This is a genomic window from Kitasatospora cineracea (assembly GCF_003751605.1).
Classification (GTDB): Bacteria; Actinomycetota; Actinomycetes; order Streptomycetales; family Streptomycetaceae; genus Kitasatospora; species Kitasatospora cineracea.
In genome coordinates this window covers 4307258-5223420 of record NZ_RJVJ01000001.1, presented here as the reverse complement: position 1 = coordinate 5223420, position 916163 = coordinate 4307258, and the positions used below count along the sequence as shown (strand labels likewise).

General features: G+C 74.9%; 780 protein-coding genes, 1 tRNA gene, 21 pseudogenes and 2 riboswitches (2 of these 804 running past the window's edge). Of the genes and pseudogenes, 401 read left to right on the top strand and 401 right to left on the bottom strand.

Annotation, left to right across the window (positions count from 1 at the left end; all coding sequences use genetic code 11):
* Both EDD39_RS23595 and rhaI read right to left on the bottom strand, forming a co-directional pair.
* Positions 1 to 168: the 5' end (the start) of a bifunctional aldolase/short-chain dehydrogenase gene (locus tag EDD39_RS23595; RefSeq protein ID WP_123559070.1), read on the bottom strand. 1872 nt of this gene lie to the left of the window's left edge; only the first 168 of its 2040 coding nucleotides appear in the window; the start codon lies at positions 166 to 168; the stop codon falls past the left edge of the window.
* Positions 169 to 275: 107 nt separating this feature from the next.
* On the bottom strand, positions 276 to 1442 hold the full coding sequence (rhaI, locus tag EDD39_RS23590) for an L-rhamnose isomerase (RefSeq protein ID WP_123559068.1): 1167 nt from the start codon (positions 1440 to 1442) through the stop codon (positions 276 to 278).
* Between the two features lie 158 nt (positions 1443 to 1600).
* On the opposite strand from rhaI, the gene EDD39_RS23585 reads away from it, so the two are divergent.
* Positions 1601 to 2614, top strand: a complete 1014-nt coding sequence (locus tag EDD39_RS23585) for a LacI family DNA-binding transcriptional regulator (RefSeq protein WP_123559066.1) — start codon at positions 1601 to 1603, stop codon at positions 2612 to 2614.
* A gap of 47 nt (positions 2615 to 2661) precedes the next feature.
* Here the strand turns inward: EDD39_RS23585 and EDD39_RS23580 are convergent, their stop codons facing one another.
* Complete coding sequence (locus tag EDD39_RS23580; protein ID WP_123559064.1) at positions 2662 to 3696, bottom strand: LacI family DNA-binding transcriptional regulator; 1035 nt, start codon at positions 3694 to 3696, stop codon at positions 2662 to 2664.
* A gap of 284 nt (positions 3697 to 3980) precedes the next feature.
* On the opposite strand from EDD39_RS23580, the gene EDD39_RS23575 reads away from it, so the two are divergent.
* From EDD39_RS23575 to EDD39_RS23560, 4 genes are all read left to right on the top strand, one after another.
* Positions 3981 to 5294: an ABC transporter substrate-binding protein gene (locus EDD39_RS23575; protein ID WP_244256958.1), complete on the top strand. Its 1314-nt coding sequence runs from the start codon at positions 3981 to 3983 to the stop codon at positions 5292 to 5294.
* 107 nt (positions 5295 to 5401) lie between these two features.
* Entirely contained in the window at positions 5402 to 6286 is an 885-nt protein-coding gene (locus EDD39_RS23570) for a carbohydrate ABC transporter permease (RefSeq protein ID WP_123559060.1), read from the top strand.
* 6 nt (positions 6287 to 6292) lie between these two features.
* Positions 6293 to 7183: a carbohydrate ABC transporter permease gene (locus EDD39_RS23565; protein ID WP_123559058.1), complete on the top strand. Its 891-nt coding sequence runs from the start codon at positions 6293 to 6295 to the stop codon at positions 7181 to 7183.
* A 50-nt stretch (positions 7184 to 7233) separates the two neighbouring features.
* Positions 7234 to 9693 carry an alpha-L-rhamnosidase gene (locus EDD39_RS23560; RefSeq protein WP_341869316.1) on the top strand — a complete coding sequence of 820 codons (2460 nt, stop codon included), beginning with the start codon at positions 7234 to 7236 and terminating at the stop codon, positions 9691 to 9693.
* A 326-nt stretch (positions 9694 to 10019) separates the two neighbouring features.
* On the opposite strand, the gene EDD39_RS23555 is transcribed toward EDD39_RS23560, so the two are convergent.
* The 10 genes from EDD39_RS23555 to EDD39_RS23510 all read right to left on the bottom strand — a co-directional run bounded on the left by EDD39_RS23555 (position 10020) and on the right by EDD39_RS23510 (position 19664).
* Positions 10020 to 11129: an alpha/beta fold hydrolase gene (locus tag EDD39_RS23555; RefSeq protein WP_123559056.1), complete on the bottom strand. Its 1110-nt coding sequence runs from the start codon at positions 11127 to 11129 to the stop codon at positions 10020 to 10022.
* A 93-nt stretch (positions 11130 to 11222) separates the two neighbouring features.
* Entirely contained in the window at positions 11223 to 11858 is a 636-nt protein-coding gene (locus EDD39_RS23550; protein WP_123559053.1) for a CoA transferase subunit B, read from the bottom strand.
* Positions 11858 to 12613 (bottom strand): CoA transferase subunit A, encoded by a 756-nt coding sequence (locus tag EDD39_RS23545; protein ID WP_123559051.1) that lies wholly within the window; start codon positions 12611 to 12613, stop codon positions 11858 to 11860. The genes EDD39_RS23550 and EDD39_RS23545 overlap by 1 nt, the downstream gene beginning before the upstream one ends.
* Positions 12614 to 12636: 23 nt before the next feature.
* Entirely contained in the window at positions 12637 to 13398 is a 762-nt protein-coding gene (locus tag EDD39_RS23540) for an SDR family NAD(P)-dependent oxidoreductase (protein ID WP_123559049.1), read from the bottom strand.
* Positions 13395 to 14360: a fumarylacetoacetate hydrolase family protein gene (locus EDD39_RS23535; RefSeq protein WP_123559046.1), complete on the bottom strand. Its 966-nt coding sequence runs from the start codon at positions 14358 to 14360 to the stop codon at positions 13395 to 13397. The genes EDD39_RS23540 and EDD39_RS23535 overlap by 4 nt, the downstream gene beginning before the upstream one ends.
* A 107-nt stretch (positions 14361 to 14467) precedes the next feature.
* Positions 14468 to 15403: a VOC family protein gene (locus tag EDD39_RS23530; protein WP_123559044.1), complete on the bottom strand. Its 936-nt coding sequence runs from the start codon at positions 15401 to 15403 to the stop codon at positions 14468 to 14470.
* Positions 15404 to 15419: 16 nt separating this feature from the next.
* Positions 15420 to 16433, bottom strand: coding sequence for an amidohydrolase family protein (locus tag EDD39_RS23525; RefSeq protein WP_123559042.1), 1014 nt, complete (start codon positions 16431 to 16433; stop codon positions 15420 to 15422).
* Entirely contained in the window at positions 16430 to 17563 is a 1134-nt protein-coding gene (locus EDD39_RS23520) for an FAD-dependent oxidoreductase (RefSeq protein WP_123559040.1), read from the bottom strand. The genes EDD39_RS23525 and EDD39_RS23520 overlap by 4 nt, the downstream gene beginning before the upstream one ends.
* A gap of 131 nt (positions 17564 to 17694) precedes the next feature.
* Positions 17695 to 18666 (bottom strand): cyclase family protein, encoded by a 972-nt coding sequence (locus EDD39_RS23515; RefSeq protein ID WP_425269721.1) that lies wholly within the window; start codon positions 18664 to 18666, stop codon positions 17695 to 17697.
* Positions 18663 to 19664 carry a fumarylacetoacetate hydrolase family protein gene (locus EDD39_RS23510; protein ID WP_123559038.1) on the bottom strand — a complete coding sequence of 334 codons (1002 nt, stop codon included), beginning with the start codon at positions 19662 to 19664 and terminating at the stop codon, positions 18663 to 18665. Before EDD39_RS23510 ends, EDD39_RS23515 begins: the two co-directional genes overlap by 4 nt.
* A gap of 107 nt (positions 19665 to 19771) precedes the next feature.
* Between EDD39_RS23510 and EDD39_RS23505 the strand changes: the two genes are divergently transcribed.
* From EDD39_RS23505 to EDD39_RS23485, 4 genes and pseudogenes are all read left to right on the top strand, one after another.
* Entirely contained in the window at positions 19772 to 20704 is a 933-nt protein-coding gene (locus EDD39_RS23505; RefSeq protein ID WP_123559036.1) for a LysR family transcriptional regulator, read from the top strand.
* Positions 20705 to 20891: 187 nt separating this feature from the next.
* Positions 20892 to 22127 (top strand): MFS transporter, encoded by a 1236-nt coding sequence (locus tag EDD39_RS23495; RefSeq protein ID WP_123559033.1) that lies wholly within the window; start codon positions 20892 to 20894, stop codon positions 22125 to 22127.
* Between the two features lie 150 nt (positions 22128 to 22277).
* Entirely contained in the window at positions 22278 to 22688 is a 411-nt protein-coding gene (locus tag EDD39_RS23490) for a hypothetical protein (protein WP_123559031.1), read from the top strand.
* A 25-nt stretch (positions 22689 to 22713) separates the two neighbouring features.
* Positions 22714 to 23959 (top strand): annotated as a pseudogene (locus EDD39_RS23485) (IS3 family transposase).
* Between the two features lie 21 nt (positions 23960 to 23980).
* Here the strand turns inward: EDD39_RS23485 and EDD39_RS23480 are convergent.
* The 8 genes from EDD39_RS23480 to EDD39_RS23445 form a co-directional block, all read right to left on the bottom strand.
* On the bottom strand, positions 23981 to 25396 hold the full coding sequence (locus EDD39_RS23480) for an MFS transporter (RefSeq protein ID WP_123559029.1): 1416 nt from the start codon (positions 25394 to 25396) through the stop codon (positions 23981 to 23983).
* A gap of 308 nt (positions 25397 to 25704) precedes the next feature.
* Entirely contained in the window at positions 25705 to 26058 is a 354-nt protein-coding gene (locus tag EDD39_RS40360; RefSeq protein ID WP_208765566.1) for a hypothetical protein, read from the bottom strand.
* A gap of 77 nt (positions 26059 to 26135) precedes the next feature.
* Complete coding sequence (tatA, locus tag EDD39_RS23470; RefSeq protein WP_123559027.1) at positions 26136 to 26393, bottom strand: Sec-independent protein translocase subunit TatA; 258 nt, start codon at positions 26391 to 26393, stop codon at positions 26136 to 26138.
* Positions 26394 to 26592: 199 nt separating this feature from the next.
* Positions 26593 to 27591, bottom strand: coding sequence for a LacI family DNA-binding transcriptional regulator (locus EDD39_RS23465; RefSeq protein WP_123559025.1), 999 nt, complete (start codon positions 27589 to 27591; stop codon positions 26593 to 26595).
* A gap of 46 nt (positions 27592 to 27637) precedes the next feature.
* A complete protein-coding gene (locus EDD39_RS23460; protein ID WP_123559023.1) occupies positions 27638 to 29392 on the bottom strand; it encodes a glycoside hydrolase family 36 protein in 1755 nt (584 codons plus the stop codon).
* 5 nt (positions 29393 to 29397) lie between these two features.
* Complete coding sequence (locus EDD39_RS23455) at positions 29398 to 30267, bottom strand: carbohydrate ABC transporter permease (RefSeq protein WP_123559021.1); 870 nt, start codon at positions 30265 to 30267, stop codon at positions 29398 to 29400.
* Complete coding sequence (locus tag EDD39_RS23450; RefSeq protein ID WP_123559019.1) at positions 30264 to 31187, bottom strand: carbohydrate ABC transporter permease; 924 nt, start codon at positions 31185 to 31187, stop codon at positions 30264 to 30266. The genes EDD39_RS23455 and EDD39_RS23450 overlap by 4 nt, the downstream gene beginning before the upstream one ends.
* A complete protein-coding gene (locus EDD39_RS23445; protein WP_123559017.1) occupies positions 31184 to 32536 on the bottom strand; it encodes an ABC transporter substrate-binding protein in 1353 nt (450 codons plus the stop codon). Before EDD39_RS23445 ends, EDD39_RS23450 begins: the two co-directional genes overlap by 4 nt.
* A gap of 200 nt (positions 32537 to 32736) precedes the next feature.
* On the opposite strand from EDD39_RS23445, the gene EDD39_RS23440 reads away from it, so the two are divergent.
* From EDD39_RS23440 to EDD39_RS23425, 4 genes are all read left to right on the top strand, one after another.
* Entirely contained in the window at positions 32737 to 35082 is a 2346-nt protein-coding gene (locus EDD39_RS23440) for a carbohydrate-binding protein (RefSeq protein WP_123559015.1), read from the top strand.
* 276 nt (positions 35083 to 35358) lie between these two features.
* Positions 35359 to 36678 (top strand): ABC transporter substrate-binding protein, encoded by a 1320-nt coding sequence (locus EDD39_RS23435; RefSeq protein ID WP_123559013.1) that lies wholly within the window; start codon positions 35359 to 35361, stop codon positions 36676 to 36678.
* Between the two features lie 5 nt (positions 36679 to 36683).
* On the top strand, positions 36684 to 37613 hold the full coding sequence (locus EDD39_RS23430; RefSeq protein ID WP_123559011.1) for a carbohydrate ABC transporter permease: 930 nt from the start codon (positions 36684 to 36686) through the stop codon (positions 37611 to 37613).
* The gene (locus EDD39_RS23425; protein ID WP_123559009.1) at positions 37613 to 38440 is read left to right on the top strand and encodes a carbohydrate ABC transporter permease; all 828 of its coding nucleotides are present in this window, start codon (positions 37613 to 37615) and stop codon (positions 38438 to 38440) included. The genes EDD39_RS23430 and EDD39_RS23425 overlap by 1 nt, the downstream gene beginning before the upstream one ends.
* Before the next feature lie 226 nt (positions 38441 to 38666).
* Here EDD39_RS23425 and EDD39_RS23420 read toward each other — a convergent pair whose 3' ends face one another.
* The 7 genes from EDD39_RS23420 to EDD39_RS23390 all read right to left on the bottom strand — a co-directional run bounded on the left by EDD39_RS23420 (position 38667) and on the right by EDD39_RS23390 (position 45873).
* Positions 38667 to 38966, bottom strand: a complete 300-nt coding sequence (locus EDD39_RS23420; RefSeq protein ID WP_123559007.1) for a hypothetical protein — start codon at positions 38964 to 38966, stop codon at positions 38667 to 38669.
* Between the two features lie 128 nt (positions 38967 to 39094).
* Entirely contained in the window at positions 39095 to 40570 is a 1476-nt protein-coding gene (locus tag EDD39_RS23415; RefSeq protein WP_123559005.1) for a glycoside hydrolase, read from the bottom strand.
* A 73-nt stretch (positions 40571 to 40643) separates the two neighbouring features.
* The gene (locus tag EDD39_RS23410; protein WP_123559003.1) at positions 40644 to 41819 is read right to left on the bottom strand and encodes a mandelate racemase/muconate lactonizing enzyme family protein; all 1176 of its coding nucleotides are present in this window, start codon (positions 41817 to 41819) and stop codon (positions 40644 to 40646) included.
* Between the two features lie 57 nt (positions 41820 to 41876).
* Positions 41877 to 43196 (bottom strand): MFS transporter, encoded by a 1320-nt coding sequence (locus EDD39_RS23405; protein ID WP_148089502.1) that lies wholly within the window; start codon positions 43194 to 43196, stop codon positions 41877 to 41879.
* A gap of 77 nt (positions 43197 to 43273) precedes the next feature.
* The gene (locus tag EDD39_RS23400; protein WP_123558999.1) at positions 43274 to 44167 is read right to left on the bottom strand and encodes an SMP-30/gluconolactonase/LRE family protein; all 894 of its coding nucleotides are present in this window, start codon (positions 44165 to 44167) and stop codon (positions 43274 to 43276) included.
* Between the two features lie 126 nt (positions 44168 to 44293).
* Positions 44294 to 45211 carry a sugar kinase gene (locus tag EDD39_RS23395; RefSeq protein WP_244257268.1) on the bottom strand — a complete coding sequence of 306 codons (918 nt, stop codon included), beginning with the start codon at positions 45209 to 45211 and terminating at the stop codon, positions 44294 to 44296.
* Between the two features lie 14 nt (positions 45212 to 45225).
* Positions 45226 to 45873 (bottom strand): bifunctional 4-hydroxy-2-oxoglutarate aldolase/2-dehydro-3-deoxy-phosphogluconate aldolase, encoded by a 648-nt coding sequence (locus EDD39_RS23390; RefSeq protein WP_123558994.1) that lies wholly within the window; start codon positions 45871 to 45873, stop codon positions 45226 to 45228.
* Between the two features lie 88 nt (positions 45874 to 45961).
* Between EDD39_RS23390 and EDD39_RS23385 the strand changes: the two genes are divergently transcribed.
* Positions 45962 to 46738 carry an SDR family NAD(P)-dependent oxidoreductase gene (locus tag EDD39_RS23385; RefSeq protein ID WP_162870099.1) on the top strand — a complete coding sequence of 259 codons (777 nt, stop codon included), beginning with the start codon at positions 45962 to 45964 and terminating at the stop codon, positions 46736 to 46738.
* Between the two features lie 103 nt (positions 46739 to 46841).
* Here EDD39_RS23385 and EDD39_RS23380 read toward each other — a convergent pair whose 3' ends face one another.
* Positions 46842 to 47510, bottom strand: a complete 669-nt coding sequence (locus EDD39_RS23380; protein ID WP_123558990.1) for a GntR family transcriptional regulator — start codon at positions 47508 to 47510, stop codon at positions 46842 to 46844.
* A 214-nt stretch (positions 47511 to 47724) separates the two neighbouring features.
* On the opposite strand from EDD39_RS23380, the gene EDD39_RS23375 reads away from it, so the two are divergent.
* Positions 47725 to 49029: an ABC transporter substrate-binding protein gene (locus EDD39_RS23375; RefSeq protein WP_162870098.1), complete on the top strand. Its 1305-nt coding sequence runs from the start codon at positions 47725 to 47727 to the stop codon at positions 49027 to 49029.
* Positions 49030 to 49053: 24 nt separating this feature from the next.
* On the opposite strand, the gene EDD39_RS23370 is transcribed toward EDD39_RS23375, so the two are convergent.
* Complete coding sequence (locus EDD39_RS23370) at positions 49054 to 49710, bottom strand: GntR family transcriptional regulator (protein WP_123558986.1); 657 nt, start codon at positions 49708 to 49710, stop codon at positions 49054 to 49056.
* Between the two features lie 453 nt (positions 49711 to 50163).
* Here EDD39_RS23370 and EDD39_RS23365 point away from each other — a divergent pair, with 453 nt between their 5' ends.
* The 8 genes and pseudogenes from EDD39_RS23365 to EDD39_RS23335 all read left to right on the top strand — a co-directional run bounded on the left by EDD39_RS23365 (position 50164) and on the right by EDD39_RS23335 (position 60708).
* Complete coding sequence (locus tag EDD39_RS23365; RefSeq protein WP_123558984.1) at positions 50164 to 51264, top strand: PP2C family protein-serine/threonine phosphatase; 1101 nt, start codon at positions 50164 to 50166, stop codon at positions 51262 to 51264.
* Positions 51265 to 51388: 124 nt separating this feature from the next.
* Positions 51389 to 52384 (top strand): substrate-binding domain-containing protein, encoded by a 996-nt coding sequence (locus EDD39_RS23360; protein WP_123558982.1) that lies wholly within the window; start codon positions 51389 to 51391, stop codon positions 52382 to 52384.
* Positions 52385 to 52718: 334 nt separating this feature from the next.
* A pseudogene (locus EDD39_RS42570) lies at positions 52719 to 53315 on the top strand (Gfo/Idh/MocA family protein); the annotation flags it as partial.
* A gap of 264 nt (positions 53316 to 53579) precedes the next feature.
* On the top strand, positions 53580 to 54476 hold the full coding sequence (locus EDD39_RS42175) for a Gfo/Idh/MocA family protein (protein WP_341869335.1): 897 nt from the start codon (positions 53580 to 53582) through the stop codon (positions 54474 to 54476).
* 276 nt (positions 54477 to 54752) lie between these two features.
* The gene (locus EDD39_RS23350; protein WP_123558978.1) at positions 54753 to 55832 is read left to right on the top strand and encodes an MGH1-like glycoside hydrolase domain-containing protein; all 1080 of its coding nucleotides are present in this window, start codon (positions 54753 to 54755) and stop codon (positions 55830 to 55832) included.
* Between the two features lie 84 nt (positions 55833 to 55916).
* Positions 55917 to 56792, top strand: a complete 876-nt coding sequence (locus EDD39_RS23345; protein WP_162870097.1) for an NPCBM/NEW2 domain-containing protein — start codon at positions 55917 to 55919, stop codon at positions 56790 to 56792.
* A gap of 290 nt (positions 56793 to 57082) precedes the next feature.
* Positions 57083 to 59551 (top strand): phosphocholine-specific phospholipase C, encoded by a 2469-nt coding sequence (locus tag EDD39_RS23340; protein WP_123558974.1) that lies wholly within the window; start codon positions 57083 to 57085, stop codon positions 59549 to 59551.
* Positions 59552 to 59727: 176 nt separating this feature from the next.
* Entirely contained in the window at positions 59728 to 60708 is a 981-nt protein-coding gene (locus tag EDD39_RS23335) for a Gfo/Idh/MocA family protein (RefSeq protein WP_123558972.1), read from the top strand.
* Positions 60709 to 60726: 18 nt separating this feature from the next.
* On the opposite strand, the gene EDD39_RS23330 is transcribed toward EDD39_RS23335, so the two are convergent.
* From EDD39_RS23330 to EDD39_RS23305, 6 genes are all read right to left on the bottom strand, one after another.
* Positions 60727 to 63384, bottom strand: coding sequence for a SpoIIE family protein phosphatase (locus EDD39_RS23330; RefSeq protein WP_123558970.1), 2658 nt, complete (start codon positions 63382 to 63384; stop codon positions 60727 to 60729).
* A gap of 140 nt (positions 63385 to 63524) precedes the next feature.
* Complete coding sequence (locus EDD39_RS39755) at positions 63525 to 65753, bottom strand: alpha-galactosidase (protein WP_162870096.1); 2229 nt, start codon at positions 65751 to 65753, stop codon at positions 63525 to 63527.
* A 451-nt stretch (positions 65754 to 66204) separates the two neighbouring features.
* A complete protein-coding gene (locus EDD39_RS23320; protein ID WP_123558968.1) occupies positions 66205 to 67236 on the bottom strand; it encodes an ABC transporter permease in 1032 nt (343 codons plus the stop codon).
* A complete protein-coding gene (locus EDD39_RS23315; protein WP_123558966.1) occupies positions 67233 to 68789 on the bottom strand; it encodes a sugar ABC transporter ATP-binding protein in 1557 nt (518 codons plus the stop codon). Before EDD39_RS23315 ends, EDD39_RS23320 begins: the two co-directional genes overlap by 4 nt.
* A gap of 119 nt (positions 68790 to 68908) precedes the next feature.
* Entirely contained in the window at positions 68909 to 69970 is a 1062-nt protein-coding gene (locus tag EDD39_RS23310; protein WP_123558963.1) for a substrate-binding domain-containing protein, read from the bottom strand.
* A 384-nt stretch (positions 69971 to 70354) separates the two neighbouring features.
* Positions 70355 to 71158, bottom strand: coding sequence for a DeoR/GlpR family DNA-binding transcription regulator (locus EDD39_RS23305; protein ID WP_123558961.1), 804 nt, complete (start codon positions 71156 to 71158; stop codon positions 70355 to 70357).
* A 308-nt stretch (positions 71159 to 71466) separates the two neighbouring features.
* On the opposite strand from EDD39_RS23305, the gene EDD39_RS23300 reads away from it, so the two are divergent.
* The gene (locus tag EDD39_RS23300; RefSeq protein ID WP_123558959.1) at positions 71467 to 73614 is read left to right on the top strand and encodes an NPCBM/NEW2 domain-containing protein; all 2148 of its coding nucleotides are present in this window, start codon (positions 71467 to 71469) and stop codon (positions 73612 to 73614) included.
* A gap of 902 nt (positions 73615 to 74516) precedes the next feature.
* Here EDD39_RS23300 and EDD39_RS23295 read toward each other — a convergent pair.
* Positions 74517 to 76973, bottom strand: coding sequence for an RICIN domain-containing protein (locus EDD39_RS23295; protein WP_244256956.1), 2457 nt, complete (start codon positions 76971 to 76973; stop codon positions 74517 to 74519).
* A gap of 252 nt (positions 76974 to 77225) precedes the next feature.
* Between EDD39_RS23295 and EDD39_RS23290 the strand changes: the two genes are divergently transcribed.
* On the top strand, positions 77226 to 77780 hold the full coding sequence (locus EDD39_RS23290; RefSeq protein WP_123558957.1) for an ATP-binding protein: 555 nt from the start codon (positions 77226 to 77228) through the stop codon (positions 77778 to 77780).
* Positions 77781 to 77809: 29 nt separating this feature from the next.
* On the opposite strand, the gene EDD39_RS23285 is transcribed toward EDD39_RS23290, so the two are convergent.
* Both EDD39_RS23285 and EDD39_RS23280 read right to left on the bottom strand, forming a co-directional pair.
* Positions 77810 to 80650 carry a helix-turn-helix transcriptional regulator gene (locus EDD39_RS23285; RefSeq protein WP_123560785.1) on the bottom strand — a complete coding sequence of 947 codons (2841 nt, stop codon included), beginning with the start codon at positions 80648 to 80650 and terminating at the stop codon, positions 77810 to 77812.
* Positions 80651 to 80771: 121 nt separating this feature from the next.
* Positions 80772 to 81359 (bottom strand): ATP-binding protein, encoded by a 588-nt coding sequence (locus EDD39_RS23280; RefSeq protein WP_162870095.1) that lies wholly within the window; start codon positions 81357 to 81359, stop codon positions 80772 to 80774.
* A gap of 209 nt (positions 81360 to 81568) precedes the next feature.
* Between EDD39_RS23280 and EDD39_RS23275 the strand changes: the two genes are divergently transcribed.
* Positions 81569 to 82768, top strand: a complete 1200-nt coding sequence (locus EDD39_RS23275; RefSeq protein ID WP_123558953.1) for a galactokinase — start codon at positions 81569 to 81571, stop codon at positions 82766 to 82768.
* 149 nt (positions 82769 to 82917) lie between these two features.
* Here EDD39_RS23275 and EDD39_RS23270 read toward each other — a convergent pair whose 3' ends face one another.
* The 4 genes from EDD39_RS23270 to EDD39_RS23255 form a co-directional block, all read right to left on the bottom strand.
* Positions 82918 to 83691, bottom strand: coding sequence for a carbonic anhydrase (locus EDD39_RS23270; protein WP_123558951.1), 774 nt, complete (start codon positions 83689 to 83691; stop codon positions 82918 to 82920).
* Between the two features lie 262 nt (positions 83692 to 83953).
* The gene (locus EDD39_RS23265; RefSeq protein ID WP_162870094.1) at positions 83954 to 84487 is read right to left on the bottom strand and encodes a UTRA domain-containing protein; all 534 of its coding nucleotides are present in this window, start codon (positions 84485 to 84487) and stop codon (positions 83954 to 83956) included.
* A gap of 121 nt (positions 84488 to 84608) precedes the next feature.
* A complete protein-coding gene (locus EDD39_RS23260) occupies positions 84609 to 85322 on the bottom strand; it encodes a GntR family transcriptional regulator (RefSeq protein WP_162870093.1) in 714 nt (237 codons plus the stop codon).
* 106 nt (positions 85323 to 85428) lie between these two features.
* A complete protein-coding gene (locus tag EDD39_RS23255) occupies positions 85429 to 89721 on the bottom strand; it encodes an Ig-like domain-containing protein (protein WP_123558945.1) in 4293 nt (1430 codons plus the stop codon).
* Positions 89722 to 90161: 440 nt separating this feature from the next.
* Here EDD39_RS23255 and EDD39_RS23250 point away from each other — a divergent pair, with 440 nt between their 5' ends.
* Complete coding sequence (locus EDD39_RS23250) at positions 90162 to 93731, top strand: RICIN domain-containing protein (RefSeq protein ID WP_148089501.1); 3570 nt, start codon at positions 90162 to 90164, stop codon at positions 93729 to 93731.
* Positions 93732 to 93875: 144 nt separating this feature from the next.
* On the opposite strand, the gene EDD39_RS23245 is transcribed toward EDD39_RS23250, so the two are convergent.
* The 10 genes from EDD39_RS23245 to EDD39_RS23200 form a co-directional block, all read right to left on the bottom strand.
* On the bottom strand, positions 93876 to 95282 hold the full coding sequence (locus EDD39_RS23245) for a glycoside hydrolase family 16 protein (RefSeq protein ID WP_244256954.1): 1407 nt from the start codon (positions 95280 to 95282) through the stop codon (positions 93876 to 93878).
* Positions 95283 to 95350: 68 nt separating this feature from the next.
* A complete protein-coding gene (locus tag EDD39_RS23240; RefSeq protein ID WP_123558929.1) occupies positions 95351 to 95878 on the bottom strand; it encodes a hypothetical protein in 528 nt (175 codons plus the stop codon).
* Between the two features lie 435 nt (positions 95879 to 96313).
* A complete protein-coding gene (locus EDD39_RS23235) occupies positions 96314 to 97357 on the bottom strand; it encodes an ABC transporter ATP-binding protein (RefSeq protein ID WP_244256953.1) in 1044 nt (347 codons plus the stop codon).
* Positions 97354 to 98352: an ABC transporter permease gene (locus EDD39_RS23230; RefSeq protein ID WP_123558927.1), complete on the bottom strand. Its 999-nt coding sequence runs from the start codon at positions 98350 to 98352 to the stop codon at positions 97354 to 97356. The genes EDD39_RS23235 and EDD39_RS23230 overlap by 4 nt, the downstream gene beginning before the upstream one ends.
* A gap of 1 nt (position 98353) precedes the next feature.
* Positions 98354 to 99259 (bottom strand): ABC transporter permease, encoded by a 906-nt coding sequence (locus tag EDD39_RS23225; RefSeq protein ID WP_244256951.1) that lies wholly within the window; start codon positions 99257 to 99259, stop codon positions 98354 to 98356.
* Positions 99256 to 101007 (bottom strand): ABC transporter substrate-binding protein, encoded by a 1752-nt coding sequence (locus EDD39_RS41225; protein ID WP_123558923.1) that lies wholly within the window; start codon positions 101005 to 101007, stop codon positions 99256 to 99258. Before EDD39_RS41225 ends, EDD39_RS23225 begins: the two co-directional genes overlap by 4 nt.
* Positions 101008 to 101157: 150 nt before the next feature.
* Positions 101158 to 102372: an ROK family protein gene (locus EDD39_RS23215; RefSeq protein ID WP_123558921.1), complete on the bottom strand. Its 1215-nt coding sequence runs from the start codon at positions 102370 to 102372 to the stop codon at positions 101158 to 101160.
* Positions 102373 to 102445: 73 nt separating this feature from the next.
* Positions 102446 to 103720: a hypothetical protein gene (locus EDD39_RS23210; protein WP_162870092.1), complete on the bottom strand. Its 1275-nt coding sequence runs from the start codon at positions 103718 to 103720 to the stop codon at positions 102446 to 102448.
* A 148-nt stretch (positions 103721 to 103868) separates the two neighbouring features.
* The gene (locus EDD39_RS23205; RefSeq protein ID WP_123558917.1) at positions 103869 to 104765 is read right to left on the bottom strand and encodes an IS982 family transposase; all 897 of its coding nucleotides are present in this window, start codon (positions 104763 to 104765) and stop codon (positions 103869 to 103871) included.
* Between the two features lie 118 nt (positions 104766 to 104883).
* The gene (locus EDD39_RS23200; protein ID WP_123558915.1) at positions 104884 to 105711 is read right to left on the bottom strand and encodes a phytanoyl-CoA dioxygenase family protein; all 828 of its coding nucleotides are present in this window, start codon (positions 105709 to 105711) and stop codon (positions 104884 to 104886) included.
* A 70-nt stretch (positions 105712 to 105781) separates the two neighbouring features.
* Here EDD39_RS23200 and EDD39_RS23195 point away from each other — a divergent pair, with 70 nt between their 5' ends.
* The 4 genes from EDD39_RS23195 to EDD39_RS23180 all read left to right on the top strand — a co-directional run bounded on the left by EDD39_RS23195 (position 105782) and on the right by EDD39_RS23180 (position 108899).
* On the top strand, positions 105782 to 106615 hold the full coding sequence (locus tag EDD39_RS23195; RefSeq protein ID WP_162870091.1) for a helix-turn-helix domain-containing protein: 834 nt from the start codon (positions 105782 to 105784) through the stop codon (positions 106613 to 106615).
* Positions 106616 to 106961: 346 nt separating this feature from the next.
* Positions 106962 to 107522 (top strand): sterol carrier protein domain-containing protein, encoded by a 561-nt coding sequence (locus tag EDD39_RS23190; RefSeq protein WP_162870090.1) that lies wholly within the window; start codon positions 106962 to 106964, stop codon positions 107520 to 107522.
* 92 nt (positions 107523 to 107614) lie between these two features.
* Complete coding sequence (locus EDD39_RS23185; RefSeq protein WP_123558909.1) at positions 107615 to 108640, top strand: mevalonate kinase family protein; 1026 nt, start codon at positions 107615 to 107617, stop codon at positions 108638 to 108640.
* A gap of 4 nt (positions 108641 to 108644) precedes the next feature.
* Complete coding sequence (locus tag EDD39_RS23180) at positions 108645 to 108899, top strand: NUDIX domain-containing protein (RefSeq protein WP_425269720.1); 255 nt, start codon at positions 108645 to 108647, stop codon at positions 108897 to 108899.
* Here the strand turns inward: EDD39_RS23180 and EDD39_RS42740 are convergent.
* Positions 108891 to 109516, bottom strand: a pseudogene (locus EDD39_RS42740) (helix-turn-helix domain-containing protein). The gene EDD39_RS23180 and the pseudogene EDD39_RS42740 overlap by 9 nt on opposite strands.
* Before the next feature lie 168 nt (positions 109517 to 109684).
* Here EDD39_RS42740 and nudC point away from each other — a divergent pair.
* Positions 109685 to 110584, top strand: coding sequence for an NAD(+) diphosphatase (gene nudC / locus EDD39_RS23165; RefSeq protein ID WP_123558904.1), 900 nt, complete (start codon positions 109685 to 109687; stop codon positions 110582 to 110584).
* A 49-nt stretch (positions 110585 to 110633) separates the two neighbouring features.
* Here nudC and EDD39_RS23160 read toward each other — a convergent pair.
* The 5 genes and pseudogenes from EDD39_RS23160 to EDD39_RS41215 form a co-directional block, all read right to left on the bottom strand.
* Positions 110634 to 111239, bottom strand: a pseudogene (locus tag EDD39_RS23160) (IS3 family transposase); the annotation flags it as partial.
* Positions 111240 to 111498: 259 nt separating this feature from the next.
* Positions 111499 to 112734 (bottom strand): hypothetical protein, encoded by a 1236-nt coding sequence (locus EDD39_RS23155; protein ID WP_148089500.1) that lies wholly within the window; start codon positions 112732 to 112734, stop codon positions 111499 to 111501.
* Positions 112735 to 112778: 44 nt separating this feature from the next.
* Positions 112779 to 113477: a class F sortase gene (locus EDD39_RS23150; protein WP_123558898.1), complete on the bottom strand. Its 699-nt coding sequence runs from the start codon at positions 113475 to 113477 to the stop codon at positions 112779 to 112781.
* Between the two features lie 11 nt (positions 113478 to 113488).
* Positions 113489 to 114262, bottom strand: coding sequence for a hypothetical protein (locus EDD39_RS23145; protein ID WP_208765565.1), 774 nt, complete (start codon positions 114260 to 114262; stop codon positions 113489 to 113491).
* Between the two features lie 636 nt (positions 114263 to 114898).
* On the bottom strand, positions 114899 to 115222 hold the full coding sequence (locus EDD39_RS41215; protein WP_244256950.1) for a carbon-nitrogen hydrolase family protein: 324 nt from the start codon (positions 115220 to 115222) through the stop codon (positions 114899 to 114901).
* 356 nt (positions 115223 to 115578) lie between these two features.
* Here EDD39_RS41215 and EDD39_RS23135 point away from each other — a divergent pair, with 356 nt between their 5' ends.
* On the top strand, positions 115579 to 115764 hold the full coding sequence (locus EDD39_RS23135) for a helix-turn-helix domain-containing protein (protein ID WP_123558896.1): 186 nt from the start codon (positions 115579 to 115581) through the stop codon (positions 115762 to 115764).
* A gap of 15 nt (positions 115765 to 115779) precedes the next feature.
* On the opposite strand, the gene EDD39_RS23130 is transcribed toward EDD39_RS23135, so the two are convergent.
* Both EDD39_RS23130 and EDD39_RS41210 read right to left on the bottom strand, forming a co-directional pair.
* Positions 115780 to 116604: a tyrosine-type recombinase/integrase gene (locus EDD39_RS23130; RefSeq protein WP_244256948.1), complete on the bottom strand. Its 825-nt coding sequence runs from the start codon at positions 116602 to 116604 to the stop codon at positions 115780 to 115782.
* 75 nt (positions 116605 to 116679) lie between these two features.
* Positions 116680 to 116934: a hypothetical protein gene (locus EDD39_RS41210; protein ID WP_244256946.1), complete on the bottom strand. Its 255-nt coding sequence runs from the start codon at positions 116932 to 116934 to the stop codon at positions 116680 to 116682.
* A gap of 92 nt (positions 116935 to 117026) precedes the next feature.
* On the opposite strand from EDD39_RS41210, the pseudogene EDD39_RS23125 reads away from it, so the two are divergent.
* Positions 117027 to 117191, top strand: a pseudogene (locus EDD39_RS23125) (pirin family protein); the annotation flags it as partial.
* A gap of 793 nt (positions 117192 to 117984) precedes the next feature.
* Here the strand turns inward: EDD39_RS23125 and EDD39_RS41205 are convergent.
* Positions 117985 to 118422 carry an IclR family transcriptional regulator domain-containing protein gene (locus tag EDD39_RS41205; RefSeq protein ID WP_244256944.1) on the bottom strand — a complete coding sequence of 146 codons (438 nt, stop codon included), beginning with the start codon at positions 118420 to 118422 and terminating at the stop codon, positions 117985 to 117987.
* Between the two features lie 440 nt (positions 118423 to 118862).
* Positions 118863 to 120521: a bifunctional 3-(3-hydroxy-phenyl)propionate/3-hydroxycinnamic acid hydroxylase gene (locus tag EDD39_RS23115; RefSeq protein WP_123558894.1), complete on the bottom strand. Its 1659-nt coding sequence runs from the start codon at positions 120519 to 120521 to the stop codon at positions 118863 to 118865.
* A gap of 105 nt (positions 120522 to 120626) precedes the next feature.
* Here EDD39_RS23115 and EDD39_RS23110 point away from each other — a divergent pair, with 105 nt between their 5' ends.
* The 7 genes from EDD39_RS23110 to EDD39_RS23080 all read left to right on the top strand — a co-directional run bounded on the left by EDD39_RS23110 (position 120627) and on the right by EDD39_RS23080 (position 128973).
* Positions 120627 to 121586: an amidohydrolase family protein gene (locus EDD39_RS23110; protein WP_123558892.1), complete on the top strand. Its 960-nt coding sequence runs from the start codon at positions 120627 to 120629 to the stop codon at positions 121584 to 121586.
* A 53-nt stretch (positions 121587 to 121639) separates the two neighbouring features.
* Entirely contained in the window at positions 121640 to 123100 is a 1461-nt protein-coding gene (locus EDD39_RS23105) for an aldehyde dehydrogenase family protein (RefSeq protein WP_123558890.1), read from the top strand.
* A 127-nt stretch (positions 123101 to 123227) separates the two neighbouring features.
* Positions 123228 to 124136 (top strand): alpha/beta hydrolase, encoded by a 909-nt coding sequence (locus EDD39_RS23100; protein ID WP_123558888.1) that lies wholly within the window; start codon positions 123228 to 123230, stop codon positions 124134 to 124136.
* On the top strand, positions 124136 to 125767 hold the full coding sequence (locus EDD39_RS23095; protein WP_123560778.1) for an FAD-dependent monooxygenase: 1632 nt from the start codon (positions 124136 to 124138) through the stop codon (positions 125765 to 125767). Before EDD39_RS23100 ends, EDD39_RS23095 begins: the two co-directional genes overlap by 1 nt.
* Entirely contained in the window at positions 125764 to 126861 is a 1098-nt protein-coding gene (locus EDD39_RS23090; protein WP_123558886.1) for an amidohydrolase family protein, read from the top strand. The genes EDD39_RS23095 and EDD39_RS23090 overlap by 4 nt, the downstream gene beginning before the upstream one ends.
* A 102-nt stretch (positions 126862 to 126963) precedes the next feature.
* Positions 126964 to 127638 (top strand): GntR family transcriptional regulator, encoded by a 675-nt coding sequence (locus EDD39_RS23085; RefSeq protein WP_244256943.1) that lies wholly within the window; start codon positions 126964 to 126966, stop codon positions 127636 to 127638.
* A gap of 102 nt (positions 127639 to 127740) precedes the next feature.
* Complete coding sequence (locus EDD39_RS23080; RefSeq protein WP_244256942.1) at positions 127741 to 128973, top strand: amidohydrolase family protein; 1233 nt, start codon at positions 127741 to 127743, stop codon at positions 128971 to 128973.
* Positions 128974 to 129023: 50 nt separating this feature from the next.
* Here EDD39_RS23080 and EDD39_RS23075 read toward each other — a convergent pair.
* A pseudogene (locus EDD39_RS23075) lies at positions 129024 to 131362 on the bottom strand (transketolase-like TK C-terminal-containing protein).
* Between the two features lie 292 nt (positions 131363 to 131654).
* On the opposite strand from EDD39_RS23075, the gene EDD39_RS23070 reads away from it, so the two are divergent.
* The 7 genes and pseudogenes from EDD39_RS23070 to EDD39_RS41200 all read left to right on the top strand — a co-directional run bounded on the left by EDD39_RS23070 (position 131655) and on the right by EDD39_RS41200 (position 139788).
* A complete protein-coding gene (locus EDD39_RS23070) occupies positions 131655 to 132173 on the top strand; it encodes an Lrp/AsnC family transcriptional regulator (protein WP_244256939.1) in 519 nt (172 codons plus the stop codon).
* 224 nt (positions 132174 to 132397) lie between these two features.
* Complete coding sequence (locus tag EDD39_RS23065; protein WP_123558880.1) at positions 132398 to 133246, top strand: fumarylacetoacetate hydrolase family protein; 849 nt, start codon at positions 132398 to 132400, stop codon at positions 133244 to 133246.
* An 81-nt stretch (positions 133247 to 133327) separates the two neighbouring features.
* The gene (locus EDD39_RS23060) at positions 133328 to 133900 is read left to right on the top strand and encodes a VOC family protein (protein ID WP_123558878.1); all 573 of its coding nucleotides are present in this window, start codon (positions 133328 to 133330) and stop codon (positions 133898 to 133900) included.
* Between the two features lie 81 nt (positions 133901 to 133981).
* Complete coding sequence (locus EDD39_RS23055; RefSeq protein WP_244256936.1) at positions 133982 to 134449, top strand: HIT family protein; 468 nt, start codon at positions 133982 to 133984, stop codon at positions 134447 to 134449.
* Between the two features lie 405 nt (positions 134450 to 134854).
* Positions 134855 to 137857, top strand: coding sequence for a lectin (locus EDD39_RS23050; RefSeq protein ID WP_123558876.1), 3003 nt, complete (start codon positions 134855 to 134857; stop codon positions 137855 to 137857).
* A gap of 74 nt (positions 137858 to 137931) precedes the next feature.
* Positions 137932 to 139371: pseudogene (locus tag EDD39_RS23045) on the top strand (glycoside hydrolase family 76 protein); the annotation flags it as partial.
* Positions 139354 to 139788 (top strand): discoidin domain-containing protein, encoded by a 435-nt coding sequence (locus EDD39_RS41200; RefSeq protein WP_425269760.1) that lies wholly within the window; start codon positions 139354 to 139356, stop codon positions 139786 to 139788. The pseudogene EDD39_RS23045 and the gene EDD39_RS41200, both read left to right, overlap by 18 nt.
* Positions 139789 to 140128: 340 nt before the next feature.
* On the opposite strand, the gene EDD39_RS23040 is transcribed toward EDD39_RS41200, so the two are convergent.
* Complete coding sequence (locus EDD39_RS23040) at positions 140129 to 143500, bottom strand: beta-glucosidase (protein WP_123558872.1); 3372 nt, start codon at positions 143498 to 143500, stop codon at positions 140129 to 140131.
* A gap of 118 nt (positions 143501 to 143618) precedes the next feature.
* Complete coding sequence (locus tag EDD39_RS23035) at positions 143619 to 145694, bottom strand: discoidin domain-containing protein (protein ID WP_425269759.1); 2076 nt, start codon at positions 145692 to 145694, stop codon at positions 143619 to 143621.
* A 575-nt stretch (positions 145695 to 146269) separates the two neighbouring features.
* On the opposite strand from EDD39_RS23035, the gene EDD39_RS23030 reads away from it, so the two are divergent.
* Positions 146270 to 146785 (top strand): GNAT family N-acetyltransferase, encoded by a 516-nt coding sequence (locus EDD39_RS23030; RefSeq protein ID WP_123558868.1) that lies wholly within the window; start codon positions 146270 to 146272, stop codon positions 146783 to 146785.
* A gap of 145 nt (positions 146786 to 146930) precedes the next feature.
* Complete coding sequence (locus EDD39_RS23025; RefSeq protein WP_123558866.1) at positions 146931 to 147575, top strand: hypothetical protein; 645 nt, start codon at positions 146931 to 146933, stop codon at positions 147573 to 147575.
* A 187-nt stretch (positions 147576 to 147762) separates the two neighbouring features.
* Here the strand turns inward: EDD39_RS23025 and ccrA are convergent, their stop codons facing one another.
* From ccrA to EDD39_RS42170, 6 genes and pseudogenes are all read right to left on the bottom strand, one after another.
* On the bottom strand, positions 147763 to 149007 hold the full coding sequence (gene ccrA / locus EDD39_RS23020) for a crotonyl-CoA carboxylase/reductase (RefSeq protein WP_123558864.1): 1245 nt from the start codon (positions 149005 to 149007) through the stop codon (positions 147763 to 147765).
* The gene (locus EDD39_RS39750) at positions 149004 to 149186 is read right to left on the bottom strand and encodes an MbtH family NRPS accessory protein (RefSeq protein WP_162870089.1); all 183 of its coding nucleotides are present in this window, start codon (positions 149184 to 149186) and stop codon (positions 149004 to 149006) included. The genes ccrA and EDD39_RS39750 overlap by 4 nt, the downstream gene beginning before the upstream one ends.
* 2 nt (positions 149187 to 149188) lie before the next feature.
* On the bottom strand, positions 149189 to 151648 hold the full coding sequence (locus EDD39_RS41195) for an acyltransferase domain-containing protein (RefSeq protein ID WP_244256933.1): 2460 nt from the start codon (positions 151646 to 151648) through the stop codon (positions 149189 to 149191).
* Positions 151649 to 151749: 101 nt separating this feature from the next.
* Positions 151750 to 152973, bottom strand: a pseudogene (locus EDD39_RS41190) (beta-ketoacyl [acyl carrier protein] synthase domain-containing protein); the annotation flags it as partial.
* 64 nt (positions 152974 to 153037) lie between these two features.
* Positions 153038 to 161074 (bottom strand): non-ribosomal peptide synthetase, encoded by an 8037-nt coding sequence (locus EDD39_RS23005; RefSeq protein WP_123558860.1) that lies wholly within the window; start codon positions 161072 to 161074, stop codon positions 153038 to 153040.
* A gap of 239 nt (positions 161075 to 161313) precedes the next feature.
* Positions 161314 to 163293 carry an ATP-binding cassette domain-containing protein gene (locus EDD39_RS42170; protein ID WP_279638403.1) on the bottom strand — a complete coding sequence of 660 codons (1980 nt, stop codon included), beginning with the start codon at positions 163291 to 163293 and terminating at the stop codon, positions 161314 to 161316.
* 388 nt (positions 163294 to 163681) lie between these two features.
* On the opposite strand from EDD39_RS42170, the gene EDD39_RS22995 reads away from it, so the two are divergent.
* Positions 163682 to 164200: a SigE family RNA polymerase sigma factor gene (locus tag EDD39_RS22995; protein ID WP_123558858.1), complete on the top strand. Its 519-nt coding sequence runs from the start codon at positions 163682 to 163684 to the stop codon at positions 164198 to 164200.
* Positions 164201 to 164875: 675 nt separating this feature from the next.
* Positions 164876 to 165157, top strand: coding sequence for a hypothetical protein (locus tag EDD39_RS22990; protein WP_123558856.1), 282 nt, complete (start codon positions 164876 to 164878; stop codon positions 165155 to 165157).
* 58 nt (positions 165158 to 165215) lie between these two features.
* On the opposite strand, the gene EDD39_RS22985 is transcribed toward EDD39_RS22990, so the two are convergent.
* The gene (locus EDD39_RS22985; protein WP_123558854.1) at positions 165216 to 166193 is read right to left on the bottom strand and encodes an acetylxylan esterase; all 978 of its coding nucleotides are present in this window, start codon (positions 166191 to 166193) and stop codon (positions 165216 to 165218) included.
* Between the two features lie 277 nt (positions 166194 to 166470).
* Here EDD39_RS22985 and EDD39_RS22980 point away from each other — a divergent pair, with 277 nt between their 5' ends.
* The 9 genes from EDD39_RS22980 to EDD39_RS22940 all read left to right on the top strand — a co-directional run bounded on the left by EDD39_RS22980 (position 166471) and on the right by EDD39_RS22940 (position 176973).
* A complete protein-coding gene (locus EDD39_RS22980; RefSeq protein ID WP_123558852.1) occupies positions 166471 to 167790 on the top strand; it encodes an ABC transporter substrate-binding protein in 1320 nt (439 codons plus the stop codon).
* An 89-nt stretch (positions 167791 to 167879) separates the two neighbouring features.
* A complete protein-coding gene (locus tag EDD39_RS22975; RefSeq protein ID WP_244257261.1) occupies positions 167880 to 168740 on the top strand; it encodes a carbohydrate ABC transporter permease in 861 nt (286 codons plus the stop codon).
* Positions 168737 to 169585: a carbohydrate ABC transporter permease gene (locus EDD39_RS22970; RefSeq protein WP_123558850.1), complete on the top strand. Its 849-nt coding sequence runs from the start codon at positions 168737 to 168739 to the stop codon at positions 169583 to 169585. Before EDD39_RS22975 ends, EDD39_RS22970 begins: the two co-directional genes overlap by 4 nt.
* On the top strand, positions 169582 to 170601 hold the full coding sequence (locus EDD39_RS22965) for a LacI family DNA-binding transcriptional regulator (RefSeq protein WP_123558847.1): 1020 nt from the start codon (positions 169582 to 169584) through the stop codon (positions 170599 to 170601). The genes EDD39_RS22970 and EDD39_RS22965 overlap by 4 nt, the downstream gene beginning before the upstream one ends.
* A gap of 74 nt (positions 170602 to 170675) precedes the next feature.
* A complete protein-coding gene (locus EDD39_RS22960; protein WP_123558845.1) occupies positions 170676 to 172220 on the top strand; it encodes a cellulase family glycosylhydrolase in 1545 nt (514 codons plus the stop codon).
* A gap of 254 nt (positions 172221 to 172474) precedes the next feature.
* Positions 172475 to 173752: an MFS transporter gene (locus EDD39_RS22955; protein ID WP_123558843.1), complete on the top strand. Its 1278-nt coding sequence runs from the start codon at positions 172475 to 172477 to the stop codon at positions 173750 to 173752.
* Between the two features lie 196 nt (positions 173753 to 173948).
* Positions 173949 to 175034 carry a hypothetical protein gene (locus tag EDD39_RS22950; RefSeq protein WP_123558841.1) on the top strand — a complete coding sequence of 362 codons (1086 nt, stop codon included), beginning with the start codon at positions 173949 to 173951 and terminating at the stop codon, positions 175032 to 175034.
* Between the two features lie 121 nt (positions 175035 to 175155).
* Positions 175156 to 175512 carry an ArsR/SmtB family transcription factor gene (locus EDD39_RS22945; protein WP_123558839.1) on the top strand — a complete coding sequence of 119 codons (357 nt, stop codon included), beginning with the start codon at positions 175156 to 175158 and terminating at the stop codon, positions 175510 to 175512.
* 111 nt (positions 175513 to 175623) lie between these two features.
* Positions 175624 to 176973, top strand: coding sequence for an MFS transporter (locus tag EDD39_RS22940; protein WP_123558837.1), 1350 nt, complete (start codon positions 175624 to 175626; stop codon positions 176971 to 176973).
* A gap of 126 nt (positions 176974 to 177099) precedes the next feature.
* Here the strand turns inward: EDD39_RS22940 and EDD39_RS42735 are convergent.
* The 3 genes and pseudogenes from EDD39_RS42735 to EDD39_RS22930 form a co-directional block, all read right to left on the bottom strand.
* Positions 177100 to 177825: pseudogene (locus tag EDD39_RS42735) on the bottom strand (Ig domain-containing protein); the annotation flags it as partial.
* A gap of 204 nt (positions 177826 to 178029) precedes the next feature.
* Positions 178030 to 178470: pseudogene (locus tag EDD39_RS42730) on the bottom strand (S1 family peptidase); the annotation flags it as partial.
* A 461-nt stretch (positions 178471 to 178931) separates the two neighbouring features.
* Positions 178932 to 179594 carry a TetR/AcrR family transcriptional regulator gene (locus tag EDD39_RS22930; RefSeq protein WP_123558833.1) on the bottom strand — a complete coding sequence of 221 codons (663 nt, stop codon included), beginning with the start codon at positions 179592 to 179594 and terminating at the stop codon, positions 178932 to 178934.
* Positions 179595 to 179769: 175 nt separating this feature from the next.
* Here EDD39_RS22930 and EDD39_RS22925 point away from each other — a divergent pair, with 175 nt between their 5' ends.
* The 6 genes from EDD39_RS22925 to galE all read left to right on the top strand — a co-directional run bounded on the left by EDD39_RS22925 (position 179770) and on the right by galE (position 185390).
* On the top strand, positions 179770 to 181056 hold the full coding sequence (locus tag EDD39_RS22925; protein ID WP_123558831.1) for a YncE family protein: 1287 nt from the start codon (positions 179770 to 179772) through the stop codon (positions 181054 to 181056).
* Between the two features lie 84 nt (positions 181057 to 181140).
* Positions 181141 to 181569, top strand: coding sequence for a BlaI/MecI/CopY family transcriptional regulator (locus tag EDD39_RS22920; protein ID WP_123558829.1), 429 nt, complete (start codon positions 181141 to 181143; stop codon positions 181567 to 181569).
* The gene (locus EDD39_RS22915; RefSeq protein WP_244256930.1) at positions 181566 to 182582 is read left to right on the top strand and encodes a M56 family metallopeptidase; all 1017 of its coding nucleotides are present in this window, start codon (positions 181566 to 181568) and stop codon (positions 182580 to 182582) included. Before EDD39_RS22920 ends, EDD39_RS22915 begins: the two co-directional genes overlap by 4 nt.
* A 118-nt stretch (positions 182583 to 182700) precedes the next feature.
* A complete protein-coding gene (locus tag EDD39_RS22910; protein WP_148089499.1) occupies positions 182701 to 183357 on the top strand; it encodes a MarR family winged helix-turn-helix transcriptional regulator in 657 nt (218 codons plus the stop codon).
* An 86-nt stretch (positions 183358 to 183443) separates the two neighbouring features.
* On the top strand, positions 183444 to 184280 hold the full coding sequence (locus EDD39_RS22905; RefSeq protein WP_244256928.1) for a class I SAM-dependent methyltransferase: 837 nt from the start codon (positions 183444 to 183446) through the stop codon (positions 184278 to 184280).
* A gap of 150 nt (positions 184281 to 184430) precedes the next feature.
* Positions 184431 to 185390, top strand: a complete 960-nt coding sequence (gene galE, locus EDD39_RS22900; RefSeq protein WP_123558823.1) for a UDP-glucose 4-epimerase GalE — start codon at positions 184431 to 184433, stop codon at positions 185388 to 185390.
* A 23-nt stretch (positions 185391 to 185413) separates the two neighbouring features.
* Here galE and EDD39_RS22895 read toward each other — a convergent pair whose 3' ends face one another.
* A complete protein-coding gene (locus tag EDD39_RS22895) occupies positions 185414 to 186298 on the bottom strand; it encodes an IS5 family transposase (RefSeq protein WP_123560649.1) in 885 nt (294 codons plus the stop codon).
* A gap of 278 nt (positions 186299 to 186576) precedes the next feature.
* Here EDD39_RS22895 and EDD39_RS22890 point away from each other — a divergent pair, with 278 nt between their 5' ends.
* Positions 186577 to 187104, top strand: a complete 528-nt coding sequence (locus EDD39_RS22890) for a hypothetical protein (protein WP_244256926.1) — start codon at positions 186577 to 186579, stop codon at positions 187102 to 187104.
* 70 nt (positions 187105 to 187174) lie between these two features.
* On the opposite strand, the gene EDD39_RS22885 is transcribed toward EDD39_RS22890, so the two are convergent.
* Complete coding sequence (locus EDD39_RS22885) at positions 187175 to 187978, bottom strand: phosphatase PAP2 family protein (RefSeq protein WP_123558821.1); 804 nt, start codon at positions 187976 to 187978, stop codon at positions 187175 to 187177.
* A 213-nt stretch (positions 187979 to 188191) separates the two neighbouring features.
* Between EDD39_RS22885 and EDD39_RS22880 the strand changes: the two genes are divergently transcribed.
* Both EDD39_RS22880 and EDD39_RS22875 read left to right on the top strand, forming a co-directional pair.
* Complete coding sequence (locus EDD39_RS22880; protein ID WP_123558819.1) at positions 188192 to 188791, top strand: TetR/AcrR family transcriptional regulator; 600 nt, start codon at positions 188192 to 188194, stop codon at positions 188789 to 188791.
* An 82-nt stretch (positions 188792 to 188873) separates the two neighbouring features.
* Positions 188874 to 189785 (top strand): JmjC domain-containing protein, encoded by a 912-nt coding sequence (locus tag EDD39_RS22875; protein WP_123558817.1) that lies wholly within the window; start codon positions 188874 to 188876, stop codon positions 189783 to 189785.
* A 220-nt stretch (positions 189786 to 190005) separates the two neighbouring features.
* Here EDD39_RS22875 and EDD39_RS22870 read toward each other — a convergent pair whose 3' ends face one another.
* Complete coding sequence (locus EDD39_RS22870) at positions 190006 to 190827, bottom strand: ROK family protein (protein ID WP_244256924.1); 822 nt, start codon at positions 190825 to 190827, stop codon at positions 190006 to 190008.
* Between the two features lie 409 nt (positions 190828 to 191236).
* On the opposite strand from EDD39_RS22870, the gene EDD39_RS39745 reads away from it, so the two are divergent.
* A complete protein-coding gene (locus EDD39_RS39745; protein ID WP_162870088.1) occupies positions 191237 to 194146 on the top strand; it encodes a type 1 periplasmic-binding domain-containing protein in 2910 nt (969 codons plus the stop codon).
* Positions 194147 to 194197: 51 nt separating this feature from the next.
* Here the strand turns inward: EDD39_RS39745 and EDD39_RS22860 are convergent, their stop codons facing one another.
* Complete coding sequence (locus tag EDD39_RS22860) at positions 194198 to 194986, bottom strand: PP2C family protein-serine/threonine phosphatase (RefSeq protein WP_162870087.1); 789 nt, start codon at positions 194984 to 194986, stop codon at positions 194198 to 194200.
* A gap of 204 nt (positions 194987 to 195190) precedes the next feature.
* Between EDD39_RS22860 and EDD39_RS22855 the strand changes: the two genes are divergently transcribed.
* Positions 195191 to 195418, top strand: a complete 228-nt coding sequence (locus EDD39_RS22855; RefSeq protein WP_030916410.1) for a hypothetical protein — start codon at positions 195191 to 195193, stop codon at positions 195416 to 195418.
* A 127-nt stretch (positions 195419 to 195545) separates the two neighbouring features.
* Positions 195546 to 196799: an FAD-dependent oxidoreductase gene (locus tag EDD39_RS22850; protein WP_123558815.1), complete on the top strand. Its 1254-nt coding sequence runs from the start codon at positions 195546 to 195548 to the stop codon at positions 196797 to 196799.
* 37 nt (positions 196800 to 196836) lie between these two features.
* On the opposite strand, the gene EDD39_RS22845 is transcribed toward EDD39_RS22850, so the two are convergent.
* The 3 genes from EDD39_RS22845 to EDD39_RS22835 form a co-directional block, all read right to left on the bottom strand.
* On the bottom strand, positions 196837 to 197082 hold the full coding sequence (locus tag EDD39_RS22845; RefSeq protein WP_148089498.1) for a hypothetical protein: 246 nt from the start codon (positions 197080 to 197082) through the stop codon (positions 196837 to 196839).
* 112 nt (positions 197083 to 197194) lie between these two features.
* The gene (locus EDD39_RS22840; RefSeq protein WP_123558811.1) at positions 197195 to 197623 is read right to left on the bottom strand and encodes an ATP-binding protein; all 429 of its coding nucleotides are present in this window, start codon (positions 197621 to 197623) and stop codon (positions 197195 to 197197) included.
* A 121-nt stretch (positions 197624 to 197744) separates the two neighbouring features.
* Positions 197745 to 198122 (bottom strand): STAS domain-containing protein, encoded by a 378-nt coding sequence (locus tag EDD39_RS22835; protein ID WP_162870086.1) that lies wholly within the window; start codon positions 198120 to 198122, stop codon positions 197745 to 197747.
* Positions 198123 to 198542: 420 nt separating this feature from the next.
* On the opposite strand from EDD39_RS22835, the gene EDD39_RS22830 reads away from it, so the two are divergent.
* From EDD39_RS22830 to EDD39_RS22805, 6 genes are all read left to right on the top strand, one after another.
* Positions 198543 to 202469 carry a SpoIIE family protein phosphatase gene (locus EDD39_RS22830; RefSeq protein ID WP_425269758.1) on the top strand — a complete coding sequence of 1309 codons (3927 nt, stop codon included), beginning with the start codon at positions 198543 to 198545 and terminating at the stop codon, positions 202467 to 202469.
* A 194-nt stretch (positions 202470 to 202663) separates the two neighbouring features.
* Positions 202664 to 206938: a HAMP domain-containing protein gene (locus EDD39_RS22825; protein ID WP_123558807.1), complete on the top strand. Its 4275-nt coding sequence runs from the start codon at positions 202664 to 202666 to the stop codon at positions 206936 to 206938.
* A gap of 55 nt (positions 206939 to 206993) precedes the next feature.
* On the top strand, positions 206994 to 209447 hold the full coding sequence (locus EDD39_RS22820; protein ID WP_123558805.1) for a SpoIIE family protein phosphatase: 2454 nt from the start codon (positions 206994 to 206996) through the stop codon (positions 209445 to 209447).
* A 320-nt stretch (positions 209448 to 209767) separates the two neighbouring features.
* Complete coding sequence (locus EDD39_RS22815; protein WP_162870085.1) at positions 209768 to 210487, top strand: CBM20 domain-containing protein; 720 nt, start codon at positions 209768 to 209770, stop codon at positions 210485 to 210487.
* A gap of 208 nt (positions 210488 to 210695) precedes the next feature.
* Positions 210696 to 212300 (top strand): phytoene desaturase family protein, encoded by a 1605-nt coding sequence (locus EDD39_RS22810; protein ID WP_123558801.1) that lies wholly within the window; start codon positions 210696 to 210698, stop codon positions 212298 to 212300.
* A 38-nt stretch (positions 212301 to 212338) separates the two neighbouring features.
* Complete coding sequence (locus tag EDD39_RS22805) at positions 212339 to 212782, top strand: SRPBCC family protein (protein WP_123558799.1); 444 nt, start codon at positions 212339 to 212341, stop codon at positions 212780 to 212782.
* A 20-nt stretch (positions 212783 to 212802) separates the two neighbouring features.
* Here the strand turns inward: EDD39_RS22805 and EDD39_RS22800 are convergent, their stop codons facing one another.
* Positions 212803 to 213543: a DUF1345 domain-containing protein gene (locus EDD39_RS22800; RefSeq protein ID WP_123558797.1), complete on the bottom strand. Its 741-nt coding sequence runs from the start codon at positions 213541 to 213543 to the stop codon at positions 212803 to 212805.
* 180 nt (positions 213544 to 213723) lie between these two features.
* Here EDD39_RS22800 and EDD39_RS22795 point away from each other — a divergent pair, with 180 nt between their 5' ends.
* Both EDD39_RS22795 and EDD39_RS39740 read left to right on the top strand, forming a co-directional pair.
* Positions 213724 to 213993 (top strand): DUF4235 domain-containing protein, encoded by a 270-nt coding sequence (locus EDD39_RS22795; protein WP_030461972.1) that lies wholly within the window; start codon positions 213724 to 213726, stop codon positions 213991 to 213993.
* A gap of 94 nt (positions 213994 to 214087) precedes the next feature.
* Positions 214088 to 214270: a hypothetical protein gene (locus tag EDD39_RS39740; RefSeq protein ID WP_123819613.1), complete on the top strand. Its 183-nt coding sequence runs from the start codon at positions 214088 to 214090 to the stop codon at positions 214268 to 214270.
* Positions 214271 to 214351: 81 nt separating this feature from the next.
* Here EDD39_RS39740 and EDD39_RS22785 read toward each other — a convergent pair whose 3' ends face one another.
* Positions 214352 to 214660 carry a helix-turn-helix transcriptional regulator gene (locus tag EDD39_RS22785; protein ID WP_123558795.1) on the bottom strand — a complete coding sequence of 103 codons (309 nt, stop codon included), beginning with the start codon at positions 214658 to 214660 and terminating at the stop codon, positions 214352 to 214354.
* Between the two features lie 133 nt (positions 214661 to 214793).
* Here EDD39_RS22785 and EDD39_RS22780 point away from each other — a divergent pair, with 133 nt between their 5' ends.
* Both EDD39_RS22780 and EDD39_RS22775 read left to right on the top strand, forming a co-directional pair.
* On the top strand, positions 214794 to 215027 hold the full coding sequence (locus EDD39_RS22780) for a hypothetical protein (protein ID WP_123558793.1): 234 nt from the start codon (positions 214794 to 214796) through the stop codon (positions 215025 to 215027).
* The gene (locus EDD39_RS22775; RefSeq protein WP_162870084.1) at positions 215024 to 215503 is read left to right on the top strand and encodes an STAS domain-containing protein; all 480 of its coding nucleotides are present in this window, start codon (positions 215024 to 215026) and stop codon (positions 215501 to 215503) included. The genes EDD39_RS22780 and EDD39_RS22775 overlap by 4 nt, the downstream gene beginning before the upstream one ends.
* On the opposite strand, the gene EDD39_RS22770 is transcribed toward EDD39_RS22775, so the two are convergent.
* The 7 genes from EDD39_RS22770 to EDD39_RS22740 all read right to left on the bottom strand — a co-directional run bounded on the left by EDD39_RS22770 (position 215484) and on the right by EDD39_RS22740 (position 222515).
* Complete coding sequence (locus EDD39_RS22770; RefSeq protein WP_123558789.1) at positions 215484 to 215789, bottom strand: WhiB family transcriptional regulator; 306 nt, start codon at positions 215787 to 215789, stop codon at positions 215484 to 215486. The genes EDD39_RS22775 and EDD39_RS22770 overlap by 20 nt on opposite strands.
* 76 nt (positions 215790 to 215865) lie before the next feature.
* Entirely contained in the window at positions 215866 to 216960 is a 1095-nt protein-coding gene (locus tag EDD39_RS22765; protein WP_123558787.1) for a TIGR03557 family F420-dependent LLM class oxidoreductase, read from the bottom strand.
* The gene (locus tag EDD39_RS22760) at positions 216960 to 217979 is read right to left on the bottom strand and encodes a YihY/virulence factor BrkB family protein (protein ID WP_123558785.1); all 1020 of its coding nucleotides are present in this window, start codon (positions 217977 to 217979) and stop codon (positions 216960 to 216962) included. Before EDD39_RS22760 ends, EDD39_RS22765 begins: the two co-directional genes overlap by 1 nt.
* 47 nt (positions 217980 to 218026) lie before the next feature.
* A complete protein-coding gene (locus EDD39_RS22755) occupies positions 218027 to 219271 on the bottom strand; it encodes a cytochrome P450 (protein WP_123558783.1) in 1245 nt (414 codons plus the stop codon).
* Between the two features lie 81 nt (positions 219272 to 219352).
* Positions 219353 to 219691 carry an STAS domain-containing protein gene (locus EDD39_RS22750; RefSeq protein WP_123558781.1) on the bottom strand — a complete coding sequence of 113 codons (339 nt, stop codon included), beginning with the start codon at positions 219689 to 219691 and terminating at the stop codon, positions 219353 to 219355.
* Complete coding sequence (locus tag EDD39_RS22745) at positions 219688 to 220902, bottom strand: cobalamin B12-binding domain-containing protein (RefSeq protein WP_123558779.1); 1215 nt, start codon at positions 220900 to 220902, stop codon at positions 219688 to 219690. The genes EDD39_RS22750 and EDD39_RS22745 overlap by 4 nt, the downstream gene beginning before the upstream one ends.
* A complete protein-coding gene (locus EDD39_RS22740; protein ID WP_123558777.1) occupies positions 220899 to 222515 on the bottom strand; it encodes a PP2C family protein-serine/threonine phosphatase in 1617 nt (538 codons plus the stop codon). Before EDD39_RS22740 ends, EDD39_RS22745 begins: the two co-directional genes overlap by 4 nt.
* A gap of 290 nt (positions 222516 to 222805) precedes the next feature.
* On the opposite strand from EDD39_RS22740, the gene EDD39_RS22735 reads away from it, so the two are divergent.
* Complete coding sequence (locus EDD39_RS22735; RefSeq protein WP_123560759.1) at positions 222806 to 223198, top strand: STAS domain-containing protein; 393 nt, start codon at positions 222806 to 222808, stop codon at positions 223196 to 223198.
* Between the two features lie 68 nt (positions 223199 to 223266).
* Positions 223267 to 223692 carry an ATP-binding protein gene (locus tag EDD39_RS22730; protein WP_123558774.1) on the top strand — a complete coding sequence of 142 codons (426 nt, stop codon included), beginning with the start codon at positions 223267 to 223269 and terminating at the stop codon, positions 223690 to 223692.
* A 56-nt stretch (positions 223693 to 223748) separates the two neighbouring features.
* Here EDD39_RS22730 and EDD39_RS22725 read toward each other — a convergent pair whose 3' ends face one another.
* Positions 223749 to 224153, bottom strand: a complete 405-nt coding sequence (locus tag EDD39_RS22725) for an SsgA family sporulation/cell division regulator (RefSeq protein ID WP_123558772.1) — start codon at positions 224151 to 224153, stop codon at positions 223749 to 223751.
* A 272-nt stretch (positions 224154 to 224425) separates the two neighbouring features.
* Between EDD39_RS22725 and EDD39_RS22720 the strand changes: the two genes are divergently transcribed.
* From EDD39_RS22720 to EDD39_RS39735, 8 genes are all read left to right on the top strand, one after another.
* Positions 224426 to 224905 (top strand): Dps family protein, encoded by a 480-nt coding sequence (locus EDD39_RS22720; protein ID WP_123558771.1) that lies wholly within the window; start codon positions 224426 to 224428, stop codon positions 224903 to 224905.
* 178 nt (positions 224906 to 225083) lie between these two features.
* Positions 225084 to 225923, top strand: coding sequence for an STAS domain-containing protein (locus EDD39_RS22715; RefSeq protein WP_123558768.1), 840 nt, complete (start codon positions 225084 to 225086; stop codon positions 225921 to 225923).
* On the top strand, positions 225920 to 226297 hold the full coding sequence (locus EDD39_RS22710) for an STAS domain-containing protein (RefSeq protein ID WP_123558766.1): 378 nt from the start codon (positions 225920 to 225922) through the stop codon (positions 226295 to 226297). The genes EDD39_RS22715 and EDD39_RS22710 overlap by 4 nt, the downstream gene beginning before the upstream one ends.
* Positions 226294 to 226713 (top strand): anti-sigma regulatory factor, encoded by a 420-nt coding sequence (locus EDD39_RS22705; protein WP_123558764.1) that lies wholly within the window; start codon positions 226294 to 226296, stop codon positions 226711 to 226713. The genes EDD39_RS22710 and EDD39_RS22705 overlap by 4 nt, the downstream gene beginning before the upstream one ends.
* Positions 226701 to 227885 (top strand): ATP-binding SpoIIE family protein phosphatase, encoded by a 1185-nt coding sequence (locus tag EDD39_RS22700; RefSeq protein WP_123558762.1) that lies wholly within the window; start codon positions 226701 to 226703, stop codon positions 227883 to 227885. The genes EDD39_RS22705 and EDD39_RS22700 overlap by 13 nt, the downstream gene beginning before the upstream one ends.
* 53 nt (positions 227886 to 227938) lie before the next feature.
* Positions 227939 to 229687 (top strand): ATP-binding response regulator, encoded by a 1749-nt coding sequence (locus EDD39_RS22695; protein WP_162870212.1) that lies wholly within the window; start codon positions 227939 to 227941, stop codon positions 229685 to 229687.
* Positions 229681 to 231321, top strand: coding sequence for a SpoIIE family protein phosphatase (locus EDD39_RS22690; protein ID WP_425269757.1), 1641 nt, complete (start codon positions 229681 to 229683; stop codon positions 231319 to 231321). Before EDD39_RS22695 ends, EDD39_RS22690 begins: the two co-directional genes overlap by 7 nt.
* Positions 231322 to 231395: 74 nt before the next feature.
* Positions 231396 to 231752 carry an STAS domain-containing protein gene (locus EDD39_RS39735; RefSeq protein ID WP_162870083.1) on the top strand — a complete coding sequence of 119 codons (357 nt, stop codon included), beginning with the start codon at positions 231396 to 231398 and terminating at the stop codon, positions 231750 to 231752.
* 17 nt (positions 231753 to 231769) lie between these two features.
* On the opposite strand, the gene EDD39_RS22680 is transcribed toward EDD39_RS39735, so the two are convergent.
* The 3 genes from EDD39_RS22680 to EDD39_RS22670 are packed head-to-tail and all read right to left on the bottom strand — an operon-like array spanning position 231770 to position 235310.
* Positions 231770 to 232525 carry a phosphatase PAP2 family protein gene (locus EDD39_RS22680; protein WP_123560757.1) on the bottom strand — a complete coding sequence of 252 codons (756 nt, stop codon included), beginning with the start codon at positions 232523 to 232525 and terminating at the stop codon, positions 231770 to 231772.
* 41 nt (positions 232526 to 232566) lie between these two features.
* Positions 232567 to 233604, bottom strand: a complete 1038-nt coding sequence (locus EDD39_RS22675; RefSeq protein ID WP_123558754.1) for a YihY/virulence factor BrkB family protein — start codon at positions 233602 to 233604, stop codon at positions 232567 to 232569.
* On the bottom strand, positions 233604 to 235310 hold the full coding sequence (locus tag EDD39_RS22670; protein WP_162870082.1) for a bifunctional phosphatase PAP2/diacylglycerol kinase family protein: 1707 nt from the start codon (positions 235308 to 235310) through the stop codon (positions 233604 to 233606). Before EDD39_RS22670 ends, EDD39_RS22675 begins: the two co-directional genes overlap by 1 nt.
* Before the next feature lie 115 nt (positions 235311 to 235425).
* Here EDD39_RS22670 and EDD39_RS22665 point away from each other — a divergent pair, with 115 nt between their 5' ends.
* The gene (locus EDD39_RS22665) at positions 235426 to 236676 is read left to right on the top strand and encodes a phospholipase D-like domain-containing protein (protein WP_123558750.1); all 1251 of its coding nucleotides are present in this window, start codon (positions 235426 to 235428) and stop codon (positions 236674 to 236676) included.
* A gap of 137 nt (positions 236677 to 236813) precedes the next feature.
* On the opposite strand, the gene EDD39_RS22660 is transcribed toward EDD39_RS22665, so the two are convergent.
* Positions 236814 to 236984, bottom strand: a complete 171-nt coding sequence (locus EDD39_RS22660) for a hydrophobic protein (RefSeq protein WP_123558748.1) — start codon at positions 236982 to 236984, stop codon at positions 236814 to 236816.
* A gap of 183 nt (positions 236985 to 237167) precedes the next feature.
* On the opposite strand from EDD39_RS22660, the gene EDD39_RS22655 reads away from it, so the two are divergent.
* Complete coding sequence (locus EDD39_RS22655; RefSeq protein ID WP_123560755.1) at positions 237168 to 237437, top strand: hypothetical protein; 270 nt, start codon at positions 237168 to 237170, stop codon at positions 237435 to 237437.
* 47 nt (positions 237438 to 237484) lie between these two features.
* On the top strand, positions 237485 to 238288 hold the full coding sequence (locus tag EDD39_RS22650) for a DUF1206 domain-containing protein (protein ID WP_123558746.1): 804 nt from the start codon (positions 237485 to 237487) through the stop codon (positions 238286 to 238288).
* A 64-nt stretch (positions 238289 to 238352) separates the two neighbouring features.
* Here the strand turns inward: EDD39_RS22650 and EDD39_RS22645 are convergent, their stop codons facing one another.
* The 4 genes from EDD39_RS22645 to dacB all read right to left on the bottom strand — a co-directional run bounded on the left by EDD39_RS22645 (position 238353) and on the right by dacB (position 243604).
* Complete coding sequence (locus tag EDD39_RS22645; protein ID WP_208765642.1) at positions 238353 to 239828, bottom strand: SulP family inorganic anion transporter; 1476 nt, start codon at positions 239826 to 239828, stop codon at positions 238353 to 238355.
* Between the two features lie 288 nt (positions 239829 to 240116).
* Complete coding sequence (locus tag EDD39_RS22640; protein WP_123558742.1) at positions 240117 to 240485, bottom strand: hypothetical protein; 369 nt, start codon at positions 240483 to 240485, stop codon at positions 240117 to 240119.
* A gap of 235 nt (positions 240486 to 240720) precedes the next feature.
* Positions 240721 to 241779: a cation diffusion facilitator family transporter gene (locus EDD39_RS22635; protein WP_123558740.1), complete on the bottom strand. Its 1059-nt coding sequence runs from the start codon at positions 241777 to 241779 to the stop codon at positions 240721 to 240723.
* A 241-nt stretch (positions 241780 to 242020) separates the two neighbouring features.
* Positions 242021 to 243604, bottom strand: a complete 1584-nt coding sequence (gene dacB / locus EDD39_RS22630; protein WP_244256921.1) for a D-alanyl-D-alanine carboxypeptidase/D-alanyl-D-alanine endopeptidase — start codon at positions 243602 to 243604, stop codon at positions 242021 to 242023.
* 525 nt (positions 243605 to 244129) lie between these two features.
* Here dacB and ku point away from each other — a divergent pair.
* Complete coding sequence (ku, locus tag EDD39_RS22625; protein ID WP_123558736.1) at positions 244130 to 245218, top strand: non-homologous end joining protein Ku; 1089 nt, start codon at positions 244130 to 244132, stop codon at positions 245216 to 245218.
* A 76-nt stretch (positions 245219 to 245294) separates the two neighbouring features.
* Here ku and EDD39_RS22620 read toward each other — a convergent pair whose 3' ends face one another.
* From EDD39_RS22620 to EDD39_RS39730, 10 genes are read right to left on the bottom strand one after another with little or no spacing between them, the layout of a single operon-like run.
* On the bottom strand, positions 245295 to 245579 hold the full coding sequence (locus EDD39_RS22620; RefSeq protein WP_123558734.1) for a gas vesicle protein K: 285 nt from the start codon (positions 245577 to 245579) through the stop codon (positions 245295 to 245297).
* A complete protein-coding gene (locus tag EDD39_RS22615; RefSeq protein ID WP_425269718.1) occupies positions 245576 to 245848 on the bottom strand; it encodes a gas vesicle protein in 273 nt (90 codons plus the stop codon). Before EDD39_RS22615 ends, EDD39_RS22620 begins: the two co-directional genes overlap by 4 nt.
* Entirely contained in the window at positions 245845 to 246651 is an 807-nt protein-coding gene (locus tag EDD39_RS22610) for a GvpL/GvpF family gas vesicle protein (protein WP_208765564.1), read from the bottom strand. The genes EDD39_RS22615 and EDD39_RS22610 overlap by 4 nt, the downstream gene beginning before the upstream one ends.
* Complete coding sequence (locus tag EDD39_RS22605) at positions 246648 to 247127, bottom strand: gas vesicle protein (protein WP_123558732.1); 480 nt, start codon at positions 247125 to 247127, stop codon at positions 246648 to 246650. The genes EDD39_RS22610 and EDD39_RS22605 overlap by 4 nt, the downstream gene beginning before the upstream one ends.
* Positions 247124 to 247642: a gas vesicle protein GvpO gene (gene gvpO / locus EDD39_RS22600; protein ID WP_123558730.1), complete on the bottom strand. Its 519-nt coding sequence runs from the start codon at positions 247640 to 247642 to the stop codon at positions 247124 to 247126. Before gvpO ends, EDD39_RS22605 begins: the two co-directional genes overlap by 4 nt.
* A gap of 3 nt (positions 247643 to 247645) precedes the next feature.
* Entirely contained in the window at positions 247646 to 247888 is a 243-nt protein-coding gene (gene ccmI, locus EDD39_RS22595; RefSeq protein WP_123558728.1) for a c-type cytochrome biogenesis protein CcmI, read from the bottom strand.
* Entirely contained in the window at positions 247879 to 248676 is a 798-nt protein-coding gene (locus EDD39_RS22590) for a GvpL/GvpF family gas vesicle protein (protein WP_123558726.1), read from the bottom strand. The genes ccmI and EDD39_RS22590 overlap by 10 nt, the downstream gene beginning before the upstream one ends.
* The gene (gene gvpJ / locus EDD39_RS22585; protein WP_123558724.1) at positions 248673 to 249110 is read right to left on the bottom strand and encodes a gas vesicle protein GvpJ; all 438 of its coding nucleotides are present in this window, start codon (positions 249108 to 249110) and stop codon (positions 248673 to 248675) included. Before gvpJ ends, EDD39_RS22590 begins: the two co-directional genes overlap by 4 nt.
* Positions 249111 to 249115: 5 nt before the next feature.
* The gene (locus EDD39_RS22580; protein WP_123558722.1) at positions 249116 to 250270 is read right to left on the bottom strand and encodes an SRPBCC family protein; all 1155 of its coding nucleotides are present in this window, start codon (positions 250268 to 250270) and stop codon (positions 249116 to 249118) included.
* A gap of 6 nt (positions 250271 to 250276) precedes the next feature.
* Positions 250277 to 250978 carry a hypothetical protein gene (locus tag EDD39_RS39730; protein ID WP_162870081.1) on the bottom strand — a complete coding sequence of 234 codons (702 nt, stop codon included), beginning with the start codon at positions 250976 to 250978 and terminating at the stop codon, positions 250277 to 250279.
* Positions 250979 to 251169: 191 nt separating this feature from the next.
* On the opposite strand from EDD39_RS39730, the gene EDD39_RS22570 reads away from it, so the two are divergent.
* From EDD39_RS22570 to EDD39_RS22560, 3 genes are all read left to right on the top strand, one after another.
* Positions 251170 to 251448 (top strand): DUF6479 family protein, encoded by a 279-nt coding sequence (locus tag EDD39_RS22570; protein ID WP_208765563.1) that lies wholly within the window; start codon positions 251170 to 251172, stop codon positions 251446 to 251448.
* Positions 251449 to 251571: 123 nt separating this feature from the next.
* Positions 251572 to 252015: a hypothetical protein gene (locus EDD39_RS22565; protein ID WP_123558720.1), complete on the top strand. Its 444-nt coding sequence runs from the start codon at positions 251572 to 251574 to the stop codon at positions 252013 to 252015.
* Between the two features lie 3 nt (positions 252016 to 252018).
* The gene (locus EDD39_RS22560) at positions 252019 to 253248 is read left to right on the top strand and encodes a PP2C family protein-serine/threonine phosphatase (protein WP_123558718.1); all 1230 of its coding nucleotides are present in this window, start codon (positions 252019 to 252021) and stop codon (positions 253246 to 253248) included.
* 118 nt (positions 253249 to 253366) lie between these two features.
* Here EDD39_RS22560 and EDD39_RS22555 read toward each other — a convergent pair whose 3' ends face one another.
* Together EDD39_RS22555 and EDD39_RS22550 are read right to left on the bottom strand one after the other, a co-directional pair.
* The gene (locus tag EDD39_RS22555) at positions 253367 to 253537 is read right to left on the bottom strand and encodes a hypothetical protein (RefSeq protein WP_030918119.1); all 171 of its coding nucleotides are present in this window, start codon (positions 253535 to 253537) and stop codon (positions 253367 to 253369) included.
* 86 nt (positions 253538 to 253623) lie between these two features.
* Positions 253624 to 255824: pseudogene (locus EDD39_RS22550) on the bottom strand (catalase).
* 166 nt (positions 255825 to 255990) lie between these two features.
* On the opposite strand from EDD39_RS22550, the gene EDD39_RS22545 reads away from it, so the two are divergent.
* From EDD39_RS22545 to EDD39_RS22535, 3 genes are all read left to right on the top strand, one after another.
* The gene (locus tag EDD39_RS22545; protein WP_244256919.1) at positions 255991 to 256953 is read left to right on the top strand and encodes an SDR family NAD(P)-dependent oxidoreductase; all 963 of its coding nucleotides are present in this window, start codon (positions 255991 to 255993) and stop codon (positions 256951 to 256953) included.
* 24 nt (positions 256954 to 256977) lie between these two features.
* Positions 256978 to 258165: an alcohol dehydrogenase catalytic domain-containing protein gene (locus tag EDD39_RS22540; protein WP_123558714.1), complete on the top strand. Its 1188-nt coding sequence runs from the start codon at positions 256978 to 256980 to the stop codon at positions 258163 to 258165.
* A gap of 99 nt (positions 258166 to 258264) precedes the next feature.
* Entirely contained in the window at positions 258265 to 258987 is a 723-nt protein-coding gene (locus tag EDD39_RS22535; RefSeq protein ID WP_123558712.1) for a Mut7-C RNAse domain-containing protein, read from the top strand.
* A gap of 30 nt (positions 258988 to 259017) precedes the next feature.
* Here the strand turns inward: EDD39_RS22535 and EDD39_RS22530 are convergent, their stop codons facing one another.
* The 6 genes from EDD39_RS22530 to EDD39_RS22505 are packed head-to-tail and all read right to left on the bottom strand — an operon-like array spanning position 259018 to position 265892.
* Positions 259018 to 259980, bottom strand: a complete 963-nt coding sequence (locus tag EDD39_RS22530) for an LLM class F420-dependent oxidoreductase (RefSeq protein WP_123558710.1) — start codon at positions 259978 to 259980, stop codon at positions 259018 to 259020.
* Positions 259981 to 260007: 27 nt separating this feature from the next.
* Positions 260008 to 260490, bottom strand: coding sequence for a hypothetical protein (locus EDD39_RS22525; RefSeq protein ID WP_123558708.1), 483 nt, complete (start codon positions 260488 to 260490; stop codon positions 260008 to 260010).
* Complete coding sequence (locus EDD39_RS22520; protein ID WP_123558706.1) at positions 260487 to 262949, bottom strand: molybdopterin oxidoreductase family protein; 2463 nt, start codon at positions 262947 to 262949, stop codon at positions 260487 to 260489. The genes EDD39_RS22525 and EDD39_RS22520 overlap by 4 nt, the downstream gene beginning before the upstream one ends.
* Before the next feature lie 53 nt (positions 262950 to 263002).
* The gene (locus EDD39_RS22515) at positions 263003 to 263518 is read right to left on the bottom strand and encodes a CinA family protein (RefSeq protein ID WP_123558704.1); all 516 of its coding nucleotides are present in this window, start codon (positions 263516 to 263518) and stop codon (positions 263003 to 263005) included.
* Positions 263515 to 264981 carry an aminotransferase class I/II-fold pyridoxal phosphate-dependent enzyme gene (locus tag EDD39_RS22510; RefSeq protein ID WP_123558702.1) on the bottom strand — a complete coding sequence of 489 codons (1467 nt, stop codon included), beginning with the start codon at positions 264979 to 264981 and terminating at the stop codon, positions 263515 to 263517. The genes EDD39_RS22515 and EDD39_RS22510 overlap by 4 nt, the downstream gene beginning before the upstream one ends.
* A 56-nt stretch (positions 264982 to 265037) precedes the next feature.
* Positions 265038 to 265892 (bottom strand): class I SAM-dependent methyltransferase, encoded by an 855-nt coding sequence (locus tag EDD39_RS22505; RefSeq protein WP_123558700.1) that lies wholly within the window; start codon positions 265890 to 265892, stop codon positions 265038 to 265040.
* A gap of 96 nt (positions 265893 to 265988) precedes the next feature.
* Here EDD39_RS22505 and EDD39_RS22500 point away from each other — a divergent pair, with 96 nt between their 5' ends.
* The 6 genes and pseudogenes from EDD39_RS22500 to EDD39_RS22475 all read left to right on the top strand — a co-directional run bounded on the left by EDD39_RS22500 (position 265989) and on the right by EDD39_RS22475 (position 272306).
* Entirely contained in the window at positions 265989 to 266612 is a 624-nt protein-coding gene (locus EDD39_RS22500; protein ID WP_123558698.1) for a TetR/AcrR family transcriptional regulator, read from the top strand.
* Between the two features lie 98 nt (positions 266613 to 266710).
* On the top strand, positions 266711 to 267655 hold the full coding sequence (locus EDD39_RS22495; protein WP_030464392.1) for an ABC transporter ATP-binding protein: 945 nt from the start codon (positions 266711 to 266713) through the stop codon (positions 267653 to 267655).
* Positions 267652 to 268503, top strand: a complete 852-nt coding sequence (locus tag EDD39_RS22490) for an ABC-2 transporter permease (protein WP_123558696.1) — start codon at positions 267652 to 267654, stop codon at positions 268501 to 268503. Before EDD39_RS22495 ends, EDD39_RS22490 begins: the two co-directional genes overlap by 4 nt.
* A 161-nt stretch (positions 268504 to 268664) precedes the next feature.
* Positions 268665 to 270110 (top strand): sensor histidine kinase, encoded by a 1446-nt coding sequence (locus EDD39_RS22485; protein WP_123558694.1) that lies wholly within the window; start codon positions 268665 to 268667, stop codon positions 270108 to 270110.
* Entirely contained in the window at positions 270107 to 270781 is a 675-nt protein-coding gene (locus EDD39_RS22480) for a response regulator (RefSeq protein ID WP_123558692.1), read from the top strand. The genes EDD39_RS22485 and EDD39_RS22480 overlap by 4 nt, the downstream gene beginning before the upstream one ends.
* A gap of 394 nt (positions 270782 to 271175) precedes the next feature.
* Positions 271176 to 272306 (top strand): annotated as a pseudogene (locus tag EDD39_RS22475) (FAD-dependent oxidoreductase).
* Positions 272307 to 272444: 138 nt separating this feature from the next.
* Here EDD39_RS22475 and EDD39_RS22470 read toward each other — a convergent pair.
* Both EDD39_RS22470 and EDD39_RS22465 read right to left on the bottom strand, forming a co-directional pair.
* Positions 272445 to 273887, bottom strand: coding sequence for a sensor histidine kinase (locus tag EDD39_RS22470; protein WP_123558690.1), 1443 nt, complete (start codon positions 273885 to 273887; stop codon positions 272445 to 272447).
* Positions 273880 to 274557, bottom strand: a complete 678-nt coding sequence (locus EDD39_RS22465) for a response regulator transcription factor (RefSeq protein ID WP_123558688.1) — start codon at positions 274555 to 274557, stop codon at positions 273880 to 273882. Before EDD39_RS22465 ends, EDD39_RS22470 begins: the two co-directional genes overlap by 8 nt.
* Before the next feature lie 189 nt (positions 274558 to 274746).
* Here EDD39_RS22465 and EDD39_RS22460 point away from each other — a divergent pair, with 189 nt between their 5' ends.
* The 4 genes from EDD39_RS22460 (at position 274747) to EDD39_RS22445 (ending at position 277635) form a co-directional block, all read left to right on the top strand.
* Positions 274747 to 275277 (top strand): hypothetical protein, encoded by a 531-nt coding sequence (locus EDD39_RS22460; protein ID WP_148089497.1) that lies wholly within the window; start codon positions 274747 to 274749, stop codon positions 275275 to 275277.
* Positions 275278 to 275456: 179 nt separating this feature from the next.
* Entirely contained in the window at positions 275457 to 276164 is a 708-nt protein-coding gene (locus EDD39_RS22455) for a COG4705 family protein (protein WP_341869313.1), read from the top strand.
* A gap of 146 nt (positions 276165 to 276310) precedes the next feature.
* Positions 276311 to 276958 (top strand): DedA family protein, encoded by a 648-nt coding sequence (locus EDD39_RS22450; protein ID WP_123558682.1) that lies wholly within the window; start codon positions 276311 to 276313, stop codon positions 276956 to 276958.
* Complete coding sequence (locus EDD39_RS22445) at positions 276955 to 277635, top strand: phosphatase PAP2 family protein (protein WP_123558680.1); 681 nt, start codon at positions 276955 to 276957, stop codon at positions 277633 to 277635. The genes EDD39_RS22450 and EDD39_RS22445 overlap by 4 nt, the downstream gene beginning before the upstream one ends.
* On the opposite strand, the gene EDD39_RS22440 is transcribed toward EDD39_RS22445, so the two are convergent.
* Both EDD39_RS22440 and EDD39_RS22435 read right to left on the bottom strand, forming a co-directional pair.
* A complete protein-coding gene (locus tag EDD39_RS22440; RefSeq protein ID WP_123558677.1) occupies positions 277608 to 278300 on the bottom strand; it encodes a response regulator in 693 nt (230 codons plus the stop codon). The two genes, EDD39_RS22445 and EDD39_RS22440, sit on opposite strands and share 28 nt — an antisense overlap.
* Positions 278297 to 279907, bottom strand: a complete 1611-nt coding sequence (locus EDD39_RS22435) for an ATP-binding protein (RefSeq protein WP_123558675.1) — start codon at positions 279905 to 279907, stop codon at positions 278297 to 278299. Before EDD39_RS22435 ends, EDD39_RS22440 begins: the two co-directional genes overlap by 4 nt.
* Positions 279908 to 280145: 238 nt before the next feature.
* Here EDD39_RS22435 and EDD39_RS22430 point away from each other — a divergent pair, with 238 nt between their 5' ends.
* Genes EDD39_RS22430 through EDD39_RS22420 form a run of 3 tightly spaced genes read left to right on the top strand, consistent with a single transcriptional unit; the run spans position 280146 to position 282919 of the window.
* Positions 280146 to 280970, top strand: coding sequence for an ABC transporter ATP-binding protein (locus EDD39_RS22430; RefSeq protein ID WP_123558673.1), 825 nt, complete (start codon positions 280146 to 280148; stop codon positions 280968 to 280970).
* Positions 280960 to 281823, top strand: a complete 864-nt coding sequence (locus tag EDD39_RS22425; protein ID WP_123558671.1) for an ABC transporter permease — start codon at positions 280960 to 280962, stop codon at positions 281821 to 281823. Before EDD39_RS22430 ends, EDD39_RS22425 begins: the two co-directional genes overlap by 11 nt.
* Before the next feature lie 40 nt (positions 281824 to 281863).
* Positions 281864 to 282919: an ABC transporter substrate-binding protein gene (locus EDD39_RS22420; RefSeq protein WP_123558669.1), complete on the top strand. Its 1056-nt coding sequence runs from the start codon at positions 281864 to 281866 to the stop codon at positions 282917 to 282919.
* Positions 282920 to 282990: 71 nt separating this feature from the next.
* On the opposite strand, the gene EDD39_RS22415 is transcribed toward EDD39_RS22420, so the two are convergent.
* From EDD39_RS22415 to EDD39_RS42165, 5 genes are all read right to left on the bottom strand, one after another.
* A complete protein-coding gene (locus tag EDD39_RS22415) occupies positions 282991 to 284667 on the bottom strand; it encodes a serine/threonine-protein kinase (protein WP_123558667.1) in 1677 nt (558 codons plus the stop codon).
* 89 nt (positions 284668 to 284756) lie between these two features.
* Positions 284757 to 286142 carry a glycosyltransferase family 2 protein gene (locus EDD39_RS22410; RefSeq protein WP_123558665.1) on the bottom strand — a complete coding sequence of 462 codons (1386 nt, stop codon included), beginning with the start codon at positions 286140 to 286142 and terminating at the stop codon, positions 284757 to 284759.
* Positions 286132 to 286281 carry a hypothetical protein gene (locus EDD39_RS39725; protein ID WP_157852458.1) on the bottom strand — a complete coding sequence of 50 codons (150 nt, stop codon included), beginning with the start codon at positions 286279 to 286281 and terminating at the stop codon, positions 286132 to 286134. Before EDD39_RS39725 ends, EDD39_RS22410 begins: the two co-directional genes overlap by 11 nt.
* 159 nt (positions 286282 to 286440) lie before the next feature.
* Positions 286441 to 287109 (bottom strand): DUF4232 domain-containing protein, encoded by a 669-nt coding sequence (locus EDD39_RS22405; RefSeq protein WP_123558664.1) that lies wholly within the window; start codon positions 287107 to 287109, stop codon positions 286441 to 286443.
* Positions 287110 to 287312: 203 nt separating this feature from the next.
* On the bottom strand, positions 287313 to 287783 hold the full coding sequence (locus EDD39_RS42165) for a MarR family transcriptional regulator (protein WP_123558662.1): 471 nt from the start codon (positions 287781 to 287783) through the stop codon (positions 287313 to 287315).
* Between the two features lie 101 nt (positions 287784 to 287884).
* On the opposite strand from EDD39_RS42165, the gene EDD39_RS22395 reads away from it, so the two are divergent.
* The 4 genes from EDD39_RS22395 (at position 287885) to EDD39_RS22380 (ending at position 292022) form a co-directional block, all read left to right on the top strand.
* Entirely contained in the window at positions 287885 to 288946 is a 1062-nt protein-coding gene (locus EDD39_RS22395; RefSeq protein WP_244256917.1) for an ABC transporter substrate-binding protein, read from the top strand.
* 191 nt (positions 288947 to 289137) lie between these two features.
* Positions 289138 to 290595: an APC family permease gene (locus tag EDD39_RS22390; RefSeq protein ID WP_123558658.1), complete on the top strand. Its 1458-nt coding sequence runs from the start codon at positions 289138 to 289140 to the stop codon at positions 290593 to 290595.
* The gene (locus tag EDD39_RS22385; protein ID WP_123558656.1) at positions 290592 to 291611 is read left to right on the top strand and encodes an acetamidase/formamidase family protein; all 1020 of its coding nucleotides are present in this window, start codon (positions 290592 to 290594) and stop codon (positions 291609 to 291611) included. Before EDD39_RS22390 ends, EDD39_RS22385 begins: the two co-directional genes overlap by 4 nt.
* 84 nt (positions 291612 to 291695) lie before the next feature.
* Complete coding sequence (locus EDD39_RS22380) at positions 291696 to 292022, top strand: putative quinol monooxygenase (RefSeq protein WP_123558654.1); 327 nt, start codon at positions 291696 to 291698, stop codon at positions 292020 to 292022.
* Positions 292023 to 292049: 27 nt separating this feature from the next.
* On the opposite strand, the gene EDD39_RS22375 is transcribed toward EDD39_RS22380, so the two are convergent.
* Complete coding sequence (locus EDD39_RS22375; RefSeq protein ID WP_123558652.1) at positions 292050 to 293012, bottom strand: TerC family protein; 963 nt, start codon at positions 293010 to 293012, stop codon at positions 292050 to 292052.
* 193 nt (positions 293013 to 293205) lie between these two features.
* Between EDD39_RS22375 and EDD39_RS22370 the strand changes: the two genes are divergently transcribed.
* A complete protein-coding gene (locus tag EDD39_RS22370; RefSeq protein ID WP_123558650.1) occupies positions 293206 to 294285 on the top strand; it encodes a winged helix DNA-binding domain-containing protein in 1080 nt (359 codons plus the stop codon).
* A gap of 69 nt (positions 294286 to 294354) precedes the next feature.
* On the opposite strand, the gene EDD39_RS22365 is transcribed toward EDD39_RS22370, so the two are convergent.
* The 3 genes from EDD39_RS22365 to EDD39_RS22355 all read right to left on the bottom strand — a co-directional run bounded on the left by EDD39_RS22365 (position 294355) and on the right by EDD39_RS22355 (position 297497).
* Positions 294355 to 294879 carry an AAA family ATPase gene (locus EDD39_RS22365; protein ID WP_123558648.1) on the bottom strand — a complete coding sequence of 175 codons (525 nt, stop codon included), beginning with the start codon at positions 294877 to 294879 and terminating at the stop codon, positions 294355 to 294357.
* Positions 294880 to 294934: 55 nt separating this feature from the next.
* A complete protein-coding gene (locus tag EDD39_RS22360; RefSeq protein ID WP_123558646.1) occupies positions 294935 to 296542 on the bottom strand; it encodes a hypothetical protein in 1608 nt (535 codons plus the stop codon).
* Positions 296543 to 296759: 217 nt separating this feature from the next.
* The gene (locus tag EDD39_RS22355; RefSeq protein WP_123560749.1) at positions 296760 to 297497 is read right to left on the bottom strand and encodes an ATP-grasp domain-containing protein; all 738 of its coding nucleotides are present in this window, start codon (positions 297495 to 297497) and stop codon (positions 296760 to 296762) included.
* Positions 297498 to 297891: 394 nt separating this feature from the next.
* On the opposite strand from EDD39_RS22355, the gene EDD39_RS22350 reads away from it, so the two are divergent.
* Entirely contained in the window at positions 297892 to 299109 is a 1218-nt protein-coding gene (locus EDD39_RS22350) for a serine hydrolase domain-containing protein (RefSeq protein WP_123558644.1), read from the top strand.
* A gap of 105 nt (positions 299110 to 299214) precedes the next feature.
* Here the strand turns inward: EDD39_RS22350 and EDD39_RS22345 are convergent, their stop codons facing one another.
* Both EDD39_RS22345 and EDD39_RS22340 read right to left on the bottom strand, forming a co-directional pair.
* On the bottom strand, positions 299215 to 299562 hold the full coding sequence (locus EDD39_RS22345; RefSeq protein WP_030462007.1) for a hypothetical protein: 348 nt from the start codon (positions 299560 to 299562) through the stop codon (positions 299215 to 299217).
* 115 nt (positions 299563 to 299677) lie between these two features.
* On the bottom strand, positions 299678 to 300193 hold the full coding sequence (locus EDD39_RS22340) for a MarR family winged helix-turn-helix transcriptional regulator (RefSeq protein WP_123558642.1): 516 nt from the start codon (positions 300191 to 300193) through the stop codon (positions 299678 to 299680).
* 48 nt (positions 300194 to 300241) lie between these two features.
* Here EDD39_RS22340 and EDD39_RS22335 point away from each other — a divergent pair, with 48 nt between their 5' ends.
* Positions 300242 to 301252 carry a DMT family transporter gene (locus EDD39_RS22335; protein WP_123558640.1) on the top strand — a complete coding sequence of 337 codons (1011 nt, stop codon included), beginning with the start codon at positions 300242 to 300244 and terminating at the stop codon, positions 301250 to 301252.
* Between the two features lie 84 nt (positions 301253 to 301336).
* Here EDD39_RS22335 and EDD39_RS22330 read toward each other — a convergent pair whose 3' ends face one another.
* A complete protein-coding gene (locus EDD39_RS22330) occupies positions 301337 to 302389 on the bottom strand; it encodes an aldo/keto reductase (RefSeq protein WP_123558638.1) in 1053 nt (350 codons plus the stop codon).
* A 233-nt stretch (positions 302390 to 302622) separates the two neighbouring features.
* Here EDD39_RS22330 and EDD39_RS22325 point away from each other — a divergent pair, with 233 nt between their 5' ends.
* The gene (locus tag EDD39_RS22325) at positions 302623 to 303507 is read left to right on the top strand and encodes a helix-turn-helix transcriptional regulator (RefSeq protein WP_123558636.1); all 885 of its coding nucleotides are present in this window, start codon (positions 302623 to 302625) and stop codon (positions 303505 to 303507) included.
* A gap of 192 nt (positions 303508 to 303699) precedes the next feature.
* The gene (locus tag EDD39_RS22320; protein ID WP_123558634.1) at positions 303700 to 306894 is read left to right on the top strand and encodes a penicillin acylase family protein; all 3195 of its coding nucleotides are present in this window, start codon (positions 303700 to 303702) and stop codon (positions 306892 to 306894) included.
* Here EDD39_RS22320 and EDD39_RS22315 read toward each other — a convergent pair.
* From EDD39_RS22315 to EDD39_RS22305, 3 genes are read right to left on the bottom strand one after another with little or no spacing between them, the layout of a single operon-like run.
* Positions 306858 to 309080 carry an ABC transporter ATP-binding protein gene (locus EDD39_RS22315; RefSeq protein ID WP_208765562.1) on the bottom strand — a complete coding sequence of 741 codons (2223 nt, stop codon included), beginning with the start codon at positions 309078 to 309080 and terminating at the stop codon, positions 306858 to 306860. The genes EDD39_RS22320 and EDD39_RS22315 overlap by 37 nt on opposite strands.
* Entirely contained in the window at positions 309077 to 310063 is a 987-nt protein-coding gene (locus tag EDD39_RS22310) for an ABC transporter permease (protein WP_244256914.1), read from the bottom strand. Before EDD39_RS22310 ends, EDD39_RS22315 begins: the two co-directional genes overlap by 4 nt.
* Positions 310060 to 311043, bottom strand: a complete 984-nt coding sequence (locus EDD39_RS22305; RefSeq protein WP_123558633.1) for an ABC transporter permease — start codon at positions 311041 to 311043, stop codon at positions 310060 to 310062. The genes EDD39_RS22310 and EDD39_RS22305 overlap by 4 nt, the downstream gene beginning before the upstream one ends.
* 363 nt (positions 311044 to 311406) lie before the next feature.
* Here EDD39_RS22305 and EDD39_RS22295 point away from each other — a divergent pair, with 363 nt between their 5' ends.
* Entirely contained in the window at positions 311407 to 313158 is a 1752-nt protein-coding gene (locus tag EDD39_RS22295; protein ID WP_244256912.1) for an ABC transporter family substrate-binding protein, read from the top strand.
* 122 nt (positions 313159 to 313280) lie between these two features.
* Here EDD39_RS22295 and pip read toward each other — a convergent pair whose 3' ends face one another.
* From pip to EDD39_RS22260, 7 genes are all read right to left on the bottom strand, one after another.
* Positions 313281 to 314252, bottom strand: coding sequence for a prolyl aminopeptidase (gene pip, locus EDD39_RS22290; protein WP_123558631.1), 972 nt, complete (start codon positions 314250 to 314252; stop codon positions 313281 to 313283).
* A gap of 103 nt (positions 314253 to 314355) precedes the next feature.
* A complete protein-coding gene (locus EDD39_RS22285) occupies positions 314356 to 315033 on the bottom strand; it encodes a VOC family protein (protein ID WP_123558629.1) in 678 nt (225 codons plus the stop codon).
* 139 nt (positions 315034 to 315172) lie between these two features.
* A complete protein-coding gene (locus EDD39_RS22280) occupies positions 315173 to 315493 on the bottom strand; it encodes a hypothetical protein (protein ID WP_162870080.1) in 321 nt (106 codons plus the stop codon).
* Between the two features lie 76 nt (positions 315494 to 315569).
* Entirely contained in the window at positions 315570 to 315851 is a 282-nt protein-coding gene (locus EDD39_RS22275) for a hypothetical protein (protein ID WP_123558625.1), read from the bottom strand.
* Between the two features lie 98 nt (positions 315852 to 315949).
* Entirely contained in the window at positions 315950 to 316261 is a 312-nt protein-coding gene (locus EDD39_RS22270; protein WP_123819554.1) for a hypothetical protein, read from the bottom strand.
* 121 nt (positions 316262 to 316382) lie between these two features.
* Positions 316383 to 316685 (bottom strand): DUF3040 domain-containing protein, encoded by a 303-nt coding sequence (locus tag EDD39_RS22265; protein ID WP_123558620.1) that lies wholly within the window; start codon positions 316683 to 316685, stop codon positions 316383 to 316385.
* 45 nt (positions 316686 to 316730) lie between these two features.
* Complete coding sequence (locus EDD39_RS22260) at positions 316731 to 317276, bottom strand: DUF4383 domain-containing protein (protein WP_123558618.1); 546 nt, start codon at positions 317274 to 317276, stop codon at positions 316731 to 316733.
* 248 nt (positions 317277 to 317524) lie between these two features.
* Here EDD39_RS22260 and EDD39_RS22255 point away from each other — a divergent pair, with 248 nt between their 5' ends.
* The 5 genes from EDD39_RS22255 (at position 317525) to EDD39_RS22235 (ending at position 322518) form a co-directional block, all read left to right on the top strand.
* Positions 317525 to 317962 (top strand): SRPBCC family protein, encoded by a 438-nt coding sequence (locus EDD39_RS22255; RefSeq protein WP_123558616.1) that lies wholly within the window; start codon positions 317525 to 317527, stop codon positions 317960 to 317962.
* 248 nt (positions 317963 to 318210) lie between these two features.
* Positions 318211 to 319521 carry an NAD(P)/FAD-dependent oxidoreductase gene (locus EDD39_RS22250; RefSeq protein WP_279638402.1) on the top strand — a complete coding sequence of 437 codons (1311 nt, stop codon included), beginning with the start codon at positions 318211 to 318213 and terminating at the stop codon, positions 319519 to 319521.
* Positions 319522 to 319655: 134 nt separating this feature from the next.
* Positions 319656 to 320414: a DUF1365 domain-containing protein gene (locus EDD39_RS22245; protein ID WP_123560746.1), complete on the top strand. Its 759-nt coding sequence runs from the start codon at positions 319656 to 319658 to the stop codon at positions 320412 to 320414.
* Positions 320411 to 321712, top strand: a complete 1302-nt coding sequence (locus EDD39_RS22240) for an SAM-dependent methyltransferase (protein WP_123558612.1) — start codon at positions 320411 to 320413, stop codon at positions 321710 to 321712. Before EDD39_RS22245 ends, EDD39_RS22240 begins: the two co-directional genes overlap by 4 nt.
* A gap of 56 nt (positions 321713 to 321768) precedes the next feature.
* Positions 321769 to 322518, top strand: a complete 750-nt coding sequence (locus EDD39_RS22235; protein WP_123560744.1) for a DUF1295 domain-containing protein — start codon at positions 321769 to 321771, stop codon at positions 322516 to 322518.
* Between the two features lie 451 nt (positions 322519 to 322969).
* Here the strand turns inward: EDD39_RS22235 and EDD39_RS22230 are convergent, their stop codons facing one another.
* From EDD39_RS22230 to sigK, 3 genes are all read right to left on the bottom strand, one after another.
* Positions 322970 to 323425 carry a hypothetical protein gene (locus EDD39_RS22230; protein ID WP_123558610.1) on the bottom strand — a complete coding sequence of 152 codons (456 nt, stop codon included), beginning with the start codon at positions 323423 to 323425 and terminating at the stop codon, positions 322970 to 322972.
* Between the two features lie 133 nt (positions 323426 to 323558).
* Positions 323559 to 324344, bottom strand: coding sequence for an anti-sigma factor (locus EDD39_RS22225; RefSeq protein ID WP_123558608.1), 786 nt, complete (start codon positions 324342 to 324344; stop codon positions 323559 to 323561).
* Positions 324341 to 324928 carry an ECF RNA polymerase sigma factor SigK gene (gene sigK, locus EDD39_RS22220; protein ID WP_123558606.1) on the bottom strand — a complete coding sequence of 196 codons (588 nt, stop codon included), beginning with the start codon at positions 324926 to 324928 and terminating at the stop codon, positions 324341 to 324343. The genes EDD39_RS22225 and sigK overlap by 4 nt, the downstream gene beginning before the upstream one ends.
* Positions 324929 to 325242: 314 nt before the next feature.
* Between sigK and EDD39_RS22215 the strand changes: the two genes are divergently transcribed.
* Together EDD39_RS22215 and EDD39_RS22210 are read left to right on the top strand one after the other, a co-directional pair.
* Positions 325243 to 326859, top strand: a complete 1617-nt coding sequence (locus EDD39_RS22215) for a molybdopterin-dependent oxidoreductase (protein ID WP_123558604.1) — start codon at positions 325243 to 325245, stop codon at positions 326857 to 326859.
* Positions 326860 to 326925: 66 nt separating this feature from the next.
* Complete coding sequence (locus tag EDD39_RS22210; protein WP_123558602.1) at positions 326926 to 327570, top strand: fasciclin domain-containing protein; 645 nt, start codon at positions 326926 to 326928, stop codon at positions 327568 to 327570.
* A 42-nt stretch (positions 327571 to 327612) separates the two neighbouring features.
* Here EDD39_RS22210 and EDD39_RS22205 read toward each other — a convergent pair whose 3' ends face one another.
* Positions 327613 to 328017, bottom strand: coding sequence for an SsgA family sporulation/cell division regulator (locus tag EDD39_RS22205; protein WP_051817103.1), 405 nt, complete (start codon positions 328015 to 328017; stop codon positions 327613 to 327615).
* Positions 328018 to 328438: 421 nt separating this feature from the next.
* Here EDD39_RS22205 and EDD39_RS22200 point away from each other — a divergent pair, with 421 nt between their 5' ends.
* Both EDD39_RS22200 and EDD39_RS22195 read left to right on the top strand, forming a co-directional pair.
* Positions 328439 to 329524, top strand: coding sequence for an S-(hydroxymethyl)mycothiol dehydrogenase (locus EDD39_RS22200; protein ID WP_123558600.1), 1086 nt, complete (start codon positions 328439 to 328441; stop codon positions 329522 to 329524).
* The gene (locus EDD39_RS22195; protein WP_123558598.1) at positions 329524 to 330153 is read left to right on the top strand and encodes an MBL fold metallo-hydrolase; all 630 of its coding nucleotides are present in this window, start codon (positions 329524 to 329526) and stop codon (positions 330151 to 330153) included. The genes EDD39_RS22200 and EDD39_RS22195 overlap by 1 nt, the downstream gene beginning before the upstream one ends.
* 7 nt (positions 330154 to 330160) lie before the next feature.
* Here the strand turns inward: EDD39_RS22195 and EDD39_RS22190 are convergent, their stop codons facing one another.
* Genes EDD39_RS22190 through EDD39_RS22180 form a run of 3 tightly spaced genes read right to left on the bottom strand, consistent with a single transcriptional unit; the run spans position 330161 to position 332259 of the window.
* Positions 330161 to 330793, bottom strand: coding sequence for an AAA family ATPase (locus EDD39_RS22190; RefSeq protein ID WP_244256910.1), 633 nt, complete (start codon positions 330791 to 330793; stop codon positions 330161 to 330163).
* A gap of 42 nt (positions 330794 to 330835) precedes the next feature.
* On the bottom strand, positions 330836 to 331042 hold the full coding sequence (locus tag EDD39_RS22185; RefSeq protein WP_123558596.1) for a ferredoxin: 207 nt from the start codon (positions 331040 to 331042) through the stop codon (positions 330836 to 330838).
* A 26-nt stretch (positions 331043 to 331068) separates the two neighbouring features.
* On the bottom strand, positions 331069 to 332259 hold the full coding sequence (locus EDD39_RS22180) for a cytochrome P450 (RefSeq protein ID WP_123558594.1): 1191 nt from the start codon (positions 332257 to 332259) through the stop codon (positions 331069 to 331071).
* Between the two features lie 569 nt (positions 332260 to 332828).
* Here EDD39_RS22180 and EDD39_RS22175 point away from each other — a divergent pair.
* Together EDD39_RS22175 and EDD39_RS22170 are read left to right on the top strand one after the other, a co-directional pair.
* Positions 332829 to 333413: a TMEM165/GDT1 family protein gene (locus EDD39_RS22175; protein WP_123558592.1), complete on the top strand. Its 585-nt coding sequence runs from the start codon at positions 332829 to 332831 to the stop codon at positions 333411 to 333413.
* 76 nt (positions 333414 to 333489) lie between these two features.
* Complete coding sequence (locus tag EDD39_RS22170; protein ID WP_208765561.1) at positions 333490 to 334524, top strand: phosphotransferase family protein; 1035 nt, start codon at positions 333490 to 333492, stop codon at positions 334522 to 334524.
* A gap of 14 nt (positions 334525 to 334538) precedes the next feature.
* Here the strand turns inward: EDD39_RS22170 and EDD39_RS22165 are convergent, their stop codons facing one another.
* Both EDD39_RS22165 and EDD39_RS22160 read right to left on the bottom strand, forming a co-directional pair.
* On the bottom strand, positions 334539 to 336134 hold the full coding sequence (locus EDD39_RS22165) for a M4 family metallopeptidase (protein WP_123558590.1): 1596 nt from the start codon (positions 336132 to 336134) through the stop codon (positions 334539 to 334541).
* 165 nt (positions 336135 to 336299) lie between these two features.
* A complete protein-coding gene (locus EDD39_RS22160; protein ID WP_123558588.1) occupies positions 336300 to 337640 on the bottom strand; it encodes a vWA domain-containing protein in 1341 nt (446 codons plus the stop codon).
* A gap of 87 nt (positions 337641 to 337727) precedes the next feature.
* Between EDD39_RS22160 and EDD39_RS22155 the strand changes: the two genes are divergently transcribed.
* A complete protein-coding gene (locus EDD39_RS22155) occupies positions 337728 to 338384 on the top strand; it encodes a DedA family protein (RefSeq protein ID WP_123560738.1) in 657 nt (218 codons plus the stop codon).
* Between the two features lie 47 nt (positions 338385 to 338431).
* On the opposite strand, the gene EDD39_RS22150 is transcribed toward EDD39_RS22155, so the two are convergent.
* The 7 genes from EDD39_RS22150 to EDD39_RS22120 form a co-directional block, all read right to left on the bottom strand.
* Positions 338432 to 339403, bottom strand: coding sequence for an endonuclease/exonuclease/phosphatase family protein (locus EDD39_RS22150; protein ID WP_244256908.1), 972 nt, complete (start codon positions 339401 to 339403; stop codon positions 338432 to 338434).
* A 116-nt stretch (positions 339404 to 339519) separates the two neighbouring features.
* Entirely contained in the window at positions 339520 to 340374 is an 855-nt protein-coding gene (locus tag EDD39_RS22145; protein ID WP_123558586.1) for a DMT family transporter, read from the bottom strand.
* A gap of 153 nt (positions 340375 to 340527) precedes the next feature.
* Positions 340528 to 341760, bottom strand: coding sequence for a hypothetical protein (locus EDD39_RS22140; protein ID WP_208765560.1), 1233 nt, complete (start codon positions 341758 to 341760; stop codon positions 340528 to 340530).
* A 417-nt stretch (positions 341761 to 342177) separates the two neighbouring features.
* The gene (locus EDD39_RS22135; protein WP_123558584.1) at positions 342178 to 344016 is read right to left on the bottom strand and encodes a hypothetical protein; all 1839 of its coding nucleotides are present in this window, start codon (positions 344014 to 344016) and stop codon (positions 342178 to 342180) included.
* Between the two features lie 231 nt (positions 344017 to 344247).
* Positions 344248 to 345948, bottom strand: a complete 1701-nt coding sequence (locus EDD39_RS22130) for an AMP-binding protein (protein WP_123558582.1) — start codon at positions 345946 to 345948, stop codon at positions 344248 to 344250.
* A 124-nt stretch (positions 345949 to 346072) separates the two neighbouring features.
* Positions 346073 to 346375, bottom strand: coding sequence for a hypothetical protein (locus tag EDD39_RS22125; RefSeq protein ID WP_123558580.1), 303 nt, complete (start codon positions 346373 to 346375; stop codon positions 346073 to 346075).
* A gap of 164 nt (positions 346376 to 346539) precedes the next feature.
* Positions 346540 to 347061 (bottom strand): hypothetical protein, encoded by a 522-nt coding sequence (locus EDD39_RS22120; protein ID WP_123558578.1) that lies wholly within the window; start codon positions 347059 to 347061, stop codon positions 346540 to 346542.
* A gap of 200 nt (positions 347062 to 347261) precedes the next feature.
* Between EDD39_RS22120 and EDD39_RS22115 the strand changes: the two are divergent.
* From EDD39_RS22115 to EDD39_RS22100, 4 genes and pseudogenes are all read left to right on the top strand, one after another.
* Positions 347262 to 347774 (top strand): annotated as a pseudogene (locus tag EDD39_RS22115) (amidohydrolase family protein); the annotation flags it as partial.
* Positions 347775 to 347826: 52 nt separating this feature from the next.
* Complete coding sequence (locus EDD39_RS22110; RefSeq protein WP_123558576.1) at positions 347827 to 348654, top strand: alpha/beta hydrolase; 828 nt, start codon at positions 347827 to 347829, stop codon at positions 348652 to 348654.
* 248 nt (positions 348655 to 348902) lie between these two features.
* Positions 348903 to 350186, top strand: a complete 1284-nt coding sequence (locus tag EDD39_RS22105; protein WP_123558574.1) for a glycoside hydrolase family 16 protein — start codon at positions 348903 to 348905, stop codon at positions 350184 to 350186.
* Positions 350187 to 350448: 262 nt separating this feature from the next.
* On the top strand, positions 350449 to 352128 hold the full coding sequence (locus EDD39_RS22100; RefSeq protein WP_123558572.1) for a glycoside hydrolase family 64 protein: 1680 nt from the start codon (positions 350449 to 350451) through the stop codon (positions 352126 to 352128).
* 165 nt (positions 352129 to 352293) lie between these two features.
* Here EDD39_RS22100 and EDD39_RS22095 read toward each other — a convergent pair whose 3' ends face one another.
* The 17 genes and pseudogenes from EDD39_RS22095 to EDD39_RS22005 form a co-directional block, all read right to left on the bottom strand.
* Positions 352294 to 353790, bottom strand: a complete 1497-nt coding sequence (locus tag EDD39_RS22095; protein WP_123558570.1) for an MFS transporter — start codon at positions 353788 to 353790, stop codon at positions 352294 to 352296.
* Positions 353791 to 353899: 109 nt separating this feature from the next.
* Positions 353900 to 354979, bottom strand: coding sequence for an NsdA family TPR-like regulatory protein (locus tag EDD39_RS22090; protein ID WP_482796751.1), 1080 nt, complete (start codon positions 354977 to 354979; stop codon positions 353900 to 353902).
* Positions 354980 to 355305: 326 nt separating this feature from the next.
* Positions 355306 to 356106 (bottom strand): annotated as a pseudogene (locus tag EDD39_RS42870) (Rieske (2Fe-2S) protein); the annotation flags it as partial.
* Between the two features lie 315 nt (positions 356107 to 356421).
* On the bottom strand, positions 356422 to 357513 hold the full coding sequence (locus EDD39_RS22080) for a caspase, EACC1-associated type (RefSeq protein ID WP_123558567.1): 1092 nt from the start codon (positions 357511 to 357513) through the stop codon (positions 356422 to 356424).
* Entirely contained in the window at positions 357510 to 357866 is a 357-nt protein-coding gene (locus EDD39_RS22075) for an effector-associated constant component EACC1 (protein WP_123558565.1), read from the bottom strand. Before EDD39_RS22075 ends, EDD39_RS22080 begins: the two co-directional genes overlap by 4 nt.
* Before the next feature lie 9 nt (positions 357867 to 357875).
* Positions 357876 to 358967, bottom strand: coding sequence for a hypothetical protein (locus EDD39_RS22070; protein ID WP_148089496.1), 1092 nt, complete (start codon positions 358965 to 358967; stop codon positions 357876 to 357878).
* A 17-nt stretch (positions 358968 to 358984) separates the two neighbouring features.
* On the bottom strand, positions 358985 to 359899 hold the full coding sequence (locus EDD39_RS22065; RefSeq protein ID WP_123558561.1) for a hypothetical protein: 915 nt from the start codon (positions 359897 to 359899) through the stop codon (positions 358985 to 358987).
* Between the two features lie 125 nt (positions 359900 to 360024).
* On the bottom strand, positions 360025 to 360690 hold the full coding sequence (locus EDD39_RS22060) for a response regulator transcription factor (RefSeq protein ID WP_123558559.1): 666 nt from the start codon (positions 360688 to 360690) through the stop codon (positions 360025 to 360027).
* Complete coding sequence (locus EDD39_RS22055; RefSeq protein WP_244256907.1) at positions 360687 to 362018, bottom strand: sensor histidine kinase; 1332 nt, start codon at positions 362016 to 362018, stop codon at positions 360687 to 360689. The genes EDD39_RS22060 and EDD39_RS22055 overlap by 4 nt, the downstream gene beginning before the upstream one ends.
* 71 nt (positions 362019 to 362089) lie before the next feature.
* Positions 362090 to 363148 carry a hypothetical protein gene (locus EDD39_RS22050; protein WP_123558557.1) on the bottom strand — a complete coding sequence of 353 codons (1059 nt, stop codon included), beginning with the start codon at positions 363146 to 363148 and terminating at the stop codon, positions 362090 to 362092.
* 146 nt (positions 363149 to 363294) lie between these two features.
* Entirely contained in the window at positions 363295 to 363714 is a 420-nt protein-coding gene (locus EDD39_RS22045; protein WP_123558555.1) for a PaaI family thioesterase, read from the bottom strand.
* Positions 363715 to 363924: 210 nt separating this feature from the next.
* Complete coding sequence (locus tag EDD39_RS22040; RefSeq protein WP_123558553.1) at positions 363925 to 364383, bottom strand: SRPBCC family protein; 459 nt, start codon at positions 364381 to 364383, stop codon at positions 363925 to 363927.
* 124 nt (positions 364384 to 364507) lie between these two features.
* On the bottom strand, positions 364508 to 366865 hold the full coding sequence (locus EDD39_RS42155; protein WP_148089495.1) for a SpoIIE family protein phosphatase: 2358 nt from the start codon (positions 366863 to 366865) through the stop codon (positions 364508 to 364510).
* Between the two features lie 4 nt (positions 366866 to 366869).
* Positions 366870 to 370721, bottom strand: a complete 3852-nt coding sequence (locus EDD39_RS22025) for a HAMP domain-containing protein (RefSeq protein ID WP_123560732.1) — start codon at positions 370719 to 370721, stop codon at positions 366870 to 366872.
* Positions 370722 to 370910: 189 nt separating this feature from the next.
* The gene (locus tag EDD39_RS39720) at positions 370911 to 371435 is read right to left on the bottom strand and encodes an ATP-binding protein (RefSeq protein ID WP_162870079.1); all 525 of its coding nucleotides are present in this window, start codon (positions 371433 to 371435) and stop codon (positions 370911 to 370913) included.
* Positions 371435 to 371902: an STAS domain-containing protein gene (locus EDD39_RS22010; RefSeq protein ID WP_123558545.1), complete on the bottom strand. Its 468-nt coding sequence runs from the start codon at positions 371900 to 371902 to the stop codon at positions 371435 to 371437. Before EDD39_RS22010 ends, EDD39_RS39720 begins: the two co-directional genes overlap by 1 nt.
* Before the next feature lie 83 nt (positions 371903 to 371985).
* Positions 371986 to 372915 (bottom strand): SigB/SigF/SigG family RNA polymerase sigma factor, encoded by a 930-nt coding sequence (locus EDD39_RS22005; RefSeq protein WP_244256905.1) that lies wholly within the window; start codon positions 372913 to 372915, stop codon positions 371986 to 371988.
* Positions 372916 to 373259: 344 nt separating this feature from the next.
* On the opposite strand from EDD39_RS22005, the gene EDD39_RS22000 reads away from it, so the two are divergent.
* The 3 genes from EDD39_RS22000 to EDD39_RS21990 all read left to right on the top strand — a co-directional run bounded on the left by EDD39_RS22000 (position 373260) and on the right by EDD39_RS21990 (position 374564).
* Positions 373260 to 373583 carry a plasmid stabilization protein gene (locus EDD39_RS22000; protein WP_123558543.1) on the top strand — a complete coding sequence of 108 codons (324 nt, stop codon included), beginning with the start codon at positions 373260 to 373262 and terminating at the stop codon, positions 373581 to 373583.
* Between the two features lie 5 nt (positions 373584 to 373588).
* Positions 373589 to 373885 carry a hypothetical protein gene (locus EDD39_RS21995; RefSeq protein ID WP_123558541.1) on the top strand — a complete coding sequence of 99 codons (297 nt, stop codon included), beginning with the start codon at positions 373589 to 373591 and terminating at the stop codon, positions 373883 to 373885.
* 217 nt (positions 373886 to 374102) lie between these two features.
* Positions 374103 to 374564, top strand: coding sequence for a hypothetical protein (locus EDD39_RS21990; protein WP_123558539.1), 462 nt, complete (start codon positions 374103 to 374105; stop codon positions 374562 to 374564).
* A gap of 43 nt (positions 374565 to 374607) precedes the next feature.
* On the opposite strand, the gene EDD39_RS21985 is transcribed toward EDD39_RS21990, so the two are convergent.
* Positions 374608 to 375237 (bottom strand): TetR/AcrR family transcriptional regulator, encoded by a 630-nt coding sequence (locus tag EDD39_RS21985; protein ID WP_123558536.1) that lies wholly within the window; start codon positions 375235 to 375237, stop codon positions 374608 to 374610.
* A 136-nt stretch (positions 375238 to 375373) separates the two neighbouring features.
* Here EDD39_RS21985 and EDD39_RS21980 point away from each other — a divergent pair, with 136 nt between their 5' ends.
* The 3 genes from EDD39_RS21980 to EDD39_RS21970 all read left to right on the top strand — a co-directional run bounded on the left by EDD39_RS21980 (position 375374) and on the right by EDD39_RS21970 (position 377691).
* Positions 375374 to 375874, top strand: coding sequence for a DUF4345 domain-containing protein (locus EDD39_RS21980; RefSeq protein WP_123558534.1), 501 nt, complete (start codon positions 375374 to 375376; stop codon positions 375872 to 375874).
* A gap of 29 nt (positions 375875 to 375903) precedes the next feature.
* Positions 375904 to 377169, top strand: coding sequence for an acyl-CoA thioesterase/bile acid-CoA:amino acid N-acyltransferase family protein (locus EDD39_RS21975; RefSeq protein ID WP_123558532.1), 1266 nt, complete (start codon positions 375904 to 375906; stop codon positions 377167 to 377169).
* Between the two features lie 96 nt (positions 377170 to 377265).
* Positions 377266 to 377691, top strand: coding sequence for a hypothetical protein (locus EDD39_RS21970; RefSeq protein ID WP_148089492.1), 426 nt, complete (start codon positions 377266 to 377268; stop codon positions 377689 to 377691).
* A gap of 52 nt (positions 377692 to 377743) precedes the next feature.
* Here EDD39_RS21970 and EDD39_RS21965 read toward each other — a convergent pair whose 3' ends face one another.
* Both EDD39_RS21965 and EDD39_RS21960 read right to left on the bottom strand, forming a co-directional pair.
* A complete protein-coding gene (locus tag EDD39_RS21965) occupies positions 377744 to 378103 on the bottom strand; it encodes a hypothetical protein (RefSeq protein ID WP_208765558.1) in 360 nt (119 codons plus the stop codon).
* Positions 378104 to 378255: 152 nt separating this feature from the next.
* Positions 378256 to 378765: a DUF4188 domain-containing protein gene (locus EDD39_RS21960; protein WP_123558528.1), complete on the bottom strand. Its 510-nt coding sequence runs from the start codon at positions 378763 to 378765 to the stop codon at positions 378256 to 378258.
* Positions 378766 to 378862: 97 nt separating this feature from the next.
* Here EDD39_RS21960 and EDD39_RS21955 point away from each other — a divergent pair, with 97 nt between their 5' ends.
* A complete protein-coding gene (locus EDD39_RS21955; protein ID WP_123558526.1) occupies positions 378863 to 379546 on the top strand; it encodes a MerR family transcriptional regulator in 684 nt (227 codons plus the stop codon).
* A 64-nt stretch (positions 379547 to 379610) separates the two neighbouring features.
* Here the strand turns inward: EDD39_RS21955 and EDD39_RS21950 are convergent, their stop codons facing one another.
* Positions 379611 to 380369 (bottom strand): SDR family oxidoreductase, encoded by a 759-nt coding sequence (locus EDD39_RS21950; protein ID WP_123558524.1) that lies wholly within the window; start codon positions 380367 to 380369, stop codon positions 379611 to 379613.
* A gap of 96 nt (positions 380370 to 380465) precedes the next feature.
* On the opposite strand from EDD39_RS21950, the gene EDD39_RS21945 reads away from it, so the two are divergent.
* Positions 380466 to 381347 carry a LysR family transcriptional regulator gene (locus tag EDD39_RS21945; protein ID WP_123560726.1) on the top strand — a complete coding sequence of 294 codons (882 nt, stop codon included), beginning with the start codon at positions 380466 to 380468 and terminating at the stop codon, positions 381345 to 381347.
* A gap of 70 nt (positions 381348 to 381417) precedes the next feature.
* Here EDD39_RS21945 and EDD39_RS21940 read toward each other — a convergent pair whose 3' ends face one another.
* Positions 381418 to 382455, bottom strand: coding sequence for an NAD-dependent epimerase/dehydratase family protein (locus EDD39_RS21940; protein WP_244256904.1), 1038 nt, complete (start codon positions 382453 to 382455; stop codon positions 381418 to 381420).
* Between the two features lie 408 nt (positions 382456 to 382863).
* On the opposite strand from EDD39_RS21940, the gene EDD39_RS21935 reads away from it, so the two are divergent.
* From EDD39_RS21935 to EDD39_RS21905, 7 genes are all read left to right on the top strand, one after another.
* The gene (locus EDD39_RS21935) at positions 382864 to 383244 is read left to right on the top strand and encodes a VOC family protein (RefSeq protein ID WP_123558522.1); all 381 of its coding nucleotides are present in this window, start codon (positions 382864 to 382866) and stop codon (positions 383242 to 383244) included.
* Between the two features lie 158 nt (positions 383245 to 383402).
* The gene (locus EDD39_RS21930) at positions 383403 to 385196 is read left to right on the top strand and encodes a thiamine pyrophosphate-requiring protein (protein ID WP_123558520.1); all 1794 of its coding nucleotides are present in this window, start codon (positions 383403 to 383405) and stop codon (positions 385194 to 385196) included.
* Positions 385193 to 385654, top strand: coding sequence for a hypothetical protein (locus EDD39_RS21925; protein ID WP_244256902.1), 462 nt, complete (start codon positions 385193 to 385195; stop codon positions 385652 to 385654). The genes EDD39_RS21930 and EDD39_RS21925 overlap by 4 nt, the downstream gene beginning before the upstream one ends.
* The gene (locus EDD39_RS21920) at positions 385651 to 388035 is read left to right on the top strand and encodes a GMC family oxidoreductase (protein WP_123558518.1); all 2385 of its coding nucleotides are present in this window, start codon (positions 385651 to 385653) and stop codon (positions 388033 to 388035) included. The genes EDD39_RS21925 and EDD39_RS21920 overlap by 4 nt, the downstream gene beginning before the upstream one ends.
* A 10-nt stretch (positions 388036 to 388045) precedes the next feature.
* Positions 388046 to 389179: an enolase C-terminal domain-like protein gene (locus tag EDD39_RS21915; protein WP_167518080.1), complete on the top strand. Its 1134-nt coding sequence runs from the start codon at positions 388046 to 388048 to the stop codon at positions 389177 to 389179.
* A 190-nt stretch (positions 389180 to 389369) separates the two neighbouring features.
* The gene (locus tag EDD39_RS21910) at positions 389370 to 389753 is read left to right on the top strand and encodes a hypothetical protein (RefSeq protein ID WP_123558517.1); all 384 of its coding nucleotides are present in this window, start codon (positions 389370 to 389372) and stop codon (positions 389751 to 389753) included.
* 48 nt (positions 389754 to 389801) lie between these two features.
* Positions 389802 to 390011, top strand: coding sequence for a CsbD family protein (locus tag EDD39_RS21905; RefSeq protein ID WP_123558516.1), 210 nt, complete (start codon positions 389802 to 389804; stop codon positions 390009 to 390011).
* A gap of 191 nt (positions 390012 to 390202) precedes the next feature.
* Here EDD39_RS21905 and EDD39_RS21900 read toward each other — a convergent pair whose 3' ends face one another.
* Positions 390203 to 390706, bottom strand: coding sequence for a nuclear transport factor 2 family protein (locus EDD39_RS21900; protein WP_123560718.1), 504 nt, complete (start codon positions 390704 to 390706; stop codon positions 390203 to 390205).
* Positions 390707 to 391759: 1053 nt separating this feature from the next.
* Here EDD39_RS21900 and EDD39_RS21895 point away from each other — a divergent pair.
* Entirely contained in the window at positions 391760 to 392053 is a 294-nt protein-coding gene (locus EDD39_RS21895; protein WP_123558515.1) for a hypothetical protein, read from the top strand.
* Positions 392054 to 392075: 22 nt separating this feature from the next.
* Here EDD39_RS21895 and EDD39_RS21890 read toward each other — a convergent pair whose 3' ends face one another.
* Positions 392076 to 393086 (bottom strand): SDR family oxidoreductase, encoded by a 1011-nt coding sequence (locus tag EDD39_RS21890; RefSeq protein ID WP_123558514.1) that lies wholly within the window; start codon positions 393084 to 393086, stop codon positions 392076 to 392078.
* 85 nt (positions 393087 to 393171) lie between these two features.
* Entirely contained in the window at positions 393172 to 393738 is a 567-nt protein-coding gene (locus EDD39_RS21885) for a DUF6328 family protein (protein WP_208765557.1), read from the bottom strand.
* Positions 393739 to 393885: 147 nt separating this feature from the next.
* Here EDD39_RS21885 and EDD39_RS21880 point away from each other — a divergent pair, with 147 nt between their 5' ends.
* The 3 genes from EDD39_RS21880 to EDD39_RS39715 all read left to right on the top strand — a co-directional run bounded on the left by EDD39_RS21880 (position 393886) and on the right by EDD39_RS39715 (position 395038).
* The gene (locus EDD39_RS21880; RefSeq protein ID WP_123558513.1) at positions 393886 to 394572 is read left to right on the top strand and encodes an HAD family hydrolase; all 687 of its coding nucleotides are present in this window, start codon (positions 393886 to 393888) and stop codon (positions 394570 to 394572) included.
* A complete protein-coding gene (locus EDD39_RS21875) occupies positions 394569 to 394769 on the top strand; it encodes a hypothetical protein (RefSeq protein ID WP_123558512.1) in 201 nt (66 codons plus the stop codon). The genes EDD39_RS21880 and EDD39_RS21875 overlap by 4 nt, the downstream gene beginning before the upstream one ends.
* 62 nt (positions 394770 to 394831) lie before the next feature.
* Entirely contained in the window at positions 394832 to 395038 is a 207-nt protein-coding gene (locus EDD39_RS39715) for a hypothetical protein (RefSeq protein ID WP_162870078.1), read from the top strand.
* Positions 395039 to 395057: 19 nt separating this feature from the next.
* On the opposite strand, the gene EDD39_RS21865 is transcribed toward EDD39_RS39715, so the two are convergent.
* Positions 395058 to 396176, bottom strand: coding sequence for an AI-2E family transporter (locus EDD39_RS21865; protein WP_244256900.1), 1119 nt, complete (start codon positions 396174 to 396176; stop codon positions 395058 to 395060).
* 380 nt (positions 396177 to 396556) lie between these two features.
* Here EDD39_RS21865 and ddaH point away from each other — a divergent pair, with 380 nt between their 5' ends.
* The 6 genes from ddaH (at position 396557) to EDD39_RS21835 (ending at position 401154) form a co-directional block, all read left to right on the top strand.
* Positions 396557 to 397414 carry a dimethylargininase gene (ddaH, locus tag EDD39_RS21860; RefSeq protein WP_123558510.1) on the top strand — a complete coding sequence of 286 codons (858 nt, stop codon included), beginning with the start codon at positions 396557 to 396559 and terminating at the stop codon, positions 397412 to 397414.
* Positions 397415 to 397423: 9 nt separating this feature from the next.
* The gene (locus tag EDD39_RS21855; protein ID WP_123558509.1) at positions 397424 to 398608 is read left to right on the top strand and encodes an iron-containing redox enzyme family protein; all 1185 of its coding nucleotides are present in this window, start codon (positions 397424 to 397426) and stop codon (positions 398606 to 398608) included.
* Complete coding sequence (locus EDD39_RS21850; RefSeq protein WP_162870077.1) at positions 398605 to 399756, top strand: carboxylate-amine ligase; 1152 nt, start codon at positions 398605 to 398607, stop codon at positions 399754 to 399756. The genes EDD39_RS21855 and EDD39_RS21850 overlap by 4 nt, the downstream gene beginning before the upstream one ends.
* Before the next feature lie 66 nt (positions 399757 to 399822).
* Positions 399823 to 400593: a methyltransferase gene (locus tag EDD39_RS21845; RefSeq protein ID WP_123558507.1), complete on the top strand. Its 771-nt coding sequence runs from the start codon at positions 399823 to 399825 to the stop codon at positions 400591 to 400593.
* The gene (locus EDD39_RS21840; RefSeq protein WP_341869168.1) at positions 400580 to 400870 is read left to right on the top strand and encodes a CDGSH iron-sulfur domain-containing protein; all 291 of its coding nucleotides are present in this window, start codon (positions 400580 to 400582) and stop codon (positions 400868 to 400870) included. The genes EDD39_RS21845 and EDD39_RS21840 overlap by 14 nt, the downstream gene beginning before the upstream one ends.
* A 44-nt stretch (positions 400871 to 400914) precedes the next feature.
* A complete protein-coding gene (locus EDD39_RS21835; protein ID WP_123819500.1) occupies positions 400915 to 401154 on the top strand; it encodes a DUF6213 family protein in 240 nt (79 codons plus the stop codon).
* A 173-nt stretch (positions 401155 to 401327) separates the two neighbouring features.
* Here EDD39_RS21835 and EDD39_RS21830 read toward each other — a convergent pair whose 3' ends face one another.
* Complete coding sequence (locus EDD39_RS21830; RefSeq protein WP_123558501.1) at positions 401328 to 403865, bottom strand: SpoIIE family protein phosphatase; 2538 nt, start codon at positions 403863 to 403865, stop codon at positions 401328 to 401330.
* Between the two features lie 264 nt (positions 403866 to 404129).
* Here EDD39_RS21830 and EDD39_RS21825 point away from each other — a divergent pair, with 264 nt between their 5' ends.
* Positions 404130 to 404678, top strand: coding sequence for a type 1 glutamine amidotransferase domain-containing protein (locus tag EDD39_RS21825; RefSeq protein ID WP_244257252.1), 549 nt, complete (start codon positions 404130 to 404132; stop codon positions 404676 to 404678).
* A gap of 107 nt (positions 404679 to 404785) precedes the next feature.
* On the opposite strand, the gene EDD39_RS21820 is transcribed toward EDD39_RS21825, so the two are convergent.
* Positions 404786 to 405022, bottom strand: a complete 237-nt coding sequence (locus EDD39_RS21820) for a DUF6296 family protein (protein ID WP_123819497.1) — start codon at positions 405020 to 405022, stop codon at positions 404786 to 404788.
* A 108-nt stretch (positions 405023 to 405130) separates the two neighbouring features.
* Positions 405131 to 405874: a D-glycero-alpha-D-manno-heptose-1,7-bisphosphate 7-phosphatase gene (locus EDD39_RS21815; RefSeq protein WP_123558494.1), complete on the bottom strand. Its 744-nt coding sequence runs from the start codon at positions 405872 to 405874 to the stop codon at positions 405131 to 405133.
* A 229-nt stretch (positions 405875 to 406103) separates the two neighbouring features.
* Here EDD39_RS21815 and EDD39_RS21810 point away from each other — a divergent pair, with 229 nt between their 5' ends.
* The gene (locus EDD39_RS21810; protein ID WP_123558492.1) at positions 406104 to 406991 is read left to right on the top strand and encodes an MBL fold metallo-hydrolase; all 888 of its coding nucleotides are present in this window, start codon (positions 406104 to 406106) and stop codon (positions 406989 to 406991) included.
* Positions 406992 to 407018: 27 nt separating this feature from the next.
* On the opposite strand, the gene EDD39_RS21805 is transcribed toward EDD39_RS21810, so the two are convergent.
* The 3 genes from EDD39_RS21805 to EDD39_RS39710 all read right to left on the bottom strand — a co-directional run bounded on the left by EDD39_RS21805 (position 407019) and on the right by EDD39_RS39710 (position 408149).
* On the bottom strand, positions 407019 to 407312 hold the full coding sequence (locus EDD39_RS21805; protein WP_148089491.1) for a hypothetical protein: 294 nt from the start codon (positions 407310 to 407312) through the stop codon (positions 407019 to 407021).
* Positions 407313 to 407459: 147 nt separating this feature from the next.
* A complete protein-coding gene (locus EDD39_RS21800) occupies positions 407460 to 407663 on the bottom strand; it encodes a hypothetical protein (protein ID WP_123558488.1) in 204 nt (67 codons plus the stop codon).
* A gap of 138 nt (positions 407664 to 407801) precedes the next feature.
* Positions 407802 to 408149 (bottom strand): STAS domain-containing protein, encoded by a 348-nt coding sequence (locus tag EDD39_RS39710; protein ID WP_162870076.1) that lies wholly within the window; start codon positions 408147 to 408149, stop codon positions 407802 to 407804.
* Between the two features lie 367 nt (positions 408150 to 408516).
* On the opposite strand from EDD39_RS39710, the gene EDD39_RS21790 reads away from it, so the two are divergent.
* Positions 408517 to 409473 (top strand): helix-turn-helix transcriptional regulator, encoded by a 957-nt coding sequence (locus EDD39_RS21790; RefSeq protein WP_123558483.1) that lies wholly within the window; start codon positions 408517 to 408519, stop codon positions 409471 to 409473.
* 39 nt (positions 409474 to 409512) lie between these two features.
* Here EDD39_RS21790 and EDD39_RS40355 read toward each other — a convergent pair whose 3' ends face one another.
* Positions 409513 to 410193, bottom strand: a complete 681-nt coding sequence (locus EDD39_RS40355; RefSeq protein ID WP_208765556.1) for a hypothetical protein — start codon at positions 410191 to 410193, stop codon at positions 409513 to 409515.
* A gap of 202 nt (positions 410194 to 410395) precedes the next feature.
* On the opposite strand from EDD39_RS40355, the gene EDD39_RS21780 reads away from it, so the two are divergent.
* Entirely contained in the window at positions 410396 to 412153 is a 1758-nt protein-coding gene (locus tag EDD39_RS21780) for a glycoside hydrolase family 15 protein (protein WP_123558481.1), read from the top strand.
* 93 nt (positions 412154 to 412246) lie between these two features.
* On the opposite strand, the gene EDD39_RS21775 is transcribed toward EDD39_RS21780, so the two are convergent.
* Positions 412247 to 413140, bottom strand: coding sequence for an NAD(P)-dependent oxidoreductase (locus EDD39_RS21775; protein ID WP_244256899.1), 894 nt, complete (start codon positions 413138 to 413140; stop codon positions 412247 to 412249).
* 242 nt (positions 413141 to 413382) lie between these two features.
* Positions 413383 to 413709 carry a winged helix-turn-helix transcriptional regulator gene (locus tag EDD39_RS21770; RefSeq protein WP_123558479.1) on the bottom strand — a complete coding sequence of 109 codons (327 nt, stop codon included), beginning with the start codon at positions 413707 to 413709 and terminating at the stop codon, positions 413383 to 413385.
* Positions 413710 to 413907: 198 nt separating this feature from the next.
* Here EDD39_RS21770 and EDD39_RS21765 point away from each other — a divergent pair, with 198 nt between their 5' ends.
* Genes EDD39_RS21765 through EDD39_RS21755 form a run of 3 tightly spaced genes read left to right on the top strand, consistent with a single transcriptional unit; the run spans position 413908 to position 415913 of the window.
* Complete coding sequence (locus tag EDD39_RS21765) at positions 413908 to 414528, top strand: ArsR/SmtB family transcription factor (RefSeq protein WP_123558477.1); 621 nt, start codon at positions 413908 to 413910, stop codon at positions 414526 to 414528.
* 4 nt (positions 414529 to 414532) lie between these two features.
* Positions 414533 to 415282 (top strand): SRPBCC family protein, encoded by a 750-nt coding sequence (locus EDD39_RS21760; RefSeq protein ID WP_123558475.1) that lies wholly within the window; start codon positions 414533 to 414535, stop codon positions 415280 to 415282.
* Between the two features lie 58 nt (positions 415283 to 415340).
* Positions 415341 to 415913, top strand: a complete 573-nt coding sequence (locus EDD39_RS21755) for a dihydrofolate reductase family protein (protein WP_123558473.1) — start codon at positions 415341 to 415343, stop codon at positions 415911 to 415913.
* A 50-nt stretch (positions 415914 to 415963) separates the two neighbouring features.
* On the opposite strand, the gene EDD39_RS21750 is transcribed toward EDD39_RS21755, so the two are convergent.
* A complete protein-coding gene (locus EDD39_RS21750) occupies positions 415964 to 416764 on the bottom strand; it encodes a nucleotidyltransferase domain-containing protein (protein ID WP_123558471.1) in 801 nt (266 codons plus the stop codon).
* A 191-nt stretch (positions 416765 to 416955) separates the two neighbouring features.
* Here EDD39_RS21750 and EDD39_RS21745 point away from each other — a divergent pair, with 191 nt between their 5' ends.
* The 3 genes from EDD39_RS21745 (at position 416956) to EDD39_RS21735 (ending at position 420795) form a co-directional block, all read left to right on the top strand.
* Positions 416956 to 419223, top strand: a complete 2268-nt coding sequence (locus tag EDD39_RS21745; RefSeq protein WP_123558469.1) for a SpoIIE family protein phosphatase — start codon at positions 416956 to 416958, stop codon at positions 419221 to 419223.
* 275 nt (positions 419224 to 419498) lie between these two features.
* The gene (locus tag EDD39_RS21740) at positions 419499 to 419993 is read left to right on the top strand and encodes an HAD family hydrolase (protein WP_123558467.1); all 495 of its coding nucleotides are present in this window, start codon (positions 419499 to 419501) and stop codon (positions 419991 to 419993) included.
* A gap of 142 nt (positions 419994 to 420135) precedes the next feature.
* The gene (locus EDD39_RS21735) at positions 420136 to 420795 is read left to right on the top strand and encodes a YoaK family protein (RefSeq protein WP_123558465.1); all 660 of its coding nucleotides are present in this window, start codon (positions 420136 to 420138) and stop codon (positions 420793 to 420795) included.
* A gap of 111 nt (positions 420796 to 420906) precedes the next feature.
* On the opposite strand, the gene EDD39_RS21730 is transcribed toward EDD39_RS21735, so the two are convergent.
* Positions 420907 to 422988 (bottom strand): prolyl oligopeptidase family serine peptidase, encoded by a 2082-nt coding sequence (locus EDD39_RS21730; protein ID WP_123558463.1) that lies wholly within the window; start codon positions 422986 to 422988, stop codon positions 420907 to 420909.
* 388 nt (positions 422989 to 423376) lie between these two features.
* Here EDD39_RS21730 and EDD39_RS21725 point away from each other — a divergent pair, with 388 nt between their 5' ends.
* Together EDD39_RS21725 and EDD39_RS21720 are read left to right on the top strand one after the other, a co-directional pair.
* Complete coding sequence (locus EDD39_RS21725; protein ID WP_123558461.1) at positions 423377 to 423655, top strand: hypothetical protein; 279 nt, start codon at positions 423377 to 423379, stop codon at positions 423653 to 423655.
* 413 nt (positions 423656 to 424068) lie between these two features.
* Positions 424069 to 424710 carry a carbonic anhydrase gene (locus EDD39_RS21720; protein ID WP_123558459.1) on the top strand — a complete coding sequence of 214 codons (642 nt, stop codon included), beginning with the start codon at positions 424069 to 424071 and terminating at the stop codon, positions 424708 to 424710.
* Between the two features lie 81 nt (positions 424711 to 424791).
* Here the strand turns inward: EDD39_RS21720 and EDD39_RS21715 are convergent.
* The 5 genes and pseudogenes from EDD39_RS21715 to EDD39_RS21695 all read right to left on the bottom strand — a co-directional run bounded on the left by EDD39_RS21715 (position 424792) and on the right by EDD39_RS21695 (position 430274).
* Positions 424792 to 427997: pseudogene (locus tag EDD39_RS21715) on the bottom strand (glycosyl hydrolase 115 family protein).
* Between the two features lie 295 nt (positions 427998 to 428292).
* Positions 428293 to 428535 carry a chaplin gene (locus tag EDD39_RS21710; RefSeq protein ID WP_030462579.1) on the bottom strand — a complete coding sequence of 81 codons (243 nt, stop codon included), beginning with the start codon at positions 428533 to 428535 and terminating at the stop codon, positions 428293 to 428295.
* A gap of 193 nt (positions 428536 to 428728) precedes the next feature.
* Complete coding sequence (locus EDD39_RS21705; RefSeq protein WP_123558457.1) at positions 428729 to 429139, bottom strand: SRPBCC family protein; 411 nt, start codon at positions 429137 to 429139, stop codon at positions 428729 to 428731.
* Complete coding sequence (locus tag EDD39_RS21700) at positions 429136 to 429438, bottom strand: hypothetical protein (RefSeq protein ID WP_123558455.1); 303 nt, start codon at positions 429436 to 429438, stop codon at positions 429136 to 429138. The genes EDD39_RS21705 and EDD39_RS21700 overlap by 4 nt, the downstream gene beginning before the upstream one ends.
* A gap of 362 nt (positions 429439 to 429800) precedes the next feature.
* Entirely contained in the window at positions 429801 to 430274 is a 474-nt protein-coding gene (locus tag EDD39_RS21695) for a TspO/MBR family protein (RefSeq protein WP_244256897.1), read from the bottom strand.
* Positions 430275 to 430486: 212 nt separating this feature from the next.
* Between EDD39_RS21695 and EDD39_RS21690 the strand changes: the two genes are divergently transcribed.
* Positions 430487 to 431719 (top strand): PP2C family protein-serine/threonine phosphatase, encoded by a 1233-nt coding sequence (locus EDD39_RS21690; protein WP_425269755.1) that lies wholly within the window; start codon positions 430487 to 430489, stop codon positions 431717 to 431719.
* 249 nt (positions 431720 to 431968) lie between these two features.
* Here EDD39_RS21690 and EDD39_RS21685 read toward each other — a convergent pair whose 3' ends face one another.
* Both EDD39_RS21685 and EDD39_RS21680 read right to left on the bottom strand, forming a co-directional pair.
* The gene (locus tag EDD39_RS21685; protein WP_123558449.1) at positions 431969 to 433153 is read right to left on the bottom strand and encodes a carboxylate-amine ligase; all 1185 of its coding nucleotides are present in this window, start codon (positions 433151 to 433153) and stop codon (positions 431969 to 431971) included.
* A 97-nt stretch (positions 433154 to 433250) separates the two neighbouring features.
* A complete protein-coding gene (locus tag EDD39_RS21680) occupies positions 433251 to 433829 on the bottom strand; it encodes a hemerythrin domain-containing protein (RefSeq protein ID WP_123558447.1) in 579 nt (192 codons plus the stop codon).
* Between the two features lie 220 nt (positions 433830 to 434049).
* On the opposite strand from EDD39_RS21680, the gene EDD39_RS21675 reads away from it, so the two are divergent.
* The 6 genes from EDD39_RS21675 to EDD39_RS21645 all read left to right on the top strand — a co-directional run bounded on the left by EDD39_RS21675 (position 434050) and on the right by EDD39_RS21645 (position 445095).
* The gene (locus tag EDD39_RS21675; RefSeq protein WP_123558445.1) at positions 434050 to 435033 is read left to right on the top strand and encodes a hypothetical protein; all 984 of its coding nucleotides are present in this window, start codon (positions 434050 to 434052) and stop codon (positions 435031 to 435033) included.
* Positions 435034 to 435165: 132 nt separating this feature from the next.
* Positions 435166 to 435492, top strand: coding sequence for a type 2 periplasmic-binding domain-containing protein (locus EDD39_RS21665; protein ID WP_208765554.1), 327 nt, complete (start codon positions 435166 to 435168; stop codon positions 435490 to 435492).
* Between the two features lie 166 nt (positions 435493 to 435658).
* Positions 435659 to 436822, top strand: a complete 1164-nt coding sequence (locus tag EDD39_RS21660; protein ID WP_123558443.1) for an FAD-dependent monooxygenase — start codon at positions 435659 to 435661, stop codon at positions 436820 to 436822.
* 242 nt (positions 436823 to 437064) lie between these two features.
* A complete protein-coding gene (locus EDD39_RS21655; RefSeq protein WP_123558441.1) occupies positions 437065 to 442203 on the top strand; it encodes a LamG domain-containing protein in 5139 nt (1712 codons plus the stop codon).
* Between the two features lie 17 nt (positions 442204 to 442220).
* Positions 442221 to 444371: a hypothetical protein gene (locus EDD39_RS21650; protein WP_123558439.1), complete on the top strand. Its 2151-nt coding sequence runs from the start codon at positions 442221 to 442223 to the stop codon at positions 444369 to 444371.
* Positions 444372 to 444555: 184 nt separating this feature from the next.
* The gene (locus EDD39_RS21645; RefSeq protein ID WP_123558437.1) at positions 444556 to 445095 is read left to right on the top strand and encodes a peptidase inhibitor family I36 protein; all 540 of its coding nucleotides are present in this window, start codon (positions 444556 to 444558) and stop codon (positions 445093 to 445095) included.
* 108 nt (positions 445096 to 445203) lie between these two features.
* Here EDD39_RS21645 and EDD39_RS41145 read toward each other — a convergent pair.
* Positions 445204 to 445314: pseudogene (locus tag EDD39_RS41145) on the bottom strand (family 1 glycosylhydrolase); the annotation flags it as partial.
* Positions 445315 to 445489: 175 nt separating this feature from the next.
* Here EDD39_RS41145 and EDD39_RS21635 point away from each other — a divergent pair.
* From EDD39_RS21635 to EDD39_RS21595, 9 genes are all read left to right on the top strand, one after another.
* Positions 445490 to 446023 carry a hypothetical protein gene (locus tag EDD39_RS21635; RefSeq protein ID WP_123560712.1) on the top strand — a complete coding sequence of 178 codons (534 nt, stop codon included), beginning with the start codon at positions 445490 to 445492 and terminating at the stop codon, positions 446021 to 446023.
* 316 nt (positions 446024 to 446339) lie between these two features.
* Positions 446340 to 449564, top strand: a complete 3225-nt coding sequence (locus tag EDD39_RS21630) for a non-ribosomal peptide synthetase (RefSeq protein ID WP_123558435.1) — start codon at positions 446340 to 446342, stop codon at positions 449562 to 449564.
* Positions 449561 to 455125 carry a non-ribosomal peptide synthetase/MFS transporter gene (locus EDD39_RS21625; RefSeq protein ID WP_123558433.1) on the top strand — a complete coding sequence of 1855 codons (5565 nt, stop codon included), beginning with the start codon at positions 449561 to 449563 and terminating at the stop codon, positions 455123 to 455125. Before EDD39_RS21630 ends, EDD39_RS21625 begins: the two co-directional genes overlap by 4 nt.
* Positions 455122 to 456651 (top strand): class I adenylate-forming enzyme family protein, encoded by a 1530-nt coding sequence (locus tag EDD39_RS21620; protein WP_244256894.1) that lies wholly within the window; start codon positions 455122 to 455124, stop codon positions 456649 to 456651. The genes EDD39_RS21625 and EDD39_RS21620 overlap by 4 nt, the downstream gene beginning before the upstream one ends.
* The gene (locus EDD39_RS21615; RefSeq protein ID WP_123558431.1) at positions 456648 to 459698 is read left to right on the top strand and encodes a non-ribosomal peptide synthetase; all 3051 of its coding nucleotides are present in this window, start codon (positions 456648 to 456650) and stop codon (positions 459696 to 459698) included. The genes EDD39_RS21620 and EDD39_RS21615 overlap by 4 nt, the downstream gene beginning before the upstream one ends.
* 3 nt (positions 459699 to 459701) lie before the next feature.
* On the top strand, positions 459702 to 459911 hold the full coding sequence (locus EDD39_RS21610) for an MbtH family protein (RefSeq protein ID WP_123558428.1): 210 nt from the start codon (positions 459702 to 459704) through the stop codon (positions 459909 to 459911).
* A 35-nt stretch (positions 459912 to 459946) separates the two neighbouring features.
* A complete protein-coding gene (locus EDD39_RS21605) occupies positions 459947 to 460213 on the top strand; it encodes a phosphopantetheine-binding protein (RefSeq protein WP_123558426.1) in 267 nt (88 codons plus the stop codon).
* Positions 460210 to 461652 carry a condensation domain-containing protein gene (locus tag EDD39_RS21600; protein ID WP_425269715.1) on the top strand — a complete coding sequence of 481 codons (1443 nt, stop codon included), beginning with the start codon at positions 460210 to 460212 and terminating at the stop codon, positions 461650 to 461652. The genes EDD39_RS21605 and EDD39_RS21600 overlap by 4 nt, the downstream gene beginning before the upstream one ends.
* Positions 461649 to 463613: a N,N-dimethylformamidase beta subunit family domain-containing protein gene (locus EDD39_RS21595; protein ID WP_123558424.1), complete on the top strand. Its 1965-nt coding sequence runs from the start codon at positions 461649 to 461651 to the stop codon at positions 463611 to 463613. The genes EDD39_RS21600 and EDD39_RS21595 overlap by 4 nt, the downstream gene beginning before the upstream one ends.
* Positions 463614 to 463783: 170 nt before the next feature.
* Here the strand turns inward: EDD39_RS21595 and EDD39_RS21590 are convergent, their stop codons facing one another.
* Both EDD39_RS21590 and EDD39_RS21585 read right to left on the bottom strand, forming a co-directional pair.
* Positions 463784 to 465124 (bottom strand): GH1 family beta-glucosidase, encoded by a 1341-nt coding sequence (locus tag EDD39_RS21590; RefSeq protein WP_123558422.1) that lies wholly within the window; start codon positions 465122 to 465124, stop codon positions 463784 to 463786.
* A gap of 111 nt (positions 465125 to 465235) precedes the next feature.
* Positions 465236 to 466024: a (2Fe-2S)-binding protein gene (locus tag EDD39_RS21585; protein WP_123558420.1), complete on the bottom strand. Its 789-nt coding sequence runs from the start codon at positions 466022 to 466024 to the stop codon at positions 465236 to 465238.
* Positions 466025 to 466138: 114 nt separating this feature from the next.
* Here EDD39_RS21585 and EDD39_RS21580 point away from each other — a divergent pair, with 114 nt between their 5' ends.
* From EDD39_RS21580 to EDD39_RS21540, 9 genes are all read left to right on the top strand, one after another.
* The gene (locus tag EDD39_RS21580; RefSeq protein WP_123558418.1) at positions 466139 to 467152 is read left to right on the top strand and encodes a FecCD family ABC transporter permease; all 1014 of its coding nucleotides are present in this window, start codon (positions 466139 to 466141) and stop codon (positions 467150 to 467152) included.
* Entirely contained in the window at positions 467149 to 468222 is a 1074-nt protein-coding gene (locus EDD39_RS21575; RefSeq protein ID WP_123558416.1) for a FecCD family ABC transporter permease, read from the top strand. The genes EDD39_RS21580 and EDD39_RS21575 overlap by 4 nt, the downstream gene beginning before the upstream one ends.
* The gene (locus tag EDD39_RS21570; RefSeq protein ID WP_123558414.1) at positions 468219 to 469028 is read left to right on the top strand and encodes an ABC transporter ATP-binding protein; all 810 of its coding nucleotides are present in this window, start codon (positions 468219 to 468221) and stop codon (positions 469026 to 469028) included. Before EDD39_RS21575 ends, EDD39_RS21570 begins: the two co-directional genes overlap by 4 nt.
* Positions 469029 to 469135: 107 nt before the next feature.
* A complete protein-coding gene (locus EDD39_RS21565; RefSeq protein ID WP_123558412.1) occupies positions 469136 to 470134 on the top strand; it encodes an ABC transporter substrate-binding protein in 999 nt (332 codons plus the stop codon).
* 36 nt (positions 470135 to 470170) lie between these two features.
* Positions 470171 to 471367 carry an ATP-grasp domain-containing protein gene (locus tag EDD39_RS21560; protein ID WP_123558410.1) on the top strand — a complete coding sequence of 399 codons (1197 nt, stop codon included), beginning with the start codon at positions 470171 to 470173 and terminating at the stop codon, positions 471365 to 471367.
* Between the two features lie 95 nt (positions 471368 to 471462).
* A complete protein-coding gene (locus EDD39_RS21555; RefSeq protein ID WP_425269714.1) occupies positions 471463 to 473160 on the top strand; it encodes an IucA/IucC family protein in 1698 nt (565 codons plus the stop codon).
* Positions 473157 to 474359: an MFS transporter gene (locus tag EDD39_RS21550; protein WP_123558408.1), complete on the top strand. Its 1203-nt coding sequence runs from the start codon at positions 473157 to 473159 to the stop codon at positions 474357 to 474359. The genes EDD39_RS21555 and EDD39_RS21550 overlap by 4 nt, the downstream gene beginning before the upstream one ends.
* Entirely contained in the window at positions 474356 to 476149 is a 1794-nt protein-coding gene (locus tag EDD39_RS21545) for an IucA/IucC family protein (RefSeq protein WP_123558405.1), read from the top strand. The genes EDD39_RS21550 and EDD39_RS21545 overlap by 4 nt, the downstream gene beginning before the upstream one ends.
* Complete coding sequence (locus tag EDD39_RS21540; RefSeq protein ID WP_123558403.1) at positions 476146 to 477348, top strand: type III PLP-dependent enzyme; 1203 nt, start codon at positions 476146 to 476148, stop codon at positions 477346 to 477348. The genes EDD39_RS21545 and EDD39_RS21540 overlap by 4 nt, the downstream gene beginning before the upstream one ends.
* A 191-nt stretch (positions 477349 to 477539) precedes the next feature.
* Here EDD39_RS21540 and EDD39_RS42150 read toward each other — a convergent pair whose 3' ends face one another.
* Positions 477540 to 477671: a hypothetical protein gene (locus tag EDD39_RS42150; protein WP_279638399.1), complete on the bottom strand. Its 132-nt coding sequence runs from the start codon at positions 477669 to 477671 to the stop codon at positions 477540 to 477542.
* 259 nt (positions 477672 to 477930) lie between these two features.
* Here EDD39_RS42150 and EDD39_RS21535 point away from each other — a divergent pair, with 259 nt between their 5' ends.
* Complete coding sequence (locus tag EDD39_RS21535; protein ID WP_123558401.1) at positions 477931 to 478293, top strand: DoxX family protein; 363 nt, start codon at positions 477931 to 477933, stop codon at positions 478291 to 478293.
* Between the two features lie 48 nt (positions 478294 to 478341).
* Here the strand turns inward: EDD39_RS21535 and EDD39_RS21530 are convergent, their stop codons facing one another.
* Both EDD39_RS21530 and EDD39_RS21525 read right to left on the bottom strand, forming a co-directional pair.
* The gene (locus EDD39_RS21530) at positions 478342 to 479079 is read right to left on the bottom strand and encodes an anti-sigma factor (protein ID WP_123558399.1); all 738 of its coding nucleotides are present in this window, start codon (positions 479077 to 479079) and stop codon (positions 478342 to 478344) included.
* Positions 479076 to 479660 carry a sigma-70 family RNA polymerase sigma factor gene (locus EDD39_RS21525; protein WP_123558397.1) on the bottom strand — a complete coding sequence of 195 codons (585 nt, stop codon included), beginning with the start codon at positions 479658 to 479660 and terminating at the stop codon, positions 479076 to 479078. Before EDD39_RS21525 ends, EDD39_RS21530 begins: the two co-directional genes overlap by 4 nt.
* Before the next feature lie 237 nt (positions 479661 to 479897).
* Between EDD39_RS21525 and EDD39_RS21520 the strand changes: the two genes are divergently transcribed.
* The 3 genes from EDD39_RS21520 to EDD39_RS21510 all read left to right on the top strand — a co-directional run bounded on the left by EDD39_RS21520 (position 479898) and on the right by EDD39_RS21510 (position 483603).
* Positions 479898 to 481127: a cytochrome P450 gene (locus EDD39_RS21520; RefSeq protein WP_123558395.1), complete on the top strand. Its 1230-nt coding sequence runs from the start codon at positions 479898 to 479900 to the stop codon at positions 481125 to 481127.
* Positions 481128 to 481229: 102 nt separating this feature from the next.
* Positions 481230 to 482963 carry a serine/threonine-protein kinase gene (locus EDD39_RS21515; protein ID WP_123558393.1) on the top strand — a complete coding sequence of 578 codons (1734 nt, stop codon included), beginning with the start codon at positions 481230 to 481232 and terminating at the stop codon, positions 482961 to 482963.
* Between the two features lie 202 nt (positions 482964 to 483165).
* A complete protein-coding gene (locus tag EDD39_RS21510) occupies positions 483166 to 483603 on the top strand; it encodes a DoxX family protein (protein WP_123558391.1) in 438 nt (145 codons plus the stop codon).
* 94 nt (positions 483604 to 483697) lie between these two features.
* Here the strand turns inward: EDD39_RS21510 and EDD39_RS21505 are convergent, their stop codons facing one another.
* Entirely contained in the window at positions 483698 to 483877 is a 180-nt protein-coding gene (locus EDD39_RS21505; RefSeq protein ID WP_123558389.1) for a hypothetical protein, read from the bottom strand.
* A gap of 601 nt (positions 483878 to 484478) precedes the next feature.
* Here EDD39_RS21505 and EDD39_RS42145 point away from each other — a divergent pair.
* Positions 484479 to 484916 (top strand): hypothetical protein, encoded by a 438-nt coding sequence (locus EDD39_RS42145; RefSeq protein ID WP_123558387.1) that lies wholly within the window; start codon positions 484479 to 484481, stop codon positions 484914 to 484916.
* 285 nt (positions 484917 to 485201) lie between these two features.
* Positions 485202 to 485897, top strand: a complete 696-nt coding sequence (locus tag EDD39_RS39705) for a hypothetical protein (protein WP_162870075.1) — start codon at positions 485202 to 485204, stop codon at positions 485895 to 485897.
* An 89-nt stretch (positions 485898 to 485986) separates the two neighbouring features.
* Here EDD39_RS39705 and EDD39_RS21490 read toward each other — a convergent pair whose 3' ends face one another.
* Positions 485987 to 487162, bottom strand: a complete 1176-nt coding sequence (locus tag EDD39_RS21490; protein ID WP_123558385.1) for a magnesium and cobalt transport protein CorA — start codon at positions 487160 to 487162, stop codon at positions 485987 to 485989.
* Between the two features lie 483 nt (positions 487163 to 487645).
* Here EDD39_RS21490 and EDD39_RS21485 point away from each other — a divergent pair, with 483 nt between their 5' ends.
* Both EDD39_RS21485 and EDD39_RS41135 read left to right on the top strand, forming a co-directional pair.
* Complete coding sequence (locus EDD39_RS21485; protein ID WP_123558383.1) at positions 487646 to 490588, top strand: FAD-binding and (Fe-S)-binding domain-containing protein; 2943 nt, start codon at positions 487646 to 487648, stop codon at positions 490586 to 490588.
* Positions 490589 to 490657: 69 nt separating this feature from the next.
* Positions 490658 to 491605, top strand: a complete 948-nt coding sequence (locus EDD39_RS41135; RefSeq protein WP_244256891.1) for a HEAT repeat domain-containing protein — start codon at positions 490658 to 490660, stop codon at positions 491603 to 491605.
* Positions 491606 to 491618: 13 nt separating this feature from the next.
* On the opposite strand, the gene EDD39_RS21475 is transcribed toward EDD39_RS41135, so the two are convergent.
* The gene (locus EDD39_RS21475; protein ID WP_244256889.1) at positions 491619 to 492539 is read right to left on the bottom strand and encodes an LLM class flavin-dependent oxidoreductase; all 921 of its coding nucleotides are present in this window, start codon (positions 492537 to 492539) and stop codon (positions 491619 to 491621) included.
* A gap of 97 nt (positions 492540 to 492636) precedes the next feature.
* Here EDD39_RS21475 and EDD39_RS21470 point away from each other — a divergent pair, with 97 nt between their 5' ends.
* Both EDD39_RS21470 and EDD39_RS21465 read left to right on the top strand, forming a co-directional pair.
* A complete protein-coding gene (locus tag EDD39_RS21470) occupies positions 492637 to 493098 on the top strand; it encodes a MarR family winged helix-turn-helix transcriptional regulator (protein ID WP_123558381.1) in 462 nt (153 codons plus the stop codon).
* 214 nt (positions 493099 to 493312) lie between these two features.
* A complete protein-coding gene (locus EDD39_RS21465) occupies positions 493313 to 494095 on the top strand; it encodes a LamG domain-containing protein (protein ID WP_208765552.1) in 783 nt (260 codons plus the stop codon).
* Between the two features lie 88 nt (positions 494096 to 494183).
* Here the strand turns inward: EDD39_RS21465 and EDD39_RS42140 are convergent, their stop codons facing one another.
* The gene (locus EDD39_RS42140) at positions 494184 to 494309 is read right to left on the bottom strand and encodes a hypothetical protein (RefSeq protein ID WP_279638397.1); all 126 of its coding nucleotides are present in this window, start codon (positions 494307 to 494309) and stop codon (positions 494184 to 494186) included.
* Positions 494303 to 494542 (bottom strand): response regulator transcription factor, encoded by a 240-nt coding sequence (locus EDD39_RS21460; protein WP_244256888.1) that lies wholly within the window; start codon positions 494540 to 494542, stop codon positions 494303 to 494305. The genes EDD39_RS42140 and EDD39_RS21460 overlap by 7 nt, the downstream gene beginning before the upstream one ends.
* Before the next feature lie 219 nt (positions 494543 to 494761).
* Here EDD39_RS21460 and EDD39_RS21455 point away from each other — a divergent pair, with 219 nt between their 5' ends.
* Positions 494762 to 495205 (top strand): DUF6299 family protein, encoded by a 444-nt coding sequence (locus EDD39_RS21455; protein ID WP_123558379.1) that lies wholly within the window; start codon positions 494762 to 494764, stop codon positions 495203 to 495205.
* A 65-nt stretch (positions 495206 to 495270) separates the two neighbouring features.
* On the opposite strand, the gene asnB is transcribed toward EDD39_RS21455, so the two are convergent.
* Positions 495271 to 497124 (bottom strand): asparagine synthase (glutamine-hydrolyzing), encoded by a 1854-nt coding sequence (gene asnB / locus EDD39_RS21450; RefSeq protein WP_123558377.1) that lies wholly within the window; start codon positions 497122 to 497124, stop codon positions 495271 to 495273.
* Between the two features lie 351 nt (positions 497125 to 497475).
* Between asnB and EDD39_RS39035 the strand changes: the two genes are divergently transcribed.
* Positions 497476 to 497682: a DUF6011 domain-containing protein gene (locus EDD39_RS39035; RefSeq protein WP_148089490.1), complete on the top strand. Its 207-nt coding sequence runs from the start codon at positions 497476 to 497478 to the stop codon at positions 497680 to 497682.
* Positions 497683 to 497754: 72 nt separating this feature from the next.
* Here EDD39_RS39035 and EDD39_RS21445 read toward each other — a convergent pair whose 3' ends face one another.
* Complete coding sequence (locus EDD39_RS21445) at positions 497755 to 498579, bottom strand: adenosylcobinamide amidohydrolase (protein ID WP_123558375.1); 825 nt, start codon at positions 498577 to 498579, stop codon at positions 497755 to 497757.
* A 71-nt stretch (positions 498580 to 498650) separates the two neighbouring features.
* Between EDD39_RS21445 and EDD39_RS21440 the strand changes: the two genes are divergently transcribed.
* The 3 genes from EDD39_RS21440 (at position 498651) to EDD39_RS21430 (ending at position 500408) form a co-directional block, all read left to right on the top strand.
* The gene (locus EDD39_RS21440) at positions 498651 to 499322 is read left to right on the top strand and encodes a TetR/AcrR family transcriptional regulator (RefSeq protein ID WP_123558373.1); all 672 of its coding nucleotides are present in this window, start codon (positions 498651 to 498653) and stop codon (positions 499320 to 499322) included.
* Between the two features lie 87 nt (positions 499323 to 499409).
* Complete coding sequence (locus tag EDD39_RS21435) at positions 499410 to 499610, top strand: DUF1918 domain-containing protein (protein WP_030463733.1); 201 nt, start codon at positions 499410 to 499412, stop codon at positions 499608 to 499610.
* Positions 499611 to 499652: 42 nt separating this feature from the next.
* A complete protein-coding gene (locus tag EDD39_RS21430) occupies positions 499653 to 500408 on the top strand; it encodes a DedA family protein (RefSeq protein WP_123558371.1) in 756 nt (251 codons plus the stop codon).
* A gap of 172 nt (positions 500409 to 500580) precedes the next feature.
* Here EDD39_RS21430 and EDD39_RS21425 read toward each other — a convergent pair whose 3' ends face one another.
* The 3 genes from EDD39_RS21425 to EDD39_RS21415 form a co-directional block, all read right to left on the bottom strand.
* Entirely contained in the window at positions 500581 to 501330 is a 750-nt protein-coding gene (locus EDD39_RS21425; protein ID WP_123558368.1) for a PIG-L deacetylase family protein, read from the bottom strand.
* A 46-nt stretch (positions 501331 to 501376) separates the two neighbouring features.
* A complete protein-coding gene (locus tag EDD39_RS21420; protein WP_123558366.1) occupies positions 501377 to 502033 on the bottom strand; it encodes an NADPH-dependent F420 reductase in 657 nt (218 codons plus the stop codon).
* A 173-nt stretch (positions 502034 to 502206) separates the two neighbouring features.
* Positions 502207 to 502656 (bottom strand): MarR family winged helix-turn-helix transcriptional regulator, encoded by a 450-nt coding sequence (locus EDD39_RS21415; RefSeq protein WP_030463728.1) that lies wholly within the window; start codon positions 502654 to 502656, stop codon positions 502207 to 502209.
* Between the two features lie 70 nt (positions 502657 to 502726).
* Between EDD39_RS21415 and EDD39_RS21410 the strand changes: the two genes are divergently transcribed.
* Both EDD39_RS21410 and EDD39_RS21405 read left to right on the top strand, forming a co-directional pair.
* On the top strand, positions 502727 to 503116 hold the full coding sequence (locus EDD39_RS21410) for a VOC family protein (protein ID WP_030463727.1): 390 nt from the start codon (positions 502727 to 502729) through the stop codon (positions 503114 to 503116).
* A gap of 27 nt (positions 503117 to 503143) precedes the next feature.
* Positions 503144 to 503785, top strand: a complete 642-nt coding sequence (locus tag EDD39_RS21405; protein ID WP_123558364.1) for a DUF6629 family protein — start codon at positions 503144 to 503146, stop codon at positions 503783 to 503785.
* Here EDD39_RS21405 and EDD39_RS21400 read toward each other — a convergent pair.
* Positions 503707 to 504606 carry a winged helix-turn-helix transcriptional regulator gene (locus EDD39_RS21400; RefSeq protein WP_123558362.1) on the bottom strand — a complete coding sequence of 300 codons (900 nt, stop codon included), beginning with the start codon at positions 504604 to 504606 and terminating at the stop codon, positions 503707 to 503709. The genes EDD39_RS21405 and EDD39_RS21400 overlap by 79 nt on opposite strands.
* 86 nt (positions 504607 to 504692) lie before the next feature.
* Between EDD39_RS21400 and EDD39_RS21395 the strand changes: the two genes are divergently transcribed.
* From EDD39_RS21395 to EDD39_RS21375, 5 genes are all read left to right on the top strand, one after another.
* Entirely contained in the window at positions 504693 to 505967 is a 1275-nt protein-coding gene (locus EDD39_RS21395) for an MFS transporter (protein ID WP_123558359.1), read from the top strand.
* Positions 505968 to 506112: 145 nt separating this feature from the next.
* Entirely contained in the window at positions 506113 to 506277 is a 165-nt protein-coding gene (locus tag EDD39_RS21390; RefSeq protein WP_244256885.1) for a hypothetical protein, read from the top strand.
* 73 nt (positions 506278 to 506350) lie between these two features.
* A complete protein-coding gene (locus EDD39_RS21385; protein ID WP_123558354.1) occupies positions 506351 to 507088 on the top strand; it encodes a hypothetical protein in 738 nt (245 codons plus the stop codon).
* A complete protein-coding gene (locus EDD39_RS21380) occupies positions 507085 to 508014 on the top strand; it encodes a DUF6895 family protein (RefSeq protein ID WP_123558352.1) in 930 nt (309 codons plus the stop codon). The genes EDD39_RS21385 and EDD39_RS21380 overlap by 4 nt, the downstream gene beginning before the upstream one ends.
* A complete protein-coding gene (locus tag EDD39_RS21375) occupies positions 508011 to 509054 on the top strand; it encodes a serine hydrolase domain-containing protein (RefSeq protein ID WP_208765551.1) in 1044 nt (347 codons plus the stop codon). The genes EDD39_RS21380 and EDD39_RS21375 overlap by 4 nt, the downstream gene beginning before the upstream one ends.
* Before the next feature lie 17 nt (positions 509055 to 509071).
* Here the strand turns inward: EDD39_RS21375 and EDD39_RS21370 are convergent, their stop codons facing one another.
* Positions 509072 to 509932: a polysaccharide deacetylase family protein gene (locus EDD39_RS21370; RefSeq protein ID WP_123558350.1), complete on the bottom strand. Its 861-nt coding sequence runs from the start codon at positions 509930 to 509932 to the stop codon at positions 509072 to 509074.
* A gap of 86 nt (positions 509933 to 510018) precedes the next feature.
* Between EDD39_RS21370 and EDD39_RS21365 the strand changes: the two genes are divergently transcribed.
* Positions 510019 to 511122, top strand: coding sequence for a calcium:cation antiporter (locus tag EDD39_RS21365; RefSeq protein WP_123558348.1), 1104 nt, complete (start codon positions 510019 to 510021; stop codon positions 511120 to 511122).
* 72 nt (positions 511123 to 511194) lie between these two features.
* Here the strand turns inward: EDD39_RS21365 and EDD39_RS21360 are convergent, their stop codons facing one another.
* Entirely contained in the window at positions 511195 to 512556 is a 1362-nt protein-coding gene (locus EDD39_RS21360; RefSeq protein ID WP_244256883.1) for an SGNH/GDSL hydrolase family protein, read from the bottom strand.
* 351 nt (positions 512557 to 512907) lie between these two features.
* Between EDD39_RS21360 and EDD39_RS21355 the strand changes: the two genes are divergently transcribed.
* The 4 genes from EDD39_RS21355 to EDD39_RS21340 all read left to right on the top strand — a co-directional run bounded on the left by EDD39_RS21355 (position 512908) and on the right by EDD39_RS21340 (position 517091).
* Positions 512908 to 513933, top strand: a complete 1026-nt coding sequence (locus EDD39_RS21355; RefSeq protein WP_123558344.1) for a site-specific integrase — start codon at positions 512908 to 512910, stop codon at positions 513931 to 513933.
* 695 nt (positions 513934 to 514628) lie between these two features.
* Positions 514629 to 514910 carry a helix-turn-helix domain-containing protein gene (locus tag EDD39_RS21350; protein WP_244257250.1) on the top strand — a complete coding sequence of 94 codons (282 nt, stop codon included), beginning with the start codon at positions 514629 to 514631 and terminating at the stop codon, positions 514908 to 514910.
* 593 nt (positions 514911 to 515503) lie between these two features.
* Positions 515504 to 516394 carry an SDR family NAD(P)-dependent oxidoreductase gene (locus EDD39_RS21345; protein WP_244256882.1) on the top strand — a complete coding sequence of 297 codons (891 nt, stop codon included), beginning with the start codon at positions 515504 to 515506 and terminating at the stop codon, positions 516392 to 516394.
* A gap of 67 nt (positions 516395 to 516461) precedes the next feature.
* Positions 516462 to 517091 carry a TetR/AcrR family transcriptional regulator gene (locus EDD39_RS21340; RefSeq protein WP_123558338.1) on the top strand — a complete coding sequence of 210 codons (630 nt, stop codon included), beginning with the start codon at positions 516462 to 516464 and terminating at the stop codon, positions 517089 to 517091.
* 7 nt (positions 517092 to 517098) lie between these two features.
* On the opposite strand, the gene EDD39_RS21335 is transcribed toward EDD39_RS21340, so the two are convergent.
* Entirely contained in the window at positions 517099 to 517476 is a 378-nt protein-coding gene (locus EDD39_RS21335; protein WP_123558336.1) for a ribosome maturation factor RimM, read from the bottom strand.
* Between the two features lie 202 nt (positions 517477 to 517678).
* Between EDD39_RS21335 and EDD39_RS21330 the strand changes: the two genes are divergently transcribed.
* Complete coding sequence (locus tag EDD39_RS21330) at positions 517679 to 517939, top strand: GlsB/YeaQ/YmgE family stress response membrane protein (RefSeq protein ID WP_123558334.1); 261 nt, start codon at positions 517679 to 517681, stop codon at positions 517937 to 517939.
* A gap of 203 nt (positions 517940 to 518142) precedes the next feature.
* Here EDD39_RS21330 and glmS read toward each other — a convergent pair whose 3' ends face one another.
* Both glmS and EDD39_RS21320 read right to left on the bottom strand, forming a co-directional pair.
* Positions 518143 to 519984 (bottom strand): glutamine--fructose-6-phosphate transaminase (isomerizing), encoded by a 1842-nt coding sequence (gene glmS / locus EDD39_RS21325; protein WP_123558332.1) that lies wholly within the window; start codon positions 519982 to 519984, stop codon positions 518143 to 518145.
* Positions 519985 to 520029: 45 nt separating this feature from the next.
* Positions 520030 to 520335, bottom strand: a complete 306-nt coding sequence (locus tag EDD39_RS21320) for a hypothetical protein (protein WP_051817055.1) — start codon at positions 520333 to 520335, stop codon at positions 520030 to 520032.
* A gap of 237 nt (positions 520336 to 520572) precedes the next feature.
* Here EDD39_RS21320 and EDD39_RS21315 point away from each other — a divergent pair, with 237 nt between their 5' ends.
* From EDD39_RS21315 to EDD39_RS21260, 12 genes are all read left to right on the top strand, one after another.
* Entirely contained in the window at positions 520573 to 521682 is a 1110-nt protein-coding gene (locus EDD39_RS21315; protein ID WP_123558330.1) for a hypothetical protein, read from the top strand.
* A gap of 56 nt (positions 521683 to 521738) precedes the next feature.
* The gene (locus EDD39_RS21310; RefSeq protein WP_123558327.1) at positions 521739 to 523187 is read left to right on the top strand and encodes a pyridoxal phosphate-dependent decarboxylase family protein; all 1449 of its coding nucleotides are present in this window, start codon (positions 521739 to 521741) and stop codon (positions 523185 to 523187) included.
* Positions 523188 to 523293: 106 nt separating this feature from the next.
* The gene (locus EDD39_RS21305) at positions 523294 to 524673 is read left to right on the top strand and encodes a GNAT family N-acetyltransferase (protein ID WP_123558325.1); all 1380 of its coding nucleotides are present in this window, start codon (positions 523294 to 523296) and stop codon (positions 524671 to 524673) included.
* Between the two features lie 212 nt (positions 524674 to 524885).
* Positions 524886 to 526142 (top strand): Mur ligase family protein, encoded by a 1257-nt coding sequence (locus EDD39_RS21300; RefSeq protein WP_123558323.1) that lies wholly within the window; start codon positions 524886 to 524888, stop codon positions 526140 to 526142.
* Between the two features lie 248 nt (positions 526143 to 526390).
* Complete coding sequence (locus EDD39_RS21295; protein WP_123560699.1) at positions 526391 to 527116, top strand: type 1 glutamine amidotransferase; 726 nt, start codon at positions 526391 to 526393, stop codon at positions 527114 to 527116.
* Positions 527117 to 527428: 312 nt separating this feature from the next.
* Positions 527429 to 528454: a 6-phosphofructokinase gene (locus EDD39_RS21290; RefSeq protein ID WP_123558321.1), complete on the top strand. Its 1026-nt coding sequence runs from the start codon at positions 527429 to 527431 to the stop codon at positions 528452 to 528454.
* Between the two features lie 70 nt (positions 528455 to 528524).
* Entirely contained in the window at positions 528525 to 529520 is a 996-nt protein-coding gene (locus tag EDD39_RS21285; RefSeq protein WP_123558319.1) for a 2-hydroxyacid dehydrogenase, read from the top strand.
* A 244-nt stretch (positions 529521 to 529764) separates the two neighbouring features.
* Entirely contained in the window at positions 529765 to 530436 is a 672-nt protein-coding gene (locus tag EDD39_RS21280; protein WP_148089489.1) for a WXG100-like domain-containing protein, read from the top strand.
* A 2-nt stretch (positions 530437 to 530438) separates the two neighbouring features.
* The gene (locus EDD39_RS21275; RefSeq protein ID WP_123558315.1) at positions 530439 to 531233 is read left to right on the top strand and encodes a hypothetical protein; all 795 of its coding nucleotides are present in this window, start codon (positions 530439 to 530441) and stop codon (positions 531231 to 531233) included.
* The gene (locus EDD39_RS21270; RefSeq protein WP_148089488.1) at positions 531170 to 531778 is read left to right on the top strand and encodes a hypothetical protein; all 609 of its coding nucleotides are present in this window, start codon (positions 531170 to 531172) and stop codon (positions 531776 to 531778) included. Before EDD39_RS21275 ends, EDD39_RS21270 begins: the two co-directional genes overlap by 64 nt.
* Positions 531779 to 531810: 32 nt before the next feature.
* Positions 531811 to 532350: an SUKH-4 family immunity protein gene (locus tag EDD39_RS21265; protein WP_123558311.1), complete on the top strand. Its 540-nt coding sequence runs from the start codon at positions 531811 to 531813 to the stop codon at positions 532348 to 532350.
* Between the two features lie 185 nt (positions 532351 to 532535).
* Complete coding sequence (locus tag EDD39_RS21260; protein ID WP_123560697.1) at positions 532536 to 533492, top strand: cytochrome c oxidase assembly protein; 957 nt, start codon at positions 532536 to 532538, stop codon at positions 533490 to 533492.
* Positions 533493 to 533565: 73 nt separating this feature from the next.
* Here EDD39_RS21260 and EDD39_RS21255 read toward each other — a convergent pair whose 3' ends face one another.
* The gene (locus EDD39_RS21255; protein ID WP_123558309.1) at positions 533566 to 534882 is read right to left on the bottom strand and encodes a DUF2254 domain-containing protein; all 1317 of its coding nucleotides are present in this window, start codon (positions 534880 to 534882) and stop codon (positions 533566 to 533568) included.
* A gap of 177 nt (positions 534883 to 535059) precedes the next feature.
* Between EDD39_RS21255 and EDD39_RS21250 the strand changes: the two genes are divergently transcribed.
* The 6 genes from EDD39_RS21250 (at position 535060) to EDD39_RS21225 (ending at position 540775) form a co-directional block, all read left to right on the top strand.
* Positions 535060 to 535356 carry a hypothetical protein gene (locus EDD39_RS21250; RefSeq protein ID WP_123558307.1) on the top strand — a complete coding sequence of 99 codons (297 nt, stop codon included), beginning with the start codon at positions 535060 to 535062 and terminating at the stop codon, positions 535354 to 535356.
* Positions 535357 to 535546: 190 nt separating this feature from the next.
* On the top strand, positions 535547 to 536173 hold the full coding sequence (locus tag EDD39_RS21245) for a MarR family winged helix-turn-helix transcriptional regulator (protein WP_123558305.1): 627 nt from the start codon (positions 535547 to 535549) through the stop codon (positions 536171 to 536173).
* A gap of 120 nt (positions 536174 to 536293) precedes the next feature.
* Positions 536294 to 536782 carry a hypothetical protein gene (locus tag EDD39_RS21240; RefSeq protein ID WP_123558303.1) on the top strand — a complete coding sequence of 163 codons (489 nt, stop codon included), beginning with the start codon at positions 536294 to 536296 and terminating at the stop codon, positions 536780 to 536782.
* Positions 536783 to 537123: 341 nt separating this feature from the next.
* Positions 537124 to 538488 (top strand): discoidin domain-containing protein, encoded by a 1365-nt coding sequence (locus tag EDD39_RS21235; RefSeq protein ID WP_123558301.1) that lies wholly within the window; start codon positions 537124 to 537126, stop codon positions 538486 to 538488.
* A gap of 2 nt (positions 538489 to 538490) precedes the next feature.
* Positions 538491 to 539741, top strand: a complete 1251-nt coding sequence (locus EDD39_RS21230; RefSeq protein WP_123558299.1) for an MFS transporter — start codon at positions 538491 to 538493, stop codon at positions 539739 to 539741.
* Entirely contained in the window at positions 539738 to 540775 is a 1038-nt protein-coding gene (locus tag EDD39_RS21225; protein WP_244256881.1) for a TolB family protein, read from the top strand. The genes EDD39_RS21230 and EDD39_RS21225 overlap by 4 nt, the downstream gene beginning before the upstream one ends.
* Positions 540776 to 540906: 131 nt before the next feature.
* Here EDD39_RS21225 and EDD39_RS21220 read toward each other — a convergent pair whose 3' ends face one another.
* Positions 540907 to 541077: a hydrophobic protein gene (locus EDD39_RS21220; protein WP_123558297.1), complete on the bottom strand. Its 171-nt coding sequence runs from the start codon at positions 541075 to 541077 to the stop codon at positions 540907 to 540909.
* A gap of 131 nt (positions 541078 to 541208) precedes the next feature.
* Between EDD39_RS21220 and EDD39_RS21215 the strand changes: the two genes are divergently transcribed.
* Together EDD39_RS21215 and EDD39_RS21210 are read left to right on the top strand one after the other, a co-directional pair.
* Positions 541209 to 541382 carry a CsbD family protein gene (locus EDD39_RS21215; protein ID WP_123558295.1) on the top strand — a complete coding sequence of 58 codons (174 nt, stop codon included), beginning with the start codon at positions 541209 to 541211 and terminating at the stop codon, positions 541380 to 541382.
* A gap of 339 nt (positions 541383 to 541721) precedes the next feature.
* Entirely contained in the window at positions 541722 to 542891 is a 1170-nt protein-coding gene (locus EDD39_RS21210; protein WP_244256879.1) for an AI-2E family transporter, read from the top strand.
* Positions 542892 to 543024: 133 nt separating this feature from the next.
* Here the strand turns inward: EDD39_RS21210 and EDD39_RS21205 are convergent.
* Positions 543025 to 543470, bottom strand: a pseudogene (locus tag EDD39_RS21205) (YbaK/EbsC family protein); the annotation flags it as partial.
* A 282-nt stretch (positions 543471 to 543752) separates the two neighbouring features.
* Here EDD39_RS21205 and EDD39_RS21200 point away from each other — a divergent pair.
* The 3 genes from EDD39_RS21200 (at position 543753) to EDD39_RS21190 (ending at position 546016) form a co-directional block, all read left to right on the top strand.
* Positions 543753 to 544346 (top strand): helix-turn-helix domain-containing protein, encoded by a 594-nt coding sequence (locus EDD39_RS21200; protein ID WP_244256877.1) that lies wholly within the window; start codon positions 543753 to 543755, stop codon positions 544344 to 544346.
* Positions 544347 to 544435: 89 nt separating this feature from the next.
* Complete coding sequence (locus tag EDD39_RS21195) at positions 544436 to 545248, top strand: alpha/beta fold hydrolase (RefSeq protein ID WP_244256876.1); 813 nt, start codon at positions 544436 to 544438, stop codon at positions 545246 to 545248.
* Between the two features lie 111 nt (positions 545249 to 545359).
* Entirely contained in the window at positions 545360 to 546016 is a 657-nt protein-coding gene (locus EDD39_RS21190; RefSeq protein WP_123558291.1) for a hypothetical protein, read from the top strand.
* 125 nt (positions 546017 to 546141) lie between these two features.
* On the opposite strand, the gene EDD39_RS21185 is transcribed toward EDD39_RS21190, so the two are convergent.
* Positions 546142 to 549936, bottom strand: a complete 3795-nt coding sequence (locus EDD39_RS21185) for a S8 family serine peptidase (RefSeq protein ID WP_148089487.1) — start codon at positions 549934 to 549936, stop codon at positions 546142 to 546144.
* A gap of 250 nt (positions 549937 to 550186) precedes the next feature.
* On the opposite strand from EDD39_RS21185, the gene EDD39_RS21180 reads away from it, so the two are divergent.
* A complete protein-coding gene (locus tag EDD39_RS21180; protein ID WP_123558287.1) occupies positions 550187 to 551158 on the top strand; it encodes a helix-turn-helix transcriptional regulator in 972 nt (323 codons plus the stop codon).
* A 121-nt stretch (positions 551159 to 551279) separates the two neighbouring features.
* On the opposite strand, the gene EDD39_RS21175 is transcribed toward EDD39_RS21180, so the two are convergent.
* Complete coding sequence (locus EDD39_RS21175; RefSeq protein ID WP_123558285.1) at positions 551280 to 551924, bottom strand: class I SAM-dependent methyltransferase; 645 nt, start codon at positions 551922 to 551924, stop codon at positions 551280 to 551282.
* Between the two features lie 376 nt (positions 551925 to 552300).
* Here EDD39_RS21175 and srmL point away from each other — a divergent pair, with 376 nt between their 5' ends.
* A complete protein-coding gene (srmL, locus tag EDD39_RS21170) occupies positions 552301 to 553596 on the top strand; it encodes a PheS-related mystery ligase SrmL (RefSeq protein WP_123558283.1) in 1296 nt (431 codons plus the stop codon).
* Between the two features lie 446 nt (positions 553597 to 554042).
* Here srmL and EDD39_RS21165 read toward each other — a convergent pair whose 3' ends face one another.
* Positions 554043 to 554669 carry a GNAT family N-acetyltransferase gene (locus EDD39_RS21165; protein WP_123558281.1) on the bottom strand — a complete coding sequence of 209 codons (627 nt, stop codon included), beginning with the start codon at positions 554667 to 554669 and terminating at the stop codon, positions 554043 to 554045.
* A 213-nt stretch (positions 554670 to 554882) separates the two neighbouring features.
* On the opposite strand from EDD39_RS21165, the gene EDD39_RS21160 reads away from it, so the two are divergent.
* Positions 554883 to 555593 carry a type 1 glutamine amidotransferase domain-containing protein gene (locus EDD39_RS21160; protein ID WP_123558279.1) on the top strand — a complete coding sequence of 237 codons (711 nt, stop codon included), beginning with the start codon at positions 554883 to 554885 and terminating at the stop codon, positions 555591 to 555593.
* Positions 555594 to 555744: 151 nt separating this feature from the next.
* Here the strand turns inward: EDD39_RS21160 and EDD39_RS21155 are convergent, their stop codons facing one another.
* Positions 555745 to 556476 (bottom strand): Clp protease N-terminal domain-containing protein, encoded by a 732-nt coding sequence (locus tag EDD39_RS21155; protein ID WP_123558277.1) that lies wholly within the window; start codon positions 556474 to 556476, stop codon positions 555745 to 555747.
* Between the two features lie 190 nt (positions 556477 to 556666).
* Here EDD39_RS21155 and sph point away from each other — a divergent pair, with 190 nt between their 5' ends.
* Positions 556667 to 557647 carry a sphingomyelin phosphodiesterase gene (gene sph / locus EDD39_RS21150; RefSeq protein WP_123558275.1) on the top strand — a complete coding sequence of 327 codons (981 nt, stop codon included), beginning with the start codon at positions 556667 to 556669 and terminating at the stop codon, positions 557645 to 557647.
* A 92-nt stretch (positions 557648 to 557739) separates the two neighbouring features.
* On the opposite strand, the gene EDD39_RS21145 is transcribed toward sph, so the two are convergent.
* Together EDD39_RS21145 and EDD39_RS21140 are read right to left on the bottom strand one after the other, a co-directional pair.
* Entirely contained in the window at positions 557740 to 558153 is a 414-nt protein-coding gene (locus EDD39_RS21145; protein ID WP_030460815.1) for a VOC family protein, read from the bottom strand.
* A gap of 10 nt (positions 558154 to 558163) precedes the next feature.
* On the bottom strand, positions 558164 to 558646 hold the full coding sequence (locus EDD39_RS21140) for a helix-turn-helix domain-containing protein (RefSeq protein ID WP_123560689.1): 483 nt from the start codon (positions 558644 to 558646) through the stop codon (positions 558164 to 558166).
* A gap of 214 nt (positions 558647 to 558860) precedes the next feature.
* Here EDD39_RS21140 and EDD39_RS21135 point away from each other — a divergent pair.
* Together EDD39_RS21135 and EDD39_RS21130 are read left to right on the top strand one after the other, a co-directional pair.
* A tRNA-Cys gene (locus EDD39_RS21135) sits at positions 558861 to 558931 on the top strand.
* A 68-nt stretch (positions 558932 to 558999) separates the two neighbouring features.
* Positions 559000 to 560397, top strand: a complete 1398-nt coding sequence (locus EDD39_RS21130) for an NADP-dependent succinic semialdehyde dehydrogenase (RefSeq protein ID WP_123558273.1) — start codon at positions 559000 to 559002, stop codon at positions 560395 to 560397.
* 66 nt (positions 560398 to 560463) lie between these two features.
* On the opposite strand, the gene EDD39_RS21125 is transcribed toward EDD39_RS21130, so the two are convergent.
* Entirely contained in the window at positions 560464 to 560712 is a 249-nt protein-coding gene (locus EDD39_RS21125; RefSeq protein ID WP_123558271.1) for a hypothetical protein, read from the bottom strand.
* A gap of 151 nt (positions 560713 to 560863) precedes the next feature.
* On the opposite strand from EDD39_RS21125, the gene EDD39_RS21120 reads away from it, so the two are divergent.
* Positions 560864 to 561670 (top strand): phosphotransferase, encoded by an 807-nt coding sequence (locus EDD39_RS21120; RefSeq protein ID WP_123558269.1) that lies wholly within the window; start codon positions 560864 to 560866, stop codon positions 561668 to 561670.
* Positions 561671 to 561691: 21 nt separating this feature from the next.
* On the opposite strand, the gene EDD39_RS21115 is transcribed toward EDD39_RS21120, so the two are convergent.
* Positions 561692 to 562987 carry a M20 metallopeptidase family protein gene (locus tag EDD39_RS21115; RefSeq protein ID WP_123558258.1) on the bottom strand — a complete coding sequence of 432 codons (1296 nt, stop codon included), beginning with the start codon at positions 562985 to 562987 and terminating at the stop codon, positions 561692 to 561694.
* 99 nt (positions 562988 to 563086) lie between these two features.
* Entirely contained in the window at positions 563087 to 563701 is a 615-nt protein-coding gene (locus EDD39_RS21110; RefSeq protein WP_279638396.1) for a DUF3152 domain-containing protein, read from the bottom strand.
* A gap of 336 nt (positions 563702 to 564037) precedes the next feature.
* On the opposite strand from EDD39_RS21110, the gene EDD39_RS21105 reads away from it, so the two are divergent.
* The 3 genes from EDD39_RS21105 (at position 564038) to cobF (ending at position 565855) form a co-directional block, all read left to right on the top strand.
* Entirely contained in the window at positions 564038 to 564364 is a 327-nt protein-coding gene (locus EDD39_RS21105) for a DUF1330 domain-containing protein (protein WP_123558254.1), read from the top strand.
* Positions 564365 to 564385: 21 nt separating this feature from the next.
* The gene (locus EDD39_RS21100; RefSeq protein ID WP_123558251.1) at positions 564386 to 564784 is read left to right on the top strand and encodes a DUF6924 domain-containing protein; all 399 of its coding nucleotides are present in this window, start codon (positions 564386 to 564388) and stop codon (positions 564782 to 564784) included.
* Between the two features lie 309 nt (positions 564785 to 565093).
* A complete protein-coding gene (gene cobF, locus EDD39_RS21090) occupies positions 565094 to 565855 on the top strand; it encodes a precorrin-6A synthase (deacetylating) (protein ID WP_123558247.1) in 762 nt (253 codons plus the stop codon).
* A gap of 42 nt (positions 565856 to 565897) precedes the next feature.
* Positions 565898 to 566063: riboswitch (cobalamin riboswitch) on the top strand.
* 221 nt (positions 566064 to 566284) lie between these two features.
* On the opposite strand, the gene EDD39_RS21085 is transcribed toward cobF, so the two are convergent.
* Together EDD39_RS21085 and EDD39_RS21080 are read right to left on the bottom strand one after the other, a co-directional pair.
* Entirely contained in the window at positions 566285 to 567034 is a 750-nt protein-coding gene (locus tag EDD39_RS21085) for a CbtA family protein (protein WP_123558245.1), read from the bottom strand.
* Between the two features lie 33 nt (positions 567035 to 567067).
* Entirely contained in the window at positions 567068 to 567286 is a 219-nt protein-coding gene (locus EDD39_RS21080; protein WP_123558243.1) for a CbtB domain-containing protein, read from the bottom strand.
* A gap of 266 nt (positions 567287 to 567552) precedes the next feature.
* On the opposite strand from EDD39_RS21080, the gene EDD39_RS21075 reads away from it, so the two are divergent.
* Positions 567553 to 568116 (top strand): histidine phosphatase family protein, encoded by a 564-nt coding sequence (locus tag EDD39_RS21075; RefSeq protein ID WP_244256872.1) that lies wholly within the window; start codon positions 567553 to 567555, stop codon positions 568114 to 568116.
* 16 nt (positions 568117 to 568132) lie between these two features.
* Here EDD39_RS21075 and EDD39_RS21070 read toward each other — a convergent pair whose 3' ends face one another.
* The 6 genes from EDD39_RS21070 to EDD39_RS21045 form a co-directional block, all read right to left on the bottom strand.
* Positions 568133 to 569602 (bottom strand): serine/threonine-protein kinase, encoded by a 1470-nt coding sequence (locus EDD39_RS21070; protein ID WP_123558239.1) that lies wholly within the window; start codon positions 569600 to 569602, stop codon positions 568133 to 568135.
* A 12-nt stretch (positions 569603 to 569614) separates the two neighbouring features.
* Complete coding sequence (locus EDD39_RS21065; RefSeq protein WP_208765550.1) at positions 569615 to 570379, bottom strand: serine/threonine protein kinase; 765 nt, start codon at positions 570377 to 570379, stop codon at positions 569615 to 569617.
* A 138-nt stretch (positions 570380 to 570517) separates the two neighbouring features.
* Entirely contained in the window at positions 570518 to 572563 is a 2046-nt protein-coding gene (locus tag EDD39_RS21060) for a DUF8189 domain-containing protein (protein ID WP_123558237.1), read from the bottom strand.
* 30 nt (positions 572564 to 572593) lie between these two features.
* Positions 572594 to 574063 (bottom strand): DUF8189 domain-containing protein, encoded by a 1470-nt coding sequence (locus tag EDD39_RS21055; RefSeq protein ID WP_244256869.1) that lies wholly within the window; start codon positions 574061 to 574063, stop codon positions 572594 to 572596.
* 11 nt (positions 574064 to 574074) lie between these two features.
* Positions 574075 to 575577: a DUF8189 domain-containing protein gene (locus tag EDD39_RS21050; protein ID WP_123558234.1), complete on the bottom strand. Its 1503-nt coding sequence runs from the start codon at positions 575575 to 575577 to the stop codon at positions 574075 to 574077.
* Positions 575578 to 575588: 11 nt separating this feature from the next.
* Positions 575589 to 576578: an alpha/beta hydrolase gene (locus tag EDD39_RS21045; protein ID WP_123558232.1), complete on the bottom strand. Its 990-nt coding sequence runs from the start codon at positions 576576 to 576578 to the stop codon at positions 575589 to 575591.
* 299 nt (positions 576579 to 576877) lie between these two features.
* Here EDD39_RS21045 and EDD39_RS21040 point away from each other — a divergent pair, with 299 nt between their 5' ends.
* From EDD39_RS21040 to EDD39_RS21015, 6 genes are all read left to right on the top strand, one after another.
* On the top strand, positions 576878 to 577066 hold the full coding sequence (locus EDD39_RS21040; protein WP_123558230.1) for a YegP family protein: 189 nt from the start codon (positions 576878 to 576880) through the stop codon (positions 577064 to 577066).
* Positions 577067 to 577236: 170 nt separating this feature from the next.
* Positions 577237 to 578313 (top strand): NUDIX hydrolase, encoded by a 1077-nt coding sequence (locus EDD39_RS21035; RefSeq protein ID WP_148089486.1) that lies wholly within the window; start codon positions 577237 to 577239, stop codon positions 578311 to 578313.
* 137 nt (positions 578314 to 578450) lie between these two features.
* Positions 578451 to 578831: a DUF6188 family protein gene (locus tag EDD39_RS21030; protein ID WP_123558226.1), complete on the top strand. Its 381-nt coding sequence runs from the start codon at positions 578451 to 578453 to the stop codon at positions 578829 to 578831.
* Between the two features lie 114 nt (positions 578832 to 578945).
* Positions 578946 to 580313, top strand: a complete 1368-nt coding sequence (locus EDD39_RS21025) for a DUF5685 family protein (RefSeq protein ID WP_123558224.1) — start codon at positions 578946 to 578948, stop codon at positions 580311 to 580313.
* A 61-nt stretch (positions 580314 to 580374) separates the two neighbouring features.
* Positions 580375 to 580929: a GNAT family N-acetyltransferase gene (locus EDD39_RS21020; RefSeq protein WP_123558222.1), complete on the top strand. Its 555-nt coding sequence runs from the start codon at positions 580375 to 580377 to the stop codon at positions 580927 to 580929.
* Between the two features lie 300 nt (positions 580930 to 581229).
* The gene (locus EDD39_RS21015) at positions 581230 to 582006 is read left to right on the top strand and encodes a DUF4232 domain-containing protein (RefSeq protein ID WP_244256868.1); all 777 of its coding nucleotides are present in this window, start codon (positions 581230 to 581232) and stop codon (positions 582004 to 582006) included.
* Between the two features lie 24 nt (positions 582007 to 582030).
* Here the strand turns inward: EDD39_RS21015 and EDD39_RS21010 are convergent, their stop codons facing one another.
* A complete protein-coding gene (locus EDD39_RS21010) occupies positions 582031 to 583914 on the bottom strand; it encodes an APC family permease (RefSeq protein WP_244257248.1) in 1884 nt (627 codons plus the stop codon).
* 419 nt (positions 583915 to 584333) lie between these two features.
* Here EDD39_RS21010 and EDD39_RS21005 point away from each other — a divergent pair, with 419 nt between their 5' ends.
* From EDD39_RS21005 to EDD39_RS20985, 4 genes are all read left to right on the top strand, one after another.
* On the top strand, positions 584334 to 585014 hold the full coding sequence (locus EDD39_RS21005) for a response regulator (protein ID WP_123558215.1): 681 nt from the start codon (positions 584334 to 584336) through the stop codon (positions 585012 to 585014).
* Between the two features lie 112 nt (positions 585015 to 585126).
* On the top strand, positions 585127 to 588771 hold the full coding sequence (locus tag EDD39_RS42135) for a WGR and DUF4132 domain-containing protein (protein ID WP_123558213.1): 3645 nt from the start codon (positions 585127 to 585129) through the stop codon (positions 588769 to 588771).
* A gap of 123 nt (positions 588772 to 588894) precedes the next feature.
* A complete protein-coding gene (locus EDD39_RS20990) occupies positions 588895 to 592482 on the top strand; it encodes a DUF4132 domain-containing protein (protein ID WP_162870074.1) in 3588 nt (1195 codons plus the stop codon).
* Positions 592483 to 592547: 65 nt separating this feature from the next.
* Entirely contained in the window at positions 592548 to 593384 is an 837-nt protein-coding gene (locus EDD39_RS20985) for a hypothetical protein (protein WP_148089485.1), read from the top strand.
* 40 nt (positions 593385 to 593424) lie between these two features.
* Here the strand turns inward: EDD39_RS20985 and EDD39_RS20980 are convergent, their stop codons facing one another.
* Positions 593425 to 594210 (bottom strand): GNAT family N-acetyltransferase, encoded by a 786-nt coding sequence (locus EDD39_RS20980; protein ID WP_123558205.1) that lies wholly within the window; start codon positions 594208 to 594210, stop codon positions 593425 to 593427.
* Between the two features lie 264 nt (positions 594211 to 594474).
* On the opposite strand from EDD39_RS20980, the gene EDD39_RS20975 reads away from it, so the two are divergent.
* The 5 genes from EDD39_RS20975 to EDD39_RS20955 all read left to right on the top strand — a co-directional run bounded on the left by EDD39_RS20975 (position 594475) and on the right by EDD39_RS20955 (position 603362).
* A complete protein-coding gene (locus EDD39_RS20975; protein WP_123558203.1) occupies positions 594475 to 595566 on the top strand; it encodes an AAA family ATPase in 1092 nt (363 codons plus the stop codon).
* Complete coding sequence (locus tag EDD39_RS41120; protein ID WP_244256866.1) at positions 595566 to 599303, top strand: DUF5682 family protein; 3738 nt, start codon at positions 595566 to 595568, stop codon at positions 599301 to 599303. Before EDD39_RS20975 ends, EDD39_RS41120 begins: the two co-directional genes overlap by 1 nt.
* On the top strand, positions 599300 to 601366 hold the full coding sequence (locus EDD39_RS39700; RefSeq protein ID WP_123558201.1) for a hypothetical protein: 2067 nt from the start codon (positions 599300 to 599302) through the stop codon (positions 601364 to 601366). Before EDD39_RS41120 ends, EDD39_RS39700 begins: the two co-directional genes overlap by 4 nt.
* A gap of 228 nt (positions 601367 to 601594) precedes the next feature.
* Entirely contained in the window at positions 601595 to 602014 is a 420-nt protein-coding gene (locus EDD39_RS20960; protein ID WP_030464190.1) for a YciI family protein, read from the top strand.
* Positions 602015 to 602120: 106 nt separating this feature from the next.
* Positions 602121 to 603362 (top strand): RNA polymerase sigma factor, encoded by a 1242-nt coding sequence (locus EDD39_RS20955; protein WP_123558199.1) that lies wholly within the window; start codon positions 602121 to 602123, stop codon positions 603360 to 603362.
* A gap of 248 nt (positions 603363 to 603610) precedes the next feature.
* On the opposite strand, the gene EDD39_RS20950 is transcribed toward EDD39_RS20955, so the two are convergent.
* The 3 genes from EDD39_RS20950 to EDD39_RS20940 form a co-directional block, all read right to left on the bottom strand.
* Complete coding sequence (locus tag EDD39_RS20950) at positions 603611 to 605323, bottom strand: sensor histidine kinase (RefSeq protein WP_123558198.1); 1713 nt, start codon at positions 605321 to 605323, stop codon at positions 603611 to 603613.
* 150 nt (positions 605324 to 605473) lie between these two features.
* Entirely contained in the window at positions 605474 to 606232 is a 759-nt protein-coding gene (locus EDD39_RS20945) for an ATP-grasp domain-containing protein (protein WP_244256861.1), read from the bottom strand.
* The gene (locus EDD39_RS20940; protein ID WP_123558196.1) at positions 606229 to 607110 is read right to left on the bottom strand and encodes an ATP-grasp domain-containing protein; all 882 of its coding nucleotides are present in this window, start codon (positions 607108 to 607110) and stop codon (positions 606229 to 606231) included. Before EDD39_RS20940 ends, EDD39_RS20945 begins: the two co-directional genes overlap by 4 nt.
* Positions 607111 to 607367: 257 nt before the next feature.
* Between EDD39_RS20940 and EDD39_RS20935 the strand changes: the two genes are divergently transcribed.
* From EDD39_RS20935 to EDD39_RS20925, 3 genes are all read left to right on the top strand, one after another.
* On the top strand, positions 607368 to 608030 hold the full coding sequence (locus EDD39_RS20935) for an AAA family ATPase (RefSeq protein WP_123558194.1): 663 nt from the start codon (positions 607368 to 607370) through the stop codon (positions 608028 to 608030).
* Positions 608031 to 608248: 218 nt separating this feature from the next.
* On the top strand, positions 608249 to 609214 hold the full coding sequence (locus EDD39_RS20930) for a hypothetical protein (RefSeq protein WP_123558192.1): 966 nt from the start codon (positions 608249 to 608251) through the stop codon (positions 609212 to 609214).
* 150 nt (positions 609215 to 609364) lie between these two features.
* Positions 609365 to 609712 (top strand): hypothetical protein, encoded by a 348-nt coding sequence (locus tag EDD39_RS20925; protein ID WP_148089484.1) that lies wholly within the window; start codon positions 609365 to 609367, stop codon positions 609710 to 609712.
* Between the two features lie 58 nt (positions 609713 to 609770).
* On the opposite strand, the gene EDD39_RS20920 is transcribed toward EDD39_RS20925, so the two are convergent.
* The 3 genes from EDD39_RS20920 to EDD39_RS20910 all read right to left on the bottom strand — a co-directional run bounded on the left by EDD39_RS20920 (position 609771) and on the right by EDD39_RS20910 (position 613021).
* Positions 609771 to 610418 (bottom strand): response regulator, encoded by a 648-nt coding sequence (locus EDD39_RS20920; protein ID WP_030464177.1) that lies wholly within the window; start codon positions 610416 to 610418, stop codon positions 609771 to 609773.
* Between the two features lie 32 nt (positions 610419 to 610450).
* Positions 610451 to 612028, bottom strand: coding sequence for a sensor histidine kinase (locus EDD39_RS20915; protein WP_244257246.1), 1578 nt, complete (start codon positions 612026 to 612028; stop codon positions 610451 to 610453).
* A gap of 144 nt (positions 612029 to 612172) precedes the next feature.
* Positions 612173 to 613021 (bottom strand): NAD(P)H-binding protein, encoded by an 849-nt coding sequence (locus EDD39_RS20910; RefSeq protein ID WP_123558188.1) that lies wholly within the window; start codon positions 613019 to 613021, stop codon positions 612173 to 612175.
* 105 nt (positions 613022 to 613126) lie between these two features.
* Here EDD39_RS20910 and EDD39_RS20905 point away from each other — a divergent pair, with 105 nt between their 5' ends.
* Complete coding sequence (locus EDD39_RS20905; protein WP_123558186.1) at positions 613127 to 613552, top strand: MarR family winged helix-turn-helix transcriptional regulator; 426 nt, start codon at positions 613127 to 613129, stop codon at positions 613550 to 613552.
* Positions 613553 to 613607: 55 nt separating this feature from the next.
* Here EDD39_RS20905 and EDD39_RS20900 read toward each other — a convergent pair whose 3' ends face one another.
* Positions 613608 to 615068, bottom strand: a complete 1461-nt coding sequence (locus EDD39_RS20900; RefSeq protein WP_425269711.1) for an alpha/beta hydrolase family protein — start codon at positions 615066 to 615068, stop codon at positions 613608 to 613610.
* Positions 615069 to 615332: 264 nt separating this feature from the next.
* On the opposite strand from EDD39_RS20900, the gene EDD39_RS20895 reads away from it, so the two are divergent.
* Positions 615333 to 616553 (top strand): sensor histidine kinase, encoded by a 1221-nt coding sequence (locus tag EDD39_RS20895; RefSeq protein ID WP_123558184.1) that lies wholly within the window; start codon positions 615333 to 615335, stop codon positions 616551 to 616553.
* On the top strand, positions 616550 to 617212 hold the full coding sequence (locus EDD39_RS20890; RefSeq protein WP_123558182.1) for a response regulator: 663 nt from the start codon (positions 616550 to 616552) through the stop codon (positions 617210 to 617212). Before EDD39_RS20895 ends, EDD39_RS20890 begins: the two co-directional genes overlap by 4 nt.
* A 46-nt stretch (positions 617213 to 617258) precedes the next feature.
* On the opposite strand, the gene EDD39_RS20885 is transcribed toward EDD39_RS20890, so the two are convergent.
* Positions 617259 to 619742: a SpoIIE family protein phosphatase gene (locus tag EDD39_RS20885; RefSeq protein ID WP_123558180.1), complete on the bottom strand. Its 2484-nt coding sequence runs from the start codon at positions 619740 to 619742 to the stop codon at positions 617259 to 617261.
* 119 nt (positions 619743 to 619861) lie between these two features.
* Here EDD39_RS20885 and EDD39_RS20880 point away from each other — a divergent pair, with 119 nt between their 5' ends.
* Complete coding sequence (locus EDD39_RS20880; RefSeq protein WP_244256859.1) at positions 619862 to 621001, top strand: polysaccharide deacetylase family protein; 1140 nt, start codon at positions 619862 to 619864, stop codon at positions 620999 to 621001.
* On the opposite strand, the gene EDD39_RS20875 is transcribed toward EDD39_RS20880, so the two are convergent.
* A complete protein-coding gene (locus EDD39_RS20875) occupies positions 620992 to 622071 on the bottom strand; it encodes a mechanosensitive ion channel family protein (protein ID WP_123558178.1) in 1080 nt (359 codons plus the stop codon). The two genes, EDD39_RS20880 and EDD39_RS20875, sit on opposite strands and share 10 nt — an antisense overlap.
* 146 nt (positions 622072 to 622217) lie before the next feature.
* Between EDD39_RS20875 and EDD39_RS20870 the strand changes: the two genes are divergently transcribed.
* The 3 genes from EDD39_RS20870 to EDD39_RS20860 all read left to right on the top strand — a co-directional run bounded on the left by EDD39_RS20870 (position 622218) and on the right by EDD39_RS20860 (position 624135).
* Entirely contained in the window at positions 622218 to 623261 is a 1044-nt protein-coding gene (locus EDD39_RS20870; protein WP_123558176.1) for a YihY/virulence factor BrkB family protein, read from the top strand.
* A 119-nt stretch (positions 623262 to 623380) separates the two neighbouring features.
* Complete coding sequence (locus EDD39_RS20865; RefSeq protein ID WP_208765548.1) at positions 623381 to 623734, top strand: avidin-fold protein; 354 nt, start codon at positions 623381 to 623383, stop codon at positions 623732 to 623734.
* Between the two features lie 44 nt (positions 623735 to 623778).
* On the top strand, positions 623779 to 624135 hold the full coding sequence (locus EDD39_RS20860; protein ID WP_030459716.1) for an immunity 51 family protein: 357 nt from the start codon (positions 623779 to 623781) through the stop codon (positions 624133 to 624135).
* A gap of 121 nt (positions 624136 to 624256) precedes the next feature.
* Here the strand turns inward: EDD39_RS20860 and EDD39_RS20855 are convergent, their stop codons facing one another.
* Positions 624257 to 625069 carry a transglycosylase family protein gene (locus EDD39_RS20855; protein ID WP_123558174.1) on the bottom strand — a complete coding sequence of 271 codons (813 nt, stop codon included), beginning with the start codon at positions 625067 to 625069 and terminating at the stop codon, positions 624257 to 624259.
* A 524-nt stretch (positions 625070 to 625593) separates the two neighbouring features.
* Complete coding sequence (map, locus tag EDD39_RS20850) at positions 625594 to 626361, bottom strand: type I methionyl aminopeptidase (protein ID WP_123558172.1); 768 nt, start codon at positions 626359 to 626361, stop codon at positions 625594 to 625596.
* Positions 626362 to 626762: 401 nt separating this feature from the next.
* Here map and EDD39_RS20840 point away from each other — a divergent pair, with 401 nt between their 5' ends.
* Positions 626763 to 627035 carry an MmyB family transcriptional regulator gene (locus EDD39_RS20840; RefSeq protein WP_244256858.1) on the top strand — a complete coding sequence of 91 codons (273 nt, stop codon included), beginning with the start codon at positions 626763 to 626765 and terminating at the stop codon, positions 627033 to 627035.
* A 200-nt stretch (positions 627036 to 627235) separates the two neighbouring features.
* A complete protein-coding gene (locus tag EDD39_RS20835; protein WP_123558170.1) occupies positions 627236 to 627967 on the top strand; it encodes a hypothetical protein in 732 nt (243 codons plus the stop codon).
* A gap of 153 nt (positions 627968 to 628120) precedes the next feature.
* Here the strand turns inward: EDD39_RS20835 and EDD39_RS20830 are convergent, their stop codons facing one another.
* Positions 628121 to 628459 carry a nucleoside triphosphate pyrophosphohydrolase gene (locus EDD39_RS20830; RefSeq protein ID WP_123558168.1) on the bottom strand — a complete coding sequence of 113 codons (339 nt, stop codon included), beginning with the start codon at positions 628457 to 628459 and terminating at the stop codon, positions 628121 to 628123.
* Entirely contained in the window at positions 628446 to 629015 is a 570-nt protein-coding gene (locus EDD39_RS20825; RefSeq protein WP_123558166.1) for a TetR/AcrR family transcriptional regulator, read from the bottom strand. Before EDD39_RS20825 ends, EDD39_RS20830 begins: the two co-directional genes overlap by 14 nt.
* 122 nt (positions 629016 to 629137) lie before the next feature.
* On the opposite strand from EDD39_RS20825, the gene EDD39_RS20820 reads away from it, so the two are divergent.
* Both EDD39_RS20820 and EDD39_RS20815 read left to right on the top strand, forming a co-directional pair.
* Complete coding sequence (locus EDD39_RS20820) at positions 629138 to 629602, top strand: nuclear transport factor 2 family protein (RefSeq protein WP_123558164.1); 465 nt, start codon at positions 629138 to 629140, stop codon at positions 629600 to 629602.
* Positions 629603 to 629648: 46 nt separating this feature from the next.
* Complete coding sequence (locus EDD39_RS20815; RefSeq protein WP_030459724.1) at positions 629649 to 629903, top strand: helix-turn-helix domain-containing protein; 255 nt, start codon at positions 629649 to 629651, stop codon at positions 629901 to 629903.
* 67 nt (positions 629904 to 629970) lie between these two features.
* On the opposite strand, the gene EDD39_RS20810 is transcribed toward EDD39_RS20815, so the two are convergent.
* The 3 genes from EDD39_RS20810 to EDD39_RS20800 form a co-directional block, all read right to left on the bottom strand.
* On the bottom strand, positions 629971 to 630468 hold the full coding sequence (locus EDD39_RS20810; protein WP_123558162.1) for a DinB family protein: 498 nt from the start codon (positions 630466 to 630468) through the stop codon (positions 629971 to 629973).
* A 51-nt stretch (positions 630469 to 630519) separates the two neighbouring features.
* On the bottom strand, positions 630520 to 631176 hold the full coding sequence (locus tag EDD39_RS20805) for a class I SAM-dependent methyltransferase (protein ID WP_123558160.1): 657 nt from the start codon (positions 631174 to 631176) through the stop codon (positions 630520 to 630522).
* A 118-nt stretch (positions 631177 to 631294) separates the two neighbouring features.
* On the bottom strand, positions 631295 to 631609 hold the full coding sequence (locus tag EDD39_RS20800; protein ID WP_244256856.1) for a hypothetical protein: 315 nt from the start codon (positions 631607 to 631609) through the stop codon (positions 631295 to 631297).
* A 250-nt stretch (positions 631610 to 631859) separates the two neighbouring features.
* On the opposite strand from EDD39_RS20800, the gene EDD39_RS20795 reads away from it, so the two are divergent.
* The 3 genes from EDD39_RS20795 (at position 631860) to EDD39_RS20785 (ending at position 636335) form a co-directional block, all read left to right on the top strand.
* A complete protein-coding gene (locus EDD39_RS20795; RefSeq protein ID WP_244256855.1) occupies positions 631860 to 633113 on the top strand; it encodes an SLC13 family permease in 1254 nt (417 codons plus the stop codon).
* A 421-nt stretch (positions 633114 to 633534) separates the two neighbouring features.
* Positions 633535 to 634260 (top strand): aggregation-promoting factor C-terminal-like domain-containing protein, encoded by a 726-nt coding sequence (locus tag EDD39_RS20790; protein WP_123558156.1) that lies wholly within the window; start codon positions 633535 to 633537, stop codon positions 634258 to 634260.
* Positions 634261 to 634598: 338 nt separating this feature from the next.
* A complete protein-coding gene (locus tag EDD39_RS20785; protein WP_123558154.1) occupies positions 634599 to 636335 on the top strand; it encodes a sigma-70 family RNA polymerase sigma factor in 1737 nt (578 codons plus the stop codon).
* Positions 636336 to 636404: 69 nt separating this feature from the next.
* Here the strand turns inward: EDD39_RS20785 and EDD39_RS39695 are convergent, their stop codons facing one another.
* A complete protein-coding gene (locus EDD39_RS39695; RefSeq protein ID WP_157852304.1) occupies positions 636405 to 636842 on the bottom strand; it encodes an STAS domain-containing protein in 438 nt (145 codons plus the stop codon).
* Positions 636843 to 637098: 256 nt separating this feature from the next.
* Between EDD39_RS39695 and EDD39_RS20775 the strand changes: the two genes are divergently transcribed.
* Positions 637099 to 637890 carry a VOC family protein gene (locus tag EDD39_RS20775; RefSeq protein WP_123558149.1) on the top strand — a complete coding sequence of 264 codons (792 nt, stop codon included), beginning with the start codon at positions 637099 to 637101 and terminating at the stop codon, positions 637888 to 637890.
* Positions 637891 to 637926: 36 nt separating this feature from the next.
* Here EDD39_RS20775 and EDD39_RS20770 read toward each other — a convergent pair whose 3' ends face one another.
* Positions 637927 to 639270: a cryptochrome/photolyase family protein gene (locus EDD39_RS20770; RefSeq protein WP_123558147.1), complete on the bottom strand. Its 1344-nt coding sequence runs from the start codon at positions 639268 to 639270 to the stop codon at positions 637927 to 637929.
* A 216-nt stretch (positions 639271 to 639486) separates the two neighbouring features.
* Here EDD39_RS20770 and EDD39_RS20765 point away from each other — a divergent pair, with 216 nt between their 5' ends.
* The 3 genes from EDD39_RS20765 to EDD39_RS39690 all read left to right on the top strand — a co-directional run bounded on the left by EDD39_RS20765 (position 639487) and on the right by EDD39_RS39690 (position 644916).
* On the top strand, positions 639487 to 640425 hold the full coding sequence (locus EDD39_RS20765; RefSeq protein ID WP_123558145.1) for a serine/threonine dehydratase: 939 nt from the start codon (positions 639487 to 639489) through the stop codon (positions 640423 to 640425).
* Between the two features lie 264 nt (positions 640426 to 640689).
* A complete protein-coding gene (locus tag EDD39_RS20760; RefSeq protein ID WP_123558142.1) occupies positions 640690 to 642966 on the top strand; it encodes a CRISPR-associated endonuclease Cas3'' in 2277 nt (758 codons plus the stop codon).
* A 96-nt stretch (positions 642967 to 643062) separates the two neighbouring features.
* A complete protein-coding gene (locus EDD39_RS39690) occupies positions 643063 to 644916 on the top strand; it encodes a hypothetical protein (RefSeq protein WP_123558140.1) in 1854 nt (617 codons plus the stop codon).
* Between the two features lie 43 nt (positions 644917 to 644959).
* On the opposite strand, the gene EDD39_RS20750 is transcribed toward EDD39_RS39690, so the two are convergent.
* The 3 genes from EDD39_RS20750 to EDD39_RS20740 form a co-directional block, all read right to left on the bottom strand.
* On the bottom strand, positions 644960 to 645967 hold the full coding sequence (locus tag EDD39_RS20750; RefSeq protein ID WP_208765547.1) for an NADP-dependent oxidoreductase: 1008 nt from the start codon (positions 645965 to 645967) through the stop codon (positions 644960 to 644962).
* 188 nt (positions 645968 to 646155) lie between these two features.
* The gene (locus EDD39_RS20745; RefSeq protein WP_123558138.1) at positions 646156 to 646680 is read right to left on the bottom strand and encodes a DUF3291 domain-containing protein; all 525 of its coding nucleotides are present in this window, start codon (positions 646678 to 646680) and stop codon (positions 646156 to 646158) included.
* 32 nt (positions 646681 to 646712) lie between these two features.
* The gene (locus EDD39_RS20740; RefSeq protein ID WP_123558136.1) at positions 646713 to 647342 is read right to left on the bottom strand and encodes a helix-turn-helix transcriptional regulator; all 630 of its coding nucleotides are present in this window, start codon (positions 647340 to 647342) and stop codon (positions 646713 to 646715) included.
* A 311-nt stretch (positions 647343 to 647653) separates the two neighbouring features.
* Here EDD39_RS20740 and EDD39_RS20735 point away from each other — a divergent pair, with 311 nt between their 5' ends.
* Positions 647654 to 647905: a hypothetical protein gene (locus EDD39_RS20735; protein ID WP_208765659.1), complete on the top strand. Its 252-nt coding sequence runs from the start codon at positions 647654 to 647656 to the stop codon at positions 647903 to 647905.
* Between the two features lie 45 nt (positions 647906 to 647950).
* Here the strand turns inward: EDD39_RS20735 and EDD39_RS20730 are convergent, their stop codons facing one another.
* From EDD39_RS20730 to EDD39_RS20720, 3 genes are all read right to left on the bottom strand, one after another.
* Positions 647951 to 648610: a zinc-ribbon domain-containing protein gene (locus EDD39_RS20730; RefSeq protein WP_123558134.1), complete on the bottom strand. Its 660-nt coding sequence runs from the start codon at positions 648608 to 648610 to the stop codon at positions 647951 to 647953.
* 105 nt (positions 648611 to 648715) lie between these two features.
* On the bottom strand, positions 648716 to 650056 hold the full coding sequence (locus EDD39_RS20725) for an NAD(P)/FAD-dependent oxidoreductase (RefSeq protein WP_123558133.1): 1341 nt from the start codon (positions 650054 to 650056) through the stop codon (positions 648716 to 648718).
* Positions 650057 to 650216: 160 nt separating this feature from the next.
* Complete coding sequence (locus EDD39_RS20720; RefSeq protein WP_123558131.1) at positions 650217 to 651122, bottom strand: alpha/beta hydrolase; 906 nt, start codon at positions 651120 to 651122, stop codon at positions 650217 to 650219.
* Between the two features lie 42 nt (positions 651123 to 651164).
* On the opposite strand from EDD39_RS20720, the gene EDD39_RS20715 reads away from it, so the two are divergent.
* Together EDD39_RS20715 and EDD39_RS20710 are read left to right on the top strand one after the other, a co-directional pair.
* Positions 651165 to 651689 carry a MarR family winged helix-turn-helix transcriptional regulator gene (locus tag EDD39_RS20715; protein ID WP_123558129.1) on the top strand — a complete coding sequence of 175 codons (525 nt, stop codon included), beginning with the start codon at positions 651165 to 651167 and terminating at the stop codon, positions 651687 to 651689.
* A gap of 161 nt (positions 651690 to 651850) precedes the next feature.
* Positions 651851 to 653602, top strand: coding sequence for a cation:proton antiporter (locus EDD39_RS20710; protein ID WP_123558127.1), 1752 nt, complete (start codon positions 651851 to 651853; stop codon positions 653600 to 653602).
* Between the two features lie 24 nt (positions 653603 to 653626).
* On the opposite strand, the gene EDD39_RS20705 is transcribed toward EDD39_RS20710, so the two are convergent.
* A complete protein-coding gene (locus EDD39_RS20705) occupies positions 653627 to 654316 on the bottom strand; it encodes a TetR/AcrR family transcriptional regulator (protein ID WP_123558125.1) in 690 nt (229 codons plus the stop codon).
* A gap of 143 nt (positions 654317 to 654459) precedes the next feature.
* On the opposite strand from EDD39_RS20705, the gene EDD39_RS20700 reads away from it, so the two are divergent.
* On the top strand, positions 654460 to 654735 hold the full coding sequence (locus EDD39_RS20700; RefSeq protein ID WP_123558124.1) for a hypothetical protein: 276 nt from the start codon (positions 654460 to 654462) through the stop codon (positions 654733 to 654735).
* Between the two features lie 48 nt (positions 654736 to 654783).
* On the opposite strand, the gene EDD39_RS20695 is transcribed toward EDD39_RS20700, so the two are convergent.
* Positions 654784 to 655929 carry an FAD-dependent oxidoreductase gene (locus EDD39_RS20695; RefSeq protein ID WP_123558122.1) on the bottom strand — a complete coding sequence of 382 codons (1146 nt, stop codon included), beginning with the start codon at positions 655927 to 655929 and terminating at the stop codon, positions 654784 to 654786.
* Between the two features lie 137 nt (positions 655930 to 656066).
* Between EDD39_RS20695 and EDD39_RS20690 the strand changes: the two genes are divergently transcribed.
* Positions 656067 to 656603: a GNAT family N-acetyltransferase gene (locus EDD39_RS20690; protein WP_123558120.1), complete on the top strand. Its 537-nt coding sequence runs from the start codon at positions 656067 to 656069 to the stop codon at positions 656601 to 656603.
* Positions 656604 to 656629: 26 nt separating this feature from the next.
* On the opposite strand, the gene EDD39_RS20685 is transcribed toward EDD39_RS20690, so the two are convergent.
* The 5 genes from EDD39_RS20685 to EDD39_RS20665 all read right to left on the bottom strand — a co-directional run bounded on the left by EDD39_RS20685 (position 656630) and on the right by EDD39_RS20665 (position 663564).
* Positions 656630 to 657856 (bottom strand): hypothetical protein, encoded by a 1227-nt coding sequence (locus EDD39_RS20685; RefSeq protein WP_148089483.1) that lies wholly within the window; start codon positions 657854 to 657856, stop codon positions 656630 to 656632.
* Between the two features lie 248 nt (positions 657857 to 658104).
* Positions 658105 to 658575, bottom strand: coding sequence for an NUDIX hydrolase (locus tag EDD39_RS20680; RefSeq protein WP_123558116.1), 471 nt, complete (start codon positions 658573 to 658575; stop codon positions 658105 to 658107).
* 172 nt (positions 658576 to 658747) lie between these two features.
* Positions 658748 to 660967, bottom strand: coding sequence for an NADP-dependent isocitrate dehydrogenase (locus EDD39_RS20675; RefSeq protein WP_123558114.1), 2220 nt, complete (start codon positions 660965 to 660967; stop codon positions 658748 to 658750).
* 88 nt (positions 660968 to 661055) lie between these two features.
* Entirely contained in the window at positions 661056 to 662525 is a 1470-nt protein-coding gene (locus EDD39_RS20670) for an SDR family oxidoreductase (protein WP_123558112.1), read from the bottom strand.
* 388 nt (positions 662526 to 662913) lie between these two features.
* On the bottom strand, positions 662914 to 663564 hold the full coding sequence (locus EDD39_RS20665; RefSeq protein ID WP_123558110.1) for a pyridoxamine 5'-phosphate oxidase family protein: 651 nt from the start codon (positions 663562 to 663564) through the stop codon (positions 662914 to 662916).
* 520 nt (positions 663565 to 664084) lie between these two features.
* On the opposite strand from EDD39_RS20665, the gene EDD39_RS20660 reads away from it, so the two are divergent.
* The gene (locus EDD39_RS20660) at positions 664085 to 664948 is read left to right on the top strand and encodes a universal stress protein (RefSeq protein ID WP_162870073.1); all 864 of its coding nucleotides are present in this window, start codon (positions 664085 to 664087) and stop codon (positions 664946 to 664948) included.
* Positions 664949 to 664972: 24 nt separating this feature from the next.
* Here the strand turns inward: EDD39_RS20660 and EDD39_RS20655 are convergent, their stop codons facing one another.
* Both EDD39_RS20655 and EDD39_RS20650 read right to left on the bottom strand, forming a co-directional pair.
* Complete coding sequence (locus tag EDD39_RS20655; protein ID WP_123558106.1) at positions 664973 to 666685, bottom strand: PP2C family protein-serine/threonine phosphatase; 1713 nt, start codon at positions 666683 to 666685, stop codon at positions 664973 to 664975.
* Between the two features lie 213 nt (positions 666686 to 666898).
* Positions 666899 to 668857 carry an AfsR/SARP family transcriptional regulator gene (locus tag EDD39_RS20650; protein ID WP_123558104.1) on the bottom strand — a complete coding sequence of 653 codons (1959 nt, stop codon included), beginning with the start codon at positions 668855 to 668857 and terminating at the stop codon, positions 666899 to 666901.
* A gap of 122 nt (positions 668858 to 668979) precedes the next feature.
* Between EDD39_RS20650 and EDD39_RS20645 the strand changes: the two genes are divergently transcribed.
* Positions 668980 to 669885: an alpha/beta fold hydrolase gene (locus EDD39_RS20645; RefSeq protein ID WP_123558102.1), complete on the top strand. Its 906-nt coding sequence runs from the start codon at positions 668980 to 668982 to the stop codon at positions 669883 to 669885.
* A 27-nt stretch (positions 669886 to 669912) separates the two neighbouring features.
* Here the strand turns inward: EDD39_RS20645 and EDD39_RS20640 are convergent, their stop codons facing one another.
* The 3 genes from EDD39_RS20640 to EDD39_RS41115 form a co-directional block, all read right to left on the bottom strand.
* Positions 669913 to 670575, bottom strand: coding sequence for a Type 1 glutamine amidotransferase-like domain-containing protein (locus tag EDD39_RS20640; RefSeq protein WP_123558100.1), 663 nt, complete (start codon positions 670573 to 670575; stop codon positions 669913 to 669915).
* Between the two features lie 46 nt (positions 670576 to 670621).
* Positions 670622 to 670852 (bottom strand): hypothetical protein, encoded by a 231-nt coding sequence (locus EDD39_RS20635; protein ID WP_051816860.1) that lies wholly within the window; start codon positions 670850 to 670852, stop codon positions 670622 to 670624.
* A gap of 202 nt (positions 670853 to 671054) precedes the next feature.
* Positions 671055 to 671543: a DUF4333 domain-containing protein gene (locus tag EDD39_RS41115; protein WP_244256854.1), complete on the bottom strand. Its 489-nt coding sequence runs from the start codon at positions 671541 to 671543 to the stop codon at positions 671055 to 671057.
* Positions 671544 to 672004: 461 nt separating this feature from the next.
* Between EDD39_RS41115 and EDD39_RS20625 the strand changes: the two genes are divergently transcribed.
* The 3 genes from EDD39_RS20625 to EDD39_RS20615 all read left to right on the top strand — a co-directional run bounded on the left by EDD39_RS20625 (position 672005) and on the right by EDD39_RS20615 (position 678286).
* Positions 672005 to 673087 (top strand): LacI family DNA-binding transcriptional regulator, encoded by a 1083-nt coding sequence (locus EDD39_RS20625; protein WP_244256851.1) that lies wholly within the window; start codon positions 672005 to 672007, stop codon positions 673085 to 673087.
* A 144-nt stretch (positions 673088 to 673231) separates the two neighbouring features.
* Positions 673232 to 675088 carry a hypothetical protein gene (locus tag EDD39_RS42130; RefSeq protein ID WP_123558098.1) on the top strand — a complete coding sequence of 619 codons (1857 nt, stop codon included), beginning with the start codon at positions 673232 to 673234 and terminating at the stop codon, positions 675086 to 675088.
* A 354-nt stretch (positions 675089 to 675442) separates the two neighbouring features.
* The gene (locus tag EDD39_RS20615; RefSeq protein WP_123558096.1) at positions 675443 to 678286 is read left to right on the top strand and encodes a cellulose binding domain-containing protein; all 2844 of its coding nucleotides are present in this window, start codon (positions 675443 to 675445) and stop codon (positions 678284 to 678286) included.
* Positions 678287 to 678457: 171 nt separating this feature from the next.
* Here EDD39_RS20615 and EDD39_RS20610 read toward each other — a convergent pair whose 3' ends face one another.
* Positions 678458 to 679735 carry a hypothetical protein gene (locus EDD39_RS20610; protein ID WP_123558094.1) on the bottom strand — a complete coding sequence of 426 codons (1278 nt, stop codon included), beginning with the start codon at positions 679733 to 679735 and terminating at the stop codon, positions 678458 to 678460.
* Positions 679736 to 679901: 166 nt separating this feature from the next.
* Here EDD39_RS20610 and EDD39_RS20605 point away from each other — a divergent pair, with 166 nt between their 5' ends.
* Positions 679902 to 680648, top strand: coding sequence for a hypothetical protein (locus EDD39_RS20605; RefSeq protein WP_123558092.1), 747 nt, complete (start codon positions 679902 to 679904; stop codon positions 680646 to 680648).
* A gap of 23 nt (positions 680649 to 680671) precedes the next feature.
* Here the strand turns inward: EDD39_RS20605 and EDD39_RS20600 are convergent, their stop codons facing one another.
* Entirely contained in the window at positions 680672 to 681271 is a 600-nt protein-coding gene (locus tag EDD39_RS20600; RefSeq protein WP_123558090.1) for a TetR/AcrR family transcriptional regulator, read from the bottom strand.
* Positions 681272 to 681361: 90 nt separating this feature from the next.
* On the opposite strand from EDD39_RS20600, the gene EDD39_RS20595 reads away from it, so the two are divergent.
* Positions 681362 to 682183: an MBL fold metallo-hydrolase gene (locus tag EDD39_RS20595; RefSeq protein ID WP_123558088.1), complete on the top strand. Its 822-nt coding sequence runs from the start codon at positions 681362 to 681364 to the stop codon at positions 682181 to 682183.
* A 64-nt stretch (positions 682184 to 682247) separates the two neighbouring features.
* On the opposite strand, the gene EDD39_RS20590 is transcribed toward EDD39_RS20595, so the two are convergent.
* Complete coding sequence (locus EDD39_RS20590; protein ID WP_123558086.1) at positions 682248 to 682979, bottom strand: dienelactone hydrolase family protein; 732 nt, start codon at positions 682977 to 682979, stop codon at positions 682248 to 682250.
* Between the two features lie 340 nt (positions 682980 to 683319).
* On the opposite strand from EDD39_RS20590, the pseudogene EDD39_RS20585 reads away from it, so the two are divergent.
* Positions 683320 to 683508, top strand: a pseudogene (locus EDD39_RS20585) (IS110 family transposase); the annotation flags it as partial.
* Positions 683509 to 683574: 66 nt separating this feature from the next.
* Positions 683575 to 684744, top strand: coding sequence for a GDSL-type esterase/lipase family protein (locus tag EDD39_RS20580; protein WP_123558082.1), 1170 nt, complete (start codon positions 683575 to 683577; stop codon positions 684742 to 684744).
* A 166-nt stretch (positions 684745 to 684910) separates the two neighbouring features.
* On the opposite strand, the gene EDD39_RS20575 is transcribed toward EDD39_RS20580, so the two are convergent.
* Both EDD39_RS20575 and EDD39_RS20570 read right to left on the bottom strand, forming a co-directional pair.
* Positions 684911 to 685882, bottom strand: a complete 972-nt coding sequence (locus EDD39_RS20575) for an acetylxylan esterase (RefSeq protein WP_123558080.1) — start codon at positions 685880 to 685882, stop codon at positions 684911 to 684913.
* A gap of 84 nt (positions 685883 to 685966) precedes the next feature.
* Complete coding sequence (locus EDD39_RS20570; RefSeq protein ID WP_244256848.1) at positions 685967 to 686758, bottom strand: FadR/GntR family transcriptional regulator; 792 nt, start codon at positions 686756 to 686758, stop codon at positions 685967 to 685969.
* A 206-nt stretch (positions 686759 to 686964) separates the two neighbouring features.
* Here EDD39_RS20570 and EDD39_RS20565 point away from each other — a divergent pair, with 206 nt between their 5' ends.
* The 7 genes from EDD39_RS20565 to EDD39_RS20535 all read left to right on the top strand — a co-directional run bounded on the left by EDD39_RS20565 (position 686965) and on the right by EDD39_RS20535 (position 695642).
* Positions 686965 to 688575 carry an ABC transporter substrate-binding protein gene (locus tag EDD39_RS20565; RefSeq protein ID WP_123558076.1) on the top strand — a complete coding sequence of 537 codons (1611 nt, stop codon included), beginning with the start codon at positions 686965 to 686967 and terminating at the stop codon, positions 688573 to 688575.
* A gap of 104 nt (positions 688576 to 688679) precedes the next feature.
* Entirely contained in the window at positions 688680 to 689630 is a 951-nt protein-coding gene (locus EDD39_RS20560; protein WP_123558075.1) for an ABC transporter permease, read from the top strand.
* 2 nt (positions 689631 to 689632) lie between these two features.
* Positions 689633 to 691600, top strand: a complete 1968-nt coding sequence (locus EDD39_RS20555; RefSeq protein ID WP_208765546.1) for a dipeptide/oligopeptide/nickel ABC transporter permease/ATP-binding protein — start codon at positions 689633 to 689635, stop codon at positions 691598 to 691600.
* The gene (locus tag EDD39_RS20550) at positions 691597 to 692604 is read left to right on the top strand and encodes an oligopeptide/dipeptide ABC transporter ATP-binding protein (RefSeq protein WP_123558073.1); all 1008 of its coding nucleotides are present in this window, start codon (positions 691597 to 691599) and stop codon (positions 692602 to 692604) included. The genes EDD39_RS20555 and EDD39_RS20550 overlap by 4 nt, the downstream gene beginning before the upstream one ends.
* Positions 692601 to 693524: a dihydrodipicolinate synthase family protein gene (locus tag EDD39_RS20545; RefSeq protein WP_123558070.1), complete on the top strand. Its 924-nt coding sequence runs from the start codon at positions 692601 to 692603 to the stop codon at positions 693522 to 693524. The genes EDD39_RS20550 and EDD39_RS20545 overlap by 4 nt, the downstream gene beginning before the upstream one ends.
* A gap of 296 nt (positions 693525 to 693820) precedes the next feature.
* Complete coding sequence (locus EDD39_RS20540) at positions 693821 to 694744, top strand: ROK family protein (RefSeq protein ID WP_123560659.1); 924 nt, start codon at positions 693821 to 693823, stop codon at positions 694742 to 694744.
* Positions 694745 to 694934: 190 nt separating this feature from the next.
* Positions 694935 to 695642: an N-acetylmannosamine-6-phosphate 2-epimerase gene (locus EDD39_RS20535; RefSeq protein WP_123558068.1), complete on the top strand. Its 708-nt coding sequence runs from the start codon at positions 694935 to 694937 to the stop codon at positions 695640 to 695642.
* 30 nt (positions 695643 to 695672) lie between these two features.
* On the opposite strand, the gene EDD39_RS20530 is transcribed toward EDD39_RS20535, so the two are convergent.
* A complete protein-coding gene (locus tag EDD39_RS20530) occupies positions 695673 to 696371 on the bottom strand; it encodes a hypothetical protein (protein WP_244256846.1) in 699 nt (232 codons plus the stop codon).
* Positions 696372 to 696617: 246 nt separating this feature from the next.
* Between EDD39_RS20530 and EDD39_RS20525 the strand changes: the two genes are divergently transcribed.
* Positions 696618 to 698429 carry a sialidase family protein gene (locus tag EDD39_RS20525; protein WP_123558064.1) on the top strand — a complete coding sequence of 604 codons (1812 nt, stop codon included), beginning with the start codon at positions 696618 to 696620 and terminating at the stop codon, positions 698427 to 698429.
* 7 nt (positions 698430 to 698436) lie between these two features.
* On the opposite strand, the gene EDD39_RS20520 is transcribed toward EDD39_RS20525, so the two are convergent.
* The 4 genes from EDD39_RS20520 to EDD39_RS20505 form a co-directional block, all read right to left on the bottom strand.
* Positions 698437 to 699183: a hypothetical protein gene (locus tag EDD39_RS20520; protein ID WP_123558062.1), complete on the bottom strand. Its 747-nt coding sequence runs from the start codon at positions 699181 to 699183 to the stop codon at positions 698437 to 698439.
* A gap of 7 nt (positions 699184 to 699190) precedes the next feature.
* A complete protein-coding gene (locus tag EDD39_RS20515; protein ID WP_244256845.1) occupies positions 699191 to 699952 on the bottom strand; it encodes a FadR/GntR family transcriptional regulator in 762 nt (253 codons plus the stop codon).
* Between the two features lie 159 nt (positions 699953 to 700111).
* Complete coding sequence (locus EDD39_RS20510) at positions 700112 to 701548, bottom strand: sialate:H+ symport family MFS transporter (RefSeq protein ID WP_244256844.1); 1437 nt, start codon at positions 701546 to 701548, stop codon at positions 700112 to 700114.
* Positions 701549 to 701735: 187 nt separating this feature from the next.
* Positions 701736 to 703184: an MFS transporter gene (locus EDD39_RS20505; protein ID WP_123558060.1), complete on the bottom strand. Its 1449-nt coding sequence runs from the start codon at positions 703182 to 703184 to the stop codon at positions 701736 to 701738.
* Positions 703185 to 703473: 289 nt separating this feature from the next.
* Here EDD39_RS20505 and EDD39_RS20500 point away from each other — a divergent pair, with 289 nt between their 5' ends.
* On the top strand, positions 703474 to 704493 hold the full coding sequence (locus tag EDD39_RS20500; RefSeq protein ID WP_123558058.1) for a LysR family transcriptional regulator: 1020 nt from the start codon (positions 703474 to 703476) through the stop codon (positions 704491 to 704493).
* 39 nt (positions 704494 to 704532) lie between these two features.
* Here the strand turns inward: EDD39_RS20500 and EDD39_RS20495 are convergent, their stop codons facing one another.
* Complete coding sequence (locus EDD39_RS20495) at positions 704533 to 705552, bottom strand: LLM class flavin-dependent oxidoreductase (RefSeq protein ID WP_123558056.1); 1020 nt, start codon at positions 705550 to 705552, stop codon at positions 704533 to 704535.
* A gap of 266 nt (positions 705553 to 705818) precedes the next feature.
* On the opposite strand from EDD39_RS20495, the gene EDD39_RS20490 reads away from it, so the two are divergent.
* A complete protein-coding gene (locus EDD39_RS20490) occupies positions 705819 to 706475 on the top strand; it encodes a hypothetical protein (protein ID WP_123558054.1) in 657 nt (218 codons plus the stop codon).
* A gap of 24 nt (positions 706476 to 706499) precedes the next feature.
* On the opposite strand, the gene EDD39_RS20485 is transcribed toward EDD39_RS20490, so the two are convergent.
* Positions 706500 to 707444, bottom strand: coding sequence for a GNAT family N-acetyltransferase (locus EDD39_RS20485; RefSeq protein ID WP_030459787.1), 945 nt, complete (start codon positions 707442 to 707444; stop codon positions 706500 to 706502).
* 352 nt (positions 707445 to 707796) lie between these two features.
* Positions 707797 to 709227: a dihydrolipoyl dehydrogenase family protein gene (locus EDD39_RS20480; protein WP_123558052.1), complete on the bottom strand. Its 1431-nt coding sequence runs from the start codon at positions 709225 to 709227 to the stop codon at positions 707797 to 707799.
* 160 nt (positions 709228 to 709387) lie between these two features.
* Between EDD39_RS20480 and EDD39_RS20475 the strand changes: the two genes are divergently transcribed.
* Positions 709388 to 709993: a SigE family RNA polymerase sigma factor gene (locus EDD39_RS20475; protein ID WP_123558050.1), complete on the top strand. Its 606-nt coding sequence runs from the start codon at positions 709388 to 709390 to the stop codon at positions 709991 to 709993.
* Positions 709983 to 711206: a hypothetical protein gene (locus tag EDD39_RS20470; RefSeq protein ID WP_123558048.1), complete on the top strand. Its 1224-nt coding sequence runs from the start codon at positions 709983 to 709985 to the stop codon at positions 711204 to 711206. Before EDD39_RS20475 ends, EDD39_RS20470 begins: the two co-directional genes overlap by 11 nt.
* A gap of 64 nt (positions 711207 to 711270) precedes the next feature.
* Here EDD39_RS20470 and EDD39_RS20465 read toward each other — a convergent pair whose 3' ends face one another.
* The 4 genes from EDD39_RS20465 to EDD39_RS20455 all read right to left on the bottom strand — a co-directional run bounded on the left by EDD39_RS20465 (position 711271) and on the right by EDD39_RS20455 (position 717318).
* Positions 711271 to 711822: a YceI family protein gene (locus EDD39_RS20465; RefSeq protein ID WP_123558047.1), complete on the bottom strand. Its 552-nt coding sequence runs from the start codon at positions 711820 to 711822 to the stop codon at positions 711271 to 711273.
* A 192-nt stretch (positions 711823 to 712014) separates the two neighbouring features.
* Positions 712015 to 712212: a hypothetical protein gene (locus EDD39_RS39020; protein ID WP_148089482.1), complete on the bottom strand. Its 198-nt coding sequence runs from the start codon at positions 712210 to 712212 to the stop codon at positions 712015 to 712017.
* 11 nt (positions 712213 to 712223) lie between these two features.
* Complete coding sequence (locus EDD39_RS42125; protein WP_148089481.1) at positions 712224 to 716339, bottom strand: ATP-binding protein; 4116 nt, start codon at positions 716337 to 716339, stop codon at positions 712224 to 712226.
* 37 nt (positions 716340 to 716376) lie between these two features.
* Positions 716377 to 717318, bottom strand: coding sequence for a 5'-methylthioadenosine/S-adenosylhomocysteine nucleosidase family protein (locus tag EDD39_RS20455; RefSeq protein ID WP_123558043.1), 942 nt, complete (start codon positions 717316 to 717318; stop codon positions 716377 to 716379).
* A 163-nt stretch (positions 717319 to 717481) separates the two neighbouring features.
* Here EDD39_RS20455 and EDD39_RS20450 point away from each other — a divergent pair, with 163 nt between their 5' ends.
* Positions 717482 to 718018: a hypothetical protein gene (locus EDD39_RS20450; protein WP_123558041.1), complete on the top strand. Its 537-nt coding sequence runs from the start codon at positions 717482 to 717484 to the stop codon at positions 718016 to 718018.
* A gap of 64 nt (positions 718019 to 718082) precedes the next feature.
* Here EDD39_RS20450 and EDD39_RS20445 read toward each other — a convergent pair whose 3' ends face one another.
* From EDD39_RS20445 to EDD39_RS20435, 3 genes are read right to left on the bottom strand one after another with little or no spacing between them, the layout of a single operon-like run.
* Complete coding sequence (locus EDD39_RS20445; RefSeq protein ID WP_123558039.1) at positions 718083 to 718955, bottom strand: phosphate ABC transporter ATP-binding protein; 873 nt, start codon at positions 718953 to 718955, stop codon at positions 718083 to 718085.
* 26 nt (positions 718956 to 718981) lie between these two features.
* The gene (locus tag EDD39_RS20440) at positions 718982 to 719518 is read right to left on the bottom strand and encodes a sortase family protein (protein WP_208765545.1); all 537 of its coding nucleotides are present in this window, start codon (positions 719516 to 719518) and stop codon (positions 718982 to 718984) included.
* Entirely contained in the window at positions 719422 to 719835 is a 414-nt protein-coding gene (locus EDD39_RS20435; RefSeq protein ID WP_148089480.1) for a hypothetical protein, read from the bottom strand. The genes EDD39_RS20440 and EDD39_RS20435 overlap by 97 nt, the downstream gene beginning before the upstream one ends.
* A gap of 771 nt (positions 719836 to 720606) precedes the next feature.
* Here EDD39_RS20435 and EDD39_RS20430 point away from each other — a divergent pair.
* From EDD39_RS20430 to EDD39_RS20420, 3 genes are all read left to right on the top strand, one after another.
* The gene (locus EDD39_RS20430; RefSeq protein WP_123558035.1) at positions 720607 to 721404 is read left to right on the top strand and encodes an SDR family NAD(P)-dependent oxidoreductase; all 798 of its coding nucleotides are present in this window, start codon (positions 720607 to 720609) and stop codon (positions 721402 to 721404) included.
* A 455-nt stretch (positions 721405 to 721859) separates the two neighbouring features.
* The gene (locus tag EDD39_RS20425; RefSeq protein ID WP_123558033.1) at positions 721860 to 722891 is read left to right on the top strand and encodes a LacI family DNA-binding transcriptional regulator; all 1032 of its coding nucleotides are present in this window, start codon (positions 721860 to 721862) and stop codon (positions 722889 to 722891) included.
* 217 nt (positions 722892 to 723108) lie between these two features.
* Positions 723109 to 723726: a polysaccharide deacetylase family protein gene (locus tag EDD39_RS20420; RefSeq protein ID WP_123558031.1), complete on the top strand. Its 618-nt coding sequence runs from the start codon at positions 723109 to 723111 to the stop codon at positions 723724 to 723726.
* 139 nt (positions 723727 to 723865) lie between these two features.
* Here the strand turns inward: EDD39_RS20420 and EDD39_RS20415 are convergent, their stop codons facing one another.
* Positions 723866 to 725161, bottom strand: coding sequence for an ROK family protein (locus EDD39_RS20415; RefSeq protein WP_123558029.1), 1296 nt, complete (start codon positions 725159 to 725161; stop codon positions 723866 to 723868).
* Positions 725162 to 725367: 206 nt separating this feature from the next.
* Entirely contained in the window at positions 725368 to 726795 is a 1428-nt protein-coding gene (gene xylB / locus EDD39_RS20410; RefSeq protein ID WP_123558027.1) for a xylulokinase, read from the bottom strand.
* Between the two features lie 238 nt (positions 726796 to 727033).
* On the opposite strand from xylB, the gene xylA reads away from it, so the two are divergent.
* Both xylA and EDD39_RS20400 read left to right on the top strand, forming a co-directional pair.
* Positions 727034 to 728200: a xylose isomerase gene (gene xylA, locus EDD39_RS20405; RefSeq protein WP_123558025.1), complete on the top strand. Its 1167-nt coding sequence runs from the start codon at positions 727034 to 727036 to the stop codon at positions 728198 to 728200.
* A gap of 149 nt (positions 728201 to 728349) precedes the next feature.
* A complete protein-coding gene (locus EDD39_RS20400) occupies positions 728350 to 728583 on the top strand; it encodes a hypothetical protein (protein WP_123558023.1) in 234 nt (77 codons plus the stop codon).
* A gap of 98 nt (positions 728584 to 728681) precedes the next feature.
* On the opposite strand, the gene EDD39_RS20395 is transcribed toward EDD39_RS20400, so the two are convergent.
* Entirely contained in the window at positions 728682 to 729899 is a 1218-nt protein-coding gene (locus EDD39_RS20395) for an FAD-dependent oxidoreductase (RefSeq protein ID WP_123558021.1), read from the bottom strand.
* A 146-nt stretch (positions 729900 to 730045) separates the two neighbouring features.
* On the opposite strand from EDD39_RS20395, the gene EDD39_RS20390 reads away from it, so the two are divergent.
* Positions 730046 to 730708, top strand: coding sequence for a TetR/AcrR family transcriptional regulator (locus EDD39_RS20390; RefSeq protein ID WP_123558019.1), 663 nt, complete (start codon positions 730046 to 730048; stop codon positions 730706 to 730708).
* 6 nt (positions 730709 to 730714) lie between these two features.
* Here the strand turns inward: EDD39_RS20390 and EDD39_RS20385 are convergent, their stop codons facing one another.
* The 4 genes from EDD39_RS20385 to EDD39_RS20365 form a co-directional block, all read right to left on the bottom strand.
* Entirely contained in the window at positions 730715 to 731911 is a 1197-nt protein-coding gene (locus tag EDD39_RS20385; RefSeq protein WP_244256842.1) for an aminotransferase class V-fold PLP-dependent enzyme, read from the bottom strand.
* A gap of 1033 nt (positions 731912 to 732944) precedes the next feature.
* Positions 732945 to 734138 carry a hypothetical protein gene (locus EDD39_RS20375; RefSeq protein WP_244256841.1) on the bottom strand — a complete coding sequence of 398 codons (1194 nt, stop codon included), beginning with the start codon at positions 734136 to 734138 and terminating at the stop codon, positions 732945 to 732947.
* A gap of 34 nt (positions 734139 to 734172) precedes the next feature.
* Entirely contained in the window at positions 734173 to 735075 is a 903-nt protein-coding gene (locus EDD39_RS20370; protein ID WP_123560653.1) for a phosphotransferase, read from the bottom strand.
* A 74-nt stretch (positions 735076 to 735149) separates the two neighbouring features.
* Positions 735150 to 735845 carry an HAD family hydrolase gene (locus EDD39_RS20365; RefSeq protein WP_123558015.1) on the bottom strand — a complete coding sequence of 232 codons (696 nt, stop codon included), beginning with the start codon at positions 735843 to 735845 and terminating at the stop codon, positions 735150 to 735152.
* A 94-nt stretch (positions 735846 to 735939) separates the two neighbouring features.
* Here EDD39_RS20365 and EDD39_RS20360 point away from each other — a divergent pair, with 94 nt between their 5' ends.
* Positions 735940 to 736713 carry an XRE family transcriptional regulator gene (locus EDD39_RS20360; protein ID WP_208765544.1) on the top strand — a complete coding sequence of 258 codons (774 nt, stop codon included), beginning with the start codon at positions 735940 to 735942 and terminating at the stop codon, positions 736711 to 736713.
* Complete coding sequence (locus tag EDD39_RS20355) at positions 736700 to 737167, top strand: NUDIX hydrolase (RefSeq protein WP_123558013.1); 468 nt, start codon at positions 736700 to 736702, stop codon at positions 737165 to 737167. The genes EDD39_RS20360 and EDD39_RS20355 overlap by 14 nt, the downstream gene beginning before the upstream one ends.
* Here EDD39_RS20355 and EDD39_RS20350 read toward each other — a convergent pair.
* Together EDD39_RS20350 and EDD39_RS20345 are read right to left on the bottom strand one after the other, a co-directional pair.
* Entirely contained in the window at positions 737155 to 737718 is a 564-nt protein-coding gene (locus EDD39_RS20350; RefSeq protein ID WP_123558011.1) for an HD domain-containing protein, read from the bottom strand. The two genes, EDD39_RS20355 and EDD39_RS20350, sit on opposite strands and share 13 nt — an antisense overlap.
* Positions 737719 to 737770: 52 nt before the next feature.
* The gene (locus EDD39_RS20345) at positions 737771 to 738838 is read right to left on the bottom strand and encodes an alpha/beta fold hydrolase (protein WP_244256839.1); all 1068 of its coding nucleotides are present in this window, start codon (positions 738836 to 738838) and stop codon (positions 737771 to 737773) included.
* A gap of 161 nt (positions 738839 to 738999) precedes the next feature.
* On the opposite strand from EDD39_RS20345, the gene EDD39_RS20340 reads away from it, so the two are divergent.
* On the top strand, positions 739000 to 739746 hold the full coding sequence (locus tag EDD39_RS20340; RefSeq protein WP_244256837.1) for a TetR/AcrR family transcriptional regulator: 747 nt from the start codon (positions 739000 to 739002) through the stop codon (positions 739744 to 739746).
* A gap of 137 nt (positions 739747 to 739883) precedes the next feature.
* Here EDD39_RS20340 and EDD39_RS20335 read toward each other — a convergent pair whose 3' ends face one another.
* Complete coding sequence (locus tag EDD39_RS20335) at positions 739884 to 740768, bottom strand: IS5 family transposase (protein WP_123560649.1); 885 nt, start codon at positions 740766 to 740768, stop codon at positions 739884 to 739886.
* A gap of 180 nt (positions 740769 to 740948) precedes the next feature.
* Between EDD39_RS20335 and EDD39_RS20330 the strand changes: the two genes are divergently transcribed.
* From EDD39_RS20330 to EDD39_RS20320, 3 genes are all read left to right on the top strand, one after another.
* On the top strand, positions 740949 to 742211 hold the full coding sequence (locus EDD39_RS20330) for a sensor histidine kinase (RefSeq protein ID WP_123558005.1): 1263 nt from the start codon (positions 740949 to 740951) through the stop codon (positions 742209 to 742211).
* Entirely contained in the window at positions 742199 to 742849 is a 651-nt protein-coding gene (locus tag EDD39_RS20325; protein WP_123558003.1) for a response regulator, read from the top strand. Before EDD39_RS20330 ends, EDD39_RS20325 begins: the two co-directional genes overlap by 13 nt.
* Positions 742850 to 743124: 275 nt before the next feature.
* The gene (locus tag EDD39_RS20320) at positions 743125 to 743619 is read left to right on the top strand and encodes a protein-tyrosine phosphatase family protein (RefSeq protein WP_123558001.1); all 495 of its coding nucleotides are present in this window, start codon (positions 743125 to 743127) and stop codon (positions 743617 to 743619) included.
* A gap of 55 nt (positions 743620 to 743674) precedes the next feature.
* Here the strand turns inward: EDD39_RS20320 and EDD39_RS20315 are convergent, their stop codons facing one another.
* Positions 743675 to 744838 (bottom strand): phosphoribosylaminoimidazolecarboxamide formyltransferase, encoded by a 1164-nt coding sequence (locus EDD39_RS20315; protein ID WP_123557999.1) that lies wholly within the window; start codon positions 744836 to 744838, stop codon positions 743675 to 743677.
* A 37-nt stretch (positions 744839 to 744875) separates the two neighbouring features.
* A riboswitch (ZMP/ZTP riboswitch) is annotated at positions 744876 to 744965 on the bottom strand.
* A gap of 59 nt (positions 744966 to 745024) precedes the next feature.
* On the bottom strand, positions 745025 to 745603 hold the full coding sequence (locus EDD39_RS20310) for a TetR/AcrR family transcriptional regulator (protein ID WP_123557997.1): 579 nt from the start codon (positions 745601 to 745603) through the stop codon (positions 745025 to 745027).
* A 114-nt stretch (positions 745604 to 745717) separates the two neighbouring features.
* Here EDD39_RS20310 and EDD39_RS20305 point away from each other — a divergent pair, with 114 nt between their 5' ends.
* From EDD39_RS20305 to lanL, 4 genes are all read left to right on the top strand, one after another.
* Positions 745718 to 746728, top strand: coding sequence for an NADP-dependent oxidoreductase (locus tag EDD39_RS20305; RefSeq protein WP_208765542.1), 1011 nt, complete (start codon positions 745718 to 745720; stop codon positions 746726 to 746728).
* Between the two features lie 262 nt (positions 746729 to 746990).
* Positions 746991 to 749306, top strand: coding sequence for an MMPL family transporter (locus EDD39_RS20300; protein ID WP_123557995.1), 2316 nt, complete (start codon positions 746991 to 746993; stop codon positions 749304 to 749306).
* 224 nt (positions 749307 to 749530) lie between these two features.
* Complete coding sequence (locus EDD39_RS39685; protein ID WP_162870071.1) at positions 749531 to 749698, top strand: SflA family class IV lanthipeptide; 168 nt, start codon at positions 749531 to 749533, stop codon at positions 749696 to 749698.
* Positions 749699 to 749700: 2 nt separating this feature from the next.
* On the top strand, positions 749701 to 752364 hold the full coding sequence (gene lanL / locus EDD39_RS20295) for a class IV lanthionine synthetase LanL (RefSeq protein ID WP_123557993.1): 2664 nt from the start codon (positions 749701 to 749703) through the stop codon (positions 752362 to 752364).
* Between the two features lie 140 nt (positions 752365 to 752504).
* On the opposite strand, the gene EDD39_RS20290 is transcribed toward lanL, so the two are convergent.
* Positions 752505 to 752972 carry a DUF4440 domain-containing protein gene (locus EDD39_RS20290; protein ID WP_123557990.1) on the bottom strand — a complete coding sequence of 156 codons (468 nt, stop codon included), beginning with the start codon at positions 752970 to 752972 and terminating at the stop codon, positions 752505 to 752507.
* Positions 752973 to 753173: 201 nt separating this feature from the next.
* On the opposite strand from EDD39_RS20290, the gene EDD39_RS20285 reads away from it, so the two are divergent.
* Positions 753174 to 754643 (top strand): amidase, encoded by a 1470-nt coding sequence (locus EDD39_RS20285; protein ID WP_123557988.1) that lies wholly within the window; start codon positions 753174 to 753176, stop codon positions 754641 to 754643.
* A 42-nt stretch (positions 754644 to 754685) separates the two neighbouring features.
* On the opposite strand, the gene EDD39_RS20280 is transcribed toward EDD39_RS20285, so the two are convergent.
* On the bottom strand, positions 754686 to 756767 hold the full coding sequence (locus EDD39_RS20280; RefSeq protein ID WP_123557986.1) for a sigma-70 family RNA polymerase sigma factor: 2082 nt from the start codon (positions 756765 to 756767) through the stop codon (positions 754686 to 754688).
* 803 nt (positions 756768 to 757570) lie between these two features.
* Between EDD39_RS20280 and EDD39_RS20275 the strand changes: the two genes are divergently transcribed.
* Together EDD39_RS20275 and EDD39_RS20270 are read left to right on the top strand one after the other, a co-directional pair.
* On the top strand, positions 757571 to 759196 hold the full coding sequence (locus EDD39_RS20275; RefSeq protein WP_123557984.1) for an ABC-F family ATP-binding cassette domain-containing protein: 1626 nt from the start codon (positions 757571 to 757573) through the stop codon (positions 759194 to 759196).
* Complete coding sequence (locus tag EDD39_RS20270; protein WP_123557982.1) at positions 759193 to 760839, top strand: ABC-F family ATP-binding cassette domain-containing protein; 1647 nt, start codon at positions 759193 to 759195, stop codon at positions 760837 to 760839. The genes EDD39_RS20275 and EDD39_RS20270 overlap by 4 nt, the downstream gene beginning before the upstream one ends.
* Positions 760840 to 760949: 110 nt before the next feature.
* On the opposite strand, the gene EDD39_RS20265 is transcribed toward EDD39_RS20270, so the two are convergent.
* Entirely contained in the window at positions 760950 to 763463 is a 2514-nt protein-coding gene (locus tag EDD39_RS20265; protein WP_162870070.1) for a discoidin domain-containing protein, read from the bottom strand.
* Positions 763464 to 763990: 527 nt separating this feature from the next.
* Here EDD39_RS20265 and EDD39_RS20260 point away from each other — a divergent pair.
* The gene (locus EDD39_RS20260) at positions 763991 to 764461 is read left to right on the top strand and encodes a cation:proton antiporter regulatory subunit (protein WP_030461106.1); all 471 of its coding nucleotides are present in this window, start codon (positions 763991 to 763993) and stop codon (positions 764459 to 764461) included.
* A 469-nt stretch (positions 764462 to 764930) separates the two neighbouring features.
* On the top strand, positions 764931 to 766145 hold the full coding sequence (locus tag EDD39_RS20255; RefSeq protein ID WP_123557980.1) for a cation:proton antiporter: 1215 nt from the start codon (positions 764931 to 764933) through the stop codon (positions 766143 to 766145).
* Between the two features lie 87 nt (positions 766146 to 766232).
* Here EDD39_RS20255 and EDD39_RS20250 read toward each other — a convergent pair whose 3' ends face one another.
* The 7 genes from EDD39_RS20250 to EDD39_RS20225 all read right to left on the bottom strand — a co-directional run bounded on the left by EDD39_RS20250 (position 766233) and on the right by EDD39_RS20225 (position 777040).
* Positions 766233 to 768872: a glycosyl hydrolase gene (locus tag EDD39_RS20250; protein ID WP_123557979.1), complete on the bottom strand. Its 2640-nt coding sequence runs from the start codon at positions 768870 to 768872 to the stop codon at positions 766233 to 766235.
* A gap of 202 nt (positions 768873 to 769074) precedes the next feature.
* A complete protein-coding gene (locus EDD39_RS20245) occupies positions 769075 to 769965 on the bottom strand; it encodes a class I SAM-dependent methyltransferase (RefSeq protein ID WP_244256836.1) in 891 nt (296 codons plus the stop codon).
* 35 nt (positions 769966 to 770000) lie between these two features.
* Positions 770001 to 770363 (bottom strand): hypothetical protein, encoded by a 363-nt coding sequence (locus EDD39_RS20240; protein WP_123557975.1) that lies wholly within the window; start codon positions 770361 to 770363, stop codon positions 770001 to 770003.
* 138 nt (positions 770364 to 770501) lie between these two features.
* A complete protein-coding gene (locus EDD39_RS39680) occupies positions 770502 to 774728 on the bottom strand; it encodes a hypothetical protein (RefSeq protein WP_162870069.1) in 4227 nt (1408 codons plus the stop codon).
* Positions 774729 to 774739: 11 nt separating this feature from the next.
* Complete coding sequence (locus EDD39_RS20235; RefSeq protein ID WP_123557973.1) at positions 774740 to 775132, bottom strand: trypco2 family protein; 393 nt, start codon at positions 775130 to 775132, stop codon at positions 774740 to 774742.
* A gap of 155 nt (positions 775133 to 775287) precedes the next feature.
* Positions 775288 to 776277, bottom strand: coding sequence for an aldo/keto reductase (locus tag EDD39_RS20230; RefSeq protein WP_123557971.1), 990 nt, complete (start codon positions 776275 to 776277; stop codon positions 775288 to 775290).
* Between the two features lie 175 nt (positions 776278 to 776452).
* Positions 776453 to 777040 carry a flavodoxin family protein gene (locus EDD39_RS20225; protein ID WP_123557969.1) on the bottom strand — a complete coding sequence of 196 codons (588 nt, stop codon included), beginning with the start codon at positions 777038 to 777040 and terminating at the stop codon, positions 776453 to 776455.
* Positions 777041 to 777187: 147 nt separating this feature from the next.
* On the opposite strand from EDD39_RS20225, the gene EDD39_RS20220 reads away from it, so the two are divergent.
* Complete coding sequence (locus EDD39_RS20220; RefSeq protein ID WP_123557967.1) at positions 777188 to 777907, top strand: TetR/AcrR family transcriptional regulator; 720 nt, start codon at positions 777188 to 777190, stop codon at positions 777905 to 777907.
* A 361-nt stretch (positions 777908 to 778268) separates the two neighbouring features.
* On the opposite strand, the gene EDD39_RS20215 is transcribed toward EDD39_RS20220, so the two are convergent.
* Both EDD39_RS20215 and EDD39_RS20210 read right to left on the bottom strand, forming a co-directional pair.
* Positions 778269 to 779705: an arabinofuranosidase catalytic domain-containing protein gene (locus EDD39_RS20215; RefSeq protein ID WP_244256835.1), complete on the bottom strand. Its 1437-nt coding sequence runs from the start codon at positions 779703 to 779705 to the stop codon at positions 778269 to 778271.
* A 171-nt stretch (positions 779706 to 779876) separates the two neighbouring features.
* A complete protein-coding gene (locus EDD39_RS20210; RefSeq protein ID WP_123560642.1) occupies positions 779877 to 781478 on the bottom strand; it encodes a glycoside hydrolase family 27 protein in 1602 nt (533 codons plus the stop codon).
* Between the two features lie 1022 nt (positions 781479 to 782500).
* Here EDD39_RS20210 and EDD39_RS20205 point away from each other — a divergent pair.
* The 5 genes from EDD39_RS20205 to EDD39_RS20185 all read left to right on the top strand — a co-directional run bounded on the left by EDD39_RS20205 (position 782501) and on the right by EDD39_RS20185 (position 786598).
* Entirely contained in the window at positions 782501 to 783334 is an 834-nt protein-coding gene (locus tag EDD39_RS20205) for a PP2C family protein-serine/threonine phosphatase (protein WP_123557962.1), read from the top strand.
* Between the two features lie 98 nt (positions 783335 to 783432).
* Complete coding sequence (locus EDD39_RS20200; RefSeq protein WP_123557960.1) at positions 783433 to 784437, top strand: MASE1 domain-containing protein; 1005 nt, start codon at positions 783433 to 783435, stop codon at positions 784435 to 784437.
* A gap of 216 nt (positions 784438 to 784653) precedes the next feature.
* Positions 784654 to 785472: an MEDS domain-containing protein gene (locus EDD39_RS20195; protein ID WP_162870068.1), complete on the top strand. Its 819-nt coding sequence runs from the start codon at positions 784654 to 784656 to the stop codon at positions 785470 to 785472.
* Entirely contained in the window at positions 785469 to 786431 is a 963-nt protein-coding gene (locus EDD39_RS20190) for a sensor histidine kinase (RefSeq protein ID WP_123557956.1), read from the top strand. Before EDD39_RS20195 ends, EDD39_RS20190 begins: the two co-directional genes overlap by 4 nt.
* Positions 786428 to 786598, top strand: coding sequence for a hypothetical protein (locus tag EDD39_RS20185; RefSeq protein WP_162870067.1), 171 nt, complete (start codon positions 786428 to 786430; stop codon positions 786596 to 786598). The genes EDD39_RS20190 and EDD39_RS20185 overlap by 4 nt, the downstream gene beginning before the upstream one ends.
* 40 nt (positions 786599 to 786638) lie before the next feature.
* On the opposite strand, the pseudogene EDD39_RS20180 reads toward EDD39_RS20185, so the two are convergent.
* Both EDD39_RS20180 and EDD39_RS20175 read right to left on the bottom strand, forming a co-directional pair.
* Positions 786639 to 786956 (bottom strand): annotated as a pseudogene (locus EDD39_RS20180) (flavodoxin family protein); the annotation flags it as partial.
* A gap of 97 nt (positions 786957 to 787053) precedes the next feature.
* Positions 787054 to 787499 (bottom strand): annotated as a pseudogene (locus EDD39_RS20175) (DUF1345 domain-containing protein); the annotation flags it as partial.
* Positions 787500 to 787989: 490 nt separating this feature from the next.
* Here EDD39_RS20175 and EDD39_RS20170 point away from each other — a divergent pair.
* Positions 787990 to 790395, top strand: a complete 2406-nt coding sequence (locus EDD39_RS20170) for a SpoIIE family protein phosphatase (RefSeq protein ID WP_123557952.1) — start codon at positions 787990 to 787992, stop codon at positions 790393 to 790395.
* Here EDD39_RS20170 and EDD39_RS20165 read toward each other — a convergent pair.
* The 8 genes from EDD39_RS20165 to EDD39_RS20130 form a co-directional block, all read right to left on the bottom strand.
* Positions 790388 to 791953, bottom strand: coding sequence for a long-chain-fatty-acid--CoA ligase (locus EDD39_RS20165; protein ID WP_123557950.1), 1566 nt, complete (start codon positions 791951 to 791953; stop codon positions 790388 to 790390). The two genes, EDD39_RS20170 and EDD39_RS20165, sit on opposite strands and share 8 nt — an antisense overlap.
* A gap of 96 nt (positions 791954 to 792049) precedes the next feature.
* A complete protein-coding gene (locus EDD39_RS20160; RefSeq protein ID WP_123557949.1) occupies positions 792050 to 793306 on the bottom strand; it encodes an aspartate aminotransferase family protein in 1257 nt (418 codons plus the stop codon).
* Between the two features lie 17 nt (positions 793307 to 793323).
* The gene (locus EDD39_RS20155) at positions 793324 to 794439 is read right to left on the bottom strand and encodes a Zn-dependent alcohol dehydrogenase (RefSeq protein WP_123557947.1); all 1116 of its coding nucleotides are present in this window, start codon (positions 794437 to 794439) and stop codon (positions 793324 to 793326) included.
* A complete protein-coding gene (locus tag EDD39_RS20150; protein WP_123557945.1) occupies positions 794436 to 795827 on the bottom strand; it encodes an NAD-dependent succinate-semialdehyde dehydrogenase in 1392 nt (463 codons plus the stop codon). Before EDD39_RS20150 ends, EDD39_RS20155 begins: the two co-directional genes overlap by 4 nt.
* A gap of 26 nt (positions 795828 to 795853) precedes the next feature.
* On the bottom strand, positions 795854 to 796558 hold the full coding sequence (locus tag EDD39_RS20145) for a transporter (RefSeq protein ID WP_123557944.1): 705 nt from the start codon (positions 796556 to 796558) through the stop codon (positions 795854 to 795856).
* Positions 796555 to 797949 (bottom strand): flavin monoamine oxidase family protein, encoded by a 1395-nt coding sequence (locus tag EDD39_RS20140; RefSeq protein WP_123557942.1) that lies wholly within the window; start codon positions 797947 to 797949, stop codon positions 796555 to 796557. Before EDD39_RS20140 ends, EDD39_RS20145 begins: the two co-directional genes overlap by 4 nt.
* Complete coding sequence (locus EDD39_RS20135) at positions 797933 to 798868, bottom strand: alpha/beta fold hydrolase (RefSeq protein ID WP_208765541.1); 936 nt, start codon at positions 798866 to 798868, stop codon at positions 797933 to 797935. The genes EDD39_RS20140 and EDD39_RS20135 overlap by 17 nt, the downstream gene beginning before the upstream one ends.
* On the bottom strand, positions 798861 to 800396 hold the full coding sequence (locus tag EDD39_RS20130; RefSeq protein WP_123557940.1) for a flavin-containing monooxygenase: 1536 nt from the start codon (positions 800394 to 800396) through the stop codon (positions 798861 to 798863). The genes EDD39_RS20135 and EDD39_RS20130 overlap by 8 nt, the downstream gene beginning before the upstream one ends.
* A gap of 439 nt (positions 800397 to 800835) precedes the next feature.
* Between EDD39_RS20130 and EDD39_RS20125 the strand changes: the two genes are divergently transcribed.
* From EDD39_RS20125 to EDD39_RS20110, 4 genes are read left to right on the top strand one after another with little or no spacing between them, the layout of a single operon-like run.
* A complete protein-coding gene (locus EDD39_RS20125) occupies positions 800836 to 802017 on the top strand; it encodes an acyl-CoA dehydrogenase family protein (RefSeq protein ID WP_123557938.1) in 1182 nt (393 codons plus the stop codon).
* Between the two features lie 4 nt (positions 802018 to 802021).
* Complete coding sequence (locus tag EDD39_RS20120; RefSeq protein ID WP_123557936.1) at positions 802022 to 803092, top strand: phosphotransferase family protein; 1071 nt, start codon at positions 802022 to 802024, stop codon at positions 803090 to 803092.
* Positions 803089 to 803838: an SDR family NAD(P)-dependent oxidoreductase gene (locus EDD39_RS20115; protein WP_123557934.1), complete on the top strand. Its 750-nt coding sequence runs from the start codon at positions 803089 to 803091 to the stop codon at positions 803836 to 803838. Before EDD39_RS20120 ends, EDD39_RS20115 begins: the two co-directional genes overlap by 4 nt.
* A 35-nt stretch (positions 803839 to 803873) precedes the next feature.
* Positions 803874 to 805544: a class I adenylate-forming enzyme family protein gene (locus tag EDD39_RS20110; RefSeq protein ID WP_123557932.1), complete on the top strand. Its 1671-nt coding sequence runs from the start codon at positions 803874 to 803876 to the stop codon at positions 805542 to 805544.
* Here the strand turns inward: EDD39_RS20110 and EDD39_RS20105 are convergent.
* Positions 805541 to 806071, bottom strand: coding sequence for a helix-turn-helix domain-containing protein (locus tag EDD39_RS20105; protein WP_279634000.1), 531 nt, complete (start codon positions 806069 to 806071; stop codon positions 805541 to 805543). The genes EDD39_RS20110 and EDD39_RS20105 overlap by 4 nt on opposite strands.
* Before the next feature lie 343 nt (positions 806072 to 806414).
* Here EDD39_RS20105 and EDD39_RS20100 point away from each other — a divergent pair, with 343 nt between their 5' ends.
* Positions 806415 to 807650 (top strand): PucR family transcriptional regulator, encoded by a 1236-nt coding sequence (locus EDD39_RS20100; RefSeq protein WP_123557928.1) that lies wholly within the window; start codon positions 806415 to 806417, stop codon positions 807648 to 807650.
* A gap of 2 nt (positions 807651 to 807652) precedes the next feature.
* Here EDD39_RS20100 and EDD39_RS20095 read toward each other — a convergent pair whose 3' ends face one another.
* Complete coding sequence (locus EDD39_RS20095) at positions 807653 to 808819, bottom strand: MFS transporter (protein WP_244256833.1); 1167 nt, start codon at positions 808817 to 808819, stop codon at positions 807653 to 807655.
* A gap of 398 nt (positions 808820 to 809217) precedes the next feature.
* On the opposite strand from EDD39_RS20095, the gene EDD39_RS39675 reads away from it, so the two are divergent.
* Positions 809218 to 809391 carry a hypothetical protein gene (locus tag EDD39_RS39675; protein WP_162870066.1) on the top strand — a complete coding sequence of 58 codons (174 nt, stop codon included), beginning with the start codon at positions 809218 to 809220 and terminating at the stop codon, positions 809389 to 809391.
* 40 nt (positions 809392 to 809431) lie between these two features.
* Here EDD39_RS39675 and EDD39_RS20090 read toward each other — a convergent pair whose 3' ends face one another.
* The gene (locus EDD39_RS20090) at positions 809432 to 810136 is read right to left on the bottom strand and encodes a flavodoxin family protein (protein ID WP_123557923.1); all 705 of its coding nucleotides are present in this window, start codon (positions 810134 to 810136) and stop codon (positions 809432 to 809434) included.
* Between the two features lie 159 nt (positions 810137 to 810295).
* On the opposite strand from EDD39_RS20090, the gene EDD39_RS20085 reads away from it, so the two are divergent.
* Entirely contained in the window at positions 810296 to 810790 is a 495-nt protein-coding gene (locus tag EDD39_RS20085) for a glutathione peroxidase (protein ID WP_123557920.1), read from the top strand.
* Between the two features lie 119 nt (positions 810791 to 810909).
* Positions 810910 to 811494 (top strand): isochorismatase family protein, encoded by a 585-nt coding sequence (locus EDD39_RS20080; protein ID WP_123557918.1) that lies wholly within the window; start codon positions 810910 to 810912, stop codon positions 811492 to 811494.
* Between the two features lie 82 nt (positions 811495 to 811576).
* Here EDD39_RS20080 and EDD39_RS20075 read toward each other — a convergent pair whose 3' ends face one another.
* Positions 811577 to 811810 carry a hypothetical protein gene (locus tag EDD39_RS20075; protein WP_030461700.1) on the bottom strand — a complete coding sequence of 78 codons (234 nt, stop codon included), beginning with the start codon at positions 811808 to 811810 and terminating at the stop codon, positions 811577 to 811579.
* 132 nt (positions 811811 to 811942) lie between these two features.
* Here EDD39_RS20075 and EDD39_RS20070 point away from each other — a divergent pair, with 132 nt between their 5' ends.
* Both EDD39_RS20070 and EDD39_RS20065 read left to right on the top strand, forming a co-directional pair.
* Positions 811943 to 812326, top strand: coding sequence for a YkvA family protein (locus EDD39_RS20070; protein WP_123557916.1), 384 nt, complete (start codon positions 811943 to 811945; stop codon positions 812324 to 812326).
* A 121-nt stretch (positions 812327 to 812447) separates the two neighbouring features.
* The gene (locus EDD39_RS20065) at positions 812448 to 814505 is read left to right on the top strand and encodes a glycosyl hydrolase family 28-related protein (RefSeq protein WP_123557914.1); all 2058 of its coding nucleotides are present in this window, start codon (positions 812448 to 812450) and stop codon (positions 814503 to 814505) included.
* A 7-nt stretch (positions 814506 to 814512) separates the two neighbouring features.
* Here EDD39_RS20065 and EDD39_RS20060 read toward each other — a convergent pair whose 3' ends face one another.
* From EDD39_RS20060 to EDD39_RS20045, 4 genes are all read right to left on the bottom strand, one after another.
* Positions 814513 to 815094: a GNAT family N-acetyltransferase gene (locus EDD39_RS20060; RefSeq protein WP_123557912.1), complete on the bottom strand. Its 582-nt coding sequence runs from the start codon at positions 815092 to 815094 to the stop codon at positions 814513 to 814515.
* Between the two features lie 180 nt (positions 815095 to 815274).
* Positions 815275 to 816171, bottom strand: a complete 897-nt coding sequence (locus EDD39_RS20055) for a hypothetical protein (RefSeq protein ID WP_123557910.1) — start codon at positions 816169 to 816171, stop codon at positions 815275 to 815277.
* A gap of 11 nt (positions 816172 to 816182) precedes the next feature.
* Positions 816183 to 818009: a hypothetical protein gene (locus EDD39_RS20050; protein WP_123557908.1), complete on the bottom strand. Its 1827-nt coding sequence runs from the start codon at positions 818007 to 818009 to the stop codon at positions 816183 to 816185.
* Between the two features lie 340 nt (positions 818010 to 818349).
* Positions 818350 to 819243: a metallophosphoesterase family protein gene (locus tag EDD39_RS20045; protein WP_123557906.1), complete on the bottom strand. Its 894-nt coding sequence runs from the start codon at positions 819241 to 819243 to the stop codon at positions 818350 to 818352.
* A 278-nt stretch (positions 819244 to 819521) separates the two neighbouring features.
* On the opposite strand from EDD39_RS20045, the gene EDD39_RS20040 reads away from it, so the two are divergent.
* Positions 819522 to 820373: a lysozyme gene (locus tag EDD39_RS20040; protein WP_162870065.1), complete on the top strand. Its 852-nt coding sequence runs from the start codon at positions 819522 to 819524 to the stop codon at positions 820371 to 820373.
* 107 nt (positions 820374 to 820480) lie between these two features.
* On the opposite strand, the gene EDD39_RS20035 is transcribed toward EDD39_RS20040, so the two are convergent.
* The 8 genes from EDD39_RS20035 to EDD39_RS20000 form a co-directional block, all read right to left on the bottom strand.
* The gene (locus EDD39_RS20035; protein ID WP_123557904.1) at positions 820481 to 821227 is read right to left on the bottom strand and encodes a class I SAM-dependent methyltransferase; all 747 of its coding nucleotides are present in this window, start codon (positions 821225 to 821227) and stop codon (positions 820481 to 820483) included.
* A 14-nt stretch (positions 821228 to 821241) separates the two neighbouring features.
* Positions 821242 to 822465, bottom strand: coding sequence for an ATP-grasp domain-containing protein (locus EDD39_RS20030; protein ID WP_123557902.1), 1224 nt, complete (start codon positions 822463 to 822465; stop codon positions 821242 to 821244).
* On the bottom strand, positions 822462 to 822707 hold the full coding sequence (locus tag EDD39_RS20025) for an acyl carrier protein (protein ID WP_123557900.1): 246 nt from the start codon (positions 822705 to 822707) through the stop codon (positions 822462 to 822464). The genes EDD39_RS20030 and EDD39_RS20025 overlap by 4 nt, the downstream gene beginning before the upstream one ends.
* A 44-nt stretch (positions 822708 to 822751) precedes the next feature.
* Positions 822752 to 823210 (bottom strand): holo-ACP synthase, encoded by a 459-nt coding sequence (locus tag EDD39_RS20020; RefSeq protein ID WP_148089479.1) that lies wholly within the window; start codon positions 823208 to 823210, stop codon positions 822752 to 822754.
* Between the two features lie 20 nt (positions 823211 to 823230).
* Complete coding sequence (locus tag EDD39_RS20015) at positions 823231 to 824316, bottom strand: NAD(P)H-dependent flavin oxidoreductase (RefSeq protein WP_123557896.1); 1086 nt, start codon at positions 824314 to 824316, stop codon at positions 823231 to 823233.
* Positions 824303 to 825154, bottom strand: coding sequence for a class-II aminoacyl-tRNA synthetase family protein (locus tag EDD39_RS20010; protein WP_123557894.1), 852 nt, complete (start codon positions 825152 to 825154; stop codon positions 824303 to 824305). Before EDD39_RS20010 ends, EDD39_RS20015 begins: the two co-directional genes overlap by 14 nt.
* A gap of 46 nt (positions 825155 to 825200) precedes the next feature.
* A complete protein-coding gene (locus EDD39_RS20005; RefSeq protein WP_035956175.1) occupies positions 825201 to 826091 on the bottom strand; it encodes a diiron oxygenase in 891 nt (296 codons plus the stop codon).
* Positions 826092 to 826158: 67 nt separating this feature from the next.
* Entirely contained in the window at positions 826159 to 827526 is a 1368-nt protein-coding gene (locus tag EDD39_RS20000) for a condensation domain-containing protein (protein WP_148089478.1), read from the bottom strand.
* Positions 827527 to 828069: 543 nt separating this feature from the next.
* Between EDD39_RS20000 and EDD39_RS19995 the strand changes: the two genes are divergently transcribed.
* Positions 828070 to 830133: an ABC transporter ATP-binding protein gene (locus EDD39_RS19995; protein WP_244256830.1), complete on the top strand. Its 2064-nt coding sequence runs from the start codon at positions 828070 to 828072 to the stop codon at positions 830131 to 830133.
* A complete protein-coding gene (locus tag EDD39_RS19990; protein WP_244256828.1) occupies positions 830130 to 831914 on the top strand; it encodes an ATP-binding cassette domain-containing protein in 1785 nt (594 codons plus the stop codon). Before EDD39_RS19995 ends, EDD39_RS19990 begins: the two co-directional genes overlap by 4 nt.
* A gap of 24 nt (positions 831915 to 831938) precedes the next feature.
* Here EDD39_RS19990 and EDD39_RS19985 read toward each other — a convergent pair whose 3' ends face one another.
* The gene (locus EDD39_RS19985) at positions 831939 to 832886 is read right to left on the bottom strand and encodes a GNAT family N-acetyltransferase (protein ID WP_123557890.1); all 948 of its coding nucleotides are present in this window, start codon (positions 832884 to 832886) and stop codon (positions 831939 to 831941) included.
* 268 nt (positions 832887 to 833154) lie between these two features.
* Here EDD39_RS19985 and EDD39_RS19980 point away from each other — a divergent pair, with 268 nt between their 5' ends.
* A complete protein-coding gene (locus EDD39_RS19980; RefSeq protein WP_123560632.1) occupies positions 833155 to 833670 on the top strand; it encodes a DinB family protein in 516 nt (171 codons plus the stop codon).
* 40 nt (positions 833671 to 833710) lie between these two features.
* On the top strand, positions 833711 to 834412 hold the full coding sequence (locus EDD39_RS19975; protein ID WP_123557888.1) for a hypothetical protein: 702 nt from the start codon (positions 833711 to 833713) through the stop codon (positions 834410 to 834412).
* 20 nt (positions 834413 to 834432) lie between these two features.
* Here EDD39_RS19975 and EDD39_RS19970 read toward each other — a convergent pair whose 3' ends face one another.
* The gene (locus EDD39_RS19970) at positions 834433 to 835626 is read right to left on the bottom strand and encodes a damage-control phosphatase ARMT1 family protein (RefSeq protein WP_123557887.1); all 1194 of its coding nucleotides are present in this window, start codon (positions 835624 to 835626) and stop codon (positions 834433 to 834435) included.
* A gap of 148 nt (positions 835627 to 835774) precedes the next feature.
* Here EDD39_RS19970 and EDD39_RS19965 point away from each other — a divergent pair, with 148 nt between their 5' ends.
* On the top strand, positions 835775 to 836863 hold the full coding sequence (locus EDD39_RS19965) for a hypothetical protein (RefSeq protein ID WP_208765539.1): 1089 nt from the start codon (positions 835775 to 835777) through the stop codon (positions 836861 to 836863).
* A gap of 127 nt (positions 836864 to 836990) precedes the next feature.
* Entirely contained in the window at positions 836991 to 837932 is a 942-nt protein-coding gene (locus EDD39_RS19960) for a hypothetical protein (protein ID WP_123560630.1), read from the top strand.
* Positions 837933 to 837961: 29 nt separating this feature from the next.
* Here EDD39_RS19960 and EDD39_RS19955 read toward each other — a convergent pair whose 3' ends face one another.
* From EDD39_RS19955 to EDD39_RS19945, 3 genes are all read right to left on the bottom strand, one after another.
* Complete coding sequence (locus EDD39_RS19955) at positions 837962 to 838852, bottom strand: Gfo/Idh/MocA family protein (RefSeq protein ID WP_123557885.1); 891 nt, start codon at positions 838850 to 838852, stop codon at positions 837962 to 837964.
* A gap of 5 nt (positions 838853 to 838857) precedes the next feature.
* Positions 838858 to 839550: an O-methyltransferase gene (locus tag EDD39_RS19950; RefSeq protein WP_123557883.1), complete on the bottom strand. Its 693-nt coding sequence runs from the start codon at positions 839548 to 839550 to the stop codon at positions 838858 to 838860.
* Between the two features lie 201 nt (positions 839551 to 839751).
* Positions 839752 to 840426, bottom strand: coding sequence for a DedA family protein (locus EDD39_RS19945; protein WP_123557881.1), 675 nt, complete (start codon positions 840424 to 840426; stop codon positions 839752 to 839754).
* Between the two features lie 373 nt (positions 840427 to 840799).
* Here EDD39_RS19945 and EDD39_RS19940 point away from each other — a divergent pair, with 373 nt between their 5' ends.
* Positions 840800 to 841705, top strand: a complete 906-nt coding sequence (locus EDD39_RS19940) for an aldo/keto reductase (protein WP_123557879.1) — start codon at positions 840800 to 840802, stop codon at positions 841703 to 841705.
* A gap of 12 nt (positions 841706 to 841717) precedes the next feature.
* Here the strand turns inward: EDD39_RS19940 and EDD39_RS19935 are convergent, their stop codons facing one another.
* From EDD39_RS19935 to EDD39_RS19910, 6 genes are all read right to left on the bottom strand, one after another.
* Positions 841718 to 842656 carry an ADP-ribosylglycohydrolase family protein gene (locus EDD39_RS19935; protein WP_123557877.1) on the bottom strand — a complete coding sequence of 313 codons (939 nt, stop codon included), beginning with the start codon at positions 842654 to 842656 and terminating at the stop codon, positions 841718 to 841720.
* 109 nt (positions 842657 to 842765) lie between these two features.
* On the bottom strand, positions 842766 to 843593 hold the full coding sequence (locus tag EDD39_RS19930) for an alpha/beta fold hydrolase (protein WP_123557875.1): 828 nt from the start codon (positions 843591 to 843593) through the stop codon (positions 842766 to 842768).
* Between the two features lie 215 nt (positions 843594 to 843808).
* Positions 843809 to 846235 carry a glycoside hydrolase family 2 protein gene (locus tag EDD39_RS19925; protein WP_123557873.1) on the bottom strand — a complete coding sequence of 809 codons (2427 nt, stop codon included), beginning with the start codon at positions 846233 to 846235 and terminating at the stop codon, positions 843809 to 843811.
* A gap of 315 nt (positions 846236 to 846550) precedes the next feature.
* Entirely contained in the window at positions 846551 to 847864 is a 1314-nt protein-coding gene (locus tag EDD39_RS19920; protein WP_123557871.1) for an ABC transporter substrate-binding protein, read from the bottom strand.
* A gap of 40 nt (positions 847865 to 847904) precedes the next feature.
* Entirely contained in the window at positions 847905 to 848786 is an 882-nt protein-coding gene (locus tag EDD39_RS19915) for a carbohydrate-binding domain-containing protein (protein WP_123557869.1), read from the bottom strand.
* Positions 848787 to 848886: 100 nt separating this feature from the next.
* A complete protein-coding gene (locus EDD39_RS19910; protein WP_162870064.1) occupies positions 848887 to 850563 on the bottom strand; it encodes a cellulose binding domain-containing protein in 1677 nt (558 codons plus the stop codon).
* 407 nt (positions 850564 to 850970) lie between these two features.
* On the opposite strand from EDD39_RS19910, the gene EDD39_RS19905 reads away from it, so the two are divergent.
* The gene (locus tag EDD39_RS19905) at positions 850971 to 852044 is read left to right on the top strand and encodes a LacI family DNA-binding transcriptional regulator (RefSeq protein WP_244256826.1); all 1074 of its coding nucleotides are present in this window, start codon (positions 850971 to 850973) and stop codon (positions 852042 to 852044) included.
* A gap of 97 nt (positions 852045 to 852141) precedes the next feature.
* Here the strand turns inward: EDD39_RS19905 and EDD39_RS19900 are convergent, their stop codons facing one another.
* Positions 852142 to 852576, bottom strand: coding sequence for a hypothetical protein (locus EDD39_RS19900; RefSeq protein ID WP_123557864.1), 435 nt, complete (start codon positions 852574 to 852576; stop codon positions 852142 to 852144).
* A 110-nt stretch (positions 852577 to 852686) separates the two neighbouring features.
* Here EDD39_RS19900 and EDD39_RS19895 point away from each other — a divergent pair, with 110 nt between their 5' ends.
* Entirely contained in the window at positions 852687 to 852950 is a 264-nt protein-coding gene (locus tag EDD39_RS19895; protein ID WP_425269706.1) for a maleylpyruvate isomerase N-terminal domain-containing protein, read from the top strand.
* Here the strand turns inward: EDD39_RS19895 and EDD39_RS19890 are convergent.
* Positions 852919 to 853308 (bottom strand): hypothetical protein, encoded by a 390-nt coding sequence (locus tag EDD39_RS19890; RefSeq protein ID WP_123819253.1) that lies wholly within the window; start codon positions 853306 to 853308, stop codon positions 852919 to 852921. The genes EDD39_RS19895 and EDD39_RS19890 overlap by 32 nt on opposite strands.
* Before the next feature lie 192 nt (positions 853309 to 853500).
* Positions 853501 to 854715, bottom strand: a complete 1215-nt coding sequence (locus EDD39_RS19885; protein WP_123557860.1) for an amidohydrolase family protein — start codon at positions 854713 to 854715, stop codon at positions 853501 to 853503.
* 103 nt (positions 854716 to 854818) lie between these two features.
* Here EDD39_RS19885 and EDD39_RS19880 point away from each other — a divergent pair, with 103 nt between their 5' ends.
* Positions 854819 to 855295: a MarR family winged helix-turn-helix transcriptional regulator gene (locus EDD39_RS19880; RefSeq protein WP_123557858.1), complete on the top strand. Its 477-nt coding sequence runs from the start codon at positions 854819 to 854821 to the stop codon at positions 855293 to 855295.
* Between the two features lie 166 nt (positions 855296 to 855461).
* Here the strand turns inward: EDD39_RS19880 and EDD39_RS19875 are convergent, their stop codons facing one another.
* From EDD39_RS19875 to EDD39_RS19860, 4 genes are all read right to left on the bottom strand, one after another.
* On the bottom strand, positions 855462 to 856859 hold the full coding sequence (locus tag EDD39_RS19875) for a hypothetical protein (protein ID WP_244256825.1): 1398 nt from the start codon (positions 856857 to 856859) through the stop codon (positions 855462 to 855464).
* Between the two features lie 15 nt (positions 856860 to 856874).
* Positions 856875 to 859514: a polymorphic toxin-type HINT domain-containing protein gene (locus EDD39_RS42120; RefSeq protein ID WP_425269754.1), complete on the bottom strand. Its 2640-nt coding sequence runs from the start codon at positions 859512 to 859514 to the stop codon at positions 856875 to 856877.
* 3455 nt (positions 859515 to 862969) lie between these two features.
* Positions 862970 to 864106 (bottom strand): hypothetical protein, encoded by a 1137-nt coding sequence (locus tag EDD39_RS41085; protein ID WP_244256824.1) that lies wholly within the window; start codon positions 864104 to 864106, stop codon positions 862970 to 862972.
* Positions 864107 to 864510: 404 nt separating this feature from the next.
* Positions 864511 to 865533, bottom strand: coding sequence for a LacI family DNA-binding transcriptional regulator (locus tag EDD39_RS19860; RefSeq protein ID WP_123560624.1), 1023 nt, complete (start codon positions 865531 to 865533; stop codon positions 864511 to 864513).
* A 174-nt stretch (positions 865534 to 865707) separates the two neighbouring features.
* Between EDD39_RS19860 and EDD39_RS19855 the strand changes: the two genes are divergently transcribed.
* The gene (locus tag EDD39_RS19855) at positions 865708 to 866367 is read left to right on the top strand and encodes a hypothetical protein (protein ID WP_123557852.1); all 660 of its coding nucleotides are present in this window, start codon (positions 865708 to 865710) and stop codon (positions 866365 to 866367) included.
* A gap of 38 nt (positions 866368 to 866405) precedes the next feature.
* A complete protein-coding gene (locus EDD39_RS19850) occupies positions 866406 to 866975 on the top strand; it encodes a hypothetical protein (RefSeq protein WP_148089476.1) in 570 nt (189 codons plus the stop codon).
* 38 nt (positions 866976 to 867013) lie between these two features.
* On the opposite strand, the gene EDD39_RS19845 is transcribed toward EDD39_RS19850, so the two are convergent.
* The 7 genes from EDD39_RS19845 to EDD39_RS19815 form a co-directional block, all read right to left on the bottom strand.
* Positions 867014 to 868045: a LacI family DNA-binding transcriptional regulator gene (locus tag EDD39_RS19845; RefSeq protein WP_123557848.1), complete on the bottom strand. Its 1032-nt coding sequence runs from the start codon at positions 868043 to 868045 to the stop codon at positions 867014 to 867016.
* A 75-nt stretch (positions 868046 to 868120) separates the two neighbouring features.
* Positions 868121 to 868771, bottom strand: a complete 651-nt coding sequence (locus EDD39_RS19840) for an SGNH/GDSL hydrolase family protein (protein ID WP_123557845.1) — start codon at positions 868769 to 868771, stop codon at positions 868121 to 868123.
* Between the two features lie 177 nt (positions 868772 to 868948).
* Entirely contained in the window at positions 868949 to 870190 is a 1242-nt protein-coding gene (gene manA, locus EDD39_RS19835) for a mannose-6-phosphate isomerase, class I (protein ID WP_123557843.1), read from the bottom strand.
* 149 nt (positions 870191 to 870339) lie between these two features.
* The gene (locus tag EDD39_RS19830) at positions 870340 to 871368 is read right to left on the bottom strand and encodes a LacI family DNA-binding transcriptional regulator (RefSeq protein ID WP_244256823.1); all 1029 of its coding nucleotides are present in this window, start codon (positions 871366 to 871368) and stop codon (positions 870340 to 870342) included.
* An 88-nt stretch (positions 871369 to 871456) separates the two neighbouring features.
* Positions 871457 to 872308 (bottom strand): carbohydrate ABC transporter permease, encoded by an 852-nt coding sequence (locus EDD39_RS19825; protein WP_244257240.1) that lies wholly within the window; start codon positions 872306 to 872308, stop codon positions 871457 to 871459.
* Between the two features lie 8 nt (positions 872309 to 872316).
* A complete protein-coding gene (locus tag EDD39_RS19820; protein WP_123557837.1) occupies positions 872317 to 873288 on the bottom strand; it encodes a carbohydrate ABC transporter permease in 972 nt (323 codons plus the stop codon).
* 108 nt (positions 873289 to 873396) lie between these two features.
* Positions 873397 to 874704: an extracellular solute-binding protein gene (locus EDD39_RS19815; RefSeq protein WP_123557835.1), complete on the bottom strand. Its 1308-nt coding sequence runs from the start codon at positions 874702 to 874704 to the stop codon at positions 873397 to 873399.
* A gap of 351 nt (positions 874705 to 875055) precedes the next feature.
* Between EDD39_RS19815 and EDD39_RS19810 the strand changes: the two genes are divergently transcribed.
* The gene (locus EDD39_RS19810; protein WP_123557833.1) at positions 875056 to 876072 is read left to right on the top strand and encodes an ROK family protein; all 1017 of its coding nucleotides are present in this window, start codon (positions 875056 to 875058) and stop codon (positions 876070 to 876072) included.
* 138 nt (positions 876073 to 876210) lie between these two features.
* Here EDD39_RS19810 and EDD39_RS19805 read toward each other — a convergent pair whose 3' ends face one another.
* Together EDD39_RS19805 and EDD39_RS19795 are read right to left on the bottom strand one after the other, a co-directional pair.
* Positions 876211 to 876795 (bottom strand): helix-turn-helix domain-containing protein, encoded by a 585-nt coding sequence (locus EDD39_RS19805; RefSeq protein WP_123557831.1) that lies wholly within the window; start codon positions 876793 to 876795, stop codon positions 876211 to 876213.
* A 373-nt stretch (positions 876796 to 877168) separates the two neighbouring features.
* On the bottom strand, positions 877169 to 877738 hold the full coding sequence (locus EDD39_RS19795; protein WP_208765538.1) for a TetR/AcrR family transcriptional regulator: 570 nt from the start codon (positions 877736 to 877738) through the stop codon (positions 877169 to 877171).
* Positions 877739 to 877880: 142 nt separating this feature from the next.
* On the opposite strand from EDD39_RS19795, the gene EDD39_RS19790 reads away from it, so the two are divergent.
* From EDD39_RS19790 to EDD39_RS19775, 4 genes are all read left to right on the top strand, one after another.
* On the top strand, positions 877881 to 878825 hold the full coding sequence (locus tag EDD39_RS19790) for an alpha/beta hydrolase family protein (RefSeq protein ID WP_123557825.1): 945 nt from the start codon (positions 877881 to 877883) through the stop codon (positions 878823 to 878825).
* Entirely contained in the window at positions 878762 to 879367 is a 606-nt protein-coding gene (locus EDD39_RS42115) for a DUF397 domain-containing protein (RefSeq protein WP_341869306.1), read from the top strand. The genes EDD39_RS19790 and EDD39_RS42115 overlap by 64 nt, the downstream gene beginning before the upstream one ends.
* Positions 879364 to 879762 (top strand): DnaJ family domain-containing protein, encoded by a 399-nt coding sequence (locus EDD39_RS19780; protein ID WP_123557823.1) that lies wholly within the window; start codon positions 879364 to 879366, stop codon positions 879760 to 879762. Before EDD39_RS42115 ends, EDD39_RS19780 begins: the two co-directional genes overlap by 4 nt.
* 106 nt (positions 879763 to 879868) lie before the next feature.
* Positions 879869 to 881362, top strand: a complete 1494-nt coding sequence (locus EDD39_RS19775; RefSeq protein ID WP_123557821.1) for a SulP family inorganic anion transporter — start codon at positions 879869 to 879871, stop codon at positions 881360 to 881362.
* A gap of 69 nt (positions 881363 to 881431) precedes the next feature.
* Here EDD39_RS19775 and EDD39_RS19770 read toward each other — a convergent pair whose 3' ends face one another.
* A complete protein-coding gene (locus EDD39_RS19770) occupies positions 881432 to 882028 on the bottom strand; it encodes a TetR/AcrR family transcriptional regulator (protein WP_123557819.1) in 597 nt (198 codons plus the stop codon).
* 127 nt (positions 882029 to 882155) lie between these two features.
* On the opposite strand from EDD39_RS19770, the gene EDD39_RS19765 reads away from it, so the two are divergent.
* Both EDD39_RS19765 and EDD39_RS19760 read left to right on the top strand, forming a co-directional pair.
* Positions 882156 to 882377: a hypothetical protein gene (locus tag EDD39_RS19765; RefSeq protein ID WP_123557816.1), complete on the top strand. Its 222-nt coding sequence runs from the start codon at positions 882156 to 882158 to the stop codon at positions 882375 to 882377.
* 321 nt (positions 882378 to 882698) lie between these two features.
* A pseudogene (locus EDD39_RS19760) lies at positions 882699 to 883842 on the top strand (Cmx/CmrA family chloramphenicol efflux MFS transporter).
* 71 nt (positions 883843 to 883913) lie between these two features.
* Here EDD39_RS19760 and EDD39_RS19755 read toward each other — a convergent pair.
* The 3 genes from EDD39_RS19755 to EDD39_RS19745 all read right to left on the bottom strand — a co-directional run bounded on the left by EDD39_RS19755 (position 883914) and on the right by EDD39_RS19745 (position 886676).
* Positions 883914 to 884699, bottom strand: a complete 786-nt coding sequence (locus EDD39_RS19755) for an SDR family oxidoreductase (protein ID WP_244256821.1) — start codon at positions 884697 to 884699, stop codon at positions 883914 to 883916.
* A gap of 109 nt (positions 884700 to 884808) precedes the next feature.
* The gene (locus EDD39_RS19750) at positions 884809 to 886092 is read right to left on the bottom strand and encodes a cytochrome P450 (RefSeq protein ID WP_244256819.1); all 1284 of its coding nucleotides are present in this window, start codon (positions 886090 to 886092) and stop codon (positions 884809 to 884811) included.
* A 98-nt stretch (positions 886093 to 886190) separates the two neighbouring features.
* The gene (locus EDD39_RS19745) at positions 886191 to 886676 is read right to left on the bottom strand and encodes a DUF3224 domain-containing protein (protein WP_123557812.1); all 486 of its coding nucleotides are present in this window, start codon (positions 886674 to 886676) and stop codon (positions 886191 to 886193) included.
* A 148-nt stretch (positions 886677 to 886824) separates the two neighbouring features.
* Here EDD39_RS19745 and EDD39_RS19740 point away from each other — a divergent pair, with 148 nt between their 5' ends.
* Positions 886825 to 887874, top strand: coding sequence for a helix-turn-helix transcriptional regulator (locus EDD39_RS19740; protein ID WP_208765537.1), 1050 nt, complete (start codon positions 886825 to 886827; stop codon positions 887872 to 887874).
* On the opposite strand, the gene EDD39_RS42110 is transcribed toward EDD39_RS19740, so the two are convergent.
* Positions 887856 to 889523, bottom strand: coding sequence for a hypothetical protein (locus tag EDD39_RS42110; RefSeq protein ID WP_123557808.1), 1668 nt, complete (start codon positions 889521 to 889523; stop codon positions 887856 to 887858). The two genes, EDD39_RS19740 and EDD39_RS42110, sit on opposite strands and share 19 nt — an antisense overlap.
* Before the next feature lie 238 nt (positions 889524 to 889761).
* Between EDD39_RS42110 and thrS the strand changes: the two genes are divergently transcribed.
* From thrS to EDD39_RS19710, 5 genes are all read left to right on the top strand, one after another.
* The gene (thrS, locus tag EDD39_RS19730) at positions 889762 to 891015 is read left to right on the top strand and encodes a threonine--tRNA ligase (RefSeq protein WP_244256816.1); all 1254 of its coding nucleotides are present in this window, start codon (positions 889762 to 889764) and stop codon (positions 891013 to 891015) included.
* Positions 891016 to 891226: 211 nt separating this feature from the next.
* Positions 891227 to 891865: a hypothetical protein gene (locus tag EDD39_RS19725; protein ID WP_123557805.1), complete on the top strand. Its 639-nt coding sequence runs from the start codon at positions 891227 to 891229 to the stop codon at positions 891863 to 891865.
* A gap of 143 nt (positions 891866 to 892008) precedes the next feature.
* A complete protein-coding gene (locus EDD39_RS19720; protein ID WP_123557803.1) occupies positions 892009 to 892839 on the top strand; it encodes a DsbA family protein in 831 nt (276 codons plus the stop codon).
* A 4-nt stretch (positions 892840 to 892843) separates the two neighbouring features.
* Positions 892844 to 893458, top strand: a complete 615-nt coding sequence (locus tag EDD39_RS19715; RefSeq protein ID WP_123557801.1) for a vitamin K epoxide reductase family protein — start codon at positions 892844 to 892846, stop codon at positions 893456 to 893458.
* A gap of 94 nt (positions 893459 to 893552) precedes the next feature.
* Positions 893553 to 894398 carry an alpha/beta fold hydrolase gene (locus tag EDD39_RS19710; RefSeq protein WP_244256814.1) on the top strand — a complete coding sequence of 282 codons (846 nt, stop codon included), beginning with the start codon at positions 893553 to 893555 and terminating at the stop codon, positions 894396 to 894398.
* Between the two features lie 7 nt (positions 894399 to 894405).
* Here EDD39_RS19710 and EDD39_RS19705 read toward each other — a convergent pair whose 3' ends face one another.
* From EDD39_RS19705 to EDD39_RS19685, 5 genes are all read right to left on the bottom strand, one after another.
* Positions 894406 to 894942, bottom strand: coding sequence for a GNAT family N-acetyltransferase (locus EDD39_RS19705; RefSeq protein ID WP_123557797.1), 537 nt, complete (start codon positions 894940 to 894942; stop codon positions 894406 to 894408).
* On the bottom strand, positions 894939 to 895802 hold the full coding sequence (locus tag EDD39_RS19700; RefSeq protein WP_123557795.1) for a nucleotidyltransferase domain-containing protein: 864 nt from the start codon (positions 895800 to 895802) through the stop codon (positions 894939 to 894941). The genes EDD39_RS19705 and EDD39_RS19700 overlap by 4 nt, the downstream gene beginning before the upstream one ends.
* Positions 895803 to 896182: 380 nt before the next feature.
* Positions 896183 to 897649, bottom strand: coding sequence for a glycoside hydrolase family 10 protein (locus EDD39_RS19695; protein ID WP_123557793.1), 1467 nt, complete (start codon positions 897647 to 897649; stop codon positions 896183 to 896185).
* Between the two features lie 262 nt (positions 897650 to 897911).
* Positions 897912 to 898409: a GNAT family N-acetyltransferase gene (locus EDD39_RS19690; protein ID WP_030461427.1), complete on the bottom strand. Its 498-nt coding sequence runs from the start codon at positions 898407 to 898409 to the stop codon at positions 897912 to 897914.
* Positions 898410 to 898486: 77 nt separating this feature from the next.
* Positions 898487 to 898906: an ankyrin repeat domain-containing protein gene (locus EDD39_RS19685; protein WP_123557791.1), complete on the bottom strand. Its 420-nt coding sequence runs from the start codon at positions 898904 to 898906 to the stop codon at positions 898487 to 898489.
* Positions 898907 to 899253: 347 nt separating this feature from the next.
* On the opposite strand from EDD39_RS19685, the gene EDD39_RS19680 reads away from it, so the two are divergent.
* From EDD39_RS19680 to EDD39_RS19670, 3 genes are all read left to right on the top strand, one after another.
* The gene (locus EDD39_RS19680; RefSeq protein WP_014134294.1) at positions 899254 to 899448 is read left to right on the top strand and encodes a hypothetical protein; all 195 of its coding nucleotides are present in this window, start codon (positions 899254 to 899256) and stop codon (positions 899446 to 899448) included.
* 183 nt (positions 899449 to 899631) lie between these two features.
* The gene (locus EDD39_RS19675) at positions 899632 to 901245 is read left to right on the top strand and encodes an FtsK/SpoIIIE domain-containing protein (RefSeq protein ID WP_208765536.1); all 1614 of its coding nucleotides are present in this window, start codon (positions 899632 to 899634) and stop codon (positions 901243 to 901245) included.
* A gap of 247 nt (positions 901246 to 901492) precedes the next feature.
* The gene (locus EDD39_RS19670) at positions 901493 to 901867 is read left to right on the top strand and encodes an RNA polymerase-binding protein RbpA (protein WP_030461424.1); all 375 of its coding nucleotides are present in this window, start codon (positions 901493 to 901495) and stop codon (positions 901865 to 901867) included.
* 136 nt (positions 901868 to 902003) lie between these two features.
* Here EDD39_RS19670 and fxsA read toward each other — a convergent pair whose 3' ends face one another.
* From fxsA to EDD39_RS19655, 3 genes are all read right to left on the bottom strand, one after another.
* A complete protein-coding gene (gene fxsA / locus EDD39_RS19665) occupies positions 902004 to 902591 on the bottom strand; it encodes an FxsA family membrane protein (protein WP_244256812.1) in 588 nt (195 codons plus the stop codon).
* Positions 902592 to 902729: 138 nt separating this feature from the next.
* A complete protein-coding gene (gene lnt, locus EDD39_RS19660; protein ID WP_425269705.1) occupies positions 902730 to 904334 on the bottom strand; it encodes an apolipoprotein N-acyltransferase in 1605 nt (534 codons plus the stop codon).
* Between the two features lie 262 nt (positions 904335 to 904596).
* A complete protein-coding gene (locus EDD39_RS19655; protein WP_123557789.1) occupies positions 904597 to 905187 on the bottom strand; it encodes a TetR/AcrR family transcriptional regulator in 591 nt (196 codons plus the stop codon).
* A 121-nt stretch (positions 905188 to 905308) separates the two neighbouring features.
* Here EDD39_RS19655 and EDD39_RS19650 point away from each other — a divergent pair, with 121 nt between their 5' ends.
* The gene (locus tag EDD39_RS19650; protein ID WP_123557787.1) at positions 905309 to 906220 is read left to right on the top strand and encodes an SDR family oxidoreductase; all 912 of its coding nucleotides are present in this window, start codon (positions 905309 to 905311) and stop codon (positions 906218 to 906220) included.
* Here EDD39_RS19650 and EDD39_RS19645 read toward each other — a convergent pair.
* The gene (locus tag EDD39_RS19645; protein WP_123557785.1) at positions 906196 to 907836 is read right to left on the bottom strand and encodes an amidohydrolase; all 1641 of its coding nucleotides are present in this window, start codon (positions 907834 to 907836) and stop codon (positions 906196 to 906198) included. The two genes, EDD39_RS19650 and EDD39_RS19645, sit on opposite strands and share 25 nt — an antisense overlap.
* Positions 907837 to 907867: 31 nt before the next feature.
* Complete coding sequence (locus tag EDD39_RS19640; RefSeq protein WP_030461417.1) at positions 907868 to 908308, bottom strand: Lrp/AsnC family transcriptional regulator; 441 nt, start codon at positions 908306 to 908308, stop codon at positions 907868 to 907870.
* Positions 908309 to 908516: 208 nt separating this feature from the next.
* Here EDD39_RS19640 and EDD39_RS19635 point away from each other — a divergent pair, with 208 nt between their 5' ends.
* From EDD39_RS19635 to EDD39_RS19620, 4 genes are all read left to right on the top strand, one after another.
* Complete coding sequence (locus tag EDD39_RS19635) at positions 908517 to 908918, top strand: hypothetical protein (protein ID WP_244256811.1); 402 nt, start codon at positions 908517 to 908519, stop codon at positions 908916 to 908918.
* Positions 908919 to 909059: 141 nt separating this feature from the next.
* Positions 909060 to 909683 (top strand): uridine kinase family protein, encoded by a 624-nt coding sequence (locus EDD39_RS19630; protein WP_123557783.1) that lies wholly within the window; start codon positions 909060 to 909062, stop codon positions 909681 to 909683.
* A 307-nt stretch (positions 909684 to 909990) separates the two neighbouring features.
* Positions 909991 to 911832 carry an AAA family ATPase gene (locus tag EDD39_RS19625; protein WP_123560612.1) on the top strand — a complete coding sequence of 614 codons (1842 nt, stop codon included), beginning with the start codon at positions 909991 to 909993 and terminating at the stop codon, positions 911830 to 911832.
* Positions 911829 to 912596 (top strand): DUF4230 domain-containing protein, encoded by a 768-nt coding sequence (locus EDD39_RS19620; RefSeq protein ID WP_244256810.1) that lies wholly within the window; start codon positions 911829 to 911831, stop codon positions 912594 to 912596. Before EDD39_RS19625 ends, EDD39_RS19620 begins: the two co-directional genes overlap by 4 nt.
* A gap of 61 nt (positions 912597 to 912657) precedes the next feature.
* Here the strand turns inward: EDD39_RS19620 and EDD39_RS19615 are convergent, their stop codons facing one another.
* The 4 genes from EDD39_RS19615 to hisG form a co-directional block, all read right to left on the bottom strand.
* The gene (locus EDD39_RS19615; RefSeq protein ID WP_123557781.1) at positions 912658 to 913707 is read right to left on the bottom strand and encodes a hemolysin family protein; all 1050 of its coding nucleotides are present in this window, start codon (positions 913705 to 913707) and stop codon (positions 912658 to 912660) included.
* Entirely contained in the window at positions 913704 to 915041 is a 1338-nt protein-coding gene (locus EDD39_RS19610; protein WP_123557779.1) for a hemolysin family protein, read from the bottom strand. Before EDD39_RS19610 ends, EDD39_RS19615 begins: the two co-directional genes overlap by 4 nt.
* 208 nt (positions 915042 to 915249) lie before the next feature.
* On the bottom strand, positions 915250 to 915705 hold the full coding sequence (locus tag EDD39_RS19605; RefSeq protein ID WP_123557777.1) for a PH domain-containing protein: 456 nt from the start codon (positions 915703 to 915705) through the stop codon (positions 915250 to 915252).
* A 55-nt stretch (positions 915706 to 915760) separates the two neighbouring features.
* On the bottom strand, positions 915761 to 916163 hold the final stretch of the coding sequence (gene hisG / locus EDD39_RS19600) for an ATP phosphoribosyltransferase (RefSeq protein WP_030461410.1). The gene runs 446 nt beyond the window's last position; 403 of the gene's 849 nt are visible here — the last part of the coding sequence; its start codon lies beyond the right edge, outside the window — the gene reads right to left on this strand; the stop codon is at positions 915761 to 915763.

Genomic DNA, 916163 nt, shown 5'->3' with positions numbered 1-916163 from the left:
ACCGCCGGAGCCCTTGACCCAGAGCAGTTCGACGTCGCGGCCGGTGGCGGGGTCGGTGTCGGTGCCCTTGGCGGAGGTGTTGCCGCCGGCGTAGTTGGTGTTGCGCGCATCCGCGCCGAGCCGGTTGGAGCGGGCGAGGAGGGCGGCGACTTCGGGGTGCAGGGCCATGGCGGGAGGGGTTTCCTTACGTCTGGACGGAGGGGCGGTGGCGCTCACGGGGTGTGCGGGCCGGTCCGTGGTTGCGCCGGTGCGGACCGGCCCGCGCTGCCGGTGGGTCAGGCGCCCCAGCCGGCCTGGTGGCCGCCGACGCGGTCGGCGGCGGTCTTGTCGGCCCAGCCGGTGGCGCGGTAGGCGGCCAGCGGGTTCGGGTCGAGTCCGGCTTCGGCGCGGACTTCGGCCAGCAGCGGGCGGACGTCGGTGTTGTAGGCGTCCATCAGCACCTCGTTGGCGGCGAGCACGTCACCGGTGTCCTGAGCGGCCGTCAGGGCGCCAGTGTCCACCAGCAGGGCCTTGGCGGTGGCCTCCTGGACGTTCATCACCGAGCGGATCACCGCGGGGATCTTCGCCTCGATGTTGTGGCACTGGTCGAGCATGAACGCCACGCCGGTCTCCGGTGCGAGGCCGCCGTTCTTGACGACCTCGTGCATGATCCGGAACAGCTGGAACGGGTCGGCCGCACCGGCCATCAGGTCGTCGTCCGCGTAGAAGCGGGAGTTGAAGTCGAAACCGCCGAGCTTCCCCTCGCGCAGCAGGAACGCGACGATGAACTCGATGTTGGTGCCCGGCGCGTGGTGGCCGGTGTCGACGACGACGGTGGCCTTCGGGCCGAGCCGCAGGCAGTGCGCGTACGCGGTGCCCCAGTCCGGGACGTCCATGGTGTAGAAGGCGGGCTCGAACAGCTTGTACTCCAGCAGGATCCGCTGGTCCTCGCCGAGCCGCTCGTACACCTCCGCGAGCGCGTCGGCCAGGCGGCCCTGGCGGGCCGAAGTGTCGTCCTGGCCGGGGTAGTTCGTGCCGTCGGAGAACCACAGCTTCAGGTCCGTCGAGCCGGTGGCGTCCATGATGTCGACGCACTCCAGCAGGTGGTCGACCGCCTTGCGGCGCACCCGCGGATCCGGGTTGGTGACCGAGCCCAACTTGTAGTCGTCGTCCTGGAAGACGTTGGCGTTGATCGCGCCGATCTCCAAGCCGAGGCCGCGGGCGTGAGCGGACAGCGCGGCGTAGTCCTCCACCTTGTCCCAGGGGATGTGCAGCGAGACCTTCGGGGCGGCGCCGGTGGCGGCGTGCACCTGGGCGGCGTCGGCGAGCTTCTCGAACGGGTCGCGCGGCACGCCGGGCTGGGCGAAGACCTTGAAGCGGGTGCCCGAGTTCCCGTAGCCCCAGGAGGGCGTCTCGATGCGCTGGGCCCGCAGGGCGTCCTTCACGGCAGATCGGTCGGTCACCGGAGCACCTCTCACCACGTCGATCACTCAACTTGAATCGTTTCAAGCAGACCGTAGGTCGAGCAGCGCGAAACCGTCAAGCCGCTGCCGTAATCTGGCAACCGTCCAGCGATCACATCGATGAAACTTTTCAATGCGAAACGGAGACGGACACGGGCATGGGCAGCGCGGCAGGGATCAAGGACGTGGCCCGGGCGGCCGGGGTGTCGGTGGGCACGGTCTCCAACGTGATCAACCGGCCGGAGGTGGTCGGTGAGGAGACCCGGGCCCGGGTCCAGGCCGCGATCGAGCAACTCGGCTACGTGCGCAGCGAGTCGGCACGGCAGTTGCGCTCCGGGAGCAGCCGGATCATCGGCCTGCTGGTCCTCGACCTGGGCAACCCGTTCTTCGTCTCGGTCGCCCGGGGCGCGGAGCGGGCCGCCCGGGCGGAGGGCCTGGGCGTGATGGTCTGCAACAGCGCGCAGCGGCCGGCCGACGAGGCGGACTACCTGGCGCTGTTCGCCGAGCAGCGGGTGCGCGGGGTGCTGCTGACCCCGGCCGACACGGAGGGCTCGGGGGCGGCGGCGCTGCGGCGCCACGACGTGCCGTTCGTCCTGGTCGACCGCCTCGCGCCGGGGATCGACGCCTGCTCGGTGTCGGTGGACGACGTCAAGGGCGGCTCGCTGGCGGCTGCGCACCTGCTGGCGGGCGGGCACCGGCGGATCGCGTTCGCGGGCGGGCGCCACCGCCTGCAGCAGGTCGCCGACCGCCGCTCGGGCGCGCTGGCGGCACTGGAGGGTAGCGGCGCGGAACTGGTGGATCTGGAGGTGGCGGGCCTGGACGTGGCGGCCGGGCGGGACGCGGGCGCCCGGCTGCTGGGGATGCTGCCGCGGCCGACGGCCGTCTTCTGCGCGAACGACCTGCTGGCGCTTGGTTTGCTGCAGGCCGCGTTCGCGGCGGGCCTGCGGGTGCCCGAGGACCTGGCGATCGTCGGCTACGACGACATCGAGTTCGCCGCCGCGGCGGCGGTGCCGCTGACCTCGGTGCGCCAGCCCGCCGAGGCGATGGGGCGCACGGCGGTGGAGCTGCTCGCGCAGGAGACCGGCGGCGGTGCGCACCGGCACCGGCAGGTGGTCTTCGAGCCGGAGCTGGTGGTGCGCGGCTCCACGCTGCTGGCCCCGCGGACAGCGTGAGAGCCCGCCGTTGAATCCATTCAACGGCGGGCTTCGGCGGACGCCGCTCAGTCGGCGTGCGGTGCGGCGGTGCTGGAGCGCACGACGAGGCGGGGGGTCATGGCGGTCTGCATCGCCTGGGTGCGGCGGCCCTCGACCCGTTCGATGAGCATCCGGGCGGCGGTGGCGCCCATGGTGGTGCCGGCCTGGTCGACGCTGGTGAGCTGGACCGGGGCGAGGGCGGCGACCGCGGTGTTGTTGTAGCCGACCAGCGAGAGGTCGCCGGGGATGCCCAGGCCCAGTTCGGCGGCGGCGCGGTAGACGCCGAGGGCGGCGACGTCCGCACCGGCCATGATGGCGGTGGGCCGGTCGGCTGTACTCAGCAGCCGCTTGCCCGCCTCGTAGCCGCCCTCCTCGGAGTAGGCGGCGGCGAGGGCCTGCGGGGCGAGGCCGTGGCGTTTCATGGCGGCGGTGTAGCCCTTGGCGAGCACCGCTTCGGGGGTGAGCTTCCACTGGCTGCCCTTGAGGCCGGGGGCGGCGAGCAGGGCGATCCGGCGGTGGCCGAGGGCGGCGAGGTGGTCGACGACCAGCGCCGCGCCCTGGTCGTCGGCGTCGACGACCGAGTCGTGGACGGCGGCGGTGTCGTGGTGGCCGATCACGACGGTGGGCACGGCCTCGGCGGTGGCGAGGACCTCGGCGCGGCTGGTGCCGGGGGCGATGAGGATCAGGCCGTCCATCTGGCGGTCGACCATCGACTGGACGGTGCGCGCCTGTTCGCTCGCGCCGAAGCCCGCCGCGCCGATCAGCACCGTGTAGTCGCTGCCGTGCAGTTGCTGCTGGACGCCGTCGAGGATGTCGGCGAAGAAGGTGTTGCGGAGGCTGTCGAGCAGCACCCCTATCGTGTAGGTCCGCCCGCGCATCCCGCGCGCGGCAGCATGCGGCCGGTAGTCCAGCTCGGCCATCGCGGCGCGCACGCGCTCCTGCATGGCGGGGCTGACGCCGTAGGCGTTGCGGAGCACCTTGGAGACGGCCGCGGTCGAGACGCCGGCGCGGGCGGCGACGTCGGTGATGGTGACGCGCTTGGGGCGTTTCGTCGGCTCCATGGCCCACTTTCCGAAAAGTCACGGTCGCGAAAGCCACGGCCTCGAAAGTCACTGTTGCGCAACGTTCTACACGATCTTTCCCGGCCGGGACCAGCCGCATCGCCCAGGTGACCGCCTCGTTACGCCCTCGTGTCTTGACGATAGCTTGCCCTCGGGGGCACTGTTGACCCCATCGTGGAGAACGTTCTACAAAGTCGGGCCCCGTCTTCCGGGAGAGCCCCGCGTTCTCCGGTTCAGCGATCCCCCACCTCTGCCTCCGCTCAATGACGCCAGGGAGCACAGCCGTGACCATCAACCCCACCCGCACCGGCAGAACCCGCCTCGTCGGCTTCACCGCTGCCGCAGCCGCCGTGGTGCTGCTCGCCACGGCGTGCGGCAGCAGCGGGACGGGCGCGAGCGCCTCCCCGAAGAACTTCGACTACCTGTCGGTCACCGAGAACACCACCATCAAGAAGACGCTGACCACGCTGTCGACGACCTCCTGCACCGACCAGAACAAGGCGCTGCCGCTGAAGGTCGACACCGTCCCGCAGTCCGGCCTCGACCAGAAGCTGCAGCTGTTGGCGGGTCAGAACGCCCTGCCGGTCCAGTTCGCGGCCGGCAACGCCCCGGCGCTGACCACCCAGCTCTTCGGCGCGGGCAACGTCGCAAACCTGGAGGACGAGCTCACCAAGCTCGGCGTCTTCGACCAGCTGCAGCCCGCCGCGGTGTCCACCATCAAGGCGCTGTACCAGAACAAGCTCGCCGTGCTGCCGTACGAGTACAACATCGAGGGCATCTTCTACAACAAGAAGGTCTTCGAGGCCAACGGCATCTCCGTCCCCAAGACCTGGGACGAGCTGGTCGCCGCGGCCGCCAAGCTGCAGGGCGCGGGCGTGCAGCCCTTCGCCGCCTCCGGCCAGCAGGGCTGGCCGCTCACCCGCATGGTCAGCGGCTACCTGTACCGCAGCCTGGGCCCGGGCGCGATGAGCGCGATCGCCAACGGCACCGCGAAGCTGACCGACCCCGAGTACGTCAAGGCCGCCCAGCAGGTCGCCGAGCTCGGCAAGAAGGGCTACTTCGGGCAGGGCGTCGGCTCCATCGACTACGACACCGCGATGAACCAGTTCCTGGGCGGCAAGGCCGCGATGTTCTACATGGGCAGCTGGGCGCTGGCCAACATCGCCGACGCCAAGCAGGACACCCTGGGTGCGGAGAACGTCGGCTTCATGCCGTTCCCGGCGGTCGCCGGCGGCAAGGGCTCCATCGACCAGTACCCCTCCAACGTGGGCCTGCCGGTCGCGGTGAACGCCAAGAGCTTCGACGCGAAGACCGGCGACTGGGTGAAGTGCATCGCGCAGAACTACGGCAGCGTCGCGCTCAAGGACCAGGGCACCATCTCCGGCTTCAAGGTGAACACCCCGGTCGACAACGCGAACGCCGTCACCGGCCAGATCCGCGACACCATCGGCGCCTCCAAGGAGAGCGTGCTGTGGTTCGAGGCGCTGTTCAGCACCAAGGCCACCACCGTCAGCCAGCAGAACGCCGCTCCCCTGGCGACCGGCGCGATCAGCCCGGAGAAGTTCATGCAGCTGGTCCAGGACGCCCTGGCCCAGTAAGGCACCCGATCCGGTGGCGGGGGCGGGGCGTGCGCACGCCCCGCCCCCGCCACCCGCCCGGCCGCGTGCCGCAACCGCTCCCTCCACGACAACGAAGGACACGTCCAATGCACCGCGTACTCGGTGACCGCAGGGCCGTCGCGATCCTGTTGGGCCCCGCCCTGCTGGTGTACACCCTCGTCATGCTCGTCCCCATCGGCTGGTCGCTGGGGTACTCCTTCACCAAGGGCAACAGCATCACGGGGTTCAGCTGGGCCGGACTCGCCAACTTCCAGCGCCTCGCCGACGACCCGGCCGTCCACGACGCCCTCTGGTTCACCGTCAAGTACGCGGCCGTCGTCACCGTCGGCCAGGTCGCGGCCGGGTACGCGCTGGCCCTGCTGTACACCTTCTACCTGAAGAAGGCCTCCGCGCTGGTGCGCACCCTGGTGTTCTTCCCCGTGGTGCTGCCGACCGTCGCCGTCGGCCTGCTGTTCCAGAAGCTCTTCCAGGTCGCCCCGCAGACCGGCCCGGTCAACTCCCTGCTGGAGCTGGTCGGCCTGCACTCCGTCGACTGGTTCGGCAGCGCCGGAAGCTCGTTCTGGGTCCTGATCCTGATGGACGTCTGGCGCTCGATGGGCTTCTACGCGGTGCTGCTGTTCGCCGGCCTGGTGGACATCCCCGACGAGGTCCTCGAATCGGCCCGCCTCGACGGCGCCTCCGGCCTGCGGCTGATCCGCCACATCGTGCTGCCGCTGTCCTTCCCGGTCCTGATGTCCTCGGCGATCTTCAGCATCAACGGCACCCTCAAGGTGTTCGACTCGATCGTCGCGCTCACCAACGGCGGCCCCGGGAACGGCACCACCCCCCTGACCCTCTCCATGTTCCAGACGTCCTTCACCTACGGCGAGTACGGCTACGGCAGCACCATCGCGGTCCTGCTGACGGTGCTGTGCCTGCTGGTGACGCTGGTCGTCTTCCGCGTCTCGCGGCGCGATCTCACGAAGGGCTGAGCCGCCATGTCCGTCGACACGCCGCTGCGCACCGCACCCGCCCACGCCGTCCGCAAGGCCGCCCCGCGCCGCCGCCCGCTGCGCGGCCTGTGGGCCAGGATCCTGATCGGCCTGCTCGTGGTCGTCGAGGTCTACCCGCTGCTGTGGATGTTCCTCACCTCGGTGAAGTCCAACAACGACTACCTCAACCACTCCACCTGGAGCCTGCCCACCCACTGGGAGTGGGGCAACTACACCGAGGCGTGGACCACCGGCCACATCGGCCTGTACCTGCGCAACAGCCTGCTGGCCGTCGTCCCCTCGCTGGCGCTGGTCCTGCTGATGGGCGCGGCCGCGGGCTTCGCGCTGCAGATCATGGTGTGGAAGGGCCGGAGCCTGACCCTGCTGGTCTTCCTGGCCGGCGTCATGGTGCCCTCGCAGATGATCCTGCTGCCGCTGTTCACCGTCTACTTCCGCACCGGCCTGTCCGGCACGCTGTGGCCGCTGATCCTCACCTACACCGGCACCGGCCTGCCGCTGACCGTCTTCATGATGGCCACCTACTACAAGAGCATGCCCCGCGAGCTCTTCGAGGCGGCCACCATCGACGGCGCCGGCATCCTGCGCATGTTCTGGACGATCAGCCTGCCCATGGTGCGCAACGCCATCCTCACCGTCGGCCTGGTGCAGTTCTTCTTCATCTGGAACGACCTGCTGGTCGCCCTGACCTTCACCAACAGCCAGGACCTGCGCACCGTCCAGGTCGGCCTGCTGAACTTCACCGGCGACTTCGGCGCCACCCAGTACGGCCCGCTGTTCGCCGCGATCTGCCTCAACGTCTTCGGCACGCTGGCGATCTACCTCTTCCTCAACCAGAAGGTCATGAAGGGCCTCACCGGAGGCGCGGTCAAGGGCTGACGCCCCCTCACCCCGCCGCCCCGCACCACCCACACCCCGGAAGGTCCCTGATGCTCCTCCCGCCCGCCCCGGTGACGTTCGAACACCTGCCGGACGGCCTCGGAACCGGCGTCGCCACGCCCCGCCTGTCCTGGACCCTGCCCGCCGGCACCCGCGCCCAGGACGCCTACGAGGTCGAGGTCGAACGCGACGGCCGCCGCACCACCACCGGCCCGCTGTCCGGCGCCGGCCACCGCCTGGTGCCCTGGCCCGCCGCGCCGCTCGCCTCCCGCGAACGCGCCACCGTCCGCGTCCGCGTCTGGGCCGACGGCGAGGGCCCCTCCGCCTGGAGCGCGCCCGCCGCCGTCGAAGCCGGACTGCTCTCCCCCGCCGACTGGACCGCCGTCCCGGTCGGCGCCGCCTGGCCCGAGGACCCCGACGCCGAACGCCGCCCCGCCCGGGTCCGCACCGGCTTCCACCTCGACAAGCCCGTCGAACACGCCCGCCTGTACGTCACCGCGCACGGCCTGTACGAGGCCGAGATCAACGGCCGCCGCGTCGGCGACGAGGCCCTCGCCCCCGGCTGGACGGTCTACGGCGAACGCCTGCGCTACCGCACCCACGACGTCACCGCGCACCTGGTGCCCGGCGACAACGCCCTCGGCGCCTGGCTCGGCGACGGCTGGTACCGCGGCAAGTACGGCTTCGACGGCGGCACCCGCAACATCTACGGCACCGACCAGTCGCTGATCGCCCAACTGGAGATCACCCACCCCGACGGCACCCGCACCACCGTCGCCACCGGCCCCCACTGGACGGCCGCCCCCGGCCCGATCCTGTTCAGCGGCCTGTACGAGGGCGAGACCCACGACTCCCGCCTCGACGACCCGCTGTGGTCCACCCCCCGGGCCGCCACCGACGGCTGGACCCCGGTCGCCGTCCACACCCGCGACCCGCGCACCCTCACCGCCCCGCAGGGCCCCCCGGTGCGCTGCACCGCCGAGGTCGCGCCCGTCTCGGTGACCCGCCGACCCGACGGCCGCCACCTGCTCGACTTCGGCCAGAACCTGGTCGGCCGCCTGCGGATCACCGTCGACGGCCCGCCCGGCACCGAGGTCGTCCTGCGGCACGCCGAGGTCCTGGACGGCGGCGAACTCGCCGTCCGCCCGCTGCGCGAGGCCCGCTCCGTCGACACCCTCATCCTGGCCGGCGGCCCGCAGACCTGGGAGCCCCGCTTCACCCTGCACGGCTTCCGCTACGCCGAGATCACCGGCTGGCCCGGCCACCTCGACCCGGCCGACGTCACCGCCCGCGTCCACCACACCGACCTGCGCCGCACCGGCTGGTTCGAGTGCAGCGACCCGATGGTCAACCGCCTCCACGAGAACGTGGTGTGGAGCATGCGCGGCAACTTCGTCGACATCCCCACCGACTGCCCCGCCCGCGACGAACGCCTCGGCTGGACCGGCGACCTCCAGGTCTTCGCCCCCACCGCGGCCTTCCTCTACGACTGCGCGGGCATGCTCGACTCCTGGCTCACCGACCTCGGCATCGAGCAGCTCCCCGACGGCACCGTCCCCTGGTACGTGCCGGTCATCCCCGGCGAACCCGCCTGGACGCCGATCCAGCCCGGCGCCGTCTGGGGCGACGCCGCCACCCTCACCCCCTGGCTGCTGCACCAGCGCTTCGACGACCCCGAACTGCTGCGCCGCCACTACACCGCCGGACGCCGCTGGGTCGACCTGGTCGACCGCCTCGCCGGACCCACCAGGCTCTGGGACAGCGGCTTCCAGCTCGGCGACTGGCTCGACCCCGCCGCCCCGCCCGAGGACCCCGGCGCGGGCCGCACCGACCCGTACCTGATCGCCACCGCCTACTTCGCCCACTCCGCCCGGCACCTGGCACTCACCGCCCGGGCGATCGGCGAACACGCCGACGCCCGCCGCTACGGCCTGCTGGCCGACCAGGTCGCCTCCGCGTTCCGGCAGCGCTGGGGCACCCCGGACGGCCTGCTCACCTCCGACAGCCCCACCGCGTACGCCGTCGCCCTGCGCTTCGGCCTGCTCACCGACCCCGCCGCCCGCCGCCGGGCCGGCGACCGCCTGGCCCACCTCGTCCGCGAAGGCGGCCACAAGATCGCCACCGGCTTCGTCGGCACCCCGCTGATCTGCGACGCCCTCACCGACACCGGACACCTGGAGGACGCCTACCGGCTGCTGCTGCAGACCGAGTGCCCGTCCTGGCTCTACCCCGTCACCCAGGGCGCCACCACGATCTGGGAACGCTGGGACAGCCTGCGCCCCGACGGCACCCTCAACCCAGGCGGCATGACCTCCTTCAACCACTACGCCCTCGGCGCGGTCGCCGACTGGCTCCACCGCACCGTCGCCGGCCTCGCCCCCGCCGAACCCGGCTACCGCACCATCCGCTTCGCCCCCCGCCCCGGCGGCGGCCTCACCTGGGCGAAGGCCCGCCACGACACCCCCACGGCACCGCCGCCATCTCCTGGCAGCTCACCGACGAGGGCCTGAGCGCCGAACTCACCGTCCCGGCGGGCTGCGAGGCAGTCCTCGACCTCCCCGGCCTCCCTCCCCGCCACCTCGGCCCCGGCACACACAGTGTCAGCACCGCCGACCTTGACCAGGCAACCGGCATCCCCGCACCCGGCCGGGCCACCGTGAGCACGATCGCCTGAGACTGCCACCCGATCCGAAAACCCGCTGCCCCGGACGACGCCACCCGGCGAACGTCCGGGGCAGTCGTGCGTATGCAAGTTTTTCCGTACCTCGCCGGATCACCACACCGCACCGGCCGTGTGGGCGCAGCACTTTCGCGACAGGTCAGAGCCGGTTCCCGCTCAACCGGCGGACGCTGCTCCCGCCGCACCGCCCCCAGCCAGCCTCCGCATGGTCTCCTCGACCCTGCCCCGGGCACCTGGTGGGCAGTAGACCAGCGCCTCCGCCAAGACTGCGCCGACCTCTCCCGGGGCGAGACCGGCGTCGATAGCGGCACGGGTCCCGTCCTCCAAATCGGCCGTGCGCCCGGCGAGCGCGAGTGCTGTCAGCCGCACGTGGTACCGGATCCGGAGATCCCCGCGCCGGGCAAGGGGACGGCGAAGCGACGGCCGCCGGCCCGTGTCCCGGGTGGGCGGCGCCGGATCGGCCTTCGCGCCCTCGACGAGCTCGGCGGCAGCGGGTTCCCGCGCGAAGAAGTCCGCCAGGGCCCGGCCCACCACCTCGGGGCGCTCCACGCCTGGCAGGTGTGCGGCGTTCGACAGCGTCAGCAGCACGGCGCCGGGGATGCGGTCGGCGAGCTCGTCGGCGTGGGAGAGCACAGTCACCGGGTCCTGGGCTCCGGTGATCACCAGAGTCGGTGCCGAGATGCCTGGCAGAGCGGTGCGCAGGTCCAGGGCTGCCAATGCGTGGCAGCAGGAGGCATAGCTGGCGGGGTCCACAGTGAGGTGGTCGGCGGCGAGGGAGCGGGCCCGGTCCGTCGAGCGGAACGGAGTGGTGAACCATCTCTCGGGTGCGTCACTGGCCTCCACCAGCAGCCCTTCGCCTTTGGCTTGGGTCATACGCTCACGCCACGATCTGGGGGAGCCGAAGTCGGCCGAGGCACCGATCACCGCGAGCGAGGAGATCCGACCGGGATGGTGGGCCGCCAGGTGGAGACCCACCGCGCCGGACAGGCAGGCGCCGGCGTAGGCGAAGCTGTCGATGCCCAGTGAGTCGGCGAGACGTAGGACGAGCTTGGCCAGGTCGGTCGCTGTGGCACTCGATCGCAGCATCCGGCGCGGCGATCGGCCGTGTCCGGGGAGGTCCCAGCGGATCACACGGTGGTGCGGCGCGAGGTAGGGGATCTGTTGGTCCCACATCCTCAGGGAGGTTCCCAAGGCCGGTCCGAGCAGGACCGCGGGAGCGTCGGGCAGGCCGTCCTCGCGGAAGTGGAGGGTCCGAAGGGCGGGCAAAGCTCTCCTTGAAGACGCCTTTCGCCCGCCGCGGGATCACGGCGGGCGGGGCGGATGAGGGCGGTGCAGGTCGACCGCCGGGCTGGTGGCCGGTCAGACCTGGACGAGGACGGGTGCGCCGGTCGCGGCGAGGACCTGCTCGACCGTGGTGCCGGGTGCGGTCTCGACGAGCGCGAGGCCGTCGGGGGTGACGTCGAGGACGGCGAGGTCGGTGACGATGCGGTGGACGCAGGCGCGGCCGGTGAGCGGCAGGGTGCAGGTGTCGACGATCTTGGGGGTGCCGTCCTTGGCGGTGTGCTCGGTCAGGGCGATGACACGGCGGGCGCCGTGGACGAGGTCCATCGCGCCGCCCATGCCCTTGACCATGGCGCCGGGGACCGTCCAGTTGGCGAGGTCCCCGCGCGCGGAGACCTGCATGGCGCCGAGGACGGCGGTGTCGACGTGGCCGCCGCGGATCATGCCGAAGGAGAGGGCGGAGTCGAAGAACGACGCGCCCGCGAGGACCGTGACGGTCTCCTTGCCGGCGTTGATCAGGTCGGGGTCGACGTCCGCCTCGGCCGGGTAAGGGCCGGTGCCGAGGATGCCGTTCTCGGACTGCAGGACGACGTCGACGCCGGGCGGCAGGTGGTCGGGGATCAGGGTGGGCAGGCCGATGCCGAGGTTGACGTAGCTGCCGGGGGTGAGTTCGCGGGCGGCGCGGGCCGCCATCTGCGGGCGGGTCCAGGGCATCAGGGACGCACCGTCCTCTTCTCGATGGCCTTGTCGGCGGCCTGGGCGGGGGTGAGCGCGACGACGCGCTGCACGAACACGCCGGGCAGGTGGACCTGGTCCGGGTCCAGCTCGCCCGGCTCGACGAGCTCCTCCACCTCGGCGATCGCGATCCGGCCGGCCATCGCGGCCAGCGGGTTGAAGTTGCGGGCGGCGCGGTGGAAGACCAGGTTGCCGTGCCGGTCGCCGCGGGCGGCCCGGACCAGGGCGAAGTCGCAGGTGATGCCGTGCTCCAGGACGAACTCCCGCCCGTCGAAGGCGCGTTGCTCCTTGGGCGGCGAGGCCACCGCGACGGATCCGTCCGCCGCGTAGCGCCAGGGCAGGCCGCCGCCGGCGACCTGGGTGCCGACCCCGGCGGGGGTGTAGAAGGCGGGGATGCCGCAGCCGCCGGCCCGCAGCCGCTCGGCGAGGGTGCCCTGCGGGACGAGTTCGACCTCCAGTTCGCCGCCGAGGTACTGGCGGGCGAACTCCTTGTTCTCCCCGACGTACGAGCCGGTGACGCGGGCGATCCGTCCGGCGGACAGCAGCAGGCCCAGGCCCGCGCCGTCGACGCCGCAGTTGTTCGACACCACCCGCAGTCCGCTCGTGCCCTGCTCGTGCAGGGCACGGATCAGGGTGGAGGGGATGCCGCTGAGCCCGAAGCCGCCGACGGCCAGTGACGCCCCGTCGGCGATGTCGGCGACCGCCTCGGCCGCAGTGGGACTGACTTTGTCCATGAGTGCTTTCCTGTCCGGATGTGTCAGATGCGGAGTGCGTCGGAGATCGACTTGGCGCCGCCGTGCGCGGTGTAGCCGCCGTCGACGGGGATCTCGGCGCCGGTGATGAAGGACGCCTCGTCGGAGAGCAGGAACACCACCAGCGGCGTGACCTCGTCGACGGTGCCGGTGCGGCCGAGCGGGGTCTCGCGCAGGTTGGCCTCGCGGAACGCGGCCGGGGCGGTGGCGGTCATCTCGGTCTCGATGAAGCCGGGGTGGATCGTGTTGACCCGGATGCCGCGCGGGCCGAGTTCGAGGCAGGCGGCCTTGGCGAGGCCGCGCAGCGCCCACTTGCTGGCGGTGTACGCGACCGGGTAGTGGGCGGTGAGGGCGGCCGCGGAGCCGACGTTGACGATCGAGGCGCCGGGCGGCATCAGCGGGGCGAGGTGCTGCATGCCCAGCAGCGGGCCGGTGGCGTTGACGGCGTGGACGCGGGCGAAGTCCTCGGCGGTGACCTCGTCGAGCCGGGCCCGCCAGGTGACGCCCGCGTTGTTGACCAGGCCGTGCACCGCGCCGTGCTCGGCGCGCAGGTCGGCGGCGAGCGCGGCCCAGGCGCCCGGGTCGGCGACGTCCAGCGGGCGGCAACCAGGGGCGGGGCGCGCGTCGGTGGCGACCACGACGGCGCCCTCGGCGGCCAGTGCCCGGGCTTCGGCCGCACCCTGGCCCTGCGCGGCACCGGTGACCACGACCACCCGACCGGCCAGCCGTCCGCCTCCGGTCGCGGCTGCGGTCGCGGCCCCGGTCACGGCCGGTGCCTGGGGCGCGGGCGGGCGGCGGGGATCGGCTGCGGTGCGGCGCCGGGGACCACGGTGTTGGCGACGGTGCCGATGCCTTCGACGGTGAGGGTGACGGTGTCGCCGACCTTCAGCGGCGCGGGCTGCTGGGCGCCGTTCAGGCCCCAGAGTTCGGCCAGGCAGCCGCCGTTGCCCATGGTGCCGGAGCCGAGCACGTCGCCGGGGCGGACGGTGGTGCCGCGCGAGGCGTAGGCGACCAGGTCCTCGAAGGTCCAGCCCATGTTGGAGAGCAGGTCGGTACCCACCACCATGCCGTTGACGCTGGCGGTCAGGGCCAGGCGCAGGAAGCCGTCCTCGTCGCGGTGCGGTTCGAGTTCGTCGGCGGTGACCAGCCAGGGGCCGAGCGTGGTGGCGGTGTCCTTGCCCTTGCAGGGGCCGAGGCCGACCTGCATCTCGGCGGACTGCAGGTCGCGGGCCGACCAGTCGTTGAAGATCGTGTAGCCGATGATGTGGTCGCGGGCCTGTTTCGGCGTCAGGTCGCTGCCTTCGCGGCCGATGACGGCGGCGACCTCCAGTTCGAAGTCGAGGGCCTGCGAGCCGGGCGGCACCGGCACGTCGTCGTGGGCGCCGATCACCGCGTAGGGGTTGCCGAAGTAGAACGTCGGTGCGGCGTACCACTGTTCGGGGACGCCCGCGACGCCGCTGACGCTCTTGCGAACGCCTTCGACGTGCTCCTCGAAGGCGACGAAGTCGCGGACGGTGGGCGGCTGGATCGGCGGCAGCAGCCGCACCTCACCGATGGCCGGGCCGGGCGGACCGGCCAGGGCGGTGCGACCGGCGGCGTGCAGGGCCTCGGCGCCGGAGCGGATCAGGTCGAGCAGGTCGGTGCCGTCGGACAGCGGGTGCAGCCGGTCGTCGGCGGCGAGCGCGCCGCAGTGGCGGCGGCCCTCGTGCTCGTAGGTGGCGAAGCGCATGGAGGTTCCTCGGGCTGGAACCGGGGACGCGGCGCGGTGTCAGGGCTGGATGAGTGCCGCGCCGCGTCCCCGGGGCTTGTTGATGACGGTCCGTCGAAAGGTTCGCGTCACACGGGCGGGGCGACGAAGACACCGCGGTCGACGTCGTTGAAGGACTCCTTGGCGACGATCTCGCTCATCGGGTTGGCGGTGCCCCACTGGTCGGTGACCTCGGGCTGCGAGAAGTCGTAGACGTGCGGGTGCCAGGTGTCCTCGTCCAGGGACTCCAGTTCGGTGGTGTACTCGACCGTGTTGCCGTGCGGGTCGAGGAAGTAGGAGAAGGTGTTGTTGCCCGCCAGGTGCCGGCCCGGGCCCCAGATCTTGCGGACGCCCGCCCGCAGCACCCGCCCGGTGCCGTACATGTACTCGTCCAGGCCGCGCAGTTCGAACGAGATGTGGTGCAGCGAGGTGTGCGGGCCCTTGGCGAGGGCCATCGAGTGGTGCTGGTTGCTGATCCGCATGAAGTGCATGACCTCGCCCATGTGCGGGGAGGACAGCGTGTCGGAGAGCCGGAAGCCGAGGTGCTGCTCGTACCAGAGCCGGGTGCGGTCCAGGTCGGGCGAGTTGAGGACGACGTGGGAGAGCCGGACGGGGATCGACTCCTGGGTCTCGATGCGGCGGTGCTGGCGGGCGGCGACGTCGGCGGAGACCTCGACGGTGCGGCCGTCGCAGTCGAAGAAGCGGAAGCCGTAGCCGCCGCCGGGGGTGTCGACGGTGCCCGGGCGGGAGATCAACTGCACGCCCTGGGAGAGGAGTTGCTCGGCGAGGGTGTCGACGTCGGCGGGGGTGGCGGCGCCGTAGGAGACCAGGTCGAGGCGCTTCTCCTCCGCCCGGCGCAGGCGCACCACGTACTGCTCGGGGGAGCCCTCGGCGGCCAGGAAGGAGATCCCGTTGTCGGAGGCGGTCTCGGTCAGGCCCCAGACGCCGGAGTAGAAGTCGAGCTGCTTCTCGAAGTCGGGCACGGCCAGATCGACGTGCCGCAGGTGGGTGAGCAGGCGGTTCATGGACGGTTCTCCTCTGTCAGAGGCCCAGCAGGGCTGTGGCGTTGGCGCCGCGCACGGCCGCCAGCTCGGAGTCGGTGAGTTCGGCCTCGGTGAGGGCGGCGAGCGGGTCCTCGGTGCCCATGTCGAACGGGAAGTCGGAGCCGAGCAGCACCCGGTCGGCGCCCGCCGCGCGAATCAACTCCCGCAGCACGTGGGGGTCGTGGACGAGGGAGTCGAAGTACAGCCGCCGCAGGTAGGAACTGGGTTCGTGGGCGCAGCCGCGGGCGTCGGGGCGGGCCCGCCAGGCGTGGTCGGAGCGGCCGATGTGGGTGGGCAGGTAGCCGCCGCCGTGCGCGGCGACGATCTTCAGGCCGGGGTGGCGGTCGAGGACTCCGGAGAAGATCAGGTGGGAGAGGGCGACGGCGTTCTCGGTGGGCTGGCCGACGGTGTTGGACAGGTACCAGCGGTCGAGGCGCTCGTCGAGGGTGCAGCCGAAGGGGTGCAGGAACAGCACCGCGCCACTCTCGGCGGCCCGGGCCCAGAACGCCTCCAGGAGCGGGTCGGAGAGCTCCACGCCGGGTGCGTGGCTGGAGAGTTCGACGCCGAGCAGCCCGGCGGCGAGGGCGTGGTCGAGTGCTTCGACGGCCAGGTGCGGGTGCTGGAGCGGGATCAGGCCCAGGCCGCGCAGCCGGTCGGGGGCGGCGGCGCAGTGCGCGGCGGTCGCGGTGTTCGCGGCCTCCCAGACCTTGCGCGCCGTCTGCTCGTCGGCCCAGTAGTGGTAGTGCGAGGGCGACGGGGAGACGAGCTGCACATCCACTCCCTGAGCGTCCATGGCGGCGAGCCGGGCGGCCGGGTCGGTGAGCAGCGGGATCCGGGCGGCGACCATCGGGCCGCTGACGGCCAGCGACTTCGGCCCGTTGCGGCGGGCGTCCAGGGCCTTGGCGTGGGCGAGGCCGGGCTGCCCGGCGACGAGGGCTTCGACCTCGGGCAGCAGCAGGTGGGCGTGGACGTCGACCGCAGGGGTCGCCGCCGCAGCGTGGGGGGCGCTCACGGGGTCTCCTTCAGGACGGCGGTGGTGCGGGCCATCAGGCCGGGGACGTCGGCGTCGCGGACGCCGTCCATCAGCCACTGGCCCAGCTGGCAGGAGTTCTCCACCACCATGCGCACCCGCGGCAGGCGGCGGGCGTGGTAGTCGATGAGCAGCTGCTCGCTGAACTCGTCTGCGTCAGTGAGGAGTTCGGCCAGTACCAGGGCGTCCTCCAGGGACATCGCGGCGCCCTGCGCGAGGGTGGGCGGGCAGGCGTGAGCGGCATCACCCACCAGCACCACCCGACCCCGATGCCACGGACCCTCGACCAGGTGCCGGTCGAACCAGGTGTAGTTGACCTGCCCGGGGTCGGTGATCGACGCCGCTATCTGCTCCCAGTGACCGCCGTACCCGGCCGCCAGGCGCCGCATCTCCTCCGCGTAGCTCGCGGGGTCGATGGTGGCGCGGTCGCGCTTGGGTTCGACCAGGTAGGCGTAGACGGTGTCGGGCCCGGTCGGGCAGTACCCGGCGATGTACGCGGGCCCGCCGTAAGTGAGGTCGGTACGCTCGACGCCGACGGGGCGCGGCGCGGGGGTGCGCCAGATCGCCATCCCGGTCGGTTCGGGGCTCTCGGTGATGCCGATCATGGCGCGGGTCGCGGAGGAGATGCCGTCCGCACCGACCACCAGGTCGTAGCGGCCCGAACTCCCGTCGGAGAACTCGGCGTCCACGCCCTCGGCGTCGCCGCGCAGCGCGGTGACGGTGGTGCCCAGGCGGACGTTCGCGCCGGTGGCCTTCACCGCGTCGATCAGGATGCGCTGCAACTGCGGGCGCTGCATGCCGACGGTGGCGGGAAGGTCCTCGCCGCCGGTGCGCACGTCACGGGCGACGTGCAGCACGGTACCGTCGGGGGCAGTGATGCCGACGGAGTCGAACGCGAAGCCCGACTCCCGGACCTGCTCCCAGACGCCGATCTCGCGCAGGGCGCGAAGTGCGTTGCCCTGCAGGGTGATTCCGGAGCCGGAGACGTTCCAGTCGGGCTTGGCCTCGACCAGGTCGACGGCGATCCCGGCCCGGCGCAGCAGCACGGTCAGGCCGTTGCCTGCGGTGCCGCCGCCGATCACCAGGACGGATCGGACACTGGTTGATGTCATGGGGGTTGCTCCCTGGCGGGTGGGCCGCGCCTCGTCGCGCGGCGAACGGGAGAGAAAAGGGGAAGAGAGCCGGTCGGCCGAGGGCTGTCCGGGCGTATCGACCGACCGGCGGTCCGGGATGGTCGCGCGGATTACTTGACGGCGATCGGGTTGACCGGGGAGCCGACCGCACCGGTGATCGGCAGCGGGGCGGCGGTCAGCCAGAACTCGTACACGCCGTCGGCGGCACAGTGCGCGGCGAGGGCGTCCGGGTCCCACATCTCGCCGATCAGCAGGCCCATGTTGGGGATGGCAACCTGGTGCAGCGGCTGGAAGGCGTGGTCGAACTCGTTGGGGCGCACTTCGAAGCCCCAGGTGTCGGTGGCGATCGCGGCGATCTCGCTGCCGTGCAGCCATCCGGCGGTGGTGAACGACAGGCCCGGTGCCGGTCCGCCCGCGTACTCGCCCCAGCCCTCGCGCCGCGCCCGGCTGAGCTGCCCGGTGCGGATCACGACGATGTCGCCGCGTCCGACGGCCGAACTCGGGCCCTGGGCCTCGATGGTGGCGGCGAGGTGCTCCTCGGTGACCGCGAAGCCGTCGGGCAGTTCGCCGTCGGCGCCGATCGCCCGTCCGACGTCCAGCAGGACGCCGCGGCCGGCGATCTGCCGGTCCATGTGTTCGATGCCGGTGACGAGGTCGCCCTCGGAGGTGACGGTGGTGGCGGCGTCGCGGCCGTTCCACGCCCGGCCGTGGTCGAAGATGTGGCCGAGGCCGTCCCACTGGGTGGAGCACTGCAGCGGCATGGCGATCACGTCGTCGGCGCCGCCGATGCCGTGCGGGAAGCCCTGCAGTCCGGCGGCGGCGTCGGTGCCGGTGTCGAGCATGGTGTGCACGGGGTTGGTGCGGCGGCGCCAGCCCTTCTGCGGGCCGTTCATGTCGAAGCGCTGGGCGAGCGAGAAGCTGACGCCCTGCCGGATCAGCCCGGCGGCCTCCCGGCGCTTGTCCTCGTCCAGGAAGTTCAGCGTCCCGAGCCGGTCCTCGGCGCCCCAGCGACCCCAGTTCGAGTACGCCTTCGCGGCCGCGGCTATCGCGCCCTCGGGGTCGGTGCGGTCCAGGGCGTTCACGCCGACTCCCGGACACAGCGGGTGCGTTGGACGCCGAGGCCGGTGATCGTGCCGTCCATGACGTCGCCGTCGGCGAGGAAGCGGCCCCAGTGCATGCCGTTGCCGGCCGGGCTGCCGGTGAGGACCAGGTCGCCGGGCAGCAGCCGGGTGGTCTGCGAGGCGTAGGAGACCATCCGCGCCACGTCGAAGAGCATGTCGGCGGTCGACTCGTCCTGCATGGTCTCGCCGTTGAGCTTCAGCGTGACCCGCAGGTCGGCGGGGTCCGCGACGAACGCGGCGGGCACCAGGTAGGGGCCGAGCGGGGTGAAGCCGGGGACGTTCTTGCAGCGCAGCCAGTCGGTGCCGATCTCCGGCATGTCACGGCGGAAGACCAGCTCGCGGGCGGTGAGGTCGTTGGCGATGGTGTACGCGGCGACGTGCCCGAGCGCCTGCTCGGGGGTGACCCGGTACGCGGGGGCGCCGATGACGGCGGCGAGTTCCAACTCCCAGTCCGGCTTGGTGCACCAGTCGGGCAGCTCGACGTCGTCGTAGGGGCCGGTGATCGAGGACGGCAGGCCGATGAACATGTACGGCTGGTCCTCGGCGGCCCGGCGGTCCATCATCGCGCCGATCTCGGCGCGGGCCTGCTCGACGGGTCGGGTGTCCTCGGCGGGGCGGTGCGCGATCGCCAGGTCGATCACGTGCTGCCGGTAGTTGGCGCCGGACTGCAGCAACTGCCGCGGCTCGACCGGGGCGAGGGTACGCAGGCTGTCGACCGGCCGCCAGGCGTCTTTCGTCCCCGTCGCGCCCTTCGCGCCCTCGGCCAGGCGCTCCAGAATCGGCAGCACCTCCTCCCAGCGCTCCAGCAGGTCGCGGGTGGTGGTGGGGCTGCCGAGCGCGGGGCGGCCGCGGAGGTCCAGGACCCGGCTTTCGGCCACCAGACCGGGGAAGGGCGCGCCGTCGCCGTCGGCGAACGTGCCGAGGGCGAAGGGGCCGCGGAGTTGCGCGTGTGTTGCCACGAGGTTTCCTCTCGATGCGTTGCGACTAATGTGGCCCCGGCACGGCAATCATGGAAATCAATTCTATTGATACCTCCCATCCATCACACGGATAAGCGAGTCGCCCGATGAACCTCGCGACCCTCGACCTCAACCTGCTCCCCGCGTTGCGCGCCCTGCTGGAGGAACGCAACGTCACCCGGGCCGGCCAGCGACTCGGCCTCAGCCAACCCGCCACGAGCGCCGCCCTCGCCCGCCTGCGCAAGCACTTCGACGACCAGCTGCTCATCCGCGCCAGCAACGCCTACACCCCCACCCCGCTCGGCGCCGCGCTGCTCACCATGACCGGCCCCGCCTGCGACCTGCTGGAACGGGTCTTCACCTGCCAGGCCTCTTTCGAACCCGCCACCGCGGAGCGCGAGTTCACCCTGCTCTCCTCCGACTACGGGGCCGCCGTCTTCGGCACCCGTCTCGCCCGCGTCCTTCATACCGAGGCCCCTGGCGTCCGGCTGCGCTTCCAGCAGGTCGGCCCCACCCTGGTCGACTCCATCACCGACTTCCTCGGCACCGCCGACGGGCTCCTGCTGCCGCACGGGGTGATCACCGGCTACCCCTCCCTCGACCTGTACACCGACCGCTGGGTCTGCCTGGTCGCCGACGACCACGAGGAAGTCGCCAACGGACTCACCCTGGCCGACCTGGCACACCTGCCCTGGGCCGTCTACCAGCGCACCCACGACGCCCCCGCCACCCGGCAACTCGCCCTGCTCGGCATCGAACCCCGGGTCGAAGTCTCCGTCGGAAGCTTCCAGCTGCTGCCCGCCATGGTGGCGGGCACCCGTCGGATCGCCCTGATCCAGGAACGTCTCGCCGCCCTCATCGGCCCGCACAGCGGCGTCCGCGCCCTCCCCTGCCCGTTCGACCCCGTCCCGCTCACCGAGGCCCTGTGGTGGCACCCCGTCCACACCCAGGACGCCGCCCACCAGTGGCTGCGCGAGACCGCTGCCCGGGTCGGCACCGAACTCCAGGAGCAGACACACCCCCATCCGTCCGGCGAATGAACGGCATCCACACAAGTGATCAGTAGAGGCATTCCCCCAGGCCCCCCGCCCCGTCCAGGATGACTGCCACCCCGGCCCGTCGACACGGCGCTCCTTTCCGGCACCGCCCCGCCGCCCCGGCCGGGCAGACCGATGCACGCGCCCGCCCCCGCTCGGCCGCGGTCCCGCCCCTTCGAACGGAGCCGCCATGTCCGCCTCCCTCTCCCTCGACGTGCCCGCGCCGGGCCCGGTCCTCGCCCGGCCCCGGCTGACGGTGACCCTGCTGATGGCGGGCAGCTGCCTGCCGATCCTCGGCGCCGTCCTGATCGCCCCGGTCCTCCCGAAACTCCAGGACCACTTCACCTCCGTCTCCGGCGTGGACGCCCTCGCCCCGATGGCACTGACCGTCCCCGCGCTCTCCCTCGCCGTCATGGCACCGTTCGCCGGCGCGATCATCGACCGCCTCGGCCGCCACCGCCTGCTGGTGATCGCCACCGTGCTCTACGCGATCGTCGGCACCGCCCCGCTCTGGCTCGACTCACTGCCCGCGATCATCGCCAGCCGGGCCCTGGTCGGCGTCGCCGAATCCGCCATCATGACCTGCTGCACCACCCTCATCGGCGACTACTGGAGCGGCAAGCAGCGCGAGAAGTACCTCGCCCTACAGGCGATATGCTCCGCCGTCTCCGCCACCGCCTTCTTCGCCCTCGGCGGCGCCGCCGGCTCGGCCGGCTGGCGCACACCCTTCTGGGCCTACGCCGTCGGCCTGCTGCTCGCACCCCTGCTGGCCACCGTGCTGCGCCCGGCCACCCGCCGCACCGACAACGCCCCGGCCACCGTCGCCCTCACCCCCTTCGCCCCGCTGCTTCGCCGCCTGCTGGCCCCCTGCGCGCTGACCTTCTTCGGCGCGATCGTCTTCTACACCATCCCCGTCGAGACCTCCTTCCTCCTCAAGGACCTCGGCACCGAAGCCCCCGCCACCATCGGCCTGTGCACCGCGATCGCCAGCGCCGCCACCGTCGCCGGCGCCGCCGCCTTCACCCGCCTCACCGACCACGCCGAACGCCTGCTCCCCTGGACCCTCGCACTCTGCGCGGCCGGCTTCGGCATCATCGCCCTCGCCGGCAACGTCCCCCTCCTGGTCCTCGGAGCCGTCGTCAACTGCCTGGGCACCGGCATGCTGCTGCCCACCCTGATCAACCGCACCGTCGCCCTGCTCACCCCCGCCAACCGCGGCCGCGGCACCGGCCTGTGGAACACCGCCTTCTTCCTCGGCGAGTTCGTCTGCCCCCTGCTCCTGCTCGCCGCCGCCAAGCCCGCGGGCGACCTCGCCGGCGCCGTCGGGGTCCTCGGCCTCGTCACCCTGGCGGTCGCCGCCGGCCTGGCCGTCGCACGTTCCCGACGCGCGGAGACCCCCCGCCCGGTCGAGAACGCGCACGCCTGACCGACTCTTCACACAACCGGACCAGGGCGGGCCGACTGCCGCCACGCACGCGGGGCAGAGCCGTACCGGCAAGCTGCCGAAAACGTCCACCGAGGCGATCAGTCGGTCCATGCGGGAGATCTCGGCCTTGACGGTGTTCTGGGACTGGACGTGGGCCGCGAGGACCTGTTCCAGGTCAGCGACTCTTTCGGTTGTCTGAGCGAGTTCCTGGGTCGCCCGCTCGTACTGCTGGGAGAGCGTGGCGTCGTAGCCCGGCGTAGTCCCTTCCGGGCGGCCGGCAGCCACGAGGAGTTCGGCTTCATGGGTCAGCTGGCGGCGCTGCTGGTGGACGGAGTCGAGCTCGGTTCTCAGGTGGACCCGAACCGAGTCGACCTGGTGCTGCGTCCGGGCGATGGGGATCTGCAGGTTCTCGCACACGGCGGTGATGGATCGGTCCGTGCTGTCGTGGACCTCCCGCTCCGTTGCCTGGGCCTGAGCAAGGTCGCGTTGTGCTGCTACGAGGGCGAAGTCGTTGGGGCCTTCGTCCTGAGTGGTGGACACGCTGATACTGGATCTGCTTGATCTGGAGGAAGCGAGAAAAGCGCCGATGGCGATGAAGGACTATTCGGACGAGTTCAGGGCCGATGCCGTGGCCTTGTACGAGTCCACGCCCGGGGCGACGTACAAGGACATCGCCGCTGACCTGGGCGTCAACCGGGCGACGTTGCGCGAGTGGGTGCTGCGCGACCGCGACCGCCGCGGCATCGTGGCCGCAGATGCCCGGGGGGAGGGACGACGCCTCCTCGGGCGGGACAGCTGGCCGTGTCCGGTGATCCGGACGAGCGGATCCGGCAGTTGGAGGCCCGGGTGGCCGAGCAGGAGGCCAGCGAGCGGAAGCTGGCCACCGAGCGGGACATCCTGCGCAAGGCGGCCAAGTATTTCGCGGGCGAGACGAACTGGTGAGCCGCTTCCAGTTCGTCCATGACCACCGGGACGCCTACGAGGTGAAGCGGCTGTGCCAGGTCCTGGACGTCAACCGGTCCAGCTACTACAAGTGGCTCGGCGGCGCCGGTGCCAGAGCCGTCCGCCGACGCGAGGACGAGGTCCTGGCCGAACGGATCCGTCGCATCCACGCCGACTCCGGTGGGGCCTACGGCTCGCCGAGGGTGACCGCGGAACTGCGCGAGACCGGGCCGCGGGTGAACCACAAGCGGGTCGCCCGGGTCATGCGGACGTACTCCATCGTCGGTGTCCGTCTGCGAAGAAGGGTCCGCACCACCGTTCCGGACCCGGCCGCCCACGCGGTCCCGGACCTGTTCGAGCGGGACTTCAACGCCCCGGAGCCGGCACGCAAGTACATGGGCGACATCACGTATCTGCCGCTTGCGGGCGGGGAGTTCCTCTACCTGGCGACCGTTTTGGACTGCTTCAGCCGCAAGGTCGTGGGCTGGTCGATCGCCGACCATATGCGCACCACTTTGGTCGCCGACGCGCTGCAGATGACAGCCGCGACCCGCGGCGGCCTGGACAGGGCCGTGTTCCATTCTGACCACGGGGCGCAATACGGGTCCAGGGCCTTCGCCGACCTGTGCTTGGACCTGAGCGTCACCCGATCGATGGGCGCGGCCGGCAGCAGCGCGGACAACGCGGCCTGCGAGAGCTTCCACGCCTCCCTCAAGCGCGAGACGCTCCGGGGCACCCGCGACTACGGCGACTCCACCATTTGCCGCAGGACCGTGTTCGCCTGGCTGACCCGCTACAACACCCGCCGCCGGCACTCCGCCAACGGCCACCTCAGCCCGAACGACTACGAACGCCGACAGCACACGGCTAAGCTCACACTCGCCGCGTGACAACCAACCGCGTGTCCACCTTCACGGGGGAAGGCCCCCAAGGGCCTCGCCCCGTCCGGTCGACTGGCCCGCAGGAAGGAAGGCAGGCAGATCGGCGCCCGCCCGGGCCTTTCGGGATCCGCCCGGAGAGAGGTCGCTTGGTGGGCGGGCCATCGGCGAAACACTCTTCGCGTCACCACGGACCCGGAGGTGCGCGGCGCTGTTACGGCCGCTCCGGGCCTCCGGGGCCGATGGCCGGTAGCCAGCCTGGGTCACGGCGCAGCCGACGCAGCGCCGGGCCTGCCGCCAGGACGCCGAGGGCGGCTGAGAGGGCGGCCAGCGAGGCGGCGGCGGGGGTGCCGAGCGGGGCGGCCAGGGCGCCGGTGAGGGCGAGGCCGCCCGCGTGGCCGGCGGCGTTGGTGACGGCGTACCAGCTCTGGGTGCGGATCCAGGCCCCGGGCGGGTGAGGCGGTCGAGGATCTCGGTGGTGAGGCCGGCGAGCGGGGAGACGCAGAGGCCGGTGAGGGAGAAGAGGACGAGGGTGGCGGGCGGGGCCGCGGCCAGGGCCGGGGTGGACAGGCCCGCGCCGAGGGCGAGGGCGAGCAGGCGGAAGCGGCGGCCGGGGTACGGGCGCGGGCGGACGAGTCCGTAGAGGGTGCCGCCGAGCACGCTGCCGAGGCCCAGCGCGGTGAGGGCGGCACCCACCGGGCCCGGCCCGGTGCCGAGTTCGGCCGCGCGGGCGGTCAGCGCGGCCTCGGCGACGCCGAACGGCGCGGCGAGCAGGGCGGCGGCGAGCAGGAAGCCCCGGACCGGGCCGGAGCCGCCGGGCGGGCCGGCGTGCCGGTCGTCGGGCCGCAGCCACCCGGGGCGGACGGCGGCCAGGAACCCGGCGGCGCCGGTGGCCACCAGCACCGCGCACCCGGCGAGCAGCGCCGGGGGCCCGACCAGCGCGGCGCCGACCGCGGCGAGCGCGGGGCCGGCCAGGTGGACGACCTCGGTCAGCACGGCGTCCACGGTGAACGCCCGTCCGGGGCCGTCCGGCCCCGCGTGGTGGCGGAGAACCAGACGGACGCAGGGGGACAGGGCGGGAACGGTCGCGCCCTGGACGAAGGCGAGCAGCACGACGGGCCACTCCGGCGGGCGGGTCAGGGCCGCGGCCAGGACCAGCAGGACGGCGCCTTGGAGGGCCGCGTAGCAGCCGAGCACCCGGGACGGCGGCCTGCGGTCGAGCAGCCGTCCCTGCAGCGGAGCCCCGACCGCGAGCCCGACCACCGCCATCGCGCTCGCGGCGGCGGCCGTCCCCAGCGAGTGCCCCGGCCCGGCGCCGGCGACCAGCAGCAGGACGGTGACCACGCCCAGGGGCAGCCGCCCGGCGAACCCGGCCGCGAGCGCCGCCGCGAGGCGCCGGTGCTCGACGCGGTCGGCGGCTTCGCCGAACGGGAGCCGGGTACCCGGCACGTGACGGCGTGGCAGACGAGGACCGGGCGGGCGACGGCCGGGAACGCGGCGGTCCGGAACCCGGGCGTTCTCCGGCCGACCGGCCGTACCCGCGCTCGGGTCCGCCCTGCCGGGCCCACCGCGGTCCGCCCGACGGCCGGCCTGCCGGGCGTCGTTGCTCCGGCTCCTCGCTGCCGCACCGCACGACCGCGCCGCCAGGGTCCCGTCGCTCTCCTGTCCGGCGGCTCCCCCGTTCCCGGGCTGCGCGGCCCGGTCCTCCCGGCCGCTCCCGGGGCCGCCCTCGACGGGGTCCGCGCCCCGGCGCCCCGTCACCTCTCCGTCCGGGCACGGCGGACGAGGTACCCGGCGGCCGCGGCCAGGGCGGTGAGCAGCAGCGAGCCGGGCAGCAGCGGGGCGCGGGTCCGGTCGCGGCTCTTGAGGCGGTGGTACAGCACCACTCCGGCGATGGCGCCGGTGAAGGGGGCGCTGAGGGCGAGGCCCGCGGTGGCGGGTGCGATGCCGTGGGCGGGGCGCAGGGCGGGGATGGCCGGGCCGCAGAGCGCCTGGAGGGCGCCGATCAGGACGAACGCGGCGCAGGCGGCGGCCGTCGCGGCGGGGGCCGGGGGTAACGCGCCGGCCGGGGCGGGTGCGGGCCCGACTGCGCGGGCGGCGCGGGGGTTCACCGGAGCCTCCGGAGGACGTCAGCAGGAGGCCCCGCCGGTACGCGTACGACGGGGCCTGGGGGCGGAAGCGGGACGGGTCAGGCGGAGCGGTCGCGCGCCCGCTCGGCGGCCGAGGGCGCGACGGCCTCGGGGGCGGCGAGCTGCGCCGCCGTCGGGGCGGCCTCGGGGGCCGTCGGCTCGTCCTCGTCGCGCAGGGCCTTGGTCTCGGCCTTGAGGATGCGCATCGACTTGCCGAGGCCCCGGGCCATGTCGGGGAGCTTCTTGGAGCCGAAGAGCAGGACGAGGACGACGACGGCGATCAGGATGTGCCAGGGCTCGAGTCCGTTGCGGAGCATGGGGGTCACCGGTCTCTCGGGTCGGGGGACTAATCGATACGTATACGATGCACAGGGTCGGCGGGCCGCCGCAAGAGCCAACCCCCACTGCCGCAAGACCGTTACCGACCTGCGGCGACGTCCTTCCGCAGGCGTGCCGGACCGGCCCGGGGCGTCGGTCGACGACGCCCCGGGCGGTGGGCCCGGCGGTGGGCCCGGGTCAGGCGAGCGGAGCGGGCCCGGTGGTGGAGCGGATCACCAGCTCGGGGTCGAACAGCAGCTCGCCGACGGGGGTCTCCCGGCCGCCGACCAGGGCGAGGACGCTGCGGCCGACCTCCAGGGCGAGGCGGTCGGTGGGCTGGCGGACGGTGGTCAGCGGCGGGTCGGTGAACTCGGTGATCATCGTGCCGTCGTAGCCGACCACCGACACCTGCTCCGGCACCGTGCGCCCCAGCCGCCGCGCGCCGCGGATCACGCCGAGCGCCATGTAGTCGCTGGCGGCGACGATCGCGGTCGCGCCCAGCCCGAGCAGCACGCCCGCCGCCGCCTGCCCGCCCTCGACGGTGTAGGACTGGCGGACCACCAGCTGCTGCGCGTCGGGCAGTCCGCGCCGGGCCATCGCGTCCAGGAAGCCCTGGACGCGCCGGTCGGAGGGGTGGTTGCCGGCCGGACCGGAGACCATGCCGATGGCGCGGTGCCCGAGCCGGTGCAGGTGGTCGACGGCGAGCTCGGCGGCGAGCCGGTCGTCGGTGGAGAACACCGGCACCGCCACGCCGTCGGCGAACTCGCCGTTGACGCCGACGTACGGGATGCGGCGCGAGCGCAGCAGCTCGTACACCTCCTCGTCGGCGCCCTCGACGGTGTTGGACGCGGAGAGGAACACGACCGCGGCGATGCCCTTGTCGACGATCGCCGAGATGTACTCGGGTTCCTGCACCCCGCCGGGGAAGGCGGGGCACAGGATGGTCTTGAGGCCGTGCGGGGCGAGCGCGGCCTCGATCCGCTCGGCGACGTCGGCGAAGAACGGGTTGGAGACGTGCTCGGTGACGACGGCCACGATCTGGCCCTGCACCGCGCGCTCGTAGCCGAGTTCGGCCATGGCCTGCTCGACGGCGTCCCGGGTCTTCTTGGCCACGCCCTGCCGGCGGTTGATCACCCGGCTGACGGTCGCCTCACTGACGCCCGCGTGCGCGGCGATCTCGACGATGCCGATCTTCATGTCCTCCCCTTCGCCTGACGTTCCATCGCGCTCTCCACCGCTCGGGTCACGCGTTGCCGCGGATCTTCACCAGACCGGTCCGCGGCACCCGGAGGCTGCGCAGACCCGGTGCGAAAGTGGTCTGGACCCGCTCGATGATACGGCCGTCGGGGCCGTGCACCGTGATCTCCACCGGCAGTTGGACGCCCTGCAGGTCCAGTACGATCCGGTCCGCGGTGCTGCCGTTGACCAGGACCGTTTCGGTGTGCTCGGCGGGGCGGACGGGCACCGCCCGCTCGGTGTGCACGTCGACCACCCGGACGCCGTCGGCGACCGACTCGACCAGGGTGTACTGCTCGTCGGGGCGGCCGGGTTCGACGGCGCCCTCCAGCAGCTGCGGGCGCAGCCGGCGCCATTCGGCGAGCCAGAAGCGCAGCGCGTCGAGGTGTTCGGCGGGCAGCGTGTCGAGTCGCACGGAGACCTGCGGGACGGAGTGCAGGGCGCCGATCAGCTGCCGGGCGGCGGCCTCGACGGGGGCGCCGGCGTCCCACAGCAGCGGGTCGCTGTGCACGACGCCGCCGGTGGCCAGCAGCGCGGTGTCCAGGGTGCGGACCCGGTTGGCGGTGGAGTCCGCCGGGCAGTCGAAGGAGCGCAGCATGTTGCCGAACGCGGCCATGGCCGGGCCCACGTAGGGCTGGCGCAGCTCCAGCAGTAGTTCGGGGCGGACGGCTTCGAGGGCGGTGCGCAGGTCGGCGAGCAGCAGCAGCAGGGCCCGGCCGACGTCTTCGCCGCCGTCGTGGGCGTAGACCATGGCCTCGTCGAGGAAGTCGACCTTGAGGCCGTCCAGACCGTAGTCGCGCACCACCCGCACGCAGGTGTCGACGACGTGCGCGCGCACCTCCGGGTGGCGCGGGTCGAGGACGTGCGCGCCGGGGACGCCGGCGGCGCGGGTGGCGTACGGGGCCCAGGCGGCGTGGCAGTCGGCGTTCGGGCCGAGCAGCAGCGGGGCGATCCAGGCGAGGTAGCGCAGGCCGGTCTCGCGGACGACGGCGACGTGCCCGGCGAAGTCCGGGAACTTCGCCCCGTCGGGGATCCAGTCGCCGACGCCCGCGTAGCCGCGGCCGCTGCCGTAGCGCTGCCAGCCGTCGTCCAGGATCAGCGCCCCGAAGCCCAACTCGGCGGCGATCCGGGCCTGTTCGGTGACCTCGATGGCGTCGACGTCCTGGTTGTAGGCGTACCAGGTGCACCACAGCGGCAGCCGGGCGGCCTCCGGGACGGGCATCGGGTCGGTGCGGGCCGCGTACCAGCCGCGCAGCGGGCGCAGGGCGCCGGCGACGGAGGCGGCCCGCGGGACGAACAGCAGACGGTGGGGCTGGTCGGCGGGCGGCAGGTGGAGGTGGACGACGTGGGTGTCGTTCTCCTCGGAGACGCCGTAGCGCAGCGAGACCTCGGGCACCGGGTCGGCGGTGGCGAAGGTGAGCAGGGTGGCGCCGGTGGAGTCGTACAGGCAGCCGGCGGCGAGGCTGTCGGCCAGGCTGACGGTGGCCCGGCCCTCCCAGTCGGCGACCAGGGTGCGGCGCCAGTCGGCGCCGGGGTGCCAGTAGCCGGCGGCGTCGCCGAGCGGGACGGTGAGGCGGACCTCGACCGCGGCCCCGGGGGCGTCGATCCGCAGGACCCTGACGCCCGGTCCGGTGCCGTCCAGGCTCCATGCGGCGTCCGTGCCGTCGGCGAGGACGGCGACCTCGACGGTGTCGAGCAGGGGGGCGTACCGGGCCGGGGCGAGCTCGGCGGTGGTGACGGCCTCGGGGGCCAGGGTGGTCACGGCGGTTACTCCTTGACGGCGCCGGCCAGCAGGCCGGAGACGAAGTGGCGCTGGAGGGCGAGGAAGACGATCGCCATCGGGATCGCGGCGACGGCGGTGCCGGTCATGATCGCGCCGTAGTCGGTGTCGACGACGCCCTTCAGCGAGGCGAGGGCGACCGGGATGGTCAGCGAGGCGCTGTCGCGCAGCACGACCAGCGGCCAGACGAAGTCGTTCCACTGGAACAGGAACAGGAAGATGCCGAGCGCGGCGAGCGCGGGGCGCATCGGCGGCAGCACCACCCGCAGGAAGAGCCGGAACTCGCCGCAGCCGTCGATCCGTCCGGAGTCGAGCAGTTCGTCCGGGATGGTGCCCATGGACTGGCGCATCAGGAAGATCCCGAAGGGCAGTGCCAGGTTGGGCAGGATCACCGCCTGGTAGGTGTTGAGCCACTCCAGGTCGGCCATCATCTTGAACAGCGGGACCAGGGTGACCTGGTTGGGCACGACCAGGCCGAGCATCAGCAGTCCGAAGATCGCGTCGCGGCCCTTGAAGCGGTACTTGGCGAAGGCGTAGCCGGCCAGCGTGCAGACGGCTCCCGCGCACAGGGTGTAGACGACGGCGATCAGCAGCGAGTTGAGCACCACCCGGCCGAACTGCGCGGTGGTCTGCAGGGTGCTCAGGTTGTGGAACAGGTTGCCGCCGGGGGTGAGCGGCGGCGGGGAGTCGAAGATCTCGTTGCTGGTGTGGGTGGCGGCGATGACCAGCCAGTAGAACGGGAGCAGGACGGCGGCGAGCGCGATGGCCAGCCCCCAGGTGAGGCCGATGCTGTTGCGCAGGCGGCCGGGGGCGCCCTTGGCTCGGCGGGCGGCGGCGGTGGCCGGGGTGGTGCTCATGACTTGTCTCCCAGCACCTTGAACTGGATCAGCCCGAGGATGCCGATCAGGATGGCCAGCGCGTAGGCGATGGCCGAGGCGTAGCCGAAGTCGAAGTAGGTGAAGGCGTTCTGGTACAGGTAGACGCCGATGGTCAGGGTGGCGTTGTCCGGTCCGCCGTGGGTGAGGATGAACGGCTCGTCGAAGATCTGCAGGGTGCCGATGGTGGACAGCACGGTGGTGAGCAGCAGCGCGGGGCGCAGCCCGGGCAGGGTGACGTGCCGGAACGCCTTCCAGGGGCCGGCGCCGTCGACGGCGGCGGCGTCGTACAGCTCGGCGGGGATCGACTGCAGCCGGGCGAGCAGGATGACGGCGTTGTAGCCGGTGTAGTGCCAGGTCAGGGCGAGGGCCAGGGAGATCTTCGCCCAGAGCGGGTCGGTCAGCCAAGGCACCGGGCCGATGCCGGCGAAGTGCAGCAGCCAGTTGACCAGGCCGTACTTCTCGTTGAGCAGGACCGAGAAGATCACGCCGTAGGCGACCAGGCCGGTGACCATCGGCAGGAAGAAGCCGAGCCGGAACAGCGAACGGGCGCGCAGCAGCCGGGAGTTGAAGGCCACTGCGAGGGCGGTGGCCAGCGCGAGCATGATCGGGACCTGGATCACCAGGATGACGGCGGTGTTCTTCAGCGCCGTCCAGAACAGCGGGTCGTGCAGCAGTCGGGTGTAGTTGTCGCCGCCGACGAAGGTGTCCGTCCCGTCGACGCTCTTGTACAGGCTGAGGACGAGGGACCAGCCGATCGGGTAGAGCTTGAACGCGGCGAACAGGGCGACGGCCGGCAGCACGAAGGCGTACGGGGCCAGCCGTCGTCCGGTCAGGCGGGGCGGCCCCGACCGGGGGGCCGCCTGCTGCCCGGTGGGCCGCTGGGTGGTGGCGGTGCTCATCGGACGACCCTGCGGCCCGTCTGCTGGGCGAGCTGGTCGGCGGCCTGCTTGAGCACCTCGGCCGGGTCGGCGCCCTTGAGCAGCACCTTGGTCTGGGCGTCGGTGACGACCTTGAGCGCGCGGGCGTAGTCGGAGCTGTAGTTGACGGCCGGGGAGGGGGCCTTGAGCGCGTCGAGGAACACCTCGCCCTTCTGCTGGCCGCCGAAGAACTCCGACGGGGTGTGGAACACCGGGTCGTCGTAGGCCTTCATCAGAGCCGGGGCGATGCCCTTGTCCTTGTAGATCTTCACCAGGTTCTCCGGCCGGGTGAGGACGAACTCGACGAACTTCCAGGCGGCGGCCTGCTGCTTGCTGCTGCCGGCGATGCTCAGGTAGGTCGAGTTGACGGTGGCGGCGGTGGAGCCGCCGCGGCGCACGGCCGGGGGCAGCCGGACGCCCCACTTGCCCTTCTGGTCGGGGACGGTGTCCTCGATGATGCCGCCGTACCAGGTCGGCATCGGCAGCACCGCGCAGGTCTCGGCCTTGATCGCGGCGATCTGGGCGTTCCAGCCGCCGGAGAGGTCGGCGACCAGGCCGGCGTCGTTGAGCTGCTTGATGATCGTCATGGCCTTGACGGACTCGGCGGAGTCGAGCGTGATGCCGCCGTCCAGGTCGAAGTAGAAGGCGCCCTGGAGCTGGAGCAGCATCTGGAAGAAGTTGGCCGCGTCCGGGATGGAGGCGGGCTTGTCGAGGCCGAGCAGGTACTTGCCGGTCTTCGCCTTGACGACCTTGCCGGCCTCGATGGCGTCGTCCCAGGTGGCGATGGACTTCACGTCCACCCCGGCCTGCTCGAAGATGTCGGAGCGGTAGTAGAAGCCGCCGGAGTTGGCCTCCATCGGCAGGGCGCTGACCTTGCCGTTGCGGCCGACGGCGCTCTCCCACACGCCCGCGGCGAAGGCGTCCTTGTAGGTGTCGGCGCCGAGCCGGCCGAGGTCGGCCAGGCCGTTGGGGAACTTCTCGGTGTAGCCGGGCAGGTAGTCGATGCCGATGTGCATGACGTCGGCGAGGCCGCTGCCGCCGGCCGCCAGGCCGGTGGTGATCTTGTCCCAGATCGCCGGGTTGCCGATGTCCTGGACGGTGACCTTGATGTCCGGGTACTGGGCGTTGAAGGCCGGGACCAGGGCCTTCATCTCGGCGGCCGGACTGGCCCAGCTCCAGACGGTGATGTCGCCCTTGGTGGCCGAGCCCTCGGCCCCGGCGCCACCGCCGCTCCCGCTGCCCGAGCCGCTGCAGGCCGCCAGGCCGGACAGGCCCGCTCCGACGGCGAGGGCGCCGCCCGCTCTCAGGACGCTGCGACGAGAGATGTCCATGATCGAACCACCTTGTTCCAGGTCGGCTCTGGTGCCGACTGGGCAGGACGCTAGCAACCCCGCGATCCGACTTGCAAGATGTCATTGAAAATACGGCGACGTATATGACATTGAAACATTGCAAGGGTATTGAAGGCTGCCATCCGGACTGTTAGCGTCCGCCCATCGCATCCGTCACCCCACCCTGACCGGAGCTCCCCATGCGTCCTGCGCGCCCTGCCCGCCTCACCCTGCTGGCGGCCCTCCCCCTGCTGGCGGCGCTCGCCCCCGCCACCGCTCCCACTGCGGCCGCCGCCGCCACCGCCGTCCCGGCCATCGCCAACCCCGGCTTCGAGAGCGGGAGTTCCGGCTGGTCCTTCACCTCCGGGAGCGGTGTGGCGAGCAACCTGCCGCACTCCGGCGGCCAGCTGGCCTACCTGGACGGCGGCACCGGCAAGAAGGTCTCCCAGACCATCACCGCCCAGGGCGCCGGCGTCTACGACGTCTCGGCCTGGATCGCCGCCGGCGGCGCCGGCGGCGCCTTCACCGTCCGGGTCAACGGCACCGTCGCCGGGACGGTCGCCCCCGCCGTCCGGGCCGCGTACGCCCGCTACACCGTTCCCCGGATCGCGGTGAAGGCCGGCGACCAGCTGGAGATCGCCTTCGAGTCCGGCAGCTCCTGGCTCAACGTCGACGACGTCTCGCTCGCGCTGTCCGGCCCGGCCGTCACCGACCCGGGCTTCGAACAGGGCGGCTCCGCCTGGCAGTTCACCTCCGGCACCGGCGTGGCGACCAACAACCCGCACGGCGGCACCAAGCTGGCCTACCTGGACGGCGGCACCGGCAAGAAGGTCTCCCAGACCATCACCGCCAACGGCCCCGGCACTTACGGCTTCTCGGCCTGGATCTCCACCGGCGGCACCGGCGGCGCCTTCACCGTCCGGGTCAACGGCACCGTCGCCGGGACGGTCGCCCTGCCGTCCCGCTCCGGCTACGCCCGCTACACCGTCGGCCGGGTCGCCGTGAACGCCGGGGACCGGATCGAGATCGCCTTCGAGTCCGGCAGCTCCTGGATCAACGTGGACGACCTGATGGTCTCCCCCACCCCGGCGACCCAGCCGAAGGCCACCTCCTCCGACCCGAAGATCGCCGAACTGTTCGCCTGGGCCACCGCCAAGGCCGACAGCTGGGTGCAGCTCCCGGGCGCCACCGGCCCGGTGAACGTCGACGAGAACCACACCGGCGGCACCGGCAGCACCACCTACGAGGCCTCGTACTGGGCGGGCTACGCGCACCGCTCCGCCTTCTACGGCCGCGACGCCGCCCACCAGGTGGACGGCGCCGCCGCGCTGGGCCTGCACACCGAGAACCGCAGCATGCTGGGCGCGTTCGCCGCTACCGCCACCGCCGAGCAGAAGTACTACCCGGTCTGGTCGCTGAACTTCGACGACCGCACCAACCTGTCCATCGACTACTACGGCCCGGACAGCTTCGTCCGCGAGGTGCCCGCGACCTTCGAGCTGGTCGAGAAGGCCGACCGGGCCTACCGCTGGAGCGGCGACAGCTCCTACGTCACCGACCCCGCGCTGTGGTCGTACTACCAGCACGCCACCAACGAGTTCATCACCCAGCACGACTCCGCCAAGCCCAACGGCGTCGCCGAGGGCACCGGCAACGGCATCTTCTCCGGCGCGGCCAGCTACGACGAGGGCGGCGGCGAGCACTTCGCCGAGGCCGGCGACTCGATCGGCTCCCAGTACCAGGCCCTGCTGGCCGTCGCCGACCTGGCCGCCGGCCGCGGCGACAGCGCGCTGTCCGCGCAGTACGCGCAGAAGGCCGCCGACCTGAAGAGCTACTTCAACACCACCTGGAGCGGCACCGGCAGCGGCGCCTCGATGGTCCGCGGCTACAGCACCAGCGGTGCGGCCATCACCGGCTGGGGCAAGGAGAACTCCTGGTTCATGCCGATGAAGAAGATCGTCGACGCGGGCCCGCGCAACGACGCCTACCTCGACTACATCGACCAGCAGTCGCAGGGCGCCGACAAGCCCTCCAACATCGAGGCGTACACCTACCTGCCGGACACCTTCTTCGCCTACAACCGCAACGACACGGCCTGGAAGTGGATGCAGTACGTCTACGACCGCCGCAACGACCAGCACGTGGTCACCAAGCAGGGCCCCGACGGCGACTACCCGGAGGTCTCCTTCACCCTGGTCAGCCAGACCGTCCAGGGCCTGATGGGCGTCGACCCGAACGCCCCCGCGCACACCCTGGCCACCGCCCCCCACCTGCCCACCGGCACCTCCTGGCTCCAGCTCGACGACCTCCCGATCGGCCGCAACACCTTCACCCTCCGCCACGACGGCACCACCAAGTCGACGCTGACCAACAAGACCGGCACGGACGGCTACACCTGGGAGGCCCGGATCCCCGGCAGCTACGGCACGCTGACCGTCAACGGGGCTTCGCGGAGCGCCGCCACCAAGACGGTCGACGGCACGACGTACACCTACGTCACCGTCCCGGTCGCCCCCGGCGCCACCGCCACCGTCCAGGCCCCCTGACCCGGGCCCACCACCGCGCGGGCGGCCGGGGAGCGGTTCGCTCCCCGGCCGCCCGCCGCCGTTGGGGGCGGAGCGGTGGCGGGTTGGAAACGAAACGGCAACGCCACTGGCGTGCGTTTCGTATATCGCATACGTTAACGCCAGGTTCCGCCGAGACGAAACGCCCAGTCGTCGTCCGGTCCGTACCCCGGCCGCTCCGTCGGCCCCCCTTCCCCGTGCACCTCTCCCGGGGCGGCCCTCCCACGCGGCCGTCCCGTCCCCCGAGGAGATCCACCCATGGCACCACTCCCCCGCCGCCTCGCCGCCCTCGCGCTGGCGTCTGCCTGCCTGCTGTCCGCCGCGGCCTGCTCCTCCTCCGGGGCACCCGCCACGGACGCCAACGGGCGGGCCGTCGTGAAGTTCTGGTCGATGCCGTACTGGATCGGCGACGACGCCAAGGTCAAGCAGCTGGTCGACCAGTTCAACGCCTCCCAGGACAAGGTCACCGTCCAGCTCACCCAGCTGGAGTGGAAGGACGGCCGCGACAAGATCAAGCAGGCCATCGCGGCCGGCAACGGCCCCGACGTGTGGCTGATGAACAACGGCCTGGAGCTGGACTACCTGAAGGCCGGCTCGCTGGCCCCGCTGGACAAGCTCGGCTACACCTCCGCCGACACCGACAAGTTCCTGCCGCTGGCCAAGGTCGACGAGTACGAGGGCAAGCAGTACGGCGTCCCGCTCTACTTCGACGTCGACGTCATGCTCTACCGCACCGACGTCTTCCAGCAGTACGGCGTCACCGCGCCCCCCAAGACCTGGGACGAGCTGAAGTCCACCGCGAAGAAGATCACCGACGAGTCGGCGGCGGCCGGCAAGAAGGTCAGCGGCTGGCAGTTCAAGGGCATGGACGACCACCTCAACGCGATCAACTCGACCTGGGAGAGCTTCCTCTGCCAGGCCGGCGGCAGCCTGACCTCCCCGGACTACGCCACCTCGACCCAGGACACCGAGGCCGGGCGCACCGCCATGGAGTACATGAAGTCCTTCTACACCGACAAGGTCTCCCCGACCGGCACCAGCGCCCTGAACGGCTTCATCAGCGGCGAGGTGGCGATGTTCCCGTTCTTCCAGTCGGTGATCGCCAACGTCCAGGCCGGCGGGGACAAGACGGCCGGCAAGTGGGCGGTCGCCCCGATGCCGGCGGGCCCGAAGAGCGGCTGCTCGATGGTCGGCGGCCACAGCCTGGTGGCCCGCTCCGACAGCCGGAACCTGAACGCCGCAGGCGACTTCATGCGCTGGCTGGCCTCGCCCGAGCGCAGCGCCCAGTACATGGACTTCCACGCGATCTTCCCGTACGACCTGGCCAAGGTGGACCCCGCGGTGAAGGCGAGCGTCGACGAGAAGGTCAAGGCGGACCCGAACTGGAACGCCATCTTCGAGCAGCTCTCGCGCAACACCCCCGACCTGCTGCTGCAGGACCGGCACGCCTTCCAGGCCCGCTGGGACGCGCAGAAGGCGTCGGTCGTCGCCGGCGTCAACGGGCAGCAGCCCGTCGACAAGGCGCTGCAGTCGATCGACGCGCAGGTCGGCCAGGCCCTCGACGGCGAGAAGAAGTAGCCGCGATGGCCTCCCTGACCGATCTGCGCGCCCACCGGCGCGGCCAGGTCGCGGACGGACGGCGCCGGAGCACCCCCCGGCGCCGCTCGTCCGGCACCCTGGCCGGCTGGCTGTCGGTGGCGCCCGCGCTGCTGGTGATCCTCGGGTTCACCTTCTACCCGATGGTGCAGTCGATGCTGCTGAGCACCGACCACTGGAACCTGCTGGGCCCCAAGACCTTCGTCGGCGCCGACAACTACCGCACCATCCTGGCGGCCGGGTCGTTCCGCGACAGCATGGTCAACACCGTGGTGTTCACCGCGATCACCATGGTCGGCACGTACGTGCTGGCGCTGGCCACCGCGATGGCCGCCAACCGCGAGCTCGCCTCCGCCCGGCTGGTGCGCACGGTCACCGTGCTGCCCGCCGTCATCCCGATGGTGGTGGCCGGCCTGGTGTGGAAGTGGATGTACGAGCCCGACCACGGCCTGGTGAACACGATGGCCGGCCTGTTCGGCGCGGACGGCGCCCGCTGGCTGTTCGACAACCACCTGGCGCTGCCCGCCGTCGCGGTGGTGAGCATCTGGAAGGAGTTCGGGATCTACGCGCTGATCCTGCTCGGCGGCCTGCAGCGGATCCCCGACGAGATCTACGAGGCCGCCACCATCGACCGGGCCGGCCCGTGGCGGCAGTTCCGCTCGATCACCCTGCCGATGCTCCGCCCGGCCAGCGCCGCGGTGTTCCTGCTGCTGCTGTTCAACTCCTTCAAGGTGTTCGACCAGGTCTGGGTGATGACCGAGGGCGGTCCCGGCAACGCCACCCTGACGGTGGTCACCTTCATCTACACCAAGCTGCTCAGCGACGTCGGCGTCGCCTCCGCGGCCTCGGTGGTGCTGTTCGCCGTCCTGCTCGCCCTGACCGTGCTGCGGCACTGGACGACCCGGAAGGAGTCGTGATGGCCAAGCCCGCCCGCGCCCGCCGCCCGCTCTCCACGCTGTGGCTGGTCGCCGTCAGCGTCTTCGCCGGACTGCCGGTGCTGTGGATGGCGCTGACCTCGTTCCAGTCCATGGACGACCTGGTCGGCACCGGCCGGCACCTGCTGCCCGGCCACCTGTCCTTCGACGCGTACGGGGAGGTCGTCCGGGCCTACCCGTTCCTGCAGTGGTTCCTCAACTCGGTGCTGGTCGCGGGCGCGGTGGTGGCCGGCAACCTGGTCTTCGACACCCTGGCCGCCTACGGGCTGTCCCGGGTACGCTTCCGGGGCCGGCAGGCGGTGTTCACCCTGATCCTCGCCACCCTGATGATCCCCACCCAGGTCATCCTGGTCCCGCTGTACCTGTTCATGCGCGACCTCGGCTGGATCGACACCTACTGGGCGCTGATCGTGCCGTTCCTGGCCAGCCCGACCGGGATCTTCCTGCTGCGCCAGCACCTGGTCACGCTGCCCGTGCAGCTCGACGAGGCCGCCGCGATCGACGGCGCCGGGCGGCTGCGCACCCTGGTCAGCATCCTGCTGCCGAACTCCTGGTCCGCGCTGGGCACCGTCGCGGTGCTCAAGTTCATGTGGACCTGGGGCGAGTTCGCCTGGCCGTCGCTGGTCACCAACGACGAGCTGCTGCGCACCCTGCCGGTGGGCCTGGCCCGCTTCCAGAACCAGTTCGCCCCGCGCTGGGACCTGCTGATGGCCGGCTCCGTGCTGGCCGCGATCCCGGTCGTGCTGTGCTTCGTCCTTCTTCAGCGGACCTTCGTGCGCGGCATGACCGGCGGCGCGGTCAAGGAGTAGCCCGCCCCGCCCCGCCCCACCACCCGGGCCCGCCCGGTGCGCCAGACGCACCGGGCGGGCCTTTCCACGTGCCCGGGCGGGGGCCGTACGGGGGATCGGGCCGGACGGCGGGGCCTCTGCACGACCTCCGCTGCACGACCTCACCACTGTCCGACCGGGCCTGCCGTCGGACACGACTGCGCCCCGCACCCCCCGGACGGGACGGGGTGCGGGGCGCAGGGGCGGTTCAGCGGGTGCGGGTTCGGTCCAGGCCGTCCGCCTCCCAGCGGTGCACGTCGGCCCCTTCCCCCGTGGGGGCGGCGCCCGCCCGGGCGGCCTGTCTGCCGGCCGCGGCGACGGCGTCCGCGGCGGTGGGCGTCCAGTGCGCCGAGACCCGCAGGCCGGTGCGGCCGTCGGCCAGGGCGGTGGGCAGGGTGACGATCCACGGCGGCCCCCAGACGTGCGGAAGGCGCGCCGACGGGGTCGGCGCGCCTTCGGGTGCGGGGCGGACTGCGGGGGCGGGGGCGGGGGCGGAGAAGCAGGACACGGTGTCCTCCGGGGCGGTGCTCGGTGGGTGCGGCGGCGCGCACCGCCCGTCAGGGCGGGGGCGGTGCGCGCCGCCGCGGCTTGCGGGGCCGCCCCGGGCCGGTGGGGACCGGGGCGGCCGGGGGCGGGTCAGGGGTTGCGGACCCAGAACTCGATGGACAGCGGCGGGACGGTCAGGGTCAGGCTCGGGCCGGTCTTGAAGCCCAGGGACTGGTTGTTGGTCGAGGGGCCGTAGCGGTGGCCCTCGAAGGCGGCGGCGGTCTGGGTGTCGACGGTGTAGGTGAAGGAGTCGGTGGCGGAGCGGTTGGTGATGGCGAAGACGGGCTTGCCGGCCGGGGTCTTCCAGGCCATGATCCGCTGGTCGCGCAGGACGGCCGACTCGTCGACGCCGTAGCGGACGGAGTCCCACGGCATGTACTTCACGAAGCCGGCGACCGCGTTCCAGTTCTGCGGGTTGAAGTCCCAGTGGCCGACCGGGATGTTCGGGAAGTGGCTGAAGTCGGTGTCGCTCGGCGGCCGCCAGAAGCCGAGCGAGTAGCCGGGCGACTCGGCGTTGGTGGTGGGCTTGAGGGCGTGCAGCCAGAACCAGGTGGGGGCGTCCTGGAAGACCATCCAGTTCATGATCGACTGGGCGGTGTTGATCGTCCGGACGTCGGAGGTCTGGTTGTCGAGGTACTCGAACTCGTTGTTGAAGACCGGCTTGCCGAACGCCTGGCGGCGGAAGTCGTTGTCGATCTGGTAGTTGGAGTCGTAGCCGATCCGGTGGTACGTCCAGGCGTCCACGTAGGAGAGCGCGGTGGAGTCGGCGATGATCGCCTGCCCGATCGCGCCGCCCCAGCCGTCCTGGCTGTCGGCGGTGACCGTGACGTTCGGGTACTTCGACTTGATCTTCGGTGCGACGGCCTTGAAGGTCGCCAGGTACTGGTCGGCGCTGTAGACGCAGGAGGAGTAGGGGGTGGAGTTGCGCGGCTCGTTCTGCAGGCCCCACATCGACACCGGGATGCCCTGGGCGGTGAGGTGGTCGAGGTCGCCGACCAGCGCGTCGCCGAAGTCGGCCAGGAACTGGGCGTCGAAGGAGGCCAGGCTGCCGCCGATGTAGGAGTTGTTGGACTTCCAGCCGGGGGCGGGCGACCAGTACTCCACCGAGGTGCCCTCGATGTGGGCGCGGCTCATCATGTCGGCGAGGCCGGCGCCCTGGCCGGGGAAGCGGTCCTGGATGTGCTTGCCGGTGGAGTCCAGGCCCCGGTAGTACAGGCCCATCGCCAGCCGGCAGTAGCGGAAGCCCCGGTCGGAGCGGCCGCCCATCAGCATCTGCTGGTAGAAGCGGGTGAGTTCGGAGTCGGTGAGGTCGTGCGGGACGCCGCTGACGGTGTCCGGCAGGCCGTTGTTGCCCGAGCCGATGGAGTCGGACTGGATCTCGAAGCCCAGGCCGAGGATGGTCTGCTTGGCGGCCTGGTCGAAGCGGATCGTGTAGCTGCCCGCGGTGGCGGCGGCCGCCGTCGAGGACAGGTTGAGCAGCGGGGAGAGCGCCGCTCCGGCACCGGCTATCGCGGCACCGCGCAGCAGGGAGCGGCGGCTCATGCCGTTCGGCTCGGGCAGGGCCATGGTCTACCTCCGGATGGGTGGGGGTGGGGGTGAAGGCGACAGGGGGTTCGGGGGCCCGGGTGCTGACGCGGGGTCAGAACCGGGCGACGGTGTAGCGGTCGACGGCGTCCTCGTCGAGGTCGAAGCCCAGGCCGGGGCCGGTGGGGACGGTCAGCACCCCGTCGGCGAACTTCGGCGGGTTGAGCAGGATCGCCTCGCGGATCGGGTTGGGCAGCCGGTTGTACTCGTAGGTGCGCAGGTTGGGGGTGGCCGCGCACAGCTGCAGGGCGGCGCACAGGCTGACGCCGGAGCCGACGCCGTGCGGGGCGATGTCGACGTGGAAGGCGGAGGCGAGCGCGGACAGCCGCATCGCCTCGGTGATGCCGCCGCACCGGGCGACGTTCGGCATGAAGACGTCGATGGCCCGGTTGAGCAGGGAGTCGCGCAGGTCGAAGCGGGTGAAGTGGGTCTCGCCGTTGACCACGGTCAGGCCGGTGCGGCGGCGCAGTTCGCCGAGGTTGGCGAGGTCGTCGACCTGGAGCGGCTCCTCGTACCAGGAGATGCCGAGGTCGGCGAGGACGGCGCCGACCCGGGTGGCCTGGTCGAGGTCGTAGGCGCAGTTGACGTCGGTGAGGATCTCGACGTCCTCGCCGACGGCGGCGCGCACCGCGCTCAGGTGGGCCCGGTCGGTGCGCTCGCCGCGGCCGATCTTGACCTTGAGGGCCTTGAAGCCTGCGTCGACGAAGCCGAGCGCCTGGCGGGCGGAGTCCTCGGGGTCGGCGTGCAGGGCGACGGGGCTGGCGTAGCAGGGCACCGTCTCCCGGATCGGGCCGCCGAGCAGGCGGTGGACGGGCTGTCCGGCGAGCTTGCCGCGCAGGTCCCACAGGGCGAGGTCGATGCCGGCCAGCGCTTCGAGGTAGAAGCCGCGGTTGTGGCCGCCGGCCGCCTGCCCCTTGTAGAGGCGCTCCCAGATCGCGCCGGTGGCCAGCGCGTCCTGGCCGATCAGCAGCGGGGCCAGGACGGTGGCCACCACGGTGGCGGTGACCTGCGGGGAGGGCAGGCCGTACGCCTCGCCGATGCCGACCGTGCCGTCCTCGGTGTGGACCTTGACCAGGGTGGCGTACTGGCCGCGGCGGGGCAGCACCAGGTGGCTGGAGGCGGGGTAGCGCAGCCAGTCCGGGACCTGGTCGGGCGAGTCGTAGAGGTCGTCGAAGCTGGCGGACAGGGCCAGGGCCTCGACCTTGGTGATGCGCAGCGGCTGGGTGCTCACGGGGTTCTCTCCTGCGGGGGTGGTGCGGGCCGTCCTCGGTCGGGAGGGCGGGACGGGTCAGGCGTGCTCGGCGATGTCGCCGCGCGCGGTCTCGCGGCCGCTGAAGACGGCGACCGCGGTGATCAGGCAGCCGGCCACGACGTAGAGCGCGACGGGGGCGATGGAGTCGGTACCGGCGACGAGCGCCGCGCCGATGAAGGGGGTGGTGCCGCCGAAGATCGCTCCGCCGAACTCCCGGCCGACGCTGACGCCGCTGAACCGGACCCGGGCGTCGAACTGTTCGGCGACCAGGGCGGCCTGCGGGCCGAAGACCATGTCCTTGCAGATCGGGATGGCCAGCACCAGCGCCAGGAAGACCAGCGGGGTGCTGCCGGTGCCCAGCAGCCAGAAGAACGGGTAGGCGTAGACGACGGTGCAGGCCAGGCCGATGGAGACCATGGTGCGGCGGCCGATCCGGTCGGAGAGCCAGCCCCAGAACGGGATGGTGAGGATCTCCAGCGCCCCGGCCAGGGCGGCGGCCCACAGCATGGTCGACTTGGGGATGCCCAGGTTCTTGGTGGCGTAGGAGAGGCCGAACGCCTGGATCAGGTAGGCCCAGACGAAGCCGGAGGCGGTGATCCCGAGGACCCGCAGGACGGCGGCGGGCTGCTCCTTGATCACGGTCAGGAACGGGAAGCGGACGGTCTCGGCGCGCTCCTCGAGTCCGGCGAAGACCGGGGTCTCCTTGATGCCGCGGCGCAGCCACATCCCGAACAGCACCAGCACGAAGCTGAGCAGGAACGGGATGCGCCAGCCCCAGGTGAGGAAGGCGTGGTCGGGCAGCAGGGCGACCAGGGCGAAGACGGCGGTGGCCAGCACGGAGCCGGCGCCGGTGCCCATCGCGGGGATGGAGCCGAACAGGCCGCGCTTGCCGTTGGGCGAGTTCTCGACGGTCAGCAGCGTGGCACCGGCGAACTCGCCGCCCACCGCGACGCCCTGGCAGATCCGCAGGACGATCAGCAGGATCGGGGCCCAGACGCCGGCGGTGGCGTGGGTGGGCAGGACGCCGACCAGGGTGGTGGCGACGCCCATGCCGAGCATCGTGATCAGCAGCACGTACTTGCGGCCGATGCGGTCGCCGAGGTGGCCGAACAGGATGCCGCCGATGGGGCGGGCGGCGAAGCCGACGCCGAAGGTGGCGAAGGAGGCGAGGGTGGCGCCGGTGGAGCTGGAGCCGAAGAAGAGCGGGCCGAAGACCAGGGCCGAGGCGAGGCCGTAGAGGTTGAAGTCGTACCACTCCATGACGGTGCCGACGGTGGCGGCGGCCATGGTGCGCCGGGTGGTGGCGCGGGGGGTGCTGTTCACGTGGGTGCTTCCGGGGTGTGCTGTGGTGGTCACGGGGTTCTCCCACCGGGCAGGGGGTGGCTTGCACCACTCACAGTATGCGATATACGAAATTCGGTCCAGAGATGGAATCAGGCTTTGCCGTTTCGTGTCCCGGCGGTGTCGCGGTAGGCGAGCGCGGGGGGCGCGGCCACCTCCGAGCGGCGGGCCAGCACCGCCCCGGCCCGGGCGTCCGGCTCGGTCAGCCGGTGCCGGGCGGTGGTGGCGAACATCAGCCCGCCGCCGAAGGCCACGCTGCTGACGTGCGGCGTTCCCACCCCCGAGGCGCCCAGCAGGCGGCCGTCGGGGGCGTGACAGCGCACCGTCCCCGTGCCCCAGGCGGCGACCCACAGCCGGCCGCGGTCGTCCACGGCCATCCCGTCCGGGCGGCCCTGGGCGGGTGGCAGCCGCACCAGCATTCGGGCCGGGCCCAGTTGCCCGGTGGCGGGGTCGACCGGGTGGGCGGTGATCTCGCCGCGGGCGCTGTCGGCGAGGTAGAGCACCGCGCCGTCGGGGGAGAACACCGGCCCGTTGGGCACGCTCAGCCCGTCCAGCACGCGGTGCACGCCGCCGTCGGGGTCCGTCCGGTACAGGCTTCCCGCCCCCTCGGCGGCGTCGGCGGCCATGCTGGTGGCCCAGAACCGGCCCGCCGGGTCGCAGCCCGCGTCGTTCATCCGCATCGGACGGCCGGCCCCGGCCTCCGGGCGGGCCAGCCAGCGCGGCGGCGCCCCGCCCGGGGTGAGCCGGACGATCCCGTCGCCCGCGGCGGCGATCCACTCCCCCGGCCTGCCCGCGACCGGCGCGGCCGCGCCCAGCGGGACGCCCAGGTCGGCCAGGGTCTCCAGGCGCTCCGGCCACTCCGGGTCCCAGCAGTGCAGGGTGCCGCGCAGCAGGTCGGTGTAGTACAGCCGCCCGTCGTGCCAGCGCGCGCCCTCCGCCAGCTGGTGGCGGGCCGGGCCGACCGGCCGCCAGTGGTCCTCGCGCATCGGCGACTCCTCCTCATTGGGTACGGTGCGCCGCGGTCCGGCGCACTACCGGGCCGGCCGCCGGTGCTCCTCGCGCATCGGCGGCTGCTCGTGGCGCCCCGGTGCCCGACCCGGTGCGGGCGCCGTTCAGCGCAGGGCGGTGCCGGGCGCGGCCGACAGCAGGCCGAGTTCGGCGCGGGTGGGCAGGCCCTCCCAGTCGCCGGCCGCGGCGACCGCGAACCCGCCCAGGGTCACGGCGCGTTCCAGCCGGCCGTCGACCGGCAGCCCGTCCAGTCGACCGGACAGGTAGCCGGCCGTGAACGCGTCGCCGGCGCCGACCGTGTCGCGCACCGTCACCCGCACCGCCGCCCGGGCCGTGGAGCCGTCCTCGGTGAAGACCTCGGCACCTTCGGCACCGCGCTTGACCACCACTTCGCGCACGCCCGCTTCGAGCAGCGCCTCCACCCGGGCGGCCTCGGTGTCGGCCGCTTCCGGAGCGGCCAGGTGCAGTTCGTCGTCCGAGGCGACCAGCACCGTGGCGCGGGCGGCCAGCGGGCGCAGCGCCTCGGCGGCGTCCCGGGCGCTCCACAGCCGGGCCCGGAAGTTGACGTCCAGGCAGAGGGCGGCGCCGGTGCGGCCGGCCTGCTCGGCGGCGTACCGTACGGCGGCCAGCGGGCCGGGGCCGAGGGCGGCGGTGACGCCGGTCAGGTGGACCGCGCGGGCGCCGTCGGCGAGCGCGGCGGCGGCGTGCCGCTCGGTCAGGCGGCTGCCCGCCGAGTGCGCGCGGTAGTAGAGGACCCGGGTCAGGTCGGCGGTGCGCGGTTCGAAGACCACCAGGCCGGTGGGCGCGTCGGGGTCGGTGGTGGCGTGGGCGAGGTCGACGCCTTCGGCGCGCAGGGTGCGCAGCACCAGGCGGCCGAACTCGTCGGCGCCGACCAGGCCGGCCCAGCGGGTGCGGTGGCCGAGCCGGGCCAGCGCGATGGCGACGTTGGCCTCGGCGCCGGCCACGGTCAGGTCGAGGGAGCCGCCCAGGTGCAGGGGCCGGCCGGCCCGCAGGGCGGCCATGGTCTCGCCGAGGGTCACGACGTCGAGCACGGCTGCTCCTCCACCAGGCGCAGGAACTGCGCGATGCGGGCAGGCAGTTCGGCGTCGCCGCCGGGGCGGGCGGCGGTGCCGACCAGCGGGCCGCCGACGCCGACGGCGAGCGCCCCGGCGGCGAGGAACTCGGCGGCGGCCCGGGCGTCGACGCCGCCGACGGGGACGAAGTGCGCGGCGGGGAACGGGTCGCTCAGGGCCTTGAGGTAGGCGGGGCCGCCGAGGGAGGCGGGGAAGAGCTTGACGGCGGCGGCGCCCTCGGTGAGGGCGAGGGCCACCTCGGTGGGGGTGACCGCGCCGGCCACCACCGGCAGTCCGGCCTCCCGGGCCCGGTCGAGGGCGGCGGTCACGCCGGGGGTGACGGCGAAGGCGGCCCCGGCGGCGGCCGCGTCGCGGGCGTCGGCGGGGGTGAGCACGGTGCCGGCGCCGAGCGCGGCGTCCGGGCCGAGGACGGCCCGGGCCCGCTCGATCACGCCGAGCGCGCCGGGCGTGGTCAGCGAGACCTCCACCAGGCGGACGCCGCCGCCGAACAGGGTCAGGACCGTGTCGAGCGCCGCGTCCGGGTCGGTGCCCCGGACGATGGCCAGGAGCCGGTTCGTCCGCAGGCTCTCGATGAGTTCGTCCGGTTGCATGCATGCCTCCCAGGGCTCCGCACAATGGTTCGGATATAGTATACGTTCCTGCTGGTGTTTGACCCGCCCCTCCCGAAAGGCCCCTCCCATGACCAGAACGGCCCTCATCACCGGTGCGGCCGGCGGCATCGGCAGCGCCGTCGCCGCGCGCCTGCTCGCCGACGGCTGGCAGGTCGCCGGCCTCGACCTGGTCGGCACCGGCCCGGCGGGGGTGCGGATGCACCACGCGGACGCCACCGACCCCGCCGGGGTGCGCGCCGCGGTCGCCGCCGCCCGGGCCGAACTCGGCCGCCTCGACGCCCTGGTGACCTGCGCGGGCCTGACCGAGGGCGCGCCGCTGCACGAGACCACCGACGAGCAGTGGCACCGAGTGCTGGACGCCAACCTCACCTCGGTGTTCCACTGCGTGCGCGAGGTGCTGCCCGCGATGCTGGAGGCCGGTTCCGGCACCGTGGTGACCGTCGGCTCGGTCCTGCACCGCACCGCCGCGCCCGGCCTGCCCGCCTATGCCGCCGCCAAGGGCGCCATCGCCGCCCTCACCCGGCAACTGGCCGTCGACTACGGCCGGTACGGGCTGACCTTCCTCACCCTCTCCCCCGGCTGGGTGCGCACCCCCGCCACCGAGTCCCGCCTCGGCCCGCACGCCGAACGGGACCTGGCCCGGCTGCGGGAGAGCAACCCGCTGCGCACCGTCCCCGACGCCGAGCGGTTCGCCGACGCCGTCGCGCTGGCCCTCAGCCCCGCCGCCGCGCTGCTCACCGGCTCCGAACTCGTCCTGGACGCCGGCGCCCGCCTGGTCAGCCCGGCCAGCCTGCTGCGCGACGCCCACCGCGAGCGCCTGGGCCTGCCCCCGCTGGACGCCTGACGGCCGGTCACGCCGAGGGCCCGCCGGCCCCTCCCCCCTCTGCGGGGGACGACTCGGCGGGCCCTTCGGCACGAAGCGGTGCGGGCGGCCCGGCGGGGCGGCCTCAGGTGCCGACGGCGACCTCGTGGTCGGCCTGGGCGCGCATGTGCAGCCGGGCGGCGTCGGCCGCGGCCCGCGGGTCGTGCGCGCGCAGGGCGGCCAGCAGCGCCTCGTGCTCCTCGACGACGCTCTCCCACTCGCGCTCGCCCATCGGCGCGGTGATCCGGAAGCGGCGCACCGTCAGCAGCAGCTGGTCGGTCAGCTCGGCCAGCACCCGGTAGCCGGCCGCCTCGGCCAGCACGCCGTGGAAGCGGGAGTTCAGCTCCGCCATCGCGGTCAGCTCGCCGTTCGCCAGCGCGGCCCGCATGCCCGCCTGGACCTCCTCCACCGCGGCGAGCTGCTCCTCCGCGATCCGGGCCGCGGCGAGTTCGGCGACCAGCGCCTCGATCGCCTCGCGGGCCAGGAACACCCCGCGCATCTCGGCGACGTCGACGGCGGCCACCGTGACCCCGGCGTGCGGCCGGGAGACCAGCAGCCCGTCGGACTCCAGCCGCTTCACGGCCTCCCGGACCGGGATCTTGCTGACGCCCAGGACCCGGGACAGCTCGTCCATGTTGACCCGCTCGCCCGGCCGGAGGTCCCCGCGGGCGATCGCCCCGTGCAGGCTCTCGTAGGCCAGGTCGGCCTTGCTCTTGACCGCGGGCAGCGGATTCGCCCAGCTGTTCTCACCCATCCGTCAATCGTATGCGATATTCCACGCCTTGTCCAAGGCTCAACGAACCCGCCGCGACCACTCGGACACGGTCCGCCAGCGGAGCGGACGAGGGTCGACTGGCGAAATGTTTCGTATATCAGATATTATGCGCTCTTCCGTGCCGCCGCGCCGCGTTCCCACCCCGCCGGCCGCACCTCCCCCCACCGCCCCTCCCGCCCGAGGAGACGCCGCCATGGCTTCCCCGTTCCGGCGCGCCGCGCTCGCCCTGGCCGGCTGCTGCGCGCTCACCGCCACCGCCTGCGCCCCCGACACCCCTGCCCCGCCGCCGCGGGTCACCCTCGCGTTCTGGACCATGCCGTTCTGGATCGGCGAGCCCGACAAGCTCCAGGAGCTCGTCGACGACTTCAACGTCTCGCAGAGCCGGGTCACCGTCTCACTCACCGTGCTGGACTGGGCCACCGGCCGCGACACCATCAAGAAGGCGCTGGCCGCCGGCAACGGGCCCGACATCTGGCTGACCGGCAACGGCCTGGACGCCGACGACCTGGACGCCGGCCGCCTGGCCCCGCTCGACACCCTCGGCTACACCCGCCAGGACCTGGACCGGTTCATCCCGCTCGCCCAGGTGGACGCCGACGGCGGGCGGATGTACGGCGCCCCGCTCTACTTCGACACCGAGGTGCTGCTCTACCGCACCGACGTCCTGCGGCAGTACGGCTTCGACCGGCCGCCGGGCACCTGGGCGGAGCTGAAGTCCACCGCGGCCACGATCACCGCCCGCTCCACCGCGGCCGGCCACCGCGTCGACGGCTGGCAGTTCAAGGGCATGGACGACCACCTCAACGCGATCAACGCGACCTGGGAGACCTTCCTCTGCCAGGCCGGCGGCCGCCTGACCGACGCCGACCACCGCAACTCCGCCGAGGACTCCGAGGCCGGGCGCACCGCGCTGGCGTACCTGAAGTCCTTCTACACCGACAAGGTCTCCCGTCCGGGCGTCAGCGCGCTGAACGGCTTCGTCGACGGCGAGGTGGCGATGTTCTCCTTCTACCAGTCGGTGATCAGCGACATCGCGGCGGGCAACGAGAAGACCCTCGGCAAGTGGGCCGTCGCCCCCATGCCCACCGGCCCGGCCGGGGGCTGCTCGGCCCTCGGCGGCCACGCCCTCGTCGCCCGTTCCCACCTGTCCGACCCGACCTCCGCCGGACAGTTCATGCGCTGGCTCGCCTCGCCGAAGAACAGCGCCGAGTTCCTGCGCTTCCACGGCATCTACCCGTACGACACCGACCGGGTCGATCCCGAACTCAAGGTCGCCGTCGAGGCCCACTACGCCGCCGAGCCCGGCTGGGAGGCCGTCTCCCGGCAGCTGGCCCGCAACACTCCCGACCAGATGCTGCAGGACCGGCACGCCTACACCGCCCGCTGGGACGCCCACAAGGACCTGATCCCGGCGGCGGTGCTGGGCCGCACCGACGCCGGCCAGGCCCTGGCGGAGATCGACCGCCGGGTCGACCGGGCCCTGCACGCCGGCGGCTGACGCCGGAGGGGGCCGTGGGGCGCCCTACGCCGCCGGTTCCTGGGCGGCCTGGGAGCGCATGTGCCGCCGGGCGGCGTCCGCCGCGGCCCGCGGGTCGCGCGAGCGCACCGCCGTCAGCAGCGCCTCGTGCTCGGCGGCGACGGTCTCCCAGCTGGCGGTGTCCAGCGGCGCGGCCACCCGGTAGCGGCGCACGGTCAGCAGCAGTTGGTCGGTCAGCTCGGCCAGCACCCGGTAGCCCGCGGCCTCGGCGAGGACGCGGTGGAAGCGGGAGTTGAGCTCGGCCAACTGCTCGGTGCCGCCCGCGGCGAGGGCGGCGCGCATCCCCGCGTGGACCTCCGCCAGCTCGGCGAGCTGCTCCTCGGTGATCCGGGCGGCGGCGAGTTCGGCGACCAGCGTCTCAATGGCCTCGCGGGCCAGGAACACCCCGCGCATCTCGGCGGCGTCCACCCCGGCGACCACCGGACCCGCGTGCGGCCGGGTGACCAGCAGCCCGTCGGCCTCCAACCGCTTGACGGCCTCCCGGATCGGGATCTTGCTGACCCCGAGCGCCCGGGACAGCTCGTCCATGTTGACCCGCTCGCCCGGCTTCAGATCGCCCCCGGCGATCGCCCGGTGCAGGCTCTCGTAGGCCAGGTCGGCCTTGCTCTTGGCCACCGGCAGCGACTTCGCCCAGCTGTTCATGCCCTACACCGTAGGGGATCGGCCCGCCGGCCCGGCCGCTCACCCGCCAGGTCGCCGGACCGGCGTTGCTTCACCCCCTCAAAAGGTATATCGTATATTAGCTGGGTGTCGCGCCCGAGGCCCGGATGAGGGTCGACGGCCAGTACGGCCGACACCCGGCGCGGGCGTCCGGGCCCGCGAGGACGAGCGCTCCCGCCGCGTCCCGCCCGCCCCGCGCGCCCGCCCCTCCGGCTCCGCCGCACTCGGAGCCGGACCGGGGCCGCCGACCGGCGGGAACGGCGGCGGCCCCGATTTGTTGGGCACCCCCAAGAACCCGGCCCCGCATTGTTTCCACCACCCCTCCCCGCCGACCGTGGAAAGCGGGCCCGCCCCTCGCGGCGCGGTCCTGGGCCTGCCGCCGGCCGAAGGCGCCGCCGCGGCGCACCGGCCGCGGGCCCGACAGGAGCGACAGGCATGGCAGTCCTCACCCGCCGAACCGCCTGGCGGCGCTGGGAGTGGTGGTTCCCGGCCGCCGCCCTCGGGGCCGAGGCCCTCCAGCAGGGCCTGCTGGGCGGGATCGAGCCGGTCAGCTTCCTGCTGGCCGGCGTCCCCCCGCTCGCCGCGGCGAGCCGCGGCCCGCGCACCACCGCACTGCTGGCCCTCGTCTGCCTGGCGTTCCAGCTGGCCTTCTCCGCCCTGCGCCCGGGCCACCTGGTCGAGGAGCACCACCTCTCGCTCTACCTGGCCACCGCGCTGATCGGCGCGGCGAGCACCTGGCTGGCCCGGCAGCGGCAGCGCGCCCAGCAGCGGGTGCGGCGGGCCGACGCGGTCGCCGAGGCCATGCAGCGGACCCTGCTGCACCCGGTGCCGCCGCTGGTCGGTCACCTGCGCGCCGCGGGCTTCCACGCGGCCGGGGCGGGCGGGGCACCGGTCGGCGGCGACCTGTACGACGTGTGCGAGACCCCCTTCGGCGTGCGCGCGATCATCGGCGACGTGCGCGGCAAGGGCATCGGCGCGGTGCGGACGACCGCGGCCGTGCTGGGCGCCTTCCGGGTCTCGGCCCACGAGTGGCCCGACCTGGCGCTGCTGGCGCAGCGGCTGGAGCTCGGACTGGCCCGCAGCCGCCGGGGCCTTGACGCCGATCCCGAACTCTTCGTCACCGCACTGCTGTTGGAGTTCCCGGCCGGATCGGACGAGGTACGGCTGGTCGACCGCGGGCACCCGCGGCCCATCGTGCTCGGCCCGGGCGGCGTCCGGCCGCTGGAGACCGCCACCGCTCCCCCGCTGGGCCTGGGGTGGCTGCTCCCGGACCGGGCGGCCACCGCCGTGACGCACCGGCTGCGCCCCGGCGAGGTGCTGGTAGCCCACACCGACGGGATCAGCGAGGCCCGGAACGCCGACGGGACGTTCTACCCGGTCCTCGACCGGCTGGCCGCCCGCTTCGGCGGCGGCGGGCACGACCCCGCCGAGGTCGCGGGGTTCCTGGGGGACGACACCGCCCGCTGGTCCCGGAGCCGGGACGACGACCAGGCCGTACTCGCCTTCAAGCCCGCCGTCCTGGCGCTCGGGTGCTGACCGCCGCCTGCCCCATTGATCGTATCTGTTATACGATCAATTTCGACCCATCGCTCGCCACCCGCGAGCCCCGGTCCCGTGCACCGAGGGCCCCGCGGCCCGGCCGGACGAGGAGAAGACCGCCATGACCGACGCTTTCCCCCGCCTCCTGCTGGGGCACGCGGCCACCGCCCCGGGCGCCTCCGGGCCGACGACCGCCCTCGCACCCGGCGGCGCCCCCGGCCCCCGGGTCTGGGCCCGGGAGAACGCCGGGTCGCTTCCGCACCCCCTGCGGCCTGCCCGGTCACCCGCACCCCGGCGCACCGGGACCATCGCCCTGGTCGGACCTCCACTGTCCGATCCGTACTGGGCGGCGGCCGTCGCCGGGGCCACCCGGCAGGCACTCGGCCTGGGCCTCGCGGCGCTGGTGGTCGAGGAAGTGGGTGACGGGTCGTCACCGGGCGCGCCGCAGGCGGCCGTCGGTCCCGGCACGGTCGACGGAGTGGTGGTCGGCCCGGGCGCGGCGGGCGCGGTGGAGACGCTGGGCCTCGGGCGGCTGCCCGCGGTCGTCCTGGACGGGGCCGGGCGGCCGGGCCGGGCGGCCGTCTCGGTGGACGCCGCCGGGGCGGCCCGGGGCGCGGTGGACTTCCTGGCCGGCCTGGGCCACCGCCGGCTGGGCCTGGTCGAGGCCGCGGCGGGTCCGGACAGCGACGGCCGGGACGCGGCCTTCGCCGGACGCTGCCGCGCGCTGGGCCTGCCCGAGCCGACGGTCACCCGGCAGCGGGGGGACGAGCAGGGCGGCGCCCGCGGCCTGGCCGCGCTGCGCTCCGCCCGGGCGATGCCGACCGCGGTCTTCACGTCCTCCTTCGCCCAGGCCGCGGGGATGCTGGATGCGGCCGCCGGGCTCGGCCTGGACGTGCCGGGCGAGCTCTCGGTGCTGGCGGGGGGCGACTGCCCGGCGGCCGACCGTCTGGTCCCGGCCCTCAGTACGCTGGCCGCGCCGTCCGCCGTCCTGGGGGCGGCGGCCGTCGCAGCCCTGGTCGCACTGCTCTCCGGCGCGGACCCGCGCACCGCTGTCCCCGCCCCGGCGCTGCTGCTGACCGTCCGGTCCTCCACCGGCCGGTGCCCGGCCGACCGGTGAGCCGCACCCGCGGACCGTCCGGCGCCGGGCCGCCCGCCGCCTGGGAACTCGGACAAGTCCCGGTCGAAGCAGTCCGGGACGACCCGCAACACGCCGAGCGCGACCGCCACCGACTGACCGCGCCCCCGCACTGCCCGGTGCCCGAACCGCTTCGGCGGCGGGCACCGGGCCCGACCACCACCGCATCCGGAAGACAGGGAACATGCTGGACCTCGATGTGGGCCTGATCGGCGCCGGCGTCATGGCGCAGACGCACCTCGAATCATGGATCGCACTCGGCGTCCGGGTCGTCCTCTAATCCGCGGGCGGCCGCCACGCCCGCCTCGCCGCGGCCAGCGCCCCGCACCGGGTGAGCGCCGCCGCCTCGCTGGCGAACCTGCTCGCGCAGTGCGAACTGGTGGACGTCTGCACGCCCACCGGCACCCACAAGAAGCTGGTCCTCGCCGCTGTCGGCGCCGGGCGCGACGTCGTCCGCGAGAAGCCGCTGGCGATGAGCATCGAGGACACTGAGGAGGCCGCGGCCGCCGCCGATGACGCCGGGGTCCACCTGTTCCCCGCCCACGTGGTGCGCTACTTTCCCGAGCACGAGGCGCTACACCGGGCCGTCACGGCTGGCACCGTCGGCACCCCCGCCGTGCTGTGCTTCACCCGCGCCACCGCCTACCCGACCTGGGCGGCCTGGTTCCACAACGACGAGCAGCCCGGCGGCATCCTCACCGACCAGATGATCCACGACTTCGACTACGCCCGGTCACTGGCCGGCGAGGTCGGCCGGGTGCACGCCGAGGTGTGGGAAAGCACCGAGAACGGCGTCCGGATCGCCGCGGGCACCGCCGTGCTCACCCACGTGAGCGGCGCGGTCAGCTACGTGCACGGCCTGTGGGGCCAACCCGGCACCCCGTTCCGCACCACCTTCCGGGTGGCCGGGTCGGACGGCGTCCTGCAGCACGACACCGCCGACACCGCCGCGTTCCGGGTCACCGCCGAACTCGCCGCCGGACCGGGCGAGGACGAGCGGATCCCCGCCTCCTGGCTCACCGAGAACCCGTACACCGCCGAGCTACGCGACTTCGCCACCGCCGCCGCCACCGGCCGCCCCGCCCGCGAGTCCGCCCGCACCGGCCGCACCGTCGCCCCGGCCCTCACCGACCCGATCGACCAGATCCACGAGGAGGAGGCGCGAGGAGGAGGCGCGATGAAGGTCGGCCTGCTGCCGTTCGCCCACACCCACGCCCTGTCCTACGCCGCGCTGCTGCGCGACATGGACGGCGTCGAACTGCTCATCGCCGACCCCGACGGCACCGATCCCGAACACCTGCGCGGCAAGGAACTCGCCGACCACCTCGGAGTCGCCTACGCACTCAGCTACGAGGACCTGTTCGCCTGGCAGCCCGACGCGGTCGTCGTCTGCGCCGAGAACGCCCGCCACCGCGAGCTGGTCGAACTCGCCGCCCGGCACGGCGCGGACATGCTGTGCGAGAAGCCGCACGCCACAACCCCCGAGGACGCCCGCGCCATGATCGACGCCTGCGCCGCCGCGGGCGTGCGCCTGGCCGTCGCCCACCCGGCGCGCTTCGGCCCCGCCTACGCCGCGCTGCGGGCCGACGCCCGCTCCGGGCAGCGCGGCCGGATCCTCGCGGTGCGCGGCGCCAACTTCGGCCGGCTCACCGATGACACCCGGGCCTGGTTCTCCGATCACGAACTCGCGGGCGGCGGCGCCCTGATGGACCACACCGTGCACGTCGCCGACCTGCTCGACGGCACCCACGCCACCATCGACTGCAGCTGGAGCCAGCCTCTTCACCACCCCCACTGGAGCGACGTCGAGCTGCGGGTGGTCGGCGAGAAGGCCACCGTCGAACTCACCGCCTCCGGTCAGCTGGTCAGCGGCTACGACGAAGCGAACCGCCGCTCCACCGTGCACGCCTGGAGCCCCGACCTCGACCACGCCCTGCTCAGCACCTTTCTGCACGGCCCGGCCGAGGGCGCCGTCGACGTCCCCGACGGCGAAGCGGGCCTGCGCGCCCTGCGGATCGTCACGGCCGGCTACGCGGCCGCCCGCACCGGGCAGCCCGTGCCGACCGGCTACTGAGCAGCGCGCCGCCCCGGCCGAGGGCCGGCCGGGGCGGCGCACCGACTTTCCCACGTACCCACACTGAAGACAACGGTTCCGAACAACCGTAGGAGCAACCCACAGGAACATCAATCCTGCTTGAAACAGAGAAAATTGGGACAGATCAGGAGTCTCCGCCGCAAGCCCCTGCCCCAAATTTTGACACAGGCATGCCTCACCGGTGTTCATTTGCGTTAACTTACGGCCCGGTCTTTGACTCCCGCCAACTCCCCCCACCTGAACTGGAGTTGTCACATGCGAGCCAGTTCACTGCTCGGATTCCTCGCGACCGGGGCACGCTTCACCGCCCAGTACACCGAGCCGATTCAGGCGAACGCGTCCGTCACCAGCCTCCACCGGCTGAACGTCTCCTGGCCGGGCACCCTGCTGCGCCCGGCCACCACCCGGCGCAGTCCGCTGTCCGTCTCCGCCAAGCCCACCGCCTTGGCCTGGACCGAGACGCACACCTTCGACGACGCCGAACGCTCCGTCGAAGCAGAGGCCGTCACGGACGCCTTCGACCCGGCGTCGGCCGCCGACGTGCTGCGCCAGAAGTTCGAGCACCAGATCGCCGGCGGCAACGACGCCGGGATGACCCCCGACGTGGTCGGCTTCCGCACCCCTGCCGCCGGCCCCGGGCACTCCGGCCTGCTCAACACCAAGCCCCTACTAGAGGGTTGGGCCACCTGGCAGGTCCACCGGGCCGGGCAGGACAAGAACTTCCTGGCCGAGATGCGCTCCAGGCCCGTCGCCGAGCACGACTGGTGGCTGCACAAGCGCGACCACGACCACAACTGCCTCCTCGGGTACGGCACCACCCCCACCGCCGACAGCAACTCCTGGGCCCTGACCGCCGCCGCGCAGGAGAGCGGCAGAGACTCCGAACTCCGCTTCGACGTCGGTAAGGGCCTGCACGACACCGACGAGAACGGCAACCTGATCGGCTGCTCCCTCAACCAGGAGTCCGTCGGCCTCAACGCCTTCATGGCCAACAGCGACTGCGGCCCGGCCCGGATCACCGCCGTCCCCGGCAAGAGCGACGACGCCTCAGCCTTCGAAGCCAAGACCACGGACCTGGACGGGAAAACCCAGGGCGCCGTGTTCGACCCCGCCACCAACTACTTCCACGACACCCGCCTCGGCACCGACGCGCTCTACAAACACGGCGACTACACCCACGGCAGCGCCTGGCCCGACCAGTCCCCTTCAGTGCCGCAGGCCTCGAACGGTATCGTTTCGGCGGCAACGCCCCGATCCGGGAGAAGTGTACGAATCGGCCACCGGCACCGGCGTCAACAATGGCGAATACGCGCAGCGCGGACGGCACCCCGCTGATCGTCTGGGACTGCTCGGATGCCGGCAACGAGCCCTGGAGCACCGTCCGCCGACCGTGACCGAGGCCGTCCGCCCCTTCTACGAATGGCCTCGGTGCCCTCGCACGGCGTGGTGATGTACGAGGTGAGCAGCGCCGGCACCACGAACGCCACCGCTCCGTCCGCCGGAACGCACTCCGCCGGGGACCTTCCCCGGCTGGCCTTCTCCACCGGCTGGGGAACGGTCCGCACCGACTCCTCGGTCGACGGGAACGCGCTGACCATCGGCGGCACCGCCTACGGCAAGGGCATCGGCACCCACGCCGACTCCGGGGTCCACCTGTGGCTGGGAGGGGCCTGCCGCAACTTCTCCGCGCAGGTCGGCGTCGACGACGAGGTCGGCGCCAACGGTTCCGTCAGCTTCCAGGTCTACGGCGACGGCAGGCTCCTGACCACCAGCGGTGTCAAGCAGGGCGGCCAGGCGGCCACCCACCTGTCCGCGTCGACCACCGGCGTCAAGGAACTCGAACTGCGGGTCACCGACGCCCGTGACGGCATCGACTACGACCACGCGGACTGGGCCGACGCCCAGCTGGCCTGCGGCAGCGTCACCTACGAGGCGGAAGCCGCCGGCAACACGCGAAGCGGCGCCGCGGCCCCCCGCGCCTGCACGGCCTGCTCCGGTGGCCAGACCATGGGCGACATCGGGAACACCCCGGCCAACTACCTGGTCGTCAACAACGTCACGGCGGCGGCCGCCGGCAACCAGCCGATGGCCATCACCTACGAGCTGAGCGGGACCCGGTCGCTCTTCGTCAGTGTCAACGGCGGCTCGGACACCCAGGTGACCCTGACCGGGACCGACTGGTCGAAGCCGACCACCAGCACCGTGACGGTCCCGCTGAACGCGGGCGCCAACACCGTCAAGTTCCACAACGACACCGCGTACGCCCCCGACATCGACGCGATCACCATCGGCTAGGCACGCACTCCCGGGGACCCGCCGGTAGCTGCCAGCACACCGATCCCGCTGGTGCGCCGTCGGCACCCTCACCTCAGCCAGACTTGCATCAGATCAATGAAAACTTGCCAAATAAAATACATCAATCTGATGCAAGGATATTGAAAGCTAGTCAGTGCAGCTGTTAGCGTCCGGGCACCGAGCCGGCCGTCCCCGGTACGAAGCGCTCCCCCCGCGCCCCCACCGAACCTGCTCCGGCCCTCTCTTCTCCTTCTCCGGCCCCGCCCCGAGCCTCACCCCAGGAGTCCCCCATGTCAGACGAACAGCGCCGCCCCCTCAGCCGGCGTTCCTTCCTCGGCGCCGCCGGCGCGGCCGCCTCGGTGGCCGGCCTCGCCGCTGCCGGCAGCTTGTCGCAAGCCGTGCGCGAGCTGGCCGCCGTCCCGGTGGCCGCCGGGTCCGGCAGCCTCGCGGACGTCAAGCACGTCGTGATCTTCATGCAGGAGAACCGGGCCTTCGACCACTACTTCGGCACCCTGAACGGCGTGCGCGGCTTCGGCGACCGCAACGCGATCACCCTGCCCGGCGGCAAGCCGGTCTGGCAGCAGCCCAACTCGTCCAACCCGGACGGCTACATCGCCCCGTTCCGGATGAACACCGCCACCACCAGCTCGATCTGCGCGGGCGCGGCGGCCATGGACTGGTCCACCGACCTCGGGATCTACAACGGCGGCAAGTTCGACTCCTGGAACTCGGCCCGCAACCCCGCCATCGGCATGGGCCACTTCGCCCGCAAGGACCTCGACTTCTACTACGAGCTGGCGAACGCCTTCACCATCTGCGACCACTACTTCCAGTCCACCCTGACCCAGACCAACCCCAACCGCTTGCACGTCTTCACCGGCAGCAACGGCGGCTCGGTCGGCCAGAGCGCGATCATGGACAACTCCGAGCCCTCGGCGGGCTTCACCTGGACCACCTACGCCGAGCGCCTGCAGAACGCCGGGATCTCCTGGAAGGTCTACCAGCAGAGCGACAACTTCGACGACAACGCACTCGCCTGGTTCGCCAACTTCAAGAACGCCAAGGCCGGCCAGCCGCTGTACGACCGCGGCCTGGCCACCGTCCCCGACCTGGTCGCCGCGTTCGGCAACGACCTGGCCAACGGCACGCTCCCGCAGGTCAGTTGGATCGTCGCCCCGGCCTTCCAGTCCGAGCACGCCAACTACCGTCCCGCGGTCGGCGCCGACCTCACCGCCCGGCTGCTCAAGCAGCTCGCCGCCCATCCCGACGTGTGGGCCAACACCGCCTTCCTGCTCAACTACGACGAGAACGGCGGCTTCTTCGACCACGTGGTCCCGCCGATGCCGCCGACCTCCGACAGCGACGGTCTGTCCACCGTCACCACCAGCGGCGAGATTTCGGGCGGCAAGCAGATGGGTCTGGGCTTCCGCGTCCCGATGATCGTCATCTCGCCGTGGACCCGCGGCGGCTACGTCTGCTCGCAGGTCTTCGACCACACCTCGGTACTGCGCTTCTGCGAGAGCGTCTTCGGGGTCGCCGAGACCAACATCAGCCCCTGGCGCAAGGCCGTCACCGGCGACCTCACCTCCGCGTTCGACTTCACCTCCGCCGCCACCGCGTGGCCGAGCCTGCCGGACACCAGCCACTACGTCGGCGACGCCGAGACCCAGTGCTCCACCCTGCCCTCGCCCACCATCCCGACCGTCCAGCAACTGCCGGTCCAGGAGGCCGGTCACCGCAGGGCCCGCCCGATCCCGTACGCCTTCGAGGCCAAGGGCCGCGTCACGGCCGGCACCTTCTACATCGACATGGCCAACACCGGCGCGGCCGGCCAGTGCGTCTACATCTGCCCCAACGACTACCGCACCGACGGCCCGTGGCGGCACACCGTCGAGGCCGGCAAGACGCTCACCGACTACTTCGTCGGCGGCACGCCCACCGGCGCCTACGACCTGTCGATGTACGGCCCCAACGGCTTCCACCGCCGGTTCAAGGGCAACCGGGTCACCGCCACCACCAGCGGCAACGCCAACCCGGAGGTCACCGCGGCGGTCGACGGCCCCGGCGGCACCCTCACCCTCACCATGAAGAACAACGGCAGCGCCGCCTGCACCGTCACCCTCACCTCCAACGCCTACCGCACCGACGGCCCCTGGACGTTCAACCTCGCGGCCGGCGCGACCACCACCAAGAGCCTGGACATCACCGGCTCCTCGCACTGGTACGACCTCACCGCCACCGCCAACACCGCCGACGGCTTCCTGCGCCGCTTCGCCGGCCACGCCGAGACCGGCCGCGAGTCCATCACCGACCCCGCTGTCATCGGCATGCTGCCCGTCAGCGCCGTCAGCGCGGACAGCTGGGAGACCAACAGCGACACCTGCCCGCCCGCCAACGTGCTGGACGACAACCCGACCAGCATGTGGCACACCCGCTGGAACCCCACCACCGACCCGTTCCCGCACGACATCCGCTTCGACCTCGGCACCGCCCGCACCGCCACCGGCCTGACCTACCTGCCCCGTTTCGACGGCGGAAACGGCCGGATCGGCAGGTACGAGATCGCCACCAGCTCCGACGGAACCACCTGGAGCAGCCCGGTCGCCTCCGGCACCTGGGCCGACGACGCCAAGGCCAAGGCCGTCACCTTCCCGCCCGTCACCGCCCGCTGGGTCCGCCTGCGCGCCCTCACCGAGGCCGGCAACCGCGGCACCTGGACCAGCGCCGCCGAGATCCGCGTCCTGGGCCCCAGCACCTGACGCACCCCCAACCGCCGGTCCGGACCGCACGGTTCCGGACCGGCCCCACCGACCGGGCGGTCCCGGGCACGGCCACACCGAGCAGTCGTCGGTCTGTCAGGCCCCAGGTGCCCGGGGCCGCCCGCCCCCTTTCCCGCCGGCTCTCCACCGGAACGAAGCACCGAGGAACACCCGCCATGCACGACCTCGACGTGGGCCTGATCGGCTCCGGCTCCGGAGCCCGCGCCCGCCTGGCGGCCTGGCTCACCCTCGGGGCCCGAATCCGGCTCTACTCCCCCGACGGCCTCCAGCACCGCCTCGCCGCGGCACACTCCCTCCACCGGGTCACCGCGGTCGGTTCGCTGCGGCAGTTGCTCACCCCCAGCTCGCTGGTCGACGTGTGCGTGCCCGTGCACGGCCGCTACCCGCTCGTCCGGGCCGCCGTCCGGGCCGGGTACGACCTGGTGTGCGAGCTGCCGACGGCCCCCGACCCGGACGAGGCCCGGCGGGCGGCCGACGCCGCCGATGCGGCCGGGGTACACCTGTTCCCCGCGGCCTTCGATCGCTGGAGCACCGCCCACGCGTCGCTGTGCCGGGTGCTCGCCGACCGGCCCGCAGGGCCGGGAACGGTGCTCGAGTTCAGCCGGAGTGCCGCCTGCCCGGTGCGTTCGCGCTGGTTCGCGGGCCGGGGCGACGGCGCCGGGCGGATCCTGCTGGAACAGTCGGTGCACGACTTCGACCGGGCCCGGGCGCTGGCCGGGGAGGTGGTGCGGGTCCGCGCCGAGTGCCACGAGTCGGAGCAGGGGCTGCCCACGGCCGCCGCCACCACCGTCCTCACCCACGCCTCGGGAGCGGTCAGCCGGGTACTGGGCCGCTGGGGCCTCCCCGGGACGGTCACGCGGAGCACAGTGCGGCTGTCCGGACCCGGCGGTCTGAGCTGGCAGCACGACTCCGGCCCGGCCCCGGACGGGGCCTCCACCGCCGCCGGGCACCCACTCGTGCTGCTGCCCGAAGAGCACCCGACCGTGGCCGGGCTGCGAGCGTTCGCCGTGGCCACGACCACCGGCCGACCTGCCGGAATCACGGCCCGCGACGGCGTGGCGGCGGCCCGGATCGCCGCCGCTGCCCGGCTGTCCGCGCGCACCGGGCGGGACGTCGACCCGTCAGCCGGGGACTGACCCCGCCGGACTCCGAGCTCACAGGTCGTCCCACTGGTCGAGCAGCGCGTCGGCGTCCGGTTCGGCGGCGGGCGGCTCCTCGGCGAGGTCCTGCTCGACCCAGATGATCTTGCCGCGGTCCAGGTAGCGGGTGCCCCAGCGCTCGCAGCACCGGGCCACCAGGTAGAGGCCGCGGCCGCCCTCGTCGGTGTCGGCGGCCCGGCGCAGGTGCGGGGAGGTGCTGCTGCCGTCGGCGACCTCGCAGATCAGGTGGCGGTCGTCGCAGAGCAGGCGCAGCCGGACCGGGTCGGTGCCGTAGCGGATGGTGTTGGTGACGAGTTCGCTGATGATCAGCTCGGTGGTGAAGGTCTTGTGCGCCAGGTCCCAGCGCTCCAGGGTCGCGGTGATGTCGGCGCGGACGCGGGAGACGGTGGCGGGGTCGCGCTCCAGGCGCCACTCGGCGATCCGGTCGGGGTCGAGGCGGCGGGCGCGGGCGACGAGCAGCGCGACGTCGTCGTCGGGGTGGTCGGGCGGCAGGGCGTCCAGGACGGCGGTGCAGGCGCCGTCGGGGGTGCGGTCGGAGCCGGCCAGGGCGCCGGCGAGCAGGGTGTAGGCGTCGTCGGGGTCGAGGCGGCGCGGCTGGAGCAGGCCGTCGGTGAACAGCACCAGCAGGGTGCCCTCGTCGAGGTGCAGGCCGATCGTCTCGGCGGGCAGCGCCTCGCCGGTGCCCAGCGGCGGGGAGAGCGGCAGGTCGGGGACGTGCACGGTGCCGTCGGGGTGCAGCAGGGCGGGCGGGGGGTGGCCGGCCGAGGCCATCGCGCAGTGGCCGGTGGCGGGGTCGTACACGGCGTACAGGCAGGTCGCGCCGGTGACCGCGCCGCCGTCCGCGGTGGGGTCCAGGCGGGTGACGAACTCGTCGAGCCGGGCGAGGAGTTCGTCGGGGTCGAGGTCGAGCGCGGAGAAGTTGTGGACGGCGGTGCGCAGCCGTCCCATCGCGGCCGCGGCCCCGACGCCGTGGCCGACCACGTCGCCGACCACCAGGGCGACCCGGGCGCCGGAGAGCGGGATGACGTCGAACCAGTCGCCGCCGACGCCCGCTTCGGCGGCCCGGTAGCGCCAGGCGGTGTCGACGGCGCGGTGCGCGGGGAGTTCGCCGGGCAGCAGGCTGCGCTGCAGGGCGGTGGCGGTGGCGTGCTCGCGGGTGTAGCGGCGGGCGTTGTCGAGGCTGACGGCGGCGCGCAGGGCGAGTTCCTCGGCGAAGGCGAGGTCGTCGTCGGTGAACGGCGGCTGGTCGGCGCGCCAGAAGTTGACCACGCCGAGGACCAGGTCGCGGGCCTGGAGCGGGACGGAGACCACGCTGTGCAGCCCGAAGTCGAGCAGGTCTCGGGCGTGGTCGGGGTTGGCGCACCAGTCGTCGGAGCCTGCCAGGTCGATCCGCAGGGCGCGTCCGGCGGCGAGGTCGGCGGGGATGGTGGAGGCGGGGGCGGTGCCGACGGGGTGGCCGAGCGGGTAGAGCGGGAAGTCGGTGCGGACGCCGGTGCGGGCGGTGCGGCGGACGGCGGTGCTGCCGGGTTCGGGTTCGGCTCCTGCCAGCACGGGTTCGAGCAGTTCGACGGTGGCGTAGTCGGCGAGTCCGGGGACGGCGGCGCGGGCGAGTTCCTCGGCGGTGCGGGTGACGTCGAGGGTGGTGCCGATCCGCAGTCCGGCGGCGTACAGCAGGTCGAGGCGGCGGTGGGCGGTCTCGGCGCGGCCGGCCAGGGCGCGCAGTTCGGTGGTGTCGCGCAGGGTGGCGACGGCGCCCTGGGGGCGGCCGGAGCGTCCCACCGGGCGCTGGTTGACGGCGAGCAGCCGTTCGCCGACGGGGTGGACCTCGTCGGTGGCCGGGCGGCCGGTGGCGAGCAGGTCGGCGAGGGCGGGCGGCAGGGCGAGCGCGTCCAGCGGGAGTGCGGTGCCGGGGTCGGCGGGCAGGGCTAGCAGGCGGCGGGCCTCGTCGTTGGCGAGCTGGAGGCGGCCGTCACCGGTGATCACCACGCCTTCGCGCACCGCGTGCAGCACGGCGTCGTGGTGCTCGTACATCCGGGTCATCTCGGCCGGTCCGAGGCCGTGGGTCTGCCGTCGCAGCCGCCGGCTGACCAGCGCGGACCCGGCGGCGGCGAGGGCGAGGGCGGTCCCGGCGGCGGCGAACAGGACGGGCAGCTGCGCCTGCAGGTGCTCCTGGACGCTGCGCACCTGGATGCCGACGGAGACCAGTCCGGCGACCTTCCCGCCGGGGTCGAAGACCGGGACGGTGGTGTCGACGGCGCGCCCGAACAGGGTGCTGTCGAAGGTCTCCTGGAAGGGTTCGCCGGCGAGGGCGGGGGCGAAGTTCCCGGAGACGTGGCCGCCGATCAGGGTGGGGTCGGGGTGCGACCAGCGGGTGCCGTCGGGAGCGAAGGCCACGATGTACGCCACGTCGGCCCTGGTCCGGGTCTGTTCGGCGGCGGGCTGCAGCACGGCGCTGGGGTCGGCGGACTCCATCGCGGCGAGCGTGCCGGGCGCGTGGGCGAAGGACTCGGCTACCGACATCGAGCGGTCGTACGCCTCCTGGGTGGTGCGCTGTCGGGCCTGCACCACCAGGGCGGCCAGTGCGGCGGCGACCAGCACCGCGATGACGACCAGTTGCAGCAGGAACACCCGGGCGGCGAGGCTGCGCGGCATCCTGGGCCCCCGCGGTCTCCCGGTCTCACTCACCCCTTCATTCTGGGAGCCCGCCCCGGCCCCGGCATCCGGGTGGGGCCGGCGGCACCCGGGGTGGTCGGGTGGGGGTGCCGCCGGCGCGGGTGTTCAGGGGGTACGGGTCACGGGGTCGGGACGAGGGTCCAGTTCTGGTTCTCGCCGTTGTCGGCGGGCCACTGGAGGGCGGCGGCCCCGTTGCTGGTGGAGCCGTTGGAGACGTCGACGAGCTGGTTGTCGTAGACGCTCTTGAACCGGACCTTGTTCGGCCCGGCGTCGACCAGGGTCCAGCGGGCGTTGCTGCCGCCGTCGTCGTGGTACTGGATCAGCTGGGTGCCTGCAGTGGTGGTGGGGCCGGGGATGTTGGCGAGCTTGCCGCTGGCCGCGTTGGTGACGGCGTAGGCGCCGCCGCCCTTGGCGTCGAGGGTCCAGAGCTGGCTGCTGCGGCCGTTGTCCTGCCACTGCACGAGCTTGGCGCCGTCGGCGGTGGAGCCGGAGTCGACGTCCAGCCGGCCGCCGCTGTTGCTGTTCACCACCTTGTAGCGGGTGCCCGCGACGGGGACGGGGACGAGCTTCCACTGCTGGGTGCCGCCGCCGTTGGCGGCGGCCTGGACGACCGAGCCGCCCGAGACGTCGAGGTCGAGGCCGTCATAGCGGGAGCTGACGGTGTAGGTGCCGTTGCCGGTCGGGGTGAGCTTCCACTGCGAGTTGGAGTTGTGGTCGTCGTGGTACTGGATCAGCCGGGTGCCGGCGGTGGTGGTGGGGCCGGGGATGTTGGCGAGCTTGCCGCTGTTGACGTTGCTCAGCTTGTACCCGCCGTCGCCGGTGGGCAGCAGCTGCCACTTCTGGCTGGCCGCGGTGCCGGGGGCGCTCTGTACCAGGGTCGCCGAGTCGGCGGTGGAGCCGCCCGTGACGTCCAGGGCCTGGCCGGTGGAGGCGTTGACCAGGTTGTACTGGAGCAGGTCGGAGCGGGCACCGGCGGCCGGGGTGACCCTGAGCAGCCGGCTGGCGTGCGGGGCGAGGGTGGCGCCGAAGGAGCCGGTGGAACTGCCGAGGTCGCTGTGCGTCCACAGGTCGCGGACGGCGGCGGTGCCGGTGAAGCCCAGGTCGGCCCAGTCGGCGGTGACGGCGGCCGAGGAGGTGCCGAGGTTGAACAGGGCGACGGTGTAGCTGCCGTCCGGGTTCGGGGCGGACCAGACCTGCTGCTGGGAGAGCATGTCGACCGGGCGGGCGGTGCGGCCGGCCTGGTTGACGCCGATGACCTCGTCGTTCTTGAGCATCGCCAGGTCGGTGGGGTCCATCGCGGTCAGGTCGGTGCCGAGCATCAGCGAGGAGTTGGTGACCGCCCACAGGGTCATGTGGGTCTGCATCTCGTCGCGGGTGAGCCCGGCATCGGCCGGGCCGTTGCCGATCTCCAGCGAGTCCAGGTCGTTCCAGCTGCCGGGGCCGTTGAACCCGGCCCAGTTCGGGGAGCTGGTGAAGCGCTGGGCGACGTTGTCCCACTTGGTCAGCGGGTAGGAGCTGCCGTTGGAGCCGCAGTAGCACTCGAGGTCGCCGCCGGTACGCCAGCTGTTGGCGTACTTGGCCCAGGTGGAGCCGTAGTTGACGTCCAGGGCCAGCGAGAGGCCGAGGTGGACGGTGCGCCCGGTCTGGTTCAGGGCCTGCGACCAGTGCTGGATGTCGGCGCTGTTCCAGGTGCCGACGCCGTCGAGCTTGATGTAGTCGACGCCCCATGAGGCCAGCATATTCGCCCAGGAATTGAGGTAGGCCTGGGCGGCGGCCGGGTTCTTGTTGTAGTCGATGTAGTACATGCCGTTGCGCCCGGGACCGAAGTTGTTCTCGTACTTCGAGGTGTCGGAGACGATGTCCTGGGCGTGGAAGCCGGTGCCCTCGATCGGCGTGTTCTGCTTGTACGCGGCGACCGGGACGCCCGCGGTGAGGTACATGCCGAACTTCTCGCCCAGGCCGTGCACGTAGTCGGCGACGGGCTTCATGCCGTTGGGGAACTTGCTGGTGTCGGTGAGCCAGCGGCCGTACGGGTCCACCGTGGTGGTGGTGTTGTAGTAGTAGAAGTCGTCGATGTTGACGTACTTGAAGCCGTGCGCGATCAGGCCGTTGTCGGACATCGCCTTGGCCTGGGCCTTGATCACGGACTCGGTCGGGTTGTAGCGGACGAAGCTCCAGCTGCTCCAGCCCATGGGCGGCGTCAGCGCGGCGCCGTTGTCCTGGGCGGCGGCCGGGACGGCCGGGACGAGCAGCAGCGGACCGGCCGAGCCGGCCAGGGCGCAGGCGAGGGCGAGCGCCGTCGAACGCCGTCCGGCCCGGCGGGGCCGCGGGGTGCGGGGAGTGAGCACGGTGACTCCTTGCGGTGGGGGTGCGCGCACTTTCTGGGGGGCGCGCGGGTGGGGGTGGTGTGCCGCTGCCGAGTGGGACGGGCACCGGGGTGAGCAGTGCGGCAACTGCTCCGTCGCAGGCGGGAAGTGGCACACGTCGGGGGGGGCCGTGGGGGCCGGCGAGAAAGCTCGGGGAACGGCGCGGTGCCGGAGCGGAGGGCTCGAACGGCACGGCGTAAGGGCCGAGTTGGGGACTCGGATGTGCGGGGGCGGAGGGTTCGAGGTCCGGGCCGGTGGCGTCCCTGGCTCAGGATGGGGACGCCACCGGTACGGGGTGGGCGGCGGGACCGACCCTCAACAGTCCGTGCTGCCCGTCCGCCGGGCTCCGGCCGCGCCGTGCCGCTTCGTTGCGGTGGCGCCGAGGGGCCGGTCCGGCGGAGTTCCGGGGTGGTGCGCTGGTGGTGGGGGCGGGTCAGGCGGGCAGGCCGATGGCGCGTTCGCCGCTGCGGCGCTGCTGGATGACGACGGCGACGACGAGCAGGGCGCCCTGGGCGACGTTCTGCCAGAAGGAGTTGATGCCCTGGACGGTGAGGCCGTTCTCCAGGCAGCCGAGCAGGGCGACGGCGAGCAGGGTGCCGCCGACGCCGCCCTTGCCGCCCTTGAGGGCGCAGCCGCCGAGGGCGGCGGCGGTGATGGCCTTGAGTTCGAGGCCCTCGCTGCCGGAGGTGGGCTGGCCGGAGCCGGTGCGGGCGGTGAGCAGGACGCCGGCGAGGGCGGCGACGATGCCGATCAGGCCGTAGACGGCGATCAGGTACTTGTTGATGTTGATGCCCGCCAGGCGGGCGGCGGTGTCGTTGCCGCCGATCGCGTAGAGGTTGCGGCCCAGGTCGGTGTACTTGAGCAGCAGGTGGACGGCGAGGGCGACGACGATCAGGATCCACACCATGACGGGCAGTCCGGCGATCTTGCCGCGACCGAGGAAGACGAAGAGGTCGTCGTTGAGGACGTAGCCCTGGGCGCGGCCGTCGGAGATCAGCTGGGCGACGCCCTTGTAGGCGGCGAGTCCGGCGAGGGTGGCGATGGTGGGGTTGACCCGGCCGTAGACGATGACCGCGCCGTTGAGCAGGCCGATCAGCAGGCCGACGGCGACGGCGGCGGCGATGCCCGCGTAGGCGTTGGAGCCGGCCGAGGTGAAGGCCATCGCGGAGACGACGGAGGCGACGCCGGCCTGGGAGCCGACCGAGATGTCCAGGCCGCCGCAGATGATGACCACGGTCTGGACGACGGCGAGCAGGCCGGTGATGGTGGCGGCCTCGGCGATCACCTGGAGGTTGGTGAGGCTCAGGTAGTTGTCGTTGAGCGTCCCGAAGACGGCCAGCACGACGACCAGGGCGCCGATCAGGCTGATGTTCTGGGCGCCGAGCCGGGACAGCGGCCCGGGTGCGGAGGCGGCCTTGGCGGAGGCCGGGCGGTCGACTCCGGTGGTCGGGGTGGTCGAGGTCATGAGTGGTCTCCGGCGTGGGGCTGGGCGGACGTGGCGAGGTCGTCGGCCATGGCGAGGTGCAGGACGGCTTCCTCGGTGGCGTCGGCGCGGTCGAGTTCGCCGGTGATCCGGCCGTCCTGCATGACGACGACGCGGTCGGCCAGGCCGAGCAGTTCGGGCAGTTCGGAGGAGATCACCAGCAGGGCGACGCCCTGTTCGGCGAGGTCGGCGATGATCCGGTAGATCTCGGCCTTGGCGCCGACGTCGATGCCGCGGGTCGGCTCGTCGAGGATCAGCACCTCGGGTTTGCGGGCCAGCCAGCGGGCCAGGACGACCTTCTGCTGGTTGCCGCCGGAGAGCTTGCGCACCTCGTGCTCGATCGAGGGGGTGCGCACCCGCAGCCGCTCGGTGTACTCCCGGGCCAGTTCGCGTTCCGCCCCTCGCTTGACGAAGCGGAAGCGGCGCAGGCGCTCCAGCACCGCCACCGAGGTGTTGTCGCGGATCGAACGGTGCAGGAACAGCGCCTGGGCCTTGCGCTCCTCGGGCGCCAGGCCGAGCCCGGCGCGGATCGCGGCGCCGGGGCTGCCGCCCAGCGGCTTGCCGTTGAGCGTGGCGGTGCCGGAGCGGATCGGCAGGTCCCCGGCCAGCGCCAGGGCCAGCTCCGAGCGCCCGGCGCCGATCAGCCCGGCCAGGCCGACCACCTCCCCGGCGTGCACCCGCAGGTCGATGCCGTGCACGTCGTCGGTGCTCAGGCCCTTGACGTCGAGCACGACCCGGTCGGTGGCCACCCGTTCGCGGGTGAACATCGCGGACAGGTCGCGGCCCACCATCAGCCGCACCAGCTCGCCCTCGTTCGTGGCGGCGGCGTCCTGGATACCGGCCAGCTCGCCGTCGCGCAGCACCGCGATCCGGTCGGCCAGTCGGAAGATCTCCTGCATCCGGTGCGAGACGTAGATGACGGCGACGCCCTGTTCGCGCAGCCGGCAGATCAGGTCGAACAGCGCGTCGACCTCGTGGTCGGAGAGCGAGGAGGTCGGCTCGTCGAACGCGATGACCTTCGCTTCAGTGGTCAGTGCCCGCAGGATCTCCACCAACTGGCGCTGTGCGGGCGTGAGTTGCGAGCCGAGCAGGTCGGGGTCGAGGGCGTCGGCGAAGCCGAGGCGATCGAGGTCGGCGGTGATCCGGCGGCGCAGTTCGGCCCGGTCCAGCCGGCGGCCGGCCCGGCGCGGCAGCGAGCCCGCGTAGACGTTCTCGGCGACCGACAGGTGCGGGATGATCTCGGGTTCCTGCGGGATGATCCGGATGCCGGCCCGGCGGGCGTCGATCGGCGAGGAGAGCGCCAGCGGTTCGCCGCCCAGCAGGACCCGGCCCTCGGTGGGCTGGTGGTCGCCGGTGAGGATCTTCAGCAGGGTGGACTTGCCGGCCCCGTTCTCGCCCATCAGGGCGGTGACGGCGCCGGGCGGGAAGTCGAGGGTGACGCCGCCGAGCGCCTGGACCGCGCCGAAGCGCTTGACCAGGTTCTCGACGCGGGCGCCGGTGGCGGCAGCCGGCGGCGTCGGGCCTGAGGTGGCCATGGGTGCCTCCCAGCACGTGAGATGAGGACTGGTCCGGTGCGGCGGGCGGAAGGGGGTCGGCGACGGCCCGCCGCACCGGAGTTGGCGGGGCCCGCCGGAGCGGGCCCGGTGACGGGAGGTCAGCTGCAGGTGACGCCGGCGGTCTTCCAGCTGGACGCGTCGACCATGGTGGTGGGTGCGAACGCCTCGGCCGGGAACGCCTTGTCGCTCTTCAGCCGGTCGTACATGGTCTGGACGGCGAGCGCGCCGACGTCCTTGCCGTTGATGAACAGCGCGGCCTTCATGCCGCTGGGCTCGGAGCCGCTCCAGTCCTTGCAGGCCAGGTAGGCGCCGAGGCCGACGCCGATCACGTTGTCCGCCTTGAACCCGGCGTTGGCCAGCGCGGTGACGCCGCCCTGCACGTTCTCGTCGTTGCAGCCCCACACCACCCAGTGCTTGACGCCCGGGTTCGCGGTGACGGTCGCGGCGATCTTGTCCTGCGCGCCGGTCGGGGTGTTGTCGGTGGCGACGTCGATGTTCTTCACGTCCGCGCCGCCGCCGTCGGCGAACGCCTGCTGGGCGGCCTTGACCCGGTCGCCGCAGACCGTGACGTCCTGCTTCCAGGCACCGATGGTGCGGGTGTCGGCCGCGCTCCAGCCGGCCTTCTTGAACTCCTCGGCGGCCCGCTTGCCGACCTCGCCGCCCATCTGCTGCCCGGAGAAGCCGATCCGCGGCACCAGCTGCTCCTTCGGGCAGGACGCCGGGTCCGGGCCGGTGGCGCAGATCTGGTCGTCCGAGGTGAGCAGCGCGACCTTGGCGTCCTTGGCCAGCTGCACCACCTGCGGGCCCACCGCCGGGTCGGGGACGACCACGATCACGCCGTTGGACTTCTGCGCGATTGCGGACTGCACCTCGGAGACCGTCTTGTTGGCGTCGCTGCCGAGGTTGACGACCTTCAGGTCGACACCGAGCTCGGCGGCCTTCGCCTTGGCGCCGGCCGCCTCGCCGACGAAGTACTCCTGGTCGCCCTGCTTCTGCAGGTAGGTGATCGAGATCTTCCCGTCCACCTTGGCGACCTCGCCACCTCCGACCGCGCCGGAGTCGGACTTGCCGGTCGAGCAGCCGGCCGCGCCGAGCACGGTGGCCAGGGCGAGAGCCGCCGCGGCTGCTGCGGAACGGCGACGGGGGGAAGCGATGCGCATGTGGATCTCCTTGCGGGGGCGGCCATCGGCCCACACGACGGGGCGGCCAGGGAAGGGCAGAGGAAGGCGATGCCGAGGAGGGACGGGTCCGGTGGCCACAGCCACCCCGCCTCGTCGCTGGATCGCACTTTGTTTCACACGATCGACCGCAATAGAACATCGAAATGAACATGCACGTCAAAGGATTCCGGAGAGGTGGCCGGATCGAGACCTCGCCGTGATCTCTGAGAGATCGGCGGTCCGCCCGGTGCGCAACACCCGCACCGGTCCACCGGTCCACCGGCCTGACCTGGCGTCATGCACCGGGCAGAGGCAGCGCGGAGAGCACGGCGCCGGTCAGGCCGGGCCGTAGAGCGGGACACCGGGTCGGAACGGGCCGTCAGGTCAGGCCGCGGGGTCCTCGGCCACCACGAGCTCGCCGACCTGGCCCTCCAGCAGCTCCCGGGCCCGGTCGGGCAGTCCGGCGTCGGTGACGTAGCAGTCGACCTCGTCGAGGCGGGCGAAGCCGCTCAGCCCGACCACGCCCCACTTGCTGTGGTCGGCGACCACGGCCAGTCGCGAGGCGGCGGTGATCAGCGCCCGGTTGGTCTGCGCCTCGGCCATGTTGGGCGTGGTCAGCCCGGCCCGCTCGCTGACCCCGTGCACCCCGAGGATCAGCAGGTCGACGTGGACGGAGGCGAGCATCCGGTCCGCGACCGGGCCCACCAGCGCGGCGGAGCGGGTGGGCGTTCCGCCGGTGAGCACCAGCACCGGAGCACCGGCCCGGCGGTAGGACGCCTCCTCCAGCACCCGGGCCACCGCCAGCGAGTTGGTGACCACCGTCAGGTCGGGCACCTCCAGCAGCCGGGAAGCCACGGCGTGCGTGGTCGTCCCGCCGGAGAGCGCGACAACGCTGCCCGGGCGCACCAGCGCTGCGGCCGCGGCCGCGATGGCGGCCTTCGCGGCCGACTCCAGACCGGCCTTCGCCTCGAACCCGGGCTCCCGGCCGCGGACTCCGGCCGGCACCGCCCCGCCGTGCACCTTCTCCAGCACGCCCTCACGGGCCAGCGCGTCCAGATCTCGCCGCACGGTCATCCCGGAGACGCCCAGTTCGGCGGCCAGGTCGACCACCCGGACCGCGCCGTCCCGCTTCGCCGATTGCACGATCAGCGCCCGGCGCTGCGGCGCGAGCATCCCCTGGTCCGCCATGGTCCCGCCTCCTCCGCCGCGCCCGGTTGGTCGGCAGCAGCGTACCCCGGCGCTGACCTGCGGCAACGGCCTCCCACAACGCCCCGCCGGATGCACAAATATGAACATCCTCCGGGATAGGAAGCCTTTGGCGATCCGGCCGAAAGAGCCGACGGTTTTGCCCGGAATCGCGGGGATTTCTAGCCCTGCGGCCGAGAAGCTCGCTGTGCGCGATCCCTTGACATCAGCCCGTCGCGCCGCTGTCATGTGTGTGCTTTCGTTCACTTCAGTTCATTTGTGTGTAACAGTCTCAGCCGCTGGAGGCCCGCATGGCACGCTTTCCGCACAGACTCGCACCACGCTTCACCGCCTCGCTGGGCTCACTGGCCCTGCTGTTCGGCGGCGGCGCGCTCGCCACCCTCGGGGTCACGGCCGCCGGAGTGGCCGCCGCCCCGCCCGCCGCGGCCCTGCAGAACACGCTGGCCCGCACCCCGCAGATGGGCTTCAACAACTGGAACTCGACCCACTGCCGGGCCGAGTTCAACGAGGACATGGTCAAGGGCATCGCCGACCTGTTCGTCAGTAAGGGCCTGAAGGACGCGGGCTACACCTACGTCAACCTGGACGACTGCTGGGCGCTGCCGCAGCGCGACGCCTCCGGCAACCTGGTGCCCGACCCGGTGCGCTTCCCGCACGGCATCAAGGCGGTCGCCGACTACGTCCACTCCAAGGGCCTCAAGTTCGGCCTGTACTCCAGCGCCGGTACCAAGACCTGCGACACCAAGGGCTTCCCCGGCGGCCTGGGGCACGAGCAGCAGGACGCGAACCTGTGGGCGTCCTGGGGCGTCGACTACCTCAAGTACGACAACTGCAACAACCAGGACGTCGACGCCCAGCAGCGCTACAGGGCGATGGGCGACGCGCTGAAGAACACCGGGCGCGACATCCTCTACTCGATCTGCGAGTGGGGTTCCAGCCAGCCGCAGACCTGGGCCCGGGACGTGGGCAACTCCTGGCGCACCACCGGTGACATATCCGACTCCTGGAACAGCATGCTCGGCATCGCGCACGCCAACCAGGCCCTCGCCCCGTACGCCCAGCCCGGCGCCTGGAACGACCCGGACATGCTGGAGGTCGGCAACGGCGGGATGACCGACACCGAGTACCGCACCCACTTCAGCCTGTGGGCCGAGATGGCCTCTCCCCTGCTGATCGGCTCGGACCTGCGCACCGCCACCCCGGCGACCATGGAGATCCTCACCAACAAGGACGTCATCGCCGTCGACCAGGACCCGCTGGGCCGGCAGGGCACGGTGATCTCCTCCGCGGGCGGCCTGGTCGTGATGAGCAAGCCGCTCGCCGACGGCTCGCGCGCCATCACGCTGACCAACGAGACCGACACCGCGCAGACCATCGCCACCACCGCGCAGACCGCCGGGATCGGCGGCGCCCGCTCGTACACCCTCAAGGACCTGTGGACGCACCGCTCCACCACCGTCCGCGACGGCGCGGTCTCCGCGCAGGTGCCCCCGCACGGCACCGCGATGTTCCGCCTCACTCCCAGCGAGGCCACCGACCTGCCGGCCGGCGCCTACCAGCTCTCCGACCTGGCCTGGAGCAAGGCGCAGAACGCCACCGGCCCGGTCGAGCGGGACCACAGCAACGGCGGCGGCGCCTCCGGTGACGGCCGCACCCTCTCGCTGAACGGCACCACCTACCCGAAGGGCCTGGGCACCAGCACCGGCTCCGACCTCACCTACTACCTCGGCCGCACCTGCAAGAACCTGACGGTGAGCGTCGGCGTCGACGACGAGACCGCGGTCGGCGACGACAGTGCGGCCACCTTCCGGATCTACCGCGACAGCACCGTGGTCGCCGACAGCGGTCCGCGCACCGCCGGGCAGGGCCCGCTGAAGCTGAGCGCCGACCTGACCGGCGGCGAGAACCTGCGCCTGACCGCCACCTCCCCCGGTTCCGCGCACCACGTCCACGCCGACTGGGCGGACGCCCGCCTGGCCTGCGGCGACGGCCCGAAGGCCGGCGAGCACGCGCTGTCCGACCTGGCCTGGAGCAGCAGCACCAACGCCTGGGGCCCGGTCGAGAAGGACACCAGCAACGGCGAGTACGCCGCCGGTGACGGCCACCCGATCAGCATCGGCGGCACGGCCTACACCAAGGGCCTGGGCGTGCACGCCCCCTCCACCGTCACCTACTACCTGGGCGGCACCTGCACCTCGCTGACCACCGACGTGGGCGTGGACGACGAGGTCGGCCGGCACGGCACCGTCGACTTCACCGTCCTGGCCGACGGCGTGGCGGTCGCCCACAGCGGCACCGCGATCGGCGGCGACGCCCCGGTGCACCTGACCGCCCCGCTCACCGGCGCCCACGAGCTGACCCTCCAGGTCACCGACGCGGGCGACGGCAACACCTACGACCACGCGGACTGGGCGAACCCCGTCCTCACCTGCGCCTGATCCCCGCACGACCCACCGGTGCGCCCGGTGGACGCGTCACCACGCGTCCACCGGGCGCACCGTCGCGTTCCGGCCCGTCCCGCCGTCCGGGATGTCCGTCCGGAGCGACCCGCTCCTCCGCTCCTGACGGACATCCCGTCGACTGCGCCCGGGCGGTGAACATCCCGGTGGACGCGCCGTCTTCAACACCCGTGTCCCACTCCGGCCGCACGGCTCCGGGGCTCCGGTACGAACCGGCCGCCGTCCTCATCGCGGGTGCGAGGGCCCCGGTACCGGCCGGGCGGCCGTGACCTCATCGCCGCAGCCGTTCGTGCCGTCCGAGTTGTGCCTGCGCCATCCCGGGCTGCTGGACCGGCCGCACCCGTCCGTCGGCAGCAACCGCAGCAACGGCGAACTCGCCGGCGGCAGGCCCGTCGACGGGAACCGCGTTGCGGGCGCCGTCCTCGACGCCGGCGCCGGGTCCGCGTCCCGGGCCCGGCGCCCGAAGGTGGATGAAGTCGCGCCACGCGCCGCCGCCCCCGGCCGAGGACTCGGCCGGGGGCGGTCTGCGTCCCGTCCGCGTCCTGGCAGGTCGACTGGCCGGGGCTTGGACGGCGCGGTGCGGCGCACCCGGGCCCTCGGCCGGGGTGCGCCGCGCGGGCACCGGGCCGGCTGTCCCTCACAGCCGGCCGGCCCGGTGCCCTGCCGCCCGGGGGTTCCACGGCCCGGGCGGCCTTCGGCCCCGGATGCAGCGGGGCCGGTCCGGCCCCGAGTGCGGCGGGGCCGGGCGACCGCGGCGTTCCGTTCCGAGCCCGGACACCCGGGGGTGTCCGGCGGACGCGCGCGGTCGCTCGTGGTGCCGGTGCCACGGTCGGCCGTGACCCTCATCAGGCCGTGCGGCCCGGCACCCGTTCGGGGGTTCCTCAGTTCACCGCGACCAGCTTCCAGCGCTGGTTGGCGCCGCCGTTGCGATACCACTGCAGGGCCTGGGCGCCGTCCTGGGCGGAGCCGCCGGAGATGTCGAGGACGTGTCCGGTGGCGCGGGCCTCGATGACGTACGTGCCGCCGTCGGACGGGGTGAGCAGCCACTGCTGGTTCGTTCCGCCGTCGCCGGTCCACAGGTCGAGCGGGGTGCCGGGCAGCGCGGTGCGGCCGGGCACGTCGAGCACCTTGCCCGCGGCGGCGCCGGTGATCGTCCAGAAGCCGTCGGCGGTGGGGGCGAGCTTCCACTGCTGGTTGGTGCCGCCGTCGTCGGACCACTGGACGACGGGGGTGCCGTCGGCGGTGCCGCCGCCGGCCGCGTCGAGGAGCTTGCCGCTGGCGGCGTTGACCAGGCGGTAGGTGCCCGGCTGGACGGCGACGGGGGTGCCGGGGGCGACGAACAGGTTGGCGTACTGGGCGGCGTGGTAGCCGTCGGTGCCCAGGCCGACCAGGCCGCCGCCGAGCGCGGTGTCGGTGGCGGTGCCCACCTGGGTGCCGTCGATCGCGGCGGTCAGGGTGCTGCCCTGGAAGCCGAGCGCGAGGCGGTGCCAGGTGCCGGTGCCGGGCGCGTGGACGCTGCCGCGGGCCAGGACGGTGGTGTTCCAGGCGGTGTCGGTGCGCACCAGTTGCCAGGCGCCGGTGTCGGCCAGGCTCAGCCGGTAGGCGTCCAGGCCGCCGTTGTTGCGGCCCTGGCTGCCGGCCCGGCCGAGGATCTCGGCGCTGCCGGCCTGTTCCAGCAGGACGTCCGCGGAGACGGTGTAGTTCGACCAGGACAGGTCGCCGAGCAGCGCGTAGGGCCGGGGGTCCTTCTCGTCGGTCCACCGGATCGGCTGGGCGGGGGCGTTCTGGCGCAGGCAGGTGCCGGCCCGGCCGCCCGCGCAGGGGGCTTCCTGGAAGGCGCCGTTCATCGTGGCGAGGTAGCGGGCCTCCCGCCCGGCGGGGTGGGCGAGCGCGTCGGTGTAGGGCAGCGGCAGCGGAGCGCGGTCGGGGCCGGCGGCGGTGCCGGGGGCCTGCCCGGTGGTGGTGGTGAAGGTGTAGACGCGGCCGGGCTGGAGGGTGGCGGTGTAGGTGCCGTCGACGGGGGTGAGGTCGGCGGCGCGGGCCATCCGGGGTTCGGCGGCGTTCAGGTCGGTGGTCCACACGTGCAGGGCGCCGCCGGGCAGGGTGCCGGTGGGGTGCAGGGTGAGGGTCTGGGGGGCTCCGGCGCCGGTGGTCTCCACGACGGTGGACCAGGCGGTGCGGTCGGGGGCGGCCAGGGTGACGTAGCTGCCGTTGGCGCGGTCGCCGCCGAGGTAGCCGGAGGCGGGGTCGAGGTACTGCCAGCCGGGGGCGGTGAACTGGGTGGTCTGGGCGGTGACCCAGGCGCTGCGGCCGACCTGGTAGGCGCCGGACCAGGGCTGGTCGGCGGTGACCAGGCCGTCGGTGTGGAAGTACAGGTTCGGGTAGAGCGCGGCGACGACCGGCCAGTTGACGAACGCGGTCATCTTCCCGTCGAGGTAGCCGCGGTTGATCGCCCGGGCCATCGCGACGGCGCCGCTCTCGGTGTCCTGGGAGCCGTTCTCGCTGGCCCACAGCGGCTTGCCGAGCGCCTGGGCGTCGGGGCTGCTGGGGCAGGTGTCCGCGGCGGACAGGTAGCCGCAGGGGTAGTGCACGCCGACCACGTCGACGGCCCGGTTCAGGGCGGCGTCGGAGCGCATCGCCCCGGCCAGGTCCCAGCCGAAGGAGTCCGCGCCGACGACCTTGACCGAGGCGTAGCCGTGCGCGTTCAGCGCGGCGCGCAGCTTGCCGTACCAGGCGGCGTCGTAGCCGCGCTCGTTCCAGCCGCCGAGGTAGTCGATGGTCAGGTGGTGCTTTCCGGCGCAGTCGAGCCAGGTGAGCAGGTAGTCGACCATGTCCTGGGACCAGAAGTTGCCGTTGCCGATCCAGCCGGGCGCGCCCCAGGAGAGCGCGGCCAGCTTGACCTGCGGGTTGCGGGCCCTGGCCTGTTCCATCAGCCACCACTCGTAGCCGGCCGAGCAGTCCACGCTGCCGCGGGCGTGCTCGATGCTGGCCTCGGCGCCGTCGGTGGAGTTGGTGTCGCCGCCGACCTCGACCTTGAGCAGTTGCAGGGCGGCGCCGTAGCCGGGCTTGAACAGGTAGTCGAGGACCTGGGAGCGCTCGGGCTCCGGGTAGTCGGCGAGCAGCCGGGAGTTGCCGCCGCCGCCGCTGATCGCGCCGACGCCGTCGAAGGTCCGGCCGGGGCCGGCCGGGTCGACGGTGACCGCGGTGGGCGGCGGGGCGGTGGCGGCGCGGGCGGTGGGGGCCGGGACGAGGGCGAGGACGGCCAGCAGCAGCGCCGTGAGCAGGGCGGCGGGGGCGGTGGCGGCCGAGCGGTTTGCGGGGGCGGATCGGGGTGGCACAGGGAACCTCCGTGTTCACCTATGTTCCATCGACGGTTCAATCGGGTGGCAATTGAACAGAAGCGAACACTAGGAGGCTTGGCCCGGGTTGGTCAATCCGTCCGGCGGGACGGGAACGGGCCTACCGGGCAGCGGGAGCCGGGCCCGGGTGGGGATTTTCTGGGTACCCCAAAACCGCGGGCCCGTATGGTTCCGCCCGCCGCAGGGCCCGACCCTGGATCCGGGATGCCTTTCTCACCTCGGGAGATTCCTGTGAACACGACCGGAGCGGGCCGCACGGCCACCCTCACGTCCGGCCCGTGGCGCACACCCGCCGCCACCGCGCCCGCCCTGCACACCGCGTCCCACCCGCCCGCACCCGTCCTCTACCGGGTCCCGGTTGGAGCGGCGGGGCCCGGCATGGTGCTCTCCCCGGATGCCGTCACCGGCGGGGAGCTCGCCAACTGGGTCACCGGCCACCTGGCCCGGTGGCGGCTCGAACGGCTCGCCACCGGCCTGCGGATGGTCGCCCGCGAACTGGCCCGCAACGCGCTGGAGCACGGAGCCGCCCCCGCCCGGGCCACCCTGGTCCGCCGGCCCGACGGCCGGGTGCGGGTGGCCGTCACCGACGCCGGGCCCGGCTTCGACCCCGCCCCGCTGCGCTCCCGGTGGGACGCCCGGCGTCCGGACGACCCGGGCGGCGGCCTGGCCCTGGTCGCCGCGGTCAGCACCGACTGGGGCGTCGACCGGCTGCTGCTGGGCCACCGAGTGTGGGCCGACCTCGCCCCGGACTCGCCCGGCCGGGCGCTGCTGCGGCTGGTGCCCTGAACGGGGCCGCGTCCCGGGCCGGGCCGGGCTCAGGACGCGGCCCGCAGCGCCGCCGCGACCGCCTCCCGGGTGGTGGCGAGCTTCTTGAGCACGTTCGCCACGTGGTGCTCGACCGTGCGGGGCGAGAGCACCAGCGCGGTGGCGATCTCCTGGTTGGTCGCCCGGCGGGCCAGCAGCTCCGCCACTTCCCGTTCCCGCGGCGAGAGCCGGCTCCCGTAGCCGCGCCGGCCGGGCGAGGACTTCGGGCGCAGGCCGCGTTCCTGGCCGAGCGCCCGGGCCCGGGCCAGGTCGGCGGTCGCCCCGAGCCCCGCGTAGGCGGCGGCGGCGAAGGCCAGCGCAGCCGCGGCCGCCACCCGGTCCGCCCCGGCCAGGGCCCGCGCCTCGGCCTCCGCGGCCCGGGCCGTCTCGTAGGGCCGCCCGATCTCCTGCCAGGCCAGCCGGGCGGCGTGGTGCTCGGCGGCCGCGCGCCGCGGCGCGTCGGCCTCGGCCAACAGGCCGCGCGCGGTGTGCAGTTCGGCCGCCGCGGCGGGGGCGTCGCGCCCGTCGAGGGCGGCCGTGACCTCGGCGGTCAGCTCCTCGGCGGCCGCCCGCTCCCCGCAGGCCAGCGCGGCGGCGACCCCCGCCGGCACCAACCCGCCGGCGCGCATCCAGTGTCCCGCCTGCCGGACGGCGGCGAGCGCCGCCCGGGCGCTCTCCCACGCCTCGCGGTGTTCGCCCCGAGCCGCCCGAACCGCGACGGCCCCTGCGGCGGTGCGCCCGCTCAGACCGCCCATCAGCCGCTCGGAGGTGGTCACGGCGGCCTGGTCGAAGACGTCCACCGCCTGGGCGCTCAGCCCTCGGGCCAGGGCCAGGGTGCCGGAGGCGATCGTCCGTTCGGCGGCGACGACCAGGCTGTCGGGGTGCGCGGCAGCCAGCGCCTCGAAGCGTTCGGGCAGGCCCTCCCAGCGGCCGGCGAGCACCTCCAGCCGCAGCAGGGTCACCTCGGCGTGCAGTTCCACGGCCGGGAAGGAGGTGCGGCGGGCCAGCTCCAGCGCCTCGGCGACCAGGGCGGCGGCCCGGCGGTCGTGGCCGTAGTCGAGAACGTTCTCGCCGACGTTGTACAGGGCCCGCGCGGTCTGCCGCACCACGCCCGGGTCCGGGTCCCCCCGGGGGATCCGGTCGAGCTCCTCCCACGGCACGGGGCGGCCGACGGTCACCGCCAGGGTCAGCCGGGTCGCCCGGACGTCCGCGGCGAGCGGCCGGTCGTTGCTCCCCCGGACGGCCCGCTCGGCCCGCTCGATCCACCGCTCCGCCGACTCCGGCCCCTGTCGTTCGTCGAAGACCAGCGCGAGCATGGCCGGCACCGCGGCGACCGTGTCCGGGCCGATCTCCTCGACCGCGCGGGCGAGTTCGGCCATGCCCTCGCGGTCGGCTGCCTGATTGAGCAGCAGTGACCCCAGGCCGGTGCGGATCTCGCCACGGACGGCGGGCGGCAGCTGCCGGTCGGCCAGGATGGCGCGCAGCGCGACCGCGTTGGCGTAGAAGTCGACGCCCTGAGCGGCGATCGGCGCGAGGGAGCGGGCGGCGCGGGCCCGGGCCTCGGAGTCGAGGCCCGGCTCGGCGAGCAGCTGGCGCAGCAGCGCGGCGGCGGTACCGGTGTCGCCGAGCGCGAGGGCCTGGTGCACGGCGGCCTCGGTGCTGCGCTGCCAGTGCGGCCGGTCACCGAGCGCCCGGGCGTGGTGGGCGATCTGCACCAGCGGGGGCGGGTCCAGTTCGGCCAGTACCCGCAGCGCCTGCCGGTGCAGCCGTCGCCGGACCGGCCCGGGCGTGCGTTCGTAGACCGCCTGCCGGGCCAGCACGTGCCGGAAGGCGTAGCGGTCCGGTCCGTACTCGCGCAGCACCGAGGCGTGCAGGGCCTCGACCAGTCCGGCTGCACCGCGTTCCTCGTCGAGCCCGGCGACCGCGCCGATCACCGCCTCGGCGGACGGGGCGGCCAGCGCCGCGGCGGCCTCGGCCACCGCCGCCGCGTCGGCGGGCAGCCGCAGCAGCCGCTCCGCAACCGCCTCGCGCAGGCTGCGCGGGACGTCCGCCTCGCGCAGCCGGGCCGCGTCGTCCGCCCGGCCCGGTTGCGCGAGCAGGGTGAGCAGGTCCTCCTCGACCACCAGCGGCAGTCCTTCGCCGCGCCGGTGCAGGGCGGCCACCAGGTCGGAGGTGGCGCGCTCGCCCAGCACGGAGCGGGTGAGGTCGCGCACGTCGGACTCGGCGAGCCGGTCCAGCGACAGCACCAGCGCCCCGGTCCCGGGCTGCCGCAGCAGGGCGGTGCCGAGCGCCGGAACACCGCCGGGGTGATCCTCGGGACGCTGGGTGAGCACCAGGGACAGGCCGTCGGGCAGGTCCCGGGCCAGCAGGAGCAGCAGGTCGCGGGTCCCGTCGTCGATCCAGTGCACGTCCTCGACGACCAGGACGGCCGGGCCGAGCGCGGCCAGGAACTCCCGGACGGCGTGCAGCAGGTGCAGACGGCGAGACTTCGGACCGCCCTCGGGCGCGGCGGGGCCGCCGTCGAGCAGCAGGGAGGCGAGGGCCGGAGCCGGGGGCGGCAGGCCGGCGGGCAGCCCGGGCAGGGCGCGGCGCACGGCGTCCACCACCGGGCCGTAGGGCAGCGGTTCGCGCAGCGGGTGGCAGGCGCCGATCAGCACCCGCCGCCCGTCCTCGCCCAGCTGCGCGGCGGCCTCCCGGACCAGCCGGGACTTGCCGATCCCGGCCTCGCCCTCGACGATCACCACGCCCGGCGGGTGGGCGGCGGCCGTCCGCAGCCGCCGCTGCTCCGCATCCCGGCCGACGAACCGGAAACCCCTGCTCCCGGCCCCGGACCGCCCCGGTTCACCGTTCAAGCCGCCCACCTGCCCGCCTCTCGCCCCGGCGCCCCGCTCCCCTGCCAGGCTAGATCGCGCCGGAGCCGCGCACCGCCCGGCGCGAGGGGGCCGGCCCGGCCCACCGGAGCGGCCGGAGGGCTCAGGCGGCCCGGGGCAGGGCGGGCAGCGCGGCGCTCTCCGGCAGCGGCGGGCGGGCGGGGGCCTGCGTTCCGGGTGCGGCGACCACCGGCGATGCCGTGGCGGTCTGCGGGCAGGAGGGCGCGGCGGGCCACGGCGCCGGGGTGGTGTCCGCGCCGGTGCGGAGCAGCGGCAGCGCGGCGCTCACCCGGGTGCCGTCGAAGGTCGGGCGGACCGAGAAGCGCACCGTGTACGCCCGGACCAGCTGGAGTCCCCGCCCGCCGCAGGCCAGCCCGTCGGCGCGGCGCCGGGCGGACTGCCACCGGCCGGAGTCGCCCACGGTCACGGTCAGCGCGAACGCGTCGGCGGTCAGCAGCAGCCGGACGTCCGGGCTGCCGCTGTGCCGCACGGCGTTGCCGACCAGTTCGCTGACCACCAGGGCCAGCCCGTAGTCGTCGCACTCGAGGCCCCAGCGGGCCGCCGTGGCGCGGGCGAAGGCGCGCAGGGCGGGGACGGCGGCGTCGGTGGCCGCCATCACGCAGCAGGCGGTGCGCCGGGCGGCCCCGCGCGGGGTCGGCGACTGGGGCGGAGTGGTGAGGGTGGGCTGCATCGGATTCTCCCGGATGTCCCGAGCGGGTTCGGCCTCCCCCCGCTCTCCACGGTCCGTAGCGGCGACCGCCGGGGCAATGGGGGCGGGGTTTTCCGGGGGTACCCAGAGAACCCGGCGGTCCGTCCGACCGGTCCTGCTGGAGCACCCCTTGTGGGCGTTCATTCTTGTTGAGTATTGTTCAATAAAGCGCGGAGGCGTTGTTTCCGGCTGTGAACCTCTCCTCGGCCGTGCTCCTGGAGGACACCATGCACCCCACCGGAGCGGGCGGGCCGCCGACCCCTTTCCTCCGCGACGACCTGTTCGCCCGCCGGCCGCCCGCCGGCCTGTGGTCCGCCCCCGCCCGGGTCGGCCTGCTCGGGGAGCCCACCGGCCACAACGGCGGCTTCGCCCTGCGGATCGCCCTGCCGCAGAACGTGCGGGCCGCCGTCCGGCCGCACGCGGACGGGGTGCTGCGGGTGCACAACGCCCGGTACGGCGGCACCGTCATCCTCCGGATCGCCAAGCTCCGGCCCGACCACGCGCACGGCCCGGCCCGGCACGTCGCCGCCCTCGTCCACGCGCTGCGCGGCTCGGGCTGCCCCGTCGAGGGCGCCGACGTCTCCCTCGACGGGGACCTGCCCGCCGGGCCCGGCCCGATGCCCTCCGGCGCCCTCTGCTCCGCGCTGGCCCTCGCCTTCAACGACCTGTACGGCCTCGGCCTGGACCGGACCCGGCTGGCCCGCCTCGCCCAGTACGCCGCGCACGGCTCCGGCCGGGACCCCGACGAGAGCGTCGACCGGCTCGCCGCGTTCGCCTTCGCCCCCGGCCACGCCCTGCTGCTGGACACCCGGCGCGGCACCACCCGGCCGCTCCCGCTCGCCCCGGCCGCGGCCGGCCTGCAGCTACTGGTCGTGGAGGTCCGGGCCGCCGCCGACGGCTCCGACGGCGTCCAGGCCCGGTGGCGGGCGACCTCCGGGCGGGCCGCCCAGCTGCTCGGGCTGCCCGCCCTGCGCGACCTCGCCCCGGGGCGGCTGCCCGCCGCACTGGGCGAACTGCCGCCGCGGCTGCGCGGGCCCGTGCACCACGCGGTGACCGAGAACACCCGCGTGCTGCAGGCCGCCGCGCTGCTGGACGAGGGCCGCCCGGCCGCGCTCGGCCCGCTGCTGACCGGCTCCCACTACTCGTTGCGCGACCACTGCGGCATCTCCCGGCCCGAGGCCACCCTGGCCGTCGAGGCCGCCCTTGAGGCCGGCGCCCTCGGCGCCCGCCTCGCCGACCACGGCACCGGCGGGAAGGTGGTCGTGCTGACCCCGGGCGTCCTGGCCCGCTCGGTCACCAGCCGCCTCCGGCAGTCCTTCGCCAGGGCCGGCCACCCCGCGCCGCGGATCACCACCGGCACCCCGGCCGCCGGAGCCCGCCGGCTCCACTGACCGGCGGGGCCCGGACGGACGGCGGCCCGTCTGGGTCCTGCCGGCCGTCCGACCCGGCGGCGCCGACCACGGACGGCCCCACGCCGCCAGTACCCGGGCCATCCATCCCGGGTACCGGGGCGGGCAGCATCGCTCCCGGGCCGCCGCGCTCACAGCCAGCTGACCGACCCGTCGTCGAGGCTGTAGTAGGCGCCGGCGATCCGGAGTCCGCCGCACTCGACGAGCGGGCGCAGCGCGGCGTCCCGGCCGAGGCGGGCGACCGTGCGGCGGATGTGGGCACGGACTGTCAGGTCGACGGTCTCCGCCTGGTCGCGGCCCGGGGTGTAGGACGGGCGCAGCGCCTTGACGATGTCCGGCAGGTGGGCGGGCAGTTGGGTGCCGTGCTCGATCGCCTCCACGGCCGCGGTCACCGCCCCGCAGCGCTGGTGCCCCAGCACCACGACGGCCGGGGTGGCGAGTTCGAGCGGGCCGTACTCGACGCTGGCCTCGACCAGTTCGTCCAGGGTGTGGGCCGCGGTCCGCAGCACGAAGAGGTCGCCGAGCCCCTGGTCGAAGACCAGCTCGGGGGGTACTCGGGAGTCGATGCAGGAGAAGACCGCCGCGAACGGGTGCTGCCCGGTGCTGACTTCGTGCAGCCACTGCACGGACTGGTCGGGGTGCTTGGGCATCCCCGCCACCCAGCGGGCATTGCCCTCCCGGAGCCGGTCGAGCGCCTCCGACGGCGCGACGGGGGCAGCAACGTCAGAGGTGGGGGCGTCGGCGGCAGGGCCGGCGGTCGCGGCGCGGGCCCAGTGGGTGCCCAGCAGGGCCAGGCCCGTCCCGGCGGCGGCGACGGTTCCCGTGCGCAGCAGCTGCCGCCGGCTGACGGCTCCGGTGCCGACTCCGGTGCCGGTGCCGTACGCGGAAGGACTGCTTGTTCCCATGGCGGAATCCTCGGGGGTCGGTGGATCGCTGGCCGGCAGGCCCGGCAGTGGACATGTCTAGACTTCCGACCGACCCGCCCGGAGCCGCGGACCGACCCGGGTTTTCGCTCCAACGGATGACCTGCTGGGCCGACCGGCCGTACCGGGAGCGGTCGGTGACGGCCCGTCGGCGGGCACGGGCCGGAAGTTGCCTGGACAGCAGCCTCGGCCGTTCCGGTGAACAGCCGGAACGGCTAAGGACGGCTAAGAGCAGCCCCGGGAGTCAGCCGGTTCCCGTCACCAGGTCGAAGTGGTCCAACCGCATCCAGCGGTCCAGCAGTTCCAGCGGACGGCCGGTCGAACGGTCCCGGTAGAGGCTGAGCGTGCGGGCCAGCGGGGCGTTCGGGGGCAGCCCGGCGACGGGGGCCGGGCCGGTGGTCGGGACGGGCAGCCGGACCAGGCTGCGGACGTGTTCGGGCTCCCGGCCGCAGTGCTCGGCGAGAGCCCGGTGCAGGGACGTTCCGGCCGGGAGGCGTCCGGCCAGCTCCGGGACCAGGTGGGCCGGGAGCACGGACGTCGCGGCGCCGACGGCGGCGCGGCCGAGGAAGTAGGTGCGGCCGATCCGCAGCACCTTGGCGCCCGCGGGCAGGCCGAGGGCCTCCGCCTCGTCGGGTTCGGCGGCCGCGGTCAGGGCCGGGCGGAAGGCGGTGCGGGCGCGGCGGCCGGCGCGGTGCGCGCTCTCGGCGACGGACCACTGTTCGGCGGGGGTCAGCCGGATCTCGATCCGGGCGTCGCGGTGCTTCGGTCTCCAGAACACTGGAATGTCCTTCACGGGGTCCTCCGGTGCGGCCGTCGAACCGCGCGGGCCCGGTCGGTGCCGGGCGGCCGGGGCGGTGACGGGTGCTCGGGCGGCGGGTCCCGTGAAGGTCGGAGCCGGGTTACTGCACCTCGACGATCACGTCGAAGTAGTCGGGCCGGAGCCACTGGTCGACGACTTCCACGTACCGTCCGGAGTTCCGGTCGACGATCCGGGCACCCATCCGGACGAGCGGCGGGCGTCCGCGCAGCGCGAGTCTGCGGGCCTCTTCGGGCGGGGGCGGCATCATCCGCACCTGGCTCCAGCCCAGGGCCGGTTCGATGCCGTAGGTGTCCTTCATGACGGCGTGCAGGGAGGTGCCGGCAGCCAGGGCGTCCTCCAGGCCGGGCAGCAGGTCGCCGGCGAGCAGGGACTGCCCCACCACGGCCGGCACGCCCTGCACGTGGCGGGTGCGCCGCAGCACGAGCACCGGCGCGCCCAGCGGCACGCCGAGCACGTGGCTGTCGGCGGTTCCGGCCGCGCGGCGCTCCGGCGGTTCGGCCGTGGTGGTGGTCTCGACTCCGAGCCGGGCCATCGCCTCGGTGAAGGAGACCGGGTAGGCCGCGCCGATCCGGTACTCGATCCGGCGCACGGTGTAGGCGCCCGAGCCGCGCACCCGGCGGATGAGCCAGCGCCGTTCCAGTTCGTCCACGGCGGCCCGCGCGGTCAGCCGGTTCACGCCGAACCGGCGGGCCAGGTCGTGCTCGCCGGGCAGCGTGGTGCCCGGCGAGCAGTCGGCGAACTCCCCGGCGATCAGGTCGCTGAGCGCAAGGTACGTCGGAAGGGAACTCGGCACGGGGACCTCGCCGTCCTGGGTCGCTTTTTCGCGGACCACCCTAGGTTCTCCGGGTGCTCCGCCGGCCCGGGACCGGCCGCGACTCGCCGGGCCGGGCTCGAACGGCTCACCTGTGCCTCGACGCCTTGACGAGGATCACCGCGCCCGTGAGCAGCATGGCGAGGGCCGCCAGCAGGAAGGGCACCGGGTCCCGCGTGCCGGTGGCAGCGATCTGGCTGCCGGGCCGGCTGCTGACCGCCGGGGCGGGCGGGGACGACGGCGCGGGCGGGGCGGACGGAGTCGCCGGCGCGGACGGGCCGGGCGAGGCCGGCGGGGCGGGCGTCTCGGTGATCCGGATCGTCACGGTGCTGCCGGTGCGGGCCCCGCCGGTGGTGGCGACGGTGTAGGAGACCGGTCCGGCCGTCCCGTGGAACCCGGCCGCCGGGGTGAAGGTCAGCGTGCCGTCGGGACCGGCGCGGTAGGTGCCCTGGCCGGGCACGGTGAGCGTCCGTCCGTCGTCGGCGAGTTGGGCGCCCGCGGGTGCGCCGTCCAGGGTCAGGCGCAGCGTGGCGGGGTCGAAGCGCGCGCCCGAGCCGGGGTCGGCGTCCGCGAGCGGGTGCACGGTCACCGGCGTGCCCTCGGGTCCGGTCGCGGTCGCCGGCCGGGCGGTCGGCGGGGTCCCGACCGTGACCTCCAGGGCCGCGCCGGCCGCCGCACCGTCGCGGTCGCGGACGGTGTAGCGGACGGGCGGGGTCGGGCCCTGGAAGCCGGCCGCGGGGGTGAAGCGCACCTGCCCGTCGGCGGTGGTCTCGAAGGTGCCCGTCCCGGACAGTTCGAGCCGTTTCCCGTCGGCCGCGACCACCGCCCCGGCGGGCTGCCCGTCGGCGGGGAACGCCAGCGTGGCGGGGTCGAGGGAGGTCGCCGGGTCGGTGGTGTCGTTGCCGAGCACCGGCGCGGTCACCGGGGTGCCGTACGTGGTGGCGGCCTGGTCGTCCACCGCGTGCGGGGCCGAACCGACAGTGACGGCAAGGGTGTTGGTGCCCGCACCGCCGTCCCTGTCGAGCACCCGGTAGGTGACGGGGGTGGCCGGGCCGGTGAAGCCGTCGGCCGGGGTGAAGACGACGCTGCCGTCGGGCCGGATCGCGTAGCCGCCCTCGCCGGGAACGGTCAGGGTCTTCCCGTCGTCGGAGACGGCGGAGCCCGGCGGCTGCCCGGCAGCCGGGAAGGTCTCGGTGGCCGGGTCGAGGGAGGTCGCCGGGTCGGAGCTGTCGTTGGCCAGCACCGGGACGGTCACCGGGTGCCCGTGGGGGGTGGTGGCTGTGTCCGGCGCGGTGGCGGGCGGGGTGTCGACGTGCACGGTGAGTTCGGCGTCGGCCGTGGAGCCGTTGCCGTCGGCCACCCGGTAGGTCGCCCGGGCGTCGCCGGTGAAGCCGGGCTCGGGCGTGAACGTGACCTTCCCCGTCGCGGTGTCCACGCTGAACACGCCCTGTCCGGGCCGGGTCAGCGACGTGACGGGCTGCCCCGCGTCGTCCAGCAGCCGTAGGCTGGACGGGACGACCGACGGTCCGTCAGGACCCGCCGTGTCGTTGGCCGCCGGGTCCAGCACGGCCGGGTGTCCCTGCGCGGTGGTGGCCCGGTCCGGGGTGGCCACCGGGTGGATCGGGGTGACGGTCGGCGTCATGGTCGAGCCGAACGGCACCCCGTCGGCGTCCTGCGCGGTGTAGGCCACCGGCGCGGCCTGCCCCGTGAACGCGGGCAGCGGCGTGAAGACGACCTTCCCGGTCGTGGTGTCCGCCCGCCACACCCCCTGTCCCGGGACGGTCAGTTCGGTCACCGCCGCGCCCGTCGCCGGGTCGGTCAGCCGCACGCTCGCCGGGTCCGGTGCGCTGCCCAGGCCGCCCGCGGTGTCGTTGGCCAGCGGGGTGAACTCGACCGGGTGCCCCTGCGTGGCCGTCCCCTGATCGGGGCGGGCGGTCGGGGGCGTGGCGACGGTGACGGCGGCGGTGGAGCGGGCGGTGTTCCCGTCGGTGTCGCTGACCTGGTAGGGGACTTGGGCGGTGCCGGAGAAACCTTCCTCCGGGGTGAAGCGCACCCGGCCGGTGGCCGGGTCGGTGTCCCAGCGGCCCTGGCCGGGGACGGTCAGGGTGGTGACCGGGTTCCCGGCGGGGTCCAGCAGGCGGACGGTGGCGGGGTCGAACGGGGCGCCGGGGGTGTCGTTGGCCAACACGTCGAGGGTGGCGGGCCGGCTGTGCGGGACGGTGGCGGTGTCCGGGTTCGCGGTGGGGGCGGGGCGAACGGTGGCCGTCAGGGTGGCGGTGGCGGTGCCGCCGGTGGTGGTGGCGACGGTGTAGGGGACGGGGGTGGCCTGGCCGTGGAAGTCCGGGTCGGGGGTGAAGGTGACGGTGGCGGTGGCCGGGTCGAGGTCCCAGCGGCCCTGGCCGGGGACGGTGACGGTAGTGGCGGGCCGCCCGGTGGCGGGGTCGGTGAGCCGGAGGGTGGCGGGGTCGAAGGCGGTTCCGGGCGGGCCGGAGTCGTCGTTGGCCAGTGGCCGGAAGGTGAGCGGCCGGCCGTGCGGCCCGCTGGCGGTGTCGTCGGCGGCGGTCGGCGGCGGCGGGGGCTGCACGGTGACGGTGGCCCGGGCCCGGACGGGGCGGCCGAAGGTGGAGGTGGCCTGGTACTCGACCGGGGTGGCGGTGCCGGTGAAGGTGGGCAGCGGGACGAACCGGATCGCGCCGGTGGCCGGGTCCGCGGTGTAGGTGCCCTGGCCGGGGACGGTCAGGGTGGTGACGGGCTGTCCGGTGGCGGGGTCGACGAGCCGGACCGAGGCGGGGTCGAAGCCGCCGCCGGGCGCCCCGGAGTCGTCGTTGGCGACCGGGTCGAGGGTGACGGGCGTGTTGTAGGGGGTGGTGGCGGTGTCGTCGGCGCCGGTCGGATCGGGCGGGCCGACGGCCACGGCGACGGCGGCGCTCGCGGTGGCGCCGTTGGTGTCCGCGACCTGGTAGCGCACGGGTACGGCGGGGCCGACCAGTTCGGGAGCGGGCGCGAAGGCGACCTGCCCGCTCTGCGGGTCGACGGTGTAGACGCCCTGCCCGGGGACGGTGAGCGTCTTGCCGCCGTCGGAGACGTCGGCGCCCGGCGGCTGCCCGTCGGGGGTGAAGACCACCGAGGCCGGCACCAGCGGGTAGGCGGGGTCGCCCGCGCTGTCGGCCCGGAGCACGTCGACGGTGACGGGGGTGTGGTACGGGGTGGTGGCGGTGCTGTCGGCGGCCCGCGGGTCGGAGACGGTCAGGGTGACGGTGTCGGGGGGCTGGAGGTTGCCGGTGATGTTGTCGGGGCCGTTGCTGATCACGCCGGTCCGGGTGGCGGACACCACCTGGAGGTCGATCGTGCAGGTGGCCTGGTTGTTCTTCAGCTCTCCGCCGTCCAGACCGATCCGGCCGCTGCCCGGGGTCGCCACGGGGGTGCCGCCGCAGGTGTTGTGCACCTCGGCCGGGTCGGCGACGACCAGGCCGGGGGCCAGGTCGTCGGTGAAGGAGAGGTCCGGTTTGGCGGCGAGCTCACTGGTGTTGGTGACGGTGAACCGCACCGTCGCGGGCTGTCCGAGCCGGACGCCGGTCGCGGGCAGGAACTCCTTGTCGAGCTTCGGGGTGGCCTGCTGCAGGGTCAGGTCGTCGATCGCCCCGTCGTTGCCCTTGGCGCTGCCGTTCTCGTTGCGCAGACGCAGCCGCACCTGGCCGCTGCCGTTCCAGCGCATGGCCCGCGGGCTCTGGATGGTGCCGACCTTGACCCCGAGCACGTTGTTCCCGTAGTCGCAGGCCCGGATGCCCTTCGCCAGGACGGTCTCGGCGCCCGTCGCCACGTCCACCAGGGAGAAGGTGTACAGCGGGCTCGACACGGCGCAGTTGGCGGCCGCGTAGCGCACGTAGGCGGTGTACCAGCCGCCCGTGACCACGTCGATCGGGGGCGACTGCAGTTCGACGGCGCCGCTCGGGCCGTTGGCGCTGGTGTAGGCGGCCAGGGCGTGGTTGGCCCGGTTCCCGCCGCCGAGGGCGGCGGCCAGGGTGCCGAGCTTGCCGAGGCCCTGGCAACTGCCGGTTCCGGCCGGGTCGGTGTAGGCGCCCTGGTCGTTGCCGCCGACCACGATGCCGTTGCAGGCACCCGCCGTCCGCCAGTACGCGTCGGCGTAGAGGTCCGGGTCGTACGTGCCGAGCATCTGGACTCCGCCGGGACCCTCGAACTTCTCCTGGTAGACGACCGTGGGCGGCAGCGCGGCCCGGGCCGAACGGCCGTGCGCCGAAAAGGTGTCGGGCACGGCGGCCGGTGCCGGGTGGGCACCGTCGGCCAGGCCCAGTTGGGTCACCGACAGTCCGAGCACCGCGGCCTTCAGGACCCAGGACCGCCAGGCGTTCCCGTCGCTCATCTCTCGTTCCCGTTTCTGTCGGACGAATGTCCCTGCCGGGGTTCCGGTGCCCGGCGGGGCGGGGCGGGGCGGGACGGGCCGCGGCACGGCCGGTCGCGCGTACCGCCCCCCACCCCCGGGGATCGCCCCACCCGCCGCTCGGCGGGTGCCGAGCGGCGGTGGAGCCCCACCCGCCTGCGCGCTCCTCGTGCCCGTCTTCACGGGAACGCCGGGCGGGCCGGATTCAAAATAGTCCAACCCAACTGTCTAATATCCCGCCGCCACGCCCGTCGGCCACTCTTCCGGGTCAATCGCGCTGCCCGGGGCACGAATTGGCGCTGCGTCATTCGGGTTGTCCCGCCGTGTCGCCGGACCGGAACGGCGTCCGTCCGGATAGAAGATCCCGGTCGGAACTTCTGTCTAGACAACCCCTTCACCGTCCGACCGACGAGGAGTACCTGATGACCCTTCCAGTCACCTCGCGCAGATCACGCAGGCTGCTGGCGAGCATGATCGTGGCCGGCCTGCTCGGCCCGGCCCCCCTGGTGTTCTCCGCGAGCGCGGCGGCCGCGGCCCCGCCGCCCGGGGACGGGGGCGGGCCGGACCGGCGGGTCCTGCAGTACGCGGACCCCGGCGTGTCCGGCACCACCCGCGACCTCGCGGGGGACCTGGTGGTCGTCCCCGCCCCCGATCCCGGCCCGGAGGCCAGGGCCGGGCAGCCGGAGGCCGGCGACCGGTACTACCTCAAGCCCGCCGCCGGCGGCGAATGGGTCGAACTGCACTTCGACAAGGGCCTGCCGAGCGAGGCGCAGGGCCGGATCGACGCCCAGGTGGCGGCCGACGGCAAGGTCCGCCAGGCCAAGGTCGCGGCACCGGTGCGGAAGGCTCCGACGCCCTCCGCGCACCGCGCCTGGATCGTCAAGATCACCAACCGCGGCGACTACACCTACGACGGCAAACCAGCCACCGACGACGACATCAAGAACGTGGTGGACGACGGCCTCAAGCGCTGGGTCGCCGAGAGCAACGGGTACATCACCTCCTTCGACGTCCAGGGGAAGGTCCTGGAGGCCGAAGCCAGCGGCACCGAGTGCTACGGCGGCGGCAAGCTGTGGTCGCAGGTGGAGGACGAGCTCTTCCCCGACGTCAAGTTCGGCGGCAGCACCGGCAACCACCTGTTCGTCGTCCAGCCCGGCGGGTGCGGCGGCGGGCTGGGCACCGTCGGCTCGCCCTCGATCGGCAACGGCGGCTACGTCTCCTTCGACTACAGCCCGAACAAGAACACCACCACCATCCCGCACGAGCTGGGCCACAACTTCGGCCTCTCCCACGCCCATACCTACACCTGCGTCGGGGATTCCTGCTCCGATGCCTCCTACGGCAACCTGTACACCGCGATGGGAACGTCGCTGGTCACCAGCCCGCCCATCCATCCGGGCTCCTTCGACTCCTTCGACCGCGGCAAGCTCGACATCGCCTCCACCTGTGAGGTGCAGCCGCTGGAGCTGTCCGAGGGCCAGCGCAGCGTGACCCGCACCTACGACCTGTTCGGGCGCGGCAGCGACACCGGCACCCGGGGCGTGAAGGTGGTCGACCCGACCGACGGCACCACCTACCACTTCGACTGGCGCAACGCCCAGGGGCGCGACGCCCAGTCGCAGTACGCCCGGAACAAGAACAACACCCGCCACAGGTACAACCTCGGGGTCACCGTCCAACGGGTCGTCGACTCGGACTACACCCAGCTGCTCACCGACGCGCCCGACAGCGACTCCATCCGGTACGGCCGGCGCGAGGGCCAGACCTGGTCGAAGGGCGGCGTGACCCTGAAGGTCGACCGGACCGGCACCGAGCAGAGCGAGACCGCGAGCGCGCAGATCACCGTCACGCTGACCAATCCCGCCGCGGCGGACGGCCCGGCGCTGCCCGTCCAGCCCGACGGCAGGGCCGAGGTGATCGGCAAGCCCGGCACGGGCGAGACCCTGGGCGTGCAGACCGACGGGTGGGCCGAGGGCACCTGTCACCGCTTCCAGTGGCTCGCCGACGGCCAGGAGGTCCCCGGCGCGCTCGCCCCGACCTTCACCGTGCCGGCCGAACTGGCCGGGAAGGCCATCACGGTGCGGGTCACCGGCCAGCGCACCGGCTACGCGCCGACCACCGTCACCGCCACCACCCCGTCCGGCACCCCGCAGTGGCCCGCGGCGGACTTCGTCCCGGGCATCGCGTACCGGTTCACGGACGCCGCGAGCAAGTTGACCGCCGCCGCGCCCGCCCCGGGCTCGGCCTCCGCCGACCTGGTGCAGCGCCAAACGGCCGGGGACGAGACGCGGTTCGCCGTGCTGCCGGCCGGCGAGGGCACCTACCAGCTGAAGAACGCCGCCACCGGCCGCTGCGCGGACGTCGCGTACGGCTCGACGAGCGAGGGCGGCCGGGTGATCGACTACGCCTGCTCGGCCGGGTCGGAGAACCAGCTCTGGAAGGTCCAGCGGCACCCGCTCGGCGGCATCGCGCTGCGCAACGTCCTGTCGGACATGTGCCTGGTGCCCAAGGACGGATCCACCGCCGACGGAGCGGCCCTGGTCCAGACGCGCTGCCGGCTGGACCGGGCCCAGAGCTGGGACATGGTGCAGACTGTGCCCGCGTCGGAGGACTGGCCGACCGTCGGCAACTGGATCGGCACCGTACCGTACGAGATCCGCAACGCCGGCTCCGGCCTGGACGCCGCCATCCCCGCCGGCACCAAGCCGCCCCAGTACCTGGAACAGCACGCCTCCGACCCGCAGTCGCGGTGGAAGATCGTCGCCAACGCCGGCGGTTACGAGCTCCGCGACCCGGCGAACGAGGAGATCTGCGTGCAGCAGAGCGGCACCCGGATCGGCGAGTGGTACTGCGGCGACAACGTGCCCGCCCGGACCTGGCGGCTCGCGCAGAACCCGGCCGGCGGCATCTCGCTCATCAACCAGGCCACCCGGGACTGCCTCACCGTAAAGGACGACTCGAACGACTCCGGTACCCAACTGGCCGGCGGGCCCTGCGGCGTCGAGGCGCACGACCGGTGGGAGGTGACGGCCTCGGTTCCGCCGGTGGACCAGTGGAAGGCCGAGCCGGCTCCGCTCGGCACCGTCCCCTACACGCTCGGCAACCTCGCCGCGGGCAAGCCCGCCGGGACGCCCGCGGGTGCCCGTGACGCGGACAGCCCGCTGGTGCTCGGCGCCACCGGCAAGGCCGCGCAGTTCCGCCTGGAGCCCAACCCCGACGGCACCGTCCGCATCCGCACCACCGAGGTGGACGGCTGCATGGACCTCTATCGCGGCCGCAGCGGCGACAACGCCGAGATCGGCAGCTACGGCTGCCAGGACAGCGACAACCAGAAGTGGCGGCTGCTCGCCAACCCGGCCGGCGGGACGTCCGTCCGCAGCGTCGACAGCGGCAAGTGCCTGACCACCAAGGACGGCGCGACCACCGACGGCACCACCCTCGCCCAGACCACCTGCGGCCTGGACCCCGTCCAGCGCTGGGACGTCCGGGTGGACGTGCCCGGCATCGACCAGTGGCAGCAGGTCGACTTCGACCCGGCGCGCTCCTACACCCTCAGCGACCTCGCCGCGGGCAAGTTCGCCGGGACGCCGGCCGGCGCCGACTCCACGGACAGCCCGCTGGTGCTCGGCGCCACCGGCAAGGCCGCGCAGTTCCGCCTGGAGCCCAACCCCGACGGCACCGTCCGCATCCGCGCCACCGAAGTGGGCGGCTGCATGGACCTCTACCGCGGCAGCACCTCCGACAACGCCCAGGTCGGCAGCTACTACTGCGGCGACGGCGGCAACCAGAAGTGGCGCGTCCTGGTGAACCCGGCGGGCGGCACCTCCATCCGCAGCGCCTCCAGCGGCAAGTGCCTGACCACCAAGGACGGCGCCGCCACCGACGGCACCCTCCTCGCCCAGAGCTCCTGCGGCCTGGACGGCGTGCAGCGCTGGAAGCTGGACGAGGCCGAGCCCGTGGTCCCCGAGGCCGCGCACCGGCCCACCGCCTGACCACCACCTGATTCCTGCCGCCCGGTGGGCCCCGATCGGATCGGGGCCCACCGGGCGCTTCCGTGCCCGAAGCGCCCGCGAACGACGCTGCCCGCCGCGGTCCGGGGACCGCGGCGGGCAGCGCGCCGCGTGGTTGACGGACTGTCAGGCCGTCTTGCGCCACACCCGCAGGTAGTCGGCGTCCGTCTCGATCGTGGCGCGGCCGTCGGGGACGGGGTGGTACTTGCCGGAGACCACCGAGAGGTTGAGGATCAGGAAGGCGTGCCAGTCCTTGCCGGTGCCGGTGTGGTCCGAGAAGACCAGCTTGTGGTTGACGTACCAGTCGTTGTTGTCGGCCCCGTAGTGCACGCCGACGGTGACCCACTCGCCGGGCTTGATCGCCTCCGGGTCCTCGTAGTAGAGGCCGGCGGTGCGGATCCGGTTGCTGAGTTCGAGCAGGTGCGGGTTGTCGGGGTGGTACTCGAAGGAGTCGATCTCGTTGCCGCCCTCCCGCCAGGTCCACAGCGCGGGCCAGGCGCCGAGCTGCTCGGGCAGGCGCATCCGCACCTCGGCGTAGTCGCCGGGGCGGACCTCGAAGTTGTCCTTGGTGCCCTCGGTGGTCAGCAGGCCGGTGTCCCAGGCCTGTTTGCCGTTCTCCAGGCGTTCGGGGCCTGCCTTGGCAGTGAAGGCCGCCTCGCCGTCGGCCGCGGCTACCTCGGCCGGCTTGAGCCAGTCCAGCTTGTCGTCGTCGGGGTTGTGGTTGCCGTAGCGGTAGGCGCTGCTCTTGTCGTCCTCCCAGCGCAGTTGGTTGAGCGGCCCGGAGAAGTCCTCGTCGAGGACGAGGCTGCCGAAGCCGTTCGGGTCGGTGGCCCTGGCGGCCACCGCCAGGTTCTTCACCTCCAGGTCGTGGTAGGTGTTGCCGATCCGGTACCAGCCGAACTCCTCGTAGGTGCCGGGTTCGAGGGCCCGGGTGCCGGAGGTGAAGGTGTAGCCCTCCGGGCAGACGGTCACGTTGCTCGCCGTGCCGGGGAAGTCGAGGTTGTTGTCCTTCTCGTCCCGCACCCCGACGCCGACCTCGTCGACCTGGATGCAGGACTCGGACGAGAGCCGGAGGGTGGCCGCGACGCCCTGGCCCGCCTCCGCGTGGTCCGGGGAGAGCGAGCGCTGGACGATCTTCCCGGCGGCGACGTCGAGCGTCATCGCGGGCAGGTCGTGGTAGGTGGAACCGGTCCGGTACCAGCCGAACTCGGTGTAGCGGCCGGCGGCGAACGCGCGCTTGCCGGTGATCAGGGTGTGACCGCCGGGGCAGACCTTCACCGGGCCGCCGGAGCCGGGGAAGTCGAGGTGGCGGCCCTGGGCGTCGCGGACCGCGACGCCCAGCTCGTCCACGGTCACGCAGGAGGCGGCGTTCACGGTCAGCGTGGCCGCGACGGGATGGTCGGGGGCGACCATGGTGGGCCTGAGGTCCTGGAGCTCCAGGGGCACCGCGGGGGTCGCGGCGGCCGCTGCGGGGCCGACGGGGAGCAGCGGGAGCAGCAGTCCGAGTGCGACCGCGCCACTCTGGCGGGCCATGCGCATGGTGGTCCTTTCTGGGGGTGGGGGCCGGCCGGCGGTCCGGTCGGCCGGGAGGGCGGTGGGGGTCAGACGATGTCGATGGCGAACGGGCGGGAGTGGGTGATCTCGGGCTGGTCGGGGTCGTAGACGGTCACCAGTCCGTCCTCCAGCTGGTCGCCGGGGTGCAGTCCGGCCTCGACCCGGACCGGTACCTCCACGCTGGCGCTGCGCAGGACGGGGAGGCCGGTGTCGAAGTGGCAGAGCAGGTCGTCCGCCTCGGTGTCCGGGTGGCAGTTGTCCGGGAAGAACGGGCCGACGGCGGTGGCGCCTTCGGGGAGGCGGACGGTGACGGCGAAGCCCGCGTCGGTCTCGCCGGGGCCGTCGTTGGAGATCACGGCCCGCAGGGTGGTGGTGCCGCCCGGCTGGACGGGGTCGATCTCCGCCTCGATGACGCGCAGGTCCGAGTGCACCTCGGCGGCGGCGGCCGCCCGGTGCCCGGCCGGGGCCGGTTCGCCGAGTGCCGGGCCGGAGCCCAGCAGGGTGGTGCCGGTCGCCAGCGCGCAGATCGCGGCGCACGTGCCCGCGCGTGAGAGGGGGCCGAGCCTTCGGCGCATCTTCGTCTCCTCACAGGGTCCTCCCCGGGCGGCGCCCTGCCGGCCGGGGCCGTTTCGCCGGGCCACCGGGCCGAGCGGACCCGGTGGTCCTCGGCGGCGCGGTGTTTCCGGCGATTTGTCTAGTCATCCTGGGGTCGCGGCTCGCGCCGGGCCGTCGCGCAACGTCCGCACGTCGCCCGTTCGGCCCCGCGGTTGCCCCCGGCTGCCGCAGCGCACCACCGGGCCGCCCGTCCGGCCGGTCCGGAGTCGGGCCCGGCTCCGGACGGCGTCAGATCGGTTTTCCACCAAGGGGTTTGATGCCGCGTCGAAGAGGCCCGGGTTCGGTTCGGTGGAGCCGGGCGGCCGGGCCCCGGCCCGGGGCCCTCCGGCCCGACCGGGCGACCCGCCCCGGTTGTCTAGCCCGGCTGCCCGCGCCTACCGCCGGGCCGCGGTGGATCAGCTCCGGGCGCGGGTTCCCGCGGGGCGGTCGTCCGGCGGTCCGGTGAGGAGGTGGCAGGCCGCGCTGTGCCGCTCCCCCACGGGCAGGAGCGCCGGCTGCTGCCGCACGCAGGCCGGTCCCGCCTGCTCGCGTACCGCGCAGCGCGGGTGGAACGGGCAGCCCGGGGGCAGGTCGCGGGCGGACGGCGGACGGCCCGGCACGGCGGGCAGCACGTCCGGCCGGGGTCCGTCGAGCCGCGGCCGGGCGCGCAGCAGGGCCTGGGTGTACGGGTGGCGGGGATGGTGGAACAGCTGCCGCACGGGGGCCTGTTCGACCGCCCGCCCGGCGTACACCACCAGCACGTCGTGGGCGGTCCCGGCCAGGACGGCCAGGTCGTGGCTGATCAGGACGATCGCGGTCCCGCGGTCCCGCTGGAGGTCCCGCAGGAGTTCCAGGATTCCGGCCTGGGTGGTGGTGTCGAGTCCGGCGGTGGGCTCGTCGGCGATCAGCAGGTCGGGGTCGCCGGCCAGGGCGAGGGCGAGCAGCACGCGCCGGCGGGTGCCGCCGGACAGCCGGTGCGGGTGGTCGGCGGCGCGGGCGGCCGGGTCGGGGACGCCGACCCTGCCGAGCAGGTCGACGGCGTGCCGCCGGGCCTGCCGGCGGGAGGCCGGGTGGTGCAGCCGGTACGCCTCGGCGACCTGGTCGCCGACGGTGTAGTAGGGGTGCAGCGCTGTCAGCGAGTCCTGGAAGACCATGGCCGCCCGGCCGCCCCGCACGGCGCGCAGCGCGCGTTCGCCGCCGCTCAGCAGGTCGGCGCCGTCGAAGCGGACCGTGCCGGTGACGGTGGTGGAGCGCGGGTCGTGCAGGCCGAGGAGGGCCAGGGCCGCAGCGCTCTTGCCCGAGCCGGACTCGCCGGCCACGCCCAGGGTCCGGCCGGGCCGCACCTCGAACGAGAGGCCGTCCACCGCCCGGACCGCGCCGGGGCCGGTGCCGAAGCGCACCCGCAGGTCGGCGACCTCCAGCAGCGGTTGCGGCCCTCCCCCGGCGGCGGCGCCGCTCACCTCCCGCCACCGGTGCGGGCCCGCGGGTCGAGGGCGGCGTGCAGCAGGTCGACCGCCAGGTTGGCGGCCAGCACCAGCGCCGCCGCGAGCAGGCTGACGCCCAGCACGACGGGGAGGTCGGCCTGGTCGACGGCCTGGATGAGCAGGTGGCCGAGGCCGGGCAGGCCGAAGACCGACTCCACGACGACGGTTCCGCCCAGCAGCCGGGCGAGTTGGAGGCCGAAGAGGGTCAGCAGCGGGGTGAGCGCGGGGCGCAGGCCGTGCTTGACGGCGGTGCGCAGCGGGCCGGCGCCCTTGGCGCGGGCGGTGCGGACGTAGTCCTCGGCCATCGCCCGCGCGAGCCCGGTCCGGACGTGGCGAGCGTAGGGGGCGGTGCAGGCGGCGGCGAGGGTGAGCCAGGGCAGCAGCAGGCCCCGGCACCACGCGGCGGGCGCGTCGGTGAGCGGCGTGTACTGCGGGTAGGGGAGCACACCGAGCCGACCGGGGAGCAGCGCGGTCAGGACGAGGGCGGTCAGGAAGGCCGGCGGGGCCGAGGCGGCGAGCACGGCCGTCATCAGCCCGCGGTCCAGGCGGCTGCCGGGGCGCAGGGCGGCGGCCGTGCCGACCAGCACGCCACCGGTCAGGAAGAGCACGGCGGCGCCGAGCGCGACGGAGGCGCTGACGGCCAGTCGGCTCCCGAGCAGCGAGGTGACGGTCGCGCCGTCCTGGAACGAGAAGCCCAGGCAGGGGAAGGAGCAGTGCACCGGGTGCGGCCCGGTGCCGTAGTCGCGGCCGGTCACGATGCCGGTGAGGTAGGAGGCGAACCGTTCGGGCAGCGGCCGGTCGAGGCCGAGGGCGCGGTTGATCGAGGCGATGGTCCCGGGGCTGCAGCCCTTGCCGCAGATCGCCTGCGCGGGGGCGGCGGGGAAGACCTGGAAGACCGCGAACACGGTGGCGCACACCGCCAGCAGGGTGGCCGCCGCGGCCGCCAGCCGGGACAGCAGGTAGCGGCCCACCTCAGCGGCCCCGCGGGTCGAGGGCGGCCCGCAGGCCGTCGCCGAGCAGGTGGCAGGAGAGCGTGGTGAGCAGCAGCAGGGTGCCGGGGACGAGGGCGTACTCGGGGTCGGTGGTGAGCCATGGCGCCGCGGTGGAGAGCATCTGGCCCCAGGAGGCGGTGGGCGGTTGGACGCCGAGGCCGAGGAAGGAGAGGGCGGCCTCGGTCTCGATGAAGGCGGGCACCGCCAGGGCGGTGTGGACCGAGAGCGGGGCGGCCAGGTGGGGCAGCAGTTCGCGCAGCAGGACCGAGCGGGGGCTGCGGCCGGCCGCCTCGGCCGCTTCCACGAACCCCTGCCCGCACAGGGTGATGGTCTCGGCGCGCACCAGGCGGGCCAGGGCGGGCCAGGCGAAGGCGCTGAGCAGTCCGATCAGCAGCGGCAGCCGCGGCAGGTCGGGCAGCACGGCGGCCAGCGCGATCATCGAGACGAGCGCGGGGAAGCAGAGGAAGAGGTCCGTCAGCCGGCCGAGGGCCGCGTCCACCCGGCCGCCGAAGTAGCCGGCGCACAGGCCCGCCGCCGTGCCGAGCAGTGCGGTCAGCGCGGCGGCGCCGAACGCCACCGCCAGTGAGACCCGGGCGCCGTGGACGGCCCGGCTGAGCAGGTCCCGTCCGGTGCCCGGTTCGACGCCGAGCCAGAAGCCGGTGCCGATCCCGCCGGCCGGGCCGAGCGGCAGGCCGCCGCGGTCGGGGTCGAGCCGCTCCGGGTGGAGCTGGTCGGGCGGGTGGCCGGTGAGCGCGGTGACCAGGGGTGCGGCGAGCGCGGCCAGGACGAGCAGCAGGAGCAGCGCGGCGCAGGCCGTGGCGACCCGGTCGCGACGCAGGCGCTGCCACACCGGGGCGGGGGGCGCCGGGGGCGTGGGCGGGGTCACCGGCCCTCCACCCAGATGTCGGTCAGGCTGAGCGCGCCCTGCACGGAGACGAAGGTGCCGTGCACCCCGGGGCCGGTGACGTAGAGGTTGCGGTGCTGGTAGAGCGGGACGACCGGGGCCAGGCGCATGATCTGCTCGTCCAGCGCGCCGTACAGCGGTGCGGCCTGGTCCGGGGAGCCGACGGCGCCGATCTCGTCGATGCGGCGGTCGACGGCGGGGTCGTCGAACATCGCCGGGTCGTTGTTCGCCCCCGGCCGGATCAGCCGGCCGTCGAACAGCGGCGGCAGGCAGGCGGCGGGTGACGGCCAGTCGCATCCCCAGCTGGAGAGGGCCAGTTGGGGTGCGGTGGCCCGGTCGGAGATCGTCGGGTAGTAGGCCGCGCCCGGCACGCCGCGCAGCGAGACGGTGATCCCGGCCCTGGCCAGTGCGCCCTGGACGGCCTCGGCCTGGGCCACCGCGGACGGGTCGTCGCTGCGGACGTCCATGGTGACCGCCGGGTGGGGGGCGCCGGCCTGCCGGAGCAGTTCGGCGGCCTGCCCGGGCGAGCCGCCGGGGGGCGCCGGGTAGAGGTCGAAGGGGGTGTGACCGGGGACGCCCGCGGGCAGCAGGGTGCTGGTCGGCTCGCCCACCCGGGTACCGCCGGCGGCGGTCAGCACGGCGCGCCGGTCGATCGCGTACTGCACCGCCCGGCGGACCCGCGGGTCGTCGAACGGCGGGGCGGAGTTGTTCAGGACCAGGTAGCTGAAGGCGGCGTGCAGGCGGCTGCGGCTGCGGGCCGCGACCCGGGGGTCGTCGAGGACCTGCGCGACGTGGGCGGCGTCCACCGTGGTCTTGAGCTCGATGGCGTCGCGGTCGGAGCCCCGGGCGGCGATCAGCCGCTGGTTGACCACCGAGGCGTCGAGGCCGAGCAGGTAGTCGATCCGGTCGGGGTAGGCCTTGCGGTGCGGGTCGGTCGCCGGGTCCCAGGCGGGGTTGCGGACCAGCCGGAGTTCCTTGCCGGCCTGGTAGGAGGCGACCCGGTAGGGGCCGGAGGCCGGCGGGTGGTCACGGTAGGAGGGGCCGGTGTCGGCGTCGGCGGGGACGCCGCCGAACAGCGGGTAGCCGGCGAAGTGGTCGAAGTCCGCGACCGGCCGGGAGAGCCGGAAGACGACGGTGGCGGGGTCGGGGGTCTCGATCGAGGCGAGGGGGCCGTCCGCGGTCGGGCCCCGGTAGTGCTCCGCGCCGGCCAGCCACTGCCGGGCGTAGGGCGGGCCGCCGGTGAGCTCGGGCTCGAAGGAGCGTTCCACGCCGCGCTTGATGTCCTGCGCGGTGATCGGCGCGCCGTTCTCGTAGCGGGTGCCGGGGCGCAGGTGGTACGTCCAGGTGCGCCCGCCGTCGGTCGGGGTGCCCGCGTCGGTGGCGAGGTCGCCGACCACGGCCTCGGCGGGGTAGCCGTCGGGGGTGGTGCCGCCGGTGGGGGCGGTCATGGTGAGCGAGCGGACGATGAGGGGCAGCACGGTCAGCGACGCCTGCTCGTAGCTGCGGGCCGGGTCGAGCTGGCGGAGTTCGCCGCTCTGCCCGAGAACGGTGAGGGTGCCGCCGCGCCGCGGGCCGGCGGCCCCGTCCCCGGCCGGGTCCGGGCCCGCTGTCGTGCAGCCGGCGGCCGGGGCGGTGCAGGCGAGGACGAGGGCGAGGACGAGCGTGCGCGACGGCGGGAACCGTGGGGGGCGGGGGAATCGCGGGGGGCGCGGTGCGGGTCGGTCGGGCATGCTCTCCTCCGCTCTGCGGGGCACCGGGGACCGGTGGGGCGGGTCGAGTGTCCGGGGGTCGACGAATGCATGTCAATAAGTTGGCTAGACAAGTGTCGGGAAAAGAGAGCTGGACCGCCTCCGGACACCACGGGTTCACCCGGCCGCCGGTCAGTCGAGCAGCGCGGCCTCGTAGGCGGTCGGGCGGCGCAGGAAGTCGTCCAGCACCAGGGCGGCGGAGGCCCGATCCCAGCTCGTGCCGACCGCGTCCCGGTGCTCGACCCGGCAGCGGGTGCCGGCCGAGGTCCGGGCGGTGCGCGCCCGCACCGCGGCCAGGCACAGGTCGACGTCCCCCGGGGTGCCGAGGTAGCCCGCGACGACCGTCAACTCCGGGTTGTAGAACTCCTGGAGGAAGCCGACCGCCTCGCCGAGCACCCGGGCCCGCTCCTGCCGCAGCATCCGCAGCCCCTCCCCCGGCACGCCGTCGAGGTCGTCGCGGAGCACCTCCGCCCACGGCGTGTCCGCGGCCAGCAGCCCGGCCTCGACGGCCCGGGCGTGCAGGGCCCGGTTGGTGGCCACCACGCCGAGGCAGTCGGTGCGCCCGCACGGGCAGGGCGTCCCCGGGCCGTCCGGCACCGGAAGGTGGGCGATCTCCCCGGCCGAGGCGCCCGGCCCGCGGTGCAGCGTCCGGTTCACCACCAGTGCGGCGCCGACCACGTTGGCCACGAAGACCGTCAGCGTGCTGTCGGCCGCCGGGGCGGCGGCGTCCCACAGCGGGGCGAGCGCGAAGCAGCGCACCGAGTTGTCGATCAGCACCGGGACGCCGAACCGGGCGAAGGGGGTGCCCAGGTCGACGTCGCGCCAGCCGAGTTGGGGGCTGTCCACGACGCGTCCGGTCTCCGCGTCGACCGTGCCCCCGGTGGCCAGCCCGATCCCCAGGACCTGCCCGGCCGGCACCGACCCGAGCGCCAGGCCGGTCGCCGCCACCGCCGCGGCCACCACCGTCTCCGGCTGGGCCGAGGTGCAGTTCACCTCGAAGGAGCCGGCCTCCGCGCCGGCCAGGTCGAAGACCGTCGCGGTCACCCGGCGGGCGTGGATGTGCGCCCCGACGACGAACCGGCCGCGGTCCGCGAACCCCAGCGGGATCTCCGGGCGCCCGGCGGCCCGTCCGGCCTGCCCGGTCCGCGCCGGCGGCGGGAGCTCGGCCAGGATCCCGGCCGCCACCAGGTTCCCGGCCAGCCGGGTGACGGTGGTGAAGCTCAGCCCGGTGGCCCGCCCCAGCTGCTTGCGCCCGGTCGGGCCGCAGGCCACGACGTGCCGCAGCAGCGCGGCCAGGTTCCGGTCCCGGACGTCGCGCATCAGTGGGGTGAGGCCGCCGTTTGCCATGGCCGAGATCCTAGCCAGCGCCGGGCCACGGCCGTGCAGGCCGGAGAGCCATTGATCGAGCCCTTGACACTAATTACTGCGGCCGGAACGGAACGGCGGTGGTCGCACGGGTCAGATGGTTGGGGTGGAGATGGAGGCTGCCCAGCCGATGGGGTTGCCGATGGCGATTGCTGGTTCTGGTGTGCAGGCTGACCGCGACCAGCGCGGACTGCAGGGTGGTCCAACTGCCGTTGCCGGCAAGGACGATTGGCGCCGCGGGGCCGCCGTTGACGGCGAGGTGGTCGGTCCGGGCCGTGGAGCCCCCGTTGACGTAGCCGATCTGCAAGCGGTAGGTGCCGGGGGTGGCCACCTGGACGTCGGTGAAGGCCAGGGTGCCGGTGCGGGAACAGCTGCCGCCGAGGAAGCCGACGAGCTTGCCGTCCGGGCAGGTGGCGCAGTCGGCGAGGTCAACCGGAGTGGCGCAGGCGGTGGTGGCGTAGCGCTCCAGGCAGACCGGGGAGTTGCTGATGCCGGTGGGCTGGCGGAGATCAGATTGGTGGGCGTGGGCGGGGTGCACGAGCCGTTCGGGGTGGTCTTCAGCATCGCGTTGTCGTGGCCGGCGATGTCGCCGAGGCTGCCGCCGGAGAGCGGTTCGGCCACCAGTTCGATGCCGGTGGTCGCGTTGGCGGGCCGTCGCCCGTCCACGCTGCTCCGGCGCCGAGCGGGTCCTGGTCGACGTCACCGCCCTCTCGGGGGCGGAGAGCTCCGCCCCCGAGAGGGCGGTGACGTCGGTGCTCAGGATCAGCGGGGAGGAGGTGACCGCGTAGAGGGCGGTCTGACTGCGGGTCTCCGCCGTGCTCAGCTGGTCCGGGATCAGGAAGTCGGGGTCGTTCCGGTTCCCGGGGCCGGAGGAGCGGACCAGGTCGGTGTTGTAGGCGTACTGGGTCAGCACACCGGCCTGGTTGCCGGTCTTGTTCCAGGCGCTGCCTGCGGCGTGGGCCGTCTTCACGTCGTAGCCGCTGCGCCAGAGCAGGCCGCTGCTGGTGGGTGCTTCGAGGTCGGAGCGCCAGGGGCCGAGTCCGGTGGGGCCGATGGGGAAGTAGGCGGGGCGGACTCGGAGAAGACGATGTCGCGGTGGCCGACGTTGTTCTTGAGCGCGCTGCCGAACGCGGCGTGGTTCCCGGAGTAGCCGACGAGGTTGTTGTCGGCGGCCGGCATGTTGCAGCCGTCGAGGCTTGACGTAGTCCACGCCCCAGGAGGCGAACAGGCCGGCGTCCTGCGCGAGGAACAGGCCCTCGGGCGGGCCGACGTCGCCGCGGTTCGGGTTGTCGGCCGAACAGCCGAAGCAGGCCCAGTTGTTGAAGCCCATCGGCGGGTGACGGCCAGCATGCTGCCCGACGGGGACGTGGCGGCAGGCGTCGCCCGTGCCGCCTGCGGGGCCAGTACGAGACCAGCGAGTTTCAAGCATCTTTGCGCATGAGAGTGCTAGACGAGTAGTTCCGAAGTCGGTTAGTCGGTCAGTGGTCGTAGGCGATCAACGAGCGTGTGACGGGTTGGCCGGTGGCCCGGTTGTGCCAGATCGCGCAGGTCATCGCGAGTAGCCGTTGGCCGACTCGGGCGCCGAGGCCCTCGATGGTGCGTCCGCCGTGCTGTTCGAGGCCGAGTTGGCCCTTGAGGGTGTCGTTGACGGACTCGATCAGCTGGCGGACGGACTTCAGCAGCCCTTCCCCGGGGCGTGGGGTTCGGTTGCGGTAGGACGGCCGCAGCAGCGTGATGCCGTGCTGTTCGAGGAAGCGGTCGAGTTCGGCGGAGACGTAGCCCTTGTCGGCGAGGATCAGCAGGCCGGGCCGCTCTCGCGCGAGGCCGGGTTCGGTTTCGACGAGGGCGGCCAACACCTCGCGTTCGTCGACCTTCGGACTGGCCAGGGCCCAGGTGACGGGGAGTCCGGCCGGGGTGCAGACCAGGTGCAGTTTCAGGCCCCAGAACCAGCGTGAGTGCGAGCGGCTGTAGCCGTAGCCGGCCCACCCGGCCAGGGCCGAGCGGCGCACGGTGTCGCGGGAGCGGCCGCACTCCACGGGTGTGGAGTCGGTGATCCACACCGGGTCCGCCCACAGGTCGGTGTCCCGGGCCAGGTCGCGGATCGCCTGCTGGAGCAGCGGGCGCGCGGCGCGCAGGCGCTTGTTGTAGCCGGGGCGTTCGGGCAGGTGCGGGAACATGCCGCGCAGGCGGGCGCGGGCGAAGCGGATCCAGCGGGCCTCGGAGTGGAAGCCCAGCAGCACCTGGGCCACGGCCAGGCACACCAGTTCCGAGTCCGTCAGCCGCGGCGGGCGCCCCAACCAGCGCGTTCGAGGCAGATGATCATCGATCCACACGTAGAGTGCCGTCAGGAGGGTGTCCAGCTCTTCGGTCGTCACAACCCGAAGCCTGGACACCCTCCCCGCATGTCCGAAGCAGAACAGCCAAAGACACCCGACTTCGGAACTACTCGTCTAGATCACGCACCACCCCGGACTTGCCGTCCCGAGGCGGGGTTCAGTGCGCCGCGCCCTCCCAGCCGTCACCGCAGGGGCCTCCGCCGGTCGCCGCCGCGACCTCGACCTCGGTGCCGTCCGCAGCCACCAGCGGCAGGTAGTACGAGGCGACCTCGACGCTGCTCCGGGGGACGTAGTGGAAGACGAGCGAACGGCGGAACCGGTCGGCCGTCGTGTTGGGCAACGAGCCGTGGACCGCGCTGCCGTGGAAGAACAGCACGTCGCCGGCCCGCATGACGGTCTGGACCGGTGCCATGCCCTCGGGGACGTTCACCAGCCCCGAGGTGAAGGACTCCTCGGGGTCCGCCTCCTCCGGGCAGACGATCTCCATCGTGTGGCTTCCCGGCACGATCCTGAGGGCGCCGTTGGAGGCGTCGCAGTCGTCGATGGCGATCCACGCCGCGACACAGGTCTCCGGGTGGGCCCGCAGGAAGAAGTTGTCCTGGTGGAAGGCCTGGCCGCGGGCGGACGGCGGCTTGAAGTAGAACATGGACTGGGCTCCGTGCACCGGGCCGACCAGCGTGCTGACGGCCCCGATGATCCGCGGGTCGGTCATCAGGGTCCTGGCGATCCGCCCGATGGCCAGGTCCGCTCGGCGGTGGGGGTTCATGAACCGGGGGTAGCGGCGCAGGACGTCGTCGCCGTCGACCTCGTGGACGGCGCCGACCGCGGTCCGGTCGGTGTCGACCTGGTCCATGAAAGCGGCCCTGATCTCTTCGGCCTCGGCGGCCGACAGGAGCGCCTCGACCTGCACCACGCCCTCGCGTGCGTAGCGGTCGCGGAGCGTGGCGGGATCGGCGGGAGCGGGAAGGAGCGTGTTCTCTGCCATGGCCCCACTCTCCCGGCCGCTGCCCTGCCGGGGCATGGCGGAACCTGTTCTCGTCATGGAGGATCCTGCTGTGCGCCATCGTCCCGCCCCGGTCTCCGTCGCCTCCGGAACCGAACGCGTCGTCTGCGGACGGTTCGAGGAGGACTCCTCCTACCGGACCGTGCGGCCCGGCGGCACCAACGACTGGGTGGTGTTCGCCACCGTCGCCGGCCAGGGCCTCCTGCGGGTGGAGGGCGCGCCGGAGATCACGGTCGACCGCAGCCGGATCGTCGCCGTCGAACCCCGCGTCCCCCACCGGTACCGGACCGACCCGGGCACGGACCTGTGGTCGTTCCGCTGGGCCCACCTGCTCCCCCGACCCGACTGGACCGCGCTCCTCGACTGGCCCACCGCCGCACCGGGCGTGCGTGCCGTCCGGGTCGACGACACCTCCCGCACCCGCATCGTCCACGCGCTCGACCGGGCGATCAGCGCACGGCGCTCCGGTCTGCGCCGCGGCCCGCAGTTCATGACGAACGCCGTCGAGGAGGCGTTGTTGTGGTGCGACGCCCTCAATCCCCGGGAGCCGGTGCTGGACCCCCGGTTGATGGCCGCGCTCGAGTTCGCCGGCGAACGGCTCGACGAACCCCACAGCGTCGCGTCGTTGGCCGCGGTGGCCGGTCTGTCGCAGTCACGGCTGTCCCACCTCGCCAGGAAACAGTTGGGAACGGGCCTGATGGCCCACGTCGAGAGCCAGCGCCTGGAGCAGGCACGCCACCTCCTCGCCCTGACCGACCTGCACGTGGCACAGGTGGCACGCCGGGTCGGCTTTCCCGACCCGCTGTACTTCTCCAGGCGCTTCCACGCGGCCACGGGGATGTCCCCCACCCGGTTCCGGAGCACGGACCGGCAGGCTCGCGCATGAGGGGACGGGCAGCCCGGCCGGCGGCCGCAACGCGCGCGGGGACCCCGCCGGCCGGTGCGACGGTGTGCCGCCCGGCCGTCGAGGGCGTTGGGCCAGCCGGGCGGCAAGTGGGCTGCAGGTGGGCCAGTTCGCCGAGGCCGGTGCGGCGGATCAGGCTGACGACCGTGCTGATCGAACCGGAGGAGCGCGCTGCGCCACTGGCCGCCGTGTTCGCCGCCCACCAGGGCGCCCACCCCGGCGAACTCGGCCGCGACCCCGCCCGGTGGCACGAACGCCTCGCCGCCACGGCGTCCGCCCGGTGCGTACTGGCCCGCACCGACGACGGCACACCCGCCGGGTACGCCCTGTGGCGGCGCACCGCGCCTGGCACCCGCACACCGGGGGCGCCCCGGTCACCGTCGAGGAACTCGTCGCCCCCGCTCCGGGCGCGGCCCGCGCCCTGCTGGACTTCCTGCTCCAGCTGGACCTGTGCACCCGCGTCGAGCTGCGCGGCCGACCGCTGCACGAGCCGCTGCGGCACCTGCTGACAGACCCCCGGGCACTGCGGCTGACGGCAGGCACCGACTCGCTGTGGGCCCGGATCCTCGACCTTCCGCGTCTTCTGGAAGCCCGACTCGACGCCCCCGAGCGCGAGTTGACCATCGACGTGGCCGACCCGCTGGGCTTCGCGGCGGGCCTGCACACCGTCACCGCCCGCCCCGACGGCAGCACCGGGTGCACCTCCGCCCGCCGCGTCCCGGACCTGTCGCTGGACGTCGCCGACCTGGCCGCCGTCCTGCTCGGCGACACCCGCCCGGCCGACCTGCTCGCCGCGGGCCGGCTGCGCGAGCACACCACGGACAGCGCGGACCTGTTCGCCCGCGCCCTCGGCCACCGGGCGCCGCCGCACTGCTCCACCCGGTTCTGACCGACCCGCTCCGTCAACCACCGGGCACGGCAACCGACCTGATCCACCGCCATCCGTCCACGGCCCCGTCCGGGGGCCGGAGGGGAGAGCCCATGTCCACCCGCGAGCCCACCCCCGTCCCGACCAGCACCAGGGCCTGCCTGGCCGGCGAGGACCTCGACTGGATAGGGCACCGCTCGGTGTGCGTCGCGGTCGACCTGCCGACCCGGGTCCGCACCGTCACCGGCCACTCGGCGGCCGAGCACCCTGCGGTCGCCGCCACCGCGACCGAGGTGTGGGAGTACCTGTGCGCGCGCCTTCCGCAGGGCGGCCCACGGACCCGCCCCGCCGTCGAGGTCGACGCCTCGGCGCCGCTCAACAGCGGACTGTCCTCGTCGTCCGCGCTGATCATCGGCCTCTTCCGGGCCTTCACCCACCGTCTCGGGACGGTCGACGAGGCCGCGGTGCTGCAATGGTCCTACGACTTCGAGTACGCCATCTGCCACGGCGGCGGCATGGACCAGACCGCCATCGTCACCGGCGGCGCGGTACTCACCGAAGGCCGCGACGGGACCTTGCCGGTGCTCGCCGGGCAGGCGCCCTTCCCGACCGACTGGCGACTGGTGGTGGTGGACTCGGCGACGGCCAAGGACACCGCCGGGCACCTGGCCCAGGTGCGCGCCCGCCACGCGCAGCGCGATCCGCGCCTCGCCAGGTACGTGACCGAGGCGGACCACAGCGCCGAACAGGCCTGGCGAGCCATCACCGGCCAGGACCTGGACGCCCTCACCGCGGCGATGGACCGGGCGCACACCGCGATGCGCGACATCCAGGGCATGTCCACCGACACCTTGGAGGGCATCCGCGACCTCGCCCGGCGAACGGCCGGCCTGCGGCTGAAGATCACCGGAGCCGGCGGCGGGGGCGCCATGGTCGGCGTGTGCGCGGCCGCCGACGCCGCCGCGGTCGAAGAGGTCCTCACCGCTGCCCTCGCCGGTCCGTACCCGCGCGCACGGATCCCGGTCGCCACGGCGGCACCGCCGGCCGCCGCGGTACTGCGGCCCGTGCACGCCGCCGGGCCGCAGGGCGGCCACGGCCCCGGGGTGCTCGTGGCCCTGCCCGGCACCGGCCTACGGTGACCCCATGGCCACTCCTCAGTTCATCCTCGACCTGCGCAAGCACATCGGGCACGGCCCGCTGTGGCTCTCCGGGGTCACGGCGGTGGTCATCGACGACGAGCGGATCCTGCTCAACCGCCGCTCCGACACCGGCCGTTGGGCACTCCTCCACGGCATCCTCGAACCGGGGGAACAGCCCTCCGGGGCCGTCGTCCGCGAGCCTGGACGGCCCTCTCGATGCGGAAGCGGCCACCTACTGACTTCGGGTTTGTCAGGGTGAGGTTGGGGGGTTGGGGGTCAGGCCGGTGCCGGCTATGAAGCCGTCGAGGGTGTCGGGCCGGTACTGCAGGCGTTTGAGGCGGTTGCGGACGAGGGCCTCGAGTCGGTCGAGTGCCATGACGGCGAGGTTGGCGAGGCTGCGTTCGACGTGTGCCCGGACCCACTCGACGGGGTTGGGGTCGGGCGAGTAGGCGGGTAGCAGGAACACCGTCAGCCGGGCGCGCTGGGCGGCCAACTCACGTATGGCGTGGGAGACATGGGTGTTCAGTCGGTCCCGTACCAGCACGATCGGCGCCTTGACGAACTGGTGGACGCCGTCGACCAGGGCGATGGAGTCCCGCTCGCCCGTGCTGCGGCGCCTGCCCTTGTCTGCGGGGTGGGTGCGCAGGCGGTGGCGCAGCCGGGTGCGGGGGCCGGGCCGCGTGACGCCAGTGCCTCGACCCCGCTCTCTCGCCACAACTGGTGCCACCGGTAAGCCGACTTCAAGCTCACCCGCAGGCGCCGGGCCACCTCCGCCGGCTTCACCTCCTGCTCGGACAACTCGGCGGCCTGCAGCCGCACCGACTCCCGGCGCAGCCGTCCCGCGGCGGTCAGCCCGCCACCATCCGCACATCTCACAGATCATCGGTACAGCCACCGCTCCAGGCTCATCAGGCACTTCGCACAGATTCGCCCTGACGCGCCGAAGTCAGTAAGGCATGTTGGGCAAGTTCTGGTTGCGGAGGGTGTCGGCGGACGTATCCGCTAGTGTCGAGGACAGGCGGACACTGTGATCCAGGAGGAGCGGTGTACTACAGCGGGTTGGGGCTCGACCGTGTCGTCGATCGGCGGGGAGACTCGGACTGGATCGAGGCACTGCTGACCAGGGCCAGTACCCAGGTCATTCCCCTGTGGCAGGACCAGTGCCTGGTGCGAGACGAAACGCCGTTGCGGCTGCCCTTGGCCCAGGCGAGGGACATCCTCGTCGCGGCCGGCGACCGGGTGCTGCTCGGCCTCGAGGGCGAGAGGGCGGTGTTCGCGGCCGATGTGTCCGGGCTCGAACGGGAGAGCGCCGTCGAACTGGTCGGCGCGGACACGATGCTGGACGTGCGGGCGATGGTTCCCACCATCACGCCGGACGAAGCGGGTCTGCTGGCGTACGCGCGGGGGATTCTGCACTGGAACCGCAATCAGCGGTTCTGTGGCGCCTGCGGGGGCCCGACCCGGTCCTGCAATGGTGGCCACCTACGGACCTGCCAGAACTGCGGGAAGCTGCTGTTCCCGCGGATCGAACCGGCCGTGATCGTGCTGGTCGAGCTTCCGGGCACGCCCCGGCGCTGCCTGCTCGGCCGCCATGCGGCATCCGGCCCGAACCGCTTCAGCACACTGGCCGGGTTCGTCGAGATTGGCGAGAGCTTCGAGGACACGGTGCGCCGCGAGGTGCGGGAGGAAGCCGGCGTCACCGTGGGTGCGGTGACCTACCAGGGTTCCCAGGGGTGGCCGTTCCCGGCCGGGGTGATGATCGGGTTTCGCGCCGAGGCCGTTTCCGATGCGATCGATGTGGACAACGTGGAAGTGGTGGAGGCACGCTGGTTCACGGCCGCGGAACTGCGCGCGCGGCTGGCGGACGCTGCTCTCGGCGGCCCGTACCGGGTCGATTCGATTGGCAAGGCGCTCATCGACCAGTGGCTGGCCGACACAGACTGAACCGATGCGGTGCGAAGAAGATTTCACGCTGCTTCGCTCGTCTTCTGCTTCAATTCGGCCGCCGCCTGCGTCCGTCGGCCGGCCGACGGCCACCCGGCCGCATGCCAAGCCCAGTCGGACCAGTCGTTTCTGCTCCCTGCTCCGCTCGAACGGGTATCCGAGTGGTGGCGAGAGGCTGGCTGGTGTGCAGCCTGCGTATATTGTACCGGCCCTCGATCCATTCGAAGATCGCGGTCCGTGCTGCGGCCCTGCTGGGCCAAGGCCGGTCGCCGGGCAACTCCCGCTTCAGCGTGGCGAAGAACGACTCGGCGAGCGCGTTGTCCCGGCACCGGCCAGTGCGGCCGACCGACAGTCGAACACCGAACTCGCTTGCCAGGAGAGCGAATTCACGACCGGTGTACTGGCGGCCGCGATCCGAGTGGAAGAGCGCTGTTCCGGTCGGGCGGCGGGTGTGGCAGGCGGTCCGTAGCGCGTCGGCGACCAGTTCGGTCCGCAGGTGGTCCGCGGTGGCCCGGCCGGCCACGCGGCGGGAGGCGATGTCGATGACGGTGGCCGGGTAGGGCCAGCCCTCGTCGGTCGCGATGTAGGTGATGTCGCCGCACCAGCGCGCATCGAGCCCGGCCGGGTCGGGCGTGAAGTCGCGCAGGACCAGGTCCGGCCGCCCGGCGGCCTGCGGAGCTGGTCAGGCCGTCCCGCTCGCCGGCGTCGACCTCGCCCTGCCCGACCCGGTCCCGCACCGCGGTCTCGGTCAGGTCGAAGTCCTTGGCGACCTGACCGACCGAGCGGTCACCGCGACGGCACAGCTCGACGATCTCGGCCTTGAGCTCCGGCGTGAACGCACGGCGAGGGCGCGGCTTCTCCTTCCCCGTGCTCTCCATGGTGGACATCGTCCTTCTCGGGGCCGAAGCCCCTGGTCAGAGGTGTCCGTCAAACCGAATCAAGCCCACCTGCCATTCGCCTCGACGACGCGGCCACCGGGCGGGACCGCGTCGCACCGTTCTGCCGGGCAGCGGACGACGGCGCGCCTTTTCGCAGTGGACCCGACGGTGCAGCGCCGTGCCCGCTCGGCGGGTCGCTATGCCGACCGGACGGTCAGGGAGCGCGGCTGCCCCGAGCCGCACGGGCCCCCGACGCCGACCGCAGGCCCGTGCGGGCCCCCTCGCCCCGTCGGCGCCGTGAGCGGGGGCGGCTGGGAGAACGTCCCCGCGGGCGGGGAACCGTGCCGGGGCAGCGGCCTGCTGGACCTGGCGTCGCGGCCTGGTGGAGGCGAGCAGGAGGGCGAGGAGGACGTAGAGGGGGGCGGCGTTGGGGTCGGTGGCCTGACCCGTCGTCAGTACGCCGAGGCCTTGTCCGAGCACCCAGAAGACGAGGGACAGCCCGATGGCGGCGCAGGCCGCGGGCAGTCGCCACCGCGGCCGTAGGGCGGCGAGGCCGATGAGGGCTTGGGCTGCGACCAGGGCGACGGTGACGGCGGTACCTGCGCCCGCCAGTGCGGCGGCGGTGTGCCGGTCTGCCGGTTGGAGCCAGCCGGGAGCGCCGTCGGCGGCGTCGGCGACCGCCTGGAGGGCGCTGTTGCCGGGCAGTGCCTGGAGCACCGCCGCGCCGGTCCACAGCACCACCCACCATCCGGTGATCCACCTCGTCCGCAGCCCGTCGGCCCGTCCCGGTGCGCCGGCGGTGTCGGCCGGATCGCCGTCCCTGCGCCGGTGGCCGCTGGCGGTGCGGGGCCACAGGGCGCCGGCGACGACGGCGTACAGCAGCACGGCGCCGGGGGCGCCGGTGAGCATGAGGGTGTGCAGGCCGGCCAGGCCGCCGAGTCCTTCGCCCAGCCACCACACGGACAGCGCCCAGGCGATCGACGCCGCGAGGGTCAGGCGGATCGGGCGTGGGGAGCGGGCGAGGAGCAGGGCGGCGCCGAGCAGGAGTTGGGTGGCGGCGAACAGCAGGTCCAGGGGCAGGGGGGCTGCGGCGATCAGGTGGGCGGCCCAGTGCACCGGGTCGGCGACGGCGGCGGGCTGGTGGTCGCCGGCCGGGGCGATGATCTGGTGGGCGAACCCGGTGGTGAACATGAAGGGTTGTAGTTGCAGTGCTCCGTCCAGGAGCCAGAGGAGGCCGAGTACGACTTGGGCTTGGCGGCGGGTGATGCGCATGACGTCTCCGGTGGGCCGGTGGGGCCGCCCGGGTGGAAGCGGGGTCAGGGGCGGTGTGCGGTGAGGGTGGCGAAGGCGACGGTGTTGCCGCGGTAGGAGTGGGTGGCTGGGTCCCAGTCGCCGCAGGTGATCAGCCGCAGGTGCGGCAGGTTGTCGTCGGTGCCGTAGACGGTGAGGGTGGGGAAGGCGTTCTTGGGGTACTCCCGGACGGTGTCGATGCCGAAGACGGCGGTGGAGCCGTCCGCCAGCGTCACCGTCACCTGGTCGCCGGTTCTGAGGGCGCCGAGCCGGTAGAAGACGGCCGGGCCGGTCCGGGCGGAGTCGACGTGCCCGAGGATGACCGAGGCCCCCACCTGACCGGGCGTCACGGAGCCGGTGTACCAGCCTGCTTCGAGGGGCTGGTCGGGTACCTGCACGGTGCCGTCGCCGTTCAGGCCCAGGCCGAGGAGCGGGGTGCGGACGTGGATCGAGGGGATGTCCAGTTCCGTCGGCGGTGAAGCGGGGAGCCGGCCGGAGGGTGCAGCCCCCGCTCCTGGCGAGGAGGGTGGGGCGCCGCTCGGCACGGGTGGGGACGCGGTGCCGGGGGCGGCGGGAGCGGCGGCGGACGGTTGGGGTGGCGGGTGGGCCTGGTCGGTCGCGGCGAGGGCGAGGGCGGTGGTGCCGCCACCGGCCAGCAGGCCGGTGGCGGCCAGGAGCACCAGGCGCCGTCGGGCGCCGAGCACGGGCGTGCGGGTGGTGGGCATGGCGGGAGGGTTCAGGACCGGTCGGCACCGGTCGGCGGGCGCCTGCGGAGCACCCAGGTGCCGGCGCCGGCGGCGATCAGCAGGAAGCTGCCGCCCGCGATCAGGCCGGCGTTGTCGGGTCGGTGCTGGGTGGCTCCCGATCCGGTCGCGGCGCCGCCGGCGGGCATGGCGTGCAACGCGCCGCACAGGGCGGGCGCGGTGGCGGTCTGCGGCAGCTTCGGGTCCAGGTCGCTGGCGCCGAGGACGTTGGTGAACTTGCCGCTGCCGTCGTAGTCGATGCCGTGCACGACGATGACGGCCTTGCCGTCGCGGATGTTGCCGGCCACGTCGTCGGTGACCGTCAGGGTGCGCTGGTAGTGGAAGGAACTGCCCGTCGGGAAGCGGTCGACGGCGAGGCCGCTGTTGGGGCTGGTGTCGCCGCTGGTGGTCAGCGAGGTGCCGATCATGCCGTAGGCGGGGTGGCCGTCGGTGGTGCTGATCGCGGTGTGGCCGTTCAGGTCGGTGGCCGCGGCGGCGGTGGGGCACGTGCCCATGCCGTCGACGTGGATGTGCATCGCGTGCGGGACCCCGGCGAGCAGGCCGGTGGTGTCGACCGTGACGGTGGCCTGGTCGCCGCTGAGGCTGACCGTGGCGCTGCCGGATCCGGTGACGTGGTTGGTGGGGACGGGGCTGAGGGAGGTCTGGTAGCCGGTGCCGGCCGAGGAGTCGGCCAGGGCGGTGGCGGGCAGGCCCGCACTCAGGCCCAGCGTGCCGGCGGCGGCCAGGCAGTAGATCGCTTTGCGCATGATGATCGTCCGCTCCTTGAAGCGGGCCCGGCCGGTGATGGTCGCACCGGCCGGAGCCGGTTCGGACTCGCGGCGCCGTGGCCGCGTGGGACAGCAAGGCACCCGTCGGCCGTGCTGCGGCCCGGGCGGGGTGCCGGGGCACCGTCCCCGTGTGTGGTCGACGGTGTCGTGTCGGTCGATCTACCAGGGGTTCGGAACCGATAGTCCCGCGGATGGGTCGAGTTGAGCGGGTGAACGGTGGGGATGTCCGTACCGGTTGTGCCGCCCACGCGGCGCACCGTCCCCGGCGACGGGGTCGAAGGGGTGGGGCGGGGCGCGGTCAGTCCTGCTGCGGCCAGGCGGAGAGCTGGATGACGCCGTCCTGGTACGCGGGCAGCTCGACGGTGGCACCGTAGTCGGCGAGTTGGGCCCAGGGCGATCGATGCCGACCTGGCCGTGGCGGCGGACACGGGTGACGGCGTCCAGGTCGAGCACGTCGATCAGCGCCTCCTCGCCCGGTCCGGCCTGCCGGCGGCTGGTTCCCTCGGGGTCGACCACGGCGCTGTGACCGACGCCGTAGGGGTCGGGGGTGTTGGCGTCGACCACGTAGACCTGGTTGGTCCAGGCGTGGGCGCAGACCAGTTCCATCTCCCGGTCTCAGGCGGTGGCGATGCGGGTGGGTTGGATCGTCACTTCCGCGCCCAGCCAGGCCAGTTGACGTACGGTCTCCGGGAAGGAGCCGTCGTAGCAGACGGCGAGCCCGATCCGGCCGATGCCGGGGATCTCGAACACGGTGAGCCGGTCGCCGGACTCGGCCTGTTCGTGAGGCTGCCAGGGGCAGAGCCTGCGGTAGCGGGCGAGCGGCTCGCCGTCGGGCGAGAAGACCGGGGCGGTGTTGTGCACGGTGCCCTCCGACGTCCGTTCGAAGTCCGAGCCGCCGCCTTCGGCAGTGCCCTGACCTAACGCCAGATCGCCTTCCACGCCCTGGTCCTGACTTTCGGTCAGGCCAGGGGTCACTCCACGCTCACCGATCCGCCCCGGCTGCTCGCCGCCGACTTCGTAGCCATGGAGGGCGGCCACCAGATGGAGGGACCGTCCGGCCGCCGTACCCGCGGCAACCGGCCGGCTGCGCACCGTCGTCCGCGGTCACCTGTCACTGGTCGGCCCGGTGAGGATCACCCCCCGCCCCTGTGCTTGCCGCACTCCGGGGGTCGAGCAGTCGGGGCCGAGGGACCCTGTTGGAGCATTAGCGGCTTCTGTCGGCACGGAGAAACCGTTGAGCGGCGGCGACCATCCCGGTCCGGCTCCGTCGGAGCACCGCGACGCAGGGAGGACCAATGGCTCCGCAGTTCATGGATGCCAGGCAGACGGCCGAGTACTTGAACGTCTCGCTGTCCTGGCTGTACCGGGAGGCCGCGGGTGTCGGTCTGGTGGCTTACCGGTTCGGGCGCGGGCGGAACGCCAAGATCCGGTTCAAGGTCTCCGAGGTCCGGGCCTGGACCAGGCAGCAGCGGACGGGGTGAGCACGGGGGTGCGGCTCAGGCCGCCAGGTCGAGGTTGAGGACCTGGGCCGCGCGACTGATCGAGCCGGGCATCAGGTGGCGGTAGGTCTTGAAGGTCACGTCGATGCTGCGGTGGCCCATCCACTCGGCGACGTCGGTGATCGGGATGTTGTGGGTGAGGCAGTTCGAGGCGAAGAAGTGCCGGAAGCCGTACGGCACCATGCCTTCCGGCATGTGGAGAGCCCCGGCGAGCTTGAGCCGCTGCCACTGGTTCTGTAGGTGGTGGGCCGGCATCGGCTTGGACAGGTCGCGCGGGTGGCGCAGCAGGTAGCCGTCGGCCGTCCCGTAGGTGTCGGCGTACCACTCGATGGTGTGCTTCACCCGGGCCGACAGCGGGGCATCGCGGTACTCCCCCGCTTTGCGGTGCTTGAGCGGCGCGTACTGCCCGGTGGTCTGGTTGACCTGCCCGGTGATCCGGTAGACGTCGTCGGCGACGATGTTGTTGACGTTGACGGCCAGCGCCTCGCCGTTGCGCAGACCGCAGCCGCTCATCAGGTCGACCACCACCTGGAACACGTCGTCACCGGCGGTCCGGAGGCCGGTCAGTTGCTCCGGCGACGGGATCACCGCGCGTTTCGGGTCGTACTGGGGCGGCACCACTCCCCCGGCCGGGCTCTCGTCGTACAGCCCGAGGCGGTGGGCGTCCACCAGGATCGCGCGCAGCTTGTCGAAGACGTTGGACTGGGTGGCCAGGCCCACGCCGTTGCGGTCCATGGTGGTGATGAAGGCATCGACGACCTTGTAGTCGAAGGTGCCCGTCCTGCGGCCGGCGAAGGCCGGCAGCAGGTGGTTCTCCAGCAACGAGTCCAGGTGCCGCAGCGAGGCGGGGCCGAGGGCGCGCTGGGACCTGCGCCACTCCTCGGTGTACTCCCGGAACTACGTCGGGGCGTACTTCTGGATCCGCTCGGCCTTGCGCTGGTGGCGCGGGTGGTACTTGCGCTCCTGGTAGACCTCGGCGAGCCGGGCCTTCGCCTTGTCCTGGTTGGCGAACCCGGACTCCTCCGTCTGACGGCCGGCCGCGTTGCGGTACCGGATCGTGCAGTCGTGCGGGCACCGCGGCCACCGGCTCTCCGGGTGCTCGCAGGACTTGAAGAAGCTGCCCATGCCGCGGACGAGGTTGATCGACGCCACTCTGCTGACCCCCGGGTCGGTTTGCTGACCTTTTGCTGACCCTGGATGGTCGATCAGGCCCCTGAGCTGGGGAGAAACGCCAACCACGTGCTGTGTGGTGGACCTTCATCGGGCGGTCCGGCGAGGAGATCGTCCAGGCGCGGCTCGACTGGGAGAAGGGGGTCCGGTTCGGCGAGGTCCAGGGCTACCCGGGCGACCGGCTGTCCGCCCCGGAGCTGCCGAACGTCACCCTCAAAGCGCGCGGGAACCGCGGCTGAGCTGCGGAAACTCACGGTCGGGGCGGTCGCGTTCACCAGAGCGGGAGGGGCGCTCCACGACCGCCTCCGACAAGGGCTCCCGCACTGACGAACGTCGTCGGCAAGGGCTTCAAGGCAGTCGCGGTCGGCCCGCCGATTCCCGTCTACAGGCGTGTTTTGCAAGGTTCGGGTGGATGAATGCTGACCTTTTGCCGACTTTAATGACTACCCGTCAGCTTCCTGCGGGGCCGTATCACTCCAGGTGGCAGACAGGCGGGAAGACCGGCTCGACCGGCGTACGGGCGATCGAGTCTGCGGCGAAGACACCCGGACTTCGCCCTACCAAAAGTGCGCACAGCCCTCGATAACCCACCCCATGACGTTCCCGCCCCACCGCGGTGCCACCGAGACCAGCAGCAATCCGGTCTCTCTGCCCCTCACCAGCCGCCGAAGGATGGCCACCGCCCGGACAGGACGAGATGGAGAGGACGGTTGCCACGCTGCCGCCTCCATTGCGGCCCTGGGCACCGTGGTCGACCGCCCCTGCCGAACCCCACCCCCACCGGCGCCTCCCGCGCCAGGCAACTGCGCGGGGTCGCCGAGGTGTTGCGCACCGCCCTGGAACGGGACGCGGTTCCGTCGGCCGCCGCCACCTCCCTCACGACACTGCTCACCCCCCGCCGCCCGACCCGACCGGCACTCCCCCGCGTCCATGCGCGTGCGCGGTGATGGTCGGACTCGCCCCCGCCGAGCCCCCGGCGCCGGACGCCGGACACCTGCTCCGACTCCAGGGGGAGGAACGGGCACGGACGTCCTACGGGCGGTGCGGGTCCACGGGGTGTCCCAGTACTTCGGACATCGCCCGGGTCGAGCTCAGCAGTTCCGCCGAGAGGCGGGCCGTGTCGTGCTCCGTGAGGCCGCGCGCGGGCATCACCAGGGTGACGACGAGGGGGAAGGACTCGCCCGCGGTGAACACGGGCGCGGCCAGGGAGGTGACGCCGGGGATGACGCCCCCGACGGTGGTGGCCACTCCCGTGCGCAGCACCTCCTCCCTGATCCGGTCGACGCGGTCCCGGACCGTCGCGTCGAGCGCTCCCGTCTCCGACTGGCCGCGCAGCACCGACTCGGTCAGTTGACCGGGCAGGTGCGCGAGGAACACCCCGCCCATCGCCGAGTTCAGCAGCGGCATGGTGGCCCCGACCCGGACCGTGATCGGCAGCGCGTGGGCGCCGTACTCCCAGCGGACGACCACGGGGCCGTGGTCGCCCCACACCGCCAGGTTGACGGGCGTGCGAGGTGCGGTCCCGCAGCCCCGGCAGGTGTTCGCTGACCAGCGCGACCTCGTCCATCCTGCGCAGCGACTCGACGCCCAGGCGCCGCATGGCCGGCCCCAGGTCGTAGTGGCCGGAGCTGGGCGACTGGGCGACGAGGCCGACCCGGGTGAGGCTGACCAGGTAGCGGTGGGCCTTGCTGGGCTGCATGCCGGCGGCCGCGGCCGTCTGGGTCAGGCTCATCGGGCCCCGGCCCTCCTCCAGGGCCCGCAGGACGGTCATCGCCAGTTCGACGGACTGGATGCCCTGTCGCGCCGGGGATTCGTCGCCGGCGCCGGGGTCGGGGGGAGGCTGAGTACTCACAGCGGGATCATAGTGAACGGCCCGTCAGCGTCCCCCGTGCGGCGGCGGGTACCGGACGTCAGCTCGTCGCCCCGTGCCCGTCCGCCCCGTGCCCGTCCGCCCTGTGCCCGTCCGCGCCGTGCCCGTCCGCGCCGTCCCCCACCGCGACCAGGAGTTCGCCCGCGAGGCCGTCCACGGTGTCGGGGACGGCCGCGGTGCCGAAGACGTAGAAGTCGGGGCGGACCGCCACCGCCGCGCAGTCCAGTTCGGCGAACCAGCCGCGGTAGGTGCCGTGCACGTCGTGGACGACGGCCGCCTTCGGGTGCGCGGCGGCCCGCTCGCCGGGGGCGACGACCCGCACGCCCGCCCGGGCCAACTCGTCGAGCCGGCCGGAGCGTTCCAGCGCCTCCAGGGCTCCCGCGTCGACCAGCAGGTGGAAGCCGCCGCCCACGACCTGGTCCAACCGGTCGCGGCGGGCGCCGTCGTCCACCACGCCCTGGACCGACAACTGCCCCCGCCCGGCAGCTCGTTCGCGGGAGAACAGCCCGTCGACGAGCCCTGGCAGGCGCACGGCCTCGGGCGCCGCCGACCGCGCCCGGCGTTCCAGCAGCACCCGGTCGCGTTCGGCGGCGCGCTCCGGGTCCCGCAGGGTCTGGAGGCGGCCGAGTTCGATGCCCCGCTCGGTCACCGCGCGCACGTGCGGTGCGCGTTCCGCCTGGTAGGTGTCGAGGAGGTCCTCCGGTGCGGTCCCGCGCAGGACGAGGTCGAGTTTGAAGGCGAGGTTCTGCGCGTCGCGGAAGCCCGAGCACATGCCCTGGCCGAGGAAGGGGGGCATCTGGTGCGCCGCGTCGCCGGCGAGCAGGACGCGCCCGCGGCGCCAGTCGTCCGCGACGAGGGAGCGGAAGGTGTACGTGGCGACCCGGATGAGGTCGGCGTCGTCGGGGGTGAGGTGGCGCGCCACCCGCTTCCAGACGTGCCGCGGGTCGCGTTCGGTCTCGAAGTCGTCCACCGAGTCGAGCATGAAGCTGAACCGGTGGTGCGCGGGGCCCAGCGAGATGACCGAGGTCGGGCCCAGCGGGTCGCCGAGCTGCAGCGCGGGCGGCACCGGGGTCGGCCTGCGGAAGCGGAAGTCGCACACCATCCACGGCTCGGAGAAGCCGTAGTCGAAGAGCCTCACGCCGAGGGCCGATCGCACGAAGCTGTTGCCCCCGTCGCAGCCCACGACGTAGCGGGCGGTGACCGTCCGGCGCCCCTCGGCGCCGTCGACGGTGAGCACGGCGCCCTCGGCGGTCTGCTCCAGCGCGACGACGGCACTGGAGTGCCGCACCTCCACGTGGGGCATCGACCGGCACACGGCGTCCAGCGCCTCCTCGAGGTCCGGCTGGTACATCATGTTCCACTCCGGCCAGCCGCTGCGGCCGACCTCGGCGAAGTGCTGCTCCAGCAGCAGGTCGCCCCGGCCGTTGCGCCACTCGTAGGTGGGCTGCACCCGCACCTTGGGCAGCAGGTCCCGCGCCACGTCGAGGCCCGCGAGGGTCCGCATCGTCTCGTCGTCGAAGCTGGCCGCCCGCGGCAGGTTGTACAGGCCCGCGTACCGCTCCAGGACGGCGACCCGGTAGCCGGCCCTCCCCAGCAGGGCCGCGGTCACCATGCCCACCGGCCCGTACCCCACCACGGCCACGTCCGCCGTGCTCCCGTCCGGGAACCGACCGCCGAAAGCGCCGTTCGCACCCGTCATCGGGCACCTCCAACTTCTCGAACCTTCCAGAGGGTTGACACGGACGGAACGTACGTTTCACCATCGATGAAGTCAATGCATATAAGTGAAATACGAGGGACCACGATGCGCACCATCGGTCTTGAGGAACACTTCGTCACACCGGAACTGGCGGACTACGGCGCCTCGTCGGCCTCGATCATCCAGCCGGAGAAGTGGCGGGAGGCGTCCCGGCGGCTGCTCGACCTCACCGGGGAGCGCCTGGCCGAGATGGACGCGGCGGGGCTCGACGTGCAGGTGCTGTCCCTCAACTCCCCCGGCATCCAGGCCGAGGCGGACAACGCGACCGCGGTCGCCCGGGCGGCGGCGGTGAACGACCTGCTCGCCGGCGTCGTGGCGGACCACCCCGACCGGTTCGCCGGATTCGCCGCCCTGCCGCTGCAGGACCCGCAGGCGGCCGCGAGGGAACTGGAGCGCTCGGTGTCCGAGCTGGGCCTGCGCGGCGCCCTGGTGAACGCCCACACCCGGGGCCGGTACCTCGACCACCCCGAGCTGCGCGTGGTGTGGGAGCGCGCCGAGGCCCTCGGCGTACCCCTCTACCTGCACCCCGCCAACGGCGTCGGCACCCCCCACGTCATCCAGGGCCACCCCGAACTCGTGGGGCCGATGTGGAGCTGGGGGTCGGAGACCGCGACCCACTTCCTGCGCCTGGTGTTCGGCGGCGTCCTCGACGACTTCCCGGAGGCCAAGGTGCTGCTGGGGCACATGGGCGAGGGACTGCCCTACGTGCTGTGGCGGCTGGACTCGCGCTGGGCGTACCACAACCACCACGGGATCGAGCTCGCCCGCGGCAACCCCTCGGAGTACCTGCGGCACAACCTGTACGTCACGACCAGCGGCGTCTGCTCGACCCCGCCGCTGCTGTGCGCGCTGCTCGCGCTGGGCTCCGACCACGTCCTCTTCGGCACCGACCACCCCTTCGAGGAGATGGCGGAGGCCACCGCCTTCCTGGAGTCGGCCCCGATCGACGAGGAGGACCGGGCCAAGATCGCCCACCTGAACGCGGAGCGCCTGCTCGGCCTCTGACCCCCGTCCCCGCTCCCCCACCACCCACCACCCACCAGCAAGGAGCCACCGGCATGACCCTGGAGAACACCGCCCGGCACTGGATCGACGGCGAGTGGGTCGACTCCGCCCGGACGTCCGAGAGCATCGACCCGGCCACCGGCGAGACGATCGGCACGTACGCGGACGGCGGCGCCGAGGAGGGGCGGCGCGCCGTCGACGCGGCGGCCCGCGCCTTCGCCGAGGGCACCTGGCGCCTGGACCCGATGCTGCGGGCCACCGCCCTGAGCCACCTCGCCGACGCGTACGACAAGCGCATGCCCGAGGTGGTCGACACCCTGTGCCGGGAGAACGGCAAGCTCCGGCACGAGGCCGGCTTCGAGGCGCACTTCATCCTCCGCGCCCTGCGCTTCGCGGCGGGCCTGGCCGTCCAGCCGCACGGCCGGGTCACCGACACCCACCCCGGCCGACAGGCCATGACGATCCGGCAGCCCGTGGGCGTCGCCGGGATCGTGGTGCCGTGGAACTCCCCCGCCTACCTCTGCGTCCGCGCCCTGGCCCCGGCCCTGGCGGCCGGCTGCACCGCGGTGGTGAAGATGCCGGGGCAGGCGGCCCGGACGGCGGCGCTGATGAGCGAGATCCTCGCCTCCGTCCCCGAACTGCCCCGGGGCGCGGTGAACGTGGTCGTCGAGTCCGGCTCCGACGTCGCGCGCCTGCTGGTGGAGTCCCCCCGGGTGCCGGTGATCAGCTTCACCGGCAGCACCGCCACCGGGCGGCTCGTCGCGCGGGCGGCCGCGGCCCGCTTCAAGCGGGTGGGCCTGGAGCTGGGCGGCAAGACGCCCCACCTGGTCTTCGCCGACGCCGACCTGGACGCCGCGCTCGCCACCGCCGTGCAGTCGTGCACCGTGTTCGCCGGGCAGTTCTGCATGACGGGCAGCCGGGTCCTGCTCCAGCGGGAGATCGCCGACGAGTTCACCGCCGCCCTGGCCCGGCGGCTGGAGGCCGTGCGCCCCGGCCCGGCGGCCGACCCGGACAGCCAGATCGGCCCCCTGATCGACCGGGCGGCGGTGGCCCGGGTCGACGCCGCCGTCGAGGCGGCGATCGCGGCCGGCGCCGTGCCGGTCGTCCGCGGCGGCCCGAGCACGCGCCCCGAACTCGCGGGCGGCGCCTTCTACCACCCCACCCTCCTCGCGGTGCCCGACTCCTCGCTGGCGATCGTCCAGGAGGAGACCTTCGGCCCGGTGCAGACGGTCCAGGTCTTCGACACGGAGGCGGAAGCCGTCGCGCTCGCCAACGACACCGAGTACGGCCTCAGCGCCTGCGTCTGGAGCCGCGACGCCGACCGGCCGCTGCGCGTGGCGCGGCAGCTCGACGCGGGGCTGATCTCCGTCAACAGCTGGGCGAACCTGACCGTCGAGTTCGAGGAGGGCGGCTTCAAGTCCAGCGGCGTCGGCCGGCTGGGCGGCACGGCCTCCGTCGAGGACTTCCTGGAGTACAAGCAGATCACCCAGGACTACGCACCCCACAACGGCTGACGGACCGGCCTCCGGAGCTCCCTCCGCTTCGCGGGCCGTCCGATCCCTTGCTGTTATCACATATAGCGCCTAGGGTCGCAGGGCCCGGGCGGCGCCCCGGAAACCATCCCCCGGCAGGAGGCCACAGATGGCCAGACAGCGCGACCTTCTGACCCTCGAGGTCGACGGACACCGGATCGCGGCGTACACCGCCGGTCCCGCCGTCCCCACTGGAAAACCGCTGATCGCCGCCCTCCACGGCGGCACGTACACGGCGCGGTACTTCGACGTCGCGGGCACCCCCGGAGGGTCCTTCGTCGATCTCGCCGCCGCGCACGGCCACCAGGTGGTGGCCTTCGACCGCCCCGGCTACGGCGACAGCACCCCGCTCGCGCCGGACGCCAACACGTTCACCCGGCACGCGGAGCTGCTCGGCGCCGCCGTGGCGCAGGCCGCCGTCCTGCTGGGCGCCGGCAGCGTGTTCCTGGTGGGCCACTCGATCGGCGGCATGATCGCCCTGATGATCGCCGCGTCCGCCGACGACCTGCCCCTGATCGGCGTCTCGGCGACCGGCATGGGGGCCGTCATCCCGAGCGGCGGCGCGGCCGAGGCCCTCGGCTCCCTCCCTGCGGACCTGACCGTGGACCTGCCGTACGAGGAGCGGGACAAGGTGATGTTCGGGCCCGCCCACACCTACGGGGAGGAGGGGCTGCGGCAGGCGCACGAGTCCTACGCGCCGGTGCCGGTACGGGAGTTGGTGCAGGCTCCGCGGTGGCCGAAGGAGCACCTTCCCGCCCTCGCGCCCCGGGTCCGCGTCCCCGTGCACAACGCGCTCGCCGAGTTCGACGCCCTGTGGAGCAGCGGGCCGGAGAACGTGGCCCGGTTCGCCGCGATGTTCACCGCGGCCCCGTTCGTCGAGGCGGGCGTCGCCCGCGGCACCGGCCACTGCATCGACCACCACACGCTCGGCCGCGCCCTGCACCTGCGGCAGCTCGCGTTCGCCGAGGAGTGCGCCCACTGGGCCGCCACCCGGCCGGCCTCCGAGGGCGGGGCCTGATGCCCTCCGCCGACCACCGCACCCTGCCGCGGCACGTGCGGGTGCTCGTCGCGGGCGGCGGGCCGGTGGGCCTGGCGGCGGCCGTGGAACTGGGCCGCCGCGGCGTCGACTTCCTGGTCGTCGAACCGCGGGCCGCCGTCTCCCGGGCCCGCCCCCGCTGCAAGACGCTCAACGTGCGCACGATGGAGCACCTGCGCCGCTGGGGCCTGGCCGACCGGCTCCGGAAGCGCGCGCCGCTGGCCGCGTCCTGGGCCCGGGACGTCGTCTTCTGCACCTCGCTGTCCGGCCGGGAGCTGTCCCGCTTCACGGACGTGCTCGGGCTCGTACCGGAGGGCGGGCGTTTCCCGGAGACCGGCCAGCAGGCACCGCAATACCTCCTGGAGGAGGTGCTGCGCGAAGCGGTGGCGGAACTCGCCCCGGGGCGGCTGGTCCTGGGGGCGAAGGTCGTCGGCGTGGACCAGGACGAGGACCTGGTGTCCGTGACGGTCGAGGACGGCTCCGGGCTGCGGTGCGTCGTCACCGCCGACTACGTGCTCGGCTGCGACGGCCCGCGCAGCACCGTGCGGGAGGCGATCGGCTCCCGCTACCTGGGCGGGGAGTCCCTGCGCCCGAACTTCGGCATGGTCTTCGAGAGCCCCGGCCTGTGGGAGCACGTGCGGCACGGGCCCGCCGTGCAGTACTGGGTCGTCAACCCGACCGCCCCCGCGCTGGTCGGACCGCTGGACCGGACGGACACCTGGTGGGCGATCGCCTTCGGCGTGGACCGGGCGACCGGGGAGCGCGAGGCGCGGCGGGTCATCGACGCCGTGGCGGGCCGGCCGGTGCACGCCGAGGTCCTCTCCACCGACCCGTGGACCGCCCGGATGCAGATCGTCGACCGGATGCGCCGCGGCCGGGTGTTCCTCGCCGGCGACGCCGCGCACCTCAATCCGCCGTTCGGCGGCCACGGGCTGAACACGGGCATCGGGGACGCGGTCGACCTGGGCTGGAAACTCGCGGCCGTGCTGTCCGGCTGGGGCGGGGCGGCCCTCCTCGACAGCTACGAGGAAGAACGGCGCCCCGTCCAGGAACGCGTCATCGAGGAGGCGACCGCCAACATGCGGGTGCTCTCCACCGAACTGCTCGCCGACAACCTCGACGCGGACGATGAGGCCGGGACCGCGGCCCGGCTGGCAGCGGGGGCGCGGATCCAGGAGACCAAGAAGGCGGAGTTCCACTCGCTCGACCTGGTCCTCGGACTCCGCATCGCCTCCTCCCCGGTCCTGCCCGCGCAGCAGGGCGTCGGAGCTGCGGGCGCCCGGCTGCCGCACGCGTTCCTCGCGGACGGCCGCTCCCTGTACGACCTGCTCGGGGACGGCCTGACGCTGCTCGTCCGCGGGCCCGGCACCTCGGCGGCGGCCGTCGCGGCGGCCGCCCGCCTTCGGGGCGTGCCGCTCACGGTGGTGCGCCTGCCCGAGCCCGCGCCCGCCGGACCGCCGGAGGTCCGCCTCGTCCTGGTCCGCCCGGACCAGGTGGTCGGCTGGTCCGGGAACGAGGCCCCCGAGGACGCGCTCGCCCTCGTCGACACCCTGAGCGGCCGCGCCCCCCTGTCGACGGACACCCACCTCCCGGAAAGGGAACAGCACCCATGAGCACCTCCCACTGGACCAGACGCCAGGCCCTGAACACCGCGGCGGGCGCGGCCGCGCTCGCCGGCGCCTCCGTCCTGGCGAGCCCCGGCACCGCCCGGGCGCACGGCGGCGGAGCCGACCCGCACGGCCGGTTGAAGATCATCGCGATCGAGGAGGCCGTCATGCTGCCGGGCCTCGTCACCCAGGGCACGGCACTGGGCGGGGCGATCCCGTTCAAGCCCGAGGTCACCGCGGAGTGGTTCAAGCGGCTCCCGGACGTCACCGAGTACCGGCTCGCCGACATGGACGCGAACGGCGTCACCATGCAGGTCCTCTCCCTCACCCCGCCCGGAGTGCAGATGCAGCCCGACGCGGCCGTCGCCGTCCGGGACGCACAGGTCGCCAACGACGCCCTCGCCCGCATCGTCGACGCCCACCCGACCCGGTTCGGCGGCCTGGCCGCGCTGCCCTTGCAGGACCCGCAGGCGGCCGTGCGGGAGGCCCGGCGCGCGGTGCACGACCTCAAGATGGCCGGCTTCCTGGTCAACGGGCACACCAACGGCCACTACCTGGACGAGCCGCAGTTCCGACCGGTGTGGGCCGCCCTGGAGGAGCTGGGCGCCGCCCTCTACCTCCACCCCACCCCCGCCCCGGCCGGCGACTGGGGCCTGCTGAAGGACCGCCCGGAACTCGTGGGCCCCTTCTACAGCTGGGCCGCCGAGACCGGCGGGCACGCCCTGCGGGTCGTCCTCGGCGGCGTCTTCGACGACTTCCCGGGAGCCAGGCTCATCGTGGGGCACATGGGCGAGTTCCTGCCCTTCCACACCTCCCGCCTCGACGTCCAGGTCCGCAACATCAACACCCGCGTCCCGCTGAAGCGCAAGCCCTCCGAGTACTTCGGGAGGAACATCGCCGTCACCACCTCGGGGGTCATGGACGACACCGTGCTCCGGGCCGCCATCGAGGTGGTGGGCATCGACAACGTGCTCTTCGCCATCGACTACCCCTTCGAGAAGAGCGAGCAGGCCGTCGGCTTCCTGCGCCACGCACCCCTGACCCGCGACCAGCGGGAGAAGATCGCCCACCGCAACGCCGAACGGCTGCTGAAACTGTGACCGCCGCGGACCGGGGGCGAGGCGCCGCCGCGCGAGCGGGCCCTTCCCGGGGCATAGCTATAGTTGATATCGACTATCGGCAGCCGAGGCGAGGAACAGAACGTGACGACATCCCGGGGGGCCGTCCAGCCCATCACGTCACGGTCCGTGGTGGAGCAGGCCACCGAGGAACTGCGGCGGGCGATCCTGGCCGGCAGCCTCGCTCCCGGCGCGGAGTACTCGCTGCGCGAGCTGGCCGGCATGCTCGACATCAGCTTCATCCCCGTCCGCGAGGCGCTGCGCAGCCTGGAGAGCGAGGGCCTGGTCATCATGCGGCCGGGGCGCAGCCTGGTCATCGCCCCGCTCGACCTCGACGACCTGCGCGGCATCTACCGCCTCCGGCGCGCCCTGGAGCCCGAGATCGCCCGGCGCTCGTGCGTGCTGCTGACGGACCGGGAGCTGGAGCTGCTGGAGTCCCGGGCCGCCGAGTTCGGGGCGCGGGAGCACGGCATGGCCGACATCTACGACGACCACCACGCCTTCCACCTCGCCCTGCTGGCCCCGGCCGCGACCGGTTGGGACATCCGGGTCCTGACCACCCTGTGGCGCGCGGGGGAACGCTACATCCGCATCGGCTTCGGCCGGTTGGACCCCGATCCCGCCGAGCACGAGCGGCGGGGCAAGGCCCACGCGGACCTCCTGGCAGCCTTCCGCACCCGCGACCCCGACGCGGTCGCCGCAGCCGTCGAACAGCACCTCGCCCGCAACGAGAAGATCGCCTTCTCGGCCCTGTCCTGACCGCGTCCCGCTCCCGGCGGGACAGGCGGACCCCACCATGCGAACAGCTTCGCAACACCGCCGGAGCGCGACTGTTATCACATATACCGCCGCGCTTGAGGCGTGAACACCGCACTTTCCGCACCCACCCGGCAGAAAGGCACCACGATGTGTATCAGCCACACCAACCGGCGCGACTTCCTCAGGACGGCTGCGGCGAGCGGGATCGCCGTCGCGGGCATGCAGGCCCTGGCCGCCGCCCCCGCGCACGCGCAGGGTCGCACCGTCGACTCCGGTGACCGGATCGCCCTGACCAACGCCCGGGTCTTCGACGGCAGCCGGCTGACCGCGCCGCGCACCGTGGTCATCGACAACGGGCGCATCGGCGTCAGCGCCCTCGGCGCCCGGCAGATCGACTGCGGCGGGGCCGTCCTGCTGCCCGGACTGATCGACGCGCACCTCCACCTCCAGGACCTCGGCACCCTCCACCAACTGGCGGCCTCGGGCGTGACGACCGGCCTGGACATGGCCTGCTTCCCGCCCGCCCTCGTCGCCTCGCTGCGCAACCAGCCGGGTCTGACCGACATCCGCAGCGCGGGCACCCCGGGGGTCGCGCCGGGCAGCCCGCAGAGCGGGATACCGGGCTTCCCGGCGAACGCGGTGCTGACCGGCCCTGACCAGGCGGCCGGGTTCGTCCGGGCCCGGATCGCCGAGGGGTCCGACTACATCAAGGTCATCGTGGACGAACCGGGACTGAGCCCGGAGACCGTCAGGGCGGTGACGGTCGCGGCGCACTTCTCGGGCCGGCTCGTCATGGCCCACGCCACGACCGCGGCCACGGCGGAACGGGCCCTGGACGCGGGCGTCGACATCATCCAGCACGTGCCCCTCGACGTGCCGCTGTCCGCCGCCGCGGCGGCGCGGTGCGCCGTCACCGGGACCACCACCACCCCCACGCTGACGATGATGGAGGGCTTCGCCGGCCTCGGGATCCCCGGCCTGGACTACGCGGCCGCCGAGGGCAGTGTCGCGGCCCTGCACCGGGCCGGTGCCCGCATCCTGGCGGGCACCGACGCCAACCACACCCCGGGCATCCCGGTGCAGCCGGCGTTCGGCACCAGCCTGCACCACGAACTGGAGCTGCTGGTGCGGGCGGGCCTCAGCAACGCCGAGGCGCTGCGGGCCGCGACCGTGCTGCCCGCCCAGTCCTTCGGCCTGCGGGACCGGGGCAGCATCCTGCCGGGGTACCGCGCCGACCTCGTGCTGGTCGACGGCGACCCGCTCGCCGACATCACCGCGACCCGCGCGATCCGGCGCATCTGGATCGGCGGCGCGGAGTACCTCCCCGCGGGCTGACCGACCGGCGGTGCGGGGCCGGCGCCGGAGCGCCGGCCCCGCACGGCCGTTCACTCGGTGAGGTCGAGGGCGGCGCCGACGATGCTGTCCGTGTCGATCCCGTGGTGGCGGTAGACCTCCTCCAGGGAGCCCGACTGCCCGAAGCGGGTGACACCCAGTCTGCGGGCCGGGACGCGGTGGAGGTTGGCGAGGAAGGCGAGGGTGTGCGGATGTCCGTCCAGGACGGTGACCAGCGGCGTGGCCCGCTCGGCGGGAAGACCTGGTCCAGGATCCAGTCGGGCGCCTCGCCGTGCCCGGCCCGCGCGTCGAGGGCCCGGTAGAGGAGTCCGGGGCTGGTCACGCACACCACGTCGGCCGGGACGCCGAGTCCCTGGAGGCGGTCCGCGGCGGCCAGCGCCTCGGTCACCACGGCGCCCATGGCGGCGATGGTGACCCGGGCGCCCGGGGTCCTGCGCAGCGGGTAGGCACCGGCGACGGCCTGGCGGCGGCGGCGCTCCCGGGCCGCCGGATCGGCGGGGACCTGCGCGAGGGCCTGGTCGACGGGACGGGTGGACAGCCGCAGGTAGGCGGAGCCGCCGTCGGGCCGGCCGAGGCGGGCGAGGGCGGCCAGCAGCGTCCACTCGGTGTCCAGGGCGAACGCGGGCTCCCAGGTCGTGCAGCCGGGCTGCTCGATGCCCAGCGACGGCGTGGTGATCGACTGGTGCGCCCCGCCCTCGGGGGCCAGCGTGACGCCGGACGGGGTGCCGACCAGGATCGACTGGCCGCCCGCGTAGATGCCGAACGACCAGGGCTCCAGGGCCCGTTGGACGAAGGGGTCGTAGAGCACCCCGATGGGCAGCAGCGGTTCGCCCCAGCGGCTCCAGGTGGCGCCCAGCTCGCCGAGCAGGCCGACCAGGTTGGTCTCGGCGATGCCCAGTTCGATGTGCTGGCCGGTCGGCCGCTCGCGCCAGTGCAGGACGGTCTCGGCGTCGTCGGCGAACCAGTCGGGGCGCTCCACGGGCGACCAGACGCCGACCTTGTTGACCCATCCGCCCAGGTTGGTCGACGAGCTGACGTCGGGGCTGACCGTCACGATCCGCCGCGCGGCCGCGGGCGCGCTGCGGGTCAGGTCGAGCAGGGCCCGTCCCAGCGCGGCCTGGGTGGTCGCCGTGCCCGTCGGCGTGCGTCCGAGGTCGGAGGGGACGGCCGGGGGTCGCGCGGCGGGGACGGCCTCCCGGCGCAGCCGCGCCGCGGCCCGCTCGCACAGGCGGGCCGCGGCCGAGTCCGCGGCGAAGCCCCGCCAGGGGTCGGCGGGGTCGGCGCCGACCCGGTCGGCGAGTTCCCGCAGCTGGTCGTCCGTCAGCAGGGAGGAGTGGTTCTGCGGGTGGCCCTGGACCGGCAGGCCGTACCCCTTGACCGTGTAGGCGAGGATCACCGTGGGCCGGTGGTCGTCCACCTGGTGCAGCGCGGCGTCGAGGGCCGACAGGTCGTGGCCGCCCAGGTTGCGGAGCGCCGCCAGCAGGGCGGCGTCGTCCGTCTCCGCCAGCAGTCCGGTGATCGCCGGGCCCTCGGGGCCCGCTCCGGGCAGCCGGTCGCGCAGCTCTGTCGCCGGGCAGCGCAGCAGGCGCTGGTACTCGGGGTTGGACATGGCGTCGAGGCGGGCCCGCAGGGCGTGGCCGCCGGGGCGGGCGAACAGCTCCTCCAGGAGGGCGCCGTACTTGAGGGTGAGGACCTGCCACCCGGCGGCGGCGAACATGCCGCGCAGGCGGTCGGCCGCGATGTTCGGCACGACGCGGTCCAGGGACTGCCGGTTGAGGTCGACGATCCAGACCAGCTCGCCGAGGTCGGCGACCTGCGGGTCCAGGACGGCTTCCCACACCGCCCCCTCGTCCAGCTCCGCGTCGCCCACCAGCGCGTACTGCCGGCCCGCGAAGCCGCTGCCGGGGTTCCCGGTCGCGTACCGGCGGGCCAGGGCCCCCCAGATCGTCGCGGTGGCGCCGATGCCCACCGAGCCGGTGGAGTAGTCGACCGGATCGGGGTCCTTGGAGCGGCTCGGGTAGCTCTGCAGGCCGCCGAAGGCCCGCAGGGTAGGCAGGTGGGAGGCGTCCAGCTCGCCGAGCAGGTGGTTGATCGCGTGCAGGACCGGCGAGGCGTGCGGCTTGACCGAGACCCGGTCCTCGGGGCGCAGGTGCCGGAACCACAGCGTCGTCATGATCGACACCATCGAGGCGCAGGACGCCTGGTGGCCGCCGACCTTGAGCCCGGACGGGTTGGGGCGCACCCGGTTGGCGTGGTGCACGACTGCGCTGGACAGCCACAGCACGCGGTCCTCGATCTCGTGCAGCACCTCGGGAACGGCGTCGGGGGTCGTGTTCGTGGTCCGCCGGGGGGCGGGTGGTGCGGTGGTCATGACGGAACGGTCTCCTCGCGCTCGGCACCTGCGGCGCGCGCACGTGCGGCCGACGGTGACTGGGGCGTTCCACGGCGGCGTGCAGTGCGCGCCGGACGCTCCCCGGTGTGCTTCCGGGCCGGCCCACGACCGTGTCACGGTCGGCGGCGCGCTGCCGGGAACGGGTTCTCCGCCAGGGGCGGGTTCGCTGCGGACGAGGAGACCACCCGGCCGGGTCGCCGCACAAGAAGACGCCGCGAAATGACGCAGAATGCCCAATCCCCCGTTCCCCCAGCCCCGGAAGGCGTGCACCGTGCCCAGTTCACCACTCCCCCGTCCCCGGAAGGCCCGCGCCGGATCCGGCCCCGAGCGGATCGATCCCACCGACGCCCGGCTGCTCATCGCGCTCCGCGACCGGCCCCGCGCCACCACGGTGGCGCTCGCCGAGGCGAGCGGGCTGAGCCGCAACACCGTGCAGGCGCGGCTGGCGGCGCTGGAGCGCACCGGGGCCGTCGGCTCCTTCGAGCGGTGCGTCGACCCCGCGGCCCTGGGGTACCCGCTGGCCGCGTTCGTGACCGTCCGGGTGGCCCAGCGCCGACTGGACGAGGTGGCGCGGGCGCTGGCGGCGGTCCCCGAGGTGGTCCAGGCGCACGGGCTGTCCGGCGACACCGACCTCCTGGTGCAGGTGGTGGCGGTGGACGCCGAGGACCTGTACCGGGTGGCCGGGCAGATCCTGGAGATCCCGGGGGTGGAGCGCACCAGCACCTCGCTCGTGATGCGCCCGCTGGTCCCGTACCGGCTCGCCCCGCTGCTGCGCCGGGTCGCCGACTGAGCGCGCGGCCGGACCGCGTCTTGTACTCCAACCGAAGAATTCGCACCCCGAACGCTTGCTGTTATCACATATAGCGCCCTACGGTGGCACCAGCGCCGCGGCCGACGAGGGAGCGCCGGACCACCCGGTACCACCAACTCGGAGACCGTCGGCCGCAGGTCGAACCGCCGGCCCGGCCGACCGCCTCGGAGCCGGGCCCACCACCGGAACACAGGAGCAGCACCGTGCGCATCGCCAACCTCTCCGGCCGCCTGGTCCTCGTCGTCGACGGCAGGGCCGTCGACGTCGAGCGGGCCAGCGGCGGCGGCTTCACCTCCGACCCGCAGGCCGTCTACGAGCGGTGGGAGGAGTTCCGCCGGTGGGCGGCGCAGGCCCGGCTGCCCGAGGGCGACGCGTTCGATCCCGCCCGGCTCGGCGCCCCCGCGCCCGCGCCGCGGCAGGTCGTCGCCGCCGGCCTGAACTACCGCGACCACGCCGCCGAGTCCGGGTTCGCCCTGCCCGAGACGATGCCGCCGGTCTTCACCAAGTTCGCCACCAGCATCACCGGACCGGTCACCGAGGTCGTCCTGCCGCCGGACGGCCACACCGACTGGGAGATCGAACTCGTCGCCGTCATCGGCACCCGCGCCCACCGCGTCCCCGCCGAGACCGCCTGGGAGCACGTCGCCGGGCTGACCGTGGGCCAGGACATCTCCGAGCGCATCACCCAACTGGAGGGCCCCTCACCGCAGTTCAGCCTCGGCAAGTCCTTCCCGGGCTTCGCCCCCATCGGCCCGTGGCTGGTCTCCCCGGACGAGTTCGAGAACCCCGACGACCTCGGGCTGCGCTGCACCGTGAACGGCGAGGAGGTCCAGAAGGGCCGCACCGGCGACCTGATCTTCTCGGTGCCCGAGCTGATCTCCCGGCTGTCCGCGGTGATCCCGCTGCTGCCCGGCGACGTGATCTTCACCGGCACCCCCGCCGGCGTCGGCCTCGGCCGCGACCCGCAGCGCTGGCTCGCCCCCGGCGACGAACTCGTCAGCACCATCGAGGGCATCGGCGAACTGCGCCAGACCTTCGTCGCCCGGGCCTGACGCCCTCCGCCCGGCCACCGGCCACCGGCCGGTGGCAGCCGCTCCGCACGAACGTCCGCAGATTCGATCGAGGAGGATCGGATGACCGCCACCCCGAAGTTCGCCCACGTCGTCTTCCAGACCGGCAACCCCGCCGCCATGCGGGACTGGTACTGCGCCGTTCTCGACGGACACGTCGTGTTCCAGAACGACAGTCTGTGCTTCATCACCTACGACGAGGAGCACCACCGCGTCGCCCTGCTCACGCCACCGGTACCCACGGAGCGCCGGAAGCCGACGACGGCGGCGGCCCACCACGTCGCGTACACCTTCGGCCACCTCGACGACCTCCTCGCCCGCTACGAGCTGCTGCGCGACAAGGGCGTCGCCCCGGCGGTGTGCATCGCCCACGGCGTCACCACCTCCCTGTACTACCGGGACCCGGACGGCGGCTTCGTCGAGATGCAGATCGACAACTTCGCCGAACCGGACGACGCCACCGACTACATGCGGGGGCCCGAGTACAGCGCCGACGCGGTCGGCCCCGCCTTCGATCCCGAGGCGATGCTCGCCGCGCGCCGGGCCGGGGCCGACGTCGAGGACCTGATCGGCCGGTCCTGGGCCCTGCGCACCCCCATGCCCGATCCGATGCTGGTCCTGACCGGGGCCGTCTGACCCCGCGGCCGAGTGGCGGCGCACCGCCGTTGCGCCGCCGCCCGACCGGACCGCACGCACGACCTCCGCAGAGGGAGCCCCTTGAACCCGTCCCACCACCAGGCCGACTGCTCCATGTGCGGCCTGGAACAGAACGAGGACCGCGCCGTCGTCTTCCGCGACCCCCTGTGGTCGGGAGAGCGGGTGCCCGGCTACGACGTCCCCGGCTGGTTCGTCCTGCGCGTCCGGCGGCACGCCGAGCGCATCACCGGACTCGACGAGGCCGAGCTGGCCGCGTTCGGCCGGCGCGCCCGCGACCTGGTCGCGGCGGTGACCGAGGTGACCGGCGCACCCGCGACGTACCTGATGGTCTTCGGCGAGAACCACCCGCACTTCCACGTCCTCGTCACCCCCCGCGGCGAGGACGTCCCCGCGGACCGGCGCAGCGGGAACATCCTGCGGCTCGCCGCCGAGCGCGCCGACCCGGAGTCCGCCGCCCGGCTGGTGCCGGAGGTCCGCCGCGCCTACGAACGCCTCGCCGGCTCCGCAGCGCTCCCGCACCCGTCCTGACCGGACTCCTGCTCACTGCCATGCCCGCCCCCTGCGCCAGGGAGCGGGCACGGCCGTCGTTCCCACCGCGGTGGAGCCTTTCCACTGAAGTCGCCATGGCTTGAAGTCGGCAGAGCCGGGGAGTCCCGGTTTCTGCCGATTTCCTTGAGCCCACCCTTCACAGGATCACTTCACGCAGAACCGACGCGGTATCAGGAAGTTTGCTGAACAGGCCGGTTGACCAGTGGGGCAAGAGCTTCCCGAGGGAGCCGCCGAGATGCGGGCACCGCCTTGACTACATGGCTTGAACCCAAGGGGCGATTCGGTCCCAGTCGTTGACAACGTTGCCAAGCTCCTCTTTGCTTACCGCACCGAGCCGCAGCCGGTTCGGTGACGGACCGTCCGTTCCCTTCTGGAGACGCAACGATGAAACGATGGCGCCTTCCCCTGGCCGCCTGTCTCGTGGTCCTCGGACTCGCCACGCCCGCGCCCGCCCAGGCGGCGCCCGCAGCGGCGGCGGCCGCGGTGTCCGACCCCGCCTCACTGGTCAACCCGCTGCTCGGGACGTCGCACGAGGGCAACACCTTCCCCGGCGCCGACTCGCCGTTCGGCATGGTGCAGTGGAGCCCCGACACCCCGTCCCGGCCGCCGGGCGGCGACTACGCCTACACCGACAACACCATCACCGGGTTCAGCCTGAACCACCTGTCAGGGCCCGGGTGCGGGGCGATGGGGGACGTGCCCGTGCTGCCGACCACCGGCGGCGTCGACGGCCGCGCCACGGTCGGCTTCTCGCACGCGAAGGAGTCCGCGAGCGCGGGCGCCTACGCCGTCACCCTGGACAACGGCGTCACCACCGAGCTGACCACGACCGCCCGCTCCGGCATGGCGCGCTTCACGTTCCCCGCCACCACCCAGGCCAACCTGCTGTTCAAGCTGAGCGCGGACAAGGCCACCAACCTGCACTTCACCAAGGTCAGCAGCACCGAGGTCAGCGGCTCGGTGGACGCCGGCCTGTTCTGCGCGTCCAGCGCCCCGTACACCGCCTACTTCGACATGGTCTTCGACCGGCCGATCACCTCCACCGGCACGTTCGACGGCGGGAACTCGGTCACCTTCGACACCACGGGCAACCGGACGGTGCAGGCGAAGGTCGGCCTGTCCTACGTCTCCGTCGCCGGCGCCACCGCCAACCGGGCCGCGGAGAACCCGAACTGGGACTTCAACGCCGTGCGCACCGCCAACCACGACGCCTGGAACGCCGCCCTGGGCAGGATCGCCGTCAGCGGCGGCACCCCGGACCAGCAGAAGGTGTTCTACACCGCGCTCTACCACGCGCTGCTGCACCCGAACCTGCTCAGCGACAGCGACGGCAAGTACTGGGGCTTCGACCGCCAGGTGCACACCGTCAGCGGCCGGCAGAAGGCCCAGTACGGCACCTACTCCGGCTGGGACATCTACCGCACCCAGGCGCAGCTGGAGGCGCTGGTCGCCCCCCAGCAGGCCAGTGACAGCGCGCAGTCGCTGGTCAACGACTTCGCGCAGAGCGGCCAGCTGCCGAAGTGGTCGCTGAACTCGGCCGAGACCAACGTCATGAACGGCGACCCCGCACCGGCCGTCATCGCCGACTACTACGCCTTCGGCGCCCGGGACTTCGACACCGCCGCGGCCAAGGACGCGATGGTGCGGCAGGCGTCGGCGGGCAACGGCATCCGGCTGGGGCTCGACTACCAGTCCAACTACGGCTACCTGCCGTCCGACGGCAGCTATCTGCCCGGGTTCTACGGCTCGGTGGCCACCCAACTGGAGTACGCGGCCCAGGACTTCGCGATCTCGGCGTTCGCCGGTGCGCTCGGCGACAACACGGCCCGGGACCAGTTCGCCAACCGGGCCCAGGACTGGCGCAACGTGTTCAACCCCGCCTCCGGCTTCATGCAGCCCAAGCTGAAGGACGGCACCTGGCGCGGCGGCTTCGACCCCACCAGCAGCGACCAGTTCGTCGAGGGCACCTCCTGGCAGTACACCGGCGCCGTCCCGCACAACGTCCGCGGGCTGGCCGACGCGATGGGCGGCAACGCGAAGCTCGCCGCCTACCTGGACGCCGTCCTCGCCGACTTCCACGGCTCCGGCGGCTCGCACGCCGACCTCGGCAACGAGCCCTCCGTCGAACTCCCCTGGGAGTACGACTACATCGGGCAGCCCTGGAAGACCCAGAAGACGGTGCGCGACGTCCAGAACCAGCTGTGGCCCAACGACCCGGCGAACTGGCGCGTCGGCAACGACGACCTCGGCACGATGAGCGCCTGGTACGTCTTCTCCGCGATGGGCTTCTACCCCCAGACGCCCGGCACCGCCGACCTCGCCCTCGGCTCGCCCCTGTTCACCAACGTCACCGTCACCCTGGCGGGCGGCGGCAGGCTGGTCGTCAACGCGCCGCAGGCAGCCACCGACGCGCCCTACGTCCAGAGCGCCACCCTCAACGGCGCCAGTTGGAACAACGCCTACCTCCCGGCGGGCTCCGTCATCAACGGCGCCACCCTCGACCTCGCCCTGGGCACCACCCCCAACACCAACTGGGCCACCGCCGTCTCCTCCGCGCCGCCCTCCTACGGCGGCAACGGCGACGCCCGCCCGCCCCGGGTCCAGGTCGGCCCGACCGGCCCGATCGGCTCCGGCCTCGCGGGCAAGTGCCTGGACGCCGCCGGCGGCGGCACCTCCAACGGCACCCACGCACAGTCCTACGCCTGCAACGGCACCGCCGCGCAGCACTGGACGCTCCCCGGCGACGGCAGCGTCACGCAGTCCGGCAAGTGCCTGGACGTCAGCGGCGGCTCCACCGCCGACGGCGCCCCCGTCCAGCTGTGGGACTGCAACCAGAGCGACGGGCAGAAGTGGATCCCGCGCGGGAGCGCCCTGGTCAACACCGGCTCGGGCAAGTGCCTGGACATCCCCAACTCCGGTACGGCGGACGGCATCCAGCTGCAGATCTTCGACTGCAACAACACCGCCGCCCAGCAGTGGACGCTGCCGCGCACCCGCACCGGCGCCGCCCCCTCGGCGCTGGCCGGCAAGTGCCTGGACGACAACGCCGCCGCCACCGCGAACGGCAACCGCATCCAGTCGTGGAGCTGCAACGGCTCGCCCGCCCAGTCCGTCACCGTCCCCGGCGACGGCACCCTGCGGATCTTCGGGCGCTGTGTGTCCGCGTCCGGCGGCGGCACCGGCAACAACACGCCCGTCGTGCTGTGGGACTGCAACGGCTCCACCGGCCAGCAGTGGGCCTACGACGCCACCGCCAGGGCGCTGCGCAACCCGCAGTCCGGCCGCTGCCTGGACGTGCCCAACTCCGGTACGGCGGACGGCATCCAACTCCAGCTCTTCGACTGCAACGGCACCCCGGCCCAGCAGTGGACGCTGCCCACCGCCTGAGCCCGCACCGCCGCACACCGCCCCACCCCACCGGGGCACCCCCACGCCCCACCCCACCCGATCCAGGAGCCCCCATGCCTGTGTCCCGTTCCCTGCGCGCCGCCCTACTGGCCACCGCCCTGGCCGCGGCCCTTCCCGGCGCCGTCCTCACCGCCACGCCGGCCGCGGCCGCCGACGCCGCGATCTGCAACAAGTACTGCGACACCCGTGACCCCGCGCTCAGCCCGCAGGACCGGCAGCCGGTCTCCGCGGCGCTCTCCGGCCGCACGCTCGTGCTGCACGTCGACGACGCCGACGCCATGGGCTGGGCCTCGATCACCGGCGGCACCGGCGGCGACGAGGTGTGGCTGGACCGCTCCATGGACGGCGGCCGCACCTGGAGCGGCGGCAGCAAGCTCGGCGACACCAAGGTCCCCGCGGGCGGCAGCGGTTGGCGCACCCTGATGTACAACGTCGACGACTGGAACAACCGCGGCGTCGGCGCCCTGCGGGCCTGCGGCCAGGTCGGCGGCGCCCTCGCCTGCACCCCCTGGGCGCGCACCACCTGGAACGCCTGGGACCGGCGCACCGCCGCCGCGACCGCGCTCATGATGTCGTTCGACCGCGGTACGGGGCTCTTCGGCGGCAACGGCTGGTGGACCGGCGCCAACGCGCTGACCGCGGTCATCGACAACGCCCGGGTCAGCGGCATGAACAGCTACACCTACGCGATCGCCGAGACCTACGACAAGAACATCAACGCCCAGGGCGGCAACTTCACCAACGAGTACCTCGACGACACCGGCTGGTGGGGACTGGCCTGGGTCGCCGCCTACGACCTGACCGGCGACAGCCGCTACCTGAACACCGCCCGCGCCGACGCCGACCACATGTACGCCAACTGGAACGGCACCTGTGGCGGCGGCGTGCGCTGGAGCACCAACGGCAACTACAAGAACGCCGTCACCAACGAACTGTTCCTCCAGCTCACCGCCGCCCTGCACAACCGCCTCCCCGGCGACACCGCCTACCTCCAGCGGGCCCGCGACGAGTGGAACTGGTTCCGGGGCAGCGGCATGGTCAACGCCGACCACCTGGTCAACGACGGCCTGAACGACGCCTGCGCCAACAACGGCCAACCCACCTGGACGTACAACCAGGGCGTGGTCCTCGGCGGCCTCACCGAGCTCTACCGGGCCACCGGCGACGCGACCCTGCTGACCACCGCCCGCACCCTCGCCGACGCCTCCACCACCCGCCTCACCAGCGGCGGCGTCCTGCGCGAACCCGGCGAGGGCGACGGCTGCACCGGCGACGGCCCCTCCTTCAAGGGCGCCTACGCCCGCGGCCTGGGCCGGCTCAACGCCCAACTGCCCGACCACCCCTACGCCCCGGCCCTGAGCACCTGGGCGGACTCCGCCTACACCAAGGACCGCAACCCGCTCGACCAGTACGGCCCGCACTGGGCCGGCGGCCCCGGCAGCACCGACTACGGCTGCCAGCAGAGCGCCCTCGACCTGCTCAACGCCGCCGGCGGCGGCACCGGAGGCGGCCTCGCCCTGCTGCCGCGCACGGGCTGGTCGGCGTCGGCGTCCGCGACGGGCGGGGGTGACGTGCCCGCCAACATGCTGGACGGGTCGGCGGGTTCGCGCTGGTCGTCGGGCACGCCGATGGCGTCGGGCCAGTCGGTGACGGTGGACACGGGCGCGGTGCGGCCGCTGGCACGGATCACCATGGACTCGGCCGGCAGCGCGAACGACTACGCCCGCGGCTACCAGGTGTTCCTGTCCTCGGACGGCGTGACCTGGGGCTCCCCGGTGGCGACCGGCAGCGGCACCGGCGCCCTCGTGACGGTCGACTTCCCCGCCCGCAACGCCCGCTACGTCAAGGTCGTGCAGACCGGCACGTCCAGCTCGTGGTGGTCGATCACCGAGTTCAACGCCTACGGCTGAGCCGCCCCCGCACACGCTTCCGCCCGCGTCCGGCTGCCGGACGCGGGCGGACGCATGGGACGGGTCCGAAGGGGGCGTGCGCCGGGCGGCGGGGCGAGCGCCGTCCGCAGGGCGTGGCACCCGTACACCGTGCGGGCGGCTCGGGAACCCGCCGGACGTGGACGCCGAACGTGGACGCCGGACCGCTCGCCCGGACCGACGAGGGTCCTGCCCGGCCAAGACCGGCAGGGTATCCCCGCGCAGGCCGCCGGAGGGATCCGTCGGTGAGCGGCTCCCCGGCATGCCTCCGCCCGCGTCCGGGTGTCGGACGCGGGCGGAGACACGTAGCGGGCGGCCCGGCTCAGCCGTAGGCGTTGAACTCGGCGATCGACCACCACGAGCTGGACGTCCCGGTCTGCACGACCTTCACGTACCGGGCGCTCTGCGCCGGGAAGTCGACCGTCACGAGGGCTCTGGTACCGCTGCCGGAGGCCACCGCGGAGCCCCAGGTCACGCCGTCCGAGGACAGGAACACCTGGTAGCCGCGGGCGTAGTCGGACGCACTGCCGGCCGAGTCCATCGTGATCCGCGCCAGCGGCCGCACCGCGCCCGTGTCCACCGTCACCGACTGGCCCGACGCCATCGGCGTGCCCGACGACCAGCGCGAACCCGCCGACCCGTCCAACATGTTGGCCGCCACGTCACCCCCGCCCGTCGCGGACGCCGACGCCGACCAGCCCGTGCGCGGCAGGACGCTGACCGCGCCGCCGGAGGTGTAGGCGTTGAACTCGGCGATCGACCACCACGAGCTGGACGTGCCGGTCTGCACGACCTTCACGTACCGGGCGCTCTGCGCCGGGAAGTCGACCGTCACGAGGGCGCCGGTACCGCTGCCGGAGGCCACCGCGGAGCCCCAGGTCACGCCGTCCGAGGACAGGAACACCTGGTAGCCGCGGGCGTAGTCGGACGCACTGCCGGCCGAGTCCATGGTGATCCGCGCCAGCGGCCGCACCGCGCCCGTGTCCACCGTCACCGACTGGCCCGACGCCATCGGCGTGCCCGACGACCAGCGCGAACCCGCCGACCCGTCCAGCATGTTGGCGGGCACGTCACCCCCGCCCGTCGCGGACGCCGACGCCGACCAGCCCGTGCGCGGCAGCAGGGTCAGACCGCCTCCGGTGCCGCCCGTGCCGCCGGTGACGGTGGTCTGCCCGGTCAGGCGCAGGTCGCGGGAGGAGGAGCCGACCGAGACGGTGTGGGTGCCGGTCGCGGTGGTCCAACTCCCGTTCCAGTACTGGAAGCTGCGGGCGTCCAGGGTCAGGGTGACGTGCTGGCTCTGGCCGGGGTCGAGGGTGACCTTCCGGAAGCCGCGCAGGTTCTTCGGCGGTTCGCCGCTGGTGGCGGGCTGGCCGACGTACACCTGGGCGACCTCGGAGCCGGCCCGGGTGCCGGTGTTGGTGACGTCGAAGCCGACGGCGACGTTGCCCGCGGCGTCGGGGGCGGAGACGGTCAGGCCGGAGTAGCCGAAGGTGGTGTAGGAGAGGCCGTGGCCGAAGGGGTACAGCGGCTGCTTGTTCTTGGCGTCGTACCAGCGGTAGCCGACGTCGACGCCCTCGGAGTACTGGACGCTGCCGTTCTGGCCGGGCCACTGCGCGGTGCTCGCGGCGGGCACGTCGGCGAGCGACTTCGGGAAGGTCACGGGGAGCTTGCCGGAGAAGTTGACGTCGCCGTAGAGCAGCGCGGCGATCGCGGTGCCCGCCTCCTGGCCGGGGTACCAGTTCTCGACGATGCCCTGCACCGAGTCCGCCCAGGGCATGGTGACGGCGGAGCCGCTGTTGACGACCACGACGGTGTGCGGGTTGACGGCGGCGACGTCCGCGACGAGCTGGTTCTGTGCGGCGGACAGGTCGATGTCGCGCAGGTCGGAGCCCTCGGACTGGAAGTCGCTGACGAAGACGAGCGCCAGTTGGGAGTCGCGGGCGGCCGCGACGGCCTGGTCGTGGGCGCTCTGGCCGGGCACCGACCAGCCGAGGGTGGCGTTGCTGCCGCCGCCGGCCTGGTAGTAGTCGACCTCGATGCTGACCGGCTGGCCGGCGGTCAGGGTGATGCTGCCGGTGCGGGTGGTGGGGCCCTGGTTGTACCAGTTGTTGATGACCTGCTGGCCGTTGACGAGCAGGCGGCTGCCGTCGTCGCTGTTCAGCGAGAACTGGTAGCTGCCGCTGGTGGGCGGGGTCAGCGTGCCGGTCCACTTCGCCGACCAGTTGGTGGCGTTGACCCCGGCGGCGGGCGACTGGCCGCCCCAGACCGCGTCGACGGCCGCGTCGACGCGGCTCGCCACGACCGGGCCGGACAGGTCGGTGCTGTTGTGGTACTCGCCGTACAGGCCGGTGCCGGTGCCGCTGGACGGCTTGAGCGCGCTGGACGGCACCGGCGGCAGCGAGCCGTCGGCGGACGGGCCGCCCTGGGCGAAGGTCACCGTCGTGCCGGCCCCGGCGCGGGCCTTGACGCCCTGGTAGGGCGTCACCACGTGCGGGGCGTTGACGGCGGCGCTGCCGCCGCCCTGGGTCATCACGCCCGCCCCGGCGTCGTCGCCGATCACCGCGATCGACTTGACCGAGGGCGCCACGGGCAGCACCGCGGCGTCGTTCTTCAGCAGGACGCTGCCCTCCTCGGCGACCCGCTGCGCGACGGCGGCGTTCGCGGCGGTCGTGACGACCGCGTCCCGGTTGCCGTTCTGCGGGTGGTCGAACAGGCCGCGGCGGAACATCGGCACCAGCACCCGGCGGACGTGGTCGTCGATCGTGGCCTGCGACACCTGGCCCGCGTTGACGGCGTTGGTCAGCGCGGTGCCGTAGTAGTCGCTGCCCGGCATCTCCACGTCCAGGCCGTTGTTGGCCGAGGCGACGGTGGAGTGGGTGGCGCCCCAGTCGGCGGTGACGAAGCCCTTGAAGCCGAGGTCGCCCTTGAGGACGCCGTTCAGCAGCGGCCCGTTCTCGCAGGCGAAGGCGCCGTTGACGGACGAGTACGAGCACATCGCGGAGTCGACGCCCTGCTGGACGGCGGCCTCGAACGCCGGCAGGTAGATCTCCCGTTCGGCCCGGTCGGAGACCACCGCGTTGTCGGCGGTCGAGTTGCGGTTGGTCTCCTGGTTGTAGACCGCGAAGTGCTTCACCTGCGCCATCGGGCCCTGGCTCTGGATGCCCGCGATGTCGGCGGCGCCGATCTGCCCGGCCAGGTACGGGTCCTCGCCGAACGACTCGAAGGCCCGGCCCCAGCGCGGGTCCCGGACGATGTTGACCGTCGGGGCCAGCACCACGTTGGTGCCCTTGCCCCACTGCTCGGCGCCGAGCACCTGGCCGTAGGCGCGCATCAGGTCCGGGTCCCAGCTGGCCGCGCCGGACACCGGGGCGGCCAGCTGCGTCACGCCGGTCAGGCCGTCGCCGGCGCCCACCGGGCCGTCCTGGAAGTGCAGTGCGGGGATGCCGAGGCGGGTGTTGGCCGGAATGCAGCCCGCGTAGCCGCAGGACGGCCCGCCGTGCAGCATGGTCAGCTTCTCGGCCTGGGTCATCGCGGCGAGCAGTTCGTCGGCGCGCTGTTCGGGGGTCTGGGCGGCATTGGTCCACGGCTGGTCGGCGGCGCTCGCCGCCGGGCTGCCGAGGGTGGCCAGGGCCCCGGCCACCAGGAGGGCGGCGAGTGGCCCGGCCAGGGCGGTTCGCAGATGAGGACGGCGCACGACGGCTCCAGTCGGCGGAAGGGCGCCCCGGCCGACGGCTCGGGGCGCGGAGGTGGGGGGTGGGGGTGGGAGCGGGGAGGGGCTCCGGGACCGGACCGGCCGGTCCCGGAGCCCGTGGTCACTGCGAGACGCGGACGTAGTCGACGATCATCTTCTGCGGCAGGACGGTGGTGGCGTCGGGGTTGCCGGGCCAGTCACCGCCGACGGCGTTGTTGAGGATGATGTAGAAGGGGTGGTCGTACACCCAGGGGCCGCGGGTCTGCTCCAGCGTCGAGCGGTCGACGGTGAAGAAGTTGTGGCCGTCCACCGCGAACGTCATGTGGGTGGAGTCCCAGTCGACGGCGTAGGTGTGGAAGTCGGAGGCGAAGTCCGACCCGGCGAGGGTGTACGGCGAGCCGTAGCCGCCTGCGCCGTTGTAGGCCGGGGCGTGCAGGGTGGAGTACACCGAGTCCGCGACCTTGCCGACGTGCTCCATGATGTCGATCTCACCGCAGTTCGGCCACGGCGTACCGGACTTGAAGTTCGAGCCGAGCATCCAGAACGCGGGCCACAGGCCCTGGGTGCCGCTGACCTTGATCCGGGCCTCGACGTGCCCGTAGGTGAAGTCGAGGTGGCCGTGGGTATTGATCCGGCCGGAGGTGTACTGGCCGTTGGCCTCCTTGCGGGCCTCGATGACGAGGTTGCCGTTGCCGTCCAGGTTGGTGTTGTCGCCGTTGGTGTAGAGCTCCAGTTCGCCGTTCTGGCCGTTGCCCGGGTCCTGGGTCCACTTGGCCGGGTCCGGCTTGGTGTTCGCGGCGCCGTTGAACTCGTCGCTCCACACCAGGCGCGGCGGGTTGGCCGGGTTCGGCGGGAGGGCGGGCGGAGGGGTGGGGCTGCCGCCGGTGCCGTACACGTCGAAGGTCCACAGCGAGTAGCCGTACGGGGTGGCGCGCTGGGTGCCGTACATCCGCACGTACCGGCCGGTGCCGTCGACGTCGACGGTCTCCTTGAAGCCCTTGCCCTCGGTGGTGGAGTAGACGCTGGTCCAGTTGCTGCCGTCCGGCGAGACCTGGATCTGGTACGCCTTGGCGTACGCCGGGTCCCACTGCAGCACCACCTGGGTGACGTGCGCGGTCGCGCCGAGGTCGACGGCGATCCAGCCCGGGTCGACCCAGCCGTTGGTGTCACTGGTCGCCCAGCGGGTCGCCGGGTCCTCGTCGAACGCCTTGGCCGGCGCGCAGCCCGGGCAGTTGCCGCTGTCCTGGGAGGTCGAGGCGGTGCCGGGCTTGCCGTACGAGAGCAGGGTCTTCCCGCCGCCCGGGTTGCCGCCCCCGCCGCCGGTGAAGACCTGGAACTCCCAGAGGGAGTAGCCGTACTGGGTGGCGCGCTGGGTGCCGAGGACGCGGACGTAGCGGCCGGTGCCGGACAGGGTGATCAGTTCGGTCGCGCCACGGCCGTCGGCCGTCGAGTAGACGGTGCTCCAGGTGGCGCCGTCCGCCGAGACCTGGATCTGGTACGCCTTGGCGTACGCGGCCTCCCAGGACAGCTGGACGCCGCAGACGTTCTGCGAGGAGCCCAGGTCGACCTGGAGCCACTGCGGGTCGGCGGCGGCCGAGGACCAGCGGGTGCCGGCGTTGCCGTCGACCGCGGCGGAGGCCGGGGTGCCGCCGTTCTCGGTGGAGGAGGCGGTGGCGGCCTTGTTCAGGGCGGCGTTGGTGGTCGAGCAGGTGCCGGTACCGGTGCCGGTGCCTGCCGTGCCGTAGACCTGGAACTCCCAGAGCGAGTAGCCGTACTGGGTGGCGCGCTGGGTGCCGAGGACGCGGACGTAGCGGCCGGTGCCGTTCACGGCCAGGGTCTCGGAGCCGCCCTGCCCGGTCGTGGTCGTGTAGACGTCCGTCCAGGTGGTGCCGTCGTTGGACGTCTGGATCCGGTACGCCTTGGCGTACGCGGCCTCCCAGGTGAGGGCGACGGAGGTGATGGTGTCCGTGGCGCCGAGGTCGACCTGGAGCCACTGGGGGTCGGCGGCGGCCGAGGACCAGCGGGTGCCGGCGTTGCCGTCGACCGCGGCGGAGGCCGGGGTGCCGCCGTTCTCGGTGGAGGAGGCGGTGGCGGTCTTCCCCTGCGACAGCAGGGTGCCCTCGGCGCGGGCGGGGGCGGCCTGGTTCACGGCGAGCGCGAGGGTCGCGATCAGGACGGCGACGAACGCGAGGACCAGGGGGCGGGGCGGTGCGGCGAGGGCGCGATGTGGGGGGCTACCTGTCACAGCATCTCTCCTGGAGTGGGCATGAATGAGAGAGCGCTCTCTCATGCCGTGATGATTGCGCCGCTGTTGCGCCCGCGTCAATGAAGCGAACAAGTTCCGAAACAATGGTCATCAATCGGTATGCCAGGAACCGGTATTCGATCACGGAAATGGACATTCCGCGCATGCCGACCTCACGCCGTTCCTTCGCCCTACACAAGATGGACTCAGCGAAAGGTCCGTGCAGCCGGGGGCGGGGATGCCGAGGCGGAGTCATGCCCGAAGGGGTGAAATGCCGACGACTGCAGCCGACCTGCGGAAAACCGGGGTGATGCGACAGGTGCATCACCTGGGCGACCAGGCGGTTTCCCCTTCGAGAGTCGAATTGGCCTTCCTCCTGCGGCTTCGGACCGGCGGGGGCGCAATAACACCCATATGGGAGAGCGCTCTCCTACGGTCTCCCGCGACTCCGCCCCACCCGCCACTCGAACCGATCGACGCGCCGACGGAGGCGGCATACTCGTCGGACGTTCCGACCAGGAGGCAGTGTGATCACCCTCAGAGCCGAAACCGTCCGCACCGACCGGCTGGACCTGCTTCCCCTGCGGGTCGAGCACGCCGACGAGATGGCCGCGGTGCTGTCCGACCCGGGCCTGCACACCTTCATCGGTGGTGCCCCGGACAGCGCCCGGGAGCTGCGCAGCCGCTACGAACGCCTGGTGGCCGGCTCACCGGATCCCGGTGAGTCCTGGTGCAACTGGGTCGTCCGGCTCCGCGGCGCCGCCTGCCTGGTCGGCTACGTCCAGGCGACGGTCACCGCCGACGACCGCGGAGCCGCTGCGGAGATCGCCTGGGTGACGGGCACCTCCTGGCAGCGACGCGGCATCGCCGCCGAAGCCGCCCGAGGTCTCGTCGCCTGGCTCCGACGGCACCCGGTGCACACGGTCACCGCCCACGTCCACCCCGACCACCGGGCGTCCGCCGCCGTCGCCACCGCGGCCGGGCTCACCCCCACCGACCGGTCGCACGACGGAGAGACCAGGTGGCAGCTGACGATCGGTTGACCCGGCGCGTCCACGGGTCCCGACGACCGCTCCCACCCCGGCGGCGGACGGCCTGGACCGCTCCCCTACCCTGACTCCTCGGCGCCCGCCCCGGACGCCTGGGTCCGTACGAACGGCCCGCCTTGCAGAACGTACGAGGGAGAGCATGAACGCCCGTCTGATGGTGCATCTGATCGTGTCGCTGGCAGTGGCCCTGACGCTGGTCTTCGCCGGTGCGGCGATCGGGGGCCCGGCCCTGGGCCTGCTGGGCCTGGTCGTCTGGTACGTGCTGGAGAGCCTGGTCAAGGCGCTGCTGCCGACCGCCTACCAGCCCGGCGTCGCGGGGGCGGAGAGCACCTCGGCCGTCTACCGGGGCTGGGCGGCCAAGCTGGTGGCGGGCACCGCCCTGGCCCGGGCGCGGACGCCGCAGGGCGACGCCGCCCGCCTCGCCGCCGGGGTGCGGCTGTGCATGGTCGCCTACGGTGTCCGCGACGGCAGCCAGAGCCTGGGCTACCTGCTGCTGGAGCGCACCCCCGACGGCGGCACGGCCGTCGCCTGGCACGGCCGGGGCAAGAACGCCGGGACCCGACCGATCACCCCGGCGGTCCCGGCCTTCCGTCCGGGCCGCGAACAGCAGAACGCCGCCCAGGCCCGCCTCGGCTACACCTCGTCCGTGCAGTTCGGCCAGGACACCTACTGGCTGCAGCCCCACAACACCGAACTCCTCCGGCTGGCCCTCGCCCCGCAGGGCGCCGCGGCCACGGGCGGCAAGGACGGCAGCGCCGGAGCCGCGACGCCCGCCGCCACCTGATCCACCCGCACCGCCCGACGGCCCGGTGACCTGGGCTGACCCGGGGGTACGGGAGTGCCTCCGGGCCGGCCCGTCGTCCGGGTTCGACCGGAGGCCGTCCGCACGCTCCCCCGCGGCTTCCGAGGCCGCCCGGGCGGGCGGCAGCCCCTCCCGGCGGGCGGAGTGCCGCCGGGAGGGGCTGCCCTCGTCACGCCTGCGCGCCCTCGTCCGGGTGGCGGGCGCCGACCAGGACCGCGAGGTTGCCCGGGGGCTGCCGGTTGTCGTGCAGCAGTTGGTGGGCCGCGCCGATCTCGTCGAAGTCGAGGACCAGGGACAGGCAGGGGTCCACGATGCCGCGGTCGATCAGCTCGGTGATCTCGCGGGCCTGCCGGGCGTTGGCGGCGTGCGAGCCCTGCAGGCGCTTCTGCCGCATCCACAGGAAGCGCAGGTCGACGTCGCCGTTGTAGCCCGTGCTGCCGCCGCAGATGACCACCATGCCGGCGTTGTCGCACAGGTACATCGAGGTGGGGATGGTGTCCGCGCCCGAGTGCTCCAGGACGATCCGCGGGGCCCGGCGTTCGCCGAGCACCTCCCAGAACCGGCGGCCGAACGCGCGGGCGCCGGCCAGCCAGCGGTCCATCGCCGCCTGGTCGTCGGTGTTCGGCAGCCGCCCCCAGTGGTCGAACTCGCGGCGGTCGATGTAGCCCTTGGCGCCGAGCCGGATGCACTCCTCGCCGCGTTCCTCGCTGGAGACCACCGCGATCGGCACTCCCCCGGCCCAGCGCACCAGTTGGATCGCTATGCAGCCGAGCCCGCCGGCCCCGCCCCAGATCAGCACCGGGTCGCCGGGGCTCACGGTGTTGGGCTGCCAGCCGAACAGCTGCCGGTACGCGGTGGCCGCGGTGACCATGTAGCAGGCGGCCCCGGCCCAGGAGAGCCGGCGCGGCTTGGGGTGGCACATGTACTCGTCGGCGACCGCGAACTGCGCGAAGGAGCCGAAGTTCTCCTCGTAGCCCCAGACCGACTGCGAGGCGGAGGTGGCCGGATCGGCGCCCAGCCGGATGTCCTCGGCGCGCTCGTCCCACTGGTTGCCGAGCACCACCACCTCGTCGCCCGGCTTGAGCGTGCGGACGTCCTCGCCGACCGCCCACACCACGCCGGCGCCGTCCGAGCCGCCGACGTGGAAGGGGTCGAGGTCGCCCCGGCGTTGGCGGGCGGCGACCACGTCGACCGGCTTGCCCAGCGCGGCCCAGACGTTGTTGTAGTTGATGCCGGCGGCCATCACCTTGATCAGCACCTGGCCGCGGCCGGGCTGCGGGGTGTCCACCACCTCGGTGCGGAACGCGTCGGCGGGGCGGCCGTAGCGCTCGGGGCGGATCACCGAGGCGTACATCCGCTTGGGCCACTCGCCCAGCGGCGGGGCGTCACCGAGTTCGTACAGTTCCTTGGTCATCGCGGGTCTCCCTCCAGGTGGGCGGTGCAGGCGTGGTGCGTGTGGGCCGGGAAGCCGACGGTCCAGCCGTCCGGTACCTCGGCGAAGACCGGCCACAGGCTCTGCCGGCCGGCGGCGTTGGTCAGGACCAGGTGCGAGGGCTCGGCGGGGTCGTCCGGTGGCTCGAAGGGGTTCGGCACGGTCAGTCCTTCCGGTCGGAGCTGTCGTGGTCGTCGGAGTGGTGGGGGGCGTCGGGGCGGTGGGGTCCGTCGAGGCGGGCGAGCGCGGCGGCCAGTACCTCGCCGACCCGGGCGATGTGTTCGGGGCGGGTCATCTCGTAGTGGCCGCACGGCAGTCGGTGGTCCCGCACGGCCGCGGGGGCGTACCGGCGCCAGGCCTCGGCCAGCGGCTGCGCGTCCGCCGCCCGCGCGGACTCGGGCAGGCCCTCGGGGACGGCGCCCGGGCCGGCGGCGGTGAAGAACAGCAGCTCGCCGTCGAACTCCCGGAGCGCGAAGCCGCCGGAGACCGCCAGGTTGTTGGCGAAGACCCGGGCCATCGCCCGCGCCTCCTCGGCGCCGACGGGCAGCCCGGAGCCGTCCCCGCCGAGGATCGCCGCCACCAGCCGCTCGGCTTCCTCCTGGTCGGGCACCGCGAGCGCCGCCAGGGTCTCGGGCAGCGGGGTGTCCATCATCGCCAGCAGCTCCACCTGCTCGCCCCCGCGCCGCAGTTCGGTGGCCACCGCGTGCGCCACGACGCCGCCGTAGGAGCCGCCGAGCAGGCGGTACGGGCCGTGCGGCTGGACGGCGCGCACCCGGGCGAGGCAGTCCGCGACCATCGCGGCGGCGTCCTCGGCCACCGGTTCGCGGCCGTCCAGCCCGCGCGCCTGCAGCCCGTACACCGGCTGGTCGGGCCCGAGCCGGGGCAGCAGCGCGGTGTAGCACCAGGCGGTCCCGATGCTGGGGTGCACGCAGAACAGCGGGCGGCGGCTGCCGTCGGCGCGCAGTGCCAGCACGGGAGCGAACGCGCCGTCCGGGTCGGCGGGCCGGGCCTGCGCGACCAGGGCGCGGACCGTGGGGGCGGCCAGCAGCCGGGTGACGGGGACGTCCAGCACGCCGGCGCCGCGCAGGCGGCTGGTGAGCAGGACGGCCCGCATCGAGTCGCCGCCGAGGTCGAAGAAGTTGTCCTCGATCCCGATCCCGGCCACCTTGAGGACCTCCTCCCAGTGCGCGGTCACCGCACGCTCCAGGTCGGTCCGCGGCGCGAGGTAGGCGGCGGCGAGCAGCGGGCGGGGGGTGCGGCCCGGCAGCGGCCGGCCGGGCTGGTCCGGCTCGTCCGGCTCGTCTGGCCGGTCGGCCGTCGGGCAGGTCGTCGCGGTCGGGGCGGCGGCCGCCCGGGCCGCGGGGATCCAGTGCCGCCGGCGCTCGAACGGGTAGGCCGGCAGCGGCACCCGGCGGCCGCCGCCCTCCCAGCCCGCCAGGTCGACCGGCACCCCGGCGCTCCACAGCCGCCCGAGCGTCTCGGCGAGCACCTGGCCGTCCGGGCGCTCCGCCCTGGCGTGCCGCATGGTCGCCACGGCCACCGCCGCCGGGTCGTCCAGCACGGTCTGTGCCAGCGTTCCCAGCACCTGTCCGGGGCCGACCTCCACCAGCAGCGGGGCGTCCCGCTGCCACAGGCGCGCGACACCGTCGGCGAACCGCACGGTGCGGCGGGTGTGGGCGATCCAGTGCCGGCGGTCGACGGCCTGGTCGTCGGTGATCCAGTCGCCGGTGACGTTGGTGACGTACGGCGTGTGCGGCCGGTGCAGCGTGACGCCGTCCAGGGCGGTCGCGAAGGACTCCAGCACCGGGTCGAGCACCAGCGAGTGGGCGGCGGCCGGCATCCGCAGCCGGCGGTACGTCACGGCGTCGGCGGTCAGCTTGGCCTCCAGTTCGGCGACCGCGGCCGTCCGGCCGGCCACCGTGCAGGCGTGGGGGCCGTTGACGGCGGCCAGCGACAGCTCCTCGGTCAGGTAGCCGCGCAGTTCCGGCTCGCCGAGCGCCACGCTGGTGGTCGCGCCGCCGGCGGCGATGATGAGCCGGAGCCGGGTGGCGACCAGCGGCAGCATCTCCTCCAGTGACAGCACCCCGGCCAGGCACGCCGCCGTGTACTCGCCGAGCGAGTGCCCGAGGAAGGCGTCGGGCTGCACGCCGTGGGCCGTCAGCGTGCGGGCCAGCGCGTACTGGGTGGCGACCAGCGAGAGGAAGGCCTCCGCGCTGCCGGGTTCGGTGTGCCGGTACAGGTCGTCGCGCAGGTCGTGGCCCAGGTGCGGCCGCAGGATCCCGGCGCAGGCGTCGATCGCGGCGCGGTAGACCGGCACGTCCCGGTAGAGGTCGGCGCCCATGCCGACGTACTGGGTGCCGCCGCCGGGCAGCAGGAACGCGACCGGGGGCACCCGGCCGGGCTGCACCCGGTCGGACGACGGCAGCGGGCCGGCCAGCAGCCGCGCGGCGTCCTCGGTGCGGGAGGCCACCACCGCGGCCCGGTAGGGCAGTTGGGGGCGGTGGGCGCGCAGCGTGTGGGCCACGTCGCCGAGCGCCAGCGCGGGGTCCCGGGCGAGCCGGTCGGCCAGCTGCTCGCCGATCCGGCGCAGCGCGCCGGGGGTGCGGGCCGACAGCGGCAGCACCCGCCAGTGCCCGTCCTCCGCGCCGGTCCCGGGCCGGGGCGGTTCGGGGCCTCGGGCCGCGGCGGCTCGGGGGCCTCCTCCAGCACCACGTGCGCGTTGGTCCCGCCGACGCCGAACGCGCTGACGGCGGCGCGGCGCGGCCCGCCGTCGCACTCCCACGGCTCCAGTGAGGTGGGCACCCGGAACGGGCTCGCCGCGAAGTCGATCAGCGGGTTCGGCCGCTCGAAGTGCAGGTTCGGCGGGATCGCCCGGTGCTCCAGGGCCAGTACGGTCTTGATGAAGCCCGCCATCCCGGCGGCCGCGCCCAGGTGGCCGATGTTGGTCTTCGCCGACCCGAGCGCGCAGTACTGCCGGCGGTCGGTGCTCTCGCGGAACGCCCCGGTCAGCGCGGCGACCTCGATCGGGTCGCCGATCGCGGTGCCGGTGCCGTGCGCCTCCACGTAGCCGATCGAATCCGCGTCGACCCCGGCGACGGCCTGCGCCTCCAGGATCACCTCCAGCTGCCCCTCGACGCTCGGCGCGGTGAACCCCACCTTGCGGCGGCCGTCGTTGTTGACCGCCGAGCCCTTGATGACGGCCCGGATCCGGTCGCCGTCGGCCAGCGCGTCGGCGAGCCGCTTGAGGACGACCACGCCCACCCCGCTCCCGTCGGCGGTGCCCCGGGCGTCCGCGTCGAAGGCGCGGACCCGGCCGTCCGGGGAGAACGGCCCGTCCGGCACGTACCGGTAGCCGAGCAGGCCGGCCGGGTTGATGCTCGCGGCGGCGGCCACCGCGAGGTCGCAGCGCAGCCCGAGCAGTTCCTGGCAGGCGGTGTGGATCGCCACCAGCCCGGTGGAACAGGTGGTCTGGACGGTCATGCTGGGCCCGGTCAGGCCGAGTTCGTAGGAGATCCGGGTGGCGAGCGAGCCCAGCGAGTTGCTGATCGCGGCGTGCGTCGCCTCGATCGAGGAGGGGCGGCCGGCGAACAGCGGGTGGACGTGGGCCGGGTAGTAGTGGCTGTCGTCCGCTCCCGCGTACACGCCCACCACCTGCTCCTCGGGCAGCACCGGGTAGCCCGCGTCCTCCAGCGCGTGGTAGGCGCTCTCCAGCAGCAACCGCTGCTGCGGGTCGAGGAGTTCGGCGTCGGCCGGGCTGAAGCCGAAGAACTCGGCGTCGAACCGGTCGAAGCCGTCGACCATCGAGACCCGGCGGACCAGGGAGGGGTCGTCGAGGTCGGCCGGATCACCGCCCGCGGCCAGGAACTCCTCGTCGCTGATCGTCCGGGCGGCCTCCCGGCCCTCCGCGAGCAGGTTCCAGAACTCGGCCGCGGTGGCGGCGCCGGGCATCCGGGCGGCCAGGCCGACGACGGCGATCTCGAAGTCGCCCGCCTCTTCGGTGCGGACGGTGTGCTCAGACACGTACGTTCCCTTCGGTGGCGAGCGGGCGGCGGGTGAGGCCGGCGGCCCGGCGGGCGGCCCGGTCGCGGGCGCGGCGGCCCGGGGTCGTCGGAGGCTCGGTGGTCGGAGGCTCGGTGGTCGGTGGCTCGCCGTTCTCCGCGCTCCCGGCGCTCCCGGCGGTCCCGGGCCGCTCCGCGGCCGGGCGGCCGACGGCGGCCAGGTGGGCGGCGAGCGCGCGCACCGTGGGGTGGCCGAACAGGTCGACGACCGTGAGCTCGCTGCCGAACCGGGCGTTGACCAGTGCCTGCACCTTGGCCAGCAGCAGCGAACTGCCGCCCAGGTCGAAGAAGTTGTCCAGCACGCCGACCCGGTCGGTGCCGAGCACCCGGCCCCAGATCGCGGCCAGCTCCTGCTCCAGCGCGCGCTGCCGGTCGCGGTCCCGGTCGCGGCGGGCCGGGGCCGACGCCGGGCCGGCCTGTCCGGCGGTCCCGGCGTCCCCGGGGGGCTGCGCCGACTGCGTTCCGGGCGTGCGCAGCACCCAGCGGTCCCCGGCGCCGACCCGCTCGGCCGCGCTCGCCGCGGCGGCGTGCAGGGCTCCGAGGTCGGTGCCCCCGGCCAGCGCGACCTCGGCCGCGAGCCGGTGCAGCGGGCGGGCCGGGGCGACCACCCGGCTGCCCACCCAGGGCGCACCGCGGTCCGCGCCGATCAGCAGGTGCGGCTCGTCCAGGACGAGCGCGGCCCGGAGGCTCCGCAGGCCGTCGGCCGGGCGCACTGTCCGGTAGCCGCGGGCCTCGGTCAGGGCGGCCAGGCCGGTGCCGCGGCTCATCCCCAGCTCGTCCCAGCGGCTCCAGGCCAGGCTGCGGGCGTCGACGCGTCCGGCGAGCCGCTGGTGCCCGGCCAGCGCGTCGAGGAAGGCGTTCGCGGCCGAGTAGGCGCCGCTGAACGCTCCGCCGAAGAACCCGTTGACGGAGGAGAACGCGACGAACGCCGCGCCGGGCTGCTCGGCGGCCGCCCGGGCGAGCACCCAGCCGCCGGTGACCTTGGCGGCCAGCGCCGCCCGCCACTCGGCGACGGTGTACTCCACCGCCGGGCGCTGGTCGAACCGCCCGGCCAGGTGGAGGACCGAGGCGAGCGGCACGCCCCAGTCCTCGGCCGCCTGCGCGAGAGCCGACCGGACCTGCGCCTCGTCCGTCACGTCGGTGGCCCGGTAGCGGACCTCGCCGAGTTCGCGCAGCCGGCGGTAGGTGGCCAGCCGGCGGCCGAGCTCGGAGCCGGCCGCGATCTGCGCGTCCCACTCGTCCTCCGCGGGCAGCACGGTCCGGCCCAACAGCAGCAGTCGGGCGCCCGGGGTGGCCAGCAGGTGCTCGGCGATCACGCCGGACAGCCCGCCGAGACCACCGCTGATCACCTGGAAGCCGTCCGGTGCGCCGGGCAGCCGGGCGGGGACCGGCGGCAGCGGCCCGTCCACCGGCGCCAGTCGGCGCACCCAGCGCCGGCCGCCGCGGAACGCGACCTCGCTGTCGGTGCCGGCACCGGTCGCGGCGGTTCGCAGCTCCGCGAGCAGGAGCCGGGCCGAAGCGCCGTCCAGCTCGTTGCCCGACGCGTTGCCCGACGCGTTGCCCGTCTCCAGGTCGACCTGACTGCCGGTCAGCCACGGTAGTTCGGCCGTCAGGCTCTTCAGCAGGCCGCCCGCCGTGGCGTGCGCGAACCCGGGCTGCTCGCCCTCCCGGACCGCCCAGCCCCCGGCGGTCACCAGTTGCACGGTGACCGGGCGGTGCGGCCCGGCCGGCCCGCCCTGCCCGGCCCGCTCGGCCCGCTCGGCCAGTGCCTTGACGAGGCACAGCAGGCTGTCGGCGCCGCCGCGCTGGGCCCGGTGCAGGGCGGCCGGGTCGGTCGGCTCCCGGTCCGCGTCGAGGGCGCCCAGGTGCACGACGGCCTCCGGGGCCCGCCCGTCCGCCGCCAGCTGTGCCAGCAGTGCGTTCCAGTCCTCGGTGGCGTCGGGGCGCAGGCCGTGGTCCGCGGCGCTGCGCCGGACCGGGCCGTCGGCCCAGGACACCACGGTGCACAGGCCGCCGTCCGCCCGCACCTGCTCCGCCAGCTCCGCGGCGAGCGTGCGGGCCGGTCCGGCGTCAGCTCCCCCGGCCACGACGAGCACGCTGCCGAGCGGCCGCGGCTCGGCGGGGCCGGCCTGGGTGCACTGCCAGACCGGGCGCAGGAACCAGTCCGGCACGGTGTCCGCGGTCCCGAGCAGGCGTTCGACCCGGTTGATCGTCCCGTCGAACTCGCCCGCCTCGAAGCGGCGGCGCAGCAGGGTGCGCTGGATCTTGCCGATCTCGGTCTTCGGGATCTCGTCCGCCGTGACCGGCAGCAGGTAGGAGGGGCTGACCCCGGTCTCCCTGGTCACCTTGCCGCGCAGCTCGCGCAGCGCCGTCGCCTCGTCCTGTCCCGGAGCGAGGTGGACGAAGAGCGCGAGTGCGTCGGTGCTCGCCGCCGGGTCGCTGCGCACGGCGCAGGCGGCGGTGAACGAGCGCTCCACGAACGGGAGTTCTTCGGCGACCGCCTCGATCTCGTGGCTGTAGTGGTTGACGCCGTTGATGATGATGACGTCCTTGGCCCGGCCGGTCAGGAACAGTTCGCCGCCCAGCAGGTAGGCCAGGTCGCCGGTCTCGAACCAGCCTTCGGCGTCGAACGCCTCGGCGTTCTGCTCCGGGTTGTCGTGGTACCCGCAGGTGATCGAGGTGCCGCGGACCTGCAGCCGTCCGGCCGTGCCCTCCGGCACGACCCGGTCCTGCTCGTCCACCACCCGCATGGCGAACCCGGGGTAGGGCAGGCCGCAGCTGACCACCGCGCCCTCGGCCCCGGTGGGGACCGCGGGCAGCTCGGAGTCGGTGACCACCGAGGAGGTCTCGGACATCCCCCAGCCCGGGTGCATCGCGCTCTGCGGCAGCCCGTACGGCGCCAGCAGTTTCAGGAAGCGGCGCGCGGTGGCGGCGACCACCACCTCACCGGCGTTGGTGAGCAGGCGCAGCGGCGACAGGTCCCAGCTGCGGTCCGCCATCGCGGCCGCGTGCTCGGCGACCAGGCCGAAGGCGAAGTTGGGCGCCCAGCTGACGGTGGCGCGGTGCCGGTCGGCGAGGTCGAGCCAGCGCAGCGGGTCGGCCAGCACCCAGGCGGTGGGCGCGTGCACCTGCCGGCAGCCCAGGAACACGTCGCGCAGGTGGAACATCACCACGCCGGTGACGTGGTCCAGCGGGATCCAGTTCAGCGAGACGTCCTCGCCGGTCAGCGAGTTGACCGCGGCGGTGGCGGCCGAGCGGGTCAGGACGTTGCGGTGGCTGAGCCGGACGGCCTTGGGCAGTCCGGTGCTGCCGGAGGTCAGCAGCATCAGCACGGTGTCCTCGGGCTGCGCCGGGTGGTAGTCGGTGTCGGCCGCGGCGGTGCGCAGGGCCGCGACGGAGACGACCCTCGGCGCTGCCGCGCCGCCAGTACCGTCCGCCCCGCCAGTACCGTCCGCCCTGCCAGTAACGTCCGCGCTGTCCGCCCCGTCCGCGCTCAGCACCTCGCGCAGCGCGTCCTCGTGCCGGGCGCAGGTGACCACCCAGGGGCGGCCGAGCATGCCGTGCACGCCCTCCAGCTTGGCGCGGGCGGCCGACGCGGTGGCGTACGACGGCGGCACGGTCAGCGGCACCGTGACGAACCCGCCCAGGATGCAGCCCCAGAGCGCGGCCAGGAAGTCCTCGTTGTCGTCGCACTGGAGGATCACGGCGTCCCCGGGCACCAGGCCGCGGCTGCGCAGCCCGCCCAGGACGCGGGTGGCCTGGGCGAGCATCTGCGCGTAGCCGACCCGGACCTGCGAGCCGTCCTCGCGCACGTGCACCACCTCGGCCTGCGGCCCGGCCCCGGTGGCCCGCAGCAGCGCCTCGGCCAGGGTGGCCACGCCGGGGTCGGGCAGCGGCGGGCCGACGCTGAGCGAGGCGGGCCCGGCGGCCGGCTGCGGCTGCCGTGCCCGGTCGGCCGGCTGCGCGCGGTCGGCGGTCGCGGCGCTGGTGGTGAGCTGCAGCACGCCGGGCTGCGGCCGGTCCGGCTCCAGCGCGACGGTCGCGGACAGCACGCCGGGCAGCGCGGCGAGTTCGCGCTCCCAGGCGTCCGCCGACTGCTCGTCCAGCAGCGGCAGTTCGCGCAGCGCCGCCAGGTCCACGGTGCCCTGCGGGGTGCGCGGCAGGTCCGAGACGGCGACCACCCGGGCCGGCCGCACCGCTTCGGCCGCCCGGCGCGCCGCGCCGTCCCGGTCGGGCACGGCCAGCACGACCGGGGCATCCGGCCCTGCCGAGCCGTCGGTCGAGGCGCCGGTCGGCGGCGCGGGCAGCGCGACGCAGTCGCGGATGCCGTCCTGGGCGCGCACCAGGTGCTCCCGGCGCGTCCCGGCGTCCGCCTCCGGCTGCGCGGCGGGGAGCGCGGGCGGCGCGGGCAGTTCGCCGAGGCGTCGGGCCGGGTCGGCGGCGACGGTGTCCAGCAGTTCGTGCCAGGCCGCGACCAGCCGGTCCGCGCGGTCCGCGTCGAACAGGTCGGTGCGGTAGTCCACCCGGACCTCGATGCCCGCCGGCCGCCCGTCCGCGCCGTGTCGCTCGACGGCGTTGACGAGCAGGTCGAACTTCGCCGTCGCGGTGTGCCGCAGCTCCAGCCGCAGCGCCTCCCCGTCGAGGCGCAGTTCGGCGTCGGCGTTGTTCTGCAGCGCCAGCATCACCTGGAACAGCGGGTGCCGGTCCGCGTCCCGGTTCGGGTTCAGCTCGGCGACCAGCAGCTCGAACGGGAGGTCCTGGTGGTCGTACGCGGCCAGGTCCGCCGCCTTGACCCGGGCCAGCAGCTCGCGGAACTCCGGGTCGCCGGAGGTGTCGGTGCGCAGCACCAGCGTGTTGGCGAAGTGGCCGATCAGGTCATCCAGGGCGGTGTCGCTGCGGGCGGCGACCGGGGTGCCGATCGGGATGTCGGTCCCGGCGCCGCAGCGGGTGAGCAGCGCGGCCAGGGCGGCGTGCAGCACCATGAACAGGCTGGCCCCGCTCTCGTCGGCGAGGCGCTGCAGCCCGCCGTGCAGCCGGGCGTCGAGCCGGACCGTGCGGTTGCCGCCCTGCCCGACCTGCCCGACCTGCCCGACCTGCCCGGCCTGCTCGGCCTGCCCGGCCTGCTCGGCCTGCCCGGCCTGCCTGGCCTGCCTGGCTCGGCCGCCCGGCCCGGCCGTGGCGGAGCTGCCGCGCGGACGGGCGAAGGGCAGCTCCGTCCGCTCCGGCAGTCCGGCCAACGCCTGCTTCCAGAAGGCAATCTGACGGACCGTCAAGCTCCCGGGCGCCCGGTCGGCGAGCAGCTCGCGCTGCCACAGCGCGTAGTCGGCGTACTGGACCGCCGGCTGCGTCCAGTCCGGCGCGCGGCCGGCCAGTCGCGCGGCGTACGCGGTGGACAGGTCCCGCGCCAGCGGCCGCAGCGACCAGCCGTCACCGGCGACGTGGTGCAGCACCAGGGCCACCGCCTGCTCGCCGGGGGTGCTCCCGTACACCGCGGCCCACAGCGGGGTGTCGTCGTGCAGGTCGAACCGGTGGTGCGCGGCAGCCGTGAGGTGGGCCTCGATCTCCGCCGCCGGGCAGTCCACCACCCGCAGGTCGGGCCGGACGGTGCCGGGCGCGGCGATCTGCTGGACGGGCGTGCCGTCGACGGTGGTCAGCCGGGTGCGCAGCGGTTCGTGCCGGTCGGTCAGGTCGGCGAGCGCGGAGCGCAGTGCGGCGAGGTCCAGCGGCCGGCGGGGCCGCAGCACCAGCGGCATGTTGTAGGTCGGTGCCGCGCCCTCCAGCCGGTCCAGGAACCAGAGGCTCGCCTGCGCCGCGGAGAGCGGGACCTGCGCCGGGCGGGGCCCCGGGAGCAGCGGTGGCCGGGCGGTCGGCGCGTGTTCCAGGCGCTCGGCGAGTGCGGCGGGCGTGGGGTGCGCGTACAGCTCGCGGATCGACAGTTCGACGCCGACGGCCGCGCGCACCAGGGCGGACAGGCGGGCCGCGCTCAGCGAGTGCCCGCCGAGTTCGAGGAAGCTGTCCTGCGGGCCGACGCCGGGTGTTCCCAGCACCTGCTCGAACAGCTCGCACAGCAGGGCCTGACGGGCGGTGCGCGGGCTCTCGCCGCGGCCCGTGCCCGGCGCGGCGGGGGCGGGCAGGGCCGAGCGGTCCAGCTTGCCGTTGACCGTGGTCGGCAGCCGGTCGAGCGCGACGAACGCGCCGGGCACCATCGCGGCGGGCAGCGACTCCTCCAGGTGCGCGCGCCACCGCCCGGGGTCGGGCTCGGCGCCCGGGTCCGGCACCACGTAGGCGGCGAGGTAGGGGTGGCCCGGGCGGTCCTCGCGCAGGAGCACGGCGGCCGCCCGCACCTGCGGGTGGGCCAGCAGTGCCGCCTCGATCCCGGCCGGTTCGATCCGGACCCCGCGCAGCTTGATCTGCTGGTCCGCGCGGCCGATGAACTCCAGTTCGCCGCCGGGCAGTCGGCGCACCAGGTCGCCGGTGCGGTACATCAGGGTGCCGGGCGGGCCGTAGGGGTCGGCGACGAAGCGTTGCGCGGTCAGGGCGGGCTGCCCCAGGTACCCGTCGGCGAGCTGGTCGCCGGCCACGTACAGCTCCCCGGTGGCGCCTGGCGGCACCGGGCGCAGTGCGGCGTCCAGCACGTGGGTGCGGGTGTTCCAGACCGGGTGGCCGATCGGCACGGTCGCGGTGGTGTCCGCCGCGGAGTGGGCCCACGCCGTGACGTCCACGGCGGCCTCGGTCGGTCCGTACAGGTTGTGCACCTGCGCCCCGGTCAGTTCGGCGGCCCGGGCGGCCAGCGCGGTCGGCAGCGCCTCGCCGCTGCAGATGATCCGCCGCAGTCCGGTGCCCTGCCAGGGCTCCGGGTCCTGCACGCAGATTTGCAGCATCGAGGGCACGAAGTGCGCGGTGGTGATCCGCTCCCGGCGGATCAGCGCGGCGAGGTAGCCGGGGTCCTGGTGGCCGCCCGGTTCGGCGCAGACCAGGGCGGCGCCGCTGATCAGCGGCAGGAACAGCTCCCAGACGGACACGTCGAAGCCGAACGGGGTCTTGTGCAGGATCCGGTCGTGCCCGTCGATCCGGTAGGCGTGCCGCATCCACAGCAGCCGGTTGCAGATGGCGGCGTGCGAGACCACCACGCCCTTGGGGCGGCCGGTGGTGCCCGAGGTGTGGATGACGTAGGCCGCGTCGTGCGGACGCGGCCGCACGCCCGCGCCGGGCTCGGCGCCGGACGGAGCCGTACCGGTCGGTTCGGCGAGTTCGGCCGTGACTGCGGCGTCGTCGAGCCGCAGCAGGGCGGGACCGGCGCCCGCCGTTCCGAGCACCGCGGCGCCGGCGCGGTCGGTGAGGACGGCGGCGGGCCCGGTGTCGGCCAGCACCGCCGCGAGCCGGCCCGCCGGGTGGTCCAGGTCCAACGGGACGTACGCGGCACCGGACTTGAGCACGCCGAGCAGGGCGACGACCAGCTCCGTCGAGCGCGGCAGCGCGACCGCCACCGTCCGCCCCGGGCCGGCCCCGCGCGCGGCCAGCAGTCGGGCGATCCGGTCCGCCCGCTCGTTCAGCCCGGCGAAGTCCAGGCTCTGCTCGGCGCAGCGCACCGCCTCGGCTTCCGGGGTGCGCGACGCCTGCGCCTCGACCAGGTCGACGAGCGTGGTCGCCGGTACGGGGTGCGCGGTCGCGTTGGCCTCCTCCAGCAGCGTCAGCTCCTGCGGCGAGAGCCACCCGGCCCGGCCGACGGGGGCGTCGGGGCGCGCGGTCAGGCTCTCCAGTAACCGCTCCAGCCGGGCCACCCGCTCGGGGCCGTCCGCGCCGTCGCCCTCGGCGAGTTCCAGGTCCTGGAGCAACTCCTCGAACGTGTAGCGGAGTTGTCCGTCGCCCAGCTGTGCCACCACCTCCCGGAAGCTCAGTCCGGGCGCCGGCTTGAGCGTCGACCGCCCCGATCCGAGCGTGACTTCGCCGAGCCCGGTGCACCGGTGCAGGTAGACGGCCACCGATGCCATCAGCTGAGGGATTCCGTGTCGTGCCAGGCGCCGGTTCACGTCGTGTCCTTCCAGAGGTCGCCGTCCCGTGAGGGCCTGAAAAAACGATACCGTCGCGAAGGAATAATTTAACTGTGATCCACGTCACTCTCCGGACGGACCCGCGCGGGACCGGCACATCGCCACCGGGGCGGTGCGCCGGCCCGGCCGGGGCGGGCGCCCCGCAGACGCACGGCGCGCCCATCCCGGGACGGTGGCGGTTACGGGGCGGTGCGGGGGGCGGGGACGGTGCGGTCGGTCTGGAGGTCGAGGAGTTCGCGGAACAGGCCCTCGGTACCGGCGAGTTCGTCCCAGGTGCCGGTCTGCACGATCCGTCCCCGGTCCATGACGACGACCCGGTCGGCGAGCTTGGCGTTGGCGAGGTTGTGGGTGACGAGCAGGGTGATCCGGCCGGGGGCGAGGGTGCGCAGGGCGTGCAGGATCCTGTGTTCGGCGCGGGGGTCGAGGTCGGAGGTCGGCTCGTCCAGGATCAGCAGGCCGGGCTGGCGGGCGGTGCGGTAGAAGGCGCGGGCGACGGCGGCGCGCTGCCAGCCGCCGCCGGAGAGTTCGGCGCCGCCCTGCCAGCCCTGGGCGAGCAGGGTCCGCCAGCCCGAGCGCAGGCGGGTGACGACTTCGTCGAAGCCGGTCAGCGCCGCCGCGGCCTCGACCGCCCGGACGGGGTCGCCGTCGGCGTGGCGGCCGAGGTGGACGTTCTCGTGCGCGGGCAGCGGCCAACGGGCGAACTCCTGTGGCACCCGGGCGACTTGCCGGAACAGGGCGTCCGCTTCCAGCTGGGCGATCGGGACGCCGTCCCAGGTGATCTGCCCGCCGCCGTCCTGGGGCAGGTAGAGGCCGGAGAGGAGCTTCAGCAGGGTGGACTTGCCGGAGCCGTTCTGGCCGATCAGCGCGACGACCTCGCCCTGGTGCAGGGTCAGGTCGATGCCGCGCAGCGCCGCCTCCTGCTGCTCGCCGGGGTAGGCGTAGGTGAGGGCGGTGACTTCGATCGTCCCGGGCGGGTCGGGGACGATCTCGCCGCGGGTGATGCGGTGGCCGCCGGCGGAGTCGAGGAAGTCGAAGTAGTCGTCGAGGTACAGGCCCATCCGGTAGAGGCGGGCGCCGTTGCCGACCATGCCCTGCACGCTGCTCGCCGCGGTGCGCAGCGCGAACGTGGCGGAGCCGGCGGCCGCGAGGCCGATGCGGCCGGTGGAGACGAGGTAGAGCAGGGCTCCCCACATCAGGGCCGCTCCCGCGCCGGTGGCGAGGGCGGCGAGCAGCGACACCCGGGCCGCTTCGGTGCCGGCCCGGTCGGTGACGGCGACGATCCGGGCCTCGGCGGCACGGTACTTGCGCATCATGAACGGCAGGACCTGGTCGGAGCGGACCTGGTCGGCGCGCTGCTTGTCGATCAGGTGCCAGCGGTAGATCCGCAGGGCGGCGCGCTCGTCGTTGGTGGTGATGGTGGCGAGGTAGTGGATGCGGGCGGTGCGGACGGCGGCGAGTCCGGCGGGGACCGAACCGAGCAGCAGGAACGGCAGCAGCCACGGGTTGAGGGTGGTCAGGACTCCGGCCGCGGCGGCGAGGGAGACGGTGGCGGCGATGACGTCCTGGGCGGAGGCCAGCAGGTCGGGGGTGGTGGCCGCGCCGCGGTCGGCGGCCTCCCAGCTCTCGTTGTAGGCGGGCTGGTCGTAGGCGGCGAGTTCGGCGGAGCACCCGGCTTCGATCAGCGCCAGGTCCGCGTCGCGGTTGACCCGGGGCCCGACCCGGCCGGACAGCGTCGTCACCGCGATGCCCAGGGCGGCCCGCAGCGCGGCGGAGACGGTCAGCAGCGTCAACGACGGTGCGGCGGCCCGCAGATGGCCGGTGACGGGGCCGGGGCGCAGCAGGGCGGCGAGGGTGCCGGTGGTGGCGTACAGGGCGAGCGCGCCGAAGACGCCGCTGGCGGCCTGGGCGAGGAGCAGGAGCAGGGTGGAGCGGCGGTCGGCGTGCCAGGCCAGGGCGAGGGAGCGGCGGATCAGTTCCGGCAGACGGCGGACCATGGCGCTGCTGGAGATGGACGTGCCCACGTCGTGGCGCTTGTCGCCGGGGAACTGGTAGCGCAACTCCTCGTCGTGCTCGGGCTGTTCGGCGTGGTCGGGCTGTTCGGCGTGGCCGTCGGGCTGGGCGCCGGTTTCCCGGAGCGGCGGTCGGCGGGTCTCGGTCACGTTGCTCCCTGGGTTGGCAGCTGGGCGGCGGGCGCGTGGAGGCAGGCCGGAGTCCCGGGCCTGCCGGGCTCGGTGACGGGCGCGCTCCGTGGCGGACGTGCTCAGTGATGGGCGTGCTCGGGTGGCAGCGGTGCCGGTCGGCAGGCTGCGGGACGAGGGGGTCGCTGGTCGAGTCCCCGATCCTGTCAGGGCGCCGTCCGCGGGTTCGGCGTGTCCGAGCCGGGCTCACCCGATCCGGGTGAATCCGTGTCCTCGTCGGCGAGTTGGTGGATCTCGATCAAGCAACCCCTGCGGGCCGGCAGCGGCCGCGGGAACGCGCGCGACACCGGCAGGCGGTTCGAGTCGTGTGTAGGGAAGCGTCCGATCTTCCGTCCCCGAGGAGCCTCTCTTGTCCGACCGGATCACTTTCGAGGAGTTCGCCGCCAGCCGGGCCGGGCAGCTGTTCAAGATCGCCTACCTGATGTGCGGAGACTGGCACCAGGCCCAGGACCTGGTGCAGATCGCGCTGTCGAACCTGTACCCCGCCTGGGGCCGCCTGACCCGGGGCGGCAGGGTCGCCGGCCTCGACGCCTACGCGCGCAAAACGCTGCTGAACTGCTACATCTCCCACCGCAGACTCCGGCGTTCCAGCGAGCTCCCGGTCGGTGAACTCCCCGATCGCGCTGCGCACGGACCGAGCGAGGAGAGCGAGGTGACGCTGCGCCTGGCGGTCCTGGCGGCGCTGGACCACCTCGCCCCCCGCAACCGCGCGGCGGTGGTGCTGCGCTACCTCGAGGGCCACAGCCTGGAGGAGGTCGCGGACGCCCTGGGCTGCTCGGTGAACGCGGTGAAGAGCCTCAACTCCCGCTCGCTGGCCACGCTCCGGAAGCTGCTCGGGCCCGACCGCTTCGCCCTGCTGCAGAACTGACCCTCCCCAGGCACCCCGGAAAGGCAGACACCCCATGGATTTCGACCAGGACCTCGCCGACGTCCTCGCCGCCAGCGTCAAGAACCTCGATCCTCCCGTCACCCGGATCGTCGCGGAGAGCGCCCGGCTCGGCCGCGCACACCGGCGCGCGCAGCGGCTGCGCGCCCTGCGCGTCGGCGGCGCGTCGGCGGCCGTCGCAGCCGTGCTCTGCGCCGCCGTCGTGACGTCCCAACTGCGCGACCGGAGCGCGCCGGTGCCGCCCCCGCCCGCCGAACCCGCCTCCACCGCGGCCTCGCCCACCGCCTCGCCATCGCCATCGCCCTCGCCCTCGTCGTCCGGGCTGCGCGCAGACGCCCAGTTGACACCGGACGCCATGGTCAAGCTGCTGTCCGACCGGCTCCCGGCGGGCGGAGCCTTCGTCAAGTACCAGCAGCCGTACGCGGACCACTCCCCCACCGAGGAACTGGGCGCGTTCCTCCGCTACGACGACGGCCGCGGCACGGCCACCTTCCAGCTCACCCTGCGCAAGGAGGCCCGTCCGTTCCCCGGCGGCGGCCGCACCCCGGCGTCCAGGACGCCCCCTTCCACTGCGACGGCACGCCCCTGCGCCCCAGCGGGCCCCCGCCGGGGCCCCTCAGCTGCCGGACCGGTTTCCTCGCCGACGGCAGCTGGGAGATGGTCAGCGCCACCGACGCCGTCGTGCCCGGCCTGTACGGCTACCAGGTCGCCATCTGGCGCCCCGACGGCGTTGTCCTCGTGTTCGCCGAGTTCGCCGGGACGATCAACGCCTACGGGCACGAGGAAGCCGCCACCCGCGCCGAGCCCCCCGTCCCGCTCGCCCAGTGGCAGGGCATCGCGGAGAGCCCGGACTGGCAGTTCCAGGTCCCCCGCGCGCTGGTCGACGAGGGGGCCCGGCTGGCCTCGGGCATCCCCCGCGCGCCCTTTCCCGAGGGCTGAGCGGCCCCCTCCTCCCCTGTCGGCACGGCCCTCCGGGGGAGTGCCGGGGCTCGGAGCGTCACCCCGCGGAGGTCACCGAGGCCGCGAAGGCGAGGGCGGTGGGGGTGTGGTGCGAGCCGCCGCCCTCGTGGCCGTTGTAGGGGTGGACGCTGATCTGCTTCGGGCCGCGGTAGTGGTTGTGGGAGGCGAAGACGGTCTCGGGCGGGCAGACCTCGTCCATCAGGGCGACCGAGTACAGCGCCGGGGCGGTGGCGCGGGCCGCGAAGTTGAGGCCGTCGAAGTAGGCGAGGGTGCGGAAGACGGTCTCCACCTTGTCCCGGTGGACCTTGCAGAACTCGGCGACCTCCTTGTAGGGGTAGGCGTCGGTGATCTCGGTGGCGCGGCGGATGTGCTGGAGGAACGGGACCTCCGCGATCACGCCGGCCAGGTCCGGCACCAGGCCCGCGACGGCCAGCGCGAGGCCGCCGCCCTGGCTGCTGCCGGCCACCAGGATCCGGGCCGGGTCGATGCCGGGGTGGGTGCGGACGGCGTCGACCGCGCGGACGGCGTCGGTGTAGAGCCTGCGGTAGTAGTAGGCGGCCGGGTCGAGGACGCCGCGGGTCATCGACCCGGGGTGGGCCGGGCCCGCGCTGCCCGCCTCGTCGGGGGTGTCGCCGACGGACCAGCCGCCGCCCTGCCCGCGGGTGTCCATGACCAGGTGCGCGTAGCCGGCGCTGGCCCACAGCAGGTGGTCGTGGGGCAGTCCCCGGCCGCCGCCGTACCCCACATAGCCGACCACGACCGGGAGCCGTCGCCCCTCGGCGCCGCGCGGGCGCACCAGCCAGCCCTTGATCGGCTGGCCCGCGTGGCCGGGGAAGGTGGCGTCCTCGACCGTGACGGTGGTCAGGCCGGTTTCGACCGGGGTGGTGTCGAGGCGGGCCGGGAAGGCCCTGGCGGCGGCCAGGGTGTCCGCCCAGAAGGCGTCGAAGTCCTCGGGCTCGGTCCGCTCGGGTCGGTGCTTCCGCAGTTCCGGAAGGTCCATGGAAAGGAATGCCATGGCGGCCCAGAGTAGGGCAGGGCGGGGCCGCCGCCAATGTCCGGGCCGGAAGGTCCTGAAACTTACTCAAGCGTTTAAGGGCTGACGTGCGGAAGCGTCCGCGAGGCCGGTCGGGCCGGTTGACCGGGTTGACGGTCGAGCCTACGTTCCCCCGGAGTCGGGCCGGGGCGGCTTTCGTGCGTCACGTGCTTAAGCGCATAAGTACCGGCCGTTCCTGACGCCCGTTCTGTTGTCCTGTCGAATTCTGTCGAATCCTCCAGCATTCCGGAGTTGGCACATGAAGCAGCGATCGGCGGCCCTGCTGGCCGTGGCCCTGATGTCGATGACGGCGGTCCCGGCCTGTTCCGGCGTGAGCGGCGGCGGTGGCGGCGGCGCGGCCGTGGCCCCGTCGGACCCGGCGAAGGTGAGCGGGGACATCACCGTGCTCACCCACAAGACCGACCTCGCCGGTGACGGCACCCTGGCGAGGTACGCGGCCGAGTTCAACAAGACCTACCCGAACGTGCACGTCAAGTTCGAACCGATCGTCAACTACGAGGGCGACGTCAAGATCCGGCTGAACAGCACCGACTACGGCGACGTCCTGATGATCCCCGCCGCCGTCCCGGTCGCCGACTACCCGAAGTTCTTCGCGCCGCTCGGCACCCCGGCCGACCTCGACCGGAAGTATCGGTTCATCGACGGCGGAGCGTACAACGGGCAGGTGTACGGCATCGCCGTCAACGGCAACGCGACCGGCCTGGTCTACAACAAGTCGGTCTGGAAGCAGGCCGGGGTCACCGACTGGCCGACCACGCCGGAGCAGTTCCTGGCGGACCTCCAGGCGATCAAGGCGAAGACCTCGGCCACCCCGCTCTACACGATCTACCACGAGGGCTGGCCGATGACGGCCTGGCAGAGCTACCTCGGCGAGGCGAGCTGCGACGAGGCGGCCGGCGACAAGCTGGCCACCGACCCCGGGCCCTGGGCCGCGGGCAAGGAGCTGAACGGCATCGACACCCTGCTGTACGACGTGGTGCACCAGCAGTTGACCGAGAAGGACCCGACCACGACGGCCTGGGAGGGCTCGAAGAGCCGGCTCGGCACCGGGAAGATCGGGACACTGGCGCTCGCCTCCTGGGCGGTCCCGCAGATGGAGGCGGCGGCGCGGACGGCCGGCGCGGACCCGGCGGACATCGGCTTCATGCCGTTCCCGGTGCAGCAGGGCGGGCACTTCTGCTCGGTGATCTCCCCGGACTACCGGGAGGCCGTGAACGTCCACTCCAAGCACAAGGAGGCCGCGCGCGCCTGGGTGGACTGGTTCGTCGACAAGAGCACCTACGCCCAGGACCAGGCCCTGCTGCCGACGCTGAAGGCCGGGGCGATGCCGGCCGAGCTGAAGGCGTACCAGGACGCGGGGGTGCAGTTCATCCAGTTGAGCCAGACGAAGAGCGCCGAGGTCTCGAAGATCGACAACCAGTCCGAGATCGGCCTGAACAAGCCGGACTACCGCCAGCACATCGTCGACCTGGCCCGGGGCGCGGGCAGCGGCAGCCTGGATGGCTACTTCGCCGAGCTGAACAAGAAGTGGGCCGCCGCGATCAAGACGGTCGGCTGATCGAGGTGGGCGAGCTGCTCGAACACACCCGTGGCCGTAGCCGTAGCCGTAGCCGCACCCGTGCCCGTGCCCGTCCCGGGAGGCACGGCCTGCTCGCGCGCGCGACGCCGTGGCTGTTCCTCGCCGTGCCGCTGGCCTTCCTGGTGGTCTTCACCTACACGCCCGTGCTCAACATGCTGTACTACAGCCTGACCAGTTGGGACGGGTTCGGTCCGGACCGGGAGTTCGTCGGCCAGGCCAACTACACCGAGCTGTTCGCCCGGCCGGACCTGTTCCAGGTCTTCTTCGTCAGCCTGTTCTACCTGGCGTCGGGCGCGGTGCAGATGGTGCTGGCGCTGTACTTCGCCACGGTGCTGAGCTTCGACGTCCGGTTCCGGAACTTCTTCAAGGGCGTGCTGTTCTTCCCGTACCTGATCAACGGCGTCGCCATCGGCTTCGTCTTCCTGTACTTCTTCCAGCCCGGCGGCACCCTCGACTCGGTGCTCGGCCTGTTCGGGGCGCGCGGCGACCACCTGTGGCTGGGGGATCCGCACCTGGTCAACTGGTCGCTCGCCTCGGTGTCGCTCTGGCGGTACCTGGGGCTGAACTTCGTGCTGTTCCTCGGCGCGATCCAGTCGATCCCCGGGGAGATCCACGAGGCGGCGGAACTCGACGGGGCGAACCGCTGGCACCAGGTCCGGCACATCGTGCTGCCCGGCATCCGGCCCGTCATCAGCCTGAGCGCCGTGCTGGTGGTGTCGGGTTCGCTCTCCGCGTTCGAGATCCCGTACATCATGACCGGCGGCGCGGGCGGCAGCACCACCTTCGTCATCCAGACGGTGAAGCTGGCCTTCCAGTTCAACAAGGTCGGCCTGGCCTCGGCGGCCGCCGTGGTGCTGCTCGCCGTCGTCCTGCTGGCGACCTGGATCCAGCGGCTGATCGTGCCCGACGAAGGGGTCGACCTGGTATGACCAACCACGCTCCGCGCGGGGTCGCGGCCCGTTCGGCGGTCGCCGCCAAGTACCTGTCGCTGGTGGCCGCTTCGGCGGCGACGCTGCTGCCGCTGGCGGTGGTGCTGATGGCGGCGTTGAAGACCGGGCCGGAGTCGGCGGACAGCGGTCCGCTGAGTCCGCCGCACGACTGGTTCAACCTGCACAACTTCCAGGTGGCCTTCACCCAGGGGCACATGCTGCGGGCGTTCGGGAACACCGCCTTCATCCTGGTCTTCTCGGTCACCGGCACGGTGCTGATCGGCTCGATGACCGCGTACGCGATCGACCGGTTCAGGTTCCCGTTCCGGAAGCTGACGGTCTCGCTGTTCCTGCTGGCCTCGCTGGTGCCCGGGGTCACCACGCAGGTGGCGACCTTCCAGATCGTCAACTCCTTCGGCCTGTTCAACACCCGCTGGTCGGCGATCGCGCTGTACACCGGCACCGACATCGTGTCGATCATCATCTTCCTGCAGTTCATGCGGGCGATCCCGGTCTCGCTCGACGAGGCGGCCCGGATCGACGGGGCCTCGCCGCTGCGGATCTACCGGACGGTGATCCTGCCGCTGCTGCGGCCGGCCATCGCGACCGTGGTGATCGTGAAGGGGGTGGTGGTCTACAACGACTTCTACATCCCGTTCCTGTACATGCCCTCGCCCGAACTCGGCACCGTCTCCACCTCGTTGTTCTACTTCAAGGGCCCGTACGGCGCGCACTGGGAGGTCATCTGCGCGGGCGCGGTGCTGGTCATCGTGCCGACGCTGGTGGTGTTCCTGTTCCTCCAGCGCTTCATCTACAACGGCTTCACCCGGGGGGCGACCAAGTGAAGCGGGTCACCATCGTGGAGATCGCGGAGCGGGCCGGGGTCTCGATCGGCGCGGTGTCGTACGCGCTCAACGGGCGGCCGGGGGTGTCCGAGGAGACCCGGCGGCGGATCATGGAGATCGCCGACGAGATCGGCTGGCGGCCGAGCCTGGCCGCCAGGTCGCTGTCGGGGTCGCGCGCGCACGGCGTCGGCCTGGTCCTCGCCCGCCCGGCGGACACGCTCGGCGTGGAGCCGTTCTTCATGCGGTTCATCTCGGGGCTGGAGCGCGAGCTGTCGGGGGAGCGGATCGCGCTGCTGCTCCAGGTCGTCGAGGACCACCGGGCCGCCGTCGAGGCGATCCGCCTGTGGTGGGCCGAGCGGCGCATCGACGGGCTGGTGGTCACCGACCTGTACGCGCAGGACGTCCGGATCCCGGTGATCGAGGAACTGCGCATCCCGGCCGTGCTGGCCGGGCGGCCCCGGCCGGACACCCGGCTGGGCGCGGTGTGGACCGACGACACCGCCGCGGTGGACGCCTCGGTGGACTACCTGGTGGCGCTCGGCCACCGCCGGATCGCCCGGGTCGCGGGCCTGCCCGGCCTCGACCACACCCGGGTCCGGATCGCGGCCTTCCGCGCCGCCGTGCTCCGGCACGGCCTGGGCGAGCCCGACGTGGTGGAGACCGACTACACCGCGGAGGAGGGCGGCCGGGCGACCCGGGCGCTGCTGTCCCGGCGCGGGCGGCCGACCGCGATCCTGTACGACAACGACGTGATGGCCGTCGCCGCGCTCACCGTCGCCCAGGAGATGGGCCTCTCGGTGCCCGGCGAGCTGTCCATCCTGGCCGGGGACGACTCGCAGCTGTGCGTCCTGGTCCGGCCCGCCCTGACCGCGCTGTCCCGGGACATCCAGGCGTACGGCCTGCAGACCGCGCGGGTGCTGCTGGACCTGATCGACGGCCGCGCCCCGCGCGCCTACCAGGGCAACACCGCGCGCCTCACCGTCCGCGGCAGCACCGCGGCCGCGCCGGACGGCTGACTGTCCGCCGGCCGCTCCCCCGTTTTCCGGCGGAAATCCCTCCGCCGGAGTCGACGCGTCACCAGGAGGGCTCCATGCGTCTCGTGTTCCCCGATTTCCGCTCACGCCGCACTCGCGCCGTCACCGGCGCGTTCGCGTCGGGCGTGCTGGCGGTGGCGGCGACCTCGCTGGTCGTCCTGCCGCAGGCCGCGCAGGCGGCCGGGACCCAGTGCCAGGCCACGTACTCGGTGCAGAACGACTGGGGCAGCGGGTTCCAGACCAGCGTCACCATCACCAACCTCGGTGCGGCGTGGACGAGTTGGACGCTCGGCTACTCCTACGCCGGGAACCAGGCGCTGTCCTCGGGCTGGAACGGCACCTGGAGCCAGTCCGGCCAGGACGTGACGGTCAGCAGCCTGGCCTGGAACGGCGGCGTCCCGTCCGGCGGCACCGTCTCGCCCGCCGCCACCTTCGGCTACAGCGGCGCGAACGCCGCGCCGACGGCCTTCACGGTCAACGGCGTCCTGTGCGGCGGTTCCGCTCCCAGCACCCCGCCGCCCACCAGCCCGCCGCCGACCACCCCGCCCCCGACCACGCCGCCGTCGGGCCCGGCGCCCGCGCTGCACGTGTCCGGCAACCACCTGGTCACCGCCGCCGGGGCGAACTACCGCCTGCTGGGCGTGAACCGCTCCAGCGGCGAGTTCGCGTGCGTGCAGGGCAAGGGGATGTGGGACGGCCCCGCGGACCAGGCCACCGTCGACGGGATGAAGAGCTGGAACGTCCACACCGTGCGCATCCCGCTGAACGAGGAGTGCTGGCTCGGCACCGGTGACGTGCCGCCGGGCGGGACCACCGGCGCCGCGTACCGGCAGGCCGTCAAGGACTACACCGACCTGCTGGTGGCCAACGGGATGAACGTGGTCCTGGACCTGCACTGGACGTACGGCCAGTACACCGGCTCCGGCGCGGGCTGCTCGGACACCGCGGCGACCTGTCAGAAGCCGATGCCCGACCAGAAGTACAGCCCGGCGTTCTGGACCCAGGTGGCCGACACCTTCAAGGGGAACGACGCGGTCCTGTTCGACCTGTTCAACGAGCCCTACCCGGACGCCGCCAACGGCTTCACCGACGCCACCGCGGCCTGGACCTGCCTGCGCGACGGCGGCACCTGCACCGGCATCGGCTACCCGGTCGCCGGCATGCAGTCGCTGGTCGACGCGGTGCGCGCCACCGGCGCCACCAACGTGATCCTGACCGGCGGCCTGACCTGGACCAACGACCTGAGCCAGTGGCTGGCCTACCGGCCGGTCGACCCGACCGGCAACCTGGTCGCCTCCTGGCACTCGTACAACTTCAACGGCTGCGTCACCACCGCCTGCTGGGACTCCACCATCGGCGCGGTCGCGGCGAAGGTCCCCGTCCAGGCCGCCGAGATCGGCCAGAACAACTGCAACCACGACTACATCGACCAGGTGACGGCCTGGGCCGACCGGAACGGCGTCGGCTACTCGGCCTGGACCTGGAACCCGTGGGGCGTGTGCGACAGCAACGGCAACGTCCTGATCACCGACTGGGCGGGCACCCCGACGGCCACCTTCGGCCAGGGGTACCGGGCGCACCTGCTGGCCCAGCACCCGTGACCCACAGCGTCTGAGCCGCACCGGTCCCGGGAGCGAACGCACCGTCATCCACCCCGCGGATGACGGGTATTCGTACAATCGATCGGCAGTACCATTCCCCGGGACCACCGACTCCGTACAGGATGGCTGCCACTCCGGCCCGCCGACACGGCGTCCCGTGCCGACATCCCCACCGCCGTCCGGGCGGGGACGGGCCGACGCGTGCGCCCGTCCCCGCCCGGACGGCGGTCCACTCCTCTGCGAACGGAGCGGTCATGCCCGCCTCCCTCCCCGCCGACGCGCCCGCGCCCGCGCCCGCGCCGGACCAGGTGCTCACCGACGTGCCCGCGCCGGACCCGGTCCTCGCCCGGCCCCGGCTGACGGTGACCCTGCTGATGGCGGGCAGCTGCCTGCCGATCCTCGGCGCCGTCCTGATCGCCCCGGTCGTCCCGAAGCTCCAGGACCACTTCGCCTCCGTCTCCGGCGTGGACGCCCTCGCCCCGATGGCACTGACCGTCCCCGCGCTCTCCCTCGCCGTCATGGCACCGTTCGCCGGCGCGATCATCGACCGCCTCGGCCGCCACCGCCTGCTGGTGATCGCCACCGTGCTCTACACGATCGTCGGCACCGCCCCGCTCTGGCTCGACTCACTGCCCGCGATCATCGCCAGCCGGGCCCTGGTCGGCGTCGCCGAATCCGCCATCATGACCTGCTGCACCACCCTCATCGGCGACTACTGGAGCGGCAAGCAGCGCGAGAAGTACCTCGCCCTGCAAGCGATATGCTCCGCCGTCTCCGCCACCGCCTTCTTCGCCCTCGGCGGCGCCGCCGGCTCGGCCGGCTGGCGCGCACCGTTCTGGGCCTACGCCGTCGGCCTGCTGCTCGCACCCCTCCTGGCCACCGTGCTGCGCCCGGCCGCCCGCCGCACCGACAACGCCCCGGCCACCGTCGCCCTCACCCCCTTCGCCCCGCTGCTGCGCCGCCTGCTGGCCCCCTGCGCGCTGACCTTCTTCGGCGCGATCGTCTTCTACACCATCCCCGTCGAGACCTCCTTCCTCCTCAAGGACCTCGGCACCGAGGCCCCCGCCACCATCGGCCTGTGCACCGCGATCGCCAGCGCCGCCACCGTCGCCGGCGCCGCCGCCTTCACCCGCCTCACCGACCACGCCGAACGCCTGCTCCCCTGGACCCTCGCGCTCTGCGCGGCCGGCTTCGGCATCATCGCCCTCGCCGGGAACGTCCCCCTCCTGGTCGTCGGCGCCGTCGTCAACTGCCTGGGCACCGGCATGCTGCTGCCCACCCTGATCAACCGCACCGTCGCGCTGCTCACCCCCGCCAACCGCGGCCGCGGCACCGGCCTGTGGAACACCGCCTTCTTCCTCGGCGAGTTCGTCTGCCCCCTGCTCCTGCTCGCCGCCGCCAAACCCGCAGGCGACCTCGCCGGCGCCGTCGGCGTCCTCGGCCTCGTCACCCTGGCGATCGCCGCCGGCCTGGCCGTCGCACGTTCCCGACGCGGGGAGATCCCCCGGGCGGTGGAGAACGCGCACGCCTGATCCCCGGCAACCCACCCGGGCCCCCGGGAGCAGCGGGCACCGCACGGCAGCTCCCGGCAGGGCAACTCCCGGTCGAACGGGCCCGCTGCCGCCGGGACTTGTCGCGTGGGCGCCCGTGCCGTGACGGACGCCGGTGCGGCCCGGCCCGGAGCACAAACCGGGTGAGCCCGGGCCGGCGGGCTGGCAGGATGCCGGGATGGACGAGATCATCCGCGCCGCGGGCGCACTGCTGGGCCGGCCCCTCCGGGACCCGGTCGACCTCGGCGGCAGCTCGCGGAGCACCGTGCTGCGCTGCCGGACGGCCACCGGCGACAGCGTGATCGTCAAGGCGTTCGCGGACGAGCCAGCGGCGCTGCGCGCGTACACCGGCGAAGCGGCCGGACTCTCGCTCGGCCTGGCCGGGCCCGAGCTGCTCGCCGCGGACGTCGAACGGCGGCTGCTGGTGATGGCGGACCTGGGGGACGCGCCGACCCTGGCGGACCTGCTGCTGGGCACCGACCCGAAGGCCGCCGAGCGCGGCCTGCTGGAGTGGGCCCGCGGCCTGGGCCGCCTGGCGGCCCGTTCGGTGCCGTGGCGCGCCGAGTTCGCCGCCCTCTGGCAGCGCCACGGCCAGGGCCTGCCGAGCTGGGAGGACGAGCCGTGGCAGCGGCAGAACGCCGACGCCTTCCTCGGCCTGCTCACCGAGTGCGGCCTGACCGCCCCGCCCGGGCTGGCCGAGGAGCTCGCCGCGGTCGGCACCGCCGACGGCGAGCGGTACCCGGGCTTCACCCCGGGGGACACCTGTCCCGACAACAACCTGATCACCCCGCGGGGTCTGCGGCTGCTCGACTTCGAGGCGTCCGGCTACCAGTCGGTCTTCCTGACCGCCGCCTACTGCCGGATGCCGTTCTCCAGTTGCTGGTGCGTCTACCGGCTGCCCGCCGACCTGGCCCGGCGGACCGAGGAGGCGTACCGCACCGAGGTGGTGACCCGGTACCCGGACCTCGCCGAGGAGGCGCTCTGGCAGGCCGGGATGGCCCGGGCGGCCGTGGTCTGGACGGTCGACTCCACGCTGCACCTGCTCCGCCGGGCCCTGCCCGAGGACGGGCCGATGCACCGCACCCGCCGCCCGGTGCCCACCCGCCGCCAGGTGCTGCGCCACCGCTGGACGAGCGCGCTCCGGCTGCCCGGGCACCCGGCCTTCACCGCGACCGTGCGGCTCCTGCTCTCCGAACTCGCCGCGGGGTGGGACGCGCCCGAGCTGCCCGGCTACCCGGCGTTCCGCGCCCGGCCGGCCGCTTGAACCACCGGCGGGCGTCGCCGGCATCGTGGGACGCGGCCTGCGCGCCCCGGGGAGCGCCCCGGCCCGACGCGTGGCGACGTGTGCGCACCCGCGTACCCCGGAACCGGCCTACGATGGCCGGATGGACAACCGCGCGCAGGTCGCAGCTGCCCCCCACTCGCATCAGCACACCGGCGGCGAGCGCCTGGAGACGGCCGCCGCGGTCCTCGCGCTGCTCGCCGACCGGACCCGGCTGGCCCTGCTGGAGCGGCTGGGGCGCGGCGAGGCCGACGTCACCACGCTGGTCGAGGCGACGGGTGCGGCCCGGCCCTCGGTCAGCCAGCACCTGGCGAAACTCCGGCTCGCCGGGCTCGTCGCCACCCGCCGGGACGGCCGCCACGTCGTCTACTCGCTGCGCCACGGCCACCTGCGCCGACTGGTCGACGAGGCCCTGAACGTCGCCGACCACCAGCTCGGCGCGCTGCCCCCGCACGACTGACCCGCCCCGCCGCGACGCCCGCGGCCCGTTTTCGGCATCAACATGTGCATCCATGCGCACGTGTTGATTACTCTGGTGGGGTCACGCCACCTTCGAGCCGGGGACGGGCCGATGCTTTCCGTGCTGCGCAACCGCACCTACCGCCACCTGTTCGGCGCCCAGGTCGTCGCCCTCGTCGGCACCGGCCTGGCCACCGTGGCGCTCGCCCTGCTGGCCTACGACCTCGCGGGCGCGGACGCCGGGGCGGTCCTGGGCACCGCGCTGGCGATCAAGATGGTCGCCTACGTGGCGGTCGCGCCGGTCGCGGGCGCGCTGGCGGGGCGGGTACCGCGGCGGGCGCTGATGGTCGCCACGGACCTCACCCGGGCGGGCGTCGCCCTCGCGCTGCCGTTCGTCACCCAGGTCTGGCAGGTCTACCTGACGGTCTTCCTGCTCCAGGCCGCCTCCGCCGCGTTCACCCCCACCTTCCAGGCCACCATCCCCCAGGTCCTGCCGGCCGAGCGGGACTACACCAACGCCCTGTCGATGTCCCGGCTCGCCTACGACCTGGAGTCGCTGTTCAGCCCCGCCCTCGCGGCGGTGCTGCTGGCGCTGGTCCCCTACGACTGGCTGTTCGCCGGGACCACCGTCGGCTTCCTCGCCTCCGCCGCCCTCGTCGTCTCCGCCGTCCTGCCCGGGGCCCCGCGGGCGGAACGCACCGGCGGCGCGTACCGGAACGCTGCCTTCGGCTCCCGCCTGTTCCGGGCCACTCCGCGCCTGCGCGCGCTGGTCGCCCTCGACCTGGCGGTGGCCGCCGCCGGGGCGATCGTCTTCGTCAACACCGTCGTCGTGGTCCGCGCGCACTTCCACCGCCCCGCCGGGGCCGTCTCGCTCGCGCTCGGCGCCTACGGGGCCGGCTCGATGCTCACCGCCCTGGCCCTGCCCCGGGTCCTGGCCCGGGTCAGCGACCGCGCCGTCATGCTGCCCGCGGCCCTCGCCCTGCCCGCGGTCCTCGCCGCCACCGCCGCGATCACCGCCGCCGCACCGGGCCCCGCCGCCTGGACCGCCCTCCTCGCGGCCTGGGCCCTGATCGGCGCCGCGAGTTCCGCCGTCCTCACCCCGGGCGGCCGCGTGATCCGCCGCTCCGCCACCGACGCCGACCTGCCCGCCGCGTTCGCCGCCCAGTTCTCCCTCTCGCACTCCTGCTGGCTGCTGACCTACCCGCTGGCCGGCTGGCTCGCCGCCGGAGCCGGACTGCCCGTCACCGCCCTCGTCCTCGGTGCGGTCGCCCTCGCCGCCGCCCTCGGCGCCACCGCCCTGTGGCCGCGCCACGACCCCGACGCCCTCCCCCACGTCCACACCGACCTGCCCGCCGGCCACCCCCACCTCGCCGAAGCCCGCCCGACCCCCGCCGGCGCCTGGTCCCACGACCACCGCTACGTCATCGACCGCGACCACCACCACTGGCCCCAGCACGCCTGACGGAGCGCCGGACGGCGGGGGCCGGCGGGAAGACGGCGTCGGCCTCCGGGACCGCGATCGGGTCTCGAAGGCCGACGTTTCACCGCGGGCCCGGGGTGACCGGCGCGCCCGGCCGGGTCACCGGGTTCAGCCGGTCTGGACGGCGGTGTCGTCGATCACGAAGGAGGTCTGCAGCGAGGAGTCCTCGACCGCGTTGAACTTCACCGTGACCGTCTGGCCCGCGTAGGCCGACAGGTCGATGCTCTTCTGGGTGTAGCCGGTGGCCGCGTTGGCGTTCGAGTACGTCGCGACCGAGGTGCCGTTGACGGTCACCGTCAGCTTGTCGTACGCGGTGGTGCCGGTCTCGGCGGTGTCGATGTGCAGCCAGTAGCTGAGGGTGGCCTTGCAGCCGGCCGGGACGGTGACGGTCTGCGAGATGCTGTCGGTGTGGGCGGAGCCGTAGCCGTCCATCCACGCCTTCCAGGAGCCGCTGTGGGCGGCCTGGGAGGAGGAGTTGTCCACGACGCCGGAGGAGGCGGTCCAGGGGCTGGCGGTGCCGGTCTCGAAGCCGGGGTTGCCGAGCAGCTGGGTCGGGGTGCAGCCGGTGCCGCCGCCGGAGGTGACGGTCCAGGTGAAGGAGGCGGTGCCGGTCTTGTTGGCGGCGTCCTTGGCGGTGACGGTCACGTTGTAGGTGCCGGCCGCGGTGGCGGTGCCGGTGATCTTGCCGGTGGAGGCGTTGATCGACAGGCCGGTGGGCAGCCCGGTCGCCGAGTAGCTCAGCGGCGCGGTCCCACCGCTCGCCGCGATCTGCAGGCTGACCGCACCGTTCAGCGCGGTCGACTGGTTGCCCGGGCTGGTGACCGACACGGCCGCGCCGGCCGGCTTGGTCAGCAGGCAGCCGCTGACGTTCAGGTCGATGGCCCGGCCGGTGCCCAGGCAGGTGGTGAACCAGTAGGTCTCCTCACCGTAGCTCTGGCCCTTGGTGGCGGTCGTGGTGCCGTCCGCGGCCACCTCGCACGGGTTGTTCAGGGTGCACATCGCGCCGTCGTCGTTGCCGGTGTTGTTGATGCCGACGACCTTCCGGCTGGTCGCGTCGACGATCGGAGAACCGGACGTGCCGTGCGTGGTGTTGCAGCCCGAGCTGTAGCGCAGCGAGTCGTGCCAGGTCCACTCGTCCTCGCGCAGGGTCCCGACGAACCCGTTGATCGAGCAGTTCCAGACCTGCTTCCAGTACGAGGACGGTATGTACATCGCCGACCCGTCCACCGGGTGGGTGTCACTGATCGTCAGCGCCGTCGCCCCGTACTTGGAGGAGATGGCGGCGAAGGTGTCGGTGAGCTGGTAGAGCGCGACGTCGGTGCCGGTCATCGTCGCGTACAGCACCTTGTCCGACTGGACCGTGCCGAGCGAGCTGCCGGCGGAGTTGAGCAGCGTGCCGCTGCGGCTGGAGCTCACGTTCTGGATGACCTCACCGGCCGCCGGCATGGTCGGCAGGCAGTGGCCGTTGGTCAGCATCATCGCCCGGTCGGTGTCCACCGAACTCGGGTAACGGACCAGCGAGGCCGAGCAGTTGCTCAGCGCGATGGTGGAGGTCAGGTCGCCGGCCTGGAGGGCCTGTGCGGGGGCGGCACCGAGGGTCAGGGCGCCCGCGACGACCGTCCCCGCGCCGAGCACGGCGGCGAATCTCTTGAACATGGCTCTCCTTGTGGGGGATTGCAGACGCGCGACCGGATTGGCGCACGCCTGCGCCGGACGAAAGTGCCATGACCACCTCAATTTGGTCAACCATGTCGACCGAACTCACCGCCGAAATCCGCCGCCCCCGCACCGGGCGAACCGTTGCGCTGACGCAGCGTCACATCCGCTCCGGGTGCGGGGCGTTCGTCGCCGACCGGTCGGTCGTACGCAGCCGTCGCTGTCGCTGTCGCTGTCGCCGCCGTTGCCGTTGCCGTCGCCGCTGCCCGAGGGGGGGGCGGGGGTCAGCGGGGCGACGGGGGGCGGACGGCGCCGAGCAGGAGGGTGGTGAGTTCGGTGAGGACCTGGTCGAGGGTGGCGTCGAACTGGCCGGCCGTCCAGTCGTGGAGCAGGCCGTTGACGGCGCCGATAAAGGCGGTGGCGGCGATCCGGAAGTCGCGCGGGGCGAGTTCGCCGCGGGCGGCCGCGCGGTCGGCTTCGGCCACCAGGAGGTCCACCCAGCGGGCCCGGCGGACCAACCGTTGGCGTTCCAGTTCCTCGCTGACGCCGACGATCTCGACGAAGGCGATGCGCAGCCGGCGCGGGTCCTCGGTGACGGCGGTGATGTAGCTGCGCAGCACGGCGGCGACCCGCTGGTCGAAGGGCAGTGCGGCGGCGCCGGCCAGGGCGTGCAGCACGGCCCGTTCCTTGTGCTCGTTGACCAGCAGGTGGAGCCGGGCCAGAACCTCCTCCAGGTTGCGGAACTCCTCGTAGAACTGGCGGGTCGACAGGCCGGCCGCCTCGCACAGCCCGGCCACCGAGGCGTGCCGGTAGCCCGGCCGGTCGCCGAACTGCGCCAGTGCGGCGGCCAGGAACCGCTCCCGCCGTTCGGCCCGCCGTTCCTGCGCGGAGCGTCCGCGGTAGACGCCGCCCGCCGCCGGGTCCTCGTTCCGCCCCGCCCGCCCCATGCGTCCCCCCTGCCCCGCCCGGGCCGGTGCGCCGGGCGGCTGGACCCGATTGTCGCCCACCGACGTCTTGTCAGGTCCGCCGACCGCTCCCTACCGTCGAGTAGCGCCCATCTGACTACCCGTCGTTTCAGACTTCGTGCGCGTCCGTGCGCCGCGCACGTCCGAAGGAGCCGAGATGTCCCGCACCCAGCCCCGGCGCGCCCAGCGCTCCCGCCGCCCGCTGCACCTGGCCGCGCTGGCCGCCGTCCTCGTCCTGGCCGCCCCCGGCACCGCCGCCGCGGCCGGCACCGCCCCCGCCCCGACCGCCCCCGCCGCCCTGCGGGAGGTGATGTTCGTCGGCAACAACTGGGACGGCACCGCCGACGTCATCACCTCGCGCGGCGACCTCGCCCGGATCGGCCGGATCGACGTCGTCCCCGACAAGGACCAGCGCCTCGCCGAGATCTACCTCAACCCCGTGAAACTCGGGTACTTCCTCGGGGTGCGGCTCGGACCGGGCGAGGGCCACGACCAGTTCGTCGACGACATGTACTCCACGCCGGACGGCTCGGCCGTGGTCGTCTCGCGGCCCAGCTTCGCCGACGTGGTCTCCATCGACCTCGCCACCGGGCGGATCAACTGGCGCTTCCCGGTGGCCGGTTACCGCTCCGACCACATGGCGGTCTCGCCCGACGGCACCCGGGTCGCGGTCTCCGCGTCCACCGCCAACACCGTGCACGTCCTCGACATCGCCACCGGCCGCCAGCTCGGCTCGTTCGCCACCGGCGACAAGCCGCACGAGAACCTGTTCACCGACGGCGGCCGGCAGATCTGGAACATGTCGATCGGCGACGTCACCACCGCCCTCGACGCGCCCTGGCTCGACTGGACCAAGGGCGACCGCCACATCACCGTCGTCGACGCCGACACCCTCCAGCCGGTGCGCACCATCGACATGCGCCGGCGCCTGGACGCCTTCGGCCGGTCCGACCTCTCCAACGCCGTCCGGCCCGCCGCCTTCTCCCCCGACGGCTCGACCCTGTACTTCCAGGTCTCGTTCTTCAACGGCTTCGTGGAGTACGACGTCGCCACCGACCGCGTCACCCGGGTCAAGACCCTCCCGAAGAACCCCGCCACCAGCGAGGACCGCACCACCTGGGTCAACGACTCGCGCCACCACGGCCTGGCGATGAGCCCGGACGGCGACCGGCTGTGCGTCGCCGGGACCATGGACGACTACGCCACCGTCGTCGACCGCGCCACCCTCCAGGAGGGCCCGCTGGTACCCGCCGTCAAGCCGTACTGGGCCACCGTCAGCGGCGACGGCCGGGCGTGCGTCATCTCGGAGAGCGGCGCCGACCGGGTCACCGCCATCGACTTCGCCACCGGGCAGCGCAGCTCCTCCGTCGAGGTCGGCGACCACCCCCAGCGGGTCCGCCTCGGCCACGTCCCCGCCGGCTGGACCGGGCCCGTCGGCGGCTGACGGCCCGTCCGAGCCTTAGGGTGTCCCGTGGTGAGGTAAGGCTTGGCTTATCGAAGTGCCCGCGCGTGCGGGCCTGGAGCGGTGATGGTGAACGACGACCGGGAGGCGCGGCGCCCGCACGGCGAACTCGTCGCGGAGGTGCTGGAGGTGCTGTGGGCGGCGGGCGGGCCGCTGACGGCGCAGCAGGTGAAGGACGCGCTGGCCCGGCCGCTGGCCCGGACCACCGTGGCCACGATCCTGGCCCGGCTGCACGAGAACGGGACGCTGGCCCGCACCCGGCCCGGGCGGGCGCTGGCCTACGCACCGGTCGCGGACGCCGCCGGGCTGGCGGCGGGCCGGATGCGGCGCGAACTGGAGAAGGAGCCCGACCGGGACTTGGTGCTGAGGCGCTTCGTCTCCTCCCTGTCGACCCAGGACGAGGAGGCACTGCGGCAGTTGCTGCGCGAGGCGGAGCCCGAGGCCGGGCGCGGTACCGAACCCGGGACCGAGCGCGGAGCGGGGCGCGGGGCGTGATCCCGGCGCTGCTCCTGGTCGGGCTCCCGGTCGGGCTGCTGCTGCTCGGGCTGCCGTTCGCGGGCGTGCCCGCGGTGCGCCGGCTGGCAGGGATGCTGCCGCCGCGGGAGGCGGCGGGGGTGCTGGCGGGAGGTGCGGCGCTGATGGCCGCGGTGACCGTGGCAGCACTGGTGGCGCTGTTCCAGGTGCCCTTCCTCGCGGTGCTGGAGCGGGTGCCGTTCGCGGAGGTGGTGGCGCGGTGGCCGGCCGCGCTGCCGGTCTCGACCGCGGCCGGGGCGGTGCTGGCGGTCCGGGCCTGGGCGCTGGTGGCGCGGTGGCGGCGGCAGCGGGCCCTGCTGGTCCGGGCCTGGACGCTGGTGTCCGGCGAGGTGCCGGCGGGCGGGACGCAGGGCGGGACGCAGGGCGGGACGCAGGGCGGGACGGCGGGCGGTGACGTGCTGGTGGTCGCGGACGACCGTCCCGAGGCGTTCGCGCTGCCCGGCCTGCGGGGTGCGGGCGGGCGGGTGGTGGTCTCCACCGGCATGCTGCGGATCCTGGGCCCGGCCGAGCGGGAGGTGCTGCTGGCCCACGAGCGGGCGCACCTGACGGGCCGTCACCGGCTGCTGTCCGCGGTGGTGGACCTGGCGGGGGCGGTGCACCCAGCGGTGCGCGGGCTGGGTCCGGCGCTGGGCTTCCAGTTGGAACGGTGGGCGGACGAGGCGGCGGCCGCGCGGGTGGGCGACCGTCGGCTGGCGGCGGCCGCGCTCGCCCGGGCCGCGCTCGCCGCCGGCGCCCGCCCGGACCTGGGGCCGGACCGGGGGCCGGTGCTGGCCGTCGGGACCGGCCCGGTGCCGCGACGGGTGGCGGCGCTGCTGGGGCCCGTCCCGCAACGCCCGCGAGGACGGGCGGCGCGGGCGGGGGCGTGGGGCCTGGCCGTGGCGGTGTCGGGAGCGGCGGCGGTCGGGCTGGCGGCGGCGTACGGGCTGCACGAGTACGTCGAGTACGCGGCACGGGCGTTGACGACGGGCCGGTAGGGTCGCGGGCCCGGCCGTCCCGGTCGCGGGCCCGGCCGTCCGGGTCGGACGACATCGATGTAGACCGATTGCCGTCCGGTCATTAGAGTGAGGCCAGCTTCGCCTTGCTTCCAGCCTGATGGGACCCGGTTTGTACGACGGTAGGAAAGAGTCGTCCAACCCGTTCGAGCAGACCGTCCACCTCCTCTCGGTGCTCGGCCGGGCCGCCGACGCGATGCTCGACCGGCGCCTCGCCGGGCAGGACCTGGGCCTGGTGCACCGGAGCGTGCTGACCGTACTGGCGCGGGAAGGCCCGCACGAGGTCCCGGACTTGGCGCGGCGGGCGGACGCCCCGGTCGAGGAGGTGCGCGGGGCCGTCGAGGCGCTGCTCGCCCGGGGCCTGGTGCAGGTGGTGCCGGTGCGGGTCCACGACGGCCGCGAGGACGTGGTGATGCCGGTGCCGGCCGGGCGCGGCGCGCTGGACGCGGTGCACGCCGAGGCGGCGGTGGTCCAGGAGACCTTGACGGCCATGCTGACGCGCGGCGACAGCGCGCAGTTGAACAACCTGCTGCGTCGCATGCACGCCGGGCTGGGCACCACCGTGGACGCGGGGAGTCCGCCGTCGATGCTGCGCAAGGTCCGGGGCCGGACGTGGTCCGCTCCCGGCGGACGGCCGCGCGAGCGGCGGGCCGGTGCACCGTTCCCCCGGCGGGAGGCGGCGGACGACCGAGCGGACGACCGGCCGGACGGCGCGGCGGGCGGCGCGCGGGGTGCCGGGGAGCGCGGGGGCACCTGAGGCGGCGGCGCTCCCCGGCGCCTGCCGACCGGGCGGCGCGCGGTGCCGGAGTGCTGCGGTCCGGGGGGCGGCGTAGCGTCGGTGGGATGAGTGGAATTCCTGCTGACCGGCGGTGGTCCCCGTCGATGCCGGAGGCGTACGAGCGGTACCTCGTCCCGGTGCTCTTCCGGCCCTTCGCCGTGGACCTGGCTGCACGGGCGGCCGCGTCGGATCCCCGCCGGGTGCTCGAACTCGCGGCCGGGACGGGTGCGTTGACCTCGTGCCTGCTGGCGGCGCTGCCCGGTGCCGAGGTGGTGGCCACGGACCTCAACGAGTCGATGGCGGAGTTCGGGCGGGCCCGGGTTCCGGGGGCGCGGTGGCGGCAGGCCGACGCCCAGCAACTGCCTTTCGAGGACGGGTCGTTCGACCTGGTGGTGTGTCAGTTCGGCGCGATGTTCTTCCCCGACCGGCCGGCGGCCTTCGCCGAGGTGCGACGGGTCCTGGTGCCGGGGGGCCGGTTCCTGTTCAGCACCTGGGGGCCGCTGAGCGGGCACGGTTTCGACTCCGCCACCCAGACCGGCCTCGATCGGGCCTTCCCCGCCGACCCGCCGGACTTCCTCCGCACCCTGCCGCACGGCTACCACGACCCCGCCCTGGTCTCCGCGGACCTCGCCACCGGCGGGCTGGAGCCGACCGGGCACCAGCCCCTCACCCTGGAGGGCACGGCCGAGTCCGCGGCGGCGGTCGCCACCGGCTTCCTCACCGGCACGCCGCTGCGGGCCGCCGTCGAGGCGCGCGGCGGCAGCCCGGACGACCCCGCGCTGCACGCCGCCCTCACCGCGGAGCTGACCGCCCGGCTGGGCACCGGACGGGTCACCGCCCCGATGACCGCCCACCTGTTCGAGGCCCGGCACGCTCCCGGCCCCCGTTCCGGAGCGGCGTGAGCCACGTTCCGGAGCGGCGTGAGCCGCCGGTGGCGAGCCGGACTCCCAACCGAAAGCCAACAGCTTTTACGTTGACTTGAGTTTGGTTTTGTTGGAAGCTGATCGAGTATCGAGGGTCGAGTACCCGAAATGTCGCGGAGGTCTGAGGGCATGAGCAAGTACCTGGTCACGGGCGGAGCCGGCTACGTGGGGAGCGTGGTGGCGGCGCACCTGTTGGAGGCGGGTCACGCGGTGACGGTGCTGGACGACCTGTCGACCGGGTTCGCGCAGGGTGTTCCGGCGGGTGCGGAGTTCGTGCGGGGGCGGATCCAGGAGGCGGGTGAGGTGCTGGACTCCTCCTTCGACGGGGTGCTGCACTTCGCGGCGTCCTCGCAGGTGGGTGAGTCGGTGGCGGATCCGGAGAAGTACTGGCGCAACAACGTGGCGGGTTCGCTGGAGCTGGTGTCGGCGATGCGCAAGGCGGGGGTGGGCACGCTGGTGTTCTCCTCGACGGCGGCGGTGTACGGGGAGCCGGAGCGGGTGCCGATCGAGGAGGGCGCGCGGACGTCCCCGACGAACACCTACGGGGCCACGAAGCTGGCGGTGGACCACCTGATCACCTCGGAGGCGGCCGCGCACGGGCTGGCGGCGGTGAGCCTGCGGTACTTCAACGTGGCGGGGGCGTACGGGCGTTACGGGGAGCGGCACGAGCCGGAGTCGCACCTGATCCCGCTGGTGTTCCAGGCGGCGCTGGGGCAGCGTCCGGACATCGCGGTGTTCGGCGAGGACTACCCGACGCCGGACGGGACCTGCATCCGCGACTACATCCACATCGCGGACCTGGCCGAGGCGCACCTGCTGGCGCTGGACGCGGCGAAGCCGGGCGGGCACCTGATCTGCAACCTGGGCAACGGGACCGGCTTCTCGGTGCGCGAGGTGATCGAGTCGGTCAAGCGCGTCACCGGCCGGGAGATCCCGGTGCGCGTCGCCGACCGCCGCCCCGGCGACCCGGCCGTCCTGGTCGCCGCAGCCGACCGCGCCCGCGAGGCCCTCGGCTGGACCCCCAAGCGCCCCGAACTCGACCGGATCGTCGCCGACGCCTGGGAGTTCACCCTCGCCCACCGCGCCTGAGAAAGTGTTGGGTAATTGGGTGATTACTCGTTCTTGAGGTCGTCGGCGAGGCGGCGGGCTGCTTCGGTCTCGATGGGGCCGTGGGGCTCGATCGTCTCGCCGGCGAGGCGGGCGGCCATGAGGCGGATCATGGCGACCTTGATCATCGCTTCGGCGTGCGCGGTCTTGCGCTCGTAGTCCCTCGCCAGCCGTCTGCACCGTCCCAGCCAGGAGAATGTCCGCTCCACCACCCACCTGCGGGGCAGTACCCGGAAGCCTTTCACATCCGCGTTGCGGGGCACTGCCACGATCTGGACGCCCTCGCGCTCCGCCGCCCAGCCCACCAGGCCCGCGTCGACCGCGTTCACGTAGCCGCCGTCGACCCAGACCAGCCCGACCTGCGGGAACAGGTCGCGTATCCCACCGAGGACCAGCTTCGCGCCCGCCCGATCCTGGACGGACGCTGAGTGCACCACCGCCCGCAGGACGAGTCCGCAGGTGTCCACCAGCAGGTGCCGCTTGCGGCCGCGCACCCGCTTGCCCGCGTCGTAGCCGACCGCCTGCCCACCCTGGTGGCTGCGGGCCGACTGCGAGTCCAGCACCGCCGCCGAGGGCTGCGGGTCCCGCCCGTCCGCCACCCGCACCCGCTCGCGCAGCGCGTCGTGGACCCGCTCCCACGTCCCGTCCGCCGTCCAGCCGCGAAACCAGCGGTAGGCCGCATCCCACGGCACGAGATCGTGCGGGACCAGCCTCCACGCGCACCCGCTGACCAGGACGTACAACACCGTGTCCACGACCAGCCGACGCGGGAACTTCAACGGGCGGCCGCCCCGGCTCGGGTCCCGCACCGGCAGCAGCGGCTCGATCACCGCCCACTGGGCATCCGTCAACGACGAGTCGTACGAAGGCTTACAGGCACAGACGCACATGGCGGCGATCATCGCGGACACCCGACCACAACGATCACCGCCAACCCATCACACCAAGCAGCTGATCAGTTACCCAACACTTTCTGAGGCGGATTTCCAGCCGGCTCCTCGCCCACCTGCACGAGGAGGCGACCCTCGCACGGGTGGTGCGGACCTCCGGGGGTTGCCCGTCGCGGTGGGACACCCGGACGACCACGGGTCGGTACCCTTGCCTGCGGTACCGGCGCGGCGAGGTCCGCACCGCGCCGCCGATCGACCAGAAGGCCCGAGAGAGAACGATGGTCACCCACCCCGGCCGCGACTACGCGATCACCGCGATGTACTCCGTCCCCGACGATGCCTGGTACCTCGAACTGGACCTCGTCCGGGGGCAACGGGCCGTGGTGACCGCGATCATCCCTGACGAGGATCCGGCACGCGAGCCGACGGTGTGCTTCGATCCCCGAGGACAGCACCTGGACATCCCGTACGAGGTCATGCGTCGGTTCATGGACCGGGTCGCGGAGGAGATCCGGACGTCCCGCGCCTGGATGCGGCTGAGGCCCGAGCTGGTGGAGGTCGTCCACCGTTTGCGTCAGGAGCACCTGGGTGCCATCGATGACGCCGGCTTCCCCGACGTCCTCGCGGAGCTGCGCACCGCCGTCCCCGAGGCCGATCTCCCCGTCGTCCTTGCGGCCGCCTTCGGACGGGATCCCGATGGCGCCCCGATGGACGGCATGCAGGCGTTCCAGCTCGTTGCTGCGGGGGCGGTGGGAGGCGATCACCGTCCCGCCTCCCCCGCTGCCGGTGCCGGCGGCCCGGGTTGAGCCGACCGATCGGCCGGCGGTTGGCAGCCCGGACGGCCGGAACCTCGGTACGGGCCGGGGGCGGGATTGGTCACCGGGTGGCGGGGAGCAGCGGGCCGTCGTCGGGGGGCCGGACCGGGCGGAGGCGGAGGCGGGGGCCGTGGGAGGAGGGCGGGGCGCCGGGGCCGCGGATGACGGCGAAGGCGAGCAGGAACATGACGGTGGCGGCGACGGAGTCCAGCCAGTAGTGGTTCGCCGTGCCGACGATCACGGTCAGGGTGGTCAGGGGGTGCAGGAGCCAGAGCCAGCGCCAGCGGGAGCGGGTCGCGGCGATCAGGCCGACGGCGACCATCAGGGCCCAGCCGAAGTGCAGGGAGGGCATGGCGGCGAACTGGTTGGAGAGGTGGTCCGTGGTCGGCGGGCCGTACACCGAGGGGCCGTAGAGGCGGCCGGTGTCCTCGAGCCCGGTGGAGGTGAGCATCCGGGGCGGGGCCAGCGGGAAGACGAAGGGCAGGATCAGCGCGACCGAGGTGACGGCGGCCAGCACCCGGCGGGCCCACAGGTAGTGGGCGGGTCGGCGGAGGTAGAGCCAGACCAGGAACAGGACGGTGGCCGGGAAGTGCACGGTCGCGTAGTAGACGTTCGCCAGGTGGACCACGGTCTCGTCGCGCAGCAGCAGCGACTGCACGGCGTCCTCGCCCGGCAGGTGGACGGCGCGCTCCAGGCCCCAGACCCGGTCGGCGTTGTGGAAGGCCGCGGTGGTGTGGCCGATGGCCAGTCGGCGGCCGAACTTGTAGACCAGGAACAGTCCGACGACGAGCAGGAGCTCCCGGAGCAGCGGCGGCCGGGGTATGCCCCCGGTCGGGGCTTCGGCGGATTCCGTGCGGGCGGGCAACCCCTCCCCCCTTACCGGCGGGCCGTGATCTTGGACCGCGCGTGCGAGTGCCGATACGCTGACGTATCGATACAGTCGCGTATCGATACGTTTGTGCAGTGTACATACGGCGGTCGCCGCACCGACACCCCGGGCAGGGGGCCGCACCGGCCCTCCGGGGCGGATGCCGGACGGAGGGCGGGGGCACCGGAGGAGCGGGAGGAGGCGGACGGCATGCGGGAGGCCGAGTCGGGGTGCGCCCCGTCCCGCTCGAAGATCACGTCCGAGCGCGAGCGGGAGTTCTTCGAGGCCGTGCTCGACGAGGTCCGCACCCACGGCTACGAGGCCGTCACCATGGAGGGCGTGGCCGCCCGCACCCGGTGCGGGAAGTCGACGCTGTACCGGCGCTGGCGGACCAAGGCCCGGTTCGTCGCGGCCGCGCTGCGGGCCGACCGGCAGCCGCGCTGCGCGGGCATCGACACCGGTTCGCTGGCCGGCGACCTCCGCCTGGTGGCCGCGGCCGCCGGGACGTGGTCGGACCGGGACACCACCCTGCTACAGGCCCTCGGCTACGCCGTCATGACCGACGGCGACCTCCGGGACGCGGTGCGGGAGACGGTGATCGCCCCCGAGGTCGCCGCCCTGGAGGACGTCCTGCGGCGCGCGGTGGAACGGGGCGAGGTGCCGGCCGGGCACCCCGCGCTCGAGTTCGTCCCCGGCATGATCTTCGGCATGACCCGCATCCGGCCGCTCGTCTCCGGACGCCCCGCCGACGCGGACTACCTGACCCACTACGTGGAGTCCGCCGTCCTGCCCGCGCTCGGCCTGGCCTGAGACCCGGCGGGCCGGACCCGAGCGGCGGGCGGCGAGAACGGACGAGGGGATGCGGGGACGAGCGATGGGGCGGGGACGGGCGATGGGGCGGGTACTGGCCGATCTGACGGGGGACGCCGACGCGTTCGCCGAGGCGCTGGCGGAGCGCACCGCGCGGGTGTTCCGTCCCGCCGGATGGCCCGCCGGGTGGCCCGCCGGGCTGCCCCGGGCCGCGGAGTTGGAGGCCGTGCTGAACGGCGGCCTGCTGCGGGTCCCGTACGTGGAGATGGTGCAGGACGGCGCGGTCCTCGCACCCGAACGCTTCTGCACCGTCCGGACGGTGGCCGGCCGGCCCGAGGCCGGGTGGGCCGACCCCGGGCGGATCGCCGCCCTGCTGGCCGAGGGCGTCACCCTGCTGCTGCCGCAGCTCGACCAGTGGTACGCCCCGGTGCGGGCGCTGGCCGCCGACCTGGCGCTCGGGCTCGGCCGCCGCACCGAGGCGTTCTGCTTCGCCACCGCCGCCGGGGGACGCGGGCTGAAGGTGCACCGCGACGACGCGGACGTCCTGGTGGTCCAGCTCGCCGGGGAGAAGGAGTGGACCGTCCACCGGCCGCCCGCGGACGGGCACTGGCAGCCCGGACTCGTCCCCGCCCCCGGGCCGGTGGCCCTGCACACCGTCCTCGCCCCGGGCCAGGCGCTGTACGTCCCGCGCGGGGCACCGCACGCGGCGACGGGCCGTCAGGGGCTGTCGGTGCACCTGTCGTTCACCGTCCGGGAACCCGGCACCGGGCGGCTGCACGCGGCGCTCGGCGAGCACCTGGCCGCCGCCCCGCTCGGCACCGGCCTGCCCGAACGCCCGCTGGCGGAGGACGAGTTGCTGGCCGCGGCGGCCGAGGTACTGCGCCGCGGCCGCGAACGGCTGGCCGCACTCACCCCGCAGGACCTGCTCCGCCTCGCCCGGGGCCCGCTCCCGGACCCGGATGCCCCGCTGCCGCCGCGCCGGTCGGGCGACTAAGGCCCCCGGCCGGGGGCCGGTGGTCAGGCGAGGGGTGCGGCCGGGGTGCGGGCGGCGAGGAGGCGGCCGGCGCCGATCAGGCCGGAGTCGTCGTCGGCGGCGCCGAGGACGACGAGGTCGCGGATCTCCTCGGGGGTGAGGCCGAAGCAGCCGAGGCGGTGGAGTTCGGCGGTGAGGAGTTCGGCGTAGCGGGGGCCGATGGCGAGGGCGAAGCCGCCGATCAGGACGTGGCGGCGGATGCCGATGGCGGTGAAGACGGCGGTGATGGCGGAGGCGAGGGCGGTGATGCCGCCGCGGAGGGCCTCGGTGGCGAAGGGGTCGTCGGCGCGGACGGCGGCCACCAGGGCGTGGTTGTCGAGGAGTTCGGGGTCGGGGCGGTGGCGGCCAGGGCGGAGCGGGCGTAGCCGTCGGGGTCGGCGTGGGCGGCGCGGCGGGCGGCGGCGAGGGCGCCGCGGCCGGAGGCGACGGCGCCGAGGTGGCCGCGGCCGCCGCAGTCGCAGGGCGGGGCCTGGGGGGAGGTGTCGACGGTCCAGTGGCCGAGTTCGCCGCCGTGGCCCTCGGTGTCGAGCAGGACCTCGCCCGAGCGGTAGACCTTGTTGCCGATGCCGGAGCTGACGGTGATCAGGCAGAACGGCTGGTCGTCGGTGGGGTCGACGTAGCGCCAGACGGCGGCGGTGAGGTCGTTGACCACGACGACGGGCAGGCCGAGCCGTTCTTCCAGCAGGTGCCGGACGGGGAGTTGTTCGCCGGGGCCGCCCCAGACGGTGGGGGCGGCGAGGGCGCGGCCGTCGGCGCTGACGGGGCCGGCGAAGGCGACGGCGACGGCGGTGCTGCGGTGGCGTTCGACGGCTTCGGCGGCGAGTTCGGCGACCTGGTGGAGGACCCGGGTCTGGAGTTCGGCGACCGGGAGGTCGGGGTGGGCGGCTATGCCGTCGGTGGGGACGCGGCGGATGTCGGTGACGGTGTCGTCGTCGAGTCCGTAGCGGGCGGTGCGCAGGGTGGTGCCGCCGAGGTCGATGACGGTGAACGCAGGGTCGGACAAGGGTTGCTCCCCGGGCTTTGGGTGGTGCTGGGGCGGCGTCGTGGTGCGCGGTTCGGGTCCGCGGCCGCCCGCCGCGGCGTGATCGTACACGGCCCGGCCGAAATATGGGAGCGCTCCCACATCGGGCCCCCGGACGCCCCGGGCCTGGCGGCGGCTCCGGGCGGAGGCACCGGAACGGACCGCCGCCCGGCGCCAAGGAGCGAGGAGGGGAAGGGAGTTCGGTGAGCGGGAACGGCCCCGGCGGAGTGCGGACAACTCCGTTTCCACTGTCGGGGTGAAGGTCTACATTTGTTCTCCGACCTCGCCTCGGGCCCGGGTCGGCGCGGCCCGGACCCGGGCGGCGGGGCGGCGGCTACGGGGGTGGCGGATGGCGTCTGGTGCGGTGCGCGGGGGCGCGGGGATCGGCGGGGTGCGGACCACGGCCAAGTACGAGGTGGACGCGCTGGTCCAGGACCTGGTGGCGCAGTTCAGCGCGGCCCGGCTGCCGATGCCCGTGGTGGTGCTGTACGCGCAGGAGGACGATCCGGAGCTGGACGCCGAGGTCCGGTCGGTGGTCCGGGCGGTGCAGGAGGCGCAGGAGGGCGGCGACCTGCCGCACCGCTCGGTGCCGCACACCGCCGAGGGCGATCCGCACGAGAACGCGATCGCCGTGCTGGACGGCCTGGCGAAGGGCCCGTGGGCGCGCCGCGGCCCGTCCTGGTACCGGGGCTACCCGGCGCCGCGCTCCCGGCTGGTGGCCGCGATCGAGGCCGCCACCCGGCACGTCCTGGACGGCCCCGGCCCGGCGGGCGCCACCGGCGCCGCGGGGGTGGAGGGTCCGGCCGGGCGGCCGGTCGACGAGCTGGTGGAGGCGGTGCTGGCCCGGCTGCGCGACCTGCACTGGCGGCCCGAGCCGCGGACGGCCGGGAGCGAGTGGCAGCGGCTGCTGTCGCCGGTGCTGAACTCCACCACGCTGATCGGGGCGTTCGTCCTGGCGGCGCTCACCAGCCTGCTGACCCAGGCGACCTGGCAGCTGGTCGCGGCGGTGCTGCTGGCGGCGGTGGCGGTGTTGGGGGCGACCGGCTGGGTGCGGCGCAACACGGCGCCGCTGTCCTGGCTGGGTCCGGCCAGCCGGTGGTTCGCCACCACCACGTTCCTGGCGGCCTCGGGGCGGCAGGCGGCGGCCTGGTCGCTGTGGCGGCCCCGGATGTCGTGGGACGTGACGCAGGCCCGGGCCCGCGAGGTGGCCGGGGAGATCCTCAAGGCCCAACTGCCCGGCACCCCGGCCCCGGACCGGGACCGCGCCCAGCAGTTCCACCTCCAGCTGCGCACCCTCGCGCTGCTGGAGGACCTGCGCCGGGCGCACCGCTCCTGGGCGCCGGACGCCCGGGGCCGCAAGCGGCGCGTCCCGCCGGTGGTCTTCGTGCCGCGGGCGGACGCCGGGAGCGGGGCGCTGCGGGTGCTCGGCGCGATCTCGGACGTGCGCAGCCGCCGCAGCGAGCAGGACCCGCTGCTGGTGCTGGCGGCCGTCGCGCACGCCGACGTGGCGGCCTGGCTGGAGGACGGCCACCCCGCGCCGGTCGGGGCGCACCCGCCGGGGGCGCGGCGCGGCCCGTACGAGGACTGGGTGAGCGACCTGCGGGTGCGGCAGGCGCCGAGCCGGGGGCGGGCGCTGGCGTGGACGCTGCCGGTGCGGCTGACCAGGCTGCAGTTGCAGGCGGGCGAGACCACCCGGCTGGCGCCGGTGCCGGTGGGCCGCTCCTGGTGGTTCCTGTGGTCGCGCTGGTCGGTGCTGCTGGCGCTGGTGCTGGTGGCGGCCGGGGCGGGGCTGCGGGTGCAGCAGCTGTCCGGGCAGTACTGCGAGGCCCGGCTGGTGGGTTCGAACCCGGACGCGGTGTGGCGCACCGGTCCGGGCGGGACGCGGGAGTGCATCGGCGTGGCCACCGGTTCGGTGACCTTCGCGGGCGCGGGCGGCATCCGGCTGGACGGCGCGCTGCCCGGCGCGGGCGCTCCCGGGCGCACGGGGGCGGACCTCGGGCTGCGGGAGCTGGAGGACGCGATCCGCCGCGAGAACGAGCGGGTGGCGGCGCTGCCGGACGTCAGGTACGTCACGGTGGTGTACGCGGGTTCGCTGACCACCGCGGCCGGGCAGGACGGGCGGGCGCTGAACAGCCTGAAGGAGCTGGCGGGCGTCCACCTCGCGCAGGCCCGCAACAACGAGGGCGACCCGTTGAAGATCAAGGTGCTGGTCGCCAACGGCGGGCAGGACATGTACTTCCAGACCGAGATGGTGCACCGGATCGTGGCCCTGGCCGCCCGGGACCGCTCGATCGCGGGCGTGGTGGGCCTGGGCCGGGACACCTCCGACAGCGGTTCCGCGCTGACCCTGCTCCAGCAGGCCGGCCTGGCCGTGGTCAGCACCACCAACTCGGCCAGCTACCTGGCCGGCGACCACGTCAACTACTTCGGCCTGGCCGCCACCGACGAGGAGGAGGCGAAGGCGCTGGGCCTGATCGTCAAGGCCCTGGACGTCCCGCCGCAGGACCGCTGGGCGGCCGTGCTGACCCGCACGCCCACGCCCGACGACCGCTACAGCCCCGAGCACGCCCGGTACGGCAGCGCGATGCTCGCCGCGGCCGGGTACCAGCTGATCGGCGGCCGGCCGCTGGAGTACGGCCTGACCAGCAACGGCGACCCGGACTACGAGACGGCGCTGGCCACCACCTGCCGCGGCGAGCACCCGCCCGCCGTGCTGTACCTGGCCGGCCGGGCCGACGACGTCAACCAGCTGATGCGCCGGCTGGCCGACGACAAGGGCTGCGCCCGGCCGCTGACCGTGCTGACCGGCGACGACCTGACGAAGGCCCAGTTCCGCACCGGCGGGACGACCATCGCCCCGCAGGCCACCCTGTACTACACCGCGCTGAGCGACCCGGCCGCGACGGCCCGCGGCTCGGACCTGGCGGAGACCGCCGCGAGCGTCCTGCACCTGGTGCCGACCGCGGCCAACCCGTACGAGGACGACGTGTTCTCGGACGGTTCGCTGGCCCTCGCCTACGACGCGACGGCCGCGCTGCAGGCGGGGGCGGCCAAGGCCGGGGCCTCGCAGCTGACCGGGACGGGCTCGGTGATGGCGGCGCTGCGCGCGGTGCAGCTGAACAACCGGCCCACCGGCACGGTCGACTTCCGCGAGACGCGGCCGCTGGCCACCGGGCCCCAGCCCGGGCACGGGCTGCAGATCATCCGGGTCCGGCGGGACGCGCAGGGCGCGCCCGTGGTCGAGCCCCGGTGCGGGCGCCCGGCCGGGGAGACCCGGGAGCTGACCGACTGCCCGCTCTGACGGCCCGTCACCCGGCGGGGGGCTCGGCCGGGGCTCCTTCCCGGCCTGCGGTCACTCCTCGATCCGGACCAGGGCGAGGGTGATGTTGTCCGGGCCGCCGGCCCGGATCGCCGCCCGCCACAGGTCGACCAGGGCCCGCTGGTCGTCGCCCTGCGGGTCGCCGTCGGCCTCGGCGGCGGCCTCGGTGAGCAGGGCGGCCAGTTCCTCGGGGGCGACCGGGTCGGTGAGGCCGTCGGTGCACAGCAGGTAGCGGGCGCCGGGCTCGACGGGCAGCCGGACGAGGTGGGGCTGCAGTTCGTCGCGGGCGGTGCCGCCGCCGAGGGTGCGGGTGACCAGGTGGCTGGTGCGGCGGCCGGGGGCGGGCGGCGGGCTGTCGTCGGTGCTGAGCAGGCGCAGGCCGAGGCCCTCGCCGCGGTCCGGGGTGATCTCGTGGACCTGGCTGTCGCCGACGTTGAACACCAGCAGGTGTTCCGCGTCGAACACCGCGCCGGCCACGGTGGTGGCCATGCCGGTCAGCGCGGGATCGGCCTCCCCGGCCTCGTGCAGCGCGGCGTGGCAGGAGCGGACCGCCTCGGTGACGTCCTCCTCGGTGCGCAACCGCGGCCCGGCCTCGGCGAGGTGGCGGACGGTCAGCGCGGAGGCGACGTCCCCGGCCGGGTGCCCGCCGAGCCCGTCGGCGACGGCCACCAGCACGGGGGTGCCCCCGAGCGGGAAGACCATGCTCTGCGGGCTGTCGGTGGAGACCGCGCACAGGGTCCACGGGCCCAGCACCAGGCTGTCCTCGTTGTGGTCCCTGACCACTCCGTCATGGCTGAGCGCACTGACGACGACGTACGGCACTCCACGGCCCTTTCCTCGAACCCCGACCCGATGTGTCGGCCCATTCTCCCCGCCCTGCCCCGGCGCCCGTCGGCCGGGCGGCCGTTGCCCGCCGCTCCCCCGCGCCGACGGGCCGTCAGGGGACGGGAATCCTCCGGGCGGTCGGGGGTAGGCGCCGTTCCGGCCCGGCCAGAGGGACGGGCCGACACGACGACGGAGGCGATCATGGGTCTCGGTGGCTGCATCATCCTGCTGGCGGTCGGAGCGGTCCTGGCGTTCGGCGTGCACTGGCACCTGGCGGGCGTCAACCTCACGGTGGTCGGGGTCGTCCTGATGGCGGCGGGCCTGATCGGCGTGGTGGTGTACGCCCGGGTGCTGGGCCGGCGCCGCTACCTGGGCGGGCGCGGCGTCGACGAGGTGGTGGTCGAGGAGCGCCGCCGGGACGTGCTGTGACGGCCCGGACGGCCCGTCCGTCCGTTTGACGACCCGCGCGGCGGACCATCCGCCCGGTGGACCGGTTCCGAATGGGGGACGGGCCCCGGTGCGGTGGTCCCCCCTACGGTCGTCGAGGAGGAGCGCGGTGGACGCGAGCGGTGCGGTGGACGTGGCGGTGGTGGGGGCCGGGGTGGCGGGGCTGGCCTGCGCGCTGGACCTCGTGGCGGCGGGGCGGCGGGTGCGGCTGCTGGAGGCGTCGGAGGCGGTGGGCGGGCGGATGCGCACCGACCTGCGCGACGGGTTCCGGCTGGACCGCGGGTTCCAGGTGTTCAACACGTCCTACCCGCAGGTGCGGCGCCGGCTGGACCTGCGGCCGCTGCGGCTGCGCCCGTTCACGCCCGGTTTCCTGCTGGCCGGTCCGGCGGGCCGCCGCCGGATCGTCGATCCGCTGCGCCGGCCGGGCCTGGCGGGCGACCTGCTGGCCGGGCGGGTGGTGCCGCCCCGGGACGCGGCGGCGCTCGGCGCGCTGACCGTGCGCGACGCCCTGCTGCCCGCCGCGCTGCTGCGCCGCGGGCGCGACGTGCCGGCGGCGGTGGCGCTGCGCGGTGCGGGCGTCTCGCGGGCGACCGTCGACGGGGTGCTGCGCCCGTTCCTGTCCGGGGTCTTCCTGGAGGACGGACTGGCCACCTCCAGCCGGGTCCTGCACCTGTACTGGCGCAGCCTGGTCCGCGGGACGCTCGCGCTCCCGGCGGCGGGCATCGGCGCGGTCCCGGCCGCGCTGGCCGGGCGACTTCCGCCGGGGGTACTGGAGTTGGGCGCCCGGGTGGCGCAGGTGCACCGGGACGGGGTGCTGCTGGCGGACGGGCGGGAGGTGGCGGCGCGCCGCGTGGTGGTGGCCGCCGAGCCGGCCGCCGCCGCGGCCCTGCTGCCCGGGCTGCCGGTGCCGGAGACCCGGTCGGTGACGACGTTCTACCACGCGGCCGAGCGCAGCCCGCTGGCCGAGCCGACCCTGCTCGTGGACGCCGGGCGCCGGCTGCTGAACTCGGTGGTGCTCTCGGAGGTGGTACCGGGCTGCGCACCGCGGGGGCTGTCGCTGGTGTCCACCTCGGTGCTCGGCACGACGGCCGAGGAGGGCCCGGTGCGGGCCCGGCTGGCCGACCTGTACGGCTGCGACACCTCCGGCTGGGAGCCGCTGGCCGCCTACCGGATCCCGGGCGCCCTCCCGGCCATGCCCGCCCCGCACCCCCTGACCCGCACCGCCCGGTGGGCACCGGGCCGGTACGTGTGCGGCGACCACCGGGCGACCGGCTCCGTGCAGGGCGCGCTGGCCTCGGGTGCCCGGGCGGCCCGCGAGGTGCTGGCCGACCTGTCGTCCCGGCCGGGTCCCCGCGCCGCGTAGGCCCGGTCCGGCCGGTCGGCGGGCCCGGTCCGGCGGGTCACCGGAGTCCGCGGGACGGACGGGCCCGCCCGGCGGCCTCGGCGGTCCCGGGGGCGGAGCGGGGCGCCCCGGGCCGGGCCGGCGGGACGGGTGCGGGGTGCGGTTCGAGGAACGGCGGGGCGGTGACCGGTGCCGGCGGTGCCCCGTCGCGGTGGCGGAGCGGAGGGTGGGCGGCGGTCTCGGAGAAGGGCTGCCACAGCGGGCGGCGATCGGTGTCCATGCCCTGGGTCTGACCGGCCGTCACGAATCCAATCCTCCGTTCCCGCCGCAGGCCGGCGGGTTCCTCCGTACGGCCTTGCCGGAGCGGACGGAGCGGGCGGAGCGGGCGACCAGGGCGGGCGACCGGGGCGGCCCGACTACAGGGCGAAGGTGACCCGGATGCGCTTGCCGCCGCCGGGCAGCGGGTCGATGCGGCAGGTCGCGGCGAGCGCCTGGACGATGGCCCAGCCGCGGCCGCCCGCGGCGGCGGGGTCGCGGCCGTGCGGCGGCTGGGCGACGGGGTGGCGGTCGTCGCCGTCCTCGACGTCGACGACGAGTTCGGTGCCGCAGCGGCCGAGGCGGGCGTCGAAGCAGGTCAGGCCGCCGCCGTGGCGCAGGGCGTTGGCGATCAGCTCGGTCACCGCGAGCTGTGCGGAGGCCAGCACCTGGCCGCCGGGGTGCTCGGCGTCCGCGAGCAGCCGGGCGAGGACGGCGCGGGCCTGGCCCGCGGTGCGCACGGGCTCCGGTGGCCGTTCCTCCGGGACGACGGCTCCCGGGGAGGGCGGCCGGGCGTCGTCGTGGGACATGAACGACCTCGAATCGTCTACGGCACCGTGGTGCCGGCCGGCGAGGCCGGACGGGCGTCGCGTGGGATCGGAAGGGTTGTGCCCCGGCGGGGGCGGATGATGCGGCACGGCCGGCCCCGCCTCACCCGGTTCCGGTGCCGTGCGGGCGGCGGCGCAGCAGGTCGGCGGCGGCGGCGCGGGCCAGCGGGAGGCTGTCGGCGACGGTGAAGTAGCCGTCGGTGGCGGTGATCTCCAGCAGCCGCCGCAGCGCGGGGGCCAGCGGCCCGAGCAGGACCAGGGCGCCGGCCTCGGCCTCCATCCGCTGCTGCGCCAGCACCAGGGTCCGCAGCACGGAGGAGTCGGCGAAGGTGACCGCCGCGACGTCCAGGACGAGGAGGCCGGTGCTGCGGGCGGCGGCGGCGTCCACCGCCTCGGCGAGTCGGCGTTCGCTGTCGTGGTCGAGGTCGCCGCTCAGGCGCAGCACCGTCGCCTCGGGCGGTCCCGGGGTGTGGTCGGTCATGGCGGCCATGCTAGGCCCTCCCCCTCCCGGGCCCCGGCGGGCGGCGGCGGCCGCGGTGCCCGGTGCTTGCTTTCGGCGTGCCGGCAGCCGGGGTCTGACGGCCAGCCCTGGGGCCCTCCCCCTCCCGGGCCCCGGCGGCCGCCGCGGGGCGGCGGGATTGTCCGGGCGGGAAGCGGGCAGCCGGAGGGTCGTCGGGTGCGCGCCCGGCACAATGCAGATGGTGGCACCGCGGTCGGCGGCGCCGACGGGAGGAGGAACCCGGTGGGGCGGGAGCGGGCTCGGGGGGTGTTCGGCGCCGATCCGGTGGTGGGCGCCGACCTGGCACGGGTGGACTGGTCGGCCACGCCGCTGGGCGATCCGGCGTCCTGGCCGCAGAGCCTGCGCTCGGCGGTGGACCTGGTGCTGTCCTCGCGGTTCGCCATGTGGATGGCGTGGGGGCCGGAGCTGACGTTCTTCTGCAACGGCGCGTACCGGCGCGACACGCTCGCCGACAAGTACCCGTGGGCGCTGGGCCGCCCGTTCCGGGAGGTGTGGGCGGAGGTCTGGGACGATGCCAGGCCCCGGATCGAGCACGTGCTGGCCGAGGGCGAGGCGACCTGGGACGAGGCGCTGCCGCTGCGGCTGCGGCGTTCCGGCTATCCCGAGGAGAGCTACCACACCTTCTCCTACAGCCCGTTGCGCGACGAGGCGGACGCGGTGGTCGGCGTGCTGTGCGTGGTCAGCGAGGACACCCAGCGGGTGGTCGCCGAGCGCCGGATGGCGACGCTGCGCGACCTGGGCTCCGACCCGGGGGCGGTGCGCGCCGAGGGCGAGTTCCTCGCGTTCAGCGCCGAGCAGCTCGCCCGCAACCCGTACGACCTGCCCTTCACCCTGACGTACCTGTTCGACGAGCGGGGCGGCGTCCGCCTGGCCGCCTCCTCCGGGGTGCCGGCGGGCCACCCGGCCGCGCCCGCCCTGATCGGGCCCGGCGAGCCGGGCCCGTGGCCGGTGGGGGCGGTCCGCCGGGACGGGGCGGTGTCGGTGCCGCTGACCGGCGACCGGTTCGCCGACCTGCCGCGCGGGGCGTGGGAGGAGCCGCCCCGGCAGGCCCGGCTGGTGCCGTTGAACGGCCCGGGGTCCGACGGGCCGGTCGGCGTCCTGGTCGTCGGCCTCAACCGGTACCGCCCGCACGACGACGCCTACCTCGGCTTCGTCGACCTGGTCGCGGGCCGGTTGGCGGCGGGGGTCTCCAGCGCCCGCGGCCACGAGGCGCAGCAGCGGCGCGCGGAGCAGCTGGCCGAGCTGGACCGGGCGAAGACCGTGTTCTTCTCCAACATCAGCCACGAGTTCCGCACCCCCCTGACGCTGATCTCCGGGCCGGTGGAGGGCCTGCGGCAGCGGCTGGCGGACGCCGAGCCGGACGTCCGGGAGGACCTGGAGACGGTCCACCGCAACGCGCTGCGGCTGGGCCGCCTGGTCAACACGCTGCTGGACTTCTCCCGGATCGAGGCGGGCCGGATGCGGGCCCGCCCGGAGCCGGTCGACCTGGCGCGGGTCACCGCCGAGCTGGCCGCCGTGTTCCGTTCGGCCGCGCAGCGCGCCGGGCTCGTGCTGGAGGTGGACTGCGCGCCGCTGAGCGCCCCGGTGCCGGTGGATCCGGAGCTGTGGGAGAAGGTGGTCTTCAACCTGCTGGGCAACGCCCTGAAGTTCACCTTCGAGGGGACGGTGCGGGTGCGGGTGCGCGAGCGGGACGGGTGGGCCCTGGTCACCGTCGAGGACACCGGGGTGGGCGTTCCGGCCGCGGAGCTGCCGCGGCTGTTCGACCGCTTCCACCGGGTCGAGGACGGCCGGGCGCGCTCGCACGAGGGCAGCGGGATCGGCCTGGCCCTGGTCAAGGAGCTGGTCGACCTGCACGGCGGGACGATCACCGCCGCCTCCGAGCCGGGCCGCGGCACCGCGTTCACCGTCAGCCTGCCCCTGGCGGCCGGCCCGTCCGCGGAGGGCCGTGCCGTCCCGGACGCGCCGACGGGCGCCGACCGCGCGGCCGCCGAGTCGTTCGTGCAGGAGGCCCTGCGCTGGGAGCACCGCCCCGGCGGGGGCTCCGGCGGCGGGCCCGCGGAGCCCCTGCCGACCGCCGGGGCGGAGGGCGCTGGCCAGGCGGAGGACGCCGCCGGGGCGGAGGGCGCTGGCCAGGCGGAGGGCGCCGCCGGGGCGGCCGCGCACGTCCTGGTGGTCGACGACAACGCCGACATGCGCGACTACCTCACCCGCGTCCTGCGCGGCGCGGGCCACCGGGTCACCGCGGTCGGCGACGGCGACCGGGCGCTGGCCGCCGTCCGCTCCGAGGCCCCCGAGCTGGTGATCAGCGACGTGATGATGCCCGGTACGGACGGCCTGCAGCTGGTCGCGGCGCTGCGCGCCGACCCGCGCACCGCCGCGCTGCCGGTGCTGCTGCTGTCGGCCCGGGCCGGGCGGGAGGACGCGGTGGACGGCTTCGAGTCGGGGGCCGACGACTACCTGGTCAAGCCCTTCGCCGCGGTCGACCTGCTGGCCCGGGTGCGTGCCGCGCTGCGGTCGGCGCGGCTGCGCGAGCAGCACGCCCGCTGGCAGGACGCGCTGGTCGACTCGCTCCAGGACGCCTTCTTCGTCTGCGACGAGGACGGCGCCGTCACCCGGGTGAACGCGGCGTTCGCCGACCTCCTCGGGTACGGCCCCGAGGGGCTGCCCTACCTGCCGCCCCACCCGTGGTGGGCGGATCCCCGCACCGACCCGGACGCCCGCCGGCAGGCCGCCGACGCGCTCGCCCGCTCGGCCGAGCACGACCGCGGCAGCGCCACCGTCCCCGCCACCCACCGCGACGGCCACCGGGTCTGGGCGCACTCCACCTTCAACCGCGTCCCGGACCCGGCGACCGGGCGCACCGTCACCGTCGGCACCATCCGGGACGTCACCGCCGAGTACTACGCCGTGCAGCGCGAGAGCGCCCTGGCCTCGCTCGCCGACTGCCTGGCCCGGGTCACCAGCGCCGAGGAGGCGCTCGCCTGCGCCCTGGAGGAGCTGCGCGGCCTGTGGCGGGCCCGCCGGGTGGTGGCGGTCCGCTTCGACCGGGCCGGGGCCCCGGCCCGGCTGACCGCCGCCGGGCCCGGGCCGGACTGGCCCGGGCTGCCGGAGGAGCGGCGGGCGGCGCTGACCGCGCTGGCCGGCGGGCCCGCCCTCACCCCGGCGGCCGGGCCCGCCGGGACGGGCATCCGGCTGGAACTGCCGGACGGTCCGCTGGTCCTGGCGGTGGAGCTGGACGAGCCGCGCCCCTTCACCCGGGAGGACGAGCTGCTGCTCTCCCTGCTGGGCGGGCGGCTCGCCCAGGGGCTGGCCCGGGCCCGGCGGATCGACCAGCAGCGCGAGACGGCCATCGCCCTGCAGCGGGCCATCCTGGGGCCGAACCGGCTGCCGGAGGGTTTCGCCGCCCGCTACGAGCCGGCCACCCCGCCCCTGGAGGTCGGCGGCGACTGGTACGACACCGTGCCGCTGCCGGACGGCCGCACCGGCATCGTCGTCGGCGACTGCGTCGGGCGCGGGCTGGCCGCGGCCAGCGTGATGGGGCAGCTGCGCAGCGCCTGCCGGGCGCTGCTGCTGCAGGACCCCGGCCCGGCCCGCACCCTCGCCGCGCTGGACGCGTTCGCCGCCGGCGTTCCCGGCGCGGTCTGCACGACCGTCTTCTGCGGCGTCCTCGACCCGGTGACGGGCGAGCTGCGCCACTCCAGCGCCGGGCACCCGCCCGGCGTGCTGGCCCTGGCCGACGGCTCCACCGTCCTGCTCGACGGGGGCCGCGCCCTGCCGCTGGCCGTCCGCCCGGGTCTGCCCCGGCCGGAGGCCGTCACCGTCCTGCCCGGCCGCTCCACGCTGCTGCTGTACACGGACGGGCTGGTGGAGCGGCGGCGCGACGGCCTGGCGGAGGGCATCGAGCGGGCGGGCCGGGCGCTCGTCGCGGGCTCCGGCCTGCCGACGGCCGAGCTGGCCGGGCACGTGACGGGCCTGCTGCGCCCGGCCGACGGCTACGAGGACGACGTCGCCGTCCTGCTGTACCGGCAGCCCGCCGTGCTGGTGCGGTCCTTCCCGGCCCGGCCGGCGGAGGCGCCGGCCGCCGCGGCGGCCCTGCGGGCCTGGCTGGCGGAGTGCGGCGTCCCGGCCGGGGCGGTCCGGGAGGTGGCGGCCCCGGGGGTCGCGGCCCTGGCCGGGGCCCTGGCCGGGGCCGGCCGGGGCGGCACCGTGCGGCTGACCGCCCGGGCCGCCGCCGCCCGGCTGCGGGTCGCCGTCCGGCCGGCCGGGGGCGGCCCGGAGGTGGTGGTCCAGACCGCGCTCCCCGGCTGAGGGCCGGGCGGGGCGTGGTCGGTGGCTTCGGTTCGAGACCTTTCCGACCTGCGGGTTTTCCACCGTTGGGCGGGCTGGGGTAGCCTCGCCCGGGGCCCCGGGACTGGCGGCTGCGAAAGCCGTTCCCGGTGTCCTGAGCGCTTGATCGGTTGCCCGGTCGGACGACCGGGTGTAACAGGAGGCGGAGCTTTTCGATGGCTGGCTCGACAACCCCGCAGGACTCCCGGCCGGGTGCGGCGGCCGACCGGTCGGAGATCGGCGAGGCCGAGCTCCGGCTGTTGCTGGCGGGTCTGACCGCGGTGCGCGACGGGGACTTCAGCACCAAGCTGGCCGGTGACGCGGACGGGCTGCTGGGCGAGATCGCGACCGTCTTCAACGGCATGGTGGACCAGCTGTCGCAGTTCACCTCCGAGGTGACCCGGGTGGCCCGCGAGGTCGGCACCGAGGGGCAGTTGGGCGGCCAGGCCGTCGTCCCCGGGGTGTCCGGCACCTGGGAGGACCTGACCGACTCGGTCAACGCGATGGCGGGCAACCTCACCACCCAGGTGCGCGACATCGCCCAGGTGGCGACCGCGGTGGCGAAGGGCGACCTGTCGCAGAAGATCACCGTGGACGCCCGGGGCGAGATCCTGGAGCTGAAGAACACCGTCAACACGATGGTCGACCAGCTCAGTTCGTTCGCCGGGGAGGTCACCCGCGTCGCCCGCGAGGTCGGCACCGAGGGCATCCTGGGCGGCCAGGCCGACGTGAAGGGCGTCTCGGGCACCTGGCGCGACCTGACCGACAGCGTCAACTCGATGGCGGGCAACCTGACCGGCCAGGTCCGCTCGATCGCGCAGGTGGCGACCGCGGTGGCCGAGGGCGACCTGTCGCAGAAGATCACCGTCGCCGCGCGCGGCGAGATCCTGGAGCTCAAGGAGACCATCAACACGATGGTCGACCAGCTCAGTTCGTTCGCCGGGGAGGTCACCCGGGTGGCCCGCGAGGTCGGCACCGAGGGCCGGCTCGGCGGCCAGGCCGACGTCCGGGACGTCTCGGGCACCTGGCGTGACCTGACCGAGTCGGTGAACGTGATGGCCGACAACCTGACCGCGCAGGTCCGGGCGATCGCGCAGGTCACCACGGCCGTCGCCAAGGGCGACCTGACGCAGAAGATCCGGGTGGACGCCCGGGGCGAGATCCTGGAGCTGAAGGAGACCATCAACACGATGGTCGACCAGCTCTCGGCGTTCGCCGACGAGGTGACCCGGGTGGCCCGCGAGGTCGGCACGGCCGGCAACCTGGGCGGCCAGGCCACCGTCCGGGGCGTGTCGGGCACCTGGAAGGACCTGACCGACAACGTCAACGTGATGGCGTCCAACCTGACCGGCCAGGTCCGTTCGATCGCGCAGGTCGCCACCGCGGTGGCCCGCGGCGACCTGAGCCAGAAGATCACCGTCGAGGCGGAGGGCGAGGTCGCCGCGCTGGCCGGGGTGATCAACACCATGGTGGACACCCTGTCGGCGTTCGCCGACGAGGTGACCCGGGTGGCCCGCGAGGTCGGCACCGAGGGCATCCTCGGCGGCCAGGCCCGGGTGCCGAACGTCGCGGGCACCTGGAAGGACCTGACCGACAACGTCAACTTCATGGCGCACAACCTGACTTCGCAGGTCCGCAACATCGCGCAGGTCACCACCGCGGTCGCCAACGGCGACCTGACCCGCAAGATCGACGTCGACGCACGCGGCGAGATCCTGGAGCTCAAGACCACCATCAACACCATGGTGGACCAGCTCGGTTCGTTCGCCGCCGAGGTCACCCGCGTCGCCCGCGAGGTCGGCAGCGAGGGGCGCCTGGGCGGTCAGGCCGAGGTGGAGGGCGTCTCCGGCACCTGGAAGCGCCTGACCGAGAACGTCAACGAGCTGGCCGGGAACCTCACCCGGCAGGTCCGGGCGATCGCCGAGGTGACCAGCGCCGTCGCCGCGGGCGACCTGACCCGCTCGGTCACCGTGGACGCCTCCGGCGAGGTCGCCGACCTCAAGGACAACGTCAACGCGATGGTCGGCTCGCTGCGCGAGACCACCCGCGCCAACGAGGAGCAGGACTGGCTCAAGACCAACCTGGCCCGCTTCTCCGGCCTGCTGCAGGGCCGGCGCGACCTGGCCGTGGTCGCCGAGGCGGTGATGGACGAGCTCACCCCGCTGGTGGGCGCCCAGGTCGGCGCGTTCTACCTGGCCGAGGAGGGCGAGCGCGGCACGGTGCTGCGGCTGATCGGCTCGTACGCGTACCCGGACGGCGAGCGCCCGGCCAGCTTCCGGCTCGGCGAGTCGTTCGTCGGCCAGGCCGCCCGCAGCCGGCGCACCATCGCCGTCGACACCCTGCCGGCCGGCTACCTGGCGGCCGCCTCCGGCCTCGGCCGCACCGAGGACCTGTCGCTGCTGGTCGTCCCGATCGTGGTCGAGGAGCAGGTGCTCGGCGTGATCGAGCTGGCCTCGGTCCGGCCGTACGCGGCCGTCCACCGGGCCTTCCTCGACCAGCTGATGGAGACCGTCGGCGTCAACCTCAACACGATCGTCGCCAACGCCCGCACCGACGAGCTGCTGGGCGAGTCGCAGCGGCTGACCGCCGAACTCCAGGTGCGCTCGCAGGAGTTGCAGGCCCGCCAGGAGGAACTCCAGGCGTCCAACGCCGAGTTGGAGGACAAGGCGGCCCTGCTGGCCGCGCAGAACCGGGACATCGAGACCAAGAACCTGGAGATCGAGCAGGCCCGGCAGGAGCTGGAGGCCCGCGCCCACCAGCTCTCGCTGGCCTCCACCTACAAGTCGGAGTTCCTGGCCAACATGAGCCACGAGCTGCGCACCCCGCTCAACAGCCTGCTGATCCTGGCCCAGCTGCTGGCCCAGAACCCCACCCGGAACCTGACGGCCAAGCAGGTCGAGTACGCGGGCATCATCCACTCGGCCGGCTCGGACCTGCTGCAGCTGATCAACGACATCCTCGACCTGTCGAAGGTCGAGGCGGGGAAGATGGACCTCACCCCCGAGCCGGTGGCGCTGCGCAGCCTGCTGGACTACGCCGAGGCCACCTTCGAACCGCTGACCGGCCAGAAGGGCCTGGCCTTCACCGTCCGCACGGCCCCGGACGTGCCCGAGCAGCTCGTCACCGACGACTACCGGCTGCGCCAGGTGCTGCGGAACCTGCTCTCCAACGCGGTGAAGTTCACCGAGCAGGGCCGGGTCGACCTGCGGATCGGGCTCGCCCCGGAGGAGCAGGTCCCCGAGGGCGTGCGCCGCGGCGGCCCGGTGCTGGCCTTCCGGGTCTCCGACACCGGCATCGGCATCGCGCCGCAGCACCTGGAGACCGTCTTCGGCGCCTTCCAGCAGGCCGACGGCACCACCAGCCGCAAGTACGGCGGCACCGGCCTGGGCCTGTCGATCAGCCGGGAGATCGCCTACCTGCTGGGCGGTGCGATCACCGTCGAGAGCGTGCTGGGCGGCGGCAGCACCTTCACGCTGTTCCTGCCGGTCTCCCGGCCGGAGTTCCTCGTGCCGGAGGCCGGGGCGCGGGCCGGGGCCGCGGGCGCCGCCCCGGTCGCCGACCTCCCGCAGCAGGCCGCCGAGGAGGGTCCGGCGGCGCTCCAGCCGCGCCGCCTGCTGGTCGTGGAGGACCGCCGCGGCGGTCTGCTGTCGCTGGTCGCCGAGAACGCCACCGCCGGAACGACCGCTCTCGCCGGAACGGCGGCGGGCCGCCCGGTCGAGGTGGTCACCGCGGTCGGCGCGGGGGAGGCCGCGGCCGTCCTGGCGTCCGCGCCCCCGCACTGCGTGGTGCTGGACCTCGACCTGCCCGAGGGCGCCGCCACCGCGCTGCTGCGCGACATGGACCGCGACCCCGCGCTGCAGGGCGTGCCGGTGCTGGTGCACAGCAACCGCGGGGCGCCGGGCGACGCCGAGGCGCTCTCCCCGGCCGGGGTCCGGCCGCTGGAGGTGATCTCCAGCCTGGACGAGCTGCGCGAGCGGATCGCCCTGCACATGAACGCCGACCGCCCCGGTGACGTCCCGCCGGTCCGCGGGGCCTTCCAGGAGGTGCCGGGCGAGGCCGCCGGGGTGGACTCCGTGCTCAGCGGCCGCCTGGTGCTCGTCGTCGACGACGACGACCGCAACCTGTACGCCATCACGGGCATCCTGGAGCTGCACGGCATGCGGGTGCTGCAGGCCGAGAACGGCCGGGCGGCGCTGGAGACGCTGGCCTCCCACCCCGGCATCGACGTGATCCTGATGGACGTGATGATGCCCGAGATGGACGGCTACACCGCCACCGCGGCGATCCGCGCCATGCCGCAGCACGCGGCGCTGCCGATCATCGCCGTGACCGCCAAGGCCATGGTCGGCGACCGGGAGAAGAGCCTCGGCTCCGGTGCCAGCGACTACATCACCAAGCCGGTCGACGCCGGTGAGCTGGTCGACCGCATCAAGGCCCGGCTCGTCCGGTAGCCCCGCGTCCCGTCCCGCGCCCCGTCCGTCCCGCACAACCGCAGGAGTCCACGCCGTGCACCAGTTCCGGGAGCCGCACCCCGACCAGGGCCTGCCGACCACGCCGACCGGTCCCGGGCTGATCGGCGCCCAGCGGCCCGCCCCGTCGGCCCTGCCGGTGCCCGCCGGGGCGCCGGGCGGCCCGCCGGCGGTCGGCGGGGCGATCGGGCGGCTGGCCGACACGGTCGAGGAGCTGCGCCGCCAGCTCGACGAGGCGCAGGCGCACGCCGCGGGGCGGTCGGTGGTGGAGATGGCCGTCGGCGTCCTGGTGGAGCGGCTGCGCTGCGGTCCCACCGAGGCCGCCAAGCAGCTGCACCTGCTGGCGGAGCAGGCCGGCTCCACCCCGCTGGAGCTGGCCGCGGGCCTGGTCAACCGGGCCGCCGCGGACAAGATCTCCGAGGCCGCCCGGGACTTCGTGGCGCGGGCGGCGAGCCCGGCGTCGACCGGGGTCGGGGTGCGGCTGCGCAACACCGAGGCGGACGCGCTGAACGCCGGGGACGCGGCGGCGGCGGCCCGCGCGATGCTGGAGCACGCGCTGCGCCCGCTCGGCGCGGTGGCGGTGGCGATCTGGGCGGCCCGCCCGGACCTGTCGCTGGCGCTGGCGGGCAGTGCGGGCTTCGCCGAGGCGGAGGCCCGGCGCTGGCGCCACGTGCCGCCGGGGGTGGTCACCGCGGCCCGCCGGGCCCTGGACGAGCGGGCGCCGGTGACGTACCGCACGCTGGCGGACGCGACCGTCCCGTCGATCGGCCGGCACGAGGCGGGCGGTGGCCGGGTCGCCGTCCCGGCGGGCGTCGGCGGGCGGCTGATCGGCGTGCTGGAGGTGTGCTGGCGCGACGAGCTGCCGGACTGGTCGCAGTCGCTGCACCGGCAGTTCGAGGCGCTGGCCGAAGTGTGCGCCGCCACCCTGGAGAACTGGGCCGGGGACGTCCCGGAGGACGCCCCGGGGACCGGGCGGCTCGACGAGCTCGCCCGGCTGGTCGACGGGATCCTCGACCCGTGCATGGTCCTGGAGCCCGCCGACGACGGCTTCCCGCCGCGCTTCGTGATCCGCCACGCCAACCCGGCGTTCGTGGACTTCGCCGGCCGTCCGACCGGTGCCGTCGTCGGCTCGCCGCTGCTGGAGGCGTACCCGCTGGCCGCGCAGGAGGGCAACCTGCTGGAGGCGGTGGAGGACGTCCACGCCACCGGGGCGCCGTTCAAGGACCCGCAGATGCGGCTGACCGCCCTGGTCGACGGGGTGCCGCTGAGCACCGACGCGTACGTGTCGATCAGCCGGCACGGCCGCCACGTCACGGTGCTGTGGCGGCTGGCCGACAGCACCCCGAAGATCGCCCGGCTGCTGCACCACGCGCAGCGCCTGGGCCGGATCGGCGGCTTCGAGGAGGACCTGGACACCCGCGAGGTGGTCTGGAACGACACCCTGTTCGAGCTGTACGGCCTGCCGCCGACCGACCGGCCGATCGCGCTGGAGCGGCTGGCCGACCACGCCCACCCGGACGACGTGGACGCCGTCGGCCGTTTCCTGCGCACCCTGCTGCACCACCGGCGCCCGGCGTCCACGGCCTTCCGGTTGCAGCGCCCGGACGGGGTGACCCGGCACATCCGGGTGGTGGCCGAGCCGGTCCACGACCGGCTGGAGCGGCTCAGCGCGGTCCGCGGCGCCTACCAGGACGTCTCGGCGCAGCACTGGACCGAGGTCGCCCTCGCCGCCACCCGCGACCAGCTGGCGCAGAGCGAGCAGCAGGCCGCCGAACGGCACCGGCTGGTCCGGCAGTTGCAGCACGCCATCATGCCGCCCAGCGCCGGCCCGCGGACGCTGAACAACCTCGACGTCGCCGTGCGCTACCGGCCCGCCGAGAAGGACCACCTGGTGGGCGGCGACTGGTACGACGCGCTGACGCTGCCCTCCGGGCAGGTGCTGCTGTGCGTCGGCGACGTCGCCGGGCACGGCATCGAGGCGGCCACCGGGATGGTGGCGCTGCGCAACGCGCTGCGCGGCCTGGCCGCCACCGGGGCGGGCCCGGCCCAGCTGCTGGCCTGGCTCAACAGCGTGACGCACCACCTGACGGACAACGTCACCGCCACCGCGGTCTGCGGCCTGTACGACCCGGAGCGCCGCCGCCTGCGCTGGGCCCGGGCCGGGCACCTGCCTCCGGTGCTGCTGCGCGGTGGGGCGGCGGAGTGCCTGCCGCAGGTGGACGGCATCCTGCTGGGCGTGATCGACCGGGCCGACTACCAGGAGAGCGAGCTCGCGCTGGAGCCGGGCGACCGGATCGTGATGTACACCGACGGTCTGATCGAGCGCCGCGACCAGGGGCTGTACGCCTCCCTCGCCAACCTGGTCTCGCTGTCCGAGGCCGCGCCCCGCGAGGGCGCCACCGCGCTGGACGCCCACCTGGACCACCTGCTGCGCTTCAGCGGCGCCGACACCGACGACGACACCTGCCTGGTCGGCATCGAGGTGCGGTAGGGCGGGCCGCCCGCCCCGCGGATGAAAAGTTTTTCGCCATCTTGCAGGGCTTCTTTCATGACGCCCGGATGTCCTCCGCCGCACGGCGCGGTGACGCCGCCGCGACCGGGGGCGGCCTCCGACCCGGCGACCAGTGCAGACCGCCGATCGTTCACCTCTTGAAGGCAAAAGCCGGGGCGTCCCCGAAAGTTGACCTGAAATTGACAGAAAGAGGTACCCGGAGGCCGATTTTCCGACCCGTTCCGTTGATTTCGTGTTGTGATCAAGCGGCGCTGACACCGCGTCACCGCTCGTACCGAGACGAAGAGACGGGAAGAGTCATGACCACCGCACCGCCCCGCACCGCAGCCGCCGGCTGGCGTCCGCTCCTGCTCGTGGCCGCCCTGCTGGCCTGCCTGCTCGGCACCGTCGCGCCCGCGGGCGCCGCCACCGCCGAAGCGACCCTCTGGGTCACGGTCACGGCCCGGACCCAGCCCGGCGACACCGTCCTGATCAGCGGGAACACCGCCCAGCTGGGCAACTGGAACCCGGCCGCCGCCGTCCCGCTGCAGACCACCGCCCAGACGTACCCGACCTGGAAGGGCTACTTCCAGATCATTCAGGGCACCACCGCCGAGTACAAGTTCCTGATCCGCAGCAGCACCGGGGCCGTGACCTGGGAGAGCATCCCCAACCGCTCCGTGACGGACTCGCCCGGCACGGTCAGCCCGATCGACGAGCGCTGGAACGTCAGCGACGGCGCCCCCGTGGCGGCGTCCTTCCACGCCACCGCCACCACCGCCTACGGGCAGAACCTGTACCTGGCCGGGAACCTCGCCGAACTCGGCGGCTGGGACCCGGCGAAGGCCGTCCCGCTGACCACCGGCAGCGGCAGCTACCCGGTGTGGAGCGCCGGCCTGCAGCTGCCGCCCAACACCCCGATCGCGTACAAGTACCTCCTCAAGAACCCCGACGGCAGCGTGGCCTGGGAGAGCGGCGACAACCGCACCGCGACCACCCCGCCCACCGGCACCTTCACCGCCGACGACACCTGGCGCTGACGACCGGCCGGCCGGCCGACGCCGGACCGGACGACGCAGGGCCGTCGGGCGCCACGAGCGCCCGGCGGCCCTGCCGCGCGCGGGCCGGTGCGCGACCCGCCGCGCGATCCGGTGCGCGATCCGGTGTGCGATCCGGGCGGGTGGGGCAGGCGCGGGGCCGGTGAGATCCGCGGAACCCGAGGAACCCGAGGAACCCGAGGAGGCCGAGATGGCGGACGCGATCGTGATCGGGTCCGGCCCGAACGGGCTGGTCGCGGCCAACCTGCTGGCGGACGCGGGCTGGCACGTGGTCGTGCTGGAGGCCGCCGACGCCCCGGGCGGCGCGGTGCGCAGCGACCGGGGCGTGGACCCGGAGTTCGTCTCCGACCTGTTCAGTTCCTTCCACCCGCTGGCCGTCGCCTCCCCGGCGGTCCGGGGGCTGGGGCTCGAAGAGTTCGGGCTGCGCTGGAGCCACGCCCCGGCGGTGCTCGCCCACCCGCTCCCGGACGGCCGCTGCGCGACCCTGCACCGCGACGGCGGGGCGCCGGACCCGGACCGGCTGGAGCGGATGTTCGGCGCGCACGACGCCGCGGCCTGGCAGCGTCTGGCGGACCGCTGGGACCGACTGGATCCGCACCTGGTGAACGCCCTGCTCACCCCGTTCCCGCCGGTGCGGCCGGGCGCGGCGATCGCGGCCCGGCTGCGGCCGTCCGGTCTGCTCGACCTGGCGCGCTTCCTGGCCCTGCCGGTGCGGCGGCTGGCGGAGGAGGAGTTCGAGGGCGAGGGCCCGGGACTGCTCCTGGCCGGCTGCGCCCTGCACGCCGACCTGCTGCCCGAGGCCGCGGGCAGCGGCGCGTTCGGCTGGCTGATGGCGATGCTCGGCCGGCGGTACGGCTGGCCGGTGCCGGTGGGCGGGGCCTCCGCCCTGACCGCGGCGCTGGTGCGCCGGCTGGAGTCCGCGGGCGGGGAGGTGCACTGCGGGCAGCCGGTGCGGGAGGTGGTGGTCCGGAACGGGACGGCGCTGGGCGTGCGCACCGCGGACGGCCGCGGCCACCGCGCCGGGCGGGCGGTCCTCGCGGACACCGCCGCGACGGCCCTGTACGGCGGCCTGGTCGGCTGGGAGCACCTGCCCGGGTCGCTGCGCCGGGACATGCGCCGCTTCCAGTGGGACTTCGCCACCGTGAAGGTCGACTGGGCCCTGCGCGGGCCCGTCCCCTGGAGCGCGCCCGCGGCCGGCCGCGCCGGGACGGTGCACCTGGGCGCCGACCTGGACGAGCTCGGCGACTACGCCCACCAGGTCCTCACCGGGCGGCTGCCGGCCCGCCCGTTCGCCCTGTTCGGTCAGATGACCGTGGCCGATCCCACCCGGTCGCCCAGCGGCACCGAGTCGGCCTGGGCCTACACGCACGTGCCGCAGCGCGTCACCGCGGACCTCGGCCCCGACGGCATCACGGGGCGGTGGGACCGCCGGGAGGGCGAGGCGATGGCCGACCGGGTCGAGCGCCAGGTGGAGCGGTTCGCCCCGGGCTTCCGCGACCTGGTGGCCGCCCGCCGGATCCTCACCCCGCCGGTCCTGCACTCCCTGGACGAGAACCTGGTCGGCGGGGCCCTCAACGGCGGCACCGCGGCCCCGCACCAGCAGCTCTTCCTGCGGCCCGTCCCCGGCACCGCCGGTCCCCGCACCCCGGTGGCCCGGCTCTACCTCGCCTCCGCCTCCGCCCACCCCGGCGGCGGCGTCCACGGCGCGTGCGGCGCCAACGCCGCCCGGGCCGCCCTGAGCGCCCACCGCCGCTCGCCGGCCCGCTTCCTGCCGGCGGCCGGCCCGCGCCGCTGAACCCCTCCCCCGCCCCGCACGAAGGGAACGGACCCCTCATGGCACAGCGCCAACGCCTGATCGACTCCCCGCCCGAGCAGGTCTGGGACGTCCTGGCGAACCCCCGGAGCTACGCGCAGTGGGTGGTCGGCACCCAGGACGTCCTCGACGCGGACGACCACTGGCCCGAGGTCGGGGCCCGTCTCAGGTTCCTGGTCGGCTTCGGGCCGGCCGCCCTGGAGGACACCTGCGTGGTCAGGATCTGCGAGCCCGGCCGCCGTCTCGAACTCGAGGCCGCGGCGGCGCCCTTCGGCACCGCCCGGATCGCCTTCTCGCTCATCCCCTGGGACCGCCACACCCTGCTGATCCTCGACGAGCACCCCCTGCGCGGCCTCGGCGCCCGGCTGGAGAACCCTTTGACCGAGTTCGTCCTCCACCTGCGCAACCGCCGGCTGCTGACCAACCTCGCCCGCAACGCGGCGCACCGCGGCGCCCCGGGGTGACGGGGCGCCGCGGTGCGGCGCTAGCGGTCGAGGACGCCCACCGCGTGGGCGATGACGAGCAGCGAGGTGATGAGGGCGGCGACGCTCTCGACGGCCATCAGGGCCTTCGCCCGGGTGGACAGCGGCATGGTGTCGGTGGGGCTGAAGGCCGTGGAGTTGGTCACCGAGACGTACAGGTAGTCCATCAGGGTGGGCACCCAGTCGCTGCTGCGGCTGGCGCCGTCGGCGACCTCCTCGACGGCGTCGTGGTTCTCGTCCTGGGAGAACCGGAAGTCCGCGAGCGGCAGGTCGGCGCGGTCGGCCTGGGTGCGCGTCACGGGGCCGCCGCGGTCGAGCTCCCAGAAGGCCAGGCCGAAGACGATGATGCTGGTGGCCCACACCTGGAGCGCGGCGAGCAGCAGCGGGCCGCCCTGCTGGGCCTTGCTGGTGACCATGGCGTTGACCAGCAGGCCGAGCGAGACCAGGTTGCTCAGGCCGATCAGGGCGACCAGGGTCAGCGACAGCGCCCTGGAGAGGCGGTTCTGCCGGGTCATCCGGCGCGGGTTGACCGCGATCAGCGGGATCAGCAGCAGGAGTTCCAGCCCGGGCAGCACGAACCGCGGGACGAGCAGCAGTCGTTCGGGGAGGGCGAGGTAGAGCAGGATCGCCGCCAGGGTGGCGAGCACCGCGGGCAGCCGGGCCTCGCCCCGGCGTTCGTGGCGCGGGGAGCGCCGCTGGGCTCTCGCCCGGTGGTCGTTGAGGTGCCGTTCGCCACTGCCCATCTGCGGGTCCTTCCGGTCGGGGCGGATGCCACCACCGCCTGCCCCGCCGCCGGCCGTCCACGCCCGGCGGCTGCGGGGGGCCGGCTGCGCGGCGCGGTTTGCGGCGGGGGCGGCCGGGCAGCCGCCGGAGGGTTCCGGGCGGTGCGCGAGGGCCGCGGGTGGCGAGGAGAGGAGTCCCCCATGAAGGCGGCAGCAGTGGTGTACAAGCCGGTCGGCATGGTGGTGGGGGCGCTGGGCGGGGTGGTGGCCGGGGCGGTGTTCAAGCAGGTGTGGCGGCGGATCGCCCACGAGGAGGACACCCCGAACGCGACCGACGAGGAGCGGGGCTGGCGGCAGGTGCTGACCGCGGCGGCGCTCCAGGGCGCGCTGTTCGCCCTGGTGAAGGCGGCCGTGGACCGGTCGGGGGCGACCGCGTGGCGGCGGGTGACGGGGGTGTGGCCGACGGGTTGAGGGACCGGGCCGGGCCCGCCCGGCCGGATCGGTGTGGCCGCCGGTGGCGGGGGTAGCCGCCGGGTGTCCATGTCGCAGACGGAGAGGAGCAGCCATGACCACGCAGGACGGGAAGGACCGGGCCGCCGGAGAGGCGCCCGGGGAGAGCGTGCGGGAGCGTTCGGCCGAGGAGCGCGAGATCACCGCGCCGACCCCGGCCGATGTCCGGGCCAAGGCCGAGGAGGGCCGGGAGGACGAGGAGCCCGAGCCGCCGTCGGCGGACGTCCAGGCGCCCTGAGCGGCCGCCGGGGCACGGCCGTCCCGGTTCCCGGCCCGTGCGGCCGGGGGCCGGGACGGCCTTCTCGGCCGGGCCCCCGGGTCAGGCCGTTCCGGGCGGCGGGGTGAGCAGGGCCGAGAGCAGTTCGGCGATGGTGGGGCCGGCGTCGGCGGGATGGCGGAGTTGGCCGTCGATGACGTGGTAGTGGTTGGTGCGGCCGCGGCGTTCGTGGGAGAGGTACCCGGCTTCTTCCAGGTCGGAGATGATGCGCTGCACCGCGCGCTCGGTGAGCAGGCAGCGGGTGGCTATGTCGCGCACCCGGATGCCGGGGTCCCGGTAGATCTGGATCAGGACCCTGGCGTGATTGGTCAGGAACGTCCACTGGCGGCTGGTTTCGGCGGCTCTCTCCACCGCCCCAGGATAGGCAGCGTGGTTCACGACTCGGAATACATGACATAATTTTCGTGCATTCATTGACGTATGTCGTGCGTGCGAGGAGAGTGGACCTGCCGGTCTCCCGCACCGGTACCCCGGAGGCGATGCAGTGGAAGCCCCGACCCGAGCCGAACTGGACCGCTTCACCGCGGTCCTGACTGCGGGCAGCGGTGCCGTCCAGGGCCTGCCGCCGCAACTGAAGTACGCGGTCGCCGGGGTGAGCGCCTACCTCGCGGCCGCCGAGACCGGTTCCCCCGCCACCGAGCAGTTGCGCGACAACGCCCTCGCGCTGTGGGAGATCCTGCGGGCGGCGGCGGAGACTCCGGTCGGCACGGTGACGTGACCCGGCGCCCCCGCCGAACAGCCGTGGTACGGGCGCCGGACCTGCGGATCGAGACCCGCCGCACCGGCACCACCGTCCGGTGCGCCCTGGTCGGCGCCCTCCACCAGGACAACCAGGACGCGTTCGCCCGGGCCCTGCACCGCGGGCTTCGCAGCCGCCCGGAGCGGCTGCGGGTCGACCTGCGGGCGGTCGACCTCTTCACTTCCTCCGCGCTGGACACCCTGCTGCGCGCCCGGCACGCGGCGGCCGTGCTCGGGGTGGCGATGGCCCTGGACTCCCCCTCGGCCTGCGTGCGCCGGGTCCTGGAGATCACCCGGGCCGGGCCGTTCCTGCCGGTCGAGGACGGCGGCCCCGGTCCGGTGCCGCGCCGGACCGGGCGGGGCCGGGCGGAGCAGAGCCGGACCGGGCCGCCCGGGTCCGGCCCCACTCCGTCCGGCCCCGGGCGCGGCCCCGGTCTCAGGCGGCACTGGGGATGACGTCCCCCGGCTCGCGGCGGACCAGCAGGGCGCGCCGCTCGTCCTCGGTCAGGCCGCCCCAGACGCCGTAGGGCTCCCGGCTGGCCAGGGCGTAGCGCCGGCACTCCAGGCGGACGGGGCAGCCGGCGCACACCCGCTTCGCGGCCTGCTCGCGCTGCCGGGCCTCGGCGCGGCCCTCGCTCGCGGGTCGGAAGAAGACCTCGCTGCCGACGGTGCGGCAGGAGCCTTCGAACTGCCAGTCCCAGTGGTGCGTCTGTGCGCCGGGGAGGCGGGAGACCATGGTCACGACGTTGCCTTCCGAACGGGGGATCGAACAACCGCCGTCTAACCGCCCCGCCGCTGGTCATGCACGTTCCGCCGGGTCAGTGTCCGGGATCGGTGGGGGCGAACTCGGGGCCGTCCCCGGCGTCCTTGGCGCGCTCGTCGGGGGCGGGGGCGCCCTCCGCGGTCATCCGGGCCTCGGGGGTCTCCAGGGGCGGGTGCGCGCCTCCGGTGCCGGCGGTGCCGCGCAGGGCGGGCAGCACCCGGTCCCGGTAGGCGGCGAAGAAGGCGTCCTGGTCGGGGCCGATCTGCCCGACGTACACCTCGTCGAAGCCGGCCCGCTCGTAGGCGCGGACCGCCTCGACGTGCGCGTCGACGTCGTCGCCGCAGGTCACGGCGTCGGCGACCATCTCGCGGGTGACGAGTTGGCTGGCCTGCTCGAAGTGCGCGGGGGTGGGCAGCAGTTGGGCGAGCTCGCCGGGCAACAGTTCGGTCGGCCAGCGGCGGTGCACCTCGTCGACCGCCTTGTCCCGGTCGGTGCTCCAGCAGACCTTCAGCCCGCCGACGACGGGCTTGCCGGCGCCGCCCGCGTCCCGGAAGACGGCGATCAGCTCGGCGTCGGGCGTCATGGTGACGAAGCCGTCGCCGATCCGGCCGGCCGTGGCGGCGGCCTTGGGGCCGAACCCGGAGACCAGGATCGGCAGTCGGCCGCGCGGCGCGGTGTAGAGGCGGGCGTTGTCGACGGTGTAGTGCGGGCCGCGGTGGTTGACCTGGCAGCCGGTGAACAGCTCGCGCATCACCTCGACGGCCTCCTCCAGCATCTCGGCGCGCTCCTCGAAGGAGGGCCAGCGGTCGCCCAGGACGTGCTCGTTGAGCGCCTCGCCGGTGCCCACGCCGAGGGTGAAACGGCCGTCCAGCAGGACGCTGGAGGTCGCCGCGGCCTGGGCGGTGACCGCCGGGTGCAGGCGGACGGTGGGGCAGGTCACCAGGGTGGTGACGGGCAGGTCGACGGCCTGCGAGAGCGCGCCGATCACCGACCAGACGAAGGCGCTGTTGCCCTGCGCCTCGTTCCACGGGTGGAAGTGGTCGGAGATCGCCAGCCGGGTGAACCCGGCGGCCCGGGCCCGTTCGGCCTGCTGGATCAGTTCCTGCGGGGTGAACTCCTCGCAGGACAGGAAGAACCCGTACTCGGTCATCACGTCTCCTCTTCTTCTCGGTCGGCCCCGGTGCGGGGCGTCGTCTCCCCCTCGGGCCACTTGCGGGTGTCGCGCGGCGGCACGTACGGCTCCTCGTCGGGCGGCAGTCCGCCCTCGACGGCCCGCTCGCGGGCGAGCTCGGCGTCGAACTCCAGGCCGAGCAGGATGGCGAGGTTGGACAGCCACAGCCACACCAGGAAGACGATCACCCCGGCGAGGGTGCCGTAGGTGCGGTTGTAGGAGGCGAAGTGGGCGACGTACGCGGCGAACCCGCCGGAGAGCAGCAGCCACAGCAGGACCGCCAGCAGGCTGCCCGGGGAGACCCAGCGCCAGCCGCGGCCGCGCACGTTGGGCGCCGCCCAGTACAGCAGCGCGATCATGACGGCGACCAGCAGCACGAGGACCGGCCACTTGGCGATCGACCAGACCGTCACGGCGGTGGGGCCGAGCCCGAGGACGTCCCCGGCGCGTTCGGCCACCGGGCCGGTGAAGACCACGATCACCGCGCTGGCCAGCAGCAGCACCATCATCAGCAGGGTCAGGCCGACCCGCAGCGGGGTGAGCTTCCACACCGGCCGGCCCTCACGGATGTCGTAGACCGCGTTGGACGCCCGGATGAACCCGGCGACGTAGCCCGAGGCCGACCACAGCGCGCCCAGCAGGCCGACCGCGGCCAGCACGCCGCTGGTACCGGGCCCGCCCTGCAGCTGTTCGACCGCGGAGCGCAGGATGTCGCGGGCCTGTCCCGGGGCGAGTTGCTGGAGGTTGTCGAGCACCGTGTCGGTGGCCGAACGCCCGAGCAGGCCGAGGATCGAGACGAGCACCAGCAGGGCCGGGAAGACCGCCAGCACCCCGTAGTAGGTAAGCGCGGCGGCCCGGTCCGGCAGCTCGTCGTCCAGGAACTCCTTCGCGGTGCGGCGGAGCACCGAGGCCCAGGCGCGGGCCGGCATCCGGGTCGGTCCGTCCGGTGCACCGCCTCCGGTACGGGCCGCGTCCTGCTCGGGTTTCCCGTCGGGCATCCCCGTCTCCTCTTCTCTCGGTGCGGGTGTCGGGCCGGTGGCGCGCCTCACCCGGCGCGGACCGCCTCGATGACGAAGCCGCTGCGCGGCCGGGCGACCATCCGGCCGAGCCGGACGGTCAGGTCCTGGGCGGGCAGCGTGTACTCCAGCCGGGCCAGGCGCACGGACAGGTCCTCCAGCAGCCCGACCACCACGGCCTCGCCGGGGCAGCGGTGGCCGGTCGCCGGGTCGCCGCCGCCCTGCGGGACGGACTGCGCGACGTCGTCGGGGCGTTCGAGGAACCGCCCGGGCCGGAAGGCGTACGGGTCGCCCCACAGGGCCGGGTCGTGGTTCTGCCCGTACAGGTCGAGCAGCACCAGGGTGCCCTCGGCGATCGGTTCGCCCCGGTGGGTGAGGTCGGCCGCGGCCCGGCCGCCGACGAACGGGGCGAACGGGTAGAACCGGCGGACCTCCTGGGCGAACGCCCAGGCCCGGGCGGGCTCTCCCCCGGCGAGTGCCGCGCGGGCCTCCGGCCGCAGGTGCATGGCGTGGGCGGCGAACGCGACGAACCAGCAGACCGCGACGGTCGGCCGGACCAGGTTGAGCACCTCGACGGCCGCCACCCGCGGCGGCAGCGGTTCGCCGTCCGCGTCCCGGTGCAGCGCCACCCGTTCGACCGGGCAGCCGGCCGGGAGCCCGGCGCGGCCGGCGCGCACCGCTTCGACGGTCCCGGCGATCCAGGACTCCCGGCGGCGGCGGGCCAGCCGCCCGCGCCAGTGCCGCGGGCCCGGGGTGGCGAAGCCGTCGACCATGGCGGTCAGGTCGGCGGCGAACGCGGCGGCGCCGTCCGGCGGCAGCGGCAGGCCGGCCCAGCGGCAGACGCCCTCGGTGAGGACCCGGGCGGCCTCGTCCAGCAGGACCACCCGGGGCTGTCCGGCCCAGCGCCCCACCGCGGTGTCCCAGGCCCGGCCGACCTCGTCGACCAGCGCGCGGACCTGTCCGGGATCGGCCAGCAGCGAGAGGAACATCGCCTTGCGCAGCTGGTGCACCCGGCCGTCCAGGGAGTGCACGGCGCCGTGCCCGAAGAGCGTGCTGCGCACCGGTTCGGGGAGCGCGCCCGCCCGCCGGACGTGCCGTTCGTCGTAGAAGAACCGGACGGCTTCGGGTCCGTGCAGGGCGACCGCCGGCCGGCCGGCCAGCCGGACCCGCACCACCGGGCCGGGGTGGCGGCGGCGCAGGTCGGGAAGCCAGGCGTAGCCGCGGGTCAGCAGCGGGAGGGTGCCGTCGCCCCGGGGGCGGTGTCGTCGGTCCATGACCGTCGGCTGCCCCGGCCGGAAGGTCGGAAACCGCCCCTCACCCGGGCGGCCCTTCCTCCGGCGGCCACCGGCCCGGTCTCAGTCCGGCCGGTCGGTGAGCAGGTAGTCGGCGGTGCCGGTGAGGCGCAGCAGGCGCTCCAGGTGGGCGGGGCGGCGGTCGAGCAGCAGGCGGCGGCCGGCGGCGTCGACGTCGCGGCGGACCTGGAGCAGCGCGGACAGCCCCGTGGAGTCGCACAGCGACATGTCGCCGCAGTCCACCCGGACCACGTCGACCCGGGGGCGGGCGGCCAGGTGGGCGGCGACCGCCCGGAGGAGCTCCCCGCAGCTCTCGTGGTCGAGCTCGCCCTCCACCGGGACGGTGGCGGTGCGGGGCGGTCCGGCGGTGGGCCGGGGCGGGGGGACGGGGCTGGTGCTCATGCGGGGGTTCCCGGGGTCGGCAGCGGGCGCGGGCCGGTGCCCGCGGGCGACGGGGCGGCACCTGCGGGCGGCGGGGCGGTGCCCGCGGGCGACGGGGTGGCACCCGCGGGCGGCGGGGCGGTGCCGGCGGGCGGCAGGGCGGCCGTCAGGACGGCGACGCTGCGCGGCAGGTCGCGCAGTTGCTCGCGCAGGGAGGTCAGGGCGAAGCCGAGGAGGGTGTCCGGGACGGAGCGGGCGAGCAGGACCTGCCCGGTCCAGCCGGTGAAGGCGGTGAAGAGCTCCGGGTCGCCGGTGTAGAGGGCGACGGCCAGGTGCTCGACGATGTGGGCCAGGTCGTCGAGGGTGTGCTCGCGCTGGAGCGGGGTGTAGGAGCGGACGGCGGGGTGCTCCCGTTCCAGGGCGGCCATCACGCCGGCGACCAGTTCGCGGGTGCTCCGGCCGACCAGGGTGTACTCCTGGTCGGCGAGGTGCGGGAGGTCGTCGACGGGCAGGTGCGGGGAGGCGGGCAGCGCCAGTCCCCGGGCGAGGCGGGCGGCCGCGGCGCGGGCGTCGGGGGCCCAGGCGTCGGCGCCGAGCAGCCGGGCGTGCCGGCCGTCGGGGCCGAACGCCGCGCCGCCCGCGATGACCGGCACGCCGGCGGCCTGGGCGGCCGTGATCGCGGTGTGCGCGGCGGGCAGCCGGGTGGGCAGCGAGGCGGACAGGGCCAGCACGTCGGGGGCGGTGCGGTGCAGGTGCGCGATCAGGTGGGGGGTGGGGCACTGGGCGCCCAGGTAGTCGACCCGCCAGCCGCGCAGCGCCAGCACCTCGGCCAGCAGCCGGGCGGGGAAGGCGTGCCACTCGCCGTCGACGCAGGCCACCGCGATCCGGCCGGGGCGCTGCGGGTCGGTGGCGGCGGCGAACGCGGGGTGGCCGGAGACGACGGCCACCACGCGCTCGTTGACGGCGGTGGCGGCGTGCTCCTGGATCACCGTGATCCGGTCGGCCGCCCACTCCCGTCCGATCCGGGCCTGGAGCGCCCCGATCACGTCGAGCAGCAGCGCCTCCGGGTGCAGGCCGTCCTCCAGGGCCCGCACCGCGAGGGCGACGGCCCCGGCCTGGTCGCCGCCGATGACGGCCTGCCACAGCTCCTCGGTCGGTTCCACGGCCGGTTCCCCGGGGCGGACGGGCCCGGCGGCGGGGGCGAGGGTGCCGGTCAGTGTGTCGCCGTTCATGCCGCGTACTCCCGCGGTCCGCCGGTCACGGCCACGTGGCCGCGCGGGGGCGCGGCGATGACCATGACCGCCATGTCGTCGTGCCGGCCCTCCCGGAGCCACTGCGCGGTGAGCATCTGCACCCGTTCCACGATCGCTTCCGCGGGCAGGCCCGCGCACTGCTGGAGCGCCTGGCGCAGCCGGTCCTCGCCGAACTGCTCCCGGCCGGTCGGTCCGCCCTTGGCCTCGGTGATCCCGTCGCTGTACAGGACGCACGCCTCGCCGGGGTCGAGCAGCACGGTGTCGGTGCGGGTGGTGGCCTCCGGCAGGACGCCGACGATGCTGCCCAGGGTGGTGGAATCGGTCACCCGTCCGTCCGTCCGGACCACCATCGGCGCGGGGTGCCCGGCGGCCGACAGCCGGACCCGGACCCGGTCGTCCTCGCGGCGCACCGAGGCCAGCACCAGGCTGGCGAAACGGGTGTGGTGGGAGGTCAGCAGCGCCCGGTTGAGCAGGTGCAGGACCCGGCCGTGGTCGTCGGCGAGCGGCAGCAGCGCGTGCAGCGTGTTGCGCACCTTGCCGGTCATGACGGCGGCCTCCAGGCCCTTGCCGCTGACGTCGCCGAGCAGGGCGAGCGTCTCGCCGTCGGGGTCGGCGGCGGGGTGGACGTCGTAGAAGTCGCCGCCGATCCGGTCGCGGTCGACCGAGGCGCGGTAGCCGCCGGCGAAGTCCACCCCGTTGAGGTGTTCGAGCCGGGGCGGGAGCAGTTCGCGCATCAACAGGTCGGTGACGGCGGCCTGTTCGGAGTACAGGACGGCCGCGGACGCGGCGGCGCCGGCCCGGGCGGCGAACATCCGGGCGAAGACCTCCTCGTCGGCGGGGAACGGGCCGCCGCCCGCCGCCCGCAGCAGCACCAGCGCCCCGGCGGGGACGCCGTGCCCGGGCAGCGGGGTGACCAGCACCGAGCCGACCCGGCCGAACCCGGCGGGCACCAGCCAGCGGGGCGTGGCGTCCGGGTCGATCCACCGCGAGGGCACCGGCGGGAACCCCTGCAGCGCCTCGGCCAGTCCGGGGACCTCGGCCGAGTCGGCCCGCACCTGGACGTGCGCCGGGTCGCCGCCGCGCAGGCAGGTCACGAAGCGCAGCGTCCGGCCGGAGCCGGGGGCGACCACCACGGCGGCGTCCGCGAGGTGCAGCGCGGCCTGGCGGACCGCCGTCTCCAGGACCCGGTCGACGTTCAGCGAGGACAGCAGCAGGCCGGACAGCCGGGTCAGCAGCTCCCAGTCGTGGCTGCCGCCGCCGGCCGTCCGCGGCAGCACTCCCGGGAGGCCCTCCGGGACGACGAACCACCACACGGCGCTGCCGTCCGGGCGGGGCGAGGGGTGCGCCTCGATCCGGCCGGCGACCGGGTCGGTGTGCCGGACGGTCTCCGGCGGGGTGCCGTCGGCGGGCAGGTCCAGGTGGGCCCGGCGCAGCCAGTGCGGGACCGTGCCCGCCGGGGCGGCCAGCAGGCGGTGGGCGCTGTGGCTGGCGTGCAGCAGTTCGCCGTCGGGGCCGAGCACCGCGACCGGGTAGGGGGAGTCGGCGAGGGGCTCCCAGTCGGTGGTCACGGCGGGGGAAGTCGAAGATGCCATCGTCCGGGCCCTGACGGGCCCTCACCTCGCAATTGGGTTTCCGTCGGCCGGCCGGGACCCGGTGGGGTCCGCCGCGGTCGGCGGGTTTGGTGCGCCCCGCCCCGCCCTTGCGGACAAGTCCGGCGGGCCGCACCCGAACCGCCATGCTATCGGCTGCCGCATCGGGCCCCGGCCGGGTGGAGCCGCGGCAGCCGCCGGGTGGAGCCGTGCCAGCCGCCGGGTGGAGCCGTGCCGGCCGCCGGGCGGGAGGGGTGCCGGCCGCCGGGCGGGGGCCCACTAGCATGCCCGGTATGACCGATCACACGTACGGGGCGGCCGGGGCGGAGCCGCTGGACGTCGGGACGGTGCGGGCCCGGGGCGAGCTCGACTGGGAGGACTCCCAGGAGTTCGTCCGGCGGTTGACGGCCGCGCTCGACCGTCCGCCGCGGCTGCTGGTGGTGGACTTCGCCGAGGTCACCTTCGCCGACTCCTCGGTGCTGCACGGTCTGCTCGTCGCCCACCGCCGGATGGCGGAGGCGGGCGGGCGGCTGGTGCTGGCCGGACCGCTGCGTGAGCCGGTGCGCAGGCTGCTCGACCTGTCCTCCGCCGCGGACCACCTGCACCTCGCGGCGGACGCGGACGCCGCGGTGCGGGACGCGTCCGGGCCGGACGTCCCCCGTTCGCCGCGGGTTCCGCCGGTGTGATCTCCGCGGTGTCCGGGCAGCCGGACACCTGAAGCAGCGTTCCCGTCCCGTCCGATGCGAGGTCACCGATGTCCCGTGCCGAGGCCGACCCGGCCTGGTGGCGTCCCCCGGCCACCGCCCGTCCGGGCCCTGCGGTGCGCACCGCGGCCGAGGCCCGGAGCGCCGTCACCGAGGCGCTCGCCCGGTACCCCGGAACGGGTGAGCGCCTGCGCGGCGACGCCTGGCTCGCCGTCACCGAGCTGGTCACCAACGCGATCCGGCACGCCGGCGGGGTGACCGGGTTCGCCGTCCGGACGAGCGGCGGCGGCCGGGTGCTGACCATCGAGGTGGAGGACGCCGCCGACGCCCACCCGCGCGGCGACGCCGCCAACCTCCAGGACCCGACCCGGCTGGGCGGCCGGGGCTGGCCCCTGGTCAAGCTGCTCAGCACCGGCTGGGAGATCCACCGCCTGCCGGGCGGCGGCAAGCGGATCCGCGTCACGCTGACGGCCTGACGCGCCACTCGCGCGGGCCCGGTGGGACGGCCGGGCCCGCGCGAGTGGTGGCGGGGTCAGGCCAGCAGCCGGGCCAGCCCGAAGTCGAGGTCGAGGTGGGCGGATTCGGCGCCGGGCGGCACTTCGGCGAAGGCGTCGGCGAGGAACCGGGTGACCGTGTCGGCGGGGACGCTGATCACCGCCCGGTCCGTCCCGTTCCCCAGGGTGATCAGGATCCGGCCGTCCGGGCCGGGGGCGATCCGGACGTCCCCTTCGCCGCTCGGGGCGCGGCGGCCCTCGGCGAGCAGGTCCCGGCCGAACCACCAGACGATGTCCTCCTCGCCGGGGCCGCGGGGCGGGAAGGCCAGTCCCACGCCGTAGGGCAGTGCGGTGTCGTAGCGCAGTTCGCCGACCAGCCGGATGTGGGGGTAGGGGCCTTCCGGGAGGGTGACGGAGATCGGCCTGGACACGGCGACGGGCATGCGGGGTCCCCATTCCTTTTCGTGCGGGCTTCGTGCGTTCGGGTTCGTTCGGGCTTGTGCGGGCTTCGTGCGGGCTTCGTGCAGGTGGGGCCGGCGGCGTGTCGGCCGGGGCCGGCACCGGGCGGCGCAGCGCGGTTACCCGGGTCCGGGCGATCCACACCAGGAATGCGGAACCGTCATCCGGACGGCCGCGGTGTTTCCGTTCCGCCGCACCGGGCAGCCGAGCGGGGGCCGGTGTTCGCCGGCCGTCCCCGACCTGGAGAGGAACGACGATGGACATCGCCACCGGCAGCCCGCTGGACGGACCCGACCGCGACACCGCCGGGGAGGCGCTGCAGGGCGCCCTGGTCGATCTCGTGGACCTGTCCCTGACCGGCAAGCAGGCCCACTGGAACCTGTACGGTCCCCGGTTCCGCTCGGTCCACCTGCACCTCGACGAGGTGGTGGCCACCGCCCGCGACTTCGCCGACCAGGTGGCGGAGCGGGCCGCCGCGATCGGCGTCAGCCCGGACGGGCGGGCCGCGACCGTCGCGGCCGGCAGCCTGCCGGAGGCGCCCTCCGGCTGGCAGGCCGACACCGCGGTCGTGGAGCAGTTGGTGGGCACCCTCTCGACGGTGGTCGCCCGGATGCGCGAGCGGATCGCCAAGACCGGCGAGGCCGACCCGGTCACCCAGGACCTGCTGATCACGGTGACCGCGGCGCTGGAGAAGCACGCCTGGATGTTCCGGGCCGAGCACGAGACCAGGGGCTGACCCCGGCCCGCCGGCCCTCCGGGGGCGGCGGAAAACAATTCCGTCCGCTGCTGCATACCTCGCGGCGGACGGGGCAGACGGCGCGCGGTGACCCCGACCGGTCGGGGTCACCGCGCGCCGTCGTGCGACGGCCGAGGTCCCCCGGTGACGGGGGTCTGATGAGCGAGGAGAACGCCTGATGGCGGTGGAGCATGCGTCCGAACGGCTCGTGGAGCTGCTGACCCGGGACGATGCGGTGCAGGACCAGTGGGTGGCGGCCGTGGCCGCGTCGCTGGGCGGCCGGATCAGCCGGGCCGAGCTGGAGCGCGAGCTGACGGACCTCTACCAGGCCCTGCTGCAGGCCCTGGGCAAGGGCGGCCTGGACTGGCAGGGCGAGTCGTACTCGGAGGTGCGCGCCCTGCTGGTGGAGCTCTCCCGCAGCCGGGCCCGGTACGGTTTCACGCCCGCCGAGACGGCGGTCAGCGTCTTCGCCTGCAAGGACGTGCTGGAGCCCACCACGACCAGCAGCGCCGAGGACATCACGGCGTACCTGCAGCTGACCCGGCTGCTGGACGCGCTGGGCCTGTTCACCATCGAGGCGTACGCCCGCACCCGGGAGGAGATCATCAGCGCGCAGGCCGAGCAGTTGCTCGAACTGTCCACGCCGGTGGTCAAGCTGTGGGAGAACGTGGTCGCGGTGCCGCTGGTCGGCACGCTGGACTCGGCGCGCACCCAGGTGGTGATGGAGAAGCTGCTGCAGAGCCTGGTCGACTCCGGGTCGGAGCACGCGATCATCGACATCACCGGGGTGCCCGCGGTGGACACCGAGGTCGCCCAGCACCTGCTGAAGACCGTGGTCGCCGCCCGGCTGATGGGCGCGGAGTGCACCATCTCCGGCATCCGCCCGCAGATCGCGCAGACCCTGGTCGCGCTCGGCGTGCAGTTCGGCGACATCGTCACCAAGGCCACCCTGGCCGACGCGCTGCGCCACGTCCTGCAGCGCAGCGGCTCCTCGCTGCAGGCGGGCGGCGACCGGTGAGCGACCGCGTCCCCGTCCTGAAGATCGGCCAGGTGCTGCTGGTCTCCATCCAGGTCGACCTGGAGGACCAGATCGTCCTGGACCTCCAGGACGACCTGGCCGAGCGGATCGTCGCCACCGGCGCGAACGGCGTCGTCATCGACATCACGGCGCTGGAGATCGTCGACTCCTTCGTGGGCCGGATGCTGGCGAACACCGCCGCCATCTCGCGCATGCTGGACGCCGAGACGGTGGTCGTCGGCATGCGCCCGGCGGTGGCGATCACCCTGGTCGAGCTGGGCCTCTCGCTGGGCGGGGTGCGCACCGCGCTCACCCTGGAGAAGGGCCTGGCGCTGCTGGAACGCGACCGTACCGCGCGTACGGCCCGCCCGTGACCGGGCCACGGGTGGTGGAGGACGAGCAGACCGTGCCGATCGGGTCCAACGACGACGTGGTCCGGGCCCGGCAGACCGTCCGCACGTACGCCCAGCAGTGCGGGCTGTCGCTGGTGGACCAGACCAAGCTGGTCACCGCCGCCAGCGAGCTGGCCCGCAACACCCTGGTCTACGGCGGCGGGGGCTCGATGCGCTGCGCGAGCGTGCGCAACGGGACCCGGGTCGGCGTGCACGCCGTGTTCGAGGACAGCGGCCCCGGCATCCCCGACCTGGACCTCGCGCTGACCGACGGCTGGACGTCCGGCGGCGGCCTGGGCCTGGGCCTGAGCGGGGCGCGCCGGCTGGTGGACGAGTTCGAGCTGCACAGCGAGCCCGGTTCCGGGACGAAGGTGTCGGTGACCAAGTGGGCCCGGTGACCCCCGCCCTGGCCGTGTGCGAGGACACCGTGTGGTTCCGGCACTCGGACTCGCTGCCCGCCGCGGCCCGCAGCGCGGCCCGGCAGCTCGCCCACCGGATCGGCCTGCTGCCCGAGCGGGCCGCCGAGGCGGCGCTCGCCGTCAGCGAGGCGGCCACCAACCTGCGCCGGCACGCCGTGGACGGGGCGATGGTGCTGCGCGTGGTGCGCACCGACACCGAGGCGGCGCTGGAGTTCCTCACCGTCGACAGCGGGCCGGGCATGGCGGACGTCCCCGCGGCGCTGGCCGACGGCTACTCCTCCGACCGGACCCTGGGCATCGGCCTGGGCGCGGTCGCCCGCCTCGCCGACGCCTTCGACCTGCACTCGCTGCCCGGCCGCGGCACCGTGCTGACCGCCCGGTTCTGGAACCGCACCCCGGCGGGGCGGGCCGCCGCCGCGGGCGAGCCGGTCGTCGCCGGCCTGACCCGGCCGATGAGCGGCCAGGAGCTGTGCGGCGACGCCTGGGCGGTGCGCGCCCTCGGGCCGGCCGGGGCCGCCGCGCCCCCGGCGGAGGCGCCCGACCCGGCGGTCGGGGCCGCGGCGGAGCGCCTGGACTGGTCGGTGCTGACCAACCGGGCGCCGCGCCCGCACGCCGCCCCCGGGCCGGGGCAGCCGGGCGGCGACGGCGCGTTCCTGCTGATGTTCTGCGACGGCCTGGGGCACGGCCCGCTCGCCGCCCGGGCCGCCTCGGACGCCGTCGCGGCCTTCCACCGCAGCTGCGCGCACCAGCCCGAGCAGGTGCTGGCCGACCTGCACCGGGTGCTGCGCGGCGGGCGGGGCGGGGCGGCGGCCGTCGCGCTGGTCGAGCCCGCCGCGGCCCGGCTGACGTTCTGCGGGGTCGGCAACGTCAGCGCCTTCGTGGTGGACACCGCCACCGGGGCCCGGCGCTCGCTGCCCTCCTCCCCCGGCATCGTCGGCCACCAGCTGCCCTCCGCGCACACCGTCCGGCAGGCCCTGCCGCCCGGCAGCGCGGTGGTGCTGCACTCGGACGGGCTGACCGACCGCTGGAAGGCCGCCGACGTCCCCGGCCTGTTCTCCCACCTGCCCGTGACCGCCGCGGCGCTGCTGCTGCGCGAGGCGGGGGTGCGCCGGGACGACGCGGGCGTGGTAGTGGCGAAGGGCTCCTGGTGAACGCACCGACCGACCACGGCGCACCGGCCGACCGCGGCGCACCGCAGCCGCCCGTGCACCTGGGCAACGCGTCCGTGGGCACCGTCCAGGACACCTTCGCGCTGCGCCGCAGCGCCCGGGCCGTCGCCGACCTGCTCGGCGCGGACGGCCAGGACGCCGTCCGGCTGGCCACCGCGCTGAGCGAACTCGGCCGCGGCCTGCTCGGCGCCGACCGGCTGGCCGCCGTGTTCGACCTCCGGCCGGGGCTGCCGGACGCCCTGCGGGTCACCCTGACCTGGCGGGGCGGGCACCGGCTGTCGGCGGAGGCGCTGGAGGCGTCCGGCCGACTGCTGTCCACCCACCACGAGCACACCGGGGCCGGCGGCCTGGTCCGGATCGAGCAGCGGCTCGGGCCCGCCCCGGACCCGGACCCGGTCGACCGGGCCCGCCGCCTGCTCGCCGAGCACACCGGCCCCAGCGCCCTGGAGGACTCCCGGGCGCAGACCCGCGACCTGATAGCCGCACTGGAGCAGACCCGCGCCCAGCGCGAGGAACTGCGCCGCCTGAACAGCGAGTTGGAGGAGACCAACCGGGGTGTCCTGGCGCTGTACTCGGAGCTGTCGGAGGAACTGGAGGAGACCAACCGGGGCGTGGTCGCCCTGTACGCCGAACTCGACGAGAAGTCACGGCAGTTGCGCGAGGCCAGCGAGGCCAAGAGCAGGTTCTGGGCGAACGTCAGCCACGAGCTGCGCACGCCCGTCAACGCGGTGGTGGGCCTGGCCGAGCTGCTGCGCACCGACACCGACGCCCCGCCCGAGGAGCGGGCCCGGCAGCTGTCGCTGATCGCCGACTCCGGCCGCACCCTGCTCGCCCTGGTGGACGAGCTGCTGGACGTGGCGAAGGCGGAGTCCGGCACCCTCGATCCGCAGTGGGCGGCGCTGGACCTGCGCGCCGTCCTGGCGCACCTGGACGGCACGCTGCGCGGCCTGGCCCGTCCCGGCGTGGCGCTGCGGATCGGTCCGGCGCCGGCCGGCGCGGAGCCGCTGCTCGGCGACGAGACGATGCTGGTGCGGATCCTGCGCAACCTGCTGTCCAACGCGCTGAAGTTCACCGAGCACGGGTCGGTGCGGCTGGACACCCGGATCGAGCAGGCCCCGGGAGGCGGCCCGGTCCTGGTGCTGACCGTCACCGACACCGGGGTCGGCATCCCGCCCGACCAGCACGAACGGGTCTTCGAGGAGTTCTACCAGGTGAAGGGCCCGCACCAGCGCGGGCGCCGCGGCACCGGACTGGGCCTGCCGTACGCCCGCCGGCTGGCCGAGATCCTCGGCGGCACGCTGCACCTGGACAGCGCTCCCGGGCGGGGCACCGCGATCACCGTCCGGCTGCCCGCGCACCCCGCGCCGCCGACCGGCGCCCGGTGGGCGGTGCTGGTGGCCGTCGACGACGACCCGGTGTTCCGGGACGTGCTGCGCCCGCTGCTGCACGAGATCTCCGACCGGGTGGTGGAGACCCACGACGGCGCGGCCGCGCTCAGCGCGGTCCGGGCCGCCCGGCCGGACGGGATCGTGCTGGACCTGCACCTGGGCGAGGTCGACGGCTACCGGGTCCTCGCCGACCTGCGGGCCGACCCCGCCCTGCGGGAGATCCCGGTGGTGATCCTGACCTCCGCCTCGCTCGGCACCGCCGACCGCGCCCGCCTGGCGCACGCCCGCGCCGTGCTGCCCAAGTCCGGCCTGACCGCCGCCCGGATCGCCGCCGCCCTGTCCGCCCCCCGGCCCGCCGCGCCGCGGCGGCCGCTCCCGCCCCAGGACGGATCGTGACCAGCACCAGCCCCGACGCCGGACCCGCCACCGTCCTGGTGCTCGACGACAACGACACCACCCGGTACATCGTCGGGAGCTGGCTGCGCCGCTCCGGGCACACCGTCGTCGAGGCGGTCGACGGCACCCAGGCCCTCGCGCTGCTGGAGCGCACCCCCACCCCCGAGCTGCCCGAGATCGCCGTGGTGGACATCAGCCTGCCCGACATGACCGGCTTCGAGGTGTGCGAGCGGATCAAGCGCGGGCCGCGCACCGCGGCGCTGCCGGTCGTCCACATCTCCGCCACCGCGATCGAGGCCAGCGACCGCACCCAGGGCCTGCACCGCGGCGCCGACGCGTACCTGACCGAGCCGATCGACTCGGCCGAGCTGCAGGCCACCGTCACCGCCGTGCTGCGCTACACCCGGGCCCGCCGGCGGGCCGAGCGGCTGGCCGCCCGGGTGGCCGCCCTGCACCGCAGCACCCTCGCCCTGTACGGCGCCACCGACCCGGACGCCCTGGTCACCGCGGCGGTGCTCGGCGCGGTGCGGCTGGGCGCGGCCCGGGCGACCGCGATCGCCCTCGGGCCGGACCGCGACACCCTGCACCTGGCCCACCACGACCCGGCGCACCCCGGCGACGGCGCGGTGCGGCTGCTGGCGGCCCCGCCCGTCCTGCTCGACGTGATCGCCCACCAGACCCTGGGCGACGCCACCGGCACCGACACCGCCCTACTGGACGCCGACGCGTGGCGCGCCGTGCTGGCCGACCACGGCCTGGACGGCGCGGGGCTCCCGGCCGGCCCGGTCGCGCTGGTGGTCGCCCGCACCAAACCCGGCCGGCCGCTGCTCGCCGTGGTCGCCGACCGGGACGCGGTCGCCGCCCCCGACGAGCGCGGCCTGCTCCCCCAGCTCACCCAGGCCGCCGCGCTCGCCCTGGAGGCCCAGCGCAGCCAGGCCGAGGAGCACGCCCTCGCGCTCACCCTGCAGCGCAGCTTCCTGCCCGGCCGGCTGCCCGCCGTGCCGGGCGTCGAGCTCGCCGTGCGGTACGAGCCGGCCTCCGCGCGCAGCGAGATCGGCGGCGACTTCTACGAGGCCATCGACACCCCGGCCGGCCTGCTGCTGGCGATCGGCGACGTGGCCGGCCACTCGCTGGAGGCCGCGATGGCGATGGGCGAGCTGCGCCACGCGCTGCGCGCCTACGCCATCGAGGGCCACGACCCGCAGACCCTGCTGCACCGGCTGGACACCCTGCTGACCCGGCTGCGCCCCGGCCTGACCGCGACGGTGTGCCTGGTGCTGATCGCCCCGGACCGGCGCAGCATCGAGGTCGCCAACGCCGGCCACCTGCCGCCGCTGCTGCGGCTCCCGGACGGCTCCGCCCACTACCTGACCGACCACGGCATCCTGCTGGGCCTGAACGTCCCGCAGCCGCCGCCGGTCACGTGCGCCGTGGAGCCCGGCACGACCCTGCTGCTGGTCACCGACGGCCTGATCGAGGTGCCCGGCGAGCACCTCCAGACCGGTCTGGACGCCCTGCGGGAGGCCTTCGCCGACGCCCCGCCGGAGCTGGACCGGGCGGGCGACCTGCTGCTGTCCTCGTTCGCCCGGGCGCAGACCGACGACGTGGCGCTGCTCGTCGCCCGGCTGCACTGACCGCGCGCCCGCGCCGGCCCCCGCCGCTCCCCTCCCTCCACCCGCAAGCCCACCCCGCACCGTACGGAGCCCCCGTGCCCGAGTACGACCTGACCATCGAGGTCCGCACCCATCCCGTGGGGGCGACCGTCGTCGTGCTCGCGGGCGAGCTCGACTACCACACCGCGCCGCGCCTGCACCGGGCCGTGGAGCGCACCGCCGAGTCACTGCCGCTGGTCCTGGACCTGGCGCTGCTGAGGTTCTGCGACTCCCTCGGCGTGGCCGAACTGCTCTTCGCGTTCCGCCGCACCCGGGAGGCCGGCACCTCGCTCGCCCTGGTCGGCACCGGCGCCGACGTCGGCCGGCTGCTCACCATGACCGGGGTGGACCGGCTGCTGCCCCGGCACGACACCGTCGACGCCGCCGTCGGCGCCCTCCGCCCGGACGGCTGAGGCCCCGCGCGCCGCGCTCACTCCTCGGGCCGCGCCGGGCCGTGCGGGGCGAGTTCGGGCTCCAGCCCCTGTGCGAGCGGCGGCGGGACGGGACGGCCGGTGTCGCGCCGCCAGCCCTCGAACGCCCAGGCGGTGGCGGCGACCAGGGCCAGGCCGAGCAGCCACCCGCCGAGCACGTCACTGACCCAGTGCACCCCGAGCGCGACCCGGGTGAACCCCACGCCCAGCACGCTCAGCCCGGCCACCGCCCGGGCGGTGCGCCGCCACGCCGGGCGCAGCGCCGGGGAGAGCACCAGCAGCAGCACGGTGCAGCAGGTGGCGGCGGTCATCGCGTGCCCGGACGGGAACGAGAAGCCGGGGGCGTGCGCGACCGGGTCGGGCAGCGCCGGGCGGGCCCGGGCGACGGCGGCCTTGACCGCCCAGCCGATCAGCCCCGAGGCGGCGGTGGTGGCGGCCGCCCACACCGCCAGCCGCCAGGCCCGCCGCCACAGCAGCCAGGCGACGGCCGCCGCGACCAGCAGCCGCATCGTCAGCGGGTCCCACACCCCGTTGCTGAGGGTGCGCAGCACCGACAGTGCGGCCGGGTGGTCGCGCACGGCGGTGTGCAGCCGGGCCGCCGCGCCCGCGTCGAGCCGGTGCAGCGGCGCCCAGTGGGCCTCGATCAGCACCAGCAGCAGCGCGGCCGGCACCGCGGCCACCGCGAACGCGGCGACGGCGGCGAGCAGGCGCTCGCCCAGCCGCAGGTCGGCGGTGCGCAGCGCGGCGCGGGGCACGGGGCGGAGCCGGGCGGGACGGCGGTGGGCGGGGCTGCGGGTCACTGCTGCGTCCTCTCGGGGCCGGTGCTCGGGGCGGCCGGCGCGGTCGGCGCGGTCGGCGGCGTGTGGTCGGGGGCCGGGCGGCCGGGGGCGGAGGGGCCGGGGGCCAGGGGGTCGGGCAGGACCGGGTCGGGCCGTCCGGTGCGGTCGGCCTCCAGCTGGGCGGCGAAGGACAGGCCGAGGAACAGCGCGATCGCGGTCAGGTACGCCCAGACCAGCAGCGAGAACACGGCGCTGAGCGGCCCGTAGACGGCGTCGAAGGAGCCGCTCAGGCGCAGGTAGAGGCTCAGCAGCCAGGTCGCGGCCAGCCAGAGCACCAGGTGGACGCCCGCGCCGAACGCCAGCCAGCTGTAGCCGGGCTGGCGGCGGCGCGGGGCCCGCCGGAAGATCACGGCGGCCGCCGCGAGGGTGAGCAGCACGCCGACGGGCCAGCGCAGCAGGGTCCAGGCCGCGGCGGTGCCGGGGCCCAGCCCGAACACCTCGTCGGCGGCCGCCGCGACCTGCGGCCCGGCCACCAGCACCAGGAAGCCGACGCCCAGCGGCAGGCCGGCGCCCGCCGCCATCAGCAGGCTCCGCCCGTACTTGCGCTCGAACGGCCGGTCCCGCTCGATCCCGTAGATCCGGTTCGCGCCGCGTTCGATCTGGGACATCGCGGTGACCAGGTTGACCAGCGCGAACAGCGCGCCGAACCACAGCGCGAGGGTGCCGCCGGTGCGGTGGCGGCTGCGGTCGAGCACCTCGCGCACCAGGTCGGCGCTGGACGCCGGGACCATCCGCTGGATGCTCGCCGCGACCAGTTGTCCGACCGGGCCGCCGTGCAGCGAGGACGCCAGCCCGACCACGGCCAGCGCGAACGGCACCAGCGCCAGCACGACCTGGAACGCCAGGGCCCGGGCGTGGCTGAACCCGTCCGCGTACCGGAACCGCAGGAAGGCGTCCCGAGCCAGCGGCCACCAGGGCCGCCGGCGCAGGACCACCACGGCCTCGTCCGCGGACAGGTGCTCCCGGCCGGGCCTGACCCGGCGGGCCGTACCCATCAGGCCACCTCCCGCCGGACGGCGGCCCGGCCGGGCCGGTCGTGCTGCCCGGCCGGCTCGGGCTGTTCGGTCCGTTCGGTCCGTTCGACCGGCTCGGGCCGATCGATCGGCTCGGGCTGTTCGGCCGGTCCGGCGGGGACGCGGACCCGCAGGGCGGCCGGGCGGACGGTCAGGGTGAGGGTGCGGCCCTCGCCGACCGGGTCGCCGTCGCACTGGCGCGGGTGGGCGCGGTCGGCGGTCAGGGTGATCCGGCGGCCGGGGAAGTGTTCCAGGGGTGCGTCCGGGCCGGGGCGGCGGTTGCCGGTGAGCAGGGCCAGCAGGGCCTGCCCCCAGCCGCGCGGGCCGTGCGGCTGGACCAGGACCAGGTCGAGCCGTCCGTCGTCGGGCACGGCGGCGGGCAGCAGCCGGACGCCGCCCTGGAGGGTGCCGACGTTGCCGACGACGGCGGCCCGCACCTGCCGGTGCACCGGTTCGGCGCCGTCCACGGCGACGGTGAGGGCGAAGCGCCGGTCGCCCAGGTGCCGGGCCCCGGCGACCAGGTACGCGGGCCAGCCGAGGCGGCGCTTCAGGGCGCGGCCGGTGTCGGACATCACGGCGGCGTCCAGCCCCATGCCGGCCATCGTCGCGGCGGCCCGGGCGGGCAGGCCGTCGCCCTCGGCCCGCATCAGGTCGATCCGGCGGGTGCGGCCGGTCAGGGCGGCCGCCAGCGCGGCCTCGGGGTCGGTGGGCAGGCCGAGGTTGCGGGCCAGCAGGTTGCCGGTGCCGCAGGGGACGACCGCGAGGGTCGCGCCGGTGCCGGACAGGGCTTCGGCGCAGGCCGTCACGGTGCCGTCGCCGCCGCAGGCCGCCACCAGTCGGGCGCCGTCGGCGAGGGCCCGTTCGGCGGCGGCCCGGCCGCTGTCCTCCGCCGCGCCCGGCAGGCGGCGGGGCGGCCGGTGGCCGTGTGCGGCCAGCACGGCGCAGAGCCGTTCCAGCAGGGCGTCGTCCACCGTGACCGGGTTGTAGACCAGGGCGACCGGGAGCGGGACGGCGGGGGACGCGGCGGCGGGGGCGGCCGGGGCCCGGTGGGTGCGGGCGGGCAGGGCGCGGGCGACCACCCACAGGGCGGCCGCGCCGTTGAGCGCACCGGCCAGCACGTCGGTGGGGTGGTGCATGCCGCGGTAGAGCCGGCTGGCCGCCACCAGCAGCGGCACCGTCCACGCCAGGGCGCACAGCAGGATCCGCCACCGGCCCCGGAGCCGGTGCAGCGCGAGCAGGCCGAGGCCGCCGTACAGCGCGGTGGCCGCCCCGACGTGCCCGGACGGGAAGCTGGAGGTGGGCAGCGCGCCGTCCAGCCGGACGACGTCGGGCCGGGCCCGGTCCACCAGGTGGGCGGCGGTCACGAACAGTGCCGCCTGGAGCGCCACCGCGCCCGCGAGCAGCGCCGCCGGGCGGGGCTGGTGCCGGAGCAGCAGCAGGAGCGCGACGGCCGCCGTCACCGCCACGATCGCCGGGGTGAAGGCCAGCCCGGACAGCCAGCTGCTGACCGTGGTCAGGGCGGCGGTGCGGTGCTCGGCCAGCCGGGCGACCAGGCCGTCCTCGGCCGGGTCCCACCAGCCGCCCGGCGGGTGGGTGACCAGCAGCCCGGCGGCCACCAGCACCGTCCCCTGCCCGGCCACCGCCGCCAGCACGCCGAGCGGCGCCGTCCGCCCCTGTGTCCTCGTCATGGCACCCGTGTCCCCCGGTCCGCGGTTTTCATCCCACCCGGGTGGCAGGCGTCGATCACGGCGCAGCGGGTAACCGAGCGCCCGCCACTGCCACCGGCCCCGGACGGAGGGACCCATGACCACCGAGACCGCCCCCGAACCCGCACCCGTGCCCGCCGCGATACCCGTTGCGGTACCGGCTGCGGCTCCGGCCCCCGCGTCCGCCGCGGCGGACCGCGGCCGGGTGCTGCGCCGCCGACTGGAGGGGCTGCTGGGCATCGCCGCGACCGAGGGCAACCTGCTGACCCCGCTGCGCAACGGTGACGAGATCTTCCCCGCGATGCTGGAGGCCGTCGACGGGGCCCGGCGGACCGTCGACCTGATGACGTTCGTCTACTGGCGCGGCGACATCGCCCGGACCTTCGCCCGTGCCCTGGCCCGCAAGGCCGCGCAGGGCGTCCGGGTGCGGCTGCTGCTGGACGGGTTCGGCAGCCGGCTGATCGAACCGGAGCTGGTCGACCTGATGGAGGGGGCGGGCGTCCGGATCTCCTGGTTCCGCCGGCCGGTGCGGCTGTCGCCCTTCAAGCAGAACCACCGCTGCCACCGCAAGGTCCTGGTGGTGGACGGCCGGACGGCGTTCACCGGCGGCGTCGGCATCGCCGAGGAGTGGTGCGGCGACGCCCGGAACCCGGGCGAGTGGCGCGACACCCACGTCCGGGTGGTCGGGCCCGCCGTCGACGGCATCGCCGCGGCCTTCGCGCAGAACTGGGCCGAGTGCGCCCCCGGCACCCTGTACGACGCGACGGACCGGTTCGAGGAGCACGAGCAGCCGGGCGACTCGGTGGTGCAGGTGGTGCGGGGCTCGGCCGCCGTCGGCTGGCAGGACCTGCAGACCCTGATGCGGGTGGTGATCTCCTCCGCCGAACGGCGGCTGCGCCTGGCGACCGCCTACTTCGCGCCCGACGACTACTTCGTCGACCTGCTCTGCGAGGCGGCCCGCCGGGGCGTCGCGGTCGACCTGCTGGTGCCCGGGCGGCACACCGACAAGCGGGTGTGCCAGCTGGCGGGCGAGCGCCACTTCGGCCGGCTGGGCGCCGCCGGGGCCACGGTCTGGCGGTACGGGCCGACGATGATGCACGCCAAGGTGCTGACCGTGGACGGGGCGGCGGCCGTGGTCGGCTCCGCGAACTTCAACCGCCGTTCGCTGGACCACGACGAGGAGGTGGTGCTGGCCGTGGTCGACGCGGGGTTCACCGCCGTCCTGGACCGGCACTTCGAGGAGGACCTGGCGCGCAGCGAGGCCGTCGTCCCGGAGCGCTGGCACCGGCGCGGCCCGGTCCGGCGGATGCGGGAGGCGGCCACCGCCCCGATCCGGCACTTCCTCTGACCCGGGGTCGGCTCCACGCGTCGGCACCGCGGAGCGCGTCGGCCCCGCTGGCCGCCGTGGCCCCGCGGGACGCGGAACGCGCCGGGGCGGGCACCCCGTCGGGGTGCCCGCCCCGGCGGGCGGTGGTGGCGGTGGCGCTACCAGCGGTACCAGCGGCCGCGGCCGCCGGCCGCCGTGGTGCCGCGGGAGACGAACCCGAGCAGCCACACCACGAGCACGAACAGGCCCACCCACCACAGGGCCTTCAGGGCGAATCCGGCGCCGAACAGCAGCAGGGTGAGCAGCAGGACCAGCAGAAGGGGAACCACGGGAGGACCTCCAGGTGGTGGCGGTGCGTCAGTTCTCGGACGACCCGCCGCATGCCCCGTTCCGGGCGGTGCATGCGGGTTCCTCCGGATTCGTCCGGCCGGGCCGCCGCCGGGCCCCCCGTTGCGCGAACTCCCTTGGAAGACAACCGGTTTGTGAAGGCCCCGGCGGGCAAGGCGACGCCCATGAGACGGACAACCTCGGTCATATCCGCACTGGCGCACGCCGCCGCGGCCATCCTGGTCATCTGGATCCTGCTGGACCTCTTCGGGGCCAATCAGGACAACCCCCTCGTGCACTGGTTCCACAGCGTCGCCGACTGGCTGTCGGGCTGGGCCCGCGGCCTGTTCACCGTGTCCCACCACACCGGGCAGGTCCTGCTCGACTACGGCCTGCCCGCCGTCGTCTACGTCGCCCTCGGCAACCTCGTCACCCGCGCCCGCCCCCTCAGCTGAACCGGCCCGCGAACAGCCAGAAGAAAGAAAGAACAGAGGAGGACGGCATGGCAGCGAACGGATCCGACCACTCCCGGCTGGACCGGGTCACCAGGGCCGCGGGCCGGGCCGGTTTCGTGGCCCGGGGCGTGGTCTACGCCCTGGTCGGCGTGCTGGCCCTGCGGATCGCGTTCGGGTCCGGCGGGGAGGACGCCGACCGGCAGGGGGCCCTGCACCAGGTGGCGGTGCGGCCGTTCGGCGCGGTGCTGCTGTGGGCGCTGGCCGCGGGCTTCGCGGGGATGGCCCTGTGGCGGGCGTCGGCGGCGGTGTTCGGCGAGGCCGGCCGGAAGAAGACGGGGTCCCGGGTGCTGTCGGCGGGCCGGGCCGTCTTCTACGCCTCGGTGGCCTGGGGGACGGCCGCGTACGCGGCGGGCTCCGGCGGCGGGTCCGACAGCGACTCCGCCTCCCGGGACTGGACCGCCACCGCGCTGGCCCGCCCCGGCGGCCGCTGGCTGGTGGGCGCCGCGGGCCTGGTGCTGGCCGCCGTCGGCGCGGTCATCGCCGTCCGCGCCCTCCAGCGGCGCTTCCTGCGCAAGCTCGACACCGCGTCGATGCACCCGCGCACCCGCACCGCCGTGACCGGCACCGGCCTGTCCGGCAACGTGGCCCGCGGCGCCGTCTACGCCGCCGCCGGGGTGTTCGTGGTGGTGGCGGCCGTCCGCTTCGACCCGGGCCGGGCCAAGGGCATGGACGACACCCTGCGCGCCTTCGCCGCCGGCGCCCCGGGCCCGTGGCTGCTGGTCGCAGTGGCCGCCGGCCTGGTCCTGTACGGCGTCTTCTCCTTCGCCTCCGCCCGCTGGCGCCGCTTCTAGTGCCGCGTCGGGCAACCTCCACCACGGCGCGGCGCCGGTTCCCGGCGCCGCGCCGTGGTGCGGGTCAGGTGGTGACGGTGAGCGGGGGTTGCCAGCTGACGGTGGTGGGGTCGTGGGCGGCGTGGCGGGCGGCCCAGGTGAGCAGGGCGGTGCGGCAGGCGTGGTCGAGGTGGCGCAGCGCGGTCCAGTCGAGTTCGACGGGGCGGCCGGTGGGGAGGGATTCGAGGGTGTCGAGCAGGCGGGGCAGGCGCAGGAAGGTGGCGTTCCCGCTGAGGCGGACCTTCAGCGGGCCGCCGGGGCCGGTGTCGGCGAGGTCGATGTGCAGGTGGGAGGTCTGCCAGGCGCTCTTGGCGACGGCGAGGGCGACGCCGATCAGGACGCCCTCGAAGAGGGTGGTGAGGACGATCGCGGTGGTGGTGACGGCGAGGACCGCGAGTTCGCCGCGGTGGCCGCGCCACAGGGCGGCGGCCGGGCGCAGCGGGACGAGCTTGGCCCCGGCGTGGACCAGCACGCCGCCGAGCACGGCGAGCGGGATCAGCCCGAGGACGGCGGGCAGCAGGGCCGCGAACAGCAGCAGCCACAGCCCGTGCAGGACCCGGGAGGTCCTGGTGCGGGCCCCGGCCTGGACGTTGGCGGCGCTGCGGACGATGACGGCGGTCATCGGGAGCGCGCCGAGCAGGCCGCACAGGGTGTTGCCGATGCCCTGGGCGGTGAGTTCGCGGTCGTAGTCGGTGCGCGGCCCGTGGTGCATCCGGTCGACGGCGGCGGCGCTGAACAGGCTCTCGGCGGAGGCGATCAGGGCGAAGGCGAGGACGGTGCCGAGCCCGGCGGTGCCCGCGACCGCGGCGAGGCCGTCGCCGGTGGGGAGCGCGACGGCCTCGAACAGGCCGTCCACCCGGACCCTCGGCACGTCCAGGCCGAACAGCGCGGTGGCCGCGGCGGCGAGGGCCACGGCGGCCAGCGGGGCGGGCACGGCCCGGACGGGGGCGGGCAGCCGCCGCCACAGCGTGAGCAGGGCGACGGTGGCGGCCGCCATGACCAGTGCGGTGGTGGCGGCCCGGCCGGTGAACCAGTCGGCGGCCAGCGCGGGCAGGGCGCCGATCTTCCCGGCGCCGCTGCCGGGGGCGGTGCGCCCGGAGACGGCGTAGAGCTGGCCGAGGATCAGGATCAGGCCGATGGCGGCCAGCATGCCGTGCACCACCGAGAGCGAGATCGCCCGGAACCAGCGGCCGGTGCGCAGCAGCCCCATGGCGATCTGGAGCAGCCCGGCGGCCAGCACCAGCACGCCGAGCGAGCCGAGTCCGAAGCGCTGGACCGCGTCGAACACGAGGACGGTCAGACCGGCGGCCGGGCCGCTGACCTGGAGGCTGCTGCCGGGCAGCAGGCCGACCACCAGGCCGCCGACGATGCCGGTGACCAGCCCGCGTTCGGCGGGCACGCCGGAGGCGACGGCGACGCCCACGCACAGCGGGACGGCCACCAGGAAGACCACCAGCGAGGCGGGCAGGTCCTGCCGCCAGTGCGCGAGGGCCCCGCGCAGGGCGGCGGCGCGGCCGGGGTCGAGGTCGGGGAGCGGGTCGCGGCCGGGGGCGCGGCCGGGGTTCGGGGTGGTGTTCACAGGGCTCGGGCCTCTCCGGGCGGGAGGGCGCGGGCGGGGTGGGGCGGGGACGGTCGCATCGGTGTCTCCTTCCGCCCGTCCGGCGCGGGCCGGACGGGGGTGCTGTCGGTGGGCAGCGGAGCGTGCCGACGGGGCGTCACAGTGACCGGGCGGCCCCGGGTGTCGGGGGGTGCCGGTGCGCGGACCGCGGCCGTCGGCTCGCGGGGCCGCTCAGCAGCGGAACACCTGGAGGCGCGCGAGCGCGGCCGGTCTGGGACCGTCGGCGGTCGTCGGGGCGGGGTGCGCGGGGGCGGGCGGGGCGTCGGGGGCGGTGGCGCCGCCGGACCGGGCGGGGGGACGGGCGGGCGGGCCGCCGTTCGCCCGGTGCCGGCCGGCGGAGCGGCCGGCGGGGGCCGGGGTCTCCTGGTGGGGGGCGCCCTCCAGGTGTTCCTCCGCGGCGGCGGAGGCCGGCGGTCGGGGTGTCCGGGTCTGGGCCTGGGCGGCCGACGGCCCGGCGGTGAGGACGGTGAGCACGGCGGCGAGGAGGGCGGCCAGCAGGACGGCGAGGCGTCCGCCCCGCGTCGTCCGCCGCCCGGTCATCGCCGCCTCCCCCGGCGTCCGCCCGATCCGGCCGCCGTTCCGTCCGTTCCAGCTTACGTACGGACCGTCACCGCGTACCGGTTTTCCGGAGATTCAACGGCGAGTAAAACCCGCTGGTAGAGCGGAATGTGACGGTCCGTCAGCGTGTTGGGGCGGCGCACGGTCCGGCGCGGGCGCTCACCCTGCGTGGCACGGGTGGGCACGGACCGGCGCACGCGCGGGCGGGCGGGCCGGTTCAGTGGGCGTGGGGTTCCTCGCGGTGGACGGCGCCGTGCGGTTCGGCGCAGTGGCCGTCCGGGTGGCTCGGGGCGGCGGCACCGACGGTGAGCAGTTCGGCGGCGGCGTGGTCGACCTGGAGGGTGGTGTGGGTGATGCCGTCGCGGGCGGCGAGTTCGCGTTCGAGGTCCTCGCGCACCGCGTGGCAGTCGCGCTCGGGCGCGACCAGGACGTGCGCGGCCAGCGCGGTCTGGCCGGAGGTGATCTGCCAGACGTGCAGGTCGTGGACCTCGACGACGCCGGGCCGGGCGACCATGGCGTCGCCGATCGCGTCGGGGTCGACGCCGGCCGGGGCGGCCTCCAGGAAGATCCGGCCGGACTCCTTGAGCAGCCCGCACCCGGCCTTGACCATCAGCACCACGACCACCAGCGAGACGATCGCGTCGGCCCGGGCGAAGCCGGTGGTCAGCACCACCAGGCCGGCCACGGCGGTGGCGACGAACCCGAACAGGTCGTTCAGGACGTGCTGGTAGGCGCCCTCGACGTTCAGCGAGGTGCGGTTGGCCCGGGAGAGGCACCAGGCCGCGGCGACGTTCACCGCGATGCCCGCCAGCGCCGTGAACAGCACCGGCGCACCGGACACCGCCGGCGGGCTGATCAGCCGCTCCACCGCCTCGTACGTCAGCCAGGCCGCCAGCAGGATCAGCGTCAGCCCGTTGGCCTGGGCGGAGAGGATCTCCGCCCGCTTGAGCCCGAAGGTGAACCCGCCCCGGGCCGGCCGGGCCGCCAGCCGCATCGCCACCAGGGCCAGCACGATCGACGCCGCGTCGGTCAGCATGTGCGCCGCGTCCGACAGCAGCGCCAGCGAGCCGACGGCCAGGCCGATCGACACCTCCACCGCCATGTAGCCGCAGATCAGCGCGAGCGCGGCGGCCAGCCAGCGCCGGTCGGCGTCGGCCGCCACCCCGTGCGCGTGCCCGTCGTGGCCGTGGCCGCCATGGCCGTGGCCGCCGTGGCCGTGGTCGTGCCGGTCGGCCCCGTCCCGCTCGCCGTGCCCGTGGTCGTGCTCCGCACCCATGGCCCTGCCCTCCCCGTCCCGCTCGTTCGACGCGGGGAAGTGAAGCGCACCGCCGCGCACCTTGGCAAAGGCTGCACCGATGACGGTTTTCACCGGCGATAAGACCGCCCTGACCTGCGGGAACGCCGCCCGCCCGCCGAACGGCGCCCGGCGTGCTCCGGCAGGCGGGCCGCCGGTGTCCCGGGGCGGCACGACTGCGCGGGCGGTCGGGGAGGGTCCGACCGCCCGCGCAGTGGCGGGGTCAGGCGCGGTGGCCGTTGCGGTGTTCCGCGCACGCCTCCTGCTGGAGGATGACGGCGATCTGGTCGACGTCGTCGTTGACGTCGAAGAACCCCTGGATGTCGGGGGCCGCCGCGCCGTTGACGCCGACGAAGAAGGTGAAGAGGTGGCCGTCCTCCGCCTCCAGGTAGCCCGCGTAGGTCTGCGCGTTCACGGCGAGCTGCTGGTTCAGCTCGTCGAAGCCGATGATGGTGCCGGGCTTCGCGAAGACCTTGCCCTTGGCCGGGCAGTCGTCACTGGTGCAGTAGAGCGCGCCGGTGCCGGAGACGCCCAGGATCGGCAGCGAGGTGCGGAAGGCGTCCGCGTCGGGGGTGCGCAGCCAGTACGCGAGCAGCTGGTTGAGCCCGGCGGGGGTGACGCGGTCGACGGGCACGTCGCCGCGGCCGTCCGCCATCTGGAACTGCGTCGGGTCGAGCTGCGCCGTGTTGGCGAGGAAGTCGCGGATGACGGGGAAGCCGTCGAAGCAGTTCGTGCTGCCCTGCAGGGTGGCGATGTTGCACAGGGCCAGGTTGGCGCCGAGGTTGTGGCTAACGTTCAGGATCAGCTTGGCGTAGTCGCGGTACGGCGGTGAGACGTAGGCGGCCACCTGCGGGTCGCCGTCGTAGTCGGCGGGCAGCGCGCCGTCCGGGTTGGGCCCGGTCGGCGGGGCGGTGACGGTGACCCCGGCGCGGCCGAGGGCCTCGATCAGGGCGGTGCGCCCGAACGCGTTGGGGTCCTTCACCTGGGAGATCTTCAGGGTGGGCGCGGAGTCCGCGGCGATCGTCCCGGTGAGCGAGATGCCGGTGCCGTCGGGGGACGTGGAGACCTGGATGTCGGTGGCGCCGCCGGCCTCCACCGTCCGGACGTCGGAGGTGACGTGGTACGGCGCGACCTGCGGGCGCCAGGTCAGCTGGGCGGGCTGCCCGGGGGAGGTCGGGGTGCTCAGCAGATCGATGACGTTGTCGTTGACGATCAGGGGCGTCGGCTGGGGGCTGATCGGCGGGGGCGTGAACAGCCGGGCGTCGATGACGACGTCGCCGTCGACCCTGGTGATGCCCGCGTCCCGGACCTGGCGGGCGATCTGGTCCAGGCCGGCGAGCGGGTCCTCCGGGGTGAGGGTCGCGCCGGGGATGTCGTCGGCGTAGGTGTGGTCGATGGGGGTGAAGTCGACCGACCCGTCCGGCTTGGTCCGGCCGCCCATGGTGAGGTCGCCCTGCGCGACGAGCGCCAGGTTCCCGGTGAGGGTCGAACCGTCGAGCCGGCCGATCGCGTGGACCGGCGTGGTGAAGCGGCGGTCCGGGCCGAGGGCGTGCCAGGCGCCGGAGATGGTGATCACCTTGACGGTCGACCCCGGCATGAAGAACTGGTCGGGGTACTGGGAGTGAACGACCCGCCCGTTCGCGGGGTCGACCTCCAGCAGGCCCCACTGCGCGTTCCGGTACGCGGGCTTGTTCATGATCGCGGTGATCTCGGGCGGGAGGCCGCCGTCGGCGTTCCTCGGAGGCGCGGCGGCAGCCGTACCGGCCACGACCGCGAGCGCGGCGCCGACGGTGGCCCAGGTCCGCACCCGGCCACGGATTCTTGATCGCATACACCCAGCCGTTTCTGGAATCAGGAAGGCCCGCTGCGCGGGCGGTCACGGCGCATCCTGGTGCACCGGATCCGACAACGGCCGCTGCTGCGCTGTGTGTTGACGGCGCGGGAGGTGAAAATCATTCACTCGGTCGAAGGCGGGACGCCGCGGGGCCGGTCCAGGCCCGCTCTTCCGGGCGGCGCCGACCGCGGCCCGGTCCGTGCGGGGTGGCGGGGGCGGGACGGGGCGTCCACGGTGGTGAGGGGGTGCGGGGGAAGGCGAGGTGGATCGGGATGACGACTCGGGCGACCGTCTCCGCGCTGCGCGACGAGACCGCGCCGCTGTACCGGCTGCTGGTGCTCACCGTGCTTGCTCGGTCCGGATCCGCGCCGACACTGCCACCGCGGCCGCCCGGCCCGGGGTGTGGGCCGGGCCCGGACCGGGCAGCCGCGCGGCAGGAACGGGACGGCCCCGGGCGGCACGGCCGCGGACCGGGGTCGGCGGAGGAAGGTGAGCACGATGGCCAAGCCGGTGTGGAAGGGAACGCTGACGTTCGGGCTGGTGAGCCTGCCGGTGGCGCTGTACCCGGCGACCGAGTCCCACACGGTGCGCTTCCACCAGTTGCAGCGCGGCACCACCGACCGGGTGCGGCAGCGGCGGGTGAACGAGCGCACCGGCGAGGAGGTGCCGTTCGACGACATCGTCAAGGGCTACGAACTCGCCGAGGGGCAGTACGTGGTGGTGGAGCCCGCCGAGCTGGAGGAGATCTCCCCCGGGCGGTCCCGGACCATCGAGATCAGCGGTTTCGCCGACCTCGCGGAGATCGATCCGGTCTTCTTCGACAAGACCTACTACCTCGGCCCCGCCGACCCGACGGCCGCGAAGGTCTACCAGCTCCTGGTCGAGGCGCTGGTCCACTCCCACCGGGCCGGGATCGCCGTGTTCTCGATGCGCGGCAGGGAGTACCTGACCGCGGTCGACTCGGCCGACGGGCTCCTCGAGCTGCACACCATGCACTGGGCCGACGAACTGCGCGACCCGCAGCAGGAGGTCCCCGATCTACCCGCCCGGCGGAAGGACTTCAACCGGACCGAACTCACCACCGCCGAGCAGCTGATCGGCATGCTCGCCGTGGACTGGCACCCGGACGACTACCACGACAGCTACGAGGAACGGGTCAGGGCGCTCGTCGAGGCGAAGGCCGACGGCCGGGAGATCACCCTGTCCGCCGGGGCCGAACCCGAGGCCACCGAAGCGACCGAGCTGATGGACGTCCTGCGCCGCAGCCTCGACGAGGCCCGCGCGAAGGGCGGCGGCACCGGGCGCAGGGGCGGCGGGGGCGGCGGCGGCCGGGGCCGGGCGGCGTCCGAACGGGCCGCGGCGCCGAAGCGGGCCGCGAAGCCGGGGAGGGCCGCGAAGCCGGGGAGGGCCGGGGCGCAGGAGGCCGCGGAGGCGGTGGAGGACCTCGCCTCGCTCAGCAAGACCGAGCTCTACCGGCGGGCCGCCGCGCTCGGGGTCCCGCACCGGTCCACCATGACGCGCGACCAGCTGCAGTACGCGCTGAAGGCCGCCGCCCGCCCCCGCCGGAACCTCGGGCGGGCCTCCTGAACCTCGGGCGGACCTCTTGAACCTCGGGCGGGCCTCCTGGGCGGCGGCCCGCCGCTCGGGGCGTCCGGCGCGGGCGTCACTCGGTGGAGAGCAGCGGGCCGAGCGGGCCGAGGTCGATGTTCAGGTCCTCGGGGGTGAGGCCGAAGTGCTCCCGGAGTTCCGCCATCCGGTCCTCCAGGGCCATCAGGGTCAGGCCGAGCTTCTCGACCTGTTCGTCGTCGAGGTCGCCCTGGTCGATCCGGCGCAGCGTCTGACGCTCCATCAGCTGCCGGAGCAGTTCGACCACCGCGAGGACCAGCGCGGCGAGGTCCTGCCCGACCGCCTCGGGGTCGAGTTCCACCCGGCGCGGCCGTCCGCTCACGGTTCCCGCCCCCGTTCGGCGGCCGGTTCGGCGGCCGGTTCGGCGGCCGGTTCGGCGGCCAGGGAGCGGACCGAGGCGATCAGGGCCCGCAGGCTGATCCGGACCAGGTCGACGTCCGCGATCGAGAGGGTGACCTCCCCCGCGATCACCACGCCGCCGGCCAGCACCCGGTCGAGCAGGTCGACCAGCGCGACGTTGCGCTGCCGCAGTCCGGAGTCGGGCTCGATGCCGGGTTCCGGGTGGGACGGGTACCGGTCCGGGGTGCTCACGGCGCGCCGTCCCCGGTCGGGAGGTCGACGAAGGAGTACGGGGGCCAGGGGCCGGTGAGCTCCAGCCGCAGGACGGGGGCGTGCTGCTCCCGCAGGCCGCGGACGGCGCGGGCGAACCCGGCCTCCCGCGAACGGTGCACCAGGTAGGCGCCGTTGAGCAGCATCGGGTCGCGGACGCCGGTCGCCTCCGGGGGCTGCGGCGGGTGCTCGGTGCTGTGGTCGGCGAGGCCGGTCAGGGCCAGGTGGACCTGTCGGGCGCGGGCGGCGGCGTCCGACAGGTCCCGGGTGTCCCGGTCCCGGGCGGCCCGGCGGCGCAGCAGGTAGGCGGTGCCCGGCCGGTCGTCGTCCGGCGGGCCGCCGGTGCCGGTGGCGGCGGCCGGGTCCGCGTTCGCGCGGGCCTCGTCCAGGCGGGCCTTGTCGAGGTGGGCCTTCACGCCCCACTCGGTGCGGTCGGCGACGCGGGCGAGGGCGGTCCGGAACGCGTCGGCGTGGGCCGTCAGCAGGGCGCGGACCCGGTCGTCGTCGCGGTACACCGTGCCGAAGCGCACCGGCAGGGCCCGGCCGGCGGTGGCGGAGACGACCCGGTGGTGGGCGCGGACCGCGGGTTCGAGCCACTGCGGGTCGCGGAGGCGGCGTTGCAGGGCTTCGGCGTCGAAGTCCGGGTCGGGCACCGATCCGACGACGGCGAGCAGGCTGCCGGCCCCGACCGTCCGGGGGTGTTCGCCGGCGACGCCGCCGGGGGTGTCCGGTGGGGGCGCTCCGGTGTCGGCGGGGGCGACCGCGTACAGCCAGGTGTAGGTCACGGCGCCTCCCGCTGCCGCCGGGTGCCGGTGCCCTTCCGGGCCGGGCGCTTCTTCGGTGGCTCGTCCGCCGGCTCCGGGGCAGCGTCGGCGTCCGGGTCCGGGTCCGAATCCGGCTCCGAATCCGGGTCGGCGGTGTCCTTCGAGCGGGCGGCCTCCAGTGCGCCGAGGCGTTCGCGCAGTCGGCGGTTCTCCGCTTCGAGGTCCCGGCGGCGGTCGCCGGAGGAGAGGGTGGGGTCGTGCTCCCACCAGTCGATGCCCATCTCCCTGGCCTTGTCGACCGAGGCGACCAGCAGCCGGATCCGGATCGTGAGCAGTTCGATGTCCAGCAGGTTGATCCGGATGTCCCCGGCGATCACGATGCCCTTGTCCAGCACGCGTTCGAGCAGGTCGGCCAGGTTGGCGGGCTGCGGGGCGGCGGAGGTGCCGGGGTAGGCGGGGACCTCGCCGGTGCCGCGCCACGGGGTGGGGGTGTTCACGGCGGGTCCTCCTGGTCGGGGAAGCGTCCGCGGTGGTAGCGGCTCTCCCGGCGGTAGGAGCGCAGGTCCCCGTCGTGGTCGAGGTCCACCTGGTAGAGGGCCAGGATGTCGGTGGAGTCGGGGATCCGGTGGCTCTCCACCACCTCGACGCCGATCCGCCAGCCGTCCTCGGTCCGTTCCACCGAGGTGACGCCTTCGGGGCTGCGCCCGGTCATCGCCCGGACCTGGGCGGCGGCCCGGCCGGCGGCCTCGGCGGCGCCGATCCCGTCGTCCTCCGCCCGGTCGGACCGGTCGGACCCGGAATCGCGGGAGCGCGTCCGGCCGGTGTCTCCGGGCGCCTCGTCCTCGCCGGGGGGAGCTTCGCGTTCCCGGTCGTCGTCGGCGGCGGGGCGGCGGCGGGGCCGGGCTTCGGCTTCGGCTTCGGGGTCGCGTGCGGTGCGGCGGCGCGGCGCAGCGGTGGACGACGGGCTGCGGGTCGTGCGGTCGCGGGGTTTGCGTGCGGCGGGCTCGGGCACGGTTCACACCTCCAGGCCCCCGGTCGGGGGCAGCAGCCGCCGGACCAGTTCGGCCTCCCGGTCGGCGGCCTCCTGCTCGCTGATCGTCCCCGCCTCCCGGGCGGCCTGGACCTCCCGGAGCCGGCGGCGGACGACGGCCGGGTCGTTCAGCTCGTGCTCGGCCTGTTCCTGCAGCCGTTCGGCCACCCAGACGACGCCGCGGACGGGGGCGAGCGGCAGGGTGAGCAGGCCGGTGATCAGTCCCATGGCCGCGGTCCCGGCGCGTCGACGAGTTGCGCGGCGAAGTCGTACGGGGCGAGCGGGCCGAGCAGCCGGAGGTCGATCCGGCCCGCCCAGTCGGCGCCGAGCTCGTCCGTGGCGCGGGTGAACTCCGGCCACCGGTCGTCGGCCACCAGGAAGGAGCCACCGACCGGCTGGTCGGCGGACGGGTCGACGCGGACGGTCGCCACTGCGAGCGGGCCGAGCCGGGCGAGCAGTTCGTCGGCACCGGCCCGGGCGCGGTCGGCGAGTTCCGCGGAGACGAGTTCGCCGAGCCGGATCCGCTGCGGACGGGAGGCGTCCTCGGGCAGTGCCGCGGTCTCCGCCCGCAGGCGGGCGATGTCCGGCCGCTGTTCGACGATCTCGCGCAGCACCGCCTCCTCGCGGTACGTGCCGCGGACGGTGAACTGGGCGAGCCCGGCCAGTTCCTCCAGCGCGGACCGGAAGCGCTCCCCCTGCGGGGCGAGCAGTTCGTCGGTGACGGCCGCCGGGTCGCGGACCACCGCGCCGAACCGGAACGGCAGGACGGCGGTGCGCCCGGCCGCGACCGCGTCGAGCACCCGGGCGTGGCCGATCAGGTCCTGGGGGGTGCCGAGCGGGCGCCGGGGGTCGATCTCGCTGACCAGGGCGGCCACGTCGCCATGCCGCACCCGGCGCACCGGCTCCGGCGGGTCGCCGACGCCGACGAACCCGTCGGCCTCGTCCGGGCCGGGGGCGTCCGCGGGGACGATCCCGTAGACGTAGCAGGCCCGGTCGGACGGGGTGGCGCTGCTCATCGTCCGTGCTCCTTCCGGGTCGGCCGGGCCCGGCGGCGGGGCCGCTGCTCGGGCTCCTCCTCGGGTTCTTCCTCGTCCTCCTCGTCCTCGCCGCCGCCGACCAGGTCGGACACCTTCTCCTTCACGCCTTCGAGCGCGCCGCGGGTCTTGTGCCGGGCGCCGCCCTCCTGCATGTCGTTCACCAGCTCCGGCAGTCCTTCGCTCCGGTCCTGGGTGATGTCCAGCCGGTTGACCGCTTCGGCGAAGCGCAGGTAGGTGTCCACGCTCGCCACCACGATGCGGGCGTCGATGGTCAGCAGTTCGATCCCGACCAGCGAGACCCGCAGGTAGATGTCGATGACCAGGCCCTTGTCCAGGATCAGGTCCACGACGTCCACCAGGCCGGACGGGGAGGGGCGGGAGGCGTAACTGCCCGATCGCGGGGTGACGGTCATCGTTCTCACCTCTTCCGGGAGGAGGTCCGGCGGGAGCCGCGGCGGGCGGGCCGCTCCGGTTCTTCGCTCTCCTCCTCTTCCTCGTCGTCGTCCTCGGTCGCGTCTTCGTCGTCGGGCTCGTCCTCGTCGCCCTCGTCCTCGTACTCCTCCTCGCCGTCGGACTCGTCGTAGCCCTCGTCATCGGGCTCGCCCTCGTCCTCCTCGTAGCCGTCCTCGGCGTCCTCGTCGTAGCCGTCCTCGTCCGGCTCGTCCTGGTCCGGCTCGTCCTGGTCCTGCTCGTCCTGGTCCTGCTCGTCCTGGTCCTGCTGCTCTTCCTCCTCCTTGACGGCGTCCTCGTGCGAGCGGACGACCTCGCTGTCGCGGATCTCGCCGCGCCAGCCCTCGACGCTGTCGGGGTCGAGGATCGTGCGGGTCATCACGTGGCGGCGGAAGTGCTTCAGCTCCAGCCGGGCACGGCGGCCCTGCGCGCGCCACAGGTTGCCGGTCCGTTCGAACAGGCCCTGAGGGTGGTACTCGAGGACGAGCAGGATCCTGGTGAGGTTGGGGGTGAGCTCGTGGAACGTCACCACCCCGTCCGCCGAGCCCTTGGCGCCCTTGGAGCGCCACACGATCCGCTCGTCCGGGACCTGCTCGACGATCGTCGACTCCCAGGTGCGGTGCGAGAGGAAGATCCCGGCCTTCCAGCTGAGCTTCTCGTCGGAGGACTGGTCGACCTGTTCGACGCGCTTGGTGTACTTCGGGAAGTCCTGGAACTGCGTCCACTGGTTGTAGGCGACCCGGACCGGGACTCCGACGTCGATCTGCTCGACGATGTTGATGACCTTGGTCTCCTTGTTCCCTCCGCCACCACCGCCCCCGCCGCCGCCGAGCTTCCCGGTCACGGCCTGCTTCAGCCCGGACGCGCCCGCGCCCAGCAGGGTCTTCGCCATGGAGCCCCCGCCCCCGCCCCCGCCCCCGTCACTGTCGTTGCTGCTGCCGCCGTTGGCGACGTAGTCGACCAGCCGCTCGGTCACCGCGCCGAGCTTGTCGCTCGCCGCAGCCGCCACGCGCTCCCCCAGCGCGGACACCAGTTCCCGGGTCTGATCCATCAGTTGTTCGGTGGGCAGGGCGTCGAGCACGCCGCCCGCGCCCGCCCCACCGTCATCGGACCGCCTGGCCATCGCCGTTCACCCCGTCCCCGTCTTCCGGGCCGGCGCGCGCTTGCCGGTGCTCTTCGTGCTCTTCGCACCGCTACCGCTGCTCCCGCCGCCGCTGCTCTTCCGGTCTGCTGCGGCTCTGCGCGGCGCCGCCGTCTTCTTCGCGGCGGTCGATCGGGCCGGGCGTTTCGCGGCGCCGCCCGTGCTGCCCTTGCTGCTCGCTCTGCCCTTGCTGCCCGTGCTGCTCGCTCTGCTCGTGCTGCTCGTGCTGCTCGTACGGGAGGTCCGGCGGCGCGGCGGCTCGGGCTCCTCCTCGTCCTCGGGCTCCTCGGGCTCCTCGGGCTCCTCGTCCTCGGGCTCTTCGTCCTCGGGCTCCTCCGGCTCCTCGTCCGGTTCGGAGTCGTCCGACTCCTCGTCCCGGTCGCGGGCGGCGGTGCGGTCGCGGACGGCCTCCGTCTGCTGCTGGAGGCGGTCGGTGAGCGAGCCCATCCGGTTGCTCGCGGCGGCCACGACGGCGTTCTTGCCGGCTTCCGTCAGGTCGCCCCTCATCTCGTCCACCAAACCGCGCAACTGCGGTGAGGACTCGAGGAGTTGACCGATCAGGACACCGGGATTGGTGCTGATTCTCTTTCCAGCCGCCAGACCGGCCAGGGCGAGCGCCCAACGGGCCTTGTGCCAGCGCCCGAGGAAGTAGCCCCCGACCACGGCGGCTGCCAACTTCGAATTCTTCATGGGATTCCCCGAACAGGAGTCGGATCGGTCCTGGAGGCCGTTCCGCTTCGACAGAGGTACCGCCTACCCGGGCCTCCGGGAACGACACCCCGATATCAGGTCCTATCGGGCATTCATCCTGATTCGTCCGGGTAGACGCTCCACGTCGCGGGTCCGCACGGGCGGGCCCGCCGGAACGGAAGGAGCAGGTCATGACGGTCGAGACGGTACTGGCGGCGGAGTCGAGCGGCCCGTCCCTCCTGGTGGTGATCATTCCGGCGCTGATCATCGCGGTCCTGCTGATCGGGGCGTTCGTCTGGGGCAGCCGGTGGTGGAACCGGCGGCGCCCCCCGGGGGCTGCGGGGCCGGCTGCCGGGCGGGCCGGTTCCTGGAGCACCCCGGAGGAGCGCGCCTCGGCGGAGCAGGCACCGGAGGAGGACCCGGGGCGGCCGGTTCCCCCGCGCGGCCCGGGCGGCCGGTCCGAGCGCTGATCGCCCGGGCGGCTGATCGATCCGGGCGGCCGACGGCCCGTTGAGGTCCGGAATGTCGGGCATACGTGCGACGTGTCCGGAGGCTCGCCAGGAGGCTTTCGAGGAGCGAGGAGGCGATCAGCGGTGGTGGTGCTCTGTCTGGGGGTGGTGGCGGGCTACCTGCTCGGGGGGCTGCTGACCGCCCGCGCGGTCTTCCGGCGGGGGCGGGAACGCTTCCTGCACAGGGGCGGGGCGCAGGCGGTCGACGCGCGGCGGGTCCGCACGTTCGAACGGCAGGAGCGTCAGCAGACCGAGGCGTTCGCGCTGTGCTCGGGCGCGCTGTGGCCGGTGGCGCTGCCCGTCCTGCTGCTGCACCGCCTGGTCGGGACGGTGGCCCTGGACCGCGAGCGTCCCGGCGCCGCCCGGCCGGACCCGGGGGCGGTGGCGGCCCGGATCGACGAGCTCGAACGCGAGCTGCGGCTGGGCTGCCACGGCGGGGCCGGGCCGGACGGAGCACCGTCCGGCCCGCTCCTGCCGGCGGAACGCCGGGCCGAGGGCGTGCCGGACCGGCGGGCAAGGTCGGTGTGAGCGATGGCCGACCGCACTCAGCCGCTGAACCTCGGTGAGCAGTTGCTGGAGCAGTTCCTGACCGCGGGCCGCACCCTCGACCCGCGGGACGCGCCCCGTTTCGCCGAGCAGTACACCCGGGCGCTCGGCCTCGGTTCGGCCGCCGTGTACCTGGCCGACATCCAGCAGCACCGCCTGGTCGCCCTGGCCCAGGGCCCGGACCTGCCGATCGACGGCACGCTGGCGGGGTGGGCGTTCCGGACGGGTTCGATGCGGGTGGCGGAGGACACCGGGGAGGGGCTGGTGGCCTGGTTCCCGCTCACCGACGGGGCCGAGCGGCTGGGCGTGCTGGGGTTGCGCACGTCGGCCCTGGACCGGGAGGCGGTGCGCCGCTGCCGGTTGCTGGCCTCGGTGCTCGCCATGGTGATCACCTCCAAGCGGGACACCAGCGACAGCTACGCGCACGGCACCCGGGCGGACACCATGAGCCTGCCGTCCGAGATGCTGCGGGCCTTCCTGCCGCCGCGCACCGTCTGCACCGACCGGGCGATCTCCACCGCCGTCCTGGAGCCGGCCTACCGGCTGGGCGGGGACGCGTTCGAGCACTCGCTGGCCGACGGGGTGCTGCACGCCGCAGTGCTGGACGCGATGGGCCACGACCTGGCGTCCGGCCTGACCGCCGCGCTGGCGCTGGCCGCCTGCCGCAACGCCCGCCGCAACGGCGCCGACCTGCCGGACCTGGTCGACACGATCGACGAGGCGCTGCACACCTGGTTCCCGGACCGTTTCGCCACGGGCGTGTTCCTGCGCCTGGACATCGCCACCGGCACCCTGCACTGGGCCAACTGCGGGCACCCGCACCCGCTGCTGATCCGCTCCGGCCAGGTGGTCCCGGGCGCGCTGGACGGTCCCGGCGAGCTGCCGCTGGGGCTGAGCCACTACACCGGCGCCGCGCGGAGCGTGCGGACCCTCTCGCTCAAGCCGGGCGACCGGCTGCTGATCTACACCGACGGGGTGGTGGACGCGAAGGGCGCCAACCACGAGTTCTTCGGCCTGGCCCGGTTCACCGACTTCGTGATCCGGGCCGCCGGTGCCGGGGAGACGGCTCCGGAGACGCTGCGCCGGCTGATGCACGCGATCCTGGAGCACCAGGACGAGAACCTCACCGACGACGCCACCATCATGATGATCGAGTGGCAGCCGGACTCGCCGCCGCTGCTCGACAACACCCGTCCCCGCACCTCCCCTTGGTGAGTCACCGCCACTTGGTGAGTGTCACCGCCCCTTGACGGCCGATGGGCCCCGGACACGCCGGCGGGGCGGAGGCTTTCCGCCTCCGCCCCGCCGGCCGGGTACCGGTACCGCGGTTCCGCTACCAGCGGTACCAACGTCCGCGGCCGCCGGTCGAGTTGGTGCTGCGGGCGATGAAGCCCACCAGCCAGATCACGAACACGACGATCGCCACCCACCAGAGGACCTTCACCGCGAAGCCCGCGCCGAACAGGATCAGGGCGAGGAGCAGGACCAGCAGAAGCGGGACCATGGGATGTCCTCCTTCATCTCGTTGTGTGTGGTTTCGTCCTGCGTCTGCCCGGCTGCCGCCCGCTCATGCCGTCCCGGGCGGGGAATCTAGGCGGTGGGCGGCGGGAAGCGGTCCCAGACCCGGTGTCCGGCGAGCAGGTCCGCGACCTCGCGCAGGACCTGGACCGGGTCGGTGCCGAGGACGACGCCGGGCCCGTCCGAGGGGAGGCCGGCCGCGGTGAGGGCCTCGCGGGCGTCGCCCCAGCCGCCGATCGCCTTGGCGTGCCGCCAGGTCTCGTCGAGCAGCAGGGCCAGCCGGGGGTCGAGGACGGTGTGCGGCCCGGCGGCGCGGGCGTCGCGGGCGGGGGTGGCGTCGGGGGCCGGGGCGGGGGCGCCGGCCAGCAGGACGGCGTCGAACTCGGTGGAGCGGGCGGTGGCGAAGCTGCGCTGCACCTCGGCCGGGTCGCCGCCGGTGGGGGCGACCACCAGCGGCACCAGGTCGGCGGCGAGGGCGGCGCGGCGGACGGCGTCGAGGGCGACGGGGTCGGTGTCGGGCCCGGTGAGGATGCCCACCGTCCGTCCGGCGACCGGCCAGTCGCGGCCGAGCTGGGACAGCGCGGGGCTGGGCTCGGCGGGCCCGTCGGCGGGGTCGCCGTCCGGGGCGGGCAGGCCGAGGGCGGTGGCGACCTGGGCGCACAGCCGTCCGTCGATCCGGGCCAGGACGCGCAGGGTGCGTTCGCGGACGGCGGGTTCGGTGCACTTGCCGAGCTCGAAGGCGTAGGCGTTGATGATGTGTTCCTGCTCGACGGGCGTCATGCTGGCCCAGAAGATCCGGGCCTGCGAGAAGTGGTCGTCGAACGAGGCGGGCGCCTCCCGGACCTTCTTCGCCGCCGGGACGGGCTGCGGGTGCTCGATGAAGGCGCGCTCGTCGGCGCCGGCGAAGAACGGGCAGCCGCCGTCCAGCGAGTTGGGCTTGTAGGGGGCGACGCCGGTGTGCACGGCGTCCTGGTGGAAGCCGTCGCGCAGCATGTCGTTGACCGGCGCGTGGGTGCGGTTGATCGGGATCTGGGCGAAGTTGGGGCCGCCGAGCCGGGTGATCTGGGTGTCGAGGTAGGAGAACAGCCGGCCGGAGAGCAGCGGGTCGTCCGTGATGTCGATGCCGGGCACCAGGTGGCCGGGGTGGAAGGCGACCTGCTCGACCTCGGCGAAGAAGTTGGTCGGGTTGGCGTGCAGGGTCATCAGGCCGAGCGGCTGCACGGGCGCCAGTTCCTCGGGCACGATCTTGGTGGGGTCGAGCAGGTCGATGCCCTCGAAGGTCTGCTCGGGGTGTCGGGCATGACCTGGATGCCGAGTTCCCACTGCGGGTACGCGCCGGCCTCGATGGCGTCGTACAGGTCGCGCCGGTGGTAGTCGGGGTCGGTGCCGCCGATCAGCTGGGCCTCGTCCCAGGTCAGCGAGTGGACGCCGAGCTTGGGCTTCCAGTGCCACTTGACCAGGGAGGTGGAGCCGTCGGGGGCGACCAGCCGGAAGGTGTGGATGCCGAAGCCCTCCATCGTCCGGTAGGAGCGCGGGATGCCGCGGTCGGACATGTTCCACAGGGTGTGATGGGTGGCCTCGGTGTGCAGCGAGACGAAGTCCCAGAAGGTGTCGTGGGCGGACTGCGCCTGCGGGATCTCCCGGTCGGGGTGCGGTTTGGCGGCGTGCACCACGTCCGGGAACTTGATCGCGTCCTGGATGAAGAACACCGGGATGTTGTTGCCGACCAGGTCGAAGACGCCCTCGTCGGTGTAGAACTTGGTGGCGAAGCCGCGGGTGTCGCGGACGGTGTCGGCGGAGCCGCGCGAGCCGAGCACGGTGGAGAAGCGGACGAACACGGGGGTCCTGGCCCCGGCGGCGAGGAACCCGGCCTTGCTGAGGCCCGCGCCCGCGCCGTAGCTCTCGAACACGCCGTGCGCGGCGGCGCCGCGGGCGTGCACGACGCGCTCGGGGATCCGCTCGTGGTCGAAGTGGGTGATCTTCTCGCGCAGGTGGTGGTCCTGGAGCAGGACGGGGCCGCGCGGTCCGGCCTTCAGCGAGTGGTCGGAGTCCGGCAGCCGGGTGCCCTGCGCGTTGGTCAGGTACGCGCCGTCCTGGGCGCGGACCGGGCCGCTGCCGTCCTGCGGGCCGCGGCCGGTCGCCGAGACGGGCTCGGGGGCGGCCTGGTCGGGCTTCGGCGGCAGCGGCGGGCGCGGCTCGACGGGCTCCTCGACCGTCGGCTGCCCGGCGCTCGGCTCACCGGGCAGGTCGGATCGGGTGTCGTCGGCAGTCATGGGTGTCCTTCCGGAGCGTGGAGGTCGTGGGGTCCTACCGACCCGGCTAACCGGCCGGGCCGGGCAGAAACGGATGAATGTCCCCGTACATCTCTTATCGTCCGGTTTCCTCCCCTGCACCTCGGGCAGGCGTGGTGCAGTCGTGTGCGGAGGAGAGGTGGCGGACGTGGCACGGACGGATTTCGCGGACCGGGCGGCGCTGGTCACCGGCGGGTCGCGCGGGCTGGGCCTGCTGGTCGCGGAGGAGTTGGCCCGGCGCGGCTGCCGGGTCGCGGTGTGCGCCCGGGACGGTGCCGAGCTGGCTTTCGCGGAGCGGAGGTTGGGCCGGTTGACGTCCCGGCGGGCGGCGCTGGAGTGCGACCTGTCGGTGCCGGGCGCGGGGCGGGCGGTGGCCGCGGAGGCGGCCGAGCGGCTGGGGCGTCCGCTGGACCTGCTGGTGAACAACGCGGGGGTGATCCAGGTCGGGCCGCTGGCGGCGCTGGACGAGGAGGACTTCCGCGCCTCCTGGGACGTCATGCTGGCGGCGCCGGTGGAGCTGGTGCTGGCGGTGCTGCCGGGGATGCGCGAGCGCGGCACGGGCTCGCTGGTGAACGTCGCCTCGATCGGCGGGCCCGTCCCGGCGCCGCACCTGCTGCCGTACGTGACGGCGAAGGCCGCGCTGGCGGCGTTCTCCCGCGGGCTGCGGATGGAGCTGGCGGGCAGCGGGGTGCAGGTGACGACGGTGGTGCCGGGGCTGATGCGGACGGGTTCGCACCGGGCGGCCCGGTTCTCCGGGCGGGCGCCGCTGGAGTACGCGTGGTTCGGCACGGCGGCGAGCACGCCGCTGCTGTCGATGGACGCGGGCCGGGCGGCGCGCCGGATCGTGCGGGCCGCCGAGCGGGGGCGGCCGGAGCTGGTGCTGACCCCGGCGGCGAAGCTCGCGGTGCGCCTGCAGGGGGTGGCCCCGGCGTCGTTCGGGGCGCTGCTGGGCGCGGCGGGGAGGCTGCTGCCGGGCCCGGGGCGGGTCGCCGAGCACGACCTGCCGGGCGCCGCGGCGGCCGGGCGCACCGGCCGGCTGGTGCCGCGGCTGACCGCGCTCGGCGACCGGGCCGGGCGCGAGAACAACGAGCCCGGCCCGCAGGCGGGTTGACCATTCCCACGGAAGGAGCGCGTGATGCGCGCGGTGACCTGGCAGGGCAGGCGGGACGTCCGGGTGCAGGAGGTGCCCGACCCGGCGGTCGAGGACCCCTCGGACGTGCTGGTGGAGGTGAGCTCGACCGGCCTGTGCGGCTCCGACCTGCACCTGTACGAGGTGCTCGGGCCGTTCCTGGACCCGGGTGACGTCCTGGGCCACGAGGCGATGGGCACCGTCCGGAAGGTGGGCGGCGCGGTGCGCACGCTGAGCCCGGGCGACCGGGTGGTGGTGCCGTTCAACGTCAGCTGCGGCACCTGCCGGATGTGCGCGGACGGGCTGCACTCGCAGTGCGAGACCACCCAGGTCCGCGAGTACGGCAGCGGCGCGGCGCTGTTCGGCTACACCAAGCTGTACGGCCAGGTGCCGGGCGGGCAGGCCGAGTTGCTGCGCGTCCCGTTCGGCGACACGCTGCCGGTGAAGGTGCCGGACGGGCCGCCGGACGACCGGTTCGTGTTCCTCTCGGACGTGCTGCCGACGGCCTGGCAGGCCCTCGAGTACGCGGACGTGCCGGAGGGCGGCACGCTGCTGGTGCTGGGCCTGGGGCCGATCGGCGAGATGTGCGTGCGGATGGCGCTGCTGCGCCCGGGGGTGCGGCAGGTGATCGGGGTCGACATGGTGCCGGAGCGGCTGCGGCGGGCCCGGGAGCGCGGCGCGGTGGTGCTGGACCTGAACGACCGGCCCGACCTGCTGCCGCAGACGGTGCGCGACCTGACCGACGGCCTCGGCCCGGACAGCGTGGTCGACGCGGTCGGCATGGAGGCGCACGGCTCCCCCGCCGCGACGGCGGCGCAGCGCCTCACCGGCCTGCTGCCGGACGCGCTGGCCCGGGCGCTGATGCAGCGGGCCGGGGTGGACCGCCTGCAGGCCCTGCACCTGGCGGTGGAGCTGGTCCGACGCGGCGGCACCATCTCGGTGGCGGGCGTCTACGGCGGCGCGGCCGACCCGATGCCGCTGCTGACCATGTTCGACAAGCAGGTGCAGCTGCGGATGGGCCAGGCCAACGTGCGGCGCTGGACGGACGAGCTGCTGCCGCTGCTGACCGACGCCGATCCGCTGGGCGTGGACTCCTTCGCCACCCACCACCTGCCGCTGGACGAGGCGCCGGAGGCGTACGCGATGTTCCAGCAGAAGCGGGACGGCGCGGTCAAGGTGCTGTTCAAGCCCTGACCGGCGCCGACCCCGGCGGCGGGAGCGGGCGGGGCGGGAGCGGGCGGCGGCGGGGGCGGGGGCGGAAAACCGCTTGGGGGCCGCTGGCATGCTGGTGCCGTGGAGAGACCGGAGATCTGGATCGAGTTCGCCCCCGACCTGCACCTCTTCGTCCGAGCCCGGCACCGCGGCGGGCCCGTCGCGGTGCGGACCGACAGCACCTCGACGCTCGGGCACGTGGTCGAGTCGCTGGGCGTCCCGCTCACCGAGGTCGGCGGGCTGCGGGTCGACGGCGAGCCCGTGCCCGTCTCGCGGGTCGCCGGACCGGGCGCGCGGGTCGCGGTGCTCGGGGTGACCAGGCCGCAGCGGCCGGCCGGGCCGGTCCGCTTCCTGCTCGACGTCCACCTGGGCACGCTGGCCCGTCGGCTGCGGCTGCTCGGCGTCGACGCCGCGTACGAGAACGTGGACATCGGCGACCCGGCGCTGGCCGCGCGGTCGGCCGCCGAGCAGCGGGTGCTGCTCTCCCGCGACCGGGGCCTGCTGCACCGGCGCGAGCTGTGGGCGGGCGGCTACGTCTACAGCCACCGGCCGGCCGACCAGCTGCGCGACGTGCTCTCCCGGTTCGCCCCGCCGCTGGCGCCGTGGACCAGGTGCACCGCCTGCAACGGCACGCTGCGCGCCGCCGCCAAGGAGACGGTGCAGGGCCGGATCGAGAACGGGACCGAGCGCTCGTACGACGTCTTCGCCCAGTGCGCGGACTGCGGCCAGGTCTACTGGCGCGGGGCGCACCACGCCCGGTTGGACGCGATCGTGGCGGCCGCGCTCGCCGAGTTCGGCGGCTGACACCCTCGCGCGCCCCGCGCCCGGTCCGGGTCAGGCGGCGCGCAGGGCGGGCAGCAGCTCGTGTTCGGCCCATTCGGTGAACGCGGGCTGGCTGTCGCCGCCGACCTGGATCAGGGCGAGTTCGTCGAACCCGGCCTCGGCGTAGGGGCGGACGGCTTCGAGGAAGTCCTCGACCCGGTCGCCGCAGGGGATGGAGTCGGCGACGTCCTCGGGGCGGACGTACTGGCTCGCGGCGGCGAAGCCGGCGGTGCCGGGGAGGTCGGCGTTGACCTTCCAGCCGCCGCCGAACCAGCGGAACTGGGCGTGCGCGCGGGCGACGGCGGCGTCCCGGTCGCGGTCGAAGCAGACCGGGACCTGGCCGACCGCGGGTTTGCCCGCGCCGCCCGCCTCGGCGAACGCGGTGAGCAGCTCGCGCTCGGGCTGGACGGCGATCGCCAGGTCGGCGAGCCGTCCGGCGGTGGCGCAGGAGACCGGGCCGGAGACGGCGACGCCGATCGGGGGCGGCTGCTCGGGCAGGTCCCAGAGTTTGGCGCCGTCGACCTGGTAGTGCCGTCCGTGGTGGGTGACGTACCCGCCGGCGAACAGTGCCCGGATGATCTCCACGGCCTCGGCCAGCATCTCCTGGCGGACCGCGACGGGCGGCCAACCGCGGCCCACCACGTGCTCGTTGAGGTTCTCGCCGCTGCCCAGCCCGAGCCGGAACCGCCCTTCGGAGAGCAGCTGCACGGTGGCGGCCTTCTGCGCCACCACCGCCGGGTGGTAGCGGACGGTCGGGCAGGTCACGTACGTCATCAGCGGCAGTTCGGCGGTGGCCTGGGCGGCCGCGCCGAGCACCGCCCAGGCGTAGGGGGCGTGGCCCTGTTCGTCCAGCCAGGGGGAGTAGTGGTCGGAGATCACCGCGAAGTCGAAACCGGCGCGTTCGGCGCGCACCGCGTCGGCGACCAGGTCGCGCGGGCCGCGCTGCTCCGTCATGAGGGTGTATCCGATGCGCATGTCTGCCTCCTGGCAGGGCGGTTGCGGTCAGCTCGCGGTCAGCAGTTGCGGGGCGAGCGTCTTGATCAGGGTGTTGGTCCAGCGCATCTGGCGGAGCGTCTGCGGGTGGCAGCGGCTCGCCAGGTCGAGGAGTTCGCCGTCCCGGCCGGCCTGCGCGGCCTGGGCGAGCATCTCCCAGTGCAGCGAGTTGCGGCTCGCGGCGAGGTGCAGGGCGGTCAGCGCCGCCAGCAGGCCGGGCGGGCCGTCGGGGCGCGGGGCGAGGTCCTCGGCGGCCTTGCGGCGCAGCCGGGTGAGGGCGGCTGGGTCGCGGTCGGCGGGCAGGTGCAGGCCGCGGTCGGCGGCGGCGGCGGCGATCAGGCGGGCGTGCTCGGCGGACCAGCGGGCGGTGTCGGTGGCGACGTGGTGGAACTCGTGTTCGGCGCGGTGGTCCTCGGCGGCGGCCAGCAGGTCGTCGTGCAGGGCGAGTTCGTCGTCGTGCAGGGTGCGCAGGACGGTTTCGACGGGGTTCACGGGGTGGCCTCCGGGGCGGGGTCGGGCCGCTGGTCGGCGAGCGCGTCGGGGCCGCCGGTGGTGGGGGGTGCGGCGGCGGGGTCGGCGGGCGCGGAGGCGGTGGTGGTGGGTGCGGGGGCGGGGGTGCCGTCGGCGGGGGCGATCCGGGTGAGGCGGGCGGCGGCCGTCTTGTAGAGGGGCTGTTTGGAGACCGGGTCCCAGTCGGTGACGGTGGTCTCGTTGGCGGCGCGGCCGCCGTCGGGGCCGGGTCCGGTGCGGCCGGGGGTGTCCCAGTAGCCGTAGTGGAAGGGCAGGAAGAGCAGTCCGTCGCGGATCGCGGTGACCCGCAGCCGGGCCCGGACGGCGCCGCGCGCCGTGGCGACCTCGACCAGGTCGCCCTCGCCGAGGCCGCGCGAACGGGCCTCCCCGGCTCCGATCTCGACCCACATCCCGGGTGCGGCGGCGTCGAGTTGGGGGGTGCGGCCGGTCTTGGTGCGGGTGTGGAAGTGGTAGAGGGTGCGGCCAGTGGTGAGTTGCAGCGGGTGCTCGGCGCTGACGTCCTCGTGCGGGGGCAGGTACTCGGCGGCCTTGAGCACCGCCCTGCCGCCGGGGTTGAGCGCCCGGTACTCGGTCTCGGAGACGGCGGCGCCGGTGACCAGGTCGCGCCCGTAGGTCTCGCAGGTGTCGGGGGCGGCCCAGGAGATGCCGTCGGAGTAGAGGCGTTCGGTGCCGTCGGGGTGCTCGGCGTCGCAGGGCCACTGGATGCCGCCGCGCTCGCGCAGCAGTTCGTAGCTGAGGCCGGTGTAGTCGCAGGGCCGTCCGGCGGAGCAGCGCTGCCAGGCTTCGAACGCGCCGGGCGCGTCGTGCCAGCCGATCAGCGGGGCGCCGTCGCGGTCGCGGAAGTCCATCCGGCGGGCGTAGTCGAGCAGGATGTCGAGGTCGGGGCGGGCCTGCCCGGGCGGCTGGACGGCCTGCTCGCAGAGGTGGACGGTGCGGTCGGCGTTGGTGAAGGTGCCGGTCTTCTCGCCCCAGGTGGCGGCGGGCAGCACGACGTCGGCGAGCAGCGCGGTCTCGGTCGGGTAGAGGTCCTGGACGACGGTGAACAGGCCCTCGCTGCGCAGGAGTTCGCGGATCCGGGCGAGTTCGGGCAGCGAGACGGCCGGGTTGGTGCCGGAGATCCAGAGCAGTTTGATCGAGCCCTGTTCGGCGTACCGGAAGATCTGCATCGCGGGGGTGGGCGCCCCGTAGTGCGGGATGCGTTCCTCCTCCACGTTCCACAGCTTCGCGAGTTCGGCGACGTGCGCGGCGTTCTCCCAGTTGCGGAAGCCGGGCAGGTCGCCGTCGGCGCCGCACTCGCGGGTGTTCTCGGCGGTGGGCTGCCCGTTCATCTGGAGCACCCCGCAGCCGGGGCGGCCGAGCATGCCGCGCAGCAACTGGAGGTTGTTGACCTGGACGGCGGCGGCGGTGGCCTGGTGCGACTGGTAGACGCCCTGCAGCACGGTGGAGAGCAACTTCCGCGCCTCGCCGAGCAGTTCGGCGGCGCGTTGGATCTCCCGGGCGGGCACGTCGCAGATCCGCGCGGCCCACTGCGGGGTGCACTTCGCGACGCCCGCGGCGAGCTCCTGGTACCCGACGGTGTGCGCCCGCACGTACGCGTGGTCGATCCGGTCGGTGCGGACGAGTTCGTGCAGCAGCGCGTTGAGCAGGGCGACGTTGGTGCCGGTCCGGGGCGCGAGGTGCACCTCGGAGCGGGCGGCGGCGGGGGTGGGGCGCGGGTCGACGCACAGCAGCCGGGGCGGTTCGGGCCCGGCGAGGCGGTCGAGGACCCGCATCCACAGCACCGGCTGGGTCTCGGCCATGTTGTGGCCGAACAGGGCGAGCGTGTCGCAGTGGTCGACGTCGGTGTAGGAGGCGGGCTGGCCGTCGCAGCCGAAGGTCTCCTTGAGCGCCTCGGCGGCGGTGGCGGTGCACAGCCGGGTGTTGCCGTCCAGGTGGTTGGTGCCGATGCCGGCGCGGGCGGTCACGGCGAGCGTGTAGTACTCCTCCAGGAACAGCTGGCCGGAGGTGTAGAAGCCGATCGCGCCGGGCCCGTGCTCCTCCAGCAGGTGCTTGCTCCGGTCGACGACCAGGCCCATCGCGGTGTCCCAGTCGCTCTCCTCCAGCTCTCCGCCGCGCCGCACCAGCGGGACGGTGAGCCGGTCGCGGGCGTGGTTGGCCTGCCAGCCGAACAGGTCCTTGGGGCCGAGCCGCCCCCGGTTGACCCGGTCGTCCGCCCGGCCGCGCACCCCGACGATCCGGCCGTCGCGCACCGCGACGTCCATCGCGTCGCCGTTGGAGTGCAGCAGCGAGGCGGCGGGCACCCAGCGGTCCACCCCGTCCCCCGTCAGGTGGGCGTCCCGGCGCACCGGCCAGGGCTGCCCGGGCCGGTAGGGGGTGCGGTCGCCCCAGGGTTCGGCGATCCGGTCGATCCGCTCGCGCATGGTTCCTCCTGCGGGTTCCGTGCTGGTCGGGTGGTGCGGCCCCGTCCGGGCGGTCAGCCGTCGGGGCGCAGTTGGTCGCGCAGCAGGCGCAGGGCGGCGTCGACGGCGGCGGCCCGGATGTCGTCGGGGCGGTCGGTGGGCGGTTCGGGCCGGGCGGTGCGGGTGCCGTCGGGGCCGCTGACCGCGACGTGCACGGTGCCGACGGGGCGGCCGTCGTGCGGGGCGGGTCCGGCGGCGCCGGTGGTGGCCAGGCCGTAGGTGGCCCGGGTGCGGGCCCGGACGCCTTCGGCCATCTGGGCGGCGACCTCGGGGTGGACGGTGCCCTGGTCGGCGAGCAGGGCGCGGTCGACGCGCAGCAGGTCCGCCTTGACCTCGGTGGCGTAGGCGACGACGCCGCCGAGGAACACCCCGCCCGCGCCGGGGGCGTCGGCGAGGACGGCGGCGAGCCGCCCGGCGGTGAGAGACTCGGCGGTGGCGACGGTGTGCCCGGCGGCGGCCAGCGCGGCGGTGACCTGCCGGGCCAGGACGGCGCTGTCGGGCAGCCCGGGGCGGGGCGCGCCGGTGCTCATGTCGCGCGGGCGACCTTGACGGTCGCCAGGTCGGGGTCGGCGCTGTCCGGGATGAGCATGCCCGCCTCCAGCCCGGTGCGCAGGTAGTCCAGGACGGCGTCGTTCAGGCGTTCGCCGGGCAGCACGGCGGGGATGCCGGGCGGGTACGGGGTGAGCATCTCGGCGGCGGTCCGGCCGGCCGCCTTCTCCAGCGGCACCTGCTCGGTGGGGCCGAAGAACGCGTCGCGCGGCAGGGCCGCCTGCTCCAGCCGCAGTTCGCCCGGGTCGGGGACGCGCACCCGGGCGGCCGGGCGGAGGGTGTCGGCGGCGGCGACGAGTCCGCGCAGGCCGCGCAGCAGGGCGTCGGCGGTGGTGGCGTCGTCGGCGTGGGTGAGCTGGGCGCTGATCCGGCGGTGGTCGCAGACGTGCAGGGTGAGCTGGTGGTAGGAGCGCAGCCAGTCGCCGGCCCGGTAGCCGGTGGTGCCCAGCGCGGAGACGTCGACGATGACCTGCAGCGGGTCGAGGTCGGCGGCCAGGCCGGGCCCGCAGAAGTCGTCCCGGCCGTGGACGTGCAGCCCGTCGAGGGCCTCGATCCGCTCGCGGACGTCGGCGGCCAGCGCCAGCGCGGAGCCGAACAGCTCGTGGCCGTGCTGGACCATCTGGCGGCGCCAGCCGTCGAGCGCGGCGTAGACCAGGGTGGAGGGGCTGGTGGTGCCGAGCAGGTCCTCGCGCTGCTTGAGCACGTCGGGGGCCACCAGGTCGCCGCGCAGGTGGAAGACCGAGCTCTGTTCGAGGGCGGAGCCCATCTTGTGGACGGAGGTGACGCAGACGTCGGCCCCGGCGTCCATCGCCCACTGCGGCAGGTCGGGGTGAAAGGGCAGGTGGGCGCCCCAGGCTTCGTCGACGATCAGGGGTTTCCCGGCCGCGTGGCAGACCTCGGCGATGCCCGCCAGGTCGGCGCAGGTGCCGTACGGGGTGGGCGAGGTGACCAGCGCGCCCTTGGCGTCGGGGTGGCGTTCCAGGGCGGCCCGGAACGCCTCGGGGCGGGGCGGGTGGGCCAGGTGCAGGCCGGCGTCCCAGGACGGGTCGACCCAGACCGGGCGGATGCCGGCCAGGATCAGCCCGGCCACCACGGACTTGTGGGCGTCGCGGCCGATCAGCAGTTCCTCGTGCGGTCCGGCGACGGACAGCATCGCGGCCTTGACCGACAGCGAGCTGCCGCAGGTGGAGAAGAAGGTGTGCTCGGCGCCCACCGCCTCGGCCATCAGCGCCTGGGCGTGCGGCAGGATGCCGCGCGAGTCGGTGCGGTCGTCGAGTCCGCCGCTGGCCAGCACGTCGGAGCGGAACACGTCCGCCCCGAGCACCTCCAGGACGCGCGGGTCGGCGCCCCGCCCCTGCTTGTGGCCGGGCGGGGTGAACGCGGTCAGCGGATTGGCGTGGAAGGCCGCGAGGGCCTCGAGCACCGGCGCTTGGGACTGGTCCATGCGGCGCGTGTGCCCTCGGTCCGGGCGGCGAAACGGGCCCCGGGCCGGGGCCGGGCTCAGCGGCGGACGGCGGTGACCAGGTGGGCGGCGGTGCGCAGCCGGACGCCGTCGGGGCCCTGGTGGGGGGTGAGGGCGGTGGTGAAGGCGGCGCGGACCCGCGGGGCGGCGGCGTCGGGGCGCCCGGGGTCGAGCAGGGTGAGCAGGTGGCGGCCGGGGCCGGAGCCGAGCAGCAGGTCGGCGGCGTCCTGGGCATCGCGTCCGAAGCGGCCCGCGGCGTCGACGGGTTCGGTGCGGACCCGGTCGAACCCGGCGGCGTCCAGGGTGCGGCGGACGAGGTCCGGGTCGGCGAGCGAGAACATGCCGGGGCCGTCCGCGGGGCCGGGCTCCTCGGCGGGGACGGCGAGCAGGCCGCGGACGGTGTCGTGGACGGCGAGCCACTCGGTGCGGGCGGGGTCGGCCATGCAGACGAAGGCCAGCCGGCCGCCGGGGCGCAGGGCCCGGGCGATGTTGGCGAAGGCGGCGACCGGGTCGGCGAAGAACATGATGCCGAAGCGGCTGATCGCGACGTCGAAGGCCGCGGCGGGCAGCGGGTGGACCTGGGCGTCGCCCTGTTCGAAGGCGATCCGCTCCAGGCCCTCGGCGGCGGCCAGGGCGCGGGCGGTGGCGAGCATCGGGCCGGAGAGGTCGAGTCCGAGGGTGGCGGCGGCGGTGCGGGCGGCGAGCCGGGTGGTCTGTCCGGCGCCGCAGCCGATGTCGAGGACGCGGGTGTCGGCGTCGATCGCGGCGGCGGTGAGCAGCGGGTGGTTGAAGCCTTCGTTGACGGCGTTCCAGCGGTCCTGGTGGTCGCTCCAGTGGCGGCCCTCCTCGCCGTTCCAGGCTTCGGACTGGGCGGTGTCGACCGGTGCGGACATGGGTCCCCCTCGTGCGGAGAGCTAGTATGGGCGTTCGCCCATTTCCACGGTATGGGCGAACGCCCATACTGGCAAGCCCCACCGGGAGGACCCCCCATGTCACCGCGCGGCGTAGCGATCCCCGACGTCCGGGAGCGGCTGTTCGCCGCCGCCGAACGGGTGCTCTCCCGGGAGGGGCCCGCCGGGCTGACCAACCGCTCGGTCACCGAGGAGGCCGACTGTGCCAAGGGCCTGCTGTACAACCACTTCGCCGACCTGGACGACTTCGTCGCGCAGCTCGTCCTGGACCGCTTCGCGAAGGTCGCCGCCGAGGTCGCCCCGCTGCCCGACCGGGCCGGCCGGGGGGACGTCCGGGAGAACCTGGCCGGGGCCGCGCTCGTCCTGCTCGGCGCGAACGGGCCGGTGATCGCCGCCGCCGCGGTCTCCCGCAACGGCGTGGCCGAACGGGTCGAGCGGGCCTGGCGGGACGGCGCGCCGGGACCGGGCGCGGTGGAGGGCGCGGTGACCGCCTACCTGGAGGGCGAGCGGCGGCTGGGCCGCCTCTCCCCCGCCGCCGACTGCCCGATGCTCGCGCTCGCCCTGGTCGGCACCGTCCACCACCTGCTGATGCACCCTCACGCCGGGCCCGCCGGCCCCCCGGAGCTGATCCGCCGTCTGGTCGCCGCGCTGGTACCGGCGCCCGGAGGAGGTAGTACCCCGGTACCACCCGGCGGTGAATGATCGTCCCCGGGTGCCGCCCTCCGGGCCCGGGCCGGGCCTAGCGTGGCAGCAGAGGCGGTCGGGACGGCCCGGCCCCGCAGCGGCAGGGAGCGGACCGGATGATCGAGGCGCAGCAGCTGACCAAGCGCTACGGCGAGAAGACCGCCGTCGACGGGCTGGACTTCACCGTCAAGCCGGGCAGCGTGACCGGGTTCCTGGGCCCGAACGGTGCCGGGAAGTCCACCACCATGCGGATGATCGTCGGCCTGGACGCGCCGAGCAGCGGCTCGGTGCGGGTCAACGGGCGCCGCTACGCCGAGCACGCCGCGCCGCTGCAGGAGGTCGGCGCGCTGCTGGAGGCCAAGTCGATCCACCCGGGGCGCTCGGCCTTCAACCACCTGATGGCGCTGGCCCACACCCACGGCATCCCGCGCGCCCGGGTGGACGAGGTGATCGGCCTGACCGGCCTGGAGTCGGTGGCGAAGAAGCGCGCCGGGGCGTTCTCGCTCGGCATGGGGCAGCGGCTGGGCATCGCGGCGGCCCTGCTCGGCGACCCGGCCACGGTGATGCTCGACGAGCCGGTCAACGGCCTCGACCCGGAGGGCGTGCTGTGGATCCGCAACCTGCTCACCGGCCTGGCCGCCGAGGGGCGCACCGTGTTCGTCTCCTCGCACCTGATGAGCGAGGTCGCGCTGGTCGCCGACCACCTGATCGTGGTCGGCCGGGGCCGGCTGCTGGCCGACACCACCGTGCAGGAGCTGGTCCGGCAGGCGGGCGGCGACCGGGTGACGGTCGCCTCCGCCGACCCGGCGAAGCTGCGCGGGCTGCTCACCGGCCCCGGCGTGGAGATCACCGGCCGGACGGGCGCCGAGGAGCTGGAGGTGACCGGCCTGACGGCCCGCCGGATCGGCACCGTCGCGGCCGAACACGGCATCGCGCTCTACGAGTTGGCCACCCGGACGGTCTCGCTGGAGCAGGCGTTCATGGACCTGACCCGGGACGCCGTGGAGTACCACGGCTCGACCACCACCCACCCCGTCGAGACCTCGAGGAGCGCCGCGTGAGCACCATCGCCCCCACCCCCGCCCCGTCCTCGGCCGCCGCCGAGCGCCCCGCCCGTCCGCCGTACGAGGTCACCGCCGCCCGGGTGCTGCGCTCGGAGTGGGCGAAGGCCTGGTCGCTGCGCTCGACCTGGATCACCCTGGGCCTCGGGCTGCTCTTCCTGGTGGCGTTCGGCCTGATCGCCGCCTACCAGTTCAAGTCCCGGCTGACCTCCGGCCGGCACATGGACCGCGACTTCGCCGACGCCAACGCGCTCACCCTGTCGCTGTTCGGCACCAACTTCGCGCAGCTCGCGCTCGGCGTGCTGGGCGTGCTGATCGCGGCGGGCGAGTACTCGACCGGCATGATCCGCTCCACGCTGGCCGCGGTGCCGCGCCGGCTGCCCGTGCTGTGGGCGAAGGCCCTGGTGTACGGGGCGGTCGCGCTGGTGCTGGCCACCGCCGGGGTGTTCGTGGCCTTCCTGCTCGGCAGCGGGATCCTGTCCGGCACCAAGGCGGCGCTGACCTTCTCCGACCCGGGCGTGGTGCGCGGCCTGTTCGGCGCGGGCCTGTACCTGGCCCTGGTGGGCGTGATCGGCGTCGCGCTGGGCATGCTGCTGCGCTCGATCGCGGGCGGCATCTCGGTGCTGGTCGCCTCGCTGATGCTGGTGCCCGGCCTGGTGTCGCTGCTGCCCAGCTCCTGGCACGACCACATCAACCCCTACCTGCCGAGCAACGCCGGCCAGGCGATGTTCGCCCTCACCCACGACAGCACCACGCTGTCCCCCGGCGCCGGGCTGGCCGTCTTCGCCCTGTGGACGGTGGCGGCGCTGGCGGGCGCGGCGGTGCGGCTGCTGCGGCGCGACGCGTAGGCAGCGCGGCGTGTCGCCCGCACGACGCGCGGGCGACACCGCGCGAGGGCGCTTCGGCCGCACGCGCCGCGCCTGACAGACTGACCTGCCGCGGGGCCCCGGCCGCACCGAGCGCCGGGGCCCCGCGGCACCCGCCGTCCGACCACTCCCGGGGGTTCCCCGTGCACGACCCGGCCACCCCGCTCCCCGTCCCCGCTGCCCCCACTGTCACCTCCGGAGCCCCCGCCCCCGCCGTCACCGCCGGGCCCGAGTCCGGCCATCCGTTCCTGGACCGGCTCGCCCGGGCCGGGCAGCGGCTGCGCGGGCTGGACGGGCGGTGGCCGTGGCTGCTGGACGCGGCCGTGGTGGCCGGGGCGTTCCTGGTGTTCTGCGTGCCGGAACTGGTGCGCGGCGAGGACGACGAGGGCCCGCGCGAGCACCACGTGGTCTTCACCCACCTGCCGCTGCCCGCCACCCTGGCCTTCCAGGCCGCACTGCTGCTGCCGCTGCTGTGGCGCCGCCGCCGGCCGGGGACGGCGTTCGCCGTGATGGGCGCGGTGTTCCTGGTGCAGTGGTCGCTGGGCGCGGCGCTGCGGGCGGACGCGGCGCTGCTGCTGGCGCTGTACGCGCTGGCCCTGCACGGGCGGCTGCGCACCCTGGCCTGGGCGTGCGCGGCCAGTGCGGCGGGGGCGGTGGCGGTGGCGCTCCGGCTGTCCTCGGCGGTGTCGGTGTGGGACGTGCTGTTCTTCCTGGCCGCGGCGGTGACGGCGGCCGTCGCGGTGGGCATCGCGGTCCGGGTCCGCCGGGCGCAGCTGGCGGGCCTGCGCGAGCGGGCGGCCCGGCTGGAGGTGGAGCGCGACCAGCGCAGCCGGCTGGCCGCGGCGACCGAACGGACCAGGGTGGCCCGGGAGATGCACGACATCATCGGCCACAACCTGTCGGTGATCATCACGCTGGCGGACGGCGGCGCGTACGCGGCCCGTTCCGCGCCGGAGCGCGGCCGGGAGGCGCTGGCGCTGATCGGCGACTCGGGCCGGCAGGCGCTGGGCGAGCTGCGCCGGATGCTGGGCGTGCTGCGCGAGCACGGCGACGGCCCCGAACTGGCCCCGCAGCCGGGCATCGCCGACCTGGCCGGGCTGTGCGGGCGGATCCGCTCGGCCGGCCCGGAGGTGGTGCACCGCACCGAGGGCGACCTGGAGTCGCTGGACCGCGGGGTGCAGCTGATGGTCTACCGGATCGTCCAGGAGGCGCTGACCAACACCCTCAAGCACGCGGGCCCCGCGGCCCGGGCCCGGGTGTCGGTCTCGCTGGCCGGGGCCCGGCTGCTGGTCCGGGTGGACGACGACGGCGGCCCCGGCAACGGGCCGGGCGGCGCTCCGGACGGGGACGGGCAGGGCGTCACCGGCATGCGGGAGCGGGCCGCGCTGTACGGTGGCGCCGTCACGGCGGGCCCGGCCCCGGGCGGGGGCTGGTCGGTGGTCGCCGACCTGGACGTCACACCGGTCGCCGACCTGGACCTCGCCCCGCCCGTCCCGCTCCTCCCGTCCGCCCCGCCGCTCCTCCCGTCCGCCCCGCCGCCCGTTCAGCCCGCCCCGCCCGTCCTCGACCCGGCCGGAGGCCCGGCATGACCAGCGTCCTGATCGTGGACGACCAGCCCCTGCAGCGCTTCGGCTTCCGGATGCTGCTGGAGAGCCAGCCCGACACCTCGGTCGCCGGGGAGGCCGGGCACGGCGCGGAGGCGGTCCGGCTGGCCGCCGAACTGCGGCCGGACGTGGTGCTGATGGACATCCGGATGCCCGGCATGGACGGCATCGAGGCGACCCGGCTGATCGTCGCCTCCGGCGGCCGCTCCCGGGTCCTGGTGCTGACCACCTTCGACCTGGACGAGTACGCGCACGCCGCGCTGCGCTCCGGGGCCAGCGGCTTCCTGCTCAAGGACGCCCGGCCCGAGGAGCTCCTGGCGGGCGTCCGCGCGGTGGCCGGGGGCGACGCGGTGGTGGCGCCCGCGATCACCCGCCGCCTGCTCGACGCGTACGCCCACCACCTGCCGGTGCGGCTGCCCGGGGCGGCGGACCAGGACCCGCGGCTGGCCGCGCTGACCGGCCGGGAGCGGGAGATCCTGCTCGCGGTCGGCCGGGGCTGGACCAACGGCGAGATCGCCGAGCGCCTGGTGCTGTCCGAGTCGACCGTCAAGACCCACGTCGGCCGGGTCCTCGCCAAGATCGGCGCGCGGGACCGCGTCCAGGCGGTGATCTTCGCCTACGACCTGGGCCTGACCCGGCCCAACCCGCCGTCCTAGGAACCGGCTGCCGTCCGCTCGGACGCACGGCCGGCCCGGGCCTGGCAGAGCACGCCCGCCGTCGAGCACGCGCGCGACGCCTTCCCCCGGCCGGCAGCAGGAGCAGCGGGTTCGCCCGCCGCGGACCCGGGACGGCTCCGCCCGAGGAGGTGCACGACGTGCCGGACGCGGTGCGCCGCAGCGCGAGTGCTGCCGGTCCTGCCCGTCGCAACTGCCGGGCTATAGTTGCGGGGTCGCGAAAAACGGTGTCCCCGGGTCCATCCACCGGGCACCGCTCGTACATCGATGCAGACAGCTTCTGACCGGTGAGCGTCTCCTGCCGGGAGCGGACCATCGCACCCGCTCACGGCGCCGACCGCCGCCGACACCTGTCGGCGCCTCCCAGGAGCGCAGCATGCAGAAGACCATCGCCATCGTCGGAGCGGGACTCGGCGGGCTCACGCTCGCCCGGGTGCTCCGGGCCCACGGCATCACCGCGACGATCTACGAGGGCGAGGTCTCGGCAACGGCCCGCGCCCAGGGCGGTCTGCTCGACATCCACGAGGAGACCGGATAGGTCGCGCTCCGCGCGGCGGGCCTGTACGACGAGTTCCTCGCCCTGGTCCGCCCGGGCGAGGACGCCAAGCGCGTGGTCGACCGCCACGGCACCGTCCTGTTCGACCGGCCCGCCGACCCCGGATCGGCCCGCCCCGAGGTGGACCGCGGCGAACTGCGGCGCCTGCTCATCGACTCGCTGGCACCCGGGACGATCAGGTGGGGCCACCGGCTCACCTCGCTCCGGCACCGCACGGAGGGCGGCTACGAGCTCGCCTTCGCGGGAGGCTCCACCGCGCGCGCCGACACCGTCATCGGCGCGGACGGCGCCTGGTCGAAGGTGCGGCCCCTGCTCACCCCCGCCACGCCTTCCTACAGCGGCACCTGTTTCGTCGAGATCGCCCTCACACCGGGCGACCGGAACCACCGGGCGAGCGCGGCCGCGATCGGCAGCGGCACGCTGATGGCGCTCGCCCCGGGCAGGGGCATCATCGCCCACCGGTACGCGGACGGGCACGTGTGCGGGTACGCGGCGCTGAACAGGCCCGAGGAGTGGATGAGGCCGATCGCCTCCGGCGACCGGACCGCCGCCCTCCGCCGGGTCGCCGCCGAGTTCGACGGCTGGTCACCGCTGCTCACCGCCTTCGTGACCCGGAGCGAGTCGGAGCCGTGGCTGCGGCCCATCCACGCCCTTCCCGTCGGGATCGCCTGGAACAGGGTGCCCGGAGTGACGCTCGTCGGTGACGCCGCGCACCTGATGTCGCCCTTCGCCGGTGAGGGCGCGAACCTCGCCATGTACGACGGGGCCGACCTGGCGGGCGAGTTGGCCGCACGACCCGACACCGAGGCCGCGCTCGCCGCCTACGAGGAGCGGCTGTTCCCGCGCAGCGGCGAAGCCGCGGGCCGCTCCGCGCGGAACCTGGAGGTCTTCTTCGGCCCGGAGGCACCGCAGAGCGTGGCCGCACTGTTCGACCGGCCCCGCCCCGAGTGACCGAACACGCCGACCGGCCCCGGAGGCCCTCACCCGTTCAAGAACCCGGCCCGCGGGTCACCGACGTCCCGGGACGGCACACCCGGCCCGGCGGTTCGGCTGGTGCCGCGTCAGGCGGCCCTCGCCCGTCGCGCGGCACTAGGAAGCGGGGACGTGGCCGGGGAGGCGGGTGCGGAAGGTGGTGCCGGGGCCGTCAGCCACCGTGAGGGTGCCGCCGTGCAGGGTGGCGATGTCGCGGGCGATCGGCAGGCCGAGGCCGGTGCCGCCGTGGTCGCGGCTGCGGGCGTCGTCGAGGCGGGTGAAGCGTTCGAAGACCTTCTCGCGGTCGGCGGGGGCGATGGCGGGGCCGTCGTTGGTGACGTCCAGCACGACGCTGCCGTCGGCGGGGTCGGTGCCGACCCGGACGGTGACCCGGCTGCGGGCGTGCCGCTGGGCGTTGTCGAGCAGGTTGGTGAGCAGCCGGCCCAGCCACAGGCGGTTGCCGAGGACCAGGGCGCCGTCCCGGACGTGCAGGTCGACGGGGTGGCGGGGGGTGCCGCGGGAGTCGGCGGTGGTGCGGGCGAGTTCGGCGAGGTCGAGGGTCTCGCGGGGGCCGTCGTGGCCGGCCGCGTCGAGGCGGGCCAGCAGCAGCAGGTCGGCGGCCAGCGACTGGAGGCGGTCGGTGTCCTGGAGCGCCCCGGCGACCATGTCGGCGCGGACCGCCGGGTCGGGGTGGGTGTGGGCGACCTCCAGCTGGGTGCGCAGCACGGCGAGCGGGCTGCGCAGTTCGTGCGAGGCGTCGGCGATGAAGCGGCGCTGGCGCAGGCCGGCCGATTCGAGCCGGTCGAGCATGGCGTTCATGGTGTGGGCGAGCCGGGCGATCTCGTCGTCGCTGCCGGGTTCGGGGACCCGCCGGTCGAGGTCGCGGTCGCCGATCCCGGCGACTTCGGAGCGGATCGCCTCCACCGGCCGCAGGGCCCGCCCGGTGGCCCGCCAGGTGACCGCGCCGACGGTGGTGACCAGGACGGCGCTGAGCGCGGCGAGCGCGGCGGTGGTGAGGTCCTCGGCGGTGTCGGCGGTGTGCAGCGAGGCGCCGACCCGGATGGTGACCGGCCCGGACGGGGTGCCGGTGGTGACGGTGGTGACCCGCTGGTGGTGCTCGTCGCCGAGTGCGCCGAGGTCGAAGGTGGAGTGGCCGTCGCTGGTGCCGGTGGGGGCGAGGGCGGGGCGTCCGGCCAGGTTCTGGCTGGCCGCGACGACGTTCCCGGCGGCGTCGGTGACCTGGATGAAGTCGGTGCCGTGGTCGAGCGGCAGCTGCCCGGGCAGGTGCCCGTCGGCGGCCAGCCCGGCCACCGCGAGGGCCTGTTCGCGGGCCCCGGCCTCGACGGTGCGCTCCAGGTTGACCCGCAGCAGCAGCACCACGGCGGCGGAGGCGATCAGCAGGACGACGGCGACGGCGGCGCAGGCCGCGATGGTGGTGCGGGTGCGCACCGAGCGGGGCGCGAGGCGGCGGACGGCGGCGGTCGCGCGGGCCCGGAGCGCGGCCGCCCGGGCCCGCCGCGCTCCGGGCCGGCCGGCCGCCGCCGGGTTCCGGTCAGCCACCGTCGGGCTCCAGCCGGTAGCCCGCGCCGCGCACGGTCTGCAGGGCGCTGCGGCCGAACGGGGTGTCGATCTTGCGGCGCAGCGCGCTGATGTGCACCTCGACGGTGTTGGGGTCGCTGTCGGCGGCGGCGTCCCAGACCTGTTCGAGGATCTCCCGCTTGGAGACCGCCTCGCCGGCCCGCCGGGCCAGGTGGTCGAGGACCGCGAACTCGCGCGGCGTCAGCGCGATCGGCGTGCCGCCCCGGGTGCAGGTGCGGGCGGCGGAGTCGACCACCAGGTCGCCGAGCACGGCCCGGCGCGGGGCCCGGGAGCCGATCCGGCGGGCCAGCGCCTTGAGCCGGGCGACCAGCACCACGAAGGAGAACGGCTTGGACAGGTAGTCGTCGGCGCCGGTGTCGAGCGCCTCCGCCTCGTCCCACTCGCCGTCCTTCGCGGTGAGCATCAGGATGCCCGCGTCGCTGCCGGCCGCCCGCAGCCGGGCGCAGACCCGGTAGCCGTTGAGGCCCGGCAGCATGATGTCCAGGATGACCACGTCGTAGGACCGGTCGGTGGCCCGGGCCAGCCCGGACAGCCCGTCGTGCACGATGTCGACGTCGAAGCCCTCCGCCTCCAGCCCGTGCTTGATCGCCAGGGCCAGCCGCTGTTCGTCCTCCACCACCAGTACGCGCATGCCCCCAGGGTGGCAGGTCGCCGCGGCCCGTCGCTGAAGGCGTCTTCAGGTCTTCAGCAACCCTTCAGCGCGCCCCGGCCATGCTGGCCCCGGCCTTCGAACGCGCGCCCGCCCGCCTGCCGAGCGGTGGCGGCCGGTCCGGGGCCGAGCACACACGGAACACCGGCAACGCGAGCGGGAGTGGGCGGCGTGGACGAGCAGGAGCGGTCGGGGACGGGACGGACGGCACCGCCGCGGCCGCGCGGGCGGGCCGCCCGCTGGGGCGGCGGGGTCGCGGTCGCGGCTCTGCTGGTCGGCGGCGGGGCGGCGGCGGTCGCGGCCACCGGGCACCACGAGCACCACGGCGGGCACGCCGCCGCCCGGGGCGGGCAGCGCGACGGGGCGGAGCACGGCCGGGAGCAGCGCGGCGAACAGCGCGGCGAGCGGCACGACCGGGGCGAGCTCGGGGGCGACGGGAGCCGCTCCGGACAGCGGTCCGGCGGGCGTCCGACCCGGCGGGCCGCCCCGGCACCGCTGCCCTCGCTGGACGCTGCCGACGCGCTCGTCAAGGCGGCGTCCGCGGTGCCGGGCGGACGCGCCGAGTCGATCCGGACGGCGACCGCGGCCGACGGCAGCCGGGCCTGGCAGGCCGTGGTCCTCGGCCCGGACGGCACCCGCCACCTGGTCACGGTGGACGGCACCACCGGCGCCCTGACCGGCAACACCCCCCTCACCGGCTGACCACCGGCACCGGCCCCGCTCGGTCCCGGCGCCGGGCCTCCCGCCCTCGTCTCCCTCTCCTCTCCTCCCCCCTTCCGGAAGGAACGCCCCGCAGTGAGCAGTAGCAGCACCGCCGTCCCCGTCTCCCCCGCGCACCGGCGCCGGCCGTCCGGGCGGGGGTGGTGGGCAAGGTGCCCGCGGTGACCGCCGGGTTCTGGGTGGTGAAGGTCCTGACGACCGGGATGGGCGAGACCACGTCCGACTTCCTCGCACACACGTTCGGTCCGGTCCCGGCGGTGGGCGGGGCGGCGGTGCTGCTGGCCGTCGCGCTGGCCGCGCAGGCGCGGGCGGGGCGGTACCGGCCGGTCGTGTACTGGGCGGCGGTGGTGATGGTGAGCGTGTTCGGCACGATGGCCGCCGACGTGGCGCACGTGGCGGCGGGGGTGCCGTACGCGCTCTCCGCGGGCGTGTTCGCGCTGGCGCTGGCCGCGGTCTTCGCGGTGTGGCGGCGCACCGAGGGGACGTTGGCGGTGGAGACGGTGGCGGGCGGGCGCCGGGAGGTCTTCTACTGGGCGGCGGTGATGGCGACCTTCGCGCTGGGCACGGCGGTGGGCGACCTGACCGCGGCCACCCTGGGCTGGGGCTACCTGCCGTCGGGGCTGCTGTTCGCCGCGCTGATCGCGGTTCCGGCGCTGGGGCACCGGGTGCTGCGGCTGCCGCCGGTGCTCGCCTTCTGGTGGGCGTACGTGCTGACCCGTCCGCTGGGCGCGTGCTTCGCGGACTGGGCGGGGGTGAGCCGGCAGCGTGGCGGCCTGGATCTGGGGACCGGGCCGGTGAGCCTGGTGCTGGCGGTGGTGATCGCGGGCGCGGTGCTGTGGCCGGGCCGGCGGGAGCGGGCCGCTTCCTGAAGACCCCTTCAGGTCTTCAGGATCCGTTCAGCGCACCTGGGCCATGCTGGCCGTAGTGGTGCCGCCGCCCGCCCCGGCACTCCTCCCCGGACTCCCCGGCACTCCCCGGCACTCCCCCGGACCCTCCCCGGAAAGGCGCTTCGACGATGTTCTCCTCCTCGGCCCTGTTGGCCGTCAATCCGCTGGACGCGGGGTCGCTGCTGGCCTCGTTCGGTGCGCTGGGCATCGCGGTGGTGATGTTCGCGGAGACCGGCCTGCTGGTCGGGTTCTTCCTGCCGGGCGACTCGCTGCTGTTCACGGCGGGCCTGCTGTGCACGACGAGTGCGCACAGCGGGCCGCACCTGAACCTGGGGCAGGTGCTGGCCGCCGCGGTGGTGGGCGCGCTGGCCGGGGCGCAGGTCGGGTACCTGATCGGGAAGCGGGGCGGCCGGGCGCTGCTGGCCCGGTCCCGCAACAGGCACCTGCAGAACGGGGCGGTGCGGGCGGAGGAGATCCTGACCCGGTACGGGCACGCGAAGGCGGTGGTGCTGGCCCGCTTCGTGCCGGTGGTGCGCACGGTGCTGAACCCGCTGGCGGGGGCCCTGGGGGTGGACGCCCGCACCTTCACGCTGTGGCAGGTGGTGGGCGGTCTGGTGTGGACGGTGGGGCTGGTGCTGGCCGGGTACGCGCTGGGCTCGTCGATCCCGAACGTCGACCACTACCTGCTGCCGATCGTCGCCCTGGTGGTGGTGGTCTCGCTGCTGCCGCTGCTCCTGGAGGTGCTGCGTTCGCGCCGCGGGGCCCGGGCCCGGTGACCGGCGCGGACCCGCGCCACCGCCCCGTCGTCCTGGCTTCGGCCTGCGGCGGGGCGTTCGCGCTGCTGGCGGTGGTGGTGGCGGTGCACGGGTGGGCGCCGTTCGGGTTCGAGGCGGCGGCGGTGCGCTGGGGCGTGGCGCACCGGCCGGGCTGGGCCCGGTCGCTGGCGATGGCGGTGACCTCGCTGGGCACGGACGTCTTCCCGTACCTGCTGGCGCTGGCGGCGGGCGCGGTCGCGGTGCGCTCCGGGCGCCCGGCCGGGGCGCGGCGGACGGCCGGGGTGCTGCTGGCGCCGCTGGTGTGGCTGGTGGCGGGGCAGTTGCTGCGGCAGGGCCTGATGCGGGCCTTCGCCCGGCCGCGGCCGCCGGTCGCGGACTGGGCGTTCGACGCGTCGGGCTTCGCGTTCCCGTCGGGGCACGCCTTCACCTCCGCCCTGTCGGCGGGCCTGCTGGCCCTGGCCGTGGCCCGGGCCCGGCCCCGGGCCGCCCGGTTCGCGGCGGCGGGGGCGGCCCTGTTCGCGGGCGTCATCGGCTTCACCCGGGTCTACCTGGGCGTGCACTGGCCGCTGGACGTGCTGGGCGGCTGGCTGCTGGCCTCGGCCTGGCTGGCCCTGGGCGGGTGGTTGCTCGGGCGGCTCGGGCTGCGCGCTCAGCGGGGGGCGGGGGCGAGGAGGTAGCGGTGTTCGGGGCGGCCGGTGTCGCCGTAGCGGAGGGAGAGGCGCAGGCGGCGGTCCTGGGCGAGTTGTTTGAGGTAGCGCTGGGCGGTGGAGCGGGACAGGCCGGTGGCGTCGGCGACCTCCTGGGCGGAGAGGGGGGTGGCGGCGCGGCGGAGGGCGTCGAGGACCAGGTCGGTGGTGGGGGCGCTGTGGCCCTTGGGGAGGGCGGTGGCGGGTGAGGTGCCGGTGCGCAGGGCGGCGAACATCCGGTCGACCTCGTCCTGGGAGGTCTCGCGGGCGGACGGCCCGGCGAGGGCGTGCCGCAGTTCGGCGTAGGCGGTGAGCTTGTCGCGCAGGCCGGCGAAGCTGAACGGTTTGACCAGGTACTGGAGTGCGCCGTGCTGCATGGCGGCGTGCACGGTGGAGACGTCGCGGGCGGCGGTGACCATCATGACGTCGCACCGGATGCCGGCCTCGCGCAGCCGCCGGACCAGGACCAGCCCGGTCTCGTCGGGCAGGTGGTGGTCGAGCAGGACGAGGTGGACGGGGGCGCGTTCGAGGGTGGCGTACGCCTGGGCGGCGCTGTGCGCGGTGCCGGTGACCCGGAAGCCGGGGACCTTGGCCACGTAGGCGGCGTGGACGTCGGCGACCCGGAAGTCGTCGTCGACCACGAGGACGTCGATCATGCGTGCTCCAGGCGGGGTTCCGTGGCGCTCAGGGCCTCGGGGAGTTCGACGGTGAAGCGGGCGCCGCCGAGCGGGCCGGTGCCGACGGCGAGCCGGCCGCCGCTGCGTTCGACCAGGCGGCGGACCAGGGCGAGGCCGATGCCCCGGGGGCGGTGGGCGGGGGCCTGCTTGCTGCTCCAGCCCTCTTCGAAGACGCGTTCGCGCAGGTCGGCGGGGATGCCGGGGCCGCTGTCGGCGACTTCGACCAGCAGGGTGGTGCCGACGGTGCGCAGCCGGACCTCGACGGTGCCGGCGGGGGCGGCGTCCATCGCGTTGTCGACCAGGTTGCCGACCACGGTGACCAGGGCGCGGGCGTCGACCAGGGCGTCGGGCAGGTGGCTGTCGGGGGTGACGGTGAGCCGGGTGCCGCGTTCCTCGGCGACGGCGGCCTTGCCGGTGAGCAGGGCGGCGGTGTGCGGGTCCTGGACGTGGCGGCCGATCCGGGCGGCGCGGGCGGCCTGGGTGCCGGACTGTTCGGAGATGAAGTCGGCGGCCTGGTCGTGGCGGCCGAGTTCGAGCAGGCCGAGCAGGGTGTGCATCCGGTTGGCGTGTTCGTGGTCCTGCGCGCGGAGCGCCTCGGTGAGGCCCCGGGTGTGGTCCAACTCCCTTACCAGGAACTCGAGTTCGGTGCGGTCGCGGAGGGTGGTGACGGCGCCGCCGTCGGCGGTGGCCATCCGGTTGACGACCAGCACGCGGTCGTCGCGGACGGCGGGCAGGTCCGCGCCCTCGACCCGGCCGGTGAGCACGTCGGCGAGCCGGCCGGGCGGCAGCAGGTCGTCGACGGTGCGGCCGGTGCAGTCCTCGGGCAGGGCGAGCAGGCGCAGCGCCTCGTCGTTGGCGAGCCGGATCCGCCCGGCGGCGTCGAGGGCGAGCATGCCTTCGCGGATGCCGTGCAGCATGGCCTCGCGTTCGATCAGCAGGGCGGCGATGTCGGCGACGGCGATGTTGTGGGTGCGGCGCTTGAGGCGGCGGGCCAGCACGAGGGTGGCGGCGAGGCCGACGACCAGGCCGGCGCCGGCGCAGAGCAGGATGCCGCCGGCCATCGAGACCAGCCGGCCGCGGATCGAGTCGTCGCTGAGGCCGACCGAGACCTCGCCGACGATCCGGCCGTCGGCGAGCCGCAGCGGGACCTTGCCGCGGGCGGTGCGGCCCAGGGTGCCGTCCTGGATGGCGGTGACCACTTCGCCGCGCAGGGCGGGTTCGGGGTCGGTGGAGACCCGCAGGCCGATCCGGGCGGGGTCGGTGTGCGAGAGCCGGATGCCCTCGGTGTCGGTGATGACGACGAACTCGGCGCGGCTGGCGAGCCGGATCCGTTCGGCGATGCCCTGCGCGGTGTCGGGGTCGCGGTCGGCGGCGGCCCGGGCGACGTCCGGGTCGGTGGCGGTGACCTGGGCGATGGTCAGGGCGCGCTGCATGGCGTCGCGGTCGAGTTCGGCGCTGACGGGGGCGAGGAACAGCCCGGCGGTGACGGCGGTGACGGCGACGGTCACCACGGTCTGGCTGAGCAGGAGTTGGGCGAAGACCCGGCGCGGCCAGTGCGGCCGGAACGGTCCGAGCGGTCGTCCCATGGTGGCGTCCTTCCTGCTCAGGCCGGGTGCGGGGTGGTGGCCACCCTATGTTTCCGGCGTGTTTCTGTCAGCCCCGCCCCCGGTTGTTGTAGCGGAAGCAAAACGAGCACAACAGCTCTCAACGCCGCAAAACCGCGTTACGCCCGCAAGGCTCCCGCCACCCCCGTCCGTCCTCGTAGCGTCCCGGTCCACAGCAGCGGGCCGGCGAGGGAGCCGGCCGAGGAGGTAGGTGGTTCACGTGGACCCGCACAAGGCCGGGGCCGTCCCGGCGATCGAGTTGACCGGGGCGACCAAACGCTTCCGGACGCCGTCCGGCGCCCTGCACACCGCCGTCCGGGAGCTCGACCTGACCGTCGCCCCCGGCGAGTTCGTCGCCGTCGTCGGCCCGACGGGGTGCGGCAAGTCCACCACCCTGACCCTGGTCAGCGGCCTGGAGGAGCCCACCGAGGGCGAGGTGCGGGTGTACGGGGAGCCGGTGTCCGGCATCAACGAGCACGTCGGCTTCGTCTTCCAGCAGGACGCCGTGTTCCCGTGGCGCACGGTGCTGTCGAACGTGATGGCGGGGCCCCGGTTCCGCGGCGTGCCGGCCGACCGGGCCCGGGAGAAGGCCCGCGACTGGCTGTCCCGGGTGGGCCTGTCGGCGTTCGAGGACCGCTACCCGCACCAGCTCTCGGGCGGCATGCGCAAGCGGGTCGCGCTGGCCCAGACCTTCGTCAACGACCCGCGGATCCTGCTGATGGACGAGCCGTTTTCGGCGCTGGACGTGCAGACCCGGGCGCTGATGTCGGACCAGCTGCTCGAACTGTGGGCGGGCACCGGCTCCTCGGTGGTCTTCGTGACGCACGACCTGGACGAGGCGATCGCGCTGGCCGACCGGGTGGTGGTGATGACGGCCGGACCGGCCACCGTGAAGGAGGTCTTCACCGTGGATCTGCCGCGGCCGCGCACCGTGGAGGCCGTCCGGCTGGAGCCGCGCTTCGTCGAGCTGTACCGAGAGATCTGGGCCTCGCTGGGCGAAGAGGTCCGGATCACCCGTGAGAGAGGAGCGGGTCGTGCCGCTTGAGACCGCAGCAGTAGCCCCGGCCGCCCCCACCGTCTCCCGCACCGAGGTGCGCGAGCGGGCGGCCCGCAACCGGAAGCTGGGCGTGTACGGGGCCCGGGCCGCCGTGCTGGCCGGGTTCCTCGGGCTGTGGGAGCTGTGCTCCCGGACCGGGGTGATCGACCCGTTCAACTTCTCCCAGCCGTCGAGGATCTGGAACCAGATCTGGCAGTGGGTCACCCACGGCACCGCGCAGGGCTCGCTCGGCGAGCAGATCGGCTACACCCTGTACGAGGCGCTGACCGGCTGGGTGCTGGGCGTGGTCGGCGGCGTGCTGCTGGGCATCGCGCTGGGCCGGATCCGGTTCCTGGCGGACGTGTTCGGCCCGTACATCAAGGTGCTGAACGCGATCCCGCGGATCGTGCTGGCGCCGATCTTCCTGATCTGGTTCGGCCTCGGCCCGGCGTCCAAGGTCGCCTCGGCCGTGGTGCTGGTGTTCTTCCCGGTGTTCTTCAACGCCTTCCAGGGCGCCCGCGAGGTGGACCGCAACCTGGTCGCCAACGCCCGGATCCTGGGCGCCAGCAACCGGAAGGTCACCCTGCAGGTGGTCATCCCCGCCGCCACCACCTGGATCTTCACCAGCCTGCACGTCAGCTTCGGCTTCGCGCTGATCGGCGCGATCGTCGGCGAGTACATCGGCGCCACCAAGGGCCTGGGCCTGATGGTCGCGGCCGCCCAGGGCACCTTCAACGCGGCGGGCGTGTACGCCGCGATGACCATCCTGGCCGTGGTCGCGCTGTTCACCGAGGGACTGCTGACCTTCGCCGAGAAACGCCTGTTCCGCTGGAAGCCGGCCGACGCCGGCGACGGCCGCTGAGACCCACTTCCCCGTTCGTTCAGAGAGGCTCTCCCCCACCATGCGCAGAACCGCTGCCGCCGCCCTCGCCGCCGTCCTCCTGCTGCCGCTGGCCGCCTGTGCCAACGACGCCGCGACCTCGCACAACGGCGCCGCCCCCGCCGGGAAGAAGGTCGACGGCCCCACCGTCAAGATCATGGTCGGCGGCCTGGACAAGGTCATCTACATGCCGGCCATGCTGACCCAGCGGCTGGGCTACTTCGCCGACGCCGGGGTCAACGTCGAGCTGCTGAGCGAGCCGGCCGGCGTCAACGCCACCACCGCGCTGCTGGCCGGCGACGTGCAGGGCGCGGTCGGCTTCTACGACCACACCATCGACCTGCAGGCCAAGGGCAAGATCGTCGAGTCGGTGGTCCAGTTCTCGCAGGCCCCCGGCGAGGTCGAGGTGGTCTCCGCCAAGCAGGCCGACGCGATCAGGTCCGGCGCGGACTTCAAGGGCCGCAAGCTGGGCGTCACCAGCATCGGCTCCTCCACCGACTTCCTCACCAAGTACCTGGCCGTCAAGAACGGCGTCAACGTCAGCGAGTTCAGCCCGATCGCGGTCGGCGCCGGCCAGACCTTCATCGCCGCGCTCCAGCAGGGCTCGATCGACGCCGGCATGACCACCGACCCGACGGTGGCCAACATCCTGTCCAAGCAGCTCGGCACCGTGCTGTACGACATGCGCACCCCCGAGGGCTCGAAGGCGGCGCTCGGCGGCCTCTACCCGTCCTCCTCGCTGTACATGAACACGGCGTGGGTGGACGGCAACAAGGAGACCGTCCAGAAGCTCGCCAACGCCTTCGTGAAGACCCTCAAGTGGATGAACACCCACACCCCCGAGGAGATCGCGGCCCAGATGCCCGCCGACTACGCGCAGGGCGGCGCCGCCGAGTACGCGGCCTCGATCAAGGCCACCCTGCCGATGTTCACCACCGACGGCGTGATGCCCGCCGACGGCCCCAAGACCGTGCTGTCGGTGCTGGCCGCCTTCCACCCGGACGTGCAGGGCAAGGAGGCGAGCATCGACCTGGCCAAGACCTACACCACCGAGTTCGTCTCCAAGGCCACCGGCTGACGGCCGGTCGACGCGGCGGCCCCGCCCCCTTCCCGGACAGCGGGGGGCGGGGCCGCCGCCGTGCTCCCGGTTCAGTCGGTGGACTTCACCACCTTGAGGACCTTGCCGGTGGCGCCCGCGGTGAGGTAGCCGCCGCCGCTGCCCTGGTCGTCGGAGAGGTAGTAGCGGATGGTGATCTCGTCCGCGAACCAGCCGTAGTCGACGAGCAGGTAGCGGTCCGTCGGCTGCGGGACGGCGAGCCGGCTCTTGGCGGTGGCGGTGACCGTCGGGAGCTGGTCCCAGTCGATCCGGCCGAGGTCGACGAGCTTCTTGGCGCTGATGCTGTCGATGACGCCGCCGGCCGTGGTGGTGAGCTTCCCGGCGCGGTAGTCGACGGTGTCGTAGCGTGCCGGGTTGTCCTTGCGCACCACTTTGGCGTGGGCGTTGTCGGAACGGACCGTCATGTCGATGATCGTGGAGCTGCCGGTGCTCGACCGGATCGACTCGACCAGCGCCCGGGCACCGTCCGGGGTCAGCAGGTCGGTGCCGGAGGCGGGCGCGCCGGCGCCGGTGCCGCCCTTGGACGGCGCGGCGGAGGACGGCGCGGCGGACGGCTTGGCGGGCGGCACCGCCCCGGCGGTCGCGGGGGCCGTCGCGGGGACGGAGGCCCCGGCCGCGGGCGGGTCCTCGCCCCCCTTCCCGTCGAACAGCTTCGGCCCGAACGCCCACCCGAGCAGCCCGACCGCCGCCGCCACCGCGACCGCCGCGGTCAGCACCGCCCCGGTCCGCCGCCGCGGGCCCGGGCCCGGGCGCACCGTCTCGGTCGGGGTGTGCGGGACGGTGCCGTTGGTCTCGGTCCGGCTGTACGGGGGCGGGGAGTTGGTCTCGGTCGGCGAGAAGGCCGGGCTGCCGCCGAGGGTGCCGTCGACGCCCTGTTCGGCGGCGGCGAACAGCCGGTCGAGGCGGGCGGCGTCGGGCCGGTCGGCCGGGTCGCGGGCCAGCAGCGCGGTGAGGGTGGGGCCGAGCGGGCCGGAGCGGACCGGCGGCGGCAGCGGCTGGTCGAGGACGGCCGCGAGGGTGGCGATGCTGTTGGCGCGGCGCAGCGGGTGGTGGCCCTCGACGGCGACGTACAGCGTCATGCCGAGCGACCACAGGTCGGAGGCGGGGTCGCCCTCGTGACCGCGGATGCGTTCGGGGGCGATGTACTCGGGCGAGCCGATCAGCGCGCCGGTGGCGGTGAGGCTGGTGGACTCGCTGAGCGCGGCGATGCCGAAGTCGGTGAGCACGGGCGTGCCGTCGGTGCGCAGCAGGACGTTGCCGGGTTTGACGTCGCGGTGCTGGATGCCGGCCGCGTGCGCGGCGGTGAGCGCGGCGAGCAGGCCGCGGCCGATCCGGGCGGCCTCCGGCGGGGAGAGCGGGCCGCGGGTGATCCGGTCGTGCAGGGAGCCGCCGGAGACGAGCTCCATCACCAGCCAGGGGTGGGCGAGTTCGGCGTTGTCGACGATGTGGTGGATGGTCACCACGTTGGGGTGCTGCAGCCGGGCGAGGGCCTGGGCCTCGCGCAGCACGCGTTCGCGCAGTTCGTGGGCGGCGGCGGGGTCGGCGGCGAGCATCGCCGGGTCCGGCGGGCGGACCTCCTTGAGCGCGACCTCGCGCTGCAGCATGGTGTCCCGGGCCCGCCAGACCAGTCCCATTCCGCCGCCGCCGAGCCGCGCCAGCAACTCGAAGCGGCCGTCGATCAGTTGGCCGCCCGGCCCGGCTGTCGTCATGGCGCACATCGTAGGGGTCGGCGCCGACGGTGTTCGAACGCGGCCGGGCGGGGCGGGCGGTGCCGACACGAACGGTACGGGCGGTGCGGCTACCGCCGGGCCGCGGCGGGGGCGAGCGCCACCTCGGGGCCGTGCTGGCGGGTGCCCCAGCCGGTGCGCAGGCAGGTGAGGGCGGCGTACCAGCGCAGCGGGCGCAGCACCGTCCAGGACCAGGCGGCGGCGAGCGGGGTGAGGGCCCAGGTGGCGAGTTGGGAGCGGACGGGCTGGTCGGAGCGGCGGACGGTGAGGTAGCGCAGGGTCTGTCCGGCGACGATCAGCGGGGGGACGGCGAGCAGGGCGGGCGGGAGGACGGTGCCGGTGCGCCAGGTGTGGGTGAGCAGCAGGGCGGCGGTGGCGGTGGCGGCGAGGTGCTGGTACCAGCGCAGGACCTGGACGAGCAGGGCGGGGTGGCCGAGCGGCAGGTAGCGCACCCGCCACAGCGAGCGGATGGTGGAGCCGCGCATCCAGCGCAGGTACTGGCGCAGGTGGTGGCCGACGTTCTCGGGCATGACGGAGAAGACGACCGCCGAGGGTTGTTGGACGACGCGGCCGCGTCGCAGGGCGTAGAAGGTGAGCAGGGAGTCGTCGGAGAAGGTGACGGGCCGTCCGGCGAAGGTCTCGCCGAGGTACTGCTCGCGGTGGTCGGTGAGCAGGTCGGCGCGGTAGGCGGCGAGGCTGCCGGAGCAGACCATGACGGCGCCGAGCGGGGAGAGCGCGGAGCGGTCGACGAGCTGGTTGGTGACGTACCAGAGGTCGGTGATCCGGCTGATCAGGCCGTGCCGGTTGTTGTGCGCGAGGACGACTCCGGCGACGGCCTGGACCTTCGGGTCGGCGAGGGGCTGGAGCAGTTCGTGCAGGGCGTGCGGGTCGAGGTGGGCGTCGGAGTCGACGGTGACCAGGACGTCGGCGCCGGGGCAGTGCGCGGCGGCGGCGACCTGGGCGGCGCGCTTGCCGCGGTTGGGCCGGCGCTGCCAGGTGGCGCGGACGCCGGCCCGGGCGGCGGCGGCGAGCCACTCGGTCCGCAGGTCCGCGTACCCGGTGGTGGAGCCGTCGTCGACGACGTGCGCGGACTGCGGGGGGCGGGTCTGGGTGAGCAGCGAGTGCAGGGCGGTGCGCAGGTAGCCGGGGTCCTCGTTGTAGAGCGGGACGAGGACGGCGACGTCGAGCCGGTCGAGGGCGCGCTGCTGGGCGGGGGTGGCCCGGACGGGGCGTTCGGCGAGGTAGAGGCCGGTCTGGACGGCGAGCGCCAGGGCCAGCGGGGCCCACGCCCAGTCCGCCCAGCCGCCGCCGGTGCCGGTGGCGGCGGCCCAGGCGCGCAGCCCGTAGCCGGTGGCGACCAGGGCGGCGACGGACAGGGCGGCGACGGCCGCGAGCAGGGCCGCGGGCCGGTGCCGCCAGGCCGTCAGCGCGGCGGGCGCCGGGTGCTCAGCGTCCACGGCGGAAGCCGAACCGGACGCAGAGCACGCCGAGCGCGACCAGGACGGCCGCGACCGCGATCATCCACCACCCGGCGACGGTGAGTCCGCCGAGCACGAGCACGCCCGCGCCGGTCTTCGCCAACTGGTTCTGGTACATCCCGGGCCTCCGCGGATCAGGGGTGGACGAACGATCTGTCCACCGTCTCCCGGGGGCCCGGGTGACGCACCGTCAGCAGGCGGAACGGGTGAGCGGGGTGCCGCCGGCCGGGCGTGGCGGCGGCGGTCGGACGGGGGCCGGGCGGCGGTCGGGCGGCGGTCAGGCGGCGGTCTCGAAGGGGCCGACGGTGAGGTCGCCGCAGACGTTGAGGGTGCCGTTGTCGACGCCGCCGGTGACCGGGACCTGGGACTGCTGGGTGGTGTCGGGCAGGATCACCGCGAGCTTGGAGCCCTGGACGGCGCAGACCAGGCGGCCGGAGGCGCTGCCCTGGAGGTTGACGTCGCTGTAGATCAGCGGGGCGGCGGCGGACTTGCCGGGCTGCAGGGTGACGGCAGCGGCGTTGGCGCCGCCCTGGCGGACGGCGTCCAGCGGGCCGGCCTTGCCCTCGTCGTCGGTGAGCCGGACGCCCGGGAAGCCGGTCAGCGTGCAGGGCTTGCCGGAGGTGTTCTGGGCCCGGACCTCGGCCCGGGCGGGCTGCTGCTCGCCGGCCCGGCCGGCCGGGCCGGTCACGGTGAGCTTGACGTCCTGGGCGGTGCACTTGGTGCCGCCGCCGGCCTTGGGCGAGGCGGCGGTGCCGGTGCCGCCGGTGCTGCCGGCCGGGCTCGCCGCCGTGCCGCCGGCCGGGGCCGCGGCGGTGCCGGACGCCGGGGCCGCCGCGCTGGTCGGGGCGGTCGCGGTGGTGGCGGCGTCGTCGTTGCAGGCGGTCAGGCCCAGCCCGGCGAGGAGGGCGACGGCGGCAGTGGCGGTCAGACGGGTGGCGGTGCGCATGGCGGTGTACCTCGGGTGGGGTCGGAGGAGCGGCCCGGAACGGACCGGAAACTTTCTTGACCCAGTTCTATCCGGTCATGATCCACAGCCGTGTCCGTCGGTTGTCACAGCCGCGTCACAGCGCCCCGTACAACGGGACGTCAGGGCCCGAATCGGGCGTACCGCACCGGTGTTGAGCCGGGGTCGGCCCGGCGGGAGGGGGTTCAGAGCGCGGCGAGGCGGGCCAGCGGGCCAGCCGTCGCGACGGGGAGGTCGCAGGCGGCGCGGACGGCGCTGTCGTGGGCGGCGGCGAGGGCGTCGAGGCGGGCCAGGCGGGTGCGGCCCGCGCGGGAGAGGTGGGCGGTGATCCGGCGGCGGTCGTGCTCGTCGTGGCGGCGGTAGACCTGGCCGGTGTCGGCGAGGGAGTCGACCAGGCGGCTGAGGCTGGCCTGCGGAATCAGCAGGGACTGCGCGAGTTCGCCCATCGGGTGGCCCTGTCCGTCGGCGAGGGCGCGCAGCACCCGCCACTGGTCGACGGTGCAGTCCTCCTCGGCGAGGGCGGCGGCCAGTCCGGTGGTGAGGCGGCGGTGGGCGAGCGCGACGAGTTCGACCAGCAGCGGCGCCGGGGCGGCCTCCCCGCCCGCGGCGGCCTGCCGGCCGACGGCGTCCTCCCGCGTGGCGCTGTCCGCGGACATCCGGCCTCCCGTTCCGATCCCCTGCCGTGACCCGGAGGGGTTTCCCGGGGTCCGGCGGCACGACCATACTCGCACCGGCGGGGAACGCGTGAGGACGGGTGATGCTGGACGTCAGGCTGGTCGATCCGCTCGACGCGCTGCACCTCGGACGGGAGGGCGGCGCGTTCCGGGTGGGCCTCGTCGTGCCGCAGTCCGGGACGCTCGGGCTGACCGGCCCGTCCGCGCTGGACGGCGCGCTGCTGGCCGCGCACGAGGTGAACGCGCGCGGCGGGGTGCGGGGCCGGCCGCTGGAACTGGTGCTGGTGGACGGGGGCGGGGCACCGCAGCCGGTGGCCGCCGAGGTGCGCGGGCTGCTGGCGGCGGGCGCGCTGGACGCGCTGGCGGGCTGCCACACCAGCGACGTGCACCGGGCGGTGGAGGCGGTGGCCGCCGAGCGGATCGCGTACGTGTTCACGCCGCCGCACGAGGGCGGCTCGCGGCGGCCCGGGGTGCTCTGCACCGGCATCGCCCCGACGGCCCAACTCGGTTCGGCCATGCAGGAATTGACGGATCGTCACGGTCTGCGCCGGTGGGCGCTGATCGGCAACGACTACATCTGGCCGCGCACCGTGCACCGGGCCGCCGCCCGGCTGGCGGCCGGGGCGGGAGCCCGGGTGGTGCTGGAGCGCCGGGTGGCGTTCGGGGCGGTGGAGCGGGCGGTCGAGCCGCTGCTGGACGGGCTGCGCGCCGCCCGGGCGGACGCGCTGCTGCTCAGCCTGATCGGGCGCGACCAGGTGGTGTTCCACCGGGCGCTGCGGCGCAGCGGCCTGGACCGCCGACTGGTGCGGCTGTCCGGCGCGCTGGAGGAGAACGGCCTGCTGGCGCTGGGCGGCGACGGCACCGGGACGCTGTACGCGGCGATGCCCTCGTTCGCCACCCTGGCCGAGGAGCCGCGCCAGTCGCTGGCCGAGCGCCACCGGGCGCTGTGCGGCCCGTGGGCGCCGGTGCTGGACGCGTACGCGGTGGGCCTGTACGACGGCCTGCACCTGCTGGCGGGACTGGCCGCCCGCCGCGCGCTGGAGCCGTCCGGGCTGGCCCGGGCGGCGGCCCCGCTGCTGCGGGCCGGGCGGCGGACGGTGCACCTGGCCCGGGCCGAGGGGCCGGGCTTCGCCGTCCTGCCCTGAGCCCCCTCCCTGAGCCACCCCTCCCCGAACCGCCCCGCGCACCGCACCGTCCTGCACCGCACCGTCCTGCCCCGGGCCGTCCGTGACCGTGCGCAGCGGATCCCGCACGTCGAGAAAACCCTTCCATCTGGAAATACTTGGCCCTACAGTCTCCCCCACACCCGCTGGGCCGTCACGGAGAGGGGTCACCCATGGCCGACACACCCGCGCCGCAGGGCATCGAGAGCTACGGCTACCAACAGGAGTTGCGCCGCTCCCTGACCTTCACCGACCTGCTGGTCTACGGGTTGGTGTTCATGGTGCCGATCGCGCCGTTCGGCATCTTCGGCGGCGTCTTCCAGGGTTCCGGCGGCATGGTCGCGCTGGCGTACGCGCTGGGCATGGTGGCGATGATGTTCACCGCGCTGTCGTACGCGCAGATGTCCCGGGCGTTCCCGATGGCGGGCTCGGTGTACACCTACGCGGGGCGCGGGATCGGCGCGCCGGTGGGCTTCCTGTCCGGGTGGATGATCCTGCTGGACTACGTGCTGGTGCCGGGCCTGCTGTACCTGATCGCCGGGGTGGCGATGAACTCGCTGGTGTCCTCGGTGCCGGTGTGGCTGTGGGTGGTCGGGTTCGTGCTGCTGAACACCGCCGTCAACTACCTGGGCATCGAGACCACCGCCCGGGTCAACAAGGCGGTGCTGGTCGGCGAACTGGTGGTGCTGGCGCTGTTCGTGGTGGTCGGCGTGGTCGCGCTGGCGAACGGCAAGGGCCGGGGCTTCGACTTCACGCCGCTGTACGACGGGCACACCTTCTCCTGGAGCCTGGCGTTCGGCGCGGTGTCGATCGCGGTGCTCAGCTTCCTCGGCTTCGACGGCATCTCCACCCTCTCGGAGGAGAACCGGGACTCGACGAAGGCCATCGGCCGGTCGATGGTGGCGGCGCTGCTGCTGGCGGGCACCCTGTTCATCGTGCAGACCTGGGTGGCCTCGCTGCTGGTGACCGACCCGGACGCGCTGATCCGCGACGGCGACCCGGGCGGCACCGCGTTCTACGACGCCGCGCGCACCGCGGCCGGCGGCTGGCTGGCCACCCTGACCGCCGCCGCGACGGCGGTGGCCTGGGGCTTCGCCAACTCGCTGGTGGCGCAGGCCGCGACCAGCCGGCTGCTGTTCGCCATGGCCCGCGACCGCCAGCTGCCGTCCTTCCTGGCCAAGGTCCACCCGACCCGCCGGGTGCCGGTCAACGCGACCCTGCTGACCGCCGGCGTCTCGCTGGTGCTCGGCCTCTACATGACCTCCCGGGACGACGGCATCACGCTGCTCAGCACCCTGGTCAACTTCGGCGCGCTGACCACCTTCCTGGTGCTGCACGTCGCCGTGGTGGTGCACTACCTGGTGCGCAACCGCAGCAGGGACTACTGGCGGCACCTGATCGCCCCGGTGATCGGCTTCGCCGTCCTGGCGTACGTGGTCGTCAACGCGAACATCGCGGCGCAGCGGCTGGGCTTCGTCTGGCTGCTGGTCGGCGCGGTGGTGCTGACCGGGCTGGTCGTCACCGGCCGCACCCCCAGACTGTCCGTCGTCGAGAACCCCACCGTCGAGAACCCCGCCGTCGAGAACCCCGCCACCGCCGCGGGCCCCGCCGTCCCCGAGGAGCAGCAGTGACCCTGCCCGAGACCGTCCGCCTCTCCCCCGGCCCGGAGAACTGGGCCTACACCTTCGGCGGGCGCGCCCCGCTGACGACGGTTCAGCCCGGCAGCATCGTGGAGCTGACCACCGAGGACTGCTTCGGCGGCAAGGTGCGCGGCGTGGACGACCTGCCCAGCCGGGTGTGCGCGTTCCCGTACCTCAACCCGGTGACCGGGCCGATCGCGGTGGCGGGCGCCGAGCCGGGGGACGTGCTGGCGGTGCACTTCGTGGAGATCACCCCGGCCCGGGACCGCGGTTTCTCCAGCACCTTCCCGCACTTCGGGGCGCTGACCGCCACCCATCAGACCGCGATGCTGCACCCGGCGCTGGAGGAGCGGGTCTGGGTGTACGACCTGGACGTGGCCGCGGGCCTGTGCCACTTCCGGGCCCGGAACTCCGACTTCGCGGTGGCGCTGCCGCTGGACCCGATGCACGGCACGGTCGGCGTGGCCCCGGCGGCCGGCGAGGTGCTGGCCTCGATCACGCCGGGCGCGCACGGCGGCAACCTGGACACGCCCGAGATGCGGGCCGGCACCACCGCGTACTTCGGCGTGAACGTGGACGGCGCCCTGCTGGCGATCGGCGACGGGCACGCCCGGCAGGGCGAGGGCGAGGTGTGCGGGACGGCCGTGGAGGCGGCGATGCGCACCACCGTCATCGTCGACCTGGTCAAGGGCGGCGGCCCGGCCTGGCCCCGGCTGGAGAGCGACGACCACCTGATCAGCACCGGCTCGGCCCGCCCGCTGGAGGACGCGTTCCGGATCAGCCAGCACGACCTGGTCGGCTGGACGGCCGACCTGCTCGGCCTGGACCAGCTGGACGCCTACCAGCTGGTCAGCCAGGCCGGGTTGGCCCCGGCGGCGAACGTCTGCGACACCAACTACACGATGGCCGCCAAGCTGCCGAAGTCCGTCCTCGGCCGGGTCCGGGCGTACGACGGCCTGCACGAGCGGCTGCGCGCGACCGCGGCGGCGTACCTGCGGCACCGGTGACGCACCGGGGGCGGGGGATCTGCGATCGTTGCAGGTGAAGGCACACGCGTGCGTGTGCGCACCCACCGCAGAGGAGCAGCAGCCGTGATCTTCATCGCCGTGAAGTTCACCGTCCGGCCCGAGCACAGCGGGAGCTGGATCGAGCGGGTCGAGGAGTTCACCTCCTCGACCCGCGCCGAGGAGGGCAACGTCTTCTTCGAGTGGTCCCGCAGCGTCGACGACCCGCACCAGTACGTGCTGCTGGAGGCGTTCCGGGACGGCGAGGCGGGCGCCCGGCACGTCGAGTCGGAGCACTTCAAGACCGCGATGGCCTGGATGCCGGACTTCATCTCCCGGACCCCGGAGATCGTCAACGTCGAGGTCCCGGGCACCGGCTGGAACGCGATGGCCGAGCTCAGCCCGCGCGGCTGAGCCTTCCGGGCGGCGCCTGACCCCGCATCAGGCGTCGGCCGCCCGGTCCTGCTTCCGGGAGGCCAGCAGGCTGGCGACGGTGGTGACGGCCAGCACCACCACGATGAAGCCCAGCGAGAACGCGATGCCGATCTCCGGCACGTGCACGCCGCTCTCGTGCAGCGCGTGCAGGATCAGCTTGACGCCGATGAAGCCGAGGATGACCGACAGCCCGTAGGACAGGTAGACCAGCCTGGTCAGCAGGCCGCCGATCAGGAAGTACAGCTGGCGCAGGCCCATCAGCGCGAAGGCGTTGGCGGTGAAGACGATGTACGCGTCCTGGGTGAGCCCGAAGATCGCCGGGATCGAGTCCAGCGCGAACAGCATGTCGGTGGTGCCGATCGCCAGCATGACGGTCGTCATCGGCGTCATCAGCCGCCTGCCGTCGATCCGGACGAACAGCTTGGTGCCGTGGTACTCGTTCGTGGACGGCACCCGCTTCTTGACCATCCGCAGCAGCCGGCCCTCCTCGAACTCCTCCTCGGTCTTGTCCTGCCCGGCCTCCCGCAGCAGTTTGACGGCCGTCCAGACCAGGAACGCGCCGAAGACGTAGAACACCCAGGAGAACTCGGCGACCAGCGCGGCGCCGCCCGCGATGAAGACCGCCCGCAGCACCAGGGCGATGATCACGCCGAACATCAGCACCCACTGCTGGTAGATCCGCGGCACCGCGAACTTGCCCATGATCAGGATGAACACGAACAGGTTGTCCACGCTGAGCGACTTCTCGGTGACGTACCCGGCGAAGAACTCCACCCCGGACTTCGATCCGGCGTACCACCAGACGAAGCCGCCGAACAGGCCCGCCAGCACCACCCACACGGCGGTCCAGACCCCGGCCTCCTTGATCGAGACCTCGTGCGGCTTGCGCCCCCCGATGAAGAAGTCGGCCACGATCAGCGCGACCAGCACCGCGATGGTGCCGGCCCACAGGCCCGCGGACACGTCCATGGCTGCTCTCCCCGGTATCCCGTCGTCCCGTCGGAAAACCCCATCCTGACCGGCCGCAACCGCCCCACCCGCACGACACACCCGGCCGGGCCCTCCGCCGGTGGACGGCGGCCATTGCGGACGGAAAGTGGCCGCTGCGGCCCCTAGCGTGGCGGCAGGCCCCACCGCCCACCGACGGGAGAACCCGCACCGCATGAACGACGTGCTGTCCGTCCGCACCCTGAACCGGACGCTGCTGGAGCGGCAGTTCCTCACCGAACGGACCGGGCTCGGCGTGCCCGGCGTGGTGGAGCGGCTGGTCGCGCTGCAGGCGCAGGAACCGAACTGGCCCTACCTGGGGCTGTGGGCCCGGATCGAGGGGTTCCGGCGCGAGCGGCTGGCCGAGCTGCTCGCGGACGGGCGGATGGTGCGGGCGGCGTCGCTGCGCAGCACCCAGCACCTGTCCGGCGGGGCGGACTACCGGCGCTGGCGGCCGCTGCTGCAGCCGGTGCTGGAACGCACCTCGCGGGCCGGCTACTTCACCCCGGCCACCGACGGCCTCGACCTGGACGCGCTGGCGGCGGTCGGCCGGGAGCTGCTGGCCGGGCGGCGGCTCTCCCGGCAGGAGCTCGCCACCGAACTGGGCGCCCGCTACCCCGGGCGGGACGGGAAGCTGCTGGCGGGCGCGGTGCAGCTGCGGGTGCCGGTGGTGCACGGGCCGGACAGCTCCGCCTGGGGCGGCTGGAGCCCCCGGACGAACACCTCGCTGACCCTCGCCGAGCCGCGCCCCGGCGAGCTCTCGGCGGGCGCGGCGGTGCTCCGCTACCTGGCGGCGTTCGGCCCGGCCGGGGTGAAGGACTTCCAGGCCTGGTCCGGGCTGACCCGGATGCGGGCGGTGTTCGAGGAGCTGCGGCCCGGGCTGCGGGTGCACCGCGACGAGCGCGGCACCGAGCTGTTCGACCTGCCGGACGCGGCGCCCGCCGACCCGGACCGGCCCGTCCCGGTGCGCTTCCTGCCCGCGTACGACAACCTGCTGCTCGGGCACGCGGACCGCACCCGGGTGCTCGCCGAGCCGGACCGGCCACGGGTGATGCCGGGCGCGGCCCGGGTGCTGCCGACCTTCCTGCTGGACGGCTTCGTCGCGGGCACCTGGGCGGTGAAGGGCACGGAGCTGCTGGTCACCCCGTTCCGCCCACTGCCGGACGGCGCCACCGGGCAGGTGGCGGCGGAGGCCGACCGGCTGGCGGCGTTCCTCGGCCCCGGGCAGCGGGTGGTGTTCACGGCGGCCGGCTGACCCGGGCGGCGCGGAAGCCGGCGGGCGCGGTACGGACCCGGTCGACGACGGGCTCAACCAAGGGCGGGCTCAACCGAGGACGGACTCCGCGATCCGCCGGGCGGCCTGGTGGGGCGTCAGGTGCGTGGTGTCGACGACCTCCGCCGCCTCGTGCAGCCAGCCCCGGGCCGCCTCCGCGTACGGCTCCAGGTACCTGAGCCGGAACGGGGAGTCCGGCCCGGTGACGGTGTCCCCCGCGATGCGTCCGCGCAGCGTCTCCCGGTCGGCGTGCAGCACGAAGTGCCGCACCGGGATGCCGTGTCCGGCCAGGCCCGCGGCGATCTCCCGCCAGTACTCCTCCACCAGCACGGTCATCGGCACCACCAGCGTGCCGCCGGTGTACTCCAGCACCCGCCGGGCGGTCTCCACCACCAGCGGCCGCCACGGCGGCCAGTGCTGGAAGTTGTCCGTCGCCGGGAGCCCCGGCGAGATGTCCATCAGCGTCTCGCCGACCTTCTCCGCGTCGAACACCCGCGAGTCCGGGAGCAGCCGCTGCACCAGCGCGCTCGTCGTGGTCTTGCCCGCCCCGTGGGTGCCGTTCAGCCATACGATCACCCGCCCAGGCTAGGGCCCGCCCCCCGGTCCGGTCGGACGGGCCCCGGCCGGGGGATCAGCGCAGTGCGCCGAGGTCCTTCGGGGTGCTGACACCGTCGAAGGTCAGCAGGTGCCGGTCGGCGGTGACGGCGTACAGGTCGGGCCGGCCGTCGCCGTTGCCGTCGCCCGAGCTGCCGAGCGTCGGGTACTCCGCGACCGGGAAGGTGCCGATCACCGTGCCCGTCGCGGGGTCGGCCAGCGCGGCGAAGTCGTACGTGCCGTCGGCGCCCTTGGTGATCGGGTACGTCCGCAGCTCGCCGGTGGCCCGGTTGCGGGCCCAGAGGGCGAGCGAGCCGTCGGCCGCCTTGCCCGGGGCGACCAGGTCGTACCCGCTCCAGGCGCTGGCGGTCGAGATCCGCACGAACGTCGCGTAGTTGTACATGAAACCGGGGCCGGTGTAGAGCCAGAGGCTGTCGTCCTCGACCGTGAGGACCGAGGTCCGCTGGTCCGCCCCGAGCGCGCCCAGCGGCACCAGCTGGACGGCCTTCGACCAGTCGGGGTTGAAGCCCTCCGGGAGCACCGGCGGGTCGAACGGGTCCACGTCGCGCTCGACCCAGCTGTAGCCGCGGGTGAAGCCGCCCAGGTCGAAGTTGCGGTAGAGGGCGAGGCCGGCACTGCCCGGCTGGTGGGCCATCAGGTCGTCCACGGGCGCGTGCGACTGGTCCCAGCCGCGGTGCAGCAGCTGCAGGCCGGTCCACCCCTCGCCGCCGGGCGCGCGGACGGCCGCGACGGTCGAGGTCGGCACGGTGGTGGTGGCGTCCGCGCTGATGACCTGGAGGTTGCCGGCCGCGTCGGGCAGCAGGATGTCCGGCACCCCGTCGCCGTTGACGTCGCCCGGGACCGCCGGCGGGTTCGGGTTCGAGGGCGCGTAGAAGGTGTAGCTGACCGGCTGGGTGGCGTTGCCCGCGTTGTCGAACGCCTGCACGGTGAGGACGTTGGTGCCCCACTGCGTCGGCCTCAGCCGGAACGTCGCGCTGCCGTCGGCGCCCGCCACCGCGGTGCCCTCGCCCCGGCACGGCGAGCCGACGCTCAGCGTGCCGTTGAGGACGTACTGGTAGCAGGCCACGCCCGAGCCCTGGTCGGTGCCCTTGACGGTGAAGGTCCCGCTCTGGCCGGCGTACTTCAGCGGGGTCCCCCCGCTGCCGGACTCCGGGAAGTCGGTGGACCCGACGGTGAACTGGGGGGCGGTGGCGTCGATCCCGAAGTGGCAGACCGGGGTCGGCTTCCCGCCGCCCGGGCCGTAGTCGGGCCAGGCCTGCCAGGAGTAGCCGGCGCCCTCGGCGAGGCCGGTGGGCCGGACCTGGACGGTGCCGTCGGCGGCCGGCTGCGCCGTGCTGTCGAAGACCTTGGCGCCGGATGCGTTCCACACCTTGAAGCGGGTACCGGGCGCGGTGGTGCGGGCGGTGAGCGCGGGCTCGGTGGTGGTGATCCAGCCCGGCACCGTGGTGTCGTCGCAGGCGTCGGTGGACCCGCCGGTGGTGAGCGAGCCCGGGGCCGGGACCGCCCTGGGGTCGGTCACGGCCGACTCCCCGCCCTGGGCCGTGGCCGCGGGCACGCCGACGGCCATCAGGACGACGGCGGTGCCGAGCGTGGCGGCCAGGCGCCTGCCGATGGTGGTTGACATGCGGTTCCCCCCTGTTTTGAACGCGTTCGATCGCGCTGCGGGAGCACTCTGTCAGGGGGCTGAACCGACGTCAACCGCATTTGGGCGCGGCACCGGCCCGCAGGCCGCACGTCCCTCGGGGGTGGGCGCGGACGGCGGGGAACGGGCCGGGCCGGGCCTTCCGGAACTGCTCTTCCGGGCCCGGCCTTCCGGATCCGGTCTTCCGGGCCTGGTCGGATCAGCGCCGTTCGAACGCCGCGTCCCGCGGCCGCACGTGTTCGCGCGGGCCCGCCGACCGCAGGACCACGTCCAGTACCCGGGCCGGGTCGGCCGCGTAGGCGTGCGAGAACCACGCCATGTTGGCCTCCACCACGGCCCAGCGGTGGCCCGGGCGGTACGGGTCGAGCAGTTGGCCGACGTCCACGACCACGGCGCTCGGCAGGGTGGGGCCGGCCGCGGCGGCCAGCCGGTCGGCGAACTCCGCGAGTTGCGCGGCGGTGGACCGGTCCTCCCGGTCCGGGCCGAGCGGGCGGGGGTCGAGCCGGCCGAACACCGCGTACCTGCTGGCCGCGGCGATCCGGCCGTCCAGCAGGAACAGCCGGTACTCGGCGGCGAAGGTCACCACCTCGGACAGCAGCACCGGGGTCGCCGGATCCAGGTCGGCGGGCAGCCGGGAGCCGTCGCCGTGGACCTCGGCGGGGAAGGACTTGTCCCGGGGCGGTTTGACGAACGTCGGCCGGTCCAGCGCCCACGCGTCCGCGAGGGTCGCCGCCCGGACCTGACGGCCCGTGAACTCCTCCGGCAGCTCGGCGAGCCAGCCGTCCGTCGGCTCCAGCAGCGCGAACCCGAGCCGCCCCGCGAGCCGTGCCCCCGCGACCGGCCCGCCGTACCAGTACGCGGGACCGGTCAGGCCGGGCTCCTCCGCCGCCCGGACGGGCATTCCCCGGCCCGCCGCCTCGGCGGCCAGCAGTTCCATCGTCGACGTCCGCCGCCCGGGCATGACCAGCACCGCGTTTCCCTCCCCTGTTCCGCAGGTCCGCAGGACCGCCGCGCCAAGCCCTGTCCGGTCGATCCTGTCAGATCGGCGCTCGGCTCCCCCAGCCCCGAGGGAGGCCGGGGGCACTCCCTTGGCGCCCGGCCGGGAGTGCCGGCCCCACCGTGCCGCCCGCCGCACCTGACGGGCTGTCATGCTGCCGGTCGGAGGACAATCCCCCGTCGGTCGGGGCGGGGCCGACGCGGCTTCCTCCCCCGGGACGACCCGGGTGCCGGCCTCCTCCTTCCGGCGAGCGATGCCGGGGCCCGCCCGGAGCGGTGAGGCTGGGCGGTGACGAACCCCGACTGTCCGGTCACTCCCGAGCAAGGAGAATCGTGTGAAGCAGTACCGAACGGGCGCCCGGCGACTGGCCGCCGTGCTGCTCGCGGGCGCGTCGGTGTTCGTCCTCGCCCCGACCGCCGGAGCCGCCGGGGCCACCGGAGCCGCCGGGGCCACAGGGTTCGCGGGCCCCTCCTGGCCCGGGGCGAAGGTGCGGCCGGAGCAGCTCCAGCAGGGGCTGGACGCGCTGACCGGCGAAGGCGGCGCCAGTGCGGCGACCGGCGAACTGCGGCAGGACGGGCGGGTGGTGTGGCGGGGGACCTCCGGCGTCGGCGACCTGGCCACCGGCGAACCCGCCCCGGTGGACGGCGCGTTCCGGGCCGGCAGCATCACCAAGACGTTCCTGGCCACGGTGGTCCTGCAACTGGTCGGCGAGGGCCGGGTCGGGCTGGACGAGCCGATCGAGCGGTACCTGCCGGGCGTGGTACCGAACGGCTCGGCGATCACGGTCCGTCAGGTCATGAACCACACCGCCGGACTGTACGACTACACCCAGGACCCGCGGTTCGCCTACGACACCGAGGCCGACCAGCGCCGCCTGCTCGACCAGGACCGCTGGCGCACCTGGTCGGCGTCCGAGCTGATCGCCATCGGCCTCTCGCACCCGCCGTACTTCCCGCCCGGCCAGGGCTGGCAGTACTCGAACACCGACTACCTGCTGATCGGGGAGCTGGTGGACGAGGTCACCGGCCACGACTGGCGCAGCGAGGTGCGCCGGCGGGTGATCCGGCCGCTCGGCCTGCACCGCACCTCGCTGCCGGGCACCGCCACCGGCATCCCGGGTCCGCACAGCCACGGCTACCTGCAGCTCTCCGACGGGCCGGCCGACGTCACGGAGTTCAACACCTCGGTGGCGGGCGCGTCCGGCGAGCTGATCTCCAGCAACGACGACCTGGCCCGGTTCGACGCGGCGCTGCTCGGCGGCCGCCTGCTCGCCCCGGCGCAACTGGCCCAGATGACCACCACGGTGCCGGCCGACGTGCAGCCGCCGACCGACTACGGGCTGGGCCTGATGGAGCTGAAACTGTCCTGCGGCAACGTCTGGGGCCACCCGGGCGGGATCTACGGCTACACCACCTACCTGTTCGGCGACCGGGCGGGCCGCCGGCAGGTCTCGGTCTCGGCGAACCCGTACGACCAGGCGAAGGGCGCCGCGTTGACGCCCGCCGCGGTCGCCCTGGTCGACCTGGCCTTCTGCGGGCCGGCCAGGTCCTGAACCGAGGTGCTGAACTGAAGTCCTCCCCCGCCGCCGCGGAGGAGGACCCGGCCCGGGGGCGTCCCGGCCCTGTGGTTGCGGGACGCCCCCGGGAGAGGTGGGGAATCAGAGGCCGGTGCCGTAGTAGCCGCCGACGGTGCGGCGGTACTCGGGGTCTCCGGCGTGGGACTCGTGGTGGTACTCGGGGGCGTTCTTGATCTCGTCCTTGGTGCGGCCGACCCAGACGGTGCGGGCCTCCTCGTCGATCCGGCGGATGGTGCCCGCGGGGAGCAGGACGGTGCGGCCGAAGATCCACGGGCCGGTGTCGACCACGATGTGGCCGTCCTCGGCCTCGTAGGAGTGCTTGTCGACCTTTCCGATGTGGCCATCGGCGGCCTCGACCCGGAACCCGGTCAGGTCGACGCCCGGCCGGTGCCCCTCGGCGTTCTCGTAGCCCCACATGCCGTCGCTCACAACTGCCTCCTTCGTGAGGGGAGTTCGTCGTTCTGCGGGTCGGCTGCCCGGCTTCACGGCGAGTATGCGCGGCTTTTGCGGGAGTTTGGGCGCCCCTGGTCCGGGCCCGGTTCATTCAGGAGGGGGTGGGGTCGGCGGGTTCGAGGCGGGCGAGCCAGTCGGCGAGGAGGGCTTCGAGCCGTTCGGCTTCGGCGGGGGTGAGGGTGGCGAGGAGCCGGTGCTCGTTGCGGATGTGGTCGGTGAAGGCGCGGTCGATCAGGTCCCGGCCGGCGTCGGTGAGGGCGACGACCCGGCCGCGGCGGTCCTCGGTGGCGGTGCGGCGGGTGACCAGGCCGGCCCGTTCGAGGCGGTCGATGCGCTTGGTGACGGCGCCGGTGGTGACCATGGTGTGGGCGGCGAGTTCGCCGGGGGCGCGTTCGTAGGGGGCGCCGGCCCGGCGGAGGGCGGCGAGGACGTCGAACTCGCCCTCGCCGAGGTCGTAGCGGGCGTAGACGGCGCAGAGCTCGTGGGTGAGCAGGGTGGCGACCCGGTGCAGGCGGCCGATCACGCCCTGCGGGGCGACGTCCAGGTCGGGGCGTTCGCGCTGCCAGGCGGCCTGGATCCGGGCGACGTGGTCGAGGGGCTGCTCCATGGCCCCAGCATAGCGGTGGTGTTTTCCGTGGAAGCTATATTGTCTTCCATGGAAGCGATACTCCGGTGGGGCCTCCCGACCGCCCTCGCCCCGGTGGCCTGGGGCGCCAACTACTACGTCACCCACCGCTACCTGCCGGCCGGCGCGCCGCTCTGGGGCGCGGCCCTGCGCGCCCTCCCGGCCGGGCTGCTGCTGCTCGCCGCGGCCCGGCGGCTGCCGCGCGGCGCCTGGTGGTGGCGCTCGGCGGTGCTCGGGGCGCTGAACACCGCCGCGTTCTTCGTTCTGGTCTACCTGGCCTCGCAGTGGCTCCCGGCCGGCACCGCCGCCATGGTGATGGCGCTCTCCCCGCTCGCCCTGATGCTCTGCGCCTGGCTGCTGGTCGGCGAACGCCCGCTGCCCGCGCAACTGGCGGGCGGCGCGGTCGGCGTCGGCGGGGTGGTCCTGATGCTGGCGGGCGACCCCGGCCCGGTGGGCAGTGGCGGTGGCGCCGTCGGCACTGGCGGCGCGAGCGGTGCGGACGGCCTGCCCGGGCTGCTCGCCTCGCTGGGGGCGCTGCTCGCCTCCTCGGTCGGCTACGTGCTCGCCAAGCGCTGGGCGGCGCCCGCGGACGGCGGCGGCACTCCGGGCGTACTGGCCTCCACCGCCTGGCAGTTGACGCTCGGCGGCCTGCTCCTGCTGCCGGTCGCCACGCTGGCCGAGGGGGCGCCCCCGGCGCTGGACGGCGGCGCGCTGGCGGCCTTCGGCTACACCTCGCTGGTCGCCACCGCCCTGGCCTTCCTGGTCTGGTTCACCGGCCTGCGCAGGCTGCCCGCCGCGACCGTCGGCCTGATCGGCCTGCTCAACCCCGTCACCGGCGTCCTGCTCGGCACCGCCCTGGACGGCGAACCGCTGGGCCCCGCCCGGCTCGGCGGCATGGCGCTGGTCGCCGTCGGCGTCCTCCTCGGCCGCCCGCGCCCCGGCGGGGCGTCACCCCGCGCCCGGGCCGGCCGGACCGGCCTCCCGCCCGCCCGCCGGGCGGCGGCGGCTGCGCAGGGGTGCGAGCCTCCGCCCGAGGCGTGAGCGGGAGCAGGAGTCGGAGCGGGAGCGGGAGTTGGGGCCGGAGTCGGGCCGGGGCCGGGCCGGGGCTCAGGGGCGGCCCGGGGCTCAGGGGCGGGCCGGGCCCGCGCCGGCGCCGGTCGCGGTGATCGCGGCGGCGATCGCGTCCCGGTCGGCGTCGGTCAACTCCAGGGATCCGGCGCCGATCCAGTCGTCGACCTGGCCGGGGCGGCGGGCGCCGACGATCGTGCCGGTGACGCCGGGCCAGGCCAGCGTCCAGGCGAGGGCGACCGCGGAGACCGTGGTGCCGTGCGCCGCGGCGATCGGGCGCAGGGCCTCGACCAGGGCGAGGTTGGCGGCGAGGCCGGTGGTGAACTCGGGGAAGCCCTTGCGCCAGTCGTCGTCCGGCAGGGCCGCGACCCGCTCGGCGCTGAACGTCCCGGTCAGCAGCCCGGAGTGGAGCGGCTGGTAGACGATCGCCCCGGTGCCGTGGGCGTGCGCCCAGGCGAGTTCGGGCGCGGCCTCCCGGTGCAGCAGGCTGAACTGGGGCTGGATCGCGTCGACGTGCGCGACCGCCTCGGCGGCGGCCAGCTGCGCGGCGTCGTGGTTGGACAGCGCGATCGCCCGCACCTTGCCCTCGGCCTTCAGCTCGGCCAGCGCCGCCCAGTACTCCTCCAGCGCGGTGGCGTGCCGGGCGGTGGCGGCCGGGTCCTCGTCGGGGCCGAAGGTCAGCAGCGCGCCGTCGCCGGGCCAGTGCGCCTGGTAGAGGTCGATCCGCTCGACGCCCAGGCGGCGCAGCGAGTCCTCCAGTTCGGCCCGGATGCTGGCGGGCTTGAGCAGCTTGCGCGGGGCGGCGAACGGGTCGGGTTCGTCCCAGACCAGGCCGGCCTTGGTGAAGACGTACGGGCGTTCGGCTTCCGGGAGGGCGGCGAGGGCCTTGCCGACGACCTCCTCGGAGTGGCCGAGGCCGTAGGCGGGGGCGGTGTCGATCCAGTTGACCCCGGCCTCGACGACCCGGTGGATGGTGGCGATCGAGTCGGCGTCGTCCTGGGCACCCCAGGCGAAGCCCCAGCCGGCCCCGCCCAGCGCCCAGGCGCCGAAGCCGATCCGGCTGATCTCGAGGTCGGTGCCGCCGAGGCGGGTGGTGGGCAGAGCGTTCATGACTGCGGGTTCCTCACGTTGCGTTCGGGTGTCCGGGGGGTGCGCCACTCATCCTCACGACCGCGCCCGGCCCCGCCCAGGGCTCCGTTCGTCCCCGGTACCGCCCGTCCTGGGTCTGCCGGAACCCCCTTCGGGCCGGGCCCGGTCCGCCTGGCCTGGTTCCCCAGAACCGGGTCGCCTGGCCGGGTTCCCCGGGACCGGTCCGCCGGGCCCGGTTCAATAGGATCGTGGCCATGAACCGACGAGCCGACCTCGGTGCCTTCCTGCGCTCCCGCCGCGCCCGGATCCGCCCGGAGGACGCGGGGATCCGGGGTTTCGGCGAGCGGCGGCGGGTGCCGGGCCTGCGCCGCGAGGAGGTGGCCCAGCTCGCCGGGGTGAGCGCCGACTACTACACCCGCTTCGAGCAGGGCCGGGCCGAGAACGCGTCCGACGCGATCGTCGACGCCGTCGCCCGGGCGCTGCGCCTGGACGCGGTCGAGACCGGCCACCTGCACCGGCTGGTGCGGGCCGGCGGCGGGCCGCTGCCGACGCCCGTGCAGCAGGTGCGTCCGGGCCTGCGCCGGCTGATGGACTCGATGCCGCACACCCCGGCGTACGTGGTCGGCCGCCGCACCGACGTGCTGGCCTGGAACGCGCCGATGGCCGCCATGATGATCGACTTCGCCGCGCTGCCGCCCGAGCGGCTCAACAAGGCGTGGCTGGTCTTCTGCCACGAGGAGCTGCGCAGCCGCTTCGTCGACCGGGAGGCCAAGGCCCGCGACATCGTCGGCTACCTGCGCCTGGACCTCGGCCGCCACCCGGGGGACCCGGCGTACCCGGCGCTGATCGGTGAACTGTCGGACGCCAGCCCGGAGTTCCGGCGGCTGTGGGAGCAGCAGGAGATCCGGGAGAAGACCCACGGCAGCTACCACCTGCGCCATCCCGCGGTCGGCGAGTTCACCGTCGCCTACGAGAGCCTGACCCTGCCCGGCGATTCCGACCAGACCCTGGTCACCTACACCGCCGAGGAGGGCTCCCCCTCCCAGGCCGCCCTGCACGTCCTCGCCGAGCTCGCCGAACTCGCCGAACTCGCCGAACGCCCCCTCGCCCCGGCCGTCCCGGGCCCGGGCGTCTCCTGAGCCTCCCGCCACGGCCCGCGCGGACCTGCACCGGCCCGCGCGTTCCAGCGTCCCCCGACCGGCCGTCAACTCGCGTTCATGACAGGCGGGTGACAGTTCCGTGGCGGGTCCCGCCCGCCCCCTACCGGGGGGTCACTTCGCGGACTAGCGTGCGCCCGGACTTCCGGTACCCCCTGTCAGGAAGAGGCCCAGGTGCCCGCTGCCCCCCGCCCCCGCCGACTGCGTTCGGCCGCCCTCGCCGTCCTCGCCTCCGCCGCGCTGCTGCTCGGCGCGCTCACCGCCCAGCCGGCCGCCGGGGCCGCCGCCGGGCCCGCCCCCGCCGCCGGGGACCCGTGCCTGGGCCAGTGCCAGGACGTCCTGACGGCGGGTGAGAACGGCCACGCCACGCTGGCCGGGATCCTGCTGCACCAGAGCGTGGGGACCCGGCCCGCGCACTCCGCCGACCAGGTGGACGAGTACGACGCGCTGCTGCACGACTACAGCGGCCTGACGCCCGACCAGCTGTCGGCGTACTTCGACGACGCCTCCTTCGGGGTGCCCGCCGGGCAGGTGGAGAGCACCACCACGCCGCGCGCCGGGGTGACCATCACCCGGGACAGGGCCACCGGCACCCCGCACGTCAAGGGCGTCACCCGGTCCGACACCGAGTTCGGCGCGGGCTACGCGGCCGGGCAGGACCGGCTCTGGCTGATCGACGTGCTGCGGCACGTCGGCCGCGGGCAGCTGTCCTCGTTCGCGGGCGGCGCGGCGGGCAACCGGGAGCTGGAGCAGAGCCTGTGGGCGGTCGCCCCGTACACCGAGGCGGACCTGCAGCAGCAGATCGACCGGGTGAAGGCGTCCGGCCCGCGCGGGGCGCAGGCCTGGCAAGACGTGCAGGACTACGTGGCGGGCCTGAACGCCTTCGCGGCGGCCGACGTCGCGGCGAACACCTACCCGGGCGAGTACGTGCTGACCGGGCACGGCTCGACCATCGCCCCGTTCACGGCCACCGACGTGGTGGCGATCTCCTCGGTGATCGGGGCGATCTTCGGCGGCGGCGGGGGCGGCGAGGTCGGCAACGCGCTGGCCCGGCTCGCCCTGCGCCGGCAGTACGGCACCGAGGCGGGCGACCGGGCGTACGCGGCCTGGCGGGCCGAGGACGACCCGGAGGCGACGCCCACCGTGCACGACGGCACGGCCTTCCCGTACGCGGCCTCGCCCGCCGCGCCGGTGGGCACCGCGCTGCCGGACCCGGGGTCGGTCACCGAGGTCCCCCGCACCGCCAACGGCACGGGCACCGGGGCCGGGAGCGCCCTGTCCGGGGCCGCCGAGGGCGTGCTGCCCGCCGACCTGATCACCGCGAAGAAGGGCATGTCGAACGCCCTGCTGGTGTCCGGCGCGCACACCGCCTCCGGGCACCCGGTCGCCGTGTACGGCCCGCAGACCGGCTACTACGCGCCGCAGATCCTGATGGTCCAGGAGCTGGACGGGCCGGGCCTGCGCAGCCGGGGCGCGTCCTTCCCGGGCCTGAGCTTCTACGTGGAGATCGGCCGCGGCCTGGACTACTCGTGGAGCGCGACCTCCGCCAACCAGGACATCACCGACACCTTCGCGGTCGAGCTGTGCGAGCCCGGCGGCGGCGCCCCGTCCACCTCCTCGACCGGCTACCTGCTGGACGGCACCTGCACCCCGTTCGAGCGGCTGGTCCAGCACGACGCCTGGCAGCCGAGCACCGCGGACTCCACCGCGGCGGGCGCCTACGACCTGGTGACGCTGCGTTCGGCGTACGGGCTGGTCACCCACACCGGGACGGTCGGCGGGCGGCCGGTGGCGTACACCGCGCTGCGCTCCACCTACCGGCACGAGGTGGACTCGGTGATCGGCTTCCAGCAGTTCAACGACCCGGCGGCGATCACCTCGGCGGCGGCGTTCCAGCGCGCCGCGCAGGACATCGGCTACACCTTCAACTGGTTCTACGCGGACGCCGACCACACCGCCTACTACAACTCCGGCACCGAGCCGCTGCGCGCCCCCGGCACCGACCCGGACCTGCCGATCCTGGCCCTGCCGGCCTACACCTGGCAGGGCTGGGACCGGGCCGCCAACACCTCCGCGGTCGAACCCGCCGACCGGCACGCGCACTCCACCGACCAGGACTACTACGTCAGTTGGAACAACAAGCAGGCCCCCGGCTTCACCTCGGCCTGGGGCAACGGCGCCGTCCACCGGGCCGACCTGCTGGACACCCGGGTGAAGGCGCTGGTGCAGCGCGGCGCCGTCACCCGCACCGACCTGGTCAAGGCGATGGAGGACGCCGCCAACGTCGACCTGCGGGCCGAACGGGTGCTGCCCGAACTGCTCGCGGTGCTGGACTCGGCGCCGGTCACCGACCCGGCGGCGGCCGCCGCCGTCGCCGGGCTGCGGGCCTGGGCGGCGGGCGGCTCGCACCGGCGCGAGGCGAGCAAGGGCGCGGGCGTGTACACCGACGCGGAGGCGATCCGGGTGCTGGACGCCTGGTGGCCGCTGCTGGTGGAGGGCGAGTTCCGGCCCGGCCTGGGCGATGCGGCCTGGCAGGCGCTGACGGCCGTCGCCCCGATCAACGAGACGCCCTCCGGCGGGCAGTCGGGCGCCACCTCCGGCGGCAGCGACATCGCGGCCGGCCAGGCGCACAAGGGCTCGGCGTTCCAGCACGGCTGGTGGTCGTACGTCGACAAGGACCTGCGCACGGTGCTCGGCCGCCCGGTGACCGGCCCGCTGGAGAGGGCGTACTGCGGCGCCGGCACGCTGAGCGCCTGCCGCCAGGTGCTGCTGACCACGCTGACCCGGGCGGTGGCCACCCCGGCCGCCACCACCTACCCGGCCGACAAGTACTGCGCGGCGGGCGACCAGCTGTGCGCCGACTCGATCGTGCACCGGGCGATGGGCGGCATCACCGTCCCGCGGATCGCCTGGCAGAACCGGCCCACCTACCAGCAGGTCGTGGAGTTCCCGGCCCGCCGCACCGACGACCTGACCGACCTGGCCCGCGGGGCGACCGCCACCGCCTCCGACTACCAGGACGCGATCGTGGTCGCCTACCCGCCCAAGCAGGCCGTCGACGGCAGCACCGGCACCCGCTGGGCCTCCAAGACCGTCGCCACCGCCTGGCTGGACGTCGACCTGGGCACCGTCCGCAAGGTCGGCCGGGTGGTCCTCGACTGGTCCGACCAGTACGCCACCGCCTACCGGATCGACGTCTCCACCGACGGCACCGCCTGGCGCACCGTCTACTCCACCACCACCGACCGCGGCGGCCTGGAGAACCGCCCCTTCACCCCGACCGACGCCCGCCACGTCCGGGTGGTGATGCTGACCCGCGGCACCGACAACCGCTACTCGCTCAACGAGGTCGGCGTGTACGGGAAGTGACGCTCCGTCGGGCCCCGGGCGCGGTCGGCGTCCGGGGCTCGGCGCGGGTCCGGGGCGGGTTCAGTCCGGGTAGTGGCAGGCCGCGGTGTGGTCGGTGTCCGGGGCGGCCGGGGTGGGGGGCGGGGTTCGGTGGCGCAGCGTTGGCGTTGGGCGGGGGTGAGGGTGGGCTGGACGGGGCAGCGGGTGCGGAAGGGGCAGCCGGGGTGGCGGGTGGTGGGGGAGGGCGGGTCGCCGGCCAGCAGGTGGCGGGGGCGGGTGCGTTCGGTGGCGGGGTCGGGGCGGGGGACGGCGGCGAGCAGGGCCCGGGTGTAGGGGTGGCGGGGGTGGGTGAAGACCCGGTCGGCGGTGCCGGTCTCGACGGTGCGGCCGAGGTACATGACGGCGACCCGGTCGGCCAGGTGGCGCACCACGGACAGGTCGTGCGAGACGAACAGGTAGGCGAGGCCGAGTTCGGCCTTCAGGCGTTGGAGCAGGTTGAGCACGCCGGCCTGGACGGAGACGTCGAGGGCGGAGACCGGCTCGTCCAGGGCCAGCAGGTCGGGGCGGACGGCGAGGGCGCGGGCGATGGAGATCCGCTGGCGCTGGCCGCCGGAGAACTCGTGCGGGTAGCGGTCGGCGTACGCGGGGTCGAGGCCGACCTGGCGCAGCAGTTCGGGCACCCGGCGGCGGGCCTCGGCGGCGGGGGTGCGCTGGGCGAGCAGCGGTTCGGCGAGCACGTCGCCGATCGGCATCCGGGGGTCGAGCGAGGCCGCCGGGTCCTGGAAGACGATCTGCACCCGGGAGCGCAGCCGCCGGGTGGCGGCCCGGTCGAGGGCGGCGGTGTCCTGGCCGAGCAGTTCGATCCGGCCGCCCTGCGGGGCCGCCAGCCGCAGGATCTCGTACAGGGTGGTGGACTTGCCGGAGCCGGACTCGCCGACCAGCCCGAGCGTCTCGCCCTGCCGGATGTCGAGGTCCACCCCGTCGACGGCGTGCACCTCGCCGGCCCGTCGGCGCAGCAGGCCGCCGCGGCGCTGCGGGAAGCTGCGGGTGAGGCCGCGGACGGTGAGCACGTCCGGGCGTTCGGCGCGCGGGCGCACGGCGGCGGCGGGCAGGTCCGGGACGGGGTACACCTCGGCGGGGGCGGGCCGGGCGGCGGCGAGGTGGGCGGCGCGCACGCAGGCGGCGAGGTGGGCGGCGGGCCCGGGCGGTGCGGCGGCGGCGGGTACGGGCGGTGCGGCGGCGGGTGGGGCCGCCGAGGGCTCGGCGAGGGCGGTCAGCGGGGGTTCGTCCTGGTGGCAGCGGTCCTCGACGAGCGGGCAGCGGGCGGCGAACGCGCAGCCGGGGGTGGGGAGTTCGCCGGTGGCGGGCGGGGCGCCGGGGATCGGGACCAGGGCGCGGCCGGGGCCGTCGAGGCGGGGGACGGCGCCGATCAGGCCGAGCGTGTAGGGGTGCCGGGGGGCGGCGAACAGGTCGTCGACGGGGGCGGTCTCGACGATCCGTCCGGCGTACATGACGGCGACCCGGTCGGCGCTGCCGGCGATCACCCCGAGGTCGTGGCTGACCAGGACGAGGGCGGCGCCGGTCTCGCGCCGGGCGGTGCGCAGCACCTCGAGGACCTGGGCCTGGATGGTGACGTCGAGGGCGGTGGTGGGCTCGTCGGCGAGCAGCACGTCGGGGTCGTTGGCCACCGCCATGGCGATCATGGCGCGTTGCCGCATGCCGCCGGAGAACTCGTGCGGGAAGGCGTCCAGGGCGCGGGCCGGGTCGGGGATGCCGACCAGGTCGAGCAGGTCGGCGGCGCGCTTGCGGGCGGCGGCCCGGCCGAGGTCCTGGTGGATCCGGACGGCTTCGGCGAGCTGGTCGCCGATCCGGTGGACGGGGGTGAACGCGGAGAGCGGGTCCTGGAAGACCATGGCGATCCGGCGGCCGCGGACGGCGGCGAGCTGCCGGGCGGGCAGGCCGAGCAGTTCGCGGCCGTCGAGGCGGACCGAGCCGCCGGTGCGGGCGGTGGCGGGCAGCAGGCCGAGCACGGCGAGCGCGGTGACGGACTTGCCGGAGCCGGACTCGCCGACCAGCCCGAGCGTCTCGCCCCGGTGCAGTTCGAGGTCGACGCCGCGGACCGCCGGGCGGCCGCCGAAGTCGACGGTGAGGTCGCGGACGGCGAGCAGCGGGGCGGCCGGAGCGGCCTGGGTGGTCGGGACGGTCATGGGGTGCTCCGGCGCGGTGGGGTGGCGGTGGTCCGGCTCCCGGCCGGGGGGTTCAGCGGGCCTCGGCGGCGGGGGCGGTGGCGTCCGGCGGCGGCCGTCGGGTCGAGGGCGTCGCGCAGGCCGTCGCCGACCAGGTTGACGGCGAGCACGAACAGCACCAGCAGTCCGGCGGCGAAGTAGAACAGCCAGGGGAAGACCGGGGCGTCGCTCGCGCCGGCGGCCAGCAGGGTGCCGAGCGAGACGTCGGGCGGGCGGACGCCGAAGCCGAAGTAGGAGAGTGCGGCCTCGCTCATCACGGCGCCGCCGACGGTGACGGTGGCGTCGATGATCAGGAAGGAGGAGACGTTCGGCAGCACGTGCCGCCAGATGATCCGGAACGGTCCGACGCCCATGTAGCGGGCGGCGGCGACGAATTCGCGCTCGCGCAGCGAGCGGGTCATCGAGCGGACCACCCGGGCGGTGATCATCCAGTTGAAGACGGCGAGCAGCAGCACGAAGGCGATCCAGCCGCTGCCGCGCAGCCGGGGCGAGAGGACGGCGATCACCAGGAACGCCGGGAAGATCAGCAGCAGGTCGACCAGGAAGGTCAGCACCCGGTCGGTCCAGCCGCCGAAGTACCCGGCGCAGGCCCCGACCAGCGAGGCCAGCCCGGTGGAGAGGACCGCCACCAGCAGGCCGATCACCAGTGACTTCTGCAGGCCCCGGACGGTCTGCGCGAACACGTCCTGGCCGAGCCCGTTGGTGCCGAACCAGTGGGCGGCGGACGGGGGTTGGCGCAGGCTGGCGTAGTCGGGCGCGGCGTAGTCCCAGGGCGTCAGGTAGGGCCCGGCGAAGGCCAGCAGGAACAGCAGCACCAGCACGGCCAGCCCGGCCACGGCGCCGCGCGAGCCGGCCAGCCGGGCGGCGGCCAGCCGCAGCCGTCCGCGCGGTGCGGGCAGCTCGTCGGCCGACTGCTGCGCGGTCGCGGCGAGTTCGGCGGTCATGCGGTCCTCACCCGGGGGTCGAGCGCGGCGTGCAGGGCGTCGGCGAGGAAGCCGGCGGCGAGGACGACCACGGCGGCGAACAGGTTGACCGCGACCACCGAGTTGACGTCCTGTTCGTTGACGGCCTGGATGAACCACTCCCCCATGCCGTGCCAGCCGAAGATGGTCTCGGTGAAGGCGGCGCCGGTGAACAGGCCGAGGAAGGCGTAGGCGAACATGGTGGTCATCGGGATGATCGCGGTGCGCAGGCCGTGCTTGAGCAGGGCCCGGCCGCGGGTGAGCCCCTTGGCCTCGGCGGTGCGCAGGTAGTCGGCGCCGAGCACGTCGAGCATGGTGGCGCGCTGGTAGCGGCTGTAGGTGGCCAGGCCGCCCAGGGCGAGCGAGAGGGTGGGCAGCAGCAGGTGCAGCGCCCAGTCGGCGAGGTGGGTGCCGAGTCCGCCGGCCAGGTTGGGCGTCTCGTAGCCGGTGAACGGGACCACCTCGTGCCCGGCGGCGTCCTTGGCGGCGATCGCGCCGTTCTTGAGCAGCAGGGCGAGCAGGAAGACCGGGGTGGAGAGCAGCACGAAGGAGAGCACGGTGAGCAGCCGGTCGGAGAGCCGGTACTGGCGCACCGCGCTCCACGCCCCGGCGGCGACGCCGAGCAGCATGCCGAGCAGGCTGCCGACCAGCAGCAGCCGCAGCGAGACCCAGATCCGGCGGCCGAACTCGTCGTTGACGTCGGTGCCGTGGATGGTGCGGCCGAGGTCGCCGTGCAGCAGTCCGTCCGCCCAGGTGCCGAAGCGTTCGACCACGGGGGTGCGGTCGTTGAGGTTGAGCGCGGTGAGCTGGCGGTCGACGGCGGCCGCGGCGGGGCGCGGCTGCTTGGCCTCGAAGTAGGCGCGGGGGCCGAGGGCGGTGGCCGTGAGGACGTACGACAGGAACACCGCTGCGGTGAGCAGGGCGGCGTAGTAGCCGAGCCGCCCCGCGAGGTATCGCGTCACGGCTTGCCTCCGGTGTGGTTCGCACACCTGGGGAACATGGTCATTTGCCTTCGCTCGTACGGGGTTTGACGCACTTTCGCGCAGCAGTTGTACGCCACTCCGGGCGGCCCGTCCAGAGGCCGCCGCGTCGGCGGGTCCGTCCGGTCCGGTGAACCCGCTGGTCACAGCTGATCAGACGGGTGCGGACGGGGTGTTGCGGCGGTGTTGCACCGCGTTTCGTTTCGATCAGTTCTGCGCACGCACCCCTGGTGGGGTGGCTGACGGGCTGTTACGTTCGGCGCGTCGGCACCGACTTGGCTGCCCACCATCAAGCGCCGCCACACCTGGCGGCCCCCGACTCTTCGAAATCCGAGGACTCCGCCGATGCGCACACCGTCCGCCACGTCCGCCCCGGCCGCCGCCCCCGGCCGGGCCGCCACCCCCGGCCCGGGCCGCGCCGCCCGCCGGCTCGGCCGCACCGCCGCGGCGACCATCGCCGCCCTGCTGGCCGCGACCGCCTGCAGTTCCTCCGGCGGCTCCGGCGGCGACGTGGCCAAGACCGTGGCGCCCACCGTGGACGCCGAGGACAACAACCCGCAGCCGCCGGAGAACCTCAAGGACGGCGGCGAACTGCGCCTCCCGCTCCAGCAGTGGATCACCCAGTGGAACCCGTACCAGGTCGACGGCAGGTACGGGGACGCGGTGGAGATCATGGGCTACGTGGAGGCCAAGCTCTTCCGGGTCGACGCCAGGGGCGTCTACCACCCCGACCCCTCCTACCTGGCCTCCGCCGAGGTCACCTCCACCTCGCCGCAGGTGGTGACGTACAAGCTCAACCCGAAGGCGGCCTGGTCGGACGGCACCCCGATCGGCTACCGCGACTTCGCGGCGGTCTGGAAGGCGTCCAACGGCAAGGACCCGGCGTACAACATCGCCGATCCCTCCGGCTACGAGCAGATATCCGCCGTCGAGCAGGGCGCGGACGCGAGCGAGGTCAAGGTCACCTTCGCCGAGCCGTACGCCGACTGGCAGAACCTGTTCAACCCGCTGCTGCCCGCCTCCGGGCTCTCCGCCCCGCAGGACTTCAACGAGGGCTGGGTGGAGAAGACCCCGGTCTTCGGCGGCCCGTTCGTGGTCTCGAACGCCGACAAGACCGCGCAGACCATCACCCTCACCCCCAACCCGCGCTGGTGGGGCCCGAAGCCCAAGCTGGACCGGATCACCTACCGGGTGCTGGACCCCGCCGCGATCACCCAGGCGTTCCTGAACAACGAGGTCGACCTGGCCTCGGCGGGCACCGCGGCCTCCTACGGCCAGCTCAAGGACGCCCCCGGCGCGGCGATCCGCACCGGCACCCCCTGGGACGAGGTGCACATCTCCTTCGGCGGCAACGGCCCGCTCGCCGACCAGAAGGTCCGCCAGGCGCTCGGCCGGGCGCTGGACCGCGCCTCGCTGATCAAGATCGCCAACAAGGGCGTCCCGGTGGAGTTCAAGCCGCTGGACAACCACCTGTTCATGACCAACCAGAACGGGTACAGGAACAACTCCGCCGACTGGGCCTCCTACGACCCGGCCACCGCGAAGAAGTGGCTGGACGAGGCGGGCTGGAAGGACGCGGGCGGCACCCGCAGCAAGGACGGGCAGCCGCTGGAGCTGCACTACGTGCTGAGCGACGGCTCCAACCAGGCGCAGACCGACCTGGCCTCCGCCGCGCAGAACATGCTCCAGCAGGTCGGCGTCAAGCTGACCATCGACAAGGTGTCCGGCAAGGAGTACTTCACCAAGTACATCGACCAGGGCAGGTTCGACCTGGCCAGCTGGCGCAACACCGACTCCTTCCCGCTCTCCCAGACGGTGGCGATCTACCGCGCCCCGCAGGGCGACAACGTGTTCGGCAACTACTCGAAGCTGAGCACCCCCGAGATCGACACCCTGCTGCGCAAGGCCGCCGCCACCCTCGACCCGGCGCAGGCCGCCGAGCTGTACAACCAGGCCGACGCGAAGATCTGGGAGCTCGGGCACACCCTGGAGCTCTACCAGCGCCCGAGCATCGTCGCCGTCCGCAAGGGCCTGGCCAACTACGGGGCCGGCAGCCTCGCCAGCACCGTGATCACCTCGGTCGGCTGGCAGAAGTGACCGCCCGGGCCGGTGCCCCCGGGCGCGTGACGCGGGCCCGGGCGGCACCGGCCCGGCCGGGCGGCGGCTGGGCGGCACCGGCCCGACCGGGCAGCGGCTCAGCGGCTCAGCGGCTCAGCGGCTCAGCGGAGCTTGAACTCCTCCAGCGCCTCGAGCACCGTCCGCCGCATCGCCTCGCCCCCGATGTGCCCGGAGTCGTCGAAGATGTGCAGCCGGGCGTCCGGCCACGCCTTCGCCAGCTCCCAGGCGGTCTGCACCGGGCTGCCCATGTCGTACCGGCCGTGCACCAGCACGCCCGGGATGCCCGCCAACCTGTGCGCCTCGCGCAGCAGTTGGTCCTCCGCCAGCCAGGCGCCGCGGCTGAAGAAGTGCGCGCAGATCCGGACGAACGCGATCCGGTCGTCGGCCTCCCGGTCGCCGTACATGCCGGGGACGCCGTTCGGCTCGTCCGAGATCACCGCGTCCTCCCAGGCCAGCCACGCGTCGGCGGCCGCCGCCCGCACCGCCCGGTCGGGGTGCTCCATCCGCCGCGCGTAGGCGGCCAGCAGGGCGTACACGTCGCCGTCCCAGTCGTGCTCGGGAACGGCGGCCCGGAAGCGGTCCCACGCCTCGGGCTTGAAGGCGCCCACCCGGTGGTAGAGCCAGTCGGTCTCGGCCCGGCGGGTGGTGGTCACCGCCTGGATGACGATCTCGCTCACCCGCTCCGGGTGCTGCTGCGCGTACGCCAGGATCAGCGTCGAGCCCCAGGACGCGCCGTCCAGCAGCCAGCGCTCGATGCCCAGGTGCTCGCGCAGCCGCTCCATGTCGTCGACCAGGTGCTGCGTGGTGTTCAGCGCCATGTCCGCCGCCGGGTCACTGGCGTGCGGCGTACTGCGCCCGCAGTTGCGCTGGTCGTAGCGGATCACCCGGTAGCGCGCCGGGTCCCACGCCCGGGTGGCCCGCCGCGGCGCCCCCGCGCCGGGCCCGCCGTGCACGTACAGCGCGGGCTTGCCCCCGGGATCGCCGAGCTGCTCGTAGTAGATGCGGTTCCCGTCCCCGGTGTCGAGGAACCCGCTGTCGTAGGGAGTCGTCGGCGGGTGCAGGAGGTCGTCCATGGAGGTCGCAGACATGACGGGCCACCCTAACCGCTGCCCCGCAGAAGGCAACTGAATAACCGTCAGCCGGCCGCCCTCCGACAGCCCGGGGCCGGGTTCCGGCTCAGGCCGCGGCCCGCCCCCCGGTCTCCCGCGCGTCGGTTTCCCGCCCCCCGGCCTCCCGCGCACCGGCCGGCGCCCAGCGGAAACCGTCCGGATCGGTGAACGCCTCCGGGCCCCCGCCGTTGACGGTCAGCCGGTGCGAGCCGCCGCCCTCCGGGGCCACCCCGAGGTCCTTGGCCAGCGCCCGGCGGCGGTACAGGGCCAGCTTGACCGCACCCGTCCCGGCCGCGAACTCGGCGTACACCCGCCCGAAGCCCTTCGCCACCGCGAACCCGCGGTCGACGTAGTACCGCTTGGTCGCCGCGAAGTCCGCCACCCCGATCAGCAGCACGAACTCCTCGATCCGCCGGGTGGCCGGGCCGGTGTCCTTCTTCGCCGAGGTCGCCAGCTTCCAGATCGCCCCGTCCGGGGCCTGCACCACCGCGCCGTACCCCCACAGCGACTTCGCCGCGGGCTTGAGCACCGCGGCCCCGGCGGCCACCGCCGACGCCACGAAGCTGTCCACGTCCGCGGGCTGCGGCACCGTCAGGGCCAGCGTGAACCCGCGGAACCCCTCGGACGGCTCGGCCGCGGCCCGCACCTTCAGCCGGTCCTCGCCGAGGTCGAACGCGTCGGCGAGGAAACGGGCGGCCGCCTCGGGGTCGGCCACGTCCATGGTGATGCTCTCGATGTCTGTCATACCCACGACGCTAGGCCCCGCCGCCCGCCCGGGGCTTCTCGATTCCTGACCGGTGCGGCCCGGCGCGCGCACCCGCACCACCGCCCCGGCCCCGCGCCCGTACTGACGGACCGTCAGCACGGCTGTCCGGCAATCCCGTTCAGCCGTTCTCCCGCCCCGGCAGCGCGGCGCCCGCCAGGAAGGCCCGGTAGACCTCGGCGGCCTCCGGCTCGACCTCGGTGCCGGCCGGGCCGTAGCGGGTGTCGGTGCGGTCCCGTTTCGGCGCGGAGAGCCAGAACTCCTCCGCGGTCCCGACGTCCTGGAAGTTCGCCGCGGACAACCCCTTGGCCCGGCGCAGCGTCCGCCCCCGGAAGTACGCCGTGCTCCAGGTCTTCGAGAAGTCCACCCACCCGATCCACGAGGGCCCGCGGTCGGTGCCGTGACCGGTCTTCAACTGCACGAACATCAGACGTCTGGCCATGGCCCCATGCTCCGCCACCGTCCCCCGCCCCGGCCACCCGTTTTCCCGCACCGGGGCCGACGCCGGGACGCGGGTGCTACCCCAGGCCGAGGGCGGCGCGCAGGCGGCCGCGGGTGGCGGCGGCGGCTTCGCGGGTGACGGGGTCGTCGCTGCCGAGGGCGTCGCCGAGCAGCAGGTCGGCGGCGGCGACCACGGCGGCGGGGAGGACCACCTCGCGCAGGCCGAGCAGTTGGGCGGCGGCCTGGTGTCCGCTCGACGGGGGGCCGACGGGCCGGGGGTGGGGATCCGCCGGTTCGGGGACGCGCGGGGGCGTCGCCGCCGGGTGCCCGCCCTGCGGGCGGCGCGGTTCGTTGATCACGGGCATGCTCCGTTCAACGGGCCACGGCCCGTGACGGTTACGCGGGCCGCGACGTTCGAGTGGTCCGCCCCGGTGGCCGTACGGGCGGCGGCGGGCGGTCAGGAGGCGTGCCGGTCCGCGACGGCGGCGGGGCCGGGCCCGCCGAGGGCGGGGCGTTCGGGGCGCGGGGCCAGGGCGCGGACGTCCGCCGGCCTCCGGACGGGGGCCTCGGCGGCGGTGTGCGCGTCGCGGATCCACCGGGCCAGCGCGTGGGCGAACTCGGGGCCGATCGTGGCGGCGTGCTGCAACTGCTCCAGGTCGCCCGGCCGGAGCGGGACGCGGGCCTCCGAGAGGACCGCCAGCAGGGGCTGCACCAGCCCCCACTGGAGGCGGACCACGGGCAGCGGGCTGGTATGCGCGGGCTCTGTCACGCCCGGTCCAACTGCCCGCCCCCGCAGGGGACACGGCCCGCCCGCCCGGTTCCACCACAGGGTGCAACGCCGCCCCCGGGACGGCCGTGGGCGGCCTCCGGGGGCAGGGGCGGCGGGCCCGTCAGCCGAGCCGCAGGCGGGCGAGCCGGCGCAGCGCGAGGACGCACAGCAGGGCGGCGGCCGCGGCGAGCAGGACGGCCGGCAGGGGGTGGGAGCCCCCGGCGCCCGCCCACAGGGCGCCGGCGGCCGTCACGGTGGCGAGCAGGGCGACGGCCGCGACGAGCGGGCCGGGGCGGTGGGCCAGACGGGCGGCGGGGCCGGACGGGCGGTCGAGCCGCCGGTCCAGCCGGGGGTCGCTCCGGCGCAGGTGGTGCTCGATCTCCGCGAGCAGGAGCTGTTCCCGCGGGGTCAGTCGGGTGTCCATCGGGTCTGCCGCCTCTCGGCGAGGGAGGGGAGGGGGGTGCGGGTGTCAGCCCCGGTCGCCGGGCAGCGCGGCCCGCCGGACGGCGGGGCCGACGGCCGGAACGGCCGGGACGGCAGTGGCGGTGGCGGCGGCCTCCGGGTGGCGGCGGCGCCAGTACGGGTTGTCGTGCGGGAGGCCGCCGCTGATCCGGCCGTACATCCCGAAGGTGGCGATCAGCAGGCCCATGGCGAAGCTGAACAGGACGTTCGGGAGGCGGAAGGCGAGCAGGTTGGCCGAGGTCTCCAGCAGGGCGAGGTTGACGAAGCCGCTCAGCACGAACAGCGTGCCGACCACGATCGTGACGGTGGAGGCGGCGCGTCCGCCGAGCAGCGCGGCGGTGAGCAGGACGGCGGCGGTACCGATCGAGACGACGCTGAGCAGTCCGTTGCTGGACAGCCCGGCGACGTGTTCGCCGTGCGTCCCGAAGAAGGGCAGGCCGTCGGCCAGGCCGAGTGCGCCGAAGGCCAGCAGCAGGAGTGCGCACAGGCCCGCGCCGAAGCGGTGGACCCGGGACAGGCGGCGGTCGGCGGCCGGTTCGTCGTGGGGGTGCATGGCGGTTCTCCTCTCGGTGCGGCGGGCCGCGCCCACCGCGTGTACCCCTCCCCCCACGAACGTCCCGCCGCCGGGCCGATGATGCCCACCCGCAGCGCTGGTGCAGCGTTTTGCCCGGCCCGGCCCCACCCGGCCCCGCCCGGTCCCACCCCGTACCGTCCCGCACCGCCGCCCGCCGACGCCGCCACCCATCCGTACCGGGCCCGGCTCCGAATCCCCCGGACGTCCCTACGACCGAGGAGGCAGCGGTGATCGAGGTGGTGCGGGAGATCCCGGTCCGCCGGGCGGCGGGCGAGGTGCTGGACTACCTGGCGGACTTCGCGCACGCCGCCGAGTGGGACCCGGGAACCGCGGAGTGCGTCCGGATCGGCACCGGCGCCCCGGGGCCGGGGGCGCGGTGGCGGAACGTCTCGGTGTTCCGCGGGCGGCGCACCGAGCTGGTGTACGAGCTGGTGGACCGCGGGCCGGACCAGGTGCTGTTCGTCGGGCGCAACCGGACGGTCACGGCCGTCGACGAGATCACCGTCCGGCCGGGGCCGGGCGGGGCGGGGGCGGTGGTCCACTACCGGGCCCGGCTGCGCTTCCACGGGCTGGCGCGGCTCGCGGAGCCCTTCCTGCGCCGGGAGTTCGAGGGCTTGGCGGACGCGGCGCAGCGCCGGCTGCCCGAGGTGCTGGACGGCGGCTGAGCCCCCGGGCCGGCGGCCGGACGCCCGGGGGCGGCGACCGCCGGGCACCCGGCGGGCCAGGCCGGGGACGGCGCGTTCCCGTTCGGAGCAATCCGCGGGGCGGGGGCCTCCGAATGGGGGGTGCAGGGCCGCCGCGGGCGGCCGGGAGTGCGGGAGCAGTGGGGAGAATCGACGTGACGACACTCGGCGCCGTTTCCACCGGGGGGTCCGTCCCGCCGTCGCGTCGGCGGGAGCCGGGGCGACGACGGGTGGCCGTGGTGGGAGCGGGGGTGGCGGGGTTGAGCGCGGCGTACGCGCTGGCCCGGGCGGGCGTGGCCGTGGAGCTGTTCGAGGCGGACGGCCGGTTGGGCGGGCACGCGCACACCCGGCGGGTCACGGCGGCGGACGGGCGGGAGCTGGCGCTGGACACCGCCTTCCTGGTGCACAACACCCGGACGTACCCGGAACTGGTCGGCCTGTTCGGCGAGTTGGGCGTGCGGACGCAGGACAGCGACATGAGCATGTCGGTGCACTGCGAGGGCTGCGGCCTGGAGTACGCGGGCGCCCGCGGCCTGTCGGGGCTGCTGGCCACCCCGGGCAACCTGGCCCGGGGCCGGTACCTGCGGATGCTCGGCGAGGTGCCGCGCTTCCACCGCCTGGCCCGCCGCCTGCTGGCCACCCCGGAGGACGGGACCGCGGGCGGGACCGAGGACGGGACCGAGGGCGGGTCGGAGAGCCTGCGCGCGTTCCTGGCCCGGCACGACTTCTCCCCGTACTTCACCCAGCACTTCATGACGCCGCTGGTCTCCGCGGTGTGGTCCTGCGCGCCCGACCTGGCCGGGGACTACCCGGCCCGCTACCTGTTCGCGTTCCTGGCCAACCACGGCCTGCTGAGCGTCACCGGCTCGCCGACCTGGCGCACCGTGGTCGGCGGCTCGGCCACGTACGTGGAGCGGATCGCCGACCATCTGGCCGCGCACTCCGGCACCGTGCACCGCTCAGCGCCGGTGCGCGCGGTGCGGCGGCACCCGGACGGCGTCACGGTGGCCACCGAGGACGGGCGGTGGACCCGGGCGGACGCCGTGGTGATGGCCGTCCACGCCGACCAGGCGCTGCGGCTGCTGGCCGACCCGACCGGCGCCGAGCGGGAGGTGCTGGGCGCGTTCGGGTACTCCCGCAACCCGACGGTGCTGCACCAGGACGCCTCGGTGCTGCCCCGGGCGGCCTGGGCCCGCGCCTCGTGGAACTACCGGATGCCGGACTGCGACGCGCCCTCCGACCGGGTCCGGGTCAGCTACCACCTGAACCGGCTGCTGCGGCTGGGCGGCGCGGAGGACTACCTGGTCACCCTGAACGAGGACGACCACGACCCGCTGCCCGAGCCGCTGGTGGTCGCCCGCACCGTGTACGAGCACCCCGTGTACACCGCCCGCACGGTCGCCGCCCAGCGCCGGCTGCCCGAACTGGCCACCGCCCGCACCGCGTTCGCCGGGGCCTACCACGGCTGGGGCTTCCACGAGGACGGCTGCCGCTCCGGCCTCGCCGCCGCCCGCCACCTGCTCACGGCGGTCGCCCCGTGAGCCTGAACGACCCCGCGCACCTGCCGGACGGCCCCTCCCCCGGCCGGGCCGACGCCGCAGCCGCAGCCCTGCCCGCCGACGCCCTGCCCACCGACGCCGCAGCCGCCGCCCTGCCCGCCCACGCCGACGCGGTGCTGCCCGGCCCGTGGGGCGCCGTGCTGTACGAGACCCGCACCACGCACGTGCGGGCCGAGCCCCGCCGGGTGTTCCGCCACCGCGGCTACCTGTGGCTGGTCGACCTCGACCGCCTGCCCCGGCTGCCCCGACCGCTGCGCCCGCTGGCCCGCTTCCTGCCCCGCGACCACGCCCTGCACCCCGGCACCGCCGACGTCCGGGCGGACCTGGCCCGCGACCTGGCCGCCCACGGCCTGCGCCCGGACCCGGCCGGGCGGGTGCTGATGCTGACCCAGGCCCGTTCGCTGGGGCACGTGTTCAACCCGCTGACGGTGTACTGGTGCCGGGACGCGGCGGGCGCGCCGCTGTGCACCGTCGCCGAGGTGCACAACACCTACGGCCAGCGGCACCGCTACCTGCTGCGCCCGGACGCCGCCGGGCACGCGGAGGCCGCCAAGGACTTCCACGTCTCGCCGTTCCTGCCGCTCGACGGCCGCTACCGCCTGCTGCTGCCGGAGCCGGACGGCGAACGGCTGCGCCTGACGGTGGCGCTGGAGCTGCCCGGCGGGCGGGCGTTCACCGCCACGGTGTCCGGCACCGGCCGCCCGGCGGGCCCGGCCGCGCTGCTGCGCGCGGCGGCCCGGCACCCGTTCGCCACCTACGCCGTGAGTCTGCGGATCCGCGCCCAGGGCGTCCGCCTGTGGCTGCGCGGCCTGCCCGCCCACCCCCGTCCCCGTCCCCACTCCCGTCCCCGTCCCGGAGAGGCCGTCCGCCGATGACCGTCACCGTCCCGTTCCCGCCCGCCGTCGACCCGTCGCACTGGCCGGACGTCGCCCGGGTGCCGCACGCCCCGCTGCGGGCCGCGGTGGCCGGGCGGCTGCTGCGCCGGGTGGCGGCCGGACGCGGCCTGCGGGTCGAACTCCCGGGCGGGCGACCGCTGTTGCCGTCCCCCGCGCAGGCGCCGGTGCTGCGGCTGCACCGCCCGGAGGCGTTCCTGCACCGGGTCGGCGCGGGCGGCCTGATCGGCTTCGGCGAGTCCTACCAGGCGGGCGACTGGGACAGCCCGGACCTGGTGCGCCTGCTGACCGCGCTGGCCGCCCGCCCCGAGACCCTGGTCCCGCCCGGCACCGGGCGGCTGCGCCGGCTGTACGTGCGGCGGCCCCCCGCGGCGGAGCTGTCCACGGCCGCCAACGCCCCGCGCAACATCCACCGGCACTACGACCTGTCGAACGAGTTGTTCGCGCTGTTCCTCGACCCGACCATGTCGTACTCCTCGGCGGTGTTCTCCGACCCCTCCCCCGCCACCCGCTGGCCCGACCTGGTCCCGGCCCAGCACCGCAAGATCGACCGGCTGCTGGACCTGGCCCGGGTCGGCCCCGGCACCCGGCTGCTGGAGATCGGCACCGGCTGGGGCGAACTCGCCCTGCGCGCCGCCGCCCGCGGCGCCGAGGTGGTCACCCTCACCCTGTCCGCCGAGCAGCTCGCGCTGGCCCGCCGCCGGATCGCCGCCGCCGGGCAGTCCGACCGGGTCGAGGTCCGGCTGTGCGACTACCGGCAGGCCCGGGGCTCGTTCGACGCGATCGTCAGCGTCGAGATGATCGAGGCCGTCGGACGCCCGTTCTGGCCCGCCTACTTCACCGCCCTGGACCGGCTGCTCGCCCCCGGCGGCCGGGTCGCCCTGCAGGCCATCACCATGCCGCACGCCCGGATGCTGGCCAGCAGCGACACGTACACCTGGATCCTCAAGTACGTCTTCCCGGGCGGCCAGATCCCCTCGCTGCGGGCGATCGCCGACACCGCCGCCGCGCACACCCGGCTGCGGGTGGACGCCGCGGACGCGTACGGGCCGCACTACGCCGAGACGCTGCGGCTGTGGCGGGAGCGGTTCACCGGGCGGGCGGAGCAGGTCGCGGCGCTCGGCTTCGACGAGGTGTTCCGCCGGATGTGGGAGCTGTACCTGGCGTACTCGGAGGCCGGGTTCCGCTCCGGCTACCTGAACGTCCACCAGGTGCTGCTGAGCCGGGACGGGGCCGCGGCGGGCGCCGGGTCCCTGCCGGTCCGGGACGGTCTGCGGTGAACGCCGCCGCGTTCGGCCTCGGCGCGGCCTGCGCCGCGGGCGCGGCCCTGCTGGTCATGCTCGCCGCGTTCGCCGTCGGGGTGCGCACCGGCCGCCACCGGGGCGTGGACGTGGCCTGGGGCCTGGCGTTCACCGCCGTCGCGCTGACCGGCTGCGGGCTCTCCGCCGGGTACGGCGACGGCGGGCGGCGGGCGCTGGCCACCGTCCTGGTGGCGGTCTGGGGGCTGCGGCTGTCCGCGCACCTGTGGTGGCGGGCCCGCGGCCTGCCCGAGGACCCGCGCTACGCCCGGATGCTCGCCAAGGCCCCCGCCGGGCCGGCCCGCACCCGGTACGCGCTGCGGATCGTCTACCTGCTGCAGGCCGCCCTGGTCTGGTTCGTCTCGCTGCCCGTGCTGGCCGCCCAGTACCTGCCGGGCCCGCTCGGCCCGGCCGCCTGGGCGGGGACGGCGCTGTGGGCGGTCGGCCTGTTCTTCGAGGCCGTCGGCGACGCCCAACTGGCCCGGTTCAAGGCCGATCCGGCCCACCGCGGCCAGGTCATGGACCGCGGCCTGTGGCGGTACACCCGGCACCCCAACTACTTCGGCGACGCCTGCGTCTGGTGGGGCCTGTTCCTGCTGGCCGCGGACGCACCGATCGGCTGGGCGTTCGTCGGCAGCCCGCTGCTGATGACCTGGCTGCTGGCCTTCGGCAGCGGGAAGCCGATGCTGGAACGCCACCTGTCCGGCTCCGACCGCCCGGGCTGGGCCGCGTACACGGCCCGCACCAGCGCATTCCTACCGCTCCCGCCCCGCCGGCGACGCGACTGAGACCCACTCACCTCCCCCACCGCACCGAGCCGTTGCCCACCCCCGCACGACCAGCCACCTCGGTGCAGCCGGACACCCCGACACTGCCGGACGCCTCGGCGCGACCCCCCGGCCCGGCAGCACGACTGAGACCCGCTCACCTCCCCCACCCCACCGAGCCGTTGCCTACCCCCGCCCGAGCGGGCGCCTCCGCGCAACCGGATCCCCGGCGCAGCCGAACGGCGGCGGCCCGGCTCCCCACCCAGCAATACCGCAGAGGCCCGCTCACCTCCCCCACCCCACCGAGCCGTTGCCCACCCCCACATGACCAGACACCTCGGCGCAGCCAACCGACCCGGCGCAACCGGACGGCGGTGGCACGGCTCCCCGCCCCGACGGCACGACTGAGACCCGCTCACCTCCCCAACACCACCAGCCCGTTGCCCACCCCGACTCGTCCGGCTGCCCCGGCTCAGCCGGACGTCTCGGCCCGGCCGTAGGGGTTGGCGGAGGCGTCCGGGAAGCCGGCCGCGTGCATGACCGCCTCGGCCACCAGCCGGGCCTCCCGGTGGGTCAGTCCCTCGATCGCGTGGCGCAGCGGCCCGGTGCGGACCCCGGCCAGGCCGGCGGCGACGGTGAGGACGGCCTTGGCCCGGTCGCCGAGGACGTCCCGGGCGGCGGCCCGGCCGGCCTGCCGGGGGCGGCCGAGGCGGTCCATCGCGCGGCGGAAGTCGACCGTCGCGGACGGGCCGTCCGGTCCTTCGGCGAGCGGCACGAAGCCGTTGCCGACCAGCCAGTCGCCGACCTCCTCGACCTGGAAGGCCAGCCGTACCCCCGCCTCCACCGGCGGCAGTCCGGCCGCCGCGCGCAACGCCAGTTCGGCCAGGTGTTCCCGGTCCGCGCCGCGGAACGGCACCTCGTTCGCCATCGCGTTCTCCCCTCCCCGTGGGGGCCCGCCCCGTGGCCCCTCCCGGGAACCTACCCGCGGGAGCACCCCCGCCCTACCCGACACACCCGGCCCGGTCGGCCGGACCTCGGCCGGGCCGGGTGGGTCGGGCCGCTCAGGCGAACGGCAGCAGCAGCACCGGGGCACTGGTCGGGTGCGGGGAGCCGCCGGCCGGTTCGAGGGTGACGCCGACGCCCGCCGCGCCGTCCAGCGGGCCGCTGAGCAGCAGGGTGCCGGTGCCCGTGGGGAGCAGCCCGGCGGGGCGCATGGTGCCCGCGTCGTCGTACCAGAGCTGGTAGGTGCGGCCGGGGCCCGGGGCGGGGAGGCCGGCGGCGAGCAGGCCGGCCCGGCCGCGGGCGGCGGACCAGACGACGGTGGCGGTGCCCCCGCCGGTGGCGGCGGTCGCGGTGCGGGCGTCCGGTGCGGTGAGCAGCGCGGTGACGGACTCCTGCTGGCGGGCGAGCGCGGCGACCCGGTCCCGGGCCCGTTCGGCCTCCCGGTGCTGCTGGACGGCGAGGGCGCCCGCGCCGAGGGCCAGCGCTAGGCAGGCGGCGAGCGCCAACCCCGGTGCGCGGCGGGCGAACCGGCGCCGCAGCCGGGCCGGGCGGGTGCGCGGCGGGACGGGGCCGTCGACCCGCGGGGCCTCCTGCCGGACGCCCGGCAGCGCGGCCAGCACCCGGGCCTTCAACGCCGGCGGCGGGGCCGCCGTCTCGGCCGCCCCGAGCCGGGCCAGGGCGGCGGCGAACTCCGCGGTCTCCTGCGCGCAGGACGGGCAGTGCTCGAGGTGGCGTTCGAAGGCATCGTTCTCCTCGGGGTCCAGCGCGTGCGCGGCGTACGCCCCGGTCAGGGTGTGCGGGTCGGCGGCGTGCCGGTCGACGGTGTGCGGGCGGAAGGCGTTCACGCGCCCACCCCCAGGCAGTCGCGCATCCGGATCAGCGCGTCCCGCATCCGGGTCTTGACGGTGCCGAGCGGGGCGCCGAGCACCTGGGCCACCTCCGGGTAGCTGTAGCCGCGGTAGTAGGCCAGGGTCAGCGACTCCCGCTGGAGCTCGGTCAGGGTGCGCAGGCAGCGCCGCACCTGTTCGCGCTCCAGGCGCCCCTCGACCTGTTCGGCGACCTCGTCGTAGGGGGTGCCGCCGTGCGAGGCGGCCGCGACCCGCCGGTCCCGGTCGGCGGCGGCCTGCGCGGAGCGGACCCGGTCGACGGCCCGCCGGTGGGCGATGGTCAGCACCCAGGGCAGCACCTCGCCCCGGTCCGCCCGGTACCGGGCCGCGGTGCGCCACACCTCGAGCAGCACCTCCTGCGCGACCTCCTCGGACTGCGCGGCGTCCCGCACCACCCGCCGCACCAGTCCGAACACCGGCCCGGCGACGGCGTCGTAGAGCGCCTCGAACGCGTCCTGGTCACCCCGCACCACCCGCGCCAGCAACTCCCGCAGATCCGGCCCGGGCCGCCGCGGCGGGGCCAACGACACCACGTGGCTCACCCCGCCACCCCACCGACAACGCTCCTGCCCTGCCACTGCACCACCCGCACGGAACCCTCCCACGACGGCCGGAACCCCCGACCGCACCGACTCGACAACACGACTCCACCCCTCTTCGTCACACCCCCCGTCCCGGATTGCCCCCGACCCCGGCCACTTCGCCACACCCGCACATCCGCACCCCCGCACCCCCGCACCCGCCGCCCGCACCCCCGCACCCGCCGCACCCGCCGCACCCGCCGCCCGCACCGTCTCCGCCGCCTCCCCCGCCCGTTCCGAAAACTGCCACCAATCCGCGCCCCACCGCCCGCCGAATGCCGGGTGTGACCGACCACAACCACCCGCCGCGGCGCCGCCCCAGCCGCCGCGGCCGCCCCAGCCTCGCCGCCGGAGCCGCCCTCGGGCTGGCCGCCGCCGTCGCCGCGCTGGGCGCGGGCGAGTTGGCGGCGCTGCTGACCGGCCCCGCCACCGCTCCGGTGGTGGCGGTCGGTGCGGCGGCCGTCGACCTGACGCCGACTCCGCTCAAGGAGTTCGCGGTGCGGAACTTCGGCACCCACGACAAGGCGGTCCTGCTGGGGGGCATCGAGCTGACGGCCGCGCTGCTGGCACTGGGCGCGGGCGTGCTGACGGCCCGTCGGCCCGCCTGGGGCGCCACCGTGTTCGGGCTGTTCGGCCTGCTGGGCGCGTGGGCGGCCCTCTCCCGGCCGGTCGCGTCGGTCGCCGACGGTCTGCCGTCACTGGTGGCGGGCGCGGTCGGCGCGGGCACCGCCCTCGCCCTGGCCCACCTGTTCCGCTCCCCCCTCGAAACGCCGGAAGCACCGGAAGCACCGGAAGCGCCGGAAGCACCCGCCGCCCCGGCCACCGGCCACCCGGTCACCCGCCGCACCGCCCTGGCCGCCACCGCCGGCACCCTGGTCGCGGGCGCCGCCGCCGGCCTGGCCGGGCGCGCCCTGGCGCAGCGCCCGTACGACGTGTCCGCCGTCCGGTTCCCGGCGCCGGCCGAGGCGCTGCCGCCGCTGCCGGCCGCCGTGCACCCGCGCGTCCCGGGCCTGTCGCCGTTCACCACCCCGAACGCCGACTTCTACCGGGTCGACACCGCGCTCACCCTGCCCCGGATCGACCCGCGCGACTGGGCGCTGCGCATCCACGGCCTGGTGGACCGCCCGCAGGTGCTCACCTTCGACGAACTGCTGCGCGAGCCGCTCGAAGAGCTCGACTACACCCTCTCCTGCGTCTCCAACGAGGTCGGCGGCCCCTACGCCGGCACATCCCGCTGGCTGGGCGCCCCGCTGCCCGCGCTGCTGCGCCGCGCCGGGGTCCGGGCCGGGGCGGACCAGCTGGTGGGGCGCTCGAAGGACGGCATGACCATCGGCACCCCGCTGGAGTCCGTCCTGGACGGCCGCCGCGCGCTGCTCGCCCTCGCCATGAACGGCGAGGCGCTGCCGCTCGCGCACGGCTTCCCGTGCCGCAGCCTGGTGCCCGGCTTCTACGGCTACACCTCCGCGACGAAGTGGCTCATCGACCTGGAGGTCACCGCCTTCGCCGCCTTCGACCCGTACTGGGTGCGGCGCGGCTGGGACCGCACCGGCACCGTCCGCACCGCCTCCCGGATCGAGGTCCCCGCGCCGTTCGCCAAGGTCCCCGCCGGGGAGGTGGACGTCGCCGGGACGGCCTGGGCCACCCACCGCGGCGTCGCCGCCGTGGAGGTCCGCGTCGACGGCGGGCCCTGGCAGCCGGCCGAACTGGCCGCCGACGCCGGGCCCGACCTGTGGCGGCAGTGGTCCTACCGCTGGCCCGGCGCGGCCCCCGGCACCCACCGCATCGAGGTCCGCGCCACCGACGCCACCGGAGCGGTGCAGCCCGAACAGCGCGCCGATCCGTTCCCCGCCGGGGCGACGGGCTGGCACAGCACCGTCGTCACCGTCACCTGACGGGCCGTCACCGACTTTCCCGACCATCCCGTTTCACCTTCACCCATCACCGAGGAGAGCTCCGCCATGTCCGCACCCACCCGCAACCGCCGCACCCTCACCGCCCTGCTCGCCGCCGGCGCCCTGGCCCTGACCCTGGGCGCGTGCAGCAGCAGCGGCGGTTCCAGTTCCTCCTCCGCCTCGGCGGCCTCGCCCTCGGCGGCGATGCCCGCCACCACCGACTCGGCGGCGATGGCCGACCAGCCGTTCGGCGCGGCCTGCGCCGCCGTGCCGAAGGACGGCGCCGGATCGTTCACCGGCATGGCGAAGGACCCGGTCGCCACCGCCGCGTCCAACAACCCGCTGCTGTCCACCCTGGTGACCGCCGTCAAGCAGGCCGGCCTGGTCGACACCCTCAACTCGGCCCAGAACATCACCGTCTTCGCACCCACCAACGACGCCTTCGCCAAGGTCCCCAAGGCCGACCTGGACGCGCTGCTCGCCGACAAGGCCAAGCTCACCAAGGTCCTGACCTACCACGTCACCCCCGAGCGCCTGGCCCCCACCGCCCTGGCCGGCACCCACAAGACCCTGGAGGGCGCCGACCTCACCGTCAACGGCACCCAGCCCGACTTCACCGTCAACAACAACTCCAAGGTCCTGTGCGGCAACGTCCAGACCGCCAACGCCACCGTCTACATCGTCGACACCGTCCTGATGCCCACCTCCTGACACCCGACGCCCGATCGCCCGGCCGCCTGACGCTTCACCAGGTCAGGCCGTCCCCAGCCGGGCGATCAGGCCGTCGAGGTCCAGGTGCTCGTGTTCGCGGCCGGCCGGGACGAGCGTGTAGCACTCGAGCAGGAAGCCGGTGACGATCTCGGCCGGGATGTTGACCACCGCCGCCCCGGTGCCGCCGTGCAGGGTGACCAGGACCTCGCCGTCGGCGCCGGGGCGGACGGTGACGTCGCCGTGTCCGGCGGGGGCGAGGCGGCCCTCGTTGAGCAGGTCGCGGCCGAACACCCATTCCACGGCGCCGACCCGGCCGACCGGTGGGAACACCAGCCGGACCGCGTACGGGAGCGAGGAGTCGAAGTGCAGCCCGGCCTCCACCGCCAGGTCGGGGTGCGGGCTGTGCGGGAGCGTGACGGCGGTGGACCAGCAGGTGGCGACGGCCATGCGGGGAGGCCTTCCTTCCGGGTGGCGGCGGTGGGCGGTGCCGAAAGCTCACGGCAGGACCCCGACTACCCGCCCGGCCCGGCGATCCGCCGATCGACGCAGAACCTTCACCGATGTCCTCCACCCACCACACGAACGGCCGAACCCGGTGACGGCGGGACGCGCCGGATCGGGCCCTTCGACGGCGGTGCGGGAACCGGGACCGCTGGGTCGCCGAGGTGGAACGCGGCCGCCGGGCCGCCCTCGCGGGCGAACTCGACCTCGCGCTGGACGTGTTCGCCCGGGGCCGCCGGGGGCGCGGGCCGCGTCGTGGGCCCGAACGGGCGACTTCCGTCCCGGAACGGCGTAGGTTCGCTGCTGGGCGGGCCCGAGGCCGGGTGCCGCCGTGGATCGAGTGCCGAGCAGAGGACGGGTACGGGACATGGCTCAGGTTGTCCGGGGTGTGATCGCGCGGGCGAAGGGTGCACCGGTGGAGGTGGTTCCCGTCGTGGTGCCGGATCCGGGGCCGGGTGAGGCGGTGGTGCGGGTGCAGGCGTGCGGGGTGTGCCACACGGACCTGCACTACCGGGAGGGCGGGATCAACGACGAGTTCCCGTTCCTGCTGGGGCACGAGGCGGCGGGCGTGGTGGAGTCGGTCGGCGAGGGCGTCGAGGAGGTCGCCCCGGGCGACTTCGTGATCCTCAACTGGCGTGCGGTGTGCGGCCGTTGCCGGGCCTGCAAGCGCGGCCGGCCGTGGTACTGCTTCAACACCCACAACGCGAAGCAGAAGATGACGCTGGAGGACGGCACCGAGCTGTCCCCGGCGCTGGGCATCGGCGCGTTCGCGGAGAAGACGCTGGTCGCGGCGGGCCAGTGCACCAAGGTCGACCCGGCGGCGTCCCCGGCGGCGGCCGGCCTGCTGGGCTGCGGGGTGATGGCGGGCCTGGGCGCGGCGATCAACACCGGGCAGGTGGGCCGGGGCGACAGCGTCGCGGTGATCGGCTGCGGCGGCGTGGGCAACGCGGCGGTGGTGGGCTCGCGGCTGGCCGGCGCGGGCACGATCATCGCGGTGGACGTGGACGACCGCAAGCTCGCCACCGCGCAGCGCCTGGGCGCCACCCACACCGTCAACTCCCGTTCGGTGGACGCGGTGGAGGCGATCCGCGGCCTGACCGGCGGCAACGGCGCGGACGTGGTGATCGAGGCGGTGGGCCGCCCGGAGACGTACCGGCAGGCGTTCTACGCCCGCGACCTGGCGGGCACCGTGGTGCTGGTGGGCGTGCCGACGCCGGAGATGACGCTGGAGCTGCCGCTGCTGGACGTGTTCGGGCGCGGCGGCGCGCTGAAGTCGTCCTGGTACGGGGACTGCCTGCCGGAGCGGGACTTCCCGATGCTGATCGACCTGTACCTGCAGGGCCGCCTCGACCTGGACGCGTTCGTCAGCGAGACGGTCCCGCTGGACGGCGTGGAGGAGGCGTTCGCCCGGATGCAGCGCGGCGAGGTGCTGCGCTCGGTGGTGGTGTTCTGATGGCGGCCCGGATCGAACAGCTGGTCACCTCGGGCGAGTTCAGCCTGGACGGCGGCACCTGGCAGGTCGACAACAACGTGTGGATCGTCGGCGACGACACCGAGGCGGTGGTGATCGACGCGGCGCACGACGCGGCGGCGATCAAGGAGGCGCTGGGCGGTCGACGGCTGCTCGCGGTGGTCTCCACCCACGCCCACAACGACCACGTGGACGCGGCGCCCGAGCTGTCGGACCTGACGGGCGCGCCGGTGCTGCTGCACCCGGCGGACGAGGTGCTGTGGCGCCGGACCCACCCGGACCGGGCGCCGGACGGCCCGCTGGCGGACGGTCAGGAGATCGCGGTCGCGGGCACGGTGCTGACGGTGCTGCACACGCCGGGCCACAGCCCGGGCGCGGTCAGCCTGTACGCCCCCGAGCTGGGCACCGTCTTCACCGGCGACACCCTGTTCGCGGGCGGCCCGGGCGCCACCGGCCGGTCGTTCTCGGACTTCCCGACCATCGTCGAGTCGATCCGCGGGCGGCTGCTGACCCTGCCGCCGGAGACCGTGGTGCGCACCGGCCACGGCGACTCGACCACCGTCGGCGCGGAGGCCCCGCACCTGGCGGAGTGGATCGCCCGCGGTCACTGACCGCCCGTCAGTCCGTGCCCGCGGCCCCGGCCGGTTCCGCGGCGCCGAACCGGATGCCGGCCAGCCGTTCGCGGGAGGCCGCGTCGGCCAGCAGCACCGACCGGGCGCCGGGGAACGCCGCCCGCCCGTCCCGTTCGAGCGCGGCCAGCAGCCGGGCGGTGCGCCGCACGTGCAGCCGGAAGGTGCGCGGGGCGGCGGTGCGGGCCCGGGCGCGCTGCCCGGCCAGGGCCTCGGCGGGGCGGACGGCGAGCAGCACCACGTGCAGGTCGCGTCCGGCCCGCCGGGCCCAGCGCGCCAGGGCCCGGCGCATCCACCAGCGGCTGCCGCAGTCGTGCACCAGCAGCGGCCCGGGGCGGCGGAACGCGGCGCGGGTGCGCAGCAGGTGCAGCAGGCGGACGGCGGGGCGGTAGAGCGGGTAGGGCAGGGCGGCGGGCATCCGGGCCTGGTAAGCGAGCCGGGTGGTGCGCGGGTCGATCAGGGCGGCGGGGGCGTCCCAGCGGCGCAGCAGGGTGGACTTGCCGCTGCCGGGGACGCCGCCGACCACCACGACCGCGTCCGGCCCGTAGCGGAGCTCCAGCGGCCCGCCGGGGCGGCCGCGCAGGTCGGCGACCGCGTCCGGGGCGTACCCGGTGACCTGCACGTGCCTGCTCCCCCTGCTGTTCCCGCTCGTCCGCCCGGCAGCCTACCGGGGCACTCCCTCCTCCAACCGGATCGCCCCTCCGGGGCAGGCGGCGGCGGCGTCGGCGACCTCGCGGACCAGGTCGGCGGGCGGGCTGGCCTGGAGGAGGACGACGGTGCCGTCCTCGTCGTTCTGGTCGAACACCTCGGGGGCGGCGAGGACGCACTGCCCGGAGCCGCAGCACCGGTCCGGCTCGACGTGGACGAGCATGGCGGTTCCTTTCGGGGGGTGGGCGGTCACCAGGCGACCGGGAGGGACTCGACGCCGTAGACGGTCATCTCGTGGCGGAAGCGGATCTCCTCGAAGGGCACGGCCAGGTGCAGGTCGGGCAGGCGGCGCAGCAGGGTGTCGAGGGCGATCTCGAGTTCGAGCCGGGCCAGCGGCTGGCCGAGGCACTGGTGGACGCCGAAGCCGAAGGCGAGGTGGCGGCGGGTGTCGCGGGTGAGGTCGAGGGCGTCGCCGTCGGGGTAGCGCTCGTCGTCGCGGTTGGCGGTGTTGATCTGGCAGATGACGCCCTCGCCGGCCCGGATCAGCACGCCGCCGACCTCGGCGTCCTCGACGGCGACCCGGACGACGCCGGTCTGCACGATGCTGAGCCAGCGCAGCAGTTCCTCGACGGCGGCGGGCGTGGACCCGGGGTGGGCGCGCAGGTGGGCGAGCTGGTCGGGGTGGCGCAGCAGGGCGAGGACGGAGAGGGCGGTCATGTTGGCGGTGGTCTCGTGGCCGGCGATGAGCAGCAGGCGGCCCATCGCGCCGATCTCCTCGGTGGGGAGTTCGCCGCGGGCGACCAGGCGGCTGAGGATGCCGTCGTCGGGGTCGGTGCGCTTGCTCTCGGTGAGGGTGTCGAGGTAGGTGGTCAGGCTGTCCTGGGCGGCGGCCACCTCCGCCACGGTGCTGGCGCGGTGCAGCAGGGTGCGGCTGCAGCGCTGGAAGAACTCGTGGTCCTGGTAGGGGACGCCGAGCAGCAGGCAGATCACCAGGGAGGGCAGCGGGAGGGCGAACTCGGCGACCAGGTCGGCGGCGGTGCGGCCGGTGGTCATCCGGTCGAACAGTTCGTCGGCGGCCTGCTGGACGGCGGGGCGCAGCGCGGCGGTCTTGCGGATGGTGAAGTCGCCGGTGAGCATCCGGCGCAGGTGGCCGTGCTCGGGGTCGTCCATCCGGATGAACGAGGTCTTGCCGACGCTGAGTTGGCGGGCGGCGGCGGTGAGGAAGGGGAAGCCGGGGCGGGCGGCGTCGGCGCTGAAGCGGGGGTCGGCGAGGACGGCGCGGGCGTCCTGGTAGCGGGTGATCAGCCAGCAGGGGCTGTCGTCCCAGAGGGCGACCCGGGTGACGGGCTCGTCCTGCTGGGCCTGCTGGTAGGCGGGCGGCGGCGCGAACGGGCAGGCGCCGCGCGGTGCGGGGTGGGAGGTGGTGGCGGCAGTGGCCATGCTGGGGTCCCTTCCCGGGGCCGGGCGCTGCCGTCCGGGCCCGGGCGGGGGCGGGGTGCGGCAGGGCGGCCCGGCATTTGAGTGCCTCGGGCAACTAACTCACGGTCACGCTAACTCGCGTTCCGTGTCCACGGAAAGGACGCCCGGCCGCCGGAGCGGATTCTGTCCGGATTCCGGCGTGCCCCGACCGCCGCCGCGGGCGGCCGGGCCCGGCGCCCACCAGGCGTGTCCATGCCCGACGGGGCGGCGGCCGGCCCGCCCGGGCGGTCGAGAACGGGCCACCTCCCCGCCCCGGACCGGGCTTTACCCGGGCTTTGCCGATCCCTTACACTCGGCACCGCGAAGGGGAGTAGTCCCGAAACACCACCGGTCGACACACTGGACGGCACGCCCGTCCCGGCCCGTGGGTCGCGGCAGGCCGCTGCCGCGACGGACGAGACCTTCGGCCCCGTGCACGGCCCTGCCGCACCACCGTGCGGCAGGTCTCGTCGTGCCGGGCCGAGAGGTTCGCCCGTCGCCCGCCCGGTGCCGTTCGAGCCCGCGGCCCGGCCCCTGCAGAAAGCACCGCGATGTCCTTCGACCCCCTGGCGATGCTCACCGCCTTCGGGCTGATCTTCCTGGCCGAACTCCCCGACAAGACGATGTTCGCCTCCCTGGCCATGGGCACCCGCATGCGCCCGCTGTACGTCTGGTTCGGCACCTCGGCCGCGTTCGTCGTGCACGTGGCGATCGCCGTCGGCGCGGGCAGCCTGCTGGGCCTGCTGCCCGGCCTGGCCGTCAAGCTGGTCTCCGCCGCGCTGTTCGGCTTCGGCGCGTTCGTGCTGCTGCGCTCGGGCGGCGACGAGGACGACGAGGAGGGCGGCGCGCGGACCGTCACCGGCTTCTGGCCGGTCTGGGCCACGGCGTTCACCACCGTCTTCATCGGCGAGTGGGGCGACCTGACCCAGATCACCACCGCCAACCTCGCCGCCACCAACGGCTGGCTGCCCACCGCGATCGGCTCCGCCGCCGCCCTGATGTCCGTCTCCGCCCTCGCCCTGCTGGTGGGCCGCTTCATCGCCAAGCGCGTCCCGCTGCGCACCGTCCAGCGCGTCGGCGGCCTGTGCATGGCCGTCCTGGCCACCTGGACCCTGATCGAGGCCGTCACCGGCTGACCGCGCCCGCGCCCCGCAGCGGCCCGGCCCCGCAATCGCGTTGACGCGGGGGCCGGGCCGCTGCTGGACTGCCCGCATGCCCACCGACGCCGCGGCCCACGGCCGCTCCCCCGGCCGCACGTTCGCCGACGCCCGTTCGCTGGCCCCCGTCGTGCGGGAGGTCTTCGGCGCCGCCCGCCGGATCGCCGCCGTCGAACGGCTGCGCGGCGGCAGCAAGAAGGGCGTCTACCGGGTGGTGCTGGACGACGCCACCAGCGCGGTGGTCTACCTGTGGAGCGCCGACGAGGACTACTGGAGCGGCCTGCTCCCGGACGGCCACGACGACCCGGCGAACCCGTTCTCGCACGCCTCCGGGCTCGACCTGCTCGAAGGCGCCACCCGGCGGCTGGCGGCCGTCGGCGCCCGCGCGCCGCGCCTGCTGTTCACCGACCGCGGCCGCGGGCTGTACCCGGCGGACGTCGCCGTCGCCGAGGACGTCCGCGGCGGGACGCTGCAGGACCTGCTGGAGCGCGACCCGGCCGCCGGGCGGCGCACCCTGGGGCGGCTCGCCGGGGCCCTGCGGCTGATGCACGCCCACCGCGCGCCCGCGTTCGGGCGGGTGGCGTGGCTCGACGGCGGCGGCGCGCCGAGCGGCGACAGCTGCGAACGGGGCTACCTGGAACGGGCGTTGGTCAACCTCTCGACCGCCGTCGCGCACGACCCGCGGGCCGCCGCGGCCGAGTCCGAACTGGCCGGGAAGCTGCACGCCCTGCACGCCGAGGTCGAGCCGCGCGCCGGACTCGGCGTGGTGCACGGCGAGTTGGGCCCGGAGCACGTCCTGATCGGACCGGACGGCGAGCCCGTGCTGATCGACGTCGAGGGCCTGCTGTACGCGGACCCCGAGGTCGAGCACTGCTGGCTGCGGATGCGCTTCGACGCGCACCTCGAGCACTACGAGGCGCTGCGCGACCCCGGGCTCGACCCGCGCCGCCTCGCCTTCTACCGGTACGCCATGCACCTGGACCTGGTCGGCGGCCCGCTGCGGATCGCCGCCGGCGACTTCCCCGACCGCCGGTGGATGCTGGAGATCGCCGACCACCACCTGCGCCAGGCCCTCGCGTACCGGGCCTGACGCCTGGCGGTGCGTCAGGCGACGGAGACCGCGCTCCAGGCGGCGCCCACCGCCGCGTACTCGGCGGAGTTCGCGCCGTACAGGTCGCGGGCGGCGCTGAGCGAGGCGACGCGGGCGCCCTTGTAGTCGGTGGTGGAGGTCATGTAGACGGTCAGGGCGCGGTACCAGATCGCGGCGACCTTCTGGTTGCCGATGCCGGTGACGGTCGAGCCGTTGCAGGTCGGCGAGTTGTAGGCGACGCCGTTGACGGTCTTGGCGCCGCTGCCCTCGCTGGCCAGGTAGAACCAGTGGTTGCCGACGCCGGAGGAGTAGTGCACGTCCAGCCGGCCGACCGACTTGCTCCAGCAGTCCGCCGAGCCGCCGTCCAGCGAGGGCTTGTCGAAGCGGCGCAGCCACGGCGGGGTGGACTGGTCGCTGAACAGGTAGTCGCCCTTGTCGACCGCGTTGTCGGCGTACCACTCGACCATGGTGCCGAAGATGTCGCTGGTGGACTCGTTGAGGCCGCCGGACTCGCCGCTGTAGCGGAGGTTCGCGGTGGCGCTGGTGACGCCGTGGGTCATCTCGTGGCCCATGGTGTCGAGGTCGACCTGCTCGGGGTCGGTGCTGCCGTTGCCGTCGCCGGTCATCATGCAGAAGCAGGCGTCGGACCACTGGGCGTTGTCCCAGTTGGTGCCGACGTGGACGAAGACGGTGGCGCCCTTGCCGTCGTTCTTGATGCCGTTCCGGCCGAAGGTGTTCTTGTAGTAGTCGTACGTCCAGGCGGTGTTGGCGTGGGCGTCGACGGCGGCGGTGGCCCGGTCGGTGGAGAACTTCCGGCCGTCGCCCCACACGTTGTCGGCGTCGGTGTAGAGCGTCCCGGAGGTGGCCTTGACGCTGCTCGCGGAGAGGTTGTGGGCGTCCTTGGTGGTGTGGCCGCGGACGGGGTCGATCAGCGCGTAACTGCCGTTCGCCTGCTGGGTGGTGGAGAGCGTGACGTCGCCGGTGTACTCGGAGTGGCCGGTGCCGGTCGCGGAGTGCTCGGCGTCGTAGCTGTCGATGGCGGCGCCGGTGGTGGCGTCGGTGACCACCACCCGGCCGGTGGGCTGGCCCTGCTTGCCGGTGCCGGTGACGGTGGTGCGCCAGGCGAGGCGGGCGGTGCCGTCGGCGGCCCAGACCACGAGTTCGGGCGTGGAGGTGGCCGCGGCTGTGCCGGGGGCCTGCTGGAGCGCCTCGGCGGCGCTGCGCTGGGCGGGCACGGCCGGGCGGGTGGAGGGCACCTTGGGGTCGTGGCCCTTGGCCCGGGAGGAGTCGGTGAGCCGCCCGCGCGCGTCCTGGTGCACCACCAGGTCGCCGCCGACCACGGGCAGCCCGTCGTAGCTGCGGTCGAAGCGGACGTGCTGGGTGCCGTCCGGGTCGAGCACCACGTCCTTGAGGACGAGGTCCTGGCCGGGCCCGTAGCCGAACAGGGCGGCGTGCTGGGCGACATTGGCCCGGGCGCGGGCGACGGCCGCGTCCCGGCCGCCGGGAGCGGCGTCGGCGGTGCCGGTGGTGACGGCGGTGAGGAGGAGGGCGGCGGTGGCCGCGAGGGCGGCCGTGCCGAGGACGTGGCGGTGCGCGGAGGAGGGGCTCACGCGGGACTCCGGTCGGGGTAGCTGGAGGATGGCCGACCGAGAGCCTGACGGTGAACAGACAAACACTTCTAGTAAACAGAACGGACCGTGACCCTTTCGTAGTGTCCCGAGCCCGTTCCGGGAGCTGCCCCGGAACCGTTGCGAGGGCCGTTCCGTGACCGGGCGTCAGCGCAGGATGCCCGCCCGGCGGGCCGCCGCCACCCACTGCGGGAACTCGGACAGCAGCCGGTCGTAGAGCTCCGGGTCCGGGAGGGTGCTGATGTCGTCGACCGCGAAGAACCCGACGTTGTCGACCCGGCGGCCGGGCAGCGTGTCGAACCGTTCCAGGACCCCGTAGTCGCCGTGGCCCAGCCCGACGAACTGCCAGAACACCGGCTCCTCGACGGCCGCGCGCAGTTGCTGCTCGATCTCGCTGTTGCGGTAGACCCCGCCGTCGGAGAAGAACAGCACCAGGGTCGGCTCCGCCGTCGGGTTCTCCCGCACGTGGGCGCGGACCTCCGCGATGACCTTCTGCTCGTCGTTGTTGACGCCGACCGCCTTCATGTCGACCCGCCCGTCGGGCAGCGGCGGGCGGACCTTGCGGCGGCCGAACAGCGAGATCTCGCCGACCCGGACGTGCCGGCCCAGCCACTCCGGCAGCTCGGACAGCCGCAGGTCGGGCAGCCGGGCCGGCCAGGTCGCGAAGGTCCACGCCTGCATGGTCCGGTCCTCGTCCAGCTGCGCGGCGACGGCGGCCATCCGCTCCACCACGTCCGCCACCACGCCCCGGTGGTAGAGCCCGGCCATCGAACCGGAGGCGTCCAGCACCAGCACCACCCGCGCGACGAGGCCCTGCGCGCCGTGCTTGCGCAGGCTGACCGCGACCTGCTGCTTGCGCAGGCTCAGCCGCTTGCGCATGTCGACGGGCAGCGCGCGTTCCTCCTCCTCCCCCTGACCGGCCGTCAACTCCGGCCCGGGCAGGGGCGACGGCATCGGCGCCTGCACCTGCACCTGCACCTGCACCGGCGCCTGCACCGGAGGCGTCTCGGGTTCGGGAAGGGCGAACCCGTGCGCGACCGCGAGGCCCGCCAGGCCGTCCGTCCAGCCCTGGCCGACGGCGCGGAACTTCCAGCGGCCGTCGCGCCGGTACAGCTCGCCGCAGACCAGGGCGCGCTCCGCGCCCGGCTCGGGGTCGAAGCGGGCCAGGCCGGCCCCGGTGCGGGCGTCGCCGAGCAGCAGCGACAGGCCGGGGACGGCGCCGAGGCCGGCCCCGTCGGTGACGGCCAGCAGCAGCACCCGCTGGACGGCGGGGGCCAGCGCGGCCAGGTCGACGTCGACCCCGTCCGGCCGCACCAGGACGCCGGGGGCGTGCGTGCGGACCAGCCGGGGCCCGTCGTCCGGGCCGAGCAGCAGCGCGGCGGTCCCCACCGCCGGGACGCCCGGCCCGGCCCGCCAGGAGAGTGCGGCCCGGACGGCGGCGGCGTCGATCGGCAGGTTGGCGCCCTTGGCGAGCGGAGTCTCGGTCACCTCCCCAGTCTGCCCGCTGCGGCGGCGCGGGTCCCCGCCCCGGCCGGTGTCCGCACGTTACGGTGGGACGGGAGCGAGGTGGTCCTGATGAAGTCGGTGACCGACTGGCTGGGCGGCCTGTCCGGGCCGGTGGTGTACGCGGTGGTGGCGGCGCTGGTGTTCGCCGAGGACGCGCTGTTCTTCGGTTTCGTGCTGCCCGGCGAGACCGCGGCGGTGCTCGGCGGCGTGCTGGCCCACCAGGGCAGCGTCTCGCTGGGCTGGATGCTGGTGACGGTGGTGGCCGCGGCGGTGCTCGGCGACTCGGTCGGCTACGAGGTGGGACGGCGGGTGGGCCCGCGGGTGCTGGAGACCAGGTCGCTGCGCCGCCACGCGGACCGGATCGGCCGGGCCCGGGAGCTGATCCGCCGCCGGGGCCCGGCGGCCGTGCTGCTGGGCCGGTTCGTGGCCTTCTTCCGCGCCCTGATGCCCGCCCTGGCGGGGGTGTCCCGGATGCCCTACCGCCGGTTCCTGCTCTTCAACGCCGTCGGCGGCCTGCTGTGGGGCGTCGGCTTTGTTCTGCTCGGCTACTTCGCGGGCGCGGCCTACACCCGGGTGGAGGGCACCGTCGGCCGCACCGCCGCCCTGGTCGTGGCGGGCCTCGCCGTGGTGGCGGTCCTGGTGCACTACGTCCGCAGCCACCGCCGGGAGCACGCCCGGGAGCACCGGCACGGGCAGGAGCACGCCCAGGAGCACGGGGACGGCTGACCCCGCCGGAGGGGACCGTTCGGCCCCCGCGCTCTCCTGACCGCCCGTCACCCGACGACGGCGAGTTCGGCGACCACGGCGCGGTGGTCGCTGCGGGCCAGGGCGTGTTCGGAGACCGCGACGGCGGCCAGCGCGGAGCCGTGCAGCACGTGGTCGATCTGGATGACCGGCGGGACGCCCCGGAAGTCCGGGTGGTGTTCGGGCCAGGTCGGGAACAGGCCCGCGCCGAGTTCCTCGTGGGTGTCGGCCAGGCCGGTGTCGAGCAGGTCGCGCATCGGGGCGTGGTCGAGCGTCGCGTTGAAGTCGCCCAGCAGGACGGCGTCCCGGGTCCGCCCGGGTGCGGCGGCGCGCAGCCGGTGCAGGTCGTCGGCCCAGCGGCGGGCGTCGCCGAGCGGGTAGTAGGTGTGCACGGCGACCAGCTGCACCGGGTGCCCGCCGACGTCGACGGTCAGGTTGGCGGTGGGCCAGGCCGGGTCGGCGGCGGAGCCGACCGGCAGCCGGGTGTAGAGCGCGCTGTCGGTGCCTTCGGGGCGTTCGCGGTGCGGGAGCAGCTCGCGGATGCCGGCCGCGTCCAGTGCCGCGGCCGCGGAGTCGCTCTGCTCCTCGACGGCGAGCACGTCGATCCGCTGCTCGCGCACCAGGTCCACCAGGGCCTTCGGCGAGACCTGGCCCATGAAGTTGTTGCTGGTCGCCACCCGCAGCCGGGGTGCTCCGGCCGGCGGCGCTCCCCCGTCCGGGAGGAACCGGGGCACCAGCCACCACAACTGCAGCGCCACCAGCGCCGCCGCGACCCCGCCCACCCAGCGCCCGCGCAGCCCGACCGCCACCGCCAGCACCACCACGCACAGCACCGCCGCGTACGGCAGCCCGGCCATCGGCAGCGCCCACCACGTCCCGTCGTCCCACCCGAGCAGCCGCACCACCGTCAGCACCGCCGGCCCCGCCAGCAGCACCGCGCACCCGGCCAACCCGGCCCCCCGCCACCGGCGCCCCCGGCCCGCGGGCCCGTTCTCCGTCACAGCGCGCTCCCCCTCGGCGTCGGTCACCCGTCGTGGGGGACGGACGCCCGTGCCTCCTGGCCGGTTCCGACGGGCCGTCAGTGCGGGCCGTCAGTGCGGGGTGTCAGTGCCGGGTGTCAGTGCGGGGTCTCTCGGATGTTCGGGACGGCGCGGACCAGGGTGACCACGCCGGTGGCGACCAGGGCGACGGCGAGGAGTTCGGGGATGAGCAGGGGGCCGGTGCGGATCGTCTCGTCGAACAGGACGATGCCGAGCAGCAGGCTGACGGCGGCGTCGCCGATGGTCAGGGCGGGTTGGGAGGCGACCAGCGGGCCGGCCTGGAGGGCGTTCTCGAGCAGGAGGACGGCGGCGATTCCGGTGAGGGCGAAGCCGTAGGTCTGCCAGGTGGTGAGGAAGGCGGCCGGGCCGTGGTCGGAGAAGGTGCCGGTGGCGGACTTGAGCAGGGCGGCGGTCAGGGCGTTGCCGATCGCGGCGGCGGTGCCCAGGGCCCCGGCGCGGAACACCGGTCCGCGGCCGCGGGCGGCGGCGACGCACAGCGCCATCGCGCCGAGGCAGCCGGCCAGGACGGGGGCCCAGCGGCTCATCGGGGCCTGGTCGTCGGCCCCGGTGGGGGCGGCGCAGGCGAGGAACAGGGCGAGGCCGCCGACCACCGCCGCGACGCCCGCCCAGCCGGCGGCGGGGATCCGGCGGTGCAGCAGGGGTGCGGCGATCAGCAGGGCGAACGGCAGTTCCAGCACGAACACGGGCTGCACCAGGGCGAGCGGCCCGAACACGAGGGCCAGGGCCTGGAACAGCGCGGCGCCCGTCACGCCCAGGATGCCCGCCAGCCAGGCCGGGTCCCGGGCCAGTACGGCCAGGAACCGCAGTCCCCCGCCCCGCGCCACCCGCGAGGCGGCTTTCCGTTGAAAGGCGGTCCCGGCCGCGTTGGAGGCAGCTCCGAGCACCGCGCACACCACCGCGAGCACGTCCACCCGCCATCGGTTCCCCCGCCCCGGGCCGCGAACCCCCGCTTCCCCCGGACGGCCGAACCCGGGTTGCGGGCCCGCTGCGGCCGGCGCCGGACGGCCGCGGGCCCGCCGCGGCCGGGGGTGGCTGCGGCGGGCCCGGGCGGGCTGGGCGGATCGTTACTGCTGTCCGGTCCAGGTGGAGCGGGGCTGGGTCTTCATGCTGCGGAGGGTGGCGGGGTCGATGTCGACGTCCGCGTAGAAGACGCCGAGGTTGTAGCCGTCGCCCTGGGTGTTGACGGTGATGGAGATGTCGGTGTCACCGTTGCGGAGGTAGGGGGAGACGTCCCAGCGGTTGGCGTCGTAGCCGAAGGAGTTGGGGTAGGCCGGGTTGCGGGGGAAGCGCTGGGCCGGGTCGGCGTTGTCGAGGTTGGAGGTGAAGGCGTCGTTCGCCGGGTGCAGGGCGTCGCTGAAGCGGGTGAGCGGGCCGTTGGTGGACTTCATGTCCATCGTGTCGCCGGTCCACTTGTGGTCGCCGTCGTAGACGACCCAGCCGAGGTGGCCGGTGACGGGGCCGTCGGCGGGGGTCCGGATGCCGCTGAGGGTGCCGGTGAGGGCGGGGCTGTTGGGCAGTTCGGGCTGGAAGCCGTCCCAGATGTGCAGGTGGCGCAGGGGTTCGCAGTCGCGCTCGTAGGCGACCACGATGGTCCAGCCGCCCCAGCTGTGCGGCTTGACGACGGAGTCCATGTCGGCGGCCTCGTAGGTGCCGGAGCCGTGGTTGCGGACCTGCTCGGTGATGTCGGCGGACGCCTGGTAGCTGCTCTCGTCGTCGGTGGTGATGTAGCCGATGGAGGGCTGCTGGTTGGCGACGTTGGTGTACTGGCCGTCGCCGGGGAACTTCAGGTAGATCTCGTCGATCTGGCTCTCGGGCAGGACGGTGTCGCCGATGCCGCGGGTGCCGCCCCAGTAGAGGCGGGCGTACTTGACGGTGGCGCCCTCGGGGAGTTGGAGGTCGGCGGAGCTGGAGGAGTAGATCTCGTCGCCGAGCGGGCCGGTGTGGCCGGGGCCGTCGATGTTGATGTACTTCATCTGGAAGTTGTTGTTGATCGGGCGCGGCCCGTCGCCGTTGCGGGCCTGCTCGCAGGGGGCCTGCGCCGGGTCGACGGGGGGCTTGGTCTCGTCGCAGGTCATCAGGGTGTTGCTGATGTGGGTGATGCCGCCGTGGAAGTCGCCCTGGAAGCGGGTGGTGAAGGGCAGCCGGTTCTCGGTGATGGTGTGGGCCGCGGTGGCCCGGGTGTGGGTGGCGGGCCGGCTGTCGGTGGAGTACGCGGCGGGGACGGCCAGGGCGCTGGCGGCGACGAACGCGGCGCTGACGGCCAGGGTGCGCCGGGTGGGGCGAGCGGGACGGGACAAGACGGGTGCTCCTCTGACGGGGTTTCGGTCGCCTTCCTGCGAAGGCGCCTCCAGGTGACCACCCGTCAGGCAGTCGATCCGGTTATTGGGCCGAACGACGGCATTCCTGAATGTTTCCTGAGAATGCCGTCATCCGGTCGGACGGCCCGTCAGGCCCGCTGTTCGACCCGGACCCGGTCCACCGCGAGGGTGGCCGCGCCGGGGCCGAACGGGCCGCCCTCGGCGCCGGAGGCGGCGGCGGAGGCCGAGCTCGGTCATGGGGGACCCCGCCACGGATGGGGGATGTCAGGGGGTGAACTGCCGCTACAGACCCCGGAGTTCGGCTCGGGGGCCGGTGCGTGGTGCGGCCCGCCGCGCGCTCGGGCCGGAGTGCGCGGCGGGCCGTGTCGGGGGGTTCGGTCGGTCAGCGGGCGGTCGTCACGGGTAGGAGACGACGTTGCTGGGGCCGCCGAAGGCGGGGTCGACGGTGCGGCCGGTGCCGTTGATCACCGAGTCGATGCCGCCGGAGCCGTTGAGGAAGACGGTCAGCAGGTCGTGCAGCTTGACGCCGGGGGTGACGGGGGCCTGGAAGGCCATCGCGTTGCGGATGTCGACGCCCTGGTTGAAGTAGGAGTAGCTGCCCATGCCCCAGCCCTCGAAGGTCTTCACCTTCGGGCCGACGGCGAACGCCGGGTAGCCCTTCTGCTGCTTGCTCGCCATCCACGCGGCCTGGTTCGGCACGTCGTAGGGGTTCTCGTTCTGGAAGAACACCACTTGGCCGTGCTCGCCGTTCCACTGCACCTCGGTCTTCTGGAAGTGCTCGACGGCAAGGCCGGTGGCGGTGACCCGGTCACCGTTGACGACCAGTCCGGTGTCGCTGCGGGCGCTGGTCCAGGTGCCGCCGCCGGTGCCGTGGTCGGCGCGCCAGATCCAGGCGTCGTCGATCAGGGTGTCGTCGCTGTTGACCTCGAGCGCCGTCTCGGCCGCGCCGTTCAGCGCGCCGCCGACCCGGAAGAACACGTCGGACAGCGCGATCGGGTCGCTGCGGTGCGAGTCGTTGCTCCCCCGGTTGCCGACCTGCACCAGCACCTTCGACTTCTTCTCGCCGGCGTCGACGATCAGGCCGGAGACGTTGACGCCGTCCACGTCGTCGATCTTGATCGCGGCGTTGCCGTCGGTCGGGACGAGGGTGGCGAAGCCGAGGCCGACGACCTGGGTGCCGGGCCGGGTGACCTTGATCGCGTCGGGCAGCCGGTGGACGCCGGGGGTGAGCAGCAGGTTGCGGCCGGCCCTGAGGGCGGCGTTGATCTGCTTGACGTCGGCGCCGGGGCGGACCACGTAGAAGTCGTCCAGGGGGAGCGAGCGGCCCGGGGTGCCTCCGTCCTCCCAGGTGGTGCCGCGGGAGTCGCGCTGCGCGGCGGGCACGAACACCCGGTACTTTCCGGCCTCGTCCAGGTACAGGTAGGGGGCTTCGCGGGTGACCGGGCAGGTGTCGAGGGTGGTGTACGGGGAGGCGGCCGGGTCGGTGGAGAAGGACTGGGCGGGGGCGCCCTCGGTGCCGCAGAACACCTGGCTCCAGACGCCGTTGCTCCAGCCGTCCAGGTTGCTGTTGCGGGTGAAGAACTGCTGCTGGGAGCCGTTGACCACGGTGGCGCCGGTGAACTTGGAGTCGGCGATGAAGCCGCCGCTGGCCCAGGAGGGCGAGCCGGTGCAGTAGTCCATCAGCGTCACGTTGCCGTTCATCTGGACCCGGCGCAGCGGCGCGGCCTGGGAGACCGCCCAGAAGTCGGTGTTGCCGTAACAGCCGCTCTGGCCCGCGACGTTGACCGTCAGGTTGCTGAGCGAGCGCCAGAAGTTGGTGGTGGCGTAGCACTGCGCCTGGTCGCCGCCGACGCACTGGTTGTACACGTTGACGGAGCCGTTGATCACCACGTCGCCGGGGTTGCGGCCGAGGCCGGCCACGCTCTCGTAGAAGCCGACCGGGAAGACCAGCGGGTCGGCGGTGGTGCCGTAGGTGCCGGGCTTGAACAGGATCGCGTAGCGCTGGGGGCCGAACTCGTTGCCGGCCTGGGCCTGGGCGAGGGCGTTCAGGCGGTCCTGGACCTGGGCCTTGGGCATGCCCGGGTCGAGGACGATCACGTTCTCGCCGAGGCTGCCGCCGCCGGGCGGCACGGGGGCCGCGGCGGCCTGGGTGGTGGGGGCGACGAGGGCCGCGACGAGGGCGGTCGCGGCGGCTGCCGCGAGGCCGTACCTGCGGGACCGGGGAGCTCGGTTCATGGGGGTGCACACCCGTCTGGTGGGATCCGGGGGGACGGCGGCGGGTCCGGGCACACTGACTCGGCGTCAGCCGCAGACCGCGTCCGCTTACTTCACGCCGAGATTTAACGTATGAGAAAAGTGGGCGTCAAGACCTGCGACGAGGCCGGTCCGCGCCGGGGTGCCCGGAGGCCGGGCCCCTGGCGGGATCCGGCCTCCGGGAACCCGCTGGTCAGCGCGGGTCGACGCGCGTCAGCGGACGGGGGCGCCCTCCCCCGCCAGGACGGCCACCGCCAGCTCGCGCATCTCGACCTTGCGGACCTTGCCGGTGACCGTCATCGGGAACTCCTCGACCACGTGCACGTAGCGCGGGATCTTGAAGTGGGCCAGCCGTCCGGTGCAGAATGCGCGCACCGCCTCGGCCGTGAGCGGCGGCGCGCCCTCGCGCATCCGCACCCAGGCCATCAGCTCCTCGCCGTACCTGGTGTCGGGCACCCCGATCACCTGGACGTCGAGCACGTCCGGGTGGGTGTACAGGAACTCCTCGATCTCGCGCGGGTACACGTTCTCGCCGCCGCGGATCACCATGTCCTTGATCCGGCCGGTGATCGACAGGTACCCCTCCTCGTCCATCACCGCCAGGTCGCCGGTGTGCATCCAGCGGGCGGCGTCGACCACCTCGGCGGTCCTGGCCGGCTCCGCCCAGTAGCCGAGCATCACCGAGTAGCCGCGGGTGCACAGTTCGCCGGGCTCGCCGCGCGGGAGGGTGCGGCCGGTCTCCGGGTCGACCACCTTGACCTCCAGGTGCGGCCCGACCCGGCCGACGGTGGAGACCCGGCGCTCGACCGGGTCGTCGGCCCGGGTCTGGGTGGAGACCGGGGAGGTCTCCGTCATGCCGTAGCAGATCGACACCTCCGTCATGCCCATCCGCTCCCGCACGCCCTTCATCACCTCGGCCGGGCACGGGGCGCCCGCCATGATGCCGGTGCGCAGGCTGGACAGGTCGTACCCGTCGAAGCCCGGGTCGGCGAGCTCGGCGATGAACATGGTCGGCACCCCGTACAGCGAGGTGCACCGCTCGGCGGCCACCGCGGCCAGCGTGGTGGCCGCGTCGAAGACCGGGGCCGGGATGACCGTGCAGGCGCCGTGCGAGGTGGCGGCGAGGTTGCCCATCACCATCCCGAAGCAGTGGTAGAACGGCACCGGGAGGCAGATCCGGTCCTGCTCGGTGTAGTTGCACAGCTCGCCGACGAAGTAGCCGTTGTTCAGGATGTTGTGGTGCGAGAGCGTCGCGCCCTTCGGGAAGCCGGTGGTGCCCGAGGTGTACTGGATGTTGATCGGATCGTCCGCGCTCAACTCCCGCTCGATCGCCGTGAGTTCCTCCCGCCCGCCGTCCCGCCCGCGGGCCCGCCCGGCGGCCAGCAGCTCCGGCCAGTCCGGGCCGTCCAGCAGCACCACGTCCGCCAGCTCCGGGCAGCGCGGGCGCACCTCGGCGATCATCGCCGCGTAGTCGGAGGTCCTGAACCGCTCGGCCGCCACCAGCAGCCGCACGCCCGCCTGGTCCAGCACGTACGCCAACTCGTGCGCGCGGTACGCCGGGTTGATCGTCACCAGGATCGCGCCGAGCCGGGCGGTGGCGTACTGGGTGAGCGTCCACTCGGCCCGGTTGGGCGCCCAGATGCCCACCCGGTCGCCCGTGCCGACGCCCCGCGCGCGCAGCCCGAGCGCCACCGCGTCCACGTCGGCCGCGAACTCGGCGTACGTCCAGCGGCGGCCGGTGACGCACTCGACCAGCGCCTCCCGCTCCGGGAAGGCCCGCACCGCGCGGTCGAGGTTCGCGCCGATGGTGTCGCCGAGCAGCGGGGCGGCGGCCGGACCGGAGGAGTAGCTGAGCGGCGGGAGGGGGGCGGCGGACTCGTGCGGCGGGTGCGGGGCGTGCGGCTCGTGCGACAAGGTGGCCTCCTGGGACCGGGCGGTACCGACGGGTACCCATGCTGTGCGGCCGGGGGCCCGGTTGGCCAGCCCCGCTTGCGGGATCCGGTCGAACGTCGAGCGGGGATGCGGGGGTTCGGGGGGTTCAGTCGAGCAGGGTGCGGTCGCCGATCACGTCCAGGTTGCGGAAGGTGGGCGGGCCGTCGCACAACTCGGCGGCGCGGGCCGCGAACTCGGCGGTCTCGGGGCGCCGCGAGTTCTCCATCGCCACCTCGTACGAGGGGAACTCCACGATGTTCAGGTAGGTGTCGGTGCCGTCGCGGTCCCTGGTCTGCAGGGCGCGCACCGCGAGGCGGTGGCCCTCGTTCTTGGCGACCCATTCGTCCAGCAGCTCGTTGAACGCGTCGATCCGCCCGGTCCGGTACTCGATGATCTGGATGAACTTCACCGGTGGCCTCCTCGGCTCACGCGGACGGGCGCGCCGCCCGCTGCGTCCAGCGTCTCCGCGGGCCGGACGGGCCGCAATGCGGGACGGCCACCGGGCCCGGGACCGCGCACCGGGAGCGGCCCCTCGACGGGTGACCGCCACGGTGGGCCGGCTCTCGGGGGTGTTCAGAGGCGGTGGCGGCGGTAGTAGGGGTGGGCCGGGCCGCGTTCGATCCGGTTCTCGTCGAGTGCGTTGACGATCCGCAGCCGGGTGCCGCCGGTGAAGACGAACTCGACCGCCACCGTGCCGGCCGCCAGGTCCGCGCGGTCGGCGGGCCGCCACTCCAGCAGGGCGGTCTCATGCAGTTCGCGGCCGGTCAGGTCGTCGAGCAGTTCGTCGTGGCGCGACCAGCGGGGGGTGTGGTCGTTCCACTCCCAGCCCTCGATGGGCGCCGTGGTGTCGATCGTGTCCCAGCCGATCGAGAGCTCGTCCAGCTTCCAGTGGCACAGTTCGACCTGCCGTCCGTCGAACTCCAGCACCACCGGGCAGTCCGCGTACCACTCCCCGTCCTCGGCGAAGCGCACCACCGCCGACCCGGTCAGCCGGCGGCCCGCCAGCCCCGCCAGCAGTGCCCCGTGCGCGTCCCGCACCGCGTCGAGTCCGGTCAGCGGCGCCCGGTCGAACCCCTTGATCCCCATGTCTCCCATGGCTCCGACCCTGCCAGCCGGAGGCGGCGGCAGCGAGCGGATTACCTTCCCGGGGTCCGTTCCGTCCCGTTCCGGCGTCGGCGTGCGGGCGGCGCGCGAGGGTGCGAGGGTGCGGCATGATCGTCCCGTTGGCGGGTTCGGCCGCGGAAGGCAGGGTCGGCGGAGGCGGCGGAGGTGCGCCGGTTCTGGGGCGGGCTGGGGCGCTGGACGCCGGGGCGCGGGTGTTCAAGGCGCACGTGCAGGTCGGCGGCTACGACTCGGCGGACGGGCGGCTGGACGAGGTCCGGGGGCTGCCGGCGGAGGCCGGGACGCCCGTGGTGATCCACTGCGGCTCCGGGCCCGCCCCCGGCCGGCACACCGGGCCGGAGCCGATCGCCCGCGTCCCGGTCCGGCATCCGCAACTGCTGCTGGTGATCGCCCACTTGGGCATGCCCGTGTACCGCGAGTTCCTCGACCTGGCCGACCGGTACCCGCGGGTGCACCTGGACACCAGCATGGCGTTCACCGACTTCACCGAGGACTTCATGCCCTTCCCCCGCGAACTGCTCCCCCGCCTCGCCGACCGCAGCGACCGCGTCCTGCTGGGCACCGACTTCCCCGACATCCCCTACCCCCGCCTGCACCAACTCCGCGCCCTGGAACGCCTCGACCTCGGCCCCGCCCGGCTGCGCGCGGTCTGCCACGACAACGCGGCTCGGCTGTTCGGCCCGTGAGACGCCCCGCCGGACGGGAATGAACGGCGGGAGGCGGGCGCTCGGGGCCGTCATGGATCTCTCGCTGCCTCCGGTCGCCCCCGTCCCCTCGCCGTACGGCGGCCTCGCCCGGCACGGCGTCAGCTACGCGCTGCGCACCGGTTTCCGCCCGCTGCTGCTGGATCTGCGCGTACCGGCCGGGGAGGGGCCGTTCCCGGTGGCGGTGTGGCTGCACGGCGGCGCGTTCCGCGAGGGCGACCGCCGCTACCTGCCGAGCACGCTGCGGCCCGGCTCGGTGTTCGAGGCGCTGGTGGCGGCAGGCATCGCGGTCGCCACGGTCGACTACCGGCTCTCCGGTGAGGCCCACTACCCGGCCCAACTCGACGACGTGACGGCCGCGTTGCGCTACCTGCAGGAGTATGCCGGCGAGCTCGGCCTGGACACCGGCCGGCTCGGGGTGTGGGGCGAGTCCGCGGGCGGAACGCTGGCCGCGCTCGCGGCGCTGACCACCGACGCGGTCACGGCCGCGGTCTGCTGGTACCCGCCCACCGACCTGGCCGCCCTCGGCCACCACGGGCCGGACTCCCCGGTCACCCAGTTGCTGGGCGGCTGCTCGTCCGAACTCGTCGCGGAGGCTAACCGGGCCAGCCCCGTCTCGCACGTCACCCCCGCCGCGCCGCCGTTCCTGCTGGTGCACGGCGTGCAGGACGACCTGGTGCCGCTGTCCCAGTCCGAGGCCCTGCACGAGCGCCTGCTCGCGGCGGGCGCCCGCTCCGTCCTGGTGCCGGTCGAGGGGGCCGGGCACTGCTTCGGCGGGTACCCCGACACCTCGGGACTGATCGCCGACGCGGTGGCGTTCCTGTCCGCCGAGCTCTCCCCCCGTGGCGGGCAGGCCGATTGACGCTCCGCCCGGCAGCGTGCCGCTCTGAGCGAGCCACCCTTAAAGAGAGCGCTCTCACAGGTCTCGACAGCCGCTCCGACATCAGCTTTCAAGTTCTGAAGGGGAGTTGTAGCCAAAGGTCCGAGAAATCGGCCGTTCTTTGACATTGTCATGCCGATTCCCGGTCCGTACCATTCATGGCTACCGGCGGAGGCGCCCCGCCGCAGAGAGCGCTCTCAGACAGAACCGGACAGCAAAGGATGTCCCCCATGGCTGCTGCCCCACGCACCCGCCGTTGGTCCCTCGGCGGATTCGTGCTCCTCGTCGCCACCGCCCTGGTGGCCGCCGCACCGTTCGGCTCCACCCCCACCGGCTCCGCCGCCGCCACCCCGCTCGCCGCTGCGCCGGTGGCCGCCGGCAGCTGGGGCGACGACTTCGACGGCCCGGCCGGCTCGGCCGTCGACCCCGCCAAGTGGACGCTGGAGACCGGCGGTTCGGGCAACGGCAACCACGAGCTGCAGTACTACACGGCGGGCGCGGCGAACGCCGCGCTGGACGGCCAGGGCCACCTGGTGATCACCGCCAAGCGCAACACCGATCCGGGCCTGTCCTGTTGGTACGGCACCTGCCAGTACACCTCGGCCCGGCTGAACACCTCCCGCACCTTCACCCAGGCGTACGGGCACTTCGAGTCCCGGATCAAGATCCCGCGCGGGCAGGGCATCTGGCCCGCGTTCTGGATGCTCGGCAACGACATCGGCACCGCGGGCTGGCCGAACAGCGGCGAGATCGACGTGATGGAGAACATCGGCCGCGAACCGGGCACCGTGCACGGCACCATCCACGGCCCCGGCTACTCCGGTGCGGGCGGCATCGGCGCCCCGTACAGCCTGCCCGCCGGGCAGTCCTTCGCCGACGCCTTCCACACCTTCGCCGTCGACTGGAGCCCCACCGCCATCACCTGGTCGGTGGACGGCACCGCCTACCAGACCCGCACCCCCGCCGACCTGGGCGGCAACCGCTGGGTGTTCGACCACCCGTTCTTCGTGATCCTCAACCTCGCGGTCGGCGGCGACTGGCCCGGCAGCCCCGACGGCTCCTCGACCTACCCGCAGACCATGACCGTCGACTACGTCCACACCACCACCTGGGGCGGCAGCACCGGCGGCAGCTACACCGGGCAGATCACCGGCCCCGGCGGCATGTGCGTGGACGTGGCGGGCGGCTCCAGCGCCGACAGCACCCCCATCCAGCTGCACAACTGCACCGGCAACGCCGCCCAGCAGTGGACGGTCGGCACCGACGGCACCGTCCGCGCCCTCGGCAAGTGCCTGGACGTCGCCGCCGCCTCGCACGACGACGGCGCGGCCATCCAGCTCTACACCTGCAACGGCACCAGCGCCCAGCAGTGGGTCCACCGCTCCGGCAACGACCTGCAGAACCCCGGCTCCGGCAAGTGCCTGGACTCCCCGAACGGCTCCTCGGCCGACGGCACCCGCCTGCAGCTGTGGACCTGCAACGGGACCGGCGCGCAGAAGTGGTACTTCGGCTGACGCCCCAGCGCTGACGCCACGTCACTGACGCCACGTCGCTGACGCCACGTCGCTGACACCCCAGCGCCGACACGCCATCGCTGACTCTCCGTCAGGAACCGCCAGCCACCGGCACCGCACCCCGCGAGCCACGGGCCGTCCCCACCGGCCCCTTCCCCCGCGCGGCCGGCCGTCCCCTTGCACCCACCTCGGCCGGCCGCGCCCCTCCGCTCCCCCGCCCTCTTGCCCCCACCGTCCCGCCCCGAGAGGACTCCCCCATCCCATGACGCACCGTCACCCGGCGAAACTCTCCCGCCGCACCCTGCTGGCCGCCACAGCGCTCGCCCTGCCCGCCGGACTGCTGGCGCTCGGCGGCGGCGAGGCCCAGGCGCAGACCCCCGCGACCCTGCCGCTCGACCTCGCCAACACCACCGGCAGCAACACCGTCTACGCGTACGTGGTCGGCCGCGACCCGGCGGCCGGCGGCGGCTGGGCGTTCCTGCAGGCCGACGGCGCCAGCCTGTACCACCCGCCGAACCCGGCCAACGACCAGACGCCGCTGGGCGCGGACTGCGCGATCGCGCTGAACGCCTCCGGGGCCGCGCCGCGCCGGGTCACCCTGCCGCACCTGGACAGCGGGCGGATCTACTTCTCGGTCGGCGCCAAGCTGACCTTCCTGATGAACCGCGGCGGCGGCCTGGCCCTGCCCTCGGTGGTCAACCCGACCGACCCGAACATCGACGTCCGGCACGACTTCTGCGAATTCACCTTCAACAACGACCAGTTGTACGGGAACATCACCTTCGTCGACATGGTCTGCCTGCCGATCGCCTTCCAGCTGGAGGTCTCCGGCGGCGCCACCCAGACCGTGCGCGGCCTGCCCTCCGACGGCCTGGCGAAGGTCGCCGCCGCGCTGCGCGCCCAGTCCGCCGCCGACGGCTCGGACTGGAGCCGGCTGGTGGTCAACCGCTCCGGCGCCGACCTGCGGGTGCTCGCCCCCAACCTGGCGATCCGCGGCAACAGCGCCCTGTTCAGCGGCTACTTCGAGCCGTACGTCGACCAGGTGTGGAGCAAGTACGCCGGCACCGACCTGCGGATCGACACGCAGTACACCTGGGGGACGTTCACCGGCCGGGTCAGCGGCGGCACCCTGAACTTCCCCGGCGCCGGGTCGTTCGCCAAGCCGTCCACGCTGGCGATCTTCTCCTGCAGCGATGCGCCGTTCACCACCGGCAACGACCTGATGGGCAACCTGAGCGCCCGCCTGGCCGCCGCGTTCAACCGCACCACGCTGCTCAGCGACCCCGTCCAGCCCACCAACGAGAACCCGGCCTCGTTCTACACCCAGGCCCGCACCAACCACTACGCCCGGATCCTGCACTCCACCACGCCCGACGGCCTCGGCTACGCCTTCCCGTACGACGACGTCCACCCGGCGGGCGTCGACTTCGAGGGCAAGGTGCAGTCCGGCAGCCCCGCCCGCTGGGTGATCACCGTCGGCGGCCTGGCGGGCGGCGGGGGCGGCACCAGCCCCAGCCCGTCGCCCGGCGGCGGTGGCGGCAGCGCGTTCGCCACCGTCCAGGCCGAGTCGTACACCGCGCAGTCCGGCGCGCAGACCGAGACCTGCTCGGACACCGGCGGCGGCACGGACGTCGGCTGGCTGGCCAACGGCGACTGGCTGCGCTACACCCTGGACTTCGGTTCCACCGGCGCCACCCGGATCGACGCCCGGGTCGCCTCCGGCGCGGCCGCCGGCGTCAGCGGCCTGGTCCAGGTCCGCCTGGGCAGCCCCACCGCCACCCCCGTCGGCAGCTTCGCCGTCGCCAACACCGGCGGCTGGCAGACCTGGCGGACCGTCCCCGCCGACCTGAGCCGGATCACCGGCTCCCAGACGGTCTACCTGACCTTCAGCAGCGGCCAGCCCGCCGACTTCGTCAACCTCAACTGGTTCACCTTCTCCTGACGCGTCGTCGGATCCGCTACGGGAGCGCCCCCGGCCGGGGGCGCTCCCGCCGTTCACCGGACGCCCCGCCGGGCGCCCCGCCGGACGATCCACCGTGCGATGCGCGGAACGGCCCACCACGCGGCCCACCGGACGGCCCGTCGGAGGGCCCACAGGGGAAACATGTCAGGAGGACGTGGCGTCGGCCGGTTCGACCTGGCTGAGCGGGGCGGCCAGCGACTCCAGGCTGCGGCGCTCGGCCCGCACCCCGAGGAACGCCTCCACCAGGCCCGCGGCCGTCATCAGCGCCGCGCCGATGCAGAACGCCAGCGTGGCGTCCCCGACCGCCCCGCTACTGACCAGGCCGTTGAAGAGCAGCGGCCCGGAGATGCCGCCGGCCGCCGTGCCGACCGCGTAGAAGAACGCGATGCACAACGCCCGCGTCTCCAGCGGGAAGATCTCGCTGACGGTCAGGTACGCGGCGCTCGCCCCCGCCGAGGCGAAGAACAGCACGACCGTCCAGCAGGCCGTCATCCCGACGGCGCTCAGCGAACCGTTCTGGAACAGCCAGGCGGTGCCGAACAGCAGGACGCCGGAGCCGATGTAGCTGCCCGCGATCATCGGCTTGCGGCCGACCGAGTCGAAGAAGTGGCCGAGCAGCACCGGCCCGAGGAAGTTGCCGACCGCGATCACCGCGAAGTAGTAGCCGGTGTCGCCCGCCGGGACGTCGAAGAACGTGGTGAGGATCGCCGCGTACCCGAAGGTGACCGAGTTGTAGAGGAAGGACTGCCCGATGAACAGCGACAGCCCGAGGACGGTGCGGCGCGGGTAGGTGGTGACCAGGGTGCGGGCGATGGTGACGAAGCCGATCGGGCCGCGCTCGCGGATCCTGATCGGTGGCTCGTCCACCGGCGGCAGCGGCTCGCCGGTCTCGCGCTCGACGATCGCCTCCGCGTCGCGGACGATCTCCTCCGCCTCCTCGCCCTTGCCGTGCGTGAACAGCCAGCGCGGGCTCTCCGGGACGTGCCGGCGCACCAGCAGGATGACCAGGCCGAGCACCACGCCGATCCCGAACGCCAGCCGCCAGCCGACGTCGGTGGCGAACAGCGAGGTGTTCAGCAGCGCGATCGAGGCGAACGCGCCGAGCGCCGCGCCGATCCAGAAGCTGCCGTTGACGATCAGGTCGACCCGGCCGCGCACCCGGGCCGGGATCAGCTCGTCGATCGCCGAGTTGATGGCCGCGTACTCGCCGCCGATGCCGAAACCGGTGAAGAACCGGCAGACGAAGAAGAACCAGGGCGTCCAGGACAGCGCGGTGACGCCCGTCGCCAGCAGGTAGACGGCCAGGGTCAGCATGAACAGCTTCTTGCGGCCCAGCCGGTCGGTCAGCCAGCCGAAGAACAGCGCGCCGCAGCAGGCGCCCGCCACGTAGATCGCGGCGGCGACGGTGGTGACCTGGGCGGTGCTGATCGCGATGCCGCTGCCGGGCTCGGCGAGGCGGGCCGCCAGGTTGCCGACGATGGTGACTTCCAGGCCGTCCAGGATCCAGACGGTGCCCAGGCCGATCAGGATCCGCCAGTGCCAGGGCGACCACGGGAGGCGGTCCAGCCTGGCCGGTACGTCGGTCTCGATGACCGCCGGGTCGCCCCCGGCCCCGACGGTGCGGCTTTGCGGTGCGGACATCTCTGCCTCCGTCGTCCGGCTGCCCGCCCGGCCTGTCCGGGCGTGCCACGGACGCGTCTGCCCGGCCGGGACCGGACCACACCAACCGGGGACGGCCCGGGGACGGGCCTCAGGTGCCGTGGTTGCGCCGGTCGGGCTTCGACGTCCGGTCGGCCCCGGACGTCCGGGCGGTCCGGTCGGGCCTGGGCGTCCGGGAGGTCCGGCCGGGGGCGACCCGGTCCAGCAGCTCGGGGACGCCGGCCAGGTGGCGGTGCCGGGCGAACGCCGGGGCCAGGTCGCGGACCAGGGCGGTGCAGCGCGGGGCGCCGATCCGGGCGGCCAGGTCGAGGGACTCGGTACCGGCGGCCACGGCCCGGTCGATCTCGCCGGTGCGCAGGTGGGTGCGGGCCTGGTAGGCGAGGAAGATGCCGCGGGTCTTGGCGCGGGTGGGCGGCAGTTGGGCGAGCCCCTCGGCGATCCGGGCCCGGGCGGCGACCGGGCGGCCCAGGTCGAGCAGGCAGCCGCCGGTGTCGACGGCGAGGTCGGCGGGGCCCATCCAGGCGCACCAGGCCGGGGCCGGGTCGGGGCTCGCGGCGGCGAGGGCGCGTTCGGCGGCGGCCAGGTCGCGCCGACAGGCGACCGGGTCGCCGAGGGCGGCGTGGGCGCGGGCCCGGCGGAGCAGCAGCAGGGCGCGGGCGGTGGGGTGGCGGGCGGCTTCGAGGGCGTAGTCGAGCCGGGCGGTGGCGGTGCCCGGCCGTCCGAGCCAGGTGGCCTGGTAGGCGGCGTCGGCGAGGACGCCCGCGCCGCGCTCGCGGTCGCCGGCCCGGTGGGCGCACTGCAGGGCGAGCTCCCAGAGGCGTTCGGCGGCGGGGTGGCGGCCCTGGTCGAAGCGGTGCCAGCCGCTGGTGGTGGCCAGCGAGGCGGCCAGCCGGTGCAGCCGCCGCCCGGTGCGTTCGTCGTACCGGCCGGTGGCGATCAGCGCCTGGACGGTGGCGAGTTGGGCGTCCAGCAGGTGGGAGGTGCGGCCGCGCTGCTCGGCGGGCAGCGCGGCCAGCCCGTGGCCGCCCGACTCCAGCCAGGCCACGAACTCCGCGTCCACCCGGGTGCCGCCCAGCAGCGCCCCCAGCCGCCCCGGCTCGGCGGCCCCGCCGGGCACGGCCAGCACGGCGAGCGAGGCCGCGCCGAACCCCACGAAACTGCGACGGTCCACGGCGCCTCCCGGTACGTCTCGGCGTCCGCCCGGCCGGAGGCGTACGAGGTCCTCACCCCTGCGCCCTGCTCCGACCGGGACGCCGAGCGTACTGGCCGTCCCGCCCGCCGGGTGGCGGCAACACCGGTATCGACCGCTCCCGACCGTTCCCGTCCCGACCCGACCGCTCCTGTCCGGAACGGGACGGCGCAGGGCGGGGCGGGACGGTGCAGGGCGGGACGGGGCAAGGCGGAGCAGGGCGAGGCAGCGCGGAACGGGTCCTCAGGGGCCGGGGTGGGGCGGGCCTCCAGGTGGTCGGCCAGGACGCGGGTCTCGAAGCGGGGCTGGGCGGCGGTGGCCGGGCCGCGGGCCGGGTGTCCGTCGGAGAGCCGGAAGCGGGAGTGGTGCAGGGGGCATTCGAGGCAGCCGTCGACGACTTCGCCGCCGGCGAGGGAGGCCGCCATGTGGGTGCAGCGGTCGGCGAGCACCGTCCAGCTGTCGTCCGGGCCGCGGACCACCACGACGGGGACGTCGCCGAGCCGGCGGCGGACGGGGGTGTCGGCGGGGATGTCGGCGGTCGCCCCGAGCGAGTGCCAGTCGGACGGGGCCAGCCGGGGTTCGGCTTCGGCGTGCGCGGCTCCGGCGGCCTGCCGGTACGCCAGGTGGCCGCCCAGGGCGGCCACCAGGCCGACGGTGCCGGTGCCGGCCAGGCCGAGCAGCCGTCCTCGGGTGGGGTGGCCGTGGCAGCGGGCGTGCAGCGAGGTGCCCTGCAGCAGGGCGGCGGCGACCGCTCCGGCGGCGTGCACCAGTCCGGTGCGGCGGTGGGCGGGCGGCAGCCGGGACCAGTCGACCCAGCCGGCCAGCAGCACCGGGGGCAGGGCGATCAGCCCGGCGGCGGTGAGCCGGCGGACGGCCCGGGGGTCGCCCCCGGTGGCGTCCAGCAGGCTCGCGGCCGTCCAGCAGCCGATCGGGGTCTGCGCGAGTGCCGGGTGCAGCGGGTGTCCGAGCCACACCCCGTGCAGCACGTCCCGGGCCGGTCCGAGCGGGAGTCGCTGGACGACTCCGGCGATCCGCTCCGCCACCGGGTCGAGGAACGTCCAGCCCGTGGGTGCGTCCAGACAGTCGGCGGGAGCACGGTACCTGTCCATGCCTCCGCGGCTGTCCACCCCCGCCGGACGGCAAACACCGCCCGCCGGCGGGCACCGCCCGCCCCGGGACGGGGGGCATCGGGTCGTGGTCGAGGTGCGGGTCTCGGCGAGGTCCTCGCCCCCGGAGCCTCGAAGCGCGGGGACGGACTGCGGCCCACCACCGGCACAGCGACTCAAGGCCCCGGGGGCCTGCCGGTGCGCCTCCGGCGTGTCTCCGGCGTGTCTCCGGTGCGCCTCCGGCGTGTCTCAGCCCCGGCCACCGCGTCTTCGACCCGTCCCCGGCCTGTCCGCCACGCGTCTCCGCTCGGCAGCCGGTCACCGGGGGTGGTGCGACTCCGGGGACTGGTCCGACCACTCCTGCAAGGTGGCGTTGATGGTGGCCAGCTCCGCCGACCCGGGAGGGAGGCGGAGGGCGGCTCGGGCCGCGAGGGGCTCCAGGAGGGCGAGCGCGGCTGCCGGGCCGTGCAGGAGGCCGACGGCGTGGCCGTGGGCGTTGACGAGTTGCAGGGTGAGCGGGTGGTCCGGGCCGAGGGAACGAGCGGCGTCGGCGGAGATGTCGGCCAGCAGCGCGACGGCCTGCGGGCGGTGCCAGGGTTGGCGCTGGTTGCGGATGGCGAACTGGCGGTAGGCGAAGGCGGCGCGGGCCCGGAGCCCGGACTCGGTGCAGGAGGTGCCGTGGGCGGGGTTGCGGAACAGTGCGAGGTGCCCGCTGGCGTCGACGGTGCGTTGTTGCGGTACGGGCGCCTGGTAGCGGCGGGGTGCGCTGGTGGGGATCTGCGCCAGGGTGACGGCCAGGTGGTGGTGGATCAGGTCGAGCGGGAGGAAGGCGGGCCCGTCGGGGACGCCCTCCTGGCAGAGGCGGAGGAGTTCTTCGCCGAAGCGGGTGAGGCCGGTGTCCTTGTTGAGCAGGGCTTTGCGGGCCCGGTCGACGGCGGTGAGCAGGTGGAGGTCGGCGGCGGCCGGTTCGTCCAGGGCGAGGCCGGCGAAGCAGCAGTCGAGGACGGCGATCCGGTGGGCGGCCCGCTGGCCGACGGCGGCGAGCAGGGCGCCGACGGGGAGCGCGGTGCGGGGGACGTGGTCGGGGTCGTCCAGGGTGCCGGGGAGGCCGAGGTGGAGGTGGCCCGCCGTGCTGGTGACGCCGTGACCGGCGTAGTGGACCAGGAACGTGTCGGTGGCCCGGGCAGCGGCGGCGGCGACCCGGTCGGCCACCTCGCGGGCGCTCTCCGGATCGACCACCCGGAGCACCCGGGCGGGGTCGAAACCGCCGTCCGGGCCGGAGAGTCGATCGGCGAGCAGCTCCATCGAGGCGACCGCCTCGGGCATGTCGGGCAGGTCGGCGTAGCGGCCGACCGCGATCAGGACGGCCCAGGACCCGGCCGGATCGGGCCGCAGCACGCGGTGGTTCATTCGGAGGAGAGGAAGTCCTCGACCTGGTCCATGAGTTCGGCGCTGTCCCTGGCGGAGTCGGCGGAGATCCGGAGCTCGGTGCCGTCGGGGCGGCGCAGTTCCAGCGAGACGCCGTTCTTGCGCAGGCGGGCCTCCAGCCAGGCGCAGAGCGGGCTGATCACCAGCGGGCCCAGCTCGGCGGCGTACTGGACCGCGTCCGCGATGCCGCCCTGTTCGTCGGCACGGGGCGGGCGGATCCGGTTGCTGGTGAGGCCGCGCAGCTCGGTGTCGCGGTTGAGGTGCTGCTGGAGGGCTTCGGCGGCCTCGCGGACCTCGTCGTCCTCGCCGTGGAAGGCAATGGTGTAGCCGGTCATGACGGCCTTTCAGTGAAGGGGGGGCAGATCGCCGGGGGCGGGGGGCGTGGAAGGGGCCGGGGCCTGCGGGAGGCGGGCGAACAGGCGGCCGGTCCGGCCGGGGAACTCGTAGGGGAGGCGGAGTGCGGCGGTGGCCTCGTCCAGGTCCACCAGGCCGACCAGCTGCTGTTCCAGTTCGGTCCATTCGGTGTCCGGGGCGCCGGCCGGTCGGTGGCTGTCCGGCAGCGGGTCGAGGCCGAGGGTGCTGAAGTCGTGCCAGGCCCGGGCGCGTTGGGCGTCCGCGCGGAGGTGGACCGCCTCTCCGCCGATCAGGTCGGCGATCAGCTCGGGCAGGGTCGGCGGGATCGGTCCGGCGGCGGCCAGCCGCATCCGGAGGCGGAAGACCCGGCCCTGGTAGCGGTGCAGCGCGTCCTCGAAGAAACGCTGCCCGGCCTCGGCCGCCGGATCGCCCCGGCGGGCCTGTCCCCAGACCGGACTGCCGGTCGACGAGGACGCCAACCCGCTGTACACGTCCGCGAACCGGCCGAGCAACGGGATCGTCGCGGCCGGCAGCGCGAACGGCTCCAGGCTCACCGCGAGACAGGTCGGCACCGGCTGCCGGGCCAGTTCGGCCCAGACCGGTTCCCAGGAGCCGCCCGGTCCCAGCGGTACCGCGACGGTCGCCGTCAGGCGCGGCGCGCCGGGCGCGGCCAGCCGGTACTGCCGGAGCTGCTTGCGGATCTCGTACAGGTCGAGCACGGCGGGCGCCGTTCCGAGCGGGTTCAGCTCCTCCGCCAGGTCGGCCGGTGCCGCCACCACGTGCGGCGGGAGCGCGTCACCGACCAGGGCCCGGGCGACGCCGGCCGCCTGCTCGGGAGCAGCGGCCGCGCCCCGGACCAGCAGGGCGGCCCGGATGCGCCCCGACCCCCCGGCCGTGCAACGGAGTTCGAGATGTCCGCCGAACCGGGGCAGTCCGCCCAGCCAGGCCCGTTCGGCCGCACCTGCCTCGGCCCAGTGCCGGCCGTCGGGGCCGCCGAGCGGCGAGCTCGGCCCGAGCACCGGGGCGATCCGGTACGCCGCCCCGGCAGGCCGGCCGCCAGGACCGTGCGGTTCGACCGACACGCCGCCGTGCGCGACCGTCACTGCCGACCGGGCGCGTCACCGGTCCAGGGACCGGGCGGAGCAGGCGGAACGGGAGGCGCAGCGGGCGGAGCGGGCGGCACCGAGGACCGCTGCTGCGGCCCGACCACCTTGGCGGTCGACACCGGGGTCACCTGCGGGAACTGCACCTGGAGCTGTACCGGCCGCTGTTCGATGGCCACCACCAGGCCCTCGCGGCAGGCGGCGTGCACGGCCTCGCGCATCGCCCGCACCTGCCCGGTCCGGGACATCGCGCTGCGCAGGTCGCTGCCGCCGCTCACGTTGTCGGTGACGAACTGGACGAAGAGGCGGAACTTGCTCCTGGTGCGCCACATCTGCCAGCCCAGGTAGAGGCTGCTGCCGTAGTTGAAGACCGAGATGTGCGCGGTGCAGTCGTGCTGGGCGAGCACCAGCCGGCGGGAGATCCCGCCGTACTCCCGGACGGCCTCGACGGACGGGGCCAGCGGGTAGCCGCGTTCGGCCACCACGTTGCAGATCTGGTTGTAGGCGGAGTCCACGTCGGCGCGGGCGTGGAGCAGGACTCGCCACTCCGCGATCGGTTCGGTCAACTTCCCGACCAGCAGCGCCAGCACGAAAGCGACGAGGCCCGCCAGCCCGGCGTAGACCGGGGCGGCGAGGAAGGCGCCCGCGGCCTCGGTCGGGTCACTGGAGCCGTACCTGTCGGTGCTGCTGCTGCCGGCCAGCGCGATCAACAGGCCGAACACCAGCACGACCAGCCAGACCACCCAGGACACCAGCAGGGCCCGGGCCGCCATCCGCAGCAGGGCCCGGCCGCTGACCCGGTCGTCGAGCACCGTCTCGACCGGCATGTGCCGGAGCGTCTTGTCGAGATAGGCGTTGTTGCCGTCCCCGCCGTTCCAACCCGGGACGGGCAGCGCGATGTCACTGGACACGCCGTTCTTCCCCTGATGCTGCATCAATTGGACTGAGAAGAGCACATGTTCGCACATGAACGGCACGCTGTCAGGCGAATACCGAACGGCCCGGGCCGCGCCCCGGACGCGGCCGAACCCGCTCCCTAGAACGGGGTCGGGCCGGATCCGGCGGTGACGAAGCCGCTCTCGTAGGCGGCGATGACCGCCTGGGTGCGGTCGCGGACCTCGAGTTTGGCGAGGAGCCGGGCCACGTGGGTCTTGACGGTCTCGGCCCCGAGCCGCATCCGGTCGGCGATCTCGGCGTTCGCCAGTCCGGCGGCCATCAGGCGGAGCACCTCGCCCTCGCGGGCGGACAGCCGGTCGATCCGCGAGCGGTCGGGGGCGACCGGCGCGTGCCGGAGGGCGAGTTCGCGGACGGCGGCGGGGAAGAGCAGCGAGTCCCCGCGGGCCACCAGGCGCACCGCGTGCACGAGCGCGTCGGCGCGGGAGCGTTTGAGCAGGAAGCCCTGGGCTCCGGCGCGCAGCGCCTGGTAGACGTAGGCGTCGTTCTCGAAGGTCGTGACGACCAGGACGCGCGGGGCGTCCGGCAGGCTGCGGACCAGGTGCGCGGTGGCGTCGATGCCCGAGAGCCGGGGCATCCGCACGTCCATCAGCACCACGTCGGGGCGCAACTGCCGGGCCAGTTCGGTGGCTTCGAGGCCGTCGGACGCCTCGCCGACGACCTCGAGGTCGGGTTCGGCCTGGAGGATCGCGCGGAAGCCGGCCCGGATCAGCTGTTCGTCGTCGACGACGAGGATCCGGGTGCTCATGCCGGGTTCCGCAGCGGCAGGCCGGCGGCGAGCCGCCACCGGTCGGCCGCGTCGGACCCGTCGGGTCGGTCGGGTAGGTCGGGTCGGTCGGATCCGTCAGGTCCGACCGGCCCGACCGGCCCGACCGGTCCGGCTTCGAGGGTGCCGCGCAGCAGCCGGACCCGTTCGTGCATCCCGGTCAGTCCGCTGCCGCCGCCGGTCCGGCTCCGGGGACGGGTGCGGCCCCGGGTGCGCGGGCGCAGCGGGTTGACCACGGTGATCTGCAAGGTGTCCTCCCGGACGGTCAGGCGTACCTGGACGGGTGCGCCGTCCGCGTGCTTGAGCGCGTTGCCGAGGCCCTCCTGGACGATGCGGTACGCCTCCCGGGACAGGGTCCCGGGCAGCGTCGCGGGTTCGAGTCCGTCCTCGGCGTAGTCCACCGCGGCGCCGACGGCGCGGGCGCGGTCCAGCAGGGCGGGCAGGTCGGCGAGGGTGTGCGGCGCGGTGCGGTCCTCCTCGTCGCGCAGCAGTCCGAGCACGTGGTCGAGTTCGGCGACGGCGTCGTGCGCGGTCTCCTCGATGGCGGTGAGGGCCGCGGCCGCGAAGTCGGGGTCGGTGCGCAGCAGCCGGGCGGCGGCCGCGGCCTGGATGCCGACCACGCTGAGCGCGTGGCCGACCGAGTCGTGCAGTTCGCGGGCGACCCGGTTGCGTTCGGCCATCCGGTCGGCGCGTTCCCGGGCGGCGGCGAGCCGGTCGGCGGGGGTCGGGCCGAGCAGCCGGGGGGCGAGCCGGGCCAGCGCGCGGCCCGCCGCGCCGGAGAACAGCACCGGCAGGACGAGCAGTCCCAGGCCCAACGCCGTGGAGAGCCAGGGGTGTTGGGTGAACGGCTGGATCGGGGCCGGTGGTTGCAGGGCGTGCCGTCCGAGCAGGGGGTGCAGCAGGAGCAGCACTCCGGCGGGCGGCACGGCCAGGGACAGTGCGCCGGTGATCCCGCCGAGCAGGGTGTGCAGGGTGAACCAGAGCGACGTCCGGCGGCGGGCCGACCAGCTGTCGGCCGGTGCGGTGAGGATCTCGCCGTCCGCCCCGCACAGGGTGCGGGCCATCGCCCCTTCGAGGGAGCGCGCGACGGGCAGCAGCCCGGCGGCGGCGACCAGCGGGAGCGCGAGCGCCAGGGCCAGCAGCTGCGGCAGCAGGGCGGACGGCCCGGAGCCCGGGCCGACGACGGCCACCGCGACGGACGTCAGCAGTTGGAAGGGCATCAGCAGGGCGGCTCCGAGCAGCAGGTGCATCCAGCGCAGCCGGGCCCGGCGGCCGAGCAGCGCGCGCAGGCCGCGCCGGCCGGGGAGCACGGCGGGACCGGGGAGCCCGGCAGGGCCGGGACGGTCGCTTCGGCCGTCCGGTCGGCCGTCCCGGCGGTCGCTCACGGCCGGCCCGCGCCCTCGCCCGCGCCGGCACCCACACCGACAGCCCCGCCGACCCCGCCGGTCTCACCGGCCGTGGACCGGTTCGCGGCCGGCAGCCCCGTCAGCCCGGCGCCGAGTGCCAGCAGTCCCGCCGCGGTCTCCGCCGCGTACACGGCGATCATGAAGGCGGAGGAGGGGTGCTGGGCGTTCCGGGCGAGTGCGCCGAGGGCGCCCAGCAGGCCGCCCCAGCCGAAGGCGGCGGCGCTGCCCACGCAGGCCGCGGCGAGCGGCAGGCGCACCCGGACCCGGCTGAGGCCGCGGACCGCGACGACGGTGCCGACGGCGGCGGCGAGGGCGAGCGCGGCCTGGACCCCCTGGGTGAGGCGGGCGGTGCCGTCCAGTTCGGCGAGGCGTTCCGCGGTCAGGCCGAACCGCGCCCCGCAGGCCCAGGCGAGGTGCACCGCGCCCGTGGCGGCCAGCAGTCCGGCCGCGGCCAGGGCGGCGGCGCGGGCGGGTGCCGGGAGGCGGCGGGCGAACGCGGTGGCGGGGGCGTGCAGGAGCGGGCCGTGGCGGTCGTGGAGGTACAGGCCGAACGCGCCCATCAGGACGGCGCCCTCGACGATGAAGCCGCCGTAGACGACGCCGTAGACCCACGGTTCGAGGAACCCGTCCTGGTCGCGGAACGGGTTGGGTCCGCCGAACAGCGGCTGGGCCGCGCCGAGCGGCACGGCGAGCATGATGACGGACAGCAGCCCGGACGCCGTCCACATCGGCAGGGCGAGCAGCCAGGTCCGCACCCGGGGTCCGCCGGGGCGGGTGAGCAGGTAGGCGATCAGCGCGGCGGTGGCGTCCATCAGGAAGGTGACCAGGTTGACGGCGATCCAGGTGCCGCGGCCCGTCCCGTGCAGGTCGACCACGCCGACGTCGACGCCGAGGACCCACAGCAGTTTGAGGGTGAGGTAGGGGAGGCAGGCGACCATGGCGGCGAGGCCGAGGCGGCGGCGCAGGACTTCGCGCCGGGCGTCGGCCCGGGCGGGGACGGCGGCGTGGGCCGTTCCGAGCGGTGTGTCGGTCATGGGTAGAGCCTGTCGGCCGGACCGGGCCGGGGCCTCCGTCCGGCCGCCGATCCGGGTCCCCCGCACGGGGGACGCGGCCCGGCAGGGCCTGAAGGCGGCTCCGGGCGGGACGGCCCCGAACGGGACGGCCCCGGGCGGGACGGGCCTCACCCGGCGGTGAGCACCGTGCCCTGCGCCACCGCGCAGAGCGTCCGGGCCACGTCCGGCGCGACGGTGAACAGGTCGCACCGGCAGGTCGCCTGCCGCCGTCCGCCGGAGGCCACGGTGGCCTCGGCCTCCAAGGTGGCGCCGACCGCGGGCCGCACGTAGCTGATGGTCACGCCGCCGGTGAGGACGGCGGGGCCGAGCACGGTGCCGGCCGCGAAGGTGATCGCGTTGTCGGCGGCGTAGGCCAGGACGCCGCCGTGGACGAAGCCGTTCTGCTGCTTGAGGTCGTCGCGGATGTCGAGGGCCAGGACGGCGCGGCCCGGCTCGAAGACCTCCAGCCGCGCACCGACCAGGACGCTGAACGGCTGGGCCGCGAGGACCTTCCGGGCGAGCAGGAGGTCGGGCGGGGGCGGTGTCATGGAGCGGACGGACCTCTCGTCGACGGCGGGGGGCGCGCGGACCGGCGGTGGCGGAGCGCCGCTCCGGACCGCTCCGGACCGCTCCGGACCGCTCCGGACCGCTGTGGAGCGTACTCCGCGCCGTCCCGGGCCGACCACCCGGTTACCCGCAGGCAGGTGCGCGCCGCCCCGCTGAACGGTGCGGGGCGGCGCGGGTGCGGTCGGCGGGGATCAGGCAGGGGTGATCCGTCCGCGCCAGCCGCCGCTCTCCAGGCCGCGTTCCTCGACGAAGGACTTGAAGCGGTCGAGGTCGCCGCCGACCCGGCGGTCGATCATGCCCAGGGTGTCGGCGGCGTGTTCGGCCATGCCCTGGGGGTCGTAGTCCATCGCCAGCCGCACCTCGCAGCGGGCGTCGTCGAGCCGGGCGAAGGTGACCACGCCCATCTGCTGGACATCGCCGCCGACGGTCCGCCAGGCGATCTTCTGGTCGGGCAGCTGGTCGACGATCTCGGTGTCGAACTCCCTGGACACGCCGGCGATCTTCGTCCGCCAGTGGTTGTGCCGCTCGTCGATCTGCACCACCTGCTCGACGCCGTCCATGAACTGGGGGAAGTCCTCGAACTGCGTCCACTGGTTGTAGGCGGTGTGCAGGGGGACGTCCACCTCGACGGTCTTCTGGACCATGCTCATGCGTTCTCCTCCGTCTTCGTCCTTCGCCGCTTCCGCTGCGGGCCTGCCGGGCGTCTGACCGGTTCGCCCCGGGTCAAACGCTTTCGCCCGGTTCCTACGGGAACGGGTCCTGCGGGAACGGGCCCTACCGGAACGGGTCCGGCGCGGGCGGGGGGCCGGCGGCGGGTTCGGCGAGGACTTCGACGGCGATCAGGCAGGTGTCGTCGTCGGTGTCGGCGGTGCTGGTGGCCAGGGCGCGGTCGAGCAGGGCGTCGAGGTCGGCGGCGGGTTCGGCGAGGGTGCGGGTGAGGTGGTCGAGCGGTTCCTCGACGGACCGGTCGCGGCGTTCGACCAGGCCGTCGGTGTAGAGCAGCAGGATGTCGCCGGGGCGCATGGCCAGGCGGTGCTCCTGGTAGTCGGGGTCGTCGGCGGCGCCGAGCAGGATGCCGTGCGGCATCGGGAGCGGGCGGGCGGTGCCGTCGCGCAGCAGGACGGGCGGGAGGTGACCGGCCCGGGCCCAGTGCAGGGTGCGGGTGTCGGGGTGGTAGCGGGCGCAGACGGCGGTGGCGGTGGCGGCGCCGGTGAGGTCGGCGGCGGCCTGGTTGAGCCAGCCGAGCAGGCGGCCGGGTCCGGCGCCGGTGTAGGCGAGGCCGCGCAGCGCGTTGCGCAGGGCGACCATGCCGGTGGCGGCCTCGACGCCGTGTCCGGCCATGTCGCCGACGACCAGCAGGGCGGTGCGGTCGGGCAGCAGGGTGGTGTCGTACCAGTCGCCGCCGACCCGGTCCTGCTGGGAGGAGGGCCGGTAGCGGACGGCGGCGCGCAGGCCGGCGCTCTCCAGCGGGGGCGGGGCGGGCGGCAGGATGGCCTGTTGCAGGCGCAGGGCGAGCAGGTGGCGTTCGGCGGCTTCCTGCCGGGTGGAGGCGAGGCTCTCGGTGGTGGCGGCGAGCGCGGTCTCGGTCCAGTGCTGGGCGGAGACGTCCTGGAAGGCGCCGCGGACGGCGGCGGTGCGTCCGGTGGGGTCGGGGACGGGTTCGGCGACCAGCCGGACGTAGTGGGTGTAGCTGCCGAGGTCCCGCATCCGGAACACCGTGGAGTCCGGACGCCCGTTCTCGACGGCCGCGTTGACGACCCGTCGGACGGCCTGCTCGTCGTCGGGGTGGACGTGGGCGGGCAGGGCGGCGAGCGGGACGGGGGCGGTGCCGGCGGGCAGGCCGAGCAGGTCGGCGGTGCGCGGCGTCCAGTGGATCTCGCCGGTGCGCAGGTCCTCCTCGAAGCCGGCCAGGTGGCTGAGGCGCTGGGCGGTGCGCAGCAGCCGGTCGGTGCGGTCGTCGTCGCCGGTGGGGCGCCAGCTGACCAGCAGGCGGCCGGGCGGGCCGGCCAGGCGGGCGGCGGCGAACTCGAGCAGGGCGGGGGCGGGGGTCTGGCCGGTGAGGAAGGTCAGGGCGAGGGTGTCGGCGTGGTGCGGGCGGCCGGTGGCGTGGACCCGCAGCAGCAGGTCGAGCAGGCCCTCGGCGCAGGCCCGGGGGTAGGTCTCGGTGAGGGTGCGGCCCTCGACGCGGTGCGGGGGGCGGTCGGCGAGGTCGGTGAAGGCGGCGTTGACCCGGGTGATCCGGAAGTCGACGGGGGTGCCGGTGGCGGGTTCGGGGCTGAGCAGCAGGGCGGGGGTGAGGGCGGCGTCGAGGGCGGCGGTGTCGGGGTCGTCCGGTTCGGTGGCGGGGCGGGCGGGGCCGGGGCTGAGGCCGTCGGTGAGGGTGAGGGCGCCGACCTCGGCGGCGGCGTGCAGGCGGCGGTGTTCGGCGGGGGTGGGGTCGGGCGGGCGGGTGGTCCAGGCGAGTTCGAGGACGGCGGAGGGGCCGTCGGCGCGGTGCAGCGGCACGGCGAGGCGGTAGGGGGCGCGGGCGGCGCCGAGGGTGGCGGTGACGGGGCCGGTCGGGCCGAGCGGGGCGCGGCGGGCCAGGGCCTGCTGGGCGGGGGTGGGGACGCCGGGCGGGACGTGCTGCCAGGGGGCCCGTTCGGCTTCGGTGAAGCCGGGTGCGGCGACGGGCTGCAGGACGCCGCCGGGCCGGACGGTCCAGAGCACGGCGGCGGGGGCGCCGAGCATGTCGGCGGTCCGGGCGAGGGCGCTCTCCAGGACGGGCACCGCCTGCCCGGCCGGGGCCTGCGGGGGCTGCGGGGGCGCGGCGGCCGGCCCGGGGGTGCTGTCGGGGGGGTCGGCGGGCAGCGTGGTGAGGATGTCGGCGGCGAGTTCCTGCGGGCCGAGGTGGGCGCGTGCGGCGAGCGCGAGCAGTTGGGCGCCGGCCGCGGCCGGTCCGCAGCCGAGCCGTTCGGCGAGCACGCCGGTGGCCAGTGCGGTGAGCGGGCGGACGGCGAGCGCGGCCCGCAGTTCCTCGGTCTCCTCCTGGGCCCGGCGCAGCCGCAGCGCCAGCAGGTGGCGCACCCCGCCGGCCGGCCCGGGGGGCGGGGGCGGGCCGGGCGGCGGGGGCGGTGCGCCGGTGCTGCTCATCGGGTCAACTCTCCACCCAGCGTTGCACGGTGGCGATCAGTTCGGCGGCGTCGACGGGTTTGGTGAGGTGGTCGTCGGCGCCGGCGGCGAGGCTGCGGGCGCGGTCGTCGGGCATCGCCTTGGCGGTGACGGCGACGATCGGGACGGTGGCCCGGTCGGTGCCCTCGCGGATGGCGGCGGTGGCGGCGTAGCCGTCGAGTTCGGGCATCATCAGGTCCATCAGCACCAGGTCGGTCTCGGGGTGGGCGCGCAGCAGGGCGATGCCGGTGCGGCCGTTGGCGGCGTGCAGGGCGGTGGCGCCCTCGAGTTCGAGGGCGGTGCTGAGGGCGTAGACGTTGCGCGGGTCGTCGTCGATGACCAGGACGGTGCGTCCGGCGAGCCGTCCGCCCCGGGTGCCGGTACCGGTACCGCTGCCGGGTGCGGTGTCGGGCGGTGCGGGGGCGATCGCCGCGGCGATGCGGGCGCGCAGTTCGTCCAGGCCGGTGGCGACGTCGAGCCGCTCGGCGGCCGGGGCGGGCGGTTCGGCGCCGCCGGTGTGGCCGAGGACGGGGACGGGGTCGGCGCGCTGTTCGAGGGCGGCGAGCAGGGTGCGGGCGCCGTCGGCGGGCAGGCCGAGGTCGAGGACGACCAGGTCGTGCGGGGCCCGGTCGAGGGCGGCGAGGGCGCTGTCGGGGTCGCCGGCACTGTCGACGGTGGTGGCGGGGTCGCGGCCGGTGACGCCGCTGCGGGCGAGCAGGGTGAGCAGTCCGGGCGGGTCGGGTTCGACCACCAGGATCCGGTGCGCCGGGCCCGTGCCGCCCCCGGTCCGCTGCTCGGCCGTCCCCTCCGCCTCGGGGTCGGGGTAGGCGGCGGGCAGCAGCAGGGTGAAGCAACTGCCTTCGCCGGGAACGGATTCGGCGCTGACGGCGCCGCCGAGCAGCCGGGCGAGTTCGCGGCTGATCGACAGTCCGAGGCCGGTGCCGCCGTACTTGCGGCTGGTGGTGCCGTCGGCCTGCTGGAAGGCGCCGAAGATGGATTCCAGGTGGTCGGCGCCGATGCCGATCCCGGAGTCCTGGACCCGGAACGCGACGGCCTCCAAGTCTCGTCCTTCGGTGGGGAGTTCGCCGGTCCGGGCGGGTTCGACGGCGAGTTCGACGAAGCCCCGGTCGGTGAACTTGACCGCGTTGGAGAGCAGGTTGCGCAGGATCTGCCGCAGCCGGGCCTGGTCGGTGTGCAGCTGTTCGGGGGTGCCGGGGGCGGTGGTGATCCGGAAGTCGAGGCCCTTCTCGGCGGCGAGCGGGCGGAAGGTGGTGTCCACGTAGTCGAGGAGTTCGCGCAGCCCGAACGGTTCGACGGTGACGTCGAGTTTGCCCGCCTCGACCTTCGACAGGTCGAGGATGTCGTTGATCAGCTGGAGCAGGTCGGAGCCGGCCGAGCGGATCACCTCGGCGTACTCGACCTGTTTGCCGGTGAGGTTGCCCTCGGCGTTCTGGGCGAGCAGCTGGGCCAGGATCAGCAGGCTGTTGAGCGGGGTGCGCAGTTCGTGGCTCATGTTGGCCAGGAACTCGGACTTGTACATCGAGGTGCGGGTCAACTGGCGGGCGCGTTCCTCCAGTTCGCGGCGGGCCTGTTCGATCTGGAGGTTCTTCGCCTCGATGTCGCGGTTCTGCTCGGCCAGCAGTTCGGCCTTCTCGCCGAGTTCCGCGTTGGAGCGCCGCAGCTCCTCCTGTCCGTCGACCAACTGCTCGGAGCGGGCCCGCAGTTCGGAGGTCAGGCGGCGGGACTCGCGGAGCAGTTCGTCGGTCCGGGCGTTGGCCAGCAGGGTGGCCAGGGTGGTGCCGATGGCCTGGGCCAGGCGCTCCAGGAAGTCCCGGTGCAGGTCGGTGAAGTGGTGCAGGGTGGCGACCTCCAGCACGCCGAGCAGCCGGTCCTCCATGGTGATCGGCTGGATCAGCAGTTCGCGGGGGGAGGCGGAGCCCAGGCCGGAGCCGATCTCGGCGTAGCCGGGCGGGAGTTCGCCGACCGCGATGGGGCGGCGGCTGCGCCCGGCCTGGCCGACCAGCGACTCGCCGAGGCCGAAGCCGTGCGGGGCGTCCGGGCCGTGGTGGCCGTAGGCGGCGGCGCGGACCAGCACGGTGCCACCCTCGGTCTCCTCGGCCAGGTAGCAGGTGCCGTACTGGGCGCCCAGCAGCGGGCACAGCTCGTCGACCAGCAGTTCGGCCACGGCCGCCGGTTCGCGCCGGCCCTGGATGAGGGAGGTGAGCCGGGCCAGGTGGGTCTTGAGCCAGTCCTGTTCGTGGTTGGCCCGGGTGGTCTCGCGCAGTGACTCCACCATGACGTTGACGTTGTCCTTGAGGTCGGCGACCTCGCCGGAGGCGTCCACGGTGACCGAGCGGGTCAGGTCGCCGGCGGTGACGGCGCTGGTCACCTCGGCGATCGCCCGGACCTGCCGGGTGAGGTTCCCGGCGAGTTCGTTGACGTTCTCGGTCAGGCGCTTCCAGGTGCCGGAGACGCCCTCCACCTCGGCCTGCCCGCCGAGCCGTCCCTCGGTGCCGACCTCGCGGGCCACCCGGGTGACCTCGGCGGCGAACGAACTCAGCTGCTCCACCATCGTGTTGACGGTGTTCTTCAGCTCCAGGATCTCGCCCCGGGCGTCCACGTCGATCTTCCGGGTCAGGTCGCCGCGGGCCACCGCCGTGGTCACCTGCGCGATGTTGCGGACCTGCGAAGTCAGGTTGTGCGCCATGAAGTTGACGCTGTCGGTGAGGTCCTTCCAGGTGCCCGCGACGTTCGGGACCCGGGCCTGCCCGCCGAGCGTGCCGTCGGTGCCGACCTCCCGGGCGACCCGGGTGACCTCGGCGGCGAACGCCGACAGGGTGTCCACCATGGTGTTCAACGCCCCGGCCAGCGCGGCGACTTCGCCCTCCGATTCGACGGTGACGCGCTGCGACAGGTCGCCGCGGGCCACCGCGGTGGCGACCTGGGCGATCGAGCGGACCTGGCCGGTCAGGTTGGAGGCCATCACGTTGACGTTGTCGGTCAGGTCGCGCCACGTCCCGGAGACGCCCCGGACATCCGCCTGCCCGCCCAGGATGCCCTCGGTGCCGACCTCGCGGGCGACGCGCGTGACCTCGCCCGCGAACGAACCCAGCTGCTCCACCATCGTGTTGACGGTGCTCTTCAGCTCCAGGATCTCGCCGCGCGCCACCACGTCGGCCTTCCGGGTCAGGTCGCCGCGGGCCACCGCCGTGGCGACCTGGGCGATCGAGCGGACCTGCGCGGTCAGGTTGCCCGCCATGAAGTTGACGCTGTCGGTCAGGTCCCGCCACGTCCCGGAGACGCCCCGGACGTCCGCCTGGCCGCCCAGGATGCCCTCGGTGCCGACCTCGCGGGCGACGCGGGTGACCTCGGCGGCGAACGAACTCAGCTGCTCCACCATCGTGTTGATGGTGTCCTTCAGCTCCAGGATCTCGCCCCGGGCGTCCACGTCGATCTTCCGGGTCAGGTCGCCGCGGGCCACCGCCGTGGTCACCTGCGCGATGTTGCGGACCTGCGAGGTGAGGTTGCCGGCCATCGCGTTCACCGAGTCGGCCAGTTCCCGCCACGCCCCCCGCGCCTGCGGCACCTCCGCCTGGCCGCCCAGCATGCCCTCGGTGCCGACCTCGCGGGCCACCCGGGTCACCTCGGCGTTCAGCCGGGCCAGCCGCTCCGCCATGTCGTTGTACACCTCGGAGATCTCGCCCAGCACACCCGGCGCGTCCGGCAGCCGCAGCGTGAGGTCGCCGTCCCGGACGGCGGTCAGCCCGGCCAGCAGGCGGCGCAGCGCGGCGCCGTCGGTCCCGGTGGCGGCGCCGGGTCCGGCGGGGACGACGGACACCTCGGGGGCGCGGCCGCGGGGGTTCTCCACCCTGGTGTGCTCCGCCCTCCCGCCCGGCTCGTCGGGGTGCGGCGGGTGCAGCCGTCCGGGATCGGGTGTGCTGCCCACGCGACCATCACCTCGGCTCCGAGAACGCGGCACGGCCCGGGGGGCGGGCCGCTCCTTGTCTCCACTGTGGCACTTCCGCGTTCAGGGTTCCGCCGGAGGACGGACGATCTCCAGCCACACCGTCTTGCCGCCGCCCTCGACCGGTTCGCTGCCCCAGGCGGCGGACAGCCGGTCGACCACCAGCAGCCCGTGGCCGCCGGGCCGGGCGGCCTCCCGGTGCAGGCTCAGCGTGGGCGGGCGGTCGTCGGCGTCCCGGACCTCGACCCGCAGCAGCGGTCCGTGCCTGGTCAGTTCCAGTGCGTAGGGGCCGGCCGCGTGCTGGCAGGCGTTGGTCACCAGTTCGCTGGTCATCAGCAGCACGTCCTCGGCCGCGGTCCGGGTCCGGTCGTCCGCTCCGGGCAGCCACCCCCAGGCCCGCAGCGCGCTGCGGGTGAACTCCCGGCTCCTGGCCACCGCCCCGGGCGCGGTGGCCAGCGGCAGGCAGCGCCGCTCCGCCCTGCCCGGGGCCGGCCGGTCGACGGGGCCCGCCGAGTCCGCGGGGTCCTTGGGGTCCGTGGAGCCCCTCGGTCCCGCCGGGTCCGCCGGGTCCGCGGGGCGCGCCGCCATCACGGCCCCCCGGGCGTACCGGCAGGGCCGGGAGGCGTACCGGGCGCGTCGTCCGCCCCGCCGGGTGGCCCCGCCGGTGGGGCGGGTGGCGCCGTGAGCGCGTCCTCGACGGTGGGGCGGAGGTCGAGCACCTCGTCCGCGCCGGTGATCTCCAGCAGGCGGAGGAACGCCGTCCCGGGCGCGGCCAGCAGCAGCGGCAGGCCGACCCGCCGGGCGGCGGCGTGGGCGCGCAGCAGCAGGTTGAGGCCGGTGGAGTCGCAGAACTCGAGGCCGCCGCAGTCCACCACCAGTCGGCCGGGCGGGTCGGCGACGGCGCGTTCGAGGACTTCGCGCAGCGGCTCGACGCTGTCGTGGTCGAGTTCGCCCTCGGGCCGCACCACCAGCGCGTCGGGCGGGTGGCGCAGCGCGACGGTGAGCGGGGTGGCGGTGAGCGGGCCGACGGGGTCCGCTCCCGGCTGTGCGTCCACGGTTCGCACACCTCCTGGCGTTCGGCGTCGGCTCGTCGCCCCTGGGGCGGTCACCTGTGGGCGGCTACCCAGCGGCCCGCGGCTCAATCGGACCCGCCGCGCCGGGCGCCCCGTCCGCTCTCCTCGTCCGGGCCGCCGGCCGCGCCCTCGACCTGGGCGCGCAGCCCGGCGAGGGTGGAGGAGAGGATCCGGGAGACGTGCATCTGGGAGACGCCGATCTCGGTGGCGATCTCGCTCTGGGTGAGGCCGCCCCAGAACCGCAGCAGCAGCACGGTGCGTTCCCGTTCGGGCAGCCGGCTGATGAACGGCTTGGCCATCACCCGGAATTCGGCGACCTCGAGTTCGGGGTCGCAGCTGCCGAGCCGGTTGATCAGGGCACTGCCGGTGTCGTCGGATTCGTCGTCGCGCAGCGAGTCGAGCGAGTCGCAGCGGCACAGCCGGCCGGCGTCGACCCCTTCGGCGGCCTGCTCCTCGGTGACCTGCAGTTCCTCGGCGATCTCGGCGGTGTCGGGCAGCCGGCCGAGGGCCTGTTCGAGCCGGTCGGAGGCGTGGGCGGCCGCCAGGTAGCGCTCCTGCACGCTGCGCGGGACGCGCAGCGGCCACGAGGTGTCGCGGAAGAACCGCTTGATCTCGCCGGAGACGGTGGGGATCGCGTACGTGACGAACTCGACGCCGCGTTGCGGGTCGAAGCCGTCGACGGCCTTGATCAGTCCGACGGTGCCGACCTGGATGATGTCGTCGAGTTCCTCGGGGCGGTGCCGGAACCGGGCGGCGACGAACCGCACCAGCGGCATGTTGAGTTCGATCAGGGTGCCCCGGACGTAGCTGTGGGCGGGGTCCTCGGGCGGCAGCTCGGCCAGCCGGACGAACAGCGCGTCGCTGAGCCGGCGGGCCTCGTACTTGCCCATGGCCCGCATCTCCCGGCGGGTGGGCCGGTGCATCGGGTCGACCTCGTCCGCCCCGGGGGCGGAGGAGGGCGCGGGGGCACTGCGCAGAGTGGTCGTGGTGGTCACGGGGAGTCATCTCCGGGGACGGCGGGACCCGCCTGGCGCCGGAACGGCGGTGTGCCGGGCTCCGGGCGGTGGATGCCCCGTCCGGGACTCGGTGGGCCGCACGACGGCGCGGCGGGCGGAGAACCGTGGAACCCGGCTTCTTCAGGCGACGGCTCCCAGCTCACGGCTCGCATGCCGTGATGGGACGGACCCCTTCGGGTCGGCCGCGTCGGGCGGTGCGCGCTCGGCGTGGCGCCCTCACTCATACCCCGTTCGCCGAGGACGAACCCGATTCACCCGGTTCGGCTGCCTTCATCCGGGTATGCGCGCCGGGAGACCCGTCCGGCGACGAAAGGAGTCCCACCATGCCCGCCGGATCGAGCCCCAAGCGGGAGCGCCAGTACGAGCACATCAAGGAGAGCCAGCTGGAGCACGGGACGAGCGAGAAGCGCGCCGAGGAGATCGCCGCCCGCACCGTGAACAAGGAACGCGCCCGGCACGGCGAGAGCCGCACCGCGAGCCGCAGCTCCACCCACGACGCCTCTTCCGGGCACCGGGGCGGCAAGCGCTCGCACCGCGGGGCCCAGGGCCCGACGTACGACCAGCTGTACAACGAGGCGCGGCAGCGCGGCATCGAGGGGCGTTCGAAGATGAACAAGAGCCAGCTCGCGCACGCTCTGGGGCGGTGACGCCGATGACCACCACGGCCCCCGCAGCGCCCACGGCCCCCGCGGCCCTCCCGGCCTTCGCGGACACCATCCCGATGCCCACCGACCCGGACGTCCGGCCGCCCGACCCGCCCGACGTCCCGCCCCGGCCGACCGACCCGCAGCCCCCGAACCCGGGCCCGCCGGGGCCCGGCCGACCCGACCCCGCCCCGGACCCCGAACCGCCCGGGCAGCCCCACCCGGAGCCGCCGGACCGCCACGGCCCCCCGTTCCGGCCCGAACCGCACCCCGAGCCCACCCCGCAGCCGCAGCCGGTCCCGTAGCCACGAGCGTCCCCCGCGCGCCGCGGCGACCGGCCCGGCCCCGTCGAGCCGAACGAATCCCGGCCCCGTTGAGCCGAACGGATGACGCCCGCTCCGGGCGGCGGCCCGGTGCCCGACCCGCCGGGGCCGGGCACCGCCAGCGTCCTGCGGGATCGGCCGGGCCCGGCCCGGGGCGGACCCGGGACCGGAGGGACCCGGCGGCGGACGGGAGCGGCGGGTGCGGTGGGCGGCGGTGGCGGAGGCGGCCCTGCGGTGGGCCGTGCTGTGCGGCCTGTACACGGTGCTGATCTCGACCGTCGCCGTCCCGGCCCTGCTGCTCGCCGGCTGCCTCGTGGTCGGCCTGGTGCCCGCCGTCGGGCGCCCGATCGCGGCCGCGGCGGCCCGGTTCACCGACCGCTCCGGGTACCTCGGCGCCGTCCTGGACGGTGCGGCCGCCCCGCCGCTGCCCGCTCCCCCGGCCGACCGGACGGGCTCCGGCATCCTGCTCGGCCTGCTCTCCACCGCGCTGGCCGCGGCCCTCGCCGCCACCGCGCTGCACCGCCCGTTGCCCGCCCCCGCCTGGGGCCGGCACGCCGTCCGGGCGCTGCGCCGCCTGCACTCCGGGCTGCTGGGCGACTACGTCACCTGGCTGCTGGTCGGCCTGGCCGGGCTGCTCGCCGCGGTCGCCGCCCTGTCCTGACCCGATGCGCGGGCCGTCCGAGAGCGCCGGGCGGGCCGTCCGGCTACGAGCCGTCCCAGGAGCCGTCCCACCCGGGGGCCGGGTCGACCGGCAGCAGCGGGCGCAGGGCGCCGAGCACCGCGCCGATGCAGACGTCGCGCAACTCGGAGCGGCTGCAGGTCGGTTCGGTGAGCCAGTCGACGCAGAGCACCTGGACGAACACCAGCCAGCTCTTCAGCACGGTCGAGACGGTGGCGCGGGCGTCCTCGCCCGCCAGCGGGAGGACGGCCAGCAGGCGGGTGCGCAGCGCGTCCAGCTCCTCCGCCATGATCGTCTGCACCACGGGGTCGCCCGCCAGGACCCGGTTGGCGGCGAGTACGGCGTGGCGGTTGGCCACGAAGTAGTCGAGGTGCGCGTCCAGCCCCTGGGCGAGCTGCTGCACCAGGGTCGCCGCCGGGTCGAGGCGGGTGGCGGCGAGCAGCCGGTCGGCGGCCTGCCGGTAGACGGCGGCGAACAGTTCGTGCTTGCCCGGGAAGTGCCGGTAGAGCAGGGCCCGCGAGACGCCGGCCCGCTCGGCGACCTCCTCCATCAACACCGCCTCGTACGGGTGCGCGGCGAACAACTCCGCTCCTACGGCGAGCAGTTGGGCCCGCCGCTGGTCGGGGGTGAGGCGGCGGCGCGGGGCGGTCGACATGCCCCGATCCTACTGGACGCGTGTCTACTTGACAGGCTCCGGTCCGCGCGCCCACCCTGGAGCCGCACCCGCTAGTAGACACGTGTCAACCGGACCGCCCCGGGTGGGCGGCACAGTGGAGTGGAGTTGACGGGCGATGGCCAGAACACTGCGGTTCCTCTCGTACGCGATGGGCTTCGCCTGCGCGGCCATCGGCCTGCTGCACCTGCTGGCGGGCAACGCGATCGTCCCCGGCGCCACCGACGCCGGGCCCACCGTCGACTCGCTCAACCGCTTCCTCGGCGCGGTCTTCGCGGGCTACGGCCTGGCCTGGCTCTGGACGGCCCGCCAACGCCCGATCCCGCCCGCCCCGGTCCGCGCCCTGGCCGGCCTCTTCCTGCTCGGCGCCCTCGGCCGGATCCTCTCGCTGGCCGTCGCCGGACGCCCGAACTGGTTCCAGCTCGTCCTGCTGGCGATCGAACTGGCCCTCCCCCCGGTCTACTTCGCCCTGGCCTCCGCCGACACCCGGGCAGCCGCCCAGGCCACGCAGGCCGCCCGGGCCACGCAGGCTATGCAGGCAGACCCGGCCGGCACCCCGGACCGGGACCGGCCGGAGCGCCGGGGGGCTGACAGGGCCGCCCGCGGTGCGGTTGAATAATCTTTCTGAAACTTGCAAGGGGTGGGGTCATGGGGGAACGGATCCGGCGCGTGGCGTGCGCCGCGGCGGCGCTCGCCCTGGTCGGCGCGGGGGCGGCCGGGTGCTCGGCGGATCAGGGCGGCCCGGCCGCGATCGAGGTGGACGCGCCGACCGCCCTGGTCGACCAGCCGGTGCACGTGCGGATCACCGGGCTCCGGCCCGGCCAGGAGGTCACCGTCGACTCCCGGGCGGCGGACCGGCAGGGCCTGGACTGGAACGGACGGGCCGACTTCCGCGCCGACGCCCACGGGGCCGTCGCCCTGGACACCGCCGCCCCGCGTTCCGGCACCTACCAGGGGGCGGACGGGATGGGCCTGTTCTGGTCGATGGAGCCCCGGGACGGCGACCCCGAGACCGCCTTCTTCTTCCCGCCGACCTCGGCCGGGCACACCTTCGACGTCACCCTCACCGCCACCGCGCACGGGCGCCCGCCCGTCTCCAGGACGCTGACCCGCGCGTGGTCCGGGCCCGGCGTGACCAGCCGCCAACTCACCCTCGCGGCCGACCGGGTCTCCGGGGAACTGTTCCTCCCCGCCCCCGGCACCCCACGCCACCCGGCGGTCCTGCTCTTCGGCGGCTCGGAGGGCGGCAACGGCGAGACGTCCACCGCGGCACTGCTCGCCTCGCACGGCTACCCGGCGCTGGCTCTCGGCTACTTCGGCCTCCCCGGCCTGCCCGCCACCCTGGAGGACATCCCGCTGGAGTACTTCGCCACCGCGGCCGGCCTGCTGGCCGCCCAGCCGGGCACCGACCCCGACCACCTGCTGGCGCTGGGCTACTCCCGCGGCAGCGAGGCCGCCCTGCTGCTGGCCGACGACTACCCGGGCCTGGTCCACGGCGCGATCGTCTACTCCCCGTCCGCCCAGGTCAACGGCGGTTTCCCGGACCACGGCAGCACCGCCTGGACGAAGGACGGCAAGGACGTCGGCCTGGGCCCGATACCGCTCGACCAGGTCAGCGGCCCGGTCCTGGCCATCGCCGGCGCCGACGACCACCTGTGGTCCTCCCCGCTCTGGGCCCGGCAGATCGCCCAGGAACTCGACACCGACCACGATCCCCACCCGCACCGGGCCCTGGTCCTCCCGGACGCGGGCCACGGCGTCGGCACCTACCCCTACCTCGCCGCCGGCACCCGCCCCACCCACCCGGTGACCGGCCGCCCGACCGACCTCGGCGGCACCCGCGCGGGCAACGCGGCCGCCAAGGCGAAGGGCTGGCCCGAAGTCCTGTCCCTGCTCGCCGGCCTGACCGCCTGACCGCCTGAGCGGCTGAGCGGTCCGGCCCGGCCCGGCCCGGCCCGGCGCGACGTTGTCCTGAAACCGGATGGTGCCCCCTTCCCCGCCCCTGTTGTCATGGATGCCTCAGACGAACTGCACGACTCCAAGGGGGAACAAGTCATGGGCAAGGTGCTCAAGCGCGCCGCCGCGTCCACCGCCGTACTCGTCGCGGCTGCCACCGCCGCCATCGGCGCCGGCAGCGCCCCGGCCTCGGGCAGCGTCGTGATCGCCCTCGGCACCACCTACAGCGCCGGCGTCTACTCGTCGCCCAACGCGGGCTCCGCCAAGGTCGGCGTGCCCGACCTGCACCCGGGCGACTCGGTCGCCGTGAACTGCTGGACCGTCGGCGGCAACGTCGGCACCTTCGGCGACGTCTGGTACCACGCCTTCCAGGAGATCTACGGCGGCGCGCCCTACCAGCAGGTCGGCGGCTGGGTCTTCGCCCCCTACGTCGACGGCGCCGCCGCGTTCCACAACAACGCCATCCCCCGGTGCCCCTGACCCGCACCCGGCCACCCCCGCGCGCCCCCGGCCCCGCCGGGGGCGCGCGGCGTCACTCCGACCCGGCCGCCCGGCCCGCCGCCAGCAGCCGGTTGAGGCGCCGGACCTCCGCGACCAGCCGGGGGACGTCCTGCCGGGCGCTGGCGATGAACGCGGCGTTCTCGTCCCAGCGTTCGTCGACCACGTCGACGTAGCGCGGCTGCTGGACGAGCGTGGCCGCCACGACCTCGTGGTGGTCGAAGTCCGGCCAGCGCTCACCGAGCCCGGTGTCGGGCACCGTGCTGACGGCGACGAGGCACATCGCATGATCGTCGTCGAGCGACCGGACGTACCAGGGCCCGGGGGTGGTGGCCGCGAGGAGCTCCTCGATCCCGGCGAGCTCTTCCTCGGTCAACGGCTCGGGCACGTCCATCCGGTCCTCCGCACAACGCAGCCACCCCGGACCGGGCACAGCAGCTCCAGCGCCCCGTCCGAATCGATGCCGCGAGCGTAGCCACCCGACCCGGCCCGGGGCGACGCCTTTTGGCCCGGGCCCGGTGGCCGGCCGTCGGGCGTGGCGTGGGGTCAGGGCTGTTGCCGGGGGTGTTGCTTGCCGTGGGCGAGGCGGTCGCGGGCGGTGCGGCCGCGGTGTTCGAGGGGGAGGGTGCCGGTGGCTGCGGCGAGGCCGTAGGGGGGCATGTCGCCGTAGATGGCTTCGTGGTTGCCGGGCGGGACGATGTACGTCTCGTGCCAGATGCCCACGTGCTGGCGGGAGTTGCGCTCGAAGCGGTTGATCATCGCCCAGGCGTTGCGGTGCAGTTTGCCGGGGGCGGCGGCGTAGGCGAGCAGTTTCTCCTCGGACTCCCAGTACTGGACGACGTAGTAGGTGCGGGGCGAGCCGGTGAGCAGCTGGTAGCCGAGCAGGCCGCTGTCGGGGTCGCGGGAGAGTTCGCGGAGCATCCGGGGCATGGCGAGGAAGACCGGCAGCCAGTGGTGCGGGGCCCGGAAGTGGTTGATCCGCATGCCGATCAGGAAGAGGACGACCTTGCCGTCGGCTGCGGCGGTGGTCCGGCCGGGTATCGGTTTCGCAGGCATGGTGTCCCCCTCGTCTCCGTCGGGCCGCCCGTGATTGGATAGCCCCACTCACCAAGTGCTTTGGATAGTGGCACTCGTCAACGGAGGGCACAAGGGGATGCGCCTGGCGGATCTCGGCGAGCGGAGCGGCGTCCCGCTCGCCACGGTCAAGTACTACCTGCGCGAGGGGCTGCTCCCGCCCGGCCGCCGGGTCAACGCCACCCAGGCCGAGTACGACGAGTCCCACCTACGGCGGCTGCGGCTGGTGCGGGCGATGATCCAGGTCGGGCGGATCCCGGTGGCCACCGTGCGGGAGGTGCTGGCGCACGTCGACGACGACTCGCTCGGCCTGACCGTGCGGCTCGGCGCGGCGCTCTGGGCCCTGCCGCACCCCGCCGGGGAGGCCCCCGGCGCTCCGGCGGAGGCCGCGGGCCCGTCCCGGGAGGCCGCCGACGACCCGCACCGCGCCGCCGCCGGCCTGCTGGTCGACGAGCTGCTGGCCCGGCTCGGCTGGTCGGCGGCCCGCGAGCTCGGCGCCCTCTCCCCCGCCCACCGCGCCCTGGTCGCCACCCTCGCCACCCTGCACCGCCTCGGCTACCCCCTGGACGCCGACGACCTGCTCCCGTACGCGCGCACCATGGAGCAGGCCGCCGCCCACGACCTGGACCGGATGGAGCAGCTCCCCACCCCCCGGGAGCAGACGGAGTACGCCGTCGCCTCCGCCGCCCTGTTCGAGCCGGTCCTGCTCAACCTGCGGCGCCTGGCCCAGTGCGAGGAGTCCAACCGCCGCTACGGGCTCTGACCGGCAGTTCGCCGCGGGCCAGCCACAGGGCCGGGGCCGGAGCCGGGGCCGGGGCCCGGGCCGGTCACCAGGGGATGACGCCGGCGTCGTCGGAGAACGAGCCGGTCGGGCCGCCGTCGGGCAGGGTGGCGAGCCGGATCGCGGCGGCCGCGCCCTGCGCGGCGGTCCGGGAGCCGTGGAAGCCGGTGAAGTCGGTGGCGACCAGGCCGGGGCAGGCGGCGTTGACCAGGATGCCCGTGCCGGCGAACTGCCGGGCGTAGTGCACGGTGACGGCGTTGAGGAAGGTCTTGGTCGGCGCGTAGGCGGCCATGACCGGGCCGACGTCGGTGCCGGGGTCCGCCTGCAGGGTCAGGGAGCCGACGGTGCTGGAGAGGTTGACGATCCGCGGTGACGCCGAGCGCCGCAGCAGCGGCAGCATCGCGTTGGTGACCCGGATGACGCCGATGACGTTGGTCTCCACGACGGCCCGGACCACGTCGAGGTCGAGCGCGGTCGGGTCCTGCTCCCAGCCCTGACCGGTCGGCGGCCCGGAGATGCCGGCGTTGTTGACCAGCACGTCCAGGCGTCCGGCCTGCCGTTCGACCAGTTCCGCGGCCTCGGCGACGCTCCGGTCGCCGGTCACGTCCAGCGGCACCCCGAACGCGTCGATCCCGGCCTCGCGCAGCTTGCGGACGGCGGCCTCGCGCCGGTCCGCGTCCCGGGCGCCCACGCCCACCCGGTGGCCGAGGGCGCCGAGCCCGGCCGCGATCTCGTACCCGATTCCCTTGTTCGCACCGGTGACCAGCGCGATCCTCGTGGTGTCATTCATGACTGCTTCGCTCATGCCGTCGATCCTCGCCCGCGGACGGGCCGCGCTTCCAACACCGGTACGGTGCCCTGTCATACCCGGCGGGTATCACCGGCGGCGTACGCTGTGGCCGTGGACACCCTGGAGACCCGCGAGTTGAAGTACTTCACGGCCGTGGCCGAGGAACTGCACTTCGGACGTGCCGCCGAGCGCCTCGGCATGGCGCAGCCGCCGCTGTCCCGGGCCATCCAGCAGCTCGAACGGCGGCTCGGCGTACGCCTGTTGGAGCGCAACCGCCGCGGCGTCGCGCTGACCGGCGCCGGGGAGGTGCTGCTGCGCGAGGGCCGCGCGGCCCTCGCCGCGACCGCCGCCGCCGCGCGCCGCACCTCCCGGGCCGGCGGCGCCGGCGGCGCGGGGGGCCGCCGCGACCGCCTGGTGCTGACGGTGAAGGCCGCGGCCTCCCACGAGCTGCTGCGCGGGCTGCTCGACGCCTACGCGGCCGAGCCGGGCGCCGCCGAGGTCGAGGTGCTGCCGAGCGGCACCTGCGAGCAGGAGGACATGCTGCGCGACGGCCGGGCCGACGTGGCGCTGATGCACTCGCCGTACAACTCCCTGGCCGGGTTCGACAGCGAGCAGTTGCTGACCGAGGGCCAGATCGCCGTCCTGCCCGCCCGGCACCCGCTGGCCGCCCGCACGAGCCTGTCCATGGCCGACGTGGGCGACCTCCCCGACCTCCCGCCGGCCCGCTGGCCCCGCCGCGGCACGTACCCGCCCGGCCCGGGGCCCGAGGTCCGCGACCAGACGCAACTGGCCCAACTGATCGCCCTCGGGCGCACCGTGGCCTTCTTCCCGGCCTCCGCCCGGTCCTGGCTGTGGGCCGAGCACGCCGGGGTGCCGCTCATCGACGCGCCGCCAATCGTCACCCACATCGCCTGGCCCCCGCACAGCCGCTCGCCGGCCCTCGCCGCGCTGGTCCGCACCGCCGTGCGGCTGTGCTCCCCGCCGACTCCCTGACCGGGTCAGGCCCTCGCCGCGCCGGTCCGCACCGCCGTGCGGCTGCGCTCCCGCCAACTCCCTCGCCGGGTCAGACCGTTGCGGCCAGCAGGCGCCGCTCGGCCGCCGCGCTGAGCCCCTCCTCGCCGGGGGCGGGGCCGCCGCGGGCGGTGTCCCAGGCGAGCGTGTCGGCGAGGGTCCCGGCGAGCGGACGGAGCGTCAGGCCGGCGGCCAGCGCGCGGGAGGTGTCCACCAGGTTGACGGCCGCGCACTCGGGGGCGCCGATCCACATCGGCACGCCCATCCACGGTTCGGCGCCGGCCCGCAGCAGCGCCTCGGTGCCGACCCAGACCGGTTCCGCCGCCGGGTTCACCAGGGCCCGGCAGGCGGCGAAGAACGCGCCGAACGGCAGCGGGCGGCCGGTGACGTGGTGGACCCCGCTGTGGCGCCCGGCGGCGCACCCGAGGATCCACTGGGCCAGGTCGCGGACGTCGATGAACTGGGCCGGGTCCGCCGGGTCGCCCGGCAGCAGCACCCGGCCGCCCCGCCGGAAGCGCCGGGGCCAGTACGCGAAGCGGTCGGTCGGGTCGTGCGGTCCGACGATCAGGCCGGGGCGGACCACGTCGGCGCGCTCGCCGAACGCGTCCAGCACGATCCGCTCGCAGGCCGCCTTGCGCGCCCCGTACAGCTGGTGCGGCGCCAGGTCGTCGTCCGGGGAGAGCAGTCGGCCGTCCTCGTCCTGCACGGTGGCCTGGTCGGCGAGGACCGACAGCGAGGAGACGAAGACGTACCGCCCCGCCCGCCCGCGGAGGGCGTCGACCGCGCGGCGGACCACCTCGGGGTGGTAGCCCGCGACGTCGACCACCGCGTCCCAGCGGCGCCCGGCGAGCGCGGACAGGTCGGCGGTGCGGTCGCCGAGGACGGTCTCGACGCCCGTCGCGGCGGCGGGGAAGAGCCCGGGCGCGGTCCGGCCGCGGTTGAACAGCGTGACCCGGTGCCCGGCGGCCAGCGCGGCCTCGACCAGGGCGCGGCCGACGAAACGGGTGCCGCCGAGCACGAGCAGGCTCAGCGGAGCGGACGCGCGGGAGGGCGCGCCGGGGGACGTGCGGGAAGCAGTGGTGTCCTGCATGGTGGGTGAACTCCGGAGTGGTGAGGCGTTCCGGACCGCCGGCGGCAGCAGCCCGCTCAGTCGGCGACCCGGTCGGGGACGTGACGGAACCCGCTCCCGGCACCCATAGGACTCACCCTCTCGACAACACGTAGGCGCGGCACCGCCACCGGCACTGCCACGGCATTTCCACGGCAACCGCCGCGCACGGTTCGGACGCGGGCGAAGGTAGCAGAGGACGGCCGCCGCCGTCGACGGCCGGGCCCGGTCGCGGGAGGGGCGACACGCCGGGGTCGGCCGGCGGGAAAATCCGTCGCGTCCGGCCGGGCCCCCGGGTACGGTCGGCGGCGGGTGCGCGCCGGGGCGACCGCCGGGTCCCCGGGTGCGGACGGATCGTCAACTCCCCCTCCCCGGAAGCAGGTTCGGTCGATGGCGTGTCAGATCAGTGAGCTCGTGCTCGAGTGCCGTGAACCCGAGGCGCTGGCCCGGTTCTGGTGCGAGGTGCTGGATTTCGTGGTGGTCGGCCGGGAGGCGGACGGCAGCGTCGAGGTCGGTCCGCGCGAGGGCTTCGGCGGTGCGCGGCCGACGCTGTTCCTGAGCGCCTGCGCCGATCCGGGGCCGGTCGGGGCCCGGCTGCACTTCGACGTCAACCCGACCGACCGCGACCAGGGCGCCGAGCTGGAGCGGCTGCTCGCCCTCGGGGCCCGCCCGGCCGACATCGGGCAGACCGGCGAGGAGCCCTGGCACGTCCTGGCCGACCCGGAGGGCAACGTGTTCTGCCTGCTCAAGGCCCGGATCAGGGAGCTCTGACCGCTCCCCGCCCCACCGTTCCCCCCTCCTCGCCGCCCCCGCCGTGTTTCCGTTCCGGCGGGGGCGGTCAGACGCTCGGCAGTGGTGCCGCCGTGCGCGAAGGCGTGCGGACGCGCAAGCGCGCAGACGCGTGCAGGAGCGAGAAGGAGGGACGTCCCGTGTCCAGGACTGTGGCGGATCAGGTGCTCGCCCGCTTGCGGGAGTGGGGCGTGGAGCAGGTGTTCGGGTACCCGGGGGACGGGATCAACGGGCTGCTGGCGGCGTGGGGACGGGCCGACGACCGGCCCGCGTTCGTGCAGGCCAGGCACGAGGAGATGGCGGCGTTCGAGGCGGTCGGGTTCGCCAAGTTCTCGGGGAAGGTCGGCGTGTGCGCGGCGACCTCCGGCCCGGGCGCGATCCACCTGCTGAACGGGCTGTACGACGCCAAGCTGGACCACGTCCCGGTGGTGGCGATCGTCGGGCAGACCGACCGCAGCGCGATGGGCGGCTCGTACCAGCAGGAGGTGGACCTGCTGAGCCTGTACAAGGACGTGGCCTCGGCGTACTGCCAGATGGTGACCGTCCCGCAGCAGCTGCCGAACGTGCTGGACCGGGCGTTCCGGACGGCCGCGACGTACCGCACCGTGACCGCGGTGATCATTCCGGCGGACGTGCAGGAGCTGCCCGAGCAGGCGCCGGAGCACGCGTTCAAGATGGTGCCGTCCAGCCTGGGCATGCCGCACTCGCACCCCGTGCCGGACGACGGCGAGCTGCTGCGGGCCGCCGAGGTGCTGAACGCGGGCGGCAAGGTGGCGATGCTGGTCGGCCAGGGGGCGCGCGGGGCGCGCCAACAGGTCGAGCAGGTGGCCGAGTTGATGGGCGCGGGGGTGGCGAAGGCGCTGCTCGGCAAGGACGTGCTGCCGGACACCCTGCCGTACGTGACGGGGTCGATCGGGCTGCTGGGCACCCGGCCCTCGTACGAGCTGATGCGGGACTGCGACACGCTGCTGACCGTCGGCTCCAGCTTCCCGTACACCCAGTTCCTGCCGGAGTTCGACCAGGCGCGGGCGGTGCAGATCGACGCCGACCCGTTCATGGTGGGGCTGCGCTACCCGTACGAGGTCAACCTGGTGGGCGACTCGGCGGCGACGCTGGACCGGTTGCTGCCGATGCTGCGCCGCAAGAAGGACCGCAGTTGGCGCAAGCAGGTGGAGAAGAACACCGCGCGCTGGTGGGACGTGATGGAGGAGCGGGCGAAGGTGCCCGCCGACCCGGTGAACCCGGAGTACCTGGTGCACGCGCTGGACGCGCTGCTGCCCGAGAACGCGATCCTGACCGCGGACTCCGGGTCGGCGGCCAACTGGTACGCCCGGCACCTGCGGATGCGCGGCACGATGCGCGGCTCGCTGTCGGGCACGCTGGCGACCATGGGCCCGGGCGTGCCGTACGCGATCGGCGCGAAGTTCGCGCACCCGGACCGGCCGGTGGTGGCGCTGGTCGGCGACGGCGCGATGCAGATGAACGGCCTGGCGGAGCTGGTCACCGTCGCCCGCTACCGGGAGCGCTGGAGCGACCCGCGGCTGGTGGTGTGCGTGCTGAACAACCACGACCTGAACCAGGTCACCTGGGAGATGCGGGCCATGCAGGGCGCGCCGAGCTTCCTGCCCTCGCAGCAGCTGCCGGACGTCCGGTACGCGGACTTCGCCGAGTCGGTGGGCCTGCGCGGGCTGCGGGTCGAGGACCCGGGCAAGGTCCGGGCGGCCTGGGAGTGGGCGCTGGGCGCGGACCGGCCGTGCGTGCTGGACGTGCGCACCGACCCGGCGGTGCCGCCGATCCCGCCGCACGCCGACTGGTCGCAGATCAAGGACGCCGCCGAGTCGGTGCTGCGCGGCGACAGCGACCGGGTGGCCGTGGTCAAGCGCGGGCTGCGGGCCAAGCTGGCCGAGCTGCTGCCGCACCGGAGCAGGTCGTGACCGGGCCGCTGGCGGCGGTGCGGCTGTCCGCGGCGGTGCGGCCGCTCGAAGCCGTCCGCGAGGGCCGGTTCCAGCGCTCGCTGGCCCTGGCCACCGGCGCGGGCTCGGTGGTGGCGGCCGCCGAGATCTACCTGGAGCACGACCGGGCCGGGTTCGGCAACCGGATGATGTGGTGGCCGGTGGTGCTGGGCCCGGTCGGCGCGGCCGCGGGCGTCGCGGGCGCGGTGGACGCCAAGGCGGCCCGGACGCTGCTGCCGCTGGTCTCGGCGGCGATCGCCGCGAACGGGCTGCAGGGGTTCTGGCTGCACGTGCGCGGCGTCGCGCAGAAGCCGGGCGGCTGGCGGATGGCCCGGTTCAACCTGGAGACCGGCCCGCCGGTGTTCGCCCCGCTGCTGCTGGGCATGGTCGGCGGGATGGGCCTGGTCGCGGCGGTGCTGCGGCGCGAGGGCCGGTCGTGAGCGCGGCGGGGCGGCCGGCGCCCGGGGAACGGCCGCCGTACGAGGGCCGGTTCCCCGGCTACGACTCGCTGGCCCGCCGCCCGCACTGGGACCCGGCGACGGCGGCCGTGGTGACGGGCCGGGTGGCGGGCCCGCGCCCGCCGCTGCGGCTGTTCGCGCCCGCCGAGGAGGCCACCGCCCGGGCCCTGCTGGAGCGGCTGCTGGACCACCCGCCGGTCGACCTGCTGCCGATGATCGACGCCCGGCTGGCCGAGCGCGAGACCGACGGCTGGCACTACGCCGACCTGCCGCCCGACGACCGGGCCTGGCCGGAGAGCATGCGGGCGCTGGACGAGGACGCCCGGGCACTGCCCGGCCGCCCCGCCTTCGCCGAGCTGACGGTGCGCCAGCAGGACGGCCTGATCGAGAAGGTGCGCCGGGCGGTGCGCTGGCACGGCTGGCCGGCCGAGCACGTGTGGAGCCTGTGGACGCGCTACGCCTGCACCGCCTACTACAGCCACCCGGCGGCCTGGGACGAGATCGGCTTCGGCGGCCCGGCCTTCCCGTCCGGCTACGCCCGGCTGGGCCTCGGGCGCCGCGAGCCGTGGGAGGTCGCCGACGCGCACCCCGAGCGGCAGCCGGACGCCGACCGGCCCGACCCGCCGCCGCTGCCCGCCGTCACCGACCCCGGGCGGCACGGCGAGGCGAAGGCCGCGCTGGCCACCCTGCGGCAGACCACCCGCCGCCAGCGCGCGGTGCGCCGGCGCAACGCCTCCGCCTGGCTGCTGCCGCGCGACGGCCTGGGCTTCGACCGGCGGCTGGTGGAGCGGATGCGCCGCCACCGGGACGAGGACGAGGTCGACCTGGTGATCGTCGGCTGCGGCGCGGGCGGCACCGTGCTGGCGCAGCGGATGGCCCGGGCGGGCTGGTCGGTGGTGGTGCTGGAGGCGGGCCCGTTCTGGGACCCCTTGCGGGACTGGGTGAGCGACGAGTACGGCTCGCACCAGCTGTACTGGACCGAGCCGCGGGTGCTGTCCGGCTCCGACCCGGTGCCGATGGGGTCGAACAACTCCGGGCGCGGGGTGGGCGGTTCGATGGTGCACTTCGCCGGGTACGCGCCGCGCTTCCACCCGTCCGACTTCGAGACGCACAGCCGGGACGGGGTGGGCGCGGACTGGCCGCTGGCGTACGGCGACCTGCGCGGCTCCTACCAGCGGCTGGAGGCGGAGCTGCCGGTGGCCGGGCAGTACTGGCCGTGGGGCGAGCCGCACGCGTACCCGCACGCGCCGCACCCGGTGGGCGGCAACGGCGAGGTGTTCCTGCGCGGGGCGGCGGCGCTCGGGCTGGAGGCCCGGGTCGGGCCGGTGGCGATCAGCAACGGCCGGTTCGGGCGGCGCCCGCACTGCGTGTACCGGGGGTTCTGCCTCCAGGGCTGCAAGGTCAACGCCAAGGCGTCGCCGCTGATCACCCACCTGCCGGACGCGCTGGCGCACGGCGTGGAGGTCCGCTCCGACGCGATGGTCAGCGCGGTCGAGCTCGGCCCGGACGGCCTGGCGCGCGGCGTGCGCTACCTGCGCGGCGGGCGCGAGCACCTGCAACGGGCCCGGACGGTGGCGGTCGCCGGGTACGCGATCGAGACGCCCCGGCTGCTGCTCAACTCGGCGAACGCGCGCTTCCCGGACGGCCTGTGCAACGACTTCGACCAGGTCGGCCGGTACGTGATGGTGCAGGGCGCGCCGCAGGTCTCGGGCCGCTTCGAGCAGGAGGTGCGGGCGTACAAGGCGCCGCCGCCGGAGGTGTCGACGGAGGCGTTCTACGAGACCGACCCGGCCAAGCCGTACCGGCGCGGGTTCAGCATCCAGACCGTCTCGCCGATGCCGATCACCTGGGCCGAGCACGTGGTCGCCCAGGGCCACTGGGGCGCGAACCTGCGCCACTACCTGTCCGACTACGTGCACTGGGCGACGCTCGGCGGACTGGCCGAGCTGCTGCCGCAGCCCGGCAACCGGGTCACCCTCGCGGAGGAGAAGGACCGGCACGGACTGCCGGTCGCGCACTTCTCCTACTCGCAGTGCGACAACGACCGGCAGCTGATCGCGGCGGCGGGCGACGCCATGAAGGCGATCCTGATCGCGGCGGGCGCCGGCGAGGTGATCACCATCGACCGGTACGCGCACCTGGTGGGCGGCTGCCGGATGGCCGCCCGGCCGGAGGACGGCGTGGTCGACCGGGACCTGCGCTCCTTCGCGGTGCCGAACCTGCTGATCACCGACGGCAGCGTGCTGCCGACCCAGGGCGCCGCCAACCCGGCGCTCACCATCATGGCCCTGGTCGACCGGGCGGCGGGCGTGCTCGCCGCCGGGGCCCGCGCGGGCCTGCGCACCCCGACCCGACGACCGTGAGGTGACCGCCGTGTGGACCGACCGCCCGATCGAACGGCTGACGGTGCGGGTGTACACCGTCCCGACCGACCGCCCCGAGGCCGACGGCACCCTCGCCTGGGACGCCACCACCCTGGTGCTGGTCGAGGCCGGCAGCGGCCCGGCCACCGGCCTGGGCTGGACGTACGGCCCGTCCGCCACCGCCGCCCTGGTGCGCGAGCAGCTCGCCCCGGTGGTGCTCGGCCGCGACGCGCTCGACACCGCCGGCGCGTACGAGGCGATGCGGCGGGCGCTGCGCAACGCGGGCCGGCCGGGCCTGGGCACGTACGCGCTGTCCGCCGTCGACCTGGCGCTGTGGGACCTCGCGGCGCGGCTGCTGGACGTCCCGCTGGTGGGGCTGCTGGGCGGGCGGCCCCGGCCGGTCGAGGTGTACGGCAGCGGCGGCTTCACCACGTACCCGGACCGGGTGCTGGAGCGGCAGCTGCGCGGCTGGGTCGAGGGGCAGGGCATCCCGCGCGTCAAGATCAAGATCGGCGAGTCCTGGGGCGCCCGCCCCGAACGCGACCTGGAGCGGATCTCCGTCGCCCGCACCGCGATCGGCCCGGACGCGGCGCTGTACGTGGACGCGAACGGCGCGTTCACCGCGAAGCGGGCGATCCGGCTGGCGGCCGCCTTCGCCGACGACGGCGTGACCTGGTTCGAGGAGCCGGTGTCCTCCGACGACCCGGCCGCCCTGGCAGCCGTCCGCGCCGCCGTCGCCCCCGACGTCGCGGCCGGCGAGTACGGCGACGACGCCCGCTACTTCGCCCGGCTCGCCCCGGTCGTGGACTGCCTGCAGGCCGACGCCACCCGCTGCGGCGGGCTGACCGGCTTCCTGCGCGCCGCGGCCGTCGCCGAAGCCTGCGGCGTCCCGCTCTCCGCGCACTGCTCCCCGCACGCGCACGCCCACGCGGCGGCCGCCCGGGCCGCCGGGGTCCGGCACCTGGAGTGGTTCCACGACCACGTCCGGGTCGAGTCGCTGCTGTTCGACGGCGTCCTCGACCCAGCCGGCGGCACCGTCGTCCCCGGCGCGGACGGCACCCCCGGGCACGGCCTGTCCCTCGCCGAGCGGCGCGCCGCGCCGTACCTGGTGGACGCCTGGCCCCCGCTCCGGCCCGACGGCTGACCCGGCCCGGCCCGGCGGGCCGCCCCGCGGGACGGCTGATTCGGTCCGGGCGCAGTGGGCAGACGCCTCGCGACCCGGGGCAACGGTGCACCGGAGCCCCGAGGAGCACGAGAACCCCTGAGCCACGAAGCCTTGAAGCCTTGAAGCCTCGAATTCACGAAGCATCGGAGCCAGCGAAAGGACTTGGACCATGCTGCTGCTCGGACTCCTGCTGTTCGCCGCGTCCGGCGCGTTCGCGGGCCTGCTGATCGCCGACAACCTCGGCGGCGGGCCCGAGACGGGCGTCACCGTGCTCGGCCACCAGATCGCCACCATGAGCACCCTGGGCGCGTTCCTGGCCGGGCTGGCCCTCGCGCTGATCTTCTGCGCCGGGCTCGCCCTGATGGGCGGCGGCCTGCGGTGGCGGCGCCACCGCCGGACGGTCCCGCCGGCGGACACCCGCCAGGTGCTGGACCGCACCGCCGAGCCGGACGGCGCCCCGGCGGACCTGCCGGCCGCCGACCGTCCCGCCGCCAACCAGCCCCCCACCGCCCAGCGCCCGTCCGGCCGCCCGCGGCACCGCTTCACCCACTGACCGAGCGGACCGCACACCACCACCGCACGACCGAGGAGGACCCAACCCATGAGTGACGCATCCGACCGCATGAAGCACAAGGCCGAGGAGGCCGTCGGCGCGGCGAAGGAGAAGACCGGGGCCGCGACCGACAACGACCGGCTGGAGAACGAGGGCCGGGCCGACCAGGCCGGAGCCCAGGCCAAGCAGGGCGTCGACAAGGCCAAGGACCGGGTCGCCGAGGGCGTCGACAAGGTCAAGGGCGCCTTCAAGCGCTGACCCCGCCCCACCCCGCCCCGTCAGGCCGGGCCCGTCCGACAGCGGCGAAAACCGCTCGCCGGACGGGCCCGGCCCCTGGTTGGCTCGCGGCATGAGCGCCGCGAAACGCGGACTCCGGCGCATCCGGTACCGCCCGGACCTGGCCGGCGGATGCCTCCCCGGGCCCGAGGCCGGTGGTCGCGCTACCCGTTCTACGCGTCCGGTGGGCGCAACGTTTCGGCGACCGCGATGGTGTCCCAGTAGAACGGGTGTATTTCGGTGATGAGCCCGTCCTTGACGGTGATCAGCTGCATGACCGAAGTGTCCAGGATCCGGCCGGTTGCCCGGGCCTGGAGCCGGCCCCGGTTCATCACCACGACAACATCCCCGTCAAGCACGAACCTCTGCTCCAGGAAATCCAATGACTGCCATGTCTCGCTCATCGCGGCCATGAACTCTTCGATGCCGCGCGGCCCGCGCCAGGTACCGCCGTAGGGCAGTCCCGGGGCCTGGTACATCACCACCTCGGGGTCGAGGCACGCGGCGAGCCCGTCGAAGCTGGCCTTCCCCCTGCCTCCGGCGGCGATGTAGGCCACTTCGGCCGCGTAGAACTCCTGCAGCACCTCCAGGGCGACGCCCCGTGTGCGCGCATCGGTGCGCGGCCCAACCGCAGGTTCCGCGATCAGGTCCGGATTCACCGTATTTTCTGCGTCCATCAGGCCATGCTGACGAGCCGGGGGGAGGAACGCTGGCAGCAATCGGACATCGCGTCGCGACCGGGCGTTTCATCCCTGCGCTCGGCGCCCGTACTCCGCGCCGGGTCGTGGTGGTCTCTCCGGCCACGGCCCGGTCCCCAGCTCTTCTGCAGATCTCGGACGCGTCCTGACCCCGCCATCCCCTCCCTCAGGTCAAGTGCCGGTCAAGTGCAAGCCATGCAAGGGCAAGTCGGTGTCCGGCTGGCCGTTCGACGGCGGATTTCCCGCAACAGCCCGCACCGCCCCACCGCCGAGCCCGGGCCGCCGGCCCGCCTCCGCATTTCCCATCACCCACCAACACCCTTCCACTACAACCGAGTTGGAGATCTCCACCGGTCAGAGCGACCTTGAGGGATTTCCGGTCCGATTTCCAGGAAACGCCCAGAATCCACCGGCCCCCGCAATTCCGGGTAGGCTGCGCGGAATTGCGCCGGGCGACGGGGCCGGACGCGGTGGGGCGGGGAGACGAGGGGGAGCTGTGGCCCAGGGGACGTTCCGGGTGGAGGCCGACGAGCTCGGCCGGGTGTCGAAGGAGCTCGCCGAGACGACCGGCAGCATGGGCGGCGCGTGCGCGGCGAACACCGCCGACAGCACGGGCACCGCACACGCGGACCGGGAGGCGACGGTGGAGTTCGACGTCCCGCCCGACTTCGTGCCGTTCGAGCCCGCCGGCGGCGTGGACGACGCCTATGAGCTGGTCCTGGCCCGGCTCGGCCCGGCTCGGCCCGGCTCGGCCCGGCCGCCGAGGGGCTGCCGCCCGCCCGGCGGCAGGCGCTCACCGAGCTGTACGCGGCCGGGTCGGCCGCGCTCGACGAGGCGGGCGCGATCTGGTCCGGCACCTGCCTCGGCACGGTCGGCGACCGGCTGTCCACGGCGACGCTCACCGTCACCGCGCTCGGTACCGAGGACGACACCCCGCAGGCCACCGCCGCCGCCGGGCTGGTCGAGGTCCTCACCCCGCCGGACGCCGGGCCGTCACCGACGCTCCGCCGCTTCGACGCCCCGGCCGGCCCGGTGGTGATCACCCTCGAACAGCAGCCGGGCTGGCAGCTCACCGCCGAGGAGGGCGTGCCGCTGCTCTCCGCCAAGGCGTACCTGCCGATGCCGCCCGCGCTCCGGGGCGTCCTGCTGCTCGAACTCAGCACCCCGGACGTCGGCAGCTGGCCCGAGGTGTACGCCCCGCTGCTGGTCCGGGTCGTGCGCAGCGTCCGCTTCCCGACCGCGCCGGAGGCGCCCGCCCCTCCCCCGGCTCCGGCCCCGGCCGCAGCCCCGACCGGCGGCGACCCGTTCGGCACCCGGCTGGTCTGACCCCGCTGCGGCCGGCGGCGGGTCAGCGGCAGCGCCGTCGGCCGAGCGCCCCGGCCGCCAGCAGCAGCGCGGCGGTGGCGGCGGCCAGCGGGGCGCGGTGGCGGTCGGCCCAGGCTTGCAGGCAGCGGGCGTGCGCCTCGTCGTCGAAGCGGCCGTGGGAGCCGTGGTCGCGGTGCTCGTCGAGCGGGGCCCACAGGTTGTCGGGCTGGTCGGGCGGGCGCGGGGCGTCGGTCTGCTGGGCGTCGTAGCCGGTGCGGGCGAGGTAGCGGTCGAGCAGGCCGGGGACGAGCGCGTTGGCCAGCAGGGTGGCGACGGTGGAGCCGCCGACCCGGTACTCGCGGCGGCCGGGGTGGTCGGCGGCGTGCACGATGGCGCGGGCGATCGGCTCGGGCTGGTAGACCGGCGCGACGGGACGGCCCTGGCGGGGCAGCCCGGAGCGCACCCAGTCGAACTGCGTGGTGTTGACGGCGGGCAGCTGCACCATCGTGGTGCGCACCGCCGTGCCCTGGTGCAGCAGTTCGCAGCGCACGGCCTCGTTCCAGCCCTGCAGGGCGTGCTTGGCGCCGCTGTACGCGCTCTGCAGCGGGATGCCGCGGTAGGCGATCGCGGAGCCGACCTGGACCACGCAGCCGCGGTCGCGCGGCAGCATCCGGCGCAGCGCGGCGCGGGTGGCGTACACGTAGCCGAGGTAGGAGACCTCGGTGACGCGGCGGAAGTCGGCGGGCGTGATCTCGGTGAAGGGGGCGAAGACCGAGGCGAGGGCGGCGTTGACCCAGACGTCGATCGGGCCGAGTTCGCGTTCGACGCTCTCGGCGGCGCGTTCGACGGCGTCCGGGTCGGCGAGGTCGACGGTGACGGCCATCGCGCGGGCCCCCATGTCGCGGGCCTCCTCCAGCGCGGCGTCCAGTCCGGCCCGGCCGCGGGCCAGCAGGGCGACGCGGTCGCCGCGGGCGGCGAAGGCGCGGGCCACGGCGCGGCCCACGCCGGCGGAGGCGCCGGTGACGACGACGGTGCGGGGTTCGGTGGGTGCCATGGCAGACGTCTGACCGGTCCGGGCGGAACGGAAACCGCACCGGGCCGCAGCGGGGCCCGGCCGGAGCGACTCCGTCGTTCGGCGTTCAGCGTTCGCCATCGCCGTCGCCGTCGCCGTCGCCGTGGTCGTCGCCGTCGCCGTCGCCGTGGTCGTGGTCGTCGCCGTCGCCGTCGCCGTCGCCGTGGCGGTGCAGCAGCAGCCAGGGCAGCAGCAGCCACCACAGGGCGAACCAGGCCATCACGACGGCGACGATCAGCCAGGCGAACGGGCTGCCGCCGGTGGCCAGGTGCAGCAGCATGAGCAGCGCGGAGCCGACGGTGAGGGCGAGCAGGATCACGCCGAGGGTGACCACCCGGGCGGTGGCGTCGACGAGTTGGGGCTTGAGGCGGCGGCCGGCGAGCAGCCGGTGGTAGGCGACGGGGGCGATCAGTGCGCCGGTGGCGAGGGCGCCGAGGACGACGGTGACCACGTACAGGCCGCGTTCGAAGGTGTCGAGGGTGGTGAAGCGCGGCGTGAAGACCACGCTCAGCAGGAAGCCGAACAGGATCTGCGCGCCGGTCTGGGCGACCCGGACCTCCTGGAGCAGTTCGGTCCAGCGCCGGTCCGCGCGCTCGTTCGGCGTCTCGTGGCGACCCCGGCGGTCCTCGGGCACGGTGGTGGCCCCCTTCCCTCCGCAGGGCGTCTGTCCGGTCGGGGCGGGCCGGAAACCGGGGGGTGTGGGGTGCGGCGGCCGGGGTAGACGGGGCCACGCACCGGAAGAGTTCCGGCGGGGGGACGGGTCGGGAGGAGGCGACGGGGCATGGCAGCGGACGTCGCGGCCGCACTGTTCGACGTGGACGGCACCTTGGTGGACACCACCTACCTGCACACCCTCGCCTGGTGGCAGGCACTGGCGCAGTACGGCCACGAGGTGGACGCCGCCCGGGTGCACCGGGCCATCGGCATGGGCAGCGACCAGTTGCTCGACCACCTGCTCGGGGACGACCGGGACCGTTCCGAGGACGACTCGGTCAGCGCCGCGCACCTCGCGCTGTACGCCCAGCACTGGCCCGGCCTGCGGGCCTTCCCGGGGGCGGGCGACCTGCTGCGGGAGTGCGCCGGGCGGGGGTGGCGGGTGGTGCTGTCGACCTCCGCCTCGGGCCGCGAACTCGACGTGCTGCGCCGGGTGCTGGACGCCGACGACGCGGTGCACGCGACGGCCGACGCGGACGCGGTGGACGCCGCCAAGCCGGCCCCCGACCTGGTGCGCAGCAGCCTGGCGCAGGTGTCCGCCGCGGCGGACCGGTCGGTGTTCGTCGGCGACAGCGTGTGGGACGTCCAGGCCGCGAACCGCGCCGGGACGCCGTGCATCGGGGTGGAGACCGGCGGCTTCGCCGCCGCGGAACTGCGCGACGCGGGCGCCCTGGAGGTGCACCCCTCGGTGGGCAGGCTGCTGGACGGCCTGGACGACAGTCTGCTGGCCCGGCCGCGGACCGGCGGACGGTGAACGGGACGCGTACGACGAGCGGACGCCTCGCCCGCTCCACCCGCGCCGCCCGCTTGATCTGCATCTGCTTTGGCCACCGCCTGGGCTACCGCGTCCGCGCGGCGTCCTGGACGGCCCTGTGTGCCCTGTGCACGCTGCTGGACCCGGCCGCGCACGCGGCCACGGTCGCGGGCCCGGCCACGGTCGTGGACGACTGACGACTGACGGCCGGCGACCGGCGACCGGCGACCGACGACCGATCGACTGGTATCGACTGGTGGTGAGGACGGTGGACGGCGCGACGCTCTCCCCCCGGGAACGCCAACTGCTGACGGCCCTGGAGGCCGAACTGCGGGTGGACGTCGAGCTGGACCTGCGCCTGCGCACCATGCGCCACCACCAGTTCCGGGCGGTGCTCGGCCCGCCCTGCCGGGCGCTGCTCGCGGTGCTGCTCCGGGTGTTGCACGTGACGCGGTGCTTCCGATGATCACTTCATGACGGTCCGATCATCGGCCCGCTCTCCGTCCCTTCCCTCCCCCGCGTCCCTCTCCTCCCCCACGCCCGCCCCCTCCCCCGCCTCCGCCCTCTCCCGCGCGCGGCCCGTGCAGCTCGCGGAACACCGCCCAGCCCACCGACAGCACCGGCACCGCGACGGCCGCGCCGACGATCCCGCCGAGGGTGCCGCCGACGGCCACCGCCAGGGCGACCGCGACGGGGTGCAGCCGGACCGCCCAGCCCATCACCAGCGGGTGCAGGACGTGCCCCTCCAGCTGCCCGATCAGCACGATCAGGGCCAGTACCAGCAGGGCGGTGACCGGCCCGCGGGTGGCGAGGGCGACCAGCGAGGCGACGGCCAGCGCGATCGGCGAACCGACCAGCGGGATCAGCGCCGCCAGGAACTCCAGGCCCGCCAGCGGCACCGCCAGCGGCACGCCGAGGACCGCCAGCGCCACCCCGACCAGGACCGCGTTGGTGCCCGCGACCAGGAACAGCCCCCGGGTGTACCCGGCGAAGGCCCGCCACGCGGCGTGCCCGGCCCGGCGCCAGAGCACCGTGCTCCGGGCGGGCAGCAGACCGGTCGCCCAGCCCCACATCCGCTCCCCCGAGTGGGTCAGGAAGACGGCGCAGAAGACCGCGAGCGCCGCCCCGGCCGCCGCCTCCACCACCCACCCGGCGCTGGTCAGGGCGGTGGACAGGACGGCCTGCCGGTGGGTGTTGAGCAGTTCGCCCAGCCGCTGCCGGAGATCCGTCAGCGTCCCGGACCGGGCGTGCAGCGGCGGCCCCTCCAGCCAGTGCTCCAGCCGGTCGACCCCGCCGCGCACCTGCCCGCCGAGCTGCCCCGCCTGCGCCCGGACCACCACCACGACCAGCACCCCCAGCCCGGCGATCAGTACCAGCGCGCCCAGCACCGTCAGCAGCACCGCCAGCGCGCGCGGCATCCGACGGGCCAGCAGGTCGACGGGCGGCCGCAGCACGGCCGTGAGCACCAGCGCGACGAACACCGCCACCACCGGCAGGATCAGCCGGCTCACCACCAGGTAGCCCGCGTACCCGGCCGCGGCCACCAGCAGCAGCCGCCCGGCCCGCCCCGCCGACCGCTCCCACCCGCCCCGCCGCCCAGTCACCGGCCCGGGACGCCCGCGCGGCACCCGCGCCGCGGCGGAACGGCTGCCCAACGGCGCCCGCACCCGCCCCCTCCCGGGCGCGACGTACCGTCCGGAGCCCCGGCCGGGCCGGGGGCCGGGGCCGGGTCCGGTGCCAGGTTCGAGTCCAGATCCGGGCATCGGGGCATCACCTCCGGCCCTACCGTCTGCCCGAACCGCCGCACGCTACCCGCTGCCCGCCCGCCCGCTCCCGCCGTCCCCTCTCCTCTCGCCCAGTCCCGCCCCGCCCCGTCCCGCCCAGTCCAGTCCCGCCCCGCCCAGTCCAGTCCAGTCCGGCCCAGTCCGGCCCAGCCCCGTCCAGGAGCCGTTTCGCCCCGGACCGCGACGGACAGACGCGCCGCATGAACGTCTCCCCCGCGCCCGCCGTCGTCGCCCCGCCCGTGCCCGCCGGCCCGGCCGTCCGGCGGCGGCGCTACCTGCTGTGTCCGCCCGAGCACTTCGCGGTGGAGTACGCGATCAACCCGTGGATGGACCCGGACCGCCCGGTGGACCGGGCGGCGGCGCTGCGGCAGTGGGAGGGGCTGGCGTCGGCGCTGCGCTCGCTCGGCCACCGGGTCGACCTGCTGGCGCCGGAGCCGGGCCTGCCCGACATGGTGTTCACCGCGAACGGGGCGACGGTGGTGGGCGGCCGGGTGCTGGTGGCGCGGTTCCGGCACCGGGAGCGGGCGGGCGAGTCGGCGGCGCACCGGCGCTGGTTCACCGCCGCCCGGTTCCGGCAGGTCCGGACCGCCGCCGAGGTGAACGAGGGCGAGGGCGACCTGCTGCCGGCCGGGCCGCGGATCCTCGCCGCCACCGGTTTCCGCACCACCGCCGCCGCCCACCGGGAGGCCGAGCGGGTGTTCGGGCGGCCGGTGGTCTCACTGCGGCTGACCGATCCGCGCTACTACCACCTGGACACCGCGCTGGCCGTCCTGGACGACTCCCGGGTGATGTACTACCCGGACGCGTTCGCCCCCGAGACCCGCCGGCTGCTGCGCCGCCTCTACCCGGACGCGATCCTGGCCCGCGCGCCGGACGCCGCCGCGTTCGGCCTGAACGCCATCAGCGACGGCCGCCACGTGGTGCTGCCGGACGGCGCCCGGGGCCTGGCCGAGCAGCTGCGGGCGGCGGGGTACGTCCCGGTCCCGGTCGGCCTCCCGGAGCTGCGGAAGGCCGGCGGCGGCCCCAAGTGCTGCGTCCTGGAACTGCGCCCGGAGTGAGGTGACACCATGCCGACCGACGCCCGTCCGACCACCGACGCCCGTCCGACCACCGGTACCTGTCCGGCCACCGACGCCCCCGGGCTGCCCACCGACGCCCCCGGGCTGCCCGCCGCCCGGGGCCCGCTCTCGGCCGCCGTCCTCGCCTCGCTGCGCCACCCCGCGCCCACCCACCTGGCGCCGGTGCTGGCCGAGGTCCCGGCGGACCCGTGGGGCGAGGACGTCCAACTCACCCTGTACGTCTGCTACGAGCTGCACTACCGCGGCTTCGCGGGCGTCGACCCGGCCTGGGAGTGGTCGCCGCCGCTGCTCGCGCTGCGCGGGCGGCTGGAGCGGGCGTTCCTGGACGCGCTGCGCCGGGAGGTGGGCGAGCCGCCCCCGCTGGCGGAGGTGCTGGCCGGTCTGCTGGTCGAACCGCCGGACGGCGACGGGCCCTCGCACCACCTGCTGACGGCGGGCACCCGGCAGCAGGCCCGCGAGTACCTGGCGCACCGCTCGCTGTACCACCTGAAGGAGGCCGACCCGCAGATGTGGGCGGTGCCCCGGCTGCCGAACCCGGCGAAGGCGGCACTGGTCGCCGTGCAGTACGACGAGTACGGCGCGGGCCGGCCGGAGCGGGCCCACGCCGAGCTGTTCGCCGCGATGATGGCCGACTTCGGCCTCGACCCGTCCTACGGCGCGTACCTGGACGCGGTGCCCGCGCCCGCGCTGGCCGTCGTCAACACGATGTCGCTGTTCGGCCTGCACCGGGCCCTGCGGGCCGCACTGGTCGGGCAGTTCGCGGCCGTGGAGATCACCTCCCCGCCGGGCGCGGCCCGGCTCGCCGAGGCGTTCGAACGGCTCGGCGCCACGCCGCGCGGAACGCTCTTCTACCGGGAGCACGTCCTGGCCGACGCCGTCCACGAGCAGCTGGTGCGGCACACCGTGATCGACCCGCTGCTCACCCTGGCCGACTGCCCGGGACCCGAGATCGCCTTCGGCGCCCTGGCCTACCTCCACGCCGAGGACCGGTTCGCCGACCACCTGATGGCCGCCTGGCGCCCCGACCCCGACCCCGCCCCCGGTCACGACCCCGACCCCGCCTCCGGCTACGGCCACGGCTTCGAATCCGGATCACTGCGCGCCCCGCTGCCCGAGTTCGATCCGGGCCCGGCGACGACGGGCAGCCCGGTTCCGGAGGGAGCCGACCGGTGAACACCTCCACCGGACCTCCGCCGCCCGACCGGCCCCCGCCGCTGCTGCGCTTCGGCGTCGAGGAGGAGTTCCTGCTGACCGGCCCGCGCAGCCGGGTGACGGTGCCCGCCGCCGAGGCGGTGGTCGCGGACGCCGCCCGTGCGCTCGGGCCGCGCGCCCAGCACGAGTTCCTGGCCACCCAGGTGGAGGGCTGCACCCGGCCGGTCGCCACCGCCGCCGAGCTGCGCGCCGAACTCGCCGACGCCCGGGGCGCGTTGCTGTCCGCCGCCGAGCGGGCCGGCTGCCGGCTCACCGCCACCGGCACCCCCGTGCTGCCCAGCCGCCACCCGCTGACCGTCACCCCGAAGCCCCGCTACCTGCGGCTGGCCGACCGGGTCGACGGGGTCGCCGACCAGGTCGGGGCCGAGCTGTGCGGCTGCCACGTCCACCTGGGTGACCTGACACTCCGTCAGGCACTGGCTCTCAGTGCCCGGATGCGCGGCTGGCTGCCGCTGTTCCAGGCGTTCTGCGCCAACTCCCCGTTCTGCGAGGGCATCGACCGGGGCACCGCCTCCGTCCGGCCCGAACGGTACGCCCGCTGGCCGACCTTCGGCCCGGCCCCCGTCCTGGACGAACCCGGCTACCGCGCCGCCCTGGACCGGCTGGTCGCGGACGGGGTGATCCTCGACCGCCGGATGCTGTACTGGTACGCCCGGCCGTCCGAGCACCTGCCCACCCTGGAGGTCCGGATCGCCGACAGCTGCGCCGAGTCGGACACCGTTCTGCTGCTCGCCGTCCTGCTGCGCGCCCTCGCCCACACCCTGCTCGACCCGCGGGTCCGGGTCCGGCCGCTGCCCGACGTGCCGCTGCGGCTGGCCCACCGCCGGGCCGCGTCCGCCGGCCTCGGCGCCCGCCTGCCCGACCCGCTCACCGGCGCGCTCCGACCGGTCCGCCGACTCCTGCCCGACCTGGTCGAGTTCACCGCCCCCGCTCTGCTGCGCACCCGCGAACTCGGCCTCACCCGACAGCTGACCACCCGCCTGCTGACCACCGGCGGCGGCGCCGACCACCAACGCGCCGCCCTCGCCCGCCACGGCCGCCTCGCCGCCGTCGTCGACGACCTCACCCACCGCACCGCAGCCGCCGCAGCCACCGCCGCACCGTACTGATCCCGCACGGCCCTCCCCTCGTCGTCCCCGCGTGTCGTCCCCGGCCCGCCGGGCATACGCGGTCCCATGCTGCTGCTACGACCGCCCGGCGTGTACCCCGCCCAAGGCGACACCGCCCTGCTGCTGGACGTGCTCGACCGGGAGCCGCTGCGGCCCGGCGCACGCTGCCTGGACATCGGCACGGGCTGCGGCGCGCTCGCGCTGGCCGCCGCCCGGCGCGGCTGCCGGGTGACCGCCGTGGACCTGTCGCGGCTCTCGCTCGCCACCGCCTGGCTGAACGCCCACCTGCACCGCCTCCCGCTGCGCGTCCGACACGGCGACCTCACCACGACCGGACCCACCCCGCTCGAACCCACCCCGACCGGCCTCGCACCGACCGGCCCCGCACCGACCGACTCCACCCCGGCCGGCTCCACCCCGACCGATTCCACCCCGACCGGCTCCTCCGCACCCGGCCCCGGCGCCCGGTACGACCTGGTGCTGAGCAACCCCCCGTACGTGCCCTCGCCCAGGCCCGGACCGCCGCCGCCCGGTCCGGCCCGGGCCTGGGACGCCGGGCCGGACGGGCGTCTGCTGCTGGACCGGCTGTGCCGCCGGGTGCCGCCGCTGCTCGCGCCGGGCGGGGTGCTGCTGCTCGTGCAGTCCTCGCTGGCCCGCCCCGACGCCACGGTGCGGCAGTTGCGGGCCGCCGGGCTGCGGACCTCGGTCGCCGCCCGGCGGCTGCAGGGCTTCGGCCCGGTGATGACCGCCCGCGCGTCGTGGTTCGAACACGTCGGTCTGATCGAACCGGGCGTCCGCACCGAGGAGTTGGTGGTGATCCGCGGTGTCCGCGACTGACCCGGCCCCCACCACCGGACCACCGCCGCCCCCGCCCTCGCCCGTGCCCCGGGTCCGGCTGACCGAGCGCGGTCCGCTGCTGATCGACGGGCCGGTGGAGCTGCTCCTGCCGGACGGCACCGTGCTGCGCTGCGACCGCCCGGTCGTCGCGGTCTGCACCTGCCGCCGCAGCCGCCGCTACCCGCTGTGCGACACCAGCCACCGCCGCCGCGGCCGCGGCGCGCCGCCGTTTCCGTCCGACCGCTCCGGGCAGACGCCGGGTGAAGGCAGGACGTGAAACAGGACGTGAAACGCGACGGCAGGATCCGAACGCAGGAGGAGGTGGACACCGTGGGACGGCTCAATGTTCCGGTGATCTGCGGAGAGTCCGGCGGCCTGGCCATCCCGGCTTTCCAGGTGGTCGAGCTGCTGCGGGCACTGCCCGGCGAGTGGGAGGAGTGGGCTGACCGCGACGACAGCGGGCTCGACCCGGAGACCACCGGCGTCCTCGCCGATCTGGTCCGCCAGCTCGCCGACCAGATCGACCTCGCGTGCATCGAGATCGCCAGCGAGGTGGAGTGACCCCTGGGCGTCCGTCCACGGGTGGGTAGCGGTAGGAGATCGCCGGCAGGGTGAACCCGGCGCGCTCCGCGCGCACCGCCCGGTCGAGCAGTGCGGCCGGCGTGTGCCGCTCGCTGGACAGGAAGTACCCGTACGCGGTCGTGCCGCCGCCCCCCGTGCCCCCGGCCGGCCGGTCAGGGGCGGCGGCGGACGGCGAGCAGGCAGATGTCGTCGAAGGGGTTGGGTGCGCGGAAGCGGCGCAGCAGGTGGTCGACCAGTCCGGACGGGTCGGGGGCGGCGCGGTAGTCGGTGCAGGCGTGCAGCAGCCGGGTGACGCCGCCGGGGTCCGCGCCGGGGCCGGTGCCGGGTGCGGCGCCGCGCCGTTCGATCAGGCCGTCGGTGTAGAGCAGCAGGGTGTCGCCGGGGGCGAGGTCGAGTTCGGCGGTGGAGCGGCGGGCGCGCGGGTTGACGCCGAGGATCAGGCCGGGTGGCGGTTCGAGGCTGCGGGCGGTGCCGTCGTGGAGCAGGACGGGCGGCAGGTGGCCGGCCCGGGCCCAGGCGAGGTGGCCGGTGCGGGGGTCGAGGCGGGCGACGGTGACGGCGGCGATGTGGTCGGCACGCTGGTGGCAGAGCATCCGGTCGAGCCGGTCGAGGAGTTGTCCAGGTTCGGCATCGTCGTAGGCCATTCCCCTTAGTGCGTACCGGAGTTGGGACATGGCGACGGCGGCGGGCAGGCCGTGTCCGGAGACGTCGCCGACGGCGAGCAGGACGGTGCCGTCGGGGAGGTCGAGCAGTTCGTACCAGTCGCCGCCGACCTTGTGGGCGCGTTCGGCGGGCAGGTAGCGGCCGGCGCTGTCGAGTCCGGGGACGGGGCGGCCGGCGGGGGGGCGCATCAGGGCCTGCTGGAGGGCGCGGACGGCGCGCTGTTCGTCGCCGGTGCGGCGGCGCTGGTCGGCGAGGCGGTCGCGGATCTCGCTGAGGGCCTGCTCGGCGCGCCGCCAGGAGGTGACGTCCTGGACGACGCCGCTGAGGGAGAGCAGTCGGCCGTCGTCGGCGACGGCGGCCTCCCCGAGGGCACGCAGGCTGCGGTAGCCGTCGGCGGCGCGGACCGCGAAGTCGACGGTGACGGGGGTGCGGCCGTCCAGCAGGGCCAGGGCGGCGGCGCGGACGGCTTCGCGGTCGGCGGGGGCGATCGCGCCGAGGGCGGTGCGCGGGTCGAGCCGGTCGGTGCCGGCGGGGGCGCCGAACAGGTTCGGGACGTCGTCCGAGCAGGCGATCCGGCGCTCGCCGGGGTGCCACTCCCAGGTGCCGACCCTGGCCAGCCGGGCGGTCTGGGCGAGTTGGGCGATCCGTCGGTCGCGTTCGTCGTGGGCCCGCCAGGTGAGCAGCAGGCCGTCCTGGAACGGGATGGCGCACACGGTCATCGCGCTGGCCCGGGCGCTGCCCGCGACGGTCTCGACGTACCGCTCCGCCTCGCCCCGGTAGGGGATGCCGTCGGCGGCGGCGGTGCGCAGGCGGTCGAACGTGCCGGAGGCGACCATGCCCGGGTACAGCTCGGTCAGGCGGCGGCCGCGCAGCTCGGTGGCGTCCCGTCCGGCCAGGTCGACGGTGGGCGCGTTGGCGTGCTCGACCTGCAGGTCGACGACCTTGCCGTCCCGGTCGCGGACGGTGCCCAGCACCAGGACCGGGTCCAGCAGCCCGTCCAGCACGGCCCGGAACCACGGGGCGCCCGCCGGGTCGAGCCCGGTGGGGGGTCCCTCGGTCAGCAGGACGCCGGGCAGGCGCAGCAGCGTGTCGGCGGCGAGGTCGGCGAGCGCGGCCAGGTGGGCCTCGACGGCCGGGGCGGGGTGGTGCGGCTCCGGCCAGCCGATCTTGAGCGCGCCGAGCAGCCGCCCGCGGGCGTGCAGCGGGAGGGCGCAGACGGTGGTGCCGGGGACCAGGTCGTCACCGGCCAGCTCGGGGTAGCGGGCCGCGAACTCGCGCCGGTCGGCCACCCACACCGGCCGGTCGGTGCGGACGGCCTCGGTGAGCGGCACCCGGGTCCGCGGCGGGATCCGCTGCCACTGGCTGAGCTGCCGGGACGCCACCCCGTACGCGCCGACCAGCCGCAGCGCGCCGTCCGGTTCGCGCACGGCGAGGACGAGCGCCCCGGCGCCGAGCGGGGCGAGGGCGGCGCGGTACAGGCGCTCGGCGAGTTCGTCGGGGTCGGCGGCGGTGGTGAGCGCGGCGGCGGCCAGGTGGAAGCGGGTCGCCAGCCCCTCGCCGCTCTCGCCCGCGCCCGTGTCCTTCCTTTCGCCCTCGTTCTCCCCCTCGGACGCGGATTCGGCCCGCGCCGGGGCGTCCTGCGCCGGTGCGCCCGGTACTGGCGCGTCCTGCATCGGAGCGTCCTGTACTGGTGCGCCCTGCACCGGAGCGTCCCGTACTGGTGCGTCCTGTACCGCTGCAGCGGGCGACGGCTCTGCGGGCGGGTCGGCCGGGACGTCGCGCGCGGCCGGGGGCGGGGCGGCGTTGGCGAGCAGGTCGGCGGCGAGCTGCGCCAGTTTGCGGTTCTCGGTCTGGGAGCGGCTCACCAGCTGCTCGAACGCCTCCTCGGGCGTGCAGCCGAGCCGTCCGACCAGCACGCCCTTGGCCTGCTCGATCACCGCCCGGGTCCGCATCGCGGTGCGCAGCCCCTCCAGCTCGGTGCGCAGCCGGTCGACCGTGGCCTCCAGTCCGGACTGTTCGCCGTCCACCGTGTCCCGCCTCCTCCGCCGTCCGTCCCGCCGCCTCCACCCTAGGCCGCCGAAGCAGTCATTTTGTCTCCTTCATCACGGTTTGGGCGATTCCGTTCGTGGCGAGACGTGCGGAGGGGGCCCCTCCCGCGCTCGCGCGTGGAGAACGACACCGAAGCACCGGGAACCGAGAACCGAGAACGGAGAGCCGACATGAGCGACAGCAACGGCAACGGCAACGGCAACGGCGGCACCACCGGCGGCGGGCCGAACGAACTGGCGGGGGTGACCGTGGCCTTCCTGGTCGCGCCCGAGGGCACCGAGCAGGTCGAGCTGACCTCGCCGTGGCAGACCGTCCTGGACCACGGCGGCACCCCGCGGCTGGTCTCCACCGAACTGGGCGAGATCCGGGCCTTCCACCACCTGGACCGGGCCGACCGGTTCATGGTGGACGCGGCCGTCGCGGACGTCTCGGCCGCCGACTTCGACGCCCTGGTGCTGCCCGGCGGCGTCGCCAACCCGGACTTCCTGCGCACCGACCCGAAGGCGGTGGAGTTCGTCGCCGGGTTCTTCGCCCGCGGCAAGCCCGTCGCGGTGATCTGCCACGGGCCGTGGACGCTGATCGAGGCCGACGTCGTCCGCGACCGCGCGATGACCTCCTGGCCCAGCCTCCACACCGACCTGCGCAACGCGGGCGCGCACTGGACCGACCGCCCCGTGGTGGTCTGCACGAACGGCCCCAACACGCTGGTCTCCAGCCGCAAGCCGGACGACCTGCCGGCCTTCGACCGGGCCCTGGTCACCGCGTTCGCCGGCCAACCGGCCGCCGCCTGACGCCCCGGCCCAACACCCGACACCCGACAGACCACGGCCCGACCGGCTCCCGGTCGGGCCGTGGTCTGCTCGCACGGCGGTCTGCTCGCACCGCGGTCGGCTCGCACTCAGCTCTCGGTCAGCGGATAGGCGTACCCGTAGGGGTGACACAGGCCGGGCGGGTAGGGCTCCAGGAAGCAGGCGACCGTGCCGAGCACCGTCACCCGCAGCCCGTCCTCGCCCAGGTAGACCACGAGACCCTCGTCCGTGGTCTCCGCCGAGCGGTACACCACCGCCATCACCTGCGGGGCGTGCCCGCCAGGCCGCCCGGGAACGGTGATCCGGTAACCATGCGCCCCGTTCATGACTCCACCTCGGCCCTGCTCGTCCACCACGTCGCCCACGATGCACCCGCTCCCTCCGACCCCGCGCATACCCCCAGGGCGTTCCACCAACCCCCGCCCCTGCCCTCCTCAGCCCGCCGCCACCGCCCGCGCCACAGACACCGCAGGCACCGTCCCCGCCGCGCACAGCAGTCGGACGGCGGCGGGCAGGTCGGCGGCGCGGCGGTGGCCCGCGACGGCGAGCTCGCCGGGGCGGGCGGCGTCGGGCCGGACGAGCAGGCCGTGCACCCCGGCCGAGGCCGCGGCGACGAGGTCGGCGCCGGTGCCGCCGACCAGCGTGGTGCGCTCCGGCCGCACCCGCAGCGCCCGGGCCGCGGCGAGCACCAGCCCGGGGGCGGGCTTGCGGCAGCCGCAGCAGTCGGCGGGCCGGTGCGGGCAGACCGCCCACACGTCGAACGGGCCGAACAGCTCCTCGATCCGGTGGTGCACGCGCTCGATGCCGGGCCGGGTCAGGGCTCCCCGGGCGATCCCCGGCTGGTCGGTGACCACGCCCAACCGGACGCCGAGCGCCCGCAGTTCGGCGACGGCCTCCCGGGCACCGGGCCGCGGGTAGACCCGGCCGGGGTCGCCGTTGTAGGCGATGTCCGCCACCAGCACGGCGTCCCGGTCGAGCAGCACCGCGCCGCCGGGGGCGTCGGCCTCGCCGTCCGTCCGCCCTCCGCCGGCGCCGCCCCGGAGCACCACCCACGGCCCGGCCGCCCCCGCCCCGGGGGTCCACGGCCCGGACGCCCGCGAACTGGGCGTCCACGAGCCGCCGCCCTCCCACTGGCCGGGGCTGGTGGACGGTTCGAGGTAGTGCGGTGCGAACTCCATACCCTGCGGCTGACCAGGTCCGCCCGCCGCAAACCCGAATGGCCGGAGCGCCTTTCCCGGAAATGTCAACCACGCAGAAACCGGGCCGCCGGAAAATCCCCGAAAAGCGATCCCGGAGCAGCGGTTCCGGCGAAAGTCAACGGCATTCCGCCGGTGGATTACTCCCCGGGCCGCGTGATATCCATGGCGGAATCCGACCGCCGCCCTTTTCCCCGTCGAGGAGCGCACCGTGAACGAGCAGTCACCCGGAGCCGGTTGGCACGTCGACCGGCGCTGCACCAACTGCGACGCCGCCCGGCAGCTCGCGCCGGGCCTGATCGCCGAAGTCGACGGCCGTTCCGCGGTGGTCCGCCGGCCGCGCACCGAGGCGGAGGAGCAGGCGCTGCGCGCCGCCGCATTCGCCTGCCACACCCGGTCGGTCCGCCACGACGGGCACGTCCCGGCGCGGGAACTCGACCCTTTTCCGCTGCGGCTGACCGAACACGTGCACCTGTGCGGGCACAACTCGCCGCGCACCGCCGGGGCGAATTCCTACCTGCTGCGCCGACCGGCCGGAAATCTGCTGATGGTCGACACCCCGCGTTTCAGTTCCGCGCTGGCCGCGAAATACGCCGCCCTCGGCCCGGTCACCGACGTCCTGCTCACCCACCGCGACCACGCCGCGCACGGCCGCGCCTACGCCGACCGGTTCGGCGCCCGCCTGTGGATCCACCAGGGCGACCTGGCCGCCGCCCCGGACGCCGACCGGGTCATCCGGGGCACCGAGCCGGTCGAGGTCGCCGACGGGGTGAGCGCGCACCCGCTGCCCGGGCACACCGAGGGCAGCGTGCTGTACCTCGCCGACGGGCGCTACTGCTTCAGCGGCGACAGCTTCTACTGGTCCCGCAGCGACCGGGACCTCGCCGTCGCCGAATCGGTGACCTGGTACTCCGTCACGGAACTCGCCGCCTCGCTGGCCCGCACCGCGCCCCGGGTGCGCTTCGAGTGGCTGCTGCCCGGCCACGGCGACCGCCGGCACCTGCCCGCCGAGGAGTTCGCCCGCCGCCTGCACGCCCTGGCCGGCCGCACCGCCGAACTACGGCCCCGCTCCGTCGACTTCACCGCCCTGCGCTGGTGACCGCCCCCACCCGCCCCTCACGCCCCCTCAGTCCGGCTCCGCTCCCAGCAGCTCCTCCGGCCCGGCCCGGCCGCGGCGCCGCCGCACCGCCCGGAGGACGCGGTCGATCCGTTCCGCGTCGGGGCCGCCGGCCTGCCGCAGTTCCTCCGGCGTCGGTTCGCGGCCGGCCGGCCGGAGTACGGCGCAGAGCTGGCCGATCCACAACTCCTCCGGCGTGCAGGGCTGTTGCCGCCGGTCCGCGAGCAGCGCGGCCAGGTGTTCGGCCCCGCAGGCGACCAGCAGCCGGACCCCGCCCGGCCCTTGCCCCCGCCCGGGGAGCACCGCACTGTACGGATGCCCGGCGGGCGGCGCGGCCCCGCAGACCTCGCAGGACCGCACGGCTCGCCGGGACGTCCGGGGCAGTCGGGCCGATCGAGTCGGTCGAGAGTCGGTCGGTTCGGCCGGAGCGGCCGGGTGGCCGCCGTGGCGTCAGTCCTCCCCCAGGACGGCGTACAGCTCCACGTCCGCGGGGACGGCCGTTGCGGCGGACGACGACGGCCCCCGGGACGGCGCGGCCGGCTGCGGGGCGCGTTCCTCGACCCGGTGCGCCGAGCGCGTCGACCGCGGTCCGGGCCGTCCCACGATGCCGACCGGCCCCGAGGGGATGGGGACGGCGTGACGGCGGGTGTCCATGAGGTGCTTCCTTCCGTTCCCCCTCGTTCCTGGCCGCCGCGCCTACCCGGAGGCCCGTCCCGAAAACCCTCCACCCCCAACGCCCATGCGCAGCACGGCAGTTGCCGACCAGACCCGATCCGCCCCCTCCCGCGCCCGCTACCGCCGGGGTTCCACCACCTCGAACACCCCGTCCGTCCCGGTCACCTCGAGCAGCCGCACCACCTGGCCGCTCGGCGCGCCGAGCCGGAACGCGATGCCCGCCTCGATCGCCGCCCGCCGGGCCTTGATCAGCTCGTTGAGGCCGGACGACGAGCAGAAGCCCAGCCGCGAGCAGTCGACCACCAGGGTGCGCGGCGCCGGCCGGCCCCCGAGCGCCTCGCGCAGCGCCCGGGCCAGCTCGGGGGCGGTGTCCAGGTCGGCCTCGCCGGTCACCTCGACGACGCGGCTGCCGTCCGGACCCGGCCGGTGGGTGACCCGCAGTCCCGTCACCGTCTTCCTGCGCATGGCCGTGCTCTCCTCCCGCCGTCCGTCCCCGCCGGACCCTCGCCGCGCGTGTGCCGAACCTGCTCCGCATGCGGGCCGAGTCCTCACCGGGTCCTCACCGGATCCCTGCCGGATCCCTGCCGGATCCTCGCCGAGTGCTTCGGCGAGTGCTTCGGCGAACACCCCGGGGGGGTTCCCCTCCGACCGTCGCCGAGCCCGCGCCGCCCGCGCAACACGGGGAACGAAATCCTCCGGCCACCGCCGTCCCGGGAGCGAAACCCCGGCCGGGGCGGCGCGGCAGGCTTCCCCGGGCGCCGCCGCCACGTACCCTCGGGCGCCGGAGGAGGCGGCGGCCCGCCGGACGGGACCGCCGGACAGGAGCATGCCGATGGAGACACTTCGTTTCGACAGCCGCAGCGTCGACGACACCGAGGAGTTCCTGTCCACCGCCTACACGCCGATGCGGATCGGCGGGCCGGTCGAGGACGCCCGGGTTCGGATCAGCCGCCACGCCGTGGAGCGGCTCAGCGTGGACCGCCTCAGCTTCGGCTACGACATGGCCTTCGACGCGCACGGCCTGCCCGGCGTCTGCCTGATCAGCATGCACAGCGGCACCCTGGTCGACCGCACCGGCGGCCGCGAACAGGTCTACGGCCCGGGCGACACCTTCCTGCTGGCCCCGCCCGGCACCCCGTACCGGGGCGAGGTCCGCTCCGCCCGCTACACCATCGCCATGTTCGACCCGGCCCTGCTGTCCGGGCTCGACCCCTCCGGCACCGGAGCGCCGGTCCGCCTCACCGGTACCCGCCCGCTCACCCCGGCGGCCGGGCGCGCCCTCGGCTCGGCCGTCGCCCACCTGCGCGACCACGTCCTCGGCGACGCGGCCCGCCCGCCCACCGGGCTGCTGGTCTCGACCGCCGCCCAGCACCTCGCCGCGATGACCCTGGCCGCCCTCCCGCACAGTGCCCGCACCGACCCGGTCCGCGCCGACCGCACCGACGCGACCCCCGCGACCCTGCGCCGCGCCCTCGCCTGGATCGACGCCCACGCCGACCGGGACGTCACCCTCGCCGACATCGCCCGCGCCGCGTGCGTCACCCCCCGCGCCCTCCAGTACGCCTTCCGCCGCCACCTCGGCACCACCCCCCTCGCCCACCTCCGCCACGTCCGGCTGCAGGCCGCCCACCGCGACCTGCTCGCCGCCGATCCCGCCACCGCGACCGTCACCGACATCGCCATGCGCTGGGGCTTCGCCCACCCCGGCCACTTCGCCGCCCACTACCGCACGGCCTTCCGCACCACCCCGCACACCACCCTGCGCCGCACCGACCACCCGGCCGGTTGACCGTCGACCTGCTCGGCGGGCAGTCGAACTGGCGGTGCGTCAGTCCTCGTCCTCCCGGTGCACCCGGATCGCCGCCTCCTCGGCCGACTGCCCGGGCCGCGGTGACCGGTCCTCCGCCCCGGGGGGCTGTTCGCCGGTCTCCGGGCGTTCTGCGGCGAGGCGTTGGTCCAGGGACTCGCCGCGGGCCTGTTCGTCCCCCGTCACCCCGAAGGACTCGGCCGCGGTGGGGCGGTCGCCGGGGACGGGCGGGCGCTGCGGGTCGGCGGCGCGGTCGGCGGTGGGTGAGCCGTCCGCGAGGTCGGGGAGGCCCTCGTCCTCGGGGGGTGCCGCCGGGTCGGGCGGGCGGGCCCGTTCGGGGTCGAGGGCGGCGGGGGCGTCCTCGACCGCGTCCGGGCGGACCGGGCGGGACGGGGTCTGCGGCGGGCCGGGCGGGTCGAGTTCCCGGGTGACGCCGCCGGCGCCGGCGCCGTCACCGTCGCCGGTCCCGCCGTCGCCGGGCCGTTCGTCCGGCGGGGTGCCCGGTACCGGGCCTTCGGCGATCTCGGGCTGCTGTTCGTCGCTGCCCGCCACGTTCGCCGTGTCGCCCTTGCCGATCGGTGCGGGGCCGCGTTCCGTCCCGTCGCCGCCGGGCTCCCGCTCGGCGTCCGGTTGCCGCCCTCCGGTCTCCGCGGGGCCGATCGCCCCGCCCATGTCGTGCAGTGGACGTTCCTGCCGTCGCATCCTCGGGTCCTCCCGTCGGGTCGCGGCCGCCGCCGGGCGGCCGACCGGCACGTGCGGCCGAGGGGGTGGCCACACGTGTGGCCGGGCGTGTGCCCGGTGCCCGCCGGTCGGAAACCGGCCGGGGCAGGCCCGGTGTTTCGCTCCGGCCGGGCCGGAAAGCCGCGCCATCGAGAAGTCGGCCGTCCATCCCCGGGAGACCGCCATGCCCGCCGCGTCCCACCGCCCCTGCACGCCGCCCGTCCCGCACGTGCTGCGCGCCTACGCGCTGCTCGCCGACGGCCACCGGGGCGCCCTGCTCGGCCCGGACGGCGTGCTCGGCTGGCTGTGCGTGCCGCGCTGGGACAGCGACGCGGTGCTGTCCGCGCTGATCGGCGGCCCTGGCTGGTACGGCGTCACCCCGACCGGGGCGTACGTGCCGGGCGGCCGGTACGAAGACGGCGGGCTGGTGTACCGCAGCCGGTGGATCACCCGGGGCGGGGTGGTCGAGTGCCGCGAGGCGCTGGCCCGCCCCGCGGGCCCGCACCGCGCGGTGCTGCTGCGCCGCGTGGTGGCGGTGGACGGCCCCGCCGAGCTGGAGGTGTCGCTGCACCTCGCCGCCGGTTTCGGCACCGCCGGTGCCGCCGTCCCCGCCCGGGACGAGGCGGGGCGCTGGACGCTGCGCACCGGCCCGTTTCACGGCCGGCTGACCGGCCTGCCGGACGCCCGGCCCGGCCGCTGCGGCGGGCTGCACGCCGTGCTGCGCCTGCCCGCGGGCACCCGGCACGACCTGGTGCTGGAACTCGGCGACCGCCCGCCCGCCGCCCCGCCGGACCCGGACCGCGCCTGGCGGGACACCGAGGCCGCCTGGGCGGCGGACGTCCCGGGCCCGGACGAGCTGACGGGACTGCCGGGGCGCCGCGACGTCCGGCACGCGTACGCCGTCCTGACCGGCCTGACCGGGCCGGACGGCGGCAGCGTCGCCGCGGCCACCACCAGCCTGCCCGAACGCGCCGAACAGGGCCGCAACTACGACTACCGGTACGTGTGGATCCGCGACCAGGCGTACATCGGCCAGGCCCTCGCCGCCCGCGGGCCGCACCCGCTGCTGGCCGGCTCGGCCCGCTTCGTCGCCGTCCGGCTGCTCACCGACGGGCCGGACCTGGCCCCCGCGTACACCCTGGACGGCGGGCCCGTCCCGGACCTCCACCGGCTCGAACTGCCCGGCTACCCGGGCGGGTTCGACGTGGCGGGCAACCTGGTGAACCGGCAGTTCCAGCTCGACGGGTTCGGCGAGGCCCTGCTGCTGCTGGCCGCCGCCGCCCGGCACGACCAGCTGGACGCCGACGGGCGGCGGGCGGCCGTGGTCGCGGCCGAGGCGATCGCCGCCCGGCACCGCGAACCCGACTGCGGCATCTGGGAGATCCACCCCGACCACTGGACGCACAGCCGCCTCACCTGCGCGGCCGGCCTGCGCGCCGCCGCCGACGCCCTGCGCCGCCCCGACTGGCTGCCGCTCGCCGAACGCCTCACCGCCGCCGCGCTCGCCGAGTCCCTGCACCCGAGCGGGCGCTGGCAGCGCTCCCCCGACGACCCGGCGGTCGACGCCGCCCTGCTGCTGCCAGCCCTGCGCGGCGCCGTCCCCGCCCACGCCCGCCCCACCCGGGCCACCCTCGCCGCGGTGCTCGCCGACCTCGCCGACGACCACCACTGCTACCGCTTCCGCCACCGCCCCGGCCCGCTCGCCGAGGCCGAGGGCGCCTTCCTGCTCTGCGGGTTCCTGGTCTCGCTGGCCCAACTCCAGCAGGGCCGCCTCCCCGAGGCCCTGCGCTGGTACGAACGCAACCGCGCCGCCTGCGGCCCGGCCGGCCTGTACGCCGAGGAGTACGACATCGCCCAGCGCCAACTGCGCGGCAACCTGCCGCAGGCCTTCGTCCACGCCCTGCTCCTGGAGACCGCCACCCGCCTCGCCCAGGCCGGCTGAGCCCGGGCCCGGGCCCGATCCTGCCGAGCCCGGCCCCCGGCAACGCCCGGAGCGACGGCCGGCCACCGGACGAGGGCGGACGCGGCGCTCCGGTCAGGCCCCGCCCTCCGGCGTGCGGATGACCTCGAACAGGCTCGCCAGGCCGTCCCCGCCGTGGCCGGCGGCGACCGCGGCGTCCAGCAGGCCGTGGATCGGCACCATCAGGTCGGGGCGGATGCCCCGGGCCTCGCTGGCCTTCACCATCTTGGCCAGGCCGGCCCGGTTGAGCGCCACGGTGGAGAGCGCGTCGCCGTACCGGCCCGCCTCGACCTGCCGGGCGGCACCGGCGATGCCGGGCAGCACGACCTGGGTGATCCAGGGCCCGAGGAAGGGCAGCAGCGCCGAGGCCGGGACCTGCTCCGAGCCGAGCAGGGCGAAACCGTGCAGGGCAGCGGCCAACGTCGACCACAGGACGCCCAGCAGCGCCAGGTCGTGGAGGGCCGCGGCTCCGGCGTCCTCGCCCAGGAAGACGCCGTTGCCGCCGAGCACGGCCAGGGTCTCCCGGTGGGTGTCGAACGCGGCCCGCGAGCCGCTGTAGAACAGCAGCGTCCGGGGTTGGCCGACCAGCGGCGGGACGGTCATGACCGTGCCGTCCAGGTACTCCGTGCCGAGCCGCGCGGCCCGGGCGGCGGCCTGCCGGGCCTCGTCCGGCAGGCCGGAGGTGAGATTGACCAGCAGGCGGCCCGCGAGGGCGTCGGCGGCCGGGGCGAGCACCTCGTGCAGCGCGTCGTGGTCCAGCAGGCAGGCGACCACCACCGGGCTCGCGGTCACCGCCTCGGCCACGCCCGCGGCCTCCACCGCGCCCTGCGCCACCAGTGCGCCGGCCTTGCCGGGCGTGCGGTTCCAGACGGTCGTCGGGTGTCCGGCCCGGACGAGTGCGGAAGCCAGGGCGCTGCCCATCAGGCCGAGGCCGAGAACGGTCACAGGGGTGCGTTTTTCGTCCGCCACGGCGGCATTCTCCTTCGGGGGAGGATTCGCGTTCGAAAGGTCCGCGCAGGCCGGCTCATCGGCCGCGGAACCTGAACTCTGGCCGCCGGGCGGTGCGTTGCACCCGGCTGCTCGGGCAGCTCGAAACTAACGGCGCGCCCGGAACCCGGACAAGTACTTACATACAAGTGCGTGCCCGGGAACCGCTCCGACCCCGTACGCGCCGGACCCGCTCTCCTTCCCCCGGCTCTCCCTCCCCCGGTTCAGCCGTGGACCGGCCGCCGCTCCCGGCCCCAGGCCCCGAGCGGCTTCAGCGCCTCGTCCAGCGCCCGGCCGTCCGCGGTCAGCGAGTACTCCACCCGCGGCGGCACCTCGTCGTACGTCCGGCGCAGCACGATCCCGTCCGCCTCCAGCTCGCGCAGCTGCTGGACCAGGACCTTCTCGCTGACCCCGGGGACCTGCCGCCGGAGTTCCCCGAAGCGGCGGGAGCGGTCGCGCAGCGCCCAGATGACCAGCACCTTCCACTTGCCGCTGATGACCTCCACCGCGGCGTCCAGCCCGCAGTGCGTCGGCCTCGCCCGGACGCTCACGCCCCACCCCCGTCCGCCCGCCGGCCCCGGCGGGCGCTCCAGCGTAACCCGGCCGGCTCGGGGGCCGGTTCCCCTGCCCAGCTGCCGTCTTGACCGTCCGTCAGCCCTTCCCGCTCCTTCCCGCTCCTCCCCGACACTCCCGCCGCCGAAAAATTCCCCCTCCTTGACAAAAAAATTTGTCGGTATCACCCTGGAGGGGTGTTGGACGTCGCTGTGATCGAAGAACCCGCGGCCGCCGAGGCCTCGCTGGATCCGATGCGGGCCCGGCTGCTGGCCGCGCTGGCCGAGCCGGGCTCGGCCGCCATGCTGGCGGCCCGGCTCGGGCTGCCCCGGCAGAAGGTCAACTACCACCTGAAGGAGCTGGAGCGGCACGGGCTGGTCGAACTGGCCGAGGAGCGCCGCAAGGGGAGCGTGACGGAGCGGGTGTACCGGGCCACCGCGGCCTCGTACGTGATCTCGCCGGCGGCGCTGGCGGCGGTCAGCCCGGATCCGTCCCGCTCGCCGGACCAGCTCTCCGCGCGCTGGCTGCTGGCGCTCGGCGCCCGGATGGTGCAGGAGGTCGGGTCGCTGCTGACGGGCGCGGCCCGGGCCCGTCAGCGGGTGGCCTCGTTCGGGATCGACGCCCGGGTCCGGTTCGCCTCGGCGGCCGACCGGGCGGCGTTCGCCGCCGAGCTCTCGCAGGCGGTCACCGCCCTGGTGTCCCGCTACCACGACGAGTCCGCCCCGCAGGGCCGCACCCACCGGGTGGTGGTCGGCCTGCACCAGATCCCCGATGCCGCCCCCTCCCCCGCCGATGCCCCGTCCTCCCAGGAGAGTTGACACCGTGCCGCACCCCTTCGAGCTGGAATTCGAGCTGGCGCTGCCGGCCGACCCGGAGCAGGTCTGGGAGGCGATCGCCACCGGCCCGGGCATCGACTCCTGGTTCATGGGCCGCAACGAGGTCGACCCCCGGGTCGGCGGGACGGCTGCGATGGAGACCGGCGGCCACCGGGAGACCGCGACCGTCACCGCGTACGAGCCGGGCCAGCGCTTCGCCACCCGCACCGAGCCGGGCCCGGACGGCCGTTTCACGGCCTTCGAGTACCTGGTCGAGGGCCGCGACGGCGGCAGCACCGTGCTGCGGGTGGTGCACAGCGGCGTGCTCGGCGACGACTGGGCGGACGAGTACGACGCGCTGCGCAGCGGCTGGCCGTTCCACCTGCACACGCTGCGCGAGTACCTGGCGCACTTCGCGGGCCGCACCGCCGTCCCGGTGTTCGCCGTGCAGCCGACGGCCGACCGCCCCGCCGGCGCGGTCCGGGCCGCGCTGACCGCCGCCCTCGGCCTGCCCGCCGACCCGCCGGCCGGCGCCCGGGTGCACGCCGAACCGGCCGGACTGCCGCCGCTGGACGGCGAGTTGGTGTGGTCGGACGGCGAGCGCTTCGAGGTCCGCACCGCCGACGGCCTGTACGCCTTCCTGCACCCGCCGGGCGTGCTGCTGCTCTTCCACCACCTGTTCGCCGAGCCGGCCCCCGACCCGGCCGCCGCCGGAGCGGCCTGGCAGCACTGGCTCTCCGCCCTGCTCCCCGCCTGACCTCGACCGCCCGCCCCGATCCCTTCCTCCCCTCCCGCACAAGAACGAGGTACCACCGATGCGCACCCTGATCAGCACCGCCTTCGTCTCCCTGGACGGCGTGATGGAGGCCCCCGGCGGCGAGCCGGGCTACCGCAATTCCGGCTGGACGTTCAAGGACATCGAGTTCGTCCCGGAGGCGTTCGAGATCAAGGGCCGGGAGCAGGAGCAGGCCGCGGCGATGCTGCTGGGCCGGGTCAGCTACCAGGCGTTCAGCCCGGTGTGGCCGGGCATGGCGGAGTTCGCCCACTACAAGGAGCTGCCGAAGTACGTGGTCTCGACCACCCTCGCCCCGGACGCCCTGGTGTCCGACTGGGGCCCGACCAGCATCCTGCGCTCGGTGGACGAGGTCGCCGCGCTGAAGGAGACCGAGGGCGGCCCGATCATCGTCCACGGCAGCGCCCGCCTGAACCACGCCCTCTCCGACGCGGGCCTGGTCGACCGCTACCACCTGCTGGTGTTCCCGCTGCTGCTGGGCGCGGGCAAGCGGCTGTTCAGCGACACCGACAAGGACGTCCAGAAGCTGGAGCTGGTCGAGTTCGCCACGTACTCCAACGGCGTCCAGAAGAACGTCTTCGACGTGGTCCGCTGACCCCGGTCCGCTCGAAGGCGGCGGCGCTCCGGGAGGCGGCGGCGTTTCCGTCAGGCGTCGGGGGCCGGGGCGTGCTCGTCGACGCGGGCCCGGGCCCAGGTGAGGAACTCCCGGAGTTGGGGGGCGGGGAGGGGCTGTGCGGCGGTGCGGGTGCGTTCGAAGCTGTGGACCGCGGCTTCGAGCAGGGGGCGGAAGTGCTCTTCCGTGGCGGCGAGTTGCCGGGCCGCTTCGCGTTTGGCCAGCCAGCGCCCGGTGCGGCAGTAGGTGACGGAGCGGCAGCCGTTGAGGACCCGGTTGTCGGCGAGGTGGCCCTGGCCGTCGCCGTGTTCGCGCACCGAGGCCCGGATCGCGGTGTGCAGGTCGGCCGGTCCGGGTGACGCGATCACCTCGGCCGCGGGCGGGCCGTACAGGGCGATGCCGGCCTGGTGGGCCACGGAGCGGTCGATGACGTACCAGAACGAGGGTCCCCCGTCCGGGCCGAAGGCGGCCCGGCCCGGCAGTCGGGCGCCGGTGTTGAGGTCCAGCAGGTAGCCGGCCTCCCCGGACGGGAGGCGGGCGAAGTCCGCGGCGTAGACGACCAGTTCCAGCCCTGCCGCCGGGCACGGCAGCTGCCGGTGGTCGAGGGCGTCGGCCAGTTGCCGCAGGACCGCGGCCGGCGGCGGTTCCTGCACGAGGACCGTGACGTCGACGTCGCTGCGGCCGTGCCGGTAGTCGCCGAGCGCGAGGGAGCCGACCGCGACCACCCCGGTCAGCCCGGGGCCGCACACCGCGCGCGTGCGGCGCACCAGCTCCGCCAGGTAGGGCCGCACTTCGGCGGGGACGGTACGGAACGGCTCGGCCTCTGCACCCATCCGGCCAGTATGGGGCGCCTCGGCGGCGCCGTGAACGGTCGCACCGGGTCACTGGGTGTTCCTCGCCGCCCGCCGGGCCTGTGCGGTCAGGCGTCCTACACGTCAGGGTTTTGTCCGTTTTGTTGGAGTTTGCCGTTCTCGACCTGGCACAGTGGGGTGGCCCCTCCCCTCCGAGCGGATCGAGGTTCCCGATGGCCGCGAGCCCCACGGCCGCCCCCTTCCCCGCGCCCGTGCCGCCGGGCGTCCCGTCCGTGCCGGGGCGGGTGGGGGTGGGCCGGTCGGTGGGGGTGCTGCTGGCGGCGGCCGCGGTGTTCTACGTGGTGTCGCCGGTGCTGCAGGGGGCGGCGCTGCCCGCGGTGCGGGTCCGGTTCGGGCTGAGCGAGCAGCAGGTGGTGGGGATGAAGGTGGGCGGCGGCGCGCTGATGGTGCTGTCGCTGTTCGCGGCGGGCCGGGCGGGCGACGTCCGGGGGCGGCGCCGGGTGCTGGCCTGGTCGCTGGGGGTGCTGGTGGCGGGGCTGGCCGTCGAGGCGGTGGCGTTCTCGGACTGGTCGTACTTGCTGGGCCGGGCGGTGGTGCTGGTCGGGGTGTCGGCGTCCTTCGCGGGGTGCCTGGCCTCGGTGGCGGCGCTGAACCCGCCGGGCCGGATGCCGCAGGTGCTGGGCGGCTGGCTGGCGGTGATGTCGGCGGCGTTCTTCGGCGCGGCGAACCTGATCCCGCGCGCCCCGTCGATGCCGGGCCTGCGGGTGAGCGCGGCCCTGGGCGCGCTGGTCGCGCTGGGGCTGCTGGTGCTGGCGCTGCGGCGGCTGCCGGAGGCGGGCGATCCGCCGGTGCCGCTGGACCGGGTGTTCCTGGCCGCGCTGGCGATGGCCCTGGCGGGGGCGGTGACGGCGCTGCAGGTGGGCCCGGTGTGGGGCTGGTCGGATCCGCGGACGCTGGCCCTGCTGGCGCTGCTGCCGGCCGCGGCGGCGGTGACGGCGCGGCGCTGGCGGCTGCGCCCGTTCCCGGTGCCGCCGCGGATCACCACGATGGCGCTGGCGACGGGCGTGGCGGTGGGCTTCACCCAGCTCGCGGTGCTGCTGGCGCTGCCGGTGCTGACGGCGGCCTCGGGCCTGGGCGCGGCGCCGACCGCGCTGATGGTCTCGGCGTACGGGGCGGGCGGGGCGGCGGGCTGCCTGCTGGTGCGGGAGCGGCGGGTCTCGCCGGTGACGGGCTGCTCGCTGGGGCTGCCGCTGGCGGTGATCGGGCTGGCGCTGTGCCACGTGCTGCCGATGCACGGGGCGGCGGGGATGCTGCTGGGCACGCTGTCGGCGCTGCTGACGGGGGTGGGCGTGATGATGGCGCAGGTGCCGCAGATGGCGTGGTTCCTGTCGGCGCTGCCGCGCGGCCGGCTGGGGACGGCGGCGGCGTTCCACCCGGTGTCGGTGCTGCTGGGGACGGCGGCGGCGCAGTCGCTGCCCGCCACGTCGGCGGTGAGCCTGGGGGCGAGCGGGCGGCAGGCGGAGAACCTGCTGTGGGTGGCGGCGGCGGTGGTCGCGGTGGGTGCGCTGATCGCGGGGCTGCCGGGGGTGGTGCTGGGGGTGGTCGGGGCGGCGGCCGCGGAGTGGCTGCTGGTGCGGGTGCTGGCGGGGGCGGAGCTGGCGCAGCGTCCGCTGGCGCAGGGGGCGGCGCTGGTGGTGGGGGTGGTGACGGGGCTGGCGGTGTGGGGGCGGCGGCAGCGCGGCGAGCGGCTGGCGGCGAGCCGGGCCAGCGCGTCGGCGTTGCAGGCGGCGGTGCTGCACCCGGTCCCGGAGCGGCTGGGCGGCCTGCGGCTGGCCTCCCGCTACCAGCCGGCCACGGCGGGCACGGGCATCGGCGGGGACTTCCTGGAGGCGGTGCAGACCCCGCACGGCACCCGGCTGCTGATCGGCGACGTCCGCGGCAAGGGCCTGCAGGCCGTCCAGACCGTCACCGACCTGCTGGGCTGCTTCCGGTCCCAGGCGCACGAGACCGCCGACCTCGGCGAACTCGCGGCCCGGCTGGACCGGCACACGGCGCGCAGCGCGGCGGCCCGCGACGACCAGGAGCTGTTCGCCACCGCGCTGCTGCTCCAGCACCGGGCCGCGGACGGGTACGTGGAGGTGGTGAACTGCGGGCACCTGGCGCCGCTGGCGCTGGGCCCGGCGGGGGTGCGGGAGGTGGCGGCACCGGCGCTGCTGCCGCTGGGCTTCGGCGCGCTGGGCGGCGACGTGCCGGTGCCCGGGCGGGTGCCGCTGCCCGCCGGGGAGGCGCTGCTGCTGTACACCGACGGCCTGACCGAGGCCCGCAACGCGTCCCGGGAGTTCTACCCGGCCGCCGAGCGCCTCTCGGCCTTCGGGGCGGGCGGCCCGGCCGCGGTGCTGTCCTTCCTGGAACGGGACGTCCGGGACTGGAGCCACCACCTGGCGGACGACATCGCGCTGATCGCCCTCACCCCGGAGTGAGCAGCCCGTGCGGGGCAGCCGCTCCTCCGGACGGCACCGGATGCTCCCGGACGGCGCCGGATGCCTCCGGACGGCCCCGCCGGCCGGGCCTCCCACCAGCACGCCCACCCGCGGCCGTCACCCCATGGAGTGCATTGATCGCGTTCTGCGGCCGAACCCGGTAAGCGGACCGCCCCGCCCCACTCCTCTCCTTCGAACCGGCCACGAGCCGGCCCCGCGTCCGCAAGCCGCCTCCGCGGCGGCGCCCGCACTCGCACCCGAAGGAGACCGGTCCCATGACCGTCGTACCGCTCGACCCCGCCTCGCCCGCCTCGCACGCCGTCGGCATCGACTTCGACCAGACGCTGGTCGCGCACGACGACGGCTGGCAGGACGGCCTGATCTACGGCAAGCCCGTCCCGGGGGCGATCGAGTCGCTGCACGCGCTGAAGAAGGTCCGGTCGGTGTTCATCATGACCGCCCGGCCGCGCCGCTTCCACGCCGCCGTGGCGGGCTGGCTGCGCGAGCACTCCGGCCTGGAGACGCTGGTCGACGAGGACCCGGAGCGCGCCTACTGGCAGGGCGACTGCCTGCTGGTGACCAACAAGAAGCTGGGCGCCGCGGTCTACATCGACGACCGGGCGATCCGCTTCACCGGCGACTGGACCGCCACCCTCACCCAGGCCCGCCACGCGATCGGCCTCCCCGCCACCACCGCCGCCACCACCGCCGGCCGCCCAGCGCGTACCACACCGGCCGACCTGGCCCGCCACTTCCCCGACCGCTGCTGACCCGCCTCCTGCCGACCCGACCGCCGCTGACCCGCCCTCCCCGCACCGGCCGCCGCTGACACGCCGCCGCCGGACCTGCCGCCACCGCGGCGGGTCCGGCACACTGCTGGCAGACCGTCAGGCCCCGTCCAGGAGGAGCACCGTGTCCGCACCGAAGGCCGCCGCGGCCGGTACCGGCGACGCCGACCCGCTGGTGCTCGCCCTGTACGGGCTGACGGTGGTCAGCGGGCTGATCGACGCCGTCAGCTACCTCGGGCTCGGGCACGTCTTCGCCGCCAACATGACCGGCAACGTGGTCGTCGTCGGCTTCGCCCTGGCCGGGGCGCCCGGCTTCTCCGTCCTCGGGTCGATCACCTCGCTCGCCGCGTTCCTGCTCGGCGCGGCCCTCGGCGGCCACCTCACCGCCGGGCGGCTGCGCCCCGCCCTGGTCGCGGAGACGGCGCTGCACCTGGCCGCGGCGGCCGTGGTGTCCGCCGCGGGCACCGGCGGGAACGTCCAGTACCCGGTGATCGCCCTGCTCGCCCTGGCCATGGGCCTGCGCAACGCGACGGTCCGCAGCCTGGGCGTCCCCGACCTCACCACCACCGTCCTGACCATGACCCTCACCGGCCTCGCCGCCGAACCCCGCTCCCCCCGCCGCCGCCGACGCCTCCTCGCCGCCCTCGCCATGCTGGCCGGCGTCGTCCCCGGCTCGGCCCTCGTCCTCCACGGCCGGGTCACCTGGGCCCTGCTCGCCTCCGCCGCCCTCACCGCCGCCACCTGGTCCCTCTACCGCGAACCGGCCGCCCCTCGCCCCGCCTGACCCGCCACCGCCTCCCGGGTGGCGAGCGGCCGCCCGTGGAACAGCGGGGTGGCGGGCGGGCCCCCGGTTCTTCGCGCGCAGGGGGTCCGTCTCGGCCCGGTCATCCGCCGGTCATCTCGGCCGTGCCGGGACGCCGAGCGTCCAGCAGAGGAAGCTCAGCTCGTCGACGTCCTGCTCGATGAGGGCCGACCGGGTGGTTCCTCCGCCGTGGTCGGAGTCGCGCAGCGGCACCAGGAGGTAGGGGCCGCCCTGAGGGGCGTCGGTTTGGAGGGCGGCGATCATCTTGAGCGGGTCGTACGGCGGAACGGTGCGGTCGTTGAGTGCCGTTGCGATCGCGATCACCGGGTAGCGGTGGTTCCGCACGTTGTGGTACGGCGAGTAGGCGGCGAGGTAGGCGCACTCGTCGGGGTCGTCCGGCGAGCCGTATTCGACGGTGGTGCCGCTGAGGTTGGGGAAGGCCGGGAAGCGCAGCATGTCGAGCAGGGGTGCGCGGCAGTAGACGGCGCCGAACGCTTCGGGTGCCTGCAGTGCGGTGACGGCGACCAGCAGGCCGCCGTTGCTGTTGCCGCGCGAGGCGATCCGTTCCGGGGTCGTCCATCCGGTGGCGACCAGGTGGCGGGCCGCGGCGACGTAGTCGTCGAAGGCGTTCTGCCGGCGCGTGCCGACGGCTGCCTCGTGCCAGGTGCGGCCGTATTCGCCGCCGCCGCGCACGTTGGCGTGGGCCAGCACCCCGCCGAGTTGGAGCCAGGCGGCGCCGACGGCCGAGAAGCGCGGTTCCACCGGGATGTTGAAGCCGCCGTAGCCGCTGAGTCGGACCGGTCGCCGTCCGTCGCGCGGCAGGTCGGTGCGGTGGACGAGGAACATCGACACGGGGGTGCCGTCGGCCGACTCGTACCAGACCTGTTGCGTGGTGTACGCGGCCGGGTCGAGGCCGGCGTCGGGTACGTGGTACGGCTCCAGCCGGTCCCGCGCGTAGTCGTACCTGTAGAGCGACGGCGGCTGCACGAACGAGGTGAAGGCCACCCACACGTCGTCGCCGTGCCAGGAGCCGGTGACCCCGCTGACGACGCCCACCCCCTCGTTCCGGTTGACCGAGCCGAGGGACGGGAGCGCCAGGTCCCGAAGATGAGTGCCGTCCGCGGCGTGGACGGCCACCCGGTGCGAGGCGGCGTGCGAGTAGACGGCGTAGAGGCGGCCTCCGATCCCGGTGACGGTCTGCAGGATGTCCGGGCCTTCCCGGATGAGCGTGCGCCACGAGGCCGGGTCGGTGAGGGGAGCGGTGCACAGGCGTCCGCGCGGCGCGTCGAGGTCGGTCCACACGAGCACCGCGTCGTCGATCACCTGCACCTGGTTGACCGACCGCATTCCGGTGGCCACCGGGATCAGCTCGTCGTCGGTGAGCCGCAGCAGGGTGACGTCGTTGGCGTGCACGAAGTCCCACAGGGTGATGACCGCGTACCGGCCGCACTCGCCGGCGGCCACGGTGCACCAGCGGTCCTTGTCGCGGTCGTCCCCGAAGACCTTGCGGGCCGGGGTGTCCGAGCCGATCCGGTGCTCGTAGACGGCGTGCCAGTACGCCTGCTCGTCGGGCGGGACCTCGCCGGGCTCGGGGTAGGCGGTGTAGAAGAAGCCGGACGAATCGGGTCGCCAGGCGACCGAGCCGTGGTCGGTGCCCCGCACCCGGTCGGGCAGCAGCCGGCCGGTCCCGACGTCGAGGAGGTGGATCACCGCGTCGCGGGTGCCGCCGCGGGCCCGGCCGAACGCCACCAGGGTGCCGTCGGGGGACGGTTCGGCGAACACCAGGACGTCGCCGGCCGGCCAGGCGCCCGGGTCGATCACGGTTTCTGCCGGGGCACCGGTCGAACGGCGCGTCATCAGGGCGGACTTCTCGTCGTCGGCGCCGGCCTGCCAATGGAAAGTGCGCCCGTTCCGGCCCGCGGGGATCGGTGGGGACAGCCGCGCGTGGCGAGTGGAGCGTGCGACGGCAGCGCGCAGACCGTCGCGGCCGGGGACGCTGTCGAGCACCGCGCGGGTGACCCTCTCCTGGGCGGCGATCCAGTCGACCGTCTCGTCGTCTTCGAGCCGTTCCAGCCAGACGTACGGGTCCTCGTAGTGCCGGCCGTGCAGCGTGTACCCGCCCTCGGGGGCGCGGCGCGTCGGGGGAACCTCCACAGGCAGCGTCAGCCTCGCCATCAGGTGCCTCTCTTTTCGGACCGGCGCGGTCCCGGGTCAGCCGGACAGGAACGACCTGCAAGTCAAGCAAATGCTCGGGGCGTCGCGCACGAGCAGCCTGCGATTGTGCCGCACCCTTCAGACGGGCACCACTCGTCCGGAGGGGACCGTTCGGCAGCACCGACCGCGGCGCGGGGTCGGCGTCGGACCAGGAGACGTCGGACCAGAACAGGGCCCGACCGGCCGGGCGGCGCGATCCGGCCATGCTTCCGGCCAAGAGGTCCAGACCATTGACCCGCAACGGCCGGGCCCAGCACGATCGTTCGCGCCGGGACGGGCCCGAGTCCCCCGGCACGGCCGCCCCGCCCTTTTCGCCCGCGGCCCGCCACCGACGTTCCCAGGAGTTCCGATGACCTTCCGCCGCGCTGCCCGAGCCCTCGCCGTCACCGCCCTCGCCGGCGGTCTCGCCCTCGGCCCGGCCGGCACCGCCTCCGCCGCTCCCGCCACCAACCTGAGCGGCATGGGCTGCCCCAGCAGCTACTACAACAACTACGGCGACGGCCAGTTCCAGCAGTTCCGCACCTCCACCTACACCGCGGGCAACGGCATGCGGCACGGCGTCTACGACATCTACTTCGTCAACTGGTCCGGCACCCGCTATCAGGGCAGCGCCGACTACATGTGCTGACCCCGCCCCCCGGCGGGGAGCCCGGCAGCGCCCCGTCCGCGCCGAGCAGCACCCCCGTACGCCCCCGGCCCGCTTCCCCCGCCGGGCCGGGGCCCCGGCCCCTGCGGTCCCGCCTCCAGCGCTGCGCCGGCCGCCCTCCGGCCGTCCTCCGGGCCCGGCGGGCCGCCGTCCCGCCGCCGGCGCGGTTCCCGCCCTGGTCGGGGCCGGTCAACGGCTGTCCGGCGGCCGGCCCGGGAGCGAGAGCATTCGCACCATCGCCCCGGATCGGCTGCGATTATCGCCACCCCCGGCACCGGTATCCGAACGATTTCGGCCGTGATCGCCCGGTTGATCATGCTTTCCTCCTGGTGCCGCGATGTCCAGGGGATGGCCCGGGCGCGACCCGGGGTGGACGGGGGACGTAGTCTGCGGGCATGACTGACGCCACGCACCTCACTCCCCAGGCCGCCTTCGAGATGCTGCTTGCGGGCAACGGCAGGTTCGTCGCCGGTTCCCCGCGCCACCCCAACCAGGACGCCGCCCGCCGCGCCCAGACCGCGCCGTCCCAGGCGCCGTTCGCGGTGCTGTTCGGCTGCTCCGACTCCCGCCTCGCCGCCGAGATCATCTTCGACCAGGGCCTCGGCGACCTGTTCGTGGTCCGCACCGCGGGCCACGTGCTGGGCCCGGAGGTGCTCGGCAGCATCGAGTACGGCGTGAGCCTGCTCGGCACCCCGCTGGTGATCGTGCTGGGCCACGACTCCTGCGGCGCGGTCGGCGCCACCCGGGAGGCCGTCGCCGCGGGCTCCAGCGGCGAGGGCTTCGTCCGCGACGTCATCGAGCGGGTCACCCCCAGCGTGCTGGCCGCCAACGCCGCCGGCTACACCGAGAACTCCGACTTCATCGACGAGCACATACGGCACACCGTCGCCCTCCTGCTGGACCGTTCGCACGCCCTGGCCGCCGCGGTCGCCGCGGGCACCACCGCCGTGGTCGGCCTCTCCTACCGCCTGGTCGACGGCACCGCCCACCTGGTCACCACCCGCGGTCTCGACCTCCCCGCCCCCGCCGCCGCCTGACCGGCGCCCCCGTCCCGTCCGCACAGCGGCCCGCCGACTCCCGTCGGCGGGCCGCTGCCGCGTTCCCGGCCGCCGGGCCGGTCAGCCGGCGCGGTGGCTCTCGGGCGGGCCGAGGAGGCTGGGGCGCAGGCCGCCGGTGTCGATGACCAGGCGTTGCAGGACGACGGTGGGGTCGACCATCCAGAAGGTGAGGCGGTGGGTGCCGGGGGTGGTGAGGGTGTGGCGGGTGGCGCTGCGGCGGACGTTGTCGGAGGTGCCGTAGGCCCACTGGGCGTTCATGGTGCCGGAGTCGGCGCCGCTCTGGGACATGGTCTCGACGGTCTGCGGCGGCTGGTCGTCGAAGGAGACCGCGTAGGCCGGTCCGCCGGTGGCGAGGGCGTCGTTGCGCGGGGAGAGGTGGGCCCAGACGGTGACCGGGCCGGTGGTGAACAGGGTCACCTGGTACTCCAGGCGCGGGCCGGAGCCGCCGGGGGTCTGCCGGGGCGCGGTGACCGGGACGGGGGTGACGCCGGCGGTGGTGCGGCCGATGCCCGGGACGGTCCGCCAGGAGACGCCGCTGGCCGCGACGGCCCGGGTGTGGTGCTCGGCGTCGATGGCGACGTAGCCGTTGGCCTCGACGTGTCCGGCCGGGATTTTCTTCGAAAGTTTCGGGCGGTTGACCCGGGCGGTGACGACGACGTTCGCGCCGTCCGGTCCGGTGACGGTGACGGGCACCTCGGTGGTGCCGTACGGGGCGCGGGCCCAGTCGACGGTGAGGACGACCCGCTGCTGCTTGTCGATCCGCCCCTTCGGCCGGTCCGCGGTGAGCCAGGGCGCGCCGGTGGTGACGCGGTAGTCGAAGGGGCGCCGGCCGCGGTTGAACACCTCGACGTACTGGGCGGGTTGGCTCTGGTAGGGGCTGAACTCCGGTAGCACGGCGGGGGTCTGCTCGTGCGGCCACCAGGCGGCGGAGCCGTCGACGGCGACGCCCAGCTCGGCGGTGTCGGGCAGTTCGATCCGGGCGACGGCGGGGAACAGCACGTCGGGCAGGGCGACGTTGTCGCGTTCGGGCTGCTGCCAGGGCGCGTTGGGGCCGTACCGGTCGACGTCGCCGTAGTCGATGTGCGGCTGGGTCTGGAAGCCGTTCCACTTGCCGCCCGCGATCCGGGTGTTGAAGCGTTCGGCGAGCGCGAGGTCGTCGGCGAGCCTGGCCTCGGCCTCGGCGGCGAGGTCGTTGGCCAGGGCGCGCCCCTGCGGCGCGTAGTGCAGGTTGGTGAACTCGGCGGCGCGCAGCGCGTACAGGTTGGCGGTGGCGGCGACCTCGTAGCCGACCAGTTCGTACCAGGCGTCCTGGACGGTGGCGGGCAGGCGGCGGGCCAGGCGTTCGGCGTCCGCGGCCAGGGCCTGCCAGCGGGCGGTGACCGTCTCCGCCTCCCGGTAGTCGGTGAGCGAGAAGGGGGTGGCCCTGTCGTCGTAGCGGATCGCGGACGGGTCGGTGGCCGGGTCCTTGGCCGGGTCGACGGTGATCTTGCGGTTGAGCAGCTCGGGCTTGCGGATCGACTGCAACTGCCCGTACGTGGACAGCACTTCGGCGATCTGCCGGGCCTGGGCCTCGCCGAAGTTCTGCCGGGCGTAGCCGGCCTCCCAGTCGGACAGCCGCTCCAGCGGCCAGCGTTCGGGCTGCCAGGCGTAGTCGAGGAAGAACTGGGTGGGCAGCTCGTTGCCCTTGAGGTCGCCGACGTTGGCGACCCAGAGCGTGCGGTTGCCGTACGCGTGGGACTGGTCGAGCTGCTCCCACAGGTTGGGCAGGCAGGTGGTGTCGACCCACTTGTAGTTGCGGCCGACGCCGACGTAGTCGAAGTGGTAGTAGAGGCCGTAGCCGCCCGAGCGGGCGCCCTCGGCGGGGTCGGGGAGCTTGCGGACGTTGCCCCAGTTGTCGTCGGTGAGCACCACGGTGACGTCGTCCGGGACCCGCAGGCCGCGGTCCCAGTAGCGCTGGACCTCCTTGTAGAGCGTCCAGACCTGCGGGATCGCGGCCGGGTCGCGGCCGGTGACCTCGGCGAGGATCTTCCGCTGGGCGGCGATGATCTCCGACATCAGCTCGATGCCGTCGCCGTCGGGCAGGCTGACGTCGCCGTTGCCGCGCATGCCGAGGGTGACCACGCCCTCGATGCCCTGCTCGGCCATCCGCCGCACGCCGTCCCTCCAGTACGCCTTCACCGCCTCGGCGTTGCGGCGGAACGACCACTCCCCGGTGCCGCCGTACGGGTCGTGGCCGGGGGTGGTGACGTTGCCCGCGGCGTCGCGGACGGCGGGCGTGGCGTGCCGGTTCCACTCCTCGATGCCGCGCATCATCGGGGCCTCGTGCGAGGTGCCCATCACGATGCCGTACGCGGTGCGGTGGCGTGGTTGAGCGGGTCGTCCTCGGCGAAGGCGCGGCCCCAGACGGCGGGCCACAGGTAGTTGGCGCGCAGCCGCAGCAGCACCTCGAAGACCTTGGCGTAGAAGTCGGCGTTGAAGCCGCCGGGGAAGCCGGGCGCCTTGCCCGGGCCGAAGAACGCGGGCGCCCAGGTGCCGAGCGACGGGTTCTCGTCGTTGATGAAGACGCCCCGGTACTTCACCGCCGGGGTGCCCTGGGTGTGCCGCCCGGGCAGCGCGTACACCGCGTCGCGGCGCTGCGGGACGACGTCGTCCCACCAGTACCAGGGCGAGACGCCCATGCCGCGGGAGGCGTCGTACACGCCGTAGATGCTGCCGCGCTGGTCGCTGCCCGCGATCACCAGGGCCCGGTCCACGCCGGGCAGCGGGTGCTCGACGACCGCCTGCAGCGAGGTCTCCCAGCGGCCGGCGATGCCGCTCACGTCGAGCCGGCCGGCCGCCACCAGTTGGTCGATCAGAGGGCTGCGGCCGACGGTGCCGACGATCACCGCGGTGCGGCCGCGCGGCACGGTGTCGCGGACGACCTGCGGGCGGACGCCGGTGACGCGCTCCAGGTCGTCCGCGAGGTCGCCGACCACCCGCACCACGCCCGGGTGGTCCGCCCCGCTGACCACGATCGGAGCGGCCCGGCCGTCCTCGACCAGCGGGAGGCACCCGGCGCGCGGGGTGAAGGAGATCCAACTCCCCGAATCGGTCGGCCGGGCAGCGCCGTTGCCGCTGCCGCTGTCGTCGCCTGGGAGGGCCGCGGCCCGGGCGTCGGCGGTCAGGCCGAGGGCCCGGCCGAGCGGGGTGGCGGCGAGGCCCAGCCCCAGGCCCAGCCCGAGGGCGGCCCGGCGTCCGGTGGTGAACTGCGGTACTGGTCGGTGCATGGCGGCTCTCCCGACGACAAAGGTTCCGAAAATTTCGAAACCTTACCTTTATATTTCGGAGCCACCTTTGGGTACAACGCGGTCCGGGTCAACCCCCCTGCACCGGGAATCTGCGGGAGCCCGGCACGCCGAAGAGCCCCGCGCGGCGTCGCGCGGGGCTCTTCGGCCGTGTCGTGTATCGGAGCTGACGAACAATCAGTGAGTTCCGGGCCGGGGACCGTGTGGTCGGGGGCGGGCCGGCGCACGCGTAGGCCCCTCCCGGGGGCGGGAGGGGCCTGTCGGGCTGGGGTTACGGTCAGCCGATGTTGGCGCAGGAGTTGCCGAAGGCCGGGTTGAGGGCGCTGATGACGCCGATGCTGTTGCCGCACACGTTGACCGGGATGTGCACGGGGATCTGGATCAGGTTGCCCGAGAGGACGCCGGGCGAACCGGCGGCCACGCCCTGGGCGCCGGCGGACGCGGAGGCCGCTCCGGCGGTGCCCAGCACGGCGGTGGCGGCCAGCGCGACGACGGCGAAGTACTTTCGGGTGCGGGACATTGTCGACTCCTCGGTCTCGGGAAGGGTGCCGTCCCGGGCGGGGCGGCGCCCCTGATTCGGGGTGCTCGTGCCGACAGCGTGGTCGAGGGGCGCCCCTTCCACCGGTCCGACGCGGCCCGGCCACCCGTGCGGCCCAGCCCGATTCACCCCTCCGGCCGTGCGGAACGGCCCTGCGGGAGACCGCCGCGAGGAGTCAGCCGCCGCTGTCGGCCCGGAGCCGGACCTGTTCCTCCAGCCGGGCGAGGCTCTCGTCCAGTTCCTGCTCGACCGTCTCCCGCGGGGGCGCGGAGTCCTCGTCGAAGAAGGAGAGGTGGACGGTCACCTGGCTGGTCCCGCCGTCCAGGCCGGCCACCTGGAGCCAGCCGGCGTAGCGGCCGTCGTCGCGGGTGCCCCACTCCATCCGCAGCTGCTCGCGCCGGGTGCGCAGCAGCGCGCGCTCGTTCGTGTCGCCGCGGTCCTCGTGCACGGTCGCCGCGGGCGGGTCGTCGACCCGGACGTGCAGGTCGCGGGGCATCCAGGTGTCGAGGCGTCCGGGGCCGGTCGCCTCGTCGAAGACCGGTTCCGGGAGGGCCGGCATGGTGCGGGAGCGCTCGTACTCGGTCATGCGCTGCTCCTTCTGCTCCTCGGGTCGCGCCCGCGCAGGGTGGGCGGGCGTCGGGTGGGTGGGCGTCGGGTGGGTGAGCGTCGGGCGGGCCGGGCGGTCAGTCGGGGGTCAGTCGGGGGTTCGTCCTCGCCCTCGGCCTTGGTGGTGTCCGCGGCGGTGCGGTTCTGCTCGGAGGCCGGGCCCTCGGTGGGGTCGCGGCCCTCCTCGTCGGCGACGGGGGCGGCGTCGGGCACCTCCGTCCCGGCGTCGGGCGGCAGGTCGGGTGTCTCGTGCTTCTGCTTCCGGTCGGGGTCGGTCATGGCGGGTTCCTTCCGCTCCTCCGGGTCCGCTGCTTCTTTCCGGCTCTCCGCGCGGATGCCCGGCGTGGAGCGGCGCACGCACGCCTGAGCGGCCCGTTCTCGCCCCGCCGGGCCGCGTTCCGGCGCTCGGCCGGCAGCGTTCCGGCGGGCGGCGGGCGGCGTTTCGGTGCTCGGCGGGCGGCGTTCCGGTGCTCGGCGGGGCGGGCAGGCGCGGCCCCGACCGGGCGGCGCGTGCGTCGTGGTGGTCGGCCAGATCGGACGGGACCTGGTGCTGCGGACGGACGGCCTGCCGCGGGTCGGCGGGTCGGTCGGGGCCGGGGCGGTAGGAGCGCCGGGCCGGCCCGGGCAGCGGCGGAGCGGGCTCAGCTGTTGCGGCGGGCCAGGGAGCCGCTGAGCACGGTGGCGAAGAGGCACCACCCGGCGTAGGGCACGAGCGCGGCGGCCGCGGCAGGGTCGTGGCGGGCCGTCCGCCTGATCAGTCGCAGGGTGTCGGCGTCCAGCAGGAGGCTGCCCGCGACTCCCGCCGCGGGGCTGCGCAGCCCGAAGAAGAGCCAGGTCCACCCGGCGTTCACCGTCAGGTTCGTCCCGTACGCGGCGGCCAGGGCGGCGCGTTCGCGGCCGCGGGTCCGGCCGAGCGCGTGTCCGGCGCTCCACGCGATCGAGGCGTACAGCGGGGTCCACACCGCCGGGAACACCCAGGGCGGGGGTTGCCAGCGGGGCTTGTCCAGCGACCGGTACCACGGGGTTGCGGGGCCGGAGGCCCGTGCGCCCGCCACGGCGGCGGCCGCCACCGCCAGGGCGGCGCCCGCGTACGGGGCCGCGCGTCGTGCCTTCACCGACCGGGTCGTCCACCTGCTCGTCATGCTCCGCGTGTGTCCGGCCCGCCCCGGTCCATGCACCGCGCCCCGGTCCATGCGCCGCGCCCCGGTCCATGCGCCGCGCCCGGGGCCGGGTGCGGGGGCCGGGGCCGGGTGCGGGGGCCGGGCGGGGCAGCGGTGCCTATCGTGGAAGGACTCCCGACCGGGAACCGGCGGCGTACGGCAGGTGGATCGTGAGCGGACCCGTCATCGACTACCGGGCCGTCTTCCAGGCCCTGCCGGGCGCGGTCGCCCTGCTCACCCCCGACCTGGTGTTCGTGGAGGTGAACGAGGCGTACCTGTCGCTGTCCGGGCGCGACCGCGCGCAGGTGGTCGGCCGGTTCCTGTTCGACGTCTTCCCGGACAACCCCGGCGACCCGGCGGCCAGCGGCGTGCGCAACCTGCACGCCTCGCTGCGGCGCGTCACGGCCACCGGGGTGCGCGACACCATGTCGCTGCAGCGCTACGACGTGGAGGTGCCCGGGCGGCCCGGGGAGTGGCAGGAGCGCTACTGGAGCCCGGTCAACGTGCCCGTCCTCGGCCCGGACGGGGAGGTGGTGCTCCTGGTGCACCGGGTCGAGGAGGTCACCGAGCTGATCCGGGCCCGCGGCATCCGCGACAGCGGCCGGGCCCGGGCCCTGGGGGCCGAGCTGTACAGCCGGGCCCGGGAGCTCCAGGACGTCAACGAGCGCCTGCGCCGGGCCCACGCCCGCGAACGGGAGGTGGCCCTGCACCTGCAGGCGGCGATGCTGCCCGCGCTGAGCCTGCCGGACCACCACCGGGCGGCCGTCCGCTACCGGCCCGCCGCCGGTGCGCTGAACGTCTGCGGCGACTGGTACGACCTGGTCGACCTGCCCGACGACGGGCGCACCGCGGTGGCCGTCGGCGACGTGGTCGGGCACGGGCTGCGCGCCGCCGGGGTGATGGGGCAGCTGCGCAGCGCGCTGTCGGCCGCCTCCCGGGTCGCCGCCGGCCCCGCCCAGGCCCTGGAGGTGCTGGACCGGTACGCCCGTTCCGTGGACGGCGCGGAGAACACCACCGCCGTGTCGGTCTTCATCGACCGGTCCGACCGCACCCTCGCCTACAGCAGCGCCGGTCACCCGCCGCCCGCGCTGTGCGGCCCGGACGGGACGGTGGCCTTCCTGGACCGGGCCACCGATCCCCCGCTGGGTGCCCGTCCCGAGTTCGCCGGACGCCCCCAGGCGCGGACGGCCTTCGCCGAGGGCTCCGTCCTCGTCCTGTACACCGACGGCCTGGTCGAGCGCCGCCGCGAGGACATCGACGTCGGCCTCGGCCGGCTGGCCCGCTCGCTGGCCCGCCACCGCCGCGCCGGACCCGGCCCGCTGGCCGACGCCCTGCTCGCCGACCTCGTCCCGCCCGCCGGGCTCACCGACGACACCGCCCTGGTGGTGCTGCGCCTGTGAGCGGGCCCTCGCCCTGCACGCCGGCCCCGCGTACGCCTTCGCGGGGCACCGGGCCGCCGCGCTGCTGACGGGCGGGCCCGCGGAGGCGGACTTCGAGGTGCACCGGGACGCGGCGGGGGCGCCGGCCGCCTCCACCGCCTCGGCGGGCCGGGGCCGTCCCGCGCGAGGGCCTTGCTGCTGGAGTACGGCGCGCTGCCCGGTCCGGGACACGCCTGCGGGCACGACCTGGTCGCGGCGGCCGGTCCGGGCTCACCTGGCGGGCCCGGCGGCGCGGCCGGGGTGGTCGGCGCCCTCGGTGCTGCCGGTGCTGCCGGTGGCGTCGTCGGTGCCGTCGGTGCCGTCGGTGCCGTCGGTGACGCTGCTGATCAGGTCGACCAGCCCGGCGCGTCCGCCGCGGCGCAGTTCGCGGAGCTGGCGGACCGCGCCGTTGCCCTCGGTGAGCAGGCGTTTCAGGAGGGGTTCGACCAGCGGGGCGTCGCCGTGGCGGCGCAGGGCGGGGCCGAGGGTGTCGAGGACCCGGTCCACGACCGCCGGCGGGGAGTCCAGGGTGCCGGTGCGGGGGTCGTGGAGCCGTTCGGTGCAGCCGTGGCGGGCGGCGTACCAGACCGCGGCGGCCAGGGCCTCGGGGTGGAACGCGGCGGCGTGGGCGGGGTCGGGGTCGGCGAGCAGGGTCGCGGCGACCGCCCGGACCAGGCCGGTCAGCATCACGGCCTCGTCGACGCGGAGTTGGACGTCCATGGCCCTGATCTCGACGGTGGGGTAGCGCTCGGAGAGCCGGGCCTGCCAGTAGAGCCGGCCCACGTCGCCGATCAGTCCGGTGTCGACCAGGGCGCGGATCCGGGCGTCGTAGTCGGCGGCGCCGTCGAAGTGCGGGGGGACGCCGCTGACCGGCCACCGGCTGAAGACCACGGTCCGCCAGTCGGCGAAGCCGGTGTCGGTGCCGTTCCACAGCGGCGAGTTGGCGGACAGTGCGACGAGCAGCGGCAGCCAGGGGCGCAGGCCGTTGAGGAGGGCGACGCCCGCTCCGCGGTCCGGGACGCCGACGTGCACGTGCATGCCGGTGATCAGCTGTTCGTCCGTCAGCTGCGGGGCGTCCCCGTGGATGGTGCGGTACCGGGGGGTGTCGCTGACCGGTACCGACAGGCGGTCGGTGAAGGGGGCGGCGCCGACGGCGGCCAGCCGGCAGCCGTGCGAGGCGGCCGCCTCCGCGAGGGCGCCGCGCAGCCGGGTCAGGTGGGCGCCGACCTCGTCGAGCGTCTCGCAGACCGGGGTGGCGACCTCCAACTGCGCCTGCAGCAGCTCGCGTTGCACCTCGCCCCGATCGATCCCGGGTTGCTGCTCGGCCGCCTGCCGGACCTGTTCGGCCCGGGCCACCGGCACTCCGGTGGCGGCGTCCAGCAACAGGTACTCCTCTTCCACACCCACGGTCACCATGGACGGCGGCTACCCCCGAACGGGGTGCCCAATCGCCGCTGCCGCCCCGCCGGGAGGGCGGGGCGGCAGCGGCGGGCGGGCCGGGGGGCGGGGCGGGTCAGTCGCGGTGGTGGGCGAAGGCGTCCTTGGCCCGGTCCAGCAGGGAGGCGAAGGGGCCCACCGTCCACTGCAGGGCCGGTTTGCCGGCGGTGCCCGGGTGCGGGTGGGTCGGCGCGATCCGCTCGGCCGCCAGGAGGCGGCGGCCCATCGCCCGGCGCTGGTCGGCGTCGCAGGAGGCCCGCAGCGCGGGGAACTCCTCCGTCTCCTCGTGCTGTGCGTGGGCCTCCACCGCCTGCTGGAAGGCGGTGAGTTCGGCGTCGAACTCGGGGCTCGTCACGTCGAGCTTCTCCAGTTCCAGCAGAGCGCGGTTGGCCTCGGCCTCCTCCTCGTTGCGGGCCTTCGCCTCGCCCTTCCCGGCCGCGCGCTCGGCCGCGGGCCGCACCACCAGCTCCTCGCCGGTCTCGTGGACCGCCAGCAGCGCCCGCAGTTCGTCGAACGCCTGCTGCTTGTGCTCGCCCTGCGCGGCGCGGACGTCCGCGAACAGGTCCCGGATCCGCTGGTGCTGCGCCAGCAGGACGTCGACGACGTCCTCCTGCGGCGCCGTCCCCGTCCCCGTCCCGGTGGTCGTGCCGGTCATGGTCTGACTCCTCTCGCTGGCGGATCGCTGTCCGCGGTCGTCTCACCGGCCGCCCCGGCGGCAAACGGGCTTTCCGGAACCAAACGGGCGTTCCGGCCGGAATCCGCCGCGCCGGGCCGGGCGGGGGCGGTTCGGGTGGCATTCTCCGGGCGGCACCGGGGAGACGGGGGGCGTGCGTGCCGAACGCGCTGCCCGCCGCTTCCGTCCCTGGGGAGATCCCGTGCCCGTCCACTCCCGTCTCGCCGTTCTCGGTGCCGGCACCGCGCTGGGCACCGCCCTCGTCCTGGGTGGCGCCCCTTCCGCCTGGGCCTGTGACGAACGGCCGCCCGCCACCGCCGCGCCGACGCCGGAGCCGACGCCGTCCTCGCCCTCCCCCTCCGCGACCGGTACCGACTCCGACCCCGGCACCGGCTCCGCGACCGCGGCGCCGTCCGCCGCGCGGTCGGCGCCGGCCGCTTCGCTGGCCCTCCTGCCGGGCGCGGAGCGGACGCTGGTGGCGGGCGGCGCCCCGGTCGAGTTCACCGCGGAGATCGGCAACACCGGCACCGCCGTCCTGGACGGCGCCGCGCCGCTGCCCGCCCTCCGCAACGACGCCGCCCGGAGCCCGCAGGAGGCCCTGCGGGCCGACGAGTTGCTGCTGCAGGTGCGGACCGCCGCGGGCTGGGAGTCCCTCCCGCTGGCGGTCGGCTGCGACCGTTCGCTGCGCGGTGGCGGCGCCCTGCCCGCCAACGGCGTCGCACCGGGCGGGAGCGCCCGCTACACCTTCCGGCTCTCCGTCACCGACGGCGACGCTGCCGCGCAGCAGGTGGACGTCCGGCTCGGGCTGCGGTCCGGGTCGGCGGACGACTTCGGGTCCGCCCCGCACACCACCCTCCGGGTCACCCGCCCGGCCGCGCCCGCCGCCGGGGCACCGGCCGCCGCGCAGCCGTCCGCGGCGGGGACGGCGTCGAGCGCGCCGACCCCCCGCACCGAGGTGCTCGGCGTCGGCGCCCCGCCCGCTCCCGCCCGCAGCGGCGCGGCCGCTCCCCCGGCCTCGGACGCCCGCACCGAGCCGGCTCCTTCCCTCGCGGCCGTGAGCCTGCCGTCCCCGGCCGACGGCGGGCGGCCGCCGACCTCCCTGCTGATCAGCGGCGTCGTCCTGATCGCCCTGGGCGCGGTCGGTTTCGCGCTGGTGCTCGTCCACCGCCCGGCCCGTCACCGCTGAACGCCCGCCGTGCCCGGCGGCGGTCGGGTCCGGCCGTCAGGGCGGGTCCGGGGGCGCGGGCGGGCGGCGGGGATCGGCTGCGGTGCGGCGCCGGGGACGACGGTGTCGGCGGTCGAGCCGATGCCTTCGACGGTGAGCACGACGGTGTCGCCGACCTTCAGCGGCGCGGGCTGCCGCGTCCCGGTCGCCGACACCCTGACCCTGGACGACCTGTCCCGCCTGCCCTGGGCCGTCCACCAGCGCACCCACGACACCCCCGCCACCCGCCAACTCGCCCTCCTCGGCCCGCACGGCGGCGTCCGCACCCTCCCCTGCCCGTTCGAGCCCGTCCCGCTCACCGAGGCCCTGTGGTGGCACCCCGCCCACGCCCAGGACGCCGCCCACCGGTGGCTGCGCGGGACCGCCGCCCGGGTCGGCGCCGGACTCCAGCAGACGGTCCGTCAACTTCCGTCCTCCTGAGGGCCGTTCACCCGGACGACCGGCCTCCGGGTGCCGATCCTCCTGGCGGACGGAGGGGTTGGGCGGTCCGCCGCCGGAGAAACGTCCGCCGTTCGGCGGGTCCGGGCCGCCCGTTCTGCGAGGATGGCACCGTCGGTGGCGGCACGGACACGACAAGGGGGCGCCCATGGCTCGGATCGTGGTGGTCGGCGGCGGGATCGCCGGAACGGCGGCCGCGCTGGCCCTGCAGAAGGCCGGCCACGAGCCGACCGTCCACGAGGCGCACCCCGAAACGGACGCGGACATCGGCGCGTTCATGACCCTGGCCAGCAACGGCATGCGCGCCCTGGCCGGGTTCGACGCCGCCCGGGCCGTGGCCGGCGTCGGCTTCGACGTCACCCGGATGAACGTCCTCGACGCGGCCGGGACCGAACTGGCGGCCGTGCCGCTCGGCGAACACGACCGGCCGCTCACCCGCTACCGCTGCCTGCGCCGGGCCGAACTCGCCGCCGTGCTCCGGGCCGAGGCCCGCCGGCGCGGGATCGACCTGCGGCACGCCGCCCGGCTCACCGGCGTCACGGAGACCGACACCACCGTCACGGCCCGCTTCGCCGACGGCACCACCGCCACCGGGGACCTGCTGGTCGGCGCCGACGGCCTGCACTCCACCGTCCGGGCCTGGCTCGACCCGGACGGCCCCGGCCCCGCCTACGCCGGGCAGCGCGTCTTCTACGGCTACAGCGACACCGCACCGCGGGCCGCCGCCGCACCCGGCCTGATCACCATGGTCCGCGGCAGCGCGGCCGCCTTCGGCTACCTGGTCCCGCCCACCGGCCGGACCCACTGGTTCGCCCGCGTCCCGGGCCCGCCGCTCGGCCCGGGGGAACGCGCCCGCACGACACCCGCCCAGTGGCGCGCCCGGCTGGAACCGCTGCTGCGCCCCGACCGCACCCCCTGCGCCGACATCGTGGCGGGCACCGGCGACGACCTGATGGTCATCGACGCCCTCCACCTGCCGCCCGGGGGCCGCTGGCGCGGCCGCCGCACGGTGCTGATCGGCGACGCCGCGCACGCCGCCTCCCCCGCCACCGGGCAGGGCGCCTCGATGGCGCTGGAGGACGCCCTCGTCCTCGCCAAGGCCCTCCGGGACACCCCCGCCCTCGACGCCGCCCTCGCCCGCTACGAACACCACCGCCGCCCCCGGGCCGAACAGAACACCGCCGCCAGCGCCCGCCTCACCGCCGCCCGCCCCGCCGAGGACACCCGGGGCGGCGCGGACACCCGGCGCGCCGCGGACGGCGGGTCGGACGAGGCGCTGCTGCGCCTGCTCGACTGGAACACCCCGCTCTGAGCCCGGTCCGGTCCCGGGCGGTGAAGCCGCGGCCCGTCATCGAAGTTCGGCCATCTGACGGTCGATCAGGTCATAAGCGGAGCAACATTGTTCGCTTCCGCCGTGCGTCCCGCCTGCCGCTGCCAGACTGGCCGACGCCCCGCGAGGGGTGCGAGGCGTGTCCGTCGCCGCTCCGGGTCGGGGGAGGAACGGGAGCGGCGTTCCGTGCGTGTGGGAGGGGAACAGTGGCACCTCAGGAATCCTTGCTCAAGATCTACGGTGACCGGTCGTACCGGCACGTGACGATGGCCCGGCACCAGGGCACGACCATCGCGTTCGCGATGGACTCGGCCCGGCGGATCGTCTACTCCGTGCTGGACCTGGCCGGCCAGCAGTCCAAGGGGGACGCGGACGCCGCGTACTGGAGCGACAACCCGGCCGAGCTGGTCCTGCCGCGGGAGATCGCCGAGGTCGGGTTCGCCGTGGTCGGGGCGACCGCGATGCCGACGGTCAAGCGCGGCGGCGCCGAGGCGGCGGTCGACGAGCGGCCGTTGGACAGCGAGATCGACCCGTACCTGTCCACCACCGCGCGGTTGACCGCGGACGCCCCGTTCCACGTGGTGTCGGACGGCACGTACGTGGTGGTGCTGCGGCAGTCGATCGGTGAGACGCACCCCGACGCGGTGTACAAGCTGACCGGCGGCGGCTGCTCCGCCGACGCCTCCCGCACCGACTACGTGCTGAGCGGCACGAAGAAGGTGCCGCTGGTCCGCGACACCCTGCTGTGCGACCGCTTCCTGCTGGTGGACGGCAAGCTCAAGCCGGTGCTGGAGGTGCGCTACAAGCGCAGCCGGCACGCCGGCCGTCCCGCGTCGGCCAAGGACACCCTGGGCACCGAGGACATGGAGGGCCGGCCGTTCTACGAGCCGACCCAGGAGCTGTCGTTCGTCCGCAACCTGACCCGCGGCCGGTTCGCCGCGGTGCTGGTGCCCACCGCGGTCAGCAGTGCGCGGCGCTGGCAGCTGTTCGCCCACAACGACGCCACCGGGAGGATCGACGGCTTCAGCGTCGAGCAGGGCGACCAGGGGCTGTTCAACACCCAGGGCACGCGTTTCTACACCAGCCCGGACCCGCTGTACCGGGACGCGGTGTTCGAGCGCAGCCCGGGCACCTGCCCGTTCACCAACCAGGATCTGGTGCCGGTGACCAGCACCGAGGGGCACGCGGAGACCGCGCTGGGCCTCACCGGGACCAACGACGCGCACGTCGACCTGGGCGACCCGGCGGCGCTGCGCTTCGGCGGCAGGGCGTACTCGATCGAGGCTTGGGTCAAGCCCACCGCGTACGACCGCCCGGTGCTGTCCCGGGGCGGGGAGTACCGGTTCGGCCTGGACGCCGCCGGGTCGCTGCGCCTCGCGCACGAGGGGGCCGCGACGGCGGTCGTCTCCACCGACACCGTCCCGAAGGACGTCTACACGCACGTCGCGGCCACCTTCGACGGGACGACCGCGAAGCTGTACGTCAACGGCAGGCTGTCCGGCAGCGGGGCGATACCGTTCACACCGGCCACCGGCGTGAACACCCTGATCGGCAAGCAGGTCTCCGGCGCCGCCGCCGACCTCTTCGCGGGCGACCTCGACGAGGTGCGGGTGTGGAGCCGGGAGCGGTCCGCCGCCGAGCTCACGGACGACCTGAACCACCGCCTGATCGGCAACGAGCCGGGCCTGACCGCCTACTACCGGTTCGACGAGGGCTCCGGGACCACCGCCCACGACCAGAGCGACCGGGCCCTGCACGGCACGCTCAAGGGCGACGCGAAGTGGACCGGCTCGGACGCCCCGGTCGGCGACCACCCCGGGGTGCGCCGCGACAGCTTCGTCCTCAAGGGGCGCACGGTCGAGTCCGGCATGTCCGCCGTGATCTACCACCAGCAGGAGAACGTCTCGGCCGGCTACCGGCCCGACCCCAAGCCCGCCAAGCGGCAGGCCCGGGTGCTGCTGGCGTTCGCCGCCAAGTACGGCCAGGAGCCCGCGCTGGTGAGCCTGGACTTCGCCGTCGGCCGCGACGGCCGGCTCGCCCAGGTGCCCGACGTGCTGGACCCGGCGGTGCTCCGGCGGCCCGTGAAGGGCCAGGACTCCGAACAGGTCAGCGCCCTGCAGCAGTTGATCCGGCAGCTGGAGCCGGAGGTCGCCGCCCTGCCGGTGGAGATCGCCCGGCTCAAGGCCACGGCCGGCCAGGTCGACTACTGGCAGGGGGAGCACGACCGGCTGCTGCCGGGGTTCGAGCGGCTGGAGCGGCAGTACCTCGCCGAGAAGGACCTGCCGACCGCCTGGAACCACGCCCTGGAAGTCAAGGTCCCGCGCGATTCCAACGGCCAGGTGGTGCGGTACTTCAACACCCCCATCCACACGTCGGTCATCGTCTCTCTCGGCCCCATCCGCACGACCTGGCGGCTGGAGGAAACCGGCGAGAGCCAGAACGGCAGGCCCTACTACTGGCTGGTCGGCAACGAGCGGAACAACCTCGACCTGCACGTCCGCAACAACGCGACGGCGCAGAACACCATGCTGGACACGATCGTCCGCGAACCGGGCAACCCCTTCGCCCAGTTCCAGCTGACCGCCGAGGGTGAGTACACCCGCATCGTCAACCGGGGCAGCAAGCTCGCGCTGGGCCTGCCCGCCTCGTTCCCGGCCCCCACCCCGGTCCAGGCGACCGAGTGCCTCACCGGCGACTCCGGCCTGATCAAGCTGGTGCCCGTCTCGCTGCGCTCGGGGCTGGACACGACGTACCCGCCGGCCAAGCAGGAGATGGACAACGCGCGCCAGCGCCTCCAGGAGGCGAAGACGGCCGGGCAGCGCGTCAAGGAGCTCGAGCTCAAGCTGATCGGCAAGCAGGCGGACCTCAAGGACGCCCAGGAGAAGCTGGCCCGCCTGTCGACCGCCCTGCAGGGCGACGACGACCTGACCGTGGCCATGCCGCTGATCTCGGTGGACACCACCGGGCTCAGCCTCTCCGGCGGCCTGCTCGAATTCGCCCGCGGCACCGACCGGCCCGCGCTGCTCGACAGCGGCACCGGCAACGTCGTGCTGTACTTCCGCGGCGCCAACGAGCAGTTCTTCGCCGTCTACTACGACACCGCCGTCACCCGCGGCACCCAGCGGCTGACCGGCAACGGCGGCACGCTCGGCTTCCTCGCCCGCGACCCGGGCGTCCTGCTGGACAACGCCGTCATCAAGGTGTCCGACGGCGACGCCCCCGGCCGCTGCGACCTGACGGTCACCGTCGGCGGCGACACCGAGACCTGGCGCTCGCTGCCGCGCAAGGCCGATCAGCTGGCCGCCGCCCTGGCCGGGCAGTCCGGCCAGGCGGTCACGGTCGGCACCGTCGCCCAGGTGACCGGCAGCACCGTGGAGTTCACCGCGGCCACCACCGTCGCGGTCGCGGCCAAGGCCCACCTGCAGATCGGCGCCAACGGGTACGCCGCGTCCGCCGACGCCCCGGTCGGCGCCAAGACGCTCACCCTCACCGGGCCGGGCACGGCGGTCAAGCCGGGCGACACGGTCACCGTGGTCGGCTACGACTGGGCCCGCGCCGAGTCCACCCGGGTCGGGGTCCTGCTCTCCGCAGGCTCCCGGCTGATCACCCTGAACACCGGCGGCGCCACCTCCGTGCCCAACGGCACGGCCGTCCTGGTGACCGGCGGCCGCGGCTGCCGCTGGCGGGCCGAGATGCCCGGCCGCGCCTTCCTGTTCGACGGCAAGGACCAGTACCTGACGCTGCCCGCCGCCCAGCAGAAGAACGCCGCCCCCGCCGGCGACCTGACCCTGGAAGCCTGGGTCAACCCCGAGGCCGGACGGGGCCGGATCATCCACGGCCGGACGGACGGGTCGGGATACTCGCTGGGCCTCGCCGAAGTCGGGCTGCCGGTGCGGCAGTTCGTCGGCCAGAGCAAGGAGGTGCTGACCAACTCGCTCGACCTGGCGGGCCGCGACTTCACCATCGAACTGTGGGCCAAGCGCAGCCAGGCCCGCGCTGCCCGGGAACCGCTGCTGCTCCACGGCACCCCGGAGGGTCGGCAGAGCCAGACCCTGTGCCTGTGCTTCGAGGTCAACGGGACCTTCCGCTTCGCGCTGTACGGCGACGACCTGGACACCGCCCAGCCCTACCCGGACCTGGACTGGCACCACTGGGCCGCCGCGTACAAGGCCGCCACCCGCGAGCAGATCCTCTACCGGGACGGCATCGAGGTCGCCCGGCGCACCGCCTCCGCGCCGTACCAGGGCAACGGGCCGCTGATGCTGGGCCACTTCCCCTTCAGCAACGAGTACCTCGACGGCCAGATCGACGAGGTGCGCGTCTTCGGCCGGGTCCGCACCCCGCAGGAGATCTCCGCCCAGCGCTACCAGCGGATCTCCGACCGGGAGCCCGGCCTGCTGGGCCGCTGGACCTTCGAGGGGTCGGGCAGCCCGGCCTCGCCGATCAAGGGCTACCAGGTGGTCGCCCGGGTCGGCGAGCGGGTGCTGCGGTCGGCCGACCGCTTCCCGTGCAACGAGTGGGCGCACCTCGCCGCGACCTTCACCCAGGCCTGGGCGCTGCGCCTGGACGGCGGCGAGGGCCTGTCGGTGGCCTCGCAGGACTCGCTGAACCTCCTGGAGGACCTCACCGTCGAGGCGTTCGTCCAGGTCGACAAGGTGGGCGCGCCGATGGCGCTGGTCACCAAGGGCACGGCCGTCAACGGCGGCCGGGAGGGCGTGCCGTACCAGCTGGGCGTCCTGGCCGACGGCCGGGTGGAGTTCGCCTTCGCCGAGGCCGACGGGAACCCCGTCCGGTACGTCTCCGACCGGGCCGTCAAGGCCGGGGCCTTCCAGCGGATCAGCGTGGTGCGCCAGCGCCGCAAGGCCGAGGTGTCCGCCGCCACCGGCACCCAGCCGGCCAACGCCGGCCAGCCCGAGCAGGACATCCGCTTCTACCTCGACGGTGGCCTGGCCGGCAGCTACGTGTACGGCGGCCCGGGTCCGCAGTCCAACAGCAGCGACCTGGAGATCGGCCGGGGCCTGAACGGCGTCCTGTGCGAGGTGCGGCTGTGGAGCTCCGCACGGACGTTCAACCAGCTCGGCCAGCCGGTCGCCGTCCGCGAGAAGGGGCTGCTGGCGCGCTGGCCCTTCGAGGAGAACGCCGGCAACACCACCCTGGACGTCTCCGGTTCCTTCCCCGCCAAGCTGCGCGGCGCCCGCTGGACCCGTGACGTCGACCCGGCGGCCAGCCCGCTGCGGCTGTACCGCAACGGCGAGCCGCTGCTCGCCACCACCGCCCCGCTCCCGGCGGACCTCCTCCCCTACGGCGACCCGCAACTCACCCTCGGCGCGCGGCTGGAGGGGGCAAGCCCACCGAGCTGCTGACCGGCACCCTGGAGGAGGTGCGGATCTGGCGCACCGTGCGCACCCGGGAGCAGATCCTGGACAACCTGTTCACCCGCCTGCGCGGGGACAAGCAGGACCTGCTCGGCTACTGGACGTTCGACCGGGACTCCACCGCCGCCGCCACCACCTCGGTGCGCGACGAGGGCCTGCGCGGCAACAACCTGGCCTTCTCCCCGAAGCGGCCGCGCATCCTGCTCTCCACCGCGCCGGTGTCCACCGACACCGCCCAGGTCCGCTCGGCGCTCGCCGACGTCCGCACCCCGTTCCACGACACCGTCGCCGGCGCGCCCGCCGCCTCCGAGTACGCCGACCTCCAGTTCGACGCCAAGGGCGAGACGCTGGGCGTGCTCAAGCGCTGCTACGGCTTCGTCCGCGACGGCCGCTGGCACCTGGTCACCGGCTACAAGGTGGGCGACCTGACCACCGAGTGGGTCGGCCAGGCCCAGTTCGACCCGCAGCTGATGGGCTACATCGAGGGCGCCCCGCCGGTGCCCTCGGAGAACCTCACCGACAAGCCCGACGGCTTCCCCGCCGCCTCCTCGGTGGAGTTCACCGAGGCCGACCAGGTGGTGCACAGCCTGTCCGCCAGCAAGACCCGCAGCACCAACACCGCCTTCAACGTCTCGTTCGGCTTCGAGACCGTCGCCGACGTCATGACGGTCACCGCGCCGCTCGGTGTCGGCACCGCGAGCCCGCTGGCCGAAGGCCAGCTGCTGATGGCCGCACAGGCCGGCCTGGAGTTCTCCAACACCTGGAGCGAGGACACCACCGTCAGCCAGGGCAGGAACACCGCCCGCCGGACCAAGCTGGAGCTGACGGGGTACACCGAGGACCCCGCCAAGGTGCTGAACTCCGCCATCGGCCCCCGGTACGTGCCCGCCAACACCGGCATGGCGCTGGTGCAGTCGCAGACCGCCGACGTCTTCGCGCTGCGCCTGGCGCACACCGGCGCGCTGGTCGCCTACCGGATGCTGCCCAACCCGGACATCCCGGCGGACTGGAACATCGTCCACTTCCCGATCAACCCCCGCTACACCAAGCAGGGCACCCTGGACGGCGCGGTCGGCTTCGACGACTACGGCAAGGTCACCGACCCCGACTACCCCACCGCCACCGGCTACGGCGAGTACAGCTACTTCAAGCCGCGCGACGCGTACGCGCTGAAGCGCCGGATCACCCGCGACCAGCAGCGGCTGCAGGCCTACTACGAGTCGATCTCGACCGAAGTCGGCCACGACTCGGGCAACCCCGCGGCCGAGGCCCAGGCCAAGGCGGTGCTGCGCTCGATGGGCATGTCCGCCGAGCTGCAGAGCCCCGGCAGCCCCGGCGGCAGCGCCACCGCCACCGGCTTCTCGCACCGGGACCTGGTCAACACCTACGTCTGGACCGCCCAGGGCGGCTTCTTCGCCGAGACCACCGAGGCCACCGACGCGGTCAGCGAAACCACCTCCGGCTCGTACGACTTCACCTACTCCTACGGCGGCAGCTTCGACCTGACCTTCGGCGCCCTCGGCCTCGGCTGGGCCTTCCACCTCGACGCCTCCCGGGGCGGCGGCTTCAGCACCACCCGGGCCAAGAGCAAGGAGTCCTCCCGCAGCTTCGGCCTCGACGTCCAGTGCGCCCCGTCGAACGACCTGCAACGGCGGGACGGCAACGGCAGGCCGAAGTACGACGCCGCGGGCAAGCCCGTCCTCGTGCCGGGCAAGGTCGACGCCTACCGCTTCCTGACCTTCTACCTCGGCGAGAACAGCGCCAACTTCGACGACTTCTACCACAAGGTCGTCGACCCGACCTGGCTGCAGGGCAGCAACGCCCCCGACGCGGCCGCGCTGCGCCAGACCCGCCAGAGCTCCGCCAAGCCCCCGTGCTGGCGCGTCCTGCACCGGGTCACCTACGTCAGCCGGGTCCTCGCCCCCGTCCCGCCGCCCGGAGCGCCGCCGCTGGAGCGGGCCATGCGCACCGAGAACATCGCCAGCAACTACGAGCTGATCAAGCGCCTCGAACCGTACGTCCGCCCCGCCGCCACCAGCTCGGCCAACCTCGCCGCCGCCACCCGCGACGCCCTCGCCGCCCAGCTGCCCGAACTCCTGCCCCACGCGGCCGAGATCACCGAATACCTCGGCCACTACTTCGGAATGGCGAACTGACCTCCCGCCCGGCCCCCCGCCCGCCGGGGGGCCGGGCCGCACCACCGGTGCGCGGCCCCCGGCCGCAGCCAACTCTTACGAACCCGTGACAGGCCCCTTGTGAACAGGGAACTCCCTTTTCCCGAAGGTAATTTGAGGACCGCAGCCTCAGCCGCCCGACATCGGGCGGCCTGCACGAGCGGTGATGGGGAATTTCGTGAAGTCCGGGCTCTTTCACAAGTTTTTCGGTACGGCAGCCGTCGGTGCGGCGCTCGCGGCCGTTCTCGGAGTCGCGGCCGCTGAGCCGGCGGCCGCGTCGACGGGTCAGTGCGCTGCCGGCAAGTACTGCCAGTGGGTCGATCAGGATTACACCGGAACGTTCGGCTCCACCGGCGGAGACGTCCCGAACTTCGAGGGGATGAACGACCGGGTCACGTCCTTCTGGAACAACACGGACCACTTCGTCACCCTCTACGTCGATGCCGGTTACCAGGGTGAGTGCGTCTGGGTCGAGCCCAACGGCTGGAGTTACAACCTGCCGCTCCGCTACAACGACCAGTTCTCCTCCGTCCGCCAGTGGAAGCGCGGCGCGGGCTGCGGGTACGTCGTCACCCGGGCCGGCGCCTGGGTGCCGACCGGAGGGGCCTCGGGAGGAGCCGGCGGGACGACCGGGCCGACGCCGGGCGGGGCGGGCGATCCGCTGAACCAGATGATGAACCAGACCGGAGCGGTCCAGAACCCGTAGGACCGGAGCGGGACCGGGGTGGCGGCCTCGACCTGACCGCCGTCGCCGGTGACGGCACACCGGAACCACCTCGCGGTGGCCGAAGCCCGACCACGCCCGGTTTCCGGCTCGGCGGGCGGCGATCAGGTCGCGGTGCCACGCGTACGACGCCTTCGGGGTGCGCTGCTGCGTCTCGAAGTCGACGTGGACGAGGCCGAAGCGCCGGCTGTAGCGCTCGGCCGAGGCGAGTACGGCGTTCCCGCGCTCGGAGACCATCTCGACGGCCCCGCGGTCGACCGGGTGTGCGGAACCGCGGGTCGGCACGGTCCTCAGGCCGCCCGTTCCGAGTGCAGGGCGGTGGCCGCGCGGGCCGGGAGTGGGAGAGAATCCAGCAGCGACCGACTGGGGGATGTTCATGGCACACCGTCCGCTGCTGATGCTGGACGTCGGCGGGCCGATAGCCCCGTTCGACCGCGTCCTCCGCCCCCGGGGCTACCGGACCCACCGAGTGCCCTCGCAGACGTGGAGGCAGCGGCAGCTCGACAAGGGCGTCACCGACCCGAAGCCGCTGCGGGTCTGGCTGAACCCCACCCACGGGCCGTCCCTCCTCGCCCTGCCGTACGACCTGGTGTGGGCGACCGCCTGGCGGCACGAGGCGGACGAGCACCTGGCGCCGCTCCTCGGTCTGCCCACACTCCCTTACGTGAACTGGGAGTCGATGAACCACACGGACCCGGACGGGCTGCACTGGAAGACCCGGCAGCTGGTCTGCTGGGCCGACCAGCAGCCCTTCGCCTGGGTGGACGACGAGATCGGACCCCAGGACACCGAGTGGATCGCCGCCAACCATCCGGGCCGGGCACTCACCCTGAAGATCGACCGCCGGTACGGGCTGCGACCGGAGCACTTCACCCAACTCGCGGACTGGGCCCAGGAGATCACCCGCTGAAGCCGTGAGGCTGAACCCGGTGCCCGATGCCCGGCGCCCGGGGCCCTCCGGCAGCCCTCCGTCACGCCCCGTGCCCGGAGGGTCGCGCCACACGATGGTCACAACTCCTCCAAATCCCGTGATGGTTTAGACCATTGACCTCGCGGTCCGCGCCTCCCTAGCATCGAGCCGTCACGGCAGCCCCACGAGAGCGCCCTGACCTCACACATCCTGCTGTCTGACGCGTTCCGTCGGCCGTCCGCCCCCGCGCGGCCCGACGGTCCCGCTGCCTGCCGCGCGGCGGCACTGCGCACCGAACCACCGGACCGGAGTCGACTTGACGATCACAGCTGACGGCACCGCCGGCGTCCCCCACGACGCGGCGGAGCAGCTGTCCGTGGGACAGGAACGGCTGTGGTTCCTCGACCAGTTGGAGCCCGGGACGGCCGCCTACAACGTCCCGCTGGTGCTCCGGCTGACCGGACCGCTCGACGTCGACGCCCTCTCCGGGGCCCTGGACGCGGTGGCGGCCCGGCACGAGGTGCTGCGCAGCCGGTTCCCCGCGGTGGACGGCCGGCCACGGGTGGTCGTCGACGCGCCGGCGCCGGTGCGGTTGGGCTCGGTCGACCTGCGGGCCGACGGTGCGGACGGACGGGCGGCGGCGCTCGCGGCGCTCACCAACCGCGGCTTCGACCTGGCCGCGGGGCCGTTGCTGCGGGCCGACCTGCTGCGGACGGGCGAGGAGGAGCACCTCCTGTGCCTGGTGCTGCACCACATCGTGGCCGACGGCTGGTCGCTGGGCCTGCTGCGCACCGAACTCGCCCACCACTACGCGGCCGGACGGGGCGAAGCACGGCCCGCCCTCCCGGCCCCGACCTCCTACCGGGCGCTCGCGGCCGCCGAACGCGCCTGGCTCGACGGGCGCGAGGCGGCCCGGGCCAGGGAGTTCTGGCGCGACCGGCTGACCGGGGCGCCCGCCCTGGAACTGCCGCTGGACGCGCCCCGGACCGCCGGGGCCGGGAGCGCCGGCGACTACCGCACCCAGGTGCTGCACGGCCTCGGCCCGGAGCTCGCGGCCTTCGCCCGCGCCCACCGCGTCACCCCGTTCATGGTGCTGGCCACCGCCTACCTGGGCCTGCTGCACCGGATCACCGGGCAGGACGACTTCTGCGTCGGGGTGCCGACCGCCGCGCGCGACACCGTCGGCAGCGAGGACGCCATCGGCTACTTCTCGTCCGCCCTGGTGCTCCGGGCCGACTTCTCGACGGCGCCGACCTTCGGCGAGGCCCTGCGCCGCACCCGCTCCGAGTGGACGGGCGCCCTGACCCACCGGCGGGTCCCCTTCGAGCAGTTGGCCGAGGACCTCCGGCCGGCCCGGGACACCGGGCGCACTCCCGTCTTCCAGACCGTGCTCACCGTGCACACCCAGGACGGCGGCGCGCTCGGCGCCCAGCCCTTCGCCGACCTCACCTGCGCCGAGGTCGACGGCGGGCACCGCGCCGTCAAGTTCGAGCTCGGCATGGACGTCCGCGCCGACGGGGACGACCTGCACGTCGTCCTGGGGTACCGCTCCGACCTGCTGAGCGGCGACACGGTCGCCGCGACCGGCCGCCGGTTCGAGGCCCTGCTGCGCGGTGCGCTGGCCCGTCCCGACACGCCCGTGCACCGCCTGCCCCTGCTGGACGCCGAGGACCTCGCCCGGCTGGCCGGGGCGGGCCGCGGCCCGGACCTGCCCGCGGCCTCCTGCGTGCTCCCGGCCATCGACCGGGCGGCGGCGGCCCGTCCCGACGCCACCGCGGTCGTCGGCCCGGACGGGTCCCTCACCCGCGGCGCGCTGGCCGCCGCGTCCCGGGCCCTGGCGGTCCGGCTCGCGGCGCACGGCGTCGGCCGCGGCGACCTGGTCGCGCTCTGCCTGCCGCGGGGCCCGGAGGCGGTGGTCGCCATGCTGGCCGCCTGGCGCCTGGGCGCCGGGTACCTGCCGCTGGACCCGGCCTACCCGCCCGCCCGGCTGTCCTTCGCGCTGGCCGACAGCGGGGCCGTCCTGCTGCTCACGGCGGACGGTGGCGCACCGGAGGGGGTGGAGGTGCGGGTGCCGGTGCTGTCCGCCGCCTGGGACGGCCCCGCCACCGTCCCGGAACCGCTGCCCGGGCCTCGACCCGACGACCCGGCGTACCTGATCTACACCTCCGGGTCGACCGGCCTGCCGAAGGGCGTGCTCGTGCCGCACCGGGCGCTGGCCGCCCGCGTGGCCTGGATGGTCGACGGTTACGGGATCGGCGAGGACGACCGCGTCCTGCAGTACGCCACGCTCGCCTTCGACACCAGTGCCGAGGAGCTCTTCCCCGCGCTCGCCGCCGGGGCCGTCCTGGTGACGGCCCGGCCCGGCGCCGCGCTCCCGGACCAGCTGGCCGAGCCGTACGCCGCCGGTGTCACCGTCCTGGACCTGCCGACCCCCTACTGGCACCACCTGGTCGCCGACCTGGACGAGACCCCGTGGCCGGAGCGGCTGCGGCTGCTGGTCCTGGGGGCCGACCAGGTCCGCCCGGACGCGGTCGCCGCCTGGCGGGCCCGGTTCGGGGACCGGGTGCGGGTGGTCAACTCCTACGGCCCCACCGAGACGACGGTCATCGCGACCACCTGGGAGCTGGGCGCGGCCGACGGGCGGGCGCGCCCGCCGATCGGCCGGCCGATCGGCGCGACCACCGCGGCCGTCCTGGACCGGTACGGCGCCCCGGTGCCGCCCGGCACCCCGGGCGAACTGGTGCTCGGCGGCGTCGGGGTGACGCACGGTTACCTCGGCCGTTCCGGGGCCACCGCGCGGTCCTTCGTCCCCGACCCGGACGGCCCGCCGGGCGCCCGCCGCTACCGCACCGGCGACCTGGTCCGGTACCGCGCCGACGGCGCCCTGGAGTTCCTCGGACGCATCGACGACCAGCTGAAGGTCCGCGGCTACCGGATCGAGCCCGGCGAGGTCGAGGCGGCCCTGCTCGGGTGTCCGGGCGTCGCGCACGCCGCCGTCACCGCGCACGGCGACGTCCTCGCCGCCTACACCGTCCCGCGTCCGGGCGGCCCGGCCCCCGCCCCGGACGCGCTGCGCGCCGCGCTCGCCGCCGTCCTGCCGCCGCACGCCGTCCCGCACGCGTTCGTGGTGCTCGACGCGCTGCCGCTCACCCCCAACGGGAAGCTGGACCGCCGGGCGCTGCCCGTCCCGTCCCCCGGCACCGCGCCGTCGGCGGCGCACGTGCCGCCGCGCACGGAGGCCGAGGAACTGGTCGCCGAGGTCTGGCAGGAGGTGCTCGGCGTCGACGGGGTCGGCGCCCACGACGACTTCTTCGACCTCGGCGGGCACTCGCTGCTCGCCACCCGGGTGATCGCCCGGCTGCGGGCCGCGGTCGACCTCGCCGTCCCGCTCCGGACGCTGTTCACCCACCGCACCGTGGCGGCCTTCGCCGAGGCCGTCGAGGCCGCGCTCGCCGCCGAGATCGACGCCCTGTCCGACGCCGCCGCCGAAGAACTCCTGGCCGCCCAGGACGCCCTGGAAGGACCCCGCCCGACCCCATGAGCACCGCCGACAGAACCGTCCCGGCCGGGCCCTCCCCGGCCGCCGCGCCCCCGTCCGCGGGGGCGGCGCTCTCCGACCCCAAGCGGGAACTCCTGCGCCGCCGGCTCGCCGCCCGCAACCGGCCCCGGACGGCCGCGGTGCCCCGGCGGGAGCCCGGGACGCCCGTGCCGCTCTCCTTCGCCCAGGAACGCCTGTGGTTCATGGAGCAGTTCGCGCCCGGCACCTCCGCGTACAACATCCCGGTCGTCCGGCGGCTGCGCGGCCCGCTCGACGCCGAGCTGCTGCGGGCCGCGGTGGACACCAGCGTCGCCCGGCACGAGACGCTGCGCTCCCGCTACCCGGCGACCGAGGACGGGCGCCCGCTGCTGGTCGTCGACCCGCCCGCCCCGACGCCGGTGCCCGTGGTCGCGGCCGCCGACGAGCGCGCCGCCGAGCGCCTGGTGGACGAGGCCGCCGCCGTCCCCTTCGACCTGGAGGAGGGCCCGCTGCTGCGGGTGCTGCTGGTCCGGCTGGCGGCGGACGACCACGTCCTGCTGATCGTCGTGCACCACAGCGTCGGCGACGGCTGGTCGAGCGAGGTCCTGCTCGGCGAGGTCCTGCTCGGGTACGCCGCCCGGGCGGCCGGCGCGCCCGACCCGCTGCCCGAACTGCCGGTGCAGTACGGGGACTTCGCCCTGTGGCAGCGCGAGCGGCTGAGCGGTGACCGGCTCGCCGCGGAACTCGCCCACTGGCGGCGCGAACTCGCCGGCGTCGAACCGCTGCAACTGGCCTTCTCCCGGCCCCGCCCCCCGCGCCAGACCTTCGAGGGCGCGGGCTACGGCTTCGCGGTGGACCGGCCGCTGCTCGACCGGCTGTCCGCCCTCGCCGCCCGGCACGACGCCACGCCGTACATGGTGCTGCTCGCCGCGTTCCAGCTCCTGCTGGCCCGCTACGGCGGCCACCGCGACTTCGCCGTCGGCTCGCCGGTCGCCGGCCGCCCGGAGCCCGAACTGGAGCCGCTCGTCGGCATGTTCGTGAACGTGCTCGCGCTGCCCGCCCGGCTGGGGGGCGACCCGACCTTCGGCGAACTGGTCGACCGCACCCGCGAGACCTGCCTGGAGGCCTACGCGCACCAGGAGCTGCCGTTCGCCCACCTGGTCAGCGAGCTCAACGTGGCCCGGGACGCCTCCCGGCCGCCGGTCTTCCAGGCCGTGCTCGCCGTCCAGAACTACGCCACCCAGCGCGCCGCGGCCATGGAACTGCCCTTCGGCGTCGAGCCGTTCGGGGTCCGGGCCAGCGGCACCCGGTTCGACGTCGAGCTGTTCCTCCAGGAGTGGCCGGACGGCCTGCGCGGCTCGTTCAACTACAACACCGACCTGTTCGCCGAGCCGGACGTCGCGGCCCTGGCCGCCCACTTCGACCGGCTGCTGCGGGCCGTCGCCGCCCACCCCGACACACCCCTGTCCGCGCTCGACACCCTCACCCCGGCCGAACTCGCCTTCGAGACCGAGCAGTTCAACGACACCGCGGTCGACCGCCCCGCCACCACGCTGACCGCCCTGGTCGCCGAGCAGACCGGCCGGACGCCGGACGCCGTGGCCGTCGCCGTCGAGGGGCGCCCCGCGCTCACCTACCGCGAACTCGACGCCCTGTCAGGGCGGATCGCGGCCCGGCTCGCCGCCGAGGGCGTCGGCCCCGGCAGCCTGGTCGCGGTGAGCGCCGAGCGCTCGCCGGAACTCGTCGCCGCGCTGCTCGGCGTGCTGCGCTCCGGCGCCGCCTACACGCCGGTCGAGCCGGACCACCCGGCCGAGCGGCGCGCCCTGCTGCTCGCGGACAGCGGCGCCACCGTCCTGCTCACCCAGCGGGGCCTGCCGACCCCGCTCGGCTGCACCGCCCGGGTGCTGCTGCTCGACGACCCGGCGGAGTGGCCCCGGGCCCGCAGCCTGCCCGCCGGGCCGCAGCCGGACGACACCGCGTACCTGATCTACACCTCCGGCTCCACCGGCACCCCCAAGGGCGTGCCCAACACCCACCGGGCCATCGCCAACCGCCTCCGGTGGATGCAGGACGCCTACCGCCTGGGCCCCGACGACGCCGTCCTGCAGAAGACCCCGACCGGCTTCGACGTCTCCGTCTGGGAGTTCTTCTGGCCGCTGACCGCCGGGGCCCGGATCGTGCTGGCCCGGCCGGGCGGGCAGAAGGACAGCGGCTACCTCCGCGACCTCGTCGTCTCGGCGGGCGTCACCGTCGCCCACTTCGTCCCCGCGATGCTCACCGCGTTCCTCGCCGAGGACGGCGTCGAACGCTGCACCACGCTGCGCCGGGTGGTGTGCAGCGGCGAGGCACTGCCGCCCGACGCCGCCCGCGAGCTGCTCGCCCGGCTGCCCGGGCTGGCGCTGGCCAACCTGTACGGGCCGACCGAGGCCGCCGTCGACGTCTCCGCCTGGGAGTGCGCCGGGCCGCTGGAGAGCGTGCCGATCGGCCTGCCCATCCACAACACCCGGCTGTACGTGCTCGACGAGCGGCTGCGCCCGGTGCCGCCCGGCGCCCCCGGGGAGCTGCACATCGGCGGCACCGCCGTCGCCCTCGGCTACCACCGGCGCGCCGGGCTCACCGCCGCCCGGTTCGTCCCCGACCCGTGGGGCCCGCCCGGTTCCCGCCTCTACCGGACCGGGGACCTGGCCCGCCGCCGCGCAGACGGCACCCTCGAACACCTCGGGCGGATCGACCAGCAGGTCAAGCTCCGCGGCATGCGGATCGAGCCCGGCGAGACCGAGGCCGCGCTCCGCGCCCGGCCGGGCGTCGCCGACGCCGCCGTGGTGCTGCGCGAGGACCGCCCCGGCGACCAGCGGCTGGTCGGCTACCTGGTGCTCGCCGCCGGCGCCGAGGAGCCCGACCACGCGGCGCTGCGGACGGCGCTGCGGCGCAGCCTCCCCGAGCACCAGGTGCCGACGGCCTTCACCGCGGTGCCCGCCCTCCCGCTCACCCCCAACGGGAAGCTGGACCGGCGCGCCCTGCCGGTGCCGCTGGTCCAACGCTCGGCGCAGGCCGCCGAACCCGCGACGGCGGCCGAGCGGGTGCTCGCCGAGATCTGGGCGGAGGTCCTCGGCCTGCCCTCGGTCGGTGCCGACGAGAGCTTCTTCGACCTGGGCGGCCACTCGCTGCTGGCCACCCAGGTGGTCGCCAAGGCCCGCAGGCGGCTGGCCGCGGTGGAGGCCCGGCCGATCAGCGTGATGGACCTGTTCACCCACCGCACCGTCCGCGAGCTGGCCGCCGTCGCGGACCGGGCCGACGGCGACCGCGCCCCGCGCGGCCTGCTGCACCGGCTCACCCCGGCGGTGCCGGCCGACCGGCGCCGGCTCACCCTGGTGTGCGTCCCGTACGGCGGCGGCAGCGCCGTCGTCTACCAGCCCGTCGCCGACGCGCTGCCCCCCGACACCGAACTGTGGGCGGTGGCCGTCCCCGGCCACGACCTCGGGGTGACCGAGGAGCACCTGGCCTTCGACGAGCTCGCGGCCAGGATCGCCGCCGAGGTCCGCGAGCGCGTCGAGGGCCCGCTCGTCGTGTACGGCCACTGCGCGGTCGGCACGGCGCTCGCCGTCTGCGTGGCCCGCCTGCTGGAGGCGTCCGGCCGCGAACTGGAGGGCGTCTACGCCGGCGCCCAGTTCCCGTTCGCCCGGCCGCGCAGCCGGGTGCTCTCCGCGCTCGGCAAGGTCGCCTCGCTCGAACCGCTGGTCGGCGACCGCACGTACGCCAACTGGCTGACCGGCATGGGCGTCGACACCTCCGAACTGGACGAGGAGCAGGTCCGGTTCGTGGTGGGCAACATGCGCCGGGACACGAAGGCGGCCGAGGACTGGTTCACCCGGGCCATCGCCGAGGTCGCCGACGGCGCGCCCCGGCTGCGGGCGCCGCTGGTCTCCCTGGTCGGCGACCGCGACCCGGCGGCCGACTTCTACCAGGAGCGCTACCGCGAGTGGCTGCTGCTGGCCGAGCGCTCCGCCGTGGCCGTGCTCGACGAGGGCGGGCACTTCTTCATCACCTACCGCGCGGCCGAGGTCGCCGCCGCCGTCACCGGCGTGCACCGCGCCGTCACCGACGGGACGACCGGCGCGCTGCCCGCGCCGGGCCCCGAGAACTCCTGGTGGTTCCACGCCGAGACCGGACCCCCCGCCGAAACGGCCGCCGAAACGACCGCCGGGACCGGCGCCGCGGCGGGCGACGGCCCGCAGCCCAGCATGCGGCGCTTCCTGCTGGTGGCCGGCGGCCAACTGGTGTCCATCACCGGCTCGGCGCTCACCGAGTTCGCCCTGCCGATCTGGATCCTGCTGCAGACCGGCTCGATGACCCGCTACGCCCTGTACGCGGTCGTCGCGATGCTCCCGGGCATCCTGGTCGGCCCGCTCGCCGGGGCCGTCGTCGACCGGCTGGACCGCCGCGCGGTGATGCTCGGCGGCGACCTGGCCGCCGCCGCCACCCAGGCCGCGCTGCTGGGGCTGCTGCTGGCCGGCCGGCTGCAGTCCTGGGAGGTGTACGCGCTGCTCGGCGTCCTCTCCGTCGCCCTGACCTTCCAGCGGCTCGCCTACGCCTCCGCCGTCCCGCAGCTCGTCCCCAAGCAGTACCTGGGGCATGCCAACGGGATCGTCCAACTCGCCTTCGGGACCGCCCAGTTCGTCGTTCCGCTGGGTGCGGTGGCGCTGCTCGCCGCGATCGGGCTGCGCGGCATCCTGGTGATCGACGTGGTCAGCTACGCGCTCGCCGTCGGCGTCCTGCTCGCGGTCCGCTTCCCGCGCACGCTGCCCTGGACGCGGCGCGAGTCGCTGGTCACCGAGATCCGCAACGGCTTCGCCCACACCTGGCGCCACCGCGGCTTCCGGGCGATGCTCCTGTGGTTCGCCGGCCTGAACGTCTTCCTGTCGCCGCTGTTCCTCCTCACCACCCCCCTGGTGCTCGCCTTCGGCGACCTGGGGGCGGCCGCCCGGGTCGCGGTGGCGGGCGGCGCCGGCGCACTGCTCGGCGGGGTGGTCATGGGGTTCTGGGGCGGGCCGCGCCGCCACCGGCTGCGCGGGATGCTGGCCCTGGCGGGCGTGCTGGCCGCGGCCGGCGCCGTCACCGGGCTGCGCCCGAACCTGTGGGTGGTCGGGGCCGGGGCGTTCGGCATGTCGTTCGCCCTGTCGCTGGTCAACGGCGTCTACGCGACGATCGTCCAGACGAAGGTCGCGCAGCGCTTCCACGGCCGGGTGTTCGCCCTGAACACCCTGATCGCCTGGTCCACCCTCCCGCTGGGCCACGGGGTCGTCGCCCCGCTGGGCTCCGCCGTGTTCGGCCCGCTGATGGAGCCCGGCGGCGCGCTCGCCCCGGTGTTCGGCCCGATCGTCGGCACCGGCCCGGGCCGCGGCATCGCCCTGATGTACGTGCTGTTCGGCCTCGCCATGATGGCGCTGGTCGCCCTCGGACTGCGGCTCCCGGCCCTGGCCCGCTTCGACCGCGACGTGCCCGACGCCGAACCGGACGACCTGGTCGGCCTGCGCGAACGGGCCCGGACCGCCGCGGCCCGGCGGGCCGAAGGGGGCGCCGCGTGAGCGCGCCCCGCACCCTGCCGGCCGCTCCCCCGGCCCCGGCCACCCTGCCCGCCCTGCTCGCCCACCGGGCCGCGGCGCACGGGGAGCGGACCGCGATCGTCAACGGCGAGCGGCGCCTGGGCTTCGCCGACTGGCAGCGGCGCAGCGGCACGCTGGCCGCCGTCCTGCGCGCGGCCGGCCTGGCCACCGGGGACCGGGTCGGCCTGTGCTACGGCACCGGCGGCTGGACGGAGTTCGCGGTGGCGTTCCTCGCGGTGCTGCGGGCGGGCGGGGTCGCCGTGCCGTTCTCCGACCGGACGCCGCCCGCCGGGGTCGGCCACCTGCTGGCCGACTCCGGGGCGCGCTTCCTGCTGCACGGACCCGCCGGGGCTCCGGCGGGGGTGCCGGCGGGGGTTCAGACGCTCACCGAGGGAACCGACTCCGGCCCGGACGGCCCGGACCCCGACCTGCCCGACCCGGAACCGTCGGCGCCCGCCCAGATCCTGTACACCTCCGGCACCACCGGAACCCCCAAGGGCGTCACCGCCTCCCACGCGAACCTCGCGCACGGCTGCACGCTCGACGAGCGCCGCCGGCCGCTGCGCCACTCGGCCGCGTTCCTGCACACCTTCCCGGTCGGCACCAACGCGGGCCAGACCATGCTGGTCAACGCCCTGAACGCGCACGCCCGTTGCGTGGCCGCGCCGCAGTTCACCCCGGCCCGGTTCCTGCGCCTGATCCCCGAGCACGAGGTCGGCAGCGTGTTCCTGGTGCCCGCCACGGCGATCGAGATCCTCGCCTCCCCCGCGCTGGCCGCGGCCGCCGGGAGCGGGGCCCTGGACGGCGTCCGCCTGGTCGGCTCCACCGCCGCGGCGCTGCCGCAGCCCGTGGCGCTCGGCCTGAGCCGGGCCTTCGCCAAGGCCCAGATCGTCAACTACTACACGTCCACGGAGGCCGCCCCGGCCCAGGTCACCCTGCTGTTCGACCCCGCCCGCCCGCAGTCGCCCGGCCGCCCCGCCTCGCTGGCCGACCTGCGCGTCACCGACGGCGCGGGCCGCCCGGTGCCGCCGGGCGAGGCGGGCGAGCTGTGGCTGCGCTCGCCCTCCGCGCCGCGCGGCTACCTCGGCGAGCGGGACGAGGAGACCTTCCGGGGACGGTGGACCCGGATGGGCGACCTCGGCCGGGTCGACGAGGACGGTTTCCTGCACCTCCTCGACCGGGAGCGCGACGTCGTCAAGTCCGGTGCCCACAAGGTCTCCACCCTCCAGGTCGAGGACGCGCTGCACGCCCACCCGCTGGTCGCCGACGCGGCGGCCGTCGGCGTCCCGCACCCCGTCCTGGGCAGCGTGGTGGCGGCGTTCGTCGTGCCCGCCGGGGAGCTGACCCCGGCCGCCCTGCGCACCTTCCTGCTGGACCGGCTCGCCGTCCACGAACTCCCCGCCACCGTGCACTTCCGCGACGCCCTGCCCCGCAACGAGGCCGGAAAGGTCCTCAAGCGGGAACTGCGCCGCACCCTCGACCCCGACACCCCTGAGGCCGCCCCGTGACCCTCCCGACCTCCCCCGCCCAGCACGGCGTGCGGCTCACCGAGCACGCGCTGGACACCGGCTCCGCCTACCACCTGGCCGTCGCCGTCGAGCTGACCGGCCCGCTGGACGTCCCGGCCCTGGAGCGGGCGTGCGCCGCCGTCACCGCCCACCACCCGGCCCTGCGCAGCGTCCCGGCGCTGGACGGCGGCGCCGGCCGGACGGTCGCGGTGCCCGCGCCGCGCCTCGTCGCATCCGCCGCCGGGGAGCTGGACGCGCGGCTCGCCGAGGAGCGCGCGGCGCCCTTCGACCTGCTGGCCGGGCCGCTGTGCCGGTTCGCGCTGCTGAGCACCGGGCCGGAGCGGCACGTCCTGCTGTTCACCGCCCACCACCTGGTGTTCGACGGCGAGTCCAAGGAGCGGCTGGTCAGTGACCTCGCCGCGGCCTACCGGGGCGATCCGCTCCCACCGGTGCCCGCCGCGGTGCACCCGGCCGCGGACCCCGCGCCGGAGGACCTGGCGGACGCCCGCGCGCTGTGGGCCGGCCACGGGCCCGACCCGGTGGCGCCCGTCCTGCCCGGCCTCGTCCCGCCGGCCGACGGCGGCGTGCTGCCCGCGCCCGGCGCCGAGACCTCCTTCGTCCTCGACGGGCGGCGCAGCGCGGCCCTCGCGGAGACGGCGCGCCGGATCGGCGTCACCCGCTTCGAGCTGCTCACCGCGGCCTGGCACGCCCTGCTCGTCCGCTACGGCGACCCCGCCCCCACCACCGCCGTCGAGCTGTCGCTGCGCCCGCCGGGCGCGCCGGTGGCGGTCGGCCTGGCCGTCAACGAGCTGCCGTTGCGGGTCGCCGCCGCGGGCGCCGCCGGGCTGCCGTTCGCGGACTGGGCGCGCTCGGTCCGGGCCGGTCTGCGGGCGGTGTACCGGCACCGGGCGACGCCCTTCGGCCGGATCGTGCGGGGCCTGACCCCCCGGACGGCGCTCGCCCCGCTGTCGGTCAGCTACCGGCGCCGCCCGGCCGCCGCCGCGCCGGACTTCGGTCCGGTCGCCGCCGAGGTGCGGTGGACCGGCTTCGCGGGCACGGCGCGCAACCTGCTCCACCTCCAACTGGTGGACTGCGGCGAGGAGGTGCTCGGCAGCCTCCAGTACCGCCGCTCGGCGCTGGCGCCGGGCACCGCCGAGCGGATCGTCGCGCACTGGACGCGGCTGCTCGACGGGGCGCTGGCCGACCCCGGCGCGACGCTCGGCGCGCTGCCGCTGCTCGGCCCGGACGAGCTGCGGGAGCAGGTCGCGGCGCCGGTGGCGCGCACCGGTGCGGCCCTGGCGACCGTCACCGAGCAGTTCTTCGCCCGCGCGGCCGAACGGCCGGACGCGGTCGCCGTCGTCGCCGCGGGCACCGCCCTGACCTACGGCGCCCTCGCCGAGCGGGTGGAGCACGCGGCGGCGGCGCTCGTCCGGCACGGTGCCGGGCCGGGGACGCTGGTCGGCATCGAGCTGCCCCGGGGCCTGGACCAGCTGGTCGCGGTGCTCGCCGCGCTGGCCGCCGGGGCCGCCTACCTGCCGCTCGACCCCGGCTACCCGGCGGAGCGGCTGGCCTTCGTCCGCGCGGACGCCGCCCCCGCCCTGCGGATCACCCGGACGCCGCAGGGACCCGGCGACCTGGCCCCGGCGGACCTCACCGCCGCGGGCGGGCGCCCGCCGCTGCCCGCGCCGGACCTCGCGCTGCCCGCCTACGTGCTGTACACCTCCGGTTCCACCGGCCGTCCCAAGGGCGTCGAGGTGCCGCACGCGGCGCTGGCCAACGTGCTGGCGGCCCTGCGGGAGCGGCTCGGCTCCCGGGCCGGGGACCGCTGGCTCGGGCTCACCTCGCTGTCGTTCGACATCTCCGCCGTCGAACTGTTCCTGCCGCTCACCACCGACGGCCGGGTCGTCCTCGTCGCGGAGGAGGAGCACCGCGACGGCCCGGCCCTGCTCAAGCTGCTGCACGACGAGCGGGTCACCCACGTGCAGGCCACGCCCAGCGGCTGGCGGCTGCTGCTGGACGCCGGGCTCCCCGGCCCGGTGCCGGGCCTCACCGCGCTCACCGGCGGCGAGGCCCTGCCCGCCCCGCTGGCCGCCGAGCTCACCGCGGCCACCGCGCGGCTGGTGAACGTGTACGGGCCGACCGAGACGACGATCTGGTCCACGCTGGCCGAGCCCGCCGTCACCGGCGCCGGCATGGTCTCCCTCGGCGACCCGCTGGCCGGCACCGGCGTGTACCTGCTGGACGCCGGTCTGCGGCCGGTGCCGTACGGCGTCGCGGGCGAGCTGTACCTCGGCGGGGCGGGGGTGGCGCACGGCTACCTGGGCCGCCCGGGCCTGACCGCGGGCCGGTTCCTGCCCGACCCGTACGGGCCCCCCGGCAGCCGGATGTACCGGACCGGGGACCTGGTGCGGCGCGGCCCGGGCGGCGCGCTGGAGTACCTCGGCCGCGGCGACGGCCAGGTGAAGCTGCGCGGCCACCGGATCGAACTCGGCGAGGTCGAGGCCCGGTTGGCCGGCCACCCGGGCGTGGCGCGGGCGGCCGTGGCCGTGCACGGCCCGGAGGGGGACCGCCGCCTCACCGCCTACGTCGTCCCGGCCGGGCCGGCCCCCGCCCCGGAGGAGCTGCGCGCGCACCTGGCCGGCGTGCTGCCCGCCGCCGTCCTGCCCGGCGCGTACGTCGTCCTCGACGCCTTCCCGCTGACCCCCAACGGGAAGCTGGACCGGGCCGCGCTGCCGGAGCCGGAGCCGGTCCGCCCCGAGCGGCCGGACGGCGCGGGCGGCACCGGCGCGGACGGCACCGGCGCGGACGGCACCGGCGCGGACGGCACCGACGCGGTGGTCCTCGACATCTGGCGCGAGGTCCTCGGCCTGGACGACCTGGGGCCCGACGAGGACCTCTTCGACCTCGGCGGGCACTCGCTGACGATCACGGCCATCGCCGCCCGGATCCGCCACCGCCTCGGCGTCGACGTCCCGCTGGACGTCTTCTTCGACACCCCCACCGCACGGGACGTCGCAGCCGCCGTCCGTGCCCTCCGAGAGGAATGACCCGTGACCCGTGAGATCCGCTACCGCGTCGTCGTCAACGACGAGGAGCAGCACGCCCTGTGGCCGGACGGCACCGACCTGCCGGCCGGCTGGCGGCCCGAGGGGTTCGCCGGTTCCGAGGAGGAGTGCACGGCGCACGTCGACCTGGTCTGGCCGGACATCCGGCCGCTCTCGGTGCGCCGCCGCCTGGACGCCGGGGCGGACGCCCGGTGAGCGCCCCCGCCACTCCCCCGTTCCCGTCCCCTTCCGTGGACGCCGCCGCGTCGCTGCGGCTGCGCGTCGCCGAGTCGGTGGCCCGGGCCTGCGACGGCGCCGTCGGCGCGGCGGAGGTGCTGGCCTCCACCGAGTCGCTCGCCGCGCTCGGGGTCGGTTCGCTCGCCCTGCTGCGCCTGGCGGACGCGGTGGAGGACGAGTTCGGGGTCCTGCTCGACCTCGGCGACGGGGCGCTGCACACGGACGGGTTCGACGGGCTCGTCGCGCAGCTGCTGCGGCTCGGCGCGGCGGAGCCGCGGTGAGCCCCGTGGCCGGGGCGGCGGTGCGGGACGACGTCCTCGCCGTCCCCTTCGTCGGGGGCGGCCGCGGGACGGCGCCGCTCACCTGGGGGCAGCGCGCCATCTGGCACGCGATCGGCCGGACGGCGCCGAACGACCACTACTTCAACCTCGGCCGGGTGCTGCCGCTCGCCGACCGGGGCGCCCCGGTGGACGCCGCGCGCCTGGTGGACGCGCTGACCGCCCTGGTGCTGCGGCACGAGGCCCTGCGGACCCGGCTGGCGGAGCTGCCCGACGGCTCCCCCGGCCAGCGGCTGCACGGGGAGGGCCGGCTCGACCTGGTCGTCCGCGACGAGCCCGACCCCGACCGGGCCGGACGGACGGCCGAGGAGCTGCTGGCGGAACTGTCCGGGCAGCGCTTCGGGTACGCGGACGAGTGGCCGGTGCGGCTGGGGGCGGTCCGCCACGCCGGGCGGATCACCCACGCCGTCCTCGCCCTGTGCCACCTGGCGTCCGACGGGCACGGCGCGGAGGTCCTGGTGCGCGACCTGCGGCTGCTGGTGCGCCGCGGCTCGGCCGGGCCGGTCAGCCCGCGGACGCCGCTGGACCTGGCCCGCCGCCAGGCCGGGGAGGCGGGGCGGCGGTCCGGCCAGGCCGCGCTGGCGCACTGGGAGCGGGGCCTCGCGCAGGCCCCGCCGACGATGTTCGCCGCCCCGGTCGCGGCGCCGCGCTCGCCCGCGTTCTGGACCGGCCGGCTGGTCTCGGCGGCCCTGCCCCGGGCCGTGGACGCGCTGGCCGCCCGCCACGGCGTGAGCGGGTCGTCGGTGCTGCTGACCGCGGCGGCCGCCCTGGTCGCCGCCGGCCAGGGGCACCGGGTGGCGGCCGTCATGCCGATCGCCGGGAACCGGGCCGCGGCGGACCGCCGCACCATGGTCAGCACGCTGTCGCAGGACGCCCTGGTGGTGCTGCCGCTGCCGGACGACCCGGCGGGGACCGCGGTCTTCACCGACCTGCTCCCCGGCGCGTTCGCCGCGTCCCTGGCCGGATACCGGGCCGCGTCCTACGACCCGGCGGAGTGGGACGCGCTGCTGGAGCGGATGGCGCGGGAGCGCGGCACGGAGGTCCACCCGTACTGCTGCTTCAACGACATGCGGCTGACCGAGCGGAGCGCCGCCCCGGGCGGCGCTCCGGACGCCGGGGAGCTGGCGCGGCTGCGCGGGCGCACCGTCCTCGACTTCCCGGCCACCCAGGAGCGGGTGGCCTGCCGGTACTGCCTGCACCTGACCGGCGACGACGCCGAGTTGACCGTGACCCTGACCGCCGACACCGCGTACCTGCCGCCGGAGGCGATCCACGCGCACCTGCGCGCCCTGGAGGAGGTGGTGGTCGCCTCGGCCGCCGGTGCGCCGCCGCGGCTGGCCGACCTGGGCGGGCTGCTCGACCCGTCGCGGGCCCGCACGTGACGGCCGCGCCCGTCCCGCGGCCGGTCGTCGGCGCGGACGCCACGTCCTGCGCGCAGGGCGGCCGGATCCGCTGCCGGACGGCGGCCGGCGACGGCGGTCCGCTGACCGGCCGGGTGGTCGTCACCGACGTCGTGGCGGACCGCACGGTGCTCGTCGCGCGGGTGCGCGGCGCCGTCCACGACCTGGACGTGCCCGCGGCGTGGCCGAGTTCGCTGTACCGGGCGAGCTTCCACGACCACCGGCCCGAAGTGCCGCGGCCCGAGCGGGACGCCGAGCACGAGGTGTGGTTCGCGGTGCGGGCCGCGCGCCCGGGCGCCGCCTCCCCGGTCCTGGTGAGCGTCCCGTTCCCCACCTGGCGCGCCTACCACCGGGCCGGCGAGCCGGGCCGGAGCCTCTACTACTCGGAGCAGCCCGCGCGCGCGGCCCGCGTCCCGCTCGACGCGCCCGGCGGGGGCCCGCCGCCGGAGCGGTGGGAGGAGCCGCTGCTGCGCTGGCTGCACCGGACCGGGCGCCCGGTCGAGTACTGCTCGGGCTTCGACCTGGACGACGGCGCGGAACTCCTCGCGGCCTACCGGCTGCTGGTGGTGAACGGCCACGACGAGTACTGGACGGCGGGCATGCGGGACGGCGTCGAGGGGTTCGTCCGCCGGGGCGGCAACCTCGCGGTCTTCGCGGGCAACACCGCCTGGTGGCAGTTCCGGCTGGAGGACGGCGGCCGCACCATGGTCTGCCACCGCGACGCCGCGACGGACCCGCTCGCCGCCACCGACCCGTCCCGGACGACGGTGGAGTGGTCGAGCTCGCCGGTCGACCGCCCCGAGAACGCGATGACGGGCGTGAGCTTCCGCCGGGGCGCGGGGGCGTGGGGCGAGGGCATGGCGGTGATGGGCCGCGAGGCCTACACGGTGCGCTTCGCGGACCACTGGGTCTTCGAGGGGACCGGCCTGGCGGACGGGGACGCCTTCGCCCGGGGCGCGCTGGGCTACGAGACGGACGCGGCCGAACTCGACTGGTCGCTCGGCGTGCCGCGGGCCACCGGGCGGGACGGGACGCCGCACTCCTTCGCCGTCCTGGCCACCGCCGACCTGGGGCACTGGCGCGCCTACGGGCAGGGCGGGTGGGCGACCATGGGGACCATGCGGCTCGGGGCGGGGTCGGTGTTCAACGCCGCCACCATCAACTGGGGCCGGGCGCTGGACGATCCGGCGGTGGCCCGGGTGACCCGCAACGTCCTCGACCGGTTCTCCGAGCCGCCCGCGCCCCGCTGGGACGCGGTCGGACCGGCGCCCGGGCTCCGGGCGCTCGCCGCCTGCGAGGGCCTGCTCTTCGCCGTGGCCCGGGACGGGACGACCCTGCTGCACCGCGAACCGTCCGAGCAGAACCTGCCGTGGACGCCCTGCCCGCCCTCCCCCGGGAGCCCGGACCACCGGCTGCGCTGCCTCACCGCCCCCCGCGAGGCCTGCCACCCGCTGCCGCTGGCGCTCCTGGCCGTGACCGGGGACGACCGGCTGGTGCACCGCGCGCCCGTCGCCGGTGCGGCGCCGTGGATCGACGCCGGGCCCGTTCCCCGCGGCACGACGGCGCTCGCGATGTGCGACAACACGCTCTTCGCGGTCACCGCGCACGACGACACCCTGCACCACCGCCCGGCCCACCTCCCCGGGACGGCGTGGACCGCGCTGGGGCCGGCCGGCGGCGCGACCGCGCTCGCCGTCCTGCACGCCCGGCTGCACGCCGTCACCCCCGGCGGGCTGCTCACCCGCCCCCCGGTCCTCACCGGGGCGCCGTTCGCGCCCTTCGCCACGCCGGTGGCCGTCCCCCCGGCCGCCGGACCGCTGACCGCGCACGCCGGACGGCTGCTGCTGGCAACGGGCGACGGACGGCTGCTCGGCCATCCGGGCAGCATGCCGGCCGGATCCGCCCGGGAGGACGGCCGGGCCGGTCAGCGCACGACGCGGTAGCGGCAGCGGGGGACGCGGGAGCCCAGGAGGCGGACCGCGACCGGTTCGAGGGCGACGCGGCGCCCGCTGCGGCGGCCTCGGAAACCTCGCTCGCGCGCCGCGGCTCGGCGCTCTCCTGCTCCGACTGCCGGATCCGCACGGCCTCGCTGCCCTCCCTCACAGGACGGCCGCTACGAGGCAACCGACTTCGCCCGCTGGGCCGCGATCAGGTCGCGGTACCACGCGTACGACGCCTTCGGGGTCCGCTGCTGGGTGGCGAAGTCGACGTGGACGAGGCCGAAGCGCTCGCCGTATCCCTCTCCCCATTCGAAATTGTCGAGCAGCGACCATGTGCAGTAGCCGCGGACGTCGATGCCGTCGGCGGTGGCGCGGGCGAGGGCGTCGAGGTGGCCGGCCAGGTAGTCGATGCGAGGAGTGTCGTCGAGGGCGGCGTCGGTGGAGCAGCCGTTCTCGGTGACGGTGATTGGGGGCAGCGCGTCGCCGTAGCGCCCGCGCAGGGTGAGCAGGAGTTCGTACAGGCCCTCGGGAACGACCGGCCAGCCGAAGTGGGTGCGCGGGACGCCTTCGATCGGCGCTTCGGCGAACGGCAGGCCCGGGTCGGTGGGGGCGGCGATCCGGGTCGGGTTGTAGTAGTTGACGCCCAGTCCGTCCAGGCCGGGGGCGGAGATCAGGTCGAGGTCACCGTCCCGGACGGCGCCGTGCAGGTCCGGGCCGGCGCCGTACGCGGACAGGTCGGGGTAGCGGCCCAGCAGCAGGGGGTCGGTGAACAGCCGGTTGTGCAGCGCGTCGTACGCCTCGGCGGCGGCCCGGTCCTCGGGGGCGTCGCTCGCGGGCCGTACCGGGGTCAGGTTGTTGGCGATCAGAACGTCGAGGCCGCGGCCGCGCAGTTCGGCGGCGGCCAGGCCGTGGGCGAGGAGCTGGTGGTGGGCGGCGGGCAGGGCGTCGAGCATCAGGGTGCGGCCGGGGGCGTGGATGCCGAGGGCGTAGCCGTACACCATGTGCACGAACGGCTCGTTGAGGGTGATCCAGGCCGGGACGCGGTCGCCGAGGCGGTCGGCGGCCAGCGCCGCGTACTCGGCGAAGCGGTGGGCGGTGTCGCGGTTGAGCCAGCCGCCGGTGTCCTCCAGGGCCTGCGGGAGGTCCCAGTGGAAGAGGGTGGGCAGCGGGGTGATCCCGGCATCGAGGAGGCCGTCGACCAGGCGTTCGTAGAAGTCGAGCCCGGCGGGGTTGGCGGGACCGCGGCCGGTGGGCTGGACGCGGGTCCAGGCGAGCGAGAACCGGTAGGTGTCCAGGCCGAGTTCGCGCATCAGGGCGACGTCCTCGGGCCAGCGGTGGTAGTGGTCGCAGGCGACCCGCCCGCTGTCGCCGTTCTTCACCGCGCCGGGGCGTTCGCAGAAGGTGTCCCAGATCGAGCGTCCCCGGCCGTCCTCGTCCACCGCGCCCTCGATCTGGTAGGCGGCGGTGGAGACGCCCCAGCGGAACCCGGCGGGCAGGTCGTGGCGGTCCGTCATGGCGGCCCCCTTGCGCTCGGTAATATGAGGACTGCTCACATTAGGGAGTCCGGCTGCCCGGCGCCAGACCCGGACCCGATCGGCCCGCCGGTGCCGCGCGGGCCGGGAGTGTCAGGCGCGGCGCGGGCAGGTGGCGCAGGGGTTGGCCGGGTCGACGGCGTAGTAGAGGCAGCAGCCCTGCCGGGTGCGGGTCCAACCGCCGTGCTCGCGGCGGAAGTTCGCGGGTCCGGTCCACGGCCGGGCGCCGGCGGGCAGGAGTGCGGTGGCGGTGGCGACGGCGCGGTCCTCCTCGCCGAGCATGCGGCCGAGGTACCAGAGGCCGGAGAGCAGGTCGTCGGTGGCCATCCCCCACAGGGCGCGGGGGCCGCGGCGGACGAGGGGCTGGAAGGCGGCGAGGACGGGGCCGACGTGGGCGGCGACGGCGTCGCGCAGGGCGGCTCCGTCGCCGGGGGCCCAGTCGCCGGGGCGGAGCGCGAAGTCGCCGGTCGCGGTGTCGGTCCACAGGTGGTCGGCCGGGAGGAGCGGGATGCGTCCCTCCAGGTACCAGACGCCGCTGATCAGCAGGGAGGTGGTCCACAGGTGGTGGTGCAGCAGCCGGGAGGCGGCGACGTGCGGGCGCGGCGCGAGGCCGTGGCGGTCGCGGATCCGGGCGGCCTCGGCGTCGACGAGCCGCTCGACGGCGGAGGCGAGCCGGTCCGCCGGGATCCACTCCCGGCCGTCTGCCGGGATCCGCTCCCGGCCGTCCGCGGGAGTCCGCTCCCGGCCGTCCGCCGGCGTCCCGCCCACCGGCCCTTCGTCCACCAGGGAGAACGTCAGCGCCGGGCAGGCGTCGGCGAGTTGACGGTAGGTCAGGGCGAGGCGGCCGGTCGCGGGTGCGGGCCGGGCGGGCAGGTCGAGCATGGCGGCTTCCTTCGGGCGTGAGACGCGGGTTCACTCCCCGCGTCCCCACCGGCACTTGACTTATTAAGGTTAGCCTAACCAAAATCTGTTTCCGTGCTCAGAACCGAACTACCCGTGTCCGCCACCCCGGCACCCCGGTCCGCAGCAGCGCGGCAGGTCTCGCTGCTCGCTGCCGGCCTCGGGGCGCTCGCCCTGTGCGCGGCCCTCAGCCTCGTCCTCGGATCGCGATCGATCCCGCTCGCCACGGTGGTTGACGCCCTGTCGGGCACGGCGCACGGCGCCGACGCGGACGTGGTGGTCGGCCTCCGGGTGCCCCGGACCGTCATCGGGATCGCGGTGGGCGCGGCGCTCGGCGCGGCCGGGGCGGTCGCCCAGGGCGTGACGCGCAACCCGCTGGCGTCGCCGACCACGCTGGGCATCAACGCGGGCGCCGGGTTCGCCGTGGTGACCGCGATCTTCGCGCTGGGCCTGTCGCACCCGCTGCAGTACGTCTGGTTCGCGGTGGCGGGCGCGACCGGCGCCGCGCTGCTCGTGTACGGGATGGCGCGGCGCTCGGGCGACCTGGACCCGGTGCGGCTGGCCCTCGGCGGCACCGTGCTGTCGGCGGTGCTGGCGTCCTGGACGTCGGCGCTGATGCTGGCGAGCCGCCGGACGCTGGACGAGGCCCGGTTCTGGCTGGCCGGTTCGGTCGGCGGGCGCAGCCTGGACGGGCTGTACCAGGTGCTGCCGCTGCTCGCGGTCGGCGTGCTGCTGGCGCTGCTGGTCGCCCCGGCGCTGAACGCGTTGGCGCTCGGCGACGAGACCGCGCAGGCGCTGGGCGTGCCGGTGGCGCGGATCCGGGTGCTGGGCGGCCTGGCGGTGGTGCTGCTGGCGGCCGGTTCGGTCGCGGTGGCCGGGCCGGTGGCGTTCATCGGCCTGGCGGCGCCGCACCTGGTGCGTCCGCTGCTGGGCAACGACCACCGGGTGCTGGTGCCGGGCTGCCTGATCGCCGGTCCGGTGCTGCTGCTGCTGGCCGACGTGCTGGGCCGGCTGGTGGCGCGGCCGTCCGAGATCGAGGTCGGGATCGTCACCGCGTTCCTCGGCGCGCCGCTGCTCGCGGTGCTGACCCGGAAGGCGGCGGCGCGATGAGCCCGGACACCCTGACCCCCGCCCGCACCGCCCCCGACGCGGCCGCGGCGAAGCCCGGTGCGCTGGCCCGGGCCCGGCGGCGGACCCTGCTGCTGATCGCGGCGGCCGCCGTGCTGCTGGTGCTGATGGCCGGGGTGGCGCTGTCCACCGGCCAGGTGTCGATCGCGCTGCCGGACGCGCTGCGCGCGCTGTTCGGCTTCGGCTCGGCGAGCGACGTCCTGGTGGTGCGGGAGTTCCGGGCGCCCCGGGTGCTGTCCGCGGTGGTCGCGGGCGCCGGCCTGGCGGTGGCGGGTTCGCTGCTGCAGCGGTTGTTCCGCAACCCGCTGGCCTCGCCGGACGTGATCGGCGTGACCGGCGGCGCCTCGTTCGGCGCGGTGCTGCTGCTGGCCACCGGCGCCTCGCAGGCGCTGACCCCGCTGGCGGCGCTCGGCGGCGGGCTGCTGGCGGCCGCGCTGCTGGGCGCGTTCGCCTGGCGCTCGCGGATGGCGGTGACCCGGCTGGTGCTGGTGGGCCTGGCCGTGCAGGCGGGCCTGGCGGCGGCCGTCAACCTGATGATCGTCCGCTTCCCGGCCGAGCTGGCCGGGCAGGCGCTGCAGTGGACCACCGGTTCGCTGTACGGGCGGACCTGGCCCGAACTGTGGGGCGCGGGCGGGGCGATCGCCGCCGTGACGGCCGCCGTGTTCCTGGCCGACCGCCGGGTCGCGGTGCTCGACCTGGGCGACGACTCGGCCGGCGGCCTGGGCGTCGACCCGCACCGGACCCGGCTGGGCCTGCTGCTGCTCGCCGTGGTGCTGGCCTCGCTGGCCGCCGCGCTGGCCGGGCCGGTCGGCTTCGTCGCCCTCGCCGTGCCGCACCTGGTGCGGCTGCTGGCCGGGCCGCCGACCCCGCTCGCCCTGGCGCTGACCGCGCTGACCGGCGCGCTGCTGCTGACCGGCGCCGACCACCTCGTCCTGCACGTGCTGCCGGTGCACGGCCTGCCGGTCGGCGCCGTCACCGCGACGCTCGGTGCCCCGTGGCTGCTAGCGCTGATGATCCGCCAGGGCCGACCGCCGCAGAGGAGCTCCCGATGACCACCACCGCCCCCTCCCCCTCCCCCGACCGGCTGGCCGCCCGGGGCCTGCAGTTGCGCTACGGCGACCGCGCGGTCGTCCGGGGCCTGGACCTGGAGCTGCCCGGCGGGGCGGTCACCGCGATCGTCGGGCCGAACGCCTGCGGCAAGTCCACCCTGCTGCGCGGCCTGGTCCGGCTGCTCGCCCCGGCGGCCGGCACCGTCACCCTGGACGGCGCCGACATCCACCGGATGCCGGCCCGGGCGCTGGCCCGCCGGATGGGCCTGCTGCCGCAGCAGCCGGTCACCCCGGAGGCGGTCACCGTGGAGGCGCTGGTCCGGCTCGGCCGCTACCCGCACCAGCGGATGCTCACCCCGTGGTCGGCCGCCGACCAGGCCGCGGTGGAGGAGGCGCTGCGCCGCACCGGCACCGACGTGCTGCGCGACCGCCCGGTCGACCAGCTCTCCGGCGGCCAGCGCCAGCGCGCCTGGATCGCGCTCGCGCTGGCCCAGGACACCGACCTGCTGCTGCTGGACGAGCCGACCACCTTCCTCGACCTGCGCCACCAGCTGGACGTCCTCGACCTGGTCACCGACCTGCACCGGGACGCCGGACGGACGGTGGTGATGGTGCTGCACGACCTCGGCCAGGCCGCCCGCTACGCCGACCACCTGGTGGTGCTGGACGGCGGCGAGCTGGCCGCGGCCGGCCCGCCCGGCGAGGTGCTGACCGCCGACCTGGTCGAGCGGGTCTTCCAAGTGCCCTGCCGGATCGTCCCCGACCCCGAGACCGGCACCCCGCTGGTCGTCCCGCTGGCCCGCCGCTGACCCACCCCTTCCGGACTTCCGGTGGCGCCCGTGCGCGCTCCACCGGCGATACCACCTGCCCGAAAGCCGACTCCCCGGCGCCCGAACTCCCCTGCGAGGAAAGAACCATGACCAACCGCAAGCTCTCCGCCGCCGTGCTCGCCGCGGTGCTCTCCACCGCCCTGCTGACCGCCTGCGGCAGCGGGGGCTCCGCCGACGCCGGGCCCGCCGCGAGCCAGGCCGCCGGCGGTGACAGCGCCGCCGCCTTCCCGCGCAGCGTCAAGCACGCGCTGGGCACCGCCGAGATCAAGGCCCAGCCCAAGCGCGTCGTGGTGCTGGACTCCGGCGAACTCGACGACGTCACGCTGCTGGGCATCACCCCGGTCGGCGCGGTCGCCCCGCACCTGAAGACCGAGGGCGGCTTCCCCGCGTACCTCAAGGGCAAGGTCGACGGCACCAAGGACGTCGGCCCGATGAACGAGCCGAACCTCGAACTGATCGCCTCGCTCAAGCCCGACCTGATCCTCACCTCGAAGGTCCGGCACGAGAAGGTGTACGACAAGCTCAACGCGATCGCCCCGACCGTGATGGCCGAGACCACCGGCGAGCCGTGGAAGGCCAACCTCAAGCTGTACGCGCAGGCCCTGGGCAAGGAGACCGAGGCCGCGAAGGCGCTGGGCGACTACGAGGCCCGGGCCGCCAGGCTCGGCGAGGAGATCAAGGCCAAGTACAACGGCACCGCGCCGACCGTCTCGGTGGTCCGCTTCGTGGCCGGCCCGACCCGCCTCTACCAGAACGCCTCGTTCAGCGGCGTGGTGCTCAAGGACGCCGGCCTGGCCCGCGCGATCAAGGCGCCGGACGTCGACAAGGCGATGCTGGAGGTCAGCCCGGAGCTGATCAACCAGGCCGACGCCGACCTGGTGTTCGTCACCACCTCCGACGACCCGTCCAAGACCAAGCAGGCCGAGGTCCAGCAGACCGCCGTCTGGCAGGGCCTGAACGCGGTGAAGAACGGCAAGGTCTTCACCGTCCCGGACGAGACCTGGATGTCCGGCATCGGCGTCCAGGCCGCCGACCGGATGCTCGGCGACATCGCCTCGGCCGCCGGCGTCGACGCCCCCAAGTAGCCACCCGCCCCCACCACTCGAACGGGACTGATCGCCTTGCGGCTCCACCTGCTCGCCCTGAACCCGACCGACTCGGTGACCGACGGCTTCCTGCCCGCCGCGGCCCGGCTCGGACTCGACGTCACGATCCTCACCGACGACGCCGGCGCCCACCAGCGGGCCTACGCGGAACGGGAGTTCAGACCGCGACTGGTCGAGTGCGACGTCCGGGACTTCCGTTCGGTGATCAGTACCGTCTCGCAACTCGGCGCCCCGGATGCGGTGTTCAGCAACAGCGACCACCTGCAGACCCAGACCGCGCTGGCCGCCGAGTACTTCGGGCTGCCCGCCAAGGACTGGCGGGCCGCGCTGCGCGCCAAGGACAAGGGCCAGCTGCGCCGCCACCTGGCGCTGGCCGGCCTGGACGCCGTCCGCTCCGCCGAACTGCCGCCCGGCGCCGACCCGGCGGACCTGGACGTGCCCTTCCCGTGCGTGCTCAAGCCGCGCGAGGGCGTGGCCAGCGAGGACGTCTCGCTGGTCGGCGACGCGGCCGAACTCGCCCGCCGCTGCGCGGAGATCCGCGCGCGGCGGCCGGAGGCGGTGCTGGTCGTCGAGGAGTTCCTGGCCGGCGAGCTGCACACCCTGGAGACCCTCGGCGACGGGCGCACCCGGCACGTCCTCGGCGGGTTCCGCACCCGGCTCTCCCCGCCGCCGGACTTCATCGAGGAGGTCCTGACCTTCGTCCCGGCCCACCCCGCGGACGTCACCGGGCAGGTGCTCGCCCAGCTCGACGCGCTCGGCGTCGGACTCGGCGCCTGCCACACCGAGTTCGTCGTCCAGCCGGACGGCCGGGCCCGGATCATCGAGGTCAACTACCGTGCCATCGGCGACCAGTGCGACCTGATGCTGGCGCGGATCCTCGGCATCCCGTTCTTCGAACTGGTGCTGCGCGCCCACCTCGGCGAGCGGCTGCCCGCCGACCTCGGCGCGCGCACCGACCGGCGGGCCCGCAACGAGGCGGTCCTCGCCGACCGGGCGGGCACCCTGACCGCCGCCCCCGGCCCGTACGACGCCGAGAGCGACGGCGTGACCCTCTCCTACCGGCCGGTGCGCCGGGTCGGCGAGCACCACGCACTGCACCACACCAACCGCGACTACCTGGGCGTGGTCTGGGCCGTCGGCCCGGACCAGCAGCGGGTGGACGCCGCCGTCGCCGGGTTCGTCGCGGCCAACCGGTGGGAGATCACCCCGTGAGCGCCGCGAGCCCCGTGAACGCCGCGAGCCCCGCGAGCCCCGTGAACGCCGCGAGCCCCGCGAGCCCCGTGAACGCCGCGAGCCCCGCGAGCCCCGTGAGCGCCGTGAGCCTGGCGCAGCCCGTGAGCGCCGCCGAGCAGTTGACGCTGCGGGTGCTGAGCGCGCTGCTGCGCGAGGACGTGCTCGGCCTGCGCGGCGGCGCGGTCCCGGAGCGGCGCGCCGACGGGCCGTGGCTGCGCAGCGGCGCCTTCGCCCTGCCGGTGGCGGCCGAGGGCTTCCAGTGCGAGTACGCCGCCCGGCTGCCGCTGCTGGAGGCGGACGGCGCCCCGCTGACCGGACTGCCGGAGATCCTGGCCCGGCTCGCCGCGGAGGCCGACCCGCTGGACCGGCCGGGGCACCTGGCGTTCGCCGAGGAGTGCCGGCAGACCCTGGCCACCATGGAGCTGCACGAGGCGGTCCGCGCCGGGGTGCACGAGCGGCTCGCCGCGGCGTACGGCCCGGACCCGGCCCGGTGGACCGGGCCCGCCGCCTCGCTCGCCTTCGACACCCTCGCCGCCTACCTCGACCACCCGGTGTACCCCACCGCCCGCGGCCGCTCCGGCCTGACGGATCGTCAACTGCGGTCTTACGCACCGGAGTTCCACCCGTCGTTCGAGCTGCGCTGGCTGGCCGTGCCGACCGCCGAGCTGGACGCGCGGGCGATGGAGCCGCTCCCCGACTGGTGGCCGAGCGCCGACCGGTTCGGCGTGCGCGGCGCCTACCTGGCCCTCCCGGTGCACCCGCTGACCGTCGACCGGCTCCCGGACCTGCCCGGCGCGGTGCTGGCCGAGGAGCCGTACCTGGAGGTGGTGCCGACCCTGTCGATGCGCACCGTCGCGGTCTCCCGGGACCCGTCGGTCCACCTCAAACTGCCGCTGGCCACCGCCACCCTGGGGCAGCGCAACCGGCGCACCATCAAACCCGGCACCCTCGCCGACGGGGCCGCCGGACAGCTGCTGCTGCAGGCCGTCCTGGACCGCGAACCCCGGTTCGCCGGGCGGATCCTGCACGCCGACGAGCAGAGCCACGCGCAGGCCGCCGGCGACGAACTGCTCGCCGTCCTGGTCCGGCGCCAGCCCGCCGGGCTCGACGGCGCGGTCACCGTCCCGCTGGCGGCGCTGCTGGCCGCCGCGCCCGGCGGGCGCCTGGTGGTCGACCACCTCGCGGACCGCTTCTACGCGGGCTCCGTCCCGGAGCTGTACCGGGAGCTCACCGAGCTGCTGGTCGACTGGCAGACCACCCTGTTCGGGTACGGCATCGCGCTGGAGTCCCACCAGCAGAACACCTCGCTGGTGCTGGACGGGGAGGGCGGCCGGACCCGGCTGCGGCTGCTGTACAAGGACAACGACGGCCCCCGGATCAACCTCGACCGGCTCGGCGCGCTCTCCCCCCACCGGGAGCTGTTCGACGACGCGCGGATCTTCGGCCACCGGGACCGGCCGCTGACCGACCTGTTCACCACCATCACCGGCCACCTGTGCACCGCCTCGCTCGCCTTCGGCCTGGCCGAGCACGGCCGCGCCCCGCTGGAGCTGACCCTCGGCCTGCTGCGCGGGACGCTCGCCTCGGCCGTCGACCGGCTCGGCCCGGCCGGCGCCCCGCTGCGCACCGACCTGCTGGAGGCGCGGCGGCTGCCGGTCAAGGCCATGGTCACGGCCGGCACCCTGCTGGCCAAGGACCGCTCCGGCGCCGCAGACGTCAACAAGCACTACACCGACGGCCCCAACTACCTGCTCGGTGCGGGGCGGCCGTGAGCACCGGCGCACTGGAGCGCGGCACCCGCGCCGCCGAGCGGCCCGGCGGCGGCCTGAACCGCCGCCAGGTCCACGGCCTGGCCGCCTGCTACTTCGTCGCCTCGTTCGCGGCGCTCGGCCTGCCGCCGTACCTGACCGAGATCCTGCCCGCCCTGGGCGACCGCGAGGGGCGCTGGGCCGGCCTGCTGTACGTCGTGCCGACCGTGTTCAGCGCCCTCGGCGCGCCGCTGTGGGGCCGGCTCGCCGACCGGTTCGGCCGCAAGCGGCTCCTGCTGCGCGCCCAACTCGGGCTCACCGTCTCCTTCCTGCTGGCGGGCGCCGCCGACTCGCTGCCCGCCTTCACCGCCGCCCTGGTCCTCCAGGGCTTCCTCGGCGGCACCTTCGCCGCCACCAACGGCTACCTCGGCGCGGCGCTGCGCGGCGCCGACCTGTCGCGCGCGCTCACCCTGATGCAGGGCAGCGCCCGCGCCTCGCTGGTCGCCGCGCCGGTCCTGGTCGGCGCGCTCTCGCCGTGGCTCTCCCCGCACCGGCAGTACCTGCTGATGGCCGTGCTGCCGCTGGCGGCCGCCGTGCTGCTGGCCTTCCTGCCCGAACCGGAGCAGCCGGCCCGCACCGGGGCGGCCGACGGGCGGCCCGGCGCGGTGCCGGACCGGCGGCCGCTGCGCCTGCTCTACGCGTTCGAGTTCGCGTTCGTCTTCGCCACCATCGTCTCCTTCCCCTACCTGATCGCCCTGGTCGAGCAGCACCTGCCCGGGGTCTCCGGCACCGTGGCGGGGGTGCTGTTCGCACTGCCGCACCTGGTGTACCTGCTCACCGCGGGCCGGGTGCACCGCTTGTTCCACCACCGGCCGCGCACCGGCCTGTTCACCGCCTTCGCCCTGGTCGGCCTCGGCCTCGCCGGGCACGGCGCCGCCCACACGCTCCCCGCCTTCGTCCTCGCCCGGGCGGTCCTGGGCGCCGGCCTGACGCTCGGCCTGGTCTGCCTGTCCGTCCTCGCCGCGGCCGCCGCCGAGGGACGGCCCCCGGGGCGGATGTTCGGCACCCTCGAACTCGTCTCCAAGGGCGGCGCGGTCGCCGCGGGCGCGGTCGCCGCCGCGGCCAACGGCGCCTTCGGCCCGACCGCGCCCGTGCTCACCGGCACCGCCGCGGCCGCACTCGCCGCCCTCCTCGTCCTCCTGACCCGCTGGAGTCCCCGATGACCACGAAGACCGACCACCGGCCGGAGACCGCGGGCCCGGACGCGCTGCCCGGCCCGGGTGCCACGACCGGCCCGGACGCCACGACCGGCCCGGACGCGCTGCCCGGCCTCGGCTCCCTGCCCGGCGCCGACGACGCCGTCGCCCACACCCTGCTCAACTGCCTGCTGCGCGAGGTCTCCGGGCCCGAGCACCAGACCGCCGTCGCCGACGGCACCCTGCTGCTGCGCCTGCCCCGGCGCGGGGCGCTGCTGCGGGTCGCGCTGCGCCGCACCTCGCTGCTCGGCGCGCACCGCTTCACCGGCCCGGTCAGCGAGCAGGTCCCGGGCGGCTGGCGGGAGTTGGGCTGGCGCGAGCTGGCCGAGCACGTCCGGGCCGAGCTGGCCCTGCGCACCGGCGTCGCCAACGAGGAGTTCCTCGACCAGGTCGCCTCCAGCCACCAGGTGGTGGCCGCCGCCCTCGCCGGCCGGCCCGCCCCCGGCGGCGACCGGTACCTGGAGTCGGAGCAGGCGCTGCTCTTCGGCCACCGCTTCCACCCCGCGCCCAAGTCCCGCTCCGCGCACCGCGGTTCCTGGTCCGACTACGCCCCCGAGGCCCGGGCCGCGTTCCGCCTGCGGTACCTCGCCGTGCGCACCGAGTACGTCGCGCAGGACACCGCCGACCCGGCCGCGCTCGCCCGGCTGGACGCGCTGCACCCGGTGCCGGACGGCTACACCCTGGTGCCCGCCCACCCCTGGCAGTACCGGCTGCTGGCCGGCCACCCGCTGCTGACCGCCGCCCTGGCCCGCGGCGACGTGCTCGACCTCGGCGAGGGCGGCGCCCCGTTCGCGGCCACCGCCTCGGTGCGGACCCTGTACGGCGCGGGCGCGTTCCTGAAGTTCAGCCTGAACGTGCGGATCACCAACTGCCTGCGCAAGAACTCCGCGTACGAGCTGGCCGGGGCCGTCACCCTCACCCGGCTGCTCGCCGAGCCGCTCGCCGACCTGGCCCGGCGCTTCCCGGACGCGGCGGTGCTGCGCGAGCCCGCGTTCCGCACCCTGGCGCTGCCCGGCCCGGACGGGGAGCCGGACCTCGACCTGTTCGAGGGCTTCGGGCTGATCGTCCGCGAGGGCCTGGACGGGGCCGTCCGCCCGGGCCTGACCCCGCTGCTGGCCGGGGCCGTCGCCGACGAGCACCCGACCAGCGCGGCCCAGGTCGGCGCGCTGCTGCCCGGCCGGGACGGCGCGGCCGCCCGGGACTGGTGGGCGGCCTACCTGCGGCTGGTCGTCCCGCCGGTGCTGGCCGCCTACTTCGACCACGGCGTGGTCCTCGAACCGCACCTGCAGAACGTCCTGGTCTGCGTGGACGGCCGGGGCCGGCCCGCCCAGGTGCTGTTCCGCGACCTGGAGGGCACCAAGCTGCTGCCCGAGCAGCACGCCGCCGCCCTCGCCGCGCTCCCCGCCGGCACCGCCGGCCCGATGACGTACGACGCCCAGCGCGGCTGGGACCGCGTCGTGTACTGCCTGGTCGTCAACCACCTCGCCGAACTGCTCGCCGCCCTCGCCGACCGGCACCCCGACCTGGAGGCCGCCCTCTGGGAGGACGTCCGGACCGTGCTGGCGCGGTGCGCCGCCGCGCACGGCGGCCCGCCCCGGCTGGCCGCGCTGCTGGCCGGCGTCCCGCTGCCCGCCAAGGCCAACCTGCTCACCCGGTGGAGCCGCCGCCCGGACCGCGAGGCCGGCTACGTCCCGCTGGCCTCCCCGCTGTCGATCCCGGCCGGCTCCGCCTCCACCGCTGCGAAGGAGCGCCCGTGAGCGTCCCCGCGACGGCCGCCGCTCTGACCGAGCTCCCGGCCTACCTCTACGACCTGGCGGCCCTGCGGGCGCACGCCCGCCGGGTCCGGGCCGCGCTGCCCGACCGGGTCGAGCTGTACTACGCCGCCAAGGCCAACCCGGAGGCGCCGGTGCTGGCCGCCCTGCACGGCCTGGTCGACGGCTACGAGGTCTCCTCCGGCGGCGAGTTGGCCCACGTGCACGCCACCGTGCCGGACGCCCCGCTGGCGTTCGGCGGCCCCGGCAAGTCCCCCGAGGAGATCGCCGCGGCCCTCCGCCTCCCCGCCGTCCGGCGCTGGCACGTGGAGAGCGAACGCGAACTGCACGCCCTCGCCGCGGCCGCCGACCGCCCCGTCGACGTCCTGCTGCGGGTCAACCTCCCGGTCGGCGGGGGCGCCCTGGACGGCGTCGCGCTGGCGATGGGCGGCCGCCCCACCCCGTTCGGCATGGACCCCGGGCAGGTCGCCCGCTGCCTGGCCCTGCTCGCCACCCCCGCCTTCGCCCGCCTGCGGCTGCGCGGCATCCACGCCCACCTGGCCAGCGGCCTGCCCGCCGCCGAGCAGCTCCGCGTCGCCGAACGGATCGTCGGCTGGTCCGCCGGCCTCGCCGCCCGCCACGGCCTGGCCCTGGACGAGGTGAACGTCGGCGGCGGCATGGCCGTCGACTACGAGGACCCCGACGCCCGGTTCGACTGGCCCCGCTTCGGCCGGGGCCTGGCCGAACTGCTCGCCCGCCACCCGTCCCTGACGCTGCGCATCGAGCCGGGCCGCGCCCTGACCGCCCACTGCGGCTGGTACGCCACCGAGGTCCTGGACGTGAAGCACAGCCACGGCGAGGACTTCGCGGTCGTCCGCGGCGGCACCCACCACCTGCGCACCCCCGCCACCCGCGGGCACTCCCAGCCCTTCACCGTCCTGCCGGTCGACCACTGGCCGCACCCCTGGCCGCGCCCCGGCGTCACCGACTCCCCCGTCACCGTCTGCGGCCAACTGTGCACCCCCAAGGACGTCCTGGCCTCCCGCGCCCCCGTCCCGGCCCTGCGCGCCGGCGACCGGCTGCTGTTCGCCATGGCCGGCGCCTACGCCTGGAACATCTCGCACCACGAGTTCCTGATGCACCCCCGCCCGGCCTTCCACTACCTCGCCGACCGGACACCCGACCCCCCGGCGGAGGCCCCCTGACCGCACCGGCCGACAGCACGCGGCCGGGGACGGGACCCGTGGTGCCAGCCGAGGAGTCCCGTCCCCGCGGTGCGCGGGACGGCCGACCCTGGCTCCGCGCACACCCGTCATTCGCGGGGAGGGGGCCGCCGGTTTGGTGCCGGTCGGCGACGTTCACCCGATCGGACCAGTGCGGTGGGCGCGGGCCCGGGTCAGAGGCGGGCGGGGTCCCCGCCGAGACGGGTGTAGAGCTGCTGCCGGGCGCGGTCCGCGGCCGTGGGCGGCTTCCCGTCGCAGTAGGGGGTGCGGCCGTTGGCGGTGCAGTAGCGCATCAGCTCCAGCACCGCGGCGGTGTCGGCGCCCCGGCCCGCGGTACAGCGGTCGGCGGGCTCGCGGGTCCGGTGGACGCCCGCACCGACCTGTCGCAGGCCCCGGCCGCCGACCCGCAGTTCGAACCGCTCCAGGCGCCCCCGGCCCGGGCGGCCCTCGTTCCGTGACCGCCGGGGCGCCGGTCCTCCGTCCGCACCGGCGGTGTTCCGCTCCCGGGCGGCCGAAGCTACTCTTCGGTAGCAAATCTTTCGCCGACACGTACCGGGAGCGCCGATGGCATCCGACCGTTCCGCCCGCCTGCTGGGTGGGCTGCTGCTGACCGCCGGAGTCGCGCACTTCGCCGCTCCGCGGCCCTTCGACGCGATCGTCCCGCGGAGCCTGCCCGGCTCGCCCCGGGCCTGGACCCGGGTGAGCGGTGTCGCCGAGCTGGCCGTCGGTGCGGCCGTGCTCCTGCCGCGCAGCCGCCGGGCGGGAGCGCTGGCGGCCGCGGGCCTGTTCGCGGCGCTCTTCCCCGCGAACGTGAAGATGGCCTACGACTGGCGCCACCGCCCGGCCCCGCAGCGGGCCGTCGCCCTCGCCCGGCTGCCGCTGCAGGCGCCGCTGGTCGCCTGGGCGGTCCGGGTGGCCCGGGGCTGACCGGGGCCTGACGGGGGCTGACGGGGGCTGGCGGGGGCTGGCGGCCGGTCAGGACAGGGGGAGCAGCATGATGGGTGCTCCGCTGGGGTGTTCGGAGCCGCCGGCGGGTTCGAGGGTGAGGCCGACGCCGTCGGCCCCGTTCGGTGAGCCGGTGAGCAGGAGGGCGCCGTTGCCGCCGGGCATGAGCCCGGCCGGGCGCATCACGTCGCCGTCGGCGAACCACAGCTCGTACGTGCGGCCGTTCGCCGGGTCCGGCAGTCCGGTGGCGAGGAACCCCGCCCGGGCGCGGGAGTGGGACCACACCACCGTCCCGGCGCCGGCCCCGCCGGTGGCGGCGGCCGTGGCGGTGCGGGCGTCGGGGGCGGTCAGCAGGTCCGCGAACCGGTCCTGCTGCTGGAGGGCGGTGGCCCGGGCCCGGGCCCGGTCGGCCTCCCGGTGCTGCTGGACGGCGACGGCCCCGGTGGTGAGGGCGGCGGCCAGGCAGGCGGCGAGGGCGAGCCTCCACCACCGCCGCTCTCCCGGCCGCTTCCCGGCCGCCCGCGGGGCGAGGGCCGGTGCTTGCTGGCGGGCCGTGGGCAGCGCGGCCAGTACCGCGGCCTTCAGGGACGCGGGCGGCGCCGCGCTCTCGGCGGACCCCAGCCGGGCCAGGGTCGCGCGGAACTCGGCGACCTCCGCGGCGCAGGACGGGCAGTCCGCCAGGTGCTCCTCGAAGCGCCGCGACTCGTCGGCCTCCAGGGCGTGGGCGGCGTACGCGCCGGTCAGGGTGTGCAGGTCGGCGGTGCTCATGTTCCTACCCCCAGGCAGTCGCGCATCCGGATCAGGGCGTCGCGCATCCGGGTCTTGACCGTGCCCAGCGGCGCGCCCAGCACCTCGGCGACCTGCGGATAGGTGTAGCCCCGGTAGTAGGCGAGCGTCAACGACTCGCGCTGCAGCTCGGTCAGCGTCTTCAGGCAGCGCCGCACCTGCTCCCGCTCCAGCCGGCCCTCGACCTGCTCGGCGACCTCGTCGAAGGCCGCACTGTGCGAGGCGGCCGCGACCCGCTGCTCCCGGTCCGCCGCCGCCTGCGCGGAGCGGACCCGGTCGACCGCGCGGCGGTGCGCGATGGTCAGCACCCACGGCAGCACCTCGCCGCGCTCGGCCCGGTAGCGCACCGCGGTGCGCCACACCTCCAGCAGCACCTCCTGCGTGACCTCCTCCGACTGCGCCGGATCCCGCACCACCCGCCGCACCAGGCCGAACACCGGCCCGGCCACCGCGTCGTACAGCGCCGAGAAGGCGTCCCGGTCGCCCCGGACGACCCGCGCCAGCAGCTCCTTCAGGTCCGGCCCGGGCCGCGCCGGCCCGGACAGGTGCACCACCGTGCCCATCAGCCCTCCACCACCGTCCCGGCCCGCGGCGCCGACCGCAGTACGACCACCATCACCCGCTCCTCCCTGCCCGCACGGCAGAACCGCCGACGACCACCGGAGCGGTCCCGGCACCAGGTGTTCGGAGCGGACCGGGCCCCGGATTGCCCGGCCCCGCGGCGGCGCCCGGACGCCGGTGCGCGTCACGGTGCGCGGAAAGCCCCGACCCGGGGCGGTGCGCGGTGCTACGTTGCCGCGGTGAACGCCCCCACCGCGCCGCTGTCGCTGCTGTCCGCCCTCCGGCCGCAGCACCAGGACCGGCTCTACGACTTCTACCGGGACCTGCGGGACACCGGCGAGCTCTTCTGGGACCGCACCCTGAACGCCTGGGTCGCCACCGGCCACGACGTGGTCAGCAGCACCGCGAGCGACCCGCGCTTCTCCTCGGTGCGCTACCCGGACCTCGCGGCGGTCTCCGCGGAACTCCGGCCGCTGGCAACGGTCCTGAGCCGGCAGATGCTCTACAGCGACGCCCCCGACCACACCCGGCTGCGCTCCCTGCTCAGCCGGGCCTTCACCCCGCGCGCGGTGGCCGCGCTGAGCGGCCGGATCGCCGGGGCCGTCGACCTGGTCCTCGCCCGCGCCGAGCCCACCGGCCGGCTGGACGTCGTCGCCGACCTGGCCCGCCCGCTGCCGCTGGCCGTCATCTGCGACCTGCTCGGCGTCCCCGAGGCGGACCGGTCCGCCCTGTCCGCCTGGTCCGACCCGGTCGCCGCGGCCATCGGCAGCTCCCGGCTGGACGCCGAGGAGAGCCTGGCCGCCTCCCGCGCCATGGAGCAGATGCTCGACTACCTGCGGGGCGTCCTGGCCCGCGACGACGGCCCGCCCGCACCGCACACCCTGCGCGCGCTGCTGAGCGCCGGCGCCGAGGACACCGGCCAGGACTTCGACGAACTCCTCGCCAACTGCGCCCTGTTGCTGGTGGCCGGCCACGAGACCACCACCCACTTCATCGGCAACGCCGTCCTCGCCCTCCTCCACCACCCGGACGCCGCCGACCGGTTGCGCGCCCGGCCCGAGCTGATCCCCGGCGCCGTCGAGGAACTCCTGCGCTACGACAGCCCGGTGCAGCTGATGCTGCGCCGGGCCCGGCACGACCTCGACCTGGCGGGCCGCACCGTCGCCGCCGGGCAGGCCGTGCTGCTGGTGTGCGGCGCCGCCAACCGGGACCCGGCGGTCTTCCCCGACCCCGACCGGCTGGACTTCCACCGCCCCGCCGGCCGGCACGTCGCCTTCGGCTACGGACCGCACTTCTGCCTCGGCGCCGCCCTGGCCCGGCTGGAGGGCGCCGTCGTCCTGGAGGCGCTGCTCACCCGCCTGCCCGACTGGAAGCTCACCGGCCCCGCCCCGACCTGGCAGCGCAGCCTCAACTTCCGCGGCCTGACCGGCCTGGAGGTCTCCTTCACCCCCACCCCGACGGGGCCCTGACGGCGGTGGACGGCGCCCGGGCGAAGTCCGCGGCCCGGCCGGGCAGTTGGGAGGCACCGGCCCCGGTCGTGCGGACACCCCCGTTCGCTAGCATGCGCGTCCATGACACCACGTGGGGGAACCGAAGGGGCCGGGTTCGACCTGGCCGGGAGCGGGGCCGAGGCCCTGGAGGGCGAGGATCCGCGGGAGATCGGCGGGATCCCGCTGCTGGGACGGCTCGGGGCCGGCGGCATGGGGCGGGTCTACCTCGGCGTCGTCGGGGGCCGGTACGCCGCGGTCAAGCAGGTGCTGCCGCAGTTCATCGAGGACCAGGACTTCCGGCGGCACTTCGGCCACGAGCTCGACAACCTGGCCCGTCTGCCCGCGGAGGCCACCGCCCCGCTGCTGGCCGCCGACCGCGAGGCCCGCCCGCCGTGGCTGGCCACCGCCTACGTGCCCGGCCTCACCCTGGAACGGGTCCTCGCGGTCAACGGCGGCCCGCTGGACGTGGCCCGGCTGTGGCTGCTGCTGCGCGAGACCGCGACGGCCCTGCGGGCGGTGCACGCCCTGGGCATGATCCACCGGGACCTGAAGCCCACGAACCTCATGCTCACCGCCCGCGGCGCCACCCTCATCGACTTCGGCATCGCCCGGGCCGCCGACCAGAGCCGGCTCACCCGCACCGGCACGGTGCTCGGAACCCCCGCCTACATGTCCCCCGAACAGGCCGGCAACACCGGCCCGTTCACCCCGGCCGTCGACGTCTTCGCCCTCGGCGCGCTGATCGCCTACGCCGCCACCGGACGCCCGCCCTTCGGCGAGGGCTCCGGCGTCGACATGCTCTACCGGATCGTCCACACCGAGCCCGACCTCTCCGCCCTGCGGGCCCTCTCCCCCAACCTCGCCGAGACCGTCGCGGCCTGCCTGGACAAGGACCCCGCCGCCCGCCCCACCGCCGACCGGCTGGCCCGGCTCGCCGCCCAGCAGGGCCCCTCCCCCGCGGAGGCGATCGGCTGGCCCGAACCCGCCATGGGGCTGCTCCTGACCCGCGCCGCCTTCGCCGGGCGGCCCGCGCCGTCCCCGCCCCCGCCCTCCCGGACCTCGGTGCGGACCAGGGCCCTGCGGGTGGTGCGGCCCCGGTCGGAGTCCGGCCGGCGCCGCCGGCTCGTCCTGTTCGCCGTCCCCGTGCTGCTGGCCGCCGGGGCGACCACCGCCGTGCAGCTGCTCCCGTTCGGATCGCCGCCGCGCACGACCCAGGGCGCGCAACCGCCCGCCACCCCGGACGCGGGCACCGGAGACCCCGACGGCACCCCGGCCGCCGGGACGCCCGGCACCCCCTCCGGTTCCGGCACCGCACCGGGCCCCACCGACCCGGCGTCCACCGCGTCCACCGCGAGCACCGCCCCGAGCAGCCCGGACCCCGGCCACAGCGCGGGCGGCACGGGCAGCACGGGTGGAACCGCGGACGGCGGCACGGGCGGCGGCGCGAAGAAGTCCGCGGCCCCGCCGGCCCCCGCCCCGAAGCCCACCCCCACCCCGACACCCACGCCCGCCAGGACGTACGGCCCGCGCTGCGTGTTCGCCACCTCGGCGACCTGCACCAGCGACAACCCGACCGTCGAGGTGACCTCGACCGGCGGCTACACCAGCTGCACGTTCACCATGACCACCACCTGGGGCGACGGCGAGACCACCTACACCGACGTCACCGGCTCCGGCCCCTCCGCGCCGCCGAAGACCTACGCCACCCACCTCTACCGGCAGCCCGGGACCTACCACATCCACGTCCGGGCCGTCACCACCTCCGGCTTCTGCCTGGCCACCGGGTCGGACCTCACCTTCACCCTCACCTCCTGACCGACCGCCGCCCCGGCCTCGCCCGGCCGGGGCCTCGGCCAGGTGGGGCAGCACTCAGAGGATTCTCATAGGTTTCGGGTCTTGGCCCGGGAACTGACGCCGCGACAGAATTGATCGCGGTCCTTCAAGCTGGGCGGTTCGCCGCCCTGGGACGCGCTCCCCGCACCCGTTCCAGGTCTCGTCCCCCACACGAGGAGTTCTCATGATCGAAGACCTTTCGCGGCTCGCCGAGCGCGCCCGTCCCGTCCTGCTGGGCCTGGCCCGGATCGTCGTGTCGCTGCTGTTCGCCTGCCACGGGGCCGCCGCCCTGTTCGGCGTGCTGGGCGGGGCCCACGGCAAGGCCCCGGCGTTCGGCGAGTGGCCCGGCTGGTGGGCCGCGCTGATCCAGCTGGTGGGCGGCGCGCTGGTGCTCCTGGGCGTCGTGGTGCGGCCCGCGGCGCTGGTGTGCGCCGGTTCGATGGCGTACGCGTACTTCAGCGTGCACCAGGAGCACGCCCTGTGGCCGATCCAGAACGGCGGCGAGCCCGCCGCGATGTTCTGCTGGGCGTTCCTGCTGATCGCCGCCGCCGGTCCGGGCAGCCTCGCACTGGGCGGGCTGCTGCGCCGCCGCACCCGGGTGCCGCGTCCCGTCACCGCCTGATCCGCCGACCGGAGCGGCCCCGGGGTGATCCCGGGGCCGCTCCGGCGTTCCCGGCAGCCGCTTCCCGGGAAAAGGAAGTCGGGTTGACGAATCGTCAGGGGCGGCCGAGGGTGACCAGGGCCGCGGCGTGCAGGGCGGCGATGCCGGTGCGCAGGGTGGTGCCGACGTGCGGGCAGAACAGCGGGGAGTGGTTGGCGGGCAGGGCGGCGAGCTTCTCGGCGGCGCCGGTGCCGGGGGCGGCGGCCCACTGTTCGGGGCCGACCGTGCCGAGCATCCAGTAGCCGTCCTGCGGGGATGCCGGCCGCCAGCAGCCGGGTGGTCCGGCGGGTGCCGGCCGGACCGGTCACCAGGACCACGCCGTAGCCGTCGACGGCGTCCCCGGTGACGAATTCGGCCATCGGGCCCGGCGCCGCCTCCCGCCGGGCGCGCTCCGGCCCGACCCCCTCAATGGCGCCGAATACCCGGAGGGGTATCTGAGCCCGCCGCATCGCCAGGCTTGACAGGGTCGGTCCATAGGGGCTGACATGCCATCAAGTCTGTAGTTTGTCAGCCTAGTTGATGAGCTTTCTCCCCTCGTTCGCCCACCATCCCGACAGCGCCACCGACCGCCGAACCCCACCCCTCCCCGGCAACCCCGTGCTCGCCTCCCCATCCCGACCGACCCCCACGCCCCTCCGCCGCACCCACCCCACCCACCGCCCCCGATCCCCCCTCCCACGGATTCCGCTCTGCCGTTCGGGCCCTGCATCCGGGGCCGTTCGGCCCTTCTCCTGGCCAGCTCCGGGTGTGGACAGTGACCCCAGGTCAGCGATGTGTCCGGCCCGCCAGGCGGGCCGATCGGATGGGCGCCACGGGCGTCCGGGGAAGGCCGTGCGATGGAATCCGACGAGGTCATGCTGACCGTCCGACTCACCACCGCGGAGCGCACGCTGCTGCGCCGACTGGCGCACGGGCACCGGGGCGACGTCTCCGAGGTGGTCGCGGACGCCCTGCTGGACATGCTCCCCACCCTGCTCGCCCACAACGCTCCCCGCCCCACCGAACAACCCGCCCGCTTCGCCCCGTGCGCGGTGACGGTCTGGCTCCCACCCGAACTCGCCGAACTGCTCCCCGCCCTGGCCGCCCACCTGACCCAACCCCCAACCACCCCCACCCCCTGCACCGCCCTGGCCACCGCACTACACCTGTGGCTCCGCCAGGACCCGGCCCGCCTCGCCGCCGGCCTGCACACCCTGCACGGCGGCCACCCGCACGCCAGGCAGCACCGCCCGTACCACCCACACCACCCGCACGCCCGCCCCGCCGCAGCCTGAACCCTCCCCGCCCCCGCCACGGACCGTCAGCCCCCTCCCCCCTCAGGGCCCTTCGGCACCGGGCGGCCCCGAGACCCGGGCCCTCGGGCTACCACCGGCGGGACCATCGGCCCTGGCCCGGCAGGCCGCCGCCGCACGAACATGAATCGCCGCCACTCGGCGGGGACCGCACCGCTCCCCGGACGCCGCCCCCGCCGAGTGTTCCGGCGCGCACCGCCGCCCCCGGCCACCCACCGCACCGGCACTCCCACCGTCCTCCCTCCTCACCGGCTAAGGTCCCACCGCATGGGGGAACAACCGATCACCGTGCACCACGTCCGGGCCGGCGCCCGCACCCACCGGGTCGTCCAGGTCCCGCAGCGGCCGGGGCGGCTGGCGCTGCGCGACGAGCAGCACTGGCTGACGCTGTACGCGGACCGGGCCGGCCTGGCCCGACTGGTCGCCGCCTGGTCCCTGGCCGCCCGCTCCCCGCTCTCCCTGCTGCACCTCCCGCTGCGCGGCCGCCCACTGCCCGACGGCCCCTCCCCCGCCCCGATGTACCCCGGCGGCCACCCCGCCCTCGACCTGGTCCTCGCCCACCACTCCCTGCAGTTCCGCCCCAGCGCCTGGAAGGACCTCCGCGCCCGCCTCGGCCCCGGCCGCCCCCAACGCGCCACCACCCCCGCCGCCGACTTCCCCGCCGAACCGCGCTTCGCCGACCGCTTCCCCCACCCCGACTTCCGCGACCACCTGCACTTCGCCCTCACCGCCGCCACCCTCTTCGTCACCGCCAGCGCCCCCGCCTTCCGCGACAGCGGCACCGCCCTCCACACCCTCCTCACCCACGCCCCCGCCGCCCACCACCACGACCTCGCCCACCCCTCCCCCCGCCACAAGTGCACCGACCTCACCACCGCCCCCACCCGCTTCCCCACCCCCCACACCGCCGCCACCCCGTCCCTCCTCCACGTCCAGTACTGCCCGGACTGGACGTACGCCTGACCCGCAGCCGGACGGCCGGCCAGGCAGCCGGGCAGGCAGCCGGTCGCCGAGGCGGGTGTCCCTCGTCCCGCCCCGCAACCGGCTTGCCGTCACAGCCAGTTGCGACGCTTGAAGATCAGGTAGAGGCTGACGCAGACCACGCCCATCAGGCCGATGGCGAAGGGGTAGCCGAACATCCAGTGGAGTTCCGGCATCTCGTCGAAGTTCATGCCGTAGACGGTGCCGATGAGGGTGGGGGCGAAGAGGATGGCGGCCCAGGAGGAGATCTTCTTGATCTCGTCGTTCTGGGCGTGGCCGGCTTCGGCGAGTTGCTTCATCTCCTCGTTCTGGCGCTGGGAGACCAGGGTGGCGTTGACGGTGAGGATGTTCTGGAGCATCTGGCGGAAGCCGTCGACGCGTTCGGCGGCGTAGGTGGCGTGGTCGGCGACGTCGCGCAGGTAGCGCTGGAGTTCCTCGTCGGTGCCGTACTTCTGGAAGCCGCCTTCGAGGGCGCGGAGGATCTCCAGCAGGGGGCCGGTGGCGCGCTGGAACTCGATGACTTCGCGGGAGAGTTCGTAGATGCGGCGGGAGACTTCGGGGTCGCCGCCGAAGACCTCGGTCTCGATCTCGTCGATGTCGTGCTGGAGTCCGGCGATGACGGGGGCGTAGCCGTCGACGACGGCGTCCAGGACGGCGTAGAGGACGGCTTCGGGGCCGAGGGCGAGCAGGTCGGGGTCGGTTTCGAGGCGGCTGCGGACCATGGAGATATCGGGCGACTGGGAGTGCCGGACGGTGAGGACGAAGTCGGGGCCGACGAAGAGGTGGATCTCGCCGAAGTCGACCTCCTCGACGTCGTCGAGGTAGCGGGCGGCGCGCAGCACGACGAACAGGGTGTCGCCGTAGCGTTCCAGCTTGGGGCGCTGGTGGGCGACGATGGCGTCCTCGAGGGCGAGTTCGTGGAGGTCGAACTTCTCGGCGGCTTCGACGAGTTGGGCCTCGGCGGGACGGTAGAGGCCGATCCAGGCCATGGTGCCGGGCTTGCCGGGGAGTTCGCGGTAGATCTCGGCGAGGCTGGCGGGGGTCTCTATCCGGTGGCCGTCGCGGTAGACGGCGGCGTCGACCACGGAGCGTTCCAGCGAGACGGGCTCGTGGACGTCGGAGTGCTGTTCGGAGCGCGGGTCCATGGAGTGCTCGGGGGCCGCGGTGCGGTCGGCGGGCCGCCGGGCGGTGGTGCGGCTGAAGGGTCGCTTGCTCGCGCGCACGGCGCGCACACGCCAGTCGGACACGGCGGGTACCTCCACGGGTCTGGTGCCGGCCGGCCCGGAGGACGGGAGGGGCGGGCGGCGGTCCCCGGTGGCGGGCGCGGCGGGGCGGTGCCGGTGCGAACGCGGGGTTCAGCGGGCGGCGCGGCGCGGGCGGTGGTGCCGGGGGCCAGGAACGGGTGAGAACTTCCCGGAGCGGGGCCGACTTCGGCCCGGACTACTGCACTCCACTGCTCTCACCTCCTGTACGTCCGCACGTCCCGGACGTCCGTCCCGAACGCCCGGGATGCCCCCGGACCGCCCGGAGGGCGTCACGACCGCGGCCCAGTCTAGCCCCGCGCGCCGCACGCCCCGGCCCCGCGCGTCGCGCGGCCGTTCCGACCGGTCGGGGTGCCACCCTGGTCGGGGCGGGTGGACGGGCGGTCAGCACGAGGCGCGCGCCGGTCCCCGCCCCCGCCCCGCCCCGCCCCTCCCCTCCCCCGGACCTCCGCGAGAAGGACCTGCGCCGTGCCGTTCTTCGTCCCGTCCCCGCAGTTGCTGCGCCCCGCGAACCTGCTGGACTCGCCCGACCGGGTCCCGGACTCGCGGGCGGCCGGCACCCCGGAGCCGCTGCGCGCGGGCCTGGTGGACCTGCTGGGCGAGGCGAAGGTGCTGAGCAAGGTGTCGGACCTGGTGAAGTACGCGTCCGACGCGAGCCCGTACCGTTTCGTGCCGCAGGTGGTGGTGGTCCCCGAGACGGTCCAGGACGTGGCGGCCGTGTTCGGCTACGCGCACCGCAACGGCCGCACGCTGGTGTTCCGGGCCGCGGGGACGTCGCTGAACGGGCAGGCGCAGGGCGAGGACATCCTGGTGGACGTCCGCCGGGCCTGGGCGGGGACGGGCGCCCGGGCGGGGGCCGTGCTGCTGCCGGACGGGGTGCACGCCCGGATCGCGCCGGGCACCACGGTGCTGCGGGCGAACGCGGCGCTGGCCCGGCACGGCCGGCTGCTGGGGCCGGACCCGGCGAGCGGGCGGGTGGCGACGGTGGGCGGGGTGGTGGCGAACAACGCGTGCGGGATGACGGCGGGCACCACCCGCAACTCCTACCGGCTGCTGTCCGAGGTGACGTTCGTGCTGCCGTCCGGCACCGTGGTGGACACCGGCGCGCCGGACGCCGACGAGCGGCTGCGGGAGGCCGAACCGGCGCTCTGCGACGGCCTGTTGGCGCTCAAGCGGGAGGTCGAGGCGGACGCCGCGCTGGTGGCCCGGATCCGGGCCAAGTACGAGCTGAAGAACACCAACGGCTACCGGCTGGACGCGCTGCTGGACGGCGCCACCCCCACCGGGATCCTGCGCGGACTGGTGGTCGGCTCGGAGGGCACCCTCGGCTTCGTCGCCGACACCGTGTTCGAGACGGTGCCGCTGGAGCGCCGCACCTCCACCGCGCTGCTGTTCTTCCCGACCCTGGCGGACGCGGCGGCCGCCGTGCCGGGCTTCAACGGCCTGGGCGCCCGCGCGGTCGAGCTGATGGACGGCAACACGCTGCGCGCGCTGGCCTCCGTCCAGGGCGTCCCGGACGACTGGGCGCAGATCCCGCGCGAGGTGACGGCCCTGCTGGTGGAGTTCCGCAGCCCGGATGACAAAACACTGGACGCATACGAACAGGCGGCCCGCCGCACGACCGGGGACCTGCACCTGGTCCGGCCGGTGGCCTCCGCCACCAACGAGTTCACCCGCGACCGGGCCGTCGCCGCCGTGTACTGGCACGCCCGGGAGGCGTTCGTGACGGCCGTCGGCAAGACCCGGCCGTCCGGCACCACCCTGATCACCGAGGACTTCGCCGTCCCGCCCGCCCGGCTGGCCGAGGCGTGCGCGGCGCTGCTCGAACTGCAGGCCGCGCACGGCTTCGACGCCGCCGTCTCCGGGCACGCCGCGCACGGCAACCTGCACTTCCTGCTGACCTTCGACGCCTCCCGCCCCGAGGACGTCCGCCGCTACGCCGCGTTCATGGACGCGTTCTGCACGATGACCGTCGAGCGCTTCGACGGCGCGCTGAAGGCCGAGCACGCCACCGGGCGCAACCTCGCGCCGTACCTGGCGCTCGAGTGGGGCGAGCGGGCCACCGCCCTGATGTGGCGGATCAAGGAGCTGTTCGACCCGCACGGCGTCCTCGCCCCGGGGGTGGTGCTCAGCCGCGACCCGGAGATCCACCTCAAGGGCCTCAAGACCATCCCGCCGGTCGAGGCGGTCGCCGACCCGTGCATCGAGTGCGGCTTCTGCGAGGCGGTCTGCCCCAGCCACGACCTGACCACCTCGCCGCGCCAACGGATCGTGCTGCGCCGCGAGATGACCCGCCAGGACGAGGGCTCGAAGGTGCTGGACGAGCTGCTCGACTCGTACGGCTACGACGCCGTCGACACCTGCGCGGGCGACTCCACCTGCAAGCTGGCCTGCCCGGTCGGCATCGACACCGGCGCGCTGATGAAGGACTTCCGGCACCGGCGGCACTCCGCCTTCGAGGAGCGGAACGCCCGGACGGCCGCCGACCGCTTCGCCCTGCTGGAGGCCGCCGCCCGCACCGGCCTGGACGCCGCCGCCCACCTGTCCGACCGGCTGCTGACGGCCGCCACCGGCGCGGCCCGCGCCGCCGTCCGGCCCGACCTCGTCCCGGCCTGGCTGCCGGAGATCCCGTCCGGCGCGGCGAAGGCGCTCCCGCCCACCGGCCCCCGGTCCGAGGCCGCCGCCGTCTACTACGTGGCCTGCGTGAACCGGATCTTCGACTCCACCGGCGGCGGGGAGCACACCTCGCTGCCGCAGGCCGTCGTGGACGTCTCCCGGCGGGCCGGAAGGCCGGTGTGGATCCCCGCCGACCTGCCGGGGACGTGCTGCGCGACCATCTGGCACTCCAAGGGCTACCTCGACGGCAACGCGCTGATGGCGAACCGGATCGTCGAACGGGCCTGGGAGTGGACCGGCCACGGCGAACTGCCGCTGGTGGTCGACGCCTCCTCCTGCACGCTCGGCATCGCCGAGGAGGTCCTGCCGTACCTGACCGCGCGCAACCGGGAGCTGCACGCGAAGCTGACCGTCGTCGACTCCACCACCTGGGCGGCCGGCCTGCTCCCGCACCTGACCGTCACCACCCCGCTGGCCAGCGCCGTCCTGCACCCCACCTGCTCGATGCGCCACCTGGACGTGGTCGGCGACCTGGCCGCCGTCGCCGCGGCGGTCAGCGACGAGGTGGTGACCCCGGTGTACGCCGAGTGCTGCGGCTTCGCGGGCGACCGCGGCCTGCTGCACGAGGAACTGGCCGCCTCCGCGACCCGGAACGAGGCCGCCGAGGTGCTCGCCCGCGACTTCGACGCCCACCTGAGCGCCAACCGGACGTGCGAGATCGGCATGGACCACGCCACCGGCCGCACCTACCGCTCCGCCCTGATCGCCCTGGAACGGGCCACCCGCCCGGCCTGACCCGACGTCAGCCCCCGCCCGGCCGGGCCCGGTGGCACCCGCCCGCCCGGCCGGGCCACACTCGGGCCCATGACCGACGCGACCTGGGCCCCCGACGACGACCTGCGCGAGGCGGCCGCGCTGCTGTCCGCCGCCGACCCCGCCCGCCGGGCCGCCGGGTACGACCGGCTGGCGGCGCGCGCCGCGCCCGGCGGGGACGCGCTGCGGGCCTGGGCGGTCGACACGGTGCTGCCCCGGGTGGGGCGGGAGCCGGACGGGTGCGCGCTGTCCGTGCTGGTGGAGGTGCTGGAGGCGGCGCAGGACGGGCGGGCGCTGCCGGCGCTGCTCGAACTGGCCGGGCACCGGGACGGGGAGGTGCGCCGGGCGGTGGCGAAGGCGCTGCCGTTCGTGGGCGAGCCCGCCCCGGACTCGCCCCGGGTGCGCGCCCTGCTGGCGCTGAGCCGGGACGGGGACCGGGACGTGCGGGACGCGGCGGTGTTCGGACTCGGCACCCTGGACGAGGCGTACAGCCCGGCGGTCCGGGCCGCGCTGCGCGAACGCCTGGACGACGAGGACGAGGAGGTCGCGGAGGAGGCGGTGCGCGGCCTGGCCAACCGCCAGGACGCGGCGGTGCTGCCCCGGCTGATCGGCCTGCTGGAGGCGCACGTGGAGCCGCACCCGCTGACGCTGTCCGCCGCCGCGGTCCTCGGCCGTCCCGAACTGCTGCCAGCCCTGGCCGAGTTGGCGGCGGAGCACCCGGACGATCCGCGGATCGCGGCGGCCCTGGCGGCCTGCGACCCGGACCGGCGCGCGGAGTCCGCCGCCCTGGCCTGGCGGCTGCTGGAGGAGCTGTCCGCCCGCCGCCCGGAGCTGGACGCCGCGCTGGCCTGGCCGCGCTTCTCCCCCGACCTGCACCTGGAGCTCCGGCACGGGCCCGACCCGGTCACCTACCACGCGGAGAACCTGCTGACCCGGGCCGGACGGGAACCGTCCCGGGCCGCCGCCCTGGTGGACGCCGAGTGCCCGCCCGCCGCCTGAGAACGGACGCGCGTCACCCGCCCCGCAGCGGCCGGACGATCTCCTCCACCAGCCACTCGGCGGCACCCTGCGGGTAGGGCGCGCGCAGGCTGAGCACCAGGTGGTCGAAGCCCGCGGCGGCCAGTTCGGCGAGCACGGCGCGGTCCCCGGCCGGGTCCTGGTACGAGACGATGTACTGCACGGAGCGGGTGATCGTCGCGGGGTCGCGGCCGATCGCGGCGCAGTGCGCGTCCAGCACGCGGGCGCGTTCGGCGACGGCGGCGACGGTGTGGTGCGGCGGCCCGGGGACGTTCCAGATGTCGGCCCGTTCGGCGACCAGGCGCAGCAGCCTGGTGCCCCAGCCACCGATCAGGATCGGCGGGCCGGGTTGCTGCACGGGGCCCGGGCGGTTGTGGTTGCCGGTCAGGGTGGTCCAGCGCCCGGCGTAGTCGAACGCCTCGCCGCCCCACATACCGCGCAGCACCTCGATCGTCTCGGCGAGCCGGGCGATGCCCTCACCCGGCGGCACCAGGCTCAGCCCGTAGCCGGCGTACTCGGCGACGGCGGGATTCTCGCCCGCGATGCCACCCGCCCCGGCGGGCTGGTGGGTGCCGCCGACGCCGAGGCCCATGACGAGTCGTCCGCCGGAGAGGACGTCGACGGTGGTGGCCATCTTGCCGAGCAACGCCGGGTGGCGCAGCGGGTTCGCGGTGACCAGCAGGCCCAGCCGCAGCCGCCGGGTGCGGGCGGCGAGCGCGCTGAGCAGGGTCCAGCCCTCCAGGACGTCGCCGTCCTTGGGGCCGACGAGGGGCATCAGGTGGTCCCAGAGCCAGGCGTCGGCGAGTTCGGGCAGCTCGTCGGCCTCCTCCCAGACCCGGAGGATCTCGGGATAACTGACGCGCATGGGTGTGGTCTTGACGCCGAACGTGACGTCCGGTGACACGGATCGGTCCATGGTCGGTCAGCCTAGCCGATCATCAGCAATGCTGAGCATCAATGCTCTGAATCATCACTACGGCCGACCATCAGCGGAGCGGGCTACCCTCAACCCCATGACCAGCTCCGCACGCCCCGGACAGCCCTCCACGCGCCCCGGGCAGCTCCCCGACCGCCTCGGCTACCTGCTCAAGCACGTCCAGCTGCGCTACGCGGAGACCTCCGCCCGGGCGCTGGCCCCACTCGGCACGGACGGGCGGGAGGTGGCGGTGCTCGCCGTACTCGCCACGGACACCGCACTCTCCCAGCAGGAGGCCGCCGGGCGGTTGGGGGTGGACCGGACCACGATGGTCGCCCTGGTCGACGACCTGGAGGCGAAGTCACTGGCCGAGCGAGTCCGCAGCCCCGCCGACCGCCGCAAGAACATCATCCGACTCACCGCCTCCGGGCGGGAGTTGCTGGAGCGGGCGGAGCGCGTCCGACTCCGCACCGAGCGGGAGTTCCTGGCCCCGCTGCCCGCCCCCGACGCCCGCGTCCTGCTCGCCGCCCTGCGCACCCTCGCCGCCGCCGACGACTGACGTCCGGTCGATCGATCGACCGGACGGCCGGCGAGGCGGCCCGCCACCTCCGACCCGGAGAGCCTCCATGATTATCGTCATATTGACGAATAATGCAGGCGCATCCGGGTGCCCCACCTCACCCCTGTGCGCCGGTCGGAGCAGGATGCGGAAAGGTTTTTGCCGGGAATGCCCCATGTTGCCCCAGACGGACGCACCACCGGAGCGTGAACCCGTGACCACCCCTCCCCCGCCCAGCCCGCAGCCCACCGACCCCCCGTCCGACCCTCAGCCCACCGACCCCCCGTCCACCACCCCGCAGCCGGGCCCCGACCCGGCGCAGGCGCCCGTGGTGTTCGACGCCCCGTTCGCGGACCGCACCCAGTGGGCGGCCGGTGCCACCTCCGCGTACCCGGCCGGCAGGCGGAACACCGGCGACAACAAGCTCGACCGCCTGGTGCCCGGCTACGGCCCGAAGGGGGACGTGTTCACCGCGCTGCGGGAGAGCACCTTCAGCTGGCGCACCCCGCTGGTGACCACCGAGGGCACCGCGGGCGGCTTCGAACTGCGGCCCGGAGACCGGCTGGAGGCCCGCTGCCTGGTGACGGCGGACCAGGGCGTCTGGCCCGGGATCTGGACCTGGGGCCGGGACCTCGCGCCGGGACGGCCCCAGCCCGGCCACGGGGAGGTGGACGTGCTGGAGTACCACGACGACCACCCGCGGATGCTGGAGCTGAGCAACCACGTCCGCCCCGGCGCCCCGGCCTACCTGGACAACCTGGTGACGCCGGGTCAGTGGTTCACCGTGGCCTGCATGTTCGGCACCGACTCGGTCGACTGGGAGCTGGACGGCCGGGCGGTGCACTCCGACGGGCAGGGCGTCGGCCCGGACTGGCGGGCCTGGATCATCGTCAACCTCTCCGTCGCGGGCGGCCAGTGGGGCCACCGCCGCCCCCGCGCCAACGCCGGCCGCCTCTCCTGGCGCTGCCAGGACCTGACCGTCCGCCGCCCGCAGTGACCCCACAGCGACCCCATCACCCGCAGTGACCCCACCGACCCCACTGACCACACAGCGAGCCCGCCACCCGCAGTGACCCCGCCGGCCGTCAGCCCAGCAGCACGCCGAGCGGCCCGGCGATCAGGCGGTAGTCGGCGAGGAACCCGGTGAGCACCGCGCCGGCCGGCGCGGCCCGCAGCACCTCGACCCGCCGGTGGGCGGTCAGGATCAGCACCCGGCACTCGGGCAGCTCAGCTGTTCGCGCAGCGCGGCGGTGCCGGCGATCCCGTCGGCCCCGGGCAGGTCGATGTCCAGCACCGCCACGTCGGGCCGGTGCGCCGGCGCGGTGGGCACCACCTGGTCGCCGTGCCCGGTCTCGGCCACCACTTCGATGTCCCCGGCCTCGGCGAGCAGCGCCCGCAGCGCGCCGCGCACCAGGTGCATGTCCTCGGCCAACAGCACTCTCACCACGTGTCCCGCCCCCTCGGTCCGCAAGCCCCCAGGACAGGAGGCCCCGCACCGCGCACCGGCCGGGGTGCCCGATCAGGCAGCATCCCCCTTGCCCGGGGCAGTTCCTGACGGAGCGACAGGTTCACCGGCGGAGCGGCCGCTACGGTTTCGACAACAGGCCTAGACCAATCCGGGCCGATTCCCCTGCTACCGATTCCCCTGCTGAGGAGAAGTTCCTTGCGACGCTCTGCTGCCGCCGCGCTGTCCACCGCCGTGTCCGCCACGCTGCTCTCCGCGTTCTGGGCCGCCGCGCCGGCCCAGGCCGCCACCACGGGGGCGGCCGGCACCGTCACCGCGACGGTGACCCTCGACCCCACCGGCACCGTCGACGCCAACGGGTTCGTGACCGTCTCGGGCACCTACCGGTGTTCGCCGCTCCCCACCGGGGTGGCCGTCGTCGCCAGCACGCTCGGCATGTACACGGGCGCCACCTGCGACGGCGCCGAGCACACCTTCACCGACCGGAGGCGGCCCGCCCGGGAGCAGCTCTACACCGTCGGTCCGACCGAGGTCGGCGCCAGCGTGACCTGGATGCGGAACGGCAGCTACCCGGTCATCATCCAGGCCACCAAGATCGCGAGCGACACCCGGACCGTCTACCTGCAGGCCCCCGCGAACTGACGCACCGTCGGCCCGCGGCCGGGCCGGGCCGGGCGGCCCGGCCCGCCCGGCCGCGGGCCGGCACCCTACAGCTCCAGGGTGACCTGGTAGCGCCGCAGCCAGCCGTCCAGCAGCAGCACCACCTCGCCCGCGTTGCGCAGGTCCCGGCCGGGGGCGTCGGCGACGGCGGCCGTCGCGGCGGCCAGGTCGAGCAGGTCGCGGCCGGGGGCGTCCCGGTCGGCCAGCAGTTCGCGCAGTTCGGCGCGGAGCGCCTCGGCGTAGCGCGGGTCCTGGGTGGAGGGGTAGGGGCTCTTGACGCGCTGGGCGACCGCGTCGGGGAGCACGTCGCGGGCGGCGGCGCGCAGCAGGGACTTCTCCCGGCCGTCGAAGCTCTTCATCGCCCAGGGGGTGTTGAAGACGTACTGGACGAGGCGGTGGTCGCAGAACGGGACGCGGACCTCCAGGCCGACGGCCATCGAGGCGCGGTCCTTGCGGTCCAGCAGGATCTGGACGAACCGGGTCAGGTGCAGGTGGCTGATCTCCCGCATCCGGCGCTCGTGGGCGCTCTCGCCGGCCAGCCGGGGCACGTCGGCGAGGGCTTCGCGGTAGCGGGCGTCCCGGTAGCCGGGCAGGTCGAGCTTGGCGAGCAGGCCGGGGGCGAGCAGCGACTGCGGGTTGAGGGTGGCGGCGCCGCCGCCGAAGCCCTTGGCGAAGGTGTACATCCAGGGGAAGCCGTCGTGGGCGACGGCGGCCGGGTCGTGGAACCACAGGTAGCCGCCGAACACCTCGTCGGCGGACTCGCCGGACAGCGCGACGGTGGACTGCTCGCGGATCGCCTTGAACAGCAGGTACAGCGAGGTGTCGCCCTCGCCGAGGCCGAGCGGCAGGTCGCGGGCGGTGAGCACGGCCTCGCGGTGACGGCGCTCCATCAGGTCGGCGGTGTCGAGCACGATGTCGCGGTGCGCGGAGCCGACGTGTTCGGCCAGGGCGTGCGCGTAGGGGCCGTCCAGGGTGGCGCGCAGTTCGTCGGGGACGAAGTTCTCGGCCTGGCCGGTGAAGTCGACGGCGAACGAGCGGACCGGCCCCTGTCCGGCGGCGGCCAGGCCCTGCGCGGCGAGCGCGGTGATCACCGAGGAGTCGAGGCCGCCGGAGAGCAGGGTGCACAGCGGGACGTCGGCGATCAGCTGGCGGGCCACGATGTCGTCGAGCAGTTCCCGGACGGTGGCGACGGTGGTCGGCAGGTCGTCGGTGTGCTCGTGCGACTCGAGCGCCCAGTACCGGCGTTCGGCCAGGCCCTCGCGGCGCACCCGCAGGGTGTGGCCGGGCTTGAGTTCGCGCATGCCGCGGTAGACGGCGTGGCCGGGGGTCTTGGTGAAGGAGAGCACTTCGGCCAGGCCCTCGGCGTCGACCACGGCGCGGGCCTCGGGGTGGGCGAGGATCGCCTTGGGCTCGGAGCCGAACAGGACGCCGTCGGGGGTGGGCCAGTAGTAGAGCGGCTTGATGCCCATCCGGTCGCGCACCAGCAGCAGTTCCTCGCTGCGCGGGTCCCACAGCGCGAAGGCGTACATGCCGTTGAGGTGCTCGGTGAACGCCTCGCCCCACTCCAGGTAGGCGTGCAGCGCGACCTCGGTGTCGCTCGCGGTCCGGAAGGCGTGGCCGCGGGCCTTCAACTCGGCGCGCAGCTCCCGGTAGTTGTAGATCTCGCCGCTGTAGGTGGTGACCAGCACGGTGCGCCCGTCGTGCTCGGCGGTCATCGGCTGGCGGCCGCCGTCGAGGTCGATGACGGCGAGCCGGCGGTGGCCGAGGCCGACGTGGGTGCCGAGCCAGACGCCCGCGGCGTCCGGTCCGCGGCAGGCCATGGTGGCGGTCATCGCGGCGAGGGTGGCGTGCTCGGTGCTCAGGTCCCGGTCGAACGAGACCCATCCGGTGATCCCGCACATGCGAGGGGTGGCCCTTCCTCGAACAGGCCGGTGCCGCACCGCCCCGGTGGGGGCGGGGCCGTTCCCGTACGGCCGCACCGGCGCCCCGACGCTAGGCCCGATGGGTGCATTCGACAACCAAGTGTTGGTCATGTGCATTCACTTCGGGCCACCCGGACCACCGCCACCCACCTGCGCCGCCCGCCTCCCCCCTGCGCCGCCCGCCTCCTGACGTCACCTCGACTCCCTTCGCCCACCCCCGCATCTGGCCCGAACCCGCACCCCGCCCGCACCCGCCGCCCGCTCCCCCGCGCCCGCCCCCGGACGCACCCCCCTCTCGCGTCCGCCGCCGCCCGGTGGTGAACTGGTCCGGTGAAAGATCAGCGCGGCAGCACCGAACCCCCGCTCCCCGGCATGGCCGTCGAACGCCGCCCGGCCCCCGTGGTCCGCTGCCGCCGCTGCCACCGCCCGCTGCGCAGCCCCGAGTCCCGCTGGGAGAAGCTCGGCCGGCACTGCGCCGACGCCCCCGAGCGCACCCTGGTCTACGTCATCGACCAGGAACAGCTCCCGGGCATCTGACCGCCCGCCAGCACCCGCCGTCAGCACCCGCCGTCAGCGCCCACCGCCGACACCCGCCGTCAGCACCCGCCGTCAGCCCGTGGCCCCCGCCAGGACGTCCTCGCAGCTACAGCCCGGCAGCGTGGCCGGGTGGGTCGGCGGGCCGTCCCACTCCGCGCGGCGCTCCCGGTCGGCGCGGGCCCCGGCCAGCACGGCGCGGTGGACGGCGCGGGCCAGCCTGGCGCCCCACAACGAGCGGGGGCCGCCGAAGGGTTCGGCCGGCTCGCCCGGCCCGGCGGTGCGGACGGCGACGCAGACCGCGTCGGAGGGGGTGCCGGAGCAGTCGTAGCCGGCCTCCAGCAGGGCCTGGACCTTGGCCTCGGTGGCGGTGGTGAGCAGGTTGAGCAGCCCGGCGTCGGAGACCGGCGCGGGGACGACGGCCAGGATGTTGATGGTGCCGGGCACGTACGCGGCCCCGACGGCCCCAGTGGCCCTGGCAGCCCCGACCGCCTCAGCGACCCCGACCGCCTCAGCGGCCTCGGGGGCGGCGGCCCAGGTGGGGACGCCGATGCCGGTGGTGGCCAGCGCGGTGGCGCCGCCGTCCTCGGCCCAGGTGCAGGCGTCGACCTCGGCGGCCGTCATCAGGCCCGTCCCGGGCCCGGACAGGCCCTGCGCGGCGGCGAGTTCGGCCAGGTGCTCGGCCGGGTCCAACCGCCCGTACCCGGCCCGGACCTGCGCGTTGAGGACCCAGTGCCGCTCGCCCAGCCCGCCGCCGAGGACGCCGGAGCCGGCCATCCGCCAGCCCGGTCCGGCCCGCCACACCAGCAGGTGCCGGCACGCCCCGTCCTCGATCCGCCCGGCCCGCCGGACCGTCACCGCCCGCGCCGCCACCCGTTCCACCGCCCGCTCCTCGTTCATGATCCGACACCCAACCACACCGGAACGGTCGGAATTCGCCCCGCCCCGACCGGATGCGGCAGAGTGGCGCCATGACCCCGCAGCCCTCCGCGTCCGCCGCCCGTGCCCCCCGCGCCCCGGCGGCCGGGGCCCGCCGCCGGCCGGTGCAGCAGCGCAGCCAGGAGCGGTACGAGCGGCTGCTGGACGCCTGCGCGGGGCTGCTGGACGAGAGCGGGTCGACGGGGCTGACCACCAAGGAGGTGGCGCTGCGCGCGGAGGTGCCGATCGGCACCCTGTACCAGTTCTTCGCCGGCAAGGAGGGCCTGCTGGCGGCCCTCGCCGAACGCAACCTGGCCCGCTTCCTGGACGGCCTGGCCCGCCGGGTGGCGGCCGCCGGACCGCCCGACCTGGCGTCCTTCACCGACCACGCGGTGGACGAGTTCGTGGCGATGAAGCGCGACGTGCCGGGCTTCGGCCACCTGGACTTCGGCCTGGTCGACACCGTTCCCGCCGAGGTCGACGACCTGCACCTGCTGGACGCCGAGCTGGACAACAACGCGGCGGTCGCGGTCCGGCTGCGCACGATCGGCGGCGAGCTGTTCGCGGCGCCCGGGTACGCGCTGGCCCTGCGGGTGGCGATGGAGTGCGCGGACGCGGTGCTGAAGCTGGCGTTCCGGGCCGACCCGGCGGGCGACCCGGCGCTGATCGCCGAGTGCAAGCGGCTGGTGTGCAGCTACCTCGCCGAGACCCCGCCGGCCTGCTGAGCACCCCGCCATTGCGCCGTCCGGGTGCCCGCCGCACAGTGGAAGGGAGCCGAAAGTCCCTGTCCGACCCGCCGGCGGGAGTGTCCGATGCAAGCCACCGTGGGAGACCACGTCCACATGTTCAGCAGGTCGGTCGGCATGACCGACCGCAAGGGTGAGATCGTCGAGGTGCGCGGCACCGACGGCGAACCGCCGTACCTGGTCCGCTTCGAGGACGGCCACGCCGGCCTCGTCTACCCCGGCCCCGACTGCCTCGTCGAGCACCGTTCCGGCGAGGAGCAGCGCTGACCCCAGGGCCCCCGCCGGGCCCGGTGGGAGGAGATCCCGACCTTGTCGCCGCCCCTGCCCGGCCCACTGGCCCACCTCGCCCCGCTGCTCGACCACTACGGCTACCTCGCGGTCGGGGTGCTGGTGTTCCTCGACAACTGCGTGGTCCCGGTGCCGGGCCAGACCATCCTGGTGCTGGCCGCGGTGTACGCGGGCGCGGGGCAGCTGTCCCTGCCCGTGCTGCTGCTGGTCGCCGTCCTGGCGGCGGTCGCGGGCGACACCCTCGCGTACGTGCTGGGCCGCACCGGCGGCCTGGCCGTCGTGCACCGCTGGGGGCGGTACGTCCGGCTCACCCCGGAGCGGATGGAGCGCGCCGAGTCCTTCTTCCGCCGCCGCGGCGCCCTGGTGGTCACCGGGGCCCGCTTCGTCGACGGCCTGCGCCAGACCAACGGCCTGATCGCGGGCACCACCGAGATGCCCTGGCGCCGCTTCATGCCCGCCAACGTGCTCGGCGCGGCGCTGTGGGCGGGCGTCTGGACGGCGGTCGGCTACTTCGCGGGCAGCAACATCGACACCCTCTACCGCCAGGCCGTCCGCTACCAGGTCCTGCTGTTCGCCGTCCTGGCGGCCCTGGCCCTGCTCCTCCTCGTCCGCACCTGGCTGCGCCGCCGCCACCGCCCGCCCCGGGACGCCGCCGCCGGCCGGATCCCGCACCAGAACGGCGGCGGCGCCCCCGCCGACAACGACAGCGACAGCGACAGCGACAGCGACAGCGACAGCGACAACAATGGCAACGACCAGGGCCGCGGCCGCCCCTGAGGATCGGGCGGGCTGCGCGGCCGCTTCCTGCGGCGGGTACTCCTTGAGCTCGACGCCCGTGCCCCTCGTGCCCCTCCTGCGCGACGGAACCCGGTCACCGCAGGAGATCGAGTCCGCTCGAAATCAAGGCCGTCCGGGGGCGGGGCCGCCGGAGCGGGGCCGCCGGGGCGGGTCAGCGGAAGGCGATCACCTCGAAGGCGGCGGCGAACCGGGTGCCGAGCCGGGAGCCGGCCTCGCGGCTCATGCCCTCGAGGAACTCGGCGGCGTTGGCCATGTCGCCGCCGAGGCCGTCCAGGTAGGCGCGGTGGGCCTCCAGCGAGGCGACGCCGGCGGCGAAGGTGTCGGTGGTGTCGGCGGCGTGCCGCCCGTCGGGGGAGCCGGCCGCCCAGAGCTGGCGGACGCCGTTCCAGGGCTGGTGGCCCTCGGCGGTGAGTTCGCGGAAGACCCAGCGGTTGCCCGCGTCGCGCACCGCGTCGAGGGCGGCCCGGCCGACGGCGATGTGGTCGGCCTGGTTGGGGAAGACGCCGCCGTAGGTGTCGCGGAAGTTGGTGGTGATCACGACGTCCGGGCGGTGGCGGCGGATCGCCCGGGCCAGGTCGCGGCGCAGCGGCAGCCCGTACTCGAGGACGCCGTCGGGGTAGCCGAGGAACTCGACGGTCTCGACGCCGACGAGCCGGGCCGATTCGACCTGTTCGCGCTCCCGGACGGGGCGGCACTGCTCGGGGTCCATGCCGTCGATGCCGGCTTCGCCGCTGGTGACCATCAGGTAGCTGATCCGCTTGCCCTGCCCGGTCCAGCGGGCGACGGCGGCCGCGGCGCCGTACTCCATGTCGTCGGGGTGGGCGACGACGGCGAGGGCGGTGTCCCAGTCCTCGTCGAGCGGCTGGTAGGGGGGCGGGGCCTGGTGGGTGGTGTCGCTCATGGTGCTGCCTTTCGTTCGGGCCCCGCCCCGGGGCGGTGCGCGGGGTTCAGCGCGCGGTGCGGATGGCGTAGTTGAAGTCGGCGTGGCCGTAGTGGCGCATCAGGCGCAGCCAGAACGGCATCAGCATCTCCAGGCCGCGGGCGGCGTCGATCCCGCCGAGGTCGAGGACGGCGTCGGCGGGCCAGCCGAACTCGCCGAGCAGCGCGGTGACCTGGGCCTTGGCGCCGGCGTCCTCGCCCGCGACGAACAGCTGGTGCTCGCCGGGGACGCGGCCGGGGTCGACCATGACCTCGCAGTTGACGGTGTTGAGCGCCTTGACGACCTTGGTGTCGGGCAGGGCGCGCTGGAGGCGTTCGCCGATGCTGTCGTCGTTGACCGGGTCGAGGGTGACCCCGCCGTCCGGGGCGAACACCAGCGGGTTGGAGACGTCCAGCAGGGTCTTGCCGGCCAGGTTCTCCGGGCCGGCGAGTTCGACCGCGGCGAGGGCGACGGTGCCGCCGGTGGCGTTGATGACGAGGTCGCCGAAGGCGGCGGCCTCGGCGAACGTCCCCGGGTGGGCGAGCGGGCCGGTGCGGGCCGCCCAGTCCTCGGCGGCCGCGTTGCCCTTGCTGCGCGAGCCGAGGGTGACCTCGTGGCCGAGGGCGACGAGTTTCCCGCCCAGGGTCCGCCCGACCGTTCCGGTGCCGATGATTCCGATCCGCATCCGTGTGCTCCGTCCCCCGTGTCGGGTCGCCGATGGGCCGCCGGGTGTCCGGCCGACCCGAACGCACCCTACAAGAGGCGGCCTTGACGGGTGATCAGTTCCGCGGGCCGCCGCTGCCGTGCCGCGCGGGGCGGGCCGCGCCGGGGGGCCGCGCCGGGGGCCGTCCTTCCACGCTACTCCGGGGCGGCGGCGGTGTGCAGGCGCAGCAGCAGGGCGTGCAGGGTGGCGCGTTCGGCGGGGTCGAGGGGGGCGAGGACGGCGTCCTGGACGGTGCGGGCCTCGGCGTGCAGCGCGGCGAGGCGGGTGCGGCCGGCGGCGGTGAGGGTGAGGGTGAGGCGGCGGCGGTCGGCGGGGTCGCGGGTGCGGTCGATCCAGCCGCGGGCGGCGAGCAGGTCGGCGGCCTTGGCGAGGTCGCTGGGGTCCAGGCGCAGGCGGGTGGCGAGTTCGCGCTGGGTGTGCGGGCCGAGGTCGGCGAGGGCGGCGAGGGCGGCGTGGTGGTACAGGCGCAGGCCGTCGGCGGCGAGGCGGTCGGCGAGCCGGGTGCGGGCGTCCTTGCCGGTGCGGGAGAGCAGGTAGGTGGTCAGGTCGAGCAGCGAGGGCGGGGTCCGGTCTGGGGTGGCCATGGAGGCAATCATAGGTTCCCCCCTATAGTGGGTCGTCACCCATGATTTTCGAGAACCCCGGAGGGATCCCGTGGACGCGCTGCACCCCCGCCTGCTGGTCGCCGACTTCCCGGCCTGCTTCGCCTTCTACGACGCCGTGCTGCCGCCGCTGCTCGGCGCCCACCGCGTCCAGGGATCCGCGCAGGGCCCGTACGCGCACTGGGACGTCGGCGACCAGGCGCTGCTGGTGCTGTTCGACCGGGCCGCGATGGCGGCCGCCCTGGGCGAGGAGCCGGCCGCGCCCCGGGGCGACGCGTTCGTCTGCCGGGTCGCGGACGTGGACGCCGCCTACGCGCTGGCCGTGCGGTCCGGGGGCACGGCGGTGCGGCCGCCCGCGGACCGGCCGGAGTGGGGCCCGACGATGCGCACCGCCCACCTGCGCGACCCGGAGGGCCGGCTGCTCGAGTTCCAGTCGTACTGACGGCCCGTCCGCTCGTACGCTGGCCGGATGTGCTGGAGCGCGCGGGCCGACCTGGTCGCCGGGGCCGCCGTGGCGACGGTCGGCGCCGCCGCGGCGGTGCGCGCCGGGGCGACCCGGCGGCTGCCGCTGGCCGCGCTGCCGCTGCTGCTGGGCGCGCACCAGCTGGTGGAGGCGGGCGTGTGGGCGGGCTGGGCGTGGGCCCGGACGGTGTGGGCGGTGGTCGCGCTGCCGCTGCTGCCGCTGTACGTCCCGGCGGCGGTGTGGTGCGCGACCCGCCGCCGCGGCGCCGCGTGGTGCACCCTGCTGGGCGCGGCCGTCGCCGTCCCGCTGGCGCTCGCCCTGGCCCGGCACCCGGTGGCGGCGCACGCGCACGGCCACACCCTGGGGTACGCGGTCGGCGTCCCGGCGCCCGGCCTGCTGCTGGCCGGGTACCTGGCGGCGGTGCTGGGCGCGCTGCTGGGCTCGGGCGACCGGTGCCTGCGGCTGCTGGGGTGGGTCACCGGGCTGGGCGCACTGGCCTGCGCGCTGCTGTGGCGCCTGGCGTTCGTCTCCACCTGGTGCGCGCTGGCCGCGCTCGCCTCGGTGCTGCTCTACCGCTGGGCGGCCGTCAACCCGTCGAGCAGCGCCAGCACTTCGCCCACCGAGCCGCCCGGGTCGGGCACCGGGTAGAGCACCGCGCGCACGGTGCGGGCGGCGTCGACCAGCAGGGTGAGCCGTTTGAGCCGGTCGGCGCCGCCGGCCCGGAAGGTGGGCAGCCGCAGCGCGCCGGTCAGCCGCAGGGCGGCGTCGGAGAGCAGCGGGAACGGGATGTTCTGGTGGGCGGCGAACGCGGCCTGCTGGTCGGGGCGCTGGGTGGAGACGCCGTGCACGGTGGCGCCGCGCGCGGTGAACTCGGCCAGCCGGTCGCGGTAGGTGCAGGACTCCAGGGTGCAGCCGACGGTGCCGGGGATGTCGTCCCAGCCAGGCGGGTAGCCCTGGGTGCCGGGGGCGTAGGCGCCGGGGAAGCAGTACAGCACCGTCCAGGGGGTGCGGCCGACCGGGTCGGTCAGCGGCGGTCGGGCGCTCTCGGAGGCGGCGGGCAGGGTGAGTTCGGGGACGCGGGCGCCGACCAGGGCGTGCACCCGGCGGCTCTCGGCGGAGTCCGGTCCGGCGGTGGCGGTGAGGGTGCCGTCGCCGAGCAGGTGGCGGCCGCCCCAGTCCTGGAGGGCGACCAGCACCGGCAGCAGCGCCCAGCCCTTGTCGGTCAAGTGGTAGGCGTAGCGCGGCGGGTGGGCGTGGTAGAGGCGCTTCTCGACCACGCCGTCCTCGACCAGGGCGCGCAGCCGGGCGGTGAGCACCTTGCGGCTGATGCCGAGCGACTCGTGCAGGGCGTCGAACTGGTGGGTGCCGCCCGCGAGGTCGCGCACCAGCAGCAGGGTCCACCAGTCGCCGACCACGGACAGCGCCTGGGCGATGGAGCAGTCGGTGTCGCCGACGTCGGTGTAGCGCATGGAACCACCTTGCCACTGTCGCGCCCGCACCACCTATAGTGAGTTCCCAAAGGGAACTCACTGCCTGCCACCAGGGGGAACGCCACATGAGCACGTCCAGTCCCACCAGCACCGACCGACCGCTGCGGGCCCCCGCCGCCGGGGCGGCCGCCGCGTTCTGGCGCTACTGGACGGCCACCACCGTCAGCGGCCTCGGCGACGCCGTCACCGCGATCGCCCTCCCGCTGACCGCCGTCTCGGTGCTGCACGCCGGCGGCTTCCAGGTCGGCCTGGTCACCGCCGCCGGGTACGTGGCCTGGCTGGTGATCGGCCTGCCGGCCGGCGTCCTGGTGCAGCGCCTGCCGCTGCGCGGCACCCAGATCGCCATGGACCTGCTGCGCGCCGCCGCGATCGCCTCCGTCCCGCTGGCCGCCGCGCTCGGCGTGCTCGGCCTGCCGCACCTGGTGGCGGCGGCCCTGCTGGTCAGCTTCGCCAGTGTGGTCTTCGACGTCGGGAACTCCACCTTCCTGCCCGCCGTGGTGCCGCCCGAGCAGCTGACCGCCCGCAACAGCCTCACCTCCGCCACCCACGCCGCGAACCAGCTCGCCGGGCCCTCGCTCGGCGGCCTGCTGGTCCAACTGCTGGGCGCCGCAACGGCGCTGGTCACCGACGCGGTGAGCTTCCTGTGCTCGGCGGCGCTGCTGCGCACGCTGCCCCGGGCCGCCGCCGAGCGCCCCGCACCGAGCGCCGCACGCCCGTCCTTCGGCGCCCAGATCCGCGAGGGCTGGCGCTACGCGACCCGGCACCCGGTGGTCGGCCCGTGCCTGGCCGAGGCGACCTGCGTCAACTTCGTCTGCGGCGCGCTGATGGCCGTCGTCCCGCTGTTCCTGGTCCGCACCCTGCACGCCCCGGCCGGCCTGGTCGGCGTGCTGATGGCCGCCGAGGGCGCCGGCAGCCTGCTCGGCGCGGCGCTCACCCCCCGGCTGGCCGCCCGCTTCGGCACCGCCCGCACCCTGGTGTACGGCTCGCTGTTCGGCGTCGCGGCCGCCCCGCTGATGCCGCTCGCCCCCGGCGGCCCCGGCCTGCTGCTGTTCGCGCTCGGCAACGCCGGGTTCGGCGCCTCCGTGGTGGTGCTCAGCATCCTGACCCGCACCTACCGGCAGACCACCGTCCCGGCCGCCCTGCTGCCCCGGGTGATGGCCACCGTCCGGTTCGTCTCCTGGGGCGCCATCCCGGTCGGCGCCCTGGCCGCGGGCAGCGCCGTCTCGCTCTGGGGCGCCCGCACAGCCCTCGCCCTGGCCTGCGCGCTGACCGTGCTCTCCCCCGTCGTCCTGCTCTCCTCCGGGCTGCGCGGCGCCCGCGAACTGACCGACGTCGCCTGAGCCCTCCCGCTGCGGGTGCAAAGCCCCGTTCGTGCTCGTACCGTCGAAAGGGGGGCGTCACCCGAACGGGCGATGAAATCCAGACGAGGAGGCACATCTGATGCTTACTCAGTTCCGGACCGAAACGGCGCCGCGGTCACGCACCGTGACGTCGACCGAAGCCGCCGCCTTGGCGAGCCTGATGGTGGAGGACGAGGCCGCCGTGTCCGACGCGCCCACGTACTCGCCCGAGGCCGTGGGAGCCGGGCTGCTGGTGCTGGGGCTCCTGCTGTCGCCGAAGCCCCCGAAGGAGACCAAGCCGACCCGCTGACCGGGAAGGCCCGACGGCCGGGCCGGTCCGCCCGCGCGGACCGGCCCGGCCCCGCACCGGGAGGAGCCCCGTCATGCCGTTCGCCGAGACCCCGCTGCGCGACGAGTACGCCGCCGCCGTCGAGCACCTGGCGCGCCGCACCCTCGACGCCCTCCGGGACGGCACCGCCCCGCCCCCCGGGGAAGCCGCCGGGGAAACCGCGCCCCGCTCGCTGCTGGCCGCGGCCCGCGTCCTCGGCCCCGACCTCTTCGCGCCCCGGCTGCTGGCCGGCGCCGCACCCGACGGACCCACCGCCGCGCTGCTGGCCGAGGCCCGCCGCACCCTCCCCGCCCCGGCCGCTCCCACCGAGCGGGCCGCCCTGGTGATCGCCTGGCAGGACTGGGCCGCTTCCCGCCTCCTGGCCCGCACCCCGCACGGGGACAGCGCGCCGGCGCCGGCCGCCCCGCCCGACCTGCCCGGCCCCGCGGACACCGGCTGGCAGACCTGGTCGGTGCTGATGTCCCAACTGGCCCAGCTGGCCCTGCCCGGACTCGACGGGCCGGTGCACGAGAGCGCCCGCGCGCACTCCCTCGAACTCGCCCGCGGCACCGTCCGCTCGCTGCTGCGCCACGACCTGACCACCGCGGCCCGGCTCGCCCGCTGGCTCGCCCTGGCCGCCGCCGAGGGCCGCCCGCCGCGCCTGGAGGTCGGACCCGTGCTGGACCGGGTCCGGCTGGCCGGCGACGGCAGCGCCCGCACCGCCCTGGGCCTCGCCGTCGCCCACCGCCTGCTCGCGGACACCGGCACCGGCACCGGAAGGCGGACCGCATGATCGACACCCACGTCCTCGGCACCGCGCAGCGGCTCGGCTCCCGCGCGCTGTCCTGGCTGCACGCCGCCCACCGCGACGGCCTCGGCCGGATCCCGGACAACACCCTGATCGACTTCGCCGACGCCGACAACGCCTACAAGCCGCTCGGGGAGGTCGCCCTCGCCACCTCCCTCGTCCTGCGCGACGGCGTCAGCGGCCCCGCCGACACCCGGGCCGCCCGCGAACTGCTCGACGGCTGCTGGGCGCAGCTGCGCGAGGGCGACCTGCTGTACGAGCGCCAGCTGCACCACTTCACCATGACCGACCCGCTGGAGACCTACGGCCACTTCGCCCGGGCCGGGTACCGGCACCCGCCGCTGGAGGACCTGCTCGACTCGCTCTCCCGGCTGCGGGCCGCGCACGCCGAGGAGATCCGCCCCAACCGGCGCCTGGGCGTCGCCAACGCCCGCCGGGTCGTCGGCCTCGACCACCGGCCCGACTGGGAGGCGCTCGCCCTCGGCACCTGGCTCGGCGCCCGGCCCGAACCCTGGGCCGTGAACTGGATGACCGGATACGACATCACCCACACCGTCTTCCACCTCACCGACTGGGGCGCCCGCCCCGACGGCCTGCCCGAGCCGATGCGCGACTACGTCCGGGACTGGCTGCCCGTCTGGCTCGACGCGTGGGCCGAGGTCGGCCAGTGGGACCTGGTCGCGGAACTGCTGGTGGTCGACGCCTGCGTCGGCGAGCCCGCCACCGGGCACCAGGGCTGGGACGCGCTGGCCGCCGTCCAGCACGAGGACGGTCTGCTGCCGCGCGACGGCGACCCGGTCGACGGGGACCGCGAACGGGTGTTCCTGGACCACCAGCACACCGCCGTCGTCGCGGTGGTGGCCGGCGACGTCACCCTCGCCCGGGCCCTGCGCGCGACGGCGGCCGGGTGAACGGGACCGAGAGCGCGATCGCGGCCGCGGTGCGGGCCGCCGGGGAGTCGTCCGCGACCGCCGTCACCGTCGCCGTCCTGGCCGACGGCCGGGAGGAGGTGCGCTGCTTCGGACGCACCGGACGGGGGCCGGCCGCCACCGCCTGCACCCCGGACACCGTCTTCGAACTCGGCTCCCTCAGCAAGACGTTCACCGCGCTGCTGCTCGCCGCGATGGCGGCCCGCGGCGAACTCGCCCTGGCCGAACCGGTGAACGGCCTGCTGCCCGCCGACTGGCCCGCCCCGGCCGTCCGCTCCGCCGAACCGATCCGCCTGCTGCACCTGGCCACCCACACCTCCGGCCTGCCCCGGCTCCCGCCCGGGCTGCTCGCCACCGCCCTCCCCGCCTGGAACAGCAACCCGTACGCGGCCTTCGACGAGCGGCGGCTGCGCGCGGCCCTGGCCAGGACCACCGTGCGCACCCGGCCGGGCCGCCGCTACCGCTACTCCAACTACGGGGTCGGGCTGCTCGGCCGCGCCCTGGCCGAACGCGCCGCCCTGCCCTACGGCGACCTGCTCGCCGACCGGGTCCTGACCCCCCTGGGCCTGCGCTCCACCACCTGCGCCCCGGGCCCGGGCCCCCACGCGACCGGCCACCGGCACGGCCGCCCGCTGCCCCCCTGGCACATCCCCGCCCTCCCGGCCGCCGGCGCGGTCCGGGCCGGCGGCGCCGACCTGCTGCACTACCTGCGGGCCCACCTCGACCCCCGCCCCACCGGACTCGCCGCCGCCCTGCGCGACGTCCAGCGCCCCCGGCTGCGCCTGCCGGGCACCGCCCCCGGCTCCGCCCCCGGCGACGAGCTCTGCCTGGTCTGGAACCACCGCCGCTCGAACGGCCGGGACCTGTACTTCCACTCCGGCGGCACCCGCGGGTTCACCGCCTTCGCCGGCTTCTCCCCCCGGGACGCCGTCGCCGTCGCGGCCCTGGCCAACACCGGCCCGGCCCTGAACGGCCGCTTCGTCCAAGCGGGTTACGAGGTACTCCGGGCCGCCGGGCGCTAGGCTCGGCCGGACCGGGCCTAGGCCCGGTCCGACAGCCGGACGAAGTGCCGCCCGGCGTCCACCAACCGCGGCAGCACCTGTGCGTAGCCCGCGCCGGTGCCCGCGTCCGGGTGGTTGAAGTGGCTGATCACGATCGAGCCGGGCGGCGCGGCGGCCACCGTCGCCGCGACCTGCCCGGGGGTGAACGTCGCCCCGCCGTCGCCGTTCACCGCGAACCCGGCCACCCGCTCGCCCGACTCCCCCACCAGGGCCACCGCGACCTCGTCGTAGTGCGCCGTCCCCGACCGGAACCAGCCCGGCGCCCGCCCCAGCAGGGCGGTCAGCTTCGCCCGGTTGCCCGCCACCTCCTCGTACGCGGCTGCTGGGTCCGCCGTCCCGGTGATGCCGTACGCCGAACGGCCGGTCACCGACAGCGGGCGGTGCGCGGTGCCGTGGTTGCCCAGTTCGAACAGCGGGTCGGCGGCCAGTTCGGCGAACGGCCCCGGGTTGGCGTCCACCCAGCGGGCGTTCAGGAACAGCGTGGCGGGCACCGCGAGGCGGCGCAGCGTGCCGATCAGCGCCGCGTCGTAGCCGTCCCCGCCCGGCCCGCCGCACGCGTCGAAGGTCAGCGCCAGCGCCCCGCCGGGGACGGTGGCCACCACCCCCGGCAGGTCGGTCCCCCACTGCTGCGGCACCCGCCCGGCGTAGCGGGCCAGCACCTGCTCCCGGTCGGGCTGCGCGGGCGGCCGCACGGGCGACGGGGACCGCGACGGGGCGGGCGGGGCCGACGGCGCGCCGGGGGCTGACGGCGCGTCAGGGACCCGCCGCGCCGCGGGTGCGGCGCAGGCCGCCGCCGCCAGTCCGAGCGCCGCCGCCAGTACCGTCCGCCGTCCGACCATCGCCGCAGCTCCTCGCCGTCCACCGTGACCACCGCCACGAGTGTCACTTCCCGGCGCGACCGGTGCCATCTGCGAAGCTCGGCCGTATGGCTTCCTCCCCGCGACCGCACTACCTGCAGTGGACGACCGTCGCCCCGGTGCTGGCGTTCCTGCTGCTCCTGGCGACCTGGCACCGCGACCTGCCCTGGCCGGTGGTGGCGCTGGTGGCCTGCTTCCTGGCGGTGTCGGTGGTGGCGGCCGTGCACCACGCGGAGCTGATCGCCCACCGGGTCGGCGAGCCGTACGGCTCGCTGGTGCTGGCGGTGGCCGTCACCATCATCGAGGTGGCGCTGATCGTGACGCTGATGTCCGACGGCGGCGACAAGAGCGCCGGTCTGGCCCGGGACACGGTGTTCGCGGCCGTCATGATCACCTGCAACGGGATCCTCGGACTGTCCATCCTGGTGGGCGCGTTGAAGTACCGCGTCGCGGTGTTCAACGCGGAGGGCACCGGCGCGGCGTTCGGCGCGATCGCCACTCTGGCCACCCTCAGCCTGGTGCTGCCGACCTTCACCACCTCGCAGCCCGGCCCGCAGTTCTCCACCACCCAGCTGGTGTTCGCCGCGACCGCCTCGATCGTCATCTACGGCCTGTTCGTCTCCACCCTGACGGTCCGTCACCGCGACTACTTCCTGCCGGTCACCCCGGCGGGCGAGCTGGTCGACCCGATGGACGACCACTCCGAACCGCCGACCATGAAGGAGACCCTGGTCAGCGTCGCCCTGCTCTCGGTCGCCCTGGTCTCGGTGGTCGGACTGGCCAAGGGCGTCTCCCCCACCATCGAGCGCGGCGTCGCCGCCGCCGACCTGCCCAACGCGGTGGTCGGCGTGGTGATCGCGCTGCTGGTCCTGCTCCCCGAGTCGATCGCCGCGGTCCGGGCCGCGGTCCGCAACCGGGTCCAGATCAGCCTCAACCTGGCCCTCGGCTCGGCGCTGGCCTCGATCGGCCTGACCATCCCGGCCGTGGCGATCGCCTCCAGCTGGCTCTCCGGCCCGCTCGAACTCGGCCTCGGCGCCAACCACATGATCCTGCTGGCGCTGACCGTCGCGGTCGGCACCCTCACCGTCATCCCCAAGCGCGCCACCCCGCTGCAGGGCGGCGTCCACCTGGCGATCCTCGGCGCCTACCTGGTCCTCGCGGTCAGCCCCTGACCCGGAGGACCGGCCCCGCCACCGGCTCGGACGCACCCGGCGACGGGGCGCGGCGCGCTCAGCGGGGCGCGGTCAGCGGGCCCCGGGGCCGAAGAGGCGGAGCGGGACGGAGTCGGCGAGGACCTGGTAGCCGGCGGGGTTGAAGTGCAGGTGGTCGCCGACGTCCAGGTCGGGGCGGAGCCGGCGGGGGGCCTGCGGGTCGCGGGCGGCGCGGTCGAAGTCCAGCACCGCGTCGAACTCCCCGCTGGTGCGGATCCAGGCGTTGACCGCCTGCCGCGACGCCTCGCGCAGCCCCGCGGCGTCGTCGTACTGGCTGCCGCCGAAGGGGGTGAGGGTGGCGCCATAGACGCGGATGCCCTGCGCGTGGGCGCGCAGCACGATCTGCCGGTACGCGTCGATCAGGTCCGCGGTGACGGCCTGCTGGGCGGCCGGGGTGGCGTCGGCGGTGCCGAGGTCGTTGACGCCCTCGGAGACGACGAGCGAGGTGACGCCGGGCTGCGCGAACACGTCGCGGTCCAGGCGGGACAGGGCGTTGGGGCCCAGCCCGTCGTTGAGGACCCGGTTGCCGCCCGCGGCCTGGTTGAGCACCGCGGTGCCCGCGGTGTCGGCGTGCTGGGCAAGCCGGGCCCGCAGCCGGTCGGGCCAGCGGTCGTCGCCGTTGTCGGTGGAGCCGCGGCCGTCCGCGAGGGAGTCGCCCAGGACGACGGTCGCCCGGTCGGCGGCCGGTGCCTGCACCTCGACGGCGCTCAGGAAGTACCAGTGGTTGACCTGCGCGGCGCCGTCCAGGTCGGCGTCGTCGAGGTGGTCGCCGCGCAGCATGTACGAGGTGGTGCGGGAGCCGGGGTGCGAGGTGACGGCCGTCGACTGCTGGCCGGTGGCCAGGTACATCGTGACGGTGAGGGTCTCCCCCGCGGCGACGGGGAAGTCCAGCGGGTCGGCGACCATCTGCGCGCCGACCGGCACCGTGACCCCGGGCCGCCCGCCGAACGTCACCGCCCGCGCGCTCCCGGGCACGATCGCCCGCGCGCCCGACCGGCCGCCGTCCGGGCGGGCCACGGACACGGCTGTCACCGGCAGCGCGGCGCCGCCGAACGCGTTGGAGACGTGCAGCCGCAGGGAGCAGCCGCCGAGCGTGACGTGCACGGTCTGCCGCAGCGTGGTGTCGGCGAACACCGCGCCGTCCTGCGTGTACGGGGCCGGCGGCATGTTGCCAGGCTCCGTCAGCTGCGGCATCGAGGTCCAGGTGTCGACCCAGTGCTCGTGCCCGTGGCCCGCCGCATCCGCCGCGGCGGCGGGTTGCGCGCCGGCATGCGACCCGCTCCCCGCGCGGCCGGCCAGGGTCCCGCCGAACGCGGCGGCCGTCACGGTGAGGGCCACGGTGGCGACCACGGCCGCCGTGGTCGTCGTCCATCGGCGCAGTGCGGTTGTTTTCACGTACGGCCCTCTCCCGATCCCGTCCGGCCCGGTCATGGCACCCACGATCGAAAAGTTTCGAAGCCTGACGGGCCGTCATTTGCTAAATGGATTGGCGGTAGCGTAGCCGAGTTCAGCCGAGATCGAACCCTTTAAGTTCGGAAAGAATCTCGAATCTTTCGAACCGATCGGCCGCCGGCTGCCGAAGGACGGCCACCACCGAGACGGGAGAGCGCGGAGAGAGCGGTCACCACGCCGCCGGCTCCGCACAGACAGCCGCGCTCCAGGCCAGTTATTAATATTTACCTCTTTACGGAGGTGTCGGGACCCGCTCCCGGAGACCCTCCCGCTCCCGGCGCTAGGGTGACGTCCATGGCGGACACCCCGGCGGCAGCGGCGCCCTCCCTCGATGCCCTGGACGCCGTGGCCGACCGCGCCTGCGAACCGCCCACCGGCGCCTCCCGGGCGAAGCAACTGCGCTGGGTCGCCGGGGAGTTGCGCACCGCCCTGGAACGCGGCGCGCTCCCGCCGGCCGCCGCCGGAACCCTGGCCGCACTCCTCGCCCCCGCCACCCTCGACGCCTACCTCACCGCCGCCGAACAGGGCCTGCTGCGCCGCAGACCCGCCGCCCGACCCGACCACGCCTCACCCGCGTCCATGCACGTGCGGGAGAACTGCCTGCGCATCCTCGCCACCCGGGCGGGCATCCCCCTCACCCTCCCCGACCGCGACCGGCCCGCCGTCACGCTCCGGGAGACGGTCGCCGCCCGCCCCCGCAGCATCCTGCTGGGCCACCTGGAGAACGCGACCCGCCCCGGCCAGGACGACGCCCGCACCCGCATCCTCGCCGTCGTCGCCACCGTCCTGGACACCGGCTGCCGCGCCGGCGAACTCTGCGCCCTGCGCACCGACGACGTCGACCTGCACCGCGGCACCCTCCGCCTCACCCGCCTCCCCCAGCACCGCGACCCCCGCACCCCGCCCGCCACCGAGACCGTCCCCCTCTCCCCCACCACCCGCGCCGCCCTGCGCAATTGGCTCACCGCCCGCGAACGCCTCACCCTCCGCGACGCCACCGAGCCCCCCGGCCCCGACAACGAGACCACCGACGCCCTCTGGGTCAGCATCGCCCCCAGCGGCCACCCCCGCCCCGGCCTCCCCCTCCACTTCCGCGGCCTCGCCCGCGCCTACGCCCGCGCCGTCCACGACCTCAACACCGACATGGCCGGCCAACCCGGCTGGCACCCCCTCCCCCGCCGCATGGAACCCCTCCGCCGCGCCGTCCGGCCCCGATCGGACGACACCGCGGACGCGGCCGCCCTCCGCCACGCCGACGCAGACGCAGACTCCGACGGCGACGGCGACCTCCCGAAGCGGGCCGGTCGGCAACGGAGTTGAGCGGCCTGCCGGCCGCAGCCCCGGCTGATCCCGCGCGCCTCGTCCCACGCCCTCGCGGGCGCAGACTACCTGCCTCCCGGCCACCGAAAAATCTATGCCCGCTGGAGTAGACATTGCCGGAGCGAAGGGTTAGTTTTTCTCTCGTAAGCGCAGTGAAGAGATGGCCCGGCAGACATGAACTGGCGGGAGCAGTTGCAGAAACATGCAGGTCGGAACGGTCGTGGGGCCCTGAAGCCGAAGTTCGTGCAGGAAGGCGACGGGGTCGACGACCGGGCCGGGCGGCCCGCAGTCATCAGGGGCGGCCAGCGAGCAGTACCAGCAGTTGGCAGTACCAGTACATATCCACCAATGAGGATGAACGGAGGGACAGAGCGCCATCAGGATCGCCCGGCCCGTGATGCCTTCACCCGGGCGGACACCGCAGACCCCCTTTTGAGTACGAGGACGGTGGTTTCCGGTCACGCATACGCGATCCCCGCAGCTCCCCCACACCGGGGCAGCTCGGAACAAGGAACCCGGCCAGAGCCGGTAGATGGTGTTGTTTCCCCTTCGGGGCCCCGGAGCCGCCACGGCGCCGGGGCCCCTCGACGCGTTCCTCGGGAACCAAGAGAGGTGCAGTGACTACGACGACCGACAAGCCCCACACCCCCGACCCCGTCAGCTCGTTCGACGACGACGACTACCCCGCCTACACCATGGGCCGCGCCGCCGCGATGACCGGCACCACCGCCGGCTTCCTACGGACACTCGGCGACCAGGGCCTCATCACCCCCCTGCGCTCCGAAGGCGGCCACCGCCGCTACTCCCGCTACCAGCTGCGCATCGCCATGCGCGCCCGCGACCTCGTCGACCAGGGCACCGCCATCGAAGCGGCCTGCCGCATCATCATCCTCGAGGACCAACTCGAAGAAGCCCTGCGCATCAACGAGCAACTGCGCCGCAGCCAGAGCGGACCGGACTCGGCGGCCGGCACCTGACCCCCACGGCGCCCGGCCCCACGGGGAAGGTGCTCTTGGCGACCGAGGAGGCCGATGGCCCGGCCGTCGCGATCGACCACCGGCCGGTGCGGGCCCCGGTTCCGTCGCCGTGTCGGCGGTGACGTCGTCGCCGATCCGCGGTTCCGGTCGCTTCATGAGGCCGCCGACCGTTGCGGTCTCGGGTCGTTCGAGGCCGCCGGCCACGGGCGAAGCCCTTCGGGCCGTTGCCACCAGTGGAGGCGCCGAGGGGACGGCCGTCGACGACGGACCCGGGCCCGCACCGGCCGGGGGCGGACGTCGTGACGCAGGACCGAGGGGCCCGCACCGCGTGTACGCGGTGCGGGCCCCTCTCCGCTGGGCGGGTGCCGCGACAGGACGACCACGGCGGACGGATGTTTTCGGCCTGCAGGCCCTTCCGGCCCTCGATCCGCCCACCGCCCCCGCCCCCGCGAGGACTCCGGGATCCGGCACGCGCGGGACCCCGCCACGGGCGATGCGGTTCCTCCCACCACCATAAACGGATAGGCAATCCGCTTGTGGTACCGTCACCACCAAGCGGATGACCTATCCGAATTTCCGGGCCGGAGGAACGCGTGGGGAAGACAGCTGTGGTCACGGCCGGGACCGCCGGCATCGGCCTGGAGACGGCCCTGGGGCTGGCGGCCGCCGGATTCTCGGTCACCGTGGTCGGGCGCAGTGCCGACCGGGGCGCCCGGGCGGTCGAACGGATCGGCGCGGTGAACCCGGCGCGCCCCGGCCGGTTCCTGGCCGCCGACCTCGGCTCGCTCACCGGCGTGCGCACGCTCGCGGGCCGGATCGCCGACGACCACGCCGCCTCCGGCGAACCGCTGACCGTGCTGGTGAACAACGTCGGGGCGATGTTCGCGGATCGGCGGGAACTGGACGGCGTGGAGGCGTCGTTCGTCCTCAACCACCTTTCGCCGTACCTGCTGACGGAACTGCTGCTGCCCACGCTCACGGCCGGTGCGCCGAGCAGGATCGTGAACGTGACCTCGGGTGCGGTCGGTGTCGCCAAGCGGGTGTTCGACGCCGTCGAGCCGCCCGGCGGCTACTACGGCTTCCACTGGTACGGCCGCGCCAAGCTGGCGAACCTCGCCTACACCCTCGACCTGGCGTCGCGGCTCGACGGCACGGGCGTCTCGGTCTTCGCCGCCGACCCCGGGGGCGCCTCGACCGACATGACCGACGGCACCCTGACCGACCCGAAGATCGTCTCGCCGGCCCTGCGGCTGCTGTGGCCGCTGGTGCGCCGTAAGTTCGAACGCTCCACCGCGGGCCCGGCGTCCGAGGCCGCGAAGCCCTCCGTCGTCGCCGCCACCGACGAGTCCCTGGCGGGCCGGACCGGCATCGTCATCGGTGCCGCGGCGCGCCCGACGACGCCGTTCCGCCCGGCCGCCGACCCCCGCGTCGCCGACGCCGTGCGCCGGCTCAGCCGGCAGTACGCGCCCCTCGCGGCGCCCTGACCCGTCCGGAAGGGCCCGGCGCGGGCGGCGGGGACATCCGGATGGGCCATCCGGTTAGCATGTCCCCATGACGACGACACCGCTGCGCAAGGACGCGGCCCGCAACTGGGACCGGATCGTGGCCGTCGCCCGCGAACTGGTCGACCAGGGCACGCCGTTGCAGCTCAACGACGTCGCCCGCCGCACCGGGCTCGGAGTCGGCACCGTCTACCGCCACTTCGCCACGCCCGAGGCGCTCCTGGAGACCGTCGCCACCCCCCGCCTGGAGGCCCTGACCGCCCACGGACGGCGGGCGCTGGCGGACACCGACGCCGGGCGGGCGCTGGAGGACTTCCTGGCCCGCACCGTCGAGGCGCAGGTCACCGACGCCGCCCTGGCGCCGGTCACCGCCGCCTCCGCCGACGCCCTGCCGCGCACCACGGAACTCAAGGAGTCCCTGTGGGCGACGGGCACCGCGCTCCTCGACCGGGCCCGCGCGGCCGGGGCGGTCCGCCCCGACCTGGCCGCAGCCGACCTGGTCCCGCTCATGTGCGGCCTCGCCTACGCCGTGGACGTGCACGCCGGCAGCGCTCCCGCGGACCGGATCGACACCGCGCGCCGCTACCTGGCCGCACTGCTCGGCGGCCTGCGGGCCGCGCCGACGACGGGGCGGGACCCCCGCGCCGCGGGCCGGACGGAACCGCCGGACCCGCACTGAGGGGCCCTCACGGCAGCCGGCCGCCGTAGAACGGCCCGTAGTAGAGCGCCAGTTCGGCCCGCAGGTCGAGGTCGGTGTGCTGCTCGGCCCGCACCAGCGGCGGGGCGGCGCCGATCTCCTCCTTGCTGCGGTCGACCCGGACGGTGCGCCGTTCCAGGTCGACCTCACGGACCGTCACGGCGGGCAGCAGGACCCGGTGGTGGAAGATCCACGGGGCGGTGTCGACCACCAGGTACTGCGGCCCGAAGTCCTCGGCCATCCGGTCCACCTTGCCGATCGGCCCGTCCTCGGCCTCCACGTGGAACCCGACCAGGTCGGCCCCCACCCGGTGCCCGGACGCGTCCCGGTAGGTCCACAGGTCGACGTCGTGGCGCTGCTCGCTCATGCTCGTCCCTCCGTTCGGGCGGCCCTGGCGGGGCGGGCGCTCCGCCCCGGCCGCTCGGGGCGGTTGCCCGCCGGCGGCCGGTCCATGCCGGTGGCCGACGGGCGGGAATCCGGTGGGCCGCGGCAGGCATCAGTGGCGGGCGGCGGGGCAAGCGGGTGGCGCGGCGACGTCGGGCCGCGCATCCCCGAGACGAGGAGGAACCATGTCGATCCTTTGGGCGATCATCGCCGGTCTGGTCATCGGTCTGCTGGCGAAGCTGGTCATCCCCGGCCGGCAGCCGATCCCGCTGTGGCTCACCGTCCTGCTGGGCATCGTCGGCGGGATCATCGGCAACTTCCTGGCGAGCGCGTTCGGCGTCGCGGACACCGGCGGCGTCGACTGGATCCGGCACTTCTTCCAGATCGGCGCGGCCGCCGTGCTGATCATGCTGGTGACCCCGTTCTGGTCGCGCCGGCGCGTCTGACGCCGCGACACCGGACGCCGCCCGCCCCCGCGTTCGGGGAGCACCGGGACGGCCCGCCGACGGACCAGGGGTGGCGGCAACGACCACCCCGTCGGGTCCGACCCGGGCGGCCGTCCCGGTGCTATGCGCGGTTGCCGGGCGACATCCCGGCGGAGCCGGTCACCCGCCTGCCGCCGGGCTTCTTCTCCGCCGGGGGCCGGCGGCTACTCCACGGTGACGCTCTTGGCCAGGTTGCGCGGCTTGTCGACGTCCCGGCCGAGGGCCACCGCGGCGTGGTAGGCGAGGAGTTGGAGCGGGATGTTGAGCAGCAGCGGGTCGAGTTCGGGCTCGCTCTTGGGGACGACCAGGCAGTGGTCGGCGAGCTTGGCCCCGACCGGTCGGTGGGCGACGGCCAGCACCCGGCCCTCGCGGGCCTTGATCTCGCCGAGCGCGGTGAGGTTCTTGTCGAGCAGTTCGTCGTCGGGGACGAGGGCGACGGTCGGCAGCTCGGGGGAGATCAGCGCGAGCGGGCCGTGCTTGAGCTCGCTGGCCGGGTACGCCTCGGCGTGGACGTAGGAGATCTCCTTGAGCTTCTGCGCGCCCTCCCGGGCCACGGGGTAGCCGCGGACCCGGCCGATGAACATCATGCCCTGGCTGTCGGCGTACGCGGCGGCCAGCTTCTCGATCTCGGCCTGCTGCCCGAGCACCTCGCGGATCTGGTCGGGCAGCGCCTTGAGCCCGGCGACGATCCGGCGCCCGTCGGCGGGCGAGAGGTCGTGGACGCGGCCGAAGTGCAGGGCGAGCAGCGCGAAGGCGACCACGGTGGAGGTGAACGCCTTGGTGGAGGCGACCGAGATCTCCGGCCCGGCGTGCAGGTAGATGCCGCCGTCGCACTCGCGGGCGATCGCCGAGCCGACGGTGTTGACCACGCCGAGGACCCGGCCGCCCTTGCGCTTGACCTCCTGGACCGCGGCCAGCGTGTCGTAGGTCTCGCCGGACTGGCTGACCGCGACGTACAGGGTGTCGGCCTCGATGACGGGGTTGCGGTAGCGGAACTCGGAGGCGGGCTCGGAGTGGGCGGGGATGCGGGCCAGCTCCTCGATCAGCTGGGCGCCCATCTCGCCCGCGTAGTAGGCGGATCCGCAGCCGAGGATCTTCACCCGGCGGATCTCGCGCAGCTCCCGGGCGTCCAGGTTGAGCCCGCCCAGGTGCGCGGTGGCGAAGCGCTCGTCGAGCCGGCCGGAGAGGGTGCGCTCGACGGCGCCGGGCTGCTCGTGGATCTCCTTGAGCAGGTAGTGCGCGTAGCCGCCGGTGTCGTAGGAGCCGACCTCCCAGTCCACGGTGGAGGGCTGCCGGGTGACGGTGCGGGCGTCCTCGGTGAAGGTGCGGAAACCGTCGGCGCGGACGGTGGCGAGCTCGCCGTCCTCCAGGTGGACGACCTGCCGGGTGTAGCGGACCAGGGCGGAGACGTCGGAGGCGGCGAACATCTCCTTCTCGCCGATGCCGAGCACGATCGGGCTGCCGTTGCGGGCCACCACGATGCGGTCGGGCTGCTCGGCGTCCAGCACCGCGATGCCGTAGGTGCCGACGACCAGCTTGAGGGCGGCGCGCACCGCGTCCTCGAGCTCGCCGCCGTCGGCGCGGTGCGCGGCGACCAGGTGGGCGAGGACCTCGGTGTCGGTCTCGGAGCGGAAGAGCGCGCCGTCGGCGGCGAGCTTGGCGCGCAGCTCGTCGGCGTTCTCGATGATGCCGTTGTGGACGACGGCGATCCGGCCCTCGTTGTCGGTGTGCGGGTGGGCGTTGGCGTCGGAGGGGACGCCGTGGGTGGCCCAGCGGGTGTGGCCGATGCCGACGGAGCCCTTGAAGCGGGCGGGCAGCGCGGCGGCCAGGTCGGCGACCCGGCCCTTGGTCTTGCAGACCCGGAGCCTGGCCGGGGCGGACCTGGTCGCGGGGGCGACCACCGCGACGCCCGCCGAGTCGTAGCCCCGGTACTCCAGCCGCTGGAGCCCCTCCAGCAGGATGGGGGACGCGTCCTTGGGGCCGATGTAGGCCACGATTCCGCACATGACGTGGGCTCCTGTCAGTCGTGAGAAGGCGGTGGGGCCGGGCCGTCAGCCGTAGACCATCCGCCGCAGCTGGCGCACCGTCAACTGCGGGGCGGCCACCCGGCGGGCGGCCAGCTCCCCGCCGAGGCGGGCGAAGATCCGGTCGTTGGTCAGCCCCCGGGCCTGGAGCTCACCGTGGCGGCGGCGGACGTACTCCTCGGTGGTCTCCGCGAAGTACGCCAGCACCTCCGCGACGACCCGCGCGGCCTCCCCCGGGGCCAGGGCAGTGGTCCTGGCGAGGTGGGCGAGCAGGTCCTCATGAGGGTGCGGTGAGGCAGGCACGGATCGGGAGCCTAGGCGCGAAGTGTCCATTTGCCAAAGATCCTGCCCGAATTCGGGCAGGATCACCAGCTGTGGCGGCGACCGGGGCCGCGCGCGGGGGCGCCCCTATGATGTGGGCCGTTCGTTGGAGGACGGTGCGCGGACGGTGTTCGGGTGATCGTGGGGGCCTTCCGATCCCGTCGGCGGTGTCCCTGCCCGGGTTTCCGGCGGTCACCCCGCAGGATGGGCCGTGCACTGTCCGTGTCGATCACAGGGGGAACGTCCGTCATGCAACCGCGCGTGTTCGCCGTCGTCACCGCCGTCCTGCTGGCCGTCCTCGGCCTCGGGTCGGTCATGGTGACCGACTGGACGCCGAAGCCCGCCACCGCGGCCGCCGCGGCCGACCCCGGCGGCCCGCGCCCCGGCGCCGCGCCGGACGCCGCCGCGTCCCCCTCCCCCACCGGCGACCCGGCGGTGTGGACCCGCTCCACCCTGCGCAACAAGCTGATGGCCGAGATGGCCGCCACCGACCCGGGGGTGGCGCTCGCCGACCTCGACAGGATCTCCAAGGACAAGCCGTACACGGTGCGGTTCTGCCACCCGATCGCGCACGAGCTCGGGCACGCCGCCGTGGAGCGCTACCACCAGGACTTCCAGAAGGTGATCTCCTTCCCGCACGAGACCTGCGCGGCGGGCTACCTGCACGGCGCGGTCGAGGAGATGCTCGCCAACTCCAAGGACCCGCAGAGCGACATCCTCACCCTGTGCGCCCCGGCCAACACCGGCCCGTGCATCCACGGCGTCGGCCACGGCATCATGTTCGTCACCAAGCAGGACATCCCGGCCGCCCGCGCGCTGTGCGACAAGTTCCCCAGCCAGAGCCGCCGGATCACCTGCTCCGAGGGCGTCTTCATGCAGCTGTTCGCGCCCGACGAGGAGGACGAGAAGGCCAAGGCCAACCTCCCCGCCGACAAGCTCGCCGCCGAACCGCTCTACCCGTGCCCGGAGCAGCCCGCCCTCTACCAGTCGGCCTGCTTCTTCTACGCGCCGACCTTCTTCCTCTCCTCGCACGACTACGCCAACCACCCCGAGGCGTTCGCCCAGGCCCTCCAGTGGTGCCTGAACGGGCAGGCCAGCGGCGGCGCCGAGGACTGCTCGCGGGGCGCCGGCTCGCGCACCATGAAGTACAACCTGGACCGCCCCGACTGGGCCGCCCAGCAGTGCGCCACCCCCAAGGACGGCTGGCAGCGCAAGGCCTGCACCCAGGGCCTGGTCAGCTACTACACCGTCAACGACACCACCGCGGGCGCCGCCGGCCGCCTGTGCGCCCAGATCGGCGACAAGGAGATCCAGGGCTACTGCCGCTCGGCCGGCGGCCTGTCCAGCACCCTGGACTGACCCCCGGCCCCTCCCGCGGGCGGGCGCCGGTCCGACCCCGCCCACCTGCGCATACGATGCCCCGTGTGAACGACGACTTCCGCGGGGCCGCACGGGCGGCCGCAGACCTGGTGGCCGACTACCTCGACGCGGTGCCCGACCGCCCGGTGTGGCAGCCGATGGACCCGGCGGAGCGGGCCGCGCTGCTCGACCTCCCGCTGCCCGAGCACGGCACCGACCTGGCCGGGCTGCTGGAGACCGTCGAGCGGCGGATCATGCCGCACCCGATGGGCAACGGGAGTCCGCGCTTCTTCGGCTGGGTGAACTCCGCCCCGCAGCCCGCCGGCGTGCTCGCCACGCTGGCCGCGAGCGCGATGAACCCCAGCTCGGCCGGCGGCGACCACGCCGACGTGCACCTGGAGCGCGCCGTGGTGCGCTGGATCGCCGAACTGGTCGGCTTCCCGCACCCGCCGGGCGGCGGCATCCTCACCTCCGGCACCTCGATGGCCACCATCGTCTGCCTGGCCGCGGCCCGCGGCCGGGCCGCCCGCAAGGCCGGGTGGGACGTCCGCGAGGACGGCCTGGCCGGGATGCCGCCGCTGGTCGGCTACGTCACCGGCGAGGCGCACAGCTGCGTGCGCAAGGCCGCCGAGCTGCTCGGCCTGGGCTCCAGGCACCTGCGCACCGTCGCCTCCGACGCCGACGGCCACCTCGTCCTGGACGCGCTGGAGGCCGCGATCGCCGAGGACCGGGCGGCCGGCCGGCTGCCGTTCCTGGTGGTGGCCTCCGCGGGCACCGTCGGCACCGGCGCCGTCGACCCGTTCGGGCCGATCGCCGACCTGGCCGAGCGCGAGGGCCTGTGGTTCCACGTCGACGGCGCCTACGGCGCGTTCGGCGTCCTGGACCCGGCGATCGCGCACCGCTACGCGGGCATGGACCGGGCCGACTCGCTCGCCCTCGACCCGCACAAGTGGCTGGGCGTGCCGGTCGACTGCGGCTGCGCGCTGGTGCGCGACGCCGAGGAGCTGCGCGGCACCTTCAGCCTCGTCCCCTCCTACCTGCGCGACGACGCGGCCGGCGACCTCGGCTGGTTCTCCGAGTACGGCACCGAGCAGACCCGCCCGTTCCGCTCGCTGAAGGTCTGGGCGTCGATCGCCCACCGCGGCCGCTCCGGCGTCGCCCGGGACGTCGCGCACTGCACCGCGCAGGCCCGGCAGCTGGGCGAATGGATCGAGCAGGACCCGGAGTTGGAGCTCGTCGCGCCCGTCGAGACCTCCATCGTCGCCTTCCGCCACCGCCCGGCCGGCCTGGACGAGGCGGGCCTCCAGAAGCTCAACTCGCTGCTCCCGGTGGCCGTCCAGCAGCGCGGGGAGGTCTTCGTCACCGGCGCCGTCTACCGGGGCAGCGAGATGCTCCGGGCCTGCCTGCTGAACGCCGCCACCACCGAGGCGGACCTGCGGCTGCTGCTGGACGAGGTGAAGTCCGCCGGAGCGGAACTCCTGGACCGGTGCCGTACGTCCAACTGATCGCGGGCGCGGATCAGCGCCGATCCGACGGGGGCCCGCGGAGACATTTACCGTCAGGTCACGGGGGATTCGTGATCGTGAAACAGCGGAGCGCCACCATGCAGGCATGGACACCATGGCGTACACCCAGCACAGAGTCACCGACGACAAGCAGCAGCGGCGGCGGAGCCGGGGGCACCGCTGGCGCAAGGAGACGGTCGAGCTCGCGGCGGTCTTCGCCGCCGTCGCGGCCGCCGACCTGGTCGCCAACGTCGTCGTGCACGGCCACGACGGGCCGGTGCTGCTGGTCGCCTCCGCGGCGGCCCTGCTCGCCACCGCGCTGTTCCGCGGCTGGCTCGCCCACCGGCACCCGACCGGGCCGCCCGGGGCCGCCGCCCCGCCGGGAGCGGACGCACCGCCGGGCGGCGGCGCGATGAACGCACCGGAGGAGCCGACCGCCCTGTGGCGGCTGCGCACCAGCGTCTCCGACGCCCCCGGCAGCCTGGCCCGGGTGTGCACGGCGCTGGCCGGGCTGCAGGTCAACATCGTCTCCATGCAGGCCCACCCGCTGCCCGACTGCACCGTCGACGAGTTCATCCTCCGCACCCCGGCCGCGCTGCCCCGCACCGAGCTCGCCGCGGCCGTCGCCGCCGCCGGCGGCTGGGACATCTGGACCGACCGGGCCGACGCCCACGAACTCGTCGACGTCCCCCGCCAGGTCCTCGCCCTGGCCACCCGCACCGCCCTGGACGCCGCCGAACTCCCGGTCGCCCTGCGCCAGTTGTTCGGCCGCGCGACGATCCGGCAGTACCCCGGCCGCGGCGACGACACCCCCGCCGGCCTGGCCGGGCACCTGATGCGGCTGCCGCTGCCCGGCGGCGACCTGCTCGAACTCTCCCGCCCGCACCTGCCGTTCACGCCCACCGAGTTCGCCCGGGCCCGCGCCCTGGTCGAGCTGGACACCGTCCTCGGCCCGCGCGTCCCGGCCGTCGCCGCCCGGATCAGCCACCTGGACGACGAGCTCACCGTCCGCCGGGCCACCCCCGGGGACAAGCCCGCCGCGCTGGCCATGCACGCCCGCTGCTCCGCGGAGTCGCTGCGCCGCCGCTACCACGGCCCGGTCAAGGACGCCGACCGCTACCTCGACCACCTGCTCGACCCCCGGCACGGCCAGACCCTGGCCGTGGAGACCGCGCACGGCCGCCTGGTCGCCCTGGCCCACCTGATGTGGGACGACGAGGGCGCCGAGATCGCCCTGCTGGTCGAGGACGCCTGGCAGCGCCGCGGCCTGGGCGTCGACCTGGTGCGCCGGATGGCCGCGCTCGCCCTGGAGGCGGGCGTGCGCACCGTCTACGCCGTCACCACCTCGGCCAACACCGGCCTGATCTCCACCATGCGCCGGCTCCGCGCCCCGCTCGACTACCAGGTCGAGGACGGCACCCTGGTGATCACCGCCCACCTCGCCGAGGCCGCCGAGAAGCTCCCCGCCCCCTGGCCCGCCCGCTGAACCGCTCCGCCCGGCCCTCCCGGGCGGCCCGCCGCACCCGCGGCGGGCCGCCCGGGAAGGCCGCTCGCGCTGCCGAAGGGCTGAGCCGGGCGCCGAAGGTTGTCGCCCCTGCTCAAGTGTGCGGGTGGGAGTCGGTAGGCTGAGCCCGTCCCCGCCGCCCGCGGGCCGTCGAACGGCCAGGGCGGTGCCGCAGCAAGGAGGAACCCCTGAGCATGCCAGGCACCGATTCGGAAGCCGCGCGCGACGCCTCGCTGCCCGCCCGCGCAAAGATCGCTGTGACGGCCGGCAAGATGGCCGCCGCGCTGTCCCAGAAGGCCGGGCGCGGCAGTGGCTCGGTGATCGGCGGCAAGGTCGCGCTCAAGCTCGACCCGGACCTGCTGGCGACCCTCGCCGAGCACCTGGAGGTGGTCCTGGTCAGCGCCACCAACGGCAAGACCACCACCACCCGGCTGATCGCCGAGGCGCTGCGGGCGGCCGGCCCGGTGGTCTCCAACGCGCTGGGCGCGAACATGCCCGCCGGCATCACCGGCGCGCTGGCCGGCGGCACCGGCGCCCGGTTCGGCGTCATCGAGGTGGACGAGAAGTACCTGCCGATGGTCGCCCGGGACACCCGGCCGAAGGCCATAGCGCTGCTGAACCTCTCCCGCGACCAGCTGGACCGCGCCGCCGAGACCCGGATGATGGCCGAGAAGTGGCGCGAGGGGCTCAAGGACACCGACGCGGTGATCATCGCCAACGCGGACGACCCGCTGGTGACCTGGGCCGCCTCGTCCTGCAAGAAGGTGGTCTGGGTGGCCGCCGGGCAGGCGTGGAAGGAGGACGCCTGGTCGTGCCCGTCCTGCGGCGGCGTGATGCAGCGCCCGGGCGACGACTGGTTCTGCGGCGAGTGCGGCTTCCGCCGCCCGAACCCGCACTGGGCGCTCCAGGGCACCCACGTGATCGACCCGCACCGCGGCGCCTGGCCGATCCAGCTCCAGCTGCCGGGCCGCGCCAACCTGGCGAACGCCACCAGCTCGGCCGCCGTCGCGGCGGTCTTCGGGGTGGCCCCGCAGGTCGCGCTGCAGCGGATGCAGTCGGTGGCCGCGGTGGCCGGCCGCTACGACGTGGTGCAGTACCGCGGCCGGGACGTCCGGCTGCTGCTGGCGAAGAACCCGGCCGGCTGGCTGGAGACCTTCTCGCTGATCGACGGCCCGCCCGCGCCGGTGGTCCTGTCGGTGAACGCGATGGACGCCGACGGCACCGACACCTCCTGGCTGTGGGACGTCGACTACGAGCGCCTGGCCGGGCACCCGATCTACGTGATGGGCCAGCGCAAGCTCGACCTCGCGGTCCGCCTGGAGGTCGCCGACCTGCAGTTCGAGGTGGTCGACTCGCTCGCCCAGGCGGTGGACGCCGCCCCGGCCGGCCGGATCGAGGCCATCGCCAACTACACCGCCTTCCAGCAGCTGCGCAAGGCCGTGGTGTCCTGATGAGCGACCAGTACTACGGCGGGCAGCAGCAGTTCGGCGACCAGGGCGGCTACGGCCGGCAGCAGCAGCCCTACGGCGGGCAGCCGTCCTACGAGCAGCAGCAGTACGACCCGCAGCAGCAGCAACAGCAGCAGTACGGCCAGTACGAGCAGCAGCAGGCGTACGGCGAGCCGCAGCAGCACCAGCAGTACGGCGGGGACGCTCCGCAGCAGCCCGCGCCCCAGCAGCAGTTCGGGAGGTCTTCGAGGATGAGCGAGAGCAGCCTTCGGGTGGTCTGGGTGTACCCGGACCTGCTGTCGACGTACGGCGACCGCGGCAACGCGCTGGTGGTGGAGCGGCGGGCCCGGCAGCGCGGCCTCGGGGTGCAGCGGATCGACGTGCGCTCCGACCAGTCGGTGCCGACCAGCGGCGACATCTACCTGATCGGCGGCGGCGAGGACCGTCCGCAGCGCCTGGCCGCGGAGCGGCTGCGCAACGACGGCGGGCTGGTCCGGGCGGCCGAGAACGGCGCGATCATCTTCTCGGTCTGCGCGGGCTTCCAGATCCTGGGCCACGAGTTCGTCAACGACCTCGGCGAGCGCGAGGCGGGCCTGGGCCTGCTGGACGTGTGGACGGTCCGCGGCGAGGGCGCGCGCTGCGTGGGCGACGTGCTGGCGGACGTCAGCCCGCAGCTCAACCTGCCGCAGCTGACCGGCTTCGAGAACCACCAGGGCGTCACCCACCTCGGCGAGGGCGTCAGCCCGTTCGCCACCGTGCAGGTCGGCCGGGGCAACGGCACCGGCGACGGCACCGAGGGCGCCTGGCGCGACACCGTGTTCGGCACCTACCTGCACGGCCCGGTGATGGCCCGCAACCCCGCCGTCGCGGACCTGCTGATCAAGCTGGCGCTGGACGTGAACGCGCTGCCGCCGGCCGACACCACCTGGTACGACGCGCTGCGCGCGGAGCGGATCGCCGCGGCCCGCCCCGCGTAGCGCCGGAGCGGCCCCGCTGCGCGTTCATCCACGCGTAAGCCGAGGTCACGACGGTGGACGGCTGACCGCCATGTGGTCAGCCTTCCCGTCGCGGGACAACTTCATAGGAGAATAGGAGAGCCCGGGCGCAACACCCTCCTCGGCGGTCGGGTCGCAGTTACGTGTGGTGCGTCGAGGAAGCCGCCCCCGCGTCGGTTTCGGCCCGGCCGGACGCAGGAACCGTATGCTGTGCAGCAGGTCAGTTTCGGGCGTTATGCCCGATTCCCACCCACCAGTCCGGCCGTCCGATCCTGCTCGGGAGTTGGCAAAGCAATGCGTATTGGTGTCCTGACCAGCGGCGGTGACTGCCCCGGCCTGAACGCCGTCATCCGTTCCGTGGTCCACCGGGGGGTGGTCGACCACGGCGACGAGATCATCGGCTTCGAGGACGGCTGGCGCGGTCTTCTGGAGGGCGTGCACCGTCCGCTGACGCTCGACTCGGTGGGCGGCATCCTCGCCCAGGGCGGCACGATCCTCGGCTCCTCCCGGGTGCAGCCCAGCCACCTGCGCGACGGCGTGGAGCGCGCCAAGCAGCACTGTGCGGACCTGGGCATCGACGCGGTCATCCCGATCGGCGGCGAGGGCACCCTGAAGGCCGCGAAGCTGATGAGCGACGCGGGCCTGCCGGTCGTCGGCGTGCCGAAGACCATCGACAACGACATCGCCTGCACCGACGTCACCTTCGGCTTCGACACCGCCGTCTCGGTGGCCACCGAGGCGCTCGACCGCCTGAAGACCACCGCCGAGTCGCACCAGCGCGTCATGGTCGTCGAGGTGATGGGCCGGCACACCGGCTGGATCGCGCTGAACGCGGGCATGGCGGCCGGTGCGCACGCCATCATCGTGCCGGAGCGCCCGTTCCACATCGACAAGCTGACCGAGGTCGTGCGCGAGCGCTTCGACCGGCAGAAGAAGTTCGCCATCGTGGTCTGCGCCGAGGGCGCCAAGCCCGAACCCGGCACCATGCCGTGGGAGGAGGGCACCAAGGACATGTACGGCCACGAGCGGTTCACCGGCATCGCCACCCAGCTCTCCCGCGAGCTGGAGCACCGCCTCGGCAAGGAGGCCCGACCGGTCATCCTCGGCCACACCCAGCGCGGTGGCACCCCCACCGCGTACGACCGCGTCCTGGCCACCCGCTTCGGCTGGCACGCCGTCGAGGCCGCCCACAAGGGCGCCTTCGGGCACATCACCGCGCTGCAGGGCACCGAGATCAAGCTGGTGCCGCTCGGCGAGGCCGTCGCCGAGCTGAAGACCGTCCCGGCCGAGCGCTACAAGGAGGCCGAGACCGTCATCTGACGGCCCCTGGCCCCGCCCCGGGGGCGCGTCGCGGCCCGCCCGCCCGCGCCCCCGGCGATAGCCTCACCGCATGGAGATCCTCGCGTACGGCGTCCAGGCAGACGAACAGCCCCTCCTGGAGAAGGCCTTCGCCGACCGGCACTCGCTGCGCACCCTGGCCGTGTTCCTCAACCGCGACACCGCCCCCCTCGCCGCCGGCTACCCCGCCGTCAGCACCAGCGTCAACGCCGAACTCGACGCCGGCACCCTCGCCGTCCTCGCCGCCGGCGGCACGGAGCTGATCGCCCAGCGCTCCACCGGCTTCAACAACATCGACCTCGACGCCGCCGCCGAACTCGGCCTCACCGTCGCCCGGGTCTCCCACTACAGCCCCTACGCGGTCGCCGAACACGCCTGGGCCCTCGCCCTCGCCGTCAACCGCCGGCTCACCCGCGCCGCCAACCGCTCCCGCGAGTTCGACTTCCGCCTCGACGGCCTCCTCGGCCGCGACATCCACGGCATGACCGTCGGCGTCATCGGCACCGGCAAGATCGGCGAGTGCTTCGCCCGGATCGCCGCCGGCTTCGGCACCCGCCTGCTCGGCTGGGACATCGCCGAGAACCCCGCCTGCCTCGACCTCGGCATGACCTACACCGAACTGCCCGAACTCCTCTCCCAGTCCGACCTGATCAGCCTGCACGTCCCGCTCCTCCCCAGCACCCACCACCTGATCGACACCGCCGCCCTCGCCCGGATGAAGGACGACGCGATCCTCGTCAACTCCAGCCGCGGCGGCCTCGTCGACAGCGCCGCCCTCGTCGAGACCCTGCGCACCGGCCGCCTCTCCGGCGTCGGCCTCGACGTCTACGAGGAGGAGACCGGCGTCTTCTTCACCGACCAGTCCATCCAGGGCATCACCGACGACACCCTCGCCCGCCTGGTCACCTTCCCCCAGGTCCTGGTCACCTCCCACCAGGCCTACTACACCCGCACCGCCGTCGGCCAGATCATCGACACCACCGCCCGCAACATCGACGACTACGCGGCGGGCCGCACCAACGAGAACACCCTCGTCCCGAAGGGCTAGCGCCCCGGCGACGGCGCCCCTGCGGTCGGGGGCGGGATCGCTGCCCCGTGTCCGTTGCCGTGGGCGCGGGGGGCTCCTGCGGAAACGTTTCGCGGCCTGCTGCGGCCGGAGAGGGGGATGGTACGGTGCCTGCGCGTGCTGCCGAGGAGACGGCTGGTGTGCGCACGGCTGGTGTTCCGGGCGGCACCGCGGCGTCCGTCGTCCGGGGCAGATGACGGACCACTGGTACGGGGGGATGATCCGGATGGGCGTGGTGCTGCCCGATGAACTGGCCTGGGTGCTGGACCTGATAGGCGTCAACTGGCCGAACGTCGACGAGGACGAGTTCCGCGAGATGGCGGACTCGTTGAGGAGTTTCGCCGAAGAGATCGACAGCGGCAATACCGATTCGCTGCGCGCTGTGCAGCGAATGGTCTCCGAGAACGCGGGACCGGCGACCGACGCGTTCGCAGCCCACTGGGACAAGATCTCCGGCAAGCACCTGCACAACCTGGCCGAGGGCGGGCGGCTGCTGGCCACCGGGCTCGACGGGGCTGCCATCGTCATCACCGGCGCCAAGGTGGCCGCGATCGCCCAACTGGTGGTCATGGCAACGGAAGTCATCGCGGCCCAGGCCGCGGCCCCCTTCACCTTCGGCCTGTCGGAGGCCGGCGCCCTCGGCGCGACGCAGGCGACCCGGCTGATCGTGAAGAGGCTGCTGAAGGAGGCCGAACGGCAGATCGTCTCGCAGTTGATGGCCGTGGCGGAAGCACCGATCGTCGACGCCCTGTCGAACATGGCAGGTGACCTGGCCATCCAGGCGGCCGGCAACGCGCTCGGCGTGCAGAAGGGCTACGACCTGCGGTCGGTGGCCGATGCCGGCCTGGACGGTGCCAGGAACACGCAGTTGGGGTCCGTACTGGGCGGGGGCAGGTAGGCATGGCGGACGAGATACGGCACGACCCGGCGGAAACGGCTGCGCTCGCCGACCGGATCGGCGCGCACGCCGACCACCTCGAGGGCACGGCCGGCGCGCACACCCGGAACACCCGTCAGCGACTGGCCTCGGTCCGGGGCCGGGATCCGCTGGCCAATGCGGTCGTCCACAGCGCGGAGCAGGTGCTCAACGTGGTCAAGCAGGCGGAACGGCAACTGCGCCGACACCTGCGGGACGTCCAGGGCGGTCTCCACGAGATGAACCGGAGGCACGAGGAGAACGACAAGGCACTTCACGACATGGTGAAGCGCATCCACACCCGGTCCGAGGCCCAGGACACCGCCCGGAAGGGCTGGACCGACCGTGCGAAGGGGCCCGACAGGAGCCTCAAGCCGGCCACGGTGACGGTGCAGTGGAGGCCCGGAATGCCGAAGGCGCAGTTCGCCCGCAAGGCGCAGCAGCTCCAGGAGTTGGGCCGCCGGGGCGAACTGTACAAGGCCACCAATCCGGTCTCGCGCGACAAGAAAATCACCGAGGACTACAAGGGTGCGCTGATCCGGATCATCAGCAACAACCACAAGGACAACCCCGAACTGGCCGAAGCGGCACGGAAAGTGGCGCGCTCGATGCATCCCGACCACATATCGGAACTCCAGACCGGAGGCCGCGACCACTGGGAGGGAATTCGAATGCTGGACGGCTACACTAATGAGGAGATCGGCAAGAGACAGATATGGCCCAGCATCAAGAACTTGCCGGACGGAACGCCCATCAAGATCAGGGTGAAATGGAAGTGACTGGATTCGACGTACCGACGGCCATCGCCGCGCTCCGAACTTCCTTGGAGGGGAACCGGGACGAATGGGAACTGTGGATGCCGGAGATCCCCGGAGGATCGGCCCCGCAGGACATCCCGGACGGCCTGCCGCCAGGACTCGCCGCTCTGCTGGCGGCCAGCGACGGGATGCACCTCGCCGCCTCCACCCGCCTGTTCGGGGTCGACGAACTCGCCTCCCGGCAGTTGCCCGATCACCTCGTCGGCGCGAAGTTGCCGGACGGCGGTGAACTGGCCGACGCGTCGGACTTCTTCTTCTTCGGCGAGGCCGCGGACAACCCCCTCCTGGTGAACGGGGCGGACGGCAGCGTCTGGCGCGTCCCGGACGACGGGGTGGTCTGGTACACCGGTTGCCGGCTCGAACGGATCGCCGGCAGCCTCGACGCGTTCGTCTCCGAATGGATCCTCACCCCGGAACGCTTCCTGGACCTGGCCGGACTGACCCCGGCCGAGGCCGCGGACAGCGATTGGTACCGTCTACTCGACTTGAGCGGCCTCGCATCCTGAAGACCCGCACTCCAGCCGAATCTAGGAGCACCGTGGCTACGCACGCCGAACTGACCGAACTCTTCGGAGCCGAAGGGATCGTGACCGTCCCGCGGGCCGAGGCGGCTGCCAACGGCGTGCCCGAGGCGGATGCCCGGGTGCTCGCCGAGGTCGGGCTGCCGGCCGAGCTCAGCGTCGTCTTCAGCCTGGCCGCCCCGGGGGAGCCGGAAGCGTTCACCCTCGTTCCGGTGGACACCGGCGACAGCGTCGTCAAGGTGCTGTGCCTCGGCGGCCCCACCGGCAACCGCGAGATGCGCTACTGCCTCGACCTCGAGGACGGCTACGTCATCCTGCTCACCCTCGGGGAGCAGCCGGGCGCCGAGATCGTCAACACCACGCTGGACGACTTCGTCGAGTTCCTGTACCGGTTCGGACTGCGCTTCGAGCACGTCGCCGCGGTCGGCGACCGGCAGGCCGACGAGTACACCGAGCAGCTCCGTGCGTACCTGGAAGCCCGCGACCCGCAGGCGTTCGCCGAGGAGGACTGCTGGTGGAGCATGGTCTTCGACCGTCTGCTGGGCAAGGAGTTCTGACCGGGACGCTCCCGCCGCCGGGGGCGCCCGGCGGGGCGGGGTAAGCGGCGCTTAGGCTGGGGGCCGAACGAAACCGGTCCAAAGCGGACCGGGCCACACCGGGTCGGGTCGGGCTGCCGCGCGTGCGGCGGGCCGGGCGGCATGGACGAAAGCGGGGCCGCCCGATGGGCGACGGCATGGCGGGGATGCACCACCACGGAGGGGGACCACTTCCTCCCTTCTCCTTCTCCCGTGCGCTGGAGTGGTCGCCGGACTGGCCCTACCTGGTGTTCTGCGTGCTCGCCCTCGGCCTGTACCTGGCGGGGGCGGTCCGGTTGTGGCGGCGCGGTGACAAGTGGCCGGTCGGCCGGGTGGTCGCCTGGACGGCCGGGGTCGGCACGGTGCTGCTGGTCACCAACACCGGGCTGAACGACTACGGCATGGTGCTGTTCAGCGCGCACATGATGCAGCACATGGTGCTGTCCATGCTGTCGCCGATCCTGCTGCTGCTCGGCGCCCCGATCACGCTGTCGCTGCGCGCCCTGCGCCCGGCCCGCAAGGGCAGCGGGAAGGGGCCGCGCGAACTGCTGGTGGCCCTGCTGCACTCGACCTACGTGCGGATCGTCTCGCACCCGGCGTTCACCATCCCGGCGTTCATCGCCAGCCTGTACGTGCTGTACTTCACGCCGCTGTTCGACTTCCTGATGCAGTACCGGATCGGGCACCTGGCGATGATGCTGCACTTCCTGGCCGTCGGCATGCTGTTCTTCTGGCCGATCATGGGCGTCGACCCGGGCCCGCACCGCCCCGGCTTCGTGATGCGGATCATCGAGCTGTTCATGGGGATGCCGTTCCACGCGTTCTTCGGCGTCGCCGTGATGATGGCCTCCGGGCAGCTGGTGTCCACCTTCAGTTCCGGGACGGCGCCGCTGGGCACCAACCTGCACGACGACCAGCAGTTGGCGGGCGGCATCACCTGGGCGTTCGGCGAGATCCCGACCGCGATCGTGCTGATCGCGCTGACCCTGCAGTGGGCCAAGTCCGAGGAGCGGCAGGCCCGCCGCCGGGACCGGGCCGCCGACCGGGACGGCGACGCCGAGCTGGAGGCGTACAACCGGTACCTGGCCTCGCTGGAGCGGGGCGCCAACCGCGCCGCCGGCTGAGCCCCCTCGCAGCGGCGGCGCACCGCCCGGAACGGGAAGTCCCGTTCCGGGCGGTGCGCGTTTCCGGGGGCGGTCAGCCGATGCCCTGGCGGTCGGGGGTCAGGGCGAACAGGCGGTTGTCCTGGTCGCGGACGGCGGCGGCCACGGCCCGTTCCAGGAGCGCGCGTTGGAGCAGCAGCGGGGCGCGGCGGGGTTCGGGGGTGATCCGCAGCAGGTCGTCGAGGGCGGCGGCGAGGCGGCGGGTGACCTGGGGCTGGCCGGCGCCGCAGATCCGGATCTCGGTGAACGCCAGGTCGACGGTGGCCTCCCAGCCCGGCACCGGCTGGACCAGCCGCACCGCGCCGTCCTTGTCGCGGTGGCGCAGCTCGCCGAGGTGGACGGGGGCGAGGACGGCCAGCAGCTGGTGGATCCGGTCGACGGCCTGGACGGCGGTGGTGGGGTCGTTGATCGCCGGGGAGAGCGCGCGGATGGCGATGTCGACGAGCTGGCGGAAGCCGAAGCTGAGGTCCTGGTGCATGGTGCGGTCGACGCCGACGTTCAGCGCGGTGGTGATCCGGCGCGGCCGGGGCGGGGTGCCGCCGACCACGACCACGGTGGGGGTGCCGGGGGCGATGAAGTCGCCGATCCGGGGCACCTGGTGCAGCACCGTGCCGTGCCGCCGGGCGACCCGGATCAGCCACCGGATGTTGACGTCCCGCAGGACGCCGCCGCGGCCCTCGTGCAGCAGGGTCGGGCCCTGCGGCGGCGTGCCGGGCGCCGGTCCGACCTCGGGGGCCAGCCAGCGGTAGTCCTGCAGCACCTGGAGGGACTCCCGGGTGACCCGGTCGATCACGTGCGGCACCCGCAGCAGGCGCAGCGTCGCCTGCACGTACAGCACGAACAGCGCCAGGCTGAGCATCACCATGGCGAGCGCGACGACCGTGGAGACGATCGGGACGGAGACGGCGCGGGACGGGTCGGCGGTGTCGTCGTAGCCGAGCTGGACGAGCAGGGTGTAGACGAAGGTGGCCAGGCAGGTGGCGAAGGTCGCCTTGATCAGGCGGCTGCGCACGTACAGGCGCAGCACCCGGGGGCTGAACTGGCTGGCGGCCATCTGCAGCGAGACCAGCGAGATCGAGAAGACCACGCCGATGAAGGTCAGCATCGCCGAGCTGACGGTGGAGACCACGCTCTTGGCGGCCGAGCTGAACGACAGCAGGGTGTCGGCGGTCTGGGCGGCGGTCGCCTCGGCGAAGATCTCCCGGTCCAGCAGGTCGGTGAGCCCGGCCAGCAGCACCGCGCCGAGACAGGTAAGCATCGGGGCGAACCAGAACGCCTCGCGCAGGTGCTCCCGCAGGGGCGACAGCGCCCGGTACCGCGGCCGGCGCTTCGGGCTGTGCTGCTCGCTCATCGGGCCAGGCTAGCCGGGCGGGGCGGCGGCGGCCGGAAAGGACGCGGCGGCGGTGACCTGGACGGACGTGAGGTGCGGGGGGCGTGGGAGGGGCGCGGGAGGGGTGTGGTGATCCGCGGCGGGGTAGGTCGGACGGCATGTGGGCGGCGGTGGGCCGCCCGGGCGGAGGGAGCGGGCGTGGACGCCGAACTGCGGAGGGCCGTCACCGGGCTGGAGGAGTCGCGGGCCAGGCTCCGGGAGGAGACGCTCGCGCCGTTGCGGGCCCGCCGGGAGGACGTTCCGGCGGCGGACGAGCACCTGCTGCTGGGGGCGATCGCCGCGGTGGTGGAGTCCGTGCAGGAGCTGACCGGGGCCGCCGGCGAGCGTCGCACCACCCCCGACACCGGGTTGGCCCTGACCAACGCCTCCCGCCGGCTGGCCGACACCGCCGGCCTGCTGCGCGAGGCCGAGCTCCGGGCCCGGCAGAACGCCTGACCCGGGGTCGGCGGACGGTCGGGCGTCGGGCGTCGGGCGTCGGGCGTCGGGCGGTCGGGCGTCGGGCGTCGGGCGTCGGGCGTGGGACGGTCGGGCGTCGGGCGGTCGGGCCGGGTCGCTGCTTCCCGTTGCGGCCGCTGCTGCTACGTTTAGCGCTAAACACGGCTCGGGAGCAGCGGGAGGCAACCCCATGGCCGAACCGGCGGACGGCAGCCCGGACGGCGACGCGGTCGACGCCGCGGGCCGCGACGCGACGGGCGGCGCAGCGGACGGCGGCCCGAACGGCGGCGGCGCGGGCGGGCGCGGGCCCGGGGAGCGGTCGGCGGCGGCGATCGCGGCGGCGTGGCAGCGCGAGCGGCCGGGCACGCCGACCGGCTCGATCGAGATCGTCACCCCGATCTGGCGGCTGGCCAAGCTCTTCGCGGACGACCGCAACCGGGTGCTGCGGGCGGCCGGGATCGACGCCGCCACCCTCGACCTGCTGGCGGTGCTGCGCCGCTCCGGCGCGCCGTACGCGCTGACGACCCGTGAGCTGACCCGGCGCACCCTGGTCACCGCGGGGGCGATCTCGCAGCGGGTGGCCCGGGCCGAGCGCGAGGGGCTGGTGCGCCGCTCCCCCGACCCGGCCGGCGCCCGGGCGGTGCTGGTCTCGCTCACCCCGGAGGGGCACGCCCTGGTCGAGCGCTCGGTGGACGCCGTGCTGGGCCGGGAGGCCGAGCTGGTCACCGGCCTGTCACCCGCCGAGCGCGACCGCCTCGCCGCCCTCCTCGACCGGCTGCTCACCGGCCTGCACGGGCGGATCGGCCCCGCCGAGTAGGCCACGGTCCCGTCCTGGCCGTCCGGGTCCTCCCGGCTTCCAGGGGGCGGTCAGCCCGTTCTGAGCCGACGGTCAGATTCTCGCCCGTTTCTCATCCACCGCGCCTAGCCCCCCCCCCGCATGAACGTCTCCCTGCTCGACGGCTGGTTCCCCTGGACGGTCCAGGCCGCAGCCCTCGCCCTGTTCCTGACGGCGGTGGGCCTGCGGGACCGGGTCTGGCGGCGCAAGTGGGGTCCGATCGCGCTCGGCACGGCGCTGGCGGTCACCGCGGCCGGCGCCGTCGCCGTGCTCTCGCTGTCCGGGGTCACCGACCCCGCCCCGTTCGGGGTGTGGCTGTGGGGCGGGGTGGCGGTCGGGGCGTTCTCGGTGCTCGGCTTCGGCTGGCGCAGCGCCCGGTGGTGGCGGCGGGTGCTGGTGCTGCCGGCCGCGCTGCTGGCGCTGTTCTGCGCCGCGAACAGCGTGAACACGGCCACCGGCTACTACCCGACGGCCGAGGACGCGATCGGCGAGCTCAGCGGTCGGCCGCTGCCGGACCAGATCACCGTGGCGGACCTCGCCGAGATCCACGGCAGGACCCGGACCGGGCGCATCGTCCAGGTCGACATCTAGTTGAACATGTTCAATACGGCGGGTGTCGGAATGCCCGACGACCCGCGCCCGACCCGCCCCCTCCCCGCCACCTGAGCTGATGTTCAGTCAGTCGCGGCAGCGAACGAGGGTGAGGCGCACGGAAGTTCGAGCATGACCAAGACTGGAAGGAAACTTTACTTTCTACTATTCTCACTGACGGCGGCTCGGCGCGGCGCCCGCACCGGATGGGGCGTGACGCGCTCAGTGAGAGCTCTGGTCCGGCCGCTGCGGTGGTGTGCGGTCACTGCTTCTCCGGTGCGGCCCGTCCGTGGTGTGCGCCGGTGTCCAGCTCTCCCCCTCTTCCAGGTCAGGGAGTTCAGATGCACCAGGGAATCACGGCCGGGCGGGCCCGGATCGGCGTGTACGCCGCCGTGCTCGCGTTGTTGGGCGGGTTGCTGCTCGGCTGGTCCGGGCGGGCGGGGGCGGCGGCCGATCCGCTGCTCTCCAAGGGGCGGGCGGCCGTCGCGTCCTCCACCGAAGGGTCCTCGTACGCCGCGGCGAAGGCGTTCGACGGCAGCGGCAGCACCCGGTGGGCCAGTGCGGAGGGCAAGGACCCGCAGTGGCTGCAGGTCGACCTCGGCGCGAGTGCCGACGTCTCGCGGGTCAAGCTGAGTTGGGAGGCCGCCTACGCCAGGGCCTACCGGCTGGAGGTCTCCGCCGACGGCACCACCTGGAGTCCCGTCGCCACCGAGAAGGCCGGCGACGGCGGCACCGACGAGTTCACCGGCCTGTCCGGCAAGGGCCGCTACGTCCGGATGTACGGCACCGCCCGCGGCACCTCGTACGGGTACTCGCTGTACGAGATGGAGGTCTACGGGACGTTCGGCGGCTCCACGCCGAGCCCCTCGCCGAGCCCCTCGCCCAGCGGCGGCACGCCGGGCACCGGCGCGTTCACCGTGGTCGCGGCCGGTGACATCGCCGCCCAGTGCACCGCCGCCGACAGCGGCTGCGCCCACCCGAAGACCGCCAAGCTCGCCCAGCAGATCAACCCGGCGTTCTACCTCACCATGGGCGACAGCCAGTACGACGACGCCCGGCTGTCGGACTTCAAGAACTACTACGACAAGACCTGGGGCGCCTTCAAGACCAAGACCCACCCCGTCCCCGGCAACCACGAGACCTACGACCCGGCCGGCCCGCTGTCCGGCTACAAGTCCTACTTCGGCGCGATCGCCTACCCGCAGGGCAAGAGCTACTACAGCTACGACCAGGGGAACTGGCACTTCGTCGCGCTGGACTCCAACTCCTTCGACCAGAGCGCCCAGATCGACTGGCTGAAGGCCGACCTGGCCGCCAACAGCAAGAAGTGCGTCGCCGCCTACTGGCACCACCCGCTCTACTCCTCCGGCGGCCACGGCAACGACCCGGTCTCCAAGCCGGTCTGGAAGATCCTCTACGCCGCCAGGGCCGACCTGGTCCTCAACGGCCACGACCACCACTACGAGCGCTTCGCCCCGCAGGACCCGGACGGGAAGGCCACCGCCGACGGCATGGTCGAGATCGTCGGCGGCATGGGCGGCGCCGAGCCCTACCCGATCGAGCAGGTCCAGCCCAACAGCCAGAAGCGGATCAGCGGCGACTACGGCGTCCTGAAGCTCGACTTCACCGACACCGGCTACAGCTGGACCTACGTCGGCACCGACGGCCAGGTCAAGGACACCAGCCCGAACTACAACTGCCACTGATGATGTACCTGGCCACCACCGGCCGCCGACCGGACGCGCCGTCCCGCCCCCGCACCGGGGCGGGGCGGCGGGTCCCCGGCACCGTCCTCGCGCTCGGGGCGGTCAGCCTGGTCACCGACGTCTCCTCGGAGATGGTCACCGCCGTGCTGCCGCTCTACCTGGTGCTCGGCCTCGGCCTGTCACCCCTCCAGTTCGGCTTCCTCGACGGCCTGTTCAACGGCGCCACCGCACTGGTCCGACTGCTCGGCGGACGGCTCGCCGACCGCGGCGGCGGCCGGCACAAGGCCGTCGCCGGGGCCGGCTACCTGCTCTCCGCGCTCTCCCGGCTCGGCCTGCTGCTGGCCGGCGGCGCCGCCACCGGCATCGCCGCCGCGCTCGCCGCCGACCGGCTCGGCAAGGGCGTGCGCACCGCGCCCCGGGACGCGCTGATCTCGCTCAGCACGCCCCCCGCCGACCTCGGCCGGGCCTTCGGCGTGCACCGCGCCATGGACACCACCGGCGCCCTGCTCGGCCCGCTGGCCGCCTTCGCCGTGCTCTGGGCCGCCGCCGACGCGTACGACGCCGTCTTCGTGGTCTCCTTCGCCACCGGGCTGCTCGGCGTGCTGGTGCTGGTGCTGTTCGTCCGCGACGGCGCCGGTGCCGGTACCCCGGCCGGGCCCGCAGCCCGCGCCGACCGGCCGACGGTCCGTCAACTGCTGCGCGAGCCCGCACTGCGGCGGATCACCGGCGCCGCCGCGCTGCTCGGCGCCGCCACCGTCGGCGACTCCTTCCTCTACCTGCTGCTGCAGCGCGTCCTGGGCCTGCCGCCCGAGGTCTTCCCGCTGCTGCCGCTCGGCTCCGCCGCCTGCTACCTGCTGCTGGCCGTCCCCGCCGGACGGCTCGCCGACCGCACCGGGCGGCGCGCCCCGTTCCTCGCCGGGCACCTCGCCCTGCTGGCCGGCTACCTGCTGCTGCTCGTCCCGGCCGGCTGGGCCACCCTCGCCCTGGTGCTCGTCCTGCTCGGCGTCTTCTACGCCGCCACCGACGGCGTCCTGATGGCACTGGCCGGACCCGTCCTGCCCGCCGCCGGCCGGGCCGGCGCACTCGCCGTCGTCCAGACCGGCCAGGCCCTGGCCCGCCTGGTCGGCGCCGCCGGCTTCGGCGCGGCCTGGACCTGGTGGGGCACCCGCCCCGCCTTGGCCGCCGCCGCCCTCGCCCTGGCCGCCGCCCTGCTCGCGGCCCGCCGCGTCCTGCCCGAAGGGAAGGTTTCATGACCACGGTCGACAGGCCCGGAGCGGTGGGGCAGGACGGGACGGCAGCGGACGAGGCGGCGGGGTGGCGGTTCCCGGTGTGGCGGTCGGTGGTGCTGGGGGTCGCCCTGCTCGCGCTGCTCGGCGGTTCGCTCGGGTACGTGCTGCACGCCCGCGAGCGCGGCGGGGCGCACCGGGAGGTGGCGGCCGACGCCTCGTTCGCCCTCGACCGGCCCGGGCTCTACTACCGGGACGCCGCCAGCGGGCGGGTGGCCCGGGAGGGCGGGCCGGTCGGCGGGCCGTCCTGCGAGCGCTTCTACGCCGGGGGCGAGCGCGCGCTGTGCCTGCGGGCGCTGCCCGGCACGCCGGTCCGCACCGAAGCCGTCGTCTACGACCGGGAGTTCACCCGGCTGCAGAGCGTCGTCGTGCCCGGCGTCCCGAACCGGGCCCGGGTCTCCGCCTCCGGCAACCTGCTCTCCTGGACGGCCTTCGCCGTCGGCGACTCCTACGCCGTCAGCGGCTTCTCCACCCGCACCTCCGTCCTGGACCTGCGCTCGGGCTACCTGATCAAGTCGATCGAGGACATCCCGCTGACCGTGGACGGCGTCCGCTACCACGCCGCGGACGTCAACTACTGGGGCGTCGGTTTCGCCGCCGACGACAACCGGTTCTACGCCACGGTCTCCACCCGCGGCCGCACCCACCTGGTCGAGGGCGACCTCGCGGGCTGGTCCGCCCGCACCCTGAGGGAGAACGTCGAGTGCCCGTCGCTCTCCCCGGACGGCACCCGGCTCGCCTTCAAGAAGAAGGTCTCCGACGACCCGGCCGCCCCGTGGCGGCTGTACGTCCTCGACCTCGCCGACCTGCGCGAGCACCCGCTCGCCGAGACCCGCAGCGTCGACGACCAGGCCGCCTGGCTGGACGGCGACACCCTCGGCTACGCCCTCCCCGCGGGCAGCGGCCGCGGCAGCGACCTCTGGACCGTCCCCGCCGACGGCACCGGCGCCCCCGCCCTGCGCGTCCCCGGCGCCTCCTCGCCGGTCGCCGTGCGGACCTGACGGCCTCCTGCACGACGCGGGACGGCCGGCTGGCCGGACGGACGGGTAGCCGGGTGGCCGGACGGACGGGCGGCCGGCGGACCCGGCCCTGGGCGGTGTGGCGGGTCGGTGTCAGGAGGCCCGGAGGCGGGTCACCAGCGGTACCAGCGGTGGCGGCCGCCGGAGGGGTGGGTGCCGCGGGCCACGAAACCGACCAGCCAGAACACCAGGACGACCACGGCGACCAGCCAGAGGAACTTCACCGCGAAACCGGCGCCGAACAGCAGCAGCGCGAGGAGCAGGATCAGAAGAAGGGGAACCACGACGACCTCCCGAGACTCGATTGTCGCGACCTCTGCTGCCCGGGGCCGCACCGAATATTCGTGGGAATCTTCCGGCGGACCCGGGGCACCCGACTGTTCGTCAGCACGGAACCGGCAGCCAGGAGGCGGACATGACGACGGGTGACAAGGCCGAGAACACCGGCGAGAAGATCAAGGGCGCCGTCAAGAAGAACGTCGGCAAGGCCGTCGGCAACGAGCGCCTGGAGGCGCAGGGCCGGGCCGAGCAGGCCAAGGGCGGCCTCAAGCAGGCCGGGGAGGACGTGAAGGACGCCTTCCGCAGCTGAGCGACCGGCCTCCCGGAACTCCGCTGCGCCGCAGGCGGCAGCGGACACCGACGCCGCCCCGGCGTGATCCCACACCTCCGCCGCGGCGGTGCGGCCGGTGAAGCCAGACCCGGCCGAGCAGGCCCCGGACACCGATCCCCCTCACCGGTGACGTGTCCGGGGCCTCGCCACGCCCGTCCGCGCCCCTCCGCCCGCGCCGCGCCCGCACACATCACCACCCGGCCCGCCCCCGCAGCGGCTGGCCGCCTGCGCACGGAGGGCCTGCGGAGTGCTTCGGCCCGGCGCGACGGGGCAACCGGAGGGTGCCCACGGGGCCGCGAGCGGAACGGACGTATGACCATGAAGATGCCACCGGGACTGCGCGTCGTCACCACCGGAGCCGCGGACGGGATCCGCCGACGGCTGCTGGTGCCTCCCGACGCCGCCCCGACCGCACCCGCGGCCGACCCGGCGCCGTCCGCGGCGCCCGCCCGGCGCTCCTCCTCCGCCCGGCTGCCCGGGTTCTCCACCGGCCTGCGGCTGGCGCTCGGCGCGCTCACCGGCTGGTTCCTCTTCCGCCAACTGCTGCGCCTGGAGGAGTTCCTGACGCTGCTGCTGCTCTCCGCCTTCCTCGCGGTGAGCCTGGAGCCGGTCGTCGCCGCCCTGTGCCGGCGCCGCCTGCGACGCGGCTGGGCGGTGGCCGCCGTGCTCGGCGCCTTCCTGCTCCTGGCCGCGGGCTTCCTGCTGCTGGTGGTCCCCCCGGTGGGCCAGGAGGCCGGCGTACTGGCCCGGCGCATCCCGCTCTGGCTGGCCCAGGTGCACGACCACCACTCGGCGCTCGGCCGGATCGAGGACCGCTTCCACCTCGCCGAACAGGCCAAGAGCGCCCTCGGCGGCAGCGCGGGCCCCGGCCTGATGGGCGGCGTGCTGGGGGCCGGCCGCCTGCTGCTCGACACCGTCACCTCGGTCACCGTGGTCGCCACCGTGACCCTCTACCTGATGGCCGGGATGCCCGACATCAAGGAGTTCTGCTACCGCTTCGTGAAGGGCAGCCGGCGCGGCCGGGCCCGCGAACTGACCGAGGAGATCCTCGCCCGCACCGGGCGCTACATGCTCGGCAACCTGGTCACCTCCGCGATCGCCGGCCTGGCCACCGCCGTGTGGTGCGCCGCGGTCGGCGTGCCGTACGCCGCCGCCCTCGGCGTGTTCGTGGCCCTGATGGACCTGGTGCCGATCGTCGGCTCCACCATCGGCGGCGTCGTCGTCAGCCTGGTCGCCCTCGCGGTCTCCTGGCCGGTCGCTCTGGCCACGGCCGGCTTCTACGTCGGCTTCCGGCTGCTGGAGGACTACCTGATCATGCCGCGGACGATGAAGTTCGCCGTCGACGTCCACCCCTTCGTCACCATCGTGGCCGTCCTGGTCGGCGGCGCGCTGCTGGGCATCGTCGGCGCACTGGTCGCCGTGCCCGCCGCGGTCGCCCTCGGCCTGCTGCTGGACGAGTTCGTCTTCCCGCACCTCGACCGCCGCTGACCGGCCGGAGGCGAGGCGAGAGCGGGGCCGGCCTGCCCCGCTCTCGCCGCCGGCGGATCGCCGCCTCGCCTCACCGGCCGTCGGGCTGGTTCCCCACGACCGGGAGCAGGGTGCCGCCGGTGAGGCGCAGGAGTTCGTCGGCGGTGGTCGGGAAGACCGTGTGCGGGGTGCCGGCGGCGGCCCAGATGCGGGGGTAGTCGGTGAGGGCGAGGTCGACGACGGTCGGCAGCGGGCGCGGGTGGCCGGTCGGGGCGACGCCGCCGATGGCCTGGCCGGTGGCCTCGCGGACCTGCTCGGGGTGGCCCGGCGGAGCGGGCCGCGGCCCCAGCGGGCGGCGAGCGCGGCGGTGTCGACCCGGTGGCGGCCGCTGGTGAGGACCAGGACGGGCTCGCCGTCGGAGAGGAACACCAGGCTGTTCGCGATCGCGCCGACCTCGCAGCCGAGCGCGGCGGCGGCCTCGGCGGCGGTGCGGGCGGAGTCGGCGAGCAGGTGGACCTCCCCCGGGATCCCGGCGGCGGCGAGGGCGGCCGCGACCTGGGCGCTGCGGGGCGGGAGGGCGGGGGGCGCTGCTGGTTCCACGGGGGCTCCTCGGGGCGTTCGCGTTCCGCAGCCGGGCGGTCAGAACCATCCAGGCAGGCGGTCAGGCGGTCAGGCGGTCAGGCGGTCAGGCGGTCAGGCGGTCAGGCGGTCAGGCGGTCAGGCGGTCAGGCGGTCAGGCGGTCAGGCGGTCAGGCAAGCAAATAGGCGAGCAATCGGCCAGGCAGGCAGAGGGCAGAGGGCAGAGGTAGGGGCAGGGAGACGGGCAGGCAGGGGCGAGGCGTTCCATATACGGAACGTTCCGCGTGTGGAACGATAGACCGCGTGCGAGCAACGGATCAACCGATTTCGGCGAGCGCCGGGCTCTCCGCGGGGATAGGGCTGCGGCTGCGCGAGCTGCGCGCGGCCCGCGGGCTCTCCCTCTCCGAGCTGGCCCGCCGTTCGGGCGTCGGCAAGGCCACCCTGTCGGGGCTGGAGGCGGGCACCCGCAATCCGACGCTGGAGACGCTGTACGCGCTGACCACCGCGCTCGGCCTGCCGCTGAGCGCCGCGCTGCCCGCGCCCGAGCCGCCCGCCGGGGAGGCGGGCGGGGAGGCGGCGGTGTCGGGGCGGGTGCTGGACGCCGTGCTGCTGGAGCGGTTCGAGGACGCGGCGGCGGTGTCGGAGACGTACCGGATCCGGATCCGGCCGGGCGGGGTGCAGCGTTCCGCGGCGCACCCGCCGGGCACCGTGGAGCACCTGGTGGTCCTGGCGGGCACCGCGCTGGTGGGCGCCGGGGCGGACCTGGTCGAGGTCGGTCCGGGCGGGCACCACAGCTGGGCGGCGGACGTCCCGCACCGGTACCGGGCGGCGGCGCGGCAGGAGGTGGCGGCGGTGCTGGTGGTGCGTCACCCGCACCGGTGGCCGCACGAGAGTTGATCATGGTCGGGGCGGCGTGCCATCCTCGGCGGTCGAGGTCGGGGCCGGCAGGAACCGACGGGTGCCGACCGGAGCGGGCGGGGGAACGGGTGGCGGGCTGGGCGGCGCGGACGGTGGTCCGCGAGGGTGTGGAGCTGCACTGCCGGGACTGGGCTGGCGATCCGGGGGCGCGGCCGGTGCTGCTGCTGCACGGGCTGGCGGGGCACGCGGGCGAGTGGGACGCGCTGGCCGGGGCGCTGGCGCCCGGGCGCCGGGTGGTGGCGTTCGACCAGCGCGGGCACGGGCGTTCCACCCGCCGCCCGGCGGACGTCGGCCGGGCCGCGTACGTCGCCGACGCGCTCGCCGTCGCGGACCGGCTCGGGCTGGAGCGGCCGCTGCTGGTCGGGCAGTCGCTCGGCGGGCACACCGCGCTGCTGGCCGCCGCCGCGCACCCGGGCCGGTTCGACGGACTGGTGCTGGTGGAGGCCGCCGCCGGGCGGAACCCGGACGCGCCCGGGCAGATCGGCGGCCTGCTGCGCGGCTGGCCGCTGCCCTTCCCGGACCGGGCCGCGGCGGTCGCCTTCTTCGGCGGCGGGCCGGCCGGCGAAGCCTGGGCGGACGGCCTGGAGCGGCGCCCGGACGGCTGGTGGCCGCGCTTCGACCCCGAGGTGATGGTCGCCGCGATCGCCCCGCTGGCGGCCCGCGACCACTGGGAGGACTGGGCCGCACTGGCCTGCCCGACCCTGCTGGTGCTCGGCCGGGGCGGCATCGTCCCGCCCGCCGAGACGGACCGGATGCTGGCCCTGCGGCCGGAGGTCCGCGCGGTCAGCGTGCGGGGCGCGGGCCATGACGTCCATCTGGAGCAGCCGGCCGAACTGCTTCGCCTGGTCGGCGAGTTCCTGCGCGAGCCGCACTCCCCCTGATTCCACTCTGCGGCAATCCGGCGCGCAGAACAAGACTGCAATTTTCCCGGACGAACCCGGACACTCTTCTCCGGGACGGCAGCCGCTGCCGCACCCGAACGGGAGGAAGCGATGACGGACGTCCGGGATCCGCACGGCACGCTGCGCGGTGCGCTGTGGATCGGCGGCGCGCAGTGGGCGGGCAAGAGCACGGTGGCGCAACTGGTGGCCGGGGCGCACGGGCTGACGGTGTACCACTACGACTGGCACGACGCCCGCGGGCACCAGGACCGCCGGGTCGCCCGACGGGTCGCGGCGGGGGTGGCGGTGGCGGACCCGGCGCCCGACCTGGTCTGGTCGGCGCGCGGACCGGAGGAGATGGCGGCCGAGGCGCTGGCCGGGTTCCCGGCCCGGTTCGGGTGGGTGCGGGACGACCTGGGCGGGCTGTTCGCCGCCCGGCCGGTGCTGGCCGAGGGGTGGGGGCTGCGGCCGGAGCTGGTCGCGCCGCTGCTCGACACGCCCCGGCGGATGGTCGTCCTGGTCCCCACCGAGGAGTTCCGGCAGCACCGGCTCCGCACCCTGCCGCGGGCCGGGGCGATCGGCGCCCGGGTGTCGGACCCGGCCCGGGCCCGGGCCAACCGGGTGGCCCGGGACCGGCTGGTGGCCGAGGACGCCGTGCGCGGCGCCCGCCGGCTGGGCGTCCCGGTCATCGAGGTGGACGGCAGCCGCGACGCCCCGGCGGTGGCCGCGCTGGTGGCCGAGCAGTTCGCCCCGTGGCTGGCCGCCTGACCGGGCCGCCCGGGGGTGGACGGCGCAGCGGGGCGGGCCGCCGGGAGATGCCCCTCCTGGCGGCCCGCCCCGAGCCTGCGGGGTGACGGTGCGTCACTGCGCGGCGCACCGTCGATGACAGGGCGTCAGCGCACGGCGTACGCGTCGGTGACGGTCTGGGTCACGGTGGCGCCGTCGGCCGCGGTCAGGGTGGTGCGCAGGGTGACGGTCTTCCCGGTGGCGCCGGTGTGGTCGAGGGTGGCGGTGCGGTCGGGGCCGACGGGGGCGTCGGTCCAGGTGGTGCCGCCGTCGTAGGAGTAGGAGAGCCGGGCGCCGGTCAGCGGGGCGGGAGTGTAGCCGTGCTGGCCGGTGGCGGCGAGGGTGATCCGGAGCGGGGCGGCGGGGGCGGTGTTGTTGCCGTCCAGGTCGAGCCGGTAGTCGGGGAGGAGCAGCGGCAGGGACTGCGAGTAGGCGGCGGGGTCGCCGGCCGAGCGGAAGCCGAACTCGGTGCGGACGGCGGTGGAGCGCTGCCACAGGTCGCGGTGGTAGAACCGCTGCTGTTCGAGGACCAGGGTGTAGTCGCGGGCTTCGGCCGGGATCTCCCAGACGTTGGAGGGGCCGAACCAGGAGCGGCCGAGCGATTCGCCGCCGCTGAACAGTTCGACGGCGGCGCCGTCGCCGAAGGAGGCCATCGAGCCGGTGTGGTCGGTGTTGCCGTCGCCCCACAGCGAGCGGCTGAAGTCGACGCCGATCAGGTCGGCCTGGCGTTCGCCGACCAGCAGCGGGGAGCCGTCGGTGTCGCGTCCGGCGGTGGGGCGCAGCACGCCGCGGTACCACTGTTCGGTGCGCTGCTGTCCGGCCTGGTAGCGGCGCGGCAGGTCCTGCATGAACTCGTTGAACGGCCAGCTGCTCTGGGCGTCGTGCAGCCAGGTGGTGTCGTCGGCGGTGTAGCGGGCGGTGCGAACGGACGGGGTGGCGACCAGGCCCTGGGCGACGGCCTGGGCCGCGTACGGGTTCCAGGGGCGTTCGACGCTGGTGTAGTCGGTCATCCGGACGGGGGTGCCGAGGGCGTGCCAGTCCTCGGTGACGGTGGCGAGGTCGCGGTCGCGGACGGTGTGGTGCTGCCGGCCCGCGATGGAGCCGGTGTCGTGGAAGGCCAGGTTGTAGACGTAAGGGCTGTCGGGGGTGGAGGTCCAGGTGAGGGTGGTGGTGCCCTTGCCGAGGGCGGTCCCGAGGGCGGCGGCCTGGTCGGCGGTGATCGGCAGGACGGGGACGTCGAGGCTGATGTCGTTCTTGGCGAAGACGCCGGGGGTCGGGCGGTAGGTCAGGACGCCGACCGCGCCGGCCTTCTTGGCGTCGGCGGAGACGGTGCGCTGGGAGGTGCCGTCGTCGGGGACGAGGGCGAGCCGGCCCTTGAGGTCGGCGCCGGCCAGGTCGGCGGGGCTGGCGACGGCGGTGAGGGCGGCGCTGCCGGTGGCGGGCAGGTGGGCCTCGTCGGCGTACTGGGCGTAGTGCGGCTCCAGGGTGAGTCCGGCGCCGCGCAGCACCACCTCGGGGGCGGCCAGGCGCAGGTAGCTGCCGAACTCGAAGCCGCCGGTGCGGGCCTTGCCGGAGCCCCAGGCGGAGAGTTCGACGGGCAGCAGGCCGGTGCGCACGCCGGTGGAGTCGACCCACTTGTCGCCCCACCAGCGGCCGAGTTCGAGCACCGCGTTGCGGACCCGGGTGTCCTGGTCGGCCTTGACCTCGATCCGGTCGGCCTTGCGGGCGTCGAGGGTGAGGACGGTGTCCTTGTCGAGCCGGAGTTCGGGCATGGCGAGCGCGGTGACGCCCTTGGGGGAGGCTTCGCCGGTAGTGTCGCGCCGGTCGGGGGTGACCACGTAGCCGCTGAGCGAGTAGCTGCCGGGGCGCAGCCGGTAGACGATCTCGCCGTTGGCGTCGGGGGCCTGGCGGGTGCCGGTGGCCTGGCCGAGGTCGACCATGGTGATGCTGCTGCCGGCGTCGGGGGCGGCGGGCTTGCCGTCGCGGTCGATCAGTCTGACCCGGACGGCGAAGGTGTCGGGTTCGACGTAGGCGTTGAACGGGGTGGAGACGGTGCTGCCGTCCGCGGCGGTGGCCAGCACCCGGCCGGTGAGGTCGCCGTACTGGCCGCCGGCCAGTTTGGCGGTCGGGTCGAGGGTCAGCGGCACCTCGACGGTGGCGCCGGCGGGGACGGTGACCTGGTCGGCGCCGAGCCGCACGGCCTTGGCCTTGACGGCGGAGTCGTCGTCGCCGTCGGTGCGCTGGACGGCCAGCTTCAGCGTGACGGGCCGGTCGCCGGTGTTGGTGTACGGGAGTCGGACGGTGCGGGTGTCGGACTTCTGCTGCGGCCAGGCGAAGTCGCCGAAGCCGACGGCGGGGGCGCCGAGCACGCGCTGGGTGGTGGCGGCGTCGGCGCGCAGCCGGCCCGCGCCGACCTGCTGGACGTCGCCGGGGACGGTGGCGAGCGCGGCGGAGACCAGGGCGGCCTTGATCCGGGCGGCGTCCCAGTCGGGGTGGCGCTGCTTGACCAGGGCGGCGGTGCCGGCGACCAGCGGGGTGGCCATCGAGGTGCCGGACATCGCGGTGTAGGCGTACACGCCGCGGCCGCCGGCTGCGGCGCCCCTGACGTCGACGCCGGGGGCGGCGATCTCGGGCTTGAGGGTGTGGGTGCCGGTGACCGAGCCGTGGCTGGAGAAGTCCGCGGTGGCGTCCTCGCCGTCGACGGCGCCGACGGTGAGCACGGCGGGCGCGCAGCCCGGGGAGCTGACGGACTGGTAGCTGCCGAGGTTTCCGGCGGCGACCACGAACAGCGCCTCGGACTGCTGGGCGATCTTCTGGGCGGCCACCGACATCGGGTCGGTGCAGTCGCTGGGCTCCTGGCTGCCCAGTGACATCGAGACGACGTCGGCGCCGGAGTCGGCGGCCCACTGCATGCCGGCGATGATCTGCGAGTCGGTGCCGGAGCCGCCGTCGTCGAGGACCTTGCCGACCAGCAGCCGGGCCCGGTCGGCGACGCCGCGCTCCTTGCCGCCGGAGGCGGCGCCGGTGCCGGCGATCTCGGAGGCGACGAAGGTGCCGTGGCCGACGGCGTCGTGCACGTCCTCGTCGGGCGTCTCGGCGGTGAAGTTGCGGCGGGCGTCGACCTGTCCGGCCAGGTCGGGGTGCTGGTCGTCGATGCCGGTGTCCAGGACGGCGACCTTGACGCCGTCGCCGCCGAGGCCGGCCGCCCAGGCGGCGGGGGCGCCGATCTGCCGGGTCGCGGCGTCGCCCGCGGTCTTGACCTTGCGGTCCAGCCAGAGCTTGGCCAGGCCGTCGCGGCCCTTGCCGTCCGGGCCGACGAGCTGGTCCCAGGTGCGGGCGGCGGTGTCCTTGGCGGGGGCGAAGGCGACGCCGTCGACGGCCTTGAGCTGCTTGGTCCCGGCGGCGCGGGCGCGCAGTTGCGGGCTGGCGTCGGCGGCCCGGGCGTCCCGGTAGACGGCGATCAGCGGGAGGGTCTCGGCACCCTGGTCGTCGTAGCCCTGGCGCAGCAGCGAGCTGACGTTGAACAGGGAGCGGTCGACGGTGCCGGCGGCGAGGGCGGCGGAGGCGCGCTGCGGGAGGACGTACTGGTCGCCGTTCTCCTGCTGGGTGAAGGTGAGCGGGACGTTGCCGTGCTCGTCGGGCAGGACGGTGACGCTGGTGCGGCCGTCGGCGGTGGTGGCGACCTGCACCCGGTCGCCGGTGACCAGGGTGACGGTGCGCGGGGCGGCGGGCTGACGGCCGGTCAGGGTGCTCGCGGGGGCCGCCGGTCCGGCCGGGGCCGCTGCGGGGGCGGCCGCCGGGGTGGCCGCGTACGCCTGGCCGGTGGTGCTGAGCGCGCCGGTGGCGAGGATGCCCGCCACCGTCAGTGCCATCGCGCCGCGTATGCGCGCAGGCAGTGTCATGAACGCCTCCAGGAGTCGGTTTATGGCCGGTGAGCCTGGCAGAAAACCCGGCTGACCGGTCATGATGTGCGCTGGCGGATCACCGCCCGGCGGCAACCCGCCACCGGGTGCGTCCGGTGCGAACCGACGGTGCGGGACGGGCCCCTGACGGGGGTTCGGGCCCGGACCGCGGGGCACCGCGGGCACCGGGAGGGGCGGTGGGGGGCGCGGCCGGGCAGGGGTGGTTCTCGGTACGGCGAACGGAGTGCGGGTGCTGGCGGCGATAGGTCTGGACGAGCACGCCGAGCGGGTCTACACCCACCTGGTGGCCCACGGCCCGGCGACCCGGGCCGAACTGGCCGCCCGCTGCGGCCCGCTGCCCACCGGCGCGCTCGAACTCCTCCAGGCCAGCGGCCTGGTCGCCCCCGACGCCGCCCGGCGCTTCACCGCCGCTCCCCCGGCCGTCGCCCTGGAGGCGCTGCTCACCGGGCAGCGGCACGCCCTCCAGGAGGCCGAGTTGACCGCCTCCCAGCTCACCGAGGCGTACCGCAGCGCGGCCGCCGGGAACGACCGGGCCCACCGGGACCTGATCGAGGTGGTGGCCGGGCGGGCCGCGATCAGCCACCGGGTCACCCAGCTCCAGGCGGGCGCGGAGCGCGAACTGCTGGCCCTGGTGACCGGGCGCCACCAGGTGGTGGCCGCCGACGAGACCGGCGCGGAGACCGCGGCGGTGGCCCGCGGCGTCACCTACCGGGTGGTGCTGGAGCGCCGCTCGCTGGACGAACCCGGCGCGGCCCGGCCGCTGTTCGAGGCGCTGGACCGGCAGCAGCAGGTCCGGGTGGTGGAGAACGTGCCGACCAAGCTGATCGTCGCGGACCGCTCGCTGGCCCTCGTCCCGCTCACCGCCTCCACCACCGACCCGGTGGCGCTGGTGATCCGGGCCCCCGCCCTGGTCACCGTCCTCACCGTGCTGTTCGAACAGACCTGGGAGTGGGCGCACCCGCTCGGCCGCACCGGCCCCGACCTGGCCGTCGGCCCCGTCCCGGCCGGGGAGCCCGACGAGACCGACCGGCGCATCCTCGCCCTGCTGCTCTCCGGCGCCACCGACCCGGCCGTCGCCAAGCAGCTCAGCCTCGGACTGCGCACCGTGCAGCGCCGGATCAGCCGGCTGATGTCACTGGCCCGCGCCGACACCCGGATCCAGCTCGGCTGGCAGGCGCACCGGCGGGGCTGGGCGGACTGAACGGGCGGACGGGCGGGCTGGGTTGGGTTGGGCTAGGCGGACGGTCGGGTGGGCGGGCTGGGGCGGGGTCGGACGGACGGGCGGGCGGGGTCGGACGGACGGGCGGGGTCGCGGCTACGGTTCAGGGGCGGGTGAGCAGCAGGGTGGCCTGCGGGAAGCGCTCGCCGGGGCCGGGGTCGCGCCGGGTGCGGGCGGTCTCGGTGAAGCCGGCCGCGCGGAACAGCCCGGCCAGGGTGTCCACCGGCCAGCGGTGTGCGGTGGACACCTTGTGGTCGAACGGGACGGGCAGGTCGCGGTCGCCGAGCTCCGGGTCGGCGGCGAAGAACCCGGTCAGCAGCAGGCCGCCCGGGGTCAGCACCCGGTTCAACTCGGCCAGCACGGACGGGAGTTCGGCGGGCGGGAGGTGGATCAGCGAGTAGCGGGCGAGCACCGCGCCGAGGCTGCCGTCGGCGAGCGGGAGCGAGCGCAGCGAGCCGCGCAGGAACGGCCGGCCGGGGTGCGCCAGCCGGGCCTGCGCCAGCATCCCGGCCGACAGGTCCAACCCGAACGCGCGCACGCCCAGGCCGGTCAGCAGCTCCGTCGCCTCCCCCGGCCCGCAGCCGAGGTCGCCCACCGGCAGCCCGCGCCCGGCCACCGCGGGCGCCTCGACCAGCCGCCGGATCTGCGCCAACTCGGCTTCCTGGGTGGCGAGTTCGCCCCGGAACAGGTTGGCGTACAGCTCCGCCACCCCGTCGTACGCCAGGCCGACCCCGTGGTCCGTCCCCATCCCGCGCCTCCCGCTGTCCGTCGCCCGCTGCCCGGTCCCGTCCGGCGGCCGGTGTCGTCCGGCGCCGGGAGGCGCTCAGCCTAGCCGGGGCCGGGCCGGGGGCCGGGGTTCCGGGCGGGGCGGTGGGGCGGGGCGGTAAATGCGTTGCGGGCGGGCCGGGTGGGGTGCCTAGACTCCGGGCATGGCCGTCGTTGCGAACTCTCGCCGATTTACCGGCCCCCCGGCTCCCGATGGGTGCCGCAGGGGGCGGGTTCCGTCGCGCCGGTAGCGAGGCTCCGGCGGAGCGGGTCGGCCCCCGGTGGCGGGTCGTGCCCAGGGGCCGGGGGGTGTGGTGTTCCCCCTCGTTGCCCTCTTCCGACCAGGCCCGGAGGCCGCCATGTCCACCACCCCTGACCGCACCGCCACTCCTGACCGCACGTCCCCCCGTGGTTCCGTCCGCCACCTGTCCGCGGAGCAGCTCGCCCGCGACCTCGCCGTCCGCGACCTGACCGACCCGGCCGCCGGGCCGCACGCCCTGCAACTGCTGGTCGACCGCGCCGCGCGGGCGCTGGCCGGGCGCTGGGGGTGCGAGGTGCTGGTGCACCGGGGCGAGCGGGCGGTGACCGTCGCCGACAACTACGACCACCTCAACTACCGCGCCGACGACATCACCCGGGACGCCCGCTACACCCGGTACGTCGACGACCGGCGGATGCTGCGCAGCCACTCCAGCGCGCTGGTCCCGGGCGCGCTGCGGGCGCTCGCCGCGCGGGCCGCGGCCGGTGCCGCGCCGGAGTCGGTGCTGCTGGTCTGCCCCGGCCTGGTCTACCGGCGCGACAGCATCGACCGGCTGCACAACGGCACCCCGCACCAGCTGGACCTGTGGTACCTGACCCGCCGTCCGCTCCCGGCCGGGCCGGACGACCTGACCGGGATGATCGCCGCGCTGGCCGGGGCGCTGCTGCCGGGGGCGGCGTACCGCACCGAGGAGCGGGTCCACCCGTACACCCTGGCGGGGCGTCAACTGGACGTCGCGGCGGGCGGGAACGGCGAGGGGAACGGCGGCGGGAACGGCGGCGCGGACGAGGAGGAGTGGGTGGAGGTCGCCGAGTGCGGGCTGGCCCATCCGCGGGTGCTGGCCGGGGCCGGGCTGGGGCCGGAGTGGAGCGGGCTGGCCCTCGGTCTGGGCCTGGATCGGGTGCTGATGCTGCGCAAGGGCATTCCCGACATCCGCCTGCTGCGCTCCGCCGACCCGGCCGTCGCCGCCCAGCTCACCGACCTCGCCCCGTACCGGCCGGTCTCCGCGCTGCCCGCGGTCCGCCGCGACCTGTCCGTCGCGGTGGACGGCGCCGACCTCGCCGAGGACCTCGGCGACCGCGTCCGGGACGCGCTCGGCGCGGACGCCGACCGGGTGGAGACGGTCGAGGTCCTCGCCGCCACCCCCTGCCGCGACCTGCCCCCGCAGGCCCTGGCCCGCCTCGGCGCCCGCCCCGACCAGCACAACCTGCTGCTCAAGGTCGTCCTGCGCGACCTGCACCGCACCCTCACCGACGCCGAGGCCAACGCCCTGCGCGACCGCGTCTACGCGGCCCTGCACCAGGGCACCGCGCACCAGTGGGCGACGGCTCCGGCAGCTCCGGCAGCTCCGACGGCTCCGACGACGACAGCGACGGCGGCCGGTAAGCCGCGGTAGGGCGGGGTGAGGCCCCAGTCCCAGCGGGGGCGGGGGCTTCGAGAACGGGCGGCGGGCCGAGCGCACCGGCGCGCTGATCGGACCGCCGGGCGGGGGCCCGTCCGAGGGGTGAGCGCGCCCGCACCGTGGGCCGATGATCGGATCGTCGTCCCGCAGTGGGTGGAGCTGGACGGATGTGCGGTCGCATAGCCCGGCGCCCGGAGGGAATCCAGCCGTTGACCGCACCTGCCGGCGGCGGCCCGCTCCGCCGCCGGGCGCACCGAGGAGGGGAACCGTGGCACCGCAGAAAGCTCCGTCCGGGAAGCCGACCGGCATGGGCGGCGCGCCCCCGCCACCACCCGGCCCGGCCAACCCGCCACCCCCGCACGGGAAGTGACGCCGCACCCGTCACTCCCCAGGCGCTACTCCCCGTGGCGCCGCTTCCCGTGACGTCACGTCCCGCAGCGTCACGTCCCGTAGCGGGCGATGCGCTCCTGGAGGGCGGCCTTGGCCTGCGGCCACTCGTCGTCGACGATCGAGAAGACCGCGGCGTCCCGCGGCCTGCCGTCCTCCCCGGGCACCCAGGAGCGTCCCGACTTGCGCAGCACGCCCTCGAAGCGGGCGCCGACCGCGGCGATCGCGGCCCGGGAGCGCGCGTTGCGGGCGTCGGTCTTGAGGTCGACCCGGCTGACCCGCCACTGCTCGAAGGCGTGCCGGAAGAGCAGCAGCTTGGCCTCGGCGTTGATCCCGGTGCCCTGCGCGGAGGCGGCGAGCCAGGTGAAGCCGATCTCGACGGCGTACAGCACGTCGGTGTCCGGCAGGGTCCGCGGGTCCCAGAACGCGGTGGCGCCGACGACCCGGCCGGTGGCCCGCGAGACCTGCGCGTACGGGGCGAGCCGGCCCTCGGCGGCCCGCCCCTGCTGGGTGGCGACGTACTCGGCGGCGCTCTCCTCCGTGCTCGGCACCCAGGTGAACCCGTAGCTGTCCCGGCTCTCCGCCGCCGCCCGCGCCAACCCCGCGGCGTGCCGCTGCTCCAGCGGCTCCAGCCGGACCAGCCGCCCCTCCAGCACCGGGCCCTGCAGTCGGTACGCCATGCCTGCTCCGTTCTCCGTACGGGTGCGCGGGATCGCTCCCGGCAGCAGCGAACCGGCTGGGCCGACGGGTCGTCAACGGAGTTTCGAGGGGCGGAACCCGACTGCGCGGGGCACCGCCCGGCCGCCCGCGCCCGGCGCGCCGTCGTCCGCACCCGTCCCGCCCGGCCGTAGCTTCGATCCGGCAAGCCCCCTCGCACCCCTGGAGTTCCGGACATGGCAGCACCCGGCCGCGCCCTCTTCGTCGTCTCCGCCGCCGACCACTGGACGCTGCGCGACGGGACGCGGCACCCGTCCGGCTACTGGGGCGAGGAACTCGCCGTCCCGCACCGGGAGTTCACCGCGGTGGGCCGGCAGGTCACGCTGGCCACGCCGGGCGGGCGGCCGCCGACGCTGGACCGGCTCAGCATGTCCCGCACCGCCGGGCTGCCCCGCACGCTGCGCGAGGTCTCCGCGTACCTCGGCTCGATCCGGGCCGAACTGGCCCGCCCGGTCGCGCTGGAGGCCGTCGACCCGGCCGACTTCGACACCGTCTTCTACCCCGGCGGCCACGGCCCGATGGAGGACCTCGCGCAGGACCCGGTCTCCGGCGCGCTGCTGACCCGGGTGCTGCGCTCCGGCCGCCCGCTCGGGCTGCTCTGCCACGCCCCGGCCGCGCTGCTGGCCGCCCGCGACGAGGGCGGGTCCTGGCCGTTCACCGGCTACCGGATGACCGCGCTGTCCAACACCGAGGAGAAGCTGAACAGCTTCGGCCGCAAGGCCGCCTGGCTGCTGGAGGACCGGCTGCGCGCCGAGGGCGCCCACTACGTCAAGGGCCGCCTGCCGCTGCTGCCGTTCACCACCGCCGACCGCAACCTGCACACCGGCCAGAACCCGGCCTCCTCGGCCCGCCTGGCCGCCCAGCTGCTCGCCGCGCTCGCCCGGTAGCCGCGTTCCGCCCGGGCGCCGCGTTCCGCCCGGGCGCCGCGTTCCGCCCGGTGAGCGCGTTTGCCCCGGCCGTTGCCGGGCAGCCGTGAGCGGCGGGGCCGCTCCCGTCCCAGGGCGGCCCCGCCGCTCGCGGGGTGTGCGGGTCGAACCGTCAGGACTCGTTGGTCAGTTGGGCGAGGGTGGCGAGGAACTCGGCCTCGGCGGCGGCCTTGTCGAGGCCGAGCGAGGTGAGGATGCCGGTGCCCGCCTCGTGCTCGAGGAGGGCGAGCAGCAGGTGCTCGGTGCCGACGTAGTTGTGGCCGAGGCGGAGGGCCTCGCGCATGGTGAGTTCGAGGGCCTTCTTGGCCCCGGCGTCGTAGGGGACGAGTTCGGGGGCGTCCTCGACGGCGGGCGGGAGCGCGGCCAGCGCGGCCTCCCGGACGGTGTCGAGCGGGACGCCGCTGGTGACCAGGTAGGCGGCGGCGAGGCCCTCGGGTTCGGCGAGCAGGCCGAGCACCAGGTGCTCGGTGCGGACCTCGTCGTTGCGGGCGTCCTTGGCGGCCTGGTGGGCGGCCATCACCACGTTGCGGGCCCGCGGGGTGAACCGGTTGAAGCCCTGCGCGGTGTCGGTCCCGGTGACCTCGCCGGGGTCCTTGGGGACGAAGCGCTTCTGGGCGGCCTGGCGGGTGACGCCCATGCTGCGGCCGATGTCGGTCCAGGACGCGCCGGAGCGGCGGGCCTGGTCGACGAAGTGGCCGATCAGGTGGTCGGCCACGTCGCCGAGGTGGTCGGCGACCAGGACCGCGTTGGACAGCTGGTCGAGCGCTTCGGGGTACGACTTCTTGATGCCCTCGATCAGGTCGTCGAGCCGAACGGAGGGCTTCGCTCCGGAGGTGTCTGCCATGAGGCAACCTTAGGTTGACAGTCAAAGGGTGTCAACCTTCCGTTGACAGTGCCCGGCGCGGCCGGTTCCTACCCGCCGGTAGGTGGTGTTTCGGCCGAGTTCACCCACCCGCCGCCCGCTGTCTTGTCCGCGTCACGGCGGCCCGAGTTGACTGCACAACATCGACCGGCCCTCACCCACCGGAGCCTCCATGTCCGCCCTTCGCGCCGCCCGCACCGCCGCCGCACTCACCGCCGCGGCCGCCCTGTTGACGACCACTCAGGCCGCCGCCGCGCACGCCGAGACCGCGCCCGCCACCGTCGCCCCGCTGGACGTGCTCAGCTACAACACCTTCCTGATGAGCACCTCGCTCTACCCGAACTGGGGCCAGGCCCAGCGCGCCCAGGCGATCGCCGGCGCGGACTTCTTCCAGGGCCACGACGTGGTGGTCCTCCAGGAGGCGTTCGACAACACGGCCTCGGACGCGCTGGCGGCGAAGGCGGCCGGCGCCTACCCGTACCGCACACCGGTGGTGGGCCGCTCCACCTCCGGCTGGGACGCGACGTCCGGCAGCTACAGCAGCACCACCCCGGAGGACGGCGGGGTGCTGCTGCTGAGCAAGTGGCCGATCCTGCGCAAGGAGCAGTACGTGTTCAAGGACGCCTGCGGCTCGGACTGGTGGTCCAACAAGGGGTTCGTCTACGCGCAGATCAACGTGAACGGGCAGCGCACCCACGTGGTGGGCACCCACCTGCAGTCCACCGACTCCGGCTGCGCCGGCGGCCAGGCCGCGGACGTCCGGGGCAGGCAGCTGCGCGCGATGCGGGCCTTCCTGGACGCCAAGCAGATCCCGGCGGACGAGCCGATCGTGCTGGCCGGCGACCTCAACATCGACTCGCACGGCGGCGAGTACCCGGCGCTGCTGGCCAACGGCAACCTCGCTCCGGCCACCACCCGCACCGGCTGGGCGAACTCCTTCGACACCGTCGACAACTCGATCGCCGCCTACCGCTACCCCGGCGAGCCGAAGGAGGACCTGGACTACGTGCTGTACCGGGCCGACCACGCCCGCCCGCAGCAGTACACCAATACCGTGCACCGCTTCCACTCCGCGCCGTGGACGGTGAGCAGCTGGGGCAGCTCGTACACGTACACCGACCTGTCGGACCACTACCCGCTGCTCGCGGGCTGATCCGGCGCCGGAGACGGCGGACGCCGCCCGCGGGGTCGTCCCGCGAGCGGCGTCCGCCGGCCCGGCAAGGGTCCATCGGCCGGGCCGGGGCCCTACCGGCTGGGCTGGGCGAAGCGGACCATGTTGCCGGCCGGGTCGCGGAAGGCGCAGTCGCGGACGCCGTAGGGCTGGTCCATCGGCTCCTGGAGCACGTCGGCCCCGGTGGCGCGGACCTTCTCGAAGGTGGCGTCGCAGTCGGCGGTGCGGAAGTTGACGGCCCGCAGCAGGCCCTTGGCGAGCAGTTCGGCGGCAGCCTGCCGGTCGGCGTCGGTGGCGCCCGGGTCGGCGACCGGGGGCTCCAGCACGACCTCGACGTCGGGCTGGGCGGTCGAACCGAGGGTGACCCAGCGCATCCCCTCGAAGCCGACGTCGTTGCGCACCTCGAGCCCGAGCGCGTCCCGGTAGAAGCCGAGCGCGGCCTCGTGGTCGTCGACGGCGATGAAGCACTGCGAAAGCTTGATGTCCATGCCCCAGACGCTACCGATCCGCCGCGGCCCGCGCTTCTCCGTTCCTGACCGGCTGCGTCTCCGGCTCCGGACCCGGCTGCGACTCCGGCCCCGGACCCGGCTGCGACTCCGGACCCGGCTCCTGCTGCCGCGGCCGCCCGGTGTCGGTGCCGCGGATCGGCCTGGTCAGGTACATCGCCACGCACGCGGTGATGTGCTCGGCGGCGCTGTGGTCGCGGGCCCGGTACGTGCTGGGGCTCTCGCCGACGAGTTCGGTGAACCGGGTGCTGAACGAGCCCAGCGAGGTACAGCCGACGGCCATGCACACCTCGGTGACGGACAGGTCGCCCCGGCGCAGCAGCGTCTTGGCCCGCTCGATCCGCCGCGTCATCAGGTAGCTGTACGGGGTCTCGCCGTACGCGGCGCGGAAGCTGCGCTGGAAGTGGCCGACGGACATCAGGGCGACCTTGGCGAGGGCCGTGACGTCCAGGGGTTCGGCGTAGTCGCGGTCCATGGTGTCGCGGGCCTTGCGGAGGCGCTTGAGGTCGTCGATCTGCACGGCGCCCAGGGTAGTCGCCCCGCCCGGCGATCGACAGAGGATGATTCGATCATCTCCTGACCATTCGTCACATTTCTCGCGCACCGCAGCATTCGGGTGAGTTCCGGGCGGGTCGGGCGCCCGTCCGCGCCCCCTCCGCTGCTAGCTTTTGAGTCACGCGAGGGAGCCCGGTGGAGTGGCCGAGAGGCGAGGCAGCGGCTTGCAGGGCCGCGTACATGGGTTCGATTCCTGTCTCCACCTCCTCGCTCCCCTCGATGTGTCCGCCCCCGCCCGGTTGGCCGGGCGGCAGTCGAGGAAGGAATGGCCCGATGGCCATCGCCACTGTCAATCCGGCCGACGGCCGTACCGTCGAGGTCTTCGATCCGCTGGACGAGGCCGGTGTGGAGCGCCGGCTGGCCCGGGCCCAGTCGGCGTTCGAGTCCTGGCGGCTGACCACGTTCGCGCACCGCGCCGAGCTGATGCACCGGGCGGCCGAGCTGCTGGAGCAGGCCAACGACAAGGTCGCCCGGACGATGACCCTGGAGATGGGCAAGCCGCTGGCCCAGGCCCGGGCCGAGGCCGCGAAGTGCGCGAAGGCGATGCGCTGGTACGCGGACCGGGCGGAGGCGCTGCTCGCCGACGAGCACCCGGCGGACGCCGACGTGGCGGACTCGGGCGGCGTGTCGGCGTACGTCCGCTACCGGCCGCTGGGGCCGGTGCTGGCGGTGATGCCGTGGAACTTCCCGTTCTGGCAGGTGGTGCGGTTCGCCGCGCCCGCCCTGATGGCGGGCAACGTGGGCCTGCTGAAGCACGCCTCGAACGTGCCGCGCACGGCGCTCGCGCTGGAGGAGCTGTTCGCCCGCGCCGGGTTCCCGCAGGGCTGCTTCCAGACCCTGCTGATCTCCTCGTCCCAGGTGGAGGCGGTGATCCGGGACGAGCGGGTCGTGGCGGTGACGCTGACCGGCAGCGAGGGCGCGGGCCGCTCGGTGGCGGCGGTCGCGGGCGACGAGATCAAGAAGACGGTGCTGGAGCTGGGCGGCAGCGACCCGTTCCTGGTGCTGCCCTCGGCGGACGTGCCGGCCGCGGCGGAGCGGGCGGTGACCGCGCGGGTGCAGAACAACGGGCAGTCCTGCATCGCCGCGAAGCGCTTCATCGTGCACACGGACGTGTACGAGGAGTTCCTGTCCGCGTTCACCGCGCGGATGCGGGCGCTGACGGTCGGCGACCCGGCCGCCGACGGCACCGAGGTCGGCCCGCTGGCCACCGAGCAGGGCCGCACCGACCTGGAGGAGCTGGTCGCGGACGCGGTCGCGCTCGGCGCGTCGGTGGCCTGCGGCGGCGGCCGCCCGGACGACCCGGCGCTGGCGGACGGCTGGTACTACCTGCCGACGGTGCTGACCGGGGTCACCCCCCGGATGCGGATCCACCGTGAGGAGGCGTTCGGCCCGGTCGCCACCGTGTACCGGGTCGGCGACCTGGACGAGGCCGTCGCGGTCGCCAACGACTCGCCGTTCGGCCTGAGTTCGAACGTCTGGACCCGGGACGACACGGACCGCGAGCGGTGCGTGCGCGACCTGCGGGCGGGCGGGGTCTTCTTCAACGGGATGACCGCCTCGCACCCCGCGTTCCCGTTCGGCGGGGTGCGGCGCTCCGGCTACGGACGGGAGCTGTCCGGTCACGGCATCCGCGAGTTCTGCAACATCACCACGGTGTGGTCCGGCAGCTGAGGCAGCGCGGGGGCCCGGCGCGGGAGGGCGCCGGGCCCGGGCCCGGGCGCGGCCGGTACCGCCGGCTCAGGCGTGGTGCGGGTGGGCGTGCTCGTGGCGGCCGGCGAACTGGGTGACGAACGCGACGATGGTGACGCCCCACACCACCGAGAACACGATCAGCAACCAGAGTTGGCCCACCTGCGGGGCGACCAGGCCCAGGCCCAGTGACAGGGCGAGCAGGAAGACCAGCGAGGAGTTGTGCTTGGCGGTCAGCCAGGCGGCCAGTCGGCGAACCGGATTGGGCCGGGGCGTTTCGGCAGCGGTCGCGGGCATCGCTCTCACCTCCGCGGAGTTCGGCGTCAGTTCGAGTATCCCGCGTATCCCGCCGGTCGGCGCCCCCGGCAGCCCGAGTACCCTCGCAGCCGTCCGGCCTTGCCTTGCGCCGCCCCGCCCCGCTCCGCTCCGCTCCGAGGAGGAACCGACCGTGGACGACGGAGAGTCGGGGGAGCTGCTGCCGGGCGGCCTGGCCAACGCGGGCGCGGTGCGGCGGTACGGCAGCACCGTGGAGCGGCCCGCCCCCGCGCACGCCGGAGCCCTGCACGCCTTCCTGACCGGCCTCCGGGCGGGCGGTTTCCCCGGCGCACCGCTGCCGGCGGGCCCGGTCGCGGACGGACGGGAGCGGCTGGAGTTCCTGCCCGGGGACGTCGCCCTGCCGCCCTACCCGGCCTGGGCGCTGAGCGACGACGCACTGGTCTCGGTGGCCCGCCTGCTGCGGCGCTGGCACGCGGCGAGCGCCCGCACCCCGTTCGACCCGGCGGCGCCCTGGCCGGCCGACTTCGCCGACCCGGAGGGCGGCCCGCTGCTCTGCCACAACGACGTCTGCCCGGAGAACGTGGTGTTCCGCTCCGGCCGGGCCGCCGCCCTGATCGACTTCGACTTCGCCGCCCCCGGCCGCCCGCTCTGGGACGTCGCCCTGACCGCCCGCTACTGGGTCCCGGTGCTCGACCCGGCCACCGCCGCCGAATCCGCCCGCGCCCACCTCGAACTCCCGCACCGCCTGCGCTTGTTCGCCGCCGCCTACGGCCTCTCCCCCGCCGACCGCCTGGCCCTCCCCACCACCCTCGAACAGGCCACCGCCGTCTGCCGCGCCTTCGTCGCCCGCCGGGTCGCCGCCGGGGACCCCGCGTTCGTCTCCTACTTCGCCGCGTACGGCGGCTGGACCCGCTGGGACCGGCTGCAGTCCTGGCTGGCCGGACGACGCCCGCTGCTGGAACGGGCGTTGCGCGGGTGAGCGGGGAGGGTCACCGGGACTTCACCGGGGCTCCGCCGGGAGCAGGCGGCCGGTGAGGTGGTCGACGGTGAGGTGGGCGTGCAGGCGGACGCCGGTGGGCAGGGTGTCGTCGTCGAGGTAGAAGTGCGGGTTGTGGTTGGGCACGAGGCCGCGGCCGCCGGGGGTGGGGACGGGGTTCCCGGCGGGGTCGAGTTCGGTGTCCTGGGCGCCGAGCATGAGGTACAGGCCGCCGTGGGCGTTGACGAACTCGGAGACGTCGTCGTAGCCGAGGGTCGCGCCGGTCTCCAGGACGCGGTCCTCGCCGACCACCCGGCGCAGCGTGGGCAGGGCGGCGTCCAGCCACTCCCGGCGGTTGTGGACGGCGGGCACGTCCTGGAGGTGCTCGACGGTGGCGGTGCAGCCGTGGGCCTCGGCGGTGTGTTCGGCGAGGCGGGTCAGGCGCTGCTGGACGTCGGGCATGTCGGTCTCGACGGCGCAGCGGACGGTGCCCCAGAGGGTGACGTGCTCGCCGATGATGTTGAAGCGGCCGATGTCCTCGAGGTGGCCGATGGTGACGGTGACGGGGTGGTAGGCGTCGAGCTGGCGGTAGAGCTGGCCGATGCCGGTGACGATCGCGGCGGCGGGCGGCATCGGGTCGACGCCCTGCCAGGGGGTGGAGCCGTGCACCTGGCGGCCGGTCACGGTGATCTTGACCAGGCAGGACGCGGCGTACTGGTTGCCGACCCGGTAGCCGACGTGGCCCTTGGGGTGCGGGGTGAGGTGCAGGCCGAAGACCATGGTGGGTGCGGGGTCGGCGAGGGCGCCCTCGGCGAGCATCTGCCGGGCCCCGCCGGTCTCGGTGACGGGCGGGCCCTCCTCGGCCGGCTGGAACACGAACAGCACGGTGCCGGGCAGTTGTCCGCGCACCCCGGCGAGGACGGTGGCGGCGCCGAGCAGCATCGCGGTGTGCCCGTCGTGGCCGCAGGCGTGCGAGACCGGGAACGGGCCGCCGGGGTAGTCGTGGTCGACGGCCGAGGAGGCGAAGCCGGTGCCGCACAGGTCGGCCACCGGCAGCGCGTCGGTGTCGGCCCGCAGTGCCACCACCCGCTCGCCGGGCCGCCCGCCGCGCAGCACCCCGACCACGCCGTGCCCGGCGATGCCGGTGCGCACCTCGTCCAGGCCGAGCGCCCGCAGGTGCTCGGCGACCAGCGCGGCCGTGGCCCGTTCGCGGTTGGACAGTTCGGGGTGCTGGTGCAGGTGGCGGCGCCAGGCGGTCACCTGCTCGGCGACGTCCGCACTGCGGCGGTCCAACTCGGCGTACAGGGTCGTCGCGTCCACGGGCGTCCTCCGGTCTCGGTGTCCCCCCGCTGCTTTTTCCGGACTCGAGCGTACGACGCCCCCGCCCCGACGGGGCGTCAGCGCGCCTGCCGGGCCGGGTCAGGGCTGCTGCGTCGGCGGGGGCGTGGGGACGGGCGGGCCGGTGAGGAGGGTGCCGGTGTCGGAGAAGGGCCAGGCGTTGGGCAGGCAGCCGTGCAGGCCGAAGATCTGCTGCTGCATCACGGGGGCGGGCAGGCCGGGGCCGGGGCAGTCGACGTGGCCGAAGCCGAGGACGTGGCCGACCTCGTGGTTGACCGCCAGCGCGTGGTACTCCTGGGGGCGGCCGCGGTAGGACTCGGTGAGGTCGGTCCACCGCTTGACGTTGATCACGACCTGGTGGCCCGCGCCGCAGTTGACCTCGCCGCCGGTGTCCAGGCCGTACTGGCCGCAGATCCGGTCGGTGGAGGCGGGCGTGGCCAGGTAGACGGTGAAGTCGACCGGGTCCGCGGAGACCCGCTGGAAGGTGCGGGTGCCGTCGGCGGACCAGCCGCGGCGGACGTCGGCGAGCACCGCGTCCACCTCGGCCGCGAACTGCTCGGGCCGCTCGGCCAGCCCGTCCTCCGCCCGCACCTTGTACCGGTACGCCTTCCCCCGGTACCGGCCGGCTCCGTGCCGCCGCCCGCCGTGGTGAACGCCATCGGCGCGGAAGCCGCCGGTGCGGCCGGGCGCCGCCACGGGTGCCAGACGGCCAGGGCGGCGGCCACCGCCAGGGCGAGCAGGACGGCGAGCGCCGGTTTCGGCTTGAGGTGTCGGAGCATCGTGGAGCAGCGGCTTTCTGACGTTTGCTGACGGGGGTCACCGGACGGGTTCCGGTCCGGACCCCACTCTGCCAGCCGCCGATCAACAGATGATCAACAGGGGCGGACGCGGACGCGAGCGAGCGGGGACGCCGGTGCGACCGGTGCGGGCGCGCGGGTCTGCCGATACGTGACTGATTCGCCCGCCCGCCCTCGCCGCCTACCGTCGGAGACGTCAACCGGAACACCCCACGACACTCCACGGGAGCAGCAGATGACCGCCTACGCACTGGCCCAGGTCCACTCGGTGGAGTTCGGCCCCGACATCGTCGAGTACCTCGAGCGCATCGACGCCACCCTGGACCCCTTCGGCGGACGGTTCATCGTCCACGGCGGCAAGTCCGAGACCGTGGAGGGCAGTTGGGGCCAGAGCGGCACGATCGTCATCGAGTTCCCCGACTACGCGCGGGCCCGCGCCTGGTGGGACTCGCCCGCCTACCGGGAGATCCTGCCGCTGCGCACCCGGCACATGGTCGCCGACATCGTCCTCATCGAGGGCGTCCCGTCCGGCTACCGCGGCGCGGACTCGCTCAAGCACTGACCCCGGTCCCGGCGGGGCCTGGTGGCGGAGCTTTCGCCGGCGCGAGGGGAGGGCGGGGACGCCCGGGACGAGGTCCACCTGGTCGACGACCCGGCGTGGGCCGGGGCGACGGCCGGGGCGGTGGTCGCCCCGGCGGCGCGGGACGAGTACCTCGACGTGGTCTTCGTCGCCGACGGCACCGCCATGGGCTCCGTCCGGCACGCCCTGCTCGCCCTCGACCTCGCCGACGAGGAGGAGGACGGGGATCTCGACCCGGTGTACTACCGGGAGTTGGCCGACTCTCCGCCGCCGGTCCGCGAGTTCCGTGTCGCTCCGGCCGCCGTGCCGGGAGTGCACGTGAACCTGGTGCTCGGGAACATGGACTTCCAGGAGCTCGCCGCGATCGCGGGCGCCGGTCCCGACGGCGTCTTCGACTCCTGAGGGCCGCCCGGGCCCTACCCGGGACCGGCGGCGGAACCGGCGGCGGAGCCGGTGTCGGGGACGTGGGCGGCGTAGAGGCGTTGGAGCAGGCGGTTCGGGCCGCCGGGTACAGGGGTTCCGGCCGACCTGATCGGCCCGCACACCGTCGAGGCGATCGCCCGCGCCGTGTACGACGAGTACAAGGAGCCGCTGTGCGCCGCGCCGGCGCTGCCGTCCCGGATGGTCGAGGCGGAGTTGCTCGGCCGATCCGCCGCCACGGTCCCGCCCCCTGACGGCGGGGCGGGGTCGGCAGGGGGGACAATCGCGGGTATGCGCACTCTTCTCGTCATCGGCATCGGCGCGGGCGACCCCAACCACCTCACCCTGGAGGCGGTCAAGGCGTTCGGCCGCGCCGACGTGTTCCTGCTGCTGGACAAGCCCGCCGAGCGGCAGGACCTGATGCGGCTGCGGCGGGACATGATCGCCGAGCACGGCCGCCCCGGGCACCGGGTGGTCGAGCTGGTCGACCCGGCCCGGGACCGCGGCGCGGCCGCGTACGCGGAGGCGGTGGAGGAGTGGCGGGAGCGGCGGGCCGACCTGGTGGAGCGGGCGGTGGCCGAGCAGGTGCCGGACGGCGGGACGGGCGCGCTGCTGGTGTGGGGCGACCCGGCGCTGTACGACAGCGTGACCGCCGTGCTGGACCGGATCCTGGCGCGCGGCCGGACGGAGTTCGGGTACACGGTCGTCCCCGGCATCAGCAGCGTCTCGGTGCTGGCGGCCCGGCACCGCACCACGCTGACCCGCACCGCGCGTCCGGTGCGGATCACCACCGGGCGGCGGCTGGCCGCCGAGGGCTTCGGACCGGGCTCGGAGGACGCGGTGGTGATGCTGGACGGGCAGGGCGCGTTCGCCGAGATCGACCCCGCGGGCGTGCACATCCACTACGGCGCCTACCTGGGCACCGGGGACGAGATCCTGGTCTCCGGACCGCTGGCCGAACTCGCCGACGAGATCGCCGAGTTGAGGCGGGAAGCGCGCGAGCGCAAGGGCTGGATCATGGACAGCTACCTGCTGCGCCGCACCGACGACTGACCGACTCCCGCCCGCCCCGTCCACCAGGCGGGGCGTCGTAAGAGGGAACCCGGTGACGCCTTTGGTGGCCGGTCCGGGACTGCCCCGCAGCGGTGAGCGGGAACGACCGCCGTCATACGCACTGGGTCCGGACGCGCCTGGGAAGCGACGGCCAGTAGGTGCCCGGGAGGCGTCAACTCCCCGGGTGCGCCCGCGAGTCCGAAGTCCTGCCCGTGCCCGGGTGCGACCCGTTCGCGCCCGGTAGCCGGTGACCTCGAGGGCGGGCCGGCACGGACAACGGGCGGGCCGCAGACCCGGGCCTCGATCGGCAGCCTGGTCACCGCCGCCCGCACCCTGCGCGCGCAGCTGCAGGACCAGCGGACCGACTGACCGCACGCCCCAGGGCCGGTCCGTACCCCGCGCGGGGCGCGAACCGGCCCTGGGAGGTTGCTAGTTGGCGGCGGTAACGGCCGTGGCGGGCGTCCGGACGGGCTTGGGGAGCAGCAGGCGTTCGGCGAGGTGGCCGAAGAGCAGGCCGAAGGACAGCCAGAGGGTGAGCTGGATGGCCAGGGCCGCGGTGCGGAACTGCCAGAGCAGGGTGGCGGAGAAGTCCGCGGGGACTTCGTTGATCGCGGGCAGCAGGACGTACCCGAGGCCGATCAGCGCGGCGTAGCCGAGCGCGGCGGCCAGGGTGGCGTTCCAGTTGCCCAGGCGCGGGGCGAGCTGCTTGCCGGCCACGGTCGCGGCGACCGCGAGCAGCACGCTGAGCAGCATCATCAGGAAGTACAGGGCGGTGCGGTGGCCGATGGTGTCGGGGTCGCCGACGGACGGCGGGTTGGCCGGGTACTTGAGGAAGGGGACGAGGTAGACGGCGACCAGGGCGGCGCCGGAGAGCAGCAGGGCGGTGGCCCGGGGGCCGAGGCGGCCGGTGCGGCCGAGCGCGAAGCAGTACGCGAGGGCGGCGATGCCGCCCAGGGCGAGGCCGTAGAGCAGGATGCCGGTGGCCAGGCCCGCGGTGGACTGCAGGGTGCGGCTGACGAGTTCCTCGCCGTGCTCGTGGCTGTGGCCCTCCTCGAAGGCGATCGCCGCGTCGATGCGGGGCTCGCCCAGCAGGTAGGCGACGACCAGGGCGAGGACGCCCGCGCCGAGTCCGGCGAGCATGCCGCGGACCAGGAGGTTCCTGACGGTGTGGGAGTTCATGTGTTCAGGTGCTCGCTTCTTCTGCCGGGCGGGTCAGTGGCAGGGGAAGCCGAGCAGGTGGCGGCCGTCGTGCACCCACTCGTGCACGCTCTCGCCGGAGATCAGCGAGGTGGCGCCCTGTTCGGCGCCGACGAAGTAGAGCACGGCGAGCAGCAGGACGCCGAAGAACAGCGCCCAGGGGGCGACGGCCCTGACGGAGAGGGGGGTGATGGCCGGCGTGGTGACGGCGGCGGGCGCGATGGGGTGAGCCATGGCCGGGTGACCTCCTTGCGGGAACTCGCGTCCCGGTCGTGTGGAGCAGGAAACGACGGAGGCGGGTCTGACTTCCCCGTGGCCGGGGTTCACAGTGGCGCGACCGTGCCGGGTTCTCACCGGACTTCCGCGTACCGTCGTTGATATGAGGTTGTTCGCCGAGAAGGTACCGTTCCCGGGCGGGCCCCGCCAGGGGCGCGGCACGCCGCACCGCCAGGACGTGGACGAATGATCCGTGGAGGGGAGGGCCCGTGTCGGTCCGGGTGATGTTGGTCGCACCGGCGCTCGGGACGGAGCTGCGCGAGGCCCGGTTCGGGGACGACCTGCCGCTGACGGACGCCGAACTGGACCCGGCCCGCGCCCTGGCCGCACCCCGGGCCGACCTCGTACTGACCGGGCCGTCCGCGCGCTGCCGGCAGACCGCCGGGGCGCTGGGCCTGCCCGGGGCCCGGGTCGAGGCCGCCCTCGGCGATCTGGACGCGGGCAGCTGGCGCGGCCGCCGCCTCACCGAACTCGCCGCGTCCGCACCGCAGTCGATCAGCGCCTGGCTGTCCGACCCGGACTTCGCCCCGCCCGGCGGCGAGTGCGTCACCGCCCTGCTGGCCCGGGTCGGCACCTGGCTGGACGCCCTGCCCGCCGACGCCGGCCGCCTGCTCGCCGTCGCCGAACCGGCCGTCGTCCGGGCCGCCGTGGTGCACGCGCTGGCCCTGCCGCCCGCCGCGTTCTGGCGGCTGGACGCCGCCCCGCTCACCGCCACCTCGCTGAGCGGCCGCGCGGCACGCTGGAACCTGCGCTGCGGCGCACCCCTGACGCCCCGTCAGCCGACGTAGCGCAGCGCGCCGGCGGTCAGGGGCAGTCGGGGAGGGCGGGGCGGTCCTTGGTGCGGACGGCCGGGAGCCAGCCGGTGACGGTTCCGGGGAGGCGGATCCGGTACCAGAGGGTGGAGGCGACGTCCTCCTCGTTGATGACGGGGAGGCCGTCGCGGAGCTGGCAGTCGGCGTCGAGGACGTCGTCGTGCCAGACCCGGGTGGCGATGACGTTCTCGGTGGTGTACGGGCGCATCGGGTCGACGGCGAGGCCGAGACTGCACCGGGGGTCGCGGTCGGTGCGGTCCTGGCAGCCGCGTTCGGCGTTGAAGACCTGCAGGCGGCCGGGCCGGGCGGGCCGGTCCGGGGGCGGCCAGAGGGCGGCCGCGACGGCGGTGGCGGCCGCGAGGACGGCGGCGAGGACGAGCAGGACGGGACGGGAGCGCGGGCGGCGGCCGGGGCCGGGGCCGGGGCCGGAGTGGTGGGCGCGGATCCGGGCGAGCAGGCTCTCGGCGGTGTGCGGGGCGCGGGCGGCGTGGGTGGTGGCGAGGCAGTCGGCGGCCAGGGCCCGCCAGAACGGGGGGATGCCGGGGTCCAGCCGCAGCGCGGCGCGGCCTTCGGCGTACTGCTGGGCGGCGGCGCTGCGGGCGGTGGGGGTGGCGCCGGGGAACGGCGGGACGCCCGCGGCGAACACCTCGTGGATCACGATGCCGAGCGCCCAGATGTCGGCGGTCGTCCGGACCTTGACGCCGTGTTCGCCGAGCGGTTCCCTCCGGCGTTCGGGCGGGAGGTAGTCGGGGGTGCCCAGCGGGGCGGAGTAGCCGTGGGTGCCGGTGAGTTCGATGGCGAGGCCGAAGTCGGAGAGCCGGACCTCGCCGTCCTCGCCGATGAGGACGTTCTCGGGTTTCAGGTCGCCGTGGGCCCAACCGGAGCGGTGCAGGTGGGCCAGGCCCTCGCAGATCCCGGCCACGATCCGGCCGCCCCGGTCCTCGTCCGGACCGCTGCCGGACGGGCCGCTGCCGGACGGGCCCCTGCCGGACGGGCCGGTGCCGGGCAGGTCGCTGCCGGTCGGGCCGGTGCCGGGCAGGTCGGCAACGAGCAGGTCGCGCAGGGTGCACCGGGCGCGTTCCATCACCAGGACGATCGCGCCGTCGAGCACCGGGTGGTCGGGGGCGGACAGGACGAGGGTGTCGAGCAACCGGACCAGCCGGGGGTGCGGCGCGGTGCGGGCCAACTCGGCTTCCCGCCGGGCGGTTTCGGCGACCCGGCGGGCCTGGCGGGGGGCGAGCCCGGCGGTCGGCAGCACCTTGAGCGCGACCGTGTCGTCCGCGTCGGCGCCCGCCGCACCGTCCGAGCCGTCCGAGCCGTCGGCCGCCCCGGTTCGGCGGGCGGCGTAGACGGTCGCCCAGCCGCCTTCGCCGATGGGCCCGGTGACGGTCCAGCCGCCGACCCGGTGGCCGGGCGGCAGCAGGTCCTCGCGATCCTCGCCGAAGTCCGGGTGGGGCACCATCGGCACGTCTCCCTACCGTCCGGGCCCGGCGGGTTCGGGGTGCGGCAGGAGCGCGAGGTGCTCCTCGCGGACGATGCCGAACTTCAGGGCGAGGCCGACGACGGCCTCGCGCTTGCCGTGGCGGCGGTCGGCCCGGCCCGCGCCGTCGGGCAGGTCGATGCGGAGCTTCTCGTCGGCCAGGTAGTCCAGGTGCGAGCTGACCGCGCGGGCGGTGAGCCGGGCGCAGGCGGGGTGTCCGTGCAGCCGGGCGACCACCTGCGGGGTGGTGGGCACGGCGGCGGGCGAGCGGTCGCGCAGCCAGGGTTCGCAGAGCGCGACCAGGACCAGGAAGTAGGTGGCGGTCTCGTCCATCGAGTACGCCGTCATGGTGCGGCTGGCGCCGGAGCCGCCGAGGGTGTGCGGGTCCAGGTAGACGTGGTCGGGCGCGAACACCTGGAAGGAGAGCGGGGTTTCGCGCCGTGAGGGCAGCACCACCCGGGAGAACTCGAACGGGATCGGCGCGCCGACCCGCCGCGGCGGCACCCGCAGGTACTCTCCGGCGCCCTCCGGGTTCTCCACCAGGTAGGCGTGGGTGTTGCTGAGGTTGCTCAACTGCCAGTGGTCGTCGATCGCGTGGATCTCACCGGCCAGCCGGGAGACCGTCTCGTCGCCGAGGCGGAGCTCCACCGGCGTGCCGGCCGAGCCGCGGCCGAACCGCGCCCGCTCCCCCGGACCGAGCCGCAGGGTCACGGCGTCGTCGCCGTTGCCCTCCGGCAGGTGGACGACGATCCCGCTCACCGCTCCCCCGTCCCGCGCCGCACCGCTCCCCCGTTCCGACCGTTGCCCGACGGACGAACGCTACCCCTTTGAGCATGACAACCACCGTGTGGTGTAGGTCACGTGACAAGGTGTGGGGGGAGCGGGCGGGAGTTGCGGTCAGGGCAACGGCGTCCCCGTGGGCAGCGGTGCCACCGGGCGGTCGCCGAAGGCGGTCCACGGCCGCCAGCCGCCGCCGGGCCGGTCCTGGACCCGGGTGCGCAGCCGGCCGTCCCCGGCCACCGCGAAGACGTGCAGCCGCCCGGTCGGGTCGGCGACGGCCGTGGGCGGGGCGGCGGCCGGGCCGGGTTCGCCGAAGTCCTCGCCGAGCACCCCGTCCGGCGCCCAGGCTCCCGCGAGCGCCGACTGCCAGCGGTGGGACAGCCGTTCGCCGCCGGGGGCGAGCGTGAACGCCTCCAGTCGGCCGTCCGCTCCGGCGACCGTCAGCGGGGCGGCGGTGGACCAGCCGAGCAGCGGCTGCCAGTCGTCCCAGCCCCCGCTGGGCACCGACTGGCGGCGGTGGAAGGCCGCCGTGCCGGACGGGGCGACCGCGGTGACGTTCAGGCGGCCGGTGCCGTCCCGGGCCACCCGCGGCGCGCCGCCCGCGGGCGTGCCGAAGCGCTCCCAGCCGGACCAGGCGCCGCCGGGCGAGGTCTGCCAGCGGTGCAGCAGCGCCGCGCCGCCGGGCGCGAGCACGAACACCTCCAACCGGCCGTCGGCGTTGGCGGCGACCACCGGCGGTGCGCCCACCGGGCCGCCGAACCCCGCGTCCCAGTCCTCCCAGTCGGGCGAGCCGGGCGAGCGCTGGCGGCGGCGGGCGACCAGCGCGCCGCCGGGGGCGGGCGCGAAGACCTCCAGTCGGCCGTCGGCGTTCCGGGCGACGGCGGGGGCGGCGCCGGCCGGGCCGCCGAACGCCTCCCAGTCCGACCAGGAGCCGTCGGCCCGCTGGACGCGGTGGTCCAGCCCGGTGCCGCCGGGGGCGAGCGAGAACACCTCCAACCGGCCGTCGGTGTCGCGGCCCAGCACCGGCACCGCGCCGGCCGGGCCGCCGAACGCCTCCCAGTCCGACCAGGTGTCGGCGGCCGGGTCGAGCTGGACCCGGCGCAGCACCGACCGGTCGGCCGCGTCCAGGGCGAAGACGTTCAGCAGGCCCCGCGCGTCCAGGGCGGCGACCGGGTTGTCCGGGCTCTGCCAGGGCGGCGGGGCGGGCTGCCAGCGCAGCGGGGCCAGGTACAGGCCGTGCCGGAACCAGCCCGCGGCGCTCGCCCACCACTGCTGCCCGTCGGTGACCGCCTCCACCGCGTGGCCCGGCACGTGGCCGGCCCAGCCGTCGAGGGTGAAGCGGAACGGGTCCCGGGAGGCGAGGACGTCGGTGCCCTCGTACCCGTTCCGCGGCCCGAGGAACAGGTAGTACCAGCCGTCCCGGGCCACCACGAACGGCGACTCGGTGACCGACACGCCGTCCGCGGCGGTCGCCGCGTCGGCGAAGGCCACGCCCGGGGCTCCCCAGGCCAGCAGGTCGGCGGAGCGCCGGTAGCAGACCTGGTGCCGGCCGTCGGCGGCCGCCAGTTCGGTGTAGTACATCACCCACTCGGCGCCGATCCGCAGCACCATCGGGTCGCGGGCGGCGTTGCCGCGGAACAGCGGCCCGGACGGCAGCCGGGTCCAGGTGGACAGGTCGGTGGAGGTCGCGGCGTTGATCGCCGCCCCGGCGCGCCCGCCCGCCGCGTAGAACATCCAGTGGACGCCGTTCGACTCGACGACGTGCGGGGCCCACAGGTGCTCCTCCCCGAAGTACGAGGGATCGACCGTCAACGCGTCCGGGTGCCCGGTCCACGGGCCGGACGGGTCGGGCGCCGAGGCGTGCGCGAACGACACCTCGGCGGAACTGTCGGGCGCCTGCCCGGGCGGCGCGCTGTCCCCGACGATGCCGAACAGGTGCCAACGCCCGCCCGTCCGGACCAGCGTGTGGTCGTTGAGGTAGCGGCCGCGCACGGTGGACGGGTCGTAGACCTGGCCGAACGGCCCGGCGCCGACCCACAGGTGGGGCTCGGCGGCATCGACGGCGACGGCGGGGGCCGCGGTGGCGGGACGGCCCGCGAGCGGGAGCACGAGTGCTCCCGCTCCGGCCGCCCGCAGCAGTCCGCGCCTGCTGATCGGGGACATGACTGCGCTCCAGGAGGGTTGCCGGTACGGTCAGCCGACGGCGGGTCCGGCGGTGGTGTTGAGCCAGGCCCAGTCGGACCAGGTGGAGAATCCGGTCTGCCACTTGTGGAAGACACCCGCGTTGCTGGTCCCGAAGACCTCGATCCGCCCGTCCGCGTTGGCGGTGGCGACGACCTCGGTGCCGCCGCTGCCGAAGGTCTCCCACTGGTTGTAGGGGGCGTTCAGACCGGTCTGCCAGATGTGCTGCGCGGTGCTGCCGTTGATGGCGAACACCTCGACCCGCCCGTCCGGGGCGCGCTCGCTGGTGAGCCGGGAGTCGGCCGGTCCTCCGGTGGGCTCCCAGTCGGACCAACCGGTGGGGCTGGTCTGGTACTTGTGGAACACGCCGACCGGTCCGGACGCGAAGACCTCCAGACGGCCGTCCTGGTTGTGGTCGACCGTGAGGTCACGACCGCCACCGCCGAAGGTCTCCCAGGCGGACCAGCCGCCGTTCACCCCCGTCTGCCAAATGTGCTGGAAGGTGCTGCCGTTGAGGGCGAACACCTCCAACCGCCCGTCCGGAGCCTTCCCGAGCGCGATCTCACTGTCGGCGGGACCGCCACCCGTGGACTCCCAGTCCGACCAGCCGCCGTTCGGCGCGGCCTGGTACTTGTGGAAGACGCCGACCGGTCCGGAGGCGAACACCTCGATCCGACCGTCCTGGTTGGAGCCGACCGCGAGGTCATGACCGCCACCACCGAAGGACTCCCAACCGGACCAGCCGCCGGACGGCTGGAGCTGGTAACGGTGTTGCAAAGTAGTGCCGTTGAGGGCGAACACCTCCAGTCGGCCGTCCGCGTTCGGCGCGATCGCGAGCTCCGCCCCGCCCGGACCGCCGAGCGTCTCCCAGTCCGACCACGCGCCGCTCGCCGTGGTCTGCCAGGCGTGCGAGATCCCGTTCGCCCCGGCCGCGAACACCTCCAACCGCCCGTCCGCCGACCGCGCCGACACCACCCGACCCGACTGCGCCGGATACACCAACGGCGCCGGACCGGGATCGTGGTGACCGAGCCGGTCCACGGCGTCCCGCGCCTCGCCCATCCAGCGCAGGTGCGCGCCCTGGTTGTAGGTCGACCAGGGCTGCCAGTCGGTGCCGCCGTTGGAGATGCGGAAGGCCGCGTCGGCGTTGCACTGGGCGTCGTAGGCGCAGGCGTCGCTGACCTCGGGGTGCCAGTAGTCGTTGATCTCCCACAGGCCGCGGTCGGTGGACGGCGGCGTGTTGTTCTGGACGTTGGACGCGTGCGGGTCGCAACTGGACTCGGCGAGGCCGACGGCGATCGCGGTCACCAGGGCATCGCCCCGGAAACCCGCCTGGTAGCCGACCTCGGCACACAAATCACTGCCGGTGGCGGCCGGCACGGGCGTGGCACCGGCCAGCAGGCCCGCCGTCACGCCCAGCGAGGCGAGCGCGGACAGCAGGATCCGGAGGGGCACCCGGCGGGCACCCTGCGTTCTGGTCACGTGATGGCTCCTCAATTGACGGCGGGTCCGGCGGTGGTGTTGAGCCAGGCCCAGTCGGACCAGGTGGAGAATCCGGTCTGCCACTTGTGGAAGACACCGGCACTGCTGGTCCCGAAGACCTCGATCCGCCCGTCCGCGTTGGCCGCCGCGACCACCTCGGTGCCGCCGCTGCCGAAGGTCTCCCACTGGTTGTAGGGGGCGTTCAGACCGGTCTGCCAGATGTGCTGCGCGGTGCTGCCGTTGATGGCGAACACCTCGACCCGCCCGTCCGCGGTCGGCTGGCTGGTGAGCCGGGAGTCGGCGGGGCCGCCGGTGGGCTCCCAGTCGGACCAACTGTTCGGGCTGGTCTGGTACTTGTGGAAGACGCCGACCGGTCCGGACGCGAAGACCTCCAGGCGTCCGTCCTGGTTGTGGTCGACGGTGAGGTCGCGGCCGCCGCCGCCGAAGGTCTCCCAGGCGGACCAGCCGCCGTTCACGCCGGTCTGCCACTGGTGCTGGAAGGTGCTGCCGTTGAGGGCGAACACCTCCAGGCGCCCGTCCGGGGCCTTGCCGAGCGCGATCTCGCTGTCGGCGGGACCGCCTCCGGTGGGCTCCCAGTCGGACCAACTGTTCGGGCTGGTCTGGTACTTGTGGAAGACGCCGACCGGTCCGGAGGCGAACACCTCGATCCGGCCGTCCTGGTTGGAGCCGACCGCGAGGTCGTGGCCGCCACCACCGAAGGACTCCCAACCGGACCAGCCGCCGGAGGGCTGGAGCTGGTAACGGTGTTGCAAGGTACTGCCGTTGAGGGCGAACACCTCCAGGCGCCCGTCCGCGTTCGGCGCGATCGCGAGCTCCGCCCCGCCCGGACCGCCGAGCGTCTCCCAGTCCGACCACGCGCCGCTCGCCGTGGTCTGCCAGGCGTGCGAGATCCCGTTCGCCCCGGCCGCGAACACCTCCAACCGCCCGTCCGCCGACCGCGCCGACACCACCCGACCCGACTGCGCCGGATGCACCAACGGCGCCGGACCGGGGCCGGATCCCGGGATGCAGGGCACCGGGACGCCGCGCTCGGCGAGGTACGGCACCGGGTCGGTGCGTACGGTCGCGTTCGGGTCGGCCCAGACCCGCAGGTGCAGGTGCGGGCCGCTGGAGGTGCCCTCGCTGCCCATCAGCGCGATCTGCTGACCGGCCGTCACGTGGTCGCCGACGGCCACGTCCCGTTCGTACATGTGTCCGTACTCGGTGATGGTCCCGTCCGGGTGCAGGACGCGGATCCACTGGCCGTAGCCCTGGGCCGGGCCGGAGGCCACCACCTCGCCGTCGCCGACCGCGTGGATCGGGGTCCCGTAGTCGTTGGCGATGTCGATGCCGTTGTGCTCGTCGGTGTAGCCCTGGGAGATGAACCCGGCGGCCGGGCAGGACGCCGGGAACCCGGCAGCGGCGGCGGGGGCGGCCGGTCCGGTGAGCGGCAGCAGCGCGGCGGCCGCGGCCAGCGCCAGGTACGGGGCGCGGCGGGAGAGGGAGGAGAACACCGCGGCGCCCCTCACGCCTTGCGCAGCCGGTCGATGATGCCGTCGAGGTCGAGCTGCATCAGGTCGGGCCGGACCCAGTGGCCGCCGGGCACCTCGTGCGAGTCGTGCGGGATGCCGGCCTGGTCGAGCAGGGAGCGGAACTCGCGCTGCCCGGCCAGCACCTGCGGCTCGTTGACGCTGCTGAACCAGTCCACCGGGTCGGGGCTGGTGCCCGCCACCAGGAAGACCCGCTTGTTGCGGTAGCTCTCGATCCGCTGCACCGGGTTGTCGGCACTCACCCGCGCCTCGTCCCAGAGCGGCGCGCCGTAGATCGTGCCGCCGTTCAGGTCGAGGGCGGCGGACGAGGCGTTCGCCCAGTGCGCGACCAGGCCGCCGTCGCGGCGCAGGCTGGCCGGGCCCGAGTGGGCGCTGACCGAGGCGAAGTGCCCGTAGTACTTGGCGGCGTACTTGAGCGCGCCGAAGCCGCCCATCGAGAACCCGGACACCGCGCGGCCGTCGTACTCGGCGAAGGTGCGGAAGTTGGCCTCGACCCACGGCAGCAGCTGGTTGATGTGGAACTCCTCCCAGTTCCGCGGGCCCACGTTGGAGCTGACCGGGTTGGAGTACCAGCCGGCGTGGCCGCCGTCCGGCATCACCACGATGACCGGCTTGCCGGCGGTCCAGTCCCGGATGCCCAGCCGGTCGAAGGTGATGAAGTCCTGGTCGGTGCCGCCGCCGTGGAACAGGTACAGCACCGGGTAGGTGCGGCCGCTCCAGTGGTAGTCGTCCGGCAGCAGCACGTTCACGCCGGGGTTCCAGCCGATCGCCGAGGTCCGGAAGCGGTAGTACCACATCCGCGGGTCGCCCTCGTTGCGCTCCACGATGCTCAGGCCGAACCCGTCGCCGGCCGCCGCCGCGGACCCCGCCGACGCCAACGAGCCCGCGGTGCCCAGCGCCAGCGCGGCACCGAGCCCGCCGGCCGACTTGAGCAGACTCCTACGAGTGGGGTGGTTCGCGGTCAATGCGGCCTCCTGGGAGCACGTGGCGGCGGCCCGTTCGGACCCGGACCGCCCGGGAACCGAGCGCTTGGGACGCTAGCCACCCGCCGTGCGGCCCGGAATCCGGAACCATCCGGACTGACAGGCGGCCCCGCCGCCGCTAAGGCCCGGGACCGACCGGGGCCCGCCCGCACCGCCCGCACCGCCGGCGGTCCCGCCGCGGGTCCGGCCGGGTACTCGATTGGCACAGCCGGGAGGCGGGGAGAGGGAGTTGACCCTACGTTGGCTGCCGGGGGTCATCCGAGCGAGAGGTGTGCATTTCCATGGCTGGGAAGTTCGAGCTGTACGTGGACGAGTCGGGCAACCACCGCTTCCGCCTCAAGGCGAGCAACGGTTCGGTCGTGGTGACCGGCGAGCCGGAGGAGTCCCGCGAGCAGTGCCTGAAGAGCATCGAGTCGATCCGCAAGCTGGCGCCGTACGCGCAGCTGCTGGAGACGCCGGCCCACGCCTGACCACGGAGCCGCACCGGCCGGGACCGTGGGGTGGACCGCGGCGGGCCGGGACCGCGAGCCCGTGACGACCGAGTTGTCGGTCCGTCACGGGCTCGCAACCGTTCCGGCGCGGCGGGGGCGGCACGGGGCATGCTGACCGGGGACGGCCGGACAGGAGCGAGGGGGTTGCGGTGAGCGGACGGGAGATCATGGCGGCGGCGGGGGTGCTGTTCCCCGACCGGGACGGCCGGGTGCTGGTGGTGCGGACCTCCTACCGGGCCAAGCACCCCATCGCGGTGCCCGGCGGCGGCTGGGAGCCCGCCGACCCGTCGCCCCGGCACACCGCCGTCCGGGAGATCCGCGAGGAGCTGGGCGTCACGCCCGTGCTGCGCGAACTCGCCTGCCTGGACTGGTCGCGGGACCACGACCGGCCGCCGATCGCCGCGTTCCTGTACTGGGCCGACCCGCTGACCCCGGAGCAGGCCGCGGCCGTCCGGCTGGAGGCCGCCGAGCTGGACGCGATCGTCCACCTGCCGCCCGACCTGCTGCTGTCCGCCGTCCCGCCGCTGCTGTCGCGCCGGATGGGCGCCTGCGTGCTGGCCCCGCGCGCGGCCGCGCCGCTGGAGCTCGCCGACGGTCTGCCGGTCGGCCACTCCACCCTGCACCTGCCGCCGCGCCCGGCCCCCGCGTACCTCGGCGCGGCCGCGCTGGAGGGCCTGCTGCCGCCGGGCGCCGGGCTCGCCGCGCCGCCCCCGCCGATGGACAAGCAGACGTACTACGCGACCCGCCCGCGGGTCCGGGCCAAGGCCCGGATGCTGTTCACCGCCCCGGACGGGCGGGTGCTGCTGGTGCGCCTGACGCCGTGGCGGGACGAGTCGCCGTGGGTGCTGCCCGGCGGGTCCGTCGAGGCCGACCGGGAGCTGCCCCGGGCGGCCGCCCGGCGGGAGGCGCTGGAGGAGCTGGGCTGGCGGCGCGAACCCGGACGGCTGCTGGCCGTCGACTGGGTGGGCGGCCACCCGTGGGACGACCTGCCGCACCTGTCGCTGGTCTACGACGGCGGGACGGCGGGCCCCGAACTGCTCGCGGACGTCCGCGTCCAGGAGGAGGAGATCGCCGAGTGGCGGCTGTTCACCCCCGCCGAGGCCGCCCGGGTGCTCACCCCGCCCCGGGCCCGGCGCCTGGCCGCCTGCCTGGCCGTCCGCGCCCTGCCACCGACCGCCGGGCCGGCCGAACTGGTGGACGGCGCGCCCCCGGCCACCACTGCCTGAACACCCCGGGCCCGGTTCCCCTCGGCGGTTCGCGGCGGATACCGGGGCCCCGGCCGGGTATGAATGAGCAGGTCGGGACGGTGCCCGCCGGTGCGGGGCGCGGCCCGGCCCGTTTCGGGAAGATCGGGAGGTGCGGGGTGGGACAGTCGCTCGGGTCCGAACTGGACGGCCGTACGGTGCGGGCGCTCGACGGCGGCGACCGGCTGCTGCTGCGCCTGGACGACGGACTGCTGCTGACCGTCCGGAACGACTTCCGGCTGCGGCACGGCACCGAGGTCGAACACTTCTACCCCGCCCTCGGCCTGCCCCCCTCCGGCACCCTCCGCCACCTCGCCGACGCCGTCATCACCACCGCGACGGTCACCCCCGCGGGCGGTCTCGAACTCACCTTCGACACCGGCCACCTCCTCGCCGTCGCCCCCGACCCGGCCCCCGGCGGCCCGCCCCACCCCTGGCAACTCTCCTCCCCCACCGGCCCCCTGCACACCGGCGGCCCGAACGGCACCGCCACCCCCTGACCCACCAGCGGCCCGGTGAAGCCGAATTCGGGGAAGCGGGGATCCTCCGGCCCGGACCTGACGTCATTAGGATGACGGCCGATCGGCAGGGTTGGACGGGGGAAGGGGCGGGGCGTGTTCGGAATCATCAGGCCGTGTCGGCATCGGCTGTCGGAGGGGTTGCACGCGTCGTGGATGGCGCACCTGTGCGGGTTGTGTCTGGCGTTGCGCGACGATCACGGGCAGTTGGCGCGGACGGCGACCAACTACGACGGGCTGGTGATCTCCGTTCTGGTGGAGGCGCAGTCCTCGGGGTCCGGGGAGCGGCGGACGGCTGGGCCGTGTCCGTTGCGGGGGATGCGGACGGCTGCGGTGGCGCGGGGTGAGGGGGCCAGGTTGGCGGCGGCGGTGTCGTTGGCGCTGGCGTCGGTGAAGATGCGTGACCACGTGGTGGACGGGGACGGTGTCTTCGCCCGGCGTTCGGTCGCGGCCGGGGCGCGGCGGGTCACCCGGCGCTGGGACCGGCAGAGCGCCGGCAGTGCGGCCGCGGTGGGTTTCGACACGGGTGTGCTGCTGGCGGCGGCCGGACGGCAGGAGGCCGCCGAGTCCGCGGTGAGCGCGGGCGGGTCGCTGCTGCTGGCGACGGCGCCGACGGAGGAGGCCACGGCGGCGGCGTTCGCCCACACCGCCGTGCTGGCGGGCCGTCCCGGCAATGCGGAGGCGCTCGCCGAGGCCGGACGGCTGTTCGGGCGCCTGGCGCACCTGCTGGACGCCGCCGAGGACCGGGCGGAGGACGAGACGCGCGGGGCGTGGAACCCGCTCACCGTCACCGGCACCACCCAGGCCGAGGCCGAACGGCTGTGCCGGGACGCCGTGCACGGCATCCGACTCGCCCTGAACGAGGTCGAGTTCACCGACCGGGCCCTGGTCCACCGGCTGCTCGCGCACGAGACGAGCGAGGCCGTCGACCGGGTCTTCGGGCACCGGCACCATCACCACGCCTGCGCCGACACCGACGCGAGTGCGAGTGCGAGTGCGAGCACGGGTGCCGGGGGCGATCCGCGGGCCTCGGCGCCGGATTCCGGGGGCCGCCGGCAGCCTCCCCGGGTCCTGGGCCACGGCGCTTCCGGCAGCTTCGGCCCGGCGGAGGGCTACGGCGTCCCGGGCGCTCCGGGCGGGGCCGGCGGCCAGGACGGTCCGGGGGGCCACGGCGGTCCGGGGGGCTACGGCGGGTCGGGCGGGCCGGGTGGTCCCGGGGGGCCGCAGCAGCCGGCGGAGGGTGGGCAGCCGAAGAAGAAGCCGCGCGGGCCGGTCCTCGGCTGTGCGGCCTGGCTGACCATGGCCTGCACGTGCCAGTTGCTGTGCTGCACGCACGACCACCCGTTCACCCGGGAGCGCCGCGACAGCTTCTGCGACCGCAACTGCTCCTCGACGGACACCGAGTGCTGCGGCGCGTGCGGCGGCGCCTGCGAGTGCCTCGCCTGCTGCGGCGCCTGTGCCTGACCCGCGGGACGCGGGGCGGGCAGCGCCGCTGGGCCACGGAACGGAATACGGGAGCGGGACGATGACGGAGTCGACGGAGTTGACGGAATCGCAGGGGTTCACCGCGGCGGCGGAGTTGGCGGCGGCGGCGTGGAGCGGCTGGCCGGCGCTCCAGGAGTTGGGCGAGGCGGAGGACCCGTTCGAGGTGGCGTCGGTGGGGGGTGTCTGGCGGCCGAAGGACCGGCACTTCGGGGTGCACCGGGACGGGCGGCTGGTGGCGCACTCCGGGTTCGTGGTGGCGCCGGTCGAGGTCGGCGGGCGGCGGTTCGAGGTGGCGGGGATCGGCGGGGTGCTGGTGTCGCCGCACTGGCGCGGGCACGGGCTGGCGCGGGCCGTCGTCGGGGCGGCGCTGGACGCGGCGCGGGCCGACGGCCTGGAGTACGCGATGCTGTTCTGCCTGCCCGACCGGGCCCCGCTGTACGCGCACCTCGGGTGGACGGCGCTGCCCGACCCGGTGACGGCCGATCAGCCGGAGGGGCCGGTGGCCGTGGCGCTCGGGGCGATGTGGCTCGGTCTGGTGCCGGGGGCGCGCTGGCCGGAGGGCGGCCCGGCCCGGCTGCGCTCGTTGCCGTTCTGAGCCGGCCGGCCGTGCCGTGTCCGGCCGTCACCGGCCGGTCGTTGCAGGGCTGTTGCAGGGGATGTGAGGCGGGTCACAGCCCGGGTGGACGGTTCGTGGTCGACTCGGGAGATGGTGCGGATGCGGGCGGTTCGGGTGGGTGCGGGCGTCGTGGTCGCGGTTGCGGCGGTCGGGGCGGTCGCCGGGTGCGGGTCCGTCGTGGCGAGTGGGGGAACGGCGACGGCGGCGGCAGCGTCGGCGGAGGCCGGCCCGTGCGGGGCGGCGCCGTCGGCGCGGCCCGCGGGGTGGACCCGGGACTCGGTGCGGATCCTCGCGGTCAGCGCGGACTGCCTGGAGTACGAGGTGACCAACGAGGGCACCGAGCCCGCCGACCTGACGGTGCTGTTCGGCTGGTCGGGCAGCGGGACCCTGCTGCCGTCCGACCCGACCGGGACGCAGACGGCGGTGGCGCCGGGGGCGTCCGTCCGGGGGCGGGTCCCGCTGACCGGACACCCGGTCGTGCCGGACCTGCCGGTGGGCACCGTCCCGGACTCCTGGCCTTCGTCGGCCTCCCCCCGCCCGTCGAGGGCCTCGGGGCCCGCCCCGGACGTGAAGGTGCTGAAGGTGCGCAGCGTGCCGACCGCGGAGGCTCCGTCGACCGGCGGTGCGTGTCCGGCGTCCGGGGTGCGGGTGTACGCGGACCGGGGCGACGCGGCGATGGGGCTGCGGGTGGTGGGGCTGCACCTGGAGAACTGCGGAACGCGGGACGTCGTGCTGGACGGGTACCCGCGGACCGAACTGCTCGACGAGGCGCACGCCCCGGTGGCCGGGGTGCAGGTGCTGAAGGGCGGTTCGGCGATCTCGACGGGCACGGGGGCGGACGCGCCGCCGCGCCGCTTCACCGTCGCGCCGGGCGGGAAGGCGTCCGCGGGGCTGGTGTGGCGCAACACCACCGACCTCTCGGGCGCGCCGGTGAACGCCCCGTACGTGCGGGTGCGGGCGACGGCGGACGCGGCACCGGTGATGGTGACGCCGGAGCTGGACCTGGGGACGACCGGGCGGATCGGCGTGGGGGCCTGGGCGCCGGAGCAGTCCTGACGCCCGGGCGCCCGGGGCCCTGGGTCAGCCGACGTGGACGCGGGGGCGGCGGGAGCGGTCGGTCTCGGCCTCGCGGAGCACCTCGCGGGTGACGGGGGCGACCTCGCCCTGGCCGAACAGGAAGAAGCGCAGGAACTGGGCGAACGGGCTGCCCTCGGTCCACTCGAAGTAGATGTGCGGGAGCTGGCCGGTGGTGTCGCGCACGTGCAGCAGTATCGCGGCGAGCGCGTTCGGGATGCTGGAGTGCTCCAGCGTCAGGACGCGGTAGCGGTCGTGCAGGACTTCGCCGCGCACGTGCAGTTCGGCCTCGAAGTCGGACGGGTCGAGGACGGTGACCTCGACGAAGACCAGGTCGTCCTCGACCGGGATGTCGTTGTCGGCGCGGATCTGGTGCACCTTGTCGCGGTACTCGGCGAGGTCGCGGCCGGCCGGCTCGTTGGCGATGAAGCGGATCGTGCGGTGCGCGGTGTCGCGCACGAAGCGTTCCGCGACCTCGTCCAACTGGACGTCGGTGACCCGCAGTTCGAAGGCGCGGGCGAGCCGGGAGGCGAGCGAGACCAGCACGATGCCGGCGATGAAGCAGGCGCCGATCTTCACGCCGTCGGGGCGTTCGGCGATGTTGATGGCGGTGGTGTAGAGGAAGACCGCGGCGATCACCGCGAAGCCGACGGTCCAGCCGCGCTGGCGGGCGGCGCGGGCGGCGATGGTGACGGCGATCGCCGCGGAGGTGATCAGCACCAGCACGCCGGTGGCGTACGCGCCGCCCTGCTTGTCGACGTTGGCGTCGAACAGCCAGGTGACCAGGAAGGCGATCGCGGTGAGCACCAGCACCATCGGGCGCACCGCACGGGCCCAGTGCGGGGCCATGCCGTAGCGGGGCAGGTAGCGGGGCATCAGGTTGAGCAGGCCGGCCATCGCGGAGGCCCCGGCGAACCACAGGATGGCGATGGTGGACAGGTCGTAGACCGAGCCGAAGGCGCCGCCGAGGTAGTGGTGGGCGAGGTAGGCCAGGGCGCGGCCGTTGGCGGGGCCGCCGGGCTGGAAGTCGTCGGCGGGGATCAGCAGGGTGGTGATGAAGCTGGTGGTGATCAGGAAACAGCTCATGATCACGGCGGCGGTGGTGAGCAGCTTGCGGGCGCCGCGGATGCGTCCGGTGGGGCGCTGCTCGGTGTCGTCCGGGTCGCCCTCGATGTGCGGCATGACGGCGACGCCGGTCTCGAAGCCGGACAGGCCGAGGGCGAGCTTGGGGAAGACCACCAGGGCGACGCCGACCATGACGACCGGGTTGCCGTGCTCCAGGGTGAGGGCGTGCGTCCAGTCGGTGATCAGGGACGGCGCGGTGACCACGTGCCACAGGCCGACGGCGACCACCACCACGTTCAGCGCCAGGTAGACGGCGACCAGGACCACCGCCACGCCGATCGCCTCGCTGAAGCCCTTGAGGAAGACCGCGCCGAGGGCGGCGACCAGCAGCAGGGTGATCAGCACCTGGTGGCCGCTCAGCGCGCTGCGCAGGTGCGGGTTCTCCACCAGGTGGGCGGTGGCGTCGGCGGCGGACAGCGTGATGGTGATCAGGAAGTCGGTGGCGGCGAAGCCGAGCAGCGCGAGGACGAACAGCTTGCCCTTCCAGAACGACAGCAGCCGCTCCAGCATGGCGATCGAGCCCTCGCCGTGCGGGCTCTCCTGGGCGACCCGGCGGTAGACCGGCAGGGCGCCGAACAGGGTGACCAGCACCAGCACGATGGTGGCGACCGGGGAGAGCAGGCCGGCCGCGAGCGCGGCGATGCCGGGCTGGTAGCCGAGGGTGGAGAAGTAGTCCAGGCCGGTCAGGCACATCACCTTCCACCAGCGCTGGCCGTGCTGCTGGTCGGGGGCCTCGGCGTGCGGCCCGGGGTGCTGCTTGGCCATGTCGGACAGGCCCTCGAGCAGCCAGGCGCGCAGTCGCTGCCGCGCCGTCCCTCCGTCCGTGGGGGCGGAATCGACCACTGTGCTGCTCCTGTCCGGGGTGGGGGCGCCCCGGGCCGCCGGACGCTCCGGCCCGCCGGGCGAACTCCCACGTCAATGTAGGTGACGTCCGCCGCCGTCCGGGGCAGGCTGGAGCGTAGCCCCACCCTTTGGCCCAGCGGATCACCGGTCCCGGGGCGTTGACCGGGCCATGGGGCGGGATTGGGGGACGGTTTGCCCGCCCGCCATGGTTCGTGACGTTATGTCCGTTCGTGCGCGCTTCGGGACCAGCGGCCCGCCGGACGGGACCGCCCGGCCCTGTCGGCGGGCCGGCCGGGTTTGGCAGACTGCGGGGGTAGGGGTCCGCGAGGAGGAGTACTGCCATGTCCGAGGGTTCGGCGCCGATCAGGGTGTTCCTGCTGGACGACCACGAGGTGGTCCGCCGCGGGGTGCACGACCTGCTGGACTCGGAACCGGACCTCCAGGTCGTCGGCGAGGCCGGCACGGTCGAACAGGCACTGGCCCGGGTCCCGGCGCTGCGCCCGGACGTCGCCGTGCTCGACATGCGGCTGCCGGACGGCGACGGCGTCACGGTCTGCCGGGAGCTGCGCTCGCGGATGCCGCAGCTCGCCTGCCTGATGCTCACCTCCTTCGACGACGAGGAGGCGCTGCTCGACTCGATCATGGCGGGCGCGGCCGGCTACGTCCTCAAGCAGATCAGCGGCACCGACCTGGTCACCGCGATCCGCACCGTCGCCTCCGGCCGGTCGATGCTGGACCCGGGCGCGGCGACCCGGCTGATGGCCCGGCTGCGCGGCGAGGCCCCGGCGCCCGCACCGGAGTTCCCGCACCTGACCGACCGGGAGCGGGAGATCCTGGCGCTGATCGGCGAGGGCCTGACCAACCGGCAGATCGGCGAGCGGGTCTACCTCGCCGAGAAGACCGTCAAGAACCACATCTCCCGGCTGCTCGCCAAGCTCGGCGTCGAACGCCGCGTCCAGGCCGCGGTGATCGCCACCCAGACCCTGGCCGCCCAGCCCGGCGGCGGGGACCGGGGGTTCTGACCGCCCGGGCCGTTCCGCTGTCCTGGCTGCTCGTTAGGGTGCCCGGAGGTGATCGGCCGATCGGGGCCGGTCTGGCGGCGTTCGCTGCCGGTCGGGGTGCGGGGGAGGAACGGTGCGGCGCTGGGAGCTGGTCGGCGGCGGTTCGTCGAAGTTCTGGGAGGCGGAGGCCGACGGGGTCTCGGTGCGGGTGCGCTACGGGCGGATCGGCGGTGACGGGCGGCTGCAGGTGAAGGAGTTGGCCGACGCGGGGGCGGCGGCCGGGCACCTGGCGAAGCTGGTCGCGGAGAAGGAGCGCAAGGGCTACCGGGCGGTGGGCGGCGAGGAGGTTCCCTCGGGGGCCGTCGAGGTCGTCGAGTCGGCCGAGGCGCCCGTCGAGGTGGTCGAGACCGCCGAGGTGCCCGTCGAGGTGGTCGGGCTGCCGGACGAGGACGTGTTCGTGCTGCCCGGGGCGTGGCGGCCGTGGGTGGTGCCGCGGCGGGGTGGCACGGTGCCGGTGGCGGCCTGGCGGCCGGTGTGGGACGCGGCGGGGGCCGCGGCGGCGGAGGAGCGGCAACTCGCGGAGGAGCGGGAGCCGTTGGAGCTGGCGCTGGTGTCGGAGGAGTCGGACCCGGAGGCGGTGCGGGCGGTCCGGACGCACCTGGCGGGGGTGCCGGATCCGCTCGGGGCGGTGGGGGTGGCCCGGTTGCTGCGCTCGCGCGGCGACGACGACTGGGCGCGGCGGCTGGTCGACTCCTGGGTGGTGCGGTTCGGTCTGGGGTTCGCGCTGCGGGCGTCGCTGCGGCTGTTCGACCTGGACGTCCACCCGGTGCGCGAGAGGTGGCGAACCGGCCGGGTGGCGTTCGCCGGTGCTCCGCCCATGGCGACGTACCACCTGTCGTTCCAGTTCGGCGTCCTGGCGGCGGCCCGCGAGGTGCTGGCCGGGGTCGGGGAGGGCGCGTACCGGGAGGCGCTGGCGGAGTTGGACGGGGCGCTGGGTGCGGTGCCGGGCGGGGCGTTCGACCCGGTGCTGCGGCGGGCGGTGGCCGCGTACCTGGCGCCGGAGCGGGCCGGGGTGGTGGACGGCTGCCTGGCGGAGGGGTCGGACGATCCGCTGGTGCGGACCCTGCTGGCGTACGCGCTGGGCAGTGCGGAGCAGGTGGAGCGGTTCGGGGGTGCGGGCGGGCTGCTGTCGGGCAGTTGGCGGCAGGCGCTGGTGTCGACCCTCGCCGACGGGGCGGGACCGGCCGCGGCGGAGCTGGTGCGGGTCGGGGCGGCGCCGGACGGTCCCGGGTACGACTCGCAGTGGTACGCGGAGTGCCTGGGCGCGTTCCCGACCGACCGGGTGATGGCGGAGATGGTCGACCGGATCGCCGACAAGCACGTCCGGGTGGCGCTGCTGGAGGCGGCGCGGCGGCAGCCGGTGCGGGCGGTGCGGGTGCTGGCGGCGGCGGCCCGGCGCGGTGGCGGCGCCGGGAGCACGGCCCGGCGGATGCTCAACGGGCACGTGGGGGCGCTGCGTTCGCGACTGCCGGAGCTGCTGTCCCGGCTGGACGGGGAGAGCGCCGACTTCGTCCGGACGCTGGAGGGCGCGCGGGAGCCGCTGCCGGAGGCCGGGCCCGAGCTGCTGCCCGAGCTGCTGGTCGCCCCGCCGTGGAGCCGGCCGCGCACCGTCCGCAAGGTCCGGGTGCTGACCGGTCTCAGCGTCGACGAGTCGTCGCAACTGCTTTGGGCAGAGGGCGAGTTGGCGGAGTTCGCGGGCTCCGCCGAGGTGCGTCGGCAGCTTCCGCTCGGCGCCGACTGGGCGGCGGAGGCGGAGCGGGCCCGGATGCAGGGCTCGGTCTGGTCCCTCTACCGGGTCCTGATGCGGGGCCCGGTGGAGGTGATGACCCCGCTGCTGGCGTCCTGGGACCGGCGCGCGCTGCTGGACATCGGCCTGTCCGGGCAGCCGCTGCTGGCCAAGTACGGCACGGCCGTGCTGCCGATGCTGCACGAGGCGGCGCGGTCCCAGCCCGCGCAGACCTCGCCCGTGCTGCTGCCGGTGCTGGACGCGGCCGCCGCGGGCGTGATGGCGGACGTCCTGGTGCGGCTCAAGTCCGTTCAGCCGGTGGCCCGTTCGTGGTTCGCCCGGCACGGGGTGGCGGGGGCGCTGCTGCTGGTTCCGGCGGCGGTCGGCAAGGCCGGGCGGGCCCGGGCGGCGGCGGAGCACGCGCTGCGGCTGGTCGCCGCGCAGGAGGGCGCGGAGGTCCTGCTGGCGGCGGTGGCGGAGCGGTACGGCGCCGAGGCCGCGGCGGTGGTCGGGGACGCGCTGGGCTCCGACCCGCTGGAGAACGCGCTGCCCGCGAAGCTGCCCGAGTTCCCGGACTGGCTGCGGCCCGAGGTGCTGCCGCAGCTCCAACTGGCCGACGGTGGCGGGGCGTTGCCGGTGTCGGCGGTACGGCACCTGGTGACGGCGCTGCAGCTGGGCCGGCCGCGCGAGCCGTACCCGGGGCTGGCGGCGGCCGCGGAGGTGCTGCGGGCCGACACGGCGGCGGCGTTCGGCTGGGCGGTGTTCGAGGAGTGGTGGCAGGCCGGGATGCCGTCCAAGGACGGCTGGGCGCTGCACGCGCTCGGCGGGTTCGGTGACGACGACACCGCCCGCCGGCTGGCCCCGCTGCTGCGCGAGTGGCCCGGCCAGGGCGCCCACCAGCGCGCGGTGGAGGGACTGGACGTGCTGGCCGCGATCGGCACCGACGTCGCCCTGATGCAACTGCACGGCATCGCGCAGCGGGTGAAGTTCAAGGCCCTGAAGGCCCGCGCCCAGGAGAAGGTCGCCGAGATCGCCGAGGCGCTCGGCCTGACCGCCGAACAGCTCGGCGACCGCCTGGTGCCGGACCTCGGCCTGGACGAGGACGGCACCACCGTCATCGACTACGGCACCCGGACGTTCACCGTCGGCTTCGACGAGCAGCTGCGCCCATACATGCTGGACGCCGACGGCAAGCGGCGCAAGGACCTGCCCGCCCCGGGCGCGAAGGACGATCCGGAGCTCGCGCCCGCCGAGCGCAAGCGCTTCGCCGCCCTGAAGAAGGACGTCCGGACGCTGGCCGCCGACCAGATCGTCCGACTGGAGGCCGCGATGGTCACCGAACGGACCTGGAGCGCAAGCGAGTTCCGCACCCTGCTGCTCGGCCACCCGCTGCTGTGGCACCTGGTGCGCCGGCTGGTCTGGACGGCCGACGGCACCGCGTTCCGGGTCGCCGAGGACCGCACCCTCGCCGACCTGCACGACGAGCAGTACACCCTGCCCGAGGACGCCACCGTCCGACTCGCCCACCCGCTGCACCTCGGAGCGGACACGGCGGCCTGGGCGGAGGTGTTCGCGGACTACGAGCTGCTCCAGCCGTTCCGCCAACTGGGACGCCCGGTCATGGAGTTGACCGAGGAGGAGGGCGCCGGGCACCGGCTGCACCGGTTCGAGCGCCGCCGTGTCCCGGTCGGCCGGCTGCTCGGGCTGACCAAGCGCGGCTGGCAGCGCGGCACCCCGCAGGACGCGGGCGTGGAACGCTGGTTCTACAAGCCGCTGCCGGAGGGCCGCTGCCTGGTGCTCGAACTCAACCCGGGCATCGCGGTCGGCATCGTCAACGAGCTGGGCGACCAGAGCTTCGACACGGTCTGGCTGGACACCAGCCCCGGCGACTACTGGCCGAGCCGCCGCACCTACGACCAGCGCCTGGCCGACCTGGACCGGGTCACCGCATCCGAACTCCTTTCTGACCTGGAGGAGTTGACCGCCGACTGACCGGCCCGGCCGCCGCCCCGGGCCCTTCCCCGGCCCGGGGCGGCGCTGTCGGGGGCGGCGCTGTCGGGGCGGCTGGCTAGGGTGAGGCCCAACGAGCGGTCGGACGGCGGTGCGGAGGGTGCGGTGCAGCGGGGGGAGCAGGGGGAGCAGGTCCGCGGGGGCGGCGCGGCCGGGGAGGACGCCTTCGCGTGGCCGGCGGCCTGGCGGGCGGCGGTGGTGCCGCGGCGCGGGGGCGGGGCGGTATCGCCGGCCGAGTGGCCGGGGCCGGACGCGGTGGCCTTCGAGGACGCGCTGATCGCCGAGCACCGGGAGTGGATCGAACAGGTCTGCGCGGCCGACGAGTCGGACCCGGCGCTGGTCCGAGCGGTCCGGGCGTACCTGGGCGGGGCGGCCGATCCGCTGGGCGCGGCGGGCGTCAGTGCGATGCTGCCCGCGCTGTACGCGGACGACGACGCGGGCGGGGCCGCGCTGATGGACGCCTGGACGGTCCGGCACGGGCCCGCGTTCGCCGCCCGGGCCGCCGCCGAGACCATGGAGGTCGAGTACTGGCGCTCCCGCCCCGGCTATCTCCGGCCGTGCCTGCGGCCCGCCGACCCGAACCAGGTGTACAGCTACGGCGAGGCGCAGTCCAAGGTGCTGCGCTGGGCCCGCCACCTGCTGTCCGTCGCCGACGAGGACGCGTACCGGGCGGCCCTGGCGGAGGTCGGGGCGGCCCGGGCCGGGGGGCCGCAGCGGCGGGTGGGGGCCGCGTTCCTGTTCCCGGAGCGGACCGACTGGGTGGACGAGTGGATCGACGAGCTGCCGGAGCGCCCGAGCCGGCCGGTGTGGTCGCTGCTGGTGGGCGCGCTCGGCCGCCCGGAGCAGGTCGACCGGCTGCTCCCCCGGCTGACCCGGTACCAGTGGTGGGCGCGCCCGGCGGCCACCGTCGCGGACGGCCTCGGCACCGCCGCGGCGGCGATGCCCGCCCTGGCGCTGCGTCACCTGGACAGCGGCCGGGAGGCCGGTCAATTGGCCGAACTGCTGCTGGAGTTCCCCTCCGACGAGGCGTTCGGCGCGCTGCTGGCGCGGATCGACGACCGGGCCGTGCAGCCCGTCCTGCTGCGGGCCGTGGAACGCTACCCGGTGCGGGCGCTGCGCCTGCTGGCGGCGGCCGTGCAGGACGGCGGGGTGACGGCCCGGCACCTGCTGGAGCGCTCGCTGCGCGGAGCCGCCGCGTCCGGGCGGCTGCCCGCGCTGCTGGAGCGGCTCGACCCGGCGACGGCCGCGTTCCTGCGCGCGCTGCCCGCCGCGGACCCGGCCGGGCCGGTCGCCGACGTGGCGGAGTGGCCCGCCGTGCTGGCCTCCCCGCCGTGGCAGCGGCCGCGACCGCGACCGCGACCGGCCGGGAAGCCGCGGGTGCCGGCCGACCCGACCGGGCAGGACGACCCCACCGGCCTGACCGGCCTGACCGGCCCGACCGGCTCGATCGGCTCGATCGGCTCAACTGACCTGACCGGCTCGACCGTCCTGACCGCCGACGAGGAGCCCGAACTGCGCTGGCAGGACGGTGAACGGGAGCTGTGGACGGAGCCCGCGCGGCGCTCCGACGCCTGGCACAGCCACCCCGAGGACACCGACTGGGCGGCGGTCGGCGCGGCCGAGTTCGCCGCCGCCCGGAGCCTGTGGGCCGCCTGCCAGGTGCTGTGGCAGGCCCCGGTGGAGGTGATGTCCCCGCTGCTGGCCGACTGGCGGCCCGAGGAGCTGTACTACGGGCTGGAGACGTTGCGCCCGGTGCTCGCCAAGTATGGCCGGGCGGCCGTCCCGGTGGCCGTGCGCACCGCCCTGATGCGTCCCGCGCAGTTGGCGCCGCTGCTGCTGCCGGTGCTGGACGTGGCGGCGGCCCGGCTGATGGCGGAGGGCCTGACCACCCGCAAGTCCGTTCGCAGCACGGCCCGTTCGTGGTTCGCCCGGCATGGAACCGCGGGTGCGCTGCTGCTCGTCCCGGACGCCTTGGGCGAGCCCGGCCCGCGCCGGACGGCCGCCGGGCAGGCCCTGCGCCTGATCGCGTCCGGGCCTGACGGCGGCAGCGGGGCTGCGGACGGCAGCGGGGCGGAGGGCCACGGCAGCAGGACTGCGGACGGCAGCGGGGCGGAGGGCCACGGCAGCGGGGCGGCCGCGCTGCGGGCGGCCGTCGCCGGGCGGTACGGGGCCGCGGCGGCGGAGGCGGTGGGTGCCGTGCTGGCGGTGGATCCGCTGGTGGGGGCGCTGCCCGCGCGGCTGCCGGAGCCGCCGCCGTGGCTGGACCCGGTGCTGCTGCCGCCGCTGCCGCTGCGCTCGGGGGCGGTGCTGCCCGCGGCGGCGGTGCGGGACGTGCTGGTCATGCTGGCGCTGTCGAAGTCCGGCGCCCCGTACCCGGGGCTGGCGCTGGTGGCCGAGGCGTGCGCGCCGGGGGCGTGGCCGGCGTTCTGCTGGGCGGTGTTCGAGGAGTGGCGGCTGGCCGGGATGCCCGCGCGGGAGAGCTGGGCGCTGTCCCTGCTCGGCGAGTTCGGCGACGACGGGACCGCCCGCCGGCTGGCGCCGGTGGTGCGCCGGTGGCCGGGGCAGCAGGCCGGGCGGCGGGCCGCCGAGGGCCTGGACGTGCTGGCGGCGATCGGCACCGACACCGCGCTGGCCCAGCTGCACGGCATCGCCCAGCGGGTGCGCTACCAGGGCGTCCGGGCCCGGGCCCGGGAGAAGATCGCCGAGGTCGCCCTGGAGCTGGGCCTGACGCCCGACCGGCTCGCCGACCGGCTGGTGCCGGACCTCGGCCTGGCGGCCGACGGCACGGCCGTCCTCGACTACGGGACGCGGACGTTCACCGTCGCCCTGGACGACCGGCTGCTCCCGTACGTGCTGGACGGCACGGGCCGCCGCCGGGCCGCGCCGCCCGCGCCCGCCGCCAAGGACGACCCGGAGCTGGCGCCCGCCGCCCGCAAGCGGTACGCCGCGCTGAAGAAGGAGCTGCGGGTGGTCGGCGCCGAGCAGACCGCCCGGCTGGAGACCGCCATGGTCACCGAACGGGCCTGGACGGCGGACGAGTTCCGGACGCTGTTCCTGGCCCACCCGCTGCTCGCCCACCTCGGCCGGCGGCTGCTGTGGACCACCGGCAGCGGCGCCGCGCAGGCCGCCGGGGCCTTCCGGATCGCCGAGGACCGCACCTTCGCCGACCTCGACGACAAGCCCTTCGGCCTGCCCGCGGACGCCGCCGTCCGACTCGCCCACCCCGTCCGACTCGGCGCCGACCTGTCGGCCTGGGCGGAACTCTTCACCGACTACCTCGTCATCCAGCCGTTCCCGCAACTCGGCCGCCCGGTGCGGTCGTTGACCGCCGACGAGGCCGCCGGGCACCGGCTGCCCCGGTTCGAGGGCCGCACCGTCCCGGCCGAGGCGGCGCAGGCGCTGGCCCGGCGCGGCCCGGACTGGTCGCACGGCGAGACCGACGGCGACGGCACCCGCTTCTCGCTGCGCAAACTTTTGCCGGACGGCCACCGCCTGACCGTCTCCCTCGACCCCGGCCTCCCGCTCGGCCCAACCGCCGAACTCCCCGACCAGACCCTCCGCGAGGTCTGGCTGGGCACCCGCACCGGCCCCTACTCCCCCACCGCCCGCCACCTGCGCCCGTTCGCCCGGCTCGACCCCGTCACCGCCTCCGAGATCCTCGCGGACCTGGAGGAGTTGACCGGCCTGCGCTGACCCCGCCGACCGGGTCGGACCGTGTACTTCCCAACCGGAGCGGAGATCACTAAGGTCCTGGGGCTGTGACTATGCGTGGATCCGGTGACGATCTGTGGGAAGAATTCGTCAGGGAGTTCGAGAAGAACAACGCGGTGAAGGAGCCCAGCGCCGCCGAACGGGCCCGGCAGGCGGGCCGGCAGACCGCCCGACAGCAGCAGCCCCGCCACCGCTCCCGGCGCGGGCTGCTGGTCCTGTCGGCCGCCATCGTGCTGGCCGCGGCGGGCGCGGGCGCGTACGCCTACCACGACCGGAAGCCGGCCCCCTCCGCCGCCCCGCCCGCGTCGTCCGCCCCGGCGGTCCCCTCCGCTCCGTCCGCTCCGTCCGCGAACACCGTTTCAGCCTCCGCGCTCGCCGCTCCGACCCAGGCGGCGTCCGGCGGGCCCGGGGCGGCGATCCCGCTGTCCGTCTTCCCGGAGAAGGTGCAGGGCTACACCCTGGTCGCGGACGTGGCCGAGTCGAACTGCACCGGGGCGGACCTGGTGACCTCCGTCCTCGCCGGGCTGATCACCCAGGGCCACGGCTGCCTCGGCATCGACCTGGCGCTGTACCGGGACGCCGCCGGCAACCAGTACCGGCTGGCGCTGTTCACCATGAAGGACCCGACCGACGTCCCGCACCTGATCAACCAGCTGGCCGTGGACGCCGCCGACTACCAGGTCGCGGTCCAGCTCCCGCCCCGGGGCTCGGGCCTGCGCGAACTGCCGCCCGACAGCGGCTTCGTGCAGGACTTCGCGGGCTACGGGACCGGCATGCTCATCGGCATGGCCCAGTGGTCCGACGGCCGCACCGGGAACTTCGACGAGCTGGTCAAGCAGCTCAGCCCGCTGACGGACGCCGTCATCCGCAACGTCCCCGTCTGAGCCCCGGGACGGGCGACCGCCCCGGCTGCCGGGCGGGGGCTCACCCCAACGGGAGGGCGTAGACCGGCTCCTGGCCGAAGGCCGTGAAGCCGGAGCGGCGCAGGATCGGCCCGGACGTGCGGGGGTTGCCCTTGACCAGGGCCATGCGCGCGCCGCGGGCCGCCGCGTGGGCGAGCCGGGCCCCGAGGACGGCGCGGTAGACGCCGCGGCCCCGCCAGGGCGGGGCGACCACGCCGCCGGTCAGGCGGGCGACGCCGTCGACCAGGGCCACGCCGCCGGTGCCGACGGGTTCGCCGTCGACGTAGGCGACGAGCCGCCCGCCCCGGCCCTCCGCGGCGGCCCGCGCGTTGCGGTGCGCCGCGTGCTCCAGTTGCGAGGCGGGCGGGAGGGCGCCGCCGAAGCCGGTGGTCTCGACGAGCGCCCCGTCCCGGACGGTCGGGAAGTCCGTGGCCCAGCGCAGTTCCACCGCCACCTCGGGCGGGCGCAGGTCCGGGGCGCCCGCGGACAGGTCCGCGGCCAGGATCTCCAGGTCGAGTTTGATCCGGCCGCCGCGGGCGGCCAGTTCGTCCCCGAGCCCGGGCGGGCCGCCGAGCAGGACCTGCCAGTCGAGCACCGGCGGTCCGAGCGTCCGGGCCCGGGCGAGGACGGCGTCCACGGCGGCGGGGAGCGGGCCGGTGGGGGTGAAGGAGACGACCGACAGGTCGAAGTCGTAGTAGTCGGGCAGCCGCAGGATCGTGTAGCCGGCGTCCTCGACGACCTCGGCGTCGTCCGGCAGCCACACCCAGGCCGCCCCGGCGGCGGTGACCTCTTCGATCGTCAGACTCATCGGCCCAACCTAACCGCCGTCCGGTGGCGGTCCCGGGCGGCCGCCGGAGCTGTTGCAGAACCATGACGGTCCGCGTCCGGCCCGCTCCCGCCCGGTCGCTGTCGCTGTCTGCGGTGCCGCTGTCGCTGTCGCTGTCGGCGGTGCCGGATACCGTCGGTGCGCGGTGGTCGGCCGGCCGGGTGGCAGCCCGGGACCGGGCGGCCCGCGGGGGCTTGAGAGGATCGCCCCGTACCCGGACCCGATGCCTGCCCCGAGGATTGCGCGATGCCCGTTCCGACCGCCGACCGTCCCGACCTGCAACGGCCGCCCGCCGAGGTGCGCTTCGCGGAGGAGTTGGCGGTGCTGCGCGAGCGGGACGGGGATCCGCGGCCGCCGGGCTGGGAGTTGAGCCTGCGGGCGGCACGCAGTTTCGTGGTGGGTGACGAACGGGCCGGGGTGAGCCGGAAGTTCGTCGGGAACGCGGCGCTGGTGGAACGGGCGCTGGTGACGCTGGCGACGAACCGCGGGCTGATGCTGGTGGGCGAGCCGGGGACGGCGAAGTCGCTGCTGTCGGAGCTGATCGCGGCGGCGGTCAGCGGCACGTCCACGCTGACGGTGCAGGGCGGGGCGGCGACCACCGAGGACCAGATCAAGTACGGCTGGAACTACGCGCTGCTGGTCTCGGAGGGGCCGTCGACGCGTTCGCTGGTGCCCGCGCCGATGCTCAAGGGGATGGCGCAGGGCAAGGTGGTCCGGTTCGAGGAGATCACCCGCTGCCCGCTGGAGGTGCAGGACTGCCTGCTCTCGCTGCTGTCCGAACGGGTGCTGGCGGTACCGGAGTTGGACGGGCCGGACGGCATGGTGTTCGCCGTCCCCGGGTTCAACGTGATCGCCACCGCGAACACCCGGGACCGGGGCGTCAACGAGATGAGCGCCGCGCTCAAGCGCCGGTTCAACTTCGAGACGGTCTTCCCGATCGCCGACTTCGCCACCGAAGTGGCCCTGGTGGAGGCCGAGTCGGCGGCGCTGCTGCGCCGTTCGGGCGTCGAGCCGGCCCCGGACCGGGACCTGCTGGAGGTGCTGGTGGCGACCTTCCGGGAGCTGCGCGCGCCGGACGGCGGCAAGGGCCCGTCCTCGGCGGTGCTGAGCACGGCGGAGGCGGTGTCGGTGGCGCACGCGGTCGGCGTGCGCGGCTGGTTCCTGCGCCAGGAGCCGGGCAGCGCCGCGGACCTGGTGACCTGCCTGGCCGGCACCGCGGCCAAGGACAACCCGGACGACCTGGCCCGGCTGCGCCGCTTCCTGGAGCAGCAGGCCGAGCGCCGCAAGGGCGGCCGCTGGCGCGAACTGTACGACGCCCGGCACCTGTTGGCCGACTGATGGCGGGGACGGCGCAGCGCCCGGAGGCGGTCTTCCTGGGCGTCCGGCACCACTCCCCGGCCTGCGCGGCGCTGGTCGCCCGCACCGTCGCGCAGTTGCGGCCCGCGCACGTGCTGATCGAGGGCCCGGCGGACCTGAACCCGCGGCTGGACGAACTGCTGCTCGGCCACGAACTGCCGGTCGCGGTGTTCAGCCACTACCGGGACGAGGAGCGGACGGCCACCTCCTGGGCGCCGCTGTGCGCGTACTCGCCGGAGTGGGTGGCACTGACCGAGGGCCGGGCGGCGGGCGCGCAGGTGCGCTTCGTCGACCTGCCGGCCTGGCACCCGGCGTTCACCGACCGGGCCCGCCCGCTGGCGAACCGGTTCGCGGACGCCGAGGCCCGGTACGCGGAGGCCACCGAGCGGCTGTGCCGGGCGTTCGGCACCGACTCGCCGGACACCCTGTGGGACGGCTTGGTCGAACTCCCCGACCCGGCCGGCCTGGCCGAACGGCTGGACGCCTACTTCGCGCTGGTGCGCGGCGACGCGGCCGCCGACGCCGGCGACACCGCCCGCGAGGCGTACATGGCGCGCTGGGTGCGGGCCGCGCTGGCCCGCGGCGACGGCCCGGTGCTGGTGGTCACCGGCGGCTTCCACACGCCCGCGCTGCGCACACTGGTCGCGGACGGCCCGGCGGCGGACGACCCGGCGGCGGACGGCACGGTGGCGGACGACCCGGCGGCGGACAACCCGGCCACGGACGGCACGGTGGCGGACAACTCGGCGGCGGACAACCCGGCCACGGACGGCACGGCCACGGACGGCACGGTGGCGGACGGCTGGCCGGAGGTGCCGCGGCCGCCGGAGGGTGCGGTCGGCGGCAGCCACCTGGTGCCGTACTCCTTCGCCCAGTTGGACGCGTTCGGCGGCTACCAGTCCGGCATGCCCTCCCCCGGCTACTACCAACTGTTGTGGGAGCGCGGGCCGCAGGGCGCGGCGGACGGCCTGGTCGAGGAGGTGGTGCGGCGGCTGCGGAAGGAGCGGGTGCCGGTGTCGACGGCCGACCTGATCGCGGCCCGCACCCTGGCCGAGGGCCTGGCGGCGATGCGCGGGCACCGGGTGCGCTCGCGGGCCGACGTGCTGGACGGCCTGGCCTCCGGGCTGGTCGGCGAGGCACTGGAGCAGCCGCTGCCCTGGCAGGGGCGCGAACGTCCGACCAGCGGCGCCGACCCGCTGGTCCGGGCGCTGGTCGCGGCCGGCACCGGCACCCGGCGCGGCCGGCTGCACCCGGACACGCCCGCGCCGCCGCTGGTCCACGACGTGGCGGCCGAACAGGCCGTCTGCGGCGTCGAACCGGGCCGCCCCGCCACCGCCGACCTGACCACCCCGGACGGCCTGCGCCGCAGCCGCTTCCTGCACCGGCTACGGGTGCTGGGAGTGCCCGGCCACCTCCGGGCGGACGGCCCGACCGGCGGCGGCGACCCGGTCTTCACCGAACGCTGGGAGCCCGATCCGCAGGGCCGGGCGCACCGGCGCGACGCCGCACTGATCGAGGCCGGCGCGTACGGGGCCCGGCTGCCCGACGCGGCCTCCGTGGCCCTCGCCGGCCGGGCCCGCGACACCGGCACCGACCCGGCCGCCCTCGCCGGGCTGCTGTTCGACGCCGTCCTGTGCGGCGTCGGCACGCTGACCGGCGAACTCCTCGACACGCTCACCGCCCGGCTCGGCGACGTCCCCGAACTCGGCGCGGTGGGCGAGGTGCTGGCCACCACCCTGGACCTGTGGCGGCACGACCGGGTGTACGGCGTCGCCGCCGACCCGCGGCTGGCCGACCTGGTCGACGCGGCCCTGCACCGCGTCCTGTGGCTGGCCGAGGGCCTGCGCGGCGGCACCGGCGTCGACCACGCCCGCCTGCGCGCCGCCACCGCCGCCCGCGACACCCTCCGTCACGCCACCCCCGTCCTCACCCTCACTCGCCCGGCCGCCCTCGCCACCGCCGCCCGCGTCGCCGCCGACCCCGCCGCGCCCCCGGACCTGCGCGGCGCCGCCCTCGGCCTGCGCTGGTCCCTGACCGCCGACGGGCCCGGGCCAGGGGCCGGAAGCGGAAGCGCGGACGACCTGGCGACGGCGGTCTCCCCCGACGAAGTCGCCCGGCGGGCCCGGGCGCTGGCGGGCGAGCCGGCCCGGCTCGGCGACTGGCTGTCGGGGCTGTTCGTGCTGGCCCGCGAGCAGTTGACCGGTCCCGCCCTCGACGCCGCCGACGACGCCTCCCTGTTCGACGCCCTGGACGCGATCGTCACCCGGCTGCCGACCGTCGACTTCCTGCGCGGCCTGCCCGCGCTCCGCCAGGCGTTCGGCTACTTCCCGCCCCGCGAACGCGAGCGGATCGCCGAACGCCTGCTGGCCCGCCGCGGCCGCACCGGCTCGGCCCGCGGCCTGCTCCGCACCACCGCCGACCCGTCCCTGCTCGCCCGCGCCGCCGGCCTCGAACTCGCCGTCACCGACCTGCTGACCCGCTACGGCCTGGCCCCGGACCCGGCCCCGGCCGCCCTCGCTCCCCTCCCGGTCCCCGAAGACACCGGCACCTCCCCCGCGCCCCCTCCCTCCCACCTCCCCGACGAGGGCCTCGAACGCTGGCGCCTGATCCTCGGCGCGCCCGCCGAGCGCTGCACCGGTTCGCTCGACGGGCGGGCGGCCGCGCAGGACGCCGCGCTGGAGTGGCTGTACGGGCGCGACCCGGAGGCGGGACGGCGCGGGGTCCGGCGTTCCGGCGGCAGCGGGCGCGGCGGTTCGCGGCACGGGGGCGACGGGGCGTCCGTGGTGACGCCGGTGGACTGGCTGGAGGAGGTGCACCGGCTGTTCCCGAAGGAGACCGTGGAGCGGCTGGAGCGGGACGCGGTGGAGCGGTACGGCATCGACGAGATCGTCACCGACCCGGAGGTGCTGTCCCGGGTGGAGCCGAGCCCGGCGCTGCTGCGCGCGGTGCTGCGCACCAAGCACCTGATGAACCCCGAACTCCTGTTCCTGGCACGCCGGTTGGTGGAGTCGGTGGTGCGCGAGCTGTTGGCGCGGCTGCGTCCGCAGGTGCGCCGGGCGTTCACCGGGACGCGGGCGCCGGGCCGCAGCCTGGTCCCGCTGGCCCGGAACTTCGACTTCCGGACCACGGTGCGGGCGAACCTCGCGCACTACCAGCCGGAGCGGCGGCGGCTGCTGATCGAGCGGCCGTACTTCCACTCCCGGACGCGGCGCACCCTGGAGCGGTGGCAACTCGTGCTGCTGGTCGACCAGTCGGGCTCGATGGCCGGTTCGGTGATCCACTCCGCGGTGACGGCGGCCTGCCTGTGGAACCTGCCGGGGCTGCGCACCCACCTGGTGGCGTTCGACACCTCGGTGGTGGACCTGACCGAGGACGTGAGCGACCCGGTGGAGCTGCTGATGCGGGTGCAGCTCGGCGGCGGCACCGACATCGCCCGGGCGGTGGACTACGCGGCCGGGCTGCTGGACAACCCGCGGCGCAGCATCGTGGTGCTGGTGTCGGACTTCTTCGAGGGCGGCGACCCCGGCCGGCTGCTGCGCGGGGTGCGGACGCTGGTGGAGCAGGGCAGCACGGTGCTCGGGCTGGCCGCGTTGGACGAGGAGGCGGACCCGGTGTACGACCGCGAACTGGCGGCCCGGCTGGTCGGATCGGGGGCGCACGTGGGCGCGATGACACCGGGCGCGCTGGCCGCGTTCGTGGCGGAGAAGGTGGGCCGGTGAACGCCCGGACGGACCTGCTGGCGCTGGACGCCGACACGCTGGCCGCGCTGGCCAACCGCGGCCTGGTGAAGCGGGCGGCCCGCGAGCTCGACTCGGGCGCCGGGGCCTCGGTGTCCCTCGACCCGGCCGGCGAGGTCGCGGCCGCGTTCCCGGACGGCAGCCGGGCGGCCCTGCCCGCCGGGGTCCCGCTGGAGGCGGGGACGTGCAGCTGCCCGGCCCCGGGCGTCTGCCGCCACCTGGTGGGCCTGGTCCTCGCCTACCAGGCCCAGGCCCGGTCCCGGTCCGCGTCCGATTCCGCGTCCGAGTCCTCGCCCGCATCCGGGTCCCGGCCCGAGGCCGCGGCCGGGCCCGGGGCAGCGGCGCCCGCCCCGCCCCCTGAGCCCGAACTCCCCTGGTCCCCGGCCGAGTTCGACGACGCGACGCTGCTGGCGGCGTTCGGCCGCCCGGCCCTCGCGGCGGCCCGGCGAGCCTGGGAGCGGGGGGTGCGGGTGACGGTGCAGCGGATGGACGCCGCGCACCCGGCGCCGTCGGTGGAGCTGCCCAGCTGCACCGTCCGCTTCCCCGTCCCGCGCAGCCTGAACTTCGCGCTGAGCGGGGCGACCGCAGCACGGCACGGCGAGCTGGTGACGCTGGCGGTGTGGGCGTTCCGGGCGGCGGACGAGGACGGCACGCCGTCCGGTTCGGCACGCACCGCGGGCGGCCCGAAGCGGGCGGATGCCGGGACGGCGGCGGCGACGGCGGACCGGGCGCAGCCGGCTCCCGCCACTGCGACGGCGGCGGCGGTGGCGGTGGCGGCGCTCACCGAGGAGCTGCTGCGCACCGGCACGGCCCGGACGGGTCCGGTCCTGCTGGCGCAACTGGCGCGGCTGGAGGCCGAGTTGGCGGCGGCGTCGGCGCACTGGCCGGCCGCCGCGGCGGCCGAGCTGCGGGTGCAGCTGGCGGCGTACGCGGACCGGGACACCCGGCACGACCCGGACCGGGTGGCCGAGTTGCTGGTGGAGCTGCGGGCCCGGTTGCGGGCGGCGGACCGGGCGTTGGCGCTGGGCACCGGGGAGAGCGCGGTCACCCAGCTGCGCCGCACCCGGCTGGTCGCGCTGGGCTGCCGGGTGTCGGCCGGCCGGGGCGGGGCGGAGCGGTGCACGGAGCTCTACCTGGCGCAGCCGGACGCCGGGATCGCCCTGGTGCTGCGCAAGCAGTGGGCGGTGCCGGAGGGCCGGGCGGGCACGGGCGCGGAGTTGGCGGGGCGGCGGCTGCTCGGGCACTCGGTGCGGGCGCTGGCCGGGTCGAACCTGGTCAGCGAGTCGGTCTCGCGCAGCGCGGGCCGGGCCGTGACGGTGGAGCGGGGCCGGATCGCCTCGACCAGCGTCACGCCGCTCGGCGACGCCTGGGCGTCGCTGCCCGCGCCGCTGCTGCTGCACGACGCGGCGGCCCGGCTGCGGGCGCTGGGCGGGCGTCCGCCGCGGCCGGTGCGGCCCCGGATCGAGGCGGAGAACGCGCACGTGCTGGCCGTGGCGGAGGTCGGCCCGCTGGGCTACGACCCGGCCCGGCAGCGCCTGGAGGCCGTCCTGCGGGACGCCGCGGGGACGGAGGTTCGGCTCTCCGCCGAGCACGACGTGCTCTGCCCGGGCCGGATCGACGCGCTGGCGGCGGCCCTGGAGTCCGGCACGGTGACGCACGTCAGCGGCCTGCTGCGGCCGGAGGCGGGCCGTCCCGTCCTCGACCCGCTGGCGGTGCGCACGGCCGCCGGGCCGGTCCACCCGGACCTGGCGGCCGAGACCGACCCGCACCCGTTCACCGCCCTGCCCCCGGCCGCCGCCGACCCGCTGGCCGCGGCCCTGACCGCCGCCCGCACCGCGCTCGCCGAACTCGCCCGCACCGGCCTGGACACCGCCCTCCCGCACCAGCTGGCCCCGGCCGCGTCCGGCCTGCGCCGCACCGGCCTGCGCACCGCCGCCGCCCTGCTGGACGCCCTGGCCGCCGACCCGTCCCCCGACCGCTGGACGGACGCGGCGCTCCACCTGCTCACCGCCCTCGACCTGCACCAGGAGGAGGCCCGGCCCTGAGCACCCGGGCCGGCGCCCCTCCCCCGCACCCGCCCGCATGATCACCGGCGCGGAGGCCCGGAGGCCCGGAGCCTGCCGGAGGCCGCCGGGCGGCCGGTGCGCGGGGCAGATCGGGGAAGCGGAGGGGCGGCGGAAAACTTTTCCGGTTCCGGTGTCGATCCGGGCCCGCGCCGTTCGACCTTGGGATAGAAGGGGTCGTGAGAGGCCCCCCGAGCGAGGAGAACGACGATGGCGAAGTACATGCTGATCATGCGGGCGACGGACGAGACCATGGCCAAGATGGGGGAGACGCCGTTCGAGGAGATGCTCGAGACGGTGGGCCGCTTCAACGAGCAGCTGATCCGGGCGGGCGTGCTGGTGGCCGCCGAGGGGCTGGACGACCCGTCGCAGGGCGTGGTGGTGGACTACGACGGCGAGGTGCCGGTGGTCACCGACGGCCCGTACGGGGAGACCAAGGAGCTGTTCGGCGGCTTCTACCTGATCGACGTGGCCTCGAAGGAGGAGGCCGTGGAGTGGGCGAAGCGGCTGCCCGCGATGCCGGGGGCGAAGTGCGAGGTGCGCCGGGTGCCGAGCATCGACGAGTTCCCGCAGGACAACGAGTGGGTCGCCATGGAGCGGGCCTGGCGCGAGCGGACCGGCCAGCTCTGATGCCGTCCACCCACGACGGCCCGCCGCCCGCCGACCCGGCCGGGCCCGGCCCGAGGGCCCGCCGGTCACGGAGTCGGCCCGGCGGGCCGTCGCCGCGGTCTGGCGGATCGAGTCCGCCCGGGTGGTGGGCGCGCTGGCCCGCTGGGGCGGGGACTTCGCGCTGGCCGAGGACGTCGCGCAGGAGGCGCTCGCCGAGGCGCTGGTGGCCTGGTCGCGCGACGGCGTGCCCGCCGAGCCGGTGGGCTGGCTGCTGACGGCCGCGCGGCGGCGGGCGATCGACGCCTTCCGCCGCCGCGCGGCGCTGGACCGGCGGTACGCCCTGCTGGCGGGTCCGCTCGCCGAGGGCGAGGCGCACGCGGGGGCGGCGCCCGGCGGCGGGCGGGCGGACGACCTGCCGTGGGACCCGGACCGGATCGACGACGACGTGCTGGCGCTGGTGTTCACCGCCTGCCACCCGGTGCTCGCGCCGGAGGCCCGGGTGGCGCTGACGCTGCGGGTGGTGAGCGGCCTGTCCAGCGAGGAGATCGCCCGGGCGTTCCTGGTGCCGGTGCCGACCGTGCAGGCCCGGATCACCCGGGCGAAGAAGACGATCGCCGCGGCCCGCGTCCCGTTCGGGCTGCCGCCCGCCGAGCAGCGGCGCGAGCGGCTGGGCGCGGTGCTGAGCGTGCTGTACGTGGTGTTCACGGAGGGGTCGACCGCGACGGCGGGCGAGGACCTGCTGCGCCCGGACCTCGCCTACGAGGCGCTCCGGCTGGCCCGGACGCTGGCCGCCCTGCTGCCGGGCGAGGGCGAACCGCAGGGCCTGCTGGCGCTGTTCGAGCTGACGGCGGCCCGCTTCCCGGCCCGGACCGGGCCGGACGGGGAGGCGGTGCTGCTGGAGGACCAGGACCGCACCCGCTGGGACCGCCCCGCGATCCGGCGCGGGCTGGCGGCGCTCGGCCGGGCCGCGACGGCCGGACGGGGCCTGGGCCCGTACGGGCTGCAGGCGTCGATCGCGGCCTGCCACGCGGTGGCGCCGTCGGTGGCGGAGACCGACTGGGAGCGGATCGTGCTGCTCTACGAGGCGCTCGGCCGGGTGGCGCCGTCCCCGGTGGTCGAGCTGAACCGGGCGGTGGCCCTGGCCATGGCGAGCGGCCCGGCCGAGGCGCTGGCGGTCGTGGACGAGCTGCTCGCCGCCGACCGCCTGCCCGGCTCGCACCTGCTGCCGGGCGTCCGCGGCGAACTGCTCACCCGCCTGGGCCGCACCGCCGAGGCCCGCACCGAGCTGGAACTCGCCGCCCGCCTGTGCCGCAACGCCCGCGAGCGGGCCGTGCTGCTGCGCAAGGCGGCGGCACTGGAAGCCAACTGACGTCCCGTCAGCCTCCCGGGGCGCCCTGAATTCCTGACGGGCCGTCAGGGGTCCGGAATGGCGTCCGCGCGGGAGACGGACAGGAGCAGGGGCATCCCGACCAGCAGGAACGCTCCGAAGAGCACGACCGCCGCCACTCCCGCGAAGGTCACCCGCGGGACGATCCACCGCACCGCGCGCCGCGCCGCCATGCCCCGCCCGAGAACCCGTTCTTGCACGGAGCGCGGCGGAGGCCGCCCGCCCGCTCGTCAGTGGCCCAGCGGGACGGTCCAGTTGAGGACGGTGCCGCCCGTGGGCGGGGCGGTGACGGCGAGGGTGCCGCCGAGGGCGCGGGCGCGTTCCTCGAGGTTGCGCAGGCCGCTGCGGCGGCCCTGCGCGGGGATGCCGACGCCGTCGTCCTGGACGGTGAGGGCGACCTGGCCGCCGGCCGCCTGCAGGGCGACCTCGACCCGGCCGGCCCCGGCGTGCCGGGCGGCGTTGCTGAGCGCCTCGCCGAGGACGGCGACCAGGTGGTCGGCGACGGCGGGCGGCACGTCGGTGTCGAGCAGGCCCTCCATGCTGAGGCGGGGCGCGAAGCCGAGGGCGGCCTGCGCCTCCTCGACCACGTGCACGGCCCGGGCCCGCAGGCCCTGTCCGGCACCGGCCTCGCGGACCCGCAGCCCGAAGATCGTCGAGCGGATGATCTTGATGGTCTCGTCCAGGTCGCCGACCGCCCGCAGCACCCGGTCGGACGCCCCGGGGTGGTCGATGAACCGGGACGCGCTCTGCAGCGTCATGCCGGTGGCGAACAGTCGCTGGATGGCCAGGTCGTGCAGGTCCCGGGCGATCCGGTCGCGGTCCTCCAGGACGGCCAACTGCTCGGCGTCGCGCCGCCGTTCGGCCAGTTCCAGGGCGAGCGCGGCCTGGTCGGCGAAGCCCAGCAGCGGGTCGATCTCGCGCGCGGTGAACTCCGGCTCGCCGCTGCCGCGCACCAGCAGCAGCACCCCCTCGGTGTGACCCTCGGCCCGTCCCAGCGGCACCGCGACGGCCGGGCCCAGCCCCTCGAACCGCGACACCCGGCCGGGGAAGCGCGGGTCGTCCGCCAGGTCGTGCGAGGTCACCGGGAAGCCCTCCGCGCAGGCCGCGCCGGAGATGGTGCCCTCCAGCGCCACCTCCACCCCGACCCGCCCGTTGACGTCCCCGCCGAGCGCCAGCTCGACCCGCAGTCCGGCCCCGTCGGGCAGCGCGGTCAGCACGTCGGCCAGTTGCGCGCCGGAGATGTCGCAGGCCCGCTGGGCGATCAGCTCGACCACCTGGATGCGCGAACTGCCGGACAGCAGGCGGCGGTTGATCTCGGCGGTGGCGGTCAGCCAGCGCTGCCGGCGCTGCGCCTCCTCGTACAGCCGGGCGTTGTCGATGGCCACGCCGGCGGCGACCGCGAGGGTGGCGATCACCGACTCGTCGTCGTCGTCGAACCCGGCCGCGCCGCGCTTGTCGGTCAGGTAGATGTTGCCGAACACCTCGTCGCGCACCCGCACCGGCAGGCCGAGGAAGGTCCGCATCTCGGGGTGGTGGGCGGGGCAGCCGGTGGACGCCGGGTGCGAGGTGAGGTCCTCCAGCCGCAGCGGCTGCGGGTGCCGGATGAGTTCGCCGAGCAGGCCCTTGCCGGTCGGGTAGGGGCCGATCCGGGCGATCTCCTCCTCGGTCAGGCCGACGGTGATGAACTGCGAGAGGGTGTCGCCGTCCGGGCCGATGATGCCGAGCGCCGCGTACCTGGCGTCGGCGAGGACGGCCGCGGCCTCCACGATCCGGCGCAGCACCTGGGTCAGCTCCAGCTCCCGGCCGACCGACAGCACGGCCTCCAGCAGGCTGTGCACCCGGTCCCGGGTGCCCCGGGCCACGTCGATCCGGGCCTGCAGCTCGGCCAGCAGCTCGTCCAGCCTCAGCTGCGGGATCCGCGACCGCGGTTCCTCCTCGCGCACCGCGCTCCTCCTCGTCCGTGGCTCCGCCGCGCACCGATTCTCGCAGACGCCCGCGGCCGGGCGGACCGACGGGGTGGGCCCGCGGCAGGGCCCGCCGGCCCGGGAACCGGCAGGTCGCACGGCAGGTCACGACCGGCGCCCCCGAGGCGCTCAGCGCCCGGCGGTGCGCAGCACGAGCGCGGCGAGCGCCTCGGGGGCGTCGGGCTGGAGGCGGACGCCGGGGAAGGCGTTGACGTCGACGGCGACCGGCCCGTCCGGGCCCGGCAGCAGGTCGACGCCGTACACCTGGAGTCCGAACGCCGCCCCGGCGGACAGCACGATCCGCCGCTCCTGCGGGTCGGGCGCCCAGGGGCGGCGCTCCGGGCCGCCGGGCTCCAGTTCGGAGCGGCGCTGCTCGGCGAAGACCTGCCCGCCGACCACCCACACCTTGCGGTCCCAGCCGTCGCCGGCCACCGGCCGCTGCAGCAGCACCGGTTCGTCCGGCCACGCCTGCGCGAGCGCGTGCCACTGCGCGGCGGTGTCGGCGCGGGCCACCAGGTCGTCCTTGCGGCTGTACCGGCTCTTCACCACCACCGGCCCGGGCCAGGCGAGTGCGGCCAGGACGCCGCCGCCCAGGGTGGGGGCGAACGGCAGTCCGGCGGCCCGGGCGGTGCACTCCATCCAGTCCCGGTCCTGGCAACGGGCGGTGACGGCGGCGGAGTTGAGCACCGGCACGCCCGCCCGCTCGTACGCCTCGGCCCGGCGCAGCGACCGGGCGTCGCGCGCCTTGAGCAGCACCACGTCGGCCGGCTCGTCCTGACCGGCCGTCAGGTGCCCGTCCCGTTCCAGCAGGCGCAGCGCCCCGGCGAGCAGCGGGTGGCCGGGTTCGCGGGCGACCAGGGCGATCCGCAGCGGCCGGGGCGGCGTCACCGGGCGGCCCGGGCGTCGGGGATCCCGGCGTCGGTGAGCAGCGGGCCCGCGCCGGGGGTCGGCCAGGAGGAGCCGCTGCGGGCGAGCCGGACCACGGCGTCGGCCACCCGCTCGACGGCGCGCGGCACCTGGCGGAAGCTCGGGAAGTCGTTGATGTCGACGACCACCGGTCCGTCCGGGCCGACCAGCACGTCCAGCCCGTACAGGTCGAGGCCGAACACCTCGCCGACCTGCGCGGCCAGCGCGGCGACCTCGCGCGGCAGCGGGACGGGGCGTTCCACGGCGGGGTGGTGCGGGTGCAGCGGCGAGGTGCGCCGGGTGGCGAAGAACTCGCCGCCCGCGCAGTACACCTTCAGGTCGCAGCCGTCGTTGGGCACGTACGGCTGGGCGATCAGCAGCCCGCCGTCCGCGGGTGCGGCCAACTCGGCGAGCTGCTCGGGCCGTTCGACCAGGTGGACGGCGCGCCCCGAGGACCCGTCGGCGGGCTTGACGACCAGCGGGTAGCGGTCCGCGTCCACCGCGGCGAACGCGGCCGGGTCGGCGGCGGCCCAGGTCCGGGGCATCGGCAGGCCGTGCAGCGCGGCGACCACCGCGGTCTGCGCCTTGTCGCGGACCGGGCGGATCGCCCGGGCGTCGTTGACGGTGGTCAGGCCGGCCGCGGCGGCGGACTCCAGCAGGCCCAGGCCCGGGCCGCCGGAGACGGTCTTGAGCACCCACGCGTCGTGCGCGCCGGTGCGCACCAGCTCGGCGAGGTCGAGCAGGTCGGCGCCGGGCCGCAGCACGTCCACCCGGTGGCCGGTGGCCCGCAGGTGCTCGACCACGGCCAGCGGCATCCCGTCGTTGCGGTAGTGCTCCTCGACCAGGAAGCAGAACCTCATGTGCCCCCACCCCTTTTCCCACTGATCCCCTGCGCCCCCGTCGGTCTCCCCCGGGGCGAATCGCGTCCGCCCACCCTGCCATGGATCATCCGCCGCATGTCACCCAGGGTGTCCGGGAACGGAAACAGCCGCGTCACAGCTGCACCGCCGAGGGGCTGGAACCGACTTCCCTGGGCATGACGTTCACATGACGCCCCCTTGGCAGACCCTTTGACCGGCCGGCCCCTTCGACCGGCAGACCCTTTGAGGAGGACCGTGTGCCCCCGCAGCTGCGCCCGCACACCCGGCACGACCTGACCGGCCGTCCCGCCCCGGCCCGGCTGGCCTACCCGGCGGACGACGTCCTGGTGGTCTCCGGGCTGCCCGGCAGCGGCAAGAGCACCCTGATGCGGCGCTGCGCCCGCGCCCGGGTGATCGACTCCCAGCACACCCGGGCCCGGTTCGCCCGCGCGCTGCCCGGCGTCCCGTACGCGCTGTACCGGCCGCTGGTCCGGCTCGCCCACTACCTGCGGCTGCGCGCGGCGGTACGGGCCGGCGGCCCGCTGGTCGTCCACGACTGCGGCACCCTGCCCTGGGTCCGCCGCGCCCTGGCCCGCGCCACCGTCCGGCAGGGCCGCCGCCTGCACCTGCTGCTGCTCGACGCCACCCCCGCGCAGGCCGCCGACGGCCAGCGCCGCCGCGGCCGCCGGGTCTCCCGGTACGCCTTCGCCCGCCACCGCCGCTCCGCGGCCGCGCTGCGCGCCCTGGTCACCGCCGCCGGCCCGCTGCCCCCCGGCGTCGCCTCCGCCGTCCTGCTCCCCCGCACCGCCGCCCCCCGCCTCAGCGCCATCGAGTTCACCCCCGCCCCGGCCCCCGCTCCCGTACCCGTCCCCGTACCCGTCCAGGCCCGGGTCACCGACTGCGCCACCCACGCCACCTGACGGCGCCTCCGCCCTCGCCCCGTTCCCGCTCCCCCGCCCGCCGGTCCTTCCGTCCGGGAACAGCCGGGCCACCGCCGCTCCTTCCCCACGCCCCACCTGACGGCACCTCACCCCGCCCGCCCCGGCCCCGTGCAGCGGGTTGCGGCGAACGGCTGAGCCGCCCCGCGCGTCGCCCGCCACCGCGGCCGCCCGGGCCGGCCGGTGGCTAGGCTCCCGCCATGGGCACCCCCGAACGCACCCCGGAGCGCGCCGCCGCGCCCGGGTCCGCGCCGCAGACTCCACGCTCCCCGCAGGCCCTGCACGCGCCGCGGGCCCGGCGGATCGCCGACCGGCTGTCCGTGCAGTTCCGCGTCCCGGTCGAGCCGCAGTTCGAGCCGGTCGGTCGGCGCTGGACGCTGCGCTGGTACGACGGGCCGACGGTGGACGCGGTGCGGTGCGCGCTGGCCCGGCTGTTCCCGGACGGGGCCGCGGACGCGCTCGCGGTGCGCCGCGACGTGACCACCCGGGCGCTGGCGCTGGCCGCGATCCGGGAGACCCGGGCGGGGGCGATGCACCGCTCGGTGGGCAGTTGGGGCCAGCGCTACCACCTGGAGCAGTTGCTGGCCGGGCAGGAGCACCCGGACCGGCCGGCCGGTCCGCGCGAAGCGGCCATGCTGGAGCGGCTGTTGGCGGCGGCGACGCCCGAATCGGCGCGCGGCCCGGTCTCCCCCGACCTGTCCCGGGCGTTCGACCTGGTGGCCCGGGACGGGGTGGCCTGGCTGCTGCCCGAGCACCGCCTGGCCGGGCCGGCCGACCGGGACGCCCTGGCGCTCACCCCGCTGGAGTACCTGACCTGCCGTTACGCCACCGGCGTGCACCGCACCGCGTGGGAGAGCGCGTTGGCCGTGCTGCCGGTGCGCACCGCCGTCGCCGCCGTCCACGGCGACCCGCAGCCCGACCCGGACGCCGCCCGCGCGGCCCTCGCCCTGCTGCCCGTGCTGCGCGCCCAGCTCTCGGCGGAACTCGACGCGATCGGCGAGCGCCTGGCCGCTGCCGCCGGATCCCCGGCCGGGGCGCCCGCCGCAGCCGCCGCCGTCGAGCCCCTCCTCGAACCCCCCGTCGACGCCCTCGCCGAACCTCTCGCCGAACCTCTCGCAGATCCCCTCACCGAGCCCCTCACCGAGGCTCCCGCCGCCGCCCGGTAACCCTCCCGGCAGCGTATCGGTCCTCATTCTGCCTGTTCACGGCCGTTTCCGGTAGGACTGAGCGCACATCCGTCCTCCCTTGTCCGGCGCACCCCGCCGGCCGCAGACTCGTCCGCATTCCCCCCTTTGGACGAGAGCGATGGGAGCCGTGTGTCCTCACACGTTGATCAGGAACTGGCGTTGCGGGCCCGGGTGTTGCTGGCGGGCAGCGAGCCGCCCACCCCGTGGCAGGCGTACCGGGCGCACCGCCTGCTGGCCGGCGACAACCCGGTGGTGCACCTGCCGAAGCTGGCGCTGGCGGCGATCGAACTGACCCGCCACTACCCGGTGCTGCTCCGCCGGGACCTGCAACTCGGCCTGATGGCAGAGGCGTTGGCCGTCGCGGCGGCCATCCCGGCGGACGACCCGTTCCGGCCGGAGGCGCTGCGGCAGATTCGCAAGGCGTACGCCGAACAGGCCGTCCGACTCGGCATCCCCCCGCACCCCGAAGCGATCTGACGTGCCGTCGGATCGGCTCCCCTCCCACCGATCCGACTCCCACCGGTCCGACGCTGCGTCAGAGTTCCGCGTCGCGGGCCAGCAGGGCGGCCTGCACCCGGTTCTCGCAGTCCAGTTTGGCCAGGATCCGGCTGACGTAGGTCTTCACCGTCGCCTCGCTCATGTGCAGCCGGGCGCCGGTGTCGGCGTTCGACAGCCCCTCGCCGAGCAGATCGACCACCGCGCGTTCGCGCGCGGTGAGCACGGCCAGCCGCCGTCTGGCCTGTTCGCCGCGCGCGGCCGCCGGGCCGTCGGCGAGGCTGTCCACGATGTGCCGGGTGGCGGCCGGGGAGAGGAAGGCGTGGCCGGTGGCGGCGGCCCGGACGGCCTGGATCAGCTCGCCGGGCGCGGTGTCCTTCAGCAGGAAGCCGGCGCCGCCGGAGGTGATCGCCCGGAGCACGTTCTCCCGTTCGCCGAAGGTGGTGAGCACGATGGCCCGGGTGCCGGGCGCGGCGCGGGGCAGTTCGGCGAGCGCGCTGAGCCCGTCCATGACCGGCATCCGGATGTCCAGCAGCAGGACGTCCGCGGCGAGTTCGGCTGCCATCCGGAGGGCCTGCGCCCCGTCGGGGGCCTCGCCGACCACCTCGATGTCCTCGGCGGAGGTGAGGATCATCCGGATGCCGGCCCGGATCAGCGGCTCGTCGTCGGCCACCAGGACACGGATCACCGGGCACCTTCCTCTGCTGCTCTTCGGCCTGCTCACACCTTGCCATGGAAGTGCTGCTTCTCGACCAGCAGGCCGTCCTTGAAGCAGAACCGCACCACGTCCTGGTCGTCGCCCTCCCGGTCCCCGGCGAACCAGCGGCAGTGCGCGCCCTCGGGCAGCGGCGGGCCGATCCTGCGGAAGTCCTGGGTGAGGAACTCGCTGCCGACCGGCAGCCGTTCGTTGACGGACTGCTCGCTCTGGCCGACCTCGACGGCGTCGTAGAGCCGGGTGGGGACGGTGGCGTCCCGCAGCGAGCTGACGAACATGATGGCGCCGAGCGCGGCGACCGCGGCCACCACCCCGAGCACCGCGAGCGCGCCGAGCGCGCAGCCCACCGCGGGGCTCCGGCGGCGCTTCTCCGGTTCGACCAACTCCCCGGCGAGCAGGGCGAGTTCCTCGTCGTCGGGGAGGGCGGCGCGGGCCCCCTCGGCGGTGTAGGGCAGCATCCCGGCCAGCCGGAAGCCGCCGTCCGGCAGCGGCCCGCTGTGCACCATGCCGCCGAGCAGCCGGGCGCGTTCGCGCAGCCCGGTCAGGCCCTGGCCGCCGGAGACCGCCGCGGTGCCGTCGCCGCCGGGGCCGTTGACCACCTCCACCACCAGGGTGTCCGGCTCGTAGCGCACGGTCAGTTCGATCGCCGTGCCCGGGGCGTGCTTGTGCGCGTTGGTCAGGCCCTCCTGGGCGATCCGGTACGCGGCGTGGCCGGTGGGCGCGGGGAGCGGGCGGGGCGTGCCGAGGTGGCGCAGTTCGATCCGGGCGCCGGCCGCGCGGGAGGTCTCGGCCAGCCGGTCGATGGCGTCGACGCCGCCGGGGGCGGTCGCGGTGTCCTCGCGCAGCAGGCCGACCACCTCGCGCAGTTCGCGCATCGCGCCGGTGGCGGCCTGGCGCAGCACGGCGACGGCCTCGCGCTGCTGCTCGCCGAGGGTGCGGTCGACCTCCAGGGCACCGGTGTGCACGGCGATCAGGGCGAGTTGGTGACCGAGGCTGTCGTGCATGTCCTGGGCGATCCGGTGGCGTTCGCGCAGCCGGGCCTGGCGGGCGATCATCACGCGTTCGCGGAGCAGTTGGGTGTTGCGTTCGCGCAGGCTGTCGAGCAGCGCGACGCGCTGGGCCCGGTAGCGGCCGATGACGGCGGGCAGCACGCCGGTCAGCAGGTACCCGGCGACGCACAGGCCGAGCAGGACGGGCAGCGGGAAGTGGTCGCGCCCGTTCTGCAGCAGGCCGACGCCGACGGTGGCCAGGAAGCCGAGCCCCAGCACCGCCGGGGTCCGCCAGGGCCGGCTGATCCGGCGCCCGGCCGAGTACCCGGCGACGACCAGCACCGGCAGGAACCCGGCCGGCCCGCCCACCCCGGCCGCCGACACCACCAGCACCGGCCCGGGCAGCCCCCGCCGCAGCGCGAACAGCACCGCGCACGCCCCCACCACCAGCCCGGACGGCCACCCGCCGCTGTCCCCCGCCTGGAACAGCGCCGCGAGCCCGCACACCAGCAGCCCGCCCAGCACCTCCCGGACCGCCAGCTTCCACCGCCAGGGCCCGGGGAACGCCCGCCCGATCCACGCCCGCATCCGCATCAGCACCCCCCGACCCTAGCCAGCCCCGCTCCCGCCCCGATGCCGCCGAAAGTCGACGCCGCGCCCCGACCATCGTCGCTGCCCCGTCGGAGCGACCGGGCGCAGCCGGGCCACCGGGCCGCCGGGCGGCCGCCGGGCCCCGGCTCAGCGGAAGGCGTCGGCGTGCCGGGCGCACCAGTCGGCGAAGGTGCGGGGCGGGCGGCCGAGCAGGCGGGCGACGGTGTCGGTGCGGAAGCCGGTGGTGTCGGCGCGCAGCAGGGCGAAGGCTTCGGTGACCGCCTCGGCGAGGGCGGCGGGGGCTCCGGCGGGGAAGCGGGCCCGGACGGCCTCGGCGGGGGTGGCGGCGGGGCGGACCTCGATCGGGCGGCCGGTGGCGGCGGCGAGCAGGGCGACCTGTTCGGCGACGGTGAGCGCCTCGCCGCCGGTGAGCGCGTAGTGCTCGCCCCGGTGGCCGTCCCCGGTGAGGGCGAGGGCGGCGACGTCGGCGATGTCGGCGGGGTCGATCGGGGCCAGGCGGCCGGGGCCGACCGGGTCGAGGACGTAGCCGTCGGTGCGGACGGTGTCGGCCCATTCGAGGGCGTTGGTCATGAAGCCGCCGGGCCGCAGGACCGTGTACGGGATGCCGCTGCCGCGGACGGCCTCCTCCCGTTCGTGGTGCCAGCGGCCCATCGCGGGCACCGGGTCGCCGAGCACGTTGGCCGAGGACAGGTGCACCAGGTGCCGCACCCCGGCGGCCCGGGCGGCGGCGACGGCGTGGGCGGTGTGGGTGGCGCCGAGGCCGGGGGTGAGCAGGAAGAGCCGTTCGACGCCCGCGAACGCCGGGGCCAGGGTGGCGGGTTCGCCGAGGTCGCCGACGGCGCGTTCGATCCGGGCGGGCAGGGCGGCGGCCCGGGCCGGGTCGCGCACCAGGACGCGGATCCGGGCGCCCTTCGCGTCGAGCGCGCGGACGAGTTCGCGGCCGACGTTCCCCGTCGCACCGGTGACCAGTATCATCGTTCCCCCAGAAGCCGTTAGCCGTCTACTGATTTCCCGGACGGGACGCTAGCCGGTAACTGATTAGCCGTCAATCGACCTGCTGGCACCGACCGGAGACCCGCCATGCCCGACTTCCTCGACCTGCACGGCAAGACCTCGAAGGCGCTGCGGGCCGCCGCCGACGCCGGCATGCGCCGCCACGGCCTGCACCTCGGCCAGAACCTGCTGCTCGCCGCCCTCTGGGAACAGGACGGCCGCACCCCCGGCGAGATCGCGGCCGCCCTGGAGGTCACCACCCCCACCGTCGTCAAGATGGCCACCCGGATGGCCACCGCGGGCCTGCTCACCCGCGCCCGCGACGACCGCGACCAGCGCCTGGTCCGCCTCTGGCTCACCGACACCGGCCGCGCCCTCCAGCAGCCGGTCGAGGCCGAACGCCGCCGCCTCGAGGAGCAGGTCACCGCCGGCCTCACCGCGACCGAGCGCCGCCACCTGCTGTCCGCCCTCGCCAAGATCCACCGCGCCGCGACCGCCCTGCCCGCCGAGTAGCCCCGCCCACCGAGCAGCCCTGCCCGCCGAGCAGCAGGTCCTTCCGGCGGCCTCGTCAACTGCCGTCCGGGCGGTGGACGGTGAGGCTCCCGTGGGCCGCCAGCGCGGCGGCCGGGTCGCCGGGGGTCTGCCGCAGGACGGCGTCCAGGAAGGCCAGGGTGGTCTCGGCGAGCATCCGCGGGCTCCCGGTGCGGCCCAGGGTGCCGGTGACCGAGGGCAGCGGCGGCAGGTAGAGCGGGGCGTCGGTGAAGGTGAGGTGGGCGGCGCCGGGGACGGTCAGCCGGTAGCTGGTCGCGGTGTCGGCCGCGAGCGCCTCGGTGAGGCGGGGCAGGTAGCGCGGGTCGGTGGCCGGGGTGACGGCCTGGGTGAGCGCCAGCACCGGCTGGTGCAGGGCGGGCGTGGCGGGGCCGTGCGGGAAGCCGTCCAGGTCGACGGCCGCGGCGAACCGGGCGTCCTGCCGGGCCGCCTGGAGCGCGGCGGCCCCGCCCATCGAGTGCCCGGCCACCGCGGCCCGGCCGGTGTCCAGCCGTCCGGCCAGCGGGTCGCCGCCCCCGGCCCGGCCCAGGTCCGCCAGCCGGGTCAGGGCGAAGCGCAGGTCCGCGGCCCGGACCTGCGTCCAGTCGGCCGCGAGCTGCTCGTCCCGGTCCCGGTCGCCGCTGGAGGCGGTCGCGGACCGGACCGTCCGGCCGTCGTCCAGGACCACGGCCGCGCAGTCGTACGGGTGGTCGAGCGCGGCCACCACGTACCCGTGGGCGGCCAACTCCTCGGCCCAGGCGGTGTTCTGGGTGCGCGCCCCGCCCGATCCCGGCGAGAACAGCACCACCGGGAACCGCCCGCCCCCGCCGGCCACCGGCGCCCCGGCCACCGCCCGGGAACGGGCCCGCGCCGCCCCGTCGAACAGGAACCCGGGCAGGCCGGCCCCGCCCGCCAGCGCCCCGGCGACGGTGCGCGCCTCCTGCTCCGTCCGCCCCAGGTACGGGGCCCGCGGCGCGCCCGCCGGGCTCGCCCCCGCCGGGTACCAGAGCTGGACGACGACGGTCCGCCGGTCGTCCGGGTCGGCGGTGAAGGTCTCCGGCCGGTCCGGGTCGGTCCACTGCACCACCCTGGTCCCGACCGGGTACGGACCCGACGGCACCGGGAACACCGGCACCGGGAACGCCCACGCCGCCAACGGACCCGCCGCCACCAGCCCCAGAGCGGCCGCCGACCCCGGCAGCGCCAGCCACCACCGGGCCCGCCACCCCGGCCCGCCCGGACCCCGCCGCAGCCCTCGAAGCAGGGGCGCCGCCGCGAACGGCAGCGCCACCGCCCCGCCCGCCAGCACCGGCAGCAGCTGCCAGCGCACCCCCAGCACGCCCAGCACCGCCGCGGACGGCACGAACGCCGCCACCGCCACGGCCCGGCCGCGCGGCCGGGCGGCGGCGGGAAGCCAGCGCGCCGCCACCAGCGCGGCGGCGGCCAGGACGACAAGGAACTCCGGAAGGGACAGGAACAGCCCCGCGATGGTCTCGGTCACGCCGCCATCCTCGAAGCGGCGCGCCCCCCGCCGCATCCACCCCCGGTCGCCGGCCACCGCCACCCCGGTCGCACCCGAACCCCCCGGTCGGCCGGTCCCGTTGCGACCCCGGGAGGTACCGCCCCTCCTCCTCCGGTCGTACCCGGACCCGCCGCCCTCCGACGGCGGGCTCATGCGCACGGCCGCCCCCGCCGCCTAGCGTGGCAGCACCGGAACGCCCAGTTCCCCCTCACCACCGCGCCCACCGAGCGACAGGAACACCCGATGACCGAGGCGGCCGCCCGACCCGAGGAGGCCCACCCGGGGCTCCGCCGGCTCCACCTGCCCCTCCGCCCGCCCCTCCACCGGCTGCCGCCCGCCGCCCGGGAGGCACTGCCGGTGGCGCTGCTGCTGCCGCTGCTCCTGCTGCACCTCGCGGGCACCGCCCGGTCGTCGGACCTTCCCCTGGCCGCCGCCCTCACCACCGCCCTGGTGCTGCCGCTGGCCTGGCGGCACCGGGCCCCGTACCCGGTGTTCGGCACGGTGGCCGCCGCGGCCCTCCTCCAGTGGCTGGCGGACGTCCAACTGCCCGCGGACGTCGCCCTGTTGGTGGCCCTGTACACGGTGGCCGCGCACACCGGGCGGCGCGGGACGCTCGCCGCCTGCGCCGTCGTGGCGGGCGGCGCCCTGGCGGCCTGCCTGCGCTGGTCGACGGACGGCGCGTTCGCCGCCCCCTTCGTCGCCCTGGCCGCGACGGCCGTCACCGCCGCCACCCTGGGCGCGCACGCCCGCACCACCCGCGCCCACCTCGCGGTGCTGGCGGAACGGGCCGCGCACCTGGCCCGGCAGCAGGAGCAGCGCGAGCGGTTGGCCGTCGCCGAGGAGCGGGCCCGGATCGCCCGGGAGGTGCACGACATCGTCGGCCACCACCTGTCCGTGATGGTCGCGCTCACCGACGCCGCCGTGCACGTCCGGCACCGGGCCCCCGAGCAGGCCACCGCCGCACTGCTGCGGGCCGCCGAGACCGGCCGGCAGGCCCTGACCGACCTGCGGCGGCCCCTCGGCCTGCTGCGCGCCGGCGAACCGGACCCGCAGCGCCACCCGCTGCCCGGCATCGCCGAGTTGGAGCCGCTGGCCGACCGGATGCGCGCCGCCGGGCTGCCCGTCCGCCTCGACGTCCGCGGCGAACCCGACCGCCTGCCCGCCACCGTCCAACTGACCGTCCACCGCCTGGTGCAGGAGGCCCTGACCAACACCCTCAAACACGCCCCCGCCGGCACCCGCGCCGAGGTCCGGATCGACTGCGCACCCGCCGCCGTCACCGTGGACGTCACCGACGACAACCCCGCCCCGCGCCCCGCCGCCGCCTCCGGCCAGGGCATCCCCGGCATGCGCGAACGCGCCGCCGCCCACGGCGGCACCCTGTCGGCCGGCCCGCTCCCGGACGGCGGCTGGGCCGTCCGCGCCCGCCTGCGGCCCGGCGGCGGTCCGGCGGCGTCCGCATGACGGTCAGGGTCCTGATCGCCGACGACGAGGCGCTGCTCCGGATGGCCTTCACCACGATCCTGGCGGCCCAGCCCGACCTGACCCCGGTCGGCGAGGCCGAGGACGGCGACCGGGCCGTCCGCCTCGCCCGCGAACTGCGCCCCGACGTCGTCCTGATGGACGTCCGGATGCCCGGTACCGACGGGATCGAGGCGACCCGGCAGATCACCCGCCTCTCCCCGTCCGCCCGGGTGCTCGTCCTCACCACCTTCGACCTCGACGAGTACGCCTTCGCCGCCCTCGCCGCCGGTGCCTCGGGCTTCCTGCCGAAGAACACCCGGCCCGGGGAACTCCTCACCGCGATCCGCAACGTCGCCGCGGGCGACGCGGCCCTCTCCCCCCGCGTCACCCGCCGCCTGCTGGACGACTTCCGCCCCCGCCTCCTCCCCACCGGCACCCCCGACGACCACGAACGCCTCGGCCGCCTCAGCACCCGCGAGCGCGAGGTCCTCGTCGCCGTCGGCCACGGCCTCTCCAACACCGAGATCGCCGCCGCCCTCCACCTCGCCGAAGCCACCGTGAAGTCCCACCTCGGCCGCGTCCTCCACAAACTCGCCCTCCGCGACCGCGTCCAAGCCGTGGTCTTCGCCCACACCCACCGCCTCGTCCAGCCCACCTGACCCCCGCCACCCCGGCCCCCACCCCGGGCCCACCCGTCCTCCTCCCCTAACTCCCCGTCCCCGCCAGCCGCGCGATCAGCACCGCGATGTCGTCCGCCCGGTGGGCGTCGTGCCGGGCCTGGCCGAGCAGGAAGTCGGCGAGGGGTTCGAGGGCGGGGGCGGTGGCGTGGGCGAGGGCGGTGCGGAGGCGGTCGATGCCCTCGGCGATGGTGGCGGTGGCGGACTCGACCAGCCCGTCGGTGTAGAGGACGAGGGTGGCCCCCGGCGGCAGCCGGGTCTCGGTGGCGGGGAAGTCCACCCCGTGGTCGATGCCCAGCAGCGGGCCGCCGTCCAGGTCGAGGGCGGTGGTGCGGCCGTCGGCCTCGCGCAGCAGTGGCGGGGGGTGTCCGGCGCGGACGGCGCGCAGGGTGCGGGTGGCGGGGTGCAGGCGCAGCAGGCAGCAGGAGGCGAGCAGTCCGGCGTCGAGGTCGACCAGGAGGTGGTTGGTGCGTCGGGCGACGGTCTCGACCGGGTCGTCGCCGCTGGCGAACGCCCGTACCGCGCTGCGGAGTTGGCCCATGAGGGCGGCGGCTTTGACGCTGTGCCCCTCGACGTCGCCGATGATCAGGACGACGCCGCCGTCGGGGGTGGGCAGGACGTCGTACCAGTCGCCGCCGATGTCCATGCCGCGGGTGCCGGGCAGGTAGCGGGCGGTGATGTCGAGGCCGGGGACGGCGGGCAGTCGATGCGGGAGGAGGGCCTGCTGGAGGCCGCGGGCGACGGCGGACTCGGCGTCGTAGAGGCGGGCGCGTTCGAGGGCCTGGGCGATCAGGCCGCCGAGGGCGGTGAGGACGGAGCGGTCCTCGGCGGTGAACGGCCGGGGGCGGTCGAAGCCGAGGATGAGGCTGCCGACGGGGTGGCCGGAGGCGATCAGCGGGAGGAAGGCCCAGGCGGCCATCTCGTCGCGCGGGATGCCCGGGTAGGCGGCGGAGAGTTCGCGGGCGGACTCGAAGAAGATCGGCGCGCCGGTGGTGAACACCTCGGTGCCGGGCAGCCGGGCCCGGATCGGGGTGCCTTCGAACGGGTCGAGGAAGCCTTCGGGGTAGCCGCTCTCGGTGACCAGGTGCATCCGGCCGCCGCGGGCCAGGTAGAGGGCGAGCTCCTGGCCGCCGAAGCCGGGCAGGATCTGGTCGACGACGGCCTCGGCGACCTCCCGGACGGTGACCGCCTCGGTGAGCGCGGAGGCGAGTTGCAGCAGGTGGTAGACGCCGCCCAGGGAGGCGGGGGTGGGGGGCGGGGCCTCGGGGAGGGTGGTGTCCTCGCTGGGGGCGGCGGGCACGATGCGGCCGGTGAGGCCGTGCGCGTCGGGGTAGAGCGAGAAGGCCAGCCAGTGGCCGGGCGGGCGGCGGGCGAGGAACGCGGTGGGCTGCTGGGAGAGCATCGCGGAGCGGTAGCGGTCCTCGTAGGCGGGGTCGGTGAGCCAGGTCAGCACGTCCCAGGGGCGGCGGCCGACCAGGTCGGCGCGGGTGGCGTGCAGCAGCATCTCGGCGCTGCGGTTGACGTAGCCGAGCCGGCCGTCCGGGTCGAGCGCGAACACGCCGTCGCGCAGGCGTTCCACGGCGGCGGTGGCGGCTTCGGCGGCGGTGGCGTCGGCCACGGCGACGACCAGCCGGGCGGAGTCGGGGACGGGGTGTCCGGACAGGTCGAGCTGCCGGGTGCCGCCGCCGGGGTCGCGCAGCCGGACCCGGTGGGTGAACGGGCGGCCCTGCCGGGCGGCCTGCCGGACGGCTTCGCGCAGCGGGGCGACGTCCTCGGGGACGAGCCGGTCCAGCAGGGCTGCGCCGCGGCCGTCGAAGGGGCCGGTGCCGAGGATCTCGCGCAGCCGTTCGTCGACGGTGAGCCGGTTGTCGGCGAGGTCCCAGTCGAGGAAGCCGAGCCGGATGCCGTCGCCGCCGGGCACCGGCAGCGGCACCACCACGGGCGGCCCCTCCCCGCCGACCCGGTCGCCGTACGGGAGCAGGCCGGTGGCCAGACGGTTGCCGGCGGTGCGCAGCTGGCGGCGGGTGGCGGCGGGCGGGTGTCCGCCGTCGGCGGGCCAGAAGACGGCGATCACGCCGAAGGTCCGGTCGCCGGCGGTGACAGGGGTGGTGGCGGAGGCGTGCGCGTACGGGAGTCCGACGGCGAGCCGGGGGTAGCGGCGCATGGTGTCGTCGGCGTCGGCGAGCACGATGGTGCGGCCGCCGCGGTAGGAGTCGGCGACCGGCAGGGGCGCGGCGACGGCGATCCGCCGGAACGGTTCGAGCAGGCTGAGCGGGATGCCGACGACGGCGGCGACGGCCAGCGAGCGGCGGTCGGCGGAGTGCAGGTAGAGCACGCCCCCGTACGCGGAGGTGGACCGGACGGCGCGCAGCAGGCCGTCGGCGAGCAGCGGTTCGGCGGCCGCGTCCCAGCGCGGGCGGGCGTCGCCGCGCGGGGGGTCGGGGCGCGTCGCCGCTTCGGGGTCGGTCCGTGGGGGCGGGCCGGACGGGTCCGCCGGGACACCCGGGCGCATGTCTCACTCTGTACGCCGCCGGTCGGGCCGAGTCAAACGGGGGACGGCACCGGTCCGTCCGGGTGACGGCCCCTCGGCGCGCCGATATGACAAGTACGCCAAGGGGATCATCGGCCGGTATGCCGACACCCTCCGCCACACCCCCCGGTAGCACGCCCAGCACGCCCGGTACCCCCGGCTCCTCCCCCGCCCCGGACGCCCGCGCCCGCCGCATCCGCCGCTCCGGACCGGGACGCCACCACCGCCGGGGCCTGGCCGCCCTCACCGCACTCGCCACCCTCACCGTCGGCTGCTCCGCCCTGCGCACCCAGGACCCCGACCCCGTCCGCGCCTCCGCCCCGGCCGCCCCGCCCGCCGCCGCCGGGACCCCCGCCGTCCAGGCCGCCCAGGGCCAGGCCGCACCCGCCCAGGGCGCCCAGCTCGCCCAGGCCCAGGCCGCCCAGGCCGCACAGGCCGCGCTCGCGGCGATGCCCGCCGCCCGCCCGCAGGCCGCCGCCGGGCAGGAGCTGAACGGCCGGCTCGCCGCCGCCGAGCAGCAGGCGGGCGTGCAGCAGGTCCTCGCGGCCGCCCGGCGCTGGGGCCTGGCCGCGCTCCCGCTGCGCGCGCCCGCCCCGCCCGCCGTCAAGCCGGAGCTGGCCGACGGGCCCGGCGTCAAGCGCCTGCCGGGGCTGCCGCCGGTGGTCTACCGCGTGCCGACCAGCGACAAGGTGGTGTTCCTGACCGTCGACGACGGCGCCGAGAAGGACCCGCAGTTCGCCGCCATGGCCGCCGAGCTGGGCGTCCCGATGTCGGCGTTCCTCTCCGACTACCTGGCCCGCTCCGACTACGGCTACTTCCGCGGCCTGCAGGCCCACGGCGTCACCCTGAACAACCACACCCTCACCCACCCCGACCTGCGCCGGCTGGGCCCCGACGCCCTCCGGCACGAGATCTGCGACCAGCAGGACCACCTCCAGCAGGAGTCCGGCACCCGCCCCCGCCTGTTCCGGCCCCCGTACGGCGAGTACACCGAGGCCGCCCTGCGCACCGCCGCGTCCTGCGGCGTCACCGCCTTCCCGCTGTGGAACGAGGAGGCCTTCCCCGACCACCTCGAGTGGCGCTACGCCGACCAGGTGTTCCACCCCGGCGACATCGTCCTCACCCACTTCCGCGCCCCCTCCGGCGACTGGAAGGGCACCATGCCCGACATGCTGCGCCGGGTGGTCGACGCCGCCACCGCCCAGGGCTTCGCCGTCGCCCGCCTGGAGGACTACCTCTGACCCGGCGCGTCCGCGTCCGGCCCCGGGCCCGTTCCCGCGTCCGACCCCGCCCGCTCCCCGGGCGCGGCGGCCACCGCGACCCGGGGCAGCGCGTGCGGGTGGTGCTCGCGCAGGAAGCCGACCAGGTGCTCGCGCAGGTCGCAGCGCAGCTCGAAGGCGTCGCTCGCGTTGGCGGCGGTGGCCAGGGCCCGCACCACCAGGGTGCTGGGAGTGGTGTCGACGACCTGCAGGGCGCTGCCCTCGCCGTCCCAGCGCGGGTTCTTGGCCAGGTAGTCCTCGAACTCGGCCCGCAGCAGGCCGACCGGCGTGCTGTGGTCGAGGTGCAGCAGCGCGGTGCCGGTGATCCGGTCGGAGCGGCGCGACCAGTTCTCGAACGGGCGCCCGGCGAAGTACGACATCGGCATCACGATCCGCCGCTGGTCCCAGGTGGCGATCACCACCGCGGTCAGGGTGATCTCCTCGACGGTGCCCCACTCGCCGCCGACCACCACCACGTCGCCGATCCGGGCCAGGTCGCCGAAGGCCATCTGGATGCCCGCGAACAGGTTCGACAGCGTGCTCTGCGCGGCGATGCCCGCGACCACGCCGACCAGCCCGGCCGAGGCCAGCAGGCTGGTGCCGACCACCCGCACCGCCGGGAAGGTCATCAGCATCGCGGCCAGCGCCAGCACCGCGATCGCCGCCTGCAGGATCCGCCCCAGCAGGCCGGCCTGGGTGCGGGCCCGCCCGGCCCAGGCGGCGTCCCGGCGGCGCACCGCGAGCCGCACCGCCCCGTCCAGCACCAGCGCGGCGGCCCGCGCGCCCAGCCAGCCGCACGAACCGATCGTGGCCAGCACCAGCAGGTGCACGATCCCGTCCGGCGCCCGCACCCACGGCATCGCGGCCAGCAGCAGCCCGCAGCCGGCCACCGCGAGGATCGGGCGGCGGCAGCCGCTCAGCACCCGGGGCACCGTCCCGACCCGGGCCGGCAGTCGGCGGGTGGTCACCTCCACGACCCGGTCCGCCCCGTACAGCAGCACCACCACCGCCGCACCGGCCACCGTCAGTCGCACCGCGCTCCACCACCACACCTGCCCGTCCTCCTCGTTCCCCGGCTCCGGATGTCCCCGGCCGCCTTTCCCCCCCGGGGGGCGTTCACACCCTCCGGCCGGGCATACGCGCAGGTGCCGTCCGCCGCCGGACGGCCACCCCGCCGCCCGCCACCGGAGGAGCGCCCATGAACCCCGTCGAACGCGCCCTGCGCACCGTCGACCGCACCCAGCAGCGCCACCGGCCGCTGGCCGTCGTGGTCGGGGTGGTCAAGAAGTACGGGGACGACCGGGGCGGGCTGCTGGCCGCGCTGATCACCTACTACGGCTTCGTCTCGCTGATCCCGCTGCTGCTCCTGCTCTCCACCGCGCTCGGCTTCGTCCTGCACGGCCACCCGGACGCGCAGCGCGCCGTGGTCGACTCGGCGCTCGCCGACTTCCCGATCATCGGCGACCAGCTGCGCGCGAACGTGCACTCGGTGCAGGGCAGCGGCCTGGCCCTGGTGATCGGCGTGGCGGGCCTGCTGTACGGCGCGCTCGGCATCGCGCAGGTGCTGCAGCACGCGATGGCCGAGGTGTGGAACATCCCCGGGGTGCGGCGGCCCGGCTACTGGCCCCGGCTCGGCCGCAGCCTGGCGCTGTTCGCCACGCTCGGCACCGGCCTGCTGCTGTCCACGGCCGCGGCCGCGCTGGTGGGCGCCGCGCTGGGCGGCCCGGCCGCCCGGATCGGCGGACTGCTGCTGTCCGCCGCCCTCAACTCCCTGCTGTTCCTGGCCTGCCTGCGGATCCTCACCCCCAAGCAGGTCCCGGCCCGCGCCCTGCTGCCCGGCAGCCTCCTCGCCGGCCCGCTGTTCACCGTCCTCCAGGCGTTCGGCGCCGCCCTGGTCGCCCACCAACTCCGGCACGCCACCGCCGTGTACGGCTTCTTCGCCACCGTGATCGGCCTGCTCTCCTGGCTCTACCTGGCCGCCCAGATCACCGTCTACGCCGCCGAGTCCAACACCGTCCTCGCCCGCCGCCTGTGGCCCCGCTCCCTCCTCCAGCCCCCGCTGACCGGCCCCGACGAACAGGTCCTCGAAGACATCGCCCGCCAGGAGGAACGCCGCCCCGAACAGCACGTCGACGTCGACTTCACCGACCCCCCGTCGGACGACCCCCCGTCGGACGAGGCCCCGCCGAAGGACTCCCGGCCGAAGGGCTCGCCGGACGGCCGGGGCGGCGCCGCGGCGTGAGGTCCGCCGCGGGCCCTGCCACCCGGTGGGGTGTCCATGATGCGGATGGCCCGGTGGGCGCGGGGGGCGGCGTGGTCGACTGGGCGGGAGATTCGCCGCCCGGCCGAAGGAGCTTCGCCATGCTGTCCGTGCTGCCCTCGCTCGACGGGCTGGAGTTCGCGCCGGTGGGCCGGGCCGAGCTGGGGGAGGTCGACCCGGGGACGCGGTTCGCGTACCACGAGGACGACGGGCTGGTGTGGGCCGACTACCGGGGCGGCGAGGTGGTGCACGGGCACCTGGTGGGCACCCGGACCGGGGACACCGTCGACTTCCGGTACGTGCAGCTCAACCGGGCCGGGGAGACCAGCTCGGGGCACTGCACCAGCGTGCTGACCAGGCTGCCGGACGGCCGGCTGCGGCTGGAGGAGAGCTGGCGGTGGGAGTCCCGGCCCGGTGCGGGGACCAGCGCCGTCGAGGAGGTCCTGCCCGCCTGAGCCCGCCGGGGGCGGTGTCGGTGGGCGCCGGTAGCGTCCGGGCCATGACTGATCGTGAGACCTACGCCCCGCTGGTGTTCCTGGAGTACGACCACAGGCCGGGTTCGTACGGCCTGCTGCTGACCGACGACCGGATGGTCGAGGTGGACGAGGTGTTCGAGGCGGCGGGGCAGCAGAACGGGGGCTACGGCTGGGAGGCGGTGGCCCGTTCCGCGGTCCGGTCGCGGGCGCCGCAGCTGGAGGGGCGGTTCCGGTACGACCCGGAGGCCGGCATGTTCGTCGCGTACGGGGAGGACGCGGCGGCGCTGCGCGAGCTCGGGGCGCTGCTGTCGGGGGCCTTCCACGACCGGCCGGCCCTGCGGGAGCTGATCGAGGCCGCCGAGCCCGACTGGTTCGACTGATCCGGCCGGTGCGCACGCGCGGACGCCGACGGCCGCCCCTCCCGACATGAGGGGCGGCCGTCGGCGTCGTGCGGTGTGGTCCGGTCCTACCGGGGTCCTACCGGCATCCGATCGGGGTCGATCAGAGGGAGAGGACCTGGCCCGGGTAGATGACGTCGGCGGAGGCGCCGATGACCTGGGCGTTGGCGCTGTACAGCGCGTCCACGGTGGTGCCGTTGGCGGCCGCGATGGCGCCCAGGGTGTCACCGGACTTCACGGTGTAGCTGCCGCCGGAGGTGGTGGCGGTGCTGCTCTTCTTCCAGGACTGGTGGCCCTGGCCGGAGGAGTACTTGCCGCTGCCGGAGGTGTTGGCGGAGGCGGCGTCGGAGCCCGAGTCGGTCTGGGGGGTGGCCGACTTGGCGGACTTGGTGCTGGTGCTGCTGCTGTCGCCGGTGCTGCTCGAGGAGGACGAGGCCGACGAGGTCGACTTCGAGGAGCTCGCGCTGCTGCCGGTCGAGGAGGTGTCGACCTGGGCGGCGGCGCCGCCCTGGGTCAGACCGGCCTGCACGGAGCACACGGGCCAGGCGCCCGGGCCCTGCGAGGCCAGCACCTTCTCGGCGACGGCGATCTGCTGCGCCTTGGTGGCCTGGTCGGCCTGCGGGGCGTAGGCGGTGCCGCCGTACGCGGCCCAGGTGGAGGAGGTGAACTGCAGGCCACCGTAGAAGCCGTTGCCGGTGTTGATCGACCAGTTGCCGGTCGACTCGCACTGGGCGACCTTGTCCCAGGTGGACACGTCCGCGGCCGAGGCCGAGGTCGCCGTGACGAGGCCGGCCACCGGGAGAACGGCCACCGCGCTGCCCGCGACGATGGCGGCCCGGACGCGGTTGCGCTTCCGGTTGCCCTGCTCGGCGGTGGTGGCGGTCTTGGTGGCGGCAGTCTCGTTACGGAAGATCATGCGATTCCTTTCGGATGCCCCGGGCAGGCAAGGCGGAACCAGGGGCCCGGGCGGGCCCTGCGGTCTCTCGCGCTTGTGGATCGGACGGGGCGGTCGAGGTCCGACCTGCGCTCCGTCGCGGTCACCCTGCCCGTCGGGCGGCTCGGTGGCCGCACCGGGGCGTTGGTTTCGGGTGATCCCGGGTAGTGCGCCCTGCACTGGTTACGAAGCTACGGGCGCCCGGCCCGAACTCCAAGCATTCGAAGGTTTACGCAGGTCAAGAGCCCGTTACCGGCAGTACAGCGGCGGACGGCGGGCGCCCCGACCGCGATTTTCCGGGCCCGGGCCGGACCCGGCCGACGGCCGTTGTGACCGGGCTCACCGGTTTTGGCCGCCCCGGACGGGGAACCGCACACCCTCCGTGGCCCCCCGCTGACGGCGCGCCGACCGTCCAGCGATCCGCCTATGGGACGGGCCACAGCGGCCACCCGCCGTCCACCCCGCGGTCACTCCCCGTGACCGGGCCCCCGGCCCGAACTCCCCGGTCAGGACAGCGCGGTGAGCACCCGGGGCCCGTCCTCGGTGATGGCCACCGTGTGCTCGGAGTGCGCGCCGCGCGAACCGTCCGCCGAGCGCAGCGTCCAGCCGTCCGCGTCCACCTGCAGCTTCGCCGAGCCGGTGCACCACCACGGCTCCAGGGCGAGCGTCAGCCCGGGCTTGAGCTCCAGGCCGCGGCCGGGCCGTCCGACGTTCGCCACGTGCGGGTCCTCGTGCATGGTGCGGCCCAGGCCGTGGCCGCCGAAGTCGGTGTTGATCCGGTAGCCCGCGCCCTGGCCGACCGCGGCGATGGCCGCCGAGATGTCGCCGATCCGGTTGCCGGGCACGGCGGCGGCGATCGCCGCGTCCAGCGCAGTGCGGGTGGACTGCGCCAGCCGGAGGTCCTGCTCGGCCGGGGTGCCGACGATGACGGTGACCGCCGAGTCGGCCACCCAGCCGTCGATCGACACCGCGAAGTCCAGGCTCAGCACGTCGCCGTCGCGCAGCACGTAGGGGTGCGGCTGCCCGTGCAGCACCGCGTCGTTCACCGACAGGCAGATCACGTTCCGGAACGGGCCGCGCCCGAAGGACGGGGCGTAGTCCCAGTAGCAGGACTCCGCACCGCGATCCGCCACCAGCTTCCGGGCCCGCAGCTCCAGGTCCATCACGTCCCGCCCCACCTCGGCCAGCCCGGACAGCTCGGCCAGCGTCCCGGCGACGAACCGGCCGGTGACGGCCATCTTCTCGATCGCCTGCGGAGTCTTCAGCTCGATCACGGCACCGCTCCCTGCACGGCGGCCGCCCGGCCGCCCGGTCGAAAGAACCACCGGTATTCAAATACCGGCAGCGGACAGCGACACGCTAGCAGCCCCCCGGTATTCAAATACCGGGGGGGCGGCCCGCCTCGCCTGGCTACGGCTGCTGCGGCTGCGATCGACGGACGGCGGCTCCTGCGCCGCAGTCCGCGAGCGGCGGCCCCGGGGGCGGTGGAGCGTCGCGCCGGCGGGAACCCGGTCGCGGGAGGCGGAGCCGGTTCCTGACGGGCGGCCGTCAGCGGCGGGTCTCGATCCGTAGGTCGCCGGTGGTCACCCGGCGGATGGGCTCGCTCGCCAGCAGGTCGTGCGGCCGGCCCAGTTCGATCGCGCTCGCCGCGTCCAGGCGGGTCAACTGGGCGGCCGTGAACTCGACTTCGAGAGCGCAGGACCGGGAACTGTCCGCCCTCATCGCCGAGTTCGCCACCCAGGACGAGGACTTCGCCCGCTTGTGGGCCGAGCGGGAGGTCGGCGTCCACGGACGCGGCCGGAAACTGCTGCGGCACCCGGCCGCCGGTCCGATCACCGTCGACTTCGAGATCCTGCTGCCGCTCCAGGACCCGGAACTGCGCCTGCTGGTCTACCGCCCCGCGGACGAGGAGAGCCGCGCGTCCCTGGACCGCCTGTGCGCGCGGTGACCGGCGCCGAGGAGACCGACGACTCGCGGTCGGCGGCAAGGAGCGTGACCGCTCGGCGCCGACGGGCGTGTTCCGCGGATCAGGAACCACAGCCCATCGGGCCCCGTGGGCTGCAGGTAACGCGTCCGGGCACACGTCACGCCAAGCGGTCGAGTCGCCGAGCGGCAGGGTTCGTCGGTGGCGTGACCTAGGGTCCGCTCATGATCGCGCGTCCCACTGGGCGAGCGGACGGGCCGTACGACGCGGCCTTCCTCCCGCGCCAGCAGATGATTCTCACGGCTGCCGAGCAGCCGATCGTCGCCCCGGTGGCCAAGTTCGGCGGCGAGCCCGTCTGGCTGGCCGAGCCGGCCTGGCCCGTGCACCCGGTCTCCGGTGAGCCGCTGGTGTTCATCGGGCAGTTCCCCGTTCCCGGCCCCCGGCTCCGCCTGGCCTACCTCTTTCTCCACGAGGAAGGCATGATCATGGGCGGACTCCAGGCGGAGGACGGCGACGGCGTGCTGCTGGTGCAGCCGGACGGCCGTGTCCCGCCCTTCGCCGTCATCGGACCGCCCGGCACGCGGGGGCGGACCCTGTGGCGCTGGGGCCCCGACGAGGCCGAGGTCCCCGTGGAATGGCACGTCGATCTCGAGCCGGTACCGCCCGAGGTCGACCGCTCGATCGACGACAAGGCGGCCTGGCAGCGGGGCATGCGCGGCGAGGGCCCCGACACTGAACTCCCCGACGAAGAGGGCCTGCACGACTACCTCGGTGGCGCCGCCTGCTACCCCAACATCGACGCGCGCGTCGACGCCCCGTGGCAGTTCCTCTTCAAGATCAGTGACGGCGGCGAGAGCCCGGACGATCCGTACTTCCTCAATTTCGGCTACGGCTACGGCTTCGCCTTCGTCAGTCCCGACCACCGCGAAGGCCGCTTCTTCTACGAGTGCTCGTAGGCGCCCACGGCGCCGAGGAGACCGACGACTCGCGGTCGGCGGCAAGGAGCGTGACCGCTCGGCGCCGACGGGCGTGTCCCGCCGGCCCGGTCGCGGCCTGCCGGGGGCCCGGTTCTCCACCGGCGGTCACCGCTGGCGGACAGCACCCCCCGTTCAGTGGTTGCCGGTCCAGACCACCCGTCCGGCGAAGCCTCCGCGCTCTGCGGCCTTGCGGCGTCGGAGCTCCTCGACCCGGGTGAAGTCCGCTCCGTGGGCCGCGGCCAGTGCGTGGATCACCTCCAGCAGGTCGGCCAGTTCCTCCAGGACCTCCTGCTCGCCGTGGGCGGCGCGCACCTCGGTGGCCTCCTCGGACAGCTTGTCGCCGAGCCGGGCCAGGTACTCGGCCGCGTCGGCGACGTACACCTGCGGCTCCCTCCCGGCGGCCCGGATGACGGCCGGGATCCGGTCCCGGACCAGCTTGCCCGGGCCGGCCGGCGGTTCAGCGGGCGACATCGAGCAGCACCTCCACGGCGGCCCGGGCCCGGCGGGCGGGGGCGGAGTCGGCGTCGATCGCGGCGGTGACGATGGCGCCCTCGGCCAGCAGTTGGACGGGGGCCGGGTCGGCCAGGCCCGCGGCGCGCGACCAGTCGGCGAGCTGGGCGTGGAAGGCCGCCTTGTGGGCGCGCACCTCGGCGAGCACGGCCGGGGAGGACGGGCCCAGCTCGCCGAAGGCGTTGATCCAGGCGCAGCCCCGGTAGCCGGGCTCGGCGAACCAGCGGCCCAGCCAGTCGAACGCGGCCAGCAGCCGGGCCCGCGGCTCGGACTCCACCTCGACGGCGGCGGCCAGCCGGGCCCGCCAGCGCAGGTCGCGGCGGCGCAGCACGGCCGCGACCAGGTCGTCCTTGGCGGGGTACAGGCGGTAGATCCGCTTGAGCGGCAGGCCGGAGGCGGCCCGGACCTCGTCCATGCCGACGGCGCGGATGCCCTTCTCGTAGAACAGCGCCTCGGCGGCGTCGAGCAGTGCCTCGCCGTCCTGGCGGGTCTGCTCCTCGGTGGGCGGGGCGGGCATCGGCGGCTCCGGTTCGGCGGTCTTCGGACGTGCTTGACGTGGAGAACGGTCGTTCCCTAGCGTAGGGCCCGCCAGAGTGGAGAACGACCGTTCTCCACCTCGTCGAACCGCTGGAGGCCGCCGTGCCCGAGGACCGCCCGCCGCTCCCCCCGTTCACCCGCGCCACCGCCCTGGCCAAGGTCCGGGCCGCCGAGGACGCCTGGAACACCCGCGACCCCGCCGCCGTCGCCCGCGCCTACACACCCGACACGGTCTGGCGCAACCGCGACACCTTCCTCACCGGCCGCGCCGAGGTCACCGCCTTCCTCACCGCCAAGTGGCAGCGCGAACGGGAGTACGCCCTGCGCAAGGACCTCTGGGCGTTCGAGGACGACCGGATCGCCGTCCGCTTCCAGTACGAGTGGCACGACGCGGACGGCCAGTGGTGGCGCAGCTACGGCAACGAGCTGTGGGAGTTCGACCCGCACGGCCTGATGCGGCGGCGCGAGGCCAGCATCGACGACGTCCGGATCGACGCCGCCGACCGCCGCATCCACGGCCCCCGGCCCGCCGACGAGCGGAACGGGACGGAACTGCCGCTGCGCTGAGCCGCCCGCCTGGGCGGCGGGCGGGGCGGTTCAGTAGCGTGTCCGCATGGTGCGAGTCCCCCTGACCCCCGAGCAGATCGAGGCCGGCCGCCGCCTGGGCGCGCTGCTGCGCGAGACCCGGGCCGGCCGCGACCCCGCCACCGTCGCGCAGAGCGCCGGGATCTCCCCCGAGACGCTCCGCAAGATCGAGATGGGCCGCCTGCCCAGCCCCGGCTTCGGCACCGTCGTCGGCCTCTGCGCCGCGCTCGACCTCCCCCTCGACACCGCGGCCCACGTCTGGCTCGGCGAGCCGGCGGGCTGACGCCACGTCAGACAGTCGTCCGGGCCGGTCGTCCGGGCCGGCCGGTCAGCTCCGGCAGGTCGGCCGGTCAGCCGAGGACCAGGTGCTGGCGGCCGTCGATGAGTTCGCGGACGGCGTCCAGGTGGCCGGCGTGGGTCGCGGTCTCGGTGATCACGTGCAGGACCACCTCGCGCAGCGTGTCGTAGCGCCAGGAGCCGAAGAAGTCCGGCCACCAGGCCGGGGGCGCGTCGAGGTCGGCGGTGGCGAGGAAGGCGTCGGCGCGCGCGGCCTCCGCGCGGTAGAGCGCGAGGACCTCCTCGGCACTCCGCTCCGGGTCGGGCCGCCAGGCGTCGGCCTCGGTGCCGAGGATCTCGTCGATCGCGTCCTGCTCCCCCGCCGCGACCGCGCGGAACCAGAACTTCTCGTCGTCCAGGGCGAGGTGGTGCACCAGCCCGAGGCACGTCCAGCCGGAGGGGAGCACCGGGCGGCGCAGCGCCGCCTCGTCGAGGCCCGCCAGGATGTCCAGGACGTGCCCGCGCTTGCCGTTCAAGACGCCCAGCAGCGTGGTGAGTTCAGTGTCGGCCATGGGCCGGACCGTATCCCGCTCCACCGACAGCCGCCCCCGCCGCCGCCCGGTTCAGACCCGGGCCACGATCGCGTAGCGCTCGTCCCGGACCGGGCCGCCCCAGAGCTCCTCGTCCGCCTCGAGCGGTTCGACCTGCAGCTCGCGGACCAGCGGGCGGAGCGCGGCGGTCAGGGCGGACGCCGTGATGCCGCCGGCCCAGGGCAGGCCCTCCGTGCCGGGGGCGTAGGGCTCGACGGCGGCGCCGGCCTCCCGCCAGCGGCCCTCGACCAGCAGCAGGCGGCCGCCCGGACGCAGGCGGGCGGCCCACTCCCGGAGGGCGGCGTGCGGGTCCGGGAGGGTCCAGAGCAGGTGCCGGCACAGCACCGCGTCGTAGCGGCCGTCGCCGGTCGGGGGGCGGCTCGCGTCGCCGACCAGGAAACTCCCCGTCAGCCCGGCCGCGGCGAACTTGGCCCGGGCCAGGTCGACCATCGCCGGGGCGAGGTCCACGCCCGTCACCCGGTGCCCGGCCTCGGCGAGCAGCACCGAGAGCGAACCCGTGCCGCACCCGGCGTCCAGCACGTCGAGCCCCGCACCCGGCAGCCACCCGGCCAGCCGGCGCCGCCAGGCCCCCCTGGTCCCGGCCGCGCGCAGCCCGTGGTCGGGCTCCCGGTCGAACCCGGGGGCGGCATCGTTCCAGTACGCGGCGATCGAGTCGAGCGGTCCGTTCATCCGGGCACGGTCCCACCCGCCACTGACACTCCCCGCTCCCCCGGCCCCCGGCCCCGCTCCCCCGGCCCCCGGCCCCCGGCCCCCGGCCCCCGGCCATCGGACCGGCGGGCGGGGCGGGTCAGCCGTGCCGGGACCCGCCGCGGCGGCGGTGGGCCGCGGCGACGGCCCCGACCGAGCGGTAGGAGAGCACCGCGAGGGTCGACTCGGCGGACAGCACGGCGGCGGTGCTGCGCCAGGAGCCGAGCGACAGGACGGAGAGCGCCGAGCCGACCGAGCCGAGGGACAGCACGGAGCCGACCGAGCCGACCGACAGGACCGACCCCACCGAGCCGATCGACAGCAGGGAGCCGGTGGAGCCGAGCGAGAAGCCGCGGGCCGCCGCTGCCCGCAGCCGTCGCGCACCGGTGCTCGGGGCGGGTGGTGGAACGGACATGTCCCCTTCTTTCTCTCTCCGGACTTTCTCTCTCCGGACCGGCTCGCTCCGGGCCGGTCGCCGGTGTCGGCCCCCAGCCTTCCGCCGGGCCGCCGCCCGCGCAAAGGCGCCGGTCGGGGGGCGGTGGGGGCGGTGGGGACGGGACGGCGGGGCTGCTTGGATGGGGCGTTCGCCGGACAGACGGGATCCGGTCGGTCCGGTCGGTCCGGTCGGTCCGGTGGGTCGGGTGTGGTGGAAGGAGCGGGTTCGGGTGCATGGGGTGTCCGCCGAGGTGCTGTCGCTGGTGTTGCTGGCGGCGGTGCTGGGGTGTGCGGTGCGGCGGCCGTTCGGGTGGCCGGAGGCGGTGGTGGCGGTGCCGGCGGCGGGGCTGCTGGTGGCGGTGGGGGCGGTGTCGCCGGGTGCGGCGTGGGCCGAGGTGGGGCGGCTGGCGCCGGTGGTGGGGTTCCTGGCGGCGGTGCTGGTGCTGGCGCAGCTGTGCGACGACGAGGGGCTGTTCGAGGCGTGCGGGCGCTGGATGGCGGGGGCGTCGGGCGGGCGGCCGGTGCGGTTGCTGGGGCAGGTGTTCGCGGTGGCGGCGCTGGTCACGGCGGTGCTGAGCCTGGACGCGACGGTGGTGCTGCTGACGCCGGTGGTGATCGCCACGGCGGGTGCGCTGGGGGTGCGGGCCCGGCCGCACGTGTACGCGTGCGGGCACCTGGCGAACAGCGCGTCGCTGCTGCTGCCGGTCTCCAACCTGACCAACCTGCTGGCGTTCGCCGCCAGCGGTCTGGGGTTCGGCCGGTTCACGGCGCTGATGGCGCTGCCGTGGCTGGCCGCGGTGGGGGTGGAGTACCTGGTGCTGCGGCGGTGGTTCGCGGCGGAGCTGGCGGTGCCGGCCGAGCGGCCGGTGGCGGCGGGCGGGGTGCGGCTGCCGCGGTTCGCGCTGGGGACGGTCGCGGGGACGCTGGCCGGTTTCGTGCTGGCCTCGGCGGTCGGCGTCTCCCCGGCGTGGGCCGCGGCGGCGGGTGCGCTGGTGCTGGCGGTGCGGGCGCTGGCCGGCCGGCGCAGCACGCCGCGGCGGATCCTGTCGGCGGCGGCCGTCCCGTTCCTGGCCTTCGTGCTGGCGCTGGGCGTGGTGGTGCGGGCGGTGGTGGACAACGGGCTGGCCGGGCGGCTGGCGGCGGTGGTCCCGGCGGGTGACGGGCTGCCGGTGCTGTTCGCGCTGGCGGGGCTGGCGGCGGTGCTGGCCAACCTGGTGAACAACCTCCCGGCGACGCTGCTGCTGGTCCCGCTGGCCGCCCCGTCCGGTCCGGGCCCGGTGCTGGCGGTGCTGCTCGGCGTCAATCTCGGCCCGAACCTGACGTACGCGGGCTCGCTGGCCACCCTGCTGTGGCGCCGGATCACCCGGGAGCGGGCGGTCGACGACGGCGGGCCGCGGCTGTTCACGGCGCTCGGCGCGCTGGTCGTCCCGGCCACCCTGGCGGTGTCGGTGCCGGCCCTGTGGATGTCGCTGCGCCTGTTCTGAGCAGGCCCGGGGCCGGTCCCGGGCCGGTCCGCCCGCCCGGTGCCCGCACAGGCCGGCGGCGGGACCGCCGGGTCCGCGGGGCGGGCTGACGGGGTGTCGGGGCCGGTCCGCCGGGTTTTCCGGCAGCCGGTGGTGTGAGATCCGCCACGGCCGGGAGAATTGCGTAGACGCGCCCGGGTGAGGCAGGGTGAATCGGCGTCAGGCCCTGCGTACGGCCCTGCACCCCCGCCAACTCCGGTCGGTGGACGGACAACTGAACACCGCGAGGCCGTACGCCGCTCGATCCCGCCGACTTCCCCGGGCCCGCCCGGGGGGACGGCCGAGCCCGTGCCTCCCGTGACCGGTGTTCGACGGAGGCCAGTGCCAGGGGCAGATACGCGCCCGGACGGTCACACGCCGGGCGACGCCGGAAGGAAAGCATGTGACTCGGATTTCGGTCCGGGGCGTCGCTGTCGCCTCAGCCACCGCGGTGACCGCCGTCGGAGCGGTCGTCGGTGCGGCGTCCGGCAGCGAGGGCAAGACCGTCCAGACGGTCGACGTGGCGAGCGCGACCCTGCTCGCCGACGCGCCCACCGGTGCGCAGGCCCAGAGCGTCGGCGACGGCATCGGCCGGCAGGCGAACGCCCAGCAGGTCTCCGCCGACGCGGCCGCCAAGAAGGCCGCCGCCGAGGCCGCCCGGCAGAAGGCCGCGGCCGACGCCCAGGCGAAGGCCGACGCGGACAAGGCCGAGGCCGACGCCAAGGCGGCCGCGGAGAAGGCCGCCGCCGAGGCGAAGGCGGCCAAGGACGCCGAGGCGAAGCGGGCCTCCGAGCAGGCCAGCCGGGACTCCGCGCGCAGCGTGCTCGCCAGCGTCCCGGCCGGTTCGGTCCAGGACATCGCTCGGCAGATCGTCGGCAACGACACCCAGTTCCAGTGCTTCAGCCAGATCGTCACCCGTGAGAGCGGCTGGGACTACACCGCCACCAACTCCTCCTCCGGCGCCTACGGCCTGGTGCAGGCGCTGCCGGGCTCCAAGATGGCCTCGGCCGGCGCGGACTGGCGGACCAACCCGGCGACCCAGGTCAAGTGGGGCCTCAACTACATGAACAGCCGCTACGGCAGCCCGTGCGGCGCCTGGTCGTTCTGGCAGTCGCACCACTGGTACTGATCCCGGTCGGCCCGGCTCCCGGCCGGCACTGATCCCGGCCGCCGGTTCCGGCCCGCGGTTCGAAGGCCCGCGCGTCCCTCCGGGGAGGCGCGGGCCTCGCCGTTGCGGGCGGCCTCGCCGTTGCGGGCGGCCGCCCGGCAGGGCGGGCACCGGTCCTCCCCCGTTCCCGCACGCCCCCTTCACCCCTCCCGTCCGTTCCCGCCGCGGGAGTCGTCCGGGGGCTCACTAAGCTTCGCGTCTGCCGAGGATTTCCTTCCGCTTTTGCGTTATCCGCCGGGGGCCGGTGGATCTCCGAAGGTGTGAGGGCAGGACGCGAGAACACGAGGACGGGCCGGGCTGTGGACAGTGGGCGGGTGGCGGCGCTGGTCGGGCGGGCGCAGCACGGTGACCGGCAGGCGGTGGCGGAGCTGGTCGGCGGGCACCTGCCGCTGGTGTACAACGTGGTGGGGCGGGCCCTGTCGGGGCACCCGGACACCGACGACGTGGTGCAGGAGACCATGCTGCGGGCCGTGGACGGCCTGGCCGGGCTGCGCGACCCGGCCGGGTTCCGCAGCTGGCTGGTGGCGATCGCGCTGAACCAGGTGCGGCGCCGGTTCCGGGACGAGCACGCGGTGGACGCGGTGCCGGACCCGGCGGCGGTGGCCGACCCGGCGGCGGACTTCGTGGGCCTGACGATCGTCCGGCTGGGCCTGTCCGAGCAGCGCCGCGAGGTCGCCGAGGCGACCCGTTGGCTGGACGGCGGGGACCGCGAGCTGCTGGCGCTGTGGTGGCTGGAGGCGGCGGGCGAGCTGTCCCGGGCCGAGCTGGCGGCGGCGCTGGAGGTGTCGCCGCAGCACGCGGCGGTGCGGGTGCAACGGATGAAGGGGCAGCTGGAGGCGGCCCGGGTGGTGGTGCGGGCGCTGGCCGCGGTGCCGGGCTGCCCGTGGCTGGCGGAGCTGACGGCGGGCTGGGACGGCGTGCCGGGCGCGCTGTGGCGCAAGCGGATCGGGCGGCACGCCCGGGAGTGCGCGGTGTGCGGGGAGCAGCGCCGCGGCCTGGTCCCCGCGGAGGGGCTGCTGGCCGGGCTGGCGCTGGTCCCGCTGCCGGACGGGGCGCAGTTCGGGGCGGGGCTCGGCCTGGACCTCGCCGCGGGCCCCGGCGACGGCTTCGACCCCGATTTCAACCCCGACTTCGACCCCGGCTCCGGCTCCGGCTCCGGCGGCTACGACGGCAGTGGTGGCGTTCCGGGGTCCGCCGGGCCCGGGCGGGCGGTGCACCGACGGGGGTCGTCGTCGGGCGGTTCGCACCGGGCGGGGGCGCGGCGCGGGCACCGGCGGGCCCGGCAGCGCGGTCCGGCCCCGGTGGTGCTGGGCGGCGGGGTGGTGGCCGCGGTGGCGGTGGTGGTCGGGCTGCTGGTGGTGGTCGGCGGGTCGGACGCGCCGTCGGCGGTGGACACGGCCGAGCAGGCGCCGCAGTCCGCGGTCGCGCTGGTCGACCCGGCGCAGGGCACCGCCCCGGCGCCGGACGGCGGCCCGTCGCCGTCCGCCTCGGCATCCGGGTCCGGGTCGGCCGCCCCGTCGCCGTCGGCCCCGCCCTCCCCCAGCCGGCTGCCGTCGCCGTCCGCCTCCTCGGCGCCGGCCGCGCCCGCCGCGTCGGCGACCCCGGCGGCCCCGACCGCGAACGCCGCCTCGGCGACGGCCGCGAAGCGCTCGGCGGATCTGGCGCAGCAGGTGGTGGACCTGGTCAACTCGCAGCGTTCGCAGGCGGGTTGCGGTCCGGTGCGGTCCAACGCGAAGTTGGCGACGGCGGCGCAGCGGCACTCCGAGGACATGGCGGCGCGCAACTTCTTCGACCACACCAACCCGGACGGCGCAGGCCCGCAGCAGCGGATCGACGCCGCCGGGTACGCGTGGAGCGGCTGGGGCGAGAACATCGCGCGCGGGCAGAAGGACGCGGCCGCGGTGATGGACAGTTGGATGAACAGCCCGGGCCACCGGGCGAACATCCTGAACTGCAAGTTCACCGAACTCGGGGTGGGTGTCCACCTGGGCAGCGGTGGGCCCTGGTGGACGCAGGACTTCGGCACGCCGCGCTGAGGCCGCCGCCGGCCGTCCCGCCGCCGCCGACCGTCGCCGCGGGGCCGCCCCCCGCTCCGGGCCGGGCGGTCAGTCGGCGGCGGCGTGCGTCCCTTCGCGCGGGCGGGGGACGGCCTCGGCGACCTCGGCGGTCTCGGCGGCGTCCGCGGTCAGGAGGGGCTCGCGCAGGTCGGCCAGTGCGTCGTCCACCGAGTCGTGGACGTCGAAGATCCGTTCGATCCCGAACAGCTGGAGGATCTTGCGGGTGTGGACCTCGGGTCCGGGCAGGACCAGCCGGAGTTGTCCGTCGCGGGAGGACAGCATGCGGCGGGTGGCCACCAGGACGGCGAAACCCGTGGAGTCGCAGAAGTCGACCCGGCTGATGTCGACCACCATCCGCAGACAGCCGTCGGTGACCAGTCGCTGCAGGCGTTCGCGGAGGGCGGCGACTCCGCTGATGTCCACCTCTCCGGCCACCTGGACCACTGTCCAGCCGTATCGCTCCCCGTAGCTCACGCTCAGTGCCACGCTGTTGCCTTTCTCTGGTGTCGCTTGGGGTATGCGGCCCCTGCCCGTTTCCTCCGGCGGCAACCCTGTTCCGGGTGATGATTTGGCGGCCGGGCGGAGGAATTTCCGCGAAATGTCATGCGCAGGGTGCGCTCGACGGCGGAATTCGCGGTCCGATCCGACGATCTGCACAGGATTTACTCCGGTTGGCGGTACCGCGGGCCGGTGCCAGGCTGGGAAGGAGTGCCCGGAGGACGCCCGGCGAAGGGAGAACGCCGTGATCACCACCGACTTCGTGCCCGGCTCACCGTGCTGGCTGGACCTGGGAGCGCCCGACGTGCCCGCCGCCGCCGCGTTCTACGGGCCGGTGCTGGGCTGGGAGCTCGCCCCGCCGCCCGGCGCGGACGACTTCCTGCTCGCCACCGCGGCCGGCCGGACCGCGGGCGGGATCGGCCCGCTCACCGAGCGCGGCGCCCGCTCCGCCTGGATGCCGTACTTCTTCACCCCGGACGTCCACGAGACCGCCGCCTCCGTGCTGCGCGCGGGCGGCACCGTCCGGGTCGAGCCCCGGGACGTGCCCGAGTGGGCCTCGCTGGCCCAGTTCACCGACCCGCAGGGCGCCCGGTTCGCCGTCCTCACCCCGGGCCCGGCCGGCGGGCTCGGCGCCGTCGACGGCCCGGGCGGGCTGTGCTGGACGGAGCTCTACACCACGGACGCGGCGGGCGCGCTGGCCTTCTACGAGACGGTCTTCGGCTGGCAGCACGAGGACACCCCGATGCCGGGCGGCGGCGACGGCGTCTACACCATCGTCACCCCCGCCGGGCAGCCCGCCGAGCGCATGCACGGCGGCGTCCTCCAGGTCGGCCCGGCCGAGCTCACCCTCTCCCGCGGCGCCCCCTCCTGGCACCCGGTCTTCGCCGTCCCCTCCTGCGACGAAGCCGCGGACCGGGTCCGCGACCGGGGCGGCATCGTCGTCATGGGGCCCGAGACCGCCCCCGGCATCGGCCGGATGGCGGTCTGCACCGACCCGTCCGGCGCGGACTTCGTGCTGATGACCCCGGAGCGCTGAGGCCCGCCGGAGCAGGGCGGCTCCGGAGCAGGGCGGTCAGAACAGGGTGTCCTCCGGCGGGCGGAGGCTCGCGCGGACGCGGTGGCCGGTGGTCTCCGGGGCGATCAGCGGGTCGGGGTAGTCGGCCGGGCGGTGCGGGGACCGCCAGGGGCGGTGGATCTCGCGGCCGGGCAGGTCGGCGAGTTCGGGGACCCAGCGGCGGACGTAGGCGCCGTCGGGGTCGTAACGGTCGGCCTGGGTGAGCGGGTTGAGGACCCGGTTGGGGCGGGTGTCGGTGCCGGTGCCCGCGACCCACTGCCAGTTCAGCTGGTTGTTGGCGAGGTCGCCGTCGACCAGGTGGTGCAGGAAGTGCGCGGCGCCGGGCCGCCAGTCCTGGTGGAGGGACTTGGCCAGGAAGCTCGCGGTGATCAGCCGGGCCCGGTTGTGCATCCAGCCGGTCTCGGCGAGCTGCCGCATGCCCGCGTCGACGATCGGGAACCCGGTGCGGCCGTCCCGCCAGGCCTCGAACTCGCGGGCGTCCCGGTGCCAGCCGCCCTTGCGGGGGCGGTAGTCGGCGTGGGCGGTGTCGGGCCGGGCGGCCAGCACCTGGTGGTGGAAGTCGCGCCAGACCAGCTGCCGGACGAAGGCCTCCGCGCCGGGGCCGCCGCGGCGTTCGGCGAGTTGGGCGAGCTCGTTGGCGGACAGGCAGCCGAAGTGCAGGTACGGCGAGAGGTGGGAGGTGCCGTCGGCGGCGAGGTCGTCGTGCAGCTCGGCGTAGCGGTCGCCGTGCCAGTGCTGCCAGGCCCGGCGGGCGGCGCCCTCGCCGGGGTCGGGGAGGCTGCGGGCGGTGGGGGTCGCGGTGGGCAGCGGGGCGCCGCGCAGGCCCTCGGGGGTGTGCAGGGCGCGCGGGGACGGCAGCGGGGTGCGGCGGGGGGCCTGCTGCCAGGCCCGGTGGTAGGGGGTGAAGACGGCGTAGTGGTCACGGTCGGCGGGGTGCACCGCCCCGGGCGGGACGGCCGTCAGCGAGCCCTCGTGCACCCGGAGCCGGTCGCCCAGCGCCCGGCGCAGCCGCTGTTCGCGGCGGCGGGCGTACCCGCTGACCCCGGCGGCGACGTGCACGGTGGCCGCGCCGGTCTCGGCGGCGAGCTTCGCGGTCTGCTCGGCGGTGTCGCCCTCCCGCACCAGCAGCCGGCCGCCGGCCCGGCGCAGCGCGGCGTCGAGGTCGGCGAGGCAGCCGGCCAGGAACGCGGCCCGGTTGGAAGCGGCGAAGCCGGCCGCGGCGATCGCCGGGTCGGTGACGAACAGCGGCACCACCTGGTCGGCCCCGGCGCGGGCGGCGTGCAGGGCGGGGTTGTCGTGCAGGCGAAGGTCCTGGGTGAACAGGACGACGGCGAGAGTCATGGTGCTGGTTTCCGTACGGGTGCCTGGCGGTGTCGACATGGCGGCCTGTCGACCCCGGGAGGTCGGGCGGCCGGTCGAGCACCTGGGTGGACTGCGGCGGAGACGGGTGTCCCCCGCCCGGTCTTCGGAGCCGCGGCCCGGACGGATGGGTCCCGGGCGCGCCGCGGCGGTACTGTTCGGCCCGTCCCCTCCGCACCGACCACCGGGAGCCGTACCGTGCACCAGCTCAGCCCTGCCGACGTCCGGGCCGCCGCCGACCGGATCGCGGGCGCGGTCCGCCCGGTCCGGGTGGTGCCGGGCGGGCCCGACGGAGTGTGGCTGGCCCTGGAGCACATGCAGCACACCGGCTCGTTCAAGGCCCGCGGCGCGGTCAACTTCCTGCGCGCCCACCGGGCCGCGGGCACCCTCCCGGACGCGGGCGTCACCATCGCCTCCGGCGGCAACGCGGGCCTGGCCTGCGCGTGGGCCGCCCGGCAGGAGGGCGTGCGGGCCACCGTGTTCCTCCCGGTCAACGCCCCCGCCGTGAAGGTCGCCCGACTGCGCGGCTACGGGGCCGACGTCCGGCTGGCGGGCCACGAGTACGCGGAGGCCCTGGCGGCCTGCGAGGAGCACGCGGCGGCGAGCGGCGCCCTGGCCTCGCACGCGTACGACCACCCGCTGGTGGCCGCCGGGGCGGGCACCCTGCTGGCCGAGATCCGCCGGCAGGTCCCGGACCTGGACACCGTGGTGGTCTCGGTCGGCGGCGGCGGCCTGTTCGCGGGCGTCGCCACCGCGGCCCGCGAGCACGGGGTGCGGACCGTCGCCGTCGAACCGGAGAACTGCCGGGCCCTGCACGCCGCCCTGGCCGCCGGCACCCCCGTGGACGTCCCCGTCGACTCGGTCGCCGCCGACTCGCTCGGCGCCCGCCGCGCCTCCGCCGACGCCCTCGCCGCGGCCCGGCACGCAACGGTGCGCACCGCCCTGGTCCCGGACCCGGCGATCGTCCGGGCCCGCCACCACCTCTGGGAGGACCACCGGCTCGCCGTCGAACACGCCGCCGCCACCGCCCTGGCCGCCCTCGGCACCACCTACCACCCCGCCGAGGACGAACGGGTCTGCGTCGTCCTGTGCGGCGCCAACACCGACCTGACCACCCTGACCGCCCCGGACGCCTGAGCCCCGGTCCCCGGCAGCAGCGAACCCGACGCCCCGCCGGACCTGCCACCGCCCACCCCTCCCGGCCAAGGCGCCACCAGTTCCCGTCAGCAGCGCCACAACCGACACCCCGCCGTCCGCCCCGCCCCCTAGAGTTCCGGGTCCGGCCGCCGCTCCCGCTCTGGCCACCTCGCCGCCGGCCCCCGCCAGCAACAGCAGAACCGACACCCCGCCGTCCGCCCCGCCCCCTAGAGTTCGGGGTCCGGCCGACGGAGGGGAACGGGGATGGCGCAGGGGTTCGAGGAGTTCTTCCGGGTGGCGACCGGCCACCGGCCGTACGCCTGGCAGCGGGTGCTCGCGGAGGGCGGGCTGCCGCGTTCGGTGCGGGTGCCGTCGGGGGGCGGGAAGACCGCGGGGGCGGTGCTGGCCTGGCTGTACCGGCGGACGGTGGCCGCGCCGGAGGCGACCGCTCGGCGGCTGGTGTACGTGCTGCCGCAGGGCAGCCTCGCGCACTGGACGCACGCCCGGACCGGCCGCTGGCTGCACCGTCTCGGTCTCGCCGACGCCGTTGACCTGCACCTGCTCGCCGGGCCGGACGGCCAGAACGGCGCCTGGCGGCGCCACCCGGAGCGGAGCGCGATCCTGGTCGGCACCCACGACGTGCTGCTGAGCCGGGCGCTGATGCGCGGTCTCGCCGACAGCCGGACGATGGCGCCGGTCTCGTTCGGGCTGCTCAACAACGACGCGCACTGGGTGTTCGACGAAGCGGGCCTGCTGGGCCCCGGCCTGCCGACGGGCGAGCGGCTGCAGGCGCTGCGCGAGGCGCTGGGCACGACGGCGGCGACCGGCAGCACCTGGATGTCCGCGGTCGGCGACGGCAGCGCTCCCCCGGCCGGGCCCGGCCCGGCCCCGGCGCGCCGGATCCGGCAGCTGCACCCGGACCCGGAGCGGTACGTGGCCGACCTGGTGGCGGCGCTGGGCGCCGCGCACCGGCCCGGCACCCGGACGATCGCCGCACTCGGCTCCCCGGCCCGGGCCCGCGCGGTGCACGCCGCGCTGCGGGCCGCGCACCCGGGGCGGCCGGTGGCGCTGCTGCTCCCGTACCACCGTTCCGCCGAACTCCCGCTGCCTGCGGGGGAGTCGGCGGACGGCTTCCTGGTGGTGACGCGGGCGCTGGACGCCGGCTCCGACCTGTCGGGCCGCACGGTGCTGACCGAACTCGCGCCGTGGAGCGCCCTGGTCCAGCGCGCCGGGCGCTGCAACCGGCACGGCGAGCACCCGGACGGCGGCGACCTGCTGTGGTGCGTCCCGCCGGAGGGCCCGGGGCCGGACGACGCGGTGGCCCGGTGGCTGACGGCGCACGAGGGGGCGGCCGTCACCGCCGCCGACCTGTTCGCCGTCGACGCGCCCCGCTCCCCCGTCCCGGAGCCCGTCCCGGAGCCCGTCCCGGACGCGCCGGACGCACCCGACGCGCTGGGCGGGCCCGAGCTGGTGGCGCTGTTCGACACCGCGCGCGGGGCCGGGCCGGACGGGGCCGCGCCGTGGGTGCAGGCCGCGGCGGACCGGACGGTCTTCGTCGCCTGGCGCGCGTTCGGGCCGGACGGGCCCGCGCCGGAGGAGCCGGAGCCCGGGCGGCACGAGCAGTGCGAGGCGCCGCTCGCCGAGGTCACGGCGTGGCTGGCGGCTGCGGCGGAGGAGGAGGGGGACGGCGGCGGGGCCTGGCTGCGGGACCGGGTCGACGGCCGGTGGCGGCGGGCGGTGGCCGCGGACCTGTGCGCGGGCGCGCTGCTGCTGCTCGACGCGGCGCGCGGCGGCCACCTGCCCGGCACCGGTTGGACGCCCGGCAGCCGCACCCCCGTGCCCTCGCTGTTCACCGGCCGCACGCCCCCGGCGACCGCGTGCGCCGCCTGGGTGTCCCTGGAGCAGCACCTGCGGGAGACCGAGGAGGAGGCCCGCGCCCTGACCGCCGAGCTGCCCGGCCTGACCGGGCCGCAGCGGGAGGCGGTGGCCCTCGCCGCCCGGCTGCACGACCTCGGCAAGTGCCACCACGTCTTCCAGGACAAGCTCCGCGACGGCGGCGGCGACCCGCCCGAGGGGCTGCTCGCCAAGTCCAAGGCCCCCTGGAACAACGGCGCTTCGTCCCGGCCGTTCTTCCGGCACGAGCTGGTCACCGCGCTCCTGCTGCTGGCGGGCGACCACTGGCACCCGCCCGGCACGGACCCGTCCCTGGTCGCCTACCTGGCCGCCGCCCACCACGGCCACGTCCGCGTCACCGTCCGCCCGGAGCCCGGCGAGGCCGCCCCCGCCCTGTTCGGTGTCCGCCCCGGCGACCGCACCCCGCCGTTCGCCCTGGCCACCGGCGAGCGCTTCCCGGCCCTGGAGCTGGCCCCGGCCGACCCGTTCCGCCCGGACGGCGCCTGGCCCCCGCTGGTCGCCGCGCTGCTGGCCGACCCCGGCCTCGGCCCGTTCCGCCTGGCCCACCTGGAGGCCCTGGTGCGCACCGCCGACTGGCGCTCCAGCGCCCGCCACGACGGCCCCAACCCGCAGGCCCCGCAAGGGTGATCGGGCGGGCCGGGGCCGTGCGGCGCAACCATCCGATGATCCACTCGTTGGTCCGTCCGACGTACCCGGCTTTGCCGCCGAGCCTTGGAGGGGCCGATGGATCTCAGGACACTGCCGCGGCCCCGGGCGGTCGGGGGCGGCGGGCGGCCGGAGTCCGCGGAGGCGGTGCTGGTGCGGCACTACCGGCGGCTGGTGGGGATGGCGTACCTGACCCTGCCGGCCGACCGGGGGCGGCACGCCCGGGTGGTGGCGGCGCACGCGGTGGTGCAGCGGGCGCTGCCGGTGGCGGGCGGGAAGGTCGCCGGGCAGCAGGGGTACGACGCGGTGCGGGCCCGGGTGCTGCGCGGGGCGCTGCGTCGGCGGCGGTGGCCGGGGGCGGTGTTCCCCCGGGTGTGGGGGGTGCGGCTGTTCACGCCGCCGGACGACGCGGACGCCGAACTGGACGCCCGGCTGGCCGGGTTGCCCGCCGCGGCGCGGGCCGGTTTCGCGGTGCAGGCGCTGGACGGCCTGGGCCGGGCGGAGGCCGCCGAGGCGCTGGCCTGGGCCGGGGTGGAGGAGCCGGCCGAGGCGGCCAGGGCCGGGGCCGAGCTGCTGGGTTCGCTGGACGGCGCGGGCTGGCCGGAGCTCCCGCCGGGCTACGACGCCTGCACGGTGCACCTGCGGCCGGGCGACCTGCTGCGCCGCCGCCGGCGGGCGTTCACGGCCGCGGCGGTGGCGGTCGCGCTGACCGCCGCCGTCCTGCCGGTGCTGGCCTCGCCCCACCCCGGCACCGGCAGGTCGGACGGGCAGCCGTCGGCCGCACGGGTGGTGCCGCCCGAGCGGCGCGCCGACGGCCTGTGGCGCGCCAGCGCGAGGCTGGGCCTCGGGGTCTGGCCGGCCCGCGGCGGGTTGCGGGACGACGCCGCGCTGGTCGGGCGGGCGGTCGCCGCCTGGCAGCAGGCCGGTCCGGGCACCGCCGCCGAGCCGGGCAGCGTGCCCGGCCCGCCCGTCTCGGTGCCCCAACTGCTGTACGCGGGGCGGCTGGACGGCGCATCGGTGGTGCTGCTGACGGACGGCCGGACCCTGGCCCGGTACGGCGACGACCCGGCGGCGGGCGGGGGCCCGGTGCTGGCGCTGGCGGCGGCCGGGGAGAGCGACGTGACGGCGGGGGCGGCGGTGGTGCTGCGGCGCGACGGCCGCGGGGCGCGGTACCTGCTGGCGCCGTGGGTGGCGGCGGCCGCGACCCGGCGGCTGGACCGGCCGGAGGAGGCGGAGCGTCCGCTGGCGTTCGCGGACGGGGTGACCGACCCGGTGCCGGGGACGGCCGCGCCAGGCTGCCCGGGGCCGGTGCTGCAGCTGCGCTCGGACCCGGTGGTGGCGGAGCAGCACGCGTTCCTGCTGGCCGACCTCGGCGGGCTGGCCCCGGCGCACCTGACGTACACCCCGCCGCCGGACGCCGCGGCCCCGGCCCGGCCGCCCCGGGAGGCGGTGGGGGCGCAGGCGCTGCGGCGGTGGGCGGCGGGGGCCTGCGCGGTGCCCGAGGCGGGGCCGGGCGTGCGGCAGTTGAACCTGTGGGAGTTCGCCGACCAGAAGCTGCCGCAGAACGCCGGGGAGCTGGCCTGGGCCTGCCTGCGGGCCGACCGCTGGGACGGGTCGGGCAGCGCGGCGGCGGCCGTGCTGCCGCCGGACGGCGGGCGGGCCGAGCGGCTGGCGCGCGCCGACGGGCGGGCGTGCAGCCGCTACGAGCAGGACACCGTCGCCCAGTACCGCTGGCGCGCGCCGAACGGCACCCCGTACCTGCTGGTCGCCGCCAGCCGCCGGGTCGCCCGGCTGACCGTCACCGCCCCGGCCCGCCGGGTCGACCAGGCCGTGCCGCCGACCCGCACGCTGGCCCTGGACAACCCGGGCGGCGGGCCCAGCACCGTGGAGGCGGTCACCGCCTCCGGCACCCGCCTGCGCCCGATCGGCTGACGGGCCGTCAGGGCCCGTGCACCACCGGTCGGGTCGGGTCAGGTCAGGTCAGGTCGAGGATCAGCTTGCCGGTGTTGGCGCCGCGGAACAGCATCTGGAAGGTCTCCGGGAAGGCGTCGACGCCGCCCTTGACCAGGTGTTCGCGGGTGCTGAGGCGGCCGTCGGCGATCCAGCCGGCGATCTCGCGGGCGGCCTCCGGGTAGCGGGTGACGTAGTCGAAGACCACGAAGCCCTGCATCCGGGCCCGGCGGACCAGCAGCGAGAGGTAGTTGGCGGGGCCCTGGACGGTGTGCTCGTTGTTGTACTGGCTGATGGCGCCGCAGATCACCACCCGGGCGTGCACGGCCAGCCGGGTGAGGGCGGCGTCCAGGACGGTGCCGCCGACGTTGTCGAAGTAGACGTCGATGCCGTCGGGGGCGTGGGTGCGCAGTGCCTTGCGGACGTCCTCGGCCTGGTAGTCGACGGCCGCGTCGAAGCCCAACTCCTCGGTGAGCCAGGCGCACTTGGCGGGCCCACCGGCGATGCCGATCACCCGGCAGCCCTTGAGCTTGGCGATCTGGCCGACCAGGCTGCCGACCGCGCCGGCCGCGCCGGAGACCGCGACCGTCTCGCCCTCGTTCAGCGCGCCGACCTCCAGCAGGCCGAAGTAGGCGGTCATGCCGGGGGTGCCGAGCGCGCCGAGGTGGGTGGGCAGCGGGGCGGCGGCCGGGTCGATCCGGCGGGTGCCGCGGCCGTCGGACAGCGCGTACTCCTGGACGCCGAAGCTGCCGCTGACGAACTCGCCGACCCGGAAGTCGGGGTGGGCGGACTCGACCACCTCGAGGATCGAGCCGGCCCGCATCACCTCGCCGAGGCCGACCGGCGGCAGGTAGGAGGGGCGGTCGTCCAGCCAGCCGCGCATCGCCGGGTCGAGCGAGAGGTAGCGGGTGCGGCCGAGGAACCAGCCGTCGGCCGGGCCGGCGACCGGCTCCTCGGTGAGCGTCCAGTCCTCCTGGCGGACCGGGCCGACGGGGCGGCGGGCGAGTCGGATCTGACGGTTGGTGACCGGCATGGCGCGCTCCTGCGAGGGGTGCTGGACGGGACGACGGGGCCGTCGGTGCTCGGGGGGTGGACCGGCGGCCCCGCCCACCCGAGTCTAAGCAAGCGCTTAGTCATCTGGCCAGGGGTTCGCCGTCCGACCGGCCGGGGTTCACCGCCCGGCACCCCTCCCGCCCGGCCGGCGGGCGGGCCGCTCCCGGTTCAGCGGGCGTCCGGCGCCGGGTGCGGCTCCCGGAAGGTGAACGCCTCCGGGCCCGGCCCGTGGTCGCGGATCAGCGCGATCCGCGCCATCGCCTCGGCCACGCTCGGGCGGTGCCCGGCCGGGACCCACCACATCGCCTGGTGCGCCCCGTCCGGGCGCTGGAACCACTCGCGGCGGCGGGCCAGCACCCGCAGGTGGTCGCTGCGGTAAACGTACTCCCGGAGCGCCTCGACCGACTGCCAGACCGAGCAGTTGATCTGCAGCAGCCCGTCGTCCGGGTCGGGGTGCAGGCCGGTGGCGTCGGCGCCCGTGTCGTCGACCAACCGCCAGACGAAGCCGGGGCTGCGCTCGGCGAGCGCGTTGATCTCCGCCAACTGGTCCATGAAACCGGCGAGTTCGGGGCTGTCCAGCGGGGCGACGGTGCGGCCGACGTTGACCTGGGCGAGCTGGTGGCCGGAGGTGGGAGCGGGCACGGCGGGGGCGGGCACGACGGGGGCGGGCACGGCGGCCTGAGGGGCAGTCATGCGGCAAGCATGGCCCGGCCCGACCTCTATCGTCAATGGTTATTGTTTTTAGAGAGTGCCACGCAGCAGCGGCCCGCACCCGGGTCCATCACGGGCGTCCACTCCGCCCCGGCCAGGCCCTCCAGCAGCGCCAGGTTCATCCCGCACACCAGTGCCGGGAACTCCTCCGCCAGCGCGTGGAACGGACAGTTGCGCAGCCGCACCACCTCGCCGTCCGGGAACGGCGCGTAGCCGCGCTCCGCCAGCGCCGCCGGCACGTCCGGGGCCGGGTCGGCCGAGCCCGCGGCCCGGGCCGCGGCCTGCAACTCCCGGTCCAGCCCGGCCCGTTCGACCACCTCGGCGAGCAGCCGGCCGGCCCCGCCGTAGTCCCGGGGCGGGAGCGCCACCGCGAACTCCTCCTCCGCCCGGCGGTACAGCTTGGCCGGGCGACCCGCACCGGGGCCGCCGCGCCCGTCCGGACGGCGGTAGGAGACCGCCAGCAGGCCCGCGGCCACCAGCTTGTCCAGGTGGAAGGCGGCCAGCGAGCGGGAGACGCCCGCGGCCTCGGCCGCCGCGTCCCGGCCGACCTCTTCCGGCGCGCCGGCCACGTACCGGTAGAGGGCGCGCCGCACCGGGTCGGCGAGGGCGCCCAGCGCCTCGATCGAGGAGTCCTCAGCAGTCACCCGCCGAGTCTATGACCGGCCGACCGGCCGACCGGGCCCGGCGCCCACCGCTCCCGATTCCGCCCCGCCCCCGCCCCCGTCCGACGTGAGCGCGCCCCCGCTCCCGCCCCCGATTCCGCCCCGCCCCCGCCCCCGGTCCGACGCGAACGCGCCACCGGGGCGGCGCCGTTGCGCCACGTCGGCGGATTGCCCGCGGATTGCCCGGCATCGGCTTCTACACCTCTGTAGAGTGTCCCTGACCGCCACCAGCCGGGTCGTTCGGGCACCCCGCACCCGTCACCCCCGTCGACCGGACTCGAAGGAGGCCCGCAGTGCTCCCTCCGCAGCTGCAGACCGACCCCGCCTGGTCCCCGCCGGAGCCGGAGGTCCGGCCCGCCTACCAGCCCGTCGAGGTGCTCCTCGACGGCTCCGGCACCTGGGCCCTCGGCCGGATCAACGCCTGGTGGCACTCCCCCGCGGGCGAGCCCTGGTGCCGCCTGCGCCTGATCGGCACCACCGCCGAGCCCGAGTGGCGCCGCTACGACCCCGAACGCGTCCTGCTGCTCCCCACCCACGGCACCTGACCGCGGGAGCGCCGCACCGGCCGGTGCGGTGTCGGCGTCCGGCTCTCAGCGCCGGGTGCCGCAGCTGGGGCAGAACGCGGAGCCGTCGGGCACCTCGGCGTGGCAGGAGGTGCACTGCGCGGGCCGGGCGAGGCGGAAGCCGCAGCCGGGGCAGAACGGGGTGCCGTGGGTCTCGGCGCGGCACTGCGGGCAGACCAGTTGGCGGTCGGCGGTGACGTCGAACTGCCCGGCCCGGGACTGGCCGTGGTCGTACGCGTTCTGCGTGACGGCGTCGTTGAGTCCGCGCTGGCGGGCGGCCGCGGCCTCGGCGGCGGTGTCGGGGGCGCAGCCGAGGCACAGGCCCTGGGCGGCGTTCCAGCAGCGGCCGCAGACGTAGTGGGTGCAGCGGGCGCAGCGGTTGAAGTGCTGCTGGGCGTTGCCGATGGCGCGTTGGAAGGCGGCGTCGCGGCCGCTGCCCCAGCTGGCGCCGGCCAGGCCGTCGGCGGCGTTGCTGAGGCCGTTGGAGGCGCTGCCGCCGAGCAGGCTCCAGGCGGCGCTGACGCCCTTGTTGATCCAGCCGGCGGCCTGCCCGGTGCGGAAGGGCTCGAACTCGGAGCGCCAGGTGTCGTAGCAGCGCGAGCAGGAGAACTCGAACTGGAAGCCGGCGCCGGTGCCGTGCTGCTCGCTGAGGTCGCGGTAGTTGTTGCTGAAGTAGATCTCGCTCATGTCGGCTGCCCAACCCTTGCACGTGCCGTCTGGATGGATCGCACAGGTTGCCACACCCGGGTGTGGCCGCCGGTACGGGGGCCGGTGTTCCGGCGGGCGGTGCGGTCAGCCGCCGAACAGGACCGGTCCCAGCACGGAGGGACGGAACAGCAGGGTGGGCGGTTCCACCATCGCGGCGACCTGGTGGAAGGCGGCGGCGACCCGGGCGTCGGTGACGGCGCGGGCCAGTACCCGGTCCAGCATCCGCTGCTGGACCTTGACCTGGAGGCCGGAGGGGCCGCCGGTGGTGCCGGCGAAGCGGACGTCCTCGCCGGCCGCCATCTGCCAGGGGTTGCGGGTGACGCCCGCGATGGCGTCGCGGGTCTCCCGGACGGCGGCGTGGCCGAGGTCGCCGTGCTTGCGGACGGCGTCGCGCAGGGCGCGGGCGGCGAGCGCGGCGACGGTCATGCCCTGGCCGTAGACCGGGTTGAAGGTGCAGGAGGCGTCGCCGAGGGCGAGGAAGCCGTGGGTGGAGGAGCGTTCGTAGTGCCGCCACACGCTCGGGCCGGGGACGAAGCCGCGGGCCGGGCCGGTGGGCTTGGCGCCGGTCACCGTCTCGGCGATGCAGGGGTCGCGGAGCAGGCCGAGCTGCTTCTCGAACTCCTCGGGCTGGATGGAGGGTTCGTAGCCGCGCATGCCGCCCATGCCGACGATCCAGCGGTCTCCCTCGACGGGCAGCAGGACGCCGAAGCGGCCCTGGTCGGGGGCGTGGCTCTGCAGGTAGAGGGCGGAGTCGGCGGGGGCGTCGGCGGGGCGGTGGTAGAAGCGGGTGGCGTAGGAGACGCCGGCGTCGACCCGGTCGCGGGGGACGGCGGGCGCGCCGAGCACCGAGAGCCACTTGGCGGCGTGGGTGGCGCGGCCGGCCGCGTCGACGACCAGCTCGGCCGGTATCTCGGCGGTCTCCTCGCCGCGCCGGCCGCGCCGGTTGACCTGCACGCCGGTGACGGTGTGCCGGTCGCCGAGCAGGCCGATCACCTCGGTGCCGGTGCGGAACTCGACGTTCGGCGCGGCCCGGACCCGGTCCAGCACCACCTGGTCGATCAGCGGGCGGCTGCAGGTGAGCACGGCCAGGTCGCTGTCGTAGGGGGCGAGCCAGCCCGCGGAGGTGAGCCAGCGCAGGCCGCCGGAGAGCGAGACCCGGGTGGCGCCGGCCGCGAGGAGTTCGGCGAGGGCGCCGGGCAGCAGTTCGTCGATGGTGCGCTGGCCGGCCTCGAGCAGCAGGTGGCCGTGCTTGGCCTGCGGGACGCCGGGGCGGAAGTCCACCCCGTCCGGGTAGCGGTCGCGTTCGACCACCACGACCCGTTCCGCCACGCCGTGCAGCGCCCAGGCGGCCAGACATCCGGCCAGTCCGCCGCCGATCACCACTGCCGTGCCGCGGTCACCGGCCGCGGTCCCCCTAGAACTCATGCCCGTACAGTAAGGGACACGGCGCGCTGGGTCACCGGAAGTCCGCAGTTCGGCAGCCTTTTCGTGACGGGCAACTCCCTTCCGGGCGGGGCGATTTCGCCGGTTCCGCCCGGTGCGGCCCGCCTTGTCCGGGCGCCGGGCCCCGGCTGCCGACGGTCCGTCAGCGGCCGCCGGCGGTGCGCTGGCGCAGGAACAGGGCGGCCCGCTCCAGCGCCTCGTCGGCCTCGTCGAGGACGCCCGCGAAGCACTGGAAGACGTGCGGGACGTCGGCGGTGACGTCGAGGGTGACGTCCACGCCCGCGTCGCGGGCCCGGGCGGCCAGCCGGGTGGAGTCGTCCAGCAGCAGCTCGTTGGCGCCGACCTGGATCAGCATCGGGGGCAGGCCGGTGAGGTCGGCGTGCACGGCGGGGCTGAGCAGGGGGTGGCGCGGGTCGGCCCCGGCGAGGTACATGGCGCTGGTGCCCTCGAAGGAGGAGCGGGTGAAGATCGGGTCGACGCCCTCCTTGGTGTCCATGCTGGCACCGCTGCGGGTGGCGTCGGTGCCCGGGGAGAAGGCCAGGATGCCGGCGGGCAGCGGGAGTCCGGCGTCCCGGGCGGCGAGGACGGTGGTGACGGCGAGGCCGCCGCCCGCGGAGTCGCCCGCGAGGACGGTGCGGGCCGGGTCGGCGCCGCGTTCGAGCAGCTCGCGGTAGGCGGCCAGGGTGTCCTCGACGGCGGCGGGGAAGGGGTGTTCGGGGGCGAGCCGGTAGTCCGGCGAGTACGCGGGCAGGCCGCTGCCCGCGACCAGGTGGCCGGTCAGCGAGAGGGCGGTCTCCGGCGAGCCGAACACCCAGCTGCCGCCGTGGAAGTACAGGATCGTCCCGTCCCGGGCCTCGCCGACCGGGTCGACCCGCAGGGCGGGGCGGCCGCCGAGGACGGCGGGCGCGGTGCGGATCCGCTCGTGCGGGACGAGCATCCCGGCCATCAGCTCCCGGAATCCGGCCCGGATCTGCTCGACGGTCCGCTCCCCCTCGGGGGCCGGCCGCCGCAGCTTCCGGTCGATCTCTGCGCGCTGCTCCCTGCTCATGGCACACTCCTGTCAGAAGTAGCTTCCGCTACACTATATGCTATGGAATATACATCGGCCGACGGCCCCGCCCCCACCGATTCCGCCGCGCCCTCCGCTCCCTCCGCGTCCTCCCCCGCGGGCCTCGCCGCGCTCTTCGCCGACCTGGTCCGGTGCGAGACCCGGCTGTACAACGCCATCGGCGACCGCCTGCGCGAACGGCACGGCATCGTCACCTCCCAGTACGAGTTCCTGCACCACCTGCACGAGCACCCCGGCTGCCGGGTGGCCGACCTGGCCGCCGAGTTCGCCATCGGCGTCGGCGCGACCAGCAAGGGCGTCGACCGCCTGGAGAAGCAGGGCTGGGCCGCCCGGCAGCCGAACCCCGACGACCGCCGCTCCTCGCTGCTGGTGCTGACCCCGGCGGGCGAGCAACTGGTCGCCGAGGCCCGGCGGACCTTCACCGGGGCCCTGGCCGAACTGCTCGGCACCGACCTGGACGCCCCCGCCCTGGACGGCCTCGCCCGCACCCTGTCCACCCTGCGGGCCGCCCTGGAACGCGACCGGACCGGCACCCCGGCCGGCTGACGTCCCGTCAGCGACCACCCCGTCAGCGACCGCCCCTGCGGCGCCCGCCACGCCGGTCTCGGCCGCCCCGTGACCGCCTCGCGCCGGGCTGCTGGGCCGGACGGGGGACCCGCCGGGCGCGTGGCGCGCCGGGGCGGCGGTGCGCGGCATGGGATGGCCGGATGACCTCTGAGCAGATCCTGATCGGGGCCGGGCTGACCGTGGTGCTCGCCGTGGCGTCCCAGCTGCTGGCCGCCCGGCTGCGCATCCCGGCGATCATCGTGCTGCTGCCGGTCGGCTTCGCGGCCGGCGCGGTCACCGACGACGTCCACCCGGACCGGCTGCTCGGCCCGGCCTTCTCCCCGCTGGTCTCGCTGGCCGTCGCGGTCGTCCTGTACGACGCCGGGCTCGGCCTGGACCTGCGCCGGCTGACCGGCCACACCCGGCACGCGGTGGTGCGCCTGGTGTGGGTCGGCACCCTGCTGACCGCCCCGGCCGCCGCGTTCGCCGCCGCCCCGCTGCTCGGGCTGTCCGGCGCGGCGGCGGCGATGCTCGGCGCGGTCCTGGTGGTGTCGGGGCCGACGGTGGTGGGGCCGCTGCTGAACTTCGTCCGCCCCACCGAGCGGGTGCAGCGGATCCTGGTCTGGGAGGGCTCGCTGATCGACGCGGTCGGCGGCATCCTGGGCGCGCTGGTCTTCCACGCGCTGGTCGGCCAGCAGCACCGGCAGTTCGGCCGGGGCCTGCTGGAGTTCGCCGCCAGCGTGGGCCTGGGCCTGCTCGGCGGGCTGCTCGGCGCGGCGCTGCTGTGGTGGCTGCTGGTGCGCGGGCGGCTGAACGACGTCCTGGGCACCAGCGCCCAGCTCGCGGCCGTGGTGGGCGTCGCCGCGCTCTGCGACGCGCTGCGCGAGGACACCGGGCTGATCGCCGCGATCGTGATGGGCGTGGTGGTGGCCACCCTGCCCGCGTTCGACCTGCCGGCCCGGCGGACGTTCTTCGAGACGCTGGTGTCGCTGGTGGTCGGGGTGCTGTTCGTGTCGATCTCCTCCACGGTGGCCTGGTCCTCGGTGCGCCCGCTGCTGCTGCCCGCGCTGGGCCTGGTCGCGGTGCTGGTGGTCGTGGTGCGGCCGGTGGTGGCGGCGCTGTCCACCGCCGGGACGGACCTCCCCGAGGGCGAGCGGGCCTTCCTCGGCTGGATGGCGCCGCGCGGGATCGTCGCCGCGTCCACCGCCGCGACCTTCTCCGCGGGCCTGGCCGCGGCGGGCGTCGGCGGCGCCGACAAGATCCTGCCCGCCACCTTCCTGGTGATCGTGTTCACCGTGACGCTGTACGGCCTGAGCGCCGTCCCGGTGGCCCGGCTGCTGGGGGTGGCCCGCCCGGCCCGCTCCCGTCCGCTGCTGGTGGGCGGCGAGCCGTGGACGCTCGAACTGGCCGCCGTGCTCCGCTCGGCCGGGCTGGACGTGCTGCTGTGGGCCGGGCGGGACGAGCAGCGGGAGCGGATCGCGGCCGCCGGGCTGGAACTCGCCGAGGGCGAACTGCTGGCCGCCGCGGGCGGCGAGGGCGCCGAGCAGGAGGGCGTCACCGCGGTGTACCTGCTGACCGCCGAGGACGAGTTCAACGCGCTGGCGGCGGCCGTGCTGCGCGACGGGTCGGAGCTGCCGGTGTTCCGGCTGCCCGCCGCCGCGCCCGGGCCCGGCGTGGTCGGCGACGGGCCCGCCGCGACGCTCCTGCCGGCCGCCCTGACCGGCCCCGAACTGGCCCGCCGGCACGCCGCCGGGGCCCGGATCCTGCGCCGCCCCGCCGACGGCGAACTGCCGCCCGGCCACGACCTGCTGTTCACCCTCGACCGGTCCGGCCGGCTGGCCCCGGCCACCCCGCACGGCCGGCCGGTCCACCCCGGGCAGGTCACCGAGCGGATCGTCCTCGGCCCGGCCTGACCGCCGACCGGAGCCGACCGGCCGTCAGCGGGCGGTGGCGGCCACCCCGTTGACCAGCATCCGGAACGTCCAGGCCAGGCGTTCGGCGGGACGGCCGGAGACCAGTTCCCCGGCGGTCGCGGCCACCTTCGGGTAGCGGGCCGGGTCGGCCTCCCGCAGGGCGCGCACCATCGCGCCGTGCTCGGCCTCGGCCTCCGCGCCGGTGCGGGCGGAGTGCTCGGCGGCGGTGGCGGTGGCCACCTGGAGCAGCGTGTCCACGCCCCAGGCGGCCTGCCCGGCCGGGACGCCGCCCTCGTCGAGCAGGCCGAGCAGGGCCTCCACCAGCGCCAGGTAGTGCGGCCCGGCGGGGCGGGCGAGCAGCGCGGAGTGGGCCAGCGCCGGGTGCTCGAACAGCACGGCGGTGTAGGACTCCAGCACCGCGGCGATCCGCTCCCGCCAGTCCCGGCCGGGGTCGGCGGCGGCGGTCAGGTCGACCGTGCCGAGGTGGTGCTCCAGGATCGCGGCGTGCAGTTCGGCGGTGTTGGCCACGTACACGTACAGCGAGGCCGGGCCGGTGTCGAGCTCCTGGGCGAGGCGCCGCATGGTCACCCGCGGCAGCCCCTCGGCCTCCATCAGCCGGACGGCCGCCGCCACGATGCCGGCCTGGGTGAGCGCGGGCTTGGCGGGCCGCTCGCGGCGGCTGCGCGGGGCGGGGGCGGCGGTACGGTCGTCCATGGCCCCAACCTAGCGCCCCGGCCCCGCGTCCCGGGCCGCCCGCACGCCCCTTTCGCGCCTCCCTGCGCGCCGCTGGGTCACCTTCTCGGGGCCGAAACCGCCGAGCGCTCCCGCGCGGGGCCGCGAGCCGGGATGATCGGCCCGTGGACCACAACGACACGCACGCCGGGCGGGCCCAGTGGATCGGCGACGCCCTGCACAAGCTGACCGGCCACCGGCCGCTGGTCGAACGGGTGCCCGGCGGCGGCTACCGGGTCACCCTGCACATCGTCGAGCACCCGGACGCGGCCACCACGGTGGCGGTGCTGCGGGTGCTCGGCCGGGGCGACCGGTTCGGGTACCGGGACCGGCGCTCGCGGGAACGGCTGTGGGTCGAGGTCGACCCGCCGAGCCCGTCCCGCCCGCCGAACCCGTCCTGACCGGCCCGCCCGCCCTGACCGGCCCGCCCGCCCCGAGATGCGGCGGGCTCAGCGGGCGCCGGTGAACACCTCGAGCAGCCCGGCGACCGGGTCGGGCCCGAACATCAGCTCCAGGCTGGCGGCGGACTCCGCGGCGGAGGCCCCGGCCCGGGTGAACATGTCCTGCTCGTAGGCGTGCAGGGCGGCCTCCGGGTCGTCGGGGCGGGCGGCCAGCGCGAGGGCGAGCTCGGCGCCGTCCTGCATGGCCAGGTTGGCGCCCTCCCCGGCGAACGGGGACATCAGGTGGGCGGCGTCGCCGAGCAGCGTCACGCCGGGGACGCGCTCCCAGCGGTGGCCGACCGGCAGCGCGTGGATCCGGCGCAGCGTCAACTCGCCGTCGGCGTCGGCCAGCAGGGCACGCAGCGGGTCGGCCCAGTCGGCGAAGGCGGCCAGCGCGGCGTCCCGGAGCGCGGCCGGGTGGGCCGACCCGTCCGGCCCCGCGGCGGGCGGCCAGTCCTCGCCGGTGCGCAGGGCCGCGTAGACGTGGATGCTGCCGTCGGACTCCAGGTGGCCGAGGAAGCCGCGCCCGTCGCCGAGCGCCATGAACATCCCGCCGCCGACCAGTGCGGCGGCGCCGGGGTGACGGCGGGCGGCGTCGTGCAGGTCGGCCTCGACGAAGGAGACGCCGGTGTAGGCGGGCCGGGCCGCGGAGAGCAGCGGGCGGACCCTGGACCAGGCGCCGTCCGCGCCGACCAGCAGGTCGGTGGTGACCGCGCTGCCGTCGGCGAACTCGACCCGGTGGCGGCCGCCGCCGAGCGGCTCGACCGCGACGGCCTTGCGGCCCCAGTGCACGGTGCCCGCGGGCAGCGAGCCGAGCAGCAGGTCGCGCAGGTCGCCGCGGTCGACCTCGGGACGACCGCCGGTGCCGTCGTCCGGCTCGGCCAGGTGCACGGTGGCGTCGGGGCCGAGCAGCCGCAGCGCCTGGCCGCCGGGGTGGACGATCGCCCGGAAGCCCTCGGTCAGGCCGGCGGCCGCGAGGGCGGGCTGGCCGGAGTCGTGGTGGATGTCGAGCATGCCGCCCTGGGTGCGGGCCTCGGGGCCCGGTTCCAGGTCGAAGACGGCGGCGGGGATGCCGTGGACGTGCAGGACGCGGGCCAGCAGCAAGCCGCCGAGACCGCCGCCGAGGACGGCCAGGGGGTGGTGGGTGGTGGTCATGGCGGGCTCCTTCGTCGGGTCGGTGGCTTCCCCTCCACCGTAACGAACATGTTCGTAACGAACAAGTTCGCCACACGTGCGGCTGGGCCCCCGAAGCCCTTGACGGCCCGTCGGCCGTGCACGATACGTTGACGGGCATGATCGAAACCGCCCCGCTGCCCTGGCCGCCCGCCCCGATCCGGACCGCCCGGCTGCTGCTGCGCGAGCCGCTGGCCGGGGACCGGGCGGCGATTGTCGAACTGTTCACCTCCCCCGAGGTCGGCACGTACATCGGCGGCCCCCGCCCCCGCGAGGAGTTCGAGCGCACCCTGCCCGAGGTCCCGCCGGGCCGCCCCGGCCTGCTGGTGGTCGACCTGGACGGCGCGATGATCGGCCTCGTCACCCTCGACCCGCACGGCTCCGACCGCCTGGCCCACCTGCACCCCGAAGGCGGCGCCCGCGAACTCGGCTACCTGTTCCTCCCCCACGCCTGGGGCCGCGGCTACGCGACCGAAGCCTGCACCGCCGCCCTCGACTGGCTGGCCGGCGCCCTGCCCGACACACCCGTCGCCCTCACCACCCAGACCGCCAACACCGCCTCCCGCCGCGTCGCCGAACGGCTCGGCTTCACCGAACTCGAACGCTTCGAGGAGTACGGCGCCGAACAGTGGTTCGGCGTCCGCCACCCGAACTGACCCTCACCCCAACAGGATCGGATTCGTCAGCCGCCTTCCGCTCCTCTTCCCGCAACAGCGGTGGCCCGGTCATCGGGAGAAGGGGAGCCAGCTGCGGAGGCACCCGCCTCCTCACTCCGGTCCGCGAGCGTCTGTTCGGCCCCGTCCGCCCCCGACCGCTGAGCGGGCAGCGGGTTCCGGGCTCCTTCGGCACCGGATGACGGTTGAGGTTGCCCCGACGGGGCCTCACCGTTGCGAACGGAGATCAGCGTTGCGATGAGCCGCAGCGCTTCGGCCAGTCCATAGCGGTAAGCCATGACGAGAAATGCGACCAGGGGTATGGAGAAGGTAGCCAAGGGAGCTCCCACGTACACCGGCAAATCGAGGCCGCTGGTCACCCATCCCACCCCGATCGCGATGACCAGGCCGATTACCGCCGACAGGGCAAGTCGCCGCCCGTCTGCACGATCAGGCGATTCCGGTGTGGCCGACTCGGGCTCGGGGAGCCACACCCCGGCACCGAGGAGACTGGTGAACCTGCCGTCCGCGGTCTGCCCGGCGATGGCGGACGCGTGGTCGGCCAGAAGCTTTGCCGCACCCTCACGATCCGAGAGCAGCCGATCGGCAACGCTTTCGAGGACAGCCGCAACCCTGCGAACGTGCCCCCTCGTCGCGGCCCGTGTCGAGCTCCGCGCCCCGTAGTCGTTGGCCGCGTGGCCGGAGCCGTCCACGACGGCCGTCCCCAGCGCCGCTGTTGAGACACTGAGTTCCGCCGCCGCCAGGTGTCCCCCGGCCGCATGGACCCGTCCGCACACTTCGAGCACCCTCAAGGCCGGTACCAGCGCCTGGTAGCAGGGCCGTATGCGCACTCCCCCAGCAGCGTTCATCAGGGTGCGAAGCGCCCAAACGGCCAGGGAGAAGATCAGGATCACCGTTCCCAGCGCGACCTTCTGCTGGTGCGTCGGACACGCGGCCAGCGCTTCTCCCCTCGCCGGCAGCAGGCCACCGGGCGTGCACCCCCCTTTCATGGTGGTGACCGCCATACCAGCGACCATGCCGTCGATGATTCCGATCGGCACCAGTGCCAGCAGGCCCAGACCCGAGTGGTACTGGAGGGCTTTCCGAAGAGGGGCGACATCGAGGGACACGGACAGCAGCGACGATGCGGAGGCAGCCTCGCCCAGAAGTTTCTCGACATGACGGTGGTGCAGACGCCGCAGCGGGCGCCAGAGAGGAGGAACCGCCACGGGCTGTGCATTCGGACCGGTCGGCATGCCGATCAGGATGCCGGATCACGGTCCCCAGAGTGGGCGCTTCGGATTCCTCTCCCACTGCCGACCGCCCGAACAGGGCATCGGACGCGTGTCCGCCTGCTCACGCTTCATTGTCGCTCCACCACAGCGGGACCGGGTCGGCCTGCGGGATGCCAGGCCGCGCCCGGGCAGCCGGGTCGGCGGAAAGTCCATCGCCACCTCCTGCCCGGCCCAACTCCCCGGCGGTGCGGGGAGGTTCCGGCGGTCGGTCAGCCCAGGGCGAACCAGGGCGAGGGGGTGTCGGCGAGGGCCTTCTCCAGCAGCAGGGTGTCGTTGGGGGTCAGCGGGGGGAGGGCGTCCAGCGGGAACCAGGCGACCGCGAGCGACTCGTCGTCGTTGACCCGGGGTTCGCCGGACAGCGGCCGGCAGCGGAAGGTGATGTCCAGGTACTGCACCTGGTCGCCGTTGGCGCAGGCGAAGGCCGGCAGGGTGTGGACGCTGGTGATCCGCTCCGGGCGGACGGTGACGCCGGTCTCCTCCTCCACCTCGCGCACCACGGTGTCGGCGGGCTGCTCGCCCGGCTCGACGATCCCGTGCAGCAGGGCCCAACACCCGTTGTCGCTGCGGCGGTTGAGCAGGATCCGATCGCCTTCGACCACCACGGCCGTGATGCCGGACAGCCACAGCGGGCCGTGGCCGACGTGTTCGCGCAGGTCGAGGATGAATTGCGGAGTGGGCATACCCGGCACTGTAGTGCGCGCCCGCCCGTTCCCGGCGGAGGCGGCCCGGGCCGCAGCGGCCGGACGCCCGCCGGGCCCAGCCGCCCGGTCCGCCGCCGGAGAACGCGGACGCCGCCGCGGTCCGTCCCCTTCCGGGGGCGGGCCGCGGCGGCGCCGGGGCGGTGACGGGGCGTCAGGCCAGGGTGGCGAGCGCGTCGTTGAGGGTCTTCGACGGGCGCATCACGGCGGCGGCCTTGGCCGGGTCCGGCTGGTAGTAGCCGCCGAGGTCGACGGCCGAGCCCTGGACGGCGATCAGCTCGTCGACGATGGCCTGCTCCTGCTCGGTCAGGGTCTGCGCGAGCGGGGCGAACGCGGCGGCGAGCGCGGCGTCCTCGGTCTGGGCGGCCAGCTCCTGGGCCCAGTACAGGGCCAGGTAGAAGTGGCTGCCGCGGTTGTCGATGCCGCCGAGGCGGCGGGAGGGCGACTTGTCCTCGTTGAGGAAGGTGCCGGTGGCGCGGTCCAGGGTGTCGGCGAGGACCTTGGCGCCGGCGTTGCCGGTGGTGGTGGCCAGGTGCTCGAAGGAGGCGGCCAGCGCGAAGAACTCGCCGAGCGAGTCCCAGCGCAGGTAGTTCTCCTTGACCAGCTGCTGGACGTGCTTGGGGGCGGAGCCGCCGGCGCCGGTCTCGAACAGGCCGCCGCCCGCCATCAGCGGGACGACCGACAGCATCTTGGCGCTGGTGCCCAGCTCCAGGATCGGGAACAGGTCGGTCAGGTAGTCGCGCAGCACGTTGCCGGTGACGGAGATGGTGTTCTCGCCGCGGCGGATGCGCTCCAGCGAGAGCTTGGTGGCCTCGACCGGGGAGAGGATCTGGATGTCCAGGCCCTCGGTGTCGTGCTCGGGCAGGTACGCCTTGACCTTCTCGATCAGGACGGCGTCGTGGGCGCGCTCGGCGTCCAGCCAGAACACGGCCGGGTCGCCGGTGGCGCGGGCGCGGGTGACGGCCAGCTTGACCCAGTCCTGGATCGGCAGGTCCTTGGTCTGGCAGGCGCGGAACACGTCGCCGGGGGCGACGGCCTGCTCCAGGACGGTCTCGCCGTTCGCGTCGACCAGGCGGACGGTGCCGGCGGCGGCGATCTCGAAGGTCTTGTCGTGGCTGCCGTACTCCTCGGCGGCCTGGGCCATCAGGCCGACGTTCGGGACCGAGCCGATGGTGGCCGGGTCGAGGGCGCCGTTGGCGCGGCAGTCGTCGATGACGGCCTGGTAGACGCCCGCGTAGGAGCTGTCGGGCAGGACGGCCAGGGTGTCGGCCTCCTGGCCGTCCGGGCCCCACATGTGGCCGGAGGTGCGGATCATGGCCGGCATCGAGGCGTCGACGATGACGTCGCTGGGGACGTGCAGGTTGGTGATGCCCTTGTCGGAGTCGACCATGGCCAGGGCCGGGCCGTCGGCGAGCTCGGCGTCGAAGGAGGCCTTGATCTCGGCGCCGTTGGGGAGCTTGTCCAGGCCGGCCAGGATGCCGCCGAGGCCGTTGTTCGGGTTGAGGCCCGCGGCGGCCAGGTCGGCGCCGAACGCGGCGAAGGTCTTCGGGAAGAAGGCGCGCACGACGTGGCCGAACAGGATCGGGTCGGAGACCTTCATCATGGTGGCCTTGAGGTGCACCGAGAACAGCACGCCCTCGGCCTTGGCCCGGGCGACCTGCGCGGCCAGGAACTCGTTGAGCGCGGCGGCGCGCATCACGGAGGCGTCGACGACCTCGCCGGCCAGCACCGGGACCTTCTCGCGCAGCACGGTGACGGTGCCGTCCTCGGCGACCAGCTCGATGCGCAGCGCGCCGTCGGCGGCGATCACGGCGGACTTCTCGGTGGAGGCGAAGTCGTTGACGCCCATGGTGGCGACGTTGGTCTTGGAGTCGGCCGACCAGGCGCCCATCCGGTGCGGGTGGGTCTTGGCGTAGTTCTTGACCGACAGCGGGGCGCGGCGGTCGGAGTTGCCCTCGCGCAGCACCGGGTTGACGGCGGAGCCCTTGACCTTGTCGTAGCGGGCGCGGATGTCGCGCTCCTCGTCGGTCTTCGGCTCGTCCGGGTACTCGGGCAGCGCGTAGCCCTGGGCCTGGAGCTCGGCGACGGCGGCCTTGAGCTGCGGGATGGAGGCCGACACGTTCGGCAGCTTGATGATGTTGGCGCCGGGGGTCTTGGCCAGCTCGCCGAGCTCGGTGAGGGCGTCCGCGATGCGCTGGTCCTCCTGGAGGTACTCCGGGAAGACGGCGATGATCCGACCGGCCAGCGAGATGTCGCGGGTCTCCACGCTCACCCCGGCGGTGGAGGCGTACGCCTGGACGACCGGCAGGAACGAGTACGTGGCGAGGGCGGGGGCCTCGTCCGTGTGGGTGTAGATGATGGTCGAGTCAGTCACCGTAGCTCCAGCTTCCACGTCTGCAACGTCTTGACGTCAAGATATCTCGTCCCGGGGGGATCTCCGCAACCAACCCCCCGGGCTGCGCTCATCCGGACTCGGCGCGGGCGGCGATGTTGCGGGCCATCCCGCCGAAGACGACCGCGTGGAACGGGGCCACCGACCACCAGTACGCCTGCCCGGCCAGGCCGTGCGGGTGGAACAGGGCGCGCTGGCGGTAGCGGGAGCCGGTGCCGTCGGGGGTGACGGTCAGCTCCAGCCAGGCCAGGCCGGGCAGCCGCATCTCGGCGCGCAGCCGCAGCAGCCGGCCGGGTTCGATCTCCTCGACCCGCCAGAAGTCCAGCGAGTCGCCGACCCGCAGCCGGCCGGGCGAGCGGCGGCCGCGGCGCAGTCCAACGCCGCCGGCCAGCCGGTCGAGCGCGCCGCGGATCGTCCAGGCGAGCGGGAAGGAGTACCAGCCGTGTTCGCCGCCGATGCCCTCGACCACCCGCCACAGCGCCTCGGGGGGCGCGGCGACGTACCGTTCCCGGACGTCCTGGTACAGGCTGCCTCCGGCCCAGTCCGGGTCGGTGGGCAACGGGTCGCTGGGGGCGCCGGGCAGCGAGGCGGAGGACCAGCGGGTGGCCACCTCGTCGTCGCGGATCCGGTGCAGCGCGAGTTCGACGGCGCGGTCGAAGCCGACCGGGCCGCCGGGCGGGTCGGGGATCCAGCGCTCCAGGTCGTGCTCGGAGCGGATGACCTCGTGGCGCAGCGACTCGACCAGCGGCCGGGCCAGGCCGTTGGGAACGGGCGTGACCAGGCCGACCCAGTGCGAGGACAGGCCGGGGGTGAGGACGGGCAGCGCGAGGATCAGCCGCCGCCGCAGGCCCGCGATGCGGGCGTAGCGCTGCATCATGGCGCGGTAGGTGAGCACCTCGGGGCCGCCGACGTCGAAGACCCGGTCGGTGGCGGGGTCGTCGGGCAGGTGGGCGGCGGCGAGCAGCAGGCGCAGCACGTCGCGGACGGCGATCGGCTGGATCCGGGTGTCCACCCAGCGCGGGGTGACCATCACGGGGAGGCGCTCGGTGAGGTGGCGCAGCATCTCGAAGGAGGCCGAGCCGGAGCCGATCACCACGGCGGCGCGCAGTTCGGTGACGGGCGTGCCGCCCTCGCGCAGGGCCCGGCCGGTGGCGACCCGGGAGCGCAGGTGCGGGGAGAGCAGTCCCTCGGGCAGGTCGGGCGGGACGAGGCCGCCGAGGTAGACGATCCGCCGGACACCGGCACGGGCGGCGGCCCGGCCGAAGGCGCGGGCGGCGTCCCGGTCGACGCGTTCGAAGTCGGGCCCGCTGCCGAGCGAGTGCACCAGGTAGTAGGCGACGTCGACGCCGTCGAAGGCCCCGTCCAGGGTGGCCGGGCGGGTGACGTCGCCGGTGGCGGTCTCCACGGCGGCCCGCCAGGGGTGGTCGCGCAGCCGGGCCGGGTCGCGGACCAGGCAGCGCACCTCCGCCCCGTCGGCCAGCAGACCCGGCACCAACCGCCCGCCGAGGTAGCCGGTGGCTCCGGTGACCAGACAGCGCATGGCATCTCCTCCCGTCCGTTCCACCATCCCCAGGGTCTTCGTCGCCGCGGCCCGGACGGATCGCCGGGGCCGGGCGGGCCCGGCGGCGGACGGGGGTCGGCGGGGTGGCGGACGGGTGGTCGACGGAGTGCCAAGCGGCCGTCGACCCGGCGCCAAGTCGGGGCGCCGGGGCCGGGCTACGGTGGGCCGTGTTCAGGGAGAACCCGTGCTCCACGGGGGTGCCGGCTCCTTCCCGATGTGGCGGGGAGTCGATCCGGTACCGGAGCGCGGACGTGTCGGGGCGGACTGCTCTCCGCCCGCGCCGGCGGGTGGCCGGTCCGGCCGGTGGCCTTCCCCAGCGCCACCGGGCGGACCGGCCCGGGTCGTCCTCCCTCCGCGCCCGGCCGGTTCAGTGGCGCGGGCCGCCCGCCCGGATGCTCCGTCCGGTGACGGTGGTGGGGGTCAGCCGCACCCAGCGGCCGTGGCCGGCGGGCTGCGGCAGTTCGGCGAGCAGCGCCGGTTCGGTGACGTACTCGAGCGGGCCGATCATCAGCACGCTCCAGCCCTCGTTCAGGTCCTGGTCGGCCCGGTCCACCTCGAACGCGGCGTCGCCGCCCGCTCCGGGGGCCAGCGGCCCGTCCGGGCGGGTCCGGTACAGCACGGTGTGGTCGTGCACCAGGTAGCCGACCGGACGCACCACGGGGCCGTCCGGCCCGGTCCGGGCGATCCGGCCGAGGCCGTGGGCGCCCAGCCGCCGCCAGCAGTCCGCGACGCCCAGTTCACCGAGCACCGGCGGCCCGGCCGGCACCGGCCCCGCGGGGCGGGCCGCCCGCTCGGCGGGGCGTCCGGCCACCAGTTCCTCGTACTCCAGGCCGAGGACGGCGGCCAGCCGCAGCAGCGCGGCCGGGTCGAAGGCCGGCCCGAGTTCCAGGACGCGGTGCAGGTAGGCCGTCGACATGCCGGCCCGCGCGGCTGCCTGCCCCTCGGTCAGCCCGAGGTCGGCGACGCGGTCGGCGAAGCGGCGGGCGAGCGCGATCGAGGGCGCGTGTTCGGTGGTCACTCCGGTCACCTCCCGTGGATTCGTCGGTCCGGACCGGTACGCACGGGGGCGGGACTGCTCCCGGCGCTCCTCCCGGCCGGTACCCCCAGGGTGCCCGACGGAGGACCCGCCCCGGCAGGGGCCTTGGACCCGTCCCGACCGGCCGAAGGCCCCGGCCGGGGGCGCCCGGCCCGCCCGGCCCGCCCGGCCCCCGGGCCCGAGGCCGCAGACCGTCGCCGCCCGCCACCTGCCGTTGTCGGCTGTTGTCAGCCGCCCTCGGCCGGGGCCGACGGCCCATCCCGGTCAGCCCGGCCTGCCCGGCCCCCCGGCCCCGAGCACCGTCGCCCGTCGTCACCCGCCGCTCACTCGCCGCTCGCCTGCCGTCGTCGGCCGTCGTCGGCCGTCGCCCGCCGGGACCAATGGCCCGTTCCGGGCGGGTCCGGCGGCCCTGGCGGGGGTGGGCGGGCGGGCGCAGAGTGGGGGGCGACCCCGCTGTCGGGCGATGGGGGCCCGCGGGGACTCGTACAGGGAAGGCACTGCCATGACTCGTCCCGTTCTCGCCGCAGTCGACGCGTCCGTCCGCAGCCGGGCCGCCGCGCACTGGGCCGCCCAGGAGGCCGGCCGGCGCGGTGCCCCGCTGCGGTTGCTGCACGCCTGGCCCTACCTGGGCCGGAAGGCCAACGACCTGGTGAAGGCCGAGGACCTGGAGAGCGGCGCGCGATCCATGCTGGGCGACGTCGCCAAGGAGCTGGCCGCCGCGTACCCGGGCCTGGAGGTGACCGGCGAGCTGGTGCCGGACGCCGCGATCGACGGGCTGACGGCCGCCGCCGAGCAGGGGCAGCTGCTGGTGATCGGCACCCGCGGGCTGGGCGGTTTCCGCGGGCTGCTGGTCGGCTCGGTCAGCCTGGGCGTGGCGGGCCGTTCGGCGGCGCCGGTGGTGCTGGTCCGCGAGGGCCGGCCGGAGCCGCAGTCGCACGAGCCGGAGGTCACCGTCGGCCTGGACGCGCTCGAACCGGACGGCGCCGTACTGGAGTTCGCCTTCCAGGAGGCGCAGCTGCGCGACGCCCGGGTGCGGGTGGTGCACGGCTGGGAGCTGCCGCCGGTGTACGGGTACGCCGGGTGGATCCCGGTGGAGACCGAGCAGCAGGAGCTGGGGGCGCTGGCGGTGGGCATGGTCGCCGAGGCGGTCGCCCCGTGGCGGCAGAAGTACCCGCGCACGCTGGTCCTGGAGGACGTCCGCACCGGTGGCGGCGCGGCCGCGCTGGTCGAGGCGTCCGAGCAGTCGGACCTGGTGGTGGTCGGCCGGCGTCGGCGCACCCTGGGCCTGGGCAGCAAGCTCGGCTCGGTGGCGCACGCGGTGATCCACCACGCGCAGGCCCCGGTCGCGGTGGTGCCGCACGACTGACCTCCGGCCGTCCGGCTCCCGGGCTCAGCTCCCGGGCTCGGGCTCCGGCTCGGGCTCGAAGCGGAAGGCCAGCAGGGTGGCGTCGTCCTCGGACAGCGGGCCGGACATGTCGCGCACCACGGCGTCCACCAGTTCCTGCAGGTCGGGGCCGTGCGCGCAGTCCTCGGTGGCGTTCCGCCGGACGGCCGCGCAGAGCGCGTCGAGGCGGGTGTCGATGTCCTGGTCGCGGCGTTCGACCAGGCCGTCGCTGTACAGCAGGACGGTGTCGCCGGGGCGGACGTACGTCTCCACCGCCCGGTAGGCGACGTCGGGCAGCACGCCCAGCGGCGGGCCGGTGTCGGCGGCCATCGGGGCGGCCCGGCCGTCCCGGAGCAGGACCGGCGGGGGGTGGCCGGCGCAGATCCAGCGCAGCAGGCGCCGGTCGGGGTAGTAGCGGGAGATGACCGCGGTGGCGGTGGCCTCGTCGCCCTCGTCGCAGGCGATCCGGTTGAGCCAGCCGCCGAGCGACTCGACCAGCGCGCCGGTGAACGCCAGCCCGGCCAGCGCGTGCCGCAGCGTCGACATCAGGGCGACCGCGTCCAGGCCGTGCCCGCGCGCGTCGCCGACCGCCAACAGCACCTGGCCGTCCGGGAGTTGGCGGACCTTGAACCAGTCGCCGCCGACCCCGGCCTCGGCCGGGCGGTAGGCCACCGCGGTGCGGACGCCGATTCCGACCAGGGCCGCGGAGCGCGGCTGCAGGGCCTCCTGGAGGCGCTGCACCACGTAGTGCTCGGTGTCGGCGCGCCGGGCCTGGCGCTCGGTCTCCTCCTCCTGCTCGCGCAGCCGCCGCCGGCTCTCCCACAGCTCCGTGACGTCCTGCAGCACCACCCGCAGGCCCTCGACCGGCCCGCCGTCCTCGCGCACCGCCTCGGCCACCAGCCGGACCCGGCGCGGCCGGCCGACCCCGTACAGCTCGGTCAGCACGTCGATGTCCTCGCCGGTGGCCAGCAGCCGGCCGAGGTCGCGGTACAGGGCGGGGCGGGCGGTCTCGGTGACCCGGCGCAGCGCCCGGCCCGGGGTGAGGGCGGCGGTGTCGGGCGGCAGGCCGAGCAGCACCGCCAGGCCGGGCGAGACGTCCAGCCGGCTCTCCTCCAGGTCCCACTCGGCCCAGCCGACCCGGGCGATGCGCTGCGCGGCGCGGGTGATCTCCTCGGTCCGGTCGTCGGGCCACACCAGCAGCAGCCGCCGGCCCAGCCGGTGCGCGGTGACGTGCTCGCGGCGGGTGCGGGTGCCGCCGTCGGGCGTCCGCAGGCTCCGTCGCACCGGCACCGAGCGGGCCGCGTACCCCGTCCGCAGCACCTCGCCGACGGTGTCCGCGAACGCCGCGCTCCACAGCCCCGGGTACGCCTCGCGCAGCGAGAGGCCGCCGCCCCCGTCGGCCTGCCGGTGCGGCTGCCCGGGGTGGTGCGGGTGCCGGAGCGCGGCCTCGTTGACGACCACCGCGGCCAGGTCCCGGACGGTGCCCGCCGCGTCGAGCACCGGCTCGGCCAGCACCGCGGCCTGCGGGACGGCGTCCAGCAGGTGGCGCAGGTCGAGGTCCGGCGGGCGGGCCAGATCCGGGTCGAGCGCCGCGTCCGGGACGACCGGCGGCGGGCCGGGCGGTTCGGCGGGCGCGGACCGGCGCTGCTCCTCGCGCAGCCGCTCGACGGTGCGGCGCAGGGCCTCGCCCCAGTCGGGCTGCTCCGGTCGCCCGTACACGGCCGCCCCTCTCGCTCCGCCCGGCACTCCCCGCCCGGCGTCCTCCGCCCGGCGTCCTCCGCCCGGCGTCCTCCGCCGGGCGTTCTCCGCCACTTTTCCGGCGGCCCGGCCCGGCGGCGACCCCGGCGGCCCGGACGGGTGAGCCGCCGGGCCCGGTCCTGCTGACGTGCCGTCACCCGGTCGCGGGCCCGCCCGGGGCGTCCGGTGCCGGGGTCAACTCCCGGCGCAGGAACGGGCTTCGGCCAGGTAGCGGGCGACCGGGCCGAGGGTCAGCAGGCCGCTGGCGGCACCGGCGTGTTCGGTGCGGGCGGGGTGCAGGGCTTCGGCGGCCCGGGTGGCGGTGGCGGGGTCGGCGAGGCGGGCGGCGGCGTGGGCGGTGAGGCACCAGAGGGCTTCCTGGAGGTGGTCGGGCGGGGGGTCGGGGAGGGCGGTGAGGGCTTCGGCGGCTTCGGTGCGGCGGCCCTGGGCGAGCAGCAGGTGGGGGCGGGCCCAGGGGAGGTGGGGGCCCCAGTCGAGGCGGGGGTCGACGGGGGCGGGGCGTTCGTGCAGCAGGCGCAGGCCGAGCAGGGCGAGCGGGAGGAGGCCGCGGCGCAGGCCGGGCATGCCGGCGGTGCGCAGGGCGGTGTCGGCGTGCCGGTAGCGGGCGGCGGCCTCGGCGGCGGTGGGGCCGCCGGGGCGGGTGCTGTGTTCGGCGGCGGCCCGGGCCCGGAACCAGGTGGTGAGGACGCCGACCAGGGGTGCCTCGGTGGTGGCGGCGAGCCGTTCGGCGGCCCGGGCGTGTTCGGCGGCGGTTTCGAGGTCGCCGAGGGCGGAGGCGGACTGCAGGCGGACCAGCCGGCCGAGGACGGCGAAGTGCGGCAGGTCGTGGCGGGTGGCGAGGTCGAGGATCTCGGCGCCGGTGCGGTCCCGTTCGGGGGCGAGGCCGGGGCGGTCGAAGGACTGCAGGAACACCCCGTTGAGGGCGAACGCCAGCAGGGCCGGGTCGCCCAGCTGCCGGGCCAGGGTCTCGGCCCGGCGGGCGGCCCGGCCGGCGCGGCGCAGCCGGTCGGGGGTCTGGTCGGCGGTGCGGCTCTCGACGGCGACGGTGGCCAGCAGCCGGGCGGTGAGGGGGTCGGGGGCGTCCGGGCCGAGGGCGGCGAGGGTCCGCTCGGCGGCCTCGACCACGGCGCGGGACTGGGCGGCGTCGTCGGCGCGGCTCCACAGGGCGGGGACGTCGTAGGCGGCGATGACCCGGGCGGTCAGCAGCGGGTCGCCGGTGCGTTCGGCGGCGTGGACGGCGGCGAGGCGGTCGCGGCGGGCGTGCAGCAGGGCGTCGCCGCCCGCGAGCGAGAGGGTGCGGGCGAGGTCGACGGTGGTGCGCGGGCCGAGGCGGCCGCCGGGCAGGCTCCAGGCGGCGGGCGGCTGCCCGTGGGGGGCGGTGCCGGTGAGGATGTCGGCTTCCAGGCGCTGGAGTTCGGCGCCCGGGTCGAGGCCGAGCCGTTCGCCGAGCAGGGTGCGGGCGCGGCGCAGGGCGGCCAGGGCGTCGGCCTGCCGGCCGGAGCGGTGCAGGGCGCGGGCGAGCAGCGCCCAGGCGGCCTCGCGCCACGGGTGCTCGTCGACGTGGGCGCCCAACTCGGCGGCCAGGGAGGACAGTCGGGCCTCCTGCCCGGCGTCCGGCGGGGTGTCGAGGAGCAGTCGGGCGCGCAGTTCGATCCCGTCCAGCCGCAGTTCCTCCAGCCGGTCCCGTTCGCGCCGGGCCCAGGGCCGGTCGGGCAGGTCGGCGTAGGCGGGGCCGCGCCAGTCGGCGAGGGCGGCGGTCAGGTCGGGGGCGGCGGCGGGGTCGTGCCGGGCGCGGGCCAGGGCGTCCTCGAAGCGGTGGGCGTCGACGTCGGCGCGGGGCAGGCGCAGCGCGTAGCCGGGTCCCTCGGTGACCAGCAGGCGGGGCGGGGTGCGGGGCGGCCGGTCGGGTTCGAGGGCGCGGCGCAGGGCGCCGACGAAGGTGCGCAGGGCGCCGACGGCGCGCGGCGGCGGGTCCTCGGCCCACAGGTCGTCGACCAGGGTGGCGGTGGGGACCAGCCGGCCGTCGGCGGCGACCAGCCGGGCCAGGACCTCGCGGTGGCGGGGGCCGCCGAGTTCCACCGGGGTGCCGTCCGCGCGCCGGGCCCGGACGGAACCGAGCACGTCGATTCGCATGCCCCCATCCTCCCTCCGGGGCGGGGCCGGGCCGCCGGGCGCGGTGCGCGTGCTGATCGGTTGCTGATCGGCGGGGCCGAGGCTGGTGCGGTCGGTTCCCGATCGGAGGAGAGGTACCTGTCATGGAGTTCACGGAGTTCACGGAGTCCGCGCAGTTCGGTGTCCGGGGTTTCGAGGACGTCCGGCTGCCCGGTGCGGACGGGGTGGAGGTCGCCGCGTGGGTCGGCGGCAGCGGCAGTCCGGTGGTGCTGCTGCACGGGTTCCCGCAGACCCGGCTGATGTGGCGGCACGTCGCCGAGCGGCTGGCCGCCGAGCACACGGTGATCTGCCCCGACCTGCGCGGCTACGGCGCCAGCGGGAAGCCCGCGGCCACCGGCCCCGAGGTGTACGCGAAGCGGACGATGGCCGCCGACGTGGTGGCGCTGGCGGCCGCGCTGGGCCACCGGCGGTTCGCGCTGGTGGGGCACGACCGGGGCGCGCTGGTGGCGTTCCGCGCCGGGCTGGACCACCCGGGGGCGGTCAGCCACCTCGGCATCCTCGACGTGGTGCCGACGCTCGACATGTGGGACGTCCTGCACGGCACCTCGGCGGCGGTCGGCTACCACCTGTACCTGATGGCGCAGCCGCCCGGCCTGCCCGAGACGATGATCGCCAACAGTGCGGACGCCTTCTTCGGGTCCTTCCTCGACGCCTGGGCGAACGACCCGGCCGCGCTGCCGCCCGGGGCCCGCGCGGAGTACCTGCGGGCGAGCGCGGCGGCCGTCCCGTCGATCGTCGCGGACTACCGCGCCTCGGCCGGCATCGACGTCCTGCACGACCGGGCCGACCTGGACGCCGGCACCCGGCTGGCCATGCCGGTCACCGTCGTCCAGCAGGACTGGGGCGCCCGCCTGGGCTACGACGCCGCCGGGCTCTGGCGGGCCTGGGCCCCGGACCTCGACCACCGGCTGACCCGGGCGGGGCACTTCATGGCCGAGGAGGCCCCCGACGAGATCGCCGCGACCGTCCGGGCCCTGCTGGCCCGCTGACGGGCCCCGTCCGCGGGCGCCGCCCGTTCAGAAGCGGCGCCAGTGGCCCTCGGAGACGATCTCGACGGCGCCGTCGACGACCTGGACCGCGGTCTCGTCGTCGATGGCGTAGGCCGGGTTCGGCAGGGCGGCGGCCCAGCGTTCGGCGTCGGCCGCGGTGTTCTCCGGCAGGGCCGGGTGGTCGAGGTGCGGGAAGAGGGAGAAGTCGACCAGGCCCAGGGTCTCGTCGCCGCCGCCGGGCGGCTCCCACCCGACGAAGTCCGCGCCGATCCGGGGCGTCATCACCATGCTGCCGGCGCTCAGCCCGACCCAGGTCTTCCCGGGGAAGGAGGGGAGCAGTTCCGCGAGGCCGGACTGGCGCATCCAGTGGCACAGGTAGAGCGCGTCACCGCCGTTGGCGAGCAGGACGTCGGCCTGCTCGACCCAGGGCAGCCAGCGCTCCGTGCCGATGCTGGGCAGCGCGGTGAGCTCCAGGACGCCCATGGACTTCCAGCCGAGTTCGCACATCGGGGTGGTGGAGCGCCCGGTGACGAAGCGCCAGGCCCCGGCCGGGCTCCCCATCGGGTGGCCGTAGCCCGCGGTGGGGATGCACAGGGCGTCGGCCTCCTCGATCGGCTTGCCCAGCAGGTCGACCAGGGCCCGCCGGATGCTGGGGTTCTTCACTCCGGCAGAGGTGAGGAGCAGTTTCACGGTGCCTCCGGGGCAGGGGCGGTCGGCGGCGCGGGGGCCCGGCCGGTCAGCCGAGTTCCTGACGGGCGAACAGTTCCAGGTGGCCGCAGTTCGGGCAGCGGAAGGCGTCGAGCTGGAAGCGGGGGCGGCCCAGGCGCTTGGCCCGGCCGAAGACGCCGCGCTCCAGCGGGCCGGCGATCCAGCGGGTGTCGCCGTGGCTGTGCTCGCCGCTGTCCTCGAGGAAGCCCTGGTCGAGTCCGGGGTTCCCGCAGTGGGTGCACTTCAGGTCCTTGGTCACGGGGGCGAGTGTAGGCCGGGGGCGGAGCGGCCCGACAGGGGTTCCGGGGGGCGGGGCTCCACGCGGTCACGGACCTCCGGCGCTGCCGGGCCTCCCCCGGCTCCCGGCCGGCTGCCGCCCGGGAACGCCGCCGCCCCGCTGCGCGCCCCCGTGCCGGTCGGGTACGGGGCGCGCGGCGGGGCGTGAGCGGGGCGTGAGCGGGTCAGGAGGCGGCGGCCGGGGTGGCCTTGTCGTCGGCCTTGATGTCGAAGTTGACGTTGGTGCCCCGGACCGCGGTGACGGTGACGGTGATGCCCAGGGTGCTGCCGTCGTCGGCGACCAGCTGGCAGCGCAGGACGGTGCCGACCTTGCCGAGCAGGTCGTCGGGGCAGGTGACCTTCGGCTCGGCCTTGCTGCGGGCGGCGGCGAGCTTCTGGGCCGTGGTCTTGGCGACCTTGGCGGCGGAGACCTTGGGGAGGGCCGCGTCGCCCCCGTCGCCCTCGGCCACCGCACCGCCCGTGGGGCTCGCGCCGTCGGTGGGGGCCGCGCTGTCCGCGGCGCCCGTGGTGGCGGTCGAGGAGGGGGACGGGGCGGCGGCGGTGGTGGACTGGGTGGTGCCCACGTGCACCTCGGCGCTGCACCCCGTCAGGACGGCGGCCGCGGCGGCGGCCACGGCTATCGACGCGGCCTTGGCACTGCGTACTGCGAACACTTCGGCTCCTGCTCTCCCCTGTGGGTGCCGGCCCCGCACGGGCCGGGCACCGGCCCGGACGAAAGCCGGAGCCTAGCACCGGGCCGGTTCCGCACCCGGGCGGGCGGCGGGCGGCGCGGGCGACGGTCCGTCACTTCCCGCCGGCGCCGCGCGGGTCGGCGGCGGGGCGTCGCCGACCGGATGGTGAGACGGCCGGGCCGGTCCGCGGCGGGCCCCGGGGGCCGTTCCGGCCGGGCACGGACCGGGGCGGGGAGCCGGGCGGGGACCGGCCCGGCCTGGTGATCTTGGTCCGCGGGGTGGGACGGAGGCGGGGCGGAGCATGGCCGGAAGGCGGGGGGAGGCGGCGAGGAGGTCGTGTCGAATCCCTTGACGGTCCACCGACCAGGCCCCTACGGTGCGGTCACCGATGGCCCCGGGCGGGTGGCCACGGACTCCCCCACCCCGTGTCAGGAAGGGCGACCGTGTTGCCCGTTCACCCGCTCCCCCACCCGATCGGTGCCACCCGCCAGCCGGGCGGCACCGTCCCGTTCCCGGCCCCCGGGCCGAACGAGGCGCCGAGCGCGCCCCCCGGTCCGACGCTGGCCCAGGTCGCGGCCCGCGCGGGCGTGTCGAGCGCGACCGCGTCCCGGGTGCTGAACCGGTCCGCGCCGGTGTCCGCCGAGATCGCGGCGCGCGTCGAGTGCGCGGCCCGCGAGTTGAGCTACGTCCGCCGCCGGGCGCCCGCGGCGACGGCCCGGGACACCGGGGCGATCGCCGTGGTGGCGTTCGCGGACGTGCTGCGCTTCCACGCCGACCCGTTCCCGGTGCGGCTGCTGGCGGGCGCGCAGCGGGTCGTCCCGGACCGGGAGTTGGTGGTGCTGACGGCGGGTCCGGGGCCGGCCCGGCCGTCGCTGGTGCGCTACCTGTGCGGCGGGCACGTGGACGGCGTGCTGCTGGTCGGCCGGTGGGGCGACCCGGCGCTGCCCGGGCTGCTGCAGGCCGCGGGCGTGCCGGTGGTGTCGCTGGGGCGGCCGCCGCAGTCGCAGCGGCTGGCGCACGTGGACGCCGACAACCTGAGCGGGGCGCGGGCCGCCGTGAACCTGCTGCACCGGGCCGGGCGGCGGCGGATCGCCACCATCGCCGGGCCGCCGGACACCGCCGCGGGCGCCGACCGGCTGGCCGGCTACCGGCGGGCGCTGGCCGACCAGGGCGACCCGACCCGCTGCGCGGTGGCGTACGGCGACTTCGGGTCGCGTTCCGGCGAGCACGCGATGCTCCGGCTGCTCGACCAGTACCCGGACGTGGACGCGGTGTTCGCCGCCTCGGACGCGATGGCGGTGGGCGCGCTGCGGGCGCTGCGCCGGCTCGGGCGGCGGGTGCCGGACGACGTCGCCGTGATCGGCTTCGACGACTCCCCGGCCGCCGCGACCGCCCGGCCGGGCCTGACCACCGTCCGCCAGCCGGTCGAGGACCTGGGCGCCCGGGCGGTGGAACTGCTGCAGGACCCGGCGCCGGGCCGCTCGGTGGTGCTGCCCACCCACCTGGTGGTGCGCCAGTCCTGCTGACTCGTCGCCCGTCAAACAGTTCGCAGGACAAGGGAGTTGGAGGTTCCGTGGAGGCCGCCCGGACGGCCGGGCGGCCGGGCTAGGGTCGTTGGCCCATGCACCCGTTCGCACCGGCGCGCGGGGCAGGCCACAGGGGAGCCGCCGATGGCCCGGTACGACGTGATGGCGCTCGACGCCACGGGGGTGGTGCACGGCCACCGCGCCGACACCGTGCGGCCGGACGCGGCCCGGATGGGCGCGTTCGGCGACGAGTGCGGGGCCCCGTACGTGGAGGTGGTGCACGAGGACGGGCAGATGGTGTTCGGCCGCGACGGCGGCGGCCACTGGCACCTGCTGTGCGACGAGGTCGACCGGCGGGCCGCGGAGGAGGTGCTGCTCTGGTTCGAGCTGCTGCACCACTACCCGGGGCCGGGCCGCGACGACCCCGGCCACCCGCTGGCCGGGGAGCCCCCGGCGGGCACCCGCGGCGAGCTGGAGCGGACCGAGGCGCTGCGGCTGGTCGCCGAGCGGATCGCCGCGACCGGCGCCGACCACCCGGTGGACCGGCTGGTCGCCGAGCGCTTCCCCGGCGGCTGGTCGGTGTACGCGCCGGTGGAGGCGGACGACGGCGACCCGGCGGCGTTCCCGGGGTCCCTGCCGGTGGGCCGCTCGGTGTTCCTGGTCGGCGACCTGGGCCGGATCCGGGAGGCCACCACCTCGCTGCCGCCGCGCGTGCTGCGCGAACGCTTCCGCGCCGAGGAGGCGTTCATCCGCCGGGTGCCGGACGGGGAGTCGCTCCGGGACGAGGAGGCCGACCTGTGGGCGGCGGCCACCCGGCCTCCCGGCGCGCCCCCCGCCGCACCCACCGCCGTCGACCGGCCCGCCGAGACCACCCTGATCAAGCGGGCCGCCGGACTGCTCGACCCGATCGTGCAGCAGCTCGCCCTGCTCGGCCCGAAGGGCTGGGAGAGCCTGACCGCCGTCTTCTCCTGCACCGTCGGCGCCGAGATCACCCGGCTGAGCTTCCGGCGCGGCGACCGGGAGACCTCGGTCCGCGTCCCGGAGAAGCTGGCGGTCCTGGTGCGGCGCCAGCGCCACCTGGCCGCCCGGACGGCCGACGGGCCCTGGTACCGGCTGCTGGTGGAGACCGACGCGGAGCTGACCTTCGGCTGCGTGCTGGTCGACTACGACTACGGGGAGGAGCCGCTGCCCGCCGAACACCTGCTGTCCGCCGTCCACTACCGCGAGGACCTGTTCGCCTACCCGCGCCCCGCCGTCCCCGACTGGCTGACCCGCCACCTGGCCGCCGACCGCCCGGGTCCGACCCCCGCGCCCGCGCCTGCACCCGCGCCTGCGCCGAAGCCCGCGTCCGCACCCGCACCCGCACCTGCGCCGAAGCCCGCGCCCGTGCCCGCGCCGCAGCCGCCGGTGCCCCGCGTCCTCCTGGACTCCCCGCGCCGCCGCCTGTACGCCGACACCTCCCGGATCACCTACGGCAAGGAGACGCTGGCGCTCGACGACATCGAGTGGGTCTGCTACTCGGTGACCCGGACCGTCACCCACCGTTTCCTCTGGCCGAGTTCGCACGAGACGACGTACGGGTTCGGGGCCGGGCCGAGCGGCCGGCTGAGCAGTCTGCCCTTCTCGGTGTACGGGAAGAACGCCCGGCCGCCGCAGGAGTGGACGGCGCTGGTCGAGCTGGTCCAGCAGTACGTCGAACCACGGCTGCTGGAGGAGTACTTCGAGCTGGTCGCCACCGGGGGGACCACCCTGATCGGTGAACTGCGGCTGGACGGCGACGGGTTGGCCGCCCGGGTCAGCAACGGCTGGAAGGGGCGCAACGAGTACCTGGCCTGGCGCGAGCTGGCCCCGGTGCGGGTGGAGAACGGCTCGGTGGCGCTGTACCGGACCGGCACGCGGGAAGCGGTGTTCCGGTTGCCGCTGCACCGCGCCAACGTGGTGCTGCTGCCCGCGCTGCTCCCGGCGCTGGCCCGGCTGTTCACCGGCCGCCCGCTCGGCTGACCGGTCGGGCGCCCCGCCGTCCGGGCCGGTTCGCACCGGGCGGCGGGCACTGGTACAAGCCTGTCGAACGACTGTCGAACGCGCCCCCGGCGGGGTGCCGGACGGGGCCGCCGAGCAGGTCGCACGCAGGCGAAAGAGCTGTCGAATATCTGTCGAACGCGGGCCCCGAAAGGTTTCGACGGGGCGTCAACCACCTCTCGCGGAGGGGTTTTCGGGGGCAGGGGCGATGTAACTTTCACCGCGGCCGCCGCACTGACCTGCGACTTTACACGCCCTCGAAACGCGGTCGTTGTCGGCCGGGTGGACCGGGCGGCTTTTCTGGTCCTCCCCACCCGTGACCTAGGAGAGCCCCCCATGACCCCTGTCCCCCTGGAGCGCCGGGCCGCCTCGCGGCCCCCGGTGCGCGGACGCCGGCCGGTGCTGGCGACGGTGGCCGCCGCAGCCGCCCTCGCCGCCTGCGTGGCGACCGCGGCGCTGCCCCAACTGACCGCCAGCGCGGCCGAGTCGGCGGGTGCGGCGACCGCGGCGAGCCAGCCGTACACCTGGAACAACGTGCAGATCGGCGGTGGCGGGTTCATCCCGGGCATCGTCTTCAACCAGGGGCAGCAGGGCCTGGTGTACGCCCGCACCGACATCGGCGGCGCGTACCGGCAGGACCCGGCCACCAAGCAGTGGATCCCGCTGCTGGACTCGCTGGGCTGGGACGACTGGGGCCTGACCGGCGTGGCCAGCCTGGCCACCGACGCCAAGGACCCGAAGCGGGTGTACGTCGCGGGGGGCACCTACACCAACAGCTGGGACCCGGCGAACGGCGCGATCCTGCGCTCCTCGGACCAGGGCAAGACCTGGCAGCGCACCACCCTGCCGTTCAAGATCGGCGGCAACATGCCGGGCCGCGGCATGGGCGAGCGCCTGACCATCGACCCGAACAACGACGCGGTGCTCTGGTTCGGCGCCCCCAGCGGCAAGGGCCTGTGGCGCAGCGCCGACTACGGCGTGACCTGGTCGCAGGTGACGGCGTTCCCGGTGACCGGCAGCTACGCGCCGGACCCCACCGACACCTCGGGCTACCAGAGCGACCCGCTGGGCGTGCTGTGGGAGGTCTTCGACCAGGGCAGCGGCACCGTCAACGGCGTGACGAAGACGATGTACGTCGGCGTCGCGGACAAGCAGAACAGCGTCTACCGCTCGGACGACGGCGGTTCGACCTGGACCAGGATCGGCAGCCAGCCCACCGGCTTCGTCCCGCACAAGGCGGTCCTGGACGCGTCCGGCGGCAACCTGTTCGTCTCGTACTCGGACACCGGCGGCCCGTACGACGGCGCGCACGGCGACGTGTGGAAGTACGCGACGGGCACCGGCACCTGGACGAACGTCAGCCCGGTGCCGTCCTCGGACAGCAGCAACAACTTCTTCGGCTACTCGGGCCTGACCGTCGACCGCCAGCACCCCAACGTGCTGATGGTGACGGGCTACAGCTCGTGGTGGCCGGACACCCAGATCTGGCGCTCCACCGACTCGGGCGCCACCTGGAAGCCGTTCTGGTCGTACAACGGCTACCCGACCCGGGTCGACCAGTACGCGATCGACATCTCCTCGGTGCCGTGGCTGACCTTCAACGCGAACGTCTCCGCGCCGGAGGAGTCGCCGAAGCTCGGCTGGATGACCGAGTCGCTGGAGATCGACCCGTTCGACTCGGACCGGATGATGTACGGCACCGGCGCGACGCTGTACGGCTCCTCGAACCTGACCAACTTCGACAAGGGCACCAAGGTCGGCATCGCCCCCGTCGTCAAGGGCCTGGAGGAGACCGCGGTCAACGACCTGGTCTCGCCGCCGACCGGTGCGCCGCTGCTCAGCTCGCTGGGCGACCTCGGCGGGTTCAAGCACGACGACCTGACCAAGGTCCCGGCGAAGATCTTCTCGCAGCCGAACCTGACCTCCGGCACCTCGATGGACTTCGCCGAGTCCTCCCCGGCCAGCATGGTGCGGGTCGGTGAGACCGCGTCCGGTTCGACCGAGAAGCACATCGGCTTCTCGATGGACGGCGGCGCCAACTGGTTCGCGGCCTCCTCCGAGCCGTCCGGCGTCACCGGCGGCGGGCAGGTGGCGATCTCGGCCGACGGCTCGGCCACCGTGTGGAGCCCGAAGGGCACCGGCGTGTACCGCACCTCCGGCACGGGCAGCTCCTGGACGGCGTCCGCCGGCCTCCCGGCGGGCGCGGGCGTGCAGGCCGACCGGGTCGACCCGAAGACCTTCTACGGCTGGTCCGGCGGCACCTTCTACGTCTCCACCGACGCGGGCGCCACCTTCACCGCCAAGGCGAGCGGCCTGCCCACCGAGTCCGTCCGCTTCAAGGCCGTCCCCGGCGTGAAGGGCGACGTCTGGCTGGCCGGCGGCACCGCCACCACCAGCTACGGCCTGTGGCACTCCACCGACGGCGGCGCGACCTTCACCAAGCAGGCGGGCGTCGACCAGGCCGACAACATCGGCTTCGGCAAGGCCGCCCCCGGCAAGACCTACCCCGCGATGTACACCTCCGCCAAGATCGGCGGCGTCCGCGGCCTGTACCGCTCCGACGACGCGGGCGCCAGCTGGGTCCGGATCAACGACGCCGCCCACCAGTGGGGTTGGACCGGCGGCGCGATCACCGGCGACCCGCGGATCTACGGCCGGGTCTACGTCGGCACCAACGGCCGCGGCATCGTGTACGGCGACACGGCGGGCGGCGTCTCGCCCTCCCCGAGCGCGAGCGCCTCGGCCTCCAACTCGCCCTCCCCGTCGGCTTCCCCGTCCCCGTCGCCGTCCGCTTCGGCGTCCTCCTCGCCCTCGCCGTCCGCCTCCGCCTCGTCGAGCCCGAGCAGCGGCACCTCCTCCTGCGAGATCACCTACGCGGTGTCCAGCCAGTGGGGCGGCGGCTTCGGCGCCAACGTGACGGTGGCCAACAAGGGCACCACGGCGGTCAACGGCTGGACGGTGAAGTGGGCCTTCCCGAGCGGACAGACCGTCACCTCGCTCTGGAACGGCAACGCCACCCAGAGCGGCGCGCAGGTCACCGTCACCGACGCGGGCTACAACAAGGCGATCGCGCCCGGCAGTTCGGCCTCCTTCGGCTTCAACGGCAGCTGGAGCGGCGCGAACACCGCCCCGACCGCGTTCACCCTGAACGGCACCGCGTGCAGCGTGAAGACCGGCTGACGCGCTGACCGGCTGACGCGCCGACAGGCTCGTCGCCCCCGCCCGGAATCCGTCCGGGGCCGGTCGGGGGCGGCGGCACCACGGCGGAGCCCGGGCCGCCCGTGTCCCGTGGGGAGGCGGCCCGGGCTCCGTCGCGTCCGCGGGCGGCCGCCGGGCGGTACCCGGTCGCCGTTACTGCGGGCGGGCCTTCAGGGCCGTTCCGATGGCGACCAGGTCGGGCTTGAGGAGGCCGGGGCCGCTGTGGTCGTTGGGGGCGAAGGTCTTGATCTCGACGTCGACGGCAACGGCGGCGGGGTCGTCCTCGGTGGCCTCGGTGCCGACGACGCCCTCGATGCCGGCGACGAAGTAGACGCAGTGCTCGCCGGCCGGCTGCTGGGCGAGTTCGATGTCGTCGTACGGCCAGTCCTCCGCGTCGGCGCTCTCCAGGTTGACCAGGTGCGCCAGGCAGATGCGGGCCAGGTGCGGGGCCAGTCGGCCGGCGAGGGCGGTGAGGGCGGCGAAGGTGGGGGTCTCCGGCCACAGGGTGGTGATCGGGCGGAGCCGGCCGGAGAAGTCGAAGAAGGTGAAGGTGTGGCGCTCGCCGACGTGGTGGACGGCTCCCCCGGTGACGGTGACCGTGAGGGTGACGGACTTCCCCTTGTAGGTGGTGGTGGCCTGTGCGGTGGCCGCCACGGCGGCGGAGTCCTTGTGGGCCGCGATCGAGGGGGCGTTCGACCTGGCCCGCCGGAAGCGCTGTTCGCCCGCCGCGGCGCTCAGGAACTCGGTCAGGCCCTTGCGCAGGTGGGAGGTGCCGTCGTAGAGCCACTGCTCGGTCTTCGGCGGGTAGAGCAGCCGTCCCTCGCGGCCTGCCTCGTCGGCCTCCTGGTGCGCCTCGCGGAGCAGGGCGGTCAGGTCGTTCCACAGGGCCGGCGTCCTGAAGTCGCCCAGCCCGGCGTTGCCGTCGCTCGCCCGGTCCCACCGCTCCTCCAGCAGCCGGAGCTTGGCGCTGACGCCGTCCAGCACGCGCTTGCCGGGGGCCTGCGGGTCGGGCACGGTGTCGGGGTCGAAGGCCTGGCCGGGGTCGGTGGCCGGGCTCTTGGGGCCCAGGGAGAGGTTGATCGGCAGGTTCCACAGCAGCCGGTGGGCGCTGACCTTCGGCGTCGCGTCCCGCACCGCCGCCGTGACCGGCTGGCCGGCCAACTCCCAGCAGAGCGCCCAGAAGGCGCGCACGGCGGTCTGCAGCGCCGCGGGCTGGCTGGTGTACAGGAGGGCGACCTGCTCGGCCACGGAGGCCAGCTTCTCCTTGGAGATCTTGTGGTGCAGCGCGCCGTCCCCCCACTCGGCCGGGAAGGAGTACTTCGCCTTGCCCTTGGTGATCGGCAGGACCGCCCAGTCGTTCTTACCGGGCACGGTGCTGCCGGTGTTGGGAGCGAGGGCCTTGGTGTTCGCCGGCTGGGCGGCAGTGGTCATCTGTTCCTCCTCCAGTGCTGCTGGCGGGCACGAGCATGGGGCAGGCCGATGCACATCGACTAAACGGGCAGGCAGACCGGGGTGGAGCCGGCGGTGGGGCGCCCCGGGCTCCGCCGCCACCGAAAACGGGCTGCCCGCCCGGCGGGCCGCGTGCTGTACTCGGCGCATGACGGGCGACGGGGCGGGCGGTGCCGGTACGGGCGGTGGCGGTGCGGGCGGTGGTGGGCGGATGCGGCTGCGGGTGACCGGCCGGCCGGTGTCCACCGGGGCGCACCTCCGCCGGGTGCTGGACACCGGGGCGATGCTGGGCAGCACCTTCTTCCACCCGCCCGACCCCACGGTCGCGTTCCTGTACGCGAGCCGCGCCGACCTGCTGCGCCTGGGCGCCCTGTTCCGGCTCGCCGCGACCAGCCCGCACAGCGCGCTGCACGTCCCGGCCCCGCCGGGCCCCGGCCCGCTGGACGCCCGGACGACCTCCCTGCTGGTGGCCCGCACGGACACCGGCCTGCGCCCGTCCGACTGGCCCGCCCTGCGCCGCGCCCCGCGCCGCGCCGCCGCCCCGCTGACGGTCACCGCCCCGGCCCCGCGCCCCGCCGACCGCCCGGACGACGTCCGCCGGCTGGCCGACCGCCACCCGGCCCGGTACGCCGAGCACGCCGGGACGTCCTTCGTCCTGGCCCGCCCCGAACTGCTCTTCTGGATGGGCGACTTGCTGACCGGGGCCGGGGAGTCCGTCGCCACCGACCGCGAGGTCCACCGGCGCGGCGAGAGCTACCGGGACGACTGGGCGGGCTTCTTCGACCCCGAGTGCACCGACGACCCGATGCACGCCCTGTGCGTGGTCGCCGCCGACCCGATCTTCCACCGGGCCCGCTGGCAAGCGGTCCGCCACCGGCGCCTGGTGCGGCGGTGACGTAGTGCGGCGGTGACGGGGCGTCAGGCGGGCGCGAGGAGGCGGCGGACGGCGCGGCGGGCGCGGGTGGCGGCCTGCGGGTCCTGCCAGAGCTGGATGCCCTGGTCGGCGGCCAGCGCGACGCCGCGCAGCTCGAAGAGCAGTTGCGCCGTCTCGGTGCCGGGCGGCAGTTCGCCGGCGGCGAGGCCCGCGTCGAGTTCGCCGAGGACGAAGGCGTCCCAGCGGGCGAGCGCCGCGCGGACCCGGTCGCGGACCGGGCCGGGGCGGGCGTCGTACTCGGCGGCGACGGCGGTGAGGAAGCAGCCCGCGTGTCCGTCGGCGGTCATGTAGGCGAACCAGGCGTCGTGGGCCCGGACCAGCCGTCCGGTGCCGGGGTCGGCGCCGGACAGCGGGGCGAGGACCGCCGCCCGGAAGCGGGCCACCGCCTCGTCCACGGCCGCGAGGTGGAGTTCCTCCTTGGTGCCGAACGGGCCGATCACCCCGGCCTTGCTCATCCCCAGGTCGTCGGCGAGCGCCCCGATGGTGACGCCCTCCAGTCCGGCGACGACGGCCAGGGCGAGGGTGCGGTCGAGGATCCGGGCGCGGGTGGCGGTGGCTTCGGCGACGGACTTGCGCGGACTCATGGAACGAGCTTAACCTAACGACCGTTCGCTATTAACGATCGGTCGTTCGCTATCTCCCGTGGCGGACGGCCACTCCCCCGAGGAGGGGACGTGCGGATCCACCATCTCAACTGCGGTTCACTGCGCACCGTCGAGCACCGGGGCGAGCGCCGCCCGGCGGTCTGCCACTGCCTGCTGCTGGAGACCGACCGGGACGGCCTGGTCCTGGTCGACACCGGGCTCGGCACCGCCGACGTCGCCGACCCCGAGCACACGCTGGGGCCCGAGTTCCGAGGGCGCGCCCAACCCGCGCTCGACCTCGCGGAGACCGCCCTGCACCAGGTCCGCGCACTCGGCCACGATCCGCGCGACGTCCGGCACGTCCTGCTCACCCACCTCGACCTCGACCACGCCGGCGGCCTGCCGGACTTCCCCGGCGCCGAGGTCCACCTGCTGGCGGCCGAGCAGCGCGCCGCCCTCGGCGCCCCCGGCCCCCACCCCGAGGACCGGATCCGCTACCGCCCCGCCCACTGGGCGCACCGCCCCCGGTGGACGACCCACCGGCCCGCCCCCGCGGAGCCCTGGTTCGGGTTCGACGCCGTCCGCCCGCTGCCGCGCCTCGCCGAGGACCTGGCGATCGTCCCGCTCGGCGGGCACAGCGCCGGACACGCCGCGGTCGCGGTCCGGGACCGCGGCGCCGAGCGCTGGCTGCTGCACTGCGGGGACGCCTACTACTTCCACCGCGAGATCGACCCGGACCGGCCCGAGGGCCACCCCGGCATGGACGTCCTGCAGCAACTCACCGAGGTCGACCGGCCGCTGCGCCTGGGCAACCAGGCCCGGCTGCGCGAACTGGTCCGCAACCACGGCGGGCGGGTCGTGCCCTTCAGCGCCCACGACCCCTGGGAGTACGCCCGCCTGGCGGGGAAGTGACGGACCGCCACCGACCGCCCCGACCGCCCCGGCGGGCCCAGTCGGGGCAGTCGGTTCAGCCGGCTCAGTCGGTGGGGGTGGCGCCGAGCAGCGGGAGCAGGCGGTCCCAGTGGTGCCGGAGGGCGGCGGGGTCGAAGGCGTCGGTGTCGGGCATGGTGAAGCCGTGGACGGTGCCGGGGTAGATCTCGGAGCGGTGGTCGACCCCGGCGGCGTCCAACTCCCGCTCCAGCGACTCGAACTGCTCGGGCGTCAGGTCGCCCGCGGCGTGGCCGAAGTGGGCCCGGGCGGTGATCCGGCGGAAGCTCTCCGGGCCGGCGGCGCCCACGGGGGCGTGGAACGCGGCGAGGGCGGCCACTCGGTCGGGGTGGGCGGCGGCGGTGTGCACCGCGTACAGGCCGCCGATGCAGTAGCCGGTCACCCCGACCGGACCGGGGGCGGTCTGCGGCCGGGCCGCGAGGGCGTCGAGGTAGGGCCCGGCGTCGCGGCGGACCAGCTCGGTGGTGTGCGCCTCGATCATCGGCATCAGCCGGGCGAAGATCGCGGGCCGGGCGTCCCGGTCGATGTGCTCGGGCAGGTCGAGCAGCGGGGTCGGGCCGTGCCGGTGGAAGACGTTCGGCACCAGCACGCTGTAGCCGTGCCCGGCCAGTTCGGCGGCCAGCTCGCGCAGCGCGGGCCGGATGCCGAACCCGTCCGGATACATCAGCACGCCGGGGTGCCGTCCGCCGCCGTCGGGAAAGGCGACGATCGCGTCGGCCGGGCCGTCCGGGGTGGGGACGTGCAGGGTCTCGATGGGCATGGGTGTCTCCTGTCGTCGGTCTGACCTGATCCGATGTGCAGTCAGTTCCGGAGCGCCCGGTGGAAGGTCGCTCCGGGATTGCCTGCCGTGGTGGATGCCTGGTCCCGATCCACATGGGTCGGTGTGGTCCGGCTCCCCCCAGCTTGACGTTCCAGCACCCTGAGATGTCCTACCTTCTCGACGACCCGGCCGCTCATGGGGAGTTGCGAGCACATCGCCGGATAGGACGACGCCGACGCGGGCGGGAGGCACCGCCACTGCGTGGCGCTGAACGCCGAGGGCGGCAAACCGCTCTCGCGCCGCGTCGCCAACGACGGGCCCGAGCTGCGCCGAGCAGGCCCGCATGTGCCACGATCTGGTGCCAGTCAACGTCGCCGGCGGGGAGCTGACCGAGCTCCGGCCCGCCACCGCCCGCCGCACCGACCTGGTCCGCGACCGCATCCGGGCCGTGAACCGGCTCCGCGGCCTGCTGACGGGCCTGTTCCCGGCGCGTGGCCAGGGCCGCGGAGGCGAGGGCTTGTTCGCCTGATCCATTCGACTGCAAACCATGCCCGGTGCGTAACGTCGCGCCGTCGTGCTGCCGATTCCTGGCGGTATGACTTCTTCTTCGTGGCACGGCAAGGGACTTGCGGTGGCGGCCACCGCGGTGTGTGTGGCGGGTGTGACGGGCGTGGTGCCCGCGGGGGCGTCGGAGCGGGCGGTGGCGGCGGACGCGCCGTGGGTGGTGTCGCTGGGCGACAGCTACATCTCCGGCGAGGCGGGCCGCTGGGCCGGCAACAGTGCGAACCTGCGCTACAGCCAGGACGGCACCGACCGGGCCTGGGACCAGGCGGCCGACGCGAGCGACGCGCACAAGGTCTACGGGACCTCCTACGACAACGGCTGCAACCGCTCCGACGTCGCCGAGGTGCAGTCCCTCGCACTCGACGTCCGCAAGCTCAACCTGGCCTGCTCCGGCGCGACGTCGGCGGCCGTGAAGCTGCCGGAGAACGGCGGCGAGGCGTTCAAGGGCGAGCCCTCGCAGGCCCAGCAGCTCCAGGACGCGGTGACCGGGCAGCCGGTGCGCGCGGTGGTGGTGTCGATCGGCGGCAACGACCTCGGGTTCTCCGACATCATCACCGAGTGCACGAAGCAGTTCCTCAAGCCCTTCGGCGGCTCCCCGTGCGCGCCCGCGGCCGACAAGCTCGTCAAGGACCGCCTGCCCGCCGTGAAGCAGGCCGCCGCCGACACCCTCACCGACGTGAAGACCGCGATGGAGCGGGCCGGGCACCAGCCCGGCTCCTACCGCCTCGTCCTGCAGTCCTACCCGTCCCCGCTGCCCGATGCTGCCCGCGTCCGCTACGCCGGGGAGAAGTACGACCGCTTCGTCCCGGGCGGCTGCCCGTTCTTCGACAAGGACCTCACCTGGGCCCACGACAGCCTCGTCCCCCAGGTCAGCGCCACCGTCGCCGAGGCCGCCCACGAGGCCGGAGCGGAGTTCCTCGACCTGTCCGGCGCCTTCGAGGGCCGCGAGGTCTGCTCCACCACCACCCGGCTCGCCGACGCCGAGCACCCGCCCGCCGCCGAGAGCAGCGAGTGGATGCGCTTCGTGTCCACCGGCCTCGTCCGCGGCCAGGTCCAGGAGTCCCTGCACCCCAACTTCTTCGGCCAGCAGGCCCTCGGCACCTGCCTGACCCTCCAGCTCCAGGAACAGGCCGGCGACCGCCGCTGCACCAACACCCCCGGCAAGGGCACCGCCGACATGGCACTCGCCCCGCTCGGCTGACCACCCGCCCCGCGGCCACCGCCCGCCCAGGACAACGGCCGCCCAGGACAACGGCCGCGGGGGCGGACCGGCCACGCGCCACGGGGGTCCGAGAGGACTGCCCGACGCGGCCCACCGCCCCACGGGCGGGCACGGTTTTCCCACGGGTCGTCGGGGCGGGCTCCCGTCAGCCGATCCGCTCGCGGAGCCAGGCCAGTTTGGCGGCGAGGTGGACCTCGCCGCCGCCCTCGTGGCCGTTGAACTCGTAGACGCGCAGCGACTTCTCGCCGGGGTGGGCGTGGTAGGCGGCGAAGCAGCCGGAGGGCGGGCAGATCGGGTCCATCATGGCGATGGAGAACAGGGCGGGGGCCTGGATGCGGGCGGCGAGCAGGGCGGCGTCGAAGTAGGCGAGGGTGGCGAAGGTGCGGGTGGTGCGGTCGCGGTGCAGGCGCAGGTACTCGGCGATCTCGGTGAACGGGGGCTGGGGGGCGGTGCGGACGCCGCGCGGGAAGTCGCAGAGGAAGGGGACGTCGGGCAGGACGCCGGCCAGCGGGCCGTCGGTGAGTGCGGCCGCCGCGAGGGAGATGCCGCCGCCCTGGCTGATGCCGGTGACGGCGATCCGGGCCGGGTCGACCTGCGGGAGGGTGCGGGCGGCGGCCAGGAAGCGGACGGCGTCGGTGTAGACCCGGCGGTAGTAGTAGTCGTCGGGGTGGTCGAGGCCGCGGGTGAGGAATCCGGGTACGGCGCCCGCGAGTTGGGGGGCGGGGTCGTCGGTGCGGCCGGGGGCGGCGGACCAGCCCTGGCCGCGGGTGTCCATGACCAGGTGGGCGTAGCCGGCGCAGGCGTAGGTGAGGTTCTCGTGCGGGAGTCCGACGCCGCGGCCGTAGCCGAGGTACTCGACCACGCAGCCGAGCGGGCCGCCCGCCCCGGCGGGGAGGTGGAGCCGGCCGTGGACGGGGTGGCCGCCGAAGCCGGGGACGGTGAGCTCGTAGGTGTCGACCAGGGCGAGGCCGTTGGCGACGGGGGTGAGGTCGGGGCGCTGGACGGCGGGGCCGGCTTCGGCGAGGGTGCGCCGCCAGAAGGCGTCCAGGTCGGCGGGTTCGGGCAGGTGCGGGCGGTAGGCGAGGCACTCGTCGAGGGTGAGGTCGGTGAGCGGCACGGGTGTCTCCGGGAGGGGGCGCGGCGGCGGGAAGCACCCGGATCGTAGGTCAGACATCAGACGTCTGTCGACCTGCCCCGGGGGTTAGGCCCGGTTGGCGACGGCCTCCGCGCGGGCGGCGGCGATCCGGCGGCGGACCGGGACGTAGTGCCGGCGCACGGCCTCGGTGAAGCGGCGGGCGTCGCCGATCCGCAGCGCCTCGACCATGGCGCGGTGGGCCTCGACGGTGTCGGCCTCGTCCTGCGCGGTGACGATGTTCAGGTGCGGGGCGACCACCGCGTGCACCTCCCAGCAGGCCGAGGAGAGCTGGGCGACCAGCTCGTTGGCGAGCGGCTGGAGCAGCAGCGCGTGGAAGCTGCGGTCGGCCGCCACGATGTCCTGTCCGAGCCGCAGCCCGGCCTCCATCTCCCCCACCAGGTGGGCGAGTTGATCCAGGTGGACGGGGAGCAGCGCGTCGATGATCCGGCCCGCCATGGCGCGCTCGAACAGCTCCCGGACGTCGACCAGGTCGGAGAGCACCCGGAAGTCGTCGTCGGGGCTGAGCAGGCCGCGGAAGCTGAGGCTCTCCACCAGGGCGGAGAGGCTGAGCCGGCCGACGAAGGTGCCGTGGCCGTGCCGGACCTGGACGATGTCCAGCGCGTCCAGCACCTTGATCGCCTCGCGGACGCTGGAGCGGCCGGCGCCGAAGATCTCGCAGAGCTCGTTCTCGCTGGGCAGCGGGTCCCCGGGCCTGAGGCGGCCGCGCAGGATGTACGCCTTGATCTGGTCCACCACCGGCGGCTTCGCCGGGCCGGGTCCGGGGCGGAACGCCCAGGTCGGCGGGTCGGCCCGGCGTTGCGGGCCGTTGCCGAATCGTGAACCTGCGGCGGTCGTCATCCCTTGACCCTCCCCTGTGGCGGCGGCTACGTTCACACCCTAACAGCTCAGACATCAGATGTCTGATGACAGATGAGCTGCTTCTCTTCCGCTCGAATCCGCTCGATCCGCCCGGGATTCCGACCCGGCACTCTCCCCCGCGGTTCCGCTGTCCGGACCGCGAGGTGACACCCCCTCACCCCGCACTCCCCCCACAAGGAGCTCCCGTGCTGGAACGGACGTCCAAGGAAGTCGACCGCCGCGGCTTCCTGCGCCTGGTCGGCGCCCTCACCACCGCCACCGCGATCGCCGGTTCGGTCGCCGCCTGCGGCGGCCCGTCCTCCACCGCCGCGGGCTCCACCTCCGGCGGCGACGCCGAGGGCGGCAGCAACGGCACCATCGAGGCCGGCATCTCGTACGCGCTGTCCACCGGCTTCGACCCGATGACCTCCTCCGGCGCCACCCCCGTGGCCGCCAACCTGCACGTCTTCGAGGGCCTGGTCGACCTCGACCCGGCCACCCGCGAGCCGTACGCGGCGCTCGCCGCCGCGATGCCGCAGCAGGTCGACGACACCACCTGGCGGGCCCGGCTGCGCTCCGGCGCGACCTTCCACGACGGCTCGCCGGTCACCGCCGAGGACGTGGTGTTCTCCTTCGGCCGGATCCTCGACCCGGCCAACTCCTCGCTGATCGTGCAGTTCCTGCCGTTCCTGGACACCGTCACCGCGGTGGACTCCGGCACCGTGGAGTTCAGGCTGAAGTACGCGTTCCCGCTGTTCGCCACCCGCATCTCGGTGGTCAAGGTCGTCCCGAAGAAGGTCGTCGAGGCCGACCAGAAGGCGTTCGACGCCAAGCCCACCGGCTCCGGCCCGTACAAGGTGGTCGAGGCGACCCGGCAGGACAAGATCGCCTTCCAGCGGCACGACGCCTACAACGGCCCGCGCCCGGCCAAGGCCGCGGCCATGGTGTGGCGGCTGACCTCCGACCCGACCGCCCGGGTCTCCTCGCTGGTCTCCGGCCGGGTGCAGGCGATCGAGGACGTGCCGTACGTCGACGTGGCCGGGCTGAAGGGCAAGGCCGTCACCGAGTCGGTGGAGAGCTTCGGCAACCTGTTCCTGATGTTCAACTTCGCCCGCAAGCCGTTCGACGACAAGCGGGTGCGCCAGGCGCTGCACTACGCGCTGGACGTCGACAAGATCGTCGCCACCGCGATGTACGGCAACGGCATCGCCTCCACCAGCTACCTGCAGCCCAGCCACCCCGACTACCACCGGGCGGCCACTGTCTACGGGCACGACCCGGAGAAGGCCAGGGCGCTGCTCGCGGAGGCCGGGGCGAGCGGGCTGTCGGTGACCCTGCTGACCACCAACACCGGCTGGGTCAACGACATCGCGCCGCTGATCAAGGAGAGCTGGGACGCGGTCGGCGTGAAGACCACGCTCGACATCGGCGACTCCTCCGGCCAGTACAAGAAGGTCGACGCGGGCGACTTCGGGGTGATGGCCGCGCCCGGCGACCCGTCGGTGTTCGGCAACGACGTCGACCTGCTGCTGCGCTGGTTCTACGGCGAGGGCGTGTGGACCACCAAGCGCTTCCGCTGGGCCGGCTCGTCCGAGGACCAGCAGGTGCGCGGCCTGCTCGACCAGGCCGCCCGGACCGCCGACGCCGCGGCCCGCTCCGCGCTGTGGAACCAGGTGATCGACCTGGTCGCCGAACAGGCCGTGCTGTACCCGGTGGTGCACCGCAAGCTGCCCACCGCGTGGAGCGACAAGAAGCTGGCCGGCTTCAAGCCGCTGCCCACCACCGGCCTGTCCTTCCTCGGCGTCTCCGCCGCGTAGCCGGCCCGCCGCACAGGCGCCCCGCGCCCGCTCGACCGGCGCCGGGGCCCGGACCGCCGCACCGGCCGGCCCCCGGCGCCTCCCCTCCTCCCTAGGACTTCCCCATGCTCGTATTCCTCCGGCTCGCGCTGCGGCGGCTCGCCATGCTGCCGGTGATGGTCCTCGGCGTGACCCTGCTGGTCTTCGTGGTGCTCCAGTTCTCGCCCGCCGACCCGGCGTACAACGCCCTCGGCGACGGCGCCTCGGAGCAGGCCCGGCAGGCGTTCGCCGCCGCCAACGGCCTCGACGACCCGCTGCCGGTGCGCTACGTCCGCTTCCTCGGCGACCTGCTGCACGGCAACCTCGGGGTGACCGTGCCGCCCAGCACGCCCGTCTCGGACCGGATCGCCACCGCGTTCCCGCTGACCCTGCAACTCACCCTGCTCGGCCTGGCCATCGCGATCGTGCTGGCGCTCGCCCTCGGCATCACCGGCGCGCTGTACCGCGACCGCTGGCCCGACCAGCTGACCCGGGTGCTGTCCATCTCCGGCGTCGCGATCCCGTCGTTCTGGCTCGGCATCGTGCTGATCCAGGAACTCGCCCTGAACCGCTCGATCCTGCCGACCGGCGGCTACGTCAACCCGGCCGACTCGGTGGGCGGCTGGCTGGAGACGATGATCCTGCCCGCCGTCTCGCTGGCGATCCCGGTGGCCGCCGGACTGGCCCGGCTGGTGCGCACCTCGATGGTCGCCGAACTCGACCGCGACTACGTGCGCACCGCGACCGGCAACGGCCTGCCGCGCTCCGTGGTGATCCGCGGCGTGCTGCGCAACGCGCTGGTGACCCCGCTGACGGTGCTGGGCCTGCGGGTCGGCTACCTGCTGTCCGGCGCCGTGGTGATCGAGACCATCTTCGACCTGCCCGGCATGGGCAAGCTGATCCTCGAGGGCGTCACCGGCGGCGACGTCGCCCTGGTGCAGGGCACGGTGCTGACCATCGCGGTGGTCTTCCTCGCCGTCAACGTCCTCGTCGACCTGCTCGTCCTGCTCGTCAACCCCCGTGTCAGGACGGTGTGATCATGCGTATCGGACTCCTGCGCTCGCTGGCCCGCCCCGGCATCGCCTTCCGCCGGCTGCCGCTCGCCTCCCGGATCGCCCTCGGCGTGCTGCTGCTGGTGCTGTGCGCGGCCGCCCTCGGCCCGCTGTTCACCCAGGACCCGCTGGCCACCGGCCTGCCGGTCCAACCCCCGAGCGGCGCCCACTGGTTCGGCACCGACCGGGCCGGACGCGACGTGTTCGCCCGGGTGGTCGGCGGCGCCCGCTACTCGCTGGTGATCGGCCTCGGCGCGACCCTGGTCGCGCTGCTGCTCGGCAGCGTGCTCGGCGCGTTCGCCGCCACTTCCCGCAAGGCGGGCGACGAGGGCGTGATGCGCACCCTCGACGTGGTGATGGCCTTCCCGCCGATCGCGCTGGCCGCCGTGCTGGTCACCATCTTCGGCACCAGCGTGCCGATCCTGGTGTGCACGATCGCCTTCGTCTACGTGCCGATGCTGACCCGGGTGGTGCGCGCCAACGTCCAGTCCCAGTACGGCGAGGACTACGTGGCCGCCGAGCAGGTGATCGGCGCCCGGCGCGGCTGGATCGTGCTGCGGCACGTCGCCGTCAACTGCGCCGCGCCCGTCGCGGTGTTCGCCACCGTGCTGGTCGCCGAGGCGATCATCTTCGAGGCCAGCCTGTCCTTCCTCGGCGCCGGCGTGCAGCAGCCCAACCCGAGCTGGGGCAACGTGCTCGCCTACGGGCAGCAGATCCTGCTGGCCGGCGGCTGGTGGGCGACGCTCTTCCCCGGCCTGGCCATCCTGGTCACCGTGCTGGCACTGAACGTGCTCGCCGAAGGGCTCACCGACGCCACCGCCTCCCCCGCCAAGTCCGTTCCCGTGCAGGGGGGTTCGGAGCCCACCGCGGTCGCCGTCGAGCCCGCCGCGGTCGCCGTCGAGCCCGGGGACGAGCGGGTCTCGGCCGCGCTGGAGGTGCTCGCCGAGCGGATCGCCGCCCGGCCCGGCCCGGTGGCGCCCGTCCCGGACGACGCGCCCGAGCTGCTCGCGGTGCGCGACCTGTCGATCCGCTTCCCCGACCGCTACGGCGAGGTCGCCGTGGTCGACGGCCTGTCCTTCACCGTCCGGCAGGGCGAGACCCTGGGCCTGGTCGGCGAGTCCGGCTGCGGCAAGTCGATCACCTCGCTGGCCGTGATGGGCCTGCTGGCCCGGGGCGCCGAGGTCTCCGGCCGGATCGAGTACCGCGGCCGGGACCTGCTCACCCTGGACGCCAAGGAGCGCCGCGCCCTGGCCGGCCCCGAGATCGCCATGGTCTACCAGGACGCGCTCTCCTCGCTCAACCCGTCCGTGCTGGTCGGCCGGCAGCTGCGCCAGCTCACCTCCCGCGGCGGCACCAAGACGCCCGCCGAACTGCTCGAACTGGTAGGCCTCTCCCCCGAACGCACCCTGCGCTCCTACCCGCACGAGCTCTCCGGCGGCCAGCGCCAGCGCGTCCTGATCGCCATGGCGCTCTCCCGCGACCCGAAGCTGCTGATCGCCGACGAGCCGACCACCGCGCTCGACGTCACCGTGCAGGCCCAGGTCGTCGAACTACTGGTGCGGCTGCGCGAGGAGCTCGGCTTCGCCATGGTGCTGGTCTCCCACGACCTCGCCCTGGTCGGCGACCTGGCCCACCGGGTGGCCGTCATGTACGCCGGGCAGCTCGCCGAACTCGGCGACACCGACGCCCTGTTGACCGACCCCGCGCACCACTACACCCGCGGCCTGCTCGGCTCGGTGGTCTCCCTGGAGGCCGGGTCCGAGCGCCTGCACCAGATCCGCGGCGTGGTGCCCGCCCCGCAGCGCTTCAACTCCGGCTGCCGGTTCGCCACCCGCTGCGCCGCGGCCACCGAACTGTGCCGCACCACCCCGCCGCAGGCCGCCGACCGCTCCGCCGGACACGCCTTCGCCTGCCACCACCCGGCGGCCGACCGCCTCGAAGGGAGCCTGCGATGACCACTCCGGTGCCGAATCCCGTGCCGAGTCCCGTCCTGAGCCTGGACGGTGTGCACGTCCGCCACCGGGCCCGCAGCGGCGGCCTGTTCCGGCGGGACGCGGTGCACGCCCTGACCGACGCCAACCTGACCGTCGGCAAGGGCGAGATCCTCGGTCTGGTCGGCGAGTCCGGCTGCGGGAAGTCCACCCTGGCCCGGGTGCTGACCGGCCTGCAGCGCCCCACCGAGGGCACCGTCGCCTTCCGCGGCGAGGACCTGTGGGCGCTGCCCGGCCACCGGCGCCGCCGCGAGTTCGGCTCCAGCGTCGGCATGGTGTTCCAGGACGCCTCCACCGCGCTCAACCCGCGGCTGCCGGTCGGCCGGATCCTGCGCGACCCGCTGGACGTCCACCGGCGCGGCACCCCCGCCGAACGCGAGGCCCGGGTCGAGGAGTTGCTCGACCTGGTCGGCCTGCCCGGCCACGTGGTGCGCAACCTGCCCGGCCAGCTCTCCGGCGGCCAGCGCCAACGCGTCGCCATCGCCCGGGCGCTGGCCCTGGAACCGGAGGTCGTGGTCGCCGACGAGCCGACCAGCGCGCTGGACGTCTCGGTCCGCGCCCAGGTCCTCAACCTGCTGGTCGACCTGCGCGAACGCCTGGGCCTGGGCATGGTGTTCATCTCGCACGACATCCAGACCGTCCGATACCTGGCCGACCGGCTGGCCGTGCTCTACCTCGGCCGGGTGGTCGAGGAGGGCCGCGCCGAACAGGTCGCCGCCGCACCCGCCCACCCGTACACCCGGGCCCTGCTCTCCGCCACCCCCAGCCTGCTGGAGGACACCGAGCGGATCGTCCTGCACGGCCCCGTCCCCTCCGCCACCAACCCGCCCTCCGGCTGCCCGTTCCGCACCCGCTGCTGGAAGGCCGACGACGCCTGCGCCACCGCGTTCCCCGCCGCCGACGGCGACGACGCGCGGCGCTGGCACTGCGTCCACCCCGAGACCACCCCCGCAAGGAGCACGTCATGACCGCCCGCCGCCCCGCCTTCTCCGGCGTCGTCCCGCCCGTCGTCACCCCGCTCACCGCCGACGGCGACATCGACACCGCCTCGCTGGAACGCCTGGTCGGCTTCCTGCTGGAGGGCGGCGTGGACGGCCTGTTCGCGCTCGGCAGCTCCAGCGAGACCGCCTACCTCACCGAGGCCCAGCGCACCCGCGTCCTGGAGGTCGTGGTCGGCGCGAACGCCGGCCAGGTCCCGGTGATCGCCGGCTGCATCGAGACCACCACCAACCGGGTGATCGAACGGGCCCTGATCTCACGGGAATCGGGCGCGGACGCGGTGGTCGCCACCGCCCCGTTCTACACCCGCACCCACCCCGTGGAGATCGAACGGCACTTCCGCGAGATCGCGGCCGCCGCCGAACTCCCGCTGTTCGCCTACGACATCCCGGTCTGCGTGCACAACAAGCTGGACACCGCGATGCTGCTCCGGCTGGCCGCGGACGGCGTGCTGGCCGGCGTCAAGGACTCCTCCGGCGACGACGTCGCCTTCCGCTACCTGTGCCTGGGCGCACGGGAGTTGCCCGAGTTCGCGGTCCTCACCGGCCACGAGGTCGTGGTCGACGGCGCGCTGCTCGGCGGCGCCGACGGCGTCGTCCCCGGCCTCGGCAACGTCGACCCGCACGGCTACCGCCGCCTCGCCGACCACGCCGCCGCCGGCGACTGGGCCGCCGCCGCGGCCGAACAGGACCGGCTGGCCCGGCTGTTCGAGATCGTCACCGTCGCCGAGAACACCTCCGGCACCGCCGCGGGCCTCGGCGCCTTCAAGACCGCGCTGATGCTGCGCGGCATCATCACCACCAACGCGATGAGCACCCCCATGACCGCGTACGACGCCGAGCAGACCGCCGCCGTCGCCGCCCTCCTCGACCGGGCCGGGCTGCGTTGACCCCCGCCACGGAACCCGCCTCCGGCGGCGGGGCACCCGGGCGCGAGCACAGCGGGCGGGCGGGAGCCGGGCCGGAGGCCGCGGGCGGGCCGACAGCCGCGGGCGGCACAACACCGGTGCACGACAAGGCTGTTGTGACCGCCGCTCACGCCGCTCCCGCCGCTCCCGTCGCTCCCGTCGCGCCCGTCGCTCCGGTCGCCGCGGTGGACCCGACACCCGGTCCCGCCCTGGACCGTCAGGTCTCCGCCGCCACCTCTTCCGGCCCGGTCGGACCGCTCGGACCGGTCGTCGCCGGGGTGGACATCGGCGGGACGAAGACCTCCGCCGCGCTGGTCGGGCCGGACGGCGCGGTCGGGCCGGTCGTCACCGTGCCGACGCCCGCCGCCGAGGGGCCGGCCGCCGTACTGGCGGCGGTGGCCGGAGCGGTCCGGGCGCTCGGCGGCGCGCCGGTCGCGGTCGGGGTCGGCAGCGCGGGCGTGATCGATCCGGTGCGCGGCCGGGTCGTCTCGGCGACCGACGCGATGCCGGGCTGGGCGGGCACCGAACTCCGTTCCGGGCTGGAGCAGTTGCTCGGTCTGCCGGTCGCCGTCGACAACGACGTGCACGCGCACGCTCTCGGCGAGGCGTGGACGGGGGCCGCGCGCGGCGCCCGCTGCGTGCTGCTGGTCGCGGTCGGGACGGGCGTCGGCGGGTCGCTGCTGATCGACGGCCGGGTCCACCACGGCGCCCGGCAGGTCGCCGGGCACCTGGGCCACCTCGCCGTCCCCGCCGCCACCGGCCTGCCCTGCACCTGCGGCGGCACCGGCCACGTCGAGGCGGTCGCCGCCGGGCCCGCCCTGCACGCCGCGTACCGCCGCGCGGGCGGCTCCCCGGACGTCCCCGACCTGCGGGCCGTCGCCGCCCTCGCCGCGGCCGGCGACGACCGCGCCACCCGCGTCCTGGCCACCGGCGCCCGGGCCCTCGGCCAGGCGATCGGCGGCCTCGCCAACGTCCTCGACCCGGACCTCGTCCTGATCGGCGGCGGCGTCGCCCACTGCGGCCCGCCCTGGTGGGACCCGCTGCGCGCCGCCTTCGCCGCCGAACTCCTCCCCCCGCTCGCCGAACTCCCGCTCACCGCCTGCGCCCTGGGCCCCACCGCCGCGATCGTCGGCGCGGCCCGCCTGGTCGAGGCAGCGGAGCCCCGCCAGGTGCTCGGGGAACGGCGGGCCCCGGTCTGCTGACGGTTCACTGCCGCCCGGCGCGTCCGCTTCCGGTTCGGTCGAAGACACGCAGCAGCACGAACCTCCGATGGGCTCCGACCGTCAGCAGCACGGACTCGCCGTTCCCCGAGCCCCTGATTTCGCACCCCGCCGTTCTCGGCCGTGCCCCTGATTTCGCACCCCACCGTTCCCCTCCTACTGGAGCCTGCCCATGGCCACTCATCAACTCCCCTTCCCCGTCCAAAGGTTGCGCGGCCGCCTGGTCGTCTCCTGCCAGGCGTACCCCGGCGAGCCGCTGCGCGACCCGGACGCGATGCGGCGGATGGCGCTCGCCGCGCTGGAGGGCGGGGCGGCCGGTGTCCGGGCGCAGGGGCTGGCGGATCTGCGGGCGATCCGGGCCGCGACGGACGTGCCGCTGATCGGGCTGTGGAAGGACGGCGCGTCCGGGGTGGTGATCACGCCGACGGCCGGGCACGTCCGGCAGGTCGCGGCGACGGGGGCGGAGATCGTGGCCCTGGACGCGACGTCCCGGCCCCGGCCGGACGGGCGGCCGCTCGCGGAGTCGTTCGCGGCCGCGCACGAGGCGGGCGCGCTGGTGATGGCGGACGTGGCGACCTTCGAGGAGGGCCTGCGCGCCGCCGAGTCGGGCGCCGACCTGGTGGGCACCACGCTCTCCGGCTACACCGACGACTCGCCCCACCTGCCCGGCCCGGACCTGGAGTTGGTGTCCCGGCTGGCCGCCGCGCTGGACGTCCCGGTGGTCGCCGAGGGCCGGATCCACACCCCCGCCCAGGCCCGCGCCGCGCTGGAGGCCGGCGCCTTCGCGGTCGTGGTGGGCACCGCGATCACCCACCCGACCACCCTGACCCGCTGGTTCGCCGCCGAGGTCGACGCCGCGCACCGGCCGCCGTCCCGCTGAGTGCTCCTCCACCGGCCCCCGACTGCCGGCTCAGCTCTCCGGGGCGGACTCCCCGACCTGGTAGATCCGCCGGTCGAGTTCCTCCTCCGCCCAGGCGAGGTCGGCCCGGAGGTCGAGCCAGACCTGGTCCTTGCGCTGCCCGGGCCGGTCCAGGCGGACGGCGACCCAGCTGAAGACGCCGGTGAGGATCTCGCGCCGGCGTCCGGGCGCGGTCACGGCCAGTGCGAAGGGGACCGCGAGTCCGGCCCTGGTGACGACGATGCGCTGCTCGTCCTCGGGGCTGCGCCGGCCGCCGGTGCGGAAGCCGGGCTTGCCGGTGGTCTTGACCCACTCCACCTCCGATCCGGGGACCTGCTGGGTCAGACAGCGGGCGAGGGAGCCGCGGACCGCCCCGGCCGGGTCGTCGCCGAGCCAGCCGAGCCAGTGGTCGGGGTCGGTGAGATGGTGGAGGTCGTCCGTGGGCCGCCCGTGCCGCGGGTTCTCCCGGTACTCGCCGGTCAGTTTCCCGTCCGGGCCGACCAGCCAGCATCCGTGGACCGCCTCGCTCGGCACGAAGCCGTCGGGGTCGTCGACGTACTCGGGGTCGATCACCGCGACCGATCCGCCGGGGTTGGCGGCCGCCTGCGCGACGAGCGCGGCCGGGGGCGATGCCAGGATCCGCTGGCGCTCCGCCTCGATGTCCTTCATGGTGTCGCCGTCCTCTCGTCCGGGTTCGCCTGCGTCCGGCATGTTCGCACACCATTCGGACGGTCCGGCCACACCCCTCCCCTGGACATCAGATGTCTTACGTCAGACACCTTGACCGCCACCCGCCGCTCTCCCTAGGGTCGTTGACCAGACATCAGATGTCCTGACTCCGATGTCTCGGCTCCCTCCGCCCGTCCGCCGACCGGCCACCCCCTGCGCGGCCCCCACGCCCGCGCCCCGGCCGGCCGGCGGACGCGGACTCCCCCTCGGACGATTGCGAGCACCCCCGTGGCCCTGTCCCCTCCGCACGCCCGCGCCCTCCTCACCGTCGGCGCCCTCACTCTCACCGCCCTCCCGCTCGGCGTCGCCACCGCGTCCGCCACAGCCCCGGTCGGCCAGTCGGCCGTGGTCAGCCAGGACTGCGCCTCCGGCGGCCGGATCCAGCAGACGGTGGTGAACAACACCGCCACCCCCACCACGTTCACCCTCACCTGGCCGGGCAACGGCACCTGGAGCGCGACCGTCGCGGCCTTCGACTCCTCGCACTTCTACTTCACCAAGCCGTCCGGCACCGCCTACACCTTCCGCACCACCACCCCGCAGGGCTACGACAACACCGTCAGCGGCACCCTGGACTGCTCGAACGCGCTGGACGCCAACGTCAGCCTGGAGTGCCCGCGGAACGCCGACGGCTCACTGCCCGCGAGCCACCGCCTGCGGATCACCCTGGACAACCGCACCGCCGCCGCGCAGACCTTCACCGTCGCCTGGCCGGGCCGCACCAACTCGCCGTGGACGGTGAGCGTCCCGGCGATGTCCGGCGACTCCTCGCTGTACTGGACCCTCCCGAACGGCACCCCCTACACCTTCAACCTGGCCGCCACCGGCAGCAGTTGGAGCAGCACCCAGTCCGGCACCGCGAACTGCGGCCTGGCGGCCGGCACCCCGGGCATGAACGCGCAGACCGTCCTCACCACCGCCACCCCGATCAGCGGCGTCAACGCCCTTGCCGCGAACGGGGTTTCGTACACCACCACGACCACCACCGCGAAGTCGGTGCGGATCCCCGCCCTGGCCCAGACCGCGTCCGGCACGGTGATCGCCACCGCCGACGCCCGGATCGACGGCGGCGCCGACCTCGGCGGCGGGACGAACAACATCCAGGTGGCGATGGTCCGTTCGACCGACGGCGGGGCGACCTTCTCGGCGCCCCGGATCATCGCCCACCCCGCGACCACCGCGGAGGGCTACGGCGACTCCAGCCTGCTGGTGGACCGGACCACCGGCCGGGTGTTCTGCTTCTTCACCTACTCGCCCAAGGTCGGCGTCGGCTACTACGGCTCCACCGCCGGCGACACCTCCGCCACCGCCACCACCAACACCCACGTCCGGTACGTCACCTCGGACGACGACGGCGCCACCTGGAGCGCCCCCGTCGACCTCAACCCGTCCGTCCGCGACGCGAGTTGGGCCGGCATGTTCGCCTCCTCCGGGCACGGCGTGCAACTCGCCTCCGGCCGCCTGGTGCAGCCGATGGTCTACCACGACGCGGCGGGCGACCACGCGGCGAACCTCTACTCCGACGACCACGGCGCCAGCTGGCACGCCGGCGGCTCCGCGGCCACCGGCGTGAACGAGTCCAAGGCGATCCAGCGCAGCACCGGCAAGGTCGTCCAGAACATGCGCTCCAACGCGGGCGGCAACCGCTGGTACGCCACCACCTCCGACGCCACCGACGTGGCCGGCGGCTTCGGCACCGCCTGGAACTCCGGCCTGCTGGACCCGGGTTGCAACGGCGACGAGATCTCCTACCTGCGCCCCACCGACACCGACGCCGCCGGCCACCCGCTGCTCACCCCCACCGCCGTCCTCTCCAACACCGCCACCGCCAACAACGCCACCCGCCAGGACCTCACCGTCCGCATCAGCCAGGACGACGGCGCCAGCTGGCCCCACCGCACCCTCCTCAAGGCCGGCCCCAGCGGCTACTCCAGCGCGGCGGTCCTCAACGACGGCACGGTGGCCGACCTGTACGAGATCGGCAGCACCGGCGGCATCGTGTACACCAACTTCACCACCGCCTGGGTGAGCGGTTCCTGACGCCCCGTCACTCCCACGAGGGGGACGCTCCCCAGGGATCTTCCCCCTCCGGCTCCTGGCGCACGGAGGGGAGCAGCAGTCCGGCCCGCAGCACGGAATCGGCCTCGGTGCGCAGTTGGGCGTGCAGGGCCGCGCAGATACGGTCGGCGGGGCCGGACGCGGCCACCAGGGTGTAGGCGGCCGCGGCGCGGATGCCGGGGACGGGGTCGTCGAGCAGGGCCGTCAGCAGGTCCGCGTCCGCGGCGAGCGCGTCCCGGGCGGCCTCGATGCCCCACGTCCCGAAGTAGCCGCTCGGTTCGTAGCGCCACCCCGGGTCGTCGAAGCGCAGCAGTGTGCTCCGGGTCTCCGGCCATGGGGCCAACGGCCGGCGGACCGTCCAGGCTGCCGTCTCCAGTGCGTAGCCGCGGTGCCGGTTGCGCGGGTCGGCCGCGGCGCGGAGCAGGAACGGGACGGCCATGGCCGCCACCGACCAGTAGCTGTTGGCCAGTTGGCCCTCCACTCCGCGCACTCCGCGGTACACCTGCTCGGGGTCGGTGGAGCGCAGCCGCGCCACGTCGTCCCGGGTGCCGGGGCCCTCCGGGAAGCGCTCCCAGGGGAGGTCGTCGTACGCGAAGGCGTCCTTGCTCGCCGCGGGGAGCGCCGCGAGCACGGCGCGGACGTCGAGCGGGCCGCCCGCCTGTTCCAGCGGGTCGGCGTCGAGGAAGGCCCGGACGATCTCCTGGCGGACCGGGTCGTCCTGCCACCCTGCCCCCAAAGGAACGTCAACTGCCGTTCTGCGCGGCGGCCTTGGCGTTGCGTTCGCGGGCGGCTGCGATGCGGCGGCGGGCCGGGCGGTAGTGGGCTTCGACGGCGCGGTCGAAGGCGAGCGGGTCGGCGGCGCGGACGGCGGCGACCACGGCGCGGTGGGCGTTGACGGTGTCGAGTTCGTCCTGCTTGGTGATGACGTGCAGGTGGGGGGCGACGATGCCGTAGACGTCCCAGCAGGCGGAGGAGAACTGGCTGATGATCTCGTTCCTGAGCGGTTCGACCAGCAGGGCGTGGAAGCGGCGGTCGATGCCGATGACGTCCTGGCCGGCCGCCAGTCCGGCCTCCATCTCGTCGACCAGTTCCTCCAGGGCGGTGATGTGGTCGGCGTGCAGGGTGTCCAGGATGCGCTGGGCCATGCCGCGTTCCAGCACCTCGCGGACGTCGACGAGTTCCTCCAGCACCTTGAAGTCGTCGTCGGGGCTGAGCAGTCCGCGGAAGGTCAGCCCCTCGACCAGGGCGGACATGCTGAGGCGGCCCACGTAGGTGCCGTGGCCGTGCCGGACCTCCACGATGTCCAGCGCGTCCAGCGTCTTGACGGCCTCGCGGACACTGGAGCGGCTGGCGCCGAGCGCCTCGCACAGCTCGCCCTCGCTGGGCAGCAGGTCGCCGGGGCGCAGCCGGTTGTCGATGATGTAGCGCTTGATCCGTTCGGCCACCTCGTGCCGGCGCAGCGGGCGCGGCGACGCGGTGCCCTTGGTGCGGATGGTCTCGGCCACCGGTGCTGTCCCCACTTCTCCGCTTCCCGGCGCGTTCCGCCGGGTGTTCCCCCGCGTGGCGTCGGGCCACGGGGGGCTGCCAGCCTACCAGCCCGGCTCGCGGACATCCGATGTCTGACCAGCAGGTGGGAAGGGGGCCGGAGGCCGGGAGGGGCGGGGTCAGGACGGGTGGCGGTCGGCGAGGCGGTGCAGGCGGCCGGGGACGTCCAGGCCGATCAGCAGGACGACCAGCAGGCTGAGGCCGAAGGTGAGGACGGCCAGCGACTGGCCGAGCGGGCGGCCCTCGGCGAGGCGGGCGCCGAGCAGCGGGGCGACGGCGCCGCCGAGCGCGCCGACGTTGTAGACGAAGCCGAGGCCGGAGGCGCGGCGTTCGACCGGCAGGTGGCCGCCCAGGTAGCGGGGCAGCAGGCCGGAGATGCCGAAGCTGGTGGCCTGGAGCAGGAACAGCAGCACGCCGAGCAGCAGCAGGTCGTCGTGCACGGCGAACACCGGGAAGACGAAGGCCAGCGACGCGGTGAGGGTGAGCGCGTAGGCCCGGGCCGGGCCGAACCGGTCGCCGGTGAACCCGGCCAGCACGCACCCGGCGGCCGTCCCGAACCCGGCCCAGAACAGCACGTCGCGGACCTGCCCGGCGGTGTAGTGCAGCTCGGTCTTGAGGTAGGTGGGCAGCAGCGCCTGGATCGGCCAGGTGTACAGGAACCCGGCGAACACGGTGACGGTGAGCGCCAGGTACAGCACCCGGTGGCCGGGGCTGCCGAGCCGGACCGCGAGGGTCCCGAGCGCGCCTGCGGCGAACAGGGCGAGCGGCCAGGCGGCGTCCCCGACCCGGCCGGTAAACAGCACCAGCAGCGCGCCGAAGGCCCCGGCGGCGAGCCCGAGGTGCAGCGCGGCCCGGCCCGGCGAGGGGGTGCCGTCGGGACGGGTGAACAGCGGGCGGAACGGGTTGGGGCGGGCGGCAGTCTCGGCGATCGCCTCCTCCCAGTCCTCGGCCTCGGGCAGCGCGCGGCGCATCCACAGCGCGAACAGCGCGGGCAGCACGCCCAGGTAGAACATCCAGCGCCAGCCGAGCGCGGGCACCACCTGGCTGTAGACCTGCGCGGCGAGGACGGTCCCGATCGAGTAGCCGGAGATCAGGAACCCGCTGGCCCGCCCGCGCATCCGTTCCGGCCAGCTCTCCATCACGTAGGTGGCGCTGGCGCTGTACTCCCCCGCCATCCCGAGCCCGACCACCAGCCGGGCCGCGTACAGCGCCCCGTAGCTCCCGGCGAGCCCGCAGGCCAGCGTCCCGAGCGAGAACAGCAGGATGCTGGCGGTCATCGCGGCCCGCCGCCCGTACCGGTCGCCGAGCGCGCCGAGCAGCATCCCGCCGAGCCACCGGCTGACGAACGCGGCCGACACCAGCGAGGCGGCCTGCACGGCGTCCAGTCCGAACTCCGCCCGGACCTCGGTGAGCACCAGCGTGATCAGGACGAAGTCGAAGCCGTCCAGCACGTACCCGCCCCAGGCAGCGGCGAAGGCCGTCCAGCCGCGCCGCCCGACCTGCCGGTACCAGCGGGGCCGGTGACGGGGGTCGGTGCGTCGCGGGGGTCGGTCCATCGCGGCAGGATATCCGGACGGTCGGATTCCGCAATGGGCTCCGGTGTGCGGGGTCCGGTACGGGCTCCGATACGGGTTCCGGTACGGGCTCCGGCGCAGGTCCCGCCACCCGGGAGGCCCGCCACCCGGGAGGCCCGCCACCCGCCGGGCCTTCGCCCGGGGGCCGGCCGCCCACCGGGCCGCCGGCTCAGGCCGCGGGTGCCTTCCCGCGCAGGCCGCCGGCGGCGACGACGGCCCCGAGCAGCAGCGCGGCCCCGGCCGTGAGCAGGGCCCGGCGGGTGCCGTCGGCGCCGGACGGGGACAGGTCGAGGACCGCGCCGAGGACCGCGACCCCGAGCGAGGCGCCCACCTGGCGGGCCGAGTTGAGGACGCCCGCGCCGGTCCCGGCGAACTCGGCGGGCACGGTGCCGGCCACTGCGGCGACCAGCGCGGGCAGCGCGAAGGAGACGCCGAAGCCGAAGGCCAGCAAGCCCGTCAGCGTCGCCGCCGGGGCGAGCGCCGAGTCGCCGGTGAACGGTGCCTGGAGCAGCGCGCCCGCGCCCATCAGGACGAAGCCGGCGGTGGCGGGGCGGCGCGGGCCGATCCGGCCGACCAGGCGGCCGGTCCAGAGCGGGTTGACGGCGGTCGGCAGGGTTAGCGGCAGGAAGGCCAGCCCGGCGACGGCCGGCGAGTAGTGGCGGGCGTCCTGGAAGAACAGCGACAGGACGAACAGCAGCCCGGAGAGGCCGAAGTTGGCGAGCAGGCCCGCCGCGACCGCGGGCGAGAAGCCCGGGCTGCGGAACATCCGCAGCGGCACCATCGCGGCGTCCCCGGCCCGCCGCTCGGCGAGCACGAAGCCGACCGCGGCGACGACGGCGAGCGCGAGCGCGCCCAGCACCCGGGCGGCGGACCAGCCCAGGTCCGCGCCCTCGATCAGCGCGTACACCAGGGCGGCCAGCGCGACGGCGGCGGTGAGCTGGCCGACCGGGTCGAAGCCGCCGCGCGGCTTGCGGACGGTCTCCGGGGCCCGCCGGACGGTGACGGCCAGGCTGACCGCCGCCAGCGGCACGTTGACCAGGAAGACCGCCTGCCAGCCGACGGCCGCGGTCAGCACGCCGCCGACCACCGGCCCGGCGGCCAGCGCCGCACCGGTGATCGCCGCCCAGGCGCCCACCGCCCGGGCCCGCGCCGCCGGGTCGGCGTACGCGTGGGTGATCACCGCGAGCGAGGACGGGAGCAGCAGCGCCCCCGCCGCGCCCAGGGCCAGCCGCAGCGCGACCAGCACGGGCAGCGTGTCGGCCAGCGCGGACACCCCGGACAGCAGCCCGAACGCGACCAGCCCGCACAGGAAGACCCGGCGCCCGCCGAAGCGGTCGGACATCCAGCCCGCGGTGAGCAGCAGGGCGGCGAAGGTGACGGTGTAGCCGTTGGTGACCCACTGCAGGCCGCTCAGGCCGACACCGAGGCGGTCGGCGATCGCGGGGAGGGCCACCGAGACGACGGTCAGGTCCAGCAGGACCATGAAGTAGCCGAGCGAGAGCCCGGCCAGCAGTCCGCGGGGCGGCCCCGCGGACCCGGCCGGGGTGGCGGCGGCGTCGGTGGCGGCGTCGGTGGCGGCGTCGGCAGCGGTGGGCCGGTTGTCGGCCTGGGTGGCCATGGGTGTGCTCCTGGTAGTGGTGGTGGAGGAGGAGGAAAGGGGACGGGGGCGACCGGGAAAGCGCGCAGGCCGCAGCGTCCGGGGAACCGGTCGGCCGGGGCGCGGTCGTCCGGTCCCCCGGATCGGCACCGTGGCGGTGCGGTGGGGGCGGTGCTGCCATTCTTCCGGAGCGGGGAGCGGATCCGGCCGTCCTGAGCACGGGAAGGGCCGATGGATACAATCGGCCCGGCCGATGGGTCGGCGACGGAGTACCGCCAGGCCGACGGCACGTCAGAGGAGTGGCCCGGCAGTGGAGTTACGGCACCTGCGCACCTTCGAGGCGGTCGCCCGGACGCTCAGCATGACCGGGGCGGCGCGCGAGCTGCACTACGCACAGTCCAGCGTGAGCGATCAGGTCCAGTCGCTGGAAAGGGAGTTGGGCGTCGAACTGGTCGACCGCTCGCAGCGCCGGATCCGGCTGACCGCGCAGGGCGAGGTGCTCGCCTCCTACACCGGCCGGATCCTCGGGCTGGTCGAGGAGGCACGCACCGCGGTCGTCCGGCCCGCCCCGGAACTGGCCCTCGGCGCACTGGAGACGCTGAGCCGGCACCTGCTGCCCGGGGTGCTGGCCTCCTACCGGACCCGGCACCCGGAGACCAGGGTGCGGGTCTCGCAGTCCAACCGCGGCGAACTCCACGGAGCGGTGCGGCGCGGCGAACTCGACCTCTGCCTGACCTTCGGCACCCCGCCGAACGTCCCACTGAACATCTCGCCGAACATCTCGCCGGGCGCTCCTCCGAACGCCCGGTCGGACTCCCGACCGGACGCCCCGGGCCTGCGCGCGGAGACGCTGGCCGAGGAGCCCCTGGTGGTGATCGTCCCGCCCGGCCACCGGCTGGCCGCCCGCGGCCGGGCCGACCTGGCGGAGCTGGCCGCGGAGCCGTTCCTGGCCACCCAACGGGGCTGCGGCTTCCGGGAGATGTACGACACCGCGTTCGGCGGCACCTCCGCCTCCGCCGACGCGGCTACGGCGGTGGCTGTGGCTGCGGCTACGGCTACGGCTGTGGTCACAGCCGCGGTCGGGCCGGAGCCGGTCGCCGAGGTGGACAGCATCGACACGCTCGGCGCCTGCGTCGCGGCCGGAATGGGCTGTGCGCTGCTGCCGCTGCTCGCGGTCCGCCACCGGGCCGACCGGGGTGAGGTCGCCGTGGTGGAGGTCGGCGACGCGGAACTCCGGACGGCGATCACCATGACCTGGCTGGAGCGCAGCCCGGCGAACCCGGCGCTGACCGGCTTCCAGGACGCGCTCCGCCGCCAGTTGTCGGCCTGACTGCCCGTCAGGTTGCTTGCTCACGGCCCGGCTCGGACCTCAGGCGGCGGGGCTCCAGCCGAGCAGCGGGCCGAGGCGGGTGGCGAGGTCGGTGAGGATCTGGACGTAGTCCTCCGGCGCGAAGGTGAACGGCAGCGCGAACGCGACCTCGTCGGCCTCCCGGAACGCGGCGTGCGCGTACAGCCGTTCGGCGAGCTGCTCGCTGGTGCCGACGAGGTCGGGGGCGAACAGCAGGCGGCCGGGGCCCTGCGGGGCGAGCGTGCGGGCGTACCGGGACTCCGCGTACGCCCGGTACTTGGCGCGCTGCTCCGGGGTGGCGCTGTCGGTGGGGACGACCACCAGTCCGTGCGAGACCCGGGCCCGTTCGCCCGCGGGGTGGGCGGCCCGGAACGTCCGGATCAGGGCGAGCTGGTTGGCCTCGAAGCTCTCGCTCTCCTCGGCCCGGACCACGCTGCTGGTGAGCAGGTTCAGCCCCTGCTCGCCGGCCCAGCGCGCCGAGCGCAGGCTGCCGCCGCCGTACCAGACCCGTCCGACCAGGCCGGGCACGTGCGGCTGGACGCGCTCGGAGTACGCCTCGATGCCCTCGGTGCCCTGGAAGGTGCTGGCCCGCTCGCCGCGCAGCAGGCCGAGCAGGCGCTCGACCCGCCCGTAGCCGAAGTCCTCGCGGTCGGCGGTGTCCGGGTACAGCGCGCCCTTCACCTCCTCGTAGTGGATCGGCACGCCGACGCTGACACCGGGGTTGAGCCGCCCGCCGGAGAGCACGTCGACGGTCGCCAGGTCCTCCGCGTAGCGCAGCGGGTTCTCCCAGCCGAGCGGGGTGACGGCGGTGCCGAGGGCGATCCGGCGGGTGCGCTGGCTGGCGGCGGCGAGCACCGTCAGCGGCGAGGAGATCCCGTACTGCAGGTGCCGGTGGCGCAGCCAGGCGCTGTCGAAGCCCAGTTGTTCGCCGAGTTCGATCAGCCGCAGGGTGGCCTCGTGGCCGCCGGCCGGGGCGTGCTCGTCGAACAGGCCGATGGTCAGGAATCCCAGCGAGCGCAGCGGCCGGTCGGGGGTGGGCACCGGGTTCCTCCTCGGTCGTTCGGTCTCCGATCCCGCCACGCTCACACACCGGGGCCGGAACGATCAACCACCGGCCGGGATTGTGATGCGGCGTCACGCTCCCGCAACACACGGGAGTCCCGCTTCCTTCCCGCTTCCGGCCCGTCACCTTCCCGTCTCCTTCCCACCTCCTTCCCGCTTCCTTTCCGCTTCCGGCCCGCGCCGCCGGGCGGTCCGGCTACGGTGGCTGTCGGTGACTGGACGTCAGGTCTTCGGGAGGGACGGCGATGTTCTCCAAGGTGTTCCCCACAGCGTTCTCCGGCGGTCGGCGCGCGCTGCTGGTGGCGGGGCTGGCCCTGGCCGCGGCGGGTTGCAGTTCCTCGGGCGGCAGCACGGACGCCGCGCCCCCGAACCCGAACGCCCCGACGTCAGCCCAGGCGTCAGCCCGAACGTCAGCACCGGCATCGCCCACGGGCGCGGCCACGATCGCCGTCACCGTCAGCGGCGACCCGTCCGCGGCCGGACCGGCCGGGCGGCCGGCCGATCCCTGCACGGTGTGGACCAACGCGCAGGTCAGTGCCGCGATGGGCGGCGGCTCCCAGTTGCTCGCGGAGGGACCGTCCACCGAGCGCCCGTGGTCGTGCACCTGGGGCTCGCGCCGCTCGTACCTGTCGCTGCGGCTGGTCGACGACGCCGCCTTCGCCCAGACCACCTCGAACCCGGCCTTCACCTCCGTGCCCGTCGCCGGGGTCGGCGACCAGGCCGTGCTACTGACCCGGGCCTCGGACGGCAGCCAGCCGGAACTCTTCTTCACCGTCGGCACCTCCCACTACGCGATCGAGGCGGTCGCCGACCGCAGCGCGACGGACGCCTCGAACACGCCCGCCGAGTCCGCCGCCGAGGAAGCCCTCGGCCGGCAGGCCGGCGCGAAGCTGCGCGGCTGACGCGCCGTCAGCGGCCCCCGCCGTTCAGTGCGCGGAGAGCACCAGGCGGCGGTCGGTGTTGCGGTACCCGGCGCGTTCGAAGGCGGCGGCCATCGGGGTGTTGGCCAGGTCGGTGTCGGCGCGGATCCGGTCGGCGGCGGCCTCGGCGGCCAGGACGCGGGTGGTCTCGCCGAGTATCTCCTCGGCGTAGCCGCGGCCCCGGTGCCCGGGCAGCACGCCGAGGTAGCCGACGACGGGGCCCGCGGAGTTCCGGGAGGGGACGGCGAAGCCGACCGGTTCGCCGTCCGGGGTGTGCGCGGTGCGCCACCAGGAGCGCTCGCCGGGCATGCCGTCCCGGTAGAAGGCGACGTCGGCCCGGGCCTGCGCCTCGGCGCCGCGGCGGGCGGCGGCCGTCCGGGAGGTGGCGTCGAGGGTGCCGGTCAGGGCCCGGCGGAACAGGTCCGCGAAGACCTCGTCGTCCGGTTCGGCCCGGAAGCGCAGCCGCCCGGTCGGGGCGGGCAGGCCCGCGCCCGGCGTCCACTCGTAGCGCAGCCGCTCCAGGCGGGCCGGGAGCCCGGCCCGGCGGGCCGCCTCCTGCCGCCAGGCGACGGCGGCGACCGTCTCCGGCCGGTCGTGCCAGTCTCCGGGGAGCAGGAGGTGGTACTCGGACGCCCGCCCGTGCGCCGCGTGCGCGGCGGTGAGCAACTCGGCGGCCAGCACGGCCCGTCGGGCGTCGGAGCCGAACTCGGGGCGGACGCCCAGGGCGTCGAGCGCGGCGGGCCGGTCGCTCCCGGGGCGGCCCCACCAGACGGCGAGCGCCAGCGGCGGCCCGCCCGGGGCGGCCCGGGCCGTCCACGTCCAGCCCGGGCGGTACTCGCCGGCGGCGAGGCGGGACAGGTAGGTGTCCGCCGTCATCCCGCAGGCGGGGTCGGCGGTGAACAGCGAGAGCAGGCCGTCGAGGTCGGACGCGACGGCAGGACGGAAGAACACGGTGCCTCTGGGGGCAGGGGGAACGGGAACCGGAGGCGCAGCCCGATCGGGCGGACCGCTCTACCGCACCCGGACGGGCGCGGGCGCGAGAACGGAAGCGGGGGCGGGGGCGGCAGCGGTGATCGGGAGCGCCGGGTGCGAGGTCGGCATCACGGACTCCTCTCTGCACGTGGGCCGCACGGGCCCGACCGGGGCGCCGGCCGCGGAACGGACCGGCGCGGCCAGCCTAGAACCCCCCCGAATCGGGTCGCAACGGATTTTCCACCCAGCTCCGCTCCCCCTTCTCCCGCCCTCCCACCCTCCTGCCCCTTGCCCCCCGCCCTCCTGCCTCCCGCCCTCCCCTGACGACGGGTCAGCCCCGGTAGGTCTCCAGCAGCCGCAGCCAGACCTCGCTGATCGTGGGGTAGGCCGGCACCGCGTGCCAGAGCCGGGAGATCGGGACCTCCCCGGCGACGGCGACGGTCGCGGAGTGCAGGAGTTCGGCGACGCCGGGCCCGGCGAAGGTGACGCCGACCAGCACCTCCCGGTCGAGGTCGACGACGGCCCGGGCCCGGCCCCGGTAGTCGTCGGCGTACAGGGCGGCGCCGGAGACCCCGCCGAGGTCGTAGTCGACGGCGCGCACCCGCAGCCCGGCGTCCCGGGCCTCCTGGAGGGTGCGGCCGACGGCGGCGACCTCGGGGTCGGTGAAGACCACCTGCGGGACGGCGGCGTGGTCGGCGGTGGCGACCGAGCGGCCCCAGGGGGCGAGGTCGAGCGGGCGGCCGGCGGCCCGGTCGGCGATCGCGGCGCCGAAGACCCGGCCCTGGTACTTGCCCTGGTGGGTGAGCAGCGCGCGGTGGTTGACGTCGCCCGCGGCGTACAGCCAGCCGGCCGGGACGGCGGTGGCGCGGCCGGTGTCGTCGGTCTCGATCCAGCTGCCGGGTTCGAGTCCGACGGTGTCGAGGCCGAGGTCGGCGGTGGCGGGGCTGCGGCCGGTGGCGAACAGCGCCTCGTCGGCGGGCAGCCGGGTGCCGTCGGCCAGGTCGAGCAGGAGGGTGCCGTCCGGTTCGCGGTGCAGGGCGGTGACCGAGACGCCGAACCGGACGTCCACCCCGGCGGCCCGCAGGCCGTCGGAGACCAGTTGTCCGGCGAAGTCCTCGGTGCGGTCCAGCAGCCGGTCGCCGCGCACCAGCAGGGTCACCTCGCTGCCCAGGGCGCGCCAGGCGGTGGCCATCTCGACCGCGACGACGCCGCCGCCGACCACCGCGAGCCGCCCGGGCACCTCCTGCGCGGAGGTGGCCTCCCGGCTGGTCCACACCCGGGCGCCGGCCAGCCCGGGCAGGTCGGGGAGCGCGGCCCGGGTGCCGGTGCACACGGCGACGGCGTGCCGGGCCGTGAGGGTGCGCCGCCCGCCGTCGGGCGTCTCGACGGTGACCCGCCGCTCGCCGTCCAGCCGCCCGTGCCCGCGGACCAGGTCGATGCCGGCCGAGGCCAGCCACTGCACCTGCCCGTCGTCGTGCCAGTGGCTGGCGAACCCGTCCCGCCGCGCCAGCACCGCCGCCGCGTCGAGCTTCCCGCCGACGGCCTCCCGGCTGCCCGCCACCCGCCGGGCGTCGGCGAGCGCCGCGACCGGGCGCAGCAGCGCCTTGCTGGGCATGCACGCCCAGTACGAGCACTCCCCGCCGACCAGTTCGCTCTCCACCAGCGCCACGCTCAGCCCGCCGGCGTGCGCCCGGTCCGCCAGGTTCTCCCCGGTGGGCCCGCCCCCGATCACCACCAGGTCGTAGCTGTCCTCAGCACCCATGCCCGCACCCACCGGCCTCTCCGCTCGTCTCGCCCGCCGCCCCGTGACGGCCGGTCAGCCCCCATCGTGCACCACGTTCCGCCGCCCGCCGCCACGACGAGCCCGGTGCCGGGGCCTGAGGGGGTGTCACGTAGCGTCGGGCCCGATGCGTTACCAGGGCATGGATCACTCATCGAACCGGGCGGGGCCGGACGGTCCGGGGCTGCCGCGGACTCCGGAGTTCGAAGAATTCGTGGCGTTCCGGGCCAAGCACCTGCTGCGGACCGCGTTCCTGCTGACCGGCGGGGACGCGCACCTGGCGGAGGACCTGGTGCAGGAGGCGCTGGGGCGGGCCTTCCTGAAGTGGCGGAAGATCGCCCGACTGGAGAACCCGAGCGGGTACGTGCAGGCGGTGCTGGTGAACACCTTCCTGTCGTACCGGCGGCGGCGCAGCACCACCGAGCGGGTCACGGACGTGCTGCCGGAGACCGGCGTCGACGACCCGGACCCGGCGCTGCGGCTGACGCTGCTGCGGGTGCTGGCCGAACTGTCGCCGGCGGACCGGGCGGTGCTGGTGCTGCGGTTCTGGGAGGACCGCAGCGTCGAGGAGACCGCCGGGGTGCTGCGGATCGGCGACAGCGCGGTGCGCACCCGCACCAAGCGGGCGCTGGCCCGGCTGCGGGCCGCGCTCGGCGACGACCTGGACACCCTGGTGGGACGCCCCGCCGCCTCCCCCGCGCCCGGACCCGACGACTCGCGGAAGGCGGTGTCGCACCATGCCCACTGACGACGAACTGGCCTCGGCCCTCTCCCGGGCGCTCGACGGCGCGGCCGGGTTGACGCCCGAGGCGGCGCACGGACAGCTGGCCGCCGGAGCCCGGCGGGCAGGACTGCGGCGGCGGCGCCGGCGCCGGGCAGCCGTCGCGGGAGCGCTGGCGGTACTGGTGCTGGGCGCGGCGGGCGGCTTCGCGTCCGGCGGGCACCTGCCGTTCGCCTCCCCCGCCCCGGCCGCCCCGGGGCCCGCCCGGATGTCGGAGCAGCGCTTCGACGAACTGCTCACCCAGCTCCTGCCGCCCGGGAAGCTGGAGCCGATGGGCCGCGCCTGGACGGGTGGCCGCAGCCCCCACGAGATGGGCAGCATGCTGACCTTCGACGACGGGGCCGGCGCGAGCATGATCCAGATCACGGTGCAGTACACCGCCGACCCGGTCGACCGGGTGGGCTGCATGGACGCGTTCCAGGTCCCGTCCGACGGCTGCGACCGCACGGTGCTGCCGGACGGTTCGGTGCTGGTCGTCGACAAGCTGCGGAGCCAGAGCGTCGCCGACCTCCGGGAGTGGCGCGGCGTCTGGGCCGCGCCGGACGGCCGCCAGGTGCACCTGACCGAGTACAACGGCCAGCCGAGCGTGCCGTCCCGCCCCGCGCCGCCGATGACGGAGGAGCAGCTCACCGCGGCGGTCGCCTCCCCGCTGTGGGCGGAGGCGTTCGCCGCGCTGACCCCGGTGGCCGGCACGCCGGACGCCACCGTCTCCGCGGACGCCCACCCGTCGCCGACCTCCACCGAGACCGCGAACGCCCTGCTGGACAAGCTGGCCGCGCTGCTCCCGACGGGAACGGCCACGGCCGACCGGGACGCGGCGCACACCAGGCTGGCCGTGACGACGGACGGGCGGCGCAGCTCGCTGACGGTGGTGTTCACGCCGCCCTCGCAGCGCGGGCTGGACGACCTGGCCGGGCTGCCGCAGCGGCCGCCGACCCCGCTGGAGGTCCGCGAACCGGTGGCGGGCGGCGGGACGGTGGTGGTCAACGCCTTCGGCAACGGCAAGACCGCGACCGACAACCTGCTGCACTGGACGGTGACCGTGTACTACCCGGACGGCGCGCAGCTGCTGCTCAACGAGTGGAACGGCGAGCAGTTCTACGACACCAAAACCGGCGTCCCGGCCCTCGACCTGGCCGCCCTGAAGGCGATCGCGCTCTCGCCCGCCTGGCGGGCCTGACCCCGCCCCCGGCGGCAGCTCAGGGCCCGCCCCCGGTCTCCGGGGGCGGGCCCCGGCGGCGCCGTCAGCCCTGCTTGACCGCGGAGACGTCGAACTCCAGCACCACCTTGTCGCCGACCAGCACGCCGCCGCCCTCCAGCGCGGCGTTCCAGGTCACCCCGTACTCCTTGCGGCTGATGGTGACCGAGCCCTCCAGGCCGACCCGCAGGTTGCCGTAGGGGTCGACGGCGTTGCCGGTGTACTCGAAGTCGATGCCGACCGGCTTGGTGGTGTCCTTGATGGTGAGGTCGCCGGTGACCCGGTACTCGGTGTCGGACTTCCTCTCGACCGCGGTGGTGCGGAAGGTGATGTCGGGGAAGTTCGGCGCGTCCAGGAAGTCGTTGGTGCGCAGGTGCTGGTCGCGCTGCTCGACGCCGGTGTCGATGCTCTCGGTCTTGATCACCACCTGGCCGCCGGACTTCGCCGGGTCGGCCCCGTCCAGGTGCGCGGTGCCCTCGAACTGGTGGAAGGCCCCGCGCACCTTGGTGACCATGGCGTGGCGGGCGACGAACCCGATCCGGGTGTGGGTCGGGTCGAGGACGTAGTCCCCGGTGAGCTCGGGCAGGCTGACGGTCATGGTCTGCGCTCTCTTCTCGTGACGGGTACGCGTGCCGGGTACGTGCAACGGGTACGCGTGCCGGGTACGCACGGACGGACCGGCGGCCGCTCGCCCCGGTCCCCCGCAAACGCTAGGCGCTCCGCCCGGCCCGCCTCCCGGTGACACGCGGTCGGCCCCGCGCGGCCGGTACCTCACCGTTCGAGCCTCGGATCAGGTGGCAGCCGTCCCGCCGGGCGTGCCCGGGCGGCTCGGCCGAGAGGCTCCTCCGCCGGTTCCGAAAACCTCTCCGGGCCCGAACCACGGATCGTCATCGGCTCCGGCTCCGAAGTAGACGTTCGCATCGCCGTTGGCAGCGGCGAAAACTTGGCCGCCCCAGGCCGCCGCGTTCGTCTGCACGTTGTCGGCCACTGCGCTCCTCCTCATTCGTCCAGCCGTTGCAACTCGACGGCCCGGTGGTGCCGGGACGCCGCCAGGCCGTCGACCAGCGCTTGGAAGTGCGGGCGGGTCCCTTCGGTGACCTCGGCGTGGACCTGGGCCAGCCAGTCGGCCAGCCGGAGCCCCGGGGAGGTCACTGTTCCCCTGCTGCTGACGGACAGTTGCCGAACCAGCCGGAGGCCGGGGTCGTTCTGCTCGTCGTCCGGGAGCGTCCGCAGGTAGGCCACGAGGTTGTCGGCCGTGTCCCATCGACCGGCCGCGTCGTCCGCCCACTGCTCCAGCAGGTCCGCGACGCGCGCCAGAGGGACCCACCGCCGGCGCACGGCCTCGAAGGTGCCGTCCGCCGCCCGGTCCAGGACCGAGAACACCGGGTTGGGAACGAGTTCGCCCAGCAGCTCCGCCCGGTCGTGGCCGTGCTCCTCCCGTTCCTCCGCCTCCTCGGGGAGGGGCGCGGGCGGCGCGGTCAGGACCACTTCCATCAGCTCCGCCCACACCTCGGCCATCGCGGGCAGCAGCTCGCTCTCGTAGGTCGCCGCCGCTTTCATCCCGGCGAACAGATGGGCCAGCGTCGAAGGGGCCTGCACCAACCGGTCGACGAGGTCCACCAGCAGTTCGGGTTCGCGGCCTGCGGCCCGCAGCACCGCGGCACCCCACTCTGCGGTCTGCTGGGGGATTTTCGAGTGATCGCCCCACCGGTGGGCGCATCGCACGTAGTCCGTGAGCAGCTCGGTCCTCAGCTCGACGGCCTCGCCCGTCCGGCAGTGCCGGACGGCCCCGGCGTCGAGGGCCGCGACGACGGCGAGCCGCACCGCACCGATGTCGGGTGCGGTGCGCCGGGCGGCCTCGAAGAATTCCACGTCGTCGTCCCACGGATCGGCGAAATCGGACCGGGCGTCCTCGAGTGCGGCCCGCCCGAGAGCCGCGACGGCCGCCCAGGCCACCTGGTGATGGCAGTCGGTCGGCACGCAGGGCACGGACCAGGTCGGACGCAGTCCCTCCACCAGGTGACTGCGGACGTCCACCACGGGGTGGAGCGCAGCGGCCACGAGGACCGCGCGCAGCGTGTGCGGTGCGGGGCCGCTGGCGGCGCCGAGGAGGGCGGGCAGGGCCATCGCTGCCTGGGCCGTCCCGCCCCACAGGCCACCGAAACTACTGCTCCCGACAGGGGCGGCCGGCTGGTGGACCGCCGCGATCAGCTGCTCCGCCGCCCAGCGAAGATCGTCCCCGTCCAACGGCGTGCCGTCGGCGGAGGACCGCACCGCTGCCGCCGCGACGGCTCGGATCCCGTCGCGGTCCGCGAATTCGGCGGCGGCCGAGGCCAGTGCCCGGGCAGCCGCCAGGTCCGCGGCCAGCTGTGCGGCGTCGACGTCGACGGCCGGGAGGCTGACCCGGTGCAGCAGCCTCCGGTGCAGGGCGTACCGGTTGATGAGCGCGTAGTTGAAATTCATCCGTTCCGCGTCGAGGCGCTGCGGTTCCAGGTTCCTTGCCAGCTCCTCGGGTTGCCCCACCGTCACCTCAAGGCGGCCTTCGTGGGAAAGCACCCGAAGCTGCTGCCAGTCGAGGTGGTCGGCCCAGTTCAGGACGGTCAGGCGGTCGGGCCGGTCCTCGGCGGCCGCTCGCAACCGGTCGGCCACCGCTCGGAGCCGGTCGCGGTCGGCGGGTTCGGCGCCGGCGGCATACGTCATACGCAGGACGAGCTCTTTCAGCGGGGCCCGGAGGAAGTACTCGTCGGTGTCCGTGGGCGTGCCCCGGTGCATCTGTTCGTCGATGTACCGGGCGAACTCGAAGTCCCACACGCCTGGCAGGGCGAGGAAGGCGTCGAGTTCGTCGGTCACCGCGGGCAGTCGGCGGAGCAGCAGCCCGAACGCCAGCCCCGCTCCCGCCAGTGTCCCGACCCGGTCGAGCGCGACCGCGGCTGCTTGCCGGACGGTGCACACCGACTCCTCGACCGCACGGTTCAGCCAGCGTTCCAGCGCCATCAGCGCGCTGCCGCACGGCTGGGGGAAATCGAGCCCGCCCCGGTACCAGCGCCAGCTCTGCCCGGGGCCCGTGTACGACCGTTCGCCCAGACCCAGCAGGTCCGCGGTCAGGGTCCGTTCCGGGGGCGAGGTGTCCAGTGCCGCCACGGTGCCGGCCACCAGCGCTCCGATCAGATCCAGCCCGCAGCCGGGTGCGAAGTGGAGCAGGAAGTGGAAAGGCCCGCTCGACCAGTGCGACCGCATCCCGCGTCCGTGGCGGAAGAGGAGGTGCCTCTCCCTCCGGTGCCAGTTGTCGGAGCTGTGGTGCGGCCGGCGGAGGGATTCGGCCGGCAGGTAGCAGGCCAGCGCCAGCTCCGCCAGCAGAGCGGGTTGTGAGTCGGCCAGGCTCCTGGCCGCTTCCGGGCCTTCCACCACGTCGTCGAGGGTCGTCGGGGACGTGCGCGCGATCCGGCGCAGGACGTCCGTCACCTGTTCGTTGTGGTCGGATCCGAGCAGCGCGAGGGCCTGCGCGTAGCTGCGGGTCGGGTAGGCCGGTGCGTCGTCCAGCAGGGCGTCCCGCAGGAGCGCCCTGACCCGGCGCTGTTCCGGCGTCGCGTCTTCCGGCCATTCGTCGAGGTGCACCGATCGGAGCCAGCCCAGCACCGCCAGGTCGGCACTGCCCGGGATCGATTCGAACGGGTTGCCGGTGTGCCGGGCCAGCCATTCGACCACGGGGGCCAGCACCACGGGATCGCAGTAGTAGCCGTCGCCGAAGCGCTGGACCGCGCAGCGCAGCATCCCGTCCCTGACCGCCGTGTCGGAGAGTTGGCGATCCGTCAGGACATCGAGGGCTTCGCCGCACCAGCCTGCGGACAGCACCGCTTCCCACCCCACGTCCGTCCAGCGGCTCCCGTGTGCCCGGGACAGGTGCTCCAGGCGGGTCCGGACCTCTCGCCACCTGGTCGGGAGGCTCGGCTTCCGGACCGCCGGGTCCAACCTCGACTGGCACCAGATCCGGACCGGGTTGACCGCCCACCGGGGCGCGTGCTCGGACAGGACCGCCATGCCGTCCTTGAGCAGGAGGCACTTCGCCGCAGCGTAGTCCCGGACCAGGTCGTGGCCGAAGTGGTACTCGCGCTCCCAGTCGCCGAACTCCGTCCCCGGCGGGGCGAGCAGGCCGTTCGACCGGAGGTGGGCGACGGTCGGGCCGTGCAGGCCGGGCACCGGACGGCCGGTCAGCCACGCTCGGGCGATCGCGGTGAGGACGTCCTCGCAGCTCTCGGCGGTGACGCCGTCGGCGGGCGCGATGCCGCGGTTGCGCACCACGGTCCGCCAGACGTGCTCGAAGACGTCCGCCTCGCTCCGCAACCGTACGACCTGGCCGGGTTCGTCGTGTGTCGGCACCAGCAGCAGGCTCAGGATCTTCGGGCGGCCCAGCAGCCAGCGGGTCCTGGGGTCACGCGCCGCGCCGCGCAACGCCGTTGCCAGGCACAGCACTTCGTCGAGTTCCCGGTCGCCCAGGCGCGGGACGGCGTGCTCCGCCAGGTCGCCGCCGGGTCTCCGCCGCACCACGGCGCGGATCGCCTCCACCGCATCGTCCCGGCTCACCAGGACGACGGTCGCGCGTTCGAGCAACGCGGCGTCGAGCACCTCCTCGAGCAGGCCCTCGCACCCCTCCTGCACCGCCTCCGCCCCGTCGAGGAGCAGGAAGTCCCGGTGCGTTCCGGGAGAGGCGTCGGGCCCGGCTCCCCCGATCGCGTCCGCGATCAGCTCACGGACGCCCCCGGCCCGCGGGAGGAGGCCGGGCAGCCGGGCCGCGAGGGCCCGGTGCCCGTGCGCGCGGAGCGCGTCCACCGCACGCAGCGCCAGCACCGACTTGCCGGTACCGGACTCGCCCCGGACCAACAGGACCGATCCCGGCGGCGCGGTCGACAGGAACCCCGTCAGGTCCTCCAGCGCCTGCGCGCGCTCGATCACGTACGAACGGTCCGGACCGATCGGCAGACCTGCGGGAGCCAGCCGCAGCGCCCGCTCCCACCTGGCGAACAGGTCCACCGGCGCCGCCTCCACCCCGACGTACACGTTCCCGTTCTGGGCCGCGTACACCGGGGCCGACCCGGTGGAGGTGTTGATCTGGACCATCGACACCGGTTCGGCTGCCGCGGTCCCACCGGATTCGTCATCCGCGCTCGTGGTCAGGGCTCCCCGCTCCGAGATTGACGGTCAGCGAACCGTTCTGGACTCCGTACACGGTGCCCTTGCCGACGGCCTTGTTGACCTGGTGGTACTGCCGAGCGGGCTTTCCCTCCCCCGGTTCGCTCCCGGCGGCAGCCGGTCGCTTTCCCCATTCCTCGTCGCTCGGCAGCCCGGCGATGACGGCCGCGGTGGCCGCCGCCGCGTGGGCGGCCGCAAGGTGCTGGCTGCCCGTCGCGTCGGCCGCCGACTTGTTCCCGTCCGCGAAATCGCTGATCGCACGGATGGTCAGGGTCTCCGTGCCGGTGAGGGCCGCGGCGGCCGCGAGACCGGCGCTCTCGGTCTCGATCGCCGCGGCGTCGTTGAACTGGCGGTGCAGCAGTTCCCGCACCCGGGAGTCAACCGCGTTCAGCAGGACCTCGCCCGCGGCGATCGGCTTGATGTGCACCGCCGGTTCGACCGTTCCCCGTCCGGGTTTGATCCGGCCGTACCACTCCGTCCCCCGCAGGCTGTGCCGGGCGGTCTGCAGCAGCAGGTGCGACGGGTGCCACGCGGAGGGACGCGTCAACTCCTCGCCGCCGGGAACGTGTTTGGCCGCTTCGAACGCGTAGATCTTGTCGCCCACTACGACGTCGCCGAGGGCCAGGTCGTCCTTGAGGCCGCCCGCGACCCCGGTGAACAGGATCGCCGCCGGATCGAACCCGGTGCGGAGCTGTTCGGCGAGCACACCCGTCCGGATGTTTCCCGGTCCGAGTTCGGCCAGGACCACCGGCCTGCCGGTGCCCTCCAGCAGGCCGGTCTCGCAACGGGTCCCCCCGTGCGCCGCCCACTCGGGATCGATCAAGTGTTCCCGCATGGCATTGAATTCCACGCTGATCGCAGTCAGCACCAGCACCGGCCGCATCAAGCCGAACTTGCTTTCGAGCAAAGTGATTTCACCTTCCCGTCCCCCTCCAGATTAGCCGCCCGATCGGCACTCCGAGGCCCACCCGGAGCACTGCGGCACCCGTTCGAAATCGCAGCCTTCCCGCGCTCGAACCGGTGAGCCACAATGTTCGAAAGGCACCACGGCTGCGGGGCGGGGAGGACGCGTGGCGGAGAGCGGGATCACCGTGGAGAAACTGCTCGTGATCGAATACGAGCGGCTCAAGGAGGAACAGAAGAGCCGAATAGGATTCCGCGACAATCTGCTCTACGTCACCCTCGCCGCAGTTCTCACCCTGCTCATCGGCTCAGCCCAGACCCGGCAGCCCGCCCTGCTGCTGGCGCTGCCGGTGACGACAACCGTCCTGGGCTGGACGTACCTGATGAACGATCAGATGATCAGTTCGATCGGGCGCTACGTACGGACCGACCTCGGACCCCGGCTCGGCGCGCTCGCCGGGGAGAGCGGCTGCCCGTTCGGATGGGAAGCAGCGCACCGGAGCGACGGCGCCCGGCAGTGGCGCAAGCGGATGCAGTGTGCGGTCGACCTGCTCGCCTTCGCCGTGGTGCCGATCGCCGCCCTCGTCACCTTCTGGACCAGGGGCGGGGGGAACGGCCTCACACTGGCCGGCTCCTTGCTGGAGGCCCTGGCCGTGCTCGTCCTGGCCGTCCAGATCGTGCGGTACCTGGACACCTCCGGATAGCCCCGGCACCCTCCTCGGGCCGCCGGGGCACGATCGAGCACCCGCCCTGGTTCCTGACGGTGCGTCAGCCGAAGCGGCCGTTGACGTAGTCGGCGGTGCGCCGGTCGGCGGGATCGGTGAAGAGGCGTTCGGTGGGGCCGGACTCGACGATCCGGCCGGGGGTGTCGTGGGTGGCGAGGAAGAACGCGCAGGACTGGGAGACGCGTTGGGCCTGCTGCATGTTGTGGGTGACGATGACGATGGTGACCCGGTGGCGCAGTTCGGCGATGGTCTCCTCGATCCGGCGGGTGGAGGTGGGGTCGAGGGCGGAGCAGGGTTCGTCCATCAGCAGGATCTCCGGGGAGACGGCGAGCGAGCGGGCGGTGCACAGGCGCTGCTGCCGGCCGCCGGAGAGCGCGCAGCCGGGGGTGCCGAGGCGGGTGCTGACCTCGTCCCACAGGCCGGCCTGGCGCAGGCTGGACTCGACCAGGTGGTCGCGTTCGTCGCGGCTCGCCTTGATGCCGGCCAGTTTGAGCCCGCTGACCACGTTGTCGTGGATGGACATGGTGGGGAACGGGTTGGGGCGCTGGAAGACCATGCCGATCCGGCGGCGGGGCGGCGGCCGGGGGCGTAGACGTCCTCGCCGGCCAGCGGGACCTCGCCGGCCAGGGCGGCGCCGCGCACCATCTCGTGCATCCGGTTGAGGATCCCGCAGGTAGGTGGACTTCCCGCAGCCGGACGGGCCGATCAGGGCGGTGATCTCGCCGGGCCGCATGGCGAACGAGACCCGTTCGAGGACCTTGCGCTGCCCGAACCAGGCGGTGACGTCGCGGGTCTCCAGCCCGGAGAGGGCGGTCGGCGGCGCCCCGGCGGGCACCGGCGGCAGCGGCACCGTGGGCGGGTCGTCCCGGTCTCCGGACTCCTGGACGGGGAAGGGGGGTTGGGCGGTCTCGGTCATCGGCGGGCGGTCCTTTCCCGGGGAGCTCAGTAGACGTTGGGGAGCAGGGCGGCGGCGTTCTCGTACACCGACCAGAGCAGGGCGGCGACCACCGGCGCGAAGCACAGGTAGGCGGCGGCGCAGCGCCAGCGGCAGGCTGCGACGACGGCCGCGACGACGGCCGCGGTGACGGCCGACAGCAGGGCCGGCGACCAGAGTTGGAGCGCGGACAGGGCGCCCTTGTCGGCGGCCAGCACCTTGTCGGCGGGGGTGGTGGCGGGCCGCCTGGCACCGGCCGGTTCGGGGTCGCCGTCGAGCCGGGCGCCGAGCAGCACGGTGCTGGTGGGGGTCCAGTCGGAGTTCCCGGTGACCAGCACCAGCCGGTTGGGGGCGGTGTCCTGGATCGGGTGGTCGCCGTCGCCGTAGGTGTTGACGGTGTAGTGGAAGCTGCCCTGGCCGGTGGTGACGTCGATCCGGTCGCCGACCTTCAGCCGGACGGCAGGACCGATCCCCCGCCGCCCAGGCGGCGCAGCCGTTGGACGTGGTCGGCGCCCTGGAGGAAGGCGGTCACGCTCTGCTGGCACTGGTCACGGCGCAGGTAGCCCCGGGCGCTGCGGGCGATCGCCTCACCGCCGCCCGCACCGGCCCGGGTGGTACGGGCGGGGAGGTGCGCCGTCCAGACCCACAGGGGGTCCTCGCGTTGGCCGAGCACGAACCGCAGGGCCGCCCGTTCAGCCAGCAACTCCCCTATCCCGGCAGCGAGTTCGCGGTCGTTGCGGTAGGCGCGGACAGCCGGGGCGAGCCGCCGCCCGTTCGCGGCCACCAGCGACCAGCCGACCCGGCCGTCCGCCCCGCGCACCGACACCAGCCGGGGGCCGCGGCCGACCTCCACTCCGCCCACACCCCGCCCCCGGCCCCGCCCGCACCATCGCCACCGGCAGCGCCCACGCCGCCGACGGCTACGGGCTGCGCACCCGTCACGGGCTGTGCACCGGCCACGGCTTGCGCGCCGGCCACGGGCTGCGCGCCGGCCTCCGCCATCCTGGCCACCAAGGCCATGAACCGCCGGAACGCGTTCTGGCAGGTCGCGTAACGCTCGTACGCCCGGCTGGACTTGACCAGCGGATTGCCTCGCGGTCCGGGGACCACCCAGGTCCATCCCAGCCCGTCGCGGACATGGGTGATCCGCGCCACCAGCGCCGGCCCCAGGGCGACCAGCTCCGCGAACGCCCGTTCGGCGCCCGCTCCGTGAACAGGCCCTCCCCGCGCACCGCCGCTACCCCCGGATCTTCCGCCGGATCACAGCCGTTCCCCGGCCGCGCCACCGAACGCCCTGCCGCCCCGCGTGAACCGCGAACCGGACGCACATCGTCACGCCGCGAACGCTATGTGTGCACGGAGGAAGTCCGGAAGTGGAATCCCTCCCACGCCGACGCTGTTCGCCCCGAAGTTCTCCCTTGTTAATGCGGCGGCGCTTTCCGGAGCGCGGCGCCCGCCGATTCGACGGAGCCCGGAGTTCGCCCGCCCATTGCCCGCGCTTTGCCCGCGCCCTCCAGTCATGTGCACCATGCATATTATGTGCATCATACACAGCATATGTATGATGCACATGACCGGGGAGCGGCCCGTTTCCCCCGCCCTCCCCTCCCGGAACCACGGAAGGACGCACGCCATGACACGCCTCAAGGACAAGGTCGCGGTGATCACCGGAGCCGGCAGCGGCATCGGCCGGGCCGCCGCCGAACTGATGGCCGCCCAGGGCGCCCTGGTGGTCGCCGCCGACTACGACGGCGCGGCCGCCGAGGAGACCGCCCGCCTGGTCGAGGCGGCCGGCCGGCACGCCCTGCCGGTCACCGTCGACGTCACCGACGAGCACTCGCTCGAGGAGCTGTTCGCCACCGCCGTCCGCGAGTTCGGCACCCTCGACGTGCTCTGCAACCACGTCGGCGGCACCGACCCGCGCCGCGACCTCGACCTGCTGCGGATGGACTTCGAGGAGTTCGACCGGGCCGTCGCCCGCAACGTCCGCTCCACCCTGATCGGCTCCCGCCTCGCCCTGCCGCACCTGATCCGGGCCGGCGGCGGGTCCATCATCAACACCGCCTCGGTCGCCGCCCTGGTCGGCGACGTCACCCAGACCGCGTACGGCGCGGTCAAGGCCGCGGTGGTCAGCATCACCAAGTCCATCGCCGTCCAGTACGGCCCGCAGCGCGTCCGCTGCAACGCGATCGCCCCCGGCGCCGTCCTCACCCCCGCCCTGCGCGACAACCTCCCCCAGCCGGTCATCGACTCCCTGCTCGCCGTCAACGCCCTGCCCTACCTCGGCGCCCCCGAGGACATCGCCCACACCATGGTCTTCCTCGCCTCCGACGAGTCCCGCTACCTCACCGGCCAACTCCTCGTCGTCGACGGCGGCATGACCACCCAGTCCCCCGCCGCCCCCGGCCGCCGCGCCATGCTCCCCTCCTGACGGGACGTACCGGGTCGAAGCAGGAGGCCCGGTACGTGGCCGCCGGCAGGTGAGCACCGCCCTCCCCCCGAGCCGTCGAGCTCCGGGGTCAGAGCGCGCCCCTGCCGGTTCGGCCGGGAGACCGTGACCGACCGACCGCCTGCCGCGCCGCGTCCTTCGCAGGCTCCTTCCCGGCCGAACCGCAGCAGCGGGTCCTGGCCGACTGGACGGCGCGCGGCTTCCCGACAGCGGACTGAGCGGACGCGCTGAACGGACGCGCCGAGCGAACGGGCCGAGCGAACGGGCCGAGCAAACGGGCGGTGCGCACCCCCACTCCGCCGACAGGTTTCGTTGGTAAAATGAATGTTTCGACGGTGCTATGACACGCACACGTCCGGGCCAGGGCCGCCCGCCGCCGGCGCCCGCGGTTCGTACACCGTCCCGCCCCGCCTTCCGGGGGCGCTACTATCCGTGCCATGAGCGCTGCAGAACTCGAACCCGACCCCGCACCGACCCTGTCGGAGATCGCCCGGGCGGCCGGCGTCTCGGCGCCGACAGTTTCGAAAGTGCTGAACGGCCGGGCCGACGTCGCGCCCGCCACCCGGGCCAAGGTCGAGGAGATCCTGCGCCGCACCGGCTACCAGCGCCGCCGCACCGCCGCACCGCCGTCCCGGCTGCTCGACCTGGTGTTCCACCAGCTCGACAGCGCCTGGGCGATGGAGGTGATCCGGGGGGTGGAGAACGTCGCCCGGGACGAGGGGCTGAGCGTGGTGCTCTCCGAGTCCGCGGGGCGGCTCACCCCGGGGCAGACCTGGGTGGACGGCGTGCTGGCCCGGCGGCCGGCCGGGGTGGTGCTGGTGCTGTCCGAGCTGGACGCCGCCCAGCGCGACCAACTCACCAGCCGGGACATCCCGTTCGTGGTGCTGGACCCGGCCGGCGACCCGGCCGAGGGGGTGCCAGCGGTCGGCACCGGCAACTGGCAGGGCGGCCTGGCCGCCACCCGCCACCTGCTCGACCTCGGCCACCGCCGGATCGGCATGATCTCCGGGCCGTCCGGCATGATGTGCAGCCGCGCCCGGATCGACGGCTACCGCACCGCGCTGGGCACCGCCCGGCTGCCGGTGGACCCGGAGCTGATCCTGGAGGGCAACTTCCACCACGAGGCCGGGTACGCCGCCGCCCGCACCCTGCTCACCCGGCCCGACCGGCCCACCGCGATCTTCGCGGGCAACGACCTGCAGGCCCTCGGCGTGTACGAGGCCGCCCGCGAGCTCGGCCTGCGGGTGCCGGAGGACCTCTCGGTGGTCGGCTTCGACGACCTGCCGCTGGCCCGCTGGGTCGGCCCGCCGCTCACCACGGTGCGCCAGCCGCTGGTGGAGATGGCCGAGACCGCGGCCCGGCTGGCGATCGGGCTGGGTCGCGGCGAGCACCCCTCCGCCACCCGCGTCGACCTCGCCACCAGCCTGGTCGTCCGCGCCAGCACCGCCCCGCCGCCGGCCGGCGACTGAACGACACCTCCGTTCCGCTCCGACCGCGCGCGCGACCCGGACCGTCCGGGCCGCGCGCGAGTGGTTGACGCCCCCGCCGGGCTCCCCTACCGTCGTCCGGGTCGCACCGTAACATTCGACCAGAGTTCGAAACTTTCGCCCTCGACCGGGTGACGGACGGCGAGCGACGGACAGCGAGCAGCGAGCACGGGTGCCGAGCACCAGGAGGGGGAGCACCATGGCCGATCCGGCCTCCCTGACCGACACCGCGGACCGGCCGCCGTCACGGCTGCCGCAGCCGCCGTCCGGCACTCTCGCGCTGACCTTCGACGACGGCCCGCACCCGGACTCCACTCCGGAGCTGCTCGCCGCGCTCACCGCCGCCGGCCACCGCGCGACCTTCTTCCTGTGCGGCGAGCAGGCCGAGCGGCACCCCGAACTGGTCCGCGCCCTCGACCGGGCCGGGATGGCGATCGGCAACCACAGCTGGTCGCACCCGTCGCTGCCCGGCCTGCCGCTGCCCGCCGCCCGGGAGGAGATCGAGCGCACCAACCGGGTACTGACCGCGCTCACCGGCCGCCCGCCGACGCTGTTCCGCCCGCCGTACGGGGACACCGGCCCGACGATCCGCGAGCTCGCCACCGCGGCGGGCCTGACCGAGACGCTCTGGGACGTCGACACCCTCGACTGGAACGGCGTGCCGCCCGCCGAGGTCGCCGCCGCGGTGGCCGCGGCCCGCCCGGGCGACACCGTGCTGCTGCACGACCACGGCAACCGCAACACCGTCACCGCGCTGCCCGCCGTCCTGACCGCACTCGCCGCCCGCGGCCTGCGATCGGTGCCCCTCCCCCGCTAGCCCCTCCCCGCCGACCCTCCCGACCCCTCCCGATTCCTCCCGGCTCCGCCCTCGCGCTCCGGTGGCCGGACGCACCCGCCCAGCACCACGCGTCCGGCCACCGGTGGACCACCGGTTGCAGGCACCTGCCGGGGGCCGGTCAGGCGGCCTCGGGCAGCCAGAGTCCGGCCGGGTCGGTGTGCAGGCCGCGGACGGTGACCAGGGCCGCGCCGAGGACGGGCCCGCGACGGCCCAACGGCGAGGCGCGCAGGGCCTCTTCGGGCCAGGGGCGGACCCGGATCAGTGCGGCCAGCTCGGTCCGCATCGCGGGCAGCAGCCACTGCGCGAGGTCGGCGTAGCCGCCGCCGAGGACCAGCGAGTCGGGGTCGACCAGGTTGACCGCGGCGGCCAGTGCGGTGCCGAGCGCGGTGCCGGCGTGCTGGAGCGCGCGCCGGGTGTCCGGGTCGCCCTCCTCCGCGCGCCGGGCCAACTCCGCGATGGGGTCGCAATCCTGACGGCTCGTCAGGCTCGATCCCCCGTCCGGCTCGGCCGGTTCGGACAGTTCGTCGAGCTCGTCGGTGAACCCGGCGGAGCGGAGCACGGCGGCCAGGCCGGCGTACGGTTCGAGGCAGCCGCGGGCGCCGCAGGAGCAGGTGCGGCCGTCGGGGCGGACGGTGAGGTGGCCGAGTTCGCCGGCGAAGCCCCGGACGCCGGGGAACAGCCGCCCGTCCAGGACGAGCGCGCCGCCGATGCCCTCCCCGGCCGAGACGTGCACGAAGGTGCCGCTGCCGGTGCCCTGCCAGAGTTCGGCGAGCGCGCCGAGGTTGGCCTCGTTCCCGACGGTGGGGGCGGTGCCGGGGCCGGGCCACAGTTCGGTGACGTCGACCTGGTGCCAGCCCAGGTTGGGGGCGTGCTCGACCCGGCTGGTGGGGTCCTCCAGCGGGACGCTGCCGGGGACGGCGAGCACCCGGCCGACCACCCGCAGGCCGAGTTCGACGGCCTCGCGTTCGGCCAGGCCGGCGAGTTCGGCGAGTTCGGCGATGGTCTGCTCGGCGGGGCGGCCCGCGTTGGGGGCGGGGCGGTGCAGTTCGACCCGGACCTCGCCGCGCAGGTCGAGGACGCAGGCGCTGAGGTGTTCCACGCCGATCTCCAGGCCCAGCCCGGCCGGGCCGTTCCCGTTCAGCACCAGGGCCCGGCCGGGGCGGCCGACCCGGCCGCTGCGCTCCAGTTCGCCCTCCAGCAGCAGGCCGCCGCCGATGAGTTCGTCGACCAGGCTGGAGACGGCGGTGCGGGTCAGCCCGGTGCGGCCGGCCACGTCGGCGCGGGAGAGCGGGTGGGCGGCGGCGACGGTGCGCATTACCAGGGCGAGGTTCTGCCGCCGCATGTCCTGCTGCGAGGCGGGTCCACGCCTGGCCGCCAGGTCGCCGTCGGCCGCCTGCTGCCCGTCCGCTGCCACGTCTGCCCCGTCCCTCCGCGCCGCTGTCCGCGCCGTACCGTCGTCCGCCGGGCCGCCGCGGCCCGCCGCCTGTCCGTTGGCCGCTGCCGACCCTGTCCCTGCCCGATCCCCGCCTGACGCGTGACGCCTGCCCGGACGGTCCGGACGGTCCGGGCCGGTCGGCCGGTGCCGGTGTCGTCACCGGCGGCCGGCCGGCCCGGTGGGCGTCACCGCGGGCCGTCCCCCTGGAGGACGGCCGTCTGCGAAATGGTAGTCCCGATCCGTTCGAGGGCCGCGTCGTCCCGGGCGAGGGCGGGCAGCACCGGGCCGTCGGCGGTGCCCCAGCGGCGGGCGACGGCGTCGGCGCGCTCGCCGGTGAGCAGGGCGGCGGCCTGGGCGGCGGCGCCGAGGGCCACCAGTTCGCGGGCGGCGGGCAGTTGGACGGGGCGGCCGGAGAGCCGGCGGACGGTGTCCTGCCAGGCCCGGCCCTGGGCGCCGCCGCCGATCAGCAGGATCGGCTGCTCGGGGTCGACCGCCTCGGGGCCGTCGACGGCGAGGACGTCGTCGAGGGCGGCGAGCAGCGAGTACGCGGCGCCGTCGTAGGCGGCCTGGAGGAGCTGGCCGGGGGTGGTGTCGTGGCGCAGGCCGTGCAGTAGGCCGCTGGCGTGCGGGAGGGCGGGGGTGCGTTCGCCGTCGAGGTAGGGCAGCAGGACGGCGCTGCCGCCGGGTTCGACGTCCTGGCGGTCGCGGCCGAGCAGGGTGGCGATCCGGTCGACGGCGAGGGTGCAGTTGAGGGTGCAGGCGAGCGGGAGCCAGCCGTCGAGGGCGTCGGCGAAGCCGGCGACGGTGCCGGTGGGGTCGGCGGGGCGGTGGCGGGCGACGGTGTAGACGGTGCCGGAGGTGCCGAGGCTGAGCACGGGGGTGCCGGTGGTGAGGCCGAGGCCGAGGGCGGCGGCCATGTTGTCGCCGGTGCCGGTGGCGATCGGGGTGCCGGGGCGCAGCGGTCCGCCGGGGAGGGCGTGTCCGGCGGGGGTGCCGGCCGGGGTGACGGCGGGGAGCAGGGCGGGGTCGAGGCCGATCCGGTCGAGGACGGCGGCGTGGTAGCCGTCGGGGGTCCACCAGCCGGTGCCGGAGGCGTCGCCGCGGTCGGTGGTGGCGGTGCCGGTGAGGCGTTCGGTGAGGTAGTCGTGCGGGAGGCGGACGGCGGCGGTGCGGTCGGCGTTGCCGGGTTCGGTGGCGCGCAGCCAGGCCCACTTGGCGGCGGTGAAGGAGGCGCCGGGGACGCTGCCGATCTCGGTGGCCCACCAGTGGGCGCCGAACTTCCGTACCAGGTCGGCTGCTTGGGGCGCGGAGCGGACGTCGTTCCAGAGCAGGGCGGGCCGGACGGGGGCGCCGGTGGCGTCGAGGGTGACGAGGCCGTGCTGCTGTCCGCCGATGGCCAGGGCCTGGGCGCGGTCGGCCCAGCCGGTGGCGGCGACGGCGGCGGTGAGGGCGTCCCACCACTGGGCGGGGTCGCTCTCCTGGCCGTGGCGGGAGTCGACCCGGTGGGGGGCGCGGCCTTCGCCGAGGACGCGTCCGGTGTCGGCGTCGACGGCCAGGGCCTTGGTGGACTGGGTCGAGCTGTCGACGCCGATCACCACCTGCGGGTGTGCCATGGGCGTGCTCCTGTCTGCGGTCGTCCGGCCAGGGGTCCGTGGTCGTCCGGCCAGGGGTTTTCTTCGGGGTTGCGCGTGGGGGCTTCCCCTCGCGGGCTCGGCCATACTAATTTGTCTTCCGGCCTTACGAATAGCCCCCAATCCGGGTTACCGTCAGTGCCGGGCCCGATCCGTGTCGGGCCGCCGGTCGATCCCCCGATCGCCCCGCCCGGTCGATCACCAGCGTTTGGAGTACGCGATGAGCCAGCTCACCCCCACCCCCGCCGACAAGTTCACCTTCGGCCTGTGGACGGTCGGCTGGCAGGGCCGCGACCCGTTCGGCGACGCCACCCGTCCGGCCCTGGACCCGGTCGAGTCGGTGCAGAAGCTGGCCGAGCTGGGCGCGTACGGCGTGACCTTCCACGACGACGACCTGATCCCGTTCGGCTCCTCGGACGCGGAGCGGGAGGCGATCGTCAAGCGCTTCCGGGGCGCCCTGGAGTCCACCGGCCTGCGGGTGCCGATGGCCACCACCAACCTGTTCACCCACCCGGTCTTCAAGGACGGCGCGTTCACCGCCAACGACCGCGACGTGCGCCGCTACGCGCTGCGCAAGACCATCCGCAACATCGACCTGGCGGTCGAGCTGGGCGCGAGCGTGTACGTCGCGTGGGGCGGCCGGGAGGGCGCGGAGCACGGCGCCTCCAAGGACGTCCGGGTCGCGCTGGACCGGCTGAAGGAGGCCTTCGACCTGCTCGGCGACTACGTCACGGAGCAGGGCTACGACCTGCGCTTCGCCATCGAGCCGAAGCCGAACGAGCCGCGCGGCGACATCCTGCTGCCGACCATCGGCCACGCGCTGGCGTTCATCGAGCGCCTGGAGCGCCCGGAGCTGGTCGGCCTCAACCCGGAGGTCGGCCACGAGCAGATGGCGGGCCTGAACTTCCCGCACGGCATCGCCCAGGCGCTGTGGTCGGGCAAGCTGTTCCACATCGACCTGAACGGCCAGTCCGGCATCAAGTACGACCAGGACTTCCGGTTCGGCGCGGGCGACCTGCGGCAGGCGTTCTGGCTGGTCGACCTGCTGGAGTCGTCCGACTACCAGGGCCCGCGGCACTTCGACTTCAAGCCGCCGCGCACCGAGGACTTCGCCGGCGTGTGGGAGTCCGCGGCCGGGAACATGCGCAACTACCTGCTGCTCAAGGAGCGCGCGCTGGCCTTCCGCGCCGACTCCGAGGTGCAGGAGGCGCTGCGCGCCGCCCGCCTCGACCAGCTCGCCCTGCCGACCGCCGCCGACGGCCTGTCCGCGCTGCTCGCCGACCGCTCCGCGTTCGAGGAGTTCGACGTCACCGCCGCCGCCGAGCGCGGCATGGCCTTCGAGCGCCTCGACCAGCTCGCCATCGAGCACCTGCTCGGCGCCCGCTGACCGCAGCGCCCCCGACCACCGGCCGACCCCCCTTCCCCGCGGGGTCGGCCGGTGCGGTTCTCTCCCCGAATCCCTCGCACACCACCTCTGCTGACGGATCGTCGAGCAGCTGGAACAGGGGAAGGGACCGACCGAGAGGGAGGGAACCCGTGGAGCTGATCCACGCCTGGCGGATGCAGAAACCCGTCGCGGACGCCAGGACCGCCCACCAGCGGGGCGGCCTGGCGTTCGTCACCGGCTTCGACCTCGACCGGCCGGTGCCGATGCGGCGGATCCGCGAGGAGATCGACGTCGTCATCCGCGCGGTGGAGGCGGTCGGCCGGCGCTGCGTAGGCGTCGAACCGTTCCTCGCCTCGGTGGAGATCGGCTTCGTCCGGGCCTGACCCTCCTCGCGCCTTCTCACCGCGGGAGAACGCCCGGCCGGTAGTCGTCACACCTTCTCACTGCGGGAGAACGCCCGGCCGGTAGTCGCAACACCTTCTCACTGCGGGAGCGCGCCCGGCCGGTAGTCGTACAGCCAGTCCGTGGAACGGGTGTACATCCGGGTGAACACCAGCGGCATCACCGCCTCCCGGACCAGGGAGGCCAGCGGCCCCGCGGTCTTGGCGTCCCGGTTGGCGGCCGCCGCACGGGCCAGTTTCCCGGCCCGGCCGGCGCGTTCGCGCTCGAAGGCGGCCAGCGCGGCGGGCAGCCCGGACGCGGCGGGCGCACCCGGCGCGGAGTGCAGGGCCCGGGCCAGCGCGATCGCGTCCTCCAGCGCCATCGAGGCGCCCTGCCCCGCACCCACCGGGTGCGCGGCGTCGCCGACCAGCACGCACCGCCCGTCCTGGCGGCGCGGCACCGGCGGCAGGACGTGGAACAGCGTCGCCGCGTCGATCCGCTCCGTCGCGCCGAGGATCCGCCGGGGCACCGCCTCGGACCCGAACACCTCGGCCAGCTCCTCCGCGCCGAGCTTGATCTCGGCGGGTGCGACGGGGTCGGCGATCTGCGCCGACCACCACACGGTGCCGTCCGGCGCGGGCAGGTGCGCGAACGCGCCGCGCCGCCCGAAGGTCATGTTGAACGTCCGCCCCGGGCCCGCCTCCGGCACGCCGCGTGCGATGCCCGCGACGCCGTACAGCCCCGCGTACGCGGGCGACGGCGCGTCCGGGTCGAGCATCCGCCGGACGGTCGAGCGCAGCCCGTCCGCGCCGACCACCAGGTCGGCCCCGGCCACCGCTCCGACCACCGCTCCGGCCTCCGCCCCGCCGCCCGGCCCCTCCCCCGCACCGGGCCCGTGCAGCCCCTCGCCGGGGCCGCGCAGCCCTTCACCGGGCCCGGGCAGCCGCTCGCCGACCACGATCCGCGCCCCGAGCCGGACCGCCTCGGCCCGCAGCGCCGCCACCAGGTCGGCCCGCATCAGCGTCACGCTGCGCAGCGGGTCGTCCGCCCTCCGGCCGCGCGGGACGTCGCCCAGCAGCCTGCCGCGCCCCGACCACATCCGCTGCCGGTCGACCTCGAAGCCCGCCGCCCGCACCGCCTCCAGGCAGCCCAGCGACTCCAGCGCCCGCAGGCCGTTGACGGCCAGGCTCAGGAACGCTCCGACCGGTCCCGCCGGGTCCGGGTACGCCTCGTACACCGTCACCTCGGCGCCGATCCGGCGCAGCGCGATCGCGCTCGCCGCACCGGCCACTCCCCCGCCGATCACTACCGCCTTCATTGGCCCACCCCTCACTGAATCCTCGTTCAATGAATCGATATTCACTGAACCGGCCGTCAGTATGATGTCCGCACGAGCGGCGGGTCAAGGCCCGGCCGGAACGGGTCGGGGCACGGGCCAGGACGAGGCGAGGGAGGCCGGACGCGATGAGCGTGCGCAAGGCGCAGGCGGCGGAGACCAGGGCGGCACTGCTGGAGGCCGCCCGGCGGCAGTTCGTCGAACGCGGCTACCTCAACACGAAGATCACCGACATCACCGCGGCGGCCGGCCGGGCCACCGGCTCGTTCTACGCGCACTTCGCCGACAAGGACGAACTGCTGCGGGCCCTGCTCGACGACGCCCGCGCCCAGGCCCGCGAGCAGGTGGTCGCGCAGGTCCACCCGCGCGACCACGACCTCGGCGACCGGTCCCAGCTGCACGCGCACCTCGGCGCGTCCTGGCAGGCGATGCGCGACCACCTCCCGGTCACCATCGCCCTGTTCGAATCGATCGTCGCCGAGGGCCCCCGCTCCGGCCGGGCCTGGCAGCGCCTCACCGCGGACACCGACGTCCTGCGCGACCACCTCGACTACCTCCGCGAGCAGGGCCGCCCCCTCCCCGGCGACCCCGCCCTGCTCGCCCCGGCGATGGGCGCGATGCTCGGCATGCTCTCCTACGCCCTGCTCACCACCGACCGCCCGGCCCACGGCGACGCCGAGGTGGTCGACACCCTCACCGACCTCCTCCTGCACGGCCTCGCCGGCCGCCCCGCACCGCCGGAACCCGGATCCGACACCGACACCGGCACCGGCACCGGCACCGGAATCTGACCCCCGCTACGCCCCCGTCGGCCCCACCACCGGGGCGGGCAGTGCCTCGACCAGGCGGTCGAGTTCGGCCTCGGTGTTGTAGTAGGGCGGCGAGGCGCGGACGACCGAGGCGAGCGAGCGGGAGTCGAAGTCCCAGCGGGCGTACTCGGCGAGGGAGACCGAGACGTTGACCCCCGCGGCGCGGAGGGCACCGGCGACGTCCTGGCTGTCGCGGCCCTCGACGGTGAAGGTGACGAGGGCGCACCGGCGCGCGCCCCGGTCGTGCACCCGCACCCCGGGGCGGGCCCGCAGGCGCTCGCGCAGGGCGGCGCCCAGGCGGGTGGCGCGCTCGGCGATCGCGTCCGGGCCGAGGGCGAGGGCGTACTCGGCGGCGACGCCGAGGCCGATCCGGGCGGCGTGGTTGGCCTCCCAGCTCTCGAACCGGCGGGCGTCGGCGCGGACCCGGTAGCTGTCCGCCGAGGTCCAGGTCGCCGCGTGCAGGTCGAGGAACGGGGGTTCCAGCCGGGCGCGGATCCGCGGCGAGCAGTACAGGAAGCCGGTGCCGCGCGGGCCGCGCAGGAACTTGCGGCCGGGCGCGGTGAGCAGGTCGCAGCCGATCCGGCCGACGTCCAGGGGCAGTTGGCCGACGGACTGGCAGGCGTCCAGCAGGTAGACGGCGCCGGCCTCGCGGGCCGCCCTCCCGATCTCGGCGGCCGGGTTGACCAGGCCGCCCTGGGTGGGCACGTGGGTGACCGCGATCAGTCTGACCCGTTCGTCGACCATCGCGCGCAGCGCGTCGACGTCGAGCTGCCCGTCGGCGTCGTCGGGGACGGTCTCCACGCTCACCCCGTGGCGGCGGGCCGTCTGCAGGAAGGCGATGGCGTTGCTCGCGTACTCGGCCCGGGCCGTCAGGATCCGGTCGCCCGGTGCCCAGGGCAGCGCGTAGAACGCCATGTCCCAGGCCCTGGTGGCGTTCTCCACCAGCGCGATGTCGTCCCGTCCGGCCCCGATCAGCCCGGCCAGCGCGTCGTACGTCCGCTCGATCCGCCCGGCCCGCCGCCGCGCCGCCTCGTACCCCCCGACCTCCTCCTCCAGCCGCAGGTGCTCCACCACCGCGTCCACCACCGCCCGGGGCTGCAGCGCCGCCCCCGCGTTGTCGAGGTGCACCACCCGTCCGACCCCGGCCGTCTCCCGCCGCACCCGCTCGACGTCGATCCCCGCCACCAGCGCCCACCCCTCCCGCGACCACGGCCGTCGGGGGTTCCCTACCCCGCTTCCGCCCCGCGGCACCGCCCCGTCGCGCGGGCTGCCATCACCGTCGCCAGCGTCCGCCGGTCCGTGATCCACCCCGTGCGTCCGGCCCGGACGGAGCGCCGGACGGACTCCAGGACGGCCGCGTCCACGGCGGCGGGCCGGGCCAGGCGCGCCCGCATGTAGTACTTGAAGAGCGCGGGCAGTTGCTCGGGCCGGGTCGCGGACTTGACCCGGAGGGAGAAGAGCGGCAGGAACCACTCGTGGAACCCGTCCTTGGCGCCGGGGGTGGCCCGGTACGCCTCGTACAGCGGTTTCAGCCCGGCCGAGGGCCCGTACGGGAGGCGGCCGTGCAGCGCGTACCGGAGCCGGGTGCCCTCGTGTTCCCGGAAGGGCCGGCCGTGGGCGGCGATGTGGCGGGCGGCGTTCTCGGTGACGGTCATGACCGCGGTGTCCGTCCGGTACCGTCGGGCCGCGGCGAGGACGGTGGCGTGGAGGCCGGCGCGCGGGTCGAGGACGAGGCCGTCCAGGCCGAGCGGCCCGAGGTCGATGCCGTGGTCCCGGGTCCGGGAGAGGAGCAGGCGCCGATCGGCGTCGCCGACGGTCCGCCGAAGGTGATCGGGCTGCCGGTGGCGGTCGGCGTGGATGTCCGGGCGGTCGAGGGCGGGCCGCCCGTACGCGGGTTCGGCGACCAGGTGGAGCCCGGTGCGGGCCCTGGTGCCGGTACTGCCGCAGGCCCGGCAGGGGTGGTCACCGGTGCCGGTCAGGTGGCCGCAGGCCCGGCAGGCGGGAACGGTCTCGCGGCTGATGGCGAGGGAGCCGGCCCGGAGCCCGGCCTCGACCATCTCCAGTGCGAGGCGGGCCACTTCGGCGTCGGTGTCGGTCAGGACGCCTCCGGGCGGAGGGCGACCGGGCGGGTACTTCCCGGCCACCAGGTCGGCCTCGAAGCGTCGGCGGGAGACCTTCGGACCGCTGGCCCCGCGGTGGCGGAGGTCTCCGGCCAGGGTCACGGTGTTCCACAGGTGGGGCGCGGGCGGCAGGTCGAGGACGGCGTTGAGGGCGGCGGCGAGGCGGATGCCGACGGCCTTGCCGGGGTGGGTGGCGAAGGTGAAGAACCCGTTCTGGACGGGCCCGTTGAGGAAGAGGTGCCGCACGGATCCTCCTGCCGGGGCGGGGTGCCGGTTCCCGTCCGGGTGGGCGGGGCCCAACCGGTGAGGCTGGCGAGGTAGGAGCCGCTGGCGCTCCAGGGGGTGAGTTCGACGCCGAAGCCGCTGTGCCCGCCGCCCTGGGTGTGGACGAGCTTGCCGGCCAGGTGCACGGTGTCGCCGGACCGGAACGCCCCGGTGTACGCCCCCAGGTACGAGCGCAGGTGGGTGATCCGGCGGGCGAACGCGTGGGCCTCGTCGATGGTCGAGCCGAGGACGGTCCTGACCTCGATCCCGTACACGGCCGGGGTCGTGAGCCCCTCCGCGTGGTCGGTGATCTCGGCGAGGAGCGAGATCTCCCCGATCTCCTTGGCGGAGATCCCGGCGAAGGTCCGGTCGCGGTCGGAGCGGACGGGTTCGCAGTTGACGTGCGCGCCGGTGCCCGCGGTCAGGCCCTGGAGCTTGCGGCGCTCCTGCTCGATCAGCGCGTCGAAGGAGCAGCCCGCCAGGTACTTGGCCCGGCGGACGTACAGCCGGGTCAGGTCGTCCCCTTCGTACGGCCGGATCAGGTCGGTCTGCCGGAAGAGCTCCCGCGCGGCCCGGTAGCCCTCGGGGCCGTAGCAGACGAGGTCGATGTCGGAGCGTTCGTTGAAGCAGCCGACGAGGAAGGAGCCGGTGACGCCGATCAGGCCCTGGGCGTCGTTCGCGGTGATCCACTCGGTGATCGCCAGGAGGTCCTTGCCGATCGGGTTGTCGGCGACCGCGCCGGGTTCCTCGTGGATGGCGGCGAGAGCCTGGCGGCATGGGTAGTGGACGGCCACGTCCTCGCGCGGGATGCCGGTGATCACGCATCCGAGGGCGTCGGAGTAGACGTAGCACTCCGGCCTGCCGGCCAGGATGCCGAAGGACTTCGACACGACACTGTTCTGCCGGTAGGTCCGGCCGAACAGCCTGCGGTCGCCCTTCTCGTCGGGGTGGTACTTGACGTAGCCGAGGTAGTGGCTGCCGGGGTGGCTGTCGCCGATGACCTTGAAGACGACTCCGTGGTGGTCCATCAGGTAGTCGCGGTCGCGGACGGCGGGAACCGGCCTACCGGTGTTCAGCGGTGAACCGTTCCAGAGTGGGGAAGGTGCCGGTGTCGATCGTGGTGCCCGACTCATACTGATCGAGTCCCGTCGTGAAGAGGGTGCGGCGGTACTGCCACTTGACGTGCTTGTCGTGCCGCGCGGGGTCGGTGGGCCGCATGAGGGCGAGGAAGAAGAAGCACTTGACGAGCAGGAAGTCGCCCAGGTGCTCGCTGACCCGCTGCCCGATCAGGGGTGCGGTGGTCTCGTCGAGCGCTGCGGTGTAGGCGGCGCGCTGTTCCGGGGCGATCGTGTAGCCCTTGCCACCGCCCTTGAAAGCGACGATGTCGAGCGCGGGGTAGACGTCGTAACCGAGCGGGACCGGTCCGTGGTGCTGCCAGTCGACGACTCCGGCCTGGAGCACGTTGGGCAGTCCGTAGTCCAGGTGCCCGCGCACCAGCGGGAGCCGGGCCAGCCGGTCGAGGGCGTGTCGGACGGCGTCGTGGACCCGCGGGGTGTCGAGGTCCGGGTTCTCCGCGAAGACCTCGGACGCGAACGCCGCCTTCTCGAACCAGGGCGCGGCCGGCAGGGGGTGCCTGGCCTGGGCCCGTAGGAGCTTCGACGCCACGGCCGCCGCCGTACCGATGACCCGGTGGCTGACCCGACCGTCCCTCACGGCATCGGCCAGCGCCTCCTCGTGCAGCGAGGTGCCGCCGACGGCGCGCTCGACGACGAAGAAGCGACCGTCCTCCGAGCCGCTGCCGACGATCTCCGGCACCGGGTAGCCGAGGCCGCCGGCCAGCCGCTGGAACTCGGCCTCGGCCCGCAGGTCCTCGCCGCCGGTCCGCTTGTAGAACAGGCCGTCGGTGGACCTCCACACCGCGCCCTGCGTGGCCGTTCTGTCCTTCACAAACTCCCAGTTGCTCATCCGCACGCGCCTTTCCTCGGGAACCCGATGGTCCCGGAGGGCGCGCGGACCTCACCACCGCGTTCGCGGACGGTTCAGGGACGTCCCGGGACGTTTTCCAGCAGGGCGAGGAGACCGGCCGTGTCCGACAGGTCCGGCAGCACCACCGGGGCGCCCGCCACCGCGAGTTCGTCCCGGCCGTGGACGCCGGAGGCAACCGCGACGATCCCGGAACCCGTGGCGAGCGCCGCCTCCACGTCCCGTGGCGTGTCGCCCACCAGGACGACCGGGGCGTCAGCGGGCAGTCCACGGTGGCGCCGGACCCGTCGGCGGGCGACGGCGACCAGGTCGGGCCGCTGCTCCGCGTCGGCGCCGTAGGCCCCGACCGCGAGGTCCAGCAGCCCGTCCAGGCCGAAGGCCGACAGCTTCACCCGGGCGTTGGCCGCGATGTTGCCGGTCAGCACCGAGGACACCCAGCCGTCCCGCGAGGACGCCGCCGCCAGCGCGTCGAACGCCCCGGGCAGCGCCGTGCCGCGCCGGCGCAGTCCTTCCGCCCGTTCCTCCCCCGCCCTGGTGAGGGCCGCCTCGACGGCCGGCCAGCCGGGCTCCGGGAGGCCGTGCCCGCGGAACATCTCCCGCATGATCAGGCGGTCGGTGCGGCCCTGCGTCGACGCTCCCGTGACCGGCGGGGCCCCGGTCAGCGCGGTGAACGCGGCGGCGTAGATCTCCTTGCTCACCCCGGCGTTCTCGATGAGGGTGTGGTCGATGTCCCACAGGACGATGAGCTGCATGCCGCCAGCGTAAGCACCTTGACGGGGCGTCAACCCGGCCAGCGCGCCCGGAGGTCCTTGCACCGCCGCACCCGGCTCCGCTTGTATGACCTCCGTGAACGAGCGACTCCACTCCGTGTTGGCCCAACGGGGCATCCGGCCCGAGACGCTGGCCGAAGCCTGCGAGGTGGATCCCAAGACCGTCGGCCGCTGGCTCGGCGGACGCGTGCCCCACCCGAGGCACCGTTTCCGCGCCGCCGAATTCCTGCGCGCAGAGGAGGCGTTCCTCTGGCCGGACCTCCGGTCGCAGGCGGGTCGACCGACCGGCGGGCCTGGCACCGAACTCGTCGGCATTCACCAGAACCGGGCCAGTGTGCCCCGCGAGACCTGGCTGACCCTGCTGCGGGAGGCCCGGCGGCAGATCGACGTCCTGGTCTTCTCCGGGACGTTCTTCGCCCAGTCCAACCCGCGCGTCGCGGAGATGCTCGCCGAACGGGCCGCCGACGGCGTCCGGGTCCGGCTGTGCTTCGGCGACCCCGGCGGGCGGGCCGCCGCCGTCCGGGGCCGCGAGGAGGGCATCGGCGACGCCCTCGCCGCCAAGATCCGCGCCTCCCTGACCTACTACCGTCCGCTCGGACCCGGGAACAGCTGCGAGGTCCGGCTGCACGACACCACGCTGTACAGCTCCCTGTTCCGCTACGACGACGACCTGTTGGTCAACCCGCACGTCTTCGGCCAACCGGCCAGCGCCAACCCCCTGTTCCACCTCAGGCGGGTCGAGCCCGCCGACTGGTTCGACCACTACGTTCAGAGCTTCGAAGCGGTCTGGGCCCGGTCACGGCCCTGGCGGCCCGACCAGGAAGGGAGCCCCGCCCGTGGGCAGGACTGAGTACTACCACGACCCGAACGCCCCCAAGGCCAACACCCTCGTCCCCGCCAGCAACCTGCTCGTCGTCGACGGCACCGGCGCCGTCCTGCTGCAGCGCCGCCGCGACACCGGCCAGTGGGCGCTGCCCGGCGGTGCCCAGGACATCGGGGAGACCGCCGCCCAGTGCGCGGTCCGCGAATGCCTGGAGGAGACCGGCATCGTCGCCGAGATCACCGGCTTCCTCGGCGTCTACACCAACCCGAACCACGTCGTCGCCTACACCGACGGCGAGATCCGCCAGCAGTACGAGAACACCTACATCGGTCGCCCCGTCGGCGGCGAACCCACGATCAACGACGAGGCCGACGGCGTGTGCTTCGTCCGGCCCGACGACCTCGACCGGTACGACATCCACCCCAGCATGCGCCAGCAGATCGGCGACTACCTCGCGGGTACCTACCCCTACTTGGGCTGAACCGCCAACGCCGCCTCCACCCGCGCCACGGCCGCGAAGATCTCCGGAGACGCCCGACGGACGAACCGCCCCACCACGCTCTCCGCCCCGTAGCGGCCGAGGATCTCCACCACGCGCGCCTCGGCCGTGGTCAAGGCGCCGTCGGGCGTCGTCGTCATGTCGCACCACACCAGGGCGTCGACCAGGAGCTGGTCCTCCAGCAGCGGGAACTCCGCCTCCAGTGCCTCCCGGTGGCCGCGCTCCTCGGCTTCGAGCAGCGCGAACGAGTGATTCGCCACCAGCCGCGTGAGCTGATCATCCGCCCCGTGGACGTCGCGGAGGAAACGCGCGCCGTCGAGCGGGTGGAAGCCCGTCGCCGCCAGCCTCGGTGCGTAGCCCACGTCGTGCAGCAGGGCCGCTCGGACCAGGAGTCCGCTCCGCCGACCCAGGATCCCTTCGAGTCGGACCGCCCGGTCCGCCACACCCCGGGTGTGCGCCCAGCGGCGGGGCAGCGGCGCCGCGAGCTCGCTCTCCGCCACCGCCCGGGCCCAGGACGTCCGTTCGCCTCGCATGCGTCGGGGATTCCCGTTCTCCACCGCCCGGACACCCGCCGTCCGCCGGGACTCACCGGGTGGCGGGGAGGGCGGGCAGGACGGTGGTGCGCAGGAGGTCGAGGAAGAGGTCGGGGCGGCGGTAGGCGGCGAAGTGGCCGGCTTCCTCGATCAGGGTGAAGGACTTGGCGGGGGCCTGGACCCGGTCGTAGAAGGCGCGGGCGCGGGCGGGGGTGTTGACCAGGTCGCGGGCGCCCTGGACGAGGAAGAAGGGGACGTCGAAGCGGGTGCCGTCGGCGTGGTCGTCGAGGGCGGCGGTGCCGGGGAGGACGGCGGCGGAGACCAGGAAGCTCCTGAAGAAGGTGCCGAGCTCGGGCAGGGAGTGCAGCGGGGAGTACCAGAGCGACTTCGTCACCACGGACTTCATCGCGGCGAAGGTGTACGGGTCGGTGGCGGCGGCGAAGCGGTTGAAGTGGGCGAACTGCTCGGCGCTCCAGGCCCGTTGGTCGGGTCCCGCCGCCCGGACGGCGGCGGCCTCCTTCTTCTTGCCGGCCCGGTCGAGGCGCTCCAGCAGGTCGTGGTAGTCGGTGGTGTCGCGGCCGCCGTCGAAGACCTTCTGGTCGGCGCCGACGTAGGCGGAGACCAGGTCGGGGCGGCTGCGGGCGATCCGCAGGCCGAGGGCGCTGCCGAAGGAGCAGCCCAGCAGGACGACCCGGGTGACGCCGAGGCGGGCGCGGACGTGCTCGATCACCTCGACGGCGTCCTTCAGCAGCCGGTCGAAGGTGAGTTCGCTCTGGCCGTCGGCGCCGGAGCGGCGCAGGGTCTTGCCGGTGCCGCGCATGTCCCAGCGGACCAGGGTGACGTGGCGCTCCCAGGCGCGGGAGAGGTGGGCGAGGACGGCGTTGGAGGAGCCGGGGCCGCCGTGCAGTTCCAGCAGGACGGGGTTGGCGCGGTCCTGGCCGCGGATCGAGAGCCACTGGTCGAGGCCGCCGATCGGGGCGAAGCAGCTCTCGTCGACGCCCCGTCCGGTGTCGATGCGCAGGTCGCGGGCGCGGCCGGCCCGGACGGCGGCGCGGTGGGCGAGGAGTCCGGCGACGGGGGTCGCGGCGGCGGTGGCGGTGAGGGCGGCGGCGATGAGCACGCGGGTCTCCGGGGATGCGGGTCCGTTAACTGTGTATGTCATACACAGCTGATTACTGTGTAAGTTATACGCAGTTGTCGGGCGGTTGGCAACACCGCGGTCGGACGGCCGGCGGCACCCGGCCGACCGCCCGCGGCCCGGACGGAGAGGAGGCCGGTCGCGTGCCGGCGAACAAGGAGAGCCAGCGGGACCCGAACGTCAGCCTGGCGCTGCTGTGGGGCGAGGCCGAGGAGCGTCCCCGGCGCGGGCCCAGGCCGAAGTTCACGCCCGCCGAGGTGGCCCGGCACGGCGTCGCGGTCGCCGACGCCGAAGGGCTGGAGGCGCTCTCGATGCAGCGGGTCGCCGAGGCCCTCGGGGTCACCACGATGGCGCTCTACCGCTACGTCCCCGGCAAGCCCGACCTCGTCGACCTGATGGTCGACACCGTGCTCGGCGACCCGCCCGCCCTCGACGCGGTGCCGGGCGGCTGGCGGCCCCGCCTGGAGGTCTGGGCCCGCGCCTGTTGGGACGTCTACCGCGCCCACCCCTGGATCCTGACCGCGACCGGCCTGCGCCGGCACGCCATGGGCCCGCGCCAAGTGGCCTGGCTGGACGGCGCGCTGGCCGCCCTCGAACCCACCGGGCTCGACGCCCGGCAGCGGCACGACGCCGCGATCCTGGTGCTCAGCCTGGTGCGCAGCCTCACCCAGGAGTCCCTGGACCGCACCGAGGAGGGCGACCGGGAGTGGGACCGGCTCACCGCCGACCAACTGGCCCGGCACGCCGACCGCTTCCCCGCGCTCACCCGCGCCGCCGCGGCCGGGGCCTTCGCCCCCGCTCCGGCGGACCCGCTCGCCTTCGGGCTGGCCTGCGTGCTGGACGGCCTCCAGGGGCTGGTCGAGCGCACCGCCGGGCCCGGCGGGGGCTGAGCCCGGGCCCGGCGGAGGGGGGTGGTCCCGGGCCCGGCGGAGGGGGGTGGTCCCGGGCCCGGCGGCGGCCGGGCGGGTCCGAGCAGCGGCTGAGCGGGACCGAGCAGCGGCTGAGAAAGTGTTGGGTAATTGGGTGATTACTCGTTCTTGAGGTCGTCGGCGAGGCGGCGGGCTGCTTCGGTCTCGATGGGGCCGTGGGGCTCGATCGTCTCGCCGGCGAGGCGGGCGGCCATGAGGCGGATCATGGCGACCTTGATCATCGCTTCGGCGTGCGCGGTCTTGCGCTCGTAGTCCCTCGCCAGCCGTCTGCACCGTCCCAGCCAGGAGAATGTCCGCTCCACCACCCACCTGCGGGGCAGTACCCGGAAGCCTTTCACATCCGCGTTGCGGGGCACTGCCACGATCTGGACGCCCTCGCGCTCCGCCGCCCAGCCCACCAGGCCCGCGTCGACCGCGTTCACGTAGCCGCCGTCGACCCAGACCAGCCCGACCTGCGGGAACAGGTCGCGTATCCCACCGAGGACCAGCTTCGCGCCCGCCCGATCCTGGACGGACGCTGAGTGCACCACCGCCCGCAGGACGAGTCCGCAGGTGTCCACCAGCAGGTGCCGCTTGCGGCCGCGCACCCGCTTGCCCGCGTCGTAGCCGACCGCCTGCCCACCCTGGTGGCTGCGGGCCGACTGCGAGTCCAGCACCGCCGCCGAGGGCTGCGGGTCCCGCCCGTCCGCCACCCGCACCCGCTCGCGCAGCGCGTCGTGGACCCGCTCCCACGTCCCGTCCGCCGTCCAGCCGCGAAACCAGCGGTAGGCCGCATCCCACGGCACGAGATCGTGCGGGACCAGCCTCCACGCGCACCCGCTGACCAGGACGTACAACACCGTGTCCACGACCAGCCGACGCGGGAACTTCAACGGGCGGCCGCCCCGGCTCGGGTCCCGCACCGGCAGCAGCGGCTCGATCACCGCCCACTGGGCATCCGTCAACGACGAGTCGTACGAAGGCTTACAGGCACAGACGCACATGGCGGCGATCATCGCGGACACCCGACCACAACGATCACCGCCAACCCATCACACCAAGCAGCTGATCAGTTACCCAACACTTTCTGAGCGGGGTGGTGCGGGGTGGTGCAGGGTTCACCATGAAGTCGGGTGCGGGCTTCATGGTGTGCTCCTGCGGCGGTGACCTACCGTCGAGCTGTGATGATTCGACCCGGGCTGAGGCGCCCGGCACTCCTGGCCCGGCGGGCGCGGCGCGACGCCGGCTTCCTGGCCACCGGCGTCCTGCCGCACCTGGCCCTGGTCCCGGTGTGGGGCTGGGCCGCGACGTTCACTGCCCGGACGGGGCACTGGAAACCGGCCCTGCAGGTGGCGGTCCTCCTGATCGTGCTCGGCACCCCGCTGGTGACGGCCGTCCAGCGGGTCCGCCACCGCATCCTCCTCGGGGTGGACGTGGTGCCCTCGGCGCCCGCTGCCGAGCCGTGGTCGTGGGCGGTGGCGGCCCGGCAGGCGCTCCGCTGGCTGACCTCGGCGCAGACCTGGCGCCAGGTCGGCTACCACCTGCTGCTCGGCCCGCTGCTGGCCGCCGCGGAGCTGCTGGTGCTGGCCGCCGCCGTCGCGGGCCTGGCCGGTGCCACCGCCTACGGCTGGGCCTGGTCGGTGCCCGCGCGGGACCGCCGGGGCTGGCTCGGGTACGCGACGCAACTGCCGTGGTACACGCTGGCCGGGCTGCTCCTGCTGGGCGCCCTGCCCTGGGTGGCGGGCGCGACCGCCCGGGGCGAGTCGCGCGCGGCCGCGGCCCTGCTCGGCCCCAGCCGGTCCCAACGGCTCCAGCAGCGGGTCGAGCACCTGGCGGAGAGCCGCACCGGCCTGATCGAGGCGGTCGACGCCGAACGCCGCCGAATAGAACGGGACTTGCACGACGGCACCCAGCAACGGCTGGTCTCGCTCGCCGTCAACCTCGGCCTGGTCCTGGCCACCACCCCCGACCTGCCCGCCGGGGCCCGCGCGGCGGTCGCCGAAGCCCACCTGGAGGCCAAACACGCGATCGCCGAACTCAACGACCTGGTACGGGGGCTGCACCCCGCCGTGCTGGAGGACCGCGGGCTCGACGCGGCCCTGTCCGGCCTGGCCGCCCGGCTCCCCCTGCCGGTGCGCCTGCGGGTCGACCTCGACGAACGGGTGCCGCCCGGCGTGGAGTCGGTGGCCTACTTCGTGATCTCCGAGGCCCTGTCCAACGTCATCAAGCACGCCGGGGCGACCCGCACCGAGGTGACGGTCAGACAGGTCGGTGCGGTGCTGCGGGTGAACGTCACGGACGACGGGCTCGGCGGCGCCGACCCCTCCGCCGGAACGGGGCTGGGCGGGCTGGCCAAACGGGTCGACGCGATCGACGGCTCCTTCCACGTCAGCAGCCCCGTGGGCGGCCCCACCACCGTGACCGCGGAGCTGCCGTGCGCGCGGTGATCGCCGAGGACTCGGTGCTGCTCCGGGTCGGCCTGGTCAAGGTCCTGGAGATGGGCGGCTTCCAGGTCGTCGCCGAAGTCGACGACGCGCCGTCCCTGTTGGCGGCGGTCGAGCAGCACCGGCCCGAACTCGCCCTGGTCGACGTCCGGATGCCGCCCTCCTTCACCGACGAGGGGGTGCGCGCCGCCCTGGAGATCCGCCGCAGACGGCCGGGGACGGCGGTGGTGCTGCTCTCCCAGTACGTCGAGGAGCGCTACGCGGCCGACCTGCTGTCCGCCGACACCAGCGGCGTCGGCTACCTGCTCAAACAGCGCGTCGCCGACGTCACGGAGTTCGTGGAGACGGTCCGCCGGGTCGCCGGCGGCGGCACCGCACTGGACCCGCAGGTCGTCGCCCAACTGCTGCTGCGCCGCAGCAACGACCCGCTGGAACGGCTGACCCCGCGCGAACGGGACGTCCTGGCCCTGATGGCGGAGGGGCACTCCAACACCGGCATCGCGGAGACCCTGACGATCAGTGAGAGCGCGGTCGCCAAGCACATCAACAACATCTTCGCCAAGCTCGACCTCCCGGCCGCCGACAGCGGCCACCGCCGCGTCCTGGCCGTGCTGCGCTTCCTCGGCACGTCCCGGTCCTGAACGGCCCCGGCCCGAACGGACCCTCCTCCCCGCGCCCGGCGGGTGGTGCTAGCCTCGGTGCACCGCCCGCCGCCCGCCGCGCCCGTCCGTCCGCGCGTGCCCGTCCGGTCGGCCGTTCCCCGCTGCCGTTCCCCGCTGCCGACGCCCCGGTCCGCTGTCCTGCCGACCGCCGGGCCGGTATCGCACCGCACCGCAGCACACCGCAGCACACCGCACCGGCCGACGCCCTCCCGCGCGGCCGAACGCCCTTGCCCCGCCCGGAGGTCGGCCCCGCCATGCGTCCCACCCTGTTCACGATCGACCGGTCCGGCCCCGGCCGGATCAGCACCATGGCCCGGCCGCGCGGCGGCGACTGGCTCGCGGAGGAGCTGGCGGCGCTGGCCGCCCTCGGGGTGAGCGAGCTGGTCAGCGCGCTCACCCCGGCCGAGTGCGCCGAACTCGGACTGGACGCGGAGCCGTCCCTCGCCCGCGCCGCCGGGCTGCGCTTCACCGCCGTCCCGATCCCGGACCGCACCGTCCCCGCCCCGTCCGAAGTCCTGCCGGTGCTGGACGGGTTGGCCCGGCGACTGGCCGCGGGCGACCACCTGGTGGTGCACTGCCGGGCCGGGATCGGCCGCTCCTCGCTGCTGGCGGCCGCCGTCCTGGTCCGCTCCGGCGCGGACCCGGACGACACCTGGGCCCGGATCGCCCGGGCCCGCGGCCTGGCCGTGCCGGACACCCCCGAGCAGCGCGCCTGGACCGACCGGATCACCCCGCTGCACCGGCCGTGAGGCCGTGGCTGTGCGGCCGCACGGTCGCGGCGGGTCAGTGGTGGAACAGGGCGGGTCAGTGGTGGAACAGCCGCAGGCCGGTGTGCACCAGCGTGATGCCGTGTTCGGCACAGGCCGCCTCGACCTCGGCGGAGCGCAGGGAGCCGCCGGGTTCGGCGATCGCGGTGACGCCGTGGCGGCGGGCGTGGTCGACGTTGTCGCGGAACGGCAGGCAGCCGTCGGAGACGAACGCGACGCCGTCCAACTCGGCCGCCCAGCGGGCGCGTTCGTCCGGGCCGAGGTCGTCGGGGACGTCGCCGTCGCACAGGGCGGCGGCGAATCGGGTGCGCTCGTCGGGCGTCAAGTCGCCTTCCAGGTAGCGGATCCGCCAGTTGATCCGGTCCTGCCGGCGGACCTCGGGGCGGAAGTCGAGGGCCCGGACGGCCGGGTGGCGGCGCAGCCACCAGGTGTCGGTCTTGGCGCCGGCCAGCCGGGTGCAGTCGACCCGGGACTGCTGGCCGGCGCCGATGCCCAGGGCCGCGCCGTCGCGCAGGTAGCAGACCGAGTTGGACTGGGTGCGGCGCAGCACGGCCAGGCCGAGCAGCAGGTCGTCGGCGGCGGCCGGGGTGAGCGCGCCGACCCGGACGTCGGCGAGCAGGGCGGCGGTGAGCGGGGCGGTGTCGACGTCCTGGACCAGGCGCATGCCGTGCACCTCGCGGGTCTCGACGGCGGGCGGGGTGCACCCGGGGCGGGCCTCCAGGACGAGGTAGCGGCCGTTCTTCTTCCGGGTCAGGACGTCGAGCACGCCGGGCGCGTAGCCGGGGGCGACGATGCCGTCGGAGACCACCCGGGCGAGCAGGTCGGCGAGTTCGAGGTCGACCTCGTGCGAGACGGCGACGAGGTCGCCGTAGGAGGACTTCGGGTCGGCGTCGCGGGCCCGCAGGTAGGCGGAGGTGAGCGGGCCGACGGCGGCCGGGTCGAGGCCGTACGGTTCGGCGGTGGCCCGGTCGACCGGTCCGGCGAGGGCGGCGCCGGCCGGGGAGACGTGCTTGAAGGAGGCGGCGGCGGGGCGGCCGAACAGGGCGGCGGCCTCGCTGACGAGCTGCCAGGCGTTCAGCGCGTCCAGCAGGTTGACGTACGAGGGCTGTCCGTTGAGCAGGCGCAGCGGCAGGTCGGTGCCGGGCAGCGGCTCGATCCGGGCGCGGGTGTTCTGCGGGTTGATTCCGTACCGAAGGTCCATGGTGGTGGCCCCCTCCGTGAAGTCGCGTGTCGGCTTCGGAGGGCACCCAGGCGGACGGTGCCGGTCCCGTGCTGTGCGGCGCCGCTCCCCGGTGGTGCTCCACCTCTCGCCAGTCGCGACGGCGCCGATGCTAGCAGCCTCCGGCGGGGCGGGACCGGGGCGGTGGCGCCCGCGTTCGACCGGGCGTCAGCGGCGCTCCGCCCCGGCGCCGCGGTCCGTCCCTCCGGTCAGGACCGCGTCCGCGACCACGGCGAAGAGGTGGTCGGCGCGCGGTGCGAACGCGCCCTGGTCGCCGAGCCACGCGAGGGCTGCGACGAGGGCGAACAGTTCCGTGCCGTCGAGGTCGGCCCGTGCCGCGCCCTCGGCCTGGGCCCGGGCGAGGAGCCGGGTGCCCGCCGCGCGCATGGCGACGCACGAGGCGTGCAGCGCGGAACCGGTGTCCTCGATGGCGGCCGCCATCAGCTCGGTGACGCCCCGGTACTCGCGTGCGACCGCGACGCAGTCGCGCAGCCAGGTGACGAGAGCGTCCTCGGGCGGGTCCGACGCTTCGAGTGCGACCGCCCGTTGCGCCAGCCCGTCGAAGCTCTCCCGGAGCAGGGCGTCGAGCAACGCCTCCCGGGTCGGGAAGTGGCGGTAGAGCGTGGGGAGGGCGACGTCGGCCCTCCGGGCGATGTCGCGCAGGGACGCGTCGGCGCCCTGTTCGGCGACGACGACGCCCGCGACGGCGAGCAGTTGGTCGCGGTTCTTCCTGGCGTCGGCCCGCAAGGGTCCTCCTTTGACAGCCGTAGCACTGCTACGTATATTCGTACCACTGCTACGGAAACCCGTAGCAGTGCTACACCTAGCCTAGCCCGCCTGCGGGAAAGAGGGAGGACCTCCATGTCGGCGAAGACGATGAGGGCGATCCGGCTGCACGAGTTCGGCGGCCCCGAGGTACTGCGCTACGACGAAGTGCCGATCCCCCGGCCGCAGCCGGGCGAGGTGCTCGTCCGCGTCCACGCCGTCGGCCTCAACCCCCCGGACTGGTACCTGCGCGACGGGATGCCCGGCATTCCCCCCGGACTGAGGCCGCCCGTGAGCTTCCCCGCCGTTCCGGGGTCGGACGTGTCGGGCGTCGTCACGGCGGTCGCCGAGGACGTGGCGGACTTCTCCGTCGGCGACGAGGTCTTCGGCATGCTCCGCTTCCCGGGCTTCGACGGCCGCGCGTACGCCGAGTACGTGGCGGCGCCCGCCGCCGACCTGGCCCGCAAGCCGGCCGGCGTCGATCACGTGCACGCCGCGGGGGCGGCCATGTCGGGGCTCACCGCGTGGCAGCACCTGGTCGAACTCGGGCACGACCACCCGAACCCCCTCCAGCCGGCGCAGCACCGCCCCGTACCGCTGGAGGCCGGGATGACGGTGCTGGTCAACGGCGCCGCAGGCGGGGTGGGTCACCTGGGCCTGCAACTCGCCAAGTGGAAGGGCGCGCGCGTCATCGCGGTCGCCTCGGGCGCGCACGAGCGGTTCCTGCGCGGGCTCGGCGCCGACGAGTTCGTCGACTACACCAAGGCCCGCCCCGAGGAGGCCGTCCGGGACGTCGACCTGGTGCTCGACACCGTCGGCGGCCCCGGGAGCGGTCGCTTCCTGCGGACGCTCAGGCGCGGCGGCACGCTGTACTACGTCTTCGTCGCCGCGTACGACCCGGCGGAGGTCGCGAGGCTGGGCGTCACGACCTCGGGCACCCAGGTGCGCTCGAACGGCCGGCAGCTCGGAGAACTCGGCCGCCTGCTCGACACGGGCACGCTCCGCGTCGCCGTCGACAGCACCTTCCCGCTCGCGGACGCCCGGAAGGCGCACGAACGAGCCGCTCGCGGACACCTCCGGGGCAAGATCGTGCTCACCGCCGCGTGAGGGCCCTCCGTTCCTGAACGCCGCCACGGGAAGCGAGTCCCCCGCGACGGGCGGGGAGGCGGCCGAGGTCGGCTGAACCTGCCGGGCGCGCACAGCCGTCGGGGGCGCGGCCGGGCAGGTGCGCCGGGGCGCGGCCGGGCAGTGGCGTTCGGGTGGGTTCGGCCGTGTCGCGGGCCGGGTGGGCGAAGCCGGCGGCGGGGGCGTGGCTACCGTCGGATTCCGGTCACCGGGTGCGGGTGACGCCGCGTCCCCGGGAGGGTCGATGTCCTCGTCCGACACCGTGTCAGGGTCCGTTCCGGAGAAGGGCCGGGGCCGGTTGTGGCGGTTGGGCGAGTGGTGCGCGCGGCGGCCGGTGGTGGTGCTGGTGGGGTGGCTGCTGGTGCTGGTGGGGGTGCAGGTCGCCGACCACCTGGTGGGCGGTGCGTACTCGGACGACTTCTCGCTGCCGGGCACCCAGGCGCAGGAGGGCCGGGACGTGCTGGCCGCGCACGAGCCCGCCGCGGGCGGGACGAGCGCGCAGGTGGTGCTGCACGACGGGCAGCCGCTGGTGCAGTTCCAGGCGCAGGTCGACCAGGCGGTGACGTCCCTGCAGCACCTGCCGCACGTGCTGTCGGCGCAGAACCCGCTGCCGCCGCCGGGGCAGGCCCCGCAGCCGGGCGGGCCGCTGGCGGCGGACGGGCTGACCGGCTACGTGACGGTGCGCTTCGACGGCGTGCCGTCGACGTTCGGTTCCGACTACCTGACCCAGGTGGACGGGGCGGTGGCGCCGCTGCGGCAGGCGGGCGTGCAGGTCGAGTACGGCGGTCCGCTGGGCGAGTTGGCGCGGCCGGAGCCGAGCGACCGGGTCAGCGAGCTGATCGGGTTCGGGGTGGCGATCGTGGTGCTGCTGGTCGGGTTCGGCAGCGTGATCGCGGCGGGGCTGCCGCTGGTGAGCGCGCTGCTCGCGGTGCTGCTGGGCCTGGGGCTGTTGGGCCTGCTGGCGGCGCTGACCACGTTCGCCACGGTCGCGCCGACGCTGGCGACGATGATCGGGCTGGGCGTCGGCATCGACTACGCACTGTTCCTGCTGACCCGGCACCGGCAGAACCTGATGGACGGCCGGGACCCGCGGACGGCGGCCGGGCACGCGGTGGCGACCAGCGGCCGGGCGGTGCTGATCTCCGGCTGCACGGTGGTGATCGCACTGGCGGGCCTGTCGGTGTCGGGCATCTCGTTCATGGCGAAGCTGGGCCTGGCGGCGGGCGTGACGGTGGTGACGGCGGTGTGCGGCGCGCTGACGCTGCTGCCCGCGCTGCTGGGCGTGATCGGCCGCCGGATGGACCGCTTCACCGTGCGCACCCCCGTCGCCGAGGGCACCGGCCCGGACGATCGCTCCGGCCCGGACGGGAGCGCCGGGGCGGGCGAGAACGCCGGGACGGACCAGGGCGCCGGGGCGGACCAAGGCGCCGGGGCGGGCGGCATGTGGCACCGGTACGCGCGGCGGGTCGAGCGGCGGCCGTGGTGGTACCTGGCGGCGGGGCTGGTGACGGTGCTGGTGCTCGCGGTGCCGCTGCCGTCGATCCAGCTCGGGCACATCGGGGACGGCGCGGACCCGACCTCGTTCACCGACCGGCGGGCGTTCGACCTGATGTCGGCGGCGTTCGGCCCGGGGTCCAACGGCCCGCTGACGGTGGTGGTCGACCAGAGCGCGGTGGCCGCGTCCGACCGTCCGGCGCTGGCCTCCGCCGTCCAGCAGGCGCTGGCCGGGGTGCCGGACACGGCGAGCACGGCGCCGCTGCAGACCAGTGCGGACGGCGAGGTGCTGTTCACCACCGTCACGCCCGCGCAGGCCCCGCAGAGCGAGCGGACCACCGACCTGGTCGGCCACCTCTCCGACACGGTGCTGCCGGACGCGGTGCGGGGCACGCCCGCCGCCACGTACGTCACCGGCACCACCGCCGCCCAGGTCGACTTCCTGGACCTGGTCGCCGCCCGGCTGCTGCCGATCATCGCGGTGGTGGTGGTGCTGGCCTTCCTGATCATCCTGCTGGTGTTCCGGGCCCCGCTGGTGGCGCTGAAGGCCGCCGTGCTCAACCTGGTGTCGATCGCCGCCTCGTACGGGGTGCTGGTCGCGGTGTTCCAGTGGGGCTGGGGCGGGCCGGCCCTCGGGGTGTCGGGCAAGGTCCCGATCGAGAGCTACGTCCCGATGATGATGTTCGCCATCGTGTTCGGGCTGAGCATGGACTACGAGGTGTTCCTGCTCTCCCGGGTCCACGAGCGCTGGCGGCGCACCGGCGACAGCCGCGGCGCGGTCGCGCACGCGTTGGAGACCACCGCGCGGGTGATCGGCTGCGCGGCCCTGATCATGGTGAGCGTGTTCGCCGCGTTCATCGTCAGCGACAACGTGGTGATCAAGATGATGGGCCTGGGCCTGGCCGTGAGCGTGCTGATCGACGCCACCGTGGTCCGGCTGCTGATGGTCCCGGCCGCGATGACGCTGCTCGGCGGCGCCGCCTGGTGGACCCCGCGCTGGCTGGACCGGATCCTCCCGGACATCGACGCCGAGGGCACCAACCTCTCTCCCGACGGGATGAGTTGACGGAACGTCAGGGATCTGCCGGACGCCACTCCCGTCCCGGTGGCACCACCGTTCCCACCGTCCGGCCGCCGGTGCGGAAGCGGAGCGTCCGCCCCCTTGTCAGGTGCACCGTTCCTGCCTACCTTCGTGCTCCAGGACCCCGGCCCCATCGGGCCGGACGGTCCGCGGCGCCGGACGCAAACCCGCGGCCGCGCCGGACGCGCGACAAGACCTGGAGGCGTCACATGCCCGTTGCCACCCCCACCGCGATCCGCGACGCCGGCCCACTGGCCGTGGACGACGAGACCCTGGTGTTCGAGGACGACGACCGCACCGACCACGACCCCACCGCCTGCCTGTCCGACCCGTGGGTGACCGCGACCACCCGGGTCGCCTGCGACTTCAACTCCTGACGGTGGCCGGCTCCGTCGCCGTCCGCCGCCCCTGGTCCGACGACACCTGGTCGTACCTGAACGATCCGCGGATGCCGGCGATGGAGCACGGTTGGAAGCTCCACGTCTCCGCCCGCCCGGGCACCCTGGCCGCCGTCCTCGCACTCGTCCTGCCGGTGCTGGAGCGGCACGTCTGCCACGCCAAGTGGGCCCGCGACCCCGAGGTGCTGCGCACCCTCAACTCCGGCACCCGGAACGCCGCTTCGGTCGGCAAGGCGGTCACCGTCTACCCGGACCCGGACGAACTCCTGCCGCTGGCTGCCGAGTTGGCCGCCACCCTGCGCGGCCGGGAGGGGCCGCCGATCACCGGCGACCGCCGCCTCGCCCCCGACGCGCCCGTCTACTACCGGTACGGGCCGTTCACCGGCGACTACCGGACCGGGCGCAGCGGGCGCCTCGAATCCGTGATGACCGGCCCCGACGGGCAGCTCTTCGACGGCCTGGCGGGCACCGCGTACCGCTGCCCGCCGTGGGCCGCGGACCCGTTCACCCGCCCTGCGGACACTCCCTCCGCGACGCCCGCACCGGGCGCGGCGGACGCGACGCCCTCGGTGGGCGCGGCGGACGGTTTCGGCGGCGGGCGCTACCGGGTGACCGGCGGGATCGCCCGCAAGGCCCAGGGCAACGTCTACCGCGCCCTGGACCTGGCCACCGGGCTGGCCGTGGTGGTCAAGCAGGCCCGCGCCTACGTCGCCGAGGACGCGGACGGCGCCGACGCCCGCGACCGCCTGCGCAACGAGCACGCCGTCCTCACCGCGCTCGACGGCCTCCCCAGCGTCCCGCGCGCCCTCGACTACTTCCGCCACCGCGCCGACGAGTACCTGGTCACGACCGACTGCGGCAGCCGCGACCTGCGCCGCGAGGTGCACGACCACGGGCCCTTCGCCGCGACCGGAACGGACCGCCTGCACCCGTCCGGCCCGCTCGCCGCCCGGCTGCTGCGCATCCTGGACGGCGCCCACCGGCGGGGCGTGGTGGTGCGCGACCTCAAGCCCGACAACGTCGTGCTGGACGCCGAAGGGCACTGCCACGTCGTCGACTTCGGCATCAGCGCCCGGCACGGCACCGGCCCGGACGGCTCCACCCCCGGCTACAGCGGCCCCGTGCACCGGCCCGGCGCCCCGGCCCTGCCCGCCGACGACTACCACGCCCTGGGCATGACCCTGCACTTCGCCGTCACCGGCCTGGACCCGGTCGTCCTCGACCCCGACCCGGCCGTCAACCGCGAACGCACCCTGGCCTGCCTGGAGTTCGCCCTCCCCGGCCCCGGCCACCAGCGATTCCGTTCCCTGATCGGCGAGTTGACCAGCCCCGACCCCGCCGCCCGGACCGCCGGAGCGGACCGCCTGCGCCGGGAAGCCGGGCAGGCCATCCGCCGACGGCCTGCCGCCGCAGCCCGGTCAGCCGGAGCGGACCGCCCGCGCCGGGAAGCCGCGCGGCCGATCCGCCAACGGCCGCCCGCCGCACCGCAGATCCCGACCGACCTGCTGGCGGAGGTCGTCGAGCACACCGTCGCGGTCTGCGTCGCCGAGGCCCACCGGATCGCCGACCCGGCGGGTGCCGGCCGGTCCGCCGTCCCCGCCCCGGTCGACGTCTACGGCGGGAGTTCCGGGCTCGGGCTGGAACTGCTCCAGCACCTGCACCGCCCCGGCGTCCCGGCCGCCGTCGCCGCGCTCGCCGACTGGACGGCCCGCCAACACCGCACGCTCCCGGCCGGGTTGTACTGCGGCCGGACCGGCGTCGACCTGTTCCTGACCGCCGCCGGCGCACCCCCGCCGCACACCGCCACCGACCTGCCGGACCGGCGCCCGGGCGGCGGACCGCCGGAGGCCGACCTGATCGACGGCGCCGCCGGAACCGGCCTCGGCCACCTGCTCCTGGCCCGCGCCCACCCGGCCGCCGCCGCCGTCGCCCCCACCGCCCCCACCGTCGTCGCCGCCACCACCGTCGCCGACCGGCACCTCGCCGCCGCCACGGCCTGCCGCGACCAGCTCACCACCGGGCACGCCCGCCTCACCCCGCCCGCCGCGCCCCGTCCCGGCGACGCCGCCCTCACCAGGGGGATCGCCCACGGCGACGCGGGGGTCGCCCACTTCCTCCTCGCGCACGCCCGCGCCACCGGCGACCCGGTCTCCCGGCACCACGCCGCCCTGGCCTGCGCGCGCCTCGCCGACGCCACCCCGGCCCTGCTCGCCGCCGCCACCCGGCCCGGCGCCAGCCGCCGCTACGGCTCCTGGTGCCGCGGGCTGGCCGGGATCGGCGCCGTCCTGGCCCGCGCCGCCGAGCAGCTCGGCGAACCCGCCCACCGCGCGCTCGCCGAACGGTGCGCCCGCGCCTGCCTGGACCTGGCCCCGCGGATGCCGCTGGTCACCCAGTGCTGCGGCCTGGCCGGCGTCGGCGACCTGATGCTCGAACTCGCCCCCGCCGCACCGGAGTTCCACCAGACCGCGGGCACCGTCGCCGCCCTCGTACTGGCCCGCTCGGCCGGCCCCGCCGCCCGACCGGTCTTCCCCGACGCCAGTCTGGTCCGCCAGTCCTTCGGCCACGCCACCGGCACCCCCGGCGTCCTCGCCTTCCTCCGCCGTCTGCACTCCCCCGGCAGTCCCCAGCTCGGCACCCTCCCCTGACCTCCCGCCGAACCGAACTCCCGCCGACCCGAACTCCCTTCACCGGGACGAACGTTCACCGTCCGGCTGCGCCGGCAGGACGACGACGGCCCGCAGGAGCGGCTGCCGCCGCTGCGCAAGGGCCGGACCGGCCGCCGACCTCACCCCTCGGCGGCAGCACCCCCGGCGCCGCCACCAGTAGTCGCCGCCGCGAGCAGGGCCAGCAGCGGCGAGACGTCCCGCTCGAAGGTGAACTCCCGCAGCAGGGTGGCCCATCGGCCGTCCTCCCGGCGCCACACGAAGACGTAGCGGGCCGGAACGCCGTCCTCGCAGCGGTACATGACGACCGTGCCCTGGTCGCCGTGCCGCCCCGCGGACAGGAAGCGGGCGTCGTCCGTGCCGCCGTCCGCGACGCCCTCGCCGCGCGCGGCCAGCGCCCGGAACCGCGCCATGAAGTGCGCCTTCGTCAGCACCGCGACCCGGCCCGCCTCGTCGGTCCGGACGTTCTCGAACTCCTCGTCGTAGAGCGCCTCCAGCGCCGCCAGGTCCATCGTCGTGCCCGCCGCCAGGTACTCCCGCATCCGCGCGACCAGCGTCCCGTCCAGGCGTCCGTCCAGGTGTCCGTCCATCGTTGCGCTCCCTCGTCGTTCGTCCTTCGTTCCGGTGCACCCATCGTCGCGGCGGCCGCTGTCGGATCACCCGCAGCCCGCTGTCGGCGCACTGTCGGCGCGCTCTCGGAACCCTCTCGGAACGCCCTCGAACGACGCCCGTCCCCCTTGCCGCACAAAGTATTTCGTGCCCCGAGCGGGGGGCACGTAGCGTCCCGTGCCATGACCGAGGAGACGTGGACGTACGCGACGGCGGGGGAACTGACGGCGGCCCTGCGGGCCGGGAAGGTCAGTTCGGTGGAGCTGACCGAGGAGGCGATCGGGCGGATCGAACGGGAGGACGGGGCGCTGAACGCGATCTGCGCGCCGGACTTCGAGCGGGCCCGGGACGCCGCCCGGGCGGCCGACCGGGCCCGGGCACGGGGGGAGGAACGGCCGCTGCTGGGTGTGCCGGTGACGGTCAAGGAGTCGTACAACATGGCCGGGCTGCCCACCACTTGGGGCATGCCGCAGTTCCGGGACCACGTCCCGGCCGAGGACGCCCTGCAGGTGGCCCGGGTCAAGGCGGCGGGCGCGGTGGTGCTCGGCAAGACCAACGTGCCGCTCGGGCTCCAGGACATCCAGACCTACAACGAGATCCACGGCACCACCGTCAACCCGTGGGACCGCACCCGCACCTGCGGCGGCTCCTCCGGCGGCTCGGCCGCCGCCCTGGCCGCCGGGTTCGGCGCGCTGTCGCTGGGCACCGACATCGCCGGTTCGCTGCGCACCCCCGCCCACTTCTGCGGCGTCTACGCGCACAAGCCGACCCTGCACCTGCTGCCCACCCGCGGCATGGTCCCGCCGCACGCCCCGGCGCTGCCCGCCGACATCGACCTGGCCGTCGCCGGGCCGATGGCCCGCTCGGCCCGCGACCTCACCCTGCTGCTCGACGTGATGGCCGGCCCCGACCCGCTGACCTCCGGCCTGGCCCACACCCTGGACCTGCCACCCGCCCGCCACGACCGGCTCTCCGACTTCCGGGTGCTGGTCCTGGACGAGCACCCGCTCATCCCGACCGGCGCCGACGTCCGCGCGGGCCTGGCCCGGGTCGTCGACGCGCTCACCGCGGGCGGCGCCCGGATCGAGCGGCACAGTCCGCTGCTGCCCGACCTCGCCGACGCCGCCGAGCTCTACACCCTGCTGCTGTCCTCCGCCGTCGCCGTCCAGTTCCCGGTCGGCAGCCAGCAACAACTCGCCGCCCAGGTCGCCGGGTTGGACGAGGACGACCACAGTCTGGTTGCCGCCCGGCTGCGCGGCCTGCTGCTCTCCCACCGCGACTGGCTGGGCGCCGACCGCCGCCGCGAACTGCACCGCCACGCCTGGCGGCAGCTCTTCGCCGAGTTCGACGCCGTCGTCGCCCCGATCACCCCCACCGCGGCCTTCCCGCACGACCAGGACCCCGACCTGATGAACCGCCGGATCACCGTCGACGGCACCGCCCACACCTACTTCGACCAGCTGGTCTGGGCCGGCCTCGCCACCATGCCCGGCCTGCCCGCCACCGCCGTCCCCACCGGCCCGTCCGCCGCGGGCCTCCCGGTCGGCGTCCAGCTGATCGGCCCGATGTACGAGGACCGCACCCCGCTGCGCCTGGCCGAACTCCTCGAGGAGCAGCTCGGCGGCTTCCGCGCGCCCCGCGCGCCCCGCTGACCGGGCCCGGCCCCGGCCCGGACCCGGGCACCCGACGGGGGCTCAGCGGGCGGCCCGGTAGGCCAGGCCGGCGGCGGTGGCGGTCGTCCCGTCGGTGAACAGGCCGCTGCTGGGCTTCACCGGGTCCGCGCCGAGGCCGAACCAGGCGTAGCGCTGGAGGTAGGGCAGCGCGTCCAGGGCCTCGGTGGAGGCGGTGACGAAGGCGGCCTGCTGGTCGGCGCTCGGAAAGCGGGTGCCCTGGGAGAAGTCGATCAGGGCGTACTCGGTGAGCCAGATCGGCTTGTGGTAGCGCCGGTGGACGGCCTCCAGGTAGGCGGTCAGCTGCTGGACGGCCTGCGGGGTGCGGAAGTCCCCGCCGTACCAGTGCAGCGTGATGAAGTCGACCCGGTAGCCCTTGGCGTCGGCGCCGGCCATGAAGCGGTCCAGCCAGCCGCCGGGCGTGTCGGCCCCGTAGGCGACCGCCGGGCTGCCGAGGGTCTGCCCGGCCTGCATCAACTGCGGCCACAGTTCGAGCGCCCGGTCGACCGTCAGGTTCGACTGGGCGGCCATGTCCGGCTCGTTGAACCCCAGCAGGTAGGGGCCGTTGGCGCGGGCCTGGGCGAGGGCGGCGCCGGTGACCGAGGACGCGCCCCAGATCATCGGGACGAAGGACGCCGACGCGGGCGTGCTGATGCCCGGGTGCTGGGTGCCCCAGGTGTAGTACCAGCCCGCCCCGGAGGCGGCGAGCGCCTGGCTCGCCCCGTCGAAGGCCCACACGCCGACGCCCTTGCGCGCGGACGCGACGACGGCGCCCTGCGCCACCGGGGCGGACGCGGCGGCCGTGGCGGACGGCGGGACGGGCCCCGACGGTGCGGGCGAGGACGCTGACGGGGACGGGGACGGGACGGACGGTGAAGGCGCGGGCGGGGCCGAGGGTGACGCGCCGTCAGGTTCCGGCGGGGCCGCCGCCTCGGCGGCCGTGGGCGGCGCGACGGCCCCGGACGGCGCGGGCGCCGCCGCCGGGGCACTGTCCTGCCCCGGCACCAGCTCGGCCCCGACCAGGACGGCCGCCGCCACCAGCACCAGCGCCGCCCCGCCCAGCACCGGCTTGGCCAGCAGCGGCTTCGCCGTCCGGACGGGGCGCGGCCGCCGGTGGCCGGAACCCCGCCCCGCCGGGGCGCCCCCGGAGGAACCGGGGTGGCCGCCGGGGCCGTTGGTGCCGTCGGGTCCGCCGGGGCCGTTGGGGCCGCCGGGGCCGTCGGGGCCGTCGGGGCCGCCGGGGTGCGGCCCACCGGGATGCGGCCCGCCGGGGTGCGGGGCGCCGGGTCCGCCGGGGGTGAGGGCGGCGAGGATCCGGGCCGGGTCGAGGCTGGGCGGGACGGCCAGCAACGGCAGGCCGTACAGCAGCCGTTCGGCGGGGAGCAGCCCGTTGCGTTCGCCGGTGCAGCGGGCGCAGTCGCGCACGTGCCGGGCCAGGCGCTTGCGCCACAGCGGGCCGGGGGTGCCGTCCCAGCCGGTCGTGGTCGCGGCCAGGCCGGGACAGCGCGGGTCGGCGGCCAGGGCGCGCACCAGCAGGCGGGAGAGGTCGAGTTGCTTCTTCATCCGGCCGGTGCGGACGGCGGCGTGGCCGGAGCTGAGGCCGAGCGCGGCGACCAGGTCGGCCTGTTCGAGTTCGCCGGTCTCCTTGAGCCACCACAGGGCGAGCAGTTCGCGGTCGTCGGGGTCGAGCCAGCGGGTGGCCTCGGCGATCTCGCGGCGCTGTTCGGTGAGGCCGAGGCGCAGGACGGTCAGGCCCGCGAAGTCGAGCGCGGGGTCCGGTATCGCCTCGGCCTCCTCGATCGGGGCGGACCGGTCGAGGGCGGCGGCCCGGTCCTGCTGCCGGTTGCGCACCTGCCGGACGGCGATGGCCACCAGCCAGGACCGGAAGGCGGCCGGGTCCCGCAGTTCGGACAGTCCGCGGACCATGCGCAACAGGGTCTCCTGTACGACGTCGTCGGTGTCGGCGTGGCCGTTCAGCGCCCGGCCGACGATGTTGTAGACCAGCGGCAGGCTGTGGGCCACCAGGTGTTCCAGCGCCTGCCGGTCGCCGGCGCGGGCCGCCGCCACCGTCCCGGCGTCGGGTCCGCTGCGTCTGGTGTTCGACATGGGGTCCGTTCCTCTGCGTCGGGGTGGCGGGTGCACCGGGTGTACGCATCGGAGACCGGCCGCGGGGGCGCCCGCCAACAGAAATTCTTCCCCGGACCGGAATTTGTGTTGGCGGGGACCCCCGCCCGCGGTCTCCGATGCGTACACCCGGTGCACCCGCACCTCGAGGAGCAGGAGGACGGCCCGCGATGGCACGAGGACACCGCCGCCACCGCGCCGCCACCGGCCCCGCCTGAGCCAGGCGGCCGGGCGGCCCCCACCGCCCCGGCCGCCGTCCGACCCTGCCGGGTGCCGGGCCCCCACCCCGGCCCACCCGGCCCGGCAGGGTCCGCCGGGCACCGCGCCCTTCCCCCTGCACGGGGCGCGGTGCCCGGCCTTCCCCGGTCAACGGCCGACGGCCGACGGCCGACGGCCGACGACCGACGACCGACGACCAACCGGCGGCCACCGGCCACCGGCCAACAGCCGCCCGCCGGCCCGTGCGGCGACAACTCCCCGGTGGGGCGAGCTGTTACAGTCGGAAGTGGCGCAGTGGTTGCGCACGTGGCACATGCACGGAAGAGGGACAGACGTGGCGGGTGACGACGACATCTCCGGGTGAGACCCGGACCTGACGGCCACCGGGCCGGCGCACGAGGCGCCGCCGGAGTGGTCCGTTTCGTCGTCCCCTTCTTCTCCCTCCCACCCGTCCCTCGGGCAGTCCGCCGTTCCCCCGGCTCCGCGGCAACCCTCCGGTACCTGCCGGGGCCCCTCCGGAGCCTGCCGGGCCGTGCGCTGCCCCCGGTGCCATTCGAGGTCCCACCGTGTCCGACGTCGCCGTCGTCTGCTCCCACCTGTCCTTCTCCTGGCCGGACGACACCCCGGTCTTCCACGACCTGTCGTTCAGCGTGCCGCCGGGCCGCACCGGCCTGGTCGCGCCGAACGGTTCCGGCAAGTCCACCCTGCTGCGGCTGATCGCGGGTGAACTGCGGCCCGCCGCCGGGTCGTTGACGGTCTCCGGGACGCTCGGTTACCTGCCGCAGAGCCTGCCGTTGACGGCGGGGCTCAGCGTCGCGCAGGTGCTGGGCGTCGACGGGGCGATCCGGGCGCTGGACGCCGTCGAGTCGGGCGACGTCGCCGAGGAGCACTTCGCGGTGATCGGCGACGACTGGGACATCGAGGAGCGCACCCGCGCCCAGCTGGACCGCCTGGGCCTGGGCGCCCTCGCACTGGACCGCGACCTGGGCACGCTCAGCGGCGGCCAGGTGGTCTCGCTCGGCCTGGCGGCCCAACTGCTGCGCCGCCCGGACGTGCTGCTGCTGGACGAGCCGACCAACAACCTGGACGCGGCGGCCCGGCACCGCCTGTACGACGTGCTCTGCGAGTTCAACGGCTCGCTGCTGCTGGTCAGCCACGACCGCGCGCTGCTGGACCGGATGGACCGGATCGCCGAGCTGGACGGCGGTGAACTGCGGCTGTACGGGGGCGACTTCACCGCCTACCAGGAGGCGGTGCGGGCGGAGCGGGAGGTCGCCGAGCGCAACGTCCGCAACGCCGAGCAGCAGTTGAAGCGGGAGAAGCGCGAGCTGCAGCAGGCCCGGGAGCGGGCCGACCGGCGGGCGAGCAACGCGGCGAAGAACCTGAAGAACGCGGGCCTGCCGAAGATCTTCGCGGGCACCATGAAGCGCGGCGCGCAGGAGTCCGCGGGCCGTTCGGGGCAGGTGCACGCGGCGCGGGTGGACGAGGCGCGGGCCCGGCTGGACGAGGCCGGGCGGGCGGTGCGCGAGGAGCAGCGGCTGAGCCTGGAACTGCCGGACACCCAGGTCCCGGCGGGGCGGACGCTGTTCCACGGCGAGGGGATGCGGGCCCGGCTCGGGGGCACGGAGGTGTTCGGGCCGGACGGCGCGGACCTGATCGTGCGGGGGCCGGAGCGGATCGCGCTGACCGGGCCGAACGGCGCCGGGAAGACCACGCTGATGCGGCTGGTCAGTGGTGATCTGGCGCCGGAGGGCGGGGAGTTGCGGCGCGGCGAGGGTCGGATCGCGTACCTGTCGCAGCGCCTGGACCTGCTGGACGAGGGGCTGTCGGTGGCGGAGAACTTCGCCCGGTCCGCGCCGGAGCGGCCGGAGTCGGAGCGGATGAACCTACTGGCCCGGTTCCTGTTCCGGGGCGCGGGGGCGCACCTGCCGGTGCGGGTGCTGTCGGGCGGCGAGCGGCTGCGGGCGACGCTGGCGTGCGTGCTGTGCGCGGAGCCGGCGCCGCAGTTGCTGCTGCTGGACGAGCCGACCAACAACCTGGACCTGGTGGGCGTGGGCCAGTTGGAGAGCGCGTTGAACGCGTACCGGGGGGCGTTCGTGGTGGTCAGCCACGACGAGCGGTTCCTGGCGGAGATCGGGGTGGGGCGCCGGCTGCGGCTGGCGGACGGCCGGTTGACGGAGGTGGCGGCGTGACGGCGCTGGTCGCCCACGACCTGGTCCGCGTCCTGGGCGGTCGCCGGGTGCTCGACGGGCTGTCGCTGACGGCCGCGCCGGGCCGCCGGATCGGGCTGATCGGCGAGAACGGCTGCGGCAAGTCGACGCTGCTGCGGGTGCTGGCCGGGGTCGACGAGCCGGAGGCCGGGAGCGTCGTCCGGCCGGCCGATCTCGGCTTCCTGCACCAGGAGTTGCCGTTCGACCCGGCCGCGGACGTCGCCTCGGTGCTGGCCGAGGCGCTGCGCGAGGCCCGCGCGGACCTCGCCGAACTGGAGCGGCTGGGCGCCGAGTTGGCCGCCCTGCCCGAGCAGCACCCGTCCCTGCCCGCCCTGTTGGCGGAGTACGGGCGCCGGCTGGAGCAGGCCGAGGACCGCGGTTCCTGGGACGCCGACCGCCGGGCGGCGCTGGCGCTGGACGGCCTGGGGCTGTCCGCCGTCGGACCGGAGCGCACGCTCGGCTCGCTCTCCGGCGGGCAGCGCGGCCGGCTGGCACTGGCGGCGCTGCTGGTGCGCCGCCCCGCGGCGGTGCTGCTGGACGAGCCGACCAACCACCTGGACGACGCCGCGTCCGCCTTCCTGGAGGCCCAACTCCGTTCGCTGCCGGGCGCAGTGGTGGTGGCCAGCCACGACCGGGCGTTCCTGGAGGCGGTCTGCACCGACCTGTTCGACCTGGACCCGGCGGCGGACGGGCCGGTGCGCTTCGGCGGCGGCTACCTCGCCTACCTGGCGGCGAAGCGGGCCGCCCGCGGCCGCTGGGAGCGCCGGTACGCCGAAGAGCGGCAGGAGATCGCGGAGTTGGAGCACGCGGCGGGGGTGACCGCGCACCGGGTGGCACCGGACCGGGGGCGCACCGACAACGAGAAGATGGGCTACGGGCACCGGGCGGGCCGGGTGCAGCAGCAGATCTCCCGCCGGGTGCGCGACGCCTCCCGCCGACTGGCCGAACTGGAACGCACCCGGGTCGCCGAGCCGCCCGTCCCGCTGCGCTTCACCCCGCCGGCCCCGGAACCGGCGGACCCGTCCGCCCCGCCGGCCTGCCCGCCGTCCGCCCCGCTGCTCTCCCTGCACGGGGTCGGCGTTCCCGGGCGGCTGGCCCCCGTCTCGCTGCAACTCGACTGCACCGAACGGCTGTTGGTGACGGGCGGGAACGGGACGGGCAAGTCGACGCTGCTGGCGGTGCTGGCCGGGCGGCTGGACCCGGCGGTGGGCGAGGTGCGGCGGCGGCCGGGCCTGACGGTGGGCCTGCTCGCCCAGGACACCGTGTTCGCGCGTCCGGAGCGCACCGCCCGCGAGACCTACGCGCTCGCGCTGGGGCCGGAGGCGGCGGAGCGGGTGCCGCTGTCGGCGCTCGGCCTGCTGGCGGCGGCCGACCTGGACCGCCCGGTCGGGGCGCTGTCGGTGGGCCAGCGCCGCCGGCTCGCGCTGGCCCTGCTGGTGGCCCGACCGCCCCGGCTCCTACTGCTGGACGAGCCGACCAACCACCTCTCGCCGCTGCTGTGCGACGAACTGGAGGAGGCGATCGGCACCGGCGACCCGGGGGCGGTGGTGCTGGCGGGGCACGACCGCTGGCTGCGCCGCCGTTGGCGGGGGCGGGAGTTGGCGCTGACCGCCTCCCGGGAGTGAGGGGCGGCGGCCGGCGAGAGTGAGGGGCCCCGCACACGGAGGTGGCGGCCACCGCCCCGGGCATGGGGGCGGTGGCCGCCGGTTTCAGCGCTGGTCGCGGCTACCGGTGGTTACGGGTAGGAGACCAGGTTGGAGGGGACGGTCCCGGTGCCGGAGGTCCCGGCGCCGGTGTTGTTGACCACGTGCAGGAACTGGCCGTTACCGCCGAGCGAGTTGACCAGGACGTCGTGCAGCTTGACGCCGGGCGCGTTCGGGACCTCGAAGCCGTGGTCCATCACGATGGTCGGGTCGACGTTGAAGTAGCAGTAGCTGCCCAGGCCCCAGCCCTCGTGGGTGGTGACGTTGTCCTCGACCTTGTAGGCGGCGTAGCCCTTGGTGTTGCCGTTCTGGATCGCGGCCTGGTTGGGCGCGTCGTAGGCGATCTCGTTCTGGAAGAAGATCGTCTTGCCGCCGTTGCCCTTCCACCACACGTCGTACTTGTTGAAGTGCTCGACGAACAGGCCGGTGGCGAGGACGTCGTTGCCGCCGACGACGAAGCCGTAGTCGGAGCGGTTGGTGTCCCAGCCGACGCCCGCGCCGTGGTCGGCGCGCCAGATCCAGGTGTGGTCGACGATGGTGTTGTTGCTGTTGATCACCATGCCGTTGGTGGTCTTGCCGGCGCCGGCGCCGCCGACCCGGACGAAGACGTCCTGGATGACGATCGGGTCGGCCGCGTGGTTCGCGCCCGGGGTGTCGTTGCCGACCTGGAGCAGGGCCTGGGAGTTGACGGTGCCGGCGTCCAGCAGCAGGCCGGAGACCTTGACGCCGTCGACGTCGGCGACCTTCATCGCGGTCACGCCGTTGTCCGGGACGACGGTGGCGAGGCCGAGGCCGAGCACCACGGTGTCCGGGCGGGTGATGTTGATGGACTGGTCGACGTGGTAGACGCCGGGGGTGAAGAGCAGGTTGAGGCCCTGGGCGAGCGCCTGGTTGATGCTCGCGGCGGTCGCGCCGTCCTTCACCACGTAGAACTGGCTGAGCGGCAGCGAGGTGCCCTGCGGGGCGCCGTTGCCCCAGGAGGTGCCGCGGGCGTTGGTGCGCTTGGCGGGCACGAACACCTTGTAGTCGTTGCCGTCCAGGTACAGGAACGGCTTCTCCTGCGAGACGGGGGTGGTGTCGAGCGTGGTGTACGGCGGGTTCGGGAAGCCCTGGGCGGGGGCGCCCTGGACGCCGGAGAAGGTCTGGTTCCACACGCCGTTGGAGAACCCGCCGATGGAGCTGTCGCGGGTGTACCACTGCTGCTGCGAGTAGTTGCCGACCTGGCCGTCGATCTTCGAGTCGGCGATGTAGCCGCCCGAGGCCCAGCCGTAGCCGGCGGGGGCCAGGTTGAGGCCGCCCTCGACGTGCATCCGGCGGAACGGGGCGGCCTGCGAGACGGCCCAGCGGTCGGTGCCGCTGACCGGCTTGAGGTGCAGGTTCTCGGCGGAGCGCCAGAAGTTCTGGGTGGCGTTGCCGTTGAACCAGCCCGCGTCGACGGTGACGTCGCCGTTGAAGGTGGTGTCGTCCGGGTTCAGGCCCAGGCCCGCGATCGAGGTGTAGAAGCCGATCTGGGCGTTGATGTTGTTGTACGTGCCCGGCTTGAACAGCAGCGCGTAGCGGTCGCTGCCGAACTGGTTCGACTCCTGCTTCTTGAAGACGGCGTCGACCGTGGCCTGGATGTTCGGCGTGGACGGGTCGAAGACCAGCACGTTCGGGCCGAGGTCGCCGCCGCCCTGCACCGGCGGGGTGGTGGAGCCGCCGCTGCCGGTGTGCACGCCCATCTCCCACAGCGAGTAGCCGTAGTTGGTGGCGCGCTGGGTGCCGTACATCCGCACGTAGCGGCCGGAGCCGGAGACGTTGAGCGTCTCGTTGCCGCCGGCGCCGGTGGTGGTGGAGTAGATCGTCGCCCAGGTGCTGCCGTCGCTGGACGCCTGGATCTGGTACGCCTTGCCGTACGCGGCCTCCCACTTGAGGTCGACCTTGCACAGCTGCTGCACGGAGCCGAGGTCGACCTGCAGCCACTGCGGGTCGGCGGCGGCCGAGGACCAGCGGGTGCCGGTGTTGCCGTCCACGGCGGAGGAGGCCGGGGTGCCGCCGTTCTCGGTGGAGGAGGCGGTGGCGGCCTTGCCCTGGGCGGCGTTGTCGGTGGAGCAGGTCGAGCCCGACGGGGTGCCGGTGGGGGTGCCGCCGAGGGTGCCGTACACCTGGAACTCCCAGAGGGAGTAGCCGTAGCCGGTGCCGCGGGTGATGCCGTTCATCCGCACGTACCGGCCGGAGCCGGAGACGTTCAGCACCTCGGTGCCGCCGGCGCCGGTGGTGGTGGAGTAGATCGTCGTCCAGGTGGTCCCGTCGTTGGACGTCTGGATCTGGTACGCCTTGCCGTACGCGGTCTCCCAGTTCAGCTGCACCTTGCTGATGGTGGAGACGGAGCCCAGGTCGACCTGCAGCCACTGCTGGTCGGAGGCGGCCGAGGACCAGCGGGTGCCGAGGTCGCCGTCGACGGCGCCGGCGGCGGGGGTGCCCGCGTTCTCGGCGGACGAGGCGGTGACCGCCTTGCCCTGGGAGATCAGCGAGTCCGCGGCCTGCGCGGTGCCCGGGATCGTCATGACGGCACCCGCGACCAGGGCCGCGGCGGCGAGTACGGCAGGCGTCCGGCGCAGGGGGGCACCGGAAGGGGGAGGGGCGAGCCGCATGGCTCCTCCTGCTGTGAGCGGTGGGTGGGGTAGGGAAAAAAACGGAGAGCGCTCTCCGGTCAGCGTCCCAGGGCAGGCCGGGTCAGGGATCGCGCCTTCTGTGGGGTCGGCACGAAAACCACGGCTTCACCTGGGTGAAACGCTGCCGCATCAGGTTAGTTCATGGCGAGAGAAAAGCCGAGACCCTGGCGCCAACATCTCGATTTCGCCGGACCGGACAGGGAGAGCGCTCTCCCAGATGGGCGCGCGGGAGCTCGCAGGCGGCCTCCCCGGGGGCACCTCCGGGACCGCGGGGCGGCCGACCCGACGTGGGCAAGGTCACCCTCTTGGGAATGTCTTTACCTTTGGTTGACCCTTACGGCCGCGGGCCCGCCTCTGAAAAGGTGGGACGACCCAACCACGTCCTGCGCCCGAAGGGATGCCCCGTGCCCGTCTCACGCATGCAATCGACCCCGCTGCCCGGCATCGGCGTGCAGTACGACCTGACCACCAGGGAGCACCAGCACCTCTCGGTGATCGCCCACCGCGACGGCACCCGCACCCTCAACACCTACCGCCGCGAGGACCCGGACGCCTGCGCCCACTCGCTGCACCTGACGGAGGGTGAGACCGCCGCGCTCGTCGACGCCCTGACCCCGACCCACCACAGCCCCAACCTGCTGCACACCTCCGGCCTCGGCCTGGTCGCCGAACGGATCGAGCTGTCCGGCTCCTCGTACTGGAACGGCCGCGCCCTCGGCGACACCCGGATGCGCACCGAGACCGGCGTCTCCATCGTCGCCGTCCTGCGCCGCACCGGCGCCGTCCCCTCCCCCGCCCCGGACTTCCGGCTGGCCGGCGGGGACACCCTGATCCTGATCGGCACCCGCGAGGGCGTCGACGCCGCCGCCGTCGTCCTCGGCCGGGAGTGACCCCCGCCCCGCACTGAGGCGCCGGGGCCCGGCCGCACCCGCGGTCCGGGACTCCACCCGCGCGCGTTCCACCCGGCCGCCCGGCGGCCGGGACGTTCCGAGCCGCCCGGCGGCCACGGCTGTGCCCGGCCCCGCCCGCCCCGCCCCAGTGAGGCACCGGCCTGCCGCGGCTCCCGGGCCGCCCGCCGCACCACCACCGACGCACCCCCACCGACGCGTCGGCGCCGCCGCCGCACCGACCCGAGCACACCCGAACGTCCGCACCGGCACGGCCCGCCGACCGGCCGTCCGACCCGAGCGCACCGAGGACCGTGGATGCACCCGACGAACCCGCCCAGAGCCACCGGCGACGACCTGCACCCGCACCGGAACCGCCGAAAACCGGCCCGCCGCCCCGCGGCCACCAACCAGGCACCCACTCCTTCCAGCCCGCCAGGCCGGAGCATCCCGAAAGAGAAAAGGTGAACGCTTGCACACCGCCACCGTCTTCATCGAGCTCGGCGCGATCATCCTCACCCTGGGGCTGCTCGGCCGGATAGGCGCCCGCTACGGCCTCTCCCCCATCCCGCTCTACCTGCTCGGCGGCCTCGCGTTCGGGCACGGCGGGCTGCTGCCGCTCAGTACCAGCGAGGAGTTCGTCGCCACCGGCGCCGAGATCGGCGTGGTCCTGCTGCTGCTGATGCTCGGCCTCGAGTACACCGCGGCCGACCTGGTCACCAACCTGAAGAGCCAGTACCCGGCCGGGATCGTCGACTTCGCCTTCAACGCGCTGCCCGGCGCGGCGATGGCCCTGCTGCTCGGCTGGGGCCCGGTCGCGGCGGTCGTGCTGGCCGGTGTCACCTGGATCTCCTCCTCCGGCGTGATCGCCAAGGTGCTCGGCGACCTGGGGCGGCTCGGCAACCGGGAGACCCCGGTGATCCTCAGCATCCTGGTGCTCGAGGACCTGGCGATGGCCGTCTACCTGCCGATCCTGACCGCCCTGCTGGCCGGGGCCGGGCTGCTGGTCGGCAGCGTCACCCTGGCCGTCGCGCTGGCCACCGCCGGTGCGGTGCTGTTCGTCGCGCTCCGCTACGGGCGGCTGATCTCCCGGTTCGTGTCGCACGACGACCCGGAGAAGCTGCTGCTGGTGGTGCTCGGCCTGACCCTGCTGGTGGCGGGCATCGCCCAACAGCTCCAGGTCTCGGCGGCCGTCGGCGCGTTCCTGGTCGGCATCGCGCTGTCCGGTGAGGCCGCCGAGGGCGCGCACACCCTGCTCAGCCCGCTGCGCGACCTGTTCGCGGCCGTCTTCTTCGTCTTCTTCGGCCTCAACACCAACCCCGCCAGCATCCCGCCGGTGCTGCTGCCCGCCCTGGCGCTGGCCGTGGTCACCGCCCTCACCAAGATCGCCACCGGTTACTGGGCGGCCCGCCGGGCCGGCATCGCCGTCAAGGCCCGCTGGCGGGCGGGCGGCGCGCTGGTCGCCCGCGGCGAGTTCTCCATCGTCATCGCCGGACTGGCCGTCACCGCGGGCATCGAGCCGTCGCTGGGCCCGCTCGCCACCGCGTACGTGCTGCTGCTGGTCGTCATCGGCCCGCTCGCGGCCCGCTGGACCGAGCCGATCGCCGCCCGCCTCACCCGCCGCGGCGACGCCGCCGCCCCGGCCGAGCCGCAGCCCCTCGCCGAGGAGCCGGGCGTCCACGTCTGACGCCCCGCCGCCCCGCCGCCTCCCCGCCGGAACGCCGGTGCCCGGCCCGCGCAGGTGGCGGGCCGGGCACCGGTCGGTGACGGGGGGTCAGTCGTCCTGCCCGTCCCGGTGGTGGACACCGCCGAGGCGGCGCGGGTCGAAGGACCAGATGCCGCGGCCGTGGGTGGCGGCGTAGAGCTTGCCGTCCGGGCCGGTCTTCAGCTGCATCACCGTGGTGGTGGGCAGGCCGGTGCCGAGGACCTTCCAGTCCGCGGCGCCCGGAGCGCGGTGGAACGCCGCCAGGTCTGTGCCCAGGGCGAGGCCGCCGTCCGGCAGCAGGAGCAGCGTGTCGGCGGGGACGTCGGGCAGGTTGGCGGAGACGTCCTTCCAGGTGGCGCCGCCGTCGCGGCTCTCGAAGACGTGGCCGATGCCCGCGCCGGGGCCCTCGGTCCAGGTCCGGGAGAAGCCGGAGAAGGAGACCAGGACATGCTGGGCGTCGGCCGGGTCGACGGCGAAGGAGGAGATGTAGCGGTTGGGCAGGGTGCCGTCGACGGGCAGGTTCAGCTGGTGCCAGCCGGTGCCGTCGGCGTTGCCGGTGGCGATGCCGCGGGTGAAGCCCTGGTTGTTGCAGGGGCCGCACCAGCCGGCGTAGACGGTGCCGCCGGAGGAGGCGACGGCGGTGGCGACGTGGCCGGCGCCCAGGTCGAAGGCGCTGGTCCACTCGCTGCCGCTGCGGATCGCGAAGCCCTTGTTCTGCACCCAGACGTGCTGGCCGCCGGCGACCCAGGTGGCGGGGTTCTTCGCGTCGGAGGTGATCGGCGCGATGAAGCGGGCGGCGGCGGCCGCCTTGTCGGGCGGGGCGACCTCGTAGGAGGTGGCCTTGGCCGGGTCGGTGGACCAGGAGCCGTCGTTGACGGCGCAGTTGTTGGTCACCCACATGTCGAGGTAGACGTACTCCTCGGCGATGTTGCAGCCGTCGGCCGGGTCGACGATGGTGTCCGCGCCGTCGCCGCCGAAGTCGGAGCCCATCACCTTGTCGCGGGCGCGCAGGACGGACTCGCCGTTGTCCTGGAGGCCGCCGCTGACGATCACGCCGTGGCCGGCGGGGTCGGCGCCGACGCCGACCGAGTAGTACTGCAGGGTGTCGATGGTGCCGTCGTTGAGGGACTTCCAGTCCGCGGCGTGGCCGCCGGAGTCCAGCGTGCCGTCGACCGGGCGGCTGTAGATGCCGCCGTCGTTGCCGACGTAGACGCTGCTGCGGCCGTGGTAGCTGCCGACGGCGACGGCGTGCTGGTCGGAGTGCGTGGTGGGCGAGCAGTCGCCGGTCTGCTCGGCCGGGTCGATCGACCAGCACGGGAAGCCGAAGTTCCAGTACGGGCCGGGGGTGTGCCAGACGGCGCCGCCGTCGCCGGTCTCGAAGACCTCTTCCAGGCCCAGGTAGACGTGGTCGGCGTCGTTCGGGTCGACCTGGAGGAACTGGTTGTACCAGGACTGGATGCCGGGCTGGTAACCGTCGTCCTGGAGGGCCGAGCCGGAGCCCTTGAGCTTGTCCTTGTCGGCGATCAGCGTCCACGGGCCGAACGGGGAGCCGGACTTGGAGACGTAGACGCCCTGCAGGCCGCTGTCCGGGTCGGTGGCCAGTTTGGTGGGCGACTGGTCGACCGCGTAGTAGCGCGAGCCGTCCTCGGACCGGGCGAAGGTGACGTTCCCGACGTCCCCGGCGCCAGTGGGCAGGTCGCCGAGCGAGGCGACGCGCTGCCAGCTGCCGTCCGCGGCCTTGGCGTAGAAGCCGTTGTAGGTGTCGCCGCTGCGCCAGCCGACCGCGAGCAGGACCTTGGACGGGTCCTCGGGGTCGACGGCGATGTCGTTGGCGATGTTCTTGTACGGGGCGCTGGGGTTCTTCGCGTCGGCGCCGCCGGGCAGGTAGCTCGGGTTCGGCGCGAACTCCAGCGTCCACGGCCCGCTGAGGTCGGCGGTGGAGTGGGACCACACGCCGCGGCTGGTGGCCGCCCACACCTTGTCCCCGGCGAAGCGCAGGGCGTGGATCGTGGTGGACTCCAGCTCGGCGCCGCCGACCCGCGTGCCGGGGGTGAACTCGCCGTGCTTCGGGTCGGCGAGCAGGTACACGCCGGTGCCGACGTACGCGGTCGCGCCGGTGTTGGACTCGCCGGTGGCGTACCAGAGCCGCCCGCCGCCGTCGAGGCCGAGCGCGCCGGTGGACAGCGAGGGCAGCCTGTCGGAGATCGACTGCCAGTGGCCGCCGCCGGTGCGGGAGCGGAAGACGCCGCCGTTGGCGCCGCCCGCGTACACGTAGCCGTCGTCGTCGGCGGCGATGCCGGTGATCCGGCCGGTGACGTTGCCGGAGCCGCCGCTGGAGTTGGAGTTGACGTCGCGGTAGCGCGGGTCGTCGCTGTTGTACGGCTTGTCGGTGACGTGGTCCCAGGAGCCCGCGGTGCGCGGCATCGACTGCAGTTGGGCCCAGGCGGCGCCGTACGCGCCGGGTGCAACGACGCCGGGCGCGGTGCGGGCCTCGGTGAACTGCTCGGTGGACTCGGCGGAGTTCTCGGCCTCGTCGCCCCCGTCCTCGTCGGCGGCCTTCGCCGCGAACGTGCCGGCGGTGACCTCCCGGGCGTGCTGGTGGCCGATCTCGGCCAGGTGGCCCGCCTGCCGGGGGCGGGGCTCGGGAGCGGGTGCCGCGAGGGCCTGACCGGTGGTCAGACCGAGCGCGGTCAGTGCGACGGCGCACATGAACAGCTGACGTCGATGCCTGTTGGGCACGGTGCGGTGTCCCTCCCCGGGAGACCGGGCGCGCCGATCGCGCGCCGCGGTGGGTCAGTCCGACAGCCTTGCGGCCGACCCCGCCGGGGAGAAGGGGACGCGCGTAAAGAACGCCCAAAAACCAAATCAGTGAAGAGAGTTGATAAACACGGAAGCCGACCAGCCCGCCGGCTCAGGAGTGTTCGGCGACGGCGACCCGGCCGGAGCGGAGCGAGGCGCGGCTGCCGGTCGGGGTGTCGAGGTCCTGCGCGAGGGTGAGCAGGTCGTGGTCGGCGACGGTCCGCAGGCCGTGCTCGGCGAGCAGGGCGGCGATCCGTTCCGGCCGCCACAGCGAGCGCCAGGGCTCGCCCGCGGTGACGGAGTTGCCGAGCAGCCGGGTGAGCAGCCGTCCGGCGGCCGCTTTCGCCGACGGGGCCTGGTAGTTGAGGACGAGTGCGCTGCCGGGCGCGGTGCGGGCGGCGAGGGCGGCGAGGGTGGAGCGGACCTGTTCGCGGGTGAGGTAGGGGACGACGCCCTCCCACAGCCAGGTGGTGGGGGCGGCGGGGTCGTGCCCGGCGGCGTCCAGGGCCGGGCCGAGGGCGTCGACGGCGAAGTCGACCGGGGTGAAGCGGACCGAGCGGGCCGTCGGCCGGAGGTCGGCGGCGGCCAGCCGGTCCTGCTTGTCCCGCTGCGAGGCGGGGTGGTCGACCTCCCACACGTCGGTGTCGGCGAGGGCGGCGAGCCGCCAGGCGCGGGTGTCCAACCCGGCACCGAGGACGACGAGTTGGCCGTTCGCGTGGGCCCGCAGTGCCTCGTCGATCGCCACCGTCCGGGGCACCGCGATCTCGGCGCAGGCCCGGACGCCCTCGTACCCGGTGCGTTCCTTCCACCCCGGCGGGGGCGTCCCCGCCCGCACCTGGTCGACCACGGCCCGTTCGTCGGCCCGCAGCAGCCGTCCGGCCACCGGGTCGGCGAACCGTCCGCCGCCGGCCCGGCCGTCCGCGGCGGCCCGGCCCTGGCAGACCAGCACCGCCGTCCGGCTCGCCGTGCGCGCGTTCTCCGCCGTGGGGCCCATGGAATCCATGGGCCCCATTCAACACCCGGCCCGCCGGGGGCCGGTCAGCCGTCGGAGTAGCTGAGGTCGCCGACGGACCAGGCGCTGATGTCCTCGATGGCGATCCGGTACATGCCCCCGGTGTGCGGCAGGCCGAAGTCGCCCTGCAGGATGCGCGCCCGGTGCAGGTGGAGGTGGGTGGGCGGGGTCGGGGCGCCGCCGGGCGGCGGGGCGAACAGGGAGGCGAACGGTTTCAGGTGGTCGGAGGATTGCAGGACGTCCGCCACCCGTTCCCACCACAGGGCCACCGGGGCGAGCCTGCCGGTGATCACCGCACCGGGGACGACCACTGTCACGGACATCTGGTTGCTGTGCTCGGACTCCACCATCAAGGCGATGTCGACGAGCAGCCCGTCAGAATTCGACATGCCCCGAGCCTAGTGCCCCGACGGGCGGGTGCGGCGGAGCGTTCGGTCAACGGGTCACGCGAGGCAGGCGGGTCAAGCGGGGCAGACCGGTCAAACGGGGCAGACGGGTCAGGTGGGCAGGCGAGGCACCTGGGGCGGTCAGGTCACGTGGGGCAGGAAGGGGAAGTGGAACCGCAGGCTGCTGCCGAACGTCCCACGGCTGTCGTCCCAGACGCCGACGCAGAAGGCCACCGGGTCCGCGGCCAGGTCCAGGTCCGATCCGGCGGTCCAGGGCTGCATGTCCGCGCGGCACGCCTCGACGTCCCCGCCGCAGGCGTGGACGAACCCGCGGAGCCACCGGACGGAGTCCTCGGACCGGGTGTGGCCCATCGCCCGGACCCGGGACACCGCGTCCGCGGTCCGCCCCAGCGCCACCAGCGAGATGACCTCCTGGCTCAGGAACGGGGCGGTCGTCCCGTACAGTTCCTGCCCCGACCGGGCGATCCGCAGCGCCTCCTCCCAGTCGCCCTGCTTCTCCGCGGAGATCAGGTCGATGAGCAGCACCTGCCGGTCGTACCCGCCCTCGGCCAGCGTCTGCCGCAGCCGGTCCACGGACGAGTCGTCGTCGATCCCGGCGGACACGAACGCGGCGCCCTCGGCGAGCCGGTAGGCGCCCTGCCGGTAGCCGATGTGGGACACCCCGTCGAGCAGCACCTCCACGGCCGCCGGCTCCTCCCCGCAGGCCGCGAGGATGATCGCCCAGGTCTGGTAGAGCGAGAACAGGCTGAACTGGGCGGGGATCTTCCCGATGCCCTCGCGGAGCAGCTCGACGGCCTCCTCCACCCGTTCCCGGTCGCGGCCCAGCAGTTCGGCGGCGGCCTGGTACAGCGAGAACAGGCTGTACTGGGCGGGAACCTTCTCGATGCCCTCCCGCAGCAGCTCGACGGCCTCGTCCACCCGCGCCTCGTCCCGGCCCAGCAGCTCCGCCGCCACCTGGTACAGCGAGAACAGGTTGCCCTGCACCGGAACCCTGGTGATGCCTTCGCGGAGCAGCTCGACCGCCTCGTCCACCCGGCCCTCGTCCCGGCCCAGCAGCTCCGCCGCCACCTGGTACAGCGAGAACAGGCTGAACTGGACCGGGATCCTCCCGATCCCCTCGCGGAGCAGCTCGACGGCCTCGCCCACCCGGCTCTCGTCCCGCGCCAGCAGCTCGGCCGCCGACTGGTACAGCGAGTACAGGCTGTACTGGGCGGGGATCCTCCCGATGCCCTCCCGCAGCAGCTCGACGGCCTCCGCCACCCGCGCCTCGTCCCGCGCCAGCAGCTCGGCGGCGGCCTGGTAGAGCGAGGAGAGGTTGCCCTGGACCGGGACCTTCCCGATGCCCTCCCGCAGCAGTTCGACGGCCTCTCCCACCCGGGCCTCGTCCCGCGCCAGCAGCTCGGCGGCGGCCTGGTACAGCGAGAAGAGGCTGTACTGGGCGGGGATCCTCCCGATGCCCTCCCGCAGCAGCTCGACGGCCTCTCCCACCCGGGCCTCGTCCCGGCCCAGCAGCCCGGCCGCGGCCTGGTACAGCGAGAACAGGCCGAACTGGACCGGGACCCTGGCGATGCCCTCCCGCAGCAGCTCGACGGCCTCTCCCACCCGGGCCTCGTCCCGCGCCAGCAGCCCGGCCGCGGCCTGGTACAGCGAGAACAGGCCGAACTGGGCGGGGACCTTCTCGATCCCTTCGCGGAGCAGCTCGACGGCCTCCTCCACCCGGTCCCCGTTCCGGCCCAGCAGCATCGCGGCCGCCTGGTACAGCGAGAACAGGTTGCCCTGGGCGGGGATCCTCCCGATGCCCTCCCGGAGCAGTTCGACCGCCTCGCCCACCCGGCTCTCGTCCCGCGCCAGCAGCTCGGCGGCGGCCTGGTACAGCGAGAACAGGTTGCCCTGGACCGGGACCTTCCCGATCCCCTCCCGCAGCAGCTCGACGGCCTCCCCCACCCGGGCCTCGTCCCGGCCCAGCAGCTCGGCGGCGGCCTGGTAGAGCGGCGCGAGCGGGGAGGGCTTGGCCGAGCGGGCGATGGCGGCCTTGAGCAGCTGCACGGCCTCGTCGAGGCGGGACGGGTCGCGGGCCAGCAGTTCGGCGTGCAGGAGGTGGATCTCGATCGGGTTCGAGGTGTCGGCCGTCAGCCGGTCGTCGGCCTCGACGGCCACGTCGACGGCGGCGTCGGTGCCGCGGAGCTGGTCGGTCAGGCGTATCCGCATCGCCCAGGCGCGCTTGGAGGCGTTGGGGGACGCGGTCGCGCAGACGACCTGTTCGAGTGCGGCCGGCAGGTCGTCGGGCCGGGCCCGGGCCTCGAGCAGGAGGGCGAGGTGGAGGTGGAGCCGCCAGGAGGGGCTCGCCTCGTCGAGTGCGGCGCTCAGCAGGGAGATGAGCTCGTCGCGCTCCCGCGGGTCCTCCTCGATCTTCGTCTTGTAGCCGTAGACGCGGTCCAGGTGGAGGGCGTAGGCCTTGGCCACGACCGCCAGCTCCTCCGTCTCGCCGGAGACGAAGAGGTGGTAGCGGGCCTCCAGGAAGTCGCTGCCCTGGGTTCCCATCCGCTTCGCCTTGAAGTGGCGGGCGTGGAACTTGCCGACGGCCGCGTGCGCGCGGGCCAGTTCGCCGCGGTGGGCCGAGAGGGCCCGGAGCGAGATCTCCTTGGCGATCGGGTTCATCGAGAAGTGCTTCTCGTTGCGCTTCTCGACCAGGAAGCTCGAGGTCAGTTTCCGCTTCGCCGCGTCGAACTGTCCCGGGGCGTCCCAGAGCGACACCTTGAGCGCGTCGTTGGTGAAGGAGGTCCGGTGCACCGAGGCGCGACGCAGGAGTGTGGCCGAGGTGTCGTCCAGGCGGCCGATGAACCGGTCCAGGAAGGCCCGTTCGAGGCTCTGGGCGAAGGGTTCGGAGACGTTGCGGTCCTGGAGTTCCCACGCCTTGGGGGAGAGTCCGATCAGGTCCTCCAGGCTGTCGGACTGCAGGCAGCCCGCGAGGATCTGCAGGGCGCGCGGGTTCCCGCCGAGCCAGCCGACGATCTCGGCGGTCCGGTCGGGCGGGAGGTCGTTCGGCACGCCCGTGCGCCGCAGGGTCTCGGCGAGGAAGTTCACGCCCTCGCCCTCGCTCATGCCGGGGAGGGTGTGGATGTCGCCGTCCGTGATCCACGGGAAGGCCGCGGCCTGGTCCGCGACCAGGAGGATCCGCCCGCCGGTGCCGTGGATCCGCCGCGCCACCGCGTTGACCAGGTGCTGGACCTCGGGCGCGGGCGCGCCGGAGCCGTCGACGAAGCAGCGGTGGAAGTCGTCGAGGAGCAGGACCGTCCCGTCCCTGAGGCTGTCCGCGATGTCCCGCACCGGGTCGGTGCCGAGCAGCACGCCGACCTTCCCGGCTTCGGCGAACGCCCCGCCGACCAGGATCAGGAGCTGCTCGAGGGTGTGGACGCCCGCCGAGAGTTCCACGTCGATGAAGCTGCGCCGGGGGTGGGCGTCCTTGATCTTCAGCGCGGCCCGGGTCTTGCCGACGCCGGAGAACCCCTGCAGCACGGCCACCGGGGGGCCGCTCTGCACCCACTTGACCGTCAGGTCCCGCACCACGCCGGCCCGGGAGCGGGCGGCGGCGGGCGCGGCGGCGGGTGCCACGGCGGCGGGTGCGGCGGGTGCCGGGGGGCCGCCGGCCGGGCCGGGGAGGACGGGGAGCGCGGCGGGGTCCGGGACGCCCAGGGCCGCCCACATCCGGTCCCTGGTGTCCGGTGCCAGGTGGTCGATGGCGTCCACCGGGGTCAGGGTCAGCGAGCCGGTGCCCTCGGACAGGTTGTGGCTGCGCACCACGCCGATGACCAGACCGGAGCCGACCACGGCGGCGCCCGACATGCCGCCCCACGGGCTGCCCGCGCCGAGGGTCCCCACCGAGGTGGGGTGCAGCGGGATCTCGGGCCCGGACATCTTGAACGACAGCAGGCCGACCGGGGCGCCGCCCGGCCCGCCCACCGCGATGCCCTCCGCGGTCGGGACCCAGCCGCACGGCTGGGCCGTGGTGCGCCCGTTGCGCGCGTCCCGCTTCCAGCGCGGGAAGCCGACCGCCTGGCAGTCGCGGACCGACCCGGCGACGCTCCGGTCGACCCGGGCGAACCCCATCGGCTCCTTGGCGCCGATGCCCGGCGCCCGCAGCACGGCCAGGTCCACGTCGCTGCGGTGCGTGCGGACCACCACCTGGGCCGGGAACTCGCGCCCGTCCCGGACGGCGCGCAGGTTGCTCCCGCCCGCGCAGTGGTCCGCCGTCAGGACGGTCTCCCCGCCCACCCGCAGGCCGGTCCCCACCTGGGGCTCGCCGTCGACGTCGTAGCGGAGCAGGACGACCCGGTCAGTCTCGAACATGGCCCGGCGCGCTACTCACGGTCGCCCAGCGCCTGCTCCCGCCCGGCCGGCGGCCCGTCACCGCCGCCGTCGGCGTCCGAGTCCGCGTCCGAGTCGGTGTCCGAGATGAAGAACTCGGTCTGCTGCCCGTCCGGTGTGAAGGCGACCGGTTCGAGCACCAGCTTGAGGGTCTGGGTGGCCACGGACTGCCGCGACAGCTCTCCCCCGGCCTGGACCACCCACCACTTGACCCCCGCCGTCCCCTTCTTCGCGTCCGTGACGGCCACCTGCACCGTGAGCTCGACCGGCGCCGGCTTGAACCGCAGCGGGCGCACCCCGCCGCCGCCCCAGGCCTTCAGCAGCTCCGTCCGGAGCGCCTCGATCGCATCGGCCAGCCCCACCATGGTTTCGGACGGATCGGTCACTGTGCTCCCCTTCGCTTCCTGCCGGTCCGTCATCTTCCCGCACCGCACGCCTCCGTGTCAGGCGACAGCGGCAGTTGCGGACCGGCGGGTCGACGGCTCGGCGGGGTCCGGGGGCTCCCGCGGCCGGAGCGGCGGCCGCTGGTCCCCCGCCGGGCTCAGATCCAGGTCGGCAGGTGCCCTTCGGCGTAGCGGGCGCCGAAGCCGCCCCGGGGCAGGATCTCGTCGACGGCCGCCAGGTCGGCGCCGGTGAGGACGAGGTCGGCGCCTTCGACGTTCTCCTCGAGGCGCCGCGGGTCGCGGGTGCCGGGGATCGGCACGAGGTGCTCGCCGCGGGACAGGAGCCAGGCCAGGGCCAGTTGGGCGACGGTGGCGCCTTTGGCCGCCGCGAGTGCGGCGAGCCGGCAGACGGCCTCGGCGTTGCGCTCGAAGTTGCCCGGCTGCCAGCGCGGGTCGGTGTTGCGCAGGTCGCCGGCCGGGTACCGGCCGGCGGGTGCGGCGGTGCCGGTGATGAACCCGCGGCCGAGCGGGGAGTAGGCGACCAGGCCGATGCCCAACTCGTCCAGGACGGGGAGGAGTTGCTCGACGTCCCGTTCGAACAGGGAGTACTCGGTCTGCAGGACGGAGACCGGCTGCACGGCGTGCGCCCGGCGGAGCGTCTCGGGTCCGGCCTCGCTGAGGCCGAAGTACCTCACCTTGCCCGCGTCGATCAACTCCTTGACGGTGCCCGCGACTTCCTCGACGGGCACCGCGGGGTCGACGCGGTGCTGGTAGAGGACGTCGATGTGGTCGACGCCGAGGTGGCGCAGGCTGGTGTCGGCGGCCCGGCGGATGGTGTCGGGCCTGCTGTCGAGGGCCCGGCCGATCCGCTCCGCGGGCACCGACATGTCGACGCCGAACTTGGTCGCCAGGACCACGTCCTCGCGGAAGCCCTTGACCGCCCGGCCGACCAGGGCCTCGTTGGCCCCGGTGCCCCCGCCGTACATCTCGGCGGTGTCGAAGAGGGTGACGCCCAGGTCGTGGGCGCGGCGCAGGGCGGCGAGGGCGGTCCCTTCGTCGGTGGGCCCGTAGGCCATCGTCAGGCCCATCGCGCCGTAGCCGATCGCCGAGACCTCCAGGCCCTGGTTTCCCAGTGTCCGGTGCTGCATGGGGAACTCCTCGGGAGGACCGGCGCCGCCCCGCCGCCGGCCGCCCGCCGGGGGCGGCGGGGGCGCGGCGGGGCGGCACCGGAGGGTGTGTGGTGGTGAGTGGGTGGGTTGCGGGCGGGCCGCGGCGTCAGCTGGCGGCGGTGTCAGCGCGTCGCGGCGTCAGCGCGTCGCGGCGTCAGCGGGCCGCGGCGGCCAGGCCGGCCCGGTGGATGCGGGTCTGCTCGGCGACGCGCCGGCCGAGGTGGCGGGCGGTGCGCAGGTCCGCGTCGTGGACGGCGGGGGTGTCGTTGAAGCTCTGCGCGCCGGCGCCGAGGTAGAAGCCCAGGCGGTTGTCGTCCTCGGGGTCGGAGGTGGTGGTGTTCCAGCCCGGCAGGAGGTTCAGGCTCACCCAGAGCATGCCGTGCTGGGCGGCCAGCAGCGAGAGGTACTGCAGGGTGTGCAGCTTGTCGCCGCTCATGGAGCCGGAGTTGGTGAATCCCGCGGCGAGCTTGTCGCTCCAGGCGCGGTCGCTCCAGCGCTTGCTGGTGGCCTCGGCGAAGGCGTGGAAGGCCCCGGAGGCGGTGCCCATGTAGGTGGGGGTGCCGAAGACGATGGCGTCCGCGGCGTCCAGCAGCTCCCAGTCGGCGTCGCCGAGGGAGCCGACGTCCACCCGGTGGACCCGCGTCCCGGCGAGGGAGCGTGCGCCGTCGGCCACGGCCGTGGCGATCTGCGCGGTGTGGCCGTAGCCGGAGTACGACGCGATGACGATCGAGATGTCGGACATGGGTGTGCCTCTCCTGCCGCGAGGGCGGCCTGTTCGGTGGACGTGCCGGTGGACGTGCCGATGGCCGAGATCGGCCCGGATCACTGTTCCGGCTAGAACAGTAACACCGTTAAGACGCCGATACGCAAGATGCGATATCGTCGTTCCATGAGCGAGGAACGACGCGCCGCGCGGCGCCAGGTGCTGCAGGTGGCCGCCGGACTCCTGGAGGAGGGCGGCAGCGAGGCGGTCTCCACCCGCGCCGTCGCCGCGGCCGCGGGCATCACCGCCCCGGCGCTGTACCGGCTGTTCGACGACAAGGACGGGCTGCTGTCCGAACTGGCCGCCTACGGGTTCGAGACGTACCTGGCCGAGAAGCGGGAGGCCCTGGCGCTGGCCCCCGACGACGACCCGGTGGCCGACCTCCACCGCGGCTGGGACCTGCACGTCGACTTCGGCCTGCGCCACCCCGCGTTCTACGTGCTCATGTACGGCACCGTGCGGCCCGGCCGGCGCCCCCCGGCCGCGGACGAGGCGCACGCCCTGCTGGTGTCCCTGCTGGACCGCGCGGCCGACGCCGGCCGCCTGCGGATCCCGGTGGCCCCGGCCACCCGGGTCATCCACGCGGCGACGACCGGGGCCACCCTGGCCCTGATCGGCGAGGAGCCCACGCAACGGGACCTGACCGTCTCCGCCCGCCTGCGCGACACCGTCCTCGCCTCCGTCACCACCGACTCCCCCGCCCCCACCGCCCCGGACCTGGCCTCCCGCGCGCTCGCCCTCGACGCCGCGCTCACCACCGCCCCGTCGGCCGCGAACCCCGGCCTCCCCCTGCGCGCCACGGAGACCGCCCTGCTGCGCGAATGGCTGCAGCAGCTGGCCGGCTGACCCGAACGACGGCCGGCCGAACCGTCGGAACCGGCCGCTCGGCGGCGCCCGGGGTTCTCGGACCCCACCTCGCGGGCCCGGCGCCCCTCCCGCGGGTCCTCGTCACGGACGGCACGCGGTCCACGCGGGCGGAGGTCTACGCGTGGCAGGTCCGTCACCGCCCGTTCCCCGTCCGCGGCGACCGGGCGGCCCGCGTGGAGGCGGTCGAGGCGGGGGATCACGGGGCGGCCCGCGTGGAGGCGGTCGAGGCGCGGGATCACGGGGCGGACCGCCGCAGGAGCCGGGCGGTCCGCCGGCCCGCCGTCGGCCGCGGCCCCCGCCCGGGGTGGTCCCGGGCGGGGGCCGGTCGGCCGTCAAGGGCTCAGCCGAGCTTCCACTGCTGGTTGCTCTGCCCGCTGCAGGTCCACAGCTGGACGGCGGCGCCGTTCGCCGTCGACGCTCCGCCGACGTCCAGGCAGAGCCCCGACTGGACGCCGGTGACGGTGCCGTTGGCGTTGCGGACCCACTGCTGGTTGGGCTGCCCGTTGCACGGCCAGACGATCGCCTTGGTGCCGTTGGCGGTGCCCTTGGCGTCGGCGTCGAGGCACAGTCGGCTGCTGCCGGAGTACACCGTCAGCTGGCCGGAGGGCGTGGCGGTCCAGGTCTGGTTCGCCCCGCCGGAGCAGGAGTAGATCTGGGTCTGGGTGCCGCCGGTGGTGCTGGAGCCCGGGACGTCCAGGCACTTTCCGGCGCCGACGGCGTGCAGCGGCCCGGTGGTGCTGCCGGTGCCGGTGCTGTAGGCGGCCGCGGCGATGTTGGCCTGGACGGCGTCGTCCGTGGCGTCGGACGGGTAGCCGCTGACGACGGCGCCCTCGTAGAAGGTCCCCAGGCTCTGGTTGGTGTTGCCGTTGCAGCAGTCGCCGCCGCTGCCGAGGATGATGGCGCCCTGCTGCTTCATCGGGCTGTAGCCGGGCGGGAGCGCGCCGTTCCAGAGCGTGGTGAGCCCGCCGGACTGGGCGTCGCCTCCCTTCAGGGCGAAGCGGGTGGTGCCGTTGTTCTTCAGCATCGCGGTGACGTAGCGGCTGGTGAAGGCCCGCTGGTTCTGGTTCCAGGACTGGCTGCCGCCGGAGTACAGGCCGTACTCGAGGTCGGCCTGCACCCACGGGCCGGTCCCGGAGCAGCCGCCGAACCAGCAACTCGTGCCGAAGTAGATGGCGTTCATGGCTCCGGCGCCGTCCGCCCTGCGGTCGGTCTCGCTGTTCCCGTAGTCGAAGCAGCAGCCGCCGTTGACGTGCGTCCCGCTGGTCACCATGTACGCGCCCTGGGGGGCGCTGCCCCGCGGCATCCCGGAGGAGGAGCCGTCGTGCCAGTAGCTGTTGCCGGGGTTGATGTAGAGCGAGTACGCCTTGGCCCCGCCGAGGGCGAGGGCCTCGCTGGTGGCGTTGGCCGGGGTGTCGCTGCCCCCGGCGCCGCCGGGGCCCTGGTAGGCGAGGTCGTTCCCGTGCCCGGACTGGTCGAAGACGATCGTGACCACGCACGAGGTGCCGGCGCAGAAGGCGTCCTGGGCGGCCGCGTCGGCGACGCCCCCGGCGGTGACGGGGGCGATGTTCTGCGTCCTGCCGTCCGAGGCCCGGCGGACCTGGTAGAGCGCTCCGCCGTACGCCGCGTAGAGCGCGCGGGTGGTGGAGTGCGCGGCGACGCAGGGCGTGCCGCCCGCCGCGTAGAGGTCGCAGGGGCCGCTGGTGGCGGCCTGCGCGGTGCCGGCGAGTCCTCCGGTGCCGGTCACGGTGCCGAGGACCAGCAGAACGGTGGCGAACACGCGGACCAGCGTGCGGAGTCGGGCCCGGGGCGGGGGCGCGGGCGTCGGGTGGTCCGGACAGCGGCTGTCAGGCACGGGGGCTCCCTGCGGCTCGTCGGGTGGGCGTGGGGCGTGGGGCGTGGTGGACGGCGGCGGGCCCGGGATGCGCGCCGGGCCGCCGCGGCGGGGGCTTCACAGGGCCCATTGCTGGTTGCTCTGGCCGTTGCAGGTCCACAGGTCGATCAGGGCGCCGTTGGCGGTGGACCTGCCGGTGACGTCGAGGCAGAGTCCGGACTGGACGCTGGTGATCGTGCCGTCGGTGTTCACCCTCCACTGCTGGTTCGGCTGGTTGTTGCAGGTCCAGATGATCGCCTTGGTGCCGGGTGCGGTCTGGTTGTCGTACGCGTCGAGGCACATCTGCGTGCCACCGGAGTAGACGGCCAGCTGGTTTGCGGCGGTGTGCGTCCACTGCTGGTTCGGTTGGCTGTTGCAGTCCCAGATCTGCACCTGGGTGCCCGCGGTGGTGGTCGAGTTCGGCACGTCCAGGCACTTGCCCGCGCCCACGGCGCGCACCGGTCCGCCGGTGGCCGTTCCGCCGCCGGTGCCGCCGCTGACCCGGTACATGGTGGTGCCGTGGGCCGGGACGGTCGCGCTGATGGTGCCCGTGGTGGTCGAGGTCGCGCCGGTCCACAGGTCGGTGAGGCCGTAGGTCGCCGCCCCGGTCTTCCCGATCGCGGCGGCGGAGGTGGTGATGGTCGCGGTCGAGCCGGTCTCGTTGAACAGGACCACGGAGACGTCGCCGTTGGCCAGCGGCTTGGCCAGCACGTCGAGGCCGCCGGTGGAGGAGACCATGGTTCCCTGCTTGCCCAGCGGGTCCTGGTCCACGGCGATCACCCGGGTGTTGGTGAGGGTGGACAGGGTGTTCGCGCTGGCCGAGGCGATGTTGGTGCCGGCGATCAGCGGCGCGGCCATCTCGGACCAGAGGCTGAACTCGGTGCGGCTCTCGGTGTCGCTGAGGGAGCCGTTGCCGACCTCCAGCATGTCCGGGTCGTTCCAGTGGCCGGGCCCGGCGTAGGAGGCCAGCTTCACGTTGCTGTGGAAGATCGACAGCATGCTGGAGTAGCTCGCGTTGATGTCACCGGTGGTGCGCCAGCTGTTGCCGGTGCCCGCGCCCCAGGTCCACACGTTGTCCTCGCCCCAGTTGCACAGGCTGAACAGGATGGGCCGTCCCGTCGCGGCCAGTGCGTCGCGCATCGTGGCGTAGCGGGTCTGGGCGGGCGCCTTGGTGCCGTTGGCGCAGGAGTTCAGCGCGCAGCCCGGTCCGGCGTAGCAGTTGTCGTACTTCAGGTAGTCCACGCCCCAGGCGGCGAAGGACTGGGCGTCGGCGCTCTCGTGCCCGAGGCTGCCGGGGAAGCCCGCGCAGGTCTGCAGTCCGGCGTCCTCGTAGATGCCCAGCTTCAGGCCCAGCGAGTGGACGTAGTCGGCGGTGCCCTTGATCCCGTCCGGGAACTTGGCCGGGTCGGGGACGAGGCGCCCGTCGGCGCCCCGGGAGTGGGTCATCCAGCAGTCGTCGATGTTGACGTACGTGTACCCGGCGCTCTGCATGCCGTTGTCGTGCATGGCCAGCGCCGTGGTCTTGATCAGCGACTCGGAGACGTTGCAGCCGTAGGCGTTCCAGTCGTTGAAGCCCATCTGCGGGGTGGCGGCCAGGCCGTTGCCCAGGGCGGCGGCGGGCGTGGCCGCGCCCGGGGTGAGCAGCGGGACGACCAGCGCCAGGAGCAGGGCCGGGAGCAGGTGCGCGAGTGCCCTGCGCGGGCGGGATCGCGCCGGTCGGCGTCGTGAGGCGTGTCGGTTCGGGTGGAGCACGGAGTCGCCTCCTGGCGTGAGTGGTGGGACGCGCACGACCCGCGGGTGCGCGCGCCGGGAGCGTGCTGGGGTCCGTCGCCCTGCGGGCATGGCGGACGCGTGCCGACGGGGGAATTCGGCGCCCGGCGGACGGGATTCCGCCGGGAGTTTTCCGGCACGGCGCAGGACGGCGCGAACCGCCGTGCCGGAATTCACCGGGCGGCCCGGCGGAAAGGCCCGGGAATTCCTCCGGACGCCGAATTCCTGACCGGCCGCGACCCCGCCCGGCTTTCGGCCCGAAGGCCGGCCGCCCGCTTCCTGCCGCCATTCGGCGACGGAGGCCGGGTGAAAGTTTCCGCCACCGCCGACCGCGCTCCGCAGGTGGGCGCGCCTCCTGCGGCCCCCAGCCGCAGGACCCTGGCCGCGCGTCGGCTCCGACAGTATTGTTAGCGCTAACAATTTATGGCTGGAGATCACCCTCTCGAATGTCCTGGGCGGTGGCAGTTAAGAGCGTCCAGCACCCCGGGCCCCGTGTCAATCCTTCTTGCGAGAATGCCGGACGCGGAATCCCCCGCACCGCCCGCGCGATTCCCGCACGGGATTTCCGCGCGCGATTCACCCCCCGCCGCGATCACCGGGCCGAAGCGGCGGTGCGCGTCCGACCTCCACGGCACCCGGCACCGCCCCGTGACACCCGGTCCGTGAGAGGCAGCCCGTTGCCTGGGCGCTGAACGCAAGGCGTCACCGCCCCGGTGGGCACGCTCCCGTCGGTCCGTCGCGTGCCGCGCAGCCGGTCGCGGACGGCTCGGGGGAAACCGGTGGCGAGGACGACGTCACGGCCTGCCGAGCGCAGCCGTTCGATCGCGCCGACGGCCGCGGGGGCGGGTCCGACCGGGTGAAGGGACAATGGGTGCACGCGGTGGCAGGACGACCGCCCGCCGCCCGTCAGCCGAGGCGTACTGGAGCCGCCTGTGAGCCGTCGCCGTCCCCCGTCGCACCCCGCCGACGCGCACGAACTGCTGGGCAAGCTCGGCGAGCTCACCGCCCGGGCGCTGGAGCACGCCGAGCGGCAGCGGGCCCGGGTCGAACTCGCCATGGCGCTGCAGCGCGAGCTGCTCCCGGCCGCGCTGCCGAGCCTGCCCGGGCTGCGGACCGCCGCCCGGTACGCACCCGCGCGCCACGGCCTGGACATCGGCGGCGACTGGTACGACGGCTTCCGGCTGCCGGACGGGACGCTCGGGCTGACCATCGGCGACGTGCAGGGCCACGACGTCGAGGCGGCCGTGTTCATGGGCCAGGTCCGGATCGGCCTGCGGGCGCTGGCCAGCGCGGCGAGCGACCCCGGCGAGGTGCTGGCCCGGACCAACGAACTGCTGCTGTCCCTGCCCGACGGCCTCTTCGCCACCTGCTGCTTCCTGCGCTTCGACCCCGCCACCCACGAACTGTCCGTCGCCCGGGCCGGCCACGTCCCGGCGATCTGGGCCACCGCCGACGGCCGGTCCGGGATCGAGGACACCGAGAACCCCGACGAGGTGGGGCTGCCGCTCGGCATCGAACCCGGCGAGGTGTACCCGGTGACGCGGCGGCGCCTGTCGGGAACGGAAGCGGTCGTCCTGGTGACCGACGGCGTGGTGGAAGGACCCGCGTTCTCGCTCGACACCGGGCTGGAGCACGTCCTGCGGCGGGTGCGCGCGGGGGTGGGTGCCGAGCCCGGGGAGCTGGCCGGCCGGGTGCTGGAGGTCGCCGACCTCACCGGGCACCAGGACGACGCCGCCGTCCTGGTGCTCCGCCACGGCGGGCCGTGACGGCGCCCGGCAGCGGCGGGTGACCGCGGCGGATCCGACCGTCCCGGCCGGCCCTCCGGGCGTGTCACGGCCGGGGCCGGGCGGCGGCGTGCGATGAGATGGCTGCTGTGCTGCGCAACGCGAAGGCCGGAGAGACCGCGGTGGCCGGCTTGTCGATCCTCGGCGTCGCGCTCGTGTACTGGGCGGGGGGCCGGCTCGGCCTGCTGACGCAGGTCGTCGTGGGCGGCGTCCACGTCACCCCGCTGTGGCCGCCGACCGGCGTCGCCGTGGCCGGCCTGCTGCTGCTCGGCCTGCGCGTGTGGCCCGGGATCGCGCTCGGCGCCCTGCTGGTCATCGCGGGGTTCGGAGCGATCACCCCCGCCTCCTTCGGCATCGCGGCGGGCAACACGCTCGCCCCGGTGGTGGCCGTCCTGCTGCTGGCCCGGGTGGGCTTCCGGGTCGAGCTCGACCGGCTGCGGGACGGCGTGGCGCTGGTCTTCCTGGGGGCGCTCGCCTCCACGCTGATCAGTGCGAGCGCCGCCTGCCTGGTCCTGGTGTCCGAGGGCGCGCTGGCCCCGCACCAGTTCTGGCCCGCCTGGACGGCGTGGTGGACGGGTGACGCGATGGGCGTGCTGGTCGTCGCCCCGCTGCTGCTGGCGGTGCGCGCCGCCCGGATGCCCCGCGACGTACCGCTGCGCCGCTGGGCGGAGGCCCTCGGCCTGCTGGCGGTCACCGCCGTCACCGTGCTCGCGGCGACCCGCAGCCCGCTCTCCCTGCTCTTCCTGGTCCTGCCGGTGGTGATGTGGGCGGCGCTGCGCTTCCAGCTGCTCGGCGCCGCGCCGTGCGTCCTGGTGGTGTCCGTCTTCGCCGTTCCCGCCGCCATCGATCGCGTCGGCCCGTTCGCCGACCACGGCCTGCCCGCCGTGATGGTCCAGTTGCAGACCCTCAACGGCGTCGCCGCCCTGACCGGGCTGCTGCTCGCCGCCGTCACCACCGAACGCGAGAACACCCTCGACACCATCGAGCAGGCGTGCGTCGCCCTCGCCGAAGTGGTGAACCGCCTCGCCCCGGGCGAGGCCGACGGCCCCTGGCCGCCCCCCGCCGCCCCCCGGCGCCCCGACTGACGGACGACCGCCGCACGAACGCCGTCCGGCCCGCCCGGGCGGTCAGCGGACCGCCTCCCCCGGCACAAGGTCCGGCCCGGCGGGGTCGGCAACGCGGCGGCGTGCCGCCCGCGAGGACCGCACGGGTTCCTCGTCGGTGCTCCGGCCGCGCCCTCCGTCCCGGCAGCCGTGACCGATAGGATGCTCACGCAGGGGAACGGGGCGGAGGGAGGGCAGGTGAGGAGCGCACGTGCCCTACCGACCCTCGATCCCGTCGACGCGGGCGATCACGTCTGCTGGCTGGTCGGTCCCGGTGACGACTTCACCGCGACGACTCGGGCCTTCGCCGCCGACGGGGCCCTCTTCGGCGACAAGGTGCTGCTCATCGGCGCGCCCGACACCCGGTGGTCGCTCGACGGCGCGCCGCAGGGCATCGTCGTCGACCCGCTGACCGAACAGGCGGGCGGCGCCGGGTGGAACGCGGCGGCGATGCTGGACCTGGTGCTCCGGGAGGCGGACACCGCGAGCCGACAGGGTTTCCGCGCGCTGCGGGTCCTGGCCCGGATGGACCGCGTGTGGCCGGGCGGCGCGAGCCCGCGGGAGATCGCCCGGCACGAACTGGACCTGGACCGCCTGACGCTCGCCGGGGCGGCCGTCGTCGTCTGCGCCTACCACCGCGACAGCTTCCGCCCCGGTCTCCTGGAACAGGCCTCCGGAGTACATCCGCACGAACTGGGCACACGAGCGGAGGTGCCAGGTTTTCGGATGTACAGCGCAGGAACGGACTGCTGGAGCGTGAGCGGCGTGGTGGACTCGGACAGCGCCGACACCTTCCGCACCGCCCTGGACGAACTCGTCACCCGCTCGGCCACCGTACGGCTGCGGTGCGAGGACCTCGAACTGGTGGACGTCGCCGGCATGCGCGCCCTCGTCGACGCGGCCTGCAAGGTCCCCGGCCGCCGGATCGTGATCGAGAAGGCGGACGAGGCGTTCCGGCGCTGCTGGTCGCTGCTCGGCTACGACGCCCCGCAGATCCCCGTGGAGCTGGCACCGTGAGCGAGAACAGCACGACGCGCCCGGAAGCCCCCGCCCGGGAATCCGCCTTCCGGCACGAGCTGTACCCCTACGACGGGGACGCCCAGTTCCTCGACGGCGCCATGTCCTTCATCCACGACGCCCACGCCGGGAGCGAACTCGTCCTGGTCGCGGTCGCGGAGTCGAAGGAGCGCATGCTGCGCACCGAACTGGAGGGCACGGACGCCGCCGAAGGCGTCACCTTCCTCGACACCGCGGCCCTCGGCCGCAACCCCGGACGGCTGATCCCCGCCTGGCGCGACTGGGTCTCCAAGGCCGCCGAGGGCCATCCGGTCCGCGGCATCAGCGAGCCCTCGTGGAGCGAGCCCTCCGCGGCCGAGAGCAGCGAGTTCGGGTACCACGAGTGGCTGCTGAACCTCGCGTTCACCCAGTCTCCGGCCTGGTGGCTGCTGTGTCCCTACGACACCGCCGCGCTGGAACCAGCCGCGCTGGAGTCCGCGCGGCGCTGCCACCCCATGCTCCTCAGCGGGGGAAGCCACGGCCCCAACAGCTCCTACGTCCAGGAGCCCTACGCCTTCCCCGAGCTGACGGCCTCGGCCGACCACGAGGAGCTCCCCTACCAGCGGGGCCGGCTCGCCGCGGTACGCGCCCACATCACCGCCTGCGCGAGCCGGTACGGCCTGAAGGGCACGCGCCTGAGCGAACTGCTGATCGCCGCCTGCGAGGTCGCCGGCAACAGCATCAAGCACGGCGGCGGCCGGGGCGTCCTGCGCACCTGGGTGGAGGGCGCGGACCTGATCTGCGAGTTCCACGACTCCGGCCACCTCCAGGACCCGCTGGTCGGCCGCCTCCGCCCCACCGTCGACCAGGTCGGCGGCCGCGGGCTCTGGCTCGTCCAGCAGCTCTGCGACCTCGTCCAGATCCGCTCCACCGCGCAGACCGGCACCACCGTCCGGCTGCACACCAGACTGCCCGGATGACCCGTGCACGGCGCGGCACCGCACGCGCCCGCGGCCACGGTGGTACGAGCGGGGAGCCGCGGCGGTGGACGCCTGCCGTACGGCCCGGTACCGCCGCCGGGGCCGCCCCGGCCACCGCCGTCATCGCCGAGGCCGCCGCCGAGTCCCCCTCGCCGTCCCGGCCGTGAGCCCACCGCCGACCAGGTCCGCCAGGTCCGGTGAAGCTCCCTACCGGTGCTCGGGGTTCTCGAAGTCGAAGCGGCAGCCCGCGTCCCACTCCGAACGCTGGTTGCCGTGCGCCGGGACGCCGCCCGCGTCCTTCAGCATCCGCGCCAGGTGCAGCTGGTTCCAGGTCATGAAGGTGACGTTGCGGTTGGTGAAGTCGTTCTCCGGCCCGCCGGAACCCTCGTCCAGGTAGGACGGCCCGGGACCGGCCGGGCCCACCCAGCCCGCGTCCGCCTGCGGCGGGATCACGAAACCCAGGTGCTGGAGGCTGTAGAGGACGGACGAGCAGGCGTACAGCCGCTCGATCACCTTCTCCGACACCTATGACTGCACGTCAGGCGGTGGGCAACCCGCGTTGTCCGTTCACCGAAAGGCACCTCGGTCCACCCCCGGTTCGAGGAAAGGCTCAGGGACGGCGTCAGCCGGTGGTGTTCAGCGCGGAGACGACACTGGCCACCGTGACCGTGTTGAACGCGAACGCGATCACGGCGTTGGCGGCCACCGTCCGCCGCATCGCCCTCGACCGCACCGTGACGTCCGTCGTCCCGAACGTCGTCATGACCGACAGTGCGAAGTACACGTAGTCTCCCCAGACGGGTTCCCGGCCGCCCGGAAAGTCCAACGCCCGTCCGCCCTCGGCAAGGTCGTCGGCGTGGAACGCCACCGCGAAGGCGACCACCACCGAGACCCAGGCGACGACCACCAGGACGAGGGCCGTCACCCCGCGCGCCGCCGTGGGGAGCGCCGAACTGATGTGCCCGGGGAACCACACCACCGCCACGAGGAGAGCGCCGACCGCGATGAAGAGGGGGCCCCCGGCCCCGGTGCCGTGCCGAGGACGTACCGCTGGAGCGCCGTTCCCCGGTACGCCGGGGAGCACGTTCCGGCACGGGAGACCCCCCTTGGAGCGATCGGCTGACGACTGCTCCACATGACCATCCACGACCTGCGGCACCTTGTTGCGACACGCGCCCCGCGAACATCCGCGGGCACCCGGCCCGGGGCGTCGCCGAGGGCCGTTCCGGGTGAACCTGCTCGACGGCTCCGAAGGCGTTCCCGAGGCGTGGAGTCGCCCACCCACGGCACCGGCTGAGTGTCCCCGGCCCACCCTCGAGCTGCACCTGCTCTCCGGCAGGAGCCGCGGCAGTCGTCAGGCCCGGCCTTCCTGAAGGGACCGGACGCGGCGGGCGACGGAGTCGTCGACCCACTGGCCCCATGCCGTGATCTTCCGAGCGGCGCGGTGCGACGCCACCGACCGACCGGCCCGCGCTTCCCGCCCGGCGTTCGAAGCGCGGGCACCGGCCGGGCGGACCAGACTGGGACGTGGCGGTCATCGTGTGCGGAGGTGGGAAGCATGCAGCTGTCTCCCCCGGGCGGAGGGCCTTCCGCGTCCGTGTTGGGCGAGATCGCGGCGGCCGTGGTCGACGGCCGTGGCACCGTGCTCCACTGGTCCCGCGGGGCCGAGGCCCTGCTGGGCCTGACGGCCGCGGAGGTCTGCGGGAGGCCGGTCGGACGCCTGCTGGCCGACGCCTCCGAGCGGTCCGGGTCCGACCCCGGGGAACCGCTGCCGGCGCGGGCGGGGCGGGCGGTGTTGCGGCACCGCTCGGGCGGCGCGGTCGAGGTCGTCTTCCAGGTGGTGCCGTGGCAGGACTCCTCGTTCCTGGTCCTGGCCTGCCCCGCCCGCAGCGCGACCGACTGGGAGCAGGGTGCGGCCCTGTTGCGCGCGCTGCTCGCCCAGGGCCGGATCGGGATCGGCATCCACGACACGGACCTGACCGTGGTGCGGACCAACATCACGTCCGAGGTGTTCGGCGGTCCCGGCCTGCCGGTCGGCGGTCGGCTGGCGGAGGTGATGTCCCCGCAGGATGCCGAGGAGGCCGAGGCGGGGCTGCGGCGGGTCCTCGGTTCGGGTGTGCCGCTGGTCGGGCACGAGCAGCGGATGCACTCGCCGCAGGTTCCCGGTCGGCGCTGGTCCTTCTCGCTGTCCGCGCTCCGGCTGGAGGACGCGCAGCGGCACCCGAGCGGCGTGGCCGTGCTCCTGGCCGATGCCACCGCCTCGGAGCGGGCGCGTCGGGAACTGGAGCTGCGGTACCAGGCCTCGGTCCGGATCGGTGCCTCCCTCGATGTCCGGGACACCGCCCAGAGTCTCGTCGACGTCCTCGTCCCCGCCTTCGCGGACCTGGGCTCGGTGGACCTCGCCGAGGCCGTGCTCGAAGGGGACGAGCCCCCGAGGAGCGTCGGTGGCGGGGACCTGCACATGCGCCGGGCGGCGGTGGCGTCGGCCGCCGGGCCCTGGCCGGCCCCGCTCGTGCAGCCCGGCGAGCCGAATCCCCCGTACCCCGATCACCCGGTCCTGCGGAGCTACCAGCGCGGCGAGACCGTCATCGGCGACCGGGCGGCCTACGTCGAGGCGCTCGGCGCCCCGGAGGTCATCCGCCTGGTCGTTCCCGAGGACGGGCGCTCGGCCATCGCCGTGGCGCTGCGTGCGCGCGGTCTGCTGCTCGGCTCGGTCGACCTCTGGCGCACCGACCGGTCGGCCCCGTTCGACCGGCAGGACGCGGACCTGCTGGCCGAGATCGCCTCGCGGGCGGCGCTGAGCGTGGACAACGCCCGCCGGTACACCCGCGAGCACCGAGCGGCCGTCGCCCTCCAGCAGCGTCTGCTCCCGCCGGCGGCCACCGACGCCCCGGCGGCCGACACCGCGGGGACGTACCTGCCCGCGGGCGGGGGCGCGGAGGTCAGCGGTGACTGGTACGACGTGATCCCGCTGCCCTCGCTGAGGGCCGCCTTCGTCGTCGGCGACGTCATCGGCCACGGCCTGGCCGCCACGGCCACCATGGGTCGGCTGCGCGCCGCGATCCAGACGCTGGCCGACCTGGAGCTCGACCCCGGCGAACTGCTCGCCCACCTGGACGACCTCGTCGCCCGGCTCGCCTCCGAGGCCGACCCCGAGGAGCAGGACGCGATCGGCGCCACGTGCCTGTACGCGCTGTACGACCCCGTCACCGGCCGCTGCAGCGTGGCTTCGGCCGGACACCCGCCGCCGGTCGTGGTCCCTCCGGAGGGCCCTCCCCGTGTGCTGGAGGAACTCTCCCCCGGGCCGCCCCTGGGCGTCGGGGGCATGCCGTTCGAAGCCACCACGATCGAGCTGGCTCCCGGTACCGTCCTCGCGCTGTACACGGACGGGCTGGTCGAGGGCGCCGACCACGACGCGGCCGCCGGCCTGCGGCGGCTGAACGAGCGCCTGGCGGCGCACTGCCGACCGGGTCGTCCGCTCCAGGAGATCGGCCGGGCCGTGCTCTCCCGGGCCGGTGAACGCCCGCCGCGCGACGACGTCGCGCTGCTCCTGGCCCGCACGCGCGTGCTGCCCGCGGGGGCCACCGCCGCGTGGGAGTTCCCGGCCGATCCGGCCGTCGTCGCCGACGCCCGCGAGGTGACGGCCCGCCAACTCGCGGACTGGGGCCTGGACGACCTCGCCTTCACCACCGAACTGGTGGTCAGCGAGCTGGTCACCAACGCCGTCCGCTACGCCGGCGGCCCCGTCGGTCTGCGGCTGATCCGCGACCACGTCCTGGTGTGCGAGGTCACCGACCCCAGCAACACGCAGCCCCGCCTGCGGCGGGCCCGTTGGGCCGACGAAGGCGGCCGCGGCCTGTTCCTCGTCGCCCAGCTCACCGCGCGCTGGGGCAGTCGCTACGACCGGTCCGGGAAGACCATCTGGACCGAGCAGGCCCTGCCTGGCGCCGCGCCACTCACTTGAGTTCGCGTTTGAGGATCTTGCCGGTGGCGGTCATCGGCAGCCGCTCGACGATCTCCACGATGCGCGGGTACTTGTAGCCGGCCATCTGTTCCCGGCCCCAGGCGATCAGTTCGTCGGGGACGGCCTCGGCGCCGGGCTCCAGGATGACGAAGGCCTTGACCTCCTCGCCGTGGCTCCGGTGGGGCACGCCGACGACCGCGGCCAGACTGATCGCGGGGTGCGTCACCAGCACTTCCTCGACCTCGCGCGGGTAGACGTTGAAGCCGCCGCGGATGATCAGGTCCTTGGAGCGGTCGACGATGTAGTAGAAGCCGTCCTCGTCCCTGCGGGCCAGGTCACCGGTGCGGAGCCAGCCGTTCCTGAGCACTTCGGCGGTGGCCTCGGGCCGGTTGTAGTAGCCCTTCATGACGCAGTGGCCCTTGACCGCGAGTTCTCCCACCTCGCCGACCCCCGTGACCTCCGACCAGTCCCGGGCGACCAGTTTGACCTCGACGCCCCAGATCGGGACGCCGATGGAGCCGGGGCGCGACCCGAGGTCGGGGGCGGAGAAGGTCACCACCGGAGACGTCTCGGACAGGCCGTAGCCCTCCAGGACCCGCACGCCGAACTTCTCCTCGACCCGGCCGAGGATCTCGACCGGCAGCGCGGCGCCGCCGGACGTGCCGACGCGCAGGTTGCGGGCGATCCGCTCCACGTCGACGGTGTCCGTGAGGGCGCCCAGCAGTCCCCACCACATGGTCGGCACGCCGGCGAAGAAGGTGATCACCTCGGTGTCCATCAGCCGCACGACCTGTTCCGCGTCGAAGCGCGGCACGAGGTGGAGGGTCGCGGCCGTCGAGAACCCCGCGTGCATCTGGACGGTGGCGCCGAAGGTGTGGAACAGCGGCAGGCAGACGACGTGGCTGTCGGTGGCCGGCCTGCTGCGGAACATCCGGTTGCAGGCCATCACGTTCATCATCGTGTTCGCGTGGGAGAGTTCCGCCCCCTTGGGCCGGCCCGTCGTGCCCGAGGTGTAGAGGATCACGGCGGTGTCGGTGGCCTCGGTGGCCACCGGGTCGAAGACCGGTGACATGCCGGCGAGCGCCGCGTCCATGTTCTCCGCTCCCCCCGGTGAGGGGACTCCCTCGATCGGCGGGGGCGCTGCCGGGTCGGCGGTCATCAGGAAGAAGTGCTCACAGGTCCCGACCTCGTCGAACGCCTTCCGGCCCTCCTCGCCGATCGCCAGGTCGGGCGTCCCCTGGAAGCAGAAGTAGGCCTTCGCTTCGGCGTCGCGCAGGTGGTGGGCCACCTCGCGGGACTTGAGCAGGATGTTGAGCGGGACGACGACCGCTCCGGCCTTGAGGACGCCGTAGTAGACGATCGGGAACTGCGGCACGTTCGGACAGCTCAGCGCCACCTTGTCGCCGGGCCGCACCCCGCGCTCCACGAGCAGGTTGGCGACCCGGTTCGCGGCGGCGTCGACCTGGGCGTAGGTGAGCCGCGTCGGGCCGAGGACCACGGCGTCCCGGTCGGGGTGCGTGCGGGCGGAGTCCTCTAGCAGGACCGAGAGGTTCAGCATGGTGTCTTCCGGGAGGTGGGCCGGACCGGGCCGCGGGGGAACACACGGCCCGGTCCGGAGTGGGTGGGGCTCACACGTGGGGGATCGAGCCGGAGATCAGAGCTTCTCCAGGAGCCGGTGGAGGGCCTCGGCCGTCGCCTCGATGTCGGCGGTGGTGTGCGCCGCGCTGAGGAAGACCTTGCCGGAGGGCATGAACAGGAAGCCCTGGCGCAGCATCCCTTCGAGGATCGCGGTCCAGGTCCCGCCGGTTCCGTGGAGCCCGGTGGCCCCGCCGGCGGGGACGTACTGGAGGAGCGAGCCGACCCGGTTGAAGCGGCCGAACTCGGACGACGGGCCGAGGGCGCCGCCGACGAGGGCCTCGAACTCGGCCGAGGTCCATTCGAGCTGCTCGTAGAGCGCGGGATCGGCCAGGACGCGCATCGTCGCCTCGACGGCCGCCAGCGCGATCGGGTTGGCGTTGAAGGTTCCGGCGTGCACGACGCCGGCCGCCACCTGGTCGACGAGTTCGGCCCGGCCGACGACGGCGCTCTGGGTGAAACCGCCGGCCATCGCCTTCCCGAAGACGGACAGGTCGGGCAGCACGCCGTACTTCTCGGCGGCCCCGCCGCGGGCGATCCGGAACCCGGCGATCACCTCGTCGAAGACCAGGACGACGCCGTGCCGGTCGCAGAGGGTGCGCAGCGCCGCCAGGAACTGCGGCGAGGGTGCTTCGACTCCGGCGTTGCTCATCACCGGGTCGACGAGCACGGCCGCGATGTCCCGTTCGACGGCCTCGCCCAGCAGGCGCTCGGCCAGCTGCACGTCGTTGAAGCGCGCCACGACCAGGTCGTCCAGCACGCTGGCCGACTGGCCCGGCCCGCCAGGGGTGGCGGGCCGGTCGCAGTCGTCCTCGGACATCCCGGCGTACACGGTGTCGTGCCAGCCGTGGTAGCTCTTGGCGAACTTGAGGACGCGGCGCCGCCCGGTGGCGGCCCGCGCGAGGCGCAGCGCCACCTGCACCGCCTCGGTCCCGGTGTTGCTCCACAGCAGTCGCTCGCCGTGCGGGACGGCCTCCAGGACCGCCTCCGCCGCGAGGTACTCCAGCGCGTGGCCGGTGCCGACGACCTGCATCCTGGTCGCGACGTCGGACACCGCGGACAGCACGCGCGGGTCGCCGTGTCCGAGCAGGAGCGGGCCCCAGGCCATCACGTAGTCGGTGTACCGGTCGCCGTCGAGGTCCCACACGTGGGCGCCGCGTGCCTCCCGCACGAAGAGCGGGTGGGGAGGCATCGCGGCGCGCAGGCCGGACCCCACACCGCCGCCGATGCTGCGCCGGGCCCGCTCGAAGGCCAGGCGGGACGATTCCAGGGCCATGCGATTGCCACTGCCTTTCAGTACGTGATCACCGAGCGGATGCCGATGCCGGCCTTCAGCTGGTCGAAGCCTTCGTTGATGTCCTTCAGGTCGATCACGCGCGTCACGAGGGAGTCGAGGTCGATCCGGCCGTCCAGGTAGTGGTCGATCAGCAGGGGGAAGTCCGAATCCGGCGTGCTGGAGCCGTAGTTCGACCCGATGAGGGAGAGCTCCTGGTCGGACATGACGAACGGGTCGATGGAGATCCGCACGCCGTCGGCCACCTGCCCGGCGACCACCGCCGTGCCGCCCCGGGCGAGGACGGCGTAGGCGGCCTCGATGGTGCGCGGCAGCCCGATGGCCTCGATGGCCACCTCCACGCCGCGTCCGTCGGTGAGCTGGGAGATCCGCTCGGCGAGGTCCTCGCCGCGGTTGTTGATCACGTGGGTGGCGCCGAAGTGGCGGGCCTGTTCGAGCTTGTCGTCGGAGACGTCGGCGGCGATGATCCTCCGGGCGCCGACGAGCCGGGCGCCCTGGATCGCGTTGAGGCCGACGCCGCCGCAGCCGAGGACCAGCACGGTGTCGCTCGGACGCACCTTGGCGGTGTTGACGGCCGCGCCGACGCCGGTGGTGACGGCGCACCCGACCAGGGCGGCCTGGGGGAACGGGGCGTCCCGGCGGACGGCGATCGCCGCCGACTCGGGCACCAGGGTGTACTGCCCGAACGTTCCCAGGCCCGCGAAACTGTAGACGTCGCCCCCGTCCGCGGAGGTGACGCGGGAGCGGCCGTCGAAGGACAGGTGGTTCGCCGAGTGCCGGCTGACCATGTCGCACAGGACCGGCCTGCCGCTGACGCAGTGGCGGCAGCGGCGGCACGACGGCGTCCACGACAGCACCACGTGGTCGCCCTCCTTGAGGGTCGTGACGCCTTCGCCGACGCGCTCGACCGTCCCGGCCCCTTCGTGGCCGAGGATCATCGGCGACGGCACCTCCCACTCGCCGACCAGCGCGTGGAGGTCGCTGTGGCACAGCCCGCTCGCTCCGAGCCGCACGAGCACCTCGCCGGGCGGGGGTGTCGAGGGGAGGGAGACCCGCTCGACGGTCAGCGGCGCGCCCGGGGCCCGGAGGACGGCGGCGTCGAACTCGATGGTCATGACGGGTTTCCTCCCGTGGGCTGCGCCGGACGGGTCGCAGCGGTGCGGATGAGCTTGCGGTTGGCGAACTCGTCGATTCCGGCCCGGCCCAGTTCCCGGCCGAAGCCGGACCGCTTGACCCCGCCGAAGGGCAGTTCCGGGCCTTCGAGGCCGACGCCGTTGACGAAGACCATGCCCGCGTCGATCCGGTCGGCGACGCGCGCGGCCTGGTCGGCGTCGGTCGTGAACAGGTAGGAGCCCAGCCCGTACGGTGTGGCGTTCGCCAGTTCGACCGCCTCGTCCTCGGAGCGGGCCCGGTGGACGATCGCGACGGGGCCGAAGAGCTCCTCGGCGGCGGTGGGCGAGGTCGGCGACACGTCCGTCAGGACGCCGGGCGGGAAGTGCGCCCCCGCGCGCTGCCGTGCGGAGACGAACGTCGCTCCGTGGTGGACGGCTCGCTCGACCTGTTCCTGGAGGTACTCGGCGGCGGCGACCGAGGACAGCGGTGCCAGGCCGTCGGTCAGGGCGAGCACCTCGCGGGTGAACGCCTCGAGGAAGGCGTCGTAGAGGTCGTCGGCGACGATGAACCGCTTCGCGCCGTTGCACGCCTGCCCGGTGTTCTCGAACCGGGCCTCGACCGCCGCCCGGACCGTGGCGTCGAGGTCGTCGGTCGACAGCACGACGAAGGGGTCCGAGCCGCCCAGTTCGAGCACCACCTTCTTGAGGCTGCGCCCGGCCTGCGCGGCGACCTCCGCGCCGGCCTGCTCCGAACCGGTGAAGGAGACGCCCTGCACCCGGGGGTCCGCGACGGCGGCGGCGATCTGCTCGCGGGTGGCGTAGACGTTGACGTAGCAGCCCTCGGGGGCGCCCGCGTCGGTGAACAACTGCTGGAGGGCCGCGGCGGACTCCGGGCACTGCGAGGCGTGCTTGAGCACGATGGTGTTGCCCAGCGCGAGGTTGGGGGCGGCGAACCGGGCCACCTGGTAGTACGGGTAGTTCCAGGGCATGATCCCCAGGAGCACGCCGACCGGCCGGCGGCGGACGAGAGCGGTGCCCTCTCCCCCCAGGAGCTCGATCGGCTCGTCGGCGAGGAAGGCCTCCGCGTTCTCGGCGTAGTACCGGTAGATGGAGGCGCTGAACTCGACCTCCCCGAGGGCCTGGTCCAGCGGCTTGCCCATCTCCCGCCGGATGATCGCGGCGAGCTGCGCGCCGCGCTCCTCGTGCAGGTCGGCGACGGCGCTCAGCAGCCGGGCGCGCTGGGCGACGGAGGTCTGCCTCGACCAGTGCGCGTGGGCCTTCGCCGCCGCGTCGAGCGCTCCGTCGACGGCCTGGTCCGTCGCGGTGGGGTACTCCTTGACCACCGTGCCGTCGGCGGGGTCCACCACCGCGTACACGTGCCTGTTCGCCATCCTGGTTCCTTCCTCGTGTCCGGGGTTCATGCGGGGGTTCCGACCGTGCGGGCCGGGTTCGCGTCCGAGGCGGCGGTGCGGTCGTGCAGCGCGCGGTAGGCGCGGAAGTAGACGAAGATCTGGGTGCCCCAGGTGGCCAGCGCGGCGGTGTAGAAGACCGTGCGGTCGGCGTCGTCGAACGGCAGGGGGAAGAAGTCGTAGAGGAGCGCGATGGTGGTCCCGGCGGCCGTGGCCAGTGCCGTCCAGATCGCCGGCCGCCTCGCGCCCGCCTGCCAGAGCCGCTTGACGAAGTACCCGAGGAAGACCGCCGTGAGGAGGTTGACGGCGACGTAGAACACGGCGACCCGGAACGCGGCGCGGTCGGTGTGCAGGTCCGCGCCGTGGAACGGCCGCAGGAACAGGCCGGCCGCGACCGCGGCTGCGAACACGGCGATGTCGACGCCCCGGCTCGGCCGGTAGCGGTGGGTGACCCCCATCAGACCCATGACCAGGATGACCGTGATGCCGACGGACCTGGAGAAGGCGTCGAAGAAGTAGGCCACGTCGTACAGGACGCTGCCCGGGTCGGCGCCCAGCAGCGACCAGACCAGGAAGTTGCTGCCGGAGGTGGCGACCACCATCGTCTCGAGGCCGAGGAGGTAGTTGCCGTAGCGGCGGATGAAGGTCCAGCCGTAGAAGTAGCCGGCGAAGATCATCCACAGGTCGGCCAGCAGGAACAGGGCCACCTTCATCTCGGCGCCCCCTCGCGCACGTCGCGGGACAGGAGGGCAGCGACGGCCTCGGCGGTGCGCTGGCCCGTCAGGACCGCGCCGTTCATGGTGCCGGCCCACTCGCCGGCGGTTTCGGTGCCGGCCCAGTGGATGCGCCCGTGGGGCTCGGTGAGCGCCCGGGCGTAGCTCACGGTCGCGTGGGGGCCGGCGACCGGGTGGGGGCCGCCCGGGGCGAACGGCTCCGCTCCCCAGCGGTGGTCCAGGTAGTCGATCGGGGTACTGGCCTGCGGGCCGTAGAGGTCGACGAGTTGCCGGACGACCAGGTCGCGTCGGGTCTCGGGGCCGAAGCCGTCGAAGACGCGGGGGTCGCAGAAGGTCATCAGGACGCCCGGTCCGGCAGAGGCGGGGGACACGTCGAAGGTGATGAACACGGTCCCGGTGTCGGTCACCGCCTCGCCGGAGCAGCCGTCGGCCCGCCAGAAGGGCTTGTCGTAGGCCACGAAGGCCTTGCTGAGGACGCCCATGCGCCAGGTCCGGGTGAGCCCCTCGGCCCGCTCGGGCAGGGCGGGTTCGAACGCGATGGTGGCGCGGTGCGCCGGGGCGGCCGTGACGATCGCGTACCCGGCGTGGATCTCGCCGGAGTCGGTGTGGACGGTGACGCCGTTGCCGTCCTGCGTGATGCGGCGCACCGGTGTCGCCAGGCGCACGCGGTCGCCGAGGTGCTCCGCCAGCCGCTCGGCGATCTCCTGGGTGGTTTCGACGAACCGGTACTCGTTCGCTCCGTCCTCGACGTCCAGCATGTGGTCGAGCCCGCCCGCCGCGCGGATGTAGCGCAGGACGTGCAGCAGGGAGACGTCGCCCGGGGTGCAGCCCCACTGCACCTTGCTGACGATGGTCATCAGCGCCCGGGTGCCGGGCAGCGCGTTCTTCCGGTCGAGCCACTCGCCGAACGAGACGGCGTCGAGCCGGCCCGCCCCGGGCGTCTCCCACGGGGCGCTCACGTCGACGGTCGCGACCAGCTTGTTCAGCGCCGCCTGCATGCGGGCCATGTCCACCAGGGTCGCGGGGGAGACCTTGGGAATGGTGCCGCTGTAGGTGCGGCGCCGGCCTGCCAACCACAGCACGTTGCGCCCCTGGGCGAACTGGTAGGTCGTGGTGCACCCCATCCGGTGCGCGAGGTCCCGGATGGCGGTGTGGCGTCGCGACACCCACGTCGCTCCGAGGTCGACCTTCACGCCTGCCACTTCGCCGGAGAACGACCGGCCGCCGACCCGGTCGCGGGCTTCCACGACCAGGACCGAGCGGCCCTGGCCCGTCAAACGTTCGGCGGCACTCAGGCCGGCGAAGCCGGCGCCGACGACCACGACGTCGACCCTGGCGTCCCGGGAGCCGTGCTCAAGGGGTGCGGACATGGTTTCCTCCTTCGCCCACGCGGGCCGCGTGCTGCGCGATGTACTGGGTGACGGGGCCGACGAGGGCCTCGGGGACGTGGTGTCCCATGCCGGGGACGACCACGTGCCGGGCCGAGCGGATCGCCTTCGCGGTCGCGGCGCCGCCGCTCGGGTCGACCAGCAGGTCCCGGTCGCCGTTGACGACCAGCGTCGGTGCGGTGATCCTGCTCAACTGGGCCGTCCGGTCCCCGGAACGCTGGATGGCCTGGATCTGGCGCGCCACGCCGGCCGCCGGGTCACCGGCGCTGCGGTCCCAGCCGCGCGCCGCGACGGCCGCCTCGGCCGCGTCGTCGATGGGGTACCCCCGTCCCGCGATGTGCCGGGTGATCCGCAGGTGGGCCCGGACCGCGTCGGTCCTGTTCCGGGCCGGCGGGGCGGCGAGCAGCCGGATCGTCGAGAGCGCCGGCCGGCCGGCCTTCCTCGCCCCGGTGGTCGAGTAGAGGGAGGTCAGCGACAGGACGCGCTCGGGCGTCGTGGCCGCGACGGTCTGCGCGATCATCCCGCCCATCGACCGCCCGACCAGGTGGGCCCGGGCGATCCCGAGGTGGTCGAGGACGCCGACGGCGTCCTGCGCCATGTCGGCCAGCGTGTAGGCGTCGCCGCGCGGGCGGGCGAGGATCTGCCGCCAGAGGGCGGGAGGCGGTGCGGTGACGAACGTCGACCGGCCGGCGTCGCGGTTGTCGATCGCGACGACCCGGAAGCCGCGGGCGACGAGCGCGTCGAAGAACGGTTGGGTCCAGAAGGTGAGGTCCTCGCCCAGTCCGGCGACGAGCAGGACGGCGGGGGCGGTCCGGTCGCCGTGGTCGCGGAAGCAGATCGTCATGCCGGACGGCAGGTCCGCGTACCGGTCCGCGGCGGCCGCGCGGCTGGAGTCAGGCACGGGTCGCTCGCCCCCCGTCGGACGGGTGCGTGACCCGGCGGGCGCTGCCGAACACGAGGTTGTCGTCGGCGACCGGTCCGCGCAGCGCCTTGGCGTCCTCGGGGTAGGACAGCGCCATCCGCCAGGGCTTCTCCAGGCCCTGCTTGGGGAGCGTGCGCTCGGCGCGCTTGGCGTAGCCGGCCTTCAGGTCCATCACCGGCCTGCGTTCCATCCCGGGCTGGGCGACCGGGACCACCCGGTCGTACCCGTGGGCGTCCATGTGCCGGACGAGGTCGATGAAGTAACGGCACATCAGGCTCACCTTGAGCGTCCACGACGACGTGGTGTAGCCGATCGCCATCGCCCAGTTGGGGATCCCGCTCAGCAGCATCCCGCGGTAGCAGACCGCGTCCGCGAGGTCGACCTCCTGGCCGTCGACCACGATCGGCATGCCGCCGAAGAGCTGCAGGTTCAGCCCCGTCGCGGTGACGACGACGTCGGCCTCCAGTTCCTCGCCCGAGCCGAGCACGACGCCGCGCCTGCTGAACCGCGTGATCGTGTCGGTGACGACGCTCGCGTGACCGTTCTTGATCGCGTCGAAGAAGTCGCCGTCCGGGGCCAGGCACAGCCGCTGGTCCCACGGGTCGTACGGCGGGTTGAAGTGCTTGTCGACGTCGAACCCCTTGGGCAGCCGCTTGCGGTTCTCGTACCGGATCAGCCGTCGTCCGGCCTTCGGGAACGTGCGCAGTCCCTTGACGACCGCGCGGTCGAGCCAGATGTTCTTGAACCGCGTCGCGGCGTACCCGCGTTCCTCGCCGAGCACCTTGGTGAGCGTCAGGGCGAGCTTGTCGACGCGCGGCAGGGCCAGCACGTACGTCGGGGTCCGCTGGAGCATCGTCACGTGCCGGGCGGCGCCCGGCCCGGTGGCCATCGACGGCACCAGGGTGATCGCGGTCGCGCCGCTGCCGATGACGACGACCTTCTTGCCGCTGTAGTCCAGGTCCTCGGGCCAGTGCTGGGGGTGGACGACCGCGCCCTCGAAGTCCTCCTGCCCGGGGAAACGGGGGGAGAAGCCCTCGTCGTACCGGTAGTAGCCGGTGGCCGCGAACACCCATCCGGCGCGGACGGTCTTCGTCGTGCTCGGCCCGCCGGCGGGGTCGGCCACCTCCACCGTGAGGGTCCACCGGCGGTCGAGCGAGGACCATTCGGCCCCGACGACCCGGTGGCGCAACCTGATGAGGCGCTCCAGACCGTTCTCCTCGGCCGTCTCCCGGAGGTAGTCCCGGATCAGCGGCGCGTCGGCGATCGCCGCTTCGTGGCGCCACGGCTTGAACGCGTAGCCGAAGGTGTGGAGGTCGGAGTCCGAGCGGATGCCCGGATAGCGGAAGAGGTCCCAGGTGCCGCCGATGTTGTCGCGGCCCTCGAGCACGAGCAGGGACTTGCCGGGGAGTTCCCGGCCGAAGTAGCTGGCCGCACCGATTCCGGAGATGCCCGCTCCGATGATGACCACGTCGAACTCCTCGACGGTGTCGAGCACCTTGGTTGTCATGGCGTTTCCTCGCTGTTCCCGGGGTCGTGACCTCACTGTCGCCAACCCCGGCCACGGGCGGGAACGACAGCGCGCACCCGTTTCGCAGCGGGCCCGGTGCACCGTGCACAAGTCGGCCGAGGGGTGCCGAAAGCCTTGTGGCTCCCCCACCTGCGTGATAGACGTTTGCGTCGTTTACTGCTGCTAAACACCCCTGGCGAGCCCGTACCGGGCCGCAGGCCGAAAGGTGGCCACATGGCCGGTCCCTTCGCCGGAGGGCACGTCGTCCACCCCCGGCACCGCGCCCCCTCGTCCTCCTCCGCAGCGGAGCGGCGGTCCGCGTGGCGCACGATCGTCGCCCCGGTGCCGGCCTTCCTCGGCCTGGCGGGCCCGGTGCAGGCACTCGTCCTGCCCACGTGTCACCCCACCACCCACCAACGACTCGATGCGGGGGTCCCCCATGAGTGAGCACGGCACGACGGCCGAACTGGCCGAGCGGGTCAGGAACTTCGTCGCCGAGGAGGTCCTCCCCGTCGACGACGCGTTCGACGGCGACGTCCGGGCCGCCGGAGGAGAGGCGCTGCGGATCCGGCTGCAGGGCCTGGCCCGGGAGCGCGGCCTGCTGGCCCCGCACGGCCCGGTGGAGCACGGCGGCCTCGGCCTCGGCATGGTCGACCGGATCGAGGTGTTCGAGGCGGCGGGCCGCTCGCTGTTCGGGCCGATGGCGATCAACGTCAACGCCCCGGACGAGGGCAACGTCCACCTGCTCGACCGCGTCGCCTCGCCCGCCCAGCGGGAGCGCTACCTGGCGCCGCTGGTGCAGGGCCGGTGCCGCTCGGCGTTCGCCATGACCGAGCCCTCGCCCGGCGCCGGCTCCGACCCCGGCATGCTGCGCACCACGGCGCGCCGCGTCGACGGCGGCTGGCTGGTCGAGGGCCGGAAGCGGTTCATCACGGGGGCCGACGGAGCGGGCTTCCTGATCGTCATGGCCCGCACCAGCGGTGAGCCCGGCTCGGCCGACGGCGCGACGATGTTCCTCGCCCCCGCCGACTCGCCCGGCATCGAGGTGGTGCGGCACGTCGAGACGGTCGACCGGAGCATGCTCGGCGGGCACTGCGAACTCCGCTTCACCGACCTGTTCGTGCCCGACGACGACGTCCTGGGCGGCGTCGACGAGGGCATGCGCTACGCGCAGGTGCGGCTCGGCCCCGCCCGGATGACCCACGTGATGCGCTGGACGGGCGCGGCGCAGCGGGCCCACGAGACGGCCCTGCGCTACGTCAGCGACCGGGAGGCCTTCGGCTCGCGGCTCGCCGACCAGGGGATGATCCACCAGATGATCGGCGACAGCGAGATCGACCTCGCCGCCACCCGGGCGCTGCTGCTCGACGCGTGCCGGCGCCTCGACGCCGGCGAACGCGCCTCCCGGGAGACCTCGATCACCAAGACGTTCGCGGCCGAGGCGCTGCACCGGGTCGTCGACCGTGCGGTGCAGATGTGCGGCGGCCTCGGCGTCTCCCGCGACCTGCCGGTCGCGAAGATCGCCCGCGAGCTGCGGCCGTTCCGGATCTACGACGGCCCCTCCGAGGTGCACCGCTGGTCCCTCGCCCGCCGGGCGCTGCGCGCCGTCGCGGGGCGGTGACCGGATGAGCGACGACAGGACCGCCGCCACCCCGCTCGGCACGCGGCTCGCCGACGCCGAACTCGCCCGGCTGGCCACGGCGCTGCGCGAGAGGGGCACGACGCCGGCCGGCCCCCTGCGGGCCGAACCGATCGCCGGAGGACGCTCCAACCTCACCTACCGGCTCACCGACGGCACGTCGACCTGGGTGCTGCGCACCCCGCCGCGCGCCGGGCACACGCCGTCCGCCCACGACGTGGCGCGGGAGTTCACCGTCACCTCGGCCCTGCTCCCGACCGGGGTGCCGGTGGCGCGGCCCGTGCTGCTGGTGGAGGACCCGTCGGTGCTCGGCGTGCCGTTCACCGTGGTCGAGCACGTCGACGCCCGGTCGCTGCGTCTCGCCACCGAACTGGCGCCGCTCGGCGACGCGGAGGTCGACGAGGTCGTCACCCGGCTGATCGAGGTGCTCGCCGCCCTGCACCGGGTCGACCACGTCGCGGTCGGACTGGAACGGTTCGGCCGCCCGGACGCCTACGCGGAGCGGCAGCTCAGGCGGTGGGCCGGCCAGTGGACGCTGGTCGGCACACCCGAGCTGGCCGCGGCCGGCGAGCGGGTCGCGGAGCTGCTGCGCGCACGCCTGCCGGGCCGGCACCACGTCTCGGTCGTGCACGGCGACTACCGCCTCGACAACACCCTGGTCCGCCTCGGCGGCGCGACCGGCGGGGCCGAGATCGCCGCGGTCGTCGACTGGGAGCTGTCCACCATCGGCGACCCGGTGGCCGACGTCGCCCTGATGTGCGCCTACCGCGACCGGGTCTTCGACCTCATCGTCGGCGCGCCCAGCTCCTGGACCAGCCCCCGGCTGCCCGAGGCGTCCGGCCTCGCGCAGCGGTACGAGCGGGCCGGCGGCGTCCCGCTCCGCGACTGGGAGTTCCACCTCGCCCTGGCCTACTTCAAGATCGGCGTCATCGCCGCCGGCATCGCCCACCGCCACCGGGCGGGCGCCGGCGACGGCGCCGCGGGCTACGCCGGTGCCGGCGAATCCGTCGCCCGCTACTTCGACCTCGCGCACGCCGCACTGCGGGGGACGGCATGACGGACTCCTCCCTCCGGACCGCGCTGGTCACCGGCGCTTCCCGCGGCATCGGCCGGGGCATCGCCACCCGGCTCGCCCGGCACGGGTGGGGCCTGACGGTCACCGCCCGCAACGCCGACCACCTGGCCGAACTCGCCGGGGAGCTGCGCGCCGCCGGCGCGCCGCACGTCGCGCGGCTGGCCGTCGACCTCGCCGCCGAGGACGCGGCCGACCGGCTCGCCGAGCTGCACCGGCACGCCTTCGGCGCGATGAGCGCCCTGGTCCTCAACGCCGGCGTCGGCACGGTCGCCCGCGCCGCCGACTTCCCGGCGCACCGGATGGCCAGGACCCTGCAGGTCAACCTGGTGGCCTCGATGCGGCTGACCCAGCGGGCACTGCCGCTGCTCCGCACGGGCGCCGCCGCCGACCCGCGGCACGGCGCCAGCATCATCGGGCTGTCGTCGATCACCGGCGTCCACGCCGACGCCGGCTACTCGGTCTACGGCGCCAGCAAGGCGGCCCTGCTGCGGTACCTGGAGGCCGTCCACCAGGAGGAGTCCGCGGCGGGCGTCCGGGCCACCTCGATCGCGCCGGCCTACGTCGCCACCGACATGACCTCGTGGATCGCCGACCGGGTGCCCGCCGCGTCGATGATCGCCGTCGAGGACGTGGTCGAGGTGGTCGACATGGTGCTGCGGCTGTCCCGCACCGCCGGTGTCGCGCCGATCGTGATGACCCGGGCCGGGACCTCGGGGTTCCGGGCCTGAACCGCCCCCCACCGGATGAGGAAGGTACGTCGACGATGACCCCACCCAGTTTCGAAGCCCCGCCCGACGAGCGGCCCTGGCTCGCGAGCTACCCCGCCGGCACCGACCCCGACCCGGTGCTCCGCCACGCCTGCCTCGCCGAGGCCTGGGACGCGCGCGTGGCGAGGGCCCCCCACCGCGTGCTCGTCCGGTACTTCGACGGCGCGCTGACCGCCGCCCAGGTCGACGCGGCCTCGGACGCCCTCGCGGCCGCGCTCCAGGACCGGGGCGTCGGCCGGGGCGACCGGGTCGCGATCCACCTGCAGAGCGTGCCGCACTACCTCGTCATCCTCCTCGCCCTGTGGAAGACCGGCGCGATCGGCGTGCCGCTCAACCCGATGTACCGCGGCCGCGAACTGCGCCGACTGGTCGACGACTGCCGACCGGTGGGCGTCTTCGCGGCCCACACCGACGCCGCCGGGACGACGGCCGCCCTCGCCGGCTCCTCCGTCACCTGGGTGATCGGCGTCAACGACCGCGACTGGCAGACCCGCAACGACGACCGGGTCGCCTGGGGCGCCGCGTCCAGCGAACTGGCGGACCTGTCGGCGCTGGTGGCGCAGTACGCGGGACACCGTCCGCGGCGGCCGGCCGTCGGCGCCGACGACACGGCGCTGATCTGTTACACCTCCGGCACCACCGGGCCGCCCAAGGGCGCGCTGAACAGCCACGGCAACGTGCTGCACTCCGCCGCCAACTTCGGCGCCTGGGTGCGCCTCGGGCCCGACGACGTCGTGCTGGGCATCGCCCCGCTGTTCCACATCTCCGGCGTGATCCTCAACGCCGCCACGGCCGTCCTCAACGACGCGGCACTCGTCCTGGTCGGCCGCTACCGGCCCGAGGTCGTGCTCGACGCGTTCGCCGAGCACGGCGTCACCTTCACCCTCGGGTCGATCACCGCGTTCAACGCCCTGATGGCGCTCGAACACGCGGGCGCCGACCACCTGCGCCACGTGCGGCTGCTCTACTCCGGCGGCGCTCCCGTACCGCCGGCCACCGTGGAGGCGTTCCAGCAGCGGTTCGGCCACTACCTCCACAACGTCTGGGGGATGACCGAGACCACCGCGGGCGGCATCGCCGTGCCCCCGGGACGCCGCGCGCGCCTCCACGCCGCCGACGGCACCCTCTCGGTGGGCGTGCCCACCCCCGGTGTCGTGGTGCGCGTCGTCGACGCCGAAGGCACCGGCCTGCCGTGCGGGACCGCCGGCGAGCTCGAGGTCTCCGCGCCCCAGGTGGTCTCCGGCTACTGGGAGAAGCCCGACAGCTCCGCCGCCGCGCTCCCCCGGGGGCGCCTGCGCACCGGCGACGTCGCCGTCCTCGACCCGGACGGCTGGGTCTACCTGGTCGACCGGCTCAAGGACCAGATCAACACCTCCGGCTACAAGGTCTGGCCCCGCGAGGTGGAGGACGCCCTCTACGAGCACCCCGCGGTCTTCGAGGCCGCCGTGGTCGGCGAACCGGACGCCTACCGCGGCGAAGCCGTCGTCGCCCACGTGTCCCTCAAACCGGGGGCCACCACGACGGCGGACGAGCTCCACGCCTTCGTGCGCGACCGCCTGGCCGCCTACAAGCGGCCGCGCCGCATCCACCTCGTCGGCGAACTCCCCAAGACCGCCACCGGCAAGATCCGCCGCGAGGAGCTGCGCAAACGGGACCAGGCCCTCTAGGCCGGCCCCGGGGCGGCGCGCAGGAGCGGGGGCGACACCACCCACAGGACCTCGCTCACCGTCGGCCCGGGGTTGTCGAACTGGTGCAGCACCCCGCCGGAGAACGAAGTGGACGCACCGGCCGACAGCATCCGGGTCTCGCCGCCGACGACCAGGCGGGTGGTGCCGCTCAGCCCCAGCGCGAAGACGGTCCCCGGATCGAGCCGGTAGGGGCCGCCCGTGCCCCCGCCCGGCTCGATCACCGAGCGGAAGACCTGGAACTCCGTGGTGCCGGCAGGCGTCAGCAGGTACTCGACGACACCCTCACCGCCCATGTCGATCCGGCTCCCGCCCTGCACGACCGGCTCGTCCGGGTAGTCGAACAGCTCTCCCACCCCGATCCGCAGCACCTCGCAGATCCGCAGCAGCGTCGGGACGGACACGCTGGTGAGGCCACGCTCCAACTGACTGAGGAAGCCCTTGGTGACGCCCGCCCGGTGCGCGGCCTCCGTCAACGACAACCCTCGACCGGCCCTGATCTCCCTCAGCCGCGGACCTGCGGAGCCTTCGGGGGCGGGCGAGCCTTCCGGCGCCCCGTCGGTCGTCCTGCTGCTGTCGATGTCCGTTCACCGCCTGTCCCAGAGCCGGGGCCGCCCGGCCGGCGGGTGGCCGACCGACTCCGACGAGCCCTTCCGTAGGACGAGGCTAGGTCATGTCGGGCACCGCCCCCCGGACGGGGCCGTGTCCCGGACCCCGCCCGGCGACGGCGGCAGAACGACGTACGGGCCTCCCCCGGCTCGCCGCCTCCCCCTTCCCCCCTCCCCCACACTGCCGGTGCCGCGGCGCACGCCGGGTGCACCGGCTTGTCGAGATCAGGAGCAGACTTCAGACATGGACGAGCTGTGGCCCCCGCCTTCCCCCGAGGTCGCCGACGCGATCAGGTCCCTGTGCCAGAGCCTGATGAGCGAGACGGACGCCATGATCGACGCCCTCACCCCGCCCACCCTCGTGGCCCACAACGACCCCGCCCTGCTCGCGGACGCGTCCCTGGCGGAGGAGGGCCGCGAGCTCAACCGCTCCGACCTCGTGCAGTGGCTGACGGCGAACGTCCAGCAGCCGGGGCGGCGGGTGGAGCCGTACGTCGGCCCGCGTGCCACGGCCTACATCAACGACCTCGTCTCCCGCGGCATCGCGCCGGACTTCGTCGGCGCCTGGCGCGTGGCCCTGGGCATGGGCTGGCGGCGGTGGCTGGAGGAGTGCGCGGCGCAGTTCCCCGACCGCGGCCTCCTGGTGGACGTCCTGGACGTGTCGGCGAAGTCGCTGGTCCAGTACGCCCTCGACTCCGTCCTGGCGCTGCGGGAAGCCAGTCTCGCCGCGGCGAGGGGCAACGCGGACGCCGAGGCGATCGCGTTGATCCAGCTGATCGCCGGCGGAGCACCGATGGCGCAGGACCTCGCGGAGGGGCGTCTGCACTACCGGCTGGGGCGCTGGCACACCGGTCTCGTGCTGTGGATCGACGACCCCCGGCACGTCGACGCCCTGGAGCTGGCCGTCGCGGCGGTGAGCACCCCGGCCCCGGAGCGCAGCACCCTGGTGGCCCGTGCCAGCACCGCCTCGCGCTGGCTCTGGCTCTCCGGTGCGGACGTCCCGGACCCGTACCGGGTGGAGCAGGCCATGGCGGCGGCCCCCGGGGTCCGCGGCGCGGTGGGCAGGCCCGGCCGCGGACTCGAAGGGTTCCGGTCCAGCCACCAGGACGCCCTCGCGGCGCAGGCCCTGGTCGTCCGGCTCGCGTCCGACCGGCAGTTCACCGCCTACGCCGACGTCGAGCTGATCGACGCGCTCACCAAGGACCGGGCCGGCGCCCGGCGGTTCGTCGTCAACACCCTCGGTCCGCTGGCCGGAGCCGACCCGGCGCTGCGGCAGGCGCTGCTCACCTACCTGCAGTGCGGCTTCAACACCACCCGGGCCGCCGCCGCTCTCTACGTGCACCGCAACACCGTCGAGCGGCGGGTCTCGCGCGCGAACGAGCTCTCGGCGGTCAAGGTCGAGGACAATCCGGCCCATCTCGCAGCAGCGCTCCTCGTGCTGGACATCGCGCCCGGCGTCCTCGCGACCGCCTCGCACTGACCTCACACCACGGGGTCGACCGGGCGTTCGAGCCTGCGGAACCAGTGGAGGGCCGGAAGGCCGAGCAGGGTGGCGCCCAGCAGCGCCGTGAAGGCGAGCGCGGGGCGGGTGACGAGCAGTCCGACCGCCGTCGCCAGCACGACCCCGCCCAGGTTGCCCGCCATCCAGATCAGCCCGGCCGCCGTGCTCTCGGCCCCCGGCGCGTGCCGTTCGCTCAGGGACAACCCGATGGGAAGGGCGGGAAGCAGCATGAACCCGGTCCCGAGGAGCGTGACGAACGCCGTCAGCGCGCTCGGGACCAGGGCCAGGTGCAGGCAGGCCATCGCGGTGACGGCGATCGCGGCACCCATGACCTCGACCTCGCGGCCGCGCCGGTCCGCCCAGACGGGCACGACCGCACAGCCGACCACACCGGCGATCATCGTCAGCGCGAGGACGAGCCCGGCGGTGGGCTCGGAGACGCCCGCCGGGGCCAGCAGGGGCTGCACGAACGTCGCGAGGGCGATGAACGTCCCCATCGGGATGACGGCGACCGCGCACAGCCGTCGTACGTGCCGATTGCCGAACGCCACCCGGAGGGCCCGGTCGACGCCCGCTCCCCCCGCCGCCGGGACCGACCCGTGGCCCGCGTACGGGCGCAGGCGCAGGGCCGCGACGAGACACACCCCCGCGTCCAGGGCGACCAGGGCCGTCACGAAGGTGAGGGTGCGGATGTTGCCCTCGCCGGGCAGGCACGCGCCGAGCAGGTAGCCCACGACCATGCCGGCGAACGTCGCGGAGGACGCGGCGGCGACGCCGGCGGCCCGGTGCCGCTCCGCCAGGTAGCCCACGGCGAGACCCGGTATCGCGTTCAGGACGAACGGCTGTCCCACCGCGGCGACGGCCTGCCCGGTGAACGCCCAGGTGAAGTCGTCGGCCACCAGCCTCAGGAACGCCCCGGCCGCGGTGAGGACTGCACCCAGCACGAGCGCCGGACGCAGGAACCGGTCGAGCGCCAGGCCGGCCGGGATCGCCAGCAGGACGTAGACCAGCGGGAAGACCTGGGACAGCCAACCGATCTCGCCCACCGGAACGCCGAAGTGCCGCGCGGCGTCCTGCGTCACCGGCGCGTAGGTCACGAACAGCGCCTGGGTCGCGACCGCCAGCAGCCCGTAGGCGAGGAAGACCACCCACCGGCTCCGCACGGCCTGCTCGGCCGCCGGCGCCCCGGCCGGGCGTGCGCCCCCGTGCCCGACGCGGGCGAGCGGCCCGCGGGGCCGGCCACGCCTGCGGGCACGGCGTCGGATCATGGCGGTGGCGACTGCACCCGCGCCCAGGACGGCAATTCTGCGCGCTCTTCGCCGCGCGGTCGACAACTCCGGCATCCCTCTGTCCTTCTCGGTCGATCAGTGGTGCTCCACTGTCACGATCCGGACCGCCCCTGGATACGCCACGGTGCACAGTCCTTCGCCCCGCCCTGTGCACTCGGCACCACCGCTGCCGCACCTCGCGGCGGAGGGTGCGAAGAGCATCGGCGCCCCGCCCCCCGGGCGCCACCCCCCCCGACGCCGAGAACGCGAAGGCCGCCGTGGGCCGCAGCCTCGCCGCAGCCGCCCAGGTCCCCGGCGTCGTCCACGTCGCCGACCCGTACCAGAGCCAGCCCTTCTCCCCGGACCGCACGATCGCCTTCGCCGACAGCACTTCGCCGACGGCCTTCCCGCCGGGCAGCGCCCCCAAGTCCCCCTCACCGTCGCGCTCTTGAGTACATCTCCAGCCAGGACCACCAGGTCCGGTGAAGCTCCCTACCGGTGCTCGGGGTTCTCGAAGTCGAAGCGGCAGCCCGCGTCCCACGCGGAGCGCTGGTTGCCGTGCGCCGGGACGCCGCCCGCGTCCTTCAGCATCCGGGCCAGGTGCAGCTGGTTCCAGGTCATGAAGGTGACGTTGCGGTTGGTGAAGTCGTTCTCCGGCCCGCCGGAACCCTCGTCCAGGTACGACGGTCCCGGCCCGGCCGGACCGACCCAGCCCGCGTCGGCCTGCGGCGGGATCACGAAACCCAGGTGCTGGAGGCTGTAGAGCACGTTCATCGCGCAGTGCTTGGCGCCGTCCTCGTTGCCGGTGATCAGGCAGCCGCCCACCCGGCCGTAGTAGGCGTACTGGCCTTGCTGGTTGAGGACGGACGAGCAGGCGTACAGCCGCTCGATCACCTTCTTCATGACGGAGGAGTTGTCGCCGAGCCAGACCGGGCCGGCCAGGGTGAGGATGTCGGCGTTCATGAGCTGCGAGTAGAGGACGGGCCACTCGTCGGTGTCCCAGCCGTGCTCGGTCATGTCGGGCCAGACGCCGGTGGCGATGTCGTGGTCGACGGCGCGGATCTCCTCGACCTGGACGCCCTGGCGGCGCAGGATGCCGGCGCTGATGTCGATCAGGCCCTGGGTGTGGCTGCGTTCGGGGCTGCGCTTGAGGGTGCAGTTGAGGAAGACCGCCCGCAGGTCGGTGTACCGGGTCATCGCCGTCCGTCCGTTCGTCTCGTCGTCTCGCCGCTGTTCCGGCGGCCCATCGCACCACGCGGGGGGCCGGGGGCGGGGGACCGTGCGTCGGACGGCGCCGTGTCGGGGGTAGGTTCGGAGGGCATTGGCACGTCGTCGTCGAGAAGGCAGGTTCAGGCCATGGTGGATTCGTTGTTCGAGCTCCCGATCCGGACGCTGGCGGGCGAGCCGTCCTCGCTGGGCGAGTACCGGGGCAGGGTGCTGCTGCTGGTGAACGTGGCGTCGAAGTGCGGGCTGACGCCGCAGTACGCGGGCCTGGAGCGGCTGCAGGAGAAGTACGGGGAGCGCGGGTTCACGGTGCTCGGGTTCCCGTGCAACCAGTTCATGGGACAGGAGCCGGGGTCGGCGGAGGAGATCCAGGAGTTCTGCTCGACCACGTACGGGGTGTCGTTCCCGCTGTTCGAGAAGATCGACGTGAACGGGGCCCAGCGGCACCCGCTGTACGCGCGGCTGACCGAGGTCGCGGACGCGACCGGCGAGGCCGGGGACGTGCAGTGGAACTTCGAGAAGTTCCTGGTGTCGGCGGACGGCGAGGTGGTCGGGCGGTTCCGGCCGCGGACCGAGCCGGAGTCGGCGGAGCTGGTGGCCGCGATCGAGGCGCAGCTGGCGGGCTGAGCCCGCGCGTGGTGGGCCCGGGGCCCGGACCGTCCGAACTGTACAGGTAACCTGCGCAGTGGAACTGGACAGTCCGGGCCCCGGGCCGTCCGCGCAGCCGTCCCGACGAAAGGCCCGCCGTGTCCGTCACCGCGCTCGACCCGAACACCGCCCTGGTCGTCATCGACCTCCAGCAGGGCATCCTCGCCATCCCCGGCGCCCCCTGCCCGACCACCGAGGTGCTGGCCCGCAACGTGGCGCTGGCCGCCGCGTTCCGCGCCGCGAAGCTGCCGGTGGTGCTGGTGCGGGTGTCCTTCGCCGCCGACGGCGGGGACGTGCCGCCCGGCCGCACCGAGCAGAACCGGGCCGGCGCCGCGGCGCCCCGCCCGGAGGGCTGGGACCGGTTGGCCGCCGAGCTGCACGACCCGTCCGACCTGGTGGTCACCAAGCACAACTGGGGCGCCTTCCACGGCACCGACCTGGACGTGCAGCTGCGCCGCCGGGGCGTCACCCAGATCGTGCTGACCGGCGTGGCCACCAGCATCGGCGTGGAGTCCACCGCGCGGGCCGCGTTCGAGCACGGCTACCACGTGACGCCGGTGGTCGACGCGATGACCGACATGGACGCGGAGGCCCACCGCCACAGTGTCGAACGGATCTTCCCGCGGCTGGGCGAGACCGGCACCACCGAGGAGGTGCTGGCGCTGCTGGCCGCGGAGCGCTGAGGCACGCGCGCACGCACCGGAGCCCGTCCGGGCCCGGCCCTCGCGGGGGTCGGGTCCGGACGGGCTCCGGCGCGTGCGCGGTTCAGGCTTCGCCGGGGCGCCAGGCGGGCCACTCCCAGGGGCGGTCGTCCCAGTGCACCCGGGCGGGGTCGTGCGGATCGAGGTCGGGGAAGTGGTGGTGCAGCTCGGGCTCGAACTCCTCGGGGGCGAGCGGCTTCCACCCCTCGCCCTGGAAGTGGACCAGCCGGTAGCGGCTGTCGGTGCGGAACTCGGCGACCCGGACCAGGGGCTCTTCGGCGGTGCTGTTGCTCGTCATGCGGCCAGCATCGGCCGGGCCGCGGCACCGCGCACGTCCGCACCGCCACCCGCGCGCAACGCGCCGCCCCTGGGCGGTGGCGCGGTCCCGTACCGTGGAGGGCAAGTCGGCGGGAGCGTCCGGGAGGACCGCATGGGCAGGGGCAGGGGCAAGGGCCGGGCGGCCCGGGTGCGCGGGCTGGACGGGGCGGCGGTGGCGCGTTCGGCGTGGGGGCTGTACCGGGAGACCCGGCGGCCGGGTGCGCCCGGGCTCGGGGCGCGGGCGCTGGCGCTGCCCCGGCTGCTGCGGGACGTGCTGGCGGGGCGCTACCCGGGGGTCGGGCCGGGGAAGCTGGCGGCGCTGACGGTGGCGGTGGGGGTGTACCTGCTCAGCCCGGTGGACGCGGTGCCGGACTTCCTGCCGGTGATCGGCTGGGGTGACGACACGGCGCTGCTGCTGTGGTTCCTGATGGGCCTGACCCGGGAGTCGGGCCGGTACCTGGAGTGGGTCGGCGACCGATCGCCCCGCAACGACTGACTCTCACTTCGCAAGAATCTGACATCTGCGAGAAATTTCCGCGCAACTCTCTTGTGGTGGTGCGGCGCGCGCCCCTACTGTCGGCTCACTTCCACCACGCCTTTCAGAGAGCCGGTCCCCGATGACTGCTGCCCCCGCATCCCCCTCCCGCTCCGCGCTGTCCCGTTCGGCCCGCGCGGGGGCGGTGGTCGTCGCCTCCGTGCTCGGGCTCGGGGTCGCGCTGTGCGCCCCGGCCGCGCAGGCCGCGCCCGCCTCCGGCGGCGGGGGCGCCGCGGTGACCCGGGCCGGGATCGACCCGGCGCTGACCGCGGGCCGCGGCGCCCGGGTGGACTTCCTGGAGCAGGAGGCCGAGCACGCCGCCACCACCGGCAGCGTGATCGCCGCCGACCGCACCGCGTACACCCTGGCCGCGGAGGCGTCCGGCCGCAGCGCGGTGAAGCTGGCCCCCGGCCAGTACGTGGAGTTCACCCTGCCCGCGGCCGCCAACGCGATCACCGTCCGCTACAGCCTCCCCGACGCGGCGGACGGCGGCGGGACCACCGCCCCGCTGGACGTCACGGTCAACGGCAAGGACCGCCGGCAGCTGTCGGCCACCAGCCAGTACTCCTGGCTGTACAACCAGTACCCGTTCAGCAACGACCCGAAGGCCGGGCTGCTGCACCCGGACTGGTGGATCACCGAGTGCGGCTGCGTGCCCGCCGCGACCACCCCCGCGCCGACCGTCTCCACCCCGTTCCGGCCCGGCCACATGTACGACGAGCAGCGCATGCTGCTGGGCCGCACCTACAAGGCGGGCGACAAGGTCCGCATCGCGCTGCCCGCCGGGTCGAAGGCGCCGTGGGCGGCGATCGACCTGATGGACTCGCAACTGGTCGCCGCCCCGCACGTCGAGCTGAAGGCCGTCAACGTGCTGGCGCTGGGCGCCGACCCGACCGGGCGGCGCGACTCCGCGGACGCCATCGACCGCGCGGTCAAGCTCGCCAGGGCCCTGCACCTGCCGGTCTACCTGCCGCCGGGCGTCTTCCAGGTCAACCGGCACCTGGTGGTCGACGACGTCACCGTGATCGGCGCGGGCAGCTGGTACACCGTGCTCAAGGGCACCCAGCAGACCCTTCCCGCCCCCGCCCCGGACGGCAGCGTGCACACCGGCGTCGGCGTCTACGGCAAGGACGCGGCGCAGGGCGGCAGCCGCAACGTCCACCTGTCCGGGTTCGCCGTCGAGGGCGACGTCCGGGAGCGGATCGACACCGACCAGGTCAACGGCATCGGCGGCGCGTTCAGCGACTCCAGCATCGAGGGCCTGTACATCCACCACACCAAGGTCGGCATCTGGCTGGACGGCCCGATGGAGAACCTGAAGATCACCGGCAACCAGATCGCCGACCAGATCGCCGACGGCATCAACTTCCACACCGGCGTGGCCGACTCGGTGATCCGCGACAACTTCCTGCGCAACACCGGCGACGATGGCATCGCGCTCTGGTCGGAGAAGACCGCGGACGCCCGCACCGTCATCGACCACAACACCGTGCAGTCGCCGACCCTGGCCAACGCCATCGCCGTGTACGGCGGCACCGACACCACCGTCTCGGACAACCTGGTCGCCGACCCGGTCCGCGAGGGCTCCGGCCTGCACGCCGGCTCCCGGTTCGGCGCCGAGCCGTTCGCCGGGTACCTGCACTTCACCGACAACACCACGGTCCGGGCCGGCACCTACGAGCTGAACTGGAACATCGGCCTGGGCGCGATCTGGTTCGAGGTGCTCGACCGGGACATCGACGCCGACGTCAAGGTCACCGGCGACCACTACCTGGACTCCACCTACAACGCGATCATGGCGGTCGCCGACTGGGGAGTGAAGGACCAGTACAAGCTGTCCGACCTGGCGTTCAAGGACGTCAGGATCGACGGCACCGGCACCTCGGTGCTCAGCGCCCGGGTCGCCGGGTCGGCCAGCTTCGAGAACGTGACCGCCCGCAACGTCGGCGCCGTCGGCGTCAACAACTGCGGCACCTTCCACTTCACCCCGGCCGGCTCCGAGTTCGCGGTCACCGACCTCGGCGGCAACTCCGGCGGCGGCACCACCGGCGACTGGCTCGCCCCGTGGGAGCTGCCCAACACCCTCACCTGCGACGACCGCCCGCCGGTGGTCGCCCCGCCCGCCCCGTCGCCCTGGTGACGGTCCGTCAACCGGCCTGCGGCGCCAGCGGCTTGACCAGCTTGGCGAACCGCAGGTCGGAGCGGAGCGGCACCCCGAAGCGCTCGTCCCCGTAGGGGAACGGCTCGAACTCGCCGGTCCGGGCGAAGCCGCGCCGCTCGTACCAGGCGATCAGGTCGGCGCGCTGCTCGATCACCGTCATCTCCATCGCGGTCGAGCCCCACGCGGCCCGGGCCCACTCCTCGGCCCGGGCCAGCACCCGGCGGCCCAGACCGCCGCCCTGGATCGCCGGGGAGACCGAGAACATGCCGAAGTACGCCGCCGGACCGCGCCGCTCCAGGTGGCAGCAGGCGGCCGGGGCGCCGTCCCGCTCGACCAGCAGCACCACCGAGTTGGGGCGGCCCAGCAGTTCGGCCACCGCGGCCGCGTCGGTGCGCTGCCCCTCCAGCAGGTGCGCCTCGGTCGTCCACCCGGCCCGGCTGGACTCGCCCCGGTACGCCGACTCCACCAGCGCCACCAGCGCCGGCACGTCCGCGGGCCCCGCGGTCCGGAAGACCGGGTCGGAAGCCCGGTCGGTGGCCGGGGCGGACGTGGACTCGGCGGCGGTCATCGGCGCTCTCCTCGGAACGGGGTGCGAACGGGCCCCGCGGCGGGGCGCCGGAACCGCCATGGTGCCACAGCGCCCGCCCCCGCCGGGAGCGCACTCCCCCACCGACCGGCGCGGTCGGCCCCGGGCCGGGGGCCGGCCGTGCCGCACCCCGCTCCCGGCGGGGCCGGGGCGGCCGACCGCTCAGCCTCCGGTGAACGCGATGCCGATCCCGCCGGCCGGGACCTCCTCGCCGCGCCGGTACTGGACGACCTCGAACGGCGCGAACGTCCCGGCCGCCAACGATCCGGCCGGTTCGATCGTGACCTCCAGCGGCCGCCGCTCCCCGCCGCCCAGGGTGAGGGTGCAGGACGCCTCGCCCTCGCCGCGCGCCAGCTCCTGCCCGTCCGGGCCGGTGAGCACGACCGGCCCGGCCCCGGCCGCCACCGGCCGCGGGTCCCCGTCGAGCCGGAAGCCCGCCCAGCGGGTCGGCGGGACGGGCCCCGCGCTGACCAGGTACTCGGCCTCCTCCGTCAGCGGGTTGGACGCCAGGAACGGGAGGGTCCCGGCGCTGCCGGACGGCAGCACGACGAGGTTGTGCTGCGCCCAGTGCCGGTCGGTGACCGGGGCGGCGGTGTCCGTGGGCGGCAGGTCGAGCGGGTGCCAGACCTTGGCCAGCAGGCAGATGTGGTCGCCGGAGTCCGCGGGGATCCTCCCGGTCAGCGGGTCGGAGACCACCTGCCCGCCGTGCGGCGGCACCACCACGGTGGTGAAGCCGAGGAACTTGTCGGCGTCCGGGACGAGCGGGCCGCTGACCGGGGGTGACCACCACAGCCCCAGGTAGGCGATCGACTCGCTGTTGCCGCCCTGCCAGTTCCCGACCGTCACCTGGACGGTCAGGTCCTCCCCCGGCTGGAAGGCGGTGAGCGGCTGGATGCCGGAGCACAGGTACCAGCAGACCTCCGGCGGCACCGGTCGGGTGCCGTTGTCGACCGGGTAGGAACCGGCCGGCAGGACCGGCGGCGGGTAGCTGTGGACGAACAGGTACGGCCGGTCGTCGGTGGTGCCTTCCGGGTCGCGGCCGTCGTTGCGCGCGGGCATGGCCGTCCTCCTCAGGTCTCGTCGTATCCGAGGACCCGCACGTCCACCGGGTCGTCGTCGATCGACCCGACGGCGGCCCAGCAGTCGTAGCGGCGGAACCGGTCGGCGTCGAGGTCCGGGTTGGCCTCGCCGGACGCGCCCCGGGCGATCCCGGTCCACAGGGCGGTCACCGCGGCGGTGGACTCCCGCAGCAGCCAGCCGGGGTCGGTGCCGACCGGCAGCCCGCCGCCACCGTCGGACGGCTCCTCCAGCGGGGTCAGCGGGTAGCGGTAGAACACCGCGACCGGATCGGCCTCGGGGCGGTGCGGCGTGATGTTGTCACCGCTCGAAGGGACCTTCAGGAACTGCCGGTACAGCGGGTAGTGCAGCCGCCCGTCCGGCGCGGCCAGCCCGCATCCGGCCAGGTAGCCGCCGGCCTTCCGCAGGGCCTCCCAGAGCCGGGTCTGGAAGTCGAACAACAGGCCCACCAGCTGGGTGAGTTGGGGGAGGTCGGCCGCCTCGGCGAACTCCTCCGGGGTGAGCGGCTGGTGCTGCGCGGCGAGGGCGGCCTGCTGCTCGGGGCTGAGGCTGATTTCGAACGCATGCCGGAAGTTGTCCGCCACGTGCTTGTCCCAGAAGCTGCACGACCTGTGGTGCCCCCACTCCTCCCAGCACAGGCCGCTCAGCGTCCCGGCCCAGACGAGGAACCCCAGCACGCCCAGCCAGAAGCTGCCGCACTGGTTGTCGCTGTCCCGGGTGCTGTCCGTCGCGGTCGGCGGGCGCTGGTACGGGGGCACCGCGGGCCCCGAGTAGGTGGCCGGGCCGAGCCCGGAGTCGGCGACGGCGGGCGGGGTGGCCGTCTCGGTCGTGATCACCGGGGCCGGCGGGTGCGCCGGGTCGGCCCACAGCTTCCGGACGAACACGTCGGCGGGCGGCTTCGGCCGGGACGGCTGCCGGAACGTGCCGAGCAGCTCCAACTGCCGCACCAGGCGCGCGTACCCGAGCTGGAGGTCCGGCAGCGGCGCCGTCGCGCCGAGGTCGTAGGTCTTCCCGAGCACCTCGGCCAGGAACGCCGCCGCGTCGTCGGGGAGCCGGGCCTCGGGGGCGGCGTCGTACCGGAGCGCGGCCGCGAGCCGGCCGAAGTCCCCGGCTTCCGGCCGCAGTTGGGCCAGGTAGCAGCCGACGGTGTTGCGGGCGATCCGGTCCCGGAACCGGTGGCTGCGCCGGGGCCCGCCGACGACCTTGCCCAGGTAGGCCGAGCCGGCGGCGTTCGCCGCGTGGCCGGACAGGACGCCGAAGGCCGTCGCCCGGGTGGCGGGGGTGGCCGCCTCCGCGAAGGCCGTGCGGACGAAGGCGTCGGTGCGCCGGGCCAGGAAGACGTCGCCCCAGCCCCAGGCGCCCAGCGGGAGGTCGCCCTGCCGCGGGTGCTCCGGGACGTGCCGCATCTCGCCGAGCCGCCGGCCCAGGTCCTCGATCTCCAGGTGCTTGCCCTGCACCCGCTCGCCCAGCTTCCGCAGCCGCACCGTGGCCGCGCAGTACTTCGCCGCCGCGTCCGGGTGCGCCGGGTCGGCGAGGGCGGCCTCGACGTCGGTGCGCACCGAGCCGATCTCCGTGTAGAGGTCCAGCCCCTCGGTCCACATCGCGGCGGCCTCGGCGAGCAGGTCGAGTTCCAGGCCGTCCGACTGGGCGTGCTGGAGCAGGTGGTCCAGCAGGCTGCCGAGGGCGGCGTCCGCGGGGTGGTCGGCCACCTCGGCGAGCAGGCCGTCCAGGGCGGGGCGCAGCGCGGGGTCGACCGGCGCCGCGGCCAGGCCCTCCCGGTGCTCGGCCAGTGCGGCGGCATGGGTTCTGGCATCGATCATGGGGAAGTCACCCACATCCCAACTGTCGGGCGTCCTCAGCTGACCGGCGGCGCGGCGCGGAACGCGGACCCGCGGCCGGACGGACGGACGCACTCGCGTCTTCGGGCCGCATCCAGCCTCACGCGGCCCACCGGCCCCGGCAACTCCCCACGGCCGCGGAGCCGGGCGGACCGGCCGACGGGGGCGGGCGCGCGGCGGAGCGCGCCCTGCCGGGCGGGCGGTTTCAACGTCGTTCCCCGGCCGGAGCGCGGTCGTCCGGTCGGCTCCGCGGGCCGCGTGCACGCCTCCGTACCGGTTCCCGGGGTCTGCGGCCCCGGGGCCCGCCGCCGTCAACGGGCCGTCAGGGCGCGGGTGGTTCGGCGGGGACGGGCGGCTCGGCGGGGACGGGCTGCTCGGGCGGGCCGGGGTAGGGGAGGATCTGGCGGAGCAGGCCGCGCGGGTGGCCGCGGCGGCGCCACTCGCGGGGGTAGCCGAGCGAGACCTCTTCGAAGCGGACGCCGTCGTACCAGGTGGTGCGGGGGATGTGCAGGTGGCCGTAGACCACGGCGGCGACGTTGAAGCGGCGGTGCCAGTCGGCGGTGAGGTCGGTGCCGCACCACTGGGCGAAGTCGGGGTGGCGCAGGATGTCGGTGGGGCGGCGGTCGAGCGGCCAGTGGCCGGCCAGGACCAGCGGGAGGGCGGGGTCGTGCGCGGCGAGGGCCTGCTCGGTGGCCGCGACCCGTTCGCGGCACCAGTCCTCGATGCCGGGGTAGGGGGCGGGATCGATCCGGTACTCGTCGGTGCAGACCACGCCGTTGTCGCGGGCGCGGGCCAGCGACTGCTGCTTGTCGGTGACGCCGGGGACCCGCCAGCTGTAGTCGTAGAGGGTGAAGACGGGGGCGACCGCGCAGGGGCCGTCGGGGCCCTGCCAGGTCGGGTACGGGTCCTCGGGGGTGGTGACGCCGAGGGCGCGGCAGCGTTCGACCAGGAGCCGGTAGCGGGCGGGGGCGGGGAGGTCGACCTGGTCCTGGGTGGTGGTCCACAGTTCGTGGTTGCCGGGGGTCCAGAGGACCTTGGCGAAGCGGCCGGCGAGGAAGCCCAGGGTGGCCTCGACGTCGCGGACCCGTTCGGCGACGTCGCCCGCGACGATCAGCCAGTCGTCGGGGTCGGCGGGTCGAAGCGCTTCGAGGGTGCCGCGGTTCTCGGCGACGCCGACGTGCAGGTCGCTGACCGCGAGCAGGCGTCCGTCCGGCACCGTTCCCCCGTTCCCGTCCTGTTCCGGCGTCCCGGCAGCGGGACGCGCGTTGACACGCTACCGCCGGGGTGGCCGGGCGCGCCAGCAGGCGCTTCGCCCGACGGGTCGTCAACAGCGAACGGAACGACGGGTGTTCAGTTGTCACACCTATGGCCGTTCGCTCTACATACATTCATTCGATATGTGGTTTCAACACTCTGTTGACTGACGGGGCCATGACTATATCTTCTCCGCATGCAGCCGACCCGGCCGCACACCCACCGGATTGAGGAGTCGTCATGCCCGCTTCCGGCACCACCCGGATGCTCCGCCGCGCCGCCACCGCGGCCGCCTCCGCCGCCCTGCTCGTCGGCGTCGTCGCCGCCGTCCCCGCCCAGGCCGCCAAGCCCGGCACCCCCGCGAACTTCCACCCCGAGCAGGACTACGCCGGCTCGACCGTCGCCGCCCACGAGGGCCGCGGCGACACAGCCCGCACCGCGAGCACCCTCGCAGCACTGGCCGCCACCCAGACCAAGGGCATGGACGTGTCCAGCTACCAGGGCAACGTCGCCTGGAGCACCGCGTACGCCAACGGCGGCCGGTTCGCCTACGTCAAGGCCACCGAGGGCACCAGCTACACCAACGCGTACTTCGCCCAGCAGTACAACGGCTCCTACAACGCCGGGATGATCCGCGGCGCCTACCACTTCGCGCTGCCGAACGTCTCCAGCGGCGCCACCCAGGCCGCCTACTTCGTCGCGCACGGCGGCGGCTGGTCCAAGGACGGCAAGACCCTGCCGCCCGCCCTGGACATCGAGTACAACCCGTACGGCGCCACCTGCTACGGCCTGAGCCAGGCCGGGATGGTCAGCTGGATCCGCGACTTCTCCAACACCGTGCACACCAAGACCGGCCGCTACCCGACGATCTACACCACCACCGACTGGTGGACCACCTGCACCGGCAACAACTCCTCCTTCGGCGCCACCAACCCGCTCTGGATAGCCCGCTACTCCTCCAGCGTCGGCACCCTCCCCGCCGGCTGGTCCTACCAGACCATCTGGCAGTACGCCGACTCCGGCACCCTGCCGGGCGACCAGAACTACTTCAACGGCGCGCTCGACCGGGTCCAGGCCCTCGCCAACGGCTGACCCGCCGCCACCCCGCCCCGCCCCGCCCCGCCCGCGGCCGGATCGCACCGCCCTGCCCTGCCCGTGGCCGGATCGCCCCGCACCGGCCGCGGGCGGGCAGGGAGCGGTCAACTCCGGTGCAGCACCAGCAGGTCCATCCAGCTGACGGCCGGCTCGGCCGGCCGTTCGGCGGCGGCCCGGTGCAGCCGGGCCAGGCCCGCCTGCCAGGCGTCGTCGGGGAGAGCACGCAGTTTGCTGTCGGCGTCGCGGCGCAGGCCGGCGGCGAAGGCGGCCAGGGTGGGGGCGGAGCGCTGCGGCAGGGAGCGCAGGGCGGTGCGGGTGAAGCCGGCCGCGGCGAAGGCGGTGGTGACCCGCTCCACGCTCGGGTAGTCGGCGATCCCGGCGGCGGTCTCCGGGAAGTACCGCACCCGCAGGTCGCGATCGCAGCGCCCGGGGAAGGCGTTGCGGATCAGCACCGGTGCGCCGGGGCGCAGCGCGCGGTGCAGTTCCCGGGCGGCGGTGGCGAGGTCGCCGATGTGGTGGACCACCGAGCCCAGCCAGGCGGCGTCGGCGGCGGCGTCCGGCACGGGCAGCCGTTCGGCCCGGCCGTCCAGCACCGTGATGCCCTCGCCCGCGGGGATCAACTCCCGCATGGCGGGGGCCGGTTCGACGGCGATGACGTGGGCGCCGTACCAGTCGCGGAACGCGGTGGCGAAGGCGCCGGTGCCCGCGCCGACGTCGAGGACGGTGGCGCCGGGGCGCAGCGGGGCGTGCTCGGCGATCGCCTCCCGCCAGGCGGTCAGGCCCTCGCGGGGGATCTCCCGGGCCGCCCGGTAGTCGGCGGCGGTGCTGGCGTCGTACACGGTGTCGGCCACGGCCGGCGGTCTCCTCAGGTGAGTCGTTCCAGGACAGGGGTGAGCGGGGCGGGGTCGGCGTCCCCGAGGACCGCGAGGAACAGCCAGCCGCGCGGGGCGGCGAGCGTACCGGCGGCCAGCGGGAGCAGGCCTGGGCGGCCGGCGGTGGCCAGCAGTCGGGCTCGGTCGAGGGCGTCGACCAGCCGGTCGAACCAGTCGTCGCCGTCGACCGGGACGATCCTCAACTCGAGCCGGGCGTCCAGCCGTTGGGCGATCGTGCCGGGCGAGAGCCGGGCGTTGACCTCCAGCACCGGGACGAGCGTGCCGTCGGCGGTGGTCATCGAGTCCACCGCCAGCGGGCCCCGGTAGCCGACCGCGGCGGCCGCGGCGGCCACCGATTCGGCGGTCTCCCGGTAGCCCGCGCGCTCCAGCCGGGCCAGCAGGTCGACGCTCGGCCGGTCCGAACCCCGGTACGCGTGGCCGTCGTTGAGCACCTGCCGGATGCCGTGCCAGTGGACCCGGCCGTCCGGGCCGACGGTGAGGTGGGCGGCGAAGTCCTCGGCGGGGCGGTGCAGTTGCTGGACGACCAGTTCGATCCGGGCGTCGCGCCGCTCGACCTCGCGGGTCAGGTGCCGTTCCAGGAAGGCGAGCCGTTCGGGCGACTCCAGCACCAGGTTGCCCTGCCCGGAGACCCCGTACGGGTCCTTGACCACGCACGGGCCGGTCTCCTCGACGGCGGCCCGCAGGTCGGCGAGGCCGGTGACGACCCGGCCGGAGCCGGGGTGTCCGAGCCGGGTCGTCCAGGTCTTGGAGTTGACCAGCCGGACCGCCTCCAGCGGCGGGGCCGCCCCGGCCAGCCCCTGCCGGGCCAGCGCCTCGGCCGTCCCGTCCAGCACCGCGTACGGCGCGGCCGCCATCCCGGCCAGGCCGGGGACGGGGTGCGCGGCGAGCCGCCGCTCGACCGGCTCCGCCGGGTCGCCGGGGACGGCGAGGTGGCGGGCGCCGAAACCGGCGGAACGCATCAACTCAGTGAAGGAGGAAGGTGATTGACGGTTCGTCAGCAATATGTCGCCGGGGGCGCAGAGCACCGCCTGGAGCTGGTCCATCTCCCGGGTCAGCCGCTCGCTGTGCGGGTTGCGCAGCGCGGGCAGGGTGGCCAGGTCGGCGGGCCGCCAGCGAGCCTCGGCGTCGCAGCTGCCGAACCGGACGGTGCCGGTGACGGTGCCGGCGGCGGGGGCGGGGGCAGCGGTATCGCTCACGCGGCGCCGCCGGGTGTGGCCGGGGCGAGGAAGCGCTCCTCGATCCGCTCCAGCGTCCGGAAGTCGTCGACGGTGACCTCGGCGAGGTCGATCGGGCGGCCGGAGACGCTCTCCAGCAGGTAGATGAACTCCAGGAAGTCCAGCGAGTCGATCAGCCGCCCCTCGATGAGGTCCTCGGCGGGCGCGACCTCCCGTCCGAGCGCGGGGTTCTTGCCCTGGATCCAGTCGGCGATCTGCTGCATGGGGGTGGCTCCTTGAAGAGGGGGCGTTCGGGGGGTGGGGGAGGTCAGGGGGTGGGGGAGGCCAGGGCGGCGGTGACGGCGACGGCCCAGTCGCCCTCGTGGGTGATGCTGAGGGACCAGTGGGTGAGGTGCTGGGCGCGCAGCCGGTGCAGGGCGGCGGCGTGCGGGTGGACGGTGGGGGCGCCGCCGGGGGCGCGGAGTACTTCGATGTCCCGCAGCGGGATCAACTCCCGCTCGGGGGTGAGGAGTTTGAGGAACGCCTCCTTGGCGGCGAGGCGTCCGGCGAGGGTGGCCTCGGGGGTGCCGGTGGCGGCGGCGAGCTGTGCGCGCTCGCGGGGGGTGAACTGGTCGGCGAGCCAGCGTTCGCCGTGCCGCCGGGCCAGGTCGGCAGCCCGGGGGACGTGCACCAGGTCGACGCCGACCCGCACCCGGGGGTCGGCCCCGGCGGGGGTGTCGCCGAGCATCCGGTGCAGGGCCGCCCGCAGGGTGTCCGCGCCGGTCACCGACCCGCTCTCCGGCCCGGTCACCGGGCCCCGTCCGGCGTCCGGGCCTCGTCCGGCGTCCGGGCCTCGTCCGGCGTCCGGGCCTCGTCCGGCACCCCGGCGTCGGCCAGCGCCCGGGCGTACTGCTCGCGCAGCCGGGCCAGGACCGCGGCGACCGGTTCGACGCCGGTGATCGCGCCGACGCCGAGCCCGGCGTAGCGGGCCATCTCGCCGACCCGGCCCTCGGCCTCCACGGTGGGGGCGGCGGCGGAGCCGCGCGGGACGGGGCGCCGGGTGCCCATCACGGTGGTCCAGGCGATCAGCGCGGAGGGCAGCGGTGCGGGCGCGTCGGTGACGGCGCTGCGCAGCACCCGGTGGGTGCGGCCGGGCCAGCCGATCGAGAAGCGGTCGGTGACGACGGTGTCGGCGGGGGCGGCGGCGACCAGGTCGCGCCGGTAGTCGGGGTGGGCGGCGGATTCGGCGGTGGCGACGAACAGCGTGCCGCACATCGCCCCGTGCGCCCCGGCGGCCAGCACCCGCAGCAGGTCGGCGCCGGTGCCGACGGCCCCGGCGGCGAACACCGGCAGGTCGAAGGCGGGGTCGGCGCGCAGTTCGGCGAGCAGTTCGGCGAGCGGCTGCCCGCCGAGGTGGTGGCCGCCGGCCTCGGTGCCCTGGACGGTGACGGCGTGCGCGCCGAGCGCGGCGGCGGTGCGGGCGTCGCGGTGGCTGCCGGCCTGGATCAGCAGCCGGTGCCCGGCGGCCCGGACCCGTTCGGCGAAGGACTGCGGCGGCAGGCCGTAGCTGTTGACGGTGAGCTGCCGGTCGGCCCGATCGAGGACGGCGTCGAGCTGCTGGTCGAGCAGCCGGTCGGCGACCTCGGGGATGACGTTGACGCCGAAGGTGCGGGGGGTGCGGGCGGCGGTCTGCTCGACCAGGGCGGCGGCCAGGGCCCGGTCGCTCTTGTAGAGGGCGACGGTGCCGAGCGCCCCGGCGTCGCTGACGGCGGCGGCCAGGGCGGGCCCGGCGATGCCGCCCATCCCGGCCTGGACCAGCGGGAGTTCGACGCCGAGCGCGGCCGCGCCCACCGCGGCGGCCGCAGCACCCGCAGCGGCGTCAGCGGCGCGCATCGCGCACCTCGCGGACCCGGTCGAGCGCGGCCCCGGCGCTGCCGTGGGTGAGGATCGCGGCGTGCACCCAGCGTTCGGCGCCGAACGCGGTGCAGCCGCTGTGCGCGGCCTGGCCGTCGGAGGTGATGCCGAGGCGGTCGCCGAAGAAGTTGCGGTGCCGGTTGACGGAGGCGATGGCGGTGCCGTCGGCGGCCAGGAACTCGTACTTGACCGGGTCGAGGGCCATCAGCTTGGCGCGCGAGCCGGTGCGGTCGTAGAACGGGTCGTTGGCGGGCTGGTAGTCGAGGGCGATGCCGAGGGCGGCGGCCAGGTCGAGGACGAACTCCTTGGAGCGGGCGAGGTGGTCGCGCACGCCGTCGAGGGTGCCGAGGTAGAGGACCTCGCGCATGTGGAAGCCCCACAGGCGGCGCAGCCCGTCGTAGTGGTCCTCGTTGCGGAAGCAGCGGCCGATGGCGGTGACCCGCTGGCCGTCGCCGACCTCGGCGCCGGCCAGCGAGAGCAGCAGGCCGTAGCAGGTGGCGGAGGGCAGCAGGTAGCCGGTGGGGTGGACGTCCTGCTCGGCGGGGTCCTGGCCGGCGGCGAGGGCGTCCAGGGTGTCGCCCTGGTAGCGGGCGGCGGCGACGCCCAGGTGCGGGAAGTTGCGGAAGTAGTCGAGCTTGGCGAGTCCTTCGGCGGGCAGCAGCGGCGGGCCGATGACGGCGGGGGCGTGCAGCTGTTCGGCGAGGCCGGTGAACAGGGTGTCGAGTTCGGTCAGCAGCGCGGCGCGGGTCGGGTCGAGGACGACCAGGCCGGGGCCGGGTTCGCGCAGCGGGGGCAGGTCGGCGGTCCGGGTGCTCATGCGGTTTTCCTTACTGGGCCTGCTGGCCTGAAAAGTTGACGGTGAGTCAGGCCGCGTCGAGCACGCCGATGCGGCGGTAGAACGCGGTGGTGCGGGCGGTGATGGCGGCGTGCGCGGCCTGCCGGGCGGGGTCGGCGATGACGCGGGCGCGGAAGGCCAGCGGGTCGGGGATGCCGGCGTCGCGGTAGGCGTCGACGCTGTAGAGCTGCTGGATGGACGACTGGAGGTACTTCTCGACGTACTGCCGGCCGTGCGCGGTCTCCCGCTCGTCGCCGGCCTCGACCAGGCGCTGCCACAGGGCGCGCACCAGTTGGGCGCCGAACGCGATGTGCCGGGACTCGTCCTGGTGGTGGACCCGGTTGATGGCGCGGATGGTGTCGGGCAGCGCGGGGTCGGCGGCCATCTTGCTGTTGAAGTGGTCGACGATCTGCTCGAAGATCAGGATCCGGCTGAACACCACGAAGTTGTCGAGCCGCGCGGAGTGCTTCTCGCCGGGGAAGGCCATCGACCGGTCGGGGAACAGCCGGCCGCCGTAGCGCAGGCAGAACTCGGCGAAGAACCACATGTGTTCGTTCTCCTCGCCGAGGAAGTGGTGGAAGAACGGGGTGGGGATCTCGTAGCCGGGGGCGTGGATGCGCCGGACGACCTCCTGCATCAGTTCGCGGATGCCGTGCACGTTGAGGCTGTAGAAGTTGATGCTCTCCCACTTGGACAGCGCCAGGTACTGCTCGCGGCTCAACTCGGCCGCGGCGGCGGTGCCGTGGACGGTGAGCAGGTCCTCGCTCATCCACAGCGCGCCCTCGGGGATGCGCTCGGGCCACTCGAAGGTCTGGTACGGGTTGTAGTACTCGTTCTCGGCGGCGGCGGTCAGCCGGGTGACGGCGGCGGCGACCTCCTCGTCCCAGACGGGCGCGTCGGCGGCGGTGGCGGTGCTCATGCGGGGGTCCTCCTCGTGCGGGGGGCGGTTCAGCGGCAGCGGCTCGGCGGGTCAGCGGCTCAGCGGCTCAGCGGTCGAAGGTGACGGCGGCGAGCTCGACGGGCTCGGCGGCGCCGGCCACCAGCAGGGTCTCGAAGGCGCGCAGCACCCGTTCGACGTCCTGGCGGGGGACGAGTTCGGTGTCGGCCATCAGGTACAGCAGGGCGGTGTCGGGCGCGTAGGTGGTGTGGACGAAGAACAGCGCGTCCTGCCGCTCCCAGGAGCCGACGTGGAAGACCCGGGTCTTCTCGGTGAGCGGCGCCAGGCCCTCGGGGGTGGCGGGGACGTCCGGCAGGTCCTCCCAGCGGTCGTGCATCCGCTTGTCGTTGAAGAAGTGGCCGAGTTGCAGCACGCCGCCGTTGCGCTCCTTGGCGGCGTCCAGCACCTCGTCGACGGCGATCGGGTCGTAGTGGGCGTGCCGGTAGGCGTTCATGCCGGCCAGGAAGGCGCGCTTGACGGCCTGGTCGAAGGTGCCGGCGCCGACGTCGAGCGAGAACAGGGCGTTCTCGGCCATCGCGGCGACCAGCCGGCGGGTCCGCTCGTCGTGCCGGTTGACGGCGATCAGCTGCAGCGGGACGACGGGGTGGCCGGTCCAGGCGCCGAGCACCGCGGCGGTGGCGGCGAGCAGCACGGTGCCGGTGGAGACCTGACAGCGCTCGGCGATCGCGGTGGCGGCGACGGCGGCGGCCGGGGAGTCCATGCCGAGGCGGACGAAGCGCTCGGGGCGGCCCTGGTCGTCGACCGGCGGGAACAGCGCGGGCGGGGTCTTCTCCAGGGTGCGCCGCCAGTACTCGACGGCGGCGGCGCCGCGCCGGGCGCCCTCTCCCTCGCTCTCGTACCCGGCCTGGTCGAGCGGCTGCCAGTCCGGGGCGGGACGGTGCTGTCCGGCGAGCAACTCCCTTGCTTCCTCGACGAGTTCGCGCACCGACCAGAAGTCCACGCCGAGGTGGGAGAAGACCAGCACCAGGTGGGCGGGCCGACCGCCGTCGCGCACCAGGGCGCAGCGGAACGGGATCTCCTCGGCGTGCCGGAAGGTGCGGGCGACCAGTTCTCCGGCGATCCGGGCGGCGGTGTCGGCGCCGGTGCCGGGCGCGGCGTCGACCACGGCGTAGCGCAGGGTGCCGGTGTCGGTGACGTGCTGGCGGCGGCCGTCGGCATCCTCGTGGAAGGTGGTGCGCAGCGCCTCGTGCCGCCCCAGCAGCGCGGCGAGCGCCTCGTCCACCTGCAACTGGCTTGTGTTGTCAGGAAGTTGGACGATCCGGCGGATGTTGAAGTAGTGGGCGCCGTCGCCCAGCCAGCGGATGGACTTCCAGATCGCGCACTGGCCCCAGGTCATGGGCGCGGTGCCGGTCCGGGCACCGCGGTAGGCCACCGTACGGGTGTCAACGCTCTCCACAGCAGCGGGTTCCTCTCCGGTACGCGCCGGTGGGACGGCGCGCGGACGAGAGCCGTCGGCGGGAAGGGGCGACGGCCGGGCGGAAACGGGGCGTGCGACCGGGGGGATGCGTCCCGGCCCGCCGGCCTGATGGGCACGGCTGTGCAACGGAACAGCTCTCCCCGGCAGCGGGCCTGCCGCAGCCCGGGAACATGCGCCAACCCCCGTCGAGCGCAGTGGGAACGAGCAACCGGCGGTGTCCGGCCGGACTCGATCCGGACAGGACGCTAGCCGGGAGGTCGATCAAATGTCTAGGCCAAGTGGAAGAGTCCGGACGCTTCCGCTCCGGGGCGCAACCAACGGTGAGTACCTTTCAGATGAATTCTTGACGGACTTGACGGCCCTGCAGCAGACTCTGGGGCTCGTGCCTCCCGGCGACATCGACGTCCCGGCTGCCGGGCACCCTCCCGCGTTCCCGACGCCGCGCCGCCCACCCACCCTGCGGCGCGCCGGACGCACCACGTCCGTTCGACGAGACCCACCGAAACCCGGAGGCACCCGCCCGTGCCCTCTTCCGCTCCCCCACCCACGCCCGCCGCCACGCCGCCCGGCCTGCCGGAACGGCTGCGCCGGCGCGTCCGGCACCGGCTGGCCGCCGCCCGGCTGCTGCGCCTGCTGCACCCGGCCCTGCTGGCCGGGGCGAGCGCGCTGCACCTGGCCGTCGGCCTGCTACCGATCGGCTTCATCGCCGCCACCAGCCACCTGATCGCCGCCCTGCCCGCCGCCCGCACCGGCGGCGGCGGGCCGACCGCCGCACTGCTGATCGCCGCCGCCGCCGCGTTCGTCCTCCAGCAGGCGCTCGCCCCCTTCCAGGCGCTGGCCGGCGAGCTGGTGGCCCGCCGGGTCGACGGCGTCCGGATCGCCGACCTGATGGCCTGCGCGCTGGACGGCCTGGACAGCGCCGACCTGGAGGAGCAGGACGTCCTCGACCTGCTCGCCGAGGCCCGCGGCGGCTTCGACCGCCTCTCGCCCACCCCCGGCGAGGCCGCCGCCGGCACCCTGGCCCTGCTCGCCCGCTACGCCCAACTACTGGGCGCGGCAACCGTGGTGGGCATCGCCCTGGGCTGGCTCCCGGCCCTGCTGGTGACCGCCGCCGCGCTGGTCATCCGGGCCGGGCAGCGCGGCGCGCTGAGCCGCTTCGGCGCGGCCCGCGCCACCATGACCGGCCGCCGCCGACGCCTGGCCTACCTGCGCAAGGCCGCCACCGGCACCGGCATCGCCAAGGAGGCCCGGATGCTCGGCCTGGTCCCCTGGCTGCGCGAACGGCACACCGCCGAGGCCCGCCGCTACCTCGAACCGCTCTGGGCCACCCGCCGCCGCCTGCTGTTCCGCCCCTTCCTCGGCCTGGCCGCGGTCGGCCTGCTCGGCGGCGGCGCCGCCCTCACCCTGCTCGCCCGCGGCGGCGCCGCCCACACCCTGACGCTGCTCCAGCTCTCCGCCGCCCTGCAGGCCGTGCTGGTGCCGATGCGGTTCGGCGTGTTCTTCCCCGAGAGCGACATGCAGACCCTGTACGGACTCACCGCCGACGACGCCCTGCGCACCCTCGAACAGCGGCCCGCCGCCGAGGCCCCTCCGGTGGACGCGGCACCCGCCGAAGCGACGCCCGCCGGTGGAGCACCCGCCGAAGCGGCGCCCAGCGGCGAAGCGCCCACCAAAGCGGGGCCCAGCGGTGGAGCACCCGCCGAAGCGGGGCCCGTCGCCGGGACGATCCGGCTGGAGGACGTCTCCTTCCGCTACCGCCCCGACGGCCCCGACGTGCTGCACCACCTCGACCTCGAACTGCCGCCCGGCCGCTCCACCGCCGTGGTCGGCCTGAACGGCGCGGGCAAGACCACCGTGGTGCGGCTGCTCGCCCGGCTGCGCGAACCCACCGCCGGACGGATCACCTTCGGCGGCACCGACCTGGCCCGCCGCCCGGTCGCCGACTGGCACCGGCGGATCGCGGTGATCTTCCAGGACTTCGCCCGCTACGAACTCACCGCCGCCGAGAACATCGCCCTCGGCCGCCCCGCCCTGCTCACCGACCGGCCCGCCCTGCGGGCCGCCGCCGACCGGGCCGGCGTCCTCGGCGTGCTCGACGCGCTGCCGAACGGCCTGGACACCGTGCTCAGTTCGCACTACCGGGGCGGCAGCGACCTGTCCGGCGGGCAGTGGCAGCGGGTCGCCCTGGCCCGCGCCATGCTGGCCCTCGCCGACGGCGCCTCGCTGCTCGTCCTGGACGAGCCCACCGCCCAGCTCGACGTCCGCGCCGAGGCCGCGTTCTTCGACCGCTTCCTCGAGATCACCCGCGGCGTCACCAGCGTCATCATCGCGCACCGCTTCTCCAGCGTCCGGCGCGCCGACCACATCGTCGTCCTCGCCGACGGCCGGGTCGCCGAGTCCGGCACCCACGACGAACTGCTGGCCCTGGACGGCGAGTACGCCCGCCTGTTCCGCGCCCAGGCCGAACGTTTCACCGCCGACGCCGCGCCCGACGCCACGCCCCACGCCACGCCCGACGCCTCGACCGGCCACGCCGCCGACCCCGCTGCCCTGGACGCCCCGCCCGCCGAGGAGGCCCTGCGGTGACCGACCTGATCCCGGCCCTGCGCCACCTGCTGACCCTCGCCTGGCAGTGCGACCCGCGCCGGCTGCTGCGGGCCGCCGCCATGGTCGCGGCCGGCTGCCTGGCCACCCCGCTGATCGCCCTGTGCCTGAAGGGCCTGACCACCGAGACGCTGGCCGGGCGCGGCGGCAGCGCGGTGCTGCTCGGCCTGGCCGCCGCCGCCCTGCTGGTGCTCGAACTGATGATGGGCCACTTCGCGCACCTGGCCTACTTCGAGCTCGGCGACCTCGGCGAGGTCGAGCTGCAGAACCGGCTGGTCGCCCTCGCCCACGGCCGTCCCGGCCTGGAGGACCTGGACACCCCCCGGTTCGCCGACACCCTCGCGCTGGTCCGCGACGACCTGCCGCGGACCAGGGCCTCCCTCGAAGCGGCCCTTCAACTCGGCGGCCTGGCCATCCAGTTGGGGCTGACGGCGGTCCTGCTCGGCCTGCTCGACCCGTGGCTGCTGCTGCTCCCGCTGCTGGGCGCCGTCCCGGTGCTGGCCGGCAACCGGGCCCAGCGGCTGCTGGACACCGCCAAGGAGTCCGCCGCCCCGCACCAGCGCCTGGGCCGCCACCTGCTGGACGTCGCCACCGGCCACGCCACCGCCAAGGAGGCCCGGCTGGCCGGCGCCGCACCCTTCCTGCTGGCCCGCCACCACCGCGAGTGGCAGGCCGGCACCCGCCTGCTCGGCCGCGCCCACACCCGCGCCGCCGCCCTGCGCGCGGGCGGGCAGCTCTGCTTCGCGCTCGGCTACGCCGCCGCGATCTGGCTGGTGGTCCGACAGGCCCAGCACGGCGTCTCCCCGCTCGGCGACGTCATCCTGGTGATCACCCTGGCCGCCCAGCTCTCGCTCCAGGTCGGCACCGCGATCCAGCTGCTCACCGTCCTCCAGGACGCCGGCCGCACCGCCCACCGCCTGGACGCCCTGAAACCCCTAACTCCCTCCGATGCCAACAAGTCTGACGCCACGTCAGCTCCCCTCGTCCTGACCCGCGGCATCCGGCTCGAACACGTCAGCTTCCAGTACCCGGGCAGCACCCGCCGCGTCCTGGACGACGTCACGCTCGACATCCCGGCCGGCACCGCGCTCGCCGTGGTCGGCGAGAACGGCGCCGGGAAGAGCACCCTGGTCAAACTGCTCTGCGGCCTCTACCGGCCGACCGGCGGGCGGATCCTGGTCGACGGCGTCGACCTGGCCGCCGCCGACCCGGCCGACTGGCAGCACCGGATCGCCACCCTGTTCCAGGACTTCGCCCGCCTCGAACTGCGCCTGCGCGACAACACCGGCATCGGCGACCTCGACCGGATCGACGACGACGCGGCCCTGTCCGCCGCCCTGGACGCCGCCGAGGCCGCCCCGGTGGCCGCCGCCGTCCCCGGCGGGCTGGACGGCCTGATCGGGCGCAGCTACGGCGACGGCGTCGACCTGTCCGGCGGGCAGTGGCAGAAGCTCGGCCTGGCCCGGGCGCTGCTGCGCCGCGACCCGCTGCTGCTGGTCCTGGACGAGCCGGCCTCGGCACTGGACGCGGCGGCCGAACAGACCCTGTTCGAGCGGTTCGCCCGGCTGGTCGCCGACTCCCGGGCCCGGACCGGCGCGGTCAGCGTGCTGGTCTCGCACCGCTTCTCCACCGTCCGGATGGCCGATCTGATCCTGGTCCTGGAGCACGGCCACCTGGTCCAGGCCGGCGGCCACCGGGAACTGCTCGACGCCGGCGGCCTGTACGCGGAGCTGTACCGCCTCCAGGCCCGGGTGTACGCCTGACCCTCTCCCCCGGGGCCGGGCGGGTCAGGCGGTGGGCAGCACCAGCGCCCAGGTGTCGACGGAGAAGTCGACCTCCATGCCGTGCTTGCGGTACAGCTCCGGGGCGCCGGTCGCGTTCTCGGTGTCGACGCCCAGGCCGACGGCCGCCCGGCCGTCGGCGGCGTGCACGGCGAAGAAGTGCCGCAGCAGGTAGCCGCCGAGGCCGCGGCCGCGCGCCTCGGGCAGCACGCCGATGTTGAACGCCCAGGCCAGGGTGGGCAGTCGGACGCCGGTGCGCAGCACGGCGACGTCGCCGTGGCCGTCGAGTTCGGCGACCCACACCCTGGTCCAGTCGACCGTGTCGGCGTTGATGTCGGCCAGCCACTGCTCGTAGCTGCGGGGCTTGAAGTCGTAGTGCTCGGCGAAGGTCCGCTGGTGCAGCCGGTGGGCGGTCCGGCGGTCCGCCTCCTGCGTGCAGTCGCGCAGCCGCACCCCGGCGGGGGGCTCGGGCAGCGGGTCGGTCTCCGGGGAGACGTCGCGCCGCAGGGCGTGGTGGCGGCGGGCCAGCCGCCAGCCGCGGTCCCGCATCGCACCGGTGTCGGTGGTGGGCTCGGCGTTGAGCAGCAGGTGCAGCACGGCGCGGTCGGCGCCGTTGCGGCGGGCGAGCTCGACGGCCCGGGCCTCCATCAGGTCGAACAGGTGCAGTCCGCCCGCGAGCTGGTCCGGCAGCAGGTACTGGTCGAGGTCGATCCGCTCCCCGCCGGAGCGGTCCCGGACCAGCCCGTAGCCGACCAGTTTCCCGTCCGCGTCGTGCAGCAGCCAAGAGTCCTGCGCCAAGTCGACGCCCTCGCCGCGGAGTTCGGACTCCACCTCGTCGAGTTCGGTCTCCGCCCGCCCGATCTCGATCTCGTCCACCTGGTTCAGCAGCGCACAGACCGCCGCCGCGTCCTCGGCCGCTGCGGGCCGCACCGCCATACCGTCCGGGAGTGCCATCGCCGCTCCCCCTCCTCCGTCGTCGATTCCTCCGGCAAACCCACCCTTTCTACCCGGCCGACCGGCTCTCCTTCATCGCTTTTCCGTTTCCTTTCCATGATCGGCCATCCTCCTTCCCGTCGTTCCACCAGCTCGGCGCAGCCGTTGGCGATGTTTTCCGGGGTCCGCCGGTAGCGGGCGGCCCCGGCCCGCCCGATCGCCGCCCGATCACCGCCCGACCGGGGAAAACCCGTCGACGCCCCGTCAGGAGTCCGGCACAATGCCCGCGATGACTGAGCGAACCGATACGCCGCCCTCCTGGGACGCGCGCACCCAGCTGACCACCTTCCTCGACTACGCCCGGGCCACCGCACGGGCCAAGTGCGAGGGCCTCTCCCCCGAGGACGCCCGCCGTTCCCCCCTGCCCGGCTCCCCCCTGATGACCGCCTGCGGGCTGATCAACCACCTGCGCTGGGTCGAGCACTTCTGGCTCCAGGTGGTCTTCCTCGGCGGCGAGGACGACGGCCCCCTGGTCCACGCCACCGACGAGGACCCCGACCCGGAGATGCGCACCGCGGTCGACTTCCCGCTCCCCCAGCTCCTCGACGAGTACGAGCAGCAGAACGCCGCCCACCGCCGCCTGGTCGCCGACCACCCCCTGGACACGCCCGCCAAGCAGTCCATCCGCGACGGCCGCCACCCCGACCTCCGCTGGATCCTCCTCCACCTCATCGAGGAGACCTCCCGCCACAACGGCCACCTCGACATCCTCCGCGAACTCCTCGACGGCAGCACCGGCTCCTGACCCCACCGGCCCGCCGCCGCCCCCGGCCACCGGAGCGAGGTTGACCGACCAGGACACCGAACTGCGCGCCCTGCTGCACGCGTTCGGCGAACTGCTGCCCCCGGACGGGAGCTCCGGCGGCGGGCACGGGCAGGAGTCCTACGAGCTGGTCGAGAGCACCCGGCTGCACCTGGGCTCGGCCCTGGCCGCGGCCCCGGAAGCGACCGCCCGGCTGGCCGGGCAGGTGTTCCGACTGCTCGCGGCGGAGCACCCGCGGACGTCCCGGCTGACGGATCCGCCGATCGGAGCGCCCGGCCACCGGGCCTTCCTGGAACGGATCATCTCCCTCCTGCAGGAAGGGAGTTGGGAGCAGCGGGCGAACGCCGCGGCAGCCGCCCACCGCATCCCCTCGTACCACGACCGGACCCCGGTCGGGGCACTGCGCGCGGAGTACCCGGCCGGCCGGGTGCCCGGCGAGCAGCTCCGGGAGCGCTACGCGCGGGCGCTCCGGGACGGTTCCCGGCCCGCCGTGCCGTACGCCGACCTGTGGCCGCGGTTCTGGCCGGCTGCCGCCGAGTGCTTCACCGCCTGCCCCGACCGGGAGGTGCGCGGCCGGCTGGCGCTCGCCTTCCCCCTGGAGCACCCCGGGCACCTGCCGCGGGCCGCCCCGGTACTCGCCGCGGCCCGCCGGATCACCGAGCGCGAACCCGGTTTCCACTCACGCCTGTTGGCAGGATCGACGGGCTACGGCACCCGGACCTGAACCCGCCCCCCGTGCCCGGTCTAGGCGCGGAACTGGATCAGGGCGTGCCGCCCGTCGGTCCGCCAGCGGGTGGCGGTGGCGTCGAGGCGGGTGAGGGTGGCGGGGGCGAGGCCGACGGCGACGTCGGACTTGAGGGTGCGGAGGGTGGCGACGGGGGTGGGGAAGTAGCTGGTGAGGGGGGCGAAGGGGGTGGTGGGGGGCCAGTGGCGGTCGCCGACCAGGCGGCGGTGGTTGAGGTCGCCCTTGAGGATGGTGAGGGTGGCGCCGGCCAGGTCGTCCCGCAGGTCGGCGGGCATCGCGTCGAAGGGGAGCGGGGCGCAGAAGAACGGGTGGGTGCGGATGGTCAGGGTGCCGTCGGCCACGGCCCGCCGGAGGCGTTCGCCGGTCGCCGCGGCGGCCCGGCCGGGGGCGGTGCGCAGCCGGGTGAGGGTGGCGAGGGTGTCGGCGGTGGTGGCGTCGGAGACGAAGTAGGGGTGGGGTTTGACGTACAGGGCGGCGTGTCCGGCGAGGCCGGAGGTCAGGAGGTGGTCGATCAGGACCAGGTCGGGGAGCAGTTCCCGGCCGGCGTTGTCGGCGATCAGGCCGACCCGGCCGCCGCGGCCCCGTTCGAGGGCGGTCCACAGGGCGGCGCTGTCGTCGGCGACCAGGTCGGGGGCGGCGCTGCCGTCCTCGGCGGTGAGGCGGAAGCTGAGGTCGGCCCGGTTGCCCCAGAGCGCGGCGGAGAGCAGGGCTTCGGGCCGGGTCGCCCCGGGGTGGTCGAGGGCGGCGAGTTCGCCGTCGACGGACGGGCCGGCCAGTTCGGCGGTCTTGAACGGTGCGAACGGGTCGACGCCCTGCCAGGGGCCGGGCCGGAAGTAGCCGGTGGCGTCGAGCAGTTGCCGGTAGAAGTAGCTCTCCGCCCACAGGAACGGCGCCTCGTCCCAGCTCCGCCCCCACAGCCCGGCGCCCCACTCCTGCCAGCGCGCCGCGTCCGGGTCGTCCCCGGCGGGCGGGTGCAGCGGGCCGCCGCCGGTGCTCCGGGCGAGCAGTTCCGCCAGGTCGGCGCGCTGCTGCGGGCCGTAGGGCAGGGCGTCGAGCACCTGTCGGAGCAGGACGGGGTGGCGTTCGTGGAAGACGCTCCGGGCGAAGGAGCCGGGGGTGTCGATCCGGATCACCGGCGCGGGCGGCACGGGGCTGTTCGGCGCGGGGCCGTTCGGCGCGGGGCTGTTCGGCACGGGCGGGCTCGGCTCTCTCCGGGGAAGGGGCGGACGGGCGGTGCTGGGGCCGATGCTTTCACGGCCCGGGCGGCCCGGGCGGCGGACACGGCAGGTCCGCGGCAGGCCCGTGGCCGGGCGGCGGCCGGGCTGCCGTCACAATGACCGCATGAGAGTGATCTTCACGGTGGTCGGGGCGGCGCTGCTGCTGGTGACGGCGGCGAGCATCCTGCGCACCCTGGTGGTGCCGCGCGGACTGTACTCGGCGCTGGTGATCCGGCTCTGGTCGGTGCTGCGCCGGGTCCTGCGGACGGTGGCGGCGCCGTTCGGCGGCTACCGGGCGATCGACCGGGCGCAGACCTGGCTGGCGCCGCTGATCCTGCTGGGGATGCTGGGCTGCTGGCTGCTGTCGACGCTGTTCGCGTACACCCTGCTGTTGCAGGGGACGTCCGACCTGGCGTGGCGGGTGGCGTTCCGGGAGGCCGGGTCGAGCCTGTTCACGCTGGGTTTCGCCAGCGGCGACCGGCTGCACCTGTCGGTGATCGACTTCCTGGCGGCGGCCAACGGCCCGCTGATCATCGCGCTGCTGATCGCCTACCTGCCGACCCTGTACGGGGCGTACAACCGGCGGGAGTTGGAGGTGACGCTGCTGCAGTCGCGGGCGGGCGAGCCGGCCTGGGGGCCGGAACTGCTGGCCCGGCAGGCCCTGGTGCGCACCGAGAGCGAACTGCCGGAGCTGTACCGGGACTGGGAGCGGCTGGCGGCCGACCTCGGCGAGGGCCACTCCAACTACCCGGTGCTGATCTCGTTCCGCTCCCCGCAGCCGTACCGCAGCTGGGTGGTCGGCCTGATCGCGGTGATGGACGCCGCCGCGATGCAGCTGGCCCTCAACCCGCGCTCCGCCCCGCCGGAGGCCCGCCTGCTGCTGCGCGCCGGGTTCACCGCGCTGCGCGACATCGCCACCGCCGTGCGCATCCCGTTCGAGCCGGACCCGGACCCGGACGAGCCGATCCGGCTGACGTACGCCGAGTTCGACGCGGCCGCCGCCCTGGTCACGGCCGCGGGCCTGCCCCTGGAGCGGACGGTCGCCGAGGCCTGGCCGCACTTCCGCGGCTGGCGGGTCAACTACGAGGCCGTCGCCTACGAACTGGCCCGCCGCGCGGACGCCGTCCCCGCCCTGTGGACCGGCCCGCGCGACTTCCCCGCCACCCCGATCCCGCCCCGCCGCCCGGCCGATCGCCGCCCGGCCACCCCGTGACCTGGCCAACTCCCGCGCTCCGGTGGATGTTTGGAAAAGGTCAGGTGTGCTCCTGATGCGGTAGGTTCCTGCCGTGACCGCGAACATAACGCCCGAGAACCCCGAACTGCGCTTCTCCGCCGTGCTGATGTACGCCGCGAACCTCCCCGGGGTGCGCATCGACCGGGAGGCGTACCTGCGCAAGACGCTGGCGCGCACCTGCTCCGCGGAGCAGGTCGAACGGGCGGTCCGGGAGAGCCCGGCGGCGGCGGGCATCCCGGCCGAGGTGCTGGAGAAGGCGGCCAACGACTCGATCCGCTACGAGGCGGGCAAGGTCAGCGCGCTCTCCGCGGCGGCCGGGCTCCCCGGCCTGCTCTTCCTCCCGGCCACCGTGCCCGCCGACCTGGCCCAGTACTTCGGCCACATGCTGCGGATCGCGCAGAAGCTCGCCTACCTCTACAGCTGGCCCGACCTGTTCTCCGGCGAGGACGACCTCGACGACGCGACCAAGGGCGTGCTCACGCTCTTCCTCGGCGTCATGTTCGGCACCCACTCGGCGAACGTCGCGGTCGGGAAGCTGGCGAAGGCGATATCCGAGCAGCTGGTCAAGCAGTTGCCCCGGAAGGCGCTCACCCAGGGCGTCGTCTACCCGGTGGTGAAGAAGGTCGCGGCCTACCTGGGCGTCCAGATGACGAAGCAGACCTTCGCCAAGAGCGTCTCGAAGGCGGTGCCCGTCATCGGCGCCGTCGTCTCCGGCGGGCTCACCCTGGCGACCTACCTCCCGATGGCCAAGCGGCTGAAGAACCACCTCTCCGGCCTGGAGCTGGCCACGGGCGCGCAGGCGGACGCCGGTGACGTGATCGACGTCGAGGGCTTCGAGGACGTCGAGGGCCTGGAGGACCTCGCGGACTTCGAGGACGCCGCCGGACCCGGAACCGAGCCCGGGACCGAGCTCGGGACCGCGCCCGTCGCCGGCCCCGGAACCGGCCTGGTGGCCCGGATCCCCCGCCCCTGGAAGCGGTCCCAGCCGAACGCCGAGCCGAACGCCGGACCGGACTCCGGACCGGAGGAGCCCGCCGGGTCGCGGTGACCCCGGCGCGCTCCCCCGGCCGGCTCCGACTACCGGCCGCCGCGCAGCAGTTGCTCCTCGGCGGCGGCCAGCACCTCCACCACCTGGCGGCCGAACCGGATGTCGCAGGGGTGCGGTTCGCCGCTCTTCGCGGAGGCGAGCAGGCCGTCCAGCGCGCGGGCGAACGCGGCCGTGGGGTGCTCGTCGCGGTCGGGGAGGGTGGTGACGCCGGCGGTGCCGCGCAGTTCGACGGCGGCGCCGTCGGCGGAGGCGGCGGGCGGGGCGGTGAGGCTGAGGGTGACGGTGCTGGAGGCGCCGCCGCGGTGGCGCAGCACCAGGTGGGTGGTGTCGCCGGGGCCGGGTGCGGCGGTCAGCCGGTCGACCTCGCCGAGGACGGGCAGCAGGACGGAGAGCGCGTGCGGGCCGACGTCCCACAGGGCGCCCTTCTGCTGCCGCCAGGGGGACGCGGCGTAGGGGCTGTCGGTGGTGAAGACCGAGCCGATCCAGTGGCAGTGGGCGGTGAACCAGCCGCCCTGGGCGGCCTGTTCGGCGATCCAGGCGTCCTGGGCGGGGCCGAAGCGGGTGGTGAAGAAGACCACCGTGGCGACACCGGAGGCGGCCACCGCGTCCTCGACGGCGCGGGCGGCGTCGACGGTGGCGGCGACCGGTTTGTCCAGCAGCAGGTGCTTGCCGGCCTGCGCGGCCCGGGTCGCGTACTCGGCCTGCACGTCCGGCGGGAGGGCGATGGCGACCGCGTCGACGTCGGCGAGCAGGGCGTCCACCGTCGGGTAGGCGGGGACGCCGTGGACGGCGGCGAGTTCGGCGGCGGCCTCGGGGCGGCGGCCCCAGAGTCCGGCGAAGGTGACGTCGGGGTGGGCGGCCAGGGCGGGGGCGTGCACGAAGCCCGCCCAGGGGCCGGTGCCGAGGAGTCCGATGCGCATGGTGGTCAGTCTTCCACTCCGTCGCCGCCGACCCGGATCAGGGTGAACCCGTCGTGGCCGCGGCTGCCGACGGTCTGCACGGTGGTGGCCTCCAACCGGGGCTCGGCCGCGATCAGTTCGTGCATCCGCCGGACGCCCTGCACCGCCGGGTCGGTGCTGTCGGCGTCGGCGAGCTTCCCGCCGCGCACCACGTTGTCGACGACGATCACCGAGCCGGGCCGGGACAGCTCCAGCGCGGCCGCGACGTAGTGCGGGATGTTGGCCTTGTCGGCGTCGACGAAGAAGAAGTCGTACGGCTGCGCGCCCTGGTCGAGCAGGTCGGCCAGGCTGTCCCGGGCCGGGCCGAGGCGGACCTCGACCCGGTCGGCGAGGCCGGCCCGGTCCAGGTTGGCGGTGGCGACGGCGGCGTGCGCGGGGTCGATCTCCAGGGTGGTCAGGGTGCCGTCGGCGGGCAGGGCGCGGGCCAGCCAGATGGTGCTGTAGCCGGCCAGCGTGCCGATCTCCAGGATCCGCCGGGCGCCCTGCATCCGGGCCAGCAGGTGCAGCAGCCGGCCCTGGTTCGCGGCCACCGCGATCTTCGGCAGCCCGGCCTCGTCGGCCGCCGCGAGCGCCGCGTCCAGCACCGCGTCCGGTGCGAACAGCAGGTCCTCGGCGTACTCGTCCACCGCGGTCCACACCTGCGGGTCCTTCTCCTGCATTGCCTCTCCCCACTCCGTGATCGCGCCGTGACCGGCGTGCGGGTGCGACCCTACTCCGGCCCGGCCGGGAACACGCCGGAACGCGGCGGGGCCCGGACGGCCCGGAACACGGCGGGGCCCGGAACGCGGCGAGGCCGCCGCACCCGGCGAGGGGTGCGGCGGCCTCGACGGCCCGCGCAGCGGGGAGGGGGAGGGGAGGGCTCAGTCGGCGGTCTCCGCGAAGGTCTCGGCGAGCGGTTCGCCGCTCTTGCCGCCGGACTGCTCCGGGTGCTCGGCGCGGGACTTCTTCGCCTTCCGCTTGAGCAGCAGCGCCGACCCGGCGCCGAACAGCACGGCCGCGCCGAGCCCGATGTACGAGGCGCCCTGCAGGTACTTCTCGGCGACCTTGCCTACCTGGTACACCAGCAGCGTGGTGCCGCCGGCCCAGACCACGCCGCCCAGCACGTTGGCGGTCAGGAACTTCCAGTACGGCATCCGCAGGGTGCCGGCCAGCGGGCCCGCGAAGATCCGCAGCAGGGCGACGAAGCGGCCGAAGAACACCGCCCACATGCCCCAGCGCTGGAACTGCCGCTCGGCGGTGGCCAGGTGGTCCGGCCCGAAGTGCTTGGGGAACTTCCGGCCGAGTTTCTCGAACAGCGGCCGGCCGCCCTTGTGCCCGATCGCGTAGCCGATCGAGTCGCCGATGATCGCGCCGGCGATCGCGCAGAGCGCCACGCCCCACGGGCTGACGGTGCCCTTGGCGGCCAGCAGTGCGGCGGTGACCAGGGCGATCTCGCCGGGCAGCGGGATGCCCAGGCTCTCCAGTCCGATGATCAGACCGATGATGACGTACACCAGGGTCGGTGAGACGTCATTGATCCATTGATCGACGTGCAAGGCGGAGTACCTCCGTCTGGGCAGGACAAGGGCCGTCGACCCGACGCACAGCACAATCGCGCAGCACGGCCGTACGGCACACAGGAAAATTTCAGTAAAGAACCAGCCGGGTCAGCCTAGCCGCTCCCGCCCACCGCGCCGAGTGCCTCCCGCGGCCCGGGCCGGACGCCTCCCCCGCAGGTGCCGTACACCCGATCCAACGCGGCGCGCCGGGCCGTTCGTTCCCGCCCCGGGTGTGAGATCACTCAAGGTCCGGGGCCCTGTCGCGACCGTCCGGCGCGGGCCCATACTCCGACACCTGACGCACCGGCAGCACCCGGCACCGGTACAAGCACCGGCACAGCACCGACACGGCACCAACAGGGGGACGGACATGACCGCACACGCCTCGGCGGCGGGGACCTGGCAGCTCGGCGACCTGGCGGTGAACCGCCTCGGCTACGGCGCGATGCGGCTGACCGGCAACGGGATGCACGGCAACTCCGACGGCCCGCCGATCGACCCGGCGGCCGCCGTCCGGCTGCTGCACACCGCGTTCGAGCACGGCGTGGACCACGTCGACACCGCCGCGTTCTACTTCTCGCCGCTGCGCTCCGCCAACGCCCTGATCGGCCGGGCCCTGGCCGGCTGGCCCGGCGCCGACCGGATCACCGTGGCCACCAAGGTCGGCCCCGGCCGCACCCCGGACGGCGAGTGGTACGGCATGGCCCGGCCCGATCAGCTGCGCGCCCAGGTCGAGGAGAACCTGCGCCAGCTCGGCACCGACCACCTCGACCTGGTCAACCTGCGCCGCAACGGGCCGGACGTGGAGTCCGTCGCCGAGCACTTCGGCGTGCTCGCCGACCTGCGGCGGGCCGGGCTGATCCGGCACCTGGGCCTGTCCAACGCCCGCCCCGAGCACGTCCACCAGGCCCGCGCGATCGCCCCCGTGGTGTGCGTGCAGAACTCCTACGGCCTGGACCGCCGCCTCGCCGACGAGAACGGGACGCTCGACCTCTGCCGCGAGCTCGGCATCGCCTTCGTCCCGTTCTTCGCCATCTCCGGCCCGGCCCGGGAGGCCGCCCCCGCCGCCGAGCGGGACGCCCGGGTCACCGCCGTCGCCGCCGAACTGGACGCCACCCCCGCCCAGGTCCGGCTCGCCTGGACCCTGCACCGCGGCCCGCACGTGCTCGCCATCCCCGGCACCTCGAACCCCGCCCACCTGGCCGAGAACCTCGACGCCGGGGCGCTGCGCCTGACCCCCGGGCAGCTCGCCCGGCTGGACGCCCCGGCCGGCTGAGACCCGCCCCCGCTACTCCCCCTCCGCCACCCACTCCGGCAGCGTCTCCCGGCGCTCCAGCCAGGCCGCCGGGACGCCGGACAGGCCGGTGCGGGCGGCGACCACGCCGCCGGTGATGGCACAGGTGGTGTCGACGTCGCCGAGCCCCTCGGCGGTGGTCCACAGCGCGCCCGCCAGGTCGTCGAGGTGGTGGGCGGCGGACCAAAGCGCGAACGGGACGGTGTCGGAGGCCCGGATGCGCTGCCCGTTGCCGAGCAGGTCGGCGGCCCGCCGCGGCTCCGTCCCGGCGGGCAGGTCGGCGGCCGCGGTGACGCCCGCGCGGATCGCCCCGGCGGGGGTGCGGGCGGCCACCTCGTGCAGCAGCCCGGCCCCGGCCGGTCCGCCGCCGGCCGTCCGGCCGCGGGCCGCCAGCGCGGCGGCCACCGCGACGGCCACCGCCCCGGCGACGCCCTCCGGGTGGGTGTGGGTGACCTCGGCGGAGTGGGCGGCCTGCTCGGCGGCCTCGTCCAGGTCGTCGGCGAACCAGGCGCCCAGCGGGGCGACCCGCATCGCGGCGCCGTTGCCGAGGCTGCCCTGCCCCTCGAACAGCTCGCGGGCCTCGCTGCTCCACCGCTCGGGCCGCTCGGCGAGCACCGGCAGCAGCCGGGTCATCCCGTAGCCGTAGCCGCGGGCCGGGTCGGCCAGGAAGGTCGCCCCGAACATCGCGGCCAGCAGGGTGCGGTTCACCCCGTCCTGGTCGAGCAGCGCCCGGTACACGCACAGGGCCATCGCGGTGTCGTCCGTCCAGTGCCAGGGCGACTCCTCGGGCGTGCGGCGGGCCCGGATCTGCTCGACCGCCTCGGCGGGCGCCCGGAACAGCCCGAACCAGCGCTCGCCGAAGGCGTCCCCGAGGGCCAGGCCCTCCAGTGCGTCGCGGGCGGCCTGCCGGGCGGGGGTGGTGGTCGTGGTCATGCGCCCGATCCTCCCAGCCCGCCCCCGCCCGGCCCACCGGTTTCCGCGCCCGGAAGGACCGGGTTCCGCCCCCGGCGGGCCGGTACCCAGCCCCCCCGTTGACGGCCCGTCAGGACTTGAGGAACTCGATCAGGTCCTGGTTGAACTTCTCCTTGTCCCCGGGCACCATCGCGATGCCGTGCGAGCCGCCCTCGTAGACCTTGAGCACCGCGCCGGGCACCAGGGCGGCGGTCTTGCGGCCGGTGGCGTCGATCGGGACGATCCGGTCGTCGTCGCCGTGGACGACCAGCAGCGGGACGTCGAACTTCTTCAGGTCCGCGTGAAAGTCGGTGTGCGCGAAGGCGTCGACGCAGGCCACGCCGCCCTCGATGGTCTCGGCCATCGCCATGTACCAGAAGGCGTCCTTGTTGCCCTCGGTGACCTTGCTGCCGGGGCGGTCCGCGGAGAAGAACCCGACCGAGGACTCCTTCCAGAACTGCGAGCGCTCCTTGAGGATGCCCGCCTTGATGCCGTCGAAGACCTCCTGCGGGACGCCCTCCGGGTTGTCCGGGCCCTGCAGCATCAGCGGCGGGATGGCGGAGAGCAGCACGGCCGACTTGATCCGGGAGGTGCCGTGCCGACCGATGTAGCGGGCCAGCTCGCCGCCGCCCATCGAGTGCGCCACCAGCGTGACGTCGCGCAGGTCGAGGCTGGTGAGCAGGTCGTTGAGGTCGTCGGCGAAGGTGTCGAAGTCGTAGCCGTCCCACACGGGGGTGGAGCGGCCGTGGCCGCGCCGGTCGTGGGCGATGCCGCGGAAGCCCGCGTCGGCGACGGCCTTCAGCTGGTCCTGCCAGGCGTCGCCGTTCAGCGGCCAGCCGTGGATGAAGACGACCGGGCGGCCGCTCCCCCAGTCCTTGTAGAAGATCTCGACGCCGTCGCGGGTGGTGCAGTGGGGCATGGGTGGCTCCGATCCGGTGGCCGGGCGGCCGCGCTGGGGCCGACCCGGCGGGAGGGGAAGGGCTGGCGTGCTCGTGCGGCCCGGAGCGGGCGGGACGGCGTCGCCTCGACCATTCATGACACAGTCCGGGCCCGGTCGCACCGCGGGCCGGTCCCGTCCGCAGACAGGACCGGCCCGTGGTACCGGCTCTCAACTCACTTGACGCGCAAGGTGGTTCAGGACGGTTCGACGCAGAAAACGGCCTCCCGGACCTGTCCGGCGGTGGGCACGGCGGTGGCGCCGTGCACCCGGATGGTGGTGCGCTCGCCGGGCAGCAGGGTGATCAGGCCGCGGTCGGCGGCGGCGGCCGGGTCGATCCGGTCGGCCTGCAGCAGCAGGTCGCGGACCAGGGTGCGGGCGGTGACGACCACGTCGAAGGCGCCGTCGGCGGCCTCCTCGACGGCCAGTTCGTACTCCGGCTGCGGGTAGCCGAACGCCTTGTCGGGGACGGGGAAGTGCACGGCGCGCAGGCCGTCGGCGTCGGCGACCAGGTACTCCTTGCCGGAGCCGTCGGCGGGCAGCAGTTCGGCGGGCACCGGCAGCCGGTGGACGGCCCGGGCGTCGGCGGTGAGCTCGGCGGCGGTCTCGGCGAGCACGTTGCCGTCGGCGTCCAGGCGGCGCAGGCGCAGCGTCGTGGTCCAGGGCTCGGCGGACTGGTTGACCAGGGCGATCCGGGGGGCGCCGTCGCGGTCGGCGGGCTGCAGGGTGAGCAGCCGGTCGGCGTACAGGCGGCGCAGTTCGTGGTGCAGCGGCTTGAGCCGGCCGTCGCCGTCGATCGCGGCCCAGGAGGAGACCGGCCAGCAGTCGTTGATCTGCCAGACGACGGTGCCGGCGCAGTGCGGCCAGTGCGAGCGCCAGTGCTCGATGCCGGTGGCGATGGCGCGGGCCTGGATCAGCTGGGTGAGGTAGTGCCAGCGGTCGAAGTCGCCTGCGCCGGTGGGAAGTTCGAAGTGCCGTTCGACGCCGCGGTTGAGCTTGCCGTTGCCGTCCTCGGCCTTCTGGTGGTGCAGCATGCCGGGCGAGTCGGCGGCGAGTTCCTCGTTGGGCAGGGCGCGGCGCAGGGTGGCGTACGCGGGCGGGGCCTGCCAGCCGAACTCGGAGACGAAGCGCGGGACGCTGGCGCGGTACTCGGCGAAGTCCTGCCGGTTCCACACCTCCCAGGAGTGGTGGGTGCCGTGGTCGGTGTCGTTGGGGTGGTGGTCCCAGCTGCCGGACCAGGGGCTGCCGGCCGAGTAGGGGCGGGTGGGGTCGAGTTCGGCGACGATCCGGGGCAGCAGGCCGAGGTAGTAGCCCTCGCCCCAGGAGTCGCCGCCCGCGGAGCCGCCCTTCAGCTCCTCCTCCCAGCCCCAGTCGCGGAAGCCCCAGAGGTTCTCGTTGTTGCCGTTCCACAGCACCAGCGAGGGGTGCGGCATCAGGCGCACCACGTTGTCGCGGGCCTCGGCCTCGACCTCGCCGCGCAGCGGCTGCTCCTCGGGGTAGGCGGAGCAGGCGAACAGGAAGTCCTGCCAGACCAGCAGGCCGAGTTCGTCGCAGGCCTCGTAGAACGCCTCCTGCTCGTAGATGCCGCCGCCCCAGACCCGGATCAGGTCGATGTTGGCGTCGGCGGCCTGCTGGAGGCGGTGGCGGTAGCGGGCGGGGGTGACCCGGGTGATCAGGGTGTCGTCGGGGATCCAGTTGGCGCCGCGGACGAACAGCGCCTCGCCGTTGACGGCGAGGGTGAAGGGGGTGCCGGTGGCGTCGGGGGCGGTGCGCAGTTCGACGGTTCGGAAGCCGATCCGGCGCTGCCAGGTGTCGAGCGGTCCGGTGGTGTCGGCGAGGGTGAGGACGAGGTCGTAGCGGGGCTGTTCGCCGTAGCCGCGGGGCCACCAGAGGGCGACGTCGGCGGCCTCCAGGGTGAGCACGCCGGTGTCGCCGTCGAGGACGGCCTCGGCCTCGGCGCCGGCCACCGCGGCGCGGACGGTGAGCGGACGGCCGGCGCCGCTCGCGGTGCGCTCGACGGTGACGTGCAGCTCGACCCGGCCGGTGCCGCCGTCGACGGTGACCAGCGGGCGGACCTCGGCGAGCCGGGCGGTGGACCAGTGCTCCAGTCGGGCGGGCTTCCAGATGCCCGCGCCGGGCAGGGTCGGGCCCCAGTCCCAGCCGAAGCTGCTGGCCATCTTGCGGATGTACTGGAACGGCTCGGGGTAGACGTTGGGCCGGTCGCCGACCAGGGCGCGGACCCGCTCGGCCTCGGTGTAGGCGCTGGTGAACTCCACCTTCAGCTCGCCGGCCAGGCCGGTGGCGTCGAACCGGTAGCGGCGGTGCATGTTGCGGGTGGAGCCGAGCAGGGTGCCGCCGAGGGTGATGGCGGCGGCGGTGTCGAGGCCGTCGAAGACCAGGTCGGTGCGCTCGTGCCGGCTGCCGTGGGCGGGCAGGTCGAGGGTGTAGGTCCAGTCCCGGCGGCCGATCCAGGCCACCTCCGGCTCGTTGGTGCCCAGGAACGGGTCGGGGATCAGCCCGGCGGCCAGCAGGTCGGTGTGGACGCAGCCCGGGACGGCGGCGGGCAGCCGGTCCCCGTCGTGGTGCAGGCTCCAGCCCTGGTCGAGCGGGGTGGTGTCCTTCATCTGTGCGGCTCCTCAGTGGTTCGGCCGGACCGGTGGTCGGGTTTGCGGCGCGAGCAGAACCGTAACCTGCCGGAGCGGCCCTGTCTATAAACCGGTTATGTGAATGCCTTGATGGGTTTCAGTGATCGTCAACTCGCTCACCAACAGGCCGGAAAGCCGGAACGCCACTGCCGCCCCACCAGCCCCGGACGGGCCCGACAGGGCGGCAGCTTTACCGGTTCACCAAGGAGGCCGGCTCATCGCGGAGGCCGGCTCGTCACCGAGGCCGGCCCGTCGCGGAGGTCTGCTCGTCGCGGAGGCCCGAGCGGCCGGGCTTCAGCCCACGGCCTTCTGCGCCTTCCCCCAGCGCCGGTTCAGGTCCGCGAAGTAGCCCTCCAGGTCGCCGGGGGCGGCCCCCGACGCCAGGTCCACCAGCTTGCGCCGGTAGTCGGGCGCGTCCAGGCCGATGCCCGCGGCCTTGTCGATCGCGTCGACCTTCGCCAGCTGCTCCCGGGTCTGCGGGATCATCCGCACCGCCCGGTCGTCCAGCGGCTGGAGCGAGGCGGGCAGCCTCGCCCCGCGCACCGAGGAGATCGACTCGTCGGCGGCCGCGCTGCCGGAGCGGGTGATGTACCACTCCAGCCAGGCCCGGGCGGCCTCCTGGTGCGCGGAGTGCACGTTGACCGCGTACTTGTAGTCCGGCTGCACCACGGTGCAGAAGTGCCCGTCGCGCTGCACCGGCAGCGGCATGAACCCGATGTCCGCCGGGTCGCCCCCGGCCGCCCGGGCGGCCTCCTGCATCTGCGCGACCGCCCAGGAGCCCAGCTCCATGGTCGCCACCCGGCCGGTGCCCAGCAGCGTCTTGGAGGTCTCCCAGTCGGTGGTCTGCGGCTCGGACTCGGTGAGCTTCTCGTGCACCGCCCGGTACAGCAGGCTGTCGATCTCGTACAGGTCCTTGCCGGGCGTCCACGGCGCCGCGGTCCCCGCCAGCTTGTCGCGCGCGGTGTTGTCGCAGGTCGGCACCCCGATCGCGTCCGACCACTGCCGCAGCGGCCAGCCGTCGTGGTAGTTCGTGTAGTACGGGACGGCCTGGGTCCGCTCCCGGATCGCCTTCAGGTCCTCGACGAACCGGTCCGGCGTGGTGGGCCACTCGGTGATCCCGGCCTTCGCCCACACCGCCTTGTTGTAGACCAGCCCGGAGGCGATCCCGATGTTGGCGATGCCGTACACGTGCTCGTCGACGGTGCCGTAGTCGATGTAGTCGAAGGTGTCCGACAGCTCGCGGGAGTTCCCCAACGAGCTGAAGTAGGCGGGGTACTGGCCGGCCGGCAGGCCGTCCGGGATCAGCAGCACGTCCCCGTAGTCGCCCTTGGCCAGCCGTTCCCCTGCCTCGCCCTCGTAGTCGACCAGGCCCTCGAACTCCACCTTCACCTTCGGGTAGAGCTCGTTGAACTCGGCCGCGTACTTCTTCATCAGCCCGCTGTTCACCTGGTCGACCCGGTTGGTCAGCACCGTGATCGTCCCCGACACCTTCGACCGGTCGGCGGTGGACACCACCCCCGCGAGGGGGGCGGGCCCACCGTCGGTGCAGCCGCTCAGGGCCAGGGCCAGGGCGGTCGCCGAACCCGCGGCGGCCCATCCTCTGCGCATCGCTTCCTCTTGCTCGTGCTCCCCGCGGTTACCGCGCGGGTCAGATGGCCGGCACCTGCACCCAGAACCGGGTGTCGTTGCCGAGGTTGGCGGAGTCGGCGTCCAGCTGGGCCTTGATCCAGTACACGGCGGCCCGGTAGTTGGCGATGTCCGCGGTGTTCGGGTTCGCCAGCCCGGAGGAGCCGTTGCGGTGGCCCGCGAACCAGGTGTTCAGGCCGTAGTGGTTCTGGCTCTGGTGCAGGCAGTTGACGTCCTGCGCGAGGTCGGAGTTGAGCACCGCGCCGTTGTCGTACTGGCTCTGCGACTGCCCGGCGAACCGGTCGCAGCCGGCCCGCAGCATCATCCAGTTCTGCTTGAAGATGCCGAAGTTGGCCGCGTCGCCGCTCTTGTTGTCGCCGTACGGGTACGCGGTGTCCATGTGGTCGGTCTCCAGCATCGCCACCGCCAGGTCCAGGCTGGTGGCCCCGGCCGCCCGCACCTGCCCCTTGCGGCCGCCCAGCCCGCCGACGCTGTACGACCCGCAGGTCGTCCCGGACGGGCAGGCGGTGCTGCTGCCACCGCCGCCACTGCTGCTGCCGGCCCCGGGGTCGGCCTTCGAGCCGCGCACCACGCAGGACTTGCCGCCCTCCCAGCCCCAGCCGTCCCCGTCCGGGTCGGTGGCGGAGCCGTTGGCGCAGTACGGGTAGCCGTTGGACGCGGTGCCGGAGGTGCTCGCCGCCGGGTCGGCCTTCGAGCCGCGCACCACGCAGGACTTGCCGCCCTCCCAGCCCCAGCCGTCCCCGTCCGGGTCGGTGGCGGAGCCGTTGGCGCAGTACGGGTAGCCGTTGGGGGCGGTGTCGGCGTGGGCGGCCGGGGCGAGGCCGAACAGGGCGCCGGCCAGCAGGCCGGCCGCGGTCGCGGCGGCGGACAGGGTGCGCTTCATCGTGGGGGTTCCTCTCTCGCGGTGCACGGGTGGGGACCGGCCCGCGGCCTGCCGGGTGGGGCGGGCGGCCGCGGGCCGGCGCTCGTGGACTGACGGACCGTCAGTAGCTGCCGCAGGTCTGTCCGTTGAGCGTGAAGACGGCCGGGACGCCGTTGGTGCCGGTGGTGGAGGTGCCGCTGAAGCCGAAGTTGACGGTGCCGCCGGCCGGGATCACGGTGTTGTAGCCGGACGGGTTGCTCGCCACCACCTGCTTGCCGGTCTGCACCGGCACCGCGTTCCACATGTTGGTGACCCGCTGGTCACCGGGGAAGGCGAACGCCACCTTCCAGCCGTCGACCGGCGTGCTGCCGGTGTTCTTGACCGTCACGTCGCCGTTGAAGGTGCTGCCCCAGTCCGACAGCCCGTAGTGCACCGCGCAACTCCCGTTCGGCGCGGGGGTGGTGGCCGAAGCGGACGGCGAGGGCGACGCGGACGCCGACGCCGACGCCGAGGCGCTCGCCGACGCGCTCGCCGAAGCCGAAGCGCTCGGCGTCGGGCTGGAAGTCCCGCCGGTCAGGCCGGACTTGGCGCGCATCCGGTCCGAGTGGGCCCGGAACACCGACAGTTCGGGCGCGCCGGCCATCACGCCGAACTTGCCGTCCACGTTGTGGTCCTCGTACCACCAGAACGCGCTGCCGTCGCCGCCCGCCGCCTCGAAGTCGGGGTAGATCTGGCTCCACCAGGCCGAGCGGTCGACGTTGTGGACGTTGAACTCGCCCATGAAGAACGGCTTTCCGACCTTGTCGTGCGAGTCGGTGATCCAGGAGCGGATCAGCGCCTTGGTCTGGTCGAGGTTCAGGTTCGCCCAGGACTCGGTCGGGTACGGGTGCGCGGAGGTGTAGTCGATGTACGGCGACTGCTGCACGTGGACGAAGGGGTTGCCCTCGTCCCCGCCGAAGCCGTAGTTCGTGCCGTGGCCCTCCAGGCCGACGCCCAACAGGTGCTTGGAGTCGATGCCCTTCACGAACGCGCCCATCTCGTCCACCCAGGCCCGCAGCGTCGTCCCGTCGACGTTCTCGGCGGCGCTCTGGCCCTCGTACCGGGGCTCGTTCATCAGGTCCCAGGCGAAGATGGTCGGGTCGTCCTTGTACTTGACGCCGCTGTAGTGGTTGACCCGGTTGAGCGCGTACGAGACGTAGTTCTTGTAGGAGGTGAAGCAGCCGGGGCAGCGGGTCTTGTCGAAGAACGCGGCCCGGCCGGGCTGGCCGCCGGAGAGGCCCTCCCACTGGAGGCGGGTGTCGATGCCGCCGTACGCCTCCCAGTAGTTCTCGAACACCGGGACGAGGCGGATGCCGTGGGCCTTGGCGGACTGGACGATGTAGTCGAACTGGGCGAACTCCTGCTCGTCGTAGACGCCCTTGGACTTCTCGAAGCCGTGCCAGCTCTCGTGGTTGAACATCCACAGCCGCACCACGTCGACCTTGTCGGCCTGCAGGTTGGCGAACTGGGCGTCGATCCGGGCCTTGTCCATGAACTGCGTCTCGGTGTCCCCGGAGGCCGAGCCGTAGGTGAACAGGTCGTAGGTGTTGGTGCCCGCGAAGTAGTACTCCTTGCCGTCCAGGCAGAAGTGCACGCCGCAGCGGGTGGCGAACGAGTCCGCGCCGGCCGCCTGCGCGGTGTCGGCCCGGCCGAGGGTGAGGCCGGCCGCGGCGACGGACGCGGCCAGCAGGAACGCCATCGGCGCGTAGCGCTTGGCGGAGGCGGTGCGGGGGCGGTGGTGCTGGATTCTGCGGTTCACGCGGATCCCTTTCGTCCCAGGCATGTGGGGGGTGGGAGGGGATGGGGGAGGCGCCCCGGCCGCCGGGGTGTCCCGACCGCGGCGACGCGGGGCCTGCGGTGCGGACGGCGACGTTCGTTGGGGCGTGCCGTCCGCACCGGGTCTTGCGGGGAGTGCTCCTGTTGCGCGGGGCAGGCGTCCAGCGGCCTGCCCGATCGGTCGGTTAACCGATTAAGGCGTGAAGACCGTATTGGCGGCTCGACATCGTTGTCAACGGCCAGTTAACCGTTTGTTGCGAACCGTCCCTCAGCGGGGGCGCCGGGCTACAGCGGAGCGGGGTGCGCGTAGTAGCTTGAGAGGGCACAACAGGTCCCCGCCCGGTACGAGCACGGTCGGCGGACGGTCGACGAGCAGTCCGGAAAGGTCCCGTGGAGCAGGTGTCCCAGCAGCAGAGCCCGCCGGCGAAGCGGCCGACCATCGCCGACATCGCCAAGATCGTGGGCGTGTCCAAGGTCTCCGTCTCCAACGCCTTGAACGGTCAACCCGGCGTCTCGGACGCCACCCGCGCCAAGATCGCCGCCGTCGCCGAGGAGCTCGGCTTCGTCCGCAACAGCGCCGCCCGCGCCCTCAGCGGCGCCAAGGCCGCCGCCGTCGGCCTCGCGCTCTGCCGACCCGCCCGGATGCTCGGCACCGAACCGTTCTTCATGGAACTCATCGGCGGCATCGAGAAGGTGCTCTCCGACGCCTCCTACTCGCTCGCCCTCCAGGTCGTCTCCGACCACGAGCGCGGCCTGGAGGCGTACCGCCGCTGGTGGGGCGAGCGGCACATCGACGGCGCGATCCTGGTCGACCTGCGCCGCGACGACGCCCGGGTGCCCGCCCTGGAGGAGATGGGCCTGCCCACCGTCGTCATCGGCCACCCCTCCGGCTCCGGCCGGCTCACCCCCGTCTGGTCCGACGACGCCGCCGCCGTCCGCGAGACCATGGAGTACCTCGCCGCCCTCGGCCACCGCCGGGTCGGCCGGGTCGCCGGCCTCACCGGCCTGGTCCACACCGCCATCCGCGACGAGGCGTTCACCGCCGCCTGCACCGACCTCGGCCTCGACGCGCTGCCCACCGTCCACACCGACTACACCGGCGAGGAGGGCGCCCGCGCCACCCGCCGCCTGCTGCTCTCCCCCGCCCGCCCCACCGCGATCCTCTACGACAACGACATCACCGCCGTCGCGGGCCTGTCCGTCGCCCAGGAACTCGGCCTCTCCGTCCCCCGGGACCTCTCCCTGGTCGCCTGGGACGACTCGCCCCTCGCCCAGGTCGTCCGCCCCCCGCTCACCGCCCTCACCCGCGACATCCACGCCTACGGCGCCCACGCCGCCCGCACCCTCCTCGACCTGATCGCCGGCCGCCCCGCCGACGGCTACGAGGACCAGGCCCCCCAACTCACCCCCCGCGGCTCCACCGCCGCCCCGCCCCGCCCCGCCGAGACCGGCGCCCGCCGCTAGGCCCTGCCCGGTCGATCTTGTCGGATCGGCGCGCGGCGGTGGACGCCCGGCGAGATCGGCCGGACAGGGCCGAGGCCGTGGCCGGCTGCTGGAGGGCTCAGGCGAACCAGCAGTAGAGGCTGCCCCCGGCCGGGCCGGTTCTCGTGGCGAGTCCGGCGACCGCCTGCAGGACGGCGAGGAGGTCGTCGTCGGTCATGTCCTCGCCGTCCTCGTGGCGGAGCCTCTCGCTCCAGCGGTCGGCGAGGTCCTCCAGTTCCTCGGCGCCGGCGTCGGCCAGCGCCCGGGTCAGCCGGGGCGGGAGGGCGAACGTGCCGCTGCCGTCGTGGGTCACGGGCACGATCCAGTCGGTCCGCTGCCAGAAGAGCTGCTCCGAGGACGGCCCCACGAAGTAGGCGTCCCACTCGTCGACCGCGTCCTCCGCGTCGAAGTGACGGCCCGTCACCGCGGCGAACCGGCCCTGCGGGCCGCCCCGGTGCGCGCCGGCGGCGGTGCGGTCGTCAGGAGCGAGGAAGAAGGCCACGGCGGTGCTCACCGCGCCATGATGGCAGCTCCGGGGGGCGGGGCGCGGGGCGGGGTCGCCCAGCGCAGCGGCCGGGGAAAGCGCTGTCCGGCGAACGGGTCAGGATGGTAGGAACTGCCGCCGTGCACAGGACTCCGGAGTTTCCCGATCTGCTGCGGCTGATCGACGAACGCGCAGCCGCCTTCCGCGCCGCGATCGCCGCCGCGCCCAGCCTCGACCTGCCCGTGCCGACCTGCCCCGGGTGGACGCTGTTCGACCTGGTGCAGCACATCGGCGAGGGCCGCCGCCGCTGGGCCGCCGCCGTCGCCGCCGGGCCGGACGCCACGTCCGGGACCCCGGCCCGGGGCGCCGCGGTCAGGCGCCGGGGTCGACTTCGGGGTGCGTGAACCGCACGGGCCTGCCCAGCGCCCGGGCGTAGGCGATCTCGGCCCGGGTGCTGTCTCCGATGTAGTCGCCGACCACGAGCACCTCGTCGGCGAGCCGGATCTTCGCCCGGTGCAGTTCGTCGAGCCGGCTCTTCAGCGCTTCGGCCTCGGCGGGGTCGGCCCACAGTCCGTGCGGCGACTTCAGGTCGCAGCCTGGCTTGACGACGATCTTCCCGGCTGCGGTCTCCCGCAGGTCGGCCTCGGCCATCTCGGCCATAAAGCGGGTGGAGCCGCAGATCACGACGATGCGCGGGAGGCCCAGCAGCTTCTTCGCGTCGGCGAACTTCTCCTCCGGGGTGGGCGGTTGCGGGGACGGCACTGGTTCCTCCAGGTGGTGCGGCCCAGGGGCGGGGGACGCCTGCGGGGACGGGAACGCGGGCGTCCGGGACATGGTGCGACGAACGGCGCGGACGCCCCCGCGACAGACCCCGACCGGCCTGCCGACGGCTCCGGACCGGGCGGGCGCCGGCCCCTGCCGGCGGGCACCGGGGCCCGCCGGCAGGGGCGCGGTTCAGGCCGCCAGGCGGGTGCCGCGGCGCCAGACGGCGCGGGTGTTGAGGGTGTCGCCGATGTCGGTGGTCGGGTCGCCGTCGACCAGCAGAAGGTCGGCGCGCAGGCCCTCGGCGATGCGGCCACGGTCGCTGAGGCGGAAGCGGCGGGCGGTGGTCGCCGTGGCCGCGCGCAGGGCCCGTTCGGGGGTGAGGCCGGCCGTCACCAGGTACTGGAGTTCGTGGTGCAGGCTGGCGCCGTGGGCGAGGCCGCCGAAGAACGTCTCGGGCATGGAGACGTCGGTGCCGGCCAGCACGTCCACCCCGGCGGCGTCCAGGGCGCGCACGGTGGCGTACAGGTCGTCGAGCCGGCCCTGCGGGTAGCGGTTGTAGCTGGAGCGCAGGGTGCGGTCCCAGGCGCTGTCGAGGCGGGCGGCGACCCGGGGGTCGTCGGCGAGTTCGCTGCCGGTGCGTCCGGTCATCGAGGCGCCGAGGGTGAGGCAGGGGATGACGAACATGCCCGCGTCCTTGATCAGGGCGATGACCTCGTCCGTGTGCGGCTGGTCCATGAACACGTGGGTGACGCCGTCGACGCCGGCTTCGGCCGCCGTCCTGGTGGCGTCCAGGGTCAGCGCGTGGGCCACGGTGAGGGCGCCGTACTTCTTGGCCTCGGCCACGCCGGCGGCCACGGTGGCCCGGTCGAGCACGGGCAGCCCGGGGTGTCCCTCCACGCTGCCGTCGTCGATCATGAACTTGATGAAGTCGGAGCCTCGGGCCAGGAGTTGGGGCACGTAGGCGGCCGCCTCCTCGGGGGTGGTGGAGAACGGCATCAGCGGCATCACCGGCGGGAGGTCCCACTTCGGCCGGAAGCCCTCGGGCATCAGCTCGCTGGGGTGGCCGCCGGGCGGCGTGATGGCGAAGCCGGAGGAGCGCACGTCGGCGAGGGTGTCGTCGTCGGTGACGGCCGCCCGGTTCTCCCGGGTGTTCATCCCCTGCATCTCCAGTTCGGTGGTCACCCCGAACCGCAGGGCGAGCGCCAGCGAACCCGGGGCGGAGTGGACGTGGGCGTCGATGAGCCCGGGCAGCAGGGTGGCGCCGCTGCCGTCGACGACCTCGCTGCCCGCGGGGACGTCGCCGCCGACCCGGGCGATCCGCCCGCCGTCGACGACCACGGTCCGCACGCCCAGCGCCTTCTCGCCGTCGAAGACCTGCGCGCCGGTGATCGCGGTGAGTGCCATGGCGATCCGCCTCGTTTCCTTGCTCGTCCGAGATTTACATACCGGATGCTATGTACATACCCAATGTTATGCAAATTCCCGGGGCGGCCCTAGAATCGGCCCCATGAGCAGCGCGCCCTCCCCCGAGCAGCCCGCCGACGATCCGGCCCTGGACCAGATCGGCCCGGCCCTGTCCCGGCTGCGACGGCGCGCCCCGGCCTCGCGCAAGGACCTCTCCCGCAACCTCGTCCTCAACGTGGTCGCCGACGCGCCGGGCGAGATGACCGTCGGCGGCCTGGCCGCCGAGATGGGCGTCGCCCAGCCGGTGGCCAGCCGCACGGTCGCGGCCTGCCTGGCCGAAGGACTGCTGCGCCGGGCCGCCTCCCAGGCCGACGGGCGCCGCACCGTGCTCGAACTCACCGACCACGGCGAGGCCGAACGCAACCGCTTCGCCGCCGAGCAGCGCCGGGCCTTCCAGCAGATCACCGCCGCCTGGACGCCGGAGGAGCGGGTCCAGTTCGCCCGCCTCCTGGTCCGCTACGGGGCCGACGCCACCGCCTGGTCCCGCCAGCAGGACCGACCCGCCGAACAGCCGGACTGACCCGCCCCCGCACGGACACGGCGAAAGCCCCGCCAGGACGCAAGACTCGCCTGACGGGGCTTCACTTCACCGCACGGAACAGCCGGACGGGCCGGGGCACTCAGTGGCACGCCGGCCTCGTGTCACCTGCCGGAGACCGACCGACCGGAGACCGGCCTGCCGGAGATCATCCGGCCCGCCGGGGGATCCCCGCCGAATCGAGCAGCCGGTGCATGAGCGGTGGCGGCAGTGCCGGATTGGCGGCCGCCCGGATCGACGTCTGCGCGTCCCCGTCCCCCAGCAGTTCCGTCACCCGCCCGTACGGCAGGTCCGGGTGCGAGGCGAGGGCGCGTCGGAACCGCACGTCGGGATCGTGGCTGAGCCGCAGCAGCAGTTCGGCCGGCGCCCCGGGGTCGTGGGTGGCGAGGTGCCGTCGCGCCGGCTCGGGGTCGTCCCCGAACCGCCGGGCGAGCCCGGCCCGCGGAAAGCTCGGATGGTCCAGGAGCATGCCTTTCAGCGGGCTGGTCCAACGGCAGAAGACGTCGAGGACGACCTCGCCGTCGACGGTGGGCTGGTTCTCGCAGAGCAGGATGCGCACCGGGAGGTCGTCGTCGCGGCCGAGGAGGTCCACCACGTCCCGGGGCAACTGCCCGTTGCAGGCGGCGCTGCGACGGAGCAGCGTGTTCGCGGACGTCGCGCACCGCCGCAGCACCTCGGCATCGGTCGCGTCGAGGACCCAGGGCACCGCCCCGAGCCGGTCGGACTCCGACACCCGGTAGTCGATCTCCGCCCGCTGGGCCTCCGTCAGGTCCGGGCGGGCGGCGAACTGCAGGCGGACGGCGTGCTCCGGGTCGTCGGCGAGGAGCCGCGCCGTGTCCAGCGCGACCGCCGGATTGCCCGCGACGGCGGCGCGCTCGTGCACGTCACCGGTCTCGGCCAGCCGCCGCGCCGTCGCCGGGTGCAGTGCGGCCCTCGCCAGCACCTGAGCCCGCCGGACCGGAACGTCGTCCGTGAGCAGCAGGTACCGCTCGGTGGCGTCGGCGTCGTGGCCGCTCGCCCGCTTCGCGGCCTCGGCCCGCACGGAGGGTTCGGCGTCCGCCAGCAGCAGCCCGCGACGCTCGGGATCCAGGTGCTCCCAGGCCCGGCACGCGGCACGCCGCCGCCGCGGGTCGGCGTCCGACGCCAGCTCGGCCAGCGCCGGGGAGGGCAGCAGGCTCTCCTCCGCGCGCGAGCGCACCTGGGCGTCCCCGTCCCGGAGCAGGGCCCGCTGGGCCCACTCCGGCAACGGGTCCACCGGGCTCCTGAACCACTGCGGCCCGGTCGCCACCGCGGCCCGCACCGTCGGGTCGGGGTCGTTCACCAGCCGCGCCCGGCGGTCACCGGAGGCGTCCTTGTTCTCCGCGAACGCCGCCCGCAGCGTCACGTGCGGCGAGGTCACGATCGCGTCGACGACCCGGTCGGGCAGCGAGCGCCAGGCCAGGGTCTGCCAGACGTCCGACGCCTCCTCGGAGAGCAGCCGCAGCAGCACGTCGGCCGGGGCTGCGGGATTCTTGACGATCCCGCGGATCATTCCGTGGTTGTTCATCAGCGCTCCGCGGGACTAGGGCAGGTCGGCGAACGGATCGGATCCGCCGTGCCACTCGACGCGGTCCCGGACCGACTTCGGCGATTTCATGATCTGCGCCAACTCCCACGCCGTGAAGTCGTGCGACGGGTTGCTCGCGAGGTCGCTTGCGCTCACGGTCTCGGCCCACGCCCTGGCGCCTGCGGTTCCTCCGTCGACATCGGTGAGGTCGAACACCAGCTTCGTGGTGCTGCTCGGTTCCAGGGAGGCCCTGAAATGATTGAAGAAGTCAGTGTAGTCACCGAGTTCTCCGGCCCCGCCGAAACCGTCGGAGAATTGGTGGAACCATATCTGGCCGGGCTCTGCGTTCATCGGGTCCGCCAGCGCCTCCAGGGACTCGCCGTCGACTCCGAGCACGATCTTCGTGGGAGGACAGATGTTGTGGACGAGGACGGGCGTGCCGCCCGCGACCACGTAGTACGTGTGCAGGTCGGCGACGGTGAGGTTGTGCATGTCCGCTTCGCCCTGCAGCGGGGTCACGGCGGTCACCCGGATCCGGTCTCCGGAGGGGGTGACGAGGGTGTCGCCCACCGGCAGTTCGCCGGCCGGGGTCCAGGTGCCGGTGGTGGCGTCCCGGAACGGGTGGTTCGACGTGGTGTGCAGCGTCCCGGAGGAGCCGTCGGCCAGTTGGACCTGGAGGTCGACCAGGTCCTGGTCGTGGTTCAGCCAGGTCGCGGTGACCTGGTGTCCGCCGCCGTCCTCGCCGGTGTCCGGATCGGCCGCCTCGACCTCGTCCCCGTCCTTGATGTCGGCGATGGGTTTGAGCGACCCGTCGGCCATCAGCACCAGGGTGTCGCCGGAGAAGCTGCAGCCGCTGGGCTCGAATCCGGCGATCTTTCCTGCACCGTAGGCCATGGCGCCGCCGACCACGGCACTCAGGGCCATCTTGGTGACGTCGGTGCAGTCCTCGGTGCACTGTCCCGCCATCCCCGCGACGGCGCCGACCATCACGAGGCACCCCGCTCCGGCGCTCTCGGGGCACAGGGCCGCGCCGATCAGGGAGACCGCCAGCGACGCGACCTGTCCCTTGGCCGCGTCCCAGAGTTCGGAGAGCGTCACGTCACCCAGCAGGGCGTGCCGGAAGCGGACCATCAGCGGGCCGTACGTGTGACCGTTCGGGTCGTTCCAGCCCTTCGGGTCCCGCTCCATGTAGAACTGCAGGTCTTTCCTGAACTGGTCGAGGCGGTCCTTCGGGATCTTGTTGATGATCTCGGTCGCCACCGGGTCCGGCTTCGCCGGCGGCTTCGGCTTCGCGGGCTGGCAGGCGCCGCTGATCGCGCAGGACTCCGCCGGGGCGCCGGGCTGCGCGGTGGGGCAGGGGATGTCGCTGCCCACGCCGCCGCAGGCGAGTCGCAGGCCGGTGGGGTCGGAGTGGGTGACCGGGTTGTCCGCGGCGTAGGTGTAGCCGTTCTGCTGCTGCGGGTCGCCCTCCAGGACGGGGTCGAGGCTGATGAACCGTCCGAGCGCGGTGTCGTACTGCCGGGCTCCGATGGTCGTCAGTTCGGCGTTGGTGCTGACCGGGTCGCCGAGGAAGCCGTTCTTGTCGAGCCACGAGGATCCGGGGGCGGAGCCGCGGGGCGCGCCGTAGGGCGTGTACTGCTTCCAGGCCGGGTTCTTGCCGTTGGCGTCCAGGCTGACGGCGCCGGTGCTGTGCTGGTCGCCGAACAGGAAGCTCACCGCGGTGTTGGTGAGCACGGCCTGGCCGCCGCCCGGCAGGCTGTACGTCCGGGTGTTGCCCTTGGCGGAGGTCGTGGTGTTCAGGGTGATCTGCTGGTCGGGCAGGAAGACGGTGATCGTGCCGGGGTCGACCCGTTCGATCACGTCGCCGCCGGCACCGTAGTAGTAGGTGCTGGTGGCGCCGTTGGTGGTGGCGGTCTGCAGCTTGCCCTGCTTGTCCCAGGTGAGGCTCTGCTGGCCGGCGCTGGTGGGGCGGGAGGTCGTGGCGCCCAGGGAGTTGTAGCAGTAGGCGCCGGTGGCGGTGGTGTTGCCGGTGGTGCTGGTGGACGCCAGGGTGTGGGCGCCGGTGCCGGCGTTCGCGCAGCCGGTGGCGCTGCCGCCGTAGGCGTAGGTGGTGGTGGTGTCGGCGGAGACCGGGCTCAGCGCGTGCTGGACCTGGCTCTTGGGCTGGCCGAGCACGTCGAAGGTCCAACTGGTCCAGTACGCGGCGCCGCTGACGCCGTCGCCGACGGTGGTGGCGACGTTCTGCGCGGTGGGTCGGGTGGCGCAGGTGCCGGCGGCGCCCGCGGTGGTCCAGGCCTGGCTGAGGCGGTCGAGCGGGTCGTAGGTGTAGCACTGGGTCTCGGTCGCGGCGCCGTTGCGGACGCTGCTCTGCGCGGTGACGTTGCCAGCCGGGTCGTAGGTGTAGCTGGTGGCGTCGTACGGCGTGGTCGAGACGGAGGTGTTGCCGATCCGCCGGAGGTCGAGCGCCCCGGTGTGCGGGTCGTAGTCGTAGTTGACGCCGGCCGGCGAGGCCGCCGCTCCGACGGTGGTCGCGGCCACCTGGCCCAGGGCGGTGTAGGCGGTGCTCTGGGTGTAGCCGTTGGTGCCGCCGAGCGTGGCGGGCTTGTCGAGTCCGCGGTAGCCGGCGTACCCGGTGGTGAGCACCTCCAGGGGCATACCGCCGGCGGCGGGGATCAGGTCGGACTTGGGCAGTCCGACGGTCGGGCTGTAGGAGTGCCGGTAGGAGTACTTGCCGGCGAGGTCGTTGCTGCCGGGGACGGTGTAGTCCTCGCCCGTCGAGGCGCCCCGGGCGGTGAAGCCCTGGGCCTGGGTGACGAACGCGCCGGCCGGTGTGTTGGAGGTGACGGTGGTGAGCCGGCCCTTGGCGTTGACCATGCCCGGGACGGCGTTGTTGCTGTTGTCGTAGCCCCAGGTGGCCACCGGCGTCGCGCCGGACTGCGCGCTCAGCGGCACGTCGTAGCGGGCCGTCTGGCGGTTGAGCGCGTCGTAGGTGAAGGACGCGGTGTTGCCCGTGGAGTCGCTGATCTGCAGGAGGTTGCCGACCTTGTCGTACAGCATGGGCGAGCCGGCCGGGGTGGACCCGGAGTCGGGGTCGGTGGTGGAGACGGTCTGGCCGAGGAAGTCGTAGCGGGTGGTCCAGGTGTTGCCCAGGGCGTCGACGACCTGGGACGGGCGGCCGAGCGCGTCGTAGGTGTGCTTGGTCGCGCTGGTGGTGCCGCCGGTGACGGTGGCGGTGGTGAAGCCTCCGGTGACCGCGGTGGTGACGGTGGGCGCGGTGGTGTACTGGTCGACTTCGGTGGTGTGGTCCAGTGCGTCGGTGACCGTCGCGCCGGCGGTGCCGCCGGTGGGCGGGACGCTGATGACGCGGTCGCCGAGGTACTGGGAGTACCCGGTGCTCCGGACCGCCTGCTCGTAGAGCGACGTGACCACGGTGGGCCGGCCCAGGCCGTCGTACGACGTCAGGGTCTGCTGGTCCACGGCGTTGTCCGCGGCCGACACCAGGGTGCCGTTGGGGTCGGAACTCTTGTCCCAGTAGTTGGAGTTGGTCTTGTAGGCCCAGCCGTGCGAGTCGTAGAAGGTGTCGCTGACGATCCGGCCGGCGGCGGTGGTGACCGCCTGGTTCTGGGTCTGCCGGGTCCGCAGGAGCGAGTCCAGCAGGACGGTGGAGACCGAGTACCCGGAGGACTCGTTGAGCGCCTTGGTGGTGACCACCGGGGGCGCGTTGCTGCCGACCGCCGGGAAGGCGTAGTCGTACAGCTCGTCGGCCGGTGCGCTGGTGGGCCGGCCGGCGCGCCACACCGCGATGGTGCGGCCCAGGCCGTCCGCCTTGGCGGTGGTGGTGATGCCGTTCATGTCGGTGGTGCTGAGCGACAGGCCGCGCATCGGGTCGAGCGTGGTCACCTGGCTCTGGCCGAGCGCGTTGGTGACGGTCAGCCCGGTGGTGGTCAGGTAGGAGGTGCGGGTGTAGCCGGTGGTGGTCGCGTGTCCGGCGCCGTCGTAGATCTTGCTCGGCTTGCCGAAGCTGTCGGTGAGCGTGCTGCCCTTGGTCCGGTAGGTGAACGCGCCGCCGCTGTAGCCGTCGGCGACCTGGAGCACGGACTGGTCGCCCTTGGTGGGGGCGGCCTGCGGCCAGGCGGGGGCGGTGGGCTGCGGCCAGGTGGCCGCCATCGTCGGGTTGTCGTAGAAGGTGCGGGTCGCCGTGACGACGTCGGTGGCCCGGTTGAGGCCGGTCGGCGCGGTCAGCTTGTTGAGCTGGGCGTCGGTGGGGGCGCTGGCGCCGCCCGGGTTGGCGCCGGCGCAGGGCTTGGCGTCGGTCTCGCTCTCGGCGGGCAGGCCGCTGAGGTTGAGCGCGGTGTTGGCCGGGGCGTAGGCGGTGCGGTCGCAGCTCTCCTGCGACTTCGCGGTGCCGGCCAGCGCGAGGTCACCGTGGTCGTAGTTGTACAGCGGCAGGCCGAAGGTCGGCGAGGCCGCGTCGGTGTCGTAGCTGGTGTCGGTCTCGGTGGTGCGCCAGCCGCCGCTGACGGCCTGGCGGGTCCAGGTCTCGACCTTGCCGGTGGCGTTGGCGGTGAGCGGGGGCAGTCCGGTGCGGGTGCGGCTGGCGGTGGGGGCGGAGACCCAGTAGGAGTTGATGCTGGAGTGGTCGACCGGCCCGCCGTCGTAGGTGTAGGCCGCGGACTCCAGCAGGCTGCCGGAGAGTTGGTCGCTGTCGCGGTGGGTGCCGCCCTGGGAGTCGGCCAGGTTGACGGTGCGGGTGCTGGTCGGGGAGAGCCAGTCGCCGTCCATGCCCCGGTAGAACCAGGACTCGGAGAGGGTGAGCGGGTCGGCGCCCTGGCCGGTGCGGGTCTGCACGTCGCCGTAGCCGCGCCACTGGCCCCAGGTGCGGTACTTGGCCTTGACGACCTCGTTGTCGTCGTGGTGCCAGGCGCCGCCGCCCTTGTAGGTGTACGCCGTGTACAGGCCCGCCGAACCGCCCGACGGGTCCGACTGCGAGACCGACTTGACCACGTACTTGTTGAACCAGTCCGTGTACGGGTCCGTCATGAACTTCGGCGTCCAGTTGACGGGGTAGCACGAGGAGGTGTTGGTCGCCGGGTCCAGGCCCTGGATGCCGGCCGGGGTGCAGGCGTCGGGCAGCGTGTACTCGACGCCGATCGCGCTGCCGGTCTCGGTGGTGATCCGGTCGATCCGGTACCGGTTCAGCGGGCCGAGCCCCGAGCCGTTGCCGGTGGTGTAGTCGACCCGGTTGGCCATCATCGCGCCGTGGAACGTCACCGGCGGCAGCGGCACCTCCGGCCCGCCCGCGGAGGTGTCCTTGCCGGTGTGGGTGATCGAGTCCAGCCACAGCGTCGAGGTGTTGTACGTGCCCGTCGTCGGAATCGACTGCGCCAGCGCCCAGGTGTCCACCGGCGCGTAGGCGCTGCCGTTCCACTGCGAGGTGGCGATGCCGGTCAGCCGGACGGTGGAGAAGAAGCCCGGCGAGGTAGTGGTGCAGGTGGCGCCCTGCGCGCACACGAGGTCGAAGGGCACGTCCGGCCAGTTCGCCGCGTTCGCCGCGTTCAGCGGCTGGCAGGTCCCGGTGACGCAGCGGTCCCCGGTGGTGAAGGAGACCCTGTCCGCGACCGTGCCGTAGGCGCTGCCGTCGGTGAAGCCGTAGTCGATGCGGTCGAGGTGGCTGTCGCGCACGTACGGCGTCATCGTGGCACCGTTGTTGCGCCCGTAGTAGTTGGTGTCCTGCTTGTACCAGTACGACATCGCGTTGCCGTGCAGGTCCTTGACGTAGTCCAGGTGCCAGCGGTACGCCGTCGTGCACACCGCGTTGGCGAACGTCGCGTTGTAGCAGGGGTCGCCCGGGTTCGCCGAGTACACCGGCTCCGAGTCCACCGAGTTCGTCACCGCTTTGCCCGACGACCAGCCGGGCAGCTGGTTGCGCCCGAAGCTGTACACCGTCCCCGAACGGTCCGTCAGCGTCCAGTAGCCGGTGTTGAACGTCCCCGACCCGTTGTTGCTGCCGGTCACGTGGGTCACCACGGCGCCCGCGTCGTCGGAGGTCTTCCAGGTGCTCTTGCCGGCGTCCCAGATCAGCGACGTCGAGGAGCCGTTGAGCGAGACGGTCAGCAGCGGGCCGTCGTAGCACGTGTCGCCGGTCGACTTGGCGGCCGGCTGCGTGATGCCCTCGGGCGAGCCCGAGCAGGAGACGAAGGTCTGCTCGACGTAGGAGTCCGCCATCGCCCAGCCCTCGCCGATCCACGAGGACTGCGCCTGAGTGGAAGCGGTCTTGCCGTCCACGCTGCCGGAGTCGTACGACAGTTGGATCTTCGGGGTGAGCTCCGAAGCCGCCGGGGCAGGCTGATCGGGTAGCTGTAGGTGAAGGAACCGGACGCGCTACCGGCAGCCCAACTACCGGACGGGCTCAGCGAGGTGGCACCGTACTGGCCGCCGTCGCCGCCGCCGTCACCGGACGAGACGCCGGAGGTCGCCGCGATCAGCATCGTGCCGGCGAACGCCGCGGGCGCGGCGGCCGGAGCGGCAGCGGTGAACGACGCCTGCCGGACGTCCGGGGTCTGCGGCTGCGCGGCGCCGGTGGCCGCGCTCAGCGGCACCACGGCCGAGAGCGCCCCGGCCGCGGGGTCGCGGTCCGTCTCCAGCGGGGTCTGCACCCGGCAGTCCGGGACCTCGGGGGTGGTCAGCGCGCACGCGGGCATCGCCACCAGGTGCAGGCGGGACGCGTAGTCACCGCCGTACGCCTGTGCGAACGCCTGGTAGTCGACGCCGATCCTGGCCTTGCCGCGGCCGCCGCCGACCGGGGTGACCTCGGCGAGCAGGCCGCTGACGCCCGCCGCGAGGGCCGCCCGGTGGTCCAGGACCTGGACGTCGACCGAGGAGGGACCGGTGTAGCCGGCCGCCCCGTCCGCCACGCCCTCGGCCCACACCGGACCGCCGAAAGCCGCCCTGGCCTTCGAGGTACCCAGCGCCACCCGCCCGTTGCTCTTCGCCGGGAACGTGGTCGCGGTGGCCTCGTACGGCGCGGCCGACGTGAGGCGCTCGGCCGCCCGGCGCGGCACCTCGGTCACCTTCACCGGGTGCCCGAGGCCGGGTGCCGGTGCGGCCGGTGCGGCCGGTGCGGCGAGCAACGGCGCCGCCTGGGCACCGGCCGTGAGCACCGCCTGGCCGACCAGGGCGACGGCCACCACCAGCGAGATCCGGCTGCGCAGTGGTCGGGTTCTCGCGCTCCTGCGCCAACTCTTCATCAGTTCTCCCCGGCCACCGTCACATCGCTGCCGCCCCCTCCGCGCGGAAGCGCGTCGGTTCCCCCGTCGGTCAACACCGCCGGTGGCCCGCGGGGACCCTAGTGGCGCGAGCGCGATCTTGAACAGGACGTTCGGAGCCCGATCCGAGGACTTTGCCCGCACTGGGCACACAATGCGATCAAGCCTTTGCCAAACTTTTCCCATTCCGGCCGGGAAATCGGGCACCGAAAGGGCCGCACCGAAGAAAACCGTGCAACCCCCGCGTTCGGGCGCAGGGCGCTGAGCTGCACTGTTGCCGGGGAACCGGACCCGCCGTCACCCCGACCAGCACGGCCCGCGGGAAACCACCCCGCTCAGCTCCCCGCCACCGGCCCCGTGCTCCCCCGCTCCTCCCCCTCCACCCGTCAGCCCGCCACCGGCCCCGTGCTCCCCCGCGGCACCAGCACCGGCGTCCCCGCCGGACGCGACCGGGCCCGGCCCTCGTCGATCAACTCCAGCAGGCAACGGGCGACTTCCTCGCCGACCGCGAACGGGTCGTGGCTGAGGGCGGAGAGTTGCGGGCGGGTGATCCGGCACAGGTCGGAGTCGTCCCAGGCGACCAGCGAGACGTCCTGCGGGACGCGCAGGCCCAACTCCTCGGCGACGGCGAGTGCGGCGACGGCCATCAGGTCGTTGTCGTAGACGATCGCGGTGGGCCGTTCGGCGGCCGTCAGCAGGGTGCGGGTGGCCCGGGCGCCGGCGTGGGCGGAGAGGTCGGTGGGGAGGGTGCGGGCGGTGACGGCCGGGAGTTCGGCGGCGGTGGCGGTGAACGCGTCGCCGCGCAGCAGGGTGCGGCCGAGCGTCTCGGGGCCGGTGACGTGGGCGATCCGACGGTGGCCGAGCAGGGCGAGGTAGCGGACGGCCTCGGCGATCGCGGCCGCGTCGTCGGTCCACACGGCCGGGAACGGGCCGGACAGCGCGGGCTGGCTGACCGCGACGGCGGGCATGCCGAGCTTGTGGACGGGCTCCAGCCGGGGGTCGGCGGCGACCACTCCGACCAGCACCGAGCCGTTCACCCGTCCCGACTGCCACCACTGCCGGTAGAGCGCGATCTCGGCGTCCCGGTCGGGGACGGTGTGCAGCAGCAGTGCGCACGGCCGCTCGGCGAGGACCTGCTCGATCCCGCCGATCAGCGCCATCTGCACCTGGTCGAGTCCGGCGGCGGCCGCGCCCCGGGTGAGGGCCATGCCGATGGTGTGCACGCGGTCGCTCTGGGCCAGTGAGCGGGCGGCGAGGTTCGGCGACCAGCCGAGTTCGCGGGCCGCTTCGACGATCCGCTGCCGGGTCGCGTCGGAGACGCCCGGCCGGTCGTTGAGGGCCAGCGAGACCGCGCCCGCGGACACCCCGGCCCGCGCCGCCACGTCCCGGATCGTCACCCGCCGCTGCATCCTGCCGCTCACCCCGTCCACTCCGTGCCGTCCGCCCCGGACCGTCCGCTCCGGGTCCGCCACCTGCGGGCCACCATCCTGTCAGGTCCCCGCCGCGGTGCGGCACATCGGCTGCTGGTAGCGTCGCAATCTTCGCCGGGCGCCCCGGCGGAGTACCCCTCGGCAGGGACCGGCATGACGACCGCGCAGCAGCGCCTGCACCACGCCCTGGACGCCCTCGACCGCACCGCCCGCCCCGGCCCGGCCGTCGGCGGTTGCGAACACTGTTACACCGCCGGGCAGTTGGCGGCCCTGGCCGGTCCGCCGGCCCTGGTCCCGAACGGCCTGCTGCACTCGGTGGCCGCGAAGGGCCCGGACCACTGGGAGGACTTCCCCACCCTCTACCGGCGGCTCGCCCCGCGCATCCTGCGCCAGTTGACCACCGGCACCCTCGCCGTCGACGGCCCCCTGGTCGCCGCCCGCCTGGTGGCCGCCGCCTGGCCCGACTGGCACCGCGCCGACCTCGTCCGGGACGTCCTGGACGCCTGGTGGCCCGCCGCCCTGGCCGACCCCGCCGCGGACGCCGCCGAGGTCCTGGCCACCCTCGCCGTCGCCACCGGCACCCTCACCCCCTGGCTGCGCACCTGGGCCGCCACCCCCACCCCCACCGCCGACCGCCACCTCGCCGACGCCCTCGACACCTGGCTCCACCACGGCCGGCTCCCCGACCTGCGCCTCGGCTTCCACGCCGAACTCCCGGCCGGCCCCGAGATCACCGCCTGGATCGCCACCCTGCCACCCCGCCGCATCGCCCCGGACCAGCGCTGCCGGCTCTCCCCCGCCCTGGACGGCTGAGCCCCCCCCGGCTCGGCGCAGGGCCCGGCAGGCAGAATGTGGCTTCCAGGGCCCTGCCGCTCCGTACCGCGGCCCGCCCGCAGCACACCGGACGGGAGCGGGAGTTGGAGAACGCCAGGGTCGACCTCACGGGGCCGCGCGAGGAGTTGTACGAGCCGTTGATGCGGGCGGTCTGCCCGTCCTCGCAGGGGGAGGCGGCGTTCCGGCTGGTGTACCAGGTCGAGCCGCTGTGGGAGTGGCTGCTCGCGCGGGAGCTGGTGACGGTCGAGTCCCGGGAGCGGTACGACCTGCTCGACGTCGACCTGCCGGGGGCGCTCACCCGGCTGCGGGAGGAGGGCGGCGTCGCCGGGCCCGAGGGCCGCGACGACCCGGTCGCCCGGTCCGCCGGGGCGGTGCTGGCGGTGGCGGCGAACCTGGCGGGCAGTCTGCACTGCAGCCTGCGCAACGTCCTGTACGAGCTGACGGGGGACCACATGCGGCTGGTGGCCGAGGCGATGATGTACGCCGCCGGGTACCTGGACGGGTCCGCGGACCCGCTGGGGCACGAGGACGAGGAGGGGTGGGGGCCGAACGGCGCGGCGCGCGAGGAGCGGCTGGCGGGGCTCTGAGCCCGCGCCCCCGCCGGGGCCGTCAGGCCGTCACGCCGTCACGCCGTCAGCGGCGGGGTCTCGCCCGACCCGCGCGGGATGAGCAGGGTGGGGAGTTCCAGGCGGGCGGGGGGCGTGGTGTCGCCGGTGAGGCGGTCGAAGAGGCGGCGGGCGGCGAGGGCGCCGAGGGCGGCGGGGTCCTGGGCGACGACGGTGAGGCCGGGGGTGAGCAGGTCGGCGAGTTCGAGGTCGTCGAAGCCGACCAGGGCGGGGCGGCGGTCGGCGGGGAGGTGGTGGAGGGCGGCGAGGGTGACCCGGTTGTTGGCGGTGAACAGGGCGGTCACCGCGTCGGGGCCGGTGGTGAGGCGGCGGACGGCGGCGGCGACCCGGGTCCGGTCGGTGGGGCCGCAGTCGACCCAGCGTTCGTCGACGGGCAGTCCGGCCGCGGCCATCGCCGCGCGGTAGCCGCGGGCCCGCTCGGCGGCGGTGTGGATGGACGGGAGGTCACCGACGAAGCCGATCCGGCGGTGGCCGTGGGCGATCAGGTGGGCGGTGCCGGCCTGTGCGCCGCCCGCGTTGTCGCTGAGCACGGCGTCGGCGTCGATGCCGGAGCCGGGGCGGTCCAGGAAGACCACGGGCGTGCCGGACTCGATCTCGGGCAGCAGGTAGCGGTGGTCGTCACCGGCCGGGACGACGATCAGCCCGTCCACCCGCCGCGCGCAGAACGCCAGCGCCAACTCCCGTTCGCGCGCCGGTACTTCGGCGCTGGAACCGGTGAACAGCAGGCAGCCCTCGGCGGCCGCGACCTGTTCGACGGCCCGGGAGAGCGCGGAGGAGAACGGGTCGCTGATGTCCTCCAGCAGCAGCGCGACGCTCGCCGTCCGGCCGGTGCGCAGCAGCCGCGCGCTGTCGTTGCGCCGGAAGCCGAGCGCCTCGATCGCGGCCTGCACCCGGGCCGCCATCTCGGGCGTCACCCCGCTCTCGCCGTTCACCACCCGGGAGACGGTCTTCAGCCCGACCCCGGCGGCCGCCGCGACGTCCTTCATGGTGGGGCGGGCACCGCGGGTGCCGCTGGCAGGGCTGCTGGTCATGTCAGGGAGGATAGTGCGCGTACGGCTCCCCCCGGCACGCCCGCCCCCTCCCCGTCCGGTTCCGGCCGCCCACCGCTACGCCGCCCCGCCGTCGCTGCCGCCGTCACTGCCGGTGCCGGTGCCGGTGACCAGGTTCAGCCAGGCGTCGGCGAGCAGGCGGTGGCCGAGGTCGGTGGGGTGGACGCCGTCGATGACGATCAGGGTGGGGTCGCCGGCGGTGCGGGCGGCCTGGTTGAGGAGGCCGTCGGCGGCGAGCAGCAGGGCGTCGTGTTCGGCGGCGAGGCGGCGGACGGCGTGGATGCGCGGGTCGAGGTCCTCGCGCCAGGCCCACTGGTCGGGGGTGACGGGAACGAGGAAGGGCTCGATCAGGACGAGTCGGGGGGCGCAGTGGGCGTGCAGGCGGCGCAGCAGTTCCCGGTACTCGTCCTCCCAGGTGTCGACGGGGCTGGACAGGCCGCTGTCGTGGTGGCGCCAGGTGTCGTTGACGCCGATCAGCAGCGAGACGAGGTCCGGCCGGTGGGCGAGCGTGTCGGCGTCCCAGCGGGCGCGCAGGTCGGTGAGGCGGTCGCCGCCGATGCCGCGGTTGAGGACGGTCGGGGTGCCGGGCAGCGCGGCGGCGGCCAGGGCCGCGTAGCCGTGGCCGAGGTCGTCGGGGCGGGCGCGGTCGCGTCCGGCGTCGGTGATGCTGTCGCCCTGGAACAGGACGGTGGCGGCGGCGGTCTGCATGCGGCTCTCCTCGCGCGGGGCCCGCCGTCCGGGGTGAAGGTCGTCGGGCGGCGGGCGGACGGGTGGCTTGTCGGACGGGCTGGGACGGGCTGGGACGGGCGGGCCAGGAGGGGTGGACGGGTGGACGGGTGGGTGTCTCGGGTTCGTTCCCCGTCGCCTCACGAGCATGCCGCCGTTTCAGCGGGCCCGTGGCACCCTGGCCCGGAACACGGTCGCGTCCCCGGCCAGCCGCAGCGGCCCGCTCGCGGCGGGGACGTACGCGCACTCGCCCGGCCCGATCGCGGGCCCGTCGTCCAGGTGGGCGGTGCCGCGGACGCAGAGCAGCAGTTGCGGCCCGTCGTCGTCGATCCGGACGCCGAACCGGGCGTCGAGCCGGACGTCGGACCGGGCGTCGGTCCCGGCGGGGTCGCCGAGTTCGATCCGGGAGAGGGTGAACTCCTCGGCGGGGGTGAGGAATTCGAGTTCGCCGGACCCGGCCGGGACGGCGGGGGTGTGGTGCGGGGCGGTGGGGCGGAAGTCGACGACCTCGGCGAGGGCGGCGGTGTCGACGTGCTTGGGGGTGAGGCCGCAGCGCAGCACGTTGTCGGAGTTGGCCATGATCTCGACGCCGAGTCCGCGCAGGTAGGCGTGCGGGACGCCGGCGTCCAGGTAGAGGGCCTGCCCGGCGCCGAGGTGGACGTGGTTGAGCAGCATGGCGGCCAGCAGGCCGGGGTCGCCGGGGTAGTCGCGGGCGGCGGCCAGGTAGGCGGCCCAGCTCGCCGCGTCCGGGTCCCCGCCGGTCGCCAGCTTCCGCATCGCGGCGGGCAGTTCGGCGGCAGCCTGCTCGCCACGGGCGCGGTCCTCGGCGAGTGCGCCGGTCAGCACGGTGCGCAGGGCGGTGTCGGCGGGGGCGGTGCGCAGGGTGTCGATCCAGGGGGCGAGCACCGGCAGGTCGAGGCGCTGCCACAGTTCGGCGGTGGCGCGCGGGTCGCGGAAGCCGCACAGGGCGTCGAACTCGCCGAGGGCGCAGATCAGTTCGGGCTTGTGGTTGCGGTCGCGGTAGATCCGGTGCGGGGCGTCGAGCGGGGTGCCGGCGGCGTCCTCGGCGGCGTACCCGGCGGCGGCCTGGGCGAGGGTCGGGTGGACCTGCACGGAGAGGGCGTGTTCGGCGGCCAGCACCTTGAGCAGGAACGGGAGTTGCGGCCCGAACCGGCCGGTCACCCGGGGGCCGAGTTCGGTGGCGGGGTCGCGGGCGATGACCGCGTCGAGCGGTTCGGCGCCGTCGCCGCGGTCGATCCGGGAGGGGGCACCGGGGTGGGCGCCCATCCAGAGTTCAGCCTCGGGTCCGCCGGTGGGCGGGCGGCCGGTCAGTTCGGCGAGCGCGGTGGTCGAGCCCCAGGCGTAGGGGCGGACGGTGGTGGCGAGCAGGTCGGCGGTCATCGGGTGAGCTCCGGGAGGGTGGTGCCCCGGCCCGTCCCCGAACTTCCTTACCCTCAAAAGGAGTCGGGGACGGGCCGGGAGTCTGCGGGAGTGGCGGTCTACGGGCGGAGGTGGTCGGACGGACGTCGGAGGCAGTCGGTCGGCGGACGTCAGCGGGCCGGCGGGGCGCTGCTGCCGCGCGGGACCAGGACGGGGGTGGGGGCCGGTCCGGCGGGCGTGCCGCGGTGCTCGATGACGTCGAACAGGGTGCGGGCGACCAGCGCGCCGTACCCGTGCACGTCGTGGCTCATCGCGGACAGCGCGGGGTGGGTGAGCCGGCACAGCTGGGAGTCGTCCCAGGCGATCAGCGACAGGTCGGCGGGGACGTGCAGGCCGAACTCGGCGGCGACCGAGATGCCCGCGACGGCCATGATGTCGTTGTCGTAGACGATCGCGGTGGGGCGGTGGGCGGAGGCCAGCAGCATCCGGGTGGCCCGGGCGCCGGCCTGGCCGGAGAAGTCGGTGGGGACGCTGCGCGGCGGCTCCAGTCCGAGCTGTTCGGCGGCGGCGGCCAGCGCCCTGGTGCGGATGGCGGTGTGCCCGAGGTGCGGGTCGCCGCCGACCCGGGCGATCCGGCGGTGGCCGAGCAGGGCGAGGTAGCGGACGGCTTCGGCGATCGCGGCCGCGTCGTCGGTCCAGACGGCCGCCAGCTCCCCTCCGGCCAGGCCGGGGTGGCCGGCCGCGACGGTCGGCATGCCGAGTGCGGCGAGTGCCGGGATGCGCGGGTCGGCCTCGGTCAGGTCGGTCAGCACCGCGCCGCTGACCCGCCGGGTGCGCCACCAGGTGCGGTGCACGGCGATCTCCTGCTCGCGGTCCCGTACCAGTCGCAGCAGCAGGGTCGCCGAGCGTTCCTCCAGCACGCTCTGGATGCCGGAGATGAACTCCATGTAGAAGGGTTCCAGGCCGAGTTGGCGGGCCGGGCGGGTGATCACCAGCCCGACGGTGTCGCTGCCCGGCGCCAGCCGGGCCAGGCTGCGGGCGGCCTGGCTGGGCACCCAGCCGAGTTCCTCGGCCGCGGCCCGGATCCGTTCCCTGGTCGGCACGGACACCCCGGGCCGGTCGTTCAGGGCCAGCGAGACGGCCCCGGCGGAGACCCCGGCGAGGGCCGCGACGTCCCGGATGGTGACGCGTCCGCTCACCGTGCCGCCTCCCGTCCCGTCGGCTCCCCCCGCGGCGGTACCGCGGCGCAGGTGCGGTACCGCCGCCCGTTCCCCCCGGTGCGGCGGCTCACTTGCTGGAGCCGGCCGCGAAGCCGGCGTAGATGAGGCGCTGCAGGGCGAGGAAGACCACCAGGGTGGGGAGGATCACCAGGATCGCGCCGGCCGAGATGATCTCCCAGTTGACGCCGAACGGGCCCTGGAAGCGGAACAGCGAGGTGGAGATGGTGCCCAGGTCGGTCGAGGGCATGTAGAGGAACGGGACGAAGAAGTCGTTGTACACCGTGACGCCCTTGACGATCACCACGGTGGCGATGGCCGGCTTGAGCATCGGCAGGATGATCCGCCAGTAGATGGTGAACGAGTTCGCCCCGTCGAGGCGCGCCGCCTCGTCCAGCGAGACCGGGATGGAGCGGATGAACTGCAGGAAGATGTAGATCGAGATGATGTCGGTGCCGAGGTACAGCAGGATCGGCGCCCAGCGGGTGTTGAACGCGCCGAGGTCGTTGACGATCTGGAAGGTGGCGACCTGGGTGGTCACCGACGGCACCAGGCTGGCCAGCAGGAACGCGCCCATGACGAGCTTCTTCAGCCGGAACTCGAAGCGGTCGATGGCGTAGGCGGTCATCGAGCCGATCACCACGGTGCCGGTGACGGACACCAGCAGGATGATCCCGGTGTTCAGGAACGCCGGCATCATGTGGCCCTGGGTGAAGGCGATGCGGAAGTTCTCGAAGTTGAACCAGTCGGAGGGCAGGTCCAGCGGGCCGGTGGCGAGGGCCTCCTTGCGGGTCTTGAGCGAGGTGAACAGGATCACCAGCAGCGGGACCAGCACCACGGCGCTGGCCAGTACCAGGGACAGGTACTTGGCGCCGGACGCGGCGGCGGAACGGGCGTGGAAACGACGGGGGTTGCGGTTCACGGCGGTGGTCACGACAGTTCCACCCTCTCCTCCGGCACCAGGCGGCGCTGGATCCAGGTGACGATCAGGATCAGGACGATCAGCACGACGGCGCTGGCCGAGGCGAGACCGAACTTGTCGAACTTGAAGGCCATGTTGATGCTCTGGATGACGAAGGTCTGCGAGCCGTTGGAACCGCCGGTCATGATGTACGGGATCTCGAAGACGGCGAGCGAGCCGGAGACGGCGAGGATCGCGCTGAGGCTGATCACCGGCTTGATGCTGGGCGCGATGATGTGCCGGAACTGCTGCCAACGGTTGGCGCCGTCCAGGGCGGCGGCCTCGTACAGGTGCGGCGGGATCGACTGGATGGCGCCGAGGAACAGCACCAGGTTGAGCCCGGTGTAGCGCCACACCGACACGCCGGCCAGCGACTTGTTGACCAGGTCCGGGTCGCCGAGCCACTGGTGCTTGCCGTGCACGCCGACCATCGACAGCAGCGAGTCCAGGGTGCCGTGCGGCTGGAAGAAGAACAGGAAGACGAACCCGATGGCCACGCCGTTGATCAGGTACGGGAAGAACAGGATGCCCTTGAACAGGTTCCGGAAGCGGGTGTTGAAGCTCAGCACGGTGGCGAAGTACAGCGCCAGCGCGATCTGCAGCACCGCGGCGACCAGGTAGACCCCGGAGACCAGGAACACCTTGAACAGTTCGGGCCGGGTGAACAGGTCCGTGTAGTTCTTCAGGCCGACGTTGTTGCGCTCCGGGCTGATGCCGTCCCAGTCGGTGAAGCTGTAGCCGATCATGTCGCCGATCGGCAGGTAGGTGAACGTCACCAGGAACGCCAGCGGTACCACCAGGTACAGCCACGGCGTGAACCACCAGTGGCGGCGCAGAGCCTTGCGCCGGGGAGCGCGGCGCTGGCCGGCCGGGGCGGCGTCGCCGGCCTCGGCCTGCGCGGGGGGCTTTCCGGCGCCCCGGTCCCTCTGCAGTGCAGTCATCTTCCGTTCCTTCTCAAGTCCTGACACCTGCTGGGCGGCACGGCCCTGCCCCTGCTCGTCGGGGCGGGTGGCGGTGGCCGTGCCGCTCGGTCAACTCGACCGGTACGGTCAGCCGTTGACGGTCTTCTGGGCCTGGGACCACTTCTTGTCGAGTTCGGCGAAGTAGCCGTCCCGGTCGCCGGGGGCCGCGCCGCGGGCGATGTCGACCAGCTTCTGCCGGTAGTCCGGGGCGTCCAGGTTGATCTCCGCGCCCTTGTCGATCTTCTTGACCACCGCGGACTTGTCCTGCTTCTGCCCGATCAGCTGCACCCCGTTGTCGGTGAACGGCTTGAGCGCGGCGGGCAGTTCGGAGCCCTTGACCGAGGAGATGCCCTGCTCGGCCTGCGCCGCACCGGACTTGGCGATGTACCAGTCCAGCCACGCCCGCGCGGCCTCCTGGTTCTTGGAGTGCTTGTTGATCGCGTACTTGTAGTCCGGCTGCAGGACGGTGCACGCCTTGCCCGAGGTGGACGGGAAGGGCATGTAGCCGATGTCGTCCGGGCTGGCGCCGGCCTTGGTCGCGGCCTCCTGCATCTGCGAGATCGCCCAGGAGCCCAGGTACATCGTGCCGACCTTGCCGGTGCCCAGCATCACCTTCGACTGGTCCCAGTTGGTGGTGGTCGGGTCGTCCTCGGACAGCTTCTGGTTGACGATCGAGTACACCAGGCTGTCGATGGTGTAGATGTCGTTGCCGCTGGTCCAGGGGGTCGCGGTGGTGGCCATCGCGTCCTTGGCGCCCTCGTTGCAGCTGGCCGCGCCGATCGCGTCGGTCCACTGCCGCAGCGGCCAACTGTCGTGGTAGTTGGTGTAGTACGGCACCGCCTGGCCCTTGGCCTTGATGGCCTTCAGGTCGGTAACGAACTCGTCCGGGGTCTTGGGCCACTCGGTGACGCCGGCGTCCGCCCAGACCTTCTTGTTGTAGACGAAGCCGGTCACCGTGCCGAAGTTGGCGATGCCGTAGACCTTGCTGTCGACCGTCGCGTAGTCGGTCCACTGGTAGGTCTTCGACAGCTCCTCCGAAGACCCCAGCGAGGAGAAGAAGTTGGGGAACTGGGCGATCGACAGGTCGGAGGGGATCGGCAGCACGTCACCGTAGTTCTCGGTGTTCATGCGGATCTTGACTTCGCCCTCGTAGTCCTTCATCCCCTCGAACTTCACCTTGACGTTCGGGTAGACCTTGTTGAACTCCGCGGCGTACTTGTCCAGCGTCCCGTCGCCGAGCTGGTCGGTGCGGTTGGTCAGCACCGTGATCGAACCGGTGACCTTCACCGGGTCCGCGTTCACCGACGGCGCAGCGGACGTCCCACCGCCACCACTGCTACACGCAGTGAGCACCACCATGGAAGCGGCCGCGACGGCCGGCCATCCTCTGCGCATCTCGCTCATCCTTCACGCTGTTCGTCCGTGTGACACGGGGGAAGCGACAGCCGACCGGACGTGACCGACCTTCCAGGCTGCTTGGCTGCTTAACGTAGACGTCACATCCCGGCCATGTCCATAGACCGGTCAACATTGATATCCACGAGTTTTGTTACCCGGTAAGCCCTGAATTACTAAAACTTTGCTTAACCATCAAGCCGATCAGGTTCGTTATCGGACCGCGACCGGGAATCGCTGGACAACGTTGTCAGAGCGAGTCAGAATCACCGGGAACGACCCGGCAGCGCCCTGCCCAGCACCGTGGCGCTCCCCTGCCACACCCGCGGAGACGTCACAATGAGTTACGAAATGGCCGGTACTGCCGTCACAGCCGGGTCCCCCGGCTCCCCGTCGGACGGCGCCCCCGCCCCCGGTCCCGCCGACGGGCCGCTGATCGCGGCCCTCGACATCGGCGGCACCAAGATCGCCGGTGGCCTGGTCGACACCCGCGGCGCCCTGCACCACCGCCTCCAGGTCCCCACCCCCGCCGACGGCGACCGGGACGAGCTGATGACCGCCGTCGACCACGTCCTCGACGACCTCGCCCGCCACCCCGACTGGCACCGGGTGCACGCCCTCGGCATCGGCAGCGCCGGGCCGGTCGACACCACCCACGGCACGGTCAGCCCCGTCAACATCCCCGGCTGGCGGGCGTTCCCGCTGCTCGACGAGGTCGCCCAGCACCCCGCCGCCCGGCACCTGCCGCTCACCCTCGGCGGCGACGCCCTGGCGATGACCGCCGCCGAGCACTGGCAGGGCGCCGCCCGCCCCTACCGCAACGCCCTCTGCCTGGTCGTCTCCACCGGCGTCGGCGCCGGGCTGATCCTGGACGGCGCCCTGCACACCGGCACCACCGGCAACGCCGGGCACCTCGGCCACATCACCATCGACTACAACGGCGACCCCTGCCCCTGCGGCTCCCGCGGCTGCCTGGAGACGCTCGCCTCCGGCACCGCCATCGCCCGCACCGCCGCCCGGCTCGGCTGGCGTCCCGGACCCGACCGGGACGCCAGCACCACCGCCGTCGCCCGCGCCGCCCGGGCCGGCGACCCCACCGCCCTGGCCGCCTTCGACCAGGCCGCCCGCGCCCTGGCCGCCGGCATCGCGGCCACCGCCACCCTGGTCGAACTCGACGCCGCCGTCATCGGCGGCGGCGTCGCCCAGGCCGGGCCGCTGCTCCTCGACCCCCTCGCCCACCACCTGACCACCTACGCGGCCCTCCCCTTCACCCACCACCTCACCCTGCACACCGCCCGGCTCGGCACCGACGCCGGTCTGATCGGCGCCGCCGCCCTCACCCGCCGCGCCCGGCCCGCCCCGCGCTGAACGCCCCGCGTCGAACGCCCCGCCGCCGACCCCGGCGGCCACCCTCAGGCGGCACCACCGATCCACCCGGTGGTGCCGCCTGCCGCGCATCGGACCGCTCCGCGACCGCGTCGCGGAGCGGTCCGATGCGCCAGGCGCTCACCCCTCAGGGGCCTCGGCGGCGGCGTCCTTCTGGTGGCCGCGGCGGGCGTCCCGGTCGAAGATGCCCAGGATCTCGCACGGCCCGCCCTCGGCCCCGATCGCGTGCGGCATCATCGTGGGGAACTCGGCGGCCTGGTTGGTCTCGATCCGGTAGCGCCGGTGGCCCAGTAGCAGGACCGCGGTGCCGGACAGCACCACCATCCACTCGCGGCCGGGGTGGGCCCGCATCCGGGCCGGGTTGTCGGGCGGCGGGTCGGTCATCCGCTGGCGCATCACGCTCAGGCCGGGGTCGCCCTTGACCGGCCAGCGCAGCAGGCCGCGGGCGGCGTCGATCGTCGGACTGATGACGACCTCGTCGGCGGCGTTCTCCACCAGCTGGTCCAGCGTGGTGTCCAGGGCGCGGGCGAGGGTGACCAACTGGTCCAGGGCGAGGCGCCGTTGACCGTTCTCGATCCGGCTCAGCGAGGACTGGCTGAGGTTGGCGCGGGTGGCCAGTTCCTCCAGCGACCAGCCCTGCGCGACGCGCAGCGCCCGGATCCGTTTGCGCACGAGGCCGTCCAGCTGCCCATCTTCTTGCGTCATGCGCAACATGCTATGCCCGCCAAGCAAAACGGGCCCAGCGTCGCCCCCAGGTGGTCCGGCAGCGGCCCGTACCCCGGAAGGGCGCGGGCCGCACGCGGCGCGGGGGCCCGGCCCACCTCACCGCCCCGGCGCCAGGACTCGCCCCGTCGGCGGCGGTGATCGGCGCCCGGGTGGCGGCGGGCGTCGGCGCCGCGATGATCACGCCGATCACACCGGCCGCCATCACCTCCACCTTCCCCGCGGAGCAGCGAAGCAGCGGGGTAGCGGGGCCGAGCGACGGAGCACGCCGCTGACCGCTGACCGCTGACCGCTGACCGCGCGGAACCCGCCGGAACCCGCCAGGGGCACCGGGGGCGCAGGGCCCGGGGCGCCGTCACGCCGCCGCGCGGCACCCGGCCAGCAGGAAGGCGACCATCCGGGCGGCGTCGGCCCGGTCGTAGTCGGGGCCGGTGATGCTGAGGTTCCCGATCGCGCGCATCAGCGGGTAGGCGCCGACGCCGGGGCGGAGTTCGCCCGCCCCGGCGCAGGCGTCCAGCAGGGTGGCGCAGGCCGGGACGAGGGTGTCGAGCATGAGGGCGTGCAGGTTCTCCAGCCCCGGGTCGCCGGAGCCCAGTGCCGCGCCGAGGCCGTGCTTGGTGACCAGGAAGTCCAGGAACGCGTCGGCCCAGCCGGTCAGCGCGGTGAACGGCGAGGCGGACTCCGCCAGCAGCCGGGGCGCGAGGGCCGCGCAGGCGTCGATCTGGTGCCGGTAGACGGCGGTGACCAGGTCGGCGCGGGTCGGGAAGTGCCGGTAGACGGTGCCGACGCCGACCTCCGCGCGGTCGGCGATGTCCCGGACCGGCGCCTGGACGCCCTGGTCCACGAAGACCGCCGCGGCGGCCTCCAGCACCCCGTTGCGGGTGCGCTGCGCCTGCGCTTGGCGTACCCCGACCGGTTCCGGCACGGCTGTCTCCTTCTGCTCGCGTTGCCCACGCCCGCCCAAGCCTGCCCGCATTGCTCGCGGAACAATGTTCCGCTAAGTTGGCGGAACGTGGCTCCGCCAAAGTATGGCAGAGCCGCGCCGCAGAGAAAGCGCAGGTCCCCGCATGTCTTCCCAGCTCTCCACGTCCGTCCGCACCTCCCCCTCCCCCCGCCCCCTCGACCGGCAGGTCGTCTCGGTCAAGCCCCTCACCGTCCCCGCCCCCGGGCGCGGGATCGACCTCCAGGTCAAGGTCACCGCGCCCCGGACCGGCCGGGACCTGCCCGTGATCGTCTTCTCGCACGGCAACGCGTGGTCCCTGGACGGGTACGGGCCGCTCGTCGACCGGTGGGCCGCCGCCGGGTTCGTCGTGGTGCAGCCCACCCACCTGGACTCCCGGCGCCACGCCATCGGCTGGGACGACCCCCGCTTCGCCGGCATCTGGCGGGTCCGGATCGCCGACCTGCACGCGGTCCTCGACCACCTCGGCGACCTGCTGGCCGAGGCCGGCCTGGCCGACCGCGCCGACCGCGGGCGCACCGCCGTGGTCGGCCACTCCTGGGGCGCCCAGACCGCGGGCGCCCTGCTCGGCGCGCGCGTGCTGGACGCGGACGGCGTCCCCGGCGAGGACTTCTCCCACCCGGCGGTCGCGGCCGGCGCCCTGATCGCGGCGACCGGCACCGGCGACAGCCTGACCCCGTTCGCCGTCGAGCACCTCCCGTTCATGCGGCCGGACTTCTCCACCATGACCGCCCCCACCCTGGTCGTCGCGGGCGGCGAGGACCGCTCGCAGCTCTCCACCCGCGGCCCGGAGTGGTTCACCGACGCCTACCACCTCGCCCCGGCCCCCAAGAGCCTGCTCACCCTCGCCGAGGCCGAGCACACCATGGGCGGCGTCGCCGGCGAACGGGTCGCCGAGACCACCGACGAGGACCCGGCCCGGGTCGCCCTGCTCGCCGACGCGGTCGCCGCCCATCTCCGCGCCGCCCTCGGCCTCGGCACCGACGAGTGGACCGCTCTGCGCACCGCCGCCGACCACGGCGACGGCACCTGGAGCATCACCGTCAAGTGACCTCCCCGGTCCGGGACTTGTCCACCGTCACCACGAACCGCCCGCCGTCACGACGGCCCGTCCGCCCCGCGGGCCCGTCCCGCCGGGCCGCGGGCCTCGTGGCAGGTGACGACGCCCGACCACCGCAGCCGCTCCCGGACCCGGTCCGCGACGACGGGTGCAACAGCGACCGCGCCTCGTCCGGTCCGGCCCAGCGCCAGCCCGTCAACTCCCGCCCGATCCTGGCTGTCGCGGAGCAGCCCAACGATTCCGCCGAGGCCCGCCAGTGGCGAAAGAGCACGTACGGCGACGGCGGATGCATCGGGGTGGACGACGCCCACCCCGGCGGCCCCGTCCTCCGGTTCACCCCCGCCGCCTGGGCGCGCTTCGTCTCCGCCACCGTCGCGGGCGAGTTCGGGATCGGCTGGGTCACGGCGTCCGGGGCGCGCCCCTCGGGTCCGCGGGGTACGCCCCTTGTCCTCCGGTGCTCCCTCTCGGGGGAGATCGGGGCTCCCGTAGGATCGAGGGGACGCCCCTTCTGGTACGGGAGGATGACCGCATGACGGAACGCAAGCCCCCCGGTGTGACGTTCGAGAGCTGGGTCGACCGGCAGATCCGGGAGGCCGCCGAGCGCGGCGCGTTCGACGATCTGCCCGGCGCCGGGCAGCCGCTGGCCCACGATGGTGAGCCGTACCACGAGATGTGGTGGATCCGGGAGAAGATGGAGCGCGAGGGCCTCTCCTACCTCCCGCCGTCGCTCGCGTTGCGGGCCGAGCTCCGGGAGGCGCTGGACACCGCGCGGCTGGCCCCGACCGAACCGCTGCTGCGCAGCCGTCTCGCCGAGGCCAACGCCCGGATCGAGGCCGCGCTGCGCCGCCCGGTCGAGGGTCCGCCGCTGGGCATCGCCCCGGTGGACGTGGAGACGGCCGTCGCGGAGTGGCGCAGCTCCCACTCCTGACCCGGGCGCGGACGCCCTGGCCCGTGGGCCCTCTCCCGTGGGCGGGTAGAGTTCGTCACCTCCCTCCTCTCTCTGCCCTCCTCACTTCACGACGGGTCACTGCCTCTTGTCCTCCTCCGCCCTGTCCCGTTCCGTCCGGCTGCCCGCGTGGTGCTCCGACCCCAAGGTGTGGCGCACCGAAGTGCTCGCGGGCCTGGTGGTCGCGCTGGCACTGATCCCGGAGGCGATCTCGTTCTCGGTGATCGCCGGGGTGGACCCGAAGATCGGCCTGTTCGCGTCGGTGACGATGGCCGTGACCATCTCGGTGGTGGGCGGCCGGCGGGCGATGATCTCGGCGGCGACGGGCGCGGTGGCGCTGGTGATCGGGCCGCTCAACCGGGAGCACGGTTTCGGTTACCTGGTCGCGGCGGTGATCCTGGCCGGGGTGTTCCAGATCGTGCTGGGCGCGCTGGGCGTGGCGAGGCTGATGCGGTTCGTGCCGCGTTCGGTGATGGTCGGGTTCGTCAACTCGCTGGCGATCCTGATCTTCCTGGCCCAGCTGCCGGAGCTGACGCACGTCCCGTGGGCGGTGTACCCGCTGCTGGTGGGGGGGCTGGCGCTGATGGTGTGGTTCCCGAAGCTGACCCGGGTGGTGCCGGCGCCGCTGGTGTCGATCGTGGTGCTGACCCTGGTGACGGTGGGCGCGGGCCTCGCGGTGCCGACCGTCGGCGACAAGGGCGCGCTGCCGTCCTCGCTGCCGGTGCCGGGCCTGCCGGACGTGCCGTTCACGCTCGACACCCTGACCACCGTCGCCCCGTACGCGCTGGCGATGGCGCTGGTGGGGCTGATGGAGTCGCTGATGACGGCGAAGCTGGTGGACGAGATCACCGACACCCGCTCCGACAAGCGGCGGGAGTCGATCGGGCAGGGCGTCGCCAACATCGTGACCGGGCTGTTCGGCGGGATGGGCGGCTGCGCGATGATCGGCCAGACGATGATCAACGTGAAGGTGTCCGGCGCCCGGACCCGGGTCTCGACCTTCCTCGCCGGAACGTTCCTGCTGGTGCTCTGCCTGGTCTTCGGGCCCGTGGTGTCGCGGATCCCGATGGCCGCGCTGGTCGCCGTGATGGTGATGGTCTCCTTCGGCACCTTCGACTGGCACTCGATCGCCCCGGCCACCCTGCGCCGCCTCCCGGCCGGGGAACTCGCCGTCACCGCGGTGACCGTGGTCGCGGTGGTCGCCACCAGCAACCTGGCGATCGGCGTCGTGCTCGGCTCGCTGCTCGCCATGGCCGTCTTCGCCAAGCGGGTCGCCCACCACGCCGACGTCACCGCCACTCCCGCCCCCGACGGCTCCCGGGTGGTGTACGCGGTCACCGGCGAACTGTTCTTCGCCTCCGCCAACGAGCTCACCACCCGCTTCGACTACGCCGGCGACCCCGACCTGGTCGTCATCGACCTGACCGCCGCCCACATCTGGGACGCCTCCTCGGTCGCCGCCCTCGACACCGTCCGCGCCAAGTACGCCCAACGCGGCAAGCAGGTCGAGATCACCGGCCTCAACGACCCCAGCGCCGCCCTGCACTCCCGCCTCACCGGCGAACTCGCCACCGCCCACTGACCCCGCAGGCCGCACGACCGTCCGGCCGTCCGACTCTGCGCGGCTGCGGCCCACGGCTACGACCCGCGGCTACGGCTGCAAGAGCCGGTCGAGGTGGTGGTCGAGGACGCGGGCGGCGGCCTCCGGTGCGCGGTGGCCGAGGGCGACGTCCACGCCGAGGGCGGTGGCGAGCGACCAGCAGATGTCGGCGTCCAGGTGTTCGTCCCCGCGGGGTGCGCCGCCGCGCTCCTGCCGGGCCGCGGCGAGGAGTCCGGCCGTGAGGGCGAGCAGTTCGTCGTCGCCCGGGGCCAGGACTCCGGCCATCGTGGGGTCGGAGACGGCCCGGCCCGCGACCGCCAGGGAGAACCGCATGAGCCGGCGGCTCTGCTGGTCGGGGGCGATCAGGGCGTGCAGGCAGGCGCGGAGCACGGTCTCCGGGTCCGTCGTGCCGGCCGCCGCGACCGCGTGCTCGATGTTCGCGTTCACCGCCAGGACGGCCCGGTCGAGGGCGTCGCGGACCAGGGTCTGCATCGAGGGGTAGTAGTGCTGCACCTGCCCCATCGAGACGCCCGCCTCGTCGGCCACCTTGCGCAGGGTCACCTCTTCGATGCCGCCCCGCACCGCCAGCGCCCAGACGGCCTCCACCAGGCGTCCCCGGCGCTGCTCGTGGTCGACGATCTTCGGCACGGTGTCTCCTCTCCGCCTCCCCCGTCGTTTGCCATGCAAGTGCATTGCGAACGGGGTCCCGCTCCATTACAGTGCAAGTGCATGGTAATAGCCCGGCCAGCACAGTAACCCCCGGGAGGCGGTCGCGGTGAAGTACGACATCTTTCAGGGCCTCGGCATGGTCCTGCTCGTCCTCGGCGCCCAGGGCGCGATCCGCCGGCTCGTCGACCACGCCGACGCCGGGCTGCTCGGCTGGCTGCCGGGCGGGTTCGCGGCCGGCCTCACCGTCCACGTCCTCGCCGCCGTGGCGGGCGCGGTGCTGGCGGGCTGGGCCCACGGCGCGGCGAGGGCCGCCAAACACGAGGACTGACGGGCCGGCAGGCGGGTAGGGTGGCGGGCGTGGTGAGTCCCGAGTCGGACGAGGTGGGGGCTTTCGGTCACGCCGTCAGCCCCCGGAAGTCCTGAACCCCCGCTGAGCACGGACCGCACTCAGCCGTGCCCGACCGCACTCAGCTGTGCCCAACTGCGAGCAGCCGTACGCAACCGCGCGGCGCTCGACGGTGCCCGCGCAGAGGTCCGGGCGAGAGCCCGGGTAGGAGTCCGGGCAAGGATCCGAGGTGGTCCCCGGGGTCGGCGGCGGTGACGAGATGACGCCCCTTTCCGTTTCTCGTTCGCCCCGGAGTCACCTTCGATGCCTCTCGCCCTGTACTTGCTCGCCCTGGCCGTGTTCGCCATGGGCACTTCGGAGTTCATGCCGGCCGGCCTGCTGCCGGACCTCGCCGCCGATCTCGACGTGCCGGTCGGGACGGCGGGCACGCTCGCGTCCGCCTTCGCGCTGGGCATGGCGGCGGGTGCGCCGCTGATGGCGGCGTGGGCCCGCCGGTGGCCGCGCCGGGCCGGACTGTTCGGGTTCGTGGCGGTGTTCGCGGCGGCGCACGCGGTCGGCGCGCTGACCGGCTCGTTCGCGGTGCTGTTCGCCACCCGGGTGGTGGCGGCGCTGGCGAACGCCGGTTTCCTGGCACTGGCGGTGGCGACCGCGGCCGCGCTGGTCGCCCCCGACCGGAAGGGCCGGGCGCTGGGGGTGCTGCTGTCCGGGACGACGGCGGCGACCGTCGCGGGCGTGCCGGCGGGGGCGCTGCTGGGCCAACTGCTGGACTGGAGGGCCGCGTTCTGGGCGGTGGCGGTGCTCTGCGCACCGGCGGCGGTCGGGGTGCTGCTGGGCGTCCCGGCCGACCCGGGCGGCTCGCCCGCCCCGGCGCTGCGCGTCGAACTGGCGCAACTCGGCCGCCCCCGGCTCCGGTTGGCGCTGCTGCTGGCGGCGCTGGTGAACGCGGCGACGTTCGGGGCGTTCACCTTCCTCGCCCCGGTGGTCACCGGCCCGGCGGGGCTGGGGCGCGGCTGGGTGCCGGTGGCGCTGGTGCTGTTCGGCGCGGGCGCTTTCCTCGGGGTGAACGCGGGCCGGGCGGATGGCCGACACCCGCTCCCACCAACTCCTCGCGCTCGGCGGCCCGTTGCTACTGCTCGGCTGGCCCGCACTCGCCCTCGGCGCGGGGCACCCGGCCGTCCTGCTGCCCCTGGTCCTGCTGCTGGGCGCCCTGTCCTTCGCGGTCGGCACCACCCTGATCACCCGGGCCCTCTACGAGGGTGCGGGCGCCCCGACCATGGCGGGCTCGTACGCGACGGCGGCCCTGAACCTCGGCGCCGCCACCGGCCCGCTGCTCGCCGCCACCACCCTCCCGCCCGCGACCGGCCCCTTCCTCGCGGCCACCGCCCTGACCGCCCTGGCCGTCCTGATCGGCACCGCCGCCCGGTCCCGCCTCCGCCCCCTCGGCTGACGCCCCCGTCCCCTGTACCCCACCCGACCCGGTCCGGCTCGACCCGCCCCTCCCCGCCCTGTCCCGGCCCGCTACTTCAACCCGCCGCTGCTCTGCAGGAGTTGGCCGTTGACCCACTGGCCCTGCGGCGAGCAGAGGAAGTCGATCAGGTGCGCGGCGTCCTGCGGGGTGCCGAGCCGGGCCAGCGGGGTGTAGCCGATCATGTCGGTCCGGTGCTGCTCGCTCATCCAGCCGGTGTCGGTCGGGCCGGGGTCGACCGCGTTGGCCGTCACGCCGAGGTGGGCGAGCTCGCGGGCGGCAGCGCGGGTGATCCGGTCGAGGGCTCCCTTGCTGGCCCCGTAGGGGAGGTTCCCGACGGTGTGGTCGCTGGTCAGGGCGACGATCCGGCCGGTGCCGAACGCACCGGTGAAGCGCAGGCCGAACTCGCGGATCAGCAGCCAGCTCGCCCGGGCGTTGACCGCGAAGTGCCGGTCGAAGCTCTCCACCGTGGTCTCCAGCAGGCCGGAGTCGACCGACTCGGCGTGGCTCAGCACCAGTGCGGTGACGGGGCCGAGCCCGGCCTCCACCCGGTCGAACAGCTGGGCGGGCGCCTCCGGGTCGGCCAGGTCGGCCGACACCGCGAGGTGCCGCGCGCCGTGCGCACCGAGCGCCGCGCCGACGGCCTCCACCGCCCCGCCCTCCACGCCCCAGGGCATCCGGGTGTCGTACGGCGTCCAGTAGCTGTAGGCGATGTCCCACCCGGAGGCGGCCAGCCGCTCGGCGACGGCGGCCCCGATGCCGACCGTCCGGCCGACGCCGGTGACCAGCGCAACGGGCCGCCCCGACTCCACAGGTTCCACAGACTTCACAGATTCCACGGCCCCGGATTCTGACAGTTCGTCAACCCACCTGACAAACCGTTTTCGAGCACCCGCGCCCTGCCCCGCTTCGCTCCGCCCTACTCCCCCCGCCCCTGCTCCCCCGCTCCTACTCCCCCGTCGCGTGCAGCACCGCCCGGACCGGCCCGTCGGGGTGCACGGTGAGCCCGTAGCCGGCCCCGGCGGGGGCCTCCCGGACCTCGGCCCGGAACGCGGGCAGCACCTCCTCCAGCAGCATCGCCATCTCCCGGACGGCGAACTGCGCGCCCAGGCAGGCCCGCGGCCCGAGCCCGAACGGGAGGTACGCGCCGGGCGCGGGGCGTCGCTCGGCGTCCAGGAAGCGCTGCGGCCGGAACTCCTCCGGGTCGGGCCACAGTTCGGGGTCGCGGTGCGTCAGGTACGGGGAGAGCAGCACCGTCGTCCCGGCCTCGATCGGGATGCCGTCCAGCGTGTCCGGTGCGGCCGCGTAGCGGGGCATCAGCCAGGCGACGGGGTACAGCCGCAGCGTCTCGTCGATCAGCGCCCGGATCGCGGCGGACCGTCCGTCCGAGCCGGCCGGCCCAGCGGCCAGCGCCAGGTCCCGCTGCTCGGGGTGCGCGTCCAGCAGCAGGAACAGCCAGCTGAGCGCGGTGGCGGTGGTCTCGTACCCGGCCACCACCACCGTCATCAGCTCGTCGCGCACCAACCGCTCGGTGTATTCCGGGAGTTCGGCCGCGGCCTGGAGCAGCACCCGGACCACACCGGGCTGCTCGTCCGTCTCCCCGGCCAGCGCGATCGCCCGCTCGGCGACCCGGTCGACGTGCTCGTTGGTCTCCCGGAAGTCGATGGCGGTGTCACCGGTCGCGGGGGCGAACGCCGGGATCGCGGCGAAGCCGTCCCCGGCGGAGACCAGCCGCCGGTGGGTCTCCGGGTCCAGCGGATGGGCGGTGAGCGAGCGCCAGATCACGTCCAGCGAGAAGTACCGCAGGTCGGCGTCGATCTCCCGCACCTCCCCCGCCGCGGCCGCCGCCCGCCAGCGCTCGGCGACGGCCGCCACCGCGGCCCGGATCTGCGGCTCGTACACCTTGATGCCGCGGCCGGTGAACTGCGACTGCAGCAACTTGCGCTGCCGCCGCCACTGTTCGCCCGCCGCGCACAACAGCCCTTCCCCCAGCAGCGGCTTGAGCCGGTGGCCGCGCTTCACGTACGTGTCGGGGCTCTTCGCCAGCACCTGCTGCACCTGGCTCGCCCCGGTCACCAGCACGACCTGCCGGTCCCCGAGCCGGAAGCCCGCCACCGGCCCCAACTCCCGGGCCTCGCCCAGCAGATCGACCACCCGCCCGCCGCCGCTGCGCCAGCGGGCGAACGCCCCGGCGTCGAGTTCGGGAAGGACACTGTGGGCGGCCGTGGCCAAGGCGACTCTCCTACCGGGCGGAACTGCACCGTGCGGACACCGACCACCCTAACGACAGAACCCGCCGCCCGGGCCCGAAGACCCCCGAAAGAGGACGTTCACAGCCGGTAGCTGAGCGAGTAGGGGAAGGACGCCTGCCCGGTGCGGCAGGTGTACTCGCCGCTGCCGGTGAGCCCCGCCAGGCCCTCGGTGCCGCTGCCCGGGACGACGGTGAAGGTGCAGTGGATGGTGCCGTCCTCGGCGAAGGTGCCGCGCTGCTCGAGGACGAAGCTGCCCGGGCGGCCGTCGATGCTGCCGGTGACCAGTTCCATGCCGGTGAACACCCCGGCGTGGCCGACCGTGTAGGCGATGCTGTAGTCGCAGGCGGTGCCGGCGGCCTCGATGCCGCCGGAGAAGGTGTTGACCACCGAGGCGTGCGCGGTGCGCGGGCCCGCCCCGCTCGAACCCGCCTCCTTCTCCTCCCAGTTGGCGAAGCTGATGCTGCCGCTGGTGGTGACCGCGTCGTCGGCGACGGCGGCGACGGTGACCGTGTCGGCGGCAACGGCGGTGCCGGTGTCGGTGGTGATGTCGGTGCGTGCGGTCATGGCGCCGTCCTTCCGTCCGGTGCGCGGCGGATCCGCGCAGCGAGGGGCCGCGGCCGCGTCCTCCCGGGCGGGCCGCACTGCCCACACTGACGGCCATACCTGCCATCTGCTGTCAGGTATTCCGGCGGATCTGCGCGATGATGGCGGGGTGCGCGCCGACCGTCTGCTCTCCCTGCTCCTGCTGCTCCAGAACCGGGGGCTGTGCACGGCCGCCGAACTCGCCACGGCCCTAGAAGTCTCGGTCCGCACCGTGCACCGGGACGTGGAGGCACTGGGCGCGGCGGGCGTGCCCGTCCTCGCCGAGCGCGGCCGGACCGGCGGCTACCGGCTGGTGGACGGCTACCGCACCCGGCTCACCGGGCTGACCGGGGACGAGGCGGGTGCGCTGTTCCTGGCCGGGGTGCCGGACGCGGCGAAGGAGCTGGGGCTGGGCGCGGTGCTGGCCACCGCCCAGCTGAAGGTGCAGGCCGCGCTGCCCGCCGAACTCGCCGACCGCACCCGGCAGTTGCAGGACCGGTTCCACCTCGACCCGGCCTCCTGGTTCCGGGACGCGGACCCGGTGCCGGAACTGGCCCGGGTCGCCGAAGCCGTCTGGGAGCAGCGGGTGCTGCGCGTGCACTACCGGCGCTGGCGCGGCGAGGTGCACCGCGAACTGCGGCCGCTGGGCCTGGTACTGAAGAGCGGCATCTGGTACCTGGTGGCCCTCCCCGCCCCTTCCTCCCCGGCTTCCCCCTCCCCCGCTCCGCCCTCCCCCGCTCTGCCCTCCCCCGCTCCGCCTTCGCCCGCTCCGCCTTCCCTTCGCACCTACCGGGTCTCCCGCATCCTGTCCGCCGAGGTCGCCGCCGAGCCCTTCGAGCGCCCGCCGGACTTCGACCTGGCCTCCCACTGGGCTTCCGTCACCCGCGAGTTGGCGGACATGCTGCACCAGGACACGGCCACCGTCCGGGTCTCCCCGCGCGCACTGGGCCTGCTGCCGGTCCAGTTCGGCCGCTCCGGCGCCGACGCCGCCCGGGGCGCGGGCCCGCCCGACGAGGAGGGCTGGACGGTGGTCGAACTCCCCGTCGAGTCCACCCCGGTGGCCGTCTCCGACCTGCTGCGCCTCGGCCCGGACGCGGAGGTGCTGGCCCCGCCCGCGCTGCGCCGCGCCGTCGCCGAGGCGGCCGCCGCCCTGGCCCGCCGCTACGCCGGGACGCCCTGACCCGCCGCCTCCTCCCGCGCCCCGAGCACCCCGTCCAGCAGTGCGTGCAGCCGTTCCTCCCCCAACTGCGGGTTGGCGGCGGCCCCTTCGCGCAGTTCGGGGTCGGCGAGCAGCGCGGCGACCCGTTCCGGGCGCAGTCGCGGATTGGTGGCGGCGGCCAGCCGGACGAGGTGGTGCGGGTCGGCCAGCAGCGTCTCCGGGTCGCCGTCGAACTCCGGGTCGGCGGCGGCGAGTTCGCGCACCTCGGGGTCGGGGTGGCGGGCGAGTCCGGACGGCAGCCCGGTGCGCGGGAAGGCGGGGCGCGCCCGGAGGCGGTCACGGTGCCGGGGGTGGCACAGGGAGGCCTCCAGGAGCGGTCCGGCCGGGGCGGCGGGGTGGTGCAGGGCGAGCAGGTGGCGCACCTCCCGTTCTTCGTCCTGGGAGAGTTGACTGACCGTCAGTTCGTCGAGGTGCGGGCAGGTGGCGGCGGCGCGGCGCAGCAGCGGCAGGGGGGAGCGGGCGCAGGCGCGGTACCAGTCGGGGTCGGGCGGGTCGACGGGCTCGTCGACGACCCCGAAGTCGATCTGCCGGAACCGTTCGGGGGTCTCCCGGGGGTCGGCCTCGTCGAGGACCCGGCCGCGGGCGGGGTCGCGCGGGGCCGGGTCGGCGAGGGCGCGGGCGGCGACCTCGGGGTCGGGGTCGGCGGCGAGGGCGTCGATCAGGGCGGGGGTGAGGGCGGGGTGTCCGGCCAGGCGGTGGCGGACGTCGGGGTCGGCGTCGGCGGCGAGGTCGGCCATCAGGTCGGGGACGAGCGCGGGGTGGCGGGCGATCAGGCGCCGGACCTCCGGGTCGGGGTCGGCGGCCAGGGTGCGGACGGCGTCGGGCGGCAGGTGCCGGTTGCGGGCGAGTGCGCTCAGGTAGTCGCGGGCGGCGAGTGCGTCGGCGAGCAGGTCGGGCGGCAGGACGCGGGTCTGGTACAGGGAGTGGAGCACGCGCGGGGTGGTGGTGTCGGCCAGTTCCTCCGGTGTCAACCGCTTCGGCGCGGTCACCCGCCGGGCCTCGGCGCGGACGCCCGGGTCGGGGTCGGCGAGCAGTGCGGCCTGCCGGTCCGGGGGCAGTGCGCCGATGAACTGGCAGGCTTGGCGGCGCAGTTCGGGTTCGGGGTGGTGGGCCGTCTTGCGGCGGAAGGCGTTGCGGAGCGCGCCGAGCGAGTGCAGTTCGCCGAGGATCTCGTCGCGGGTGAGGAACTCCGTCTCGCGCGGCCAGGTGCCGAGCAGCAGCAGTTCCACCGCGGCGTCGGGCAGCGGGGCGGGGCGCCGTCGGGCGCCGGAGCCGTTGACGGCCTGGAGGGCGACCAGGTCGACGGGGTCGCGGGCCAGCCGCAGGCAGTGGGTGTCGGAGAGCCAGGGGTTGGCGGCGACGGCGCTGCGGACCCGGCGTTCGGGGTGGGCGAGCGCGGTGTCGACGAAGTCGGCGGGCAGTGGTCGGCGGCCGAACATCCGCCAGGCGGGGCCTCCCGCCGGGACGAGCAGCCGGGTGAGGACGGCGGTGCCCGCGTTGGGGTTGGCGGCGATGCCGCGCAGCAGCGTGGTGTACGGCTCTCCCGGGGCGGTCGGCTCTCCCAGGGCGGTCGGCGCGGTCGGGGCCTTCGGCGCGGTCTGGTCGGTCACCGCGTCATGGTGGCACGGCGCCGCCGGCCGCAGGCCCGGTATTCGGGTGCCGGTCGCCGGGCGGGCGGCTACGGTGGCGGGTATGAAGCGCGCTGCGATGCTGACGACGACGCCGGAGAGTGTCCCGGCGCGCTGACCGCTGCGTGCGAGCCCCGGGGCCGAGTGCTCCGGGGCTTTCGCGTGCGTGCGAGCCCGCCACGGCACTCGTCCCCTCGCCTTCCCCTCCGAGGAGACCACCGTGTCCGACCGCATCACCCCCGCCGCGCCTTCTTCCCCCACCGTCGACCACCGGCGGCTCGGCCGCGAGCTGGGCCTGTTCGACACCGATCCGCTGATCGGCTCCGGCCTGCCGTACTGGCTGCCGGACGGCGCCGTGGTGCGCCAGAGCCTGGAGGACTTCGTCCGCGCCCTGGAGCGGCGGGCGGGCTACCGGCACGTGTACTCACCGGTGCTGGGCAAGCGCGAGCTGTACGAGCTCTCGGGGCACTGGGCGCACTACCGGGAGGACATGTTCCCGCCGCTGGAGATGGGTCCCGGCGAGGAGCTGGTGCTCCGTCCGAGCCTGTGTCCGCACCACGCGCTGCTGTTCCGCTCCCGCTCCCGCAGCTACCGCGAACTGCCGCTGCGGATGGCCGAGTTGGGCGACATGTACCGTTCCGAGCGGTCGGGCGTGCTGGGCGGCCTGACCAGGGTGCGGGCGATCCGGCTGAACGACGCGCACGTGTTCTGCACCCTGGAGCAGGCGGCGGCGGAGGTGCGCGGCGCGCTGGAGCTGATCGCGGCGGCGTACCGGGCGATGGGCGTGGTCCCGTCCCGCTACCGGCTGTCGCTGCCGGGGCCGGGCGGCAAGTACGTGGCGCGCCCGGAGCTGTGGGAGCGGGCGACCGCGATCCTGGTGCGGGTGCTGGCGGAGCTGGGCGTGCCGTACGAGGAGGGGGTCGGCGAGGCGGCGTTCTACGGGCCGAAGATCGACGTGCAGGTGGTGGACGCGGCGGGGCGGGAGTCGACCCTGTCGACCGTGCAGGTCGACTTCCACCAGCCGGAGCGGTTCGACCTGCACTACGTCGGGGCGGACGGGGCGCGGCACCGGCCGGTGATGGTGCACCGGTCGGTGGTGGGCAGCGTGGAGCGGGCGGTGGCGCACCTGATCGAGCGGCACGGCGGGGCGTTCCCGGCCTGGCTGGCGCCGGTGCAGCTGGCGGTGCTGCCGCTGGGCCCGGAGCAGGCGGACGCGGCGGCCGCGCTGGCGTCCCGCTGCCTGGAGCTGGACCTGCGGGCCGAGGTGCTGGGCGCGGAGCGCGGTTCGCTGGGCGCCCGGGTGCGGGCGGCGCGGCTGGCCCCGTACCAGGTGGTGCTGGGTCCGCGGGAGGCCGCCGACGGCACCCTGTCGCTGCGGCTGCGCGGCGGGCGGCGGCTCGGTCCGCGTCCGGCCGGCGAGGTGCTCTCCGACCTCGCCGAGCGGGTCCGGGCGCACGCCGTCGAACTGTGGTGAGCGCCACCCGGGCCGCGTGACCCTCCCCACCCCCCGGCCGTCCACGACCCCGCCCCGTCCCCGCCCCGTCCCCTCCCTCGAACCCCCCGCCGCCCGCGCCCCACCCGCCCCACACCCCTTTTATCCAGGGCTTATTCACAGATCGGGTGCGCGCGGCGGGGGCTGTTGGACCCTCGCCGCCGGGACCTTCGGCGTGCCATACTCCAACACCATGACCGGCATTCACGCGACCAAGGCCCTGCGGGGCGCGGTGTTCACCGCGCTCGCCGTGCCGCTGGCCGCGTTCGGCCAGGTGGCGATCACCGGGCGTGCCCTGCCGCTCACCCTGGTCGCGGCGGCGAGCGTCGCGGTCTTCCTGCTGGCGGTGGTCCTCGACGGGGCGCGCCGCCGTTTCCTGCTGCTGTCCTCCGTGCTGGTGCCGGTGGAGCTGCTGCTGAACACCGCGTTCAACCTCGGCCAGGACGCCTGTGCGCGCCCCGCCCGGGGCGTGGACCTGCTGGTCTGCGGCGGCGACTCGGTGGGCGGCTCGGAGCTGTTCGCGCAGTGGACGCACAACTCGGCGGGCCTGCTGCGCCTGCTGGTGCTGGCCGTGCACCTGGCGCTGGCGCTGGCCGCCGCGGCCTGGCTGCGGCTGGCGGACGCCGCGATCTCCGGCGTCGCCGAAGCGCTGGACGCGCTGGCCCGGCTGCTGCCCGCACCGTGGCGCACGCTGCTGCTGGCCGCCCGCCCGGGCTGCCCGGCCGCGCTGCTGCCGTCCCCGGGCACCGAACCCGCCGCCCGCAGCCCGCAGGTCTTCGCCCTCTCCCCCGCTCCGCGTCGCGGTCCCCCGCAGCCGGCCTTCGCCAGCTGACGGACCGTCACCCGGACGCGTTCCGTCCCGGCCGCCCACCGAGGCGCGCCCTCCCCCTTTCTTTCACCCGCGCCCCGCCGCGCCCTGCTCCGGCACGGGCCGCGTCGCGCCGCCGACGGGTGCCGAGGAGACGACGGATCACCATGACCACCGCCCCGAAGAACCAGCAGAACCAGCAGAACCGGAAGAACCCGCAGAACCCGCAGTCCACCGCCCGCGAGCGCCTCAAGCAGGCCCAGCAGGCCGAGGCCCGGAGCGCCAAGCGCCGCCGCGGCCTGACCATCAGCGTGTCGATCGCCGCCGCCGTCGCCGTGCTCGCCGGCGGCACCGCCCTCGCCGTCGCCGGCGCCTCGAAGGACGACGGCACCGCGACGGCCTCCGCCGTCGCCCCGGCCAACACCAGCCCCGCCGACGCCACCGTGGTCGTCTACGGCAAGGCCGACGCCCCGCACACCCTGTCCGTGTACGAGGACTTCCGCTGCCCGGTCTGCCAGGCGTTCGAGACCTCGGCCGGCAAGACCGTCCAGCAGCTCGCCGACCAGGGCGACTACAAGATCGAGTACCACCTGGCCACGTTCCTGGACGGCAACCTGGGCGGCAAGGGTTCCAGGACCGCGCTGGCCGCGGCGGGCGCGGCGCTCAACGAGGGCGTCGACAAGTTCAAGGCGTTCCACGACGTGCTGTACGCCAACCAGCCCGCCGAGAGCGAGGACGGCTTCGGCGACGTCAACCACCTCCTCGACCTCGCCGGGCAGGTCCCCGGCCTGAAGACCGAGGCGTTCACCAAGGCCGTCACCGACGGCACCTACAAGGGCTGGGCCGCCAAGGTCTCCACCGCCTTCAACAAGAGCGGCGTCTCCGGCACCCCGACGGTCAAGCTCGACGGCAAGCAGCTCGCCGTGATCGGCCAGGACGGCAAGCCGGTCACCGGCGACCAGTTCACTGCCCTGGTCAAGCAGACCATCGGCGGGTGACCCGATGACCACCACCCCCACCGCGCCCCGGGGCCCGGTCGGCGCCTCCCGCGGCTACGCCTGGCTCCTGCTGATCGGCGGCCTGATCGGCCTGGCCGCCTCGGCCGTGCTCACCCTCGACAAGCTCAGGCTGCTGGAGAACCCGGCCTACCAGCCCAGCTGCAACATCAACCCGATCATCAGCTGCGGTTCCGTCATGCGCACCGCCCAGGCCTCGGCCTTCGGCTTCCCCAACCCGCTGATCGGCCTGGCCGCGTTCGGCGCCCTCGCCGCCGTCGGCGCGGGCCTGCTCGCCGGAGCCGCCCACCGCCGCTGGTTCTGGCTCTCCCTCCAGGCCGGCACCCTCCTCGGCCTCGGTTTCGTCGCCTGGCTCATCGACCAGACCCTCTACGAGATCGGCGCCCTCTGCCCCTACTGCATGGTGGTGTGGGCCGTGGTCATCACCACCTTCTGGTACACCACCGTCCACAACCTCCGCACCGGCACCCTCCCCGCCCCCGCCCTCCTGCGCCGCCTGGCCGCCCTCCGCTTCCAGTGGCTCGTCCCCACCGCCGCCTACCTCGTCATCGCCCTCCTGATCCTCAACCGCTTCTGGTACTACTGGCAGACCCTCCTCTGACCCGCCCCACCCGCCCCACCTGCACCGGCCCCCGCCCGCGATCCCCGCGGCGGGGGCCGGCGCCCTGCCCGCGAGGGCCCGGTAGGCTGGACGGGTGCTTCCTTCCCCGCCGTCAACCGCCGTTCCGGGCGCGGTGAACGGCCGCCGGGTCGCCGAGGGGCTGACGGTGTTCGGGTCGGACGGTGCGCCTCCGGTGGTGCTGGTGCACGGCATCCGGCTGTCCGCGACGATGTGGCGGCCGCACGTGCGGCGGCTGGTGCCGGACTTCCGGGTCGGGACGCCCGATCTGCCCTGCCACGGCGCCCTGGCGGGGCGGTCGTTCACCCTGGAGGCGGCGGTCGACGCCGTCCGCGGGGCGGTCCGGGAGGCGTACGGGGCGACCGGGCGGCGGCCGCTGCTGCTCGGGCTGTCGCTCGGCGGGTACGTCTCGCTGGCGCACACCGTCCGGTACCCGGGGGACGTCGCGGGGGTCGTCCTGCACGGCTGCACGGCCCGGACGTCGGGCGCGTCGGCTGCGGTGTACGCGGCGGCCGGGCGGCTGAACGACCGGCTGGGGCCGGAGCGTTCGGCCCGGCTGCAGGAGCGGGCGATGCGGCGGATGCTGCCGGCGGAGTCCGCCGAGGCGGTGCTGGCCGGGGGTTTCCACCTGCCGGCCCTGACCGAGGGGGTGACCGAGTTGCGCCGCCACGACTTCCTCGCCCTGGCGGGCCGGCTGGCCGTCCCCACCCTCTACCTCAACGGCCGGTCCGACCTGCCGTTCCGCGCCGACGAGCGGTACTTCCTCGCCGCCACCCGCGCCGCCGGCACCCCGGCCCGCCTGTTCCACACCCGGGGCGGCCACCTGCTCAGCCTCACCGACCCCGACCGGTTCACCGCCCTGGTCCGCCGCGCCCACCACCTCCTGACGGCGGGCAACGACCTTGATCCCCAAGGCGATTGACGCTCCGTCAGCCCCTGGCGAGCCGGTACAGCACCGCGCGCTGCTGCGGGCCGGGCGGGACGCCCGGGTCGAGGAAGTCCGCGGCCGGGTCGTGCACCATGCCGAGGCGTTCCGCGACCGCCCGCGAGGGGGTGTTCCCGGCGGCGATCACGGCCAGGATCTCGGTCAGGCCCAACTCCTCGAAGCCGTACCGGAGGACGGCCCGGCCGGCCTCGGTGGCGTAGCCGTGGCCCCAGGCGTCGCGGTGCAGCCGCCAACCGGCCTCGACGCCGTCGAAGGGCATCTCCGGGTCGACCGGGTCGAGCCCGGCGAAGCCCAGGAAGCGGCGCTCCGAACGGAGTTCGACCGCCCACCAGCCCCAGCCGCGCTGCGCCAGTTCGGTCCGGAAGTGCTCGAGCGAGCCGGCGGACTGCTCCCGGTCGAGCAGGGTGCCGAAGTACCGGCGCACCTGCGGGTCGGCGTTCAACTCCGCCCACCGGTCCAGGTCTTCGTCCTTCCACTGGCGCAACAGCAGCCTGGGGGTGGTGAGTTCGGCGGCTGTCATCGGGTTCCTTCCGCTCCGGCCAGCACGTCGCGGGCCAGTTCCTCGGCCCGGTCCAGGACGGCCGCCAGGCTCGCCGGGTCGGTGCCGCCGGGCGCGAACAGCTCCTGCGCGCGTCGCTCGAACTCCGGTGGCGCGCACGGCAGTCGGCCGGCCGAGGCGATCGCGCCCTTCTCGTTGACCATCCACTGGCCGGCCCGCGCGTGCAGCGCGTGCGCCAGCAGGCCGACGGCCCGGAACAGGCACCCGGCGACGTACCCGGCGTCCCCGCGCCGGGCCCCCTTGCGCGCGTTGGCCAGCGCGAACGGGGCCTCCCAGGCCGCGTCGGCCTCCAGCGTCCTGGTCAACTCGGCCGGGAACGCGCCGATTTCGCCGCGCAGCGCGGCCAGTTCCCCGTCGGGGTCGGCCAGCACCCGGGCGAGCGCCAGCTCGCCGACGTACGCGTAGGACGGCACGCCGTACGGGTGGCCGGGCTGCTGGCCGGAGACGTACCGGCCGTGGCGGGCCTCGGCCGCGTAGTGGCGCACCCGCTGCACGTCCCGGTAGATCCAGTCGACCCGGACCGGGCCGATGTCCAGCCAGGCGCCGCCGTCCACCCAGGGGCCCCAGCCGCCGGGCTCGGTCACCTCCACCGGCCGGCCGCACAGCTCGGCGGCCGACTCCCGCAGCGCGCCGGTGTCGAGCTGCCCGGGGCGGTAGTACAGGCCGAGGTCGTAGTCGGACCCGGCGGTGTGGGTACCGCGGGCCCGGCTGCCGCCGAGGCAGACCCCGACGATCCCGCCGACCCGGGCCAGCCGCTGCAGGACCGGCCCCAGCACCGCCTCGTCCGCCCCCGCGTCCGTGCTTGCGTTCTCGTTCGTCATCACCCGCCACCCTGCCCCACCGCGCCACCCGCCGCCAGGCATTTTCCACCCGCCACCGGCCACCCGGCGCACCACGCGGCGCGCGCCACCCGCCACCCGCCGCACCACGCGCCGCGGACGCGGAAGAGCGCGGTGGGGGCGCCGCACCGCCCCGCACCGCGCCGCCGGGCGCCACCCGTACGGGCGCCCGGTCACCGAGCGGACCGGACGGCCGCGGAACCGCCCCCATAGCACGGCCCCGCGTCCGCCCGGCCCGGTCCGGCCGCCCCGGGCTCCGGCCGGCCCGGCCCCGTTCGGGTCGTCCCGCCCGGTGCGACCCACCGGTTCAGCCTCTCCGGGTGAGTTCACCCGGCTCCCTGGGTGGTCTCACCCGGTTCGGCTCAACCGGCCGTGCAGGAAACCCCGTTGAGGGTGAAGCCGGCAGCCGCGGCGGCGTTGCCGGTGTGGTTGGCCTGGAAGCCGAAGGTGGTGGAGCCCCCGGCCGGGATCGCCGCGTTGTACGCCAGGTTGACGGCGCTGACCTGGCCGGTGGCCGGGCTGACGGTGGCGTTCCAGGCGTTGGTGACGCTCTGCCCGCCGGGCAGCGTGAAGGCCAGCTTCCAGCCGTTGACGGCGCTGCCGCCGGTGTTGGTGACCGTCACGTTCTCGGTCAGGCCGGTGTTCCAGGCACTGACCTGGGTGCTGACCTTGCAGGCCGCGCCGGTCGGCGGCACCGACGGCGAGGACGAGGGCGACGAGGACGGCGACGGCGAGGCCGAGGAGGAGGACGGGGACGGCGAGGAGGTGCTGCCGCCGAGCGCCGTCACCGCCGCGTTGTAGGCGGCCTTCGGCTGGTAGTTGTCGTCGTACATGGTGGCCGCGCCATAGCCGGAGAAGAAGCCCGGGATCCAGGAGTCCGGGTCGCCCACGCCCCACTGCGAGACGCCGACGCAACCGCTCACCGCCAGGCAGGAGTTGACCACGTAGGCGTAGTCGGTGGCCTGCTGGGCGAGGTTGGCGGCGCTGGCCGGGACGGGCATCCGGTCGTCCAGCTCGGTGATGGCGACGTTCACGCCGAGCGCGGTGAAGCGCTGGATGTTGGCCTTCAGGGTGCTGGGGACCTGGCCGACGATGAAGTGGCTCTCGAAGCCGACGCCGTCGATCGGCACGCCCTGCTGCTTGAGCGAGGAGACCAGCTGGTACATGGCGTCGCTCTTCGCGCCCAGGCCCTCGATGTTGTAGTCGTTCAGGTAGAGCTTGGCGTTCGGGTCGGCGGCGTGCGCGGTGCGCAGCGCGTCGGCGATGTAGCCGGAGCCCATCGCGTTGGTGAAGGCGTCGGTGCGCAGCGAACCGTCTTCGTTGAAGGGCTCGTTGACGACGTCCCAGGAGTAGACCTGGCCCTTGTAGTGGGTGGCCTCGGTGGTGATGTGGTTCTCCATCGCGGCCTGCACCTGGGCGGTGGGCAGGCTGCTGACCCAGTTGGGCAGCTGGCTGTGCCAGACCAGGGTGTGGCCGCGCACCCGCATGCTGTGGGCCTTGGCGAAGGAGACGATCTGGTCGCCGGGGCCGAAGTTGAAGTTCCCGGCGGAGGACTCGGTGGTGTCCCACTTCATCTCGTTGCCGGGGGTGACCATGTCGAACTGGGTGCCGGCGATGGCGGTGATGGTGGAGCTGCTCAGGTTGGACTGGGTCAGCGCGGTGCCGAAGTAGCTGCCCTTGGCCTCGGCGAGGTCCCGCAGGGTGGTGCCGGCCGCGCCGGCCGGTCCGCTGCCGACGGTGGCGGCGGCCAGCAGTCCGCCGGCGGCGGCGAGGGCCAGTGCCGCGAGGGCGCGCCCGGGCCGGCGAGCTGCGCGCAACTGTGCAGCCATGGTGGGTCCTTCCAGGGGTGGGTGGGGTGCACGGACCGTACGGCCGCCCGCGCGCCACCGGCAACGGAGCGCCACGCCCGGCCGGCACCCGCAGCCACCGGCCCGGCTCCGAAAATTTCGACGGACGTTCGACTGTCCTTCGACACCCACCGCCCCGACCTGCGGCGGGAGACGGAAACCACGCAGCGGCCGCGGCCCGGTGCTCCGGGTCCGCGGCCGCCCCAACTGGCCCTGCGGTCAAGAAAGTTACAGCCGCCGCACGTCAGCGGGGCTGCGCCGCGGGAACGGCGGCGAGCTCCTTGCCCATGCAGACGCTCTGCTCGTGGTCCTTGTAGTAGCCGAACTTGCGGATCTCGGCGTAGCCCTCGGAGCCGTAGAGCGCGATCGCCTCGGGCTGCAGGGTGCCGGTCTCCAGCACCAGCCGGGTGCGCCCGGCGGCGAGGGCGGCGGCCTCGAGGTGGCGCAGCACGGCGCGGGCGTGGCCGCGGCCGCGGGCGTCGGGGACGACGTACATCCGCTTGAGTTCGGCGTCGCCGTCGCGCAGCCCGTCCTCGTCGCGCTCCTTGGCCCGCCATCCGCCGCAGGCCACCGGCCGGCCGTCCTGGTAGCCGATCACGAACAGCCCGGCGGGCGGGTCGAAGTGGTCGGTGTGCATGGCGGTCTGGTCGCCGTCGCCGTACCTGCGGACGTACTCCTGCTGGACCTCGGCGGCGAGCTGCTGGGCGTCGGGGTGTCCGAAGCCGGTGGTGCGGATCTCCATGGCGCCCAAGGGTACGGGCCCGCCCCCGGCCTGCGGTGTTCAGGGGAGGGGGCGGGCCCGGGGGCGGGAGGGGGTGCTCAGGCGCGGGCGAGGCGGGCGACCAGCTCGTCCTTGCCGAACATCCGGGCCGCGTCCAGCGCGGAGGGCGCCCCGGCGCGCGGGTCGGCGCCGTGCGCGAGCAGGGCGTCGACGACCTCGGTGGCGCCCTTGAAGACGGCGCCGGCCAGCGGGGTCTGGCCGCGGTCGTTGGCCCGGTCGGCCTCGGCGCCGCGCTCGAGCAGGGCGGTGACGGCGGCGGCGTGGCCGTGGTAGGCGGCGAGCATCAGCAGGGTGTCGCCGCGGTCGTTGGTGAGGTTGGCGGGGGTGCCGGCGTCGAGGTAGGCGGCGAGCAGCGCGGCGTCCCCGGTGCGGGCGGCGTCGAAGAGCCGGCCGGCCAGGGCGATGACGTCCTCGTCGGGCTGCGGGGCGCCGTCGGCCCGCGCGGTGGGGTCGGTCATGAGGGGTGTTCCGCCTTCCGGGTGCGCGGCCCGGGGGCCGCGGTTCGTCCTGGTCGTGCCACCGCGAACGCTAGCGGACGCCCCCGCGGGCCGGTACGACGTGGTGCGGCACGGCCGTTCGGGCGAATTCCGGGTGCGGGGGGCGCGGCTGCGCCCCGCACGGGGACGCCTGAGTGCGCCGGTGCGATCCACTGGCCCTGTGCGCCGCCGAACCGCGGGACGTATACCGCCGATCCGGGTGCCCGGGTGAGATCCACCCGTTTGCCGCACCCCATCATCTATTACTTTTTGTCACCATTGAGGCACTTTCTGTCACCTTGTCCCCGCCCCTCGTGAGGAGCAATCCCGTGATTCTCTCCATCTCCGGCATCGTCCTGTTCGGCGTGATCGCCTTCCTCTTCTTCCGCCGGGACGGGCTGAAGATCTCGCACGCCCTGGTGTGCGCACTGTTCGGCTTCTACGTCGCGGGCTCCTCGATCGCCCCGAGCATCCAGGCGGGCGGCGCGAGCCTGGCCAGCCTGATCGGCGGTCTGAAGTTCTGAGCGGTCCCTGCTCCTCACGGCCCGGGCGCGGACATCCCACCGCCCCGGGCCTTCTGCCAGCCGGGAGCTGATCCCCCGTCAGCTCCCGGCCCCTCCCCCGCCCGGCCGGCCCCGTCCCCGCCGCCGGCCCTCGCCTCCCCGCCCTCCCCGCCCTCCCCGCCCTCCCCGCCCTCCGGAGCCCGCATGTCCCTCACCCGCCACTTCACCCGGGGCCGCGACCTCGCCCGCAGCGCCGGCGACCACGCCGCCGACGTGTTCGCGCCGCTGGCCCTGATCGGCCGCGGCCTGCGCCGCCACGCCGACTGGGCCAAGGCCCGCTGGGCGGCCACCCCGAAGGAGCGGCGCGGCCCGACGCTGCTGGTCGGCGCGGCCGTGGTGCTCGGCGTCTTCCTGCTGCCGCACGGCCCGCTGCTGGCGATCGTCGCCCTGGTCGCCTCCGCCGCCTGGGTCGGCCGCAGCCCCAAGGCCCCGGCGGCGCCCGAGCCGGACGCCGCCGACGTCAAGCTGCCCGCCCTGTACGCGGCGCTCACCCCGTACTTCGGCGGCTACGACGACCCGGGGGCGCTGTACCGGGTGGACGGCGAGTGGAAGTCGGCGTTCAGCGAGTGGGCGTTCGACCCGGACGGGCGGCCGACCGCGCTGGAGATCGCCTACCCGGCGTACTTCACCGACACCGAGCCGGCCGCCCGGGCCCGGATCGAGCAGGTGGTGCAGGGCAAGGCGGGGCGCTCGCGGGAGTACCGCTTCGACTGGGACGAGGAGTCCAACCGGCTGCGGGTGACGGCGCTGTCCCCGCTGCCCGCCGACATCGCCGCGCAGCGCTTCGTCACCGCGCCGGGCGAGATCGTGCTGGGCTTCACCGACGGCGCGGGCAGCCACCGCACCATCCCGGTCGAGCAGGGCGGCGTCACCGAGCAGCAGCCGCCGGTGATCTGGCGGGTCGGGCCGCGTTCGGCCGAGCCGCACCTGCTGGCGCTGGGCGCGCCCGGCCACGGCACCTCGACGCTGCTGCGCTCGATCGCGCTGCAGGCACTGCCGCACGGCGACCTGGTGGTGGTGGACGGGGCGAGCACCGGTGAGCACGCCTGCCTGGTGAACCGTCCGGGCGTGCACACCGTGGAGACCAGCCTGCACGGGGCGCTCGCCGCGCTGGAGTGGTGCGCGCAGGAGACCGAGCGCCGGCTGGTCGCGCTGAACGCCGCCCGGCACCACGGGCTGGCCGCGCCCGCCGACGTCACCCGGCCGCTGTGGATCCTGCTCGACCGCCTCACCGAACTGTCCGAACTCGCCCACGCCGAGGGCCGCACCGACCCGCAGGAACTGCTGGAGGTGCCGCTGCGGCACGGCCGGGCGGCCCGGGTGACGGTGGTGTTCGTGGACGCGCTGGACGCCCGGGACCGGGTCTCGGCGACCGTCCGCACCTGCACCCGCACCCGGGTGGTGCTCGGCCCGGTCACCGCCGACTCCGGCGCGGCCGCGCTCGGCGGCCCGCTGGACATCGCGCCCGCCGCCCACACCCCGCCCGGGCGCGGCTACGCCCGGATCGGCACCGCGGCCCCGGTCCGGCTCCAGGTCCCGGTCACCGTCGACCCGCTGGACGAGGACGCCCCGGCCCCGCTGCGGGACGCCGTGGTCGCGCTGCTCCCGCACCGCGACACCCGCACCGAGGCGGCCGCGCCGGCCGCCGCACCGGCTCCGGCGAACCTGTCCAAGGAGCCGATCGGGGAACCGGCCGGGGAGTTGGCCGGGGAGCTGGCCGGGGAGGCCGGCCCGGGCCGGCCCCGCCCGGTCTGGTAAGAACGTCCGTCGGGAGGACCGGTCGCCCCGACGGACTTCGCCGGACCATAAGTGCACAAAATGTGACACGCCGGGTGATAACACCGCTCAGATGTGACAAAACGGGCGACCATGGGTACAAACAGGGGCGGCACGACAGGCGACGTATGTCCCGGACGGGAATCTTCGTCGGAGGTCGAGCGTTGGACCCAGCGACGAAGACAGCGACCACTAGTCCTGTGGGCAAGAAGCCCGGGAGGCACGATTCATGAGCGAGCGAGCTCTCCGCGGCACGCGACTCGGGGCGACCAGCTACGAGACCGACCGCGGTATTGACCTGGCACCCCGCCAGACCGTCGAGTACGCATGTCAGAACGGACACCGATTCGAGGTCCCGTTCTCGGTCGAGGCCGAGATCCCCTCGGTGTGGGAATGCCGCTTCTGCGGTCAGGAGGCCGCGCTCCTCGACGGCGAGGAGCCGGAGGAGAAGAAGACCAAGCCCACCCGCACGCACTGGGACATGCTGATGGAGCGCCGGACCCGTGAGGAGTTGGAGGAGGTCCTGGCCGAGCGCCTGGCCGTCCTGCGCTCCGGCGGGATGAACCTGGCGATCCACCCGCGCGACTCGCGCAAGTCCGCCTGACGGACGGACTTCCGCCGCACCACCGTACGACCTGCACCACTGCCGAAGGGCCCCGGTTCCCCGGGGCCCTTCGGCGTTCCCGACAGCGTCTGCGTTCCCGACAGCGGCCCGGTGGCGGAGAGCGCCGGACGGTCCGTCAGGGGGTGATCGGCGGGCGGTACCCGGTGTCCGGGCCGGACGGACCGGACGGGCCGCGCGGGCCGGCCGGCGGGTCGACGACCTCGCCCTGGACGACCTTGCCGTCGGGGCGGTGGATCCGCAGCTGCTCCTGCAGCCGCACCGCGTCGGCGAACCGGTCCGCGCCGACCGGGGAGGTGGAGCGCAGTGCCGAGCCGGCGATCCGGCGGCCGACGGCCCGCCACACCGCGCGGGTCGGCGGCAGCAGGAACGTCACCGCCAGCAGGTCGGACAGGAAGCCGGGGACCATCAGCAGGATGCCCGCCAGCACCGTCATCGAGGTGCCGGTCTGCGGCTGCGCGGACTGCGGGTCCTTGGACAGCTCGACCGCGGCCCGGAACGCCCGCGCCCCGGCGCGCTTGATCACCGCCCCGCCGAGGAACACCCCGGCGACCAGCAGCAGCAGCGTCAGGAACCAGCCGACCCAGCCGGCCACCACCGTGACCAGCCAGATCTCCAGCACCAGCCAGGCCACGATCAGCAGCGGCACGGTTCGGGCGAGCCGGCCTCGGCGGGCCGGGCGGGCCGGGGTTGCTTGCTGGGACACGGTACGGATCCACTCCATCGCGGTGCTCTCCGCGGCAGCCGGCTTCTCCGGCCGCGTCCACGGCACCATCCAGCACAACGGCCCCGGAGCCCGCCGTGTTCCTCGGCAGCGGCTCCGGGGCCGTCGGTCCGCGCCCGCTCAGGCGGTGCGCCGCGCCTTCCGCCGGCGCACCCCGCCGGCCACCGCGAACGCGCAGGCCAGCACGCCGCCCAGGGCCAGCGTCCACTCCGGCACCGCGCCGACCCGGTCGGCGACGGTCCTGCCGTCGCGCAGCGGCACCACCGCGTTCAGCACGGCCTGCTCCATCTCGCCGGTGCGCTGCTGCACCGTGCCGTCCGGGGCGATCACCGCGGAGACGCCGCTGGTCGCCGCGATCAGCACCGCCCGCCCGTGCTCGACCGCCCGCAGCCGGGACATCGCCAGCTGCTGCTCGGTCTGCCCGGTGTTGTTGTAGGTGGCGTTGTTGGTCTGCACGACGATCACCCGGCCGCCCTGGTTGACGGTGTCCCGGACGATCTCGTCGTACGCCACCTCGAAGCAGATCACGTCGCCGATCCGGGCCGGGCCCAGCTGCATCACGCCGTTGTGGTCGCCGGGGTAGAAGTCCCGGGCGACCCGCTGCAGGCGGCTGATCACCTTGGACAGCTCGGTGCGGAACGGCACGTACTCGCCGAACGGCACCGGGTGCTGCTTGGTGTAGGAGGCGCCGGGACCGGTGGACGGGTCCCAGACGATGCCCTCGTTCTGCACGTGCTGCTCGTCGGGGCCGTCGACCAGCGCGCCGACCAGGGTCGGCACGCCGACCGCCTTGACCGCGGCGTCGATCCGGGCGAACGCCGCCGGGTCGGTGAACGGGTCCAGGTCGGAGGCGTTCTCCGGCCAGATCACCACGTCCGGCTTGGCGGTGGTGCCCGCGGCGACCGAGGCGGCGAGCTTCTCGGTGGCGGTGGCGTGGTTGTCCAGCACCTCCATCGGGCGGCCCAGGAAGTCCATGCCGGGCCGGTCCACGTTGCCCTGGACGAGCGCGACCTTCACCGTGTCGTCCGCCGAGGTCGGCACCGGCACCGCGTAGCCGACCAGCACCAGCGCGACGGCGCCCACCGCGCCGACCGCGGTGCGCCACGGCAGGTCGGTGTCGGTGCGCCGGGCCCGGGCCGCACTCAGCGCCGCCCAGGCCAGCAGGGTGCCGCTGGCGGCGACCGCGAAGGTCACCAGCGGGGCGCCGCCCAGCGCGGCCAGCGGCGTGAACGGGCTCGCGGTGTTGGCGAACGCCAGCCGGCCCCACGGGAAGCCGCCGAACGGCAGCCGGTCGCGCATCCACTCCTGGGTGACCCAGAGCACCGCGCCCCACAGCGGCCAGCCGCGCAGCTTCGAGGTCAGCGCCGTGCCCGCGCCCATCAGGGCCAGGAACAGGGCCTCGATCAGCGACAGGCCCACCGTGGCGTCCCAGCCGACCGGGCGCAGCCAGGACAGCAGCACCACGAAGAACGGCACGCCGAACGCGAAGCCCAGCCAGGCGCCGTGCCGGGCCCGCTGCCCGCGGGTCAGCACCGCCAGGGCGGCCACCGCGAGGATCGACAGCGGCCACACGTCGAACGGCGGGAACGCGAACGCCAGGGCCAGGCCGGACAGCGCGGCCAGCCCCGTCCGGGCCCACCACGCCTTGCGGCTGCCCCGCACGGGCGCCGGCGGCTCCGCGTCCTCCTCGGCCACCGGCTGCTCCTGCGAAACGGGCAGTGCCACCTGGGCGCACCACCTCTCTACCTCGGGATCGTCTCCGCCGGGGAGGGGGCGCACGTGCGTTCCACCTCGTTCGACGTCCCAGGAAAGGTACCTCACTCCCCCGGCCGCCCCGCGCGGCCGACGGTCCGTCAGCGGCCGACCGGCGGGCGGCGCCCGGCCCGGGGCAGGGCCCGTTCCGGGGCGCGGGCGACCCGGAGCGGCAGGTCCTCGCGCCAGGGTGCGGCGGCCGGCCGGACGGCGGCGGCCGGTTCGAGCGCGGGGTTCAGGCGCCGGGCCGGGCCGGTGCGGGGGCGTCGTGCGCGGAGAGGGCGCGCAGGTCGGCGAAGACCCGGCGGAGGTGGGCCTCCAGGCCCGGCGAGGGGTCGTCGATCCAGTCCTGGACCGCCCGGTGGAAGGCGGCCCAGCCGGTCGCGGCGGCCAGTTCGGCCAGCCGGCCGGGGACGCCCCGCTGCCGCAGGGCCTCGGCCAGCGCCTCGCCCAGCGCCGCGGCCTTGGCCAGGTCGCGTTCGCGGAGCGCCGGGGTGGCGGCGATGACCTGCAGGCGCGGTTCGGCGAACGGGCGGTTGCGCTCCAGGATCGGTTCGGCCTCCCGGAAGGCGCGCAGCAGCGTCTCGAGCGGCCGCAGGCCGGCGGGCGCCTCGGCCACCGCCCGGACCAGCGCGGCGCGCAGGTCGGCCTCGCCGTCGAAGAGCACCTCGCGCTTGTCCGGGAAGTGCCGGAAGAAGGTGCGTTCGTTGACGCCGGCGCGGGCGGCGATCTCGGCCGTCGTGGTCCGGTCGAACCCGCGTTCCCGGTACAGCTCCAGGGCCGCCTGCTGGAGGCGGCCGCGCGCTTCTGCTCCGCTCCGTGGCATGTCGGGAGGATAGCGCACACGTCAGTCACTGGCGCTTCTTGACGCCAGTGACTGACGCTACCTAGGCTCGGCGACGGCGCCACGTAGCGCCAGTCACTGACATTAAACGGGAGGATGCTCCATGCACGTCTTCGTCACCGGCGGTTCCGGCCAGACCGGGCCCGCGGTCGTCGCCGAACTCCTCGCGGCCGGCCACACCGTCACCGCCCTGGCCCGCTCGGACGCGGCCGCCGCCCGGCTGGAGGCGCTGGGCGCCGTGCCGCACCGCGGCTCGCTGGACGACCTCGACAGCCTGCGCCGCGGCGCCGGAGCCGCCGACGGCGTCCTGCACATGGCCTACGGCGGCGACTTCTCCGACCTCGCGGACATGGCGCGGCGCGACCGGAGCGCGATCGAGGCGCTGGGCCGGCCGCTGGAGGGCTCCGGGAAGCCGCTCGTCGTCACCTCGGGCACCCTCGTGCTGCCCGCGGGCCGGGAGGCCACCGAGCAGGACGCGCCCGACCCGGCCGGGATCGCCGCCTTCCGGATCGCGGGCGAGCGGGCCTGCCTGGACCTCGCCGCCCGGGGGGTGCGCGCGAGCGTGGTCCGCCTCGCCCCCACCGTCCACGGCCCCCGGGACCACGGCTTCGTCCCCATGCTCGTCGCCACCGCCCGGCAGAGCGGCGTCTCGGCCTACGTCGGGGACGGCGCCAACCGGTGGCCCGCCGTGCACCGGCGCGACGCGGCGGTGCTGTTCCGGCTCGCGGTCGAACGGGCGCCCGCGGGCAGCGTCCTGCACGGGGTCGCCGAGAGCGGCGTCCCGCTGCGGAGCGTCGCGCGGGCCATCGCCCGGGGCCTGGGCCTGCCCACCCGCTCACTGACCCCCGAGGAGGCCGCCACCCACTTCGTCAGCCCGTTCATGGCCACCGCCTACGCCTTCGACGGGCCGGCCTCCAGCTCCCGCACCCGGCGGCTGCTCGACTGGGCCCCCGCCGGGCCGACCCTGCTGGAGGACCTGGAGCACGGCGACTACCTGGCCGCACCGGCCTCCTGAGCCCCCGCGTCGCGCCGGTGGACGGTGCGGCCGCGGACCACGGTGCGCAGGCACAGCGGGAGGGGGTGGCCGGGGGTGAGGTCGGGGAGGCCGGGGGTGCCGGAGCGGGGGTCGGTGGACCAGCCGGCGATCCGGGTGTCGGGGGCCTGGACGACGAGGTCGGTGGTGTCCCAGACGGCGTAGGAGGCGATCGCGCCGGGGACGAGGATGCCGTCGGCGTCGTGGCCCAGCGCCCGGTGGCCGCCGCGGGTGTGGGCGGTGAAGGCGGCGCGGACCGAGATCCGGTGCTCGGGGGTGCGGTGGAAGGCGGCGGCCCGGACGGTGCCCCAGGGGTCGAGCGGGGTGACGGGGGCGTCGGAGCCGAAGGCCAGCGGGAGGCCGGCGCGCAGCATCGCGGCGAACGGGTTGAGGGCGGCGGCGCGGTCGGCGCCGAGGCGGGCCGCGTACATGCCGTCGGGGCCGCCCCAGGCGGCGTCGAAGGCGGGCTGGACCGAGGCGGTGAGGCCGAGTTCGGCGAACGCGGCGAGGGTCTCGGGGGTGAGGGCCTCGGCGTGTTCGACGCGGTGGCGCATCGCCCTGACCCGGTCGAGGCCGAGCTTGTCGGCGGCGGCCCGGACGCCCTCCACGACGGCGCCGATCGCGGCGTCGCCGATGGCGTGGAAGCCGGCCTGCAGGCCCGCCTCGGTGCAGGCGGTGACGTGGTCGGCGATCTCGGCGGCGCCCAGGTAGGCGGTGCCGGTGTGGTCGGCGTCGGTGTAGGGGTCGTGCAGGCAGGCGGTGTGCGAGCCGAGCGCGCCGTCGACGAAGAGGTCGCCGCCGGCGCCGACCGCGCCGAGGCGCTTGGCGGTCTCGATGCCCTCGGGGCCGAGTTCGCCCCAGTAGCCGTACACCTCGGGGCCGTCGGTCTCGGCGGCGAGGGCGAGCAGCGCGGCGAGGTCCTCGGCGGAGGAGATCTGCGGGCCGGCGCACTCGTGCAGGGTGCCGATGCCGAGGGCGGCGGCCCGGCGCAGGGTGGCGCACTGGGCGTCGCGGCGCTGGACGGGGGTGAGGTGGGCGAGGGCGGCCTGCCGGACGGCGTGGTGGGCGTCGCGGGTGAGCGGGCCGGTGGCGTCGTGGCCGGGGAGCGCGTCGAGGCCGGGGACCAGGGCGCGCAGCGCGCTGGTGGCGAGGCCGGAGTGGACGTCGGTGCGGGAGAGGTAGAGCGGGACGTCCCCGGCGGCGGCGTCGAGTTCGGCGAGCGAGGGGGCGCGGCGCTCGGGCCAGCGGGTCTCGTCCCAGCCGTGGCCGATCAGGGCGCCGCCGGCGAAGGAGGCGCCGAACGCGGCGGTGCGGTCCAGGGCTTCGGCGAGCGAGCCGCAGTCGGTGAGGTCGAGGCCGGTGAGGGCGAGACCGGTGGAGGTGGCGTGCACGTGGGCGTCGACGAAGGCGGGGGTGACCAGGGCGCCGTCCAGTTCGACGATCTCGTCGACGGTGTCGGCGTACGCCTCGGCGGCTCCGTCGCTGCCGACCCAGGCGACGTGTTGGCCCTCGACCAGCATGGCGGTGGCGAAGGGGTCGGCGGGGCTGTAGACGTTGCCGCCGCGCAGCAGCACGGTCCGGTCGGTGCGTTCGGTCATGGCGTCCAGTCTCGCACTGCGGACACCGGGGTCAGAGCTTCGGGGGGCGCGCCTCGTAGGGGGTGGAGAGGACGACAGTGGTGCGGGTGGAGACGCCGGCGGCGGTGCGGATCCGGGCCAGCAGGTCCTCGAGGTCGCCCGGGCCGGGGACGCGGACCTTGAGGATGTAGTTCTCGTCGCCGGCGACGCTGTGGCAGGCCTCGATCTCGGGCAGGCCGACGAGCCGTTCCGGGGTGTCGTCGGGGGCGCTGGGGTCGAAGGGCTTGACCGAGATGAACGCGGTGAGCGCCAGGTTGACCGCCTCGGGGTCGACGATGGCGGTGTAGCCGCGGACGACGCCGCGCTGTTCGAGGCGGCGCACCCGCTGGTGCACGGCCGAGGTGGACAGGCCGGTGGCCTTGCCCAGGTCGGTGTAGCTCATCCGTCCGTCCTGGAGCAGCAGCTGGACGATGCGCTGGTCGAGTTCCTCCACAAGGCGTCAACCTACTCGATCGGGGGTGGGCTGTGCAGACAGCTCGCGGGGGGCGCATCCGGGGGGCACATGCCAACGGAATGTGGCGAGGAACACAGGGAATGCATCACCGTGCGCCGCAGCGCAGGGTTATGACGTCCCGTCACTGGGAAGTGCTGCTGGTGGCCCGGACGACGAGAGGTTCCGGCCCGATCCGAGGGGGATCACCATGCCTTCCACCGACCTGCGTTCCGACGTCGAGGACGAACCCGGCGCGCCCGAGGCGTCCTTCGGGACGGACCCGGGCGCGGCCGACACCTGGGAGATCGTCCGGGTGCACTGCCCGGAGTGCGACCGCCCGATCGCGTTGATCGGGGACGAGGAGCGCCTGCCCCAGCACGCGGTGCTGACCTCCGCGTGGAACCCCTTCCAGCCCGCGATCTGCCGGGGCACCGGCGCGCCGACCGCCGACCTGCCGGAGTGCGAGGAGCAGCCGGAGCAGGACGGCCAGTCCAACCTGGTGGCGCTGCCGACCCCGCTGGACTGGCGCACCCAGCCGTTCTCGCACGCCGGGGCGCACCGCCCGGTGCGGGTCTTCGTGCCCGCGCAGCGCGACCGCCGCGCGGCCTGAACCCGGCCCGACCACGGCCTGATCCGGGCCCGACCGAGGAACCGGACCGCCCCGGGCGGTCCGACGTCCGGCGGGGCGCCGCCCGCGGTGCCCTCCGGAACGCCCGCCGACCGGGCACGACCGGCCGCGTACCCTGGCCGGATGGACGCCGCCCTCCCCGACCTGCCCGCGCTGGCCGCGGGCCTGCTCGCACTGCCGCCCTCGCTGGGGCCGGTGCGGCTGGTGGCGGTGGACGGGCACGCGGGCTCCGGCAAGACCACGTTCGCCGGCCGGCTGGCCGCCGCGCTCGGCGGCGCCCCGGTGGTGCACCTGGACGACCTGGCCACCCACCGGGAGCCGTTCGGCTGGACGGAGCGGCTGCGCGCGGGCGTGCTGGAGCCGCTGGCCCGCGGGGAGGCCGGCCGGCACCCGGTGTACGACTGGACGGCGCGGGCCTTCACCGCCGAGCGGGCGGTGCCGGTGGCGCCGGTGGTGCTGCTGGAGGGGGTGGGCGCGGGCCGGCGGGCGGTGCGCCCGCACCTGGCGGCGCTGCTGTGGATGGAGCTGGAACGGGCCGCCGCCCGGGCCCGCGGGCAGCTGCGGGACGGTCCGGAACTGGCCGAGTTCTGGGCCGGTTGGTCGCGTGCGGAGGACGCGCACTTCGCGGCGGACCCGAGCCGTCCGCATGCCGCGGCGCGGGTCGACGGGGTCACCGGGCGGATCGTCGGGAGCACCCTGAGTGAACCGCATGAACCGCTCTTGACCTGCGACATCATCAGGATTTAAGTTCTGCCTGTCGCGGAAATCAGTTGAATCCGCAACCACAGACACGGCGTCTCCGGCTTGTTCCCCCGTGAGCCGGAGGCGCCGTCCTGCCCTCCGCGCCGCCCGCCGGGATCCGCCCCTCCCGCGCCATTCGAGCCGCGCGGCACCCTTACGGATCAGCGCCGCGCCGGTACCATGCCACGCAGGCGCGCAGAGGAGCGCCCCGAGGTTCTGGCGGGGGGCGTCAGTGACGGTGGAGAGTTCCGGCGGCAAGGGTTCCGCCGCGGCGGGTCCGGATCCGGACGCCGACCGCGCCTGGTCGCGCGCCATGGACGCCTACACGGCCGGTTCGTACGCCCGCGCGGAGGAGGAGTTCCGGGCCGCGGTCTACGTCGACCCGGGCATGGCCGACGCCTGGCTCGGCCTGCACGCGCTGCGCAGCGACACCGCCGGCGCCCTGCTGGCGATGCACCGGCACCGGGACCGCTTCGGCGAGCAGCGCGAGCGCCACCGCCGCCCGCTCAGCTCCTGGTACTGGCTGGGCTGGTGGGTGCAGCCGGTGCTGGAGACCCCGCAGGACCTGGCGCTGGCGCACGCCTCGCACTGGCTGGACGGCCGCCACCTGGCCGAGCTGGAGCAGGCCCTGACGGCCTGTCCGGCCCCGGAGCAGGAGCCCGCGGTGCGCTTCCTGCACGCCTGCCGCTCCTACCTGCTCAAGGACTGGGAGCAGCTGATCCGGGACACCGACCGCCTGCTGGACGACCCGGTGCTGGGCATCGAGGCCGGCCTGTTCGCGGGCATGGCGCGGGTCCGCCTCGACATGTGCGCGCAGGCCCAGCGCCCGCTGGCCGCCTCGCTGGCCCGCTGCCGCTCCGAGCAGCCGCAGCGCAAGGAGCTGCGCTACTGGCTGGCCCGGGCGTACGAGGGCGCCGGGCGCAGCGTGGCGGCGCTGCCGCTGTACCGGGCGGTGCACCGGGCCGACCCGGCGTTCATGGACACCGAGCAGCGGCTCGCGGCGATCGCCGCCGAGGACGGGCTGCTGGACGGCGAGGCGTTCGGCGAGTACCGGGGCGCGGCGGCGCCGCCCGGCCCCGGCCCGCTGGAGGAGTTGGAGCCGGTGGAGTTCCGCGGCGGCTCGGGCGGGGTCAGCGAGGAGGCCTGCGCGGAAGAGGGGGACGGCCCGGCCGCGGCCGAGCCGGGCCGGGCCCAGCTGGCCGAACGGGCCGCGGGCGCCCCGGCGCTGCCGCCGCGGCTGGCCGACTGGCCCGCGGCGCAGGCCGTTCCGCCCTCGGGGCCGAACCCGGCCCCGGCCGCCCGGCTGGAGCTGGACCGGGCGCTGGCCGAGCTGGAGGCGATGGTCGGCCTCGACCCGGTCAAGCGTCAGGTGCGGGCGCTGTCCGCGCAGTTGCGGATGGCCCGGCTGCGCGCGGAACGCGGGCTGCCGGTGCAGCCGCCGAAGCGGCACTTCGTGTTCTCCGGCCCCTCGGGCACCGGCAAGACCACGGTCGCGCGGATCCTCGGCCGGGTCTTCCACGCCCTCGGGCTGCTCTCCGGCGACCACCTGGTGGAGGCCCAACGGGCCGACCTGGTGGGCGAGTTCCTGGGGCAGACGGCGGTGAAGGCGAACGAGCTGATCGACTCGGCGCTGGACGGCGTGCTGTTCATAGACGAGGCGTACTCGCTGGCCAACTCCGGCTACAGCAAGGGCGACGCGTACGGCGACGAGGCGCTGCAGGTGCTCCTGAAGCGGGCGGAGGACAACCGGGACAGGTTGGTTGTCATCCTCGCGGGGTACCCGGACGGCATGAATCGACTACTGGCAACGAACCCGGGCCTGAACTCCCGATTCACCACCCGGGTCGACTTCCCCTCCTACCGTCCCGCCGAACTCGCCGACATCGGGCTGCAGTTGGCGCAGGCCGACGGCGACGGCTGGGACGTGGACGCGGCCGAGGAGCTGTCCTCGATCTGCGGGCACGTCGTCTCCGAGGGCTGGATCGACCAGCTCGGCAACGGCCGCTTCGTCCGCACCCTGTACGAGAAGTCCTGCGCCTACCGCGACCTGCGGCTGTCCGGCCAGCGCGGCGCCCCGTCCCGGGAGGACCTGGCGACGCTGCGCCTGCCGGACCTGCTGCAGGCCTACGGGGAACTGATCGAGGGTCGGCAGTGAAGGGCCTCGGGAAGGCCCGGGCGGACCGGGCGGACGACGAGGACCCGACGCCGAGAGACGAGGACGGGACGCGCGAGCTCCGGCGGACCGGGGAGGACCGGGAGCCGCGCGGCCGGACGGCCGGCGGGCGCCGGGTGCCCTGGTACGTCTCGCTGCCGGTCACCCTGGCGGTGATCCTGGCGCTGTTCCTGGGGATGGCCAACCTGGGCTGGCTGCCCGGGTTGCCCAACCCGTTCGCCGAGAAGACCGTGGACCGCAGCCAGCCGGTGGTGCTCAAGTCCATCCAGAACATGAGCCGTTACAACGCGGCCACCGGCAACTTCCAGGTCATCGTGGACCTCGCCAACGAGGCGAAGTTCCTCCCGTCGGCGATCCTCGGCACCCGCAGCCTGTACGTGGGCGCGGGCAGCGTCGAGGCGTACGTGGACCTCGGCAAGCTCGGGGCGGACTCGGTGAAGGTCTCCGACGACCGACGGACGGCAGCCATCGCCATCCCGCACGGGCAGCTCGCGGGAGCGGCGCTGGACGTCAAGAACTCCTACATGTACTCGCAGGAGCGCGGCCTGTTCGACCGGCTCGGCGACCTGTTCTCGTCGAGCACCTCCGACGACCAGCACAAGGTGGAGCTGCTGGCCGTCGAGAAGATCGACAAGGCGGCGAAGGACACCGGGCTGACGGTGACCGCGGAGAACAACACCAAGGCGATGCTGACGGGCCTGCTGGGCTCGCTGGGCTTCACCCAGGTCACGGTCACCGTGGCCTGACCCGCCCGCTGCGGCGACGGACGGCCGGACCCGTCGGCGGGGTCCGGCCGTCCGGGCGGGGTCAGCGGGCGGTGGCGGCGGGCGGGCGGTGGTCGGGGTCGTGCACCTCGCCGACCAGTTCCTCCAGGACGTCCTCCAGGGCGACCAGGCCGAGCTGGCGCCCGTCGGGGTCGACCACGGCGGCCAGGTGGGCGGCGGCGCGGCGCATCACGGCGAGCGCGTCGTCCAGCGGCAGCACGGAGCGCAGCACGGTGATCGGACGCCACAGCCGGTCCGGGATCGGGGCGGCGAGGTCGTCGACCTCCAGCGAGTCCTTGACGTGCAGGTAGCCGAGCACGGTGCCGTCCCGGTCGGCGACCGGGAAGCGGGAGAAGCCGGTGCGCACCGCGAGGCGCTGGATCTCCTCGCCGGTGACCTCGCGGCCGACGGTGACCAGCTGCCCCGGGGCGAGCAGCACCTCGGTGACCGGGCGGCTGCCCATCTCGAGGGCGTCCTCCAGGCGTTCGCGGCGGCTGTCGTCGAGCAGGCCGGCCTCGCCGGAGTCGGTGAGCATCAGCAGCATCTGCTCGCTGGTGGCGACCGAGTCGACCTCGTCCTTGGGCTCGACCCGGAACAGCCGCAGCACGCCGTTGGCGAAGGCGTTCAGGAAGGAGATGAACGGGGCGAGCCAGCGGGCCAGGCGGTCCAGCGGCGGGCCGAGCCAGAGCGCGGCCTTCTCCGGTCCGGCCAGCGCCAGGTTCTTCGGCACCATCTCGCCGACCACCATGTGCAGGAACACCACGATGCTCAGCGCGATGGCGTAGCTCAGCAGGTGCATCGCCGAGTCGGGGACGCCGAGCGCGTGGAAGGCGGGTTCCAGCAGGTGCGCGATGGTGGGTTCGGCGAGCGCGCCGAGCAGCAGCGAGCAGACGGTGATGCCGAGTTGGGCGGCGGCCAGCATCGCGGAGACGTTGGACAGCGCGTGCAGCACGGTGCGGGCGCGCTTGTCGCCGGCCTCGGCGAGCGGTTCGATCTGGCTGCGGCGCACCGAGATGACGGCGAACTCGGCGCCGACGAAGAAGGCGTTGCCGAGCAGCAGGAGCAGCGAGAAGGCGAGTTGCAGGGCGCTCATCGGTGGTTGTCCCGGTCCTCGTGGTCCTCGTCGTGCACGCGCCGGACCTCGACCCGGCTGGTGCGGTGCCGGTCGACGGCGGTGACCGTCAGCTCCCAGCCGGGCAGGTGGGCGTGCTCGCCGACGGCGGGGAGCTTGCCGAGCAGGTCGGCGAGCAGGCCGCCGAGCGTCTCGTAGGGGCCGTCGGGGGCGTGCAGGCCGATCCTGTCGAGCTGGTCGAGCCGGGCCCGGCCGTCGGCGTCCCAGACCGGCAGTCCGTCGCGCGGGGCGAGCGGGCGCAGGTCGGGGGTGTCGGCGGGGTCGTGCTCGTCCTGGACCTCGCCGACCACCTCCTCGACGATGTCCTCGATGGTGGCGACGCCGGCGGTGCCGCCGTACTCGTCGACCACCACGGCCATCGGTTCGCGGCCGCGCAGCAGGTCGAGCAGCCGTTCGGCGGGCATGGTCTCGGGGACCAGCAGCGGCGGGGCGGCCAGGTGGCGGACCTTGGTGTGGTCGCGGCGCCCGGCGGGGACGGCGAGGGCGTCCTTGAGGGTGACGGTGCCGGTGACCTCGTCGAGGCTGTCGGCGTACACCGGGAAGCGGCTCAGGCCGGTGGCCCGGGTGAGGTTGAGCACGTCGGTGGCGGTGGCGTCCTCCTGGAGGGCGGCGACGTCGATCCGCGGGGTCATCACGGACTCGGCGGTCAGCTCGCGCAGGCCCAGGGTGCGGACGAACAGCGCGGTGGACTGCTCGTCCATGACGCCGGCCTGGTAGGAGTGCCGGGCCAGCGCGACGAGTTCGTCGGCGGTGCGGGCGTGGCCGAGCTCCTCCTGCGGTTCGACGCCGAGGGCCCGGACGATCCGGTCGGCGGAGCCGTTCAGGAAGGCGATCAGCGGGCGGCAGACCGCGGAGAAGGCGCGCTGCGGGGCGACCACGGCGTGGGCGACCTGCATCGGGCGGGAGATCGCCCAGTTCTTCGGGACGAGTTCGCCGATCACCATCTGGATCACGGTGGCCAGCACCAGGCCGACCAGGACCGCGGTGCCGCGGGCCGCCGAGTCGGGCAGGCCGACGGCGGTGAACACCGGCTTGAGCAGGGTGGAGAGCGCCGGTTCGGCGAGCATGCCGACCACCAGCGAGGTGATGGTGATGCCGAGCTGGGCGCCGGAGAGCTGGAAGGACAGCTTGTGCAGGGCCTTCGACAGGCTCGCGGCCTTGCGGTCGCCGGCGGCCGCGGCGCGTTCGACGGTGCCGCGGTCGGCGGTCACGAACGCGAACTCGGCGGCCACGAACAGGCCGTTGGCGAGGATCAGCAGGAAGGCCGCGAGCAGCAGGAGCCAGGCGGTGGTCATCGGGCCGCCCGCCTTCCCCGGCTGGAAACGTGCGTGGCGGCGCGGGTACTACCGGACGGGTCGTCCATCGAGGGGAGGTGTCACTCCTCTGGTCGCGGGTGGAGGCGGGAAGCCCGGACCTGTGGTCGGGCTTTGCCGCGGTTTTACCAGCGTAGACGATACCCGAACGCTTCTGCGGGCCCGTTCGACCCGTCCGTCCGGGGGCGTGTCAGCCCTGCCGGGCGCCGCTGCCGCGCTGTTCGACCAGGTCGCGCAGGCTGCGGGCGGCGGCGATGGCCTGGGCGCGGCCGCCGCCGGGCTGGATGCCGACCGCGGCCAGCGCGGTGCCGTCGGCGAGGTCGAGCATCACCCAGGGGTCGCCGGCCTTGAAGTTGACCCGGACCACCTCGGCCCAGGACAGCCGGCGGCTGCGGACGAAGTTGACCACCGTCAGGCCCTCGGGGTCGGCGACCACCTTGGGGCGGGCCAGCATCAGGCCGACCGCGGCGAACAGCAGGCCGGAGCAGGCCATCATCACCCGGTCGTTGAACTGCCAGCTCTCCGGCAGGACCACGGCGAGCACGGAGAACAGCACCAGCATCACGGCGCACAGCGCGTACAGCACGGCGCGGTTGCGGCGGGGCGCCCAGGTCACGGGCAGGGCGACGGGGGTGGCGGTGGACACGGGTGGCTCCAGGGGGGACGGGGGCCAGGGGTGGTGGCCCCCGTCCGGTGGCGGGTCAGATGCGGCAGGCGTGGATGTTGGTGACCAGGATGGCGCGGGCGCCGATCGCCCACAGGTCGTCCATGATCCGCTGCGCCTCCTTGCGGAGCACCATCGAGCGGACCGCGACCCAGCCCTCGGTGTGCAGCGGCGAGACGGTCGGCGACTCCAGGCCAGGCGTGAGGGCGACGGCCTCGCTGACCTTCCCGGCCCGGATGTCGTAGTCCATCAGCACGTAGCGGCGGGCCACCAGCACGCCCTGCAGGCGGCGCAGGAACTGCTCGACCGCGGCGTCCTCGCCGGCGCCCTTGGGGCGGATCACCACGGCGTCGGAGACCAGGATCGGGTCGCCGAACACCTCCAGGCCCGCGTTGCGCAGGCTGGTGCCGGTCTCCACCACGTCGGCGATCACGTCGGCG

Excerpts from the sequence above, each read along its gene's own strand:
- EDD39_RS20420 (WP_123558031.1), top strand. The coding sequence starts at position 723,109 with ATGGCCGATCCGGCCTCCCTGACCGACACCGCGGACCGGCCGCCGTCA.
- EDD39_RS23530 (WP_123559044.1), bottom strand. The coding sequence starts at position 15,403 with ATGAACCGCCTGCTCACCCACCTGCGGCACGTCGATCTGGCCGTGCCC.
- EDD39_RS20290 (WP_123557990.1), bottom strand. The coding sequence starts at position 752,972 with ATGGACGGACACCTGGACGGACGCCTGGACGGGACGCTGGTCGCGCGG.
- EDD39_RS21880 (WP_123558513.1), top strand. The coding sequence starts at position 393,886 with ATGGCAGCGGACGTCGCGGCCGCACTGTTCGACGTGGACGGCACCTTG.
- EDD39_RS21645 (WP_123558437.1), top strand. The coding sequence starts at position 444,556 with ATGGGGAATTTCGTGAAGTCCGGGCTCTTTCACAAGTTTTTCGGTACG.
- EDD39_RS21370 (WP_123558350.1), bottom strand. The coding sequence starts at position 509,932 with ATGGTCGGACGGCGGACGGTACTGGCGGCGGCGCTCGGACTGGCGGCG.
- EDD39_RS21070 (WP_123558239.1), bottom strand. The coding sequence starts at position 569,602 with ATGGTGCCCCACCCGGACTTCGGCGAGGATCGCGAGGACCTGCTGCCG.
- EDD39_RS21305 (WP_123558325.1), top strand. The coding sequence starts at position 523,294 with ATGGACACCATGGCGTACACCCAGCACAGAGTCACCGACGACAAGCAG.
- EDD39_RS20165 (WP_123557950.1), bottom strand. The coding sequence starts at position 791,953 with ATGCTGAACCTCTCGGTCCTGCTAGAGGACTCCGCCCGCACGCACCCC.
- EDD39_RS22135 (WP_123558584.1), bottom strand. The coding sequence starts at position 344,016 with ATGAACCGAGCTCCCCGGTCCCGCAGGTACGGCCTCGCGGCAGCCGCC.
- xylB (WP_123558027.1), bottom strand. The coding sequence starts at position 726,795 with ATGGCACACCCGCAGGTGGTGATCGGCGTCGACAGCTCGACCCAGTCC.
- EDD39_RS20870 (WP_123558176.1), top strand. The coding sequence starts at position 622,218 with ATGAACCCCGTCGAACGCGCCCTGCGCACCGTCGACCGCACCCAGCAG.
- EDD39_RS23380 (WP_123558990.1), bottom strand. The coding sequence starts at position 47,510 with ATGGGTGAGAACAGCTGGGCGAATCCGCTGCCCGCGGTCAAGAGCAAG.
- EDD39_RS20610 (WP_123558094.1), bottom strand. The coding sequence starts at position 679,735 with ATGACCACTGCCGCCCAGCCGGCGAACACCAAGGCCCTCGCTCCCAAC.
- EDD39_RS21230 (WP_123558299.1), top strand. The coding sequence starts at position 538,491 with ATGTACCTGGCCACCACCGGCCGCCGACCGGACGCGCCGTCCCGCCCC.
- EDD39_RS19745 (WP_123557812.1), bottom strand. The coding sequence starts at position 886,676 with ATGACCGCACGCACCGACATCACCACCGACACCGGCACCGCCGTTGCC.
- EDD39_RS21890 (WP_123558514.1), bottom strand. The coding sequence starts at position 393,086 with ATGGCACCCACCGAACCCCGCACCGTCGTCGTCACCGGCGCCTCCGCC.
- EDD39_RS21290 (WP_123558321.1), top strand. The coding sequence starts at position 527,429 with ATGCGTATTGGTGTCCTGACCAGCGGCGGTGACTGCCCCGGCCTGAAC.
- EDD39_RS20530 (WP_244256846.1), bottom strand. The coding sequence starts at position 696,371 with ATGCCGGACGCAGGCGAACCCGGACGAGAGGACGGCGACACCATGAAG.
- EDD39_RS21685 (WP_123558449.1), bottom strand. The coding sequence starts at position 433,153 with ATGGTGACCGTGGGTGTGGAAGAGGAGTACCTGTTGCTGGACGCCGCC.
- EDD39_RS20110 (WP_123557932.1), top strand. The coding sequence starts at position 803,874 with ATGACCCCACCCAGTTTCGAAGCCCCGCCCGACGAGCGGCCCTGGCTC.
- EDD39_RS22045 (WP_123558555.1), bottom strand. The coding sequence starts at position 363,714 with ATGACACCGCCCCCGCCCGACCTCCTGCTCGCCCGGAAGGTCCTCGCG.
- EDD39_RS21955 (WP_123558526.1), top strand. The coding sequence starts at position 378,863 with ATGCGCCTGGCGGATCTCGGCGAGCGGAGCGGCGTCCCGCTCGCCACG.
- EDD39_RS41225 (WP_123558923.1), bottom strand. The coding sequence starts at position 101,007 with ATGCCCGACCGACCCGCACCGCGCCCCCCGCGATTCCCCCGCCCCCCA.
- EDD39_RS22815 (WP_162870085.1), top strand. The coding sequence starts at position 209,768 with ATGACCACCGCACCGCCCCGCACCGCAGCCGCCGGCTGGCGTCCGCTC.
- EDD39_RS19645 (WP_123557785.1), bottom strand. The coding sequence starts at position 907,836 with ATGACCGAACGCACCGACCGGACCGTGCTGCTGCGCGGCGGCAACGTC.
- EDD39_RS20230 (WP_123557971.1), bottom strand. The coding sequence starts at position 776,277 with ATGCAGCACCGGACACTGGGAAACCAGGGCCTGGAGGTCTCGGCGATC.
- EDD39_RS19655 (WP_123557789.1), bottom strand. The coding sequence starts at position 905,187 with ATGCCACGGAGCGGAGCAGAAGCGCGCGGCCGCCTCCAGCAGGCGGCC.
- EDD39_RS21060 (WP_123558237.1), bottom strand. The coding sequence starts at position 572,563 with ATGTCCCCGATCAGCAGGCGCGGACTGCTGCGGGCGGCCGGAGCGGGA.
- EDD39_RS20155 (WP_123557947.1), bottom strand. The coding sequence starts at position 794,439 with ATGACCATCGAGTTCGACGCCGCCGTCCTCCGGGCCCCGGGCGCGCCG.
- EDD39_RS21470 (WP_123558381.1), top strand. The coding sequence starts at position 492,637 with ATGACCAGCTCCGCACGCCCCGGACAGCCCTCCACGCGCCCCGGGCAG.
- EDD39_RS19695 (WP_123557793.1), bottom strand. The coding sequence starts at position 897,649 with ATGGCTGCACAGTTGCGCGCAGCTCGCCGGCCCGGGCGCGCCCTCGCG.
- EDD39_RS20710 (WP_123558127.1), top strand. The coding sequence starts at position 651,851 with ATGACCTCTGAGCAGATCCTGATCGGGGCCGGGCTGACCGTGGTGCTC.
- EDD39_RS22465 (WP_123558688.1), bottom strand. The coding sequence starts at position 274,557 with ATGCGCGTACTGGTGGTGGAGGACGAACAGCGGCTGGCCCTGGCGATC.
- EDD39_RS21155 (WP_123558277.1), bottom strand. The coding sequence starts at position 556,476 with ATGGCAGACACCTCCGGAGCGAAGCCCTCCGTTCGGCTCGACGACCTG.
- EDD39_RS21085 (WP_123558245.1), bottom strand. The coding sequence starts at position 567,034 with ATGAACTCCCACACCGTCAGGAACCTCCTGGTCCGCGGCATGCTCGCC.
- EDD39_RS21905 (WP_123558516.1), top strand. The coding sequence starts at position 389,802 with ATGAGTGACGCATCCGACCGCATGAAGCACAAGGCCGAGGAGGCCGTC.
- EDD39_RS39710 (WP_162870076.1), bottom strand. The coding sequence starts at position 408,149 with ATGCGCAGGAAGACGGTGACGGGACTGCGGGTCACCCACCGGCCGGGT.
- EDD39_RS22925 (WP_123558831.1), top strand. The coding sequence starts at position 179,770 with ATGTCCCGCACCCAGCCCCGGCGCGCCCAGCGCTCCCGCCGCCCGCTG.
- EDD39_RS20580 (WP_123558082.1), top strand. The coding sequence starts at position 683,575 with ATGACTTCTTCTTCGTGGCACGGCAAGGGACTTGCGGTGGCGGCCACC.
- EDD39_RS20760 (WP_123558142.1), top strand. The coding sequence starts at position 640,690 with ATGGCGCAGGGGTTCGAGGAGTTCTTCCGGGTGGCGACCGGCCACCGG.
- EDD39_RS23005 (WP_123558860.1), bottom strand. The coding sequence starts at position 161,074 with ATGGCATCGGTGGCCGTCTACCTGCACCGGTGCACCGGGCTCGGCGAA.
- EDD39_RS22990 (WP_123558856.1), top strand. The coding sequence starts at position 164,876 with ATGGTCAGCGCCACCGACGCCGTCGTGCCCGGCCTGTACGGCTACCAG.
- EDD39_RS19915 (WP_123557869.1), bottom strand. The coding sequence starts at position 848,786 with ATGAAGCGCACCCTGTCCGCCGCCGCGACCGCGGCCGGCCTGCTGGCC.
- EDD39_RS21750 (WP_123558471.1), bottom strand. The coding sequence starts at position 416,764 with ATGGGTGCAGAGGCCGAGCCGTTCCGTACCGTCCCCGCCGAAGTGCGG.
- EDD39_RS21315 (WP_123558330.1), top strand. The coding sequence starts at position 520,573 with ATGCAACCGCGCGTGTTCGCCGTCGTCACCGCCGTCCTGCTGGCCGTC.
- EDD39_RS20465 (WP_123558047.1), bottom strand. The coding sequence starts at position 711,822 with ATGACCGTCAGCCTGCCCGAGCTCACCGGGGACTACGTCCTCGACCCG.
- EDD39_RS21475 (WP_244256889.1), bottom strand. The coding sequence starts at position 492,539 with ATGGACCGATCCGTGTCACCGGACGTCACGTTCGGCGTCAAGACCACA.
- EDD39_RS20560 (WP_123558075.1), top strand. The coding sequence starts at position 688,680 with ATGCTCGTATTCCTCCGGCTCGCGCTGCGGCGGCTCGCCATGCTGCCG.
- EDD39_RS22505 (WP_123558700.1), bottom strand. The coding sequence starts at position 265,892 with ATGTCCGCACCGGTCGACACCGCCCAGTCCGAAGCCTGGAACGGCGAG.
- EDD39_RS19625 (WP_123560612.1), top strand. The coding sequence starts at position 909,991 with ATGGACGCCTACACGGCCGGTTCGTACGCCCGCGCGGAGGAGGAGTTC.
- EDD39_RS22800 (WP_123558797.1), bottom strand. The coding sequence starts at position 213,543 with ATGGGCAGTGGCGAACGGCACCTCAACGACCACCGGGCGAGAGCCCAG.
- EDD39_RS20170 (WP_123557952.1), top strand. The coding sequence starts at position 787,990 with ATGCAGCTGTCTCCCCCGGGCGGAGGGCCTTCCGCGTCCGTGTTGGGC.
- EDD39_RS21260 (WP_123560697.1), top strand. The coding sequence starts at position 532,536 with ATGCACCACCACGGAGGGGGACCACTTCCTCCCTTCTCCTTCTCCCGT.
- EDD39_RS23115 (WP_123558894.1), bottom strand. The coding sequence starts at position 120,521 with ATGACGGGTGCGAACGGCGCTTTCGGCGGTCGGTTCCCGGACGGGAGC.
- EDD39_RS20350 (WP_123558011.1), bottom strand. The coding sequence starts at position 737,718 with ATGCGAGGCGAACGGACGTCCTGGGCCCGGGCGGTGGCGGAGAGCGAG.
- EDD39_RS21965 (WP_208765558.1), bottom strand. The coding sequence starts at position 378,103 with ATGGACGTGCCCGAGCCGTTGACCGAGGAAGAGCTCGCCGGGATCGAG.
- EDD39_RS20240 (WP_123557975.1), bottom strand. The coding sequence starts at position 770,363 with ATGTCGAATTCTGACGGGCTGCTCGTCGACATCGCCTTGATGGTGGAG.
- EDD39_RS22095 (WP_123558570.1), bottom strand. The coding sequence starts at position 353,790 with ATGTCCGCACCGCAAAGCCGCACCGTCGGGGCCGGGGGCGACCCGGCG.
- EDD39_RS22540 (WP_123558714.1), top strand. The coding sequence starts at position 256,978 with ATGCGCGCGGTGACCTGGCAGGGCAGGCGGGACGTCCGGGTGCAGGAG.
- EDD39_RS23495 (WP_123559033.1), top strand. The coding sequence starts at position 20,892 with ATGTCCGCCTCCCTCTCCCTCGACGTGCCCGCGCCGGGCCCGGTCCTC.
- EDD39_RS39730 (WP_162870081.1), bottom strand. The coding sequence starts at position 250,978 with ATGAAGAATTCGAAGTTGGCAGCCGCCGTGGTCGGGGGCTACTTCCTC.
- EDD39_RS22285 (WP_123558629.1), bottom strand. The coding sequence starts at position 315,033 with ATGACAGACATCGAGAGCATCACCATGGACGTGGCCGACCCCGAGGCG.
- EDD39_RS20245 (WP_244256836.1), bottom strand. The coding sequence starts at position 769,965 with ATGGATTCCATGGGCCCCACGGCGGAGAACGCGCGCACGGCGAGCCGG.
- EDD39_RS21020 (WP_123558222.1), top strand. The coding sequence starts at position 580,375 with ATGACGGAGTCGACGGAGTTGACGGAATCGCAGGGGTTCACCGCGGCG.
- EDD39_RS22920 (WP_123558829.1), top strand. The coding sequence starts at position 181,141 with ATGGTGAACGACGACCGGGAGGCGCGGCGCCCGCACGGCGAACTCGTC.
- EDD39_RS21355 (WP_123558344.1), top strand. The coding sequence starts at position 512,908 with ATGGCGGACACCCCGGCGGCAGCGGCGCCCTCCCTCGATGCCCTGGAC.
- EDD39_RS22515 (WP_123558704.1), bottom strand. The coding sequence starts at position 263,518 with ATGAGCACCGGCGCGCCCCGCCCCGGGCTGCCCGACAGCGCCGTCCTG.
- EDD39_RS19700 (WP_123557795.1), bottom strand. The coding sequence starts at position 895,802 with ATGACGAACGAGAACGCAAGCACGGACGCGGGGGCGGACGAGGCGGTG.
- EDD39_RS40355 (WP_208765556.1), bottom strand. The coding sequence starts at position 410,193 with ATGCGACGGCAGGAACGTCCACTGCACGACATGGGCGGGGCGATCGGC.
- EDD39_RS20605 (WP_123558092.1), top strand. The coding sequence starts at position 679,902 with ATGACGGGCGACGGGGCGGGCGGTGCCGGTACGGGCGGTGGCGGTGCG.
- EDD39_RS22205 (WP_051817103.1), bottom strand. The coding sequence starts at position 328,017 with ATGGCCGTCGCCACCTGCTGGTCCACCGCCGTCACGCTCCCGCACAGC.
- EDD39_RS19630 (WP_123557783.1), top strand. The coding sequence starts at position 909,060 with ATGGACGCCGCCCTCCCCGACCTGCCCGCGCTGGCCGCGGGCCTGCTC.
- EDD39_RS22760 (WP_123558785.1), bottom strand. The coding sequence starts at position 217,979 with ATGCCCGACGGGAAACCCGAGCAGGACGCGGCCCGTACCGGAGGCGGT.
- EDD39_RS19815 (WP_123557835.1), bottom strand. The coding sequence starts at position 874,704 with ATGCGCAGAGGATGGCCGGCCGTCGCGGCCGCTTCCATGGTGGTGCTC.
- EDD39_RS21310 (WP_123558327.1), top strand. The coding sequence starts at position 521,739 with ATGCCCCGTGTGAACGACGACTTCCGCGGGGCCGCACGGGCGGCCGCA.
- glmS (WP_123558332.1), bottom strand. The coding sequence starts at position 519,984 with ATGTGCGGAATCGTGGCCTACATCGGCCCCAAGGACGCGTCCCCCATC.
- EDD39_RS22650 (WP_123558746.1), top strand. The coding sequence starts at position 237,485 with ATGGCAGCGAACGGATCCGACCACTCCCGGCTGGACCGGGTCACCAGG.
- EDD39_RS21845 (WP_123558507.1), top strand. The coding sequence starts at position 399,823 with ATGCTGCTGCTACGACCGCCCGGCGTGTACCCCGCCCAAGGCGACACC.
- EDD39_RS22500 (WP_123558698.1), top strand. The coding sequence starts at position 265,989 with ATGTCACCGCGCGGCGTAGCGATCCCCGACGTCCGGGAGCGGCTGTTC.
- EDD39_RS41120 (WP_244256866.1), top strand. The coding sequence starts at position 595,566 with ATGGCGGGGACGGCGCAGCGCCCGGAGGCGGTCTTCCTGGGCGTCCGG.
- EDD39_RS22840 (WP_123558811.1), bottom strand. The coding sequence starts at position 197,623 with ATGTCCCACGACGACGCCCGGCCGCCCTCCCCGGGAGCCGTCGTCCCG.
- EDD39_RS23240 (WP_123558929.1), bottom strand. The coding sequence starts at position 95,878 with ATGCGCCGAAGGCTCGGCCCCCTCTCACGCGCGGGCACGTGCGCCGCG.
- EDD39_RS22560 (WP_123558718.1), top strand. The coding sequence starts at position 252,019 with ATGGCCGACCGCACTCAGCCGCTGAACCTCGGTGAGCAGTTGCTGGAG.
- EDD39_RS20445 (WP_123558039.1), bottom strand. The coding sequence starts at position 718,955 with ATGACCGAGACCGCCCAACCCCCCTTCCCCGTCCAGGAGTCCGGAGAC.
- EDD39_RS22940 (WP_123558837.1), top strand. The coding sequence starts at position 175,624 with ATGCTTTCCGTGCTGCGCAACCGCACCTACCGCCACCTGTTCGGCGCC.
- EDD39_RS21985 (WP_123558536.1), bottom strand. The coding sequence starts at position 375,237 with ATGTCGACCGCCCCGCGCCGCCGCCTCACCCCCGACCAGCGGCGGGCC.
- EDD39_RS22730 (WP_123558774.1), top strand. The coding sequence starts at position 223,267 with ATGTCCCGTGCCGAGGCCGACCCGGCCTGGTGGCGTCCCCCGGCCACC.
- EDD39_RS20475 (WP_123558050.1), top strand. The coding sequence starts at position 709,388 with ATGGATCACTCATCGAACCGGGCGGGGCCGGACGGTCCGGGGCTGCCG.
- EDD39_RS22360 (WP_123558646.1), bottom strand. The coding sequence starts at position 296,542 with ATGTCAACCACCATCGGCAGGCGCCTGGCCGCCACGCTCGGCACCGCC.
- EDD39_RS21790 (WP_123558483.1), top strand. The coding sequence starts at position 408,517 with ATGGAGACACTTCGTTTCGACAGCCGCAGCGTCGACGACACCGAGGAG.
- EDD39_RS20615 (WP_123558096.1), top strand. The coding sequence starts at position 675,443 with ATGACCCCTGTCCCCCTGGAGCGCCGGGCCGCCTCGCGGCCCCCGGTG.
- EDD39_RS21525 (WP_123558397.1), bottom strand. The coding sequence starts at position 479,660 with ATGGGCACGGTGGTGCACCTGTCCGGGCCGGCGCGGCCCGGGCCGGAC.
- EDD39_RS22435 (WP_123558675.1), bottom strand. The coding sequence starts at position 279,907 with ATGGGACGACCGCTCGGACCGTTCCGGCCGCACTGGCCGCGCCGGGTC.
- EDD39_RS21585 (WP_123558420.1), bottom strand. The coding sequence starts at position 466,024 with ATGCTCGACCTGCCCGCCCGGCCCGCACCCGCGACCGGCCGCCTCGCC.
- EDD39_RS20225 (WP_123557969.1), bottom strand. The coding sequence starts at position 777,040 with ATGTCCGACATCTCGATCGTCATCGCGTCGTACTCCGGCTACGGCCAC.
- EDD39_RS21215 (WP_123558295.1), top strand. The coding sequence starts at position 541,209 with ATGACGACGGGTGACAAGGCCGAGAACACCGGCGAGAAGATCAAGGGC.
- EDD39_RS23570 (WP_123559060.1), top strand. The coding sequence starts at position 5,402 with ATGCACCGCGTACTCGGTGACCGCAGGGCCGTCGCGATCCTGTTGGGC.
- manA (WP_123557843.1), bottom strand. The coding sequence starts at position 870,190 with ATGACCGCCGACCTGCTCGCCACCACCGTCCGCCCCTACGCCTGGGGC.
- EDD39_RS20690 (WP_123558120.1), top strand. The coding sequence starts at position 656,067 with ATGATCGAAACCGCCCCGCTGCCCTGGCCGCCCGCCCCGATCCGGACC.
- EDD39_RS42125 (WP_148089481.1), bottom strand. The coding sequence starts at position 716,339 with ATGGTCCAGATCAACACCTCCACCGGGTCGGCCCCGGTGTACGCGGCC.
- EDD39_RS20545 (WP_123558070.1), top strand. The coding sequence starts at position 692,601 with ATGACCGCCCGCCGCCCCGCCTTCTCCGGCGTCGTCCCGCCCGTCGTC.
- EDD39_RS23585 (WP_123559066.1), top strand. The coding sequence starts at position 1,601 with ATGGGCAGCGCGGCAGGGATCAAGGACGTGGCCCGGGCGGCCGGGGTG.
- EDD39_RS21570 (WP_123558414.1), top strand. The coding sequence starts at position 468,219 with ATGACCACCACCGCCCCCTCCCCCTCCCCCGACCGGCTGGCCGCCCGG.
- EDD39_RS19950 (WP_123557883.1), bottom strand. The coding sequence starts at position 839,550 with ATGCAGGAGAAGGACCCGCAGGTGTGGACCGCGGTGGACGAGTACGCC.
- EDD39_RS20005 (WP_035956175.1), bottom strand. The coding sequence starts at position 826,091 with ATGAGCACCGCCACCGCCGCCGACGCGCCCGTCTGGGACGAGGAGGTC.
- EDD39_RS19615 (WP_123557781.1), bottom strand. The coding sequence starts at position 913,707 with ATGAGCGCCCTGCAACTCGCCTTCTCGCTGCTCCTGCTGCTCGGCAAC.
- EDD39_RS20680 (WP_123558116.1), bottom strand. The coding sequence starts at position 658,575 with ATGCCCACTCCGCAATTCATCCTCGACCTGCGCGAACACGTCGGCCAC.
- EDD39_RS21225 (WP_244256881.1), top strand. The coding sequence starts at position 539,738 with ATGACCACGGTCGACAGGCCCGGAGCGGTGGGGCAGGACGGGACGGCA.
- EDD39_RS23100 (WP_123558888.1), top strand. The coding sequence starts at position 123,228 with ATGGCCAGACAGCGCGACCTTCTGACCCTCGAGGTCGACGGACACCGG.
- EDD39_RS22230 (WP_123558610.1), bottom strand. The coding sequence starts at position 323,425 with ATGGCGAACGAGGTGCCGTTCCGCGGCGCGGACCGGGAACACCTGGCC.
- EDD39_RS21900 (WP_123560718.1), bottom strand. The coding sequence starts at position 390,706 with ATGGACGCAGAAAATACGGTGAATCCGGACCTGATCGCGGAACCTGCG.
- EDD39_RS39680 (WP_162870069.1), bottom strand. The coding sequence starts at position 774,728 with ATGTTCGAGACTGACCGGGTCGTCCTGCTCCGCTACGACGTCGACGGC.
- EDD39_RS20365 (WP_123558015.1), bottom strand. The coding sequence starts at position 735,845 with ATGCAGCTCATCGTCCTGTGGGACATCGACCACACCCTCATCGAGAAC.
- EDD39_RS20670 (WP_123558112.1), bottom strand. The coding sequence starts at position 662,525 with ATGCGCTGTCTGGTCACCGGAGCCACCGGCTACCTCGGCGGGCGGTTG.
- gvpJ (WP_123558724.1), bottom strand. The coding sequence starts at position 249,110 with ATGACCGTCACCCCGCGATCGGGCAGTTACGCCTCCCGCCCCTCCCCG.
- EDD39_RS21800 (WP_123558488.1), bottom strand. The coding sequence starts at position 407,663 with ATGGACACCCGCCGTCACGCCGTCCCCATCCCCTCGGGGCCGGTCGGC.
- EDD39_RS20650 (WP_123558104.1), bottom strand. The coding sequence starts at position 668,857 with ATGCGAATCGACGTGCTCGGTTCCGTCCGGGCCCGGCGCGCGGACGGC.
- EDD39_RS23150 (WP_123558898.1), bottom strand. The coding sequence starts at position 113,477 with ATGCCCACCACCCGCACGCCCGTGCTCGGCGCCCGACGGCGCCTGGTG.
- EDD39_RS23580 (WP_123559064.1), bottom strand. The coding sequence starts at position 3,696 with ATGGAGCCGACGAAACGCCCCAAGCGCGTCACCATCACCGACGTCGCC.
- EDD39_RS23560 (WP_341869316.1), top strand. The coding sequence starts at position 7,234 with ATGCTCCTCCCGCCCGCCCCGGTGACGTTCGAACACCTGCCGGACGGC.
- EDD39_RS21380 (WP_123558352.1), top strand. The coding sequence starts at position 507,085 with ATGATCGACACCCACGTCCTCGGCACCGCGCAGCGGCTCGGCTCCCGC.
- EDD39_RS21515 (WP_123558393.1), top strand. The coding sequence starts at position 481,230 with ATGACACCACGTGGGGGAACCGAAGGGGCCGGGTTCGACCTGGCCGGG.
- EDD39_RS22440 (WP_123558677.1), bottom strand. The coding sequence starts at position 278,300 with ATGATCGACGTCCTCGTGGTCGACGACGACTTCCGGGTCGCCGACGTC.
- EDD39_RS20915 (WP_244257246.1), bottom strand. The coding sequence starts at position 612,028 with ATGCGGATGCGGGCGTGGATCGGGCGGGCGTTCCCCGGGCCCTGGCGG.
- EDD39_RS20370 (WP_123560653.1), bottom strand. The coding sequence starts at position 735,075 with ATGAGCAACTGGGAGTTTGTGAAGGACAGAACGGCCACGCAGGGCGCG.
- EDD39_RS21960 (WP_123558528.1), bottom strand. The coding sequence starts at position 378,765 with ATGCCTGCGAAACCGATACCCGGCCGGACCACCGCCGCAGCCGACGGC.
- EDD39_RS23270 (WP_123558951.1), bottom strand. The coding sequence starts at position 83,691 with ATGGGAACAAGCAGTCCTTCCGCGTACGGCACCGGCACCGGAGTCGGC.
- EDD39_RS19635 (WP_244256811.1), top strand. The coding sequence starts at position 908,517 with ATGCCTTCCACCGACCTGCGTTCCGACGTCGAGGACGAACCCGGCGCG.
- EDD39_RS20470 (WP_123558048.1), top strand. The coding sequence starts at position 709,983 with ATGCCCACTGACGACGAACTGGCCTCGGCCCTCTCCCGGGCGCTCGAC.
- EDD39_RS39690 (WP_123558140.1), top strand. The coding sequence starts at position 643,063 with ATGGATCTCAGGACACTGCCGCGGCCCCGGGCGGTCGGGGGCGGCGGG.
- EDD39_RS21270 (WP_148089488.1), top strand. The coding sequence starts at position 531,170 with ATGGCCCAGCATCAAGAACTTGCCGGACGGAACGCCCATCAAGATCAG.
- EDD39_RS19935 (WP_123557877.1), bottom strand. The coding sequence starts at position 842,656 with ATGACCACGACCACCACCCCCGCCCGGCAGGCCGCCCGCGACGCACTG.
- EDD39_RS19840 (WP_123557845.1), bottom strand. The coding sequence starts at position 868,771 with ATGCAGACCGCCGCCGCCACCGTCCTGTTCCAGGGCGACAGCATCACC.
- EDD39_RS20185 (WP_162870067.1), top strand. The coding sequence starts at position 786,428 with ATGACCCGTGCACGGCGCGGCACCGCACGCGCCCGCGGCCACGGTGGT.
- EDD39_RS21420 (WP_123558366.1), bottom strand. The coding sequence starts at position 502,033 with ATGCGGATCGGAATCATCGGCACCGGAACGGTCGGGCGGACCCTGGGC.
- EDD39_RS21910 (WP_123558517.1), top strand. The coding sequence starts at position 389,370 with ATGCTGCTGCTCGGACTCCTGCTGTTCGCCGCGTCCGGCGCGTTCGCG.
- EDD39_RS21435 (WP_030463733.1), top strand. The coding sequence starts at position 499,410 with ATGCAAGCCACCGTGGGAGACCACGTCCACATGTTCAGCAGGTCGGTC.
- EDD39_RS23430 (WP_123559011.1), top strand. The coding sequence starts at position 36,684 with ATGGCCTCCCTGACCGATCTGCGCGCCCACCGGCGCGGCCAGGTCGCG.
- EDD39_RS23255 (WP_123558945.1), bottom strand. The coding sequence starts at position 89,721 with ATGAGCGACGGGAACGCCTGGCGGTCCTGGGTCCTGAAGGCCGCGGTG.
- EDD39_RS19690 (WP_030461427.1), bottom strand. The coding sequence starts at position 898,409 with ATGGAGATCCGCACCACCGGCTTCGGACACCCCGACGCCCAGCAGCTC.
- EDD39_RS21300 (WP_123558323.1), top strand. The coding sequence starts at position 524,886 with ATGCCAGGCACCGATTCGGAAGCCGCGCGCGACGCCTCGCTGCCCGCC.
- ccrA (WP_123558864.1), bottom strand. The coding sequence starts at position 149,007 with ATGACCAAGGAACTGTACGAACTCGGTGACGCCCCGCCGCTGGGCGAG.
- EDD39_RS22395 (WP_244256917.1), top strand. The coding sequence starts at position 287,885 with ATGCTGGACGTCAGGCTGGTCGATCCGCTCGACGCGCTGCACCTCGGA.
- EDD39_RS22240 (WP_123558612.1), top strand. The coding sequence starts at position 320,411 with ATGACCGTCACCGTCCCGTTCCCGCCCGCCGTCGACCCGTCGCACTGG.
- EDD39_RS20570 (WP_244256848.1), bottom strand. The coding sequence starts at position 686,758 with ATGACGACCGCCGCAGGTTCACGATTCGGCAACGGCCCGCAACGCCGG.
- EDD39_RS20830 (WP_123558168.1), bottom strand. The coding sequence starts at position 628,459 with ATGTCGCCCGCTGAACCGCCGGCCGGCCCGGGCAAGCTGGTCCGGGAC.
- EDD39_RS22945 (WP_123558839.1), top strand. The coding sequence starts at position 175,156 with ATGGACAACCGCGCGCAGGTCGCAGCTGCCCCCCACTCGCATCAGCAC.
- EDD39_RS23315 (WP_123558966.1), bottom strand. The coding sequence starts at position 68,789 with ATGGCCACCTCAGGCCCGACGCCGCCGGCTGCCGCCACCGGCGCCCGC.
- EDD39_RS22635 (WP_123558740.1), bottom strand. The coding sequence starts at position 241,779 with ATGGGTGCGGAGCACGACCACGGGCACGGCGAGCGGGACGGGGCCGAC.
- EDD39_RS22520 (WP_123558706.1), bottom strand. The coding sequence starts at position 262,949 with ATGCGCGAGCGGATCGACCGGATCGCCGAACCCTGGGGCGACCGCACC.
- EDD39_RS20745 (WP_123558138.1), bottom strand. The coding sequence starts at position 646,680 with ATGACTGCCCCTCAGGCCGCCGTGCCCGCCCCCGTCGTGCCCGCCCCC.
- EDD39_RS23050 (WP_123558876.1), top strand. The coding sequence starts at position 134,855 with ATGAAACGATGGCGCCTTCCCCTGGCCGCCTGTCTCGTGGTCCTCGGA.
- EDD39_RS21625 (WP_123558433.1), top strand. The coding sequence starts at position 449,561 with ATGAGCACCGCCGACAGAACCGTCCCGGCCGGGCCCTCCCCGGCCGCC.
- EDD39_RS21405 (WP_123558364.1), top strand. The coding sequence starts at position 503,144 with ATGTGCTGGAGCGCGCGGGCCGACCTGGTCGCCGGGGCCGCCGTGGCG.
- EDD39_RS22825 (WP_123558807.1), top strand. The coding sequence starts at position 202,664 with ATGGCTGGCTCGACAACCCCGCAGGACTCCCGGCCGGGTGCGGCGGCC.
- EDD39_RS22960 (WP_123558845.1), top strand. The coding sequence starts at position 170,676 with ATGCGTCTCGTGTTCCCCGATTTCCGCTCACGCCGCACTCGCGCCGTC.
- EDD39_RS20835 (WP_123558170.1), top strand. The coding sequence starts at position 627,236 with ATGATCGCGCGTCCCACTGGGCGAGCGGACGGGCCGTACGACGCGGCC.
- EDD39_RS22170 (WP_208765561.1), top strand. The coding sequence starts at position 333,490 with ATGCCCACCGACGCCGCGGCCCACGGCCGCTCCCCCGGCCGCACGTTC.
- EDD39_RS39725 (WP_157852458.1), bottom strand. The coding sequence starts at position 286,281 with ATGTACCAGAACCAGTTGGCGAAGACCGGCGCGGGCGTGCTCGTGCTC.
- EDD39_RS21995 (WP_123558541.1), top strand. The coding sequence starts at position 373,589 with ATGACCACCACGGCCCCCGCAGCGCCCACGGCCCCCGCGGCCCTCCCG.
- EDD39_RS21935 (WP_123558522.1), top strand. The coding sequence starts at position 382,864 with ATGGCGTGTCAGATCAGTGAGCTCGTGCTCGAGTGCCGTGAACCCGAG.
- EDD39_RS19725 (WP_123557805.1), top strand. The coding sequence starts at position 891,227 with ATGACCGGCATTCACGCGACCAAGGCCCTGCGGGGCGCGGTGTTCACC.
- EDD39_RS20060 (WP_123557912.1), bottom strand. The coding sequence starts at position 815,094 with ATGACCGCCGCCGAGTCCACGTCCGCCCCGGCCACCGACCGGGCTTCC.
- EDD39_RS21950 (WP_123558524.1), bottom strand. The coding sequence starts at position 380,369 with ATGAGCGAAGCAGTCATGAATGACACCACGAGGATCGCGCTGGTCACC.
- EDD39_RS20085 (WP_123557920.1), top strand. The coding sequence starts at position 810,296 with ATGGTGGATTCGTTGTTCGAGCTCCCGATCCGGACGCTGGCGGGCGAG.
- EDD39_RS22040 (WP_123558553.1), bottom strand. The coding sequence starts at position 364,383 with ATGAGCATGGTCCAGAAGACCGTCGAGGTGGACGTCCCCCTGCACACC.
- EDD39_RS20250 (WP_123557979.1), bottom strand. The coding sequence starts at position 768,872 with ATGTGCGCCGTCGCACTGACCGCGCTCGGTCTGACCACCGGTCAGGCC.
- EDD39_RS20090 (WP_123557923.1), bottom strand. The coding sequence starts at position 810,136 with ATGACCCGGTACACCGACCTGCGGGCGGTCTTCCTCAACTGCACCCTC.
- EDD39_RS22890 (WP_244256926.1), top strand. The coding sequence starts at position 186,577 with ATGGTCACCCACCCCGGCCGCGACTACGCGATCACCGCGATGTACTCC.
- EDD39_RS22420 (WP_123558669.1), top strand. The coding sequence starts at position 281,864 with ATGCGCAGAACCGCTGCCGCCGCCCTCGCCGCCGTCCTCCTGCTGCCG.
- EDD39_RS20880 (WP_244256859.1), top strand. The coding sequence starts at position 619,862 with ATGCCGACACCCTCCGCCACACCCCCCGGTAGCACGCCCAGCACGCCC.
- EDD39_RS22200 (WP_123558600.1), top strand. The coding sequence starts at position 328,439 with ATGGCTCAGGTTGTCCGGGGTGTGATCGCGCGGGCGAAGGGTGCACCG.
- EDD39_RS20140 (WP_123557942.1), bottom strand. The coding sequence starts at position 797,949 with ATGTCCGCACCCCTTGAGCACGGCTCCCGGGACGCCAGGGTCGACGTC.
- EDD39_RS19955 (WP_123557885.1), bottom strand. The coding sequence starts at position 838,852 with ATGCGCATCGGACTCCTCGGCACCGGCCCCTGGGCGGGCTTCGTGCAC.
- EDD39_RS20145 (WP_123557944.1), bottom strand. The coding sequence starts at position 796,558 with ATGAAGGTGGCCCTGTTCCTGCTGGCCGACCTGTGGATGATCTTCGCC.
- EDD39_RS22390 (WP_123558658.1), top strand. The coding sequence starts at position 289,138 with ATGGCCGACACACCCGCGCCGCAGGGCATCGAGAGCTACGGCTACCAA.
- EDD39_RS21980 (WP_123558534.1), top strand. The coding sequence starts at position 375,374 with ATGGCCAGAACACTGCGGTTCCTCTCGTACGCGATGGGCTTCGCCTGC.
- EDD39_RS22180 (WP_123558594.1), bottom strand. The coding sequence starts at position 332,259 with ATGGCCACTGCCGCCACCACCTCCCACCCCGCACCGCGCGGCGCCTGC.
- EDD39_RS42165 (WP_123558662.1), bottom strand. The coding sequence starts at position 287,783 with ATGTCCGCGGACAGCGCCACGCGGGAGGACGCCGTCGGCCGGCAGGCC.
- EDD39_RS21565 (WP_123558412.1), top strand. The coding sequence starts at position 469,136 with ATGACCAACCGCAAGCTCTCCGCCGCCGTGCTCGCCGCGGTGCTCTCC.
- EDD39_RS20425 (WP_123558033.1), top strand. The coding sequence starts at position 721,860 with ATGAGCGCTGCAGAACTCGAACCCGACCCCGCACCGACCCTGTCGGAG.
- EDD39_RS22875 (WP_123558817.1), top strand. The coding sequence starts at position 188,874 with ATGGGGCGGGTACTGGCCGATCTGACGGGGGACGCCGACGCGTTCGCC.
- EDD39_RS21710 (WP_030462579.1), bottom strand. The coding sequence starts at position 428,535 with ATGTCCCGCACCCGAAAGTACTTCGCCGTCGTCGCGCTGGCCGCCACC.
- EDD39_RS21335 (WP_123558336.1), bottom strand. The coding sequence starts at position 517,476 with ATGAGCGAGCAGCGCCACGACGTCGACCTGTGGACCTACCGGGACGCG.
- EDD39_RS39740 (WP_123819613.1), top strand. The coding sequence starts at position 214,088 with ATGACCACGCAGGACGGGAAGGACCGGGCCGCCGGAGAGGCGCCCGGG.
- EDD39_RS42145 (WP_123558387.1), top strand. The coding sequence starts at position 484,479 with ATGGAATCCGACGAGGTCATGCTGACCGTCCGACTCACCACCGCGGAG.
- EDD39_RS20260 (WP_030461106.1), top strand. The coding sequence starts at position 763,991 with ATGCAATCGACCCCGCTGCCCGGCATCGGCGTGCAGTACGACCTGACC.
- EDD39_RS19880 (WP_123557858.1), top strand. The coding sequence starts at position 854,819 with ATGAGCAGCGCGCCCTCCCCCGAGCAGCCCGCCGACGATCCGGCCCTG.
- EDD39_RS20730 (WP_123558134.1), bottom strand. The coding sequence starts at position 648,610 with ATGAGCGAGATCTACTTCAGCAACAACTACCGCGACCTCAGCGAGCAG.
- EDD39_RS22970 (WP_123558850.1), top strand. The coding sequence starts at position 168,737 with ATGACCAACCACGCTCCGCGCGGGGTCGCGGCCCGTTCGGCGGTCGCC.
- EDD39_RS22315 (WP_208765562.1), bottom strand. The coding sequence starts at position 309,080 with ATGACCGTCCCGACCACCCAGGCCGCTCCGGCCGCCCCGCTGCTCGCC.
- EDD39_RS20895 (WP_123558184.1), top strand. The coding sequence starts at position 615,333 with ATGACCGAGGCGGCCGCCCGACCCGAGGAGGCCCACCCGGGGCTCCGC.
- EDD39_RS22100 (WP_123558572.1), top strand. The coding sequence starts at position 350,449 with ATGACGCACCGTCACCCGGCGAAACTCTCCCGCCGCACCCTGCTGGCC.
- EDD39_RS22855 (WP_030916410.1), top strand. The coding sequence starts at position 195,191 with ATGGGTCTCGGTGGCTGCATCATCCTGCTGGCGGTCGGAGCGGTCCTG.
- EDD39_RS20975 (WP_123558203.1), top strand. The coding sequence starts at position 594,475 with ATGCCCGTTCCGACCGCCGACCGTCCCGACCTGCAACGGCCGCCCGCC.
- EDD39_RS21145 (WP_030460815.1), bottom strand. The coding sequence starts at position 558,153 with ATGGACATCAAGCTTTCGCAGTGCTTCATCGCCGTCGACGACCACGAG.
- EDD39_RS20885 (WP_123558180.1), bottom strand. The coding sequence starts at position 619,742 with ATGCGCCCGGGTGTCCCGGCGGACCCGTCCGGCCCGCCCCCACGGACC.
- EDD39_RS22740 (WP_123558777.1), bottom strand. The coding sequence starts at position 222,515 with ATGGCATCTTCGACTTCCCCCGCCGTGACCACCGACTGGGAGCCCCTC.
- EDD39_RS19960 (WP_123560630.1), top strand. The coding sequence starts at position 836,991 with ATGTACGCCGCGAACCTCCCCGGGGTGCGCATCGACCGGGAGGCGTAC.
- EDD39_RS21680 (WP_123558447.1), bottom strand. The coding sequence starts at position 433,829 with ATGACCGGCACGACCACCGGGACGGGGACGGGGACGGCGCCGCAGGAG.
- EDD39_RS21330 (WP_123558334.1), top strand. The coding sequence starts at position 517,679 with ATGTCGATCCTTTGGGCGATCATCGCCGGTCTGGTCATCGGTCTGCTG.
- EDD39_RS19860 (WP_123560624.1), bottom strand. The coding sequence starts at position 865,533 with ATGCAGCGGCGGGTGACGATCCGGGACGTGGCGGCGCGGGCCGGGGTG.
- EDD39_RS23350 (WP_123558978.1), top strand. The coding sequence starts at position 54,753 with ATGCGAGCCAGTTCACTGCTCGGATTCCTCGCGACCGGGGCACGCTTC.
- EDD39_RS21535 (WP_123558401.1), top strand. The coding sequence starts at position 477,931 with ATGGCATCCGACCGTTCCGCCCGCCTGCTGGGTGGGCTGCTGCTGACC.
- EDD39_RS22720 (WP_123558771.1), top strand. The coding sequence starts at position 224,426 with ATGGACATCGCCACCGGCAGCCCGCTGGACGGACCCGACCGCGACACC.
- EDD39_RS23110 (WP_123558892.1), top strand. The coding sequence starts at position 120,627 with ATGCGCACCATCGGTCTTGAGGAACACTTCGTCACACCGGAACTGGCG.
- EDD39_RS22175 (WP_123558592.1), top strand. The coding sequence starts at position 332,829 with ATGTCCTTCGACCCCCTGGCGATGCTCACCGCCTTCGGGCTGATCTTC.
- EDD39_RS22480 (WP_123558692.1), top strand. The coding sequence starts at position 270,107 with ATGACCAGCGTCCTGATCGTGGACGACCAGCCCCTGCAGCGCTTCGGC.
- EDD39_RS23335 (WP_123558972.1), top strand. The coding sequence starts at position 59,728 with ATGCACGACCTCGACGTGGGCCTGATCGGCTCCGGCTCCGGAGCCCGC.
- EDD39_RS21255 (WP_123558309.1), bottom strand. The coding sequence starts at position 534,882 with ATGAGCGAGCAGCACAGCCCGAAGCGCCGGCCGCGGTACCGGGCGCTG.
- EDD39_RS23095 (WP_123560778.1), top strand. The coding sequence starts at position 124,136 with ATGCCCTCCGCCGACCACCGCACCCTGCCGCGGCACGTGCGGGTGCTC.
- EDD39_RS22640 (WP_123558742.1), bottom strand. The coding sequence starts at position 240,485 with ATGACCGGGCGGCGGACGACGCGGGGCGGACGCCTCGCCGTCCTGCTG.
- EDD39_RS23185 (WP_123558909.1), top strand. The coding sequence starts at position 107,615 with ATGTCCACCCGCGAGCCCACCCCCGTCCCGACCAGCACCAGGGCCTGC.
- EDD39_RS20770 (WP_123558147.1), bottom strand. The coding sequence starts at position 639,270 with ATGACTCTCGCCGTCGTCCTGTTCACCCAGGACCTTCGCCTGCACGAC.
- xylA (WP_123558025.1), top strand. The coding sequence starts at position 727,034 with ATGAGCCAGCTCACCCCCACCCCCGCCGACAAGTTCACCTTCGGCCTG.
- EDD39_RS22725 (WP_123558772.1), bottom strand. The coding sequence starts at position 224,153 with ATGCCCGTCGCCGTGTCCAGGCCGATCTCCGTCACCCTCCCGGAAGGC.
- ddaH (WP_123558510.1), top strand. The coding sequence starts at position 396,557 with ATGAACGTCTCCCCCGCGCCCGCCGTCGTCGCCCCGCCCGTGCCCGCC.
- EDD39_RS21320 (WP_051817055.1), bottom strand. The coding sequence starts at position 520,335 with ATGGACACTTCGCGCCTAGGCTCCCGATCCGTGCCTGCCTCACCGCAC.
- EDD39_RS42120 (WP_425269754.1), bottom strand. The coding sequence starts at position 859,514 with ATGCCCCTGGAGGTGCTCACCACCGGGTACGCCGGCTACCGCGGACTC.
- EDD39_RS20490 (WP_123558054.1), top strand. The coding sequence starts at position 705,819 with ATGTTCTCCAAGGTGTTCCCCACAGCGTTCTCCGGCGGTCGGCGCGCG.
- EDD39_RS21140 (WP_123560689.1), bottom strand. The coding sequence starts at position 558,646 with ATGGACCGCGACTACGCCGAACCCCTGGACGTCACGGCCCTCGCCAAG.
- EDD39_RS39685 (WP_162870071.1), top strand. The coding sequence starts at position 749,531 with ATGCCCGTTGCCACCCCCACCGCGATCCGCGACGCCGGCCCACTGGCC.
- EDD39_RS20125 (WP_123557938.1), top strand. The coding sequence starts at position 800,836 with ATGAGTGAGCACGGCACGACGGCCGAACTGGCCGAGCGGGTCAGGAAC.
- EDD39_RS20705 (WP_123558125.1), bottom strand. The coding sequence starts at position 654,316 with ATGGACGACCGTACCGCCGCCCCCGCCCCGCGCAGCCGCCGCGAGCGG.
- EDD39_RS21720 (WP_123558459.1), top strand. The coding sequence starts at position 424,069 with ATGACTGACGCCACGCACCTCACTCCCCAGGCCGCCTTCGAGATGCTG.
- EDD39_RS22950 (WP_123558841.1), top strand. The coding sequence starts at position 173,949 with ATGGACGAGATCATCCGCGCCGCGGGCGCACTGCTGGGCCGGCCCCTC.
- EDD39_RS21160 (WP_123558279.1), top strand. The coding sequence starts at position 554,883 with ATGGCAGCACCCGGCCGCGCCCTCTTCGTCGTCTCCGCCGCCGACCAC.
- EDD39_RS23280 (WP_162870095.1), bottom strand. The coding sequence starts at position 81,359 with ATGCAGCCCACCCTCACCACTCCGCCCCAGTCGCCGACCCCGCGCGGG.
- EDD39_RS20660 (WP_162870073.1), top strand. The coding sequence starts at position 664,085 with ATGACTCGTCCCGTTCTCGCCGCAGTCGACGCGTCCGTCCGCAGCCGG.
- EDD39_RS23310 (WP_123558963.1), bottom strand. The coding sequence starts at position 69,970 with ATGCGCATCGCTTCCCCCCGTCGCCGTTCCGCAGCAGCCGCGGCGGCT.
- EDD39_RS20815 (WP_030459724.1), top strand. The coding sequence starts at position 629,649 with ATGGTGCGAGTCCCCCTGACCCCCGAGCAGATCGAGGCCGGCCGCCGC.
- EDD39_RS22370 (WP_123558650.1), top strand. The coding sequence starts at position 293,206 with ATGAACGACGTGCTGTCCGTCCGCACCCTGAACCGGACGCTGCTGGAG.
- EDD39_RS20860 (WP_030459716.1), top strand. The coding sequence starts at position 623,779 with ATGACTGATCGTGAGACCTACGCCCCGCTGGTGTTCCTGGAGTACGAC.
- EDD39_RS23520 (WP_123559040.1), bottom strand. The coding sequence starts at position 17,563 with ATGACATCAACCAGTGTCCGATCCGTCCTGGTGATCGGCGGCGGCACC.
- EDD39_RS20645 (WP_123558102.1), top strand. The coding sequence starts at position 668,980 with ATGGAGTTCACGGAGTTCACGGAGTCCGCGCAGTTCGGTGTCCGGGGT.
- EDD39_RS20220 (WP_123557967.1), top strand. The coding sequence starts at position 777,188 with ATGAGCGAGGAACGACGCGCCGCGCGGCGCCAGGTGCTGCAGGTGGCC.
- EDD39_RS21425 (WP_123558368.1), bottom strand. The coding sequence starts at position 501,330 with ATGAGCGACACCACCCACCAGGCCCCGCCCCCCTACCAGCCGCTCGAC.
- EDD39_RS21385 (WP_123558354.1), top strand. The coding sequence starts at position 506,351 with ATGCCGTTCGCCGAGACCCCGCTGCGCGACGAGTACGCCGCCGCCGTC.
- EDD39_RS20930 (WP_123558192.1), top strand. The coding sequence starts at position 608,249 with ATGGGCACCCCCGAACGCACCCCGGAGCGCGCCGCCGCGCCCGGGTCC.
- EDD39_RS22835 (WP_162870086.1), bottom strand. The coding sequence starts at position 198,122 with ATGACCGACCACACCCCGGGACCGCCCGAGGCGACGGTGCTGCGCCTG.
- EDD39_RS22105 (WP_123558574.1), top strand. The coding sequence starts at position 348,903 with ATGGCTGCTGCCCCACGCACCCGCCGTTGGTCCCTCGGCGGATTCGTG.
- EDD39_RS23305 (WP_123558961.1), bottom strand. The coding sequence starts at position 71,158 with ATGGCGGACCAGGGGATGCTCGCGCCGCAGCGCCGGGCGCTGATCGTG.
- EDD39_RS23345 (WP_162870097.1), top strand. The coding sequence starts at position 55,917 with ATGGCCTCGGTGCCCTCGCACGGCGTGGTGATGTACGAGGTGAGCAGC.
- EDD39_RS19965 (WP_208765539.1), top strand. The coding sequence starts at position 835,775 with ATGAGAGTGATCTTCACGGTGGTCGGGGCGGCGCTGCTGCTGGTGACG.
- EDD39_RS23360 (WP_123558982.1), top strand. The coding sequence starts at position 51,389 with ATGACCGACGCTTTCCCCCGCCTCCTGCTGGGGCACGCGGCCACCGCC.
- EDD39_RS21010 (WP_244257248.1), bottom strand. The coding sequence starts at position 583,914 with ATGGCCAAGCAGCACCCCGGGCCGCACGCCGAGGCCCCCGACCAGCAG.
- asnB (WP_123558377.1), bottom strand. The coding sequence starts at position 497,124 with ATGTGCGGGATCACCGGATGGGTCTCGTTCGACCGGGACCTGAGCACC.
- EDD39_RS23320 (WP_123558968.1), bottom strand. The coding sequence starts at position 67,236 with ATGACCTCGACCACCCCGACCACCGGAGTCGACCGCCCGGCCTCCGCC.
- EDD39_RS41135 (WP_244256891.1), top strand. The coding sequence starts at position 490,658 with ATGACCGACGCGACCTGGGCCCCCGACGACGACCTGCGCGAGGCGGCC.
- EDD39_RS20505 (WP_123558060.1), bottom strand. The coding sequence starts at position 703,184 with ATGGCCACCCAGGCCGACAACCGGCCCACCGCTGCCGACGCCGCCACC.
- EDD39_RS22510 (WP_123558702.1), bottom strand. The coding sequence starts at position 264,981 with ATGGACCAGTCCCAAGCGCCGGTGCTCGAGGCCCTCGCGGCCTTCCAC.
- EDD39_RS22570 (WP_208765563.1), top strand. The coding sequence starts at position 251,170 with ATGACGGTCGAGACGGTACTGGCGGCGGAGTCGAGCGGCCCGTCCCTC.
- EDD39_RS20300 (WP_123557995.1), top strand. The coding sequence starts at position 746,991 with ATGTCCTCGTCCGACACCGTGTCAGGGTCCGTTCCGGAGAAGGGCCGG.
- EDD39_RS22980 (WP_123558852.1), top strand. The coding sequence starts at position 166,471 with ATGAAGCAGCGATCGGCGGCCCTGCTGGCCGTGGCCCTGATGTCGATG.
- EDD39_RS21280 (WP_148089489.1), top strand. The coding sequence starts at position 529,765 with ATGGGCGTGGTGCTGCCCGATGAACTGGCCTGGGTGCTGGACCTGATA.
- EDD39_RS23060 (WP_123558878.1), top strand. The coding sequence starts at position 133,328 with ATGACCGCCACCCCGAAGTTCGCCCACGTCGTCTTCCAGACCGGCAAC.
- EDD39_RS23435 (WP_123559013.1), top strand. The coding sequence starts at position 35,359 with ATGGCACCACTCCCCCGCCGCCTCGCCGCCCTCGCGCTGGCGTCTGCC.
- EDD39_RS20120 (WP_123557936.1), top strand. The coding sequence starts at position 802,022 with ATGAGCGACGACAGGACCGCCGCCACCCCGCTCGGCACGCGGCTCGCC.
- EDD39_RS23365 (WP_123558984.1), top strand. The coding sequence starts at position 50,164 with ATGGCAGTCCTCACCCGCCGAACCGCCTGGCGGCGCTGGGAGTGGTGG.
- EDD39_RS22050 (WP_123558557.1), bottom strand. The coding sequence starts at position 363,148 with ATGACCGACACACCGCTCGGAACGGCCCACGCCGCCGTCCCCGCCCGG.
- EDD39_RS22325 (WP_123558636.1), top strand. The coding sequence starts at position 302,623 with ATGAACCGACGAGCCGACCTCGGTGCCTTCCTGCGCTCCCGCCGCGCC.
- EDD39_RS21725 (WP_123558461.1), top strand. The coding sequence starts at position 423,377 with ATGACCTTCCGCCGCGCTGCCCGAGCCCTCGCCGTCACCGCCCTCGCC.
- EDD39_RS21285 (WP_123558319.1), top strand. The coding sequence starts at position 528,525 with ATGGAGATCCTCGCGTACGGCGTCCAGGCAGACGAACAGCCCCTCCTG.
- EDD39_RS19980 (WP_123560632.1), top strand. The coding sequence starts at position 833,155 with ATGACTGAGCGAACCGATACGCCGCCCTCCTGGGACGCGCGCACCCAG.
- EDD39_RS22185 (WP_123558596.1), bottom strand. The coding sequence starts at position 331,042 with ATGCTCGTCCACGTCGAGCCGGACCGGTGCTGCGGCTCCGGGCAGTGC.
- EDD39_RS21590 (WP_123558422.1), bottom strand. The coding sequence starts at position 465,124 with ATGACGGACCGCCACGACCTGCCCGCCGGGTTCCGCTGGGGCGTCTCC.
- EDD39_RS20480 (WP_123558052.1), bottom strand. The coding sequence starts at position 709,227 with ATGGGTGCTGAGGACAGCTACGACCTGGTGGTGATCGGGGGCGGGCCC.
- EDD39_RS20115 (WP_123557934.1), top strand. The coding sequence starts at position 803,089 with ATGACGGACTCCTCCCTCCGGACCGCGCTGGTCACCGGCGCTTCCCGC.
- EDD39_RS23155 (WP_148089500.1), bottom strand. The coding sequence starts at position 112,734 with ATGCGCATCACCCGCCGCCAAGCCCAAGTCGTACTCGGCCTCCTCTGG.
- EDD39_RS21815 (WP_123558494.1), bottom strand. The coding sequence starts at position 405,874 with ATGGAGTTCGCACCGCACTACCTCGAACCGTCCACCAGCCCCGGCCAG.
- EDD39_RS22450 (WP_123558682.1), top strand. The coding sequence starts at position 276,311 with ATGTTCTCCTCCTCGGCCCTGTTGGCCGTCAATCCGCTGGACGCGGGG.
- EDD39_RS22665 (WP_123558750.1), top strand. The coding sequence starts at position 235,426 with ATGACCACCGAGACCGCCCCCGAACCCGCACCCGTGCCCGCCGCGATA.
- EDD39_RS22215 (WP_123558604.1), top strand. The coding sequence starts at position 325,243 with ATGCCGGGTGTGACCGACCACAACCACCCGCCGCGGCGCCGCCCCAGC.
- EDD39_RS22310 (WP_244256914.1), bottom strand. The coding sequence starts at position 310,063 with ATGACCGCCGAACTCGCCGCGACCGCGCAGCAGTCGGCCGACGAGCTG.
- EDD39_RS21165 (WP_123558281.1), bottom strand. The coding sequence starts at position 554,669 with ATGGCGTACCGACTGCAGGGCCCGGTGCTGGAGGGGCGGCTGGTCCGG.
- EDD39_RS21005 (WP_123558215.1), top strand. The coding sequence starts at position 584,334 with ATGTCCGAGGGTTCGGCGCCGATCAGGGTGTTCCTGCTGGACGACCAC.
- EDD39_RS20265 (WP_162870070.1), bottom strand. The coding sequence starts at position 763,463 with ATGACGATCCCGGGCACCGCGCAGGCCGCGGACTCGCTGATCTCCCAG.
- EDD39_RS22590 (WP_123558726.1), bottom strand. The coding sequence starts at position 248,676 with ATGAGCAGCGCCACCCCGTCCGACCGGGCCTGCTACGTCTACGGGATC.
- EDD39_RS19670 (WP_030461424.1), top strand. The coding sequence starts at position 901,493 with ATGAGCGAGCGAGCTCTCCGCGGCACGCGACTCGGGGCGACCAGCTAC.
- EDD39_RS21510 (WP_123558391.1), top strand. The coding sequence starts at position 483,166 with ATGATCGAAGACCTTTCGCGGCTCGCCGAGCGCGCCCGTCCCGTCCTG.
- galE (WP_123558823.1), top strand. The coding sequence starts at position 184,431 with ATGAGCAAGTACCTGGTCACGGGCGGAGCCGGCTACGTGGGGAGCGTG.
- EDD39_RS20960 (WP_030464190.1), top strand. The coding sequence starts at position 601,595 with ATGGCGAAGTACATGCTGATCATGCGGGCGACGGACGAGACCATGGCC.
- EDD39_RS20865 (WP_208765548.1), top strand. The coding sequence starts at position 623,381 with ATGCTGTCCGTGCTGCCCTCGCTCGACGGGCTGGAGTTCGCGCCGGTG.
- EDD39_RS21350 (WP_244257250.1), top strand. The coding sequence starts at position 514,629 with ATGGGCCGCGCCGCCGCGATGACCGGCACCACCGCCGGCTTCCTACGG.
- EDD39_RS23330 (WP_123558970.1), bottom strand. The coding sequence starts at position 63,384 with ATGCCGCGCAGCCTCGCCGCCCGGGTGTTCCTGCTGCAACTGGTCGTC.
- EDD39_RS23025 (WP_123558866.1), top strand. The coding sequence starts at position 146,931 with ATGAACGCCCGTCTGATGGTGCATCTGATCGTGTCGCTGGCAGTGGCC.
- EDD39_RS21415 (WP_030463728.1), bottom strand. The coding sequence starts at position 502,656 with ATGGCCACCCCAGACCGGACCCCGCCCTCGCTGCTCGACCTGACCACC.
- EDD39_RS22755 (WP_123558783.1), bottom strand. The coding sequence starts at position 219,271 with ATGGACCGACGACACCGCCCCCGGGGCGACGGCACCCTCCCGCTGCTG.
- EDD39_RS21275 (WP_123558315.1), top strand. The coding sequence starts at position 530,439 with ATGGCGGACGAGATACGGCACGACCCGGCGGAAACGGCTGCGCTCGCC.
- EDD39_RS22060 (WP_123558559.1), bottom strand. The coding sequence starts at position 360,690 with ATGAGCACCCGGATCCTCGTCGTCGACGACGAACAGCTGATCCGGGCC.
- EDD39_RS21970 (WP_148089492.1), top strand. The coding sequence starts at position 377,266 with ATGGATGCCTCAGACGAACTGCACGACTCCAAGGGGGAACAAGTCATG.
- EDD39_RS20065 (WP_123557914.1), top strand. The coding sequence starts at position 812,448 with ATGACTGCTGCCCCCGCATCCCCCTCCCGCTCCGCGCTGTCCCGTTCG.
- EDD39_RS20555 (WP_208765546.1), top strand. The coding sequence starts at position 689,633 with ATGCGTATCGGACTCCTGCGCTCGCTGGCCCGCCCCGGCATCGCCTTC.
- EDD39_RS23550 (WP_123559053.1), bottom strand. The coding sequence starts at position 11,858 with ATGCCCTGGACCCGCCCGCAGATGGCGGCCCGCGCCGCCCGCGAACTC.
- EDD39_RS21235 (WP_123558301.1), top strand. The coding sequence starts at position 537,124 with ATGCACCAGGGAATCACGGCCGGGCGGGCCCGGATCGGCGTGTACGCC.
- EDD39_RS23450 (WP_123559019.1), bottom strand. The coding sequence starts at position 31,187 with ATGAGCACCGCCACCACCCAGCGGCCCACCGGGCAGCAGGCGGCCCCC.
- EDD39_RS20720 (WP_123558131.1), bottom strand. The coding sequence starts at position 651,122 with ATGAGCAGGGAGCAGCGCGCAGAGATCGACCGGAAGCTGCGGCGGCCG.
- EDD39_RS21740 (WP_123558467.1), top strand. The coding sequence starts at position 419,499 with ATGACCGTCGTACCGCTCGACCCCGCCTCGCCCGCCTCGCACGCCGTC.
- EDD39_RS20320 (WP_123558001.1), top strand. The coding sequence starts at position 743,125 with ATGCGTCCCACCCTGTTCACGATCGACCGGTCCGGCCCCGGCCGGATC.
- EDD39_RS21660 (WP_123558443.1), top strand. The coding sequence starts at position 435,659 with ATGGCTCGGATCGTGGTGGTCGGCGGCGGGATCGCCGGAACGGCGGCC.
- EDD39_RS20070 (WP_123557916.1), top strand. The coding sequence starts at position 811,943 with ATGGGCAGGGGCAGGGGCAAGGGCCGGGCGGCCCGGGTGCGCGGGCTG.
- EDD39_RS22295 (WP_244256912.1), top strand. The coding sequence starts at position 311,407 with ATGCGCACACCGTCCGCCACGTCCGCCCCGGCCGCCGCCCCCGGCCGG.
- EDD39_RS20940 (WP_123558196.1), bottom strand. The coding sequence starts at position 607,110 with ATGAGGTTCTGCTTCCTGGTCGAGGAGCACTACCGCAACGACGGGATG.
- EDD39_RS20430 (WP_123558035.1), top strand. The coding sequence starts at position 720,607 with ATGACACGCCTCAAGGACAAGGTCGCGGTGATCACCGGAGCCGGCAGC.
- EDD39_RS23445 (WP_123559017.1), bottom strand. The coding sequence starts at position 32,536 with ATGGACATCTCTCGTCGCAGCGTCCTGAGAGCGGGCGGCGCCCTCGCC.
- EDD39_RS21190 (WP_123558291.1), top strand. The coding sequence starts at position 545,360 with ATGACGGACGTCCGGGATCCGCACGGCACGCTGCGCGGTGCGCTGTGG.
- EDD39_RS21080 (WP_123558243.1), bottom strand. The coding sequence starts at position 567,286 with ATGGCTCACCCCATCGCGCCCGCCGCCGTCACCACGCCGGCCATCACC.
- EDD39_RS42130 (WP_123558098.1), top strand. The coding sequence starts at position 673,232 with ATGGCCCGGTACGACGTGATGGCGCTCGACGCCACGGGGGTGGTGCAC.
- EDD39_RS19810 (WP_123557833.1), top strand. The coding sequence starts at position 875,056 with ATGGCCGGTACTGCCGTCACAGCCGGGTCCCCCGGCTCCCCGTCGGAC.
- EDD39_RS20025 (WP_123557900.1), bottom strand. The coding sequence starts at position 822,707 with ATGCAGCAGATCGCCGACTGGATCCAGGGCAAGAACCCCGCGCTCGGA.
- EDD39_RS22735 (WP_123560759.1), top strand. The coding sequence starts at position 222,806 with ATGACCGATCACACGTACGGGGCGGCCGGGGCGGAGCCGCTGGACGTC.
- EDD39_RS22355 (WP_123560749.1), bottom strand. The coding sequence starts at position 297,497 with ATGGAACTGCTGGCCGCCGAGGCGGCGGGCCGGGGAATGCCCGTCCGG.
- EDD39_RS22405 (WP_123558664.1), bottom strand. The coding sequence starts at position 287,109 with ATGCGCACCGCCACCCGTCTGACCGCCACTGCCGCCGTCGCCCTCCTC.
- EDD39_RS20315 (WP_123557999.1), bottom strand. The coding sequence starts at position 744,838 with ATGGACCTTCGGTACGGAATCAACCCGCAGAACACCCGCGCCCGGATC.
- EDD39_RS21700 (WP_123558455.1), bottom strand. The coding sequence starts at position 429,438 with ATGACCGACCCCGACCGGAAGCAGAAGCACGAGACACCCGACCTGCCG.
- EDD39_RS22555 (WP_030918119.1), bottom strand. The coding sequence starts at position 253,537 with ATGGTCCCGCTTCTGCTGGTCCTGCTCCTCGCCCTGATCCTGTTCGGC.
- EDD39_RS23105 (WP_123558890.1), top strand. The coding sequence starts at position 121,640 with ATGACCCTGGAGAACACCGCCCGGCACTGGATCGACGGCGAGTGGGTC.
- EDD39_RS21545 (WP_123558405.1), top strand. The coding sequence starts at position 474,356 with ATGACCACGAAGACCGACCACCGGCCGGAGACCGCGGGCCCGGACGCG.
- EDD39_RS21780 (WP_123558481.1), top strand. The coding sequence starts at position 410,396 with ATGCCCGCCGCGTCCCACCGCCCCTGCACGCCGCCCGTCCCGCACGTG.
- EDD39_RS22765 (WP_123558787.1), bottom strand. The coding sequence starts at position 216,960 with ATGACCGAGTACGGGTTCTTCCTGTCCTGCGAGGAGTTCACCCCGCAG.
- EDD39_RS23415 (WP_123559005.1), bottom strand. The coding sequence starts at position 40,570 with ATGGCCCTGCCCGAGCCGAACGGCATGAGCCGCCGCTCCCTGCTGCGC.
- EDD39_RS20100 (WP_123557928.1), top strand. The coding sequence starts at position 806,415 with ATGGACGAGCTGTGGCCCCCGCCTTCCCCCGAGGTCGCCGACGCGATC.
- EDD39_RS20010 (WP_123557894.1), bottom strand. The coding sequence starts at position 825,154 with ATGAGCACCCGGACCGCCGACCTGCCCCCGCTGCGCGAACCCGGCCCC.
- EDD39_RS22000 (WP_123558543.1), top strand. The coding sequence starts at position 373,260 with ATGCCCGCCGGATCGAGCCCCAAGCGGGAGCGCCAGTACGAGCACATC.
- EDD39_RS21295 (WP_123560699.1), top strand. The coding sequence starts at position 526,391 with ATGAGCGAGAGCAGCCTTCGGGTGGTCTGGGTGTACCCGGACCTGCTG.
- EDD39_RS22930 (WP_123558833.1), bottom strand. The coding sequence starts at position 179,594 with ATGGGGCGGGCGGGGCGGAACGAGGACCCGGCGGCGGGCGGCGTCTAC.
- EDD39_RS20330 (WP_123558005.1), top strand. The coding sequence starts at position 740,949 with ATGATTCGACCCGGGCTGAGGCGCCCGGCACTCCTGGCCCGGCGGGCG.
- EDD39_RS23425 (WP_123559009.1), top strand. The coding sequence starts at position 37,613 with ATGGCCAAGCCCGCCCGCGCCCGCCGCCCGCTCTCCACGCTGTGGCTG.
- EDD39_RS20375 (WP_244256841.1), bottom strand. The coding sequence starts at position 734,138 with ATGGACCACCACGGAGTCGTCTTCAAGGTCATCGGCGACAGCCACCCC.
- EDD39_RS21705 (WP_123558457.1), bottom strand. The coding sequence starts at position 429,139 with ATGACCGAGTACGAGCGCTCCCGCACCATGCCGGCCCTCCCGGAACCG.
- EDD39_RS19685 (WP_123557791.1), bottom strand. The coding sequence starts at position 898,906 with ATGACCGACCCCACCGCGCGGGCCGACGGCGCCCCGCAGCCCGACGAG.
- EDD39_RS23250 (WP_148089501.1), top strand. The coding sequence starts at position 90,162 with ATGACCCTTCCAGTCACCTCGCGCAGATCACGCAGGCTGCTGGCGAGC.
- EDD39_RS22155 (WP_123560738.1), top strand. The coding sequence starts at position 337,728 with ATGAAGTCGGTGACCGACTGGCTGGGCGGCCTGTCCGGGCCGGTGGTG.
- EDD39_RS20550 (WP_123558073.1), top strand. The coding sequence starts at position 691,597 with ATGACCACTCCGGTGCCGAATCCCGTGCCGAGTCCCGTCCTGAGCCTG.
- EDD39_RS20055 (WP_123557910.1), bottom strand. The coding sequence starts at position 816,171 with ATGCCCGCGCGCAACGACGGCCGCGACCCGGAAGGCACCACCGACGAC.
- EDD39_RS19720 (WP_123557803.1), top strand. The coding sequence starts at position 892,009 with ATGACCACCGCCCCGAAGAACCAGCAGAACCAGCAGAACCGGAAGAAC.
- EDD39_RS19925 (WP_123557873.1), bottom strand. The coding sequence starts at position 846,235 with ATGAAGGACACCACCCCGCTCGACCAGGGCTGGAGCCTGCACCACGAC.
- EDD39_RS20905 (WP_123558186.1), top strand. The coding sequence starts at position 613,127 with ATGCCCGACTTCCTCGACCTGCACGGCAAGACCTCGAAGGCGCTGCGG.
- EDD39_RS22655 (WP_123560755.1), top strand. The coding sequence starts at position 237,168 with ATGAGACGGACAACCTCGGTCATATCCGCACTGGCGCACGCCGCCGCG.
- EDD39_RS23135 (WP_123558896.1), top strand. The coding sequence starts at position 115,579 with ATGGCTCCGCAGTTCATGGATGCCAGGCAGACGGCCGAGTACTTGAAC.
- EDD39_RS21245 (WP_123558305.1), top strand. The coding sequence starts at position 535,547 with ATGGCCGAACCGGCGGACGGCAGCCCGGACGGCGACGCGGTCGACGCC.
- EDD39_RS19985 (WP_123557890.1), bottom strand. The coding sequence starts at position 832,886 with ATGGCACTCCCGGACGGTATGGCGGTGCGGCCCGCAGCGGCCGAGGAC.
- EDD39_RS21745 (WP_123558469.1), top strand. The coding sequence starts at position 416,956 with ATGGCCGCGAGCCCCACGGCCGCCCCCTTCCCCGCGCCCGTGCCGCCG.
- EDD39_RS19610 (WP_123557779.1), bottom strand. The coding sequence starts at position 915,041 with ATGACCACCGCCTGGCTCCTGCTGCTCGCGGCCTTCCTGCTGATCCTC.
- EDD39_RS20200 (WP_123557960.1), top strand. The coding sequence starts at position 783,433 with ATGGCTGCTGTGCTGCGCAACGCGAAGGCCGGAGAGACCGCGGTGGCC.
- EDD39_RS23440 (WP_123559015.1), top strand. The coding sequence starts at position 32,737 with ATGCGTCCTGCGCGCCCTGCCCGCCTCACCCTGCTGGCGGCCCTCCCC.
- EDD39_RS20910 (WP_123558188.1), bottom strand. The coding sequence starts at position 613,021 with ATGATACTGGTCACCGGTGCGACGGGGAACGTCGGCCGCGAACTCGTC.
- EDD39_RS22280 (WP_162870080.1), bottom strand. The coding sequence starts at position 315,493 with ATGGCCAGACGTCTGATGTTCGTGCAGTTGAAGACCGGTCACGGCACC.
- EDD39_RS20535 (WP_123558068.1), top strand. The coding sequence starts at position 694,935 with ATGGCCACTCATCAACTCCCCTTCCCCGTCCAAAGGTTGCGCGGCCGC.
- EDD39_RS23385 (WP_162870099.1), top strand. The coding sequence starts at position 45,962 with ATGACCAGAACGGCCCTCATCACCGGTGCGGCCGGCGGCATCGGCAGC.
- EDD39_RS20855 (WP_123558174.1), bottom strand. The coding sequence starts at position 625,069 with ATGATCTTCCGTAACGAGACTGCCGCCACCAAGACCGCCACCACCGCC.
- EDD39_RS20130 (WP_123557940.1), bottom strand. The coding sequence starts at position 800,396 with ATGACAACCAAGGTGCTCGACACCGTCGAGGAGTTCGACGTGGTCATC.
- EDD39_RS23395 (WP_244257268.1), bottom strand. The coding sequence starts at position 45,211 with ATGGCCGCCCTGCGGGCCGGCCGGCCCCTGCACCTGGGCGGCTCCCTC.
- EDD39_RS20810 (WP_123558162.1), bottom strand. The coding sequence starts at position 630,468 with ATGGCCGACACTGAACTCACCACGCTGCTGGGCGTCTTGAACGGCAAG.
- EDD39_RS21575 (WP_123558416.1), top strand. The coding sequence starts at position 467,149 with ATGAGCCCGGACACCCTGACCCCCGCCCGCACCGCCCCCGACGCGGCC.
- EDD39_RS22075 (WP_123558565.1), bottom strand. The coding sequence starts at position 357,866 with ATGACCGGCTACACCATTGCCTTCCACGGCGAGGACGACGAGGTCCGC.
- EDD39_RS23505 (WP_123559036.1), top strand. The coding sequence starts at position 19,772 with ATGAACCTCGCGACCCTCGACCTCAACCTGCTCCCCGCGTTGCGCGCC.
- EDD39_RS21240 (WP_123558303.1), top strand. The coding sequence starts at position 536,294 with ATGAACGTCTCCCTGCTCGACGGCTGGTTCCCCTGGACGGTCCAGGCC.
- EDD39_RS39705 (WP_162870075.1), top strand. The coding sequence starts at position 485,202 with ATGGGGGAACAACCGATCACCGTGCACCACGTCCGGGCCGGCGCCCGC.
- EDD39_RS21395 (WP_123558359.1), top strand. The coding sequence starts at position 504,693 with ATGAGCACGTCCAGTCCCACCAGCACCGACCGACCGCTGCGGGCCCCC.
- cobF (WP_123558247.1), top strand. The coding sequence starts at position 565,094 with ATGCGCACTCTTCTCGTCATCGGCATCGGCGCGGGCGACCCCAACCAC.
- EDD39_RS19930 (WP_123557875.1), bottom strand. The coding sequence starts at position 843,593 with ATGCCCCACTGCACCACCCGCGACGGCGTCGAGATCTTCTACAAGGAC.
- EDD39_RS22110 (WP_123558576.1), top strand. The coding sequence starts at position 347,827 with ATGGATCTCTCGCTGCCTCCGGTCGCCCCCGTCCCCTCGCCGTACGGC.
- EDD39_RS21530 (WP_123558399.1), bottom strand. The coding sequence starts at position 479,079 with ATGAGCACCGCCGACCTGCACACCCTGACCGGCGCGTACGCCGCCCAC.
- EDD39_RS19920 (WP_123557871.1), bottom strand. The coding sequence starts at position 847,864 with ATGCGCAGAGGATGGGCCGCCGCGGGTTCGGCGACCGCCCTGGCCCTG.
- EDD39_RS22210 (WP_123558602.1), top strand. The coding sequence starts at position 326,926 with ATGTCCGCACCCACCCGCAACCGCCGCACCCTCACCGCCCTGCTCGCC.
- pip (WP_123558631.1), bottom strand. The coding sequence starts at position 314,252 with ATGGACGACCTCCTGCACCCGCCGACGACTCCCTACGACAGCGGGTTC.
- EDD39_RS22745 (WP_123558779.1), bottom strand. The coding sequence starts at position 220,902 with ATGAACGGCGACACACTGACCGGCACCCTCGCCCCCGCCGCCGGGCCC.
- EDD39_RS21440 (WP_123558373.1), top strand. The coding sequence starts at position 498,651 with ATGACCCCGCAGCCCTCCGCGTCCGCCGCCCGTGCCCCCCGCGCCCCG.
- EDD39_RS23545 (WP_123559051.1), bottom strand. The coding sequence starts at position 12,613 with ATGGACAAAGTCAGTCCCACTGCGGCCGAGGCGGTCGCCGACATCGCC.
- EDD39_RS19715 (WP_123557801.1), top strand. The coding sequence starts at position 892,844 with ATGACCACCACCCCCACCGCGCCCCGGGGCCCGGTCGGCGCCTCCCGC.
- EDD39_RS22750 (WP_123558781.1), bottom strand. The coding sequence starts at position 219,691 with ATGAGCACCAGCCCCGTCCCCCCGCCCCGGCCCACCGCCGGACCGCCC.
- EDD39_RS22235 (WP_123560744.1), top strand. The coding sequence starts at position 321,769 with ATGCTCGCCGCGTTCGCCGTCGGGGTGCGCACCGGCCGCCACCGGGGC.
- EDD39_RS42155 (WP_148089495.1), bottom strand. The coding sequence starts at position 366,865 with ATGAGCAGCACCGGCGCACCGCCCCCGCCGCCCGGCCCGCCCCCGCCC.
- EDD39_RS22580 (WP_123558722.1), bottom strand. The coding sequence starts at position 250,270 with ATGGCCAGGCGGTCCGATGACGGTGGGGCGGGCGCGGGCGGCGTGCTC.
- EDD39_RS23210 (WP_162870092.1), bottom strand. The coding sequence starts at position 103,720 with ATGGGCTTCAACAACTGGGCCTGCTTCGGCTGTTCGGCCGACAACCCG.
- EDD39_RS20040 (WP_162870065.1), top strand. The coding sequence starts at position 819,522 with ATGCCCGCTTCCGGCACCACCCGGATGCTCCGCCGCGCCGCCACCGCG.
- EDD39_RS22415 (WP_123558667.1), bottom strand. The coding sequence starts at position 284,667 with ATGACGACAGCCGGGCCGGGCGGCCAACTGATCGACGGCCGCTTCGAG.
- EDD39_RS23455 (WP_123559021.1), bottom strand. The coding sequence starts at position 30,267 with ATGAGCACCACCCCGGCCACCGCCGCCGCCCGCCGAGCCAAGGGCGCC.
- EDD39_RS20805 (WP_123558160.1), bottom strand. The coding sequence starts at position 631,176 with ATGAACGGACCGCTCGACTCGATCGCCGCGTACTGGAACGATGCCGCC.
- EDD39_RS20750 (WP_208765547.1), bottom strand. The coding sequence starts at position 645,967 with ATGCCGGTCACCAACCGTCAGATCCGACTCGCCCGCCGCCCCGTCGGC.
- EDD39_RS19940 (WP_123557879.1), top strand. The coding sequence starts at position 840,800 with ATGACCGCACACGCCTCGGCGGCGGGGACCTGGCAGCTCGGCGACCTG.
- EDD39_RS23340 (WP_123558974.1), top strand. The coding sequence starts at position 57,083 with ATGTCAGACGAACAGCGCCGCCCCCTCAGCCGGCGTTCCTTCCTCGGC.
- EDD39_RS21210 (WP_244256879.1), top strand. The coding sequence starts at position 541,722 with ATGAAGATGCCACCGGGACTGCGCGTCGTCACCACCGGAGCCGCGGAC.
- EDD39_RS23245 (WP_244256954.1), bottom strand. The coding sequence starts at position 95,282 with ATGGCCCGCCAGAGTGGCGCGGTCGCACTCGGACTGCTGCTCCCGCTG.
- EDD39_RS21445 (WP_123558375.1), bottom strand. The coding sequence starts at position 498,579 with ATGAACGAGGAGCGGGCGGTGGAACGGGTGGCGGCGCGGGCGGTGACG.
- EDD39_RS22340 (WP_123558642.1), bottom strand. The coding sequence starts at position 300,193 with ATGGAGCAGCCCCTCGACCACGTCGCCCGGATCCAGGCCGCCTGGCAG.
- EDD39_RS23180 (WP_425269720.1), top strand. The coding sequence starts at position 108,645 with ATGGCCACTCCTCAGTTCATCCTCGACCTGCGCAAGCACATCGGGCAC.
- EDD39_RS23145 (WP_208765565.1), bottom strand. The coding sequence starts at position 114,262 with ATGCGCAAAGCGATCTACTGCCTGGCCGCCGCCGGCACGCTGGGCCTG.
- ccmI (WP_123558728.1), bottom strand. The coding sequence starts at position 247,888 with ATGGGACTGATCACCGGCCTGCTCACCCTGCCGCTCGCCCCCGTCCGC.
- EDD39_RS22335 (WP_123558640.1), top strand. The coding sequence starts at position 300,242 with ATGGAAGCGATACTCCGGTGGGGCCTCCCGACCGCCCTCGCCCCGGTG.
- EDD39_RS23535 (WP_123559046.1), bottom strand. The coding sequence starts at position 14,360 with ATGCGCTTCGCCACCTACGAGCACGAGGGCCGCCGCCACTGCGGCGCG.
- EDD39_RS20600 (WP_123558090.1), bottom strand. The coding sequence starts at position 681,271 with ATGAGTCCGCGCAAGTCCGTCGCCGAAGCCACCGCCACCCGCGCCCGG.
- EDD39_RS20150 (WP_123557945.1), bottom strand. The coding sequence starts at position 795,827 with ATGGCGAACAGGCACGTGTACGCGGTGGTGGACCCCGCCGACGGCACG.
- EDD39_RS23370 (WP_123558986.1), bottom strand. The coding sequence starts at position 49,710 with ATGAACAGCTGGGCGAAGTCGCTGCCGGTGGCCAAGAGCAAGGCCGAC.
- EDD39_RS20395 (WP_123558021.1), bottom strand. The coding sequence starts at position 729,899 with ATGAAGGCGGTAGTGATCGGCGGGGGAGTGGCCGGTGCGGCGAGCGCG.
- EDD39_RS22895 (WP_123560649.1), bottom strand. The coding sequence starts at position 186,298 with ATGTGCGTCTGTGCCTGTAAGCCTTCGTACGACTCGTCGTTGACGGAT.
- EDD39_RS20695 (WP_123558122.1), bottom strand. The coding sequence starts at position 655,929 with ATGACCACCACCCACCACCCCCTGGCCGTCCTCGGCGGCGGTCTCGGC.
- EDD39_RS23390 (WP_123558994.1), bottom strand. The coding sequence starts at position 45,873 with ATGCAACCGGACGAACTCATCGAGAGCCTGCGGACGAACCGGCTCCTG.
- EDD39_RS22880 (WP_123558819.1), top strand. The coding sequence starts at position 188,192 with ATGCGGGAGGCCGAGTCGGGGTGCGCCCCGTCCCGCTCGAAGATCACG.
- EDD39_RS21855 (WP_123558509.1), top strand. The coding sequence starts at position 397,424 with ATGCCGACCGACGCCCGTCCGACCACCGACGCCCGTCCGACCACCGGT.
- EDD39_RS21125 (WP_123558271.1), bottom strand. The coding sequence starts at position 560,712 with ATGCCCGCGACCGCTGCCGAAACGCCCCGGCCCAATCCGGTTCGCCGA.
- EDD39_RS20285 (WP_123557988.1), top strand. The coding sequence starts at position 753,174 with ATGACCGAGGAGACGTGGACGTACGCGACGGCGGGGGAACTGACGGCG.
- EDD39_RS22530 (WP_123558710.1), bottom strand. The coding sequence starts at position 259,980 with ATGCGCATCGGATACACCCTCATGACGGAGCAGCGCGGCCCGCGCGAC.
- EDD39_RS20590 (WP_123558086.1), bottom strand. The coding sequence starts at position 682,979 with ATGCCCATCGAGACCCTGCACGTCCCCACCCCGGACGGCCCGGCCGAC.
- EDD39_RS22080 (WP_123558567.1), bottom strand. The coding sequence starts at position 357,513 with ATGAACCACCGCGTGCTGCGGCCCGATCCGGCCGGGTCCTGGGCCGTC.
- EDD39_RS21820 (WP_123819497.1), bottom strand. The coding sequence starts at position 405,022 with ATGAACGGGGCGCATGGTTACCGGATCACCGTTCCCGGGCGGCCTGGC.
- EDD39_RS22795 (WP_030461972.1), top strand. The coding sequence starts at position 213,724 with ATGAAGGCGGCAGCAGTGGTGTACAAGCCGGTCGGCATGGTGGTGGGG.
- EDD39_RS21365 (WP_123558348.1), top strand. The coding sequence starts at position 510,019 with ATGGCTTCCTCCCCGCGACCGCACTACCTGCAGTGGACGACCGTCGCC.
- EDD39_RS22910 (WP_148089499.1), top strand. The coding sequence starts at position 182,701 with ATGGGACCCGGTTTGTACGACGGTAGGAAAGAGTCGTCCAACCCGTTC.
- EDD39_RS20890 (WP_123558182.1), top strand. The coding sequence starts at position 616,550 with ATGACGGTCAGGGTCCTGATCGCCGACGACGAGGCGCTGCTCCGGATG.
- EDD39_RS21505 (WP_123558389.1), bottom strand. The coding sequence starts at position 483,877 with ATGCTCGGCACGGTCGGCCCCGAACAGTGGGCCGCCGCCCCCGGCACC.
- EDD39_RS22985 (WP_123558854.1), bottom strand. The coding sequence starts at position 166,193 with ATGGCATTCCTTTCCATGGACCTTCCGGAACTGCGGAAGCACCGACCC.
- EDD39_RS19875 (WP_244256825.1), bottom strand. The coding sequence starts at position 856,859 with ATGAACAACCACGGAATGATCCGCGGGATCGTCAAGAATCCCGCAGCC.
- EDD39_RS19650 (WP_123557787.1), top strand. The coding sequence starts at position 905,309 with ATGCACGTCTTCGTCACCGGCGGTTCCGGCCAGACCGGGCCCGCGGTC.
- EDD39_RS23300 (WP_123558959.1), top strand. The coding sequence starts at position 71,467 with ATGGCACGCTTTCCGCACAGACTCGCACCACGCTTCACCGCCTCGCTG.
- EDD39_RS19805 (WP_123557831.1), bottom strand. The coding sequence starts at position 876,795 with ATGACGCAAGAAGATGGGCAGCTGGACGGCCTCGTGCGCAAACGGATC.
- EDD39_RS39720 (WP_162870079.1), bottom strand. The coding sequence starts at position 371,435 with ATGGCGGCGCGCCCCGCGGACCCGGCGGACCCGGCGGGACCGAGGGGC.
- EDD39_RS20725 (WP_123558133.1), bottom strand. The coding sequence starts at position 650,056 with ATGAGTTCTAGGGGGACCGCGGCCGGTGACCGCGGCACGGCAGTGGTG.
- EDD39_RS23215 (WP_123558921.1), bottom strand. The coding sequence starts at position 102,372 with ATGGCAAACGGCGGCCTCACCCCACTGATGCGCGACGTCCGGGACCGG.
- EDD39_RS20335 (WP_123560649.1), bottom strand. The coding sequence starts at position 740,768 with ATGTGCGTCTGTGCCTGTAAGCCTTCGTACGACTCGTCGTTGACGGAT.
- EDD39_RS19855 (WP_123557852.1), top strand. The coding sequence starts at position 865,708 with ATGACGACCGCGCAGCAGCGCCTGCACCACGCCCTGGACGCCCTCGAC.
- EDD39_RS20800 (WP_244256856.1), bottom strand. The coding sequence starts at position 631,609 with ATGTCCGTTCCACCACCCGCCCCGAGCACCGGTGCGCGACGGCTGCGG.
- EDD39_RS19675 (WP_208765536.1), top strand. The coding sequence starts at position 899,632 with ATGTCCCTCACCCGCCACTTCACCCGGGGCCGCGACCTCGCCCGCAGC.
- EDD39_RS22955 (WP_123558843.1), top strand. The coding sequence starts at position 172,475 with ATGCCCGCCTCCCTCCCCGCCGACGCGCCCGCGCCCGCGCCCGCGCCG.
- EDD39_RS23565 (WP_123559058.1), top strand. The coding sequence starts at position 6,293 with ATGTCCGTCGACACGCCGCTGCGCACCGCACCCGCCCACGCCGTCCGC.
- EDD39_RS21975 (WP_123558532.1), top strand. The coding sequence starts at position 375,904 with ATGGGGGAACGGATCCGGCGCGTGGCGTGCGCCGCGGCGGCGCTCGCC.
- EDD39_RS20980 (WP_123558205.1), bottom strand. The coding sequence starts at position 594,210 with ATGAGTCTGACGATCGAAGAGGTCACCGCCGCCGGGGCGGCCTGGGTG.
- EDD39_RS19790 (WP_123557825.1), top strand. The coding sequence starts at position 877,881 with ATGTCTTCCCAGCTCTCCACGTCCGTCCGCACCTCCCCCTCCCCCCGC.
- EDD39_RS22375 (WP_123558652.1), bottom strand. The coding sequence starts at position 293,012 with ATGGACGTGTCCGCGGGCCTGTGGGCCGGCACCATCGCGGTGCTGGTC.
- EDD39_RS22675 (WP_123558754.1), bottom strand. The coding sequence starts at position 233,604 with ATGGGTACGGCCCGCCGGGTCAGGCCCGGCCGGGAGCACCTGTCCGCG.
- EDD39_RS20685 (WP_148089483.1), bottom strand. The coding sequence starts at position 657,856 with ATGCCGACCGGTCCGAATGCACAGCCCGTGGCGGTTCCTCCTCTCTGG.
- EDD39_RS21400 (WP_123558362.1), bottom strand. The coding sequence starts at position 504,606 with ATGCGCTACACCGACGTCGGCGACACCGACTGCTCCATCGCCCAGGCG.
- EDD39_RS22805 (WP_123558799.1), top strand. The coding sequence starts at position 212,339 with ATGGCACAGCGCCAACGCCTGATCGACTCCCCGCCCGAGCAGGTCTGG.
- EDD39_RS22830 (WP_425269758.1), top strand. The coding sequence starts at position 198,543 with ATGTGGATGGCGTGGGGGCCGGAGCTGACGTTCTTCTGCAACGGCGCG.
- EDD39_RS23090 (WP_123558886.1), top strand. The coding sequence starts at position 125,764 with ATGAGCACCTCCCACTGGACCAGACGCCAGGCCCTGAACACCGCGGCG.
- EDD39_RS41085 (WP_244256824.1), bottom strand. The coding sequence starts at position 864,106 with ATGAAGAGTTGGCGCAGGAGCGCGAGAACCCGACCACTGCGCAGCCGG.
- EDD39_RS23375 (WP_162870098.1), top strand. The coding sequence starts at position 47,725 with ATGGCTTCCCCGTTCCGGCGCGCCGCGCTCGCCCTGGCCGGCTGCTGC.
- srmL (WP_123558283.1), top strand. The coding sequence starts at position 552,301 with ATGTCCACCACCCCTGACCGCACCGCCACTCCTGACCGCACGTCCCCC.
- EDD39_RS21940 (WP_244256904.1), bottom strand. The coding sequence starts at position 382,455 with ATGCAGGACACCACTGCTTCCCGCACGTCCCCCGGCGCGCCCTCCCGC.
- EDD39_RS21730 (WP_123558463.1), bottom strand. The coding sequence starts at position 422,988 with ATGGCGAGGCTGACGCTGCCTGTGGAGGTTCCCCCGACGCGCCGCGCC.
- EDD39_RS22810 (WP_123558801.1), top strand. The coding sequence starts at position 210,696 with ATGGCGGACGCGATCGTGATCGGGTCCGGCCCGAACGGGCTGGTCGCG.
- EDD39_RS22120 (WP_123558578.1), bottom strand. The coding sequence starts at position 347,061 with ATGGGAGACATGGGGATCAAGGGGTTCGACCGGGCGCCGCTGACCGGA.
- EDD39_RS20160 (WP_123557949.1), bottom strand. The coding sequence starts at position 793,306 with ATGGCCCTGGAATCGTCCCGCCTGGCCTTCGAGCGGGCCCGGCGCAGC.
- EDD39_RS20305 (WP_208765542.1), top strand. The coding sequence starts at position 745,718 with ATGTCGGCGAAGACGATGAGGGCGATCCGGCTGCACGAGTTCGGCGGC.
- EDD39_RS21185 (WP_148089487.1), bottom strand. The coding sequence starts at position 549,936 with ATGACACTGCCTGCGCGCATACGCGGCGCGATGGCACTGACGGTGGCG.
- EDD39_RS22330 (WP_123558638.1), bottom strand. The coding sequence starts at position 302,389 with ATGAACGCTCTGCCCACCACCCGCCTCGGCGGCACCGACCTCGAGATC.
- EDD39_RS20075 (WP_030461700.1), bottom strand. The coding sequence starts at position 811,810 with ATGACGAGCAACAGCACCGCCGAAGAGCCCCTGGTCCGGGTCGCCGAG.
- EDD39_RS22265 (WP_123558620.1), bottom strand. The coding sequence starts at position 316,685 with ATGGACACCCGACTGACCCCGCGGGAACAGCTCCTGCTCGCGGAGATC.
- EDD39_RS19705 (WP_123557797.1), bottom strand. The coding sequence starts at position 894,942 with ATGACAGCCGCCGAACTCACCACCCCCAGGCTGCTGTTGCGCCAGTGG.
- EDD39_RS20715 (WP_123558129.1), top strand. The coding sequence starts at position 651,165 with ATGGAATATACATCGGCCGACGGCCCCGCCCCCACCGATTCCGCCGCG.
- EDD39_RS19780 (WP_123557823.1), top strand. The coding sequence starts at position 879,364 with ATGACGGAACGCAAGCCCCCCGGTGTGACGTTCGAGAGCTGGGTCGAC.
- EDD39_RS21130 (WP_123558273.1), top strand. The coding sequence starts at position 559,000 with ATGGCCATCGCCACTGTCAATCCGGCCGACGGCCGTACCGTCGAGGTC.
- EDD39_RS21175 (WP_123558285.1), bottom strand. The coding sequence starts at position 551,924 with ATGGGGACGGACCACGGGGTCGGCCTGGCGTACGACGGGGTGGCGGAG.
- sph (WP_123558275.1), top strand. The coding sequence starts at position 556,667 with ATGTCCGCCCTTCGCGCCGCCCGCACCGCCGCCGCACTCACCGCCGCG.
- EDD39_RS21105 (WP_123558254.1), top strand. The coding sequence starts at position 564,038 with ATGACCGCCTACGCACTGGCCCAGGTCCACTCGGTGGAGTTCGGCCCC.
- EDD39_RS21040 (WP_123558230.1), top strand. The coding sequence starts at position 576,878 with ATGGCTGGGAAGTTCGAGCTGTACGTGGACGAGTCGGGCAACCACCGC.
- EDD39_RS22715 (WP_123558768.1), top strand. The coding sequence starts at position 225,084 with ATGGCGGTGGAGCATGCGTCCGAACGGCTCGTGGAGCTGCTGACCCGG.
- EDD39_RS23400 (WP_123558999.1), bottom strand. The coding sequence starts at position 44,167 with ATGCGCGAGGACCACTGGCGGCCGGTCGGCCCGGCCCGCCACCAGCTG.
- EDD39_RS19885 (WP_123557860.1), bottom strand. The coding sequence starts at position 854,715 with ATGGCACTCACCGCGATCACCGGCGCGCAGGTCTTCGACGGCGAGAAG.
- EDD39_RS23465 (WP_123559025.1), bottom strand. The coding sequence starts at position 27,591 with ATGAAGATCGGCATCGTCGAGATCGCCGCGCACGCGGGCGTCAGTGAG.
- EDD39_RS22260 (WP_123558618.1), bottom strand. The coding sequence starts at position 317,276 with ATGCACCCCCACGACGAACCGGCCGCCGACCGCCGCCTGTCCCGGGTC.
- EDD39_RS20825 (WP_123558166.1), bottom strand. The coding sequence starts at position 629,015 with ATGCCCGCCCCGCCCACCGAGGAGCAGACCCGCCAGGACGGCGAGGCA.
- EDD39_RS22495 (WP_030464392.1), top strand. The coding sequence starts at position 266,711 with ATGATCGAGGCGCAGCAGCTGACCAAGCGCTACGGCGAGAAGACCGCC.
- EDD39_RS20510 (WP_244256844.1), bottom strand. The coding sequence starts at position 701,548 with ATGGACCGACCCCCGCGACGCACCGACCCCCGTCACCGGCCCCGCTGG.
- EDD39_RS22195 (WP_123558598.1), top strand. The coding sequence starts at position 329,524 with ATGGCGGCCCGGATCGAACAGCTGGTCACCTCGGGCGAGTTCAGCCTG.
- EDD39_RS20015 (WP_123557896.1), bottom strand. The coding sequence starts at position 824,316 with ATGCGCGCCGCTGACGCCGCTGCGGGTGCTGCGGCCGCCGCGGTGGGC.
- EDD39_RS20050 (WP_123557908.1), bottom strand. The coding sequence starts at position 818,009 with ATGATCGATGCCAGAACCCATGCCGCCGCACTGGCCGAGCACCGGGAG.
- EDD39_RS19820 (WP_123557837.1), bottom strand. The coding sequence starts at position 873,288 with ATGACTGCACTGCAGAGGGACCGGGGCGCCGGAAAGCCCCCCGCGCAG.
- tatA (WP_123559027.1), bottom strand. The coding sequence starts at position 26,393 with ATGCTCCGCAACGGACTCGAGCCCTGGCACATCCTGATCGCCGTCGTC.
- EDD39_RS21340 (WP_123558338.1), top strand. The coding sequence starts at position 516,462 with ATGACGACGACACCGCTGCGCAAGGACGCGGCCCGCAACTGGGACCGG.
- EDD39_RS22670 (WP_162870082.1), bottom strand. The coding sequence starts at position 235,310 with ATGACGAGGACACAGGGGCGGACGGCGCCGCTCGGCGTGCTGGCGGCG.
- EDD39_RS21755 (WP_123558473.1), top strand. The coding sequence starts at position 415,341 with ATGCGCACCCTGATCAGCACCGCCTTCGTCTCCCTGGACGGCGTGATG.
- EDD39_RS20280 (WP_123557986.1), bottom strand. The coding sequence starts at position 756,767 with ATGTCGAACACCAGACGCAGCGGACCCGACGCCGGGACGGTGGCGGCG.
- EDD39_RS21635 (WP_123560712.1), top strand. The coding sequence starts at position 445,490 with ATGGCACACCGTCCGCTGCTGATGCTGGACGTCGGCGGGCCGATAGCC.
- EDD39_RS42175 (WP_341869335.1), top strand. The coding sequence starts at position 53,580 with ATGAAGGTCGGCCTGCTGCCGTTCGCCCACACCCACGCCCTGTCCTAC.
- EDD39_RS20390 (WP_123558019.1), top strand. The coding sequence starts at position 730,046 with ATGAGCGTGCGCAAGGCGCAGGCGGCGGAGACCAGGGCGGCACTGCTG.
- EDD39_RS19845 (WP_123557848.1), bottom strand. The coding sequence starts at position 868,045 with ATGACCAGCAGCCCTGCCAGCGGCACCCGCGGTGCCCGCCCCACCATG.
- EDD39_RS23200 (WP_123558915.1), bottom strand. The coding sequence starts at position 105,711 with ATGGCAGAGAACACGCTCCTTCCCGCTCCCGCCGATCCCGCCACGCTC.
- EDD39_RS22905 (WP_244256928.1), top strand. The coding sequence starts at position 183,444 with ATGAGTGGAATTCCTGCTGACCGGCGGTGGTCCCCGTCGATGCCGGAG.
- EDD39_RS21075 (WP_244256872.1), top strand. The coding sequence starts at position 567,553 with ATGTTGGTCGCACCGGCGCTCGGGACGGAGCTGCGCGAGGCCCGGTTC.
- ku (WP_123558736.1), top strand. The coding sequence starts at position 244,130 with ATGGCCAAGCCGGTGTGGAAGGGAACGCTGACGTTCGGGCTGGTGAGC.